Here is a 922,746-nt window from a genome sequence, read left to right as displayed (position 1 = left end):
TGTTGGCGGAGCGCACGCTGCAACAATTAACCACGGTGCCGGAAAAAGCCACCAGCAACGTGTAAACCTGTCTGATTATTATTTCGCGGCGTAGAGTATTCTGCGCTGCGATTTATTATTTCCCTCACCGTTATATTTGCTATTTTCAACATTTGAATATGCTGTTTTGTTGTTTTACATCCTGATGACGCTAATCAATAGTGGAGCTCTAAAGAGAGCGCCACACCGGCATTTAACAGGGTGAAAGCAATGAGCAACAGTGCGAATAATCAACGGCAATTACGTCTTGGCGCCATTTTGCATGGCGCGTCGGGAAATATGTCTGCCTGGCGGCATCCGGATGCCACCGCCGACGCCAGTATTAATCTCGATTTTAATATTGCCACGGCGAAAAAAGCCGAACAGGGTAAATTGGATTTCGTGTTTGTTGCCGACGGCTTATATATCAATGAGAAGTCCATCCCGCACTTTCTCAATCGTTTTGAACCGCTAACCCTGCTTGCCGCCCTGTCCGCAGCGACCGACAAAATCGGCCTGGTGGGCACATTATCCACCTCCTACAGCGATCCTTTTACCGTGGCTCGCCAGTTCGCCAGCCTCGATCACCTGAGTAAAGGCCGGGCGGGCTGGAACGTTGTCACCTCGCCACTGGAAGGATCCGCGAAAAATTTCTCGCGCGCCGAACATCCGGAACACAGCTTGCGTTACCGCATTGCCAGCGAATACCTCGACGTAACCAAAGGGCTGTGGGACTCGTGGGAAGCCGACGCCTTCGTGCGCAACAAGCAGAGCGGCGAATTTTTCAGTGCCGGAAAACTGCATACCCTGAACCATCAGGGAGAGTTCTTCTCTGTTCAGGGGCCACTGAATATTGGCCGTACGCCGCAGGGCCGTCCGATCCTGTTCCAGGCGGGCGCTTCGGAAGACGGCAAGCAATTGGCGGCCAAACACGCCGATGCCATCTTCACTCATCATGAATCGCAACAACAGGCGCAAGCATTTTATCAGGACGTCAAAAAACAGTTGGTGGAACAAGGGCGCGAACCGGATGACCTGCGGATCTTCCAGGGCGTCAGCGTGATCGTCGGTGACGATAATGAAGACGTGGAGCGTCAGTATTGGGAAACCGCGCGCCTGGTCAGCATCGAAAATGCGCTCAATTATCTGGGCCGCTACTTTGAGCACTATGACTTTTCGCGTCACCCGCTGGATGAACCCTTCCCAGACATTGGCGACCTGGGGCAAAACAGCTTTCGCAGCACCACCGACGCCATCAAACGCAACGCCCGTGAGCGCAATCTGACGCTGCGTGAAGTGGCGCTGGAGGCGGCCTCACCACGTCCGGTATTCGGCGGTACGCCGGAAGCGGTGGCCGACGGCCTGCAAAACTGGTTCGACACCCAGGCCGCCGACGGTTTCATCATCAGCGGCGGTACGCCAAATTCATTCAGCCACTTTGTCGACCGCGTAGTGCCCATTTTGCAACAACGCGGCCTGTTCCGCAGTGATTACAACGGCGACACGCTGCGCGATCACCTTGGCCTGAAGCAGCCACTGAACCAATTTACCCAATAACAATAATATTATTTTCAGGGATAGCTGCTATGCGAAATACCTTTACCGTCACCGCCGTTGCCGCACTCCTGGCTTCGTTAAGCCTGGCCGGCACGGCGCTGGCAGCCGGCACCGGCATCGATTTAAAAGCCAATGAAACCCGCATTCATGTGGCTAAAAACTCGCAGGCGATCGCCAAACTGCCGCAAGGTTTCCATTTCGTGCAACCGGGCAAGTTCACCGTGGCGATTGCCGCGCTCAATACCCCGCCGCTGGCGCTGTTCGCCTCGGACAATAAAACGTTGATTGGCAGCGAATCCGACATCGCACAGTTGGTCGCCGACAGTCTGGGCCTGGAACTGAACGTGGTGCAAACCTCGTGGGAAGACTGGCCGCTGGGCGTCGCCTCTGGCAAATACGACGCCGCCATCACCAACGTCACCGTGACCAAAGAGCGTAAGACACGCTTTGATTTCGCCACCTATCGCATCGATTCCCTCGGCTTCTACGTGAAATCGGGCGGCAAGATCACTTCGATTAAAGAGGCCAAAGACATCGCCGGGTTGAAGATCATCGTCGGCTCAGGCACCAACCAGGAAGCCATTCTGCTGGACTGGGACAAACAGAACCAACAACAAGGGCTGAAACCGCTGCAGCCTGTCTACGTCACCGATGATGCCGCCGCCACGCTGGCTCTCCAGTCCGGCCGCGCCGACGCTTATTTCGGTCCCAATGTGATGGGTGCCTACAAGGCTGCGCTCAATGGCCGTACCAAACTGGCGGGCACGGTAGACGGCGGCTGGCCAAAAGTGGCGCACATTGCCGTCACCACCAAAAAAGGCAATGGCCTGGTGTACGCAGTGAACGAAGCGCTGAACGGGGTGATCCAGGGTGGGCAATACGATCAGGTATTGAATCGTTGGGGTGAGAGCGTCGAACGCATTCCGCACTCGGAGATCAACCCACAGGGCTTGGGCGATTAGGAGCATACAGATGGCAAATGACGTTTTTATCCAAACGCTGCCGGACGATCCGCTGATCGAACCGGTGATCGCAGGGTTGTTCGACGAGTACCGCCGACGCTACGGCAACTATTTTGGTGACCAGGAGCAGGAAACGCTGGATCTGTACGCCCCACCACAGGGTGCCTTTATCGTGCTGCTGCGGGCCGGAGAGCCCATCGCCATGGGCGCTTTCAAACGCTACGATCCGCAAACTGCCGAGCTCAAGCGTATCTGGACCCGAACAGACCTGCGCCGACAGGGGCTGGCGCAGCGGGTATTGCAACAGTTGGAAACGCTGGCGCTGGAACAGGGTTATCGTCAGCTCTATCTGACCACCGGCTTTCGCCAGCCGGAGGCCGTGGGCCTGTATTTGAGCAACGGCTATCAGCCACAGTTCGATCCCAGCGTCGACAGTGAGGTCTACAGCCGCCCGCCCTACGACGGCCGACTGCCGTTTCGCAAAAACCTGACAACAGCGGACGCACTCTGTTGTGCGCCGGAAAGGAAGATTGCCTAGGGGGCAGCCCCCTTCTTAACCCTTTTTTATCTGTTTCAGGAGATCTGCAATGTCCAAACAAGAAGTGTTAAAAGTGGTTCCCGCACGCTACCCGCTACGGCTGGTGGGCGCGCTGTTTTCAGTCTTTATTCTGGCGGCCATCGTCCAGTCGGTGGCGGCTAACGAACGTTGGGAATGGGGCGTATTCGCCGAGTGGTTCTTTGCACCGGCGGTGCTGTCGGGGTTGGGGCAGACCCTGCTGCTGACGCTGCTTGGCACCCTGTTCAGCATCATCTTCGGCACCCTGCTGGCGCTGGCGCGGCTGTCACGCTCTTATCTGCTGGCCTCGCTGGCGTGGGGGTATATCTGGCTGTTCCGCTCACTGCCGCTGATTCTGGTGCTGATTATTTTGTATAACTTTTCATACCTGTACGATGCGATTTCGTTAGGTATTCCCTTTACTTCGGTGGTGTTCGCCAGCTATCCGACCATCGATATTCTCAGCCAGTTCTCCGTGGCGGTGCTGGGGCTGACGCTGGTGCAATCGGCCTATACCGCAGAAATCATCCGCGGCGGCATTCTCGGCGTGGAATACGGCCAGCATGAGGCCGCGGCGGCGCTTGGCCTGCCGGGTTATCGGCGCACCTTTCGTATCATTCTGCCGCAGGCGCTGCGCTCCATCGTTCCGACCGGTTTCAACGAAATCATCAGCCTGGCGAAAGGCACTTCCATCGTTTACGTATTGGCGCTGCCTGAGCTGTTTTACACCATTCAGGTGATCTATAACCGCACTCAGCAGGTGATCCCACTGCTGATGGTCGCCACGATTTGGTACCTGTTCATCACCACCGCACTGTCGGTCATTCAGTATTACATTGAGCGCTATTTCGCCCGGGGCGCGGTCCGCGAACTGCCGCCAACGCCATGGCAGAAACTGGCCGGCTGGTTAAAACGTTAGGAGGATCCCATGTCCGAAGCCATTGATTATTATGCCCTGCGCGAAGCGCCGGTGCGCAACATTGTCCCGGTACCGGCCCGCGGCCTGATTGAGATCAGCAACGTGAGCAAATATTTCGGCAAGCATAAAGCGCTGGACGACGTCAGCCTGACGCTGCAGCCGGGAACCGTCACGGTCATTCTTGGCCCCTCAGGTTCCGGCAAGTCCACCCTGCTGCGGGCCATCAATCATCTCGAGCGCGTCGACGAAGGTTTTATCCGTATCGACGGCGACTACGTCGGCTACCGACGCAAGGGTGACAAGCTGTATGAGCTGAAAGAAAACGCCATTCTCAAGCAGCGCATCAACGTTGGCTATGTGTTCCAGAACTTCAACCTGTTCCCTCACCTGACGGTCCTGGAAAACATCGTTGAAGCGCCGGTGGTACATAAGATTTATTCGCGAGCCCAGGCCAAAGAGGTCGCTTATCAACTGTTGGATACCGTCGGCCTGCGGCACAAGGCGGATGCCTACCCGCGTCACCTGTCCGGTGGTCAGCAACAGCGTATCGCCATTGCTCGTGCTCTGGCGCTGAATCCAAAGGTGATTTTGTTCGATGAACCGACTTCGGCGCTGGATCCGGAACTGGTTGGTGAAGTGTTAGACGTCATCAAAGGACTGGCGGATCTGGGAGTTACGCTGGTGGTGGTGACCCATGAAATTGGCTTTGCGCGCGAAGCGGCGGATCAGATTGTCTTTATGGTCGATGGGCAAATCGTCGAACAGGGGAATGCGCGACAGGTACTGAACCATCCGCAGCATCACCGCACCGTCAACTTTCTCAATAAGGTTCTGTAACTGCAGGGCGCCCAACGGCGCCCCGTTCTATCATGCCTGCGCGAAACGGCGTTTTTCGGCGACGAAATCCAGCGGTTTGATGCCGCGCTGGTTGCGATCTTCTTCTGTCTGCAACGCTGACGGAATAAACCAGGTCACTTCAAACAACAGTCCGTCTGGATCGTGACCGTAAATGCTCTTGTGCACGCCATGGTCTTCCTCCAGCCCAAGAATGCCCCGCTGCGCCAATTGATCGCGAATGCGCTCCAGTTCGTCCAGGCTATCGACTTCCCAGGCCAGATGATACAACCCGGCCGGAGGTTCGTTTTCCGCCGGCGGCTCACCGTTGGCGCGAAAAACACCGGCCCGCTGCTGCCCCAGGTTCTTGCTGAACAGCGCCAAATCGTGATCATTATCCGAATCGGCCGCCTGGGTAAACACCGCTTTATCGGGGCTGCCTGAAGGTTTGAGCTTGAATCCCAGCACCTGATGATAAAAGTCAGCGCTTTGCTGCACGTCACTGACATACAACACCGCGTGGTTAAGCCGTTTAATTCCCATCGATTTTCCCTTTCAGAAATGAATAAAGTCAGGCTGAAAATAGCATGCGGCCACCACGCGGCTAAATGCCGTTATCGCATTATCAAATGCCGGGCACGCAATCTGTCACTGCAAGGCATTCCGCGCTATCATAAGCACTGTATTGAACGACTTTATGAGAATGATGATGAACGGCAAGATAACGACTTTTTTTGAAGACAAAGGCTTCGGCTTTATTACCGATGAGAACGGGGAAAATCGTTATTTTCACGTGATTAAAGTGCAAAACCCGGAGCTGATTAAGAAAAACGCGGCGGTGACTTTCGAACCGACCAACAACACCAAAGGCCCGTCGGCATTTTCGGTCAAGGTGCTGGCGTCGAGCAAGTACATCATCATCGCCAACGAAAGAATCAAAATCACCAGCATCAAATCCTTTAATACTTTCACCAAGGAAGTGCCGGTGAAAGCGGACGTGGATAAAGAAAATACCGTGCTGTCGGTTGGCCTGCTGATGAACCGCATCCGCCCGCAGTCTGAGGACGCGTCCCAGACCATGCAAACGCTGCGCATGCTGACCATCACCACCTTCCAGAACGACACCCATACCTTCTCCGAGCACGAGATCGACATGGACGAAACGCTGAAAGTGCTTAAAAGCCTGTAATCCCTTTCCAGGCGTATAAAAAACATTCAAAGCAATTTGATATCACCTGTGTTAGCGTGGGTTTTCACCTGACACAGGCCATTTATTATGTCTGATACCAGCAGTGTTAAAGGTTTCATCAACCGCTCAACCCAAATCGCCTGCCCGAAATGCGCCTATGTGACGACTCAAAAGTGCTCGATGCTGCGGCAAAAAGTCATGCTGATCTGCCCAAACTGCGGCACCGAGTTTGAACCCAAGCAGAACTGACGCCTTTATTTAAACAGAATGTGGTCCACGCTGTTGCCACTGATCACATTAAACGACTCCACCCTGTTACGCCCCTGCGACTTGGCGCGATAAAGCGCGATATCTGCCATATTCATCAGCTGTTCCAGCGATTTCACCTCATTCATCGCCAGATTGGCGACGCCAACGCTGATAGTGATTTTTAGCGGGACCTTGCCACCAGGATACAACTCGGTTTTTTGCACCAATTGCCGTAAATGCTCCGCCAACGCCACACCCTGCGCCGCCAGCGCGCGCGGCAACATAATGGCAAACTCTTCACCGCCCAAACGCCCAAAAAGTTGATCGTGACGCAGTTCGCGCCTGACAATGTGTGCGAATGAAGCCAACACCTGATCGCCGGCCAAATGACCGTGGGTATCATTGATTTGTTTAAAGTGGTCAATATCGATCAACAGCAGCGACACCGCTTCTTTCGATTTATATTTGTGCTCCAGCATTTCACCGGCCTTACGTGTCAGTGCATTACGCGCCAAGACGCCCGTAAGGAAATCATGATTGGCACTGTGCTCCAGGCGCCGCAGCAGCTTACGGTTAACCGCGATTGAGCTGGAAAGGATCAGCGGCCCCATGACCAACATGGCAATGCCCAGACGGGCTGACATCAGCGTATCGAGGTAGGCATTATGGTTGTTCGGCGTTTCATACAGCATCAGGTTAGCCGAAATGCTGCTGATCTCGGTCATGCCGGTTAGCAATGTCAGCAGCGTCACGGTGAACAACTGATAGCGGACCGCGCACCACAGCAACGCAGGGATCGGAAAAGCAATCGCCCCCGGCCCGCCGATATACACGCTAAATACCAGTGAAAACAGCAGCGCCAATAGCGGCATACTGGCACGCAGCTGCCAATTGATCTGCAGGCGCAGCAGTTGTTTAAGCCGCGGGGCGGCCAGCAATACCGGCAGCAACAGCAGGTTGGTCGAGAACTGTTCGCTGAACCACGCCAGCCAGGCGATAATCGCCGTGTTGTTGTACAGGCTGTCATTGCGCAGTATCGACAGTGTCGATGCCACTGCCGCACCGCTCAGGCTGGCGGTGAACATATAGAGGATCGCCTGAGGTTTGCCCATTCGGCGCTGCGACTGCGGCAACAGCAGCATCACACCGTAACCGGTAGCAATCAGGGACATATTGCAGGCATTCAACCACAGCGCCAGCGACAGGCTTTCGCCGTTGGTCAAATCGGCGGCGATCATCCCCAGATAGGTGATCAACCACCCCGCAGGGCTGGCATAGGCCGGTTTGCGTAATAATAGACCGAGTAAAATCGCATTCACCGGCCAAAACAGAGAAAGCGAACCTATTGGACGTGTAAAAATACCCAGCAGGGACAGTAAATAGGCCAGCAGAAAAAGCGTGATCAACTGGATGGCGACCGGCAATCCCTGCTTGGCGTTTATTCTGGCGTTCATCGCCTTACCCATATATTTATAATCACCAGAGCAATTCTATGCATATTCCCTCGCCCGACATGATGAGGAAGACATAACAATCAGAGTTAAAATTAAAAAATACAGACAGATCAGCAACAAAGATAGATTCGTTTTTAATTAACAGAATGCTCTTAACGCCATCGCTCACCGGTATCCTGCAATGCGAAACGGATTTTCACCCGCCCGAAAATAATGTTCAAGGATATCTAACAGCATAGCGTAAACCATCACCGATGATCACAACGCCAAAACCATAATAATAAGATGGGTATTTTACCTACCGCTCAAGCCATGCTGCCGGTTATTATTTTCCGGTAAGACGCAACGAAGCGCTATTCATAAAAAAAGCCCGCGCAATGCGGGCTCGCTTGAAGAGCAGCTAATTGACAGTTACGACACGATCATTGCATGACCCTGTTGCCGCTCATTGTATCGCCGGAAGCTTAAGCCCACCTTAGCAACAAAAAACCCGGCCTAGGAACCGGGAATATTTGTACGAAATGCAGTGTTAGCCCAAGCAGGCTAATAACGCACACTAATTTACGCCCCAATTGTGTAGAAAAAATGAGCGCCTCAAAGTGTGCGTATGAATAAAAGCGTACCTGGCTAATCTCCCCCCTGCGCGTGCAAGGGGATAATGCTTAAGCCAATTTGGCGGCAAATGCCGCAACGCGCTGGCCGTACAGCGTAGCCGTTTCCAGATCGCCCGACAGCATTTCATCCACGCCGGCGTCTGCTGGGGTCTGCACCAGCAGACCAACGGACCCGCCGAGGTTGTTCACATCGGTACGTTGCGCCGCCTTGGTATTGGCCGGCATCAGCCCCAGACTGACCCACAGACCACCATGCTGAGAGGCCAGCGTTTGCAGCGCGATCAGCGTCACCTGCTTGTCGCCATTCAGGCTGGCGCTGTTAGTGAAGCCACCAAAAACCTTGTCCTGCCATTTGCGGGTAAACCAGGCTTTTGAACTGGCATCGGCGAATTTTTTGAACTGCCAGGACGGGCCCCCCATATAGGTCGGCGAACCAAAGATAATGGCATCCGCCTCATCCAGTTTTTGCCAGGCTTCATCGCTGATATTGCCTTCCTGATCGATAGCGATCAGTTCAGCTTCGGCACCTTGTGCAACCACGTTTGCCAAACGTTCGGTGTGGCCGTAGCCGGAGTGAAAAATTACCACTGTCTTCGCCATTAGAAACTCCCTGATTGTTACATAAGGGTGCCGATGGCACCCGGGGATACTCTGATCCAATCTAATCAACTGTCTCCGGGGTGAATACCAAATTTATCTGACAGAGTTATTCAAAAAAACCGGATGCTTATCAGCTCGCTCCTGGCCGTTAACCCTGCTGCCGGGCGAAATCAATAAACGCGCGCAGCGGCCGCGGCATTTGCCGATTAGCGGGATAATAAAGGTAAAATCCGGGAAAAGGCGGCGTCCAGGCCGTGAGCAACGAAAGCAACCGGCCGTCCCTCAGGGCCTCAGCCACCTGGCTCTCGAACAAGTAGGCAATCCCCAGCCCATCCATAGCAGCACGCACCAGAACCTGCGGTTCATCCACGATTAAGGGCCCCTCCACTGCAATCTCCAGCTTTTCGCCACCGCGCTCGAACTCCCAGCGATAGAGACTGCCGTTGGTCGGCCAGCGAGTATTTAGGCAACGATGCTGCCGTAGCGCCTCCGGCGTCTGTGGTACGCCGTAACGAGCCAGGTATGTCGGCGAGGCGACCACGCACATGCGTTGCTCGCCTCCCAGCGCAACCGCCACCATGTCTTTTTCCAGCCGCTCATGCAGACGTACGCCCGCGTCGAAACCGGCGGCAACAATATCCACCAGCCGATCGTCCACGCTTAGATCCACCACAATATCGGGATAATGTGCATTGAACGGCGCTAACAACGGGGCCAGATAATAAATCGCCGCCAAACCGGACGCGTTAAGGCGTAGCGTGCCCGCCGGTTGTAAACGCAGCGCAGCCGTCTGGGTGACGGCGGCCTCAATCTCCGCCAATGCTGGCGAAAGGCGCGCTAACAGCTGCTCCCCCGCTTGGGTGAGGGCCACGCTGCGAGTGGTGCGATTCAACAGCCGAACACCAAGCCGGGTCTCCAGATTACGCTGAGTCTGGCTGAGTGCGGAAGCGGACATACCCAGTTGCGCTGCGGCGCGGGCAAAACCGCCATGTTCCACAATGGCAGCAAAAGCGCGCAGCTCTGCAAAGTCACTTCCTCTCATTATGCCTCCTGCGCTTAATAATTCATGAAGATTATAGCGTATTCAGTCAGAGTATTGCGGGGCCTATTCTGGGGAAAAACCACAGAGGAATGTACGATGCATACATCACTGGCCCTAAACCACTACCGTCTACTGGGCCGTTCCGGCCTGCGCGTCTCGCCGCTGGCACTCGGCACCATGACCTTCGGCACCGACTGGGGCTGGGGGGCGGAACAGGCGGAGGCCCGCCGTTTGTTTGACGTTTACGTCGAGCGCGGCGGCAATTTCATCGATACCGCCAACCGCTACACCGAAGGCAGCGCCGAGCGTTTTGTCGGGGAGTTCGCCGCCGGACGCCGCGATCGGTTGGTAATCGCCACTAAATACACGCTGCCCATGCAACCTGATAATCCCAACTCCGGCGGCAACCATCGCAAGAGCATGGTGCGCTCAGTGGAAGACAGCCTGCAGCGCCTGAATACCGATTATATTGACCTGCTGTATCTGCACGCCTGGGACTTCACTACTCCGGTAGAAGAGAGCATGCGCGCCATGGATGACCTGGTGCGCGCCGGCAAGGTGCTGTACCTGGCCGTTTCGGATCTGCCCGCCTGGCAGGCCGCCAGAATGCAAACCCTGGCAGAGTTGCGCGGCTGGTCACCGCTGATTGGCCTGCAGATCGAATACAGCCTGCTGGAACGCACCGTAGAGCGTGAGCTGATCCCGATGGCACAGGAAATGGGCCTCGGTGTGATCCCTTGGTCACCGCTGTCCGGCGGTATCTTGAGCGGCAAATACAGCCGACGTGATTTGCAGCCCATGGGGGAAGAGAACGGGACAAGGCGCGCAATGGTACGCAATAAGGGCATGCTGACCGAACGCAATCTTGTGATTGCCGAACAGGTACAGGCGCTGGCCGACGAATCCGGCTTCAGCGCTTCGCAAGTGGCCCTGGCCTGGACGCTGCGTAACCCGGCGGTGACCGCCCCCATTATTGGCGCACGTACGCTGGCGCAATTGGAAGATAATCTGGGGGCATTAGACGTCCGGCTCACAGAAGAGCAATGGCAACGGCTGGAAACTGCCAGTGCCATCGAGCTCGGTTTCCCCCATGATTTTCTGGCGTTGCAGGCCACGCGCGACATTATGTTTGGCGGGCAAATGATTGAGCGCAGGTAAAAAAAATCCCGCACAAGGCGGGATAAACTTAACAGGGATGGGGTAATACACTACAGGGAATGGATAACACACAACATCATCGGGTAGCTGTTAAATTACCAGCCACAATGTATAGAACTGTCATGCCTGCGTAAGGTTGCTCCGACAGATGTAACCTCGGATGGAAATGTGACATTTTTACTGCGGCGCCGCTTGTTCATCGGCGCCAAAGTCCCGGCACCGCCCTCGCAGAAATGATTAATAAACAATCAATAAAGGGCTATTAACCCCGAGCAATGCTAAACTGAGGCTCCTTGCATCTACCCGGTGAAAGATATGTCTATCTTTGATGCCCTTAAGATGTTCAGCGACTCATCAGTAAAAGTGACCTGCCCGAAATGCGCTCACGTATCTGAACAAAACAGTCGCAAAATGCGTAAAAACATCACCATGATCTGCCCTAAATGCGGGCACTATTTCCTTCCTGACGAAAAATAGCCCCCTCTCATTGGCGATACTGTATACCGTAAGCAGCCGGCGCTATCGCGGCGGCACAAAGCGGTCTGGATGGGATGACGGCTGTTAACGGATTTCAATGCTGATATCGGGGTAGGCCTTCTCACCGTCGCTGAGATAATGGCCCAACGACCGATAGGCCAATACATAAAGCGCTGTAGCTGCGCACAGGCAAAATAGCGTTACCAGCAAGAATTTTGATTTACGCACGGTGAGATCCTAATGGGCATTTGGCTTTATTTTAACGCCGCAGCATAAACAAAAGCTCAATTGTTCACCGATCTGATCGCACATAAACAAAGCCCCAGCGCAGAGCCGGGGCTTCAATATCGAATTATTCAGATAAACGAATCAACCCGGTCCCCTCTTTCCCTCCACGGTGGAATAGCAAGACAGTTGAGCAATGCCGTTCGCCAATCGTGGAGGCCGTATTCAGTGTTTATCCTGCAAGCGAGCCAACAGCAGTTCTCGCCGCCTCCCGCTGAAATACTTCAGCGTCAGCGCCAGGCAAACCAACCAGGCAGGGATCAGCAACAGGCTAAAAATGGCCGCGGCGGGATACTGGTAACGCAGCAGTTCCGCACCGGCGAGCACGCCGAATATAGCGCCAAAACGCCCTACTCCATACATGCTGCCCACCCCGGTGGCGCGGCAGCTGGTGGGATAATAGGAAGCAGACAGTGACGCCAGCGCAGATTGCCCGCCACCGGAAGCAAATCCCATAAAGAACACCAGTGAGCCCAACAGCAGTGTATGAGTGACGTTACCAACCGCCAGGCCCACGCCATAGGCCAATAGCCCGGCGACCAGATAGGTCAGCGCCAGGACCTTATTGGGTTCACGGCGATCCATCACCCACCCGATCAGTATGGATCCCACACCACCGCCTAACGGGAACAGCGCACTGATATGGGAAAATTGCAGTACCGACAGCCCCGCCTCTTTTAGCAACAGCGGCATCCAGCTAACAATCATATAAAACACCAGCATGCTCATAAAACAGCTCAGCCACAGCAACCCTGTGACGGTGCGATGCGGCGAAGTCAGAATGGCACGGATAGCGGAATGTCCGTCGGCTATTTTTTCCGCAATGACGAAGTGCTCAGCCCGCTCGGCCCCTTCCTTCTTTATGCGCTGTAAAACGGCGCGAATACGGGCGCTGGGATAGCGCTTAAGCACCATATAACGCACCGATTCGGGCAATAACCAAGGTAAGGCTACGCACAGCAGGATAGGCACCACGCCCCCCACCACCAACACTGAACGCCAGCCAAATGAAGGGATAAGGTAACCGGCCAGCAGGCCACCGACGGCCGCACCCAGCGGGAAGCCACACAGCATGGCGCTGACAATCATGGTTCGTCGCTTACTGGGGCAGTATTCGGACAGCAGCGTGATGCTATTGGGCATCGCAGCCCCTAACCCTAATCCGGTAATAAAACGCAGCAGGGTCAATGATCCTATCGAAGTTGACCAGGCGGTTGCCAGACTGAACACCCCAAACAACAATACGGAATAGATCACCGCCGGTTTGCGGCCCACCCTGTCCGCCAGCGGCCCGGACAGCAGCGAACCAAACGCCAGGCCAAACAACGCCGCGCTCATGGCGGGCCCCAGTTCGGCTTTCTGCACTCCCCATTCGTCCAGCAGTGAAGGGGCCACGTAGGCAATCGCAGCCATATCGTAACCGTCCATGAAAATCACCAAAAAACACAGCAGCAGCAGTAGCCATTGGAACGGGGAAAATGGCGATTGATCGATAAAGGCTTCAATATCCAGAGATGCACCATGAGACATGAGGTCAGGCTCCTGTCAGCGAAGAGGGGGGACTCTGCGTGCTGCCACGGGCTGGCGGCAGCCGGTGAGCGATTATAGTTTTATGCAGACATTGCTGATTTCAGAATAAAAGTCCAAAGAGTGACGCCCGCCCTCGCGCCCCATGCCGGACAGTTTGCTGCCGCCAAACGGGGTGCGCAGATCGCGGGCATACCAGCTGTTAACCCAGACGATGCCGGTATGAACACGCCGAGCCAGGCGATGCGCCCGCCCGACCTGACTGGTCCATAACGCGCAGGCCAGACCATATTGGCTGTCGTTGACCCGCGCCAGCACTTCCTCTTCGTTATCGAAAGGCGATATGTGACATACCGGTCCAAAAATCTCTTCGCGCACGCAGCGTGCATCGTCGCTAAGCCCGGTCCAAATGGTTGGTCGGATCCAGGAGCCGTTATCGCGCTCGTCACCGAATACCGGTACCTCACCGCCGGTGATCAGGGTGGCTCCTTCGCTACGCGCCAGCGCGAAATAGGAAAGCACTTTATCCCGGTGCTTTTGCGACACCAGCGGACCGAGATCCACGCCCTCCTCATCGGGATAACCTATTTTCAAGGCTTCGGCCCGTTCTTTTAATGCCGCGACGAAACGATCGAAGATCGGGCGCTCGACATAGACACGTTCAGAGCACAAACACACTTGCCCAGTGTTGAAAAATGAGGAGCGTGCTACGCCGGCGACCGCCGCCTCAAAGTCAGCATCGGCAAACACCACCGCGGCATTTTTCCCGCCCAATTCGAAAGAGACTTCTTTTACGCCATCCGCCACCGCTTTCATGATGGCGCTGCCCGTACGAGATTCGCCGGTAAAGGAAACGGCGGCAATCTCCGGCTGGCGGGTAAGATACTCGCCTGCGGAACCCGGTCCGAAACCGTGGATCAGATTAAATACCCCGGCAGGCAAACCGGCCTCATGCATCACTTGCGCCAGCAGCGTTGCCGAAGAGGGGGTTTCTTCCGACGGTTTGCACACCACGGTGTTACCCATGGCCAACGCTGGCCCGAGTTTCCAGGTCAGCAGCAGCAGCGGCAAATTCCAGGGAGAAATTACGGCCACCACCCCTAGCGGTTTGCGGACCGTATAGTTGAACAGCAGGCCACCATCGGCCTGTGGCGTTTCGCAGCATTCATTGACCGAGGTTGCAGCCAGATCGGCGAAGGTACGGAAGTTGGCAATGGCGCGGGGAACGTCCAGCGTACGCGCCAGACTCTCGGGGCGTCCAGTGTCCGCCACTTCTGCCGCGACAAATTCGTCAAAACGGGCTTCGATACCCTCGGCCACCCGGTGCAATAGCGCCACACGTTCCGGCACGCTCAGTTGCCCCCAGGGCCCGGAGAGTGCGGCATGGGCGGCTTTGACCGCTGCCGCTACCTGCGCTTCCCCCGCTTCGGCAACTCGCGAAACGAGGTGTCCATCAACGGGGCTGATATTGTCGAACTGCCGGATCCCATCGACAAACTGGCCGTCGATATACAAGGGTAAATCCGGCGCGGATTGATAAATTGCCACGGCACTGTTCCTCCTGAGTCACAAAACGGCACGAAGAAACCTGCCATTGGCGTCTGAAAACAACGCCGTTGGAAGGGAGCTTCGACCGGGTATCGTTACGCAGTGTAGGGAGCCGTAGAAATAAGGTGAAAATGAATAAAGCGGGCTTTGCTATGCCGTTTGGTTATAGCCAGGCAACGCATTGTCTTCCTGAACCGCCAATTTCAGGCATTCAATCAGTTGCCTGCTCGCCGGCGTCAAAGGCTTATCTTCACGGATGGAAAACCCGACCTCGGTGGAAGGGCCCACGTCGCCAAGCGGCAGTTGGAACAGCAGACCGGCCGCAATAAAGCGCCGCGCCGCGGCGGTCGGCATCAGGCCAAGGAATGAAGAATCCACCAGCAGGTTGACGTTGGTCAGCAGCGACAATGACTCCACGATATTTTCAGGGGCCGGCAGCCCGGACTCCTTGAAGAATTGATCGGCCACACGCCGGGCCGGCGAGTCGAGCGGCGGCAGGATCCACGGCCATGACGCAAGGTGTTGAAGGTTAAGATTGGCTTCTTGCACCAGCGGATGGCGGCTGCCGGCCACCACGCAAAGGCTGTTGCAATATAATGCCCGGTGACTCAGCGCCATGCGGGCGGTCAGAGGCGCATCGGGCTCGGGCAAACGCCCTACCACCACATCCAGCTCACCGGTCGCTAATGCAGGAAATAAGTAATCCTGCGGCCCTTCCCGTACGGTGACCAGAATTTTGGGTGCTCGCTCTTTCAGCAACAAGATGGCGCGCGGCAACAAACGGGCGCTGGCCGAGATCTGCGTTCCCACCACAACATGGCCGGTAACGCCGCCCTTGAAGGTGTTCAGCTCATCGGTCAGGTAGCGCAGCTCGGCAATCACCGATTTAACCCGCTCTCCCAGCAAGACACCACAGTCCGTTGGGGTTACGCCCCGATTATTACGGTCGAACAGGATGGTATCCAGCTGTTGTTCCAGTTCGCGGATCGCTTTGGTCACGGCGGGCTGGGTCAGATTCAGTTCCCGAGCCGCACGCGCAATCGACTGATTGCGTAATACCCGGTCAAAAATCAGCAGTGGACGCAGCTTGAGCCGGTTCAGGATCATATCGCTCACGTTAAAAGGGGAACGTTCATTCATTGCCGTTTACTCCCAAAAATCGTCTGGCCCAGGCACCAAGTCTGGCGACTATGGCATAACTTTAAGGAATAGCAAAAGCCACTTTATTCATTTTTCGCTTATTGGCCATCTGATTAGACTGCCCTGTATCCACTCTCGCCGGCTGGCTAAATCGTGTTCGCCAACGCTCTCTTACTTCAAGGGCATGACTCACGACAATACCCAGCCGCAGGGAAAACGGCCACGTTCACGCGTGGCGCATAACAGGAGAGTCATGTGTCAAATTCACTGAAGCCTGAACACCATGAAGCGGCCAAAATGCTCAGGCAGGCCGCCGAGAGTGGCCGCCCCTGCGCGCCGGTTCGCCACCTGGTGGGTTCACAGGATATCGATGCCGCCTATGCCGTACAGCGGGTCAATAACCAAGAGCGGATCCAAAAGGGATACCGGCCGGTGGGTAGCAAAATCGGGCTGACGTCGGCGGCGGTACAGCGCCAACTGGGGGTCAATCAACCGGATTTCGGCCAGCTGTTCGCCGACATGGCGCTGTGTGACGGTGAAGAGATTGCCGCCGGTCGGCTGATTCAGCCCAAGGTGGAAGCCGAGATCGCCTTGGTACTTGAACAGGATCTGCCCCATGAAAAAAACACGCTCGCCGACCTGATCCGCGCTACCGCCTATCTGCTGCCCGCTCTCGAAGTGGTTGATAGCCGCATCGCCGGCTGGGATATCTCGCTGGCGGACACCATTGCCGATAACGCCTCCTGCGGACTGTTCGTGCTGGGCAACCGCCCGGTGCTGTTGAAGGACGTCGATCTGCTGGGCTGCGGCATGGTGCTGGAGCGGGCTGGCGAACCGGTTTCGGTGGGTGCCGGAGCCGCCTGTCTGGGCAATCCGCTGCTTGCCGCCTTGTGGTTGGCGGACACGCTGGCGCAACGCGGCAACGCTTTGCGTGCCGGCGATATCATCCTCACTGGCGCATTGGGGCCGATGGTAGCGGCCTGCGCTGGGGATGTGTTTAGCGCCCGCATTGAGGGCCTCGGTCAGGTCAGCGGCCGCTTCGCCCCTGCCGCAGGAGGTGATCAATGAGCAACTCAGCGCAAATTGCCGCTGCAATCATCGGTTCGGGCAACATCGGCACCGATCTGATGATTAAGATCCTGCGCCACGGTCAGCACCTGCAAATGGCTGCGATGGTCGGAATCGATCCTGCCTCCGACGGCCTGGCCCGTGCGAATCGGCTGGGCGTGGCGACGACGTCTGAAGGCATTGATGGCCTGCTCGCGCTGCCCGATTTCAGCGAAATCAAAGTGGTTTTTGACGCCACTTCGGCCGGGGCGCACGCGCACCACAATAAGTTGTTGCAACAGTACGGTGTACGGGTAATCGACCTGACTCCGGCAGCCATCGGCCCCTACATAGTGCCGGTAGTCAACCTGGCAACTCAGGGCGACGCCCCCAATCTGAATATGGTCACCTGCGGCGGACAGGCCACCATTCCGATGGTGGCCGCCGTCGCCGGCGTCACCGATGTTTACTATGCCGAGATCGTCGCTTCGGTCTCCAGCCGTTCTGCCGGGCCCGGCACTCGCGCAAACATCGACGAATTTACCGAAACCACCGCGCTGGCACTGCAAAGCGTAGGCGGCGCAAGGCGTGGCAAGGCCATCATTATCCTCAACCCGGCCGAACCGCCCTTGATGATGCGCGATACCGTTTTCTGCCTGACGCCACCGAGCGATCGACAAGCAATCACCGAGGCGGTGGTTGCCATGGTCGCCAAAGTGCAAGAGTACGTTCCCGGCTATCGACTCAAGCAGGAAGTCCAGTTTGAAACCATCGCCCCGGCCGATGCGCACCTTTACCCGGATCTGGGGCCGCAGGGTGGCCTGAAAGTCTCCATCTTCCTGGAGGTCGAAGGGGCCGCTCACTATTTACCGGCCTACGCCGGCAACCTCGACATCATGACGTCAGCCGCACTGGCCTGCGGTGAGCATATCGCAAGGCGTTTGCTGCAAGGTCAGGGAGCATGAAGATGAAAAAACTCTATATCTCCGACGTCACTCTGCGTGACGGTTCCCACGCGGTACGCCACCGTTACTCGCTGCCACAGGTCAGACAAATCGCCACCGCGTTGGATCGCGCTGGGGTCGACTCGATCGAAGTGGCCCACGGTGATGGGCTATCCGGCTCCAGCTTCAACTACGGCTTCGGCGCGCACAGCGACGTCGAGTGGATTGCCGCTGCCGCAGAGTCGGTCAGCCATGCCCGGATCGCGACGCTGCTGTTGCCGGGTATCGGTACCGTTCACGATTTGCGCAATGCCTATGATGCAGGCGCGCGGGTAGTGCGCGTCGCCACTCACTGCATCGAAGCGGATATTTCGCGCCAACACATTAGCTATGCGCGTGAGCTGGGAATGGACACCGTCGGTTTTCTGATGATGTCCCACATGGCTGACCCCAAACATCTGGCACAGCAGGCGAAACTGATGGAGTCCTACGGGGCCACCTGCGTGTACGTGGTCGATTCTGGCGGTGCCATGCTGATGCAGGATATCCGCGATCGCTTCCGCGCTCTGCGCGAGGTGCTCGATGAAAACACGGAAATCGGCATGCACGCTCACCATAATTTAGCGCTTGGGGTCGCCAACTCGATTGTCGCAGTGGAGGAAGGCTGTCAGCGGGTCGACGCTTCACTGGCCGGTCAGGGCGCCGGTGCCGGCAATGCGCCGCTTGAGGTCTTTATCGCCACCGCCGAACGTTTGGGCTGGAACCACGGTTGCGACCTGCTGCAACTGATGGACGCGGCAGACGATCTGGTGCGTCCATTGCAGGATCGTCCGGTACGCGTCGATCGAGAGAGCCTGTCGCTGGGGTATGCCGGCGTCTACTCCAGTTTCCTGCGCCATGCCGAAAAGGCGGCGGAACAGTATCAACTTAAAACCGCCGATATCTTATTGGAGGTCGGCCGTCGGCGTATGGTCGGCGGCCAGGAAGATATGATCGTTGACGTCGCCCTGGATTTGCTGGCCCAGCGAAACAGGCTTCAGGAGAACATTGCATGAGCAAAATCATGGATCTTACCGCACTGGCCACTCAGCTAGACCAGGCCACACTCAGCCAGCAAGCCACCGCACAGTTAACCGGACAGCTGGCTCTGGATCTTCCCACGGCCTATCGGATTCAGGCTGAAGGGATCCGGCTGCGCGAGCAGCGTGGAGAGCGTCGCGTCGGCCTGAAGCTGGGTTTCACCAGCCGCGCCAAAATGCAGCAAATGGGCGTTGACCATCTTATTTGGGGAGAACTGACCGATGCCATGCAGATTGAAGAAGGAGGAACACTGGATCTGCGCGAGTTGATCCACCCGCGCGTGGAACCTGAACTCTGTTTTATCACCGGCAAAGAGATCAATGGCCCGCTGTCCCTGGCCGAAGCCGGCCGGGTGCTTGAAGGGGTATGCCCTGCGCTGGAGATTATCGATTCCCGTTACCGCGATTTCCGCTTCACCCTTGAGGACGTGATTGCCGACAACTGCTCATCCGCCAAATTCATCGTGGGGGCCTTGCAGAACCCGCAGCGCGCCATCGATAACCTTGGTGTGGTGATGAACTTTCATGGGCGTCCGGTGCAGGTTGGCAGCACCGCAGCTATTCTTGGGCATCCATTGCGTGCACTGGTACAGATCGCCAGCCTGCTGCATCAACAAGAACGCGTACTGCCTGCCGGTTCGGTGATCCTCGCTGGCGCGGCAACCGCAGCAGAAACTTTACGCCCCGGGCTACATGTCAGCGTCGATATTTCCGGTTTTGGGCGAACGGCATTTCATACCGAGGGCCAGCTATGACTAACCAGGCTGTGGTTGTTAAGGGAAAAGCCGCCCCGCGCGGACGTTTTCCACACGTGAAACGGGCCGGCGACTTTCTGTTTGTCTCCGGCACCAGTGCCAGATTGCCGGACAACAGTATTGCCGGGGCCGAAGCCGATGCCATGGGGGCAACCCGCCTGGCTATCGACGTTCAGACTCGCGCGGTGCTCGATAATATTCGCGACATCCTGCGCAGTGTCGGAGCCGACCTGAATGATGTTGTCGAGATCAGCGCTTTTCTCGTCAATATGAACGATTTTGCTGGCTATAACGCGGTGTATGCCGACTATTTTGACTACGACGGTCCGACCCGCACCACCGTGGCGGTGCATCAACTGCCCCACCCGCACTTGTTAATTGAAATCAAGGCCATCGCCTATAAGCCCCAAAAATAACCTGTGCATATCCTCTGCCCTACGAATCGGAGAATAACAATGTCTAACTTCAAATATGGATTTCCGCTCAACTTCAATACTTGGCTAGACAGTAACGCGCATCGGCTCAAGCCCCCGGTCAATAATCAACAGATCTGGCAGGACAGCGATTACATGGTTACCGTCGTCGGCGGGCCGAACCAGCGCACCGATTTTCACGATAACCCGGTAGAGGAGTTCTTCTACCAGTTTAAAGGGAATGCCTATCTGAACATCTGGGATGACGGCCGTTACGACCGCATCGACCTGCGTGAAGGGGACATTTTCCTGATGGCACCCCATGTGCTTCATTCTCCTCAACGCCCGGAAGAGGGCAGCCTTTGCCTGGTGCTGGAACGGATGCGCCCGGAAAATGAGCCGGACGCCATACAGTGGTCATGCGCGGCCTGCGGCAACCTGATCAAAAGATATGAAATGAACCTCAAGAGCATCGTGGCGGATCTCCCTCCGGTTTATGAACAATTTTATGCAACCAGCGATGAAGAACGCCGCTGCAGCCAGTGCGGCGAGATCCACCCAAGCCGCGATGCACAAACCTGGCATCGCACACTGAAGGCAACAGAAACCCGATGAAAATAGATATCCACTCGCATTTTTTCCCTAAAATCAGCCAACAAGAGGCTGCCAGGCTGGATGTTGAGCGGGCTCCCTGGTTGGCAACCCACGGGCGCGAAGGCCAGATCATGCTCAATGATAAGCCTTTCCGGCCGGTCTATGACGCCCTGTGGGATGCCGAACGCCGCCTGGAACAGCTGGATGAACAGCAGATCGATATTCAGATCATGTGCGCCACGCCGGTCATGTTTGCCTATGACGTCGCTCTCGATCGCGCCCTGCCCTGGGTCCAATTGATGAACGATCGGGCGCTGGAGATGGCGTCTGCCAATCCGCGACGGCTGAAGGTGCTGGCGCAGGTTCCCCTGCAGGACAGCGAGGCCGCCTGCCGCGAAGCCAGCCGGGCAAAAGAGTGTGGTCATATTGGCGTGCAAATAGGTAATCACGTAGGGGCAAAGGATCTGGATCATGAATCGCTGATCGTCTTTCTGACCCACTGCGCCCACGAGGGTATCCCGGTGCTGGTACATCCCTGGGATATGATGGGCGGCGCGGAGCGTATGAAGAAATGGATGCTGCCCTGGCTGGTGGCAATGCCGGCGGAAACGCAATTGGCGATCCTCTCTTTGATCCTCTCAGGTGCCTTCGAACGCTTGCCGCGCAGCCTGAAACTCTGCTTTGCCCACGGGGGCGGCAGCTTTGCTTACCTGATGGGGAGGGTTGATAACGCCTGGGAGCAGCGCGATATCGTGCGAGAAGATTGCCCGCATAAACCGTCAAGCTATCTGGATCGCTTCTCCGTCGACTCCGCGGTGTTCGATCCACGGGCGCTAGAGCTTCTGGTGGATACCCTGGGTGCGGAACGGGTCATGCTGGGCTCCGATGCTCCCTTCCCGCTGGGGGAACAACAGATTGGCCATTTGGTCAGCAGCTCTGCCTTGCCGGAGAAAAGTAAGCGTCAGATTTTGGGTGAGAACGCGCAGTCGTTTTTCTGTTTGCCGAACCGGTAACCGCCGCATTTCGGGAACGAGATGGCTCGTTCCCGAGCTAAACAACGGCAGCGGCGTTATTGCTTCAGCATGTAGATAAACGAATCGACGACGTCGCCACTTGCCGTAGTCACACTGACGGCCACCCGCTCATAACCTTCTCCCTCAAATTCATCGAGGGTTTGCCAGTGGGCGGCCAGATTGTCGGAACAAAACAGAAAACCCTGAACCCGGCTGCCGCTGTTATCCAGCACGATGCCCGGATAGCCCATTTCGGCGCCCCACCCTGCATTCAGCAGCGTTCCCCCCACACTGCCCTCTTCCCAACTTCCGCCGATGCTTTCCATGATGTGCGCGTTTGGCCGCCCTGGCCCTAACGTCCCGTAAACAAACAAACTCAACATGTTATGTCCTGCATTCTGATGATTTGCTACAGAAACTAGCACAGCGTCGGCAGCCAACATAGTCGTTAGCCGGGTAATTAAATGGATTTTCGAGCCAGGGACTGGAGGACAGCGTTGCAGGCGGTTCAATGGCTGCTTGCACGCTTAAGTGCAGCCATCATTCACTGCTTACCCGACAGGATCGCCGGTTTTGTTTTTCGAACCGTTAATGATGAATACTGCTTTCCTGTGAAAATGTTTCCTTCAATAAATCAATAAAGGCTCTTAATCTTCCGGTGACATAGCGCCTACTCGGATAAAGGCACCATAAAATCAGCTCTGGCTGTTCACTTACCCCCAGGTGAAGCAACCTGCCGGCTTTGATGTCATCGGCGACCAAAGCTTCCGGTAGCAGTGCGGAACCGACTCCCGAAATGAGGGTGGAACGGGTGATAAACGGAGAGGAGATATATAACTCCGTGTTCACATTGAAATGTCGTGGTTCCCCCTCCAAAACGGTACTAATTTGATTCGGTTTCCAGTGCGTTCCAATACTGATGAAAGGAAGTTCCGTGAGCGGGTCTCCCAAAGCCAGTTGTTCCCTATATTGCGGTGACGCAACAAATATTAATGTCTCTTTGAATATTTTTATACCTATCATCTCTTCATCCGCCATCGGATTTACACGAATAACGGCATCGAAACCTTCTCGAATAGGATCAACCAATCTGCTGTCAGCAATAAGTTCAAGTTCGACCAATGGGTAAAGCGCTCTGTAACGAGCAGCCAGTTTACCCAAGGTATCAAATGCAATAACGGGAGGAACGCTAATCCGTAATTTTCCTGAGGGGCTACCGGTCTGTTCCATCATGTCAGTTTTGATGTCGTTGAGCTCGTTAACCAAAGGCTTTATCCGCTCGAATAGCAGGGTTCCTTCGGCGGTCAAGGTGAAACCGGTATTCGTACGTTCAAACAAGCGCGTTTGCAGTTCATCTTCCAACTGACGGATCCGCCGTGAAATAGAGGCTTTAGGCGTCATCGTTGCGCGACTTGCCGCGCTGAAGCTGCCGTGTGTAATCACACTTATGAAGTCCTGCAATGCATTCATATTCATGAGCTGTCTCATTTTTGGTCCGCGGCGTCCATAATTTAGCATCTTATTAATTATTATTGGTACGGATATAGTGAAAAAATAGCTTAGGAGATCAACATGAATCAGCAATTAGCAGCAGTTATGTATAGTTATGGCGCTGAGGGCACGATCAAAATTCAGCCCATCAACAGGCCCCAGGTCTCACCGGGCAAGGTCATTGTGGAGATCGCCGCCGCAGGGGTTAATCCATTAGACTGGAAACTGCGTGATGGCCTGCTTAAGCATATATTCCCATTAACTTTTCCCTGTATTTTGGGTGGCGAGTTCGCAGGAAAGATTGTTGAAGTGGGGGCTGGCGTCACCACCTTCAACGTCGGCGATCGCGTGATAGGGAAGCCTGTGAACCGCGGGGCATTTGCCGAAACGATAGAAATTGAGCCGGAACTGTTAATCCCCATCCCCGATGATCTGGACGAAACCGTCGCAGCAACCCTGCCGGTTGCCGGCTCGACGGCGTGGACGGGGTTATTTGATATCGGGGAATTAACGGCTGGGCAAACCGTTTTGATCCAGGGCGCGGCTGGCGGAGTAGGCTCTTTGGCTGTTCCTTTGGCTCATCGCGCAGGGGCAAAGGTCATCGCTACGGCTTCGCAAAAAAACAGAGATTACGTCAAGTCATTAGGTGCCACAGATGTCGTTGACTATAACGACGCTCATGCCTTATCGATGATAAAGGGAGTTGACCTCGTTCTTGACTTGGTCGGTGGAAGCTCCCTGGAAGCACTCTGGAACACTCTGGCGCCAAACGGCCGAATTGTAAGTTCAGTTGCCGTTGATATCGCAGAAAAAACACCTGACAGCCAACCAGGAAAAGGGACATTTTTTCAAATGAAATTTGACCCTGCCAAATTGAATTCTATAGCGAAAGAGATTGCCAAAGGTGAGATTCCCTTCACGCCTCCGCGAGTATTTTATTTAAAGGATACTTCGTTAGCGCTGGACTCCGTCAAAAGCGGAGGATACCGGGGGAAAACCGTCATACGCATGAAATAATGGAACAGGCATAAAATTACACTTATTTTTGTGTCAAAAACTCCAGTCATAAATTCGTATTAGTTTACGTGTTTTATATAAAGGGGAACAAAATGGCGCGGGTTATCCAGTTTGATCGTGTCGGTGAACCAGATGTATTAAAAATTGTGGACGTGGATCTCCCTGCCTTAGCCGCCGATGAGGTCAGTATTAAGGTGAAAGCTATCGGTTTAAATCGGGCGGAGGCGCTACTGCGTCGCGGTAAGTATGCATTTCCTCCGGTATTTCCGCAGCGAATGGGGTATGAAGCGGCCGGGATTATCGACGCCGTTGGTGCACAAGTGCAAGGCCTTATCCCTGGCGACGCGGTGAGTGTTATCCCTTCACTGGCTATGGATCGGTGGCCCACCTATGGTGAAACTATTCACTACCCAGCCCGTTACGTGGTTAAGCATCCGGAAAATTTATCCTGGGAGCAAGCGGCCTCGGCGTGGATGCAGTACATCACGGCATATGGGGCACTGGTTGACGTTGCAGAAGTGACCTCTGACGACTATGTCATGGTCACTGCCGCTTCCAGTAGCGTTGGTATCGCCGCGATTCAAATTGCCAACATGCTTGGCGCTCGGGTGATAGCAACCTCAAGAACCGAATCCAAACGCCAGGCGTTACTCGATATCGGTGCATCATGGGTTGTCACTTCTCGGGGTGAGAAAAGCGTAGCTGAAGTTAAAGAAATCACCGGCGACAGGCCGCCGCGAGTTATCTTCGATTGTATTGGGGGGGAAGGTGTGCCCATGCTATGCGAGATCTTGGCGCCCGGAGGCACGCTGATAGAGTACGGTAATCTGAGCGGTGAAAACACCCCTTTCCCGGCAAGTTTGGCGATCCCGAAAGGCCTGACAATCAGGGGATTTGCTTACAGCGAAATTGTAGGAAATGCGGCGCGCCTCGCCAACGCTAAAACCTTTATTTTGGCGGCGCTTAGTCGTGGCGAATTAAAGCCGGTTATAGCGAAATCCTTTGTGTTTGATCAGATAGTTGCAGCACATCAATATCTAGAAGCGAACGCCCAGCTAGGCAAAATTGTTGTCACCGTTTAAGCGAAGATGAAGGCCCTGGCCCTTGTCATCAGGAGCAAATAATGCAAACAGAAAAAGATGTCATCGCCGTTATTACAGGATCAAGCAAGGGAATAGGTAAGGGAATAGCAAAGGAACTGGGACGACAAGGTGCGATTGTCTATGTTACGGGTCGTGACCAGGAGTCAGTCGAAAAGGTGGTCAGTGAAATAACCCACGCGGGGGGGCAAGGAGTAGCGGTTGTTTGCGATATGTCTGACGATGCACAGATAGCACGCCTATTTAAACAGGTGGAGCAGAAGCACGGTTATCTCAATATCCTCGTCAATAATGCCACCACGCTTAACAGCCAAATGGGAGTGAAACCCTTTTGGGAAGCCACCATCCATCTTGCCGATATACTGGATGTTGGCTTACGTTCTCATCATGTTGCGACTTGGCATGCGGCGCGCTTGTTGCTTGCCGGTGGGCGCGGGTTAATCGTCAACGTATCTTTCTATGCCGATGCGAAGGTGCATGATCCAGCCTATTACGCTTCAAAGGCTGGCCTGGATAAATTGGCCGCTTCCTACGCCGAGCACTTCGCCCCCTTTAACGTTTCCGCCGTATCCCTATGGCCAGGTTTCGTAGCCACAGAGACGATGGTTGAGCTTGCCAACTCAGACCCGAAAACGCGCGCTCTCCGTGACACATTGGGATTTGAGAGCCCTGAGTTTTGTGGACGCGTGGTATGGGCGCTATTTAGCGACCCTAACTTAAAGACCTTATCCGGCAGTACATTACTGACGGCTGAAGTGGGTGAGCATTATAATATAATCGATAACAATGGGCATATACCCAAATCCTTACGTCAATTATATGGTAACCCTCCCGCCGAGCACGATATCATGAATAAACAGGCGGGCACTGAGAATAAGAAGATGTGAGCGTAATGCGGGGGGATAATAACGTCGTTAGTTTGCTGTTTAAGCACTCTTTACTTTTATTCAGGCCACAACCATTACTCCCCCAGCCCAGGGTTTAGCCACCACCATCAGCGAGCCATTGAATACGCGGCCCGGTGTGTAATTACAAACCGGTCGTTGATTTTTAATGTGTATATTATTTAATATTTTGAGGAAGCGTTAATGTCTATAAAAGGCAAAATTGACAATATCATCGACAACAAATTATTCTTCGGCTTAGTGTCAATTTTAATGAGAGTACTTCTCTCATCTGTATTCATTATTGCTGGAATAGGTAAAATTTCGGCTTATAACGCGACAGCTGAGTATATGGCGTCGATGGGCGTACCAGCAATATTATTGCCTTTGGTGATATTAACCGAGCTAGGCGGCGGTGTGGCTCTTTTACTGGGCTTTCAGACGAGGATTGTCGCCATTCTGTTCTTCGGATTCTGTATCATCTCAGGACTGATTTTTCACAGTGGTCCCGACCTACAAAGTCAGTTGATGCTGATGAAAAACATCACGATGTCCGGTGGTTTTATCGCCCTGTTTCTCTTAGGGGCTGGCGGGTTTAGTCTGGATAATAGAAACAACCCTTAGTCAGTATTCTCCGGCAAACCGCAGGCAAGCGTCTGAATGCACTAACACATCATGAGCCGCTCAGGGCGGCCATTATAGATTCATTTTCTGTGGGTCGTATTGGCTAGCGCTCGTGCGAGAAGTCTAGGGGGGCTGACACTTGCAGCAAGGTTCATGCTGCAATGACCAAGCCCCCCTGCTATGCCTTGAATTCAGTGTTTCAAGGCGATTTAGGCAATGCAAACGCCATCACCACATCACCGCCAAAACGGCCAAGGCCGGTATGCCCACCAGCGGCAATGACAACGTATTGGCGTTTATCCTTGCCTTCGTAGACGCTCGGAGTGGCAATGCCGCCGAACGGCAGTATGGCGTGCCACAGCTCGCGGCCGGTACGCAGATCAAACGCCCGGAGCGTGCGGTCAGCCGTGGCGGCGATAAAGATCAGTCCACTGCGGGTCACCACCGAGCCGCCCATGTTCGGCACGCCGACTTGCAGCGGCACATGGGAGGAAATGCCGAAGGGGCCGTTGTCATAAGCGCTGCCTAGCGGATGGCGCCAGAGCAGCTTGCGAGTTTTGAGGTCAAGCGCGCTGAGCATGCCCCACGGTGGCTGATTGCAAGGTATGGCCAATGGCGATACGAACGGCGTGGCACTGATGGCGTAAGGCGTACCTAATTGCGGGCCGCCGAAGTCGCCGCCCTTGCTGCCTTGCTTACCGTTGGCTGAAACCTCGTCGCGCGGGGTCAGCTTGTTGATGATCGCCATGTAATTGTTGTTAGCCACGACGATATGTCGCAAAGGATCGACCGACACACCGCCCCATTCGAAGACACCCGCCGAGCCGGGGTACGCCAGTGAACCTTGTACCGATGGCGGCGTAAATGCGCCCTCGTAGCGCAACGCCTTGAAGCGGATACGGCAATACAGTTGATCGAGCGGCGTAGCTCCCCACATGTCGCTTTCGTGCAACGTGGCCGGTGCAAACGTAGGCATGTCGCTCTGGAAGGGCTGGGTAGCTGACAGGTGTTCGCCTGGCACGGCCCCTTGTGGCACCGGCCGCTCCTCGATGTGAGTTAACGGAGCCCCCGTGCGCCGGTCAAGCATGAACAACTCGCCGCGCTTGGTCGGTACCAGCAAGGCGAGTACTGGCGCTACGCCCTGTGCGCCAGACAAGTCGACCGTGGTCGGTTGAGATGGAATATCGTAGTCCCAAATGTCGTGGTGGGTGGTCTGGAAGTGCCAGCGTATTTTTCCGCTATCCGCGTCGACGGCGATCAGCGAACTGGCATATTTTTCCGACACGGCTTGCCTGCCGCCGCCGAAGAAATCCGGCGTTTCGTTACCGGTTGGCAGATAGACCAGGCCCAACGCCGGATCATTGCTGATCGGTGCCCAGACATTTGGCGTGCCGCGCGTGTAGAACTCGCCTGCGGGTGGAAGTGTTGTGCGATCGGTGCGGCCCATGTCGAAGGCCCATGCCAGCTCGCCGGTGCGGGTATCAAATGCGCGCACGACGCCGGAGGGCTCGCCGCGTTCCACGTTATCGAACACCCACCCGCCGATCACAGCCTTGCCGTGCACGATCGAGGGCGGTGAAGTGACGTAGTAGAAACCCGGCTTGACCAGGCCCATACCTGCGGTCAGATCGATTTCGCCGTTCTGGCCGAACGCCGGGCAACGCTGGCCGGTATCGGCATCCAGCGCGTACATCCTGGCATCCAGAGTGGCGGTGATAATCCGATGAGCGCAAACGCCGCTGGCCCCTGGCGTTTCGTCATAGGATACGCCACGGCAGGCAAGAAACGGTGCTGCGCTCAGATTCGCATGAGGATTAAAGCGCCAGATCGATTTTCCTGTCTCAGGCGAAACGGCGATGACTTCGTCATGGGGGGTACAGAACACAAGCTTGTCGCGTACCTTCAGCGGCGTAGCCTCGAACATCAACTCGCTCGCTTTATTGCCTTGCGGCAGGCCGGTTGCGCCAGAGTGGAAGGTCCAGGCCAGTGTGAGATCGGCAACGTTGGCCGGAGTGATTTGATCCAGAGGCGAGTAACGCTGGCCACCGGGTGTTCGTCCGTAGTTCGTCCAATCGCCGGGGGCGTTAGATGCCGAGTCGACGGGCATGTCTTCGGCGGGATATTCGCCCAATGCCGTGGTCAGATCGATGCCGTGGTCAGGCTGTAAGCCGACAATTAACAGGCTAAAAAGTAACAACGTTAGCGCGCTGCCGAGCAGCAACGCAGGCATGTTGCCGCGCGCGCTTTCGCGATGCCGCGTAAAAGGCCGGGCGAACCAACGCCAGGTCAGCAACATGACGATGAGCAATACCAGAAAGAACAACAAGCGCGGCAGTAGTGCAATCGGGTCCCAGCCGCATTCGTACAAAGCCCAGGCCAGCGTCGCTACGCAAAAGCCGGCATAGAGCACAAAGCCGCTGCGACGTGCCAGCAGCAATAGCGATGCCGTTATCAGCAACACGATGCCGGCGATGGCGTAGTACCAGGAGCCATCCAGCTTGATAAGACAGATACCGCCGTACAGCATGGCAGCACCGGTGAGTAGCAGGATAAGCCCCAGACAGGCGCTGATCCATCGGCAAGAGCCGCCTGGCTTTGTATGGCTGGTTGTCATGCCGCATTCCCTAGGTATCTAGTCACTGCTTCCACCTTGCGAAAGACGTCTTTCGCTTCCGGCAGAAAAGTGAGTCCCATGAATACGTGAAAACCACCTGGATACTCGTGGTAGTCGAGCGTGACGCCTGCGACTTGCGCTTTTACCGCGAACTTCCGCGCGTCAACAACAAAGATATCTCGGTCTCCCTGGAATATGCTCATCGGCGGCATCCCCCGCAAGTCAGCGTAAAGCGGGCTCATGTAGGGTAGTTCGGGGGAAATGTCTCCAGCCCACATTCTCCCGCATACTCGTGCGCCGTCCACGGCAAGCATAACGTCCTTATTCTCCAGCTCCCTCATTTCAGCGTCCCTCATAGAGAGATCCAACCATGGGGCAAACAGAAAGAGATGGTCAGGGAGCGACAACCCATCATCGCGTCGACGAAGCGCTAGCGTCAGTGCTGCGTTGCCCCCTGCGCTGTCGCCCATCACGACGATTCGCTCACCCTTTCGGGCGGAAACGATGCTGTCAAAGACCGTATCGATCAGAGCGGTGCCAACGCGATAGTCATGTTCGGGAGCAAGGGCATACAGCGGAACGGTTACGGTAGCGCCGGTCGCGCCGATCACCGCACTGATGATGCTCCAGTGTGAGTGATGCAGTGGGTTCACGTAGGCACCGCCGTGCAGATAGAGCACGTGCAGATCGCGCTTTCCGGTCCGCGGCGTCAGAGTCACGACTCGCTGCCCCTGGTGCTCGCGCTCCTCGATTTGGCAGGAAGAACGAAGTGCGGCTGGAATAGGCGCGGCCTGAGGGGAAGGCCTATTTAGCAGGTACTTGTGCAGCTTCACGTCATCGGCAAGAATTTTTGGCGCAAGCCCCATCAAGAGTCTTGCGCAGGTGAGAAATACGCTCATGTGAATTTTCCGTAGAAGTAGTCGTTAATTTACGATACGATTCAGTATCGAAACTGTCAAGGATCATAATTATGTCGAAAATTACACCCTCAGACGCCCCCACTTTAGCCCCGGAGACCGCCAGGCCGGCGGTGGGACGCCCTCGAGATGCAGAATTAGACTTGCGGATTATGCGAGCGGCGCTAGCGCAGGTAGCGGAAGGCGGCTTCCATTCACTCACTATGGAAGCGGTAGCTAAACGGATAGGAGCAGGCAAAGCTTCACTGTATCGACGGTGGAAGTCTCGTGACGCCCTGTTGGCTGATGCCCTACTGGCCTTTTCACCCACCGATCTGCCCATCGATACGGGCTCACTGCGCAGTGACCTTATCGCCGTTTATGAACACTTCTACGGCCTGAACGACCCCGATATCCGTCTCGCAATCATTGAGTTTCTTGGAAACCATCGCATCCTCAGCGGATGGGTAGAACAGACGCTCCCTGGCTGGTTGAATAGCCGTCGTATTCGCGTCTTAGAAATAATCGAACGTGCGATTGACCGTGGTGAGCTGCTTGTTTCGGACCAAGTGAACCTGGATCTGTTAATCGACTTGTTGCCAGGTGTTGTTCAATTCCGCCATACCGAGCGCAGCCAGATAGTGGACAGCGAACTGATCGCAGAAGTGGTAGATCAAGTTCTTCTTCCCTTGTTATCCCGGTAACTATGGCCTGCTGCACATACATAACCGACATAACTCTCAATGGCACGCTCCGCAAGGAATACGGCCCTACTGGGGTTTCTCTACGATTTCTGTCCTCCAAAGAGCATGAAACTCTGTTGGGACAGGGTAATGTGGGCCGTTGAATCTCATATGCGTATAATTTTAGCAATCCGGCACGCGCAACCTTTAACTGAGAAACTGATTCTATGCCCGCAGTGCGATTTACTGATGGCGTTACCGCCGTTAAGCGCGGGTACCAAAGCGGTATGCTTACGTTGCAGCACGACTCTCAGCACCCGCTGGGAGGAACCGCGCAAACGGCCGATAGGCTACGCCCTCAGTGCGTTGTTCATGCTGCTGCTGGCCAATATTTTTCCGTTTATCAATATGCGCGTTGCCGGCTTCGGTAATGAAATCAAACTGATTAATATCCCCCAGGTCATGCTGGAAGAAAACCACGCCAGCATGGCCACGCTGTTTATGCTGCTCGTACAACTGATCCCCGCATTTTGTATGCTGGCCATCATTGTGCTGTGCGCCAGAGTGCGTATGCCGTTGGCATTAAAAGAGTGGCTGGGCAAGATGCTGTTCCAGTTTAAAACCTGGTGCATGGTGGAGGTCTTCCTCGCCGGGGTGCTGGTCAGCTTCGTCAAACTGATGGCCTATGGCGATATCGGCATCGGCGGCAGCTTTTTGCCTTATTGCCTGTTCTGTCTGTTGCAGGTGCGCGCCTTTCAGTGCGTAGATCGCCACTGGCTGTGGCAGGACATCGCACCGGCGCCGCGCCTGGATCTTCCGTTAACGGTCGGGGGCACTGGCATGCGCCAGGGCGTGCGCTCCTGTCTCTGTTGCACGGCAATTCTGCCGGCCGAGGTGACCCAATGCCCACGCTGCCACACCAATGGCTACGTGCGCCGCCGCAACAGCCTGCAGTGGACGCTGGCGCTGCTGGTGACCTCACTCATGCTTTATATCCCTGCCAACCTGATGCCGATCATGGTCACCGAAGCACTGGGCAACAAAATGAATTCGACCATCATGGCCGGGGTGATCTTGCTGTGGGGAGAAGGATCTTATCCGGTGGCGATGGTCATTTTCATCGCCAGCATTATGGTGCCGTCGCTGAAGATGCTGGCTATCGGCTGGCTGTGCTGGGACGCCAACGGCAACGGGAAAAACCGCGGCAACAGTGAACGTATGCATCTGATTTACGAAGTGGTCGAATTCGTTGGCCGCTGGTCAATGATCGACGTGTTTGTCATCGCCGTACTGTCTGCGCTGGTTCATATAGGCCTATTGATGAGCGTCTATCCTGCAACTGGCGCGTTGTTATTCGCTCTGGTGGTGATCCTCACCATGTTCGCCGCCATGGCTTTCGACCCCCGGCTGACCTGGGATCGTCTAAACGAAACAATAAAAAAGGAGCCGCAAGGTGACGGCAAACAATAATGACATCGCAGGCGTCGAGAAGATTGCGCGCTGGTCGCCGGTATGGATCATCCCTATCGTCACCGCGCTGATCGGCGCCTGGATCCTGTTTTACCACTTTAGCCATCAGGGGCCGGTGGTGACCTTGGTTACCACCAGTGCCGAAGGGCTGGAAGCGGGCAAAACCGAAATCAAAAGCCGCAGCGTCGACGTCGGCGTCGTCGAAACCGTGACCTTAAGCGGCGACCTGAGCAAGGTGATGGTGCAAGCACGCCTTAACTCCGGCATGGATAAACTGTTGCGTCAGGATAGCGCCTTCTGGGTGGTGAAGCCGCAGATCGGCCGCGAAGGCGTTTCCGGCCTGGGTACGCTATTGTCAGGTGCCTATATCGAACTGCGGCCGGGCAATAAAGGCAAAGACGGCAAGGATAACTACCAACTGCTCGATGCGCCGCCGCTGGCCTCTGCGGACGCCAAAGGGCTGCGCATCTTGCTCGACAGTGAGAAATCTGGCCAGTTGAACGCCGGCGATCCGGTGCTATTTCACAACTACCGTGTCGGTTCAGTGGAAACCAGCTATTTCGATCCCAAACAGCGCACCATGCGCTACCAGCTGTTTATCTCGGCCCCCTACGACCAGTTAGTGACCAGCAACGTGCGCTTCTGGAAAGACAGCGGTGTGGCATTCGACATGTCGGCACAAGGCATGCGTGTGGAAATGGGCTCGTTGGCCACCTTATTCAGCGGCGGCGTGAGCTTTGACGTGCCAGACGATTGGGATAGAGGCCAACAGGCTAAAGAAAAGGACGTATATCAACTGTTCGACAACCAACGCAGTATTCAGGACTCACTGTATACCGTGCACAAAGATTACCTGATGTTCTTCACCGACTCGGTTCGCGGATTACAGCCGGGTGCGCCGGTAGAGTTTCGGGGTATCCGTCTCGGAACTGTGGCCCAAGTGCCATTTTTTAAAGAAGGTATTGAACATCGTTTGAACAACGATTACCGCATTCCGGTGTTAATCCACATCGAGCCAGAACGCCTGAGGAAGTTAGGCAAGGACTTTGATTTTGATAAAAGTCTGAAAGACGCCGAGTCACGCGGCATGCGCGCTTCTCTAAAATCAGCCAACTTGCTAACCGGTTCTCTCTATATCGATCTGGACTTTAATCCGCAGGATAAGGCTTGGGATGAACCGCACGAGCTGTTCGGCTACCCGCTGATACCTACAACCAGCGGCGGTCTTGCGCAGATCCAGCAAAAACTGATGCAAACGCTGGATAAGATCAACGCGATACCACTCAATCCGATGATCAACGAAGCGACCAAAACGCTGGCGGAAAGCCAGAGGACCATGAAGTCCACTCAGCAGACCATGAAGTCGCTGAATGGCATCATCTCCAGCAAAGAGATGCAGGCGCTGCCGCAGGACATGCAGAAAACACTGCAGGAACTCAATCGTAGTTTGAAAGGGTTCCAACCAGGCTCTCCTGCCTACAACAAAATGGTAGCGGACATGCAACGTCTGGATCAGGTGCTGCGTGAACTGCAGCCGGTGCTACGCACTCTGAATGACAAGAGCAATGCGCTGGTGTTTGAAGCCGCCAGCCATGATGATCCCCAGCCTAAGAAGGCCAATAAATGATGAAATGGCTCCCGATAGCTCTGACACTGCTGCTCAGCGCCTGTAGCAGCACCCCAAAAAAAACCTACTATCAGCTGCAGGCGTTGGGCATGCCAGCCCCGGTGAGCAGCGGCGCGTCAACGCGTGAACTGTGGTTGGAACATATTTTCGTGGCCGATTATCTCATGCAGAATGGCGTGGTTTTTCAGACTAACGATGTGCAGTACGTCATAGCCCAGAACAACCTATGGGCCAGCCCACTCGACCAGCAACTGCAGCAAACGCTGGTGACCAATCTGAGCAGCGCGCTACCGGGTTGGGTAATATCTTCCCAGCCAATGAGTCGCAATCAGGATGTGCTTAACGTCTCCATTAGCGGCTTCCATGGCCGCTTTGACGGTAAGGCTGTCATCCGCGGTGAGTGGATCCTGAATCACCAGGGCCGGCTGATCAAACGGCCGTTCAACCTGGAACTGAAGCAAAGCGAAGACGGCTATGATGCACTGGTGCGCACCCTGGCAGAAGGATGGCAGAAGGAAGCGGGGTCAATAGCCAATCAGCTATAGAAAATTTTATTTATTTTCTTGGTGGAAGATTCAAAAAACAAAATTGTAACGGCGGAGAGTTAATCCAATACTCTCCCTTGAAATAGGCGGATATACATTAATCAATAATCACATTAAAGGTCAGGAGTCATATCCCTTCTGGCCTTTAATGAAGATGACGAAATGTTAGCCGTCATGTAAGGCCGTGCGGCCCCCCTCTTTGCGCCCACCGGAGTTGTGGAAACAAAGGATCGCTATATAGGGGCTTCTGTTAAGGCTGGCGGTATTGCTGTCTTTGATACTACGTCGATACCTAAGTGATAGTTGCCAACAAAAATTGGTCAGCGCTTTAGAATATTACCCCGTTCAATCTCTCTCATTATTTTAATGTTAAATAGCACTCGAGTTTCTTAGCTAATGAGAATGTGACAGCCAGAGGATAGAACATGGAAAAAAGCGATGCTTTCAAAATATTCGCAATGGTCGGCGATCGTGGCTCTATTTCTGGGGCAGCGCGTGCACTGGGTGAGTCTAAAGCAACGGTAAGCCGGGCGGTATCGCGTTTGGAGTCCCTCTACAACGTTAGACTTGTCGAACGTACTACGCGGCGCATAACGCTTACCGAAGTGGGGAGTGTTTTACACGCACGATGCATACGCATGCGAGAAGAAATGGAAGACGCTGACGCCGAGATTGCAACCTACAGGAGTAGCCCGGCCGGTATATTGCGCATAGGCTGTACCAGTGATGTCGCTAAAACGCTCCTCACTCCCAACTTACACGAGTTTCTGGATAACTATCCGGAGATCGACGTTCGCGTACGAGTGGGAGAAAGATTACTCCCAGAGCCTAACATTCTCGATGTCGTTCTCCATTGCGGGTGGTTATCGGATTCTCGTTTGACCGCCCGAAAAATCGCAGAGGTAAAAAACATCCTGGTAGCAAGCCAAGAATACGTACAGGCCAACGGAATACCGACCTCTCCAGAGGATCTCGAAGATCATGCCATCATCGGTAATTTCTACCTCGACGCAGCGGCGGTTGAGCCGGGCCCTTTGCCTGCTTATGTGCCCAGGCTCGAAATATCCCGGGGCCAGGAACGCTTTACGTTACCTACTTACCATAGATTTTTGTCGACCGATCATTCACAAATCCTCGAACTGGTGAAACATGGCCGCGTCATTGCCCCCATTACCGGTATTTGGGCGCTGCCAGGATTACTCTCGGGAGAGTTAGTTCGCATCTTGCCTGATTATGAAATAAGTGAGTCGCCGCAACTTTATGCTTTATATCTCGATCGGCTGGCATCCATACCCAAGTTAAAAGTATTTCTGGATTTCATCGAGGAAATCGTTAGGCGTCTTACAAAAGAGTGGCAACCGCGGGCCGATAAGCTCTTTCCGAAACAGAACCTCGTTCTTTTCCCGTCGATAAACTTCCAAACCAAAAATGACGCCTGACCCATCCTGTGAGTGGTTAACTTCTGAGTGAGGCGCCGCTCTCAATAGATTTCGAATAAACCGGCAGCCCCCATTCCTCCGCCGACACACATCGTCACTACGGCGTAGCGCTCGCCTCTACGCTTCCCTTCAATCAGCGCATGACTCGTCATCCGGGCGCCGGACATGCCGTAGGGATGACCTATTGCAATAGCGCCGCCATTAACGTTCAACCTGTCGTCCGGAATACCCAGCCTGTCTCGGCAATAGATCACTTGCACTGCAAATGCCTCATTGAGCTCCCATAACCCGATATCATCAATCTTTAGGCCATTGCTCTGCAGCAATTTAGGCACCGCGGCAACGGGACCAATTCCCATCTCGTCCGGATCAACCCCCGCTACGGCCATACCAACATAGCGACCTAACGGCTGCAGGCCTCTGCGTTCGGCCTCCTTGGCTTCCATAAGCACCAGCGCACAGGCACCATCGGAGAGTTGGCTAGCGTTGCCAGCGGTAACATTTTTGCCGGGTCCCTTGACGGAATAAAGGGCACGCAAATCGTCCAGGGTACTTTCTGGACGATTGCCTTCATCACGTTCCAACAAGACCTCTTTATAGGCCAATACGCCGGTCTCCGTGTCGTTGTAGGCCATCAAAGCGCGCATAGGAACAATTTCCTTGTCGAACAACCCTTCTAACTGCGCTGCTGCCGTTCGTTGCTGGGAGCGTAACGAGTATTCGTCACAGGATTCCCGGCTGATCTCATAACGCTTCGCTACGATGTCAGCCGTATCCACCATCTGCATATAGGCAGTTGGGTACAGCGAAAAAAGCTCCATGTCAGGCTCAATTCGCATCCGATCAGTCTGCACCATCGAGATGGATTCCACACCTCCGGCAACGGCAATACTCATACCATCGACAATGATTTGCTTGGCCGCCGTAGCAACCGCCATAAGGCCCGAAGCGCACTGGCGATCCAACGACATACCTGAAACCGACGTGGGTAACCCGGCGCGCAATGCAGCCAGGCGGCCAATGTTCAGCCCTTGCACTCCTTGCTGCAACGCAGAACCGAGTAACACATCATCCACTTCACTACCAACAATCCCTGCTCGCTCGACAGCGTGTTTAATTGCATGCCCAGCCAGTGTTGCAGATGGGGTGGCATTAAAAGCCCCCCGATAGGCTTTGCCAATCGGGGTTCGGGCTGTGGAAACAATAACGGCATCACGCATAGTAGATTCTCACTGGTTATTTTCGGTTTGTGAACGGAAAGCGGCGATGAGTTCTTGATGAATCTGCGCAGTGGCAGACTCAGGAACCTGCTCAGACTCGCGATCGCCGATCACTTGCCAGTCGGCGAAAATACGGTTGGTGACATGGGCGTCACTGCCTAAAAAGCGCCCACCGGTCAACGTTATATAGGCGCGGGCAAAATTACCCGCGCCTGCGCAAACAATAGCCCTGGTCGGGGCGCACTGCGAAACCAGCGGCAGGAGTGCCGGACTCACTGCCTCAGGCTGCAATACTCGCTTTGCTTGCGGTACCAAAAGCCCATCGCTCATAGCGGTCGCTGCAGTAGGCGCCAAACAATTCACCAAAATATTACTCTTGGCGCCTTCCAGTGCCAGTGTTTGCATCAGCCCCACCAGACCCATTTTCGCCGCTGAATAATTGGCCTGCCCGAAGTTGCCATATAGACCGGAGGAGGACGTCGTGAATACGATGCGCCCATACTTTTGGCGATGCATAGCCTCCCATACGGCCTTGGTACAAATCACGGATCCCATTAGATGTACGTCCAACACGGAGCGAAAATCATCCAAAGTCATTTTGACAAAAGTCTTATCCCGCAGGTTACCTGCATTGTTGACCAGAATATCGACTCTCCCCCACCGCTCCATCGTGTCCGTAACCATGGCCCTTATTTTCTCCTCATCGGTCACAGAGGCCTGGAAACTAATGGCTTCTCCCCCCGATGAATTGATTTCTTCGGCAACCTTGTCGGCACCCGGCCCAATATCATTTATCACAACTTTGACACCGTGACGGGCTAGCAGATGTGCATGGGCACGACCAAGCCCGCCACCGGCGCCGGTGATAATCGCAACACGATCCTGCAGGTCGGGTTTCATAGTTCAATTCCTTATCATGCTAATGAGGTGGGGTGCTCGGTCAGAAAGAGCGCGCGCAGTTCACGTTTAAGTACTTTTCCTATCGCGCTAAGAGGCAGTTGAGCAATTGCCTGTGCGCCAGATAAGCGCTGTGTCTTGCCCATTCGCTCATTAACCCAAGTGATGACTTCATTAGGGCTGAGCGAGTGGTTTTTAGGCACGTAGAAGGCGTAGGGGGTTTCTCCCCAATTAACCGAGGGAACACCTATAACCGCGCAATCTGCAACGAAGGGATGTAACCGCAAAACTGCTTCTATATCTGATGGATATATATTAAAACCGCCGCTAATGATCATGTCCTTAATGCGCCCAAGCAGGGTCAAAAAACCCTCATCATCGAAACGCCCAAGGTCACCATGCCGTATAAATCTATCGCCATTAGCATCAATCCAGATGGCTTCCCGGGTCGTGTCCGGGCGCCCGTGATAACCGGCCATCATCATATTAGAACGCCCCACGACTTCACCGATCTCTCCAGAATTGACCTCATTCCCTTGTGCATCAATCAAGCGAATTTCGCAGCCAAGCACAGGCTGACCGACCGTGTGGAGTTTATCAGGGTGTTCATTTGCCAAGAGGACGCAGCTCCCCCCTCCTTCTGTCATCCCGTAAATTTCGAGCAAGGCGCCTGGCCAACGGCGGATGACATCGGCTTTTAACTCGGGAGAAAAAGGTGCCCCCGTACATGATTTAAAAATAAAACTACCAAGATCAAAATCGTCGAATTTTGTTGAAGCCATAATTCGTTGATACTGCACAGGAACCAGCATGGTGTGGGTAGCTCGTGAATTCTGCGCTTCAACTAAATATTCATAAGCATCGAATTTGCCCATCAACACCGCAGTCCCCCCGTAGGCAAGCGACGGCAGCAAACAGACTAATGTCGTATTGGAATAGATCGGCGTGGCGATCAAAGTGACCGCAGAGTCACATCGCGGAACAATCTGCCCATATGCCGCTATTTGACTCCAACGCATACCATGCGTATGGATAATTCCCTTTGGCGTACCCGTGGTTCCTGATGAATAGATGATGTTAAAAGGATCTGCCGGCGATATTTCCACATGCGTAACAGCAAACTCTTCAGGGGCTAACCAGCTATCGAAGTCGTCAAGGTTAGCGACCTTGGCGCCAATCGATGGCAACCCCTGAAGAAATTCGTTATCCAAAAAGACTAAAGGAATACATGCGTCTGCAATGACCGAGGCGATTTGTTCGGGTGACGACGATAGAGCGACGGGGACAGCGACACAACCGGCACTAATAACGCCGAGAAGAGCCAACGTGGATAGCAATGGATTGGACGAAGCGATAGCAATAGCAGTGCGCGGAGGGATTTTATTATACTGTATCGCTGCCAAAATCTGTTCAGAATAACGCTGCAATTCTTTATATGTAACAACGATGTCCTTGTAGCGTAAAGCGATAGCGCCAGAACGTTCGTTAGCATGAATCGAGATCAGCTCAGATAGCGGTGAAAACTTACTTTTACCAAGGTGAAATGTTGTCATGAAAAGAATCCTCATCATCAATTCACTCACTATCGGTATGCATTTAAATTTTGACTAGTCACTGTAATGAAATCCGGCGTTTCAAAATTGAAACCATCAAGATAAAATCAGATAATAAAACCAAAAAAAACAACGCTACAATCTCTCATATAAAAATAACAAACGGGAAGTTGCCAATAAAAATTAACGAACTTAATTAATACCACCATCGTCACCCGATATATTTTTAAAAAAATAACTGACTTTTTGAAAGAGCTAGGGTGAAAACCCATTGACTGAAAAAATCTTCTTTTAAAATCCCGACACAGGGTGAAAATCGTCTCGCTGTGTATTTACATACTTGCGATAAACATAATAAACATGGAGTTAAGTGTTCTCACGAATACGCAGGCGAAGTGCACTATTTCGGAAAAACCGCCGCTAAGGAAAGTGAATGTCATACCAGAATCTTATTTCTGAATAGAGAGTGATTTATGCTCAAGGTAAGAAAACTCTATGACTAAAGTCGCAAACAGCCTAAACCACCAGTATTTCGTAGGATAGCGTTACCGACAGATACAGGCTGCTACATCGGTGTCGCTTGTATTCTTTTTATTTGGGTTTGTCGTGTATTTAGTGGCATTAGAGGCCTCTAATCGAGATGAGCACCCTCTAAAGCCCCCAGATACCACTTGATTTGGCTTTAACTGAGTTGACCTCGATAGCGCTCGTGACAGAAAAAATCAGTAATTTCAGGGAATATAAAGGAGAAAAAGCGAATTCAGTAGAGGTGTGTTGACTTCGAAATGGTACGCCCTACAGGGCTCGAACCTGTGACCTACGGCTTAGAAGGCCGTTGCTCTATCCAACTGAGCTAAGGGCGCATTGGGATGCGGCAACCGGGAGTTGCGGGTTGGATTATACGGTCAGAGATCATTGAGTCAATGCCTTTTCATGACGTTACGTCAGCAGCCGTGCTTTATGATGAATTTTCAGTCATTACCGCCGCCCCGTATTGAGTTAACCGCGTCATTTCCCTTGGGTTAAGTCCGGCAACAGGCTGCTGTTACGCTGTACCAGGCCGGCATCAGCCTGTTCTGGCATACGATCCGACTGTTGCTGTTCTGCCGGACGCTGCAGGCAAACGCGAGCCGAGCGCACCATCGCGTTGATGTTTCCCCAATCGGCATGCTGAGCCGCCAACAGGTTGCAAGCCGCCGATAACGGCTGCAGTAAAGCTGCGCTAACCGGTGCGGCATTTAACGAAGCCTGCGCCATTGGCCCCCATACCAGCAGCATAAAACCCATCCCTTTGATGTTTCTCATGCACGCAGCCTCCGGCACAATGCGCCCAGGCGCGTTCTCCATGAGGGCGGCGTTTTGTGTGCGGCAAGCTGATGCAGGGCAATCAGCTGCGCAACGTCAGCCGGATGCAAGGACGAATCGAATACCGTTTCCCCCACGTGTCTTGGTTGGCATGCCTGGCTATCAACAGGCAGGTGTAAAAAGTGCAACCGGGTAATGAGCATCATGATTTTGACTCCCGTCCTCAGTGTGAATAGCCACAGCTTACGCAGCGAGCGGTAAAAAAGGCGTAGAGGATCCTGTCGTTGGCATAAAAAAAGCGTAAATCACACCTGGCAAACACCGCTGATCGCGATTCAGCGCCTGACAGCGCGCTCCGCTTCTGACAAAATAGCGTCATCCCCCGCTTTTCTTAATTGATGGATTTCCTCACTGATGTCAGCAAAGATTATTGATGGTAAAACGATTGCGCAGCAGGTTAGAAACGAAGTGGCTGAGCAAGTTAAACAACGTCTGGCCGCCGGAAAACGCGCTCCGGGCCTGGCTGTCGTATTGGTTGGCGAGAACCCCGCCTCACAGATTTACGTCGCCAGCAAGCGCCGCGCCTGTGATGAAGTGGGCTTCCTCTCCCGCTCTTACGATCTGCCTGCCACCACCAGTGAGGCTGAACTGCTGGCGCTGATCGATCGGCTGAACGCCGACGGCGAGATCGACGGCATTTTAGTGCAGCTGCCGCTGCCGGCCGGTATCGACAACGTCAAGGTGCTGGAGCGTATTCATCCGGATAAAGACGTCGACGGTTTCCATCCGTACAACGTTGGCCGCCTGTGCCAACGTGCGCCAAAACTGCGCCCTTGCACCCCACGCGGTATTGTCACCCTGCTTGAGCGTTACAACATCGATACCTATGGCCTGAATGCCGTCGTGGTTGGCGCGTCCAACATCGTTGGCCGCCCAATGAGCATGGAGCTGCTGCTGGCCGGGTGCACCACCACCGTGACCCACCGTTTCACCAAGAACCTGCGCCACCACGTTGAAAACGCCGATCTGCTGGTCGTGGCGGTCGGCAAACCGGGCTTTATTCCGGGCGACTGGATAAAACCTGGCGCTATCGTGGTGGACGTCGGCATTAACCGTCTGGAAAGTGGTAAAGTGGTCGGCGACGTGGATTTTGACGCCGCAAGCGAACGCGCCGCCTACATTACTCCGGTTCCGGGTGGCGTGGGTCCAATGACCGTTGCTACACTGATCCAAAATACCTTGCAGGCCTGCGAGGAATATCACGACGTTCAACCTAAATAAGTAAGGCAGTATGGAAACTTTTAATCTGGATAATCACCCGCACGTCGAACTGTGCGACCTGCTCAAATTCCAGGGCTGGTGTGAAAGCGGCGGTGCCGCCAAAGAAGTCATCGCCGATGGGCAGGTGAAAGTGAACGGCAAAGTCGAAACGCGCAAACGCTGCAAAATCGTTGCCGATCAGGTCGTGGAGTTTAACGGCGGTAAGGTTGTAGTTAAGCCGTAATCCCCGCTCCATAGAAAAGGCGCTGAAGATTAACTCAGCGCCTTTTTTGTTTGTAGCCTAAAGCGGATTACTTACGGCGCCAGGTGGTTCCCTGCGGGCCATCTTCAAGCACGATGTTCATCTCGTTCAAGCGATCGCGCGCGGCATCCGCCAACGCCCAATCTTTGGCTTTACGCGCATCGTTACGCTGCTTGATCAAGGCTTCGATCTCCGCCACTTCACCATCATCGACCTGTGCGCCGCTCTGCAGAAACTGTTCAGGTTCCTGCTGCAGCAGACCGAGCACCTTCGCCAGCTTGCGCAGTTCTGCAGCCATGCCGTTCGCCGCCGTCATGTCTTCAGCTTTCAGACGGTTAACCTCACGCGCCAAATCAAACAGCGCCGAGTAAGCTTCCGGCGTGTTGAAGTCGTCGTCCATGGCTTCACGGAAACGGGCTTCAAACACGTCGCCGCCAGCCGGTTGGGCGTTGGCATCAGTGCCACGCAGCGCAGTGTACAGGCGTTCCAGAGCGGTACGGGCCTGCTTCAGATTCTCTTCGCTGTAGTTCAACTGGCTGCGATAGTGGCCGGACATCAGGAAGTAACGCACGGTTTCAGCGTCGTAGTAACCCAGCACGTCGCGAATAGTGAAGAAGTTATCCAGGGATTTCGACATTTTTTCTTTGTCGATCATCACCATACCGGAGTGCATCCAGTAATTGACGTACGGGCCGTCGTGGGCGCAGCTCGACTGGGCAATTTCGTTCTCGTGGTGCGGGAACATCAGATCGGAACCGCCGCCGTGGATATCAAAATGGGTGCCAAGCTGCTTGCAGTTCATGGCAGAACATTCAATGTGCCAACCCGGACGCCCTGCGCCCCAAGGCGACGCCCAGCTCGGTTCGCCCGGCTTGGACATCTTCCACAGCACGAAGTCCATCGGGTTGCGTTTCACGTCGTCGATTTCTACGCGCGCACCGGCCTGCAGCTGATCCAGATCCTGGCGTGACAGCAAACCGTATTGCGGATCGCTGTCGATGGAGAACATCACGTCGCCGTTGCTGGCTACATACGCGTGATCGCGATCGATCAGGCGCTGGGTGATCTCAATGATCTCGGCGATATGCTGGGTCGCACGCGGTTCAATGTCCGGTCGTTCGATCAGCAGAGAATCGAAGTCGGCGTGCATCTCCGCCAGCATGCGTGCGGTCAGTTGATCGCAGCTTTCGCCATTTTCAGTCGCGCGGCGGATAATTTTGTCGTCAACGTCGGTGACGTTACGCACATAGTTCAGCGAGTAGCCGAGATAGCGCAGATAACGTGCCACCACGTCGAAAGCAACGAAGGTACGCCCATGTCCGATATGACACAGGTCATAGATGGTTACCCCGCACACGTACATGCCCACTTTACCGGCATGAATGGGTTTAAATTCCTCTTTTTGACGACTCAGGGTATTAAAAATCTTTAGCATCGGGACATTCCGTGGTGTGCGTGATAACAAAAATGATAACCAGGGTTAAGGTTGTTCACCCAGCAGCGTATTGAAACCCGAAGCCTGATCTAATGCAAGGTTAAGGCCGCGCTTTGCTGAGCTCAGAGGTGGAAAACGGTGATAAATCAGCGATTGCCACAGATGTTATAATATAACAAATTGCCATTTACCACAGCCTGAGCGCGGTTTAGCCGCTGCTGACTCATTACAGGAGATATGTTATAACGGCGGTCTGATAGTTCACTCGCTCCATGTGACATCTCACTTCATCTTGTTAGGACTAAAACTATGGTTACTTTCCACACTAATCACGGCGACATCGTTATCAACACCTTCGCGGACAAAGCACCGGTTACCGTTGAAAACTTCCTGAACTACTGCCGTGACGGTTTCTACAACAACACCATTTTCCACCGTGTTATCAATGGCTTCATGATTCAGGGCGGCGGTTTTGAGCCGGGTATGAGCCAGAAAGACACCAAAGCCACCATCAAGAACGAAGCCAACAACGGTCTGAAAAACACCATCGGTACCCTGGCAATGGCGCGTACCAACGATCCACACTCCGCGACCGCACAGTTCTTCATCAACGTAGCAGACAACGACTTCCTGAACTTCCGCGGCGAAAACGCCCAGGGTTGGGGCTATTGCGTGTTTGCTGAAGTGGTTGAAGGCATGGACGTGGTTAACAAGATCAAAGCCGTGAAAACTGGCCGCAGCGGCATGCACCAGGACGTACCGGTAGAAGACGTGATCGTCACCAGCGTTACCGTCAGCGAGTAATCGCAGCTGAATGAACACGCTGTTCATTGCAGATCTGCACTTAAGCGCACAGGAACCGGCAATTACTGCCGGTTTTCTGCGTTTTTTGCGGCAAGATGCCATACACGCCGAAGCCCTGTACATACTCGGCGATCTGTTCGAAGCCTGGATCGGCGATGACGATCCCGAACCGCTGCATGCTGAAATCGCCGCGGCGCTGAAGACGCTGCAACAGGCAGGCGTGCCCTGCTACTTTATCCACGGCAACCGTGATTTTCTGGTGGGCAAGCGCTTTGCCCGTGCTAGCGGCATGCAACTGCTGCCGGAAGAAAAGGTGCTGGACCTGTATGGCCGCAAAATCCTGATCCTGCACGGTGACACGCTGTGTACCGACGATCGGGCCTACCAACAGTTCCGCCGAAAAGTACACAACCCACTGATTCAAAAATTGTTCCTGGCAATGCCTTTACGCTGGCGCCTTAAGATCGCCGCTAAAATGCGTGCCCGCAGCCGGCAAAGCAACCAATACAAATCGGACGCCATCATGGACGTCAACCCGCAGGCGGTTGAGCAAACCATGCTGAACCACCAGGTTCACTGGATGATCCATGGCCACACGCATCGTCCGGCCGTGCATGAGTTGACGCTGAGCAACGGCAAAGCTCACCGTTTAGTGCTGGGTGCCTGGCATGAAGAAGGCTCGATGATCAAAGTCAGCGCCGACGCCGTCGAACTGATCCAATTCCCTTTCTAAGCTTCTGACTTAACGCGCGGGTATAAAAATTCGCGCTTTTGACGATCAAAACCGGCGACGCAACCGTTTTCCTTGCCGTTCGCTCATGGTATGCTCTACGCCCTCATTCGGCCTCCCGCCGCAGGCAATCGGCCGTCGTTTGTACAATTACAGGAGCCTTACACCCATGGGAGCCAACGCCGCTTCAGCCACTCACGCTGAGGTTAAAATCGCAATTGTAATGGGATCGAAAAGTGACTGGGCCACCATGCAGTTTGCGGCCGAAGTCCTGACCTCACTCGACGTCCCGTTCCATGTCGAAGTCGTTTCCGCTCATCGCACGCCAGACAAGCTGTTCAGCTTTGCCGAACAGGCAAGCGCCAAGGGTATTGACGTGATCATTGCCGGTGCGGGCGGTGCTGCGCACCTGCCGGGCATGCTGGCGGCGAAAACCCTGGTGCCGGTGCTGGGTGTGCCGGTGCAAAGCGCTGCCTTGAGCGGCGTGGACAGCCTGTATTCCATCGTGCAAATGCCGCGCGGTATTCCGGTAGGCACCCTGGCGATCGGCAAGGCCGGCGCCGCCAATGCTGCACTGCTGGCAGCGCAAATTCTGGCGTTGCATGACGCTGAGTTGGCGCAACGCCTGGCCGATTGGCGTCAGGCGCAGACTGACGAGGTGCTGAATAACCCGGACCCGCGGGAGGAAGCATGAAGCCGGTTTGCGTACTGGGTAACGGTCAACTGGGGCGTATGCTGCGCCAAGCCGGTGAGCCGCTGGGGATCGCCGTCTATCCGGTTGGCCTCGACGCTGAGCCGGAAGCGGTACCTTATCAAAACAGCGTGATCACCGCCGAAATCGAGCGTTGGCCGGAAACCGCGCTGACGCGTGAGCTGGCGACCCACAACAGCTTCGTTAACCGCGATATTTTCCCCCGTCTGGCGGACCGCCTGACGCAAAAACAGTTACTCGATCAGCTCGGCCTGGCCACTGCCCCCTGGCAGTTGCTGACCGACGTCGCCGAGTGGCCGCAGGTTTTCGCGACCCTGGGCGAACTGGCTATCGTTAAACGTCGCGTCGGCGGTTACGACGGCCGGGGTCAGTGGCGTCTGCGCCCAGGTCAGGAAGCCGAACTGCCGGCCGATGCCTATGGCGAATGCATCGTCGAACAGGGGATTAACTTCTCCGGCGAGGTCTCATTGGTCGGCGCACGCGGACACGACGGTAAATCGGTGTTCTATCCGCTGACCCATAACCTGCATGAAGAAGGCATTCTGCGCACCAGCGTGGCGTTGCCGCAGCCCAATCCTGCGCTGCAACAGCAAGCTGAACAGATGCTGACGGCGATCCTTGATGAACTGAACTACGTCGGCGTCATGGCGATGGAGTGTTTTATCGTTGGCGATCGTCTGCTGATTAACGAACTGGCGCCTCGGGTCCACAACAGCGGCCACTGGACGCAAAACGGCGCGTCTATCAGCCAGTTCGAACTGCACCTGCGTGCCATTCTCGCCCTGCCGCTGCCGAAGCCGGTCGTGAGCACCCCGTCGGTGATGGTCAACCTGATCGGTACCGCGGTAAATCAGCAGTGGCTGGCGTTACCGCTGGTGCATCTGCACTGGTACGAGAAAGAGGTGCGCGAGGGCCGCAAGGTTGGGCATCTCAACCTGAACGATCCCGACGCCGGTGCGTTGCAACAGGCATTGCAGGCTTTGGCGCCGCTGTTACCGGCCGAATACCAAAGCGGTTTGGCCTGGGCGCAACAAAAGCTGGCTTAAGCGTTACGTCGCACTAAAAACAAAGGGTTCAGCAAGCTGAACCCTTTTTTACTGTCGATGAAAAACTATTGGCGGTAGCCCTGCGGGTTTTTACTTTGCCAGTTCCAGGTATCGCGCATCATCAGATCAAGGCCGCGTTGCACTTGCCAGCCCAGCTCCTGTTTCGCCAGGCTGGCATCGGCCCAGAAGGCAGGCAGATCGCCCGCACGGCGCGGTAAAATCTGGTAGGGAATGGTTACCCCCGAGGCTTTCTCAAACGCCTGCACCATTTCCAACACCGAATACCCTACCCCCGAGCCCAAATTATAGGCTTTGAAACCGGCGAGCAGTTTTAAGTGGTCCATCGCCGCCAGGTGGCCCTGAGCAACATCCATCACGTGAATGTAATCACGCACGCCGGTGCCGTCTTTGGTCGGGTAATCGCCGCCGAACACGCTCAGGCTTTCACGCTGGCCAATAGCGACCTGCGCGATATACGGCAGCAGGTTATTGGGAATGCCGCTGGGATCTTCACCAATCAGCCCCGACTCATGGGCCCCTACCGGGTTGAAGTAGCGTAGCGCGATAATCGAAAATGCCGGTTCAGCCTTGGCAAAATCCTGCAGGATCTGCTCCACCATCCATTTTGAGGTACCGTAAGGGCTGGTGGTGCCGCCAATCGGCATATCCTCGCGATAAGGCACCGGCGCATTTTCACCGTACACCGTGGCGGAGGAGCTAAAGATAAACCGGTGAACGCCGGCCTGACGCATCGCTTCCAGCAGGACCAACGTGCCCGTCACGTTGTTTTGATAATACTCCAGGGGTTTCTGGGTCGACTCCCCTACGGCCTTCAGACCGGCGAAGTGGATCACCGAAGCAATCTGCTGCTCGTTAAAGATCCGCTGCAAGCAGCCTGCGTCCTGTATATCACCCCGATAGAACTTTGCGGCTTTGCCCGTCAGCTGCGCTACGCGTCGCAAGGACTCTTCAGACGCATTGACCAAATTGTCCAGCACCACCACATCCTCACCCCGTTCCAGCAGCGCCAATACGGAGTGCGAACCAATGTATCCGGCACCGCCGGTCACCAAAATCGCCATAATATCCTCCTGTCGTCAGCATCTGGCGTTAACGCCAGATGCCTGAACGAATATCCTATGCCCAGCCTGTCGGCTAGCGCGAACCAATGTTGCGTAACGGTTTACCGGCCATCAGATTGCGTTCGATATGCTCCAGCGAGATATTTTTGGTTTCCGGAATCAACGCCAGCGTGATGAAGATAAATACCAGGTTAAGCGCTGCGTACACCCAGAAAGTGTGCGCGCTACCCAGCGAATTGAGCATGGTCAGGAACGTCGCCCCGACGATCATGTTGGCAATCCAGTTGGTGGCGGTAGAACAGGTTATGCCAAAATCGCGGCCTTTCAGCGGCTGGATCTCTGAACACAGCACCCAAATCAGCGGGCCGGCGCTCATGGCAAAACCGACAATAAACATCAGCAGCATGATGATGGCAAAGTATTGCTCGGCCGGCGAGGTCATGCCCACATTCATCATGGTCCCCAGCGCGCCCATGCCCACCGCCATGACGACAAAGCCCAGCGTCAGCGTCGGTTTTCGCCCCCATCGGTCAACCAACCCGATGGCAATAAAGGTCGCCAGCACGTTAACCAGGCCGACAATCACCGTCCCCCACATCTGCTGTGCGGTACTGGCAAAGCCCGCCAGGCCAAAAATTTTCGGTGCGTAGTACATGATGACGTTCATCCCGGTGAACTGTTGCATCACCTGCAGCAGGACGCCAAGGAACACGGCACGGCGGAAGTTTTTATTGTCTTTAAACAGCGCCCAGCCGCTCTGTTTCAGCTTAAGGCTTTCGCGAATTTCATTCAGTTCGTGCTGCGCCTGAGCGCTGGTGTCACGCAGCTTTTCCAATACCTGGCGCGCCTGCTCATGGCGATTGCGCGAAGCCAGCCAGCGCGGGCTATCCGGCAAGAAGAACACGCCGATCAACAGCAATACCGCAGGGATGGTGATCACGCCCAGCATCCAGCGCCAAGCGCCGGTATAGCTGAATGCGGTATCCGACAGGTAGGCCGCCAGAATGCCGATGGTAATCATCAACTGATACATCGAGATCATGCTGCCGCGAATTTTCTCCGGGGCAATTTCAGACAGATAAATCGGCGCGGTATAAGAAGCCACCCCCACCGCCAGCCCAAGCAGCACGCGAGAAATCAGCAAGATTTCCACGTTGGGAGCCGCGGCTGAGCACAGTGAACCAACGACAAACAACACGGCGCCAATCATCAGGCTGTATTTACGCCCGATACGGAAGTTCATCCAGCCACTGCCCACGGCGCCGACCGCCGCCCCAAACATCATTGAGCTGACCACCCACTCCTGCTGGGAGCTGGTGATGTTAAACGAGTCGGTGATAAACGGCAGAGCACCCGCAATAACCCCGATATCCAGACCGAATAGCAACCCAGCCAGTGCGGCCAGAAAACAGACGAAAAAAGTCATCCCTGCATTGCTCTGGCTCTTTTCAGCCGCCGACACTTTGACGGTAGTACTCATACAGCCTCCAAACGATAACGTGCTTAAGTTGCCCGTATGATAGGAGGCAATTCGCCAGAGAGAAGTGAGTGCGATCACATTAGTGGAAACGATTACATTTATTATTTGTTTAGATAAAAACAGAAACACAACCTTAAAAACAACACTCACCACTGATTTTAAAGGCTAAAGATAAGCATTCATGCCCTAATATGGCGGTGACAGCAATATCATTTTACCTTGGCCGCTCCCAATAAATTGAGTAACCCGAAGGCAGAGTGTAACCGATTTCACGCAGAGTTCGGCCAAGAGGATGGCCGACAGATCGAGGCAGGGATTGAAAGCGGTAGTGTTAACGAGAAACGGGTCGTGCGGAGAGTAACGTCGACCGGCCCCTGACAATGGGCCGGTCGATAACCTGAAGGAACTAGCCGTCGTAGCTGCGGAACAGCGCCTGACCACGTAGCAAACGCACGCCCAGCCAACCGCCACACAGCGACAGCAACAGCGCGCTGAGCAACGGCAGTGCCCACCACAGCACCGGTGTCGGTGCCCACGGGAAGTCAAACACCTGGCTTTGCAACAGCCACAGTGCCGCCTCGGCGCCCACCGCAGCGGCGATGCCCGCCACCAGCCCCAGCAGGGCAAATTCACACCACAGCGTACTGCGCAACAGGCGCTTGCCTGCGCCCAGCGTGCGATACACCACCAACTCCTGACGTCGCTGACGCATCCCCACCTGCACCTGAGCCATCAGCAACAGGCCGCCACACAACACCACCAGCACCACCATCACTTCCAGTGCACGGCTGACCTGCTGCAGCACGCCGCCCACCTGTTTGAGGATCGAGCCGATATCCAGCAGGCTGAGCGTCGGGAACTGACGATTGAGCTGGGTTAACATCTGGCCGTCCCCGTCATAGCGGAAACTGGTGAGCCAGGTTTGCGGCTGACCGTCCAGCGCACCCGGCGGGAAGATAAAGTAAAAGTTCGGCTTCAGACTTTCCCAATCCACCTGCCGCAGGCTGGTCACCTTGGCGCTGAACGACTGGGTATCGCCACTGAAGGTCAGCGTATCGCCCAGCTTGATCTTGAGCCGCCCGGCAATACCCTGATCCATCGACACTTCGCCGGTCTTAGGCGGCCAACTGCCCGCCAGCAAAGGATTGTGCGCCGGCAAATCCGCCAGCCAGGTCAGGTTCAGTTCGCGATTCACCGCTTCACCGCCCGGATCGTCCTCGTGCACCCGTTCGGTCGCCACCTGCTGGTTAATCTCGGTCAGGCGAACACGGACAATCGGATAGTAGGTCTCAGGTGCAATTTGATGCTGATGCAGGAAGGTCTTCACCTGCGGCACCTGCGCTTCGGTCAGGTTCAACAGGAAGTAGTTTGGGCTGTCCGGCGGCAGTTGTTGCTGCCAGCGCTCGAGCAGATCGCCACGCAACACCAGCAATAACGCCAACAGCATAAACGACAGCGAAAAGGCCGCAAGTTGGCTCACCGTCACCCAAGGTTGATGCAACAGACGGTTAACCGCCAGACGCAGCGCCAGGTTTTTAAGCGTAATACGACGCAGCAGCAGCAGGCTGCCCCAACCGATAGCGCCCAACAGCAAGGCCAACACCAGAATACCGGCCAGGATCGACCACAGCAGCGTGCTGGCGCCCATCAGCGCGGTCAGCAACGCTACCACAATCACCGCCGTCACCGGCAGGAAGTAGCGCAGCGGCCAGACGTTAGCCACCACATCGCGGCGTAGCACCCGCAGCGGCTGAGTCGCCAACAGCTGCCGGTATGGCCGCAGCCCCACCAGCAGCGAAATCATCAGCAACGCGCCGATCGCCCACAGCCACGGCCAGGTCCCGGCGGCAGGCAGCTCCCCCGGCAACACCGGAGCCAGCAGGCGGATCAACACCGCCTCAAATCCCAACCCGATAATCCCCCCGCATACCGCAGCCAGCAGGATCACCGCCAGCCACTGGCCGACAATCAGCTTACGCAACGCACTACGACCGGCACCCAGCGTTTTCAGCACCGCGATCAGATCGTAACGACTGCGGCAATAGTGGCTCATCGCCACCGCTACGGCGGCAATCGACAGCAGCAAAGTCAGCAATGCGGACAACAGCAAGAACTGCTGCGAACGCTGCAGCGATTTGCCTAATGCGCTGCCGGATTCCTGCAGTCCGAACCAGCGCTGATCCGGGCCGAGCTGCGGCGTCAGGCGATCTTCGTAACGCTGAATATCCTGCGCAGCTCCGGCAAACATATAACGGTAGGTCAGGCGACTGCCTGGCTGCACAGCCCCGGTTTTATCCACATCCGCCAGATTGATCATGATACGCGGCGCGGTCTGGAAGGGGTTAAAGCCGGAATCCGGCTCCTGAATGATTTCACCGGCAATACGCAGTTGGGTGTCGCCCACGTCCAACGTATCCCCCACCTTTACGTTCAACAGCGCCAGCAAACGCGGTGCGACCAATACGCTGCCCGGCGTCAGCTTGGCATTAGCCGGACGGGTCTCCAGCTTGCCGTACAGCGGATAGGCCAGATCGGTGGCCTTCACGTCCGCCAACTGCGGCCGGTCTCCGGCGTAGGTCATGGTGGTGAACGACAACTGTCGGCTGACCTTCAGCCCCTGCTGCTGCGCATCCAGCAGCCAGCCTTCCGGTACCGGCCGGGCGCTGCGCAGCACACGGTCACCGGCGATAAAATCGCGGCTCTGTTGGCTCAGGCCCTTGTCCATACGATCGCTGATGCTGCCCAATGCCAGTACGCAGGCCATCGACAGCGTCAGCGCCAGCCAAACGATCAGCAGCGACGGCGAGCGCCACTCGCGCCAGAACCAGCGCCAGATCATGCTTCCTCCCACAGCTTGCCTTCGCGCAGGCGCAGCCGCCGCTGGCAGCGCGCCGCCAGGGTTTCATCATGAGTGACCAGGATTAAGGTGGTGGAGAAATCGCGGTTGAGTGAAAACAGCAAATCGGCGATGCGCTCGCCGGTCTGGCGATCGAGATTGCCGGTCGGCTCATCGGCGAACAGCACCCGTGGCCGCCCGCTAAACGCCCGCGCCAGCGCCACCCGCTGCTGTTCGCCACCGGAGAGCTGCGCCGGCAAATGATCAAGGCGCTTGCCCAAACCCAACTGTTCCAACAGTTGCACCGCCTGCTCACGGCTCTGGCGGTCACTTTCACCGCGCAGCAGCGCCGGCAACTGCACGTTTTCCAGCGCATTGAGCGTCGGTACCAGCATAAATGATTGAAATACAAAGCCGACATTTTTGGCACGCAGCGCGGCGCGGCCCTCTTCGTCCAGCGCGGTCAGCGATTCGCCCAACAAATGCACCTCCCCTTCGCTGCCGTCGTCCAGCCCGGCGAGGATCCCCAGCAGCGTTGACTTGCCCGAACCGGACTCGCCAATCAGGGCAATTGTCTGCGCGGGTTTGACAACCAGCTCGACTCCGGTAAGGATGGAGAGCTGATGCTCACCCTGACCAACGTGTTTACTAAGATGATGAACTTCAAGAACGTTTTCCGCTGGCATCTTCCCTTCCTTTTGCTGTTGGGATTATTCAGTTTACGCGCTGTCGCCGCCGATACCCTGTTGATTTTAGGCGACAGTTTAAGCGCCGGTTATCGCTTGCCGGTGGCGCAGGCCTGGCCGACGCTGTTGGCCGATCAATGGCAGAAAAAGCCGGGCGATCCGCAACTGGTCAACGCCAGTATCAGCGGCGACACCGCTGCACAGGGGCTGGCCCGCCTGCCCGAATTGCTAAAACAGCACCAGCCGCGTTGGGTGCTGATTGAATTGGGCGCCAACGATGGTCTGCGAGGTTTCCCGGCACAGGACCTGCAGCGCGATCTCGGCCAAATCATCACCTTGGTACAGCAGGCCGGCGCACAGCCGCTGCTGATGCAGATCCGCATCCCGCCCAACTATGGCCGCCGTTATACCGAGGCCTTCAGCGCGGTTTACCCTCAGTTGGCTAAACAGTTCAACATTCCGCTGCTGCCGTTCTATATGGAACAGGTGGTGGTAAAAGCGGAATGGATGCAGGATGACGGATTGCATCCCAATAAGGATGCCCAACCGTTTATCGCCACCTGGATGGCGGAACGTCTGGAACCTCTAGTAAAACATGAGTCTAACTAAATAGCGTTGTACACTAGGTAAAGTTATGCAAAAAGCAGTGTTGATAACCGGCTGTTCCAGCGGGATTGGATTGATTGCGGCACAGGATCTGCGTAACCGTGGCTACCGCGTGCTGGCCGCCTGCCGCAAACCGCAGGACGTGGAAAACATGCGCCAGCTTGGGCTGGAAGGCATTGAGCTGGATCTGGACGACAGCGCCAGTGTCGAACGTGCCGCCGCACAGGTGATCGAACTGACCGGCAATCGGCTGTACGGCCTGTTCAACAACGGCGGCTTTGGCGTTTATGGGCCGCTGAGCAGCATTTCGCGCCAGCAGTTGGAACGCCAATTCGCCACCAACCTGTTTGGCACCCATCAGTTAACCCAGTTGCTGTTGCCGGCAATGCTGCCGCACGGCGAGGGGCGCATTATTCAGACCAGTTCGGTGATGGGGCTGGTTTCCAGCGCCGGACGCGGTGCCTATGCCGCCAGCAAGTTTGCGCTGGAAGCCTGGTCCGATGCTCTGCGTATGGAGCTGCACGGTACCGGCATTCAGGTCAGCCTGATTGAGCCCGGCCCCATCTCCACCCACTTTACCCAGAACGTCAATCAGGCGCAGAGCGACAAACCGGTGCATAACCCCGGTATTGCCAAGCGCCTGACGCTGCCGCCGGAAGCCATTTTGCCCAAATTGCGCCACGCGCTGGAAAGTCCAAGGGCTAAACTGCGTTACCCGGTGACCCTGCTGGCGCACGCGCTCAGCGTATTGCGTCGCATCCTGCCGGGTCGCTGCCTGGACTGGCTGCTGCGCAGCAACGGTTAATTGGGCCGGCGGGGTTGAAGAACGCCACTCCGCCCCCATTTAAAAGCCAATGGCTCCGCAAGATCAGAGAGAAAATACATGCTAGCTCAAGCTGTTGTTGATATTAACGAAACTAACCTGCACCAGACGCTGGAACAGTCAATGTCCCTGCCGGTGGTGTTCTACTTCTGGTCGGATCGCAGCCAACACTGTCTGCAGCTCACCCCGATACTGGACAAACTGGCGGCGGAATATGCCGGTCAGTTCGTGCTGGCAAAAGTGGATTGCGACGCCGAACAGGCCATCGCGGCCCAGTTTGGCCTGCGTTCTTTGCCGACGGTGTACCTGTTCAAAGACGGCCAGCCGGTCGACGGATTCCAGGGCCCGCAGCCGGAAGAGATGATCCGCGAATTCCTGCAGCGTTTCCTGCCTAAAGAAGAAGATTTGAAGCTGGCGCAGGCGACTGAATTGCTGGCCGAAGGCAATGCCACTGAGGCGTTACCGCTGTTGAAAGACGCCTGGCAAGCCAGCCAGCAACGCAGCGATATTGGCCTGACACTGGCAGAAACCCAGATAGCGCTGAACCGCACTGAAGATGCCGAAACCGTGCTGGCGACCATTCCGCTGCAGGATCGTGATACCCGCTATCAGGGTCTGGTGGCGCAGATTGAGCTGCTGAAGCAGGCTGCCGACACGCCGGAAATTCAACAGTTGCAACAGCAGGTGGAACAGCAACCGGAGAACGTCGATTTAGCCGTGCAGCTGGCGCTGCAACTGCATCAGGTCGGGCGCAATGAAGAAGCGTTGGAGCTGCTGATGGGGCATCTGAAGAAAGATCTCGCCGCCGCCAATGGCAACGCGCGCAAGACGCTGATGGATATTCTGGCCGCGCTGGGCACCGGCGACGCATTAGCAGCTAAGTACCGCCGTCAGTTGTATTCATTACTGTATTAATACCCGTCATACTTGAAGCTGCATCTGTGTTGGCTGCGTTTGCTCACCCCAGTCACTTACTTAAGTAAGCTCCTGGGGACTTACAAACTTGCCGCCGTGATGCAACTCCAATTATTTAGGGTATGGCCTTAGTTATTTGGGACAGATCCCCAATGGATTTCCCGCCACATCTAGGCGGCAAACGCGAGAAGCCCTGGGAGCTTAGATAACTAAGTGACCAGGGCTCGAGCGTGCAGCCAACAACGATGTGGCTGGAAAGACGAAGGGGATATCAGCGGTAAACACGAACCCCACCGTCCACCCCCTTCGGGCTGAACAACACCTGCCATAGCTGAATATCCCGTGCACGGAACGCGCCGGCGCAGGCATTCAGGTAATAGGTGAACATCCGCTCGAACCGCTCGGAATACTCTTCGGCCAGCTGCGGCCACGCCCGTTTGAAATTCTCATACCAGGCCATCAGCGTTCGATCGTAATCGGCGCCGATATTGTGCCAATCCTCCATCACAAAACGTCCTTCGCTGGCCTCGGAAATATGCCGTACCGATGGCAGGCAGCCGTTGGGGAAAATGTATTTGTCTATCCAGGCGTCGACGTGCAGATTGGTTTGGTTAGCACCTATGGTGTGCAGCAGGAACAGCCCATCGGGCTTGAGGTTGCGCGCTGCTACGCGGAAATACGTGTCGTAGTTCTTCGGCCCCACGTGTTCGAACATGCCGACGGAGACAATGCGGTCAAACTGACGGTCAAGATCGCGATAATCCTGCAGTTGTATCTCCACGTCCAATCCCTGGCAGCGTTCCTGCGCCAGCTTTTGCTGCTCGGCGGAAATCGTCACGCCATACACGGACACACCGTAGTTTTCTGCCGCATATTGAGCCAATCCGCCCCAGCCACAGCCGATGTCCAGCAGTGACATACCGGGTTTCAGCTGCAACTTCTCGCAGATCATTTTCAACTTGGCCTGCTGCGCCTGCTCCAGCGTGTCAGCGTCTTTCCAATAGCCGCAGGAATATTGCATATAGGGATCGAGCATCGCGCGGAACAGATCGTTACCGATATCGTAATGCTCCTTACCCACCTGCCAGGCGCGTTTACGCGACTGACGGTTAAACAGCCGGGCATAGGCGATGCGCGCAACGTCGCTCAGGTTTTTAGGCAAGCGCTCATCGACGCCCGCCTGCAGAATGCGGGTAAATAGCACATCCAGTCGCTCACAGTCCCACCAGCCATCCATGTAGCTTTCGCCGAACCCGAGCGATCCCTCCTGCAAAATGCGTTTAAACAACGCCGGATTATGTACCTTGATATCGCAGGCGCGGTTGCCGTTGATGGCTACATCGGCGGAGGACAACAATTCCTCCACAATGCGATACCAACGATCTTTTTTCGGGGCGAGTTCATCAACACTGATTGAGTCCATAACAATCCTTGGCGCTAGATGTCATTTCAAAAAGCATAGTCGCAAATATAAATGACAAATATTTGAAGTGAAAAACGGCAATGCTTTTTACTCTAGCCAAGGCGGACAACGTCATGAAATGAATTAAAATTATTAGAAACATGCCAATTTGGAATGTTAATGGCACAACGCCCCTGATTTATTAGTCTTTGCACGGTAGCTGGCGTAATATTCGTTTACATATGTCCGACAGGAGGTTTGCCATGTTTACCCTTATTCCCATCGTGATTGTCGTCGCGCTAATCATCGTATTTGCCGGCGTCAAAATTGTTCCGCAGGGGTTCCAATGGACGGTGGAACGCTTCGGCCGCTACACCAAAACGCTGATGCCCGGTTTAAACCTGGTGGTGCCTTTTATGGACCGCATCGGCAGAAAAATCAATATGATGGAACAGGTACTGGATATTCCATCTCAGGAAATCATCTCGCGCGATAACGCCAATGTGGCCATCGATGCGGTGTGTTTTATCCAGGTGGTGGATCCGGCCCGTGCCGCTTATGAGGTCAGCAACCTGGAACTGGCGATCGTCAACCTGACCATGACCAACTTCCGTACCGTGCTCGGCTCGATGGAGCTGGACGAAATTCTCTCGCAGCGTGACAGCATCAACAGCCGCCTGCTGCACATTGTCGATGAGGCCACCAACCCCTGGGGCATTAAAATCACCCGTATCGAGATCCGTGACGTACGTCCACCGGCAGAGTTAATCTCGGCAATGAACGCCCAGATGAAGGCCGAGCGAACCAAGCGTGCGGATATTCTGGAGGCTGAAGGCGTACGTCAGGCTGCTATCCTGCGTGCCGAAGGCGACAAACAGTCGCAAATCCTCAAGGCGGAAGGTGAGCGTCAGTCTGCGTTCCTGCAGGCGGAAGCCCGTGAACGTGCCGCGGAAGCCGAAGCTCGTGCGACTCAACTGGTGTCCGATGCTATCGCCAGCGGCAATATCCAGGCGGTGAACTACTTTGTGGCGCAGAAATACACCGATGCGCTGCAGAAGATCGGCTCCGCCAATAACAGTAAAGTCATCATGATGCCGCTGGATGCCAGCAGCCTGCTCGGTTCAATTGGTGGCATTGCCGAGCTGTTGAAAGACACCAAAGGCAAGTAATCATGCTCGAACAAATTGCAGCAAACCCGCACTGGTTCTGGCTCTCCCTTGGCGGGCTGCTGCTGGCGGCCGAAATGCTCGGCGCCAGCGGCTACCTGTTATGGAGCGGCGTATCCGCGGTGGTGGTCGGCGCGATTGTCTGGTTGTTGCCGCAGTTGGCCTGGGAATGGCAGGGGGTGATTTTTGCCGTGCTGACCGTGGTGGTGGCCTACCTGTGGTGGTATTGGCTGCGCCAACGTCCGGCGGCGGCCTCCAGCGGTTCGCAGGTACTGAACCAGCGCAACCGCCAGCTGATTGGCACCCGCGCCACGCTGACGGAACCCATGCACAACGGCATGGGGCGCATTAACATCGGCGACAGCAGTTGGCGTGCGCAGGCCAGTGAAGATCTGGCGGTGGGCACCGAGGTGGAAGTGATCGCCGTCGAAGGCATAACGCTGGTGATCCGCGCGCTACCTCAACAATCCCGTTAACTCATTAAGCCGGGAGGGTCCCGGCTTTTTTGTTTATGCAATCAATGCCGAGTTTAGAACGATGACTTTTGAGGTTGCAGGATAGGTCACTTTCCATGGCAGACTGTCGGAAGGATAGTGTTCAATAGTTAATTGTGTATCTGCCCCCCGAAGACTTGGCAGGACTGTCGGGTTGCCTTTGATCTGCCAGGTTTTAACGAATAAGGCTCCGTCTCCGAATATTTTAACCGCTGAGTCAATGGCATCTGCCGTTTGTTGGATTGTCAAATTCTGTGGCAGTTGGGTGACGCTTGCCATAGTTTGTAAGCTAACGGACTTGTTGTTGTTCACAATCAGATTATCAATGTTCGCATTTGCCTCCATCAACACTACCGGCAGCATGTTATTTGCCGACTTGCTGTTAAATACCAAGCTACCAATTGTTGCTGGTTTCTTAATGCTGCAAAGACTCCCTCCACTTCCGAAAGCACTTGCATATTCATTAACCGTAATCTGATCTATAACCAGACCACTCATGTTAAGATCTAAAGCCTTATTGCCAATCAGACGACCGAACGTTAATTTACCAATGCGACTATCCAACTGAGTACCAGACGCACTTAATCCTGGATGTACCCGGCACGATGCTATAGAAATATTGTCAATGAGGTTGCCTTCTGAACCATCATGTATTTCCACTCCTCTAATACAGTGCCCAACAGTAACATTATTGATTCGGTGTTTGCTGCCTCCGACATACACTGCCGGCGCTCCGTTTAGAATGGCAGAAGCATTCGTCTGTTCAAGATAGTAACAGTCGCCACCCACAATATTGTCGCAAAAATTATTTTTTCCATCGACAATGACCCCACCCCCACCCCATGTTCCACATTTAACATCAATGACATAACAGTTTGAAGTCATTCCATCGAGTTGACTATCCTGCCCTAAAGCAACAATAGAACCAGACACATAACCAGGCTCAAAAGTACTGGCTGGTATTCCCGCGCCAGCAATAGTGACTTTAGCAACAATATTTTTATTGCCCTTAACTAAAACCCCATCGCCAAGGCAATAACCACCTGTTATATTACTGACCACATTATCATTGTTCTTAACGACAATTAAATTATCCCTACACTCATCAACACTCACGTCGAAAGCGACGGAGTCGCCCATTAATACCATACCGTCACAAAACCCCCGCACTGTCATATGATAGAAGTAACTTTTGTCTCCCGCGACAAAACCGTTATGTGAAGACACCTGGTGATAAACACTTTCACGCTTTACCCAGCCATATAACGTGCCACCAAACATTTCCACACCATGCAAATAGTCATAAGTCTCAGAAGTAGAGGTTTGATTAGCAAAAAATGGTTTCAGATGACCTGGCTTAGCCTTAATAGTTGCACCATTCAGATTAATAACTTTCTTACCAGAATTACCATTCTTAATCCGTACGGTGTCAGACGTCATATAAGTTGCCCCCTGCTGACAAACCGTATCATATGTTGTCAAAAAAGCGGCCGTTAGTGCGTTAGTATCATCTGCACTACCATTGCCACGGGCACCAAACATATTTGGCGATACCAGAGACTGACTGTTTAACGCACGAACCCATGTCCACTGTGAATTGGGTTTTATATAAATTCCTGCATCATCAATAAGGTCAGGATCAGTAGAAGAAATGAAAACCCCACCGCCAGACTGCAATTGATCATCTCCGTGCCAGCCTGAATAATAAGAAACAACCTCGATAAATTCATTAGCCGAGGTAGGGATAATAGTTCGTAATGTTGCGATATCAGGACAAGTATTCATAACGAAAAACCTCTTAGTAAGCGAAGTCCTTATGGACATAGCAACAATAAGAGGCATTTGGTAGGGGATAAATGGGAGTAAGTTGTATGGTTGATCAATGAACATAAGTTCTGTGATCTAGCTAATAACCGTTATCTTTTTCACCGTTTCTCTGTGTGGCAACACCCTGCCAGGTTATTAATGATCGGGCACTCTGCTCCGTCATCCCCCGGGCACTGATCCGCCAGCGCCAGTAAACGCTGGCGCATCTCACCCAACTCGGCGATGTGCTTTTCAATGTCCGCCACTTTTTGCAGGGTGCGTGCTTTCACATCGGCGCTGTGACGGGCCGGATCGTTGAACAACGCCACCAGTTCGCCGCACTCGTCCAGGTTAAACCCCACCTGCCGCGCCTGACGCAGCAACGTCAGCTCCTCAATGTGCTTCGGGCTGTAGCTGCGGTAGCCGTTATCGGTGCGGATCGGCGCGGTAACCAGCCCTTTCTCTTCATAGAAGCGGATTGCCTTGCTGGTTAAACCGGTTTTTTTCGCCACGTCGCTGATATTCATTTATCCCCCTTGACCTTCCCCTTGCTGGAAGGTTTAGACTCCATTCTTAGTGAAAATAGGCTAAGCGGTCAACCTTTAAACACCGCACCTGAGCGAGGAATCGAATCATGTCACAAACCACAGTGCTGGCATTGCAGGGACTGACCTGCATGAACTGCGCGCAGCGGGTGAAAAAAGCCCTGGAAAGCCGCGAAGATGTCGAACAGGCAGAGGTCAATGTCCACTATGCCAAAGTCACTGGCGAGGCGCCGAGCCAGGCGCTGATTGACAGCGTAGTCGCTGCCGGCTATCAGGCCGCCGTGGCGCAACAGCCGGATACCGAGCTGCAGTTGAACGGTCTGAGCTGCATGCACTGCGCTGCCAGCACCCGCAAAGCGCTGGAAGCGGTGCCGGGGGTGATTGCCGCCGACGTCAGTATCGACAGCGCCAAGGTTTACGGTGACGCCGCTTCCGAGGCGTTGATCGCCGCAGTTGAAGACGCGGGTTATCACGCGAGCCTTGCCGGAGCCGCTACCTCCCCAAAAACTGAGCCGTTGACTGAATCAGTCCCTGTATTGCCGGAAACCCAGGCAACGGCCTCGTCTCCCCTTCCGGCAACCTCTCATGGCGATGATGATGACAGCGTGCAGCTTTTGCTCAGTGGCATGAGCTGCGCCAGCTGCGTCAGTAAAGTGCAAAATGCACTACAAAGCGTATCCGGTGTAGATCAGGCGCGCGTCAATCTGGCGGAACGCAGCGCGCTGATCACCGGCAGCGCCGATCCGCAAGCGCTGGTCGCGGCGGTCGAGAAAGCCGGTTACGGCGCAGAAATGATCCAGGACGAAACCGAACGCCGCGAGCGCCAACAGCAAACTGCGCAGGCCAATATGAAGCGTTTTCGCTGGCAAGCCGCGCTTGGCCTGGCGCTGGGTATCCCCTTGATGGCCTGGGGGCTGTTTGGTGGCAGCATGTCACTGACGCCGGAAACTCAGCGTCCGTGGCTGCTGGTCGGCCTGCTCACGCTGGCGGTGATGGTGTTCGCCGGCGGGCATTTCTATCGTAATGCCTGGCGCGCGCTGATGAACGGCAGCGCCACCATGGACACCCTGGTCGCACTGGGCACCGGTGCCGCCTGGCTGTACTCAATCAGCGTCAACCTGTGGCCGGATTTCTTTCCGATGGCGGCGCGGCATCTGTACTACGAAGCCAGCGCAATGATCATCGGTCTGATAAACCTGGGCCATGCGCTGGAACAACGCGCTCGCCAGCGCTCATCACAGGCGCTGGAACGGCTGTTGGATCTGACGCCGCCGACGGCGCGCCTGGTGACCGACGATGGCGAGAAAAGCATCCCGTTGGCGCAGGTGCAGCTCGGCATGACGCTGCGGCTGACGACCGGCGATCGTATCCCGGTAGACGGTGAGATAATTCAGGGTGAAGTCTGGCTGGATGAAGCAATGCTGACCGGCGAGGCGGTGCCGCAACAAAAAAGCGTGGGTGATACCGTACATGCCGGTACGGTGGTCGATGACGGCAGTGTGCTATTCCGTGCCGGCGCTATCGGCAGCAAAACCACCCTGGCACGCGTCATCAAGCTGGTGCGTCAGGCGCAGAGCAGTAAGCCTGAGATCGGTAAGCTGGCGGATCGCATTTCTGCAGTATTCGTCCCGACGGTAGTGGCCATCGCCCTGTTCAGCGCCGCAATCTGGTATTTCTTCGGCCCGCAACCGCAGCTGGTTTATACGCTGGTGATCGCCACCACGGTCTTGATCATCGCCTGCCCTTGCGCACTGGGTTTGGCGACGCCGATGTCGATCATCTCCGGAGTGGGCCGCGCCGCCGAATTTGGCGTGTTGGTACGTGATGCCGATGCCTTGCAGCAGGCAAGCCAACTCGACACCCTGGTGTTTGATAAAACCGGCACCCTGACCGAAGGTCAGCCGCGGGTGGTAGAAATCCTCACGTTTAACCAGGTGAGCGAGCAGCAGGCACTGCGCTGGGCTGCCGCATTGGAACAGGGCGCCAGCCACCCGCTGGCCCGTGCCATCGTTGATCACGCCGAAGGACAAGCGCTGCCGCAGGTTGAGCAGTTCCGTACTCTGCGCGGTGCAGGCGTTAGCGGCGAAGTGGACGGCATGAAGTTGCTGCTGGGCAATGCTGCGTTATTACAACAGCATCAGGTGGCCACCGCCGAGCTGGACACACAGATGCAGCAACAGGCAGAGCGTGGCATTACGCCGGTGCTGCTGGCCGTCGAGGGTAAGCCGGCCGCGCTGTTCGCCATCCGTGATCCGCTGCGCCGCGACAGCGTTGAAGCGCTACAGCGCTTGCACCGTCAGGGCTATCAGTTGGTGATGTTAACCGGCGACAACCCGGTGACCGCCAACGCCATTGCCAAAGAGGCCGGTATCGACCGGGTGATTGCCGGCGTGTTGCCGGAGGGCAAAGCCGAAGCGATCAAACAGCTGCAGGCGCAGGGGCACCGCGTAGCCATGATCGGCGACGGTATCAACGACGCGCCGGCGCTGGCGCAGGCCGATGTCGGCATTGCCATGGGAGGCGGCAGCGATATCGCCATTGAGACTGCCGCCATCACCCTAATTCGCCACAGCCTGAACGGCGTCGCCGATGCGCTTGAGCTGTCTAAAGCCACATTGCGCAATATGAAGCAGAACCTGCTGGGGGCCTTTGTTTATAACACGCTCGGCATCCCGATTGCCGCCGGGGTACTGTATCCGTTGACCGGCACCCTGCTCAGTCCGGTGGTGGCGGGCGCGGCTATGGCGCTGTCCTCCATTACCGTGGTCAGTAACGCCAACCGACTGCTGCGTTTTAAACCCAAACGCTAAATACCCAAGGGGCGCAAATAGTGCGCCCCTTTTTCTTTGGGATAATTCCTTCACTCTTCAGGCTTTCTTGTCCAGCGGATAGCGTTTAGCATGGGGAATCCTCACCTTGCCAAGCCAAGGGTGAACACGCTATTCAGGAGCCACGCTGTATGGGTCAACTGTTACGCCGAATCGCCGCCTTTCTCGGCCTGATATCCCCGATGACTTACGCCTACCCGGCGCTGGATATTCGGCTGCCCGGCGATCGTCAGTTCCATCTGGTGGGCAGCATTCATATGGGCACGGTGGATATGTCGCCGCTGCCGGCCAAGCTGGCAGCTCGCCTCAAACAGGCAGATGCCCTGATTGTTGAAGCCGACATCACCGGTTCCGCCTCGCCCTTTGACCGCATCGAACAGCAACCGGAACTTGAACAGCGGCTCTCAGAGTCAGAATTTCAGCAATTACTGACGCTGTGCCAGGAGCTGGGTGCCGACGTCGACAGTTTTTCCACCCTGCCCGGCTGGCAGGTAGCGTTAATGATGCAAGCCCGTCAGGCTCAGCGATTGGGATTACGCGCCGAATACGGCGTGGATTATCAACTGTTGCAGGCGGCCAGAGACCAGCATAAAAAGGTGATTGAGCTGGAAGGGGCGGAACACCAGATGAGTATGCTGGAACAGTTACCGGAGGGAGGAATAGCACTGCTGCGCGACACGCTGGAGCACTGGCACACCAACGCGCGCTTGCTGCAAACCATGGTGAGTTGGTGGCTAGACGCAAAACCCAGCGGTATGCTCGAAACCCTGCCCGCCACATTCAGCGCCGATCTGTATGACGTGTTGATGCACCAACGAAATCGCGACTGGCAACAAAAGCTGGAGGCGTTACCGCCAGGAAATTACGTGGTGGCGGTAGGCGCACTGCATCTGTATGGCGAGGATAATCTGCCGGCGATGCTGCAGGCGCAGTAAAAAAGTGGCCAATATCGCTACTGGCCAGTCAAAGAGGAATTTCTTGTATTTTAGTTATACGCATAGCAACCGTGTTAACGGTTACAACAGACAGGGTAGCAACCCAGTGAACATCTTGGCAACCCGCTTTACGCGGCTGCCACTCAGGTTGCTGTTACCGTTATATTTTTGTAATTTTGTTGCATCCGTTTGCAACCTCCCGCTTAACGGGGAAGAGGAAAACACATGACGCCCGCAGTGATCCTGCTTGAGAAACAAAAAGTCGCTTTTACCCTTCATCCTTATCATCACGACAGTGCTGAAACCAACTTCGGCGATGAAGCAGTGAAAAAATTGGGGCTGGATGCAGACCGCGTCTATAAAACGTTACTGGTGGCGCTGAACGGCGACGCCAAACATCTGGCAGTGGCGGTCACACCGGTAGCTACACAGTTGGATCTGAAAAAGGTCGCTCGTGCGCTCGGCGCCAAAAAGGCAGAGATGGCCGATCCGCTACTGGCGCAGCGCGTGACGGGTTATCTGGTCGGCGGCATCAGCCCGCTGGGGCAAAAAAAGCGGCTGCCAACGGTGATCGACAGCCCGGCACAGCAGTTCGCCACCATTTATGTCTCCGGCGGTAAACGCGGGCTGGACATCGAACTGGCGGCGCAAGATCTTTGCCGGCTGTTGGCCGGCAGCTTCGCCGATATCGCCAAGCGCGACTAGAAGCCTGATGACGCGGCCGCAGTCCCAACGTCGGCCGCGGGATCTGATTACTCCGTCGGCTTATTCCGTATCCCCATTCGCGGCAACAACATGGGAACATGTCGGCAATACCGCTGATAATCCGCCCCTAAAGCTTTAAGCAGGCTACGTTCTTCAAAATAAACACCCACCAAAATATATAATGTCATACCTGAATTAAATAATAGACGCCCAGCGGTCATCTCTGGCGTGAACCAAAATGCCAGTAACATTCCCGTCATCATGGGATGCCGTGTCAACCGGTAAAATCCTCTTACCTGAAAAGGCAAATCGGTATATTGGCGTTCTCTCCATTGCAGCCAGGATTGTCGCAAGCCAAATAAGTCGGTGTGGCTGATCATGCAGGTTGACGCAAAGACCACGAGCCAGCCTAGCGCACTAATACCGTTAAGCCCCCATGCGGCAACACTGTCTGGCTGTAGCCGCCACAAGACGCCCGGCAGTGGTTGCCACGCAAGCGCCAGTAGCGCCAACGACGCACCGGCAATTAACACATAGGAGCTTCTTTCCAATGCCGGGGACAGCGCCAAACGGCCCTTGAACCTCTCATGGGCCATAACGGAATGCACCAAGCCAAACAGCAAAAGCAAAACGATATTCACCAGCCAGGGCCATACGTCGGTATCCTCCCTAACGGCGACCATATTTCTCAGCCACCAGCCGTTAAGTAATAAAATAAGCAAAACAAAGCCAACCACTCCTAAAAAATAGCCGACGACGCCATATAAAAGCACTGCTGTCCTGTACATTTCATTTCCTCTTCAATCACGATTATTTCGCTGAGCTTTATTCCCTGGAAAATTATTATTTAAGGAAGATAAAATCATTAACCCTAAAGGTATAGACAAAGAAAATAGAAATACAATTATGCAAGACAGGGAAAACAATATTGAAATTAATAATATTAGAATTCTTTTATACTAGAAGTGTGGTAATGCAGGGAAAATCGACGGCGGCTTTTAACCGGTAAAAGCCGCCATAATATTATTGATAAACGATCTCGCCTTTAGGCTCATAGGCCGCTGCGTCCAGCGGTGAGTGCTTCTCGATGTATTGCTTCAAGACTTCGGCATCGATAAACCCGGTGTTGACGTAGCTTGGCAGGGTATCCAGCTTCGGATAACCGTCGCCGCCCAACGCATTGAAGTTCAACGTGGCCATACGGTAGGTTTTGTCCGCCTGCAGCGGTTCCCCCTTGATCTTGACGTTGCTGACGCCCTGACCGTCCGCTGTTAGGCTAACGTTGGCAAACTGCGCATAGGCCCCGGAATCTACCTTCATGTTGGCGACTACAGCCAGGTATTTTTCCACGTCGCTGCCTTTCATCTCGACGTAGACCAGCGTATTGCCGAATGGCTGCACTTTCAGCACGTTTTTATAGGTGATATCGCCGCCTTCAATCGAGTCACGCACCCCGCCACCGCTCATCACCGCAAAATCAGCCTCGGCACGTTCCATCTGCGCTGCCAACAAGACGCGTGACAGGTTGGTCTGTACAAAGCGCACTTTGCTGCGGTCGCCTTCCAGCTTGCCGTTGACGCTGCCAATCTTGACGTCCAACTGCGCCTTACCTTTTTCCTGGAACGGCGTCAGCAGCTTCATCATGGAAGGATCTTCTGCGATCTGTTGGGTGTAAAACACACGCTCACTGGTGCCGTCGGCTTTCTCCACCTTCTTCTTCAGGTTGACCGGAATCAGTTGGTAATGCACCAGCTTCAGTTCACCGTTACGGAACTGGAAATCGGCGCGGCCCACGTACTTGCCCCACTCATGCGCCTGCACAATCCAGGTGCCGTTCTGACGATCCGGCGCGCACGGCGTGCCCGGCACATAATCCACCTGCTTGTGGTTCTCGCTCGCCATACAGACCGGATCCTGCGAATGACCACCAACGATCATGTCCAGATAGCCGGCAGGCAGGCTGCGCGCCATCTCAACATCGCCCGGCGCGTTGGAGCCGTGATTGCCGTCATCGTAATGGCCCATGTGCGTTGCGGCGATAATCACGTCCGGCTTTTCGTCCTTACGCAATTGCTCCACTACCTGTTTGGCTTCCTGTGCAGGAACACGGAACTCGATGTCGGTAAAATACTCCGGGTTGCCAATCTTGGCCGTGTCATCCGTCGTCAGGCCGATGACCGCAATCTTGATCCCCTGCTTGTCAAATAAGGCATAGGGCTTGAACAGACGCTGCTGGGTGCTTTTTTGATAAATATTGGCCGACAGCAAGGGGAAGGTCGCCCACTTTTCCTGCTGACGCAGCACGCTGAGCGGGTTGTCGAATTCATGGTTACCGATCGCCATTGCGTCGTAACCCACCAGATTCATGCCGCGGAAGTCCGGTTCGGCATCTTGCAGATCGGATTCCGGCACGCCGGTGTTGATATCACCGCCCGACAGCAGCAACAGACTGCCCCCCTGCGCCGCGACTTCCTGACGGATGCTGTCTACCAAGGTTTTCTGTGCACCCAAGCCATATTCGCCATGATCGTTCTGCCAGAAATGGCCGTGGTGATCGTTGGTGTGCAAAATGGTGATGTCGTAGGTCTTATCCTTTTCCCAGGCGCTGGCGGCTCCCGACAGGAAAGTCAGGGATACGGCCAAAGCGCATGCGGTGGTTTTTAACGAAAAGCGCATGGCAGAACTCCATATGATCATTAACGGCTTTTTTGAGGTGACCGAAATTGTAACGCGAAACAAAGCCCTTTGATTTCAAATTTTTGCGATATACGTCAAATTATGTCGGATATGGCAAATATTGAACAACTTGCTAAGATATCTGCTCTGTCCTCTAAAACTTACCAGGCTAATAATAAAATGACCGACCGTAGCGATACTGCCATGCCACCGGCCAAGGGCAGCGCGGTTAAAGGGACTGCATTCTCGATTCTCGGTGCCATCAGCGTCTCTCACCTGCTTAACGACATGATTCAATCGCTGATCCTGGCGATTTACCCGATCCTGCAGGCTGACTTCAGCCTCAGCTTCGTGCAGATCGGTATGATTACTCTGACCTATCAGCTCACGGCTTCCCTATTGCAACCGTTAATCGGTTACTACACGGATAAACACCCGCAGCCCTATTCGTTGCCGATCGGCATGGGCTTTACGCTGTGTGGGCTGCTGCTGCTGTCCGTCGCCAATACCTTCCCGCTGGTGCTGCTGGCAGCGGCGCTGGTCGGCACCGGTTCCTCGGTATTCCACCCTGAGTCCTCCCGCGTTGCGCGCATGGCCTCCGGTGGCCGACATGGCCTGGCTCAATCGTTGTTCCAGGTCGGCGGTAACTTTGGCAGCTCTCTCGGCCCCCTGCTGGCCGCGCTGATTATTGCGCCTTATGGCAAAGGTAACGTGGCCTGGTTCTCACTGGCCGCGCTGTTGGCTATTGTGGTGCTGTTGCAAGTCAGCAAATGGTATCAACATCAGCACCGGGCAACAAAAGGTCAGCCAAAAGCCTCCTCGACGGTGAAACCGCTGCCAAAACGTACTGTCACCTATGCGCTGGGCATCCTGCTGGTACTGATTTTTTCCAAATACTTCTACTTGGCCAGTATCAGCAGCTATTACACCTTTTATTTGATACATAAGTTCGGCGTTTCCGTGCAGAATGCGCAGTTTCACCTGTTTGCATTCCTGTTTGCCGTAGCAGCAGGAACCATAATTGGCGGGCCTCTCGGCGACAAGATAGGGCGTAAATATGTTATTTGGGGCTCAATACTGGGTGCCGCGCCATTTACACTGGCTTTACCCTATGCTTCTCTCTACTGGACCGGCATTTTAACCGTCATTATCGGGGTAATTCTCGCTTCGGCATTTTCGGCCATTCTGGTTTATGCACAGGAGCTGATCCCCGGGAAAGTGGGTATGGTTTCCGGTTTATTCTTCGGTTTTGCTTTTGGTATGGGGGGATTAGGCGCAGCCGTTCTTGGTTATGTCGCAGATTTGACCAGTATCGAATTGGTCTACCAAATCTGTGCTTTCTTGCCACTGATCGGCATTATCACCGCATTACTGCCTAATATGGACCATAACTCGTAATAACCCTGATAAAACCCGGCTGAATCATTGCGCTCAGTCGGGTTATCTCCCGAACAAACCAACGTTATTTGACTTATTTAGTGTTAAATCCCCTTACTGCCCTGCCCAAAGCGGAATCCTCTGCTTTTTCGCAAAAAAGCTCAATTTAGCTAAGCAAGACGCGAACAAATGCAATAAACTAAATGTATCTTTTCGTAACTTTGTTGCGTTTCCCCTCTGCTGCCATGCATAGCTAGAAGGAGTCTGGATGCATAATTCAACACCCTTAATCACCACCATTGTCGGAGGGTTAGTACTTGCCTTCCTCCTCGGAATGCTGGCGAATCGCCTGCGCATCTCCCCGCTGGTGGGGTATCTTGCCGCAGGCGTGCTCGCCGGCCCTTTTACCCCCGGTTTTGTTGCCGACACCTCGCTGGCACCGGAACTGGCGGAAATCGGCGTGATCCTGTTGATGTTCGGTGTTGGCCTCCATTTCTCGCTTAAAGACCTCCTGGCAGTTAAACATATCGCTATTCCCGGTGCCGTAGCACAGATTGCCGTCGCCACTCTTTTGGGTATGGGGCTGTCAAAGCTGCTCGGCTGGGATTTGATTTCCGGCCTGGTGTTCGGTCTCTGTCTTTCTACCGCCAGTACCGTGGTGCTGCTGCGTGCGCTGGAAGAACGCCAACTGATCGACAGCCAGCGCGGGCAAATCGCCATTGGCTGGCTGATCGTTGAAGACCTGGCGATGGTGCTGACGCTGGTATTGCTGCCTGCGTTCGGCAACATGCTGGGCAATGACAACGCCAGCAGCGGCCAGTTGCTGACTGAGCTGGCAATCACCATTGGTAAAGTCATCGCCTTTATTGCGCTGATGATTGTGGTAGGCCGCCGGCTGGTGCCGTGGATCCTGGCGAAAACCGCCAGCACCGGCTCGCGCGAGCTGTTTACCCTTGCCGTGTTGGCACTGGCGCTCGGCATTGCCTATGGCGCGGTGAAGCTGTTCGACGTTTCCTTTGCCCTGGGAGCCTTCTTCGCCGGCATGGTGCTGAACGAGTCGGAGCTGAGCCATCGCGCGGCCCACGATACCTTACCGTTGCGCGATGCCTTCGCCGTGCTGTTCTTTGTGTCGGTCGGCATGCTGTTTGATCCGATGATCCTGATCAACGAGCCGCTGGCGGTGCTGGCAACGCTGGCGATTATCGTGTTCGGGAAATCGGCGGCAGCGTTCCTGCTGGTGAAAATGTTCGGCCACTCCAAACGCACCGCGCTGACTATTTCTGCCAGTCTGGCGCAGATTGGCGAGTTCGCCTTCATTCTGGCCGGCCTTGGGATCACGCTGGGCATGATGTCGGAGCACGGCCGCAATCTGGTGCTGGCCGGGGCTATCTTGTCGATTATGTTGAATCCGTTGCTGTTCACGCTGCTTGAGCGTTATCTGGCCAAAACCGAAACCATGGAAGACCAGATAATGGAAGAAGCGGTGGAAGAAGAAAAGCAGATCCCGGTCGATATGTGCAACCATGCGCTGGTGGTCGGCTATGGCCGCGTCGGCAGCCTGCTGGGGGCAAAGTTGGCCGAAGCCGGTATTCCGCTGGTGGTGATCGAGAACTCCCGCCCACGGGTGGAAGCCCTGCGTGAACAAGGCATCAAAACGGTGCTGGGCAACGCTGCCAATCCGGAAGTGATGGATCTGGCGCGACTCGACTGTGCACGCTGGCTGTTGCTGACCATTCCCAACGGTTACGAGGCCGGTGAAATCGTGGCTTCGGCACGTACCAAGCGGCCGAACATCGAGATCATCGCCCGTGCGCACTACGATGACGAAGTGTCTTATATCTCCGATCGCGGGGCGAATCAGGTAGTGATGGGCGAACGAGAAATCGCCAACAGCATGCTGAATATTCTCAAACTGGATACGCTGAGCGAAGAAGAGAAAATGGGCGGTTGCCCGATCTGATAAGCGATTCGATATAAAAAAGGTCCGGCATGCCGGACCTTAATCTGATGACAAGTTGTTTTTGAACCCGAGATAGCCGGGCCTAGCGCACCGAGGGGCGGTTATGGGACACATCCTTGTGTCCCACCCTGCGGGCCGACTTGGACGTCGTTCCCATTTGCTCCCGGCAAATGGGTCGGCGGGCAAGCCGCTACGACCCCTTCGGCACGCTCTCCCTAATAACGGGCTTTATGAGTAATCTAAGGTCCGGCTTACCGGACCTTTTGCTTGTTAGCGTTCCCAGTAAGACTCTTCCAGACTGTCTTCCCGCTCCGGCAGGCCACGCGTCAGGCGCGGCGAATGCTGATTCAGCACCTGATAGCTGACACGGTTAGCGTATTTACACACCTGCGCCAGCGAGGAATAGGTCAGATAGCTGCGAACGTGCTTGCTGGAGTTAGGCACGTTATTGCGGTGATAACCGTTGGCGGCGATATCATGCAGCAACGCCGACAGTGCGCCATCACCGGCACCGTTGGTGTTCATGATTTTCTCCGGCCCGCCCATGTAAGGCGCGATGTGCGAATAGATGCGGAACGGATTTTCACAGCTTTCACGGCGCATGGCGCGGCTGAACTCATAGCGGTTGAATTCGGCAATATGCCCCGGCAGCAGCGGATGCTGGGTTTCCCGCTTATTCGACTCTTCGGTATAACCCGCCATATACAGACCGTTTGGCCCGGCGGTGCACAGCACCAGATCCACCCATTCAAGCGCCATGTCAGAGGCAGTCAATGGATCGCTCAACCCGGTCAACTCCAGCGCTTCATCTTCGTTCATCGCCAGGATCGACACGTGTTGTTGCAGGAAGTCGCGCCACCATTGCGGGTTATCGGCGATCACGTACTTGGTGCCCAGCGTCAGTACCACCGGTACGTCGTGCTTTTTGGCAAATTCAATTGCCTGCATGGTGGCAGCCGGCATCGGCTCCCCTTCCTTGCAGCGCACCAAATATGACGTCAGCACCAGCGCCGAAGCACCGGCAATCACCTCTTCCTTCACGCTTTCCGGCCGCAGTTGATTCATCTGCCCGGGGCTGATGGCAAAGGTCCGTTCGCCGCTTTCGCCGATCAGCGTAAAGCAGCGGCCAATAGCACCGTCAACCGCCTGCAGGTGGTTAAGATCGGTACGGCTGGAGGTGTTGCACAGATAGCGATAGGCGTAGCTGCCAATCTTGATATTGCTGCACATCACGCCGAGCAGAACGGAACGGTCGTCCGCCAGCACGGAGTAGTTGTGCAGAGTATTGCCGATGGTGCCGCCAGCAAATTGATGGGTGATCAGATTATTGTCGATCAGTTCCTGATACAGCGCCTCGGCAACGTCATCCTCAATCACCAGGGAGTGCCCCAGGCTCAGACCGTAACGCTGGACGAAGGCATCGTCCACTTTGGCTTCGATATCCACCAGCGTCTGATCGATACCGACGATATAGGAGGTGCTGATTTCATTTTCAGGCTGAGCTTGCTGCAAGAGCGGATCGCGGGCGTTCACCGGAAAATAGTGTTTGGACTTACGTTTACCAGGAAATTTCATTTATTTGGCGGCAGTGGCAGTTAACAGGCAGAGAATGTTAGCACATTCCTGCCCGATTGATGATGACTGTCACTATTTTGCGCTCTGGGGATCAGAGGTGCTGCGCCACCAGTTGCTGCATCATATCAATGTGCGCCGGTTCGTCGTTCAGCGCAGAAATGTACTCAAACTTCTCGCCGCCCGCCTCGAGGAAGATTTCGCGGTTTTGCTCTTTGATTTCTTCCAGCGTTTCCAGACAGTCCGCCGAAAAACCTGGGCAGATAAGCTGAATATGTTTAACGCCTTGCGCAGGCAGGCCCTTGAGGGTTTCATCGGTATACGGCGTCAACCAGGGTTCACGGCCAAAACGCGACTGGTAGGTCATCATGACCCGATCCGGCGCCAACGGCAAAGTGTCGGTCAATGCACGAAACGTATCCTCACAACGCTGCGGATAATCGTCGCCGAGGCGTGCATAGCGCTTGGGAATGCCGTGGAATGACAGCACCAGCCGGTCCGGTTGGCCATGCTCGGCAAACGAACGCTCCACGCTTTGACGCAATGCGGCGATGTAAGCCGGGTGTTCGGCATAGTCACGGATAAAGCTGATCGACGGCAGGCGGCGATAGCCTTTCAATATGCGCGCCACGCCGTCCCACACGGCTGCACTGGTTGAACAGGAGTATTGCGGGTACAACGGCAGTACTACCAGATTGGTCACGCCCTGTGCCAACAGCTTGTCTATCGCTTCGCCCAGGCTCGGTGAACCGTAGCTCATGCCCAATTCAACTGGCGTGTTCGGCATACGTGCGGCCAATGCGCGCTGCTGACGGCGGCTGTAGACCAGCAGTGGTGAGCCTTCGTCCATCCATACCGACTTATACAGCTTGGCAACGCGCGGCGAACGGATCGGCAGGATCGCACCGTTGAGGATCGGCCACCAGATCAATGGGGCTGTATCCACTACGCGGTCGTCACTGAGGAATTCCTTCAGATAGCGTTTTACCGCCGACGAGGTCGGAGCATCCGGCGTGCCCAGGTTCACCAGCAATACCCCGTGTTTCTCTTGCTTCATCTCAGTTCCCCTTGATTCCTTGCAAGCTAACCCCCTGTTCTGGGTCAGGGGGTTAACGTCGATTAATGGCGCCTATTGTAACGGAAAAGCGCCTCGTCGGAACCGATATCAGCAACAGGCGTTGCCCATGATAAAGGGGAATGATATTAACTCTGCGCCAGTCGCCAGACCGCCGCCACATTACGCGCCGTCACCTCCAGGTTATCGGCCGCTTCCGCCAACGCTTCCTCCAGAGAGACAACGCGATCGAGCACCGAAAAAGCGGCGTCAATTCCGTGCTGGTGCACCACCTGATAATCTTTCGACAGGCTGCCGGCAATGCCGATCACCGGCAAACCAAAGCGTTTAGCCACCCGCGCCACGCCAATCGGCGTTTTGCCATGGATAGACTGACTGTCCAGTCGCCCTTCGCCGGTGATCACCAGGTCGGCATCGCGCAACGCCTCTTCCAATTGAAGGGTTTCGATCACGATCTCAATGCCGGGGCGCAATCGGGCGTTTAGCATGCCAAGCAATGCCGCACCCATTCCCCCTGCCGCTCCTGCACCGGGCGCGTTGATAACCTCACGCCCGGTAGCCTGTTCCAGCAATGTGCCGTAATGGCACAGCGCCGCATCCAACTGCGTGACCATTTCCGGCGTGGCTCCCTTCTGCGGGCCAAACACCGCGGAGGCTCCGTTAGCACCACACAAAGGATTATCCACGTCGCAGGCCGCCGTGATGCTCACCTGCTGCAGACGCGGATCCACCCCGGAAAGATCGATATAGGCCAACTGCGCCAGCGCGGCCCCTCCAGGCGGCAAAGCCTGTCGATTCTCGTCCAGCAGTCTGGCCCCCAGCGCCTGCATCATGCCGGCCCCGCCGTCGTTGGTGGCGCTGCCGCCAATGCCAAGAATAATCGTCTTAACGCCGCGCTCCAGCGCAGCCAGGATCAGCTCACCGGTGCCATAACTGGTGGTCATGCGCGGATCTCGCTGCGCCTTGGGAGCCAGATGCAACCCGGAAGCCGCCGCCATCTCGATAACGGCAGTTTCTCCCTCTCCCAGCAAACCATAGAAGGCCTGTACCGGCTGGCCCAACGGCCCAGTGACCGCGACCCTGACGATTTCCCCGCCGGTGGCTGCCACCATCGAATCCACCGTGCCTTCGCCGCCGTCCGCCATGGGTAGCTTCACATACTGTACCTGCGGGAAGATCTGGCGGAAGCCGCGTTCGATGGCTTCCGCCACCTCCAACGCACTCAGGCTTTCTTTAAACGAATCCGGCGCAATCACCACTTTTTTCAGCGTTTTCATTACTCTTCCTTATCCCGCCAGATTAAATACGCCAAACATCAACGCCGAGACGGCCGCGATGGTAAAGCCGACCAGTGTTTCATAAGGCAGTAGCTTCAACCGTTGATGCACGGCCATATTGACGCCGCCGCCGGTGGCATGGAAGAAGCTGCCGTGCGGCAGGTGATCCAGCACCGTTGCGCCGGCATGGATCATAGCCGCCCCCGCCAGCCCGCTGACGCCCAGCTCCAGCAGAGTGCTGCTGAAGACCCCGGATGCCACGGCGGTACCTGCGGTTGTCGAAGCGGTGGCCATCGACATTAATGCCCCAGAAAGCGGAGCCAGCAGCCAGGCCGGCATGCCGGTGCTGGTCAACCCGCTGATGAGCACGTCCTTCAGCGAAGAGTTGGCGATAATGCCTGCCAGCGTACCGGTGCCAAGCAGCATAATCGCTACCGGCGCCATACGGGACAGGCCGGAAACCATAAACTGGTTGCACTGGCGGATGCGGCCCATCAGCAATGCGCCCACCAGACCGCCCAGCGGCAACGCTATCAGCGGATCGATGGCAATACCGGCGATCGGCCGCAGCGACAGCAGAACAATGGCAACCAAGGGTGCGCTGATCGCCGCCGCAAAGCCCGGACGAATGCCTTCGGCTTGCTGCGTCAGCTCTTCCGCCATCACCTTATCGCCCTTATCACTCAAACGGCGGGCCAGCAGATAGGCCACCATCAATCCGCACAATCCTGGCACGATACCGGCCATCATCACCGAGGTCAGCGGCACGTGGAAGTTGTCGGCCGCGGCAATGGTGTTGGGGTTTGGTGACATCACGTTACCGGCCTTGCCGCCGCCGATCATCGCCAGCAGTATCGCCGCACGCGAGATCCCGGCCTTCTGAGCGATGGAAAGGGCAATAGGCGCCACGGTGATCACCGCAACGTCGATAAATACGCCCACTGCCGTCAGGATCAGTGTAGCTACCGCCAGCGCTAACAGCGCACGGGTTTCCCCGACTTTGCGGACGATGGTTTCAGCGATGGTGTGCGCCGCGCCGGACTCGATCAACACCCCGGCCAGCACCCCCGCCGCCAAAATGCGCATCACGGCATTGGTAATGCCCTGCGCACCGGTGATCATCAGCGTCACGGTCTGCACCAGATCGGCGCCGCCGCATAATCCGCCCGCCAGCGCACCGGCAATCATGCCGTAGGCAGGCGGGACCTTGCGTAAAATCAGGACGATAGCGACGACCAATGCCACCAGCGCCCCAAGCGTGGATACCGTTGTCATTATTGTTTTCCCCGTTGTTGGTGTGGGGAAAACATATCCTGAGCGCCGGACATTGGCGTGAGAGAAAGCCACAAAAACATGCGTGCGCACACAGCGGAAAGTTGTGGTTTTACACAACTCAGCCGTGCATCAGCATGCCGATATACAGCTGCAAGGCGTCCGTTAACTGATTGATTTTTAATTCAGTAATGGCTTCAATACGCTGCAGGCGATAGCGCAAGGTATTGACGTGAATATGAAGCTCGGCGGCGGTCTGCGTCTGATCACAATTCCGCGAAAAATAGTGCCTCAGCGTGCTGCGTAATACCCCTTTTTCATCCTGTTCGCCCAAAACCTGCCAGGGGCGGGAAAGCTCTTGAGCCCGCCAGTCTTCACCCAGATCGCACAGCAGTGACGGTAGCGGATAATCTTGGTAAAACAGCGTCTTGTGCCGTAACTTCAAGCGTTTCGCCATCGCCTGGGTGGCGCGAGCCGTCAGGCTTGAACGGTGCAACCCTGCTTCGCCGCTAAAGAAACCACCGACAATCAACCGCAGGTTGAAACGCGACTGAAGCTGGCTCTGTAACTGCTGCGCCTGTTTGCGCTCCTGCTTCACATTCCACTCCCCCTGCACCAGACTGGCAGGACGCAGCAGGATCATTTCGTTGAACCCGGTGATGGCGATCAGCGCTTCGCGCTGAGTCTGCTCCAGCTCCGTCAGCAATTCACGCAGCAGGTGCGGCTGCGTGTCCTGTAATTCTGCGATCCAGACAATCCGTGGCTGTTGCAGATCTAACCCCAGGTAGGCGGCCATCGCCTCCAGCGAGCCTGATGCCGGCTGCGGTTGCAGCAACTGATTGGCCAGTTCCTCGCGGTAGCGTTTTTCCCACTGATGTTGATCCAGCAACGCCGCCTGCTCCACCATCATTTCGGCCGCCATTTTCACCAGTTCGGCATAGGCACGTACCTGCGCGGGTTCACCGGAAATACCGATCACCCCCACCTGTTGGCTGTGAAAACTGAAGGGCAAATTGATGCCGGGCCGCACTCCCTTGAGGTGCGCGGCAGTCACCGCATCGATTTCCACCACCCGGTTTTCGGTCAGCGCCAGAACAGCGCCTTCATGACGCTGAAACAGGCGTGAGGGATTGCCGGAAGCGATGATGACACCGTTGCTGTCCATCACATTGACAGAATGGCTGATGATGCTCATCGCCCGCTGCACGATCTGGCGTGCGGTGGATTCTGCCAGCAAATGGGTTGGTCTGAGCATGCGGATTGTCCCCGGGGATTAAGATGGGGGAGTTATACGCCATTTCTCTCGGTGGATTAAAGGGCACAGGCGCAACAAGCCACGGCGATCACAATTCGGCGGGTAAATAATAAAAAAAACGCCAGGCGGATGAGGCCTGGCGCTATGCACAGCAATGAAAAACCGATTAGCCGAGGATGTTCGCCAGTTCGGCGCTCACTTCGGTCACTTTGCGGGTGCCGTCGATTTTACGGTATTGGGTGTTACCTGCAGCAGCTTCTTTGCTGTAGTAGGAAATCAGCGGTGCAGTCATCTGATGGTATTCCACCAGACGTTTACGTACGGTTTCTTCCTGATCGTCTTTACGAGTTGTCAGTTCTTCACCGGTCGCGTCGTCTTTACCTTCCACCTTCGGTGGATTGAATTTAATGTGGTACACGCGGCCAGAAGGGGCATGTACGCGACGACCAACGATGCGATCGATAATCAGCTCGTCCGGTACGTCAAATTCCAGCACGTAATCCACATTGATGCCGGCTTCTTTCATCGCGTCAGCCTGTGGAATGGTGCGTGGGAAACCGTCCAGCAGAAAACCTTTACGGCAATCTTCCTGGGTGATGCGTTCTTTAACCAGTGCAATGACCAACTCATCGGTCACCAGCTTGCCGGCGTCCATGATTTCTTTCGCCTGCTTGCCCAATTCACTGCCGGCCTTCACGGCTGCGCGCAACATATCACCCGTAGAGATTTGCGGAATACCGTATTTCTCCATGATGAATTGAGCCTGAGTACCTTTACCAGCGCCCGGAGCGCCCAGCAGAATGATACGCATTGCGTAAATCCCCTTGCTATGTAGTTTTTATAAAATTGCGAAAACGCTCAACCATACCATTTCAGGGGGGGCTGGCTCAAGGTACGCGAGGAAATCGATTGCGGCGCCAAAGGGAGGAAACAGAGAATAAAGCGCGGAAAATCGGCAGGAAAAACAAAAAAATACGCCCAAAATTCGCGGATTTTGGGCGTATATACTCGGAATTATGCGGACAACAGTTTATTCATACGACGGATAAACTGATTTGGATCCTCCAGGGTGCCGCGTTCAGCCAGCAGTGCCTGATCCAATAACAGATCAATCCATTCGGCGAATTGTTCGTTATCGCCCACATCGGATGCGCGTTTGACCAACGCATGCTCCGGATTCAGTTCGAAAATGTACTTCACCGCCGGCGCTTCCTGGCCCGCAGCGGCAAACAGCTTCGCCATCTGGGTGCTCATTTCGTCGGCATCGGTGATAACGATAGCCGGCGTGTCGGTCAGACGGTGCGTCAGACGCACGTCCTTCACGCGATCGCCCAGCAGGGTTTTCACACGGTCAACAAAGGGCTCCAGCTGCTTCTCGGCGGCCTTCTGCTCTTCGGTTTCGTCTGCCAGCTTGTCCAACGCGTCATCTGCCTTGCTGACGGATTGGAACGGCATGCCGTCGAACTCGGTCAGGTAGCTCATCATCCATTCGTCGATGCGGTCGGAAAGCAGCAGCACTTCAATGCCTTTCTTGCGGAACAGTTCCAGGTGCGGGCTGCTCTTGGCGGCAGCATAGCTGTCGGCGGTGATGTAATAAATCTTCTCCTGCCCTTCTGCCATGCGGCCCACGTACTCTTCCAGCGAGACGGTTTGCGCCGAGCTGTCTTTGTGGGTGGAAGCAAAGCGCAGCAGCTTGGCAATGGCTTCTTTGTTGCCACCATCTTCCGCCGGGCCCTCTTTCAACACCAGACCAAACTGCTGCCAGAACTTCTGGTAGCCTTCCGCATCGTCTTTAGCCAGTTTCTCCAGCATCTGCAACACACGCTTGGTCAGCGCACCGCGCAGGTTCTGGGTCACACGGCTGTCTTGCAGGATCTCACGCGAAACGTTCAGCGGCAGATCGTTGGAATCTATCAGGCCACGCACGAAACGCAGGTAGTTCGGCATGAACTGTTCAGCGTCGTCCATGATGAACACGCGCTGCACGTACAGCTTCAGCCCGTGCTTGTGATCGCGGTTCCACATGTCCCATGGCGCCTGGGCAGGAATGTACAGCAGGCTGGTGTATTCCTGCTTGCCTTCCACCCGATTGTGGCTCCAGCTCAGCGGATCGGTAAAGTCGTGCGCGATGTGCTTGTAGAACTCTTTGTATTCTTCGTCGGTCACGTCAGCCTTGCTGCGGGTCCACAGGGCCTGCGCCTTGTTGATTTTTTCCCAGGTGACGGTGCCGTCTTCTTCGTTTTTGCTTTCAATCTCAACCGGCAGTGCAATGTGGTCGGAGTATTTGCCGATCACGGAACGCAGACGCCAGGCATCGAGATACTCATCTTCGCCTTCGCGCAGATGCAGGGTAATTTCGGTACCGCGATCTTCTTTGCTGATATCGGCAATGGTGTAATCGCCTTCGCCGACAGATTCCCAGAACACGCCTTGATCGGCCGGAGCGCCCGCGGCACGAGTGCGCACGGTGACTTTATCCGCCACGATGAACGCGGAGTAGAAACCCACGCCGAACTGACCAATCAGCTGGCTGTCTTTGGCCTGATCGGAACCGATGGATTCCAGGAAGGCTTTGGTACCTGACTTGGCGATGGTACCCAGGTTTTCAATCACTTCCTCACGGCTCATGCCAATACCGTTGTCGGCAATGGTCAACGTACGCTGTTCTTTATCGAAGGAAAGGCGCACACGCAGCTCGCCGTCACCTTCATACAGCTCAGGCGTCGACAGTGCGCGGAAACGCAGCTTATCGGCGGCATCCGAGGCGTTGGAGATCAGCTCGCGCAGGAAAATTTCTTTATTGGAGTACAGCGAATGAATCATCAAATGAAGCAGTTGTTTTACTTCAGACTGGAAACCACGGGTTTCTTGACCTTTCATACTCATTGATTACCTCAAAGACAATAGCTACCAAAAGCGAACAATGAGGATTAAGTGGGGACAAGGGCGTTGTTTTTCAAGCGGCTGGCGGGAAATTTTTGCAGATAGCTGACGGGGCCAAATAGCCCCATCAGAGGAAAACATCAAAACTTGATAACGTGACGACCGGCCAATGAATGCGACAACGTGGTACCGTCGACCATTTCCAGTTCACCGCCCACCGGCACGCCGTGGGCTATGCGGCTGGCGACCACGCCATACTGGCCGCACATCTCGGCGATATAGTTGGCGGTTGCCTCACCTTCCACCGTCGGGTTGGTGGCCAGGATCACTTCAGTGATGCTTTCTTTTTCCAGCCGTTGCTCCAGCCGATCCAGACCGATATCACCGGGCCCAATGCCGTCCATCGGCGACAGATGGCCCATCAGCACAAAGTAACGTCCGGCGAACTGACCGGTCTGCTCGATGGCGTGAATATCCGCCGGGCTTTCCACCACGCAGATCTGGCCGTTTTGCTGACGGCGCGGATTGGCGCAGATGGTGCAAACGTCCTGCTCGGTGAACGTACGGCAATCGGCACAGTGGCCAATCTCTGACATGGCGCGGGTCAGCGCCTGCGCCAGACGCATCCCACCGCTGCGATCGCGCTGCAACAGCTGGAACGCCATACGCTGCGCCGACTTCGGGCCAACGCCCGGCAGGCAGCGCAACGCCTCCATCAGTGTTTCAAGGAGCGGGCTGGTCTGCATTAGAACGGCATCTTAAAGCCAGGTGGCAGTTGCATGCCGCTGGATACAGACGCCATCTTCTCTTTCTGGGTTTCGTCGATACGGCGCGCAGCATCGTTAATCGCAGCGGCGATCAGATCTTCCAGCATGTCTTTGTCGTCTTCCATCAGACTCTGATCGATCTCCACACGACGGCAGTTGTGCGCACCGTTGATGGTGACTTTCACCAGACCGGCGCCAGATTCGCCAGTCACTTCCAATTTGGCGACTTCTTCCTGCATCTGCTGCATTTTTTCTTGCATTTGCTGGGCTTGCTTCATCAGGTTGCCCAGACCGCCTTTACCAAACATAGTCGTCTCTCGTCGCTAGGGCCGCGCACTTTACGCGGCGTTTAAATGGGGCGAATACTCTCTTCATCCAGGTCTGCGTCGAAGAACCGGCGCAGCGTTTGGATATTGGTATCCGCAACGATCGACTGGCGCGCCTGCGCCAGTTTTTCTTCATAAATGGCTTGGCGCCACTCCAGCGGAGTCCGCTCCGCCGGATTATCGTCTTCCACCACGGTCAGTTCAACCGGACTGCCGTACAGCTCGGTGAGTGCATCGGTCAACACCTTCTGCGCCGAAGGCGAGTTCAGATGGCGCTGCGACGACCGCAGATGGAGACAAATTTTACCTGGTTCCAGCACTTCTTTAACCGCGTTCAACGCCAGTTGCTGCACCAGTTTTGGAATTTTCAGCTTATCGATTTCTGCCGCCCAGGCATCGCGTTCCAGCGACTCCACCACCAGCTTGGCTGACAGTTCGGGCGTTTTTTCATGCTCAAGAGCCGTGCGCAGCGCTTTTGGCGTCGCCAGCGGTTCCGGCTCTGCCTCGGGCTCGGTCTGTGCACGCCAGCGATAAGCTTCCGGCTTGGCCGGTTTTTGCTGAACAAGTTTTTCCGCCTGGCGCTGCTGGCTGCGCTCAGTCACGGAAGCCAACCGCTCCAGTGCTGAGTTTGCCGGCCGCGCTTTTCCTGGCGCCGCCGGTTCACTCTTTTTTGGTGTGGATGCTCCCTGCCGCAACAGCTGGGTGCGCGCCTTTAATAATTGCGCGGTGGCATCCGGTAAATTAGCCTGCTGATTATTCTGTGGCGCAACCTGGCCTAACGGCGGTGTCGCGTCCTGAAACTGTGGTGGTTGAGCCACCTGCTGAGCCTGCGGTTGCGCCATCTGCGCCGGTGCGGTTTGCACCATCGCCACCGGCTCCGGGATCACCGCTTTCGGGTGAAATGCCAGCGCACGCAGCAGGGTCATCTCAACCCCCATACGGCGATCCGGGGCAAAGGCCAGCTCTTTACGGCCGACCAGCAGGGTTTGGTAATAAAGCTGTACGTCCGTCGGCGGCAAAGTACGCGCCAGCTCACGCAGCCGCTGTTCAATGGCGGCGTAATGATTGTCCAGTACCGATGGCAGTAACTGCACCATCGCGATCCGGTGTAGCAAGGCCAGCGTTTCGATCAGCAGGTTTTCCCAGTCAACACCGCGTGAAGCGGCTTGCGCGACCTGCGCCATCACCTTTTCGCCATCTGCGCTCACCAACGCTTCGAGGATTGCCAGCGGCTGTTCGTCGTCCAACGTACCGAGCATTTGGCTGACGGTGGTGGTGGTCACCTGCCCTTGCCCCATCGCGATAGCCTGGTCGGTGAGGCTCAACGCGTCACGCATACTGCCGTCGGCAGCACGTGCTATCAGCTGCAGCGCGCGCTGGTCGCTGGTGATTTGTTCTGCCTGCAGAACCGTTTCCAACTGGTTGCGGATCTGCTCGACATCCAGAGCCTTAAGATGAAATTGCAGGCAGCGCGACAGGATAGTGACCGGCAGCTTTTGCGGATCGGTCGTCGCCAGCAGGAATTTGACGTGAGAAGGCGGCTCTTCCAGCGTTTTCAACAGCGCATTGAAGCTGTGACGCGAGAGCATGTGCACTTCGTCAATCAGGTAAACCTTGAAGCGGCCGCGGGCGGGTGCGTACTGGACGTTATCCAGCAGATCGCGGGTATCTTCCACCTTGGTTCTGGACGCGGCGTCGATCTCGATCAGATCAACAAAGCGGCCCTGCTCAATCTCGCGGCAGTTGTCGCATTGACCGCACGGCGTGGCGGTGATGCCGGTTTCACAGTTCAGGCCTTTGGCCAGCAAGCGCGCAATGGTGGTTTTACCCACGCCGCGCGTGCCCGAGAACAGATAGGCGTGATGAATCCGCCCCAGCGAGAGGCCGTTAGCCAGCGCAGTCAGGACATGTTCCTGTCCGACAACATCTGCAAACGTTTGAGGGCGCCACTTACGGGCAAGAACCTGATAGCTCATTAATACCGGAAAAGTCGAGTAATCTGGAGGGTCATGCTAACACAGCCCCGCGGCGATCCGCGAGGCCGTTGTGGTAATGCAGATCAGTGGCCGGCGAAGTTCACCAGGCAGTAGCATTCAATACCCAGTGAGTTCAAACGCGCTTCACCGCCGAGATCCGGCAGGTTAATGATGAAAGCAGCGTCTTTAACTTCACCGCCCAGACGGCGGATCAGTTTTGCGGTGGCTTCAATGGTGCCACCGGTTGCCAGCAGATCGTCCACCACCAGCACTTTATCACCGGCACTGATGGCATCGGTGTGTATTTCCAGTTGGTCAGTACCGTATTCCAGCTCATAGCTTTCGCTGAGCGTCGCGCGCGGCAGCTTACCCGGTTTACGCACCGGAACAAAACCTACGCCCAGTGCCAGTGCCACCGGTGCGCCAAACAGGAAACCACGCGCTTCGGTGCCAACCACTTTGGTCACGCCCGCTTCGCGAAAGCGCTCAACCAGCAATTCGATGCTGGCAGCATAAGCCAGCGGGTTTTCCAGCAGGCTGGTGACGTCACGGAACAGTATGCCCGGCTTAGGGTAATCCGGAATGGTTTTGATACTGTCTTTAATAAACTGAAGCTGCTGTGCAGTAGCGGTCATAATTATTGCCTGATAAAACTGCCTGATGACTTGCGCGCCGATCGTCTGGAACCCGATCCCGGCATAAACAGGGAATGGGAGGCCACCCGCGCACGAAAACGCCCAAATCTATGCAAACTGACGGACAAATGCAACTTTCCCCTGCATCTTTCAAAACGCAGCCTGAAAGCTATTGAATATCATAGGCCACAATCAGCGCTGTTTTTGTTGCGATAAGTCAACAACCGGCAAGCGCAACATGAAGGTCAGCAAAATAGCCAGCATCAGCAACAGCACTCCACGCACCCACCAGATTTTCACTAGCCACAACGAAAGTGCGAATGTCAGCACAATCACCACCACCGCCTTCCATTTAGCCCCTGGCGGTAAGGCGCGATGCTGCTGCCAATGGCGCAGATAAGGCCCGAACCAGGAGCGGTACAATAGCCAACTGTGGAAGCGTGGTGACGAACGGGCGAAGCACCAGGCGGCCAACAGCAGAAACGGCGTCGTCGGCAGCAGTGGTAATACCACGCCCAACGTCGCCAACACCACCGCCAACCAACCGAGGATAATCAATAACCAACGCGTCATGCGAGCCCTTGTCCATCAACCTGTCTGGCGTTACTTTATCACCGCCTTCCCCCGTGCCACCAGCCGCAACGGGCGGAATATATGCACGGCGCTTGTTTCACGACGCGATCGCGGGCAAGCTGAGCCCACTAACACCCCAATGGAGCCGACGTGAGCACCCAGCGTCTTTTAGAAGCGTTAGAACAACAAATCAAGGTATTGGCCAGCGAGATCACGCCCCGCGGCGACGCGCCTATCCCTCAGGCACGCTTCGATACTGCGCTGTTTTCTAACCGCGGTACACGACTGCGCGATTATCTGGCCGAAGTGCAAAAGAACTTCGCCCAGTTGCAGACGGCGGCCAACGACAATCGCACCACTCAGGTGGCCTTTCTGGCTGAAAAGTTGCTGGCACAGCTCACAGCCCTGCAACGCGAGCTGGCAACCCAGACGCTGCGCCGTAAGAATCAGCCCAAAGAGGTGGCAGCGGTCGATCTGTATCACAAGCTGGCCGAACATCAGGATTATGAACGTCGGATCATTGCAATGATTCAGGATCGGGAAAGCCTGCTGGGAAGGCAGACGACGCTGGCGGCACAGCAAAAGCTTCAACATGAGCTGGCTGCGTTAGAAGGCCGACTGACGCGTTGCCGTCAAGCGCTGACGCGCATTGAGCGCAGTATTGAACGTAAAGAAAACGGTTTTTGAAGATTTATCACAATATTTTAATGATTATTCCCCCCAATCGGGCTTGTTCACTATACTCAGCCGAACGAAGTATCATTCATCTCAATTAAAACGTGGGTTTTATGTCTCTAGAAAATGCCTCACCAGAATTGCAACTGGCGGTAGATCTGATTTACCTGCTGGAATGCAATGAGATCGATCCCGCCACCGCGCTGGCGGCGCTGGATATTGTCAAACGTGACTACCAGGAAAAGCTGCAGCGCAACGGCGTTACCTCCCCATATCTGCCTGTCGGGCAGTGAAAAGGGTTCAGCCTGCGCTGAACCCAGGATCCTCGTGCTACTCCCCTACCGATGAGCCGTCCTTATCCGACGATAGCGTCCGTTTTACTTCCTGCACCTCGTTGCCCTGCTGATTGTGCAAATAGACCTCGAGCTGGTTGAAAGCAATGTTGATGTCGTTTTCGCGACACAGGCGTTCGATAGCGCGATTCAGTTCGTCAACGGTATAGCTGCGGTCGCGTAGCTCACGTACGTAAAGGCGCAGTTCATGATCCAGCGTGCTGGCACCGAAATTCAGGAAGAACACCTGCGGCTCCGGATCGCTCATCACGCGTGGGTTATCATGCGCCGCCTTGAGCAGCACCGCTTTCACCTTATCCAAATCGGATCCGTAGGCCACCCCTACCTTGATTAAAACGCGGGTGATGGTGTCCGACAGCGACCAGTTGATCAGCCGTTCGGTCACAAATGCCTTATTCGGAATGATCACCTCTTTGCGGTCAAAGTCAGTGATGGTGGTGGCACGAATGCGGATTTTGCTGACCGAACCGGAGAAAGTGCCAATAGTAATGGTGTCGCCGATACGGATCGGCCGTTCGAACAGGATGATCAGGCCGGAAACAAAGTTGGCGAAAATCTCCTGCAGCCCGAAGCCCAACCCGACGGTCAAACCGGCGGCCAACCACTGCAATTTATCCCAGGAGACACCCAGCGAGCCCAGTGCAGTGACCGCGCCCACAGTGGTGATCAGGTAGGTGAGTATGGTGGTGACGGCGTAAGACGTCCCCTGCCGCAGTTGCAGCCGCGACAGCACCACCACTTCCAGCAGACCGGGCAGGTTGCGTGTCATCACGTAAGCGACAATCACCGCCGCTATCGCCACCATCATGTTGCCCAGCGTCACCGCCTGCGCCACGCTGCTGCCGGCGACAGTGGTGGTGTAATGCCACAGCGTAATGCTGTCCAGGTACGAAATGACCGTCACCAAATCTGACCAAATGCCATACAGGGCGCTGGCGAAGATAATAAACAGCACCATGGTGGTCAGCCGCAGCGACTGCTGGTTGATCTGATCGAGCGCCAAAGGCGGCTCCTCAACCGGTTCAACCCCTTCAGCCCCCTCTTTCTCCTTCGCCAGGCTCTGACGACGAGCTATCGCGCGGCGATAAGCCAGACGGCGTGCCGCGACGCTCAGCCCGCGAATGGCGGTCAGATAGACGATATTCCACAGGAAGAACAGATACAGGCTGTCGATCCAGCGGCCGGCTAACCGCAACGTGGTATAGAAATAGCCGGCGAACATCAGCCCCAGCAGGATCAGCGGCGTAGCGGCAATGGCGGTGACAATGATCAGCCTTACCGCGTGCGAGCCCTTTTCACGCCAGCTGTCGCGGCACAACGGAAACACCAGCACTGCCAGCAGTGCCAACGTCAACATCACCACCACCTGGCCGATAACGTCTTCCACCAGCCGCAGTGGTGCTTTCTCGCCCAGCACCGACCAGAAAATCAGCGGTAACAGCGCCAGCCCAAGGCGCACCGTCTGACGACGATAATGCGCACAAAGCTCGGCGGCGAAGTTGAAATGCCGTTCGCAGATGCCGCCAGGTGCCAGCGTGCGGTAGGTAAAGCCGAATATCAGCCAGAACAGCGCCAACTGTTGCGACAACGCCCAGAGAAAGTCACTGAGACCGATTTCTGCACGGTAACACCAGAACCCCACCCCCAACAGCAATGCCGAACCGGGCAGGACCTTCAGCAGAGTCAACACAATGGCCCTGGGGGTGTGCATCTGGCTATCACGCTTTAACTGCCCCACGTCATTGGCCAGTTTCTGCAAGTGGGTGTCTATCAGCTTGTAACGCCAGCGCAACAGGCCGATCAGCAACAGCAGCGGGATCAGCATGACCAGTGAATTCAGTCCGCCCTGCAGTATTTTGCCGAAGTCGACTTTGAAATCGAGCGCAGCCAGTTGATCTCTAACCGCCCCTGGCAAAGCTTTCAGCCACGCCAGATCGACCGGTTTGTTGCTGTTTACCCAGAAAATCTGCTGAGTCAGGGTATCGCGCAGCGAGCTGTTAACGCTGGTTAACTGCTGTTGGTTGATCTGCAGGCTGATCGATTGTGCCAACTGATTACTGAGCTGTTTGTTTAACTGATCCAACAGTTCACGGCGCATATCGACGATTTCATTCAGAGCATCCAGCACGTCGGCGCTGGCTTTTTCTTTGCTGTCGGCGACCAGTTTGTTGATGTAATCGTCACCCTTGAACAGGTCGTCGCGCTGCTGGTTGATATCAAACTGTTCCAAGCGCAGATCGGCAATACGCGTGCCCATATCCGCCACCAACGTGCCCTGCGGCAGGCTTTGTTGCTGCTGATACAGAATGCGCGACAGCACCAGACTGCCTTTCAGCACCTGGATCTGCTCCTTGAGATTACGCTCCGCCTGCAGGCCGCGATCCAGCCAGTTCTTCACCCGAATATTCTGCTGGAACAGTACGTTGCTCTCTTCCGTGGCGGCAATCAGCCGCTGGCTGAGCTGGCGGTTAACGTCCAGCTCTTTGCTGACCAACTGGTCGTGCTGGATATCCGTAGCGTCTTCCGGATTCTGCGCCTCTTTGGCGGTTTTTTCCGACAGCGTCAGGCGCTTGCTGTTGACCACTTCTTGCAACAGTTGCACGTTGTGGTCGAGCGCATCGATATGCCCGGTCGTATAATCGCGCTGCTTCTGCAGCAAATCTTGCAGGGTAGTGTTGGCTTCCAGACTTTTGCGTTGCAGATCTATCTGCGCGTTGAGTAGCGTTTGCTCGGTGGCCAGCATCACCAGTTGGCTGTCACGCAACGAGTTTTGTCCCGGCGTCTGATCGTTGATCTGGTTACGAATTTCCTGCAGCCGCTGAGACGCGGTATACATGCTGCTCTGCACCCGTTCCGGTTGAGTCTGTAGCGAAACCAGCTGGCTGTTATAGGTGGACAGGTTTTCCTGCGCCGTCTGTAGGTCATCGAGCGTCTGGTAAAGCCGGGTTTCCAATTGGCGCAGGGAAAGCTGCAGCAGTTCGGCCCGGGCGGCCGCACTGTCGACCGGCGTTTTGAGCGCCGCAAGATCGTCGGTGACCTGGCGCAGTTTGCCCGGTGCCAGCTGCAGCTGTTGCTTAAGCTGCGCGCCATCCTGCCTGGTGCGATCGATGGCATCCAGCAGTTCTAGGGTTCGGGTAAGGTCTTGCTGCGTGAGTTTATTGACCGGCGTCAGCGTCTTTTGCTTATTCAGCGCATCAAGCTGGCTTTGTATTTCACTGCGTGACGGCACATCGCCATTGAGTGCCGCATAGGCTGCAGGTTGGCAAACCGCACAGAAAGCGATCAACAAAAACAGGGCGAAGGCGCGGGAGAACTCCACACCGAACAACGACACGAGCGGCAGAAAAAGGCGTTTGGCTAACCTGCGATGCATGATTTGGCTTCGAATCAATAAAGAAGCCTAAAGATTATCACGATCGCAGAGAGCCAAAGAATAAGAAAAGCGTTGCGGGTGATGTACAAATGTCGCGGGCTTAGAAGGTCAATACTTTCTCCGCCGCCAACGTCCACTGTGCCAGTTCCACCAGCGTTCCGATCTCCACCCCGTCTGCCAACGGCAGCCGACTGACTCCGCGCGCATCGGCACAGGTTTTACACAATTTCACCGGCACCTGCTGTGCGGTAAGAATTTCCAGCATTTGCTGCAGGTGATAGCCTTCATGCGGCTGCTGCCCGGCAATGCCCGCGACCACCGCATCGGACATCAAAAACAGTTTCAGGTTGAGATCGCTCTGCTGCTCTTTCAGCGCAATCGCCAGACGCAGCGCGTTAAACAGCGATTCGTGACCATAAGCGGCGCCATTGGCGATCAAGACAACGGATGACATGGTATTTCTCCTATAAATGATGATGTTCTGCACTCAACGGCTGTGCCGCCAGCTCCCCCTCCTCCGGTTTTATTCGCAAGGTGGGGCTGAATTGGGCCATTTCGATAAATGAGTCGATCAACACCGCCGCCTCGGCTTTCAGATCAAAGCTTTCTGGCATAAAAAGCCAGTTTTCCATCAGGCCGGTAATGTAGGCGCGCAGAATGATAGAAGCGCGGCGGGTATGTAAATCAGCCGGCAGTTGGCCGTGGCGCATACTGTTGCGCAGCACGGACTCAATACGGTCGTAACCTTCCAGATAGAGGACTTTACGGGCATCTTGCAACGGGAGCATCTCACCGACAAATTCACACTTATGGAAAACGATCTCCATCAGGGCACGCCTGCGTGCGTCATCTACCGTAGCCGTCAGAATATAAATTAGAATTTCGCGTAAAATACGCAGTGGATTCTCAGGGTACTTTGCCTGATACTCTAGTTCGAGATCGCCTATTTTCGACTCTGATAACTCCCAAACTTCGTTAAACAGGTCTACCTTATTCTTGAAGTGCCAGTAAATTGCGCCACGCGTCACCCCAGCAGCGGTGGCTATATCGGTGAGGGACGTTGCAGAAACGCCACGTTCAGAGAATTCTCGCACCGCAGCGTCAAGAATGTGCTGTCGAGTTTCTTGCGCTTGCTGTTTGGTTTTTCGTGCCATGGCGTTGTTTTTTCGGGGAAGTGAGATTTACATACATTCGTGTATGTATGTACCATAGCACGCACTAATAATTAACGCAGCAATGGGTTTTAAAGCTTGTGATCCATTGATCATTTTGAAATCGGACACTTGAGGTTTTTCTATGAACAAAAACAGAGGGTTAACGCCTCTGGCGGCAGTTCTGATGCTTTCAGGCAGCTTAGTGCTAACAGGATGTAACGATAAAGAAACCCAACAGCAAGGCGCCCAGGCACCGGCTCCCGAAGTGGGTGTAGTGACATTGAAGGCAGAACCTCTCAACATCACCACCGATCTTCCTGGTCGTACCGCTGCGTATCGTATCGCCGAAGTTCGCCCTCAGGTTAGCGGCATTATCCTGAAACGTAACTTCGTAGAAGGCAGCGATATCAAGGCAGGTACTTCCCTGTATCAAATCGATCCTGCTACCTATCAGGCAGCCTATGACAGCGCTAAAGGCGATTTGGCGAAAGCCCAAGCCAGCGCGTCTATCGCACGCGTGACGGTTAACCGCTACAAACCATTGCTGGGTACCAGTTACATCAGTAAGCAAGATTACGACACCGCAGTCTCCAACCTGCAGCAGGCGGAAGCCGCTGTTGTGGCAGCCAAAGCCGCTGTGGAAACCGCGCGCATCAACCTGGCTTACACCAAGGTGACTTCACCAATCTCCGGCCGTATCGGCAAATCTGCCGTGACCGAAGGGGCACTGGTCACTAACGGCCAAGCTACTGCTCTGTCTACCGTGCAGCAGCTTGATCCGATGTACGTCGATGTGACTCAGTCGAGCAACGACTTCCTGCGTCTGAAGCAAGAACTGGCAAGCGGTGCGCTGAAGCAAGAGAACGGCAAAGCCAAAGTGAAACTGCTGCTGGAAAACGGCGCGCAATACGCTCAGGAAGGCACGCTGGAATTCTCTGACGTCACCGTTGATGAAACCACCGGTTCCATCACCATTCGTGCGGTGTTCCCTAACCCTAACGATACGCTGTTGCCGGGCATGTTCGTTCGCGCCCGTCTGGACGAAGGTGTGCGCAGCGACGCATTGCTGGTACCGCAGCAGGGTGTGACGCGTAACCCACGTGGCGATGCTACTGCACTGGTGGTAGGTGCTGACGACAAAGTTGAATTGCGTACGCTGAAGGCCGATCAGGCTATCGGCGACAAATGGCTGGTTACCGACGGTTTGAAAGCCGGCGACCGCGTGATTGTCACCGGCTTGATGAAAGTCCGTCCGGGCGCTCAGGTAAAAGTGCAGGAAGTTGACACTCAGGCGCAAAAGCAGCCGCAGTCTGAAGCGCAGAAGTCATAAAAAGGAGCCGGTAAGACATGGCTAAGTTCTTTATAGATCGCCCGATTTTCGCCTGGGTAATCGCCATCATCATCATGTTGGCGGGTGTGTTGTCAATAATGAAACTGCCGATTGCGCAGTATCCAACTATTGCACCACCGGCGGTCAGTATTTCCGCAAACTATCCAGGCGCGGATGCCAAAACGGTGCAAGATACCGTCACTCAGATTATCGAACAGAACATGAACGGTATCGATAATCTGATGTACATGTCTTCCACCAGCGATTCCTCTGGTAGCGTCACCATTACATTGACGTTTGAATCCGGTACCGACCCTGACATTGCGCAGGTTCAGGTCCAGAACAAACTGTCGTTGGCTACCCCGTTACTGCCACAAGAAGTGCAGCAGCAGGGCCTGAAAGTAGAAAAATCCAGCAGCAGCTTCCTGATGGTGGCCGGTTTCGTTTCCGACGATCCGAACATGACCCAGGATGACATTGCGGACTACGTAGCTTCCAACATCAAAGATCCTATCAGCCGTTCATCCGGCGTGGGTGAAGTGCAGCTGTTCGGTGCCCAGTACGCCATGCGTATCTGGCTGGATCCGAACAAACTGAATAATTTCCAGTTGACCACTTCGGATGTCACCTCATCCATTACCGAGCAAAACAACCAGATCGCCGCAGGGCAGCTGGGCGGTATGCCACCGGTACCGGGGCAACAGCTGAACGCCTCGATCATCGCGCAGACTCGCCTGACCTCTCCTGAAGAGTTCGGTAAAATTCTGCTGAAGGTGAATAGTGATGGTTCTCAGGTTCGCCTGAGTGATGTTGCGCACATTGAACGCGGTGCAGAAAGCTACGCAGTAACCGCACGCTATAACGGTAAACCGGCAGCAGGTTTGGGGATCAAACTGGCCACCGGCGCCAACGCCCTGAACACCGCTAAAGGCGTAAAAGATGCACTGAACAAAATGGAACCCTTCTTCCCGCAGGGGATGAAAGTGGTTTACCCGTACGACACCACGCCGTTCGTTAAAATCTCCATCAACGAAGTAGTAAAAACGCTGATGGAAGCGATCTTGCTGGTGTTCCTGGTTATGTACCTGTTCCTGCAGAACTTCCGTGCGACGTTGATCCCAACCATCGCGGTACCGGTAGTATTGCTGGGGACCTTTGCGATCCTGGCGGCGTTCGGCTTCTCGATCAACACCCTAACGATGTTCGGTATGGTGCTGGCGATAGGCCTGTTGGTGGATGACGCCATCGTGGTGGTGGAAAACGTCGAGCGTGTAATGTCCGAAGAGGGACTGTCGCCGAAAGAAGCCACCCGCAAATCGATGGGCCAAATCCAGGGTGCGTTGGTCGGTATCGCCATGGTGCTGTCAGCGGTATTCGTACCAATGGCGTTCTTCGGTGGTTCAACCGGTGCCATCTATCGTCAGTTCTCGATCACCATCGTTTCCGCGATGGCCCTGTCGGTTCTGGTAGCGATGATCCTGACGCCGGCACTTTGCGCCACCATGCTCAAACCGGTCCCGAAAGGCGATCATGGGATTAAAACAGGCTTCTTCGGCTGGTTTAACCGCATGTTCGAAAAGAGCACCAACCACTACACCGACAGCGTAGCCAATATTCTGCGCAGTACCGGGCGTTATCTGGTGATCTACCTGCTGATCGTCGTTGGCATGGGCCTGTTGTTCCTGCGCCTGCCGTCCTCGTTCCTGCCGGAAGAAGACCAGGGCATCCTGTTAACCATGGTTCAGCTACCGGCGGGTGCGACTGAAGCGCGTACCGCTAAAGTACTGGAAGAAGTCACCGACTACTTCATGACCAAGGAAAAGGACAACGTGGTCTCGGTGTTTACCGTAGCGGGCTTCGGCTTCAACGGTAACGGCCAGAACAACGGTCTGTCATTCGTCAGCCTGAAAGACTGGTCCGAACGCTCCGGTGAGCACAATAAAGTGCCTGCGATTGCCGGCCGCGCGATGGGTGCGTTCTCTCAGATTAAAGAAGGCCTGGTATTCCCGTTCAACCTGCCGGCGATTATCGAACTCGGTACTGCGACAGGTTTCGACTTTGAACTGATCGATCAGGGTGGCTTAGGCCATGAAAAACTGACCGAAGCGCGTAACCAGTTGTTGGGCATGGCTGCCAAACACCCGGACCTGCTGGTGGGCATGCGTCCTAACGGCCTGGAAGATACGCCACAGTTCAAACTGATCATCGATCAGGAGAAAGCCAAGGCGCTGGGCGTGAGCATCACCACCATCAACAGTACGCTGACTACCGCGCTGGGTGGCACCTACGTTAACGACTTCATCGACCGCGGTCGTGTGAAGAAGGTCTACGTTCAGGCTGATGCGCCATTCCGTATGCTGCCAGAAGATATCAATAAATGGTTTGTTCGTGGCGGCACCGGCCAGATGGTTCCTTTCTCCGCGTTCTCTACGGCGAAATGGGAATACGGTTCTCCGCGTCTGGAGCGTTATAACGGCCTGCCATCCATGGAAATTCTTGGACAAGCGGCACCGGGTAAGAGTACCGGTGAGGCGATGAACATGATGGAAGAGCTGGCCTCCAAACTGCCGAGCGGTATTGGTTACGATTGGACCGGTATGTCCTATCAGGAACGTCTGTCCGGTAACCAGGCGCCTGCGCTGTACGCCATTTCGATTCTGGTCGTATTCCTGTGTCTGGCAGCGCTGTATGAAAGCTGGTCGATTCCGTTCTCGGTCATGCTGGTACTGCCGCTAGGGGTTATCGGTGCTCTGCTGGCAGCAACCATGCGCGGCATGAACAACGACGTTTACTTCCAGGTGGGGCTGTTGACCACCATAGGTCTGTCGGCGAAGAACGCCATCCTGATAGTGGAATTCGCCAAGGATCTGATGGAGAAAGAGGGCAAGGGTCTGATCGAAGCGACGCTCGATGCGGTACGTATGCGTCTGCGTCCAATCCTGATGACCTCACTGGCCTTCATCCTCGGGGTACTGCCGTTGGTTATCAGTAACGGTGCAGGCTCCGGCGCACAGAACGCGGTAGGTACCGGCGTTATGGGCGGGATGATTACCGCCACCGTGCTGGCCCTGTTCTTTGTTCCGGTGTTCTTCGTGGTGGTTCGCCGCCGCTTCGGCAAGAAGTCTGAAGACATAGAACACAGCCATCCGGTCGAGCATCACTGATAACTCAGTGCTGTTTCCCTCCTGAAAAAAGGCCGCTTATGCGGCCTTTTTCTTTTGCTTGACCCGTCCTGAATAGCGTTGACACATTTTACTCACGCACAGAGGAAAATGTGATGAACCAGTATGTTAAACGCACACAACGCGATTATTCTCTATCCTTTAAATTAGCCGTCGTCGAACAGGTCGATAAAGGCGAGATGACTTACCGTCAGGCGCAAGACCGCTACGGTATTCAGGGCAGCCACACGGTTATGAACTGGCTGCGTAAATACGGTCAGCTTGACTGGCGGACCTCCCCTGCCACCAGAACGTGCGGAGACAACATGCCTAAACTCCCTCTGACGCCCGAACAGCGCATTAAGGAACTCGAACAGCAATTGGCTGAATCCGAGGTTAAAGCCCAGTTCTTCGAAGCCGTCGTCAAAGTGATGAATACCGAGTTCGGTGCCACGCTGACAAAAAAGCAGTTAGCCGCCTTATCGCGCAAACACAAACGCCGCGACTCACAGTAACGCGCGCTTGCCGATGGATGGGTATCAGCCGACAGGCGTGGTATCAGTCCCTGCAACGCGAAGCAGGCAGAGAGGAGCAGGCCCGGCATCTCATCGAACAGGTGATGGCTATCCGCTTGCACCAGCCCCGGTTAGGGGCGCGTAAGCTGCATCACCTGTTGCGACGACGCCCCGAACCGGCGTTGCATGTGGGGCGAGACCGGCTGTTCAGTATCCTGCGCTGTGCACGGTTGCTGGTGATGCCCAAACGGGCGTATCACTAGACGACGCAGAGTCATCATCGTTTTTATCGCCATCCCAACTTGCTGAAGGCGGGGGATAATCAGGTAATAGCCAGCCGTCCGGAACAAGTATGGGTGGCAGATATCACCTACCTGCCGCTGAGAACGGGAACGGCGTATGTCAGCCTGATAACGGATGCCTGGTCGAGAAAAATCGTGGGGTATCACGTGCATGACAGTCTGCATACACGACATGTCGCCTGCGCGTTCAAAATGGCGCTGGCCAGCAGACGCTCGGCGCTGCCGTTGGTGCATCACTCGGACAGGGGTATCTAGTACTGCTCGCAAGAATATCAGGCGTTACATCAGAAGCATGGTGTCACTTGCTCGATGACGGACGGGTATGACTGTTATCAGAATGCGCTGGCGGAACGGGTAAACGGGATACTTAAAACGGAATACCTGCTCGGCAGGCCAGAAGACATCGCGCAGGCAAGAAAGATGGTCAGGGAATCGGTGAACATCTACAACACACGGCGGCCGCACCTGTCGCTAAAATATAAAACGCCCGATGAGGTTCATCGGGCGTTATCCGGCTGAAAAGTGTCAACCTATATCAGGACTAGTCAGCTTCATCTGCTTAATGCAAATCACTCTCATTAATTTCGCTGCGGATGCATTTTGTACTTGATCCGCTCTGCCGTGCAGCGCATAATTATTGTTATAGTATAACATTACATGAGAGTGCATCATGAAAGCAGGTATCCATCCAAATTATCGTACCGTGGTATTCCACGACCTGAGTGCCAATGCCTACTTTAAGGTGGGATCGACCATTAACACCGATCGCACTATTGAGTTGGACGGTGAAAACTGGCCGTATGTCACTATCGACGTCTCTTCCGCTTCGCATCCTTACTACACCGGCAAGCAGAAGGAGTTCTCCAAAGAGGGCAGCACTGCACGTTTCCAGCAGCGTTTTGGCCGTTTTCTTGGCAAGAAGTAAAAGGGAATCAACATGCAGGTTTTGAGTTCATTGCGTTCGGCGAAGAATCGCCATCCGGATTGCAAAGTCGTGCGCCGCAAAGGTCGCATCTATGTGATCTGTAAAACCAACCCGCGTTTTAAAGCGGTACAGGGACGTAAGAAAAAGCGTTAACTTCCGTAGTGTCATCTGTCGCAAAGCCCCGTTGCTGCTCAACGGGGCTTTTTTTATGGAGAAAGCCGAAGTGTCATCAGTGTCCCCGCCATCATAACGGGGACATGAGGGTTTATTTCATACTGCTCAGTAAGGTATCGACATTGTGTTTGAATGCCTGCACGTAGTTCGCTGCCGGCCCCTGCGGTTGGGATAACGCCTCAGGATATAGCTCACCACCGGCTTTTGCCCCGGTCGCCGCAGCAATCTGCTTCACCAGGCGCGGGTCGGTCTGGTTTTCAATAAAGTAGGCGGTCACCTTTTCCTGTTTGATCTGCTTGATCAAACCGGCCACGTCGCTGGCGCTGGCCTCTGCTTCGGTAGAGAAACCGACCGGGGCAAGGAAGGTGACGCCATATTCTTGCCCAAAGTAGCCAAAAGCATCGTGGCTGGTCAGCACCTTACGCTTTTGCTGCGGTACTGCGGCAAACTGCGTTTTGGCCCACAAATCCAGCTTTTGCAACTGTTGGATATACTCTGCGCCGCGCTGGCGGAAATAATTGGCGTCTTCAGGATCGGCGGCAATCAGCGCGTTCATCACGTTTGTGGCGTACTGCACACCATTTTTCATGCTGTTCCAGGCATGAGGATCGGTGATCTCTTTGCCATCGTCTTCCATCTGGCGCGAATTTATTCCCTGCGATGCGGTAATGACCTGCCCTTTATACCCCGAGGCGCTAACCAGCCGATCGATCCAACCTTCCAGGCCTAAACCACTGACGAACACCACGTCGGCCTGTGACAGCACCTTGCTGTCCTTAGGCGAAGGCTCAAAGCTGTGCGGATCGCCGTCCGGCCCCACCAAGGTGGTGACCTTAACGTGCTCCCCCCCTACCTGCTTGACGATATCGCCCAGGATGGAAAAACTGGCAACGGCATCTACGGTTTTCGCCATCGCCAACGGGCTGGACAGCAGAGCAGCGACTGCCAGCGTAATAGGTAAACGTTTCATACTTTCTCCTTGCACATGACACTTCTCAACGGCGCGCCAGGGAAAAGATCCCCCCACGCGTCCCAAACAGAATCGACCCAAAAAAGATCACGCTGGCACTGAGCACAATAGCCGGGCCGGCAGGCAACGAGGCGTAATACGACCACTCCAGGCCGATCAAACTCGATAGCATGCCGATGCCCATCGCCACCGCCAACGTATGTGGCAGATTACGGGCCCAAAAACGTGCGCTGGCGGCAGGCAGCATCATTAGCCCTACCGACATCAAGGTGCCGAGGATTTGGAAACCGGCCACCAAATTGATCACGACCAGCGCTAAAAATAACCCGTGGATCAGTGCTAACCAGCGCGGGGCGCTAACGCGTAAAAAGGTCGCGTCGAAAGACTCAATCACCAGAGCGCGATACAACGCCGCCAGCGACAAAAGTGAAAAACTGGCTATCGCCCCGACCATGAAAATGGCGTGCGTATCCACGGCAAGGATCGAGCCGAACAGCACGTGCAGCAAGTCGACACTAGAGCCACGCAAGGAGACAAGTGTGACTCCCAGCGCCAGGGATCCCAGATAGAAACCGGCAAAACTGGCATCCTCTTTCAACGGCGTTCGACGACTGACAAGCCCGGACAGCATGGCCACGGCGAGCCCGGCGATAAACCCCCCCACGCCCATCGCCACCAGCGACATACCGGAAATCAAATACCCTATCGCGGCACCTGGCAGCACCGCATGCGACAGTGCATCACCCACCAGGCTCATGCGCCGTAGCAGTAAAAAAACGCCCAAAGGTGCGGCGCTGATCGACAAGGCAAAGCAGGCCACCAGCGCACGCCGCATAAAACCGAAGGAAGCAAAGGGATCAATTAATGTCTCAAGCAACATCACTGCGCCCTCCTCTGCTGCACAGCGGAGCGCTGGCAATATTTAACGCAGGAATATGTTCCAACACGCTGTCGGCTTTACCCCAGTGGCAACACTCTGCGGTCAGCAACAGCGCCTGTGGGAAGTGATTCGCCACCATCGACATATCGTGCAATACGGCAATTACCGTTTTTCGTTGTTGATGCAAACCTGCGATCACCTGAAGCAATAACTGAACGGTGGAACTATCGATGCCGGTAAAGGGTTCATCCAATAAAATAAGCGGTGCCTGCTGCACCAATAATCGGGCAAACAACACCCGCTGAAGTTGGCCACCGGATAACTCGCCGACGGGAGTGCGCGCCATAGCGGTCATGTTTACCCTGTCCAGCGCCTCGCTAATCTGCCGCTTCGCGTGCTTATTCAACCCACCGAACATCCCACTGGTCGGCCAGCTCCCCATCGCCACCAGATCGCTCACCAGGATCGGAAACTGGCGATCCAGTTCCGCCTGTTGGGGTAAATACGCCATACGCGGTAATTTGTTGCCGCTAAAACGTAAGTTCCCGCCCTGCAGCGGTAAAAGCCCAGCCAGTGTTTTCAGCAACGTAGACTTACCTGCGCCGTTAACACCAACCACGGCGGTCAGCGATCCCACGGCGAAATGCCCGCTAAGTGGGGGAAACAACGGCGTTCCGCCATAGCCGATGACGGCTTTTTGTAGCGTTATCATGGCAACACTACCGCCCAATGGATGCCCAACCAGAGTAAGCCGAGCAGCAAAGCGGCAATACCGCAGCGCAGGCCTGCGGAAGCGGTGAACAGCGAGTTCAATGACGGCAGATCGCCATCTTGTGGTGTGGATGTCAGTTTCATGGCCAAACGAGAGAGAATTTATTGTTACAATATAACATCACAATCACTTCTGTGACTCAAGTACCCTCTCAGTGATTAATGCAACCGAACGTAACAATAAAGTGATACTAGCGTTGACCAGCGCCATTTTTGGAACACCAGCGGAACTCTTTCAGGGATATACTGAGAAACGTCAGGGTTATTAACCGGTAAACAACGTTGAGTTACTGTAAAAAAGCATCTGGTTAACGAAAAGTTTACCGACGTATGGATGAAAAAGGAGTAAGATTAATAGATAGGATCGCTATACGGTCAGGCATTAAATGCAGGTAACTCTTAGCTACAGCACAATGATAGAAGCACTTTCTGTTAAAAAACTAAAGAAAGTGATTAACGATAGAATGTCAGAGTTGGTGCCGGCATTGACCAGCGGCTTGAGTTTTTATTCAGAAAACGCACGGTATAGTGAAGGTTCATTAGAAATACTTGATATTCATAAATTGAGCGACCACGAGTATTCAATGAGTTACCGCTATAAATGGACAATTTTCAACGCCTGTCTGGATATCAACGCCGAGGAATACATCAACGAAAGCGTGATTTTTAGCGTGACTGAATCGAGCTTGTGCTTTGACATCATTGATAACTCCCGTCCATCTACTGCAGATGAATTGTAAGTTTACGTAATAACAGCAGGCCAGACGTGGAGAAATGATTTATATTCATTATATAGGAAGTTTATTTTATCACCGTCATTAAGCTACCTCTGTCCATGATGTAAATCAGCTTACTCACAGAGTGTTATCAACACCGAAATTAAGACTTACGGAGGGGATGATATGGATGAGTATTCGCCTAAAAGGCACGATATTGCTCAGCTGAAATTCTTGTGCGAAAATTTGTATGATGAAGGCATAGCCACGCTGGGCGACAGCCACCACGGCTGGGTGAACGACCCAACGTCTTCCGTCAACCTCCAGCTTAATGAGTTGATTGAACATATTGCTTCGTTTGTGATGAGTTATAAAATTAAATACATGGACGAAAGTGATTTATCGGAGTTAGTCGAGGAATATCTCGATGATACCTACACGCTGTTCAGCAGTTACGGTATCAATGATTCCGATCTGCGTCGCTGGCAAAAAACCAAGGCGCGATTATTCAGAATGTTCTCAGGAGAGGGCATCTGTACGACAATGAAATCTTAGGGGATAATTATCCCTAAATTATTCTATTCTACGGTTTATAACACCAAAGGTTATCATGACTAAAACTGATTATCTGATGCGTTTACGTAAATGCACCACTATTGACACCCTTGAACGCGTTATTGAAAAAAATAAGTATGAGCTTTCGGATGACGAATTGGAGCTGTTTTACTCTGCAGCTGACCACCGTCTGGCTGAGCTCACCATGAATAAGCTCTACGATAAAATCCCAACGGCCGTTTGGAAGTTCGTACGTTAATCAAGGCTCGAGATGCGTTGAGCCGATAGACTATCGGCCTCAATGTCAGGCAAATTCTCGTATTTATCTCATTGACTTACTGCACTTTCATCCGCCGTTGAAAATCCTGTAATAACAATTGGAAACAATCCTCAATTAATGCCGGGTGATTTCTGTGTGCACTGCGCATTAATGCCACGGTACGGCTAAGCATCGGTTGCTGCAGTTGAACCACGGTTAATTCATCGTCTTTCAAATGGGTGGTGTAAAGCTGAGGTAAAATAGCGACCGCTAATTCCGAACGTACCAATCCGTATAACGTCTCCAGAAAATCGACCTGGTAGCGTGCGATTAAATTCAGACGGTGGCTTTCTGCCAATGCCAGTACCAGCCGGCTGATATTTCCCTTGGAAAAAACCGCAATATCACGCCGGGCTAATTGCCGCCACGGCAGATGATGTGATTCAGCCAAAGGGTCATCACGGCGCATAACCACCACAAAGGGATCTTCCTGCAGCGGATATATCTCCAACGACTCCGGCACAGAACTATCGAGCGCCCCAATACCAAAATCAATCATGCCGTTCTCTAATTGCAGCAGCAGAGAATCATTAGTTTGATCGTGAAATTCTACCCTCAGCCGTGGAAAGTTCGCCGCCAGCAGCTGTGGCACGGCCGGAAACAACAGCCGGCTGACCGAAGGTACCAACCCGATGCGCAAGGTCCCATCTCCCCCCGCCAACATAATGCGCTGCATATCGTCAAAGGACGCCTGCGCCACATTCAGCAGCCGCTCGGCATGCGGCAGAATTGCCGCCCCCTGTTCGGTCAACGTCACCGCGGAAGCCGTGCGATTCACCAATTTTCCACCCAGCACCAACTCTATCTGTCGCAGCGCGCTACTCAGTGCCGGTTGGCTGATCGCCAAACGGTTCGCGGTATCGGTAAAATGCCGTAGCCGCGCCAGAGTAACGAAATATTGAATCTGCTTCAGAGACAGCGCGGGCAAGCGGCGCCAGGGTTCAGACATGTCAGGTTTCCATTCGCCAACCAAGTAAACGTTTGCGACAGCATAAACGTTTCTTATCAGGCAATAAATTAAATCATCTGTGCAAAGCCTGCCCGCCCCCCTAGAGTAACAACCCTGTCATCATGCCGGGTAATTACCATGACCACTCATTACACCAGCGCGGGCGAACGCCAACGCGCGGTGAAGGCCGCATTAGGCCAACTTCCTTTTGATTTGCTGCTGACAAACGCTGCGCTGGTCGATATGGCCACCGGTGAAATCCGTAACGCTGATGTCGGCATCGTCGGCGCACTGATTGCCAGCGTTCATCCCTGTGGCAGTATGACCGAAGCCCTTCAAACGCAAGACTTGGCCGGCGCATATCTGAGCCCCGGCCTGATCGACACCCACGTACACGTTGAAAGCTCGCACCTGCCGCCGGAAAAATACGCCGAAATCGTCGTTGCCCAAGGCACCACTACCATTTTCTGGGATCCACACGAACTGGCCAACGTGCTCGGCGTTGAGGGTGTGCGTTACGCGGTCGACGCCAGCCGTGGTCTGCCGCTCAGGGTGATCTGTGCGGCACCGTCAAGCGTCCCTTCCACTCCAGGTTTGGAAATGTCCGGCGCTGATTTCGGCGGCCATGAAATGGAAACCATGTTGGCCTGGCCGGAAGTCGGCGGGGTTGCCGAGGTGATGGACATGCACGGCGTACTGAACGGCAGCGAACGCATGCTGGATATCCTCAACGCCGGGCTGAACAGCGGCAAGTTGATCGAAGGTCATGCACGTGGGCTAAGCGGCGCTCAGCTTCAGGCCTATCTGGCCGCGGGCGTGACGTCCGACCATGAGCTGACCTCCGGTGCCGATGCGCTGGAGAAACTACGCGCCGGACTGACGCTGGAGATCAGAGGATCTCACCCTTACCTGCTACCCGAGATCGTTGCGGCACTAAAAACGTTGCCACACCTGTCCTCGCAGGTCACCGTCTGCACCGACGATGTGCCGCCGGATATGCTGCTGCAAAAAGGCGGAATTGTGGCGTTACTCAATATGCTGATCGAACAGGGGATGTCGGGAACCGACGTATTGAGGATGGCGACGCTTAACGCCGCTATTCGCCTGCAACGCAACGATCTGGGCTTGATTGCCGCGGGCCGCATTGCCGATCTGGTGGTCTTTGATTCGCTCACTCAACTGAGTGCGCGGCAGGTCTACGTCGCAGGAAAGCTGCTGGCGCAGAACGGAAAAATGCTGACACCGCTCAGTGCAAACCCGAAAGTGACGGTGCCGCGCGATACGCTGCGGCTCCCGCCACTGACTCCCGCAGATTTCATATTGAAAGTCCCGGCGATCCGCCACGGTAAAGCCACCCTGCGCCACATTAAAGGCGCGCGTTTTACCCAGTGGAACGAAACCACCGTCGAGGTTCGCGACGGCGAAGTGCAGATACCGGATGGCTTTAGCCTGATCTGGGTGAAACATCGCCATGGTCGCCATCAGGCTACCCCGCAACTGGCACTGTTGGAAGGCTGGGGGGAACTGCGCGGTGCCATCGCCACCAGCTACTCACACGACTCGCATAATCTGGTGGTTCTGGGCCGTAACGCAACCGATATGGCGCTGGCGGCCAATGCCCTGATCGCCTGCGGTGGCGGCATGGCCCTAAGTCAAAACGGGGAAATTCTGGCTCAGGTGGCGATGCCGATTGCCGGCATGCTTTCAGATTTGCCTGCCGCGGAACTGGCACAACAATTTAAAAAACTGCGCGATCTGAGCGCACAAATCGCCGATTGGGAACCGCCCTACCGGGTTTTCAAGGCAATCGAGGGCACCTGTCTGGCGTGTAACGCCGGGCCGCACCTGACCGATCTCGGCCTGACCGACGGCACCACGCGCCAAATTGTCGAACCACTGATCGCCTGCTGGGAAACCCCGGCGTAAAAATAATCATAATAACAATATATACCCTATGGATTTCTAGTTGCAGCTAGACAGGCACGCTCACTCATCCTCAGGCGCTTACTCAAGTAAGTTACTGGGGTAAGTGAGTGTTGCCAACAACGCTGCGGCTTGAAATACGACGGGTAGCAACGGAGATTGTCTATATGGCTGAGAATTCAGTAAATGCTCCAACACCAGGGGGCTGGCTGCAACGGCGTTTTCAACTGCATGCGCGGCAAAGCAATGTCAAAACCGAATGCCTGGCCGGTATCACCGGTTTTCTGGCTGCGGCCTATTTGTTGGTGGTAATCCCCGGATTGCTGGCCATCGGCGGCATGGATAAGGGCGCGGTGACCACCGGCACCATTCTGGTGTTTGTGATCGGCAGCTTGCTTATGGCGTTTTACGGTAATCTGCCGTTTATCGTTGGCCCAGGGATCGGCGGTTCGGTGTTGGTCGGCGTGACGTTGGCGGGCAGCGAAGGCATAGGTTGGCAGATTGGGCTGGGTATCGCCTGCTGGTCCGGCATTTTGTTTTTTGCCCTGACTCGTCTTGGGCTGCGCGAGGTGGTTACCCGCTCGGTACCGCAGTCCATCAAGCTGGGGCTAACCGCCTCTATCGGATTATTTGTTGCGGTGCTGGGGTTCCGTAACGCCGGGCTGGTACTGGCCAATGCCAAATCCAATGCGCTGATGCTGGGTGACTTCACGGCACCCGGTGCGTTGATCGCCCTGTGCGGTCTGTTTCTGGCCATTGGCCTGCAGGCTCGACGTATCCCGGGCGCGATTTTGTGGGCGATCCTGGTCGCAACTCTGGTGGGTATTCCATTCGGCGTCACGCACCTTCCAGCCAGTCTGATGGCAATGCCACACTCATTGGCCCCTGTGCTCGGCCACGTCGATATGATTGGTGCACTGAATATCGCCTTCCTGCCTTACCTGTTTGTCTTTTTCGCCTCGGAGTTTTTCTCCACCATGGGCACCACGCTCGCCGTCGGCGGTGAAGCCGGGTTACTGGACGAGCACGGCAACATGCCGCACATCAACCGGCCGTTTATGGTGGACTCGATCGCAGCGGCTCTCGGGCCCTGGGTCGGCATTCCAGCCGCCACGGCGCTGATCGAATCGTCAGCCGCTGCCGAAGCCGGTGGCAAGACTGGATTAACGGCGCTGGCGGCAGCCATCATGTTCTTGCTGATGCTGCTGTTTACCCCCATTGCCCTGATGATCCCGAAAGAGGCTACCGCACCGGCATTGATCCTGATCGGCCTGAATATGTTCAGTGGATTGCGCAAAGTCGATTTGGCCAACTTTACCGACGGCCTGCCGGTGCTGATGATGGTAATGATCACGCTGATTGCCAACAGCTTCGGCACCGGTATCGCAGGTGGGCTGCTGTTTTACATCATCATCAAGGTGATTGCCGGCAAATGGCGTGAAGTCCCGGTCGGGCTTTACCTGTTGGCTATCCCGCTGGCGTACTATTTCGCTACGCTGGTGAAGCACTGAGGTGAATTGCTGGCGAGCAATCGGCGCCGGCAGTTTTCCTGCAGCGAGATTTTTACGGCGATAGTAAATACGAGAGAGTAGTGAAAGAATGATACGGCGCTGAAATTGGTGGAGGCCCTGCCAGCTACATCCCGGCACACACGTCACCTGCTGCGGCTGCTTCCTTCCGGATCTGACCGAGTTCACAAGTTAGTGTTGCGGGAGAACCAACAGGGCCCCCATTGACGGCTTCTGGTACTGCGAAGCGGTGGGCATTATCGGTGATGGCCAGCCAAATAGCAAGCCAACCGGGGCCAACCGCTGTTTTCTTACCCACCTCGGCTGTGGCACACTTTGATCTTGAGATTTCGCCGCAGCAGGAACACAGAAATGGAATCAGAAGACGCCTCATTCAGCCAGCGGGTGTTTCACATCGTGGCCGCCATTCCTTATGGCAAAGTGACGACCTACGGTGAGGTAGCGCGTCTGGCCGGTTCACCACGTGCGGCACGTCAGGTGGGCGGCGTATTGCGTCGCCTACCGGAAGGCAGCAGCCTGCCCTGGCATCGGGTGATTAACCGGCACGGGCAGATTTCGCAGCAGGGCGAGGACTTCCAACGCCAACGTCAGGCATTGCTTGGGGAAGGGATCGTTTTTGGCGCCCACAGCACGGTGGATCTGTTGGTTTACGGCTGGCGCTGGTGATAAAAAAACAGCCTTTGGCCGGAGCGCAAAGGCTGTTAATAGCTTACTGCTTCAGGACTACCGGATTACGGCATCGCCGTTGGCGTTGCCTGAACCGGAATGCCTTGCACCGGAACCAGCAGCAGGTCGGCACGGGTGCCGTTACGGTTCACCACTTCCTGGATTGTGTCGGTAATAAAGATCAGCTGCCCATTAACCGTGATTGCCGCGCTCAGGATAATACGCGCATTAGGCTGAATATCAGCCGGGTTGAACGGCAATACAAAATTAAACGGCGCCTGCTTGCCGTCGGTACGTACCGCACGCTGGGCGATCACTTTAGACGGAGCGTCCGCCAGTGAAGCATCAGAGAGCGTGACGGTCAGTATCGCATCCGGCGGCAGCGCAATGCGCTGGCGAATGTTAACCGAACCAGTCACCGCCGGGCCCTGAATCTGCGTTTGTGCAATCGCCGCGCTTCCCGCCGTTGGAGTAGGCACATTGCCACTCTTCTGGGCACAGCCAGCCAGAGTGAGGGTTAATGCTGCAGCTCCACCTACGATTTGCCAGAGTTTCATGGATCGGTCTCCTTTTTTATTATCAACACGTTGGTGGCTTCCACCACCCCACTCATTAAAGTTAGCACAAAACACTGAAAAATCCATTTAACACTGCCTATTAATCACTTACCCCCCTAATAATGTTCAGTATTCAGCCAATTTTCTCTGTGCCATAACGCAATATATTGACGTCTTACCGTGATATTCCGCACACTGAGCAAAATGATTATTATAAGGGTAGTAACTTTATGAGCCAGGCACTGCAAAACCTCCTTGATCTGCTGGATCTGGAGAAAATCGAAGAAGGGTTGTTCCGCGGCCAAAGCGAAGATCTGGGGCTACGTCAGGTATTTGGCGGTCAGGTGGTTGGTCAGGCACTTTATGCCGCCAAACAGACGGTTCCGGCAGAGCGAAGCGTACACTCGTTCCACAGCTATTTTCTGCGTCCAGGCGACAGCAGCAAGCCGATTATCTACGACGTGGAAATCCTGCGCGACGGTAACAGTTTTAGCGCCCGTCGCGTCAGCGCCATTCAACATGGCAAGCCGATTTTCTATATGACCGCCTCTTTCCAAAGCCCGGAAGAAGGGTTTGAACATCAGAACACCATGCCGGATGTGCCGCCGCCGGAAGGACTGATGTCCGAATCGGACATTGCCCAAAAGTTGTCGCACATGCTGCCGGATAAAGTGCGTGAAAAGTTTATCGGCCAGAAGCCGATCGAAATGCGCCCGGTCAAATTCCACAACCCACTGAAGGGCAGCGTGGAAGAGCCGCACCGCTACGTTTGGTTCCGCGCCAACGGCACCATGCCGGACGATCAGCGCATCCACCAATATTTACTGGGTTACGCGTCAGATTTTAACTTCCTGCCGACGGCGTTGCAGCCTCATGGCGTAGGCTTCCTGGAGCCGGGCATGCAGGTGGCGACAATTGACCATTCAATGTGGTTCCACCGCCCTTTCCGCATGGATGACTGGTTGTTGTACGTGGTCGAAAGCACCTCCGCTTCCGGTGCCCGTGGATTTGTGCGCGGGCAATTTTATACCCGTGACGGCGTTCTGGTTGCCACTACGGTGCAGGAAGGCGTCATCCGCCAGCGCGAAGCCTAAGCAATTCACCCTTCAATGGAATTGCCAGTCAGGTTGGCTGGCATTTTTGCTTTGTGCCTTCACAAATGGGCGGGGCTCCTGCTCAGTCAAGGGTTCCCGGTGCCAAATCCGGATGGTCTTTCAGCCACCCGATGACCTCAGCGGCCGCTCTGTTCGCGGGGAAAACAGGATAGAACACATGTTCAATCGTGCCATCCCTGATGATCAGCGTTAAACGCTTAATCAGCCGCATGCCTTCCACGTTCATCGTGGGTAAACGCAAGGCGTCGACCAATGCAAACTCAGCATCGCTCAAGATGGGGAAAGTCAGCCTGAGGCGGTCAGACAGCTCTCTCTGATAATCCGTGGTTTGCGTGCTCAACCCAAAGATCCTGATCCCGAAGGTGGTAAACACCTCCTTTTCGGCCTGAAAAGATAAAGTTTGCGCTGTGCAGCCACGGGCTCCGGGGATAGCGTCCCAACCTGCCGGCAGATTGCCGTGGGGCTCGCCGGTCCTCGGATAGGCATAAACAACCGTTCGCCCCGGCAAGATAGACAAGTCTACCCTCTCACCAAACGTTGAGTGAAAACGCAGGGCCGGCATCGGCATACCGACCAGGTGATCGGCCGCACCGTCATCCACCGGGCATGGCAGGTCGTCTGGCAATAACGCGGGATTGCCCATGTGATGTGTATTCGCCATGCTCTGACTCCCTATTCAAATGAAAATACTTCCTCATCGTTCGGCGAAGAGTTAACGCTTACTTTTTCATCACGGTGACAAAAGCATCAGAAAACTCAACCCTATCCCCTTGATTTACACTACTGAAATCGAGATCCCAGCAGGAATCAAACAGAACTATGACTGTTGACCCCATAGTGAAATAGCCTATCTCCTCGCCCTTCTTGTAAAACAAACAATCATTATAAAAAGACTCATGGGTGTAGAGCCGGTTATAGTTGACCTTTCCTCCCCAAGCCGTGACTATCCCCCCCACCATAAATGCGCCTACAAAAATAACGGACATCCTGCCATGCTCCGTCATAAACTCACAAATCAGTCGTTCATTACCCACATATAATTCTTTATTATTTTTTACATTCTTCTCCCTGACCGATTTAAAATCTCCGGGACAATAAATAGTATTAATCAAGAAACCGTCGAACGGCATATGTACCCTGTGATAATCCTCCGGCGCCAGGTATATATTCGCAAAACGGCCGCCATTGTAGCCCTGCGTCATTTCATTATTAAAACCAAACAGCCTAAAGATGGAATACTCAACCCCCTTGGCTTGCAGTAACGTATTCTCTTTTGTCTCGCCATGGGCCCCCATACGCCCATCACAAGGCATACAAAGCTCCGTTGAATTCAATAAATTGATTTTATTCTTTATTTCTTCGCTGAGCTCTCTGCAAAAAAAATCCTGGAAGCTGCTGTAGTCCTTGATGTTCTTCTTCTGGTAACGTGACAGATCGATTGACTTTGCCTTGCACAGGATAAAAATAAAAATATAGTGAGCGTTAAAAAAACTGGCTTCACTCATCCGCTTCCCAATTTTGAATAGGTTTGTACGTAGCAGCGATAAAAAATCAACGTACCCTTTCATTTTAATCCTTTTTTCCATGCAATCTTGGCGACCAATCTTCAACAGCCCCAGTGAGCAATCTTTTCATAAACAATTTCCGCCAAGAGGCAACCAAGGGTAATTCCAACATACTGGTCAGGGTTTCTTCATCAAGAGATTTGGTAAAAATAACTTTCATTATCTCCTGCAAACTCCATTTATCATTGGTCCTGTTAATCAAGGTAATTTCATCGCCCAAACCGACATTTCCCTGCTGAATCACCCTGAAATACCAACCGGTGCGGTAGTTAATTTGTAGCATTTCCGAAAAATAGGGAATGTCGAATCTGTCATTTAACTTCCAACAGGGTAATCGACCTTGTGAAACCTCCACTACTGCCGTCCCTATGCTAAAAATGTCGCCGACAAAGACCTGGCTTTCATCCAAACCGATAGTGCTAAAATTCTCGCCAAATGCGCCGGCATTCTCGAAAAAGGGACAGTCGGGAAATTCTGCCTTCCACTTTTTATAATGTTCCAATGGATAAACGTGTACCGCTTTTTCGGGCCCGCCATGTACCTTCAGGTCGCCAATCTCATCACCCTCAATGCCTTCATACCCTACTGAAACCAGATGATTAACCTCTTTTTTGAATATGCCGGTAAAGCTGTCAGGACGAGTGAAAGGAACCACTTTTCCTACGTAAACAGAATTCACTATTCCTTTCATCGTTATCTCCCACTTAATACGTATTAATACAAACAAATAAAATAAACAGTACAAACCAAGGCCATTATAGAAAAAGCACTTGATAATGCAATTAATATAAGGTCAATAAAAACAGTGCATTACTTAAAAAGGGGGAATATCGTTAAAAAAGAAAAAGGGCGATGTCTCCATCGCCCTTTCTGCATCATCATTATTTTTCGAGTTATTTAGCGCACTGCCCTTCTTCAAGGCTTATTGGTTATAGGCACTCTCACCATGGCTGTTGACGTCCAGACCTTCGCGCTCCTGCTCTTCCGGTACGCGCAGCCCGACGATAGCACCTGCCACTTTGAAGGCAATGAAGGCGGCCACTCCAGACCATACCAGCGTGATCACCACGCTCAACAGTTGGATCCATACCTGATGTCCCATGGTAACGCCTTCTGCGTACCCGGTTCCGCCCAGCGAGGCGGAGGTGAACACGCCGGTCAGCAAGCATCCGACGATGCCGCATACGCCATGTACACCGAACACATCGCAGGTATCGTCCACTTTCAGCCATTTCTTCAGCGTGACCACGCCCCACAGACCGGCAATGCCACCGACCAGGCCGATAATCAACGCCCCGCCAACCCCTACGGTACCCGCAGCAGGCGTGATGGCAACCAGCCCGGCGATACAGCCGGAACAGGCCCCCAGCAGAGAAGGTTTACCGCGCACAATCCACTCGGCAAAAGTCCAGGAAAGAATAGCGCCTGCGGTTGCCACTACGGTGTTCAGGAAAGCCAGGGCCGCAATGCCGTTAGCCGCGCTGGCAGAACCGGCGTTAAAGCCGAACCAGCCGATATACAGGATAGAAGCGCCGGTAAATACCATCGGCAGGTTATGCGGTTTGAAAGCTTCCTTACCGAAACCAGCACGCTTGCCGAGCAGATAAGCGCCCACCAGGCCAGCACTTGCCGCATTGATATGCACCACGGTGCCGCCGGCAAAGTCCAACGCGCCATCAGCAGCCAGGAAGCCACCGCCCCACACCATGTGGGCAATCGGCAGGTAGGAAATGGTGAACCAGATAGCGGCGAAAATCACTACCGCCGAGAAGCGGATACGCTCGGCAAAGCCCCCCACCACCAGCGCGACGGTGATACAAGCGAATGAACACTGGAACGCTACGTGGATCATCTGGCTAAAGGTCCCGGTGACGCTGTCAATGCCAATGCCTTTCAGCATCGCCGTCTGGAAACCACCGAAGAAGGCATTACCTTCGCTGAACGCCAGACTGTAGCCATAAAGCACCCACAGAACACACACCAATGCGAAGGTGACGGTGACCTGGGTCAGCATGGAGAGCACGTTTTTGGAGCGCAGCAAACCACCGTAAAACAGAGCGACACCCGGCAAGGTCATGAACAGCACCAAAGCGGTGCAAATCATCATGAAGGCGTTGTCGGCCTTGTCTGCGACCGCCGGAGCGGCCAGGGCCAAAGAAGGAACCATGGTTACCGTACTCAGGCCCAACATGGATAAAAGTTTTTTCATTATCAATCCATCCCCATTACTTTACTGAGCCTGTGATTACAGTGCTGCTTCGTCTGTTTCGCCGGTGCGAATGCGAATGACACGTTGCAATTCGGCAACGAAAATTTTGCCGTCACCGATTTTGCCGGTGTAGGCCGCTTTACTAATCACATCAACCACTTCATCCAACTGATCGTCGGCGATAGCGATGTCGATTTTTACTTTAGGTAAAAAGTTGACGCTGTATTCGGCTCCGCGATAGAGCTCAGCGTGCCCCTTCTGGCGACCAAAGCCTTTTACTTCGCTTACGGTCAGCCCCTGAATGCCTACAGAGGATAGGGCTTCACGCACGTCCTCCAGCTTGAATGGTTTAATCACCACGGTCACCAGCTTCATATTGCCCCTCCACGAATTAAGCCCAAACTCACCCCGGTACGAGACTTATAAAGCAAAGGCTATGCCACAAATGGTTTTGTACGCGGATTCAGCAAATTAACCGGCAGGATGGGGATCTGGCATGCGACGAGCGACTAACAGCACGCGACCAACTGATAGGCTGATTAAATATTGCGCACTAATTTGGTGCGTAGCGCGTCGAAAAAGTGCAGCGAGAGGGATTTTAAACGGGCTTGTGCCTGTTTGTGGTGCGTGGCGACAAAAGAAAGGGGCCGTTAAAACGGCCCCCAGATCATGCGGGTTGTGTTTCTTCGCGATTGGCAGCGGCCAATTCTTCACCCACCAGTTGCAGCTGGTACATCTGGTAGTAACGCCCCTGCTGAGCCAACAGTTGCTGATGATTGCCCTGCTCGACCGCCTGACCCCGGTGCAGAACCAGAATGGAATCAGCATCGACAATGGTCGACAACCGGTGAGCGATCACCACCAGCGTGGTATGTTCACGAATCAAACGCAGTGCACGCTGAATCGCTTGCTCAGTGCCTGAATCGATGTTGGCGGTCGCTTCGTCGAGGATCAGGATCTGCGGCGCCTGCACCAACACCCTGGCCATCGCCAATAGCTGTTTCTGGCCCACCGACAGGTTGTTACCCTGCTCGCCCAGCCGGGTGTGAATCCCCTGCGGGAAGCTGCGTACCAGCTCAGCCAATTGCACCGTTTCCAGCGCCTGCCACACTATCTCTTCACTGATGTTACGGCCCAGCGTAACGTTGGCCAGCACCGATTCGGCGATCACCACCGGATCCTGCTGCACCATTGCCACCCCCTGCCGCAACGTACGGTGCGACAGACTGGCCAACGGACGACCATCGAGACGGACTTCGCCCTGATTGACCGGGTAATACCCCATCAGCAGGTTGGCCAGCGTGCTCTTGCCGCTGCCGGTATGCCCCACCAACGCCACAAAGCCCCGCGACGGCACCGACAGCGAAATATGCTGCAGCACCTTTTTGTCATCCCGGTAGGCAAAGCTCAGGTCTTCAATATCAATGCGGCCACTCTCGAGCGGGCGATCGTCCGTTCCATAGCTCTGTTGACGGCGATCCATCAGTTCGAAAATACGCTCGCCGGCCACCACCGCCTGCTGCAGAATCGACTGCTGCGACGTCAGCTCAATCAGCGGCTCATTCAGACGCCCGAGGTAGTTGATAAAGGCATAGAGCACGCCCACGCCAATGCTTCCCTCACCGCTGAAACCAAACAACATCAGCAGGCCACACAGCACCAGCGCCGAAAACAGGCTGAGCAGCGGACGCAACAGGAAACCATCCAGCCGCAGAGTCTGCATACGCGCGGTGTAGTGCGAACGGCTGGCGGCGCTCATGCGTTCACCAAAGCGGATCTGCTGGCGGAACTGCTGGATCACGCCCATGCCGTTGATCACTTCGTTAAAGCCGTCGTTGATGTCTGCCAGATAGCTGCGCACCCGGCGCACAATCGGGATGCTGTAGTATTGGTAAATGCCCATCACCACAAACACCGCCGGGAAGATGCAGATCGCCACCAGCGCCATACGCCAGTCCAGGCTGAACATCGCCACCAGCATGGCGCCAATCAGCGCAGCGCTTTTCAATACGGTGGACACTACCATGACGTACAGATCTTTAATCACCTCGGTGTCATTGGTCACTCGCGAGATCAACTGCCCCACCGGCTGCGTATCAAAAGCGCTGAGCGGCTGACGCAACGCGGCGTCCATCACGTCGGTACGCAGGCGTTGAACCACCCCGACCGCGGCCTGGTTGAACAACAACGCTTGAAAATAGTGCAGCGCCGCCGCCAACAGCTCCAGCAGAATATAGGCCGCCGCCAGCCCGCAGACGATCATCAGCGGCAACTGGCCCTTAGCCACATAGTTATCGATAAAATAACTGATCAGGATCGGCCCGGCGACTTCCGCTGCCGCCGCAACCCACAACATCAACACCGCCAGCCCCAGAGGTTTGCGGTATGGCGATCCATAAGCCAGCAACCGTTTCAGCGTCGGCCACAGCTTTTGCATCTTATTCATTGGCCAGTATCTCCTCGCCGCTTTCCGGTGCCTCATCCAGCGCCGCTTCCAGTTGCTGATAGCGGTACATATCGCGGTACCAGCCCGGTTGGGCCGCCAGGGACGCATGTTCGCCACGCTGAGCCACGCCGCCGTGTTGTATCACCAGAATTTCGCTGGCTTCGGTCAGTGCCGAAAGCCGGTGCGCGCTGATAATCACCGTCCGGTTTTGTCCCCAACTGCGCAAATTGTGCAGGATTTGGTGTTCGGTTCGACCATCTACCGCCGACAACGCATCGTCGAGGATCAAGATTTCTGCATCCAGCAACAATGCACGGGCAATAGAAATACGCTGTTTCTGGCCGCCGGACAGCATCACGCCACGCTCGCCCACTTCAGTTTCATAGCCTTGCGGCAGGCGCATAATGTCTTCATGCACGCTGGCCAACTGGGCCGCACGCTCAATCTGTTCCTGCGTCGCGCCCGGATTCCCCAGCGCAATATTGTTGGCCACGCTGTCCGAGAACAAGAATGGCGTCTGACTCACCACAGACAATCGCGAACGCCAGTCGTCGAGCTTCACCTGGGTCAGCGGCAATCCCTGATAGCTAATCTGACCATCATCCACATCAAACTGGCGCTGGATCAACGACAGTAACGTTGACTTACCGGCACCGGTCGGGCCACACAGGCCAAGCATCTGACCCGGCTCCAGCTTCAACGTGACATCGTGCAACGCCGGGTGATGGTTGCCAGGATAGTGGAAGGATCGGATATCGACGGCCAGGCTGCCACGCCCCGCCGGCAATGGATACTCACCGTCGGTCACTGCCGGCGCTTCCTCCAGCAGGCTGCGAATGCGACCGTATGCCGCACTGCCGCGTTCAACAATGTTGAACATCCAGGCCAGCGCCAGCATCGGCCAAATCATCAGGCCGAGGTACATCACGAAGCTGGTCAGTTGCCCAAGCGTCAGGGAGCCATTGACCACCATCCAGCTGCCACCGCCGATAGCCAACAGATTGGCGGTACCGATAGCGATGTAAATCGTCGGGTCAAAACGCGCATCTACCCGCGCTACGTGCATATTTTTGGCGCCGGTTTGGGCGGCCACTTCGGCAAATTGATTGGATTGGTGATCCTCCAGACCAAACGCCTTGATCATGCGGATGCTGGTCATGCTTTCCTGCGCCTGATCGTTCAGGCTGGAGAACGCCGCCTGCGCCGATTTAAAGCGCTGATGCAACTGATCGCCGTAATACTTGATAACGATCGCCATGATGGGCATAGGGATCAACGAAAGCAGGGTCAACTGCCAGCTAATTTGGGTGCTCATCACCACCAGCACCGCCAAGCCCATTACCAGCGAATCGACCAGCGTCAACACCCCTTCACCGGCAGCGAAAACGACCCGATCGACATCATTGGTGGCGCGTGCCATCAGATCGCCGGTACGGTGGCGCAGATAGAAAGCCGGGTTCTGGCGGCTAAGCTGGCGATAGAAATTTTCACGCAGTTCGACGGCAAGCTGATAAGACGCGCCAAACAGCAACACTCGCCATACGTAGCGCAGCAGGTAGACCACCACGGCGGTGCCGAGCATCAGCCCCAGCCATGCCATCAGCACGCCGCTGGACATCTGTTTTTCGGTAATACCGTCGACAATGATCCCCACCAGCTTGGGTGGCAACAGCTGCAGAATGGCAATGATGATCAACAGCACCACTGCCCCCAGGTAGCGGCGCCACTCGCGGCGGAAGTACCAGCCGATTTGGGTAAATAGTCTCACGCAGTTTTATTCCAGGATGTAGATGTAATAGTTTTTTCTCTCGATCTGCCTCAGCAGAGTAGGATACCACCGTTACTTTGCCAATTTGGTGAACTTTTCACTCAGGAACCGGCAGGGCGGTGGTGTATTTGATTTTTTCCATCGCGAAGCTGGAAGTGACGTCGATCAGCCCAGGTACCCCGTTCACCAGACGCTTGTAAAAGCTGTCGTAGCTCTTCATATCAGCTACTTCCACCTGCATCAGGTAATCGTACTCCCCCGCCATGCGGTAAAATGCCAGCACCTCCGGCATCTGCTGGGTCAGTTGCACGAACGTCTGATACCACTCGCTGCTGTGCTGCTGGGTTTTGATCAGCACAAATGCCGTCAGGCCCAACCCGAGTTTTTCATTATCCAGCAGCGCGACCCGCCCACGGATATAGCCTTCCTCTTCCAGCCGTTTCAGCCTTTTCCAGCAAGGCGTCGACGTCAGATTGACCGCATCGGCCAGCGCCTGCAGCGGCTGGGTGCAGTCCTGTTGCAGCATGCACAGTAACTTACGGTCTGTTTTATCTAACATATCGTCAACCAGGAGAAAAATTTTCTCTCATTAAGCGATTAAACAGGAAAAATGGCAATCCTTTTTTCCCGGCGGCAGGCTATATTATGCAGCAAATAAGCCCCCTATTCTGAGGCCAGACGATGACAAACTCTTGGGTAAAATATGCTATCGGTGAAATAGAAGCGGATTTCCAACGCTCCGCCGACACGCACCTGATCCGCCTGAACCTGCCCGAATTTCCCGGTATCTGCCTGTACCTGAAAGATGAAAGCACTCACCCGACCGGCAGCCTGAAGCATCGGCTGGCGCGCTCGCTGTTCCTGTACGGCCTGTGCAACGGCTGGATCACCGAAAACACCACGATTATCGAAGCCTCTTCAGGCAGCACCGCCGTGTCCGAAGCTTACTTCGCCCGGCTGATTGGCCTGCCGTTTATTGCCGTGATGCCTTCCTGCACGGCACGCCGCAAGGTTGAGCAAATTGCGTTTTACGGCGGCCGCTGCCATTTCGTCGATCACGCGGCACAGATTTACGCGGTCTCCGAGCAGTTGGCGCAAGAACTGAACGGCCACTATATGGATCAGTTCACCTACGCCGAACGCGCCACCGACTGGCGTGGCAATAACAACATCGCCGACAGCATCTTCCGCCAGATGGCGCGTGAACCCTTCCCTGTCCCTAAACATATCGTGATGAGCGCGGGCACCGGCGGTACATCTGCAACGCTGGGACGCTATATTCGCTATCAGGGGCACGACACCCGCTTGACGGTCGTCGATCCGGAAAACTCGGTATTCTATGATTGTTTCCACCAGCGCGATCGCACCCTGATCGGCAGCTGTGGCAGCAGGATCGAAGGTATTGGCCGCCCGCGCGCCGAACCCTCGTTTATCCCGTCGGTGGTCGACAGCATGCTGCGCGTTCCGGACGCGGCCAGCGTTGCTACCATTCATTGGCTGGAAACGGTACTGGGCCGTAAAGTGGGCGCCTCCACCGGCACTAATGTGTGGGGCGCGCTGCAATTGGCGAAACAGATGCGGGAAAATGGCGAACAGGGTTCTATCGTCACCCTGCTATGCGACAGCGGTGAGCGCTATCTGGATACCTACTACAACCCTGAATGGGTGAGAAACAATATCGGCGATCTAACCCCGTATCTGGCGCAACTGGCAGACTTGTAATCGCCCCAGGCAGGCGAAAAAAAGCCGGGTAAGTCATACCCGGCCGGCTGCCAATAAAGCCTCATAATTCGGGGGAATAGGTGAGGTAAGGTGAACGCAGCCAATGTTGCAAATAGTGAGCCACCGCCTGCTGTTCGCAATGGCCGATAACCTGTAGTTGTGGCAGTGAAGACTTCAGCTGCGGCAGGGCATTGCCCATCACCACGCCGTGCCCTACCGTCGCCAGCATTTCCCTGTCGTTCATGGCATCGCCAAACGCCATGCAGTCCGCCATCTTCAGCCCCAGATGGCGGCTCAACGTATCCAGCGCGGTGCCTTTGTTACACCCCAACGGCAAGACCTCCAGGCACTCATAGGCAGAGAAACAGAGATCAACGCGTGCTCCAAACTGTTCTCGTAGCTGAATCTGTAGCTTAAGCAGTTCCACATGTGGTCCAACGAAGCACACCTTGCTGTTGCCGAAGGCCGGTAAACGACGCACTTCGGTAAGCTGATAACGGAAGCCGCTCAGATGATGAGCCCGCAACATTTCTTCCGGTACCGCAAACTCGGTCATCCAGCCTTCGTCACGGAAGACGTGCATGCTGGCAACCGTATGCCAATGGGTGTGCAGCACCTCTTCGGCTATGTCAGCAGGCAAATCGGTGGCGTGAAGTTGTTGCCCCTGATGATCGTAAACCCGCGTACCGTTGCCGGTAATCAGATAGCCTTGCAGACCCAGTTGCGCCATGATCGGCTGCGCGTCCAGGTAGTGACGCCCGGTAGCGAAGGTGACAACCATCTCCCGTTCAACCAGTTGCTTTAGCACCGCCAGAGTTTCCGGCCCGACCCGGTGATCCGGTGTCAACAATGTGCCATCCATATCAAAAGCCGCCAGGCGATACATAAAGACCTCATGAGTGTGAACGCGATTACAGTCCCTGCAGTATGAGATGGTATTTGCGGAAGTAATAGTGAACAATTCTGGAAAACTGTTCCGGATTTCGATCATGCGCCTGACCCATCGTCTCAGCCAGTATCAACGCCTGTATCAACAGCTCGGCGCTGCGCCGGTGGCCATCACCATCGGCGAACTCGCAGCCCTGTTCTATTGCAGCGAGCGCCATGCTCGCACGCTGGTACAACAGTTGCAGGATCAGGGCTGGCTAAGCTGGCAGTCACAGCCCGGTCGCGGCAAGCGGGCTCGCCTGCAGTGTTTGAAAACCCCGGACGAGCTGCGCGCCGCCCACTTGCAGCGCTTGCTGCATGACGGCGACCACCAGGGCGCGTTGGAAATGGCGCAGTTGGCGCCGCAGCATTTGCAGGAGTTACTCAGCCCGCATCTCGGCGGCCAGTGGCAAGCAGACAGCCCAACGCTGCGTATCCCCTATTACCGCACGCTGGAATCTCTGGATCCACTGACCCTGACCGGCCGCGCCGAACAACATTTGGTTGCCACCCTGCATGCCGGCCTGACGCGCTTCATTACCGGCAATCCTGAACCGCAATCCGATCTGGCCCATCACTGGCAAATCAGCCATGACGGCCTGCGCTGGCAGTTCTTCCTGCGCAGTCAATTGCGCTGGCACAACGGTGAAATGCTGACCGGCCAGCAGCTGTTGCAAACGCTGGAAAAGCTGCAACGACACCCTCGCAGTCGCCCCAGCCTGGCCAACGTTACGGCCATCAGCCTGCCGCATGCGCTGTGTCTGCAGTTTGATTTACAGCATCCCGACTACTGGTTGGCGCATCGTCTGGCGGAATTGCCTTGCCTGCTAACCCACCCGGAGGCCGCAGGCATTGGCGCTGGCCCTTTCAAACTCACGCTAAACGAGGCGCATTTGGTACGGCTGGAACAGCATCCGTTTTACCATTTGCAGCATCCTTATCTTGAGAGCATCGAGTATTGGATCACCCCGGAGCTACAGGTCGACGCGGCTTACACCAGTTGCCAGCACCCGGTGCGCATAACCATCGGCCAGCAGGAAGAGATGGCGCTGGCACGGCCGGTGCAACGCAGCATGAGCCTGGGCTGGTGCTATCTGGCGGTCAATTTGAAACACGGCGTGCTCAACGAAGCCCAGGGCCAAAAACTGCTGATGTTGATCCAGCAATCTGGCCTGTTGGCCAATCTGCCGGTACCAAACAGCGTCATCACCCCCAGCAACGAAATGCTGCCAGGCTGGGCCATCCCTCGGCATCAGGTCGATGATGAGATAGCCCTTCCCGCCAAATTAACGCTGCTGTATCGGCCACCGGTAGAACTGGAAACGGTCACTGTGGCTCTGCAGCAGCTATTAGCACGCCACGGCTGCGAGCTGGAACTGCGTTATTACGCGGGTAAACGCTGGCAAAGCGCCGAACAAATCGAACAGGCCGACCTGCTGCTGGCCGATAACCTGATCGGTGAGTCACCGGAAGTGACGCTGGAAAGCTGGCTGCGGCAAGATACGCTGTGGCGCGGCATTCTGCCCGACGATCGCTGGCGACATCAGCAGCAAACGCTGCAGCAGATCCAACAGTTGCCTGCGCAGCAACCGCGTTATGAGCAGTTGAAAGAGTATTATCAGCAGCTGATGAGGGCGGCGATCATCACACCCTTGTTTCACTATCAGTATCAGATCAGCGCACCGCCGCGCATTCATGGGGTTACTCTGACCGCCCATGGCTGGTTCGATTTCTGTCAGGCCTGGCTGCCGCCGCCGCTGGACTCGACAGAGCCGCTTTCCCCAGACTTAATGGGCCCGGCCCAGCGGTAACCCGCTATTTCTGCTACCATTGCTGCCGCAACGCATTTTTATCCTACCGCCCGAGTGTTCATCGGGTAGGGTCTCAGCACTAAATTGAGGTAATTTTATGAAACGCGCGGTTGTCGTTTTCAGCGGTGGACAAGATTCCACAACCTGCTTGATTCAGGCATTGCAACAGTACGACGAAGTTCACTGCGTCACCTTCGATTACGGTCAGCGCCATCGCGCCGAGATTGAGGTGGCTCAAGCGCTGTCGGTGGCCCTTGGGGCCAAGGCACATAAGCTGCTGGACGTTGGCCTGCTCAATGAACTGGCGATCAGCAGCCTGACCCGTGACAATATCCCGGTTCCGGCTTACGGCAGCACCGAAGCCAACGGGTTGCCGAGCACTTTCGTGCCGGGCCGTAATATTCTGTTCCTGACGCTGGCGGCGATTTATGCCTACCAGGTCGAAGCCGAGGCGGTGATCACCGGCGTTTGCGAAACCGATTTTTCCGGTTATCCCGACTGCCGCGACGAATTTGTCAAAGCGCTGAACCAGGCAATAGTGCTGGGCATCGCACGCGATATCCGTTTTGAAACGCCACTGATGTGGCTGAACAAGGCTGAGACCTGGGCACTGGCAGATTACTACCATCAGTTGGATCTGGTTCGGCAGGAAACCCTGACCTGCTACAGCGGCATTAAAGGCGACGGCTGCGGTGAATGTGCCGCCTGTCACCTGCGCGCCAACGGCCTGACGCAATACCAAATCAACAAGGCGGAAGTGATGGCGAGCCTGAAACAGAAGACCGGCCTGGTCTGAGTGAATAACGGCGGCAAACATTGCCGCTCGTTGCTTTACCCTTCTTCCGACAGCGTGAGCACCTGAAGGTGTTCGCGCAGTTGCCCTTCAATCGGCAACGCCCGCTGAGTTTTCAAATCGACGCAGACAAAGGTCAGCATCGCATCCGCGACCGGCGCGCCCGTGGCATCCTGCGTCACCTTTTGGCTCAGCACGCCGCTTTTACCGTTAAGCTGCACCATCTGACTGTCGATACGCAACTTGTCCCCCAGCACCGCCGGCGTGCGGTAATTGATATTGATATTAACCACGATAAAGGCGATGTTGTTTTCCGTCATCCAACGGAAGCCCTCCTGGTTCTCCAGCCAATCCCAGCGCGCCTCCTCGAGAAATTCGAGATAGCGTGCATTGTTAACATGTTGGTAAACATCGAGATGATAACCACGGACTTTGATAAAGGTCTGATGCATAGGGAACGGCCACTCCTGCCTGGTGATTACAGAAAGAAGGAGCCACTGATGGCTCCTTCACCCGTTTGGTCAAGTCGCCAAACTGGTAAGACCTGTAAAATGTAGCAGAGGAAAAAGGGCTGCATCGGTACTTTGCCATGCAGCCGTGATAGATATCACATTTTGAGCCGCGCACGGTTCCGTTCAAACAGGGCGGGCCCAATACCCGGCACTTCCTGAAGCTGCTCAATCTGCGTAAAAGGACCATTCTGCTCACGGTAGCGCACGATGCTTTCCGCTTTCTTCAAACCCACCCCCTTTAGTACGCTGGCCAACTGCTCGGCATCGGCCTGATTGATACTGACCGATGCCTCATCGTCGATGCCGACTGCGGCTTCAGTGCCTTGCCCTGCTTTCACCGCCGGTGCTGATAACACCGGCTGACCGGTCGCGCTCTTTTCCTCAGCGGCCATCGATGGCCCGGCCAAGCCTATCAGGGCCGCGGCCAGCAAAACTTTGAGGCTGAAACCATATCCATTAACCGCTTTCATTTCTGCAAGTTGCATGCTGTATCCTCCTTGTGTTTAACAGCAAGCTCACCTTGCCGCAGCGGATGAACTTCAGCAATTGGCGGATAACAGATATGGAAAAGGCCGCGAAAGCGGCCTTTTGGAATTGCATTGCGTTGCAGAAAACTGCGGCGCGTTACTGAGGCTGTTGCTGCTCAGCGGCACCCATGGTGATTTTGGCTTCTTTACGCAAGCTGGCCAGCAGCGAGTCAAAGGAGACGCCGGTAGCGCCTTCTTCCATTTTGCTGACGAAGGTTTTCATTTCGTCTGCGGACAGGCTGCCTGGCGTCACGGCATCAAGTGCAATCAGCACTACGTTGTCCTGACGGTCTTGCGACATGCCGTATACCGGTTTGCCTTCCTGCGGGTGCGGCAGCGCGAACACGCTCTGCACCAGTTGGCTGTCTTCCGGCGCGCGTGCCATCTTCTGCACGCTGCCAAAGCTCAGGCCGGCCGCTTTCATCGCTTCGTCGCCCTTGCCCTGTTTCAGCTCAACCAACAGCTTTTCGCCCTGCAGTTTCGCTTCCTGTTCGGCTTTGTTGCGCTTGACCAATTCCGCCACGCGATCTTTTACCTGATCGAACGGCTCAATGCCTTCTGGCTTGTGGCCTGAAACGCGGATCACGAAGGCACGGTCGCCATCAACGGTGATTACATCGGAGTTGCTGCCCGGAGAGCCGCCTTCGCCAATCAGTGAACCGTCGAAAATCGACTGGACGACAGGTTTGAAGTTCAGCGCAGCCGGAATGTTGTCGCGGGTGAACCAATCGGTCTGAGTCGCTTTCACACCGGCGGCTTCTTCGGCTGAGGCCAGAGATTCGTTATCGCTGGTCGCCGCTTCACTCACCTTTTGCTGCAGCGCGTAATAGGCGTCTACCGCCTTCTCCTGCTTAACCTGCTTGGCGATGGCATCACGCACTTCGCTAAGCGGCTTCACTTTTTCCGGCTCGATGTCGTTCAGACGTACGACCAGATAGCCCACAGAGGACTTCACTGCACCGGAAAGCTGGCCTTTTTCGGTCAGGTTTGCCTGTTTCAGCTCGTCTGCCGTGGTGTCCGGCTCCAGCCAGCCCAGCTCGCCACCGGTACGGCGTGAGATGATGTCGGTGGATTTTTCTTTCGCCAGGGTGGCGAAATCGCCGCCTTTTTTCAGCTCGTCCAGCACCGCATTGGCTTCCGCCTCGGTTTTAAGCTGGATCACGCTGTAGTTTTTACGCTCAGGCTGGCCATAGCTGCTTTTGTGCTGGTCGTAATAGGCGCTGATATCCGCATCTGCTACCGTCACCTTGTCCTGCATAGAGGCGGCGTCCATCGGGATGTAGCTTACTTTGACCTGCTCCGGCGCAATGAAGCTGTTCTTGTTCTGGCTGTAGTAGTCTTTCAGCTCGTCGTCGGTCACGGTCTGCTTGGCCTGCAACGCTTTCAGATCCAGCGTAGCCAGGCGCACATCGCGCTGCTGCAGCACCAGTGACGTCATCCCTTGCGCTTCGGTTGGCAGGATGAAACCTGACTCGCCAAAGGCCTGGATCACCTGCTGATTAACCAACTGCTGACGCATTGACTGCGCAAAGTTATCGGCGGTGTAACCCATGCGGCTAATCAGATCGAGATATTTAGCGTTATCGAACTGGCCGTTTGTCTGGAAGTAAGGCGCTTTACGGATGGCTTCTTTCACCTGATCGTCACTGACGCTCAGGCCTAATTTCTTGGCATATTGGTCCAGCAGCATGTTGTCGATCAGCTGTGACAGTGCCTGATGGCGCATCTGCTGCATATAGCCTTCGTTGCCCGCCAGTACGGAGAACTGGTCACCCAACTGTTGCTGCATGCGGCTGCGTTCGCTTTGGAAAGCCTGTTCCAGCTGAGCACGCTCGATCACCTGGCCATTGACCTTCGCTGCATAATCACCGGCACTCCCCTGATAGCTGACCACCCCTGTCAAAAGAAATGACAAAATGATCAAGCCCAGGATGATTTTGAGCACGACGTGATTAGCTGCCGCGCGTAAATTGTCCATCATAGTGTGACAACACTCCGCTGTGATGTGGATTAAAAACACCCTTGTGCAGGCGCGTTCCCTGCGACAAAAATAAAAAAAGCGCATCAATCTGATGCGCCTTATATCTTACCTTACCAGCACCGTTGCGTCAGGTGATTGTTTATTGCTAAACCCTGCAACGCTAAACGGTTAGACGCAAACAATCAGTTTACTGCGTCTTTCAGCGCTTTCCCTGCACGGAAGGCCGGAACTTTGGCTGCCGCGATTTTGATCTCTTTACCGGTCTGTGGGTTACGGCCAGTACGGGCAGAACGCTCACGCACGGTGAAAGAACCGAAACCAACCAGCGCCACGTCATCCCCTTCCTTCAAGGATTCGGTAACAGATGCAATCACTGCATCTAAAGCACGCCCAGCTGCCGCTTTGGAAATATCAGCACCTGCGGCAATTTTGTCGATCAGTTGTGACTTATTCACTCTATCATCCCCTCTAGAATTCAATCGTCGCACCGGAAAATCCCTACGGTTGCGACAGCGCAGCTGTTATATCAATCCCATCGAACCTTGGCAAGCCACCGAAAGCGTGACAAAACGCGGGCCGACAGCTTTCTAACTTAGCGGTACAAAAAAAGACTGGCAAGTCCGAAATGACTTGCCAGCATAAGTTTTATCAATGGTTTTTGCGATTCGTCACTATTTTGCCGCTACCGGCAGTGCGCCGAAGGCCGGATTCTGCAACGCAAGGTTCAAAACCTCATCGATTCGCTGCACCGGATGAATCTCCAGATCGGCGATAACATTGTCCGGAATTTCTTCCAAATCGCGCTTGTTCTCATACGGTATCAGCACGGTTTTAATGCCGCCGCGATGCGCAGCCAACAGTTTCTCTTTCAAGCCACCAATCGGCAGTACCTGACCACGCAAGGTGATCTCACCGGTCATTGCCACATCGGCACGAACCGGGTTGCCGGTCAGGCAAGACACCAGCGCGGTACACATGGCGATACCGGCACTCGGGCCGTCTTTCGGCGTCGCGCCTTCCGGCACGTGCACGTGAATATCGCGCTTCTCGTAGAAATCGGCGTTGATACCCAGTTTGTCTGCACGCGCACGGACCACGGTCAGCGCAGCCTGAATCGATTCCTGCATCACTTCACCGAGAGAACCGGTGTAGGTCAGCTTGCCTTTGCCCGGCACGCACGCGGTTTCAATAGTCAGCAGATCGCCGCCCACTTCCGTCCACGCCAGGCCGGTGACCTGGCCCACACGGTTTTCGGTATCGGCGCGACCATAGTCAACACGCTGGACACCCAGATAATCTTTCAGGTTGTCGCCGTTGATCTCGATATGCTTGATCTTCTTGTCCATCAGCAGCGTTTTCACCGCTTTACGGCACAGCTTGGAGATTTCACGCTCCAGGCTACGCACCCCGGCTTCGCGGGTGTAATAGCGGATAATGCCAATGATGGCGCTGTCGTCGACCGTCAGCTCACCTTTTTTCAGGGCGTTACGCTCAAGCTGCTTAGGCAGCAGGTGCTGCTTGGCGATATTGAGCTTCTCGTCCTCGGTGTAGCCGGACAGGCGAATCACTTCCATACGATCCAGCAACGGCGCAGGAATGTTCATCGAGTTCGAGGTAGCAACGAACATCACGTCGGACAGATCGTAATCCACTTCCAGGTAGTGATCGTTAAACGCCACGTTCTGTTCCGGATCCAGCACTTCAAGCAATGCAGAAGCCGGATCGCCACGCATGTCGGAAGACATCTTGTCGATTTCGTCCAGCAGGAACAGCGGGTTTTTCACCCCGACCTTGGCCATTTTCTGGATCAGTTTACCCGGCATCGAGCCGATGTAGGTACGACGGTGACCGCGAATTTCCGCTTCGTCACGCACGCCGCCCAGCGCCATACGCACGTACTGGCGACCGGTCGCTTTGGCGATCGACTGTCCCAACGAGGTTTTACCTACGCCAGGAGGCCCCACCAGACACAGGATAGGCCCTTTGATTTTGCTTACGCGGCTCTGTACTGCGAGATACTCAAGAATACGGTCCTTGACTCGCTCCAGGCCATAGTGATCGATATCGAGCACTTCTTGCGCTTTAACCAGGTCTTTTTTAACCTTGCTGCGCGCATTCCACGGCACCTGCAGCATCCAGTCGATGTAACCACGAACCACGGTCGCTTCCGCAGACATGGGTGACATCATTTTCAGCTTTTGCAGTTCCGCTTCGGTTTTTTCACGCGCGTCTTTCGGCATTTTCGCCGCTTCAATCTTGCGCTTCAGCGCTTCATGCTCGTCCGGCGCGTCGTCCATCTCGCCCAGTTCTTTCTGAATCGCCTTCATCTGCTCATTCAGATAGTACTCGCGCTGACTTTTTTCCATCTGCTTTTTGACGCGGTTACGGATACGTTTTTCAACCTGAAGCAGGTCAATTTCCGATTCCATCATCGCCATCAGGTATTCCAGACGTTCGGTGATATCGAACATCTCCAGTACCGACTGCTTGTCGCTGAGTTTCAGCGGCATGTGCGCGGCGATGGTATCCGCCAGGCGTGCAGCATCGTCGATGCTGTTCAATGACGTCAGCACCTCCGGTGGAATTTTTTTGTTCAGTTTGATGTAGCCTTCAAACTGATTGATTGCGGTGCGCACCAGGACTTCTTGTTCACGTTCGTCAATCGCCGGTGACTCAAGATATTCTGCCTGGGCGGCAAAGTGCTCGCCGCTGTCGGAAAGCGTAGTAATACGTGCCCGCTGCAGGCCTTCTACCAGCACTTTTACCGTGCCGTCTGGCAGTTTTAGCATCTGTAAAATCGACGCTACGGTGCCGACAGAGAACAAGTCATTAATGCCAGGTTCATCCGTTGAGGCCTCTTTCTGTGCCACCAGCATGATCTTTTTATCATGATCCATTGCTGCTTCGAGGCACCGAATCGATTTTTCCCGGCCAACAAATAACGGGATCACCATGTGCGGATAAACCACCACGTCGCGCAACGGCAAGACGGGGATTTCAATGCGTTCGGAACGCTCAGGGTTCATAGAGCTCTCTCTTAAGTTTAACTTCCGCCAGGTTGAGGGGAATCTCATGAGACGCAAGCATCAAACGTTTCATAAAATCTGGTTAATGAGTATATGGGGATGAATCTCTTACATTCAACGGCAAGAATGCAGGAAAAAGAAATGGGGGATAAAATCCCCCATTTTGACATTAACTTTCTGGTTTGACTGGCGAATTATTCGCCTGAAGCCTGTGCTTCCGGTTTGCCGTAAATCAGCAAAGGCTTGGACTGGCCGGCGATAACTGATTCATCGATCACCACTTTATCGACGCTGTCCATGGATGGCAGGTCATACATGGTGTCCAGCAACGCGCCTTCTACAATGGAGCGCAGACCACGTGCACCGGTTTTACGCGTCATGGCCTTCTTGGCGATGGCGTTCAGCGCTTCTTCACGGAATTCCAGTTCCACGCCTTCCAGATTGAACAATGCCTGATACTGTTTGGTTAAGGCATTTTTCGGCTCTTTCAGGATCTGGATCAGCGCTTCTTCGCTCAGTTCGCTCAGGGTTGCCACGACCGGCAGACGACCGATGAACTCAGGAATCAGGCCAAACTTGATCAGATCTTCCGGCTCAGCCTGCAGCAGCAGTTCGCCTTCGGTCGCTTTCTCAGCTTCCCCCTTCACGGTCGCGCCGAAGCCGATACCGGAACCGGTATTGACGCGCTGACCGATCACTTTATCCAGGCCGGCAAATGCGCCGCCGCAGATAAACAGGATTTTCGAGGTATCAACCTGCAGGAATTCCTGCTGAGGATGCTTACGGCCACCCTGCGGCGGAACCGCGGCAATGGTGCCTTCGATCAACTTCAACAGGGCCTGCTGCACGCCTTCACCCGACACGTCACGGGTGATGGACGGATTGTCTGACTTACGGGAAATCTTGTCGATTTCATCGATGTAGACGATGCCGCGTTGTGCTTTCTGCACGTCGTAGTCGCACTTCTGCAGCAGCTTCTGGATGATGTTCTCCACGTCCTCACCCACATAACCGGCTTCGGTCAGCGTGGTGGCGTCGGCCATGGTGAAAGGCACGTCCAGGAAGCGCGCCAGCGTTTCTGCCAGCAGAGTTTTGCCGCTACCGGTCGGGCCAATCAGCAGAATGTTGCTTTTGCCCAACTCGATACCGTTGCTGGTATCGCCGTTACGCAGGCGTTTGTAGTGGTTATACACCGCTACCGCCAGCACTTTTTTCGCCTGCTCCTGGCCAATGACATAGTCATCCAGGTGGTGGCGAATTTCGTGCGGCGTCGGCAGCGCACTGCGCTCACGATGCGGGGCAACTTCTTTAATCTCTTCGCGAATAATGTCGTTACACAGGTCAACACATTCATCGCAGATATACACTGACGGACCGGCAATCAGCTTACGCACTTCATGCTGGCTTTTGCCGCAGAAAGAGCAGTACAGCAGCTTTCCTGAACCGTCTTTGCGCTTATCTGTCATCAGTAAACCTCTTCTTTAGTCTTTGTCCCGCAGGAATATCACGGCTTCAGTGCGCCCAAAACGCATACCGGGAACGCCGATTATGCTCACCAGAGCGAGCTGCGCCCGCTCTGATTACTATAGCCTATCGGCTCGCACATATACCTCGCCAGCCGCGTGGTACTTACTTGCGGTGCGTCAGAATGCCGTCAACCAGACCGTATTCTACCGCTTCTTCCGCGGTCATAAAGCGATCGCGCTCGGTATCGCGTTCGATCTGCTCCAGTGACTGGCCGGTATGTTCTGCCATCAGCTCGTTCATGCGTGCCTTCACCTTCAGGATTTCACGCGCATGGATTTCGATATCCGTCGCCTGGCCCTGATAACCGCCCAGCGGCTGGTGGATCATCACGCGTGAGTTCGGCAAGCAGAAGCGTTTGCCCTTGGCACCTGCGGTCAGCAGGAAAGAGCCCATCGAGCACGCCTGGCCCATACAAATGGTGCTGACGTCCGGCTTGATGAACTTCATGGTGTCATAGATTGACATGCCGGCGGTGATCACGCCACCCGGGGAGTTAATGTACAGGTAAATGTCTTTTTCCGGGCTTTCCGCTTCGAGGAACAGCATCTGCGCCACAATCAGGTTGGCCATGTGATCTTCGACCTGGCCGGTCAGGAAAATAATGCGCTCTTTCAGCAGGCGGGAATAGATGTCGTAAGAACGCTCCCCGCGTGAAGTCTGCTCTACCACCATCGGCACCAGGGCCATGTTAGGTGCAAATTGATCTCGTTCGCCACTGTATGACATTACCGTCTCCTAATAGAAATTGCCTTGGCGGCCAGGGTTACACCCTATTACACCGATTCTACTTGAGAACGGTCATGATGACTATGCTCAAGCATTCGACCCGCGCCACACGTACCCGACGGTTTTTCTCATACCGCGCACTCTGGCAAACAGCCCATACCCATCATCTTTCAAGTCGCAGCGTCCAAATCTGTTCCCGACAGATTTGCCGCTCACCCCAGTGACTTACTCGAGTAAGCGCCTGAGGATGAGCAAGCTGGGCGCCTGACTGCGACTTGAAAGCTATAGGGTATATATACATTTTACAGATTGGGGCCGCTGACAGAATTTCAAGCCCAACTGCGTATTTTAACGCGGCCAGCATTGTCGACGATGACCATCATGCCAGACTGTCCCAAGAGCAACAGGGTAAATATAGTGCATATTGTCACGCTTAACCTGAGATTAATCAGCTACGTGGCAAAAAGAAAAGCCCGCAACCGAAGGTTACGGGCTTTTTTAACGCCGGGGCCGGCAAGCCAGCCCCGAAGGCGCGTTAGATTGCGCCCTGGCGTACAGACATTACGCCTGTTGAGTCTGGTTCATCAGCTCGCTGAAGGTAGTGGCTTTTTCAGTCACTTTCGCTTTTGCCAGCAGGGCTTCAACCGCTTGTTCTTCCAGAGCAACGTTGCGCATGTTGTTCATCAGCTCTTTATTTTTGCTGTAGAACTCAACAACTTCACTTGGATCTTCGTAAGCGGAAGCCATTTCTTCGATCAGCGTCTTAACGCGATCTTCGTCAGCTTTCAGATCGTTGGTGCTGATAACTTCGCCCAGCAGCAGGCCAACAACTACGCGACGCTTAGCCTGCTCTTCGAACAGTTCGCGTGGCAGTTCCAGCGCTTGCTTCTCGTTGCCGCCGAAACGCTGTGCAGCCTGACGACGCAGAACGTCAACTTCGCCGTCGATCAGCGCAGCAGGAACGTCGATTTCGTTAGCGCTGACCAGGCCGTCGATTGCCTGAGTCTTGATGCGGTTACGCACTGCGCCTTTCAGCTCGCGCTCCATGTTTTTACGCACTTCAGCACGCAGGCCTTCGATAGAACCATCAGCCACGCCGAAACGTTTGATGAATTCTTCAGTCAGCTCTGGCAGCTCACGCTCTTCCACTTTCTTCAGAACGATAGCGAATTTAGCCGCTTTGCCCTTCAGGTTTTCAGCGTGGTAATCTTCCGGGAAGTTAACGTCGATAGTGAATTCTTCACCGGCTTTATGACCGACCAGACCTTCTTCGAAGCCTGGGATCATGCGGCCCTGGCCCATAGCCAGTACGAAGTCAGAGGCTTTGCCGCCTTCAAACTCTTCGCCATCGATAGAACCGGAGAAATCTACGGTTACGCGGTCTTCAGCTTGCGCTGCGCGATCGCTGTCTTTCCAGGTCGCCTGCTGCTTGCGCAGGGTGTCCAGCATGGTGTCAACGTCGGCGTCGTTAACTTCAACAACCGGCTTCTCAACTTCGATGCTGTCCAGGCCTTTCAGCTCAACTTCCGGATACACTTCGAATTCAACCGCGAAAGTGAAATCTTCACCTTCTTTGTACTCGCCCGGCACGTAGTTTGGTGCGCCGGCCGGATTGATCTTTTCTTTGATGATCGCATCAACAAAGCTGCGTTGCATCGCTTCGCCCAGCACGTCTTGACGAACGGAAGCGCCATAACGCTGCTCAACGATGTTCATCGGTACATGGCCTTTACGGAAGCCATCGATACGAACGCTTTTTGCCGCGTTGATCAGCTCTTTTTTAATAGCCTGCTTGATAGTATCAGCGGGTACAGTAATAGAGAGACGGCGCCCAAGGCCTTGAGTGGTTTCTACTGAAACTTGCATCTTGTTACCTCAAAAAAATCACAGTGCTCGGTCAACTCCGTTCCAAGAACCAGGACGGCTACATTACAGAACCGAGTTTCCTGATGACAGAAGCGTCCCGAAACCATTCCGGAAAAATAAGACGCGACATTATAGCGGCGCAAGCGGAGCGAGTCGAGGAAAGCAAGGCGGCGGCGGCGCGCTAAAACTCACACTTTTACCGATTTGATCGCCAAAAGGCCGCCGAAGCCGACCCGGCCTTCGCTGCATTACGCATCGGCTATGTCGTCGTCAAAAACAGAAACGGCCCGCAGGCCGTTCCAAAATTCGTCTGTAGTAATACCCCAAATCGTGGTCAAAGTTCCACTGATACCGCAAATTTAGCCGTCAGGCCAAGGTTCCGGCCCCACGACAAGGCGGAGACGCCGGCACGGTATCCTGCAACCCTTCCCACTCTTTCAGGGTGTAGGTGTGCAACGCCAGCGCATGTACGCCATCCGCCAACTCCTCTGACAGCACGCCGTAAATCGAACGATGCCGCGTCAGGAAGCGTTCGCCAACGAAGCGATCGCTAACCAATACCACCTTGAAATGGCTTTCTGAACCCGCCGGAACGTTATGACGATAACTTTCATCAACGACTTCCAGATACGCGGGCTCAAACGCCGCCCTTAACTTTGCTTCTATTTGCTCGCGAATCATAGGATCTCCTTACTACACCGGCAGAGGACCGCCCCCATCTATTTCAATCTTAGCCGCTTTCGTCCCTTTTAGACCATTCCTCAGGTAAATTTCTCTTTTTTGCGGACAAAAAACGGTCAACATCCGCCGTCGCTTGAGGTTTATCTGATTGAGACGGCCAAAAAAGCATGTTTTTATCAACGGCAGGTAAAAATTTGTCACTCCATTGCGTTCTGCGCTTCCTCCGGCCGGCGGCGATGCTATGATGTCGACAATTTGTTGTTGGCTATCCCGCTCTGATTATTACAGAAAGCTTGCTCAAACCCGCTTCGTTAATCTTGGCAGTTTGCGGCGGCTTAAAATCCATCGAGAATGAGACAGTAACTATGTTAAAAAAACTTTGCCTTCCACTGTTGGCCGCACTGATGCTGGCCGGCTGTGCCACCAGCAGCAACACCCTCAATGTGACGCCGAAGATCGTCCTGCCGCAGCAGGATCCGACCCTGCAGGGCGTGACCATCAGCATTAACGGCGCGGATCAGCGTCAGGACCAGGCGCTGGCGAAAGTGAACCGCGACGGCCAGTTGGTGACGTTGACGCCATCACGCGATCTGCGCTTCTTGCTGCAGGAAGTGCTCGAGAAACAAATGGGCGCACGCGGCTACATGATTGGCGCTGACGGCGCAGTTGATCTGCAAATCGTGGTCAATAACCTGTATGCAGACGTCTCCGAAGGCAACCTGCGCTACAACATCACCACCAAGGCTGATATTTCTATTACCGCCCAGGCCAAAAACGGCAACAAACAGGTGAAAAACTACCGTTCAACCTATAACGTTCAGGGTGCCTTCACGGCAACCAACGAGAAAATCACTAACGCGGTCAACACCGTGTTGGGCGACGTTATTGCCGATATGGCGCAAGACACCAGCGTCAACGACTTCATCAAGCAAAACGCGCGTTAATCCGCGAACGCCTTGTGCCGCCCGAACCATCGGGCGGTGCAGACAGGGAACTCATGTCGAAACAGTATCTGAATATCTTCACCCAGCGTAATTCCGCCATCCTCCTGCTGCTGGGCTTCGCGTCGGGTCTGCCCTTGGCACTGACCTCCGGCACGCTGCAAGCCTGGATGACCGTCGAAAACATCGATCTGAAAACCATCGGCATTTTTTCGCTGGTCGGCCAGGCCTATGTGTTCAAATTCCTCTGGTCGCCCTTTATGGATCGCTACACCCCGCCCTTTCTCGGGCGTCGGCGCGGCTGGCTGCTGATCAGCCAGCTGTTGCTGGTGGTGTCGATTGTGGCGATGGGCTTTATGCAGCCGGCACAGCACCTGTGGTGGCTGGCGGCATTGGCGGTACTCGTGGCGTTCTGTTCTGCGTCACAGGATATTGTTTTTGACGCCTATAAAACCGATCTGCTGAGCGCAGAAGAGCGCGGCACCGGTGCCGCCGTCTCGGTATTGGGTTACCGGCTGGCGATGCTGGTGTCCGGTGGGTTGGCGCTGTGGCTGGCGGACCGCTACTTAGGCTGGCAGTCGACCTATTGGTTGATGGCCGGTTTGATGCTGATCGGTATTGTTGCCACCCTGCTGGCGCCTGAACCCGACGACAGCATTCCGGCACCGCGCACCATGGAGCAGGCGGTAGTCGCTCCGCTGCGTGATTTCTTTGCGCGTAACAATGCCTGGCTGATTTTACTGCTGATCGTGATGTACAAGATGGGTGACGCCTTTGCCGGCAGCCTGAGCACCACCTTCCTGATCCGTGGCGTCGGCTTCGATGCCGGTGAAGTCGGTCTGGTCAACAAAACGCTCGGCCTGTTCGCCACCATCGTCGGCGCGCTGTTTGGCGGCGTGCTGATGCAACGCCTCAGCCTGTTCCGTGCCCTGATGCTGTTCGGCATTCTGCAGGCGGTTTCCAATCTCGGCTATTGGATACTGGCGGTCACCGATAAAAACATCATGACCATGGGCAGCGCCATCTTCCTGGAAAACCTGTGCGGCGGCATGGGCACTGCGGCCTTTGTCGCGCTGCTGATGACGCTGTGCAACAAGTCATTTTCCGCCACCCAGTTTGCCCTGCTGTCGGCATTATCTGCCGTCGGGCGGGTATACGTCGGGCCGATTGCCGGATGGTTTGTTGAAGCACACGGCTGGCCACTGTTCTATTTATTCTCGATCGTTGCCGCGGTGCCTGGTCTTCTGCTGTTGCACCTGTGCCGTCAGACGCTGGAATATACTCAACGCACCGATAACTTCATGCCGCGTACCGAATTCCGCCAGTTTTACCGCTGGGCCTTGCGCCTGCTGACGGTGGGCTGCTCCATGCTGGGCCTGTGGCTGCTCCTGCTTATCACCAATGCGCTCGACTGGACCCTCTTGCCGAACCTGGCCGATCGGTTACTGCAGATGGGCGCCGCGCTGAGTCTGGTAGGTATTGCGATGGGGAGCCTGCTGGACTATCTGGCACTGCGTCGTACCCGACTGGCCTGATCGAGTCGACCGGCCATCGTGCCGGTCGACAAAAACGCATCAGAGTGATGTATTTATTTAGTTAAAAAATATAATTCCTGTCCAAATTATTTTTTTATCCGAGTACGGCGCTCGGAAATAAAATTAAATTCACCTTTAAGACACAATTATTTTACATTAAATAAACCTTTCATTCGTATTTCAAAAAAGCGTTTTCACCTGAAAGATTCATCATACCTTTAGTTTTCCTTAACATACGAATTACCCGGAACGATTCAGCGCGCCAACGCGTTGTTGCCATTAGTAAATTGTCACGTAGCGTGACATCTGTGACACCCTTAACAGAAAGTGTCAACAAGGCGCTGACACTCCCTTAAGCATGTTTACAGTACTGCAACCTTCCCGTAAAATGCCCGCACACATGAAACGACAATAGAGCCTTTGTAATTGAGGTCGTTAGATGAGACTTAAGAAATACAATAAAAGTATTGGGATGTTGTCATTAATTGCCTCCACTGTAATGCTCAGTGGTTGCAATATGGTATTGATGAATCCCAAAGGAGCAATTGGTGTTGAGCAACGGACACTGATTATCACTGCAATCGCATTGATGTTGATCGTGGTGATACCAGTTATCTTTATGGCGTTCGCCTTTGCCTGGAAGTACCGTGCTTCCAACAAAGACGCCAAATACAGTCCGAACTGGTCACATTCCAACAAGATCGAAGCGGTCGTCTGGACCATTCCTATCATTATCATCGCCATCCTGGGCACCATTACCTGGAAGACTACCCACGAACTGGATCCGTTCAAGCCGATTGTCACTGACAAGAAGCCGATGACGATCGAAGTAGTGTCGCTCGACTGGAAATGGCTGTTTATCTACCCGGAACAAGGTATCGCGACGGTTAATGAGCTGGCCTTCCCGAAAGATGTTCCAGTCGAATTCAAGATCACCTCTAACTCGGTAATGAACTCGTTCTTTATTCCTCAGTTAGGTGGGCAGATTTATGCGATGGCCGGGATGCAGACCAAACTGCACCTGATCGGCAATGAAGCAGGCAAATACGACGGTATTTCAAGCAGCTTCAGCGGTCGCGGGTTCTCCGGCATGAAATTCACCGCCATTGTCACCCCAACCGAAGGCGACTTCGATCAGTGGGTTGCCAAGGTGAAAGCATCGTCGAATAACCTAAACGCCACCAGCGACTTTAACAAACTGGCAGAGCCGAGTGAAAACAACCCGGTCGAGTACTTCTCCAGTGTCAAACCGAATTTGTTCAAAGAAACTATTGGCAAATTCATGGGTGATATGGACATGCACAAAGGCGCTACCGCGCACGAAGGTATGGACATGAGCCAGGGTATGGACATGGGTGAACATGCTCACGCCGGAGCCGAGGAATAAACTGATGTTGGGAAAATTAACGATTGATGCGGTTCCGTACCACGAACCGATCATCATGGTCACCGTTGCTGCAATTGTTATTGGGGGCCTGGCACTGCTGGCGCTGATAACCTATTTCGGCAAGTGGAAATGGCTATGGAGCGATTGGTTGACTTCGGTTGACCATAAAAAAATTGGTATCATGTACATCATCGTGGCAATGGTTATGCTGCTGCGTGGTTTTGCCGATGCCATCATGATGCGTAGTCAGCAGGCGCTTGCGTCCGCCGGCGAGGCCGGATTCCTGCCACCGCACCACTACGACCAAATCTTCACCGCCCACGGCGTCATCATGATCTTCTTCATGGCGATGCCTTTCGTGGTCGGTCTGATGAACGTAGTGGTACCTTTGCAAATCGGTGCGCGCGACGTTGCCTTCCCGTTCCTGAACTCCCTGAGCTTCTGGTTCTTCGTGGTGGGCGTAGTGCTGATCAACATCTCTCTGGGGGTTGGTGAGTTCGCGCAGACAGGTTGGCTGGCGTATCCGCCGCTGTCGGGCAAGGAATACAGTCCTGGCGTCGGGGTCGACTACTGGATCTGGAGTCTGCAGATTTCCGGTATCGGTACCCTGTTGACCGGTGTGAACTTCTTCGCCACCATTCTGAAGATGCGTGCTCCTGGCATGCCTCTGATGAAGATGCCGGTGTTCACCTGGGCAGCTCTGTGTACTAACGTCCTGATCATCGTTTCTTTCCCAATTCTGACCGTAACCATCGCGTTGCTGACCCTGGATCGCTATCTGGGCACCCATTTCTTTACCAATGATATGGGCGGCAACATGATGATGTACATCAACCTGATTTGGGCCTGGGGTCACCCAGAGGTGTATATCCTGGTTCTGCCGGTGTTCGGTGTGTTCTCCGAAGTCACCGCGACCTTCTCGAGAAAACGTCTGTTCGGCTATACCTCACTGGTATGGGCAACCATCGCGATTACCGTTCTGTCGTTCATCGTATGGCTGCACCACTTCTTTACCATGGGGTCCGGCGCGAACGTAAACGCCTTCTTCGGTATTGCCACCATGATCATTTCCATCCCTACCGGGGTGAAAATCTTCAACTGGCTGTTCACCATGTACCAGGGCCGCATTCAGCTCAACTCCGCTATGCTGTGGACCATCGGCTTCATCATCACCTTCTCCGTGGGTGGTATGACCGGTGTTCTGTTGGCCGTGCCGGGCGCGAACTTCGTGCTGCACAACAGTCTGTTCCTGATTGCCCACTTCCATAACGTTATCATTGGTGGTGTGGTGTTCGGTTGCTTCGCAGGCCTGACCTACTGGTTCCCTAAATCCTTCGGCTTCACGCTGAACGAAAAATGGGGTATCCGTGCGTTCTGGTTCTGGATCATCGGCTTCTTCGTGGCCTTTATGCCGCTGTATGCTCTGGGCTTTATGGGTATGACTCGTCGTATCAGCCAGAACATCAACCCAGAGTTCCACCCACTGCTGCTGGTAGCGGCTGGCGGCGCGGCTCTGATTGCCTGCGGTATCCTGTGCCAAGTGATTCAGGTGTTCGTCAGTGTGCGTGACCGTGAGCAGAACCGTGACCTGACCGGTGACCCATGGGGTGCTCGTACGCTGGAGTGGTCGACTTCGTCTCCACCGCCGTTCTATAACTTTGCCGTAGTGCCACAGATTCATGACCGTGATGAATTCTGGGACATGAAAGAAAAAGGCGTAGCTTATAAGAAACCGGCTAAATACGAACCGATTCATATGCCGAAGAATACCGGTGCCGGTGTGATTATTGCTGGCTTCAGCCTGGTATTTGGTTTCGCGATGATCTGGGACATCTGGTGGATGGCGATCGCTGCCTTCGTAGGTATGATCGTGACCTGGATTGCCAAGAGCTTCGATGAAGATGTTGATTACTATGTGCAGGTTGATGAGATCGAGCGCATTGAAAACCAACACTATGAACAAATCAGCAAAGCAGGCGTGAAACATGTCAACTGATACTCTGACTAACCATAACGCAGCCCATGCAGAGCATGGGCACCACGACGCAGGAGAGACCAAAGTCTTCGGATTCTGGATCTACCTGATGAGCGACTGTATTTTGTTTGCGAGCTTGTTCGCGACTTATGCAGTACTGGTGAACGGGACCGCTAGCGGTCCCTCTGGCAAAGACATCTTCGATCTGAAGTTTGTCCTGGTTGAAACCTTCCTGCTGTTGTTCAGCTCCATCACCTACGGTATGGCGATGATCGGCATGAACAAAGGCAAGGTTAGCAGCGTTAACACCTGGCTGTTCCTGACCTTCCTGTTCGGTCTGGGCTTCGTTGCGATGGAAATCTACGAATTCCATCACCTGATCGTTGAAGGCTATGGCCCGGATCGCAGTGCGTTCCTGTCCAGCTTCTTCGCGCTGGTTGCGACCCACGGTCTGCACGTAACTACCGGTCTGGTTTGGATCATCATCATGATGATTCAGGTCAGCAAGCGTGGCCTGACCGCAACCAACAAAACCCGTTTGATGTGCCTGAGCCTGTTCTGGCACTTCCTGGACGTGGTCTGGATCTGCGTCTTCACCGTTGTTTACCTGCTGGGGGTTATGTCATGAGTCATTCATCCCATGAAACTTCTCACGGCGGCGCAAGCCACGGTAGCGTCAAGACCTATCTGATCGGCTTTATTCTGTCGATCATCCTGACGGTGATTCCATTTGCGATGGTGATGAGCGGTACCGCCTCTCACTCAACCATCCTGGCGGTTGTTGTTGGCATGGCAGTGATTCAGGTCGTCGTTCACCTGATTTACTTCCTGCACATGAATACCTCATCGGAAGAGCGCTGGAACCTGGTGGCATTGCTGTTCACCGCTATGATCATCGGTATCGTTGTTGTGGGTTCACTCTGGATTATGTACAACCTCAACATCAATATGATGGTCAGTTAAGAGTCGAGCTGCACGTGATGATTAAGCAATACCTGCAAGTAACTAAACCAGGAATTATTTTCGGCAATTTAATTTCTGTCGTCGGGGGATTCCTGTTGGCTTCCAAAGGAAGCATCGACTATCCCCTGTTTCTCGCCACCCTGGTGGGTGTCTCGTTGGTTGTCGCTTCGGGCTGTGTGTTTAACAACTACATTGACCGCGACATCGACAAGAAAATGGAGAGAACGAAGAATCGGGTGCTGGTAAAAGGCCTGATCGCGCCGAGTGTAAGCCTGGTTTACGCTACCGCTCTGGGTATTGCGGGCTTTGCGTTGCTGTATATTGGCGCCAACCCGCTGGCCATGTGGCTGGCGGTGATGGGCTTTGTGGTTTATGTCGGCGTCTACAGCCTGTACATGAAACGCCACTCGGTATATGGCACGCTGATCGGCAGCTTGTCGGGCGCTGCACCACCGGTTATCGGTTACTGTGCGGTCACCAACGAGTTCGATGCCGGTGCGTTGATCCTGCTGGCTATCTTTAGCCTGTGGCAGATGCCGCATTCCTATGCGATTGCCATCTTCCGCTTTAAAGATTACCAGGCGGCCAACATTCCGGTACTGCCTGTCGTCAAAGGCATCTCGGTGGCGAAGAACCACATCACCGTCTACATCGTGGCGTTTATGGTTGCTACGCTGATGCTGACTTTGGGCGGCTACGCCGGCTACAAATACCTGATCGTCGCTGCGGCGGTGAGCGTTTGGTGGCTGGGGATGGCGCTGCGTGGTTACAAAGCCGAAAATGACAGCGTTTGGGCACGCAAACTGTTTGTGTTCTCGATTGTTGCCATTACCTCGCTCAGCGTGATGATGTCTATCGACTTCAGCGCTTCGGCCTCGCCGGAAACCTTGATGACTTACGTCTGGTAAGCCAAATCGTCTGTTAATGGGCCGCTTAGCGGCCCATTAAATTGATGACAAACACCCGAAAAACGTGGTTTTCGGATGTTTGGGGCAAGGCAGAGATATAATCCTTTGTTTCTATTAGTACTCAATGCATTACTACTAGCTACTGAGGTCTTTGTCCGCTCTCTATGGGCCGCTTAGCGGCCCATTTTATTTGTCTCGCAGAAAAACCGACGAACTGTAATATCTGCTAAACAACATTAGATTTACCCCCCCTGCCCTTCACACTAAAATGACGCAGTTTTAACAGAAGCTATCCCATCAGGCGTTATCACCGATAACCTGACGGAATGGCTTTTAATGAGGTTTTAATGAACGATAATGCAATGACCCCGCTGGAACGACGGGCGACCTGGGGATTAGGAACGGTATTCTCACTGCGCATGCTCGGCATGTTTATGGTGCTGCCGGTACTGACCACCTACGGTATGGCGTTGAACGGCGCCAGCGAAACGCTGATCGGTATCGCCATTGGCATTTACGGCCTGGCGCAAGCGGTGTTCCAAATTCCCTTCGGCCTGATTTCCGACCGCATCGGCCGCAAGCCGCTGATTGTCGGCGGGCTGTTGATCTTCGCGCTGGGTAGCGTGATCGCCGCCGCCACCGACTCCATCTGGGGGGTGATCCTCGGCCGGGCATTGCAAGGTTCCGGCGCTATCGCCGCAGCGGTGATGGCACTACTGTCTGATTTGACCCGGGAACAGAACCGTACCAAAGCGATGGCATTCATCGGCGTCAGCTTTGGTATTACCTTCGCCATCGCCATGGTGGTCGGCCCGATAGTCACCCACGCTTTTGGCCTGCATGCGCTGTTCTGGATGATTGCCGTGCTGGCATTGGCCGGTATCGTCATCACCCTGGCGGTCGTGCCTTCCGCCAGCAGCCACGTGCTGAACCGCGAATCCAGTATAGTCCGTGGCAGTTTCAGCAAGGTGTTGAGCAATTCCCGCCTGCTGAAACTGAATTTCGGCATCATGTGCCTGCACATCTTGTTGATGTCCAGCTTCGTGGCACTGCCATTAGCAATGGAAAAAGCCGGTTTGGCGCCCAGCGAACACTGGATTGTCTATCTGGTCACCATGCTGGTGTCTTTCGCCGCCGTAGTGCCGTTTATCATCTATGCCGAAAAGAAGCGCCGCATGAAGCAGGTGTTTATGGGCTGCGTGGCGGTATTGTTCTGTGCTGAAGTGCTGCTGTGGCTGTCCGGCGCGCATCTTTGGGGCATTATTGCCGGCGTTCAGTTGTTCTTTATGGCGTTCAACGTGATGGAAGCGATCCTGCCTTCCCTGATCAGTAAAGAGTCGCCGGCGGGCTATAAAGGCACGGCGATGGGGGTTTACTCCACCAGCCAGTTTATCGGCGTGGCAATTGGCGGCAGCCTGGGAGGCTTTCTGTACGGCCTGCAGGGCGCGGGATTGGTCTTTATCGCCGGGGCAGTTTTAGCCGCCATCTGGTTTATGGTCAGCAGCACCATGCAGGAACCGCCGTACGTGAGCAGCCTACGTATTACGCTGTCGGAACTGGCAGTGAAAGACTCGGCGTTGGAAAGCCGCCTGAAGGCCCAGCCGGGTGTAGCAGAAGCGATTGTGGTGCCGGAAGAGCGCAGCGCCTACGTAAAGGTCGATACCAAGCAAACCAACCGCGGCCAGTTGGAAGCGCTGGTGAATTCGCTGTAAAGAAAAGGGCCGGCAAGCCGGCCCCCAGATTGCTGACAAAGTCCTTTGCAGTTAAAAGTCCTGACCTTGGGGCTAATAAAAACAAAGGATTATATCTTCTGATTTACCCCAAACATCCGAAAACCACGTTTTTCGGGTGTTTGTCATCAGACTAGGGGCCGGCAAGCCGGCCCCATCAATATATTCTTCTTGGCGAAAGGATCAGTCGCGGAAGTTTTTGAACTGGAAAGGCTGCCCCAGATCGGCACCGCGCACCAGCGCCATCACGCCCTGCAGGTCGTCGCGTGATTTACCGGTTACCCGTACTTCATCCCCTTGGATTTGCACCTGAACTTTCAGCTTGCTGTCTTTGATCAGCTTGACGATTTTCTTCGCTTGGGCGGCTTCAATACCCTGCTTCAGCTTGGCTTCCACACTGTAGGTTTTGCCGCTGTGGGTCAGCTCCTCGGGGATCTCCAGCGCGCCGCCGTCAATGCTGCGCTTGCTGAGTTTTTCACGCAGAATATCGAGCAGCTGCTGCACCTGAAAATCAGATTCGCTGGCAACCTTGATGCTTTCGTTTTTTTCGTTCAGCTCAAAGCTGGCCGGCATGTTACGGAAATCCCAACGGGTACCAAGATCGCGCGTGGCGTTCTCAACGGCGTTACGTACTTCTTGCATATCAATTTCGGAAACAATGTCGAAAGATGGCATACTTCTTCCTCCTGAATTAGAGCCTAATGTGATAGGCGATTTCGATGCCGAGCATGATAACCGCTTTAGCGCCTCAGACAAAATTTGCCGGCCCCGCCGCGCAGCAGAAAAGTCTATAATTATAGGATAGATACTGGGCGTTCTTCCCGTTACCCCAAGGAGTCTGGATGAAAATAACTGTTCTTGGTTGCGGCGCGCTCGGACAGCTGTGGCTCTCCCGGCTTTATCAGCAGGGCCATGACGTACAGGGATGGTTACGAGTACCGCAACCCTTTTGCGCAGTGAACGTCATTGAGCCTGAAGGCCTCTCGTTCAACCGTAATTTGCCCACCAACGATCCTGAACATCTGGCCCAGAGCGAACTGTTGCTGGTCACGCTAAAAGCCTGGCAAGTCTCTGGGGCGGTTAGCGCCCTGCTGCCGAAGCTGCACCCGCGTTGCGCCATCCTGCTGCTGCATAACGGCATGGGCACGCAGGACGAACTGCCGCCGAACAACCAGCCGATACTGCAGGGTACCACCACCCATGCGGCACGCCATGACGGCAGCACTATTATCCATGTTGCCGGCGGCACCACCCATATCGGCCCGACATCTCCGGCGGCGACTTCGCTCAGCCACCTGGCGGAAGTGCTGCATCAGGCACTGCCTGACGTCGCCTGGCATAACAACATTGCCTCGGCGAACTGGCGCAAACTTGCGGTCAACTGTGTGATCAACCCGCTAACTGCCCTGTATAACTGCCGCAATGGCGATTTGCAGCGCTATCCGGAACAAATTGAGGCCATCTGCCGTGAAGTCGCCGGCGTGATGGCGATGGAGGGTTACCATACCTCCTGCGAAGGCTTACAGCAGTATGTGATGGAGGTGATCCAGAGCACTGCGGACAACGTCTCTTCGATGCTGCAAGATATCCGCACTCAGCGGCATACCGAGATCGACTACATTACAGGCTATCTGCTGCGTCGCGCACGCAGCCACGGCGTGACTCTGCCGGAGAACGCGCGACTGTTTGAATTGATTAAGCGAAAGGAAAATGAATATGAGCGTATCGGCGCTGGTCTGCCTGGCACCTGGTAGCGAAGAAATCGAAGCCGTCACCACGATAGATCTGTTGGTTCGGGCAGGCATAAAAGTCACTACCGCCAGCGTAGCCGGCGATGGCGACCTGACTATTGTCTGCTCACGCGGCGTCAAGCTGCTGGCAGATGCGGCGCTGGTGTCCATTGTCGATGAGCCCTTCGACGCGATAGTGCTGCCCGGCGGCCTGAAAGGTGCCGAGTGTTTCCGCGACAGCCCGCTGCTGGTGGAGAAAGTGCGTCAGATGCATCTTCAGGGCAATATCGTCGCCGCCATTTGTGCCGCACCCGCGCTGGTGCTGCAACATCACGATCTGTTCCCCGTCGGCAATATGACCGGCTTCCCGGGGCTGAAAGAACAGATCCCGGCCGATAAATGGATGGAACGACGTGTGGTATACGACGCGCGCGTTAATCTGCTCACCAGCCAGGGGCCGGGAACTTCGATGGAGTTTGCGCTGAAGCTGATTGATTTGCTGCTGGGGAAAGCCAAAGCGGCGGAGATCGCCGCTCAGCTGGTCTTGATTCCGGGGATGTACGACTTTCGCGATTAAATCACAGGGGCGGTTTACCCGCCCCTGGATTGATTACGGACGGTAAACCTTGACGTTGCTGTAGCCCTGCTCCAGCAAATACAGCGCCTGCAAGCGGCTCATCACGCCACGCTCACAGTACAGCAGGTAGGTTTTGCTCTGGTCCAAATCGCCAAACTGGGTGCTGAGTTTGTAGAACGGCAGCGGTTTCACCTCAACCTGATCCAGCTTCAGCGGCTTGTCTTCCTGCTCGTCATTAGAACGAATATCCAGAATCACCTCGTCAGCGCCAAACGCCGCCACGGTTTCCACTTCGGTAACCTGTTCCTGCGTCTGCTCGGCGATGGTGCGGATGTCCACGTTCTTGGCTTCGCTGACCACGCGATCGAGAATGCTGAAGTCAAAGTGGGCTTCTTCTTCTTCGATTTTGGCTTTGACCGCCTTCACCGTCGGGCTTTTCGAGATCACGCCGCAGTATTCCGGCATAGTCTTGGCGAAGTCTTCGGTGCCAATCTCACGCGCCACTTTGATGATGTGCTCTTTGTCGTGGGAGATCAGCGGACGCAGAATCAGCGTATCGGATGCGTTGTCGATCAAGCGCAGGTTAGTCAGCGTTTGGCTGGAAACCTGTCCCAGCGCCTCACCGGTCACCAGAGCCTGCACGCCGTAACGCTCCGCTATCTGTGAAGCGGCGCGCACCATCATGCGCTTAAGCACCACGCCCATTTGACCGTCTTCGACCTTCTCGAGGATCTCGCCGACCACAGGTTCAAAATCGATGGCGATAAAGCGCACCTTGTGCGAACTGGCAAAACGGCTCCACAGGTAGTGAGCCACCTGCCGCACGCCAATTTCATGCGCGGCGCCGCCCAGGTTGAAGAAGCAATAATGCACGCGGCAACCACGGCGCATCAGCATATAGCTGGAAACGCCCGAGTCGAAACCACCGGAAATCAGCGACAGCACGTCTTCCTGAGTGCCCACCGGGTAACCGCCAATGCCTTCACGGCGGGCTTTGACCAGCATCAGCTTGTCGTCTTCGATTTCCAGGTTAACCGTCACCTGCGGGTGCGACAGTTTAACGCGCGCGCTCTCAATGTGCTGGTTCAGACCGCCACCAACGTAACGCTCAACGTCCTGCGAATTGAAGTCCTGCTTGCCGCGGCGCTTTACGCGCACGCAGAAAGTTTTCCCCTGCAGTTGCTCGCGGTAGGCTTCCAGCGTCTGCTCAAAAATATGGTGGATATCGGTATAGTCGCGGTCTTCCACTTCCAGAATGTGGTGAATGCCGGGAATGCGCGTTAACGCGTCGGCAATTACCGGCCGCTGGTTTTCATCTTTGGCGCGAACTTCGATATGATCCCAGTGACGGACGACCGCCAGTGTTTCATCATACTGCTTCAGGACGTTACGGATACTGGTCGAGAGGATCTTGATAAAGCGCAAGCGCACAGATTGGCTCTTGATGGTGATTTCCGGGAACAATTTAATGATAAACTTCATGGCGGTCTTTATTGTCAGAATTACGAGGGAAAAGGATTTACAATGTATATGCGATTGATAAAACCCACGGGGTTGCCGAATGTTTTATCAATCGCATTTGCGGCGCAGAGTATATCACTATCTGGTGAGCCTCGGTGCACAAAACCACACATGCGCGCCATGATTTGCCAATCAAGATCCGCTAGGATAGGCTCTGGCGCCACTGTTCACATGATGATGTAAAAAGAAAATTATGCCGAAAAAACCTGCACAATCAGACAGTACAGAGCAAAACGTCAGCTTTGAGAGCTCCCTCAGCGAGCTGGAAAACATCGTGACGCGTCTGGAATCGGGTGAATTACCGCTGGAAGACGCGCTGAATGAATTCGAACGCGGCGTGCAGTTGGCGCGTCAGGGCCAGCAGAAGCTGCAGCAGGCGGAGCAGCGCGTACAAATTTTGCTTAACGACAGCGCCGATGATGCTGCGCTGACGCCTTTCACACCGGATGCCGAGTAATCACCATGTCCGAAACTGTCCAACAGACCGCTTTTTCTGACCAGTTGCAGGCCTTGCGCCAGCGGGCCGACCGTACGCTGCTGGATTTTATCGCACCGTTGCCATTCAACGATGGCAATATGGTGGCGGCAATGCGTCACGGTGCACTGCTGGGCGGGAAACGCCTGCGTCCGTTTCTGGTGTACACTACCGGGCAGATGTTTGGCGTATCACTGAATAATTTGGATGCTCCCGCAGCTGCGGTAGAATGCATTCACGCCTACTCGCTGATCCATGACGACTTGCCGGCCATGGACGACGACGATCTGCGTCGCGGTCAGCCAACCTGCCACATCAAATTTGGCGAGGCCAATGCCATTCTGGCCGGAGATGCGCTTCAAACGCTGGCATTCACCATTCTGGCCGATGCCGACATGCCCGACGTGGCGCTGCGCGATCGGTTGGCGATGGTTTCCGAGCTGGCCACCGCCAGCGGCGTTGCCGGCATGTGCGGTGGGCAATCGCTGGATCTGGAAGCCGAAGATAAACAGATAGGTCTGGAAGCGTTGGAACAGATCCATCGCCACAAAACCGGCGCGTTAATTCGCGCAGCAGTTCGCCTTGGGGCCTTGGCCGCCGGGGAACCTGGCCGTAAAGCGCTACCGCAGCTTGACCGATACGCCGCCGCGATAGGCCTGGCGTTTCAGGTGCAGGATGATATTTTGGACGTGGTCGGCGAAACCGAAAAAATCGGTAAACGCCAGGGGGCGGACCAGCAACACGGAAAGAGCACCTATCCAGCTTTGCTCGGGCTTGACAGCGCGAAAGCAAAAGCGTGGGATCTCTATCAGGAAGCTTTAGCTGCATTAGACACTTTGGCAGCACAATCTTATAACACAGCGCCATTGCGAGCGTTAGCCAGCTTCATTATTGAACGCGACAATTAACGTGTGACGTTAACTCCTCTGATATGAGTATCGAATGAGTCTTGATATAGCCAAATACCCGACCCTGGCGCTAGCGGAAAATCCCGATGAACTCCGTTCGCTGCCGAAAGAGAGCCTGCCGAAACTGTGTGACGAACTTCGGCAATACCTGCTGGACAGCGTCAGCCGTTCCAGCGGCCACTTTGCCTCCGGGCTGGGAACCGTCGAACTGACGGTGGCGTTGCACTATGTGTACCACACCCCCTTCGATCATCTGGTGTGGGACGTGGGTCATCAGGCTTACCCGCATAAAATTTTGACCGGTCGCCGCGACAAGATCTCCACCATTCGCCAGAAAAATGGCCTGCACCCTTTCCCATGGCGTGCGGAAAGTGAGTATGACGTGTTGTCGGTTGGTCACTCCTCGACTTCGATCAGCGCCGGTCTCGGCATGGCGGTAGCTGCAGCTCGCGAAGGCAAAAACCGCCGTACGGTTTGCGTTATCGGCGATGGCGCCATCACCGCCGGTATGGCATTTGAAGCCATGAACCACGCCGGTGACATCGATCCGGATATGCTGGTGGTGCTTAACGACAATGAAATGTCGATTTCGGAAAACGTCGGTGCGCTGAACAATCATCTGGCGCAGCTGCTGTCCGGCAAGCTTTACTCCACCCTGCGTGAGGGCGGTAAAAAAGTGCTGTCCGGCCTGCCGCCAATCAAAGAGCTGGTCAAGCGTACCGAAGAACACCTGAAAGGCATGGTCGTGCCGGGCACGCTGTTCGAAGAGCTGGGCTTTAACTACATTGGCCCGGTCGACGGCCATGACGTTCAGGGACTGGTCGCTACCTTGAAGAACATGCGTGACCTGAAAGGCCCGCAACTGCTGCATATCATGACCAAAAAGGGCCGTGGGTACGCACCGGCAGAAAAAGACCCGATCAGCTTCCACGCGGTACCCAAATTCGATCCGGCCAGCGGTACCCTGCCGAAAAGCGCCGGCGGCCTGCCGACCTATTCAAAAATCTTTGGCGATTGGCTGTGCGAAACCGCCGCCAAGGACAGCTCACTGATGGCGATTACCCCGGCAATGCGTGAAGGCTCGGGCATGGTGCAATTCTCCCGCGACTATCCGCAGCAATATTTTGACGTAGCGATCGCCGAACAGCACGCGGTGACCTTCGCTGCCGGGTTGGCGATTGGCGGCTACAAGCCGGTGGTGGCGATTTACTCCACCTTCCTGCAGCGCGCTTACGATCAACTGATCCACGACGTCGCGATTCAAAATTTGCCGGTGATGTTTGCCATCGATCGCGGTGGTATTGTCGGCGCTGACGGCCAGACTCACCAGGGTGCGTTCGATCTGTCATTCATGCGCTGCATCCCGACTATGGTGATCATGACGCCAAGTGATGAGAACGAATGCCGCCAAATGCTCTACACCGGTTATCACTATAACGAAGGCCCAAGCGCCGTACGTTACCCTCGCGGTACGGGTACCGGCGCGCCGCTGGAGCCCCTTAGCGCGCTGCCGATCGGCAAAGGCGTTGTCCGCCGTGAAGGTGAAAAACTGGCGATCCTGAACTTCGGCACCTTGCTGCCGGAAGCTGCGCAGGTGTCGGAAGCGCTCAATGCCACGCTGGTGGATATGCGCTTCGTAAAACCGCTGGACGAACAGCTGGTGCTGGAGCTGGCAGCCAGCCATGACGCGCTGGTCACACTGGAAGAAAACGCCATTATGGGCGGTGCCGGTAGCGGTGTTAACGAGTTGCTGATGGCCAAGCGTCGCGCTATCCCGGTACTGAATATCGGCCTGCCGGACAGCTTTATCTCACAAGGCAGCCAGGAAGAGGTGCGTGTCGATCTGGGTCTGGATGCCGCAGGGATACAGCAGAAGATTGAGGTCTGGCTGGCGCAATAATTTTCGCGCCTGATTTGACCGACGCCTCCGCATTGCGGGGGCGTTTTCATTTGCGTCGCCCGAAAACCCGCTACAGTTAAAGTTCTGTGCTGATACCGGGAGGAAAGCATGAAGTATCTGAAACTGGGCAATACCGACCTGAACGTTTCCCGCATCTGCCTCGGCTGCATGACCTACGGTGAACCCGACCGTGGCAACCATGCCTGGACGCTACCGGAAGAAAGCAGTCGCCCGCTGCTGAAACAGGCGCTGGATGCCGGCATCAACTTCTTCGATACCGCCAACAGTTACTCAGATGGCAGCAGCGAAGAGATCGTCGGCCGGGCGCTGCGCGATTACGCTCGCCGTGACGAAGTAGTGCTCGCCACCAAAGTCTATTTCCCGATGAGCAATCTCGAGTCTGGGCTATCGCGCGCTAAAATCATGCAGTCCATCGACGATAGCTTGCAGCGACTGGGCACCGACTACGTTGATCTGTTGCAGATCCACCGTTGGGACTATGAAACGCCGCTGGAAGAAACGCTGGAAGCGCTCCATGAGGTGGTGAAAGCCGGCAAGGCGCGTTATATCGGCGCGTCTTCGATGTACGCCTGGCAGTTCGCCAAGGCACTTTATACCGCCGATCTGCACGGCTGGACGCGTTTTGTCAGCATGCAGGATCAGTACAACCTGATCCAGCGGGAAGAAGAGCGAGAGATGCTGCCGCTGTGCGCCGCCGAGGGTATCGCGGTGCTGCCCTGGAGCCCGCTGGCACGTGGGCGTTTGACCCGCCCATGGGGTGAAACCACCGCGCGGCTGGTGTCCGATCAGGTCGGCAAAAACTTGTACGATGAAACCGAAGGCATTGACGCCATCATCGCAGAACGCGTGGCGAGCATTGCGCAAGAACGCGGCGTATCTCGGGCGCAAATCGCTCTGGCATGGCTATTGAGCAAGCCGGTCGTCAGTGCGCCAATCATCGGCGCGTCACGTCATGAACATCTGGAAGACGCCGTTGCTGCCGTCGATCTTGAATTAACCCAGGAAGAGATAGCCGAGCTGGAAACGGCTTATGTGCCGCATCATGTGACAGGATTTGAATAGCACAGTGAGTATCAAGGGCGCAGCATGATGAACTGCGCCCTTGTCATCAGAACAGCCCGGCAGGCCAGTGATGACCAATCAGGTAGATGATACCGGCGGAAATCACCCCGGCGACGATGTCGTCGATCATAATCCCCATGCCACCGTGCACGTTGCGATCGAACCAACGGATCGGCCACGGCTTCCACATATCCAGAATGCGGAAAATCACAAAGCCCGCGGCAACCCACTGCCAGTCGTTGACCGGCAGCGCCATCAGCGTGATCCACATCCCGACAAATTCGTCCCAGACGATGCTACCGTGATCATGGACCTTCATATCTTTGGCCGTCTGGTGGCACAAATAAACGCCGATGCAGATGCTGAACATCACCAGCAGCGAATAGAGTTGCCACGGCAGTTGGATCAACAACAACCAGAACGGGATTGCCGCCAGCGACCCCATGGTGCCCGGTACCACCGGTGACAAACCGCTGCCGAAGCCGGTTGCCAACAGGTGCCACGGATTGCTCATCCGCAAGCGACGTGTTGCTTCATCCATGTTACGCCTGCCCTTCGCTGAAATGATCGAAACCGTGCCATGGCAGCTCAACCGCTTCATCGTTGCGATAGAACTTGATGCCTTCCGAAAGCGGGCCAATCTGACCAATGCAGGTGTAATCCGCGCCCAAATGGCTCAACGCCACTTCCAACGCGCCGCGATTGATCTCCGGTACGGTGAAGCACAGCTCGTAATCCTCTCCGCCGGTCAACGCCCAGCGTAACGCCTGTTCAGCATCGGTGTGGCTGCTTAGCGCCTGCGACAGCGGCAGCTCATCCAAATTGATGCGCGCACCGCACTCGGAGGCTTTCAATACGTGCTTCAGATCGGAAATCAGACCGTCCGAAATATCAATCGCCGAGCTGGCCAGATCGCGCAGCGCCTGCCCTTGCAGCACCCGCGGCTGGGGCCGCAGATGGCGCCCAATCAGGTAATCGCGAGCATCGGCGTCCGCCACCTGCAGGCGATCCTGCAAAACAGCCAACCCGGCGGCGCTGTCACCCAGCGTACCGGTGGTGTAGATCCAATCGCCAATACGTGCGCCGCCACGGGTCAACGCCCGGCCGGCCGGGATCAGACCGTGGATTGTCAGCGTCATGCTCAATGGGCCACGCGTGGTGTCGCCGCCAATCAACTGCATGCCGTAATAATTAAGTTGTTCGAACAGACTGTCGCTGAACGCCTTCAACCAGGGCTCATTCACTTCCGGCAGGGTTAATGCCAGTGAAAGCCAGGCTGGATCCGCGCCCATAGCCGCCAGATCGCTCAGGTTAACTGCCAACGCTTTGTAGCCGAGATCGGCCGGATCGATGTCCGGCAGGAAGTGAACGCCCGAAACCAGGGTATCGGTACTGACGGCCAAAAGCTGTTTTTCTGCCACTGTCAGGAGTGCGCAGTCATCTCCAATGCCCAACTGTACGTCCCGGCGCAGACTCTTAAACCGGTCAAAATAGCGGGCAATGAGGTCAAATTCGCCACATGCCATGGTCGATGTTCCAATAGAAGAAATTAAGGCCGGGGATACCGGCCTTAATTTTTTATTTTTTCTTGCGGATGCTTGGTGCTGCTTTATCCAGCACGCCATTCACAAACTTGTGGCTGTCTTCAGCGCCGAAGGTTTTCGCCAGCTCGATCGCTTCATTGATAGCCACCTTGTACGGCACGTCCTCACGCATTTTCAGCTCAAACAGCGCAATGCGCAGAACGGCTCTTTCCACCTGGCCCAGCTCTTCGAGCTGACGCGACAGGTAAGGTGCCATCAGGCCATCCAGCAGACCTGCATTCACCGCCACGCCGGACAGCAGCTCCCGAAAATAGGCGATGTCCACATCTTTGACATCTTGCTCCGTCAGGAACTGGTGTTCAACATCGGCAATGTCATTTTTAGACAACTGCCAAGAGTAAAGCGCTTGAACAGCGCACTCACGAGCGCGGCGACGAGCAGCAGGTTTCACGGAATTCCCCTTAACTAAATTCAGGCTTTAATAGCTTTGATAACATTAATCATTTCAAGTGCGGTCAGAGCAGCTTCAGCACCCTTGTTGCCCGCTTTGGTGCCGGCACGTTCGATAGCCTGTTCGATGCTCTCGGTTGTCAGCACGCCAAAGGCAACCGGGATTTCAGTGTTCAAAGAAACACTGCCCAGGCCGGAGCTGGCTTCGCCCGCGACATATTCGAAGTGCGCGGTGCCCCCACGGATAACGGTGCCCAGTGCAATAACCGCATCGTATTTGCCGGTGTTAGCCAGCACGCGCGCAGTCAGCGGCAGCTCGTAAGCGCCCGGGACCCAGACAACGGTGATGTTGTCGTCAGCAACCTGGCCAATGCGCTTGAGTGCATCGATAGCACCTTGCAGCAGGCTGTCGTTGATGAAATTGTTAAAACGTGCAATTGCGATCGCCACACGGGCATTTGGAGTAGCAACAACACCTTCGATAACTTTCATGGGCTTTCCTTAAAAATGGGTTCAATACCCCGCAGGGGGGCGGATTCTATCACATTCTTTATCTGCCTGCGCGGGCGGTTTTGTAAAACGCTGACCGCCCCGGCTCGCGGGCATTAAATTCAGTATTTTGCCTTCAACCGCAGCCGCAAATCGGGGCCAATTTGCCGTACTTCGCTGAAAACAAACTCCGGCGCATCGGCCAGACGCTCAAGGCCCGGCAGTTGACACAGACCGCGGCCATTATCGCCCAACAGTTTTGGCGCGATGTACAAAATGAGCTCATCGACCAGCCCCGCCTGCAGCAAGGCACCGGCGAGCTGTGCACCGGCCTCTACCCAGATCGAGTTCACCTGGCGTTTCGCCAGTTGCATCATCATCACCACCAGATCGACTCCGCCGCCGTGCGCCGGAAACGTCAGTTGCTCGACGTCCTGCGGCCAGGTTTGAGCGTCCGCCTGCAGGCGTGCCAACCAGGTTGCACCCGGCTGATTAACCACCCGATGCTGAGGCGTGACGCGATTTTGGCTGTCGAGGATAATGCGCAACGGCTGGCGCAGGTTTTCACGCGGATAAATGCTTTGAGTTTCGGCGTCCAGCTCATCCCAACGAACCGTCAGTGACGGATCATCAGCCAGCACCGTAGCGCTGGTGCTGAGAATCGCGGCGCTTTGCGCCCGCAACCGCTGCACGTCCTGACGCGCCTGCTCAGAGGTGATCCATTGGCTTTCGCCAGAGGCCATTGCCGTGCGCCCATCCAGCGAGGCACCCAGCTTCAGTTGTACATAAGGGAAGCCGGTGCGCATGCGCTTGAGGAAGCCCAGATTCACCGCCTCGGCTTCGGCCAGCATCACACCGTGGCGTACGTCCAGCCCGGCCTGCTGCAGCTTATACAAACCACGACCGGCGACCTGCGGATTAGGATCTTGCATCGCCGCAACCACACGGGTAATACCGGCGGCGACCAATGCATCGGCACAAGGCGGCGTGCGGCCATGGTGGCTACACGGCTCCAACGTGACGTAAGCCGTGGCACCACGGGCTTTTTCGCCCGCCATGCGCAACGCATGCACTTCCGCATGGGGTTCACCGGCGCGCAAATGGTAGCCTTCGCCGACGATTTCGCCATCGCGCACAATCACGCAGCCGACGTTAGGGTTAGGTGCCGTAGTAAAACGCCCCAGCCGCGCCAGTTCGAAGGCGCGCGCCATATACAATTCGTCGTTATGCATCAAAGCTCCCTTAGTCCTGCAGACGGGCGATCTCTTCGCCAAATTCGCGGATATCTTCAAAGCTGCGATAAACCGAGGCAAAGCGAATATAGGCCACTTTATCCAGCTTTTTCAGCGCATCCATCACCAGGTTGCCCACCAGTTTAGTCGGCACTTCACGCTCGCCGGTGGCACGCAGTTGGGATTTAATGTGGTTAATCGCGTTTTCCACGTCGTCGGAGCTGACCGGGCGCTTTTCCAACGCTTTCAGCATGCCGCGACGCAGTTTGTCTTCGTTGAAGGGCTCGCGAACTTCATCGCTTTTTATGACCCGCGGCATCACCAGTTCAGCCACTTCAAAGGTGGTGAAACGTTCATTACAAACCAGACATTGGCGGCGACGGCGCACCTGCGAACCATCACCCACCAGGCGAGAATCAATGACTTTGGTATCAACGGCGGCGCAGAAAGGGCAATGCATAACACGTCCTGATAAACGTTTTCATAGTTAAGAACAGTTTACCCCGAAGTGCGGTCACAACAAAGGCCGCCGGTTATTTGTTGCGAGCCCCTCTTCGAAATAGCGCCCCAAAAGGCGACGAACATGACTTTCCCCACCAGGCGGGCTAAGCTGATATCAGGAGATGTTGAATAGGAAATACCCGCCATGACAACCCGTTACCCCAAAATTTGCCTGCTCAGCGCACTGGTTCTGCTGGCCGGATGCGCACAAACTCGCGAAGTGCCGAAGCTGCGTAACCAGGTGGTTGAACTGAATCAGAAACTCACCATCCTGACCAATCAGGCCACGGCGCTGGAACAGCAAAACCAGCTGAATCAGAACTCCACAAGCGGCGTCTATCTGGTGCCTGCTGCCAATAATGCCGCCCGTCTGCACAGCAATCTCGGCGAACTGAGCGTGTCACTTAGCCACGTAAAAACCGAGGCTAACGGCGCCCAGGCCTTGTTGCACGTTCGCACCTTGTCACAAGCCTCCTTGCCTGCGTTCAAGGCGGTAGTGGAATGGGGCCAGCTAGATGCGGCTACCGGTAAACCGCTGACGGCCGATGCGCTTTCACAACCTATCGCCACCGCGGACTCGCTGCTGCCAAAAACAGAATACAGCTTTGAGCTGCGTTTCAGCGGCCTGACGCCAGAGCAATTAGGCTATGTGCGACTGCACAGCGTAGAGCCCACTACGGCCGCCGTCCCTCAGCACTAAGCTTTTGAATGCCCACTCCCGGCCTTGACCGAGCGTGGGCCTACCGCTTAGCTCAACCGCTGCAGCCTTGCCGGCAACCCCTGGCGCACCGCCGCGCCGCTGACCCAATCCAGCCAGCTATTGCTGATTTCGCGGGTCGGATCGGGCAAACCGAGGTCGTTGAGATTAATGCCGGCGGCAATGCGTGCATCCGCGGCCAACGGTTGACCATCCAGTGTGTGTGTCCGCGCGCCCATCTCACGATGGCCATAACCATGCTCAATAGCAATTACGCCAGGCATCACACCATCCAGCAGGCTGATCTGGGCTTCGACGCTGCCCCCCGGGGTCTGCAACCTGACCCGATCGCCATGCCGCAGCGCATAGCGTCGCGCATCGGCCGGATTCAGCGCCACCAGATTGGCCGGTTTCACCGCACGCAAGCGATCGATCGGTGCCGTAGAGCTGCTCATCAGATGCGATTTGAACGACATCAAACGGAACGGCCATGCCTCTGGCGGATAGTGCTCCCCGACATCAGAGCCGTCGGCAAAACGCGGCGGGTAATAGGTCGGACAGCCGCTATAGCGTTCTCCCGTCATCGCATGGCGGTGGCGGGCCACCTCTTCATTCCAGATATTCAATCCCTTTTTCCACTGCGGGCCGGTTTCATCGCCACGCCAGGCCTGCTCATAAGGCGCAAAACGCCCACCGCGCGCCAGCAGATAGCCCACACGCTGTCGCTCATCCGCTTTCAACACGCTATCCAGCGCCGGTTGCAGGCGATCGACCCCGGTCAATCGCAGCTCGCTTTCCGTCACCTCGGGCAGCGGTTCACCGGCAAAGGCCACGTTGGCCGCCGCCCGCAGATAATAATCTTCGGCATTGTGCAGCCCGAAGCGGTTGCCCTGTGGATCCTGCAATGCGCCGTCGCCAAAGCCGGGTAAATCCATAGCTTTAGACAGCGCAATGACAAAGCTCTCCAGCGCCACCGGCTGCCCATCGGCCGTTTTCGCCGTACGTGACGGCACCACCGGCCAACGTGCAGTGCTCGCCCGCACCATCACGCCGGACCAGGGGGCGGTAAAGCCCCAACTCTCGAAGTTATGCGTATCCGGGACGATATAGTCCGCCAGCGCACTGGTTTCGTTAATAAAAGCATCGATCGCAATAAACAGCGGTAGCTGCCGCGGATCCTTCAGCCGCCGCTCAACCACCTCACGCAGACCGGCCACGCCATACAGCGGGTTGCCCATATGGCTGATCCAGGCTTTTAGCGGGTAGGGATATCCCATCAGCGCCGGTGCCAACTGTTCGGTGAACTGGCCCGCCACGAACGGGTACCAAGGCCCGCGCGCCGGGTAAGGTTTTTCCCCTTGCTCGAGCTTGCGGCGATATTCGTCGGATTGTTCATACGCCTGCTTGCTGCGTGATAGCACCAATCCTTTCGGTTTCACCATGCCGGGAAACGTCTTGAGGTTATAGCGTGGCCCGTCGGCAAACTCTTTGAATTTGCCGCCGCCTACCGAAACACCGCCCTTAAGGTTCAGGTTGCCGATCAGCGCATTGAGCATCATCACCGCCCAACTGTTATAAAAGCCGTTGCCGCTCATCATGCCGCCGTGGGCAATCACCGCCGCTTGCCGTTGGTAAGAGGTAAACTCTTTGGCCAGTGCGGCAATGGTCTCGGCACTGACGCCGCAGCGCGCGCTGTATTCAGCCAGCGTAAAGCGCTCAGCCGCCTGTTGCAGACACAGGAAGCTCGAACGCACCCGAACCTGCGAACCGTCGACCAACCGTAATGGCTGATCCACCCGCAACGGCCCCCGCAGCGCCAGGTTGGCCGCTACCGGCTGACCGCGCTGCTCATCCCATACCAAAGGCGAACTCTCTGACTCTCCTGGCGTGCTGCCGTCCAGATGTTCCTGACGCAAAAACTGTCCGCACAAGGGGTGATCTTCATCGGTGACTACCAGGTGCGTGGCATTGGTCCAGCTTTTTTCACCGGCGGCCTGCATTGCCACCTCGCCTGGCAACGCCAGGTAGTCTGCGTTATAACGTTCCTGTTCGATAATCCAGCGGATCATCCCCATGACCAACGCAGAGTCTGTACCGGGCAACACCGGCACCCAACGGTTGTGATCGTTGGCCAGGGTCGTGGTCAACGGCAATGCCGGAGCCACGACCACGTAACGAAACTCGTCGCGCATGCGGGCATTGGCCAGTTGGCGCCCCTGGCGCTTGAACGGGTTGCCGGACTGCGCCGGTGAAGTGCCGAGAAACAGGCCAAAGCGCAAATTATCCCAGTCCGGTTTGACGTGGGCATTGGTTTCCAAATCGCCCATTAAAGCCCCGGAACCGGCACGATAGGCCAATCCACAATAGGCACCATGATGACCGAAGTTACGTGTCCCGAAGGCGTTTTGCGCGAAACGTTTGATGAACGCGTCCCGGCCTTCATCGCCGGCATTGGTGACCAACAGTTGATTGGCCTTGGGGCCCAACAAAGGCTGAGCCGGATCGAGCGGCGTGTCGAGATCGCGGATAGCCCGCAGCCCCTCGATCGGCCCTTCGCCAAACAGATCGCCGCCCTCCACCACTTCCTGAATCAGCTGTTCAAAGCTGATGCGTTGCCACTGCCCGCCGCCGCGCGGCCCTACCCGCTTCATCGGCTCCAGCACGCGGTAAGGGCTGGTTAATCCCTCCAGCAAGGTCGCGCCCCTGGCGCAGGCCGTCGAGCGTTGTTCAAGGCCCTCATCGCCCCCCAGACGGTTGAGCGCGTCCGCCACCGGCAAAGCGTAGGGAAAGTGACGATCGTGAGACAGCGGATGGTAAGGATTACCGGCGATCCGCAAGATCTGGTGGTTCTGGCGATCCACCCTGACCCGCACCCCGCATAGCGTCCAGCAGCCAAAACACTGGGTCATCGATACTGCCTGCTGTGGGTTGGCCTGCCAGCCATCGGGGTGTCGACGCCCTTCGGTCGGCAAGGCGTTGGCGCTGATCCTGTCCAGCGTCAATTTACCGCTGCTGCCGTCGCGCAGCCCGGTAAACACCTTCTGCACCATCTCGCTGTAGCTGGCGCCGAACAGCGTCAACCCGCCCAAGGCAAGGCCGCCTTTTAACCACTGACGCCGCGTTGACTTAGCCATAATGTTTTTTCTCCATCAACTGATGCTGTAATTCACGGATCCCAATGATTAACGCTATCCACAACCCCAAAGTGCCCAGAATCGCCAACAGCCCTTCGCTGCCGAGCGGTAGCACATAGGGATTGGTTAATACGTTGAACTTAGGCAGCGTCTGGGTTTGCATCAGCAGCAGCCAACGCACACCCCAGCAGAGCAACAGCGAGACCATGCACTGGCCCAGCAACCCTTTTGCCCCCAGCGCTTGGCTGCGAACTCGCCAGGCCAGCGCCAACAACAACAAGATCGAGACGACAACGGCGATGCCGGCCAAACGCCAAACCACGCCTTGACTTGCCAAGCGATGCAACGCGGCAGAGGACGTGCTGCCATCCAGCCACCAGCCAAGGCAAGAGAAGCACAGCAACAGCAAACTCACTGCCTGATAGCCAGCCAGACGTGGCTGCCATTGCGGTTCGTACCGCAACCAGCAGGCCAACAGCGGCGGAACGGCCTGCACAGCGGTAAGCAACAGCAACCAGGGCAACCACAGGCTGTACCACAGCGGCTGCGCCCTGAGGACGGATACCTCGCGCCCGGTGTAGAGCAAGATGCTGGCTGCCGAAAGCAAGGTGGCCAGCGCCACCCAACGTAGCCATTTTTCCTCGCGCCAGGCCGGGAATATCTGCAACCAACGCGCCAAGAATGGCAAGGTTTCCGCTCTCAACCGGCTACGCATCAGCAGCGCGAAATAGCCCATCACTAGCAGGGTAAACAGCGGCAAGAACAGCGAGCCGAGCGACATCCACGACCAGGGCGTAAAGTGCGCGTAAAAATGCCAGATACGGGCAGGTTGGTGCAGATCGGCACTCAGAGCCAATGGCGCCACGGTGCCGCTCACGACTGCCAACGAGACGGCGGCCAGTTCCAGCCGGACCGTTTTATTGGGTTCACGCCAGCGCAGCCAGACGGCAATAACGACGCTGCCGCAGGCCAAACCGATGAAGAAGAAATACTGCACCGCCCAGGGCAGCCAGGCGATCTCCTGCGGACGGGCCATGATTTCGCGGATCATGCGTGCACCTCCTGCCACAACGCCGGTTGCCCCCGGACATGGCTGACGAAAGCCTCATCCAGCCCCAGATAGAAAACCTGCGGATGCGTGCCCTGCTCGGGCTTGAGTACCTTGAGCTGAGGCTGGTGCTGTTCCAAAGTGCGCCTCAACACTCCCTGACGATCGTTAAGATCGCCAATCATCCGTGCGCCCCCGACACAGGATTCGACACAGGCCGGTAGCAGTCCGGCATCCAGCCGATGCACGCAGAACGTGCATTTGTCCGCGGTTTGAGTTTCATGGTTGATAAAGCGCGCCTCATAAGGGCAGGCCTGTACGCAATAGGCACAGCCAACGCAACGGGTGTTATCGATCACCACAATGCCGTCCTGCCGCTGGAAAGTGGCCTGTACCGGGCAAACCGGCACGCAGGGCGGGTTATCGCAGTGATTGCACAACCGTGGCAACAGCACGTTGGTGGTCGATGCCTGACCCTCCAGGGTGACCTGATATTGCAGTACACTGGTGCGAAATTGCCCCTGAGGCAGTTGGTTTTCCACCGCGCAACTGACCGTGCATGCCTGACAGCCAATGCAGCGACGCAAATCAATCAGCATCGCCATGCGTTTTTCACCGTTGCCTTCGCGACGGGCCGGCTGTAACTGCCAACCTGACTGCGCCAGCGGCACCAGCGCAGCGCCGGCGGTGAGCGCTCCTAGCCGTTGTAAAAACTGACGTTTCCCACTGTCCATTGATTTCTCCCAATAAGTACCTGCCGGGGAACTGATACAAGGGAGTGTAAAAAGGGCAACCGGTCGCCAATATTGTGGTTTACCACATTACCGTCGACGGCTTGATCCAGGACAATTCAGACCGGTGATGGGGATCATAAAAGCGGAGATGATGTGAAAAGAGCAGCGCTACTTCTGTTGCTGGGCAGTTGGTTGAGCTCAGCCTGGGCGGAACAATGGACGATAGCGGTGCTGGCGCTGCGTGGCGATGCCCATGCGCTGGTCCAATGGCAGCCGTTGGTCGATCACCTTAACCGCCAGTTTCCCGCAGACCATTTCCAACTGTCGCCAGTGAGCCTCAGCGGTATGAAAGAGGCCGTCCGCAGCGAGCGCGTCGATTTTCTGCTCACCAACCCGGCTCAATACGTTCAACTGGATAACCGCTATCCACTGCGCTGGCTGGTTTCACTGCGTTCAGCCCAACCCCCTCTGCAGGGCTCAAGCAACGTCGTCGGCAGCGTCATACTGGTGCGCAGCGACAGTCTAATAACTACGCCCCGCCAACTGACCGGAAAGAACGTTGGTGCCGTCGCTACCGATGCTTTTGGCGGCTACCTGCTGGGTTACAAAGAACTGCTTTCCGCGGGCCTGAACCCGGAGAAAGATCTGCAGCTGCACTTCAGCGGTTACCCGGCGGATGCTCTACTGTATCAATTGCGCGATCGGGCATTGGATGCGGTGATTGTGCCGGTTTGCCTGTTGGAAAAAATGCAGGCGGAAGGGTTACTGCGTGCCGGTGATTATCGCGCACTGCTGGCGAAGCAAAGCGACCAGCGCTGCCTGACCAGCACCGAACTGTACCCTAACTGGTCCTTTGCCGCCTTAAACCACGTGCCGGACCGGTTGGCAGACGAATTAACTCGCCAGTTGCTGCAGATGAACACCCCCGGTTTGCCGGTTTGGGGAGCCCCGGCGTCATCACGTCAGGTTAATCAGCTGCTGCAGGATCTGAATATCCACCCGACGCAGCGTTCTCTCTGGCAGGAACTGTACCTTTGGGCACAGCAGCATTGGCTGCTGCTCAGTGGAATTTTCGGGGTGATGGTATTGCTCGGCGCCAATCATCTGTGGGTAGGTTATCTGGTACGCCGCCGCGGGCGCCAACTCGAACAAATGCACCAGACGCTACGTGCCAGAGAAACTGCTCTGGCCCGGGCGCAGCGCCTCAGCGCCCTGGGCGAAATGGCCTCCGGTTTTGCCCATGAGCTTAACCAACCGCTGGCGGCGATCCGCCACTATGCGGAAGGGTGTCGTATCCGTCTGGAGCGCAGCGACAACCAACATGAACTGCTGCCAATCCTCGAACAGATTGGCCAGCAGGCGCAGCGTGGTGCGGAGAGTATCGTTAACTTGCGACGCTGGGCCAGCAAAACACCCCATGACGAAAATGCACAATGGCTGTTACTGCGCCCGCTGGTGGAACACGTCATCCAATTGATGCAAATAAAACAACAGCATCCGCAGTGCCGATTAACCATTAACATCCCGTCGCAGAGTCAGCTGTACAGCCAGGCGACGTTATTAGAGCAAGTGCTCACCAATCTGTTGAGCAACAGCCTGCAGGCGGGTGCCCTACAAATCACGCTGCGCCACGAAGCCGACGCACATCAGCACCGGTTGATCGTTGAAGACGATGGCGGCGGGCTCAGCGACGAACAACTGGCACTGCCGTTCGTGCCCTTCCGCAGTACCAAACAGGAAGGTCTCGGGTTAGGGTTGGTGATCTGCCAGCGGCTGTTGAAGGGCCAAGGCGCAGAGCTGACGCTGGAAAATTACTTAGCTTCCGCACAACGACAGGGGCTGCGCGTGATTCTGCACTTCCCTGTCATTCAAAAGGATCCCAGCCATGGCGCTGATACATCTGGTTGATGATGATTTTGCCGTTACCGACGCCTGCCGCTTTTTACTCGAAGGGCTGAATTATCGGGTACAAACCTGGCACGACAGTCAAAAATTCATCGACAGCATCGATCCCTATCAATGCGGCGTCGTCATGCTGGATATCCGGATGCCGGGGATTGACGGGCAACAGGTTCATCAACAGCTGCGGCGGCAAAACAGTACGCTGGCGGTGGTGATCGTCACCGGTCACGGCGATATTGCCATGGCCGTGGAGGAAATGAAGCTGGGAGCCGTCGATTTTCTACAAAAACCGATCGCCGCCGCGCCGCTGATTGAAGCACTGGAGCGCGGCATTATCCATTCGCAACGTCAGGTTGAGCAACGCCAACGGCAACAGCTTTTCGGCGCGCTGACACCGCGCGAACGCGATATTGCCCGTGCGGTAGCCGCAGGAATGACCAACAAACAGATCGCCGAACATCACTTTATCGCGGTGCGCACCGTCGAAGTGCATCGGGCCAGAGTGATGGAAAAAATGCAGGCGGGTAGCCTGGCAGAACTGGTGAACGCGCTTAACCGACTAACGCTAACCAGTCTGGATTAGCGATTTTCAGGCAAAAAAATGCCGGTCGGGATAAACCGGACCGGCATCGTATTTCAACTCACCGACAGATTACGGCAAGAGAGAAGGCTGATCTGCGCCCTCTTTCTCCACTTTCTGCTGCAGCATGTGTTCACGTTTCATACCCAGCTTCAACGCCAGCGCGGACGCCACGTAGATGGAGGATACGGTACCGATAGACACACCGATCAACATAGCCAGAGAGAAGCCGTGCAGCATCGCGCCGCCGAAGATGTACAGCATCAGCACCACCATCAGGGTGGTACCGGAGGTCATCAAAGTACGGCTCAGCGTCTGGGTCAGCGACACGTTCATGATTTCGTAAGGCGTCCCGCGGCGGATCTTGCGGAAGTTCTCACGAATACGGTCGGAAACCACGATGCTGTCGTTCAACGAGTAACCGATAACCGACATCAATGAAGCGACGATGGTCAGGTCAATCTCGATATGGAACAGCGACAGCACGCCCAAGGTGATGACCACGTCGTGTGCCAGCGCGATAACCGCCCCCAGCGCCAAACGCCATTCGAAGCGGAAACCGACGTAGATCAGGATACTGATCAACGCCACCAGCAGCGCCATGCCGCCGTTTTGCGCCAGTTCGGTCCCCACGCTCGGGCCGACGAACTCTATGCGTTTTACGCTAGCATTTTTGTCGACCGAATCGTTGATCACGCCGATCACTTTGTTACCCAGTTCCTGGCCAGCGGTACCGGTCGCCGGTGGCATACGCACCATCACGTCACGGCTGCTGCCAAAGTTCTGAATAACCGGGTCCTGGAACCCGGCTTTTTCCAGCGTATCGCGCATCAGATCGAGGTTGGCCGGTTTCTCCAGGCTGATTTCAATCACCGTACCGCCGGTGAAATCCAGACCCCAGTTAAAACCGCGTACCGACATAACGGCGATTGACGCGATCAGCAGCACCAGCGAGATGCCGAAGGCCACGTAATCCCAGCGCATAAAGTCATAGACTCTACGGCCGTAGTTGAGTTGTTCAACAGTATAATCCTGTGCCACAACGCACTCCTCAGATAGACAGCTTGTTAATGCGTTTGCCGCCGTAAAGCAGGTTGACGATGGCACGGGTACCGACAATCGCGGTGAACATGGACGTCGCCACACCGATTGCGGTGGTAATCGCAAAGCCCTTGATCGAACCGGTACCTACTGCGTACAGAATGATCGCGGTGATCAGGGTGGTGATGTTGGCGTCAACGATACTGGAGAACGCGCCTTTATAGCCCTCATGGATCGCCTGCTGAACGGAACGTCCGTTCTTCAGCTCTTCCTTGATACGTTCGTTAATCAGTACGTTGGCGTCGACCGCCACCGCCAGCGTCAGCACGATACCGGCAATCCCCGGCATGGTCAGCGTCGCCCCCGGCAGCAGGGACATCACGCCGACAATCAGCACCAGGTTGGCGACCAGCGCCGTGGTGGCGATCATGCCGAACTTACGGTACCAAACCACCATAAACACGATGGATGCCACCAAGCCCCACAAGCAGGCTTCCAGACCTTGGGTGATGTTCTGTTGTCCAAGGGTCGGGCCGATTGTACGCTCTTCCACAATCTGGATTGGCGCAATCAGCGCACCGGCACGCAGCAGCAGCGAAAGCTGACGTGCTTCGTTCGGGTTGCCGATACCGGTAATACGGAAGCTGTTGCCCAGACGTGACTGAATGTTCGCCACGTTGATCACTTCTTCCTGTTTCACCAGAATCGCACGGCCATTGGCGTCTTTCTTGCCGCTGTCCTTGTACTCCACAAACAGGGTCGCCATCGGCTTGCCGATATTGTCCTTGGTGAAGTTGGACATCGCAGTGCCGCCGGCACTGTCCAGCGAGATGTTCACCTGCGGTTGGTTATATTCGTCGGTGCTGGAAGTGGAGTCGGTGATATGGTCACCGGTCAGGATCACACGCTTGTACAGCACGACAGGCTGGCCTTCACGGGTGTCTTTCACTTCTGAGTCGCCTGGGACACGGCCATTTGCCGCAGCCGTGACGTCCGCATTGGTGTTAACCAGGCGGAATTCCAGCGTAGCGGTAGCGCCGAGGATCTCTTTGGCGCGAGCGGTATCCTGAATGCCCGGCAGTTCGACCACGATGCGGTCGGAGCCCTGACGCTGCACCAGCGGTTCGGCAACGCCGAGCTGGTTAACGCGGTTACGCAGGATAGTGATGTTCTGCTGTACCGCGTATTCGCGCGCTTCGCTCAGGCGGGCATCCGTCAAGTTGGCTTTCAGGGTGTTGCTGCCGTTGGCAGAGAACACCATGTCGCGCTGACGCGGACTGAGGTAGCTGATGGCCTGATCGCGGGCAGCATCGTCACGGAAACGCACTTCCACGCCGTTGTTGTCCAGCTTGCGGATAGACGCATAAGGAATGCCCTTCTCACGCAGCTCGCTGCGCAGGGTATCCATGGTCTGTTCCTGCAGCTTGCTCAGGGCAGTGTCCATGTCGACTTCCATCAGGAAGTGCACGCCACCGCGCAGGTCCAGACCGAGTTTCATCGGTTCGGCGCCCAGCATGGCCAACCAGGCTGGTGTGGCCGGCGCCAGGTTAAGCGCAACCACGAACTTGTCACCCAGTTCCGCCATCAGGGCCTCACGGGCACGCAGCTGAATATCAGGATTGCTAAAGCGAGCCAGAATGGCGCCATTTTCCAGCGCAATCGACTTGCTCGTAATCTTGTCTTTTTCTAATACGGTACGGACTTGGTCCAGTGTAGTTTCACTGGCGGCGACACCGCGCGCGCCAGTGATTTGTACAGCCGGATCCTCACCATAGATGTTGGGAAGCGCGTAAAGCAGACCGATGAAGATCACCACGATCAGCATCAGATACTTCCACAAAGGATAACGGTTTAGCACGGCAATTCCCTTCGGGAAAACAAAATTACAGGGCCTTCATGGTACCTTTCGGCAGAACGGCCGCCACGAAGTCACGCTTGATCATCACTTCCGTGGTGTCGTTCAGCGCAATGGCGATAATGCCGGTGTCAGCCACTTTGGTCACGCGGCCAATCAGGCCACCGGTGGTCAGCACTTCATCACCCTTGCCGATCGAGTCCATCAGCTTCTTGTGCTCTTTAGCGCGTTTCTGCTGTGGGCGCAGGATCATGAAATAGAAAATCAGACCGAACACCACCAGCATAATGATCAGAGAGTACGGGCTTCCCTGAGCCGGAGCCCCTGCGGATGCGACGGCGTCAGAAATGAAAAAGCTCATTGAAATTCCCTCATTAAGTTATCAATTATTAATTCAAGCGTTTAAAGGTGGAATCGGTTTACCGATCCGACCGTAGAAATCCGCAACAAACAGCTCTAATTTACCCTGTTCAATGGCCTCGCGTAAACCCGCCATCAGGCGTTGGTAGTGACGCAGGTTATGAATGGTGTTCAATCGGGCACCCAGTATTTCGTTGCAACGATCGAGATGATGCAAGTAGGCGCGGCTGTAATTGCGACACGTATAGCAATCACAGTCTTTATCCAGCGGAGAAGTATCATCCTTGTGCTTGGCATTACGGATTTTTACCACACCGTCAGTCACGAACAGATGGCCGTTACGGGCATTACGCGTTGGCATCACGCAGTCGAACATATCGATACCGCGACGCACGCCTTCAACCAGGTCTTCCGGCTTGCCGACGCCCATCAGGTAACGCGGCTTATCTTCCGGAATTTGCGGGCAAACATGTTCAAGAATGCGGTGCATATCCTCTTTTGGCTCACCGACCGCCAGGCCGCCCACAGCGTAACCATCAAAACCGATATCCACCAGCCCTTTTACTGAAACATCACGTAAATCTTCGTAAACACCGCCCTGAATAATGCCGAATAACGCATTTTTATTATTCAGTTCGTCAAAACGCTGGCGGCTGCGCTGCGCCCAGCGCAGTGACATTTCCATCGAACGCTTGGCGTAGTCCCAATCTGCCGGGTACGGCGTACATTCGTCGAAAATCATCACGATGTCGGAACCCAGGTCATACTGGATTTCCATCGATTTTTCCGGGCTGAGGAACACCTTGTCGCCGTTGATCGGGTTACGGAAATGAACGCCTTCCTCTTTAATCTTGCGCATTGCTCCCAGGCTGAACACCTGGAAGCCGCCGGAATCGGTGAGGATCGGGCCATGCCACTGCATGAAATCATGCAGATCGCCATGCAGCTTCATGATTTCCTGGCCTGGGCGCAGCCACAGGTGGAAGGTGTTGCCCAGCAGGATCTGCGCGCCAGTCTCTTTCACTTCTTCCGGCGTCATGCCTTTTACCGTGCCGTAAGTGCCGACAGGCATAAAGGCCGGGGTTTCCACCACGCCGCGGTCAAAGATCAGGCGGCCACGGCGAGCGCGGCCATCGGTAGTGTCTAATTCGTACTTCACAAAGCCTCCAGCATCAGAGAAACAGTCTGATGTCGTTAAAACAGGGCCGCGCCAGATGCGCAGCCCAGAAAATCAGGCGCCGACGGACTCTTGCTCCGCCTGCGGGTTACGGCTGATGAACATCGCATCGCCATAGCTGAAGAATCGGTACTGCTCGGCCACCGCCTGCTGATAAGCATTCATGGTGTTTTTATAACCGGCAAAGGCGGAAACCAGCATAATCAGCGTGGACTCCGGCAGGTGGAAATTGGTCACCAGCGCGTCAACCACCTGATAATGGTAGCCGGGGAAGATAAAGATGCTGGTGTCGCCGAAGAACGGGGCAATTAACGCCTCCTTGCTGGCGTTGGCGGCGCTTTCCAGGGAACGCACCGAGGTCGTGCCTACCGCCACCACGCGCTTGCCGCGAGCTTTACAGGCCAATACCGCGTCAACCACGTCCTGCGGCACTTCCGCATATTCGGCGTGCATGACGTGTTCTTCGATGGTTTCCACCCGCACCGGTTGGAAGGTGCCGGCGCCCACATGCAGCGTGACAAAGGCCATCTCGATGCCCTTCTCGCGCAGCGCGGCCAGCAGCGGCTCATCGAAGTGCAGCCCGGCGGTAGGCGCAGCGACGGCACCCGGCTTCTCGCTGTAGACCGTCTGATAAAGCTCGCGGTCAGCGTCTTCGTCCGGGCGATCGATATAAGGTGGCAGAGGCATGTGGCCGACGGCATTGAGGATAGTGAACACGTCGCGCTCATCGTTGAAACGCAGTTCGAACAGCGTATCGTGACGCGCCACCATGGTGGCGGCGATGCTTTCATCGTCGCCCAGCAGCAGGTCGGCGCCCGGCTTAGGGGCCTTCGACGCGCGAACATGCGCCAGCACACGATGGTCATCCAGCACGCGCTCGACCAGAACTTCAATCTTGCCGCCGCTGACCTTGCGGCCAAACATGCGGGCCGGGATCACCCGGGTATTGTTGAACACCAACAGATCGCCGGCTTCCAGATTATCCAGCAGATCGGTGAATACGCCGTGCGTCAGCGCCCCGCTCGGCCCGTCCAACTGCAGCAAGCGGCAACCGCTACGCTCAGATTGGGGATAGCGGGCAATCAGGGACTCGGGAAGTTCAAATGAAAAATCGGCGACGCGCATGGGTATTCACTTCTTCAATTGTATATACCCTATGCATTTCAAGTTGCAGTTAGGCGGCCAGCTTGCCCATCTCCGGGAGCTTACTTGAGTAAGTGACCGGAGTGGGCAAGTGCAGCCAACAACACTGCGGCTTGAAAGGCGACGGGTATGTTGGTCATAAAAAACAGGCGGCCTAGTCTAAAGCTGTGGGCGGTCAGCGGCAAGAAATAAGGAGGATTTGCATGACTTCAGGTATAGTTGCCGGATGAATTTTCTCGCTCATCTCCATTTGGCCCAGCTTGCGGAAAGCTCGTTACTGGGCAATCTGTTGGCCGACTTCGTGCGCGGCAACCCCGCAGGCGAGTACGATCCCGAGGTGGTGGCCGGCATTATGATGCACCGCCGCGTCGACGTATTGACCGACAGCCTGCCGCAGGTCAAAGCCTGCCGCGACTATTTCTCTGCAGAACACCGGCGCGTAGCGCCAATCACGCTCGACGTGGTATGGGATCACTTTCTGGCTCGCCACTGGCAGCAACTGGAACCGTCCCTCAGCCTGCACGGCTTTACCCAGCAAGCCCGCAGCCAGATCGTGCCGCATTTGCCACTGACGCCGGCGCGCTTTCAGAATTTGAACGGTTATCTCTGGCCGGAACGCTGGCTGGAGCGCTACGCCGAACTGCCGTTTATCGGCAACGTGCTGGCGGGCATGGCCAGCCGTCGTCCACGCCTGGCGGCGCTGGCGGGCTCTTTCGCCGACGTAGAGCGCAATTATCATCAGCTTGAAACACAGTTCTGGCAGTTTTACCCACAGATGATGCAGCAGGCAAAAGAGAAAAAGCTGTAAGGTCAAACCAAACCCATTGAAAATGCGACGCTTTACAAGAAATTGCTTTTTAAGCCTTGCCCTTTTACGGGAAAAGGTTATTTTTAAAGCTCGCTAAATTTAATCAACGACTTTGATAGGTAAAAGCTATCTCATTGATTGGTCTTTTACCCTTTATTCACCCAGTCGTGGCCCCTATACTGGCCCTTGTTTTTACATCAACCCCTTAACACCTATTACAGGAGTAATTATGGTCCTGGTAACTCGTCAAGCCCCTGACTTCACCGCAGCTGCCGTACTCGGCAATGGCGAAATCGTTGAAAACTTCAACTTCAAGAAGCACCTGAACGGCAAACCGGCCGTCCTGTTCTTCTGGCCGATGGACTTCACCTTCGTATGTCCTTCTGAGCTGATCGCTTTCGATCACCGCTATGAAGAGTTCCAGAAGCGTGGCGTTGAAGTGGTTGGCGTTTCATTCGACTCAGAATTTGTCCACAACGCATGGCGTAAAACCCCAGTCGAAAATGGCGGCATCGGGGAAGTGAAATACGCAATGGTTGCTGACATTAAGCGTGAAATTCAGAAAGCTTACGGCATCGAGCACCCAGAAGCAGGCGTTGCCCTGCGTGGTTCTTTCCTGATCGACAAAGACGGCGTGGTTCGCGCTCAGGTTGTTAACGACCTGCCAATCGGCCGTAACATCGACGAAATGATCCGTACCGTTGACGCATTGCAATTCCACGAGCAGCACGGCGAAGTGTGCCCGGCTCAATGGGAAAAAGGCAAAGCAGGTATGGGCGCTTCTCCAGACGGCGTAGCTAAATACCTGTCCGAAAACGCTTCCAAGCTGTAATTTCAGCCCGTTAGCGTATCAACCGGCCCTTGTGGCCGGTTTTTTTTGCGCCAAATTAGGGCGTACTGCCCAGTTATCGTGCTTCATTTCCTTGTTTCCGCTCACATTTCCCCGGCGGTTTTCCGCGCGTATCCCTATCAGCAGCTAGTATCAATAACGCTGGCCCACTCTTTGCACGACACCGGTGGCAAGCCAAACACAATAAGAAAACTGACAGGGTAGGAATAACTATGTTTTTACAGAAATGGAGCAAGCCGCTGACCATGGCGGCGCTGCTGGTCAGCAGCAGCCTGTATGCCGCATCCAATCCGGCGGTCGAAGCCAAAAACGGCATGGTGGTAACATCGCAACATCTGGCCTCTCAGGTCGGCGTCGATATCCTGAAACTGGGCGGTAATGCCATAGACGCAGCCGTGGCTGTGGGTTACGCGCAAGCGGTGGTCAACCCGTGCTGCGGCAACATCGGCGGCGGGGGCTTTATGACGGTGCACCTGGCTGACGGCACCGATACCTTTATCAATTTCCGTGAAACCGCGCCGGCGGCGGCCAATGCCAACATGTATCTGGATGCCGAGGGCAACGTGAAGAAAGGTGCCAGCCTGTATGGCTATCTGGCGGCGGGCGTGCCGGGTACGGTACTGGGAATGGAAACTGCGCGCGTTAAATACGGCAAGCTGAGCCGCGAACAGGTCATGGCGCCGGCCATCAAACTGGCGCGCGAGGGCTTTATCTTGACCCGTGCCGACACCGATATTCTCGATACGACCGTCGCGCGCTTTAAGCAAGATCCGGAATCCGCCAAAATCTTCCTGCGCGCTGACGGCACGCCACTGCAGCCGGGCGATCGCCTGGTGCAAAGCGATTTGGCCAACACCCTGACCGCTATCGCCAAAGAGGGGCCAGACGCCTTCTACAAAGGCAAAATCCCCCAAGCGGTAGAGGCGGCAGCCAAACAAGGCGGCGGTATCCTGACCGCGGCCGATTTCGCCAACTACAAAGTGACCGAAACCCCGCCGATCACCTGTAGCTATCGCGGCTATAAATTTGTATCGGCGCCCCCACCCAGCTCAGGCGGCGTGACGCTGTGCGAAATCCTCAACGTGGTTGAGGGTTATGACCTGAAAAGCATGGGCTTCAATTCGGCAGCGGCAATCCATACCATGACCGAAGCGATGCGCCACGCCTATATGGACCGCAACACCTACCTTGGCGACCCGGAGTTCATCAAGAATCCGATCGACAGGCTGGTCAGCAAGAGCTATGCCGAAGAAATCCGCAAGAAAATCGTCGCTGACAAAGCTACACCGTCGGAAAACGTACAGCCCGGCATGGAACCCCACGAGAAGCCGGAAACCACCCATTACTCGATTGTCGATCATGATGGCAACGCCGTCTCTACCACCTATACCGTTAACGGCCGCTTTGGCGCGGTGGTGATCGCACCGGGCACCGGCTTCTTCCTCAATGATGAAATGGATGACTTCACCGTCAAGGTCGGCGAGAAAAACCTCTATGGCCTGGTGCAGGGTACCGCCAACAGCATTGCCCCCGGTAAGCGCCCACTATCATCGATGAGCCCGACGCTGGTGACCAAAGACAATAAAATCTTTATGGTACTCGGCTCGCCGGGCGGCTCCCGCATCATCACCATCACCCTGCAGACCGCGCTCAACGTGATTGACCACGGCATGGCGCCGCAAGAGGCGGTAGATGCGCCACGTATCCACCATCAGTGGTTGCCGGATGAGGTTTACTACGAGCAGCGCGGCGTTTCTGCCGATACGCTTAAAATCCTTGCCGGTATGGGTTACAAGATGGTTGAGCAAACGCCGTGGGGCGCGGCCGAGCTGATTCTGGTGGGCCTGCCGGGTGCCGCGGGAGTCAGCCCGGCCAACTCCGGCAACGATTCGGCAGTGTCCGGCAAGGTGCGCGAAGGCTACCTGTACGGTGCCAATGACGTTCGCCGCCCAGCCGGTTCTGCCGTGGGATATTGATCGGCTCATTGGGCGTGTGAACGCCCACTCACTGAATTAAGGGCCGGAATATCGTAATGTCGTTCACTTAAGGTGTTTTTTACGCCTGTTCAATGTTCTTTTCGGTCGATAAACGGGCAAAGCTCCATGAGGTTCTGAAGCTCCGACCGAGCAAGGGACCGTAGGCGCGGTCCCTTGCAACCCGCGCCTTTGCCCTATCAGACGGTTGGCTGCGCCAACGACTCTCACTTCATCACGCCGCATCACGGCCGGCTACGACAGGCGTCCCTGCCTGTCTCGCCTGAAACCGCCGTCCATGGCGGTTTCGCCTATGCGCCGCTCCTGCGTTCGACGTCTTCAAGGGCAGCCAACAACGTGCTCATCTCACCATTTTCACTGTCTTTCATCACTCAACGTCAAACTCAGGGGATAAGTTGCCCGGTGGCTGCTGATGCGGGTGTTGACCTTGGCGCGCATCACCCTCTGCCGAGCAAGGCGGCATTGTCAGGGGCAACCGGCCAGGGAAGGCCGGTTGAGGCGAGACTAACAGGGAGGTTTGTCGTAGCCGACCCGCCCGACAACGCGGGTGCAGCGAGGGTATCCGCGTAGCGGACAGAGGGTGTTAAGCGAGGGCGCGGGTGGAGGGGCCGCGCCTACGGCCCCTCCCATTGCCGTTCATTGCGGCGGCAGAGAAATGCGGGATATTGACGGCAATTCTGCCTGCACTGAGCCTTCAGGGACCGAATAAAAAATGCCCGTCAGGCTTAAGTGAACAGCATTGCAGAATATCGGCCCTTCCTGCCTTAACCCAGCCGCCGCCACAGGGTCACGGACTCTTCACCCAGCTGCAGCACCATCGCATTCTGCGTTTCTTCCATTTCGCCCTTTCCTTCCAGCCGCTGCCATTGGCCTGCGGCCAGCAACGGCGTGTACGGCAACGTCACTGCACCGCTGCCAGCACGCTGCAATGCCACCAACACCTGTTCTTGTTGATAGAGACGCACAAATACCAAGGTCTCTCCGACCGCGTGCAGCACCTGACAGCCACCGCGACGCAGCGCCAGGCTCTGTTTGCGTAGCGCCGCCATTCGCTGGAACAAAGCCAGCAGGGGCCGATCCCAGTGGCTCTCATCCCACGGGAAGGGTTTACGACAGAACGGATCGTTGGCGCCATCCAGGCCAATTTCATCGCCATAATATAAACAGGGCACACCGATCCAACTCATCAGCCACACTGCCGCCATCTGCATCCGCGCCCGGTTGCCCTGCAATAGCGTCAGAAAGCGCGCGGTATCGTGGCTGTCGAGTTGATTGAACTGGATCAACTGGCGGCCATGCGGCAAGCCTGCCCGGTAGCCGTCCATCCATTGTGCACACTCCGCCGCCGACATCCGCACCGGGTGATGCGCGACGTCCAATCCGGCGAGAAACCCCCTCACCGGCAGGGCAAAGCCCATGTAGTTCATCGCCGCATCTTCAACGCCGGCATGCAGCCAGCGCCGCGCATCGCCAAAATGCTCGCCCAGTACATAGGCCTGCGGATTTTCCTGCTTAACCGCGTGATAAATGCCTGCCAGATGCCGCAGGTTGCCGGTGGCCCCGCCGTTTTCACCCAGCATATGCACCACGTCCAGCCGCCAGCCGTCAATGCTGTAGGGCGGGCGTAACCAATGGCGCACTACGCTGCCCTCACCGCGATAAATCGCCTCCGCCACCTGGGGTTCGGCAAAGTTGAGCTTCGGCAGGCTGGCGTTGCCCTTCCAGTCAAGCGCACGGCCATCCGGGTAGAAATTAAACCAGCCACGATAGGGAGAATCCGGGTGGTGGCAAGCGCCGCTGTCGCCTTGCTGGTGACGATCAAACCACGGGTGGGAATCGCCGGTATGGTTAAATACCCCGTCGAGTACCAGTTTCATCCCCACCTTGTGAGTGCTCACTCGCAAACGTTGCAAGGCGACGTTGCCGCCCAAATAGGGATCGACCTGATAATAGTCTTCGGTATCGTATTTATGCACGCTGGGTGCGGTAAAGATCGGGTTCAGATAGAGCGCCGTCACGCCCAACTGCTGCAGGTAAGGCAATTTTTGGCTAATGCCGTCCAGGTCGCCGCCATAGAAGGTGGATGCGGCGTGTCGGTCCTCCAGCGGCTGCTGCCAGTCACAGCGAACGACATCGCAGCCGGCGGCATGGTGACGATAGCTGCCGCTCTGAATGCCGTGTTCGCCGCCGCTGCTGGCAAAGCGATCGGGAAAGATTTGATAGAAAATCTGGTCGGCCACCCATTGCGGGCTGCTGTCGGGCACGTCGACGGCAAATTGCGTCAATTGTCCCGGCGGCGTCAGAGACTCTCCCTGTGGACCGAACCATTGCTGGCGGTCGGCCCAGACCAGCTTGAAGCAGTAACGGCGGGTTGCCTCGCCCTCATTCAGGGTCAGGCTGGCCTGGTACCGCTGCAACCCGCCAACCTGCTGCCCTTTCATGATCAGCAGCCATTCTTCATTGTCCGGCTCGGCGCGTAAAAAAACCTGTTCAGGCAGTTCATTGCCCTGTAACCACAGCGTGATATCCAGGCGTTGTCCCTTCTTCACCACAAAAGGCGGGACCGGTTGATGCCAGGCGTTAAGCATGACTTTCCTCCAGCTGTACAAAACGAAATCGACGACGTTATTCAATGCCACGAACAATGCCACGTTGAGTGTCAGTCCCCCTCCTCTCTGGCCGGTAAACTCGGGGAGGAGCCGGGGGGTGGAGATAAGCAGTCAGCGCTAACCCTATGTAAAAAAGGGTAAACAGCCGCACATTATGACCCGTAACCATTAGGCTAACGTCTTTTGAGTGTGTTGGATATTTTTTGCGCATTTTTTAAAGGAGCGGCAATGCAACAACAGATAACCCTGTGGCTGGAAAAATTCGGGCTGGAATTTAGCGGAGTCATGTCCCTGCTGATGGTGCTGGGACTGATCGTCCTGATTTCGGTAGTGATCCACCTGGTGTTGCACCGCGTGGTGTTGGCAGCAATCCAACGCCGTGGCCAACGGTCGCAGCGTGTCTGGCAGCAGGCGATCACCCAGTACAAGCTGTTCCAGCGCATGGCACTGTTGCTGCAAGGGGTGATCATTAATCTGCAGGCGGTGCTGTGGCTGCACGCCGGCAGTGAGACCCAGGCGATTATTGTCACCGCCGCTCAGGTGTGGATCATGGGCTTCGCCCTGCTGTCGCTGTTTTCCTTACTGGACACGCTGCTGGCAATGCTGCGCCAAAGCCCGATCTCCAATCAGTTGCCGCTGCGCGGTATTTTCCAGGGCTTGAAGCTGGTCGCGGCGATCCTGATCGGCATCATGATCGTTTCACTGCTGATGGGAAAATCACCCTTGCTGCTGCTCAGCGGCCTGGGGGCGATGACTGCGGTGCTGATGCTGGTCTTTAAGGACCCGATCCTCGGCCTGGTGGCCGGCATCCAGCTTTCCGCTAACGACATGCTGAGCATCGGCGACTGGCTGGAAATGCCGAAATACGGCGCCGATGGCGCGGTGACCGACATTGGCCTGACCACGGTGAAAGTGCGCAACTGGGACAATACCGTGACCACCATCCCGACTTACGCGCTGATCTCCGACTCCTTCAAAAACTGGCGCTCCATGTCGGAATCCGGTGGCCGTCGCATCAAGCGCAGTATCAATATCGACACCACCAGCGTGCATTTCCTGTCGGAGGAAGAACAACAGCGCCTGAACCGTAACCCACTGCTGCAACGCTATCTGAACGATAAAACGCAGGAGCTGAGCCAACATAATCAGCAGACTGGCGTAGATCTCAGTTCACCGCTCAACGGCCGCCGCCTGACCAACCTTGGCACGCTGCGCGCTTACCTGGTGGCCTATCTGCGCGCTCACCCCGGTATTCACCAGAATATGACGCTGATGGTGCGTCAGTTGGCACCGCTGCCAGAAGGTTTACCGCTGGAGATTTACGCCTTCACCAACACCACGGTTTGGGCTGAATACGAGAGCATTCAGTCGGATATCTTTGACCATATCCTGGCGGTGATTAACGAATTCGATTTGCGGGTGCATCAAACGCCGACCGGTAACGACATGCGCAGCATGCTGAACCCCCTGCGACAGGCGGCAGACATTTCCTGACGCAGGCTGACGTAACTGTTTCTGCTGGTAATTATTCTCCGCCAATTGCCAGCAGATATCTCCAGCCTCTTTTCTTGCTCACCTAAAGCGGTGTTAATACGCTCACCCAGCCACCGGAAAGAAGAGATGCCATTGCTGAAACAGGTAAAACATCGGCTGTTTACCCTGCTGGCCACGCTGTTGTTCATCGGCTGTCTGCACAGCGCTTCGCTGGATGAAAGCCGCATGAGCCGTACTCTGCAACCGTCGCTTAGCGCCCTGAGCAGCAACATGCAGGATATTCGCGAAGTGCTGGCACGCTGTGCCGGCGAGGGGAAAGAGGAAAGGCTGAGCGACAGCAGCCTGCGTATCGAAGCGCGCGCCTCCGGTGACGACGAACCTGAGGAAAAGCATTAAAAAAACACCGGCTCATGGCCGGTGTTTTCATCTTCAATCCTGTTGCTGCGCCAGCGTCGCCAGCTTCTTCTGGCGGTTGACCTTGAAGTAATATCCCGCCAGCAGCACCGCCACCCACACCAGCCCGGCGTACAGCGATACGCGAGTCGTTGGGAAGTAACCAATCAGACCGATGATAAACACCAGGAAGATGATCGCCACCACCGAGGTAAACACCCCGCCGCGCAGTGGGAACGCCAGACCTTTCACCTGCTCTTTGCTCAGACTGCGACGGAAGGCAATCTGCGAGAACAGGATCATGATCCACACCCACACAGTGGCGAAGGTCGCCAGTGAAGCAATCACCAGGAACACGTTTTCCGGCATGATGTAGTTGAGATACACCGCCAGCAACAGCGCCAGCATCATCACCACCACTGTGACCCACGGGATCCCGCGTTTGGACACCTTGCTGAACATCTTCGGCGCATGGCCCTGCTCGGCCATGCCGTGCAGCATGCGGCCAACGCCAAACACATCGCTGTTAATCGCCGACAGCGACGCGGTGATCACCACAAAGTTAAGGATGCCCGCCGCCACGGTAATGCCCATATGCTGGAAAGTCAGCACGAACGGACTGCCGTTGGTACCCACCTGATTCCACGGGTAGATAGACATAATGACAAACAGCGTACCGACGTAGAACACCAGGATACGCCACGGTACCGAGTTGATGGCCTTGGGAATGGAGGTTTTCGGGTCCTTGGCTTCACCGGCAGTGATACCGATAATCTCGATACCGCCGTAGGCGAACATCACCAACTGTAGCGACAGGATCATGCCGATAAAGCCGTTGCTGAAGAAGCCGCCGTTAGACCACAGGTTATGGATGCCGGTCGGCTGCCCACCGTTGCCAATCCCCCAGATGATGATACCGATACCGGCGGCAATCATGATGATGATGGTGGCGACTTTAAAGAAGGAGAACCAAAACTCCAGCTCGCCGAACACCTTCACGCTCATCAGGTTGATGGCGCCTATCACCAGCACCACGCTCAGCACCCAAATCCAGTGCGGCACCTCGGGGAACCACACGCCCATATAGATGCCGAAAGCGGTCACATCGGCAATCGCAACGATCAGGATTTCAAAACAGTAGGTCCAACCGGTGATATATCCGGCCATCGGGCCCAGGTAGTCCTGTGCATAACGCGAGAACGAACTGGCCTGCGGGTTGTTGACCGACATCTCGCCCAGCGCACGCATGATGATAAAAGCGACGATGCCGCCGATCAGGTACGCCAGCAAAACGCTAGGGCCGGCCATTTTAATCGCGTCCGCCGAACCGTAGAACAGGCCGGTGCCGATAGCCGAACCCAAAGCCATAAAGCGAATGTGACGGGTGCTAAGACCGCGTTTTAGCTTATTGGGCGTGGGAGCGGTGGGTGACTGTTGTTGCATGAAAATAACCCGTGTTTTTTAAACGTAAAAAAGCCACGGACAAGTCCGTGGCCCAAAATTTAGCCGGGGGATTAGGAGTGCGCGGTCACTTCGGAACGCGTACAAACCCGGTCATAAATCGCGACCAGCACCAGCATCAACAGCGAAGGCGACAACCATGCCAGACCCTGTTCTGCCAGCGGCAGGTGATTGGTCCAATCCGGCAACACTTGCTGGAAGGCGGACGCTTTCACCGCGTCAAGGATACCAAACAACAGGCTGACTAACATCACCGGCGCGATAATACGCGGCGCGCTGTTCCACCAACGCAGGGTGAAGCTCAGCACCACCAGCACGATGCACGGCGGGTAAATCGCGGTCAGCACCGGAATGGAGATCTGGATCAGATGGCTCAGGCCCAGGTTGGACACCACCATCGAGAACAGCCCCAGAATAAACACCAGCGTCTTGTAGGAGAACGGCAGATATTGGGCAAAGAACTCGGCGCAAGCGCAGGTCAGGCCAACCGCAGTCACCATACAGGCGATGAAAATCAGCGCCGCCAGGAAGAAGCTGCCCAGCCCACCGAAGGTGTTTTGCACGTAAGCATGCAGGATCACCGCGCCGTTGGTCGCGTCGGGTACCAACACGCCGCTGCCGGAGCCCAGTTTAAACAGGCTCAGATAAACCAGCGTCAGGCCCACACCGGCAATCAGCCCGGCCAGGATGGTGTAACGCGTCAGCAAACCGGCATCTTTAACGCCGCGGGAACGCGCAGCATTAACGATGACGATGCCGAATACCAGCGCGCCCAGCGTATCCATGGTCAGATAGCCGTTGACGAAGCCGGAAGAGAAAGGAACGTTCTGATAAATGTCGGTCGCCGGGATAGGCGTACCTGCCGGCCAAACCAGCGCGGCGATGCCGAGCGCGCCCAGCGCAACAATTTTCAGCGGTGCCAGTACGTGGCCCACGGTATCGAGCAGGCGGCCCGGATACAGCGAGATGCCGATCACCAACGCGAAGTACACCAGGCTGTAAATAAACAGCGGCATGGCGCCATCACCGGTCAGCGGTGCAATGCCCACTTCAAAGGAGACGGTCGCGGTACGCGGCGTGGCGAACAGCGGGCCTACGGCCAGATAGCAGACGGTAGCCAGCAACAGACCGGCGCGACGGCCAATCGGCGAGCTCAGGGCGTCAATGCCGCCACCGACGCGCGCCAGGGCGATCACGGTCATCACCGGCAGACCGACGGCGGTGATCAGAAAGCCGATAGCTGCGGTCCAGACGTGTTCACCGGACTGTAAACCGACCATCGGCGGGAAAATGATATTCCCGGCGCCGACGAATAAGGCAAAGGTCATAAAACCCAATGCGATAATATCTTTTGACGTTAAACGATGACTCATACGATGTCGTGTTGCCTGTTCAAATGAAAAAAAATGCCCGATATGGAGGTAGCGTTAAGCCCCATCCGGTTGCCGGCTTGCCATTTCATCGCGAGACCAATAAGAGCAGAAAACGCATAACGTCCGGCGTTTTGTCCTTATTCGAAAGTGACCACTCATGATGATGGGCAGAGTTTTAGGAGTTATAAATGGAGGTTTAGTCCGACAACGGAGGCTAAGTTAAACGTTTATAGCGTTGAAAGGCAAGTCGCATGACAAAAAGCAGAGCTATCGACCAGATTATCTTTCGACACCAGTCGATCATAGGGGCTATCAATAAATATACAATACATGATTTGTATCATTTTTGAGCAACGCATTCACAAAACGTGAAGAAGGTGCCTCATGACCGCGCGAAACCGCCAATAAACCACCAGTTTCCGCGCGGTCTGAACCGATTTTTTGCCCTACCAAACCTGCTCGGCAATATTCACCACGCTTTGCAGTTTATTCCACTGCTGCTGCTCACTCAGGCTGTTGCCCTCTTCAGTCGAAGCGAAACCGCACTGGGTGCTGAGGCAAAGCTGTCGACGATCGACAAACTGCGCCGCCTCTTCAAGCCTTTGTTTCACCTGCTCGGGGTTTTCCAGTTCCCCGTTTTTGGTGGTAATCAGGCCCAGCACCACCTGCTGTTTGCCCGGCTTGATAAAACGCAGCGGCTCGAAACCACCGGAACGCTCATTGTCGTATTCCAGGAAGAAAGTGTCGATATTCACCTGACCAAACAGGATCTCCGCCACAGGTTCATAGCCGCCCTCGGAGATCCAGGTGGAGCGGAAATTACCGCGGCAAACGTGCAACCCGATGATCAGATCCTCCGGCTTGTCAGCGATCGCCGCATTCAGCACATCCGCGTATATGCGCGCCAGAAGATCCGGATCCTCTCCACGTTCACGGATCTGCCGCCGTTGATCGTCAGAGCACAGGTAGGCCCACACGGTGTCATCCAGTTGCAGATAGCGGCAACCGGCATCATAAAACGCCTTGATCGCCTCGCGGTAGGTCTGCGCCAGATCGTCAAAATAGGCGTTCAGATCCGGATAAACCTGGCTGTCGATGGCCTTACGCCCACCGCGAAAGTGCAGCACGCTCGGGCTTGGAATGGTCATCTTCGGCACCGCATCACCGGCGATGGCCTTCAGAAAACGAAAGTCCTCCAGCATCGGATGCTGCGGGTTGAAGCCCAATTTGCCGACCACCTTGATACTGCGCGCCCGCGTTTGTACGCCGTTAAACTGGATCCCCTGCTCCGCGTCATAACCTTCCACGCCGTCCAGCCCTTCCAAAAAGTCGAAGTGCCACCACGCTCGACGGAACTCTCCATCCGTCACGACTGCCAAACCGAGATCTTTCTGTTTTGCCACCGCCAGACGGATCTGTTGGTCTTCAACTTCCCGTAACTGAAGGGCATCAATCTCGCCCTGCAGAAACTGTTGGCGAGCGGTTTTCAGCGCCGCAGGGCGTAACAGACTGCCGACAACGTCAGCGTGAAAGGCAGAATTGCAATCGCACATAATATGACTCCCGCTAGCCGGCAAAAGCTCGGGCCTTTGCCTCAGTGATTTACAGTGTGAACTATTACGCCGGGTTATTAAATAGACTTCCAGACGTCTAGATGACTTATAATCAGCATGCTGTCACGTCGACTGACGGGCGGCAACGGAAGAATTTTCACAGGGGATGAAAGAAATTCATGTTGGGCACTCAAGGTGCCCAGAGGCAGGCTTATTGCAGGCCCAGCGCCAGGCGGGTTTTCTGCAGAGTCTGCGGCGGCAGTGGCAGATAGCCGTCGTGATTGACCAGATTTTGCCCGGTGTCCGACAGCACGCGATCGAGAAATGCCGCCGTCAGCGGCTCCAGCGGCTGGTTGGGCGCTTTATTAATGTAAATATACAGATAGCGCGACAACGGATAGCTGCCGTTACGCACGTTGGCATCATTTGGCGTCACATAGTTTTGGCCGGTCTCCGCTAACGGTAACAGCCGTACGCCGCTGGCGCGAAAACCGATGCTGGCATAGCCGATACTGTTCAGCGAACCGGCCACCGCCTGCACGACTGAAGCCGAGCCCGGCAGCTCATTGACGCGCGGCATAAAATCGCCGCCACACAGCGCACGCAGTTTGAAATAGCCGTAGGTGCCGGAGGCCGAATTACGACCAAAACGTTGCAGCGCACGCTGTTGCCAATCACCGGTCAGCCCCAGTTCCCCCCACCTCGTCAGAGGCTGGCTCTCGCCACAGCGCAGAGTCGCGGAGAAAATTCGGTCGAGCTGCTGCAGATTAAGGCCGCGCAGCGGATTGTCCTGATGCACCAGCACCACCAGCGCATCGACCGCGACCGGTACCGCCAACGGCGCATAACCGTAACGATGCTCGAATGCAGAGACTTCCGCGGCCTTCATCGGGCGACTCATCGGGCCAAGCTGCGCTGCACCAGCCGCCAATGCGGTTGGCGCCGTGGAGGAACCGGCGGCCTGGATTTGCAGATTAACGTTGGGATAATGCTGGCTGAAGTCCTGCGCCCACAGCGCCATCAGGTTCGCCAGCGTATCGGAGCCGACGCTAGACAGGTTGCCGGACAGCATGCCATCCGGCTGTGCCAGCGCGCTTCGGCTTGCCAACAGCGCCAGGCAAAGCAACAGCCCTCGGGTGATTCGGATCATGCCAGCCTCTCGCGTTAATTTTTCACCGCATTCTCTGACAAAGCTGCGGGAACAATCAACCGGTTAGGCAAGGTAAAGATAAATCGGGTGCCGATGCCCTGCTCGCTAAGGATCTCCAGCCGCGCATCGTGGTGACTGAGCGCATGCTTGACGATCGCCAACCCCAACCCGCTGCCGCCGGTCTGGCGTGAACGGGCTTTGTCAACGCGGTAGAAGCGTTCGGTCAAACGGGGAATATGTTCGGCCGCGATACCCGGCCCATTATCACTGACCTGAAACTGCGCGCCGCTTGGCGTCTGCTGCCAGCTGACCTCAATATTGGTGCCTTTCGGCGTATGATTGACGGCGTTATACACCAGATTCGACACCGCACTGCGAAGTTGGTCATCGTTACCGAACACTTTCAACTGCTCATTCACCCGGAAGGTGATCTCGTGGTTGCCGCCGCTCAGCGATTGCGCCTCACGTTGTAACACCCGCAACATCAGGGGGATATCAACCCGCTCGTTCATTTCAACGTTAGGCGCCGCCTCGATGCGCGACAGCGTCAGCAGTTGCTTGACCAGTCCGTCCATGCGGCGAGTCTGCTCCTGCATGGTGCCCAACGCCTTACCGCGCAGCGAACCATCCAGCTCTTCGTCGCTCATCATTTCCAGGTAACCCTGCAATACCGTCAGCGGCGTGCGCAGCTCGTGGCTGACGTTAGCGAAGAAGTTGCGCCGAGCCCCTTCCAGTTGACGCATCTGGGTCACATCGCGGGCTACCATCAATAATTGCCCTTCGGAGTAAGGCATCACACGAAACTCGACGTAATGCTCGTTATTCAGTTGCAGCGTCAAAGGGCGGGAGAACTCCTGCTGTTGCAGATAGTGACTGAACTCCGGATAACGCAACAGGTTGAGAATGTGCTGGCCATTGTCTTCCGGCCAGCGGAAACCCAGCAAATGCTGCGCCAGCCCGTTGCACCAAAAGATATTGCCTTCGACGGTAGTCATCACTACCGCATCGGGCAGCGATTCCGCTCCGCTACGGAAGCGTTTGATCAACAGCGCCAGCTCACGACGCCGACGACGGTTCCGTTGCTGCATCTGATACAAGCCGTAAAACAGCGGTTCCCAGCTCCAGCGGCCAGGCGGCGGCGTCATGCTGCGGTCAACCCACAGCCAGTGGGAAAGTTTGAGTTGATTGTAGAAATTCCATACCAACGCCGCCAGCACGGAGGCCAGCAGCAGCCAGGGCAGATAACCAAAAATCAGCCCCAACAGTAAGGCAGGCAGGCAGAAAAGGGCCAGCTCCAGGGCCAGCCTCTTCCAGGATAGACGTTCTAACACGGCATATTCTCCAGCGCGGCGCGATCAGTAGCGCGTTGAGAATCGGTAGCCGGTGCCCCGAACGGTTTGAACCATTTTGTCATGACCACTGGTCTCTAACGCCTTACGGAGCCGACGGATGTGCACGTCAACGGTGCGGTCTTCCACATAAACGTTAGTGCCCCAGACGTGATTAAGCAACTGCTCACGGCTATAAACGCGTTCAGGATGGGTCATAAAGAAGTGCAACAGCTTGAACTCGGTCGGCCCCATATCCAGCGCTTGTTCGTTAGCCATCACGCGGTGTGAGGAAGGGTCCAGGCTCAGCCCTTGCATTTCAATCACTTCTTCCACCGCCATCGGTGAAATACGGCGCATTACCGCCTTGATGCGCGCCACCAGTTCCTTCGGTGAGAAGGGTTTGGTGATGTAATCATCCGCCCCGACTTCCAGGCCGCGCACCCGGTCTTCTTCTTCACCGCGCGCGGTCAACATCATCACCGGAATATCGCGGGTCAGCGCTTCACGCTTCATATGTTTAATAAACTGAATGCCGGATCCCCCGGGTAACATCCAGTCGAGCAACACTAAATCAGGGAACGGCTCAGACAGGCGCGTCACGGCGCTGTCATAATCCTCAGCTTCCAACGGTTGGTAACCATTCTGTTCCAACACAAAGCACACCATCTCACGGATCGGCGCTTCGTCTTCCACCACCAGTATGCGTCTTGCCATCGTCAATCCTGCCAATGTGTTAGCGATCACAGTTGATTGCGGGCGCCATTATGCGTCAGTTTTGTGACACTTTTATGAAAAAAGCGGGCTGTTATAGGCAGTAAGCATAGCGATTATTTCCAACGTCAAAGAAAAATCATTCAGTTGTCATAATGATTGCGTCACGACAGCCGCCGCAACGCCCTTTATAATCACCGCCATTACCCTATCGCCCCGGGAGTGTCATGCGCCTGATCCACACCTCTGACTGGCATCTTGGCCAGTACTTTTTCACCAAAAGCCGCGCCGCCGAGCATCAGGCATTTCTGCGCTGGCTGATCGAACAGATCGAACAACACCAGGTGGATGCGCTGATCGTCGCCGGGGATCTGTTCGATACCGGCTCGCCGCCAAGCTACGCCCGCGAGCTGTATAACCGCTTCGTGGTGGAACTGCAGCGTACCGGCTGCCAGTTGGTGGTGTTGGGCGGCAATCACGACTCCGTGGCCACCTTAAATGAATCGCGTGAATTACTTTCCTGCCTGAATACCACCGTGATCGCCAATGCGCAGAGCGAAATCGAACAACAGGTGCTGGTGCTGAATCAACGCGACGGCCAACCGGGTGCGGTATTGAGCGCCATTCCTTTTCTGCGCCCGCGCGATCTGCTCACCAGCCGCGCCGGTGAGTCCGGGGTGCAAAAACAGCAGGCGCTGCAAGAGTCTATCGCCGACCACTATCACACCCTGTACCAGGCCGCCTGTGCGCGCCGTGATGCCCTGGGCTTGCCGCTGCCCATCGTCGCTACCGGCCATCTGACCACCGTCGGCGTCACCACGTCCGACTCGGTGCGCGACATCTATATTGGTACGCTGGATGCCTTCCCCGCACAGGCGTTCCCGCCGGCCGATTACATCGCGCTGGGGCATATTCATCGCGCGCAAAACGTCGCCAAATCTGAACATATTCGCTATAGCGGCTCCCCTATCCCGCTCAGTTTTGACGAGTTGGGCAAGGCCAAAAGCGTGTTTATGGTGGATTTCGCGGCGGGTGCCCTGCAACAGGTCAGCGCGTTGGAGATCCCAAGCTTCCAACCGATGCAGCTCATTAAGGGAGATTTGGCGCAGATCGAGCAGCAATTACGGCTGTTCGCCGATTATCAGGGTGAATTACCGGTATGGCTGGATATCGAAGTGGCGACCCAGGATTACCTTAGCGACATTCAGCGTCGCATTCAGCTGCTGGCCGATCAACTACCAGTAGAGGTCGTGCTGCTGCGCCGCAGTAAGGAGCAGCGTCGCCAGGCCATTGAACAACAAGACAAAGAAACACTCAACGAACTAAGCGTCACCGAGGTCTTTGAGCGGCGGCTGGCGCAGGAACCCGAGATGGCCGAAGCGCGCAAACAGCGAATGAGTCAGATGTTCCAACAAGTGGTCGAAGCCGTACGGCACCAGGATCAGGAGCCGAACCAATGAAAATTCTCAGCCTGAGATTAAAAAACCTCAATTCGCTGCAAGGGGAATGGAAGATAGACTTCACCGCCGAGCCCTTCGCCAGCAACGGATTATTTGCCATCACCGGCCCTACCGGCGCGGGTAAAACCACCCTGCTGGACGCCATCTGTTTGGCACTGTACCACCAGACGCCGCGCCTGAATGTCACGCCAAGCCAAAATGAGCTGATGACCCGCCACACCGCCGAGTCGCTGGCGGAGGTCGAGTTTGAGGTTAAAGGTGTCGGTTACCGCGCGTTCTGGAGCCAGCGCCGTGCCAAAAACTCCCCGGACGGCAACCTGCAGGCGCCGAAGGTGGAGCTGGCGCTGCGCGATGACGGCAAAATCCTGGCCGATAAAGTCCGCGACAAGCTGGATCTTACCGCCGCGATCACCGGGCTGGATTTCGGTCGTTTTACCAAATCGATGATGTTGTCTCAGGGGCAGTTCGCTGCCTTCCTGAATGCCGATGCCAATGATCGGGCCGAACTGCTGGAAGAGTTGACCGGCACCGAGATTTACGGCCAGCTTTCCGAGCGCGTTTTCGAGCAGCACAAACAGGCCAAAACCGATCTGGACGCGTTGCATCAGCGCGCCAGCGGCATTGAGTTGCTGAACGAAGAACAGCGCCAACAGCTGGAAAGCCAGCTCGTGGAGCTCAGTTCGCAGGAAAATGCCCTCAGCGAACAGACCCAGCGTCAGCAACGGGCGTTAAACTGGCTACAGCAATGGCAACAGACGCAGCAGAAACAGCAGGAATACCAGCGTCAGTTGAGCGCCGTACAACAGGAGCAGGCTGAGGCAGAACCCCAGCTTCAGCAGTTGGCGCGCAGCGAGCCGGCAGAGAAACTGCGCCCACTGCTCAACGAACGCAACCGCTGCCGCAGCGATCAACAGGCGCTACAACAGCAGATTGCCCAGTTGACGCAGCAACAGGAGCAACAGCTTGCCCAGATGACCCCGTTGCAGCAGGCAGTGGAACAAGCACGTGCTCAACTGCAGGCGCATGTCGAACACCAGCAGATCCAACAACGGCTGATCGACGAGCAGATCGTCCCGCTCGACCACCAGATAACCCAGTTGCAAAAAACGCAGACAGAACTGCAACAGGCCTGCGATGCCGCCACGCAACAGTACGCTCAGCAACAAGCGGAGCTGGAACAACTTGAGGTTTTACGAGCCCGGCTCACCGCCCAGGCCGGACAGCAGCAGGAGCAGCTTAACGGCCTCACTGCCGCACTGGCAGCGCAGCAACAGCAGCAAAATGCGCTGGAAGCCCAAGCCCCCCTAACAGCGCTGCGCCAACGTCAGACCGAACTGGCCGAGCTGCGTCCGGTGCGCCAGCAATTATTTACCCTCTCCTCGCTGTTTGGCCAGGTCAGCGAACGTCTGGAACAACAACGCAAGGAGTTCACGGCCCGTCAGACCCAGCTCAGCGAGCTTGAAAAGCAGCTTGAAGAAACACGCCAGCAGTACAAACAGCAAAAAGCACATCAGACGGACGTAGAGAAAGCCCTTGAGCTGGAGCAACGCATCGTCAGCCTGGAGGCGGAACGCGCTCGCCTGCAAACCGGCGAACCTTGTCCACTGTGCGGATCTTCCGAGCATCCGGCCATCGAACAGTATCAGGCGGTAAAACCCTCTGAGACAGCACTGCGTCTGGCCGATATGCGCGTCAAAACCGAGGCTTTGTACACCCAGGGCACCGAGCTGCGCACCCGCTGCGAAAGCCTGAAAGAGCAACTGCAGCGCCAGCAACATCTTATCGGCCAAGATGAACAACAGCTGGCCGCTCATCGTCAGCAATGGCAAACCCTCAGCACGCCTCTGGCGTTTGATTTTGATCTGCAGGACACCGCTCGCCTTAGCCAGTGGTTAAGCGACTGCGACAATGAGGAGCGTCAGGCTCAGGCCAGTCTGCTGCAACACGAGCAGGCAGCCCAGGCGGTACAGCAGGCTAAAGACCGGTTGGCCGCACTGCAGACACAGCAGCAACAGGCGCAGCAAGAAAAGGCACTGCTGGACGAGCGTTTCAGCCTGCTGGAAAAAAGCCACGCCGAGGCCCAATCGCAGCAGCAACGCCTGCAGCAACAGCGTCAAGAAGCAGAGCAAGCTCTGGGCGAACAACGTACGCAGCGGCTGGCGCTGTTTGGCGAACAGCAAATCGTGCAGGTGCGAGAACAGCTGCGTGCCCGGCAGACGGCCTGCGAACAGGCTATACAACTGGCCGCAGAGCACTGGCAGAAGGCGCAGGAACAACGCGATCGTCTTGGCGGGCAACTCACCGGGTTGCAGCAACAGCTGTTGCACCTGGCCGAACGGCTGCAACAGGCGGAGCAAGATTGGCTGCAAGCGTTGTCCACCAGCGAATTCGACGACGAGGCAGAGTTCAACGCAGCGCTATTGAATGACGATCAGCGCCAACAATTGCAACGGCGCAAAGAGCAGCTGCAGCAACGGCAGGTTGAAGCCAGCGCCCTGCTGACCCAGGCCGTAGCCAATCTGGAACAGCAACGCCAACAGCGTCCGGAAGGGCTGGATGAAAGCCAGGCAGATCCCCAAACTCTGGGCCAGGATCTGGCCGCGCTGGCGCAGCAGCTCAAAACTCTGCAGCTCCGACAGGGTGAAGTGCGCAACCAGTTGGAAAGTGATGCCGCGCGCCGTCTCAATCAGCAGTCGCTGTTTGAGCAAATCAGCCAAAGTCAGCAACAGTACGACGACTGGAGCTACCTCAATCAGCTCATCGGCTCCAAAGAGGGGGATAAATTCCGTAAGTTTGCCCAAGGACTGACGCTCGATCATCTGGTGTACCTGGCCAATAACCAGTTGGGCCGGTTGCACGGCCGCTATCTGCTGCAGCGCAAAACCAGTGATGCACTGGAATTGCAGGTGGTGGACACCTGGCAGGCGGACGCACTGCGCGACACTCGAACCCTGTCCGGCGGTGAAAGCTTCCTGGTGAGCCTTGCGCTGGCGCTGGCGCTGTCCGATCTGGTCAGCCACAAGACCAGTATCGATTCGTTGTTCCTTGACGAGGGCTTCGGTACGCTGGATGCAGAAACTCTGGACACCGCACTGGACGCACTGGACAGCCTGAACGCCTCCGGCAAAACCATCGGCGTGATCAGCCACGTTGAAGCCATGAAAGATCGTATTCCAGTGCAGATTAAGGTGAAAAAGGTGAACGGCCTGGGTATCAGCCGGCTGGAGCCGCAATTCCGGCTGGAATAACGTGACCCTGAGCTCGGAAATGTGACCGTGGCGTCACTCCCCGGTCAAAAACATTGAGCCGCCGCTGACAAGGTTTATGATGCTATCGATAACAGGATTGTTACTGTAAATATACAGGCAAAACCTGACGCACGGGATCGCTCCTGGACGTCAGGTTTTTTCGTTTTCAGCATGCTGAAACATCCGGGAAAAACCATGAAGATCGCAAAAATACTTAATAATAACGTGGTGATTACACTGGACGACCGTCAGGAAGAGACGGTGGTTATGGGAAAAGGTATCGGCTTTAAAAAGAAGGCTGGCGATCTGCTGGACGAAAACCTGATCGAGAAGGTCTTCACCCTTAACGGCAGCGAAATGGCCGAGCGCTTTAAAACGCTGCTGTCGGAGATCCCCCTGGCCTGCGTGACCACGGCCGACAAAATCATCACCCTCGCCCGCCAGCGCTTGCCGGGCAAGCTGCATAACATCGTTTATATCACGCTGACCGATCACATCCACTTTGCGCTGCAGCGCCATGCCCAGGGGCTGGACATCAAAAACGTGCTGCTGTGGGAAATCAAGAAGCTCTACCCAGCCGAATTTGCCGTCGGGCTGGAGGCACTGACGCTGATCGCCGAACGGCTGGGCACCACGCTGCCGGAGGACGAAGCCGGGTTTATCGCCCTGCACCTGGTCAACGCCCAGTTGAACGATGAAATGCACAACACCCTGCATATCACTCGCGTCATGCAGGAAATCCTGAATATCGTCAAATACCATTTCCGTTTTGACTACAACGAAGAAGCCCTGAGCTATCACCGCTTTATCACTCACCTGAAGTTCTTCGCCCAGCGTCTGCTGGGTAAAAACTACGTCGACAGCGATGACGACTCACTCTATCTGGTGGTGAAAGAAAAGTACCCTGACTCCTTTGCCTGCGCAGGCAAGATCAATCAGCACATCGAAAAAAACTATCAGCATCAACTCACGCGGGAAGAGATGATGTTTCTGACCATTCATATCGAACGGGTGCGCAGCGAAAGCGAGGCAAGATAGGTTTAGCAACGGGCGTCAAACACCCGAATGCCGTACGGCGGAAACCAGCGTCAACCCTTCGGCCTGTGCCTGGGCGAGCAGCATGCGATCGAAATCTCCCAAATGCTGGCCGCGCTGACAAACACCACAGCAGCGCATGGGTATCCAGCAGCAGACGCCTCATTCATCAGCTAAGTTAGCTAAAGCATAGAGCGCATCTGGTTTTTATAAGGTGAATGGATTAAAGCGCGAGCAGGCCCGCGCTTTTTTGCAACGGTTACACTTGCGGCCACAGCCAGGCTGCACCGCGTACGCCGCTAGAGTCACCGTGAACGGCTTTACGGATCGGGGTTTCACACTCGCCACCGAAAACCCAGGATTTCACCAACTGCGGCACACGCTGATAAAGACGGTCCACATTGCTCATACCGCCGCCCAACACCACCACGTCCGGATCAAAAATATTGATCACGTGCGCCAGCGATTTGGCCAACCGCAGCTCATAGCGGCTAATGGCTTGCTCCGCCAGGGTATCTCCCTGCGCCACCAGCGCCATGATCTCATGCCCCTTTAGCGGATTACCGCTCAGGCGCGCATAATCGGTGGCAAAGCCGGTGCCGGAGATAAAGGTCTCGATACAGCCCTGCTTGCCACAGTAGCAGGGAACCTCTGCACGAAAACGCAGTTCGTCATCGTCCAGCCACGGCAGCGGGTTATGCCCCCATTCGCCAGAGATGCCGTTACCGCCCGAATGCGCCTGGCCGTTGATCGCCACCCCTGCGCCGCAGCCGGTGCCAATAATCACCGCAAACACCGTTTGTTTGCCGGCGGCCGCGCCGTCGGTAGCCTCCGAAACCGCCAGGCAGTTGGCGTCGTTGGCGATACGGACTTCACGCGCCAGCATCGCCGACAGGTCTTTGTCCAGAGGCTGGCCGTTGAGCCACACCGAGTTGGCGTTTTTTACCAAGCCGGTATAAGGCGACAGCGTACCGGGAATGCCTACCCCGACCGATCCCTGCTGCCCAGTATTTTCTTCCGCCAGTTTCACCAGACCGGTGATGGCCTCCAGCGTTTGCTGATAGTCATGGCGCGGCGTGGCAATACGATGGCGGAACAGTTCCCGTCCGTCGTTGGCCAACGCGATCACTTCAATTTTGGTGCCACCCAGGTCGATACCAATGCGCACGATTTTTCTCCTCAATGCACAACAACGTTGCTACAGCCTAATGTAACCGGCTTTCGGGATCACCCCATTAACGCCGAGTGTGACGGCGATGGCAATTTCCGCATCAGAACCGCACCGGCTGCCGCTTATTAATTAGCCATCGGGTACACTGGATTTTATCAGTTAACCTATTGATAACATTTTTACGCATCATAAAATTCGGAGAGCAGCGATGAAACCTGCCATATTGATCGTCGACGACGATCCCGCTATCTGTGATCTGCTTTGTGACGTGCTCAATGAGCACGTGTTTACCGTACATGCCTGCCACCGGGGCAGCGAGGCGCTGACGCTACTCAGCCAGCAGCCGGATATTGCGCTGGTGCTGCTGGATCTGATCCTGCCGGACACCAACGGCCTGCTGGTGTTGCAACAGATCCACCGCCTGCGTCCGGATCTGCCGGTGGTGATGCTGACCGGTCTCGGCGCCGAGTCCGACGTGGTGGTCGGCCTGGAAATGGGCGCCGACGATTATATCGCCAAACCCTTTAATCCACGCGTAGTGGTCGCTCGCGCCAAGGCGGTTTTGCGCCGTACCGGTGCGCTGGCGTTGGAACCTGCCGCTGTCGGCCAGACCAGAGCGGAAGGCTGGCAGTTCAACGGCTGGTGTCTGGACACCAACCGCTGCACGCTGCACAACCCTCAGCGCCAGGCTGTCGATCTGACTCAGGGCGAATACGGCTTGTTGCTGGCGCTGGTACAACATGCGCGTAAAGTACTGACCCGCGATCGCCTGCTGGAGCTGACCCACGGCGAAACGCTGGAGGTCTTCGATCGCACTATCGACGTGCTGATCATGCGGCTGCGCCGCAAGATCGAAATCAATCCGCATCAGCCCGAACTGATCCGCACCATTCGCGGGCTGGGTTACGTCTTTGCCGCCGACGTCAGCCAGCCGGTGGCTGCCGCCTGATAAAATCCTGCAGCTCCGGCAGCGGCCGAGCACCGTCGACAGCATTGGCGCACAGCAGATTGAAACGCGCACAGGCATGCGCCAGCTGCAGTGTCTCCACCAAAGGCCAGTCTTCATGGCTGGCATACAGCACGCCGGCGCAGAACGCATCACCGGCACCGACGCTGCCGACGATTTCAGTTTCCCTCACCTGCCACGAGGGTTGCCAACGCGCTTCGCCACCGCTCTCCAGCCCGTAGGCCCCTTCCGGGCAATGGATCACCACCCGCCGCCGCACACCGGCCTGCAATAATTGTTCTGCGGCCTGCGCCATCAGTGACTGCTGTAACGAGCCATTAGCCGTACGCAGCGCCAGTCCGGTAAATTCACCGGCTTCCAGCTCGTTGATCACCAGATAGTCCAGCCAGCGCAGCGCCGGCAACACCAAAGGCCGATAGCGTGGATCGCCCTGGCGCGACACCAGATCCAACGAAGTCTGGTAACCGCGCTGCTGCATTTGCGCCAGCAGGCGTGCGCTACGGGTGCCGAATTCCTCATCCGGACAATCCAGGCTGTCGAGCAACAGCAGATAGCCCAGGTGGAAAATTTTATGATTGCTGTGCAGCGCGTCAAAATCGCCGAGGTCCAACAACCGATTCGCGCCCGGCGCATGGAAAAAGGTCCGCTGTCCACCCGGCTCGGTCATAACCTGCGACATCGAGGTCATCGCCGTTTCGCTGCGACGCACCCGGCCGCTGTCGACTTGGTACTGCGCCAGCATTTGCAAAATATAGTCACCATCGGCATCGCAGCCGATCAGCCCCAGCGCCGCCAGCGGCAACCCGGTTTCCATGCGCGCCAGCGTCAGCAATACATTAAGCGGCGCACCGCCGGTAGCACGCTGGCTATGTTCAATCTCCACCAGCCAGCCCGGCTGAGGCCAGTGCGCAATTTGATGGACATGATCCACCAGCATGTTCCCGGCAGAAACAATGCCACGCCGGCTCATCACAACCGCCCGGCGCTGCCGAAAATATGCATCTGCTGCTGCACCACTTCGCTGATCGAGCGCTCCACCGCCAACAGCACTTCGGCAAACTCATCATAAATCGCGTGACGCTGCGTCATCCGCTGTTCAATCGCCCCCAGCGCCGCTTGCGACATGCCGGTATAGAAGTTGATTTTGTGAATGCCCAGGCCGATGGCCCGCTTGAAGTCTGCATCACTGATGCCGGAACCGCCGTGCAGCACCAAAGGAATGCCTGCCTGCTGCTGGATAGCCGCCAGACGTGCGAAATCGAGCTTAGGTTCGCCCTTGTATTTACCGTGCGCGTTGCCGATCGCCACCGCCAGTGCATCGATGTCGGTCAATTCGACAAACTCGCGCGCCCGCTGTGGGTCGGTAAATTTATTGCTGTCGGCCTCGCCATACAGAGCACCGCCTTCGTCACCGCCGACGGCACCCAATTCGGCCTCCACCGAGACGCCCACCGCATGACACATGCGCACCACTTCCTGCGTTTGACGCACATTTTCTTCATAACTCAGGCCGGAACCGTCAAACATTACCGAGCTGAATCCGAGACGCAATGCCTGCACCACCGCCTCAAAATGCAGACCGTGATCGAGGTTCAACACCACCGGAATGTCGTGCTGCGCCGCCTCACTTTTGATCGCCGCGACTAAAGACTCCAGCGACACGTACTTAAAGTGGACTTCGGCAATATTGATGATAAAGGGCGATCGCGCGGCCTGCGCCGCGGCAAACAACGCGCGCAGAAAATGGCTGTCGAGCACGTTGAACGCACCCAGCGCATAGCCGTGTTGACGCGCGTGCGCTAACCCCTGTGCCAGTGAAATCAATGCCATGGTGCATCTCCTTAATCAATAAAGCGCAAGTATTCGTTACACAGCAACCACTGGGGCGGCTGATCCTCTTCGATTTGGCTAAAGCGGCTGAGCGGCGTCAGGAAACGGTTATCGTTGTCGTCGTCATTCACCGTCGAAACCTCACCCACCAACACGTCGCCGAAACCTTCCTCGCCCCAAAAGCTGTGATAGATGCCCGGCGTCAGGCAGATGCTTTCCCCCGGCGCCAGCCGCAGGCGTGAACCGGCGGCGTGAGTCTGTCGGCAACCGTCCAGGGTCACGCTCACCGGGCTGTCGGCCAGCCCTTCCTGCGGATCGGCGTTATGCAGCTCGACGATCAGGTTGCCACCACCGCGATTGATGATGTCTTCCCGCTTGCGCCAGTGGAAATGCATCGGCGTCACCTGTGCTTCGCGGCAATGCATGATTTTCTCCGCATAGCATTTGGCATAAGGTTGACCGCCGGGCGAACCGTTTCGCAACGTGAACAGCGTCAGCCCCTTGTGAGCAAAATCCTCGCCGCCGAACGCCGTGACGTCCCAACCCAGCTTCAGGTCGAATACCTCCTGCCACGGCTGACGATCGAGCTGACGCCAGACGGTTGGGCTAAAGTGCGCAAAGGGCGGCAGATGGACGTCGAAGCGGGCAAAAAAATGCTGGGTTTGTTGCAGAATCTGGTTCACGGCGGAACGGTTCATATCGCCTCCGAAAGTGGGGATGAAATGAGGGGCCTGGCGTAGCAGACCCCGCCGATAGCAGGTTATTTCACCGTCCAGCCTTTGTAGCTGCCGATATTGTTTTTATCGATCATGGTGACCGGGATCAGCACCGGCCCGGTTGGTGCGGGTTTACCCTGCAGAATTTCGTAACCGATCTCGACCGCCTTGGCCGCCATCACCTGCGGATCCTGTGCAGGGGTTGCCACAAACAGCGAGTTGCCGCGCTTGAGCGCCTCTTCGCCATCCGGCGATCCGTCTACGCCAACGATGAAGAACTCGCTGCGCTGCGCCTGCTTGGCGGCCAGATCGGCGCCGATCGCCGTAGGATCGTTAATCGCGAATACGCCGTCGATCTTCGGATTGGCCGCCAACAGCGCGGTCATGATCTCCAGTCCGCCTTCGCGGCTGCCCTTGGCGTTCTGGTTATAGGACAGCAGCTTGATCTCCGGGTGTTTCTTCAGTTCGGTCATGCAGCCTTCTACCCGGTTCTGTACCGCGGACACCGGTGGGCCGTTGATGATCACCACGTTGCCTTTCTCTTTCAGGCGATCGCTGATGTATTTACAGGCCATGGCGCCGGCCTGGGTGTTGTCCGAGGTGATGGTGGCATCGGCACCTTCGGCCGCTACGTCAACCGCCACCACCACGATGCCGGCGTCTTTGGCGCGTTTCACCGCCGGGCCGATACCCTTGGAATCTGCGGCGTTCAGGATGATCATATCGACCTTGGCGGCGATAAAGTTATCGATCTGCGCCACCTGTTGACCGAGATCGTAACCACTCGACACCAGCGTCACGTTAACCTTGTCACCGGCCAGTTCGCGCGCTTTCAGTTCCGCACCTTTGGTGATCTGCACAAAGAACGGGTTGGCCAGATCGCCCACCGTCACCCCTATCGATTTCAACTCTTTCGCCTGCACCAACGAAGCACTGCCGAGCGCGGCGGTAACCAGCAAAGCGGTAATCAATGGTTTGAAACGCATAGTGTTTTCCTCATTATTTTCTGAGATACGAAAAACCTGCCCCGGTGGGCGCCAACCAACCTTTCTTTCTCACTCAACCTTGCCCTATGGATTTCCAGTGGCAGCGAGTGCAAGTCACAACGCTGCGGCTTGAAAGAGGACGGGTAGATCAGTGTTGATAATTGCGAGTGCGGTACTTGTCGATTAACACCGCGATGATGATCACCGCCCCTTTGATCACCAACTGCCAAAAATAAGAAACGCCCATTAACGTCATGCCGTTGTTCAGGGTGGCGATAATCAACGCCCCTACCAGCGTGCCGGTAATGGTACCGATGCCGCCGACGAAGCTGGTGCCGCCAAGAATGACTGCGGCGATCGCATCCAGCTCATAGCCCATACCGAGGTTGCCGTTGGCGCTGTAAAGCCGGGAGGCGCTCATCACCCCACCCAACCCGGACAGCAGGCCGCTCATGCCATAGACGAACAGCAGCACGGCACCGACCTTGATCCCGGTCAGGCGCGCCGCCTGCATGTTGCCGCCTACCGCGTAGATATGAACCCCCAGCGTGGTACGGCGCAGAATGAACCAGCACACGGCAATCACCGCAAAGGCAATAATCACCAACCAGGGGATAGGCCCCAGGTAGGCGTTGCCGATCCATTCAAAACTGATATTGGAATTGATGATGGTGGTGCCGTCCGCCAGCAGGTAAGCGGCACCGCGCAGTGCGGTGTAGGTACCGAGGGTGACGATAAACGGCGGCAGGCCAGCGTAGGCCACCAGAAAACCATTAAACAGCCCCATGCCCAAACCGGCCAACAGCGCCAGCGGGATCGACATTCCAGCCATGCCAGGCATCAGTGACACCGCCATCGCTACCACCGCGGTGGTGCCCAGCATCGAACCGACCGAAAGATCGATGCCGCCGGTCAGGATGATAAAGGTCATGCCCGCCGCCAACACGATGTTGATCGACGCCTGCCGGGCGATATTCAGCAGATTGGCATCGGTAAAGAAATTCGGGGCAACAAAGCCGAAAACCGCGACGATCAGGATCAATATCGGCAAGATACCGACGGTTTGCATCATATCGCCCAACAGTGCCCGTTTCAGCGTCGGATTTTTTGCGCCTGGCGGCAATGGATTCGAAGTCATGGTCGGCTCCTTGAGCGTAGGGATGGAATTATTCATGCGGTAGTCGCCTGCGGTTGGGTGGTGTCAACGCCGGTGGCCAGCGTCATGATGTTTTCCTGGCTGATCTCACCGCCGCCCAGTTCCCCGACAATGCTGCCTTCGTGCATCACGTAAACCCGGTCGCTCATGCCGACCACCTCAGGCAATTCACTGGAAATCATCAGGATCGCCACGCCCTGCTGTGCCATCTGGCTCATGATGCGATAGATCTCGCTCTTGGCCCCCACGTCCACACCGCGTGTCGGTTCATCGAGGATCAGGATCCGTGGGCCAATGGCTACCCAGCGTGAAATCAGCAGCTTTTGCTGATTACCGCCGGACAGGCCGCCGGCCCGCACCTGAGCATGTGGCACGCGGATATTCAGCAGGCCGATAGCGTCACTGGAAATACGCTGCGCCTTGCGGCGATTGAGCAGGCCATAGCGACCGTCACGTTCCAGCGTCGCCATCACGATGTTTTCATGCGCGGCCAGATCGAGAAACAACCCCTGCTCCTTGCGGTTTTCGGTGAGAAAGCCGATGCCCAGAGCAATGGCATCGCGCGGCGAGTGGATACTGGCCGGCTTGCCGTCGACTTCCACCGTACCGCCACTGGACTTGCGCACGCCGAAAATCAGCTGCGCCAGTTCGGAACGACCGGCGCCCACCAGCCCGGCAAGGCCGACAATTTCACCGGCGCGGACCTGAAGGCTGACCGGCTTCACCTTTTTGCCGTCAGTCAGGCCGTGCAGCGTCAGGCGAGGTTCCCCCACCGGGATGCCCTGTTCCTTATTGAACAAGTCGCTCAGCGGGCGGCCCACCATCATGCGCACCAACTCGCTGGCGGACAGCTTGTCGCGCATCAGGCTGCCAACATACTGACCGTCGCGCAGCACGCTGACGCGATCCGACAGCTCGTACACCTCCGCCATGCGGTGGCTGATATAAATGATTGCCATGCCTTCATCGCGCAGCCGTTTGATCAGCTCGAACAGTCGATGCGTTTCGCGTGAAGAAAGCGCCGCTGTAGGTTCGTCCATCACCAGAATGCGGCTGTTACGGTGCAGCGCACGCGCGATTTCCACCTGTTGCTGCTCGGCGATGGTTAATTTCATCACGCGATCGCCGGCGCTGAACTGCGCCCCCAAACGATCGATCACCTTCTGCGCTTCCAGCAACATCTGCCCGCGCTTCACCAGGCCGCCACGCTGGATCTCGCTGCCCAGAAAAATGTTTTCCGCCACCGTCAGATTCGGAGCCAAGTTCATTTCCTGGTAAATCAGCGTGATGCCTGCCGCCAGGGCATCTTTTGGCCCCTTGATGGCGAACGGCTGCCCATCGATAAAAATTTCCCCGCTGCTGGCGATATAAGCGCCGGCCAATATTTTCATTAAGGTACTTTTACCCGCGCCGTTTTCACCCATTAGCGCGTGGATCTCACCGCGATACACCGTCAGGTTGACGCCTTTCAGCGCATAGAACTGACCAAAACTCTTGGCGATGTTGTGCATTTCCAGAATCGGGGTCGCGCTCATCGTCATACCTCAGGTTGCGGTTCGGATGGCATGCAGTTAACCACGCATAAATAAATGCAAAATGTCAGCGCCCGTTCATCTTTGTCATATTGTTAATGGGACGGGGATTTATACTGTGAACAGTCAGTTACGGGGGATTCGATGCGCAGACTGCCTTTCCTTGCCGGCGCGCGTGGGCGCCTGTTGATGTTCAATCTGCTGGTGGTGGCGGTGACGCTGATGGTCAGCGGCGTGGCGATCTTCGGTTTCTACCATGCGGGCAAGCTGCAGGAACAGATGCAGGCGCAAACCCTGGCAGAAATGAACGGCAGCATGGCGCTGAGCCGGGATACCTCCAACGTGGCGACCGCGGCTATTCGGCTCTCGCAAGTGGTGGGTGCGCTGGAATACCAGAGCGAATCCGCCCGGCTTAAGCAAACGCAACTGGTGCTGCAAACCTCGCTCAGCCGGCTGGCCGACGCCCCGTTGGCCCACAGCGAACCGGCGCTGGTCAAGCGCATCATCAGCCGCAGCAACGCGCTGGAAAGCAGCGTAACGCGCATGCTGGATCTGGGACACCAACGGCATCTGCAGCGCAATATCCTGCTCAGCGGGCTGTATCAGTCGCAGAGCACGCTGCGGCATATCGCCACCCTCAATCAGCGCAATAACCTCAACCAGCCCTCGCAGCCGCTGCTTAGCCAGATCGACCGCTTGCTGGCGATCGCCATACAGACCCCTACTCCCAAGGCCGCAGCCCAGCAGCTCGACAACGTTATGGCCTACTGGCCGCAACACAGCCCGGATGTCTTGGTAGACGAGAAAATGCGGCAGTTTCGGCTCAGCGAACAGCGCCTGCTGCCCGAAACGCTGGAGCTGGAGCAAAGCGACCTGGCCCTAGCCTATTACACCTACCATATCAAAGCGTTAGTCGCGATGCTCAACGACGATATCAACCTTTACGTGCAAAAGGTGGCCAACGAGTCGGAGCTGCGCACCCACCAGACCCATCATGAGCTCAGTTCCATAAGCTGGTTTATCGGCCTGTTCGCGTTGCTGGCACTGGTGATTACCGGCTTCGCCGGACTGTATATCTACCGTAATCTCGGCTCCAACCTGACGGCGATCGCCGGTGCCATGACGAGGCTGGCGCGCGGCGAACGTGACGTTAGCGTACCGGCGCTGCAACGCCGCGACGAACTGGGCGAGCTGGCTCGGGCATTTAACGTCTTTGCCCGTAACACCGCCTCGCTGGAGCAGACCTCCCGTCTGCTGAAAGAAAAAAGCACCCAGTTGGAAACCACCTTTCTGGCGATGCGCGACGGTTTTGCGCTGTTTGATAACGACGGTCAACTGGTGGTGTGGAACCCGCAATACCCCTTGCTGCTGGGGCTCAACGAACACCAGCTGCACCGCGGTTTGCACTACCGCGAGCTACTGCAACAGGTTACGCCACCGGCGGGTCAACGTTGGGAAGCGGTGCTGGCCAACCTGTCTAGCGAACTGCCACAGCCGCAGGAACTGCGCCTGAGCGATGGTCGTACCGTAGAGCTACGCTTCAGTCCGGTACCGAACCGTGGCGTAGTCAACGTGGTGCTGGAACGCACCGAGCGCAAAGCGCTGGAAGAAGCGCTGCTGCACAGCCAGAAAATGAAGGCGGTCGGCCAGCTCACCGGCGGCCTGGCGCATGATTTCAACAACCTGCTGGCGGTGATTATCGGCAGCCTGGAACTGACCACTCAACAAACGCAGGACGCACAGACCGAACAGCGCATTATTCGGGCACTGAAGGCCGCCGAACGCGGCGCACAGCTTACCCAGCGGCTGCTGGCCTTTTCCCGAAAACAGGCGCTGCACCCGCAGGCCATCACGCTGCAATCGCTGGTGGAAAATTTGCAGGAGCTGTTGCGCCATTCACTGCCCAGCACGCTCTCACTGAGCATCGAGGCACAGCGTCCTGGCTGGCCTGCCTGGATCGATGCCAATCAGTTGGAGAACGCGCTCATCAACCTGGTGGTCAACGCGCGGGATGCGATGGAAGGCCGCAGCGGCGTGGTGAATATTCGCATCTACAACCAACGGGTGGTGCGCAGCGGCGGCAAAAAGCAGGACATGGTGGCGCTGGAAGTGATTGATACCGGCTGCGGCATGTCGGAAGAGGTGAAAGCTCAGGTGTTCGAACCCTTCTTCACCACCAAGGCGGTAGGCAGCGGCAGTGGCCTGGGGCTGTCGATGGTTTACGGCTTTGTCCGCCAGTCCGGTGGACGGGTACAGATTGAAACCGCGCCGGGCAAAGGCACGTTGGTGCGCCTGCAGCTCCCGCGAGCGCCTACGGCGGCGATAGAGGAAGTTCCCGCCCCGCAGCTCGAAGAATGCAAGAACACGGATAATCTGGTGCTGGTACTGGAAGATGAAAATGACGTTCGCCATACGCTGTGCGAACACTTGCACCAGCTCGGCTACCTGACGCTGGACAGCGCGGACAGTCAGGAAGCTTTGGCGCTGCTGCGCCAGACGCCGGATATAGACATACTGATCAGCGACCTGATGCTGCCGGGCGAACTGGACGGCGTGCAGGTGATTGGGCTGGCGCGAGAGATTAACCCACAGCTTACCGCCCTGCTGATCAGCGGCCAGGACATCCGCCGTCAGCACGAAGAAAATCTGCCAAACGTTGAACTGCTGCGTAAGCCTTTCAGCCAGCGGCAACTGGCGTTGGCGCTGCAACGAGCACGACGTTCAAACGCGGACGGCGACGCAATTCGGAGGGAATGAGGCGATTTTTCGCCTCTGATTCGTTATTATGCCGCCCTGCTTTTGATGAATAAGCGTGCCAGGCGCACGCCCAGCCAGGGATAACATTATGCTGTGGTTTAAGAATTTGATGGTTTACCGTTTGAGCCGCGAAGTTGCGCTAAACGCGGATGAAATGGAAAAACAGCTCAGCGCTTTTGCTTTCACCCCGTGCGGCAGCCAGGACATGGCGAAAACCGGCTGGGTCTCCCCGATGGGCTCCCACAGCGACGCATTGACGCATGCGGTTAACGGCCAGATCGTCATCTGCGCACGTAAGGAAGAAAAAATCCTGCCGTCGCCGGTCATCAAGCAAGAGCTGCAGGCCAAAATTGAACGCCTCGAAGGCGAACAGCACCGTAAACTGAAGAAAACCGAAAAAGACGCGCTGAAAGACGAAGTGCTGCACAGCCTGCTGCCGCGCGCCTTTAGCCGTTTTAACCAAACCTTTATGTGGATCGACACCGTTAACGATCTGATCATGGTTGACGCCGCCAGCGCCAAGCGCGCGGAAGATACCCTGGCGCTGCTGCGCAAAAGCCTGGGCTCTCTGCCGGTAGTGCCATTGACCATGGAAAGCCCGATCGAGCTGACGCTGACCGAATGGGTGCGTTCAGGTGAACTGCCGGCCGGCTTTATTATTCAGGACGAGGCGGAACTGAAAGCGATTCTGGAAGACGGCGGCGTGATCCGCTGCAAGAAGCAGAACCTGATCAGCGATGAAATTGCGGTACATATTGAAGCCGGCAAACTGGTAACCAAGCTGGCAGTGGACTGGCAAGAGCGCATTCAGCTGGTGCTGGCGGATGACGGCTCGTTGAAGCGTCTGAAGTTCGCCGATACGCTGCGTGAGCAGAATGACGATATCGATCGTGACGACTTCGCCCAGCGTTTTGATGCCGATTTCATCCTGATGACCAGCGAATTGGCGGCGTTAATCAAAAACACCATCGAAGCTCTGGGTGGTGAAGCCCAGCGTTAAGTACACAAAGGCGCAAATCGCTGCGCCTTTGTTCCACATGAGTAGCTTCGCAACACAGATAGCATACCCAAATTAATTGGAGTTGCAGCTAGGCGGCAAGTGCGGGAATCCCCAGGAGCTTACTCAAGTAAGTGACTGGGGTGGGCGCATGCAGCCAACAACGCAGCAGCTTCAAGTAAGAAGGGTATGAATTACTTGCTCAAATAACGGCACAGATAAGCGGTTGCATCGGCAACCTGCAGGTTGAACTCACTGTGGCCCGGTACGAAGAACTTCTCACCCGGCATAAACACCTGCCAGTCCGGCGAGCCCGGCAGCAGGACTTTCAACGCCCCGGTAATCACGGTCATTTCTTCCGGCTGGGCGGTGGTGAAGGTGTACTCACCCTCTTCCATCACACCGACGCTGGTAAGGCCGATGCTGCTACTATCGAAACCGATAGACTTCACTTTTCCGGCAAAATACTCGTTCACTTTCAGCATAGACTGGCACCCGCGTAATCAACTTTATGGGAAATCCATATTGGGGGATTGTGGTTGATCTGTCACTGGTTTTTCACGCGAAATGCGATCGCGACGCAGAGTAAAATTCTGCCGGGCAATGGCTCCTCAGCCTTCCACTCTGGATCCGCTGATAAAAACGCGCCAGACAGCCGCTGTCATTCGCCAGGCTAAGGATTTATTCTATATTAAATCAGTTAATTAGCTCAGCCGCCAACTTGGCGACCAGCACGTTGGATAGCAGCACCGGTATTTCAAGCCGCGCCTGCAGGAAATCGCGATGCTGGCGGTGATAGCCGATGCAATCCAGCACCACCACCTGCGCCCCTTGTCGCTGCAACTCACTTGCCGCCCGTTCCAGCACCGCGTCGTCCGCCAGATAGGGACTGGCCACGGCGAAACAGGGCGGCGTCGCCAGCCGTTGCCATTTGCCTGCTTGCTGGCTGATTTGCTCCGCTACCGGCACCACAATGCCGACCCGATGCTGGCTGACAATGGCGGAAATCAGCGGCGGAATAATGCGATCCGGCTCCAGCAACAGCGCGCGTTCGGCGTGCAGTCGGCCAAATTCTCCGGTGCATAGCAGCAGGATCACTTCACAGCCCTCGGCTTCCAGCTCACGGATTTTCTGCTGCAATCCTTTTTCGACCCGCGAGGCGCCCAGCCTCACCTGCGTACCGTCCAACAAGCGTGAAACCAGCACCTTCTCACCGGCCATAGGAGCGTAGCCTTGGTCAATCTGGCCGAAGCTCAGTCCATCCAACAGCCCGACATGCCTCACCTGATCCGCAGGCAGAAAGGCCGACAGCAGCGGCATGATGTCGTTACGCGGCGCCTGGCCGATAGTCAGCGTGGCAAATGAGGCATTCATCCGGTTATTTCCTTTTTTGCAGGTGGCTGAGGCTGCCGTACAACGCCAGAAGCTGCGCGTATTCATCGGCCTGGTAAAACTGGCAGGTACCGCGTCCGAACTCTTTCGCCACTTCCACCGCAAACTTCACGGTCAGCGCAATATCCACTTCATGGCTGGCACCGGTACCGCAGCCCGGCACCACCGACTCGGTACAGATCGCTACGCCAACCACCGGCGCAGAAGTCGCGGTGGAAGGTTGCAGGATGCTGTTCAGGTGATGCACCCCATTGCCGTACGGCGTTATGTCCTGCGTGGTGATCGGGAACGTCACCGCCGGACGACCGCTGGTCATCTCCATAATCCGCAGCAAGTCTTCCGCCACCCGCAGGATGTAGCCTTCTTTCACCGTCGGCGACAGCGCGTAACCTTTGTGATTGATGATGCGGTTGCCTTTGGTGGTGTCGATAGACAAGATTGCATCGGCTTCCGCCACCACTTCATTGTCGTTCATCGTCACGTCGTCGATTGGCGAATCCATAAAATCGACCGGATCGTGCGGGCGGGTTGGCGCGTCAGGGCAAATATGGGTAGTGATAATGACATCCCCCGGCAACACGTCCCCTTTGCGCTGCATTTCTGCCAGCTTCAACGCGCTGGCAATCGCGGCAATTGCCCCGTCGCCGTCGGACACCAAGCCGATACGCGTAGGCCGCGCACCGATGCCGCCCAACCGGCCGACAATGCCCAGGGTTGGCGCATCCCCACCCTGGTTTTTACCGGCGCTGCCGGGGATATCGATGCGCACGAAATCGGTGGCGCCTTTCGGTCCGCTGGCACGCAACGTACTGGCCCGGATGCCGGGATAAGACGCAAACAGATCGACGACGTCCTGACCGCTCACATAGGCATTATCTATTAATTCAAAAACCTGCAGCGTTTGTTGCAAACTCATAATCGGCTGACCTCACAATTTAACCGGGGGGTTATTTCCCTTTGCTGGAAAAAATCGAATTGAAAAAGTTGTACAACGCGTCACCGGCAATAAAACCGGCCGCCATGATTTCCATCGGCGTGCGGCCCTTGTCGCCCCAGCGACGGATAATCAGGATGCGCAGCGCAATGCCAAGGAGCACCGCCCACCCCGCCAACGCGTTGTTGATCAGCAGGCCCGTAGCTAACAGCACGCCGAGCTGGCGTTTGGGCCCGCCAATCAGCTGCACGATGGCCCCGGGAATGGCCCAGATCAGCAAGCTGAAGGCAATGCCCGGCTGCGCGCCCGCCTCGATGGTTTTGGCGTACACCCGCGCTACCGGTGGGATCAGGTCCTGCAGGAAGTAGCTGCTGTAAGCGAAGTACACCACCGGGATGGCAATAACAAAGGCGATCAAGGCGGCAAACAGTTGAATGCGACGCCCCAACAGCTCCTGCTGCAAATCTTTGCCGTAGCCGCGCAGAATAAAGCCGGCTTTCAGATCAAACCCCATGTCGGCAAACGCCGGGCCAGTGGCGGCGGTAAACCCGGTCAGCACGCACAGTGCCACCGGCGGAAAACCAATCAAAATGCCGATGATCAGGGTGATTAGCGCCACCGCAAAGGCCGGGAACCAGCCAGAGTGCATGGCGGCGATACCGACGATCAACTCATGCACAAAGGCGGCGAACGCGGCATAAATAACAAACAACACCAGCATGGTCAGCGACATCTCGCTATACAGCCCGCCGGCCAACGCCAGCATTGCAGCGATGACGATATAGCCAACGGCTCCCAGTCCCAGCGCCTTGCTGACTTCGCTATCTGCCTGGCTGTAACCGGCGGCGTCGACGTTTTTGCTACGGATCACCTGCACCACCTGGATCAACGCCACCAATCCGGCACCAACCATCACCCCATGAGGAATAAAATGCGCATTGATGTCGAAACCCGCCATAGGTTCTGCGTAGGCGCGCAGCAGCAGGCCGACGCCAAACATCCCCAAAGCCCAAATATTGCCGATAAATGCGGTGCCGAAGGCCGCCATCGGGATTTTAAGCATCGACCCGGCGATACCCACCGCCACGCCCACCACCAGCAACCAGGCCTGTTTGCCCCCTCGATCGCCGGCCTTGATGGCTTCCGCCGCCGCAACGCCAGGCGGCCAGGCGTTGGCGGCAGGAAAGATTTTGGTGTCAAACATGCGATACAGCAGGTAGGCGTCAAGCAACATTGCCACGGCCACACCGCAAAACATCGGCAGGATCAGCTGCGGCTGCCCCATCACATAAGGCACGGCAATGGGCATCAGCAATGAATTGGCAGCGCCAAAGGTGGCGGAGGAAATCACCGTTTGCGCCAGGTTTTGCGTATGTACCGATCGATAACGCTGGAACATTTGCAGCGGAATGCGCGCCAATAGCATCGCGAACAGCGCCCCGATGATCGACGTATTGGGGGTCACGCCCAACGTAGTGATTAGCTGCACACCGATGATCGCCCCAACGATGGACAGAATCACCATCACCAGCAGCGTACCGATATCTTTCAACGGATTTATGGTGGTATTGGATTTCATAGAGTCAATTTCCCTGAATATTCGCTGGCGCATGGCAAAGGTCATTTTTCGGCGTCAAGCTGCCGTCGTAGTTCCGGTATTTGGAACTACGATTTGAATTAATAATTTTTTGACCCGTAACCTTAAGTGAAATAACTAACGAATTCCCTGGTGTTGGCTTTCATTAATTACTCCGTGCTAGCAGAACTATTTCGATGCGTTATTTGATCTGTTGCCAATAATCATCACCGAACTTTTCCGCTAATTGCCGAGATACCGTCATCAACGCTTCTAATACGGCAGGAGAAAACGGTTGTTCGTCCGCTTGGGTGGCAAAGGATAAACAGAGCCCCACCGTCTCATTGCGGTGTTTGTTGGTCACAGCCGTCGCCAGCGAACTGATCCCCTGCAAGGTTTCGTTACGCGCCAGGGACCAACCCTGCCGCCGAATTTGCGCCAGCTTGCTCAACAACGCATCCGGCGATTGCGGGGCGTTGGGCGAAGCCACGTGGTAACCCGCGGCATAACGCGCAATAGCCTGTTCATCGCTAGCACGCGCTAAAATTGCCCTGCCCACCGACGTTTCCGCCGCCGGTGAACGGCTGCCCGCCGGCGTCACTACCTGGAGGAAGTGACGGCCCGGGAACATACGCATCACCATGATCTCCTGCCCCTCGAGCACCGAAACATAACCCGTGCAGCAAGTCAGTTGACTGAGCTGCACCATGCTGGCCGCCACGCTGTCCACCAGCGGTGTCGACAGATAGTGGCTGGAAACCGATAACAGCAAACGACCGATTTTATACAGCTTGCTGTCGGGATCGCGCTCCAGCATGCCCTGTGTTTCCATGGTCTGCAGCAGGCGTGATACGGTACTTTTCGGCAGCGCCAGTTGGCTCACCACATCGCTGAATGAAATACCGGGTTGCCCGTGCATCATTCGTTGTTGTGAAAATAACTTTAATACCGCTGCGGCATTTTCCAGGGTTGTCATGGCACGCCTTGTTCCACTATATGGAACTTAGTTCCTGTTCGATAATTAGAAACTAAAACTCGCACAACTTATCGTCAAGCAGTTTATTTTTTACGCCGTGGAAAATTAAAGAGAATGATGCTTTTGAAAATAAAATAGCGGACAGATCGCCAAAGTCATGAGGGAAATTAATTTGCACATATACTTAAGCAGGGGAAAATATCAGCACAAGCTGCTGAAAACACCATTCACCTGAGCAAACAAAATACGCTTTGCCGCCCCAGAATCAGAAGCGAGCGTTATGCAGACTGAAATCGATCGGCACAATTAACTCACCACACCGTTATAGAAAGTGTCGCCCGGCAGCGTAGGCAAAACGAAACGCGTCTTTGGGATAACGTTTAAGGCGGTTGAGACGACTACGCCTGCTGCAACAACATCAGCATATGGCGTTGAAACAACGCCTGTAACTCGGAATTGGACATCTCTTTTCCCAGAAGTGAAACACCCAATGAGCGCGATAAAAATCACACAAATGATGATCAATAAAAGACTGGAAAACAGAGGCTATAGCGGGAAAAACAAGAAACCGGCTTTACGCCGGTTTCTGAGGGATAACGATTAGTCTTCCAACGCAGGGTCCTCATAGCGGTGCTTGGCATCCAACGCTTCCTGCTCGGTTGCATGCTCGCTGAGCAGCGTGTTGGGTTCTATATCGTCGGTGCGCACCTCGAAACGGTGCATATGCAAGCTGGGATCGCCCCGGTCAACGGCGACCACTCGGGCGGTTCTCGGATAGCCTGGTCGGTTATTTTCGCGCATGTTGATCTCCCGTGTGATTCCACAGGATTAAGTATAGCAGCGCGATTTATACCGACATGCGTGACCCCAGATCGCGATCGGCGTGATCGCCTTCCAGCAGTTGCGTCAGTTCATCGCAGGCGCAGATTTTGCCGTCACGTACGGTGAAATGCGCCAGCACCTTAACCAGACTAAGGCTGCCATCGCGCTTTTCCACCCGCACCCTATGATGCGTCAACACCGAATCGTCCTGCCCGGCAATGGCGACCATCTCCAGCGTCATGCTGCGAGTCAACTGCTTGAGCAATGCCATATGTTGCACAAACTGCATGTAGTCCAGCGTCTTGCCGTCCACCTGTTGACGGTAATCCGCACTGAAAAGCTCAGCGATCAGCGTCGGCTGATGTTGCGGGGCGGCGACAACCTTTTGCAAGGCATCGAGCACCACGGCTGTGGGGGTTTTCGGGGTCATGGTCGATCTCCAGAATTGAATGACGCGGAGATCATAAAACAAACAAGGCATGGCATAATAACCACACTTGGACTTTTAATACTGCAAATCGGCCAATCATTATGATCCTGCAGAGCCAGCGACTTTGGCATGAGAAAAAACACCTGACGCCCTGGCACCAGCATGCCAGCGGACAGATCTACCTGTTGACCCATGGCATGATGGCGTTGGAAACCCGGGAGCGCCAATGGGCAATGACCGCCGGCAGTATCGGCTGGCTGCCACCCAACTGTGCGCACCAGGCACTGGCATGCGGCAACGTCATCGGCTGGAGTCTGTATCTGCCGGAGTCCTACTGTGCGACGCTGCCGGCGCAGCCGCATCTGAGCCCTGCATCCGCATTGATTCAGGCGTTAATGGAACGTATTGCTCCTTTTGCGGGACAAGAGCTGGATCCCGCGCAACAACGCCTATTGCGGGTCTTGTTGGATGAGATTTCTGTGGAAGAGAGCGTACCGCTGCAGTTACCGCTACCGCAGGACGCCAGGCTGTTGAAAATCGCCCGCGCCCTGCTGAATGAACCCGCCAGCGCGCGTACCCAGAGTGACTGGGCCGCCTGGGCCGGAGTGAGCGTACGCACCCTCAGTCGCCGTTTTATCAGTGAAACCGGTGTGACCTTCGCCCGTTGGCGCCAGCAAGCACGGGTGATTCGCTCGCTGGAGCCGTTATCGCGTGGTGAATCGGTCGGTCGCATCGCCGGTGAATACGGTTATGACAATGTCAGCGCCTATATTGCCGCCTTCCGTCAGCGTTTTGGCACCACGCCGGGGCTGTATTTTAGTCAGCCTCAGCCGGTAACAGCACCTGACGCGTCGCGTTAAGAAACTGTTCTGACAGCGCATCGCCCTGCGTTGCCCTTGCCAACGTCAGTGCCCCCACCAGCATCGCCATCTGCACCAGCGCCTGCTGTTGTCGTTGGGGTTGTTGTTCATCTGGCGAAAGCGACTCCAGCCGCGCCAACATGGCTTTCACACCGCTCAGGTAAGCCTGATGCACGGGTTTATCCGCCTCTTCGCGCGCCACGTCACCGGCCAGAGCGGCAACCATGCAGCCTTCGCCCGGGCAGTCGCGGTGCCTAACGTTCAGATAGGCGTCAACCAGAGTCTGTAAATTGTGCTGGTCGGGCTGACGGCTGGCGGCTTCCCAGCGCTGAGCGGACTCCTCTACCGCCCTGCGGCTGGCCACCGCCGCCAGTTCGTCCTTGGAAGCAAAATGGCCATAGAAGCCACCGTGCGTCAGCCCCACGGCCGCCATCAGATCGTTAACGCTGACGCCATTCAGGCCGCGTTCGCGAAAAAGCTGTGAAGACACCTGCTCAATCGCCTCGCGATTGCGCTCCATCTGCTGCTTTGAAACCCGTGCCATGGCGTTTTCTCCTTATCAATCAGGCATCATCTTAGGCTATCCACCGACAGCGCTCAATAGATGATGCCTTTCATCCAAAGAGTCAGGCGCGCGGGGTGCGCGGCGCGGCAAAGCGGGAACTGTCACCGCCCTGCGCACGCGCCAGCGTGTCGGCAATCTGCCGGTGAGGCGTGCCCGGTTCAATCGCGCTGACCCGATCCAGACGCGCCATCTGCTGCTCGTCCAACGTCAAATCAAGCGCCGCCAGCGTATCCTCTAACTGGTCCAGCGTGCGCGAACCCAGAATAGGGATCAGACTGGTGCTGGAATGCGCGGCCCTGTTGCGCAGCCAGGCGATAGCAACGTGGGTCGGCAGGGCCTGGTGTTCTTGCGCAATCGCCAGCACCTCATCCAGCAACGCGGTGTCTTTTTCGCGATGCACCAGGCGCCCCAACTCACTCAATCGGCCAGCATCGCTATGGCGATACTTCCCGGTCAACAAACCACCGCCCAGCGGCGACCACAGGGTGGCGGCCATCCCCAGCGCTTCGGCCATCGGCAGCAATTCACGTTCTGCGGTCCGCTCTACCAGGCTGTATTCCACCTGTATACCTGCAATGCGCGCCCAGCCACGCAATTCTGCCAGCGTATCTGCACGGGCAATGCGCCAGGCTGGGAAGTTGGACAACCCGGCATATTGGATCTTGCCGGCGCGGATCAGATCGTCAAAGCTGCGAACGATCTCTTCAAGCGGCGTCAGGTTGTCGGAAAAATGCGCCCACAGCAGATCGATACGATCGGTTTTCAGCCGCTTCAGGCTGTTCTCTACCGAGGCAATCATGTTTTTGCGGCTGTTGCCGGTATAGGCAATACCCGCGTCCGGCGCAGCACCCAAGGTGTATTTAGTGGCGACCACGAAACGGTCGCGTTCGGCGGCGATGAAATCCCCTACCATCTGTTCTGACTGGCCGAATTGGTAAGTATCAGCCGTGTCGATAAAGTTGCCGCCGGCGTCGACATAACGATCGAAAACCTGTTTGGCCTGTTCTTTTTCCGAACCGTAGCCCCAGCCGGTGCCAAAGTTGCCGGTTCCTAATGCCAGTTCAGAAACGCGCAGGCCGGTATTGCGGCCAAAGGTGGTGTATTTCATGGTAAAACCTCACGATTACGTTGCATTTATCAAAATAGATGATGGTCATCATTATTTTATATATGTCACTCATCATTTATAAAAGCAAGCGCAATCTGCGGCGAAGGCAAAAACCAAGGGAAGATACGAAGAGATCGGGCACGCAGCGCGGTGCCCGAAAATGTCAGAGGGGATTACTTTACCGTTTCCAATTGCAGTACGGCGAGGATCTTTTCAACCACCTGCTGTGGGTTACCGGTGCCGTCCATCACGTAGTGCGCGGTCTCCTGATACAAGGCCTCGCGTGCGGCCAGCACTTCCAGCATCTCCTCAGCGATCGGACGACCGGTCAACGTGGGGCGTTGCGCGTCTTGCGGGTACTCTTCCAGCCGCTGCGCCAACACCTCGGCCGGTGAGCGCAGATAAATGACGGTGCCGTGCTGACGCATAAATTGACGGTTCTCTTCCGCCAGGATCGCGCCGCCGCCGGTGGCAACTACAGTTGACGGTTGAGTGACGGTTTGCAGAGCAATGCTTTCACGGCGGCGAAATCCCAGCCAGCCTTCATTTGCGACCATTTCCGCCACGCTCATTTGCGTGGTCTGTTGCATAAACAGATCGGTATCGGTGAATTGATAGCCCAGCGCCAACGCCAGTGCACTGCCCACCGTGGTTTTACCGGCGCCGCGCGCGCCCACCATGAAAATGGTTTGTGTCATTACGGGTTGTCCCTTATACGGTGACTTGAATGCGTTAGCACGCCAGAATCCAGCGTGCAGATCGTGCGATGGCGTAGTTGCTGCATCATACCGCCATCAGCCTGTATTTCAATATTTACGATAGTGTAAATTCCATGGCACAGCGGCTGCCTGCGGCAAAACCCTGCGCCACCTCTTCCGCCAACCTTGCCCTCAACGACGGGCTGAGCCGTTCGGCGGCTATCGGACTGAACCCCAGACGCCGGTAATAAGGCGCATTCCAGGGCACGTCAATAAAAGTAGTTAGCGTCAGGCGCTGCGCGCCCGACAACGCGGCCTGCGCCGCAACCTCAACGAGCAGGTGGCGCCCGATGCCCTGACGTTGCCAGTTGGCAGCCACAGACAGTTCGGCGATATGCCAATCATGCTGTTGCGGCACGACGACGATAAAGCCGGCGACCTCCCCCGCCGCACCTTCCGCCAGCCATTCATGCTGTCGCTGAATAAAATCAGCATGCTGCTCTGCGCTCATCACCGGACCTTCAGCGATAAAACGCCAGGCCGGTTGTTGATGAAACAGCTGCGCCGCCGAGCGCTCAACGGCTATCAGTTGAGCGATATCCTGCGGCTGCGCCAAACGGATTTGCAGGCTCATCTGGTTCTCCTTAACAACGGGGCCGGCTATTTAACCAGATTTCCCCGACGGCAGATACCTGCTCGCCGGGACGTATTCCTGTACGAAAAATCAGAAGTCGACACTGGCGCGCAGCACCACTTCTCGCGGTTCCCCTACCGCCACGCGCAAATTGCCGCCGCTGGAAGGGTAATAGGTTTTGTCGAACAGATTCTTCACGTTCAATTGCCACTTCACCCGATAACCCTGCACCGGCATGGTGTAAGCGGCGAAGGCATCGGCAACGGTGTAATTATCAAGACTGAAACTGTTGGCGGCGTCGCCTGGACGACGGCCAACATAACGCGCCCCTGCGCCAATGCGTACGTTGTCGCCGCTATACAGCCCCGGGGAGCCCAGATCCTGCGTCAGGAACAGCGAGGCGGTATGGCGCGCCACGTTGGTCATCTCCTTACCCTTGTTGTCCGGGTCATCAACCACACGCGCGTCGGTGTATGCGTAAGAGCCGATCATGCTTAACGAATCAGTGATGTTGCCAGCAACATCCAACTCCACGCCCTGCGAGCGTACGCGTCCGGCGGTTCGGGTGACGGTTTCACCATCCACCAGTTCGCTGACCATCACGTTACGCTTGGTGATGTCGAACAACGCCAGGGTCCCGGTAACGCCGTTGGGCAATTCGACCTTGCTGCCGACTTCCCAGGCCTTACCCTGCTCCGGCGGCAATGAGCCAATCTGGCTGGCAATGGACGAGTTTGGCTTGAAAGACTCGGTGTAACTGCTGTATAGCGACACATAGGGCGTCAGTTTGTAGACCACCCCGGCGCGCGGCACTAATTTGCCGTCGGAGCTGTCGGTGTTGGTGACAAACGGCCGCCCTTTACCGGCAAAAACGTCAAAAACGTCATAACGCAGCCCGCCCATCACCAACCATTTATCGGTCAATTGAACGGAATCCTGCATAAACCAGCCGTAGCTGGTGAGGTTTTCACGCTGATCGCTGTCTTTGGCACTGACGGCGTTCGAGGTTGGCATCAGGCCATACACCGGATCATAGATATTGAAATCGCTGTTCTTCTTGCCACGGATCATATCGCCGCGGTAGGTACGGTTATCTTCAAAATCAAAGCCAAACAGCATCTGGTGGTTGATGCTGCCCCAGTCAACGTCACCGTTGAGCGTCAGCTGTACCGCGTTGGCATGGCTGACAGCATGGGCGGTGGAGTCGGCCTGGCGCGACAGCACGCCAGTTTCAGGATCCAAAGCCAGCGCGCGCGCCTGATTGTCACTGTAACTGTTACGGCTATAGGCGTAGGTCAGAGAGCTTTTCCAGCTTTCATTCAGCACCTGATCAACCTGCAGGGTGACGCTGTCCTGATCGCCCCGCGTGGCGTTATAACTTTCGTCGAAGCGGCGGTCGCGCGGCGTATTTACCGGTTTGCCGGTGCGCGAATCAATGATGGTGCCGCGGTCGAACGGCACCAGATATTCCATATGTTCGTAGGCAACGCGTACCGTGGTGCTCTCGCCGTACCACATCAGCGACGGCGCAATCACCGTTTGGCGGTTACGGCCAAAGTTACGCCAGTAATCGGTTTCATCGTGATCGACAATCATCCGGTATGCGAACCCGGAGGTACCAAGCGGACCGGTGACGTCCAACTGACCGCCGCCGCCCTTGAAGCTGCTGCCCCAGCCTTCCACATGGGTGTGCTGCTGCAGCTGCGGCTTTTTGGTGATCATGTTGATCATCCCGCCCGGTTCCCCCATGCCGTAAAGCATCGAAGCAGGGCCTTTCAGCACCTCAACCCGCTCAGTGGTCGGGGTAAAATTACGCGCCTGCACCGAACGCACGCCGTCACGCAAAATGGAGCCGTCGCGGTTATCACCAAAACCGCGCTTCATCACCGCGTCCTGGGTACCGCCCAAGGTGTTCGCCTGGGTAATGCCACTGACGTTATACAGCGCTTCATCCAGGCTGCTGACCGCCTGATCGGTAATCACCTGCTGCGGCACCACGTCGATTGCCTGCGGCACGTTCAGCAGACTGGTCTCGGTTCGGGTGCCGGTCACACTGGTCAGCGGCTGATAACTTTGCACGCCCTTCGCAGAGGCCTGGCCGACCACCACCAGCGTTTCCCCTGGTTCTTTTTCGGCGGTTTTGTCGGCGCCGATCGCCGGTGCAGACGCACAGGCCGCCAGAGGCAGTGCGCACCACCAGCCGCGCTGGGTATTATTCATTTTGTAACTGACTCCAATAGGTCCCTGAAAAAGGTAACGGCAAAAATTGTTGATAGAGTTGCTTAAAGGTCTGTTGCGGGTTGATGTCAGCAAACAGATCCGGGTAAAACGCTTTGGCGAACATTTCGACCGCCACGACGTGGTACGGGCTGAGATAGAAGTTGTGCCAGATACTCCAGGCCTGATGATTTTTTATCGCTTTCAGGTTGGTGAGCATCGGCTGTTTTTGCATGATCTGACGGAAGCTTTCATCCGCTTCCTGCTGGGTAACCAGCGGCCCCAGACGCAAATCGGAAAAGCGCTTACCCTGTGGACCTGCCATGCCGGTGGCAATGTAAATATCAGGATTGGCGGTCAGAATGGTTTCGGGGTTCAGTTCCCCATAAACCCCTTTGATACTGGCGCTGGCGATATTGTCGCCGCCGGCAAAGGCCAGCAGATCGCCGAGATTGCCATGAGCCGCAGTGGTGCAGCAGGTTTCACGCCGCCCGAGGTGCAAATGCAGCATGACCTTGGGCTTTGGCCCCCGATAGCTGGCCAGACGCTGCTGGATCACCGCCATATGCTGCTGGTAGAAGTCGATAAACTGCTCCGCACGCTGCTGACGGTTGAGCACCTCACCCAGCAGTCGAACGCTGGGTACGGTGTTATGCAGCAGGTCGACCCGTAAATCGACGTAGATAACGGCAATACCCGCCTTACTCAGCGCCGTTAGCAGCAAATCGCTGTCGCCCTCCTCCTTCGCATAGCGGGCAAGGATCACCAGATCCGGTTTCAACTGGATCAGATTTTCAATGTTAACCTGGCGGAAGTTGCCCTTGCTGATAGAGGGTATGGCTTTGATCTGAGGAAATTTCTGCGTATACAGCTGCCAGCTTTGCGCATCGAAACGCGCCATGTCTTCCGGCCAGCCGACAATACGTTGCGCAGGGTTACCCGGCTCCAGCAACGCCAGGGTATACAGCATGCGGCTTTCGCCTACCACGATGCGCTGCGGATTATCCGGCACCTCAACCTGGCGGCCAGTGATGTCGGTGACCATTTTCGCCTGAACGTTAAAAACGCCAAGCAGCAAGGAAAACAGCAGTAACATGAGGGAATTGCGCATGGGTAAGCCGGATCGGTAAAATATGCGCGCATGATAATCACTCTCATTAACACTTTCAATCACAACGCTTGGCGGATCGGTTAAATCCGCTGAATCACGCTATTTCGGCGCTGATACGTGAAAAATCGCTGTAAATGCCGTTTTATAAAGTTAAAAAATCGGTCGATAATGCGATCTGTGGCAAGCCAGATTGCAGATAATTCAGGAGGTACCGAGATGACCCAACGTATTATTCCATTGGCGGAGTGCCCACAGTTCAGCGACGTTTGCGCCGCATGGGCGTTTGGTCAATGGGGTTCGCAACGCGGCGGTTCACTGGAACGCACGCGCCAACGCTTTGCCCAGTGCGCGCAGCCGAGCGAAGATTACACCACCCTGCTGGCGGTTGAGGACGAACGCCCGCTGGGCATGGCCAGCCTGTGGCCGAGCGACGATCATCATCGGATGGACCTTTCTCCCTGGCTGGCTGGCGTATTCGTCCACCCGGATCACCGTCGCCAGGGCATTGCGCAATGGCTGGAGGCGGCCATCGTGTTGTTGGCACGCCAACGCAATCACCCCGTATTGCACCTGATCACCGATAAATCCGAGGCGCTGTATGCGGGTTGGGGCTGGCAGACCATCGAACGCCGACGGCAATATGATGGCGAAGTGGTGGTGATGGAAAAAAAGCTGGGCTAACGCGGCGTGCAAATGTAAACCAACGCCGGCGGGAAGTTGCGCACCACCCGCAGCCGCTTCCAGTGAAAATAGCGGGACAGCAGCTTTTCCGACAGGTGGCTGTACTGAAACAGCACCAAGGTTCCGTTGCGCGCGAGCAAACGCTGCTGTGCCTGCTGCAAAATACGCATGCTGATTTTTAGCGGGATAGACAGCAACGGCAGGCAAGAGAACACCACGTCATAATCGCCGGCCATCTCTTCAGCCGAGCGATCCATCACCTGCAGACGACGATCGTCAATTTTCCGCAGCTGATGAACAAAATGAGATTGGATTTCAAAGGCCTCGAGCGAAGCATCTGCACGCATCCGGCCTAATATCCGCTTGGTCAGCACGCCGTCCGCCGCGCCCAGTTCGGCGATCGACAGCGCCCCGGTCCATTCAACCTGATTCAACATCGCCTGACATAACCAGGGGGAAGAAGGTGCCAGCGTACCAATGGTGCGCGGCGAAGCCATAAACTGCTGGAGGTAGGAAAAGTGGTTTTTCAGTTGCAGCCGTGTCGCGTTTAACATTGGGGCCTCCTTAGGTTGAGTAGTCACCAATCTGACCCCAATTCCTTAAGTATTCATTAACATGTTTCCTAAAACCGCCGATACAGTTGTAATAAAATGCAACCGAGCGCAGATAAAAAAGGGTGTGGACATCATCATCGGGTAATCAAGTAATTGCATTACCGGTCAGATTATTATCCACACCCGTTTATTTTATCGGCCACCTGTTACAGTAGCCGAATTTTATTTACTGCAGACGATTAACGATATATTTCTGCATTACCGCGCCAGTTGCTGGAATCCCCCGGGGTGTCCAGCCCGATAATACGAATGCTGCTGGCGCCGTCCGCCTGAGCTTTTTCTTTCAGTGCGTGAACCGCATCGCCCGGAGAACCGCTAACGCCGGAAACCGACACTACGCCAAGGCTTTGCATACCGCTGGCCTGCTCTGTATTGATCTGTTTTACCGATGACAGCGGCGCTGCAAAGGAAGAGAATGAAGCGGCTGCCAAAAGAACTGCTGCGATGCCAGGTAATAGTTTCATAATGAACTCCAGATGTTTTTGTTTATTTTCTCGTATCAGTGGAGTTAATTATCTACCAGGCAATGAAAGCAGACGTAATCCAATGTAAAGAACATCAATCATTGTGATGAAAATAAGGAGGAAGTACGTGCAGGTATGTCTCTGGCAGGACAAAGCGGGTCTATACCGTCACTCTACCCCTGACAGATGACAATTTAAAGTCCGTTTGGCCAGGGAATATAAAAACCGCCTCTTTTAAGATTCTTCTCCCCGCAACCGCGACTGAACTACGCTATTTCTGAAGGTTATCATTATGGAAGGACTCCCTATGTCGCAAACCTTACTGCGTGTTCGTGATGGTCATGGTGCTTCGGTTTCGTTTTCGGAACTGCTGTTCGATCTGATTTACGTTTTTGCCGTTACCCAACTTTCCCACTACCTGCTGCACCATCTGACGCTGACCGGCGCGGTGGAAACGCTGCTGCTGTGGTTCGCCGTTTGGCTGGCCTGGCAATACACCGCCTGGGTCACCAACTGGTTTAACCCGGATACCCGTCCTATCCGTATTCTGCTGTTTGGCATCATGTTGTTGGGCCTGTTCGCTTCTTCTGCTCTGCCACAGGCCTTTGGCGAACGCGGGCTGACTTTTGCGCTGTTTTACGTGGCGATCCAGGTGGGCCGATCGTGCGTGGTGCTGAACCTGCTGCCCGCCGGCCATCCACTGAAACAAAACTTCCGCCGTATTCTTGGCTGGATGTGTATTTCAGCGGTGTTCTGGATCCTTGGCGGCCTGGCGGAAGGTCATAACCGACTGGTGCTGTGGGCTCTGGCCGTATTGTGCGAATACGTTTCGCCGATGTTCGGCTTCCGCTTACCGGTGCTGGGTCGCTCCGACAGCAGCAGCGAATGGACTATCGAAGGCCATCATCTGGCGGAACGCTGCCAGCTATTCGTGATCGTAGCGTTGGGGGAAACCATTCTGATTACCGGTTCGACCCTTAGCGAAATGGAGTCCTGGAGCGCACCGGTGCTGATTGCCTCACTGGTGGCGTTTCTCGGCAGCCTGGCGATGTGGTGGGTCTATTTTGATACCAGCAGCAAAGCCGGCAGCCATGCTATCAGCCAGGCGGAAAACCCCGGCCAACTGGGCGCTAACTTCCATTACGTACACGTGGTGCTGGTTGGCGCGATCATCGTCTGTGCCGTTGCCAATGAACTGGTGATCGCCCACCCTGACGGCCATATCGACAATGTGACGGCAGCAGTGCTGCTGCTGGGCCCGGCGATTTACCTGCTCGCCAACGCACTTTACAAGCGGTTGGTGTATCGTCGGTTCCCGCTTTCGCACCTGGTGGGATTGATCGCTTTGGCGGTATTGGCGCCGATAGCCTACCTCACCGATTTACTGATGGTGAATGGCCTGACCACGCTGATTATGGTGGCCGTCGCGGTGTGGGAGAGTATTTCACGCGGCAGAACGCCGCAGGCCGGCGGCGTTCACTGATAAACCAGAAAACAGGGGGCAGCGCGCTATTGAGACGTCGCCCCCTGTTGCCTTATTTACTTCAGCGGTTGCGGTAGCGTCAGCACCCACAGCTCGCTAAGCGATTCCGGTTTCTCCAGCGGTTGCAGCTCGATACGGGTGGATACCGCTTTGCCGTCCAGGCTCAGGCTGCCCTGTTTATCCAGCTGATAATCGCCGATTTTCTTGGCCTTGGGCTGTGCGTCCACCAGCTTGGCCTGCAGGCCAAAATCGTTATCGTTAATCACCGCCAGGGTGCGATCGTCAATTAGCGACAGGCCCTCTACCTTCTCCTGTTGCCAACCCAATTTACGCAGATCCACCACTTCACGTTTCTGCGCCAGCTTCACGCCGCGCTTGGCGAGATCTTTGGCATCGTCAAACTCCAGCGCCTTGCCTTGGCCGTCGAAAGCCGTCAGATCGCTCGCCTGGCTGAGATCGACCAGATAGATCTTATTGATCATCTGCTTGTCTTTATCGCTGCCCTGCTCAACCAGCAGGATATGTTGGTTGTCCACCGCCACGATGTCACCCACCTTGGCGTCTTTGGCTTTTTTATAGCTGTCGATATCGATCGGATAGCCATACATGGCCGTTTTGCCGCTGGCCGGATCAAAACTGACCAAGCGCGTAAACTGCGCCTTGTTTTTACTCTTGCCGTCGACGTCGAGCGTACTCTGCACCGCAGCCAGAATGCGGCCGTCCGGCAAACGGGTGATCCCTTCGAAGCCCCGGTTCGGCTGGCGCCACTTGATGATATTCGGTAACCCGCTGGCCACCGCTTGCTCCCCCTGCTCCGGGGTCGGGCCGTATTTGGCGAGGATCTTGCCCTGATTGTCGATATGGATCAGGAACGGACCATATTCATCACACAGCCAATAGCCGCCTTTACCGTCCGGCGTGATGCCTTCGGTATCCAGCCCACGTCGATCGCTTTCCAACGTTTTCAGCGTGTCGCTCAGCGCCACTTCATTGGTTGAACCAATCAACCCCGCCGGTAGCGGTAATCCGCTGATAGGGCCTTGCTGGTCGTGCAGCGGACGCAAGTTGCTGGCGACCGCCTTGCCGTCGCCAACGCGAATGTCCATCAGCAACGGCACAAACTGCGGATTAGCGAAGATTTTCGCTTCCTGATCGCCTACCGCAGGCGCGTCGGCATTCGGGCCGCGATCGGTCAACGTCGTTAACAGCAAGTCCTTACCCTCACGCCCATTGAATACCAGGCCCGATCCGATACCCACCGGTAATCCTTGCGGGAAATTCTTGGCGAATGCTCCCTGATAACTCACATGTTCGCCACCCGGAAAACTGACAATATAACGCGCCACTTCAACGTCGGTGGCAGCATAAGAAAACAGGGGGAACAACGCGCTGATTAACAGCGAAACTGATTTTATTTTCATGATGTTGGCTCAGTGTTATGGGGGTAGAGTTGGCAGCTTGCTAAGGTATTAGTCTTACATGACAGCCTGATGACAAACGGACCTAATGCTATGAATTGCAGCAATAATTAAATATGGCAAATAGGAATTAGCAATTAACGCAGACAATTCGAATGGAAAAAACAGATAGAAAATCAAATTTAACCATAGCTATTTTCCGCTAAAAATACCTATACCAGCTAAGCTTAGGGTAAATTCTTATAACAGCGATAAAAAAAACAGCAAACGCACGAAAAACCTAAGAATAGGGATGAAGTCGCATAGACAAAATTAATTCCCGGGGATTTAATACCCGCTGTTACTCAAGGTGCATTAAGAAATTACTTATAGAAACCTGCATTAATTTAAAAAGGTGTTCTATAGTTTTTAGTGCTAACGCCCGTTAGTATTTTCCGTGGGATGGAATCTATGTCAAAGCGACTTTTTGCCGAATTTTTTGGCACATTTTGGTTGGTGTTCGGTGGTTGTGGTAGCGCAGTATTAGCAGCTGCATTCCCACAACTGGGTATTGGTTTTCTTGGTGTCGCACTCGCTTTTGGTCTGACTGTAGTCACTATGGCTTATGCCGTTGGCCATATTTCTGGCGGGCACTTTAACCCGGCCGTTACCGTAGGTTTATTTGCCGGTGGTCGCTTCGCCGCGAAAGACGTTATTCCCTACGTGATTGCTCAAGTGATTGGCGGGATTGCTGCAGCGGCGGTGTTGTATTTGATCGCCAGCGGCAAAGCAGGTTTTGATCCTACCGGCGGCGGCTTTGCTTCCAACGGTTACGGTGAACATTCACCGGGCGGTTATTCTCTGCAATCCGCGATTGTTATTGAATTGGTATTGACCGCATTCTTCCTGATCGTTATTCATGGCGTGACAGATAAACGTGCACCGGCAGGATTTGCTCCGCTGGCCATCGGTTTGACATTAACGCTGATCCACCTGATCAGTATTCCGGTAACCAATACTTCTGTTAACCCGGCACGCAGTACCGGTGTAGCAATATTCCAGGGAACCTGGGCATTGCAACAGCTTTGGGTATTCTGGCTGGTGCCATTAGTTGGTGGTGCTATCGGCGGCCTGATTTATCGCTGCCTGTTGGAAGACAAGAAGTAATTTATACCCGGTAATGTTCTGTCAGGGCAGCCGCTATATCCAATGGACTTCCGGTTATCGCTAACACGCGGTAATCGTAAAGATAGAGGGTATATAGGCTGCCCTGAAATTATTTACCCTCTGACCGCCTCAAACATCATAATATCGCTGGTGAATGAGCCGTCCGGCTGAATGGCAAAATGCTGCAGCACCTCTTCAGAAACCCCCTGTTGCAACGCTCGGATCGCGGTAATGAAATGCTCCGGCGTACGCATACGCGCTACCCAACTGCTGAATTCCAGATATAACCTGTCCGACGTCACTTCCCTTACCAGCAGCCCTGATTCAGTCAGTAACCCCAACCATTCGCCCGGCGCATAATTGCGGACATGCGAAGTGTCACGCAGCACCTCAACGGTTTGCAGATAGATATCCAGCAGCGGATGCCCCGGTGAGACCACATCCATAAAGATCGCTCTGCCGCCCGGTTTCAACACCCGGCGCACTTCGCGCAGCGCCTGGCCGACATCATGCCAATGGTGGGCCGAATAGCGGCTAATCACCAGATCGAAGCTGGCGTCCTCAAACGGCAGTGATTCCGCGACGCCCTGCTGCACCTGAATATTATTGAAACCTTTCTCTACCGCGGCCTGGCTCACTACCGCCAGCATTTGCGCCGACAAATCGTAGGCCACAACCTGAGCCACTTTCGCTGCGGCGGTAAAGCTGGCATGCCCGGCCCCACACCCCAGATCCAGCAGCCTGGCATCGGGATAAGGCTCCAGCAACTGCGCCAGTCGCTGCAGATCCTTCCCCTGTGCATGAACTGCGCTGGTCAGATAGGCGCTGGCCTGCTCACCAAATTGACGGTCGACCGCATTTTTATGGCTGTTGCTGTTGCTCATATGTGCTTCCTTTTTTGTCTGGCTTGCGCCGGTGCCGGATGGCTTTTTTATTACTATAATCAGCTTAATATACGGGTACAATATGAGCAGTTATCCTAGTATGAACAGGTACCAGCCTATGCAATCTGAAGCCTTATCCGGCCCCAAAGCCCTCGGCGCTTTCCTGCGTGCGCACCGTGAACGCATCACGCCGGAAATGCTGGGTTTACCCACCGCACCACGCCGCCGCACCAGTGGACTGCGCCGTGAAGAGCTGGCGCAAATCAGCGGTATCAGCGCCACCTGGTATACCTGGATCGAGCAAGGCCGCGAGGTATCCATCTCGCCGCATACGCTGGCGCGTATCGCCAAAGCACTGCGGTTAGGGCATGCCGAGCGCCACTACCTGTTTACCCTGGCGCGAGTCGCAGACCCCGAACAGGAACAGCCTCACGAAGCCGACAACAGCGCGGTGCTGCAAAGCGTTAACCAGGTGACGGTGCCTTGCTACCTGCTGGATATCACCTGGAATATCGTCGCCTGGAACCCGGCGGCGGAAAGCCTGTTCTGTGGTTGGCTGGGCCAAGCCGCTACGCCCAATCTGCTGCACTTTATGTTTTTCCACCCGTTAGCCAAAACGCTGGTCAGCGACTGGGAGGAACGGGCACGCCGCGTGGTCGCCGAGTTTCGTGCCGAAACCAGCCACCATCAAAATACCGAAGAGATGCGCGCTTTCGTGCGCAACATGACGCACAACAGCGAAGCCTTCCATCACTGGTGGAAACAGCATGACGTACTGGCACGCGAGGGGGGCGAGCGTACCTTCTCTCATGTGCAACACGGGGAGCTGCGCTATCGTCAACTGACGTTTAATCCATCGGAAAATAGCGGTCTGAAACTGGTGATGCTGATCCCTCTGACGTAACGGGTAACAAATTCATAAACAGGTTTACCTGCCATTTATTTATTGGTTCATCTAAACGCGCTAGGGTGACAGTTACCGATGATATCTATCATCCAGTATCGTTATTCATCTCCTAGAGGTAATCCTATGCAATCCGAAGAACAACGTCTTATCGATGGTCTGTTTGGCCGTTTGAAAGAAGCCGAGACCAAGACGGGCCAGAGGGATCTCCAGGCAGAGCAGCAAATCAACCAACACATCCGCGAACAGCCTTCCGCACCTTATTACATGGCTCAGGCGATGATCATTCAGGAAGCGGCGCTGAAGCAGCTCGACCAGCGGGTGAAGGATCTGGAGAGCCAGATTGCCCAGCAACAGCAAAATAACGCCAACCAACAAAGCAGCGGCGGCTTTCTGGCCGGGCTGTTTGGTGGCGGTAATCGCAACGCGCCAAGCCCGCGCGAGCGGTATCAGGCGCAACAGCAGAATAACGCGGCATGGAACAACCAGCCGCAGGCGGGCTATGCTCAACAGCAGCAACCAGCCTACAGCCAACCGCAGCAAGCAGCACCTTCACGTGCCGGCGGGTTCCTCGGCGGGGCATTGCAGACTGCCGCCGGCGTGGCGGGCGGTGTGGTGCTGGCCGACATGTTGACCGGTATGTTCCGCCATTCACAACCACAGGAAATTGTTAATATTATCGATGAAACGCCGGCAACACCGGTGGATGACAGCGCGATGAATAATTTCGACGCGTCCAACAATCTCGATACCTTTAACAACGGCGGTGATAGCCGCTTCCTCAACCAAGATAACGGCTTCCAGAACGCGGATTATCAAAACGACGATAACACCGATTTCGCCGACGACGACTACAGCGACGACGATTCGTTTATCTGATCCTTCCCCCCCTTTCCACCTGGAGAGGGGGGTTTCTGTTTCTTCTTCCGCACCGCTGGTCTACAGTTAAACCTGTCCAATCACAGCAGGTTACGCAAGCTATGCCGAAGATGAACCCTATCGCCCCCTATGCAAGCCCTCGCCTGTTGATGCGTCCGCCGGTGGCCGACGATTTGCCGCGTTTTTACGCCATTTTTGGCGATCCCGACACCCAGCGTTTTAATCCCGCAGGCCCCATCGCCAGCGAAGAACAGGCACGATTGGCGCTGACGGGGCGGATCGAAAATTGGGCGCAACACGGCTATGGTTCCTGGGCAATTGCACTGCGTGAGCAGCCGGAATGGGTCATTGGCTTTGGCGGGTTGTCCTGGCGGCCGCTTGGGGCTCAGCGGACGGTGAACTTGGGCTATCGTTTTGATACGCAGGTTTGGGGCAGCGGCTTGGCCACTGAGTTGGCGCAGGCCTCGCTGGAGTATGGTTTCAAGCATCTGCGGTTGACAGAAATTTCGGCTATCGTGCGCGAAAAAAATCTGGCCTCATGCCGCGTGCTGGAAAAAGCAGGGTTACGTTTGGTCGATACTCTGGATGACGTGCCCGGCGATACGCCAAGCCTGGTTTACAGCATTACGCGCAGTGAGTATCAGGGCTGCTGAACCGGCGGTTCATCATTGATCTTCGCCAGCGCCCGACGGTAGGACTTAACCTTTTGGCGCTTCTTCAACCAGGTGGTGGTTGAGACAATAAAAATTAGCCCGGACATGGTCAGCACGCCGATCGGGTGGCCGTAAAACACCATAAGGGCGAAATAAATAGCGGAGACAATCGCCACCCATTTTGCCGTATTTCCCACCGCATTCTTCTCCTGACTCAAACGGCGGATGTACTCTTCTTCACTGATCCCCATACGCGCTCCTTTTTAGCTGAACGTTCCACTATATTGGGGCGGAATGATGATAATTCAATCGATTAAAGGGTAAAGAAGCGTAAAGCTCAGCGAGATTGCTCACGACGATGACGCAGATAACGCCCCGGCAAAACCTCTCCAGGCAACGCCGTGCCAGCATTGCGGCCAAATAACCTATAGCGATTGCTCGCCACTGCATTGTAAAACCTATCCGCCAGGCGCTGCGGCAAAAAGCGCGCCAGCGCCAACAGGCGAAATGGCCAGCCAAGCTGACGCAACGCCTGAAAAAACGCCGCCGAACGCAACCAATGTCGGCCCGGTTCAAGATAGACGATGGAGTCAAAACGGTCGGTAGGCAAGGCCAGCCAATTCAGGATTGCCTGACCTTCTTCGGATTGCACCGTGGCCAACAGGATCTTGCCCTGTCGATCGGCACGAATCAAAAATCTCACCAGCCCGTGACACAAATTACATTCGCCATCGAATAACAGCACCCGGTCACCGGGCTGGAGATAAGGGGGGAGCGTTGACGGATTCATCCTGCCTCCTGAGGTTTACCCCAGACTAACGCGCATTCCCCTTCAGAACCAGCGGGGCCGCTTACGGCGCTGGGGACGCAGGTGGCGTATCCGGCAATGCCACTACCGAGATTCGTACTTCGTAATGCTTGGCGTTACCGGCGGGGATCACCGAAGTCAGCTTATTGATGGTTTCAGTGGGATTATCGCTGGCGGAAGTCGCACAGAACAGCTCACCGCCGTGGCAGAAGCCCGGTTTAGGCATATGCCCACCAGGGAAAGGAGGTAAGCGGAACTGCGGTTCTGCAGGAGGGACGTTTTTTTCTACCGGAGCCGGAGCGGAAAGTGCGCTAACGCTGAACAGCGTCACGGTAGCCAGCACAGGAAGCGTCAGTACTTTGATTGCATTTTTCATGTTGTCGATCTCATTTGCCGGGATTGGGCCTAACCTACCCCGCCCCCGGCCGATGAGAAAGCCGCTTTTCACGACTTTTGCATCCCAATGATCTTTGCTTACATCCCTCCGCTAACGTGATGAAAGCTTAAGGATTGTGTAAAGGCATTAGGGAAAATTTTTATTGTTAACGCCTTGCAAGTACGTTATGAAAAAAACTCATCCCTGCGTTTTTTTCTTCTGCCTGAAGTTCTCATCATCAATACAATAATGGTAGGAGTCGATAATCAACCCCGTGAGCCGCAAGATATTCTCAGGTCGATCGATAATGATGTGCCCTCCTGCGGCAAGCTCCAAACCTGCACGGACAATTTCCGCATGTCTTTCCTCATTAATTTCCAAGGGGAGCAGAACTGTAGGCCTTTGTTTATTATCAAAATAACGAAGGATCCAGCGAGTGGTTTTGCCCTGTACCAGAATGCTGTAATAACTTTCCGTATCTTTTGCTGTTAAATCTGCACTCTCACCCAGAATCATCGCCACATTATCGAATAAAGCTCTTTCAGCATAAGTAGTAACTATCTTGCTGTTTTCTGGATCAGTGATCGGCGCTAACGGGTCTGCGTTATTGTTTTGCTCGCCTTCGCCGCTCTCTTCGGATAGCGCTTTATTTTCAGACGTCACAGACAGTCCAGATACCACCATAGCACTCACCGCTTTCTCAACGGCCAGACGGACCAAAGGAGTGATAGTCTCTAGAAAACGCTGGTTAAGTTGGCGTTGAACATTGGATCTGTTCGCCACATACCTGACAAAGTCCAAGTCTACGTCTCTCAGGCTAGCACTGATTGTTTTAGTGAATGATGTCAGATAAATGCTCTCCTCAGCCAGCGTCCTCAGGGCTTCCGGCTGAAATTGATCATGTCTAAATCTATAAAGCTGTTCAATATCAGAGTCGTTTAAATCATTAAAATCTATTTTTAGGAAGGGCGTATCATCCATAATATTTTTATCTTTCAGGTCGGTAAAGAAACGCCATTCTTTACCGTTGGTGATCGCAGAAACCGTGACTTCAGGTGTGGCATTAAAGTAACGTGATAGCTGCGGGCTGTGATTTGTTAAGTTTTGATTGAAGGACTTTGCCTCAATAAACATGACCGGTACGGCATGGCAAAAAAGAGAATAATCGACCCGTTCACCGACCTTAACTCCTGGAAAATCAGCACCATATTCTGCTTTTACTTTTGTGGGATCATAAGGATGGAAACCTAGGATCTCCAATAAGGGTAAAATTAAAGCCTGCTTTGTCGTTTCTTCTGTATTGCAATGCTGACCGACCGCGGACACATGATGCACATGCGCTTTAAGCTTATCTCTGAATGCATTCATCAACCATCCCTCTTGCTGTGTTAGACATTCTTCATCTCTTAAAATCAGGCTTACAGAAAGTTTTGTTCTTTCCCACAGCACGACCTTATAGACCGCTGGCTGTTTTATTTATTGAATTAAATAACTTTAAACATTAAATATATAGCAGAACACTACTGCTTTAATCAAAGGCATTAAATCAATATTAATACCGAGTTCAAAATAATCGGTCAGGTATTTTTAAACCAAAAGTATTTATAGAAATTAAATAATTTCAAACACAATTAAATTTCATTATTTACACGATATTTTTTCAAAATGATGGGCTGCAGGGCAGGATAATTACAGGACGGAAGGCGAATGAATGGGTTTATCTACTAAAAGACTTCAGATATGCATTCTCACGTAATCTGGCTCAAACGGGGCGCAGCTGTGGGCTGCGCTCCGGGGGAGTTACTTGCCTTTGGTCAGCGTGCTGTAGCTGGTCATCAGGTTGCGGTAATCGGGAATGTGGTTGGAGAACAAGGCCCCCAGCCCTTCGACATCGTTGCGCCAGTCACGGTGCAGCTCACACGCGACGCCAAACCAGGTCATCAGTTGCGCGCCTTCGGCTTCCATACGGCTCCAGGCCGATTGACGCGTCAGCTCGTTGAAGGTGCCGGAAGCATCGGTGACTACGAACACTTCGAAACCTTCGTTCAGGGCAGACAACGCCGGGAAGGCCACGCACACTTCGGTGACGACACCGGCGATAATTAACTGTTTGCGGCCGGTGGCTTTCACTGCCTTGACGAAGTCGTCGTTATCCCAGGCATTTATCTGCCCAGGGCGTGGAATAAAGGGTGCATCGGGGAATTGAGCTTTGAGTTCAGGGACCAGCGGGCCGTTGGGGCCGTCTTCGAAGCTGGTGGTCAAAATAGTCGGCAGGTTAAAATACTTCGCTAAATCACCCAGTGCCAGTACGTTGTTTTTAAAACGATCGGGATCGATATCGCGTACCAGTGAAAGCAGCCCTGCCTGATGATCCACCAGCAAAACGGCAGCCTGATCCTTATCGAGGCGTTTGTAATTTGCAGTCATGGTTTACTCCTGTGGGGTGTTGATTATTGCGGTTAAAAGTTGCCTTGGCCAAGAGGCCAAAGTGCAGAGGTTACCTAAGTGTAGAACCGGATCCGGAGGTGTTTTTCCGGATCGGCTCTAAGGTGTGCGGTGAGGGCTTAGCCGGCGTGCTTCTCTGCCGTCATGCTGCCGAACTTGCCGCCGTTGAAGTCACGGAAGGCCTGCTGGATTTCCGCGTCGCTGTTCATCACGAACGGGCCATAACCGACGATAGGCTCATCGATCGGCTCACCGCTCAGTACCAGCAAGCTGACATCATTGTTGGCTTCGAGGGTGATTGAATCCCCTGCACGGTCAAACCTGACCATTTGGGTTTCGCGCACCACTTCTTCACCGTTAACATGAATCGCGCCATGCAGTATCACCAGCGCCAGCGTATGCCCTTCCTCCACCGTCAACGTGGTGGTATGACCGGCATTCAGCTTCATGTCCCAGACATTAAGCGGGCTAAAAGTACGTGCCGGACCGGTGTGGCCGCCGAAGTTACCGGCAATCACCCGCACCTGGCCTGCGCCATCCGCCAGTGGAACCACCGGGATATCCGCATTCAGCAGCGTCTGGTAACCCGGCTCAGCCATTTTGTCCTTGGCCGGCAGGTTTACCCATAGCTGAACCATTTCCATGGTGCCGCCGTTGCGCGAGAAATCCCGTGAATGGAACTCTTCGTGCAAAATACCCGAGGCGGCGGTCATCCACTGTACGTCACCGGGGCCAATCACCCCGCCGCTGCCAGTGGAATCACGGTGCTCCACTTCGCCTTGGTAGACGATGGTCACCGTTTCAAACCCGCGATGCGGATGCTGACCCACACCACGGGTGCCGGAGGCAGAGCGGAACTTGGTTGGCGCAGCATGATCCAACAGCAGGAACGGGCTCATTTCTGCCCCCAAATCGTTATAGGAGAACAGCGAATTCACCAGGAAACCGTTGCCGACCCAGTGGGCTTCAGGGCTGTTGTAAATACCGAGGATCTTTTTCATCTTGAACTCCTGTTTCAGGTCTCACGACCTTAAGTTGATGTCAGAAGTTTAATCCTGCGGCGTTTGCCGCAGTAGTAGGCAAGATGTACACTCAGTGTTCTACATATAGAACGATGACAAGGACAGGCGATGTTCACCGATTTGAACGATCTGTTTTATTTCGCCAGCGTAGTCGACCATCAGGGCTTCGCCCCCGCCGGCCGGGCGTTGGGTATCCCCAAGTCCAAACTGAGTCGACGCATAGCGCTACTGGAAGAACGCCTGGGCGTACGCCTGATCCAACGCTCGACGCGACGGTTTTCCGTCACCGACGTCGGTCTGAATTACTATGCGCACTGCAAGGCCATGCTGGTAGAAGCCGATGCCGCACAGCAAGCCATCGAACAAACCCGCGCCGAACCCTGTGGCACGGTGCGCATGACTTGCCCGGTGGCCATTCTGCACACCCGGGTCGGTAGCATGGTGGCGGCCTTTATGGCCGATTACCCGAAGGTCACGGTGCATCTGGAAGCGACTAATCGCCGGGTAGATGTGGTGGGTGAAGGCCTGGATCTGGCCATCCGCGTGCGGCCGCCGCCGCTGGAAGACAGCGATTTGGTGCTGAAAATTTTGGCGCAGCGCACCTGGTGCATCGCCGCCAGCCCGGCGCTGGTTCGAACCCTGGGCCCAGTGGAAAAACCGGAAGAGCTGCATAAATACCCCACCCTGGATCTCGGTCCGGCACGCGCACAGCACCTGTGGCAGTTGACCGGGCCGCAGGGAGAAAAAATGGAGTGGGAACACAGGCCACGGCTGGTGACGGACGATATGCTGATGCTGCGAACTGCGGCGATTGCCGGTGCAGGGATCGTGCAATTGCCGTCAATGATGATGCGTGACGATATGCTGCGCGGTGAGTTGGTGCAGTTGCTGCCGGGTTGGCAACCGCAGGGCGGCGTGGTGCATGCGGTTTACCCGTCACGCCGCGGCCTGCTGCCGGCGGTGCGGCTGCTGCTCGACTATTTGGGGCAGCAGTTCGCCAGCATCGAAGAGGAGTGATCAGGCGGTGATTTCGATGGCGTTACCGTCCGGATCACGGATGATCGCCTCATAAAAACCGTCCCCTGTCCAGCGTGGCGCCGCCTGCAGGATCCCCTCCTGCTGCGCGCGCTGCGCCAACTGATCGACACGGCTTTCCTCTCCCACCGACAAAGCAATATGCGCCCAACCCACACGTTCACTGGCCTGCTCCGCTGACAGCAGATCCGGCAAACTCATGATCTCCAGCGTTGGCCCCGCCGCAAGGCTGACAAAGCGGGAAACAAACCCAGGACGGTTCCGGCTAACGTATTGTTCCCCGGCAACGCCGTCAAAGTACCGCTGCCAGAACGTCACCTGGGCATCAATATCGCGGGTCCAGAGTGCAACATGGGCTATTTTCATCTCAGTCTCCAATGGGTTAATCGCTGTACAATACTTTGCCGCCACTGTGCGTGATCTGCTGTTCGAGCTGCGGATGACGGCCAGGCGGCGTGACTAAATAATCGACCCGATGGGCGGGCAAAAAGCTGTAGGGGGCATAGGTGTTGAGTTTGTCGCCGGTGCATAGCACCGCCAAGTTGCCTGACCGCGCCAGCAGACGCTTCTTGAACTGGGCATCCTGATAATTCAGCGCCGAGAAACCGCAGCCCGGGTCATAAGCACAAATGCCGACGAAAGCGAGGTCAAAGTAAAAATCGTCGATTTCCTGTACCGCCTTGGCGTCCACACAGCCGCCAATGTCGGCATCCAGCTCGCCGCCGATTAAAATCGTGCGGATCCCCGGCTGTTCCAGCATTTTGCCGGCAATAGTCAATGCGTTAGTCACCACCGTCAGCCGCAAATCGCGCGGCAACAGCTCGGCCAAATAAAGGTGGGTACTGCCGGCATCGAGGAAAATAACCTGCCCTTTCTTGACCAATGCCAGCGCAGCCAGCGCCAGTGCCTGCTTCTCGTCACCGCTCAATTGCAGCCTTGCGCTGATAGGGCCGGTTGCCGGCGTGGGTGCCAGCGCACCGCCATAAATGCGTTTACACAGGTTTTGTGCCGCCAACTGGCGCAGATCGCGCCGAATGGTGGCTTCGGTGGTGTTCAGGCGTTCCGCCATTTCAACCGCCAGCACTCGCCCCTGCTGCTGCAAGGTAGCGAGGATCGCGTCGTGGCGCTGATTGGGCAACATTTTGGACATTCGGCTTCTCGATGACGAACAAGTGATCACGAATGTACACAAACGTGCATAAACGTACAAATTTTTATGCAACGCTACGAAAGGGCAGCGCTGGGCTAGACTGAAACTTTACGTCTCAAATAAAGGACTATTGATGACCTCAGCCGTGCTTTATACCTTATTCCCCGCCGCAGCGACCGTCATCGGCGCCGCCATCGCGCTGTACCGCCGCCCTGGCGATGCCGCCATGCGCATCATTCATCACTTTACCGCTGGTATCGTCTTTGCCGCGGCCGCGACCGAAATTCTGCCCGACCTCAAGCAACAATCGCCCTGGGCAGTACTGCTCGGTGGTGCCGCAGGTGTGCTGATGATGCTGCTGGTCAGGCGTTTGGGCGAACGGGCTCAGGGGCCGGTGGGCTTTGTGGCAACCGTCGGCGTGGATATTTTTATCGATGGCCTGGTGCTGGGCATCGCCTTCGCTGCCGGTGCAAAAGCGGGCCTGTTATTGACGCTCGCGCTAACGTTGGAAGTGCTGTTTCTGGGGCTGTCGATCGTGGGCGATTTACGTGATTTTTTCGGCCGACGGATAAAAGCCATGCTGGCGATTGGCGGCCTGGCTCTGCTGTTGCCACTAGGCGGTATGCTGGGTGCGCCGATTGCCATGCTGGGGGCATTCTGGCTAACCGCGTTTCTGGCCTTCGGCCTGATTGCCTTGCTCTATCTGGTCACGGAGGAGTTGCTGGTTGAGGCGCATGAAGGAGGTAAAGATACCCCGCTCGCCACCGCGATGTTTTTTGTCGGTTTTTTACTGCTGTTGCTGCTGGAAGAAGGGATGGGTTAAAACTCAGGAATTTTACGGGGTTATTACCTCACCCCAAGTGATTTGGCTATACTGAGGCGAGCAAGGTTACCGCAGAACGTAACGGCTTGGGCGCTAAGGGAAAAGGATGCTGTCAAAAATTGCGAAGTGGCTATTTCAATTGCCGGGCAGGCTGTTTGGGGGCATTTTCAGGAGCCGCCTGACGATTTTTATCTTCTTTATGCTGATTGCCGCAGGGGTTTTCAGCGCCAAACGCTATCTGCGAGCCGATCAAAATGACGATGAGTTTGTCGCGACGGCTACCACAGATTACAACCGGGCCATCCAGCGTGAAATGCCGATGCGCGAAGCACGCGAACAGTGTGGTGGCCCGCTGCATGACAATGCCGGGCAACCCTGGCCTCTTTCGGCTGGCTACCTGCATCAGCCGGAAGGCAAAGCCGCCAACCCACTGCAACAACTGACGCTGGATAATCAAAACAACAATTTTGCGGTGTTGGTCAAACTGGAGACGCCGGGTGCGCCACAGCGTTTGGCGGAAGTTTTTATTCCCGCAGCCGGCAGTTTTAATATCAAAACCAACCCGGCCGGGGAATACGTGATGAAAATTAAAAACATCAAAACCGGCTGTAACTTCCGCTCCAAACCTTTCACCCTGAGTCGTCATCAGGGTTGGCGGCTGTCGCTGAAACTGCAAACGGACGGCAGTGTGCAATACCAGCCGATCAGCGACCGCGAGTTTTAATCGCGAGGCTTATTTCTTCACCGGATGATCGCGGCGGAATAATTCCCAGCTTTCGATTTCCTGACCGTTCGGCAAGGTACAGGTGGAATACTGGCCGTCAGCATTTTGCTTGGCGTTCAGCTTGCCGCCGATCTTGGTGCAATACACGTCCGCCGGGTTCGCCATGCCAATTGGTTTTACCTGCGGCGGCGGTGGCGCATCGTTAGATTTCATGCTGCAGCCCTGTAATATCGCCATCCCTGCCAGCAGGGAAACCATCAGAATTTTTTTCATTTTTTCTCTTACCACTCCCGGTCTATTTCACGTCGCAGATAGCCGGCCCGTTTGAAATACGGCGGGGAAAGTTAAAAACGGCGGCAGCCGGAGCATACCGCCGTTCAGGCTATCAGGAAATAAAGGACGCGCCCTGTTTCAGGACCAAATCACAGGCTTTTTGCTTCACTTTTTCAGTGATTTGCGAAGTGCCCAGGCTGTTCAGATCCAGACTCTTGCCTTCGCCGGTTTTCAGCAGACCGCCCAGCCCTTGCTGGTAGTCCTGGCTTTTGGCGTTCTCCGTGCTGGTGATGCCCAATTTGCTCAGCAGTTGGTCTTTCACCGCTTCGGTGCCGTTGGCCGACAGGACGTTATTTTTCACGCAGTACTGCAAGATGCCGGCCGCGTTGGTCATGCTGCTGGAGCTCAGCGCTTTGTCGCCACCGTTCAGTAAACCGGTCAGGGAAGACAGTGAAGTGCCACTGGTGCTGCCACCCGATTTACTCAGTTCACCGGCCGCGCTGCTGAGGGAATCCATCAGGCCGGCTGCCTGAGCGGCGCCGCAAGTCATGGCGGAAGTCAATGTCAGCGCCAGCAGTAAACGATGCTTGGTGTTCATGGGGTAAAGCTCCTGTTTATCTCGCCATCTTTTCAGCATCCCCCCTTGCCATTGGCAACAGGAGAAAGCGGATGGGCGAATCGTGTGCAATCAGCGCAATGCGCCGGGTCACCTCTTGGGACGCCACCCACGGCGACAAGTTCCTTTTAGCCGGCAATACGGCGTTTTTTCAGAATTCAGGTAATTTTTTGAGCGAGGAATGTACAGCTCGGGGGGCTATGGGCCACCAAACTGGGCGACCCGCTGGGGATCAGAACTGCCAACGCAGCCAGGCGAAGAACACGTTGCCGTTATTATAGGTGCCAGGAATATAAGTGGCCTGGAAGGTCAGACGCTTATAACCGATAGAAGCCAAAGGCAGCGGGGCCGGGATAGGAATGTAATTCCAGTTATCTCGCGCAGTGACACTGGCGGTGAAGCCCAGACCCAGTCGGAAGTCCTTGTCGTCCAAAGGACGCCAGATCTTCTCATAAGCGTAACCGCCGATCGGCTCCCACTTATTGAATGAATCTTTGAATGCCATCAGATAGATACCGTGCCAGTCACCGTCGCTGTCGTAACGCGAAATACCATAGCCGGCGCCCCAGGGGCGCTCGTTGTACTTATCGATATGTTCGTCGTCGTAAGTCCAGCGGTTATGCCAGGTGATGGCCGGCAGATAAATGTCTTTATTCGGCGAGTTGTTCCAGGTTTCCGCCACGTTATCGGTGAAACGCTGCCACAACCCCGGTTTTTCAGCCTGCGCCGCGCTGCCATTTTCTGCACCAACCTCAGCGTAAGAAGGTAGTGCAGGAAATAGCAGCGCCACTGAGCAAGCCAAAATTGTCCGTTTAAAAAACATCATCAAACTCCTGTAAAAAATAAGGCCGGCGATTCTTACCGATCGACCCATCAAGATCAAGCTGTATCTTATTTATCCAACTGCTTTCTCCTACCTCGTTGTCACTTGGTTAAGTTTAGCCGCAGATAAAGGGAAACGCGCCCGGCGGGTCGACTCCGGGCGCTCAGGCTACTGCGCTCCCTATGCACCGTCTGTCGGAATACTCCGCAATAATGCCGCTGCCGAAGTAAAACCCGGTGGCTCACCAGCCTGCCAGAGAACTTCTTTCCTGCTCTGAACGTAGCGAAATCTTTACTGCCGCCCAAGGAGCAACTGTAATCGCCGTCACGCTTTTCGTGGGTTCTCTCCCCCCGTTTTGCGGCAATCTCAATAAGCTCAAGGCCCTGTCAGGCGACACGACTGTAAATTTGCAGTTACAACGCTGTTTTAGAGACCTGCAACGGCGAAAACGGATGACTTCCCACCGTCATTTTTAGCGGCAGGCAAAAGTACCGGTGATCATCCCGTGCGCCATGTTCCGGCCACAGTCGCCATATTTCACATATCTATTACATTTGGTGAAAAATACCACCCACAACATCGCTGCGGTTAATCCCCCTCACCCCCAACGTAAACCCGCAAATACAACAAACTACCCTCTCATGCGCCCCGCTCAACTTGAACAAGCCGATAGTTTAAATAATTGTTAAAGCTAACGAGCATGACCCGGTCTGCAAGGGCTGAACGTTTATTGAATTGCTCATAACACAACATCGCCAGCAAGTTACTTGCTGCTCTCTGCCTGATAAAAGAAAGATAAAAAATCCGGAGAAACACATGAAAATCACTATCGGGGCATTCATCCTGCAACAGCTCCGCACCCTGAACATCGATCGTATTTATGGCGTACCCGGCGACTATAATCTGGCGCTGCTGGAATTGATCGAGCACGACAGCAATATCGAATTTATTGGCAACTGCAATGAGCTGAATGCATCCTACGCGGCCGACGGTTATGCACGGTTAAAAGGGGCTGGGGCACTGATCACCACCTACGGCGTCGGCGATCTGGCCGCGCTGTCCGGCATTGCCGGGGCTTACGCCGAGTCCGCACCGGTTGTCTGCCTGGCCGGTACCCCGCCGCTGCACGCAATGAAAAATCATGAGCTGCTGCACCACACGCTGGCGGACGGCAATTTTGATAACGTCATGAACTGTTTTAAACAATTCACCGTCGCCCAAGCGTTGATCACGCCAGAAAATGCGGCTATGGAGATCCCTCGCGTTATTTCCCGTGCCTGGACGGAAAAGAAACCGGTTTATTTACAGTTACCTTCTGATATTTGTGATGTGGAAATTGAAATCACTCAGGCAATGGTCGCGCCGCAATTGCCAGCCAGCGACCAATATAATGTCCAGTTGGCGGCCATGGCATTGCTGGCGCGAATAAAACAGGCAAAGAAATCGATTATTCTGGTCGACCAAATGGTGGATCGCTTTCAACTGCAGCAATTAGTGATCGAGGTCGCACATAAATTCGCCATCCCCCTCACCAATATGCCGACGGCCAAATGCATCATTCCGGAAACCACGCCGGGTTGGATCGGCGGTTACAGCGGCAACCTTTCGCGCCCCGAACTCTATGAACATATGGCGCACGCCGACTGCGTGCTGAGCTTTGGCGTTCGCCTGGTGGACTCCACAACCGGGTATTTTTCGCACCAGATCCCGGCTGACGCGCAAATTGATATTCAGCCGTTCTCCGTGAAGCTGGGCACCACCTCTTACCCGGCAGTGGCGACCGCCGACCTGTTGCAGGCGCTGCTGGCACTGGGTGAAGAGGTAACAGGCCACCCGCCGACACCCCTGCCTGAAGCGCGGCATCGGTTGGCAACGCCCAGCGATGCCCCTATCGATCAGGCTTATTTATGGCAACGCATACAACGCTTTATTCGCGCCGATGACGTAATTGTGGTGGAGAATGGCACCTCAGGCGCGGCGATTGGCGGCATGCGTATGCCGGATGGTGTTCAGGTGGTCAATCAACCGATCTGGGGCTCGATTGGCTATACCCTGCCGGCGCTGCTGGGGACCATGATGGCCGCACCAGACCGCCGGCATCTGCTGTTCATTGGCGACGGTTCTTTCCAACTGACCGCTCAGGAAGTTTCCACCCTGCTGCGCTACGATCAGAAGCCGATTATCTTCTTGATTAACAATGATGGTTACACCATCGAACGTTATATTCTTGGCGAGAACTCGTCGTACAACGATATCGGCCCCTGGGACTACGCCAAACTGCCGGCGGTGCTCAATACCCAGGCGAAACCGTTCAGCGTGGCGGTAGAAACTACCCACCAGTTGGAATTGGCGCTGGAACACGCCTCGCGTCAGGAGCGGCTGGCCTTTATCGAAGTTAAGGTGCCGATGATGGACACCCCGCCGGTGATGAAGGAATTCTGCAACCGCTGCAATAACTTTAACTTCGGCTTGACCAACCCGCGTCGCGCTTAACCGCGTCAACATCCGCCGTAGCTCAATGCGCGGCGGATCCCTCCAGACCTTGCACCACCTGCCGCTGCAAACTTTGCAGCAGCGGGTGTTGCCGCAGGTTTAACCTGCCGAAGCGCGCGTCATGCAGCGTTGGCGCCGCTCATCCACCCGTTTGGCAAACCAGGCGGTGGTCAGCTTACGGGTGATTTTCGGGCTTTCCAACTGAATGCCTGGCAGCATTTCCCGCGGCAGTTTCTTGCCGGTGGTTTTCTCTGCCAGCGCATACACTCGCTCATACAGGTCGGTATCGGCAAATTCGGGCAGGTCCCCCTTCTCCAGCGCCCGGCGAATTGCCGAGTCGCTCATATTGAGCCGCTTGCCGAGGGTACGCACCGCCAGCTCGGTGGTGCCGGGTTTGTCGGTGCCGTAGTTAATCAAGTCGCCATCCAGTGCCAACGGAATGCCCGTCGTGCGGCTGACCGCACTTTGGAAAGCGGCGTTGCGGCTGGCGTACCAACCGGCATTGAAGTCGGCGAAGCGGTAGATCGGCTGGCTGTAGTCAGCCGGGTAACCCAACAGGTGGGCAATGCCGAAATACATGCCGCCGCGGCGGGTGAACACTTCACGGCGGATCGAGCCGTCGATCGGATACGGATAACCTTTGGCATGCGCTTCGGCAAAGGCGATGCTGACCTGCATCGGCCCGGCGGTATGCACCGGGTTCAGGCTGCCAAACAGCTTTTGCCCCATCGGCACCGAATCAATCATATCGTCAAAGATATCGCTCAGGTCTTTTTCGGTGCGAACCTTATCCAAACGCTCGCTGTAGCTCTTGCCGTTCGATGACTTGATCAGCAAAGCGGTATGCACCAAAAAGTTGGGAATATGCAACTGATCAGCGCGGCGGTCGATCTCTTTCCAGGCGATTTTGGGCAGCCCTGGCACCGGCGGATTGGCCTGGAAGGTCGACTCCTGCTCGGTTACCGCCAGCACTGAACACAGGTTTTGGTCGCTGGGCTCGATACCCTGTGCGGCAAAAGCGGCGGTGATATCGGTGGCCCAGCCCTGGCGATCGGCGGTGTTAGCCGGCATCAAACGCACCAGTTGAGCTTTGACGTCAGCCGGGCGTTGCACCGGTGAAGTCGTGGTGGTTTTCGTGGTACAACCGGCCAGCACCAGCAGCGCGGCCAGGCTCAACGGACGCAAGGTCATCGGGTTGATAAAACGGCGAATTGGCATCTTTTCCCTGATCGTTTTGACATACACTGCAGTGACGTTAGCCCAGCAGCGGACCCCGATCCAGTCTAAATGTGTTGATCCGGAGCTGAGAGCAGGCGTTTGCCAGGAAATACACCTTAAAGGAATGACCGTGGGGTTAAGCATCTTGCCTTGCTCACTTCTAATCACACCTTTCATGATCGCGGGCATTTTCAACGAACCGATAAACATGTATTTTATATGCAACATATAAAATCATTTTATTCGCCCACACTGGTGCAACGCAAAATTTAAGGAGAGACGCATGAATGAGCTGCTTTGTTATAAAACCCTGCCGGTATGGAACAGCGTGACGCTGCCGGAGAGTTTCCAGCAAAAGCACAACACCCAAAGCGGCACCTGGGCCAAACTCACGCTGCTGAGCGGCACCCTGACCTTTGCGTTGATGACCGAAGATGGCGAAACTACCGAAACCTGGCAGTTCAGCCCTGAGAGCCAGCCGCCGTTTATCGAACCACAGCAATGGCACCGCATCGTTTCATTTTCCGATGATATGACCTGCCAACTGGCTTTCTACTGTTCACCGGAGGATTACTACCACAAAAAGCACCAACTGACCCGCACCCATTCCGAGGTGATCGAAGCCGTGCAGCGCATAAAACCCGGCAAAGCGCTGGATCTGGGCTGCGGCGGCGGGCGCAACTCGCTCTATCTCAATCTGAAAGGCTTTGACGTCACCGCCTGGGACAAACATGGCCCGTCGATCGACAACCTCAATAGCATCATCGATAGCGAAGGACTGACGCACATTCGCACCAGCGTGCAAGACCTCAATGCTCACACCTTCAACGGCGATTACGACTTTATTCTTTCCACCGTGGTGTTTATGTTCCTCAGCCGCGAGCGAATTCCAGGGCTGGTAAAAAACATGCAGGACAGCACCCTGAACGGCGGTTACAACCTGATTGTCGCCGCGATGGATACTCCGGATTACCCTTGCAGTCTGCCCTTCCCCTTCACCTTTAAACCGGGCGAGCTGAAGGACTATTACGCCGACTGGGAAATCCTGAAGTACAACGAGGATGTCGGCCAACTGCACAAAACCGACGCCGCCGGTAACCGCATTTCGCTGCGCTTTGCCACGCTGCTGGCGCGTAAACCCTAAAATCCCTTCAATTGGCGCCGCTCGATACAGTATTGACCGGCGCCAACCTGTAGCAAAATACGGCAAACAACATGAAGTTTAATACGTTGCCAACCCGCCGCTGCGGCGTTAGGATCGCGCCCGGCTACGGGTGTAGCCAGTGTTATTGGCTGTCAGTTCCGCGCATGGAGAGGTTATTGTGTTAGAGAGTTTTGGCGTCCTGAATCTTTGGACCTATCTGGCCGGGGTGGTATTTATCATCATTCTGCCGGGCCCGAATACGCTGTACGTACTGAAGACCGGTGTGACACGTGGCGTACGTGCCGGTTATACCGCCGCGCTGGGCGTGTTTATCGGCGATGCGATCCTGATTTTCTGCGCCTATATTGGCGTGGCTTCGCTGATCCGTACCACGCCGTTCCTGTTTACCCTGGTGCGTTTTCTCGGCGCAATTTACCTGCTGTTCCTCGGTGCGAAAATTCTCTACGCCACCTTTATCCAGAAAAATGCGGCGCAGCAACAACAGATTGAAGGCGGCCACAGCATCCTGCGCAAATCGCTGACGCTCAGCCTGACCAACCCGAAAGCGATCCTGTTCTACGTGTCGTTCTTCGTGCAGTTTATCGACTTCAACTATGCGCACACCGGCCTGTCGTTCACCATTCTGGCGCTGATCCTCGAATCGGTCAGTTTTATCTACATGACCACGCTGATCTTCTCCGGCGCGATGCTGGCGCACTTCTTTAATCATAAGAAAGGCCTGGCAAAACTGGGTAATGGTCTGATCGGCCTGCTGTTCCTCGGCTTCGCCACTCGTTTGGCCACCCTCAGCTCCTAGTTCGCCGCATTAACGGCTGATCCCCTCAGCCGTTTTCTCTACTCTGTCACGCACGACAAACCGAATGTCAGACAGACAAAAGCCCTCATTCTCTGCCTGCTATAGACTTTTAAGGTTAACGATAGCGACCTTTTTTGTCTGACAGGAGGGCGTATGCCTGACAATAACGTAGCAGTGATGGACAGCGTTTCGCGTTTTCTCGATCGTCATCATGGGCTGTATATCGACGGCCAATGGTGTGGTTCCACCGCCGAAGGCCGGCTGGCGGTGTATAACCCCGCCAATGGACAACAAATTTCCTCCACCGCCGACGCCAACGCGCAAGACGTCGCTCGCGCCGTACAATCGGCCCATCAGGCTTTTACCTCTGGGGTCTGGGCGCAACGTTTACCTGCCGAGCGCGAGCGTATTTTATTGCGCTATGCCGATTTGGTTGAACAACACGCCGAAGAACTGGCCCAGTTGGAAACGCTGGAACAGGGCAAGTCGATCAATATTGCCCGGATGTTCGAGGTAGGCTGCACGCTGAACTGGATGCGCTACACCGCCGGGCTGACCACCAAGATCACCGGCCAAACCCTGGACGTGTCGATCCCCATGCCGCCGGGGGCCAAATATCAGGTGTATACCCGTAAAGAGCCGATTGGCGTGGTGGCCGGCATTGTGCCGTGGAACTTCCCGCTGATGATCGGTATGTGGAAAGTGATGCCGGCGCTGGCCGCAGGTTGTTCCATCGTGATCAAACCCTCGGAGACCACGCCGCTCACCCTGCTGCGCATGGCTGAACTGGCGACCGAAGCCGGCATTCCACCGGGGGTATTCAACGTGGTGACGGGTAAAGGTACCGGCTGCGGCAAAGCGCTGACCGAACACCCGCTGATCGCCAAGGTGAGCTTCACCGGCTCCACGCCGGTCGGCAAAGGCATCGCCCGCGCGGCGGCGGACCGGCTGACACGCGTGACGCTGGAACTGGGCGGTAAAAACCCGGCCATCGTGCTGAAAGATGCCGACCCGCAGCAGGTTATCGAAGGCCTGATGGCGGGCAGCTTCCTGAACCAGGGGCAGGTGTGCGCCGCCAGCTCGCGGATTTATATTGAAGCGCCAATCTACGACACTTTGGTGGCCGGGTTCGAGCAGGCGGTGAAATCCCTGTCCGTCGGACCGGGCATGGATGCCAGTGCGCAGATCAACCCACTGGTCTCCAGCGACCACCGCAATAAAGTGGCGGCCTATCTGGACGATGCCAGATCCAAGCACGCTGAGTTGATCAGCGGCGCGACCGGGCCGGACTCGCAAGGGTTCTATATTCCGCCGACGCTGGTAATTAACCCGGACGACAAGCTGAACCTGACGCGCGAAGAAGTGTTTGGCCCGGTGGTCAATCTGATCCGCGTGGCGGATGCTGAAGAAGCGTTGCGCAAAGCCAACGACACCGACTACGGCCTGACCGCCAGCCTGTGGACCACCAGCCTGCAAGCGGCGATGGCCTTCACGCCACGAATTCAGGCCGGCACGGTGTGGGTCAACACCCATACGCTGATCGACGCCAACATGCCTTTCGGCGGCTTCAAACAATCGGGTAGCGGCCGTGATTTCGGCCCGGACTGGCTGGATGCTTATACCGAATCCAAATCGGTGTGCATTCGTTACTGAACCGCGCCTTAATGGCCAGTAGCGCCCTTCAGAGCACTACTGATACTGCTGATAAACATAAAATGTTTGTCAGCAGGCGCTAAAGGTTTTGAAAATAGATCAGGAAAATCAAATTATTGATTTTCGGCTGATAACTCAAAGGGGGAAAAACCACGCTTTTATCCCCCTTTGTCAATAATCTGAGTAGCGCCCTCCAGGGCGCTACTGATACTGCTTGCGGTATTCGCTGGGCGAAACGCCAAAACGGCTTTTGAAGGCGGTGGAGAAATGGCTGTGATCGGCAAAACCCCAGTCATGGCCGATAGTGACCAACTTTTGCCGCTCAGGCGCCGTGCGTAGCACCTGAGCGCACAAATCAAGACGGCGGTGCTTGATATATTGCGCCACCACCAGTCCCTGACGGGCAAACATCCGATACAGGCTGCGTACCGAAACGCCCAGTTCAGCGGCGATCCACTCAGGCCGCAACTGCGGCGACTGGATATGCGTATCGATAAACGCCAGCGTACGGGTGAAAGCCTGCGGGAAAACCTCCGCTCCCACTTCAGGTTCCACCAGCGCCGGGCGCAACAGAGTTGCCACGGCACTGAGTATCGCCTCGCTCTCCGGTGCGCTCATCTGCGCGTCCTGCATGCAGCCCAAGACCAGTTGCCGACTGAGGCGCGCCATGCTGCTTTGCCCATCCAGCCGTCGTGCGAATTGCAGATCGCTAAAACGTGCCGACCGTTCGAAATAGCTGCGCGGCATCAGTAATGAGATTTGGCGGGAGTCCTGTTGAAAGGTAAAACTGCTGGTACGTGAAGCGTCGATCAGCGTGACGTCACCGGCGGACAAGACTGCCTGTCGGTCACCCTGCTCCATCAATGAACTGCCGCGCAGTTGAAAGACCGTGAAAAAATGCGAGCCGTCGCTGCGGTTAATTTCTTTTTGGGTTCGATACAGGCGGGTTTGCGTCGCATCCACCACGCTCATACGTAACGCATGGGCACGAAACTCCTGCATCGCGCCGCTAAATCCCGGCCCCAGAGTTCGGGCGCAGAACCGGCCGCAGGCGGAGTTGATTTTCGCCAACCACTCTTCGAAGCCAACCTCCCTGACCGGTACGGAAATTGCCATGGATCCCCCCTTCACACATCAGCGATGGACGCGTTCGAACCGCAAGCGGCAATGAACAGAAAATCAACATAACAATCCAGTAACATACAAGCAATGCCGACAGTGGGATCTGGCGCTGGGATCACAAATTGCGCCTTATGGCTCCAGACATGAAAAACCCGGCCGTAGCCGGGTTGATAAAAACGGGAAAATCGGGAGGATTAAGGCTGGCTATCCAGCAGATAACGCACCACGGCCGCGTATTCTTTTGCATAGCCGTCAACGCTTTGGCTCGCCATTCCGGCATTATCGATTTTGTACTTGCCGGAGACATAAAACGATGGGGTTGCCCGTACGTCCAGCACTTTCACCGCTTCATTCTGCTTGGCAATCAAGCCCTTCACCAACAGGCTATGGCGCGCATTTTCATAGGCCGCGGCATCTACGCCGGCGGCGGCAAACACCCGCTGAATATCCTCTTCACTGTTGATGGCGCGCTTTTTTTGCAGCTCGTCGAACAGCAGGCCTTCGATTTTATCCTCGATGCCCATCACCATCGCGATCGACCAGGCTTCAGTCAGCTCATTGCCCAATTTGCCCATCAGGCCGACATGATATTTGGTCAGCTTGGTGCCCTCAGGCAGCGCCTGGCTGACGGTGCTGCCCACATGGTAGGTTTCGGCAAACTGATAACAAGGGCCGCAATAAAAAGAGAAAAACTCCACCACCGCAGGGGCTGACGCCACCGGTTTATCCAGGCGAGAATATTGCTCGCCAGCACGGTAATCCGCCGCCACGGCGACAGCAGGAAGCAATAGCGCCAGGAGCGCACCGGCGAACAGCCGATTAACTTTAGCCAACATAACTACTCCAATTCAGATGAGAACATTGTCCCTAACGGCGGTGTTTATAATCAAATTATCGGAACAAGACCAGTTTTTATTACCTTATATTTATGTGGGATTGGCTCACATCAAGGGGCCATGCGGGCCGTCAGTGGCGTTCTGCGCCCCAGACGTCATGATACATAACCGCCCCAGAAGAGGCGGCAGTGAAATAAGTATGCCACTAATTAATAACAACATTGGTGAGTATGGATTCACTGCGGACAAGAAGACTTATGCCAAGAATACGCTGCGTCAGCCTTCACTGACGCAGCGGGATCACACTCAGTTTTTTGGCAGTTGAATACGGACTACGCTTTCCGGTTTGCCGGCTTTGGTGCTGGCTCCGTCATTCTTCACCGTCACGAACAACACGTTGTTGCTGGTGTCCAGCGCCAGGCTGTTAGGGTGCGGCGGCAGTTCTACGGTTTGCAGGCGCTTGAGGCTTTTTGAATCAAACACCGTCAACGTACCTGCGCCATGATCGACGCGGATCCCTTTGCGGTTGGCGACGTACACACGCTGGTTGCGATCGTCCAACAGCAGGCCAATTGGCACTTCATCGGTCAGTTCGCTGGCCAACACTTTGCCGCTGTCCGCATCCAGCGCAAACACCCGGTGACCGCTGCTGCGCTTCACGTAGTCGCGCTCAAGATGGGTGTTGCGGTAGTTGTCGCGGTCGATCCCCTGATCCACCCCTAACAGACGGTTATTCTTCCCGTCGTACACCAGGTTCAGCAGCTGATCCGCTTGAATCTCTTTGGTGGAGGTGATCGCCAGGGTATCGGCATTCAGGGTAATCAGTTGCCCCTGCATGTTAGAGACAAATACGCGCCGTCCTTTCTCATCCAGAGTGATGCCCACCGCGTTGTAGCCGAAACCGGGGATCATTTTCTCCAGCTTTTGAGTCCGGGTGTTGACCACAAACAGCACGCTGTCTACCCCAAAACCCAACCCCGGCAAGAACAGGCGGCCGCTCTGCGCGTCATACTTCATTTCGCGGATGCGGTACTGGTAGTCTTCGGTGATCTTGAAGCGCTTAAGCTCCTTGAGCAGGAACTCCAGGCGCTTGCCGCTGATACCGGCCTCCTTGTAGGTCTGCTCCAGCATCGTTTTTTCGGTCACTGGAATGCTGTCCAGCGCACGGTTGGTGGTGGTATCCACCACGCCGACCGAGCCATTGAACCCTTGAGTCAGATACAGCCGGTGGCCGGCATCATCCAGGGCTACGCCAAACCCCTTCACCTGCAGAGGGATCTCCGCCTGCACCGCCAACGTGGTCGGATCCAGACGCAACACGCGGGATTTCGCCTCTTCCTTCCAGTCCGGTGCGCTGACGAACAGCGACTTCTGGCTTGGGCTGTAGGCCATTTCCACCAACGCCGACGACAACGGCTGGCGCTTGATATCCTGCTGAGTGATCCCTGCGTCACGGGCCTGCGCCGCACCGGCCACCACCAACGACGTTGCAATCAACAGCGACAGTAAAGCGCGGGGTGTTCCTATTGTTCCAGACATCCGTTTATCTCCATGAAAGTAATAAAGTCAGTTAGGGTGAACAACGTTATTGCTGTGGCGCCGGCGGCAAGGCCGACAGTGGCATGTCCCCACCGGCCTGTTGGGCAAAGTGAGAGAACACGTGCTGAATAGTTGCAGCGATCAACCCCGCCTGTTGCGCGGTGTAATGATCGGTACGGTAGGTCATCATCACGCGCAGGGATTTCACGCCGTCGAGGTTTTCTTCCATCACTTCAAACTGCAAACCGAGCAGCGATTCGGTTTTCTCCGGCTCCACCTGACGATAGGCCACCGTGCTGCCGTCCTGCAGGATAAATGCCCCGTTCAGCTTGATACGGCTGTGGATCTGAATGAACACTTCGAACATGTGGTTCTTGCGGTCGGCATGAGCGCCAAACAGCCCTTCTTCCACCAGATCGATAGGAATATCGGTGTAAGGCATAGAACCGTTGATGGTGTTTTTCACCTGGTCAATCAGCCCAGCGACCGTCAGTTGGTCGGCGAAGCGCACCCGGTGCACCACCACCGTGGTGAAGTAGCCGATGGTGTCAAAGAACTCGGCGTCGTTACGGCCGGAGGTGGAAGTCCCCACCAGCAGATCCGCCGGACCGCCCAACAGGCGCAGCGCCGTAGTGATACCGGCGTAGACCACGTTGAACAGTGAGGCGTTGTTCTTCCTGGCCTGCGCGTACAACCCCTCAGCCACCGTTGGTTCGACGTCAAATTCCAGCCATCCGCCGTTGACGTCTGCATCGGCCGGGACTGCAGGATGGTGCGAAGGTTCCTGCTGGAACAGCGGCTGACCGACCGGCGCATCGCGCAGGTTATCGAGCCAATAGTCCAGGTGTTGCTGTGCGACGCCGCCGGCCTGCTGCTGCCGGGCAAAGGCATAAAACTGCGGCACTTCACCTTTCCACTGCGGCTTCTGCCCCGCCACACGGTGGCCGTAGGCGATGCCCAGCTCGTCCATCATCAGGTTCAGCGACCATTCATCCAGCACCACATGGTGGAACAGCAGCGAAAGCAGTTGCCGGCCGGTTGCCGCGTCACGCAGGAAGGTAGCGCGCAGCGGCAGCTCGCGGGTCAGATCAAAGCGGTGGTCGCCGGCCTTGGCCAACAGTTCGCTGGCGTTACCGGCCGGTGTTTCATAAGAGAAGTGGAACCACTCGTAATCGAGCAGTTCAGCCGCAGGCACGACCTGTTGGCGAACCTCCCCCTGATGTTCGATAAACAGTGAACGCAATACGCTGTGGCGCGTCATGACGTCGACAAACGCCTGACGCAGGGCCATTTCATCCACCGGATCGAGGAAATTGATGGCGAAAGGCAGATTGAAAATCTCGTCGTGACCGAAGGCCTCGTACACTTTCCACAGGGAGTGCTGGGCCAGCGACAGCGGTGCCTGGACCACCTCATCCCGCTGCTGCGTATTGGGCGCTTGCACTGCCGGTGCCGTAACCGCCTGACGTTTGGCGTAGGCCGACAGCCCTCGGGCCGTGGCGTGACTGAACAGGTCGTTAATGTTGAGTTCGATACGGTGCAGGCTTAACAAGCGACCGATGACGCGGGTCGCGACCAGCGAATGCCCGCCGCGATCGAAGAAATCTTCATCGACGGTCATGTCCGGCGCCACCAAGGCATCGCGGAATTCCGCCAGGATCAATTGAGCGATTTCATCATTTTCTTGTTGTTGTGCATCCTCTCCCGCCAGGACAGCTTCGGGCTGGGCCAACGGTTGCTCAGCGGCAGGCAGCAGGGCTGTCGTGATCGTCCGTCCGGCGAGATAAGCGACGAACTGCTCCAGCAGGAACGGCGCGACATGCGGGGTCAGGCGCGGATCCGCCACTAGCTCCAATACCATCGAGTCCGGCTCGGGCAGGCTCAAAGCCAGCATCAGTTCAAAAGGCGTATGCAGCGGCGGTAACAGCAGGCGTTCAGCGTTAACCCCATCCAACTGCAGCGCCACCGAAGGATCCGCCAGCCAGCTCACCAGAAGCTGAGCCAATTCTGGGTTGGGCGCTTCCGCCGTTTGCTGCGCCAGCAGTCGGCTTTCCGCCTCCTGATCCGCAGGCTGCAAGGTCAGGCGTTTCAATCGGCTGGCGCCCTGCCAGCCGTCCATGCCATTTGCCTGTTGTGCGTCGTCGAGCGGCACGCACAACTGCACCGGTTGCCCGCCGGACTGAGCGGCGATAAAGCGGCCAAAGCGAACGGCGATCGCCGCCAGTAAGGTGGTTGGGTTATCGGTTACGGGCAAAATCTTGCGCGCCACGCGGGTCGCTATACGTACCCCGGCCTGCGCCAGACGCTCGTCCTGTGCTGCCAATTGTCGGTAGTCCCGCAGCGCTGTCGCATGGCGTGGCCACGGCAGAACCAGCTCCGTCGTTTCCGGCAATGGCGTATTCAGTGCAACCGGCGGCAGAGTGTCCGGGACTGGCAGGGGATCATGGCGATTATACAGCGCCGACAGCATCGTCAATAATTGTCGACACGACAGACTTTCAGCCAAAATATCGTGGGCAACGACGCCCAGCACCGAACAGGCACCGGTAAACAACAGAAAACGAACTGGTGCTTCGCTTGCCAACTCAAGAGGCGTCGCCTGCGCCTGCAACAGACGGCTTACCGCCTGCTGTGCGTCCGCGACAGGCTGTATGCTCACCGGGTTCAGCGTTGCGTTGCCGCGCAGTTTGCGTAAGCCTTGCTCATCGTCGAAATCGTAACGAACGTCCAGTTCCGGCATCAGCCGGGTCAGGGCTTCCAGCGCGCTGGCCAGTCTGCCGATATCCGGCTCGCCGCCCAGCCGCCAGGCCATCGCCTGCTGGCAACCGCCGTCGCCGCGCTGCTGGTGCATGAACCACGCCAGTTCTTCCGCTTCGCTCAATGGCTGTGAGGCATCCGCCGCCCGCTCGCCCAGCGTCTGAAACGCCAGGTCCAAACGCTGGGCCTCGTCATCGCTGAGAATATTGTCAAAATAACCGCTCACTGCTCTATCTCCTTGTGCCCGGCCATACCGGAACCTCGGGGGGAACGCGGGTCATAAACAGGGGCGTATCCACCACAGATCGCTGACAAACTCGCGCAAGCGCCAACAATCCAAGGCGTGAATACGCCCCTGCTGCAGACCGATTGCTATCGCATCAGAATGTCAGCTCCAGTGCCGCACCGATCATGCGTGGACGCTGCTGAGTCGCGGTGTAGACGTCGTTGCCGCTGACCATCACGCGACGTTCCGAGTCAAACAGGTTCTGCGCATACAGGGTGGCGCGGCCATAGGCGAAGGTGTACGCCAGTTGAGTATTCGCCGACCAGTAAGATCCGATGCGCCCGCGAGAGTCGTTGTCGTACTGCGAGTAGTAGGAGTCCGAGAACGCCACGTTGCCGCTCAGTTCCAACCCGGCCATCAACTGGTACTTGGCGCCCATGTTGGCGGTATAAGCCGGCGCACGCGCCAGTTCATGCCCATCTACGCCGCTGCCCGAGAACTTCTTGATCTTGGTCTTCAGCAGACCGACGTTCGTGAACAGTTCGAAGTCCCAACGCGGCTGCCAGGTCGCCCCCATTTCCGCGCCGTAGGTTTCTACCTTGTCGGCATTGCGGATCACCGAGGAGTTCGGCCCCAGGGAATACGGCAGCTGCATGTCCTTGTAGTCGTTGTAGAAGATGTTGCTGGTCAGGATGACGTTGGCATCTTTCAGGTGGTGACGGGTGTACAACTCATAGTTCCAGACATATTCCGAACCATAGGTGTAATTGACTACCGGCGTGCCGATGGTGATGCCTGCGCCACCGGCGTTATAGCCGCGCGCTACCTTGGCGCCGTAGGTCTGGGTATCCGTCGGTTTCCAGGCCAGATCCAGCTTCGGCAGGAATACGTCGTAGGTTTCATCGAAATCGATACGCACGGCCTTGCTGCCGCCGGTACGCTGACGGTGCTCGCGCTCCAAACGGCTGGCGGCGGTGATATCCACCTTCGGCGTGATGGCGTAGGTCAGCTCGGCAAAGGCCGAGTTGGTGTCGGTTTTATCCTTGAAGGTCGAACCGCCGAAAATGTTAACGAACTCATCCTGCTTGGAGTGGAAATAACGCAACCCTGCCAGCCCGCGCAGGCGGCTGTCTGGCCCACCAAAGCGCGCCACCGGCTCCACGTGCACCTCTTTTCCGCCGATATCGGCGTACGGCAAGGCATAAGCCGTAGGACGGTTAATATTGAAGTCGGTATAAATAACGCGGTTTTCCAGCGTCAGGCTGTCGGATTGCTCCCAGGACAGATCCCAAACGCCGCTGTTGGTGTTGCTTTTAAACACCGCTCGGCGCGGATCGTGGCGCAGGCTGGTCGGGTGAACCAGCGGGTTGAGGCTCTCGTTTTGCGGCGAGGTACTGCCAAAGTGGTTGAAGGTCAGCTTGGTGGTCAGCTCGCGCAGGCCTGCCGGATTGAACAACAGTTTGGCACGAGCGGTAGTGGCTTCAACCTCACGCGGATCGCCCACCGGCTCATAAGCAGGAAGATCGACATCGCTGCGGCGACGCTGGCGATCGACGCTGACGCGGAACGCCAGTTGATCTTCCACCAGCGGGCCTGAAACCATAGCGGACAATTGCGAAGAGTGCTGGTTGCCCGCACCGCCCTTGAAGGCACTCTCCCAATCGAAAGTGGGATCCTTACTGGCCATCACGATCGCACCGGCAATGGCGTTACGCCCCTGAATATAGCTCTGCGGGCCGAGGAACACTTCGACGCGATCCAGATCCCACAGCGACTGCGGGCCATAGGCCTGCTCGTTATAGGTCAGGGAGCGACCATCCAGAGACAAATTGAGGCGCGGACGGGTGCCGCTGAGGAAGGCGTTGGCGCCGGTGTTCGGGCCGGAACCGTCGATACCGCGCACGGTGGGCAGATCGTTACCGATGCCGACATCCATGACGTTGGCCGTCATGCGTAATAAATCGGGGATCTGCAACGCATTGGGCATAGCGGCGATCCGCTCACTGTCGAACACCTGCACGCTGGAGCCGGTGTCGAAAATGCTGCGCTTTATCTTTTCGCCGGTCACCAGCAGGCTTTCGGAGTCCTGCCAATTATCGTTACGTTTGCTGTCGGCGGCTTCCTGCACCTTTTCGTCCACTGCGGCGGCGTTAACGCTGCCCACAGATAAAGAACAAAGACCCAGAAAGAGTGAGGAAAATGCCCCAATGGCCTGCAAGCCTGCTTTTTCCTTGTTTCCTACGATTTTATGCCTTTGAGCCGCTGAATGCTTGCTCATAGATGTATTCTCCTTTCATCCCAGATGCACAAAAATATGTTTTATTTCACATAGGTAACGACGCTGATTCTCACACTGACAATGGCATTGCGGCCTTCCTGACCTTGCTATTGCATATCCCTGCCGCAGACAGCCGCCCCACCCCAGATAAACCGGGGGCGGACGCAGATTTTTTGTCTGGAAACGTAAAGAAATGTTAATAATGATAATATTTTACATTTTTTAATGCAAATCATTATCAACTAAACAAATAAACAGGATGCACAGCGGGTAAAGTGCTGAACGATAAAACGCAGTTATTGTGGGTTCTTTAAAACCAATAATTTCAATTAAAATGAATATAAAACATAATTATATCGGTATTAATATTTTCTATAAGCGAGCGCGAACCTCCCCTTTCCACATTACCCTTACGTTTTATACCAACAAATAAAAATAGTAATAATTTTCATTCCCATTAACATTGCAATATATTCTTACAGTCTCTCAATACTGATGGAAACCCGATGAAAGCGTTGACCACGATGCAGGCCGCCTACTGGGTAGGTCGGCAATCCGAAGCGCCGCTGGGGGGCGTATCCGCCCACCTGTATGCGGAATTTAACTGCTGCGACCTGGACGTCGAACGACTGAGACAGGCCGTTGCCGCCCTTTACCTGCATCACCCTATGTTGCGCCTGTGCATCACGGCCGATGGCCAGCAGACCATCAGCCCCTGCGGCCCTGAGCATGGCCTGCATCTGGACGATTTCAGCCAGTTCGATACCCCCGAAGCGAGCCACCGGCTCACAGCCAAACGGCAGCAAAAAAGCAGCCAAAAACTGCCGCTGGAACAAGGTATCCCCTGCGATATCAGCCTCAGCCTGCTGCCGGGCGGCCACAGCAGGCTGCATGTTGATCTGGATATGATCGCCGGCGATGCCATGGGTTTCCGCGTGTTGATGGAGGATTTGGCGCGGTTTTATCACCAATGTCCGGCATCCCCCGCCGACAATGGCGTACCCTACTTTGACTATCTGGATCGTCACTATGCCGATACCGCGCAGCAGGCACGTCGCACTCGCGCTCAGGCCTGGTGGCGTGAACGCCTGCCTCAGCTGCCGCCGGCACCACACCTGTTGCGCACGCCGGATATTTGCCGCAGCGATCGGCTGGCGCTGCAACTGAGCGCGAGCGAAACCAAAGCGCTGGAAGATGCCGCCAGAGCGCACGGCATCACGCTGTCATCCCTGTTTCTGGCGCTGTTTGCCGTTACCGTCGGCCATGGCTGGAACATGTCGCGCTTCAGGCTCAACGTGCCGCTGTTCCACCGGGATGAAGCCAACCTCGCCACGATCATTGGCGACTTCTCTAACCTGGTGCTGCTGGGCGTGGAGCTGAACCCGGCTGAAAACTTGCCGGCTTTCAGCCGCCGCCTGATGGTCCAGCTGGCGGAGTTAATAGCTCACGCCGATTACCCCGGCGTCAGCGTGATGCGCGATTTGTCGCGCCTGCAAGGCAGCATGCAGCCTTCACCCGTCGTGTTTACCGCCGGGTTTGGCATCCGTGGCAAAGCGTTGTTTTCTGACAACGTCACTCGTACCTTTGGCCCGCTGGAGTGGGTAATTTCCCAGGGGCCGCAGGTGGCGCTGGACGCTCAGGTGGCACACGCCAACGGCGGCATTCTGATCAACTGGGACGTCCGCCTGGACGCCTTCCCTGATCGGCTGTTGCCGCAGCTGTTCGCCACTTACGGCGCCTTGCTGAAACGGGCCGCCAACCGGCCGGACAGCTTTAATCAGCCACTTTCGCAGTGGTTGGCGCAATGCTCCTCAGCGGGCCAGGCACGTCAGATGCCGGTTCGCCAACTGCTGCACCGGCTGCTGGCGCGGGTCGCGCCGGACGCCAGGCTGGGTGACGATGACGATATCCGTACCCTGCAACTGCCGCAGGACGCTCTGATGGCCCTATTGGCGGTACTTAACAAATACCTGCCGGTGGCGCTGGCGCCGAAGGATATAGAGGCGAACCCGACTCCGGCCGCTCTTGCCGCAGTGATCTGCGAGCGAGCCCCCAATGCCGCCGAGGGCGCTCAACTGTTATTGCAGGTGCTGGCACCCAAAGCCTGATACCGATCCGGGCGCGTGGTCTCATGCGCCCTGCTTTCTATTTCGTGGGTTAGTGACAATCAATAGGGAAATACCATGGAGACACCACTAAGCGCACTGCAGCAGGCTTACCTGCTCGGGCGCAGCGAACAATGGCCGCTCGGCGGCGTAGCGATGCACGACTTTCGCGAATATCGCGGTCTGGGACTGGATTTGGCCCGCCTGGAAAGCCGATTGAGCGAACTGGTGCAGCACTACGCGGCGCTGCGCACCTGCATCGATACCCAGCGTTTCACCCAACACGTGCGGGCAGAGGCCACGCTGAATCTGGATCGGCACGATCTGCGTGCGCTCGACCATCAGGCAGCGCAACGCCAATTGGCTGACTTGCGCGAGCAATATTCGCATCAGCGCCACGATCCCGCGCAGCCGTTGTGGCGTATTGCCGCCATTCAGTTCTCGGAGACGCAGGACGCCACCGGCACCCCCTACGACACCGTGATTTTCACCAGCTTCGACGCGCTGATCCTCGACGGCCAGGGTATCTCCACCGTCATCGCCCGGCTGTTCGACGACGCCCCGCTGCCGCCTGTCGTGCCGCCAAGCCCACCGGCTGCAGCCACGGCGGAACAGCGTCAGATTGATGCCGCCTACTGGCAAGCCAAGCTACAGGACGTCACCACGCCGTCGGCGTTGCCGTGGCGCACCCCGCTGGCCAATATCAAATCCTCTCGCTATCGCCGCGCCAACCTGACTTTGCCGCGCGAGGTTCTAAAACAGTTCTCGCGCCTGGGTTCCGCCCATGCCCTGCTGCGCAACAGCAGCCTTTCGGCACTGATCCTCGATACGCTGGCGCAGTGGACCACCGACGGCGAACTCTGCGTCGGCTTGCCGGTGGCGTTTCCTGCGGCAAATGGTGCGCTCAGCAACGCCTCTACCTTTGTGGCGGTACGCTATTCCCGCCTGGGGGGCACCTTTATCAGCCGCGCCCAGGCCTTGCAGGACGACGTGCTGGGGGCGCTAGACCATCTGGCATTTTCCGGTGTTGATCTGGCGCGGCAGTTGCTAAACCTCAGCCAGGGTTCCCCGGCGCTGCCGGTGATCCTCACCAACTGCCTGGGGTGGGAGACGCTGCCTGGCAACGCGCCGGTTCGCTACCATGACGGCGTGACCCAGACGCCGCAGGTGGCGATCGATATCCGCATGACACAAGATGCCGACAAGAACCTGCTGCTGTGCGTCGACTACGCCGAGCAGGCGTTGGATGGTGAGCAAGTGCAGGCAATGCTGGACGCATTGCAACGTCGGGTAATGTTGATGTGCCGGGACGGCGATGTGGAAATTCCCCCCGCGCAATTTATCGATTACCAACATTACCGCCATAACCACAGCGAGACGTCATTCAGCGCTTACCCTTATCTTGCGCAGTTGGCCGACAGGTTGTTTAACGATCCGCAGCCGCGCCCCGCGTTAATCTGCGACCAACTAAGCCTGACGTACCCGGAATTGGGCCAACGGGTTAGCGCAGTGATGGCAAATCTGCAACAGCGTGGCCTGAAGCCAGGCAGCGTGCTGGCCTTGTATCTGGCGCGCAGCCCGGAGCATGTAACCATTTCACTCGCCTGTGCGCTGTTGGGCATTATCTGGGTGCCGATCGACATCAACTCACCGCCGGAACGTACCGCCTATCTGCTGACCAACTGCCGGCCGGATCTGGTGGTACACAAGGGTGAGCTGGACACCTCGTTCGGGGTTACGCCAGAGGAACTGCTTGACCCGACGGCGGGCGCCGCCAAGCGGCCGGACAGCCAGACGCTGACCGAGCGCAGCGTCAGCACCGAAGCCAGTTATTATCTGTATACCTCCGGTACCACCGGCAAACCGAAATGCGTGGTGCTCAATAACCGCGCCACCGCCAACGTTATCGGCCAGACCCTGCAGCGCTGGGCGGTCACCGCCGACGACGTGATGATTTCGGTCACGCCGCCGCACCACGATATGTCGATGTTTGATCTGTTCGGCTCGCTCAGCGCCGGTGCCACGCTGGTGTTACCGGCACCACATCAGGAAAAGGACGCCATCAGTTGGAACCAGTTGGTTGAGCGCCATGGCGTCAGCCTGTGGTGTTCGGTCCCCGCCATTCTGGAAATGCTGCTTACCTGTAAAACCGACGACAGCCTGCGTTCGCTGCGACTGGTGGCTCAGGGGGGCGATTACATCAAACCGGCGACGGTACAGCAATTGCGCGGCCTGCGTCCGGACATCAGCCTGTTCTCGCTCGGTGGCCCGACCGAAACCACCATCTGGAGCATCTGGCACCCGATAGCGCCGCAGGACACCGGCACCGTGCCTTATGGTCAGCCGCTGCCGGCTAACCAATACTTTATCTGCCATGATGACGGTACCCACTGCCCGAGCGGCGTGGTCGGCCGCATCCACACCTCCGGGGTGAATCTGGCGCTGGGGTATCTGGAGGACGGCGATTTAAAACAACATGATTTCGTTACGCTGGAGGGGCCCGACGGGCAACCGCTGCGGGCCTTCCGTACCGGCGATCAAGGGTACTATCGCCCGGACGGCAATATCCTGTTCGCCAGCCGGGTGAACGGCTACGTGAAAATCCGTGGCGTGCGCGTTTCGCTGCCGGAAATTGAAGATGTGTTGCGCGGACACGAGGCTATTGTCGATATCGTGGTAGTGGATTACCCTGGCGGTGACAATGGCGAAGCGACGCTCGGGGCGATGTACCTCACCCACGACGGCAAACCGCTGTCGCTGGCGGCGATCCGCGCTTTTTCGACCGGCTACCTTCCTTGTACCCATATCCCGACACGCTTTATTCATACCGAGTTGCTGCCGCTGTCGGGTAACGGCAAGACCGACCGTCACCGCATCCGCGCAGCCTTCAGCGCCGATCGTGCCGCTCCGGGCCTGAATGCCTGTGCGGCACCGCTGCCGAGCGCGCCACCGGCGCACAGCGGCAAGATCCTGTCGATCTATTTACAGGCCATCGGCGCAACGCCGCGCCCGGAATGGGGAGAAGAAACGGCCTTTATCAGCATGGGGTTGAAGCTGCCGCACATTCGCCAGGTGGCGGCGCAGCTTAACCAGGCCTTTGGCACCCAACTGCCGCCAACGCTGTTAATCCCCTGCAAAAATGCGCGGGAAGTGGCGGCGTTGTTGGCACGTTAAACGGTTCAAACTAAAAGGGGCTGCATGCAGCCCCCTATCACCTCATTCAAACTTATATCGGGTCGAGCATGGCCCCAACCATTACGCTGATCCTTCGGCCATCAGGCGGGCACCGCCACCAGTTCGCCGAGTGCCGTCTCCAGCGCTTCTTCCCGCAACGCACGCAGTAAAAACGCCTGCAGGTCACGCCCATAATCTTCGATCCCATCGCAGGCAAACTGCTGCACGTAAACATCGATATCCAGGTGCAGATCGCCAGCATCGGTGCGCCCGCGGAAGGTCAGGTTAGCGCCGTCGCCAGATCCTCCTGCCAGTACCCGTCGCGTACAGGTGCAGCCGCTGAAACCGGCGGGATCAAACGGCTGGACGTTGATAAACGGCGAGATAAACAAACGAGAGGCCGGCGTCACACCGCGATCTGCGGCAATGTGCCGCAGACGGTAACCTGCGTGGCTGCGCAGCTCACGCAGCATCTTCGCCATGCCCGACAGAAAATGGCCCAAAGTCTCTTCCGCACGCAGCGATACCAAAAGCGGCAGCGTATTGACCGCCAGCGCCGGCGTATTGGTGGCCTGGCTGCTGCGGCGGTTCATCACCGGCATCCACATGGTGCGCGAATCGCCCTTGTCATGCGGCAACGGCGGCAAGGTAAAGAACAGCCAGGCGGCGGACAGGGAAAGCAACAGGTCGGGCCAACCGATACCGCTACGTTCCGACAGCCAACGCAACCGCTGCGGGATCTCCTCCGGCAACGGCGCGCTGGTACTCAGGGATTTCACGCCATATTCCCTGCCGCCTTTGCGCACCGTTGGCAAGATCTGCGACGGCGGCAAATACCGCTGCCAAAAATGCCGATCTTTAGCGCAGCGTTCAGAAGCCGCATAGGCCAGTTCATGGTGCTGAAAAGCATGAATCTCGCCCAGTGCGTGCCCTGCCGCGCTGTCGTCGAGGAAATGCGTATACAGCGCGGCACAACGATGTTCAACCAACGCCATGCCAAAGCCATCAATCACAATATGGTGGGCGCGCACGTACCAAATAAAATGCGAAGGCCCCAGCCTAATCAACCACACCGCGGCCACCGGCTGGCTGCACAGATCCAGCGGTTGATCGACATCCGCCTGCATCAGCCGCATCGCGGTCTGGTAAGGATCGGGCTGTGCCTGAAGATCTAGGCGATTAAGTTGCGGTATTGCCTGGGGATCATAACGCTGCTGCGGCAAGCTCTCGCCAGTGCCGCCGCGAAAACGCAATGCAAACGCCTGCGTTTCCGCCATCGTCTGAGTGATAGCCCGACACAGCGCCTCTTCATCTACCGCGCCGCGTAGTTCGGTGACGTGAGCGACGGTGGAAAAAGGCTGTCCGGGGTGCAAGGTAAATTCGTCCCAGAAGTCTAACTGCGCCGGTGTCAGCGGCAGCCATTCAGTAGCCAAAACAGTTTCCGACATGTTACCTACCTTTGATAAGCCATAAACAAATGTTGAAACAACGGAAGCGAAAACCCCGCTGCCGCCGATAACGGCCAAAAGCGGGGTAAATGGCGGACACGGTTGGATGACCAGCCCAAGGGCTGCTCGGCGTGATCCTTATTATTGTGTTGTGGTTGGCGTGCTTGACCTCCCTGGCGCACGTAAAGCGAGACGGCGCAGCCACCTTTTCCAAGGCCAGGGCAACGCACTGAAGATGTTTCGGTTTGGTTACAAATGAAAATGATAATAACACTTATTATCATTTTCATGAATATAGAACAACCTGTTCATGCTGCAAACTTAATTGACGGGGAGAGTGCGCCTGAGGAGTGACCGAGGGTTAAGTGGCGGAGGATGAGGGCTACAAACCAACAAAACAGGAACCTTCTGGGGCGGTAAAAACAAGTACCGCCCCGGTCTAACGGCATGCACCTGCCATTATTGGTAAATTACCGCTACGCCGTGCAGTTTATTGCCTCCGCTGGCGGAAATAATGCGGTATGAACTGGCCCCGGCCTGATCGGCTTTCTTCGCCAATTGCTTTTCCAGACCTGAGAGCGTCAGTGCTCCGCTGGCGGAGACCACGCCGAGTTTAGTCAGCCCCTGCTCGGAACTGACGCTGTTGGCCGCAAAGCTGCTGGTGGACACCACCGCCAGGATAAACGCCGCCATGACATATTTAATCGCTTTCATATAACCACCTCATTAGATTGACCAGACCAGGTTCTGCCTGGTGAGGTGATTCTAAGTGGGGGTTGCTGACCCCAAAGTGACTCGTCGATAACATTTTTGTCAGACAACCGAAAAACCGGGGTTATTTACCTAAGCATACAATTTCATCGGCTATCTTGACGCCCGGCCCGTCTGCGACCGTCGAACAATCGTCATTCCTCAGTTCCCATATTCGCGATCAATCACTTATATTTAAATTGAGGGCTGCCTGAATGCCACCGCGGCGGCAGTGTCCTCAATCAACCTGAGGGAGCCATCCATTTTATGCGTTTAAAACAAAGCACTGCGGGTCTGTTGTTGGCAGGAACCGGCCTGTTGACGACGGGCAGCGCACTGGCCGCCACGGATACCCTGGTCTACTGCACCGTAGCCTCGCCCGAATCTTTCAACCCGCAGCTTTCCAGCTCCGGCACCACCTTTATCGCCACCTCGCAGGTGCTGTACAACCGCCTGCTGACGCTGCGTGAAAGCGATAAAACCCCGGCGCCCTCACTGGCGACCGAGTGGACCATCAGCCCGGATGGCAAAACCTACACCTTTACGCTGCGCAAGGGCGTGAAATTCAACAGCAACAAATACTTCACCCCGACGCGCGACTTCAACGCCGAGGACGTGGTGTTCACCGTGATGCGTCAAAAGGACCCCAATCATCCGTATCACAAGGTGTCCGGCGGCAACTACGAGTACTTCACCGACACCGGGCTGGACAAGCTGATCACCAAAGTGGAGGCGGTGGATAACGACCACGTGCGCTTTACGCTGAGCCAGCCTAACGCCGCGTTCCTCGCCGACTGGACGATGGACTTCGCCTCGATCCTTTCCGCCGAATATGCCGATGCCATGCTGAAAAAAGGCACCCCGGAATATGTCGATAACTGGCCGATCGGCACCGGTCCGTTTGCGCTGCAGCAGTACAAACAGGACTCGCTGATCCGCTACATCGCCAACCCGCATTACTGGCAGGGCGAAGTGGCCAGCAAACACCTGATTTTCTCCATTACGCCAAACCCGGAAACCCGGCTGGCCAAGCTGAAAACCAACGAGTGTCAGATTATCCCTGCCCCGCTGGCGGAGCAGTTTGACGCCATCAAGAGCGACAAAAACCTGCAGCTGCACAACATCGACGGCCTGAACGTCGGCTATCTGGCGTTCAACACCCAGAAGAAGCCGTTCGACAACGTGTTGGTACGCCAGGCTCTGAGCTATGCGGTGGACAAAAAGGCCATCGTTGCGGCGGTATTCAAAGACAGCGGCACGCCGGCCTATTCGATACTGCCGCCGGGCATGCTGGGCTATAACGACAAACTGCCCGAATACGCTTACAACCCGGAAAAAGCGCGTGAACTGCTCAAGCAGGCCGGGCTGGAGAAAGGGTTTGAGACCGATATCTGGTCGATGCCGGTAGCCCGCCCTTACAACCCGAATTCACGCCGCATCGCTCAGATGATCCAAAACGACTGGGCGAAAGTGGGCGTAAAAGCCAAAATCGTCACCTGGGAATGGGGCCAGTATCTGGCCGGGTTGCGCAAAGGGGAACAGCAGAGCGCGCTGTATGGCTGGATGTCGGATAACGGCGACCCGGACAACTTCGCTACCCTGCTCAACTGCGCCGGCGTGCAAACCGGTGCCAACGCGGCACGCTGGTGCGACAGCAGCTACGACAAGCTGATCCAGCAGGCGATTAAGGTTAGCGTCCCGGCCGAACGTGCCAAGCTTTATCAGCAGGCACAGGTGATTTTTGCCCAGCAGGCTCCGCTGCTGCCGCTGGCTAACGGCAAGGTGTTCTACGCCACCCGCAGCAACGTCAGCGGCTATGTGGTTGACGTTAACGGCAGCGACTTTGCCAAGGCCAAGATCAACTGAGTGAAAGTGTGGCACCCGCGTTGGGTGCCACACCGGCAATCCGCCGGATGAAATTCTCATCCGGCGCTTTCCTCTCCTGTAACATTTGGTTACTCTCATCAACACTGTGATTTAACATCAAAAGGTAACCCGGTGCAGAACTCTTATATGCCGATGCAGATCCGTCTGCACTGGCTGGTGGCGATCCTGCTGGTCGTGACCTGCACGACGATTGAGCTGAGAGGGCTTGCCGTACCGGGCACCCCGGTGTGGTACGTGCTGGTGGTGACCCATTTCAGTTGCGGAGTGACGGTATTTGTTCTGATGATCGCCCGCTTGTTTCTGCGCTGGCGCCACACCAGCCCCGCTATCGAGCCGAAACCGGCAAAATGGCAAACTGGCGTAGCCCATCTGGTACACAGCCTGATTTACCTGCTGCTGCTGACGTTGCCGATTCTGGGCGTCTATTCCCGCTATTTGGGGGGGAAAGAGTGGTTTTTATTCGGCTTGCCGATGCCCTTCGCCGAGATTGCCGACCGGCCGCAGGCGCGGACGATTATCGGCTGGCATAAGACGCTGGCGGCTTTCGGCTATTGGCTGATCGGGCTGCATGCCGCCGCAGCACTGTTCCATCACTATATCGTTAAGGACAATGCGCTGGTGCGTATGCTGCCTTGGTTGAATCGGCGTTAGCCCGAAATGACAACCCCAACATTGCAATAATAAGCATATAAATATAAGCCATTGGAAATAGTCCATTGGCTTATTAATTTCCAGGTGCCAAACGGTTAGAAAAATTTATATACGCCGAGTTGTATCTATCCCGGATCTTGACTAAGGTTATTCATACAAAATATAAGCCCATGGGCTGACAGAGTTCCGTAAGAAAAAACTTTTATCCACTCATTGCATTTATCTTAAAAAACGCCAGTTGTTTTTAAAGTCTGCTATGCCATGCCCAATGACGGCACAGGGCCACATAGTGCTACCCATGATTTCATTAATTCAATTCTATCGGCTACACACACGGAAAAGTTAATCCAACTTTTCCAAACTTAAAAGTCAGGAGAAGAGTAATGAAAATAATGACTGGCGTTATTTTACCTACGATTGCTGCCATCACGATAGTCGGCATGGCTCACGCGGCAGACACTAAACAACCGGTGACTGGCAAAGTGCAGGTGACATTGGAACACGTACACGCCGTGCAACAAAACGGCAGCCCCGCCCCGCAGCACGATGCCGCCTGTATGAAAGAACTTTCGATGCCAACCTCCAAGTATGTCGGGATGAAAGTCACCAGCGAATACACCGTCAATACCAGTTCGATGATGATGTCGGCTAAATCCATGCTGCCATCGCCGATGGCCACGCAGCCGCTGGAGCTTACGGTTGATTTATCAGCACTCGGCATAGAAGGGGTTTATGCATTTGGTGCCTTCAAACCCAATGTGTTGCCTAAGGATTATGTTTACTTCACCATCGGCAAAGATTTTAAAAACCCCGTCAGCACCTTTATGATTATTAATGAAGGTAAAGAATATAACTGCGTTATTTCCAGCTCAAACAAGGCGATGAGTAAAGAAGAGCGCAGTCATCTTATGGTTAAAAAATAATTTTTATATTTATTAGAAAATAGTGGGGGTTGTGGATAACGTTTACTACCCTACCCCCATTTTTATCTGCTGTTTTCATTCTCATTAATAATAACGCCGAGTTCTGATAGAGACTGGCCGCTCTACTCAATCCTTATGTACAGCCTCAGAGTATCTTGAAGGCCATATCACTGCCGGGGGCAGATTCAAAGCCTCACCAATTAACCGCTCTCCTTTCGGCCAGTGGCGTGCCAGCGCATTACCCAGCGTCGAGGATGCTAGCCCTGCCTCTCTGGATACCGCCGCTAACGTGGTGCCCCTCTTCTTTAAAGCGGCGATCACGTCCGCCGGGTGCCAATCATCTTTATCCATCATGCTTAATTCTCCGGGTTATCTGATGCCTTAAGTTATCCTACTTTGGGATAATCACAGCAATGGCAGATATTCGATTTTGGGATATCACTCGCGGAAAACGCTATGACTTCAGTTTATTCAACAGAATATCAATTAGTTATAAAAACACTTCGGGATTCTCGTATAGAAAAAGGCATCACTCAGGCCAAACTGGCCGAAGCGCTGGGACGCCCGCAGTCGTTTATCGCCAAGGTTGAAAACGGCGAGCGCAAGCTGGATGTGGTGGAGTTTGCTGTTATTGCCCGGCTGCTTGGGGTGGATGCTGGAGCGGTTATTGAGCGGATTGGCAGGCGATTTCATTCTTTGTGATCGAACCTACGACCTTCGCATTACGAATGCGCTTATCAGTACATATCCGGGCGCGATGAGCAAATTAGGCACTCCATAGCTATTGAAGAGTGTCACCGGTCCGGTGCATTCCCTGCCTTATAGTTGAACGCCCACCCAGAAAGCTTTGGCAGCGAAGAACGAGTTATCCAAGTGTATCTGTTTAAGGAGGAACTAATGTCTCATTCATCATCGAGGACAAGAGTTTTGGATACGGCAAGGCCCTTGGCACACAGAGCTTCTCACGCACGAAGTTGTGCTAACCATGTGGCAAACAGGTTAGGAATTACCCGCAGTGAGCTTTTGATAAAAGTTGAGGAAGATTCTGGGGCAAGTTTGGTATCACCACAAACCGAAGAAGAACTGATGAAAGCGTTCTATTATATGGAAAACCTTTAATATTGGGCCGCTATGAACGAGGAACAGACGTAATTCCGTAATATCATCTTCTTGAGTTAACGTGTTCAAATGAAGGTTCTCGCAAAAGCATTTGTCTCAGCAAGTAGCCAATGCTCAAAATTCTCTAATGCCGCTGCATTTATTCCGGTTTCTATCGGCTTTACTAAACAGAAGTTTTTGCTCAGATTGTCTGATGCAGGCCAGGGCGAAACAAGCACTCCACTTTTCAATTCATTTTCGACATACATACGCGGTATCAGTGCTACTCCTTGCCCTGCCATGACAGCTGCTATTGCCATTTCGTGAAGGTCATACCGATCTCCCTGGGCCGGGTTATCAAGGATTAAACCGCTTTCCCGGGCATACTGGTGCCATGCATCCGGATTCTGTCGGCGGTGAATTCGCGGAAGTTTATTTAACTGCTCATTTATATCCTGATTTGTTAAAAGTGCCGAATGACATACGGGTACCAGTTTTTCCTGAAACAGAAATTGCAAGTGCATGCCTGCCCATGCTGGGTGTTCAAAGTGAACTACGGCGTCAAAGCCACTCTCAGATAAGATGAAAGGATTGGTTCTGATCGCAATATTTAATGTTATGTTTGGGTATAAGGCTTTAAATCCACTTAAACGAGGGATAAGCCATCGACTGGAAAAGGTCGGCAGTACGGCAATATCCAGGTTCTTGCCTCCCTCAGGCATTCCCATTATGTATTGAGTATCTCTTTCAAGTCGTTCAAGCGTTTCACGGATGTGATGTGCATAGCGTGCACCTACAGGATTAATCTTCACGCGACTTCCCATACGGTCAAACAATCGACAGTTCAGCAAAGATTCAAGACGCGCAATCTGACGGCTAATGGCTCCTTCCGTCAGAGACAGTTCCTCTGCGGCCCTGGCAAAATTACCGTGTCTTGCGGCAGCATCAAACGCCTGCAAAGAAGTGCTGCTGGGGATTTTTTTGCGCATAGTTAGCGCTCCTTACTTAGTACACAAAACGTACATTAATTGAGTTAATGTCACTAACCAATGACATATTATCGATTTAAAATCGTAAAATCAGCACGTAGCATGATAAATAGTCATTAAGCAGGTTTATTTGTTCCCTGCGATTATTCATGTGGAGATAAGTTGATGTTCTATATCGTGGAATGCTCGTACAACGATCCTCAAAGCGAGGCTGAATGGAATGCGTTTTACAGTCGGAAAAAACTGCCCGCGTTGATCTCTGTTAACGGATTCTCGACTTCTCAACGTTTCCGTGCTTTGAACCCCGGATGCCCTGCTTATCTCGCTATTCATACCATTAAAAATGCGAATGTTCTCTGCAGTGAAGATTACCGTTTGAAAGGGGGTGGCAATTTCTCCCGGTGGCAGGCCTGCATAACTGACTGGCACCGTAACCTCTATACATGTGAAGACCCGGCTCCGGCCATTTCCACAGAGGAAATCCTGCTATTTAGTTCCCGGTCAATAAGCTATTTAGAATCAGAACTCGGAAGCCGAGCATTGGAAATGCAGGCGGTAGGGCTGGATAAATCCCCCAAACGCCGTTTTGCATATATTTTACCTCGTGAAACTGCCTCGCTATTCACAGATGCTCATGGAGTGTATCTCTACCGGCCTATTACATCGCAGTTGCAAAACTCAGTTAAGATTCGCAAAAAAATTAAACCATAACATCATGCCTAATCTGACTTTTTATATTTCTGAAAATCAGTCTGACTGATTTAATGACCTTTACGATTTTATCTATAACTGCAACGCTCTCTACTGTGAGATTCTCGGCTCAGAATTAAAAGAATGTTCATACCGTCTTTATCAACGTAAAGACGGGGTGAGTAATCGGTATATGCCAAAATTTTTTATCGCCTAGCAAAATTTCGTACGCAAGAAGTGATGGAGAATTTTATGCACCAACTGGATTTTATCATTCAACAAATTTCGGGACTGATAGCGCGCTTTCGCTATTTTGGAACGCTTGCACCGAAAACATTCCCCCAAAACTAACCCTGAGGTATTTATGAACCATCCAGTTTTCCCTTTTCGACAGATCGGTGATTTTCAGGTAACAGCTTTGAGTGATGGCATCATTTCAGCTAGTCTGGATTTGTTGTCAGGCATTGAAAACGTCGATGCCCGGGTCATCCAGTACAATGCCGGAATCTCTGAGCCCGGTGATATCCATATTAACTGCTATCTTATCCGTGGGAGGGGAAGGACTATTCTGGTTGATACGGGCACAGGATCGTTGAGCAGCACAGGAGGACAGCTCAAAGCAAACCTTGAGGCAACAGGCGTTAGCACAGACGACGTGGATACTGTCTTATTGACCCACTGCCATCCTGACCATATTGGGGGTCTACTTGATGCTGAAGAAAAAACCGTCTATAAAAATGCTGAAGTTATTCTGCATCCTCTCGAAGCGGAACACTGGTGGGATGATAAAAAATTAAAAACAGCAAATGCACGCGGGCAAAGTAATTTTAGGCTAGTCCGCAAGACATTAAATGCTTATGCGCAGAGCGTACGATTTTTTAACGAAAGCAAAATAGCAGGGAATATTCTTCCGGTATGGTTACCGGGCCACACACCTGGACATACAGGGTTCCGCATTGATTCTGGTAATAAATGCTTATTAATATGGGGAGATATTGTTCATTATCCCCATATTCAGTCAATGCAACCGAACGTTTCCGTTGTGTTTGACTTCGATCCCGCTCAGGCCGAAGAAACACGAAAAAAAGTTCTTGAGCAAGCCGTCAGTGAAAAGCTACTCGTTGCAGGTATGCATCTGAGTCGCGCTGCGTTTGCTAACGTTCTAAGTACTGGCGATAGATATAGTATTTCCTACGCTGAAAATGAATGAATATGCCTGAATAGGCTTCTTAAATTAGTACAAACTGAAATCAGCAACGTCCACTCCTGGCACAGAGCCGACTGTCAGAGTAGGTTTCTTTGGGCCTGCAACAATGCCAGTTCCGGTATGACCCAGCATACAAAAAGGGCGCAGCATGCTGCGCCCCTACATGAAATCTCAACGCCGTACTAAACGTTAACTGCGAACCAAATCGTCGCCGTAGCCGATCCACTTGTAGGTGGTCAGAGCGTCCAGGCCCATTGGACCGCGGGCATGCAGTTTCTGCGTGCTGACCGCCACTTCTGCACCCAGACCGAACTGGCCGCCGTCGGTGAAGCGGGTGCTGGCATTCACATACACCGCGCTGGAGTCCACCGCACGCACAAAGTGCTCGGCGCTGCTCAGTGAACGGGTGAGGATCGCGTCGGAGTGGCTGGTGCCGTGGGTACGGATATGGTCGATGGCCTGATCGATATCGTCCACCAGCGCCACGTTCAGATCCAACGACAGCCATTCGTCGTCATAATCTTCTGCCGCCACCGCCACCACCGTTGCCGGGCCGTCTTGCAGCAGCGGCATGGCATTCTCCGCCGCGTGCAGGGTAACCCCCACCGCCGCCATTCTGGCACTCAGCGCCGGCAGGAACTCTGCGGCGATGCTGCGGTTCACCAGCAGCGTTTCCAGCGAGTTACAGGCGCTTGGGCGCTGAATTTTGGCGTTCTCTATCACCGTCAGCGCCTTGTCGAAATCAACGCTGTCATCAACGTAGGTGTGGCAAACGCCGATACCGCCAGTGATCACCGGGATGGTCGACTGTTCACGACACAGCTTGTGCAGCCCCGCGCCACCGCGAGGGATCAGCATATCGACGTAGCGATCCAGGCGCAGCAGTTCATTCACCAACGCGCGATCCGGGCTGTCGATAGCCTGTACCGCCGCCGCCGGTAGGCCGCACTGTTCCAGCGCCTGCTGGATCACTTTCACCGTCGCCTGATTGGTATGGTGGGTTTCTTTACCGCCACGCAGGATCACCGCGTTGCCGGTTTTCAGGCACAGGCTGGCAACGTCGATGGTGACGTTTGGCCGTGCTTCATAAATCACGCCAATCACGCCCAACGGCACGCGACGGCGTTCCAGTTTCAGCCCGCTGTCCAGCAGGCTACCGTCCAACACGTGGCCGACCGGGTCGTTTAAACGACACACCTGGCGCACATCGTTGGCGATCGCCGCCAGTCGCGCCGGGGTCAATAACAGACGATCGAGCAGCGCTTCGCTCATCCCGCTGGCGCGTGCCTGCGTCATATCCTGCTCGTTAGCCTGCAAAATCACTTCGCTTTCGGCTTCCAACCGGTCGGCGATGACCGACAACACCTGGTTTTTCTTCGCCGTGCTCAGCACCGCCAGTTGCCAGGAAGCCTGTTTGGCGGCTTTCCCCATTTGCTCTAGCATGCTCACTCCTTAACTGACTATCATATCGTCGCGGTGCACTGCCACCGGGCCGTATTCATAACCGAGAATTTCGCTGATTTCCTGCGAGTGATGACCGGCAATCATGCGCATCGCGTCGCTGTTATAGCGGCTGACGCCGTGGGCCAAATCGCGCCCCGCCAGATTGCGGATGCGGATCACTTCACCGCGGGAGAAATCACCTTTCACTTCGCGAATGCCCTTCGGCAGCAGCGAACTGCCGCGCGCCATAATCGCATCGACCGCGCCGTCGTCGACGGTGATCTCACCGGCCGGCGGTGCGCCAAAGATCCAGCGTTTGCGGTTTTCCAACGGGGTTTCCAGCGCGTGGAAACGCGTGCCCACCGGTTTACCTTCAATAACGTCCGCCACCACGCCCGGCTTGCTGCCAGCGGCAATGATCACGTCGATGCCGGCGCGACAAGCCACGTCGGCAGCTTGCAACTTGGTGCCCATGCCGCCGGTGCCCAGGCCGGAAACGCTGTCGCCAGCGATGGCACGCAGCGCATCGTCGATGCCGTGCACTTCACGGATCAGTTCCGCCTGCGGGTTATTACGTGGATCGGCGGTGTACAAGCCTTGCTGATCGGTCAGCAACAGCAATTTGTCGGCCCCGGCCAGGATCGCCGCCAGCGCCGACAGGTTGTCGTTGTCGCCCACCTTGATTTCTGCGGTCGCTACCGCGTCGTTCTCATTGATTACCGGCACGATACGGTTGTCCAGCAGCGCGGTCATGGTGTCACGCGCGTTGAGGAAGCGTTCACGGTCTTCCAGATCGGCGCGCGTCAGCAACATCTGCCCGACGTGGATGCCGTAAATGGAAAACAGTTGCTCCCACAGTTGGATCAGCCGGCTCTGCCCGACCGCCGCCAGCAGCTGCTTGGAGGCGATGGTGGCGGGGAGTTCGGGGTAACCCAAATGTTCGCGCCCGGCGGCAATCGCGCCGGAGGTGACGATAACGATGCGGTGACCCGCTGCATGCTGTTGTGCGCACTGGCGTACCAGTTCGACAATGTGAGCACGGTTAAGACGCAGCGATCCGCCGGTCAACACGCTGGTGCCCAATTTCACAACCAGTGTCTGGCTGCCGTTCATAGTATTTCTGCCGTGTATGATGAGAATAAGAGTGCAAAGGACTTTGTAGCAGGAGAGACGCGTTATGCCAACAGGCACAACGCGAAATCAGCAGAATACTTGTGGTCTAACGGGGTCAGGCGGAAAGTTTAATCAGTTTCTCTTTGAAATTCTCGGCCGGTTCAAGCGTCAGTTCCATGGTGGTCAGCAGCTCGCCCAGACGACGGTGGAAATCACGCAGGGTGGTTTCCAACTTGGTTTTCACTTCAGCATCTTTAATCTTTTCCGGCGTCCAGTGCCCATCTTTATCAAACAGGCCAAACTGATAGGCGTAGGTGAAACGCGTATCTTCGGCATGCAGTTCGATCCACCAACCCCAGAACTCGCGCTTCTCTGGAGCGGGCTTAACATTGACGCACACGGCTAAACAATCAAAGAAAAAACGGTCGTTCTCACACTGCCCTTCACGCAGGTACGGCCCCAAGCTGGCGAAACGTTTCATTAGTCGGCTTTTAGGGTGACCACTCGGTAACGTCATTCTTTAACCTCCTCAATGTAGACCACTCTTTTTAACAAACTGTTAAAATTTAGCAACTAATTAACGCATTTTATCTTTCATCCAGTGGGTCATTTGCAGCAACGCCTTGTGGAAACTGCTGTAGACAGGGGCGCGCGGTATGGCGATCAGTTTGCCGTCCAGCGAGGATGATGCGATCAGCTGCGCTTCTTCTTTCGGGCTGAGCGGATCCTGATCCCAGTAACCGGCCAGCATTGGCGTCGGGCAACGGCGGCCCAACAGCCCTTGGGTTTTCAGCGAATAGCTGTTCAGTTCCACCTTCAGCACGTTATCCGACGCGTTGGCCATCCCCATCCGGCTGGCCAGCACATCCATGTACATGTCCGGCACATGCTGTTGCGTTTTGCTGTCGCACAGCAGGCGATGCACCACCGGCCCCAGACAAGCCACGCCCCGCAGCCGCTGTGGCTCCAGATAGGCCAGACGTACCGCCACGTTGGCACCAAAACGGAAGCCAAACGCGGTGACGCGCTGATGATCGACCCACGGCACCGAGGCCAGTTGGATCAGCACCTGCTGATGCAGGAAGCTGGAATCTTGCGTCAGCTTCCACTTGTATGAAGAGCCGATGGAAGGCATATCGATGGTCAGCATGGCGATGCCGTGCGGTGCCAGATAATCGCGGAACAGGCGGTGGTAGTCAGTTTGCAGCGTGTCCAGGCTGCCGCACATCAACACCGTCGGGAACGGGGCCTCGCCCTTTTCCGGCAGGTGCAGGAAACCATTGATGCTGCTGCCGCCCTCAATGCGGAACTCCAGCTCTTTCAACTGATAAGGCAGCAACAGCGCGGCTTCTTCGTAAGCCCGACAGGAGAGCGCTTCGGCCTGCTCGGCCAGTTCGTCCCCTTTCAGGTGCGGGTAGCCGGCGATGCTGTAAAAATTGGCGGCGTTGAGCCAGTGCTGACCGCCGATCAAAGGATCCTGCTGTTCCAACGCGCTTTGTTGCCAGCGCATGCCTTGGTGAACCCATTCGTAAATCCAGTTGCCGTTACGGTAACCGACCACGGTATCCAGCCATTTGTCGTTGGTGTGCTCCACATCGGCGACTGCGATGCGCGCCAGCACTTCGTTGATTTCGATCGGATCAACGCCGCGCCAGGCCCACAACAGCGGGTTAAGCATGCGATACCAGTTGCTGACGGTGTTGCCTTCCAGCGTGGAATGCAAATCGGCGCTGACTTTGTTGCGCGCGCGCATCACCAGCGTCGAGGTCTCAGGATGTTTAAATGAGGGTTTGAACAGAATTTCAGAAAGGTTGGCTTGTGCCATGGTAACAACAGCCTCCGTAAATCTGGCTATAGGCCGCAAACAGCCTAATCAACTGGAGGTAGTGTACCTAACTCTGGGGCGATAAACCAAAATAACGAAAACGCCCGGCGAAACCGGGCGTTTTAATGGAACAGCCTGTCGAACTTAACGACCGCCGATCGGTGGTACGAAGGTCACCGCCATGTCCCATGGCTGTTCGATCCAGGTATCCTGTGGGATATCAACCACATAATCGTCAACCAGCGGGCGACCTGCCGGCTTGGCGAAGATGGTGACGAAATGCGCTTTCGGGTACATCTCGCGGATCGCTTTTGCAGTACCACCGGTATCCACCAGATCGTCGATGACGATAAAGCCTTCACCGTCGCCTTCAGCGCGCTTGAGCACTTTCATTTCGCGTTGGTTGTCATGGTCATAGCTGGAAATGCATACGGTATCCACATAACGAATGCTTAGCTCTCGCGCCAGCAGAGAAGCCGGTACCAGACCGCCGCGGCTTACGGCGATAATGCCCTTCCATTGGTCAGCAGGCAGCAGGCGGTGAGCCAGTTTGCGCGCTTGCATTTGCAGCATGTCCCAGGTAACAACGTATTTTTCGCTCATAGAATGGTGTCCCAGCCAGCCAGGGTGTGGCTTATTCAGTAATCAGGGGAAAAAAGGTTGCGCGAGATTATAGAGATTGGGCGCGCCGAATACCAGTTGTACCGTGGAAATCATAAGTATTTCCTCTGGTGATTGATGCTGAAAAAATGAACTGCAGCGCAGCAAACTAGTGTGATCAAGCGCTTAAACAGCACAATTCGGGACGGGCACCGCCCGGTAGAAAGTGATATTCTCTGGAGATCGTGCCAAAACCGCACAGATGCCCCTAACCCTAACCGAGCGGTATTCCCGCTATGCCGTGAATGCCGTTACAGGAGACTTATTGTGTCTGAATTGTCTCAACTTTCGCCACAGCCGCTGTGGGATATTTTTGCCAAAATCTGCTCTATTCCACACCCTTCTTATCATGAAGAAGCGCTGGCGCAGCACATCCTCGAATGGGCCAAAGAGAAAAACCTGCACGCCGAGCGTGACCAGGTAGGCAATATCCTGCTGCGCAAGCCGGCCACCAAAGGCATGGAAAACCGCAAGCCGGTTGCCCTGCAGGCGCACCTGGACATGGTGCCGCAGAAGAATAACGACACCGTGCACGACTTCACCAAGGATCCGATTCAGCCGTATATCGACGGTGAGTGGATCAAAGCGCGCGGCACCACGCTGGGCGCCGACAACGGCATCGGCATGGCCTCCGCGCTGGCTGTGCTGGCAGACGACAGCGTCGAGCACGGTCCGCTGGAAGTGCTGCTGACCATGACCGAAGAAGCCGGCATGGACGGTGCGTTCGGGCTGCAGGCTAACTGGCTGCAGGCCGATATCCTGATCAACACCGATTCCGAAGAAGAAGGCGAGATCTACATGGGTTGCGCCGGCGGTATTGATTTCATCACCACCCTGCCGCTGCAGCGTGAAGCCGTACCGGCCGGTTACCAGACCCTGAAGCTGACGATCAAGGGCCTGAAAGGCGGCCACTCCGGCGCGGATATTCACGTCGGCCTGGGCAACGCCAACAAACTGCTGGCGCGCTTCCTGTTCGATAATGCCGCGGCGTTGAATCTGCGCGTGCTGGACCTGAACGGCGGCACCCTGCGCAACGCCATCCCGCGTGAAGCTTCTGCCGTGGTTGCCGTACCGGCAGCTAAGGCCGATGAGCTCAAAGCACTGAGCCAGGCGTTCCTGGCCACCCTGCAAAATGAGCTGTCCGCTAAAGAGAAGAACATCACCGTTCTGCTGGAGCCAACCACCAGCACGTCTCAGGCCATGACCGCAGACAGCCAACAGCGTTTCCTGGCACTGCTCAACGGCACGCCAAACGGTGTGATCCGCATGAGCGACGCGGTGAAAGGCGTGGTGGAAACCTCACTGAACGTGGGCGTAGTGACCACCAGCGACAGCGAAGCAGAAATCATCTGCCTGATCCGTTCGTTGATCGACAGCGGTAAAGATTACGTGGTCGGCATGCTGACCGCGCTGGGCCAGTTGGCCAACGCCAAAGTGGCCCCGAAAGGCGGCTACCCTGGCTGGCAACCGGACGCTGACTCACCGGTCATGCATTTGGTACGCGAGATCTATCAGGATCTGTTCAACAAGACGCCGAACATCATGGTGATCCACGCCGGGCTGGAATGTGGCCTGTTTAAAAAGCCGTACCCGAATATGGATATGGTGTCGATTGGGCCGACCATCACCGGGCCACACTCGCCGGATGAGCAGGTGCATATCGAAAGCGTGGGCCTGTACTGGAAACTGCTGACGGCACTGCTGAAGGCTATCCCAGAGCGCGCGTAATTTGCCGGGTTCGGTGTACTGAACCCTAAAAAATACCGGGCTGTGCAAGCAAGGGCGCAATATTGCATTGCGCCCTTGTTATTCCCACGGCAGCAACAGCTGGCGCTCAAGCTGCGGATCCAGCAGCGTCACGTGCAAACCTACCAGCCGCACCCCACGCCCTTCACGTCTTTCGCTCCATGCCTGACGCGCTACATTGATCAAATCGTCTTTATTCAGTACTGGCCAAACGTGTTCCTGGGTTGTTTGCTGGAAATCCTGAAACTTCAGCTTTACGCCTTGCCGGGCGATATGCAGATCCGGTTTTACCTTGCGCAAGCGCATTTCCAGTTCCGGATACAGTTTGTCGACGATCAGCGCTTCGCACTCTTCCCAGGCATGAATGTCCTCCGCCAGCGTGCGTTCTACCCCCACCGACTTGCGCAGCCGCTCTGGCGAAACCTCACGCAGATCGATGCCCTGACAGCGTTCCCAAAGTACGCGGCCAAATTTGCCAAAGCGCTTTAACAACGCCGCAAGATCGTACTGCTGCACGTCGGCGCAGGTGATCAACCCCACTTCTTCCAACCGTTTGGCGGTCACTTTTCCCACGCCCGGGATTTTACTCAACGGCAGTTGCTGTAAAAATGCGGGTACCTGCGCCGGGGTAATGACGTATTGGCCATTCGGCTTATTCAGCTCCGAGGCGATTTTGGCGAGGAATTTGATGGGCGCGACACCGGCAGACGCGGTGAGGTTCAGTTCATCGGCTATCGCCTGGCGGATTTGTTCGGCGATCAACGTCGCCGAGCCGTTGCACTGGCTGCAGTCAGTGACGTCCAGATAGGCTTCATCCAGAGACAGCGGTTCGATCAACGGGGTGTAGCGGGCAAAAATTTCACGGATATGCAGCGAGGCTTCCTTGTACGCCGCCATGCGGCCGGGCAGCAGCTTAAGGTGCGGGCAAAGCTTGAGCGCCATCGCCGTCGACATGGCACTGTGTACGCCATAGCGACGTGCAGGATAGTTGGCGGTGCTGATCACCCCACGCCGGTCGGCGCTGCCGCCAATCGCCAACGGAATATCGCGCAGGCTGGGATCGTCGCGCATTTCTACCGCCGCGAAGAAGCAGTCCATATCGACATGAATGATTTTACGCATCGCCCCTCCAATAACACTGTATAAGTATACAGCCAATGATGGAAAGCTCAAGCCTCGGCAAAACTCGGATCAGCTCGGATAAAACAGGGTTTCACCCAATTATCTTCGACTTGTTAAAAAAGCGTAATTTTTGAATAGTACGCTGTGGCAAATTAATCGCCTCAGTTATTGATAACAATAAACCTTGCACAGGAAGGTGCCCTACATGAAAGCATTATCGGTCTATTTATTCGCTTCAGCATTATCCCTGATATCCCTTGCCGCGAGCGCAGCCCCTGCCATTATTGCGCACCGCGGTGGCACTGCCGACGCACCTGAAAACACTCGCGTCGCAATTGAAACCGCACTGAAAAACGGCGCGGACGCCATTTGGATCACGCTGCAGGAATCCAAAGACGGCGTTATCGTGCTATACCGTCCCTCAGACCTGAAAGCGCTGACCAACCAACAGGGCCTGGTCTCCGCTTACACCGCCGAACAACTGGCGAAAGTTGACGCCGGCTGGTCATTCGCCAAAGGGGAAATGCACCCGTTCCGGGGGAAAGGCATTGGCATTCCTCGGCTGGATGAAATACTCAACGACTTCCCCAAGGTCAATTTCTATCTGGACATCAAGTCACCGGATGCCAATCCGGCCCAGTTCGGTAAAACCTTGCTGGCAACCCTGGAAAAAACCGACAGCCTGAACCGCACCCGCGTTTACTCCACCGATGCCAAATATTTGCAGGCGCTACCGCCGGCTATCAAGCGTTTCGAAACCCGCGATGAAACCCGCGACCTGCTGGCGAATATCAGCCTGTCGCACCTGTGCGAACTGAAGCCGGATAACCAGAAGCCACGCTGGTACGGACTGGAACTGAAACGGGAAGTGGAAGTGGTGGAGAAATTTACCCTGGGCGAGGGGCGCTCCAAGGCGTTTCTGACCTGGGATAAAGAATCGATCGACTGCTTCCGTTCGCAAGGCCCAGCGCACATCATTCTGTTTGGTATTAACACCCCGGCAGACTACCAGCAGGCGCTGGCGCTTGGGGTAGACGGGGTGATGGTCAACTCACCGGCCGATGCGAAAAACTTTCGCCAGGCCAAATAACCGATAAAAAAAGGGGCGCCGCATGCGCCCCTTGTAGTCAGATAATCCGGTGCTTTTCCAGCTGCTGCTGGCGCAACGCCTCTTTCTCCAGGCGTTTTTTACGCGCATCGCAAGGTTCCGGACAGTCGCAAACCTTATCCATCCCCAGCGCCGTAATGCCGCCGCAGCTGCCCTGCAGGCTTTTACGTTTAAACACGTAGCCCAGGGACATACCGCCGACAATCAGCAGAAACAACACGAAGGTGGCGACAAATACCGTCAACATAGCGACCTCACGAGTGCTTGTTCAAATAGGGTTTAAACGCCTCAGAGTAGCGCTCTTCAAAACCGGTGGCAGTTTTCACAATCATGAACACCGGGATCCCCATCAGGTTCGCCAATGCCATGCCGCGTTCCGGCCCCAGTACGTTTAATCCGGTCGACAAACCGTCTGCCGCCATGCAGGTTGGGCTCAACACCGTGACCGACACCAGGTGGTGATGGATCGGCCGGCCGGTGATCGGATCTATAGTATGCGAATACCGCACGCCATCCTGTTCGAAATAGTTACGGTAATCCCCCGAGGTAGCTATCGACATCTCACCGGGTTGGATCACCAATTGCGCTTTCTGCTCCATGCCGGCGGTCGGCCGCTCAATGGCGATACGCCACGGTTTATTCTCACCGTTGTGGCCGCGAGTGCGCACCTCACCGCCAATATCGACCATGTAATTTTTCACCTGCTGCGACTGCAGGTACTGGGCAATCACATCCACCCCGTAGCCCTTGGCGATCGAGGAAAGATCGACATACAGCTCCGGAATGCGTTTGACCAACGCGTTACCCTGTACCGACAGCTTGTCGATGCCAGTCCAGGCGCGGCGCTGCTCCAGTGCGGCGGCGCTCGGCACCTTGTCCGGCCGCCCTTCCGGCCCGAAGCCCCACAGGTTAACCAACGGCCCGACGGTCACGTCCAGCGCGCCGTCGGTAACGCGGTTGATACGCAGCGCCTCCAGCACCACTTCTGCCGTCGCGGCCGACACCGGGAAGGGTTTATCCACTGCGCGACTGGCGTTGAAGCGGCTCAGTTCCGAGCCAGGACGATAGGTGGACATTTGGTCGTTCACCAACTCCAACCGTTTGTCGATCTCCGCCTGTATCTTGGCGGCGGACGGCGTGTCGTCGCCGGTGACGTAGCGGATCGAATAGGAGGTCCCCATGGTTTTACCCTCGAGATTCACCTGCTCCGGCCCGCAACCGGTCAATAACAGGGTGGCGCTCAGCACCACCGTCGTCATCCAGCCCTTCATTGCCCCTACGCGCATTTAGCCACCAAAGTCATCCAGCATGATATTTTCGTCTTCGACGCCCAGATCTTTCAGCATCTTGATCACCGCGGCGTTCATCATTGGCGGACCGCACATGTAGAATTCGCAGTCTTCCGGCGCCGGGTGGTTGCGCAGATAGTTTTCCAACAGAACATTATGGATAAAGCCGGTGTAACCCGTCCAGTTATCCTCTGGCTGCGGATCGGAAAGCGCCACGTGCCAGGTAAAGTTTTCATTCTCTTCCTGCAACCGATTGAAATCGTCCTCGTAGAACATCTCACGCAGCGAACGCGCGCCGTACCAGAAGGTGATTTTGCGCTTGGACTTCAGGCGATTGAGCTGGTCAAATATGTGTGAACGCATCGGTGCCATGCCGGCACCACCGCCGATAAAGATCATTTCGGCGTCGGTATCCTTGGCAAAGAACTCGCCGAATGGCCCGGAGATGGTCACCTTGTCACCGGCCTTCAGCGACCAGATATAGGAAGACATAATGCCCGGCGGCACGTCAGGATCGCGCGGCGGTGGCGTAGCGATACGCACGTTGAGCATGATAATGCCCTTTTCATCCGGATAGTTCGCCATGGAATAGGCGCGCACCGTGGTGTCATTCACTACTGAGCGATAGCGGAACAGGTTGAATTTGTCCCAGTCGCCGCGGTACTCCTCCGGCACATCGAAATCGGCATAGCTGATGTCGTGCGCCGGCGCCTCGATCTGAATAAAACCACCGGCACGGAACGGCACGTCTTCACCGTCAGGAATTTTCAGCTTCAGCTCTTTGATAAAGGTGGCTTTGTTATCGTTGGAGATAACTTCGCACTCCCACTTCTTCACGCCAAAGATTTCTTCCGGCAGCTCGATTTTCAGGTTTTGCTTCACGTTCACCTGACAGGCCAGGCGGCAACCCTCTTTCGCTTCACGCTTGTTGATATGCGACAGTTCAGTCGGCAGGATATCGCCGCCGCCCTCTTTGATCACCACCCGACATTGCCCGCAGGAACCGCCGCCGCCACAGGCGGACGAAACGAAGATCCCCTGGCTGGAGAGCATATTCAGCAGCTTGTCGCCCGCCGGAGCGGTAAAGCTTTTGTCCAAATCGCCATTCACTTCCACCGCAATATCGCCGGTGTTCACCAGCTTCGATTTGGCGAACAAGATCAGCAGTACCAGCACCATAACGATGGCGGTAAACATCGCGACGCCTAAAATAATTTCCATAAATTCTTCCCGCCTTTACAACTGAACACCGGAGAAGGACATAAAGCCCAACGCCATCAGCCCGGTGGTGATAAAGGTAATGCCCAGGCCGCGCAACCCTGCGGGGACATTGGCATACTTGAGTTTTTCGCGGATCCCCGCCATCGCGACTATCGCCAACATCCAGCCCGTGCCGGAACCGAAGCCGTACACCACCGACTCGGCGAAGTTGTAGTCACGTTGCACCATGAAGGACACACCGCCGAAGATGGCGCAGTTCACGGTGATCAGCGGCAGGAAAATGCCGAGTGCGTTGTACAGCGATGGGAAGAAGCGATCGAGGATCATCTCCAGAATCTGCACCAGCGCAGCAATCACGCCGATAAAGGTGATGAAGTTGAGGAAGCTCAGATCAACGCCTTCCACCAGCGCGCCATCACGCAGGATCAGGTTGTAGACCAGGTTGTTCACCGGCACGGAGATGCCGAGCACCAGGGTAACCGCAATCCCCAAACCAAAGGCGGTCGAGACCTTCTTCGATACCGCCAGGAAGGTACACATCCCTAGGAAGAACGCCAACGCCATGTTCTCTACGAACACTGCGCGTACAAACAGGCTGATATAATGTTCCATCGGCCATTACTCCTTTTCGATCTGCGCTGGTTTCAGGGTGCGGAGCGCCCAGATCAGCAGGCCGATGATAAAGAACGCGCTCGGTGCCAACAGGAACAAACCGTTTGGCTGATACCAACCGCCGTTCTGTACCGTTTCCAGCACCGGGATGCCGAACAGCTTGCCGGAACCGAACAGCTCACGCAGGAAGCCAACCAGCACCAGGATCACCCCGTACCCCAGCCCATTGCCGATACCGTCCATGAAACTCTCGATGGGCGGCGATTTCATGGCATAGGCTTCGGCGCGCCCCATCACGATACAGTTGGTGATGATCAGGCCAACGAACACCGACAGCTGCTTGGAAATCTCGAACGCATAGGCGCGCAGCAGCTGATCGACCACGATCACCAGCGAGGCGATAATCGCCATCTGCACGATAATGCGCACGCTGTTCGGAATATGGTGACGGATCAACGAAATAAAGAAGCTGGAAAACGCCGTAACCAGCGTCACCGCGATGGTCATCACCACCGCCGTTTCCAGCTTGGTGGTCACCGCCAGCGCGGAGCAGACGCCCAACACCTGCAGGGCGATCGGGTTGTTGTCGAACAGAGGCCCTAAAAGGACCCGTTTAATCTCTTTGGAATCAGCCATTTTTCAGCGCTCCTTCACGAACTTTTTTCAGGAACGGGCCAAAGCCGTGCTCGCCCAACCAGAAGTCAAAAGTATGCTGCACGCCGTTGGAGGTCAGCGTGGCGCCGGACAAGCCGTCCACCCCGTGTTCATCTCCCTGACGCGCCCCGCCTTTCACTACGCGGATCGCCGGTTGCCCGTTATCGTCAAACAGCTTTTTACCGACCCACTGCTGGCGCCAGCTGGCATTCTCAACCTCACCGCCCAGGCCCGGGGTTTCCCCTTGCTGGTAGTAAGTAATGCCTTTCACCGTGTTACCGTCATTATCCAGCGCAACAAAGGCGTACATCATTGACCACAGGCCCGTGCCGTAAACCGGCAGCACAATTTTGTTCACCGCGCCGCTGTCGTCACGCACCAGATAGATTTCCGCCTGGTTACTGCGGCGTTTGATGCCCGCCGGATCGTCAGCCGCCGGCAACGCCGCACTTTTGCTGTCATCACGCAATGCCGCAGCCAGATCGAACGCCGCTGCCTTGCCGGTAACAAACTCACCGCTGTTTAAATCCAGCAACCGGGGTTCGATGCGTTGGGTGAACAGCGTTTTGACCTGCTCGCCCTCCATTTTCGGTTGCAGCAGGCCGGCCACATCGAGGATATTGCGCTGCTTGTCGAGCAGCTTTTGTTCCTGCTGTTTGGACTTCAGACCGACGGCGGAACCCGCCACCACCACAGAACACACCAGGCACAACAGCAGTACCACCAGCAGCGTTTTACCGATGCTGTCGTTTTTAGATTCATTCGCCACGGGCTTTTCTCCGCTTGATGTTGGCCTGCACCACCAGATAATCGAACAGCGGCGCGAACAGGTTGGCGAACAGGATCGCCAGCATCATGCCTTCCGGATAGGCCGGATTGACCACCCGGATCAGCACGCACATCACGCCAATCAGGATGCCGTACCACCATTTCCCCTTATTGGTGAACGAGGCGGAAACCGGATCGGTGGCCATAAAGATCATGCCGAAGGCGAAACCACCTAACACCAGGTGCCAGTACCACGGCATGGCGAACAGCGGGTTAGTAGTAGAACCGATGGAATTAAACAGGATGGCAGTAGCCATCATGCCCAGCATCACGCCGGCGACGATGCGCCAGGATGCCACACGGCCGAACAGAATTATCGCCCCGCCAAGCAGGATCATCAGCGTGGAAACTTCGCCGACGGAGCCGGGAATGTTGCCGAGAAACGCGTCCATCCAGCTGATTGACTGGCCGGTAGCGACGTTGCTCAGACTGTGCGCCCCACCCGCGCTCCATTGCGCCAGCGGCGTTGCGCCGGAGAAACCGTCGGCGGAGGTCCACACCAGGTCACCGGAAATCTGCGCCGGATAAGCGAAGAACAGGAAAGCGCGCCCCGCCAATGCCGGGTTAAGGAAGTTGCGCCCGGTGCCGCCGAAAATTTCTTTCGCCACCACCACGCCGAAGGTAATCCCCAGCGCGGCCTGCCACAGCGGCAGCGTGGGCGGCACAATCAGCGCGAACAGAATCGAGGTAACAAAGAAACCTTCGTTAATCTCGTGCTTGCGAATGATAGCGAACAGCACTTCCCAAAATCCGCCGACCAGAAACACCACGGCGTATATCGGCAGGAAGTAGCAGGCACCCAGCACCATTTTGCTGACCCAGCCGGCGTCCGCCGCCAGAGAAGCCCCCAACCATTGCGCCAGCCGGTAGTGCCAGTCGCCCGCCAATACCTGTTGCAGCTGATCGCCGCTATAGAGGTGATGCAGCGCCGGAATGGCCTGTTGGCCAACGTTGTACATACCCCAGAACATCGCCGGGAAAACGGCCAGCCATACCAGGATCATCATACGTTTCAGATCGATGGCGTCGCGCACGTGCGAAGCGCCGCGCGTCACCAGACCCGGGGTGTAAAACACCGTCGTCGTGGCTTCAAACAGCGGGTACCACTTTTCCAGCTTGCCGCCCGGAGTGAAGTGATGCTCGATTTTGTCAAAAAAGTTCTTCAGGCCCATCGGTTATCCTTCCTGCTCAATCTTGGTCAGCACGTCGCGCAGCACCGGAGCGTATTCATACTTGCCGGGGCAGACGAAGGTGCAAAGCGCCAGATCTTCTTCATCCAGCTCCAGACAGCCCAGCGCCTGTGCACTGTCGCTGTCACCTGCCAGCAGGTCACGCAGCAGCAGCGTCGGCAGAATGTCCAGCGGCATTACCCGCTCATAGTTGCCGATCGGAACCATGGCGCGTTCGCCACCGTGGGTGGTGGTCGAGAAGGCGAACAGCTTGTTTTTCAGGAAATGGCCCAGCGTGGTGCGGGTGATAGAGAATTTATCCGGCGACGGCGCGATCCAGCCGAACAGCTGTTTATCACGCCCTTCTTCCAGCACGGAAACCTGCGAGTGGAAACGGCCAAGATAGGCGTTAGGGCCGGCGACGTGGGTACCGCTCAGCACCGAGCCTGAAATCACCCGGTTTTCACCGGCTTTAAGACGGCCGGCGGTCAGTTCATCGAGGCTGGCCCCCAGGCGGGTACGCAGCAGCTGCGGCTGTTCCACCTGCGGGCCGGCCAGCGCCACCACCCGATCGGTATCGAGCTTGCCGGTAGTGAACAGCGTCCCTATAGCGATCACGTCCTGATAACCGATATGCCAGACGGTTTTTTTCAAACTGACCGGTTCGAGGAAGTGGATATGGGTACCCACCAACCCGGCAGGATGCGGGCCGGCAAACTCGTTATAGGTCACCTGTGCATCCGGCTGCTTGCCCAGGTTCGCACCTGATGCGTGACAGACGTGGACTTTACCGTCGGTCAAGCGTGCCAATACCGATAACCCGGCGTTAAATGCCGACAGCTGTTCGGTAATGATCACCAACGGATCGGCAGCCAGCGGCTGGCTGTCCATGGCGGTAACGAAAATGGCACGCGGCGTCGTTCCCGGTACAGGGGTTTTGCTGAAAGGGCGGGTGCGCAACGCCGTCCACAAGCCGCTGGCGATCAGTTCGCTTTCGACCTGCTCGCGCGGCAACATGGCCAGTTCCGCCATCGGGTAATGGGCAAACTCCAGCTGTTCGTCACCGCCATTTTCGATGGCGATCACCACCGACTGCAAAACGCGCCGTTCACCACGGTTGATGGCTACGATGCGGCCGCTGGCTGGCGCAGTGAAGAATACGCCGGGAGTCTTTTTATCTTCGAACAGCGCCTGACCTTTCTTAACGCTATCGCCTTCCTGCACCAGCATGGACGGGCGCATTCCGACGTATTCTTCCCCAAGCAGGGCGACATGCTGAATGATTGGGCCGTCATGAATTGCCTGAACCGGTGTTCCGGCAATGGGCAGATCTAACCCTTTTCTGATTTTAATCATAAGATTTATACGATGTTGGTTAGTTTCACACGTCTTACCGGCCCCAGAGGCTGGTGCTGACGATACCTGGATGATGAGACTGCATCAGCAGCCTCTGGGTTAAGCGCAACGGCATCACGCTCAACATGAAATCTTTCGCACTGACAAAATGGGGTCGCGAACATTCCGTTGATAACTCCTGGATCCATTTTTGCGCGCTAAAAACGCTGTTAATACTTTGTTGCCGCAGGGGTGATTCAATCCCCCCGAGAAGTAAGCTCAACACCTCATTCTGCGGACGTAACAGCAGATTAATTCGAGCCGGGATATTAACATTTTTCACAACATTTTTCTGCGCTGGGCAGTGACCTGAGTCAAGCAAACGCAATTAAATTTTCGCTGTTTTACACCACTAATCGTTAAAATCTGCCTGTCGATTCACTTTTATCGAAGTTTGTAGTTTTTTTATACACATCGCATATTGCTAAAAAAGAACACGCTGGTAATCTGACGGTGTTTTAAGACCGTAAAACAATAATCAGTGGCATGTTGGCCATGTCTACATTGAGCCAGCAGATAAATATAAGCAGGAATAATAATGAGCAAAATCGCGTTGTTGTTTGCGATGCTTTTTTCTATGCCGATGATCACGGCCTGCAGCGCCAGCGAGCAGGTTCCCGAGGCGCCGGTGGTTAAGCAGCAATTAGTGGGTTCACCGGTTTATATTCAGATATTCAAAGAAGAACGCACGCTGGAGTTGTATGCCAAAATGGGCAATGAATTCCGCCTGGTGAACTCTTTCCCTATCTGCAATTTCTCCGGCGGCCTGGGCCCGAAACGTCGTGAAGGTGACTTTAAAAGTCCGGAAGGCTTTTATAGCGTCGACTCGCGCCATCTGAAACCCGACAGTAAGTATTATCGGGCAATAAATATCGGCTTCCCTAATGATTACGATAAATCACAGGGGTATTCCGGCGCTTATCTGATGATCCACGGTGAATGCAAATCAATTGGGTGTTACGCGATGACCAACACCTATATGGATGAGATTTATCGTTATGTCGAAGCCGCGTTCGCTTATGGTCAGAGCCGGATTGATATCAGTATCTACCCGTTCCGCATGACCGATCAAAACCTGAAGCGACACAGTTCGTCTAACTACATCGCTTTTTGGCGCCAGTTGAAGCCGGGTTATGACTACTTCGTCAAAAACCATCAACCGCCAATGGTGGGGGTATCCAACGGTCAGTACGTGCTGGGCCAACCGTTGATGAGCAGCAGCCAGATGACGCAGTATGCGTCAACCACGGCTCCCGCTGTCAGCACCAATCCCTTCGCTCAGGCCAAGCCGCTCACCGAAGTGAAATAACGCGAATTCGCCTGGCGCGATCTTGTGCCAGGTTTCATTCGCCGTCAGCGGTTGGGTGGCAATCACCGTGACCACATCGTTGGGTGTGGTCTGCTGCTGGAAATCAATCTCCACGTCCTGATCGAGTAACGTCGCTTTGCCGAATGGCGCACGACGCGTGATCCAATACAAATTGGTGGAGCAGTACGCCATCACAAAGCGCCCGTCCGACAGCAGCATGTTGAATACCCCTTTCTGGCGTAGTTGATCCGCCAACAGCGCGATATAGCGGAATACCGGCGGCCAACGGCTCGGAGTACGAGGGTATTTCAGGGAAAGCTGGTGCAGCAACCAGCAGAAAGCATATTCGCTGTCAGTCTGGCCGACCGGGCGGAAGTTGCCGGTTTCCAACTGGCGATAGCCTTTCAATTGGCCATTGTGCGCGTAGGTCCAGTTACGGCCCCACAGCTCACGGGTAAAAGGGTGGGTATTCTCCAGCGCCACTTCACCGCGATTAGCCTGGCGGATATGCGAAACCACCGCACAGGACTTAATCGGATATTCTTGCACCAGACGGGCGATCGGCGAGTCGAAACTCGGCTGGGGATCTTTAAACGTGCGGCAACCGTTCCCTTCATAGAAGGTAATGCCCCAACCATCTTTATGTGGCCCGGTACGGCCACCGCGCTGAACCAGCCCGGTAAAGCTAAAGCAAATATCGGTCGGTACGTTTGCGCTCATCCCGAGCAGTTCACACATCGCTTGCCACTCCTTAACCACCCTGACGCCGTCTATTGGAGCGCAGCACGCGCACCCCAATACAATATTAGCGGGGGCTGTGCGCCCCCTAAAGCCGTTAAGCCTTAACCATCTCTTTTTCGATCAGCTGAATCAAGATGTGGATCGCTTTGATATGAATTTCCTGGATGCGATCGGCGTAACCGAAGTGCGGTACGCGGATTTCCACGTCTGCGGAACCGGCCATTTTGCCACCGTCTTTGCCGGTCAGGGTGATCACTTTCATCCCTTTGGCACGTGCCGCTTCGATAGCTTTAATGATGTTGCCGGAGTTGCCTGAGGTGGAAATGCCCAGCAGTACGTCGCCTTCGCGGCCTACCGCTTCCACATAGCGCGAAAACACATACTCGTAGCCGAAGTCGTTGCTGACGCAAGACAGGTGGCTAACGTCGGAAATGGCAATCGCCGGATAGCCTGGGCGGTTTTCACGGTAGCGGCCGGTCAGCTCTTCGGCAAAGTGCATGGCGTCACAGTGGGAGCCACCGTTACCGCAGGAAATGACTTTCCCGCCGGCTTTGAAGGAGTCGGCCAGCAGCACTGCCGCGCGTTGAATGGCGTCGATATTGGCATCGTCATTGATAAATTTCGCCAGGGTATCGGCCGCTTCGTTCAGTTCACTGCGAATAAGGTCGTGGTACATGAGGAACCTCTTGTTATCGTCAATCTTCCGCCCCGCAGTGTACCGGATCGGGGAAAAACCGAGAAGCACTCTGAGTCAAACAGCGCCTTCGTTGAGGTGCCGCTGAGGTTTTTGATGATTGGTGCGGTCAGATTGTGACTTAAGTTGTAATTAAACTGTAAATGCATTGATAAAAATATGGGCTTGTACTAAAACCTATTACATACACACAACAGGTCAGACCTCTTGCCACTTTGGAGCTTCTTATGATGGTTCTTAGTATTGTTGTTTTACTGGCACTCATTGGTGTGGTGTTCTATCACCGAGTGAACCTCACCCTCAGTAGCCTTATCCTGCTGGCATACACCGCCGCCATGGGCGCCATCGGTCTTTGGACCTTCTGGATGCTGCTGCCGCTGGCGATTATCCTGCTGCCGCTGAACGTCACGTCACTGCGCCGTTCGATGCTGTCTGCACCGGCGCTGCGTGCGTTCCGCAAGGTAATGCCGCCTATGTCCACCACCGAAAAGGAAGCGATCGAAGCCGGTACCACCTGGTGGGAAGGCGATCTGTTCCGCGGGACGCCGGACTGGAACAAGCTGCATAATTACCCGAAACCGCAACTGACCGCCGAAGAGCAGGCGTTTATTGACGGCCCGGTGGAAGAAGCTTGCCGCATGGCCAACGACTTCCAGATCACCCACGAACTGGCCGATTTGCCGCCGGAACTGTGGGCGTACCTGAAAGAACACCGCTTCTTCGCGATGATCATCAAGAAAGAGTACGGCGGCCTGGACTTCTCTCCTTATGCTCAGGCTCGCGTGCTGCAAAAACTGGCTGGCGTTTCTGGTATCCTGGCGATCACCGTTGGCGTGCCCAACTCCCTCGGTCCGGGCGAACTGCTGCAGCATTACGGGACTGACGAGCAGAAAAATCATTACTTGCCGGGCCTGGCGCGCGGCGACGAGATCCCTTGTTTCGCCCTGACCAGCCCGGAAGCGGGTTCCGATGCCGGCGCTATTCCGGATGTCGGTACCGTCTGCATGGGTGAGTGGCAAGGCGAGCAGGTGTTGGGCATGCGCCTGACCTGGAACAAGCGCTACATCACGCTGGCACCGGTGGCGACCGTGCTGGGCCTGGCGTTCAAACTTTATGACCCGAACCACCTGCTGGGCAACAACGAATCGCCGGGCATCACCTGTGCGCTGATCCCAACCAGCACTCCGGGCGTTGAAATCGGTAACCGTCACTTCCCGCTGAACGTGCCGTTCCAAAACGGCCCTACCCGCGGTAACGACGTGTTCGTACCTATCGATTACATCATTGGCGGGCCAAAAATGGCCGGTCAGGGCTGGCGCATGCTGGTTGAATGTCTGTCGGTAGGCCGTGGCATCACCTTGCCTTCCAACTCCACCGGTAGCGTGAAATCCATGGCGTTGGGCATTGGCGCTTACGCCCATATCCGCCGTCAGTTCAAAATCTCGATCGGCAAAATGGAAGGCATTGAAGAGCCACTGGCGCGTATCGCCGGTAACACCTATGTGATGGATGCCGCGGCTACGCTTATCACCAGCGGCCTGATGCTGGGCGAGAAACCGGCGGTGCTGTCGGCCATCGTGAAATACCACTGTACCCACAGAGGCCAGCAGGCAATCATCGATGCAATGGATATTGCCGGCGGTAAAGGCATCATGCTGGGCAAATCCAACTTCCTGGCCCGTGCCTATCAGGGCGCGCCTATCGCCATCACGGTGGAAGGCGCGAATATCCTGACCCGTACCATGATGATCTTCGGTCAGGGCGCTATCCGTTGCCATCCTTATGTACTGGATGAAATGGCGGCAGCGCAAAATAACGACCTGAGCGCCTTCGATAAATCGCTGTTCGGCCATCTGGGCCATGTAGGCAGCAACAAGGTGCGCAGCTTCTGGCTGGGCCTGACCAACGGCCGCACCAGTGGCACACCGACCAAAGACGCGACTCGTCGCTATTATCAGCAGTTGAACCGCCTGAGCGCTAACCTGGCGCTGCTGTCGGACGTTTCTATGGGGGTGCTGGGCGGCAGCCTGAAGCGCCGCGAACGTATCTCGGCCCGTCTCGGGGATATTCTCAGCCAAATGTACCTGGCTTCCGCTACGCTGAAACGTTTTGAAGACGAAGGCCGTCAGAAAGAAGATTTACCGCTGGTTCACTGGGGCGTGCAGGACAGTCTGCACCAGGCGGAACAAGCGTTGGACGATCTGCTGCGCAACTTCCCGAACCGCTTTATCGCCGGTGCGATGCGCTTCGTGATCTTCCCGTTCGGCCGCGTGCATACTGCACCTTCTGACCGTCTGGATCACCAATTGGCCAAGATCCTCCAACAGCCGTCTGCCACCCGCAGCCGTCTGGGGCGCGGTCAGTATCTGACGCCGAGCGAGCATAACCCGGTAGGCCTGTTGGAAGCCGCATTGGCGGACGTGATTGCCGCAGAGCCAATTCACCTGCGTCTGTGTAAGGAGAGTGGTAAAAACCTGCCATTCACCCGACTGGATCGTTTGGCACAACGGGCGCTGGAAGAAGGCAAAATCAGCGCCGATGAAGCGAAGATCCTGGTGAAAGCCGAAGAGAGCCGTCTGCGTTCCATCAACGTGGATGATTTCGAGCCGGATGCGCTGGCGGCCAGCAAGCCGGAAAAGCCGCTAAAGCAGGATAAGCGCCAGAAGCATACCGAAGCCGCGTAACGGCAATAAACACGTGCACTCAGGGGCGATAATCATCGCCCCTTTTTTATTTCCACTGAGAAATGCGCAGCCGTTCGCAACGTTACCAGAACGGCTAATTTAACCCTGAGGATTATCGGATAGACTGCCGGTGGGTGCTCTGGATCTTTCTGTCCGGAGCTTCAGTTTAGTCGAGGATAGAAAGAGAAAGGCCCCGAGTCGATACATCAACCCGAGGCCACTCTGAACGTCTCAACAACGTCAGGTTAGCCTCTTACCCGCCGGAAGGCAAGGATAAGGAGGTCAAAAATGCAGCAGGAACGGGTCGTTCTTAGGCTGATGATTATCTGCATAACGCTTATCGCGCTGATGTGGATCACTCGCGGTTCACTGTGTGAATTGCGCATCAAACTGGGGGACACGGAGGTTGCAGCCATTTTGGCTTACGAACCCGAACGGTAAGGCAACCCAACGGCGGGGCTCGCCCCGCCTGTTGGTTGTTACGACAGATCCATGAGCACCCTTCCTCGCCGCATCCGTCAGGCTGCTAGCCGTTTTGGCGAATGCGCGCCAGCAGTGCATCGATATGTTCGATCTGCGACGCATTAACGATCAGCGCTCGGCCAAGGCTCAATGCGTGGCGCTGGCATTCTGCACGCATCTCGGCATCGCTAATACTGTCCAGATCGGCCACGTGTGCCAGACCGATAGTGCGGCGAATCAGTTCGCTGCCACAATAACCTACCGCATCCGCCCACACCTGCTGCAGGAACTGCTCGGCGTAACCTGGCACCGCCAGCGCCGGCTCACGAGTGTATTGGTGGCACAGCGCCAGGAAGCGATCGGCAAAAATCAGCCAGAGTTCGCGCACATCCTGCAGGCGTTGTTCTCGCCCGGCGGCGGCGTCACGCGGCCCTAACAGCCCCGGCAGACCGCAGTAGTTCAACAACAGATTGCCCAAGGCGCTGCCGACGTCAAACCCGATCGGCCCATAGAAACCAAACTCGGCGTCTATCGCCTTCAACTTGCCTTCCGCAACAAAAATTGAGCCGCTGTGGATATCGCCGTGCAGCAACGCTTCCGCCTTGCTCAGAAAGCGGTGTTTCAGTCCAGCCACCGCCAGCTTCAACGCGGGATCGTTACGCAGCTCTAGCACCTGGGGCAGCAGCACCGGGTCAAACTGATTACGCTCATGATCGATATAGGGATCGGTAAAGAAAAGATCTTCGGTGATCTGGCACAGTTCTGGGTTGGTGAAGCGACTAACTTCGGCCTTTTTTGCCTGTGCCGTCTGATAAAAGTCGGAGGTATGGAACAGGGTCTGCGCCAAATATTCCGCCAATTGCCCGGCCGCCAGCGGGTAATAGTGGCCCTTGAGCAGTTCACTGCGCCAGATGTGGTGGTCGGAAAGATCTTCCTGCACCATCACCGCCAGCTCGGGATCATGATGCAACACTTTTACCGTATGTCTTGGGCAAAAACCGCCGTGGATCAACAGAGTTTCCGCTTCGATCCGTGCCCGATCCAGGGTCAGTGGCCAGGATTCGCCCACGCAGCGTACATACGGCAGCGCCTGTTTAACGATCACCCTGCTCACACCGTCGCGATCGCGGATCTTGAACACCAGGTTCAGATTGCCGTCACCAATCTCGTCAGCGCTCACCAGCGCCTGCGGATCGGCTAACTGTCCGTATTGGCGAGCATACTCAACGGCATCGGCAGCAGTAAACGTACGATAATGCGACATTCCCAACCCCTCTTTCCTGTCTCTCTGACACAACGATTATTATTTTTTAGACGTAAAAGCATTTGGACGTCTATACATCTGGAAGTCATGTTGGCAGAATAGCTTTCCAGATGCAATAACTACGCAACAAGGAATTAACCGCCGATGCAAGCGCTTAACACCACCAGTTTGACCCTGCGTGACAACCGACTTTGGATCCTCGATCAGCAGGCTTTGCCGCAGGAAAAACAGTGGCGAACCTGCGACAGCGTAGAGGAACTGGTTGATCATATTCATACCTTGCGGGTGCGGGGCGCACCGCTGATCGGCCTGTCCGCCAGCCTGCTGTTGGCCCTGTTGGCAGAACGTGGGCTGCCGCGTGAACAGCTTGAGCAGGCACTGATCACTCTGCGTGCTTCAAGGCCGACGGCGGTCAATCTGATGAACAATCTGGACCGCATGAAGCTGGCGCTGGCGCAACCGCACTGGGTGGCGGCGATGGTGGAAGAAGCCTTGCGGTTAGTGGAAGAAGACCGCAAATTGTGCGATCGCATTGCCGACCACGGAGCCGAACTGGTAAAACCCGGCAGTCGCCTGCTGACCCATTGCAATACCGGTGGCTTGGCGACCGCTGGCGTCGGTACTGCCATTGGCGTGCTACTACGCGCCCATCAGCAGGGCAAAGTGCAGCAGGTGTGGGTGGATGAAACCCGGCCGCTGCTGCAGGGTGGCCGCTTGACCGCCTGGGAGCTGGGCGAACTGGGTATTCCTTATCGGTTGATTTGCGACTCCATGGCTGCCAGCCTGATGGCGCAGGGCCAGGTCGACGCCGTATGGGTGGGTGCCGATCGCATCGCTGCCAACGGTGACGTTGCCAATAAAATAGGCACCTACAGCCTGGCAGTCCTGGCGCATTACCACAACATCCCCTTCTACGTTGCCGCCCCGCATACAACGCACGACCCCCACTGTCCGAACGGCGCAGCCATCCCTATCGAGCAGCGCGCCGCAGCTGAGGTGACCGGTGTGTCGGGCAGTTTTGGCTCATGCCAATGGGCGCCAACCGATGCGCAGGTTTACAACCCGGCGTTTGACGTCACGCCGGCGAAGCTTATCAGCGGTTGGGTGTTTGACAGCGGTGTGATTACACCACAGCAGGTCAATGATGGGATCTTCCAGCGGGCGTTAGGCTAACGCCCGCGCAGTATCAGTTGAGACGCGGATAAGCATCGGCGATTTTATCGCCGGTGAAATGTGCCACCCAGCCTTCCGGGTTATCGAACACGCGGATCGCCGTGAAATTCGGCGCCGATCCCATGTCAAACCAATGGCGAGTGTCTGCCGGCACGGAAATCAGATCGTTCTTCTCGCACAGGATCTGGTAGATCTTGCCGTTCAGATGCAGACAGAACAGCCCCGCGCCTTCGACAAAAAACCGCACTTCATCTTCACCATGGGTGTGTTCGGAAAGAAACTTCTCGCGCAGCACTTCGCGCTGGGCGTTGTCCGGACGCATGCTGATCACATCCCAACTCTGGTAGCCTTTTTCCGCCACCAGACGATCAATTTCATGCTGGTAAGCGGCAATCACCGCCGCCGGTTCCGGGTTGTCACCCAGTTCACGATCGGCCTGCCAGCGTTCAAAACGCACGCCGATTTGTGCCAGTTGCTGCTGAATAGCTTCGGCGTCGCGGCTCTGCCACAGCGGCTGCTGCGGCTCTTTATCGCTGAAAATCGTCAATCCACTCATGAGGTAAACTCCCCTAAATCGATGTGATCAAAACGGTTAACCTGCGGGTGCCGGCTCTGCGCATCGGCGTCGTCGCGGATCAGCTGACAGGTATGCCAACCGGCGGCTCGCGCGGCATCCAGCTCTTGATGAATATCGGAAAGGAACAGCAGCTCGTCGGCGGCGATACCGATTTCATTGGCAATATTGCGGTACGAGGCGGTTTCACGCTTGGCCCCGACGTGGGTATCGAAATACCCGCTGAACAATGGCTGCAGATCGCCGGCATCACTGTTGCCGAACAGCAGTTTCTGCGCTTCCACCGAGCCGGAAGAGTAAACGTATAGCTTCAGCCCCTGCTGCTGCCAGGCACTTAGCTGCCCGGCCACTTCAGGGTATAAATGCCCGCGAAAATCACCGTTGTGGTAGCCACTGCGCCAGATGATACCTTGCAGTGCCTTCAGCGCGGTGGATTTGCGATCTTCGTCCATAAAACGGTAGAGCGCGGCAATAAGTTGCTCAATATCCGCCTGCGGTTGATCAATCTCATGACGCAGGGCAGCCAGCGGCGCAGCCACCTCAGCCTCTGCCTGGTGCTGACGGATAAACGGTGCCAAACGTTCACGCGCATAGGGAAACAGCACCTGATGAACAAAGCGGATATCGCTGGTGGTACCTTCAATGTCAGTGACGATGGCGCGGATCATTTTGCCTCCAGTAAACGGCGTTGCAGTTCGCACTGGAACAGGAATTCCAGCCCTTCAAGGTGACGACGAGCCTCCGCAACCTGGCGGCCCCAGCAATACAGGCCGTGACCCCGCACCAGAAAACCGTACTGCAATGGCGTCACTTCGGCATAGGCCGCGACGCGCGCGGCCAAGCGCGGAATGTCCTGATCGTTGTCGAAAATGGGGATCGCTACGGCATCCAGATGAGAGCTCTGCCCGGCGAGAGATTTTTGCATCTCATAGCCCTGCAACACCAAACGCTCACTGGATTCAACGCGTGACAACACTGTCGCATTCACCGAATGCGTATGCAACACCGCGCCAATCTGCGGGTACAGCCGGTAAATCAAGGTATGCAGGCCGGTTTCCGCCGAGGGTGTGCGGCCACTCGGCACATGGTTGGTGGCGGTTTCCACCAGCAGGAAATCCGATTCGCTCAGGCTGCCTTTATCCTTGCCGGATTCGCTCACCAGACAGTGTCGGTCATCAAGACGCAGCGACATGTTGCCGCCGGTCGCCGGGCACCAGCCCTTTTCGCCAATCCAGTGACAGGCAGACAACAGCGCTGTAAGTTGCGGATTTTCGGTCATTATCGTTTCCCGGTTAGTAAGGTCGTCCAGCAGGTGAAGCTTAGAATGATTTGATTAATGATTAGATTTTTTCTTCATTTAGCCATCTAAGCGTCTTGATTGCCAAATACTAACATCGTGTTATATTGACGGCAACATAAGCGCCAGGAGTATTAGCCTGCTATGAGCACTTCAGCATTGATTCCCGAAAGCAAACTGCCCGCTCTGGGCACCACCATTTTCACCCAGATGAGCGCGCTGGCAGCGCAGCATCAGGCAATCAACCTGTCTCAGGGTTTCCCCGATTTCGATGGCCCGGACTACCTGAAAGAGCGTCTGGCCTGGCATGTCAGCCAGGGCGCAAACCAATATGCACCGATGACCGGCGTCGCGCCCCTGCGCGAAGCCATCGCCGAGAAAACGGCGGCGCTGTATGGCTGGCTGCCGGACGTGACCAGCGAAGTTACCGTCACGGCTGGGGCTACCGAAGCGCTGTTCGCCGCCATCAGCGCGTTGGTGCGTCCGGGAGATGAAGTGATTTGCTTCGATCCCAGCTATGACAGCTATGCGCCGGCGGTCACCTTGTCCGGCGGTACGCTGAAACGCATTGCGCTGCAGCCACCGGCCTTTAGCGTCGATTGGCGACAGTTCGAAGAATTATTGTCGCCCCGCACCCGCCTGGTGATCCTCAATACGCCGCACAACCCTTCCGCCACCGCCTGGCAGGCGGAAGATATGCAACAGCTGTGGCATGCCATTAGCGAGCGTGAAATCTATGTGCTCAGCGATGAAGTCTATGAGCATATTTGTTTCGCCAAAGGGGGACATGCCAGCGTGCTGGCCCACCCGCAGCTGCGCCAACGCGCCATTGCGGTGTCATCCTTCGGCAAAACCTTCCACATGACCGGCTGGAAAGTGGGTTATTGCGTCGCCCCGGCAGCGCTGAGTGCGGAAGTGCGCAAGGTACACCAGTACCTGACCTTCTCGGTTAACACCCCGGCACAGTTGGCGCTGGCCGATATGCTGCGCAGCGAACCGGAACACTGGCAGCAGCTATCTGCGTTTTACCGCGCCAAGCGCGACCGTTTCGTGCAGGCGCTGTCCAGTAGCCGACTGGAAATTTTACCCTGCGAAGGGACATACTTCTTACTGGCGGATTACAGCGCGGTCTCGGATCTGGACGACGTGGCATTCTGTCATTGGTTAACCGAGCACGTAGGCGTGGCGGCGATCCCGCTGTCGGTCTTCTGTGCCGATCCTTTCCCTCATAAATTGATCCGGCTGTGCTTCGCTAAACAGGATGCCACGCTGGATGCAGCTGCGGAGCGGTTATGTCGACTTTAAAAATTACCCTGTTGCAGCAACCCCTGGTGTGGCGAGATGGCCAAGCCAATCTGCAACATTTTGACGCCTTGCTGGCCCCCTTAAGCGGCCGCGATCTGATCGTATTGCCGGAGATGTTTACTACCGGTTTTGCCATGGATGCCGGGGAAAGTGCGCTGCCGGAACAGCTGGTGATTGACTGGCTGCACGGCTGGGCGAACAAAAACAACGCGCTGGTTGGCGGCAGCGTGGCGCTGAAAACCGCCGAGGGCGCGGTTAACCGTTTCCTGCTGGTGGAGCCTAACGGCCGGGTGCATGCCTACGATAAGCGCCACTTGTTCCGCATGGCGGGTGAACACCTGCACTATCAGGCAGGCAAACGGCGTGAAATCTTCGAATGGCGCGGCTGGCGCATCCTGCCGCAAATTTGTTACGACCTGCGTTTTCCGGTCTGGTCTCGCTACCAGCAGGATTACGATCTGGCGCTGTACGTCGCCAACTGGCCGGCACCGCGCAGCAAACACTGGCAAACGTTGCTGGCGGCACGGGCCATTGAGAATCAGGTCTACGTGGCCGGCTGCAACCGCGTCGGCGAAGACGGCAACGGTCTGAACTACAGCGGTGACAGCCTGATCCTTAGCCCGCAGGGCGAAACGCTGGCGCAGGCGGAACCCGGCATTGCCGCACGGCTTGACGCGGAACTGTCGCTGGAAACCCTGCAAAGCTATCGCAGTGCCTTCCCGGCTTGGCGGGATGCCGACAGTTTCCTGCGCCACGATTAAGCATTTCGGGCGCGGTACCGGTACACCGCGCCCGTTGCTTCAGGAAAGCTCTTCTTCCGCCGCTTTTTCTTCTGTCCCCCCAATGCGGTTAAACAACAGGTTCAGCAACAGCGCCACCAGGCACGAGGCACTGATGCCTGAATGCAGCAAAGTACGCACCCAGTTCGGAAACTGATCGTAAAAGGTCGGCATCACGATAGGGATCATGCCGAAGGCAATCGCCGTTGCTACCACCACCAGATTCATGTTGTCCTTATACTCAACCTTGGCCAGAGTGCGGATGCCGCTGGCGGCCACCGAGCCGAACAGCACCACACCCGCGCCGCCCAAGACCGGCAGCGGAATGCAGGCCACCAGTCGCCCAAGGACCGGCAACAGCCCCAGCAGCACCAGAATCGTCCCGCCGGCGCTGACCACAAAGCGGCTCTTCACGCCGGTGATCGCCACCAGCCCGATATTCTGGGCAAACGAGCTTTGCGGAAACGAATTGAATACCGGCGACAGGGCGCTGGACAACATATCGGCACGCAACCCGTTGGCGATACGGCGCGCATTCACCGGCGAGCCGACAATTTCACCGACGGCCATCAGCCCGGCGGTGGTTTCCGTGAGTAATACCAGTACGATCAACAGCATGGATAGCACTGCGCTCAGTTCGAAGGTTGGCCAACCGTAGGCAAAAGGCGCGGGGAATGCCAGCCAAGGCCCGTGGCCTACGGCAGCGAAGCTCAGCTTACCCACCCACGCGGCCGCCACACAACCGACAGCCATCGCCAGCAGCACCGATAACCGTTTTAACCCCGGGGAACCCACCTTGTTCAGCAACAAAATAACCGCAAGTGTGAAAGCCGCCAGGCCAATATTTCCGGTTGATCCCCAATCTGCGGCCTTGGCGTTGCCCCCCATCGCCCAGCGTACCGCCACCGGCATCAGCGACAACCCAATCACCGTCACCACGGTGCCGGTCACCACCGGCGGGAAATAGCGAATAATCTGCGAGAAAAACGGCGCGATCAGTAACCCAATCAACGACGCCGCGATCACCGCACCAAACACCGCAGGCAACCCGCCGTCGCCAGTGACTATGGTCACCATGGTCGCGACCCCCGCAAAGGAAACGCCCTGCACCAACGGCAAACGAGAGCCGAAACCCGGCGCACCAAGAGTTTGCAATAACGTCGCCAAACCGCTGACAAACAGCGCTGCCGTCACCAGCAGGCCAATTTGCGCGGCGTCTAACCCTGCGGCAGAACCTATGATCAATGGCGGCGCTATGATGCCGCCATACATGGTCAGAATATGCTGCAGGCCGTAGGCGAAGGTTTTTGCCAGCGGCAATTTTTCATCTTCCGGGCAGCACGAAGCCGCACCCTTATCCTGAGACAGAGCCATAGATACCTCGTCAATGCGGGTTAACCGCTAAGGGCGTTTAGCTGCCCCGGTAGGTTGAATAGGAATACGGGCTGATGAGCAGCGGTAAATGGTAATGCTGCGCCGCATCCTTGATGACAAAATCGATGATCGCCGTGGCGTATAACGTTTCACGATTGTCTGCGGTAAAGTAACCGCCCACGTCGGCATGCAGGCGGTAATGCCCCGCGGGCAGCTCATCCGGCGTTAGCTCACGGGCGCGGCCATCGGCATCGGTGGTGCCTTCGGCTATCGCCCGCCATTGCCCCTGCTGTTCCCGCTCCAGCCAGACTCGCACCTTTGCCGCCGGTTTACCCAGGGAGGTATCCAAAATATGGGTGCTGATATTACTCATCGCTCAGTAACTCCTTAAAACGCAGCATCACGATTTCGCGCAGCTGTTCGGCGGTTTCCTGCCGCTCCTGCTCCACGTCGTTGTTCAAGCGTCGTTCCAGCTCACTCAGAATGGCTCGCCCATCTCGGCCGGCGGCACGGATCAAAAACACCTGGCCAAATTGCTGTTCATAACGCCGGTTGCCCACCAGCAGCACTTGAGCCAATTCCGGATCCCGGTCATTGACCGCCGACTGTTCACGCTTGGAAAATTGCGCCTCTTTCCCCTGGCCTGCGGCACGTTCGCCAATGCGCGGGTGCTGCGCCAATGCCTGGCTGACCTCTTCATGCCGCCAACGCTGCGCCGCCTGCCAGGCCACCGCCAACGCGGCATCGCTGCTGCTGAACGGCCGGGCCGCAATCACTGAAGCTATCCAGCTCGCAATGTTCACGCAGGGCCGCAGCAAACGCTCGGCTTCCGCCACGGGCAATTGATTAAACTGCTGCAGGTTCATCGGTGTTCTCCCAACTGGCCACCGTCTGGCAGTAGGCCTGAATAGCCAGCGCCACATCGGTCTGGCTTACGGCTTCGGCCGGATGATGGCTGATGCCGCGATCGCAACGGACAAACAGCATGCCCACCGGCCAGCAAGCCGACACGGCAATCGCGTCATGCCCGGCACCGCTGGGCAAAGCCATGCTGCGCCCCTGCACCGCCGCCACGCTCTGCTGCCAACGTTGCTGCAAATCTGCATCACATTCCGTTGCGTTTATGCGATAAAACTCCTCGCTGGCAAAACCTAATCCGCGACGTGCGCAGATCTCCTGCGCCCGTTCCAACAGCTGCGTAAGCAATGCCGCCAGCGGGCCATCTTGCGGGCCGCGAACGTCCAGCGACAGTTTCACCTCACCGGGAATGACGTTGACCGCCCCCGGAAGACTTTCGATACAGCCGACAGTCGCCACCAAATGTTCATCGCGGGTACGGGTTATCGCTTCAACCGCCACCATCCACTCTGCCGCGGCCGCCAAGGCGTCTTTGCGTTGCCCCATCGGCACGGTGCCTGCATGGCCTGCCTCGCCGCTAAAGGTGCAATGGAGTCGACGCGCGCCGTTAATCGCCGTCACCACGCCCAGGGCCAGATCGGCGGCCTCCAGACAAGGCCCTTGTTCAATGTGCAATTCCAGATAAGCGCAGATATCACCTGGTGCTCGCCGCGCCTCAACCACCGCCGCCGGATCCAGGCCAAACTCGCGCAACGCCTGCGCCACGCTGATGCCCTCGGCATCAGTACGCGCCAACCACTCGGCTGGCCACTGGCCGGTAATGCCCCGGCTGCCCAGCAGGGCGACGCTAAATCGCGTCCCTTCTTCATCGGCAAAACCAATCACTTCAACCGCCACCGGCAGACGCCGCTGCTGCTGATGCAAATGCGCCACCACCTCCAAGGCGGTCAATACGCCGAGCATGCCGTCATAACGGCCGGCATTGCGCACCGTATCCAAATGCGAACCGAGTAACAGCGCGGGCGCACCTGGCGTTTGACCTTCGTAGCGGCCACAAACATTGCCAACGGCGTCCTGCCAGACCCGCATACCGATACTGCGCATCCAGTCGCCTACCAACAGGTTGGCGCGCCGATGCTCCGGCGACAGATAAACCCGCGTCAGCTGGCCTGGCGTAGCGCTGATCGCCGCCAGCGCGTCGCAACGCGCCATCACCCGTGCGGCCGCCTGTTCCGCCTCCTGGGCGGTTAACCGCAACGCCATCACCGGCTCCCGTCGTCGTAGGTGTTCCAGGCCGCCTGCAGCGCTTCCCCCTGCTTGCTGGCGAAACCCAGACGGTTCAGCACCGCTTCCAGCGCAGTCAAGGTTTGCAGCACACAGTCTTTACGCGCGTTGTAACCCATGGTACCGATGCGCCAAATCTTGCCCTGCAGCGGGCCGAACGAAGTGCCGATCTCGATGGCAAAATCATTGAGCATCATCTGCCGCACCTGTTCGCCATGCACCTGCGGCGGGATCACCACCCCCAACACGTTGTTCATGCGGTTATCGAGATCGCCGAACACCTCAAGCCCCATGCCCTGAATGCCGGCCAGCATCGCCGCGCCGTGCAGCCTGTGGCGAGCGATGGTGTTATCCAGCCCCTCTTCCAGGATCACCCGGGCACATTCGCGCGCGGCAAACAACATGCTGGTGGCTTCGGTGTGGTGATTCAGACGCTCGGGGCCCCAGTAATCCATGATCATGCCGAGATCAAAATAGTTGGAGTAGATCATCTCATCGTCACCGTCGGCATGATCGGCAGTGCGGATCCCCTGCTCCACGCACTTGCGACGGCGGACGATCTCTTCGAACTGCGGGCTTAGGGTGACCGGCGAACTGCCGGACGGCCCACCCAGACATTTCTGCAGGCCTGCGGATACCGCGTCCAGCCCCCAGGCATCGGTTTCCAGCGGGTTACCGGCGAAGGATGCAGTCGCGTCGGTATAAAACAATACGCCGTGGCGGCGGCAGATATCCCCCAGTTGATCCAGCGGCTGCAGCATGGTGGTCGAAGTGTCTCCCTGCACCGTCAACAGCAGACGCGGACGTACCTTCTTGATCGCATCTTCAATCTGATCGGCACTGAACACTTCCCCCCACGGCGCCTCGAGGGTGTGCACTTCGGCACGACAGCGGCGGGCAATTTCACACAGCAAATGGCCAAAACGGCCAAACACCGGCACCAGCACTTTGTCGCCGGGGCGGATGGAGGAGACCAGCATCGCTTCGATGCCCGAACGGGAGGTGCCGTCGATCAGCATCGTCCAGCGGTTTTCGGTACGAAACAGCGCGCGATACAGCTCCATAACCTGATTCATGTAGCCGGTCATTGCCGGATCATACTGCCCAATCAACTGGCTAGACATGGCACGCAGCACGCGCGGATCGGCGTTGATCGGCCCTGGCCCCATCAGCAGACGGGCAGGTGGGTTAATCTGATCGAACTGGGTAATATCCAACATGTTAATTCCTTACCAGCTTAATAACTCAGTAAACTCAGAACGCAGCACGCGCCTCATGGCATATCACGCCTCAGACAGGCCGCGAACTGAAGCAATAAACTGTTTCAATTCCTGCGTTTGCGGATTGGCGAACAGCGTGCGGCTGTCGCCTTGCTCCCACACTTTGCCCTGGTGCATAAACACCACCCGGTCACCGACCTCACGGGCAAAGTTCATTTCATGGGTCACCAGAATCAGCGTCATACCCTCTTTGGCCAACTGCTCCAGGACTTTCAACACCTCGCCCACCAGCTCAGGATCCAGCGCCGAGGTGATTTCGTCGCACAGCAACACCTTCGGGTTCATCGCCAGCGCCCGGGCAATCGCCACCCGCTGCTGCTGCCCCCCGGAAAGGTTAGCCGGGGAATAATGCATCCGCTCACCCAGCCCAACCTTGTTCAGCATCTCTTCCGCCAGCTCGCGGCATTCCGCCGGGCTTTTCTTCAGCACCCGACGCGGTGCCAACATCACGTTTTCCAACGCGGTCATATGGGGAAATAGATTGAAGTTCTGGAACACCATGCCAATGGAGCGACTGATCTCACGCGCCTGCGAATCACGGTCGGTGATGGTCATGCCACCCAGTTTGATGCTGCCTTCCTGGTACCCCTCGAGCCCGTTGATGCAGCGCAACAGGGTGCTCTTGCCCGACCCGCTACGGCCGATAATCGAAATCACCTGGCCCATATCGATATCCAGATCCACGCCCTTCAGCACGTGGTTCTGGCCGTAATATTTTTGAACCTGATTAATTGTGATGAGCGGCATGGAACTTCCTCTCCAGATAATGGCTGTAGCGCGACAGCGGGTAACACATCAGGAAATAGCCCAGCGCGACCAGGCCGAACACTTTAAAGGGTTGATAAGTGACGTTGTTTAACATGGTGCCTGCCTTGGTCAGTTCGACAAAACCAATGATCGACGCCAACGCGGTGCCCTTGATCACCTGAACTGAAAAACCGACGGTCGGCGCAATGGCAATGCGAACCGCCTGTGGCACCACTACCCGCACCAGGGTCTGGCCGAAGCTCAGCCCAAGACAACGCGACGCTTCCCATTGGCCTTTGGGCAACGCGGCGATGCTGCCGGACCAGATATCCACCAGAAAAGCGCTGGTAAACAGCGTCAGTGCCAGTGCCGCAGCGGCCCAGGGGCTAACATCAATGCCGAACAGCGCCAGCCCAAAGAAGGCCAGGAACAGCTGCATCAGCAGTGGCGTGCCTTGAAACAGCTCTGAATAACAGCGGACAAAACGCAGGGCCCACCGGCGCTTGCTCAGGCGCAGCAATAACAGCGGCAGCGTCACCAGTGTGCCGCCAAAGAACGCCGTCAGCGACAGCAACAGCGTCCAGCGCGCGGCCAGCAGCAGGTTGCGCACAATGTCCCAGTCGGTAAAAGTCAGCATCAGTTCTGGCTCCCTAAAAAGCGGCGGCCGGCGGCCAGCAACAGTTGGCGCATCAGTATCGATAGCAGCAGGTAGAACAACGCCGTCACTAAATACACCTCAAAACTGAGGAAGGTGCGCGACTGGATCAGGTTGGCGGCAAAGGTCAATTCTTCGAACGACACCTGCGACACCACCGACGAGCCCAACATGACGATAATGCACTGGCTGACCAACGCCGGGTAAATGCGCTGCAGCGACGGCGGTAACACGATGCGCAAAAATGTCTGGCTGCGGCTAAAGCCCAGCACCCGCCCGGCCTCCCACTGCCCTTTCGGCGTCACCTGAATGCCTGCGCGTATAATTTCGGTGCTGTAGGCGCCCAGATTAATCACCATCGCCAACAGAGCCGCCTGCCCGGCGGTCAGCTTCCACCCCAGGCTCGGCAGACCAAAGACGATGAAGAACAGCTGCACCACGAACGGCGTGTTGCGCACCACCTCGACGTAAATCCCCCAGGCACGGCTAAACAGGTTGGCTTTGCCGCTGCGGATCGCCGCCCCGAAAATCCCCAGCGCAACGCCCATCAGGGTGGCCAGTGCCGTCAACTCAATCGTGGTTAGCAAACCGGCCAACAGCTCCGGCAGATAGGGCCACAGCGCGGGAAAATTTAGCTGATAGGTCATCGGGTGCTCCCATTACGCGCCAAGATGGGCGGGCAGCGGCGCTTTCAGCCATTTTTCCGACAGCCCATTCAGGGTGTTGTCTTTCAGCGCTTGTTCAATCAATTCATCCACTTTGGCTTTCAGCGCCGGTTCGCCCAGACGCAGGCCGACGAAGCATGGCGAATCCTTCAACATAAACTTGGCCACCGGCGCTTTGGTCGGGTTCTGTCGCGCCAGAGCGCTCACCACCAGATTGCCGGTAGCAATGTATTGCACCTGACCGGACAGGTAGGCCGACAGCGTGGTGTTGTTGTCTTCGTAGCGTTTGATCTGCGCGCCCTTCGGCGCTGTGTCGCTCAACACCATGTCTTCTACCGCCCCGCGCGTCACGCCAACGGTCTTGCCTTCCAATTGAGCGGCATCGCTCAACGCGGTGTCTTTAGGGCCAAACACCCCCAGGAAGAACGGCGCATAGGCACGGCTGAAAGCGATAGCCTTTTCGCGTTCAGGATTTTTGCCCAGGCTGGAAATCACCAAATCCACTTTGTTAGTCTGTAGATAAGGGACGCGGTTGGCACTGGTGACCGGCACCAGCTGCAACTTAAGTTTCATCTTGTCGGCCAGATACTGCGCCATATCGATGTCATAACCCTGCGGCTGCAGATCGGTGCCTACCGAGCCAAACGGCGGGAAGTCTTGCGGTACCGCTACCCGCAACACGCCACGCTGCTGGATTTCTTGTAGTTGATCCGCCATCACCGACGTGGCCTGCGCCATCAACAGCACCGCCCCTAACGCCGCTACCCCGATTTTCTTGAAGTTCATAGACTATCCCCGATGGTGAAATGATGAAACAAAAGATTCTTTGATTATTACTTTGCAACTAATGTGCCAATCGAGAGCGTCAACCAGCTTAACCTTTGCTGTCTTTGAGTTAGGGGGCTAAGAGGAAACTCCCCTGCCATGACTGTGGCAGGAGGAAGGGATATCACGGAGAAAAATGCGCACCATCAAAGTGCGAAGGCACCAAAATGGCGCGGAAATTAGCGCTGTTCCAACTCATCCAGATCGCCATACAGATTGGCGATCTGATGGATCCTTTGGCGTCCTTGCGTCAGCGTCTCATGCAGCAAGGCATTGCTGAGCAGATTGGCCAGGCTCATGGCGGCGGAATAGCTGTCAAAAGCGGAAACGCTATCCAGCGGTGCCGCCAGGTGCCAGTTCGCCAGTGGGATCAGCGACTGCGCCTGCGGTTCGCACACCAGCAGCGTCGGAACCTGCTGAATCTGCAACTGCGTCAGCAAGGCCCGCAACTGACGCGGCCGGCGGCGAAAAGCCACAACTACGGCCACGTCCCCGTGGTCCAAATCGACCAGCTCTTCCGCCAGCGTTTGCCCGGGCTGCGGCATCAATAACACCTGCTCACGTACCTGCATCAGTTGCTGGCGCAGGTGCATGGCAATCGGATAACTGTTGCGAAACCCCATCAGTACCACACGCCGAGCCTGCACCAGGGCGGCGATCACCGCATTGAACTGGCCGGCGTCAATATGGTTCACCCACTGAGTAAGGTTGGCCATTTCCTGCTTGTAGTGCCGCGCCAACAGGGTGTTGCCCTGCACCGCATCACGATTATCGGTCAGCGGCATACCGCTCTGGCGCAGGGTGCGCAGTTCATCACGCATTGCACGGTAGCTTGGGTAGCCCAGGCGTTTGAACAGGCGGCTGACGGTAGCTTTGGATACGCCACTCAGGCGCGCCAGCTCGGCGCTGTTGTAGCTGATCAGGTCGTCAAAGTGATCGAAAATAAAATCGGCTACCCGCTGTTCCTGCGGCGTAAGCTGCGAATATTCCCCGCGCAGGCGTTCATCGATCTGCTTCATTGCTGCTCCTGCTTGTAACCTTTGTTTCAGCGGAACATAGCACGGCCAATCTACCCGCTGGCAAGCGTTTATTACCGCCGAAGAAAACATGGAACGCCTCTTGCTTGTCTTTGAGACAGAAGCTGACCTCAAACAAGGGCCAAGAAATGATTAACAGCAATACCGCGCCATTGGGCATGGCCGTCACGCCTCACCACCTCGCCAGCGAAAGCGCGCTGGCGGTTCTGCGTGAAGGGGGTAACGCCATAGAAGCCATGGTCGCCGCCGCCGCGACTATCGCCGTGGTTTATCCGCACATGAATGGCCTGGGCGGTGACGGTTTCTGGCTGATTGTGCCGCCACAGGGCGATCCGGTGGCGATCGACGCGAGCGGCGCTGCCGGTTCCTTAGCCACGCTGGATTTTTACGCCGGTGAAAGCCACATCCCGCATCGCGGACCCAGGGCGGCGCTGACCGTTGCCGGCACCGTTGGCGGCTGGCGCGAAGCGCTAGACTATTCCGGCGAGCTGGGCGGCGAACAGCTGCCGCTACCGCGTCTGCTGGCCGATGCCATTCGCTATGCGGCGGACGGCATTCCGGTTACCGCCTCGCAGGAGGCCGCCACACGCAGCAAATATCATGAACTGGCGGATGTGGAACATTTTGCCCGTACTTATTTGCCGCAGGGAGAAATCCCCCTTGCCGGACAGCGTTTCTGCCAGCCACGGTTAGCGGATACCCTGATTGCCCTGGCCGAAGAGGGTTTGGACAGCTTCTATCGCGGCCCACTGGCGCAAAGCATAGCGGCCGATATGGCCCGGCTGGGCATGCCGCTCACCGCCCAAGATCTGGCGGATTATCGGCCGCGTCGGCGCACGCCTTTGCGCCTTGAGCACCAGAAAGGTGAAGTCTTCAACCTCACCCCACCCACTCAGGGCCTGGTGTCGCTGGCAATCCTCGGTTTGACCGATCGCCTGCCCCTGGCCAGCAAAAGCGAAGGCGCAGTGGTGCATGGCATCGTCGAGGCCACCAAGCTGGCTTTCGGTCTGCGTGACCAATTCATCACCGATCCACGCCAAATGACACAGGATCCGCAGGCACTCCTGACGACAGAACGCCTGGATATGCTGGCCAAGCATATCGATCCTGAGCATGCTGCGGCCTGGGGCAAAGGCAAGGGGCCGGGCGATACCGTGTGGATGGGCGTGATGGACAGCAGCGGTCTGGCGGTGTCCTTTATCCAAAGCATTTACCACGAATTCGGCAGCGGCGTGGTATTGCCGCAAAGTGGCGTGCTGTGGCAAAACCGCGGTGCGTCCTTCAGCCTGGATGCCGCCCATCTGCTGGCACTGGCGCCAGGCAAACAGCCTTTCCACACTCTGAACCCCGCGGCGGCTCGCCTGTATGACGGACGCACCTTGGTGTATGGCTCCATGGGCGGCGACGGCCAGCCGCAAACCCAGGCGGCGGTGTTTGTTCGCCATGTGGTGCAGGGCCTGCCGCTGCAGCAGGCGATCAGCGCGCCGCGCTGGCTGCTGGGACGCACCTGGGGTGAAAGCTCTGACTCGCTGAAGCTGGAAGGTCGCTTTAGCGCGGAAACCGTCGACTACCTGCGCCAACGGGGCCACGACGTGGAGTTGTTACCGGACTTTAGCGAAGCGGTCGGCCATGCCGGCGCCATTGTTCGCCATACTAACGGCATGCTTGAAGGGGCTTTCGATCCCCGCAGCAACGGCAGTGCCGCCGGCTTCTAGCCGCCATTTTTATTGGGGAGAAGTAAAATGAAAAACCAACCTGTCGTCGACTGGGCGGCCTATATCAGCCAAATGGAAGCGATACTGGCGCTGGAAATGGATGACGCGCGCCGTCAGGAACTGCTGACCCAGTTCAATCGCATTGCTGCACTGGCGGAACCCTTGATGGCCTTCCCGCTCGATCCACGCCTGGAGATCGCAGGAGTGTATCGCGCATGAATTCGTTAAGTGCCCTATCGATCGCCGAGATCCGCGCGGCCCTGAAGCAAGGTGCGATTTCTGCACGTGAGATTGCCCAACAGACGTTAGAGAATATTGACGCACGGGATCCGGCGCTGAACGCCTATACCCACATCACGCGCGAACGCATGTTGAGCGAAGCCGATCACCTCGATCGCACACGTGCCAAAGGTCTCCCATTGCCGAGCCTGGCGGCGATCCCTTACGCGGTAAAAAACCTGTTCGACGTCATCGGCGAAACCACCCTGGCGGGGGCCAGTCTGTTCAGCGATAACCCGCCGGCCAAACAGGACGCCTGGGCGATCGGCAAACTGGCCGGCCAAGGTGCCTTGCTGTCCGGCATGCTGAATATGGACGCCTATGCGTACGGTTTTACCACCGAAAACAGCCACTACGGCGCGACGCGTAACCCGCATGACACCACGCGTATTGCCGGTGGCTCCTCAGGCGGTTCGGCAGCGGCGGTCGCCGCCGGGCTGGTGACATTTTCCCTCGGCAGCGACACCAATGGGTCAATACGCGTACCCGCGTCGCTGTGCGGCATCTTTGGGCTGAAGCCAACCTTTGGCCGTCTGTCGCGCAGCGGTAGTCAGCCTTTCGTCGCCAGTCTGGATCATCTCGGCCCCTTTGCCCGCCGGGTGCGAGATCTGGCAACGGTGTATGACGTGATGCAGGGCACGGATATTGAAGACCGTTTTCAGGCGGATAAACCGGTCACGCAAACCGAATCGCTGTTGCCCCGTGGCCAACAAGGCCTGCGCTGCGCGGTGCTGGGCGGGTATTTTCAGCAATGGTGCAACGATGATGCTAAAACCGCTGTAAGACAGGCTGCGCAGGCACTGGAGGCCGTGGCTGAAGTTGAATTTCCGCAGGCCGAATTGGCCCGGTCGGCAGCGTTCATCATCAGCGCCGCCGAGGGGGGCAATCAGTATCTGCCGCTGTTGCGCAGCCAGCCAAACCGCTTTGAGCCGCTGTCGCGTGAACGCCTGCTGGCCGGTGCCATGCTGCCCTCCGCCTGGTATGTGCAGGCGCAGCGCTTTCGTACCCATTTTCAGCAACAGGTGCTGCCGCTGTTCGAACGCTGGGACATCCTCATCGCCCCCGCAACGCCCTGCAGCGCCACGCCGATCGGCCAGGAAACCATGCATATCAACGGCACGGATCTGCCGATCCGCGCCAGTATGGGCATGCTGACGCAGCCGGTCTCTTTCCTCGGCCTGCCGGTAGTGACGGTGCCGCTGAAAACCGACTCTGGCCTGCCGATAGGCCTGCAGCTGATTGCCCCCCCCTGGCGAGAGGATCTGGCACTGCGTGCCGCCTATGCGCTGGAACAACGTGGCGTGGCAAGATGTGTTATACCGGGAAAACAGGACTAAATGATGAAAAGTGAGTATATCGATCGTCCGGCGGTGCTGGCAGAGGTGAACGCCGCCTTTTACCGTTACGAACAGGCGCTGATCGGCAATGATATTGAGGTGCTGGATGAGTTGTTTTGGCACGATGGTCGTACCGTCCGTTACGGCGCGACGGAGAATTTGTACGGCATCGATCAGATCCGTGACTTCCGCCAACAGCGTCCTTCCAAAGGGTTGGATCGCCTATTGGAGAACACCGTTATCACCACCTACGGTGACGATATGGCCGTCGCCAGTACCGAATTCCGCCGCCCCGGCAGCGAAAGCGTTGGCCGCCAGATGCAAACCTGGGTCAAGTTGCCCTGCGGTTGGCGCATCGTCGCCGCGCACGTGAGCTTGATGGCTTAAGGCAAACCCGGCGCACAAAAAATGGATAGTCTGGCATGTTGAGCCTTATAGTCGGCAGAGGTATTACCTTTAGCTAACTGAGGCTACTTATGACTACGGCTGCATCGATAAAAATTGATGATGAGCTCAAGCAACGGGTGCAACAAATCGCGGCCACGCGTCAGCGAAGTGCGCACTGGATTATGCGCGAGGCTATCCGTGAATACGTCGAGCGAGAAGAAAAGCGCGAAGCGCTGCGCAAAAGGCCGTGGCATCCATTCGTAGCAGCATCAATATCCTGGTCCATCATCCTCAGGCCGGTCGGCCCATTGAAGATATGGAAATTGAATTTAGGGAATGGCCGAACGATTTCGGCAACAGCGGCTATATTGCCCTGTATCATTTTGATGGCAGCACCGCTGTACTGCTGGCAGTGCGCCATCAAAGTGAAGCCGGTAACTGACCGGGTCCCTCAACACCAGTACGCCATAAAATTAACGGTGGAGCGATCGAGATCGCGTTCGCCAATCAGATAACGGCGTAGCGCCTTCACCGCGGAAGACTCTGCCGCAACCCAGGCGTAGAAGCTTTTCGCCCCTTCGGCTCGTTCCCACAGCAGATCGCCGCCCAAACTGTTTTCCGCCAGCGACTGCGCTTGCGTCCGCGCCGATTCGGGAATATTTACCCGTTGGCGCACCGACTCCACCAGCAGCGTACCGTGCATCTGCTGATGCCCGACGTCACGCGGCAGCCAATAGACCTCGGCGAACGGGAAGCGATCCATGTTCAGGCAGTCGCCCGCCACAGGAACCTCGAAGAAAGCCTGTACCCGCGGCGGATTGGCCCGCTGCGCCAGCTGTTCCAGAATGCCTACCGCCGCCGGTACCGCCGTCTCGTCGGCGATTAACAGCGCCTGCTGCAGCTCGCTCGGGGGAACCCATTCGTAACCGCCGCTGTCACCGTCAAAATCGGCATTGGGGGCTACGGTTTGAATAACATCTCCCGGTTTGGCACGGGTCGCCCACGCCGAGGCCGGGCCGTTCACGCCATGCAGCACAAACTCGACGTCCATTTGATTCTGTTCGGCACGCAGCGCCCGCAGCGTATAGGTGCGCATCACCGGGCGTTGATCTTTCGGTATCGCCATATAGTCGCGATACCAGTCGTCGCTGTTTTCCAGACGCAGGATCTGCCCCGCTTCGGCTGGGAACAACAGTTTGATGCGCTGATCCGGCGCCTCCAGCTTCATGCGATGGACATCCGGCCCCTCAAAAACGCAACGCAGCAAGGAAGGTGATACGTTTTCTTTTATTTTCAGTGTGATATCAAAAATTCTGTAGCTTGATGCGCCGGACATACTTGTTACTCTCCCGCAGAATTTGCACTGATGCGGTGCTGGCGCCACAGCCAGCCGCTGATACCCCCCAGCAGAACCGCCATCGTCAAAGCCGCCGCAATCAGCTGCGACTCACCATAAAATTTGGCCACCACCGGCACCATCAATGCGCTCAGGCCGTAACCCAGCGTATGGCTGGTAGCAATGGCCCCCGACCCTTTGCCGGTAGACAATTTCTCGTTCAACATCAGTTGATAACCCGGCGTCGCCATGGCTGCGCCAAAAGAGGCCAGTGCGCAACCAACATAGAATAGCGCCAAAGGCTGAGCGCACATCAGGCCCAGTCCCACTATCATCAGCACGGCGGCAATCAGCAGCAGCTGCGACGCGCTAAAACGCTGCGGGCGCACCACCAGAAACTGAGCCAACAGCGTACAGGCCGCCGCCACGCTCAGCAACACCGCCACGTGATGACTGACGGTGGTGGCGGAATGACTGAATAAACCGGTCAAATGCGGTGCCAATCCCAATTGCATCAAGCTGACCGACGCGGCCAGCAACAGTGCGCACAGCAGGTAAGGCACCATATTGAGGCGAAGTCGGTTTTGCTGATGGGCAACCGGCGGCAGCGGTGGATCGTTATGCTGGCGGCACACTACCAATAGGGCGATCAATGGCGCAAGCGCCATCAACCACAGCGGCGCCATCGGATGAATCGACAACGCCAGCGCGGCGCACAGCGGCCCCAACAGTCGCCCGCAGCTCAGCCCGGAACTGATGGTCGCCAGCGCCGACATACGCTGTTCATAGCCGGCACGCTGTAGCGCCCAGGTCTGGCTCGCTGGCACCATGCCGGACACCGTCAGCCCGTAGATAATGCGTGCCGCAATCAGGCCGCCCAGCCCCAGCGTCGATGAAAGCCAGCCAGCCGCCAACCCCCAAACCGCCAATGCCAGTAAAGCAAAACTGAACAAATACCCTGCTAACGCCATGGTTACCACGAACTTGCAGCCGCGAATTTCAGACTGCCTGCCCCACCAGGGTGACCCCACCAAAAACAGCATCGAGCCGAGCGTCAATAGCCCGGCCCAGACTGAAAGCGACAGCTGGGTCATGCTGACCAGCACCGGCAACGCCACCAGCAGGCCGTTTTGCCCGATACCCAGCAGCCCGGCGCACAACGCCAGCGGCCAGTTGGAAGGAGACGTATTCGCTATTGGCGGTGATTTAGGGGGAGATGAAATATGCATCAAACGTAAATTTACCGTTAATAAAATTATAAGGTTATGTTCAATTCATTGAAAAATTGTATCATACGACGATTGATAACAATAAATATTATTGATATAAGAATCATTCTCAATTGATTCAATAGTGAAATGGGATCATGACAATCCAGTTTGAAACCGCGACGACCGACGTGGCTGCGCAATGTTTTCTCAACGCGTTGATGCGTGAAACCCGGGACTGGCAAATCGTTCCGGCGGCCAACAACCAACAGAATCCGCAGCTTCATATTCCACTTTCGCCTTCTCAGGCTATCCGCATCACTTTACGTCACACCTCCCCCACCCAACATCACCAGTATCTGTTCCCTGCCCGCTTGCATCAGCAAGACGACGGCGCTGGTGTTGCGCTGAGCGTGGAGCAACTGGTGACCCTGTTGCTGGAAAAACCGTCGGTGAAGGGGGAACTGCCGGATGAGGTCGTTACCCGTTTCCGCCAGCGCGTACTGGAGAGTCATGACAATACCCAACAGGCAATCGCGGTTCGCCTGGACTGGCCGACGCTGCGCGACAAGCCGCTCAACTTCGCTCAGGCGGAACAGGGGCTGTTGGTAGGCCACGCCTTCCACCCGGCGCCCAAATCCCATGAACCTTTCGACGAACAGCAGGCGCGCCGTTACCTGCCAGATTTTGGCGCCCGTTTCCCGCTGCGCTGGTTTGCCGTCGATAAAAACCACCTGTGCGGCGACAGCCTGAACCTGACGTTGCAGCAGCGCCTGCAGCGTTTTGCCGCCGAAAGCGCACCGCAACTGCTGGCGCATTTTACCGATGACGTCTGGCTGTTGCCGATGCATCCGTGGCAGGCCGACCATTTGCTGACGCAGACCTGGTGCCAGGAACTGGTGACCCAGGGATTAATCAGCGATCTGGGCGAAGCCGGCGAGCGCTGGCTGCCAACCAGCTCTTCCCGCTCGCTGTACAGCGCCAGCAATCGCGACATGATTAAATTCTCCCTCAGCGTGCGCCTGACCAACTCGGTGCGTACCCTGTCGGTAAAAGAAGTGAAGCGCGGCATCCGTTTGGCTCGTTTGGCGCAAACGCCACGTTGGCAGCAACTGCAGGCACGTTATCCCACCTTCCGCGTGATGCAGGAAGACGGCTGGGCCGGGCTGCGTTCTGCGGACGGGACGATTCAGGAAGAAAGCCTGATGGCACTGCGCGATAACCTGCTGTTTGAGCAGCCGGAAAGTCAGACCAATGTGCTGGTGACCCTGACCCAGCCCGCACCGGACGGCGGTGACAGCCTGCTGGCAGCGGCGGTGCGACGTTTAGCCGCCCGACTGAATCTGCCGGTGCAACAGGCCGCTCATACCTGGCTGGATGCTTACTGCCAACACGTCTTACTGCCGCTGTTCAGCACCGAAGCCGATTACGGGCTGGTGCTGCTGGCCCACCAACAAAATATTCTGGTGGAAATGCAGCAGGATCTGCCGATCGGCATGCTGTATCGCGACTGTCAGGGCAGCGGCTTTACCCGCGACGCCGGGCCGTGGTTAGAAGAAATTGGCGAGGCCGAGGCGGAAAACCGCTTCAGCGAACAGCAGTTACTGCGTTACTTCCCTTACTACCTGCTGGTGAACTCCAGCCTGGCGGTCACTGCGGCGTTAGCCGCGGCCGGTTTCGACACTGAAGAACAGCTGATGGCCCGGGTGCGCGATGCGCTGAGTGGTCTGCGTGCCAACGCCAAAAACACCCTGTGTCTGGACTACGTCCTCGACAGCAGCCACTGGAACTGCAAAGGCAACTTCTTCTGTTACCTGCATGACCATAACGAAAATACCATCGTCGATCCGGCGGTGATTTACTTCGACTTCGTCAACCCGCTGCGCCAGGGAGCCGCTCAATGATGCCGCAAGCCAAACTGACGCATGCCGGCAACGGTTTTTTCTGCGAGCAGCTGGGAAAGGCGCTGCAACTCAGCCTGGGCCTGGACGGTAGCGCGGTGTTGCATTATCCGGGGCCACTGCCTCAGAACTGGCTGGTGCAGGCGCTGGACCAGTTGCTGGTGGCGGCACCGCAGCTCAGCGGTGTCACCTTGCCCTATGCGCAATGGTGCGAAGAACCGCAGGCACAGGCGCTGTTCGCGTTAGCCAGCAGTGACTATCTGGCGCGCGAAACCTTTTATCAGTTACCGCTGTGGCTCGGTGCCGAACGCCACTCCGCGTCCGGGAAAATGCAGTATGACGCCGCGCGTAGCCTGTGGTTCCCACAGCGCCCCGCTCGCCCCAGCGGCGAGGTGTATCGTCGTTACGATCCGCAGCTCAAGCGAACCCTGAGCTTCCGCCTGCCGGAAGTGGCACACGACGCCGAGCAGTTCACCCGCTGGATGAATTCACCGCGCGTGGATGCCTTCTGGGAAATGAGTGGCCCGCTCGAAACCCAGGCCGCCTACCTGCAGCGTCAGTTGGACTCCAGCTACTGCTATCCGTTGCTGGGGTGCTTTGACGATCGCCCGTTCGGCTATTTCGAAGTCTATTGGGCTCCGGAAGATCGCATCGGTCGCCACTACCGTTGGCAGCCGTTCGACCGCGGGCTACACATGCTGGTCGGTGAAGAAGACTGCCGCGGCGCGCAATACATCCGCAGTTGGCTACGCGGCCTGACGCATTATCTGTATCTGGATGAACCGCGCACCACGCGCGTGGTCGCCGAACCGCGCGCGGATAACCAGCGACTGTTCCGTCACCTGCCGACAGCCGGCTACCACACAGTCAAAGAGTTCGATTTCCCGCATAAGCGCTCGCGTTTGATCATGAATCAGCGTGATGAATTCTTCCGGGGGGCTTCAGTATGAACACCGTAGATTACGCCGACTGGCAGCGCGTAAACCGCCAGATGATCGCCAAGATCCTCGCAGAGCTGGAATATGAACGCACGCTGCAGGCCGAACAACACGGCGAGCAATGGCGCATTCTGCTGGGCGACGCTCAGTATAGCTTCAGCGCCGAACGCGGCATTTGGGGTTGGCTGCACATCGACCCGGCAACGCTGACCTGTGATCAATCGCCGTTAGCCGCCGACCAAACGCTGCGCCAACTGGCTCAGGTGTTGAAAATGGACGATGCGCAGGTCGCCGAGCATCTGGAGGATTTGTACGCCACGCTGCGCGGCGATATGCAGTTGCTGTCCGCCCGTCACGGCATGAGCGCACAGGATTTGATTGCCCTGGATGCTGACGCGCTGCAGTGCCTGTTGGCCGGACACCCCAAGTTTATCTTCAATAAAGGTCGTCGTGGCTGGGGCCTGACCGCGCTGCATCAGTACGCGCCCGAATACCAGGGGCAGTTCCAACTGCACTGGGTGGCGGCTAAACGCGGCAGCTTTGTCTGGTGCGCCGACGAAGAGTATTCACTGGATAACCTGCTTAACAGCGCGATGGACAGTGCCGAACGCCAACGCTTCGACCGCCGCTGGCGCGAGCTGAAGCTGACCCATGACTGGATCCCGGTCCCGCTGCACCCGTGGCAGTGGCAGCAAAAGATCGCTTTGCACTTCCTGCCGCAGTTGGCCGAAGGGGATCTGGTGGAACTGGGTGAATTCGGCGACAGCTATCTGGCGCAGCAATCGTTACGCACGCTGACCAACATCAGCCGCCGTTCCGCTTTCGACATCAAGCTACCGCTGACCATTTACAACACCTCGTGCTATCGCGGCATTCCGGGCAAGTACATCAGCGCCGGGCCGGCCGCTTCCCGTTGGCTGCAGCAGACTTTTACCGAGGACGATACGCTGAGCGCCAGCGGTGCCGAGATCCTCGGCGAGCCGGCGGCAGGCTATATGACCCACCCGACCTACGCCTCTTTAGCCAAAGCGCCTTATCGCTACCAGGAAATGCTGGGGGTGATCTGGCGTGAGAATCCCTCTTGCTACCTGCAGGAAGGCGAACAGGCCATCTTGATGGCGACGCTGATGGAAACCGACAACCACGGCCAGCCGCTGATTGCCGCCTATATCGCCCGTTCCGGCCTGAGCGCTGAAGCCTGGCTGCAGCAGATGTTCAGGGTGGTGGTGGTGCCGATGTATCACCTGATGTGCCGCTACGGCGTAGCGCTGATCGCCCATGGGCAAAACATCACGCTGGTGATGAAAGATCATGTGCCGCAGCGCGTGCTGTTGAAAGACTTCCAGGGCGATATGCGTCTGGTGGATCAGGACCTCCCCGAGGCAGCATCACTGCCGAAAGTGGTGAGAGACGTCACCGTGCGCCTGCCCGCCGACTATTTGATCCATGATTTGCAAACCGGGCATTTCGTCACCGTGCTGCGCTTTATCTCGCCGCTGATGAAGACCTGTGGGGTCAGTGAAACCCGCTTCTATCAACTGCTGGCACAGGTGCTGAAAGGCTATATGGCACAGCATCCGGACATGGCGGAACGCTTTGCGTTGTTTGATCTTTTCAAACCACAAATTATTCGCGTGGTGCTCAACCCGGTAAAACTCACCTACTCAGAGCAGGATGGCGGCAGCCGCATGTTGCCAAACTATCTGCAGGATCTGGATAACCCTCTTTACTTGGTCACCAAGGAGTTTGCCCAATGAATCAGCCCCTGGATTTCATCGGCATTGGTATCGGCCCGTTCAACCTCAGCATTGCCGCACTCGGCAGTGAAGTTGCCGGTTTTAACAGTAAATTTCTCGAACGCAAGCCGCACTTTTCCTGGCATCCCGGCATGATGGTGCCGGATTGCCATATGCAGACCAGCTTCCTGAAAGATCTGGTCAGCGCGGTATCGCCCACCAATCCCTACAGCTTTCTTAACTACCTGGTGAAAAGGAAGAAGTTTTATCGATTCCTGACCACCGAGCTGCGTACGGTGTCGCGCGAAGAGTTCGCCGACTACCTCGACTGGGCCGCCAACGGGCTGAAGTCGCTGGAGTTCAGTCAGGATATTCAGAGCGTCGATTTTGACGACCAGCAGCGCCAATTCATCGTCACTACCCAGCGTGCGACTTACCGGGCGCGCCACGTCTGCCTGGGCATAGGCAAACGCATCAAACTGCCGGACTGCGTTACCGAGCAAAACGATCGCTGCTTCCATGCCAGCGAAATGACGATGCGCAACCCGAACCTGGCCGGAAAACGCGTCACCATCGTCGGTGGCGGCCAGAGCGGTGCAGACCTGTTCCTGAACATCTTCCGCGCCGAATGGGGGCAGCCTGCGCAACTGAATTGGATCTCGCGCCGCAATAACTATAACGCGCTGGATGAGGCCGCCTTCGCCAACGAGTACTTCACGCCGGACTACGTTGACAGCTTCTATGGCCTGAACGACGGTGCCAAGCAGCGCATGCTGACCGAGCAGAAGATGACCTCTGACGGCATCACCAGCGATTCGCTGCTGGCTATTTACCGCGCAATGTATCACCAGTTTGAAGTGTTGCGCGAAAAGCCCTGGGCGCACCTGCTGCCAAGCCGCTCGCTGGCGGCAATCCAGGCCGCAGGCGATGGCTGGCAGTTGGTTACCCATCACCATCTTGATCAGGGTAAAGAAACCTTCGACACCGACGTGGTGATTTTCGCCACCGGCTATCAGCAGGATCGTCCGGCGTTCCTCGAACCGCTGGCCAATCGCCTGCTGACCACCGCCGATGACCAGTTCCGCGTAGCCCCCGACTTCAGCCTGGAGTGGGAAGGCCCCAAGGAAAACTGCCTGTTTGCCGTAAATGCCGGCATGCACAGCCACGGCATCGCCGAACCCCAGCTCAGCCTGATGGCCTGGCGTTCGGCACGCATTCTCAACCGGGCTTTAGGACGCGACCAGTTCGATTTAACGTCCACCCCGGCTGTGATCCAATGGCGTAGTCGGCAGCCGGGTATTCCGTCCCGCGCCGAGCACGTCATGCTCAATTACACCGAGTTTTAACTACACACCAATATGGGACACTCTGGAAAATAACGATGAAACGCAAACACCTCTGGGTATTAAACCCTTGCCTGCTGGCGATGCTCGCCCCTACGGCCTGGGCAGAAGAACAAAAAAGCGAAGAGCAAATGGTGGTTTCCGCCAGCCGTACGCACCGTACAGTGGCAGAAATGGCGCAGACCACCTGGGTGATTGAGAGCCAGGAAATTGAGCAGCAAGTCCAGGGCGGCAAAGAGATCAAGGACATGCTGGCGCAGTTGATCCCGGGCATGGACGTCAGCGGTCAGGGGCGTACCAACTACGGCATGAACCTGCGCGGCCGCTCAATGATGGTGATGATCGACGGCGTACGTTTGAACTCATCGCGCAGCGACAGTCGCCAGTTGGATTCGATCGATCCCTTTAATATCGATCACATTGAAGTGATCTCCGGTGCTACCTCGCTGTACGGCGGCGGCAGCACCGGTGGCTTGATCAACATCGTTACCAAAAAAGGCCAGAAAGAGCAGCAGGTTGAACTGCAGATCGGCGGTAAAACCGGCTTTGGCGGCCACACCGACCACGACGAGAACGTAGCGGCAGCGGTCAGCGGCGGCAACGACAACGCCTCGGGCCGGTTGTCGGTCTCCTATCAGCGCTACGGTGGCTGGTATGACGGCAAGGGCAACGAAGTCCTGATTGATAATACTCAGACCGGCCTGCAATATTCCGATCGCCTCGACGTGATGGGCACCGGCACCATCAATATCGATGACCACCAGCAGTTGCAGTTGACCACTCAGTATTACAAAAGCCAGTCCGATGGCGACCACGGCCTGTTCCTGGGGGAAAATTTCGCCGCGGTGACCGGCAGCGCCAAGGCGTACAACAGCGGTAATCTCAATTCGGATCGTATTCCAGGCACCGAACGCCACCTGATCAACCTGCAGTACTCCAACACCGATTTCCTCGGCCAGGATCTGGTAGCGCAGGTCTACTATCGCGATGAGTCGCTGACCTTCTATCCGTTCCCGACGCTGGCGGGCAAAGCCCCGGATTATTACGTCAGCAGCATCGGCGCTTCCCAGCAAAAGACCGACTTTTACGGCGGCAAGCTGACGCTGAACAGCAAGCCGATCGAGGCCCTGACGTTAACCTACGGCATCGACGCCGAGCATGAGACGTTCAACTCCAACCAGCAGTTCTTCGATCTGGCGAAAGCGCAGCAGTCTGGCGGTATGGACCTGCAAAACGCCTATAACACCGGGCGCTACCCGGGCTACAGCACCACCAACCTGGCGTCCTTCCTGCAGGCCAGCTACGACATCAACCCTATCTTTACCCTGAGCGGCGGCGTGCGCTACCAGTACACCGAAAACAAGATTGATGACTTCGTCGGCTACAACCAGCAGCAGGCTATCGCTACCGGCGCCGCCACCTCGGCTGATGCAATTCCGGGCGGGAAAACGGACTACAACAACGCCCTGTTTAACGCCGGCCTGTTGGCACACCTGACCGAACGCCAGCAGACCTGGATCAACTTCTCGCAGGGTTACGAGATCCCGGATCCGGGCAAATATTACGGCAACGGTACCTATGCGCTGAACAACGGCCACTACCAGTTGAACAAAAGCGTCAACGTTGGCGACTCCAAGCTGGAAGGCATTAAGGTTAACTCCTACGAACTTGGCTGGCGTTACACCGGCGATAACCTGCGCACGCAGATTGCCGGCTACTACTCCCTGTCCGATAAGAGTATTTCGATCAACAAAACCGACATGACCATTAACGTCAACTCGGACAAACGCCGTATTTACGGGATGGAAGGCGCGGTCGATTACTTCTTCGAAGACAGCGACTGGAGCGCGGGCACCAACTTTAACTTCATCCGCTCCGAGACCAAGGTCAACGGCGAATGGAAAAAGCTGGTAGTGGATACCGCCAGCCCATCCAAAGTGACTGCCTATGTCGGCTGGGCGCCGGGTGACTGGAACCTGCGCCTGCAGTCACAGCAGACTTTCGACGTATCGGATGACGGCGATTACACCAAGGCCGGCTCTACCCAGGGGCGTAAAATTGATGGCTACAACACCATCGATTTCCTCGGCAGCTACGCGTTGCCGGTGGGTAAACTCAGCTTCAGCGTGGAAAACCTGCTGGATAAGGAATACACCACCGTTTGGGGCCAGCGCGCACCCATTCTCTATAGCCCGACCTACGGCTCGCCCGAGCTTTACAGCTATAAAGGCCGCGGCCGTACCTTTGGTCTGAACTACTCCGTACTGTTCTGATCCATGCCCGAACGCAATCCTGCGCTCAAACATAACGAAAAGGGCCACATCGGCCCTTTTTTACTTCTTAAAGGGATGCTGTGCCAGCCAGTGGTCAGCAATATCCTGGCGTCGACATACCCAAACCCGATCGTATTGCTCGATATAGTCCAGGAATCGCTGCAGCGCACGAAACTTGCCCGGGCGGCCCAACAAACGGCAGTGCATGCCGATCGACAGCATCTTCGGCGACTCCTCGCCTTCGGCATACAGCACGTCAAAGCTGTCTTTCAGATAGGTAAAGAACTGCTCGCCGGTGTTAAACCCCTGTGGCGAGGCAAAGCGCATATCGTTGGCCTCGAGGGTATAGGGTACGATCAGGTGCGGCCTTGTTTCACCATTGGCGCACTGCACCTCGGTCCAGAACGGTAAATCGTCTCCGTAATAGTCGCTGTCGTATTGCAAGCCACCGTGCTCTACCACCAAACGACGGGTATTGGGACTGTCCCGCCCGGTATACCAACCGAGCGGTGCCTGGCCGAACAGATCCCGCAATACCGTCATCGCCTGCTGCATGTGCTGCCGTTCGGTCACTTCATCCATCTGCTGATAGTGGATCCAGCGCCAGCCGTGGCTGACCACATCGTAACCGGCGTTTTTAATCGCTTCGACCACCTGCGGGTTACGCGCCAGCGCCATCGCCACGCCAAACACCGTCAAGGGCAGGCCGCGACGCTGAAATTCATCGTGGATGCGCCAGAACCCGGCGCGTGAACCATATTCGTAAAGGGAATCCATCGACATATGCCGTTCTGGATAGCTGGCCGCGCCGATGATATCGGAAAGAAACTGTTCGGAGCCGGCGTCGCCATGCAGCACGTTGTTTTCAGCCCCTTCCTCATAATTGAGGACAAACTGCACCGCAATGCGCGCCTGACCAGGCCAACGAGCATGCGGTGGACGACCGGCGTAGCCGATCAAATCACGGGGATAATCTTTATTGAACGCGAAATCACTCATCGTTGTTTCCCCTTACCGATCACCCGTTAAAATGACTGAACATGCCGGACAAAGGTTTTGCCCGCGGAAAATCCAGATCGCCGTGCTTGCTGGTGCTCAGACCGAGCGCGCTTAGCGATTCGATCATTTTTACCGCAGCGCTGACGCCGTCGATCACCGGGATCCCCAATTCCAGCGTCAGTTCGCGCGCCAAATCGGCCATGCCGCCGCAGCCAAGCACAATCGCCCCGCTGCCATCCTGTTGCTTAGCCTGGATGCACTGCTCACGCACTTTTTGCTGAGCCCGACCGCTGCCGTCCTCCAGCGCCAACACCGGCAGATCAATCGCATGCAGCGCCGCACAGTGCCGCTCAAAACCGTATTGATGCAGTAAATGCCTTGCAATGACCAACGTGCGCGGCAGCGTGGTAACAATTGAAAAACGCGTCGCCACCAGCGTCGCCATGTGCATTGCCGCCTCGGCGATACCGACCACCGGCTTGTCGGCCAGCTCACGCGCGGCCAGCAAACCCGGATCGCCAAAGCAAGCAATGACATGACCGCTCACACCGGCTTCTCGGCCGGCTTTCACCTGCTGCAAAACGCCAATGGCAGCAATGGCTTCGTCAAAATGTCCCTCTATCGATGGCGCCCCTTCCTGCGGGCAGACCGCCAGGATTTCGGTGCCCGGCGCAGCCACCGCACGCGCCGCAGAGGCGATGGTTTCGGTCATTGCCTGGCTGGTGTTCGGATTAATGACCTGAATAATGCAGCGAGTTGTCATAGCGTCTCCCGCGGATCGGCGTCGGCAAAAATATGGGCGAAATCCGGCGTTTCATTCGCGTCGTGGTTAAACCGTAAATTAGCCACAATATCGTCAAAATGGCGGACCATATGATCTGCCAGCGCCGCGCTGTCTTTCCCCCTCAACAGCGCCAGCAAATCGCTGTGATCGTGGCAGCGACATCCCTGCTGCCAGGGTGAACCATAAACGGCAATCGCCAGCGACGATCGCAAAGTGAGCTGCGACACCATTTCGGTCAGCACCTGATTACCGGCGATAGCCTGCAGTTGAACGTGGAACGCGGCGGACAGGCGGATCGCCGCAGCGCCGTCCTGATCGCGGTGCGCCTGCTGTTCCTGCGCCACGATCTCTTCCATCGCCAGCAGATGCTTTTCGTCGCAGTGGGCAAGCACCTGCGGCAGGTTGGTGCATTCCAGCATCTTGCGCGTCTGGAATACCTGGGTTGCCTCGTCCTGCCCGGGCGTAGCCACCTGTGCACCACGTTTGGGCAGTTGGGTCACCAATTGCACTGCGGCAAGGCGCTGCAGCACCCGACGGATCCCGGTTCGGCTTACGCCGAAGGTCTCGGCCAAGGCTTCTTCCGGCAATTTGCTGCCGGGCAGCAACCGATGTTCGACAATGGCTTTCACCAACGAGTTGTAAATATGATCGTCTTTATCTTCAATGAAATAAGTGGCCTGTTGCCCATGCCACGCGGCGTTGGTACCGATCGTCGTGCCGACCATTTTTCTGCTCCCCGTCCCCTTGAATAGTCAAATCGTATACAAGATGAAGATCTTTTGTATACAAAAAAGAAAAGTCTGGCCTGGATCCTGCAAAAGCCCTCTCAGCAACCTTTGCCAAAAAACAGATAACAACATCCGGGTGACGTTCTTGAGAGGAGCACGATTTATGCCAAACCCTAATGAAAACTACAGTCCCAAGCTGTGCAACGACGATCTGGCACCAACGCGTGACCAGAACTGGAGCTGGTACAACATTTTTTCTTTCTGGATGTCCGATGTACACAGCATGGGCGGCTATGTGGTGGCCGCCAGCTTCTTCGCCCTCGGCCTGTCGAGCTGGCAGGTCCTGATTTGCCTGCTGGTGGGGATTTGCATCGTGCAGTTTTGCGCTAACCTGGTGGCCAAGCCCAGCCAGCTCGGCGGCGTGCCCTACGCCGTATTAAGCCGCCAGGCGTTTGGCGTGTTCGGCGCCAATATCCCGGCGGTGATCCGCGGCATGATCGCCTTCGCCTGGTATGGCATCCAAACCTATCTGGCCTCCAACGCCCTGATGCTCACACTGCTGAAATTCTTCCCGTCGCTGGAACCGATGACCCAGCCGCATTTTCTTGGGCTGTCGCAGCTTGGCTGGGTTTGTTACATCACCATGTGGCTGCTGCAGGCGATGGTGTTTTGGCACGGTATGCAGGCAATTAAGCGTTTTATCGACATCGCCGGGCCGGCGGTTTACGTGGTGATGTTCGCGCTGGCAGGCTGGATTGTATACCGAGTCGGTTTCTCTAATCTCTCCCTTACTCTGGCGAACAAAAACCTGAGTGCCGGTGAGCAAGGCTGGCTGATGCTGACCGCCACCGCGCTGGTGGTCTCTTACTTCTCCGGCCCGCTGCTTAACTTCGGCGACTTTACCCGCTACGGAAAAAGTTTTGCTGAGGTACAGCGCGGCAATCGCTGGGGTTTACCCTTCAACTATCTGCTGTTTTCGTTGGTCACCGTGGTGATCGTTTCCGGCACCCTGCCATTGTTCGGGCAACTGATCACCGATCCGATCGAAACCGTCACCCGCCTCGACAGCGATATCGCCGTGGCCCTTGGGTTGCTGACGATGATCGTCGCCACCATCGGTATCAATATCGTGGCCAACTTTGTCTCGCCGGCCTTTGATTTTTCCAACTGTTCGCCGCAGAAGATCAGCTTCCGTACCGGCGGGATGATTGCCGCCGTCGGCTCGTTCCTGTTGACCCCCTGGAACCTGTTCCAGTCACCCGAGCTGATTCACTACACGCTGGACGTATTAGCGGCCTTTATCGGCCCGTTGTTCGGCATTCTGTTGGTGGATTTCTACATTATCAAACGCGGTGAACTGCACGTCGACGACCTGTACAATGCCACGCCAGGCGGCCGTTACTGGTATAAAAACGGCTTCAATCCGAATGCGATTTGGGCACTGGTACCCTCAGTGATTATCGGGTTGGCGATCAGCTTCACGCCGAGTTTGCATCAGGTGGCTAACTTCAGTTGGTTTATCGGGGCAGCGTTGGGTGGGGGCTGTTATCGCATCATTGCTCGCCGGGAGTGGGCAGCCAATCAGGCGGTGACCTTCGCCAAAACGCAATTGAGCAAAGATTAAAAACAACGAAGCCCTGAGTTATTGCTAACTCAGGGCTTCTAAATGTTGGCGGAACGGACGGGGCTCGAACCCGCGACCCCCTGCGTGACAGGCAGGTATTCTAACCAACTGAACTACCGCTCCGCGCCGTTCTTCTCTTGCGAGAGGAACGAGGCGCATATTACGGTTGAGCCACTATGTCGTCAATGCCTTTTTCTTACCAAATGAACCGTTTGCACAGTTTTTCAGCTAACGGAACCCAGAGGTGATAACGCCCGGTTTATTTACGGCGAAAATACCGTTATTCCACTTCCGTACGCCACAGGCAACTGCCGCCCTTTTTCGCTACCAAATCCAGACGCGCCTCATGGGCCATCACTTCTTCATCGCTGGCGTAGACTACTTTCATTGCCGTTGCCGGACGCACAATGCGCTGAATGTCCTGCGTCGAATTGTTGTTTTGCGTATCCCCTTCCATCTGGAAGGCCATTGACGTCTGACCGCCGGTCATCGCCAGATAGACTTCCGCCAGGATCTCGGCATCGAGCAATGCGCCGTGCAGCGTACGCTTGCTGTTGTCTATCTCATAACGACTGCACAGGGCGTCGAGGTTGTTGCGCTTGCCCGGGAACAGGCGACGCGCCATTAACAGGCTGTCGGTGATGGTGCAGAAGGTATCGGTCTTCGGAATGCCCTGCTGCAGCATGCGGAATTCGTGATCCATAAAGCCGATGTCGAACGCCGCATTATGGATAACTAACTCACCGCCGCGGATAAAGTCGATAAACTCATCGGCAATTTGGTCGAACGTCGGTTTATCCGCCAGGAACTCGTCGCTGATGCCGTGAACCCCATAGGCCTCCGGGTCCACCAGCCGATCCGGCTTGATGTAGACGTGGTAGTGGCGACCGGTCGGGCGACGGTTAATGACCTCGACCGCACCAATTTCAATGATGCGATGGCCTTCGTAATGCACCCCGAGCTTGTTCATACCGGTGGTTTCGGTATCGAGGACAATCTGTCTGGTGGTTGTAGTGATCATATTGCAGTGCTCACAGCGTTCGTTTATGTCAGACTTGGCTTTTATAAAACTGATAGGAAGAGTCTACCAGAGATGCTTAAACAGGTAGAAATTTTCACCGACGGCTCCTGCCTTGGCAATCCGGGTCCCGGTGGTTACGGCGCCATACTGCGCTATAAGCAGACGGAAAAAACCTTTAGCGCGGGCTTCCGCCTGACCACCAACAATCGCATGGAGATGATGGCGGCGATTGTCGCATTGGAAGCGCTGACCACGCCTTGCGAAGTGATCCTCAGCACCGACAGCCAATATGTGCGCCAGGGCATTACCAGTTGGATCCATAACTGGAAAAAGCGTGGCTGGAAGACCGCCGACAAAAAGCCGGTCAAGAATGTCGATCTTTGGCAGCGTCTGGACCTGGCCATTCAGCGCCACACCGTCAAATGGGAATGGGTCAAGGGCCACGCCGGCCATCCGGAAAACGAACGCTGCGACGTACTGGCACGCGAGGCGGCCGGCAATCCAACGCAGGAAGACGTGGGTTACAAGCCGGAAAACTAAGGCTGCTTGCGATAACTCTTGGTCGCGCCGACGGCGCGGCTGAGAGAAGGCTTTCGCGCCCCGAACTTCATCGGCGTGGGCGTCAACGGCAAAGTGCGCTTACGCGCCACAATCACGCTCATACACCCCAGCGCCGGTAAATGGGTGCACAAAAACTTCCCGCCCTTACGCTGCCACGGCAGCACGTGAAAACGCGACTGATGCAACACCTCATAATTCAACAGGCTCAGCCAGTCCAGCAGGCGCATTTGAGTAAACATCCGGCTGACGTAAGGCTGGCGGCGGCGTAACCCTGGCACCAGTTTCCCCAACCCCAACAGACTGAACGGGTTGAAGCTGCTGATCACCAGCCAGCCGTCGTCGATCAACACGCGATCGACTTCACGCAGCATGCGGTGCGGATCGTCAGCATAGGATAGCGTGTGTGCCAGCAAACAGGCATCTACCGACTTGGCGGCGAAGGGCAATTGGTAAGCATCTGCGACCACCTGCAGGTTATCGCCTTCCAGGCTGACGTTGACCTGGTGGGAAATGGCGCATTTATCCGTTGCCAGACTGGCGCTGAGATTACCGATTTTCAGCAGGTGGAAACCAAACAGCTTCGGCCACCAGGGTTGCAACTGCCGCTCTAGCGCCTCACGATAGTATTCCCCCCACGGCAACTCGGCCCAAGACTGTGGGCTGGCGAGCTTTTGTAGAGTATGGGCTGGTTTCATGATTTATTATCTTCTTTCAAGCCGTTGCCAACGAGAGGTCCAAGATGAATCTTATCAGTATTCCCGCCTTCCAGGACAATTACATTTGGTTGTTAGATAACCAGCAGGGGCACGGCATCATTGTCGATCCCGGTGAGGCACAGCCGGTGCTTGATGCGCTGGAACGCCTGAATTTGACGCCTGACGCGATTCTGTTGACCCACCATCATCACGATCACGTCGGTGGCGTAGCGCAAATTGTGGCACGCTATCCTGGGCTGAAGGTCTATGGGCCACAGGAAACTGCCGACAAAGGCGCTAACCACATCGTTCATGACGGAGAAACCCTCGAGATCGATGGCCGAAAATTCGCCGTAATCGCGGTTCCCGGACATACCTTGGGCCATATTGCATTCTATAGCGCCCCTTATCTTTTCTGCGGAGACACTATTTTTTCTGCCGGCTGCGGCAGGCTGTTTGAAGGGACCGCAGAACAAATGTACGACTCATTTCAACAACTCGCGCAACTTCCCGATAACACCTTAATTTGTTGCGCGCATGAATATACACTTTCAAATCTTAAGTTTGCGCGGGCTATTTTGCCGGAAGATCGAGGAATTGAAACATATCAGCAACAAGTTGAAGCGTTACGGGCAAAAGGCCTGCCTAGCGTCCCCACTCAGCTACAATTAGAGCGTAAAATTAACCTATTTTTACGCTGTCATGACACTGATTTACAAAGAAAATTAGGCTTTCACACGCCACCACAGCACCTTCATTCGGTTTTTTCCGAATTACGCCTGCGAAAAGACAACTTCTGAGCTTTTAGTTGTGTTATTTGACGAAGCAAAGTATGATTGCTCGTCTTTTAAGCAACTACATTGACACACACATGAAGGCTAAAGCGATATTTCTCGCCTCAGTCTTGCTAGTGGGGTGCCAGTCGTCCAGGCAGGACGCACCGGCCCCAGAACAGCATGCACAGAGTTTGTCTTCGGCAGGTCAAGAGAGTGAAGCAGGAGAGTACACAGCGAATGGTCGAGCGAGCTCGGCGCGGTGGCTAGATAACAATAGTGGTGCCGCGCAACAGAACCTGTGGAACTTCATTAGCGACGAGCTGAAGATGGAGGTTCCGGAAAATTCCCGGATCCGTGATCAAAAAAGAAAGTACCTAAAAAGTAAGAGCTATCTCCACGATGTAACATTACGGGCAGAGCCGTACATGTACTGGATAGTCGGGCAGATTAAGAAACGCAATATGCCGATGGAACTGGTACTGCTACCCATAGTGGAGAGCGCTTTTGACCCACACGCCACGTCAAGTGCCAACGCCGCAGGGCTATGGCAAATCGTGCCGCAAACGGGTCGCAATTATGGTTTGAAAAACAACCAGTGGTATGACGGGCGACGCGATGTCGTCGCCTCGACGACTGCTGCGCTTGATATGATGCAGTATTTGAACCGCATGTTTAACGGTGACTGGTTACTGACCGTTGCCGCTTATAACAGTGGTGAAGGCCGTGTCATGCAAGCGGTTAAGGCGAATAAACGCCAGGGTAAGCCAACCAATTTCTGGGCATTGTCGCTTCCGCGTGAAACGTCAATTTATGTTCCGAAAATGCTGGCGCTGAGCGACATCATTAAAAACAGCAAGAAGTACGGTATCAATCTTCCGAAGACTGATAATACCCGTGCACTGGCGCGTATCGATGTTGGGCAGCAAATACAGTTAACTCAGGCGGCTGAGATGGCTGGGCTTTCAATCACCAAGATGAAAGCTTATAACCCAGGCTACAAAAAAGGCGTTACGGCACCCAACGGGCCCCATTACATTATGGTTCCTAAAGGTCATGCCGATCAGCTGAAAGACTCGTTGGCCGATGGCCAGATCGCAGTGACTCAGCCAACCACTCAGTTGGCGAAGAATAGCGGTTTGACAGGCGGTAGCTCGTATAAGGTTCGCTCCGGCGACACGGTATCGGGCATTGCCAAGCGGTTGAATATTAAATCCAGCGATTTGCAGAGTTGGAACAACTTACGTGCCAAGAGCACCTTAAAAGTTGGGCAAACCCTGCAAGTGGCCAGCAACACCGGCAGTAACAGCAGTATCACCTATCAGGTTCGCAAAGGTGATTCGCTGGCCAGTATTGCACGTCGTCACGGCGTCGATATTAACGACGTGATGCGTTGGAACTCAACGCTAGCCAAGGCTAACAATCTGCAACCGGGTCTGAAATTGACCCTGTTTGTCAGTGATAAGTCGTCGCCGGATACCTAAATTTTCGGCACAAAAAAAGCACCCTTCGGGGTGCTTTTTTATTGTCTGAATACGGACGATAATCACCAGTGCGGTTTGTCAGCCTCGGGATGAAACTCCACCAGCAGCGGATTATGGTCTGACGCGCTGGTCACCAGCACCGAAGCCTCCGCCACGCCCATATTGCGATAAAACACAAAGTCCAGCGGGCGGCCAAACGCCTTACGACGATGATCGTCCGTGAAGTTCACCTCACGCAGTGCCATATCGCTGGCGAACTGATACAGCGCATTGATTCGTTTGCGGCTCCAGGCATTAAAATCCCCGGCCATAATCACCGGCCCGTGGTGGTTGGCAATCTGCTCACCAATCGGCCCCAGTTGCTTACTGTAGACGTCCACGCCCAGGCTGAAGTTCACCGCATGAATATTTACGACCATCAAAAGCTGTCCGTTAAACAACGGGTAGACGGTGATTAACGCCGATTTGGCCAGCCGCAGCAGTGGTTCGCGTTCGCGTAATGGGCAGCAATACACTGGATGCGCTGCCGCCAAAGTCATCACGCCCGAAGGGTGTTGCGGCAATACAAAAGCCGGCACCTGATCGGCAGCCAGATAGTTTGACGTGGCAAAGCTCACCAGTTCAGGCGTGGTTTGCGCCTCCTGCAGCAGGACCAGTTGCGCATCCTTGCCATAGCTTTTCAACACCGAGAGCCAGTCTGCCCGTTGCTGTTTAAAGATGTTCCACACCATCACTCGCAACGCGCCGGACGTAGGCAATGCAGCCCCGGGCGGCAGCGGTTGATTAATAGCGCCAGGGAAAATTCGCTCAACTGGCTGACCTGCAACATACCTCATTGCATAAGTTCGTTTCGGCACGCTATTCGCCTATTTCCCATTAGGATGAAACTGACGGTGACATTCCCGCCAACATTGAATCGATTATACGCCTGCCCTCACCTGACGGCATGGCTTTTACGGGGTATATCCTTTCCAGTTATAGGGGCGTGAGGTAGGGATTTCAATCTTCTGACAGTATATGTGTGTAAAGGTTAGCGGTGATCGATGATAAATGCGAAAAGGCCCGCATTTTGCGGGCCAGATAAGGGGAAGGTGCTGCTATCAAGCCAATTGCTGCCGGTACTTCTTATCCAGACGCCCGCTAACCCCCACCAGCAGCAGAGCCACCAGCACGATCAGCGCACCAATCCACGGCGTTTGCGCCAGGCCTAGCGTGGATACGGTCTGACCGCCGATGACCGATCCCAGAGCAATACCCACGTTGAAAGCTGCGATGTTCAGCCCGGAAGCGACATCTACCGCATTCGGCGTGTACTGTTCGGCTTTCTGCACCACGTAAACCTGCAGCCCCGGTACGTTACCGAAGGCGAATACGCCCATCACCACCACCGTCATCAGCGCTGCGATGCTATGGCTGGCTGTGAACTGGAACACCAGCAGCAAAACGGCCAGCGCGGCAAAGATAAAGCTGAGGGCACGGACGGCACCATGGCGGTCGGCCAATTTTCCGCCCCAAATGTTGCCAATCGCTACCGCAATGCCGTAGGCCAGCAGGATCCAACTGACCGCGGGGGCGGAGAACCCCGCCAGTTCCTGCATCATTGGCGCCAGGAAGGTGAAGGTGGTGAATACGCCACCGTAACCCAGCGCGGTGATGGCGTAAATCAGCAGCAGGCGTGGATGAGTCAGCACTTTAAACTGCTCGCCAATGCTGGCGCTGGCCTGATTTTTAATATTGTTGGGTACCAGGATGACGCTGGCCACCGTGGCAATCACACCAATAAGCGACACCGCCAGGAAGGTTTCACGCCAGCCAAAATGTTGGCCGATAAAGGTCCCCAAGGGTACCCCTGTCACCAACGCTACGGTCAGGCCGCCGAACATAATGGCGATCGCCGAGGCGGCTTTCTCTTTCGCAACCAGACTGGTGGCGATAGTAGAGCCGATGGAGAAGAATACCCCGTGGGCCAGGCCGGTCAACAAGCGGGCCACAACCAACGACTCATAGCTCGGCGACTGCCAGGCCAGCAGGTTGCCGAGGGTAAACAGCACCATCAGGCTGATCAGCAGCAGCTTGCGCGGTACGCGGCCGGTTAAAGCCGTCAGTACCGGCGCACCAATCGCCACGCCGATAGCATAAATGGTAACCAGCAGCCCGGCGGACGGTACTGTCACCCCCAGTTGTTCCGCGATAGTCGGGATTAGCCCAACGATCACAAACTCGGTAGTACCAATAGCAAAGGCGCTGATGGTCAATGCAAGTAATGCGAGAGGCATCTTTTTTACTCCAAATAGCGTTCAGGTTGATGGCAGCTATTATCGGTCTGTGCTTAAATGATAAAAATGCTCAAAATATCAAATGAATTTTGCCAATGGAGCAACAGTGAAAGCGAATTCCGATGAATTGATTACTTTCGTGACCGTGGTGGAAAGCGGCAGTTTCAGCCGTGCGGCCGAACGACTGGATCAGGCCAATTCGGTGGTTAGCCGCACCGTCAAAAAGCTGGAAACCAAGCTCGGAGTCACGCTGCTCAACCGCACGACGCGTCAGATCAGCCTGACGCAGGAGGGGGAAAACTATTTCCGCCAGGTGCAGAAGGTACTGAGTGATATGGCCGCGGCGGAGAATGCGCTGATGGAAAGCCGTCAACGTCCACAGGGGCTGTTGCGCGTCGATGCTGCCACGCCAGTCGTGCTGCACGTATTAACGCCGCTAGTGGCGGAATTTAGGGCCCTGTACCCGGAAATGTCGCTGTCACTGGTGTCTTCAGAGAACTTTATTAACCTGATCGAGCGTAAGGTGGATATTGCCATCCGCGTCGGTGAGTTGACCGACTCCAGCCTGAAGGCACGCAAACTGATGACCAGCTATCGACGCGTGCTGGCCTCCCCTGCCTATTTGGCACAATATGGCATGCCACAAAAGGTGGAAGACTTAGCGCAACACTGCTGCATCGGTTTTAACGATCTGCCCAGTTTGAATCGTTGGCCACTGGCCTGCGCCGACGGTCGGCAGTTGGAAATCACCCCAGGCCTGACCACCAACAGTGGTGAAACTCAGCGTCACCTGTGCCTGCATGGCAACGGCATTGCCTGCCTGTCCGATTTTATGATTAGCGCAGACATCGAGCGCGGCGATCTGGTGCCGATCTTGGTGGAGGAGACGCTGCCGGTCGCCATGCCAATCAATGCGGTGTATTACAGCGACAGTGCCGTCAGCAACCGCCTGCGCAGCTTTATCGATTTTCTCAGCAAACATCTGGGGCAATAAAAAAGGCGCCCGTCTGGGCGCCTCTGATGTAAAGGTACGGAAAATTAATCCCAGTTCGGTGCCAGGCCTTCCGGGCTGACCAAACGGCCATTGCTTTCCAGCTTGGCAATTTCTGCCATTTCCTCACTGCTTAACGTCAACTGCTGCGCCAACAGGTTGCTCGCCAGGTTTTCACGTTTGGTCGATGATGGGATCACCGCGTAACCCAGCTGCAGCGCCCAGGCCAGAATAACCTGTGCCGGAGTGGCATTGCGGCGTGCCGCAATCGCCTTGATGGTCTCATCCTTCAGCGCCTGACCATAGGCCAGCGTCATGTAGGAAGTGATGGCAATGCCGTGCTGCTGGGCAAACTCCACCACTTTGCGGTTTTGCAGGTAGGGCGAGAGCTCAATCTGGTTTGTGGCGATCTGCTCTGCCCCAACGGCGTCAATCGCTTGCTGCATCAGATCCAGAGTGAAGTTGGAAACGCCAATTTGGCGCGTCAGGCCTAATTTTTTCGCCTCCGCCAGTTCGGCCATAAACTCGGCAACAGGAACTTCGTCGTTCGGCGAAGGCCAGTGAATCAGGGTCAGATCAACATAGCCGGTTTGCAACTTGCTCAGGCTCTCTTGCAGGCTCGGGATCAGCTTGCCTTTCGCCAAATTGGCGATCCAGATCTTGGTGGTGATAAACAGCTCTTCACGCGGTACGCCGCTGGCGGCAATCGCCTGCCCCACCGCCGCTTCGTTTTCATAGATTTGCGCCGTATCGATCGCGCGGTATCCCAGCTCGAGTGCCGTAGTGACCGAGTCGATCACCACCTGATCCTGGAGACGGAAGGTGCCTAAACCAAATGCAGGGATGCTCATAATTTTATTCTCTCATTAGGATGTTGAAGCGATATGGGAGGATTATGGCAACTGTTTTGTTGATCAAAAACGCCCTATTGTGCATAAGACTTTTGATTAGATAGCAACAATTGCCGGAGGAAAACCTCCGGCAGTGCAAGATTACGCCCAGCGGCGCAGGATCAGTGAAGTATTGATGCCGCCGAAAGCGAAGTTATTCGACTGCACAAACTCGGTATCAATCTGACGATAGCCGCCCATGATATAGTCCAGGTCGCCACAGGCGCTGTCCGGTTCGCTGAGGTTGATGGTAGGGGCGAAGCTGCCTTCGCGCATCATCTCCAACGTCATCCAGGCTTCCAACGCACCACAGGCGCCCAACGTATGGCCAAAATAACTTTTCAGCGAGGAGATCGGCGTTCGATTGCCGAAAATCGCCGCCGTTGCCTGACTTTCCGCGATATCGCCACGATCGGTCGCCGTGCCGTGGGCACTGATATAGCCGATATCACCGGTTGCCAACCCGGAAGCCCTCAGCGCCTGCTGCATGCAAATCTGCATGGTTTCCTGCTGCGGCTGAGTGATATGTGCCGCATCACAGTTGGTGGCAAAGCTGATAACCTCGCCGTAAATGGTCGCACCACGCGCCTGTGCATGTTCCAGTGACTCCAGGATCAGCGTTCCTGCCCCTTCGCCAATCACTAATCCATCTCGCTGACGGTCAAACGGCCGTGGCGAAAACTCGGGGCGATCGTTCTGCTGGCTGGTTGCAAACAGCGTATCGAACACCGCCGCTTCCGAAGGGCACAGCTCTTCGGCCCCGCCGGCCACCATCACCGTCTGATAACCGTGGCGGATACTCTCATAGGCATAACCAATCGCCTGACTGCCGGAGGTGCAGGCACTGGATGTCGGGATCACCCGGCCCCGCAGGCCGAAGAACAGGCCAGTGTTTACCGCCGCGGTATGAGGCATCATCTGCACATAGGTGGTGCCGGTAATATTGCCGGTGTGCTTCTCGGTGAGCATGGTGGCGAATTCACTGACCGGCTTGGTGCTGCCGGTCGAAGAACCGTAGGCGATACCGGTCTCACCGTTAGTCAGCACCTTCTCGCCCAGCAACCCGGCCTGTTCGAGCGCAAGTTCCGTCGCTCGAGTCGCCAACAGCGAAACACGGCCCATGGAACGAATACGCTTGCGCGTATAGTGATCCGGCAGTATGAAATTCTCGATCGGGGCACCGAGGTGGGTGTTCAACCCCTGGTATTCTTCCCATTGCGTCATGTAACGCACCGCATTCTTGCCCTGCTTCAACCGGCTGGACACCTCTGCCCAGCTATTGCCGAACGCCGTAACGCCCGCCATGCCGGTGACGACCACTCGTTGCGTCATACCATTCCTCCATTAATGGAAATGACCTGCCGCGTTACATAGCCGGCGATATCCGACATCAGGTAGCTGGCCAACCCCGCCACCTCTTCTGCCGATCCCATACGCTTAAGCGGGATTGCCCGCATCGCTTCATCCAGCGCCGCCGGCTCGATGTCGATCATGCCAGTGTCGATCAAACCCGGAGCGATGCAGTTAACGGTAATTTTGCGTTTCGCCAGTTCGATAGCCAACGCCTTACAGGCACCGATCACACCTGCCTTGGCCGCACTGTAGTTTACCTGTCCACGGTTGCCCATGACGCCCGACACCGACGACAGCGCGATGATCCGCCCGCCCTTGCGCAGGCCAATCATTGGCATGACACAGGGGTGAAGCACGTTGTAGAAGCTGTCGAGATTGGTATGGATCACCCCATCCCAATCCTCCTCACTTAACGCCGGGAAAGCGCCATCGCGGGTGATCCCTGCATTATTCACCACGCCGTAGTAGGCGCCGTGGGTTTCAATATCCTGCTCCAACACCTCGCGGCACTGCATGCGGTTGCTGATATCAAACTGCATCAATCGCCCTTGCCCGCCGGCACTGACAATTTGCTGCAAGGTGTGTTCTGCCCCGGTCTTATCACTGTGGTAGTGGACTACAATCAAAAAGCCATCCGCAGCCAGGCGGCAGGCTATGGCCTGACCGATCCCTTTACTGGCGCCGGTGACTAAAACGGAACGCATCATGCGTCTCCCCTTAAGGTCGTCAATTGAATAATTTCTTGTTGATCAGGTTGATAGGTGTTCAACCTGCCCTGTGCGATCGGCACATTATCGATACTGATTTCACACTCAAAACTGGCTAATTTCTCGTCTTTCAACAACTGTTGCACGCTAACCACCAGCTCGCTGCCGGCAGGAAAAGCGGGCAACTCACAGTGAATGGCCCGCCCGCCGAGCAGCATACCCAGCTGCGGCGGCTTGGCACTCTGGCGACCGTGCCAGCCACTCCAAACCCCAATCGCCTGCGCCATCAGCTCAATGCCGTACCAACCAGGAAGTGCCCCCTGCTCGTCGAGAAACGGCGCCAGCACGCTATTCGCACTGACGTTGACCGCGCAGCGTGTATGCTCTTCACCCACTTCCAGCACCCGTTCCAGCAGCACCATCGGTGAGGCATGAGGTAAGTAATATTCTGCCGTCCGGTAAGCATTCATGGAGCATCTCCCAACAGCAAACAGGCATTGTTGCCGCCGAAGGCAAATGAATTGGAGAGGATAGCGCGCGCTCCCAACGTCTGGGGCTCACACACCAGACCGATCGGCGCCAGTTCGGCATCGCGTGGAACTGCACTGAAATCTTGCTGCGGCAGCGGCAATGACTGGGTCAACAACAGCCAGCTCAGCGCTGCCTCCACCGCTCCAGCCGCCCCCAGCGTATGGCCGGTAAGATGCTTGGTTGAACTGCACGGCGTTTGTTCGCCAAACAGGCGATTCACCACCAGGGCTTCAACCTGATCGTTAAGCCGCGTGGCCGTGCCGTGCAAATTAATATAACCAACTTGGTCGGTACTCAAACCGGCCTGCTGCAATGCCATGGTCATTGCACGCTCGGCGCCTTCACCGGCTGGATGCGGTGCCGACATGTGCCAGGCATCCGAAGATTCGCCAACGCCCAACAACGCCACCGGCGCAGGTTCCCGCGTCAACAGCATTAACGCCGCCGCCTCACCGATATTAATCCCGCTGCGTCCTGTTGCAAAAGGCGTGCAGCGCTCCGCGGACAGTGACTCCAGGCTGTGGAAACCGTTAATCGGCATTTGGCACAGGCTGTCTGCCCCGCCTACAATCGCCGCGTCCACTAACCCGGCTGCAATCAGACGTTTACCGCTGATGATGGCCCGCGCGCTTGAGGAACAGGCCGTCGACAGGGTATAGGCCGGACCACGGGTCGAGAGAAAAGCGCTGAGAAACTGGCTCGGATCGCCCAGCTCCTGCTGGTGATAATGGTAACCCGGTGGCCATTGCCCCGCTTGATACTGGTGAAGCGCCAGTTCGCCTTCGTGAATGCCGGAAGTGCTGGTGCCCATAATCACCGCGACACGATCGGCGCCGTAACGGGCAATGGCCTCGCGTACCGGCGTCTCGATCTGCGCAAAAGCGGCCAACAGCAGGCGATTATTGCGAGAATTATGCCGCTTGAGCGACTCGGGGATCGCGGGTAAATCACCCTGTACGTTGCCAAACCAGGACGGCGCGCCGCCCGTCAGCCACTGCGTCTGCTGCTGCATGCCGGGCGAAATACCGCGCGCCAGGTTTTGCGCGATCTGCGGCAGATCGTTGCCCAGCGCATTCACCATTCCTACGGCGGAGAAATAGATCATTATTCGTTCCCCAGCGTTTGAATGATGATGCGGTAATGGAAGGCAGATTGCGCGATCGACACCGGTTCTCGCCTTCCGTCCATCTGCTGGTAACGGATTTCATTGATCACCCCCCCATGCTCGTCATACAAGCGACGTACCAGCGCCTGGTCTTCCAGTCGCCACCCTGCTGGCAGCAAGGGTTGCCAGTCCTTCACCGGCCAGTAGCTCAACATGATATCCGCCAGCACCTGGCTGGCTGGCGGCAGTTCCCCCACCTTGATCAATTGTTCGGTGTGGATCCCCTGACGATCGTAGGTCAGGTTAAACAGACGGATACCGAGCGGCGACATGCCCACCAGTTGCAAACGCTGGCCGTCGGCATTGAGCAGCACCAGCATCGAATGCTGTTGCCCTTTGACTTCGGCGGTCAGCAACTGTTGCTGATTAATCGGCTGAGCCAGCGCTGGAGGTGGTAAGGTCACCTGCGTACCGGGTTTTAGCCACGCCTGCGGCAGCGTCGGATCCTGCGAACCAGCGCAGCCGGCCAGCACGACAATCCACATTAACAGCACCATTCGTAAGCCGCGCATCAGGCTTTCCCTCTTTTTCTTTTCGATACTAACGTCAGCGGTGCCAATAAAAATGCCACGGCAATTCCGCTGCTCAATACGATACCAAAACTGCTGATGGCCTGAGTGTGGCTCAGTACCAGCATGCCGAACGTCAGTTGGGTGGTGAATACCGCCATAAAAATGGCGAACATCGAGGTGGTCGGCGTGCCCCGGGGATTGGTAAAGAACAACGTATAGTTAATGCCGATCCCCAAAACCAGCACCAGCGCCAACAGCGAAAACAGATTTAGCGTATGGCCACTCAGTGCCAATACCGCAATACCGCTACCCAGTGACAATAGCGTCGGCACCATGCAGCGCAAGCCATGACGCAGACCAAAACGCCACAGGTAAATCAGCGCAATCGCTGCAACCGACAATGCCAACAGATAAGAAAGATACAGGCGATATTGACCAAACAGGTCACTGAACTCGGTTTTCCTATCGATCCAACCGGTGCCGGGAACCTGCTCCGCCAGTGTCTTCATCATCGCACTGTTCTTCACGCCGTTAACGGGCACCAGCGCCGCACTGCGCCCATCGGGCAACGTCAGCCACAGCAGACGCCAACCCTCGCTAACCACGCTGCCCAGCCACTGCTGCGGGCTGACCCATTCAGGCGTTAAATCTGGTGTACTCAATACCAACTCTGCCTGCTGCAGGTTGTTCATCACCTGCGGCGCCACGCGCTGCAATAAAGCGATGTTTTCTTGCTGGCGTTGGAGAGAAGGCAGAGGCAACAGACGATAATCCGCCAGCACGCCTTGCTGTTTGGCCTCAGCCAGTTTGGGTTGCAACAACTCGATACGTTGCAACAGCTGCTCGGCATTGGCGCCGTAGACCACCAGCCACTTCTGATCGTTATGTTGGCCCGTCAGTGCGGCGATACGCTGCTCCTGCTGCTGTAACGCCACAGGTAATGCCTGCAGTTGGCCAATGTCGTCATCTACCTTCAACTGGCTGAACCCCGCGACCACCAGCAACAGCACCGCGTCGGGCAACCCATAACGCAACAGCGGCCGATGGCGCCAGGCATGCAGCCAATTCAGGATCAGTGTTAACCCCGGCGCTGGGCGTACCGGCAACCGTCGCGACAATTGCGGGTACCAGCAAATAACGGTAATGCAGGCGGCGCTCAATCCGGCAGCGGCAAATACCGCCAACTGCTGCAAACCGGGGAACGGCGCAATCAACAGCGCCAGGTAGGCCACTACGGTGGTCAGCAACGCCATCGACAATGCCGGCAACAGCTTTTGCAAACTGGCTAATGGCGTCGACTGCCGACCATGCACCATTCGCTCGGTCAGGAAATAGAGCGTGTAGTCAGCCGAAATGCCGACGATGCTGATGCTCAGCACCAGCGTCATCAAATGTATTTCGCCAAAGGCCAGCAGCGTAGCGACGGTGCCGGCCAGAGCGCCAATACCCACCGACAGCGCGCACAACAACAGCGGCAAAGGTGAGCGGAACATAAACAACACCAATAAAAACACGCCCGCCACCGACGCCAGGCCAATCGTGGAAATATCCTTTTCGGCCTGTTGGCTGGCGTAGTTGCTGTAAAACAACGTGCCGCGGCTGAGCACTTCGGCTCCCGGCCAGCACTGCTGCAGCTGTTGCTGCAACGCTGTCAGTTTATCTACCGTTAGCCGGGCACTGCTGATGTCATAAGATGATGCGCTAAGCTCGGCGTGCAACAAATACCAACTGCGCCCCTGTACATCACGCGCCACCAGCCACCCCTTGGACAGGCTCAGCAAGCCGCCGTTCTGTTGCTGCGCCAACTGTGAGGCACGTACCAGCATCAACGGATCGTTCGCCAGCTCTTTGCCGCTGACGCCGGCGAAAGCAGAATAGAGTTGGCCGAGGATCCACTGGCTCTGCGCGTCTGCCCCCTGCTGCAAACGTTGCCGAGTGGCATCATCCAGCAGCACATTGCGATGCTGGTAGAAAAAACGCCCCCACTGCTGCTGACGTTGTGCATCCATAGGCCCGCCAACCCGCTGCAACTCGGGCATCTGACGTAGCTGCTGCCACCACCAATCCACTGCGGCGTTATCCGCCCCTGGCGGCGGGCTGACTAGCCACATCAGTTGACGATCCAGGCGGCGGCTGAAGCCGTCAGCCAATTCATCCGGCACGCCAACCAGTTGCTGTTTTGGCAATAACGCCAGGACGCTGCTGTTGATTTGACTGCGCGGCAACAGCCAGCACAAGGCCGCAATCAGCAGCAGGCAAATCGCCAGCCAGCCAAATGCCAGCCGCCGATGCAGTTCAGGACGCAAAACGCTGTTGCTCCTCGTCAGTCAGCGCCTGCGGCACCGTACGTTGATTAAAGAAGCGAATATGGGTGGCGTCACTTTGCATATCGTCGATATCAATAGTTTCCAGGTACTGTTCGCCGTTGAGGGTAATGCGCTTGAACAGTTTGTCGAGCGGCGTGGTTTTCGGCGTCAGCACCAGCCGCCAGTGGTTATGCCCCAAATCGGTGAACTGCAGAGCAAAGTTTTGTTCCAGCGCCTGGCTGTCGGCATGAAACAGCGCGGTCAGCAGGTGATTGAACTGGAACATCTGCGGGTTGTTGTCCGCCGTTACCACCTGCGGCGGCTGGCCCGCCAGGGTTTGCACCATGCGTTTATCATCCAGCAGCAGGGTCAGCGGGAAAGGCTTCTGTTGCGCCCACCACAATCCTTTCTGCTGGGAAATCAACAGTTCGCCGCTGGACTTCAACGGTTTTGCCATGCCGCTGATACTGCGCTGCTGCTCAAATTCGGCGTGCAGCACCGGCTGTTGGCTAAACCGCTGCTGCAGCTCCGGCAGCGTTACCGCCTGCACGCCCAGACTGAAGAAGGTCACAACAGCCAGCATCCAAAATTTCATTGTGCCCCCTCGATGTTATCCAACAGTACTTGCGGGGAGACAAAGCACATTTCTTTGCTGTCGGCGTCCACCGCGACCTGAATAGTATGGCCGCGGGTGGTGGTTATTCCGCTCTCTGCATCCAGAATGCGGTAGCCGATGCGCAGGCGGTTTTCATACTCTTCCAGCTCTGCACAGACGATGATGCGCTGCTCAAACAGGACAGGCGCAATATATTTCACCCGCGTATCTACGATCGGCCAGACATAGCCCGAGGCCTGCATCTGCCGGTATCCGTAATTGAACTGTTTGAGCAAGGCTTCGCGGGCAATCTCGAAATAACGGAAGTAGTTACCGTGCCACACCACGCCCATGGCATCGGTATCATGGAAAGGGATGGTGATTTCAACCCTGACGGAGAATCGCGGATTGTCTTTAAGCTTCATGTCTCAGGCCCCTGTTGCGTTGGCGACGGTGCCGCCAACTGCCAGAAATCGAAAAAATTAAACCAGTCGAGCGGCGCCAGCAGGCAATAATGCTCCAGCCGGGCGGCATAGCGGTCCACCGCATCCTGCAACGCCTGTTGGCGCTGCTGCCGGGGTAATGACAGCGGATCGGCAAACGGTTCGAAATAAACGTTCAGACGCCCCTGCTGTTTGAGACCGAACATCAGGTATACCGGACAACGCAGCGCAGCGGCCAGAACAAAAGGCCCCTGAGGGAAAGGTGCCGATTGACCGAGAAAGCGGCTCCACACCACCCTCGGTTGCTCACCGCGCTGATGTTTTCCGGCCGAGGTGCGATCGCCAACGATAGCCACCCACTCGCCGGCGTCGAGTTTGTCCTGCAGACGCATGGCGGTTTCAGGCCCCAGTGAAGTCACCGGTATCAGGTTAAGGTTGGCACGAGGGTTGACCTCTTTCATCACCTGATTGAAGCGCTCGGCATGCTCGGTAAACACCAGAGCATTCACCTTGACGCCAGAATTCAACTCACCCAAAGCGCGGCAAGACTCGATATCCCCCAAGTGCGAGGCCAGGATCAGCGTACCTCTGCCGGAAGCGATCTGCCGTTCACAGGCTGCGGGATCTACCAGCCGAACGTCACGAAGTTCACCACGCCAGCTCGCCAGCTTGTCGAGCATCGCATCGCCAAAACGCATAAAGTGCCGAAAGCTGTTGAGCGGCGTGGGTAATGGTTGCTGTCGATTGTGGGCAAACTGCCGCAGACGTTGCAGATAATCACGCGAAGCTTCACGTTGAGCACGCCCGGTCAGCCAGAAGTAGCCGATCACCGGGTACAGCAGCCATTGAAATGCCCGGCGGCCAAACATCTGGTAGACCTTCAGCATAAGCCGAATCCCCCACAGGCCATGACGCTCCTGAGTTGCTGACCAATGCTGCGCTTTCTTCGCCCGTTGGCGTTGACGCAGTAAACGCGGAATCCGCGGCAACATGCCGAAAAACAACCGGGTGTGCATCCAGGAAATACGCAAGTTATCGCGCAGCGCATCGAAATGCGAAACGCCATCGACCGGGTAAGTAACCCGCGTCGGCAAGAAACGGCTTTGCACCCCCTGCCAATACAGCCGGACCATCACTTCGGTATCGAAATCCATGCGTTTGCCAAGCGGTTGGCGCGCCGTCAACGCCAGCGTCGGCGCTACCGGGTAAACGCGGAAACCGCACATGCTGTCCTTTAATGACAGCGACAGGGTTTCGATCCACACCCAGACGTGGGTGACGTAACGCCCATACAGGCGCGCTTTGGGTACCGAGCTGTCATAGACTGGCCGGCCGGAAATCAGACAGTCCGGATGAGCGCGCGCTTCGGCAATCATGGCCGGTATATCACTCAGTTGATGCTGACCGTCGGCATCCACCTGCAAAGCATGGCTGTAGCCCTGTCGCTGAGCCAATTGCAGACCGGCGATGACCGCTGCGCCCTTCCCCTGGTTTTTTTCCAACCGCAACAGGCTAACCCAGGGCAGTTCGGCGGCCAGCCGCTGTAGCGTTTCGGCGGTGGCAGCAGCGCTGCCGTCGTCCACCACCAGGCAAGGCAGGCCATAATCCGCCAACGATGTCAGTACCGCGGCCATCATCTGCCCGTGATTAAAACAAGGAATAAGAAGACAGGGGGAAAAAGGGGCGCTTACTGACATAACGAGATCTTGCCGCTGCTGGCGATCGCCTCACCGACGCGATAGCTGAACAAAAGCTTGTGCCGTTCCGGTTGCCATTCGAGTTGCAGCAACACCCTCTGCCCCGGCAGTAACGGTTGTTGAAACTTGACCACCTCGATCCCTTTGAATCCGGCCTCGATAGCCAGCAGCTGACGGGCATACTGCATGACCCAGTTCAGTTGCGTGACCCCCGGCAGGATCGGATGCTGCGGAAAGTGGCCGCGAAACCAAAACAGTTCAGCGGGCAAATGCAGCTGCAGGCTGGCATGGGTGGCATCGCTCACCTGCTGTTGCAGCACCTCAGGTTGCATCATAAGAACAGCTCCTGTAGCTCAGCATAGGCGCGCTTGCCCTGCGGATTAAGCGGAATGGCATCGATAATGCGCCAACTGCGCGGCAGAGCCACCGGCTCCAGCCAGCCTCGCAGCGCCTGGTGCAGTTCACGGGTAAAAGCCCCTTCGGACAAGCTTTGTCGGCGGAGCTCGCCGTACGGAGATAGCACGACAACGGCCACCAGCAGCGTGCGCCCTCTTTGCTGCTGCGTTAGCACGGCAGCATCGGCAACCTCCGGCAAGGCCACCAAGCGACGTTCCACCTCGGTTAACGACAACCGTTTCTCTTCCAGCTTGATAATGCGGTCGGCGCGGCCATTTAACTGGAATTGTCGACCATCCGGCGCCAGTTCGATAATGTCGCTCAGCAACGTTTTACCCGTGTCAGGTATCAGGGGTGACATAACCTCAATCCGATTGTCTGAATCCACCTTTAACCTGACGCAAGCAAACGGCTGCCACAGGGCAATGTCCCGATTTTGCCTGCGCCAGGCCAGTGAACCGGTTTCCGTGGTACCGTAGATTTCCAGTGGCAATACCCCCAGCATTTGCCGGGCAAGCTGTGCTTCCACCTCGGATAACGGGCCGCCGGCGGAAAAAACCTCCACGCACTCGGCGAGCGTCAAACGATTATCCAAACGCTTGAGCCATGCCGGGCTGCTGACAAACACCAAACGCCGGCCCTGATGTCGGGCAATCAACTGCTCTTGGTATTGCGTCAACTGCGCATCAAACGGCAGCCCTAAAGCCAGCGGCAGAAACAGCCGGAAGCTCAGGCCATACATATGCTGATGGGATACCGATGCGACGACGCGGCATCCTCGCAAGACGTCACCAAAAGCGGCAGCCAACAGTTCGCTTTCACGGTCCATGCAGGCGACGGATTTGCACACAGCCTGCGGTTGGCCGGTCGAGCCGGAAGTGTAAAGAATAAAACGAGGATCCTGAGGCCAGGCGGGTAGCGCGATATCCTCACAACCGCCCTCGCGCACCGCCAAAACGGGCACGCCAGGATCGAGAGGCAAATCGGTCAGTAGCGCATCGTAATCCGCTCGTTGCTCTTTGAGGATAGCTTCTCGCTGGTGACCAAAAATCACCGGCAGCCTGCCGGCATACAACGACGCCAGCAAGGCGACGGCAAAGCGATAGCTATCATCAAAGCACAGCGCCCAGCGGTGCTCTTCCCTACTCGCCAGTATCGCGGCCAATGCGGCAACGTCACGGCGAAATTGGCCGAGACAGAATAGCTGATCGCCACGCCAGGCGATCGGCACCGAATCATCGCGTTGCGTGCTGAGCCAGCGGTTCATTGGCAAACTCAGGCGTGCCGGATCCTTTTCCTGACTATCCATTCAATACCCATTAATGCCCCCATCAGCAGATAGCTGATGCCGCCGTTATACAGCGTCCAGAGTGTGATATCACCGGACAGACAGGTTGTCAGCGCTATCGCACCGTTAACAATAAAGAACCCGCACCACACCTGAGTCACCCGGCGAGTATAAGCAATGCCGGCAGCGTCCAACTGCGGTTCCGTTATACGGGCCAATCGCTCCACCACCGTAGGCGGGGCAAACAGCGAGTAGGCAAACAGCAGCAGCAGTATTGCGTTGACCAGCACCGGGTAGTACAGCAACCAGTGGCTCTGCTTTAACGCCCAACTGGCGAGCGCCAGCAAGATGCCCACTAGGGCCAAGGCTTTTCCCAGCCACATTTGTTGGCGCAGTTTCCCGCGCAACATCAGCAGGCGCAAGCTAAAGACCCCCACCAATAACGGTGCCAGGAGAGCGGTTCCCCAATGCGTCAGGCCGACCCAAACCGTCAGCGGATACAGCAACAGCACCAGCCATACTGCGCCCTGCAGCAACCGCAACATCGGGGTCAGCCAACGACTCTCCACCTTAGCCCGCAGCCTTAGCTTTCTGACTTCAGCAGTTCATCAATGGCGTCAACCACGTCCTGTACGGTTCGCACTGACTTGAACATTTCCGGTTTGATCTTTTTGCCGGTCGTTTTCTGCAGGTGCACCACCAGATCCACCGCATCGATGCTGTCTAGCTCCAGCTCTTCGTACAAACGGGACTCTGGCTTGATGTCATCGGCGTCCAGCTCGAACAGCTTGACCAGAAGCGACTGAATTTGCAGGTAAATTTCTTGCTTATCCATGAAAACCCCTTATTGGCTACGCTGTGCAGAAACAAACTTCGCCAGCGTTTCCACGGAATAAAAGTGTTGGCGCATATCCTGGCTTTCAGCCGACAGCACCACGCCGTAACGGTTTTTTAAAGCCAGCCCCAGTTCCAATGCATCAATGGAGTCCAGACCCAGTCCATCACCAAACAGCGGCGCTTCGGCGTCAATCTCCTCCGGTGTCATACCTTCAAGATTGAGCGTATCAATGATCAATTGCTTGATTTCGGTGCTCAATAAATTCATTACGCTATTTCTCATTATTTATAGGTTCTGACTGTAAAGCGTCAGTTAAATGCTGGGTTAATCTTCTTGCCGCAAGGGCGGGCGAAACATCATTTGCATGAATGAATGCGCGGGTGTCGATCTTATCCTGAACGGTGATCCGGAATTGCGGTTTTACCGCCGGGATCTTATACCATTTGCCTTGCTTCGTCAGCATGGGGGGGTGGCAGTGGATATGCACAATGCGGATGCTACATTGACCGCGCAGCGCAATATTGGCCGCTCCTCGCTGCAGTGCCAGAGCCTTGCCTGGTGTGGTGCGGGTGCCTTCCGGGAAGATTAAGATTGTCCCCCCGGCAGCCAGCCTTTGTCCGCACTGTTCCAACAATATATCCGACTGCGCATTGGCCAGATATCCGGCGGCCTTGATCACTCCGCTGACAAACACATTGCTCAGCAAAGCCTCTTTCACTATGCAGTCGCAACGTGGCATTTGCGAAGCCAATAACACGTAATCCAACAGGCTGGGATGATTGGCGATCACCAAACAACCGCGATCTTCGCGAAAGCGCTCCGCATTGTCGAAATGGTAGTCCAGTACGCCGAAAAACCTCGTGGTAGCCAGGAAGAAACGGAAACTGTGGCGGATAGAACTTTGCGTCAGTTGGTTGCGACGAGCAGGATCACGCACTGCAAGACGCATAAGATTAAACCAAACACCGGACAATAACAGACCGCCCAGGCCAAACAACGAGAAACAAAAACCCGTAGCTATCACCCGCCAACAACGGTTAAACCATGAGGATTGTTCCGGCGTATTTTCTGCAGGCATCGCCTTTTCCATCAGCGTCCCCACACCCAGTCATGCCGTTGGCCGGGGACCGTGAATGCATCATCAGCGCCAAGCCAACCGCGCAAAAATGCCATACTCTGTGGTTCCCGACGGCTAGCCTGAACCTGCGCCGATTCAGCAACCTTGCAGTGTAACGAGCCACCGTTTTCCAGCAACAGGGCGACGGCATAAGGGAATGTATTTTCTGGCGCGAAAGGCCGGTAGACATCCGGTACGGTACCGTCGAAATCAATTAATAACACCCGCTGCGCACTGCCCGTAGCTAACAAGGCCTGAGCCTCTATCATGCCCTGCTGAAAACTGTCCTCGCCGGCAGCCAACGAGGTGGTTGGCAAGGTATTCTTCGCTATAATCGTTAACCATCCCGCCGCCGTGTTATGCACCGACATGGCAAAATCCGTTGGCGATAGCGGTTGTTCCTGATGCAGGTGTTGAAGAATCTTGTGCGTCCGCTCCAGTTCACCATGCCGACTGGTAAAGATCGCCATATCTGCCCGGTAGTCCTTCAATAAGATCAGCCCGCTTTCTACTGCCAAACGCGTTCCGGCGCTCATTCGGCGTAGCGACATCATGGGGATATGAGAACAGGCAGGCAACGAGCCCTGATAATCGGAGGCAAGAAAGTCATCTGATGACCATTGACGCCATGCTTCACGCGTTCCACGATCGGGAGCCATTGCCCACCAACTGAGTATATTCATGTCGCCCGCCATTAATGGTATTACCGGTCAGAAAAGTTCCGTGGCTAAATCTATTATATTTAATCCTGGATTGCATTCCCAAAATTCCTATTTTTAGTTGAAATGCGCGATTAACCGATTAGAGTTATTTATCGACATAACGCCATGAGACTTGAGCGCAGAGGGAATTATCACAATGAAAAGCCGCAATATTTGTCGAAAATCTCCCGGAGGAGTATCTTATTGAGGGTAAGCATACATAACATCTCATGTATGAATATTACACATCTTAATAACGAACACTCATGGAAAAGAGTATGAAACCTTTAAAACTCATTTTAACTGGTGTATTCGCAGCGATTCTGGTCAGCGGCTGTGCAGGCACTGCGCCAGTAAAAAACGTCAGTCAAAACGTTGCAGGTAGCCACAGTAATGCGCAGGTGCGTCAGGCCATTCTCGCCGCAGGGCTTAACCGTGGTTGGATCATGAACCCAGTCAGTGACGGTGTGATCGATGGCAAGATCTTACTGCGTGGCCATAGCGCCGATATTCGTATAAATTACAATTCGAATAGTTATCAGATTAAGTATATTGCCAGCAGTAATATGGATGCCAAAGGCGGAAATATTCACCCGAATTATAACCGCTGGGTCGCCAACCTGGATAAAGATATTCAACTGGAACTGGCCCGTCAGAATATCAAATAACGATAAAGAAAAAGACTACCCGGCGAGAATAACATTGCCGGGTATATTATTCTTTATATTGGTGCACAATTCAGATAATGATTTATAAAAGCAGATTTTCACCGCATAAATCACGTAGTGATTTGGATTTTCTTGAATTTTGCATATGAAAAAGCCCTGAGTCATAGACTCAGGGCTTATCAAATAAGTGGCGGAACGGACGGGGCTCGAACCCGCGACCCCCTGCGTGACAGGCAGGTATTCTAACCAACTGAACTACCGCTCCACCGATTCTTTTACGTCACATCTTTCGATGTGGGCAAAACCGCGCTTGGCGATCCTGCTCATTACCAGTTGTCAGGCTGATAACGTTTATTTGATGCCTGGCAGTGTCCTACTCTCGCATGGGGAGACCCCACACTACCATCGGCGCTACGGCGTTTCACTTCTGAGTTCGGCATGGGGTCAGGTGGGACCACCGCGCTATTGCCGCCAGGCAAATTCTGTTTCATTCCAACCGCCACTCCCGCAGCCATTGAAACCAATCTCGGAACTCGCTGAAAATCTCTACAATCTCTCTAAAACACCTTTGGTGTTGTAAGGTTAAGCCTCACGGATCATTAGTACTGGTTAGCTCAATGCATCGCTGCACTTACACACCCAGCCTATCAACGTCTTAGTCTTAAACGTTCCTTCAGGGGCCTTAAAGGCCCAGGGAAGACTCATCTCGAGGCAAGTTTCGCGCTTAGATGCTTTCAGCGCTTATCTTTTCCGCACTTAGCTACCGGGCAGTGCCATTGGCATGACAACCCGAACACCAGTGGTGCGTTCACTCCGGTCCTCTCGTACTAGGAGCAACCCCTCTCAATCTTCCAACGCCCACGGCAGATAGGGACCGAACTGTCTCACGACGTTCTAAACCCAGCTCGCGTACCACTTTAAATGGCGAACAGCCATACCCTTGGGACCTACTTCAGCCCCAGGATGTGATGAGCCGACATCGAGGTGCCAAACACCGCCGTCGATATGAACTCTTGGGCGGTATCAGCCTGTTATCCCCGGAGTACCTTTTATCCGTTGAGCGATGGCCCTTCCATTCAGAACCACCGGATCACTAAGACCTACTTTCGTACCTGCTCGAGCCGTCACTCTCGCAGTCAAGCTAGCTTATGCCTTTGCACTAACCTCACGATGTCCGACCGTGATTAGCTAACCTTCGTGCTCCTCCGTTACTCTTTGGGAGGAGACCGCCCCAGTCAAACTACCCACCAGACACTGTCCTCACCCCGGATCACGGGGCCGAGTTAGAACATCAAACATTAAAGGGTGGTATTTCAAGGTTGGCTCCACGCAGACTGGCGTCCACGCTTCAAAGCCTCCCACCTATCCTACACATCAAGGCTCAATGTTCAGTGTCAAGCTATAGTAAAGGTTCACGGGGTCTTTCCGTCTTGCCGCGGGTACACTGCATCTTCACAGCGAGTTCAATTTCACTGAGTCTCGGGTGGAGACAGCCTGGCCATCATTACGCCATTCGTGCAGGTCGGAACTTACCCGACAAGGAATTTCGCTACCTTAGGACCGTTATAGTTACGGCCGCCGTTTACTGGGGCTTCGATCAAGAGCTTCGCCTTGCGGCTGACCCCATCAATTAACCTTCCAGCACCGGGCAGGCGTCACACCGTATACGTCCACTTTCGTGTTTGCACAGTGCTGTGTTTTTATTAAACAGTTGCAGCCAGCTGGTATCTGCGACTGGCTTCAGCTCCGAGAGCAAGTCTCTTCACCTACGCGCCAGCGTGCCTTCTCCCGAAGTTACGGCACCATTTTGCCTAGTTCCTTCACCCGAGTTCTCTCAAGCGCCTTGGTATTCTCTACCTGACCACCTGTGTCGGTTTGGGGTACGATTCTGTGTTACCTGATGCTTAGAGGCTTTTCCTGGAAGCTTGGCATCAACTACTTCTGCACCGTAGTGCATCGTCATCACGCCTCAGGGTTGAGTAAGTAACCGGATTTACCAGGTCACTCCCCCTACACGCTTAAACCGGGACAACCGTCGCCCGGCTAGCCTAGCCTTCTCCGTCCCCCCTTCGCAGTAACACCGAGTACAGGAATATTAACCTGTTTCCCATCGACTACGCCTTTCGGCCTCGCCTTAGGGGTCGACTCACCCTGCCCCGATTAACGTTGGACAGGAACCCTTGGTCTTCCGGCGAGCGGGCTTTTCACCCGCTTTATCGTTACTTATGTCAGCATTCGCACTTCTGATACCTCCAGCAACCCTCACAGGCCACCTTCAACGGCTTACAGAACGCTCCCCTACCCAACAACGCCTAAGCGTCGCTGCCGCAGCTTCGGTGCATGGTTTAGCCCCGTTACATCTTCCGCGCAGGCCGACTCGACCAGTGAGCTATTACGCTTTCTTTAAATGATGGCTGCTTCTAAGCCAACATCCTGGCTGTCTATGCCTTCCCACATCGTTTCCCACTTAACCATGACTTTGGGACCTTAGCTGGCGGTCTGGGTTGTTTCCCTCTTCACGACGGACGTTAGCACCCGCCGTGTGTCTCCCGTGATAACATTCTTCGGTATTCGGAGTTTGCATCGGTTTGGTAAGCCGGGATGGCCCCCTAGCCGAAACAGTGCTCTACCCCCGAAGATGAGTTCACGAGGCGCTACCTAAATAGCTTTCGGGGAGAACCAGCTATCTCCCGGTTTGATTGGCCTTTCACCCCCAGCCACAAGTCATCCGCTAATTTTTCAACATTAGTCGGTTCGGTCCTCCAGTTAGTGTTACCCAACCTTCAACCTGCCCATGGCTAGATCACCGGGTTTCGGGTCTATACCTTGCAACTATTCGCCCAGTTAAGACTCGGTTTCCCTACGGCTCCCCTATACGGTTAACCTTGCTACAAAATATAAGTCGCTGACCCATTATACAAAAGGTACGCAGTCACACCACGAAGGTGCTCCCACTGCTTGTACGTACACGGTTTCAGGTTCTATTTCACTCCCCTCGCCGGGGTTCTTTTCGCCTTTCCCTCACGGTACTGGTTCACTATCGGTCAGTCAGGAGTATTTAGCCTTGGAGGATGGTCCCCCCATATTCAGACAGGATGTCACGTGTCCCGCCCTACTCATCGAACTCACAATTAATGCATTTTAGTGTACGGGACTATCACCCTTTACTGTGCGACTTTCCAGACGCTTCCACTAACACAAGAACTGATTCAGGTTCTGGGCTCCTCCCCGTTCGCTCGCCGCTACTGGGGGAATCTCGGTTGATTTCTTTTCCTCGGGGTACTTAGATGTTTCAGTTCCCCCGGTTCGCCTCATACGACTATGTATTCATCGTATGATAGTGCAACGAATTGCACTGGGTTTCCCCATTCGGGTATCGCCGGTTATTACGGTTCATATCACCTTACCGACGCTTATCGCAGATTAGCACGCCCTTCATCGCCTCTGACTGCCTAGGCATCCACCGTGTACGCTTAGTCACTTAACCTCACAACCCGAAGGTGTTTCTGTAAACAGAGAACACATCGTGCTGCTACATTTGAGAGACTCTATGACAGGTTAATCCTTACCCCAATACTTCTACGGAGGGATAAGTTTCAGCTGTCATGTTTCAATTTTCAGCTTGTTCCAGATTGTTAAAGAGCAATATCTTAAACACGACTCGCAAGAGTCATCTTTAAGATGTTTTCGGTTCCAAGAACCGGTGATAATGTCTTTCACTCATTATCGGATGGCGTCCCCAAGGGGATTCGAACCCCTGTTACAGCCGTGAAAGGGCAGTGTCCTAGGCCTCTAGACGATGGGGACACGAAAATCCGATTAAACTGACTGTCTTAATCGGTTCGTATCAGCATGAGTCAGTGACTCATTACATCAACAGGTAGCGCTTTTGCTCATTACGTTTCTATCAGACAATCTGTGTGAGCACTTCACGCGAATCAATATCATTAGGTAAGGAGGTGATCCAACCGCAGGTTCCCCTACGGTTACCTTGTTACGACTTCACCCCAGTCATGAATCACAAAGTGGTAAGCGCCCTCCCGAAGGTTAAGCTACCTACTTCTTTTGCAACCCACTCCCATGGTGTGACGGGCGGTGTGTACAAGGCCCGGGAACGTATTCACCGTAGCATTCTGATCTACGATTACTAGCGATTCCGACTTCACGGAGTCGAGTTGCAGACTCCGATCCGGACTACGACGTACTTTATGAGGTCCGCTTGCTCTCGCGAGTTCGCTTCTCTTTGTATACGCCATTGTAGCACGTGTGTAGCCCTACTCGTAAGGGCCATGATGACTTGACGTCATCCCCACCTTCCTCCGGTTTATCACCGGCAGTCTCCTTTGAGTTCCCACCATTACGTGCTGGCAACAAAGGATAAGGGTTGCGCTCGTTGCGGGACTTAACCCAACATTTCACAACACGAGCTGACGACAGCCATGCAGCACCTGTCTCAGAGTTCCCGAAGGCACTAAGCTATCTCTAGCGAATTCTCTGGATGTCAAGAGTAGGTAAGGTTCTTCGCGTTGCATCGAATTAAACCACATGCTCCACCGCTTGTGCGGGCCCCCGTCAATTCATTTGAGTTTTAACCTTGCGGCCGTACTCCCCAGGCGGTCGACTTAACGCGTTAGCTCCGGAAGCCACGCCTCAAGGGCACAACCTCCAAGTCGACATCGTTTACAGCGTGGACTACCAGGGTATCTAATCCTGTTTGCTCCCCACGCTTTCGCACCTGAGCGTCAGTCTTTGTCCAGGGGGCCGCCTTCGCCACCGGTATTCCTCCAGATCTCTACGCATTTCACCGCTACACCTGGAATTCTACCCCCCTCTACAAGACTCTAGCTTGCCAGTTTCAAATGCAGTTCCCACGTTAAGCGCGGGGATTTCACATCTGACTTAACAAACCGCCTGCGTGCGCTTTACGCCCAGTAATTCCGATTAACGCTTGCACCCTCCGTATTACCGCGGCTGCTGGCACGGAGTTAGCCGGTGCTTCTTCTGCGAGTAACGTCAATGCAATGTGCTATTAACACACTACCCTTCCTCCTCGCTGAAAGTGCTTTACAACCCGAAGGCCTTCTTCACACACGCGGCATGGCTGCATCAGGCTTGCGCCCATTGTGCAATATTCCCCACTGCTGCCTCCCGTAGGAGTCTGGACCGTGTCTCAGTTCCAGTGTGGCTGGTCATCCTCTCAGACCAGCTAGGGATCGTCGCCTAGGTGAGCCATTACCCCACCTACTAGCTAATCCCATCTGGGCACATCTGATGGCATGAGGCCCGAAGGTCCCCCACTTTGGTCCGTAGACGTTATGCGGTATTAGCTACCGTTTCCAGTAGTTATCCCCCTCCATCAGGCAGTTTCCCAGACATTACTCACCCGTCCGCCGCTCGTCACCCAGGAGCAAGCTCCCTGTGCTACCGCTCGACTTGCATGTGTTAGGCCTGCCGCCAGCGTTCAATCTGAGCCATGATCAAACTCTTCAATTAAAAGCTTGATTTGCTTCAACTCGTGAAGCGATGCTCGAAAATAACTTTCGTAATAATTCAACTAAATGAATTACTGCTTGGTCACTCTTCAAGACTTGATATTTTTTTGAACCCGAAGGTTCTGGATATCGTCTTGTGGAGTGCCCACACAGATTGTCTGATAAATTGTTAAAGAGCAGTGAGTTAGGTTGCTAACTCGAGGTGGCGTATATTACGCTTTTCACCTGAAGAGTCAAGCTTTTTTCTTATTAAGAAACGGTGTTTTCACCGGCTTGAATCTTTCTGGCTGGGCGACTGGTTCTCGTTAGAGGAGTCGTTGTTCCCGGTCAGTGGAGGCGCATTATAGGGAGTTCTCAGAAGGCCGCAACCCCTAAATGCAAAAAACTTTTCAAGCGCTCAAATAACCACCAATAAAGCCATTTTAGGATATTTATTAGACGAAATTACGGGGTTTTAGCGCCATTGCCAGGGCAAACAGCTTAAACCCGACGAAAGCCGATAAAAAAGGGAGCGGTCGCCCGCTCCCTTTCATCGTAATCACTATATAGATAATAGACAGCCGTTACTGTTTGGCGACGATATGCTCGTCTTCCACATCCAGCGTCACCGGTATACCCGGGATCAGCTTGCCGGAAAGAATTTGCTGCGCCAGCGGGTTCTCGATCTCCTGCTGAATAGCTCGTTTCAGTGGACGAGCCCCATACACAGGATCGAAACCGGTTTTGCCCAACAGCTCCAACGCCGGTTCGGTCATAGTCACTTCGTAACCACGCTCTTCCAAACGTTTGTACAGACGTGCCAACTGAATCTTGGCGATCTCGGCGATGTGTTTCTGACCGAGCGGGTGGAACACTACCACCTCATCTATACGGTTGATGAATTCCGGGCGGAAGTGGTGCGTTACCATTTCCATTACCGATTCTTTCATCTGCGTATAGTTCATCTGACCAAAGTGTTCCTGGATCAGATCAGACCCCAGGTTGGAAGTCATGATCACCACCGTATTGCGGAAATCGACGGTACGGCCTTGACCATCGGTCAGGCGGCCATCATCCAATACCTGCAGCAGGATGTTGAACACATCCGGGTGCGCTTTCTCCACTTCATCCAGCAGGATCACTGAATAAGGTCTGCGACGCACTGCCTCGGTCAGATAACCGCCCTCTTCATAACCGACATAACCTGGAGGCGCCCCCACCAGCCGCGATACCGAATGTTTCTCCATAAACTCGGACATATCGATACGCACCATAGCGTCGTCGCTGTCGAACAGGAACGAAGCCAACGCTTTACACAGTTCGGTTTTACCTACCCCGGTCGGACCGAGGAACAGGAACGAACCGATAGGTCGGTTCGGATCTGACAGCCCGGCACGGCTACGACGGATCGCGTTGGATACCGCGCTCACCGCTTCGTTCTGGCCAATGACCCGCGAATGCAGCTCTTGTTCCAGACGTAACAGCTTATCCCGTTCGCCTTCCAGCATTCTGGCGACAGGAATACCGGTAGCGCGCGCCAGCACTTCAGCGATTTCTGCGTCGGTCACCCGGTTACGCAGCAGTTTCATAGTCTTGCCTTCGGCCAGCGTGGCAGCGGCAAGCTGTTTTTCCAGCTCTGGGATCTTGCCGTACTGCAGCTCCGACATCCGCCCCAGGTCGCCAACGCGACGCGCCTGCTCCAGGCTGATTTTGGCCTGCTCAAGATCCGCTTTAATATTTTGCGTGCCGGAGAGCGAAGCTTTTTCCGCTTTCCACTCTTCTTCCAGCTCTGAATACTCGCGTTCTTTCTGCTCCAGCTCACCGCTCAGCATTTCCAGGCGTTTCTTGCTGGCGTCGTCCGACTCTTTACTCAAGGCTTGCTGCTCCAGCTTGAGCTGAATAATCCGGCGCTCAAGGCGATCGAGCGATTCCGGCTTGGAGTCCATCTGCATGCGAATGCTGGACGCCGCCTCATCAATCAGGTCAATGGCCTTATCCGGCAGTTGACGATCGGAAATATAGCGGTGCGACAGCGTCGCCGCCGCAACGATTGCCGGGTCGGTGATCTGCACGTGGTGATGCAGTTCATAACGTTCTTTCAAACCGCGCAAGATAGCGATGGTGTCTTCAACACTGGGTTCGGCGACAAACACTTTCTGGAAACGACGTTCAAGCGCCGCGTCCTTCTCTATATATTGACGATATTCGTCGAGAGTTGTCGCGCCGACACAGTGAAGCTCCCCGCGTGCCAACGCAGGTTTCAACATATTGCCCGCATCCATCGCACCATCGGCTTTACCTGCACCAACCATTGTGTGCAGCTCATCTATAAACAGGATGACGCTGCCTTCCTGTTTAGACAGATCGCTCAAAACGGCTTTCAGACGCTCTTCAAACTCGCCGCGATATTTAGCACCAGCGATCAACGCCCCCATATCGAGGGACAACACGCGCTTATGCTTCAAACCTTCCGGCACTTCGCCATTGATGATGCGCTGAGCCAGGCCTTCGACGATGGCGGTTTTACCCACGCCAGGTTCGCCGATCAACACAGGGTTGTTTTTGGTACGACGTTGCAGCACCTGAATGGTACGGCGTATCTCTTCGTCACGGCCGATAACCGGGTCCAGTTTGCCCTGCTCAGCACGCTCGGTCAGATCGATAGTGTATTTCTTCAACGCCTGACGTTGGTCTTCAGCACCTTGATCTTCCACGCTATCACCGCCTCGCATTTGCTCAATGGCCTTACTGATTTTATCGGTCGTTGCACCGGCTGCTTTCAACAGATCGGTCAAGTTACCGCGATCTTCAAGCACCGCCAGAACAAAGAGTTCGGATGAGATAAATTTGTCCGCCCGCTTTTGTGCCAGCTTGTCGCACAAATTCAGGACACGCACCAGCTCATGCGACGGTTGAACGTCACCACCGGTACCTTCAACTTGAGGCAGACGAGACAAGGCCTGTTCGATCTCGGTGCGCACGCGCCCAGCATCGATACCGGCAGAAGTTAATAATGGGCGAACCGTGCCCCCATCCTGATTGAGCAGAGCGCTCATCAGATGTAACGGTTCAATAAATTGGTTGTCGCGCCCAAGGGCTAGAGATTGGGCATCGGCGAGGGCAAGCTGGAATTTGTTAGTAAGACGATCCAGACGCATAACACCTCCAAGATTGGTCGAAATTGCTACTGGAGATTAAATGAGGTCATCCCTCAAATTTTCAAGGTTATTTCGACTGTATATTTTCGGTACTACATCATGCGCCGTTGGACCGTCCTAATTCAATAGGTTATATCAGCCAGATTAAACTTGCCAGACGTCCGGTTATTCCGTCGCGTCGATAGGAGAAAAAATGACTGATTTCGCTCACCGTACAACGGTCTCCGCCATAGATAGCATGAACCCCTGCGCGTTGTAGACGCTGACGAGCCAGTAAATAGATATCTGCGAGGTATTTATCGCCGCGAGGGGCAAAAGCCAGCTCAGCGCCGGGATCAACAGCAATAAATGCCGCGCGGACCTCCGGCCCTACCTCAAACTGCTGCGGGCCGATCGCCGGGCCGAGCCAAACGCTGATGCCTGCAGGCTGAGTGGAAAACGCCGCTAAAGTCTGCTCCAGCACGCCGTTGCACAATCCACGCCAACCGGCATGAGCTGCAGCGACTTCATCACCAGACTGCGAGCAGAATAAAACCGGCAAGCAGTCTGCTGTCATCACTGCGCACACCTGCCCTGACACATTGCTGTAAACCGCGTCCGCTTGCAAATCGACAGGCGTTTGCCCATCCAGTCGCACCACGCGCGTGCCATGCACTTGCTCCAGCCAGACTGGCATCTGCGGCAGGTTCGCCGCCGCGACCAGACGTTGACGGTTATCCGCCACCGCCTGAGTCTCGTCACCCACGTGAGTGCCGAGATTGAGCGAACCGTACGGCGGCCGACTTACGCCACCGTTACGGGTGCTGCTGCAGGCTTTTACCCCTGCAGGCAGTGGCCAATCGGGCAAGATAAGCGAATCCATTACCAGTTCATCTGATCTTTGAATTCTTCGGTATCGAGCTTCAGTGCGTTAATCAGATCGACCATATCCTGCGGCAACGGCGCATGCCACTCCATCTGGATACCGCTGATTGGATGATATAAACGCAGCATGGTGGCGTGCAGTGCCTGGCGATCGAAACCGCGCAGTGTGGCAATGAATGCCTCCGAAGCCCCTTTTGGCGGACGTGGACGACCACCGTACAGCTGATCGCCCACCAGCGGGTGGTTAATGTGCGACATATGCACACGGATCTGGTGGGTACGGCCGGTTTCCAGACGCAGACGCAGGCGAGTGTGTGCGCGGAAGTGTTCCATAATGCGGTAATGCGTCACCGCCGGTTTACCCATCGGGTGGACCGCCATGTGGGTACGTTTGGTTGAATGGCGCGAAATCGGCTCTTCGACGGTACCGCCGGCGGTCATGGTACCGATGGCGACAGCTTCGTATTCACGGGTGATTTCACGTGCCTGCAACGCTTCTACCAACCGGGTCTGCGCCGGAACGGTTTTCGCCACTACCATCAGACCGGTCGTGTCCTTGTCCAAACGGTGCACGATACCGGCACGCGGTACGTCGGCGATTTCAGGATAGTAATGCAGCAACGCATTGAGCACCGTGCCATCCGGGTTACCGGCGCCAGGATGCACAACCAGGTCGCGCGGCTTGTTGATGACCAAAATGTCGCTATCTTCGTAGACGATATTCAGCGCAATGTCCTGCGGTTCCCAACGGGCCTCTTCTTCTATCTGTGCATCAATGGCGACCGTCTCTCCCCCCAGCACCTTCTCTTTCGGTTTGTTTATCGTTTTGCCATTGACCTGCACCCGATCGTCCAGGATCCAATCTTTTATGCGAGATCGTGAATAATCAGGGAACAATTCGGCCAAAGCCTGATCTAAACGTTGTCCGAGTTGAGATTCGGCCACCGTTGCGGTGAGTTGTACTTGTTGTGCCATATGCAGCTTCTTCGTTAACGTTGGGTTTTCACGGCGATGCCGTTTAATATAATGTGCTATTGTAACTGGTCTTTGTCGGGAGCTTAACGGACAGTCTCCCGGAATAACACCCTGAGGATAATCAAAACGTCATGACGCGTATGAAATATCTGGTGGCGGCAGCCACGTTGAGCCTGGCGCTGGCAGGTTGCTCCACATCCAAGGATGCGGTTCCCGACAACCCGCCTTCGGAAATCTATGCTACTGCCCAGCAAAAACTGCAGGACGGTAACTTTAAGGGCGCGATTACGCAACTCGAAGCGTTAGATAACCGCTATCCTTTCGGACCCTACTCTCAGCAGGTACAGTTGGACCTGATTTATGCCTACTATAAATCTGCCGATTTACCTATGGCTCAGGCATCTATCGATCGTTTCATGCGTCTGAACCCAACGCACCCAAACATCGACTACGTGATGTATATGCGTGGCCTGACCGATATGGCGTTGGATGACAGTGCACTGCAAGGCTTCTTCGGGGTCGATCGTTCAGACCGCGATCCACAGCATGCTCGCGCTGCATTTCGCGATTTCAGCCAGCTGATTCAGCAGTACCCGAACAGCCAGTATGTAACCGATGCCAACAAGCGTCTGGTGTATCTGAAAGACCGCCTGGCCAAGTATGAGCTTTCGGTGGTGGAATACTACACTAAACGCGGTGCCTACGTCGCGGTCGTTAATCGTGCTGAACAGATGCTGCGTGAATTCCCTGATACTCAAGCGACGCGCGACGCGCTGCCGCTGATGGAAAATGCGTACAAGCAGTTGCAACTGAACGGCCAGGCCGACAAAGTGGCCAAAGTGATTAGCGCCAACCCGGCATAGTCTGATGGGTAACGGCAGGAAAACAAAACGGCAGCTTCGGCTGCCGTTTTTATTTGCTGTAAATTCACCCAGACCCGGATAAATACACAAGCAAAAACACGATGTTAGCAAGACTGCAACACCGCTTATCCTTTCAATAATGCGCGTTCCGCTTCCAAGACTCAAGCGTTAGATGGCCATTTCAGATGCTGAATCACAGATTGAACTAACTTTGCAAAAAGTGACAAAAAAACGTGATTTTCATCACGCATTTCAGCAAAAAGCGGGGTATGCTGGACTCATCCAAGACGGAAAGACAGAGAGGTAAGTTATATGACATTGAACATTACCAGCAAACAAATGGATATCACTCCCGCAATCCGCAGTCACGTCGAAGACCGTCTCACCAAACTGGAAAAATGGCAGGCCCAACTGATTAACCCGCATATCGTCTTATCCAAAGAACCGAAAGGGTTTGTTGCCGACGCCACCATTACCACACCTAACGGCCCGCTGGTCGCCAGCGCAAAACATGAAGACATGTATACCGCCGTTAACGAACTGATCGCCAAGCTGGAGCGTCAGTTGAACAAGGTGCAGCACAAAGGCGAAGCACGCCGTGCCGCCGCCAGCGTGAAGGACATCGTTCCGGAAGTGGAGCCGGAACAGGAATAACCGTTTAGCGGTTGTTTCACATCAAACGCGCCTGAGGGCGCGTTTTTTGTCTGGTTTTTTTATTGACGAGATAAAAACCTGCGGTTACTTTAAAACCTGTCTCACACACTTTGGATAGTACATGGTCCGTAAACCGTTTTTCTTCGCATTCTTTTTTACCTTCCCCTGATTGGGAGGCGTTTCGTCGTGTGATAAAGAATGCGAAGACGAACAGCAAAGCCTCCTGAAATCAGGGGGCTTTTTTTATGGCTATTTTACGACGTATAAAAATATAAGGCAGAAGCTGATTATGACCGACAACCCGTTACTCGTGCTGCGCCAACGCATCAGCGCACTGGATCTGAAACTGCTGTCCTTGCTGGCAGAACGCCGTGAGCTGGCGGTAGAAGTAGGTAAAACCAAGTTGCACTCTCATCGGCCAATCCGTGATAAAGAGCGTGAACGCGACCTACTGGACGCCCTGATCGCCGCAGCCAAGCCGTACGATCTGGATGGATTCTACGTCACCCGTCTGTTTCAACTGATTATCGAAGACTCCGTACTGACTCAGCAGGCGCTGCTGCAGCACCAGCTCAACCAAATCAGCCAGCATTCTGCCCGTATTGCGTTCCTTGGCCCGAAAGGCTCTTACTCACACCTGGCGGCCCGCCAATATGCTGCTCGCCATTTCGATCAGTTGATCGAGTGCGGTTGCCAGAAATTCCAGGATATCTTCACCCAGGTTGAAACCGGCCAGGCGGATTACGCCATCCTGCCGATCGAAAACACCAGCTCCGGCTCGATTAATGACGTTTACGACCTGCTGCAACACACCAGTTTGTCGATCGTCGGCGAACTGACTAACCCTATCGATCACTGTGTGCTGATCGCCAGCGATACCGACCTTGATCAGATCGAAACCGTATATAGCCACCCGCAACCTTTCCAACAGTGCAGCCAGTTTATTAATCGCTACCCGCACTGGAAAATCGAATACTGCGAAAGCACCGCTGCGGCAATGGAAAAAGTGGCAAAGTTGAACTCGCCAAAAGCGGCGGCGCTGGGCAGCGAAGCCGGCGGTGCGCTCTATGGCCTGCAGGTACTGGAACATAACCTGGCCAATCAGCAGCAGAACATTACCCGCTTTATCGTATTGGCGCGCAAGGCTATCGAAGTTTCCGAGCAGGTGCCCGCTAAGACCACGCTGATTATGGCCACCGGCCAGCAGTCGGGTGCCTTGGTGGAAGCGCTGCTGGTACTGCGCGACAACGGCATCATCATGACCAAGCTGGAATCGCGCCCGATTAACGGCAACCCGTGGGAAGAGATGTTTTATATCGATGTGCAGGCTAACCTGCGTTCTGAGGCGATGCAGAAGGCATTGAGAGATCTGACGCCAATCACCCGCTCGCTGAAGGTGCTGGGGTGTTACCCGAGCGACACCGTGGTGCCAGTCAACCCGTCCTGAATACCATTAAAAAAGGGTTCGGCATAACCGAACCCTTATCATTATTGGCGACTGTCATTCGCCTGACGTAGCAGCGAACGGCTTTCCACCAGGAAACGTTGCGCATAGTCGCCAAACCAATGTTCGACCTTCTGAAAGCTTTGGATAAACGCCTGTTTATCGCCCTGCTCCAACAGTTTTATTGCCTCACCAAACCGCTGATAGTAACGCTTGATCAGCGCAATGTTCTCTTCGGAAGACATAATGATATCCGCGTACAGCTGCGGGTCTTGAGCAAACAGCCGCCCGACCATCGCCAACTCCAGCCGATAGATCGGTGAAGAGAGGGCCAGCAACTGCTCCAACTGCACGTTTTCTTCCGCCAGATGCAAACCATAAGCAAAGGTCGCGAAGTGACGCAGCGCCTGAATAAACGCCATGTTCTGATCGTGCTCAACCGCGCTGATACGGTGCAAACGCGCTCCCCATACCTGCAGCTGTTCGAGCAACCATTGGTAGGCTTTCGGTTCGCGGCCATCGCAATAGACCACCACCTGCTTAGCCACGCTGCCTACGTCTGGGCCAAACATGGGGTGTAGCCCCACCACTGGGCCGCGGTGCGCCGCCAGCATGGCATTCAACGGGCGATTTTTTACCGAGGCCAGATCAACCAGAATACAGTCCGCCGGCAGCGGCGGTAACCGCTCAATCACCTGTTCGGTCACGTGAATAGGGACGCTGACAATCACCATTCCGGCATCGGCAAGCAGCGTATCAGCCTGATTCCAGTCTTCCTGGTCCAACACTTTGACCTGGTAACCGGACAGCGTCAGCAAGCGATTAAACAACCGCCCCATTTGACCGTTGCCGCCGATAATGACGATCGGGCGCAGTTGCGGATGTAGCGTTTTAAAGCCTTTGTCGTTCTCGCTAACGTAAGACTCGCGCATCACCCGACGCAGCACGTCCTCAATCAAATCGGGCGGCACACCCAGGTTTTCCGCTTCTTGACGCCGTGAGGCCAGCATTGCCGCCTCACGCTCAGGAACATACACCGGTAAGCCATGGTGGCTTTTAACCTCTCCCACTTCCGCCACCAACTGCAGGCGTTTAGCCAACAGCTCCAGCAGCGCCTTATCCACTTCGTCGATTTGATCGCGCAACGCGGTCAGTTCAGCCACCATAACTTACTACTCTCCAGTGCGTGCCGTCAGCGCGGCGCCGAGTTCCTGGTGCATATGGCGCAGCAGCGTCTCTGTACTTTCCCAGTTAATACAGGCGTCGGTAACAGAAACCCCATAGCGCATATCTGCACGCGGTTGCTCAGAAGACTGGCTGCCTTCGTGCAAGTGGCTTTCCAGCATGATGCCGGTGATCGAACGGTTACCCGCTTTGATCTGCTCTACCACGGACTCGGCAACCGCCGGTTGACGGCGATAGTCTTTATTCGAGTTGCCATGGCTGCAATCTATCATCAAGGACGGGTGGAGTCCCGCATCCAGCATCTGTTTTTCACAGGCCGCCACGTCCTCAGCGCTGTAGTTTGGCGTTTTACCACCACGCAGGATCACATGGCCATCAGGGTTACCCTGCGTCTGCAGCAGGCACACTTGCCCTGCCTGATTTATACCGACAAAACGGTGTGGCATTGCCGCGGCGCGCATAGCATTGATCGCCGTGCCCAAGCTGCCGTCGGTACCGTTTTTGAAACCTACCGGCATTGACAGCCCTGAAGCCATCTCACGGTGAGTTTGTGATTCAGTCGTGCGCGCACCAATCGCTGACCAGCTGAACAAATCTCCCAGGTATTGCGGACTGTTCGGATCCAACGCTTCGGTCGCCAACGGCAAGCCCATACCAACCAGATCCAGCAGCAGGCGACGCGCAATGTGCAGACCTGCTTCAACGTCAAACGAACCGTCCATGTATGGGTCGTTAATCAGACCTTTCCAGCCGACGGTGGTACGAGGTTTTTCAAAATAGACACGCATAACGATATACAGCTGATCGCTCAATTCAGCTGACAGGGTTTTCAAATGACGGGCGTAATCGAGTGCCGCATCCGGGTCGTGAATAGAACACGGTCCGCACACCACCAGCAGGCGATGATCGCGCCCCTGCAGAATATCGGCGATGGTTTTGCGTGCCGTGGCGATTTCATTCTCGTCGCTGGCACTAAGCGGGAACTGGTTCTTCAGCTCTTCCGGAGTAATCAGAATCTGTTCTGCACTGATATGAACGTTATTGAGCGCGTCTTTTTGCATGATGCTATTCCTGTCGTTTGCCGTTATGCGTAAGCGTTGATAGAACATTGAGCGTTTCAGGTTCTTACCCTATCACGAAATGTAAAGATTTCAATCCATTTGGTGTAAATAAAAAATTACCACAAATAAAAAGCGCTAAATAAGTCATGAAAACAACACGAAAAATCACCTAATATAATGATTATTAATTATTTTTAAGACTTTCACCTACACGAAGCCTCCTTGCACACCAAAATGCTAAAACCCGACAAAATCGTAAACAATTCGATACACTAGAAACGCAACGACCCATATGCCTCATCCACCGAACGTTCAAAAGCCTGATGTTTACCCTTTCCACAGCAGAGAACCTTAACGGGTAAATCAAATCACCTAAAAATTAAACAACTGAAACACAAATAACAAACAATAAACCGGCAATTTATTTTCAATTACTTTCCTCTATTAATTAAAATACAAAAATATGAGTAAAACCTATTGAATAAATATTGCGGAACTTCACAGTTATCGCGCGAAAAATAAATAATTATGGTGTTATTCGTTCGCACCTCTTTAGGGTTAATCTGCGTAGACAGAGCCCGTATCACCTGCATTGAGAATGTATGAGCGTTAGCTGCTTTTCATTTCTTGACAAGGGACTATCATGATCACTTTGCAGTTCTTAATTATTATAATCTGCTTATTAGTCGGCACTCGGTTTGGCGGTATGGGGCTGGGCCTAATAAGCGGTATTGGTTTATTCCTCTTATGTTTTATATTCGGGTTGGAACCAGGTAAACCTCCCGTTGAGGTTATGCTGACTATTCTTGCCGTAATCGGTTGTGCTTCAGTGTTGCAAACTGCCGGCGGTTTGAACGTGATGATGCAATATGCAGAGCGACTGCTGCGCCGCCACCCACAGCACATCACGCTGCTTGCTCCTTTCACCACCTGGACTCTGACGTTCCTGTGCGGCACAGGGCATGTGGTGTACACCATGTTCCCGATCATTTCCGATATCGCCATCAAAAAAGGGATCCGCCCAGAACGCCCAATGGCCGTGGCTTCCGTCGCCTCGCAAATGGCCATCACAGCTTCGCCGGTTTCCGTGGCCGTTGTGTCTCTGGTTTCAATCATTGCCGCAGGACATGGGATTGGCAAAGCTTACACGCTGGTAGAAATCCTTGCCGTCTCGATCCCGGCTTCATTAGTCGGGGTGCTAATGGCGGCCTTATGGAGCCTGCGCCGCGGTAAAGATCTGGATAAGGACGCTGAATTCCAGGAAAAAATCAAAGATCCAGAACAACGGGCCTATATTTTTGGCAGCACCGAAACACTGCTCAATCAGAGATTCCCCAAGCAGGCTTACTGGTCCACAGCGATCTTCTTTGCGGCTATCGCCATCGTCGTGCTCTTGGGGGCTTTTGCTGATTTACGCCCTTCCTTTGCCAATGCCAAAGGGGTACTGAAACCGCTGTCTATGAATCTGGTGATCCAGATGATGATGCTGATCGCCGGTGCCGTTATTCTGATGGGCTGCAAAGTCAAACCCGGCGATATTGCCAATGGTGCGGTTTTCAAAGCCGGCATGGTCGCTATTTTTTCCGTATTCGGCGTGGCGTGGATGAGTGATACCTTCTTCCAGGCACATATGGGAGAGTTAAAACTCCTGCTTGAAGACGTGGTAAAAAGTCAGCCGTGGACTTACGCGATCGTTCTGTTCCTGGTTTCCAAGCTGGTCAACAGCCAGGCAGCTGCGCTCACCGCGATTGCCCCAATGGCGCTGCAGTTGGGCGTCGACCCCAAAATGCTTCTGGCTTTCTTCCCGGCCGCGTACGGTTACTTCGTCTTGCCCACTTATCCAAGCGATTTGGCCTGCATCGGTTTTGACCGTTCTGGAACAACGCGCATCGGCAAATTTATCATCAACCACAGCTTTATTATTCCTGGCCTGATCGGCGTGCTGTGTTCCTGTATCACCGGATATCTTCTGGTCACCACCTTCCTGTAATCATTTCCCCAACGGCAACGGTATTCCCCGTTGCCGCCCACACCATTGACCACATAAATAATAATGGCAATCAGTATTTTATGCCGTTAACAGGGTTAAAAGTCAGTAGAAGAAAAGTGAATAAGTGAGGACGAAAAATTAAAAACTTAAGCTAATAGTCGCTATTTTGGTCGCAATGGCGAACCGATATAATGTGACCGAAATCACTTATAACCACTCTTAACAACTGGATCAAAAATGCTCTCTTTACGCGCTCGCCGCGCTATTCCGCTGTTCATTAGCTGCTTAACGACTTTCACCAGTGTTTCAGCCCTTGCCGACAATACGCTTTTCACCGCGATGGACGATCCGGCCACCGCCAAAAAACCGTTTGAAGGCAACGTCCAGGCCGGTTACAACTCGCAGTCAGGCAACTCACAAAGCTCTACCCTGTTGGCCAATACCAGCATGACCTGGTTCAACAGCGATGCCGCTTATAGCCTGTGGGGTGCGGCCAACAACACCACATCCTCCAACGTGCGCTCGTCAGAAAAGTATCAGGCCGGCGGCCGTACCCGTTATAACCTGTCCGATCGTAACTACCTGTTCGGTCAGGCGAGCTGGCTGAGCGATCGCTTCAACGGTTATGATTCCCGCTCGACGCTGACCGGCGGTTATGGTCGCCAAATCCTCAATGGGCCGCTTAGCGATCTGCGAGTTGAATTCGGTCCGGGCGTGCGTCACGACGAATACCATGGCGGTGGGCGTTCCACCAAAGCGCTGGCTTACGGTGCGGCCAACTATTCGTACCAATTGACCGACAATACCAAGTTCTCTGAAGGCGTTTCCGCGCTGGCGAACGAAGAAACCACGCTGAACTCCGAAACAGCACTCAGCGTCGCCATTAACGAAAAGTTCGCGTTGCGTCTGGCTTACACCGTGACTTACAACAGCAAGCCTCCAGCCTCTGCGCCAAAGAATACCGACACCACCACTTCTATCAGCCTGGTGTACGGTTTGTAATCCTTCTTACTTCTGCACCTGTTATACGACTAAGCCCATCATTGATGGGCTTTTTTTATGCCTGAAAATCAAATTTAGACATTTTGCTAAAAACATAACGTTTACTATTGACGAGTTTAGCAAATAGCTTAATACTGTATGTATACACAGTATTAATTGAATGGGTGCAGAGCATGAGAAAACTCAATCATCGCGGCTGAAGCCGTTACTACCATCAGGAGTGTCCGTTAATAAGCTGGGGTGTAACTCCCACCTAATTAGGCAGGCTGCTGATTTTGATTGTGGCTTAATGCCCAACCCGTTTTCACTTAAAATATTGCAAGGGGGTTTTTATGATGCACTGTCCACTCTGCGGTAGCGTGGCCCATACTCGCTCCAGCCGTTATCTGAGCGAAGCGACCAAAGAGCGCTATCACCAATGCCAAAACATTAACTGCAGCTGTACCTTTGCCACGCACGAGTCTGTCGCTCGCGTGATTGTAAAGCCTGGCGATATCGTTCCTGCACAGCCACATCCGGAAAAAAGCAAACAGCGCGCCGCGGCGCTGTAATGCAAAGAGCCTGCAAACGCAGGCTTTTTTATGCCTGTAAAAACGGGCGTCCTGGGAGCATTTTCGCATCTTGCAGATGCAATCCCCGATCTGCAGGCATAAAAAAAGGGGTTGGCACAGTGCCAACCCCTTCATAGCTATTAACTTTTGGATGCAGCGTTAGCCGACGCGGTTCAGACGCTCTTTGATACGAGCAGACTTACCAGTACGCTCACGCAGATAGTACAGTTTGGCTTTACGAACGGCACCACGACGTTTAACAGTAATGCTGTCGATTACTGGGGAGTGAGTCTGGAATACACGCTCAACACCTTCGCCGTTGGAAATCTTACGAACAGTGAATGCAGAGTGCAGACCGCGGTTACGGATAGCGATAACCACGCCCTCGAATGCCTGCAGACGTTTTTTGCTACCTTCAACGACCCATACCTTAACTTCCACGGAATCACCCGGACGGAATGCAGGTACGTCTTGCTTCATCTGCTCTTGTTCAATTTGCTTAATAATGTTGCTCATAATATGTCTCTTACCCTAGGTAAACTGATATATCGGTCCCGTCGAGCCAGTTGCTCAGACGTTCCCTTCATAGTCCTGTTGCTTGGCCTGATGTTCCCGTTGGAACTCAGCCAGCAACACCGCTTGCTCGTCAGTCAGAGCTAGGCTTTCTAGAAGTTCAGGTCTTCTAAGCCAGGTACGGCCCAGCGACTGCTTTAAGCGCCAGCGACGTATCTCGGCATGGTTGCCCGACAGTAAGACTGGCGGAACCTCCATCCCTTCCAACACCTCAGGACGGGTATAGTGCGGGCAGTCCAGCAATCCATCGACAAAAGAATCTTCTTCTGCTGAGGCCTGATGGCCCAGCACACCCGGTATAAAACGGGCGACTGAATCAATCAGGGTCATTGCCGGCAGTTCCCCGCCGCTGAGTACGTAATCGCCGATTGACCATTCTTCATCAATTTCGGTTTGGATTACGCGCTCGTCTACCCCTTCATAACGACCGCACACCAGAATCATCTTCTGGTTGGTCGCCAGTTCGCATACGCCGGTTTGATCCAGCTTACGCCCCTGAGGTGACAGATAAATCACCTTTGCTCCCTCGCCTGCCGCTGCTTTTGCTGCATGAATGGCTTCCCGCAAGGGTTGCACCATCATCAACATTCCCGGGCCGCCGCCATAAGGGCGATCGTCCACGGTACGATGCCGGTCGTAGGTGAAGTCACGCGGACTCCAACACTGCACGCTCAGCAGGCCATTTTTTACTGCCCGGCCAGTCACCCCGTAATCGGTGATTGCGCGGAACATCTCAGGAAACAGGCTTACAATACCAATGAACACAAGCCAATCCCCATACTGTCATTCCACTTGTTTCGACCGTTTGATTCGGAGGTCAAAAACCAGGATCCCAATCTGCTTCAATCACGCGAGCAGTGAGATCGACTTTCTTGATAACCTGCCCATGAAGAAACGGGACCAACCGCTCCTTCATGCCGAACGCATCTTTCAGGTTAGCTTTCACTACCATCACGTCGTTTGAACCGGTTTCCATCATATCGACGACTTTACCCAGTTCGTAACCGGTGGTCGTGACTACCTGGCAGCCCATAAGGTCTTTCCAGTAGTAATCATCACCCACCAACGGAGGAAGTTGTTCCGAATCCACCTGAATTTCGCAATTGGTCAGTAGATTCGCAGCATCCCGATCATCAACGCCTTTGACTTTGATGATCAGATCCTGACTGTGGCGCTTCCAGTCTTCCAACTCGACAAGCTGCCATTGACCCGCACGCTGGATAAACCACGGCTGATAGTCAAAAATGCTTTCGGCGTTCTCGGTGGATGAAAATACTCTGAGCCAACCACGAATGCCGTAAGTAGACCCCATTTTACCGAGTACAATCGGCTGCTTAGGTGCTACCGGTTTGAGTTGCTTGCTCATTGCCACCACCGCGACAGATTAAGCTGCTTTCTTAGCGTCTTTGATCAGCGCGTGAACGCGATCAGAAACGGTTGCACCCAGACCGACCCAATGTTCGATGCGGTCCAGGTCCAGACGCAGTGCTTCAGCCTGACCAGATGCGATCGGGTTGAAGAAGCCTACGCGCTCGATGAAACGACCATCACGAGCATTGCGGCTGTCGGTCACTACTACTTGATAGAACGGACGCTTTTTAGCGCCGCCACGTGCCAAACGAATTGTTACCATAACATCCTCTTTAGTTAATAAAACAGCCGGGCCCCATTGAGGGAACGGGGCCCGGTTGCAATATAAAAAGCCCGAAAATTTTACTCATTTTGGCGCAAAAAGCAATCTAAAGCGTAGATCAGCGTCAACTACTTTTTGCAGCCGGTAATATTCCGGGCGGTTTTTGCCGCGAACGGCAAATGCTTAAACACGCTCACCCCAAGGGGCACGCGCCTGTCAGCGGCCTGGGAAGCCCGGCGGCATCATACCTTTCATGCCGCGCATCATCTTCGCCATTCCGCCTTTCTTCATCTTTTTCATCATGCGCTGCATTTCGTCGAACTGCTTCAACAAGCGGTTAACGTCCTGCACCTGCATACCGGACCCCATCGCAATGCGGCGCTTACGCGAGCCTTTGATGATTTCCGGTTTGGCGCGCTCTTTCAGCGTCATCGAGTTGATGATTGCTTCCATTCGCACCAGAACCTTGTCGTCCATTTGCGATTTCACATTGTCCGGCAGTTGGCCGGCACCAGGCAGTTTGCTCAGCATGCTGGCCATACCGCCCATGTTACGCATCTGCTTCAGCTGTTCCAGGAAGTCGGTCAGATCGAAACCGTCACCTTTCTTCAGCTTGTTAGCCAGTTTCTCCGCCTGCTCGCGGTCAACTTTGCTTTCGATATCTTCGATCAGCGACAGCACATCGCCCATGCCCAGAATGCGTGATGCCACGCGGTCCGGATGGAAGGGCTCCAGCGCTTCGGTCTTCTCGCCCACGCCGAGGAACTTGATCGGCTTGCCCGTGATGTGACGGATAGACAACGCGGCACCGCCACGCGCATCACCGTCGACCTTGGTCAGTACCACACCGGTCAGCGGTAATGCTTCATTAAAGGCCTTGGCCGTGTTGGCAGCATCCTGGCCGGTCATGGCGTCAACCACAAACAGGGTTTCCACCGGCTTGATCGCCGCGTGCACCTGCTTGATTTCGTCCATCATCGCTTCGTCAACGTGCAAACGGCCGGCGGTATCGACGATCAGTACGTCGTAGAACTTCAGCTTGGCCTGTTGCAGCGCACGGTTAACGATGTCGATCGGTTTTTCTTTGACATCAGACGGGAAGAAGTCGATGCCGACGCTTTCCGCCAGGGTTTCCAGCTGTTTGATCGCCGCTGGGCGATAAACGTCGGCGGAAACCACCAGGACTTTTTTCTTCTGTTTTTCTTTCAGGAATTTACCAAGCTTGGCGACGCTGGTAGTTTTACCGGCGCCCTGCAGGCCCGCCATCAGCACCACTGCTGGCGGTTGCGCCGCCAGGTTCAGCTCGGTGTTCACTTCGCCCATCGCGGCAATCAGCTCGCTCTTGACGATCTTGACGAACTCTTGCCCCGGCGTCAGGCTTTTGTTGACTTCATGACCTACCGCGCTCTCTTTCACGCGGTTGATAAAGTCCCGCACGACCGGTAACGCAACGTCCGCTTCCAGCAATGCCATGCGCACTTCACGCAGGGTTTCCTTGATATTTTCTTCGGTCAGCCGCCCACGGCCGCTGATATTGCGCAGGGTGCGCGACAAACGATCGGTTAAATTTTCAAACATCGTCTCATGCTCAACGTGTAATGACAGGCCGCTCTGGCGACATAATTGCGGCGATTATAACACGAAGCGTAGAGGATCTCTGCCTCAGCGTTGGAGATCGGTTGGAGTGGGACGCGCTCGACGCTATACTGACAATCCAATTCACCACGTCGAAGCAAAATTAAACGCTATGCCAGTTTTCTCCATTGTGGCTTTGATCGCCTACCTGCTCAGCCTTGGACTGATTATTCCCAGCTTGTTGCGGAAGAACAGCGCATACCGTCGGCTTGCTCTCGTCTCGGCGGTGGTGGCGCTAATTTGCCACGCCATCGCACTTCAGCAGCGTATCTTTGACGTCAGCGCCGGGCAAAATCTCAGCTTGCTGAACATAGGTTCGATAGTCAGCCTGATCATTTGCTCGGTCATGACCTTCGTGGCTTCGCGCGATCGCGGCTGGTTCCTGCTGCCTATCGTTTACAGCTTCGCGATGATCAACCTGGCCTTCGCCAGCTTTATGCCGGGTGAATTTATTACGCATCTGGAAGCCAGCCCGGAACTGATGGTGCATATCGGCCTGGCGCTGTTCTCCTACGCTACGCTGATCATTGCCGCGCTGTATGCGCTGCAACTGGCCTGGCTGGATTACCTGCTGAAAAACAAAAAGCTGTCTTTCAGCGCCGATATGCCGCCGTTGATGAGCATCGAACGCAAGATGTTCCACATCACCCAGATAGGCGTCGTGTTGCTCACGCTCACGTTGTGCACCGGGCTGCTTTATATGGATAACCTGTTCAGCAAAGAGAACGTGCACAAAGCCGTGCTGTCTATCATGGCGTGGTTTGTGTATATCGTCTTGCTGTGGGGCCATTATCACGAAGGCTGGCGCGGTCGCCGCGTCGTTTGGTTCAGCCTTGCCGGTGCCTTCCTACTCACGCTGGCCTACTTTGGCAGCCGTCTGATTCAGCAAGTGATGGTTCGCTAAGCTCTCAGGCACTCTTTCTCCATACATAAGGAATACCGCGTTGGAGCACGTTTCGACAGGGACCCTGATCATTATCCTGGTGGTCATGATTGTGGTTTCCGCTTACTTCTCAGCATCCGAAACCGGCATGATGACGCTGAACCGCTATCGTCTGCGTCATCTCTCCAAACAGGGCAACCGTTCCGCCCGCCGGGTCGAAAAGCTGCTGCAAAAACCGGATCGCCTGATAGGCCTGGTGCTGATTGGCAATAACCTGGTCAACATTCTGGCTTCGGCGCTGGCCACCATTGTCGGCATGCGCCTGTATGGCGATTTGGGCGTTGCCATCGCCACCGGCGTACTGACCTTCGCCGTGCTGCTGTTCGCCGAAGTGCTGCCAAAAACCTTTGCCGCCCTGTATCCGGAACGCATCGCATTCCCCAGCAGCTTCTTGCTGGCACCGCTGCAAAAGGTGATGTTCCCACTGGTGTGGCTGCTCAATGGCATCACCACGCTGATTTTACGGCTGTTCGGCATTCGCACCAATGTGCGGATCAGCGACGCAGTCAGCAAGGACGAGCTGCGCACCATTGTGAAGGAATCGCACTCGCAGATTTCTCGTCGCAATCAGGACATGCTGATCTCGGTGTTGGATCTGGAGAAGGTGACGGTCGATGACATTATGGTGCCACGCAATGAGATTGTCGGCATCGATGTCAACGACGACTGGAAGTCGATCATGCGTCAGCTTACTCACTCCCCGCACGGCCGCATCGTGCTTTACCGCACCTCGCTGGATGATGCCATCGGCATGCTGCGGGTACGTGAAGCCTACCGCCTGATGACCGAGAAGAAAGAGTTCAACAAAGAGAACCTGCTGCGCGCCGCCGACGAAATTTATTATGTGCCCGAAGGCACACCGCTGAACGTCCAGTTGGTGAAGTTCCAGCGCAACAAAGAGAAAGTCGGCATCGTGGTCGATGAATACGGCGACATTCAGGGGCTGGTGACGGTCGAGGATATCCTGGAGGAGATCGTCGGCGATTTCACCACGTCCATGTCGCCAACGCTGGCAGAAGAGGTTAATCCGCAAAGTGACGGCTCCGTGCTGATAGACGGTACAGCCAACGTGCGCGAGTTAAACAAGGCATTCAACTGGACGTTGCCGGCCACCGACGCGCGTACCATCAACGGCATGCTTTTGGAAGAACTGGAAGAGATCCCGGAGGTCGGCACCCGTGTTCGCATCGGCCATTACGACATCAGCATCCTCGACGTGCAGGACAATATGATCAAACAAGTGCGGGTCACGCCGATCAAGTCGCTGCAGTCCAGCGTTCAGCAACGCTGACCAGCCGCCAGAAAGGAAAAAAGACGCGAATATCGCGTCTTTTTTTATCGCTGTAGCCCGATGGCGAACTAGATGTGCAGTTCCTGCAGCTTCTCTTTCGGCAGCGCCAGCTCTTCGTTGTGGTTCACTACGACGTCATGGTCAAGAATGTGCTTCGCGATTTCCTGCGCTTCTTCCAGCGAGTGCATATGGTAAGTCCCGCACTGGAATTCGTTCAACTCAGGAATTTTACGCTGGTCAGTCACTTTCAGCACGTCGGCCATCGCCGCTTTCCACGCATCGGCAACACGCTGCTCTTCCGGCACGCCAATCAGGCTCATGTAGAAACCGGTACGGCACCCCATTGGGGAGATATCGATAATCTCGACGCCCTGACCATTCAGGTGGTCACGCATAAAGCCGGCAAACAGGTGTTCCAGCGTATGAATGCCGCGCTCTGGCATCACTTCCAGGTTCGGCCGGCAGAAGCGCAGATCGAACACGGTGATGGTATCGCCATGAGGAGTTTTCATGGTTTTCGCGACGCGGACAGCCGGGGCTGCCATGCGGGTATGGTCTACGGTGAAGCTATCCAGCAGTGGCATTTCGTTACCTCCTCGTAAAAGAGTATTTATTTCGAAACTTTTTTATCTAACCAGGAAACCTTTTCCAACCCAGCGAGTCTGAGTATGTGAAAGACGCGCATTTGTTATCATCATCCCTGTCATCAGAGATGCATATTTGGCCACATTGATGTGGCCTTTTCTTTTTTAGCCCCCGCCGTGTTGCTTCAGGAACTCTTCAAAGCTTAGCGTATCACTGGCTTCTATGTTGCGTTGACGCTGCCACGAGGCTTTCTGCTCTTGTGCCAACTCAGCCTCCGTCAAAATCTCTAGCGGCTCTTCCGTCAGCATCTGACGATACTGCTCGGCCAGCTGCAGGCCCACACGCCCCGTCCCCTCTTCCTTCATCGCCTTCAGGATACGAGCGGAAAACGTCAAATCAGGATCGTCAAACGCCGCGACCAGTTCGTCACACACCTGCTGATACTGGCGATCGCCGGCTTCGCTATCCAACACTTCAGCCACGCGACGCAGATCGTCAAACAGTGCTTTACCTACTTTTGCCAGCGGTTCACGGCTGTCATCACACCCGATGCCGATGGTTTGGCCCGGCTTACGCCCTTCCAGGATCACCCGATTCCAGTTCTTGCGCGTACACAGCAATTCATCGCTGCTCATCTCTGGCGCATCGGCCAGCACGCACCACACCAGGAACAGGTCCAGGAAACGCGCCTGAACCGCATCCACGCCGATAGGCGAGAATGGGTTGATGTCCAGCGAGCGAACTTCAATGTATTCGATACCGCCGCGCAAAAGCGCATCTGACGGCGTCTCGCCACTTTTGGTCACACGCTTCGGCCGGATTGGCGCATAGAGTTCGTTTTCGATCTGAAGCACGTTACTGTTCAGTTGCAGATAACGATCGCCATCCTTCACGCCCAGTTTGGCAAACTCTTCGGAAGGCGTGGCAATTGCTCGCTTCAGGCCTTCGACATAGCTTTGCAGATCGTTGAAGGTGATACCCAAATTGCTCTGAGATTTATTGGTGTAGCCCAGGTCACTCAACCGCAGCGAGGTGGCATACGGCAGATAACACATGCCCTGATCGGTACGCTCAAACGGCAACGAGGTTTCACGCCCTTTCAGGAACGAGGAACAGATTGCCGGCGATGCACCGAACAGATACGGGATCACCCAGCCAAAACGGTAATAGTTACGGATCAGGCGGAAATAGCCCGCAGAAATCTGCTCTTTACCGCTTTCGGCATCTTTGACGCCAGCCCATGCCTGCCAGAACTCCAGCGGCAATGAGAAATTGTAGTGCACGCCAGAAATGGTCTGCATCAGCGCACCGTAGCGGTTCTTCAACCCTTCACGGTACAGCGTTTTCATGCGGCCAATGTTCGACGAACCGAACTGTGCCAGCTCAATGTCCTGCTCGGCTTCAATAAAGCACGGCATGCTGAGTGGCCACATACGCTCATCACCCAGATTGCGCGCTACGTAACGGTGAATATCACGCAAGAACGTCAGCATGTGATCGAGGTTATCGTCAACCGGCGTAATAAACTCTAACAGCGCCTCAGCAAAGTCTGTGGTTATCCAGTGGTGCGTTAATGCCGCCCCCAGTTTCTCCGGATGTCCGGTTGTTGCCAGCGTTCCGTTTTCGGTGACACGCAGCGTTTCACGCTCTATGCCACGACGGATGCCTTTTAATGCATGGGGATGGGCTTCCAACCAAGAAAGCGCCTGGGATACGTCCGGGATCAAATTGACCTCCCGCTTCTAAAAACAATAACTCGTAAGCATACTGAATCTGCACCCGAGAGAATATTGAGTTATATTCACGTCGTTAATGCCACCAGGCCATTCCCTGTAACGTTATCATAGTCAAAATGATGTAACGCAGCGCCTTTCCGATACACAGAAACAGCGCGACAGGGCCCCAGGGCATGCGCAGCCAGCCTGCCAACACGCACAACAAATCGCCCACTACCGGTACCCAACTGAGCAACAGCGCAGCCGGGCCAAAGCGTTGCATCCACCCGAGCGCTGTATCCAGCCCTCGCTGCGGTTTCAACGCCGGTAACAGACGCCCGATAATGACATTGGTCAGCCCGCCAAGGGTATTCCCCAACGTCGCGGCCAACACCAGCAACTCTGGTGAGACACGGCTGTTGGTCAGCAAGGCAACCAAAACAATTTCTGAATTTCCCGGCAGCAACGTCGCACTGAGAAAGCTGCTACCGAATAACGACATGACGGCCAGCGTACTACTCACAGCGTACGGACGTCTACCACGGCCATATTGGCGCTTTTCGCTGCCTGAATACCGAAGTCTGCGTCTTCAAACACCACGCATTTCTCCGGCGGCACACCTATCAGTTCGGCGCAGCGCAGGAAGGTATCCGGTTCCGGCTTGTGGCGTTGCACGTCATCGGCACCCACAATCGCATCGAAGCAGTGGAACAGGCCCAGATGGCGCAGCAGGGTTTCTGCCATGCGATGCTCACTGCCGGTGCCCACCGCCATTGGACGGCGACCATGATAAGCTTTGACCACCTCGATTAACGGCAATGGACGCACGCTGTCCAACAGCATCGCTTCGACCGCGCGGGTTTTCTCTGCAGCCAACTGATGGGGATCGAGATCGGCTTGATGACTGGCAAGGATCGCCTGGGCAATGCGCCAGGTCGGAGAACCGCTCAATGCCACCATCGCCGCCTCATCAAACGTCATACCGTAACGGGACAGCACCTCGTGCCACGCCTTGCGATGCGTCGGCTCGGTATCGAGAATGGTGCCGTCCATGTCGAAAATAAGACCCTGATAGCGGTCGTACATCGTTACTCCATGATCGTTGAGGAAAGAAAACTACTTTAGCGTAAAGCCGGAAGGTTGTCGCTGATCGCGTAATAGCGGAATGTGCTGTGCGTGAGAGTGAAGGACCGGGGGTTCAATAATCTATGTTCGGGGCCAGAAAGCGAAAAACCCGCCGAAGCGGGTTTTTCTTAGATGGTGCATCCAGGAGGATGATTCGGCTGCGCCTCTCCCTGCGGGCCGTTGCTGAAGCAACGTTGTCTCGCTACGCTCGGCTCGAACCTCCAACCGCTCTCCTCGCGGTCGGAAAAGCGAAAAACCCGCCGAAGCGGGTTTTTCTTTAGATGGTGCATCCAGGAGGATGATTCGGCTGCGCCTCTCCCTGCGGGCCGTTGCTGAAGCAACGTTGTCTCGCTACGCTCGGCTCGAACCTCCAACCGCTCTCCTCGCGATCGGAAAAGCGAAAAACCCGCCGAAGCGGGTTTTTCTTTAGATGGTGCATCCAGGAGGATGATTCGGCTGCGCCTCTCCCTGCGGGCCGTTGCTGAAGCAACGTTGTCTCGCTACGCTCGGCTCGAACCTCCAACCGCTCTCCTCGCGGTCGGAAAAGCGAAAAACCCGCCGAAGCGGGTTTTTCTTTAGATGGTGCATCCAGGAGGATTCGAACCTCCGACCGCTCGGTTCGTAGCCGAGTACTCTATCCAGCTGAGCTATGGATGCATTACTAATTTTTTGGTTTGTCTGCTTGAAGAAACAAGTTCGACAGAAAGAATGGTGCATCCAGGAGGATTCGAACCTCCGACCGCTCGGTTCGTAGCCGAGTACTCTATCCAGCTGAGCTATGGATGCACAGGAATTCTTTTTTGATACCGTATGGTACGTTGTTACTACCCCACCATACTGCAAAATATGGTGCATCCAGGAGGATTCGAACCTCCGACCGCTCGGTTCGTAGCCGAGTACTCTATCCAGCTGAGCTATGGATGCAAATGGCGGTGAGGCGGGGATTCGAACCCCGGATGCAGCTTTTGACCGCATACTCCCTTAGCAGGGGAGCGCCTTCAGCCTCTCGGCCACCTCACCATACGCTTCTTTCGAATTGTGCCTAACTTGCTTTGGAGAAGCTCATCGGCACTGCGTGGCGCACATATTACTTTCTCCGACTTTTAAGTCAAACAATTTTTCCCAACTCATGCGCGTTTGCACAATTCACACTCAACATGGGCGATTTCACGGCAAAAAGAGTGTTTTATCAACAGGCAACCATAGCGAAATAGCAAACAAAGTCAGGGAGGCAGCAAAAAGATTTAATCGGAGAAGTCAGGAAAGGAACGATGATAGGCACAAAAAAGCGCAGTAGCGTCTCGCTGAGCAACGAGACGCTGCTTCGAAATCAGTAAGTCGTCTGTTGAGACTTCTCTGCCTGAATGCGCTGATAGATTTCTTCGCGGTGAACTGACACCTCTTTGGGGGCATTCACACCAATACGAACCTGGTTGCCCTTGACCCCTAGCACTGTGACCGTGACCTCATCGCCAATCATGAGGGTTTCACCAACTCGACGAGTCAGAATTAACATTCTTTGCTCCTTGAAAGATTAAAAGAGTCGGGTCTCTCAGTTTCCCCGTCATTATCCATCATATGCTGTGAAAACGTAAGTCATGTAACCCACAATAAGTGTAAGCAGACTTGGTCTCACCTCAGATAATGATAAGTTTAGCCGACCTGAAAAACTTTGTTCCCGTAATTGTAACCAAATTGTGTTAGCACAGTTTAAAAACGCCATAATCAACAATGAGTTATGGCGTTTGTAAGTGCTATTTATTTATATTCACAGTTTCGAGGCCACCCAGGCTTCTACGCTGTCTAGTGCCGCCGGCAGGGCACTGACGTCTGTCCCGCCTGCCTGCGCCATATCAGGGCGTCCGCCCCCTTTGCCGCCAACCTGCTGCGCCACGTTGCCGATCAACTCGCCGGCTTTAACCCGGTCGGTCAGATCTTTGGTCACGCCGGCAATCAGGCTCACCTTATCATCGGCCGTGGTAGCCAGCACGATAATTGCGGAACCCAGTTGATTTTTCAGATCATCAACCATGGTACGCAACATTTTTGGCTCGACGTTATCAAGCTTGCTGACCAACAGCGGGACGCCGTTAACCATTTTGGCCTTGCTGGACAATGAAGCGCTCTCCTGCGCCGCCTGCTGATCCTTCAACTGCTGCAGTTCTTTTTCCAACGCGCGAGTGCGATCGAGTACCGCACGCACTTTGTCCGTCAGGTTGTTGCTATCCCCTTTCACCAGGTGCGCAACGTCCTGCAACAAATCATTTTGCTGATGCAGGGTAGCAATCGCACCTTCGCCGGTGACGGCTTCAATACGACGAATACCCGCAGCGGTACCTGACTCGCTCAGAATGCGGAACAGACCGATGTCACCGGTACGGCTGGCATGGGTGCCGCCGCACAGTTCGGTCGAGAAGTCGCCCATGGTCAGTACGCGCACGTTATCGTCGTACTTCTCACCGAACAGCGCCATAGCGCCCTTCTCTTTGGCATCATCCAGCGCCATGACTTCGGTTTGGACCGGCAGGTTGCGACGTATCTGCTGGTTCACCAAGTCTTCTACAATGCGGATCTGCTCCGGCTTCATCGCTTCGAAATGCGAGAAATCGAAACGCAGGTATTTATCGTTAACCAACGATCCCTTCTGCGCCACATGCTCACCCAGCGTCTGACGCAGTGCAGCGTGCAGCAGGTGGGTAGCGGAGTGATTCAGACGGATGCGATTGCGGCGAACGGTATCGATCTGCGCATCAACGCGATCGTTCACTTTCAAGGAACCTTGAGACAGCTTGCCCTGATGACCGATGGCCTGGCCGTATTTCTGGGTATCGCTCACTTCAAAATCGGCGCCAGCGGCTTTCAGCACGCCTTTATCGCCAACCTGACCACCGGATTCACCGTAGAAAGGAGTTTCATCCAGTACCACTACGGCTTCTTCACCGGCGTGGATCTCATTGACCGACTGACCGTCGCGGAACAGCGCGATCACGGTTGATTGCTGCTGCTCGTGGTCATAGCCGCAGAACTGGCTGGCGCCATCAACGCGGATCATGCTGTTGTAGTCTGCGCCGAAACCGCTGGACTCACGTGCACGACGACGCTGCGCTTCCATCGCCAGTTCAAAACCGGCTTCATCCACTTTCAGGCCACGTTCACGGCACACGTCCGCCGTCAGATCGACCGGGAAACCGTAGGTGTCGTAAAGACGAAAGGCTGTTTCGCCATCCAGGGTATCGCCCTGCAGGTTAGCCAGTTCTTCGTCCAGCAGCGTCAAACCACGCTCCAGGGTGCGAGCAAACTGATCTTCTTCAGTTTTCAGTACCTGTTCAACCAAAGACTGTTGACGCTTCAGTTCGTCAGCGGCCGGCCCCATCACTTCGATCAACGGAGCAACCAGCTTGTAGAAGAAGCTGTCTTTCGCGCCCAGCATATTGCCGTGGCGAACAGCGCGGCGAATGATGCGGCGCAGCACGTAACCACGGCCTTCGTTTGACGGCGTCACGCCATCGGACACCAGGAAAGCACAGGAGCGGATGTGGTCAGCGATAACGCGCAAAGATTTGTTATTCAAATCTGCCGCGCCTGTCACCTTGGCCACTGCAGCGATCAGCGTACTGAACAAGTCGATTTCATAGTTGGAGTTCACGTGTTGCAGGACTGCCGCAATACGCTCCAGACCCATACCGGTATCTACCGAAGGTTTTGGCAGCGGCAGCATGGTGCCGTCGGATTGACGGTTGAACTGCATGAAAACGATGTTCCAGATCTCAATGTAACGATCGCCGTCTTCTTCCGGACTGCCCGGAGGGCCACCCCAGATATGATCGCCATGATCGTAGAAAATCTCGGTGCACGGACCGCACGGGCCGGTATCGCCCATCTGCCAGAAGTTGTCAGAGGCAAAAGCCGCGCCTTTATTGTCGCCAATACGGATAATGCGCTCTGCCGGCACACCAATCTGCTTCTGCCAGATGTCGAAAGCTTCGTCATCGGTTTCATAGACGGTCACCCACAGCCTTTCTTTAGGCAGGTTAAACCAGTTTTCACCGGTCAACAGTTCCCAGGCGAAGCTGATAGCGTCATGTTTGAAATAGTCGCCGAAACTGAAGTTGCCCAGCATTTCGAAGAAGGTATGGTGACGTGCGGTATAACCGACGTTCTCCAGATCGTTATGCTTACCGCCTGCACGTACGCAACGTTGTGAGGTGGTGGCTCGGGAATAGGCGCGCTTGTCCAGCCCCAGGAAAACATCTTTAAATTGGTTCATGCCGGCATTGGTAAACAGCAATGTCGGATCATTGTTAGGCACCAGGGAGCTGCTTGCTACAACCTGATGGCCCTTACTATGAAAGAAATCGAGAAACGCTTGACGGATCTCAGCGGTGCTCTTGCTCATAATTTTCCCGGAAAGGCTAGAATAACGACACGTGAGCAAGATACGCGACATCCTGACGATGGCATCTAACTCACGAACAAAAAGTGGGGATAAGATAAATTTTCTTCAAGGGGAAGTAAAACCCCGTGTGCGTTCATTGCGCAAAATCACGGTAAATTGACTGAATTTCTTCCTGGAAGAAGCCACGATAGAGCAGATAACGCTGAACTTTGGCTTTCTCTTTCCAGTCAGTTGGCAGTTTGTCGCCAAATTTACGCTGCGCAACCTGTTTAGCCTGCTCACACCAGTCGATATCACAGTCTGCCAGGGCAGTTTGCGTCAGCTCTTTGTCTACGCCCTTTTGCATCAGTTCCGAGCGGATACGCTGCGCACCGTAACCTTTACGGCTGCGGCTACCGATATAGCTGCGGGCAAAGCGTTGATCGTCCAACCAATTATGCTGATAGCAATAGGCAATCACCTGTTCGATAACGGCAGGATCAATCGGTTCTTCGGAAGACGGAGCAGGTGTGGAGGAGGTAGGCGTTTTGGTGCCAAATCTGGCTTTCGCCATAAATGGCTGCGCCGCAAGCTTGCGGCGCAGTTCAGCTTCACTATGATCGCGTTGCGACAGCAGGCGCATGGCGCGGCTTAGCAAGTCATTCATTATTCAAGCCTGATGTAGTCGACGCCCGTAAACCCATAACGGCATGCACAGGCGTCAGCAGCGATTAAAACTCTTCGCTGGTTTCAGCTTCGTCATCGAAGCCTTCGTCAGTTGCCGCAACCAGTTCACCGTTGCTGTGCAGCAGCAGGTCACGCAGTTTCTTGTCCAACTCAGCGGCAACCGCCGGGTTTTCTTTCAGGAAGTTACAGGCATTTGCCTTACCCTGACCGATTTTATCGCCGTTGTAGCTGTACCAGGCACCGGCTTTCTCGATCATCTTGTGCTTCACGCCCAGATCGACCAGTTCGCCGCGGCTGTTGATACCTTCGCCGTACAGGATTTGGAATTCGGCCTGTTTGAACGGCGCAGCAATTTTGTTTTTGACGACTTTCACGCGGGTTTCACTGCCGACGACTTCATCGCCTTCTTTCACCGCGCCGATACGGCGGATATCCAGACGGACTGATGCGTAGAACTTCAGTGCGTTACCGCCAGTGGTGGTTTCAGGGTTACCGAACATCACACCGATTTTCATACGGATCTGGTTGATGAAGATCAGCAGGGTGTTGGCGTTTTTCAGGTTACCGGCCAGCTTACGCATCGCCTGGCTCATCATACGTGCCGCCAGACCCATGTGTGAGTCACCGATTTCACCTTCGATTTCCGCTTTCGGCGTCAAGGCCGCCACGGAGTCAACGATAATCACGTCAACCGCGCCAGAACGAGTTAAGGCATCACAGATTTCCAACGCCTGCTCACCGGTGTCCGGCTGAGAACACAGCAGGTTGTCGATATCAACACCCAGCTTCTTCGCATAAATCGGATCCAGCGCGTGCTCTGCATCGATAAAGGCACAGGTTTTACCTTCGCGCTGCGCCGCAGCGATAACCTGCAGCGTCAAGGTGGTTTTACCGGAAGATTCCGGACCATAAATTTCAACGATACGGCCCATTGGCAGGCCGCCTGCACCCAGTGCGATATCAAGTGACAGCGAGCCGGTAGAGATCGTTTCTACGTCCATAGAACGGTCTTCACCCAGACGCATGATGGAGCCTTTGCCGAACTGTTTCTCAATCTGGCCCAGTGCCGCAGCTAGCGCCTTTTGCTTGTTCTCATCAATAGCCATTGTTGCTCCTTCGTTACGCAATGTCGGTGTTACCCCACACTGCCACTGAATGTATGTTGTGCAGGAAATGTCACTAATTATACTGTATGGTCATACAGTATCAAGCCTAATTTCACAAAAATTCGTCAAGGGCGGTTTGCAGCGCGAAAATTGTCGCCTGAAGCCGCACTGCATCACGATCGCCGGAAAATTGCATCTTTTGCGCCAGCACGCGTCCTGAGGATTCGGCAAAACCAAACCAGACCGTACCCACCGGTTTTTCCACGCTGCCACCGTCCGGTCCGGCAATGCCGCTAACCGACAGCGCCAGGTTGGCCCGAGCCGCATGCAAAGCCCCCTGAGCCATCTCGCGCACCACCTCTTCGCTTACGGCGCCATGGGCATTCAGGGTAGCTTCCGCCACGCCTAGAAGCTCATGCTTCGCCGTATTGCTGTAGGTGACAAAACCACGATCGAAATAAGCGGAGCTGCCGGCAATATCGGTGATGGCCTTGGCGATAGCCCCCCCGGTGCAAGATTCTGCACAGGTGATCCACTGGCCATTAGCCTTCAGTTTTTCCCCTACTGCAACGCTGAGTTTACGCAGTTGCTGTTCACTCATAACCTCTCCTTAGCGAATCAGGTATATGCGCCCGATAGTAGCATTTATCAAGCTTATCTGACGCGGCGATGACAGAAATGCGCGACGCTTCGCAGGCGATGCGGTGTTAAGCCTTAACCCAAACTGCTAGTATCGAATGTAACGTTCGGGTTAATGAGCGACGTTTTCTCACGAGGGATCTCACAGGGTTGTTTTTGCCGCCGGCATGGCCAGCCCATGGCAAACCAGGATAAAAGATTAGGATGATAGAGTGAAAAAAACGTTAGGCGTCTTCTTTCCGTTGTATACCACCACCCTGCTGATGCTGCTGGGTTCAGGGTTACTCACCACCTACATCTCCCTGCGTTTAACGTCTATTCACGTGACCGGCGCGTTGATCGGCGCGATTATTGCCGCCAACTACATCGGTTTGGTGATCGGCGGCAAGGTCGGCCATTTTCTGATTGCTCGTGTCGGCCATATCCGCGCTTACGTTTCCTGCGCCGGCATTATTACCGCGGCGGTGCTGGGACATGGCCTGACGGAATACATCCCCGTGTGGGTGGTGCTGCGGCTGATTATCGGCCTGTGCATGATGTGTCAGTTCATGGTGCTGGAAAGCTGGCTTAACGATCAGTCGGAATCCAATCAGCGCGGGATGGTGTTCGGCTTCTATATGGCGGCTACCTATTTGGGCATGTCGTTAGGCCAGGTGGTGCTGATGCTGCAGGCCAACCTCGGTATTACCACTTTGCTGGTGATCGCCCTGTGCTTTGCGCTCTGCCTGGTGCCTATCGCCCTGACTACCCGCACCAATGCACGCCATATGTCACCGGCACCGATGGAGCTACGCTATTTTATCGGCGCCATCCCCAAGGTGCTGGCGACCACGCTGGTCATCGGCATGGTAGTGGGATCTTTCTACGGGCTGGCCCCGGTCTATGCCAGCATGCAGGCACTGACCACCCAGCAGACCGGCTTGTTTATGGCGATATCGATCTTCGCCGGGCTGGTGGCGCAATTCCCGCTTAGCTGGCTGTCGGATCGCTATAACCGTACGCTGTTGATGCGCATCAACGCCATTTTATTGATCGTAGCCGCGCTGCCGCTGGCATTGGTGCCGCACATTGATTTCCCAGTGCTATTGGTGGTGGGCTTTATCGTCAGCATGCTGCAGTTCACGCTCTATCCCTTGGTGGTTGCCCTGGCAAACGATTTGATAGAGCCTGAGCGGCGCGTCTCGTTAGCCGCCTGTTTGCTGATGGCCTTCGGCGTGGGCGCCAGTGTTGGCCCCCTGGCGGTCGGCGCGCTGATAGAGCCGCTGGGGGGGAATACGCTGTATGCCTTCTTTGCACTGTGTGGTGTGCTGCTGGTGGCCTTCAGCCGGACGGTAAAACAAGACGAATCGCAGTTTGTTCAAGATGCGCCATTGCCGCACATTCCCCTGCCGGACAGCCTGACCAGTTCGCCGCTCTCTCCGGCGCTGAACCCAACCTTTGATGAACAGATTATCCATGACACCATGCCGCCACCGGAGGCGGCCCCCGATCCGATAGAGCCGCAGGCCAGCGAAGCGTCGGGCGAGGAAGAAGCAGAGCCCCCTGTTCCGCAGGGAGCCGATCCTGAGGAAGATACCGGATTGAAAAAGGCCCACTCCATGCTTTAAGCGGCCATCGCTGTATACGATGGGCTGGTCACAGATCGAGGAAAGATCCCAGACGGTAACCGCGTTCCGCGATGGCGTTTTTCATGCCTGGTGAAGTCAGGACGTTCACTTCGGCAAGCCGCGGGTAGCAATATTTACTCGCCAAAATAGTGTTATCCAGGAACGCCGGGTGGCACATCATCTCCACCGACTTGGCACCACGTTGATCGGCACGATCGAGCACCTGTAAAAACAGCGCTTCGGATATCGATTCGCCATAGAAACCCGCATCAAACCACTCGGTACTGCGGTCATAACGCAATGGGATATCTTGCCGTTCAACCTCCTGACGCCCAATACGCAGCGGGATGGCACGGGACTGAGCAAATGCCTCGACCAGCGGGTAAATCTGCGGCAGCATATGCACGTGATGATGGCTGTCGATATGCGTCGGCGCTTTGCCAAACACCGCCATGAACCTGTCGTATTGGCTCACCAACTCATCGTGGATTTCGTCCATGCTCAGCAGCCCAGACTCTGCCCTTTCCCATAACCACTTGCCCAGCTCTCCGCGTTCGTTAACCAGCGAAGGCATGGCCGTCAATGGATGCCCGTGAGTCAGCACAAAATGCAGGCCGATCTTCAGCCCAGGATAAAGCCGGCTGAGGCTGGCGGCATGCTGTACGTCCGGGCTATTCACCATTGCCGTGGTTGAAGTGACCACCCCATAGTGAAACGCCTCAATCACCCCATAGTTCTGTCCCTTGCTCAGACCAAAATCGTCGGCATTCACTATCAGTAACTTTTCCATTTTGGCATCCATTTAACAAATTTTTGGCAAAGGAATACCGTCCGTCAGGTACGGCAATTCCCCTTCGCTTAAGCAAAGAAATTTATTTCATCAGGCTATTGGCGGCCTGAAAGGCATTCGGAATATCGGCGTTAATGCTTATCGGGAGCGGCCCTAAACAGGGCCGTAGAACTTTTTTCGGTAATTACCCGGCGTCACTTCGGTGAGTCTCTTAAAGTTTTTAATAAACAGGCTCACGTCGCCATAGCCAGAGTCGAAGGCAATATCCGAAACCGAATAGTTGGTGACTTCAAGCTGCGTTTTGGCAAAGTTGATGCGGATTTCATTGATCACCTGCATTGGCGTTTTATGGTAATAGCGTCGCATCGCCCGGGTCAGGTACTCCTGCGTTTTCCCCGATAACTCCACCATATTGAGCAGCGCCTTTTCACCAAACATGGCTTTATCATGCATGCCGGCCAGGGTGTTTTTCAGCCACTGCGGGATATCGTCCCCCTCGCCGCTCTCTTCCTTATAGTGACGAATGCGGCTGATGATATAAAAGGTCAGCGTTTCCAGGAATTCGGCAAAATCATCCTCGCGAAACTGGGGGGAACCCACCACCGACTCGATATAAGCCAGGAATTCATTCTTCAGGCTATAGGCCTGGGAGGCGACAAAACAGCGTGGCAACTGCTGCAAATAGTTCTCTTCGAAGAACACCTTGCCAACCGCCACGTTGAAGATTTTCGCGGCGCCGAACTCATAAAAGCTCTGATGGCGCGAACCAATGGGGATGAAAACAAAATCGCCCCGTTCCAGCAGCACGCGCTTGCCGTTGATCTCCTGATAACATTTGCCGCTCAGGACGATGGTGAATTCATAGTAGTCATGCTGATGCAGCCCAGTGGCGCTTTCCACCTTGTTATAAATGAACAAATGGAAATCTTTGCAGTTAAAGAAATCCTGCTCCCGAATCAGCTTAACGTCGTTCGCATTCAGCGAAACCAGGTTCTCAGACATCGCATGCGCTCCCGTTAATCAAAGCCGTTCTGCCGGGCCGTCTCGGCAAACCAATAGCCACTCTTCTTCAACGTGCGCTGTTGGCTCTCCCGCTCCAGCCGAACTAACCCGTAGCGATTCTTGTAGGCATTAAGCCAGGACCAGCAGTCGATAAAGGTCCACAAATGATAGCCTTTGCAGTTGGAACCCTCCGACAGCGCCTGATGCAGCCATTTCAGATGATCGCGGATAAAGTCGATTCGATAATCATCCTCCACCCGTCCACTAGGGCCGATAAATGCCTCTTCACCCTCTACGCCCATGCCGTTTTCTGAAATATAGCAGGGAATGTTGCCGTAGTTTTCCTTCAGATCCATCAGGATGTCATACAGCCCTTTTTCATAGATCTCCCAGCCCCGATGCGGATTGATCTTGCGGCCAGGCATGTCGTAATAGCTGAACAGATCTTCCGGCATCGTCACGGGTGCGTCGGCCCGGTAGCTTTCTTTCGCTTTAACCCTGCGCGGTTGATAGTAATTGACGCCCAGAATATCCACCACGCCGTCGGCAATCAGCTGTGCGTCCTCCGGTGCCGTTTGTGGCAACAAATCATTGGCGCGCAGTAAATCAACCAAATCTTGTGGATAACGCCCTTTGGTCACAGGATCAAGGAAGCTTTTGTTCAGCAACAGATCCGCATGATGGGCGGCCACGCCATCTTCCTGGCTGTTCGAACGCGGATAGGTCGGGCTCAGGTTCAAAATAATGCCTATCGCGCCTTGGTGGCCCAACGCCCTGAACTCCTTCACCGCTTTGGCATGGGCCAGCACGCTGTGGTAAGCCACCGCGACTGCCCTTTTAAAATCAACCACGCAAGGATAGTGCAGGTCGTTCAGATAGCCCGCTTCGACCGGCACAATCGGCTCGTTAAAAGTAAACCAATGAGTGACCCGATCGCCGAACAGGCTGAAACAGGTTTTGGCATAGCGGGCATAGGCTTCCACCACCGCCCGGCTTTCCCAGCCGCCTTTTCGCTGCATGCACATCGGCATGTCGAAATGGTAAAGGTTGATAAATGGCGTAATGCCCTCAGCCAGCAGGCCATCGATAAGCGCGTTATAGAAAGCGACGGCTTTCGGGTTCACCTCGCCCTCCCCGTCCGGGATCAGCCGTGACCAGGAAATAGAGGTTCTGAAGGTATTATGCCCAAGCTTTTTTAACAGCAGGATGTCTTGCTGGAAACGGTCATAAAAGGTGGATGCCTCGGACGGACCGACCTGATGATGAAAGCGTTCTGGCGCAATGTCATACCAGTAATCGAAGATGTTCTGACTTTTGCCATCCCATGCAGAGGCCCCTTCCGACTGCGGCGCAGAGGTCGCGCTTCCCCACCAGAAATCGTCAGCAAATTGATATTTCATCCAAACGCCCCTAAAACCGGGGCAGCAAGGGCTGCCCCAGACTGACAGTTAGAATTTCAGCGCCTTGGCGATGTCTTCTTCGCTTTCGGTAGCCTGATCGATCTGGCTCTGCGCCTTGTTGGATATCATCACAAACGGCAGGTAAATCAAGGTCGCCACGCCCAGGTTGAAGAAGCTCAGCAACATGGCGACGATACTGCCGTTGGTGTTGAAGAACGCCCCCAGGCCTACCGGCATGGTCCAGGGCGCAATGTTGGTGATAGGCGGGATCATTCCGGTGTAATAAGCCACCGTGGTGATGATCGTCAATACCGGTTGAACCAGAATGAACGGGATAAACATCACCGGGTTCATGATCACCGGCAGGCCGAACAGGATAGGTTCGTTAATCTGGAAGATGCCCGACGGGGTAGCCAGCTTGGCGACCTGGCGATAGTCTTCACGGCGTGAGGCGATAAAGATGGCGATAATCAGCCCCAGCGTAGACCCGGTCCCGCCCAGATAGATATAAGAGTCGACGAAAGGTTTCGCCCACATATGGAACTCTTTGCCGGCGGCAACGGCGGCTTCGACCGAACCATACTTGTTGTAAAGCTCTACGTTTTCCAACGCGAATGGCGTCATGATGCCGCTGTCCAGCGCGGCCAGCGCCATCGAGCCATGCACCCCGAAGAACCACAGCAGCGAGGAGAACATCACATACACCCAGCCGACCACGCTGCCCATTTTCGCCAGCGGAGCCGAGATGCTGTCCATGATGATTTGGTGGAAGTTGGTTCCCCACAGCGTCAGGCAATAGGCAATCACGCCCATGATCGACAGGATCAGGAATCCGGGGATCAGTGCGGAGAACGAGCGAGACACGGAAGAAGGTACGCTGTCGGGCAGGCTGATGACCCAGTTGCGGCGCACCACAAAGGTAAACATCTCCGCCACCACCAGGCCGATCACCATGCCGGAAATGATGTTGGCGCCGCCAAGCCAGTTAGCACCGACGGCATAAGCCTCACCGACGCTGAACGGCGTTACCGTCATAAAGGCGGCAACCGCCAGTAGCGCGGCTGCCAGCGGGTCAACCTTACGCTCCTCCGCTAAAGCCATGCTGATAAAGAAGGGCGTCATCAGGGACATAATCCCCAGGGTGCCGTTATAAACGCTGCCACCGATGGTCTTCAGGCTGTTTAGCGTTTCAATGGTGGACGCATCCAGCCGTACCCCCAATGAAAAGAAGAACGAGCCTTCGCCGAAACTGAGGAATACGTTGTTGATCAGAACGAACATCGCCCCGGTCAACGTCAGCGGCATTAATCGAATGAACCCGTTTTTGATGGCATTAACATGGGGCTGTTTACCAATTTTCACGGCAAAGGGCAGTATGACCTTTTCCAACGAGGCAATTAACGTATTCACGGCAGACCCCTTTATTGGTTAGCTTTTTTTATGGTGGCGACCGCGGCCTTCAACACCCCAAGGCCATCAAGCTTGCCGTATAAAGCGGAATCGATCACTTCGACGGGCTTATTGGGCAGCTGTTTTTGTACTTCGGCTAACGTATAGGCAATCTGCGGCCCCAGCAGGATCAAATCTGCCTCTGCGCCCTTTTCCGCTGCCAGCGCTTCGGGATAAGCGGCAATGATCACTGGCACTTCGTACTTCTCGGCCTGCGCCTTCATTTTTGAGACCAGCAGAGAAGTCGACATACCGGCAGAACAAAACAGATAGATTTTTTTCTTTTCCATACCCAATCCCTCAAGATAATCAAAAAAGCCCCGTGTCATTTGTTTGCCAGATGCAATAGCGATTGCCTCGCGCACATTCCTTATGAAAATTTCCGTTGCTCTGCCCTGGTTGCGAACAGTATACGGAGGCATCGGAGCGGACCGGTAAGCCATCGGCGTAAAGAACCGTCTCTCCTTGACCTTCCCGATTGACCCTCTTCACATTTTGCATAAAAAATTAGTGTGACCGGGCTCACAAATAACCTTAAATTACCGAATTAATTCATCCAAAATAAACAAATACCAATTATAAACAATACGTTATAAACATGCAGGGTATTTATGGATTATTCTTCTCGCGGGATCGTGCAACGGGGGATAAGTGAGCACAGAATAGTTCGCCCTTGATTAGAACTGGTCATCAAGGGAAGGCGTCGAGACCGAAGGAAAAACGGATGGGAATGAGGTGATTTCTGAGCAGATACGCTTGGTTTTTAGAGACAGAGCAGGGGTTGTAACGCCTTTCGTTCATTACAAACCCAGTTTGCGTAAAGCTCCCCATTTTTACCTGTGACAGCGGATTGCCCGCTGGGCTAGTATAGCGTCGGTATAAAAGCTTATTGATCCCCATCGTCGGTAGCCGCAGCGCCCTCCGTTCCGTTTGGGACTGGTTTGATCAATGGCTTTACCTCGCCCTGCGACCGCCTGCAGGCGTGATTTTTGTAACACGGCGTGATACCTAATGATGAAAAACAACGTCAAAACTCATTTCAAATTCAATGGATTGGAAACAGTAATCTTATGAATAGCACCGACAAGCTCGATTCACACACGCCGATGATGCAGCAGTACCTGCGCCTCAAGGCTCAGCATCCCGAGATCCTGCTGTTCTACCGCATGGGCGACTTTTACGAGCTGTTCTATGATGATGCCAAACGCGCGTCCCAACTGCTGGATATCTCGCTGACCAAACGCGGTGCCTCAGCAGGGGAGCCTATTCCCATGGCCGGCGTTCCCCATCATGCGGTGGAAAACTATTTAGCCAAACTGGTGCAGCTTGGCGAATCCGTTGCCCTGTGCGAACAAATCGGCGATCCGGCCACCAGTAAAGGTCCGGTTGAGCGCAAAGTGGTGCGTATTGTCACGCCTGGCACCATCACCGACGAAGCCTTGCTACAGGAGCGTCAGGACAACCTGCTGGCCGCCATCTGGCAAGACGCACGTGGCTTTGGTTACGCGACGCTGGATATCAGCTCCGGCCGTTTCCGCGTTGCCGAACCAGCAGATATTGAGACCATGGCGGCCGAGCTGCAACGCACCAACCCCGCCGAACTGCTTTATCCCGAAACCTTTGAACAGATGTCGCTGATTGAACAGCGCCATGGTCTGCGTCGTCGCCCGCTGTGGGAATTCGAACCGGAGACCGCCCGTCAGCAGCTTAACCTGCAGTTCGGCACTCGCGATCTTACCGGCTTCGGCGTTGAACAGGCCCATCAGGCACTGCGTGCCGCTGGCTGCCTGCTGCAGTACGTAAAAGATACCCAGCGCACCTCATTGCCGCATATCCGTGGCATCACCATGGAGCGTCAACAGGACGGCATCATCATGGACGCCGCTACCCGGCGTAACCTCGAGCTGACCCAGAGCCTGTCCGGCGGCACTGAAAACACCCTGGCGGCGATCCTCGATCACAGCGTGACGGCCATGGGCAGCCGCATGCTTAAGCGCTGGCTGCATATGCCTACTCGTGACATCAAGGTACTGAATGATCGCCAGCAGGCCATCGGTGCACTGCAGGATCTGTATGCTGAACTGCAACCTTCTTTGCGTCAGGTCGGCGATCTGGAACGTATCCTCGCCCGTCTGGCGTTGCGCAGCGCACGTCCGCGCGATCTGGCACGCATGCGTCATGCCTTCCAGCAGTTACCGGATATCCATGCGCTGTTAAAAGGCGTAAATACTCCGCATGTGCAGCACCTGCTGTCCCAGGTGGGTCAGTTTGATGAACTGCAGGACTTGCTGGAGCGCGCCGTGGTGGAAGCCCCGCCGGTGCTGGTTCGCGACGGTGGCGTTATCGCCCCCGGCTACAACAGTGAGCTGGACGAATGGCGGGCCTTGGCCGATGGTGCCAGCGACTATCTCGACCGTCTCGAGATCCGCGAGCGCGAAAAACTGGGGCTGGATACGCTGAAGGTCGGTTTCAATGGTGTTCATGGCTATTACATTCAGGTCAGTCGCGGGCAAAGCCACCTGGTACCGATCCATTACGTACGCCGTCAGACGCTGAAAAACGCCGAACGCTACATCATTCCCGAACTGAAAGAGTACGAAGACAAGGTGCTGACCTCTAAAGGGAAAGCGCTGGCCATCGAGAAAGGTCTGTACGAAGAACTGTTCGATTTGCTGTTGCCGCATCTGGGTGAATTGCAACAAAGCGCGGCGGCATTGGCAGAACTGGACGTACTGGCCAACCTGGCAGAACGCGCCGAAACGCTGAACTACGCCTGCCCGACCATGAGCGAGCAGCCTGGCGTGCGCATCACCGAAGGTCGCCACCCGGTGGTGGAGCAGGTGTTGAGCGAACCCTTTATTTCCAACCCGCTGTCACTGTCGCCCCAACGCAGAATGTTGATCATTACCGGCCCTAATATGGGCGGTAAAAGCACCTATATGCGCCAAACGGCGCTGATCGTACTGATGGCCCATATCGGCAGCTACGTGCCGGCAAGCAAGGCAGTCATTGGCCCGGTCGATCGCATATTTACCCGCGTAGGTGCAGCGGACGATCTGGCTTCCGGCCGCTCCACCTTTATGGTTGAGATGACCGAAACCGCCAATATCCTGCATAACGCCACCGAACATAGTCTGGTGTTGATGGACGAGATTGGCCGCGGCACCTCGACCTATGATGGTTTATCCCTGGCCTGGGCCTGTGCTGAAAATCTGGCCAGCCGCATCAAGGCCATGACCTTGTTCGCCACTCATTACTTTGAGCTGACCACCCTGCCGGAAAAAATGGAAGGCGTGGTTAACGTGCATTTGGATGCGCTTGAGCACGGTGACACCATCGCCTTTATGCACAGCGTGCAGGACGGTGCCGCCAGCAAAAGTTACGGGCTGGCGGTTGCCGCACTGGCCGGGGTGCCACGTGAAGTGATCAAACGCGCGCGCCAGAAATTGCGTGAACTGGAAGCCATCTCCAACCACACCGCCAGCGGTACCGTTGACGCCACCCAAATGACGCTGCTGAACGAGGAAACCTCTCCGGCGGTTGAAGCGCTTGAGGCCCTGGATCCGGATTCACTGTCTCCGCGCCAGGCGCTGGAATGGATTTACCGCCTGAAGAATATGGTCTAACTCGACGCATAAACGGCAAACGGTGAGCATCACGCTCACCGTTTTTATTTAATAAGGTTTATCGTTATTGTTACACAATGAAAGTAACAATGTTTCATATCCTGTTTTTGATTCGCCATGACTATTAGCCAATGTGTATTAATTAAAATAATCAATTGGACGTGATGCAAGTCGAAGCGAATAATTAGGTCTCAATATATCCAGTCAGCTGATAATGTGGGATCGCCCACTGCTACTGCATTGGAGACAGCACAACCTTTCCTACGGTGCTCTGCACCACCACGCTGTTATTAAAATTCTTTTAAAACAGTACCGCTATAGCTGCATGTATTTAAATCAATAAAGCATTCTCACATTCACAATACCCATTGTAATACTCACGTCAGTAACTTCATTTAATACAAACACCTATCCATCCTGTAGGAGTCATTTTATGAAACCTAAGCTTTTTGCTATACTTTTTTCCATTCCGTTCATTTCCCTGACAAGCACCGGTGCCTTAGCTGCGGACTCTCCCGATTATGCTGCCATTGTGCAATCGGCTTATCAGAAATTTAAAAATGATAATCGTGGTAAGGTGGCCGATTATATTCCTGCATTGGCGGCTTACAGTGATAAGAATTACGCTATCGCGATTGCCACTATAGATGGAAAACTCTACACAGCCGGGGATACACAAAAAACATTTCCACTGGAATCATTAACCAAAATATTCTCTTTATCTATCGCATTAAATCAACATGGCGCAGACAAAGTACTGAATGAACTAGGCGCCAACTCAACCGGATTACCCTTTAATTCCGGCCTTGCCATCGAACTGCGTCCAGAGCGTCCGCAGAACCCATTGGTTAATGCCGGCGCCATTAGCACCGTCAGCTTTATCAATGCGATAAATGCCAACGATCGCTGGCAGCAGATTATCGATAATATGAACGCCTACGCCGATGCTAAATTGAGCATTAATCTGGAGGTTTATCATTCCGAATCCGTGACTAACCAGCATAACCAGGCGCTGAGTCGCTTGATGATGTCTTATGGCCGCATGTACAGCAACGCAGACGAAGCGCTCGATATCTATACCAAACAGTGTTCGGTCAGTGCCACCACTGAGCAACTGGCCAAGATGGGGGCCGTATTGGCTAACGCAGGGAAATCTCCCTACACCGGCAAGCAGTTACTGCAGCAACAATACGTCCCTAACGTGCTGACAGAAATGGCGATTGCAGGTCTCTATGACGGCTCAGGCCAATGGCTATACAACGTGGGTGTCCCAGCCAAAAGCGGTGTTGGCGGCGGTATGGTCGCAGTGGTCCCAGGCCAATACGCCATTGCAGTCTACTCACCCCCCCTGGATAAAGCCGGCAATAGTGTCCGTGCACAGGAAGCAATCAGTTACGTCGCGCACGCAACCAAAGCTAACCTTTACGACTCTCACTGATCTCATTCCCGTCGTGCCTGCGCATCGGCGACTTCTAAGAATGTTCTATAGGCTGACAGAAAAAAGTTCACATTGACCCTCACCCACCAAGTCGGTGAAGGTTTTCTCTAAACACGGCCTTTATCCGCATCAGGGGTATTCGTTAGAAAAAAAACGGCGAGCATTATGCTCACCGTTTTTATTTTGATGCGGTTCAACTGCCGACGTTACTCGCGGAACAGTGCCTCGATACTCAGGCCCTGCATCTGCAGTATTTCACGCAGGCGGCGCAAACCTTCAACCTGGATCTGACGTACTCGCTCGCGAGTCAGGCCAATTTCGCGGCCCACATCTTCGAGCGTCGCCGCTTCGTAGCCCAACAGGCCAAAGCGACGCGCCAGCACCTCACGCTGTTTGGCGTTCAGTTCGAACAGCCATTTCACGATGCTCTGTTTCATGTCATCGTCTTGCGTGGTGTCTTCCGGTCCGTTGTCTTTCTCGTCTGCCAGAATGTCCAGCAACGCTTTCTCCGAATCCCCACCCAACGGCGTATCCACAGAAGTGATACGTTCGTTCAGGCGCAGCATGCGGCTGACGTCATCCACCGGCTTGTCGAGTTGCTCTGCAATCTCTTCAGCGCTCGGTTCATGATCCAGTTTGTGAGAAAGCTCGCGCGCGGTGCGCAAATAGACATTCAGTTCTTTAACTATGTGGATAGGCAAGCGAATGGTACGGGTTTGGTTCATGATCGCCCGTTCAATCGTCTGCCGGATCCACCAGGTAGCGTAGGTCGAGAAACGGAAACCGCGTTCTGGGTCAAACTTTTCCACTGCGCGGATCAGTCCGAGGTTGCCCTCTTCAATCAGATCCAGCAGCGCCAGACCGCGGTTGCTGTAGCGGCGGGCGATTTTCACCACCAACCGCAGGTTGCTTTCAATCATTCGGCGGCGGGACGGCACGTCACCGCGCAGTGCACGCCGCGCAAAATAAACCTCTTCCTCTGCGGTAAGCAGCGGAGAATAACCGATTTCGCCCAGATAGAGCTGCGTCGCATCCAATACGCGTTGGGTCACGCCTTGTGACAACAACTCTTCTTCCGCTAGATCATTCTCACTGGCCTCTTCTTCTACCAGTGCTTTTTCGTCGAATGATTCCGCTTCCGTTGCGTTCTCGTCGAAATCCGCATCATCATGTAACTCGTTAACTTTCAGCGTATTTTGGCTCATATGCTGCTCCTACCCGTGATACCGCGAGCAGAATAACAGCGTATTCTGCCCAATCTATCGCTGCGGAAGATAACGCAGCGGGTTTACGGATTTCCCCTTGTAACGAATTTCAAAATGCAAACGTACTGAACTGGTTCCGGTGCTACCCATGGTGGCTATTTTTTGACCCGCCTTCACTTCTTGTTGTTCCCGGACCAGCATTGTGTCGTTGTGAGCGTAGGCGCTCAGGTAATCATCATTGTGTTTGATGATGATTAGATTACCGTAACCCCGTAAAGCGTTGCCTGCGTACACTACACGACCATCGGCGGTAGCGAAGATAGACTGCCCACGAGACCCGGCGATATCGACACCTTTATTCCCACCTTCTGATGAGGAAAAGTTATCAATAATCTTCCCGTCAGTCGGCCATCTCCAGGTACTTACCGGAGCGCTGTTGCTGACGGTGCTGCTCACTGGAGGAGCAACAACCGGTGCGGTAACAGGGGCTGTTGCGGTAGTTGCCGCCACTGCGCCTGCTGCAGGTAACATCTTACCTACATTCTGTTTACCCGAATTATCAGAATACGCGTTAGTTGATTGAGAATCAACCGTTGCAGTTTGTATCTGGGAGGTCGATGGTGGCTTAGGTACGCCGCCGCTGGTTGCGTCTGTCGCCGCCAGCATACCGCCATTTCCGGTAGCCGAACCATTACCAAGCTGAATGTTTTGACCCACATTCAGACTGTAGGGTTCAGGAATATTGTTACGCTGAGCCAGGTCACGGTAATCATTTCCGGTGATCCAGGCGATGTAAAACAGCGTGTCTCCGCGCTTAACCGTATAGGTATTACCGCTGTAGCTCCCTTTGGGGATCGAAGTATAACTGCGGTTGTAAACAATGTGTCCCTCAGAGCCCACCTGCGCCCCAGCATTGCTGGATGCAGCGGCTCCGGCACCACCGCCGTCCACGCTACTGATAGGGGCCGATGTCGACGCATTGTTCGAACAACCCGCCAACCACAAACTTACCATCGTACACACCGCAACCCGGCGTAATGTAATCATTGGGCTTCCCGTGCTCATGCTTCCCCCATGACAGCAATATCAGCGATATATCCAAAATACCCTTTACATCGTAGCTGAGCTTTTAACATTCTCTACGTTCCTACAATGAAAGGTGCCCGCGGCCGATTTCTGAACGTCAGAAAACCTCATACCGGAGCCTCAAAACAGCGCGCCATGCTAACCACATTAGCGCTGCTGCACCATAAGACAACTGCGCAGAAAGGCAATTGTATTGAAAATTAGTTTTATTGAAACGCTAAAACCTTAACCGGAGGTGATGAAAGTGCAACAGATTTCATATCCTGTCGAAAATTCAGACAATCGCTAGGCCAGTTCGCCTTTCACCAGTGGTACAAAGCGCACCGCTTCGACGATATCGATAGTAAATTCATTCCCCTGGCGCTGAATACGCTTGAGGATCTGAGCCTGCTCACCGACCGGCAAAACCAAAATACCGCCGTCGTCTAGCTGTTCCATCAACGCCGGGGGGATCTCCGGCGGTGCGGCGGTGACAATAATGGCATCGAACGGCCCCCGCGAAGCCCACCCCTGCCAACCGTCACCGTGACGAGTTGAAACATTGTGAAGGTCGAGTTGCTTCAGGCGACGTTTCGCCTGCCATTGCAATCCCTTGATACGCTCAACGGAGCACACATGCTGCACCAGGTGCGCCAGTATGGCGGTTTGATAACCGGAACCCGTGCCGATCTCCAATACCCTGGATGTGGGCGTCAGGTTTAAGAGTTCGGTCATCCGTGCCACCATATAAGGCTGGGAGATCGTTTGACCTGAGCCGATAGGCAGCGCCGTATTTTCATAAGCTTTGTGTTCAAGCGCTTCATCAACAAAGCGTTCACGCGGCACTGCCTCAATGGCCCGCAGTAATCGTTCGTCCTGGATCCCTTGTTGACGCAGTTGCGTCAGCAATGTTTGCATACGCTTGTTCACCATTCCCCGCCAACCCCTGCTTTGGTTAACCACGTTTTTACTACATCCTGGGCCGCATAAGCGGTCAAATCCACCTGCAAGGGTGTAATCGCGACATAACCCTGTTCTACCGCAGCGAAATCCGTGTCCGGCCCGACATCAAACTTATCACCCGGAGGCCCAATCCAGTAAAGGTTTTGCCCACGTGGATCCTGTTGGCAGAACACTTTGTCGGCCGGATGGCGACTGCCGCAGCGGGTCACGCGAATGCCTTTGATCTCGTCCAACGGCAAATCCGGCACGTTGATATTCAGAATTTTTCCGGTGCGTAACGGTTCACGCAACAGGGCGCGCAGCACCCGGCAGGTGATCGCCGCCGCGGTAGCATAATGCTGATGGCCGTTCAACGACACGGCCAGCGCAGGCAAGCCCAAATGGCGCCCTTCCATGGCGGCAGCCACGGTGCCGGAGTAGATCACGTCATCGCCCAGATTGGGGCCGGCATTGATACCGGAAACCACGATATCCGGCGCAGGTTGCATCAGGGCATTCACTCCCAGGTATACGCAATCGGTCGGTGTTCCTTGCTGTACGGCGATATCCCCATTGGGCATCATCAGGGTGCGCAATGGGGATTCCAACGTCAGCGCATTGGAAGAACCGCTGCGGTTACGATCGGGTGCCACAACCTGCACCTCAGCAAACTCTCGCAGCGCTGCCGCCAGCACCTGAATGCCTGGGGCGGTAACACCGTCGTCATTACTCAGCAATATCCGCATAAGAGGTTGTCTTCTTTTTATCTCTCAACCAGGCACCGCTCAACGCAGCCTGGGATTTAACTACTCGGTATGACCGCCCAAAAGGAGGCGCTTAATCAGCAGATATTATGTTTACTGCCCCCGCCATGTCCAGTGACCATGGGAAAAGGCAGGGAACTCAAGGCGGAACTGCCACGAGTCATTCTTCTGGCGAAAAAAAACCTGCTTGCGCAGGTTTCTTGATTATTACTCGCTAATATCCGCATCGCTACTGTCCTGCCGCATAATTTCACGCACCACGCTGGTGGCGAAACTGCCGGCCGGCAGCCAGAAACGAAGTTCGACGGTGGCATCGTCCCACCAGTCCCACTGCATATCTTTCGGCTGTAACAGCAAGGCTCGGCGGGCCGGATCTACGCGTTCGCGCTTTAAAAGCGACATCAGCTCCGGCTGTTCCAGCAGACACTGCTGTTCAAAGCTCAACGCTTCCCCGGCGGTGCCCGGTTCACCATCACCGGGTAAAGGAGCGGTGATCATCAGCTCACCGGCTTCCAGGCGGTGCTGCAACGCTTCCAGCTCTTCCTGTTTGGCAACAAACCAACTGCCCCGACCGCTAAGCTGAAGGGCATCCCCTTCCTGCACGGTATGTTGCTGCTGGTTGGCCAATCGCCGGCTGGCGATCAGGTTAAACAGCGCGCTGCGGCTGGCAGAAAGATAAAAGCTACGCTTGCTGCGTTCTTTCACCCGGATCTCGTCATTCGCCCAACGGCGCGCCATCACCAGGTTGTTACCGCCGCGCCCAAAGCGCTGACTGCCGAAGTAATTCGGTACACCGCCGGCCTCAATCGCCTGCAGGCGTTGTTCTACATCCTGACGATCGGAGATATGACGCAGCACCAGAGTAAAGGCATTGCCTTTCAAGGTGCCAATCCGCATTTTGCGCAGGTGACGGGCGCTGGCCAGCACTTCACAGCCTTCCAGTGAGAACTGGGTAAAGTCCGGCGTCTCTTTTCCTGGCAGATGCAAACAGAACCACTGTTCGGTTACCGCATGACGATCTTTTAAGCCCGCGTAGCTGACGGAGCGGGCATGAATACCGGCAAAGCGCGCCAGATAATCGGCGACGAACTGGGTGTTACAACCGTTTTTGCGGATGTTCACCAGCACGTGTTCGCCTTCGCCATCCGGCTCAAAGCCCAGATCTTCCACCACCACGAAATCTTCCGGGTTGGCCTTCAGCACGCCGGTGCTTTGTGGCTGGCCATGCAGCCAGGTCAGGTTAGCCATATCCATGCGCTTAGTCCTTGATCAACAAGGCAACCGCTTCGCAGGCAATACCCTCGCCACGCCCGGTGAAACCGAGTTGTTCGGTGGTGGTAGCCTTGACGTTAACGTCGTCCATATGGCATTGCAGGTCTTCCGCCAGGAAAATGCGCATCTGCGGGATATGCGGTGCCATCTTAGGGGCCTGGGCGATAATAGTGATGTCCAGGTTGCCCAGACGATAGCCCTTGGCGCGGATGCGTTTCCAGGCTTCGCGCAGCAACTCGCGGCTATCGGCACCTTTGAAGGCCGGGTCAGTATCCGGGAACAGCTTGCCGATATCCCCCAGCGCCGCCGCGCCCAGCAGGGCATCAGTCGCGGCGTGCAGTGCTACGTCGCCATCGGAGTGGGCCAGCAAACCTTTTTCATAAGGAATACGAACGCCACCGATCACCAACGGGCCTTCGCCGCCAAATTTGTGTACGTCAAAACCGTGGCCGATACGCATGATGCGCTCCTTAATTGTCTAACTGAGTTAAATAGAATGCTGCCAGCGCCAAATCTTCCGGCCGCGTGACCTTAATATTGTCCGAACGCCCATTGACCAGCAGCGGATGATAGCCGCAGTGCTCCAGGGCCGAAGCCTCGTCGGTCACCGTCGCCCCGTCATCCAGCGCGCGCTGCAGGCACTGCTTGAGCAACGCCAGTGGGAACAGCTGCGGCGTTAACGCATGCCACAGGTCCTGACGTTCTACCGTATGAGAAATGGCCCCGTGGCCAGGCTCTGCGCGCTTCATGGTGTCACGCACCGGCGCCGCCAAAATGCCCCCTACGTCGCTATGTTCGGTAATCGCCAACAGGCGGTCGAGATCGTCGGCATGCAGACAGGGGCGCGCCGCGTCGTGCACCAGCACCCATTTTGCCTCGCCGGCCAGCTGCAAGCCGGCCATTACCGAGTCGGCGCGTTGCTGCCCGCCAATGGTAGCCTGCACGCGGGGATCCTGCGCTATCGGCAACTGGTGGAACTGCTGATCGTCGGGGCCTATCGCCACAATCACCTGCGAAATACGCGGATGGCGCAGCAGCGCGTGGATCGCGTGTTCGAGAATGGTTTGGTGGCCGATGGTTAAATATTGCTTTGGGCAATCAGCCTGCATGCGGCTGCCAATACCGGCAGCGGGCAGGACGGCGATCACCGATGGAAAGGTTCCTGCGGAGTGATTCATGCGTTACTTTTGTAGGTTATTTTGCGAGGCGGACGCCGCGTTGCGTCTGGATTGGTCAGGAACCAGACGATAGAAAGTCTCACCGGGCTTAATCATGCTCAGCTCATTGCGCGCACGCTCTTCGATCGCTTCCTGACCGCCGTTCAAATCGTCGATCTCGGCGAACAGCTGATCGTTACGCGCTTTCAATTTAGCATTGCTGCCCTGTTGGAGCGCAACATCCTCATTGACCCGCACGTAATCGTGAATACCATTTTTGCCCAGCCACAGTGAATACTGTAACCAACCGAGCAATGCCAGCAATAGCAGCGTAAGTTTTCCCATCTCCGCCCCCTGAAAAACCGACCAATCATCCCACAACTTTTCGTTGGACTCCACACAGAGAACGGCATTTCGCCGCCAAATTAAGAGTAGGATGATAATTTCCTGAGTTTATAACCTAAATTCACTTCGAAAGCGGCAAAAAAAACCACTTTCACCGCAGAAAAACCAACCAACGCCTCTGCATTTTTCCCCTTCAACGTTTTTTCCGGTTATGCAGTAAGAAAAACTGGCTACCCGCTGATTTCACCAAAGCATTCGCCAGCGACAAGCATAAACTGCATATTTAACACCATTAAAAATTTCATCATCAGGTAGGAGTTGTGTTTTTATTCATTAAAGATTATTTTTATGCACTCATAGTGCATAAATAAATCCAATGGATCATTTTTAATTACCGGGGATAGCGATGTTTAAATCTTTAGTTGTGATTGGCGCCTGTCTGGCTGCCACCCTGTCGGCCTCCGTCCTGGCGGCTGAACCTACCTACGTCGTCGGCTCTGGCGGCACCTACCGTCCGTTCGAATTCGAAAACAGCAGTAAACAGCTGGAAGGCTTTGATATCGATATCATCAAGGCGGTAGCCAAGGCCGAGAGCTTTCAGGTCAAACTGGTGAATACGCCGTGGGAAGGTATTTTCGCCACGCTGAACTCCGGCGATCGTGACATCATAATTTCCGGCATCACCATTACCGATAAACGCAAACAAATGGTTGATTTCTCTGCACCTTACTTCCCGGCAGAGCAGGCTATCGTGGTCCCCAAAGACTCTGGCGTAGACTCCATTGCCGCCTTGAAAGCGCTGAAGGTCGGCGTAGTCAACTCCAGCACCGGCGACATCGTGGTGTCCGACGTGTTAGGCAAAAACAACACCGCCATCAAACGTTTCGACAATACCCCGTTAATGCTGCAAGAGCTGTATGAAGACGGTATCGGCGCGGCCGTGGGCGACGTCGGCGTGGCCAAGTTCTATATCAAAACCCATCCGGAAAAAGAGTTCAAACTGGTGTCCGATGCCAAATTCGAACGTCAGTATTTCGGTATCGCCGTGGCCAAAGGCAATGACGAACTGCGCGGCAAAATCAACGCCGGCCTGAAGAAAATCATCGCCGACGGCACCTACGCCAAAATCTACCAGACCTGGTTTGACAGCAACGTCCCCACGCTGCCCGCCGAATAATCGATCGTCGTTCGTCAACACAGCAGTCTGAAGACTTTTTAAGAAGGATCCGACCTTGAATTTCCGTTGGGAGATAATCCAGGAGTACGCCCCGCTGTTTATGGAAGGCGCCTGGATGACCATTAAATGCACCATTATCTGCGTGATACTGGGCACCACCTGGGGGCTGATCCTCGGGCTCGGCCGTCTGGCGCAGGCACCACACGGCATCTGGAAACCGATACTGCATTATGGCGTTCAGTGGCCGGTGCGCATCTACATCAGCGCCTTCCGCGGTACGCCGCTGTTTGTCCAGATTATGGTGGTGCATTTCGCGCTGGTACCGCTGTTTATCAACCCACGTGACGGTCTGCTGGTCACCAGCGGCCTGATGAGCACCGATTTCGCCCGCGCGTTGCGCTCCGATTACGGCGCATTTCTCTCCTGCGTGGTGGCGATTACGCTGAACGCGGGTGCATACGTCTCGGAAATTTTCCGCGCCGGCATTCAGTCTATCGATCGCGGTCAGATGGAAGCTTCGCGTTCGCTGGGCATGAGCTACGGCAAAACCATGCGCAAAGTGATCCTGCCGCAGGCGTTTCGCCGCATGCTGCCGCCGCTGGGCAACAATGCCATTGCCATCGTCAAAGACTCTTCGCTGGCCTCCGCCATCGGTCTTGCCGATCTGGCCTATGCCGCTCGCACGGTTTCCGGCGCCTATGCCACCTATTGGGAGCCCTACCTGACCATTTCGCTGGTCTATTGGGTCCTCACCTTCCTGCTTTCGCTGATGGTGCAACACATGGAAAAGAGGTTCGGGAAAAGTGATTCGCGTACATAACCTGCAAAAACAATTCGGCGAAAGCCACGTGCTGCGTGGTATTTCCTGCGAAATCGCAGCCAACGAAGTGGTCTGCGTCATCGGCCCGTCCGGCTCCGGTAAAAGTACCTTCCTGCGCTGTATCAATGCGCTGGAAACGCTGTCCGGCGGTGAGATCCTGGTGAATGGTTTTGCCATACACAGCCAGAAAACCGATCTCAATAAGATGCGTGAGAGCGTCGGCATGGTGTTTCAACGCTTTAACCTGTTCCCGCACATGACGGTGCTGGAAAACATCATCATGGCGCCGATGGGCGTGAAAAAGCTGTCGCGCGCAGAGGCCATACTGCGGGCAGAGGCGCTGCTGCAAAAGGTGGGCCTGCTGGACAAAATCGACGCTTATCCCAACAGCCTGTCCGGCGGTCAGCAACAGCGGGTCGCCATTGCTCGCGCGCTGGCGATGGAACCGAAAATCATGCTGTTCGACGAACCGACCTCCGCACTGGATCCCGAGCTGGTCGGCGAAGTGCTGGCGGTGATGAAGTCATTGGCGCACGAAGGCATGACGATGGTGGTGGTGACGCATGAGATGGGCTTTGCCCGTGAAGTGGCCGATCGGGTGCTGTTTATCGATCAAGGGATCATTCAGGAAGAAGGTTCGCCACAGCAGATTTTCAGCCAGCCGGCCAATCCGCGCACTCAGGCTTTTCTGAGCAAAGTTTTGTAACCTTCGGCACGGCTTTGCAATGCTTCGGGCGCAGGCGACTGCGCCCTTCCCCTCACCAACCGGTCAAAAAGCTGAACACCAGCCAGAACAGGCACAGAACGATGGTCCCGGTCAGCAACAGTGTAAAAATCAACCGACCACGCAGCAGCATGCTGAGCGTGATGCCAATCAGCACCGAAACCGGCATCAGCGCCAGGAAGAACGGCCAGGTGTAGAGCAGGAAGAAAAGGGTGTTGGAGCCGTAAACCAAAAACGGCACTGCGAAGGCCAGCCAGTAGAAAACAAAGCCGCAGACACCGCCCAGGAACGAGTAAGAGGGCTCCTCTTTCTCCTGGTTTGCGTCAATCAAGATAGGCGAGACATTTTGCATAGCGATCCCTGGTTATTCGGCGCGCTCTCCGGCGGGCTTAGCGTAAAAAGCGTATGGCGCAAAAACGCCACACGCTTTTCTGAATTCAGGGTTTGATAATAGCCCGACCACGCAGCACGTCTAACAATTGCGCAATCAAATTTGTTACCAATTGTTGGCCATCAAGGTGAATATCCGGCCGTTGTGGCGCCTCGTAAACCGAGTCGATACCGGTGAAATTACGCAGCTCGCCGGCACGGGCTTTTTTGTACAATCCTTTCGGATCGCGCACTTCACAAACCGCCAACGGCGTGTCGACAAACACCTCGATAAAACGATCTTCATCCAGCAGTTCACGCACCATCTGCCGTTCGGCGCGATGTGGGGAAATGAAGGCGGTCAACACCACCAGGCCGGCGTCCACCATCAGTTTCGCCACTTCGCCCACGCGACGAATATTCTCGCGCCGGTCGTCGTCGGAAAAACCCAGGTCGCGGCACAGGCCGTGACGCACGTTGTCGCCATCCAGCAGATAAGTGCTGACACCATAGGCGTGCAGTGCCTGTTCCAGCGCGCCGGCAACGGTAGATTTGCCCGAGCCGGACAGCCCGGTAAACCACAGCACCACGCCTTTGTGGCCGTTGCGGACTTCGCGATCCGCACGCGTTACCGCATGCGGATGCCAGACCACGTTGTCATCATCCGGCCCGGTCGGCCGCAGTTGAGCGTCGGTCACGTTATTTTCCCCCAATCAGGTCGCGCGCGCCCCAATGTGGGAAGTGTTTACGCACCAGAGCATTCAGTTCCAGTTCAAATGCGCTGAAGTCGCCGGCTGATGCCTGAGCGTCCTGCAAGGTTTCGCGGATCAAACCAGCCCCCACGGTGACGTTGCTCAGGCGATCGATAAAGATCAGCCCACCGGTATCGTGGTTGCGTTGATAGCTGTCCAGCACCAGCGGTTCATCGAAGGTCAGTTCGACCAGACCGATGCCGTTGAGCGGTAAAGTGTCCGCCTGATGCTGCGCCAGCGAGTTGATTTCCACCTGGTGGCGTATGCCTTCTACCCGCGCACGGGTCTTTTTGCCGGCCACTTTGATGTCATAGCTTTGGCCCGGCAACAACGGTTTTTCAGCCATCCACACCACGTCCACCAGCGCGCTTTGCGCCGCTTTCAGGGTTTCCCCGGCATCGACCAGCAGATCGCCGCGGCTAATATCCACTTCATCTGCCAGCACCAGCGTGATCGCCTCGCCCGGCACCGCTTCCTGCAGATCGCCATCAAAGGTCACAATACGCGCTACGGTAGATTCCACGCCGGAAGGCAATACCTTCACGCGTTGCCCTACGCGCACTACACCGGCGGACAGCGTGCCCGCATAGCCCCGGAAATCCAGGTTAGGACGGTTGACATACTGCACCGGGAAACGCAGCGGTTGCGTCTCGCGTTCGCTGATCACATCCACGCTCTCCAGCACCTGCAGCAGCGTCGGGCCGCTGTACCAAGGCATCTGGGCGCTTTCACTGGCCACGTTGTCGCCATCCAGCGCCGACAAAGGCACAAACTTGATGTCGAGATCGTTCGGCAACTGCTGCGCGAAGGTCAGATAGTCCTGTTTAAACTGTTCGAACACCGACTCTTGGTAATCCACCAGGTCCATTTTATTGACCGCCACCACCAGATGGCGAATGCCCAACAGCGTGGCGATAAAACTGTGCCTGCGGGTTTGATCCAGCACCCCTTTGCGTGCGTCGATCAACAGGATCGCCAGATCGCAGGTCGAGGCCCCGGTCGCCATATTGCGGGTGTACTGCTCATGCCCCGGCGTATCGGCAATAATAAATTTACGCTTTTCGGTCGAGAAATAACGATAGGCTACGTCGATGGTAATGCCCTGCTCGCGCTCGGCCTGCAGGCCATCGACCAGCAGCGCCAAATCCAGTTTCTCGCCCTGGGTGCCGATGCGTTTGCTGTCACTGTGCAGCGTAGACAGCTGATCTTCGTAGATCTGACGGGTATCGTGCAGCAAGCGGCCGATCAGGGTACTTTTGCCGTCATCGACGCTGCCGCAGGTCAGGAACCGTAACAGGCTTTTGTGTTGCTGCGCATGCAGGTAAGATTCGACCCCACCCTGCTCAGCGATTTGTTGTGCAATTGCATTGTTCATCCGGCGGCTCCTTAGAAATACCCTTGACGCTTTTTCAGCTCCATCGAGCCGGACTGATCGCGGTCGATCATCCGTCCCTGGCGCTCACTGGTGGTGGACACCAACATCTCTTCGATGATCTCCGGCAGCGTCTCCGCTTCGGAATCCACCGCACCGGTCAGCGGCCAGCAGCCCAGCGTGCGGAAACGCACCATGCGCTGGCTGATCACTTCGCCAGGCTGCAGATCGATACGATCGTCGTCCACCATCAGCAACATGCCGTCGCGCTCTACCACCGGACGCGGTTTTGCCAGATACAGCGGCACGATGTCGATTTTTTCCAGGAAAATGTATTGCCAGATATCCAGCTCGGTCCAGTTCGACAGCGGGAACACGCGAATGCTCTCGCCCTTGTTGATTTGGCCGTTGTAATTGTGCCACAGCTCCGGGCGCTGGTTTTTTGGGTCCCAACGGTGGAAGCGGTCACGGAATGAATAGATACGCTCTTTGGCGCGTGACTTCTCTTCGTCACGGCGGGCACCGCCAAAGGCGGCATCAAAACCGTATTTGTTAAGCGCCTGCTTCAGGCCTTCGGTTTTCATGATATCGGTATGCTTGGCGCTGCCGTGAACGAACGGGTTGATGCCCATCGCCACGCCTTCCGGGTTCTTGTGGATCAGCAGTTCAAAACCGTACTCTTTCGCAGTGCGATCGCGGAATTCGTACATTTCACGGAATTTCCAACCGGTATCCACATGCAGCAACGGGAACGGCAGCGTACCCGGGAAAAAGGCTTTACGCGCCAGATGCAGCATCACGGAAGAGTCTTTACCGATGGAGTAGAGCATCACCGGGTTGCCGAATTCAGCGGCGACTTCACGGATGATATGGATACTCTCCGCCTCCAATTGCCGCAAATGAGTGAGTCGTTTTTCGTCCATAACAGATCCTTAAGCCAAATTCACGACGGCGGGACGAGAGGCCCCTTCCGTCTGCGGTTGATGCCCAAACCAGGCAATTTGATGATGCAGCTCTACCACTTCGCCGATCACCAGCAGCGCCGGCAAAGGTGCCTGTTGAGCCAATTTTTCAAGCTGTTGCAGCGTGCCGGTTTGCACCAGCTGATCCGCACGCGTGCCGCGGCTGATCACCGCCACCGGCGTCGTGGCCGCGCGTCCGTGGGCTATCAGGCGCTGGCTGATGTCCGCCGCCTTCATGGTGCCCATGTAGATAGCCAGAGTCTGACGCGCTCGCGCCAAGTCTGCCCAGTCCAGCCCGTCACCGTCGGGACGGCAGTGGCCGGTAATAAAAGTCACGCTCTGCGCATGATCGCGGTGCGTCAGCGGAATGCCGGCATAGGCCGTTGCACCGGCCGCCGCGGTAACGCCCGGCACCACCTGGAACGGAATGCCCGCGGCGGCGGCCACCTGCAGCTCTTCGCCGCCGCGGCCAAAGATAAAGGGATCTCCGCCTTTCAATCGCACCACGCGCTTGCCCTGCTGCGCCAGTTCCACCAACAGGCGGTTGGTTTCTTCCTGGATCACCGAGTGTGCCCCGGCACGTTTGCCCACGCAGATGCGCTCGGCATCGCGACGCACCAGATCCAGAATCTCATCGCTGACCAGATGGTCGTAGAGCACCACATCGGCCTGCTGCATCACCTGCAGCCCGCGCAGGGTCAATAACCCCACGTCGCCCGGCCCTGCGCCCACCAGCGCAATTTCGCCCTGGGTGCCTTCGCCGCCCTGGGCAAACTGCTGTAAATCCTGCTCCAACTGCCGCTCGGCCTGTGCGGACTGGCCATTGGCCACCAGCGTGGCAAAACGTCCGCCGAATGTTTTTTCCCAGAAGCGACGACGTTCGCCGATCGCATTCAGTTGCTGTTTTACCTGGCCGCGCCAGCGCCCGGCCACCTCCGCCATCTGCCCCAGGCTGGCGGGCAACAAAGCTTCGAGTTTTTCACGCAGCATACGTGCCAGCACCGGTGCCTGGCCGCTGGAAGAGACGGCAACCACCAGCGGTGAACGATCGATAATCGACGGAAAGATGAACGAGCAGCGCGGCTGATCGTCGACCACGTTAGCCAGCACCCGGCGTTTATCCGCTTCGGCAAATACCTCGGCATTCAGCGCGCTGTCATCGGTTGCGGCAATCACCAGGAACACCTCATCCAGTTGCTGAGTGGCAAAAGCCTGCCCCTGCCAGCGGATGAGCCCCTGCTGATGCAGTTCTTCGAGTATGGGTGAGAGTGACTGCGCAACTATCCGTATTTCAGCCCCGACGCGCAGGAGAAGATCCACTTTGCGCGCAGCCACTTCGCCGCCGCCAACGACCAACACCGGGCGTTGTTTCAGGTCGGCAAATATAGGTAGATAGTCCACAACAGCCTTTTCATATATGCAGAATGATAGTGTGACTATACGGGCTGAGATTTGGCCTCTGAAATGACGAAAAGGAATGACTAGTTACTTTATGGAATATAGACCGCAGCACACGGCTTAACCGGCGATAATTGCGACTAAGGTTTGCGCATTTACGCCAAATTTAAGAGCGGGAGAAATTGTTTAATCTTGCCGACCGTCTCATACTGGACACCGCAAAAATAATCGGTCTCGTCGATATCAAAGAAGGATTTTTCGGTATGTTTTCCCGCTTTTACCTGAAAACCGGCCTGCTGGTGGCAGCGCTCGGCGGTGTTTTCAGCGTTTCTGCCGCCACTCAGCCCGCAAAAGAGGCCCCGATGGGCAAATTCGCCGCCGAGCAGACTCGCCACATCGCCACTTATTTTCCTGGCCGCATGGCCGGTAGCCCGGCGGAATTGCTCACCGCAGACTATCTGAAACAGCAGTTCAGCAAGATGGGGTATCAGAGCGATATCCGCAGTTTCAACACCCGCTATCTGTACACCAGTAAAGACGGCAAGAAGAACTGGAATAACATCACCGCCAGCTCGGTGATCGCCGCTAAAAATGGCAGCCTTCCTCAGCAGATTCTGGTCGTGGCGCATTTCGATACCTACACGCCGCGAAGCGACGCCGATCTGGACAACAATCTCGGCGGCTTGACGCTGCAGGGCGTCGACGACAATGCCTCTGGCGTCGGCGTGATGCTGGAACTGGCGGAACGCCTTAAGAACATCCCCACCGCTTACGGCCTGCGCTTTGTCGCCACCAGCGCCGAAGAACTGGGTTCGCTGGGCGCGCAGAACTACCTGCAGCGCATGAGCGACGAAGAGAAACGCAATACTCTACTGGTGATTAACCTCGACAGCCTGATTACCGGCGATCGCCTGTATTTCAACGCCGGTCTCAATACGCCGCCAAAGCTGGCGAAACAGAGCCGCGATCGCGCACTGGATATTGCCCACCGCTACGGCATCGCTGCCGCCACCAACCCGGGCAGCAAAGCACACCCGAAAGGCACCGGCTGCTGTTCCGATCAGGAAGTGTTTGATAAAGCAGGCATCCCGGTGCTGTCGGTCGAAGCCACCAACTGGTCACTGGGCGATAAAGATGGTTATCAGCAACGCGCCGTGAGCCCGCACTTCCCGCAGGGCATCACCTGGCATCGCCCGCAGTACGATAACCTGCAATATCTGGAACGCAATCTGCCAGGGCGCATCGACAAGCGCAGCCGCGAGAGCGTGCAGATTTTGCTGCCGCTGATGAAAGAACTGGCTCAGGCGCACCCACCCAAAGTACAAAAACAGAAAAAGTAGTCTCTCTGAAAACGCCAAGGGCCCAGCGAATGCTGAGCCCTTTGACGATGTTGATACGTGATTAGCCTTCGTGCAGGCCACACTCACGCTTCAGACCAAAGAAACGGGTTTCTTCTTCACTCATGCCTGGTTCCCACTTCTGCGTGGTGTGAGTGTCCCCCACTGACAGATAGCCTTGTTCCCACAGCGGGTGATAACTGAGGCCGTGCTCGGTCAGGTATTGATAAATCTTGCGGTTGTCCCAGTCGATAATCGGCAGGATCTTGAACACCCCACGTTGCACCGCCAGTACCGGCAGATTGGCGCGGCTGCCGGATTGTTCGCGGCGCAGGCCGGCGAACCAGGTTTGCCCGCCCAGAGTTTCCAATGCGCGGTTCATCGGCTCAACCTTGTTGATCAGGTTATATTTTTCGATACCTTCAACGCCCTGCTCCCACAGTTTCCCGTAGCGAGCCTCCTGCCAGGCGGGCGACTGATCGGCACGAAACACCTGCAGGTTCAGCTTCAGTTTGTCGACCAGCTGATCGATAAACTGATAGGTTTCCGGGAACAGATAGCCGGTATCGGTGAGGATCACCGGAATGTCCGGTTTGATCCGCGTAACCAAATGCAGACATACCGCTGCCTGAATGCCGAAACTTGAAGAGAGCACAAACTCGCCGGGCAGATGTTCCAGCGCCCATTCCACGCGTTGCTCGGCGGAAAGCGTTTCCAACTGGCCATTAACTACCGCCAGTGCCAACGCTTGCCCAGACTTGGGCAGCGCATTCAGCGCCGCCAGATCGAATTCAGCCATGTTGCCAGCCTCCTGATGCTTGAATCATACCGCGCGGATCGGCCCCCGGTGAAAGCGGGGCCAAACGGCGTCAGTCCCAGAAATCCTGCGCCGAATCAATTACCGGCTTGACCACCCCGGCGCGAATAGTGAAATCACCAAAGCCTTCGCCCGCGTTACGCTCTGTGGCCCAGCGGCCCACCAGTTGGTCAATCTCTCGCAGAATTTCTTCTTCGTTGATATTTTCACGGTACATGCGCGGAATACGCGTACCTTCCCGGTTGCCACCCAAATGCAGGTTATAGCGGCCAACCGCTTTACCGACCAGGCCAATCTCCGCCAACAGCGCGCGGCCACAGCCGTTCGGACAGCCAGTAATGCGCAATACGATGTGCTCGTCACCCACACCGTGGCTATGCAGGATCCCTTCCACTTTAGTGACGAACGCCGGCAGAAAACGCTCGGCCTCCGCCATCGCCAATGGGCAGGTCGGGAAGGATACGCAGGCCATCGAGTTTTGACGCTGCACGCTGACCCCATCGTCGATCAATCCGTGTTCACGAGCGATCGCTTCGATCTTCGCCTTCTCGCTTTCCGGTACGCCGGCAACGATCAGGTTCTGGTTGGCCGTCAGACGGAAATCCCCTTTGTGGATCCTGGCGATCTCGGCAACGCCGGTTTTCAACGGGCGTCCCGGATAGTCCAGAAGACGACCATTCTCGATAAACAGCGTCAGGTGCCACTGGTTATCAATGCCTTTAACCCAACCAATGCGATCGCCGCGGCCGGTAAATTCGTACGGGCGAATCGGTTCAAAGGTGATACCGGCCCGTTTTTCCACTTCGGCACGGAAGGTATCAACCCCAACGCGTTCCAGCGTGTATTTGGTTTTGGCGTTCTTGCGATCGGTACGGTTACCCCAGTCGCGCTGAGTGGTTACCACCGCTTCGGCGACCGCCAGCGTGTGCTCCAGCGGGATATAGCCAAATTCGCTGGCCTTGCGCGCATAGGTTTTCTTGTTGCCGTGTTCAATCGACAGGCCGCCGCCTACCAGCAGGTTAAAGCCCACCAGCTTGCCGTTTTTGGCAATAGCGACAAAGTTCATGTCGTTGGCGTGCAGATCGACGTCGTTTTGCGGTGGGATCACCACCGTGGTTTTGAACTTGCGCGGCAGATAAGTCGCCCCGAGGATCGGTTCTTCGTCGGTGGTCGCCACTTTTTCCTGATCCAGCCACACTTCAGCATAGGCGCGGGTACGCGGCAGCAGATGTTCGGAGATCTTTTTCGCCCACTCGTAGGCTTCCTGGTGCAGCTCGGACTCCACCGGGTTAGAGGTGCAAAGCACGTTGCGGTTGACGTCGTTAGCCGTAGCCAGCGCGTCCAATCCCAGACGACCCAACAGCTGGTGAACCGGCTTAACGTTGCCCTTCACAATGCCATGGAACTGGAAAGTCTGACGGTTGGTGATGCGGATGCTGCCGTACAGCGTGCTTTCCTGCGCGAATTTATCAATGCCTAGCCACTGCTGTGGGGAGATAATCCCCCCCGGCAGACGGCAACGCAGCATCATGGCGTGGCGCGGTTCCAGCTTCTGTTCGGCGCGTTCGGCGCGGATATCACGGTCGTCCTGCTGGTACATTCCGTGGAAGCGGATCAGCAGGAAGTTGTCACCGTTAAAACCGCCGGTCAGGCCATCCTTCAAGTCTTCGGCGATGGTGCCGCGCAGGAAGTTGCTTTCTTTCTTCAAACGCTCGGCATCGGCCAATTTGCCTTCGACCACCAGAGGCCCCGGGTGTTTATCACTCATCAGTAGACATCTCGCTGATAACGGCGCTCAAGGCGCAGCTCACTTAAAAATTCATCCGCCAGCTCGGTATCCATGCCACCGTGCTCGGCCACCAGTTCCAGTAATGTGTTTTCCACGTCTTTTGCCATGCGGTTCGCATCGCCACAGACGTAAATGTGCGCGCCTTCCTGGATCCAACGCCACACTTCCGCGCCCTGTTCGCGCAATTTGTCCTGGACATAGACTTTATGCTGCTGGTCACGTGACCAGGCCAGATCGATGCGGGTCAGCAGGCCATCTTTCACATAGCGCTGCCATTCGACCTGATACAAAAAGTCTTCAGTAAAGTGCGGGTTGCCGAAGAACAACCAGTTCTTGCCGCCGGCACCGTCAGCATCACGCTGTTGCATAAAGGCGCGGAACGGCGCAATGCCCGTGCCTGGCCCAATCATGATCACCGGAGTTTCCGGGTTGGCCGGCAGGCGGAAATTGTCGTTATGTTCGATGAACACCCGCACGTCACCATCTTCTTCCAGCCGATCGGCCAGGAAACTGGAGGCACCGCCTGCGCGGGCGCGCCCTTCGATGTCGTAACGCACCACGCCGACGGTCACGTGCACTTCGTTTTCAGTTTCGGCTTGCGACGAGGCAATGGAATACAGGCGCGGCGTCAACGGACGCAGCAGGCCAATCAACTGCTCGGCGCTAAGATCGGCAGGCGCCTGTCGCACCATGTCGACAATCGGCGTGTTGTGCGCGTAATGCTGCAGCGCGGCTTTATCCGCTAACAAACCAATCAGCTTCTCGTCGCGCGACAGAGCCGCGTATTTATCGACGATTAGCGTGGTGTTCTGCGTCAGTTCAAAATGGCTGCGTAACGCTTGCGAAAGCGGCAAGGTTTTTCCTTCCACTTCCACCGGTTCGTCGCCCTTCAGCCACAGCAATTGCACCAGTTCATCCACCAGCGCCGGGTCGTTATCGAACCACACGCCCAGCGCATCGCCCGGTTGGTAACGCAGACCAGAATCACCCAGGTCGATTTCAATATGACGCACGTCTTTGTCTGAGGCCCGGCCGGTAATTTTTTGCTTCACTGCCAGTTGTGCGGTCAGCGGCTGTTCTTTGCTGTACGGGCTGCTGTCGATCAGGTCAATCGCACCGCTGGCCAGCACGCCCGGTGCGGCATTTTCAGCCGGGGCGCGCGCTTTCAACACCTCCACCACCTGTTTACGCCAGGCGGTAGCCAGCTCCTGATATTCCACGTCGGCATCTACCCGCTCGACCAGACGCTCAGCACCCAGTTCGGCCAGTTTGCCGTCGAAATCTTTACCCGACTGACAGAAGTTTTCGTAGGAAGTGTCCCCCAGGCCAAAGACCGCAAACGCGGTTTCGTTAAGTTTCGGCGCTTTCTTGGAGAACAGGAATTTATGCAGGGCAACCGCCTCTTCCGCCGGCTCACCTTCCCCTTGGGTGGAGGCGACGATCACCAGCAGACGTTCCTGGGCAATTTGCTTGAATTTGTAGTCGCCGGCGTTAACCAGCGTGACGCTCAGCTTGGCGGCCAACAGATCGTCGCGCAATTGTTCCGCCAGGCGGCGAGCATTGCCGGTCTGCGAGGCGGAAATCAGCGTGATGCTGGCGGCAGCGGCGGCAGGCGGCGCAATGGCTACCGCACCAGGCTGTTGATTAACCATTCCCCAGAAATAACCTGACAGCCACGCCAGCTGCGTCGGTGAATATTCACCAATCGCCGCCTGCAGGCGCGCCAGCTGTTCGGGTGTCAGCGGGAGCATCGATGTTGGAGGAGCCTGAGTCGTCATTGCAGTACTTATTTCCTATACTTGGCACCTATCCAGCCAGGTGCTCGCCAGTGTCAGTCGCTGTCTTTTCGTTCAGTCTGCGGTCCTGAAAAGATCAGGAGAGTTTGTAAGGTTACCGAGCACAATAGCAACGATTAAATAAGGGATAGAAATAATTAATAACCAAAATGACTAAGCTGTTTTTCTGGTAACGGATAGTGCTTAAAGCGCTAAGCAGAGATTTTTATCGCACTGAAAATAAAGCTGTTTTTTTAACGTTATTTGAATGAATCGCATTTACCACTCATTACCCCAACCGATAGGTCCAGTCGGTACCAAACAAAAAAAGTGTTAACCGTGCATTGACCACAGCAGCGGTAGACCATAGCGGTATAAATGGCAAGCAGGCTCCGTTTCCGGTAAACTTCGGCGGTTTTTGAGTCAATGAGGCCGTAATAATGGCAACCACGCTGTTTAAAGATTTTCAGTTTGAAGCCGCACACCGTTTGCCGCACGTACCTGAGGGCCATAAATGTGGCCGTTTGCACGGGCATTCGTTTATGGTGCGTCTGGAAGTAACCGGTGAAGTGGATGCACATACCGGTTGGGTGATGGATTTCGCCGAGCTTAAAGCCGTGTTCTCCCCTATTTGGGAGCGCCTGGATCACCATTATCTGAACGATATTCCAGGATTGGAAAATCCCACCAGCGAAGTGCTTGCCGCCTGGATCTGGCAACAGCTCAAACCCCAGTTGCCGGAGCTGACTGCGGTGATGGTGAAAGAAACCTGTACCGCGGGATGCGTGTATAAAGGTTAAAGAAAGGGCGCCCAATGGCGCCCTGAATTTTATGCGATGTTCAGATATTTATGGGTCTGCATCGACAGGCGCCAGTTGCGCGCAATGCAGGTTTCGATGCACAGGCGAGTCGCCTCTTCCTTCTGGCTGATCGGCTGCAGCGCGATAATACGCGGCTTCTCATCATGCAGCGTCGCCAGCAGCGCATCCAATGCTTCGATATCACGCTCACGCCCAACCGGGTGCTTCACTTCATCAGCGCGCTGCAAAGCCTGATCCAACACCTTCATGCCGCCGCGCATATTCACCTTGGGGGATACCGTCACCCAGGTTTTCGCCGAACACCGGATTTCGTGGGTGCCGCTGGTCTCAATCTGGCAGCCGTAGCCGTTGTCTTCCAGCAACTGGGTCAGCGGAGTCAGATCATAGATGCAGGGCTCGCCGCCGGTGATTACCACGTGGCGTGCGGTATAACCCTGTTGACGCATCACCGCCAACAGCTGCTCGGCGTTGGCGCTGCCCCAGGCGTCGCTCTCTTCGGTTTTCACCAGGATCCGCTGCATATCGACTTCCCGATTGGCTTCCTTTTCCCAGGTATGTTTGGTGTCGCACCAGCTGCATCCTACCGGGCAGCCCTGCAAGCGAATAAAGATGGCTGGAACGCCGGTGAAAAAGCCTTCGCCCTGCAAGGTTTGGAACATTTCATTAATCGGGTACTGCATCGGTTTCTCAATCTGGAAAGGTAAAAAGGGATTATCGCAGATTCCAGCCCGGCGACCAAACGGGCGAAATTGTATTAAATTTTATCCTACCCGCCTTCGCCAGCGTATCTCACCGGCTATCCGCTTCATTTTATTTGCTTACTGAGCAATCTCCTTGTGTTTACGATGTAATCTGCTTCGCAAAAACAACATTTATTTAACGCATAAGATAAATATATTTGACATAAAGCGCCTGCGCGCAGATGTATAGACAGGCAAGCACAAGCCGGGCATCAGTTCCGGCGATTTATCCACACAATCACATCTGCGTTAGAGGTTGCCATGGCTCATTCCACCGAGTTGAATATTCAGCAGGCCATCGATGACAGCAAATTTTCGCTGTTTCACTGGACCTTGATCATTTTGGGATTCCTGATCCTGGCCATTGATGGCTTTGACACGGCGGCCATGGGGTATATCGCTCCTTCGGTCGCCAAAGACTGGGGCATTGTTAAACAGGATCTGGGCCCGGTGCTGAGCGCCGCGCTGCTGGGCCTGTCCCTTGGCGCTCTGGTCGCCGGACCGATTTCCGATCGTATCGGCCGCAAACGGGTGCTGGTGTTTTCTTGTCTGTTCTTCGGCCTGTCGAGCCTGGCTACCGCCTACGCCGGCTCGCTCAATAGCCTGACGCTGTGGCGCTTCCTCACCGGCCTGGGATTAGGGGCGGCGATGCCGAACGCCATCACGCTGATTTCCGAATATGCGCCACAACGCTGCCGTTCCCTGGCGATTAACACCATGTACTGCGGCTTCCCGCTGGGTGCGGCCGGCGGTGGTGCGATTTCGTCTTGGCTGATCCCGGCGTATGGCTGGCATAGCGTGCTGTTGCTGGGGGCGATCGCTCCGTTGGCGCTGACGGTATTGTTGATCCTGTTCCTGCCGGAATCGGTGAAATATATGGTGAACCGCGGTAAAGATGCGGCAAAAATCAAACGTATTGCCCAGCGTTTTGTCAGCCAGAATCTCGATAACGTGACGCGCTTTTATCTGTATGAAGAGAAATTGGCACAGTCCAAAACCAGCGTCGGCCTGTTGTTCACCCGCCCTTATCTGACCGGCACGCTGATGCTGTGGCTGACGTACTTTATGGGCCTGGTAATTTATTACGTGCTGCTGAGCTGGATGCCGATCCTGATGCAGGGTCTGGGCTATCAACTGGAACAATCAGCCATTTTGACCTCGCTGTTCACCTTCGGCGGCACGCTCGGCATTCTGGTGGCCGGCTGGCTGATGGACCGCTGGAACGCCCATAAGGTGGTGTCTAGCGGCTTTGTCATTACCGCCCTGCTGATTGTGGCAATGGCGACCGAGGACAGCCATATCGTGCTGCTGGGTACGTTTATCTTCCTGATGGGCATCACCATGAACGGTGCGCAATCCGGTCTGCAAACGCTGGCAGCCACTTTCTACCCGACCCACAGTCGCGCAACAGGCATAGCCTGGATGCAGGGCATCGGCCGCTTTGGCGGCGTGGCGGGCACCATGATGGGGGCACAGTTGCTGGCCATGCAATGGGAAGTGCAGAGCATTTTGATGTTCCTGTGCGTGCCAGCGCTGATCGCCGCCATCGCTACAGTTTTCAAAATGACCCGAAGAGCGACGCTGCAACCGGCTGACAAACCCGTATAAGGGCTAAACCGGTAGGGGTCGAACATGTTCGACCCGATTTAACCCATTGATTATGCTATTGGGCGCAGCATGCGGCGCCCCTACCACAAAACAACACAGCACTCTGTCAACGGCTTCACCCCCTCCAGCGATAGGACTTTTTTATCGCTCGCCCTAACTTGTAATGGGTATGTAAATTTATTGTGATTAGCCGCTCAAAAATGACCCATTTTTAATTCATTTTTGTTGAATAGCTCACTGTTCTTCAGTGCGAGCCTAATAGCTCAGGCGTCAAAACGAAAACTATCGCATTGATTTAAAACAAAAATAACTTTCCCTTATGCCTTTTTAGCCGCTCACTGGTCGGTGTTGCATATGCTTGTACATACAAGTATATGTTAATAAACCCTACGCATTGTTATGGCGTGGTGATTCACCCCACCGCACCATGGGATCTGCACCGATACTGTTTGAGGAAAATGCTGTGACTGCAAATAACAAAGTTCGCAATGTCGATGTACGCGCGCCACGCGGCACAAAATTAAATGCAAAAAGCTGGCTGACCGAAGCGCCGTTGCGCATGCTGATGAACAACCTCGATCCGGAAGTGGCGGAAAACCCGCATGAGCTGGTGGTGTACGGCGGTATTGGCCGCGCCGCGCGTGACTGGGACTGCTACGACAAAATTGTCGCCACCCTGAAAACGTTGGAAGAAGACGAAACGCTGCTGGTTCAGTCCGGCAAACCGGTCGGGGTATTCAAAACCCACAGCAACGCGCCACGCGTACTGATTGCCAACTCTAACCTGGTGCCACATTGGGCCACCTGGGAACACTTTAACGAACTGGACGCCAAAGGCCTGGCCATGTACGGCCAAATGACCGCCGGCAGCTGGATCTATATCGGTAGCCAGGGCATCGTCCAGGGCACCTACGAGACCTTCGTGGAAGCGGGTCGCCAGCATTACGACGGCAGCCTGCAGGGCCGCTGGGTGCTGACCGCCGGTCTGGGCGGTATGGGCGGCGCGCAACCGCTGGCCGCTACGCTGGCAGGCGCCTGTTCACTGAACATCGAATGCCAACAAAGCCGTATCGATTTCCGTCTGAAGACCCGTTATGTCGATGAACAAGCGACAGATCTGGACGACGCGCTGGCTCGCATCAAGAAATACACCGCCGAAGGCAAAGCCATCTCCATCGCCCTGTGCGGCAATGCGGCAGACATTCTGCCAGAACTGGTGCGCCGCGGCGTGCGCCCGGACATGGTCACCGACCAGACCAGCGCTCACGATCCGCTGAACGGCTATCTGCCAAAAGGCTGGAGCTGGGAAGAGTACCGCGAACGTGCACAAACCGAACCTGCGCAGGTGGTGACCGCCGCCAAGCAGTCGATGGCTGAACACGTCGAAGCCATGCTGGCGTTCCAGAAAATGGGCGTACCGACCTTCGACTACGGCAACAACATTCGTCAGATGGCGAAAGAAATGGGCGTCAACAACGCCTTCGATTTCCCAGGCTTCGTGCCCGCCTATATCCGTCCGCTGTTCTGTCGCGGTATCGGCCCGTTCCGCTGGGCTGCACTGTCCGGCGATCCGCAAGACATCTACAAAACCGACGCCATGGTTAAAGAGCTGATCCCGGATGACGAGCATCTGCATCGCTGGCTGGATATGGCGCGCGAACGCATCAGCTTCCAGGGCCTGCCGGCACGTATCTGTTGGGTCGGTCTGGGCCAGCGCGCCAAGCTGGGCCTGGCATTCAACGAAATGGTGCGCAGTGGCGAACTGTCCGCACCGATCGTTATCGGCCGTGACCATCTGGACTCCGGCTCGGTCGCCAGCCCGAACCGCGAAACCGAATCTATGCAGGACGGTTCGGACGCCGTTTCCGACTGGCCGCTGCTTAACGCCCTGCTCAATACCGCCAGCGGTGCGACCTGGGTTTCCCTGCACCACGGCGGTGGCGTCGGCATGGGCTTCTCGCAGCATTCCGGTATGGTTATCGTTTGTGACGGCACCGACGAAGCCGCCGAACGTATCGCCCGCGTGTTGCATAATGACCCTGCCACTGGCGTGATGCGTCATGCCGATGCCGGTTACGACATTGCGATTGAATGCGCCCGTGAGCAAGGTTTGAACCTGCCGATGGTGGCCGCGACTCAAGGAGACAAAGCATGAAAGCGCTGACTATCCGCCCAGGCCAACTGACTCTGGCTCAGCTGCGCGACGTTTATCAACACCCGGTGACCCTGACGTTGGACGACAATGCCTACGCCGCTATCCAGCAGAGCGTGGCCTGCGTTGAACGCATTGTCGAAGAAAACCGCACCACCTACGGCATCAATACCGGTTTCGGCCTGCTGGCGTCTACTCGCATTGCACCTGAAGACCTGGAAAATCTGCAACGTTCGATCGTGTTGTCACATGCTGCTGGCGTTGGCGCGCCGACCGACGACAACCTGGTTCGCCTGATTATGGTGTTGAAGATCAACAGCCTGTCGCGCGGTTTCTCCGGCATCCGTCTGGAAGTGATCCAGGCGCTGATGGCCTTGGTCAACGCCGAAGTCTATCCGCATATCCCGCTGAAGGGCTCCGTGGGCGCCTCCGGCGATTTGGCTCCGCTGGCACACATGAGTCTGGTGCTGCTGGGCGAAGGCAAGGCCCGCTATCAAGGCGAATGGCTGCCTGCCACCGAGGCACTGGCCAAAGCAGGCCTGAAGCCGCTCACGCTGGCGGCCAAAGAAGGCCTGGCGCTGCTTAACGGCACCCAGGTTTCCGCCGCCTTCGCGCTGCGCGGCCTGTTTGACGCAGAAGACCTGTACGCCGCAGCCACGGTCACCGGCAGCCTGACGGTGGAAGCCGCTCTGGGTTCTCGCAGCCCGTTTGACGCACGTATTCACGCCGTACGCGGCCAACGTGGCCAGATCGATGCCGCCGCCGCTTACCGCCATCTGCTGGGCGAACGCAGCGAAGTGTCCGACTCGCATCGCAACTGCGAAAAGGTACAAGATCCCTACTCCCTGCGCTGCCAACCGCAGGTGATGGGTGCCTGCCTGACGCAGATCCGCCAGGCCAGCGAAGTGCTGGAGGTCGAAGCCAATGCGGTATCCGACAACCCATTGGTATTCGCAGAACAGGGCGATGTCCTGTCCGGCGGCAACTTCCACGCCGAACCGGTCGCGATGGCTGCCGACAATCTGGCGCTGGCATTTGCCGAAATCGGCTCGCTGTCCGAACGTCGTATCTCGCTGATGATGGATAAACACATGTCGCAACTGCCCCCATTCCTGGTGGACAACGGCGGCGTGAACTCCGGCTTTATGATTGCCCAGGTTACCGCCGCGGCACTGACCAGCGAAAACAAAGCGCTGGCGCATCCGGCCAGTGTCGACAGCATCCCGACCTCCGCCAACCAGGAAGACCATGTTTCCATGGCACCGGCTGCAGGACGCCGCCTGTGGGAAATGGCGGATAACGTGCGCGGTATTCTGGCCGTCGAATGGCTGGCGGCCTGCCAGGGATTGGATTTGCGCAAGGGCCTGAAAACCACCGAAAGTCTGGAGCAGGCACGCCGCGTGCTGCGCGAGCAAGTCAGTTACTATGACAAGGATCGTTTCTTCGCCCCCGACATTGAAGCTGCCAGCCTGCTGTTGGCAACCGGTCATCTGACCTCGCTGATGCCTGCGGCATTGCTGCCTAGCCAGGCATAAATAAAACCTACCACGCAGTTTGTTCTGTCCCACCGGGTGCGTTCCACCCGGTGCGGATAGCGCGTGCCTGTTCTGCCGTAAAAACTCGACGGGAAGCAACATGCATAACGAAACAAAACAACTCAGACGCGGACTAAACGCGCGGCATATCCGCTTTATGGCGCTCGGCTCGGCCATCGGCACCGGTCTGTTCTACGGCTCCGCCGGAGCCATCCAGTTGGCCGGTCCTGCGGTGCTGCTGGCTTATCTGGTCGGCGGCGCGGCGGTCTTTATGGTGATGCGCGCGCTGGGTGAAATGGCGGTGCATCAGCCGGTCTCCGGCTCCTTCGGTCATTATGCCAGCCATTACCTTGGGCCCTTGGCCGGTTTCCTCACCGGCTGGACCTATACCTTCGAAATGGTGATTGTTGCCCTGGCTGACGTCACCGCCTTCGGCATCTATATGGGGCTGTGGTTCCCGGACGTTGCCCAATGGGTGTGGGTACTCAGCATCATCATGTTCATCGGCGCGCTCAACCTGTGCAGCGTGAAAGTGTTCGGCGAAATGGAGTTCTGGCTGTCGTTGATCAAGGTGGCGGCAATCGTCGCGATGATCATCGGCGGCGCGGCGGTGATGCTGTTTGGCTTCGGTCAGACTCAGCATGCCACCGGCCTCAGCAACCTGTGGCAGCACGGTGGCTTTATGCCTAACGGCATCGGCGGCGTGGTTGCCTCGCTGGCGGTGGTGATGTTTGCCTTCGGCGGCATTGAGATCATCGGCATTACCGCCAGCGAGGCGAAAGACCCCGCGAAGGTGTTGCCGAAAGCGATCAATGCGGTACCGATTCGCATTCTGCTGTTCTACGTGCTGACGCTGCTGGTGCTGATGGCGATCTATCCCTGGAACAGCATCGGCCAAAACGGCAGCCCGTTTGTTGAGATCTTCAGCAATCTGGGGATCAGTTCCGCCGCCAACGTGCTGAATGTGGTGGTGATCACCGCCGCCATTTCCGCCATCAACAGCGATATCTTCGGTGCCGGCCGCATGATGTACGGCATGGCGCAGGAAGGTCAGGCACCCAAAAGCTTCACTCGCCTGACCGGTAACGGCGTGCCCTGGATGACGGTGCTGGTGATGTCCATTGCCCTGCTGTTGGGGGTGGTGCTCAATTACCTGATCCCAAAACAGGTGTTTATGATCATCGCCTCCATCGCCACCTTCGCCACCGTTTGGGTTTGGCTGATGATCCTGCTGTCACAAATTGCCATGCGCCGCACGCTGACGCCGCAAGAGGTCAGCAAGCTGAGCTTCCCGGTTCCCTGGTGGCCGGTCGCACCGGCACTGGCGACGATATTTATGCTGTTCGTCATCGGCCTGCTCGGTTACTTCGAAGACAGCCGCATTGCCCTGTACGTGGGGTTGGTGTGGGTAGCCTTCCTTACCCTGGCTTACTGGTTGTGGGTACGTAAAAAAGGCGGGGGTTCACCCGTCACGTCCTCACCACAGTATTAGTCTCACGAGCCCGCCGTTCCCGGGCTCTTCGTCATTAACGTGGAGTATCAACATGCAAACACGACACAAATTATGGATACCGCTGATCGCGCTCGGGCTGATGACAGGCAGCCTCTCCGCACGCGCAGCAGGCTGGTGCGAATCCGGCAAACCGGTCAAGTTCGCCGGACTGAACTGGGAAAGCGGCATGCTGCTGACCGACGTGATGCAATACGTACTGCAAAAGGGTTACGACTGCAAAACCGACGCCCTGCCGGGCAACTCCATCACCATGGAGCAGGCGGTCGGCACCAACGACATTCAGATTTTCGCCGAAGAGTGGATCGGCCGCAGTGAGGTCTGGAACAAGGCCGAGAAAGCAGGTAAAGCGGTCAGCGTCGGCGCCCCCATTGTCGGCGCAGTTGAAGGCTGGTACGTGCCACGTTATGTGATTGAAGGCGATGCCAAGCGTAAGTTGAAACCGCTGGCGCCGGATCTGAAAAGCATCCCGGATCTCGCCAAATACGTGCAGGTGTTTCGCGATCAGGAAGAGCCGGACAAAGGCCGCTTTTACAACTGCCCCGCCGGCTGGACCTGCGAACTGGACAACAGCGCGATCCTGAAAAAATTCAAGTTGGACGACAAATTCACCAACTTCCGCCCAGGCACCGGCCCGGCGCTGGATACCGCTATTCTTTCCAGCTACCGTCGCGGCGAACCTATCCTCTTCTACTATTGGTCCCCTACCCCGATCATGGGCCAGCTCGATCTGGTGAAACTGGAAGAACCGGGCGTGGACAAGAATATCCACATCAAGGTCGGCATTTCCAGCGTGTTTAACCAGCAGGCGCCTGAGCTGGTGCAGGTGTTGTCAAAAGTGAATCTGCCGCTCAGTCTGATTAATCAGAATCTGGCGCGCATGAGCAAGGAACGCATCAGCTCCCAGAAGCTGGCGCTGGAGTTCTTCAAGCAGCACCCGGATATCTGGAAACAGTGGGTCAGCGAAGACGCAGCGAAAAAAATTGAGGCTTCCTTGTAAGCGCTTTGGCATTCCGTGAACACCCACCCGTAATCGGATAGGTTTCGGGCCAGACAGGGGAAAATTTATGTTTCCAGAACGCTTTACCTTTTCCATCGCCGATTGGATCAACCGCTGGGTCGATGTGTTGGTCACCAACTATGGCGATATGTTCCGCAAGATCTCCGACACCTTGCTGTGGGCGGTGATCCACCTCGAAAGCCTGCTGCGCGCCACCCCATGGTGGGTGATGCTGGCCGTGGTCGGGCTACTGGCCTGGCACGCCACCCGCCGTTGGCTGCCAACCCTGGTGATCGTCGGCCTGTTGCTGCTGGTCGGTACCGCCGGGATGTGGGACAAATTGATGCAAACCCTGGCGCTGGTGCTGGTTGCCACGCTGCTGGCGGTGATTATCGGCATTCCGCAAGGCATATTGGCGGCGCGTAGCGATCGCGTACGGGCGGTAATGATGCCGCTGATGGACGTGATGCAAACCATGCCGAGCTTCGTCTACCTGATCCCGGTATTGATGCTGTTCGGCCTGGGCAAGGTGCCGGCCATTCTGGCGACGGTGATCTATGCCACGCCACCGCTGATCCGCCTGACCGATTTGGGCATCCGCCAGGTGGACAAGGAAGTGATGGAGTCCGTCACCGCCTTTGGCGCCAACCGCTGGCAGAAGCTGTTCGGCGTCCAGTTGCCGCTGGCGCTGCCGAGCATCATGGCCGGTATCAACCAGACCACCATGATGTCGTTGTCGATGGTAGTGGTCGCGTCAATGATCGGCGCTCGTGGGCTGGGGGAAGACGTGTTGGTGGGCATTCAGACGCTGAACGTCGGACTGGGACTGGAAGCCGGGCTGGCGATCGTCATTCTGGCCGTGGTCATTGATCGCATCACTCAGGCTTACGGCCACACCGCCGTTGCGAGGTAACCCCGATGAACAAAATAGAAATCAAAAACGTCTACAAGATCTTCGGCCATAAAACGGCGGCGGCGCTGACACTGAGCCAACAAGGAAAAACCAAGCAGGAAGTGCAGGCCGCGACGGACTGCGTGATCGGCGTGCACGATCTGTCGATGTCGATCGAAGCCGGTGAGATCTTCGTGATCATGGGCCTGTCCGGATCGGGAAAATCCACCTTGGTACGCCACTTCAACCGTCTGATCGATCCCACCAGCGGCCAGATCCTGGTAGACGGTGAAGATATCCTGCGCTACGACGAAAAGCAGCTTGAGCACTTCCGTCGCCACAAGATCAGCATGGTGTTTCAGAGCTTTGGCCTGCTGCCGCACAAAACGGTGCTGGACAACGTGGGCTATGGCCTGAAAGTGCGGGGGGAGAATAAAGAGGTGTATCAGGAGCGTGCGCTGCACTGGATCAACACCGTAGGGCTGAAGGGCTATGAGAAATCCTATCCGCATCAACTCTCCGGCGGCATGCGCCAACGCGTCGGGCTGGCGCGTGCGCTGGCCACCGATACCGACATCATTTTGCTGGACGAAGCCTTCAGCGCACTGGATCCGTTGATTCGCGCCGAGATGCAGGATCAACTGCTGGCGCTGCAAAAAGAGCTGCACAAAACGCTGGTGTTTATCACCCACGATCTCGATGAGGCGGTTCGCATCGGCAACCGGATCGCGATCCTCAAGGACGGCAAACTGATCCAGGTCGGCACGCCGCAGGACATTCTTAACAACCCGGCCGACGAATACGTTAACCGCTTCGTGCAACGCCGTCTGGCGCTGGATGAAAATGTGCAAAAGCCCCGCCCGATGAGGGTGGCCCATGCTTGAGGAAACCCAAATGCACTATCCTTCGTCAGTAGAGATCGACCGCCAGCCGCTGCGCTGGCAGGACGTGGTGGCGGTGGCGCGCCATAGGGTGCCGCTCAGCCTGTCTGACGCGGCCTGGGCACGTATTGAGAACGCGCAGGCTATCGTTCAGCAAATCGTCACCAGTGAACAACGCGCCTACGGCGTCAATACCGGCCTGGGCGCGCTCTGTAACCAGGCACTGCACGGCGAACAGTTGGCACAGCTATCGCGCAATACCCTGATGAGCCACGCCTGTGGGGTAGGTACACCGCTGAGCGACGAACAGACCCGCGCCATTATTTGCTGCGCTATCGTGAACTACAGCCACGGTAAATCCGGCATCCACCGGTCGGTGGTTGAGGCGCTGCTGGCGCTGCTTAACCACGGCGTCACGCCTCAGGTGCCGTCGCAGGGATCGGTCGGCTATCTGACCCATATGGCGCACGTCGGCGTTGCCCTGCTCGGGCTCGGCGAGGTCAGCTATCGCGGGCAAATCGTCCCCGCCGCTCAGGCTCTGGCGGAAGAAGGCATAGCGCTGCCACCGCTCGGGGCCAAAGATGGCCTGTGCCTGGTCAATGGTACGCCCTGCATGACCGGACTGAGCTGCCTGGCGCTGGCCGACGCCTGGCGACTGGCGCGTTGGGCAGACGTATTGGGTGCCATGAGCTTTGAAGCCCTGCGTGGACAAATTGCCGCCTTCGACGAGGAAATACTGGCGTTGAAACCGCACCCTGGCATGCAACGGGTGGGCGCCAATCTGCGGGCGCTACTGCACGGCAGCGAGGTGATTGCCGCCAGCAAAGGTATTCGCACTCAGGATGCGCTGAGCATCCGCTCGATTCCACAGGTGCACGGAGCCTGCCGCGATCAAATGGCTCATGCCGAACGACAGATTGAAACCGAGCTGAACGGCACCACCGATAATCCGTTGCTGCTTGGCACGCCGGATAACTTCCGCGTCATGTCACAGGCCAATCCGCACGGCGAATCGGTCGCGATGGCCGCCGATGTGCTGGCGATCGCTATCGCCGAACTCGGCGGTATTGCGGAACGGCGCATCGATCGTCTGATTAACCCGCTGGTCAGCGGTTTGCCGCCATTTTTGGTCAGTGAGCCGGGCGTCAACTCCGGCATGATGATCGCTCAATACGTGGCGGCATCGCTGTGCGCAGAGAACCGTCAGCTGGCCCAGCCTTGCGTAGTGGATAATTATGTCACTTCGGCGCTGCAGGAAGATCACCTCAGTCTGGGAACCGGTGCGGCATTGCGGCTGCATAAGCTGTTGGCCAACGTTAACCAGATCCTGGCGATTGAATATCTGTTGGCGGCGCAGGCCTTCGAGTTTTTGCAACCGCAACGCGTCGGCGAAGGTACCGGGCGCGCCTGGCGACTGCTGCGTCAAAGGGTAGAACCTTACCATCAGGATCGCTGGCTGGCGCCCGACATTGCCAGCAGCGCCGCGCTGTTGCAGGACGAACAGGCGCTGGCGGAGATTGCCCCTGCACTTGGCTAACGCTTGCCCCTTCCCACTGGCCGGGGGCATCAAGGCTAGCTTTGCGCCAAGGCCTGGCGGATATCGGCCTGCAGGTCGCCAAGATCTTCCAGGCCGGCGGACAAGCGTATCAGCCCGTCGCTGATATGGTGACGCTGCCGCTCTTCGGGACTGTAGGCCGAGTGGGTCATGCTGGCGGGATGCTGCGCCAGCGATTCGCAATCCCCCAGGCTGACCGCGCGCAAGATCAAACGCAGCGCATTGAGGAAGCGAATGCCCGCCGCCATACCGCCTTTGAGTTCAAACGCCAGCATGCCGCCAGGCCGTGCCATTTGCCGCTGCGCCAACTCATACTGGGGAAAATCCTCCAGCCCGGGATAATAGACACGTTCTACCGCCGAATGCTGAGCCAGCATTTCCGCCAAACGCTGGGCGTTGTCGCAATGGCGTTCCATACGCAACGGCAGGGTTTTCAGCCCGCGCAGCAGCAATGCCGCATCCTGGGCAGACAGCACCGCACCGTTCATGTCTTTCAGCCCAACTAAACGGATGTCCTGCGCCAAATCCTGGCGCGTCACCACCAGTCCGGCCAACAGATCACCATGCCCCCCGATGTATTTGGTTGCGGAGTGCACCACTATATCGGCCCCCTGTTCCAGCGGCCGTTGCAGATACGGGGTGCAATAGGTGTTATCCACCAGCAACAGCGCCTGTTGGCGATGAGCAATTTCGGCGACTGCGGTAATATCGACCAAACGCATATTCGGGTTGGCCGGCGTTTCGCAATACACCATGCGGGTCCGGGGGCCGATCGCCGCCGCCAGACGCTCCGGGCGGGTCAGGTCGACGTGAGTTATTTTCACGCCGTAGCGCGCCAATCCGTGATGAAAGTAACTGAAGGTGCAGCCGTAAATCGTCTCGTCAACGATCAGCTCGTCGCCCGGATTGAGCAGTGTCCAGCAGCAGGCGGTAATCGCGCCCATACCGGAGGAAAACGCCACCGCAGCTTCGCCCCCCTCCAGATTGGCTATCCGCTGTTCCAGCAGGTTGAGGGTCGGGTTGGCGATGCGTGAATAAAAATACCCCGGCTCAGTGCCTTCAAAGCAGGCACCGCCATATTCCGCCGTCGGGAACGTAAAGGTCGAGCTCATAAACACCGGGGGACAGAGCGCTCCCAGATACTGCTGAGGATCGTAACCGTGATGGATCGCGCGTGTTGCAAAGGCTTGCCTGAAGATGGCAGACATGACAACTCCTTACCTGAGTGAGTGAAAACAATGATGCTTAGTTCGTTCAAACGTCCGTGGGCAGTGCGCTGCTGCGCATACGCTGGCCAACGATTTGCAAAGTACGCAGCACCAGCATCAAGCCCAGTAAGGTATCCGGCTGCCGCAACAAGGCGTACAGCGCACGAAAATTGACGGGTGAGGGATCCAACTGCAACTCGGTATGCGCCATTTTCAACGCCATTCCGCCCTCCCATCCCGCAGCCACCAGGCCTTCAAAGACGCCGGAGAGTTTTTCCACCAGCGCGTTATCGGCGATATCCACCAGGTCAGACAGCAGCGACAGCAGATCGACCACGTTATCGAGCCGACCACCGGCCAGCAGCGGCTGTAGCTTCTCCAGCAAAGCCGCCAGGGGTTCATGTTCAGATGCATTCATAGGCCCTCCGTTAAATCAGCCCGCGTACCGTCGCCCAGTAGAGTCCGCGATTAAAACCGTTGCGAAGCATGCCGCCGACTTTGGTTGAAGGCGTCGGCAGCACATCGTTGCGGTAGTCGTAAACCAGCGGCATCCCGGCTTGCAGCCCCATTTGAGCAATGGCCTGCACCTTGCCGTCGTAGTGGCTAACGGTCTGGCCCAGCCTCAGTTCCGCCACGATATTGTCGGCAATCACCGGCGCCTGATTGTGGCAGGAGCCACCGGCCTTGCTGACCGGCAAATCCACCGTATCACCGATAACATAGACCCCTTGCTGACCGTAGACCTGCAGCGTCTGATGGTCGGTCGGCAACCAGCCTTCCCCTTTATGCCCCTCGCTCAACCCCGTGTTCCGCACCGCTTCTACCGCACGAATTGGCGGAGTCGCCATCAAAATATCGAACGGCTGTTGCTCACCTTCGGCGGAATAAGCGATTTTCTGCTGCTCATCCACCCGGCTGAGAGTAAACCCGCGCTGGTGGCGAATATCCCGCGCGGCGAAAATACCGGGCAAGGCCTCTGCGGTTGGACGCTGTAAAAACAGGCAGTTACGCAGCAACTGCGAAACACTGGGGTAGGTATAAACAATTTCAACCGCTTTACGCACTCCGCGTCGACGCAGGTAATCATCGAGCATCAGGGTGGTTTCTATCGGGGCAATACCGCACTGGTGCGGCACATTGGGCGTTTCGGGGAAGGAGACGGTGATAAAAATTCGGCCTTTTTCGATGCTCGACAGCTTTTGTGCCAGCTGGCGGGCGGCCTGATATTGGTAAAAATGATCGCCTGCCCGCGCCAACCCTTCGATACGCTCCGGCCAGGGCACGCAGCCGGTGGCAAACACCAGAAAATCATACGGGTACTGTTTGCCACTGCGGGTATGGATCACTCGCTGAGTTAAATCAAAGCGCTCCGCTTTATCGACAATAAACTGAATTTCCGGACGCAGCAGGCTTTGCTGTGAGCGGGTTAATTCCTGTTTGAAAAAAGCGTTAAAGGCAACGTACATAAAAGCGGGTTTATAATAATGAATCGGAGAATCCGAAATCATCAATAACTCAACTTTATTATTCAATATTTCCCGATGTAATTTCGTGGCCAGTAAATTGGCCAATATGGTCCCTCCGGTACCCCCACCGACTATCACAATCCTGTTTCGCATCAAGCCCTCACCCAGCCGAGTCACGGCTCGGCAATTTTTAGGGAAACGAATGGAGGCAGGAATACAGGCTTAATTCTTCTGCCTTACTGGCAGTCTAGTAACGAAAAAATATAAAGCAATAGAAAAGAGAATATATAAAATAGGAATTTTATTATTATAATTAATACATCAAGTTAAAAAACAGATAATACGATATTAGTTCAATAATAATAAATAACTCACTATCACTTATGTAAATAACCAGTGATAAAAAAACCCGCCGGAGCGGGTTTCATTTAGCAACGAACCAAACCGTTATTACTGACCTTTAACTTCTTTCAGGCCATTGAACGGAGCGCGTGCACCCAGCGCTTCTTCGATACGGATCAGTTGGTTGTATTTAGCAACGCGGTCAGAACGGCTCATAGAACCGGTTTTGATCTGGCCAGCCGCAGTACCCACAGCCAGGTCGGCGATGGTTGCGTCTTCGGTTTCACCTGAACGGTGAGAGATCACCGCGGTGTAGCCTGCGTCTTTCGCCATCTTGATAGCAGCCAGAGTTTCGGTCAGAGAACCGATCTGGTTGAATTTGATCAGGATGGAGTTAGCGATGCCTTTCTCGATACCTTCTTTCAGGATCTTGGTGTTGGTAACGAACAGGTCGTCGCCCACCAGCTGGATTTTGTCGCCCAGCACTTTGGTCTGGTATGCGAAACCATCCCAGTCAGATTCGTCCAGGCCGTCTTCGATAGACACGATTGGATATTGTTTGGTCAGCTCTTCCAGGAAGTGAGTGAACTCTTCGGAAGTGAAGGCTTTGTTGCCTTCGCCGGCCAGGACGTATTTACCGTCTTTGTAGAACTCGGAAGCCGCACAGTCCATCGCCAGGGTCACGTCTTTGCCCAGCTCGTAGCCTGCTGCTTTTACCGCTTCAGCGATAACAGCCAGCGCTTCGGCGTTGGAACCCAGGTTTGGTGCGTAGCCGCCTTCGTCACCTACAGCGGTGTTCAGGCCTTTGGCCTTCAGCACTTTCGCCAGGTGATGGAAAACTTCAGAACCGATGCGAACGGCTTCTTTCAGGGTTTTCGCGCCAACCGGCTGAATCATGAATTCCTGAATGTCGACGTTGTTGTCAGCGTGCTCGCCGCCGTTGATGATGTTCATCATAGGCAGTGGCATAGAGAATTTGCCTGGAGTGCCGTTCAGCTCAGCGATGTGCTCATACAGCGGCATACCTTTGGAAGCTGCAGCCGCTTTAGCCGCTGCCAGGGAAACCGCCAGAATGGCGTTAGCGCCGAACTGGGATTTGTTCTCAGTACCGTCCAGGTCGATCATGATCTTGTCGATGTTAGCCTGGTCTTTGGCATCTTTGCCCAATACTGCCTGAGCGATCGGGCCGTTTACTGCAGCAACGGCTTTCAGTACGCCTTTACCCAGGAAACGAGACTTGTCACCGTCACGCAGTTCCAGTGCTTCACGGGAACCGGTAGAAGCACCTGACGGCGCAGCAGCCAGACCTACGAAACCGCCTTCCAGATGCACTTCGGCTTCAACAGTCGGGTTACCGCGGGAGTCGATGATTTCACGACCGATGACTTTAACGATTTTGGACATTAGGTTTTCCTCAGTACAAGTTAAACTAAAACTCCAGACAAACAGCGCGCATACCCTTCATACTTGAGGCTACATCTGTGTTGGCTACGTTCATTCACCCGAATCACTGACTTATGTCAGCTCATCGGGACTCAGTCTCTTGCCGCCTTGATGTAACCCCAATTATTTGGGGTAAATATACTGCGCGCCGCCTACCAAATATTTTATTTCACCTGGCGCTTCTGATACTCACCAGCGGCCTTCACAAAGCCGGCGAACAACGGATGACCATCACGCGGCGTCGAAGTAAATTCCGGGTGGAACTGACAAGCTACAAACCACGGGTGATTCGGCAGTTCGATAATCTCAACCAGCTTGTTGTCTGCGGAACGGCCGGCAACCAACAGCCCGGCGGCTTCAATTTGCTTCAACAGCATGTTGTTAACTTCATAACGGTGACGATGACGTTCAACAATGGTCGGTTCGCCGTACATCTGACGTACCAGGCTATTGTCGGTCAGGTGACATTGCTGGCCACCGACACGCATCGTGCCACCCAAATCGCTTTCTTCGGTACGGACTTCGACGTTGCCGTCTTCGTCACGCCATTCGGTGATCAATGCCACCACCGGGTACTTACAGTCTGGCACAAACTCGGTTGAGTTGGCGTTCTCCATACCCACAACGTTGCGGGCGAACTCCATCAGCGCCACCTGCATACCCAGGCAGATGCCCAGATAAGGGATGTTGTTTTCACGCGCATAACGCGCGGTCATCACCTTGCCTTCTACGCCACGGTAGCCGAAGCCGCCTGGGATCAGGATCGCATCCAGACCTTTCAGCACTTCTACGCCGCGGGTTTCAACATCCTGCGAGTCGATCAGCTTGATGTTCACGGTCAGACGATTTTTCAGGCCGCCGTGTTTCAGCGCTTCAATCACCGACTTATAAGCATCCGGCAGTTCGACATATTTGCCGACCATACCGATAGTCACTTCGCCGCCCGGATTGGCTTCTTCGTAAATAACCTGCTCCCACTCGGCCAGGTTGGCTTCCGGCGCGTTGAGGCTGAATCGTTTACAAATATAATCATCAAGCCCCTGAGATTTCAATAGGCCTGGGATTTTATAAATAGAATCAACGTCTTTCAGGGAGATAACGGCTTTTTCCGGCACGTTACAGAAAAGTGCGATTTTCGCGCGTTCGTTAGCAGGAACTGTGCGATCGGAACGGCAAATCAGCACATCTGGCTGAATACCGATGGAAAGCAGTTCTTTTACGGAATGCTGAGTAGGTTTGGTTTTCACTTCACCGGCAGCGGCCATGTACGGCACCAGAGTCAGGTGCATGTACAGGGTGTGCTCACGGCCCACTTCCACGGCCATCTGGCGGATGGCTTCCAGGAACGGCAGCGATTCGATATCGCCGACGGTACCGCCGATCTCAACCAACACCACGTCGTGGCCTTCGCCGCCTTCGAGGATGCGCTCTTTGATCGCGTTGGTGATGTGCGGGATGACCTGTACGGTTGCGCCCAGATAGTCGCCACGGCGTTCTTTACGCAGAACGTCGGAGTAAATGCGACCGGTGGTGAAGTTGTTGCGGCGCGACATTTTGGTGCGGATGTAGCGCTCGTAGTGACCCAAATCCAGATCGGTTTCTGCGCCGTCTTCGGTGACGAAAACTTCCCCATGCTGAATCGGGCTCATGGTGCCCGGATCCACGTTGATGTACGGGTCCAGTTTCATGATGGTAACGTTGAGGCCACGGGCTTCAAGAATAGCCGCCAGAGAGGCTGCGGCAATGCCTTTACCCAGAGAGGATACGACCCCGCCGGTCACAAAAATATAATTAGTTGTCATGCTGAACCTGAGAGTTTAGGTTTAAAGACGATGGAAGAACCAAGACGGGAAAGTAGTATACCCGAACCTCTCCAGACCTACAAACGATCGTTTTACTGTCCATCATCTCTGTCACCATCAAGGGTTCATCAGGGTTTACTCTATCGGCCTGCCAGAGCCTGTCTTTTTAAAACAATGAGTTAGCATAGAAAAATTTATTTTTCCGCCCTTTCGAGACAATAAAACGCCTTAGATTTCAGTTTGTTGGCGTTTTGCTGTCGGTAAGCCACGGTTCAGCAAACTATGACTCTGAGCTTAACCGTTTCAGCTTAGGTGAACCTTGTCGCCGATCAAGATTAAGCTACTGCGACAATCCTAGGACACCCGAGCGGCAGATTAGTTTTCCTGGCGCTTAACCTGCTGCCACGCCTCTTCCATCTGCTCCAGCGTGGCTTCGCCCATCTGCAGCCCACGCTGTTGGATAATCTCTTCTACCTGACGGAAACGGCGCTCGAACTTGCGGTTGGCTGCCTGCAACGCATTTTCTGCCTTATGGCCAAGATGGCGCGATAAATTCACCGTGGCGAACAGCAGATCGCCGATTTCCTCTTCCAGTTTCTGTTCGTCGACTACCGCCTGCTGCGCTTCATGCATCACTTCGTCGATCTCTTCGTACACCTTGTCCAGCACCGGGCCCAACGTATGCCAGTCAAAACCGACCGAAGCGCAGCGTTTCTGAATCTTGTGCGCCTTCATCAGCGCCGGCAGCGCCTGAGGAATGTCATCCAGCGCAGAATGCAGCGCTTTCTCTGCACGCTCACCGGCCTTCAACTGCTCCCAGCGGGCCGCAACGGCCTCGCTGTCGGCGGCATCGGCTTCCCCGAAAATGTGCGGATGACGGCGTTCCAGCTTATCGCTGATGGCGTTACACACCTCGTCGAAGTCAAACAGCCCCTGCTCCTGGCCCATCTGGGCGTAGAACACCACCTGGAACAGCAGGTCCCCCAGTTCGTCACGCAGATCGCCGTAGTCCTGACGTTCGATAGCGTCCAGTACCTCGTAGGTTTCTTCCAGTGTGTAAGGAGCGATGGTGGCGAAGGTTTGTTTGCGGTCCCATGGGCAACCGACCTGCGGATCGCGCAGCGTTTTCATGATGTTCAGCAAGCGGTGCAGTGGAGAAGATTGGGTCATAAGAAAGTCTCTGACAAAAGAATCGGCGCCGGTCATTAATGTAGCGGCGCAGCGTGCTGCGCCCGGGTCAATCGGGGCGAATAGGTTCGCCCCCTACGATAACTGAAGCCACGGAGCCTGGCCAACAATGATGTGGCCCGAAAGACGCAGGTGAGTTAGCTGCCGTGCAGGCGTTTGGCGTCTATCACGTCCGGCAGTTGATTGAGCTTGGCTAACACCCGGCCCAGTACCTGTTGGTTGTAGATTTCAATGTCCATATCGATGGTTGCCAGCTGTTTTTTGGTGTCGCTGCGGCTGGCGACGCCCAGCACGTTGACCTTTTCGTTGGCCAAAATGGTGGTGATGTCACGCAACAGGCCGCTGCGATCGTTGGCCATCACGCGCACCACCAGCGAGTAACCGCTGGAATAGCTTTCGCCCCACACCGCATCCACGATACGTTCCGGCGCGTGCGATTGCAGATCCACCAGTTGGTCACAGTCCGCACGGTGAATGGAGATGCCGCGCCCCTGGGTGATAAAACCGATAATATCGTCGCCCGGGATCGGCTGGCAGCAACGGGCAATGTGGTGCATCAGGTTGCCTACCCCTTCCACCACCACCCGGCCGTTGTCCTTGCTGCGGGTTGCCGGCGGCGCTTTCTGCTGCACCAACTGCCGCAGCGCTTCGCGATCCTGCTCTTCGGCGCTCGGTTTGTTGAACTTGCCCTGCAGGAAATTCACCATCTGATTCAGGCGAATATCACCGCCGCCAATCGCCGCCAGTATTTCATCCAGCGAATTCATGTTGTAACGCGGGATCAGCAGCTTCTCGGCCTCTTTCAGGCTGATACCGAGGTGTTCCAGCTCGCTGTCCAGCATCTGGCGACCGGCAAGGATATTTTTATCGCGATCCTGCTTGCGGAACCAGTTGTGGATCTTGGAGCGTCCACGGCTGGTGGTGATATAACCGAGGTTCGGGTTCAGCCAGTCACGGCTTGGGTTCGGCTGCTTCTGGGTGATGATTTCAATCTGGTCTCCCATCCGCAGCTGATAGGTAAAGGGCACGATGCGGCCGCCAATTTTGGCACCGATGCAACGGTGGCCGACGTCGCTGTGAATATGGTAAGCGAAGTCGAGCGGCGTAGAGCCGGCTGGCAGATCCACCACGTCGCCTTTCGGAGTAAATACATAAACCCGATCGTCGAACACCTGGCTGCGAACCTCGTCGAGCATCTCGCCGGAGTCCGCCATCTCTTCCTGCCAGGCGATCAGTTTGCGCAGCCAGGCGATACGTTCCTCGTAGCCTGAGCGAACCGTCGCAACCGCACCCTCTTTGTATTTCCAGTGCGCGGCGACACCCAGTTCTGCATCTTCATGCATCTGCCGGGTGCGGATCTGAATTTCCAGCGTTTTCCCGCGCGGCCCCAGTACTACGGTGTGGATCGACTGATAACCGTTGGGTTTCGGGTTGGCGACATAGTCGTCGAACTCATCCGGCAGATGGCGGAAGTGGGTATGCACAATCCCCAGCGCGGCATAGCAGTCCTGCAAGCGTTCGACCACCACGCGTACCGCGCGCACGTCAAACAGCTCGTCAAACGCCAACGCCTTCTTCTGCATCTTGCGCCAGATGCTGTAAATGTGTTTTGGACGGCCGTAGATGTCCGCCTTGACGCCTTCATCGACCATCGCATTACGCAGCGAGGCGACGAAATCGTCAATAAACTGTTCGCGATCGATGCGGCGTTCGTGCAGCAGCTTGGCGATGCGTTTGTACTCGTCCGGATGCAGGTAGCGGAAGCAGAAATCTTCCAGTTCCCATTTGAGCTGCCCGATACCCAGACGGTTAGCCAGCGGCGCATAGATATTCGAACACTCTTTTGCCGCCAGCACGCGCTCGTCTTCCGGCGCATCTTTCACTTCGCGCAGGTGAGCGATACGCTCCGCCAGCTTGATGACCACGCAGCGGAAATCCTCCACCATCGCCAACAGCATGCGGCGCACGTTGTCGACCTGTTCGGAGGCCATCGAATCGTTTTGAGTGGCTTTCAGTTGGCGGATGGCGTCCATATCGCGTACGCCATGCACCAGATAGGTGATGCCCTTGCCGAACTCTTCGGTCAGGGTTTCTTCCTGCACGATGCCGGCGTCCACCAGCGGGAACAGCAGCGCGGCGCGCATGCTGTCGTTATCCATGCTCAGAGTAGAGAGGATCTCGACCATTTCCAGCCCGCGCCACAGCAACAGCGGCGCATTAGGATGGTTCAGGGTCTGCTGCTCACAGTAACGCCAGGTTGCGGCTAATCGCTCACATGACTGCGGGTTAGGTAGCCCCAAGCTGGCAATCCACTCGTCGAGAGCAAATTCACCAGCCGTGTTCAGATGTGCACTTCTTACCGCAACCATACCCTCTCCCTACTTTGCAGCGACCTCTGGCGCAGAACCGTTAATAAACAGCGCCATTGACTCAAGATGCCCCGTATGCGGAAACATATCCAACATCCGCACACGTGCAAGACGATAACCGGCGCTCAGCAGCACTTTGCTGTCGCGTGCCAGCGTGGTCGGGTTACAGGAAACATAAACCACCCGCTCTGGCGCCAGTTTAACAATATGTGACATCACTCCGGCCGCGCCCGCACGGGCAGGGTCCAGCATCACTTTATCAAATCCTTGTGCTGCCCAAGGTTGTTGCTCAACGTCCTCTTCCAGATTTTCATGGAAGAAGCTGGCGTTATTCAGCCTATTCTTATGTGCATTATATTGCCCATTCGCTACCAGTGTGGCAACACCTTCTATGCCTACCACCGCAGCAGCGCGTCGCGCCAACGGCAGGGTAAAATTGCCCATACCGCAGAACAGATCCAATACCCGATCATTGGGTTGAATACTGAGCCATTCAAGGGCCTGGGCCACCATTTGCTGATTTACGTGGTCATTTACCTGAATAAAGTCACGCGGACTGAAGTCTAAGCGTAGCCCGTCGACCTGATAATACGGCGTTTCACCGCACAGTTTTTCGAGACTATCGCTGTCCGGCGCCAAATAAATGGTTACGTTTTTTGTCCGCGCAAAAGCCTGCAAGGCCTGGCGGTCATCCTCTTTCAAGGCGTTGAGATGGCGCAGAACCAGTATCGGGCCGTTATCTGCCAGCACCAGTTCGACATGCCCAAGTCGTCTGGCGACCTGCAATGCGCTCAGACAAGATCGCAACGGCGTCAGTAATTGTTCCAGTTCAGGATGCAGCACCGGGCACTGTGTCACCGGCACCAGATCGCTGGACGCCGCCTGGCGAAAGCCCATCACCAGACGCTGCTGTTTGGGCTGCCACAACAGCCCGAGACGGGCGCGACGGCGATAGCCGTATTGTGGACCGGCGATCACCGGCTCCTGCTGCGGCGTAACGCCGGTTTCGCGAGCGATCATTCGCACCAGGGCCGCCGCCTTGCTCTGCTGCTGCAGGCTTTCATCCGCGTGTTGCTGCTGGCAACCGCCGCACACGCCAAAGTGTGGGCAGCGCGGTTCGACACGCTGCGGGCTGCGGCTGAGCAGGCGCTTTAACCTGCCTTTGGCAAACTTGTTTTTTTCTTCCGTGAGTTGGACTTCCGCCTGCTCGCCCGGTAATACCCCCGGGACGAAAATCGCTTTGCCGTTGTGGTGCGCCACGCCCTGACCAAAGGGATCGAGATTGTCTACCGTCAGTGTTAGCACGGGAGAATTTTGCCGGGTCGTCACGCGACGTTTCGGAGAGTAGAATTGCGCCATATTTGTCGATTGAGTGCTGGTTCATTTAAAGTAGAGATTGTCCGGCAATTCTCCCACATTGGAAACCCATGACCAAATACAGCCTGCGGGCGCGCATGATGATCCTGATTCTGGCCCCAACGCTGTTGATTGGTCTGTTGCTCAGCACTTTCTTCGTAGTGCATCGCTACAATGAATTGCAAGAACAACTGGTTGACGCCGGCGCCAGCATTATCGAACCGTTGGCAGTGGCCAGCGAGTACGGCATGACGTTCCGCAGCCGCGAGTCGGTCAGGCAGTTGGTCAGTCTGTTACATCGCCGTCATTCAGATATTGTGCGTTCAATTACGGTATTTGATGCGCAGAATAATCTGTTTGTCACCTCCAATTACCATCACAACTTTACCCAATTGCAGTTGCCGAAGGGGGTTCCGATCCCCACGGATCTGATGCTGACCCGGCGCGGTGACTCGCTGATCCTGCGCACCCCGATCCTGTCAGAGAGCCAGTACCCGGACCAGGCTGCCAGCAGCGATCTCCAGCAGGACAACCGCCTGGGTTATGTGGCGATCGAGCTGGATCTGCAGTCGGTTCGCCTGCAGCAATACAAAGAGGTCTTCGTTTCCACCCTGCTGCTGCTGTTGTGCATGTGTATCGCCATTCTGTTCGCTTACCGTCTGATGCGCGACGTCACCGGCCCGATCCGCAATATGGTCAATACCGTCGATCGCATCCGCCGCGGTCAGCTCGACAGCCGTGTCGAAGGCTTTATGCTGGGCGAACTGCATATGCTGAAGAACGGCATCAACTCAATGGCGATGTCGCTCACGGCCTACCATGAAGAGATGCAGCAGAACATCGATCAGGCGACCTCCGACCTGCGCGAAACCCTGGAGCAAATGGAGATCCAGAACGTCGAGCTGGATCTGGCGAAAAAACGCGCCCAGGAAGCGGCCCGCATCAAATCCGAATTCCTGGCGAACATGTCGCACGAGCTGCGTACTCCGCTCAACGGCGTGATAGGCTTTACCCGCCAGATGCTGAAAACCGAAATGAGCGTCACCCAAACCGACTACCTGCAAACCATCGAGCGCTCGGCCAACAACTTGCTGACCATCATTAACGACGTGCTGGACTTCTCCAAACTGGAGGCCGGCAAGCTGGTGCTGGAACATATTCCGTTCTCACTGCGTGAAACCCTCGACGAGGTCATTGTGCTGTTGGCACCGAGCGCCCACGAAAAAGGGCTGGAGCTGACGCTGGACGTGCACAACGACGTTCCAGAGCAGGTGATCGGCGATTCGCTGCGGTTACAGCAGATCATTACCAACCTGCTGGGCAACGCGATCAAGTTTACCGAAACCGGCAACATCGATATCCGTGTCGAACTGCGCGGCCTGCAAGACCGCCAGATTGAGCTGGAAGTACAAATCCACGACACCGGCATCGGCATCTCCGAACGACAACAGTCACAGCTGTTCCAGGCGTTCCGTCAGGCGGACGCCAGTATTTCACGCCGTCACGGCGGCACCGGCCTGGGGCTGGTGATCACCCAGAAGCTGGTGAAAGAAATGGGCGGCGATATCTGCTTCCACAGCCAGTTGAATCGCGGCTCGACCTTCTGGTTCCACATCACGCTCGATCTGCACGAAGGCATGCTGTCGCTGCCGCCAAGCCTGCCGGATCTGCAAGGCAAGACGTTGGGGTATATCGAAGCCAACCCGATGGCAGCGCAGGCGACGCTCAATATGCTGAACGTCACCCAACTGGTGATTACCCATTCACCTACGCTGGCCCAACTGCCGAAGAAACATTACGATTTCCTGCTGGTGGGCGTGCCAATCCCCTTCCGCGACAATATGGCCCAGCACGAAAGCAAGCTGCTGGCGGCTTTGAAAGTCGCCGACCGGGTGATTCTGGCGCTGCCTTGCCAGTCGCAAATCAACGCCGAAATGCTTAAACAACAGGGCGCCGCTGGTTGCCTGATCAAGCCAATCACCAGTAATCGCCTGTTCCCGCTGCTGCGCATGGAAACACCGCCGCGCATCACTGCGCTGCCGGAACGTAAACGCCTGCCGCTAACGGTGATGGCGGTTGACGATAATCCGGCCAACCTGAAACTGATCGGCACCCTGCTGGCCGAACAGGTGGAAAAGACCCTGCTGTGTGAAAGCGGGGAAGAAGCGCTGCTGCTGGCGCGCGATAACGTGCTGGATTTGATCCTGATGGATATCCAGATGCCCAACATTGACGGTATTCGAACCAGCGAGCTGATCCGCCAACTGCCGCACCACAATTCAACGCCGATCGTCGCCGTCACCGCCCATGCGGTCAGCGGCGAACGCGAACATTTGCTGCAGGCCGGCATGGATGACTATCTGGCCAAACCGATTGACGAAGCCATGCTGACCCGCGTGTTGGCCCGCTATCACAGCGGCGAACCCGACCCGGTAACGCCGGCACCCGTTCCCGTTAATGAACCGCCGTTGTCGCTCGACTGGGCCCTGGCGCTGCGTCAGGCGGCCAACAAGCCCGATCTGGCCCGTGACCTTTTGCAGATGCTGCTCGACTTCCTGCCACAGGTTAGCGAACGCGTGCAAGCGATGCTCGACGGCACGCCGGACGCCGACATTCTGGATTTGATCCACAAACTGCACGGCAGTTGCAGCTACAGCGGCGTACCGCGACTGAAACAGCTGTGTTTCTACATTGAACAGCAGTTGCGTCGGGGGGTAAGCAGCAATGATTTGGAGCCGGAATGGCTGGAGCTGCTGGATGAGATTGAGCTGGTCTGCCAGGCCGCGCGCGCTCATTTGGCCTGAAGTAACAGGCAATAAAAAGGCACGCCGTAGCGTGCCTTTTTGGTAAAAACCTGGGGTCATTACTGCATCAACAGGTACAGGCTGGTGTCACCACGCAGGATATTCAGCGCCAGCACCGAAGGTTTGCTGTCGAGGATCTTGCGCAGTTCACCCAGGTTCTGGATTGGCTGTTGGTTAACGCCCAGGATCACGTCACCTTTTTTCAGCCCAATACGGGCGGCAGCGCTGCCGGCTTTAACGCTATCTACCTTCACGCCTTTCTGGTTGCCGACCTGGCCATTGCTCAGTTCGGCACCTTCAATACCGGTGTAAATATTGCCGGACTCAACCTGAGTCTGGGCGCTTTGTTCCAGCGTAACGTCCACGGTAACAGGCTTGCCGTCGCGCAGAATGCCCAGCGACATTTTGCTGCCTACCGGCAGAGTGCCGATCTCCGCGCGGAACGACGCAAAGCTGGAAATCGCTTTACCGTTCATGGTGACAATCACGTCACCGGCCTTGATACCCGCTTTGGCGGCAGAAGACTTCGGCATCACCTGGCTGACGAATGCCCCGCGCTGCGCGTCCACTTTCATCGCTTTCGCCAGTTCAGAGTTCAGTTCGGTACCCATAATGCCCAATTCACCGCGTTTGACCTGACCGTACTCGACCATTTGCGCGGTCAGGTTTTTCACCATGTTGCTCGGGATAGCGAAACCGATACCGATGTTGCCGCCGTCCGGCGCCAGGATCGCGGTGTTAATGCCGATCAGCTCGCCGTTAAGGTTCACCAAGGCGCCACCCGAGTTACCGCGGTTAATCGCCGCATCGGTCTGGATAAAGTTCTCGTAGTTCTCGATATTCAACCCACTGCGGCCCAGTGCAGAAACGATACCGGAAGTGGCTGTTTCACCCAGTCCATAGGGGTTGCCGATCGCCACGGTGTAATCACCGACTCGCAGTTGCTCGGAGTCCGCCATCTTGATCGCCGTCAGGTTCTTGAAGTCTTTCAGTTGGATCAACGCAATATCGGAACGCGGATCCTTGCCGATCACCTTGGCGTCAAATTTGCGACCGTCGCTCAGTTGAACCTGGATTTTGTTGGCGTTATCCACCACGTGGTTGTTGGTGACGACGTAGCCCTTGGCCGCGTCAATCACTACCCCGGCGCCCAGCGCCTGGAATTTTTGCTGCGTGCCCTGATCAGGCGCCCCCGGTTCAGCGCCAGCGCCACCCTGGCACATCGGCGAGCCCTGGAATGGCGAACCGTCCTGGCAGAACGGTGAATCCTCACCAAAGAACTGTTGGAACTGCTGCGGCATTTTCGGTGTATTGACCGTGGTGCTGCCTTCAACATTAATGCTCACCACGGAAGGCATCACTTTTTCCAGCATCGGTGCCAGGCTTGGCAATTGCTGGGTGCTGGAAGACGCGGTTTCTGCGGCGACGGCCGTCATCGGGCCCATCGCCATACCAATACTGAATGCCAATGCGCTCAGAACTAATGCGGTTTTTTTCATCTGTGTGTCTCTTCTAAAGTCGATCAGAAAGTATTAGGGTCTTTGTGCATAGTGAGAGCCTATTAATAACCCGAAGTTCCGGCGCAGATTATTGGTAATAGTAAACAAATATTGTCCGTCTTTACAAAACTCCAAATAAGCTCACGGCGCCAAGCAAACTGCTAAAAATAATATTTATTAGCGGAATGAATTATTCCGCTGCCATTAATCTGCGGTATTCGTCATAGGCATAAAGATCGGTCATGCCGCTGATATAATCCTGCAGCAAACGCGCACGGAAATAATACTCCCGGATCGCCAATTGCTCGGGTGACAGGTGCTGCAAACCTTCAATCGCTTCGATATACGCCAGGCGATGTTTAGTCGAAAGCTTGTGAAACAGGCGTGTTTCTATCGGATAAGCACGATGGCTGTCTTCCTGCACCAGTCGGGTAAAATCCGCCAAAGACATTGCCAGCAACGGACTATAGATATCCAGCAGGCCGCTGATCACCCGGTAGCCCTGCAGCTCCAGCTGTTCGACTTCAGGATGGTTGAAGACGTGTTTGAAGGCCACATTCTTGAATATTTTCAGCAGTTGGTAAGCCGGGCTGGAATCTTCCAACAGCGCCTGATTAAAGTTTCCCTGGAAAACCGCATCCAGATTATCAATAAAACGCTGCGCCGCATGCGGGACCAAACGCGCCACGGTGAAAACTCGTAAATACATGAAGAATTGATCTTCGGTGCTGCGACGCGCCCCCCCGCGATCGATCTTGCGAAAAGCACTGGCCACGGTTTTATCAAACAGATCGCCCGGCGTTACCTCACCCCACTCCTGAGTTAAATGCTGGTAAAGCTGTTCGACGGTGAAAATGTTTTTTTCCACCGCGTCTTCCAAATCCGCCACGCAGTACGAAATATCATCAGCGGCTTCCATAATATAGGTCAGAGGGAAACGGTCGAACTCGCCCATATTCAACTCACGTCGCAACCGATCGACAAATGCCTCTTCCGCCAGATAAAAGCCCGGTTTTTTCATCAGGTAGTTGTGGCTGGCTGGAATATCGCTGGCCCAGTAGGCCGGGCGGGTATATTTCAGGATACAGCCCACCTGTGCATAGGTCAGGTTAAGCTTCAGCAGGGTATACACCAACCGGATGGCCTGGGCATTACCTTCGAAGTGGCTGAGATCGTGACGAATGCGGCTGCGCAGGCGGTTAAGATCGCTCTCACCTTCGTGCAGACGCAATACGCTGACCTGGCAGCGATCGTTACTGGCGGGCTCACTGCCGCAGCTGGCAGGATCCAGCCGTTGCGCAAACCAGTCGTTAATTGCCGACTCGCCAAAATGGCCAAAAGGCGGATTACCGATGTCGTGCATCAAGCAGGCCATTTCGACAATGCTTTCAAAAGGATCGAGCAGTTTGGTCAGGCCGAGCTCGTCGATCCGCCCTGCCTGTTTGAAACGATTAAGGATCTCTTTGGCGATATGCCGCCCTACCTGTTGCACTTCCATGGAGTGCGTCAGGCGGCTGCGCACCGCGGCGTTGCGTTCGAGCGGGAACACCTGGGTTTTTTGCTGCAGACGGCGAATGGCGGCGGAATTGACAATACGCCCGCGATCGCTCTCGAACTGCCGCACTATGTCGTATTCTTCTTCGGCTTCAATGGGGTTGCTGAAGGGCCGTTGGAAGCTGATTTTCTGCTTAAAGTCGATCCCGGACATCTGTTTCTCCGCCGTTGCGCCCAGCCCCCGTGATAACAATTCCCGACGGCATATGCAACGCATTATCTCTCTATGAGAGCCATGATAGACTATGGCGCAATTCCCACACCCAATCAGCGAGTGTTATTTATGAAAGTAGGCATCATCGGCGCAATGGAGCAGGAAGTCACCCTGCTGCGCGATCAAATCGAAAACCGTCAGACCATTCAACGCGCGGGCTGTGAAATCTATACCGGCCAGATCGGCGGCGTTGACGTGGCGTTGCTGAAGTCCGGCATCGGTAAGGTTTCTGCGGCCATGGGGACCACCTTGCTGCTGGAACACTGCAAGCCGGACGTGGTGATCAACACCGGTTCTGCCGGTGGCCTGGCCAGCACGCTTAAGGTCGGCGATATCGTGGTGTCCGAAGAAGTGCGTTATCACGATGCCGACGTGACCGCTTTCGGTTACGAACCAGGCCAAATGGCCGGCTGCCCGGCGGCGTTTGTCGCGGACGACGCGCTGATTGCCCTGGCGGAAAGCTGCATCAAGCAACTGGATCTGAACGCCGTACGCGGCCTGATCTGCAGCGGCGATGCCTTCATTAACGGCGCAGAGCCTTTGGCCCGCATTCGCGCGACTTTCCCGAGCGTGGCGGCAGTAGAAATGGAAGCGGCGGCCGTGGGCCACGTTTGCCACCTGTTCGGCACCCCGTTTGTCGTGGTACGCGCAATCTCTGACGTTGCCGACAGTGAATCGCACATGAGCTTCGACGAGTTCCTGGTGGTGGCCGCTCAGCAATCCACGCTGATGGTTAACGCCATGCTGCAGACCCTGGCTAAGCGCGGTTAATGTGACGCGACGCTTTTCAGCCCTGTTGTGGCTGCTGGCATTATGGGTGGCGCTGCCTGTCGGCGCTGCCCAGCGCGTGATCAGCCTGGCACCCAATACCACCGAACTTGCCTATGCCGCCGGCATGGGCGACACGCTGCTGGCGGTGAGCGCCTATTCAGATTATCCGCCAGCAGCCAAGAAACTCGAGCAGGTCGCCTCCTGGCAAGGCATCAATCTGGAGCGGGTACTGGCGCTAAAGCCGGATCTGATCCTCGCCTGGCGCGGTGGCAATCCGCAGCGAGTGCTGGATCAGCTCGCCGCATTCGGCATTCCGATTTTCTATGCCGACGCCACTACTCTGGATGATATCCCCCGTTCGCTGGATCAACTGGCCCAATACAGCCCGCATCCTGAACAGGCGCATCTGGCCGCAGAGGCTCTTCGTCAGCAAATTGCCGACCTGAAAAACAAATATCCTCACACTCAGCCAAGACGGGTCCTGCTGCAATTCGGCACCCAGCCCTTGTTCACCACTTCCGGTGCCACCCTGCAAAGCCAGGTGTTGTCGCTGTGCGGTGCGGAAAACATCTTTGCCGACAGCCGCATGCCATGGCCGCAAATCAGTCGTGAGCAGGTGTTGGCGCGTCAGCCCCAGGCCATCGTTATTACCGGTGACCAAAAAGAGATCGCCAGCGTGAAGGCCTTCTGGGCGCCGCAACTGCAGGTACCGGTGATTGCGCTCAATGGCGACTGGTTCAACCGCGCCGGCCCCCGCATCATGCTGGCTGCGCAACAGCTGTGCAGCCAACTGGCGGAGATCCGTTAATGCTGGTGTTTTGGTTGGATATCCTGGGTACGGCGGTTTTCGCCATTTCCGGCGTATTGCTGGCGGGCAAGCTGCGGATGGATCCCTTTGGCGTGCTGGTGCTTGGCGTGGTCACTGCGGTCGGTGGCGGCACCATTCGCGACATGGCATTGGCTAACGGGCCGGTATTTTGGGTAAAGGATCCAACCGATCTGGTGGTGGCGATGATCACCTGCGTACTGACGCTGCTGCTGGTGCGCCAACCGCGCCGCTTGCCTAAATGGATCTTGCCGGTGCTGGATGCCGTCGGGCTGGCGGTGTTCGTCGGCATCGGGGTAAATAAAGCCTTTGCCGCCGATGCCAGCCCATTAGTGGCAATCTGTATGGGCGTGATCACCGGCGTTGGCGGCGGCATTATCCGCGATGTGCTGGCGCGTGAAATCCCCATGATCCTGCGAACCGAAATTTACGCTACTGCCTGTATTATCGGCGGCATCGTACATGCCACGGCCTTCGCCACTTTCGGTATGCCGCTGCAGCAGGCGATGATGCTTGGCATGGTCATCACGCTAGCCATCAGGCTGGCGGCCATTCGCTGGCACCTGAAACTGCCCGCATTTATCCTCGAGCGCTAATCCCACTCCGCCCGATACCGGGCGGAGTCTTATCACGCCCCCACTCCCTAGAGCAGAATATTCGACCAATTAATAAACAAATGTTATTATCTGCGTCTGAAAAAATCAGGGAAAACAATGTAATAAACTTTTTAAGTTCAAGTTAACCATTCTTCCGCCCTGTTAAATTTTATTAACTTTTTGCCGATAAGCCATTATGTGATTGCTTACGGATGGCTTTGTCCTAATGATGAAAAATATTATCTTATTGTTCAGCGTACTGCTGTGCAGCTCTCTCGCTTACGCCGGTACCACCAGCGGCAAAATCGGCGTCAGCCTGACCTTAATGCCTATGTGCAGCGTAGATGTCAGCGACACAGTCCCTCAGGTGAAATGCGGCAATGCGACCGACGCCCAACCTAAGGTAACCCGTAGCAGGTTACAAAACGAAAGCGGCAGTGAAACCTATCGAGAATTGGTCACCGTAGAATGGTAGCCATAAAAAAACCCGCAAACCGGTGAGGTTGGCGGGTTTAGTACTGCTGTACGCAGGATCAGACGCTGAAGGAAGATCCACAGCCGCAGGTGGTTTTGGCGTTCGGGTTAGTCACCACGAAGCGCGAGCCTTCCAGGCCTTCGGTATAGTCGACCGAGCCGCCCACCAGATACTGCAGGCTCATCGGGTCAACCACCAGCGCAACGCCCTGCTTCTCGATAGTCATATCACCATCGTTGACCTTGTCGTCAAAAGTGAAGCCGTATTGGAATCCGCTGCAACCGCCACCGGTAATGTAAACCCGCAACTTCAGATTCGGATTTTCTTCATCAGCAATCAGGACTTTAACCTTGCTTGCTGCTGCCTCGGTAAATTGCAGGGGCAGTGCTGTTTCATCACTCATACTCTTTACTCCCAACATTGTTCTGCATCAGGTCGCTACAATGGCGGCCGGATTAATGTTAATGATTATCCAATACCTGAGTGTTGCGTTCAAGTATTCACCGCATTTGTTGTATTTTCTTTACCTGTTTTATCGGCCGCCTCGCTGGCCTGCGACGCTTCCTGCCGTTGTAAGGTGCGGGCCAATATGGAGGAATACAACGGCTTGCCCCCGAGGAACTGCGCCACCAGCGTAGCACCCAGACAGGTAATTATCATTGGCAGGATGAGCTGGTAATTGTCGGTCATCTCCAGCACCAGCACGATCCCGGTCAACGGCGCACGCACCGTGGCAGCAAACAGGGCGCCCATGCCGGCAATAGCGAAGGTGCCGGCTTCGATGCCGTACTCGGGGAACAAATGCCCGCCGGCCAGGCCAAAGGCGGTGCCAAACAGCGTACCCAACGCCAGCATTGGCGCAAAAATGCCGCCCGGTGCGCCGGAACCGAAACACAGCAGCGTGGTGATCACCCGGGTGATAAAAATAAACATCAGCATGCCGACGCTATAGTTGCCCGCTGCGGCGATCGGGATCAGGCCAAAACCGCCGCCAGCGGCTTCGGGCTGGATCAGCCCCAGAATGCCGCAAATACCGCCGAGCAAACCGCCCATCAGCAAAATTTTGCGCATTTTTCCGCCGTGCAGGCGAGCGAACATATCCTGAGTGCGGAAGACCAACGCGTTGAACATCACCCCCACCGCACCAAATATTGCCCCCAGCACCAAATACAGCCAAAGGGTATTGATCGGCGCCGAGGAAAGCTTGCCCACCGCAATCACCGAACCTTCCCCGTTGAACAGCTGGAACACCACGCTCGACATGATGACGCCGATAAACACCGCTTTAATCGAAATCAGGTTGTAGCGGAACTGCGGCCGCATCTCTTCAATGATAAACAAAATGCCCGCCAGCGGGGCGTTAAAGGCCGCAGACAGGCCGGCGGCTGCACCGGTTGCCAACAAAGAATGGCGCGCTTCGGCACCGCGCATGCGGAAGATATCCAGCACCATGCGCCCGACGTTGCCGCCCATCTGCACCGTAGGCCCTTCGCGGCCCAGCACCATACCCGCGCCCAAGGTGCCCATACCGCCGATAAATTTTACCGGGATCACCCGCCACCAGCGCACCGGACGCAGCTCTTCCAATGCCCCTTCGATCTCCGGTATGCCCGATCCCCCAGCCTCAGGAGCAAAACGACGTACCAGGTAATATCCCAACATCGCCAGCGCGGCGGAAAGAATAAAGGCCAGCGGCCAAACCAGGATCCAATAATCGGCGACCTGCGCCAGCGCGGAAAAGCGCTGCTGCTGCACCCAATCTACCGCCTTATCAAAGGCCACCCCGAGCAGCCCCGCCAGGGTGCCCACCAGCGCCGCCATAAACAGGATCGCCACCGGCGTTTTATCCCGACGTAAAAGCTGGCGCACTGCGTCACTGCGTTTTAGACGTGGGGCCTGCGCCACCCGCGGCTGTTGCTGTAATTCAGTCATAATGGGTTATTCATTAATGGAATTAAATGTAATACAAATAGGCTAGTTGATTATTCTAACCCACCCGCTAATCGATCGCCCCTCTAAATAGGTATCTGACTGTGATCGTTTCATATCGACGAACACTTCACTAGAATAGCGCGGTCAAATCATTCAAAAGAGAATCCAGGAGCCGTTCTATGAGCTTAAACAGCAAGTCCGAAAGTCTGTATGCCGAGGCAAAACAGGTAATCCCAGGCGGGGTTAACTCTCCGGTGCGTGCATTCAACGGCGTTGGCGGTGTGCCGCTGTTTATCGAACGGGCGGACGGGGCTTACCTGTTCGACGTCGACGGCAAAGGTTATATCGACTACGTCGGTTCCTGGGGCCCGATGGTGCTGGGACACAACCACCCGGCGATCCGCAATGCGGTCATTGAAGCGGCGCAGCGCGGCCTGAGCTTTGGCGCGCCGACCGAGATGGAAGTGAAAATGGCGGAGCTGGTTACCGAACTGGTGCCGACCATGGACATGGTGCGGATGGTGAACTCGGGAACCGAAGCCACCATGAGCGCCATCCGTCTGGCACGCGGTTACACCAACCGCGACAAAATCATCAAATTTGAAGGCTGCTACCACGGCCACGCCGACTGCCTGCTGGTCAAAGCCGGCTCCGGCGCGCTGACCCTGGGCCAGCCTAACTCCCCGGGCGTACCGGCCGATTTCGCCAAGCATACCCTGACCTGTACCTTTAACGATCTGGATTCGGTGCAGGCCGCATTTGAACAATATCCTTCCGAGATCGCCTGCATCATCGTCGAGCCGGTCGCCGGCAACATGAACTGCGTGCCGCCACTGCCGGAGTTCCTGCCGGGCCTGCGTGCACTGTGCGACAAGTACGGTGCATTGTTGATTATCGACGAAGTCATGACCGGCTTCCGCGTGGCGCTGGCCGGGGCTCAGGCTCATTATGGCGTGGTGCCGGACCTGACCTGTTTGGGTAAAATCATCGGCGGCGGCATGCCTGTCGGCGCCTTTGGGGGCCGCCGTGAAGTGATGGATGCGCTGGCGCCAACCGGGCCGGTCTATCAGGCGGGCACCCTGTCAGGCAACCCGATTGCGATGGCGGCCGGCTACGCCTGTCTGACCGAAGTCTCTCAGGTCGGTATCCACCAGACCCTGACCGAACTGACCGATATGCTGGCGGCTGGCCTGCTGCACGCCGCTGAAGAAGAAAACATCGCGCTGGTGGTTAACCACGTTGGCGGGATGTTTGGCCTGTTCTTTACCGATGCACCGGCAGTGACCTGCTACCAGGACGTGATGCAGTGCGACGTAGAACGCTTTAAGCGCTTCTTCCACCTGATGCTGGAGGAAGGGGTGTATCTGGCGCCTTCCGCCTTTGAGGCCGGCTTTATGTCCGTTGCGCACAGCAAGGAAGACATTCAGCGTACCATCGATGCCGCGCGTCGCTGCTTCGCCAAACTGTAAGACGCATCAAGCCAATAAAAACGGGCGCCAGGCGCCCGTTTTTATTTCCATCGTGCCCCCCGCTCTGGCTTTAGAGCAAGGCTCCGTAAATGGTCAGTAGCGCCACCACCACCACGATAATCATCGTCACCTTACGCGCCAGGCTGACCGCTGCCCTTGGCGTCTGCACCGGATCCATATGGGGATCGCGCGCCAGTGAAAACTGCGCCAGCCGCGTCAGCACCTGATACGACGAAGAGTGACGATCGCCCAGAGACGCAAACCACGCCGGTAACGCTCTTTCACCGTGGCCAAACAACGCGTAAGCCACGCCGGCCAGACGCACCGGGATCCAGTCCAGCCAGTTCAGCAGATGATCGATGCCTGACTGCGAACGCTCCAGCGGTGTGTTATGGCGTGCCAACCAGGTCTGGTAAGCGCGCAGGAAAGAGTAGCCTGCCAGCGCAATCGGCCCGTAAGGCCCGCAGACCACAAACCAAAACAGCGGCGCCAGATAATAACGGAAGTTAATCCACAGCAGCGCATTTTGCAGTTCACGCAAGCGCAACTCTTCGCTGCAATCCACCGGCAAACCGTGGATCAACGCCAGTTCTTCCGCCATTTGTTCGCTGGCATGGGCATCCCCCTGCCGAGCGGCCTTCAGATAGGCCCGATAGTGTTTACGCTTGATCCCTGCGCCGACACACAGCAAATCAATGACGATCCACAGCAACAGCGTCACTACGCCGAAAAACAGTCCCTGGGACAGCCACAAAATCCCTGCCACCACCACCATCCAGGCCAGCGTCATCAGCAGCGTTTGCGCCAGTGAAAACCGATGCAGCCGTTGAAATACCACCTCAAGGCGATGATCCAACTGCCAATGCTCACCCAGCTTGAATAAACGTTCCCACGCCAGAACCAGTAACAGCGTAAACAGCGTCATTAGCGACTCCTCTCCCTTTCCATTGTTCCAAGCATAGCGTCATCTGGCCCGCCAGGTTGTTCCAGAGATGCCAGATATAAATCCCAATCAAACGCCGGGCCGGGATCGGTTTTACGGCCTGGGGCAATGTCACTGTGCCCGGTGATATGCGCCGCCAACGTCGGATAATGCCGGATCAGCAGCGCGGTCACCGCGTTCAGACTTTGGTATTGCTGCGGCGTGAACGCCACATGATCGGTACCTTCCAGTTCAATGCCGATCGAAAAATCGTTACAGCGCTCTCGTCCCTGATACGACGATACGCCCGCGTGCCAGGCTCGTCGGTCAAAGGGCACATACTGAATGATTTCACCGTCGCGACGGATCAGGCAGTGCGCCGAAACGCGTAGTTGATGAATATCAGAAAAATAGGGGTGATCCGCAGGATCAAGAGTACCGGTAAACAGCCGATCGATATAGGGGCCGCCGAACTCGCCGGGTGGCAGGCTGATATTGTGGATCACCAGCAGCGAAGGCGCCTCCTCATTCGGGCGAAGATCGCAATGCGGCGAGACAACCCGGGTTACCCCGACAATCCAGCCTTGTTCTAACTGCATCAGACACCTCTGGGCGGTGGTACTTGTCACGGCAACAGAGTAGCATGTTCCCCCTACGATCTTACCGTCCATTTCGGAGTTTTCTATGCCGACACGCCGCTACAGTGCCGACACTCGCCGCACCGAGCTTCTTGAACGAATTGAAAGCGATATCCCCTATGCCGTTGCCCAGGCGCTGCGTGAAGACCTGGGAGGCGAAGTCGATGCCGAACGCGATATTACCGCGCAATTGTTGCCGGCCGATACCCAGGCCGAAGCCACGATCATCACCCGCGAACCCGGTATTTTTTGCGGAAAACGCTGGCTGAATGAAGTCTTTATCCAGTTGGGCAACCAGGTGAAAGTGGATTGGCTGGTGGCGGACGGTGATAGCCTGGTGCCAGACCAAGCGCTTTGCAAACTGACCGGCCCGGCACGGGTGCTGCTTACCGGTGAGCGCACTGCGCTGAACTTTGTGCAGACGCTTTCCGGCGTAGCAACCGAAGTCAGCCGCTATGTGGCACTGTTGCAGGGGACGAAAACCCGCCTGCTCGACACCCGCAAGACCCTGCCAGGGCTGCGCACCGCGCTGAAATATGCCGTATTATGCGGCGGCGGCAGCAACCACCGTCTCGGGCTGTCCGACGCCTTCCTGATCAAGGAAAACCACATCATTGCCTCCGGCTCGATTAAAAAAGCGGTCGAAAAAGCATTCTGGCTGCATGCCGAGGTGCCGGTCGAAGTGGAAGTCGAGTCGCTGGATGAACTGCAGCAGGCGCTGGACGCCGGTGCAGACATTATCATGCTGGACAATTTCAGCGTCGACATGATGCGCGCCGCCGTGACGCAAACTCAGGGCCGTGCACAGCTGGAAGTGTCCGGCAACGTGACCAGCGAAACCCTGCGTACCTTCGCCGAAACCGGCGTGGACTATATTTCTGTAGGCGCGCTGACCAAACATGTGACCGCCCTCGATCTGTCCATGCGCTTCAAATAACCCCACTCTCCGCACCTCCCTGAAATACCGGGGAGGTGTTTTTTCACCAAAACTGCGAAGCTCGCCCCATCTCTTTTCCCCTCTGCTGTAACCTCGACCGAATGCTGTGGAACTGCGCCTAAAAACAGCCATCACCCGCTCGAAGCGCCCCGCTGGCCTGATTACTCTGGCCTCCACATTGACATGGAGGAAGCAACGGATGGAAACGCAGCGCGGTTTTACCCTGATAGAACTGATGGTGGTGATCGCCATTATCGCCATACTGAGCGCCATAGGTATTCCTGCCTATCAGCGCTATATCCAAAAGGCAGCGATGACCGACATGCTGCAAGCCATGACGCCGTATAAGCTGGCCGTTGAACTGTGCGTGCTCGACAGCGGCACGCCGACCGGCTGTAACGCCGGTAGCAAAGGCATCCCTACCGGCGACGCCTCACGTTACGTCAGCGCGGTTCAGGTCAGCCAGGGCGTGATCTCGCTGACCGGCTCGCAAACGCTGCAGGGATTGACGGTCGCACTGACGCCAACCCAAAATGCCAGCGGCCTGACGCGTTGGACACGCCTGTGCACCAGCGAAAACAGCAATCTGCAGGAAACCTGTCAGGAAGTTTTCCGTTTTGACACTACCGCCGCGGCGCCGACATCATGAGTACGGCAATCAGCGAAGAAATCCATACCCTGTGCCAACGCTATCAGGCACTGGCTCTCAGTGAAGATGACCAGTGCCTGAACGTGGCCCTCACGACGGAGGCACCACAAGCGCTATTATCAGCCCTGCGTTTTGCCACCGGCAAACGCATTCATTTGGAACAGTGGCCGGCAGCCAGGCTGGAATTGGAACTGAACAGGCGGCAAATGCAGGGCGATAGACGCGAGCAGCCCACTTCGGAAGAGCAATTCGACGCGGCATCATTAAACGACGACAGTGACGCACCCGTGGTGCAGTTTATCAATCAGACGCTCCGCATCGCCATTCAGCGACGAGCCTCGGACATTCATTTCGAACCTTACCAGCAGACTCTCCGTATCCGGCTACGCATCGACGGCGTGTTGCAGGTGATAACCTCACCGCCATTCACGCTCGCGGCTCGCATCACGGCTCGACTGAAAATCATGGGGCAGTTGGACATCGCCGAGCGCCGCCTGCCGCAGGATGGTCAGCTCAGCGTGCGGTTGGATAACGCTAGCTACTCCATGCGTATCGCCACCCTGCCCACCCTGCACGGCGAAAAAGTGGTGCTGCGAATTTTGCAAACTGAACGCCAGGAGCTGCCGTTGGATCGGTTGGGTATGGATCCGACAGCACTGGTGCAGTTTTCCTCTGCCTTATCCTGCCCGCAGGGCATGATCCTGGTCACCGGCCCCACCGGCAGCGGCAAAACCGTCACGCTATACGGCGGTCTGCGTCAGTTGAATGACGCGCAGAGTAATTTATGCAGCGTCGAGGATCCGATTGAGATTCCCCTGTTCGGTATCAATCAGACGCAGACCAACGCCAAAACGGAACTGGATTTCTCCCGCGTATTACGCGCCTTGCTGCGACAGGATCCGGACGTCATCATGATCGGTGAGATCCGCGATCGGGAAACGGCGGAGATCGCAGTAAAAGCCGCTCAAACCGGCCACCTGGTGCTTTCCACCTTGCACACCAATTCCACCAGCGAAACCCTGACGCGCCTGACTCATATGGGCATTCCGGGCTACCTGATTGCCGCCTGTCTGAAGCTGGTGATCGCACAACGTCTGGTGCGTAAGTTATGCAGCCACTGCCGCTATCAACAAAGCCAGCCCGTACGTTTTCCCGCGGCCATTTGGGCAACACCTCTGCTGCCCTGGAAGGCCGATGGCTGCGAGCACTGCTTCAGCGGCTACTATGGCCGCACCGGGGTATATGAACTGTTGACCATTACCCCAGAGGTGCAAGCCGGCCTGCTGGAGGGGGCCGCCCCCAGCATGTTGGCTGACATCGCCCGGCAGCAGGGGCAGACCACGTTGCTGCAAGCCGGACTAACGCTGGTCGCTCAGGGCGTCACCTCGCTGGAGGAGGTATACCGCATTGTCGGTATCATTGCCGACGGCGGAGGCGCTCAGTGAAAACGCTGCGCCTTTTCCTCTGGCAGGCAATTGACCCGCACGGACAGCTGCGTGAGGGTGAGCTGATGAGCGGTAAGAAGAATGAGGTCAGCCAGTGGTTGATCGAACAAGGGCTGCAACCCTGCCAGATCAACAGCGGAAAACGTATTTCACCGGGTCAATGGCGCGGTGAACCCCTGATCCAGTTCACCCGTCAGTTAGCCACCCTGCTGCAGGCCGGATTGCCGCTGGTCAGCGGGTTACAATTGCTGGCGGCAGAGCACCCGTCAGCTGCCTGGCGCTGCCTGCTGCGGGAAGTGAGTGAACAGGTACGCCAGGGCCAGCCATTTTCTGAAGTTATCGCTGAGCAACATGCCGTGTTTCCTTTGATCTACCGCCAGTTAATCGCCATTGGCGAGCTGACCGGTCATCTGGACGAATGCTGCCTGCAACTGGCCCAACAACAGGAAGCACAGCAAAAACTGCAAAAGAAAGTCATCAAGGCGCTGCGTTACCCTTTGTTTATCTGCGCGGTGGCGCTGTTGGTAAGCATTTTGATGCTGGTGATGGTGTTGCCGGAATTTGCCGGCGTCTATCAGTCATTCAATGCGCCGCTGCCGTGGTTTACCCAAGGATTGCTGAACCTTTCCACCCTGCTGATCGACAGCGGTCCCTGGCTGGCGGCGATTCTGGTCTGTATGGCATACACCTATCTCCGTCGTCTGCACCCGCAGCCTCAATGGCGCAGGCGCGAACAGGCGGCGCTGTTGCGTCTGCCACTGATTGCGCACTTGATTAAAGGCGGCTGCCTGAGCCAAATATTCCGTATTCTGGCCATGACCCAGCAGGCTGGGCTCAGCCTGGTTGACGGGTTGGCTGCGGCGGCGCTGTCGGTGGATAACCTGTTTTATCGCCAGGCAATTGACAACATCAGGCAACAGATTTCGCAAGGGCAGACTTTTCATCGCGCCCTGGAACAGCAGGCGCTTTTCCCTTCGTTATGCCAGCAATTGGTGCGCGTGGGCGAAGAATCCGGTTCGTTAGATACCCTATTGGGCAAACTGGCCGCATGGCATGAACAGCAAACCTTTGAGCTGGCCGATACCCTGGCGCAAACGCTGGAGCCCCTATTGATGCTGGTGGTGGGCGGGATCGTCGGCACATTGGTGATTGCCATGTATCTGCCGATCTTTCAGTTGGGGAATGTTTTGGGGTAAGTCCGTCAATGATTGGGCGCAGCATTGAACTGCGCCCACGTGTTGCTGGTGCCGAAACGCGCGGCTTACTTGCTGCCGAAGACGCGGTTTTCCTGCTCTGCAACGCGGATAAAGGTGGTGCGCTTGGTCAGCTCTTTCAAACGTTCCGCGCCGACGTAGGTGCAAGCGGAACGCAGGCCGCCGAGGATGTCGCGAACGGTGAACTCAACTTCGCCGCGCAACGGCAGTTTGACAGTTTTCCCTTCGGCCGCACGGTACTGGGCAACGCCGCCGACGTGGCGTTTCATCGCCGACTCGGAGCTCATGCCGTAGAACAGCATAAATTTCTCACCGTTCTCTTCCACAATGGTGCCTTCACATTCGTCGTGGCCGGCCAGCATGCCGCCCAGCATGACAAAATCAGCACCGCCGCCAAAGGCTTTCGCTACGTCGCCCGGCACCGAACAACCGCCATCGCTAACGATTTGGCCGCCGAGGCCATGCGCCGCATCAGCGCATTCGATCACCGCAGACAGCTGCGGATAACCGACACCGGTTTTCACGCGGGTCGTGCAGACAGAGCCTGGACCAATACCGACTTTAACAATGTCGGCGCCGGACAGGATAAGTTCTTCCACCATTTCTCCGGTGACGACGTTACCGGCACAGATAACATGTTTTGGGCAGGCTTCCCGCGCTTTCTGCAGGAAGGCGACAAAATGCTCGGAATAGCCATTGGCTACGTCGATACAGATAAACTTCAGCTCGGGTGATAGCGCCAGGATCTGTTGCATTTTCACAAAGTCAGCGTCGGACGTGCCGGTTGAAACCATCACGTGGCGCAGCACCGATGCCGGTACGCGCTGCACAAAGGCGGCCCACTGCTCTACGGTGTAGTGTTTGTGTACGGCGGTGAGAACATCGAAGGAAGCCAGGGCCTCTGCCATGCTGAAGGTACCGACCGAGTCCATGTTGGCGGCGATGATCGGCACACCAGACCAGCTACAGCCAGAATGTTTGAAGGTAAACTGACGTTCCAGTTCAACTTCTGAGCGGCTTTTCAGCGTGGAACGCTTTGGGCGAATCAGCACATCTTTAAAGCCTAACTTCAAATCTTCTTCAATACGCATGACTTATGATTTCCTGGTTTATGGCGACGGATCGCAAAACGCAATGGCTTGAAAAGCGACGGGGTATCCCCTAAATAATTCGAGTTGCAGGAAGGCGACAAGGGCGAGAGTCCCGATGAGCTTACTTATGTAAGTGATTCGGGTGAACGCTCGCAGTCAACACACCTGCAGCTTGAAGAATGACGGGTATAGATTAATGCCAGTTCCAGTGACGCTATCATACGCGCTAATAATCGCCGGACAAGACTGCGAATTCTCCTTTTTTTGCGCTACAATCCGACAAATTTACCTGCGACACCGCAGTGTGACCTCCCACTCATTTTCCCTTTCCGGCTGCGCTTTTTATCACCGTACAGCCTAAGCGGCACGGCAAGCGCCGCCGGCTTACTTGCACTTCTGTGCGATCGCTTTATGATTCGTCTATTATTTTTTTATGAACCTCAGGTGCATTCCCTACCATGGCCTACATTGTTGCGTTGACAGGGGGTATCGGCAGCGGTAAGTCCACCGTGGCAGACGCCTTCGCTCGCCACGGCGTGACGGTGGTCGATGCTGACGTTATCGCCCGGCAGGTTGTCGAGCCAGGAACCCCGGCACTGGCTGCCATCGCCGAACGTTTTGGTAATGAAATGTTGCAGCCGGACGGTTCACTGAACCGTGCCGCCTTACGTCAGTGTATCTTCAGTAACCCTGATGAAAAGGGTTGGCTAAACCAACTGCTGCACCCGCTGATTCATCAGGAAACTCAACGTCAACTGGCGCAAGTTACCAGCCCCTACGCTCTCTGGGTGGTGCCATTGCTGGTCGAGAACAACCTGCAGGCGCGCGCCGATCGCGTGCTGGTGGTTGACGTCGACAGCGAGACTCAGTTGGCCAGAACCATCGCCCGCGACGGTATCAGCCGTCAGCAGGCACAGAACATACTGTCCGCACAGGTCACGCGTGAGCAGCGCCTGGCCGCTGCAGACGACATCATTGATAATAGCGGCACCGCTCAGGGGATAGAGCCATTGGTTGCCGCACTGCATTGCCGTTACCTTGAGCTGGCGGCATCAGCGACCCGACAGGATTAAACTGAATGAGTGATGTTTCCCCAAGCGTTCTTTTTGAACATCCGTTGAATGAAAAAATGCGCACCTGGCTGCGCATGGAATTTTTGCTGCAACAGCTGCATGGCCAGCGAGCCTTAAGCGAAACGGCCATCGCCCTGACCTTTTTCCGCACAATCGCCGATCTGCTGGACGTGCTGGAGCGCGGTGAAGTACGTACCGAGTTACTGAAAGAGTTGGAGCGTCAGCAGCAAAAATTGCTGGCGTGGGCCGATGTTCCGGGCGTCGATATGTCGCTGGTGGATCAGTTACGCAACCAGTTGAAGCAACGTGGTGCCGCACTGATGTCTGCGCCGCGACTGGGTCAGGCGCTGCGCGAAGATCGGTTGATTAGTCTGGTACGGCAACGCCTGAGCATCCCCGGTGGGTGCTGCAGCTTTGACTTGCCGACGCTGCACATGTGGATGCATGCACCACAGCAAGAGCGAGATAACGACGTAGCCGAATGGTTGCAAACGCTGGAACCATTAAACCAGGCACTGACTATGGTGCTGGATCTGATCCGTCAGGCCGGCCCATTTCGCAATCAGATCAGCCTGAACGGTTTTTTCCAGGATAACGCCGAGGGGGCGGATCTGCTGCGCTTACGCATCAATCTGGCGCACCAGCTTTACCCACAAATTTCCGGCCATAAGACGCGCTATGCGATTCGCTTTCTGCCGCTGGACAGTGAGCTCGGCGTGGTGCCGGAACGACTAACCTTTGAGTTGGCCTGTTGCTGACCCAATGACATCAAGACCTTTCACGCGTTGGAAGGGAGTAAGGAATAGATATGACTACCGTAGTGAAATGCCCAACCTGTGGCAAAGGTGTGGTTTGGGGAGAGGTGAGCCCATTTCGTCCGTTTTGCAGCAAACGCTGTCAGCTGATTGATCTGGGCGAATGGGCCGATGAAGAGAAGCGCATTCCCAGCAACAGCGATCTTTCCGAAAGCGAAGAGTGGAGTGAAGCAGACGATCGCTGATCGTCGTTCTGATCGGCCCGGCAGCCGCCAGGCCGGTTGTATTACTCGGCAGCCTTTGCCTGCTCCACCAGCAGTTTGATAATGCTGATATTGGCCTGAGGGAACTCTTCTTCCCGCAGGTCAGCCTGTTTTACCCAGCGCATAGGCTGGCCTTCGCGACCGAAGGGTTCACCGGCCCAGGCTTCCACCAGATAGAAATTCAACGTGACGATGCGATCGCTAAACTGATGCTCAAGCACGTCCAACAACTCCGCACGCTGGGCTTCAATGCCGGTCTCTTCCAATAATTCACGGCTAAGCGCCTGTTCCGGCGTCTCCCCCTGTTCAATTTTGCCGCCGGGAAACTCCCAGAAACCGGCCATATGCGAATCGGCCGCGCGGCGGGTAATGAAGATTTCCTGCTGGGCGTTACGAATGATGCCGACGGCGATATTCAGATGTTTCATCGCATCCTCTTTATTGAGTTATTGGAGCGCAGAATGCGGCCCAAAAAACAGGGGCTCAGCACGCTGAACCCCTGGGTTTTATTCGTTAAACAGTGTCGGCTTAGTTCTGCAGACGACCGTGACACTGTTTGTATTTTTTACCGGAACCGCATGGGCACGGATCGTTACGGCCCACTTTACGTTCTGCGATGGTCGGCGCATTAGGATCTTCAGTCACCAGCGCGTTTTCTTCATAGTGGCTCAGCTGCTGCTGTTTGGCCAGACGCTCGGCTTCTTCACGACGCTGCAGTTCCAAGGCTTCAACCTCTTCCGGCATCCGCACCTGAACCTTGCTCAGCACGCTGATCACTTCATGCTTCAGTGATTCCAGCATGGTAGCGAACATGTTGAAGGACTCGCGCTTGTACTCCTGCTTAGGATCTTTCTGCGCATAACCGCGCAGATGGATGCCCTGACGCAGGTAGTCCATGGCCGCCAGATGCTCTTTCCACAGGGAATCCAGCGTCTGCAGCATCACGCCTTTCTCGAAGTTGCGCATCATCTCGGTGCCAACCACTTCTTCTTTACGCTGGTACTCTTCCTTGGCTTTTTCCAGAATACGCTCACGCAGCGTTTCTTCGTGCAGCTCAGGCTCTTTATCCAACCATTCGGCGATAGGCATATCCAGATCGAAATCGTTTTTCAGACGTTCGGTCAGCCCCTGAATATCCCACTCTTCTTCCAGCGACTGCGGTTGAATGTAGCCGTCGATAGTGGTTTTGAACACGTCTTCACGGATGCTGGCAATGGTTTCGCTAACGTCAGACACGTCCAGCAGTTCGTTACGCTGGCTGTAGATCGCGCGGCGCTGATCGTTGGCCACGTCATCGTATTCCAGCAGTTGCTTACGAATGTCGAAGTTGCGGCTTTCTACTTTACGCTGGGCGTTGGCAATCGCTTTGGTGACCCATGGGTGCTCAATGGCCTCACCTTCTTTCATCCCCAATTTACGCATCATGTTGGAAACGCGATCGGAGGCGAAAATACGCATCAGGGCATCTTCCATCGACAGGTAGAAGCGGGATGAACCGGCATCCCCCTGACGACCGGAACGGCCGCGCAACTGGTTATCGATACGGCGTGATTCATGACGCTCGGTACCAATGATGTGCAGGCCACCGGCTGCCAGTACAGCATCGTGACGGATTTTCCAGGCGTCTTTAATCGCCGCGATTTGCTCTTCGGTTGGATCTTCCAACTGGGCAATCTCTGCCTGCCAGCTGCCGCCCAACACGATGTCGGTACCACGACCGGCCATGTTGGTAGCGATGGTAACCGCAGAGGTCTGGCCGGCCTGAGCAACGATGTCCGCTTCCATGGCGTGGAACTTGGCGTTCAACACCTTATGGGCGATACCGGCTTTCTCCAGCTCACGCGAAACCACTTCGGATTTCTCGATTGAAATCGTACCGACCAGAACCGGCTGGCCGTTAGCGGTACGCTCACGAATATCTTCAATGATGGCGCCAATCTTCTCATGCTCGGTCATGTAGACCAGATCCGGCATGTCTTTACGCAGCATTGGACGGTTGGTCGGCACCACGATGGTATCCAGCTTGTAGATCGAGCTGAATTCAAAAGCTTCGGTGTCGGCGGTACCGGTCATCCCAGCCAGCTTCTCGTACAGGCGGAAGTAGTTCTGGAAGGTGATGGAGGCCAGGGTCTGGTTTTCGTTCTGGATTTCCACGCCTTCTTTGGCTTCCACCGCCTGGTGCAGTCCATCGGACCAGCGACGGCCGTGCATGGTACGGCCGGTGTGTTCGTCGACGATGATGACTTCACCGTCTTTTACGATGTAGTCAACGTCACGGGTAAACAGCACATGGGCACGCAGAGCCGCGGTCACGTGGTGCATCAGCATGATGTTGGTCGGTGAGTACAGTGACTCCCCTTCGTCCATGATGCCGGCTTCCATCAGCATTTCTTCGATCAGGATCAGGCCGCGTTCGGTCAGGTGCACCTGGCGCGCCTTTTCGTCAACCGAGAAGTGGCCTTCGCCCTGGAAGGAATCCGAATCTTCTTTTTCCTGACGGATCAGTTTAGGGATCAGCTTGTTAACCTTGATGTACATCTCGGAGCTGTCTTCAGCCGGGCCAGAGATGATCAACGGCGTACGCGCTTCATCGATCAGGATGGAGTCAACCTCATCCACCAGTGCATAGTGCAGTTTGCGCTGAACGCGCTCTTCCGGACTGAACGCCATGTTGTCGCGCAGATAGTCGAAACCGTATTCGTTGTTGGTGCCGTAGGTAATGTCCGCGGCATAGGCTTCACGCTTGGCCGGTGCTGGCATGCCCGGCAGGTTGATGCCGATGCTCAAACCGAGGAACTCGAACAGCGGGCGGTTGTTCTCGGCGTCACGCTGCGCCAGATAGTCGTTGACGGTTACCACGTGCACGCCACGACCGCTCAGGGCGTTCAGATAGGCTGGCAGGGTTGCGGTCAGGGTTTTACCTTCACCGGTGCGCATCTCTGCGATACAGCGGTCATTCAGCACCATGCCGCCCAGCAGCTGCACGTCGAAGTGACGCATGCCGAAGACGCGCTTGCTCGCCTCACGCACTACCGCGAAGGCCTCAGGCAACAGGTTTTCCAACACTTCACCCTTTTCCAGGCGCGCGCGGAACTCGTTGGTCTTGGCTTTCAGTTCGTCATCGGACAGTTTTTCCATGTCCGGTTCCATCTGGTTGATCAGCTCAACCGATTTGCGCATGCGGCGCAGCGTACGATCGTTACGGCTACCAAAAACTTTGGTCAATAATTTCACTAACATGATGTTTGATATCTCTGTCATGACGGCCAACACAGGCAGTCAACTTGATGTTATTTTTTAGGTTTTTTTGTCGCCCGAGGGGCAAGAAATCAGCTTAAGGCTGCAGGTCCGGCGCGAATGCCCTGCACTTGCGCAAGCCACAACCCGGCCTGATGCTGCGCAACAGCGGGCAGCACGGCGTGGTGAGTGGTGCGAATGATGGTCGGCGGCTTCGGCTCGTGCGTCAGCAGCGCATTAAGGGTAGAAAGCAGCGCCAGTTGCGCCACCTGCAATGGGGGTTCGGTCACTTCCGCTTCGCTTTCCTGCACCCGCGCGTAAACGGCCTGCGGCGCAAGCGCAAAAGAGAGGTGACGAATGACGGTACGAAGCGCATGCTGGTGCCAGTAGTCGACGCTAAAGGTCGGACGACGATGCGCTTCCTGCAGTAACGCCAGGCTATTGAAGGCGCCACTGGCAGAGTTTTGCCGGTTCAGGCTGGACGAGGTGCTCGGCAGAGCGGCTTGATCGGGGTTGCCGGTCAGATTGGTAGGTACGCCAAGCGTGGCCGCAACCATCCCTAAAAGGAGATGGGGCCAGAAATAACGTCTGCCAAATTGTCGCCAACGATTTAGAATACCGATCACGAGTTTATAATCCGCCGGAGCCCATTATGCGCGATAGCCGTCCACAATTATTAGATTCCCTGTTCGACGACGCGTCTGCAGAAGACAAAGGGCCACTGCATAACGTCCAACAACGCGCAGTCGCGTTGCTTAAGCTTAACCGTGCAGTGAAAGGCCTGTTGCCCGTTCAACTGCATCCTTGGTGCCGCGTCGCAAATTTCCGACAGGGTATTTTAGTGCTAGAAACGGCAAATGCCAGCTGGATGATGCGTCTACGTTACGAACAACCGGCTTTATTATCAGCACTACGAGCGCAAATTCTACCATCATTGTCGTCGATCGACATCAGGATTAATCCGGCCTTGATGGCAAAAGGGAACAACCTGGTGCAGGACGCCGCAAAAACGGCAGGAAATACGCAGTCAAGCGTGCCTATGCGTCATCTGAGTCAGGAAAGTGCTGGGGAATTAAGGGTATTGGCGAGCCGGAGCCCGGAAAAACTGCGCAAGATATTAGAACGACTGGCGTCGTTGGCCGGAGAGAGTGCCAACGCTACCAGTCGTGATAAGTAATCAGCGGTATCGACTTATGCCAATACGGTTGACGGAGCTTTGAATGCCAGTGGCATTTCGGCTTCGTCCTGGAAGGTGACGTATTCCCACGCTTCCTGTTTCGCCAGAACTGCTTGAAGCAGCTTGTTGTTCAGCGCATGACCAGACTTGTACGCGGTAAACGCGCCAATGATATTATGGCCGCACATGAACAGGTCGCCGATGGCGTCCAGCATTTTGTGACGCACGAATTCGTCTTCGAAGCGCAGGCCGTCTTCGTTCAGCACGCGGTAATCATCTACCACGATAGCGCAGTCAAAGCTGCCGCCCAGGGCCAGGCCACGGGACTGTAAATATTCGATATCACGCATGAAGCCGAAAGTACGCGCACGGCTGATTTGACGCACGAACGAGTCGGCAGAGAAATCAAGGCGGTAGCGTTGCGTACTGGCGTCGATCGCCGGGTGGTTGAAGTCGATGGTGAAGTCCAGGCGGAACCCGTTATGCGGGGACAGCTCGGCCCACTTGTCGCCATCTTCAACACGCACGGTGTCTTTCAGACGCAGGAATTTCTTCGCAGAGTTCAGTTCTTCAATGCCGGCATCCAGCAACAGGAAGACGAACGGACTGGCACTGCCGTCCATGATAGGGATTTCAGCAGCGTCAACTTCGATAACGATGTTGTCGATGCCCAACCCAGCCAGCGCGGCATTAAGATGCTCAACGGTAGAAATACGCACGTCATGCTCATTGACCAGGCAGGTACAGAGCATGGTATCACGCACGGATTTTGCATCAGCCGGAAAATCAACCGGTGGATTCAAGTCAGTGCGACGATAGATGACCCCGGTATTAGCCGCCGCGGGTCGCATTGTCAGCGTGACTTTCTTGCCGGTATGTAAACCGACACCAGTCGCCTGAACAATACGTTTTAATGTCCTTTGTTTGATCATCGTTTTATCTCGCAATGTTATCAATCCTACCAGCCAAGCATACAGCATGGCTGGCGGGACAGTTTAGCACAAAGAGCGGAGATTCCAAATTCTCAGGATATTCTTAGTCTGCCTGCTTGCGCAGGAAGGCTGGAATATCAAGATAGTCGGGCTCTTTATTAGGCTGCGCAGTCGGATCGTTAACCACCTTGGCGGCAGGTTTCACTTCCTGCGGCAGCGGCGACATGCCGTGCTGCTGGTAGCGATGATCCATCACTGGCTGGCTGGCCTGTTTATTGGTGACCAGAGTGATTTCCGGACGTTTGTCCATGCCGATACCGGTCGCAACCACGGTTACACGCAGTTCGTCGTTCATTTCCGGATCCAGCGACGTACCAATTACCACGGTCGCGTTGTCGGAAGCGAAAGCACGAATGGTGTTACCCACGGTTTCGAACTCATCCAAGCGCAGGTCGAAGCCGGCGGTGATGTTGACCAGCACGCCGCGAGCGCCGGACAGGTCGATATCTTCCAGCAGTGGGCTGGAGATCGCCATTTCCGCAGCTTCTTCAGCACGGTCTTCACCACAGGCAACGCCGGAACCCATCATCGCGTAGCCCATTTCGGACATTACGGTGCGCACGTCGGCGAAGTCGACGTTCATCAGGCCCGGACGGGTGATCAGTTCGGCAATACCCTGTACCGCGCCTTTCAGCACGTCGTTAGCCGCACCAAACGCGTCCAACAGAGAAATACCGCGACCCAGAACTTTCAACAGCTTGTCGTTCGGGATAGTGATCAGTGAGTCCACATGTTTGGACAATTCTGCGATACCCTGCTCAGCGAACGCCATGCGTTTCTTGCCTTCAAAATTGAAAGGCTTGGTCACCACGGCCACTGTCAGAATACCCAGGTCTTTAGCAACTTCAGCGACGACTGGCGCTGCACCGGTACCGGTACCGCCGCCCATGCCGGCTGCAATGAAGACCATGTCTGCACCATCCAGTGCGGCGCGCAGGGCTTCACGGTCTTCTTCCGCTGAATTGCGACCCACTTCAGGGTTCGCGCCTGCACCCAGACCTTTGGTAATACCGCTACCGATCTGGATGGTTTGGCCAACTGCCGTTTTACGAAGCGCCTGAGCGTCTGTATTCACGGCAAAGAATTCAACACCTTCGATGCGCTCGCGCACCATGTGTTCAACGGCGTTGCCACCGCCACCGCCGACGCCGATGACTTTAATCACCGCGTCATTGGTTAGTTCCATTGGTTCAAACATAGTTTCTCTCCGTTTTGTGCCTGTCGCTGCGAGATCATAAAAAGATTACTCAGCATGATCTCTTTGTTGAAACATTAAAACTCTTTTCTCAGCCAGCTATTGATACGTTTAAACCAATTGCCCACCGAGGCGCGTTTTTCTACTTCTGCCTCACCGCTCAGGTGAGACTCTTTTCCATAGTGCAGCAGACCTACCGCCGTAGAGTAGTAAGGCTCCTGCGCATAATCCGTCAGACCCGTGATGTTCAAGGGTTGGCCGATGCGTACCTGGGTGTGGAACACCCGTTGCGCACAGGCTGCCAGGCCATCAATCTGGGCGGCACCACCGGTCAGCACAATACCCGCCGCCAGATGATGCTTCACCCCTTGCTGACGCAGTTGCTCCTGCAATTGCAAAATTTCATCGTTAACCAGATTCAACAGTTCGGTGTAGCGTGGCTCAATCACTTCAGCCAGTGTCTGTCTTTGCAGACTCCGAGGAGGACGTCCTCCAACGCTTGGCACCTCTACACTTTCATCCTTGCTAACAATCGACCCAAGCGCACAGCCGTGTCGAACTTTGATCGCTTCCGCGTCTGTCGGCGGCGTGCCGAAGGCGTAAGCGATATCGCTGGTGACCACGTTCCCGGCGTAAGGGATCACTTTGGTGTGGCGCAGCGCACCGCCGGTGTACACCGCCATATCCATGGTGCCGCCGCCGATATCTACCACACAAACGCCGAGTTCGCGCTCATCTTCGGTCAGTACCGCATAGCTGGCGGCCAGACCGGCGAAAATAAGTTGGTCAACTTTCAGACCACAACGTTCTACTGCCTTAACGATGTTCTTAGCCATATCGTTATGGCAGGTGATCAGGTGCACCTTGGCTTGCATACGCACGCCGGACAACCCAACCGGGTTTTTGATGCCTTCCTGATAATCGATGGCGTATTCCTGAGGGATGACGTGCAGGATGCGGTGTTCATCACGGACGCGTACCGATTTAGCGGTATGCACCACGTTCTCCACATCTTCCTGTGTCACTTCCTCTTCGGAAATAGGAACCATCCCTATTTCGTTCTGGCAGCTGATGTGTTTACCCGATAATGCGAGGTAAACCGAAGAAATCTGACAATCCGCCATCAGTTCGGCCTGATCGATAGCGCGCTGTACGCACTTCACTACCGACTCCAGGTCGTTAACGCCACCCTTATCCATACCGCGAGACGGGCAACTGCCCACCCCGATAATGTTGACCATGCCATCGGGCAGAACTTCCCCTACCAATGCGGAGACTTTTGCAGTACCGATCTCCAGTCCAACTACCAGTTTTCTGTCCGTCGACTTGATCATTGTTGTTTTGCCTGTGCCTGATTCTGTTGCTGATTACTGTTCTGCCGATCGCCTGCAGCCTGCGGGTCGATAAACACGGGGGCCCAACCTACCGATGCACCGGCCTCGTAGCGTAAGTCGACATAACTGACTCGCTTGCTTTCTGCCTGTCCCTGCTGCTGCAATACCGGGTAAAGCTCGATAAAGCGCTGCAGGCGTCCGGTGCGATCGTCGCGTCCCAGCTCCAGCCGAACATCATTATCCAAAGCCAGCTGCCAGGAATGGCGGGCGCTCATGGCCGCCATTTTCAGCGTATATTTGCTGGCCGCTAACATGCTGCTCATGGTCCGGTAACCTTCAAGAACATCCTGTTCGCTCCCTTCCGGACCATACAGCAACGGCAACTTCTGTTTGCCAATTCGTTCTGCAGGCACGCTGAAGGATTTGCCTTCGGCATCTACCATGTGCAAATCATTCCAGCGCGCCACCGGGACATATTCCACCAGGTGGATCTTCAGCTCATCCGGCCACTGCTTACGCACGCTGGCCTGCTTGATCCACGGCAGGCGTTCAATCTGCTGCTGGATGATATCCACATCCTGCGTCATGAACGTCCCCGGCGATCCCAGCGCCAGGATAGCCTGACGAATATCGTCGTTGGTGGTGTAGTGACGTTCACCGGTCACCACCAGTCGTGACAGCGGCAGGCGGCTGGCGTCTTTCATCCAGCCAATCACCGCCCACCCACTCCACAGGACCGTTCCCAACACCATCAACAGGAAAATCATTCCCGCCAACTGGGTTCCATTGCTGCGTCGCGGGTTGTTGTCCACCTCGCGTTCACGCGCATTCAGGGCAGCTTGCGACATATCAGTCGGCCAATTCCAAAATTCTCGCTACCAGCTGCGAGAAGCTTAAACCAGACTGCCGCGCTGCCATCGGCACCAGGCTATGACTGGTCATGCCCGGCGAGGTATTCACCTCAAGCAGATAGAAGCTGCCATCGCTATCCTGCATCACATCAACGCGGCCCCAGCCGCTGCAGTCCAGCCCACGATAGGCGCGTAACGCCAGAGACGCCATTTCGGCTTCCTGTTCCGCACCCAGGCCGCTCGGACAGAAATACTGGGTATCGTCCGAGATGTACTTGGCCTGGTAATCGTAAAACACGCCGGCCGGTTGAATCCGGATGGAAGGCAATACTCGATCACCCAGCATCGCTACCGTGTATTCCGGACCGCTCAGCCACTTCTCGACCAGCACGTCGTCGTCATGACGGAAACCTTCTTCCAGAGCCGCCTCAAGAGCGCCACGCTCGGTAACTTTGCTCATACCAACGCTGGAGCCTTCACGGCTCGGCTTGACGATCAGCGGCAGGCCCAAGGCCTCTACGCGCGCGATCAGCGCCTCTTTTTCTGCACCGGCATATTGCTGACGGTTCAGCGCAACATAAGGCGCCACCGGCAGGCCCATCGACTGCCACACCATTTTGGTGCGCCACTTGTCCATGGTCAGTGCCGAAGCCATCACGCCACTGCCTGTATAAGGCAGTTCGAGGAACTCCAGCATGCCTTGCAGGGTGCCGTCTTCACCGCCTCGGCCATGCAGCGCGATAAATACTTTGGTAAACCCATGTTCTTTCAACTGGGTGACCGGGAAATCACGGATATCGATGCCGTGAGCGTCGATACCGGCTTCACGCAGCCCGGCCAGCACGGCGGCACCGGATTGCAATGACACTTCACGTTCAGCGGAGGTGCCACCCAGCAGTACGGCAACTTTATCGGCCATGATGTTCCTCCTCTTTTTTCTGAGGCTGCAGCTTCAGCTCAGCCAGTTTGCGTGCGACTTTCCCCACGTTGCCGGCGCCCTGCACCAGCACTAAATCGTCCGCTTGCAGCAACCCTGCAAGGGTTTCCGGCACGGTATCCGCATCAGACACCAGAATCGGATCCAGCTTGCCGCGGCTGCGGATGGTGCGGCACAGCGAGCGGCTGTCCGCCCCCGGAATTGCCGTTTCACCGGCAGAGTAAACGTCCAGCATCAGCAGCACGTCCACCTGCGACAGCACATTGGCAAAGTCGTCATACAGATCGCGAGTACGCGTGTAACGGTGCGGCTGGAAAATCATCACCAGACGCTTGTCCGGCCAGCCTGCACGTGCGGCTTTCAGCGTCGCGTCGACCTCGGTCGGGTGGTGGCCATAGTCGTCCACCAGCATCGCACTGCCGCTTTTGCCATTTACCGGCTCCAGCGGGAATTCGCCGAGGAAATCAAAGCGGCGACCGGTCCCCTGGAAGCTGGCCAACGCACGCAGGATATCGGCGTCGTCAATGCCCTCTTCCGTTGCTACCGCCACTGCCGCCGCCGCGTTCAACGCGTTGTGACGACCCGGCGCATTCAGCGTCACCGTCATCAGCGGCTTGTCCTGGCGGCTCAGGGTGAAGTGGCCCTGGGCTCCAACCTGACGGTAGCTCTCGATGCGAACGTCGGCATCGTCGCTGAAACCGTAAGTGGTGATATGGCGACCCACGCGTGGCAGCAATTCACGCACCACCGGATCGTCAATACACATCACCGCACGGCCGTAGAACGGCAGGTTGTGCAAAAAGTTAATAAACGTCTGCTTCAGGTTTTCGAAGTCGCCCTGGTAGGTCTCCATATGGTCGGCTTCGATATTGGTGACAATCGCCACCATCGGTTGCAGATGCAAGAAAGAAGCATCGCTCTCATCCGCTTCCGCAATCAGGTAACGGCTGGAGCCCAAACGCGCATGAGTTCCTGCCGCTTTCACCAGCCCGCCGTTAACAAAGGTCGGGTCCAGACCGGCTTCGGCATAAATGCTCGACACCATTGCCGTGGTCGTGGTCTTGCCATGCGTACCGGCAACGGCGATGCCGTGACGAAAACGCATCAGTTCGGCCAACATCTCTGCGCGGCGGATTACCGGAATACGCGCTTCACGAGCGGCGACAATTTCCGGGTTGTCGGCAGAAATCGCGGTAGAAACCACGACTACGCTGGCATCCAGTACGTTCTCCGGACGGTGATGGAAGTAAATCGTCGCCCCGAGCGCGCTCAGCTGCTGGGTTACCGGATTCGGTGCCAGGTCAGAACCGCTGATTTGATAACCTTCATTGGCCAACACTTCGGCGATACCACCCATGCCGGCGCCACCGATGCCGACAAAGTGAATGTGCCGGACGCGTCGCATCTCGGGCACGATAGTACGTAGTTTCGCCAGTTGTTGTGTATTCATCACTCTCTCTAATCCAGGTCCGGCATGCCGGGCCCCTACATGACATTCTTTAATTCAGGCCCGGCGAACCGGACCCCTGCATATTATTTGGCGACGCGCACCAGCTCCGCAGCTACGCGTTCAGTAGCATCCGCAATGGCCACGGCACGGGCCTTTTCGGCCATAGCCAGCAGCGTAGGACGATCCCAGCCAGCCAGCAGCTCCGCCACCACATCGGCGTTAAACTGCGGTTGCTCGATAATCTTCGCCGCACCGGCTTCTTCCAGCGGGCGGGCATTCCAATACTGTTGGCGGTCTTTGTGCATGAAAGGCACGAAGATCGCAGGAAGGCCCGCAGCGGCGATCTCGCTGACCGTTAGCGCGCCGGAACGGCACACCACGACATCAGCCCAAGCGTACGCCGCCGCCATGTCATCAATAAACTCGGTCACTTTGTGTTGCGTCTGCCCTACCCTCTCGTAGTCGCGCAACACATTTTCCAGCGCACCTTTGCCTACCTGATGCCAGAGCGTAATTCTATCGCCCAATCTCGCCGCGACTTCAGGAACTGTCTGATTCAGCACCCGGGCACCCTGACTGCCGCCAATCACCAGTACGCGAATGGGCCCTTCACGCCCCGTCAATCGCTCTGCCGGCAGCGGCAGCGCCAATACGTCAGTGCGTACCGGGTTGCCCACCACGTCCGCATTGGGGAACGCGCCAGGGAAGGCCTGCAGCACCTTCTTGGCAATGCGCGCCAACCAACGGTTGGTCAGCCCGGCAATGCCGTTTTGTTCATGCAGCACCACCGGGATGCCGCACAGCCATGCGGCCAAACCGCCAGGACCAGAAACGTAACCCCCCATCCCCAGCACCACGTCCGGTTGGTAGCTGCGCATAATCGCCTTCGCCTGACGTACGGCTTGCCAGATACGCAGCGGCGCGCTCAGTTGGGCCTTCAGCCCTTTGCCACGCAGGCCGGAAATACGGATGAAATCAATCTCGATCCCGTGCTTTGGCACCAGATCGGCTTCCATTCGGTCTGCGGTTCCAAGCCAGCGCACCTGCCAGCCTTGCGCCATCAGATGATGTGCGACTGCCAGTCCCGGGAAAACGTGTCCGCCGGTACCGCCTGCCATCACCATTAAACGCTTAGGTTTCCCGCTCATCCCTTACCTCTTCACAAACGCCTGGGCTTTAGCCAGACGCGTTTCATAATCAATACGCAGCAACAGCACGATCGCCGTCGACATAATCAACAGGCTCGAACCGCCATAGCTTATCAGCGGTAACGTTAAGCCTTTAGTAGGGAGCATTCCGGCAGCGGCACCGACATTGACCAGCGCCTGGAAGCTAAACCACACGCCAATTGAGCAGGCCAAGAAGCCAGAAAAGCGCTGATCAATCTCCAGCGCACGGCGGCCAATCGACATAGCACGAAAAGCGACGCAGAATACCATTAACAATGCAAAAACCACACCGATATAGCCCAGTTCTTCGCCTAAAATCGAGAAGATAAAGTCGGTGTGCGCTTCCGGCAAATACTCGAGTTTCTGCACCGAATTGCCCAGCCCTTGTCCCCAGAACTCACCACGGCCAAAGGCCATCAGCGACTGGGTCAGCTGGTAGCCGCTGCCGAACGGATCGGCCCACGGATTCCAGAACGAAGTCACACGGCGCATACGGTAAGGTTCAGCGATGATCAACAGCACTACCGCGAAGGCTCCGGATCCGATAATCGCCAGGAATTGCCACATTTTCGCGCCGGCCAGGAACAGCATTGCCAGCGTGGTGATAAACAGCACCACCACGGTACCGAGGTCCGGCTGAGCCAGCAGCAGCACGGCCAACACCACCATGACACCCATCGGCTTGCAGAAGCCCCAGAAGTTGCTGCGCACCTCTTCTACTTTGCGCACCAGATAACTCGCCAGGTAACAGAACAGCGACAGCTTGGACAGCTCTGCCGGCTGAATACGCAGCGGCCCCAGCGAGATCCAGCGCGATGCCCCGTTTACCGAGCTGCCGACCACCAATACGATCAACAGCATCACAATCGACAACAGCAGCATGATGTTGCTATAGCGCTGCCAGACTTCCATCGGAATGCGCAAGGTCACCATCGACAGACCGAACGCCAGCCCGAGGTACAACGCATCACGCTTGGCGAACAAGAACGGATCGTCCGCCAGGCGCTGACCGATCGGCATCGAAGCCGAAGTCACCATCACAAAACCGATAATGGCCAACCCAAAGGTCAGCCACAGCAGGGTACGGTCGTACAGCACCATATTGACCGAATCGTTATCTCGCGATCCCGCCACCCAGTTTTTAAAGAGCTCTGTCAGCCCGAAGTTCGGCAAGCGTAGTCTCATCCGCCAAGCTCCTGTGCCAAACGAGTAAACTCGTCGCCGCGTACTTCAAAATTGCGGAACTGATCCAGGCTGGCACAGGCAGGTGACAGCAGCACCATATCGCCAGGTTGCACCCGGCCGGCTATCGTCTGCATCGCCTGTTCCATAGTCTCGGTCAGCGTAGCGACCTCCGGCCGCAGCTGAGCCAACTGTTCGCCATCACGGCCGAAGCAGTAAAGGCGAACGTTATCGCCTTGCAGGTAGCGCGCCAGCGGGGAGAAATCGGCAGATTTACCGTCGCCGCCCAACAGCAGGTGCAAGGTGCCGTCCACCTGCAGACCATTCAACGCCGCTTCGGTACTGCCAACGTTGGTGGCTTTAGAATCGTTAATCCAGCGAACGCCGTTATGTTCCCAGGCCAATTGGAAGCGGTGCGCCAAACCGGTATAGGTGGTCAACGCTTTCAGGCTGGAAGCGCGCGGGATGTTCACCGCATCGGCCAGTGCCAGCGCCGCCAACGCATTGGTGTAGTTATGGCGGCCAGTCAGCTTCATTTCGCGGGTGTTCAGGATTTTCTCGCCGCGCACGCGCAACCAGGTCTCGCCCAGTTGGCGGTTCAGGTGATAGTCGCCCACATCGGCACCAAAGCTGATGCAACGCTGATCCGCCCCGCGAATCGGCATCGTCAATGCGTCGTCGGCATTGACCACGCACAGGCTGGCATTTTCATAGACCTTCAGCTTGGCGGCACGGTATTGCTGCAGCCCAAACGGATAGCGATCCATATGATCTTCGGTGACGTTCAAAATGGTCGCCGCAGCCGCGTGCAGGCTGTAAGTGGTTTCCAGTTGGAAGCTCGACAGCTCCAGCACGTACAGTTGGCATTCCTGACGCAGCAGGCTCAACGCAGGCAGGCCGATATTGCCACCGACGCCCACCGCCCAACCTGCGGCTTTTGCCATTTCACCCACCAGGGTGGTGACGGTGCTTTTACCGTTGGAACCGGTAATCGCCACGATCGGTGCCTGGGCTTCACGGCAGAACAATTCGATATCGCCGACAATCTCTACGCCCGCCTCTGCAGCAGCGCTCAATGCCGGGGTCGCCAATGCCATGCCCGGACTGGCGACGATCAAATCCGCCGCCAACAGCCAATCCTGATTCAAATCACCCAGGTGACGCTCAACGCTTTCAGGCAGCTTGTCCAGCCCTGGAGGTGAAATGCGGGTATCCATAACGCGTGGCGTTACGCCGCGCGCCATAAAGAAATCAACACAGGACAGGCCGGTGAGGCCCAGCCCGATGATGACCACTTTCTTACCCTGATAATCCGCCATAGTTACCGCACCTTCAGCGTCGCCAGGCCAATCAGCACCAGCATCAGCGAAATAATCCAGAAGCGCACGATCACGCGTGGTTCCGGCCAGCCTTTCAATTCATAGTGGTGGTGAATCGGCGCCATGCGGAAAATACGTTGCCCGCGCAGCTTGAACGACCCCACCTGCAAAATCACCGACAGCGTTTCAACCACGAACACGCCGCCCATAATCAACAGTAAAAACTCTTGGCGCAGCAGCACCGCAATGGTGCCCAACGCGCCGCCCAGCGCCAACGAACCCACGTCGCCCATGAAGACCTGGGCCGGATAGGTGTTGAACCACAAAAAGCCCAGGCCGGCGCCGACAATGGCGGTACAGACGATCACCAGTTCACCGGCGTGGCGCAAATATGGAATGTGCAGGTAGTTGGCGAAGTTCATGTTACCGGTCGCCCAGGCTACCAGTGCAAAACCGGCGGCCACGAACACCGTCGGCATAATCGCCAGGCCGTCCAGCCCGTCGGTCAGGTTGACCGCGTTGCTGGTCCCTACGATGACAAAGTAAGCCAGCAGCACGTACAACAGGCCAAGCTGAGGCATGATGTCCTTAAAGAACGGCACAACCAGCTCGGTGGCTGGCGTGTCTTTACCTACGGCATACATGGCGAAAGCAACCACCAGCGCAATCACCGACTGCCAGAAGTATTTCCAGCGGGCGATCAGCCCTTTGGTGTCTTTACGCACCACCTTGCGGTAGTCGTCAACGAAACCGACGATGCCGTAACCCACCAGCACAAACAGTACGCACCAAACATAAGGGTTGGACGGATAGGCCCACATCAGCACCGAAACGGTGATGGAGGTCAGGATCATGATGCCGCCCATGGTCGGCGTGCCGCGCTTGCTGAAATGCGACTCTGGACCGTCGTTACGCACCACCTGGCCGAAGGACATCTCCTGCAGGCGTTTGATCACCCGCGGCCCCATCCACAAGGAAAGGAACAGCGCGGTCAGCAGGCTGACAATGGCTCGGAACGTCAGGTAGGAAAAGACGTTGAAGCCGGAATAATATTTGACCAAATGCTCGGCCAGCCAAACTAACATGGTGCTTTCTCCTGTAACGCGCGTACTACCTGCTCCATTGCGGCACTACGTGAACCCTTGATTAACACGGTAATTACCGCATGTTCCGACAGTAATTCCGCCACGCGCGCGGTCACCGCTGCCTTATCCTGAAAATGTTCGCCGTTACCGGAGGCGGCAATCAGCGTTTGGCTCAATGGCCCCACGCCCAGTACCTTATCGACTCCCGCCAGCCGAGCCGCTTCGCCCACCTGACGGTGACACTCTTCAGCTTCCGCCCCCAGCTCTGCCATATCGCCCACCACCATCACGCGGTAACCCGGCATTTCCGCCAGTACCTGCGCAGCGGCAGTCATTGAGCCAACGTTGGCGTTGTAGCTGTCATCCAACAGCAGCTTGCCGGCAGACAGGGCAATCGGGAACAAACGTCCCGGTACCGCCTTCAGTTGTTTGAGCCCCTGACGCACGGCCTCGAGCGATGCACCGGCCGACATTGCCAGTGCCGTTGCCGCCAACGCGTTGGCGACGTTATGACGCCCCGGAAGGGGCAGCGCGATAGGTGCAGTGCCGAACGGGCTGTGCAGCGTAAACTGTGTGCCTTCACCGTTGACTTGTACATCGCTGGCGAAGAAATCGACGCCTTCTGCCGCCTGCGGAGAGAATCGCCAAACGGTTTTCCCCTCCAGCATGTTCTGCCAATGCGGCCAATCGTTGTTGTCGGCGTTGATGATCGCCACGCCGTCAGCCGGCAAGCCGGTAAAAATTTCGCCCTTCGCCTGGGCAACACCGGCCAAGGAACCAAAGCCTTCCAGGTGAGCGGCCGCCAGGTTATTTACCAGGGCGGTCTGCGGACAAGTTAATGCGGTGGTATAGGCGATTTCGCCAATGTGGTTAGCGCCCAGCTCAATCACCGCAAAGTCGTGCTGCGGCTGCAAACGCAGCAGCGTCAAAGGCACGCCGATGTCATTATTGAAATTGCCGGCGGTATAAAGCACTTCGCCGCACTCACGCAGGATAGCGGCGGCCATCTCTTTCACCGAAGTCTTGCCCGATGAGCCGGTTAACGCCACGACTCGGGCCGGTACCTGCTTGCGTACCCAGGCAGCAAGTTGGCCTAACGCCAGACGGGTGTCTTTCACCACCAGTTGCGGAACATCCACCAATAAGCGCTTACTTACCAGCAACGCCCCGGCGCCTGCGGCTACAGCATCAACAGCAAAATCGTGAGCGTCGAAACGCTCACCTTTCAATGCCACAAACAGGCAACCGGCGGTTACCTGACGGGTATCTGTCGTCACCTCAACGATTTGGCAATCGGCGCCGATCAGTTCAGCGCTCAATACGTCGGCCAGTGCCTGAAGGGAGACAGGGATCATGCTACTACCCCCAGCAAACGCGCGACGGTGGTGCGATCGGAGTAATCCAGACGGCGATTCCCCACCAGTTGGTAATCCTCGTGACCCTTACCGGCCACCAGCACCACGTCTTGTTCTTTCGCCTGCATGATGGCGCTGGTTACGGCTTCCGCACGACCGTGGATCACCAGAGCGCGTCCGGCATCCAGCAAGCCAGTCAGGATATCGGCGATGATCGCCTGCGGTTCTTCGGTACGAGGGTTATCGTCGGTAACAACGACGCGATCGGCGAACTGTTCGGCGATGCCGCCCATCAGTGGACGCTTGCCCTTGTCGCGATCGCCGCCGCAGCCAAACACGCACCATAACTGCCCCTGGCAGTGCAGGCGCGCGGCTTCCAACGCTTTTTCCAGCGCATCCGGGGTGTGGGCGTAATCGACCACCACCGTCGGTTTACCCGGCGCGTTGAAAACTTCCATGCGGCCACACACCGGTTGCAGCTGATTACCGGTGGCCACCAGTTCATCCAGTGGATACCCCAACGACAGCAGGGTCGCCAACGCCAACAGCAAGTTACTGACGTTGAAAGCCCCCATCAGGCGGCTTTCAATCTCACCGTCGCCCCAGCTTGAGCTGAAGCGAATAGTGGCGCCGTTATCGTGATAGTTAACCGCGGTGGTTTTCAGCCAGCGACCGTGGCAGCCAGGCTGCAGGTTGTCCTGCATGGTGACAGCGACTGCATCCGGCAATTGACTCAGCCAGCGCTGGCCGACTTCGTCATCGGCATTGATAATCGCCTGGCCCACTTCGTGACTGGCGAACAGCGACCACTTGGCCGCTTCGTAATTGGCCATGTCACCGTGGTAGTCCAGATGATCGCGGCTCAGGTTGGTAAACACCGCAGCGGCAAACGGCAGCGCCGCCACGCGGTTTTGCACCAGGCCGTGGGAGGAAACTTCCATCGCAGCGAAGGTGGCGCCGCGATCGACCAGCTCGTTTAATACGTGTTGAACATCTACCGCAGAGCCGGTGGTATTCTCTGTTGGGCAAACCTGGCCCAGCAAACCATTGCCGACGGTGCCCATTACGGCGCTGGTTTCACCCAGCAGTTGGCCCCACTGCGCCAGCAGCTGAGTGGTGGTGGTTTTGCCGTTGGTACCCGTAACGCCGACCAGACGCAGACGTTCCGCCGGTTCATGGTAAAAACGCCCGGCCAGTGCGGAAAGGCGCTGGTTGAGCTGGCTCAGGTAAATCACCGGCACGCCGTGCATTTGGGTGATAGCGCCGTCTTCGGCCTGGCCTTCAGCTTCGGCAATCACAGCGGCAACGCCCTGCGCGATGGCCTGCGGAATATAGCGGCGTCCATCCGTTTGATGGCCGACAACGGCGACAAACAGATCCCCGGCAGCCGCAATACGGCTGTCTAATGTCATTTCCCGCAGCGCGCGCCCGGGAGCCGTTGGCACCCACGGAGCGAGTAAATCGCGCAAATTACGATCTGCCACCTGAACCCTCTTTTCTGTTAGTTACAAAATCGCTTTTCTCAACGGTAGGCAACGCATCCGGTTCAACGTTCATGGTGCGCAATACGCCGCCCATGATGGCGCCAAACACCGGCGCGGAGATCGCACCACCGTAGTATTTCCCACCCTGCGGGTCGTTGATTACCACCACCAGAGCAAAACGAGGATTACTGGCCGGCGCCACGCCGGCGGTATAAGCGATGTATCTGTTGACGTATTTGCCGTCCGGGCCCACTTTTTTGGCGGTACCGGTTTTGATGGCTATGCGGTAGCCCTTGATGGCCGCCTTCACCCCACCGCCGCCCGGTAAGGCAACGCTTTCCATCATGTGCACAACGGTGCGCACCAGAGGTTCGGGGAAGACGCGCTCACCGGCAACCGGTGGGTCAACTTTAGTAATCGACAGCGGGCGATAAACGCCCAGACTGCCGATCGTTGCGTAGACTCGCGCTAACTGTAACGGGGTTACCATTAGCCCATAGCCGAAAGAGAAGGTGGCCCTCTCTATGTCAGACCACCGTTGTTTTTTTGGGTATATGCCACTGCTTTCTCCGACCAGCCCCAAATTGGTCGCTTTTCCCAATCCAAAACGAGAGTAAGTATCTACTAACGCTGAGGACGGCATCGATAACGCCAGCCGTGAAACGCCGACGTTACTCGACTTCTGCAAGATCCCGGTCAGGGAGAGTTCCGCGTAACGCGCAACGTCCCTGATTTCCTTGCCGTTGATACGGTAAGGGACGGTATTCAGCACGCTATTTTCTTTCACAATGCCGTGCTGCAATGCCGTCATGACCACCATAGGTTTTACGGTGGAACCAGGCTCAAAAATATCGGTGATAGCACGGTTACGCATGGTTTCTTTCGGCGTACCGGCCATATTGTTCGGGTTGTAAGACGGGCTGTTGGCCATCGCCAACACTTCGCCGGTATTCACATCCACCAGCACCGCAGTACCGGATTCAGCCTTGTTGAAGGCCACGGCGTTGTTGAGTTCGCGGTAAACCAATGCCTGCAGACGCTCATCGACGCTCAGCACCAGGTTATGCGCCGCCTGACTGTCCACCGAAGAAATATCCTCGATGACCCGGCCAAAGCGGTCTTTACGCACGGTTCTCTCGCCCGGTTGCCCGGTCAGCCAGCGGTCAAAGCTCTTCTCGACGCCTTCAATCCCCTGACCGTCAATGTTGGTCACGCCAATGATGTGCGAAGTCACCTGGCCGGAAGGATAGTAGCGACGGGATTCCTGACGCAGGTAAATACCCGGCAGTTTCAACTTGCGAATGTAGTCGCCGATCGCCGGATTCACCTGGCGCGCCAGATAGACAAAGCGCCCTTTAGGGTTGGCGTTGATGCGGGTAGAAAGCTGATCCAGCGGAACATTCAGCGCATCGGATAACGCTTTCCAGCGGCTATCCAGCGTGATACCACCGCGCTCATTCAGCTCTTTCGGATCCGCCCAGATTGCATTCACCGGCACACTTACCGCCAGCGGCCGACCTGAACGATCGCTGATCATGCCGCGCGCAGTCGGTACTTCCTGCACGCGCAGTGAGCGCATGTCGCCTTCTTTTACCAAGCGGTCCGGGTTAATCACCTGCAGATAAGCCACCCGCAGCATCAGCCCTACCAACGCCAGCAAAATACAGCCGCACAGCAACGCAAAACGCCAGCTTACAAAGCTGGCCTGATCTTCCTGGCGTTTCAACTTACCGGGGCGTGCTGCTTTCATGCGTTCCCTTTCTACTCCGTGTAATGATTTCAGTTAAACCATTCATTGTTTAACGATGATATTTTCCTGAGATGGATCAACATGTTGCATCTGCAGTTTTTCCGTTGCGATGCGTTCTACCCGACTGTGATCCCCAAGGGCATTCTCTTCAAGAATCAGGTTGCGCCACTCAATGTCCAGGGCGTCTCTCTCAAGAACTAACTGCTCGCGCTCGGCAGTCAGCAAGCGGGTGCGGTGCGCGGTGGTCACGACGAAAACCGCAGACACCAACGAAGCAATCAGCAAAATCAGTGGGATCTTGGCGTTACGCAGCAAATCGCCGCCAATCACGCCGACCAGACCGTGGCGTTCGTTGCCAATCACACCGGCATCCTCTCGGCAATACGCAGCACTGAGCTACGTGCACGTGGGTTTTCCGCCACCTCAGCATCCCCAGGCATCATCTTGCCCAGCGCTTTCAGCGTGCGTCCGCCCATACTGCGCAGTTGCTCTTCCGTCAGCGGGATACCGGCCGGCACCTGAGCGCCGCGGCTATGGTGACGCATGAAGCGTTTAACAATGCGGTCTTCCAGCGAGTGGAAACTGATGATCGACAGACGGCCCTGCGGGGCCAGCACTTCCAGCGCGCCGTCCAGCGCACGTTCGATCTCTTCCAATTCGCTGTTGATGTAGATACGGATCGCCTGGAAGCTGCGGGTTGCCGGGTGCTTGTGCTTATCCCGGAACGGGCTGGCGTTGGCGATCAAGTCCGCCAGCTCTTTGGTACGGGTCATCGGCTCGACGAGATTTCTTTCTACGATGGCGCGAGCGATACGCTTGGCAAAACGCTCTTCGCCGAAGGTTTTCAGCACCCAGGCGATGTCGTCTGCTTCCGCTTTCATCAGCCACTCGGAGGCTGACTGACCGCTTGAGGAGTCCATGCGCATGTCCAGTGGACCGTCCCGCATGAAGGAGAAACCGCGTTCCGCGTCATCCAACTGCGGTGAAGAAACCCCCAGATCGAGCAAGATGCCATCAATCTTCCCTACTAATTCGCGTTCCCGCACATAGTGCGACAACTCTGAAAATGGGCCGTGTACGATGCTAAAACGAGGATCATCAATAGACTTGGCGGCTGCAATCGCCTGTGGGTCGCGGTCAATTGCCAACAAACGTCCTTCCGGCCCAAGCTGGGACAGAATCAGACGCGAATGGCCACCGCGGCCAAAAGTACCGTCGATATAGATGCCGTTACTGCGAATGTTGAGGCCGTTAACCGCCTCATCCAACAGTACGGTAGTGTGTTTATAGTTTTCCAACATGCTTATAGCGACAAGTCCTGTAGCCGCTCAGACAACGGTTCCTGAGTCGACTGTTCTGCGTCAATATCATCCTTGACTTGTTGATACCAGGTCTGTTCATCCCACAGTTCAAACTTGTTGAACTGCCCGACCAGCATCACTTCTTTGGTAAGCCCGGCGTGCTGACGTAGCGTAGTGGCTAACAGCAAACGGCCGGCGCTGTCCATCTGACACTCACTGGCATGACCCAACAGCAGGCGCTGAACGCGACGCTCGGCGGGATTCATACTCGACAGACGGGATAACTTTTGTTCAATAACTTCCCATTCGGGCAGTGGGTAGAGCAGCAGGCAGGGCTGGTGGAGGTCAATGGTGCAAACCATTTGGCCTTGCGATTGCTCGTTCAGCAAATCCCGATATCGGGTGGGTACGGCAAGCCGCCCTTTGCTGTCGAGGTTAACCATCGTTGCTCCACGGAACATACCTGAGTTACCCCTTCACGACCGTTTTCACCACTTTACCCCACAAATTCCCACATAATGGAGTTTACGGAGGGTATGAAAACCTTGTCAAGCCAGAGCGCCAGCGCTTTGGCAATATTTCTTCGGTCATTTTGGGAGCTGACTCGCGAAAGGAACGCTATTTATTAGATGATTAAAAATTAACATCATGATAAACGGGGAGAATTTTCTAAGCGGAAAGAACCTGATTAAAAACCTGACAAATTGGCGATTAATTAAGTCAATACTTCCTTCTGCAATCGATGTCTCATTTTTCAGCTCGGCAATCACATCGCAGTAACCGAGCGCGAGCCGCGCCAGACAAGGCTCGGCGTTAACTCGCCCTACAAACGAAATACGGCGTAAGCCATTGAGTTAATAACGTACAACGGTTATTCATCCTCAAGTCGGGCGCTATTTTACTTCAATTAAAGTGCCGCTGATAAGCCAGATGGAAAAATAAATTACTCGGATATTACGAGGCGAGTTAATTTCGATTCAAATCAATTTAGTAAGATTACTCCCAAAATACCTGTTTACAATTATGGTTTCATTTCCTTACATGTTTAATGACCACAATTTTTACTGTGGAAAACAGCTTTATCGTCAGAAACTATGCAACCCATTGTTTTAATTGAATAGTTAGGAATAGTCCATTTTTAATCCCTTCGCGCCACATTCTGCCGTCTGTCCTCAGCACAAAAACCACCCAACGCCGCCAAATAAAAATATTAAGCTACTTATCTAACACTAACCGGCAATGTAAACTACAAATGCAAGAAAAAACCAGAATTAACAACCATAAAAAATAAATTTAACAGAACATTAACCAACATTCCGGAGATTGCACCATGCTCTCGCCTGCCACTCACTGGCGCAGTGCCGCCGCCGATACCTTTGCTCTGGTGGTGTATTGCTTTATCGCCGGTATGGCGATAGAAATTCTGATCTCCGGCATGAGCTTTCAACAGTCGCTCTCGTCCCGCTTGCTGTCGATTCCGGTGAATATCCTGATCGCCTGGCCCTATGGGCGCTATCGGGACCTGTTCATCCGCATCGCCAGGCGTTCTGATCGATACCCCTTTTTATTGCGTAACCTTGCCGATCTGCTGGCCTATGTCAGTTTCCAATCGCCGGTTTATGCCGCGATCCTGTGGAGTGTCGGTGCCGACGGGCAGCAGATCATAACGGCCGTGGCCAGCAATGCTGTGGTATCGATGGCGATGGGTGTGGTGTACGGGTATTTTCTCGAATACTGCAGAAGGCTGTTCAGGGTAACAGGCTACGTATAACGGGGAGTTTGAAACAGGAGCGCAGCTAAGCGCCCCTGCTATAGGATTATTTTCGGCTCAGACTGCCGCGGCGGAACAGATTGCGGCGAATACGCGTCAGACCCGGTTTAGGTTTACGCGGCTCATCCAGACTGGCCAGCACCAGCTCCAATACGCGTTCGGCCACGTCACGGTGACGCTGCGCAACCGCCAGCACCGGGCACTCAAGGAAGTCCAGCAGCTCATGATCGCCGAAGGTGGCGATCGCCAGATCGGTCGGTAAGCGGCCACGCTGCTTCAAGGTCACGTCCATCACCCCTTGCAGCAAAGAGAATGAGGTGGTGAACAGCGCCTGTGGCATCGGATGGGTTTTCAGCCATTCGGCAAACAGCACGCCAGCAGCCTCGCGCTCATAGCTATTGGCATACAGATAATCGACATGACGCTCGTCATCCTGCCAGGCCTGACGGAAGCCCTGTTCACGCAGGAAGCTGACGGAAAGCTCCGGCAACGCGCCCAGATACAGCACAGACTCAGCCGGGAAGGTACGCAGTTCCTGCGCCAGCGCGAAGGAGTCCTCCTGGTCGGCACCCACCACGCTGATGAAATGCTCACGATCCAGCGCACGGTCCAGGGCAATAATCGGCAGCGGATCGTTGACCCAACGCTGATAGAACGGATGCTCCGGCGGCAAAGCGGTGGAAACGATCAGCGCATCGACCTGACGTTGCAGCAGATGTTCGATGCAGCGCATTTCGTTATCAGGCTGATCTTCCGAACAGGCAATCAACAACTGGTAGCCGCGTTGGCGCGCCTGACGCTCCAGATAGTTGGCAATCCGGGTGTAGCTGGTGTTTTCCAGATCCGGGATCACCAGACCGATAGAGCGCGTTCGCCCGGCGCGCAGCCCTGCCGCGACGGCATTTGGGTGATAGTTGTGCTCCCTGACCACGGCCATCACTTTCTCGACGGTTTTATCGCTGACACGATACTGCTTCGCCTTGCCGTTGATGACATAACTGGCCGTAGTGCGCGAAACGCCCGCGAGACGCGCGATTTCATCCAGTTTCACGTTAACCCCTTAATGACGCTGAAAATAGAAGTGAAAACCATGCCCGGATTAACCATCGCATCCTGTGCGGTTATTCAATCCAGCCTCTGCGATCTAACAGCAGAAAATTCTGCCTAGCAACCGCTTTTGCCGAAAGGTGCCAGCAAACGGGCAAAAAACGCCGAAAAACAAAGGGCGCAGCCTGGCCGCGCCCTCAGATTACGCCAATCTCACCCCTCAGCGCATGATTTTATCGCCGCGCGATACGCCGACCACGCCGGAACGCGCCACTTCAACAATTTCGGCAACTTCACGCACCGCACTCAGGAATGCATCCAGCTTATCGCTGGTGCCGGCCAGTTGAACGGTGTACAGCGTAGCGGTAACGTCAACGATCTGACCGCGGAAAATATCGGCACAACGCTTCACTTCCTCACGCCCGTAACCGCTGGCCTGCAGCTTCACCAGCATGATTTCTCGCTCGACGTGTGCGCCCTGCACCAATTCACTGACGCGCAGCACGTCCACCAGCTTATGCAATTGCTTTTCGATCTGCTCCAGCACCTTCTCATCGCCAACGGTTTGGATCGTCATACGCGACAACGTAGGGTCGTCGGTCGGCGCGACCGTCAGGCTTTCGATGTTGTAACCACGCTGAGAGAACAAACCCACCACACGCGATAACGCACCGGATTCGTTTTCCAGCAAGACAGATAAAATTCGGCGCATGATCAGGTCCTCTCCGTTTTGCTTAACCACATTTCGTCCATGCTTCCACCGCGGATCTGCATTGGGTAAACATGTTCGGTCTCATCGACGGTCACATCGACAAATACCAGGCGCTCTTTTTCGGCCAGCGCCTGCGCCAGTTTGCTTTCCAGTTCATCTGGCGTACGAATGGCGATACCCACATGACCGTAAGCCTCCGCCAGCTTGACGAAGTCCGGTAGGGAATCCATATAAGACTGGGAGTGACGACCAGAGTAGATCATGTCCTGCCACTGCTTCACCATCCCCAGATAGCGGTTATTAAGGTTCACTACGATCACCGGCAGGTTGTACTGCAATGCGGTGGAAAGCTCCTGGATATTCATCTGGATACTGCCGTCGCCGGTCACGCACACCACGGTTTCATCAGGCAATGCCAGCTTGACGCCCAGCGCGGCAGGCAAACCAAAGCCCATGGTGCCCAGCCCGCCGGAGTTGATCCAACGGCGTGGCTTGTCGAACGGGTAGTAGAGTGCGGCGAACATCTGGTGCTGGCCAACATCGGAGGTGACGTAAGCGTCGCCCTTGGTCAGCCGATGCAGGGTTTCAATCACGGCCTGCGGCTTGATGGTACCGCTGTTTTTGTCATAGCCCAGGCAGTCGCGCGCACGCCACTGTTCAATAGACTGCCACCAATCGCGCAGCGCATCGTGATCCTGCGTTTTGTCTTCCTGCGCCAACAATTCCAGCATCTGGGTCAACACCTGCTTGGCATCACCGACGATCGGGATATCGGCATCAACCGTCTTGGAGATTGAGGTAGGGTCGATATCGATATGCAGTACGGTGGCATCCGGGCAATATTTCGCCAGATTGTTGGTGGTACGGTCGTCAAAGCGCACGCCGACGGCAAAGATCACGTCAGAGTGATGCATGGTTTTGTTGGCTTCGTAAGTCCCGTGCATACCGAGCATGCCGACGCTCTGGCGGTGCGTGCCGGGAAACGCGCCCAATCCCATCAGGGTGCAGGTAACCGGTAAATTCAGTTTTTCCGCCAGCTCCAGCAGTTCACCGTCACAGGCCGAATTAATCGCGCCGCCGCCGACGTACATAACGGGCTTCTTGGCCGAAAGGATAGTTTGCAATGCGCGTTTAATCTGCCCGCGGTGGCCCTGCACCGTCGGGTTATAGGAGCGCATGCTCACTTCCTGCGGGTAGGCATAAGGCATTCTTACTGCCGGGCCAACGATGTCTTTCGGCAGATCAATCACCACCGGACCTGGGCGGCCGGTAGAAGCCAGGTAGAAGGCTTTCTTCAAAATGCCGGGAATATCTTCGGTGCGCTTCACCAGGAAACTGTGTTTGACCACCGGGCGAGAAATCCCGACCATGTCGCACTCCTGGAAGGCATCGTAACCAATCAGCGAGCTGGGAACCTGTCCGGAAAGCACCACCATCGGGATGGAGTCCATATAGGCTGTCGCAATGCCGGTGATCGCATTGGTCGCTCCCGGCCCTGAGGTCACCAGAACCACCCCGACTTCACCGGTGGCGCGCGCATAGCCATCGGCCATATGCACTGCGCCCTGCTCATGGCGCACCAATATGTGATCGATGCCTCCGACCGTATGCAGGGCATCGTAAATATCGAGTACCGCCCCGCCCGGATATCCGAATACGTGCTTAACGCCCTGATCGATCAACGATCGGACGACCATCTCGGCTCCTGACAACATCTCCATGGGTTTGCCTCCAGGCTTACTTATTCTTGTCTGGCGCCGGAACGTAGCGCCTGCTGTGGGGCATTGCCCCAAAGTTTTTGTGGATTGGTTCTAACTGATTAACATAACGTCAGAATATTGGGCAGGCAAACAGCAAAAAGGCTTGGCAATGGAATGGTTATTGCCAAGCGGCTGGAGATCTGGGGTTTACAGAAACAATGCACTAGCCGCCAGCGGCTCGGGCTAGGCATTGTTTCAATCAGGCGAGGAATTACAGAACTATATCAGGCAAGAATTATGCTGTTTTTTTCGCCGAACAATCCGTCCGGCGACAATCTCTGACCTAATCCTGGTACATGGAGTCAATTTCACGCTGATAGCGCTGTGAAATGACCTTACGGCGCAGCTTCAACGTTGGCGTCAGCTCGCCCAACTCCATCGAGAAGGCGGCAGGCAACAAGGTAAATCTTTTTACCTGTTCAAAGCGCGCCAACTCTTTTTGCATCTCACGCAGGCGGCTTTCAAACATTTCCAGAATATGGCTGTGACGCAACAGCTCGATCCGATCCTGATACTTCAGATTGATGGATTTCGCATACTCTTCCAGAGATTCAAAGCTGGGCACGATCAGGGCGGAAACGAATTTACGCGCATCGGCGATGATCGCCACCTGCTCGATAAAGCGATCCTGCGCCAGCGTGCCTTCCAACATCTGCGGAGCTATGTACTTGCCGCCAGAGGTTTTCATCAAATCCTTCAGGCGTTCGGTGATAAACAGGTTGCCGCCTTCATCCATGGCGCCGGCATCGCCGGTCTTCAACCAGCCATCCTCGGTAAAGGAAGCGGCGGTTTCCAGCGGTTTATTGAAATAGCCACGCATCACCACTGGCCCACGCACCTGAATTTCATTCTCCTCGCCGATACGCACTTCAACCCCCGGCAAGGGCTTGCCAATCGAGCCAAAGCGGAAATTGCCCTCTTCCCAACAGGAAACGGTGGCGCAGGTTTCGGTCATGCCATAGCCGTATTTGATGTTAACGCCCATCGCCTGGAAAAACAGGATGACATTGTCGTCCAGTTTGGCGCCCGCGGCCGGCAAGAAGCGTACACGCCCGCCGAGGATACCGCGCAGCTTGCTCAGCACCAGTTTATCGGCCCAGCGATGAGAAAGATCGAACAGCTTGCCCAATGGCTTGCCGGCGCGCTCCTGCAGGAACTTGCGCTCACCGCAGACAATCGCCCAATGGAACAATGCCCGACGCAGCCAAGGCGCACGCGCGACCTTTTCATGCACTGCGCTGAAGATTTTTTCGTAAAAGCGCGGCACCGCGCACATCAGCGTCGGACGTACCGCTGCCATGGCTTCGCGCACCCAATCGGTATTCGGCAAGAACACGTTTTGCGCGCCAGAGTGCATGATGAAGAAGCTCCAGGCCCGTTCAAACACGTGTGACATCGGCAGGAAGCTGAGAGACACATCCTCTTCATTCACCGTCAGCCGCTCATCATGCAGATAAAGCTGCGCAGCCAGGTTACGATAATCCAGCATCACGCCCTTGGGCTCGCCGGTGGTGCCGGAGGTATAGATCAGCGTGAAGAGATCCCGCAGATCGCAATCGGCTATGCGTCGCTGCAATTGGGATGAGAACGCCGCTACGTCGACTTCACGTTCAAAGGTGCTCAGGTGTTGGGCAATCTCACAGCCATGCAGGTCGACGCTGTCATCAAATACAATAATGTGGCTCAACTGCGGACACACACCGCGCAGCGCGATGGCGGCATCCAATTGAGCCTGCTCGCCGACAAACAGAATATGGATATCGGCGTCATTGATGATAAAAGCCGCCTGGGCCGGCGTGTTGGTGGCATACAGCGGCACGCTCACACCCCGTAATTGCAGAATGGCCAAATCCGCCAGCGACCAGGCCATGCAGTTATTGGCAAAAATCGCGATACGTTCCTGCACGTCGGCACCCAATGCCAACAGCGCACTGGCGATGAGATTGATATGCGTATCGACCTGCTTCCAGGTCATTTGGGTCTCCCCCTGGGGAGACCATTGGCGAAAAGCAGTGCGATCGGCACGGTGAGTAATTTGGTGCTGTATACGGTGAGTCAAATGGTATTGCAGCAGATTATTGATCATAGCGCTCTAAGCCTGAAATGAATCAAACAGTTAGCGTAGTGTGGGATAACCTCTCCTCACAACTCAGCTTACACGTGTTTACTTTTTTTCGCGCAGTCTACCTAGTCTATAGCGGCGGGAAAAGAGATTTCAGCGTAGAAGTGTGAGCCAAAACTCAGGTTGATTACACCGCGTCTCACCGTTGGACAAAAAGGGGAGGAAAAGGTTTTATCCAGGCCACAAAATGCTAGACCGAAAGGCCCGCCCCTGGAACAGAGATAAAAACCAAATATAAATAACATTTCAGTATATAATTTTATATCGATATTTTTTAATGAAACTGTCTAACTTATTCTAAATGAACCAATCCAGAACGCTTAAATAAAGAAACCCCTTAGAGAACACCAAGATAATTCTTAATAAATCGCCAGTACATATTACCCCCCAATGGGACATTACCACCATGGGGGTAATAATAGACTGATTTACTCCGGCATATCAGACCGGCCAAGCTGGGCTTTCATCCATTGATGCCCCTTGTCGCGCTCTGCCGATTCATGCCAAGAGAGGTAGCAGGTAACTTTGTTTTCATTCCATGGCAATGGGACAAACTGCAATTGTAATGCTTCCGACTGTTGCCGGGCCAACCATGCCGGAACAATAGCAATCATGTGAGTATTGGAAACCATGTTCAATACGCTGTATAAATCTGTGCATTGCTGAGCCACGAGGCGCTGCATTGCCTCTTCCATATAGTAAGGTTGGCTAAAAGAGTAAAAACTCTCCAGCGAAACTACAGCATGCTGCTCAGCCATAATCTGTTCAGGCGTAATGTCTTTTTCAATTCTGGGATGTTTTCTTGCGGTAACCAACACTAACTCATCGTCAAAAATAGCCACACTTTTAAACTCTGTTGGATCAAAGCGGGCATAACCAATCACAAACTCGACTTCCTGATAGCGTAATTGATTGTCGATATTATTGCTTATATAGGATTTGATTTTTAAGTGAGTTTGCGGGGCAACTTTCTTCAAATGATTGATTATTCCGGCACCCAGTCGCAGATCAAGCGGGCTGGAGATGGCGATGGAGAAAACGCGTTCACTGGTGAAGGGTTCGAACTCCGCGCCCGGCAGCTCATTTTGCACCAACTGCAAAGCCTGTCTGACGGGCCCAAACAGCTGACGAGCTCGCGCCGTCGGTTGAATACCGCGTCCACAGCGCACGAACAGCTCGTCGTTAAACATCAATTTCAACCGCGCGACCGCATTGCTGACTGCCGGTTGTGACATTCCCAAAAAGGCCGCCGCCCGGGTAATGTTTTGCATCTGCATCACGGCATCGAATACGGTGAGCAAGTTCAGGTCGACACTGCGCAAATGAATATCAGCGGCATCCTTATCAATAATAATTTCTGAATTACATTCCGACATATCCCACTCCACTAAGTCCTGTGTAGATAATTCACCAGGCATAATTAAAACAACAAAATTGTGGTATTAATCACACCGAGAAGAATTAGTTATCTCTCGCCCCATTCATTTAAAATCGGGCTAAAGCATCGTCCTGTTTATAAGCATGGTTAAAAGCCAAAATCCGGTTTGCAACAGCTTTATCATTCACCTCCCGGTAGAAATCCGGCAATTGTTATTTTTAATAACCTACAGTAACAAATCATTATCCATCTTCCTCTGATAAACCGCATTAAAAACACATCACCCAATCAAACAACCGTTACTTACCGGCCACTTTAGTCTTATGGCTAATTCACAAAAAACATAAACCACTGCAAAGCATTGATACCAGCAATACAAAAACACCACCTTCAATTCTGGCTAGCACGGCTCCCGTTGTTTTGCATCTTTAATTTTAACGCACTGTCCCTCAGAAGCAATTGCGAGGATATATATTCATTTCGTTTATGCTAACTGGGCCGCAAACCCGCCCTCAACTTTTCTCTGACAATGTCATTTTTCTCCGAACTATCGTCTGTTTCTCAGGGTGCGTTAATCGGGCACTAAAGGAGTACCCTCATTTTCAATCAGGTGTTGACATAGTTAAGCCAATAACGTATCAAATTAGGCAACGACATTATTTTAGAGAGTTGAACCGCCATGAACCACACTTACCGTCTACTAGGCCTACTACTTAACGCATCTTGTTTGCGCGGTATGCCGGTGGACGGAGTTCAGAGCTGATTCAGCCCACCCTCATAACAAACCCGCGCTACTGCGCGGGTTTTTTTTTACCCGCTTAGCGTGAAATAAACACGATAAGGAACCACCCGATGAGCCAACAAGTCATTATTTTCGATACAACTTTGCGTGATGGCGAGCAAGCGCTGCAGGCCAGCCTGAGCGTGAAAGAGAAGATTCAGATAGCGATGGCGCTGGAGAGAATGGGTGTCGACGTCATGGAAGTAGGCTTCCCTGTCTCCTCACCGGGTGATTTCGAATCCGTGCAAACCATCGCTCGCCAGATTAAAAACAGCCGTGTCTGTGGCCTGGCTCGTTGCGTAGATAAAGACATCGACGTCGCGGCCGAAGCATTGCGCGTCGCCGAAGCGTTCCGCATTCACGTGTTCCTGGCCACCTCGACCCTGCATATTGAATCAAAACTGAAGCGCTCGTTCGACGAAGTGCTGGAGATGGCAATACGCTCAGTGAAACGCGCCCGTAACTACACTGACGACGTAGAATTCTCCTGTGAAGACGCCGGCCGTACGCCAATCGATAACCTGTGTCGCGTGGTGGAAGCCGCTATCAATGCCGGCGCGACCACCATCAATATCCCGGACACCGTGGGCTACACCACCCCGAACCAGTTTGGCGGTATTATCACCACCCTGTATGACCGCGTACCGAATATCGATAAAGCCATTATCTCCGTCCACTGCCACGACGATCTGGGCATGGCGGTCGGCAACTCCATCGCCGCAGTACAGGCTGGCGCCCGCCAGGTTGAAGGGACCTTGAACGGTATCGGTGAACGCGCAGGCAACACCTCGCTGGAAGAAGTGATCATGGCGATCAAAGTGCGCCAGGACATCATGAACGTGCACACCAACATCAATCATCAGGAAATCTTCCGTACCAGCCAGATTGTCAGCCAGCTGTGCAACATGCCGATCCCGGCCAACAAAGCGATCGTCGGTTCCAATGCTTTCGCCCACTCCTCCGGTATTCACCAAGACGGCGTGCTGAAAAATCGCGAAAACTACGAAATCATGTCCCCGCAGACCATAGGTCTGAAGGATGTACAGTTGAACCTGACTTCCCGTTCCGGTCGCGCTGCGGTGAAACACCGTATGGAAGAGATGGGCTATAAGGAACAGGACTACAACCTGGACAATCTGTACGCCGCCTTCCTGAAGCTGGCCGACAAAAAAGGCCAGGTGTTCGATTACGACCTGGAAGCGCTGGCCTTCATTAATAAGCAGCAGGAAGAGCCAGAGCACTTCAGCCTGGATTACTTCAGCGTGCAGTCGGGCAGCAGCATTATGGCCACCGCCTCGGTGAAATTGGTCTGCGGCGAAGAAGAGAAAGCCGAAGCTGCCACCGGCAATGGCCCGGTTGATGCGGTTTATCAGGCAATCAACCGTATTACCGGTTACCCGATCGAACTGGTGAAATATCAATTAACCGCCAAGGGCCAGGGGCGCGATGCGCTGGGCCAGGTTGATATCGTGGTGTCGTACAACGGCCGCCGCTTCCATGGCGTAGGTCTGGCGACCGACATCGTGGAATCCTCCGCCAAGGCGATGGTTCACGTACTGAATAATATTTGGCGCTCCCAGCAGGTAGAAAAAGAAAAGCAGCGTCTGCAGCAAAACAAACATCAAAATAATCAGGAAACGGTGTGAACATGACGAAGACCTACCACATTGCCGTCTTGCCCGGAGACGGAATCGGCCCGGAAGTAATGGCCCAAGCGCGTAAAGTGTTGAACGCAGTGCGTCAGCGCTTTGATATCCGCATCACCGAAGCCGAGTACGACGTCGGTGGTATTGCCATCGATCGTCATGGCAGTCCGCTGCCACAGGCAACCCTCGCCGGTTGCGAGCAAGCCGACGCCATCCTGTTCGGTTCAGTAGGTGGCCCGAAATGGGAACACTTGCCGCCGGCAGAACAACCTGAACGCGGTGCCTTGCTGCCCTTGCGCAAGCACTTCAAACTGTTCAGCAACCTGCGCCCTGCTCGCCTGTATCAAGGGTTGGAAGAGTTCTGCCCGCTGCGGGCCGACATCGCCGCCCGCGGTTTCGATATTCTGTGCGTGCGTGAACTGACCGGTGGTATCTACTTCGGCCAGCCGAAAGGCCGTGAAGGCCAGGGTATGCAGGAGCGCGCTTTCGACACCGAGGTCTATCATCGCTTCGAGATCGAACGCATTGCGCGCATCGCCTTCGAATCTGCCCGCAAGCGCCGCAATAAAGTGACCTCGATTGATAAAGCCAACGTATTGCAGAGCTCGATTCTGTGGCGCGAAGTGGTCAATCAGGTCGCCAAGGATTACCCAGATGTGTCGCTGTCGCATATGTATATCGACAACGCCACCATGCAGTTGATCAAAGACCCGTCGCAGTTCGACGTGCTGCTGTGTTCCAACCTGTTTGGCGATATCCTGTCCGACGAGTGCGCAATGATCACCGGGTCGATGGGCATGCTGCCGTCCGCCAGCCTGAACGAGCAAGGCTTCGGTTTATACGAGCCCGCAGGCGGTTCTGCACCGGACATCGCGGGTAAAGGCATCGCCAACCCAATCGCCCAGATCCTGTCCGCCACCCTGCTGCTGCGTTACAGCCTGGGTGCCACTGAAGCAGCGGATGCCGTAGAACGCGCAATCAACCAGGCGCTGGAACAGGGTTACCGCACCGCCGATCTGGCAGGTACCAGTAAAGCCATCAGCACCGATGAAATGGGTGACATCATCGCCCGCTTTGTAGCTCAGGGGGCATAACATGGCCAAGACCTTATATCAGAAGCTGTACGATGCCCACGTGGTGTACGAAGCGCCGAACGAAACGCCGCTGTTGTATATCGACCGCCATCTGGTGCACGAAGTCACTTCGCCACAGGCATTTGACGGTCTGCGCGCCATGGGCCGCAAGGTGCGCCAACCTGGCAAAACCTTCGCCACTATGGACCACAACGTCTCGACCCAAACCAAAGACATCAACGCCAGCGGCGAGATGGCGCGTATTCAAATGCAGGAGCTGATCAAGAACTGTGCTGAATTCGGCGTCTCGCTGTATGACCTGAACCACCCTTTCCAGGGCATCGTACACGTCATCGGCCCTGAGCAGGGCATGACGTTGCCGGGCATGACCATCGTCTGCGGCGACTCTCATACCGCGACGCATGGAGCCTTCGGTTCACTGGCCTTCGGTATCGGTACCTCGGAAGTGGAACATGTGTTGGCTACCCAAACCCTGAAACAGGGTCGCGCCAAAACCATGAAGATTGAAGTCACCGGTGATGCAGCCGAAGGTATTACTGCCAAGGACATCGTGCTGGCGATCATCGGCAAAACCGGCAGCGCCGGCGGTACCGGTCACGTCGTGGAATTCTGTGGCAAAGCGATTGAAGCGCTGAGCATGGAAGGCCGCATGACCCTGTGCAACATGGCGATCGAGATGGGCGCCAAAGCCGGGTTAGTGGCTCCGGACGACACCACCTTTGAATACCTGAAAGGCCGTCAGTTTGCCCCAACCGGCAACAACTGGGAGCAGGCCGTCGCCTACTGGCGCACCATGAAGTCAGATGACGACGCCAAATTTGATACCGTAGTGACCTTGCGCGCCGAAGACATCGCGCCACAGGTTACCTGGGGTACCAACCCAGGCCAGGTTATTGCCGTTAATCAGGCAATCCCGGCGCCGGAATCGTTCAGCGATCCGGTTGAACGTGCCTCGGCAGAAAAAGCGTTGGCCTATATGGACCTCAAACCGGGCATCAAGCTGACCGAAGTGCCGATCGACAAAGTGTTTATCGGCTCTTGTACCAACTCACGTATCGAAGATTTGCGTGCGGCTGCGGCAATCGCCAAAGGCCGCAAGGTTGCCAATGGCGTACAGGCGATCGTGGTGCCGGGCTCCGGCCCGGTGAAAGCTCAAGCGGAAGCGGAAGGCCTGGATCAAATCTTTATTGAAGCCGGTTTCGAATGGCGTCTGCCGGGCTGCTCAATGTGCCTGGCGATGAACAACGATCGTCTGAACCCCGGTGAGCGCTGCGCATCCACCAGCAACCGTAACTTCGAAGGGCGTCAGGGCCGCGGTGGACGTACTCACCTGGTCAGCCCGGCGATGGCGGCGGCGGCGGCCGTTGCCGGTCATTTCGCCGATATCCGTGATATTCACTAAGGGGCTAACGTGTCTAAATTTACTCAACATATTGGTTTGGTCGTGCCTCTGGACGCGGCTAACGTCGACACCGACGCCATCATTCCAAAACAGTTTTTACAGAAAGTGACGCGTACCGGCTTCGGCCAGCACCTGTTTAACGACTGGCGCTTCCTCGATGACGCCGGCCAGCAGCCAAACCCTGAGTTCGTGCTGAACAAGCCGCGCTACAAGGGTGCCAGCATCCTGCTGGCGCGCGAAAACTTTGGCTGTGGCTCCTCACGCGAGCACGCTCCGTGGGCACTGACCGATTACGGTTTCAAAGTGGTGATAGCGCCCAGCTTCGCCGATATCTTCTACGGCAACTCGTTCAACAACCAGCTGCTGCCGGTTACTTTGAGCGAACAACAGGTTGATGAACTGTTCAAGCTGGTTGCCGACAACGAAGGGGTCGAATTCGTGGTCGATTTGGAGAACCAGACGGTCAATGCCGGCGGCAAAAGCTACCCGTTTGAGATCGACAGCTTCCGCCGCCACTGCATGATTAACGGATTGGACAGCATCGGCCTGACGCTGCAACACGAAGCGGATATTTCTCGCTACGAGGCGCAGCAGCCCGCGTTTCTGAACTGATCAGCGGCTAATACCCTAAATAATTGGAGCTGCGGCAAGGCGGCAAGTAAGTAAATCCCCTGGAGCTTAGCGAACTAAGTGACAGGGGTGCGCTTACGCAGCCAACACCGCAGCAGCTTCAAGTATGACGGGTATCACCAGTAACCCAGCCACTTCCACCAGGCCCCGCCAATTAACATCCAAATCAGCAGGTTAATCACGCTCATCACAAAACCGGCTTTCCACCATTCGCCCAGCGTCACATAGCCGGAACCGAAAATGATCGGCGCCGTCCCGGTACCATAGTGGGTCAGTGACATCATCAGAGAAGACGAAAACGCCAGGATCAGGCCCAACAGCGCCGGTGGCGCCCCGAGCGCAACGCCGGCGGCAAAGAAGGCGGCAAACATGGCGGTGACGTGTGCGGTGGTGCTGGCAAAGAAGTAGTGCGAATACAGATAGATGATGGTTAACAGCACGGTGCCGCCCACCCAGCTCATCCCCATATGATCAATACCGCTGCCCACGGTCTGCGACAGCCAACTAATCAACCCCAACTTGCCGAGGAAACTGGCCATCATCACCAGCGCAGAGAACCACACCACCGTATCCCAGGCCCCTTTGTGCTTCAAAACGTCTTCCCAACTCAGCACGCCGGTCGCCAACAGCACCGCCAGGCCAATCAGCGCGGCCGTGGTGGGGTTAACCGCCAGCGCCGGGCCGAAGATCATCGCCGGGATACCCGCCCACAGCACCAGTAGCAGGGCAAACACTGCCAGAGTAATTTTCTCCGGCAATGTGACTGGCCCCAAAGCCTGTAACTTGTCGCGAGCGAAGCGCGGCGCGTCCGGGGTGCTTTTCACCTCCGGTGGATACAACAGATAAATGACCAGCGGCATAACGATCAACGAACACACGCCCGGCACCAGAGCGGCAATTGCCCACATTGACCAGGAAAGCTCAAAGTTGCCGTGCGTACCCTTGGCGATCAGGCTGACGATCAGCGGGTTAGGCGCAGTCGCGGTGATAAACATCGCCGACGTGATGGGGTTGATGTTGTAATTCACCAGCGACAGATAGCGGCCAATTTTACCGGAGGTGTTCAGATCGGGCCGCGAGCCGAAGCTGTCGGCGATTGACTTCATGATCGGATGGATAATCCCGCCGCCTCTGGCAGTATTGCTTGGGGTGACCGGCGCCAGAGTGGTTTCCGCCAGCGTCAATGCATAGGCGATCCCCAACGTCTTCTTACCGAACAACGAAATAAAGTAGTAGCCAATGCGCGCGCCCAGCCCGGTTTTGTTCAGGCTAAGCGAGATCATGATCGAAAAACCGATCAGCCAAATCAGCTGGTTGGAGAACCCGCTGAGCGCATCATTGAGCGCCGCGCCCGGTTTGCCGGGGTTAGTGACACCGGTTACGGCCACCAGTGCAATGGCCACGATGGAAACCGCACCAATCGGCATTGCCTTGCCGATGATGGCGATGATAGTGCCGATAAACAGCGCCAGCAGATGCCAGGCATTGGGCGCAACCCCTTCGGGAACCGGGATCACAAACCAGATAAGCAGAGCGACGACGACGGCACACAGGGAAGGGACAGGTTTGAGCGGTGTTAGTTTATCCATAACATACCCACTTTTCTAAACGGATCGGCATCTCAGCAGCAAGATGGGCGGGAGCACAGCGATCGGGCTCCGGTTTCGTTTAGCTTGGGCCGTTGGCGTAATGTTCTCAATGACATGCGTCAATATTGACGACGTTTACACTCACACTTCTCGCACGCGGGCGCTCATCCATAACGCCGCCACCGCCAGCAGTGCCGCCAACCAATACACCGCGTAATGGCCCAGGTTTTCCACCAACGCGCCCTGCAGCACCCCGGCCAGGATCACCCCGGTAGAAATACTGTTGGTAAACAGCGTTGTCGCCGCACCGGGCCGCCCTGGCATCAGGTCCTGGAAATAGAGCATGCCGATACCGGCGATGATGCCGATAAAGATGGCATTGAACAGCTGTAATACCATCAGCGCCAGCTTGAACTTGAACACCACCAGCCCGGCATAAAACAGGATGCCTGCCACCACGGCGAACAGCATCATATTGCGTTTGCCGAAGCGCTTGACGTAATAACCGGCCAGCAGCATCGCCGGGATCTCCAGCCCGGCCGCCGTGCCCATCAGCAGCCCCGCCAGGTTCTCCGGCAGGCCCAGATCGGCGGTGATATACAACGGCATGTCTATGATGTACATGGTATTGCAGGTCCACATCAGCACCGAGGCGATAAACAACCGCCTGACATCCGGGTTCCGCCAGGCGCTGACTGGGGCAATCGGTGCCGAAGGGGCTGCGATTAGCGTATCGGCAGGTTCTACCGGCGCGACACGCGGCACCGAAGGCAGCGTAAACCACACCAGCAATGCACAAATTGCAAAGGTCGCCGCGGCAATAACGAACATCACCGTAAAGCCGTAATTCAGCGCCAGCGTAAACGAAAGCGGCGGGCCAATCACCCAGGCCAACGACAGCTGCGCACGCATGACCGAACTGAACATCACCACTTCACGTGCCGAGCTGTCAGCATATTCCCGCGCCAGTGCGAAAATCTGTGGCATGGCGGTGTTGGCAATCGCCGACAGCAGCACCCCGGCCGTAATCAGCGTCAAATAGTCACGGTTGAAGGCAAAAAGCAGGCAGTTGCCGACCGCCATCAGGCAGCACACCAGGATCAGCTTGCGTCGATCGCCGCGCGTGTCCGAACGTTTGGCCAGCAGAAAACTGACCGCGATGCCGACAATGGCGTTAACGGTATAGAACAGCCCCACCCACAGCGGCCGGACCTTAACCTCGGTGGTTAAAAACAGGCTCAGGGTCGGCGCCAATAGCGCTCCGGCAATACCGGAAAGGAAAGCAATCAGCAGGAAAGCGGCAAAGACGGGATTAAAGCGGCGTGGCAGCCAATGCAGTCGTTTCATATCTTCGTCTCAGGCCCTTAATGCGGAAGACAGAACCTTAGGCCAAGGGGAAAAAATTGCAACAATATCCCCGCAGCCCACAATAAAAAAACCAGTGGGTATAACCCCACTGGCTGGTGAACAGCACCATTACTCAGAAACACTTTCGCTACCGAAGCCTCAGAGGTGCTCGCGGTATTGCTTGTCCGTCATTGACGCGATATCCCATTGGGTCAGGTGAGCCAACATCTCCAGCCGCGCCTGTTCAGGTACCAGTCCCAACCAGTCAGCATGCTGCCGGCGTACTGCGCTGAAGTAGCGCTGATAGAACTGTTTTGACAAGAAAACTTTCATCCGTCGCCCTCCCCCTTTCATTGAGGAAAATTATCGGCGTAATATAGGGAAAGATAAATTGATGGGTTACCGCCGGAGCCTTCCTCTTTTATGTCCACTTCCAGATTGCAACAGCAGTTCATTCGCCTGTGGCAGCGCTGCCATGGCGAACCGACCGAAACCACGTTACAGGAGCTGGCCGAAGTGCTCAGCTGCTCGCGTCGCCACGTGCGATCACTACTGGGCGCCATGCAGCAGCAGGGCTGGCTGACCTGGCAGGCAGAATCGGGGCGCGGCAAGCGTTCGCAACTGACCTTTCACTATACCGGTCTGGCGTTGCAGCAACAGCGTGCCGAGGAGTTGCTGGAGCAGGATCGTATCGATCAGCTGGTGCAACTGGTCGGCGATAAAAATGTGGTGCGGCAGATGCTGCTGTCCCAACTGGGCCGCAGCTTTCGTCAGGGTAAACACATCCTGCGCGTGCTCTATTACCGGCAACTGTACAATCTGTTGCCGGGCTCGGCGCTGCGGCGCTCGGAAACCCATTTGGCGAGACAAATTTTCAGCGGCCTGACGCGGATAAATGAGGAAAACGGGGAACTGGAATCCGATCTTTCTCATCACTGGCAAGCTTTAACGCCGTTGCATTGGCGCTTTTATTTACGCCCGGCCATTCATTTCCACCATGGGCGCGAGCTGGAAATGGAAGATGTCATCAGTTCGCTCAGCCGGTTGATGCCACAACCGCTGTTCTCCCATATCGAACGCGTGACGTCGCCGACGCCCTACGTGATTGACGTGCATCTGCACAGCCCCGATTACTGGCTGCCGTGGCTGCTGGGCAGCGTGCACGCCATGATATTGCCGCGCGAGTGGCAAAGCCTGCCGGAGTTCTCGCGCCATCCGGTCGGTACCGGCCCCTATAGCGTGGTGCGCAATCACCGCAGCCAGATGAAAATTCACGCCTTTGATGATTACTTTGGCTATCGCGCACTGATCGACGAGGTCAATATCTGGGTGCTGCCAGAGGTGACCGAAGAACTGGTACACTCCGGCGTACAGCTCCAGGCGGACGATACCGGGAAAAACGAGCTGGAAAGTCGACTGGAAGAAGGCTGCTATTTTCTGCTATTCGATCAGCGCTCCCCGCTGGCGGCCGATCCGGTCATCCGCAGCTGGTTATGCGAACTGATCAACCCTATTTCGCTCCTGAGCAACGCCGGCCCTGTTTATCAACGCTATTGGTCACCGGCCTACGGCATTCTGCCGCGCTGGCACCACAATCGCGCGCTGGCATTGCAGCCCAAACCGGCCGGATTGACCGAACTGACCCTGACCTACTACAGCGAACACTCGGAGTTCCACGCCATTCAGCAGGCCATCGAGCCGCTGCTGGCGCAGCACGGCATTAAGCTGAATATTCAGATTGTCGATTACGCTACCTGGCATAAAGGCGACGCGAGCACCGATTTGTGGCTCGGCAGCGCCAACTTTTACCTGCCGCTGGAGTTCTCACTGTTCGCCACCCTGTATGAACTGCCGCTGATGCAGCACTGCATGAGTGAGGACTTGTCCGAAGATGCGGCGCTGTGGCGCGCCAATGCCCTGCCGCTGGCGGATTTTTGCCAACGTCTGGTCAGCGGCCATCAATTGCATCCTCTGTTCCACCACTGGCTGCAACTGCATGGCCAGCGCAGCATGCGCGGCGTGCGAATGAACACTCTGGGTTGGTTCGATTTCAAATCCGCCTGGTTTGCGCCGCCGGAAGCATAAGCACCTTTCACCGGCGCCCGTTAGTCTTTACAATGGCGCCGTCTCAACGGGGTGCAAAACGACAGCAGCGTAATGAAAACGCAAGCGGCCGGTTTTGCTGAGAACAAACCCGTCGAACCTGATCCGGTCAATACCGGCGGAGGGATTTGAGCCCAGCGATCCGGCATCAGCCGCTTGCCCCCTCAGATACCCTTGCCCCCCTAAATTTTCAGGAGTGCAAAGTGGTCAAAAAAAGCCTGCCCTTGTTACTGTTGCTGTGCGCCGCACCGGTGTTCGCCAAGCCCACGCTGACGGTCTACACCTACGATTCCTTCGCCGCTGACTGGGGCCCTGGCCCGTCGGTCAAAAAAGCCTTTGAGGCCCAATGCGAATGCGAGCTGAAATTTGTCGCGCTGGAAGACGGTGTCTCACTGCTTAACCGCCTGCGCATGGAAGGCAAAAACAGCGCCGCCGACGTGGTGCTGGGGCTGGACAACAACCTGCTGCAGGCGGCGCAGCAAACCGGGCTATTCGCGCCAAGCGACGTCGACAGCAGCAAATTGAACGTACCGGGCGGCTGGCAAGACAAAACCTTCGTCCCCTATGACTACGGCTACTTTGCCTTCGTTTACAACAAAGAAAAGCTGAAAAACCCGCCCAAAAGCCTGCATGAGCTGGTCGACAGCAGCCAGAACTGGAAAGTGATCTATGAGGATCCGCGTACCAGTACCCCAGGTTTGGGTCTGCTGCTGTGGATGCAGAAAGTGTATGGCGATCAGGCACCGGCAGCCTGGCAGAAGCTGGCGAAGAAAACCGTCACCGTGACCAAGGGCTGGAGCGAAGCCTATGGCCTGTTCCTGAAAGGCGAAGGCGATTTGGTGCTTAGCTACACCACCTCCCCAGCCTACCATCTGATTGAAGAAAAAAAAGACAGCTACGCCGCGGCCAACTTCAGTGAAGGCCATTATCTGCAGGTGGAAGTGGCGGGCAAACTCAAGGCCAGCAAGCAACCTGAGTTGGCGGAACGCTTTATGCAATTTATGGTATCCCCGGCGTTCCAAAACGCCATTCCTACCGGCAACTGGATGTACCCGGTGATCAAGACCTCACTGCCGGCCGGATTTGACCAAATGACCGTCCCGCAGACCGCACTGCAGTACAGCGCAGAAGATGTAGCCAAACAACGCAGCAACTGGATCCGGGCATGGCAAACCGCCGTCAGCCACTGATCCCGCGTTGGCTATGGCCGGGGCTGCTGGCCGCCGGCCTGATCCTGACCATCGCCGTGCTGGCGATGGGGTCGCTGTGGCGGCACGCGCCGGACAGCGATTGGCGTGGTATATGGCAAGACAGCTACCTGTGGCACGTAGTGCGCTTCACGTTTTGGCAGGCCCTGCTGTCCGCGCTGATCTCGGTGCTACCCGCGCTACTGCTGGCTCGGGCGCTCTATCGCCGCCGTTTCCCCGGTCGTCAGTTACTGCTGCGGCTCTGCGCCATGACGCTGGTGCTGCCGGTGCTGGTGGCGGTATTCGGCCTGCTCAGCATATATGGCCGCCAGGGCTGGTTGGCAATGCTGTGTGGCTGGCTGGGCATTAACTACAGTTTCACGCCTTATGGTCTGCAGGGCATCCTGCTGGCGCACATGTTCTTCAACCTGCCGTTGGCGACACGTCTGTTGCTGCAGGCGCTGGAAAACATCCCGGTTGAACAGCGCCAATTGGCAGCCCAGCTCGGCATGAGCGGTTGGCAGCAGTTTCGCTTTGTCGAGTGGCCGGCGCTGCGCCGTCAAATCCTGCCGAGCGGCGCGCTGATCTTTATGCTGTGCTTCGCCAGCTTCGCCACCGTACTGTCGCTGGGAGGTGGGCCGCAGGCAACCACCATCGAACTGGCCATCTATCAGGCGCTCAGTTACGACTACGATCTCAGCCGCGCCGCGCTGCTGGCGCTGATCCAACTGGCATGCTGCCTGGGGCTGGTGATCTTCAGCCAGCGCCTGAGCCAGGCGCTGCCGGTCGGCAATACCCATGCCACTATCTGGCGTAATCCGGAAGACAGCCTGTGGCGACGCATCAGTGACTTTTTGCTGATTGCCGCTGCGTTGCTGCTGCTGTTGCCCCCACTGCTGGCGGTGATCGCCGACGGCGCCAATCAAACGATGGTTAGCGTCCTGCAGCAACAGGTGTTGTGGCAGGCATTGTTCACTTCGTTGCGCATCGCTCTGGGGGCGGGCGTACTTTGTGTCGTGCTGACCATGATGCTGCTGTGGAGCAGCCGTGAGCTGAAGCTGCAACAGAGACTGCGTTGGGGGCACGCGCTGGAGTTGAGCGGTATGGTGATCCTGGCGATGCCGGGCATTGTGCTGGCCACCGGTTTCTTCCTGCTGTTGAGCGACACCGTCGGGCTGCCGCAGTCGCCGTACGCGCTGGTGATCCTCACCAATGCGTTGATGGCCGTGCCCTATGCGCTAAAAGTGTTGGAAAACCCCATGCGCGACCTGGCCGAACGTTATAATCCGCTGTGCCTGTCGCTGGATATTCAGGGCTGGCAGCGGCTACGCTGGATTGAGCTGAAAGCGCTGCGCCGCCCGTTGGCCCAGGCGCTGGCCTTCGCCTGCGTACTGTCGATCGGCGATTTCGGCGTGGTGGCACTGTTTGGCAACGAACATTTCCGCACCCTGCCTTTTTACCTGTACCAGCAGATCGGCGCCTACCGCAGTAATGACGGCGCGGTCACCGCGCTGCTGTTGCTGTTATTGTGCTTCCTGCTGTTTACCCTGATCGAACGCTTACCGGGCCGCTCTGACCGATAGATTTCAAGCTGCAGCAAGGCGGCGACTGAGCGCATTCCCAGGAGCTTAGTTCCCTAAGTGACTGGGATAAGTGAAGAAAGCCAACACAGCGGCAACGTGAAAGATGAAGGACATATGCTAAAGCTTGAAAAACTGACCTACCTGTATGAACACCTGCCAATGCGCTTCGACCTGCGTATTCAACCGGGCGAACGCGTCGCGGTGCTGGGCCCCAGCGGGGCGGGGAAGAGCACTCTGCTCAGCCTGATCGCCGGTTTTCTGCCGTCCGCCAGCGGCAGGTTGCTGCTCAACGGTAGCGACCACACCGGCACGCCGCCAGCCAAGCGCCCGGTCTCGATGCTGTTTCAGGAAAATAACCTGTTCGCCCACCTGACGGTGGCGCAGAACATCGGTTTAGGCCTGGATCCCGGCCTGCGGCTGAATGAGGAGCAGAAGCGGCAGTTGGCGCAAATTGCCCGGCAAGTAGGGCTGGAAGAACATTTGCCCCGCCTGCCGTCACAACTTTCCGGTGGCCAACGCCAGCGTGCCGCCCTGGCGCGTTGCCTGATCCGCCAGCGGCCCATCCTGTTACTCGACGAACCTTTTTCAGCGCTCGATCCGGCTTTACGCAACGAGATGCTGCAACTGCTGCAGGAAGTTTGCGACCAGCGAAACCTGACGCTGTTGATGGTATCGCACAACCTGGATGACGCCGCACGCATCGCGCCACGGACCCTGCTGGTGGTGGACGGCCGTATTTTTTACGACGGCCCGACGCAGGCGCTGCTGGACGGCAGCGCGCCGGAAGCCAAGGTGCTGGGCATTTCACACAAACCGTGATCTTCCGCCCGTTTTTTATGCTGTGCAAATAAACCAGTTGTGCGAATTTTTCGCCTGTGGTTTTATAAAAACCTGACTTTTTTTACTGATGATAAGGTTCCCTGTGATCGCATCCTCGCTGACTTCGACCCTACTAATTACCGCGCTACCAGCCGCGGTGGTCGTCGTGCGTGTGGTGGTGGTCGTCGGCAATGCGCCGTAGGGTCCGAATCAACGCATCGATTCCCAAACCCCGCCGGCGCAAACCGGGCGGGGTTTTTAGTTTTAGCCCCCTGCCCAGAAAAGCAAACCGGCCTTGAGAAAGGATAGGAACATGGCAATTTCGGGCACGCCACATCAAGGTAACCGCTTCACCGGCGCAGAGTTGATCGTTCATCTGCTGGAGCGTCATGGCATCACCACCGTCGCCGGCATTCCCGGCGGCGCGGCACTGCCGCTGTATGACGCGCTGAGCCAAAGCACCCGTATTCATCACGTACTGGCTCGCCACGAACAGGGGGCGGGTTTTATGGCGCAGGGTATGGCACGCGCTAACGGGAAAGCGGCGGTTTGTATCGCCTCGAGCGGCCCGGGCGCGACCAATCTGGTCACCGCCATCGCCGACGCCAAACTCGATTCTATCCCGCTGGTGTGCATCACCGGCCAGGTTCCCTCTTCGATGATTGGCACCGACGCCTTCCAGGAAGTGGACACCTACGGCATCTCGATTCCAATCACTAAGCACAACCATTTGGTCCGCGATATCCGCGAACTGCCACAGGTGATCTGTGACGCATTCCGCATCGCTGAATCCGGCCGCCCTGGCCCGGTGTGGATCGACGTACCGAAAGATGTTCAAACGGCGGTTATCAGCCTGGACCAACTGCCGCCGATCGCCGTTCCCGATGCGGCGCCAACCTTTGAAGCTACCGCCGTGGCGCAGGCCGCCGCGATGATCAATCAGGCCAAACGCCCGGTGTTGTATCTGGGCGGCGGCATCATCTGCGCCAACGCCTATCAGCAGGCGATTGAGCTCGCTGAACGCGCCAACCTGCCCACCACCATGACGCTGATGGCATTGGGCGCCATGCCGGTGCAGCATCCGTTGTCGCTGGGCATGCTGGGTATGCATGCGGCGCGCAGTACCAACTTTATTCTGCAAGAGGCTGATTTACTGATCGTGCTGGGCGCGCGCTTTGACGATCGGGCGATTGGCAAGACCGAGCAATTCTGTCCAAACGCCAGCATCATTCACGTGGACATCGATCGCGCCGAACTGGGCAAGGTAAAGCAGGCCAATATTGCCATTCACGCCGACGTAGGCCAGGTATTGCAACAACTGCTGCCTCAAATCGAAGCGCAGCCACGCAGCGAATGGCTGAGTACCGTCAATGATCTCAAGCGCGAGTTCCCGTTCAGCATGCCTAACGCCGAAGATCCGCTGAGCCACTACGGGCTGGTGCTGGCTGCCGCGCGCTGCGTGGACGAAAACGCCATCATTACCACCGACGTGGGCCAGCATCAGATGTGGGTAGCACAAGCCTATCCGCTGAGCCGACCGCGCCAGTGGCTGACCTCCGGCGGGCTGGGCACCATGGGCTTCGGCCTGCCGGCGGCGATCGGCGCTGCCCTGGCCGAACCGCAGCGCAAGGTGCTGTGTTTCTCCGGTGACGGCAGCCTGATGATGAACATTCAGGAAATGGCGACCGCCGTCGAACATGACCTGGACGTGAAAATTATCCTGATGAACAACCAGGCGTTGGGGCTGGTGCACCAGCAGCAAACGCTGTTCTACCAGCAGCGCATTTTCGCCGCCGCCTATCCCAAGCGCACCGACTTTATCAAGATTGCCGCCGGTTTCGGGATGGACACCTGCGATTTGAATGCCGCAGAAGATCCGCAGGCGGCACTGGCCGAAGCGATCCAACGTCCAGGGCCTTGCCTGATCCATGCGCTGATTGATATTAATGAAAAAGTTTTCCCGATGGTGCCGCCGGGCGCTGCCAACATCGACATGATTGGAGAATAAGCCATGTCAGAACAACGCAATAACCCACAGGTGATCCTGGAACTGGCGGTACGTAACCACCCTGGCGTGATGTCGCACGTCTGCGGCCTGTTTGCCCGCCGCGCCTTCAACGTGGAGGGCATTCTTTGCCTGCCGCTGAAAGACGGTAAACAAAGCCGCATCTGGCTATTGGTGGCGGACGATCAACGGCTGATGCAGATGATCAGCCAGGTAGAAAAACTCGAAGATGTGCTGCAGGTAAAACGCCACAGCGAAGACGTGCGGGTGTTTGAACAGCTGGAAGCCTTCTTCCAGTAAGGTGGCAGAACACCAAACCCTATCCACTATGGATTTCACGTGACAGCTAGGCGGCAAGAGCCTGAATCCCCAGGCGCTTACTTAGGTAAGTAACTGGGGTTTAGGGACGCAGCCAACAACGCTGCCGCTTGAAAGACAACGGGGATATCAGCCAGCCAACACCTTCCACAGCAGGTGACGATAAACCGGCATCAGCGGTTGCTGGTGCAGATAATAAAAGGTGCCGATCGCCAATCCCCAGCTCAGGACGCAGGCCATCCGCAGACGTACCGGTGACAGCCACTTGCCAAGCCGGTCGGCGCTGCGTTTGCCTTCGCGCCACCATCGCCAGCTCAGCCAGGCGGCCAACCAAATCAATACCACTACCGCAAACAGCAACCACTTAAATAACGCACTGTTGGCGCTGGCAGGGATATCGATGGCTACGCCGGCCAAAATACCGGGGAAGAAATAGACTGGTGGCCAGGCAATACAGCCGATGATGTTAGGCAACGCGAATTTATACGGCGGCAAATCGAGCATGCCGGCCACCATCGGCACCAGCGGGCGCGTTGGGCCAACAAAGCGCCCAATCAGGATGGTCGCCATACTGTGTTGATGCAACGCGTGCTCGGTCTTGTCCAGCATCGCTTTGTTCTTCTTCAAGAATGACCAGCGGTGCAGCGGCCCCTTGAAGGCGCGGCCGATAAAGTAAGAAATCCAGTCACCCAACAGGCAACCCACGATGCCCGCAGCCCAGGCATAATAGAAATCTACCTGACCGCTGCCGATCAACGCACCGATACTGGCCATCATGACCGTGCCGGGCAGCAACAGCCCCACCAGCGCCAGCGATTCCAGAAACGCGACAAACATGACCACCATCAGAGTGAAAGCCAATGACTGGGTGATCAAGTGCTGTAAATAGGCTTCCATTAAACCTCTGTTCGTTATCCAAAGCGCGTGGGCGTGGGATTGTCCGGTGCGGCCGGGAGCGAGTCAACCTGTGAATTGTATGCTTTTTTGGCAGAACTGTGCGGCCATGGACAATTACTGTATAAAAACCCATACTATAATTTATCTACCAGAACCAAAGCTTTCGCAAACAGCCAACGACACCACGCCTTGAGCATCAGGGGAATACCCAATGGATTTCAAGTTGCGGCTAGGCGGCAAGAGCGAGAGTCCCCAGGAGCTTACCCAAGTAAGTGACTGGGGTGAACGCACGCAGCCAACAACGCCGCAGCTTGAAATACGAAGGGTATATGATGTCACTCCAACAGGGCTTTCTGCTCACCCGCCACTGGCGTGATACGCCTGCCGGCACCGAGGTGGAGTTTTGGCTGGCGACCGACAATGGACCGCAGCAACTTCGTCTGGCGCCGCAGATCTCCGTAGCCTTTATCCCGGCCGAACAGCGCCAGTGCGCTGAACTGCTGCTGCGTGAGGAGCGGCAACTGGAGCTGAAACCCCTGCCGTTGACTGACTTTCACCATCGCCCGGTGGTGGGGCTTTACTGCCGGCAGCATCGCCAATTGATCAAGCTGGAAAAGTTGCTGAAAGACGGTGGCGTCAATGTCTACGAGGCCGATATCCGGCCACCGGAACGCTACCTGATGGAGCGTTTCATCACCGCACCGGTGTGGTTCAGCGGCCAGGCCAACGGCAACGGCCCGCTGCAGGGCGGCCAAATGAAACCGGCGCCGGAATACCGCCCAACCTTGAAGCTGGTCTCCCTGGACATTGAAACCACCGCCCACGGCGAGCTGTACTCGATTGCCCTGGAAGGCTGCGGCCAGCGCCAGGTTTACATGCTTGGGCCCGCCAACGGCGGCAATGAACCACTGGATTTTGAGTTGGAGTACTGCGTCAGCCGTCCGCAAATGCTGGAACGGCTGAACCAATGGCTTGAGCGGCACGATCCCGACGCCATTATTGGCTGGAACCTGGTGCAGTTCGATTTGCGCGTGCTGCAAAAACACGCCGAACGCTATCAGATCCCGCTGCGACTGGGCCGTGGCGGCAACCTGCTGGAGTGGCGCGAACACGGTTTCAAACAGAATCACTTTTTCGCTTCCGCCGCCGGTCGCCTGATTATCGACGGCATTGAAGCGCTGAAATCCGCCACCTGGAACTTTCCGTCGTTCAGCCTGGAACACGTGTCGCAAACGCTGCTGGGAGAAGGCAAGTCTATCGATAACCCTTACCAGCGCATGGCAGAAATCGACCGGCGCTTTGCCGAAGACAAGCCCGCGCTGGCGCGTTACAACCTGAAAGACTGCGAACTGGTTACGCGAATTTTTGCCAAAACCGAGTTGCTGACCTTCCTGCTGGAACGCGCCACGGTTACCGGGCTGGCAGCCGACCGCAGCGGCGGTTCGGTGGCCGCCTTCAGCAATCTGTATATGCCGCGCATGCACCGGCTGGGCTTTGTGGCCCCCAACCTGGGTGAACAGCCCGAGGAACACAGCCCCGGCGGTTTTGTGATGGATTCGCAACCCGGCCTGTATGACTCGGTGCTGGTGCTGGATTACAAGAGCCTGTATCCCTCAATCATCCGCACCTTCCTGATCGATCCGGTCGGCTTGGTCGAAGGCATGCGAAACCCAGGCGATGCGGACTCGGTGCCCGGTTTTCGCCACGCGCGTTTTTCACGCAGCAAGCACTGTTTGCCGGCGATCGTCGAGCAGATCTGGCAAGGCCGTGAAGCGGCGAAACGTCAGCAGAACAAAGCCTTGTCGCAGGCCTTAAAGATCATCATGAACGCGCTGTATGGCGTATTAGGATCGAGCGGCTGTCGTTTTTTCGATCCCCGATTAGCCTCGTCGATCACCCTGCGCGGCCATGAAATCATGCGGCAAACGCGCGAGCTGATCGAGGCGCAGGGGTATCAGGTGATCTACGGCGATACCGACTCGACCTTCGTTTGGCTCAAACAACCGCATGACGAGCAGCAAGCGGCGCAAATAGGCCGAAAGCTGGTGCAACAGGTGAACCAATGGTGGCAACAGCATTTGCAGCAAGAGTACGGGCTGGAAAATGCGCTGGAACTGGAGTTTGAAACCCATTATTCGCGTTTCCTGATGCCCACCATTCGCGGCGCCGAGCAGGGCAGCAAAAAACGTTACGCCGGGCTGATCACCCAGCCGGACGGCAGCGAAGAGATGGTCTACAAGGGATTGGAAACGGTGCGCACCGACTGGACACCGCTGGCACAGCAGTTTCAGCGCCTGCTGTATCAGCGCATTTTTAAACGCCAGCCCTACCAGGATTTTGTGCGTGAATACGTTAGTCAAACGCTTAACGGCGATTTCGACGATCGGCTGGTCTACCGCAAGCGTCTGCGCAGAAAGCTGGACGACTATCAGCGCAACGTTCCACCGCATGTGCGCGCAGCACGTATCGCCGACGACTATAATCGTCAGCAGGGACGACCGTTACAATACCAAAACGGCGGCTGGATCAGCTATGTCATGACGGTAGCCGGGCCGGAGCCGCTGGAGACCCAGCAGTCGGCGATTGATTATCCCCATTATCTGGAGCGCCAGCTGCAGCCGGTAGCAGACGCTATACTGCCATTTTTACATGACGATTTTACCACGCTGGTGACCGGGCAGATGGGACTGTTTTAACATTCCGCCCGCCAGCAGGGTTTGGTGAAGGGTTAAGAAAAATCATCGGGTTTTGCAGGTGACGAACGCGCCGCCTTCCATTACCATAGCGCCCTTCCCAAATTCTGGACCCACACACCCCCCATGTCGTCTGACGATGTATGCATGGGATGAATAGCTATTGCCCGCCATATTAAAATAAATCGGGATTAGCAAACGTTTGATACGGGTGCCGCGGCCCTTTCCGCCCGGTAACAAGACTTACTTAAAAAGAATCGAGCCGACAATATATGCCTTTTACACTTGGTCAACGCTGGATCAGCGATACGGAAAGCGAATTAGGACTGGGAACCGTCGTGGCGCTGGATGCGCGCATGATTACCCTGCTTTTCCCCGCAACCGGTGAAAACCGCCTCTACGCCAGAAATGACTCGCCAATCACCCGCGTGATGTTCAACCCGGGCGACACCATCAGTAACCACGAAGGGTGGGAGCTGCAGGTCGAAGAGGTCAAAGAGGATAACGGTCTGCTGACCTATATCGGCACCCGCCTGGATACCCAGGAAAGCGGTGTGGCGATGCGCGAAGTGCTGCTGGACAGCAAATTGACCTTCAGCAAGCCGCAGGACCGCCTGTTTGCCGGCCAGATCGACCGTATGGACCGTTTCGCCCTGCGCTTCCGCGCGCGTAAATACCAGAGCGAGCAGTATCGCCTGCCGTTCGCCGGCCTGCGTGGCATGCGTGCCAGCCTGATCCCGCACCAGTTGCATATCGCCTATGAAGTCGGCCAGCGTCATGCGCCGCGCGTTTTGTTGGCGGACGAAGTTGGATTGGGTAAAACCATCGAAGCCGGGATGATTATCCACCAGCAGTTGCTGGCAGGCCGCGCCGAGCGCGTATTGATCGTGGTGCCGGAAACCCTGCAGCACCAGTGGCTGGTCGAAATGATGCGCCGCTTCAACCTGTATTTCTCTCTGTTTGACGACAGCCGTTACTCAGAGGCCAAACTCGACAGCAGCAACCCGTTTGAAACCGAACAGCTGGTGATCTGCTCGCTGGACTTCGTACGCCGCAACAAGCAGCGCCTGGAAGAACTGGCCGATGCCCAGTGGGATCTGTTGGTGGTGGATGAAGCGCACCATCTGGCCTGGAGCGAAGATGCGCCGAGCCGTGAATACCAGGTGATCGAACAACTGGCAGAACACATTCCCGGCGTGCTGCTGCTGACCGCAACGCCAGAGCAACTTGGCCAACAAAGCCACTTCGCCCGTCTGCGCCTGCTGGATCCGAACCGTTTCCACGACTACCACGATTTTGTTGCCGAACAGCAAAAATATCGCCCGGTGGCCGATGCCGTTACCTTGCTGCTCAGCGGTGAGCGCCTGGCCGACGACAAGCTGAACCTGCTCGGCGAGCTGATCGACGAACAAGACATTGAACCGCTGCTGAAAGCCGCCAACAGCGACGGTGAAAACAGCGAGCAGGCGCGTCAGGAACTGGTCACCATGCTGATGGACCGCCACGGCACCAGCCGTGTGCTGTTCCGTAACACGCGCAACGGCGTCAAAGGCTTCCCACACCGCAACCTGCACCAGATCAAACTGCCGTTGCCGACCCAGTACCAGACCGCCATTAAAGTGTCCGGCATCATGGGCGCGAAGAAAACCGTTGAGGCGCGCGCACGCGACATGCTCTATCCAGAGCAAATCTATCAGGAATTCGAAGGCGAGAACGCCACCTGGTGGAACTTCGATCCTCGCGTTGAATGGCTACTGAACTATCTGGTGGCCAATCGCCACGAAAAAGTGCTGGTGATCTGCGCCAAGGCCGCCACCGCGCTGCAATTGGAGCAAGTGCTACGGGAACGTGAAGCTATCCGTGCCGCCGTGTTCCACGAAGGCCTGTCGATTATCGAACGCGACCGCGCCGCCGCTTACTTCGCCTCCGAAGAAGACGGTGCCCAGGTGCTGTTGTGTTCCGAGATCGGCTCCGAAGGCCGTAACTTCCAGTTCGCCAGCCACCTGGTGATGTTCGACCTGCCGTTCAACCCGGATTTGCTGGAACAGCGTATTGGCCGTCTGGACCGTATCGGCCAGATGCATGACATTCAAATCATGGTGCCGTACCTGGAGAACACCGCTCAGGCAGTTCTGGGCCGCTGGTTCCACGAAGGGCTCGATGCCTTCGAGCATACCTGCCCGACCGGCCGTACCATTTACGACAGCGGCTACGAGCAGCTGATCGCTTTCCTGGCTTCGCCGACCGAGCAGGAAGGGCTGGACGAGTTCATTCACGCCTGCCGCCAGCAGCACGACCACCTGAAAATGCAGCTCGAGCAGGGCCGTGACCGCCTGCTGGAAATGCACTCCAACGGCGGCGAGAAAGCGCAGACTCTGGCGGAAGCCATTGCCAATCAGGACAACGACGTCAATCTGGTGGGCTTCGCGCTGAACCTGTTCGATATCGTCGGCATCAATCAGGACGATCGCAGCGACAACCTGATTGTTCTGACGCCGTCCGACCACATGCTGGTGCCCGACTTCCCGGGGCTGCCGCAGGACGGCTGTACCGTCACCTTCGATCGTGAACAGGCCCTGTCGCGTGAGGATGCCCAGTTCGTCAGTTGGGAACACCCGATTATCCGCAACGGCCTGGACTTGATCCTGTCCGGCGATACCGGCAGCTGTGCAGTTTCCCTGTTGAAAAACAAGGCACTGCCGGTCGGTACCCTGCTGGTCGAGCTGGTGTATGTGGTCGAAGCGCAGGCGCCGAAACATCTGCAGCTGACTCGCTTCCTGCCGCCAACGCCTATCCGCATGTTGATGGATCGCAAAGGTACCAATCTGGCAGCGCAGGTTGAATTCGAAAGTTTCAACCGCCAGTTGAACGCGGTCAACCGCCACACCTCCAGCAAGCTGGTCAATGCGGTGCAACAGGATGTGCATGCCATGTTGCAACAGGCGGAAAGCCTGGTTGAAGAACAGGCTCGCGCCCTGATCGAGCAGGCCAAACAGGAAGCGGATGACAAGTTGAGTACCGAGCTGGCTCGTCTGGAAGCCCTGAAGGCGGTCAACCCGAACATTCGTGACGACGAGGTAGAAGCGCTGGAGTTCAACCGCAAGCAGGTGCTGCTCAACCTGAATGAAGCGGGATGGCGTCTGGATGCAATCCGTCTGGTGGTCGTCACTCACCAGTAACCCGCGCCAGGGGAACTGCAGTTCCCCTGGCCGTTACTCTCAGCGGAGCCAACAAAATGGAACCCTACAATCCCCCGCAGGGCCCGATGCATATCCTGTATCAGGATGAGCACATTATCGTGGTCAACAAGCCAAGTGGCCTGCTATCGGTCCCGGGCCGCGCGCCGGAAAATAAAGACAGCCTGATGACGCGCATTCAGGCGGATTTTCCGGCTGCCGAATCGGTGCATCGTCTGGATATGGCCACCAGCGGGGTGATTGTGGTGGCGCTGAACAAGGCGGCCGAGCGTGAACTCAAGCGCCAGTTCCGTGAGCGCGAGCCGAAGAAGTCCTACATCGCCCGCGTGTGGGGGCATCTGGCGCAGGATGAAGGTCTGGTGGATTTACCGCTGATTTGCGACTGGCCGAATCGGCCGCTGCAGAAAGTGTGTTTCGAGACCGGCAAAGCGGCGCAAACCGAATATCTGGTGTTGTCACGCGACGCCGACGGCAGCACGCGGGTCAAACTCATGCCGATCACTGGCCGCTCTCACCAGCTGCGCGTGCATATGCTGGCGCTGGGGCATCCTATCCTCGGCGACGGTTTCTATGCCACGCCAGAAGCCAAAGCCATGGCGCCGCGTTTACAGCTGCATGCACAAGAGCTGCGCATTACCCATCCGGCTTTCCAGACGCCGATGCACTTTCGCGTCGAACCCGACTTCTGACCGATATAAAGAGGGGCTCAGAGAATACCGAGCCCTCACCTCTTTTTACTTAAAGCCTTTCTCGCGTTTGATCAGGTCGTAGGCCGCCTGAATTTCCTGCGCTTTCTGCTTGGCCATTTCCATCATTTGCGGCGGCAAACCTTTCGCTACCAGCTTATCCGGATGGTGCTCGCTCATCAGCTTGCGGTAAGCGCGCTTGATGGTGGTCGCGTCGTCGCTGCTGCTGACACCCAATACCTTGCAGGCATCCTCCAGCGTTGGACCGCGTTGCGCCTGCTGGTAACCGCCTTGCGAATAACCGCCCTGCTGACCGCCACCAAACTGGCGTCCGCCCTCCATCATGCTGAGGAACTGGTCGAACTGCGCACGTGAAATGCCCAGCTCTTCGGCAATCACATACAGTACCTGCCGTTCGTTAGGATGCAGTGACCCGTCGGCAAACGCCGCCTGGATCTGAATTTCCAGAAACATCCTAATCAGGTCAAAACGGCCAAAGCAGATGCTGCGGAACTGCTGCAGCGTTTCTCTCAGCGGGAACTGGCTCTGTTTGCCTTCACGAAACGCCTGCTGCGCCGCGGTACGGGCTTCCCCGTGCAGTTGCAGACGATCCATAAACAGGCTGGCGATCTGAATATCCGCCTCGGTAACGCGCCCTTTTGATTTGGTCAGGTGACCCATCACCTGAAAAGTGGTGCGGAAAAACAGCGTTTGCCGCGTTTGCTGGTCGGTAAAAAAGCCCCGGCTGCGCTTATTGCTACGCGCAGAGTCGATCATATGACCGACAATCAGCCCCAAAACTACACCCCAGAATCCCGCGCCAGCCCAAATGGCCACGATGACCCCGAGCAGTTTTCCCCAATACTGCATATACTCCTCAATTATCATGCCGAAAGCCGACTGCTCCCTTCCGTCTTAGGTAAGGGTTAAGGCGATTTTTCTCAGGATTTGGATTATCATACCTGTCATTTATCTTTGCGCCTATCGACGACGCAAGTAAACGGCCGGATTTAACACTAGCGCAACGCAGATGAGTGATATAGTCTCTGACCGTTTGCCGGACATGACGCCTCTGATGACGGAACACCAAAACCGCGTATGAAAAAAAGTTTCCCAACACTGCTGGCCACACTGATTTGGACGGCACTCTACAGTCAGCACGCGCTGGCTGACCTGGCCGAGCAATGTATGCTTGGCGTTCCTGTTTATGACAAACCGCTGGTCAGCGGCGATCCTAACAGCCTGCCTGTCACCATTCACGCCGATGATTCACGCGCGGACTATCCGAAAAGCGCGCTGTTCACCGGCAACGTGAATATTGAACAAGGCAACAGCACCCTGACCGCCAAACAGGTTGAACTGAACCAGACGCAAGACGCGGGGCAAACCGAACCGGTTCGCACCGTGACCGCTACGGGTGACGTGCACTACAGCGACAACCAGATCAAGTTGAAAGGCCCGAAAGCCTGGTCGAACCTGAATAATAAAGATACCGACGTCTATGAAGGCGACTACCAAATGGTAGGCCGTCAGGGACGTGGCGACGCCGACAAAATGAAGATGCGCGGCGCCAACCGTTACACCATTTTGGAAAACGGGACCTTTACCTCCTGTTTGCCGGGTGATAACAGCTGGAGCGTAGTCGGTTCCGAGGTGATCCACGACCGCGAAGAGCAAGTCGCTGAAATCTGGAACGCCCGCTTCAAAATTGGCGGCGTGCCGGTCTTTTACAGCCCGTACCTGCAATTGCCGGTCGGTGATAAGCGTCGTTCCGGCTTCCTGATCCCGAACGCAAAATATGGCAGCAGCAATGGCTTTGAGTTCATGCTGCCGTATTACTGGAACATTGCGCCGAACTTCGACGCCACTATCACCCCGCATTACATGTCCAAACGTGGCCTGCAGTTACAGAACGAATTCCGCTACCTGGTGCAGCCGGGTCTGGGCCTGATGGAATTGGACTGGTTGCCGGACGACAAGGAATACAGCAAGGACAATCCTGACGACAGTAAGCGTTGGTTGTTCTACTGGACTCACAACGGCGTGATGGATCAGGTGTGGCGTTTCAACGTCGACTACACCAAGGTCAGCGACTCCAAATACTTTACCGATCTGGATTCCAAATACGGTTCGACCACCGACGGTTATGCGACGCAGAAATTCAGCGTCGGCTACGCCATTGATAACTGGGACGCGACTTTAAGCTCCAAACAGTTCCAGATTTACGACGATACCGATCGCAGCAGCTCAGACTCCTACAAAGTTCAGCCGCAGCTCGACCTGAACTACTATAAAGAGGATCTCGGCCCGTTCGATTTCCGCATTTATGGTCAGGCCGCCAAGTTTATCAGCGTCAACCCCTATAGCCCGGATGCCACCCGTCTGCATATGGAACCGACGCTCAGCCTGCCACTGACCAACGGCTGGGGCAGTATCAATACCGAAGCCAAGCTGCTGGCGACCCATTACCAGCAGGATATTCCTGACGGTTTCGCCAACAACTACAAGAACCGCACCGGCAGCGACGCCCCCGATCTCGAAGATTCGGTCAACCGCGTGTTGCCGCAGTTCAAGGTCGACGGCAAGATGGTGTTCGATCGCCCAATGAACTGGTCCGAAGGCTATACCCAGACCCTCGAGCCACGCGTACAGTACCTGTATGTACCCTATCGCGACCAAAGTAACATCTACACCTACGACACCACGCTGCTGCAAACCGACTACTCCGGGTTGTTCCGCGACCGTACTTACAGCGGCCTGGATCGCATTGCCTCACAGAACCGCGTATCGACCGGTTTGACCTCGCGTATTTATGATGATGCGCTGGTTGAACGTTTTAACGTTTCCGTGGGTCAAATCTACTACTTCAGCCGTTCCCGTACCGGCGACAAAACGACGAATTACGACAACAATGACGACACCGGTAGCCTGGCCTGGGCCGGCGACACCTATTGGAAGATTGACGATCGTTGGGGTCTGCGTGGCGGCCTGCAGTATGATACGCGTCTCAATAGCGTCTCGTTGGGTAACGCCGTGGTGGAATACCGTCAGGATTCCGAACGCGTATTGCAGTTGAACTACCGTTACGCTACGCCGGAGTATATTGAGACGGCACTGAACACCAGACAGGTGCCGGCTTATCAGGACGGTATTTCGCAGGTGGGCGTCACCGGCAGTTGGCCAATCGCCGATCGCTGGGCCGTCGTGGGGGCTTATTACTACGACACCCGTGCCCAACAGTCCGCCGATCAGTTGCTCGGTCTGAAGTACAACACCTGCTGCTGGGCAGTGACCTTGGGCTACGAGCGCAAGATCACCGACTGGAACAACAGCAACAATACCAGCGTTTATGACAACAAAGTTTCATTCAACATCGAACTGCGTGGCCTGAGCAGCGATCACAGTCTGGGCTCCGCGGAAATGTTGCGTTCCGGCATACTGCCTTACCAACGTGCATTTTGATACTTTGTAACACTTTGAAAACGAGAACTTTCACCCGCATTTGCGGATTACAGAATGGGAAAAGTATGAAGAACTGGAGAACGCTTATTCTCGGATTGGTGGTTTGTGCCAATACCGCGTTCGCAGCACCCCAAGAAGTGGATAAAGTCGCCGCCGTCGTGGATAACGGCGTGGTACTTGAGAGCGACGTAAACACCCTGTTGCAGTCGGTGAAGCTCAATGCGCAGCAGGCCGGTCAGCAATTGCCGGATGACAAGACCCTGCGTCACCAGATCCTTGAACGTCTGATTATGGATAACATCCAACTGCAGATGGCCAAGAAAATGGGGATTAACGTCTCCGATGCCGATCTGGACAAAGCCATCGGCAACATCGCCGCACAGAACAAAATGAGCATCGATCAGATGCGCAGCCGTCTGGCGTATGAAGGTCTGAACTACAACACTTACCGTTCACAGATCCGCAAAGAAATGCTGATCAGCGAAGTGCGTAACAACGAAGTTCGCCGCCGCGTCACCATCCTGCCTCAGGAAGTGGACTCACTGGCGACTCAGGTTGGCGCTCAGAACGGCAGCGATACCGAAATGAACATCAGCCACATCCTGATCCCGCTGCCGGAGAACCCGACACAGGCGCAGGTTGACGATGCTGAAGCCCTGGCTAAACAGCTGATGGGTGAAATCAACGGCGGCGCCGACTTCGGCAAGCTGGCCATCTCCTACTCTGCAGATTCCCAAGCGCTGAAAGGCGGCAACATGGGCTGGGGCAAGCTACAGGAGATCCCTACCCTGTTCGCCGAAAGACTGGTTAACGCCAAAAAAGGCGACGTGGTTGGGCCAATCCGTTCCGGCGTCGGCTTCCACATCCTGAAAGTGAATGATATCCGTGGCGCCAACCAGTCGGTATCTGTCACCGAGGTTCATGCTCGTCACATTCTGCTGAAACCTTCCGTGGTGCTGACCGACGATCAGGCACGTGCCAAGCTGCAGGCGGTAGCCGAAGCCATCAAGAGCGGTCGCGCCAAGTTTGCTGACGAAGCCAAACAGCTTTCTCAGGATCCGGGTTCTGCACTGCAGGGCGGCGATCTGGGCTGGGCTTCTCCAGACATCTACGATCCGGCCTTCCGCGACGCGTTGATGAAGCTGAGCAAAGGCGAGGTCAGCCAACCGGTACACTCTTCCTTCGGCTGGCACCTGATCCAGCTGCTGGATACGCGTCAGGTGGACAAAACCGATGCGGCGCAAAAAGATCGCGCTTACCGCATGCTGTTCAACCGCAAGTTTGCTGAAGAAGCGCAGACCTGGATGCAGGAACAACGTGCTCAGGCTTACGTGAAGATCCTTGACGGTAATGCACAACAATAATCGTATCGTAATCACCCCCGGCGAGCCTGCCGGGGTTGGGCCGGATTTAGTGGCAGCGCTGGCGCAACAGGATTGGCCTGTTGAACTGGTGGTGTGCGCGGATCCGGCCTTGTTGCTTGAACGCGCCCGACAGTTGAACCTGCCGCTACAGCTGCGCACCTATCAGCCACAGCACCCCGCTCAGCCACAGCGTGCGGGTACGTTGACGGTATTGCCGGTTGCGACGGCTCATCCAGTAGTGGCTGGTGAGCTGAATGTGGGTAACAGTGCTTACGTGGTGGAAACGCTGGCGCGCGCCTGCGACGGTTGCCTGAACGGCGAGTTTGCTGCGCTGATCACCGGCCCGGTGAACAAGGGCGTGATCAACGACGCCGGTGTGCCCTTTATCGGCCATACCGAATTTTTTGCCGATCGCAGCGGTTGCGACCGCGTGGTAATGATGCTGGCGACCGAAAAGCTGCGCGTAGCGCTGGCAACCACCCACCTGCCTTTGCTGGCAGTGCCTGGTGCCATCACTCGCCAAAGCCTGTTCGAAGTCATCCGCATTCTCGACAACGATCTGAAAACCAAATTTGGCATCGCCCAGCCGCAGATATATGTCTGCGGACTGAACCCGCATGCGGGAGAAGGCGGCCATATGGGACGCGAAGAGATAGATACCATCATCCCGGCGCTAGACGCGCTGCGGACTGAAGGTATTCATCTGATCGGCCCGCTGCCGGCGGACACCCTGTTCCAGCCCAAGTATCTGCAACATGCGGATGCGGTGCTGGCGATGTATCACGATCAGGGCCTGCCGGTGCTAAAATACCAAGGGTTCGGCCGGGCGGTAAACATTACCCTCGGTTTGCCTTTTATCCGTACCTCGGTCGACCACGGTACCGCTCTGGAACTGGCCGGCACCGGCACCGCCGATGCGGGCAGTTTCAAAACGGCCTTGAATCTCGCCATTAAAATGATAATTAATTGTAATGAATAATAAAGTCCACCAAGGGCACTTTGCCCGCAAACGCTTTGGACAGAACTTTTTAACCGATCAGTTTGTCATCGATAGCATTGTTTCCGCCATTCATCCAATGCCGGGTGAAGCGGTCGTTGAAATTGGTCCCGGCCTGGGCGCATTGACCGAGCCGGTCGGCGCGCGCATGGACCGCATGACGGTGATTGAGCTGGACCGCGATCTGGCGGCCCGTCTGGCAAACCATCCGCAGTTGAAAGACAAGCTGACCATTCACCAGCAAGATGCCATGACGGTGAACTTCGCCGAAATGGCCGAGCAGGCTGGCCAACCGCTGCGCGTATTTGGTAACCTGCCGTACAACATCTCGACGCCGCTGATGTTCCACCTTTTCAGCTATACTCAGGCCATTCGCGACATGCACTTTATGTTGCAAAAAGAGGTGGTCAACCGCCTGGTTGCCGGCCCTAACAGCAAAGCCTACGGGCGTTTAACCGTGATGGCGCAGTACTACTGCAACGTTATTCCGGTGCTGGAAGTGCCACCAACTTCGTTCACTCCGGCGCCGAAAGTGGATTCCGCAGTGGTACGTCTGGTACCGCACAAGGTGAATCCAAATCCGGTGGGTGACGTGCGCATGCTGAGCCGCATCACGACTCAGGCGTTCAACCAGCGCCGGAAAACTGTCCGCAATAGCCTGGGGGATTTGTTCACTCCGGAGCAACTGACGGAATTGGGTATCGATCCGGTACTTAGAGCAGAAAATATTTCTGTGGCGCAATACTGTAAGCTGGCTAACTGGCTTTCAGCCAATCCCGCGCCGTAGCAATAAGGAGTAGTGATCATGATTGATTCGCCTCGCGTATGTATTCAGGTACAAAGTGTCTATGTGGAATCACAGTCGATACCTGAGGAAGAACGTTACGTCTTCGCTTATACCATCACCATTCGCAATTTGGGGCGTTTCAACGTGCAGCTGCTCGGCCGTTACTGGTTGATCACCAACAGCAATGGCCGTCAAACCGAAGTTCAGGGCGAAGGCGTGGTCGGCGAGCAGCCGCTCATTCCGCCCGGGGGCGAATTCCAATACACCAGCGGCGCCATTCTTGAAACGCCGCTGGGTACCATGGAAGGCCATTACGAAATGGTTGATCATCAGGGTCAGCCGTTCCAGACCGCTATTCCCGTGTTCCGCTTAGCCATTCCAACGCTGATTCACTGATTATGTCGACATATCTTATCGGCGACGTTCATGGCTGTTTTGATGAACTCAAGTCGCTATTGGCCCAGGTTGCCTTCGATCCCCAACATGACCAGCTGTGGCTGACCGGCGATCTGGTCGCGCGTGGCCCCGGTTCACTAGACGTGCTGCGCTACGTGCGCTCACTCGGACCGGCAGTACGCATGGTGCTGGGCAATCACGATCTGCATCTGCTGGCCGTTTATGCCGGCATCAGCCGCAATAAACCCAAAGATCGCATTACGTCGTTGCTGGAAGCGCCAGACGCCGATGAACTGATCAACTGGCTGCGCCGCCAACCGGTGCTGCAGGTCGATGAGCAACTCAAGCTGGTGATGGCGCATGCCGGCATCACGCCGCAGTGGGACATTGAAACTGCGCAAACCTGTGCCCGTGAAGTGGAAGCCGTACTGAGCAGCGACAGCTATCCGCTGTTCCTCGACGCCATGTACGGTGACATGCCGAACAACTGGAGCCCGGAACTGAGCGGGCTGGCGCGCTTGCGTTTCAGCACCAATGCCCTGACGCGCATGCGCTACTGCTTCCCGAACGGCCAACTCGATATGATCTGCAAAGATGCGCCAGGCACTGCGCCTGCTCCGCTGAAACCCTGGTTTGATTTGCCACGATTGGTCGACGCCGATTACACCATTGTTTTCGGTCACTGGGCATCACTGGAAGGCAAAGGCACGCCGGAAGGCATTATTGGCCTGGATACCGGCTGTTGCTGGGGGGGCGATTTGACCATGTTGCGTTGGGAAGACCGGCAGTACTTTACCCAACCGGCCCATCGCAGCGATCTGTCCGACAGCGTACACCAGCAGGCCGCGTCATAATCCCGTCGGGGCGGTCAATGCCGCCCCGCTGTTTTCTTCTTAAGCCCCAATCACTCCACCGTCTTCACGCGTAATCATCAACACCGATGAGCGCGGACGCGGGCTATTGTTCGGGAAATGAGAATCACCTTCTTCACCCGGGTGCTGTACGTTGACGAACATCGTCTTGTAATCGGGGGTAAAGGTAATGCCAGTCAGTTCGCATGACTTTGGCCCAACCATAAAGCGGCGGATTTCGCCACTTTGCGGATCGCCCACCAGCATTTGGTTGTTGCCCTGTCCGGCATAGTCGCCCTTGTTGCTGTATTTGCCGTCGGTGAGGATCCACAGGCGACCGGTCTTATCAAAGCCCAGTCCGTCCGGACTGTTGAAAGTATTGTCGGCCGTGATATTTGGTGTGCCGCGATTCACGCCTTCCGGATGGGCAATCGGGTTACCGCACAGCGCGTAAATATCCCAGTTGAATGACGCAGCAGTGGCATCACCGCCTTCATCCCAACGGATAATTTGGCCGTAGACATTGTTCGGTCGCGGGTTAGCGGCATTCAACGGCATGCCTTCTTCACCACGTTTGCTGTTGTTGGTCAGCGTGCAGTAGGCGCGCCCATCATGTGGATTGACGGCGATCCATTCCGGCCGGTCCATTTTGGTAGCCCCCACCTGCGCCGCAGCCTTGCGGGCGAAGATCAACACTTCCGCCTCATCGCGGAAACCATTTTCCGGCGTCAGACCATTTTTACCGAACTCCAGCGCTATCCAGCGCCCGGTACCTTTCAGCGGTGTGCCGTTGGCGTCCCCGTCAAACTGCGCCACATATAAAGTGCCTTCGTCCAGCAGGCTGCGGTTGTTGGCCGGGTTAGCCACGTCAACCACGCCTTTGGATACGTATTTATAGATGTGCTCACCACGCTCATCGTCACCCATGTAGACCACCAGGCGACCATCCTTGGCGACGGTCACCGCCGCATTTTCATGTTTGAAGCGGCCCAGCGCGGTGTGTTTGATTGGCGTTGAGCCAGGGTTCATCGGGTCGATTTCGACGATCCAGCCATGACGATTGAATTCATTAGGGTTCTTCGCCACGTCAAAGCGTTCATCGTAATCCGGCCAGTTACGCTCAGGTTCGCTGACTTTCAACGTATAGCGCGTTTGGTCCGCAGTGGTCTTGTAGTCGGCCTGATGAGTGCCAAAATAGGTATCGAAATTCTCTTCGCAGGTCAGGTAAGTGCCCCAAGGGGTTTTCCCGTTGGCGCAGTTACCGAAGGTGCCCAATACCTTGCGGCCGCCAGGATCCGCCGCCGTTTGCAGCAGCGCGTGCCCGGCAGCCGGGCCGCTGAATTGCATCTCGGTGTTGGCGGTGATCCGGCGGTTATAACGCGATGGGCGCTCGACCTCCCAACGTTGGCTATCACCCACACGGCGTACCGCCACGATAGAAACGCCATGGGCAGCCTGTGACTTGCGCACGTCTTCAAGACTGGTGGCTTTGGTGCCGCCATGAGCAAACAGGTATTGCTCGTTGACGTATTCGTTGTTGATGGCCATCACGCCGTGATTGTCATCAATCGGGAAGAAGCTCATACCGTCATTATTATCGCCGAATTGCTTTTCCTGATCGGCAGCGCTGTTGTTGCCCTGTGGGTCGAAAGCGGCAGCTCCCTCAACCAACGGATCACCCCAGGAGATCAGCACCTCGGCGCGATAGCCTGGCGCAATCGCCACCTCATCAGCGGTGGAAGCGGCAATCCCTTTAAAGCCCAGCAGCTTGTTCGGTGGCAAATCTTCCGCCAGAGCCTGAGCGGAAACCGTCCAAATACCGCCGCCGAGGAAACCGGCCAGGCCAACGGCACCGGCGCTGCCCAGCAACAGTTTACGGCGAGTGGGATCGGTCAGGCGATCGGCATCTAATTGCTCAATTTTGGTCGTCATAGGTTTATTTCCTTTTTAATATGGCGCCGCGATCGAGATTCACCAGAGTTGCCGGGGCGCTCAGAGTTGGGCTTCATACTAATCAGGAAGTGTGACGAAAATGTTACAACGAAAAGTCAGGGAGAGGTGGGTGGTAAAAAGACAAAGGGCGCAATCACTTGCGCCCTCAGAAGGATACGGTTAATCGCCGGCCATTAACGGCGTTCCAGGATCTCGAAACAATAGCTGTGAGAATTCAACTCGTCGGCATCGTGGAACTCGCTGAACGAGGTTTCCCATTCGTCCGGCTCATAGTCTGGGAAATGGGTGTCACCGCCGACTTCGGCATCGATATGCGTCAGGTACATACGGTTAGCGCGTGCCAGGAACTGGGTATAAATACGCCCGCCGCCCATCACCATCACTTCTTCCACATCACCGGCTGCGGCCAGCGCTTCGTCCAGCGAAGTCGCCCAGGTCACCCCGGCGTCAGTGCCAGGACGGCTGCTCAACACGATGTTATGGCGGCCCGGTAACGGACGACCAATAGACTCGAAAGTTTTACGGCCCATAATAACCGGTTTATTCAGCGTGTTACGTTTAAACCACGCGAGGTCCGCCGGCAGGTGCCAAGGCATGGCGTTTTCCATGCCAATAACGCGATCCGCCGCCAAGGCAGCGATCAGGCTGATAATCATTGTTAAACCCTGTGTAGGCAGCAAAATTGCTCACACTATACGTAAAGCCCCAACGGTCGTCGATAGGCTAATCAAGCAATATGAATATATAAGATAGCTCTTATCAGTATATCTAATGCCCAACAATTTTTGGCCCATGATCCTTAAACGCCGGGACGTTTGCGGTATAACCACAGCCCAGGTAATGACAGCCCAATCGATAATGCCCCCACGATAAAGCAGGCTTTGAGGAAGTTGGTCATCATGGTGGCCATCAGCGCCTCGCTGTAACCCAGATGCGAAATCTCCACCACGCTGATCATCGCGGTATAGGCCGAGATACCGGGGAACATAGGGATCACTGCCGCCACGGTAAACACCTTCGGATGCGCCAACAGCCAGCGCGACCAATAAATACCGATGATGCCAATCAGGATCGCCGCCAGCAGCGATGACCATTCAATATTCATCCCCACATGCATCATCAGCATGCGGGAGCCGTGGCCAATCGCCCCCAACAGCGCACAATAGCGCAGTGCGCGCAGCGGCACGTTGAACACCATGGCGAAACCCAACGCCGGCACCGCTGCCAGCAGCATATCCTGCAATAAGGCCCAGAGCAGACTCATGACCACCCCCGCAGATCCCACAGCGACATCGCCATCACCACGCCGATACAGGTAGCCAGCGTCAGCAGACTGGCCATCGCCCAGCGCGCCAAACCGGTATTGACGTGGCCCTTGAACATGTCGGCCACCGCGTTAATCAGCGGGAAACCGGGCACCAGCAGCAATACGCTGGCGGCCATCGCCACGGTGGAGGTTTCGTTAAACAGCGGCAGCCGCAGCAACAGCCCGGAAACCGAGGTCGCGACAAAGGCCGTCAGGCAAAAGTTAATCAAGGGATTCATGTGGCGTGCGGTCAGCACCTGACGCACCGACATAGCCAGGCCGCTGGCAATAAAGGTGACGGCAAAGGCCTTTTGATCGCCGCCGTTCAGCACGCTGAAACAACCGCATGACAGCGCCACCATCAATACCACCAGCCAGCGTGGATAACGCAAAGGGCGGATCTTGTCGAAGCGCCGGGCAACGTCATGCACATCCGCCAGCCGATGCTCTGCCAAAATAACGATGTGCTGCACCTCCGTCACCATCTGCATATTGATGCCGCGATCGACGTTCTTGCGCGTGGTGGTCAGACACTCACCGTGGCTGATGGTGGTCAGCACCACCGCATTGGCCGAGATCGAACTTTCAACGCTGTCCATCCCCAGCGCTATCCCCAATCGGGTCGATAACTGCTCCACCACCGTGCTCTCGGCACCGTGCTGCAGCAACAGTAAAGCGCACTGAATGCACAGACGGGTAATTTCACGCTGCTGTCGCTGCGCTTCCGGCTGGTCTATATGGGTTGTCTGATACATGAGGCCCCGTCGAGATCCCTGAGTGAATATTCATCATATTGCCAAACATTACCTCATTTGGTTGATGCGTATCAGGGGACGTGGCGTTATTATCGCCTCCATTACGCCTTTTGTGCAGAGAGTCAAATCATGCTTGAAACTTCGCTGTTCGTTGCTGGTATCGCCACCTTGGGCATGCTGTCACCCGGCCCGGACTTTTTCCTGGTGATCAAGAACGCCGCCCGCTACCCGCGTCTGGCCGCGATGATGACGGCTTTCGGCGTGATCTGCGGCGTCGCCACTCACATGTCTTACTGCGTCGCCGGGCTGGCGGTCGTGATCACCACCACGCCATGGCTGTTCAACGTGCTGAAATACGCCGGTGCGGTCTACCTGATTTGGGTCGGCATTCAGGCACTGCTGTCGCGCAGCGGCAGCAAGATGAACGTCAGTAACCTGCCGCCGCAGCAAACAAGCCTGAAAAGCGCCTTCGTACAGGGCTATCTGTGCAATTTGCTCAACCCAAAAGCTACGCTGTTCTTCCTGGCGGTATTCACCCAGGTGCTGCAAATCGACTCAGGGTTGGGCGAAAAACTGTGGTATGCGGGAATTATCCTTGGCCTGTCTGCTCTCTGGTGGCCAGTTCTGGTGTTCCTGATCCAAAGCGGACCGGTGCGTCGTGGCCTGGAGAAAACGCAAAAGGTGGTGGATAAGCTGCTGGGCGGGATGCTGATTGCTCTGGGTATCAAGGTGGCGCTGAGTTAATTCGGCCATCGTGGGCGCAGCCCGACGGCTGCGCCCATTAGGCTTATCCCTTGGCTTCCACCACCTCATCTTCCGGCGCTTTGCCATCAATACTGCCACGCCAACCACTCTGCGGTACTCGCGCCAACCGATCCTGATCCTGTTCGATGGCCGCGCTGAGCATTTCTTTCGCCCGCTGCAGGCTGGCAACGCGGAATTCGGTATCCTGATAATTATCCAGCGTGTCTTCCAGCATTTTCAGGTTATAGCGGCGGAAAGTATCCGCTTTTTCCCGCGCCTCGTAGGCGTCCAGCCCCAGCAGCTCCAGCGTTTCGCGGCCTATGCGTAGCGAGCTTTCAAAGGTTTCACGCTCCGGCTTTTCCACGCCTAACTGACGCAGCTGATACCAGTGATCGACATCACGCGCGCGCGCTACCACTTTCAGGTGCGGGAAGTGCCGTTTGGCCAACTCGGTCAGTTGCAGGTTAGCCTCCACGTCGTCGATGGCGTTGATCAACACCTTGGCGTGCTCGGCACCGGCGGCCTCCAGCAGATCGGCGCGGGTGGCATCACCATAAAACACCTTGGTATCGAACTTGCGCAGCGTTTCAATATGGTCAGGATCGTGATCCAACACCACGGTATGTACGCCATTGGCCAGCAGTAAACGGCCGGCTATCTGACCGAAACGACCAAACCCGGCGATGATCACGCTGGCGTTCTCTTCATCAATCACATCCGCCGGGCGTTCGTCTTTCGGCGTATTTTTCTCGAGCCGTGTTGCCACTACCAGCAGCAGCGGCGTCGCCGCCATCGACAGGGCAACCGCCAGCGTCAACGACTTGGCCCAATCTGGCGGCAATACTCCGGCCAGTTGAGCGGCGCCGAAGATCACGAAGGCAAACTCACTGCCCTGGCCCAGCAGGATCGCGAACATGCCGCGTTGACGCTTCGGCACCCCAAGCCAGGGGCCAATCAGCCACAGCAGCGCCGCCTTGATCAGCATAAAGCCCAGCAGCAGCGAGGCGATCAGCAGCGGGTGATGGAACAAGGTACCGAAGTCGATCGACATGCCAACGCCGATAAAGAACAGCCCGAGCAGCAGCCCCTTGAACGGCTGAATATCGCTTTCCAGCGCATGGCGGTATTCAGAGCTCGCCAGCAGCACCCCGGCGAGGAAGGCGCCCATCGCCATCGACAGCCCGGCCATTTCCAGCAGAATGCCAAAGCCGAACACCAGGAACAGCGCCACGGCGCTGAAAACCTCACGCATGCCCGATCGCGCGACAAAATGCAGCAGCGGCCGGGTCACATAGCGCCCCAGCAGTACCACTATTGCCAGCGCACCCACTACTTTGGCCGCTGACAGGGAAAACGCCGCTAACGTAGTCGTGGCACCGCTGCTGGCCAGCAGTGGGATCATCGCCACCAGGGGGATCGCCGCGATATCCTGGAACAGCAGTGCCGCAAACGCACTGCGACCAATCGGCGACGGCGTCAGGTTACGTTCGCTCATGGCCTGCATGGCGATGGCGGTGGATGACAACGCCAGCGTCAGGCCAATCAGCAGCGCCACCTTCCAGTTCAATCCGAGGAAGTAGCAAAAGGCGCTCAGCGCCAATCCGCATGCTGCCATCTGAATAATGCCACCGCCAAATACCGAGGCGCGCAGCGTCCACAGCCGTTTCGGATCCAACTCCAGGCCGATGATAAACAGCATCAGCACCACGCCGATTTCGGCAAAGGTGAGGATCGATTCGGCATCGGAGACCAGCTTCAGCCCCCAGGGGCCAATAATGCAGCCGGCAATCAGGTAGCCCAACACCGAGCCCAGCCCGAGCCGCACCGCAATCGGCACAAACAACGCGGCCGATCCCAAATAGATCAGCCCCTCAATCATCATCTGGTGATTATCCATGCTCAACTCCCTGCTCGGCGGGTTCACCGTGTTCCATCAGATAGGCTACCAGCCGTTGACGGTAGGCTTCCCCTGCCGCAATCAGCGCCGGTTCATTGCAGGTAAAGGTGTTATGCACGGCAAAATACGGTTGCCAATGCATACCGCAGTACAGCGCCGTCGCTTGCAGCGGCTGCCCGAGAGCCGCGAAGTTCGGGTAATCGCCCAGCTCGAAATGGTGTTCATCGCCACCGCTGGTCACTGCCCACAGCACATCTTTGCCCACCAGGGCATTGCCTTCATGACCATAGGCCCAGCCGTGCTCCAGCACCTTATCGATCCACAATTTCAGCAGCGGCGGTTGGCTGTACCATTGCATCGGATGTTGCAGCACTACCAGATCGGCGCGCTCCAGTGCCCGCTGTTCGGCATTGATATCGATGTTGAAGTCGGGATACAGCTCATACAGCGAGCGTACCTCCACCTCGGGAATATCCTTCACGGCCTGCAGCAGGCGGTGATTGGCATGCGAATGCCGGGGATAGGGATGGGCGTAAATAATCAGAATCATTGTTGTCGTCGTTCCTTCGTTCCATGCCAATACATCAAGCATATACCAATCACACAGGGTGACAGTTTGCTGAATGATTGATAGCGGAAATTTCTAATTCACGACAACAAATTCACTGAACAAGTTAAAAAAATAAGGGCGCTGCAATGAACTGCAGCGCCCTGGCTTTTACGGCATCATCGAATTACTTGGTGATACGCGCGTGCAACTCCTGCACCGAAGTCACCTGCTCGGTCGGATCCGCTTTTAGCGCCATCGCGGTGGCAAAGCCGCCGTTCAGGGTCGTATCGTAATGCACCTTGTACTGCAATGCGCTACGACGGATCAGCTTGGAGTCCTCAATCGCCTGGCGACCGGCGGTGGTGTTGACGATGTAGGTGTATTCGCCATTCTTGATACGGTCCTGAATGTGCGGACGGCCTTCATGCACCTTGTTGACCAGGCGTGGGTTAATCCCCGCTTCGCCCAGCACCACGGCGGTACCGTGAGTGGCATCCAGCTCGAAGCCCTGTTTCAGCAGGCTTGCCGCCAGATCTACTACCCGGGCTTTATCGCCTTCACGCACCGACAGCAGCGCACGGCCCTGTTTTTTCATGCCTGACTGGCTGCCGAGCATCGCCTTGGAGAAGGCCTCGGCGAAGGTGCGGCCCACGCCCATCACTTCCCCGGTAGAGCGCATTTCCGGCCCTAAAATCGGGTCGACGCCTGGGAACTTGTTGAACGGCAGCACCACTTCTTTTACCGAGTAGTAAGGCGGGATGACTTCTTCCGTCACGCCCTGCTCTGCCAGGGTTTTGCCTGCCATCACGCGCGCAGCCACTTTGGCCAACGGCACGCCGGTGGCCTTGGAAACAAACGGCACGGTACGCGCGGCGCGTGGGTTGACTTCAATCAGGTAGACTTCATTGTTCTTCACGGCGAACTGCACGTTCATCAAACCGCGCACCTGCAGCTCAAACGCCAGTTTCTCAACCTGCTGACGCATCACGTCCTGAATTTCCTTGCTCAGGGTGTAGGCCGGCAGTGAACAAGCCGAGTCACCGGAGTGCACGCCCGCCTGTTCGATGTGTTCCATGATGCCACCGATCAGCACTCGTTCGCCGTCGCAGATGGCGTCGACGTCGACTTCTACCGCGTCATCCAGGAAGCGGTCCAGCAGCACCGGGGCGTCGTTGGAGACGCTGACTGCGTTTTGGAAGTAACGGCGCAGGTCGATTTCGTCGTAAACGATTTCCATCGCCCGACCGCCCAGCACATAAGAAGGACGTACCACCAGCGGGTAACCGATCCCGGCCGCTTTCTCTACCGCCTGCTCAATGGTTGCCACGGTGGCGTTGGCCGGCTGTTTCAGGCCCAGACGGTGTACCGCCTGCTGGAAACGCTCACGGTCCTCGGCGCGGTCAATCGCGTCCGGGCTGGTGCCGATAATAGGTACGCCTGCGGCTTCCAGCTCGCGCGCCAATTTCAGCGGCGTCTGGCCACCGTATTGCACGATAACGCCTTTCGGCTTCTCGATGCGCACGATTTCCAGCACGTCCTCCAACGTTACCGGCTCGAAGTACAGACGGTCGGAGGTGTCGTAGTCGGTAGACACGGTTTCTGGGTTACAGTTGACCATGATGGTCTCGTAACCGTCTTCGCGCAGCGCCAGTGAGGCATGCACGCAACAGTAATCGAATTCGATACCCTGGCCGATACGGTTTGGCCCGCCGCCCAGCACCATCACTTTCGGACGGTCGTTGGTCGGGTTGGACTCGCACTCTTCTTCATAGGTGGAGTACATGTAAGCGGTGTCGGTGGCGAATTCCGCCGCGCAGGTATCCACACGCTTGTAAACCGGGTGCAGGCCATAGCCATGACGCAGCTTGCGGATTTCGCTTTCGGCGACGCCGGCCAAGATGGCCAGACGCGCATCGGCGAAGCCTTTGCGCTTCAGGGTGCGCAGGAACTCTTTCGTCAGGCCGTTGATGCCGGTACCGGCAACCTGTTCTTCCAGACGCACCAGCTCTTCAATCTGCACCAGGAACCAGCGGTCTACGTTGGTCAGGTTGAAGACGCCGTCAACGGACAGGCCGGCGCGGAAGGCGTCAGCGATGTACCAGATGCGGTCAGAACCGGCGTCTTTCAGCTCACGACGGATTTTGGTCAGTGCTTCCGGGTCATCCAGGCTCACTTTAGGGTCAAAACCGGTGGCGCCCACTTCAAGCCCGCGCAATGCTTTCTGCAGCGACTCTTGCTGGGTACGGCCAATCGCCATCACTTCGCCGACGGATTTCATCTGGGTAGTCAGACGGTCATTGGCACCGGCAAATTTCTCGAAGTTGAAACGAGGGATCTTGGTCACGACGTAGTCGATGGACGGTTCAAACGACGCCGGCGTACGGCCACCGGTGATGTCGTTCATCAGCTCATCGAGGGTGTAACCCACCGCCAGTTTGGCGGCGATTTTGGCAATCGGGAAGCCAGTGGCTTTAGATGCCAGCGCCGAAGAGCGGGATACGCGCGGGTTCATTTCGATGACGATCAAACGGCCGGTTTTCGGGTTAACCGAGAACTGCACGTTGGAACCACCGGTTTCCACGCCGATTTCACGCAGTACCGCCATCGAGGCGTTACGCATGATTTGGTATTCTTTGTCGGTCAGGGTTTGCGCCGGTGCTACGGTGATGGAGTCGCCGGTATGGATACCCATGGCATCGAAGTTTTCGATCGAACAGACGATGATGCAGTTATCGTTCTTATCGCGCACCACCTCCATCTCGTACTCTTTCCAGCCGATCAGCGACTCGTCAATCAACAGCTCTTTGGTTGGAGACAGGTCCAGACCACGCTCGCAGATCTCTTCGAACTCTTCGCGGTTGTAGGCGATGCCGCCACCGGTGCCACCCATGGTAAAGGAAGGACGGATAATGCACGGGAAGCCGACGTCAGCGGCCACCGCCAGCGCTTCTTCCATATTGTGCGCAATACCGGAGCGCGCGGTGTCCAGGCCGATTTTTTTCATCGCCACGTCGAAGCGACGACGGTCTTCTGCTTTGTCGATCGCGTCAGCGGTAGCGCCAATCATGGTCACGCCGAACTCGGCCAGCACGCCCTGACGTTCCAGCTCCAGCGCGCAGTTCAGTGCGGTCTGGCCGCCCATGGTCGGCAGCACGGCATCCGGACGCTCTTTTTCGATGATTTTACGCACCACTTCCCAGTGGATTGGCTCGATGTAGGTCGCATCCGCCATTTCCGGGTCGGTCATGATGGTGGCCGGGTTGGAGTTGACCAGAATAACGCGGTAACCCTCTTCGCGCAGCGCTTTACACGCCTGGGCACCCGAGTAGTCGAACTCACACGCCTGGCCGATAACAATCGGGCCAGCGCCGAGGATCAGGATGCTTTTTATGTCTGTACGTTTTGGCATTTTTTACTGCTCCTGATTATTTGGCGTTAGAACGGTAAGTCTCAATCAGTTCGATAAAGTGATTGAACAGCGGCGCGGCGTCGTGTGGGCCCGGGCTGGCTTCAGGGTGGCCCTGGAAGCTGAACGCTGCTTTATCGGTGCGGTGAATGCCCTGCACCGTGTGGTCAAACAAGGATTTGTGCGTGACGCGCAGTTCGGCCGGCAGGTTGTTTTCGTCTACCGCAAAACCATGGTTCTGCGCGGTGATCATGACGCAGTCGTTATCCAGATCTTTTACCGGGTGGTTGCCGCCGTGGTGGCCAAGCTTCATCTTCACGGTTTTTGCACCGCTGGCCAGAGCCAGCAACTGATGGCCGAGGCAGATGCCGAACACCGGGATATCGGTTGTCAGGAACTGCTTGATGGCGGCGATGGCGTAATCGCATGGCTCCGGGTCACCTGGTCCGTTGGACAGGAAAATACCGTCCGGATCCATCTTCAAGACTTCATCCGCCGGGGTCTGTGCCGGCACCACCGTCAGGCGGCAGCCGCGATCCACCAGCATACGCAGAATGTTGCGCTTGGCGCCGTAGTCATAGGCCACCACGTGGAACGGCAGCTCAGAGGCCGGTTTGGCTTCCGGCAGGTCGCCTTCAAGCGTCCAACTGCCCTGCTGCCAGCTGTAGGCTTCCTGGGTGGTAACTTCTTTCGCCAGATCCATGCCTTTCAGGCCCGGGAAGGCTTTGGCCTTCGCTAACGCCAAGGCGGCATCCGGCGTGTCGGCGGCGATGATGCAGCCGTTCTGTGCCCCTTTCTCGCGCAGCAGACGGGTCAGCTTGCGGGTATCGATATCGGCAATCGCCACGATGTTGTGACGCTTCAGGTAGTCAGACAGGCCTTCTTCGTTGCGGTAATTGCTGGCAATCAGTGGGAGGTCGCGAATGACGAGGCCTTGGGCGTGTACAGCGGAGGATTCTTCGTCGGAAGCATTGGTGCCGACATTGCCGATATGAGGATAAGTAAGAGTAACGATCTGGCGGGAGTAGGAAGGATCAGTGAGGATTTCTTGATAACCGGTCATCGACGTATTGAAGACCACTTCCCCCACTGCCGTACCCTCTGCCCCGATGGCCCGACCGTGGAATTGGGTTCCGTCTTCGAGAACCAATAGCGCTGACTTAATCAAAACACCCTCCAAGGAATAATCAATCACAATATTTGCATATTAATTCAGATATCACGATCTAAATCAATGCAAAAACCGCCCTCAAGGTCAATTTTTGGCAAATTGGGCGCATTTTAATGATGAGTGCTCCGCTTGTCTACCCAAAGCGCCATTTTTTCTCTTATTTTTGCACTTCTCGGCGTTTAATGGGGTCAGTAGCCATAAAAACACGTCTAAACTCGGGTGAGTAAACGGTTGCGAGCTCTAAAGACAGAAAATCACAATTCCCAGGGCACTTTTCCAGGCAAGAGATACGTTGGAAGGGGAAAAAGCATCATAAATTAAAAGTTAACCACCAAAAATAGCAATCAACCAACAAAAACAACCTCAAACACATATTTATCATGCTAAAAAAAAAGGACAATAAAATTATTGTCCGTTAATCATAGCACTATGATTAATACAGCCACATCACGATGGCATACAAATCAATTATAACTGGTCTAAACCGAGCACATCACGCATATCAAACAGACCTTTATCATGGCCTTTAAGCCATATCGCAGCCTTAACCGCACCACTGGCAAAAGTCATGCGGCTGGAGGCCTTATGGGTGATTTCTACCCGCTCACCGATGTCGGCGAACATGGCGGTGTGCTCGCCGACGATATCGCCAGCGCGAATAGTGGCAAAGCCAATGCTCTTCGGATCGCGTTCACCGGTATAACCTTCACGCGCATACACCGCGCACTCTTTCAGATCGCGCCCCAGCGCGCCGGCAATCGCCTCGCCCATCGCCAAAGCCGTCCCCGAAGGAGCGTCTACCTTATGACGATGATGCGCTTCAACAATCTCAATATCGGTATAGTCGCCCATCACCTGCGCGGCTTTTTCCAGCAGTTTTAACACCAGATTCACGCCCACGCTGAAGTTGGCGGCGAAGACGATGCCAATCTGCCCAGCTGCGGCGCGGATGGCTTCCTTACCCGCATCATCGAAACCGGTGGTGCCAATCACCACGGCTTTTTTGTGCTCGACGCAGAAAGCCAGGTACGCCAGGGTGCTTTCCGGACGGGTGAAGTCGATCAGGATATCGAAATCGTCGGCCACTTTTTCCAGGCTGTCGCTGACGGTTATGCCCAGCGCACCAATGCCCGCTAGTTCACCGGCGTCGGTCCCAATCAGGCTTGAACCTGGGCGCGATACTGCCGCCCCCAAAACCACGCCATGCGCCTGATGTACCGCCTGGATCAATTGGCGGCCCATACGGCCGCCGGAACCCGCAATCGCAATGCGGATGGGTGAATCAGTCATACTTGCTCTCTTGTTGATTGATTTCATTACCCTAAATAATTGGAGCTGTATCAAGGCGGCAAGCGAGCTTATCCCAATGAGCTTACTTCAGTAAGTGATTCGGGTAAGTGAGCGCAGTCAACACAGTTACAGCTTCAAGTATGACGGGTATATCGGTTCAGGGTAACTGCCTCGCCCTATCATCGCCAGAGGATTCATTTCATAATTAGAAAATTATGATATCCCCCACTTTTCATCAGTAATGCTGTCAATGGGTTAACAATCAGGCCGATCAACGCCCATTGACGATTGTACATAAACATGCAATTTGAACCGGTGAAATTTGCATGAAAAAACGCTCGTTTTCTTCATTCAAACCGGCACAGGTACCACCAGCACGCCGCTTAGCTTAGTATAGGGCGCAACTGCCGCTTTAATTACCTGAGAACCACGGATGAAAACCGCGCAAACCACCATATCGGAAACCCTGACGCAAGATTTGGCCCGCCGCATCATCAGTGGCGATCTGCCGCCTGGGCTGTCGCTGCCGGGGGAGAATGAATTGGCCTTGCAGTATTCGGTTTCACGCACTTCGGTACGTAACGCGTTGCAGGTGCTGGCGGCGAAAGGGTTGGTCTCCATTCAGGCCAAGAAGCGCAGTACCGTCAATGCCCGCGAGCAATGGAGCTTTTTGGATCCTGACGTACTGAGCTGGTTGGCGGAAGGCAGTCTCGACCAACAACTGGTCGAACAATTGATGGTTACCCGTCTGATCTTTGAACCGAATATCGCGGCATTAGCGGCCGTTAACGCCACCGGTCATGACCTGGCCGCGCTGGAAGATGCTTGCAAACTCATGTCACAAGGGCAACAGCAGGCCAGTCGCCAACTCTTCGAGCAGGGCGATATGGCATTTCACCTTGCCTTGCTGGGCGCCAGCCACAATCCTTTTTTGCATTCATTGGGCAGCGCACTTTCCGCGGCCATGGCGCTCTCTTTCCAGCAAACGCTGGAAGAAGATATCCGGCTGACCAAAAATGCGGTTGAAGAGCACCAACAATTGCTGGAGGCCATTCGCTTCAAACAGGTAGAAACCGCACGCCAGCGCATGCGTGTCATTCTGCTCAATGCGGCCAAAAAGAATCACTGGCAGCAGCAACCGGAAATGTTCGCCCACATCCTCTAAAAATCCCTCTTTGCTGTAATTTCGATCACCCTCACAGATCCTGAGCAATTTTCGCTCTAGCATTCTTGTATGACAAGACTGCATGGTTTGTATTACCTGAATGAATAACAACTGGATTGGTATCGATTGGGGCACCACTAACTTCCGCGCTTTTTTAATGTGTGGGGAGCAATGCCTAAGTAACCTCAGCCATCCCTGCGGGTTGCTGGCCGTGGAAAAAAACCGGTTTGCCGACACCCTGCATACCTTATTACAGCCCTGGTTAGTCGAACATGGCGCTTTGCCGGTGGTCATGGCCGGCATGGTGGGATCACAACAGGGGTGGCATGAGGTTGCCTACATAACCCAGCCGTGCGGCATGAAAAGTTTGGCGGCCGGGGCCATGAAATTCACCACTGACTGGGGTAGCCCAGCGTGGATCATTCCCGGCGTTCAGGGGCTGGGGCTCGCTCAGCAGCCTGAAGTGATGCGAGGAGAAGAAGTGCAGCTGCTCGGTTTGGCCAGACGACATCCAGCGGCGCAATGCCTGGCAATTTTACCCGGAACCCACAGCAAGCATGTTCAGTTGAATCAGGGAGAAATCGGCCACTTCTCAACCTTTATGACCGGCGAACTGTTCTCGTTGCTCTGCCGGCACTCCATTTTGGGCAACGCCCTGCCGGAACAACAGGAGGACGCGCAGGCGTTCATCCTCGGGGCCGATACGGCACGCAGCGGTGCCCCCCTCAGCCACCTGATTTTCTCGGCACGTACCCGCCGCCTCAGCGGTGAAATCGCCGCGGCAAATATACACAGCTACCTTTCCGGTTTGTTGATCGGTAATGAGCTTCAGGCGCTGCCCGCGCACCAGCCCATCTGGGTTGTCGCCAGCCCCCCGCTGGTTGCGCGCTACCAAATGGCGGCGGAACCCTTGGGCCTGTCATTGCGCACCACGGATGGCGATAGCTGCTTTATCAACGGATTAAGTCAACTGTATCCCCTACTACAAGGAACCGCCCAATGAGCCCAGAGATCTTCCTCCAACAGTGGCAGCAACAGCCGCTCCCCCTGGTCGCTATTTTGCGTGGCATCACGCCTGAGGAGGCTGAGCCCGTCGCCGAAATTCTGCTGGACTGCGGCTTCCGCTTTCTGGAGGTACCGCTTAATAGCCCCACCCCGTACGACTCTATCCGCGTGATCAGGAAAACCGTCGGCGACAGGGGTTTTGTCGGCGCCGGCACCGTCCTGAACGTCCAGCAGGTTGAAGAGGTGGCCAAAGCCGGGGGACAACTGATTATTTCTCCCAATACCGACGCCGCGGTGATCGGCCATTCCCGTTATTTGAATCTGATCAGCATGCCCGCCGTGGCCACCCCTTCCGAAGCCTTCTGCGCCCTTGCCGCCGGAGCCAGCGGATTGAAGCTGTTCCCGGCAGAAAGTATTACCCCAGCGGTAACCAAGGCGCTGCGTGTCGTACTTCCCCAAAGGCTGGTTTGCTTGCCGGTAGGGGGGATCCAACCGGATCCCCTGCAGATGCGCGCCTATATCCAGGCGGGCAGCAACGGGTTTGGGCTGGGAGGCGGACTCTATCAACCCGGCATCAGCCTGGCGGCATTACGTCAACGCGCGCTGGCCTATCAGGCCGCCTGGCAACATTGCGTGGAATAGCTATTTGCCCACTGCGACGTTGCCGATGCTTGTATAAAAATAAATATAACGCATTGAATTAAAAGGTGTTGTTATGAATAAATCATCTATTCCCGCAAAAACAAACCGCCAAACCCTACAGGTTTGCTTTCTTGCCGCGTTAGCCGGTTTGCTGTTCGGCCTGGATATGGGGGTGATCGCCGGTGCGTTGCCGTTCCTGGCAAACGAATTTAGCCTCTCGAGCCAACAGCAGGAAATCGTCGTCAGCATCATGATGTTCGGCGCCGCGCTGGGGGCCCTGAGCAGCGGGCCTATGTCCTCCCATTTGGGCCGTAAAAAAAGCTTGTTGTTAGGTGCGGTTTTGTTCGTCGTCGGCTCGATCGGCTGCGCCGTGGCCCAAAATCTAGAAGTGCTGGTGATTTCCCGCTTTATCCTGGGATTAGCCGTGGGCATAGCCTCGTTCACTGCGCCGCTGTATCTGTCGGAAATCGCTCCAGAGCGCATTCGCGGCAGCATGATTTCTCTCTATCAGTTGATGATTACCATCGGAATTTTGGCCGCCTTCCTGTCTGATACCGCATTCAGTGCTGGCGGACACTGGCGCTGGATGCTGGGCATCATCACCTTCCCGGCGCTGGTGCTATTTATCGGCGTACTGACACTGCCGGAAAGCCCACGCTGGTTGGCGATGAAGGGGCGCGGTGAATTGGCCGGCAAGGTCTTGCAACTGTTACGCAATTCGGATGCCGAGGCTCGCGACGAACTCAACCAAATCCGTGAAAGCCTGCAAATGAAGCAACGAGGCTGGCAGCTGTTTCGCCACAATGCGCACTTCCGCCGCTCCACCTACCTGGGCGTTCTGCTGCAATTTATGCAGCAGTTCACCGGCATGACGATCATCATGTATTACGCCCCCAAGATTTTTGAAATCGCCGGTTTCGCCACCACCCGCGAGCAAATGTGGTGCACCGTGATAGCAGGCCTGACCAATGTTCTGGCCACCTTTATCGCGATCGCGCTGGTCGATCACTGGGGTCGTAAACCGATCCTCAAACTCGGCTTCAGCCTGATGGCAATCTGCATGGCGACGCTCGGTTATATGTTTTATATCGGCATCGGCAATCCCACGGAACAATACGCCGCAGTGACGGTGCTGCTGATCTTTATCATAGGTTTCGCCATGAGTGCCGGCCCATTGATTTGGGTACTGTGCTCCGAAATCCAACCGCTGGCCGGACGAGACTTTGGCGTCACCTGCTCCACCATGGCCAACTGGATTGCCAACATGATTATTGGTGCCACCTTCCTGACGCTGATCGACAACCTCGGCAGCGCCGGGACTTTCTGGCTTTACGCGCTACTCAATCTGCTATGCATCGTACTGACGTTATGTTTCGTACCGGAAACCAAAAATATCTCCCTTGAATGCATCGAAAAAAATCTGATGCAGGGTGCCTCCCTGCGCCATATAGGCAGGCCACCCCAGCCCAAGACTACCGACCATTCCTTGAATACGCCGGCATAACCCGGCTAATAAAAATAAATCAGAGGAAACCATCATGAAGCTGACCACGGAAAATCCAACGGCGGAACAGGCCGCTGAAACGCGGGTGTACGGTAAAATTACTCGCCGTCTGATCCCTTTCCTGATTTTGTGCTATTTCTTCGCCTATCTGGACCGCGTTAACGTCGGGTTCGCCAAGCTGCATATGCAGGATGCCCTGAGCTTCAGCGATACCGTTTATGGCTTGGGCGCCGGCATATTCTTCATCGGCTATTTTATTTTCGAGCTGCCAAGCAACCTGCTGATGCAACGCTTCGGGCCGCGTTTTTGGATTGCCCGCATCATGGCTACCTGGGCGATCCTGTCCGCGGCCATGATGTTTGTCACCACGCCAACCACCTTCTATGTATTGCGTTTCCTGCTTGGCGTGGCCGAAGCCGGCTTTTTCCCCGGCATCGTGTTCTATTTAACGCTGTGGTTCCCTTCATGGCGTTCCGCCCGCACGCTGGGGCTGTTCATTCTGGTTACACCACTGTCGGTGATTATCGGCAGCCCGCTTTCAGGTTTGATCCTCAAACTGTTCGAAAATGTCGGCGGTTTACACAACTGGCAGTGGCTGTTCCTGGTCGAGGCCATTCCCTCTTTCGTACTGGCCTTTGTGGTACTGCGTTACCTGGATAACAACGTGGACGAAGCCAAATGGCTCACCGTCGAAGAAAAACAGATCGTGCAAACCGATCTGGCCAAGGATCGTGCCAACCGGGATCGGGCGGCGAACGGCAAAGCGTCCCACAGCCTGAAAGAGATGCTGGCTAACCGCTATGTCTGGTTGCTGGCGCTGATTTTCTTCAGTTTCAACGTCGGTTATTACGGCGTCAGCTTCTGGCTGCCTTCCATCATCAAGACTTCGGGTATCAGCGACGATCTCCAAATCGGCCTGCTGGCAGCCCTACCCTACGTGTTTGGCGCGGCATTTATGATATGGAACAGCCGCCATTCCGATCTGAAACAGGAACGTCGCTGGCATATTGCCATTCCGGCAGTGATTGGCTGTATCGGCCTGACGTTGAGCGCTTACTGCAGCGGCTCCACCTTCTGGATGATGACGTGGATCTGCGTAGCGATGTCCGGCACCCTGGCGCTGATCCCTACCTACATCAGCCTGCCCGGCACCCTGCTTTCCGGCACCGCCGCCGCTGCCGGTATTGCTCTGGTGAATTCTGTCGGCAACCTCGCGGGTTTCTTCGGCCCCACGGTTCTCGGCTGGCTGAAAGATCAAACCGGCCAGACCGACAGCGGCCTGTACATTCTGGCGGGCTTCCTGCTGCTCTGTGCGCCGTTGATTTTCATGCTGCCTGCCAAGCTGGTCTCCCCCGGCAACACCCATGGCATGCATGACCAAGATGTTGCTCAGCCTGACGCTGAGGATCCTTTAAATATCACTGAGAGATTTTAATGATGAGCGGATGTGGAACCTGTGGCAGCAGCGGTTGCGGCTCGCATTTCAACCCTATTTTGGAGGGCGATGACGGCGCGCTGAAGCGTGCGCTATACAAATCTATGGGGCACAGCGACGAACAACTGCGCCGTCCGGTGATCGCCGTGGTCAACAGCTATACCAACGCGACGGCCGGCCACGCCAATCTGAATGAGCTGACGGCCAAGGTATTGCAGGGCATTGAAGAAGCCGGCGGGGTCGGCATGGTGTTCGGCACTATCGCTCCCTGTGACGGTATCGCCGAAGGGCATCTCGGCATGCGCTACATTCTGGCCGCTCGTGAAGTGATCACCGCCTCCATCGAAGTGATGATGCGTGCCCATCGTTTCGACGGCATGGTGTTGCTTGGCTCCTGCGACAAAATTGTCCCCGCCATGCTGATGGCGGCGGCACGGCTGGATATTCCGGCCATCATGGTTAACGGCGGGCCGATGTACCCGGCTGAATATAAAGGTAAACACTGGGACGGCAACATCGTCACCGAGGCCATCGGTTGGAAGATGCGTGGCGAAATCGATGAGGCGGAATTTGCCCATATCGAAAATATCGCCGAACCCGGCCCGGGCTCCTGCACTATGTACGGCACCGCCAACACCATGTGCTGCATCGGTGAAGTACTGGGTATGAGCCTGCCGGGCAGCAGCACGCTGCCGGCGGTTTCGGCCGAACGCCGCGAGTGCGCTATCGAAACCGGGCGCACCGCGGTGGAACTGGTGTTGAATGGCGTCAATGCCCGCCAAATTATCACCGCCGAGTCGATCCGCAATGCGGTGATCTACCTGCTGGCCACCGGCGGCTCCACCAATGCCATCCTGCATCTGCAAGCCATTCATTACGAAGCGGAACTGGGCCATCTGCCGCTGTCCGTCTTCGATGAGTTGAGCCACCAGGTACCGCTGGTTGCCTCGCTCTATCCGGCCAGTGAACATGACATGATTGATTTTTGGGAAGCGGGTGGCGTCCCGGCAGTAGAGCTTGAGATTGCCAAACTGCTCGATCTCAACGCGTTAACCGTCACCGGCAAAACCAAAGCGGAACTGCTGGCGGAAACCCGGCCAAGCCGCCGCCCGGAAGTCATCCATACCCTGGCCATTCCGGTGCGGAATGAAGCTGGCGTTGCCGTACTGCACGGTAATTTGTCACCGTTAGGCTGCGTGGTGAAGCCTGCGGCTGTGCCGGAAAATTTGATGCGCTTCCGGGGGCCCGCCGTGGTGTTCAACAGCGAGCAGGAATCCGTCGAGGCGATTATGTCCGGCCAGATTAAACCGGGTAGCGCCCTGGTCTTGCGCTATGAAGGGCCTAAAGGTGGCCCCGGAATGCCGGAAATGTATAAGCCGATGAAATCGCTGGAAGGCATGGGCCTGGCTGACAGTTGCGCTCTGATCACCGACGGCCGTTTCTCCGGCTCCAACCGCGGGCTGTTTGTCGGCCATATCTCGCCTGAAGCGGTGGACGGCGGCGAGCTGGCATTGGTGCAAGACGGTGACGAAATATCCATCGATATTCCCGCGCGTACTCTTACGCTGCACGTTGACGAGACGATGTTGGCGCAGCGGCGCCAAAACTGGCAACCCGTGGACAAAGAAGTGCCGCGCGGCTTCCTGCGTTTATATCGTCGCTGGGCTTTACCTGCTGCGCAGGGTGCCGTACTGGCCGATCGGGAGGAGGAATAATGGGCCGTTACCAAGCTATCGACATTGAAGGGGTCAACCCTATCGTCGCCATGCCGTTCAAGGCCAATGGCGAAATCGACCCGCTGAGTTTTACCCAGTTGCTGGAGCATCTGGCAGCAACCGGCGTTCAGGGAATGACGCTGTTTGGCATCGCCAGCGAATTCCCGAAGCTCGAGGAGCCTGAGCGTGAACGCCTGGCGGAGATATTTATCAGCGAACTGGCAGGAGCCCCGCTGTTTCGCGCTATCTCGGTCACCGATCACAGCAGCGAAGTCGCCGTCAAACGCGCTCGTCATTATCAAGCTCTGGGCGCCGACGCTTTGATGCTGCTGCCCCCCTTTTTCCTTCAACCCAGCCCACAGGCGATCCAGCAGCACATTTTCGCCGTTCTGGAGGCCGTAGACATCCCGGTAATGGTGCAATACGCGCCGAGTGAAACCGGTTTGCCGATCACCCCGCAACAATTGGCCGACGTGGCAGCCCGCTATCCCCATGCGGTGTTCAAAATTGAATGTAATCCGCCGGTGGAATACACCAAAGAATTTCTGCAACTGGCTCGCCAGGCCAACGTTCTGAACGGCTATGCCGGGCTTTATATGTTGCAGATGTTGGCGGCGGGCGGCAAAGGCGTGATGCCGGGTTGCTCGTTCAGCGAGATTTACCTGCGTATTTATCGCCATTGGCAGGCCGGTGAAGTGGAACAAGCGAATAGGCTGCATCAGGCATTGTTGCCTTACATCCAACGCTGGATGAGCCACTGCGAATACATCATTCAGATCGAAAAGACCATCCTGCAACGACGCAATATCATCGCTACCGATTACTGTCGCCACCCCGGTTGGCAACTGACCGCTGATGATCACCTTATGATCGCGCAGTTTTTAAGCCAGTTTTCTCTGTAGCCAAGACGGCCGCTTGATCGCGGCCCTTTCGGAGGTCTATATGCTACGCCACCAATCCGGGCGTGTAGCCATCGTCACTGGCGCCAGTCAGGGCATAGGGCTGGCTATCGCCAAAACCTTTCTCGCTAACGGCGATACCGTGATGGGTTGCGCCTATCCCAGCCTGGAAAATGCGCCGCAGGCCCGACAATTATTGGCCGATTACCCACAGCATTTTTTCTATTCTTCGGTCGACGTCACCCAGACCGCCGACATTAAACGCTTTGTCGCGAATGCTGAACAACAATGCGGACGCATCGACATCGTGGTTTCCAACGCTGGGAAAAACGTCTTCAAAGGCATTGATTGCGAAGAAGAAGACTGGACCCACAATTTCGATCTCAACCTGCGCTCGCACTGGTATCTGGCGAAATGCGCCCGCCCGGCATTGACCAAAAGCCATGGCGTGATCCTGGTGATCACCTCCAACCACGCATTTTCCACCATGCCTGGCTGTGCGCCCTACAACATCAGCAAACGGGCACTCTTATCGCTGGTGCAGAGTCTGACTATCGAGTGGGGTCCGACGATCCGCACGCTGGGTATTGCCCCTGGCTTTATTGATACCGAAGGCAATCAGGCCTGGTTCGACGCCCATACTGACGCCAAACTGGCACGAGAGAAAACCGTTAAGAAACATCCGGTCGGTCGCCTTGGCCGCCCCGAGGAAGTCGGTGATTTATGCCTGTTTCTTGCCAGCGATGGTGCGGGATTTATCGCCGGCACCACAATTGTGGTGGATGGGGGACGCAGTGCCATTATGCAAGACGACGACCGATAGCGGAAGACACAAAGAGGGGGCCGAAGCCCCCGTGATAAAAGCGACTCAAGCGGTTAACGCCGCCACCTCTTCGGCAATAGTCGCCAGCGCATCATGGCAGGCGTAATCGGCCTGAACCCATGCCGCGTGCTGTCGGTAGGTCGGTTGCGTCAGGATCTGCTGCACGGCATGACGCAGCTGCGATTCGTCCGGATTGCTGGTGTGCAGATTAATGCCGCAGCCAGCTGCCACCACCCGAGCAGCCGCCTCGAGCTTGTCCTCGCCGGTACCGGCGATAATCAACGGCACGCCCTGATCCAACGCGTAGTTGATCGAACCGTAACCGCCGTTGGTGATCAGCACTGCGGCCTGCGGCAGCCAGCGTTCGAAAGAGATAAACTCCCGCACTCTGGCATTGTCCGGCAGCCGATCCAACAGCCCGTCGACCGAACGCCCCCCGGTGGTCGCCAGCACCCGTACCGGTAACTGTGCCAACGCCTTCAGCGTCGGAACTATCAACTGATGCAGATCGACATTCGCCAACGTGCCCTGGCTGACAATCACCAGCGGCCGTTGGTCCGTCTCATCCCAGAGGGCTTCGCTCGGCTGTTGTATCGGGGCGCTGCGCAACGGGCCAATAAATCGCACGCCGGCCGGCAAATCGTCACGCCGATATTCCAGCGCAGGGGTCGCCAGTTGCAAGAAACGATCGCAACCGCCGATCAAGGCATCGCTAAAGGGTTGGTGCAGCGGCCTGCCACCGGATTGCGTCATCGCGGCGTCAAAACTCTGCTGCACCTCATCAATCAAGGCACGCGTGGCGTCATCCACCAGCTGTTCGCGACGTAGCTCCCGCGGCAACAGCGCCGGAGGAATGCGCGGCCCGTAGAAGATGGAATCTTCAGACGAGAATGACAGCGGCGTTACGCCGATACCGATAACCGGAGGGCGTTCTTCCGCCTGCAGCAGCGGCAATACCCCGTAGAAACAGTTTTCCACCATCAGCAGATCGGTAGCCTCGGCGGCGATCACCGTACGCAACTGTTGATTCAGCAACGGGATTGGAGCGGCGAAAAAGTCTTTCAACGCCAGCGCCATCTGCACATTGCCCGGCGGCAGTGCAGCGCGTTCAGGAAAGTGTTCCTCGAGATAGCGATAGTCGAAATCGACCTTGGGATCGAAGGCAACAAACTTCGCCCCTATCGCCTCCGCACGTTCACGGAACAACGCGCCGGTCATCACCCGAACCTGGTGCCCTTGCGCAATCAGGTGCCGGGCAATGCCCAGCATCGGGTAAACGTGACCGGGCGTTGCCACGGCGGTCATCAGAATACGTGCCATAACTCTTAAGCCTCTGCGTTGGCCGGTTTCAGCGCCAGATTGGCGCACACCGGGTTGCTCTGTATATGAACCCGTTGTAAATGGCGGGCCGAGCGGGCGGTAAAGCCTTCACGCCCGTGCAGCAGCGAGAAGTTATCTGCGATCACCACATCACCCTGCTGCCACTGGTGGGCGTAATAGTGGCGCGGATCGTAGAGATGCTGTTGCAGAGTCTGATGGAACGCTTCCTGCTGATCTTCCGGCACCCCGTGATATTCCAGCGCATGCTGGTTGAGGAATTTCTTCCCTTCTGTCGGCGGTTCGTTGTAGCGCATGATCAGCCCACTACCGCTCGGGTGCGTCACCACCAGCGGCGAACACACCTCACCACCGTAGTGCACCACCTGCTTGATGCGGTATGAGATAGACACCGTCAGCCACTGAGCCAGCTGCGACTCATCGGCATTGGCCAGCAGGCGCGTGGTATCGACAAAGGTAGTGCAACCCCCTTCATCCTGCGAGGGCGCGGCTACACAGTGAAACAGCTGGAATTCCGGGATGGTCGGTTTATACATGCCGTCCCAGTGCAGCGGCACATAGCTGCTGTCGAAAATATGGTCCTTGGCGTCTGGATGTTCTTTCACATCCAGCACCGCGCCGAAGGGCCACATCATGATCTCACCCCAATTGCCGGCATAACGGGTCAATACCCGCGGATCGGTAAAACCGGAATCGAAGCCGCGCAGCACCAACAGGTGATGCTGCTGTGCCAGCGCCCGCAACGCCGCTACCGGCAGCTCGCTGATGGATTGCCCCGGGCGTTCAGGGGTCAATACGGCGCCAAAGGGGCTATTGAGTTCAATACGGCAGTTCAATTGTTGATTGTCCATCGGTGACTCTCCTTGAAGCAAATTTGCTGCTCACACGGCAACCGTGCCGTTAAAAGACGCTCGCCAAGATAGCGGGCGTAAGGTGGCGCGTTACACCACTTGAGGTTGTTCAATCAGGTAATGGCTTGGCGTACCGCGGATCGCCACCAATTCGCCCTCTAACTCCTGAGCGTCTTTGCGTTTCATCAGTACGAACTGTCCGTTGACGTTGGCCGCGACGCCGTGCCACGGTGTCAACCAGTCGTCCTTGGTTGGCATCATATGAATGCCTATTTTTAGACTGTCGGCAGGCTGCGGGTGGATCGACAAGCGGATCGCCGCCGGAAAATGCTGAGCCAGCAAATTACCCCAGGCCCAGCTGCGTTGGATCACGCCGCAGGCACGCAGCTTGGCGTCTTTCTGCAACGCGGCATTCGAGCCGCTGTAGCCCGGCAGTTGACTGTCTTCATACAGGAAGCGGGTAATGGCGCGGTACAGTTGCAGCCCCTGCTCGCTTTCCATCAGCTGTTGTTTGATTGCCGACTCCGATTCGGCATAACCGTCGACCAGCAACTGGCGCAGCAAGTCGTAGTCGTCGGTGTGTTCCGCCAGCCCTTCCACATCCCCCAGATTGAACACGCTCAGGTGCGTGGCCCCAACCTCATGCAGCAGAGTTTCAATTTCGCGCTGATAGTGGTTGATGGCATCGTCACTGACGCGGATTAAATCGCCGAAGACATGACCATCCGAACAGATGACAATATGCGCACCCGGCGGATAATAAAGCTGAATACGCTGGCAGAGGGAATTAAGGAATATCAACGATAAGCGTTCCGCCATATCGGGTACCGCACCGATCACCTTATTAGTATTGGGTGATTTTGTCGGAAAGGCCGGCAGTACAAACTCAATCCGCCGTTGTTGTTCAATGAATGCCCGGATGCGCGGCAATTGCACCTGAGTGACGAGCAGCTCTTCCTCGGAGTTTGATGTTTCCATTCCTGGAAAACGACGCCGATATTGCAATAGCTCATGAAGGATCTTTAACGATATTTTTTCAATACGGGCACTGTCCACAATTAACTCCCATTCAGATTATGGCGCAGGTGATTTATTCACAAACGCAATAAGACTTTTCGAAAAAAGAGGCATCACCAGGGAATAATACTCACTGCTGAGATTTATCTGCTTCAGGCAATATAGAAGAGATGGTGCTATATTATTAGCCCGTATAATTAACAATCTTGGTTAAGTTGAACTTAACAAACTATGAGTAATATTCTAAAACGCATGGCCATTTTTTCTAAAGTTGTCGATTGCGGCGCATTCAGCATGGCAGCCAAGGAATTAGGCATTACCACCTCTGCCGTCAGCCAGCATATCCGCCTGTTGGAAAACGAACTCGGCATTCAATTACTTCTGCGTTCCACTCGCTCACTGAGCCTGACCGAAGCCGGGCTCTGTTTTTATGAAGATTGCGTTTTAATGCTGCATGCTGCCGAGCGGGGGCAACAACGTATCGCCGCCCTGCGCGGCGAACTGAGCGGTGAATTGCGCGTCGCGACCTCTACCGAGTTCGCCACTCACTATCTGGTGCCTGCACTGCAAAGCTTCCTTGATGAACACCCGCGCATCACGCTGAGGCTGGAGATCCACGACGAGAAAATCGACCTGATAGGCCAGCGTATTGATCTGGCGATCCGTGGCGGTGTGTTGGCTGATTCCAGTTACGTTTCTACCCGCCTTGCGCGCTTTCGTGAGGTATTATGTGCATCACCAGCCTACCTTGCGGGACATGGTATTCCCGAGAGCCCACAAGCGTTAACCCGGCATCAATGGGTGACTTTTACCCCCTTGGGCAACCCGCAATTTGTTCGCCTGCTCCACCACAACGGCGATGAACATCGGCTACGAATGACCGGGCGTCTATTTACCAATAACGGTATGGCCATGAAAGAACTGGCGCTGGCGGGCAAAGGGATCATCCGTAATTTCTTTGTCAATGTTGAGCGTGAATTACACAATGGCGATTTGGTGGAAATCCTGCCTGAATGGCGATTACCAGAGATTAATTGCTATGCAATTATGCCGCGACGGGACAGCCAACCTTTAAAAGTTCGCCGTTTGCTTGAGCATATGAAAATCCATCTGCAGCAAAAGGAGAAAAATTCTTTAAACCAGTTGCGAACTTAATTAAATAAACAGTGTCTGCAACGACAATTAATTTAGTTATTTAACCTCTCAGCCCTTTGCTGACCAACACCAGACTTTATTTAGATTGCAGACTAATGATATTAGTCTTAATAACTTTATTACTGCCTATATAAGCACTTCATTTTTCATTGATTCAAATTGTCAGAACAAATTTGACTTTAAATAACAGAAAATTTGAATTACATCCTATTCCTTCCTCTCGATCTAATATTGCCCCCCGTCCCCCGATCCACAAATGCAAAACGGGGAGCCTAAGCTCCCCGTTCATTTATTTACCACTGTGGCCTAGTCAACCTGCCGGATATCGACCCGCAGCTCTTTTGGCACTTCAAACACGATATTCTCTTCACGGCCGCTGACTTCATGGACGTTAAGGCCGCCCAAGGCTTTCAGACGGGCGATCACGTCCTGTACCAGCACGTCAGGGGCGGACGCACCGGCGGTAACGCCGATGTTACTCGCGTTCTTCAGCCAGGCTTCCTGAATATCCGCGGCGGAATCAATCAGGTAGGCCGGCTTGCCAACGCGCTGAGCCAATTCAGCCAGACGGTTGGAGTTGGATGAGTTCTTCGAGCCCACCACTAACACCACGTCCGCATCCCCGGCCAGGTTACGCACCGCTTCCTGGCGGTTGGTCGTGGCATAGCAGATGTCGTCCTTACGTGGCCCGATGATGCTCGGGAAGCGCTTGCGCAAGGCGTCGATCACGTCAGAAGTGTCATCCACCGACAGCGTGGTTTGCGTCATAAAGCACAGGTTGCTTTCATCCTTCACCTGCAGCTTCCACACGTCGTCCGGCGACTCAACCAGATACATGCCCCCCTTCGGGTTGCTGTACTGGCCCATGGTGCCTTCCACCTCCGGGTGGCCGGCATGGCCAATCAGGATCGCCTCAGTGCCACGACGGCTGGCGCGCGCCACCTCCATATGCACTTTGGTTACCAGCGGGCAAGTTGCGTCAAACAGCATGGTCAGATCGCGCGCCTTGGCTTCCGCCCGTACCGCTTGGGAAACCCCGTGCGCCGAAAAGATCAGAATCGACCCATCCGGCACTTCACCGATCTCCTCAATAAACACCGCCCCGCGCTCGCGCAGGCTGTCCACCACATAGCGGTTATGCACCACTTCGTGGCGTACATAGATAGGCGCACCGTAAATTTCCAGTGCGCGCTCTACTATACTGATCGCACGATCAACCCCGGCGCAGAAGCCACGTGGGTTAGCCAGCAATATTTGCATGCGTCTCCTCCTGCACGGGATCAATCTCAAGCACTTCAATATCGAAGCTCACCGGATGGCCCGCCAGCGGATGGTTGAAATCAACGGTAATCGAATCTTCCGCCACTTCACGCACCACGCCCGGCATTTCACTGCCGTCGACGGCGGTAAACAGCATGATGGTGCCCACATCCGGTACCCCAGTCTCCGCGAAATCGCGACGTGAGAAGTACTGGACCAGGTCCGGGTTCTCTGCACCGAATGCGGCTTCCGGCTGCAAGGTAAAGGCGCACTTGTCGCCCGCACGCAGGCCCATCAACTCCGCTTCCAGCGGTGCTGAGAGGCTGCCGTCACCCAGACGGAACAGCGCCGGTTTGCCGCTGCTGCGGGTAGATTCTGCGGTTGAACCGTCTTCCAGTTTCAGCGTGAAGTGAACCAGCACTGCGCTGCTACCGTTAACCTGAGCCGTCATATTACTCACCTTTACTCTTTGCGCTTTTGCTCGCCGGCGACAAGAAGCCTTCCAACACGATCATCGCCGCCCCCACGCAGATAAAGCTATCCGCCAGATTGAAGGTCGGGTAGTGCCAGTCGCCTACGTAGAAGTCGATGAAATCGACCACGAAACCGTGCCACAGGCGATCGAACAGGTTGCCGAGCGCCCCGCCGATGATAAAAGCATAGGCAATATTGTTCAGCTTTTGCTGTGCCTGACTGCGGTACATCATCACCAACAGCACCGCAACGATAGCGACGGCGATGCCGGCAAAGAACCAGCGCTGCCAGCCGCCGTGATCGGCGAGGAAGCTGAAGGCGGCGCCGTAATTGCGCGCATAAAACAGATTGAACGACGGGATCAGCGGCTGGGACTGGCCCAGCACAAAGTTACCGAGGATCCACTGTTTGCTGGCGAAATCCAGTACCAACACCACCACCACCAGCCACAGCCAGCGCAGACCGGTCGAACAGATTGGTTTACTCATTTAGGCAAACTTACGCTTTTCGCCGTCACCGGCTACGTTGATCACACAGCGGCCGCAAAGATCTGCATGCTCCGCCACCAGGCCGATATCGGTGGTGTAATGCCAGCAGCGCGGGCACTTCTCACCTTCTGCGGTGCTGAAGGCAATTTTCAGACCTTTCACCAATTCTGCTGTTTGTGCATCCGCCGGCGCATCGGCCAGTGGAGCAACGCGCGCCGCCGAGGTCAGCAACACAAAGCGCAGCTCATCCTGCAGACTGTTAAGACGTTCGGCCAGTTCGGTATCGGCATACAGCGTGACCGCCGCTTCCAGAGAACCCCCCAGGCGTTTGTCGGCACGTGCCTGTTCCAGCACCTTGTTCACTTCGCCGCGCACTTTCAGCAGCTCGGCCCAGAAGGCGTCGTTCATGCCTTCACCTTCGGCCAAACCGAAGAGACCGTCGTACCACTCTTCAGTGAACACGTACTGCGCACGTTTGCCTGGCAGGAAGCTCCAGATTTCATCGGCGGTGAACGACATGATCGGCGCCATCCAGCGAACCAGCGCTTCCGCGATGTGGAACAATGCGGTCTGGCAGCTGCGGCGAGCAACGCTGTCGCTCTTCGCGGTGTACTGACGATCCTTGATGATATCCAGATAGAAGGAGCCCATCTCGACCGAGCAGAACTGCATCAGGCGCTGCACTACTTCATGGAAGTCATAGTTGGCGTAAGCCTGTTCGATATCCTTCTGCGCCGCCAGTGCACGGCCCACCGCCCAGCGATCCAGTACCACCATGTCTTCCGGGGCCACGCAATCGGTGCTTGGCTCAAACCCGTTCAGGTTGGCCAACAGGAAACGCGCGGTGTTACGGATACGACGATAAGAATCGGCAGAACGCTTGAGGATCTCGTCGGACACCGCGATTTCACCGGTGTAGTCGGTAGACGCCACCCACAGGCGCAGGATGTCGCCACCCAGCTTGTTCATCACGTCTTGTGGACTGACGGTGTTGCCGATGGACTTGGACATCTTGCGGCCCTGACCGTCAACGGTGAAACCGTGGGTCAGCACTTCTTTGTATGGCGCCTTGCCCTTCATCGCGGTGGAAATCATCAACGATGACATAAACCAGCCGCGGTGCTGATCGGAGCCTTCCAGATACATGTCGGCACCGTGGCCCTGGAATTCCGGACGTACGTCAACCACGGAAGAGTGGGTAGAACCGGAGTCGAACCACACGTCCAGGGTGTCTGGCACTTTGACGTAGTCGGCAGCATCCGCGCCGAGAATATCGGCAGCGTCCAGATCCCACCAGGCTTGAATGCCGTCTTGCTCAACGCGCTTCGCCACTTCTTCCATCAGCTCAACGCTACGTGGGTGCAGTTGTTCAGTGTCTTTGTGCACAAACAGCGACATCGGCACGCCCCAGGTACGCTGACGCGAAATACACCAGTCCGGGCGATTGGCCACCATGGTTTCGATACGTGCCTGGCCCCATTCCGGGATCCACTGCACGCCTTTGATCTCTTCCAGCGACTGCTGACGCAGGCCTTTCTGGTCCATGCTGATGAACCACTGTGGCGTTGCACGGAAGATGATCGGCGTTTTGTGGCGCCAGCAGCATGGATAGCTGTGAACCAGTTTTTCAACGTGCAACAGTGCGCCTTTCTCACGCAGCAGGTCTACGATCAGATCGTTGGCCTTGAAGACAAACTTGCCGTCCAGCAACGGATGAGTGCCGGTCAGGTAGCAGCCGTTTGGCCCTACCGGGTTGGCAATCTCCAGACCGTATTTCTGGCTGATGACAAAGTCATCCGGACCGTGGCCACCGGCGGTATGGACCGCACCGGTACCGGCATCCAGCGTGACGTGTTCGCCCATGATCGCCGGTACGTCGAAGCCCATGAACGGGTGTTCGAAACGCATCAACTCCAGATCGGCGCCTTTGCAGCTGCCCAGCACGGTCCATGAGCTGATACCGGCGCGCTTCATCACGCTTTCTACCAGCTCAGCCGCCAGGATCAGGCACTGGCCTTCGACCTGCACCAGTTGATAAGCAAATTCAGGGTGCAAAGAGATCGCGCGGTTAGCCGGCAAGGTCCACGGCGTGGTGGTCCAGATCACCAGAGAAACCGGACCGTTGAAGCTGGTGACGCCAAATTTGGCCGCCACGGCAGCCGCGTCAACCGCGTGGAAAGCCACATCGATCGACGGCGAAGTCTTGTCGTAATATTCCACTTCCGCTTCCGCCAGCGAAGAGCGGCAGTCGGTACACCAGTGCACCGGCTTGGCGCCTTTCAGCAGGTGGCCGTTGTCGATGATTTTGCCCAACGCGCGGATGATATTGGCTTCGGTTTTGAAGTCCATGGTCAGGTACGGGTGATCCCAGTCGCCCAACACGCCCAGACGGATAAAGTCTTTTTTCTGGCCTTCAACCTGCTCAGCGGCGTACTCACGGCACTTCACACGGAATTCCGCGGCGGTGAGTTTCTCACCCGGTTTGCCGTACAGTTGCTCAACTTTCAGTTCGATCGGCAGGCCATGGCAGTCCCAACCCGGAACGTAAGGCGAGTCGAAGCCGGACATCCCTTTCGACTTGATAATAATGTCTTTGAGAATCTTGTTAACCGAGTGACCAATGTGAATGCTGCCGTTCGCATACGGAGGGCCGTCATGCAAAATGAAGGATTTTTTGCCCTTTTTGGCAGTACGAATAATCCCGTACAGATCCTGTTCATACCAACGTTGCAGCATGCCAGGTTCACGCTTGGCCAGATCGCCGCGCATCGGGAACCCTGTTTCCGGCAAGTTCAGGGTATTCTTGTAGTCACTCATGAGATTCTCGTTTCCGTTTTCGGCTATTTACCCGTCACACTTCAAGCTGCATCTTTGTTGGCTGCCCTTTCTTACCCGAATCACTTGCCTGTGCAAGCTCATCGGGGTTCGCGCGGTTGCCGCCACGATGCCACTCGAATTGTTTAGGGTAAACGATTAAACCAGTGTTTTTAACCCGAAAAACTTTCGGGCCGTCACCACATCATTGGCGATTTGCTGCTTCAGGGCATCGAGCGAAGCAAAACGCTGTTCATTGCGCAATTTCGCGCGGAGCACCACGTCTATATGGCGCCCGTAAAGATCCATTGTGACATCCAGCAGGTGGACTTCCAGCTGCTGACGCACACCGGCAACGGTTGGGCGCGTGCCGATATTGGCTACGCCAGGGAGCGGCTCAGGCCCCAGACCATAAACTTCTACCGCATAAACCCCTTTCACCGGGGCAACCAGGCGCTTCAGCGGCAGGTTGGCGGTCGGGAAGCCGATAGTGCGACCCAGCTCATCGCCGTGCACCACCCGACCAGAAATGCTGTACGGGTGGCCCAGCAGCGTCTCCGCCTGCGCCAGGTCGTCATCGCGCAGCGCATTGCGGATCGCCGTGCTGCTGATGCGTTGATCGCCCTCGCGGAAGGTCGGCGTGCTGATCACCTCAAAGCCGTATTCTTTCCCGGCTTTTTGCAATAGCGGAAAATCGCCCTGGCGGGTAGCGCCAAAGCGAAAATCATCCCCGACCATCAGGAATTTCACGCCCAGTTTTTCCACCAGCAGGTCGGCGACGAACGCCTGTGCCGTGTTGGCGGCAAAACGCGGATCAAACTTGACGCACAGCAGGTAATCAACGCCCGCCTGCGCCAGGTATTTGGCCTTGTCACGCAAACGCGTGAGACGGGCCGGTGCCTTGTCCGCTGCAAACATTTCCAGCGGCTGCGGCTCAAAGATCATGACCATCACTGGCAGCCCGAGGCGTTGCCCCTCTTGTTTCAGCTGCTCCAGCAACGCTTGGTGACCGCGGTGTACGCCGTCAAAGTTGCCGATGGTGAGCACGCAACCATGGTGGCGTGCCCGGATATTGTGAATGCCGCGAATTAGCTCCATAGCTGGCTCAAAACAGTGGAAATCGCCGGATTATACCTTGTACAGCGGTTAAGGTTAACCCGCGATTGGTGCCTTTATGTAATAGACATACCATACCGGAGATAATCTGCAGGTGAAACGCCCTAACCGCAGTTTATCCGGCGTCATCCGGGTGATTACCGACTGCGGCCAATGGGTTGCGACCACCGAGGCAAATCATTGGTGAATTTTCTCGCGAAAGACTGTATTCCCATGACCGAAGCTGGTAAAATCCTGCGCCATCACAACGTAGCAAGTGCCGCCCGTACAAACGGCGCTTATTTGCACAAATTCATTGACAAACGCAGGCTAAAAGGGCATATTCCTCGGCCTTCGAATTGTCCTCAATAGAATATATTTGGGAGTTGGACCTTGGCTAATATCAAATCAGCTAAGAAGCGCGCCGTACAGTCTGAGAAGCGTCGTAAGCATAACGCTAGCGGCCGCTCAATGATGCGTACCTACATCAAGAAAGTAGAAGCTGCTATCGCCACTGGCGACAAAGAAGCTGCGCAAGCTGCTTACGCTGTAATGAAACCAATCGTGGACCGCAAGGCTGCTAAAGGCCTGATCCACAAAAACAAAGCAGCACGCCATAAGTCAAACCTGTCGGCGCGCATCAACGCTTTGTAATAAGCATCGTGTTGTCTGCTTGAAAAAAAACCGGCTCAGGCCGGTTTTTTTACGTCTGCGCTACCCGGTCTAGTAGGCAAACAGCGCAGAGAAGTCCTTGTTGCACACCCGCTGTACCGCCGGATGCTGGATCATGCGCTCGGCAAAGATGATGTAGTACTCTTCCTGCACGCTATCAATACGTCCAATCTCCACCACGTCATCGTCGTTATAGGTATCTTGCGCATACAGCGTCGGAGCAACGAAGATCGCGTTGTGGTACATGCCAAAGGTTTTCATCAGGGCCGCATCGTCAAACTCGCCCAGGATTTCTACCTGAATGCCTTGGGTGTTAAACCAGTTAAGCAATTTACGTCCCAGCATCGAACGTCGGCCAGGGATCAACAATTTGCGCTGTTCCAGGCAGGCGGGGAACGGCAGGTCCGGCGCCGGCTGACGACAGAAGAAGCTGATGCCGCACTCACCCAGCTTGAGTGAAAACAGCCCTTCCTGCTGGCTGGAATCCACCGGGCAGTCTGACAGGATCATATCGAGCTTATGCTGGCTGAGCTGCTCCAGCAGCATCTCATGCGTCGACTCAAAGCAACGCAGGTGAATTTGCTCATTATCCACCACCACCGCCGTTTCCAGCACCTGGCTCACCAAACGCTTGGACAGCGCATCCGCCACCCCTACGTCGAACAGCAGGTTGGATTCCTTGCGATAATTGACGATATCCAGCATTTCCTGGCTGAGCATAAACATCTTGTCGGCATAGCGGAACACCAGCTGCCCCAATTCAGAAGGCACCAGCCCACGCCCCTGCCGCTTGAACAGCTTGCCGTCCAAACGCTCTTCCAGCGCTTTGATCTGGCCTGTGATGGTCTGCGGCGTCAGAAACAACGCTTCGGCGGCGCCGACCACAGAACCTTCCTTGCAGACCTGCCAGAAGTAGTAAAGGTGATTAAAGTTGATATGCGACATCCTCACGAGGTGCTCTCCTTAACATTTCATCGCGGCGAACTTTCGACCGTGACGAGCGACTAATGTCCTTTCCCTGTTTCAGACAACCTGTTGCTGCATTCGTCCCAAACAGAACGGCCGAAGCTGCACATATTTTATACTGTGCAGCTCCGACCAGCTATTGTAGTGTGTCCCCGCAAACAGGGGATACCCTAAAGGGGTTATCTGACCCTTGGTAACGACATGCGCAACAGAGCGTACCCGACCACCGCCGCCGTAGTTGACCCAATCAGGATCCCCAGTCGCGAATAGGTGCTTAGTGCAACATCCGCATCACCAAACGCCAGTGACGCGATGAAAATCGACATGGTGAAACCAATACCACAGAGCACAGAAACGGCAAACACCTGTTTGAAACCAATTCCTTCAGGCAACCTGGCAATCCCCAACTTCACTGCCAACAGGCTAAAGGTGAAGATGCCCAACGGCTTACCGATAAACAGACCCGCCGCGATCCCGACCGGCAATAGCGAGGTCAGCCCGCTCAACGACACGCCCTGTAATGAAACGCCGGCGTTAGCGAAAGCAAACAGCGGCAGGATCATAAAGGCCACCCACGGATGCAGTTCATGCTCTAACGTTTCTGAAGGCGACGGGCCTTTCTTCACGTTCAGCGGGATCATAAAACCGACGATCACCCCGGCGAGCGTTGCATGCACCCCGGATTTGAGGATAGCTACCCACAGCACCAGGCCGACAATCATATAGAGTGAAGTTTTCCCCACCTCGCGCCAGTTCATAAACGCCAGTACCGCAACAGCCGCCGCCGCCACGCCCAGCGCCGCCATCGAGACTTCGTGGGTATAGAACAGCGCGATAATTACGATCACGCCCAGGTCATCAATAATCGCCAGCGCCAGCAGGAACACCTTCAGGCTGGTCGGCACGCGGTTACCCAGCAGCGCCATCACCCCGAGGGCAAACGCAATATCGGTCGCCGCCGGGATTGCCCAGCCCTGACGAGTCACCTCGTCCGCGCCGTTGAACATCAGGTAAATCAGCGCCGGTGCCAGCATGCCGCCCAGCGCGGCAATTGCCGGGAAGACCGCCTTGTCGCGCCCGGCCAATGAGCCTTGCATCAGCTCACGCTTAACCTCCAGCCCCACCACCAGGAAAAAGATCGCCATCAGGCCATCGTTAATCCACAGCAGCAGCGGCTTGGCAATCTCCAGTGAAGACACCTTAACCATGACCGGTAAATTGAGGAAAGCGTGATAGATCCCCTGAGCCGGGGTATTGGCCATGATCAATGCAATAATCGCGGCGACTATCAGGATGATACCGCCCGCGGCCTCCTGACGTAAAAACTGACGAATAATGTTGGTCACAATACGTCTCTCCAGATCTGTGCGTAGCACATGGGCCCCGCAGACAAAGTAATGGAACGAGTATAGACGGCGATTTAGCTCGATAAAATACGTTTATAAATGCTTTAAACATCGTTAAAACCGAACAATTAACGATATATATCACATTTTTTATAGGGGTATTGGTGAATAAACGTCAATAAAAAACCCCAGTTTTGACACCGGGGTTATGCAGAACGCTAACGGAGACAGAAGCTTAACGCGTCAGGTCATCAAAAAACTTTTTCACGCCGTCGAAGAAACTTTTCGAACGCGGACTGTTTTTATCACCGGAAGGGCCACCCAGGCTCTCCTCCAGTTCCTTCAGCAATTGCTTCTGCCTGTCGTTCAGGTTAACCGGGGTTTCCACCACTACACGGCACAGCAGGTCGCCCTGGCTACCGCCACGTACCGATTTAACACCCTTGCCGCGCATGCGGAACAGTTTGCCGGTCTGGGTTTCTGTCGGCACTTTCAGCTTCACGCGGCCATCCAGCGTCGGCACTTCGATCTCACCGCCCAATGCTGCCATCGCGAAGTTAATCGGTACTTCACAGTACAGGTTGTTGCCTTCACGCTCGAAGATCGGGTGAGCCTTCACCTGAACCTGAACGTACAGATCGCCAGCAGGTGCGCCGTGTTCGCCTGCTTCACCCTCACCCGCCAGGCGGATGCGGTCACCGGTATCTACGCCAGCCGGGATTTTCACCGACAGCGTTTTGGCTTTCTCTACCCGGCCGTGGCCATGGCAGCTGTTGCAAGGGTCTTTGATGATCTGACCGCGGCCATGACAGTGCGGACAGGCCTGCTGCACGGTAAAGAAGCCCTGGCGCATCTGCACCTGGCCCTGACCGTGACAGGTTGGACAGGTCACCGGCGAGCTGCCTGGCTTCGCGCCGCTGCCGTGACAAACACCACACTCTTCCAGCGTCGGAATGCGGATCTCTTTGGTCACGCCACGAACAGCTTCCTCGAGGGACAGCTCCATGTTGTAGCGCAGATCGGAACCGCGGCTGGCACGTTGACGGCGGCCACCACCGAAGATGTCGCCAAATACGTCGCCAAAGATATCGCTGAAGTCGGCACCGCCGCCGCCAAACCCACCGCCACCGCCCATGCCGCCTTGTTCAAACGCCGCATGGCCGTATTGATCGTAGGCCGCACGCTTTTGATCGTCGGTCAGAACTTCGTACGCTTCCTTGACCTCTTTAAATCTGGCTTCGGCGTCCTGATCCTGGTTGCGGTCAGGATGGTACTTCATCGCCAGGCGTTTATACGCCTTTTTGATCTCACGCTCTTCCGCCGTCTTGGAGACGCCGAGAATCTCGTAATAGTCTTTCTTCGCCATTATTTCTGTAACCCTTAACATGCGTGCACGGGCGTAGAGTTGCCTCGACGCCCGTGCTGGTTTCCGGTAACGGCCTCTCAGCCGTTCCGTGCCCGCTTAAGGGCGATTATTTTTTGTCTTTAACTTCTTCGAACTCAGCGTCAACCACGTCGTCATCTTTCTGCGCCGCGTTGTCAGCACCGGCATCAGCACCTTGCTGAGCCTGCTGCGCCTGAGCCATTTCCAGCAGCTTGCCGGAAACCTGCACCAGAGCCTGGGTCTTAGCTTCGATCTCGGCTTTATCTTCGCCTTTAACCGCAACTTCCAGATCTTTCAGCGCCGCTTCGATAGCCGTTTTGTCTTCCGCCGGCAGTTTGTCGCCCGCTTCTTCCAACTGCTTACGGGTACCGTGGATCAGGTGGTCGGCCTGGTTACGGGTCTGCACCAGCTCTTCGAACTTACGGTCAGCTTCGGCGTTCACTTCAGCATCGCGCACCATTTTCTGGATTTCTTCTTCGTTCAGACCAGAAGAAGCCTTGATGGTGATCTTCTGCTCACGGCCGGTATTCTTGTCTTTGGCAGACACGTGCAGAATACCGTCGGCGTCGATGTCGAAGGTCACTTCGATTTGCGCCATACCGCGTGGAGCCGCCTGGATGCCGTCCAGATTGAACTGGCCCAGTGACTTGTTATCGTTAGCGCGTTTACGCTCACCCTGCAGCACGTGGATGGTTACCGCAGACTGGTTGTCTTCAGCGGTAGAGAACACCTGGCTGTGCTTGGTCGGGATGGTGGTGTTTTTGGTGATCAGCGGAGTCATCACGCTGCCCATGGTTTCGATACCCAGCGACAGCGGGGTAACGTCCAGCAGCAGAACGTCCTTCACATCACCGGCCAACACGCCGCCCTGTACCGCAGCACCCACCGCAACGGCTTCGTCCGGGTTAACGTCTTTACGTGGTTCTTTACCGAAGAAGTCAGCGACTTTCTTCTGAACCATTGGCATACGGGTCTGGCCGCCCACCAGGATCACGTCCTGAATGTCGGAAACCGACAGGCCTGCGTCTTTCAGAGCGACTTTCAGCGGCTCGATAGAACGCGCAACCAGATCTTCTACCAGCGACTCGAGTTTTGCACGGGTCACTTTGATGTTCATGTGTTTTGGACCGCTCGCATCTGCAGTAATGTACGGCAGGTTTACGTCGGTCTGCTGAGCGGAAGACAGTTCAATCTTCGCTTTCTCAGCGGCTTCTTTCAGACGCTGCATCGCCAACGGATCGTTGCGCAGGTCGAAACCTTGTTCTTTCTTGAACTCTTCCACCAGATAGTTGATCAGGCGGCTGTCGAAGTCTTCACCACCCAGGTGGGTATCACCGTTGGTTGCCAGAACTTCGAAGGTTTTTTCACCGTCAACTTCGTCGATTTCGATAATAGAGATATCGAAAGTACCGCCACCCAGGTCATAAACCGCGATGGTACGGTTGCCGACTTCTTTGTCCAGGCCGTAAGCCAGGGCCGCAGCCGTCGGTTCGTTGATGATACGTTTTACTTCCAGACCTGCGATACGGCCGGCGTCTTTGGTCGCCTGACGCTGTGCGTCGTTGAAGTATGCAGGTACGGTGATAACCGCTTCAGTTACCGGTTCACCCAGGTAATCTTCCGCCGTTTTCTTCATTTTCTTCAGCACTTCTGCAGAGATCTGCGGTGGTGCCACACGCTGGCCTTTCACTTCTACCCATGCGTCGCCGTTATCAGCAGCCACAATTTTGTACGGCATGATGTCTTTATCACGCTGTGCTTCTTCATCCTGGAAGCGACGGCCAATCAGGCGCTTGATCGCAAACAGGGTGTTTTGTGGGTTAGTAACAGCCTGACGCTTAGCAGGCTGGCCAACCAGAATTTCACCATCCTGGGTATATGCGATGATCGAAGGTGTAGTACGATCGCCTTCGCTGTTCTCCAGCACGCGCGCTTTACCACCATCCATAATTGCTACACAAGAGTTGGTAGTACCCAGGTCGATACCAATGATTTTGCCCATCTAAACGTCTCCACTAATAAATTCATATTCGGTCAGGTTGCTAACCTATATGCGGGCGAATTTTTGCTTTTCAACTGCCCGACATTTCAGACTTACCCGCGGTCAGCAACTGCGGTTGCAAATAAGATGGGGCCATACAATCCAGCATCAAGGGGCAGGGCAAAAAAAAATTCGTTTTTATCGTCACTCAGATCATTGTTTCCTGTTCTGGGGATCATTATGATGCCGCGCGCTCTGATGGAAGTTATAGGTTTTTCGGCCATTCAGACCATTTATGAATTTACCTATCCATTTTCGTTAAAATTCTGTTATCGCAGAGGACATATGCACACCAACAAGTTGGCGAATCCCGGCCCTCTCGGCCTGATGGGCTTCGGGATGACCACCGTCTTGCTGAACCTGCACAACGCGGGCTTTTTCCCATTGAACTCTTCCATCATCAGCATGGGGATTTTCTTCGGTGGACTGGCCCAGATTATGGCTGGCCTGCTGGAATACAAGAAAGGCAATACCTTCGGCATGACGGCCTTTATCTCTTACGGCAGCTTCTGGCTGAGCCTGGTCGGGCTGCTGCTGCTGCCACGCCTGGGCCTGGCTGAACCGACCGACGCCAGCGTGCTGGGGATCTATCTGGCACTGTGGGGCGTCTTCACCCTGTTCATGTTCTTCGGCACTCTGCGCGCCAACCGCGTGCTGCAGTTCGTGTTCAGCAGCCTGACGCTGCTGTTCGCCCTGCTGGCCGTCGGTAACATCACCGGCAACCCTGCGCTGCTGAAATTTGCCGGCTACGAAGGCATCATCTGCGGTGCCAGCGCCATCTACCTGGCTATGGCGGAAGTGCTCAACGAGCAGTTTGGCCGTACGGTGCTGCCGATTGGCGAACCCAGCGTCAACAATGTAGAACCTATCCGGGCAGTGGCATAAGCGTCATTGACCTGAAATGAAAAGCCCTGCGGTTGATTGCAGGGCTTTTTTTTAGCTGTAAGAACCGGCGCGTTGCGCCTTGGTTTCGCTATTCAGATCGCGATGGAGGTAAATCCCCAGCAGCAGTCCTATCCCCGACAACGCTAATACGTAGTAAGCGGGTGCTAACGGGGTTAACTTCATGATCAACGTCACAAATATTGGGGTTAAACCCCCAAAAATAGCGTATGCGACATTATATGAGAACGAAATACCGGTAAATCGCACTTCCGCCGGGAAAGCCCGCACCATCACATAGGGTACAGCGCCCACCACGCCCACGCTGAAGCCTACCAGCGCATAGCAGGCGAACAGCATTTCCGGGTGTTCTCCCACCGTCCGATAAAACAGCCAACTGCAGCCTGCCAACAGCAAACTGCCAACGATAAAGGTTTTGCTGGCACCGAAGCGATCCGCCGCCAAACCGGCGGTAATGCAGCCGGCAATCAGCATGATGGTGGCAATGCTGTTCGCCTGCAGCGACAGCGCCGGGGCAATGCCAAATTGCTTTTGCAAGTAAGTCGGGGTCATCAGGATCACCACCACGATACCGGCGGACAGCAGCCAGGTCAGCAGCATCGACACCACCACTTCCTTGCGATGGTTAAGCACCACGGATTTCAGCGGCAGCTCCTCCGCCAGGGCTTTGCGCGCCTGCATCTCGATGAAAATTGGCGTTTCCTGCAACCAGCGGCGCAGGTACATCGCCACCAGGCCGAAAATGCCGCCCAGCAGGAAAGGAATGCGCCAGCCCCCCTCGGCGATGGTCTGTTGGCTGAGCGTAGTGTTGATCACCGTCGCCACCAACGAGCCCAGCAAGATACCGACCGTCAGACCGGCGGTCAGGGTACCGCAGGCAAAACCAATGCGGCGGCGCGGCACGTGTTCGGCAACAAACACCCAGGCCCCCGGCACTTCACCACCAATCGCTGCACCCTGCAGCACGCGCATCAGCAGCAGCAAGAGTGGCGCGGCAATACCTATGCTGGCGTAGGTCGGTAACAGGCCCATGCCCAGCGTCGGTAGCGCCATCAGCAGAATGCTCAGGCTGAACATCTTCTTACGGCCGACCAAATCGCCGAAGTGTGCCATGACGATGCCGCCCAACGGGCGGGCCAGGTAACCGGCGGCAAAGATGCCGAAGGTTTGCACCTGACGCAGCCATTCAGGCATATCCGCCGGGAAGAAGAGTTCGCCCATCACCGCAGCAAAGAAGACGAAAATGATGAAGTCGTAGAACTCCAGCGCTCCGCCCAGGGCAGCTAATGTCAGAGTTTTGTAGTCTTGCCGGTTTAACCGGCGATTATTATCGTGAGGCATAGGGTACCGTCAGAGGAGACTGTTAAAATAAAAGCCAGCGGCTTCTGTAAACGAATCCTTACTATAACGGCAAAATATTTTCACACCAGAACGCTTGGGGCTTATCTCACATAACGCTGAAATTTAGAGGTTTATCTCGCGACGCGCATTCTTCGGCCTAAATGCTGCTACCACTTCGGCCTGAGTTTCCACATAAGGCCCCTCGAGCAACTGAATGCAGTACGGCACGCTGGCGAAGATACCATGCACCACCACCTTGCCCTGTTCGTCCTTGACCCCTTCCAGCGTTTCCTTGATTGACTTCGGTTGTCCCGGCAGGTTGATGATCAGCGCCTGCTTGCGGATCGCCCCCACCTGGCGTGAAAGAATTGCCGTTGGCACATAGTGTAGGCTGATTTGACGCATTTGCTCGCCGAAGCCAGGCATCACGCGATCGGCGATCGCCAGCGTGGCGTCTGGGGTCACGTCACGTCGCGCCGGCCCGGTACCGCCGGTCGTCAGCACCAGATGGCAGCCCATTTCATCCACCAGCTCACACAGGGTTTGCTCGATTAACGTTTGCTCATCGGGGATCAGGCGGGTTTCCAGTTTGAACGGCGTGGCCAGCGCGTCGGTCAGCCACGCTTCCAAAGCCGGTATGCCTTTGTCCTGGTAAACGCCGCCGGAAGCGCGGTCAGAAACTGAAACCAAACCAATACGTAATATGTCCATGCGTAACCTCTACAGCCTAATGGGGTTCGAGCGGGTTCGCTTCCCGCCCTGTTATTCATCCCGAGAGTATAAGGTGTCTGCCCGCGCCGGGGATCTGCGGGCATAAAAAAAGGCGGCCTAAGCCACCTTTTTCTGCGCTGACTGCCTGAATTACAGCAGATCGGCGATCATTTTTTCCAGCTTGCCCTGGTCTACGGCAAACTTGCGGATACCGTCGGTCAGTTTCTCAACCGCCATTGGATCCTGGTTGTGCTGCCAGTAGAACTCAGGCTCGGTCAGCGCCGCAGGACGCGCTTTCACTTCGCCGGTGTAAGCCAGTTTACGCTCCAGGGAACCTTCGCTCTCTGCCAGCTCTTTCAGCAGTGCAGGGGCGATGGTCAGACGGTCACAGCCAGCCAGTTCGATGATTTCACCGACGTTACGGAAGCTGGCGCCCATCACCACGGTTTTGTAACCGTGCTCTTTGTAATACTGGTAGATCTCGGTAACGGAAACCACACCTGGATCTTCGTTTGGCGCGAACTCTTTCTTGTCGCCGTTGGCTTTGTACCAGTCGAGGATACGACCAACAAACGGAGAGATCAGGTACACGCCAGCTTCGGCACAGGCACGCGCCTGAGCGAAGGAGAACAGCAGCGTCAGGTTACAGTTGATGCCTTCTTTCTCCAACTGCTCTGCCGCGCGGATGCCCTGCCAGGTAGAAGCCAGTTTGATCAGGATGCGGTCGTTACTGATGCCGGCATCGTTGTACAGCTTGATCAGGCGCTTGGCCTTGGCAACGCTGGCCACGGTATCGTAGGACAGACGTGCGTCCACTTCGGTAGAGATACGGCCAGGAACCAGCTTAAGGATTTCCAGACCGATGTTGACGGCCAGCTTGTCGGCGGCGTCGGCGATCTGCTGTTCGCGATCGCTGCTCTGCTCACGCGCCCAGGCAATGGCTTCGTCAATCAGTTTGCGGTATTCAGGAATTTGGGCTGCATTGAGGATCAGCGAAGGGTTGGTTGTAGCATCTTGCGGTTGATACAGCTTCATTGCCGCGATATCGCCCGTATCTGCAACCACGGTAGTGAGTTGGCGCAGGGAAGTTAATTTATCGGTCATGTTGGCATTATCTCATCGTTTGTGCATGAACTTTTGGCATCGTTCAACCATGCCCTGCCCTGATAATAACATGCGCAAGGCCCGGTGCAAGGCTGGAAAATCGCGGCCCGGCGGCGCTGGTTTTATCCTTGAGCGAGCAACCGTTTACGCTCGTATCTTTCGTCATTCCCGAGCTGAAGAAAAGGCAATAACGTGCTATCGATTGAATAAATTATGTTAAATTCGCGAAAATTGATGCAATAGGGCCAGTGATCTGAGAAAAATCTCAATTGCTCGGAACCCGACTGGTTTCAGCTAAGCTCTTGTAAAAATTAAATCAATATATCTTCACCCGCGGTGGATGCGGCGCGGTGCACAAAAAATAACAACAAGGAGGGATCCGTGACGGACCTGATGAATTTTATAAATAATATTTTGTGGGGTTCGGTACTGATTTATTTACTGCTTGGCGCAGGCATTTATTTTACCCTGCGTACCCGCTTTATCCAGGTCCGCCATTTCAGCCATATGTTCTCCGTGCTCAAGCACAGCAACAAAAGCGACAGCGCGGGCATCTCCTCTTTTCAAGCTTTATGCACCACTCTTGCCGCACGCGTAGGCACCGGTAACCTGACAGGCGTAGCCATCGCCCTTACTGCGGGCGGCCCCGGGGCCATCTTTTGGATGTGGGTGGTGGCGTTCATCGGCATGGCCACTTCCTTTGTCGAAAGCAGCCTGGCGCAGCTCTACAAAACCAAAGACGATCAGGGTAACTTCCGCGGCGGGCCAGCTTACTATATGGAAAAAGGGCTGGGCATGCGCTGGATGGGCGTACTGTTCTCCATCTTCCTGATCGTAGCCTTCGGATTAGTGTTCAATGCCGTGCAGGCCAATTCCATTGCCCAGGCCTCCGCCGTTGCCTTCAACGTGAAGCCTCTGTATATCGGTATCGGTCTGGTCGTACTGAGCGGTCTGGTCATCTTCGGCGGTATCCGCTCGGTTGCCCGCGTGGCTGAATGGGTGGTGCCACTGATGGCTGCGGCTTATCTACTGCTGGCATTCTGGGTGATTGGCCAGAATATCGAGCATATGCCGGCAATCTTGTCGCTGGTGTTCAAGAGCGCCTTCGGGCTGCAGGAAGCGGCGGCAGGTGCCGTCGGCTATGGTATTTCGCAGGCAATGACCCAGGGCGTTCAGCGTGGCCTGTTTTCCAACGAGGCCGGTATGGGTTCCGCGCCCAACGCGGCGGCTTCCGCCTCCCCTTACCCACCGCACCCTGCGTCTCAGGGCTACGTGCAGATGCTCGGTGTCTTTATCGATACCATCGTGATTTGCAGCGCGACCGCCGCGATCATCCTGTCGTCCGGCGTACTGGATCAGCCGGTAGCCAATGTCAGCGGTATCGACATGACTCAGCGAGCCTTGTCCACCGCCGTCGGCAGTTGGGGATCTCCCTTTGTTGCCATCGCCATTTTCTTTTTCGCCTTTACCTCGATCATCGCTAACTATGCCTATGCCGAAAGTAATCTGGTGTTCCTCGAGCGCAACCACCCGGCCGGCCTGCTGGTTTTCCGCTGTGCCGCACTGGGCATGGTGATGTTTGGTGCGCTGGCTGAATTGCCGGTTGTCTGGAAAATGGCTGACACCTCAATGGCGTTAATGGCCATCACCAACCTGACGGCGATCCTGCTACTGTCAAAAGTGGCGCTGAAACTGGCCAACGATTACCACCGCCAGCGTACGCTGGGCAAATTGCCGACTTTCGACGCCAACCGCTTCCCTGAACTGAAATCTCAGTTGGAACCCGGCGTATGGGATAAAAACTGAGTTTTTACGGGCGCGTCTGGAACGCGCCCTGCCTATCAGACCCATTGACCCTTTTTCCCGCGCTTTTTGCTACAGTACCCCTTCTTGGATAAACAGGATCTGGCCATGCTCGTTATTATTTCACCTGCAAAAACCCTTGATTACGAAAGCCCATTGGCGACAGAACGCTTCACTCAGCCGGAACTGCTGGACAAATCTAAGCAGCTGATCAAAATCTGCCGCGAGCTGACGCCGGTACAAATCTCCAAACTGATGGGCATCAGCGACAAACTGGCCGGGTTGAACGCCGCTCGCTTTGGCGACTGGCAGCCAAAGTTCACCCCAGACAATGCTCGCCAGGCCCTGCTGGCTTTCAAAGGCGACGTCTATACCGGTTTGCACGCACAGGACTTCAGCGAGGGCGATTTTGACTTTGCCCAGCAGCATCTGCGCATGCTGTCCGGGCTGTACGGCGTGCTGCGCCCGCTCGATCTGATGATGCCTTACCGTCTCGAGATGGGCATCAAACTGGAGAACGCCAAGGGCAAGGATTTGTACAGCTTCTGGGGCGAGCAGATCACCAAAAAGCTTAACGAAGCGCTGGAGCAACAGGGCGACGACGTGGTGGTCAACCTGGCTTCCGACGAATACTTCAAATCGGTGAAGCCGGCCAAACTGCACGGCACGCTGATTAAACCGGTGTTCCTCGACGAAAAGAACGGCAAATACAAAGTGATCAGCTTCTACGCCAAGAAGGCGCGTGGATTGATGAGCCGCTATATCATCAAGAATCGCCTGACGCAGCGCGAACAACTGCTTGGTTTCAACCTGGAAGGTTACGCCTTCGATGAAGCCGACTCCAAAGGCAACGAACTGGTGTTCAAACGCCCCGAGCAGTAATCCGTCACGCCCATAAAAAAAGCCGTCGCAATGACGGCTTTTCGCTTTATGCCTCCAGCGGGATCAGGCAGGCAAGGCCATCAGGAACTTACGCAGTTCGCCAAAGCTGGCCGGCAGATTGTGGGACAACAGCGGCAAATCGGCGCGCAGCGCCAGCGCCTTGGGCAGTGGCAGCTCCTGACCGAGAATTTCCTCTACGCTCTCTTTGAACTTGGCCGGATGCGCAGTACCGAGGAACAAGCCAAACTCCCCTTCCTTCAATTGGTCACGCAACGCGCGATAAGCGATTGCCGCATGCGGCTCAGAAAGGTAGCCCAGTTGCGCCAGCTCACGCATGCTGTCCTTGGTGGTTTCGTCACTCACCGTTGCGTGCCCCAGTTCTTTCAACTGCCAGATCTTGCGACGGAACAGCTCTTCTACGCGCGGCCAGTTATTCGGCTGGCTGACGTCCATCGCATTCGACAACGTTGCCACCGTGGCGTGTGGCTGCCACTGACCATTCGTCAGGAAGCGCGGCACGGTATCGTTGGCATTGGTCGCGGCGATAAAACGCTTCACCGGCAGGCCCAGTGATTTGGCCAACAAGCCGGCGGTCAGATCGCCGAAGTTACCGCTGGGTACCGAAATCACCAGTTGATTACGTGCTTCCTGCGGCAGTTGCGCTACCGCTTCGAAGTAGTAGCAAATCTGCGCCAGCAGGCGGCTGATATTGATCGAGTTGGCCGAGTTCAGGTGCAGCGCTTCTTTCAGCTCCTGATCGTCAAACGCCTGCTTGACCAGGGCCTGGCAAGCATCGAAGTCGCCATCAATCGCCACGGTGTGAATGTTACCGCCCAGGGTGCAGAACAGTTTTTCCTGCAACGGGCTGATTTTGCCCTGCGGGTAAAGGATCACCACGCGAACATTCTTCAGGCCGTAGAAAGCATGTGCCACCGCCGCGCCGGTATCGCCGGAAGTCGCCGTCAGGATAGTCACCGGCTGATCGCCTGCCACTTCCGCCAGCATTTGCGCCATAAAGCGGCCGCCGAAGTCTTTGAACGCCAGCGTCGGGCCGTGGAACAGCTCCAGGCACGCGATGTCGTCTTCCACTTGTGCCACCGGCGCCGGGAATTCAAAGGCCGCCGCTACGCGTTTATGGAGAGCTTCTTCGGAAACTTCATCGCCAATAAACGCCGACAGGATGCGGCTGCTGCGGGTGACAAAATCCTGCTCCAGCAGATGATCGATTTCGGTCAATTCAAATTCCGGCAGTTCCAGCGGGAAAAACAGCCCCTGCTGTTTGCCCAGACCTTGTTTGATCGCCTGCGCGAAGCTGACCTGCTCGTTGTGATCCTTAAGGTTGTACAGTTTCATGCGTTATCCCAGTAGTCGTGCGCCTGCGGTATCCAGACGGCAAATATGAACAAAACCTTCGTCGTTTTGCAGATAGTGATTAGTCAGCCAATCGGCCATGCGTTGAGCCGTAGCGCCATCATCACAGACGGCGAACAGCGTCGGGCCGGAGCCGGAAATACCGCAAGCCAGCGCACCTATATCCTGCGCAGCTTTACGCGCATCGGCAAAGCCCGGCAGCAGGCGGGTGCGGTACGGCTCGGCAATCACGTCCTGCATCAGTTTGGCGGCCAAACGCGGCTGTTGGGTGTGGCAGGCATGAATAAAGCCCGCCAGATAGCGACCGTGACTGACACAGTCCTGACGACGATACTGCGCGGGTAAAATCGCGCGCGCTTCGGCGGTGGACACCTTGATGCCCGGATAGGCCATCACCCACAGCCAGTCTTTAAAGCATGGCACTTCCTGGCTGATGAAGCCTTCTTCTTCCAGCATCAGTTGCAAGCCGCCAAGGTAGCAAGGCGCCACGTTGTCGTAATGCACGCTGCCGGAGATGCGGCCTTCCAGCTCGCCCATCAGGCTCAGCAGGGTCATTTTATCCAGCGGACGGTTGCAGAATTCGTTCATCGCCATCAGCCCGGCAACCACCGAGCAGGCGCTGGAACCCAATCCTGAACCGATCGGCATGTTTTTCTCCAGCCGCATCGCCACCGGGATCTCACGGCCGATCTCCTGACAGAAACGCTGCCAGCACTGATAAACGATATTCTCTTTTGGATCGTCCGGCAGTTTGCTGACGAAGCGACCGGCGTTCTGCAGGCTGAACGTGGCGGCAGCCTCGACGCTGACGCAGTCGCCCAGCAAGGTACCGTCGATCGGTGACACCGCTGCACCCAGAACGTCAAAGCCGACGCTTACGTTGCCAATTGAGGCCGGCGCATACACCTTAACCATATTAAACTCCCAACTTCCATGACAGTGTGCGCAACAGATCGGCGAAGACCCCTGCTGCAGTCACATCGTTACCGGCACCGTAGCCACGCAGTACCAACGGCAACGGCTGATAGTAACGGCTGTAGAAAGCCAAGGCGTTCTCGCCGTTCTTCACTTTATACAACGGATCGTTGCCATCTACCGCATCTATGCGAACCTGACAGCGGCCATTTTCAATGACGCCGACGTAGCGCAGCACCTTGCCCTGCTCAGCGGCGTTGGCCACATTGCGAGCATACTCTTTATCCAGTTCCGGCAGGCGCGCCATAAAGGTTTCCACATCCCCGGAGGCGTCAAAGGAAGGCGGCAGCGCCGACTCGACCTCAATATCTTCCAGTTCCAGTTTGTACCCCGCTTCACGGGCCAGGATCAGCAGCTTGCGGGCCACGTCCATACCGGAAAGGTCGTCACGTGGATCCGGCTCGGTATACCCTTTAGCCTTGGCCTCCAGGGTCGCCGCCGACAGCGACATGCCCTCGTCCAGTTTGCCGAAAATAAACGACAGCGAACCGGACAGGATGCCGGAGAAACGCGTCAGCTCATCACCGGCGTTCAGCAGGTTTTGCAGGTTTTCGATCACCGGCAAGCCCGCGCCGACGTTGGTGTCATACAGAAACTTGCGGCGCGAACCGGCCGCGGCGGTGCGCAACTGTTGGTAGTAGTTCATCGACGAGGTGTTGGCCTTTTTATTCGGCGTCACCACGTGGAATCCATCCGCCAGGAAGTCCGCGTATTGATCGGCAACGGCCTGGCTGGAGGTGCAGTCGACAATCACCGGGTTCAGCAGGTGGTACTCCTTCACCAAACGAATCAAACGCCCCAGGTTGAACGGCTCTTGCGCGCCGGCCAGCTCATCACGCCAGCTTTCAAGCTGAATGCCGTGAATGTTGGTCAACATGGCACGCGAATTGGCAATGCCGCACACCCGCAGATCGATATGCTTTTGTTTCAGCCAAGGTTGCTGACGGTAAATCTGCTCGATCAACGCGCCGCCCACGCCACCAACGCCGATGACAAACACTTCAATCACCTGATCGGTATTGAACAACATCTGATGGCAAACGCGCACCCCGGTGGTCGCGGAATCATTGCTGACCACCACCGAGATGGAGCGTTCAGAAGAGCCCTGAGCAATAGCGACAATGTTGATATTGGCGCGAGCCAGCGCAGAGAAGAAGCTGGCCGAAATGCCGCGCAGGGTACGCATGCCGTCGCCGACCACCGAGATGATCGCCAACTGTTCCATTACGTCCAGCGGCTCCAGCAGGCCGTCTTTCAATTCAAGATAGAACTCGTCTTCCAGCGCCCGACGCGCACGTTGCAGTTCGCTCTGCGGCACGCAGAAACTGATGCTGTATTCAGAGGACGACTGGGTGATCAGCACCACAGAGATGCCGGCGCGCGACATTACGGCAAATACCCGCGCCGCCATGCCGACCATGCCTTTCATCCCCGGACCGGAGACGTTGATCATCGCCATATTGTTCAGGTTAGTGATGCCCTTCACCGGCGTATCGGAATCCAGATTTTCGCCGCCAATCAGCGTGCCTGGTGCCTGTGGATTAGCGGTGTTTTTGATCAGACAGGGGATTTGGAACTGGGCGATGGGGGCAATGGTGCGGGGGTGGAGAACGCTGGCGCCGAAATAGGAAAGCTCCATGGCTTCCTGGTACGACATCGATTTCAACAGCCTGGCATCCGGCACGGTGCGTGGGTCACAGGTATAAACGCCGTCAACGTCGGTCCAGATCTCGCAACAGTCGGCGCGCAAACAGGCAGCCAGCACCGCGGCAGAGTAGTCGGAACCGTTACGGCCCAGCACCACCAATTCGCCCTTGTCGTTGCCGGCGGTGAAACCGGCCATCAGCACAATGTGATCCGCCGGGATGGCCGATGCGGCGATACGCAATGTGGATTCTGCGATATCTACCGTGGACTCCAGGTAATGCCCCTGTGCCAGCAGCTTTTCAACCGGATTAATCACCGTGACCGGGAAACCTTTGGCACGAAACACCCCTTCCATGATGGCGATGGAGAGCTTCTCGCCGCGGCAGATAATGGCCGCATTCACGCTGTCCGGGCACTGTCCAAGCAACGCAACGCCATGCAGCACCTGCTTGAGCTGGGCGAACTCCTGATCGACAAACGTCTTGAGGCGATCGTACTCAAAGCCGGGCAACGCCTGCGCCAGCCCGCTCAGCAGGTCGGCGAAGATGCGCTCTGCATCGCTCATATTTGGCAGAATGTCTTGCCCCGCTACCGTTTTTTCAATCATCGCCACCAGGTGGTTAGTGATTTTAGCCGGAGCGGACAAGACCGTGGCCACCTGTCCCTGACGTGCATTACTTTCCATGATGTCGGCAACGCGCAGAAAACGTTCTGCATTCGCTACCGAGGTTCCGCCAAATTTCAGCACTCGCATTTCTTGTCTCTCCCGAATTTAAGCCGAAAAAAAAGCCCGCACTGGTTAGGTGCGGGCTTTTTTCTTTTGTTTCCTGTACGCGTCAGCCCGCCCCGTTACCTGTGGTATCGGTGGTGGTAATAATTGTTGTGTTCAGGCTGATGTTTCGCATTTTGTCTGTCTGTCTCATTAAATACTCTGTCCCCTCTATTGGTTAAAGCAATCGCTATCCCAAGTCAAATTATTTCTTGTTTTTGCTTATTTATCGTCCAGCAGGCTAACCGGGCGATGCGAGAGATGAAAAGCCAGATGACAGAACAAAAAGACAGGCAGGCGGCAAATTTGCAGTGGATCACACTGCAAAATTAGCCATGTTTACGGGTATCACTTTGTCAGTTTTTTTTCGATATCGTGCAACAAAGTATGCAGCATCGCCGTGTCCCGCTGTTGCAGAACACCAAGGCGTTGATGCAGCCAGTCGCGCAATTTTTGATCGTCACTGACCTCCAGCGCCGCCAATAATCCCTCGGCACGCTGACGTAATGCCTTGAGTTGACCCTCGTTGGCTACCGGCTCTTGTGGCGCACTGACGTTCATCAGCTCTGACAGTTGATAACAGTACACCATCACCGCCTGACCGAGATTGAGCGAAGGGTAATCCGCCTGCATAGGTACGCCGGTCAGCAAATCCGCCAGTTCCAGCTCCTCATTGGTCAGGCCGGAATCTTCACGGCCAAACACCAACGCCGCCTGGTTAACCCACTGGCTGCGCTCACTCAGTTGGCCTAACAGCTGCTGCGGCGTACAGTAATAATGAAAACGCGCCCGGCTGCGGGCCGTGGTGGCCACGGTGAAATCTACGTCCGCCAGTGCCTGTTCCAGCGTGGCAAAAGTTTGCACGCCGTCGAGGATATCCCCCGCCCCGTGAGCAACCCAACGCGCCGCCGGCTGCAGGTGCGCTTCGCTGTCGACAATGCGCAACGAAGTAAAGCCCATGGTTTTCATTGCCCGCGCCGCAGCGCCGACGTTTTCCGGCCGCGCCGGAGCCACTAAAACAATATGCAGCTGCATCAATACTCCACTGAATAAGGGATCGCAGGTTTTTGACTGTTCAGGATACTCTGATTATATTTACAAGTGTGCAACAATAATCCCGCGCACCGCGATAGACAGGGGTAAATGCGCTATTGGCCTTATAAATGGCACGGAATACATATTATTACTTCTTATGATTTACTACTCTTATTAATCAAGGTGTTAATATAACTGCTTTATCAATAAGCCGTTAATTCTACCTCATTAGGCACAACAATGCTGAATCGTACACAGAATTTATGGTTCTGTGACTTAAGCTGGCATTTCTGTAAGTGTTTTTCACAAAACTGTTAACGTGCTACAATTGAATTTGATATATGTCAACAAAGCTTAGTTTTGTTGGGTGATGAATTCGGTACGCACTGTTATATTGCTGTTAATAGGGTTAGGATATGCGCCGTTTTGGCACCTTTGGGGATGTAAGGAATAGCACCCCCACCAAGCTAGCGATCTTGTTGACATGAGATGGAAAGTGCATCAAGAACGAGTTTACGTACTGTAGTCATTTGGTAAGAGGGAACGTGAGCGCTAATCTCTGCCCTCCGCTAAGAAAACAAAGACTTCTGTACTTCCTATTTTCTATTTTGTTGGCAATTTTAGGTAGCAAATATGCAGACCCCGCACATTCTGATTGTCGAAGACGAGTTAGTCACTCGTAACACCCTGAAGAGCATTTTCGAGGCGGAAGGCTACGTTGTTCATGAAGCCAATGATGGTGCAGAGATGCACAACATCCTGTCTGAAAATGATATCAATCTGGTTATCATGGACATCAATCTGCCAGGCAAAAATGGCCTGCTGCTGGCGCGTGAACTGCGCGAACAGGCCAGCGTTGCGCTGATGTTCCTGACCGGCCGTGATAACGAAGTTGATAAGATCCTCGGATTGGAAATCGGCGCTGATGACTATATCACCAAGCCATTTAATCCACGTGAACTGACCATTCGCGCACGCAACCTGCTGTCCCGCACCATGAACCTGGGCAGCGTCGGCGAAGAACGCCGTCTGGTTGAAAGCTATAAGTTCAACGGTTGGGAGCTGGACATCAACAGCCGCTCACTGATCAGCCCAGCGGGCGAGCAATACAAATTGCCGCGCAGTGAATTCCGCGCCATGCTGCACTTCTGCGAAAACCCGGGCAAGATCCAATCCCGTGGCGAACTGCTGAAGAAGATGACCGGTCGCGAACTGAAACCGCATGACCGCACCGTGGACGTGACCATTCGTCGCATCCGCAAGCACTTCGAATCCACGCCGGACACGCCTGAAATCATCGCTACCATTCACGGTGAAGGCTACCGTTTCTGCGGCGATCTGGAAGAGTAAGTCTCGCGTTAAAATAGTTGGGGTTCAGTTGAACCCCAAGTCTCTTATTTTGCCTCACCCCAAGGGATGATCGGCACCGCGCTCAACGCGTTCTTCGGTGAACCATCCACCACACGGTCTGAATAGCTAAGATAAATCAACGCATTACGAGCTGAATCGTAGAAGCGTACCACCTGCAGCTTCTTGAACACCAGCGACGTTCGTTTCTGGAACACCACCGTCCCTTCCGCCTTGCCGTTTTTGATTTTATCGTTCAGCGCAATCGGCCCGACCTGCTGGCAAGAAATGGCCGCATCCGCAGTATCCTCCGCCAATCCCAGCCCGCCTTTAATGCCACCGGTTTTGGCTCGGCTGATATAACAAGTTACATTTTTAACATCAGGATCGTCGAATGCTTCCACCACGATTTTGTGGTCCGGACCGAAGAGTTTGAATACCGTATCCACCGACCCAACCTGTTCTGCCTGCGCGCTGTTTACCGTTGCGCAAACTAAACCAAACAAAAATATCCATCCTTTTTTCATTCACTTAACTCCAATAACCTGGGCGCTGAAAATAGCCGCAGGCAATTAATATTGTTTATGTTTCAGGTCACAGAATAGGGGTTTTTCCGGTCTGCACCGGTCTTTTTAGCACAGAGCGTGAAAAAAATCTTTGAGAGTCTCGGAGGAAAAAAATTGCTATTATGCGGCGTCGTTATTTCTTTGCGCCCTTTAAGGTGTGCCCCTGTCCAACTCCCGCACAACCTGCTGCGAGAGGCAAAGAGTGCTACGCAAAATGGCTCATGGATTGGTCTGATAGCGCAAGCACCAGCGTGACGAATAAACAGTTCGGGTCCCGACCCTAAAGCTCTACGAGGAAGATCTATGGATCAAGCCGGTATCATTCGTGATCTGCTTAGCTGGCTGGAAAGCCATTTGGACCAACCCTTGTCGCTGGACAACGTGGCGGCAAAAGCGGGTTACTCAAAATGGCATCTACAACGGATGTTCAAAGATATTACCGGTAACGCCATCGGCGCTTATATCCGGGCAAGGAGATTATCCAAGGCTGCGGTGGCGCTGCGTTTAACCAGCCGCCCTATTCTGGATATCGCCTTACAGTATCGCTTCGACTCGCAGCAGACATTCACGCGCGCATTTAAAAAACAGTTTGCGCAAACGCCGGCATTGTATCGCCGCGCCGAAGACTGGAGCGCATTCGGCATCTGTCCGCCAATCCGCCTGGGCGCCTTTACCCTGCCGCAGCCAGAGTTTGTCACACTACCGGAACTGCACCTGATTGGCCTGACGCAAAGCTATTCGTGCACGCTGGAGCAAATTTCAAACTTCCGTACCGAGCTGCGTTCACAGTTTTGGCGCCAATACCTGGGCGAAGCGGAGACGCTGCCGCCGGTGCTGTATGGTCTTCATCATTCGCGTCCAAGCCAGGAAAAGGACGACGAGCAGGAAGTGCTGTACACCACGGCGCTGGAACCGCATCACGTTCCGAAGGAAATTCAGGCTGGGCAGCCGCTGACGCTGCAGGGTGGCGAGTATGCGATGTTCAGTTATGAAGGCCCAGCCTCTGGCCTGCAGGACTTTATTCTGACGCTGTACGGCACTTGTCTGCCGGCACTCAAACTCACGCGCCGCAAAGGGCACGACATTGAGCGCTTTTATCCCAAGGGTGACCGTCGGCCACCCCAACCGCCGACCGAGATCAACTGCGACTATTTGATCCCGATCCGCCGTTAACGTTGCAGTTCGTCGAGTGCGGGCATGTCCAGATGCGTGATATCGCCCGCCGTTTCGACAATCCAGCCGGAAGCCAGCCAAGGGCTCTGCTGATAGTCGACACGTGACAGCGAACAGTTGCGCAAACGCAGGCGACGTTCGGCATAGGCAGGTAACCCGAGTACGGTGCTGATCAAACAACCCAACGCGATACCGTGGCTCACGATCAGCGGTTTGCTCCCCTCCGGCAGCATCAGGCAGCTTTCCAGCGCCTCGCGCATCCGCCCACCCAGCTCGCTCATGGATTCACCTTGAGGGATACGGCCGTCAGCAGTACCATCGACCATCTGCTTGCGCCACTGCTCTTCCTGCGGCGTCAGGCTGTCGATCAGGCGTTCTTCCAGAACCCCCATGTGCAATTCGCGCAAACGTGGATCGTTTATCACCTCGCAACCGCAGGCTTCTGCGATGATTTGCGCGGTGCGTCGGGTACGCCCCAAATCGCTGGTAATCACGTGCGTGATGCCGAGCTTGCTGACGCGTTGGGCAACCAGATGAGCCTGATGTTCGCCGTGGGCGGTTAACGGGCTGTCGGACTGACCCTGGATACGGCGAGCCGCATTCCATTCCGTTTCGCCGTGGCGAACGAGGTATACCTGTAACATTTTGCTTTTCCGTTATACTGCGTGAAACCTGAGTTTATCTTCGTCACAGGCCGCTTGCGCAAGCGTCTGACGTATTGAATAGGCTCTTAGCTTAAGGATGCTAAACCCGTTATGTATCATGTTGTCGCTGCAACTACCAACCCGGCAAAGATTAAGGCTATTCAGTTGGCCTTTGAGGACACCTTTGGCGTAGACCAATGCCGCATTGAATCGGTCGACGTCGCCAGCGGTGTCTCACTGCAACCCATCGGCAATCTCGAAACCCGTACCGGTGCACGCCAGCGCGTCATGGAAGCACGCCAGGTACGCCCGGAGGCCGACTTTTGGGTCGGCGTGGAAGCGGGTATCGAAGAGAATATGACCTTCGCCTGGATGACGGTGGAAAACCCGTATACCCGGGGCGAATCGCGTTCAGCCAGTCTGATGCTGCCGGAGACGATTTTACAGGGAATTCGCGCCGGCCGCGAATTGGGGACGGAAATGGCGGCCATCACCGGCAATGCCGAAGTGAAGCGCCAGGGCGGCGCTATCGGTATCTTCACCGATGGGCGGTTGAGCCGCACCAGCGTTTACCATCAGGCTCTGCTGTTGGCGCTGGTGCCCTTCCACAACCCGATCTACCAAAACCATAACAACGCGCCGCAAAAATAAGCGCATGCGGGCGTGGCGCGACTAAGGTGCCTCGCCCAGCAATTGCTGCTCCAGCCACTGCTTCAACGCCGGCGTCGCCGCCTTCAGGCTGTTCGAACCGCGAGTGATGGTGGCAATACCGGCCCCCAGCTCGTTCTTCAGCTCACGCTGGCTCATCTCACCGCGCATCAGTTCCTGAATAATCCGCACCCGCGTCCCCAAAGCCGTTCTTTCGTCCGGCGTCAGCAGCAGTTGCAGCAGGGGTTGATGCAGATCCTGGGCGAACGAATTCTGCAGCAGCGCGACAAAGCGCAGCCAATCCTCATTGCCTTGTTCTGAAAGAGCCGGGTCGTTAAGCGATAATTGCGTCATGGCAAGCCACCATACTATTTAACTAGTACAGCAGCATACCATAGCGCCGCAAAAATCAATAACGCCTCTGCCACTCGGCATCGGTCAGCACCTTGGCCGGACGATGCATGAGGTAGCGATAAAATGCGTCATAGGCCAGTACGTTCTTCACATAAGAACGGGTTTCCGAGAACGGGATGCTTTCGACGAACGCCACCGCATCTACCCGCCCTTCGCTGTTGCCCAACCAGGTATTTACCCGCGATGGACCGGCGTTGTAGGCCGCCGATGACAGAATACGGTTACGGCCGAACTGCTGGTACACATACTCCAGGTAGCTGGTACCGATGGTAATGTTAACCCGGGGATCAAGCAGCTGGCTTGGGCTTGAGTAGCCGGGAATATTATACATCTGCACCGTATGCTGCGCGGTACGCGGCATCACCTGCATCAGGCCGCTGGCCCCTACCGGTGACTGGGCTTTCGGGTTCCAGGCGCTCTCCTGACGGGCTATCGCCATGGCGTAGCTCGGCGTGATCCCCTTGTCATCGGTCGCGGCCCGGAACTCTTGCGGCCAGGCTACCGGGAAGCGCTCTTCAAGGTGATCCCACAGTTTGCCAACGATGGTTGCCTGCACGCTGAGATCGGCCCATTTTTGCTCGAACGCATAACGCGCCAGCGCTTCCTGTTCCGGACGACTGCGGCTGGACACAAACGAGGTCCACTCGCTGCGCGCCAGATTATCCATATTCCAGTACATCAGTTCGCGTACCCGGGCAATCTCCGGTCCGTCCACCAGCGAAGCGCGAGGTTTCGCCGCCACGGCCACCATTACCGGGTAAGGCTTATTCAGTTTCTGCGCCGCCACCATTGGATAGAAACCGCGTTCGTTCATCAGGCGACGCAGGATCTCTTCACCCTCACTGCGTTTGCCTTCGTCCAGCAGCAGGCTTGCACGCCAGTAACGCCATTCATCTTTATTGCGTGACTCCGCCGGCAGGCGAGCCAGCCAGGTAGCCACCCCCTGGCGATCGCCATTGCCCAATGCCATACGCACACGACGTTCCAGCAGAGCCGGAGACTGACTGCGCAGGATCACCTTATCGCGCCATTGGGTCTGTTCGAAGGTGGCATCACTGCCCATCAGGCGCCAGGCCACCGCCTCTTCCAACCCCAACTGCTCGCTGTCGCTCATTTTCTGCAGGCGCACCAGCGTCGGGATCATCGCGCGAGCATTTTCTACATCCTGGCGCGCCAGGCGTTCAAAAGCGATGCCGGTCGCGGCACGGGTAAAATCTGTTGGCCCTACGCTACGGGCAAAGGATTCTACCGTGGCCGGATCGTTTTGCAGACGCACCAACGCATCGCCCATGGTTTGGTAATCTGACGGCAACTGACGGTACAAGCTGTTGACCAGGCCGCTGTTGCCCTCTTTCAACGCCAGCTTCATGCGCTCCAGTACCGCCGATGGTGTCTGTTTGCCGGAGCCCTTCCAGACGCTGAACAGCTTGTCACAGGAGCCCGGTAACGATTTACCGCTCATCCAAACGTCTTCAGCACCGCTCCAGGCCGCCTGTTGATCGCCGGTGGCCCATTTGGCGTAGTAGTAATTGCAACGCGCAGCTATAGGTTTAGGCGCCTGTGGGCTAAAGGCCAACAGAGTCCGCCAGTCTTCACGCCGTGCCAGCTCGTTAACAAAGCGCGGGGCCAATGATTTGGCCGGCGGCAGCGTCGGATGCTGTTTGATAAAATCGTTCACCTCGGAGAACCCGGCCTGACTGAGATCTTGCGTCAGCTCACGGTATTCCAGATAAGGGTATAGCGGGTAATCACGCAGCGTCGGCATCAATTGCGCCACGACGTCCATCTGCTTACTGTCCCACGCCTGTTTAATCTGCAGGTAACGCTGACGCTGGGCGTCCAGCGAGTCCGCCAATGCGGCGCCTGAGAATGCCGTCAGGCACAGGCCCACAGCCAAAAACCGCCACTTGTCTACCTTGACCATACTGACTCTTTCCTCGCTAATGCTGATGGTGTTGCCAGAGCCGATTCCCCCGTTGCCGCGCTACGCCAGCAGCCAACGGACAGTGAAACGGCTCTCCGAGTGTTTCGCGCTCTGTCGTGGGATATCGCTTCATCCGGCACGCCAGAACAAAAGGAGGCGCTGAGTGACTGGCTCAGCCATCTACCATAGACAGCGCGATCGCTTATCCATTCACTACTGTAGATGAAGTTTATCGTCACGAAGGGCTTCAGGTAAAAAAGGTTTACCCTCGCTGACAAATAAAATAAAGCCGGCGCCAAAGACAGCGTATTAATCATTAACCCGAGGTTAACACTGGAAACGAGCAGCTCATTTATTATTAATAAGCGCTGCCGACAATAAGATGAAGTCATCTGAAATAATTAGTCATGCAGGATATATTTCCTGGCCGACGACAACGCCGTTGCGCAAATGCCCCAAACCTCAGGCCGGGCGGGCTAACTTTGCAGAAAACGCCTGGCAAACCCTGACGGACGTTTTTATACTATTAAAAAAAGGTAAGATAATTCTGAGAAAACGGCACATAAAGCGCGCAACCGGGATATCTTATAATACAATCCGCGCCAATAATGGGTAGATAGTGTTCATCAGGCAGTGCGATTGACAGTTTTCAGTAAGGCAATTATCCCTTCGAGCGGGTCAGGCTTCTCATTGTTATGTTGCCGCATCGGTACTGCGGATCTGGGCAGGAATGGCAGATGAAGATGGCAAAAAATGCCGTGTGGCTAGCGACCTGCGCAAAAAATTCTCTTGCGAGTTTCATTTGCGCACGTCTGGACTACGGCCGCCTGTTATCGCTGGTGCTGCTCACCCTGCTGGCCTTCCCGGGTTCAGCCCGCCCCGAAACCGGTGATCCTTATCAAAATCGCATCCATGCCGTCACCACCGTGGTGGTAGGCATTATCAGCTATGCCCGCTGGCCCAGCGAACCCAATCCGATCCGACTGTGTGTGACGGCACCCACCCAGTATGCCGAAGGCCTGTTCGATCCGATCCTGCTTAGTGCTCCGCGGCCCATTAAGGCCGAACGCGTATCCTTTGACAGTCCGCTGCTGAGCACCGGCTGCGATGTTATTTATTTGGGCAATGTTAACGCCGGTCAGAAGCAGAATTTTATACAGCGTATCAGCGGCCACTCCATTCTCAGCATCAGCGAAAACGATGTTGAATGCTCGGCCGGCAGCGCGTTCTGCCTGCAAATCGAAGGGGATACCGCGAGTTTTAAAGCCAATCTCGATGCGCTGGCACGTAGCGGCGTGCGCGTTCACCCCAACGTGTTGCAGTTGGCACGCAAACAGGCGCCCCCGCTATGAAGTGGTTGCGCAAGAACCGTTCGGGTCAGTCACGCCCTACGCTGGGCCGGGTACTGCAAAGAGTACACCTTGGGCTGGCGCTGATTGCCGTGGGTACTGCGGGGATCTTCCTGACCCTGGTGGCGCTGTTTGCACTGCGCGCCTATGCCAACCATAACCTGCATCTGATCGCGCGCTCCATCAGCTATACCGTTGAAGCCGCCGTGGTGTTCGAAGACCGTGCCGCCGCCCGCGAAGCCCTGGTGCTGATCGCCTCTAAAGAGGAAGTGTCGGAAGCCAGGATTCTGAACAACAACGGCAAAGTGCTTGCGACCTGGCACCATCCCAAGGATGGCCCACTGCACGGCATGGAACAAGTCGTGGCGCACTGGGCGTTGCCACAACCGGTGATCCTGCCGATCACTCACGAAGGCAAAGAGGTCGGCAAAGTGTGGTTAAGTGGCCACGGCGGCAGCCTGCTGCGTTTTTTGCTACGCGGTATGGTAGGCATGATCGCCTGTCTGGTGCTCAGTACCCTGTGTGCGCTGGTACTGTCGCGCCGCATGTTGCAGGGGATCGTCCGCTCGCTGGACGATATCGCTAACGTGGCGCATGCGGTACGGCGCGATCGCGCCTTTGGGCTGCGGGTGCCTTCGGCACCGATTGCCGAACTGCATGAGTTGAGCAGCGACTTTAATGGCCTGCTTGACGAACTGGAGGCCTGGCAGGCGCACCTGAAACAGGAGAATGACTCGCTGACCCACCGGGCTACCCACGACAGCCTGACCGGCTTGCCAAACCGCGCTTTCTTCGAAGGCCGACTGAGTCGCGCGCTGGGAGACATCGAGTCACCCGAAAAACTGGCGGTGCTGTTTATCGACGGCGATCGCTTCAAGGAAGTTAACGACAGCTACGGCCACGCCGCCGGCGACGTAGTGCTGACCACCATTGCCGGGCGTATCCGCGCGCAGTTACGCGAGAGCGACCTGGTGGCACGTTTAGGAGGTGATGAGTTCGCCGTACTGTTGGCACCGGTCCACACTACGGAAGATGTACTGCAGATTGCCGATAACATTATCGACTGCATGACCCAACCGGTGATGTTACCGAACGGCGAAGAGGTCATTTCCTCTTTGAGTATCGGTATTGCACTTTACCCTGAACATGCGGTGACGCCTCAGGGGCTCTTGCACGAAGCTGACGATGCGATGTACCAGGCCAAGCATCGTTATAACGGAGGCTGGCGGCTGGCAATACAAAAATAAAGCCCCGGCTATAAAATAAAACTAGGGATTTGATTATGATACAGCAAACACTAAAAAACCGTTTTTCACTGCTGACGATGATGTTTATCGCCCTGCTGGCGCTCGCCGGCTGTCAGAGCAAGCCGCAGGGCCTGACGCCCGAGCAGATTGCCCTGTTGCAGTCGCAAGGGTTCAAACTGACGGATAACGGCTGGGAATTTGGCCTGTCCGACAAGGTGCTGTTCGGCAACAACGTGGGCAAGCTGAACCCGGAAAGCACCGACACGGTACAGAAAATGGGCCGTGCACTGATGAGCGTCGGCATCACCAAATTCCGTCTGGACGGTCACACGGATAATTACGGTGAAGACAGCTATAACGACCAGCTCTCGCTGCGCCGCGCCAATGCGGTGGCCGACCTGCTGGCCAGCGTAGGCATCCCACGCGCTAACATCGAAACTCGCGGCATGGGAAAACGCGACCCGGTCGCCGATAACCGCACCTCCAGCGGCCGGGCGGAAAACCGCCGCGTCGCGATCGTCGTCACTCCTTAAGCGACCAATATGCGCCTTCACGGGCGCATAACCGGTTATACTTAGCGATCGCTGAGTGATGTCTGGGATCCGCTTTCGAAACGGGCTACACTCCGCAGCCAGACATCCTATAAAAACTGATATAGAGAGGCTAGAGCACCGTGGCTCAATACGTCTATACCATGCACCGCGTCGGCAAAGTGGTTCCGCCGAAGCGTCATATTCTGAAAAACATCTCACTGAGCTTCTTCCCTGGCGCCAAAATCGGCGTGCTGGGTCTGAACGGCTCGGGTAAATCCACTCTGTTGCGCATCATGGCCGGCATCGACACCGATATCGAAGGTGAAGCTCGCCCGCAGCAAGGGATCAAAATCGGCTACCTGCCTCAGGAGCCGCAGCTGAATCTGGAGCACACCGTCCGCGAGTCGGTCGAAGAAGCGCTGGCGGAAGTGGTCGGTGCCCTGAAACGTCTTGATGAAGTGTACGCGCTGTACGCTGAAGAAGGCGCGGACTTCGACAAGCTGGCCGCTGAACAGGGCCGTCTGGAAGAAATCATTCAGGCCCATGATGGCCACAACCTGAATACCCAGCTTGAGCGCGCCGCCGATGCGTTGCGCCTGCCGGAATGGGACGCAAAAATCGCCAACCTGTCCGGTGGTGAACGTCGCCGTGTCGCGCTGTGCCGCCTGCTACTGGAAAAACCGGACATGCTGCTGCTGGACGAACCGACCAACCACCTGGATGCAGAATCCGTGGCCTGGCTGGAACGCTTCCTGCACGACTTCGAAGGGACCGTTGTGGCGATCACCCACGACCGTTACTTCCTCGACAACGTGGCCGGCTGGATCCTCGAGCTGGACCGTGGCGAAGGCATCCCGTGGGAAGGCAACTACTCTTCCTGGCTGGAGCAGAAAGACGCACGTCTGGCGCAGGAAGCCTCTTCCGAAGCCGCACGCCGCAAATCCATCGAGAAAGAGCTGGAGTGGGTGCGTCAGGGCGCTAAAGGCCGTCAGTCCAAAGGCAAGGCACGTTTGGCCCGCTTTGAAGAGCTGAACAGCACCGAATACCAAAAGCGTAACGAAACCAACGAACTCTTTATTCCACCTGGCGCACGCCTGGGCGATAAAGTGGTTGAAGTCAGCAACCTGCGCAAGTCCTACGGCGACCGCGTGCTGATTGACGATCTCTCCTTCGCCGTGCCGAAGGGCGCGATTGTCGGCATTATCGGCCCGAACGGCGCCGGTAAATCCACGCTGTTCCGCATGATGTCCGGTCAGGAACAGCCTGATTCCGGCAGCATCGTGCTGGGTGACACCGTCAAGCTGGCGTCGGTCGATCAGTTCCGTGACAGCATGGACAATTCAAAAACCGTTTGGGAAGAAGTCTCCGGCGGCCAGGACATCATGCGTATCGGCAACACCGAAATGCCAAGCCGAGCTTACGTCGGTCGCTTTAACTTCAAAGGCGTCGATCAGGGCAAGCGCGTGGGCGAACTGTCCGGCGGTGAGCGCGGTCGTCTACACCTGGCCAAGCTGCTGCAGGTTGGCGGCAACGTACTGCTGCTCGACGAACCGACCAACGACCTGGATATCGAAACCCTGCGCGCGCTGGAAAACGCCCTGTTGGAGTTCCCGGGCTGCGCGATGGTTATCTCGCACGACCGTTGGTTCCTCGACCGTATTGCTACCCATATTCTGGATTACCAGGATGAAGGTAACGTCGAGTTCTTCGAAGGTAACTTCACCGAATACGAAGAGTACAAGAAACGTACGCTGGGCGCCGAAGCGCTTGAGCCGCACCGTATCAAGTACAAGAGAATCGCCAAGTAATCCGAAAGGCGCCGCATGCGGCGCCTTTTTTTATTCCCGCGCCAGTTCGCGGGCATAATCGTCAAATACCGGGTGTTGCAACACCACGTCAATAAAACAGGCGAGCGCGGGGGAATTGAGCTTGCGACTGGGATAAACCAGATAGAGTTCATTGCCTTCCGCCTGCCATTCCGGCAACACCTCCACCAGCTGTTTTTGCGCCACTACCTCGCGGCTGAGAAATGCCGGCAACAAAGTAATACCCGCGCCGTAAATCGCACATTCGCGCGCGTACAGCAGATTATCGGTGATATGCAGCGTCTGCAGTTGCCAGCGAAAATACTCATCGCCCCGGCGCAGATTCCATGCGGGCCAGGAACGATGCGCGATGCAGCGGTGCTGCTGCAACTGTTGCGGATGCAAGATCGGCGGGTACTGCGCCAGATATGCCGACGATGCCAGCAAATAGCGCGGCGCATGCCCCAAACGCCGGCCAATCAGCGAGGAGTCCTGCGGTTTGCCGGTGCGTAATGCGGCGTCAAATCCGTCCTGCACCATATCCACCATCGCATCGGATACCGACACCTCCAGTGACACGTCCGGGTATTGGCGCTGAAAATCCGCCGCCAGCCGCGCCAGCAACGTCGCCCCCAGCCCGGCAGGGGTTGAGATGCGCAACCGACCACTCGGGTTGTCACGCAGCCGTTGCAGCGCAAAATCGGCGCGTTCGGCAGCATTCAGCATCTCCTGGCAGTGTTCCAGATAGCGTTCGCCGGCAAAGGTCAGGTTGAGCTGGCGGGTGGTACGGTTCAGCAAGCGCAGGCCCAGCGTCTGTTCCAACTGGCTGATGCGCTGGCTGACGCTGGACTTCGGCAAAGCGGCGCGTTTGGCGGCGGCGGTAAAACTGCCGCACTCGGCCACCAGCGCAAACAGCGCCATATCCTGCAGCTGCTTAAACCTCATTGTTCACCTCATACGAACACTTAGTTAGTTATTGTCCATCTTATCACTCCCTCTCAAGAGGTCTACACTGAGGTTATTCATTCGAAAGGAGCACAGTCATGCCGATTAAAGCCATTGCCGTAGACCCGAAAAACCCCGCCGCCTTCATAGAGATCAGCCCGGAAAAACCCACGCCGGGTCAGTACGATCTGTTGGTGGAAGTGAAAGCGGCGTCGGTCAACCCGGTGGATACCAAGGTCCATGCCGGCCTGCAAAAAAGCGGCCTGCAGCAGCCACGCATTCTCGGTTGGGACGCCAGCGGCGTCGTGGTTGAAGTGGGCAGCAGCGTCAGCGGCTTCAAACCCGGCGATGAGGTTTGGTACGCCGGTGATATCACTCGCCCGGGCAGCAACAGCACCCAACAATTGATCGATTCACGTATTACTGCTCACAAGCCTCGCAGCCTGAACTGGGCCGAGTCTGCCGCCATGCCGCTGACTGCACTGACTGCCTGGGAAGCACTGTTCGAACATCTGAAAATTCAGGATGCGGCACCGGGGAAAACTCTGTTGATCATCGGCGGCGCCGGTGGTGTTGGTTCGCTGGCGATCCCGTTTGCGGCACAGCGCAGTCAGGTGAAGGTGATTGCGACCGCCTCTCGTCCCGAGTCGGCGGCCTGGTGTCTGGAACGGGGTGCCGATCTGGTGGTGGACTATCGCGATCTGAAAGCTAACCTGGCGCAACAGGGCATTGAGAACGTGGATTATATTCTGTGCCTGAACGATACCGACGGCCACTGGCAAGCCATCTCCGATCTGATCGCGCCGATGGGCCATATCTGCACCATCGTGGAAAACGCCCAGCCGTTGGACCAGAGCGCACTGAAGCTGAAAAGCGCCGCGCTGCACTGGGAATTGATGTTTACCCGCAGTATGTTCAACACGCCGGATATCGCTCAGCAGGGCGAGATCCTCAAGCAAGTGGCGCAACTGCTGGATGAAGGGAGGCTGAGCACCACCCTGAGCGAAACGATGCACGGGCTAACGGTGCCGACGCTGACCGCCGCGCATCAAAAACTGCTCGACGGACATATGCAGGGAAAACTGGTGATTGTTTACTGATGACCGACGGGGCGCAGCCTGCGCCCCGCAGGCTTAGACTGCAACGCCAACCAGGCGGCTGGCATCGGCCGCCAACAGCTGTTTGACCAGTTCTACACAGCGCAGGAAACGCTCGTCGTAATCGCTGGACTCTACGTGTACGTATTCAATGTTGTTGGCCCGCAGCATCTCTTCCAGCAAATACTGAAATGCCTTGCGATCGTTGGGATTGCCCAGGCTGCGCAACCCATCCGCCACCCATGGGGTGTTGTTCTCCAACAGGATCACCAGATCAAAGCGGTACTCGTCGATCAACGCCTGTACAAAGGGGTGCTCGCGTCCTTCGTACTTTTTGCAGAACGCCTGAGTGGTCACGAAGTCGGTATCGATAAACGCCACTTTATTGGCGTATTTCACCGCAAAATCGACGTACTGCGCCTGGCCCAGGGCGATTTTGTCATAGTCGGAATACTGTAGCGCCATCTCATCCCCGCCAAGGTGCGAGAACACGTAGTCGCGGCCATATTCCCAGGCGCTGGTGGTATTGAAGATGTTCGCCAGCTTATTGACCAGGGTCGATTTCCCGCTCGACTCGCCGCCGAGGATAGCTACGGTGCGTACAAAAAACGGCTTCACTTCGGTCGGGATATAGTCCCAATAGCGGAACGGATCCTGGCGGATTTGACGGCCACTGATGTTCATAAATGAACGTTCGGGATCGATCAGAATGGTTTCAATGCCCAGATGTTCGCGATAGCGCGGGGCATCCTGTGCTTCACTGGAATAGATAAAGCTCGGCACTATGGCCTTTTGCTCCAGAAAAGCTTTCACCCCGTCGCTCCACACGTTCCAGCCGTGCGGATAGGGCTCGATGCCCTGTTCGTCAAACGAGTGAATATGAATGTTTTTCTGATACTTGAAGGTTTGCAGCAGCCAGCGCAGACGATCGCTGACCGTCGGCTGTTGCGACATCGAGCTGTTGTCGAACAGCTCCCGATCGCGCGGTTCATCGTGACACAGGATCACGTGCAACTCATCCACCTGGCTACAGGCTCGCTGGATCAGGTAAATATGACCGGTGTGCAGAGGGTAAAATTTACCAAACACCACGCCGACCTTTTTCTCACGGCGTGGAAACTCAAGCCCGAGGTAACGGTGCAGCGCCTCCAGCTTCTGGGCGCTAGGGCTTTTGATTTTGTCGTTTAACAGCTGGCTAAGATAGCCTTTGGTCATGCCACTGGCATCCGCCACCTGCTGCAGAGTGCAGTTCTTTTGCTTAATCGACGCCTTCAGGTAATCGAATTGCCGCATAGCCCCTCCGTTTAGTATGCTAAACAAAATAGCATAATCTGCGTACCGCGTGGCAATTAATAAAACTGTTCCAACACGTCCAGCGCATCCGCCAGTTTCTTCACGCCAAACACCTGCATATTGGCCGGCGGTTTTTTCGGTACGTTAGCGTGCGGCACGATGGCACGCTTGAAGCCGTGTTTCGCCGCTTCGGAAATCCGTTCCTGACCGCTCGGTACCGGACGGATCTCCCCCGCCAGCCCCACTTCGCCAAACACCACCAAATCATTCGGCAATGGGCGGTCACGCAGGCTGGACACCAGCGACATCAGCAACGCCAAATCGGCGCTGGTTTCACTGACCTTCACCCCACCGACCACGTTAACGAACACGTCCTGATCGGACATCTGCAATCCGCCATGGCGATGCAGCACCGCCAACAGGATCGCCAATCGGTTTTGCTCCAGGCCGACCGCCACTCGCCGCGGGTTAGACATCATGGAATGATCCACCAGCGCCTGAATTTCCACCAACAACGGCCGCGTGCCTTCCCAAACCACCATCACCGAACTGCCGGAGGTGACCTCATCGCCACGGCTGAGGAAGATGGCAGACGGGTTGCTGACCTCACGCAGGCCCTGCTCTGTCATGGCGAACACGCCCAGCTCATTCACCGCACCAAAGCGGTTTTTATGGCTGCGCAGGGTACGAAAACGTGAATCGGCGTCGCCGTCCAGCAGCACCGAACAGTCGATGCAGTGTTCCAATACTTTCGGCCCGGCCAGCGAACCGTCTTTGGTGACGTGACCGACCATGACAATCGCCACGCCGCGCGTCTTGGCGAAACGCGTCAGATAAGCCGCCGTTTCACGTACCTGCGCAACGCTACCCGGCGAAGATTGAATATCCGCCATGTGCATCACCTGAATGGAGTCGATCACCATCAGCTTCGGCTGTTCCTGCTCGGCGATCAGGCAGATCTGTTCGATGCTGGTTTCCGACAGCATATTCAGGCCGCCGGTTGGCAAGCCGAGACGATGGGCGCGCATCGCGACCTGCTGCAGTGATTCCTCACCGGTGACGTACAGGGTTTTCATCTGCTCGGACAGTTTGCACAGCACCTGCAGCAGCAAGGTACTTTTACCTGCGCCGGGGTTACCGCCGATCAGGATCGCACTGCCCGGAACCACCCCGCCGCCCAGCACGCGGTCAAACTCCAGGAAACCGGTGGAAAAACGCGGCAGCTCTTCCAGGCTGATGTCCGACAGCTTTTGTACCTTGCTGATACCGGCATCGCCAGCGTAGCCGCTCAGACGCTCGTTGCGAGAAGAGGAAGACACGGCAGCCAGACGCACTTCTGTAATGCTGTTCCAGGCGTGGCAAGCGCTGCACTGCCCCTGCCAGCGCGGATAATCTGCGCCGCACTCATTACATACAAACGCCCGTTTTGCTGCTTTTGCCACGTATTACCTCTGCTTTATTACCACATTGCCGCTGACGGGCGTCATCGCCGGGTCAGGGGCCTACTTTAGCGTACTTCGTGTTTCAGGCTGCCGGTCAACACGCACAGCACGCCCATAAGATCGGCATGGCGAATCGACACCTGCGCCTTCTCATACACTTTCGGTTTGGCGTGATAGGCAATGCCCAACCCGGCAACCTGCATCATTTTCAAATCGTTGGCGCCGTCGCCGATGGCGACAGTTTGCTGCGGTGGAATACCCAGTTTTTCCGCCAGCGCTACCAGCGTATCGGCTTTGAACTGCGCGTCCACCACCGGTCCCAGCACCTCGCCGGTCAGCTTGCCGTCGCGGATCTCCAGCTCGTTAGCCACCACCGCCACCAGCTTCAGTCTGTCACGCAGATACTCGGCATAGTAGGTGAAGCCGCCGGAGGCAATCGCCACGTGCCAGTCCATCGCCTGCAGCTTGCGCACCAGGTTGGTCAGCCCGGACATCAGCGGCAGCTCGTCACGCACCTGCTTGAGGATATTGGCATCGGCGCCTTTCAGCGTACCGACGCGCTGACGCAGGCTGGCGGTAAAGTCCAGCTCGCCTCGCATCGCGCGTTCGGTCACTTCCGACACCTGCTCACCGACGCCCGCCAGTTTGGCAATCTCGTCGATGCATTCAATTTCAATCGCGGTGGAGTCCATATCCATCACCAGCAACCCGGGGGTGCGCAGGTGGGGGATCTTGCCCAGCGGCGCCACGTCCAGCCCGCTCTCCGCCGCCAGCGTTTTGGCGCGTGCCGTCAGCGTGCCCGCCAGACGCACCACCTGATAATCCTCTACGCACCAGGCGGTGACGATCACCATCGCCGCGCCCAGCTTGCGCTGGAAATCGGTAATGCGCGTTTTGTTCAGTTCTCTGCCATATAATAGCCAACCGGTATGACCCGCCCGATAATCCAGCGGCATCACTTCGTCACCGCTCAGCGAAAGGGGAAGACCCGGCCATTGAGAGATCTCAGCCGGGAGATCGCAATAGGTCAGACTATTCGACATCCTTAACTCCTGAAAAAACACTGCATGATAAAACGACGCATCAAGCTATCCTATCGCCATTGCTTCTGGCAACATAAAGTGTCCAAGATGCCCAAGGAACCTGCATGGCCCGTGCTAAACTGAAATTCCGCCTGCACCGCACCGCTATTATCCTGATTTGCCTGGCTTTGCTGGTGCTGTTGATGCAGGGCGCTTCCTATTTTAGCCTGAGTCACCAATTGGCGCGATCCGAACAGGTGGAAGAACTGGCGCAAACGCTGACCAAACAGGTGGCATCCAGCCTGGCCCCCCTGATGGATGACGACAGCGACGTCGACAACCAACGCATCGACGCCATCCTCAAACAGCTCACCGACCACAGCCGCATTTTGGACGCCAGCGTCTATCAGTTGGACGGCTCCCTGGTTTCCCACGCCGGTGAGCAGATAAGTATACGCGATCGCCTGTCGCTTGACGGTAAACGCGCCGGCAGCTACTTCAATCATCAGCTGGTTGAACCCATTGAGAACAAAGACGGGCCGATCGGCTTTATCCGCATCACGCTGGACACCCACGTGCTGGCGACCGAATCCAAACAGGTGGATAACACCACCAACCTGCTGCGCCTGATGATTTTGCTGGCGCTGGCCATCGGCATCATCCTGGCCCGTACGCTGTTGCAGCACCGCCGCAGCCGTTGGCAGCAGTCCCCGTACCTGTTAACCGCCAACACGCCGTTGGAGGAAGGCAATACGGTGGAAGATGACGATGACGAAAAGCCGGAAGATAAGAAAGAAGAGAAGATGCCCTAGGCTTGCTTTAAGCCATGCGCTGGATGTGTTCATTCAACCCTTGAACCTGCATCAACATCTGGTCGGCAAGACTACGGAATGCCTCGCTGATCAACTCATGCTGTGCCCTGCTCATCCACCTGATAGAGTGGAAAATACGTCTCCCCCCACGGCCCTGCGCAAGGCATAGCGAGTGGCTCGGCCTTTACCCATAGTCAGCACAGCTTCCGCCAACGCATGGATACGGCGCGACAGCGTCGGTTGGCTGATACTCAGCGCATCGGTGAGTGCTTTCGACGCGGCGGGCCCCTTACGCAGAACTTGCTCGAGGCTGGTCATAGATGAATAGAGGAGTGAATAGATTGATGAATAGAGTAATAGCGCTAATTACCTATAAGGTAAAGCATTTCAAGAAAATGAGGGGAGCACGATGAATAGATTAGCTGGGGCGCAGCAGAACGCTGCGCCCGCAGTATGATTAGGCTTTGTCGCCCAGCAGCACAGATTCCAGCGCGATAATGATCATTTCATTAAAGGTGGTTTGACGCTCTGCAGCGGTGGTCGCTTCATGACGCAGAATGTGGTCGGAGACGGTACAAATGGTCAGTGCCTTGGAACCGAATTCTTCGAACAGCTCAGCCGCCACGCCGTAGATACCGGCCGCTTCCATTTCCACGCCCAGGATGCCGTACTTCTTCATCACCTGGAACATATCCGGATCTGGCGTATAGAACAGATCAGCGGAGAAGATGTTGCCCACACGCGCCGGGATACCCTGCGCTGCTGCCGCGTCTACGGCATTACGCACCATATCGAAGTCGGCGATTGCCGCGTAGTCGTGATCCTTGAAACGCAGACGGTTTACTTTGGAATCGGTGCAAGCACCCATACCAATCACCACGTCACGCAGTTTGATATCGTCACGCACCGCGCCGCAAGAACCCACACGGATGATTTTCTTCACGCCGAATTCGGCAATCAGTTCACGCGCATAGATGGAGCAGGATGGGATACCCATACCGTGGCCCATTACGGAGATTCTGCGGCCCTTGTAGGTACCGGTGAAACCCAGCATGCCACGCACGTTGTTCACTTCCACCGCGCCTTCCAGGAAAGTTTCCGCAATGTATTTTGCACGCAGCGGATCGCCCGGCATCAGTACTACGTCAGCGAAATCACCCATTTCAGCATTAATGTGCGGCGTAGCCATAATTATCTTCCTTCAGAAATCATATTTAATAAAAACATCAAACATCTAAGCCTTGAATTTCGAGTTGCAGCTAGGCGCGTAGCAACAACGCTGCGGCTTGAAATACGGGGCTTAGAGCATGGATTTACCGTAATCCATCGGTGACACGCCAAAGTAGCTGGCTACGGTCTGGCCGATGTCGGCGAAGGTTTCACGGTGGCCCAACGAACCCGGTTTCACTTTCGGACCGTAAATCAGGACCGGAATGTGCTCACGGGTGTGGTCGGTGCCCGGCCAGGTCGGGTCGCAGCCGTGGTCAGCGGTGAAGATAATGATATCTTCATCTTTCACCAGTTTCAGCAGCTCCGGCAGACGGCGGTCGAACAGCTCCAGCGCAGCGGCATAGCCCGCAACGTCGCGGCGGTGGCCGTAAGAGGAGTCAAAATCAACGAAGTTGGTGAACACGATAGTGTTGTCACCGGCTTTTTCCATTTCGGTCACGGTTGCGTCGAACAGCGCGTCGATGCCGGTAGCCTTGACCTTTTTGGTGATGCCCACGTTGGCGTAGATATCGGCAATTTTACCGATCGACACCACTTCGCCGCCCTTCTCGTCCACCAGCTTTTTCAGCACGGTTGGCGCCGGTGGCTCTACGGCCAGATCGTGACGGTTACCGGTACGCTGGAAATTGCCCGGCTTGTCGCCCAGGAATGGACGAGCGATCACGCGGCCAATGTTGTAACCGCCTTCGGTCAGCTCTTCACGGGCGATTTCACAGAGTTCATACAGACGATCCAGGCCGAAGGTCTCTTCGTGGCAGGCGATCTGGAATACCGAGTCGGCAGAGGTGTAGAAAATCGGCTTGCCGGTTTTCATGTGCTCTTCGCCCAGTTGGTCGAGGATCACGGTGCCGGATGAGTGGCAGTTACCGAGGTAGCCCGGCAGGTTAGCGCGCTCGACCAGCTTGTCCAGCAGCTCCTGCGGGAAGCTGTTGTGTTCGTCGCTGAAATAGCCCCAATCGAACAGTACCGGCACGCCGGCGATTTCCCAGTGGCCTGACGGCGTATCTTTACCGGAAGAGAGTTCGCTGGCGTAAGCATAGGCGCCGATGATGTCCGCATTGCGATCCAACCCTTGCGGGAAGGTGCCGGTGGATTCTTCCGCGGCCTTGCCCAGGCCCAGACGGCTCAGGTTAGGCAGCGTCAACGGGCCCTGACGACCAACGTTGGCTTCACCGCGCGCGCAGACCTCGGCGATGTGACCCAGAGTGTCGGAACCCTTGTCGCCAAAACGCTCGGCATCTTCGCTCGCGCCAATACCGAATGAGTCTAATACCATAATAAATGTACGTTTCATCATGCTCTCCTGCGTGTTCTCACGCTGTGGGCGACAGCGAATAGGCCGCTGCCGCTCCTGATTCGTTAATTATTCCGTGATGCGCTTATAGACTACTGGCGTCACTTCCGGCGCTTTGTCGCTCAGCACCATCGCACTGCGTACCGCTTCGGCCGCCTGCTGCCAAGTCTCTTCGTCGTTGGCATGGATCACCGCCAGCGGCTGCTGGGTATCCACTTTGTCGCCCAGGCGCGCCATATCAGTCAGGCCCACGCTGTAGTCGATGCTGTCGGTTGCACGGCGACGACCGCCGCCCAGGGACACCACCGCCATGCCCAATGCACGGGTATCCATTGCACTGATGATACCTTTTTTCTCAGCGTAAACCGGCTTGCTGAGGGTTGCGGCAGGCAGATAGCTGTCGTAGCGCTCGACGAAATCGGTCGGGCCCTGCTGTGCGGCGACCATACGGCCAAACACTTCTGCCGCTTTACCATTGTCCAGCACTGCCTGCAGTTTGGCACGCGCATCGGCATCATCTTTCGCCAGGCCACCGGAAAGCAGCATTTCCACGCACAGCGCCATCGTCACTTCCAGCAGGCGCGGGTTGCGGTATTCGCCGGTCAGGAAGCGCACGGCTTCGCGAACTTCCACGGCGTTACCGGCGCTGGAGGCCAGCACCTGGTTCATGTCGGTCAGCAGCGCGGTGGTTTTGCAGCCGGCGCCGTTGGCTACGCCAACAATCGCCTGCGCCAAATCGGCCGACAGTGCGTAGGTTGGCATAAAGGCACCGGAACCGACTTTGACGTCCATCACCAACGCATCCAGGCCTTCCGCCAGCTTCTTCGCCAGAATAGAGGCGGTGATCAGCGGAATGGAATCTACGGTAGCAGTGATATCACGGGTCGCGTAGAAGCGTTTGTCCGCCGGTGCCAGCGAGCTGGTTTGGCCGATAATCGCCACGCCCACGTCCTGAATAATTTTGCGGAAGGCATTGTCGTCCGGGAAGATATTAAAGCCCGGGATCGCTTCCAGCTTGTCCAGCGTACCGCCGGTATGGCCCAAACCACGGCCTGAGATCATCGGCACATAGCCGCCGCAAGCCGCCACCATCGGGCCCAGCATCAGCGAAGTGACATCGCCCACGCCGCCGGTGGAGTGCTTGTCGACCAGTGGCCCGTTCAGTGACAGGCTTTTCCAGTCCAGCACGGTACCGGAATCACGCATTGCCATGGTCAGCGCCACGCGCTCCGGCATGGTCATATCGTGGAAATAAATGGTCATCGCCAGCGCGGCAATTTGACCTTCTGAAACGACGTTGTCACGGATACCATTGATGAAAAAGCGAATTTCTGCTTCGCTCAACGGCTGACCGTCACGTTTCTTACGGATAATTTCTTGGGCCAGGAACAAAGCGTCCCCCTGTTTTAGCTAGAGTAGAGTGCAGGCCGGCGATTATCTCGCCTTGCCGACGTAATCGTTCAGTAACCGCTGCCGGACTGCCCGGCACTGTGGCCCAGCGTCGTCAGCAGGCTGGCTAACAGACTGGAAGCCCCGAAGCGGAAATGACGCGCATCGGCCCAACCTTCGCCCAGAATACGATCGGCAAGTTGCAGATAATGCAGCGCGTCTTCCGCTGTGCGTACGCCACCGGCCGGCTTGAAGCCCACCGTTTTGGCAACGCCAAGATCGCGGATCACCGACATCATCAGCTCGGCGCTTTCGAGCGTCGCGTTGACCGGCACTTTACCGGTAGAGGTTTTGATAAAGTCAGCGCCGGCGTTGATGGCGATTTCCGATGCTTTACGGATCAGGCTGGCCTGCTTGAGCTCACCGGTTTCAATGATCACTTTCAACAGCACGTTGGCGGCCTGGCAAGCCTGCTTGCACTGTTTGACCAGTTCATAACCCACCTGCTCATTACCGGCGATCAGCGCGCGGTAAGGGAACACCACGTCCACCTCATCGGCGCCATAGGCGATAGCCGCGCGCGTTTCCGCCAGCGCGATTTCAATATCGTCGTTGCCATGCGGGAAATTGGTGACGGTCGCAATGCGGATGTCCGGCGTCCCCTGCTCACGCAGAGCCTTGCGCGCCACCGGGATAAAACGCGGGTAAATACAGATGGCCGCCGTATGGCCGGCCGGGCTATTGGCCTGACGACACAGCGCGATCACTTTTTCATCGGTGTCATCGTCGTTCAGCGTGGTCAAATCCATTAAGGTCAGCGCACGTTGCGCTGCTGCGGTTAATTCGGTCATAAAACTCTCCAACTGAGTACCTGGGTGTTGGCGAGCGGACTTGGTTCCTTGAAGATAGCGCTGGGGAACGGGTTCCCACCGCGGCAACTGAGATCCTTCTCACCGCACATAACCCTTCGCATCGCGCAGGGTCAGTAATAGCTATTTGAACACGATCGCCGGGGGCAATTCGCGCTCAGGGTCACACTATATGAAATAACACTGTAACAGGCCGGAATTATATGTGAAGAACATCACAAAATAACGCGATATCGTTCACAAATTCGCTAAAGAAACGGACGCGGGCACGGCACGCTGCGCCCGTCTTAGAGTATAGGCGGTGTCCTGCAATAGGGCTCGCGGCGCTATCACAGGACAGAACCGGGGTTACAGCGCCAGGAAGAACCCGGCGATGGTCGCACTCATCAGGTTGGAGAGCGTACCCGCAGCCACGGCTTTCAGGCCGAAGCGCGCGATGTCATGACGACGGTTCGGCGCCATGCTGCCCAGACCACCGAGCAGGATCGCCACCGACGACAGGTTGGCAAAGCCGCACAGCGCAAAGGAGATGATCGCCTTGGTGTGCGCCGACAGCACCTGCAGCCCTTCTGCCGCCACCACGTCGTCCGGACGCAGGTAAGCACCGAAGTTCATGTAGGCGACGAATTCGTTAACGATAATCTTCTGGCCAATAAACGATCCGGCCGCCATCGCTTCATGCCAAGGTACGCCGATCAGGAAGGCGATCGGTGAGAATACCCAGCCAAGTATCAGTTCCAGCGACAGCTGCGGATAATCGAACCAGCCGCCGATACCGCCAAGAATGCCGTTCAGCAAAGCGATCAACGCGATAAACGCCAACAGCATCGCGCCGACGTTCAGCGCCAGCTGCATGCCGGAAGCCGCACCTGAAGCTGCCGCATCGATCACGTTGGCCGGGCGTTCATCTTCTGCGATCAACTTCATCGCGTCGTCTTTATCGTGGGTTTTTTCGGTTTCCGGCACCATCAGCTTGGCGAACAGCAAGCCACCCGGAGCAGCCATAAATGAAGCGGCGATCAGATATTCCAGCGGCACCCCCATCTGGGCATAACCTGCCAATACGGAACCGGCTACCGAGGCCAGGCCACCGCACATCACGGTAAACAGCTCAGACTGGGTCATGGTAGCGATATACGGGCGCACCACCAGCGGGGCCTCGGTTTGGCCGACGAAAATATTAGCGGTCGCCGACAGTGATTCGGTCCGTGAGGTACCCAGCAGCTTTTGCAAGCCACCGCCCAACACGCGGATCACCAATTGCATGATACCGAGGTAATACAGTACCGCAATCAGCGAGGAGAAGAACACGATCACCGGCAGTACGCGCAGCGCGAACACAAAACCGCCGCCGCCGAAGACTTCAAACATCTTGTCGGAAACCAGGCCACCGAAGATGAAGGAGATCCCCTGGTTGCCGTAGGCGATCACGTTAGCCACGCCCGCCGACATGCCGCCGAGAATCGCGCGACCAACTGGAACGTACAGCACCAGCGCGCCGATGGCGACCTGAAGAACAAATGCCCAAATAACGGTGCGCAGGTTAATCGCGCGGCGGTTGCTGGAGAGCAGCACCGCAATGGCGATCAGCACCGCCATGCCGACCAGGCTCATGATGAGTTGCATGCAAAGTATCCCTGTTGCGAAAAAGAAATGCATCCCTGTCAGAGAGGAACACGGGGTTGCTTTAGAGTAATTTCGGGGAGCGATTATACGGAGCGAGGTACCCCTCGTACCGATTTATGTCACAAATGCATACAACAGGAAGCAAATGAAAATCTTATAACGTGAGCATCATCACAGTTATGGCGGGTTAGACACCTAAAGGGTAAACAGGGCGTGAGTGTTGTGTTGCAACTGGGCGGCAATATCCTCGGCTGACTCGGGGCGCAAGCGGCACAGTTCCTGGAAAACTTCGGCGGCACGTTCAGGGCGGTTGGGCTGCCCCTGGTAACCGGCCAGCGGCATGTCCGGCGCATCGGTTTCCAACAGCAAGGAGGTCAACGGCAATTGAGCCATCACGCTACGGGTTTTCTGCGCCCGCTCATAGCTGATGGTGCCCCCCACGCCAATGTAATAGCCCAGGCGTATAAACGCCTGCGCCTGCGACAGGCTACCGGCAAAACCATGTACGACGCCACGGCGTGGCACTTCGCTACGACGCAGCATTGCCGCCAGCTGATCGTGGCTGCGGCGGGAATGCAGGATCACCGGCAGATCGTGTTCTTTAGCCAGTTTCAACTGGGCCTTCAATACCCGCTGTTGCCGTTCGAACTGCGGGTTCTCCATATACAGATCCAGACCAATCTCCCCCACCGCCACCAGCTTCTGAGGTCGGCTGGCCAGAAAACCCGCCAACTGTTCAAGCTCCGCTTCCTGATGCTGGGCAATATACAGCGGGTGCAGCCCGAGGGCTGCGAACAACGGCGGATAGTCGCGCGCCAGTTTTACCACCCGCGCAAAGCGGTCGGCGGTCACCGTCGGCACGATAATTCGCCGTACGCCCGCCCGTTCGGCCAACGCCAGGCTTTCAAGCTCCTGTCCGCTGAACGGTGGGAAATCGAAGTGGCAGTGGGTATCGGTGAAATCTGGGGTCACAGCAACCCCCCTTCACCCGGGGGTACGTCACCCGGCAGAATAATTTCTCTCGCGGCCAGATTGGGCTCCGGCTGCGTGGAAAGTTCGCGCGGGTGTGCCACGTCGGTGATGATCGGCGAAGGCATAACGACATTCTCAGGCTGGATCAAACGGCGCGACAGTGCTTTCTTCACCTTCATACCGTCCAGTTTGTCCTGCTCGACCAGCCAGTGCCCGACGGTCGCCAGGAAATAGCGCCCGCAGCGACGCCCCAGATGATAATCCTGATTGAGCGAGGTCAGCCGGCTGCCCAAGGCATTGCTGGCCAGCGGCTTCGGCGGGAAAATTTCAAAGATGCGCAGCTTGCCGGGCGGCTTCTCAATGAATTGCTGAATGCGGTGATAGCTTTGTTCGTGGTGTTGAAGGATGCGCACCATCTGCTGCAGGCTGCTTTCGCTCAGCCAGTGCTCCATGCGCTTCATCCACTGCGGGGTGTAATACATCTGCGAAGGCACGGTACGGATCACCACGATAGTGTCCGCGCCGCGTCGGTAGGCCTCTTCGACTGGGATCGCATCGCTGATGCCACCGTCCTGATAGCTGACGCCGTCCAAATCCACGCCCATACGGTAAAAACCCGGAATGGCGCTGGATGCCTTGATCGCCGGCAACCAGCTGGCACGCTGCGCCGGCAGGTAAGTGGGTTCAAAGTCATCGCTGCGGCAGGCGCACATCAGGAATTCACGGCCATCGATCAGGTGTTTTTCCGCCACGTCCATTGCCAGCGGCAGCTGTTGCGACGTGGTGTCGATCAGCCAGTCGAGATCGATCAAATGCCCGCCACGCACAAAGCGCAGCGGGTTAAAGAATTCAGCGGAGGTGGTGTAACGGGTGATCACCCGTCGCGCATAGCCCATCTGGCCACAAATAAAGGCCGAGAGATTTTGCGCGCCGGCAGAAGTGCCGATCATCAGATCAAAAGGATTAAAGCGGGCACGCTGAAACTCGTCCAGCACGCCGGCGGTAAAAATGCCGCGCTGCCCGCCCCCTTCACATACCAGCGCCATTTTGCCGGGCCGGTAAGGTTTATACGCCAGCGGTTCTATATTGCCGAGCGTGATGGGTATTCTGTATCCCAACCCTGCATCCTCAGTGAGACGTTTTACCCGAGGATACCTCGTCTTGCTCTCTTCCGTAATCCTCTTGCAGTATGCCAGAGAGGCAGTCATTGCTTCCCATCAGCCAGATGCAGTCATTGTCGGACCACTCCGCCAATGCCTGACACACCCGGCCCTTCAACTGTTTCCAGCGTCCGAGGATGATGTCGCTATTCATGACTGACCTCCCTGGGGTGAGAAAAGGAATTAAGCTTTGTTACACTTTGAGAGAAACAAGGCTGTGTCCCGTAATAGTGCGTGAGCTCCGCTGGCGGTCATTTGGACGCGCAACAAGGCACGGGTCGTGAGGTTTGGTGGGCCAAATAAACGGCTCGTAACACAGGGGCGCGTTCAAATGGCCCCAGCCCTTCGGGTCGCGCCCCAAAAAGCCCGTACTCCGCGTTGTCGGGCTTGAACGTAGGCCCACTATGCTCATCACCCTCCGCCTTGATTACGGGCTTTTTGGGTCTGCGACGGCGCCACGACCTATTGCGGGACGCAGCCTATGGACGTCGGCGGCCGGTAAACAGGCTGACCAGGAACAGAATGATCCCCACGACGAAGACGATTTTTGCAGCCCATGCGGCGGTACCCGCCAGAGAGCCGAAACCTAACGCAGCAGCAATCAGTGCGATGACTAAAAAGATAATGCCCCAACGAAACATAAGCTTCTCCTTACCATAGTGAAAAAACACATCGCAACCTGTGCCCTTTTCAGGCTCATCCAGGTTGCCGGTCAGTTTCTTTTTTTGATGGTGCTTCCTGGGTTAACCTTTCAGCCAACCCAGGATTTGGTGCTTATTGTTGCTCGTACTAAAACTTACGGCTTAACTACCAGGTCGTTTTTAACGCTTTTCACGCCGTCGATCGCTTTGGCGATGCTTTCTGCACGCTCAGACTGGGCCTGAGTTTTCACTTCACCGGAAAGCTGTACCACACCATCAGTGGTTTCCACTTTCACGTTGCGTGAAGGCACGATGTCATCGGCCAGCAGTTTGGCTTTCAGTTCACTGGTGGTCGCAGTGTCACCGGCATAAGCCTTCACGGACTGTTTGCTTTCGTCTTTCACGTGCAGCTTGTCGCTGACGGATTTGACGCCTTCCACTTTACCGGCCACTTCAACCGCATGTTCGGCCTGCGCCTGGCTGCCGACAAAACCGCTCAGGGTGACGGTACCTTTTTCCGTTTTCACCGAGATATCGCTGCTGGTAATGGTTTTGTCATCCACCAGCGCACTTTTAACTTTAGCCGTTGTTGCGCTGTCATCCATGTAGCCGTCAACTTTTTTCATGGAGCTATCGATTTTGGCACCCGCGCTATCAGCGGCACTCGACGCTTTGTTGAGCAGCGTATCTTCAGCCAGCGCGCTGCCACTAACCAGAACGGAACCCAAAACAACAGCCATCAGTGATTGTGCAAATTTAGTATTTTTCATCGATCTCTTCCTTTGGTTATGGATCCAAAATGATTGCGGACCCTTCAGTCGCCATAACGCGACTCACTCAGTGAATACTTCACGATTTCTATACGTTCAAACATTCACGCTAAGACGATTGTTGCCACACCAGGAATATTGCAACGGCTGTGCCAACTTTAAAAAATCATTAAAAATCAATAACAAAATAAAAGTTGATTAATAATCGAACTAAAAACTGTCGCCTATTGACGACAACACCTGTCCGTTAAATCAAGGTTATAGCTATGTTATTGATATTAATAACATCACACTGTCTCTTATTGGCAACACTACCGAATAACTCGCTATTATCGCGGCAAAAAATAGTGAATTACGCTTACTGGCTAAATGATGCCCTATTAAATATAGACCATATGACAGAAAAAACAGGAAAGACCGGGCAAATGCTGGCGGATGCGAGGGAGACGAAACTGGTGAAGGAGATTTATTAATTAGCAGAATGGGGAGACGCAATATAACACAGGGCGCCCTAAGGCGCCCTGCTGTTCTGTTAGTGCTCGCGCGTTTTGCGGAACACCACTTCCGGATAGCGTTCCTGCGTCAGATTCAGGTTAACCATGGTAGGCGCGATGTAAGACAGGTTGTCCCCGCCGTCCAACGCCAGGTTAAGCTCGTTCTTACGCTTGAACTCCTCGAATTTCTTCACGTCGCTGCATTCCACCCAGCGCGCCGTAGAGACGTTGACCGACTCGTACAAGGCTTCGACGTTGTATTCGCTTTTCAGACGCGCAACTACCACGTCAAACTGCAGCACACCCACCGCGCCCACGATCAAGTCGTTGTTGGCGATTGGACGGAAGACCTGTACCGCCCCTTCTTCGGACAGCTGAACCAGACCCTTCAGCAGCTGTTTTTGCTTCAACGGATCGCGCAGACGAATACGGCGGAACAGCTCCGGTGCGAAGTTCGGGATACCGGTAAACTTCATGTCTTCACCCTGGGTGAAGGTATCGCCGATCTGAATGGTGCCGTGGTTATGCAGGCCAATGATATCGCCCGGATAGGCTTCTTCCACGTGCGAACGGTCGCCCGCCATAAAGGTCAGCGCGTCGGATATCACCACATCTTTACCGGTGCGTACCTGGCGCAGCTTCATGCCTTTCTCATAACGACCAGACACCACGCGCATAAAGGCCACGCGGTCGCGGTGTTTTGGATCCATATTGGCCTGGATCTTGAACACGAAACCGGTGAATTTCTCTTCCGCAGCCACCACTTTACGGGTGTTGCTATCGCGCGGCATCGGCGCCGGCGCCCAGGCGACCAGACCGTCGAGCATGTGATCCACGCCGAAGTTACCCAGCGCGGTACCGAAGAAGACCGGGGTCAAATCGCCGCTCAGGAAGGCCTCATGATCGAACTCGTGCGAAGCGCCTTGCACCAGCTCCAGCTCTTCACGAAGCTGCGCGGCCAGATCTTCGCCCACCGCGGCGTCCAGCTCTGGGTTATCCAGGCCTTTGACAATGCGTACTTCCTGAATGGTGTGGCCTTTACCGGTCTGGTAGAGGTAGGTTTCATCCTTGTACAGATGATAAACCCCTTTAAACAACTTGCCGCAGCCGATAGGCCAGGTGATAGGCGAGCAGGCAATTTTCAGCTCACGCTCGACTTCGTCCATCACTTCCATCGGATCGCGGATATCGCGGTCCAATTTGTTCATAAAGGTTAGGATCGGCGTATCGCGCAGACGGGTTACTTCCATCAGCTTACGGGTACGATCTTCAACCCCTTTCGCGGCGTCGATCACCATCAGGCAGCAGTCGACGGCGGTCAGGGTACGATAAGTATCTTCGGAGAAGTCTTCGTGCCCTGGGGTATCCAGCAGGTTAACCAGGCATTCGCGATACGGGAACTGCATCACCGAGGTGGTGATTGAGATACCACGTTGCTTTTCCATTTCCATCCAGTCGGATTTGGCGTGCTGGTTTGAGCCACGGCCTTTTACCGTACCGGCGGTTTGGATCGCCTGTCCGAACAGCAACACCTTTTCGGTAATGGTGGTTTTACCGGCATCGGGGTGCGAGATGATGGCGAAAGTTCTTCTTTTCGAGACTTCGCGGGCAAATTCACTAGGAGACATGTTTTTCAGATTCTACAGTTAGTCCGCCCTGCGAAAGCATCAGAACGCGCCGCGCACGGCGCCAGGCAAAGCGGTAAATAAAAGATAATAGCCGGGCATTTTCGCTGATTTGTCAACCGGTGACAATCAATGCTTTTCCCGGCGGGAAGAAGTTAAAACCAAGACACCGGCTAAGCCAGCGGCAGTGCCATGACGATGGCGTCTTCACGCCCATTGGCGCTCGGATAGTAATTACGGCGGACGGTCACTTCGTTAAAGCCGAGATCTTCATACAACGCAATCGCCGCACGGTTGGAGGCGCGCACTTCCAGCCACAACGTGACCACGCCACGGGTTTCCAACTGTGCAATCAAGGCTTCCAGCAACTGACGGCCAAAGCCGCGACGCTGCCAGTCGGGGTGAATGGCGATGTTGAACAGCGTGGCCTCATCCAGCACGATCTGGGTAATGGCAAAGCCCGCCATCTGCCCGTCGGCGTCCAGTTTCAGGTTAAGATAACGATCGCCCTGATTGCTGGAAAAAGTGGCTTGCGTCCAGGGAAAGGCGTGACTGGCTTGCTCAATCTTGAAGGCCGTGGCCAGATCGGCCGCGGTCAGGGTAGAAATACTGTTCATGATGACAAATCTGCTGCCAGAGTGCGCGTTTGGCACCCGCATCGAGAGAAAGCTCGGCCAGCGCCGGGCTGTGTAGCTGTGCGCCGGCCACCGCGAGCGGCTCCGCAACGCCCAACCGCCAACTGTTGCATTCGGTATCTTCAGGCAGCATCGCCACCTGATCCGGCGTCAGGCCGTAGGTTTGCGCCGGGGTCAACCCCAGGCTGCGCAACACGTCGCAAAACAGCGGATCGTTATGCTCAGGCAGTGCCTGCGCTACGATCAGCAAACGCACTTCGGGCGGCAGGCTGACCGCTACTTCGCCCTGCAACACGCCCGGGCGGCGCAATGTCCACTGCGTAATACCCAGTTGTTGTAACAGCCAGTCGCGTTTTGATGCCATGCCGATTCCTGTCAGGATCTACCCGTTGTGGTGCGCCATGCCTGCCATGCGCCGCGCTATGCTAACAAACCCGCGCGGACTGCGCCAACATCCCCTTCATCTTTCAGGCTGCAGCGGCGTTGGCTTCCCTCGCTCATCCCAGCCACGGAGTTATCTCAGCTCCCGGGAACTCTCTCGATCCCCGCCTTGCTGGAGCCAGAAAGCTATTGGGCATAAACCCGTCGAACATATCGCCACAAAGCTCTATAATCCCCGGTCTAATTTCTAGGAGCCAAAACCTGATGTCTGCATTAACCCCCGCCAGTGAAGTCATGCTGCGCCACAGTGATGAGTTTATCGAACGCCGCGTTCTGTTTGCCGGTGACCTGCAGGACGCCCTGCCGGCCCAATTCGAGGCCGCGGATGTGCGTGTCCATACCCAGCAGTACCATCACTGGCAGTTACTGAACCGGGCGATGGGCGAAAACGTGCAGTTCGGGCTGACCGTAGACGCTGCGTTTGTCGCCGAGTGCGATACGTTGATCTACTATTGGCCGAAGAGCAAACAGGAAGCGCAATTCCAACTGTGCAACATTCTGGCGCTGCTGCCGGTCGGCGCAGAAGTGTTCGTGGTCGGTGAAAACCGCAGCGGCGTGCGCAGTGCCGACCAGATGGTGGAAGACTATGCCACACTGGTGAAAATCGACAGCGCCCGCCGCTGTGGCCTGTATCACGGCCGTCTGGATACGCAGACCGAATTCAACCTGGAAGACTGGTGGGAAAGCTATCAGCTGCACGATCTGGAAGTGAAAACCCTGCCGGGCGTGTTCAGCCGCGACGGGCTGGACGTTGGCAGCTCACTGCTGCTGTCGACCCTGGAAAAACACATGAAAGGCAAGGTGCTGGACGTAGGCTGCGGTGCTGGCGTGATGGCTTCCGTGCTGTCCAAACTGTCGCCGAAGATGAAGCTGACCCTCAGCGACGTTAACGCCGCCGCCGTGGAATCCAGCCGGGCTACGCTTGCCGCCAACGGCATTGAAGGCGAAGTGATCGTCAGTAACGTCTATTCCGACATTACCGGCCGTTTCGACCTGATCATTTCCAACCCGCCATTCCATGATGGCCTGCAAACCAGCCTGACCGCAGCAGAAACCCTGATCCGCGGGGCGTTGAAGCACCTGCCGATCGGCGGCCGTCTGCGCATCGTGGCCAACGCCTTCCTGCCGTATCCGGACATCCTGGACGCCACCTTCGGCAGCCATGAAGTGCTGGCACAAAATGGTCGCTTCAAGGTGTATCAGGCGACCGTAGCCCGTGCACCGCGCGATACCAAGAAAAAGAAGTAACGGCGACCCGCTAACGCGTCTCCGTATCAGGGCGCAGCGTTTAGACGCTGCGCCCTTTTTATTAGCCGTTGATATAGGTCATCGACTCTGCACCGTAGCGTGCCCCTGCCGCGGCCTGCAGGGGGAACACCGCCTCAATGGCCGCCAGTTCGGCAGCGCTGAGCGTCAATTCGGCCGCGGCGATATTCTCTTCCAGATAGCGACGGCGTTTGGTGCCAGGGATCGGGACAATGTGCTCACCCTGCGCCAACACCCAGGCTAACGCCAACTGCGACGGCGCAACGCCTTTCTGCTTAGCCAGCTCGGTCACTTTTTCCACCAGCGCCAGATTGCGCGCAAAGTTTTCCCCCTGAAAACGCGGGTTGCTGCGACGGAAATCGTCAGCGTCCAGATCTTCTGGCCGTTGGATCGCTCCGGTCAGAAAACCGCGCCCCAGCGGGCTATAGGGAACAAACCCAATCCCCAGGCGTTCACAGGCCGCCAATACGCCCTGCTCGGCATCGCGTGTCCACAATGAATACTCAGTTTGCAGCGCCGTAATCGGGTGGACTTTATACGCTCGCTCCAGCGTGGCGACCGAAGCTTCGCTCAGCCCGATATAACGGATTTTTCCTTCGCTAATCAGGTCCGCCATCGTACCTACCACCTCTTCAATCGACACTTCAGGATCGACGCGGTGCTGGTAATAAAGATCAATCACCTCGACCCCGAGACGCTTCAGGCTGCCCTCCACCGATCGGCGGATGTACTCCGGTCGGCTGCTGACGCCCCGCGCTGCAGGGTTGGCAGGATCGCGCACAATGCCAAACTTGGTGGCCAGAAAGACCTGCTGCCGCTTGCCCTTGATCGCTTTGCCAATCAGCTGTTCATTGGTGTGTGGGCCGTACATGTCGGCGGTATCCAGCAGAGTGACGCCCAACTCCAGCGCACGGTGCAGCGTGGCGATAGCTTCTTGTTCATCGTGAGCGGTCGAATAAAAATCACTCATCCCCATGCAGCCCAACCCCAGAGCGGAAACCAGCGGGCCAGTGGGACCTAATTTGCGTTGTTGCATTGTGTTGCCCTCTTGCGGTTTTTATCAGCGAAGATGCTGATGCAACAGAGTCTGGTTGTTTCGCCTAAAAAGATAAATAATGCAGATTGCTCATCACTGTTCATAAATCACTAACAATACGGAGCGGGCAAGATGGACCAGATCCAGGCCATGCGCATTTTTACCCGTATCGTCGAACTGGGCAGTTTCAGCCGGGCGGCGGAACGCCTGCAGTTACCCCGCGCCACGGTCAGCAATGCCGTTAAGCGGCTGGAGCAGCGCCTCGGTGTGCGCCTGCTGCTGCGCACCACCCGTCAGGTACAGGTGACCAGCGAAGGCACCCTCTATTACCAGCGTTGCGTACAGTTGCTGGGCGCGCTGGAAGAGGCGGACACCTTGTTCAGCCACCAAAAACTGCAGCCTTCCGGCAAAGTGCGTATCGATATGCCCCATTCGCTGGCGCGCGAAATCGTTATTCCGGCATTGGATGACTTTTACCGGCGCTACCCGGATCTGACCCTGGCATTGGGTGCCAACGACACCCACGTGGATTTACTGCGTGATGGAGTAGACTGCGTGCTGCGTGCCTGGGAAACCGAAGATGACAGCCTGGTGGCACGCCGCATTGCCATGTTGCCACAGCTGACCTGCGCCTCCCCTGCCTACCTGGCTGCGTTCGGCGTGCCGCAGTCGATTGACCAGCTACAGCAGCACCAGGCGGTAGGTTATTTTTCCCTCACCAGCAACCGGGATTATCCGCTGGAGTTTTGCCGCAACGGCAAAGTGGAATTGCGCGAATTGCCCGCCAAACTGAGCGTCAGCGGGGCTGATGCCTACACCAGCGGCTGCCGCGCCGGCATGGGGCTGATACAGGCAGCGCATTATTCGCTGGCACCCTGGCTGCAGAAAGGAGAATTGGTCGAAGTGTTGGCAGAAACCCCGCCACCGCCGATGCCCATTTACGTCATGTATCCCCCCGGCCGTTTCCTTGCGCCACGGGTCAGGGTGTTGATTGACTGGCTGATTTGGCTGTTTGAACGCTATCAGTCACCCAAAACGGACGTTTTTCCAGCAAACGCCCGCAAACAGGGGAAATAACTATTGACGTACCCGCCAAAATCTCTAGAATTCGCCTCCGTGGTAACGTTACTCCGGTAATGTATCTGGTATGCGAAGGTGGCGGAATTGGTAGACGCGCTAGCTTCAGGTGTTAGTGTCCTTACGGACGTGAGGGTTCAAGTCCCTCTCTTCGCACCAAATAACCACATGATTTATATTGCACAGCATCAATGCGAAGGTGGCGGAATTGGTAGACGCGCTAGCTTCAGGTGTTAGTGTTCTTACGGACGTGAGGGTTCAAGTCCCTCTCTTCGCACCAAGCTGGTGATATAAATCGAAAGCAAAACAAAGATTATCGGCTGTGCGAAGGTGGCGGAATTGGTAGACGCGCTAGCTTCAGGTGTTAGTGTTCTTACGGACGTGAGGGTTCAAGTCCCTCTCTTCGCACCAATCGATAAATCTCTTCGGAACCCCCCCAAAGCTATTCCCAATCGAAACGATAACCAACACGCGATAGCGTGATTTTTGCGTTTTTATCCCAGATTGAAATTCAGGCTGATCGCCGCCAATCCCCCAGCCAATGCCATACAGGAAGGCAGCAGCAGGTAATGCCGCCAGCGGCTGTTGAACAACATCACCAGCGTCGCCAGCATGGCGATCACAATCAGCGTACGCAGTTGCATCATATCCAGGTTGATCAATGCCAGTAACGGCATTAAAGCGCAGGGCAACAAAACGCCCCAGGCGCTGGCCAGCCGATTGCCCAGGCACCAACTGACGCCCCACAACCCACACGCGGTAATCATGGCTGCAATCATGATAACCCTACCCCTCAAGTGATAATGATAACCAATATCATATAACACTTTTTTTCACTGCGCATCATTTTCGCCGCAACCACCAAACGCGGATGACATAACGGTGTAAAAATGATAGTTTGCCATAAGAAAATTCTTAGTCTTATTCGCATGTTAATAATCACAATCAACAACCATACAATGCGAATGTTTAATTCACGCCGATAGAATTTTTCGCCACCTTAATTTTTCGACAGATCGATATTGTGAAGAGTGAACTCCGTATGAACGCGCGTTCTTATCAGGAACTGCTGAACAGCAAACACCGCTTATCATTATTTTTATTTTTGTTAATGAACGCGGCCTCTTCCATATTTACATTATTGGTCCCATTTAATGACAAGCCAGCTTTTACCCTACCTTTATTAGGTATACCGATATTTTGTCTGGTGGCGCTGTTATTTACCTTGCAGTCTCCACGGTTATACGTCAAAAAATTGAATCTATTTTCCTGCGTGCTTGACCTGCTGTGGGCTGCCCATATTTACTTTAAAAGTCAGTACTGTGCGCCGAACAACCAAAGTTTTCTATTAATTAGTCTGTTCAGTATGTTTTTTATCAGCGCCATTGCCTTAACCGATAACTTTATCGCTTTTTGCCTGCACGCCGTGCCTTCCGCCCTGGTTATTCTATTACTGGACGGTATGCACAATACCACCAGGATCGTATTCACCACGGTATTGCCGATTATCGCATTCTCTATTCATCATCTGATGCTCAAACGCAGCGAACTTTTTACCCAAACGCTGGTAGCCAATCTGTATAACGAACGGGACCGGTTCAGCAATTTGAGCATGATCGATCCCTTAACCGGGCTTTATAACCGCCGGGGACTGGAAAATAAAATCAATATGCTGACGGTACCGCCGTCGGGTTGTCATTTCGTGGTGTTACTCGATATCGACCATTTCAAGGCTTATAACGATAACTATGGTCATACCATGGGCGATCAGGCGCTGGTGCAGGTTGCCATCACCATCCGCGATTCGGTGCGTTCTCGCGATATTGTGGTGCGCTACGGCGGGGAAGAGTTTCTGGTGCTGCTGACCAACGTCAGCGAGGATTATGCCACCCAGTTGGCCGAACGGGTGCGGCTGCGGGTGCAGGGATTAAAAATTCCCCATCGCTTCAACCAGTTGGAAAGCACCACTGTGACGCTCAGCGCCGGGATCTCCGCCTTGGACAAGCTTGACGTGTCCTCGGCGATCCGTGCGGCCGATGCCGCCTTGTATCAGGCGAAAAACAACGGCCGCAATAATATTCAGTTGGCGCCTAGCGTGCAGCCCGCCGCTGTCTGAGCCGGCGGGCCAGACTTTTAGCGGCGGCGCTGCTGCAAACCGTAAACAAACACCACGCCGAAGCACAACAGCGGCAGCACATACGACAGTGCCGTACTGTATTTGTCCGCCAGCGCCCCCATAAAGTAAGGCATGATGGCCCCCCCGACGATCGCCATGATCATAAAGGAGCTGGCACGCTTGGTGTGTTTGCCCATGTTTTTCACCCCCAGGGCGAAAATGGTCGGGAACATGATCGACATAAAGAAGAACACCGCGATCAATGCCACCACCGAGACCCCATCCAGGCTGAGCATCACCACGCCACACAGCGCAATGTTAATCAGCGAGTAGATCATCAGCAACGTGGCCGGCTTGACCCGGCCCATCAGCCAGGTGCTGAAGAAGCGCCCGACCATAAAGCAAATCATGGCGATAGAAAGCAAGTAGGACGCACTTTGGTTGGACACTTCGTTCCAGTGTTCGGTGGCGTAGTTGATAAAGAATGCACCGACGCCCACTTGGGCTGCCACATAGAAGAACTGGGTGATCACCCCGCCAACAAAGTGTTTGTGCTGCCATAGCCCCTGAACGATTTCACCGTGTTCCGGTTGCTCTTCCTCACGAATGTCCGGCAGCCGAGTGCGGCCGAACAAAAAGGCAATCAGCAGCACCAGCACGGCGATCGCCACATAGGTCATCTTCACCGCGCTCTGGTCACCGCTGCTCGCCCCTTGGGTGGCAGAGAAAAACAGCGTGCCGCCGATCATCGGGCCGATAAACTGCCCCAGACCGTTAAACGACTGGGAAAGGTTCAGCCGCCGTTCGGCCCCCTTCGCGTCGCCCAGTACCGTGGCATAAGGGTTGGCCGCCGTTTCCAGGCAGCCCAGCCCACAGGCAATGACAAACAGCGCGAACAGGAACATGGCGAAGCTGTTGGCGGATGCCGCCGGCACAAACAGCAACGCCCCCAGCGCATACAGGCACAATCCGACCAAAATTCCGGCCTTGTACCCTTTCTTATCCATAAAATAGCCGGCGGGCAGCGCCACCAGGAAGTAGGCACCGAAATATGCCGCCTGCAATAATCCCGACTGCGCCTTGGTAACGTGCAATGTCTCCTGGAAGTGTTTGTTTAATACGTCCAACAGGCCATACGACAGCCCCCACATAAAGAACAGGCTGGTGACCAGAATAAAAGCCCAGCGCAGGTTGGCGGTTGACTTGACGCCCAGCTGTGGCGGGGCCGCACTTTTTTCAGCAAGCATTGATATATCCTCGGTAGGGTAGCGATGTTATTGTTTTTGCAAAGAAAATATCTGCTCCATCTCCACCCATTTTTCGCCTTTCGGCGTCCAGGGGGTGGCGACCTGGTATTGCCACATCAGGGCTTCCCAGCGCTGCACGTGGGGGTTGCTCAGGCCGGCGGCGGCAAACCGCGCGGCATCGAACTCGGTACTAACGTCAACAATCATGAACAGCCGGGTGCCCAGTCGATAAATCTCCATATCCAAAATGCCGTGCTCCCGCAGATGAGCGGCAATCTCCGGCCAGATACGCTGGTGATGGTGCAGGTACTCCTCGATCAGCGCCGGTGAGTCGACCAGATCGAGCGCCTGACAAAAGCGCCGTCCCCTGTCCGCCGCGCCACTCATGTGATCGCCCGATCAAGATGCAGATAACCGCCATCCACCGACAGCCATTGCCCGGTGGTGTGCGACGAACGCGATGAAATCAAAAACACCACGGTGTTGGCGATTTCCTGCGGCGTGGTCATCCGATGTTCGAGAGGAATGCGTGCGGTAATTTTCTCGAGCTGCTGTTCCGGCTGCTCGAAGGTACTGATCCAGCGCTGATACTGCGGTGTGATCACCTCCGCCGGAACCACCGCATTCACCCGTACGCCTTCATGGCGCAGCGACACCGCCCACTCGCGGGTCAACGCCAGCACGGCGCCCTTGGCGGCGGTATAACCGCTGGTGCCGCCCTGCCCGCTCAGGGCCGTCTTGGAAGCGATGTTGACGATGGCACCCTTGCTGTTTTGCAGCGCCGACTGACACAGGTGCGCCATCAGGTAGTAATGGATCAGGTTTTTCTCCAGCGATCCGACAAAGGCCTCGCGGCCGGCCTCCAACCCCACGCCATCGTTAACACCGGCGTTATTCACCAGCGCATCGATGCGGCCGAAGGTCTCTTGCGTTTGTGCCACCGCCCGTCGACAATCCTGCTCTTCGCATAAGTCGGTGATGATCACCGCACTCTGCGGCTGCAACCGCCGTAGCTGCGCCAGAAACTCCGCCTCTGGCGCAGCGTTGGTGACAATCACCGGGATCGCCCCTTCCTCCGCCAGCAGCAGGGTGATGGCCGCACCGATGCCGGAACCGCCGCCGGTGACGATCACCACCTTATCTTTCAGATACAGATCCATAACCAGACTCCGTTAAGCCATAAATTCGGCAGGCGGTGCCGCCCCAAATCTCCGCCTGTTGCGAAGGACTCAGCGTGGCGATCGCCTGCTCACTCAGTTGATAAACCTGACCATAGTCCCCGGCCAGCAGGCACACCGGCCAGTCGGAACCGAACATCAGCCGCTGCGGGCCGAATGCCTCCAGCGCCGCATCAAAAAACGGCAGCAGATGCGATGCCTGCCACCGGCCACCGGGCACCTCGGTGATAAGCCCCGACAGTTTGCAGACCACATGGCCCAATGCCGCCAACGGCTTGATTTGCTGTGCCCAGTGCTTTGCGCCCAAAGCGATATCCGGTTTACCGAGATGGTCCAATACCAACCAGTAGTCGTCATGTTCAGCGGCAAACTGCGCCGCCGCCGTCAAGTGCCGGTGGGTGACCAACATGTCGTAGACGTAGCCCTGCCGCTGCAGCATCTGCATGCCGCGCCGCACTTCCGGCCGCGCCAGCCAGGCGTCCGGCTGCGATTCATCCTGCACCAGATGGCGCAGGCCACGCAGCAGAGGCTGCTGCCGCCATTCATCAAGCCGCTGCGCCAGCTGCGGCGCAGTGATGTCCAGCCAGCCCACTACCCCGCAGACGCCACGGCTCTGCTGCACCTGTGTCAACAGTTCCTGTGTTTCCTGCTCGCCGTGGCGGGCCTGCACCACCAGCGCGCCGTCAAAACCGTGGTGTTGCAGCAACGGATCAAGCTGCGCCGGACCAAAGTCCTGCTGCAGCACCGCCATCTGCTCGCTGATCCACGGGTAGCGTTGCGGATGGTATTGCCAGTAATGTTGGTGGGCATCGATGCGCAGCATGGGCTGTTTCCCGTTCAACCGCGGAACCGATACTGTTCGAGCGATGACGCGTGCATCTCGATCGAGTAACCCGGATGACGTGGCGGCATATAGGCCGCCCCCTTGACGTCGCAAGGGTGAACAAAGTGTTCATGTAAGTGATCGACGTATTCGATCACCCGTCCTTCGTGGGTACCGGCAATGCACAGGTAGTCGATCATCGACAGATGCTGAACGTATTCACACAGCCCCACACCTCCGGCATGCGGACACACCGGGAGGTTGTATTTGGCCGCCATCAGCATCACCGCCAGCACTTCATTGACGCCCCCCAGGCGACAGGCGTCGATCTGCACTACGTCAATCGCTTCGCGCATGATGAACTGCTTGAACATAATGCGGTTTTGGCACATCTCGCCGGTGGCAACCTTGACCGGATGAACCCCGTCGCGAATGCGACGGTGCCCTTCGACATCATCCGGGCTGGTGGGCTCTTCGATAAACCAGGGCTTGGCGAATGCCAGATGTTTCACCCAAGGGATGGCGTCGTTGACCTCCCAGACCTGGTTGGCGTCGATCATCAGTTGACGATCGGGGCCGATGACCTCGCGAGCAATGCGCACGCGGCGGATATCGTCTTCCAGATCGCGCCCCACCTTCAGCTTCAGGTAGGAGAAACCGGCATCGACCGCTTCCTGACACAGCCGACGCAGCTTGTCGTCCGGGTAGCCCAGCCACCCGGCGGAGGTGGTGTAACAGGGGTAGCCTTCCTCCAGCAGCCGTTCCAGACGCTGCTCTTTACCCTGCGCCCGCTGTTTGAGCAGCGTGAGCGCCTCCTGCGGCGTAATGCAGTCGGTGATGTAGCGAAAATCGATGCAGCGCACCAGTTCCTCTGGCGTCATCTCCGCCACCAGCCGCCACACCGGCTTCCCCTCGGCTTTGGCCCACAGATCCCAAACCGCGTTGATCACCGCGCCGGTCGCCAGGTGGATCGCCCCCTTGTCCGGCCCGATCCAACGCAGCTGGCTGTCGCTGGTAAAACGACGCCAAAAGGCCCCCATATCGGCGGCGATCTCTTCCAGATTGACACCGACGATCTGGTGCTCCAGCGCGCGGATCGCCGCGCAGCAGATCTCATTGCCGCGGCCAATGGTAAAAGTCAGCCCGTGGCCGCTCAGATCGGCGCGATCGGTCTCCAGGATCACATAAGCGGCGGAGTAGTCGGGATCCGGATTCATCGCATCGGATCCGTCCAGCGCCAGTGAAGTCGGGAAGCGAATATCTTCCACCCGCAGTGCGGTAATCGTTGTCATGGCAATGCTCCCCATCAGGCCTGTACGGTTGTTTGACGCTGTTCACCCAATCCCTCAATACCCAGCCGCATCGTCTGCCCGGCTTTCAGGTAGAGAGCCGTGGGTTTCTGCCCCATGCCGACGCCCGGCGGCGTACCGGTCGAGATCACATCGCCCGGTTGCAGGCTCATAAAACGGCTCAGGTAACTGATAATTTGCGGAATGCGGAAGATCATGGTGCTGGTGTTGCCGTCCTGATAACGCTTGCCGTCCACCTCCAGCCACAGATTCAGGCTATGAGGATCGGCAATTTCGTCGGCGGTCACCAGCCAGGGGCCGGTGGGGCCAAAGGTGTCGCAGCCTTTGCCTTTGTCCCAGGTACCGCCGCGTTCAATCTGGAATTCACGCTCCGAGACGTCGTTAATCACGCAGTAACCGGCGACGTGGCGCATCGCGTCCTGTTCGCTGATATAGCGTCCGCCCTGGCCAATAATCACGCCCAGCTCCACTTCCCAGTCCGTTTTAAGCGAGTCACGCGGGATTTGTACCTCATCGTTCGGCCCGACCACCGCGCTGGTCCATTTGTTGAACACTACCGGCTCGGAGGGGATCGCCGCGCCGGTTTCCGCCGCATGGTCGGCATAATTGAGGCCAATGCAGATAAATTTGCCGATGTGGCCCACGCACGGCCCCAGTCGCGGTTGTCCTTCCACCCGCGGCAGTTGGTTGATGTCCAGCGCACGCAGTTTGTCCAAGGCCGCCGGCAGCAACGCATCTCCACTCAGGTCGGCAATATGCTGCGACAGATCGCGGATCTGCCCGTGCGGATCCAATATTCCTGGGCGTTCCTGTCCCGGTGCGCCGTAACGTAAAAGTTTCATGATGTCCTCACTCTAAAAATGTTCCAAAGGGATGAGTCAGCAGGTGTCATGAGCGCAGGCAGTTTGAGTGTGGACAGCGCACAGGACCCGGAGCGTACACAGAGTACGTGAGGAGTCCGAGCACTGCCCAAGCTCAAAATGGCAAGCGTAATAGCCTGATGGCCATTCCTCAGTTGCTCCAGCCGCCATCGATAATCTGTACCGTCCCTGTGGTGTAGGAGCTGGCGTCAGAGGCCAGATACAGCGCCAATTGGGCGATCTCGCCGGTGGTGCCGATACGGCCAATCGGTTGACGAGCCACAAACGCCTGGTACACCTCTTCTTCGCTGCGTCCCTGCTCACGCGCCTGCTCGGCGATGCGCTGCCGCAGCGAAGGCGACTCCACCGTACCGGGGCAAATGGCGTTGCAACGGATGCCCTGAGTGACGTAATCCGCCGCCACCGAACGCGTTAGGCCGATTACCGCCGCCTTGGTGGCGCTGTAGGCAAAGCGGTTAGGCACTCCTTTCACGCTGGAAGCCACCGAGGACATATTGATAATCGACCCGTTTTTTCGCGCCAGCATGCCGGGCAGAAAGGCGCGGATCATGCGGTACATCGCGGTCACATTCAGATCCAGCGCAAATGCCCACTGATCCTCACTGCACTCCAGGATTGATCCGCTGTGTACCACGCCGGCGCAGTTGAACAGCACGTCGATCGGACCAAGGCTTTCCGCCGCTGCCGCAATCGCCGCGGCATCGGTGACGTTAAGCGTCATTGGCTCGATGCCGGGCAAACCCTGCAGTTGCTCGGTGTTGATGTCGGTGGCAATGACTTGCGCACCTGCCTCAGCAAAAAGTTTGGCGGTACTGAAGCCAATCCCCTGGCCGGCGGCGGTGATCAGCACGCGTTTTCCGGTTAAATTCATTTTCGCTCCCTTGGCTTAAAGGTCTAATGGTCAGGCCACTCAGGGCAATTAAAGGTCAGGCCTTTAACATGACAAAAGACGCTTTACGCGTTATGGTTTGGTGAGAATGTTATGAGATACACTTGAAACAGCTTTTTGATTAACCAATTTTTTACACTTGAATAACGATTACTCAAGCGGTTTGACTAATAACTGTGCGCTGAATCACTTAACACGGAAAAGGCCAAGGTAAAAAATGCCGATCACCCGACTGGAAAACCCTCGTATTTACAGACAGATAGCCGACCAATTGAAACGGCTTATCGATAACAATGAATTTCCTCCCGGCAGCCGCCTGCCCTCCGAACGCGATCTGGCCCAGCAGTTACAGGTTAGCCGGGCCTCCGTTCGAGAGGCGCTAATCGCGCTGGAAGTGATTGGCCTGGTGGATGTCAAAGTCGGCAACGGGGTGATCGTCCGGGCGCAAACGCCGGTGATGACATCGCAAGAGCCGGTGATGGCCCAGGCCGGCCGGGATCAGTGGGCAGAAATCGATGATGAATTGAATATCGAGCTGGATTTTAACGCCGAGCTGCCGCCGTTCTCACTGCTGCAAACCCGCCTGTTGATCGAACCCGAAACGGCGGCATTGGCAGCACGGCACGCCACCGATCAGGAACTGGCGGGCATCCGTGAGGCCTACGAGCAAAACTGCCGTGATAACCGCGCGGGATCGGCCACCCATCCCGGCGATCGGCTGTTCCATATCCGCATCGCCCAGGCCAGCGGCAACCCAGCTTATGCCTTTATCATCGGCCACCTGCTCGGCCACCGCTACGGCAGCATGTTCCGCGTACTTCAGCGTCACTATACGCCGGATGACATGCCGCACCGTTCCGAGCAGGAACACCGGGAAATTCTGGCCGCTATCGAGGCGCGTGACGTGCGTGGCGCACGCAAGGCGATGAAAGCGCATCTGGACGAAGTGATCGCCATTTTCGCCCGCGCGCAGTAGGACGATTGGTCGGCATCAGGGCGGTGAGAAATTTTTTCTCAAACCGCCTTTTTTCCACATGCAGCCAAGGCTCAGGCACATTACACTGACAGCATATTGCATTGCACCCTATGGCTTTCAAGTTGCAGCTAGGCGACCTGCTCGCTCATCCCCAGCTTTTGTAGGGGCGCCGCATGCGGCGCCCGCATTAATCGGGGCGAATATATTCGCCCCCTAGAGTAACTGGGGTGAGTGACAAATCTGTCGGAAACGGATTTGAACGCTGCGGCTTGAAAGACGACGGGTATAGGCCCTTTCACTGCTGCCTTTTAAAATGGATAACCATCGTTGAAGAACTCTTTCTCCGCTTCATTGCTGGCGCTGAGCCTGTGTGCCGCACCGCTGGCCGCGCAGGCCGCTGCCCCGCAGCTGGCTTCGCAAATCGTCGACCAATATGCCGAGCACATTTTCTACAACAGCGGCGCCACCGGCATGGCGCTGGTGGTAATCGACGGCAATCAGGTGGTTAACCGCAGTTTTGGCGACACCAAACCCGGTAACAACCTGCGTCCGCGCCCGGATTCCCTGATCCGCATCGCCTCAATCACCAAGCTGATGACCAGCGAAGTGATGGTAAAAATGGCGGCGGAAGGCCGGGTCAAGCTCACCGATCCGCTGCGCAAATACGCCCCGTCCGGTGCCTACGTACCGGCTTATAACGCTCGCCAGCCGATCACCTTGCTGAACCTGGCCACCCACACCAGCGCACTGCCGCGTGAGCAACCGGGCAAGAAACCGCCTAAAACGCCGGTGTTCACCTGGCCGACCAAAGCACAGCGCTGGCAGTGGCTGGAGCATGCCAACGTGACGGTACCGCCGGGCGTACGTGCCTCTTATTCCAACCTGGCGTATGACCTGCTGGCGGATGCGCTGTCACGGGCGGCGGGTAAACCTTACAGCGCCCTGCTGAAAGAAAAAATCACCGCGCCGCTCGGTATGGTCGACACCACCCTGACCCCCAGTGCCGAGCAGTGCTCACGGCTGATGGTTGCCTCAGCCGGCCCTAGCGCCTGCCGCGATACCACGGCCGCGGCCGGCAGCGGCGGCGTCTACTCCACCCCCCGCGATATGCAGCGCTGGATGCAACAGTTCCTCACTTCCAACGTCTCCGGCCCACGCAAATCAACCGCGGCCAGCGAGCAGACCATGTACTTCCAGCGTAACGATCTGGTTTCGCTCAAAGGGATGGATGTGCCGGGTGAAGCCAGCGCCCTGGGATTGGGATGGGTGTATATGGCGCCGAACGGCGAACTGCCGGGGATTATTCAGAAAACCGGCGGTGGCGGTGGCTTTATCACCTATATGGCGATGATCCCGCAGAAAAACGTTGGGGTATTTGTGGTGGTAACCCGCTCGGAACTGAGTAAATTCACCAACATGAGCGATCCGGTTAACCGGCTGGTCGCCGAGTTGGCGACCAACAAAAGCTAATGCCGTAACGGGGCGCAGCCCGTGCGCCCCGCCGTTTTCAGACTAACGCCGCCATCTTGTGCATCACCGGATGGAAGTTGCGTTTGAAGTAGATCAGGCCGTTACCGCCCGCACTCACCCGGATCTGGCGGATCTGCACCAGATAAACCTGATGGGTGCCAATGCTCTGGATCTGCTCGATCTCCCCTTCCAGACTGGCCAGCGTGTTACGCAGCACCGGCTGATTCAGTGCGCCGTTCTGCCACTCCTCCAGACGGAAACGATCCTCCATGCTGAGTTCGGTCATACCGGCGAAGTGGCGCGCCATCAGCTCCTGCTCATGGTTCAATACGTTAACGCACAGACGCTGATTCGCCTGGAAAACCGGGTTCATCGCGCTGTTGCGGTTAATGCAAACCAGCAGCGTCGGCGGCGTATCGGTCACCGAGCACACGGCGGTGGCGGTAATGCCGCAGCGCCCCGCAGGACCGTCGGTAGTGACGATATTCACCGCGGCGGACAGGCTGGCCATCGCGTCGCGAAACAGCAAACGGTGTTCATTTTCCTGAGACATACACCCCTCCTTCAGGATCACTTGAGCAAGTTATCCAGCTGATTAATGTCACCATTATTATGCAGATGCGGCACTTTCCAACCGTGCTGGTCGTAGTCGGACAGGCATTTGTCGACCATCTCCATCATCTGGTTCATGGCGCCGGATCCCTGTGCGTTGCGCAGACACTGCAGGCGGATCTCATCCTGGCTGCCGGCGTAGTTGATCTCATACAGCTCGTGGCGACCGCCGAATTCGCTGCCGATCGCATCCCACATCAGCTTGAGGATCTTGATGCGTTCAACGTGATCCATACCGTCGGATCCGCGCACGTAACGAGCCAGGTATTTATCGATCTCTGGATTATTCATGTCGCGCACGCTCGACGGCAGATAAATCAAACCGCTGGTGACGTTCTTTTCGATAATGTGCTTCACCTTGGTGTAGGCCATTGGTGCCATCACGCGGTAAGTTTGCATCGCGGTGGAATCCGGCAGATAAGCGCCGTTTTCCCATTGGGTGGCTTCGGCACACATCGCATCGCTCAGTGACCAGAACATATTGCGCCAGGCCACCACTTCGCCAAGATCGGCCTGTACGCCACGGAACTCCAGCACGCCGGTACAGGACAGGCTTTTTTGCAGCAGCGCGGTGATAAAGTCCATCTTCACCGCCAGGCGCACACAGGCCTGCAGCGGGAACAGACGAGCGAAGCCCCCTTGCGTACTCCAGCGACGACAACGATCAAAATCGCGGTAGATCAGCACGTTTTCCCACGGGATCAGCACATGATCCATAATCAGGATCGCATCGTTCTCATCGAAACGGCTCGAAAGCGGATAATCGAACGGGGATCCCGTTGCGCCCGCCACCAGCTCATAAGAGGCGCGAGAAATCAGCTTCACCCCTTCGGCATCCATCGGCGCCACAAACATCAACGCGAAGTCCGGGTTATCCCCCATCACCTGGGCAGAACCAAAACCGATAAAGTTATAGTGGGTCAGCGCCGAGTTGGTCGCCACCACCTTGGCCCCGCTGACGATAATGCCCGCGTCGGTCTCTTTCTCCACCTGAATGTAAACGTCTTTCACTTCGTTGACCGGCTTGTGGCGGTCAATCGGTGGGTTAACGATAGCGTGGTTAAAGTACAGGCCGGTTTCCTGAATGCGTTTGTACCAGTGGCGCGCGTTATCGGCGAACTGACCATAAAACTCGGGATAAGCCCCCAGCGCACACCCGAAGGCTGCTTTGTAGTCCGGGGTGCGCCCCATCCAACCGTAACTCTGGCGCGACCAGTCGGCGATGGCATCACGCTGCTGGCGCATCTCTTCCGGGCTGCGGGCGTAGCGGAAGAATTTGTGAGTGTAACCGCCGTTGCCGGTATCGGTGTTCCAGCACAGGCGATCCTGGCTGACCGGATCGTGCAGCGCGTCGTACAGTTGACCGACCGAAGCCGCTGCATTACGGAATGCCGGGTGAGTGGTGACATCTTTCACTCGTTCGCCGTAGATATAAATCTCACGGCCGTCCTGCAAACTTTTCAGGTATTCGGCACCGGTGAACGGGCGTTTGTTGTCAGCACGAAAGTCTTCAGGTTTCATTTAAGTCTTCCTCGTAATCGGCATAGTGCAGACCGTGGATTCGGTCGCTTGTTAAAATAATGTTTTCTTTTGGTTGCTTAATTGAAGCTTCCAGGGCCGGTTTCGAGAAGAGACTTTTGCGGCAAACGCCGGTACTTTTCAGGCGGGTTGGCCACAATCGCCGCGAATTGTGATCCAGACGGTGTTCCGCCGTTATGAAAGGGGATGCTGCGCGGCGCGGTAGGTCGAGGGTGAACAGCCTTCCAGACGATTGAAGAAACGCGCGAAATAGGCCGGATCCTTAAAGCCCAGGCTGTAGGCGGTTTCATGCACCGTACAGGCGCTGAATAGCAGCATGCGCTTGGCTTCGCGCAGCAGGCGATCGAAGATCAAACGTTTGGGGGGCTGATTAGCAAACCGTCGGCACAAATCGTTGAGCCGCGATTCGGTGACGCCGAGCGCCTGAGCATAGTCCGGCACCGCCAGGTGATCGCGAAAACGCTCATCGACCATCTTGTTGAAACGCTGGAACAGCTTCAGCTCACCCCGCACGCCGCTGGTGGCGGTGTCCTCCAGCGTGGTATTGCGCAACAGCAGGGTAAACACCGCCTGCGCCAACAGCACCAGCGTCTGTTCGCGGCCCACCAACCTCTGGCTGAACTCACGCCGGATCAGCGCCCAGTAATGGCTAAGCGCGGTCAATTCCTGCGGTGCATCCGCCAGTGAAAGGCAAATGCCCGGCATGTCCAACGCCAGATTGCTGCCAGGGTAGAGGCGCTCCAGCAAAGGCCAAATCAGCTCCTGGCGTACCGTCAGCACGTGGCCGTCGCTGTCCGGTTCGGTGAAAAACGCATGGGGTACCGAGGGCGGCGTCAGGATGAACAGCGGTGCCTGCACCGAATAGTGCTGGCTGTCCAGCTGCAGCTCTATCTTGCCGGTCTCCAGAAAATGCATCTGGAAAAACCGATCGTGCCAATGCACCTGCATATCGCGGCCAAAAAACGCCGCCAGTCCGGCGAAGGTTTCATAGTGCACTTCGTCGGTGGCGTAACGCGCATCGTACTCTTTGCAGATATCGATATTGGCGATAAAACCGGTACTTTTCTGCACATCATCCTCCATCAGCGATGAGATCAGTGATAAGCCTTTTATTAGGCGTCATTGTCGCAGACAGTTTGGCCATGGACAGCGCGCAGGAACCCGAGCGTACACGCAGTACGTAAGGGTTCCGAGCACTGCCCTAGGCCAAAATGGCAAGTAAAATAGCCTAATATCAGGCTTATGGCGTGGCCCGTGGACGCGAGCCTTGCATCGGGATCCGCCACACGATCACGGCACCGATGACCAACAACGCCGAAACGAAATACAGCCCAGAGTTAAAGCTGCCGGTCAGATCCTTAAACCAGCCGATCAATACCGGGCTGACCGCCGATCCGATATTGCCGGTGGCATTGATCACCGCGATCCCAATCGCCCTCGCCTCGAGGCTGATGGACTGATCCGGCGTAGTCCAAAAGATAGCCATCGCCGTGAACGACCCCACCGACGCCATCACGATCCCCAGCAGCTGGATCATGCTGTGATCGGTGGCCGACGCCAGCAGCCAACCGGCAGCGGCAAACAGGTACGGCAGCGCGGTGTGGTGTTTGCGCTCTTGCAGCCGATCCGATCTCTTACTCCACCACACCATACCGGCGATGGTACAGACTTGCGGGATCGCCGCCAGAATACCGATCACAATGTTGCTGCTGCTCTGGTTGAAGCTCTGCAGGATCTGCGGCGTCCAGATATTGATGGCGCTCAGGGTGTTGGTCAGACAGAAATAAGCCAGGGTATACATCAACACAATCGGCGTGAAAATTTCCCGCCACAGGCTGCGCTGTTGCAATGCCCGATGGCTGCCCGGCCCATTGGGCTGCACCAGTTGCAGTTTGTCCGCCTCCATCATCGCCTTCAGACTGGCCTTTTCCTCGTCGGTCAGCCATTTGGCTTTGGCAGGAGTATCGTCGAGGTAGAACCACACCACCACGCCCAACAGCACCGAAGGAATGCCCTCCAACAGGAACAGCCATTGCCACCCTTTGAGGTTCATCAGCCCGTCCAGCGCCAGAATATAGCCGGACACCAATGAGCCAATTGCCATGGTTACCGGCATGGCGATCATAAACAGCGCGTTGGCGCGAGCGCGGTAAAAAGCCGGGAACCAATAGGTGAGATACACCAAAATCCCCGGCAGAAAACCGGCCTCGGTAATGCCTACGATCATCCGCAATAGGTACAGGCTGGTCGGCCCGGTGGCGAACAGCGTGCAGGTCGAGGCGATGCCCCACAGCACCATGATGGTGGCGATCCAGCGGCGCGCGCCGACGATCCCCAGCATGATATTGCTCGGAATGCCGAAGATCACATAGGTGACGTAGAACAAGGTTGCCGCAAGGCCGAACATGGTCGAGCTCAGGCCGAGATCCTTGCCCATCGTCAGCCCGGCGAAACCGATGTTGATGCGGTCGAGGAAAGAGAAAACAAACAGCACAAACAGAAAAATAATCAGTCGCCGAAATAACTTTTTAATCACCGATTGCTCGGCGGCGGTTAACGCTTTATGTTGCTGCGCCGGGTTGACCGGCGGCAGCGAATCGACGTTGCTCATGGTGTCTCCAATAAGATGGCGGCCTGCAACCTAATAAACGCTCGGGGACTGTACGGGCGGCCGCTCTTGTTTAAAGCGGCTGGCCAAAGATTCCGCCGCTCGCGACAGCAGGGTGGTATCCACCCCTACTGCGACAAACAGCGCGCCGGACGCCAGATAGTGCTGCGCCAGTTCCGGGTTGGCCGTCAGAATGCCTGCTGCCTTACCGGCGGCGCTGATGCGCGCTATAGCGTCGTCGATGGTGCGCTGCACTTCCGGCTGCTGTGGATTGCCGGAAAAACCCATGTCGGCACTGAGATCCGCCGGGCCGATAAATACCCCGTCGACCCCCTCCACCTGCAGGATGGCATCCAGGTTTTTCACCGCCTCACGGGTTTCGATTTGCACCAGTACGCACATCTGCGCGTCGGCCTGTTGCAGGTAATTCGGCACCCTGTTCCAGCGGGAAGCACGAGCCAGCGCACTGCCAACGCCGCGTATGCCATGCGGCGGATAACGGGTGGCTCGCACCGCGTCACGCGCCTGTTCTGCGTTCTGGATCATCGGGATCAGCAGCGTCTGCGCACCGACGTCCAACAGTTGCTTGATCATCACCGGATCATTCCATGCCGGACGCACCACCGGATGACTCGGATAAGGCGCGATGGCCTGCAGCTGGCCCAATACCGTTTGTACGTTGTTGGGCGCGTGTTCGCCGTCGATCAGCAGCCAGTCGAAACCGGCCCCGGCCAGCATTTCTGCGCTGTAGCTGCTGCACAGCCCCAGCCACAGGCCAATCTGCGGGCGTTTTTCCTGCAACGCCTGCTTGAAAGGGTTGGTTAACATGGTGTTCTCCATTGGTTTTTCCACTCTCCCACAGGGAAAGGGCCGATCAGACAAAGCGACAGCTGATGCAGCCCATCGGGCCATAATCCGCATGGAAGGTGTCGCCACGTCGGGCGGCAACCGGTCGGGTGAAGGAACCGCCGAGGATCACCTGCCCGGCTTCCAGCTCTACGTCGTACGGGAAAAGTTTGTTGGCCAGCCAGGCCACGCCGTTGGCCGGATGGTTCAGCACCGCTGCCGCCACGCCAGACTCTTCAATCACGCCGTTGCGGTACAGCAACGCGCTGATCCAACGCAGATCCAACGCGTCCGGTTTGATCGGCCGCCCGCCCATCACCACCCCGGCATTGGCGGCATTGTCGGAAATGGTGTCGAACACCTTGCGCGGGCGCTGAGTTTCGGGATCCACGTTATGGCTGCGCGCATCGATGATCTCCAGGGCCGGAATGATGTAATCGGTGGCGTTATAAACGTCGAACAGCGTGCAGTTTGGCCCGCGCAGCGGCTTGGCGAGCACGAAGGCCAGCTCCACCTCGACGCGCGGCACGATAAAACGGTCGATGGGAATATCGCTGCCATCGTTGAAAAACATGTCGTCCAGCAGCGCGCCGTAATCCGGCTCGGAGATCTGGGAGCTGACCTGCATGGCGCGCGACGTCAGGCCGATTTTATGACCCTTGAGTTTGCGCCCTTCGGCGATCTTCAGCTCTACCCACTGGCGCTGAATGGCGTAAGCGTCTTCAATGGTGATCTCGGGATGATCCAGCGACAGCGCGCGGATCTGCTCGCGGTTTTGCTCCGCCTGATGCAAGCGCTGCACGGCACGACTAACCAGCTCTTTATTCAACATTGACGGCCCCTTAGCCTTGGCGAAATAGCGCGTGGACATTGTTTTGCTTGTAGTTCAGCACCGGATCCAGCTCTTCCATCGTGAAGGACAGCGCCAGATAGCGCCTGGCCATCAGCGCGGCGAAATGTTCTTTGATCAGCGCAAACAGCATCTCGCCCACCTGTTCACGACTTTCCAGGCTGCGGCCGTGACCAATCTTCAATGTCATATGCACGAAGGCGTAATCGTGCTTACCGTCGGCCATCTGCCAGGTATCCAGCCAGATAGCGCGGCTGCGCACTCCGGCCAGCGGAAAAATACCGGTGTCCGCCAGTGCCTGATTGACCTTGGCGAACAACGCGGGGAGCTCGGCTTCTTCGCGGATGTTATTGGTGCATTCAGCATAAAAATGCGGCATAGCAATCTCCGGGAAACGAATTTGCGCGAACGCCTGTCCGCGCGTTGGGGGCTACAGGGTGTTACCGAGCTTAAAGCCTTTCTCTGTATCGCCTTGACGGGTATAGGAAAAACCATCCGCGCCAATGGTGACGGCCATTTCGCTTGGCGCGTTGCGTTCGATAACCGGCTGCGGCTGGCCATCGAGATCGAGCACCAGTGACCCCTCGGTGTACCAGCTTGGCACTACCGGGTTGCCCCACCAGTCGCGACGCTGGTTATCGTGCACATCCCAGCTCACGGTCGGGTTGTCAGGATCGCCGGTGTAGTAATCCTGGGTATAGATTTCTACGCGATGGCCATCGGGATCACGCAGATAGAGATAGAAGGCGTTAGAGACGCCGTGGCGGCCTGGGCCACGTTCGATCAAATCGGATTTACGCAGTGCGCCGAGCTTGTCGCAGATGGCCAGAATGTTGTGCTTTTCATGGGTGGCGAACGCAATATGGTGCATACGCGGCCCGGCGCCGCCGGTCATCGCGGTGTCGTGCACCGTGGCTTTGCGACGCATCCAGGCGGCGTAAACCACGCCATTTTCATCCCGGATATCTTCCGTCACGCGGAACCCCAGGCCCTGGATGTATTCCACCGCACGCGGAACATCGGGCGTGATCTGGTTAAAGTGGTCGAGACGTACCAGCGCCCCTGGCGTGTAGAGATCGTAACGCCAGGCCAGACGCTCGACGTGCTGCACGTCGTAGAAGAATTCGTACGGGAAGCCGAGCGGATCCTCTACCCGCACCGAATCGCCAATGCCTTTGGCGAAGCCATTCACCCGACGCTCGGTACGACAACCCAGCGCTTTGAAATAGGCTTCAGCCCGATCGACGTCTTCCGGCGTACGCACCCGGAAGGCAAAGGCCGCAACGGCAGCCACCGGTCCTTCACGCAGCACCAGATTATGGTGGATAAACTCCTCCATCGACCGCAGATAGAGGGTTTTCTCGTCCTCTGCGGTCACAACCAGACCCAGGATATCGACGTAGAATTCGCGCGCGGCTTTAAGGTTGGTGACCTGAATTTCCATATAGGCGCAGCGCACAACATCGGGAGCAGGGACAGCATCGGTGGTAAGTTTGGTCGTCATTGTTCTCATCTCCTTCTTTTTTATTATGGTTTGAGGCTTAAACGCCCCAGCGCGGGATCGGGTGGTCACCCATGGAAATGCACACGTTCTTCATCTCGGCGAACACTTCAAAGCTGTATTCCCCGCCCTCGCGGCCGGTGCCGGAAGATTTCACGCCGCCAAACGGCTGACGCAGATCGCGTACGTTTTGGGTATTGACGAAAACCATCCCCGCTTCAATATTGCGGGCCAGACGCAGCACCTTGCTCACATCCTGCGTCCAGATGTACGACGCCAGGCCGTACTCCACGTCGTTGGCCATGCGCAGGCCGTCTTCTTCCGATTTGAACGGCAGCAGGCAGGCCACCGGCCCGAAAATCTCCTCCTGCGCGATGCGCATCCGATTGTCGACATCCGCCAGCACCGTTGGGCGCAGGAAGTTGCCGTGGCTGAGGCCAGCCGGTTTGTCCGGGCCACCGGCCAACAGGGTGGCGCCTTCTTCCAGCCCGAGGCGGATATAGCCGGACACTTTTTCCCAGTGCTGCTGGCTGATCAACGCCCCAACCTGCGTGTTGGGATCCTGCGGATCGCCTACGCGCAGGCGGTTGGCGCGCTCGGCAAAACGTTTGACGAATTCCGGGTAAATGCTCTCTTGAATAAAGATGCGCGAACCGGCGGTGCAGCGTTCACCGTTGATCGAGAAAATGGTGAACAGCGCGGCGTCCAGCGCACGTTCGATGTCGGCATCTTCGAAAATCAGTACCGGCGATTTCCCACCCAGCTCCATGGAAAACTTCTTCAAGCCCGCGCTTTCAATGATCCGGCGTCCGGTGGCGGTGCCGCCGGTAAAGGACACCGCACGCACGTCCTTATGACGCACCAGCGCATCCCCGGCGGTGGCGCCGTAACCCTGCACCACGTTGAGTACCCCGGCCGGAATGCCGGCTTCCAGCGCCAGTTCACCCAGGCGATCGGCGGTCAGCGGCGACAGCTCGGACATTTTCAGCACCGCGGTATTGCCCAGCGCCAGGCAAGGCGCGGTCTTCCAGGTTGCTGTCATGAAAGGCACGTTCCACGGTGACACCAGCGCACACACCCCCACCGGCTGGATCAGCGTGTAGTTGAGCATCTTGTCGTCTACCGGATAGGTGCGGCCGTTCATCTGCTGGCAGATCTCGGCAAAGAACTCAAAGTTGTGCGAAGCACGCGGGATCAGCACGTTTTTGGTTTGGTGGATCGGCAGACCGGTGTCGGCGGTTTCCATCTCGGCAATCTGCGGCACGTTCTCGTCAATCAGCTCGCCCAGACGACGCATCAGGCGAGCACGCTCTTTCATTGGCGTATTGGCCCATTTCGGGAACGCAGCCTTGGCGGCAGCCACCGCCAGATCGATCTCCAACTGCCCGCCGGAAGCGACCTCTGCCAGCACCTCGCCGTTGGCCGGGTTGGTGGTAGTGAAATACTCTTTGCTGGCTACGTTTTTACCGTTAATCCAATGGTTGATGGTTTTCATCGCAGGCTTTCCTCGTAATCTTTTTCACTGATGATGTGGTTAACCAGACGGCCGATGCCCTCAATCTCCACCACCACTTCATCGCCCGGCTGCACGTCGGCCAGCCCTTTCGGCGTGCCGGTGGCGATCATGTCGCCCGGCTGCAGCGTCATAAATTCACTCAGGTAACTGATCAGGTAGGGGATATCGAAAATCATGTCGGCGGTGCTGCCGCGCTGGCGCAGCTCGCCGTTGACGTAGGTGCTGAGTGCCAGACGGTGCGGATCGGCGATATCGTCACGATCGACGATGTACGGCCCAATCGGCGTCAGGGTATCGCGGCTTTTCACCCGCAGATTCGGGCGGTAATAGTTTTCCAGATAGTCGCGAATGGCGTAGTCGTTGCACAGCGTGTAGCCCGCCACGTATGCCATGGCATCATCGCGGCTGACGTTACGCGCCGTCTTGCCGATCACCGCCACCAGCTCGGCTTCGTAGTGCATATAGTCGACGTTGGCCGGGCGTACCGAAACCTGCCGATGGCCGGTCAGGGTGTTCGGCGCCTTGAGGAACACCAGCGGCTCTTCCGGGGCCTTGAATTCCAGCTCGCTGGCGTGATCGGCATAGTTCAGCCCCAGGGCAAACACCGTGCCCTGCGCCGGTGGCAACCACTCGACGTCCTGCTCTGGCAACACCGTGCCGTCCGGCAACGTCACGCGCAGTTGCTCGTCGACGCTGACATTAACAATTTGGCCATGATGGCGAATACGGGCGTGTCTCATGCGGTTTCTCCTGCCTGCACTACGCGGTTGGTCAGGGTCGGCAAACCGGCGGCACGCACCCTCACTTCATCTCCAGGTTTGATCTCCACCCGCTGGTGCGGCGTACCGATCAGCACTGCGTCGCCCGGCTGCAGGGTAATAAAATCGCTGATGGCGGCGATCAGTTCCGGCACCGAACGCACCAAATCGGCCGTCGACCAGCGATCCTGCTCTACCCCGTTGATTTCGGTGATGATCTCCACCGCATCGGTGGTCACCAATGAACCGATCTCCCCCAACGGGCAAAAACCGTCGCGGCATTTCGCTTTGATCGCCGGGCGGTAAAAGCTGCTTTCCGGCAGGCTGATATCGTTGGCCAGCGCATAACCGGCCAGATAGTCGGCGACCCGTTCGGCCGGCACCTTACGGGCGGTGTTGCCAATCACTACCGCCAGCGTGGCGCCGCTTTGCACTTGCTCACCGGCAGGAAACGGGATCGCCCCGCCGTTGGCGAGGTGGGTATTGCGCGGTTTGATAAACCACACCGGGGTCTTCGGCGGGGTTTTATACGGCGGCTGATGAAACGCCTGATCCCAGGCGTCTATCTGGCTGCGGTGATTCAACGCGACGGAAAATACGGTGCCTTTCATGCAAACTCCTTTCAATGACACAACAGGGCAATTCGGCATTCATTAATATGTTAATGAATACTTTTATACGCTGTTCAGCTTTTACGCAATGCCGGTGGATTGATTTGTGATCGTGATAACAAAATATTCACAACCCATGAACATTGGCGTGATTATTCAACGGATTAATCATTTTTAGGTGATTTTTACCGCTGCGGATGCGTTTTCGCTTTATCCATCTGGGTAAACTTGGCTACTATTAAGTTATTAATAAAATCAGGATTTACCGATAGGGGTATTGCAGTGTCCGCACGGCCACCTGCTGAGCCACAACGGTAAATGCCAGAATAACGAACACCTTTATAGCCAAGGCCAAATCTATGCATGAGTCCTTAACCATTGCCCTGCTGCAAGCGCGTGAAACCGCCATGGGCTTTTTTCGCCCGATCCTGAAAAGCCATAACCTGACCGAACAGCAATGGCGCATCATTCGCGTTTTGGCCAACAGTCGTTCGATCGAATTCCACGAATTGGCAGCAGAAACCTGCATCCTGCGCCCCAGCCTGACCGGCATTTTGTCGCGCATGGAACGCGATAAGCTGATTTTCCGCCTGAAACCGGTTAACGATCAGCGCAAGCTGTACGTATCTCTCACCCAGCAGGGTCAGGAGCTGTATGAAGTGGCGCGCCACCAGGTAGAACAGGGGTACGCTGAAATCGAAGCCGCATTTTCACAGCAGAAAATGGACCAGTTGATGACCTTACTGGACGAGCTGATCACCCTGGGGGATAAACTACCCGCCAACGTGACCGCTCATCCCACAAAGAAATGATCCTTCCGATTATCATCCTCTGATTAATTGGCGTTGCAGCCAGGCTGCAACGTCAAGAAAGAACAGGATGAGCCTCGGGGAGTAACGCGCCGCCGTCCACCACCAGCGTTTGGCCGGTCATATAGGCGGCCGCCGGTGAGGCGAGAAACACCATCGCCGCCGCGATGTCTTCCGGCTCCCCCAATCGCCCGAGCGGCACTGCGGCCGCAATCGCCTGATTGACCGCCGCGCCCCCCAGATTGGCCATCGCCGGCGTGCGGATCATTCCCGGCTCCACACCGTTGACCCTGACGCCAGCCGCCGCCAGTTCCAGCGCCGCCGCGCGAATAAACCCGTTTACTCCGGCCTTTGAAGCGGCATAGTGCGCCAACCCCGGATAGGCGACCCGTGGCCCGGTCACCGACGACGTTACCAAAATGCAGCCCCCGCCCTGACGCTGCATCCAGGGTAAAGCCGCCTGCGCCAGAAAGAACGGCGCCATCAGATTAACGCTCAGCGTGCGTTGCAATAACACGGCGTCAATCTCGGTAAAGGGCGTCAGCGGGAAGTAAGCCGCGTTATGGATCACCACATCCAGCCGCTGATGCTGCTGCCCCACCGCTGCAACCAGTTCGGCAACCTGCCCCGGATCGGCCAGATCGCAGGCCATCGCCTGGACCTGCCCACCCTGCTGTTGCAGCGTCTCGGCGGCATCCTGCGCTTTTTGCAGCTGCAGATCCGCCATCACCACCGTCGCGCCCAACTGAGCAAAGGCACTGACGATCGCCAGCCCGATGCCCTGCGCACCGCCCGTCACCAGCACCACCTGCCCCTTGAACGCATCAGCCGCATAGGTTGCATTCATCGGACTATCCCCGTGGATGGTGGGTGGTGTTCAGCACCTGCGCATGGGCGCCTACCGCAAAATTGCTCAGCGCGCTGAAATCACTGCCCTGATAGCCGAGGATCTTGCCGTCGGTACGCATGCCCTGCAGATCGATCATGACCACGCCCAGCGTCGGCACAATCTTCTCTCGCCAGACAAACAGGTACAGCTGTTCGGCCACCTTCACGTAGTGGCAGCGATCGACATCCGCCAGCCCTTTCTCCACGCCGTCCAGGCACTGCCAGGCGTAGAAATTGTCGTTCAGATAAATGTGTTCGTAACGCTCGGTCGGGCTGTAGGTATACATGTTACGCATGCCAATCAGCTCGTCGGTGAACTGTGGCGGCTCAACATCGGCGTTATCCAGCGTGCCAAAGTGGAATTCAACGTTGACCGCCGTCAGCGGCAGCCCTTGCTCAACCCGGCTGAAGGCGTCCAGACGGGCTTGTTCCTCATCCGGCAACTGGCCATACACCGCCGTGAAATTACCCTGGTTGCGATCGCACACCAGCGTGATGCTGGCGTTCTCCTGTGCGGGATCGAGAAAATCGATAAACAGAATGCCGGGGCGGATGCTGGTGGCGCGATAAGCGATGCCCCTGTACTCCCCCCAACTCAGCGTCTGCTCATCGACAAAGTGACAACTCAGCATTTCACCGTCGGCAAAACGTAATGTCAGCGTGTTACCGCTCAACCCATGCTGCTGTTCCAGCGTATTGCTGTGCGGCGCAAAGCCTTCCGCCAGTGCGCCAACCTGAATAAATACCGCTTCTGTACTCATTTGATGCTCCTTAAAGGGAAGTAAAAGCCAATGTCGGTACGTCGACAATGGTGGAGCCGCCGTCGGCCACCAACGCCGCACCGGTAATGATCGACGCGTCCTCCGAACAGAGAAAACGGCAGATAGCGGCGATCTCTTCGGCGCTGGCCGGGCGACGCAGCGGCACGTCGCGGCATACCCGTTGGTAAGCCTGCTCCAGCGTGAGGTGGTACTCAGCCATCAGCGGCTGCATCTCTTCATCCGCCATCGGCGTAGTGACCCAGCCGGGACACACCGCGTTGGCACGCACGCCCAGAGGGCCGTAGTCACGAGCGATGGAGCGCATCAGTCCAATCAGCGCATGTTTGGCGGTCACGTAGCCGCACACCTCCGGCCCGGCGGCCAGCGAAGCGATAGAGGCGACAAACAGCAGGTTGCCGCCGGTTTTCACCAGCTCCGGCAGGCAGGCGCGGGCGCTGGCAAAAGCACTGTTGAGGTTGCTGTCCAGCGCCTGACGCCACTGGTCATCGTTCATTTCGGTAATGCGCCCCAGCCCCATCCCGCCGGCGCTGCAGATCAGGCAATCAATGCGCCCGGCCTGTTGCAAAATGGCCGGCAACAGCTGGCTTTGCCAGCATTCACCGCTGGCCGCATCTCCCACCAATGCCTGCGCGCCAATGTCGTCCGCCAGCGCCATCAGAGGTTCACGGCGGCGGCCGATGATAAACACCCGATCGCCCCTGCTCGCCAGCAGCCTGGCGCACGCAGCCCCCACGCCGGTGCCGCCGCCGGTAATCACCACCACTCTACTCATCCAGTTTCTCCATCAATTGGCCGATCATCAGCAGGCTGCTCAGCAGCAAGCGCCGCTGCTCCGGTTCCAGCCGCAGATAGCGGCGACCGGCAGGCAAACGGCCGACCACTTCCGAAGCGGCGAAATGTTCGATCTCCAGCCGCCAATGACCGGCTGCGACCGTCAGTTGGATACGCCGAAAATCCAGCTGCTCCAGCGTTTCGGCAATCTGCGGATAGCGCCGCAGAGCGGCAATCATTCGCTGCGCTACGGCACCATCCCGGGTCGCGCGATAAACCACGCCGCGTCGCCGCAACCAACCGCCGGCGTTAATGCGTAGCGTCAGCGGCTCCTTCTGCGAGCACGCCCCCTGCAAGCTGAAACGCTGACTAACGATATGCGCCATAAACAGCGCGCTGACCTGTTCGCTAATGTCGATAACCGGCCCCTGCGGCAAGGTCAGGCGCAGCAGGCAGGGCGAAAGGCGCTCGCAGACATAGGGCTGCAGATTGTTCGCCAGCCGGCTGAGGGTGACGCCCGGCTGGTAGCCCGCCGGGGAGCGCTGCCAGTAGCGATTAAGTGAGGGAAGTAAGCCGATCAAACTGGGCCTCCTCGCTTTCCGCTTTGGCAAAGGCCGTTTCCAGTACCTGTTCGACCGGCACCGGTTTAAACGGATTGACCTTTTGCACGCACAGGGTCCAGAACAGCGCATAGGCGGCAGTCAGGCCAATCATGATGCTGAACGGGATATAGACGGCACGCGGATCCATGCCCGGCGGGGTGATATAGATAATCGCCAGCACGATGCCCACGCTGGAGACAATTTGCGGCAACGGGAACCAGGGAGATTTGTAAGCGCGTGGCAGATCCGGGCGGCGAATACGCAGGATCACCACCGAGCAGGTGACCAGCAGGTAGGCCACGCCCCAGGCGCACACCGCCGCCAGCACCAGCGGAATAATACGGTCGAGATTGCCCTGAATGGCAAAGGCATGCACGCAGGGGATCAATACCGCGACCAGAATACCTACCACCGGGGTTTTAAAACGGGGGTGCAGATAGGCGAAGATACGTGGCAATGCCCCGTCCAGCGCCATGCCGTAAAGAATACGCGGCACCGCCGCCATCAGCGTGTTGATGGTCGCCGCCCCGGCCAGCAGCAGCCCGATACCCAACCAGTATTTGCCGAACTCGCCCATCACCTGACCGGCAAAAGCCGGGATCGCCATCGGCGTATCCAGCAGATGAACGCCGTTGGCGGCGTCCACCACCACGTTTTCCACCTGATGGCTGAGCGCCGCGCCGTACAACGCCATGCACACCGCCACGCCACACAGCCCCAGCGACATCGCCCGTGGGATCACGCTGGCGGAGCGTTTGATCTCCGGTGCCATCGGCGTGACCAGCTCACAACCGACGAACATAAACATCGCCATACCGATCAGGCTGAATACCGCAAAGGGATCGCTCAGGCTCAGCGTGCTGCCGAACCAGCCTTCCAGCGGTACCGCATGCGGCGAAAGCAGCCCGGTAATGCCAAATATCACCAGGGTGCTCCACATGGCGAAGGTCAGCACGATCTCCGCTTTACCGAAGGCCTCGATGCCGAAGGCGTTGAGTGCACCGAACACGATGACTAACCCCACCCCCACCATCCAGGAGGCATTGTGGGTTTCCATCAGGGTATTAAGGTGCTCAAAATTCACCAGCGCCATAATGCCGGAGAGAATGGTTTCGGCGGTCCCGGCAAAGATATGCACGATCAGGTAGGCCGACAGCGCGCCGGTAATGGCAAAAAAGCGTCCCATACCACAGGCGATATAGTCATAGACCGATCCGGAGGTCGGCAAGATCGCCGCCGCTTCCGAGAAGGTGGTGAGCTGGGCCTGCATCATGATAAAGGCGATCAGCATCGCCAGCGCGAAGGTATCGCCGCCGATGCCGAAACCGCTGGTCACGGTGAGGATCACCGGGCTGGCCATAATCACCCCGACCGAGCTGGCCAGCGTGGTGGGGAATCCGACCTTGCCCCGCTCAAGATGGGCATGAAGCCGCGACGACAGGTTCATGGTTATGTCCTCTTATAGTTTTATCGTTTGGCCCTGATGGTGCTTTTGCAGGTGTTTCGTCGCCAGTGGCGGCAATATCACTATAGAGAGGAAAAGAAAATGCTGACTATCGTCCTTAAGGACGAGGCCAAACCATAGCTTTTTCGTCTTACCTTTGGTGCCCAATCAACCGTTATGGTTTTCGTTGGCCGGAAAAGGTTTTCACAGAGAGAACAAAGGGGATTAAGGCTGTCTATCGTTCTTAAGAACGAGCCGCGGGGAGCGGCATCAGCGGCGAGACTGGCCGGTGATATCGCAGGGGGTCACCACGCCGAGGGGGAAATTGCAGTAAATTCAGCAGGAAGGCCACAGGTCATTCGTTAATATATTAATAAAATATCGACACTCGTGCGGCACTGTCGCTGCCGAGGCTTCTTCGTTGCCTTGTTATTTATGTGTTTTATTGCAATCAGGCTCACGTTGTTAATATGTATTTATTGTGTTGCACAATTGCTATCACTATGCTTGTATCGTTCACATATTGACCGAATATTCCAGACCGAACGATAAAGGGAGGAAATGAATCATGCACATTGCATCGTCCGATGCCTTTATCAACAGCTGTTTGACCACCATTGCGCACCTGATCCCGGTGTCCGCAGGGGTGTTTTATTTGGTTAACCAGGACCTGCGGCCAGACCACTATATTTTGCACGGCATCTCCGATAAAACCCATCAGCAGTACTTGAACCATTTCCAGCAGATCGATCCGCTCAAGCCGGCCAACTTTCACCAGCAGGACATCAATATGGTCGGCATGAGCCCGGCGGCAATCGCCAATAACCGCCATTACTATCATGACTTTATGCTGCCCAATGATATGCGCGACATGACGGAGATCTTTATTCGGCAGCGTAAACGCATCGTTGCCGGGGTGTCCTTGATCCGCGATACGCCGTTTACCGAACTGGAACGCGGTCGCCTGCGGGCGGTGATGCCGCTGATCGAACTGGCGACCCGCGACCTGTTGCCCGACGGGGAAGCCCGCCTGCTCACCGCCAAAGAGCAGGAGATCGTCAATATGGTGCGTGAGGGCGCCAGTAATAAACGCATAGCGTTGAAGCTGGGTATTTCGCTTTCAACGGTAAAAACCCATATGCGCAATATTTTTGCCAAAACTGAAGTGGTCAACCGTACCGAATTGGTGGCCAGCAGCTTTATTGCCCACGGTTAATAAATAGAGCCATAACATCGGCTTATAGTGGAGAAAATAAGTTCGTTAATTATTCGCCATTCATGGCGCGGTTTCCGCCTGCCCAGAATACGGCAACGCGGTTATATCTGACTCAGGCTTAACCTGCGGGGATAATTATTATGTCCAGTGATTCCGTTTCTGTACCCGCTGCCGGGGCGGCTCTCCCCTGCCCGCCGCGGCTGCTGACCGCCATCATCATCTTTGCCGCCATTGCACCGGGCATCCTGATGACCGCTCCGGCGGTTGCCGCACAGCTGGCCAGCCAATGGTCGCTCACCCCCGCGCAAATCGGCCATCTGTTTTCCACCGAGCTGGGGGCCATGAGCCTCGCCACCCTGCCCGCCTGGTGGTGGATCAGCCGCGTTAACTGGCGCCGGGTGGCAACCCTGGCTGCGGGGGTGTTTATCGTCGGCAATTTGGCGTCGGCAATGGTCAGTGATTTTCACCTGTTACTGGGGCTGCGTTTCATCGCCTCTTTGGCGGGCGGCACGCTGATGATCCTGTGTATCACCTGTGCCGGTGGCACCGCCAACCCCAGCCGGGTTTACGCCTTGTGGGTGCTGGGCCAGCTGGTGCTTGGCGCCGTTGGGCTGCTGGTGCTGCCCTTGCTGTTCGCCCATTTTGGCCTGATGGCGGTATACCTGATCCTGGCGGCCATCATGCTGTGCTGCCTGCCGCTGCTTTCCGCCTTTCCCAGCGGCTTTCACCCTGCGCAATCCACCGCCCATACCACGGCAACGCCATGGCTGCGTAAAGTCTTCGCCGTCCTGGCGGTACTGACCTTTTATATCAGCCTGAGCGCAGTCTGGACCTTTATCGGCAGTATCGCCCACGCGGCCGGCCTTTCGCCGGTCAGCAGCGGCCAGGTGCTGGCGGCCGCCACGCTGTTTGGCATCGTCGGCGCCGGCGGTGCGGCGTTCATCAGCGCCAGGCGAGGCGGCAATGGACTGATCTGGCTAAGTTACGGCTTGTTGCTCGCCGGCATTGCGCTGCTGTTCCACACGCCGCAGCTGCTGCGCTTTGCGCTGGCGGCGGTGCTGTTCAAGTTTACCTGGACCTTTGTGCTGCCGTTTATCCTGGCCCGCGTCGCCGGGCTGGATAACAACGGCAAGCTGATGAACAACATCAATCTGGTGATTGGCGGCGGCATGGCGATCGGCCCAACGCTGGCCGGTTATTGGATTGAGTCTTCAGGCGGTTACGACAGGCTGCTGGTCGGGGCGCTAGGCAGTGCGCTGCTGTCGCTGCTGCTGATTTCGCTGGCTTCACCGCGCGTTCAACGCGCCATTTAACAGGAGTAATAAGGTGAAAAGAAAAACCGGTTTCTTGTTTGATGAACGCTGTTTCTGGCACAGCACCGGCCTGCATGCCACCACGCTGCCGGTCGGCGGCTGGGTGCAACCGCCTTCAGGGGCGGGCCATGCCGAATCGCCGGAAACCAAACGGCGGATGAAAAACCTGATGGACGTGTCCGGCCTGTCGCGACAGATCCAGCTGCTAAGTGCCGACATGGCGACGGAAGAAGACCTGTTACGCATTCATCCGGCCGACTATCTGCAACGTTTCAAACAGCTAAGTGATAACGGCGGCGGCATGCTGGGTGAGGAAGCACCTTTGGGCCCGGGCAGCTACGAGATAGCCAAACTGTCCGCCGGGCTGGCCTGCGCGGCGGTCGAAGCGGTGCTGCAGGGCCACCTGGATAACGCCTATGCGTTGTCGCGCCCACCGGGCCACCATTGCCTGCCGGATAAGTCGATGGGGTTCTGCTTTCTGGCCAATATCCCGATCGCCATCGAGCGGGCCAGGGCCAAATACGGATTGGGCAAAGTGGCGGTGCTCGATTGGGACGTGCATCACGGCAATGGTACGCAGCATATCTATTGGCAACGTGACGACGTCCTGACGCTGTCGCTGCATCAGGACGGCTGCTTCCCGGCGGGCTACTCCGGTGAACAGGACCGCGGTGCCGGGGCGGGAGAAGGCTTTAACATCAATGTTCCGCTGCTGGCGGGTGCCGGTGACGACGGCTATCTGTATGCCATGCGACAGATAGTGATCCCGGCACTCGAGCGCTTCAAACCCGAACTGATCATTGTCGCCTGCGGCTACGATGCCAATGCCCTCGACCCGCTGGCGCGCATGCAGTTGCACAGCGACAGTTTCCGCAGCATGACGGCCCTGGTGCAGGACGCCGCCGACCGCCTGTGCGATGGAAAGCTGGTGATGGTGCATGAGGGCGGTTATGCCGAGTCCTACGTGCCCTTCTGCGGGCTGGCGGTGATGGAGCAGCTTAGCGGTATTCGCACCGAGGTCGAAGATCCGCTGTTGGCATTTATCCGCCAACAGCAGCCGCGAGACGCCTTCAATCTGTTCCAACGCCAGGCTATCGATGCGCTGGCACAGCACTTCATTCGCTAAATATCCTGGGGCACCGCACGCAGTGCCCCTACCCATTCTCCGCTTTGCCGCTACGCTGAATATGACCCTTCCGATGAGAAAATACGATGTCTGAACAGAAGATCAGCTTTATCAAAGGTGGGCATGGCGATATTGCCGTGCATGACTGGGGCCATGACCGACCTCGCTTTCTGGCGCTGCTGGTGCACGGTTACGGCGAGCATCTCGGCCGTTATCAGTACGTCGCTCGTACGCTGGAAGCGCAGGGTGCGCGGGTGTTCGGCCCCGATCATCTCGGCCATGGGCTTTCACAGGGCGAACGCGTATTGATTGAAGATTATGACGCCGTGGTCGACGACGTTCGACGCGTAACGGAGCATTTTCAGCGGCTGCATCCTGGCGTCCCCCTGGTGGTTATCGGCCATTCCATGGGCGGGATGATTGCCACCCGCTACGTTCAACGTTATGGCGATGACGTGCGTGCGCTGGTGCTTTCCGGCCCCTTGATTGGCGAAAGAACCCTGATTTCGGATTTGCTTACTCTGCCAGAGATCCCAGACACGCCGCTCGATACTGCCACCCTGTCGCGTGATCCGTCGGTGGGGGAAGCCTATCAGGCCGACCCGCTGGTGTGGCACGGGCCGTTCAAACGCCCGACGCTGCGGGCAATGCAGCAGATCCTGGCAAAAATCAACGCCGGCCCGGGCTTCGGCACGCTACCTACGCTGTGGATACATGGTGATGACGACAGGCTGGTGTTAATGGCGGAATCGCAAACCGCGATCGATCGGCTCAAGGGCAGCGATTTCGAAGCGATGGTCAATCCAGGCGGGCGGCACGAGAGTTTTAACGAAACCAACAAGGATCAGATATTAAGGCGGATCACCGACTTTATCGAACGGGTGCTGGGATAGCTGAATACCCCTCTCCCGGCGGAGAGGGGCCAGTTAACGATCAGCCTTCGACGATCGCCAGGTAATGTTTTACAAAACGATCCGAGGTGATCTCCCAGCGTACCGGGGTGCCTTTTTCGACAAACCACGAATCCCCGGCCTGATACTGCACGGATTTACCGGTCTTTTCGTCGGTCAGCGTCGCGCTACCCTCCCACACCGTGGCGTGTTCGGAGAACGGATACTCCATTACAAAGGTGCCGCGCGTGCAGCTGAAAACACCGCAGTTCAGGTTATCGGTCGGCTCACCGAAAAGGCTCGCCACCCCGACGTTTGGCTCACCGGCGATCACCGTGGCGCCCAGGTTGCTGACGCTGCCAATGTCCAACAGTTCAGGCAGCGGTTGCTTAAGCAGTAATGGTTTCATATTTCTCTCCTGTGATAAAAATTAGCGACGACCTTTCCAGTAGCCGGACGTCTGGTGCCAAACCTTGCCGGCGGTGGTCATTACCCGTCGTAGCTTGTCTTTACCGAAGATATTGACGTGCGGAATCGAACTCATCAGATCGTAACGATCCGATCCTTCGCTCATGCCCTCTGCCAACACTTTGCAAACGATATGACTCGGCGTTACGCCAAAGCCGGAATAGCCCTGCACATAAAACACGTTGTCATGCTGCGGCAAGGTGCCGATCTGCGGGAACAGGTTGGCGCTGCAACACAGCGGCCCGCCCCAGGCCAGATCGATCTTCACGTCATGCAGATACGGGAACACTTTCAGCATCAGGTTGCGGTTCCAGGCCTTAAGATCCGACGGGATGTATTCGATCAAGCGGGTGGCGCTGCCAAACAGCAGCCGGTTTTCATTGGTCACCCGGTAGTAATCGATCACCGGGCGGATATCGCTGTAGGCACCGCGGATCGGGCTGATCTGGCGGATCAGTTCTTCAGGCAAGGGTTCGGTCGCCAGTTGGAACGCGTAGGTATTGATGGTTTTGTTGTAGATGAACGGCTCCATGCCGTTGAGGAAACCGTTGCACGCCCACAGCATCTTGTTGGCACGTACTGAGCCCATGGCGGTGCGCACCTTAATGCGCGAACCGTATTCCACGCCCAGCACGCTGCTGTTTTCGAAGATTTTCACGCCGTAGCCGCTGAGCGCCTTCGCCTCGCCCAACAGCAGGTTGAGCGAATGCACGTGGCCGCCGCCCATGTGTTTCAATGCGCAGGTATAGGCATCTGACCCCACGACCTGTTTCACCTCTGCGCCGGTGTAGAGTTCAATCTCTTCATCCGGTGATACCGCCTTGAATTCCTTCAGCCAGCTGCGCAGGGTTTTCTCCTGGCGTGCATTGCTGCCGAGGTAGCCGTAGCCAAAACAGAAATCGGCATCAATCGCGTACTTCTTGATGCGCTCACGAATAATCCCGGCGCCGAGGTTGCTGATTTTGAAGATGGTTTCCAGCCCGGAGGGGCCGACGTGGCGTTTGATTTTTTCCAGATCGTGACCGATACCGGCCATCACCTGCCCGCCGTTGCGGCCGGTGCCGCCGTAGCCCAGGTAGCGCCCTTCGAGTATGGCGATATTGGTGATGCCGCGCTCAGCCAACTCCAGGGCAGTATTGATGCCGGAGAAACCACCGCCGATGATCACCACGTCAACGTCCAGATCTTCTTCCAGCGTAGGAAAGCGCAGATCGTATTTTTTGGTTGCCGCGTAGTAGGTTAACGATTCGATATTATTGTTCACTGTCGCACTCCCGAAGACCCTATGCCATAACATCGGATTATCAGGAGGTGGGCGCGACGTCGCCATGTCCCTTTAGGGACATTCGCAACAAATAATTAACACTCAGGCGCTGCGGCGCAGCGGGGTGGCCAACAGCAGATTGAACAGTTCGGCCTGCGAACCGATCGCCAGCTTGCTGTAGATATTCTTGCGGTGGTTTTTCACCGTTCCCAGGCTGATGAACAGCCGATCGGCAATTTGCTGCGAGCCGCAGCCGTCCAGGATCAGATCCACTATTTCGCGCTCGCGCGGCGTCAACAGATAACGTGCCTGCACCGCACGATCCGTCACCCTTTCTGGTTCTGCCGGGGCGACGACCACTTCGCCATGCAGCCGCGCGATGCTCTTGAGCAGCGTCAGCGCATCACGCAACTCAGCCAACTGCGGATAACGCACCCCCACCGACTGGCGCGCCGAGCCGAAAAACACCCCCAACCCGCGTTCCGGCGTCAGAGGCAGCAGCACGCCGGCTTCATCATGCCAGCCGGTCTTGCGGTAAAAGTTACGGTAATAATCAGTATGGTAGAAGCCGCAGGGAGCCAACTGGCGCAGGGTCAGCACCTCGCCGCCGCCGCCATCATTCAGCGCCTGGTAAAACGGATCCTGCAGGTAAGCGCCCTGTTGATAGAGCTGATTGACCGCGTCACTGTTTTCTCGCTCGGTTTTGATCAGGCAACGTGGCGCCAGGCCGCGTTCAAACGCGTAAACAATGGCGCTATCAAAGGCGAAGAACCCTTCCAGCCAGGCCAACAGGTTGGGATAGAAACCTTGGGTTGCGACTGCGTCTATCACTGCGGATAACCGTTCCACCTGAATATTCATCTTCGCCCCGCCATCATTAATAAATTAACAATCACTTTATTCCGGCTACGCCGTGGCCTGTTTGTTATAGAAAACACTCAATAGCGCCAAATGCAACAGCAGAATCGTTTACATGTTAAACAAATCACACCTTCGCCAGATTATTGCGGCGTGGCCGAACGAGGCTGGATTAATATATTAACGGAATCCCTTTCAGGCAGCGAAAAGCAGTGGTTCAGCCGCAGAGGCTGGCTTATGCTGTGGTTTTCGCGTGCCAAGGAGAGAACATGACTACCAGCCTGACCATTGCCAACCGCCAGACCTGGTTCGGCCACGGCAGCATCAGCCAACTGATCCCGCTACTGACCGCCGAGCCACAGCCGACGCTGCTGTTTAGCTGCCGATCATTCCTCAATGGCGCGGTGTATTCCTCACTGGCAGACGCATTGACGCCACTGCTGCTCGGCACCGAAATCGTCAGTCACGAGGCTTCACCGCAAGAGATAGACGCCTGGGTCGCGCGCTGGCGCGGCAAGGTAAGACGCGTGGTAGCCATTGGCGGCGGTAGCGTGCTGGATGCTGCCAAGGCCTTTGCCGCGCTGGTCGAGCACCCGTTGCCCACCCTGCGCTATATGGAAAAGATCGGCGACACAAAAATCAGCGGTGCAACCCTGCCGCTCATTGCCATCCCGACCACCGCCGGTACCGGCAGTGAAGTCACGCAGAATGCGGTGATCACCGACACCCAGGTGAGCAAGGTGAAAGCCTCGCTGCGCCATAACAACTTTGTGCCGCACACCGCCATCCTGGATCCGCAACTGCTGCAAGGGTCACCGGACAAGGTGCTGGCCTACTGCGCCATCGACGCCTTTACCCACCTGTTCGAGGCCTATCTGTCCAAAACCGCCAATACCATGACGCGCGAGATGTCGCTGACCGGCATTCGCCACTTCCTGCAGGCCTGGCCTGCGCTCAACCGCAGCGCCGAGGCTCTCGAGGCGATTATGCAAGCCTCTTACCTTGGCGGCCTGACGCTGAGCGCCGCTGGGCTGGGAGTGATCCACGGCATCGCCGGCGAGATTGGCGCCCTGCGCGATTATCACCACGGCCAGGTCTGCGGTCGCCTGCTGCTGCCGTTCCTCGAACTGCTGGCGAAAAGCGAACAACCGCAGCAGCGGGCGCTGATGGCTGAGCTTGCCGCCCGCCTGTTCCCCGAGCAGCATGACAGCCCGGAACGCTACCTGATCGACTTTATTACCCGCAATGCCATCGCCAGTTTCTGGCAGGATGACCTGCCGATTTCCGCCGACGAACTGGCAGTGACGCTGGCAAAATCCAACAGCAAAAACTCGCTGATCGACTACAGCGCGCCGCAGCGGCAGCAGATGATCGAAGGCGCATTCCGCATCGAATGATTATATAATCAGATCAAAGTAATAGCGGGAGATTGGACATGGGCATCATCAGCTGGATTTTCACCGGCATCGCGATTGGCATCCTGGTCGGCTTGCTGATCAAGATTTTTGGCAAGAAGAAAGATCAGTAAACATCAAGCTGTTCCATGAGCCGCCAGCAGGCATTCGTGGAACAGCTTGACCACCCGCTGCGGGCTGGGCGAACGCCGCAGCACGCTGGAATATTCGCAGTGATAACGGAACAGCGTCGGTTTGATGGCGCGCATCATATTTTGCGCGACAAAAAACGCCGCATAGTGGTCGGGAAGAAAGCCGACGTACTTACCGGAAAGAATTAGGGTCGCGATCGACTCCTGGGCAAACCCCGTTGCCTTGCGATGTAAATGCTGCTGCAGGCTCAGTTCCATATTCGGCGAATGGTAGCCTAATCCGGCAAAGGCATAATTGTGCAACAGATCCCAATTCAGTATTTCATGGTTAGCGGAAAATAATTCATGCTGCGCGCCACAATATAAGAACATCCTCTCATGAAATAACGAACTATAAGATAAACTTTCCGCACTGCGGTGCATGGGAATAATGCCAATTTGAAATTGGCCGTCAATGACGCCGCGTTCAATGGTATTTATCGGTTCCACATACATTTGCAAAGAGACATCCGGGGCCTGCTCGCTGAATAAGGCAATCGCCCGGCCGATATGCGCCTGAGGATTACTGACGGTATGGTCGAATATCGCCACGTGCAGCTGCCCACCCAGGCGTTGATGCACATCATCCACCCCACGGCGAAAGGCCTCGGTCGCCGCCAACAGATTCACGGTTTCCTGATATATCAGCAGCCCTTCGTCAGTGACCGCAAACCCCTCGCGCCCGCGGTGGCACAGCGTCAGGCCCAGTCGCTGTTCCAAATCCTTGATATGTTTGCTGATGGTCGACAGGCTGATATTCAGCTCCAGCTCGGCGGCGCTCATGCCGCCACAGTCGACCACCGCCTTAAATACCCGCAGCAACCGCAGATCCATATCCGATAACTGGCCCAACAATGCGCGTTTTTTTACTTGCATAAAACCTTAAGTAAGTTTCGACATATGATTATTCACATTAGTGAAGAAGCAGAACATAGTCAATTTCACTCAACAATTCATTAACACGTTTATTTATACCCTTTAGCTTTTATAGTTGCAGCCAGGCGGCCAGCTCACTCAGCACAGGTGCTTACTCAAGTAAGTAACTGGGCTGAGCTGGTGCAGATAACAACGCTGCAATTTAAAAGATGACGGGCATAGTTAATTAACCGTACCTATTCTCCCCCTCGGAGGGAAAAATGGCTGATTTAAATCAACGTGAAAATAAAGCCGACCGTGAATGGTTAGAAGCACATTGGATGCCCTTTACCGGCAACCGTAATTTTAAAGCCAACCCGAGAATGATAAGCCACGCGCAAGGCGTTTATTATACCAGCCAGGACGGTCGCAAGATTTTTGACGGGTTATCCGGGTTGTGGTGTTGCGGATTGGGCCATGGCCGCCAGGAAATTGCCGATGCCGCTCACCGGCAACTTTCCCGATTGGATTATTCCCCGGCGTTTCAGTTCGGCCATGCCTTATCTTTCGAGCTGGCGAACAAAATCAAGGCCATGACCCCGGCCGGACTGGACTATGTGTTTTTCACCGGTTCCGGCTCCGAAGCGGCAGACACTTCGTTAAAAATGGCGCGTGCCTATTGGCGAGCCAAGGGCCAGGCGGGTAAAACCTGTTTTATCGGTCGCGAGAAGGGCTACCACGGCGTTAACTTTGGCGGCATCGCGGTGGGCGGCATTGCCGGCAATCGTAAAGCCTTTGGCGCCAGCGCCGAAGCGGACCACCTGCCCCATACCCAACTGGCGGGAAATGCCTTTTCGCGCGGCATGCCCGAGCAGGGCGCCGAGCTTGCGGAAGAACTCAACCGCATCATCGCACTGCGTGACGCCTCGACCATCGCCGCGGTGATTGTCGAACCCTTCTCCGGCTCGGCCGGGGTGATCGTACCGCCGGTCGGTTATCTGCAACGCATCCGCGAGATCTGCACTCAACACAATATTCTGCTGATTTTTGACGAAGTGATCACCGCCTTCGGCCGCTGCGGCGCATTGACCGGCGCCGAGGCATTCGGCGTCACGCCGGACATCATGAATATTGCCAAACAGGTCACCAACGGCGCACAGCCGATGGGGGCCGTGGTAGTTCGACCCGAGATTTACCAGGCCTTCATGGCCACCGATGAACCGGAATATTTGCTCGAATTCCCGCACGGCTACACCTACTCCGCCCATCCGGTCAGCTGTGCGGTGGGGCTGGCGACGCTGGATATCATTGAACGCGAACAGATGATCGAACGGGTGCAGGCGCTGGCCCCCTATTTCGAACGTGCGGTGCACAGCTTACAGGGCAGCAACCACGTCAGCGACATTCGCAACTTCGGTCTGGCGGCGGGTATCACGCTGGCGGCCCGACCGGGCGAAGCGGCACGCAGGCCGTATGAAGTGGCGATGCGCTGCTGGGAAAGCGGGTTTTATGTCCGCTATGGCGGCGACACCCTGCAGTTGGCGCCGCCGTTTATCAGCAGCGAGGCGCAGATCGACTCGCTGATCAACGCCCTCGGCGACGCTATCAACGCAACCGAATAATAAAGGAGCGCAAGCCATGCCAATTGCACATTGGATCAACGGCCAGTCCGCCACCGGCGGAACCCGCAGCCAGCCGGTTTACGATCCGGCTACCGGGCTGTCGCATCAGGAGGTGTTACTGGCCGACCGCGCCACGGTAGAAAGCGCCATCGACGCCGCCGAGCAAGCCTACCCAGCCTGGCGCGATACGCCACCGCTAAAGCGGGCCAGGGTGATGATGCGTCTAAAAACGCTGCTGGAACAGCATGCCGATGCCATCTGCCGGTTGATCACCGCCGAACATGGCAAAGTGCTCAGCGACGCCATGGGCGAACTGCAGCGCGGCATCGAGAATATTGAGTACGCCAGCTATGCGCCGGAATTGCTGAAAGGCGAACACAGCAAGGATGCCGGGCCGGGCATCGACAGCTGGAGCGAGTTTCAACCGCTGGGAGTGGTGGCAGGCATCACGCCGTTTAACTTCCCGGCGATGGTACCGCTGTGGATGTGGCCAATGGCGGTGGTGTGCGGCAACACCTTTGTGTTGAAACCTTCCGAACGCGTCCCTTCCTCCACGCTGTATATCGCTCAACTGGCGTCCGAAGCCGGGCTGCCGCCGGGAGTGCTGAACCTGGTCAACGGCGACCGCGAGGCGGTGGACACCCTGCTGCACGATCCCCGGGTCAAAGCCGTCAGCTTTGTCGGCTCTACGCCGGTAGCGGAGCACATCTATCACACCGGTTGTGGCCAGAACAAACGGGTGCAGGCGCTGGGCGGCGCGAAGAACCATGCTGTGGTGCTGCCGGATGCCGACATCGCCGGCAGCGTCAGTGCGCTGATGGGTGCGGCGTTCGGCTCCTGCGGACAACGCTGCATGGCCATCCCGCTGGTGGTGGCGGTGGGAGACGGCACGGCCGACGCGTTGGTTGCCGGGTTGCAGCGGCAAATGGCGGCCATGCGGGTCGGTGCCGGTAACGATAACCGCAACGACATGGGGCCGCTGGTCACCCAACAGCATTATGAGAAAGTGAAAGGCTATATCGATCAGGGTGTTGAGGAGGGAGCTACCCTGGTGGTCGACGGTCGCGAGCTGGCGGTGCGGGACGACAGCGGGCAAATCAGCCAGGGTTATTTCCTTGGCCCAACGCTGTTTGACCACGTGCGACCGGGCATGCGGATTTATCAGGAGGAGATCTTCGGCCCGGTGCTGGGGGTGGTTCGGGTCGGATCGCTGAAAGAGGCGATGGCGATGATAGACGCCCACGAGTACGGCAACGGGACCTGCCTGTTCACCCGCGACGGCGAGGCGGCGCGTTTTTTTTCCAGTCATATTCAGGTCGGTATGGTGGGGATCAACGTTGCGCTGCCGGTTCCGGTGGCTTATCACTCGTTCGGCGGCTGGAAACGCTCGCTGTTTGGCGACCTGCACGCCTACGGCCCGGATGCCGTCAGGTTCTACACCAAGCGCAAAACCATAACCCAGCGCTGGCCTTCTTCCCATGACGCCCAGCATGCCACCTTCAGCTTCCCGTCCGGGCAAGGGTAATTTCATAATAATCATAATGATTTTTTAGAGGCGAAGAAATTCGCCTCGTTTTCCACGCGCTCCATTTAATCAGGCCCGGGCAGCGGCATGCCATCGCAAGGCTCTACCGCACGATCGCCGCCCGCAAAATAACCCACTAACGCGTTAATGGAGTTTTGAATGACTGAGCCCACACCAGAACACAAATTCAAAGGTAATCTCAGCGTCCTCGACGTGGTGATGATTACCGCCTCCGGCGTCACGCCCGCCAGCTCAATTTTCGTTATTGCTCCGCTGGCGATCGCCAGCGCCGGTAGCGGTGCCTTTATCTCATTTCTGATCGCTGCCTTTATCGCCGCCACTATTGCCCTGTGCTACGCCGAACTCGGTGCGGCGCATCCCAGCGCCGGGGGCGAATACAGCATTATCAAACGCCTGTTCGGCACCCTGTGCGGGCTGCAAACTTACCTGTTTATTCTCAGTGCCGCGCTGTTCGTACCGGCGGTGCTGGCCACCGGTGCCGTGCCTTATTTGAACACCGCGCTGGGGACTCAGTTCGACGCCTCTACCGCCGGGATGATCACCATCTTGATCGGCGGAGCCTGCGCCATTTTCAACATCAAGGCCAATGCGCTGCTGACCGGCACCTTTTTGGTGGTTGAAATCGCGGTGCTGGGGCTAATCGCCTGGTTGGGTTTCAGCACTCCGCACCAAAGTGCGGACATCCTCGTCGCGCCGGTGATGCTAAACCCCGAAGGCGTGTTGGCACCGGTTTCCGTACCGCTGATCGTCGCCATGGTCGGCGTCGCGCTGTTTTCCTATAACGGCTACGGTGCCGCGGTGTATATGGCGGAGGACATGCGCGAGCAGGGCAAACCCATGGCCACCGCCATCATGCTGACGTTGGCGATCGTGGTACTGGTCGAGCTGCTGCCCTTCACCGCTTTGCTGATTGGCGCGCCGTCCCTGGCGGAAATGGCCAAACAGGCCGATCCGGTCGGCTACGTGGTCAGCCAACTGGGTGGGCCGACGCTGGCGCGGGTGGTCAGCGGCGCGATTTACCTGTCGGTGTTCAACGCCATTATCGCCATCGTGGCGCAGTTTAGCCGCATGATGTTCTCCAGCGGGCGTGACGGTTTTTGGCTGCCGCAGGTGAACCGGGCGCTGAAAATCATCCATCCGCGTTTCGGCACGCCGTGGATTGCCACTCTGCTGTTCGGTATTCCCTCGGCGCTGTTGGCCTTTTGCTCCAACCTCGGCGATCTGACCTCATTTACCGTGATCCTGCTGCTGCTGGTGTACATCATCATGGCCGTCGCCGCGCTGATCAGTCGCCGCCGCGTACGTTTCCACCACCCGTATCTGATGCCGCTGTGGCCGCTGCCGGTGGCGATCGCGCTGATCGGCTGCCTGTATGTGTTATGGACAATTTTGATCGCCAGCAGCCTGAAAGACTTTATTATCATTGCCGGTATCCTCTGCTTTGGGCTGCTGCTGAGCTATATGCGCACCCGGCAGGCTATCCCGCACGTTGAACCCTCAATTGAAGGAGAATAACCATGTCGCAGCGCGCTCAGGATTTGGGCATTAAAATCGGCCACGGCGTTGCCGGCCCGCTGAACGCCATCACCGACGTGCCCGGCGTTCGCGTCGGCCACGCCAGCATCCACGCCGATTTGGCCGACGGGCGCAGCGTGCGTACCGGCGTCACGGTGATCGAACCGCGTGCCGGCCAGGCCCGGCAATCCCCCTGCTTTGCCGGCGTACATGTGCTTAACGGCAACGGCGATGCCACCGGGTTGGAGTGGATCCGTGAAGCCGGCCTGCTCACCAGTCCAATCGCCTTCACCAACACCCACAGCGTCGGCGTGGTACGTGACAGCCTGATCGCGCTGGAACGTGAAGCGCTGCCGGCCGACGACGCGGTGTACTGGAATATGCCGGTGGTAATGGAAACCTTCGATGGCCTGCTCAACGACATCAACGGTTTTCACGTCAAGCCTGAACATGTGCGGCAAGCACTGCAGGCGGCACACGAAGGATTACCCCAGGAAGGTGCGGTCGGTGGCGGCAGCGGCATGATCTGCCATGAGTTCAAGGGCGGCATCGGCACCGCTTCGCGCCGCCTGCCTGCCGATCGCGGTGGCTGGACGGTCGGTGCCATCGTGCAGGCCAACCACGGCAAACGCGCGTCGCTGCTGGTGGGCGGTTATCCGGTGGGCCGTCATTTGGCACATATTCACTCGCCGTTTACACCGCAGCTGCCGCACCCGGGCATGGGGTCGATCGTCGTCACCCTGGCCACCGACGCCCCGCTGTTGCCGCACCAATGCACCCGTCTGGCCCAACGCGCCAGCATCGGCATTGCCCGCACCGGCGGCGGTACCGAAGACTCGAGCGGCGACATTTTTATCGCCTTTGCCACCGGCAATGACGGCCTCCCCCCTGCCGACTACGCCAACAAAGGGGCCTTTACCACCCCGCTGCGCATGGTGAACAACGATTACATCTCCGAGCTGTTTGCCGCAGCTGCAGAAGCGGTGGAAGAGGCAATTATCAATGCCCTGCTGGCCGCCAATACCGTTTCCGGCAATGGCCATCGGGCGGAAGGACTGAGCGCCGAACAGTTGCTGACGGCACTGGAAAAAAGCGGCTGGCGGAAATAATCCGGCAAAGCCAAGAGTAGAGGCGCAGCATTAAAAGGGGTAAATCGGGTCGAACCTGTTCGACCCTACCGGTTCAGTCTTGACGAGGATTTGCCGACAATCTCAGGACTCACCGCCCGGTTTGGGCGTCGGGTAGTCGTAATCCAGTTTCAGCGGTTCGGCGTAAAGGCTGTCCCACAGTTGGCTGTACAGCTTGTCCAGCCGCTGGCTCATGTTCACGTCGTGCAGCACAATCTCCAGATTGCGCGAATTGTCCAGATAGCCACCGGTCCAGTTGCTGGTGCCCACCCAGGCGATCTCGCCGTCGATGGTCATGATTTTACTGTGGATCACTCGGGCAAACGGGATAAACCCGCTGCTTGCCGGTGGAATGGTGACCACTTTCACCTGCACATTCGGCACCAGCGCCAGGCTTTTCAGCCAGGCGATATCCGGCTTTTTGGTATTCCAGTTAGCGACCATCAGCTCAATCTGCACACCGCGCGCGGCAGCGCTGCGCAGGGCGTTATCGATCACCGCGTAGTAAGGCCGGGTGCGGTCCGGGCCAAAAGACAACGGCGCGTAGTCCATCACCTGTACCCGCACTCGCTGCCTGGCTGAAGCCAACAGGCGCGGCAGCTCAAGCTGCGAATCAATCACGCCCGCCGGGTTGTAGGCACGCGGGCTGGCGACCAGGTAATTGCTCTGCAGCGGTTCAACCGTGGGTTGGGGCGTCAGCTGGGGCACCGGTTTTTCCGCCGCCAGCAACGCCTGCGCCTGCCAATCCTGTTCGAAGATCGCCTGGATCTGCCGCACCACACTGGCATCGCTGATGCGCAGCCCGGTTTCATGGATGTGCGCCAGCGCGCGCCAGTCAAAGTTCTGACTGCCGACAAACGCCTGTTCACCGTCCACCAGCAGGTATTTGGCATGCAGAATGCCGCCGCTCAGCCGCTGGTAAGGGATGATACGCAGCTCCAGATTCGGGATCGCCTTAAGCTGTTCCAGCGTTTCGGGAGTAGAAATGCGGATGCCCTTCTCCTCCATCAGGAAACGAATTTTTACCCCACGTTCCCCCGCCGCTTTAAGATGCTGCAGCACGCCATCCAGCAGCGAACCCTGTTGGTTCGCCACGTAGAACTGGCCCAGATCGATGCGGGTTTTCGCCGCATCAAACATCTGCTGCCACACTTCGGCAGTGTTGCGCAGGTCATCCGCCTGCAACGCGGTTTCTACCGGTGCGGTATACACCAGCTCGTAGCCGGGAATTTCAAAGCGCGCCGCCGCATTCTGGCTCAACATCAACAGGCAACCACCCCATAACGCAGTGTAAAGGCGGCCTAATGGCCACCGTGAATGACGGCCATTAGGCATAGCGCGGCACCTCGCTGTCAACCCGTTGCTCGCGGCTGCCGTTTTCCGGGCGGCTGCCCGGCGCACCGGCGCGGATCAGCAGCACCTTCAACAGTTCGTTAATGCGCTCCATGCGGCTTTGCAGATAGTTGTTCCCCACCAGGCACAGCAGCGCGATGGCGATACCCAGTCCGGTAGCGTACAACGCGGTGCCCATCCCGGCAGAAACCAGGCTCGGCTCGGACACTCCCGAGGCAGCCAGTGCCTTAAAGGTTTCGATAATCCCCATCACCGTACCCAGCAGCCCCAACAGCGGTGCCGCGGTAACGATAGTTTCCAGCAACCACAGGCCCCGTGCCATCAGCGGCTTGCTCAACAAATACTGAGCGTCGATCAAATCACCGATCGCCTCGCGGTCACCGGCACGGTGTTTTTGCTCCAGCACCGGTGAAATTACCGCCAGCGGCAGGCTGCTGCGCTGGGTCAACTCATCCGGCAGATCGGCCGTGCGGTGCACATCCAACGTCAGCGCCTGCTCCAGTCGACGCGCCTGGCGTTGGGTATAGGCGAAATACAACGCACGTTCGATAATGATCACCAGTGCAATCGCCAGCGCGGCGTACATCACGTAGAAAATAATGTCGTGTAGCAGATTGGCATTCATCGTTCAGTCCTCTTACCCGTCGTCTTTCAAGCCGCAGCGTTGTTACCTGCACTCGCTCACCCCAGTTACTTACTTAAGTAAGCGCCTGGGGATGAGCGAGTTGGCCGCCTGGCTGCAACTTGAAAGCCATAGGGTATAAATAGTTAAAAGGTGGCTTCCAGCGATACGCTGAAGGTACGTTCTTCCCCGACGTTGTAGTAAGGCGTGCTGGCCCTTACGCCGTTATAAGGCGCGGCGTTGAAGGTGGTGGAGCGCACCGAAGTCAGGTACTCCTTGTCAAACAGGTTGCTGATGCCGAAGCGGAGCGCCGCGCTCTTGACGATCTTCTTGTCCACCGGCAAATGCACCCCCGCCGCCAGATCGAATACCGTCCGGCCGCCAATCTTCTCGTCATTGGTCAGGTCGCCGTAGAACGAACTGACGTACTTGCCGCTCACGCTGCTGTAATACAAACCGTCGTCATAACCCAGGGTCACGTTAAGCAGGTTTTTCGGCACGTTCGGCACTTCTTTACCGCTGGTCGGCAGCGGCAGGCCGCCGTTGCTGACAATGTCGCTCTTCTGCTTGGACTCGGTATAGGTGTACGAGGTGTAGTAGTTGAAGTTATGCGGCAGTTGGCCGCTCCACTCCAGTTCCAGCCCTTTGTTCTCTACGTTGCCGATATTCATCATCTCGTAGTCACCGTCCGGATTGGTGGTAGAGATTTGACGGTCGCTGTAGCGCAAGTAGAACAGCGAGGCGCTCAGCAGCATATCTTCACGCTCGAAACGCCAGCCCAGCTCATGGTTCCAGCTCAGTTCAGGCTTGGTGCTAAGCGAATCGCCGACGTTGTACAACACGTAGTTTGGCGGGGTGCGCATGTTGCGCGTCAGGTTATAGAACACCTGGTTTTCCGGGTTCAGCTTGTAGCTGGCGCTGAAGTTCGGCAGGAATTCATGGTATTTGGCATCACGCTTTTCCGGCACGTTATACAGGCTGCCCTTGTTATCGCCTTTTCGTTCAACGTACTGATAGGCCAGCCCGCCGACGAAGGTCCAGTCCGGCGTCGCGAACCAGGTGTCCTGCAGCCACACTTTTTGCGCCGGGGTAATGGTGTACTGGTTACGCCCCTGCACGGTTTTGCCGTTGGCGTCCTTCACCTGATCGGAACCGCCCGGTTTACCCGAGAGCTGCTGCGGGTTGCCGTCGTCCTTGATGCCGATAAACGGCTGGGTCTGCGACTGACGCGCACGTTCAAACCAGTAGCCGATATCCAGGCTGTGCTGATCGTTGATGTCCCACTTCAGCTTGGTGGTGATGCCCGGCCGCCAGGTCTGGGTCCAGGAAGGACGGTAATAGGTGTTGGACTGCAAGTTGCTGAGGTCATACTGACCGGCCCGATCCGAGGTACTGGACAGTACCGACGCGCTCTGGCCGCTGAAGCTGCCGCCGTTCCCCCAGTAGTAATAGGGTTGCAGGGTTAACGCCAGGTTGTCGCGCAGCTGCAGCTTCTGGGTGAACGTCAGGTTGAAATTCTCGAACGGATTACGGTTGAGCTTGTAATAGCGAGTCAGTTGGCCCCGGTTGTTGTAGGACGGCGTGGTGTCATAATCGCCACGGGGGTCCTCCGCAAACTGCGCTTTGCTCAGGGTGTTGTAGTTAACGTTATTTTGCTGGTTGTACTTCATGATCAGGTTGCTACTGTTGCCGTTGCCGTCCTCATACAACGAGTTCATCTCGAACTTGTTGGAGTACAAGCGCCCTTCCCCGCGCCACTTTTTGGCCTCGGTGTGCGAATAGGAGATCCAGTTGCTGAAGCCGTTGTACTCACCGGTCTCCAGACGGGCAAAGGTTTTGCTCAGGTTGTTGCTGCCCAGCGTCTGTTTGACGAAGCCGCCGAAGTCTTTAGACGGACGCCGCGTCACCAGGCCAATATTGCCGCCGCTGGAGCCGATGTGCGGGCCGTCGGCTTCCGAGGAGCCCTGGGTGACGAACACTTCCCCCAGGTTCTCAGAATCACCCAGCAGGTTCGGGTAAACCGCATAGTTGCCGGAGTCGTTGATCGGGATCCCGTCCATCGACAGGCCGATTTGATCGGAGCTCATGCCGCGCATGGTGTAATCGACGCCGCTCAGGCCGCTGGCGTCGTTACTGTTGACGTTCAGGCCCGGCGTGTATTTCAGCTTGTCGATGGCGTTGGCCGCCGCCGGCATTTTATCCATCGCCTCTTTGGTGACGGTGGAACGCGACTTGGCGCTGTCCTCCTGCACCATCATGCCGCCGCCCAGCGACTGCCCCTTAACGTTGATGGTGCCGACGTCGGTCGAGTCCGCCGCCAGCACGGCACCCGGTAACATCGCCGACATCACTGCCAGATAAATCCCAGATCGATTGAAAGATTTCATTGTTTCCATCCCATAAAAATCAAACTGTTATGCCAGGCATCAAGGCGCCTGATAATTGAACGTGGCTGAAAATCTTTTGGTTGTCTGCCCGTTGAAAGCCTCAGTTGGGAACGGCTTCACCTGGCTGATACTTTGCAAACTGCTCAGCGCCGCACGGTTGAGCAGCATGCTGGAGGCCTTATTGGTGATGCCGGAAGAGATCACCCGACCGCTGCGATCCACCTCCAGCCACACCTCGACGTTGCCCTGCGGCCGTTCAAGCGAAGCCTGCCGCCCGCTGGGATAGCGCTTGCGCTGCTCCAGCTCATGGCGCAATGCCTGCAGATAACCGTTTTCGATTGCCTGCACGTTCACCTTCGGTGCCGCTGGAGCCGGCGGAACGGGCTGTGCGGCGGGCTTGCTGACCAAGGTCCTCGGCGCTGCCGGCACCGCGGCGGGCCTGGCCTTTTCCACCGGCTTGGCTTTCTCTTTCACCGGCTTGGGTTTGGGTTTCGGCTGTGGCTTGGGCACTGGTTTGGCCTCGACAATCGGCTCAGGTGCAGGCACCACAGGTTCAGGAAGGGGCTCAGGTTCCGGCGGCGGTGGCTCGGGTTGCGGCGGGGTTTCCACCGGCGGCTCCGGTTCCGGCTGTGGCTGAGGTTCCGGTTCGACCAATGCCAGCTCCATGGCGGTTTCGTCATAGCGCGGCTGAATTTTCAGCGCCGCCTGTTGGCTGGCGAACAGCACGCAGCCCGCGACGATCAGCGCCGGCAACCAGCTGAAAAGGTGACGTGAGCGATAGAGCAGATACATGTCACAGCTTCCGTGTGGCGATGGAGACGGAGAAGAAACCGCCCTGGCGCAGGTTATCCATCACCGCGACCAAGCGCTCTACCGCAACGCCTTTGTCGCTGTTAACGATAATGGTGGTGGTCTGGTTCTCCTGCTGCTGTTGCTTCAGCGTGCTGACCAGCGCGCTCAGCGCTATCGGCTGGCCGTCGAGCTGCAGTTGCTCCTCCGCGCCCAGGGTAATGATCGCCTTCTTCTGCGGCTTCAATTGCTGAGCGCTACCGGCGGACGGCAACTGAGTCTTCAGCCCAAGGGCCGGGATCACGTTCAGGCTAATCAACACAAAAAACACCAGCAAAAACATCATCACGTCGATCATCGGGATCAGTTCGATGTGCGCTTTGTTCTTTTTCGGCTCGTTCCAGTTACGCATGGCACTCCCTCCCAAAAGCAAAGCAGCCAATATAGAGAGCCTATGTTTATCTTTTGTTACGTTTGTGTGATCTTATTTTCACAATACAGAGGTTTTGAGAGTTTTTTCTCAGGCAATCACTGGTCGGAGGGGATATATAACCAATTAATTAACGATGATTTTTTGAGGAATAATTACCAGGAAGGACTTATAGCGGTGATGTATAGGCAGGTAAGCTGTGATTATTCTGACACTCTACAGCAAGATCTCCAGACCGCGTTTTTGCACCAGAGAAAAGAAGTTTCAGCGACGGGCCTCCCGACAGTTTCCTGTCGCAATTTGGCCCACCTACAGCTTCGCGATGTCCGTTTAAGGCAACGAAAAAATCTGTTTTTTGCTAACAGTACCGGACCTTTAAAGCGGCAGCGGCAGCGGTAACGAAAAGCAAAGAACTGCGGAGGCCTGCGCAAAACGGTGTTTTTTAGCCATAAAAAAAGACGCCCTAAGGCGCCTTTTCTACAGCGACTGAATCAATCAGTTCACTTTAACCGGCATACCGGAACGGGCTTTGATTGCCGCGTCCACTTCGCTCTGGTTAACCGCCGGGTCCATCATCACTTTGCCCACTGGCGCAGAGATGGTCAACGGCACCGGATCTTTGGACTTCAGCTGTTCTTCGTTAGCAGAGAGTGGGTTGTGCACTTCAATGTAACGGGAACCGTCCGGCTCAACGCTGGCTTTGATCGGCTCGTTGATGAACTGCACGCGAGTGCCGACCGGAACGTTTTCGAACAGGAACTTGATGTCGTCAGCACGCAGACGCACACAACCGTGGCTCACGCGCAGACCGATACCGAAGTTGGCATTGGTACCGTGGATCGCATACAGACGACCAACGTACAGCGCGTACAGCCCCATAGGGTTGTCCGGACCAGCCGGGAATACTGCAGGCAGGATCTCGCCGTCCGCGGCGTATTCCGCACGCATCTTGGCGGTTGGCGTCCAGGTTGGGCCGTCTTTCTTGCGCTGCACGGTGGTGGTCCAGTTCAGTGGCGTATCTTTGCCCAACTGGCCGATACCGATTGGCAACACGATCACGGTGTTGGTGCCTTTCGGGTAGTAGTACAGACGCATCTCGGCGCTGTTGATGATGATGCCTTCACGTGGCGCATCCGGCAGGATCAACTGCTGTGGGATGGTCAGAGTGCTGCCCGCTTTCGGCAGGAAAGGATCCACACCCGGGTTGGCTTCCAGCATATTGCTCAGGCCCATCTGGTATTGAGCGGCAAAGCTCTCCAGCGGCAGCTTGCTGTCTTCCGGTACGGTGATCTGGATGTTCTCACCCACCAGACGGCTGTCTTTGGCAGGCAACGGATATACAACGGCGAAGGCAGCCTGGCTGAAAGCCACCAGTGCCGTAAACAGGGTTAGTAACGCGCGAATGCTCATTTTCATCTTCGTGTTGGTAGTGGCCACTGGCAGTTATCAATATAGGTTATGCGGCCATAAATGACCGGATGCGCATTATATGTGCACATCGGCCTAAGTGTGAAACATTACCAGCGCAATATCGAACTTTTTTGTAACCTGGTGCAGCACGAAGAGGTTTTTCTGTGAAAACTGCCGTTAAAGCACAGCGGCCGGCGGTGACGTTCGGCGAATCGGGATCAGATATTCACAGCGGATCGCCGTACCGCGTGCATTACAAACCTCCCCCTGTGCCGGGTAAAAACGCTCGATATCCTGCCCGGGACGGCGTACAGCTTTCATCATGGGCATCGCGGAGTCGTACAGGCGATCGACGAAGTTTGGCAACTCTTCGACCTGCCCCTGATAGGTAAAGCTGGCGTAATCGCCCTGCTCGATCAGGATCTGCTCCCCTTCGGCCTGTTCATCTGCCAGCGCCAGTGTATAGGCCATGCGTTGACCATCAAGCTGTCGGTTGTCCGCTTCCAGACTGGTGAGGCCGTAGACTACCGCCGGTGGTGCGACTTCGGGTTGCAGCACCTGGTTCCAGACGTACTGGCGCAGCTCATTTTTCGAATGCTGCATTTGCCCCAGAGTGCAGCTGCGACGCTGGGTACGCCCCACCAGCTGCATGGCCGGCAGAGTGACAATACTCCCCTGAGGCAATGGGCCTTCTGCCATCCGTAGCGGCGGCTGCATGCCGTGGCTGGACCAATCCGCGCTGCGGCGATAGCCGGCCGGCGGCAAACCGAACTGTTTTTTGAAGCAACGGGTGAAGGTCTGCTGGGAATCGAACTGGTACTTATCGGCAATGCAGGCCACGCCGGTATGGGTGAGCCGCAGCTCACGCGCGGCGGCGGTCAAACGTCTGCGCCGGGCGTAAGTGCCCAGAATATGGCCGGTCAACTGCTTGAACAGCCGCTGCAAATGCCATTTGGAGTAGCCGGATTTGGCGGCAATATCGTCCAGCGTCAGCGGCTGGTCGAGGTTTGCTTCAATCCAGGCCAGCAGTTGCGCAATTACCTGTTGCTGATACATGGCGCTTCCTTATTGATTATTGTTCCCGCTGCTCGAGCAGGCGTTGTGCCAGCTCATGGGCCTGTTGCTCACTGGCCACCACCATCACCGGATAACCCCAGAAACGGCTGGCGAAATCGACAAACTCTTCCGCCGCCTTTCGGCGCATGTCGTCCGGCTCGATCAGCACCATACCTTTGACCCACTTCGCTAACGCCTCACGGTGATCGCGTTTCCACAGGGCGACCTGGGTACGCTCGTCGCGATCCTGCTCACCGCTTTCGTCCATACGACGATCGCAAAGCAGCACAAACGGCTGTTCACGCTGCAGCAAGGTGCTGAATTCGGCAAATTCGGCGAGGGTATCTTTCGGTTCGCCGGCGGCTTGCTGACGCATCCAGACCAGTGGGAAGGTTGCAGAATCTAATGACATGAGATTTCTCCTAAGAGTTCGGAAACGTGCGCTTACTTTATCGGCGGAAGCACTAGACCACATTGCACAATCAGGACATAATGTTTTTCATTTGCGCCAAATTGAGAATTATTCTCATGCCTTTTGTCACTCCACCCCTTTTCGATATCGATCGGGTGCCCCGGGCGGTTTTTGCCGTGCAGGGTTCCACCGTTAACAAGGATTGGGAAGTCGCCCATCACCGGCACCAAAAAGCGCAGCTGATTTATACGATGCGCGGCATGATCCGCTGCGAAGTGGAAAACGGCCTGTGGCTGGTTCCGCCGCAGTGTGCGCTTTGGATGCCCAGCAACGTGCTGCATAACGCTCAGGGTACCGGGGCCACCGAATGTTACGCGTTGTTTGTCGATCAGGCTGCCATCGCCGGGTTGCCGACCAACTGCTGTACGTTGGCCGTTTCGCCGTTGCTGCGCGAACTGCTGTTGCAGGCCAGCGGGTTTGATCCGCTGTATGACGAGCAAGGCGCTGAAGGGCGGCTGATTGGCGTACTCTTGGATCAATTGGCCGCCGCGCCGATTGAGAACCTGCACTTGCCAGTCTCCAATGACGCGCGCATTCGCCAACTGACCGAGCGCCTGCTGGCCGATCCGGCGGACAAAGCCACCCTCAGCCAATGGGCTCAGCGCATCGGCATGAGCGAACGCACCCTCAACCGCACCCTGCAGCAGCAAATGGGCATGAGCTTTGGCCACTGGCGACGGCAACTGCACGTGATGCTGGCGCTGCAACGCCTGACCAAGGGGGAGACCGTGCAGCGGGTGGCGCTGGATCTGGGCTATGAGAGCGCCAGTGGCTTCGTCACCATGTTTCGCAAAGCCGTCGGCAAACCGCCGGCACGCTATCTGGCGGAGAAAACCGCGGCGGATAGGGCGCAGGGCGGTTGGATCACCCTGTGAAATAACCAGACAAAAAAGCCGGCAACGAGGCCGGCCTGGAAAGTTTGTCAGGAGCGATCAGAAGTCGTAGAACACCGTCACCCAGGTGGAGTCCGGTTCGTTGTCGCTGCTGTTGGCCAGCGTCCGTTCCACATACACCGACAGGCCGTAGCCGATGGTGGTGCCCGCCCCAAGGTAAACGTGATTGGCGTGGTACTCCTCGCCGCCCTTCAATTGCAGCGAGTCCGCGGCCACATAAGGCTGGATCGATTTCAGGAAAGGCTTGTCGATATTAAAGGTATAACCGACAAAGCCTTCTACCCCGTAACCGCTCCCGGCGAAATAATGCGACGAGGTACGTTCACGGGTGCTCGGCACATAGTCTTTGTAATAGCTGGCGGTCCCGACGATATACCAGTTATTCGGTTGCCAGGTCAGCGCGGTGCCGGACAACTGCTGGTGATACTCTTTCTCGTTATATTGATTGTCTTTGATTTTTGCGTCGGTGTAGCTGTAGGCCGCGCTGAAGGTTAATTCCTTCGTCGCCTTATAATCAAACCCCAACCCGCCGCCGCCTTTACGGCGGTAGATGAGATTATCCGCCGTGTGCAAATCGTCTTCCGGTAATAAATAGTTGGCGTATAAGGTGACCGGCCCAAAATCATTGGTGTATTTCAGGCTGTTCTTCGGTTTATTACCGCCGTCGTAGTCGCCGGAAATGCCAATGCCGGTGCCGCCCGCATGACCATCGTTATCCCAGACGTCGCTTTTAATGCCGACAACCGAATAATAAATGCCGTATTGGTGGCCAAAGGTTATGGTGCCGTAGCGGTCATCTTTGAAGCCGCCGTACAGCTGGCGCTGATAGTCGCGTTTGCCGTCTTCGTTGTAGTGGCCGTCCCAGCTCAGCGCGTGTGCCAGATCGACGCCCCACTCGTAGTAGCCGATAACCGAGGTATCCTGCGTCAGCGCATAGTCGCCGCTGAAGCGAAAGCGCGTGCCGCCGTCATGACCATTTTTATAATATCCCGGCTCCGGGCCATTATTAAATATCCACTCGGGGCGAATACTGCCGCCAACTTTCAAACTCAGCGGTGCCAGCAACACATTGCTTTGCGGGTTTTTATCCAGAATGGTGATTTCTGCCTGCGCGCCGGCGGATAACGCCGACAGCACAACGCCGCCAATGAATATTGGCGTTTTTATATATCTCATTATTACCCCTGCCCGAAAAATTATTGTTATAAATACGGTGGTCTTGAGCCACGCATAAACAATTACCCGATGTGTGCAAATGACGCAAGTTATAAAAATTCATGTCATAACCTGAGATTATCCACCACAGGATGACTTTTTCACCACAAAAGTATTCAACTGTAATTCAATGCAAGACAATGTAATTAACCGCTCAAATAACGTACAAGGCCGGAGTTTTTAACCCAAAGAAACCTCCGTTATTATCGGGTTTTTATTATAAGAGATAACAAATAAATATTATTACAGCGACCAAACAATAACGCAGCTAAATTAATTATTTGTTATCGGCCCGCAGGGAAAACCAGAAAACCCACGCAGCGACACGGCAACGATCACCCTCCCCCCCACTCTTCACATTGTGATTTTCACCCCAGCCTGGGTAGAAATCACTCCCCTCCGGCATGAATAATGATTATTATTCGCAAACAGAAGGCCCGGTGCGCCACGATGCGACCGGCCGGATTTTGCTTTGAATTCAATGTTGAGCTTTTTAGCCTCTGGGCAACCGCCCTGCGGCGACAGGCATTTTAACTCCATGGAGAGGTTATGAACTCTGCAACAACGACCAGCCGCCGCTTTGGCGCACGCGCCGCTTTCCCACTGCTGCTGCTGACTTCAATGCTGTTTTCCGCCCCGCTGCTGGCCCAGGGCGAGCCGGAACTGCTGCGCAAGCCCGTCGGCAAAGGCGCTTACGAGATGGTCTACAGCCAGGGCGAGAACGCGCTGTATCTGGCCACTTCGCAAAGCCGCAAGCTGGACAAAGGCGGCGTGGTGTATCGTTTGGATCCGCAAACGCTGGATATCACCCAGATCATTCACAACGATATCAAACCTTTCGGCGCGGCCATCAACAGCAAAACCGACACGCTGTTCTTCGGCAACACCGTCAATAACTCGGTCACTGCCATCGACGGTAAAACCGGTGAGGTCAAAGGCCGCCTGGTGCTGGATGCGCGTAAACGCTCCGAAACGGTAAAACCGCTGGCACCGCGTGAGCTGGTAGCAGACGCCACCACCGACACCCTGTATATCACCGGGCTGGGTGAATCCAGCGTGGTTTGGGTGGTAGACGGCAAAGACCTGACCCTGCGCACCACCATCACCGAAACCGGCAAATACGGTACCGGTCTGGCACTGGATGCGGCCGCAAGCCGCCTGTACGTGACCAACGCCGACGGCGAGCTGGTGACTATCGACACCAAAACCAACAAGGTGCTCAGCCGCAAGAAATTGGACGAGTCCAAAGAGCACTTCTTCCTGAACATCAGCCTGGATCCTGCCACGCATCGCGCCTTTATCACCGACTCCAAGCAGGCCCAGGTGCTGGTGGTCGATACCCGCGACGGCAAGATTCTGAGCAAAATCGACGTGCCGGAATCACTGGCGGTCCTGTTCAACCCGACGCGCAATGAGGTGTATGTCACCCATCGTCAGGCAGGCCAGGTCAGCGTGATCGACGCCAAGAACTACAAGCTGCTGCAAACCATCAAGACCCCAACCCACCCGAACAGCCTGGCGCTGTCACCGGATGGCCAGACGCTGTACGTGAGCGTCAAACAGGCTTCCAGCCGCGAGAAAGAAGCCACGGCGCCGGACGACGTGATCCGTATCGCGTTGAAATAACGGCATAAGGGCGCCCCGGCGCCCTTTTTTGATCGTTTTAAACCCTAAATCCTACGTGTTTGCCATCCGGCAGTTCGATATCCAGCCGCAGTGTTCCGCCCATCGCTTCCACATACCGTTTTAATGTCGAAATCTTCAGTTCATTGCCACGTTGCTCTATAGCAGCAACAGAGGGTTGCGAAATACCGAGTTTATTCGCCAGCGTTTGCTGTGAAATATCCAGTGCCTCCCGCACCTCATATAAGCGCGTTTCCAGCAGCATCTCCTCTGCCATTTCCTCAATTCGCTGCCTGCTATCAGGGGTACGCGAAGCTAACATTTCTTTTAAAGTACCCATTTAAGTGTCCTTTCAATACAGGTGTATACTGAACGACAAATTATAGACTACAGTCTATATTTACAACGCCATTTTTAAAACTGTACCGCCAAGAACCCTGCTGCTATGGCTTTCCCGCCAGCCCGTCAGCGTCCTGAACCACCGCCTTTTTAGTGGCTCGCTGGTAAAGGCACAGCTCTTTGCCCGCTTTGTTATGCATAAACGCCTGCGGATAGCGCCCAGCGATCAACAGGGCCGAGTAACCGACGTCGTCACCATAATGGATAATGCTGCCGACGGCTTTGGCCCCTTTCAAACTGCTGGCTTTCAGGCAGGCGGTTTGCAGTGCTTTATCGCCGCTGGCCCATGCCGCTTCAGAGGAGGCCTCGGCGCTGAACGCCGTCATCACGGCGGCAAACACGATAAAAACTCTGATCATTATTTTCTCTCCTGAATAACGTCGCTCTCAGCAGTATATGCAGCTATTTATTCTTCGGCCATCAGAGCCACGCCCCTTATTTACACCTTTTTTATTCCGGCTATAAATAAAGTTACGGCGTTTTTACAGACAGGTTTTAGGGGCGCAGATAACATCATTACATCGCCAATATGGCCTTACGAGACGGATGCCTCATGTGTTTATCCCCTGCCCTGATAATAATTTCCCCCGCGGCTTTAATTCATTTCGGGGGCTGCCATGCATGCTAACGTTATTGGTTTTAATCCGCTGCTGGCAGATATTCCCGCTTCGCAGGCGCGTTCATTCCACAAAGAAGTAGAACAGTATTTACAGCGCTATCCGGACACCGAACACGTCGATATTTATCTCAACGATCTGAACGGTCAATTCCGCGGGAAACGGCTGCCTGTCGCCGAGGTGTTTGCGCTGGATAAAGGCTGTTATTTCCCGCTGTCGATCTACGCCATGGATCTTGGCGGCCAGGTCATTGAAGAAAGCGGGCTGGGCCAGCAGGCCGGCGAGCCGGACAGGTTGTGTCTGCCGGTGCCCGGAACCTTGCGGCCCTGCGCCCGCGATCCGCAGCACCATGCCCAATTGCTGCTGACGATGAAAAATGCCGACGGCGACGCCTGCGAACTGGAGCCGCGCGTGGTGCTGCAACGGGTGCTCAAACGCCTGCATGCCAAGGGTTACTTCCCGGTCGTGGCGGCAGAGCTGGAGTTTTATCTGCAGGATCCGCAGCAGCAACCGGCTGAGGCCGGACAGTGCCCAACGCAGAGTTTTTCTGTCGATGCGCCGGAGCGCCACCAGGCGTTGCTCAATGACATCGAACATCAGGCCCGGCTGCAGGCCTTGCCGCTGACCGGCGTGGTCGCCGAAGCCGCCTCCGGCCAGTATGAGCTGAATCTGCACCACAGCGCTCGCGTACTGGAGGCCTGCGATCAGGTGCTGGCCCTGAAGCGGCTGACGCGCCAGATCGCCGAGAAACACCACCAGCACGCCTGCTTTATGGCCAAGCCCTGTGCTCAGGCCGCCGGTAGCGGTTTGCATTTTCATATCAGCCTGCAGGATGAGCAGGGCAACAACCTGCTGGCAAGCCTGCCGGGCGAGTTGAGCGCCACCATGACGCAGGTGATGGCGGGCATGCTGGCGCTGATGCCAGCCTCGATGGCGATATTCGCGCCCAACGTTAACGCCTTCCGCCGCTTTCGTCCCGGTATGCACGTGCCGCTGCGCGCCTCTTGGGGGCACAATAACCGCACGGTGGCGCTGCGTTTACCCTGCGCCGACCATGCCAACCAGCGCATCGAATACCGGCTGGCCGGGGCCGATGCCAACCCGTATCTGGCCGTAGCGGCGATGCTGAGCGGCATGCTGTATGGGCTGGAGCACGCGCAACCCCTGCCGCCGGCAGCCTGCGGCAACGGCTATGAAAATGGCGACGCGGTGGCACTGCCGCTCAGCCAGCAGGAAGCATTGACGTTATTCCGGCAAACCCTACCGTTGCAGGAAAGCCTCGGCCCAGCGTTTGCCGCGCTGTGGCACACCTGTAAGAGCGCCGAGCTGCGCCGCTTTGAAGCGCAGGTCACCGAAGCGGAAACCCGCTGGATGCTTTAACCCCCTATTCGTAACCTGAACAAGGAACGCAGCATGTCTCGTTTGGTTTTGATCTCGAATAAGCAGTGTGACGGCAAGGATCTGGCCTGCGCTACGCAGGCCCTATCGCCTGACAGCCAGAGCGACGACGATCGCGGGTTGTGGCTGGGCTGGAACGGTGACGTACAGAACTTTGGCGATGCGCCGCTGCGCCCGGTCAGTTATCAGCACCGCAGCGGCTACGAGCAGGTGACCTTTCCGTTATCGACCGAGGAGTTTCACTTCCACTATCAGGGCTACTATCACGACGGCCTGTGGCCAGTGTTCCATAACCACCCGGAGAAGGCGCATTTCACGCCGGAGAACTACCGCGCTTATCGGCAACTCAACCGGCACTTCGCCGATATCGCCTGCGAGTATGTTTGCCCGAACGACATCATCTGTATTGATGATTACCAGCTGTTGCCCTGCGGCCAGGCGCTGAAAGAACAGGGGTTGCTGAACCCCTGCGCGTTCTTCTTCCATTTGCCGTTCCCGTCGACGGCGCTGCTCAGACAGATCCCCGAGCATCACGGCTTAATCGAATCGCTGTTTTTCTACGATCTGATCGGCTTTCAGACGCTCGACGACCGCAATAACTTTCTCAGTTATCTGACCCACGAATACCCGGTCGAAATGCTGCCCGACGGCCAGCTGCAGGTTAACGGGCACATCTTCGCCACCGGCATTTTCCCCGCTGGGATCAACGCCAGAAAGATTTACTGACCCGCCCTCGGTGGGGCGTTGCCACTCCCCCTGCAACGCCCAACCGCTCACCCCGGGATTTCAACCGTTCGGCACCCTATAGCACCGTTGACTGAAATTCGCATGTCTTCCCCAGCCCCAACCCGCAATGATGAGCTGTTCCTAAACTCGTCATACTTCAAGTTGCATCGTTGTTGGCTACGATTGCTCACCCGAATCACTTACTTATGTAAGTTCATCGGGCTTCGCGCCCTTGCCGCCTCAATGCCACTCGAATTATTTAGAGTTCGTACCCGAACGTTATCCGCACCGGGCCGCGTGCCTGAAACATCTTATAAGCGGGTTAACTCACTCATTTTGCAGATTTGAACTAAGGACACCTCAATGAACAGAGAGGGGATTTTAAAACACATACCCTGGATGCTGCTGGGAATACTCGGCGCGTCCTGCCTGGGCGTGGTTGCGCTGCGCCGTGGCGAACACATCAGCGCGCTGTGGATCATCGTCGCCTCGGTGGCGGTGTATCTGGTGGCTTACCGTTATTACAGCCTGTACATCGCCACCAAGGTGATGAAGCTGGACGCCTTCCGCGCGACGCCGGCGGTGGTCAATAACGACGGCCTGAACTACGTGCCAACCAACAAAAACGTGCTGTTCGGCCACCACTTCGCCGCCATTGCCGGGGCTGGCCCGCTGGTGGGCCCGGTGCTGGCAGCGCAGGTCGGCTACCTGCCCGGCACGCTGTGGCTACTGGGCGGCGTGGTGCTGGCGGGGGCGGTGCAGGACTTTATGGTGCTGTTCATTTCCTCGCGCCGCAACGGCGCTTCGCTTGGCGAGATAATCAAAAAGGAAATGGGCCCGGTACCGGGGACCATCGCGCTGTTTGGCTGCTTCCTGATCATGATCATCATCCTGGCGGTGCTGGCCTTGATCGTGGTGAAAGCGCTGGCGGAAAGCCCGTGGGGCGTGTTCACCGTCTGTTCCACCGTGCCGATTGCCCTGTTTATGGGCGTTTACATGCGCTTCCTGCGTCCGGGACGGGTGGGCGAAGTGTCGATCATTGGCATCGTGCTGCTGGTAGCTTCCATCTGGTTCGGCGGCGTGATTGCCCACGATCCGTACTGGGGCCCGGCGCTGACCTTTAAAGACACCACCATCACCTATACGCTGATTGGCTATGCGTTCGTTTCCGCCCTGCTGCCGGTCTGGCTGATCCTGGCGCCGCGCGACTATCTGGCGACCTTCCTGAAAATTGGCGTTATCGTCGGGCTGGCGATTGGCATCGTGATCCTCAACCCTGAGCTGAAAATGCCGGCGATCACCCAGTTTGTCGACGGGACAGGCCCGGTGTGGAAAGGCTCGGTGTTCCCGTTCCTGTTCATTACCATCGCCTGTGGCGCCGTGTCCGGCTTCCATGCGTTGATCGCATCCGGCACCACGCCGAAGCTGCTGGCCAATGAAAAAGACGCGCGCTTTATCGGTTACGGCGCAATGCTGATGGAGTCCTTCGTGGCCATCATGGCGTTGGTGGCGGCTTCGATTATCGAGCCGGGCCTGTACTTCGCCATGAACACCCCGCCGGCCGCACTGGGCATCACCATGCCTGACCTGCACCGTTTGGGTACCGAAGATGCGCCGATGATCATGGCGTCACTGAAAGATGTGACCGCCCACGCGGCGGCGACCGTCAGCTCATGGGGCTTTGTCATCAGCCCGGAACAGATCCTGCAGACCGCCAAGGACATCGGCGAGCCTTCGGTGCTGAACCGCGCCGGTGGCGCACCTACGCTGGCAGTGGGTATCGCCCACGTGTTCCACCAGATCATTCCTGGTGCCAACATGGGCTTCTGGTACCACTTCGGTATTCTGTTTGAAGCGCTGTTTATTCTGACCGCGCTGGATGCCGGTACCCGTTCCGGCCGCTTTATGCTGCAGGACCTGCTGGGCAACTTCGTGCCGTTCCTGAAAAAAACCGACTCGCTGGTGGCCGGTATTGTCGGCACCGCCGGCTGCGTTGGCCTGTGGGGTTACCTGTTGTATCAAGGGGTGGTCGATCCGCTCGGCGGCGTGAAGAGCCTGTGGCCGCTGTTCGGCATCTCCAACCAGATGCTGGCCGCCGTGGCGCTGGTGTTGGGTACCGTGGTGCTGATTAAGATGAAGCGCACCCAATACATTTGGGTCACCGTGCTGCCGGCGGTATGGCTGCTGATTTGTACCACTTACGCCCTGGGTCTGAAGCTGTTCAGCGACAATCCTCAGTTGGAAGGCTTCTTCTTCCAGGCTGGTGAGTACAAGCGCAAAATCGCCGAAGGCGGTGCCGAGCTGACCGCTCAGCAAGTGGCTAACATGAACCATATCGTGGTGAACAACTACACCAACGCCGGGCTGAGCATTCTGTTCCTGCTGGTGGTGTACAGCATCATCTTCTACGGGGTGAAAACCGCCATGGCGGCGCATAAAAACCCGAACCGCAGCGACCAGGAAACGCCGTACGTGCCGGTGCCTGAAGAAGCGCCCTCCAACGGCGTAACTGAGGGGGACGTCAAAGTTTCACCGCAGCACTGATGGTGATTTAACGGATACCCTGCATAATGAAAGCTGTTATGCAGGGTAATTTTTTGGGGAGAAGGCGATGTTCGGAAATCTCGGCCAGGCGGGGAAATACCTCGGTCAGGCAGCGCGCATGTTAGTGGGCGTGCCCGACTACGATACCTACGTCCAGCACATGAAAGACAACCACCCGGACAAACCGGTGATGACCTATAAAGAGTTTTTCCGCGAACGCCAGCAGGCCCGCTACGGTGGGGACGGCAAAGGCGGCATGCGCTGCTGTTAATAAGGACCCGTAATGAAACCCATCGCAGTCACCATTCTGACCGGCTTTTTGGGCGCCGGTAAAACCACTCTGCTACGCCATATTCTCAACGCCGAGCACGGCTACAAGATTGCGGTAATCGAAAACGAATTCGGCGAAGTGCCGATCGACAATGCGCTGATTGGCGACCGTACCAGCCGCATCACCACCCTGAGCAACGGCTGCATCTGCTGCAGCAAATCCAACGAACTGGCCGATGCGCTGCTGGACTTGCTGGACGGCGTAGACCAGGGCCAGTTGGCGTTCGATCGATTGATCATCGAATGCACCGGCATGGCCGATCCCGGCCCGATCACCCAGACCTTTTTCTCGCACGAGATCCTCTGCGAACGCTTCCTGCTGGACGGCATCATCACCCTGGTGGACGCCGCACATGCCGACCAACAACTGACCCAGTTCAGCATCGCGCAGGCGCAGGTGGGCTACGCCGACCGCATTCTGCTGACCAAAACCGACGTGGCACCGGACTGCGAAGCGCTGATCCAACGCCTGCAGCAGATGAACGCCCGCGCACCGGTGTATAAAGTGACGCACGGCGATATCGATCTCAGCGTACTGTTCGACATCGAAGGCTTTGTGCTGAACGACAAGCTGACCCTGACGCCGCCGACGCCGCTGTTCCGCCGCATTCCGCAAGCGCAAAACAACATTGGCTCGATCGTGGTATACCACGACCAGCCGCTGGAGCTGATGCAGATTTCCGAAGTGATGGAAGGCCTGCTGCTGGAATACGCCGACAGCCTGCTGCGTTATAAGGGCATTTTGTCAATCAAGGACGAGCCGCGCCGGCTGTTATTCCAGGGCGTACAACGGCTGTATAACGCCGACTGGGATCGCGAGTGGCTGCCGGAGGAAGAGCGCCGCAGCACCTTGGTGTTTATTGGCGTAGATTTGCCTGAGGAGGAGATCCGGGGGCGGATTGGCGGGTTGGGTTGAGATAGCGACGTTGCGTACTGCACCAACCAAAGGGTAAGCGAAAGCTTGCCCTTTTTCGTTAACGGGGCGAGGTCCCAAGGTTGGCCTCCAACAGAAGTGAATATTCAACGCCCCCGCCGGCGGTCGATACCAAATAAAATAATTTTAAAATCAATTATTACAAAGACACTTCTTGCAATATGCACATCTGCACCTGTAAAAATAAAAAAAGAAATAATTAACGAATTAACCATTAAAAAATAAAAAGACAACGCAAATATTAATGAAATGTTAAAGTTATTAACCATTCATGTTGACAATAAACAACTCAGAAGCTACTGTTATTCCGCCATCAAGGCACATAAATAAAAATATCATTCAATCAGGGAAGAATAATGGACCCCACACCATTTAATTAATAGCCAAGGGAATCCCCGCCATGATTTCACAATCAAAAAACACCCACTATCAGGTTATTCTTGATGGTGAGGACACGGGTAGTTTTTGCTCCGAGAAGTCACTATTAGATAACTTTGAGAGTAAAGGCATCGATATTCCACATTTATGTCGCGCAGGAAAATGTGGCTGCTGCAAAATGTTGTTAGTCAAAGGTGAAGTGCGTCATGGAAAACAAAGCGCCCTGGCCGAAGATGAGCTTGAGGAAAATATTATATTAGCTTGCTGTGCCTATCCGCTGTCGGATATTGAAGTCGAACTCTACTAAAGAAGGATTCTTTCCGTGAGCATAATTGAAACAACCCTGAAAAAATGGGATCGCGCTGCTATTGTCCGTTCCCGTCCGCGTCGCATACTTAATGAGCAAGATTACCAATCCAGGCAATATTTCCCTACGGAACGCCTGCCGCTTTGCATGCACCCGCGCGTGGCAGCGTTGGGTGACGAAGCACTGCGCTATATTCAGGTCCAAACGCTTTATCACTATCTGAATGGCATTGCCAACATTGAGCTGGATATTATTAATGACTCAACCTACAAACTATACAAAAATACCGCAGGCGTCGATTTCCCCGCAGATATGCGCCTGGATGCACTAACCGTCGTTGTAGATGAGTCCTATCATGCTCTGGTCGCACTGGACCTTATCAATCAGGTCGAACAGATGACGGGCATAGCGCCGCTGAGCATGCCGAAAGACACCGAAGCGTCCTTCGCGCTCGCGCTCGCGCTTGGTCAGACCCCGGATGAACACCGTGAATTATTCCGGCTGGTGTGCGTTTCCCTGTCAGAACAGGCGTTAACCACCGATCTCATCGATGTGATCGACAATGAAAATATTTTCCCCTCCTTCTATCAGATCATGAAAGACCATGTCGCGGACGAAGGCCGACACGCCCGCTTTTCTCAACAGATACTTGGGCATATATGGCGCCACAGCGATACGCATGCAAAAGAGGCGATGAAACTCCCCATCCTGACCTTTATTGAACACTATACGACGGATGCCATCGCTAAAGAATTTAGCGCCCGGATGCTAGGTCATTTGAATATGGATGCAGAAGCCATCGCCGCCGTCATTCACGACACTTACCCACCTGCAGACACCAAGCCATGGGAAACCAATAATATTGTTACGCAGCAAATGCTGCTGGCACTGGATAAAGCGGGCATACTCGAAGACCTGCCGATTTCAAAAATAACGCAGGCATAAAACAGATAAACCGAATTAAAACTGGGCATCAACACCGGATGCTCACGTTACACTATTACTAGGAAGCCAATGTGGAACTATTAAACATAGTATTCTCAGGTGATATCCATTGCGGGGAAGCGCTCACCTCAGAAATACAAGAATATGGACATCATATTTACCCGTTATCTTCACCCCGCCTACCCGCCGAAAAAATCGATCTGATAATAACGACAAACAATCATCAGGAGGAATTACAACGACTGCAGAAATTATCTGAAAACGTTCTGGTGATATCGTCCAATAAAGAAATAATCACCGATATTGATAGTTTACAAAAACAAGAATACTTATCCCTGTATTTTATTCAAAAAGAAAAAATCGGCTACCTGTGCGGCAGCCTGATACCCGATGCCCGGCATAGCCAAAGAAATAACGCAGCGCAGCTGAAAGACTTAATCTGCGACGTAGTGGTCTCTCTGTCACGCGGCATACCGCCTGACAATATCAGTTTGCCTCCTCGCATCGGCCAGAAATGTTATTCCGCTTCGCCAGAACGCCTGCGCGCTTTGATCGTCACGCTTTTACAGCGGCTGGGTGACCAGACCCAGGGGCGTTGCGCGACCGATCTCTGTTTCGTCACCTGGCGAAAAGAAGCTGACTTCCATACCCTTGCCGAAGATCAGGTCACGCCGGAGAATCAAAACCTGCGGCATTTCTTCTTCAATGAAACCGGCATTCTCAAACAAAACCGATACGCGCAAACCCATGCGATGATCTCCCTGACCCCCGCCGGTGATGGCGTGTGGGTCACGGTCACCGGGGACGATGCCCGTTTCCAACGCTTCACCGACTATCTGGACGCGCTGCTCACCTCTGAGGACGATCCCGCTACCGCGCCGCTGGTCATTTCGCCTGATGAAATACGCCAGTTGGCGTCCTTCAATGATACCGCGGACGCGACCCTGCTTTCCCAAGATATTGTCACCCTGTTTCGCCGTACGGCGGCGGCAAATTCGGCGCTTATCGCCTTGCATGCCGACGACAGAGAATACAGCTATGCTGAGCTCGATGACGCTTCTGACAGAATGGCTTGCTGGCTGCTCGAACACCGCGGCGACGTAGACGGCCACGACATTATCGCCGTATCCATGCAGAAATCCGCCCTGCTGCCAATCGTGATGCTGGGCATCCTGAAAAGTAATAAGACCTATGTTCTGCTCGACCCGCAGGCCCCGGCAACCCGCAATCAGAATATCCTTGATGATGTGCGGCCCACGCTGATCCTGGCCGATACCCTTCTGCAGGCGGGGAATGCGCCGTGCATTGATCCGGCAACCATTAATTACCAGGCAATGACCCTGCCGGCGTCACATCTTCCCCGGCTGTCTGATGGCCTGGCTTACCTCTGTTACACCTCGGGCACCACCGGCAAAGCCAAAGGCGTCATGATCACTCGTGAGGGGCTTGCCAATGTCGCGCAAAACCATCGCGACTTCATGCGGTTGGAAACCGGCAGTAAAGTCCTGTCGATTGCCTCTCTGGGTTTTGACGCTTTTGGCTGGGATGTTTATGGCGCCTTGATCAGCGGATCAACGCTCTACCTCGCCCCTGCGGCATTGCATACCGAAACCGATGCCTTATTCCGTTACCTCGCGCTGCACGAGGTGAACCATATCACCATTACCCCGGCCATCCTTGAGTTGCTGCCGCGTGAAACCTGGCGCGGATTAAAATCGATGATTGTGATGGGCGATGCACCGCCGGCGGATGTGGTGGCCTGGTGGGCGGAGCAAACTCGTCTGTGCAACGGCTATGGCCCGACAGAGGCCACCATCGCCACTTCTTTGTGCGAATACCAGCCCGGAGTGGCCTGGAACTGCATTGGCAAACCGCTGAAGAATTACCGCTGCCATATCCTGGATGCGCACAATAATCTGCAGCCCCTCGGCTTCGAGGGTGAATTGTGCATCGCCGGCCACGGCCTTGCCCGCGGTTATTTGAATCAGCCCGAATTGACCGGCGAAAAATTCATCACGTTCGCCCTACCCGGCAGTCAGGGTAAAGAACGCATTTACAAAACGGGCGATATCGCCAAATGGGATAAACAGGGCAATATTATTTTTATTGGCCGCAAAGACCATCAGGTCAAGATCCGCGGCGTACGCATCGAAATTGGCGAAGTGGAAACGGCCATTCGCACCCATCCGCAGGTAGAAAGCGTGTGCGTGGTAGCCAAACCGCAGGCCGCCGGCAAAGCGCTGGTGGCGTTTGTGCAAGCGTCGTCGCCGGTGTTGACCGCCGATGGCTTGCGGCATTCGCTGGCCCCTTTGCTGCATGCCGCCGCCATTCCGACCGCTTTCGTTTTCTTGCCTGCATTGCCGTTGACCACCAATGGCAAAGTGGCGCGCCAACGGTTGGAAAACTGGGTTATAGAAGACAATGACGGCGATATGGCGCTGCCGGAAACCGAAACTGAAGTGATCCTGGAGCGCATCGTGACCGAGGCCATCGGTTGTACCCGCGCCGACGTCACGCAAGACTTTATCTGCCTGGGTGCACACTCACTTACCATGAGTAAAATCGTTTCGCTGGTCGCCCGGGATTTGTGCTGTCGTCTGAATATCGCCGACCTTTTCCAAAACAATACGATACGCAAGCTGGCGGAATATATTGAGAATAAGGCGGTTTCCGCAGACAGAGCCGTTCCCATCGGCGAGCAACGCCGGGCGGCGCTCAGCCCCCAGCAAAATTTACTGTGGTACCTGAGCGCGCTGAATCCTGATGATTGCAGTTATAACCTGCCCATTGCGGTGGAGATCCGCGGGCCGCTAAATCTTTCGCTGTTCGAGCAGGCCATCAATTTCATTTATGAAAAACATGAAAGCCTGCGTACTCAATTTGGCGAGGCTCAGGGCATCGCCTATCAGCATGCCCTGCCGCATATTCCCATTAACCTTGCCGGGCATACCCTTACCGGGCAGCATCCGCCTCTGGAAGACACGGTGAAACAGCTTTGCGCCGTCCCCTTCGATATCACCCACCGCCCGCCGGTCACCCTGCGTTTGGTGCAGTACCATGACCAGCACCACGTGTTAGTGTGGGTGAAACACAACATTCTGACCGATGCCTGGAGTGAGGACCTCATCCTCAACGATCTTTGGCGCCAATACAATCATCTGTGCGGCGGAGGCCCCTACGCACTGCCGGCGCCAGAGGTTCAAACAATTGATATCGTCAATGATGCCGGGGAATCCCACCTCGAGAGCGATATCGCCTACTGGCAGCAAAAACTGCACGCGTGCAGAGAGTTGGATTTCCCCCTGGACATGCCTCGCCCCCTGGCACCGACGCATGCCGGCGAACGCATATGCCGCCGGTTGGATCCCGCCATCGCGGGGCTGCTGGAACAGCGCGCCAGGGTATTGGGCGCGACTCCCTTCGTTGTGCTTACCGCAGCGCTGACCTATCTGCTGAGTAAATACGCCAACCAAGACGATATTGTCATTGGCAGCGCCATCGCCGCGCGCGACAACCTTTACCTCGAGCAGGTGAGCGGATTCCACGTCAATACCGTACCGCTGCGCACGGTACTGAGCGCGAGTGACACCCTGGCAACCCTGATCGGTAAAATGACGGAAACCTGTACGGGCGCCTATCGGCACCAACAGCTGTCCTTCGACCGCATTCTCCACCAGCTTGATTATGAGCGCGTATCGAACAAAAACCCGCTGTTCCAAATCATGGCTATTCTGCAAAACGCCGGGGACGTGTGTCAGGCCGGCCTCCATGACTGCTCATTGCAAAAATTGCCGGTGTCTTCGGGTTTCTCGATGTTCGACATGACCTGGAACTTCAGCCTGGCCGCAGACGGCATCAGCATTGAGCTTGATTACGCCAGCGAATTGTTCCACGCCGCCAGATTGCAGATGATGCTGAACAATTATGAACAGGTGCTGCATCAGTTGCTGACGCAATCCCCCTCGATGGCGCTTGCCGCTATCAACCCACTCAGCGAGGCAGAGCAAACCCGACTTTTACAGCTCGCAAGCAATACGACGCAGAGCGCGCGTGGGACGCTGATCGAGCAAATTCATGACCTGGCACGCAGGCAGCCGGATTCGCTGGCGGTGAGTTGCGAAAAAGAGAGTTACAGCTACGAGCAACTGTGGCGCCTCTCAGAGCATGTCGCCCATTACCTGAGCGCGCTGGACAGCAACGCGTTTTCTGTCGGCATCATGATGGAAAAGAGCTGCAGGGTGGCGGCGCTGATCCTCGGCGCGCTCAAGGCCGGCAAATACTATATTCCCATTGATGTCCATTACCCGGCGGATCGCGTGCGGTACATGATTGACGATGCGCGCACGAAAATCCTGGTCACCGACGAAGCAAACGCCGCAGTGCCGGCGGATTGCCCGCACGTGACTTTCGAGTCAATACTGTCTGCCCGCCCCGCCGTTGAGCAAACGCGTTCGAACGGAGAAAAGGATCCGCTGGCTTACATCATCTACACCTCCGGTTCTACCGGCAACCCGAAAGGCGTGATGATTAGCCACAGCAATCTGAACAATTTCACCAATGACTTTGCCGACCGGCTGGCCCTGGGGCCTGCTGACAAGATGTTGAGCCTGACGAGCATCAGTTTCGATATTTTCGGTCTGGAGCTGTTTTGCTCTCTGGCCTCGGGTGCCCATGTCGTGCTGTGCCCGCGGGAAACCGCCATGGATCCCGTCAGGCTTTATCATTTTATCGAGCAGCAGCAACCCAGCGTCATTCAGGCCACCCCTACCGTCTGGGGCACCATCGTCAGTCATTTACCGGCGGCGAGCAGCCGACCGCTGACGGTGCTGTGCGGCGGCGAGAAAATGCCCGTCGCGCTGCTTTCACAACTGCGGCGCATCGCCACTCAGGTGCTGCAGGTCTATGGGCCGACGGAAACCACTATCTGGTCAACCTGCGCCGATCTGACCTTTGAGGGCGACAGCACCTGCATCGGCACGCCGATAAACATGACCGAGGCTTTCATTATGGACTCGACCGGCGGCCTGGTGCCCAGCGGCGCTTTCGGCGAGCTTTGCCTGGGCGGTGCTGGCGTATCTCCGGGCTACTGGAACAACGGTGCGCTGAGCGCCCAGGCGTTCGCCAAACGCCAGGTCCTTGGTACCGTCCATTACCTGTATAAAACCGGCGACATCGCACGCTTCAACAGCCGTGGGCAATTGGAATATCTGGGCCGTAACGATCACCAGGTAAAAATTCGCGGCCATCGCATTGAGCTCAGCGAGATCGACCTCAATTTATCCGCCATGGATAGTATCGCGTATGCCTTGAGCCTGATCGTCGGAGAAGGGAATAACGCCAGGATCGTCAGTTATCTGCAAATGGTGCCCGGCGCGGAGTTAAACGAGAAATCCGTGCGCGCGGCGTTGAAAAGCAGGCTGCCCAACATCATGATCCCCTCCAGCTTTATGGTGCTGTCCGCTTTCCCGCTGACCAATAACAACAAGATCGACGTTCGCAGGCTACCAGCCCCGACGATAACCCACTCGGCCTCCGAAACGGATTACGTGCCGCCGGCCAGCGACGCGGAACACGCCATGCAGGAAATCTGGCAAGCCGTGTTGATGCAGGAACACATCAGCGTGACGGACAGTTTTTTCAGCCTGGGCGGCAACTCGCTGCAGATCCCACGGCTATTGCACGCCATTCGCCAGGCGATGCACATTTCCCTCACTATTCGCGAATTCATCCTGCACAGCCAAATTCGCGAGTTGACCGCGCTGGCGCTCACCAAAACCAGGGAGGAAGCGGATGGAGTGCATTGAGGTGACCTACCGCGGCCGGCGCCACCGAGTGCATCACCATGAGCGGATCCCGCTGTCCGCCATGCTGAAATTCGGCGACAACCCAACCAATATCTACGGCGTGGCACCGGCGAGCGCAGCGCCCCTGCGCTACGGCGATTCGCTGGCCAGCGTAGAGCATGGGGGGGCATGCAATGCCTCCCGCATCTCTTTGGTGCCGCATTGTCACGGCACCCACACGGAGTGCGCCGGGCACATCATGCCTGGCGAACATAACGTGGCAGAGTTGGTTTTCGAGCCATTCATTGCCGCCACGCTGATTCGGGTACCGCTGCAAAGGGCCGGCGAGATGTCGGAAACTTATAATGCGAGCGCCCGGGGAACGGACCTGGTCATTACCCGCGCGGCGATCGACGATGCCCTGTCGCAGGTGGCGCCGCATTATCTTCAGGCGTTGGTGATCGCCGCCAAAGCGCCGAGCTGGCGGCTGGCGGATGAAATACCGCCTTATTTCAGCCACCAGGCGATGGCGCGCATCGTCGAGCTTGGCGTACATCACCTGTTGGTTGATGTGCCTTCGATTGACCGATTGCACGATGACGGCAGGATGGACAACCACCGCTGCTTTTGGGGAATGGGCCTGCCAACGGCGGAGGCGTGCGCAAGATTGCGCTGCTCCGTAACGGAAATGGCGCAGGTTTCGCCGGCAACCCCGGCCGGTAGCTATTTCCTGTCATTGCATTTGCCGGATTGTTCGGGCGATGCCCTCCCCAGCAAACCAATTTTGTTTCCGTTCTCCCAAGGGAATGACGCAGCATGAATTACTCAAGTTATTTGCAGTTAAATCAGCTACTCGCTTTGCAGCAACCGGCCTCGCCGCCGAGCGAACACCGCAACGAGAACCTCTTCATCATTACGCATCAGACGTATGAACTGTGGTTCAAACAGCTGATCGATGAGCTCCACTGCCTTATCGATCTGATAGAAAACGGCGACATAGCCGCCGCAAACAATGGGCTGATCCGCATCAACGCCATCACGAAAACCGTGGTGAACCAGATTGAGGTGATTTTCACGCTGAAATTCCATGAGTTCCAAAAATTTCGCGGTTACCTCGGCTCCGCCAGCGGATTTCAGTCCTACCAATTTGCGGGCATTGAGGCGTTGTTGGGTAAAGCGAACGGTAAAAAGTTGCAGCAGTACGGTGAAGATCCGGCCATTCAGAAAATGCTTGGCGCGATCATTCGCCCAATCTCGCTCTGGCAAGCGGTTCAGCGCCACCTGCTGCTGCTCAACGATCGCCAGGGACAGCAGGCCGAGTCCTTCAAGGCCATCATAAAAACCGTGCTGGAGGAAGCCTCCAGCGAGTCGCTGTTGCTGAATCAGCTGCTGGATCTGGACTCACTGCTGCAGGAATGGCGCTATCGGCACGTCAAGCTGGTGGAAAGAACCATTGGCCAACGTAAAGGCACCGGCGGGTCCGCCGGTTCCGACTACCTGAAATCCACGCTGTTTACGCCGATCTTTGACGAACTGTGGGAGGCGATCAACTGATCGCCTTAGCCGAAAATCCGGGGATCGCGCGATCCCCTTCCCCTTCATCCTGAACGGCGATTAACCTGCCATGCACAACATACCCTTCCGGGGAGCCGAGCGATGCCTGAAAGCGCTGACCCCCACACGCCAGGGCAAATTGCGACTGATTTGCTTTCCTCATGCCGGTGGCAGCGCCGGCACCTTCCGCGCCTGGAGCAGCCTGCTGTGCTCGGACATCGAGCTGTTCGCCATGCAATATCCCGGGCGTGAAGACCGGGCGGACGAAGCGCCGGCGTGCCAGCACCGCGGGCTGGTGGCCGAACTGCAGCAGGCGTTGGCCCCCCTGCAGGACAAACCCTGCGTCTTTTTCGGACACAGCCTTGGCGGCCGGTTGGCCCTGGCAACCGCACTCTCAGCCAGGCTGCCGCCCATAGGGTTGATCGTGTCCGCCTGCTCCACACCCTACGCGGCAAAGCACGGTCATTTGCTGCGCCTGACGCGCAGCGCGCTGATTGAAACACTTCACGAGTCCGGGCAAACGACTGCAATCACCGATGAAAACGCCGACCTGCTTGACGCCTATTTGCCGCTGATCCGCGCCGATCTCCTGCTTGCCAGCCAGCTTATTTTCCCACGGGAAACACATTTGCCTATCCCGCTGGCGGTTTTTTATGGCGAGGACGATCTTTGGGTCGACAGGCAGGATCTGGCGGATTGGCGGTTGCTGGCCGGGGGCGAAGTGCATGAACGACGCTTCCCCGGCAGGCACCTCTTTTTGAACGAACAGCGCAATGCGGTGATAGAGGCGCTTCATACCTTGCTGGCGGGCCCGCTGAGTGCCCCGCCAACTCCCCGCTGAGGGTTACGCCTGCTCGCTGTTGCGTTTACCCAATGCGACGGTGCGTTCGCCGCGCACGACGGTCCACGCCAGCAGCAGCGCGCAGGCGCTGCTCGCCATCAGCACGATGCCCGGCCGCTGCGCCATCCCGGCCAGCACCAGCCCCGCCGCCAGCATCAGGTAATACATCAGGCCAAGAATTGCGCCCGCAGTGCCCATGCAATCCTTATAATTCCGCAGCGCCCGGGCCAGAATATTGGGGATCGCGATGCCGTAGGCCATCACCACCAGCATCATCGGCAGCACGAACCACAGCTTATCTTCCAACAGGAACACCAGGCCGCCGCCGATCAGCGCCAATACGCAGGCCAGCATCAGCAGCGGCGTAAACAGCCACTGTTTGGCGATGAGAAACTTGTTGATTGCCGCGCCGATCCCGACGCCGGCGGCCAGCACCAACCCGGTATAGCCAAACCACTGCGGCGGAATGCCCAGCGCTTCAAACCGAAACGGCGCCAGTTGGTAATAGCTGAACATGCAGACGTTGAACAGGGCCACCAGCCATGCGCTGCGCCAGATATCGCCGTCTTTCGCCATGCGGCCTAACGTACCGAAGAAAGAACTTTTCACCACCTGCGCCGGGCGCGTTTCCGGCAACTGCCATGCGGCATAGGCCAGCAGCAAGGCGGCCAACGCCGCCAGCCCGGCGAACACCCCCTGATAACCCCAGTAATGGGTCAACAGGGCGCCGCTCAGCACCCCCACCGCGGGGCTGACCGCCATTGCAATCCCCATCACGGAAAACACGCGCGCCAGCTCATAGCCGTCGAACCGGTCGCGAATGGCGGTCTGAGTGCCTACGGAGCCCACCGCCGCGCCAAACGCCGCCAACACCCTTGCCGCCAACAACAAGGTAAAGCCAGTGCTGAAGATGGCGATGATCGACGCCAGCAGATACAGCGCCAGACCGGCCAAAATGGTGGGGCGCCGGCCGATCACGTCACACAAACGGCCCCAAACGACGACCCCGAATGCAAAAGCGAAAAAGTAACAGGACAGGGTTTGCGCCGCGGCCTGCGCGCTGACGTGAAAACCGTCGGCAATATGCGTGAGCGCCGGGCTATAGATCGTTTCCACAATCTGGGGAAACATCATCATCAGTGTCGCCAGGGTAAGGGTCAGTCTGCGTTGCATGGTACATCCCGTCTCCAAAAAGAAAGTAGGCCACAAAGTAGCACCTTCCCCACCCTGACCATTACAATATAAAAGACAAAAAACTTATAAAATCGGACACATTTATGGCATGGCTCAGCGCACAGGACGAATTTGATCCCGATGCTATCAACAATAGCGTGTTAGGCATTGCGGCCGAGCTGGCGCAGCATGATTCCGGGCCGCACTGGCACCACATGGGGCAGTTGCTGTTCAGCCAGCGGGGCTGTATGCGCATCACACTCAATGAAAGCATTTGCCTCCTGCCGCCGGCACGCATTGCCTGGATCCCCCCCAAGGTGGTGCACCGCGTTCAGGTTACCGGCGTGGCGGGCTATCGCTCGGTTTATCTCGACAACCAGCGCTACCCTGGCCTTTCGCCCCATCTGGAAGTGCTGTCGGCCTCTTCTTTGCTGCGGGAAGTGCTGGAGCGGATCGCCATCGCCGACTTTGCTACCCAGTGGGAAAGCGGCCCCAGCGCCAATATTCTTGCCGTATGCCTGGACGAAATACGGCATGCGCAGCGCGAACCGACCTTATTGCCGCTGCCCAAGGACCGCCGCTTACGGCAATTGGCCGGCATGGAGGAAGTGCCACCGCTCAATGAGCTGGCGCGCTACAGTGGCGCTTCGGAGAAAACCATCAGCCGCATCTTTCGCAAGGAGACCGGATTGAGCTACCAGCAGTGGCGCCAGCAATGGCGTTTGATCAAAGCCATCGAGCTGCTGGCGGAGGGATACGGCCTGTCAGATATCGCCGGTAAGCTCGAATTCTCCAGCGACAGCGCCTTCTCAACCTTCTTTAAAAATATGACCGGCAGCTCGCCGCGCGCCTATATGCTGATCCGCCGTTAACGGTCCGCCTTCTCTGCCGACAAATAAGGCCCCGCCGCTACCGAATCGCGCAGGATCAGGCTGGCCGGGAAGGTGGGGCGCTTGCTCAGCTCGCCGCCGTCCAGCATCGATACCAGCCGATTGATGGTTTCCTTGATCATGTCGGTTACCGGCATTTTCATGCTGGAGAGCGAAGGGATGGTATAAGGCGCCAGCGGGATGTCATCAAAACCAATCACCGAAACGGCGGACGGCACCGGAATTTGGCGCTCCGTCAACCGCTTGATAGCGCCGATAGCCATCTCGTCGTTGCTGGCGACAATGGCGCTGAAAGCGCTGCCGCTGGCCACCAGCGTATCAACCGCCGCCATGCCGCTTTGCGCATTCCACTTCCCCTCGACAATCAGGGCGCTATTGACGGCAATACCCTGCTCCGCCAACGCGGCTTTATAGCCGGAAAGCCGCTCCAGCCCGGTGGGCGAATCCAGCGAACCGGTGATGAAAGCGATATCGCGGTGCCCCTGTTCGATCAGGTGCCCCACCGCCGCCGCGCTGGTGGCGTGCTGATCGCTGAAGATGCAGTAGCTGTCGTTCAGCCTTAACCGACGGTTGATCACCAGGATCGGCTGTTTGTGCTGGGAAATGATCTCGTCCATTTCCGCGATCGACAGAAAGCGCGGGTAGATGATCACGCCGTCGCAGCGCAGGTCCAACAGGAATTGAATAGCGGCCTTTTCTTCTTCGGCGGTGTGCTTGCCGTCCGCCAGGATCAGTTGGCGGCCGTGCTCTTCCATGATGCGCGCCGACTGGAACATCAGCTCGCTGAAATAGTTGCCGCTGTACAGCGTGTTGGTGACCACCAACCCGATGGTCTGAGTGGTTTTGGTGGCGAGGTTGCGCGCCAGCAGATTGGGCCGATAGCCGGTCTCGGCGATGGCTTTCTCTACCCGTTCGCGCTTCTCCGGGCCCACATAGCCGCTGCCGGATAACACGCGGGACACCGTCGCTTTCGAAACGCCGGCCCTTTTTGCCACCTCAAGTATTGTTGCCATCTCTGCGCCGTCAAAATCCAGGGTTCCGCGCAGTCTACCCAAGACGCCCCGCCTTTGGAATGTTTTCGCGCCTGCCGTTGCCGCCCTCCCCAGCCTTAAAGTGACTGACTTCACGAAATTAAAAACCAAAAAATCATAATTCTTGCCAGAGTTAAAACAGATCAGCATGATTTTGTGAAACCGGTTTCTTGTGGGCGTTTCATTAAGATGGAACGGCGGATCGCCCAGGCGCGTACTTATACCCTAAATAATTGGAGCGGCATCAAGGCGGCCAGCGAGTCTCATCCCGATGAGCTTACTCAAGTAAGTGATTCGGGTGAGTGAGCGCAGCCAACACAGATGCAGCTTCAAGTATGACGGGTATACCCATAATCTAAGAGACGATACTCCATGCCGAAGAACTACACAGAGATCTCGCACGCCATCGTGGATGCGTTGGGCGGCCGCGCGAACGTCGAAGCCGTTACGCACTGCATGACCCGCCTACGATTCGTGGTGAAAGACAAGGCGCTGATCGACACGCCAAGACTCAAAGCGATTAGCGGCGTGATGGGCGTGGTGCACAGCGGCGAGCAGTGCCAGGTGATCATCGGCAACGAAGTGTCGAAAGCCTATCAGGCGGTGCTGGCGCTCGGCATGCCGGGCAACGCCCCCGCGGCCGCGCCGGCAAAGCGCAAAATCACCCTGAAAGGCATTGGCGCCGGCATCCTCGACGCGCTGGTCGGCACCATGTCGCCGCTGATCCCGGCCATCATCGGCGGTTCGATGGTGAAGCTGCTGGCGATGATTCTGGATATGGCCGGCGTGTTCGACAAAGGCTCGTCGACGCTGATCATCCTCAACGTGATTGGCGACGGCGCGTTCTTCTTCCTGCCGGTAATGGTCGCCGCGTCGGCCGCCCTTAAATTCAAAACCAACATGTCGCTGGCGATCGCCATTGCCGGTGTGCTGTTGCACCCTAACTTTATCGATCTGATGGCCAAGGCGGCGCAGGGCCAGGCGGTGGAGTTCGCCTACATTCCGGTGACGGCGGTGAAATACACCTACACGGTGATCCCGGCGCTGGTGATGACCTGGATCCTGTCGTATATCGAACGATGGGTCGATCGCATCACCCCGGCGGTGACCAAGAACTTCCTTAAGCCGATGCTGATTGTGCTGATCGCCGCGCCGATCGCGATTGTGTTGATCGGCCCGCTGGGTATCTGGATCGGCAGCGGTATCTCGGCGCTGGTGTATACCGTGCATGGCTATTTGGGCTGGCTTTCCGTCGCCATTATGGGGGCGATCTGGCCGCTGCTGGTGATGACCGGCATGCACCGAGTCTTCACCCCGACCATCATTCAGACCATCGCCGAAACCGGCAAAGAAGGCATGGTGATGCCTTCGGAGATTGGCGCCAACCTGTCGCTCGGCGGCTCTTCGCTGGCGGTGGCGTTCAAAACCAAGAACCGCGAGCTGCGCCAGACCGCCTTGGCCGCCGCCGCTTCCGCCATTGTGGCGGGCATTTCCGAACCGGCGCTGTACGGCGTGGCGGTGCGGCTCAAACGCCCATTAATCGCCAGCCTGATCAGCGGCTTTATCTGCGGCGCCGTCGCCGGCATTGGCGGATTAGCCAGCCATTCGATGGCTTCGCCCGGTCTGTTCACCAGCGTGCAGTTCTTTGACCCGTCGAACCCGATGAGCATTGTCTGGGTCGGCGGCGTGATGGTGCTTTCCGTGGTGCTGTCATTCGTGCTCACGCTGCTGTTGGGCTTTGAAGACATTCCGGAAAGCGAAGAGGCCCCAACGACAACCGCGCCTGCGGCCAATACCGCTAACGCTATCCATTAACACACTATTTTTTACCCTACATAATTGGTGTTGCATCACAGCGGCAAGGCCGTACATCCCCAGGAGCTTAGTCAGCTAAGTGACTGGGGTGCGCGACAAATCTGTCAGGAACAGATTTGAACGCTGCTTGCAGCGGCCCCGAAGGGGCAAGACCCACGGATGGGTCTTGTAACGCAGCCAACACAGAGGCAGCTTCAAGTATGACGGGTAATTATTGAGGATTTCATGTCTGATTCAACATTCCCGCAAGGGTTTTTATGGGGCGGTGCCTTGGCCGCCAACCAGTCGGAAGGGGGCTATCGCGAGGGTGGCAAAGGGCTGACCACGGTTGACATGATCCCGCATGGCCCCAACCGCATGCCGGTAAAGCTTGGCCTGGAGAAGCGCTTTACCCTGCGCGAAGACGAGTTTTACCCCAGCCACGACGCGATTGATTTTTACCACCGCTACCGCGATGACATCGCGCTGATGGCGGAGATGGGCTTTAGCGTGTTCCGCACCTCCATCGCCTGGAGCCGGATTTACCCGAACGGCGATGAGCTGACGCCCAACCCGGAAGGCATCGCCTTCTACCGCAGCCTGTTCAAAGAGTGCCGTAAATACGGCATCGAACCGCTGGTGACGCTGTGCCATTTCGACGTGCCTATGCACCTGGTAACCGAATACGGCTCCTGGCGCAGCCGCAAAATGGTGGAGTTTTTCACCCGTTATGCCCGCACCTGCTTCGAAGCCTTCGACGGGCTGGTGAAGTATTGGCTCACCTTCAACGAGATCAACATTGTGCTGCACAGCCCGTTTTCCGGCGCAGGATTGGTGTTTGAGGCAGGCGAGAACCCCGAGCAGGTAAAATACCAGGCCGTACACCACGAGCTGGTGGCCAGTGCGCTGGCAACCCGCATCGCCCACGAGGTGAACCCCGCCAACCAGGTGGGCTGCATGCTGGCGGGCGGCAATTTTTACCCCTGGTCCAGCAAGCCGGAAGACGTGTGGGCCGCGCTGGAGAAAGACCGCGAGAACCTGTTCTTTATCGACGTGCAGGCCCGTGGCGCCTACCCTGCTTACTCTGCCCGGGTGTTCCGCGAGAAAGGCGTGGGCATTGCGATGGAGGAAGGTGACGCCGAGATCCTGAAGAACACCGTCGATTTTGTCTCCTTCAGCTATTACGCCTCGCGCTGCGCGTCTGCCGATATGAACGACAACAACAGCAGCGCCGCCAACGTGGTGAAATCCCTGACCAACCCGCATATCCCGCGCAGCGACTGGGGCTGGGGCATCGACCCGTTGGGTTTGCGCATCACCATGAACATGATGTACGACCGCTACCAAAAACCACTGTTTCTGGTGGAAAACGGCCTGGGCGCGCACGACGAGTTCAACGCCGACGGCGAGATAGCCGACGATTACCGCATCAGCTACCTGCGGGAACACATCCGCGCCATGGCCGACGCCATCGCCGACGGCGTGCCGGTGATGGGCTACACCACCTGGGGCTGCATTGACCTGGTGGCGGCCTCAACCGGGGAAATGAGCAAGCGCTACGGCCTGGTTTACGTCGACCGCGACGACAACGGCAACGGTACCCTCGCCCGCACCCGCAAGAAATCTTTCTGGTGGTACAAAGCCGTTATAGCCAGTAATGGGGCCGATTTGGGGTGATGGGGAGGTGGGTGCGATAAAGGCGATTGTTGCGAGTCGAACAGGCTGAAGGATTCTGCCACGGCCTGCTGCTGTTCGGTGAGCTTATGCAAAAGAACCCGCAGCCCGACGACACCCAGTGGGAACAGCTGAATCACTACCTCAACGCGACGGCTCACTTGGTGCCAGCACTGTGTAACCTCTATGGTCGCGCGCTGCGCGAGATGGAGTGCCAGATCTGATAAGTTAAAATAAAAGCCAAAATAAATAATAAGAACGGTATTAGTTTTATGCCGTTCTTATCACTCAGGTAAATTTCATAGATCTGACTAACACATCACGATAAACACATTCACGAAGGTAGGCATTTCCCCCGTGGCCTGGCATAGTTAACGCATTCGATAAATCGATGAGTTAACTGCTGGATAATGACGCATGGCCGCTGGCAGCACGCATTGATCAGGATCCGTTCTGCAATGAGGGGAATGTTTTGGCGACTAAAATAGAGACGTTATCTTCGAAAGAAGCGGTTTTAAAAGCCATCGAAGAATATAAAGCGTTGGGTTGTGATGCTCTGTTGGAAAAATACAACGTCAAACGAATTAAAAAATGTGGACTCCTTTATAATAACGAAAAATACGACATCAGAGCCATCGTTGCGGCCGCTTATTTTTACCAGTTCGGAACACCATTCGAAAAAATAAAATCTAACAGTGGCGCTAAAATTGCTATCCAAGCACTTAAAAACCTCGGTTTCGAGATCATCGAAACACCTCACCCTATTGAGCATTTAGTAAAAGGTAGGCTTTACACGCGTAAAGAGCTTATCGACCTCTATGGTGGGCAACTGCAGGGCGGTATCTGGACACCCACTGAGTTCCCCGTCATCTTCATCTTTACCGGTGAGAGCGGCGAGGCCTATGGCTACAAAGACGGTTGGTCTGCTGATGGCAGTTTCTCCTATACCGGAGAAGGCCAGAAAGGCCCAATGGAGTTTATTCGGGGCAATAAGGCCATCCGCGACCACAAAGAGAATGGCGAAGACATCTTCTTATTTGAAGATAATAAAAAAGATAAGGGCGTAAGATTTATTGGCATGTTTGAATGTGATACTTGGGATTACATTCAATGCTTAGACTTCGAAAAAAAGGATATGCGGCAGGGTATAGTTTTTAATTTATTCCCGGTATCTTCTGCTCGCGAAGTTGATAATGATATCGATACTTCAGAAGTCGCTTCGAAGAAAGAAACGCTCGAGCAGCTACGCGCCAAGGCTATCAAATCATCCATGATGACGGGCCAGCGTAAAGAAAGTGACAGCAAGAATTCTTGGTTCAAGCGCAGCGAGGACGTGAAAAAATACGTACTGCAACGCGCCAATGGCATCTGTGAGTCATGCGAGCAGCCAGCGCCGTTCAAGAAAAAGAATGGCGAACCCTACTTGGAACCCCACCACACAAAACGCCTCGCCGATGAAGGCCCCGATCACCCCCAGTGGGTTGGCGCCATCTGCCCTACCTGCCACCGTCGGATACACAGTGGGATAGATGGGAAAGCGCTGAATCAGACTTTGATGGTGAAGTTGGAGCTGAAAGAGGCTGATTTTAAATAGCTGTTGTTTAAAAACTATTTGAGTAGAAGTGTTTCGAAGAGGATATTTAAAGCAATAAGCCTAGAGTTCTTGAACGTTGAATCGTTAGCTCTCGCGTGTATGATAAAATTCGCTGTGTGATAGATACCATTTGTTAATGGCATGAGTGGGCTCTGATAGGAGAGTAAAATGGCATTAGATCTGAGTAATACTTTGGTTATTGGTATAAGTGCTACCGCACTGTTTGATATGAGTGAGTCGGATCGTATTTTTCAAGAGACATCGGTAACAGATCCCGATAGTGCAATTGAGCAATATCGAGCCTATATGCTAGAACACGAAAATGAACCACTTGAGCCCGGGACTGGCTATCCATTAATCAAAGCATTACTCGGGCTAAACCAGTATAAGCAAGCCGAGGATAAATCACCGTTAGTAGAAGTCGTTGTTATGTCTCGTAATAGCCCAGAAACCGGTATTCGTGTATTAAACACCATTCGTCACGATAAGCTGAACATCTCGCGTTCGGCCTTCACCGCCGGAGAAACGGTTGCCGATTACTTAGATGCATTTGATGTAGACCTTTTTCTGACTACAAATGTTGCTGATGCACAGAAGGTAATTGACTCTTGTTTCTGTGCTGCAGCCATTTTGAAAGATCCTCCTGCAGATGCTCCAGAGATCCCTGAGGGCCAGGTCAGAATTGCCTTCGATGGAGATGCCGTGCTTTTTTCAGATGAGAGTGAATTGGTCTATAAAACACAAGGGATGGCAGCATTTCACGCTCAAGAGAATGCACAACAAGACATCCCTATGGGGGAAGGACCGTATGCTACATTACTCAAAAAGTTGGCAAAACTTCAGGAGAGGCTACCTATAAGAATGGAATACTCCCCAATACGTATTGCTTTAGTCACTGCAAGAAATTCCCCATCAGAGATGAGAGTGATTAAAACGCTACGAAAATGGGGCGTTTACGTTGACGAAGCATTTTTTCTCGGGGGGGTTGGAAAAGATAAAGTTTTAAAAGCATTCAGGCCACATATCTTTTTTGATGATCAAGATGTTCATTTGGATACCGCAGCGAAGCTTGTACCTTCAGGTAAAGTGCCTTATGCAAGCAATTCAGGGCTTTATTTAGCATTAGATACTAAGAGTTGATATGATCACGCGGGCAAATACTGATAAATCATTCGGCACAGAGCCTCTATATTTAGAGTAATGTGATTTGTGATCATCCCTCGTTCGCATATCATATTATCCCCCAGCCAACCGCGCACACTGCTGCCGTATACCATCAAAAATGCATGCTACTAGTTCCGGTGGGAACGAAGCAGGCAACAGCCCTGTTACACGCTCAATAACTCCCGGAGTATCCGCCAGCAGCTCTTCAATAATGGATTCAACCTCATGCTGGCCTAACCCGGTCATTTCACCGTGTTTTATCCAGTGGCGGCGTCGGATCTGGCTAATGTGGTAATAGTTACTGCTCCCGCGAACGGCCATCGCCAGTTTGCACTTCTGCCAGGCTATCTGGCTATTCCCCGGGCCAATCAGCGGCCAGGCCGATAGTACATCGTACAGGGGCGTCAGGTGGTAACGATTTTGCGGTAAATGCGCAAGACTGAAATTCTTTGCGCGACCATCGGTCGCGGCCAGTAGCCAAAAAATAATCTGCGCTTTAAAGAAGTGCCTGCGATCTGTTTCAGCCTGATCCGAGCGACTCAGAACTTCCATAATATCTGTAATACCGGGGCCACCGTCTGACTGATACTTATTCAGCGGCGACACGCCCAGAGCCTGGCACATATCCTCTTGCGGCAGGCGAATCCACCACTGCCTATCACTCGATAGCTTCCTGTCAAAACGCTCAACGATGAGTGCCTTTTGATCTTCAAATTGCGCTATAGCCGTTCTTGCGACAGGCACACCATAGTGCTCAAATATGAGAGAGCAGAGCCACTCATTCTCGATGGATGTACTCATATCAGCCCGCATGTTTCCCACCAGCCCCAGGGCTAATTTGAAAATATGCGTGGTCGGCGTATTTCCCTCAGGTAAACACCACTGGTCGTCGTGCCACAACAGCGCTGTTTTTTCTTGAGCGCCGGCGATAGATAAGCGTAGATCGTCATCCTGACCCTGTCGCCCCGGTAACATCGTGGCAGTATTGCGGAGCATTTCGGCAATTTGCGCCTCTGAAAGCGGGCGCTGCCTGATGGAAAATATATGAGTGGGTTGTTCATCAATATCAAGAAGTTGTATGGCGCCCACACAGTCGCGGCCCAGTTCAGTCAGTAAATCAAAGGGATCAAGGCTTTCGGCATGATAACGCATTGCCAGACGTCGACGGATCCCCTCGCTATCCGGCAGCAGGTTATCGAAATAATCGCGCACGACGTTGCCACGATAAGGCTGATTCCCCGGTGTGAACGGCAACGAAAGCGACAAAGGCCTCCCCTGACTATCAGCAATCCAGTCAGGGTGATATTCCAGCCGATCTTCACCTTTATGCTTTTCCCAGTATCCCACCGGAATACCGTTCATCCAGATAGCTAAGCGTTGTTGCGAACGACGCATCTCGTCACCACTGTTCCCGCCTGGCGGGCGAGTCTATATGAGTTGTAGAAGTATCCTCCGTTTCACATCCCGGAGCGGCAAGCTCTGATGAAAGCACCATTTCAATACCCAGTACATTAAACACCCTAAACAGACGTTCCAGGCTGGCTGATGCAGGGTTTGACTCCAGGCGTGCATAGGTCTGCTGGGTTACGCCCAACCTCTCAGAGACGTCTTTTTGCGTCAGGCCTTTTGCTTTACGAAAACCCACCAGTAATAGACGTAGCTGGCTTAGTGTTTTTAACGGATAGACGGTATTCATAGATAGCGGCTCGCTGCCTTATCGCTGTGTACAGATTATAAGCTGTATTATTCACATTACACCCCATAAGCTGTAAATGCAAAATACAGCTTATAGGGTGTTTTGCTATAAATACAGCCTAAAGGCTGTTAGCTAAGCTAAATTTATGCCGAAAAAAAATCCACGCCGAAGCGTGGATTGAATTTCATAAGCAAGACCGGGCATCACCTTATTCGAAGTGAACTTCAGGGTTATCTGCCAGTGACACGAAATTCTTCGTATTTTTATCCAGCGTGCGGATCTCGCCACTTTCGATGTCGTACACCCAGCCGTGCAGACGCAGGCCGTTGTTGCGCAGGCCCACGGCAACGGAGGGGTGAGTCTTAATGTTATTAAGCTGGGCGATAACGTTCTCTTCGACCATAGCGTTAACTTTGTCGATTTCGTTATCCCACGTTTTCTTCTCTACCACCGCTTTGGCCGCGTCCGCATAGTGCAGCCAGTGGGCCACAGCAGGCATCGGGTCAAGGCACTGGCAAGAAGCTATCGCCTTCATGGCGCCACAGTTCGAGTGGCCGCAAATCACGATATCCGTGACGCCCAGTGCCACCACCGCGTATTCAATGGTCGCAGACACCCCGCCCGGCTCCGGGCCAAAGGAAGGCACGATGTTGCCTGCGTTACGGATAACGAAAAGCTGCCCCGGGTCTTGCTGTGTCACAAGCTCGGGTACCAGGCGGCTGTCAGAACACGAAATAAAAAGCGCTTTAGGGTTCTGGCTGGAGGCAAGGCTGCGGAAGAGTTCCTTACGCTGTGGGAAAATCTCTTTCTGGAAGCTGAGGAAACCTTCAATGATATGTTGCATAGCACGCTCTCTGAATCGGTAGTATCGATAACATGATAATCATCACTCTCGGTTAGTCCAGCATCTCTTGGATAGAAATGGGCGTTCAAGGGGCTGCGGAACGTGCCCGCAAAAGTGGCAATTATGGGATGTGTCAATCCGTTGATGGATGAGTTTGGGTTAGATAGGGAGAACTCGCGGGGCTGGATTTTAGGCACAAAAAAACCACCTCTCGGTGGCTTCTTGTTCGCGCTGTACTAATGGTGCCGAAGGCCGGACTCGAACCGGCACGTATCTCTACGGTTGATTTTGAATCAACTGCGTCTACCGATTTCGCCACTTCGGCACTGCAAGTAGTATGCGGAAAACGGGTGCATTATACCTTTCAGCGATCCACGTGCAACACTTATCCGTTGTTCAATGAGTTAAGTGCTGAAAAAATCGTCGCCGGGGTCACATTGGGTTCGTTTTTTGGGCGAAGTATGGCGTGTCTATCGGGGATAACGGTGGCAAACAACACGGGCGCAGCATGCGGCGCCCCTACGGATGACATCGGGGATAACTGTGGTAAACGGCACGGGCACGGCATGCGGCGCCCCTACGGATGACATCGGGGATAACTGTGATAAACGACACGGCCGCGGCGTGCAGCGCCCCTACGGATGATACCGGCGATAATGTGCGCCTGTGTGTAGCGATATCAGCAGCAGCGCGTCCCAGAGGCGCCAGAAACAAAAAAGGCGTAACCGCATGGCTACGCCTTTTTAAATCGTCTGTCGTGCCGCTACTTGCGTTTTAGCAGCATATACACGCTGATCAGCAGGAACAGCATGCTTGGCAGCAACGCGCCCAGTACCGGCGGCATGTTGTACACCAGGCTCAGCGGGCCGAATATCTGGTCCAGCACGTAGAACAGGAAACCGAAGCTGATACCGGTCACCACACGCACGCCCATCGGCACGCTGCGCAGCGGCCCGAAGATGAACGACAGCGCCATCAGCATCATCACCGCAACGGAAAGCGGCGAGAATACTTTGCTCCACATGTTCAGCTGGTAGCGGTTGGCTTCCTGGCCACTCTGTTTCAGGTACTTCACGTAGTTGTGCAGGCCGCTGATCGAAAGCGAGGTTGGGTCCAGCGCTACCACGCCCAGTTTGTCCGGGGTCAGGTTGGTTTTCCATTCGCCTGTCAGCGTCTGGGTGCCGGTCACCTGCTTTTCATTGGTCAGGTCAGAGGTGTCCACCTGCGAAAGCTTCCACACGCCGTCTTCAAAGCTGGCGGTGGCGGCATAGCGCACCGTCTCCAGCCTGCGCTGGTCGTTGAAGTGGTAGATGTTGACGCCGGAAAGCTCTTTCTCGCCCGCCACGCGCTCAATGTAGATGAAGTCGTTGCCGTCCTTCGCCCACAGGCCGTTTTTGGTGGAAAGCAGCGAGCCGCCGTACATCTGCTGCGCACGGTAGTTGCGCGCCATCTGGTCGCCCTGCGGTGCCACCCACTCGCCAATCGCCATGGTCAACAGCACCAGCGGGATAGCGGTTTTCATCACCGAGCCGGCGATCTGCATGCGGGTAAAGCCAGAAGCCTGCATCACCACCAGTTCACTGCGCGTCGCCAGTTGCCCCAGCCCGAGCAGTGCGCCCAGCAGCGCGGCCATCGGGAAGAAGATCTCGATGTCTTTCGGTACACTCAGCAGGGTAAACATCCCGGCGCTCAGTGCCGTGTACTCGCCCTGGCCCACTTTACGCAGCTGGTCGACGAACTTGATGATGCCGGAAAGCGACACCAGCATGAACAACGTCATGATGATGGTGTTGAAAATCGTCTTACCGATATATCGGTCTAAAACGCCAAACATCAGGCCGCTCCTCTCAGGCGTGCACGCAGCTTACGCATCGGCACCGTATCCCACAGGTTTAGCGCCAGCGCGATCGCAAAGTACGCCGCGTTGACCACCCAAAGCCATATCATCGGGTCCAGTTTGCCCTTGCCGCCGTTGGAACGCAGCGACGTCTGCAGCAGGAAGAAAATCAAATACAGCAGGATGGCCGGCAGCATGCTGAGCACGCGGCCCTGGCGTGGGTTGACCACGCTGAGCGGTACCACCAACAGCGCCATGATCACCACGGAAAGCACCAGCGTCAGGCGCCAGTGGAACTCGGCGCGCGCGTCCGGGTCGTCAGACTCCAGCAGCGTCTGCATCGACATCTGCTCGGCCTGGTTGCCGTCCACGGCGACCGTGCGGTGGCCGACCACGGCTTTATAGTCGTTGAAATCGGTAATGCGGAAGTCACGCAGCAGCGCGGTGCCTTCGAAGCGGGTGCCCTTGTCCAGCGTCACCACCTGCGAACCGTCTTTCATCTGGTTGATCTGGCCATGCTCAGCCACCACCACGGATGGGCGTTGGTTGCCGTTCGGCCGCAGTTGCGCCAGGAACACGTCGTTGAAAGTGCTGCCTTTTACGTTGCCGATAAACAGCACCGCGTTGCCGTCTTGCGAAGGTTTGAACTGCCCTTCCGCCAGCCCGGCGATGCTGGGGTTGGCTTTGGCTTCGCTGATCACCACGTCCTGATAGCGCGAGGCCATGGGCCCGGCCCAGAACACGTTGACCGCCGCCACGGCAGAGGTGATCAGCGCCAGCACCATCGCGGCGATAATCAGGGTGCGTTTACCCAGCCCGCAGGCATGCATCACGGTGATTTCGCTGTCGGTATACAGCCGCCCAAGCGTCATCAATAAGCCGAGAAACAGGCTTAACGGCAGGATTAGCTGCGCCATCTTCGGCACACCCAATGCGAGCAATGAAAGGACTAAATTTGTCGGGACATCGCCGTCCACCGCATCGCCTAACACCTTGACCAGGTTCTGACAAAAGAAGATCAGAAGCAGGATGAAAAGGATCGCGATTTGGCTCTTTAGCGTTTCCCGTACCAGATATCTTATGATGATCACGCTTATTACGCCTGTGAAAACTTGTCTTTTTGCAGGAAAATCGATAGTTTCATCGCTAATCCGCCATTTATTCTCATCATATGGCAACCAACACAGCTAAAATAGTATTACAACATCTAGCATTTGGGTGTCCTATAGGAACTTACTTATAGTCGCCAAAACAGAGCAATTTACGCCGTTCAGGTTAACATAGTTAGTTAACTCAATGGCGGGAGATCGTTACGGAGTACGTTATTCTAGCCGTAGCGCCTGCCTTTGTCTTTAAGATTCAGGAGAGTGCATGGAGTTCAGTGTAAAAAGCGGTAGCCCGGAAAAACAGCGCAGTGCCTGTATTGTAGTCGGCGTTTTCGAACCGCGCCGCTTGTCCCCTATCGCAGAACAACTCGACAAAATCAGTGATGGTTATATCAGCGCTTTGCTGCGCCGTGGCGAACTGGAAGGTAAAGTCGGGCAGACGTTACTGCTGCACCATGTGCCTAACATTCTCTCCGAACGCATCCTGTTGATTGGCTGTGGCAAAGAGCGCGAGCTCGATGAACGCCAGTACAAACAGGTGATTCAAAAAACCATCAATACCCTTAACGATACCGGCTCCATGGAAGCGGTCTGCTTCCTGACCGAGCTGCACGTGAAAGGCCGCAACACTTACTGGAAGGTGCGCCAGGCGGTGGAAACCGCAAAAGAAACGCTCTACACCTTCGATCAGTTGAAAAGCAATAAAGTGGAGCCGCGCCGTCCGCTGCGCAAAATGGTGTTCAACGTGCCGACCCGCCGTGAACTCACCAGCGGTGAACGCGCTATCCAGCACGGTCTGGCCGTCTCTTCCGGTATCAAGGCAGCGAAAGATCTCGGCAATATGCCGCCGAACATCTGTAACGCCGGCTACCTGGCCTCTCAGGCTCGTCAACTGGCGGACGCCTTCAGCACCAACATCACCACCCGCGTCATCGGCGAACAGCAGATGAAAGAGCTGGGGATGAACGCCTATCTGGCGGTTGGCGCAGGGTCGCAGAACGAATCGCTGATGTCGGTGATGGAATATAAAGGCAACCCGAACCCGGACGCCAAGCCGATTGTGCTGGTGGGTAAAGGGCTGACCTTCGACTCCGGCGGTATCTCGATCAAACCTGCCGACAGCATGGACGAGATGAAGTACGACATGTGTGGCGCTGCCACCGTGTACGGCGTGATGCGCGTGGTGGCGGAATTGAACCTGCCGCTTAACGTGATCGGCGTACTGGCCGGCTGTGAAAACATGCCGGGCGGCAGCGCTTATCGTCCGGGTGACGTGCTGACCACCATGTCCGGCCAGACCGTCGAGGTGTTGAACACCGACGCCGAAGGCCGCCTGGTGCTGTGCGACACCCTGACCTACGTTGAGCGTTTCGATCCGGAGCTGGTGATTGACGTTGCCACCCTGACCGGCGCCTGCGTGATTGCGCTGGGCCACCACATCACCGGCCTGATGTCGAACCACAACCCGCTGGCACACGAACTGATCGGCGCGTCCGAACAGGCCGGTGACCGCGCGTGGCGCTTGCCGATGTCCGACGAGTACTATGAGCAGCTGGACTCCAATTTTGCCGATATGGCAAACATTGGCGGCCGTCCGGGCGGGGCTATTACCGCAGCCTGCTTCCTGTCGCGCTTTACCCGCAAGTACAGCTGGGCGCACCTGGATATCGCCGGCACCGCCTGGCGTTCCGGCAAAGCCAAAGGCGCAACCGGTCGTCCGGTAGCGATGCTGGCGCAGTTCCTGCTCAATCGCGCGGGGCTGAACGGCGACGATTAAATCTGAGCGGTAATTCAGGTATAATCCCCAAGGGTACAGCATGCTGTACCCTTGTGTTTTTAGTAATGCTGCACAATTTTATAAACCCAATAGCTTTCGAGTTGCAGCAAGGCGGCAACCGAGAGAATCCCCAGGAGCTTACACGGGTAAGTGACTGGGGTGAGGGAGGGCAGCCAACACGGCTGCAGCTTGAAAGATGAAGGGGTTATATGAAACAGGCTACGTTCTATTTAATTGAACATGCGGAACCGGCAGGTGCGCTCAGCGCGCATGAGGCCGTGGCCTGCGCCGTTGCCGCCGAACGCTGGCGCTCCGGCAAGCGGGTGTTGATCGCCTGCGAAAGCCAGGAACAGGCCCAGCGGCTGGACGAAGCGCTGTGGCAGCGCGATCCGCACCAGTTCGTGCCGCACAATCTGGCCGGCGAAGGGCCGCACTACGGTGCCCCGGTCGAGCTGTGCTGGCCCGGCAAACGCGGCAACTCACCGCGCGATCTGCTGATCGCCCTGCTGCCGCAGTTTGCAGATTTTGCTACTGCTTTCCATGAAGTGGTAGACTTCGTCCCTTACGAAGACACCTTAAAACAGTTGGCGCGCGACCGATATAAAGCCTATCGCAGCGTCGGCTTCCATTTGACCACGGCAACGCCGCCAACTCACTGAACAACGATATAAAATGGAAAAGACAAACAGTCATCTCGATACCGCATACGACCCGAAAGAGATCGAACAGAAGCTGTACGATCACTGGGAAAACCAGGGTTACTTCAAGCCAAACGGTGATACCAGCCAGGAAAGCTTCTGCATCATGATCCCGCCGCCGAACGTTACCGGCAGCCTGCACATGGGTCACGCTTTCCAGCAGACCATCATGGACACCATGATCCGTTACCAGCGCATGCAGGGTAAAAATACCCTGTGGCAGGCCGGTACCGACCATGCCGGTATCGCCACCCAGATGGTGGTTGAGCGCAAGATCGCCGCAGAAGAAAACAAAACTCGCCATGACTATGGCCGCGATGCGTTCATCGACAAAATCTGGCAGTGGAAAGCGGAATCCGGCGGCACCATCACCCGCCAGATGCGTCGCCTGGGCAACTCCGTGGACTGGGAGCGCGAGCGCTTCACCATGGACGAAGGCCTGTCCAACGCGGTACGCGAAGTGTTTGTCCGTCTGCACAAAGAAGATCTGATCTACCGCGGCAAACGCCTGGTGAACTGGGATCCGAAACTGCGCACCGCCATCTCCGACCTGGAAGTGGAAAACCGCGAGTCCAAAGGCTCCATGTGGCACCTGCGCTACCCGCTGGCTGACGGCGCCAAAACCGCCGAAGGCAAAGATTACCTGGTGGTCGCCACCACCCGTCCGGAAACCGTGCTCGGTGATACCGGCGTAGCGGTAAACCCGGAAGACCCGCGCTACAAAGATTTGATCGGCAAAGAAATCGTTCTGCCGCTGGTGGGTCGTCGCATCCGCATCGTCGGTGACGAGCACGCCGATATGGAAAAAGGCACCGGCTGCGTGAAAATCACCCCGGCGCACGACTTTAACGACTACGAAGTCGGTAAACGTCACGGCCTGCCGATGATCAACATCCTGACTTTCGACGGCGATATCCGCCAGGAAGCGGAAGTGTTCAACACGCTCGGCGAAATCTGCACCGATTACTGCAACGAAATCCCAGCCCAGTTCCGTGGCCTGGAGCGTTTCGCGGCGCGTAAAGCAGTGGTTGCCGCCTTTGACGAATTGGGCCTGCTCGACGAGATCAAACCGCACGACCTGACGGTGCCTTACGGCGACCGCGGCGGCGTGGTGATCGAACCCATGCTGACCGACCAATGGTACGTACGTACCGCACCGCTGGCGAAAGTGGCGGTGGAAGCGGTTGAGCAAGGCGAAATTCAGTTCGTGCCGAAGCAGTACGAAAACATGTACTTCAGCTGGATGCGCGACATTCAGGACTGGTGTATCTCTCGTCAGCTGTGGTGGGGTCACCGTATCCCGGCCTGGTACGACGTGAACGGCAAAGTCTACGTGGGCCGCAGCGAAGAAGAAGTGCGCAGCGAAAACAACCTGGGCGCCGACGTGGTGCTGACTCAGGACGAAGACGTGCTGGACACCTGGTTCTCTTCCGGCCTGTGGACCTTCTCTACCCTGGGCTGGCCAGAGCAGACCGACGCGCTGAAAACCTTCCACCCGACCAGCGTGATGGTCAGCGGCTTCGACATCATCTTCTTCTGGATTGCGCGCATGATCATGCTGACCATGCACTTCATGAAGGACGAAAACGGCAAGCCGCAGGTTCCGTTCAAGACGGTCTACATGACCGGTCTGATCCGTGACGACGAAGGGCAGAAGATGTCCAAGTCGAAAGGCAACGTGATCGACCCGCTGGACATGGTTGACGGCATCTCGCTCGAAGACCTGCTGGAAAAACGCACCGGCAACATGATGCAGCCGCAGCTGGCGGAGAAAATCCGCAAGCGCACCGAGAAGCAGTTCCCGAACGGCATCGAGCCGCACGGCACCGACGCCCTGCGCTTCACCCTGGCGGCGCTGGCCTCTACCGGCCGTGACATCAACTGGGATATGAAGCGTCTGGAAGGCTACCGCAACTTCTGTAACAAGCTGTGGAACGCCAGCCGCTTCGTACTGATGAACGCGGAAGGTCAGGACTGCGGCTTCAACGGCGGCGAGAAAGTGCTGTCGCTGGCGGACCGCTGGATCCTGGCCGAATTCAACCGTACGGTGAAAGCTTACCGCGAAGCGCTGGACACCTACCGCTTCGATCTGGCCGCCAACATCCTGTACGAATTCACCTGGAACCAGTTCTGTGACTGGTACCTGGAGCTGACCAAGCCGGTCGTGAGCAACGGCAGCGAAGCGGAACAGCGCGGCACCCGCCACACGCTGATCACCGTGCTGGAAGCCCTGCTGCGCCTGGCGCACCCGGTGATCCCGTTCATTACCGAAACCATCTGGCAGCGCGTGAAAACCCTGACCGGCGAAACCGCAGACACCATTATGCTGCAACCCTTCCCAGAGTACGACGCCGCGTTGGAAGACGCGCAGGCGCTGAACGATCTGGAATGGATCAAGCAGGCGATCACCGCGGTGCGTAACATCCGCGCCGAGATGAATATCGCTCCGAGCAAACAGCTGGAAGTGCTGCTGCGCAACTGCAGTGCCGACGCTCAGCGTCGCGTGCAGGAGAACCAGAGCTTTATTGAGCGTCTGGCGCGTCTGGAGTCTATCGCCCTGCTGCCTGCGGGTGACAAAGGCCCGGTATCGGTCACCAAACTGGTGGACGGCGCCGAGCTGCTGATCCCTATGGCCGGCTTTATCGATAAAGACGCCGAAATCGCGCGTCTGTCGAAAGAGATGGGCAAGCTGGATGCAGAAATCGCCTCGATCGAAGGCAAGCTGGCCAACGAAGGCTTTGTAGCGCGCGCGCCGGAAGCCGTGGTCGCCAAAGAGCGCGAACGTCTGGCAGCCTGCAAAGAAGGTAAAGTGAAGCTGCAGGAACAGCAGGCGACCATCGCCGCGCTGTAATCTTTCGGTTCACTGCAACAGTTGAAAAACAGCGGGGATTTCCCCGCTGTTTTTTTATCGCCGTTGCATCAGCCATATAAATACCCAATAGATTTCGAGATGCAGGAAGGCGGCAAGTGAGCGAAGCCCCAGGAGCTTACATAAGTAAGTGACTGGGGTAAGAAAACGCAGCCAACACATCTGCAGCTTGAAAGATGAAGGGTATAGATGTTATTACAAGATATTAAAGCTGCATGGACGCCGCCGAGATATAACCCCGGCGCGTTTTTGTCTGCACAAAAAACGATATTCCGGAGCCCTTCGGGTTCTTTTTATGGCGAGTGTAACTATGACAACAGCAACCCCAGTACGTCTTCTGGTGCGCCCAATAACGGCTGACGACAATGCCGCTATTGCTAATGTCATTCGCGAAGTCTCTGCCGAGCACGGCCTGACGGCGGACAAAGGCTATACCGTTTCCGACCCCAATCTGGACGTCTTGTATCAGCTCTACAGCCTGCCACGCAGCGCTTATTGGGTGATAGAAGTCGATGGCCGGATTGCCGGCGGTGGCGGCGTGGCCCCGCTGCAGGGCGGTGACGACGATATTTGCGAATTACAGAAAATGTATTTCCTGCCGATTTTGCGCGGCCAGGGCCTGGCAAAACGCCTGGCGCTGCAGGCACTGGAGTTTGCCCGTCAACAGGGCTTCCGCTGTTGTTATTTGGAAACCACCGCCAGCCTGACGCAGGCCATCGGCCTGTACGAGCATCTGGGCTTCGAACATATCGACCACGCCATGGGCACCACTGGCCACGTCGACTGCGAAGTCACCATGCTGAAAACGCTTTAATCTTGCTGCTGCGCCCGCGGTCATCACGGGCGCAACATTCAGCCTCCCTACGCCGTTACCCTGCCCTTGATCGCCAGCTCAATCCGGCTCAGCACCAGGCTGGTCAGGTAGGACACCACAATCAGCAGCAGCAGGATCAGCGGCGTATAGCGCGGCGCAAAAATCAGCTTTTGGGTAAAGTAATAGCAGTAGAAGCTGTGGGTCAGCCACATGTACATCGAATGCTTGCCCAGCTCGCCCACCACCCGATTCACCGTGCTGCCCAGCCCGTCTGCGGTTTTCATCATCGCGATGATAAACAGCGGCGTCACCAGCAGCAGCCCCGGATTATGGGCGACGATAAACACCGCTACCGTCACCATCAGCAAGATCAGCGGATGGGTGCGGCTCAGGGTAACAATCAGCTTCGACAGCCAGAAGTCCGCCGGCATTTGCTTGCTGCGGCCAAACACCATGCCAAAGCCGAAAGGCAGTAGCCAGGTGCAATATTCGATCACGATTTCAGGCGCCCAGGCGAAATACTGCAGCCCTCTGCCGCACAGCGCCGCCAGAACCAGCAGCCCCAGCAAAGGGTAGATATTCAGCCGCGACAACAGCGGCAGAGAAAGCACGTACAGCACATAGAGTTTGAAGAACCACCACTCGCTGTTATACGTGGATTTAATGCCAATCAGGTTTTCGAGAAACAGCGGCAGGGAAAGGCTATACCTTTCTCCGGGAAAGAAGAAAATGCCGATAGGGACAAAGATAAATAACACTATCCAATAGCTGATATATAAATTCTTCAGCTTTCCCCAGATATAGTGAAACGACACTTCTTTTTTCAGCGAAAACCCGTAACCGGACAGAAACAGAAACATCGAAACGCAAATCTTGCCGAACAGACCAAGATACATTTCAAGATCAACGCTGTTAACAATATGATAGACCGGGATATCCGGGCTAATTCGGATCGGGTAGGCAAACAGGTGATGGATCAGCATCAATATGATGGCAATCCCTTTTAAATAATTAGATTTATTAATCGAAATGTCCATATTTCTTAATATCTTATCCAACCACAGAGTGGCTCATCATATAGCAGCATTTTTGTGCTGACATCCTCTTTCCCGCTCGGATAAATCTCATATTTAATATTCCGTTTAGAAACAATGCGCCGGATATTTATCACCGCGTATTTTTCGCTCCGGCATCGTCACGGTCGCGCAAACTACAAAAAATATTAATATGAACATTTTATTTTTTATATATTTAAATCAATTAGTTGATAAAAATTAAAAACAATTTATGTGATATTCATTAACAAATTAACGATTTGAAATTGACCTACCGTCCGCTTGCGATACTCTGCCATGACAGGCTCATGCCGTAATCGCACAGGGAGCAGTCATGTCGGAAAACGCTTTTGATTACATCATTGTCGGCGCAGGTTCCGCCGGCTGCGTACTGGCAGCGCAGTTGATCCGCCGCACTCAGGCGCGGGTGTTACTGCTGGAAGCCGGTGGCGACGACAATAATTTATTCATCAAGATGCCGGCCGGCGTGGCGAAAATCATCGCCAAAAAAAGCTGGCCCTACGAAACCGAACCTGAGCCGCACGCCAACAACCGCCGCATGCAGATCGCCCAGGGCAAGGTGTTGGGCGGCAGCAGCTCGGTCAACGGCATGATCTATATCCGTGGCCAGCGGCAAGATTACGACGAGTGGGCCGAACGTTACGGCTGCGTCGGCTGGGGCTATCAGGACGTGCTGCCCTATTTCAAACGTGCCGAGGCCAACGAGAGCCTGTCCGACGCCTATCACGGCGGTGAGGGCCTGCTGCCGGTCAGCGAGAACCGCTACCGACACCCGCTCAGCATGGCGTTTATCCGCGCCGGCCAGGAGCTGGACCTGCCCTACCGCAACGATTTCAACGGCGACAGCCAGCACGGCGTCGGCTTCTACCAGACCACCACCCATAACGGCGAGCGCGCCAGCACTGCACGCACCTACCTGAAAGCGGTGCGCAACGAACAGCGCCTGGTGGTGAAACTGAATGCACTGGTGCACCGCGTGGTATTGGACAACAACGTCGCCACCGGCGTGGTGTATAGCCAAAACGGCGGTGCCGAAGTCACCGCGCATGCGGCAAAGGAAGTGATCCTCAGCGCCGGCGCGGTAGGATCGCCGAAGATCCTGATGCTGTCAGGCATTGGGCCACGCGAACATCTGCAACAGTTGGGCATAACGCCCCTCGCCGATCTGCCGGTGGGCAAGAACTTCCACGATCACCTGCATATGTCGATCAACGTCAGCACCCGGCAACCGATCAGCCTCTACGGTGCCGATCGCGGGCTGCAGGCGCTACGCCACGGCACCGAATGGCTGGCGTTTCGCAGCGGCGTGCTGAGCTCCAACGTACTGGAAGGTGCCGCCTTCACCGACAGCCAGGGTGACGGCCGGCCCGACGTGCAAATCCACTTCCTGCCGATGCTCGACAGCTGGGACGACGTGCCCGGCGAACCGCTGCCCAATATCCACGGTTTCACGCTCAAGGTCGGTTATCTGCAGCCCAAGGCGCGAGGGGAAGTCCTGCTGCGCAGCCGCGATCCGCGCGATCCGGTGAAGCTGCACGCCAATTACCTCGGCCATCCGGAGGATCTGGCCGGCAGCGTGCGCGCGGTGAAATTCGGCCTGCGCTTCCTGCAAACCGCGGCCCTCAAGCCGCTGATCAAAGATCTGCTGATGCCGCAGCCGGTGTGGTTGAACGATGACGCCCAGCTGGAGGAGTTTGTGCGCAACTTCTGCAAGACGGTGTATCACCCGGTAGGCAGTTGCCGCATGGGCCAATCGCCGCAGGACTCGGTGACAGATCTGCAACTGCGGGTGCACGGTTTTGAGCGACTGCGGGTGATCGACTGCTCGGTGATGCCGCAAGTCACCAGCGGCAATACCAATGCGCCGACCATTATGCTGGCGGAAAAAGCGGTGGATTTGCTGCTGGGCGCACCGGCGTAACTGAGTTGCGCGGGCGCCCGGCTATCAGGCGAAGGCGGGCACGCCGCTGTGGAAGCGGAACTCGCTGTCCGGCGTTTGGATAAGCTCTGCTTCAATGCGGCCGAAATGGGCCACCCGCTCACTGATGTCGCCACCGGCTATCTGTTCGGCAAGCTGCAGGTAATCCTGATAGTGGCGCGCTTCGGAGCGCAGCAGCGAAACGTAGAAACGGTTTAACTCGTCGTCCAGATGCGGTGCCAACCGGGCAAAACGCTCGCAGGAGCGGGCTTCGATATAGGCACCGCAAATCAGCTTATCAATCAGCGTGGCCGGATCGTGGGTGCGGATCTCGCGGATCATGCCTTTGGCATAGCGGCTGGCCGTGATCTTCTTATACGGGATCTGCCGCGCCAGCATGATCTCCAGCACCTGCGAGAAGTGATGCAGCTCTTCTTTGATCAGCAACACCATCTTGTCCGCCAGATCCTGGCCGTAGGCCGAGCCGTTCTTAGGCAAGATCTTGCGGGTGAAATTGTTTTGCTGGAACAAGGCTTCCGGCACGCCCTGCGCTTCATGCAGAAACGCTTCATAAGGCCTTAGCAGCGCCAACAAGGCATCGCCGCTCTCCTTGTCTGCCACGTAACGGCGGATTAGCCACATGCCGGTTTGCGCCGCTTTCAGCTCGCACACCATATGGTCGGTCAGCAACAGCGGCAGGTTTTCCGGACGACGGGCGGCGTCTATCCAGGCGTCTGGGGTTTCGCAATGCAGGAAGTTTAAAATGGGGGCTAACAGGGATTGGTATTTCATCTGCTTCAACTGCCCTATGCATTTCAAGTTACAGCTAGCGCTGCGGCTTGAAAAACGGCGGGATAGGCGGGGCCGGCGAGCGCCGGCCCACAAGATTAATTAATGGCGTTTACCGTCGTCGTCTTCGTCGATGAAGTCACCTTCTTCTTCGTCGTCGTCACCTTCTTCGCCGTTCGGATCTTCAAAGTAGGTGCCCCAACCGTCGTAGTTGACGCCGCAACGTGCCGCCAACGCCACCAGCTGCTCTACCTGAGTGTCGATCAGCTCGGCGTTGAGACCGATTTCGCTGATCACGTCACAGCACATCACCAGGGTACCGTCTTCCACTTCCAGCTCTTCGGCGTCGGTCACTTCGTAGCCCAACTTGAAGGCTTCAACGGCGGCCTGCTCCAGCACTTCAAACTTCTCAGCAGAAAGGTGGTGTTCGATAGTGTAGAGCGCTTCCGGATCGCTGCCGTCTTCCAGCAGTTCTTCGATGATCAGGCGGGTCTCTTCACGTTGTTCTTCTAGCTGTTCGCGGTTTGCCATGCCTATATCCTCAAGTCAAATGGCCTGTATTCCTTCTATTTTCACACACCGTCGGCATTGCTTCCACGATAAACGTGAAAGATTTCTCCCACGGGGTTGAAATTGAATATTCATACATATAAAGTGAATTTTAATTCAATAACAACAATCAGGATACACGGCAATGAGTAGCATAAAACCGTTCTACAAACGTCACTTCCTAAGGTTAATGGATTTCACCCCGGCGGAGCTTCAGGCGCTGCTGCAGCTTTCGGCCGAGTTAAAGCAGGCCAAGCGGAAAGGCCAGGAAAAACGCCACCTGCAGGGCAAAAACATTGCGCTCATCTTCGAAAAAGACTCGACCCGTACCCGATGCTCTTTCGAAGTTGCCGCTTTCGATCAGGGTGCTCAGGTCACCTATCTGGGCCCAAGCGGCAGCCAGATCGGCCATAAAGAGTCGATGAAAGACACCGCCCGGGTGCTGGGCCGGATGTATGACGGTATTCAATACCGCGGTTATGGTCAGGCGCTGGTGGAAACCCTGGCCAACCATGCCGGCGTACCGGTGTGGAACGGGTTGACCAACGAGTTCCACCCGACCCAGTTGCTGGCGGATCTGCTGACCGTACAGGAGCACCTACCGGGCAAGCCGCTGAGCGAGGTGAAGCTCGCCTACCTTGGCGACACCCGCAACAACATGGGCAACACCCTGCTGGAAGCTGCCGCCTTGGCAGGCATGGACCTGCGACTGGTGGCGCCGAAGGCCTGCTGGCCACAGCCGGAGCTGGTGGCAGAGTGCCAGGCATTGGCAAAACAGACCGGCGCCAAGATCACCCTGACCGAAGACATTGCCGAAGGGGTGAAGGACGCGGACTTTCTGTATACCGACGTGTGGGTATCGATGGGCGAGCCGAAAGAAACCTGGCAGGAGCGTATCGCGCTGCTGAAGCCTTATCAGGTCAATATGGCGATGGTGAAACTGACCGGTAACCCGAACGTCAAATTCCTGCACTGCCTGCCGGCGTTTCACGACGACCAGACCACGCTCGGTAAGCAAATGGCCGAACAATACGGGCTGCACGGCGGCATGGAAGTCACCGATGAGGTGTTCGAATCTGCACACAGCGTGGTGTTCGATCAGGCCGAGAACCGCCTGCACACCATCAAGGCGGTGATGGTCGCCACCCTGAGCGAAACGTTTTAATCTGCATTGCCGGGGCGCAGTGATCCAGCACGCTGCGTCCCCCTCCCGCCTTTTCCGTCTAATATATTTTAAGCATATCAAATAGCCGATTGGCCTTTGTCAGCCGCCGACAAAGACTCTACCGTGGCATTCTGGCGGCGAAAACGCCGTGAAAACAAACGATAACAATAATTTCTTGCCGTACATTCAAGGGAAAACATCGATGAAAGCCAAAGTCCTGCCGCTGTTAATGCTTGCCGCCCTGTCCTCCTCCGCGCTGGCCGCCACCCCGCCCAATACGCTGGTGGTCGTGCAATCGCTCGACGATATCGTCAGCCTGGATCCGGCGGAAGCCAACGAGCTGTCGAGTATCCAGACCGTCCCAAGCCTGTATCAGCGGCTGGTGCAGGCGGATCGCGACGTTCCGGCGAAAGTGGAACCGGTGCTGGCGGAAAGCTGGCAGGGCAACGCCGCGGCCAAAACCCTGACCATCAAACTGCGTCCGCAGGCGACCTTCGCCTCCGGCAACCCGCTGACTGCCGATGACGTGATCTTTTCCTTTAGCCGCGCGGTGAAGATGAACAAGTCACCGGCGTTTATCCTCAACGTTCTCGGCTGGCAGCCGGACAACATCGACGCACAGCTGAAAAAAAACGACGACCACAGCCTGCAACTGAGCTGGACGGCGAACGTCAGTCCTGCGGTGGCGCTGAATATTCTCTCCACGCCGATCGCCTCGATCGTCGACAGCAAGGCGGTGCAGCCTAACGCCAAAGACGGCGACTACGGCAATGCCTGGCTGAAAATGCACTCCGCCGGCAGCGGGCCGTTTAAAATGCGCGTCTATCAACCGCATCAGGCGATTGTGCTGGACGCCAACCCGACGTCACCGGGCAGCAAGCCACTGCTGAAAAGCATCATCATTAAAAACGTGCCGGACTCCGCCACTCGCCGCCTGTTGATCCAGCAAGGTGACGCTGATGTGGCGCGCGAACTGGGCCCGGACCAAACCGTGGCGCTGAAAAATCAGCCGGGCGTGAAGGTGCTGGAAATCCCCTCTGCCGAGCAGAATTACCTGGTGTTCAACACCGGCAATACCGCCAATCCGCTGTTGAAAAACCCGACGTTCTGGGAAGCGGCGCGCTATCTGATCGACTATCAGGGCATCACTAAAGATCTGTTGAAGGGCCAATATTTTGTGCACCAGAGCTTCCTGCCGGTCGGCTTGCCGGGCGCGCTGAAAGACAATCCGTTCAGTTTCGATCCGGCCAAAGCCAAGGCCATTCTGGCCAAGGCCGGTATCACCAATGCCTCGCTGACGCTGGACGTCGAGAACAAACCGCCGTTTATTACTATTGCTCAGGCGTTGCAGGCCAGCTTTGCCGAAGGCGGCGTGAAGGTGGAACTGTTGCCTGCCGCCGGCAGCCAGGTTTATTCGCGGGTACGCGCCCGACAGCATCAGGCGGCGATCCGCCTGTGGATCCCGGACTATTTCGACGCCCACTCCAACGCCAGCGCCTTCGCCTATAACGACGGCAAGACCAGCACGGTCGCAGGCCTCAACGGCTGGCAGATCCCGCAGTTGAACCAACAAACGCTGGCGGCGGTGGCCGAAGCCGATCCCGCCAAGCGCAGCGCGCTGTACACTGCCATGCAGCAAGAACTGCAACGCAGTTCGCCGTATGTCTTTATCGATCAGGCGAAAACCGAAGTGGTGCTGCGCGATAACGTCAAAGGCTATCAGCAGGGTCTGAACGCCGACATGGTCTACTACGATCGCGTCAGCAAATAACCGACTCGCGCCGCGGAGCTCCACCGCCTGGCGAAATGATGATTAAGGGAGATTTTGCCCCTAAGGCCACTGGCAAAGTGCTACAAAGTTTCGTAGTAAGGGCGCTGCATGCTGCGCCCTATCGCATAATCAATCGGTTAAATCGGGTCGACATGTTCGACCCCTACCGGTTTAACCCTTATGCGGGTTTGTCTGCGGTCTGAGGGTGGCTTCCCCCCCCCTTTAATCGGCAAGCGCTCTAGCGGGGAATACGTGCGGCGTTATAGCAGGTAATATCCACTTCAACCTTGCAATCCACCACCAGATCGGCGACCGCGCAAATCCGTGCCGGGGGGTGAGCGGCAAAGAACTCGCGAAAGACTTTATTGAATGACTGGAAGTAACGTGCATCGGTCAGAATGACCTTAACGTGCACCACGTCTTCCAGGCCATATCCCGCTTCCGCCATAATATCCAGGCAGTTTTGGATCGCCAGGCGAGACTGATCGATAATCCCCCCCTCCACCACTTCACCGTCTTTCATCGGCGTTTGGCCGGAAATGTACAACCAGCCACCGGCTTCTACCGCGCGGGAAAAGGGCAGATGCTGCCCACCGGTCCCGGTTCCGCCGTCAATGCCGTATCTTTTGATCGTCATGCCTTGCTCCTGTCGATTGTGTTGCCCTGACGGCACAAAAACCGCCCGGCGCGCAGGCCGGTCACGGCCTGATGTTGATAACTCAGTACGCCGTTCACCCACACCGCGTCGATCCCTGCAGCGGGTTGCTGCGGTTGGCTGAACGTCGCGCTGTCTTTCACTTTCAATGCGTCAAACAATACCAGATCGGCGTAGTACCCTGTTTTGATCAGCCCACGCTGCGGCAGTTGATAACGCGCCGCCGACATACCGCTCATTTTGTGCACCGCCACCATGAGCGGGAACAAACCTTCATCGCGGCTGTAGTGGCCCAGCACGCGGGGAAAAGCGCCCCACAGGCGCGGGTGCGGCATCGGATCGTTCGGCAGGCCATCCGATCCCACCATGGTCAGCGGATAGCGCAATACCCGGCGCACATCCTGCTCGTCCATGTTGTAATAAATCGCCCCCGCCGGCATCAGCCGTTTGCCGGCCTCATGCAGGCTCATTGACCAGGCCCCGGCGATGTCCCGCAAGGATTGCCCCGCCATCTCCGGGTGCGGTTCGGACCAGGTGATGACGATATCGAACTCATCGGTGATCTGTTTTAAATCCAGCGTCGATGAACTGGCGGAATAAGGGTAACAGTCGCAGGACACGTCCTGAGTCTGGCGCACCCTGTCGAACAGCTTGAGCGTTTCCTGCGTGCGGCCCCAGTTTTTCGCCCCGGCGCATTTGTGGTGCGAAATCACCACCGGCACCCGGCCATGACGGCCAATGTGGAATGCCTCCTCCATTGCCTCGAGTATGGGCTCAAATTCAGAACGCAGGTGAGTGGTGTAAATCCCCTGCTCACCCGCCAGCTCTTCCGCCAATGCCATCACCTCTTGCGTGGGGGCAGAGAACGCCGAGGCATACGCCAGGCCGGTACTCAGACCCAAAGCGCCCTGTTGCAACGCGGCACGCAGCTGCTCACGCATGGCGCAGATTTCCTCGGCATTAGCCGGGCGAAACAGGTCGTCCATCTGGTTATTGCGCAGCGTGGTGTGCCCGATCAGCGTCGCCACATTCACCGCCGGCGTCGCGGCCTCGACCTGCTGACGATAATCGGCAATCGTGGGGTAAACGAAATGCGCTTTTTCTCCCAGCAGGTTCATTGGATCGGGCACGCTGGTTTTGATTACCGCCCCGGCAGCGCTGATGCCGCAGTTGCCGACAATCACCGTTGTCACCCCCTGGGATATCTTCGGCAGCATCTCGGGCATGCGGATCACGTTGGTGTCGTCGTGAGTATGTACGTCGATAAACCCCGGCGACAGCACCCGCCCCCGGCCGTCGATCACCACCTCGGCTTCAGCCTCTATGGCGGGTGCGATCGCCGCAATCCGATCGTCTTGCACCGCCACATCGGCACGGTATTGCGGCCCGCCGCTGCCGTCGATCACCGTGACATTTTTAATCAGATACTGATACCGCATGAATCATCATCCTCAGGTTAGTGTCTTGGGGCAGCGACTCAGTCCCCCAGCGGCTGCCGATCTTCTCCTCCACGGTGACTGTCCAGCGCCAGCTTGATGCGGCGCAGACGGTCCCGGGACTGGCGTTTATTCGCCATGGCCAGCGCCGTCGCCAGCACGTCGACCATCGCCAACATGGCGTAGCGCGAAGTACTGGGTTTATAGATGTAATCATTTTCCCGCACCACCAGCGCCAACAGCACGTCGGCCTGCGCCGCCAGCGGCGTTCCTGCCGGCGTGATGGCCACTACTTTGGCCCCGTACTGGCGAGCAATCGCCGCGCTTTCCACCACTTCCTGCGTGTAGCCGCCCAGCGACAGCGCCACCACCACATCCTGCCTGGCCACCGCCGCCGCCATCATGCGCACCAGCAAGCCGTCGCTTTGTGCGGTCACCGGCAGCCCGAGCCGAAACAGGCGGTGCTGTACCTCAGCGGCACAAATGGTCGAACCGCCCCCCATGCCAATGGCCAGAATTTGCCGCGCGCCGCTGAGCCACTCCACCGCTTTGGCCAGCGCCGGCTCATCGATCGTCCGGCGGTTAATCGTCAGGACATTGATGATGGTTTCGTAAATCCCCTGGATCCCTTCCAGGTCCGGTTCTTCATGGATAAATCGTTGCCCCACCGCCAACGACTGTGCCAGCTTGACCTTAAGGTCCCGCACGTCACGGCAGCCCAGCGTTTTGGCGAAGCGCGTGATCGAGGCCTGGCTGACGTTGGCCTGTCGGGCCAGCTCGGCAATCGGCAAAGCGGTCACCGCGTCCGCCTCGTCCAGAATGAATTGCGCGATACGTTTTTCGGCGCTGCTCAGCTCAATAAAAAGCTCTGTAATGCGCGAGATAATGTCGATATCCACACCCATCGCCTCACCCCATAGTGATTAAATTTTGTCATTTACAATGCAATAAAACAGTGGAAGACTACACAAAAATCAGCGTTCAAAATGATACTTTGTACCCTAAAATCAAAAAATAATATTTAAAACCAATTAAAATCAAATAAATAAATCAAGATACCCCAATTTAAAAAAGATAGAGCACCCAAAGGATAATGTTATGAAATACCAAAAAAAATTCACCGTTACCCATAAGGCCGCCGTGCTGCGCAGTGACCCGTCTGCGCCGGCAAACCTGCTTAACGAAGATGTCTGCCTGCCGGCCGCGGTGATCAAGCTCAGCAGCCTGGAAAACAATATCGCCTGGATGCAAAACTATGCCGATGCACGCGGCGTCTCGCTGGCCCCGCACGGTAAAACCACCATGACCCCCTGGATCTTCCAGCGTCAGGTAGCCCAGGGCGCCTGGGCGGTGGGCGTCGGTTCCGCCTGGCAGGCGAAGGTGGCAATGGAGGCGGGCGTACCCCGGGTACTGATGGCCAACCAACTGGTCGGCAAGGCCAATATGCGACTCGTTGCCGAATTGAAAGCGCAACATCCCTCCACCCTTTTCCTTTGCTGCATCGACAGCCTGAGCAATGCGCAAGCCCTCTCGGCGTTTTTCAGCCAGCATGGGCAAACCCTGGATGTCCTGTTGGAACTGGGTGTGCCCGGTGGCCGCTGCGGCTGCCGTAGCGTGGCACAAGCCGAGCAACTGGCGCAGGATATTGCCGGGCTGCCAGGGCTGCGCCTACAGGGTATCGAGCTATATGAAGGCGTGATGCACGGCGACGACGCCCAGAGTAAAATCGAACGGTTCCTGCGTGACGCCGCCGGCTTGCTGCGTGAACTGCACCGGCAACGTCTGCTCAGCGGTGAAGAAGCAATCCTCACCGGTGCGGGCTCTTCCTGGTATGACGTGGTTTGCCGCGTTTGGGGTGAAGAGTCGCTGCCGGAAAACTGCCGTCGGGTGATCCGCCCCGGCTGTTACATCACCCACGATCGGGGAATTTATCAGGACGCGCAAAATGCGGTGCTGGCCCGCGATAGCTACGCCTGCGATCTGGCGGGGGAGCTAACCTCGGCATTGGAATTGATAGCGCTGGTACAGTCGGTGCCGGAGCCGGGCCGGGTTATCGTCAATTTTGGCAAGCGAGACGCGGCTTTCGACGCCGGATTACCGCAGCCGATCGCCCATTACCGCAACGGGGTTCGGCAAGACAGCGGCGTGCAGCAGTTAACCACCCAGGGGATTATGGACCAGCACGCCATGTTAAGCTGCCCGGCAGACTTCCCGGTGCAGGTTGGAGATATACTGGTGTTTGCCACCTCTCACCCCTGCCTGACCTTCGATAAATGGAAGACGCTGTTGGTGATTGATGATAATTACAACGTTATAGAAACCATTGAGACATTTTTCTGAGCTCGGAAAAGGATATTTCATGACCAGCCTGCCCACCGACAGCCTGCTGTCGGTGCAGAATCTTTCTCTGGCGACCCCAGGGAAAGCCCCGCGAATTGATCGGGCCAGCTTCAGTATTCAACCCGGTGAATCCGTTACCATTATCGGCCCGAACGGCAGTGGGAAATCCACGCTATTGCGGCTACTGACCTGTGAGCTCAAGCCGACCGAAGGCGAAATTCTCTTTCAGGGAAAGCCCCTAGCCAGCTTAAAACCCCAGCAACGCGCCCGCGCTATCGCCTTGCTGAGCCAGCACGATGATGCGGATTTACGGCTTAAGGTTAGCGAGTATGTGGCACTGGGACGACTGCCCTGGCTGGCCGATCATTCGCCATCTCAACACGCGCTGATAGTTGCAAAAGCGATGGAGGAGGTGGGTATCGGCCACCTGCAACATAACCCGCTGGGCAAGCTTTCAGGCGGTGAACGCCAGCGCGCCGGGTTCGCCAGAGCATTGGCGCAGCAGCCGGTGCTGTTATTGCTTGATGAACCCACTAACCATCTCGATCCGCTGGCCCGACATCAACTGCTGTCGCTGATCCATGAAAAAAAGATAGCCACGATAAAAGTGCTGCACGATCTCGAGCTGGTGCAACCCTTTTCCGATAAGGTGATGATCATCAATAAAGGGAAAATCCTTTGTTATGGCCGCCCTGAAACGGTGCTGGAATCGACGCACCTGCAACAGGTGTTTGGCATGAGAACGCTGCAGGTTCGTCATCCGGAAAGCGGCGAAGCTGTGCGTTTCTTCGAGGCTTTACCGACATAATCCCCGCGATATTCGCCACAACCGACAATTGTTTGATCTAACTATATTTGTCATACGAATTATTCAGGTATGTTGCCCCCGTTTCCAATAAACCGGGTTATTGACTTCGGTTTTGCCGTTTTGCCCACGGGGTTACCCGAGTGGGATGACCTTCCTCCGCCCCACTGACGCCAGGCCAGACAACCGACGGTAATGCCCAATCAATAGCCTTTCGGTGCAATGAATCTGGAGTCGATGTGAAAAAGTTAACCCTCGCCGCGTTACTGGCATTCACCGCGGCAAGCGCCGGGGCCTCTGGTTTCCCGGTTACGGTGGACAACTGCGGCCAGCCCCTGACCTTTGAACGCCCGCCACAGCGTGCCATTATTCAAGATATCAATATGTCGCAAATGGCCTTTGCCCTGCAGCTCCAGCCTTCTATCGTCGGCGTGACAGGGATCTCCGGCTGGTACAAAAACATCCCTGAATTCACACAACAGCAGGGAACCATTCCTGAACTGGCCGCCAAATACCCGACGATCGAAAACCTTCTCGCTGCCAGTCCAGACCTGTTCTTCGCCGGCTGGAATTATGGTCTTCGTGGGGAAGTGACCCCGCAAGCGCTGGCAAAATTCAATATCAAAACGCTGGTGTTGAGTGAAAGTTGCATCCACGTCGACAACCATCGGCCACGGGCCAGTATGGATTTGCTCTACGACGATATGATCAGGCTCGGCAAAGTCTTTGGTAAACAGGAACAGGCGGAAAAGCTGGTCGCAGGCTGGCAACGGCAGGTGGCAGATATCCATCGCAAAATTGCGACGCAAAAACCCGTCAGGGTGTTCCTTTATGATTCCGGCGAAGAAAAGCCCTACACCAGCGGGGCCTACGCCATGCCGACGGCGATTATTGAAGCCGCTGGGGCAACAAACGTGATGGATACCCTGAACACCAGCTGGGTGAACACCAATTGGGAAAGCGTGGCGGCGACAGAGCCTGAATTTATCATTCTGGTGGACTATCAGGCTGAGCCCACCGACAGCATCGATGCGCGGCAGCTTTTCCTTGAACAACACCCCCTGATGAAGCAAACCCCGGCAGTAGTCCATCACCGCTATTTGAAATTGAAATACCAGGCGTTAACACCGGGGCCGGTCAATATTGAGGCGATCCACAAACTGGCTCAGGCCCTTTATCCTGCCGCTGTTAGCTGATGTCGGAAAAAATACGTTTCAGGCTGGCCTGGACCCTCGCCCCGCTGTTATTGGCAGGGTTAATCTTCGCCAATGTCGCCCAAGGCAGCGTGTCGCTCTCTCTTGCCCAGGTGTTAAGCGCGCTGGGCATCGTCCCGGGTGATGTACCCCCCATGATCAAAAGCATCGTGCTGGAACTGCGTTTGCCACGCACCTTGCTTGGGCTACTGGCGGGGGCTGGCCTGGCGTTGGTCGGCGCGCTGTTGCAAACCACAACCCGCAACGATTTGGCCGATCCCTTTCTGTTTGGCCTCTCCTCTGGCGCCTCCGCCGGCGTGGTGCTGGTGATGACCCGTCTCGGTGATAGCCTCGGGGCCTGGACGTTACCGGTGTCTTCCTTTGCCGGTGGCATGCTCTCTGCTGCCGTGGTGCTGGTTATTTTTATGACTCAATCGCAAAAAGGCACCGAAAAACTGATTATCTGCGGGCTGGCGGTCTCTTTTTTATTCGGGGCCTTCACCAACTATCTGGTTTTTTCCGGCGATCAGCGTACCGCCAGCAGCGTACTGTTCTGGACGCTGGGCGGGCTGGGGCTGGCCCGCTGGGATAATGTGCTTTTTGCCTTGATAGCGCTGCTGTTGCTGGTGGTATTGATTACCTTGCGCTGGCGATCGCTGGACGGCTTACTGGCTGGCGAACAGACCGCCGGCACGCTGGGCATCAACACCCGCCGTTTGCGCACGGAAGTGTTTCTTTGCTGTTCGCTGGCGACGGCATTACTGGTGGCATTGACCGGGGTGATAGGATTTGTCGGCTTAATGGTTCCCCATCTGGCGCGCCCTTTTACCGGCGTACGTCACCGGCGTCTGCTGCCGTTGGTCGGGGTGTTAGGGGCCATATTGCTCTCTGCCGGCGATCTGCTGAGCCGCGTCATCACCGCCCCCCAAGAGCTGCCCATCGGGATCATTACCGCCGGGCTGGGCGGCGTTTTCGTTCTGGTGATTTTGCTGCGCCGAGCCCACTGAAGGTAAAACTTCTGCCATGCGGCTAAAGGCCACCAGCCAATCGATTGCGAAATGACAAAAATCGGCGTTTTAGCGCTTGCAGTGGACAAAGGCGCGAGTATAATGCGCGACAATTTGCCAGGAGAAAGCATGAAAAACGACGTTTGTTTTGTTAGCCACAACCGACAAAACCGACTGCCAATCGGCAGCCAACTGCCGTTGTTTCTCCTGTTGCTAAACCGATCGTTTCAAGCCCCTCGTTGAGGGGCTTTTTTTTGCCTGAAAAATCTGTTCAAAGCCCCGCGCCACGGGCACGAGTCGAGGAGAGTGAAAAATGGCCAACCCGCTGTATCACAAACATATCATCTCTATTAACGATCTCAGCCGCGAGGATCTGGAGCTGGTGCTGCGCACCGCCGCCAGCCTGAAAGCCAATCCGCAACCCGAGCTGCTAAAACACAAGGTGATCGCCAGCTGCTTCTTTGAAGCCTCGACCCGTACCCGCCTGTCGTTTGAAACCTCGATGCACCGTCTGGGCGCTTCGGTAGTGGGTTTTGCCGACGGCAGCAACACCTCGCTCGGCAAGAAAGGCGAAACGCTGGCCGACACCATCTCGGTGATTGGCACCTACGTCGACGCCATCGTCATGCGTCATCCGCAGGAAGGCGCGGCGCGCCTGGCGACCGAATTCTCCGGCGGCATCCCGGTGCTCAACGCCGGTGACGGCGCCAACCAGCACCCGACCCAGACGCTGCTCGACCTGTTCACCATTCAGGAAACCCAGGGCCGCCTGAACAACATCAATATCGCCATGGTTGGCGACCTGAAATACGGCCGCACCGTGCACTCACTGGCGCAGGCGCTGGCCAAGTTTGAAGGCAACCGCTTCTTCTTCATCGCGCCGGACGCGCTGGCAATGCCGGCCTATATCCTGCAAATGCTGGAAGAGAAAGGCATCGAGTTCAGCCTGCACAGCAGCATTGAAGAAGTGGTCCCCGAGCTGGATATTCTCTACATGACCCGGGTGCAGAAAGAGCGTCTGGATCCTTCCGAATACGCCAACGTGAAGGCGCAGTTCGTTCTGCGCGCAGCGGATCTGGCCGGCGCACGCGCCAACCTCAAGGTGCTGCATCCGCTGCCGCGCATTGACGAAATCACTACCGACGTGGACAAAACGCCGTACGCCTACTATTTCCAGCAGGCGGGTAACGGCATTTTTGCCCGTCAGGCGCTGCTGGCGCTGGTTTTAAACGCAGATTTGGCTCTTTAAGGGGGAACCGTCATGACTCACGATAACAAACTGCAGGTTGAAGCGATCAAGTGCGGCACGGTGATTGACCATATTCCGGCACAGATCGGGTTTAAGCTGCTGACGCTGTTCAAGCTGACCGCCACCGACCAGCGCATCACTATCGGCCTGAACCTGCCTTCCAACGAGCTGGGCCGTAAAGACCTGATCAAAATTGAAAACACCTTCCTGACGGAGCAACAGGCCAACCAACTGGCCATGTACGCGCCGAAAGCCACGGTTAACCGCATCGACAATTATGAAGTGGTGCGCAAACTGACCCTCAGCCTGCCGGATCACATCGACGGCGTGCTGACCTGCCCGAACAGCAACTGCATCAGCCGCAGCGAACCGGTGTCTTCCAGCTTTAGCGTGAAATCCCGCGACGGCGACGTACACCTGAAATGCCGCTACTGCGAAAAAGAGTTCGAGCATCAGGTGGTCTTGCAGGCGGACTGAGTTCGGCCGGCTGCCGGGAGATGAGGCTGTTATTCTCCCGGTGACTGCCTATAATGGGAACCCCGTAGGGGCACCGAATACCGGGCCCGACGCTACGGAGAGCCACGCAGCCCACCGCGCTGCGATTTGAAAGACGAAGGGTATATCAGGAGAAAAAATGTCACGTAACATCAGCACTGAACTCGCCCCGGCAGCCATTGGTCCTTACGTGCAGGGCGTTGATCTGGGCAGCATGATCATCACTTCCGGCCAGATCCCGGTCGATCCGAAAACCGGCGCCGTTGCCGACGACGTTGCCGCTCAGGCTCGCCAGTCGCTGGAAAACGTTAAAGCGATCGTTGAAGCCGCCGGCCTGAAAGTGGCCGACATCGTGAAAACCACGGTTTTCGTGAAAGATCTTAACGACTTCGCTACCGTTAACGCCGCTTATGAAGCTTTCTTCACCGAGCACAGCGCGCCGTTCCCGGCCCGTTCCTGCGTTGAAGTGGCCCGTCTGCCGAAAGACGTGAAAATCGAAATCGAAGCCATCGCCGTTCGTCGCTAATACCGCGACCACGCGCCCAACGGTCAGCCCAGGCTGGCCGTTTTTATTTTTAGTATTTTTATTATTTCAATTATTTTATAACGATAGACCTATCCTCCCCACATTTACAATTCCGCATTAAAAATACGTCTATAATTATTTTCGCCCGGCCAGGCTATGATTTCTTGTGATTTATTAACCAGACTAATTATCTCAGGAGAATATCCCATGGCTCAAAGCATATTGGATTATTTTATCCAACAGGTCACTTATTCCCCCGAAGCACTGGCGATCGTCAGTGACGATCAACGTATTACCTACCGACAGTTAAATGAAGCCAGCAACCGACTCTGCGGTCAGTTGCAACGGCAGGGCGTTAGCCCCGGTGACAACGTGCCATTAGTCGCGCTGCGCACGCCGGAATTGCTGATAGGTATCCTGGCGATTATCAAAGCTGGAGCAAGTTATATCCCCATCGATGCCCGATATCCTGAAAAAAGAATTCTGGATATTGTCAGACAAAGCGGGTCAAAAGTAATCATATTGAGTAACTTATCAATTACTTTTGAAATAAATAACCCCGATGTGAAAATTATTGCCATTGATAATATTACATCAGATAAACTGGTTCCTTTTGAATTAATAAATCCCAAGAGTGATGCAACGGCTTATATTATTTTTACCTCTGGCACTACCGGCAAGCCCAAGGGGGTGATGATTGAACATCATTCACTGTTGAATATTATTCTCTGGCATAATCAAAAATTCGCCATGAGCCATGAAAGCCGTTCCACGCTGATAGCCGGTATCGGCTTTGATGTGGCCCAGTGGGAAATCTGGGCAGCATTGCTCAGCGGCGGCACGCTATATTTGCCGCAAGAAGAGACCCGACTGCAGCCCTCTGCCCTGCTCAACTTCTTCGCAGACCACCAGATCACCCATGCATTCGTGCCCACGGTGTTAGTGGCTGAAATCGTCGGCGCGCCACAGCCGGAAAACCTGGCGCTGCGCTACCTGTTTACCGCCGGGGAAAAACTCAACCCGATCGATCTCCGTGGAGTGAGTTACCCCTTGGTGGATTACTACGGCCCCACTGAAGCGACCATCTTCGCCACTTGGAATCGGGTCACTTGTGCAACACAAAACTCGGCCGCGACTATCGGTCGACCGGTGGCAGACACCGAGATTTTCATTCTCGACGATCATCTGCAACCGGTGAGTGGCCAACAGGCTGGCGAGCTTTATATCAGTGGCCGTTGCCTGGCTCGTGGTTACCTGAATGACCCACAGCTCACCGCAGAAAAGTTTATTACCCCGGTGCATTTTGCCGGTAAACGCCTCTACCGCAGCGGCGATCGGGCACGCTGGCTACCGGATCAACGCATTCAATACCTCGGGCGTCTAGACGACCAGATCAAAATCCGCGGTAACCGCGTGGAACTGGGCGAAATAGAAAGCGTTATGGTGCAGGTTGCGGGAGTGAAGGCGGCTGTCGCTATCGCCACCCAACCCCAGGATCCGGCAAACAAACAGATTGTGGCGTTTTTGGCGGCTGACAATGACGACGGCGAGTTGGTCGAACGTGTGAAGCAGCAACTGAAAGAAATGTTACCTTCATACTTCCTGCCCGCCAGCTTCCTGGTGATGGAACGCATGCCGATCAATGCCAATGGTAAAACCGATAAGGCCGCGCTGTTGGCCCTTTCCCACACGGATCAGTCTCTGGCAGCAGAGACGCTGACCGGCAGCCGGCAGATCATTGCCGCTATTTGGAGCCAGGTATTGGGGACGGCGAATATCCGCGCCGAAGACAACTTTTTCGACATCGGCGGCCATTCACTGCTGGCAGCAAAGCTGGCGACGGCCATCGATAACAAAATCGGAGTCAAAGTCTATGTGCGCGATATTTATGAATATCCGACGATAAACCGTCTGTCGCAGGCGCTGGATGAACGCAGCGGCCATGCACTGCCGACGGTGGACAGCGAACCGGTACGTGCTCTGCAAGACGACGTTTGGCTACCTGCAGATATCACCATCAACCCGGATTATGATGTGCGACAGGTCAGCGACCCCAAAGCCATTTTGCTCACCGGCGCCACCGGATTTGTCGGTGCGCATCTGCTGGCAGAGTTGCTCGTCACAACCCGTGCCGAGTTGTATTGCCTGGTGCGGCAGCGCAGCCGGATATCCCCGCAGCAACGACTCGACGAGATCCTGAATCGCTATCAGATTACTTTATCCGCCGAGCAGTACGCGCGCGTCCATCTGATCCCCGGCGACGTGGCCGAGCACGATTTCGCCCTGTCACCGGAGCACTTCCGTGAACTCAGCCAGCGGATCGATATCATTTATCATTCGGCAAGTGCGGTGAACTTTATCCAGCCCTATTCTTATATGAAACGCGATAATGTGCAGGGCCTGCGCGAAATCATTCGTTTTGCCGCGTACCGGCGCACCAAACCACTGATGTTGATGTCGACGATTTCGGTCTACAGCTGGGGGCACTTGCATACCGGAAAACGGGTGATGCTGGAAAGTGACGACATAGATCAGAACCTGCCGGCGGTGATCACCGATATCGGCTACGTCCGCAGCAAATGGGTAATGGAGAAAATTGCCGATCTGGCGGCATCGCAAGGCCTGCCGCTAATGACCTTCCGTCTGGGGTACGCCACCTTCCACAGCCGAACCGGCGTCAGCGCCAGCTACCAATGGTGGGGACGGCTAGTCAAAACCTGTATCACCAGCGGCACCCTGCCAGTGTTGCAAGACCTGCGCGAGGGCCTGACGACGGTGGACTATATGACCCAATCCATTGCCCATATCACTCGCAACCCTCAGGCGTTAGGGAAGAAATTCAACCTGATCCACCAGCACCAGAATAACCTGACGCTGCAAGCCTTCTTCCGCCTGCTGGAGCGCGAGTGTGGCTACCGCTTCCGACAGTTGCCTTTCGATCAATGGCGAGCACAGTGGGAACACGACGCTAATGCACCGCTCTACCCGTTGCTCAGCCTGTTCAGGGACAATATGGTGAATGGGCAATCGACGGTGCAGCTCTACCAAAATACCTACCAATGGGATTGCAGCAACCTGCAGCATTTCCTGCGGCACAGCGGGATCGAAGAACCACGGTTTACCCGGCAAATGCTACTGAATTATCTGCGGCAGTCTATCGGCACTTCGCAGCAAGCATTGCAGGTATAAATACCAGGGCGGGTCTTCAGGGCCCGCCCGCGTCCTTTGCACGGTGAGTTGCGCCATCACTGCTCATAGCCAACCTACACGCGCCGCAGTTTTGCCCCGTTTTAAGGCAGCGCCCGCTTTGGTTGCACCCAAAGCGGGCCATTTCCTGCCGCGAGCCGGCGTTTTCGCGCCATTTTCGCCCCTTTATCACCTTGGCACATTTTATGCTGGTTCTGTATACAGCCTGCAATGTCGACGAGGTGATGATGCTAAATATCGATCTGTCTGCTTCACCGTTTTTTGATGAGATGCTTCTGGCTGCGGGTAAGCACCGGGGTCACTACGAGGCTTACTGGCATTGGCTGCAACAGGCTGACCAAAAGGCCATTCAACGCAAGAGGGAAGAGGCTGCACTGCTGTTTCACCGGGTGGGGATTACCTTTAACGTTTATGGTGAGGATGACGGCGCTGAGCGCTTGATTCCGTTCGACAGCGTACCGCGCATCATACCCGCCAGCGAGTGGGCGATGCTCGATCGCGGTATTCGCCAGCGCGTACAGGCGCTTAACGCCTTTCTGCACGATATTTACCATCAACAACACATTCTGAAAGCCGGGATCATTCCGGCGGAACAGGTGCTGGCCAACGATCAATATCAACCCTGCATGCAAGGGGTCGATCTGCACCGCAATATTTACGCGCACATTGTCGGCGTGGATATGGTGCGCAACGGTGACGGCCAGTATTACGTGCTGGAAGACAACCTGCGCACCCCGTCCGGCGTTTCCTATATGCTGGAAAACCGCAAAATGATGATGCGCCTGTACCCGGAGCTGTTCGCTCAGCAACGCATCGCGCCGGTGGAGCGCTACCCGTCGCACCTGCTGCAAACCCTGCGTGAAAGCTCGCCGATCAACGATCCTACCGTGGTGGTGCTGACGCCGGGCCGTTTCAACAGCGCCTACTTCGAACACAGCTTCCTGGCGCAGCAGATGGGGGTTGAGCTGGTGGAAAGCGCCGACCTGTTCGTCAAGGACGGGGCGGTCTTTATGCGTACCACCGCCGGGCCTTGCAAGGTGGATGTGATCTACCGCCGGGTGGACGACGCCTTCCTCGATCCGTTGGCATTCCGCCCGGATTCGATGCTCGGCGTGCCGGGCCTGCTGTCGGTATACCGCGCCGGCAACGTGGTGCTGGCCAACGCCATCGGCACCGGCGTGGCCGACGACAAGTCAATTTATCCGTACGTGCCGGACATGGTGCGTTTCTACCTGCAGGAAGAGCCGATCCTCAATAACGTGCCCACCTGGCAATGCCGCCACAAGAATGAACTGTCGTACGTGCTGGCGAACCTGGAACAGATGGTGGTGAAGGAGGTGCACGGTGCCGGCGGCTACGGCATGCTGATCGGCCCGGCGGCGACCAAAGACGAAATCGCTCACTTCCGCAGCCTGCTGCTGGCCAAGCCGCATAACTACATTGCGCAAAATACGCTGGCGCTGTCGACCTGCCCGACCTTCGTCAACGACGGCCTGGCGCCGCGACATATCGATTTACGGCCGTTCGCCCTCAGCGGCGCGGAAATCCGCCTGGTGCCAGGCGGCCTGACGCGCGTGGCGCTGGCGCAAGGCTCACTGGTGGTCAACTCGTCGCAAGGCGGGGGAACCAAGGATACCTGGGTGTTGGAGGACGACGCATGCTGAGCCGAACTGCCAGTGAACTCTATTGGATGGCCCGCTATCTGGAGCGGGCGGAAAGCATCGCCCGGGTGCTCGACGTCACCAACAAGCTGTCGATGATGCCGATCCGCGACAGCGAGGATCAGGATCTGCAGGTGCCGCTCAATCTGACCAGTACCGGGCAGCTGTATGCCGCCGCCTACCCCGACCTGACGATGGCCAATCTGGTGAGCTTTTTTGCGCTCGACAGCCGCAACCACAGCAGCATTTACAGCTGTCTGCAAATGGGCTGGAACAACGCCCATGCGGTGCGCGGCAGCCTGTCTTCCGAGGTCTGGGAATGCATCAACGCCACCTGGATCGAAATGAAGCTGATCCGCCGTCAGGGCATAGGTTCGGTGGGCGCGGATGGCTTTTTCGACTGGGTGAAGGAGCGTTCTCACCTGTTTCGCGGCGCGATGTTCGGTACCTTGCTGCGCAGCGACGCCATGTGCTTTATCCGCCTCGGTACCCTGCTGGAGCGCGCAGACAGCACTGCCCGTCTGTTAGGGGTTAAGAACTCGCTGATGGACAGCGACGGCGACCCGGTGCGCGAATATTACCGCATGGACACGCTGTTGCGTGCAGTGAGCGCACGCGAAGCCTACCACAGCATCTACAAGCAGCAGCTCAGTCGGGACACCATTGCCGAACTGATGATCCTGCGTAATGAAATCCCCCGCTCCCTGCTGGCCTGCGTCGGCGATCTGGTGCAACAGCTGGAGCAAATTGGCGGCAACAGTGCCAATCAGCCGCGCCGGCTGGCGCATACGCTGCACGCCGAGCTGCGCTTTAGCAGCATGAAAGATCTGAACAAGGTCGGGTTGAACGACTGGCTGGACGCGTTTCTCGGCCAGATTGGCGGCATCGCGGAGAGCATCCATCACACTTATCTGGAGGCGCAATGAAACTGAACATTGAGCACAACACCCACTATACCTATGCCCAGCAGGTGCAGCGCAGCACTCAGTATCTGCGCCTGACGCCGCAGGATTCGGAGCATCAGCGCATCATTTCATGGCAGTTGACGCTGCCGGAAGATGCCGTGTGCACCACCGATGCCTTCGGCAACGTGCTGCACGTGCTGACGCTGGATCACCCGCACCAGGCCATCAGCATTCAGGCCCACGGCGTGGTGGAAATTGAAGACGGTGCCGAAGATCAGGTGATGGGGCATTTGTCGCCGCTGGTCTTCCTGCGCCACAGCCCGCTGACCCAACCCGACAGCGCGATCCAGGCCTTCGCCCTGCGCTACTACCAACCGCAGGCGGTGCTGGACGGGCTGGAAAATCTGATGGGCGAGCTGCTGCTCAAAATGCCGTATACCCCAGGGTCAACCAGCGTCACCGACAGCGCGGCCCAGGCATTCGCAACCGGCACCGGCGTCTGTCAGGATCATACCCACGTATTTTTGGCCTGCTGCCGCAGTCTGAACATTCCGGCGCGCTATGTCAGCGGTTATCTTTATAGCGAGGACTCGGCCCACGTCGCCACCCACGCCTGGGCCGAGGCCTGGGTCGACGACCGCTGGCACAGCTTTGACGTCACCAACAATACCCGCCTGCCGAATCAACACCTTAAGCTGGCGGTAGGCATCGACTATCTCGACGCCTGCCCGGTACGCGGGATGCGGCTCGGCGGCGGCTGCGAGAACATGCAGACCATCGCCGAAGTGCAGATGATGCCAACCGGCCAGTAGCCTCTTGCCGAAAACCAAGGTTTACGGCACGCTGGCGGTTGGCGGCGTGCCAGTATCGTTTTGAGGGATTGTGGTATGACCTATTGTGTGGCCATGCGCTTGTCTTCCGGGCTGGTCTTTGCTTCCGATTCGCGCACCAATGCCGGCGTGGATCATATTTCCACCTTCCGCAAACTGCACGTGTTTCAGCAGGACGGTGAACGCATGCTGGTGTTGCAAAGCGCCGGCAACCTGGCGACCACTCAGAGCATCATCAGCCTGTTGCAGCGCCGCAGCAAAGATCCCGAACGCCTGAACCTGCTGAACGCACCGAGCATGTACGAAGCCGCTACTCTGGTAGGCGAAACGGTGCGGGAAGTGATCCAACGCGACAGCGAAGCCCAGCAAAGCGGCAGCACGACCGACTTTAGCTGCAGCCTGCTGCTCGGCGGCCAGATCAGCGGTGAAGAGATGCGGCTATTCCATATTTACCCGCAGGGTAATTTTATCGAGGCCACCCGCGATACGCCCTATTTCCAGATTGGCGAAAGCAAATACGGCAAACCGATTATCGATCGGGTACTGAACTACGACACCCCGCTGGAACAGGCGATGCAGTGCGCGCTGATCTCTCTGGATTCGACGCTGCGCAGCAACCTGTCGGTCGGCCTGCCGCTCGACGTGATGATCTACCCGCGCGACAGCTTTAGCAGTGCGCAGCAGTACCGTATCACCGAAGATCACCCGCATTTTAGCGCCATCCGTAAAGGCTGGGGCGAAGGGCTGGTCAGTATTTTCAAACAGTTGCCGCCGCTGCAACTGTAGGTTTTGCGGGCTCAGCATGCTGAGCCCCTACATATGCAGAGCCCTACACACGCTGAGTCCCTACATATGCAGAGCGCTACATATACTGACTTACCTCATTCGATAGCGCTGGCGCGCAAAAGCGCTTCCAGCGGATAGACCGCCGCAATCACCACTTCGTCGCGTATCTGCGCCGCCGCGTCCAATTGCTGCTGTATCTGCGTCGCTTCTGCCTTGTTCAGCGGTTTGCCCTGTTGATAACGCTCCAACAGCATCAACCCCAGCGTGGACAGCGCGCCAACATCCTGCGCCACCGGTGCCAGATCCTGCATCAGCCGGTTACCGGCAATCACCGTTTTTACCGGTGCGGTATTGAGCTGCCAGCGTTGTAAACGTTCGCGCAACGCCTGCGCTGCAGCACGATCGTTGCGGTCCTTCACTAACGCCGCAACCTGCATGCCCATCTCGCGCACCGCGTTGCTTTCCGCCGGCAGTGCGTCGGCAAAACGGTTCAGCGGTTCGAACTGGTGATAGTTACCGGCTTTGAATTTCAGATGCTGTCGAGTGTAGTACTGGCCCGGCTCCACCGCTTCGGCCAGGGTTTGCAGCGGTGCTATCGTCACGCTGTTTGCCAACCGGGTGAACTCGCGCGCGGTTTCCGCATGCTGTTGCAACCCCACCGACACCACCGACCAGGCATCGACTGCCGCCAGCCTGCGGTACATATTATTTTCATCGGTCACGTCCTGCGCAGACCACAAGCGCTCCGCCACCGCGAACCCACGCGGCCAGAGCTTGAGATCGAGGATCGGCGCCCTGATGTTTTCCGCCCACAGCGCCGCCTCGCCGCCGAGAATATTGGCCTGCTGCTTCGTCTCCGGCACCACCGGCATCTTGCCCACCGGGATCGCCGTCAGCTTGCTGCCGCTGGTCGGGTAACGCACGTTGCCCACCAGCGTATAGCCGCTGAGCTGGTCCTGGCTCAGGGTAAATACCGGGCGGGTATCCCCCATCCAGCTGTCGAGCCGGAAGCTCACCTGCTGCGGAGAACGCCAGACGATATCGTGCAGCGCACGGCGCGATTTACCGTTGAAATCGATAAAACCCCGCCAGCCCTGCTTGCCTTCAATCAGGGTAAAACTGCCTTCTACCGCGCTGCCCTTCAGCCGCGGCATGCTGAACTGCCAGCTTTGCGCCTTTTCATCCGGCTGCACCTCGGTGTCGACGCCCAGCGGCTGCGGCAGGATCTCATTGCGATAGTGATAGGCCGCGCTTTGCGGTTGATCGAGGTAAAAACCGGTAGACAGAATGCCCTGGTAACCGTCCTGTGCGCTGGCGCCGAGCGAGTCCTGCCCCTGCCAGGACTGGATGACAATGCTGCGCGGCAGCGACGGATGATAGATCTCATCCCAACCCACCATCTGACGCTGATGCTGCTCGAGGATTTTCTCCAGCTTCTGATTGAAGTAGGCCTGCAGCGCATGGGTGTCCGCCAACTGGTGCTGCTGCATAAAGGCCTGAATGGTTTTGGATTGCTTCCACTGGCTGGCATCAACCTCATCACCGCCAATGTGCAAATAAGGATCGGGGAAGATCGCAGCCAATTCGCCAATGATGGCGTCAACAAACCGATAAACTTCATCGCGGGTCGGATCCAGCGTCGGCAGATGCACACCCCACTTGCGCTCCATCGAATACGGGCCCGGCGCGCTCATCAATTCCGGGTAGGCCACGGCGATACTGGAAGCATGGCCAGGCAGATCGATTTCAGGTACTACCCGGATACCGCGCGCGCTAGCGTAAGCCACTACCTGTTGCATCTGTTCGCGAGTATAAAACTGGCCGTCGCTGGCCTGCTGTTGCAGCTTGGGATAATGCACAGAAGCAAAGCGCCAGCCCTGATCGTCGGTCAGGTGCCAGTGGAACACGTTGAGTTTGGCCGCCGCCATGCCGTCGAGCTGACGCAGAATGTCCGCCAACGGCAGGAAATGACGTGCCGAATCCAGCAGCACACCGCGCCACGGGAAACGCGGTACGTCGGTAATGCTCACCAACGGCATGAAGGTGTTCTGCCCGTCGGTCTGCACCAATTGCAGCAGGGTTTCCATGCCGCGCAACGCGCCGAAGCGGGTATTGGCTGCCAGCGTTACCCCCTGCGGCGTCACCGTCAATTTATAGCTTTCATCGCTCCCCGGCAGAGGCTGCGCCGCCACCTTATCTTTGATATTCACCTTGATGACCACGCCCGTGGCCTTTTCGGCCTGCGGCACCAGGGTCCAGCCGGTTTGCAGCTCAATACGTTGGCGCCAGCGCTGCAGCGCATCGTCCAGATCGTCCCCCTGCAGGCTAATCGACAAACGGTGATCCAACACCAGCTTGCCCGCCGGCTGAGTCAGTTCAACCTGCTGCGGCCAGGGCATCAGCGGCAGATCGCCGGCCGGCTGCGCCAGCGCGCCCAGGGAAAGCAATAACGATGAAGCCAGTAGCGTATAACGCAAAGTTCTGTGCATCAGAAATTCCTCAGAGGAAAAAAATATCAATTGCTCCCCAACGAATTTCAAATTACCGCCAGGCGGCAAACGTCTGAATCCCTGGGAGCTTAGATTTGCTAAGTGACTAGGGTGAGGACGTGCAGCCAACAACGCGGTAGTTTGAAAGGCAAAGGGGAAGACAGCTAAGCTGTAAATAAAGACTGAGCACAGGACAGATGTCCAACGACAAGGGTGAAAAGCCGGGTTGGATCACAGATGCCCCTCTTCCAGGCGAAAGAGGGGCGCAGCGATTACTGCCAGCCGTAACGGCGCACAAACCAGCCTTTCACGCACTGGGTCAGCACCATATAGCCGGTCAGGATCAGCACCAGCCACGGGAAGTAGCCGAGCGGCAATGCCTGCAGCTGCAAGAATCCGGCCAACGGCGAGAAGGTCAGGCCGATGCCGGTAACGATGACCAGCAGGGTCATCATGCACAGCGGCCATGAAGGACGGCTCTGGATAAACGGTATTTTGCGCGTGCGGATCATATGCACAATCAGCGTTTGCGACAGCAACCCTTCCACGAACCAGCCGGACTGGAACAGCGTCTGCATTTCAGGCGTATTGGCCTTGAAAACCCACCACATCAGGCTGAAAGTCAGCACGTCGAAGATCGAGCTGATCGGCCCGAAAAACACCATAAAGCGTCCAATATCGCCGGAGTTCCAGCGTTGCGGCTGAGTAATCTGATCGTCGTCGACGTTGTCGAACGGAATGGCGATCTGTGAAATGTCATACATCAGGTTCTGGATCAACAGGTGCAGCGGCAACATCGGCAGGAAAGGCAAAAAGGCGCTGGCAATCAGCACGCTGAAGACGTTGCCGAAATTGGAGCTGGCGGTCATCTTGATGTACTTGAGCATGTTGGCAAAAGTACGACGTCCCTCGATGACCCCCTGCTCCAGCACCATCAGGCTTTTTTCCAGCAGGATGATGTCCGCCGCTTCCTTGGCGATATCCACGGCGGAGTCCACCGAAATACCGATATCCGCCGCACGCAGAGCGGGCGCATCGTTGATGCCGTCCCCCATAAAGCCGACCACGTGGCCCTGCTGGCGCAATAGCTTGACGATGCGTTCCTTATGCAGCGGCGTCAGCTTGGCGAACACCGTGGTACGCGCCGCAGCCTGCGCCAGCTGTTCGTCGTTCATCTGTTCGATTTCACTGCCGCGCAATACGTGATCCGCCGCCAGCCCGACGTCTTTGCACACCTTCGCCGCCACCAGCTCATTGTCACCGGTAAGGATCTTCACCGTGACACCGCTGTTTTTCAGCGCCGCCAACGCCGGCGCCGTGCTCTCTTTAGGCGGATCGAGGAAGGCCACGTAGCCCTCGAGGATCAAATCCGATTCGTCGGCCACGCTGTATTCATGGGCCTGGGCCGGCAAGATCTTGTTGGCCACCGCCACTACGCGCAACCCTTGCTGGTTGAGATCGTCGGTGATGCGCCGAATTCGCGCCAGCAGCGCTTCGTTGAGCGGGATCACCTCATCTTCCTGCCGCACATGGCTGCAAATCGCCAGCATCTCTTCCAGCGCGCCCTTGCAGATCAGTTCGTGATATTGCGCGTCTTTGGCCACCACCACCGACATACGGCGCCGTTCAAAATCAAACGGGATCTCATCCACTTTACGGTAATGCTGCAACGCATCCGGCTGTTGGTTTTGTTCCGCGCAGCTCAGCACTGCCACGTCGAGCAGGTTTTTCAAGCCGGTCTGGTAGAAGCTGTTCAGCCAGGCGTAATGCAGTACGCGATCGCTGGCGGCACCGAACACGTCGGTGTGGCGCTCCAGCACGATTTTATCCTGGGTCAGGGTGCCGGTTTTATCAGTGCACAAAACGTCCATGGCGCCAAAGTTTTGGATAGCATCCAGACGTTTGACGATCACTTTCTGCCTGGACAGTTTCACTGCCCCTCTGGCCAGCGTTGAAGTGACGATCATCGGCAGCATTTCCGGGGTCAGCCCCACCGCCACCGACAGCGCAAACAGCGCCGCTTCCCACCAGTCACCCTTGGTGTAGCCGTTGATCAACAAAACGATCGGCGTCATCACCAGCATAAAACGGATCAGCAGCCAGCTGACCCTGCTGATGCCGGTCTGGAAGGCGTTCGGCTGTTCATCCTGGCTGATGACCCGCTGCGCCAACTGGCCAAAGTAGGTGCCGCCGCCGGTACCGATCACCATCGCCAGCGCGGTGCCGCTGACCACGTTGGTGCCCATAAAGCACAGGTTCTGGCACTCCAACGGATCTTCTGCCTGTTCGCGCAGCTCGGCGATTTTCTCTACTGGAAGAGATTCGCCGGTCAACGCCGCCTGGCTGATAAACAGATCCTTGGCCGACAGCACGCGCAGATCCGCCGGGATCATATCTCCTGCCGCTAGTTTGATGATGTCACCCGGCACCAGTTGAGAGATCGGCAGTTCAAGGTGTTCGCTTTTCCCGGACAATGCGTCGCTACGGATCACCGTGGCGGTGTTGCTGACCATCGCCTTCAGCGCGTCCGCCGCCCGATTGGATCGCGCTTCCTGAATGAAGTTCAACAACGTAGAGATCACCACCATCAGTGCGATCACCAGTGCGCCCGTCAGATCTTCCGTCGCGTAAGAGATCATGCCAAGCGCGGTCAGCAGCAGGTTGAACGGGTTGCGATAACAGTGCCACAGGTGCTGCCACCAGGCTTCTTTTTGCTGATCGTCGATGACGTTCTCGCCGCAGCGTTCGCGTACCCGTTCAGCCTCATGGGCAGTGATGCCTTCCGGGTGGCTGTGAAAACGCAGATACAGATCGGTGACGTCGGCAACGGCGCATTCCAGCCGCTGCTGTGCCAATCCGGCGGGCAACCCTTGCGCTTTGCCGCCAAGGCTGTCCAACAGGCTATCGCGGTGCACCAAACGGCGCGGTAAATTGCGGCTGAGCATGCCCAACAGCTGACGGGGAATATTTTTCAGTTTCATTATTTTGCACCTCGTCGCCCATTGCCTCCCGGCAGCGGGTGAACGCGGGATCGCTCCCAACCGGGCTTTTGGATGCGCCAAAAAGCCTCTGCCGGGGCAGATCCTGTTTTTTTAAAAGCAGCAGGAGCGAACGACGGGCGTGCGCTACCGGTTACCGTTTACTTCACCGGTAAAACAGCAGCGCAAAGCGAGCAGGTTTTACCGGATCACCGAGTGGGTGTCTAACGGGGTCGGATCGGGATCCATACGGGTGATAACCTCCGGTAAATGAAAAGATCGAACGACAAGAGCGGCCGTTCAGCGCAGCACATAAATCCCTGCATAGCGTCAAGATCCGTTGCGGAAAATAAGCTATGCTGACGGGCATTCAGCGTAGGCCGCCAGTCTACGCCTTTTAACCTCAACGAAAAGTAAACCATGCAAAACCGGCTGACCATCAAGGACATCGCACGCCTGAGCGGCGTAGGCAAATCCACCGTATCACGCGTGCTGAACAACGAAGGCAGCGTGAGCCCGCAAACCCGCGAACGGGTGGAAGCGGTGATCCGTCAGCAGGGGTTTACCCCGTCCAAATCGGCGCGCGCCATGCGCGGCCAGAGCGATAAAGTGGTCGGCATCATCGTTTCCCGTCTCGATTCGCCATCCGAGAACCAGGCGGTACGCACCATGCTGCCGCTGCTGTATCAGCACGGTTTCGACCCTATAGTGATGGAAAGCCAGTTTGAAACCCGGCTGGTGGAAGAGCATCTGCATGTCCTTCAACAGCGCAACGTCGACGGGGTGATCCTGTTTGGCTTCACCGGCCTGACGGCGGCCATGCTCAGCCCATGGCAAGAAAAGATGGTGGTGCTGGCGCGGGAATACGACGGTTTTTCCTCGGTGTGCTACGACGACGACGGCGCCGTACGGCTGTTGATGGAACGCCTGCACCAGCAGGGGCATCGCCATATCAGTTATTTGGGGGTGCAACTGTCGGATGCCACCACCGGTTTGCGCCGCCACCAGGCCTATCTGGACGCCTGCCGCAAACGGGGTATTTCCCCCCATGTGGCCTTGGGTGAATTGAGTTATCAGAGCGGCTTCCAGCTGGCTGCCTCAGCCATCGAACCACAGACCACCGCGCTGGTGTGCGCCTCCGACACCATCGCCCTCGGCGCCATCAAATACCTGCAACAGCAGCATATTACACCGCTGCAGGTGTGCGGCATCGGTAACACCCCGTTGCTTAACTTCTTGTTCCCCGAAACGTTCTCGGTCGATCTCGGCTACGGCAGCGCAGGACTGCAGGCTGCGCAACAGCTGCTGGGCCAGCTCAGCGGCGAACAGGGTATCCGCCAGATCATCGTGCCAAGCAAACTCGCCTGACGGCGGGTGGGTTGTTTAGCCGGATAAATTCCCCAGCCTGAAATACCCTGTTGGTGCTCACACCCAGTGAGCGTCACTTCATCGCTATTTTTTTGTCTCCGCCACCACACAACAACCGGTAGTCGACCGCCTTCACCCATCAAATTAAATTGCTGTTCATACATACAGTTATCGCTGTGTGTTTTAGCGGTTTTTCAGCACACGGAATGTGTACCTCCCCAGACCTGCCATTCAGGAGCAACGGAGGGTACCGGACGCTGTTAACCATCAGGAAACAGAATGTCGAAAAGGAAGATAATCATGGCTGAAGAAAAGAAAAATGCTCAGGTGACTAACGGCGTTAATGACGATGTGACGGAGCTGAAATCCCTGACCACCCTGCGTAAACGCATCATCAGTGACGGTGAGATTGTAACTAAGGCAGCAAACGGTTTTCGCCTGGCAAACGGCAATACCGGCGTGATGCTGCGTAACGACGGTAAGGATTTTTACGCCCTGACCACACCCAACGGTCAGGCGCAAGACGGGCAGTGGAACACCCTGCGCCCCTTATCTTTTAACCTCGCAACCGGCCGCGTGTCGCTGCGTAACGGTGTGGATATCTCCGGTGGCGCTATGGTGTCGCACAATGCCGGTGTTTCCACTGCGACCACCGGCCCAACACCGCTGATCGCAGGGCAAGTCTACTATGCTGCCGACGTCAGTGCCGGTTTCACCAGCGGCAATGTGACCACCACCATGTTGATGGGATCGCGCGTTGTCGCTGGAAAGGAGGATCATGGCTTGCTCTCTTACCGTGACTGGCAGGGGAACTGGAACGAATTACAGGTCAGAGCCAACAGCGAGCTTTCGGTCGGGCAATTAATCAAACGCAATGCCGATGGCTGGATTTGGGCTGCTGGCAATAAGAATGTTAACAATAATGCCGACCGCATTACCAACGGCCTGCATATACAGGGGTCGGGAGACCTCTCTGCTGATTTATACCACTATGAGCGGATCGGCAAGCACCATCTGCTGGCACTGCACGTTGCCAATGGGGGCGGCGACGGCTGGTATGAATTCCGGGATAAAGGTAATGCCTACACCAATGGTACCTGGAATAGCAGCTCCGATGCTCGTATGAAAACCGATATCGAGAAAATTGACGGTGCGCTGGATAAGCTGGGAAAAATCAGCGGTTATACCTATCTGAAACAGGGCGTTCCGGAAGCCGGAGTAATAGCCCAGGAAGTGGAAAACGTATTACCTCAATCAGTCACCACCACCGAATTGAAATTAAATGACGGCAGCGTTTTGAAAGACGCCCGTGGAATTAATATCAATGGCGTGGTCGCCCTTCTTGTTGAAGCGTTAAAGGAAGAACGTGAGGCTCGGCTTGCAGTGGAATTACGGTTGGTAGTGTTGGAAAAAACTATTTCTGGCAAACAAAGTCGATAACCCTATTCCTCCTAAAAGGACATACAGGAGTAAATAACATGCCACAAGAACTGAATGGTCACGGCCCCACTGCGGGCGAAAGCATGGGTGGTACAGGTGCTAATCTTAATGAACGGCCGGATAACTCCACGCCCGGAGGGAGCTCTCACGGCAATGCGGGGGATCACGACAACGGTAATGGCAATTCCCGAGATTTTGCAAAACAGCGGCAGGTTAACGCCATCAAAAATGACCTGGCAGTTAAAAATTTATTGGGGGACTTGCTAAAAATAACCCGTACTCTCGCACCCTATGCGAGAGTATCCCTGACAGGCTTGGATGATGCCGGCGCATTACAGGTACAAATTGGCGAGGTTCGTGCCGCTGATGAAGCCGCCATTGCAAGTACCCTCAAATCTAAACCACAATTAAAAAATGTCATAGGATTTGAATTTAATAACTCAGGTCTAACGGGGTTCGTTGGTACCATTGATACTGGCCATAAAATAGGGAATTACCAAAGCTCACCCAATGGTAACAATAATGGTAATGATACCGCAGCAGAAAATAAGGTAACGCTGGGAGCATATTCCGCAGTATTACAAGGCGAGATCCCACCAGGTTTTTGGCTTGATAATGAAAAAGTCATGACCCAAATCGTCACGGAATACCAGATTAACGGTGGCGGCAAGGGTGACGACAAAACGGGATATAGGAAAAGCAACGTAGAGGTACCTTCTCTCACAAGCGCGTATCAGCAATATAAGAAAATACTGCGCGACATCGCGGATGATGCCCGTAGGGCCGAAGAAGCCCACAAGGCCGAAGAAGCCCGCAAGGCCGAAGAAGCCCGCAAGGCCGAGGAAGCCCGCAAGGCCGAGGAAGCCCGCAAGGCCGAAGAAGCCCGCAAGGCCGAAGAAGCCCGCAAGGCCGAAGAAGCCCGCAAGGCCGAAGAAGCCCGCAAGGCCGAAGAAGCCCGCAAGGCCGAAGAAGCCCGCAAGGCCGAGGAAGCCCGAAAAGTTGAAGCGGCGAGGAAGGCGCTGTTTGCCAAAGCCGGTATTTTGGACGCACCGGTATATACGCCCGAAAAGCTGAACGCAGCCAATACTGCATTGGCTACCACAGGAACAATGGTACTCAACCGTGCGCCCGCCATGCTGCAGATGTCGACGGCGGCACAGGGCGTTATGACAACCTCCAGTGAACTGGCCGGTTCCGTAGCGGGGGCGCTGTGGCGTGGTGCAACAGAAGTCGGCAGCATACGTGCCGGTACCGCTGTTGCCGCAGGGTCGGTACTGGGGGCTCTTGCTGTTGGGTTCATCCCGGCCGCGGCCGGAACAGGCAGTGACCAGGTTCCCGGTCGTGACATCAATATGTTTGCCTTCCAGGCAAGTCTGGCCGCCGTCGGTGAAACCGCAATCCGGCCAGGGATGACTTCGGTAGATATGCCGGTACGTGGATTTATATCGACGGACAAGGACGGAAAACAGAGTGTAAACTTTGTCAGAACGGGGGTTGGTGGCGTATCTGCCAGCGTGCCGGTGTTCAGGCCTGTCCGTGATGAGGCAACCGGGCTGGATAAAATCACGTTGCCGGCAATGGGAGGCGTACCTGCCCAGACCATACTGATAAATTCTGTACCGACTGGCCCTGCGGCACCGTCACATACAGGCAATGGTTCATCGGTCCCCAAGACGCCTGTGAATACCGGCACCAATGTCAGGCAGGCGGACAGCATTGTTGTTACGACCTTCCCTGCAGACGTCGTCCAGGATTTACAGGATTTTATCTTGTGGCAGCCGGATGCGACTGAAACAGGCGTTGAAGCTCTCTATGTGATGGTCAGTGATCCACTTGACTCTGGGCGTTTTACGCGTAAACAATTGGACAAGAAATTTAAGCATGCTAGTGATTTTGGTATTGCCGACACGAAAAAAAATAGAGTAACGTTGACTCAATATCGCGACGCAATTGAAGCACACTTGAAGGATAGAGATACTGTGAAAAAAGGAACATATCGACGAAACACGAGCTCAACTGTGTATTTTAATCCGAAATCAATGAATGTCGTTATTCTTAAGGCTGATGGGAGTTTCTTGTCAGCATGGAAAATAGACCCAACGGAAGAGAACGGCAGGATATATTTAGTATCGGGGGTATTATGAGTAGAGTTAAACTAATAGAAATTGGTAAGAAATTCATAGAAAATAAAATCAGCGCCGAAACTTTCGCAGAAGAAATAGTGATTTCAAGACGTGGGCTATATGGTGTGGAAGAACCGAACAAATCTATAGATATGTGTGGTGGTGAACTATTTATTTTGGCGGATTGTTTTAACCCTGATTCTGACCGTGACAGTTATGAGTTGGACGAATCAGAATTAAAGAAAGAAGTCAAAGCGACCCTGGAGAAATTCAATCTTCTTTAATCTATCGAATGGCCTTATGTCTATGCATTAAACAAAACCCAACAAACGAAACTTTGTTGGGCTTTGTTCATTAATAAAATATTCTTACCCTACTTACTTATCCTATTTTTACCCCTCTGCTCTGAAGAGATAACTCGTGAAGAGGCAGCCGGGCTGGATAAAATCACGTTGCCGGCAATGGGAGGCGTACCTGCCCAGACCATACTGATAAATTCTGTACCGACTGGCCCTGCGGCACCGTCACATACAGGCAATGGTTCATCGGTCCCCAAGACGCCTGTGAATACCGGCACCAATGTCAGGCAGGCGGACAGCATTGTTGTTACGACCTTCCCTGCAGACGTCGTCCAGGATTTACAGGATTTTATCTTGTGGCAGCCGGATGCGACTGAAACAGGCGTTGAAGCTCTCTATGTGATGGTCAGTGATCCACTTGACTCTGGGCGTTTTACGCGTAAACAATTAGACAAGAAATTTAAGCATGCTAGTGATTTTGGTATTGCCGACACGAAAAAAAATAGCGTAACGTTGACTCAATATCGCCACGCAATTGAAGCACACTTGAAGGACAAAAATACTGTGGAAAAAGGAACTTATCGACGGGAAAAGGGATCTAAGGTGTTCTTTAACACTAAAACAAACAATGTCGTCGTTCTCGATAAGGATGGAGATTTCATTTCTGGATGGAATTTAATCTCTGATTCCCCACAATATAATAGTTATATTAAGACAGGGGTTTTATAATGAGTGAAAAACTAATCAACTTAGCTAAAAAGCTAGTGTCATCACAACTAACTGCTGATGACTTCGAGTCACAATTCTTTAAATTATGGCGAGAAGAAGGAAAATCAGGGCAATTAGCTAAAGATAGTAAAAATGTTGGTGAGTGTGCATCTGAGATTTTCATCCTTGCAGACTGCTATACTTCCGTTTCAGATCGAAGAGAAAGTGAATTGGACTCCGATGGGTTAAAGAAAGAAGTCAAAGCGACCCTGGAGAAATTCAATCTACTTTAACCCTCACCAATTTCCGAATAAAATAATTGAAACAATGCCCAATAAGCTCTAGTTTATTGGGCACTTTCATTAGTAGCTTATTTATCCCCCTCAAGGCCGGCCTTCGTAACCATCCCAGTAGGTGGCCACGGCGGAATCCAGCAAGATCTGGCGTTGTTTTTGCGGGTTATCCACTGAATATTGCTGATTGATAAATCGCCCTTTCTTCCCCATGTCACTGAGGAATTCTGGGCTGCGGAAATAGGCTTCCTGCTGCTGTGCCTGTTGTTGCGTTAAGCCCTTGGCCCGATCGGCTTTGCCCATTTGGTAAAACTGGTCAAAGAATGGGATAGCCGCTTTTATCGAGTCTGGGATTTGGGTTCGCATTTCGGGGGAGAAATCCTCACGTGCCAACTGATAAACCGCATGTTTGGCGTGGCGTTCCGGGCTACTTTTTTGACTGGTACAGGCGCTCAGGAGCAGCGCGGTAAAGACAAAAAGCAGTCGAGGCAATGTCAAAGTCATCATTCTTCCTTGAAAAAAGTCCGTGGTAATAGCACTCGTATAGCGTATTGATTTTGAAAACACAGGCGTGAGTGCCGCTGATTTCAATCAACTTATTGATTGTTAAGGCTGACAGTATAGCCAGCGTTGCATCAGTTCAAGATAATATTACGGAATGTTTCGCCCCGCTCTCAAATTTCCCCTGTTCAACAAGTGGTCATTTTTTTATCGTTTTGTGATCCTCGCCCCAAACCGGGAACGTTCCCATTCCATAAAAAAAGCGAAATGACTAAGCTTTGATCATCACTCCAACAACACCTCTGCGGCAGTCTCATACCAAGAAAGGTATCTAATAATGGGCAAAGTAAAACAGCAGGATATCGATCGCCTGATTGTGCTGGTGGGCGGGCGCGAGAATATCGCCACCGTCAGCCATTGCATTACCAGGCTGCGTTTCGTTCTCAACGACACAAGTCTTGCCAAACCAAAAGAAATCGAAGAGCTGCCAATGGTCAAAGGCTGCTTCACCAATGCCGGGCAGTTCCAGGTAGTGATTGGCCCGGAGGTCGGTGATTATTATCAGGCGTTGATTGCCACCACCGGCGTCAACGAGGCCGATAAAGAACAGGCCAAGGTGGCTGCGCGCCAGAACATGACCTGGAGCGAGCGCGCTATCTCCCACTTCGCCGAAATCTTCTTCCCGCTGCTGCCGGCGCTGATCAGCGGCGGTTTAATCCTCGGCTTCCGCAACGTGATCGGCGACATCCCGATGTCCGGCGGCCAAACGCTGGCGCAAATGCACCCGGCGTGGAAAACCATTTACGACTTCCTGTGGCTGCTCGGTGAAGCCATCTTCATGTTCCTGCCGGTCGCCATCTGTTGGTCAACGGTGAAAAAAATGGGCGGCACGCCGGTGCTTGGCATCGTGCTGGGCGTCACGCTGGTGTCGCCGCAGTTGATGAACTCCTATCAGCTCGGCCAGCAGATCCCGGAAGTGTGGAACTTCGGCTGGTTCACCATCCAGAAAGTCGGCTATCAGGCGCAGGTGATCCCGTCCATGCTGGCCGGTATGGCACTGGGCTGGATTGAAACCCGTTTGAAAAAGATCGTGCCGGATTACCTGTATCTGGTGGTAGTGCCGGTCGTTTCTCTGCTGCTGGCGGTGTTCCTGGCGCACGCCTTTATCGGCCCGTTCGGCCGCATGATTGGCGATGGCGTAGCCTGGGCGGTGAAAGCCGTCATGACCGGCAGCTTCGCGCCGATTGGGGCCGCGCTGTTTGGTTTCCTGTATGCCCCGCTGGTGATCACCGGCGTACATCAGACCACGCTGGCCATCGATATGCAGATGATCCAAAGCATGGGCGGCACGCCGGTTTGGCCACTGATTGCTCTGTCCAACATTGCGCAGGCATCTGCGGTGCTGGGTATCATCATCGTCAGCCGCAAGGCCAACGAACGTGAAATCTCGGTCCCGGCGGCAATCTCCGCCTACCTTGGCGTCACCGAACCGGCAATGTACGGGATCAACCTGAAATACCGTTTCCCTATGCTGTGCGCGATGATCGGCTCTGCCTTCGCCGGGCTGATCTGCGGCCTGGACGGCGTGATGGCCAACGGCATCGGCGTCGGCGGTTTGCCGGGCATCCTGTCGATCAAACCTCAGTTCTGGATGATTTACACGGTGGCGATCCTGGTGGCGGTGATTATCCCGCTGGTCCTGACCATGATGGTTTACAAACGCAAAGCCAGCCGCGGTGAGCTGCCGGTCTGATTAAAATGTAGGGGCCTGGCATGCCGGGCCCGTTGTCACGATTTAAAGGTATGACTATGAGCAATCCAATCCCCTGGTGGCAAAACGGCGTCATCTACCAAATCTACCCGAAGAGTTTTCAGGACAGCACCGGTAACGGCTACGGCGATCTGGCCGGTGTGACCCAGCGGCTGGACTATCTGCAGGAGCTGGGCGTCGATGCGATCTGGCTGACGCCGGTATATGTCTCCCCACAGGTGGATAACGGTTATGACGTGGCGGACTACTGCGCCATCGATCCGGCCTACGGCACCATGGAGGATTTCGACCGACTGATTGCCGCCGCCCACCAGCGCAGCATCCGCATCGTGATGGATATGGTGTTCAACCACACTTCAACCGAGCACCCGTGGTTCAAAGCTTCGCAAGAACCGAACAGCCCCTTCCGCCAGTTCTACGTCTGGCGCGATGGCGAAGGTGATACCCCGCCGAACAACTGGCGTTCCAAATTTGGCGGTAATGCCTGGCAGTGGCATGCCGACAGCGGCCAGTATTACCTGCATCTGTTTGCCACCGAGCAGGCCGATCTCAACTGGGAACACCCGCCGGTCCGCGAAGAATTGAAGAAAGTGTGCCAGTTCTGGGCCGACAAAGGCGTCGACGGCCTGCGCCTCGACGTGATTAACCTGGTTTCCAAGCAGCAGGATTTCCCGTCCGATCCCCAGGGGGACGGTCGCCGTTTCTATACCGACGGGCCGCGTATTCATGAGTTCCTGCAGGAGATGAGCCGCGACGTGTTCCAGCCGCGCGGCTTGATGACCGTGGGAGAAATGTCCTCCACCACCCTGGAGCATTGCCGGCAGTACGCTGCGCAAAGCGGTGAAGAGTTGTCGATGACCTTCAACTTCCATCATCTGAAAGTGGACTATGCCGGCGGCGAAAAATGGACGCTGGCGGCACCGGATTACGTTGAACTGAAACAGATTTTCCGCCACTGGCAGCAGGGCATGCACAACCAGGCCTGGAATGCGCTGTTCTGGTGTAACCACGATCAGCCGCGCATCGTTTCGCGCTTCGGCGATGAAGGCGAACTGCGAGTACCGGCCGCCAAAATGCTGGCGATGGTGCTGCACGGCATGCAGGGCACGCCTTATATTTATCAGGGCGAAGAGCTCGGCATGACCAATCCCGGCTTTAGCACCATCGGGCAGTACCGCGATGTGGAAAGCCTGAACATGTACGCCGAGCTGAGCTCCCAGGGCAAAAGTGACGCCGAATTGCTGGCGATCCTGGCCACTAAATCGCGCGATAACGGCCGCACGCCAATGCAGTGGAGTGCCGCGCCCAACGCCGGTTTCACCCAGGGAACCCCGTGGATTGGCTGTGCGGAAAACTACCCGCAAATCAATGCTGAAGCGGCACTGGCCGATCTGGACTCGGTGTTTTACGCCTACCGTCAGTTAATCACCCTGCGCAAGCAGTATCCGCTGTTGACCCACGGTGACTATCAGGATCTGGCGCCCAACCATCCGGCGCTGTGGTGCTACCAGCGCCGCTGGAACGGCCAACGCCTGCTGGTGGCGGCCAACCTCAGCCGTGAACCGCTGGCCTGGCAGGCGGAAGGCGTGGAACCTTCAGCGTTGTGGCGTCCGCTGATGAGCAATTACGCCGATGCGCCTACGCAACCGCAGGCCATCACCCTGCGCCCGTTCGAAGCGGTGTGGTGGTTGTTAGAGGACTAACCCCCAGGGTGCGGCCTCAGGCTGCGCCCTACTCTTTTTTCAACAGAGCCACCACTCCGGCGGCCTCTTGCGCCAGACGCTCATCGCTCATATCAAAGACGCCCTGCACCAGATGCGGCGGCAGATAATCCATGCCGGTCAGGTTGGCCATCGCATGGAACGGACGCAGCAAATCCTCGACCGGATAGCGGTTATACCCTTCCGCCGTATAGGCCTGCTGATTGCCGCCGGTGGTGACCACCAGTTGCAAGGGCTTGCCATGCAGTTGGGTACCTTCACTGCCGTAGGCGAAACCGTGGGTTAATACCGCATCCTGCCACTCGCTGAGAATCGCCGGTGAGCTGTACCAATAGAACGGGAACAGCATCACCACCGCATCATGGTTTTGCAGCAGCTCTTGCTCACGCGCCACGTCGATTTGATAGTCCGGGTAAGCACGCATCAGTTCGTGGACAGTGACGTTAGGCAAAGGACGAAGCGCTTCGATCAGCGCTTTGTTGATGCGTGATTCGTCGGGAAAACGGTGGGCGGTCAACACTAAAATACGCGACATAAAGGATCCTTGATTAAGATTTGATAACGCATTTTTCCATTTCCAGCGCCCCGGGTGTAGGCTGTGAATCGTCACTTCAATTTCAACTGAAAGTATCAACCACTATGTCGCTGCCCTTTGACGTGCACCGCCTGCTGCCGGCCTTTCTCGCGGCCGCCCAGGCGCAGAATTTCTCCGCCGCCGCGCGCCAACTGGGCGTCACCCCGGCGGCAATCAGTAAAAATATTCGCGTGCTGGAAGAAAAACTGGCGCTGCGGTTGTTCCAGCGTAATACCCACAATGTGGTGCTCACCGACGAAGGTAAGGCGCTGTTGCAGCAAGTCGCACCGCTATGGCAGGCGCTGTCCGCCACGCTGGAAACTGCCGGTAGCGCGCAGCAGGCACCTTCCGGCACGGTGCGCGTCAGCATGATCCCCGGCTTCGGCCGCCAGATCCTGATGCCGTTGATCCCGCAATTCCTGGAACGTTATCCGCAGATCGATCTCGATCTCTCACTGGATGCCCGCGTGGTCAATCTGGTGGGCGAAGGATTTGACGTCGGCATCGGCAGCCGGGTCGATCCCGACAGCCGGCTGGTGGCGCGGCCACTGTATCCGATGCAGATGGTTCTGGCGGCCTCGCCCGGCCATCTTGCGCAGCACGGCACGCCGCAGGATCCTGACGATCTGCTGCAACATAATTGTCTGCTGCATCGTAACCCGGCCACCGGCCGCAGCGTAAAATGGCCGTTGCATCGACATGGCGAAGTCAAAACGCTGGAGCTGCATGGTCGCCTGGTGGCCAGTCGGCCGGAGATGTTACTGGATGCGGCGCTGGCCGGCCTGGGCATCGTCTGTCTGGCGCGTTGGTATGCGGAGCATCACTTTGCGCAGGGTACCCTGCTGCCGGTGCTGGCAGAATGCTGGCCGCAGCCAACCCAACTGTGGTTGTACTATGCCTCGGCCGATCTGCCCCCGCGAGTGCGCGTCTGGGTTGAGTTCCTGCTCGAACATTTCCACTCTCGTCCGGCCTGAGCATTCAGGCCAAAATTAACGTCTGTACAGCTTACGCGCGCTCTTTCATTTTCTTTGTCCTACGTCAAAAGAACTCCACCAACATCTATATATAGTGCATTAAGAAACGACAACAACTATATATAGTAGTTATCCACAAAATCATCCACACATCGCCTCAGCCCTTGCGTGCTGCGGCATTGCCCTGTGGATAAGCTGAAATCATACCGATACCCGCTAGCTTTCAGGCTGAAATCTGCAAGGCAGGGCATCAACGCTCCCTCGGGGAACAAGGAGTAACAACGTGAAACCAGTAGTGATTAAACGGGACGGTTGTCAGGTACCTTTTGACGAGGCACGTATTGGGCAAGCGATCGAGCGGGCCGCGCTGGCCGTGGGGATCGTCGATGCGGACTACTGCGCAACCGTCGCCCGCGTAGTCGCTCAACAGATATCGCAGCAGCCGCGCGTCGATATCCATGAAATCCAGCGGGCAGTGGAAAACCAGCTTATGGCCGGCGAATACAAGCAGCTGGCGCGGGCCTATATTGAGTACCGTCACGATCGCGACGTCGCGCGTGAACTGCGTGGACGGTTGAACCAGGAGATCCGCGGCCTGATCGAGCAAAGCAACGTGGCATTGCTCAATGAAAACGCCAATAAAGACAGCAAGGTGATCCCCACCCAGCGCGATCTGCTGGCCGGGATCGTCGCCAAGCACTATGCCAAGCAGCACATCCTGCCGCGTGACGTGGTGCTGGCCCATGAGCGAGGCGAGATCCACTACCACGATCTCGACTACTCGCCATTCTTCCCGATGTTCAACTGCATGCTGATCGACCTGAAGGGCATGCTGACCAACGGCTTCAAGATGGGTAACGCCGAGATTGAACCCCCGAAGTCGATCTCCACCGCTACCGCAGTGACCGCGCAAATCATCGCGCAGGTGGCCAGCCATATTTATGGCGGTACCACCATTAACCGTATCGACGAGATCCTGGCGCCGTTCGTCACCGAAAGCTTTAACAAACACCAGCAGGTCGCCGAACAGTGGCAGATCCCGGATGCGCAAGGCTATGCCATGGCGCGCACCGAAAAAGAGTGTTACGACGCCTTCCAGTCGCTGGAATACGAGGTCAACACCCTGCACACCGCCAATGGCCAGACGCCGTTCGTCACCTTTGGTTTCGGGCTGGGGACCTCTTGGGAATCACGCTTGATCCAACGTTCTATTCTGAGTAACCGCATTGCCGGGCTAGGCAAAAACCGTAAAACGGCGGTATTCCCTAAACTGGTGTTCGCCATCCGCGACGGCCTGAATCATCAGTACGGCGATCCGAACTACGACATCAAGCAGTTGGCGTTAGAATGCGCCAGCAAACGCATGTATCCAGACATACTCAATTACGATCAGGTGGTGAAAGTCACCGGCTCGTTCAAAACGCCGATGGGCTGCCGCAGCTTCCTCGGCACTTACGAAGAAGAGGGCGAGCTGGTACACGATGGTCGCAACAATATCGGCGTGATCAGCCTGAACCTGCCGCGTATTGCGCTGGAGGCCATGGGCGATGAAAGCCGCTTCTGGGATCTGCTGGATCAGCGCTTGCTGCTGGCGAAAAAAGCGCTAATGACGCGCATTGCCCGGCTGGAAGGTATCAAGGCGCGCGTGGCCCCTATTTTGTATATGGAAGGCGCCTGCGGCGTACGCCTGAAGGCAGACGACAACATTGCCGAGATCTTCAAGAATGGCCGTGCCTCTATTTCGCTGGGTTACATCGGTCTGCATGAAACCATCAACGCCCTGTTCGGCAACGAACAACACGTATACGACGATGAAACGCTGCGCGCCAAGGCGATCGCCATCGTTGCGCACCTGCGGGCCGCCACGGAAAGTTGGAAAGCCGAGACCGGTTACGGCTTTAGCCTGTACAGCACGCCAAGCGAAAACCTGTGCGATCGCTTCTGCCGGCTCGATACCGCCGATTTCGGCGTGGTGTCTGGCGTGACCGACAAAGGCTATTACACCAACAGCTTCCACCTCGACGTAGAGAAAAAGGTCAATCCTTACGACAAGCTGGATTTTGAAGCCCCCTATCCGCCATTGGCCAACGGCGGCTTCATCTGTTACGGCGAATACCCGAACCTGCAGCACAACCTGAAAGCGCTCGAAGACGTGTGGGATTACAGCTACAGCCGCGTGCCCTATTACGGCACCAACACGCCCATCGATGAATGCTACGAGTGCGGCTTTACCGGAGAATTCTCTTGCACCAGCAAGGGCTTCACCTGCCCGAAATGCGGTAACCACGAGCCATCCAAGGTCTCCGTCACCCGCCGGGTGTGCGGTTATCTCGGCAGCCCAGACGCCAGGCCGTTCAATGCCGGCAAGCAAGAAGAGGTGAAACGCCGGGTGAAACACCTGGGGAACGGGCAGATCGGCTGAAGCAAAGATCGTCAAGCCTGCTGAGCATACGTCTGTTCATCGGGCGTGATTGTCGCCGCCAATTTACCCTCGGCCAGTGCGGAAGAAACGGAGCGTACACGCAGTACGTGAGTATTCAGAGCACTGCCCGGGGGGAAAATGGCAAGTAAAATAGCCAGATGGGCAGACCTCGCATGAATTATCACCAGTATTACCCCATTGATGTCGTCAACGGCCCCGGCACCCGCTGCACGCTGTTTGTTGCCGGCTGCGTGCACCAGTGCCCTGGCTGCTACAACAAAAGTACCTGGCGGCTTAACTCCGGCCAGCCGTTTACCCAGACGATGGAAGATCAGTTGATTGCCGACCTGAACGATACGCGCATTCCACGCCAGGGGCTGTCGCTGTCCGGTGGCGATCCCCTGCACCCCGCCAACGTCGCGGCGGTGCTGCAACTGGTAAAACGGGTGCGCGCCGAATGCCCCGGCAAGGATATCTGGCTGTGGACCGGCTACCGGCTGGCGGAGCTGGATGCGCAGCAAATGCAGATAGTGGACAGGATTAACGTGTTGATTGACGGAAAGTTTGTGCAGGACTTAAAAGATCCGGCGCTGATTTGGCGCGGCAGCGCTAATCAGGTGGTGCATAAGCTGCGTTAATCCTTTGAAATTGGGGCGCAATTCAGCATTGCGCCCTTTTCATAGCTATACCAACCCCATTCCTACCACGCCCGTGACGATCCCACACAGCGCAACCAATAGCGCTGTCAGGCACAGTGCCTTGGCAGAGAAGGCCTTGTTCAGCATCAGCAACGAAGGCAGGCTGACCGCCGGCAGGGTCATCAACAGCGCCAGCGCCGGGCCGGTGCCCATGCCCGCCAGCATTAGAGTCTGCACAATCGGGATTTCTGCCGCCGTCGGGATCACGAACAGGCAACCGGCGATCGCCAGGCCAATAATCCACAACACGCTATTATCTATCGCCCCATCGGCATGCGGGAACAGCCAAACGCGCGCGGCCCCTAGCGCCAATACCGCCAGAATGTAGACAGGTATGGTCGACCAAAACAGCGACCATAGCGCCTTGAGCCAGCGGCCGAAAAACGGCTTTTCGTCAGCTTTATCCAGCGGCAGCAGCGGCGTTTGCAAAGCCGCCGGCTGCGGATCCCTGGCAGTGGCACGCTGCACCAGCCAGGCGATGCCCAGCACCATGATCACCCCAGCCACCAGCCGGATTGCGGCAAACTGCCAGCCGAGCACAAAGCCCATAAAAATCAGCGTGGCCGGATTCAGCACCGGGTTACTCAGCCAGAACGCCATCGCTGCCCCGCTGGACACCGACTGACGCCGTAATCCGGCAGCTACCGGCGCGGCACAACAGGTACACATCATGCCCGGCAGTGCGATCACCGCGCCCAGCAAGGTACCGGAAAAACGCGGATGGCCGAGCGTGCGCATCAACCAATCGCGTGGGATCAGCACCTGCACCAATGAGCCCAACACCACACCGAGCACCGCCGCCTTCCATACCGCCGTGAAATAGACCAGCGCGTAATGCCAGGCCGCCAGCCACGGGCTGCTGTCGTCGTTGACCAGTATCGATTTGCCGATGGAATGCGTGTCAGCCGCCAGAAAGGCCTTGCCGTAATAAGGCTGCCATTTGACGTAGTAGAGGCCGATGGCCACCACCAGCAGAAACAGCGCCGGTTTCCACCACGGCCAAGGGCGCGCGCGGTGTTCAGTTGCAGTCAGGGGATGTGGCATGGGCTTAGATTAACTCGGTTCAATCATCAATAGCGTCAGCTTAGCGCGCAGCGGCCCCCTGCGCATCATCTGCCTGTCCAAAATAGTTCATCTGTTCGCCACCGACGCGTAACGCGATTGTCATCTGACGCCTGCAAGATGATGCCAACTTCACCACGGGACCTACCCGTCGTCTTTCAAGCCGTAGGGTAAGCACTGTAAGACATGCCAATAAACCGCATATTTTTTATGTCGTTATGGCCACCGAGGTTTTTTATTATGATGGACTTATCTAGACATCCGACCAGTTTCCCCACCCGCTATCAGCAAATCGCCGCGCAGCTGGAACAAGAGCTGCGCACCCAATACCGCTGTGGCGACTACCTGCCTTCCGAGCAGCAATTGGCGGAACGCTATCAGGTCAATCGCCATACCCTGCGTCGTGCAGTCGATCAATTGGTGGAGCGCGGCTGGCTGCAACGCCGGCACGGGATCGGCATTCTGGTGTTGATGCGCCCCTACGACTACCCGCTGCATGCCAATACCCGTTTCAGTCAGAACCTGTTCGAGCAGGGAAGCCACCCCACCAGTGAGCGCTTACTCGCTGTACTACGCCCGTGCAATGGGCATGTTGCCAGCGCGTTGTCACGGGAAGAAGGTGAAACGGTGATCCACCTTCGCACTTTGCGCCGGGTCAACGGCGTACCGATGAGCCTGATCGACCACTATCTGCCCGATCTGGACTGGTGGCCGGCGCTACAGCAGTTCCACAGCGGTTCGCTGCACGAATTTATCGAATCAAACATCCACCAGCCGCTGACCCGCAGCCAGACACGCATCAGTGCGCGCCGGGCCCAGGCCAAAGAGAGCCGGATGCTGGAAATTGCCACCCAGGCGCCGCTGCTGTGCGTGCGCACCCTGAACGTCTGCACCGGCAGCGACAACGTGGCGGAATACTCCGTCAGCCTGGCGCGCGCCGACATGATTGAACTGACGATGGAGCACTAAATGCAAGCCTTACAGCCGAGACAACGCTGGATGTCGGTACTGGCGCACAGCCAGCCGGCCCAGTTGCGCAGCCACTGGCAGGCGCTGAATATCAACCCGCGCTACCAGAGCATCCGTGCACCGGAGATTGGCCTGGCGCAGTTGCAGGGGCGCATGGGGGCCACTGGCCGCCGCTTCGTCTTGGGCGACATGACCGTCACCCGTGCGGTGGTCCAGCTCGAAAACGGCGGCTATGGCTACAGCTATATCGCCGGGCGCGATAAGGCGCATGCCGAACTCTGCGCGCTGCTGGATGCCCTGCTGCAACTGCCGGAGCAGGCCGAATTGCTGCAACAACAGCTGATAGAGCCGCTGGCCGCGCTGCAACACGAGCAACGCCAGCTGCGTGCAAGGGCCGTCGCCTCCAGCCGGGTGGACTTCTTTACGCTGGTGCGAGGGGATTAATCATGAGCCTACTGACAGGTTTTACCCAGCCGATCGACCAATCTCAGCAGACTTTCCGCTTAATTCTTAAGGCGTTAAGCGAGCCTGGGCATGTGGTTACGCTGCAAGGCAGCCCAACCTGGGACAGGCTGAATGCCGCCAGTACCGCTGCCTTGCTGACCCTGGCGGATCAGGAAACTCCGATCCAGCTGAGTCCTGAGCTAAAAAGTGAGCAAGCGCTAACAAACATTCGCTTCCACAGCGGCGCACCGCTGGCCGACCGCGCCGAAGAGGTGTGTTTCGCCCTGTTCGATAGCCAACTGCAGGCGACCGATTTACAGGCATTGCCGCGCGGCAGCGAAATTTCCCCCGAGTTCAGCGCTACGGTGATTGTGCAGTTAGCTAGCCTGGAACAAGGCACCGCCCTGCGCCTGACCGGGCCAGGCATCGAACATCAACGAATTATTTCACCGCAGCTGCCGCCGGCGCTGCTGGATTACCTGCTTAACCGCCCGCAGCGCTTCCCGCTGGGGCTGGATTTCCTGCTGACCTGCGGCGAATGCCTGTTGGCGTTACCGCGAACCACCCACGTGGAGGTGTGCTGATGTACGTTGCCGTTAAAGGGGGCGAAAAAGCCATTGAGGCCGCCCATCAGTTACAGGAACAGCTGCGGCGCGGCGATGACAGCGTGGCGGAACTGAGCGCACTGCAGATTGAGCAGCAGCTGGGCCTGGCCGTGGACAGGGTCATGACCGAGGGTGGCATCTACGATCCTGAGCTGGCGGCGCTAGCCATCAAGCAGGCGAGCGGCGATCTGGTCGAGGCCATTTTCCTGCTGCGCGCCTACCGTACCACTCTGCCGCGCCTGGCGATCGGCGAACCGCTGGCGACAGAAAATATGCGACTGGAGCGCCGCATCTCGGCAGTTTATAAGGACTTGCCCGGCGGACAGGTGCTGGGGCCAACCTACGATTACACCCACCGGCTGTTGGATTTCGCGTTGCTGGCGGAAGGAGAAGCCCCCCGCGCACCACAGGCGGACGAACCCTTGCCGGAAAACTGCGCCCACGTGTTTGATCTGCTCAGTCAGCAACAGCTGGCGTTGGCGGAGCGGGACGACGGCAGCATACCGGACGATATCACCCGTAATCCTCCGGTTTACCCCTGCTCACGCTCAGCGCGACTGCAGCAATTGGTGCGCGGTGACGAAGGCTTTTTACTGGCGCTGAGCTACTCCACCCAACGTGGCTACGGCCGTACCCACCCGTTCGCCGGCGAGATCCGCACCGGTTATGTATCAGCGGAGATCACGCCAGAAGAGCTGGGTTTCACCATTGATATCGGCGAAATCCTGCTAACCGAATGCGAGATGGTTAACGGTTTTATCGATCCGGTTGACCAGCCGCCGCATTTCACCCGCGGCTATGGTCTGGTGTTTGGCCGGGCCGAACGCAAGGCGATGGCAATGGCGCTGGTAGACCGTGCACTGCAAAGCCCCGAGTACGACGAAGGCATCGCCAGCCCGGCGCAGGACGAAGAGTTCGTGCTGGCCCATGCCGATAACGTCGAAGCCGCCGGCTTTGTTTCCCACCTTAAACTGCCGCACTACGTCGATTTCCAGGCAGAGCTGGAACTGCTTAAGCGTCTGCGCCAGGAATTTAGCGAGCGTCAGGAGGCCCGCAATGAGTGAAGTATTAACCGGCTACAACCTGGGCTACCTGGACGAGCAAACCAAGCGCATGATCCGTCGCGCCATTTTGAAGGCAATCGCCATCCCCGGTTATCAGGTGCCGTTCGGCGGCCGTGAAATGCCGATGCCCTACGGCTGGGGCACCGGCGGCATTCAGTTGACCGCCAGCGTGATTGGCCGTGCCGACGTGCTGAAGGTGATTGATCAGGGCGCCGACGACACCACCAACGCCGTGTCGATTCGCCGCTTCTTCCAGCGCGTCGCCGGGGTCGCCACCACCGAACGCACGCCCGAGGCTACGCTGATCCAGACCCGTCACCGCATTCCGGAAACCGCGCTGCGCGAAGACCAGATCCTGATTTATCAGGTGCCGATCCCTGAGCCGCTGCGCTTTATCGAACCGCGAGAAACCGAGACCCGCAAAATGCATGCGCTGGAAGAGTATGGCGTGATGCAGGTGAAGCTGTACGAAGACATCGCGCGCTACGGCCACATCGCCACCACCTACGCCTATCCGGTGAAGGTCAATGACCGCTACGTGATGGATCCGTCGCCGATCCCCAAATTCGATAACCCGAAAATGCACATGATGCCGGCGCTGCAGCTGTTTGGGGCCGGACGCGAGAAACGTATCTATGCCCTGCCACCCTTTACCAAAGTGGAGAGCCTGGACTTCGACGATCATCCGTTCAGCGTACAGCAGTGGGACGAGCCCTGCGCGCTGTGCGGCTCGCGCCACAGTTATCTGGACGAGGTGGTGCTCGACGACCAGGGCAACCGCATGTTCGTCTGCTCCGATACCGATTACTGCCAGCAGCAACTGGCGCAACCTTCGCAAGAGGCGCAGCACTGATGACTTCCACCCCTCTGAGCACCACGCCGCTGCTGTCGGTGGCTAACCTGACCCACCTGTACGCGCCGGGCAAAGGCTTTAGCGATGTGTCTTTCGATATCTACCCCGGTGAAGTGCTGGGCATCGTCGGCGAATCCGGCTCCGGCAAAACCACCCTGCTGAAGTCGATCTCTGCGCGGCTGGCGCCACAGCAAGGGCAGATCCTCTACCGTCCGCAGGCCGGGCAACAGCATGATTTATATGCGATGGCGGAAAGCGATCGCCGCCGCCTGCTGCGCACCGACTGGGGCGTAGTGCATCAGCACCCGCTCGACGGGCTGCGGCCCAAGGTTTCCGCCGGCGGCAACATCGGCGAACGGCTGATGGCCATCGGCCAGCGCCACTATGGCGACATCCGCCGTCAGGCCGGGCAGTGGCTGGAAGACGTTGAGATCCCGCTGTCGCGCCTTGACGATCTGCCGACCACCTTTTCCGGCGGTATGCAGCAACGCTTGCAGATCGCCCGCAATCTGGTGACCCACCCGAAGCTGGTGTTTATGGACGAACCCACCGGTGGTCTGGACGTTTCGGTGCAGGCGCGGCTGCTCGATCTGCTGCGCACTTTGGTGGTGGAAATGCAGTTGGCGGCGGTGATCGTCACCCACGATCTCGGCGTGGCGCGCCTGCTGGCGCACCGCTTGCTGGTGATGAAACAGGGCGAGGTGGTGGAAAGCGGCCTGACCGACCGGGTGCTGGACGATCCACACCATCCTTATACCCAACTGCTGGTTTCTTCGGTGCTGTCGTAACTCAAGGTAATAACAGATGACTATTCAAATCCGGGTTGAACACCTCAGCAAAACCTTTGTGCTCCACCAGCAGCACGGCACGCGGCTGCCGGTATTGCACGACGCCAACATGACGGTCAGCAGCGGCGAGTGTGTGGTGCTGCACGGCCATTCCGGCAGCGGAAAATCAACCCTGCTGCGCTCGCTGTATGCCAACTATCTGCCCGACAGCGGCCATATCTGGGTCAACCATCAGGGGGAATGGCTGGACATGGTGCAGGCCGAAGCGCGCCAAATCCTGGCGGTTCGCCGTCATACCCTTGGCTGGGTCAGTCAGTTCCTGCGAGTGATCCCTCGTATCAGCGCACTGGACGTCGTGATGCAGCCGTTACTGGAACAGGGTGCCGATCGCGCCGAATGCCGTGAACGCGCCGAAACCTTGCTTAACCAGCTCAATGTGCCGCAGCGTCTGTGGCAGTTGGCGCCTTCGACCTTCTCCGGCGGCGAGCAACAGCGGGTGAATATTGCGCGCGGCTTTATTGTCGATTATCCGATTTTGCTGCTGGACGAACCCACGGCGTCACTCGACAGCCGCAACAGCGCGGCAGTGGTCGCCTTGATCGAACAGGCTAAACGGCGCGGCGCGGCTATCGTCGGCATTTTTCATGATGAGGGCGTCCGTCAGCAGGTCGCCGACCGGTTATATGACATGCAGGCGCCACAGGCGCTGGAGATCCTCTGATGATCATCAATAACGTGAAGCTGGTGCTGGAAGATCAGGTTGTCGAAGGATCGCTGGAGATCAACGACGGCACGATCCGCAGTTTTGCCGATACGCCCAGTCAGTTACCCCAGGCACTGAACGGTGAAGGCGGCTGGTTGCTGCCTGGCCTGATCGAATTACACACCGACAACCTGGACAAGTTTTTCACCCCGCGCCCTAACGTCGACTGGCCGGCCCATTCGGCCATGAGCAGCCATGATGCATTGATGGTGGCCAATGGCATCACCACCGTGCTGGACGCAGTGGCCATTGGCGACGTACGCGACGGCGGTCATCGGCTGGAGAACCTGCAAAAAATGATCGACGCAGTGATCCACAGCCAGCGTGCGGGGGTGAATCGCGCCGAACACCGGTTGCACCTGCGCTGCGAACTGCCGCACGACAGCACCCTGCCGTTGTTCGAACAGCTGATGGACAAGCCGGGCGTGTCTCTGGTGTCGTTGATGGACCATTCGCCGGGTCAGCGCCAGTTCGCTTCGCGAGAAAAATACCGCGAATATTATCAGGGCAAATACAACCTCAATGACCAGCAGATGAGCGACTTTGAGGAGCAGCAAATCGGGCTTTCCGCTCGCTGGGCCACGCCAAACCGCGAAGCGATCGCCGCTCACTGCCGGGCACGCAAGATCTCTCTTGCCAGCCACGACGACGCGACCGCCGAACACGTAGCCGAGTCCTGTGCGCTGGGCAGCGCCATTGCCGAATTCCCCACCACCGAAGCCGCGGCCCTGGCCTCGCATCAGCAAGGATTACAGGTGCTGATGGGGGCGCCGAATATCGTGCGAGGCGGTTCCCACTCCGGCAACGTGGCAGCGCACCATCTGGCGGCGTTGGGGGTGTTGGATATTCTGTCTTCCGATTATTACCCGGCCAGCCTGCTGGATGCGGCATTTCGTATCGCGGCCGACGAGCGCAACGGCTACGGCTTGCCGCAGGCGGTGCAGATGATCACCCGCAACCCGGCGAAAGCGCTGGACTTGCAGGATCGCGGGACCATCGCCGAAGGATTACGGGCAGATTTGGTACTGGCGCGGCCGCACGGCGAGCATATCTACGTGCAGAACGTGTGGCGCCAGGGCAAGCAGGTGTTCTGATGGCACAGCTTATCTATCTGATGGGGCCTTCCGGGGCCGGGAAAGACAGCCTGCTGGCCGCCCTGCGCGCCCATGCCGACAGTGCGCCGCTGGTGGCGCACCGTTATATCACCCGGCCGGCAGACGCCGGCTGCGAGAACCATATTGCGCTCAGTGAACCCGAATTTTTGCGCCGCCGCGCCAAAGGCCTGTTCGCCCTCGACTGGCACGCGCACCAGCATCATTACGCTTTTGGGATCGAAGTGGATCTTTGGTTGCTGCAGGGGATCGATGTGGTGGTCAATGGCTCGCGCGCTCACTTATTGCAGGCGCAGCAGCGTTATGGCGCACAGCTGCTGCCGGTTTGCCTGCAGGTTAGTACGCATATTCTCCGCCAGCGGCTGCAAAACCGCAGACGCGAAAATGCCGAGCAGATCGAACAACGATTGGCGCGAGCGGCAGAGTACCAGGAAAAACTCCCTGCCGGTTGCCGACGGTTGGATAACGACGGCAACCTTGATGACACGCTGGCGGCGCTGTTGGCGCTGCTGCCCTCTTTGGCAAAACAACCACAGGATGCCGTGCCATGAACGATGCTGCACAGCCGAAAATCGGTAACAACGTGACGCTTAACCGCAGTCGCTTAGGCCAATATGTACATCTGGCCGACGATGCGATTCTGGAAGAGGTGGAGATGGGTGACTACTCCTATACCGCCGGACACAACCAGATTTTTTACGCCACCATCGGCAAATTCGTGTCAATTGCCTCTTATGCACGCATTAATCCTGGCAATCACCCCACTTACCAGCGTATCGCCCAACACCATTTCACCTACCGCGCTTCAGAGTATGACCTGGGAGAAGACGACGAAGCGTTCTTCGACTGGCGGCGCGAACAGCATGTGACTATCGGCCACGACGTCTGGATCGGTCATAACGCCATCGTCATGCCCGGCGTCAGCATCGGCAACGGTGCCGTTATCGGCAGCGCGGCGGTCGTCACCAAAGATGTCGCCCCCTATGAGATTGTCGCCGGCGTAGCGGCCAAAAAGATCGGCATGCGTTTCGACGACGCCCTGATCGAACGCATTGAGCGCAGCCAGTGGTGGCACTGGGACCACCAGACGCTGCAACAACGGTTGGCGGATTTCCGTGATATCCATGCCTTCGCGGAGAAGTATTTATAATCGGGAGTGACGACATGCAACTGACGTTTCTCGGCACCGGTGGCGCGCAACAGATCCCGGTGTTTGGCTGTGATTGTCTGGTCTGTCAGCGGGCGAGGCGCGAGCCGGCGTTTCGGCGACGACCGTGCAGCGCCATGCTCAAATTTCAGGGGGAAACGACCTTGCTGGATGCGGGATTACCGTCGTTGGAACGGCGTTTTTCGGCGGGGGAAATTCAACGTTTTTTACTGACACATTACCACATGGATCACGTACAGGGGTTATTTCCTTTGCGTTGGGGGTGCGGAAATTTTATTCCCGTCTATGGTCCGGCAGACGAGCAGGGCTGCGATGACCTGTTCAAACACCCTGGTATTCTGGCGTTTCAACCGCCGTTAACCCCCTTCGAACCCCTTGAACTGGGCGGGCTGCGCATCACACCGTTGCCGCTGCAGCATTCAAAAATCACGCTGGGCTATCTGATCCAGGCCGCTGGGGCATCGCTCGCCTACCTGACCGATACCGTCGGCCTGCCGCCCGATACCGACGCTTTTCTACGCGGAGTGCCGTTGGATTTGCTGGTGCTCGATTGCAGCCTGCCCCCTCAGCCGCAGGCACCGCGTAACCACAACGATTTGACCCGTGCGCAGGAAATTCAGCAACGCTTGCAACCTGGCCGTACCCTATTGACGCACATCAGCCATCATCTCGATTTGTGGCTGACGGACAATGAACTGCCGCCTGGCCTGGAGCTGGCGTTCGATAATCTCAGCGTGCACTGCGGTAACAATGCAGCCGATCGGATTCCAGCACCCTAACGCCGTTGCCAGGGCTGAACGCCTGTTCCAGCAGGGTTTGCGCCACGTCCTTGGCACTCACCGATCGCCATTTGCCGGGCAGCAATTTAAACAGCGGCGCGGTGAGGCGCTCCAGCAAACGCGGCGAGGGCCGTGACCCCAGTAGCATGGATGGCCGCACCAGCGTCAGGCGCGGCCAATTCTGTTCACGCAGCGCCTGCTCCATTTCCCCTTTGGTGCGGTTATAGAGGAACGTAGAGCGCCTGTTCGCGCCTAACGCACTGACGGCCAGACAATGCTGCGCCCCAAACCGACGGCCAGTCAGCGCACTTTCCACCACCAGAGTGTAATCGACATAATGGAAATTAGCGTCGCTACCGGCTTCGCGGCGGGTCGTCCCCAGGCAGCAAAACACCATATCGACCGGCTGTTCACATTCAGTCAGCAGCGCAAACAAATCATCCCCCACCGGGTTCTCTAATTTTTCGTGCGGTGGCAATGGCCTGCGCGTTGGCGCCACGATCGCCGTGACCTGCGGATCACGCTGCAGCAGATGCAACAGTGCATTACCCACCAACCCAGTTGCCCCGACAATGAATACCCTTGCCATATGCCCTCCCGCTGATTGATGATGCTGAAAAGTATAGTTTGCGGTATTCAGACCCGCGCCCAGTGAAGCTTTTTACCGAAACCGAGGGTATTGTCAGTCATCTTCACCTCCTGCAGATCCAACTGCCAGACCGGCGCCTTCATCATCTTGGCTATCGGGAAACGCTTGCAGTAACGTGCCCGTGCCAACGCCTCCTGCTCACCGTTCAGCATCGTCGCTTGCGCCCGATACTGAATGCCGCGGATCAAGGCGATGGTCTTCGGTTTCGGCGCTATGGTGCCCACCACGCTGGCGTTTTGCAGCATCAGCTCACCGTGACGGGTGTGGGTTTCGGTCATCAACCACAGCGCCATCCGCTCGGCGTCAAACACGTAGAAACAATTGGCGCACCACATATCCATGCCGTTTCCCGCGCACAGCGTCAGTACGTGCTGCTTGCTGAGAAACTGTGCGATAGGTTGATGCTCATCGGTCATAGTCACTGTGAATTCTCCCCGTTAGCTTGTTTCATCTTAACCCGTGTTGTTGAGGCGGGTCACAAATAACAACAATGTCGGCAAAAATCAAAAGAGAATAAACACCCAGATAAAGTGAATTTATATACAAAATATCATTATATGGACTTATAACATAATAAAAACAAACTCACTTCAATTGCGCATTATACGCCCCTCTTAAACGCAATTTTTTTTGCTATTTCTCCCGCATAGGAAAAATCAGGTAGCAGAAAGGGCTATTTATTATCAATCTATTTACATGCATAATCACTCTTTAGAGGTATTCTTATGCAACTCAATGCATAACCAGTGAATAGTTATTTACTTGAAGGTGTGCATGCGTGATGTATGTCACATATTTTGCTCAAGCCTGCGTTAAAATAGCGCCATCTTTTCACTCACAAAGGTGGATTAGAAATGGAAAACAACAACAGAAAAATGGCGCATATCAGGCGCACAACCCATATTATGATGATGGCTCATCGTAGTTGCTTTAGCTTCGCTTTCTTTAACTTCAGATAACCTCCCTCCTCGTTCGTCCTTATTCCGAACGCAAGATATCATTACGACTTATTTTTCACTCTGATCAACAGAGATAAACTCCTGTTGCTTACGCAGCGGAAAATATCGTAATTCATCTTCATGGGATAAGAACGTCATCACAAAATAATAGAGTGAACTCAGGAATGCCTTCCGGCATGCCAGGTTCTCGCACACCTTTATTTTAATAAGGTATTAACGGCAGATTTAATTATTTGCCGGTGGAATACCTTTGTCTGAAGAATGAGAAAATGAAAAAGTTAAAAATTGCCGCTAATGAAAAAACACTGGGCTGCTTTGAAACAGAACGTGAAATTGTCGATGTGCATCAGAGCGATTTCAATGATGTCGCCGCCATTGTGCTGTCCGTTGAGGACGTTGCAAAGGGCATGGTGACGCATCTCGAAGAGATCGGATTGAACATCCCGCTGTTTGTGGCGGTTTGCTGCGAAGAAGAGTTGGACAATGCCGTATTACCGGCGCTGCACGGGGTATTTGAACTCTGCGGGAAAAACACCCAGTTCTACGGCAAGCAGTTGGAGGCCGCGGCGGTAAAATATGAAAAAGATCTGCTGCCACCGTTCTTCAACACGCTGACGCAGTATGTCGAAATGGGTAACGCCACCTTTGCCTGTCCGGGCCATCAGGGCGGTGAATTCTTCCGTAAACATCCGGCCGGACGTCAGTTCTTTGATTTCTATGGCGAGACGCTGTTCCGTTCCGATATGTGCAACGCGGACGTCAAACTGGGCGACTTATTGATCCACGAAGGGGCACCCTGTGCCGCGCAGCAACACGCAGCCAAGGTGTTTAACGCCGATAAGACCTATTTCGTGCTGAATGGGACCTCGGCATCAAACAAAGTTGCGACCAACGCCCTGTTAACACGCGGCGATTTAGTGTTGTTCGACCGTAATAACCATAAATCCAATCACCATGGCGCTCTGATTCAAGCTGGCGCAACGCCGGTGTATCTGGAGACCGCCCGCAACCCATTTGGCTTTATCGGCGGTATTGATGCGCACTGCTTTGATGAACGTTATTTACGTCAGCAAATCCGCGAAGTGGCGCCGGAGCGTGCCAATGAGGCCCGGCCTTTCCGTCTGGCAATCATCCAGTTAGGCACCTACGACGGCACCATTTACAACGCTCGCCAGGTGGTCGACAAGATTGGGCACCTGTGCGATTACATCCTGTTTGACTCCGCCTGGGTGGGCTACGAACAATTCATCCCAATGATGAAAGATTGCTCGCCTTTACTGCTTGAACTGAATGAAAACGACCCGGGGATCATTGTGACCCAGTCCGTTCACAAACAGCAGGCCGGCTTCTCGCAAACCTCACAAATCCATAAAAAAGACAAACATATCAAAGGCCAAAGTCGCTATTGCAACCATAAACGCTTTAACAACGCTTTTATGCTGCATGCTTCCACCAGCCCGTTCTATCCGCTGTTTGCCGCTCTGGACGTCAATGCCAAAATGCATGAAGGGAAAAGCGGTCAGCGCCTGTGGAAGGAGTGCGTTCGCGTAGGGATTGAAGCCCGTAAAATGCTGCTGGAGACCTGCCAGTTAATCAAACCTTTTGTTCCAGACCAGATCGACGGCAAGCCCTGGCAGTCTTATGACACCGAGACAATGGCCAACGATTTGCGCTTCTTCAACTTTGTGCCAGGCGAGAAGTGGCATGCCTTTGAAGGCTATGCGGAATCGCAGTATTTTGTCGACCCTTGCAAGCTGTTGCTCACCACGCCGGGCATAGACACGGCGAGCGGTAACTACAGTGACTTCGGCATTCCGGCGACCATTTTGGCCAACTATCTGCGCGAAAACGGCATAGTACCGGAAAAATGCGATCTCAACTCGATCCTGTTCCTTCTCACGCCGGCCGAAGACATCGCCAAAATGCAGCATCTGGTGGCGCTGATTGCCCGCTTTGAAAAACACATCGAGCAGGATTCATTACTCAGTGAAGTCCTGCCCGCGGTATATAAAAGCAATGAGCAACGCTACAAGAATTATACCCTGCGTCAACTTTGCCAAGAAATGCACGATCTCTATGTCAGTTACGATGTTAAAGAACTGCAAAAAGAGATGTTCCGCAAGAATTATTTCCCTCGTGTCGCCATGAACCCGCAAGATGCCAATACAGAATTTGTCCGCGGCAATATCGAATTGGTTTCATTGGCCAAGGCTGAGGGCCGTATTGCGGCAGAGGGTGCACTACCTTACCCTCCGGGTGTTTTATGTGTCGTCCCTGGAGAAATATGGGGTGGCGCTGCACAGCGTTATTTCCTGGCATTGGAGGAAGGCATTAATTTACTTCCTGGTTTCGCACCGGAATTGCAGGGTGTTTATATCCAACAAGATGAAGATGGCTGGAATCGCGCTTACGGCTACGTCATGAGTAATTAATGACCTCACAAGGCGGTGAATATTATTCACCGCCCAGATCGCATCATAAAAGAGAGAATGATCATGAGTAAGTCTAATAATAAAATGGGGGTCGTGCAGTTAACGATCCTGACGGCCGTCAACATGATGGGGTCCGGCATAATTATGCTGCCGACCAAATTGGCCGAGGTAGGCACAATTTCTATTGTTTCCTGGTTGGTCACTGCGGTTGGTTCAATGGCGCTGGCCTATGCCTTCGCCAAATGCGGGATGTTCAGCCGTAAATCCGGCGGCATGGGGGGTTATGCTGAATATGCCTTCGGCAAATCGGGCAACTTTATGGCGAACTATACCTACGGCGTTTCGTTACTGATCGCCAATATCGCCATCGCCATTTCCGCCGTGGGTTACGGTACCGAGCTGTTTGGCGCCAACCTGAGCCCGTTGGGGATCTGTATCGCCACCATTGGTGTGCTGTGGTTAGCCACGGTCGCCAACTTCGGCGGCGCTCGCATTACCGGCAGGATCAGCGGCATCACCGTTTGGGGCGTCATCATCCCGGTGGTCGGGATTTCGATCATCGGCTGGCACTGGTTCAGCGGCAGCGCTTACGTCGCCGCGTGGAACCCGCATCAGGTGCCAACTTTTGAAGCCATTGGCGCTTCGATTTCCATGACCCTATGGGCTTTCCTGGGCCTCGAATCCGCCTGTGCCAATACCGATGTGGTGGAGAACCCAGAACGTAATGTGCCGATCGCCGTATTGGGCGGTACGCTTAGCGCCGCAGTGATCTATATCGTTTCGACCAACGTGATCGCCGGTATAGTACCGAATATGGACCTGGCCAATTCCACCGCGCCGTTTGGGCTGGCGTTTTCCCATATGTTCAACCCAACGGTCGGCAAGATCATCATGGCACTGATGATCATGTCCTGCGTCGGGTCGCTGCTGGGGTGGCAGTTCACCATCGCTCAGGTATTCAAATCTTCCGCCGACAGCGGTTTCTTCCCGAAAATCTTCTCGAAACTCAGCAAGGCGGACGCCCCGGTCAAAGGCATGCTGACCATCGTCGTTATCCAGAGCGTACTGTCGCTGATGACCATCAGCCCGTCGCTGAACAAGCAGTTCAACGTGCTGGTTAACCTGGCCGTGGTGACCAATATTATCCCCTACATCTTGTCGATGGCGGCGCTGATCATTATTCAGAAGGTGGCGAAAGTGCCGGAGAAAAAAGCGCGGATCGCCAACATCATTGCCGGCATTGGCGCGCTTTACAGCTTCTATGCACTCTACAGTTCCGGTGAAGAGGCCATGATGTGGGGTGCCATCGCCACTTTCCTCGGCTGGACGCTGTACGGCATCGTTTCACCTCGCTTTGAAATGGCGGGCAAAAAAGGCTAATCGTAATCATCCGCAGGCGGACAGGGTGGGATTACGACGGCGAACATGCCATCATATTCCCACCCTGACCACCGAAGTTGCTGCTTATTCATGACCGATACCCTCTCCCCCTGGCACCTTTACATGCTGCGTCTGCCTAACGGCATGCTGTATACCGGCATTACTACCGACGTCGAACGACGTCTGGCGCAGCATCAGGCTGGCAAAGGTGCAAAGGCACTGCGGGGCAAAGGCGAGCTGGTGTTGGCGTTTCACTGCCTGGCGGGGGATCGTTCTAAAGCGCTAAGGTTGGAATACCGGGTGAAGCAACTGAGCAAAACGCAAAAAGAGAGGCTGGTGAATCACCCGCCTCTTACTTTGGATCATTTACTGCCGGACGCTGAGATTAAAACCGGTTAAACGGCTCGGAAAACTCCACCGCCCCGTGCGCATCATCCAGAGCATTTTCCGCCAGCGGATACACCTGGAAGGCGGCTTCGCTGCCCGGCCAACGGCACTGCAGCCCGTAGGCGGCAGCCGGTTTAAAGCCAAAGCGGCCGTAATAAGCAGGATCGCCCAGCACCACTACTGCGGCATAGCTGAACTCATTGAGCGAATCCAATCCTTCGTAGATCAGTTTTTCACCCAACCCTTGGCGACGCAGGCTTTCGTCCACCGCCAGCGGTGCCAGACCGACCCATTGGCGATCCTCCCCGGCCACGTCCACCGGACTGAACGCCGCATAACCTACCACGCCGCCTTCGTCGTCGGTGGCGACAATGCCCAGCGTCAGCAGGCCATCTTCGCGCAGTTGCTGCACCAGATCGGCCTCGTCGTCACGCCCAAAGGCACGACGCAACAGCGCGTCGATTCCTGCGGCATCTACCGGAATTTCTACGCGGATTAGCATGATACCGGCACACGGGAAGTTTGCACCGTGCCCTCCTGCAGCCCTGCTTCGACAAATTCAGCCAGTTGCAGTAGGCCCAGGCGCAATGGCGCAGGCATGGCTTCCAACTCGATGGCGTCCATCAGATTTTTTACATACAGGCCCAATTCGGTGTCCCCTTCAATCTGCAGCCGACGCTGAAAGAACAGCGTATCGGGATCTTGCTTACGCGCTGCGATAAGAATCAGATCGTTGGCGTCGCCGCTGAAGCTGACATCAGCCTCGGCATGTTGGCTGACAACCAGCTTGCCGTTTTCTACCGTCATAAACCAGTGTAGCGCCAGATCGCGGACTTCGATCTTTAACCAGCGCGATTCGAGAAATTCCAAATCGCCATCCGCCAACGCCTGGCGGAACTGCCAGCCCAGCACCTGTTCCAGAAGCTGGCGCTGCAAAGCAAACGGCGTGAATTTTAGCGGTACTCGCAGCAGCGACGGCCCCTGGCGCACAATGCGCGCTCGTAATTGTTCCAACACTGTCGTTCACTCCTTTCAACACAGATGCACTATTTTGCCACAGTGGCGCACGGCAGAAGCGCTCTATATCAACAAATAGTGCATTTCGCCGCCAGCTTTATCAATACGCCAGAAGCTGCCTCAAATCAAAGCCTGTTCAGCGCGCTTTCACTAAAATTGCCTCCCGATTAGCGTTTGCCGGTTAAAAACGGTCACCGGTAAACATTGTGACAGCCCGCATCCGCCATGGGTGCATGCTGAGTCAGGATAAATCTATGGAGCTGCTTTGTCCCGCCGGTAATCTGCCGGCCCTGAAGGCTGCGGTGGATAACGGCGCTGACGCCGTGTACATCGGCCTGAAAGATGATACCAACGCGCGCCACTTTGCCGGCCTCAACTTTACCGAGAAAAAGCTGCAGGAAGCGGTCGAGTACGTCCATCGCCACAACCGCAAGCTGCACATCGCCATCAACACCTTCGCCCACCCGGACGGCTATGCCAGCTGGCAGCGGGCGGTAGACATGGCGGCGCAGTTGGGTGCCGACGTGCTGATCCTCGCCGATTTGGCGATGCTGGAATACGCCGCCGAACGTTACCCGCAGTTGGAGCGTCACGTGTCGGTGCAGGCTTCTGCCACTAACGAAGAGGCAATTCGCTTCTACCAACGCCATTTCGACGTCGGTCGGGTGGTGCTGCCGCGCGTGCTGTCGATGCACCAGGTTAAACAGCTGGCACGTACCAGCCCTGTGCCGCTGGAGGTCTTCGCCTTCGGCAGCCTGTGCATCATGGCCGAGGGGCGTTGCTACCTCTCCTCTTACCTGACCGGCGAATCCCCCAATACCGTCGGTGCCTGTTCGCCGGCGCGCTACGTGCGCTGGCAGCAAACGGCTAAGGGTATGGAGTCACGCCTGAACGGCGTGCTGATCGACCGCTACCGGGACGATGAAAATGCTGGTTACCCGACGCTGTGCAAGGGCCGCTATCTGGTGGATGACGTGCGCTACCACGCGCTGGAAGAACCCACCAGCCTCAATACGCTGGAACTGCTGCCGGAACTGCTGGCTGCCAATATCGCTTCGGTGAAGATTGAAGGCCGCCAGCGCAGCCCGGCCTATGTCAGCCAGGTTGCCCGCGTGTGGCGTCAGGCCATCGATCGCTGCCAGGCCGATCCGGCCGCTTATCAGGCCGAGGCCGGCTGGATGGAGGCGCTCGGCTCGATGTCCGAAGGCACCCAAACCACCCTCGGTGCCTATCACCGCAAATGGCAGTAGCAGGAGGACGCATGAAATACGCATTAGGCCCAGTGCTGTACTACTGGCCAAAAACCGAGGTCGAGAGTTTTTATCAGCAGGCGGTAAACAGCAGCGCGGAGATTATTTATCTCGGTGAAAGCGTCTGCACCAAACGGCGTGAAATGAAGGTGGGAGACTGGCTGGCGCTGGCGCAAGAGATAGCCCGCAGCGGCAAGCAGGTGGTGATCTCTACCCTGGCACTGTTACAGGCGCCGTCCGAGCTGAACGAACTGAAGCGTTATGTGGAAAACGGCGAATTCCTGATAGAAGCCAACGATCTGGGCACGGTGAATATGGCCGCGGAACGTGGCCTGCCGTTCGTCGCCGGTCACGCGCTGAATTGCTACAACGCCTACACCCTGCGCCTGCTGCACCGCCAGGGCATGACCCGCTGGTGTATGCCGGTCGAGCTGTCACGCGACTGGCTGGCCAAACTGTTGGCGCAGTGCGAAGAACTGGGCTTCCGCCAGCAGTTTGAAGTGGAAGTGCTGAGCTACGGCCACCTGCCGCTGGCCTATTCGGCACGCTGCTTCACCGCACGGTCTGAAGACCGTGCCAAGGACGAATGCGAAACCTGCTGCATCAAATACCCGCAGGGTCGCATGATGCGTTCGCAAGAACAGCAGCAGGTGTTCGTGCTCAACGGTATTCAGACCATGAGCGGCTACTGTTATAACCTGGGTAACGAATTGAGCGGTATGCAGGGATTGGTAGACATCGTGCGCCTGTCGCCGCAGAGCACGGAGACGTTGGCTCTGGTCGAACGCTTCCGTGCCAACGAGCAGGGTGCGCAGCCGTTAACGCTCACCGATCAAGCCGACTGCAACGGCTACTGGCGCCGGGTCGCGGGGCTGGAATTGGTGTCTTAATTCGTTGAGAAAATACAAAACTGCCGGGTAGGCGTAGCGCCACCCGGCAAGTCAGCCCACAGCGACAACTACTCTTTGAAGAACCAGTATCCCTGATTGATCAGCTCGGTCAGCTCAGCCACAAAGGCCGGATTTTGCAACGCATCACCCAGCTCCGGCTGGCCCAGCTCGGTATAGCGACACAGCGCATCGGCCGCACGATCGTCCACGGTGTTCAGACGCTCGCTGTTGACGAAGAAGCTGTCGCCGACCTGCAGCACACGCAGGCCGCTCAGGCGAGTCAGGGTTTCACCGCCCATCAGCGCATTCAGTACCTCTTCCGCTTCATAAGGGGGTTCCGCCATAGCGATATCCAGCTCATGACGTGGCGTAGTGGCAAAACGGCCAAACCACTGCTTAAAGTCTTCCGGTTGGCCGATCATTTCGAACATCATTGAGCGCAGGCGCTCAAGCTCATATTCTTCAACCCGGCCCGGATGTTCACGCAGGGTTAAATCAGGATCGCTGTAATGCGCACCACCCAGATCTTTTTCCAGCGCGTAATCAGCAAAGCTGCTGATCAAGTCGCGGCCGTTTGGCCCACGGAAGCCCACTGAATAGTTGAACGCCGTTTCGTGGGTAAAGCCGTCATGGGGAAAGCCTGGCGGGATGTACAGAATGTCGCCCGGTTCCAATTCTTCATCAATGATCGGCTCGAACGGATCAACGTGCAGCAGCGCCGGGTGCGGGCAGAACTGACGCATCGGCAAGGCATCGCCAACGCGCCAGCGACGGCGGCCCATCCCCTGAATGATGAACACATCGTAGTTGTCGATATGCGGACCCACACCGCCTCCCGGCACCGAGAAGGAGATCATCAGATCATCCAGGCGCCAGTCCGGCAAGGCGCGAAACGGGTGCACCAGCTCGGCTGAGGGCGCATGCCAGTGGTTAACCGCCTGCGCCAGCAGTGACCAACCCGTTTCACCGAGGTCATCGAAATGTTCAAACGGACCGTTGCTGGCCTGCCATTTTCCCTCTGCGTTGCTCACCAGACGGCTGTCAACCTCCTGCTCCATCGCCAGCCCCGCAAGTTCGTCAGGCGTGATAGGATCGACAAAATTCGGGAAGGCATTTTTCAAAACAACAGGTTTTTTCTGCCAATACTTCTCTAAAAACTCGGGCCAGTTCAGGTTCAGTTGGTAAGCCATACAATCACACCAGTAAGAAAATTCACGGACGTGATTATGCGAGACAGCGCATCTGTCCACCTTGTTAAGGGTCAAGGAAATGGTGGGGCTCCCTTGCTGGAACGTTAATTAACCTGCCGTTTGCGGAACATACTGCGCAGCGCGACGCTGTTGCGTACGAAACCCACGCCGAAGCCCAACAGGGTGTAAACAATCCCCAGCACCAGCAGCATCGCCACGTCCCCCCACACTTCGTTCAGCGACAACCCCATCTGGTTAACCCCCGCAACGGCCTTGGTTGCCCAGGTGGAGGGAATGCTGTAGGAAATCGCCCGCACCCAGCCAGGCATCGCCTGCAGCGGCCAGATGGTGCCCGAAAGATAAAATATCGGCGTCGTAATAAACGCCAGCGTCAGGTAGATCATTTCGACGCTGCGCAGGCACTCGGTCACCAGCTTGCCCAACCCCAACACCGCCAGTAAGAACGGGAAGGTCAGCAGCAGAATTTCCGCAATGCCCGCCGTTTGCCGATAGCCCAGCACCCATGGCCACAACACAAACAGCACGATCGACAGGAACAGCCAGATCGGCAGCAACGCCGTCAGCCCCCCCAGATGCGCCGCCAGCGGCGCTTTACCCCCGGGCATGCTCTTCATGGCAATGCTGACGCGCACGCAGGCAATCAACAGCGAGTGCTGCAACAGCATCACCAGCAGGCCGGGGAAGATGATCGCCGCAAAGCTGATGCCCGGGTTGAACACATCCAACGTCTGTCCGACGATCGGCGTCAGGATCACCTGCGCCTGGCGTTCGCTGAAACCGCTGCGTAACAGCAGGCCGTTGTTGTACTGGGTCAGCAACTGCTGATAAGCCGCCACCACATCCTGCTGGATCTGCCCGTTGGCCAGGCGGTTGGTCGCATCGCCATACACCGGCACCACGATATTCTGGCCGCTCAGGATCTTCTTCTCCAGATCCACCGGCATGATGATCACCGCGAACAGCTTGCGCCAGCCAAGATCTCGCTGCGCCTGCTCAAGACTGTCGTAGGTTTCAATAGCGATTTTGGAGGTGGCGTCCAGTTGACGGATCAGCTGGCGACTGGCGGTGCTGTGGTCCTGATCGATGACGCCCACCGGCAGATCCCATACCGTGCGGTTGGCATAGACCATGCTCATGACGCACAACGACAGGATCAACATCAGCCACATCGGCCGCTCCAGCATGCCGAGCAGCACCCGGACGAAGGTTTGCCAATAAAGTTTCATCCTGCCCCCCCTTCTTTTAACAGCCGCGCCAACAGCCGGTTACGCACCAGCAGTGCGGTCACCAGCGGATAAATCGACAGCAACGCACAGACGCTGAAGATGGCGCTGGCAGGGACTTGCCGCAGGAATACGTCAAACATGGCGTACAACGCATGAGTTAACGGCTCAATATTAGAAATAATGCGCGCCGGCAGCGGCATCGACAGTTCCGGCACCGCCATGCCCGAAAAGGTCAGCGCAATACTCACCAAAATGGCGATCAGGCTGTAGGCGGTGATGGTGCTGCTGGTAAAGGTAAACAGCAGCAGGCCAATGCTCTGCGCCGCCATCACGTAGAAGAAACCAATCATCAGCATGAACAGCGGATTGCCGCTGACGCGGGCGTCAAAAATGCCCACCAGCGCGGCAATTTCAACCATCAGCAAGCTGGTGAAACATAAGGTGTACGGCGCCAACTTGCCGAGCAGCGCCAGGCTGAACGGCCGCGCCTTCAACAAGGATTTACTGCGTGCCAACACGTAAATCATGCAGGTCACTACGAACAGCTGCAGCAGGTGGATGGTGGCGGCAAACTGTTGATAATAAATATAGCTGCCGCTGGCGTTGAATAAACTGCCGTAGGAAAGCGTCACGTCCGCCAGGGGCGGCAATGTTTTGCCCATCTCGCCGGCGATGATGCTGCGGTAGCTGGCGTTGATTTCGGTCATCAGGCCGCTGAAGTCCTGGGTGGAATACAGCCCCGCACCGTAAAACAGCGCATTGTAGTACATCACCACGCTCGGCTGTTTGCCAGCCAACGCGTTGGCCTCAAAATCCGGCGGCACATACAGCAGCGCATAATCCTGCGCGCTACGCAGGCGATGCAGCGATTCTTGCAGCCCACCGGGGTAAGCCTCGACGTGGGCGTGCGAACCGGCATCCAGACGGCGCGTCAGCGATTTGGATAGCGGGCTGTGATCGCTGTCCACTACCGACACCGGCAGATCGAGCAAGGTCCCTTCCGAAAAGTTACTGCTGATCAGACCAAACAGGATCAGCGGGAAGATCCAGCTCAGCCAATGCACCACCGGGCTGCGGAAGGCAAGCCGACACTCGTTGCCAAACGCATGACTGAAGCAGCGCCAGCCGGCCCTTACTCTTTCCATAGCCATAAGCTGCTCATCCCTGGGCGCAGGCCGTCTACCGGCTGTGACGGATACAGGCGCACTTCAAACGTTTTCAGATCGAAGTCACCGGTAGCTCGGGTGGCGCGTTTGGTGGCGTAGTCGCCCAGCGGGGCGATATAACGCACTTCCGCCTCGATCATTTTGTCCTTCAGTGCCGGTACCCGCATCTGGACTTTGTCGCCCTTCCGCACGTGAGCCAAAATATCTTCACGCAGGTTAAACACGAAATAAGCGTCCGGTATGCGGATCAGCGTCAGCAATGGGCTACCCGCATTCAACAACTCGCCCACTTCTGCCGGTATTGGCCCAACTTCGCCGGTCACCGGAGCTAATACCTGCAAGTCGTCCGTCTGGGCTTTCACCTGCAGCAAGTTTTCTTCCGCTGCTCGCAGTGCCGCAGCGTACTGTTGCCGTAATTCGACACGGTCGCCGTTAATCCCTTCGTCCAGGTTGGCTTTGGCCGCCTGCACCTGTTGGAAAGCGGTATCGCGCGCGCGGCGTGAAGCGTCCAATTCAGATTTCGAAATATAACCTTTACCGGCCACGCTCAGGTTGCGGTTGTAGTCGTTTTGCGCGTTGCGATATTGCGCTTCGGACTGCGCCAGGTTGGCGCGCAGGTTGCGGATGCTTTCTTCACGCGTGCCGTGTAGCGACTGCTCGAGCTGCGCTTTGGCCTCATCGCGCGACGCCTGCGCGGAACGCAGTTGCGCCATCAGTTCCGGGCTGTCGAGATGAATCATCACTTGCCCTGCCTGCACGTCGTCCCCACGCTCCACCAGACGTTCAATCACTCGTCCCTTAGCCTTGGAAGCCACAATCACCTCAGGCGCATCCACTTCGCCCTGCAACAACAAATCCTGATTATGCGCGCGGAACAATATCGCCATGGCGATCGCCACCACCATCAACAGTAGGGTAAACAACGTCTTTTTTTTCATTCTCTCAGCTCCCTGAGCAATAAGCGGCAGGTGAAATCATCATGTCCATATCTCAATAAACTCCCAAAAAAACCATTTTACTCATAAGGATATTCCGAGCACATATATCCTCTTTTATAACTATAAATTGGATTATGCTTTTAACACTAAAAGCACATTATGCTTTGTAGTTTGCAGACTTCTGCAATCGCCCTTTAAGCGATCACCTTTTGATGGACGATGCCATGACTGAAAAAACTGCGGTACCGGTTTCGGTACTGGATTTATCCCCTATCCCACAAGGGGCCAAACCACGTGATGCGTTTCACGCTTCTTTAGATTTAGCACAACATGCCGAAAAATGGGGTTATCAACGCTATTGGTTGGCAGAGCATCACAACATGACCGGCATCGGCAGTGCCGCCACCTCGGTACTGCTGGGTTATCTGGCCGCGGGTACCCAAACCATTCGCCTTGGTTCCGGTGGCGTGATGCTGCCTAACCATGCGCCGCTGGTGATCGCCGAGCAGTTCGGTACGCTGGAGTCTTTGTACCCCGGGCGTATCGATTTGGGCCTCGGCCGTGCACCCGGTACCGATCAACGCACCATGATGGCACTGCGCCGCCATCTGTCCGGCGAGGTGGATAACTTCCCCCGCGACGTGCAGGAACTGCAACATTACTTCTGCGATGCACAACCGGGCCAGCCGGTTCAGGCGGTACCCGGTCAAGGATTGCATGTCCCTCTCTGGCTGCTCGGTTCCAGTTTGTACAGCGCGCAGTTGGCGGCACAGCTTGGCCTGCCGTTCGCCTTCGCCTCTCACTTTGCACCGGAGATGCTGTTCCAGGCGCTGAAGTTGTATCGTGATAACTTCAAAGCTTCCGAGCAGTGCCAGCAGCCGCATGCGATGGTGTGCGTCAACGTGGTGGCCGCCGACAGCGATGCCGATGCGCGCTTCCTGTTTACGTCGATGCAGCAGCAGTTCATCAACCTGCGTCGTGGTTCGCCAGGCCCACTGCCGGCGCCGGTGGACAATATCCACGCGCTATGGACCGCCGGGGAACAGTACGGGGTTGATCAGGCACTGCGCATGTCGATCATCGGTAACGAAAATACCGTGCGTCACGGGCTGCAAACGTTGCTCAACGAAACCGGTGCGGATGAGATCATGGTTAACGGCCAGATCTTTGACCATCAGGCACGGTTGCATTCGTTTGAGATTGTCGCCGGAGTAAAAGACACGCTGGCGAAAGGGTAAGTCAACGGCGGGCCGCAGGGCAATCATTTCCCTCAACGTCCGCCATGCAAAAATGGGGCAGCACACCGCTGCCCCACGTCGGTTAACGCTGGATAAGATAGCGGATGGTTGGCCCGTCCTGCTGAATATCCAACACTTTGTAACCGTGATTCCGCGCGTCGAGTGGAATGTTGTTGATCGACTGCGGGCAGTCGCTGATCACTTCCAGGATCTCGCCCGGCTTCAACTGTGGCATCGCCTCCAGCGTGGCCACTGCCGGATACGGACAAGGTTCACCCAGCATATCCAACCGATAATCTGGCACTATCGCCGCTTGCTTCATGACACACTCCTCAAATTAACCACCTGCGCATCGGGTTTGGCGCGGAAAAAACGTTTCTCCCACCACAGCATGGCGGCAAACGCCAACGCCAGCAGCAGGTAAGTCACCAGCAGGCCGCCGATCGGCCCGAAAGTATCCAGCAGGTTGATCTTGTCGTAATCTGTGGCCAGCGCCGGGGCCAGGTCATCCCAGTAGTAAGCCAGCAGGGTCGCGCCGATGATGTTACCCAGCCCCACCCACCAATAGTGCACCTGTCCTTCCACCGCACGGTACATCCAGCCGGTTTCACAGCCGCCGGCCAGCACGATGCCGAAACCAAACAGCAGGCCGCCCAGAACCGCATTGGGGCCGGCCCACATGATTTTCGGCGCGACACCCAACTGCACATAGCTGAAAATGCCGATGGCGCTCACCGCCATGCCGATAATGATCGCTTTCGCCATGTGGGTGCGACCGGTGATCCATAAATCGCGGAAGGCTGAGGTGAAGCAGATCTGCGCACGCTCAATCAGCAGGCCAAAACCGATACCGAACAGCATGGCGATACCCAGCTTCGGCGCATCGAACAGCGTCCAAAGTGACCAGGCTACCGACAGACAGAAAATCACCATGCCCAAACGGAAGCGGCGGCGCGCCTGCTCCGGCTTTTGCGTCAACGGGGCGGCGGCTTTTACCTTCTGTAATTTCACCGGGATGCGAAACATCGGCAACAGGGTAAATTTGGCGCCAAAGTAGGAGCCAGCAGCGGTCGCCAGTGCGAAGAACCAGGCGTGCAGCGAGAACTGAGGAATACCGGTAAAGAACGCCGCCAGGTTGCAGCCCATCGCCAGACGGGCACCGAAGCCGGCGATAATGCCGCCCAACAGCGCCTGCACAATGCGAATGCGGTGCTGTGGCTGGCGCAGCTTGATGTTATTGGCCCACAGTGCGGCAGCGATACAGCCAGCGAACATGCCGATGATCATCCTGCCGTCGATGCGCTGCAGCGGCGTGCCCTCAAGGCCGATAACCTTGAAGTAGCCCCATTGCTCAGGGTGCAGGCCGAACCACTGCAATACATGGCCACCCCAGCGGGTAAATTCCCCGGTTACCGCCCAGAAGGTACCGGTCAAACCAAAGTAGTAGGTAGAGAGGATCCCTGCGGCAATCACCGCGGGTAAAGGTGCCCAAAAGCGCACCAGGTATTGAGACTTGAACTGCTGCCAACTCATGGCATCTCCCGTGCGTAGTATCCATAAGAAAAAACCTTATAAATGATACGCCATTTTCTGCCATTTAACGGTGAATTTCAGGCATAAAAAAACCAGCCCGAAGGCTGGTTTCTTAGTCCGATTAACCGCAAGCGGTCAAATCAGATGTTATGCATCACCGAAACGGCGACGTGGTGCAGCCGGAGCGGCGTCATCACGACGTGGGGCGCGTTGGCCGTCACGGTTGAAGTTACCGCCACGACGTTCGCCACCGTTGCCGGCAGGTGCAGCAGCACCGCCTTCACGACGATCACCGAAAGAACGACGGCCTGGGTTTGCCCCTTCACGGCGTTCGCCGTTGAATGGACGACCACCGCCACGACGCTCGCCGTTACCTGCACCAGCACCGCCTTCGCGACGCTCACGACGTTCATGCGGCTGTGCATCGCCCAGCAGTTGCATGTTCATCGGCTTGTTCAGGATACGAGTACGGGTGAAGTGAGACAGGATCTCGCCCGGCATGCCTTTTGGCAGTTCGATGGTCGAGTGACCAGCAAACAGCTTGATGTTACCGATGTAACGGCTGCTGATGTCACCTTCGTTAGCGATCGCGCCAACGATATGACGAACTTCAACGCCGTCATCACGGCCCACTTCAATGCGGTACAGCTGCATTTCGCCAACGTCACGGCGCTCGCGACGTGGGCGATCTGCGCCACCATCACGGCTGTCTGGACGTGCGTCACGACGACGGTCGCTGCCGCGGTCGTCACGGTCGTTGAATTCACGACGCTGACGTGGTTTGAACACGGGATCCGGTGGCAAGATCAGAGGACGTTCGCCCTGTGCCATTTTCAGCAGTGCTGCGGCCAGGGTTTCCATTTCCAACTCTTCTTCCGGCTGCAGTTTAGCCAGCAGTGCGCGGTACATGTCCAGATCGCTGCTTTCCAGCTGTTGCTGTACTTTAGCGGCGAACTTGGCCAGACGACGCTCACCCAGCAGTTCTGCGTTTGGCAGTTCAACTTCTGGAATGGTCAGCTTCATGGTGCGTTCGATGTTGCGCAGCAGGCGGCGTTCGCGGTTTTCTACGAACAGCAGCGCACGGCCGGCACGACCAGCACGGCCGGTACGGCCGATACGGTGAACGTAAGACTCTGAATCCATAGGGATGTCATAGTTTACCACCAGGCTGATACGCTCAACGTCCAGGCCACGAGCAGCAACGTCGGTTGCGATCAGGATATCCAGACGACCATCTTTCAGGCGCTCCAGGGTCTGCTCACGCAGTGCCTGGTTCATGTCGCCGTTCAGTGCTGCGCTGCTGTAACCGCTGCGCTCCAGCGCTTCAGCCACTTCCAGGGTCGCGTTTTTGGTACGAACGAAGATAATCGCCGCATCAAAGTCTTCCGCTTCCAGGAAACGCACCAGCGCTTCGTTTTTACGCATGCCGTGCACAGTCCAGTAGCTCTGGCTGATGTCCGGACGGGTAGTGATGCTGGATTGGATGCGCACTTCCTGCGGCTCTTTCATAAAGCGGCGGGTAATGCGACGGATCGCTTCCGGCATGGTTGCGGAGAACAGCGCGGTCTGATGTTCAGCCGGGATCTCTGCCATGATGGTTTCTACGTCTTCGATAAAGCCCATGCGCAGCATTTCGTCGGCTTCATCCAGCACCAGACCGCTCAGGTTAGAGAGGTTCAGGGTGCCACGCTTCAGGTGGTCCAGCAGACGGCCTGGAGTCCCTACTACGATTTGCGGGCCCTGACGCAGAGCGCGCAGCTGCACGTCATAACGCTGGCCGCCGTACAGGGCCACGACGTTAACGCCATGCATGTGTTTGGAGAAATCAGTCATCGCTTCAGCAACCTGAACCGCCAGTTCGCGGGTCGGTGCCAGCACCAGGATCTGAGGTGCTTTCAGGGAAGCGTCAAGGTTGTGCAGCAGTGGCAGCGAGAATGCTGCAGTTTTACCACTACCGGTCTGTGCCATGCCCAGCACATCACGGCCGTTCAACAGGTGAGGAATACACTCAGCCTGGATCGGTGAAGGTTTTTCATAGCCCAGATCGGTCAGGGCAGAAATGATCGGAGCAGACAGCCCCAGGTCAGCAAAAGAGGTTTCAAGCTCAGTAGTCATGTACACGTGCCTCATTAATAATGGCAGCCAGTCTACATAACTCGTCGAGAAAATTTTCAGTCATTTTCATTGAAAAGTGTGAACCGGCTCAAATTAGATTATAAAACGAACAAAAAAGCCCTCGCCCGTTAAGACGATAACTTTGGCAAAAAACCAATGTATATCAGGCTGATAGTTGTTCGTCAGCTATTGCTGGTCCGATTCCGATAGGTCGTCTTGTTCTTGGCCTAACAGCGCCAATTCCAACAATGCATAGCGGTGCTCAACGAAGTTATGAACGTTGTTAGCGACCGTCAGTTTGAACAGCGCCGAAGCGGTGTCCTTGTCCCCCAGACTTAGGTAATGCTTACCTAAATAGAAGTCAGTTTCACTGAGATGCTCAGCGAGCGAAGTGTTATCCGTTGCATCTGCCTTGAGCCTTTCCATCAGCGTTTTTTCACTGATGTTGCCCAGGTAGAATTCGACAATATTCCATCCCCATTGCCCTCGGTTCGCTTTGTCATAACGCTGCTGGAGCGCTACGTCAGCCTTCTTGGGATCGATTTCTCTTTCCACCAGATAAAGCCACAACGAACGGAAGGGATCGTTTGGGTCGTCTTGATAAAACGCCTGCAGATCATCCTGCGCCAACGGGAAGCGGCCGCCATAATACAGTGCGATGCCCCGGTTTAAACGCGCGTAATTGTAAGTTGGATCAAGCTCTAGTACAGAATCAAACGCTTCATAGGCAGCATCAAAATTGCCTGCCTGCGTTAAGTAAATGCCCAGGTAGTTGAAAACTTCTGGCATATCAGGACGTATCGCCAGCGCTTGCGAGAAATCATTGCGCGCCAGTGCACGTAGCCCGAGGCTATCATACAGCACACCGCGCTCATATAAAAGCTGCGCACGCTCATCGTCCGTCAGTGCCCGGCTGGCAAGTATTTGTTCCATGCGCGCCAGGATCACTTCCTGCTGCAGAGTTGGCTGCAACGGGATCGCCAAAACTTCGTCTTTACGCCAATCATGGTTGCTGCATCCTGCCAGCATGAGTGCTGTCGCAACGTAACACCAGCGCAAGAAAGGCTTCATTTCCCACTCCCGAAGACAAACATTGGATGAACATCCTTTCATCCGTTTGCTAATACGCAAGCATCCTACCCGCGCGATACGAACAGCTCCCAACCCCATGGCCGGGAGCTGTAAATCTATCTATACAGTTATTCTGCTTCAGGCGCAGGTGAACCTGCTTCTGGTGCGGTCGCTTCTTTGATGCTCAGACGCACGCGGCCCTGACGGTCAACTTCCAGTACCTTAACCGGTACTTCCTGACCCATCTGCAGATAGTCGGTCACTTTCTCAACGCGCTTGTCTGCGATTTGAGAGATGTGCACCAGACCTTCTTTACCGCCGCCGATCGCCACGAATGCGCCGAAATCAACGATACGGGTAACTTTACCCTGGTAAATACGGCCCACTTCGATCTCGGCAGTGATCTCTTCGATGCGGCGAATAGCGAATTTCGCTTTCTCACCGTCGGTAGCAGCGATTTTCACTGTACCATCATCTTCGATTTCGATGGTAGTGCCGGTCTCTTCGGTCAACGCACGGATGACAGAGCCGCCTTTACCAATCACGTCTTTGATCTTGTCCGGGTTGATTCGGATAGTGTGAATACGTGGTGCGAACTGAGAGATATCGCCGCGCGGAGTGCTGATAGCCTGTTCCATCACGCCCAGGATGTGCAGACGCGCGCCCTTGGCCTGGTTCAGTGCAACCTGCATGATTTCGCGGGTGATGCCTTCAATTTTAATGTCCATCTGCAGCGCGGTAATACCGTCACGGCTACCCGCTACTTTGAAGTCCATGTCGCCCAGGTGATCTTCGTCACCCAGAATGTCGGACAGAACCACAAAGTTGTCTTGTTCTTTCACCAGGCCCATTGCGATACCCGCAACGGCGGCTTTGATTGGCACACCAGCGTCCATCAGCGCCAGAGAAGCGCCACAGACTGAAGCCATGGAAGAAGAACCGTTAGATTCGGTGATTTCGGAAACCACACGCACCGTGTACGGGAAATCTTCTGCTTTAGGCATCATAGCCAATACGCCGCGTTTCGCCAGGCGACCGTGACCAATTTCACGACGTTTAGGCGAACCTACCATCCCGGTCTCACCAACGGAGTACGGAGGGAAGTTGTAGTGGAACAGGAAGCTGTCGGTCTTCTCGCCCATCAGCTCATCCAGGTTCTGCGCATCACGTGCGGTACCCAGAGTTGCAGTAACCAGAGCCTGAGTTTCACCACGGGTGAACAGTGCGGAACCGTGGGTACGCGGCAGTACGCCGGTGCGCACGTCCAGACCACGGATCATGTCTTTTTCACGGCCGTCGATACGCGGCTCGCCACGCAGCACGCGGCTACGAACGACGTTTTTCTCAACGCTGCCCAGGATGTCCTGAATTTCAGACGCGTCCAGGGTTTCGTCCTGTGCCAACAGGGTTTCAACAACGCTGTTCTTGATCGCATCTACCTGAGCGTAACGCTCTTGTTTTTCGGTGATGTGATAAGCGTCGCCCAGGCGGCCTTCTGCCAGTTCTGCAACGCGCGCGTGCAGCGCTTCGTTGACTGCAGGTGCCTGCCAATCCCACTTAGGCTTGCCGGCTTCGGCAACCAGGGAATTGATGTTCTCGATAACGATCTGCTGTTGCTCGTGGCCAAAGACCACCGCGCCCAGCATTTGATCTTCGCTCAGAACGTCAGCTTCGGATTCAACCATCAGCACTGCGCCTGCGGTACCGGCAACCACCAAGTCCAGGCTGCTTTCTTTCAGCTCGTCAGTCGTTGGGTTCAGCACGTACTGGCTGTTGATGTAACCCACGCGAGCAGCACCGATTGGGCCATTGAACGGAATACCGGACAGGCTCAGGGCTGCCGAGGCACCGATCATCGCAACGATGTCCGGGTTAACCTGCGGGTTTACGGAAACAACGGTCGCGATCACCTGAACTTCGTTCAGGAAGCTGTCCGGGAACAGTGGACGGATCGGACGGTCAATCAGACGGGAAGTCAGAGTTTCGCCTTCGCTCGGACGGCCTTCACGACGGAAGAAACTGCCCGGGATACGACCAGCAGCGTAGGTACGCTCCTGATAGTTAACGGTCAGTGGGAAGAAGCTCTGGCCTGGTTTGGCTTTTTTCTGGCCAACTACGGTAACGAATACGGCGGTGTCATCCATGCTCACCATCACGGCGGCGGTGGCTTGACGAGCCATCATACCGGTCTCAATAGTGACGGTATGCTGGCCATACTGGAATTTGCGAATGATCGGTGTCAGCAAAATTATATCCTTAGATTAGGCGCGCAATCGTATTGACGACTCGACACGCCATTGACTCGATTTGCCTTCTCACTACATCCTCGCGACTAATGACAATCCTTATCTCAAGCCTGAGACAAAGCCTCTCATTAGCCGCGCGAACCTCTGTAATGGAAGATCCTGTTTGGAAACATCAGTAATACATTAACCTGATTTGCTTATGCTTCCTAGAAGAAAGGGGCCCAAATAGGCCCCTTTCCACTGAAACTCGCTAGATTAGCGACGCAGACCCAGACGCTCGATCAGGCTGGTGTAACGTGCTACATCTTTACGCTTCAGGTAGTCCAGCAGCTTACGACGCTGAGAAACCATACGCAGCAGACCACGACGGCTGTGGTGATCTTTTTTGTGCTCTGAGAAGTGGCCTTGCAGATGGTTGATCTGCGCAGTCAACAGGGCAACCTGAACTTCGGAAGAACCGCTGTCGTTAGTACCACGACCGAAATCAGCTACGATTTTAGCTTTAGCTTCAACACTTAGAGACATTGTAATACTCCAGATTATAGATAATAAATACAGGCGCCGATCTCTAATTCAGCAACCCAATGCATAAGCTGCGCCATTCTACCCTTAGCGCAGTGCGATCGCAAGGCAGTGCGTTTTCTGCCCTCAGTCGAAATATTCGACGACCAGGCGGCGCGGCGCCACACGACCGTCATCGGCGATATCACCCACGCCGATAAATTTACGCTCTTCACCTTCGGTGATACGTACCATGCCCGAGGCCGGCGCACCGGCAACCTGTACGGGCTGCCCCTGCTTAACGTATCCCGCGACTACCGGCAGCAAATTCACTTCCGGGTAGTTCTCCACCGGGCTGTCCATCGGCATCAGCAGAGGATCGAGCAGCTCGCCTGGCGCGACTTCCTGTGCCTGTGCCTGCTCCAGCAATTCGTTCAGCTGTTCCAGCGTGACCATCCTTTCGATCGGATAGGTCGCCACCTGCAGACGACGCAGGTAGATCACATGTGCGCCACACCCCAGCAGCTCACCGAGGTCGTCGGTAATGGTGCGGATGTAGGTGCCTTTCGAACAGTGAATTTCCAGCTCCAGTTCGTCCCCTTCCCAGCGGATAAACTGCAGATCGTAAACGGTGATGCTGCGTGCTTCGCGCGGAACTTCGATACCTTGACGAGCATACTCATAGAGTTTCTTGCCCTGGTACTTCAGCGCCGAATACATCGAAGGCACCTGCTTGATATCGCCGCGGAAGCTGTCCAGCGCCGCATCGAGCTGCGCCTGGGTGAAGTTCACCGGACGTTCCTGCACAATCTGGCCGTCGGCGTCCGAAGTATCGGTGCGCTGACCCAGTCGAGCAATAACGCGATAGCGTTTGTCGGAATCGAGCAGGAACTGTGAGAACTTGGTCGCCTCACCGAGGCAAATCGGCAGCATGCCGGTCGCCAGCGGGTCGAGCGCGCCGGTGTGTCCCGCGCGGTTGGCGTTATAGAGGCGTTTTACTTTTTGCAGGGCGTCGTTAGACGACAGGCCCTGCGGTTTGTCCAGCAACAGGACGCCGTGGATATCACGGCCGCGGCGACGAGGGCGACTCATTAAGCCTCCTCGTCATCGCCTGATGCGGAACGGCGTTCGGCGTCGTTCTTCACTACGTTAGTCACCAGGTTGGACATGCGCATGCCTTCAACCAGAGAGTTGTCGTAAGCGAAGGTCAGCTCAGGTACTACACGCAGACGCATGGCTTTGCCCAGCAATGTGCGGATGTAGCCCGAAGCGTCTTGCAGCGCTTTGATACCGTTTGGCACCAGTTCCGGATCCGGGTTTTCGGTCAACACGTTCAGGAAGGTGACATAAACTTTGGCATAGGCCAAATCGCGAGAAACTTCTACACCAGAAACGGTAGCCATGCCGATACGCGGATCTTTGACTTCACGCTGCAGAATGATAGCAATCTCTTTTTGCATCTCTTGTGCCACGCGCTGACCGCGGCTGAATTCTTTTGCCATTATGGATTCTCCAGACAAATCGGGGGGCACAAGGCCCCCCAGAAAAGACTTAAGCAGATGTGCTAGCGTTAAGCGATGGTACGTTGGATCTCGATGATTTCGAAGACTTCGATCATGTCGCCGACGCGCACGTCGTTGTAGTTCTTAACGCCGATACCACATTCCATGCCGTTACGGACTTCGTTAACGTCATCTTTGAAGCGGCGCAGGGATTCCAGCTCGCCTTCATAGATAACCACGTTGTCGCGCAGAACGCGGATTGGGTTGTGACGCTTGATGTTACCTTCGGTAACCATACAACCGGCAATAGCACCGAATTTAGGTGATTTGAACACGTCACGCACTTCGGCCAGACCGATGATCTGCTGCTTGTACTCAGGCGCCAACATACCGCTCATCGCCTGCTTCACTTCGTCGATCAGGTTATAGATCACGGAGTAGTAACGCAGATCCAGGCTTTCTGCTTCAATCACGCGGCGCGCAGAAGCATCGGCACGGACGTTGAAGCCCAGGATGATGGCGTTGGAAGCGGCTGCCAGCGTTGCGTCGGTTTCAGTGATACCACCTACGCCAGAACCAACAATCTTCACTTTCACTTCGTCGGTAGAGAGTTTCAACAGTGAATCCATGATGGCTTCACAAGAACCCTGTACGTCGGATTTCAGTACGATGTTCAGCTCAGAAACTTCACCGTCGGTCATGTTCGCAAACATGTTTTCCAGTTTGGATTTCTGCTGACGCGCCAGTTTAACTTCGCGGAACTTGCCTTGACGGTACAGCGCAACTTCACGCGCTTTCTTCTCGTCACGCACAACGGTCGCTTCATCACCGGCGGCAGGAACGCTGGACAGACCCAGGATCTCAACCGGAATAGAAGGACCCGCAGAGGTCACTTCGCGACCCAGCTCGTCACGCATCGCACGCACGCGGCCGTATTCGAAGCCACACAGAACGATATCGCCTTTGTTCAGCGTACCTTCCTGTACCAACACGGTAGCAACCGGACCACGACCTTTATCCAGGAAGGATTCGATAACTACGCCGCTGGCCATGCCGCTGCGTACTGCTTTCAGTTCGAGAACTTCGGACTGCAGCAGGATAGCGTTCAGCAGTTCGTCGATACCGGTACCGGCTTTCGCAGATACGTGAACGAACTGAGCTTCGCCGCCCCACTCTTCCGGCATAACGCCGTACTGGGACAGTTCTTGCTTAACGCGATCCGGATCGGCTTCCGGCTTGTCAATTTTGTTCACTGCAACCACCAACGGTACCTGCGCTGCTTTCGCATGCTGGATAGCTTCGATGGTTTGCGGCATCACGCCGTCGTCGGCAGCAACAACCAGAACAACGATGTCAGTCGCCTGAGCACCACGGGCACGCATTGAAGTAAAGGCTGCGTGGCCTGGGGTATCCAGGAAGGTGATCATGCCGTTGTCGGTTTCTACGTGGTAAGCACCGATATGCTGGGTAATACCGCCGGCCTCGCCTGCTGCCACCTTGGTGGAGCGGATGTAGTCCAGCAAAGAAGTTTTACCGTGGTCGACGTGGCCCATGATGGTCACAACTGGCGCACGTGGCTCAGCCGCTGCACCGGTATCACGGTCGCTCATCAGCGCTTCTTCCAGCTCGTTCTCACGACGCAGGATAACTTTGTGGCCCATCTCTTCGGCAACCAGCTGCGCGGTTTCCTGATCGATGACCTGGTTGATGGTGGCCATTGCGCCCAGCTTCATCATCGCTTTGATGACCTGAGAGCCTTTAACCGCCATTTTGTTAGCCAGTTCGGCTACGGTGATGGTTTCGCCGATAATAACGTCGCGGTTAACCACCTGAGCTGGCTTGTTGAAGCCCTGCTGCAGAGTGCTTGGCTTACGCTTGCCTTTACCACCACGGGTAACGGCGCGCGCTTCTTCACGGTCTGCTTTAGACTCGGAAAGCTTGTTGCCTTTCTTCTGCTTGGTCGCTTTACCGCCACGGGTGCGGCTGCGGCGTTCGCCTTCAACTTTAGCGTCGTTTTCGTCTTCAGCGGCACGGGCGTGCTGAGAGGTAGTCACGTGGTAATCGGCTGTTTCAACCGCAGCGCTTGCTGCTTCAGCTTCGGCCCACTTCTCACCGTTCTCTTCTGCCATGCGGCGAGCTTCTTCCGCTACGCGTTTGGCGTCTTCTTCGACCTTACGGCGTACTTCCTCTTCCGCTTTACGTTTCAGTTCAGCGGCTTCGGCTTCACGGCGTGCTTTTTCTGCCTGAGCTGGCTTGGTCATTTCGTCGGTATGTTGATTCGTCACTTTTTCTTTTTCCGCTGAATTACGCTTAGCAATCTCCGCGGCCTCACGTTTGGCTTGCTCTTCGGCTGCGCGCTTCGCTTCTGCTTCGCGTTTCGCTAGCTCTTCCGCTTCGCGCTGTGCCTGCTCTTCCGCTTCACGCTGTGCCTGCTCTGCCGCTTCAGCCTGTTGGGCTTCTGGCGTATCGCGATTTACATAAGTGCGTTTCTTGCGGACCTCAATTTGCACCGATTTACTTTTACCGCCGGTGCTCGGAATATTCAAGGTGCTGCGCGTTTTGCGCTGCAACGTGAGCTTACCAGGCGCGCTACCGTGTTCACGGTTCAGGTGCGCCAGTAAGGCTTCTTTCTCATGTTGGGTTACAGAGTCTGTCTCAGACTTGTTAATCCCTGCATCAGCAAACTGCTGTACCAGGCGATCAACTGGAGTCTGAATCTCTGCTGCCAGCGATTTTACGGTTACATCTGTCGTCATGCTGTTCCTTCCTGCTACAGTTTATTACGCGTTGTCGCCAAACCAACAGATATTACGTGCGGCCATAATCAGCTCGCCGGCTTGCTCATCGCTAAGCCCTTCAATATCAGCCAGATCGTCAACACCCTGCTCGGCAAGATCTTCCAGCGTACAAACCCCACGCGCGGCCAGTTTAAAGGCCATGCTGCGCTCAAGACCCGGAAGGTTGAGCAAATCGTCAGCAGGTTTTTGGTCGCCCAGGCTTTCTTCTTGGGCCAGGGCCAGCGTGGTCAATGCAGCTTTGGCGCGATCGCGCAACGCTTCAACCATATCTTCATCCAGACCGTCGATTTCCAGCAGCTCTTTGATTGGCACGTAAGCCAATTCTTCCAGCGTAGAGAAGCCTTCTTCAACCAGTACGGTGGCGAAATCTTCGTCGATATCAAGATACTTGGTGAAGGTATCAATGGCGGCATGAGCTTCGGCCTGGTGCTTGGCCTGCAGATCGTCCGCCGTCATCACGTTCAGTTCCCAACGGTCGTCGTCACGGTGTTGTTTTAACAGCTGGGATGCCAAACGCACGTTTTGGCCATTACGGCCGATCGCCTGTGCCAGATTGCTGGCTTCAACGGCGATATCCATAGTGCAATTATCTTCATCAACCACGATCGAGGCAACGTCTGCCGGCGCCATGGCGTTGATGACGAACTGCGCAGGGTTATCATCCCACAGGATGATGTCGATACGTTCACCGCCGAGCTCGCTCGAAACGGCCTGAACGCGCGCACCGCGCATACCTACGCAAGCGCCGACCGGGTCGATGCGTTTGTCGTTGGTTTTCACTGCAATTTTCGCACGGGAGCCTGGATCGCGGGCTGCCGCTTTAATTTCAATCACTTCTTCGCCGATTTCCGGTACTTCGATGCGGAACAGTTCTTTCAGCATCTCGGCGCTGGAGCGGCTGACGAACAGCTGGGCACCACGGGCTTCGGGACGAACGGCGTACAGGATGCCGCGGATGCGGTCGCCTGGACGGAAGTTTTCGCGCGGCAGCATGTCTTCACGGCCAATTACCGCTTCGGCGTTGCTGCCCAGATCCAGCGCAATGCTGTCACGGTTAACTTTCTTCACTACGCCGGTGACGATTTCACCTTCGTGCTGACGGAAAGCATCAACGACCATAGCGCGCTCGGCTTCACGTACTTTCTGTACGATAACCTGCTTCGCGGTTTGAGTGGTGATACGGTCGAAGGTCACAGATTCAATCTGATCTTCGATGTAACCGCCCAGCTCGATGCCTGGCTCTTCATACTGCGCAGCTTCCAGCGTGATTTCACGCGTTGGCTGAGTCACTTCATCTACGGCGACCCAACGGCGGAAGGTATCGAAATCGCCAGTTTTGCGGTCAATGCTGACGCGAACTTCGATTTCCTGCTCGTATTTTTTCTTGGTGGCGGTGGCTAATGCGGTTTCCAGCGCTTCGAAAATCTTCTCACGCGGAAGGGATTTTTCATTGGAAACAGCTTCAACAACAGCCAGAATCTCTTTATTCATCCTAGTTGCCTCATCCAAACTTTAAAAGTGGGGTACCAGGTTCGCTTTCTGGATATTGCTCAGCGCGAACACTTCATCTTTCCCTTCCACAGTAACCGTGATCATCTCGCCATCGACAGACTTGATAATGCCCTGCCATTTGCGACGGTTCTGTACGGCCATGCGCAGGACCAAGCTGACTTCATCACCGAGGAAACGAGTATAGTGTTCGGCGGTGAACATCGGGCGATCAAGGCCAGGAGAGGAGACTTCCAAGTTGTAAGCGACTGTGATTGGCTCTTCGACGTCCAATACAGCGCTGACCTGGTGGCTGACATCAGCGCAATCGTCAACATTGATGCCGTTTTCACTGTCAATATAGATACGGAGCGTCGATTGGCGCGCACGAATAAATTCGATGCCTACAAGTTCAAAGCCCAACGCTTCTACCGGTGCCGAAAGCATCTCTGTTAATTTTTGCTCTAATGTGGACAAGCCCACCCCCAAGACATAAAAAAAGGGCCTAATAGCCCAGTGATTCTGTTGCCAAATAACAAAAAACCCCGAAAATTCGGGGCTTTATGCAACTGGACCCTGTTTGCCGCTAAGCGGCTTCGGTGCAACTTTCTAACAAGTGTCATTTTCAAATGTTGATCGAGAAAAGCGGAATTCAATCGAAAAGTGTATTTGAAAATAAACACTTAAAGGAAAGTGGTTGCGGGGGCCGGATTTGAACCGACGACCTTCGGGTTATGAGCCCGACGAGCTACCAGGCTGCTCCACCCCGCGTCCGAAAACGTGGCAAATATTACGCCGATAATCGCAAAATTGCAAGTTATCTCTGGGATTTGGTACCGAGGATGGGACTCGAACCCACAAGCCCGTTAGGGCACTACCACCTCAAGGTAGCGTGTCTACCAATTCCACCACCTCGGTACTGATTCTTACTGCTAACGGCCGTTATTTTAATGAGGTAATAACAACCGTTTTCAAACTCTGTTACTGCGGGATATCGCTGCTCGGCTTGGTTGGTGCTGCCGGCGCGGTAGTCTGCTCAGATTTCACTGGCTGACCCAGGTTTTCCCACTCGCTGCCTTTCTTGCTCTGGTTGGTGCTCAGGTTGCCCAGGATCAGACTGATGACGAAGAACAGCGTCGCCAGCACAGCCGTCATGCGGGTCATGAAGTTACCGGAACCGCTCGAACCGAACAATGTGCCAGAAGCACCTGCTCCGAATGAGGCTCCCATATCAGCGCCTTTACCTTGCTGCAGCATAATCAGAGCAACCAGCCCGATTGAGATCAGCAGGAAAATTACCAGAAGAGCTTCGTACATAGTTGTACCCGTATCCTTGCGGCTTCACCGCGTGCCAAATGCTTCACACCCCAAAGGCTTCTAATTCTATTAAGAAGTCGCAGGCGTTATATCAAACTGCCCACTGAAGCGGGTGTGAATACTAACCAAAGGCGCCAAACCACGCAAGGGCAATTTGCAGCCACCGGCGCGTTTGCGGAAAAAAACGCCAATAAAATTCGCAGGCTGTGATTTCCGAGGGCAGCGGTTGCCCCCGGACCGATCAAAAAAGCGTTAGCCCGCAGATTTCACCGCGTCGGCAATGCGATGTGCCAATGCCGTCACTTGCTGCTCGTCCTCGCCTTCCACCATCACGCGGATCAGCGGTTCGGTACCGGATTTACGTAGCAGCACGCGGCCGCGGCCGGCCAGTTCAGCCTCGACCTGCTCGGTGATTTTACGCACCTCGTCGGATTCCAGTGGGTTGTGTTCACCGACAAAGCGCACATTGACCAGGATCTGCGGCAGTAATTTCATGCCGCTACACAGGTCGTGCAGGCTCATGTTGTTGCGGACCATCGCCGTCAGTACCTGCAGACCGGCAACGATGCCGTCACCGGTGGTAGTTTTATCCAGCAGGATTACATGGCCGGAGTTTTCCGCACCAATGCGCCATCCCAGTTCCTGCAGCTTCTCAAGTACGTAACGGTCACCGACTTTGGCGCGAGCGAAGGGAATGCCCAGTTGCTTAAGTGCCAGTTCGAGCCCCATGTTGCTCATCAGCGTGCCTACCGCACCACCGCGCAATTGGCCCTGACGCAATCCTTCACGGGCAATGATGTAAAGGATCTGGTCGCCGTCGACCTTGTGGCCAAGGTGATCAACCATCATCACCCGGTCACCGTCACCGTCAAATGCCAGACCGACGTGCGCTTTCTCCTGCAGCACGCGCTCTTGCAGTTGGCGAACGTCTGTTGCACCGCATTTTTCATTGATGTTCATGCCGTCCGGTTCAACGCCGATGGCAATCACCGTGGCACCCAGTTCACGCAGCACGCTCGGCGCAATGTGATAGGTCGCGCCGTTGGCGCAGTCCACCACAATTTTCAGGCCTTTCAGGCTCAGTTCGCTCGGGAAGGTGCCTTTACAGAATTCGATGTAACGGCCGGCGGCATCGATGATCCGGCTCGCTTTACCCAGTTCGGAAGATTCTACGCAGGTCAGCGGTTTTTCCATTTCGGCTTCAATGGCTTCTTCCACATGATCCGGCAGCTTCGCGCCATCAATGGAGAAGAATTTAATGCCGTTGTCGTAAAACGGGTTATGAGAAGCGGAGATCACAATACCGGCTTCCGCACGGAAGGTACGCGTCAAATAGGCTACCGCCGGCGTCGGCATAGGCCCCGTGAAGGAAGCAGACAGCCCCGCCGCGGCAAGACCGGCTTCCAATGCCGACTCAAGCATGTAACCTGAGATACGGGTGTCTTTGCCGATAATAATTTTACGAGAACCGTGGCGTGCCAGCACCTTGCCCGCCGCCCAGCCCAGTTTCAGAACGAAATCAGGGGTAATAGGACTCTCACCGACCTTGCCACGAATGCCGTCGGTACCAAAATATTTGCGCTCGCTCATGTCTCTATCATCCCTTAGCTGAAATGGTTGCCTCGACGACACGCATCGCCTCGACGGTTTCTTTAACGTCATGCACTCTGACAATCTGCGCTCCCTGCATGGCGGCGATAACCGCACAGGCTACGCTGCCGATAACCCGCTGATCAGGGGGGACATTCAGCAGTTGCCCAATCATCGACTTACGCGACATTCCCACCAAAAGCGGCAGGCCGAAGTGATGAAACTCAGACAATCTGGCCAGAAGCTGATAATTGTGCGCTAAATTCTTACCGAAACCGAACCCGGGGTCGAGCAGCAATTTCTGATTTGTAATACCGGCGGCATTACAGCGTTCTATATGATGCTGAAAAAAAGCGTTCACATCGCCAATCAGATCGTCGTAGTGCGGTGCCTGCTGCATGGTTCGTGGCTCACCCTGCATGTGCATCAGGCACACTGGCAACCCGCTTTCCGCCGCAGCGGCCAATGCGCCCGGCTCCTGCAATGAGCGAACGTCGTTGATCAGGTGCGCACCGGCCTGAGCCGACTCGCGGATCACCCCTGCTTTCGAAGTATCTACCGAGATAAAAACTTCAAAACGCCGGGCAATGGCTTCAACGACGGGGACTACGCGCGCGATCTCTTCGTCTTCGCTGACCTCAGCCGCTCCCGGTCTGGTCGACTCGCCGCCCACATCAATCATGGTCGCACCGGCCGAAATCAGCGCATGCGCGTGCAGCAAAGCCTGATTTAGCTGGTTGTGCTGGCCGCCGTCAGAAAAAGAATCCGGGGTCACGTTGAGGATCCCCATCACCCGCGGATGGGAAAGATCGAGAGTCATGTCTCGCACGGTTAACTGCATTGCTAATCCACCTTACTGTCGCCTGGTTCACTGCCCGCCGGGCAATAAAAAACCCCGGCATGCCGGGGTTCGATGTTATTACACAGCCAAAGTTACTTGTCTAGCTGTTCAGACATGGTATTGCCTGGGTTTGGTGTGCGCGGTTCATCAACCGGCGTCGGGGCTTTTGGTGTGCCACCGTTGTCGGAATTGCTGCCCTTGCCCACATCGTCCCAACCCGCTGGCGGACGCACGTCTTTACGGTTCATCAGATCGTCAATCTGCGGCGCGTCGATGGTTTCGTACTTCATCAGGGCGTCCTTCATTGAATGCAGGATGTCCATGTTTTCCATCAACAGCGAACGCGCTCGCACATAGTTACGTTCAATCAGGGATTTAACTTCCTGGTCGATAATGCGCGCGGTTTCGTCCGACATGTGCTTCGCCTTGGCCACTGAACGGCCCAGGAACACTTCGCCCTCTTCTTCCGCATACAGCAATGGCCCCAGCTTCTCGGAGAAGCCCCATTGGGTCACCATGTTGCGGGCAATCGAGGTCGCCACTTTAATGTCGTTCGAGGCACCGGTAGAGACTTTTTCCGGTCCGTAAATGATCTCTTCAGCCAGACGGCCGCCGTACAGAGTAGAGATTTGGCTTTCCAGCTTCTGACGGCTGGCGCTGATCGCATCCCCTTCCGGCAGGAAGAAGGTCACACCCAACGCACGGCCACGAGGAATAATCGTGACCTTATGCACCGGATCGTGCTCAGGAACCAGGCGACCAATAATGGCGTGGCCAGCTTCGTGATACGCGGTCGACTCTTTCTGCGCTTCGGTCATCACCATGGAGCGACGTTCTGCACCCATCATGATCTTGTCTTTGGCTTTTTCGAACTCCACCATCGACACAACACGTTTGTTTCCACGTGCGGCAAACAGCGCAGCTTCGTTGACCAGGTTGGCCAGGTCAGCACCGGAGAAGCCAGGCGTACCACGAGCCAGTACAGAAGCATCAACATCGGGTGCCAGTGGCACGCGGCGTGAATGCACTTTCAGGATCTGCTCACGGCCACGCACGTCCGGCAAGCCCACCACAACCTGGCGGTCGAAACGGCCTGGACGCAGCAACGCCGGGTCAAGCACGTCTGGACGGTTGGTCGCAGCGATAACGATGATACCTTCGTTGCCTTCAAAGCCGTCCATCTCAACCAGCATCTGGTTCAGCGTCTGCTCACGTTCGTCATGACCGCCGCCCAGGCCGGCACCACGCTGGCGACCGACGGCATCGATTTCATCGATAAAGATGATGCACGGTGCCGCTTTCTTCGCCTGCTCGAACATGTCACGCACACGGGAAGCACCGACACCCACAAACATTTCCACGAAGTCAGAACCGGAAATGGTGAAGAACGGCACTTTCGCCTCACCGGCGATCGCTTTCGCCAGCAGGGTTTTACCTGTCCCCGGCGGGCCAACCATCAGCACGCCTTTCGGGATCTTGCCGCCCAGCTTCTGGAAACGGCTCGGCTCGCGCAGGTATTCCACCAGTTCGCTTACTTCGTCTTTCGCTTCGTCACAGCCGGCAACGTCAGCAAAAGTGGTTTTGATCTGGTCTTCCGTCAGCATGCGGGCCTTGCTCTTGCCGAAGGACATCGCGCCCTTGCCGCCGCCGCCCTGCATTTGACGCATGAAGAAGATCCAGACCCCGATCAGCAACAGCATCGGGAACCATGAAATAAAGATAGAAGCCAGCAAACTCGGCTCTTCAGGCGGTTCACCAACCACTTTCACATTCTTGGTCAACAACGTATCCAGCAACTTAGGATCGTTGACAGGGATGTAGGTCGTGTATTTGTTACTGTCTTTCTTGGTAACGTTAATTTCACGTCCATTGATTCGCGCTTCGCGAACCTGATCTTGGGTCAGTTCGGACATGAAGGTAGAGTAATCCACCCTACGGCCATTCGACTCGCTGGGCCCAAAGCTCTGGAATACAGACATCAACACTACCGCGATGACTAACCAGAGAATTAGGTTTTTCGCCATGTCACTCAAGGGATTAACCTCATATTACAACTGTGTTAACAAACAGCGTTAGGGTACTACAGCTTGCGCCCTGTCGCTACAATGTACACTTCGCGCGAACGTGCGCGGGAAGCGTCTGGCTTACGAATCTTAACCTTCGTAAACAGGGAGCGAATTTCCCGTAGGTACTCGTCAAAGCCATCTCCCTGGAACACCTTCACCAGGAAACTTCCGCCTGGTGCGAGGACATCACGACACATTCCCAGTGCTAATTCCACCAGATACATCGATCTTGGAATATCGACGGCCGGAGTGCCACTCATATTCGGGGCCATGTCAGACATGACCACCTGAACCTTACTTTCACCTACACGTTCCAACAGAGCCTTGAGCACCAGTTCATCACGAAAATCGCCCTGAAGGAAATCGACGCCAACGATAGGATCCATTGGCAAAATATCACAGGCGATGATGCGGCCGGAACCGCCAATCTGAGTCACGACATACTGCGACCAACCACCCGGCGCCGCACCTAAATCTACTACGGTCATGCCAGGTTTAAACAGTTTGTCACTCTGCTGTATTTCATCAAGTTTAAACCAGGCGCGCGAACGTAGCCCTTTTTTCTGCGCCTGTTGCACATATTTATCGCTAAAGTGTTCTTGTAACCAGCGACTGGAGCTAGCAGAACGCTTTTTATTAGCCATCTCGTTTTCCAACTATCATAAAAAGAGTCTTAATGTCAGGTTCGCAGCTCATGTAGACTCACACCGATGAAGACCGATTTGGTGATATACATGAGATGGCGGTAGAATGTACCGTTTTCAATCCCAACTTAAGCAAAAAAGACAATGAATCTGAATAATAAACAAAAACAGCACCTGAAAGGCCTGGCGCATCCGTTAAAACCGGTTGTCATGCTGGGTAATAACGGTCTCACCGAAGGGGTGCTGGCTGAAATTGAACAGGCTCTGGAGCATCATGAGCTGATCAAGGTAAAAATCGCTGCTGAAGATCGCGAAACCAAAACCCTGATCGCCGACGCTATCGTGCGCGAAACGGGTGCCTGCAATGTGCAAGTCATCGGTAGTACGCTTATTCTTTACCGCCCGTCTAAAGAGCGCAAGATCAGTCTACCGCGTTAATAAGCATTGGGTTAACGAAAAGGTGCCATGCACCTGATTCAGATAAAAGGCCGCACGCGGCCTTTTTCCTTTCTTTACAAAACCCTGGCGATTTTCTGCACGATTGGAAGGTGATCAGAGATATTCAACCTTCAAGATCTCATAATCGACATCGCCACCCGGGGTTTTTATCACAACCACATCATCTTGTTCTTTGCCGATCAGGCCACGTGCCATAGGCGAATTGACAGAAATCAGATTTTTCTTGAAATCAGCTTCGTCGTCGCCAACGATACGGTAGGTCACTTCTTCTTCGCTATCCAGGTTCAGCACCGATACGGTAGCGCCAAAAATCACGCGGCCATTGTTTGGCATCTTGGTGATATCGATCACCTGCGCGTTCGACAGCTTGGCTTCAATTTCCTGGATACGTCCTTCACAGAATCCCTGCTGCTCACGCGCCGCATGATACTCTGCGTTTTCTTTCAAATCGCCGTGTTCACGGGCGTCAGCGATGTCCGCAATGATTTTCGGACGGCGCACGCCTTTCAAATATTCGAGTTCTTCGCGCAGTTTTTCAGCGCCAAACAAAGTCATCGGAATCTGTTTCATAGTATAAATACCTCTAAATCTTTCCTGTTCAAATAGCCGTCATCCTGACGTGTTCGTATGAAAAAACGGTGGGTACGTGCCCCCCGCCTCCAGGCGATAAACAAAAGAAGCCTGACTCGGAACCCTTGCCCAAGTCAGGATCGATTTTGCATTTTGATACGCATTTTAGCCTAGAGTTCCTTGAGGGTCATCGTTTACTTTTTCCCTGAATGCACCGTAGTATGACGGCACGTTATCCAGCTGTTATCCCGAGATTATGCGTTTTTCACGAATTGTCAGTGCATTGGCTTGCGCATTTGTTCTGAATGCGAATGCGGCCCCGGTTGAAGATTACACACAATATTTGCCTGATGGGGCCAACCTTGCCCTGGTAGTTCAGAAGATCGGCGCTAGCGCTCCGACCATCGATTATCACTCTCAGCAAATGGCGTTGCCGGCCAGTACCCAAAAAGTACTGACCGCTTTAGCTGCCTTGTTGCAGCTCGGCCCAGACTATCGCTTCACCACCACGCTGGAGAGCCAGGGCGATATCAGTGACGGCGTGCTGCGCGGCAACCTGATTGCCCGCTTTGGCGGCGATCCGACCTTTAAGCGCCAGAGCCTGCGCAACATGGTGGCGATCCTGAAAAAACAGGGCGTGCGCCAGATTACCGGCGATGTGCTGGTCGATACCTCGGTATTCGCCAGCCATGACAAAGCCCCCGGCTGGCCGTGGAACGACCTGACGCAGTGTTTCAGCGCACCGCCGGCGGCGGCGATAGTCGACCGCAACTGTTTCTCGGTGTCGCTGTACAGCGCCCCCAATCCGGGCGATATGGCCTTTATTCGCGTGGCCTCCTATTATCCGGTCAATATGTTTAGCCAGGTTCGCACGTTGGCAAAAGGGTCTGCGGATGCCCAATACTGCGAGCTGGACGTGGTGCCGGGCGAATTGAACCGCTTTACCCTGACCGGTTGCCTGACACAACGTAGCGAACCTTTGCCGCTGGCCTTCGCCATTCAGGATGGTGCGAGCTATGCCGGGGCGATCCTGAAAGATGAGCTGACCCAGGCAGGTATCCAGATCGACGGACACCTGAAGCGCCAGACACAGCCGGGCCTGAAAGGCACGGTGATCGCCCAGACTCAATCAGCGCCGCTGCACGAATTGCTGAAGATTATGCTGAAGAAATCGGACAACATGATTGCCGATACCGTCTTCCGCACCATCGGTCATGAACGTTTTGGCGTTCCGGGTACCTGGCGTGCCGGCGCTGACGCCGTGCGTCAGGTGCTGCGTCAGAAGGCCGGCGTGGATTTGGGCAACAGCATCGTGGTAGACGGCTCAGGCCTTTCACGCCATAACCTGCTGGCTCCGGCGACCATGATGCAGGCGCTGCAATACATTGCGCAGCATGACAGCGAGCTGAACTTTATTTCGATGCTGCCGCTGTCCGGTTACGACGGAACGCTGCGCTACCGTGGCGGGCTGCACGAAGCCGGTGTCGACGGTAAAGTTTCCGCCAAAACCGGTGCGCTGCAGGGCGTATATAACCTGGCCGGATTTATCACTACCGCCAGCGGCCAGCGTTTTGCCTTCGTACAGTATCTTTCAGGCTATGCCGTACCGCCGGAAGATCAAAAGCAGCGTCGAGCACCACTGGTGCGTTTCGAAAGCCGTCTGTACCGGGATATTTATCAGAATAACTGAGGGTTATGATGAAACTGCTGATTGTGGAAGACGATGAGCTGCTGCAACAAGGGTTGGCACTGGCATTAGCCGGGGAAGGCTATGCCTGTGACTGCGCCGCCACGGCAGCGGAGGCCAATGCTCTGCTCATCACCAGCCAATACAGCATGATTATCCTCGATCTGGGCTTGCCCGACATGGATGGTGCCAGCCTGCTGCGGCAGTGGCGCCGCCAGCAGGTCGACCTGCCAGTGCTGATTTTGACCGCCCGTGACGCACTGGAAGACCGGGTCGAGGGGCTGGACGCCGGTGCTGACGATTACCTGGTCAAGCCCTTCGCGTTAGTTGAACTACAGGCGCGCGTGCGCGCCCTGATCCGCCGCTATCAGGGCCACAGCGACAATCTTATTCAGTTGGACGATCTCCAGCTCAATCTCTCCAGCCAGCAGGTTTATGTTCAGCAGCAGCCGGTGGAGGTGACGCCGAAAGAATTCGCCATCCTCTCCCGCCTGATGATGCGCGCCGGTCAAACGGTTAATCGCGAGCTGTTGCAGCAGGATCTTTATACCTGGCAGGATGATTTAGGCTCCAACACGCTGGAAGTGCATATCCATAACCTGCGCCGTAAATTGGGCAAGGACCGCATCCGTACCGTTCGTGGCATTGGCTATCGTCTGGAATCCTCATCATGATCAGCATGCGCCGTCGTCTGTTGTTGATGCTGGCGCTGATCCTGTTGGTCACCCAGTTAATCAGCGCCTTTTGGCTCTGGCATGAAAGCCAGGAGCAAATCAGTTTCCTGGTGGATGAAACCCTGTCGGCCAAGGTGCGTACCGAGCGTGTCGATACGGAAATCGCCGAGGCGATAGCCTCACTGCTCGCCCCTTCGCTGATCATGATGATCGTCACCCTGCTGGCCTCATTCTGGGCTATCAGCTGGATTATTCGCCCGCTCAATCAGCTGCAGCAACGGTTGGAGAAGCGTTCCGCCGATAACCTGACGCCTCTGCCGCTCAGCGGAGACAGCCTCGAAATTATGGCGGTCACCACCACACTCAACCAACTGTTCTCACGCTTGGATAACACCATTCAACAGGAACGACTGTTCACCGCAGATGCCGCACATGAGTTACGTACGCCACTGGCGGGGATACGACTGCACCTGGAGTTAATGGAAAAACAGGGGGTCCCGCAAAGTAAGCCGTTGATCACCCGCATAGATCAACTGATGCATACCGTCGAACAATTGCTGATGCTCGCGCGTGCCGGACAAGACTTTGCCAGCGGCCACTATCAGCGTTTCGATTGGGTGAGCGACGTGATCCTGCCGCTACAAGAAGAACTTGAGGAGTTGACCCGCCAGCGCGGACAAAAACTGCAATGGCAGCTCCCGGCGGCGGCCCCGATGCATGGCGATCCGGTCCTGCTTCGCCTGCTGCTGCGTAATCTGGTAGAAAATGCTCACCGCTACAGCCCGGAAGGCAGCAGCATTCAGGTGCAGCTGACACAGCAGAAACCCGGCTATCAGTTGCAAGTGACGGATGAAGGCCCGGGAATCAAAGAACAAATGGAAGGTGAGCTCACTCAGGCATTCCGCCGTATGGATCAACGCTATGGCGGCAGCGGACTGGGACTGAACATCGTCACCCGCATAGTGCAACTGCACCAAGGCCGTCTGACTCTGGAAAATCGCCAGGATACCCACGGGCTGAATGCACAATGCTGGTTACCTGAGAATGTCCTGAAAAAATAATGCCAATAAAAAAGGGCCCAGTTTTTAACTGAGCCCTTTTCTTTGCAAGATTATTTCTGGTAAATGATTTCGACGCCTTCGTCGTCATCTTCGTCCCAGTCATCATCCCAATCGTCTTCCGCTTCAGCTTCCACTTCAGCGATCTGTTCACGGTGGTAATCATCCCACATGAACTCGACTTTCTCCGGTGCGCTTTCTTCGATAGCCATGGCTTTCGGTTGGGTGTTGATGAACTTCATCACGTCCCAGCACAGCGCATTCACGCCTTCGCGATTCACCGCGGAGATCATGTAGTACTTGCCTTCCCAGCCCATGCCTTCTGCAATCGCCTTGGCGCGCTCGGCGGCTTCTTCCTCACCTATCAGGTCAACCTTGTTGAAAACCAGCCAGCGTGGCTTCTGCGCCAGATTTTCGCTGTATTGATTCAACTCGTTGATAATGACTTTGGCGTTTTCTACCGGATCGGATTCATCGATAGGTGCGATATCCACCAGGTGCAGCAGAACGCGGCAACGCTCCAGGTGCTTCAGGAAGCGAATACCCAGGCCGGCACCGTCTGAAGCCCCTTCGATCAAGCCAGGAATGTCGGCAATAACGAAGCTCTGTTCGTGATCCATACGTACCACGCCCAGGCTTGGGACCAGAGTGGTAAATGGATAGTCGGCCACTTTCGGCTTAGCGGCAGACACTGCACGAATGAAGGTGGATTTGCCGGCGTTTGGCAGGCCAAGCATGCCAACATCGGCCAGCAGCAACAGCTCCAGCAAGATGTCACGTGCTTCACCGGCGGTGCCCAGCGTTTTCTGGCGCGGCGCACGGTTAACTGATGATTTAAAACGGGTGTTGCCCAAACCGTGCCAACCGCCCTTCGCCACCATCAGACGTTGTTCATGGCGGGTCATGTCACCGAGGATCTCACCGGTGCCCTGATCCTGCACGCGGGTACCGACCGGTACCTTGATGGTGATATCTTTGCCACGCTTGCCGGTACAGTCACGGCTTTGGCCGTTCTGGCCACGTTCAGCACGGAAAGATTTCTCAAAGCGGTAGTCGATCAGCGTGTTGAGGTTTTCGTCCGCCAACAGATAGACGTCGCCGCCATCGCCGCCGTCACCGCCATCAGGGCCGCCGTTCGGGATATACTTTTCGCGGCGGAAGCTGACGCAACCATTACCACCGTCACCTGCAACGACCAAAATCGCTGCTTCATCTACAAACTTCATTTACCGTCTCCGTAAATCATTCACCGGGCTGCTTCAAAGGAGCAACCAGGCGGGTTTCTGCCCGTCGCGGCCACCAACGGTGACCAATTGCGGAAAACATGGCGCCCGCTACCACGACGAAAGCGCCGACATAACCGACGACATTCAATGTCGGGGCGGCGAATACGTGTGGCCAGGCCAGCGCCAACAAATCTGAAAACAGCAGGGTAAACAGCGGGGTCAGCGTGATTAACGCACTCACCTGCGCCGCCTGCCAGCGCGCCATGGCTTCCGCCAGTGCACCATAGCCAATCAGCGTGTTGGCGCCACAGAACAGCAAACAGGCTAATTGCCAGCCGCTGAGCTGGAAAATCACCTCAGGCTTGGCCAGAGGGAATAGCGCGATCGCACATAAAGTGTACAACATTACCAAAATTTGCGGCGAGGCTAATCGACGTAGCAACACTTTCTGCGCCACGCCATAAGTCACCCAGACCATCGCCGCACACACGCCCAACAGCACCCCCAGGGTGTAATCCGTCAGGCGGGTAAAAATCTCAATCAGGCTGACATTGAAGAACAACAGCAGCCCGCAAATCAGCATCAGTGCGCCAATCACCTGGGTGATGCGCATCCGCTCTTTTAAAACCAGCACGCTGGCAAACATCATACCGACCGGCGACAGCTGGCCGATGACCTGCGATGCGGTCGGGCTAAGGTACTGCAACGAAGAGCTGAAGAAGATAAAATTCCCCAGCAGGCCCGCGGTGGCGATGGCCAAAATCAGCAGCCAGCGTGGTTGACGGAACATGGTCACCGGCGGCAATCTGCCGCGCACGGCCAAAATGATCCCCAGCCCCAGCGCCGCGATGGTAAATCGATACCAAACGACGGTAAACGGCTCCATCACTACCAGCACTTCTTTCATCGCAATCGGCAATGCACCCCAGCAAACTGCCGTAGTTACCGCCAGGAAAATGCCAATTCCGACCTGCTGTTTCGTTTCCATCTTACCTTTTGCCAGCGCTGACGGGCCGATGCACAAGCAGCCCATAAATGTAAAAAGCCCCGCAACGAGTTGCGGGGCTTACATCTATTTCGTAAGGCTCGAAAAATTATTCAGCTTCGATGCTGATGAATTTACGATTGCTCGGGCCTTTAACTTCGAATTTGACTTTACCGTCTTTCAAAGCAAACAGAGTGTGGTCTTTGCCGCAACCCACGTTGGTACCAGCGTGGAATTTAGTGCCGCGCTGACGAACGATGATGCTGCCTGCCAGTACTGCTTCGCCGCCAAAGCGTTTAACGCCCAGACGTTTAGCTTCTGAATCGCGACCGTTACGAGTCGAGCCGCCAGCCTTTTTGTGTGCCATTAATCTGCTCCCCTAACTTAAGCGCTGATGCCGGTGATTTTAACGTCAGTGAACCACTGACGGTGGCCCTGCTGCTTACGATGGTGCTTACGACGACGAAACTTAACAATCTTAATTTTCTCGCCACGACCGTGAGCAACGACTTCAGCTTTGATCTTACCGCCATCGACGAAAGGAACGCCGATTTTGATATCTTCGCCATTAGCAATCATCAGAATCTGGTCAAACTCAACAGCTTCACCAGTTGCGATGTCCAGCTTTTCCAAGCGAACGGTTTGACCTTCGCTTACTCGGTGTTGTTTACCACCACTTTGGAAAACCGCGTACATATAAAACTCCGCTTTCCGCGTGCCCAACTGTTCAGTACAGAGCGCGCTATAAATATTCACAATAGGGCGCGAATTCTACGCAATAATCCAGCATATGACAAGAGCAGAATAAGACCAGAAGTACAAAAAAGAAGAAAAAAAGCACAGTTTCTTTCATGGCGTTTATCTGAGGCGTTTTTCAAGTACAATCAGTAGGACAGTTACCGCCATGTACCGATGTGAGCAGCGATCTCAACGCGGTGAAGAGAAACACAGCTGAAAAAAATACAATGAACCTAGAGCAAATTACCGAGTTAACCGCGCAAGATATGGCGGCCGTGAACGCAACAATTCTCGAACAGCTGAATTCCGATGTCACGCTCATCAATCAGCTTGGCTATTACATTATCAGTGGTGGCGGTAAACGCATCCGCCCGATGATCGCCGTTCTGGCGGCGCGGGCATTGCATTATCAGGGTGATAAACACATTACCGTCGCTGCGCTGATCGAATTCATTCATACCGCAACCCTGCTGCATGATGATGTGGTGGATGAATCCGATATGCGTCGCGGCAAGGCCACTGCCAATGCCGCCTTCGGCAATGCCGCCAGCGTATTGGTTGGCGACTTCATCTATACGCGTGCTTTCCAGATGATGACCAGCCTGGAATCGCTCCGTGTATTGGCGCTGATGTCCGAGGCGGTCAATGTGATTGCCGAAGGTGAAGTGCTGCAGTTAATGAACGTGAACGATCCGAACATTACCGAAGAAAGCTACATGCGGGTGATCTACAGCAAAACCGCACGCCTGTTCGAAGCGGCGGCACAATCTTCGGCGATCCTTTCGGGCGCCAGCGAGGCAGAAGAAAAAGCGCTGCAGGATTACGGCCGCTATCTTGGCACCGCCTTCCAGCTGATCGACGACCTGCTCGATTACAGCGCCGACGGCAGCACCCTGGGTAAAAATACCGGTGACGATCTTAACGAGGGCAAACCGACGCTGCCCTTGCTGCATGCCATGCATAATAGTGAAGGCGAGCAGAAAGCCATGATCCGCGGCGCGATTGAACAGGGCAACGGTCGTCATTTGCTGGAGCCGGTTTTACAGGCCATGGAGCAATGCGGCTCGCTGGAATATACCCGCCAACGCGCTGAGGAAGAGGCCGACAAGGCGATTGCCGCACTGCAGGTGCTGCCGGAGTCTGCCCACCGTGCCGCGCTGGAAGGATTAGCCCATCTTGCAGTTCAACGCGATTTTTAAGAAATAATAAACGCCCTGCAGTTTCCACAGACCCGCGATGCGGGTCTGTTCATTTCCCCGGAAAGACACGCGCCAGTAGGCCGCCAATCCCTTCCCGCATCAGGAAAGCCAACATCTTTTCGCGTTCGCTCTCCGTCAGGTGGTAATAATACTCAATCCACACCGTCAGCGGATCCTTGCGCTCAACTTCATACAGCGCCGGGTCCTCTTTCAAGATCAGTAAATTGCGCGTACCGGTCGGCAAACTGTCAATGTGATACTCCAGCGCCTTTCCCTGTACGCCTTTGCGCCGGCGGCTGATCCAGCCTTCACGACGCGCCATCAAGTTTATTCCCTGTGGTGAGGAAGGTAACCCTGCCACGCCGGTCAATTCCTTGGCGGCAAACCACTCTTTTTTCATGGCCATGTTCTCTGGACAAAAGTAGGCGAAGATCTTTTTTAGGAAATTTATTGGATATTTTTTAAGAAATTTAGTGGTATCCTAGTTTCCGTATAAGCGTTTCATGTTGTTCAAACGATTAATCTTGACCTGTTAGTTATACCACTAACAGAACTTTCGCTAATCAAAAAAGGAATGCAAACATGAACTCAAGGAATAAGGATTGGCATCCGGCGGATATCATTGCGGCTTTACGTAAGAAGGGAACGACACTGGCGGCGGTGTCGCGCAAGGCAGGACTTAGCTCATCAACGCTGGCAAACGCACTGTCGCGTCCCTGGCCAAAAGGAGAATGGCTGATTGCCGAAACGCTCGATATACACCCTGCGGAAATCTGGCCGAGCCGCTATTTCGATCCCCATACCAATAACTTACTGGATCGAAAAGCCCGTATTCGGTCCTAGCTGCGGGCATAAAAAAACCGCCGGTACGTTGTCCGGCGGCCTATGCATACTCATGCACTGCTGGATGATCAGTTATTGATAAACTTTTCGCCCAGTTCGATATCTTTGTGCAGAACATCCAGCATGTCTTCCAACGCTTTCTGTTCGAACGCGCTCAGAGTGCCGATGTCTTTGCGTTCTTCAACGCCATTCTTACCCAGCACCAGCGGTTGCGCGAAGAAGCGAGCGTATTTCCCATCGCCTTCCACATAAGCACATTCCACCACGCCTTTTTCGCCTTGCAGCGCACGAACCAGAGACAGGCCGAAACGCGCCGCCGCCTGGCCCATAGACAGGGTTGCAGACCCGCCGCCGGCTTTGGCTTCAACCACTTCAGTACCCGCATTTTGGATACGCTTGGTCAGATCGGCCACTTCCTGATCGGTAAAGCTCACGCCAGGGATCTGCGACAGCAGCGGCAAAATGGTCACGCCAGAGTGTCCGCCGATAACCGGTACGTTCAGCTCTTCAGGTTTTTTGCCTTTCAGCTCAGCCACGAAGGTGTTGGAACGGATGATATCCAGCGAGGTCACGCCGAACAGTTTGTTCTTGTCATAAACACCGGCTTTCTTCAGCACTTCTGCCGCGATAGCCACGGTGGTGTTGACCGGGTTGGTGATAATGCCGATGCAGGCTTTCGGGCAGGTGGTTGCCACTTGCTGGATCAGATTACGCACGATACCTGCGTTCACGTTGAACAGATCTGAACGATCCATACCTGGTTTACGCGCAACGCCTGCAGAAATCAGCACCACGTCTGCACCGTGCAGAGCTGGAGTAGCGTCTTCGCCACTGAAGCCTTTGATTTTCACTGCGGTTGGGATGTGGCTTAAATCGACGGCAACGCCTGGGGTAACGGGGGCAATGTCGTAGAGAGAGAGTTCAGAACCTGAAGGAAGCTGGGTTTTGAGTAGAAGGGCGAGGGCCTGGCCGATACCGCCAGCAGCACCGAGAACTGCAACTTTCATCCTATACTCCTTTATTATCTTAAATATATAAAGCGCCGTGAATATGTTGGTTACGGACCTTAAATTATTACACCTTTAAAAACAATCTCTTAACAGTCTGTTTGAGAACTGGCGCAATAAAACAGCCGATGTCGCGCTCATTTTAGATTAAATAGCTTACGCATTAAGGGCATAGCGCACACTAATCAAAAATACTGCGAGGTTATTCACGAGCAAGTTAACCGGCGGTTACATTACACCCTTACACAACATCAGAACAACATCATTTTAATAACATTTTCTTTACCACCGAGGGCGGCATTTTCGGTCACCGAAAGGGCATATTCATGGGGTACGGATTTTGTTAAAATGCTGCCCTTTCCTCGTTGTCCGGGCATTGTTATTTTTTCCGGGCGTCCTTTGATTGCATAAAAATTCATTTATATGCATAATCATCACTTCTATTGTCAACATTCCACGGTGCAAAATGCGTAATCCCGCAAAGCAGGAAGATCTGATCAAGGCGTTTAAAGCGTTATTGAAAGAAGAAAAATTCAGTTCTCAAGGCGAGATTGTTTTGGCGCTGCAAGAAGAAGGCTTCGAAAACATCAATCAATCCAAAGTATCGCGCATGCTGACCAAGTTCGGCGCGGTGCGTACGCGCAATGCCAAAATGGAAATGGTGTATTGCCTTCCCGCTGAACTCGGCGTGCCGACCACTACCAGCCCGCTGAAGAATCTGGTGCTGGATGTCGATCATAACGATGCAGTTGTCGTTATCCACACCAGCCCCGGCGCCGCGCAGCTCATTGCTCGCCTGCTGGATTCTCTGGGCAAATCCGAAGGTATTCTCGGCACCATCGCCGGTGACGACACCATTTTCGTTACCCCAGCCAGCAGCTTTACCGCGCGCCAGCTGTACGAAGCCATCCTGACCCTGTTCGAACAGGAGCTGTGATGCATCACGCTAACAAAATGCGGCGAGCCGTCGCGTTTTGTTAGCGTTTCTTTAACCCCATCCTTACTTTTCCCCCTCCCCCTACCACTTTTAACGCCAGGTTTCTTTCTCTTCGCAACACATTTCAATGACATTTCCGCTTAGCTAGTGATAGCTACTGTGATCTTCCGCACTTTTGGTCAAAAGCACTTACCTTATTGAAATTACATAAATTTAACATCAAAAGATCGTTTTATAACCGCTTTTTATTCCATCTGGTTATAAAAGATAAGGATCGTCATAATAAAGTTTCACTAGAAACTGTTAGCGAACTATTAATTTTTGGCGTTACTAGATGTATACTCATTTCCGTGACGTAAATCACAGTTCACTGGAACTGATAAAAGAATACGAAAAGGTCAAATCATGAAAATTAAATCTACCATTGCAACCATGAGCGTTCTCTCCATGCTTTCTTTCGGAGCATTTGCAGCACAATCTGTTGATGCAAACCAGGCCGCAAAAATGCAATCTGCAGGCACCATTACCGTCAGCGGCGTTGCCGGTGCACCTTCAGATATCCGTCAGGCACTGTCTGAAAAAGCCGATGCCAAAGGGGCGACCGCTTACCGTGTAATCGAAGCACGCAACGAAGGTAACTTCCACGCGACCGCAGAAATTTACAAATAAGTACAAGGCGTTACCCGGCAACGGGCAATATAACTCTGGTACCGAGCACCACTGATAACAGCCTTCAAGTACAAAAACGCTGCAAAAGCCCTTCCAGGCGGTTATCACAACAGGACGCACTATCATGAACATGAAAACCACTCTCGCTGCACTTAGCCTGCTGTCTGTCGTTTCGTTCGGCGCTTCCGCCGCGACGTTAATCACTAACGACCAGGCCAATACGCTCCAGTCTGCCGGTACCATCACCGTCAGCGGCGTCACCGGCGCGCCTTCCGATATTCGCCAGGCGCTGTCTGACAAAGCCGATAAACAAGGCGCTAAAGCCTACCGCGTGATCGAAGCCTACGAAAACGGCAATTGGCACGCGACAGCCGAAATCTACAAATAACAATTCAGGGAATCCTGCTTACCGAACTGATTACCCTCGTCACTGCCACTGCCGAGTTCTATCGTAAGCACTGATTCCTTGAAGAAACTTCGTCGTCCTATCCGACGAACCCCGTTGCCCTCGCTCGCGAGGGCTTTTTTATGGGCAAAAGAAAAGGCCGTAAGCGGCCTTTTAGTTTTGCTTCAGTCACACTGAATCGACGATCAATAAGTCACTTTAGGTTCTGACTTGTGGGCCAATGCTTCCAGCAGACGGTCATGGATCCCACCGAAGCCGCCGTTACTCATCACCAAAATGTGGTCGCCAGGCTGGGCCGTTTTCACGATCATGTCCACCAGCGTGTCGAGATCGGCGCTCCAGTGGGCCGGCTGTACACAGGCTTCCGCGACTTCCGCCACCTGCCAGGGGATATGGTGCGGTTGGAACAGGAAGACCTCATCGGCACGGCCCAGAGACGGTGCCAAATCATTCTTGCTGATCCCCATTTTCATGGTATTGGAGCGCGGCTCGAGCACAGCCAAAATGCGCGCGGTACCGCCAACCTTGCCGCGCAATGCGGCCAAGGTCGCCAGGATCGCCGTTGGGTGATGGGCAAAATCGTCATACACCGTAACGCCATGAGCTTCACCGCGCAGTTCCAGACGGCGGCGAGCATTGATGAACTCACCGAGCGCGCGACAGGCATCGGCTGGCAGCACACCAACGTGGCGCGTGGCGGCAATGGCCATCAAACCGTTGTGCATGTTGTGTTCACCCACCAGCGACCACTTCACTTCGCCCACCTGTTCGCCGTCGAGGAACACCGCATAATGGCTGGCGTCCGGCGTTAATTTTTGAGCGCGCCATGCGCCCTCTTCCCCGACCAGCTCTTGCTCACTCCAACAGCCCATCGCCATCACCTGTTTCAGGTGGTTGTCGTTATCAGGCAAAATGATCTTGCCCTTGCCCGGCACCAGACGCACCAGATGGTGGAACTGTTTCTGGATCGCTTTCAGATCGTCGAAGATATCAGCGTGATCGAACTCCAGGTTATTCATGATCAGCGTACGCGGGCTGTAATGCACAAACTTGGAACGCTTGTCGAAGAAGGCGCAGTCATACTCATCGGCTTCGATCACAAAGAACGGGCTACCGCCCAGACGCGCGGAAACGTCAAAGTTGCCCGGAACGCCACCGATAACAAAGCCCGGTTGATAGCCGCAGGCTTCCAGGATCCAGGTGGCCATACCGGCGGTAGTGGTCTTGCCATGCGTGCCGGCCACGGCCAGCACCCAGCGATCGCGCAGCACATAGTCGTGCAGCCACTGCGGGCCGGAAACGTAAGGGATCCCCTGTTCCAGTACCGCTTCAACGCAAGGATTACCCCGCGTCATGGCGTTACCGATGATCACCAGATCCGGCGCCGGATCCAATTGAGCAGGATCGTAGCCCTGGATCAGGTCGATCCCTTCCTTCTCCAGCAGCGTGCTCATCGGCGGATAGACATTAGCGTCAGAGCCGGTCACCTCATGCCCAAGCGAACGAGCCAGCACCGCCAGCCCGCCCATAAAGGTGCCACAGATCCCAAGAATGTGAATGCGCATAGTTTTCTCATAGAGTACGTCGAATGTTGGCTCATTCTAACGCTCAGAATCGTCCAGAAGAAATGGATTTGCCTATGAATAGCGTTCATCTTTGGGCTACACTGCTCGCGAATACGTTGGCGGTTTGTTAACAAACCGCTACCCATCCGTAGATTCAGGGATTGTGTCATGAAAACGTTAGGCGAATTTATCGTCGAGAAACAGCACGACTTCTCACACGCCACCGGCGAGCTGACTGCGCTACTTTCTGCAATTAAACTGGGCGCCAAAATCATCCACCGCGATATCAACAAAGCGGGTCTGGTTGATATTCTGGGCACCAGCGGCGTTTCCAATGTACAGGGCGAAGTTCAGATGAAACTGGACCTGTACGCGAATGAAAAGCTGAAAGCAGCATTGAAAGCGCGCGGTGAAGTTGCGGGTATCGCTTCTGAAGAAGAAGATGAAATCGTGATATTCGACGGCGAGCGGGCTGAAAATGCCAAGTATGTGGTGCTGATGGATCCGTTGGACGGTTCGTCCAACATCGATGTCAACGTCTCGGTCGGTACGATTTTCTCTATCTATCGTCGCATTACCCCGGTCGGTACGCCAGTGACCGAAGAAGACTTCCTGCAGCCAGGCAGCGCACAGGTCGCCGCAGGCTACGTGGTTTACGGTTCATCCACCATGCTGGTGTACACCACCGGTTATGGCGTGCATGCCTTTACCTACGATCCTTCTCTGGGCGTGTTCTGCCTCTCCCACGAGAAAGTCCGCTTCCCGGCCAGCGGCAATATGTATTCCATCAACGAAGGTAACTACATCAAGTTCCCGCGCGGCGTGAAGAAATACATCAAATATTGTCAGGAACAGGACGAAGCTACACAACGCCCTTATACCTCACGCTACATCGGTTCACTGGTTGCCGACTTCCACCGCAACCTGCTGAAAGGCGGCATCTACATTTATCCAAGCACCGCCAGCCACCCGCAAGGCAAGCTGCGCCTGCTGTATGAATGCAACCCGATGGCGTTCCTGGCGGAACAGGCCGGCGGTAAAGCCAGCGACGGTAAAAACCGTATTCTGGACATCACCCCGGTGAAACTGCACCAGCGCGCACCGTTCTTCGTCGGCACCAAATCCATGGTGGAAGACGCAGAGCGCTTTATCGCTGAGAACCCGGACGAATAACGAGTTCAATGTGGGGGACGGCTTGCCGTCCCCGGCATTATAATTTGAACGCCGCCATGCTCTGCGCCAGCAACTGCGCCTGATCCTCCAGCGAGCGCGTCGCCGCCGCCGACTCTTCGACCAAGGCCGCATTCTGTTGCGCCACCTGATCCATCTGCGCCACCGCCAGGTTTACCTGCTCAATACCGCTGCTTTGCTCACGCGTAGCCGCAGAGATTTCCCGCATCAGCGCCGTCACCCGGCCCACTTCACCGGTAATGCCGTTCATGGTTTTCGCCGCCGAACCGGCCATTTGTTCGCCTTCCTGCACCCGATTCTGCGACGCTTCAATCAACCCTTTGATCTCTTTCGCCGACTGTGCGCTGCGCTGAGCCAGGCTGCGAACCTCACCGGCCACCACGGCAAAACCACGCCCTTGTTCACCGGCACGTGCCGCTTCCACCGCCGCATTCAACGCCAGAATGTTGGTCTGGAAGGCAATGCCGTCCATCACGCTGATGATATCGGCAATACGGCGTGAGCTGTCGGTGATCGCCTGCATCTTGTCCATGACCTGACTGACCACTTCACTGCCTTGGTTGGCAATATCGGATACGCTCAGCGCCAGTTGATTCGCCTGTTCGCAGTTCTCGGCGTTCATCTTCACCGTCGAGGTCAGCTGTTCCATGCTGGCGGCGGTTTCTTCCAGAGAAGCAGCTGATTCTTCGGTACGCTGCGCCAGGTGCAGGTTGCCGGCAGCCAGTTCGCGTGAACCGGTATCGATTTGGCTGCTGGCATCGCGCACCTTGCTGACCGAACTGACCAAGGCCTGCTGCATCCGCTGCATCGCACGCACCAGACGGCCCATTTCGGTCTCGCCTTCGCCAGTGATACGGTGCGTCAGGTCGCCGCTGGCGATATGTTCCAGCTGGGCGATTGACTCATCGAGCGGACGCAGGATAATCACCCGCAGCGCAAACCAGGCCAGTAGCGCCAGCAAAATGCTGAGCAGGCCGGCAATCACGATCAGCGTAATTTTGGTGCTGGCATTGCTTTCCGCTTCATTCACCCGCTGCTGGCCAATCTTCATGGCGAAGCTGCGGAAGTCGCTGAGGTCCTTTTCAAAAGCGATGCTCAACGCGGAAATTTTTGTTTCCTGAATGTCGTAGTAATCATCAACTTTGCCGGCCTTGATGGCATCGGCCATCGGCCCAACGCCCTGTTCCAGATAGGCGCGGTAGCTATTTTGCAAACGACCGGACAGCTCGCGTCCACGTTCGGTAACAGTGCCGACGCTGACAAAACGCGCCATTTCCTGCTTCGATTGCGCAAGATAGTCATAGATACGGCCCACCGTAGCATCTGAAACCTCAATCTGGCCGATTTCCCGTTGGCGTACCGCCAGTGAGGCAGCGGTTCTGGCGCGCAGCGTCAGGTTGGAACTGCTGGCCAGCGACCCCAACTCTTCCCCCAGGATTTGATTCAGGGTGTGTAACGAGCGCGATCCTTCGTTAATCGCGTTGACGCCAATCGTGCTGACCATAATCAACAGCAGCGTCATCAGGCTCAACAGGGCAATCAGCCCGGCCTTGACCGTAATCTTTTTTAGCATGAGTTCTTCCCGGCTTCAGAAATAGTGAGATCTTACGTAGAGGAGGTAAAACGCGGAGCCAGACTTCGCCGACTCATTATTATTTGATGAAGTTATCGGCAACCCTCGAGAAAACTTAACGCCGTGGGAGGATTTATCTGGAAATTCGATGGATGGCTCTGCGCCGGGGCGGGGATGATGAAAAGGGCAGGAAATCGCAAAAGAGTCCGCTATAATAGCCGCCACTCCATTTCTGGTTTGATTAAAGGAAACCGACATGAGCTTGAACCTGGTCCCTGCTGGCAAAGACCTGCCGGAAGACATCTACGTTGTTATCGAAATCCCGGCAAACGCCGATCCGATCAAATATGAAATCGACAAGGACACCGGTGCGCTGTTCGTTGACCGTTTCATGTCCACCGCGATGTTCTACCCGTGCAACTACGGTTACATCAACCACACCCTGTCTCTGGACGGTGACCCGGTTGACGTGCTGGTGCCAACCCCATACCCACTGCAGCCTGGTTCTGTGATCCGCTGCCGTCCGGTTGGCGTGTTGAAGATGTCCGACGAAGCCGGCGAAGATGCGAAACTGGTTGCCGTACCGCACAGCAAGCTGACCAAAGAGTACGATCACATCAAAGACGTGAACGACCTGCCGGAACTGCTGCGCGCCCAGATCGCTCACTTCTTCGAGCACTACAAAGATCTGGAAAAAGGCAAATGGGTGAAAGTGGAAGGCTGGGCAGATGCTGCCGCTGCCAAAGCTGAAATCGTTGCTTCTTTCGAGCGTGCCGCCAAGAAGTAATTCTTGCCCGCCGTCCGATAAAAAAACACCGCTCAGTGAGCGGTGTTTTTTTTTACTTTTCGTCGAGACGCTTCAGCCAGTCGCCGCTGTTAATTCGCGGGTAACCGTCCACACTGTGTTTATACAGGTAGATCCACGCACTCCCATAAGGCGTCTGAATCAGCTCGCGCTTATAGTCCTTGGTGTTGCTTTTCAGTTCGTCCAGCTCAGCCAAAATCGATGAGTTGATGCGGTACACTTCGCAATGTACCGTGCCCTCTCCAGGGATCGCCGCCGGGTAATGGCCCAGATTATAAATCTGATAGCCTTCGAGCTCATGCTCGCCGAGCCATTGGGCGTTGGTCATCCAATGGCTGTTTCCCTGTTTGCGTCGTAAACTGCCGTAGACAATTATTCGCATCGCTAAAACTCAAACTGATAGAGCAAATCTAATGCCTGGTCGAGACCAGACACCGCTTCCAGATACAATTTAGGCATCAGGCGGTAACGCAACGTCAACGTAGCCAGCGAGTCGAAAATACCCACCCCATATTTTACTTGTAAGCCTGGGAGAACATAACCGCTCACGACAACCTGGGAACTGTCGCCGACACCCTGAGTATCCAGGGCCAAATTGCTTACGCCAAACGCCTCGCCGATTTTACCCACAAGTTGACCACTTTGTGCAACCCCCATCCCAATTAACATTGAGGTCATTGCGTTACCATCGGCGCCGGAACTGCCCAATCCCTGCCCGCGCAGCAGATAAGACAGCGCTTCCTGCTGAGATTTGGCCGGATCCGAGAACACTTCCAGCTTGGGTGCATCCGCCAACCCGGTAACGCGTACCCCAGCGGTAACGTCGTCTTCGGTCGATTCAGGATTACGGATGGCTTCAATATTAAGCAGCGGCTGATCCGGCGGCCCTGAGAACATCAGTTGGCCCTTGCGGACGATCAAATCCTGACCATAAGCATGGAAGCGACCGGAAGGGATGTCAATCTGGCCGTTCAGGCCCAGGCCATTCTTGTCCTGCACTACTTTCAGATCGCCCTTCAGGCGGGCTTTTAAGCCAAAGGCATCCAGCCGCACATCGTTACCCACGTGGATCATCAGGTTGCTGTTGATCGGGATCCCTGCGGTTTTCGGCTGTATCGGTTTCAGTTGGTCGTCCAGCATCACTTCGTCGGAAGAGACGCCCACCGCACTTTCCGGCAACTCCTGCACCGTAATGCGCGCCCACGGAATATCTACCGAACCATTGAGCGAGAACAACTGCGGCGTGGCTTCAAACACCAGATCGGGTGAAACGTCGATGCGGATCATCGGCGGCACCGTCACCCGCAGCTTATCGCCCTTGGCGGCGATACGTGCGCGCCAGGCGTTGATGTCGCGCCAGTCAGCATCGCCCGACAGGTTAAGCTGTCCGCGCGTGGTACTGACCAGCCCTTCCATGGTCGAGGTCATGCCGTCAAAGTTCATCACCAGGCGGCCGTCCGTCATATCAAACGGCATCCAGTGACCATCTATATCAACCTTATCCAACGCCATCCGGCCATAAACCAGAGGCTTCTGCGCACTGCCACCCAGGCGCAGATTGGCATTCAGCATGCCCGCGGCTTTCTCCCCCTTCATCAACGCCGGATTGATCATCGCCAGCGAGATATTGGTGATATTGACGTTGCCGCTGATAATGCGTCGTACCTGTGGATCGGCAACCTGCACGTTACCGTCAAATTGGCCATTATTGGTCAACTTGATCAACCAGTCGGCCTGCGCACGACCGTTGGACAGGCCGGCATTAAGGTTCAGCCGATCAAAGGCGATCGGCAACGCGTTGCCCTGCACTTGCTGAACCACCTTCACGCCGTTACCCACCAGGGAAACTTTCGCGTCCGGCAGCGCACCGCCCGGTTTCCAGCTTACGTCCGCCCGCCCGGTGAACACGCCGCTCAAAGCGGTCTCCGGACCGAGGAAAGGTTTGATCATCGCCAGATCAAAGCGGTTCAACACCACGCTGGCCTGGCCACTCGGGCCGGCTTCGATGGTTTTCGGCACGCACAGTTCGGCGTTCGGGTTCTGCCAACAGTGCGGCCCAACGCTGATTTTCTGCGCGGTATTCAGGTAATCCAGCGCAATGGCGCGAGTCAATCGCCATTCGCCCACCGGGGTATCGAAACGGGTATTGTTCAGGTTGCCGCGCCAGCGCTGCTGTTGGCGATCGAAACTGCCCTGCAGCGCCAACTGACCGGATACCGGCTTGCCGTCAATTTTCAACTGCAGCTGATGCTGCTTCTCACTGCCTTTGGCATCCAGTGTCAGCAGGCTGATATCCAGCGCATCCTGCTTAAGTTGCTCAACGCGTACCGCCAACTGACCCTGGATCTGATCGCTGGAACGCACGTCGCCGTCAATCTTCACCCGGTTGATGCGCAGCGCCTGCCACTGCAGGCCGGAAGCGGTCAGGTCGGCCAGCAACTGAGGCGCTTGCAGGTTGCCCCGCAGCTTCAGCAAGCCTTTCGCCGTACCGCCCAGCCCTGGCAGAGCGCCGTCCAGACGTGGCGCGTCGATATTCGCATCCAGGTTCCAGCTTTTCTCGTCCAGTTGGCCCTTAACGTTCAGTTGGTTGCGTCCCAGCGTCAGATCGATGCCCGGGATTTTCCACTGACCGGCAGCATTGCCGCTAAGCGTGCCACGTGCAGTGACTTTGTTTTGCTTCACGTTACCATCGAGCTGCAGCACCGGCACCTGCAATTGCCAACTGCCGCCGTGCAGGCTGCCACGCGTAGTGATTTTACCGTCCAACTTCGCCGGCCATTCCGGCCACTGCTTGGCGGTATTGATGCCGCTCAGCGTCAGCTGTGAATTCCAACTGATGGCCTTGCTCCAGTCCACCAGCGCCGTCAGATCGGTATTGCCCTGCAAGGCCGCCAACCGCAGGCGATCGAGTTTGAACTGTTCAACGTTACCTTTACCGTCCAGCGTCAGCACCGCCGGCGGGAGATCCTGCCCCTTGATATTGGCCCGGGTCGACAAGGCATAATCAGTCGCCTTGCCATTGAAACGCAGGCGGAAATCGTTGACCTGATACTGGGCTTCGCCGTTCAGCGGCCATTTCAGCTGTTTGCTTTGCAGCGTCAGTGCCAGCGGTAAACCCACTTCGGCCAATTGGGTCTGTACATCAAGCTGCGCACCGACCGGTCCGGAGAGGTTCAGCGCCACTTTAAGTTCTTCGCGCAGCCCACCGCCGACGTTCAGTTTGACCTTTTCCCCTTTCAGCGGCTCGATATTCAGCGTGCTGTTAGCCACCATTTCCACCGGCCAACTGCCGGTCAGCGTCGCCTGCCCCTGCGCAGACAACGTGCCCTGCGGGGATTTCACATCGAAATTGTCCAGCTTGATATGCTGATCCTGGGTACTGGCCTGCAGCAACAGGCTGGTAATCAACACCTCGGTATCACCGGTCAAGCGCAGTTGTTCCCCGCTGATCTCCTTAACCGTGATGTCCAACGGCAGGCGGATTTCCGGCAGATCCGGCAGCAGCGGCTTGGCGAACAGCTCTTTCAACGTTTCGCCCAGCGGCTTCTCTTCCGGCACCGGTGCCGGTTTCGCCGCCTTGTCGACCTGTTCACCCACTTTTTTCGCGACCTCGACAGCCGGCTGTATCGCCTCCGGCAACGGGTTCTGCGGGGTTTTCGGCAGTGCAATCAACAGGCCGCTGATTTTGGTGGGCAGCAAGGTCAACGCACGCTCTTGCCACTGCGCTCCGGTACGGAATTCACCAAGAGAGATTGCCGTGTCGTCTACGCTTACCTTAACGTTATTCAGCGTCAGCATACGCAAGGTAATAGGGTACGGCGTGCTCAGATTAGTGGTCGGCTCGCTGGTCTCTTCCACCGGCGCAGACGGCGTCATTTCTTTGGTTTTCACCACCACGTCGACGTCCTGCGCGGTCAGCGCATTGACGCACAGCGAACTGTTTTTAAAGCAGGCCAGATCGAGTGACAGATGGAATTGTCCGGCATTCACCGTGACGCCCGGCATCTGATACTTCACGCCTTTTAGCGTCAGATCACGCCAGCCACCGCTCACGCTGGCAATATCCAACCCCGGCACCCATCGAGCGGCAGCGTTGAGGGTCATATGCAAACCACTGGTGGTACCGAGCAAGTACGCCACCGCCCCGACCAGTAACAGCAAGACAATCAGGAAACCAAAGCAAATCTTTTTTATCAGGCTCATAGTTCAGGCCCCAAACCGATGTAGAACTGCATCCCGTGGGTGTCCTTGTCCCCCACGGGCGCGGCGATATCCAGCTTCACTGGCCCTACCGGCGACTGCCAGCGTACGCCTACACCGGCGCCAGTTTTGAAGTTGCTCTGCTTGATATCGTTCACCGCTTCACCGGAATCGACGAACATCGCCCCCCACCATTTACCGGTCACGTTGTATTGATATTCCAGCGAGCCAGTCAGCATTTTGGAGGCACCGGTCAACTTGCCGTCATCGTTGCGGGGGGAAATGTCTTTGTACTTGTAGCCACGGATGCTGCGATCGCCACCGGCAAAGAATCGCAGGTCTGGCGGCACTTTGTCGAAGTCGTTGGTTTCGATCCACCCCACCTGCCCGCGCGCCACGAACCGGTGCTTATCGGCCAGGGTGCGGATCCAGACGTTCTGCGCCTGCATCAGCGCGAAGTCCACGCCAGATCCCCAGGTGGTGTCGGAAACGTCGATGGAGTAGCGTTGGCTATCGCCCCAGGTCGGCATCAGACCTCCGCGCGAGCGGGTACGGTTGAGGCTGACGCCAGGGTAAAGCAGCATGGTGGTATTGCTGACGTTACCCTGGGTAAAGTTATCCCAGCGCCAGGTCAGGTTAATAGCCCGCTGCCAGCCGCTGGAGAGATCCCAGTTGCGCGAAGCCACCACTTTGGAGGTTACGGACTTGGTATCGTTGAGATCGACGTTCTTGAGCCCGCCCTGCAGCAGGTAATACTGCTCCAGCGGATTCTTCAGCAACGGGATCTTATAGGTCAGATCGAGCTGCTGCTCGGGGGCCGAAATACTGGCGCTGGTTTCCAGACTGTGGCCGCGATCGTTAAGCCAGGGCTTCTTCCAGGTGCCTTTAACGCGGGGACCAACGTCGGTGGAGTAACCGACACCGGTTTCGATGGTGTTGCGAGTGCGTGGTGACACCAACGCATCTAGCGGCAAAATCTTGTTCTCTTTGGCATCTTTGAAATCAGGGGAGACCACCACCGAGTTAAACCAGTTAGTGGCGGACAAACGGCGGTTCAGTTCGGCCAGGTCTTCCGAAGTGTAATAATCCCCCTGATGAAAGGGCACCAGATTTTGCAGATAGTCTTCACGAATTTGCGAACCGGTAAACTTCACCTGGCCGAAGCGGTAACGCTGCCCGCTGTCGAAGTCGATGTCCCAATAGGCCTTATGCAGATCCTCCGCCACGCCGAGCTGGCTTTTGGTCATATCGGCATCGAAATAGCCTTTGCGCAGCGCCAGGCCGGTCAGTGAACCTTTAAAACTGTCGTATTTACCGTGATTAAGGATCTCACCTATCGTCGGTTTGCCTTTTTTGACCAACGACAGATAGTCTTCATCGGTTTTCGCACCGCCTTCCAACACGATATTGGCCCCGGCAATGCGCACCGGTTCACCCGGATTGACCTTGGCGTGCAGCACCGGCCGCGCCAGCCCTGGCCGATCGTCCAACGTAAATTCGATGGTAGGCTGATAATAGCCAAGCGCTCTCAGCCCCTGACGAACAGCTTCATCCACGCGTGCGCGGAAACGGCCATCAGTACCGACCTCTTCCGGAGTGATGGAAGACAGGCGTACCCGGACGTTTTTTTCCAGTTCCCCGCTAAGTCCTTCAACCTGCAGCCGCACATTCGCCGAAAACGCCGCAGGCGTCGCGAGCAGCGCACACAAAAAGCACAGGGCACGGTATCGTGGCACGCGTTCTCCTTAATTTATTTTACTTTCCTGTTATAACACGCACTCTGGTGCCAGGGCATACTCCGCGCTATCAAGACGGCAGCCCTTTCAGCCTTATTCCAGACGCGACATATTACGATTTTACTGCCGCAGTAAACTGGCGCATTCTTAGCTTTTGGCGCTCTAAATACTGCGTTAATCTGATTCATAATCTGAATATGTAGCTTATTGTGGGCAAAGTTGCGGTTAGATACAACCGAACTGCCGTGTCTTAGGTCAATTCTTACTGTGACAACAGGAGTCAACCGTGGTGCCATTTTTTGATAAAACACAAACCGTCGACAAGGCGAACGCGCTGCCTGGCCGCACGACGCCCATGCCGGTTGCCACGCTCAACGTGGTCACTCACCATTCAATGACCCAGGTGCCGGAAGGCATGGAAGTGGCTATCTTCGCCATGGGATGCTTCTGGGGTGTGGAGCGCCTGTTCTGGCAACAGCAGGGCGTATACAGCACGGCGGCAGGCTACAGCGGCGGTTTTACGCCAAACCCAACCTACCGCGAAGTGTGCAGCGGCCAGACCGGTCATACTGAAGTGGTGCGGGTGGTATTCGATCCGAAAATCATCAGCTATAAGCAGCTGCTGCAGGTGTTCTGGGAGAACCACGATCCGGCGCAGGGCATGCGTCAGGGTGGCGACGTCGGCACTCAGTATCGCTCAGCAATTTATACGCTGACGCCGGAACAGCAGACCGCAGCCGAAAGCAGTCTGAAGCGTTTCCAGCAGGCCATGAACGAGGCGGGCGACCAACGCACCATCACCACCGAAGTGGTGCCGGCGCTGCCGTTTTACTATGCCGAGGATGACCATCAGCAGTATCTGTACAAGAATCCTGAAGGCTACTGCGGCCTGGGCGGCATCGGCGTTTGTTTGCCACCCCAGGGCTAAACCCTTGGTCAGCGGTAATTTTTTAACCGCTGGCGGCCCCTGTAGGGCTGCTGCTATACTATGCGGGCCGCATCTGCGGCCTGATAGCCTCCTTTCTGGTTGTTATCACTACTTTTTTTACAATGTACTACCCTTCCTCAAGAGCGCCGTCATCCCGTCGGCACGTATGGATAGATTATGTTAAACAGTATTTTACTGATTCTTTTTCTGATCGCAGTGAGTGCGTTTTTCTCACTGTCGGAAATTTCTCTGGCCGCGTCACGCAAGATTAAACTGAAACTGATGGCTGACGAAGGTAACGTCAATGCCGCCAAAGTCCTTAAACTACAAGAAACCCCGGGGCTGTTCTTTACCGTGGTGCAGATTGGTCTGAACGCCGTAGCCATTCTCGGTGGTATCGTCGGCGATGCTGCCTTCTCCCCTAGCTTCCAGGTATTGTTCGATCGCTTTTTGTCCCCAGAGATGGCGGAGCAAGTCAGCTTTATCTGCTCGTTCGTCCTGGTGACCAGCCTGTTCATCCTGTTCGCAGATTTGACCCCGAAGCGCATCGGTATGATTGCACCAGAGACGGTCGCCGTCCGGATCATCAACCCGATGCGTTTCTCGATCATGATCTTCCGGCCGCTGGTGTGGTTCTTCAACGGCATGGCAAACCTGATCTTCCGCCTGTTCAAACTGCCGATGGTGCGCAAGGACGACATCACTTCCGACGACATCTATGCGGTAGTGGAAGCCGGAGCCCTGGCTGGCGTGCTGCGCAAGCAGGAACATGAGCTGATCGAAAACGTGTTCGAACTGGAGTCACGCACCGTACCTTCGTCGATGACCTCACGCGAAAGCGTGGTTTACTTCGATCTGCGTGAAACCGAAGAAAGCATTATCGAGAAAGTCTCGACCCATCCGCACTCCAAGTTCCTGGTGTGCGACGGCAATATCGATCAGGTGGTCGGCTACGTTGACTCCAAAGACTTGCTGAACCGCGTGCTGGGCAATCAAAGCCTGGTGCTGAGCAGCGGTGTGCAAATCCGCGCGGCGCTGATCGTGCCTGATACCCTGACGCTGTCCGAAGCGCTGGAAAGCTTTAAGACGGCCGGCGAAGACTTTGCCGTTATTCTCAATGAATATGCACTGGTCGTGGGCATCATCACGTTGAATGACGTAATGACTACCCTGATGGGCGATCTGGTCGGTCAAGGCCAGGAAGAGCAGATCGTCGCACGCGATGAAAGCTCATGGCTGATTGAGGGTGGTACGCCAATCGACGATGTGATGCGCGTTCTGCACATTGATGAGTTCCCGCAGGCGGGCAACTACGAAACCATCGGCGGCTTTATGATGTACATGCTGCGCAAGATCCCAAAACGCACCGACTTCGTGAAATACGCCGGCTACAAGTTTGAAGTGGTGGACATCGACAGCTACAAGATTGACCAGTTGCTGGTAACCAAACTGAGCGACAAACCGGCGGCGGTACTGCCGAAAGCGCCAGAAGACAACGCCCCCGCCTGATCCGGACTGTAGAAACGTCAGCGGCCCCATCGGGGCCGCAATTATTGGAGCTTTTGCAGGGTACTTCAGTAGCAGGATACTAACCGCGCATCAACCCATCTCAGTTTGCAGTAACAACACCTGACGGTTTACCTCTGACATCACGCTGAAGTGGCGCCGGTCACGAATTTTCGGTAACAGGATTTTCCCTTCGTCGAATTCGAACGCGCCTACATCTTTGATATACAGCCGGCCACGAAACAGGGTTTTTACGTACTTCGCCACTTTCAACGGATTATAACGCTGGAAGATTCTCATTCTATTACTCTCCTCCGTTTGGTCCATGCGCTCAGCGAGCCGCCAAGGTGGCAGCCTCTAAAGTAAGAACGCAACTTGATTGCCATGTAGTAGACCTAGTAAAGACGATAATGTTCACTTCTGCACGGATATCTTCACTGGATTTACACTTTTTGACAGAATTGTATATGATAATATATAACTTTTTCAGTATATCCCTTCAAAACACAGGTATTACCGGCCAGAAGAGGAAACTGCGATCCAGCTAACAGGACAGACCTCCGATCACCACCTATGCTTTAGGCTGTCGGGTGCTGTCGGCACCGTTCCCCTTCCAAGGAGAAGGCATGAAAAAAAGTCACCTGCTTATTGTTTCCCTACTGCTTGCCCCCTTTTTAGCCTCTGCGCACAACTTCCAACTCCAGCAACGCGTCGCGCCGGTCGGCGTCAGCGATAAGGGAGAGTTGAATTACGCTAATGATAAGTTTAGCTATCAAAACTGGAATAGCGCGCAACTCAGTGGGAAAGTGCGAGTCATACAGCATATTGCCGGCCGTAGCTCCGCCAAGGCGATGAACGATCCGCTGATCGAAGCGATTAAGAAAGCTAAACTACCGCACGATCGTTACCAAACGACGACAATAGTGAATACCGACGACGCGATACTCGGCACCGCGGTGTTTGTTCGCAACAGCATTGAAGACAGCAAGAAAGAGTTCCCCTGGTCGCAGTTTGTGGTCGACAGCAACGGCAACGTGCGCAAGGCCTGGGATTTGCAGCCGAAAGGGTCGGCCATTGTGGTGTTGGATAAGCAAGGCAGGATCCAGTTCGCCAAAGACGGCGCCCTGACGCCAGAAGAGGTGCAGCAGGTCATGACCCAACTGCACCAGCTGCTGGCGAACTGATTTAGAACAGCGAAACCCTGAAGCCGGGGTTTAGGAAGGATTCACGCGGCGTATAGAGCAGAGGTCTGCCCTGCCAGTCGTGGATCTGTGCCCCGGCTGCCACGGCCACGGCATGACCGGCGGCGGTATCCCAGATATTGGTGGGCCCAAAGCGCGGGTAGAGCTGCGCTTTACCTTCCGCCACCAGGCAGAATTTCAGCGAAGAACCGACGGAAACGGTCTGGTGTTCGCCCAGCTGTTTCAGGTAGTCCTTCAGCTCTTCGTCGCTGTGCGAACGGCTGACCACCACCAATGGCGGATGGGCATTGCTGACGCCAATCTCCTGCCGGTGGCCCTTTTCTTCTTTCCAGGCTTTACCGCGCTCGGCCAGATACAGCACGTCGATCGCCGGGGCGTAAACCACCCCCATTACCGCCTGCCCGTCTTCAATCAACGCGATATTTACCGTGAACTCACCGTTGCGATTCAGGAACTCTTTGGTGCCGTCCAGCGGATCGACCAGCCAGTAGCGCGTCCAATTCTGCCGCACTTCCCAGGTCGGTGGATCTTCTTCCGACAGCAAGGGGATGTCCGGCGTTAACGCCGCCAGGCCGCGCTGGATAATGTGGTGCGCCGCCAGATCGGCCGCCGTCACCGGGGAGTCATCTTTTTTTTGTGTAACATCAAGCGGTTGTTCACCGTTGTACACCGCCATGATGGCCGCGCCCGCCTCGCGGGACAGTTGGCAAATTTTTTCTAACATCATTCACCTCAGATAGACAGTTCCGTGGGCCATTTCCCCTTTCTCATTGCTAGCAGCCTAGTTTTTTTTGCATCGAATATCCATCATAACGATTTAACCTTCGGTAATGACTCGAGTCTTTGCCGTCACAACTGTGACATTTCCTCCGATACCTTGGCCGATTTTCTGCCACACTTCACAGTTTGGTGAGACAACCAATGTTAATTACATGCCCCTCTGCGATAAAACTCGAAAAATAGAATGGAGAAAGCCAAAAATGATGAAGCGTCCGCTGACGTTGTCTGTCCTCGCTGTGCTGGTTTGCGCCTCAGCGCAGGCGGCAACGGTCGATCTGCGCGTGCTGGAAACCACCGACCTGCACAGCAACATGATGGACTTCGATTACTACAAGGATAAACCGACCGACAAGTTCGGTCTGGTGCGCACCGCCAGCCTGATTGAACAGGCTCGCCAGCAGGCCACCAATAGCGTACTGGTGGATAACGGCGACATCATTCAGGGCAGCCCGCTCGGTGACTATATGGCGGCCAAGGGCCTGAAGCCCGGCGATATTCATCCTGTCTATAAGGCCATGAACACCCTGAATTATGTGGTCGGCAATATCGGCAACCACGAATTCAACTACGGCCTCGATTACCTGAAAACCGCCATCAGCGGTGCCAAGTTCCCGTATATCAATGCGAACGTGATCGACGCTAAAACGCAGAAACCGCTGTTCACTCCTTACATTATCGTCGATACGCCGGTAAAAGACCGTGACGGCAAGGAACATAGTTTACGCATCGGCTATATCGGTTTTGTGCCACCGCAAATTCTGGTGTGGGATAAGGCCAATCTGCAAGGCAAGGTTAAGGTCAACGACATCACCGAAACCGCCAAACGCTACGTGCCGGAAATGCGTAAACAGGGGGCCGATCTGATCGTGGCGATCCCGCACTCCGGCCTGTCCAGCGAGCCGTACAAGGCGATGGCAGAGAATTCGGTGTACTACCTCAGCCAGGTTCCGGGCATTGACGCCATCATGTTCGGCCATGCTCACGCCGTATTCCCGAGCAAAGACTTCGCCAATATCAAAGGCGCTGACATTGCCCAGGGCACGCTGAACGGCATACCTGCGGTCATGCCCGGCCAGTGGGGCGACCACCTCGGCGTTGTCGATCTGCAGTTGAACAACGACTCTGGCAGTTGGAAAGTAGCTTCCGCCAAAGCGGAAGCACGGCCCATCTACGACAAAGAGAACAAGAAATCGCTGGCGGCGGAAGATGCCAAGCTGGTGAAAGTCCTGGCGGAAGATCATAAGGGCACGCGCGATTTTGTCAGCAAGCCGGTCGGCAAAGCTGATGACAACATGTACAGCTACCTGGCGCTAGTGCAGGATGACCCAACGGTACAAATCGTGAATAACGCGCAGAAAGCCTATGTGGAACACTACATTCAGGGCGATCCGGATCTGGCCGATTTGCCGGTGCTGTCAGCGGCAGCGCCGTTCAAGGTCGGCGGCCGCAAAAACGATCCGGCCAGCTTCGTCGAAGTGGAAAAAGGCCAGCTCACCTTCCGTAACGCTTCGGATCTCTACCTCTACCCCAACACCCTGGTGGTAGTAAAAGCCAGTGGCAAAGAGGTGAAGGAGTGGCTGGAGTGCTCCGCCGGGCAGTTCAATCAAATCGACGTCAACAGCAGCCAACCGCAGGGCCTGATCAACTGGGATGGCTTCCGCACCTATAACTTCGACGTGATTGATGGGGTTAATTACCAGATCGACGTCAGCCAGCCTGCGCGTTACGACGGCGAATGCCAGTTGATCAACGACAAGGCGGAACGTATCAAGCAGCTGACGTTCAAAGGCAAGCCAATTGATCCTAAAGCCACCTTCCTGGTGGCGACCAATAACTATCGCGCTTACGGCGGCAAGTTCGCCGGCACTGGCGATCAGCATATTGCCTTCGCTTCGCCGGACGAGAACCGTTCAGTGTTGGCGGCCTATATCAGCGCTGAAACCAAGCAGCATGGCGCAGTACGGCCACAGGTGGATAACAATTGGCGCCTGGCGACCTTCAGCAGCCCGCAACCGCTGGATATTCGCTTCGAAACCTCGCCAAGCGAGAAAGCGACAGCGTTTATCAAGGCACATGCCCAGTATCCAATGAAATCCGAAGGCACGGATAACATCGGGTTCGCAGTTTATAAGATTGATTTAAGTAGCAAATAAGCTGCAGGCCGGGAGGCACAGGGTTCCCCCCGGCCATCTACTCCTTTTTCTCGCTGGCGCGCCATTTAAATTGCATTTAAAATGCATGTTATAAATTTTTCATTTAAAGAGGCACTCTCATGGATTACCGTAATCAATCCCTCGGCGCTCTCGCCATCGCTATTCCCCGGGCATCACGCCTGTTCCGCCTGAACGATTTGGATTTCTGCTGTGGCGGAAAACAAACGCTGCAACGCGCGGCCGAGCGTAAAGGACTGGATCTCGAGCAGCTTGAAAGCGAATTGGCCGCCCTCGCCGCCAGACCGGCAGCAAGCCATGACTGGCGTACTGCACCGCTCGGTGAACTGATTGATTATATTCTGCCACGCTTCCATCAGCGGCACCGCGAACAGCTGGCCGAGCTGGTACTGATGGCGGAAAAAGTCGAACGGGTTCATGCCGACAAAGCCACCTGTCCACGCGGTCTGGCGAAACAGCTGAACCTGATCCGGCTGGATCTGGAAAATCACATGATGAAAGAGGAACAGATCCTGTTCCCGATGATCAAGCAGGGTATGGGCCGGCAGGCGGCTGGGCCGATCTCGGTAATGGAACATGAGCATGACGAAGCGGGCGAACAGCTGGAAGTGGTGAAGTTCCTCACCCACAACGTGACGCCACCGGAAGGTGCCTGCAATACCTGGCAGGCGCTGTATGGTGGTATCGACGAGTTTATTGATGACCTGATGGAACACATCAATCTGGAGAACAACCTGTTGTTCCCCCGCGCGCTGAACGGCGCATAAAACAAGGGCGCCATCAAGGCGCCCAGAGAAATCTGTTAGAGAATTACAGGATTTCCAGCAGTTCGACGTCGAACACCAGCGCGCTGAATGGCGGGATGGATGCGCCGGCACCACGCTCGCCGTAGGCCAGGTCGTGTGGAATATACAGCTGCCATTTGGAACCGACCGGCATCAGGGTCAGCGCTTCAATCCAGCCAGGGATCACGCCGCTAACCGGGAATTCTGCCGGTTGACCGCGCTCTACGGAGCTGTCGAACACGTCGCCGTTAATCAGACGGCCAGTGTAATGCACACGCACGCGATCCTGACGGGAAGGGATTGGGCCGTTGCCCTGCTCCAGCACGGAGAACTGCAGACCGGATTCGGTCAGCGTAACTTCGTCGCGCTTGGCGTTGTCTTCCAGGAATTTCTGGCCTTCAACGGCCATCGCCTGTTGACGCTCACGACGCACGGCATCCGCACGTTCGTGGATTTCGCGCAGCGCACGGTGCACCACGTCTACCGGAACCGCCGGGGCATTCCCTTCCAGCGCGTCACGCAAACCTGCCAGCAAAGCTTCCGGTTGTAAACCTTCCAGACCGGACTCTTGCAGCTGCTGGCCGACCTGTAAACCAATCCCGTAGCTCGCCTGCGCTTCAACGCTGTCAAAAGAAGGGGTTGTCATGGGGTTTTCCTTTAGTCTGTAAAAAGTCGAAAGCGCAGCATAACAGCGCCGCAATGCCGGGTAAAATCTTGTGTGGAGAATGATGACTTTTGTCGTAGAAAAAGAAACAATAACCCTCAGTTAACACCCGCTCCCGCGCGCCCAGGCGAATCGCCTGCCGCAACAGGTATGGGTTTGCTGCTGCCTTTCACTTCAATCAGTTAGCGGACTATACTGAAAACAGGGCATCGGGTCGGCGGTACACCCTTTTGTACCGTGATAATTTTACGCCGTTGAAGAGAGGTTACCATGGGCAGAATCTCGCCCAGGAGAAGGAAGACCACCCGTATCTACCAGCCGTTGTTGCGTACCTGGCTGAACTTCAGTCAGCGCCTGAAGCCCGGCTCCGCGCCAGCGTCGGTAGAAGACCCGGATTCAGAACAACCACCGGAAAGCGGTAAGGGGCAAAACATCAAAGCGTTACTGCTGAAGATCTGGCACCTGCCGGACGGCTTCGGTTGGATGGAGCCACTGCCTTATTTTCATCGTCGCTGGACCCTGATTTTCGGCATCATCCTGCTGCTGGCACTGCTGTGGCCGTATTCATCGGAAAAACAGCCATTCCCTGTCACCCAGCAGGAAAACAGCGTTCCCTTGCAGGCCGAATTGCAAAACGACACTCAGCAGCAGCACGCTGTAGAGCCGGAACCGGCGGGCAACTGGCAACGCTACCAGATCCAACCGGGCCAGACGCTGGCGCAGCTTTTCCGTGACAACAACCTGCCGGTGAACGAAGTTTTCGCCATGGCGCAGGTGGAAGGGAACGATAAGCCGCTCAGCAACATGAAGGCTGGCCAGGAAGTGCGTATCGAACGTGATACCAACGGCGTGATCACCGCGCTATCTGTCACCACCGCTGACAACAGTCAGGTGTTATTTCGCCGCCAGGCCGACGGCGGCTATCGTCGCGAGCGTTAATCCGCTAACTGCCTTAACAGAAAGTCGCGCAGCACGATGCCATGGTTGTGCTGTGTGTCTTTACTGCCATAAAGTAAGGTCAAGGGTTGCCCCTGTCTTAGTAAAGCCACCAATGGCTGCCAGGCGTCGTTTTGAGCCAGTTGCAAGCGGTAGTGGCTTTCGAACTCGTCCCACCGGTCAAGATGTTGATGAAACCACTGCCGCAGCGCGTTATCCGGCGCAACCTGCTTTAGCCACTGCACGCCCTGCAATCGTTCCTTGCTGATGCCTCGCGGCCACAAACGATCGATCAGATAACAGTGCTCCGGTGCAGGGCCGGTAAAATCGTAAACGCGCTGCAAGATAATCTCCGCCATTTCCGCTGCTCCTCATTCATGCTGTGATAGCAGGGTAGCGCGTTTTACCGGACGCAGAAAAGCAAAACGCCAGCACGAGGCTGGCGTTTTAACTTGGCTGGCAGGAGCGATTAAGCTTCTGCAACCACAACTACATTCAGCTGTGCGAACACGTCGCTGTGTACCTGGAAGTGAACTTCGTGTTCACCAGTGGTACGCAGAACGCCGTTCGGCAGACGAACTTCGCTCTTGGCAACTTCAACGCCTGCCGCAGTAACTGCGTCAGCGATGTCGCGGGTGCCGATAGAGCCGAACAGTTTACCTTCGTCGCCTGATTTAGACGCGATGGTGACTGAACCCAGTTCGTTGATCTTGGTTGCGCGAGCTTCAGCAGCAGCCAGAACGTCAGCCAGTTTGGCTTCCAGTTCAGCACGGCGTGCTTCGAAGAACTCTACGTTTTTCTTGGTAGCAGGAACAGCTTTGCCCTGTGGTACCAGGAAGTTACGGGCGTAGCCCGCTTTAACGTTAACTTGATCACCCAGGCTGCCCAGGTTTGCTACTTTATCAAGCAGAATAACTTGCATTACCTTATCCTCTCAAAGTCGTTAATGGACAGTGGCCGATTACTGATGACGATCAGTGTACGGCAACAAAGACAGGTAGCGCGCGCGCTTGATAGCACGGGCCAGCTGGCGCTGATATTTTGCACGAGTACCGGTAATACGGCTCGGGACAATTTTACCACTTTCAGTGATGTAGTTTTTCAGCGTAGCGATGTCTTTATAGTCAATCTCTTGAACGCCTTCCGCGGTGAAACGGCAGAACTTGCGACGACGGAAATAACGTGCCATTAGGCTAGTCTCCAGAATCTATCAATTCAATCTGCTCGGCATGCAGAACCAGTTTGTTCAGCCCGTTGCGCCCTTGATGGCAGCTTACGAAGCCTTGCACGGTTATCTGACTGCCGACCGTTAATCTTTGAGTTAGTGCTTGTGACTGTTGTCCGCTGACAACCACGGGCATTCGGCACCATGCTTGCCTGCTAAATCCGGCTTCCATTTGCTGCGAACGGTGCTCTAGCACAAATTGGCAGTGGGGGATCCCGGAAGGACTCACTTTTCGAACCGGCGCCTTGCACACAGTGCCCGACAAAACCAGACGATTAGATGTCACGGCGGCAATTACTCTTCAGAATCCCCAGCATCTGCATCATCTGCGGTTTCGTTAGCGAAGTCTTCGCGGCGATCGCCACGACGTTCGTCTTTCGCTTTAACCATCGGAGATGCTTCAGTTACCGCGTGCTTAACGCGCATAACCATGCTACGGATAACGGCGTCGTTGAAGCGGAAGTTAGTTTCCAGCTCATCGATCGCTTCCTGCGGAGCTTCAACGTTCAGCAGAACGTAGTGAGCTTTGTGCAGTTTGTTGATCGGGTAAGCCAGTTGACGGCGGCCCCAGTCTTCCAGACGGTGAATCTGACCAGCAGCGTTAGTGATGGTAGCACTGTAACGCTCGATCATGCCCGGAACCTGTTCGCTTTGGTCAGGATGGACCATAAAAACGATTTCGTAATGACGCATCGAATTGCTCCTTACGGATTATTCAGCCTCCTGTCAGGGTCAACCGCGGCCCATGGAAGCAAGGAACGTGTATGTGTGTGCGGCTGAAAAAATGACGCGTAATCATACTTGCGCAGGCTGGGAAACTCAAGGACAGAAGGGTATTTATTATCGGTAATGCGGGCCCGATGCGTAAATAGCACGATTTGCTATCTGTACAACCTATGTACACAGATCCATCAGTTCAAAAAATCTTTCAATGAAATCATCACTGATGCGCAAAATTCATTCATTTTTTTTGAATAATGACATCAAAAAGCCCCCCTTTTTAATCCTGCCGGAAGGTCTAAAATTGTTGTTATCCGCCGCAGACAGCGCGACGAAAAAGATTTGAGGTTATTCAATACAGACAAATAACTTTTTGCTGCACTGGCACCTGCTGTCAGGCCGTTGAAGCAAACAGTTAAGAGAGGCACTTATGAAACGCATTACCATCGCCACCGCCATTGCTTTACTGTTTTCCGCCAACGTCATGGCCGCTACCGAAATCACTTCGCATCAGGCTGACCAACGCCAGAGCGTGGGATTCGTCACGTTGAACCAGAATGTGGTATCGCCGGATGACGCCAGCAGCCAGGTGAGCAAAATAGCCGATCAACGCGGCGCGACCGCTTACCGGATCATTGCGCTGCACGAACCGGAAAACAACAGCACCATTCACGTCAGCGCGGAACTGTATCGTTAAGCCTGCATGCAGTGCCAGGGAAGCAAGCCGCGCCCAAAAGCGGCAAATTAAAATGTGAAAATGTCGTCAGCCCCCTGCCCGCAGGGGGCTTTTTTTATAAGGTTTTCACGAAGAACTCGGCCGTTGCGTCAAGCGCTAACGGCGTGATGCGGTGCTTAACGTCCGGTTCAGTCAAAAATGTCAGTTGCCGGTCCCAGCCACTCTGGCGAAGCTCGGTTGCCAGGCGTCGACTTTCAGCCGCCGGGACCACATCGTCCGCTTCGCCGTGCCATAACAGCAGCGGACGATCGGCAATCTTTTCCAACTGGCGTTCCAGGCCATAATCCGCAAGCGCGGCAATGCGCGCATCAAAACCGCTCGCCGTTAAGGGTTTACCCTGCTCATCCAGCGGTGGGAACAGCGTCTGCGCCAGGGAACTGTAATAACCGGCCCCCATCAGGCTCGCCGCAGCTTTCACCCACGGATAACGAGCAAAGCCTCCCAACGTCGTCATCCCCCCCATGGACGCGCCCGCGACGCCGATGCGCCCTTCGGCAATCAGCCCGCGCCGTTCAAAGTCCGCCTTCAACGCCGGTAACTCATCGATATTGCTGCGCAGGATCTCCCAAAAGCGGGACAACCGCTTTTGTTCATCGCCGTCAAAACGCTCGCCGTGCAAATCGGCATCCGGCAGCACCACGCGAAATCCCACCCTGGCTAACGCGTAGGCAAAGTAGGCGTAGACTTCTTTCGACGAGGTATAACCATGGTAGAAAAATACCGTCGGCAACGGCTGATGATACTGCCCCTGCGGCACGGCATGGATGACCGCAATATCTCCTGCTCGCTCGTCATAAATTTCAATCATTCATTTTCCCTCTGCATCGCCATTGCCTTCATAATGGCAAACTTGCGCTAAAAAGCATTAGCTCAATCTGTTCCAATTTATAATGGGTTACACTCAAATCACGCTATCCGCTTTCTTGAGGTATCTATGAAAATGTCCCGCCTGCTGCTCTCCTTGACGCTGGTCACGCTGCTTAGCGCCTGTGGCATGATGACCACGACGCCCAAAGCGCCCCCACCGCCGACCGGACAGGCGCAGGAGATAACCCGGGCACAAACCGGTAGCCTGGAAAAAATAGGCACCACCAGCGCCCTGGTGCGCGGCAGCCCGATGGATGTGGAAGCGGAAATTCAGCAGAAGGCCAATGCCAGCGGCGCGCGCTATTACATGATCATCATGAACAGCGAAACCGTGGTTCCCGGCCAGTGGTATTCGCAGGCGATCCTGTATCGGTAACTGCTGGAGTTTTAATAAGATTTACATTGGCTTTGCACAGACTGAAGTTGGATAGAGCACACTGGCAAACAGCGCGCCGCAGCCCGCGGCCGTGAATCCAGGATCCGACGAAGGGGAACGCCATGACACGCTCCGCCGCACTCACCGCCCTCCTGCTTTCTATGGGGTTACTCAGCGCCAGCGCCCAGTCCGCTGAACTGGCCCCCGCAGACCGCGTTACACCACTCAGCGAAATTGCGGAAATCACCCTGAACGACCTCTCCGGCTCCCCTCAGGACGTAGAACAATTGATCGCCCAAAAGGCGGATGAGCATGGGGCAAGCTATTACCGCATCCTGCGAATGGAAGAACAGGCGCATCAGCCAGGCTGGCGCGCCTCCGCAATACTTTACCTTTAGTAGGTCATGCAGGCCGCATTCAGCACACCGCCACTGATCGACACGCCGCCGAGGAAAATCCCGGCCGCCACGTGATTGGACTCAATCTTGTCGCTAATGCGCGGCATATAGATTTTCACCGCCGCAAACAGCAGCAGCTGTACCACCAGCGCCACCACGCCCCACAACAGATAGTCCAACAGGCTGACGGAGTTGATCGCTGCACTCGCCAGCGGGATGACATACCCCAGGCAGGCACCGACGAATCCAAAAGCGGCGGCCTGATTGTCGGCCTTGATCAACGCCCATTCGTCATGCGGCGTAATACGGGTATAAACGAACAAAAACACCAGAACCATGGCAAAGCCACTGAAAAAATAAGAGGCGAATGCCGCCAACGCGCTGAGAATATCCATGTCATGTTTCCTGGTCAGAGGTCAGTATCCCTTACGGGCCAAGAGCTGAATTAAAGAGCTTTTCCGGCTGCGGCGCCACCGTTTTACCTAGCCGCCCATCGCGCGGGTAAACAGCGTTTCGCACAGCCTTTCCGGCAATGTCCGCTCACCACGGGCATCAAGCATCATTTGACACCAGGCTTCCGCCAACGGCGGTGAACTGTAACGCAGAAGCTGCGCCGCCGCGAACAGATTAAACAAGGCGCCGGTCACCGCACGCCCTTGCTCTTCCTGAGGTTTGCGCATCAGTTGAAGCAACCGTCGCCATTGGTGATCATAATGGCGGTTCTGCCCTCTCACTTCACCGAGTTCCTGCTCCAGCGCCTCCTGCACCGCCGGCAGCTTGCCCCAGGCGCGCATGACGTCCAGACACATAATATTGCCGGAGCCTTCCCAGATGCTGTTTACCGGCATTTCACGGTACAACCTCGGCAGTTCGCTCTCTTCGCAATAGCCGATACCGCCCAGCGCCTCCATGGCTTCACCAATAAAAGGAATGCCTTGCCGGCAGACTTCAAACTTCGCCGCAGGCGTCATCACTCGGCATAACGCCTGCTCCAGGGGCGTGCTACCTGCGCTGTCATAAGCACGCGCCAGACGCATCAGGGCCGCCGTCTGCCCCTCCAGGCGCAGGGCCATTCGCGCCAGCACCTGCCGCATCATCGGTTGTTCAATCAGCGTCTTACCAAACGCCTGCCGCTGCAGAGCATGGTACAACGCCACCGACAGTCCGCGCCGCATCAGCCCATGGCTACCCAGTGCGCAGTCAAAACGCGTCAGCCCCCCCATTTTCAGGATATGTCGTACGCCATCCCCTTCCTCGCCCACCAGCCAGGCGCTGGCATCCTGGAATTCTACTTCGCTGCTGGCGTTGGACCTGTTGCCCAACTTATCCTTCAGCCGTTCCAACCTTATGGCATTGCGTGTGCTGTCAGGCAAAATTCGCGGCAGGAAGAAACAGGACAGCCCGCCTTCGGTCTGCGCCAGCACCAGGTGCGCATCGCTCTGCGGTACCGAGAAAAACCACTTGTGGCCGACCAAACGGTAGGCTTCTCCTGGGCCGCGTGCACCCAGCGGGCTGGCGGTGGTGGTATTACTCAGCACATCGGAACCGCCCTGCTTTTCGGTCATTCCCATGCCGATCAGCAAACCGCGCTTTTGCCCGCCGGGCAATGAATGCGCGTCGTAACGATCGGACAGTAGCGGCGTTAGCCAGGACTGGAACTCCACAGGCAACGAGCGCTGCAGCAAAGGAATTGCGCCAAAGGTCATGGTCACCGGACACAAAGTGCCGGCCTCGACCTGCGCATGTAATACAAACCGCGCCGCCCGCGCCACAAAAGAGCCGATTCGGGCGTCCTCCTGCCACGGCAGGTTATGCACCCGGTTGGCTATCAGCCCTTGCATCAGGATGTGCCAGGCGGGATGAAAACGGACGTCGTCCAATCGCTGGCCGGTGGCGTCATAGCGCAGCAGTTCCGGTGGGTTGGCATTGGCCAGCCGCCCCAACTCCAGCGACTCCTGAGTGCCCAACTGTTGGCCCAACGAGGCCAGCACGTCCGCATCCCAACCGGCCTGCTCACGCTGAATGGCTTCATGCAATGGCGTATCGGACAGGAACAGATTACTGTTGCCCAGCGGCTTCGGCTGATTAAAAACGGTGTGTGTATTCCAGACCATTGGCTTGCTCCCTGATAAAAGCGTCAGGAGTAATTATGGTCGTCAGGGGGAATTCTGCCGCAGGCGAGATCACAGGGTAGGCATTGAGAAAGGAATTAAGGGCGCAAAAGCTGCGCCCTTACGGATAAATCAACTGCGTTGACGCACCGCTTCAAACAGGCAGATACCGGTCGCCACCGAAACGTTCAGCGAAGAAACCGTACCGGCCATCGGAATGCTGATCAGCTCGTCACAGTGCTCGCGAGTCAGACGACGCATACCTTCGCCTTCCGCCCCCATCACCAGCGCCATCGGGCCGGTCATTTTGCTCTGGAACAGCGTGTGGTCGGCTTCGCCCGCAGTGCCCACGATCCAGACGTTCATCTCCTGCAACAATCGCAGGGTGCGCGCCAGGTTGGTGACGCGAATCAACGGCACATTCTCCGCCGCGCCACAGGCCACTTTCTTGGCCGTTGCGTTCAACTGGGCAGAACGATCGCGCGGGACAATCACCGCGTGCACACCGGCCGCGTCGGCGCTGCGCAAGCAGGCACCAAGGTTATGCGGGTCGGTCACGCCGTCCAGCACCAGCAGGAACGGGGTATCCACGCTTTCCAGCAGCGCCGGCAGGTCATTTTCCTGATACTGGCGTCCTTCGCGCACCCGGGCAATGATCCCCTGATGCACCGCACCCTCGACCTTCTCATCCAGCCACTGGCGGTTCGCCACCTGGATAACAATGCCGGTCGCTTCCAGCTCGGCAATCAACGGCTGTAGCCGACGATCGTCGCGGCCTTTGAGGATAAACACTTCCAGGAAGCGTTGCGGATCGTTGTCTAACAGGGCTTTGACGGCATGAATACCGTAAATAATTTCGCTCATGATGCTCTTTTTACTGTGCGGCAGGCAAACGCCTGCCGGTGATAATGACGTGTGGCAGGTTAAGCCTGCTCAGCACCTTTCTTCTTGCCGGCGCGTTTGGCCTTGGTCGCCGCCGCTATTTTCCGGGTTTTGTCGGACACTTTCTTGGCTTTCGCCTTTTTGTCTTTCTTCACCTTGTCAGCGGGCTTGGCTTCATCCTTACGGAAGGCGCTGTCAGGCTCAAAATTGGCTGGCGGTTTGCCGCCCCGGCGTTTGCGCGGTGACGAGGTGCGGCCTGCGCCTGCGCCATCACGCAAGGTGCGCTGGCCGCCTTTCTTGGCGCGATCGCGTTCAGTTTTGCCTTCACCGCGTGGTTTGCGGGTGCTGGAGACCAGAGCGAAGTCAATTTTACGCTCATCCATATGCACCGCTTCCACACGGATCTCTACCGTGTCGCCCAGGCGATAAACCACGCCTGAGGATTCGCCAATCAGACGCTGGCCGATATTATCGTAGCGATAATAATCATTATCCAGCGACGATACGTGCACCAGGCCGTCGATAAACAGATCGTTGAGACGCACGAAGAAACCGAAGCCGGTCACGCTGGCAATGATGCCGCTGAACACTTCACCGACGTGATCCTGCATAAAGTCGCATTTCAGCCAGTCGGCAACGTTGCGCGTCGCTTCATCGGCGCGACGTTCAGCCATCGAACAGTGCTCGCCCAACTGCAGCATTTCTTCGAATTCGCTGTGCCAACCACCGGTCGGCGTCCAGCGCTCTTTCGGTTCGCCGTGCTCTTTGGCCAGTTGGTACTTGATCGCACGGTGCATCGCCAGATCCGGATAACGGCGGATCGGTGAGGTGAAGTGGCCATAAGAAGCCAGCGCCAGACCAAAGTGGCCGCGGTTTTCCGGATCGTAAACCGCCTGCTTCATCGAACGCAGCAGCATGGTTTGCAGCATTTCATGGTCAGGACGTTCGGACACTTCATCCATCAGTGTGGCGTAGTCCTTCGGCTGCGGCTTGTTGCCACCGCCCAGCGTCAGGCCCAACTCGCCCAGCACGCTGCGCAGCGCACTGATGTGATCGTCACTTGGGCGATCGTGCACGCGGAACAGCGCCGGTTCGTTATTTTTCTCGACAAAGCGTGCAGCGGCGACGTTCGCCATAATCATGCACTCTTCGATCAGTTTGTGAGCGTCGTTACGCACCGTAGGTTCGACGCGCTCAATACGACGTTCGGCGTTAAAGATAAACTTGGCTTCTTCGGTTTCGAAAGCGATACCGCCACGTTCAGCACGCGCCTGATCCAGCACCTTGTACATCGCATGCAATTCTTCCAGGTGTTTGACCAGCGGGTGATAATGCTCACGCAGCTCCTGATCGCCCTGCAGAATATGCCAGACCTTGTTATACGTTAAGCGGGCGTGAGAGCTCATGACCGCTTCATAGAATTTGGCCGTCGACAGGCGCCCTTGTGCAGAGATGGTCATCTCACACACCATGCACAGACGGTCTACCTGCGGGTTAAGCGAACACAGGCCGTTAGACAGCACTTCCGGCAGCATCGGAATAACCTGCGATGGGAAGTACACTGACGTCCCGCGGTTACGGGCTTCATCATCCAGTGCCGTGCGCGGACGCACGTAATAGCTGACGTCGGCAATGGCAACCCACAGGCGCCAACCGCCGCCGCGTTTTTTCTCGCAGTAGACTGCGTCATCGAAATCGCGGGCATCTTCGCCATCAATCGTTACCAAAGGCAGTTTACGCAGATCAACGCGGCCTTTTTTGGCGGATTCCGGTACCTGTTCACTGAGGTCGGCAACCTGTTTTTCCACCTGCGGCGGCCAAACATGCGGGATTTCATGGGTGCGCAGCGCGATATCTACCGCCATGCTGGTCCCCATTTTATCGCCGAGGATCTCGACAATCTTGCCAACCGCTTTGGTACGGCGGGTTGGGCGCTGGGTCAGTTCAACCACCACCATAAAGCCCATGCGCGCACCGCTGACGGCGTCGGCCGGGATCAGGATATCGAAGCTCAGGCGGCTGTCATCCGGCACCACGAAGCCGGTACCGGCGTCCATGAAGAAGCGGCCGACGATTTGACTGGTTTTCGGCACCAGCACACGGACGATACGCGCTTCGCGGCGGCCCTTGCGATCGGCAGCCATGGCCTGTGCCAACACCACGTCGCCGTGGATCGCCATCTTCATCTGTTCAGCTGACAGATACAGGTCGTCTTTACTGCCTTCGATACGCAGGAAGCCAAAGCCATCGCGGTGGCCGATCACGGTGCCGCGCAGCAGATCCAGGCGTTCCGGCAGCGCGTAGCACTGACGGCGGGTAAAAATTAATTGGCCGTCACGTTCCATCGCCCGCAGGCGACGGCGCAACGCTTCCAGGGGTTCTTCGCCGGTTAAATTCAGCTCTTTGGCCAGCTCTTCGCGGCTGGCCGGCGTTTCTCTTTTCGCCAAATGGGCCAAAATAAATTCACGGCTCGGAATGGGGGATTCATATTTTTCTGCTTCTCGTTCCAGGAATGGATCTTGTGACATTGCGGTTCCTCCGTTGTCATCAGCAGGGTGCCGCTGAGCCTTGTCTTCTCAGCGACGCTTTATTCGACAAGCAATAGCTTGTAGAGCGATGGATTGTCTTCGACCATATCGGCCAACGTGTGGTTATCCAGCTCTTCAAGGAAATTCTGTACGCCCTGTTGGAGCACCTGCTTCAGGCGGCAGGCAGGGGTTATGTGGCAAAACGTACTGCTGCAATTAACCAGTGAGAGCGGCTCCAACGCCCTGACCACGTCGCCGAGGCGAATGGTTTCGGCCGGTTTGCCTAAACGGATGCCGCCGTTCTTACCGCGCACTGCGGTGACAAACCCAACCCGGCTTAACTGATTGATGATCTTTACCATATGGTTTCGGGACACGCCGTAGACCTCGGTGACTTCCGAGATGCTGGTCATTTTGTCCGGTGGCAGCGAGGCCATGTAGATCAACGCCCGCAGGCCATAATCAGTAAAACTTGTTAACTGCACATCTACCTCTGGGTATCATTTTACCCGTCTGATACGCCGATTTTCGGCACTATTCAAAAGATTACTTATTGGATAATAAACCAGCCAGAGAGTTCGCCGCTAATTATTTAGCGCATGTCGAGCTCTGGGACAGGTTAAAGAAAGGATTTTTGGACGTGAAACCGCAATCGGGGAAAATCAGGATAAAAACAAACCGGGACACGCCCGGTTTGTACAGGCTGCGTCCCGTAATAGGTCGTGGTGCCGTCGCAGACCCAAAAGCCCGTAATCAAGGCGGAGGGCGATGAACATAGTGGACCTACGTTCAAGCCCGACAACACAGAGTACGGTTTTTGGGGCGCGACCCGAAGGGCTGGGGCCATTTGAACGCGCACCTGTGTTACGCGCCGCTTATTTGGCCCACCAAACCTCACGACTCGCGCCTTGCTGCGCGTCCAAATGACCGCCAGCGGCACTCACGCACTATTGCGGGACACAGCCTAAGTGCAGCAAAGCCAGATTATGCGTCGAACGGGTCGCGCAGGATCATGGTTTCGCTACGGTCCGGGCCAGTAGAGATAATGTCTACCGGTACGCCAGTCAGTTCTTCAATGCGCTTGATGTAGTCCAGCGCTGCCTGTGGCAATTTGCTGTGTTCTTTCACGCCAAAAGTGGTGTCGCTCCAGCCAGGCATGCTTTCGTAGATTGGTTCGATACCTTCCCAACCTTCAGCCGCCAGCGGCGTGGTGGTCATTTCGCGGCCATCTGGCATGCGATAGCCCACGCAGATTTTCACTTCTTTCAGGCCATCCAGCACGTCCAACTTGGTCAGGCAGAAGCCAGACAGGGAGTTGATCTGCACTGCGCGGCGAACCGCTACGGCATCCAACCAGCCGGTACGACGACGACGGCCAGTAGTGGCGCCGAATTCGTTACCCTGTTTGCACAGGTATTCGCCAGTTTCGTCGAACAGTTCGGTTGGGAACGGACCTGCACCCACGCGGGTGGAGTAGGCTTTCACGATGCCCAGCACGTAATCCACGTAACGCGGACCAATACCTGAACCGGTAGCAACGCCGCCAGCAGTGGTATTGGAAGAGGTTACGTACGGATAGGTACCGTGGTCGATATCCAGCAGGGTGCCCTGTGCGCCTTCGAACATGATCAGGTCGCCACGCTTGCGCGCGCCGTCCAACAGTTCAGAAACGTCAACAACCATTGCAGTCAGGATGTCGGCGATAGACAGCACGTAATCCAGAGTCGCCTGGTAATCAACGGCTTCGACTTTGTAGTAGTTAACCAACTGGAAGTTATGATAATCAACAATTTCCTTCAGCTTAACGGCGAAGGTTTCTTTGTTGAACAGGTCGCTGACGCGCAGACCGCGACGAGCTACTTTATCTTCGTATGCCGGGCCGATACCGCGACCGGTGGTACCGATAGCTTTCGCGCCACGTGCTTTCTCACGCGCGTTATCCAGCGCAACGTGGTAAGGCAGGATCAGCGGACAGGCTTCGGACAGTAACAGACGTTCGCGTACCGGGATGCCGCGCGCTTCGAGTTCACCCATTTCTTTCATCAACGCGTCTGGCGCCAGAACTACACCGTTGCCGATGATGCTGGTCACGTTTTCACGCAGAATGCCTGAAGGAATTAAATGAAGGACGGTTTTTTCACCGTTAATTACCAGAGTATGGCCAGCGTTGTGACCACCTTGATAGCGCACTACATATTGAGCCCGTTCGGTCAGCAGGTCTACGACCTTGCCCTTACCTTCGTCACCCCATTGAGTGCCCAGTACGACGACGTTCTTACCCATTTTAAAAATCACCGGTTGCTTAAAAATGGATTCTACCACCGTAATTCGTGAGTTTCAGCACTTTTAGCGTTGAGTTGCGTATTTTTTAGGCTAACCTTTAAACCCCCGTGCGACTACGCAACATGTAGTAGATCACACAGCCCGCAACCACTATTCCGCCGCCAAACCGCCGTAAGGTAGAGTCAGGCAACTGGGTCATGGCCAGTATCATTTTACGCCAGGCCTGTGGAAACAGCATCGGCCCCAGGCCTTCCAGCACCAAAACCAGCCCTAACGCCAGCCAGATCGTTGAATTCATCAGAAACTCCCAAAAAGAAAGGGCCCGCGTTTAAACGGGCCCTCGATCAATTACCTGTCGTGATTACTTGCGCGTGGAGTCAGGCGACTTCATGTAGCGGAAGAAATCGCTGTCCGGGCTCAGAACCATCACGTCCTGGTTATTGCTGCTGAAGCTGGTTTCGTAAGCACGCAGGCTACGGATAAAGGCGTAGAAGTCCGGATCCTGGCTGAATGCGTTGGCAAACAGTTTGGCCGCTTCGGCATCGCCATCACCGCGAGTGATACGTGCAGTACGCTCAGCTTCCGCCAGGGTACGAGTCACTTCGTAGTCTGCGGTCGCACGCAGCTTCTCGGCTTCTTCCTGACCCTGTGAACGGTGACGACGGGCTACCGCTTCACGCTCGGCGCGCATACGCTGGTAGATCGCATCAGACACTTCCGCCGGCAGGTTGATCTGCTTGATACGCACGTCGATCACTTCAATACCCAACGCCGCCATGCTGTTCGGGTTAACCTTCGGCAGGTTGCCGGTGGTTTCCTTCTCAACACGCGCCGCGGCAGAGGCGATAGCGTCATCGGCTTCGGTGGTGGTGACTTCTTGATCGTCACCCACGGTACCGGTGTTCAATGCATCACGCACGTCTGACATCAGCTTACCGCGCGAGTCGGTGACGATGTCTTTCACGTCCAGACGACCAATCTCGGAACGCAGACGGTCACTGAACTTACGTTTCAGCAGCACTTCGGCCTGTGAAACATCACCGCCGCCGGTTGCCAGATAGTAACGGCTGAAATCGCTGATACGCCATTTCAGGTAAGAATCGACAATCAGGTCTTTCTTCTCGCTGGTCACAAAGCGGTCAGCCTGGTTATCCATGGTCTGGATACGCGCATCCAGCGTCTTCACTGATTCAATAAACGGGATCTTGAAGTGCAGGCCTGGCGCATACACCAGCGGCTTGTTGTCGCTGTCACGCAGAACCTTGCCAAAGCGCAGCACGATGCCACGCTGACCTTCCTGAACCACGAACAAAGAAGCGTATAACGCCACCAGCACCGCGAGGACGATTACTACAAAAGACTTACGCATTGATTACTCTCTCCCTACGCGAGTGGTGTCGTCACGCTGCGCATTTGCCCGGCGCTGGTCCATGACCGAGCCGCTGCTGGTGCGCTGGCTGCTGGAGCTGGCGCCGCTGTTGGCAGACGGAGCGGGGTTGAGACGAATCAGGCTGGTGTCTTTATTGCCGTCCGCCGCCGCGCCGGTTTGGCCACGCAGCATTTGATCCAGCGGCAACACCATCAGATTGTTGCCTTTGTCATTCACCAACACCTTACGGGTGTGGCTCAGGACTTTTTCCATGGTTTCGATATACAGACGCTCACGGGTAATTTGCGGTGCCGATTTGTATTCCGGCAACAGCTTGGCAAAGCGAGCAACCTCACCCTGAGCTTCCAGGACTGTACGGTCTTTATACGCTTTGGCATCTTCCAACAGACGCTGCGCCTGGCCGTTAGCACGTGGCTGAACTTCGTTGGCGTAAGCTTCCGCTTCACGGATGTACTGCTGCTCGTTCTCACGTGCGGCAATCGCATCGTCAAATGCGGCCTTCACCTCTTCCGGCGGACGAGCGGCCTGGAAGTTGACGTCCAGCAGCGTGATGCCCATGTTGTACGGACGAATAGTTTCTTCCAGTACGCGTTGGGTATCGCTACGCACGATAGTACGACCTTCGGTCAGGATCTTGTCCATGGTGTACTTGCCGATAACGCCACGCAGGGCGCTGTCGGTAGCCTGGCTCAGGCTGTCGTCGGCATTGGTCACGCTGAACAGATAGGCTTCCGGGTTGGTCACGCGGTACTGCACGTTCATTTCTACGCGCACTACGTTCTCGTCGGAGGTCAGCATCACGCCAGACGCCGCCAATTCACGAACCGACTCCACGTTAACCGGACGCACTTCATCGATAAAGGTCGGCTTCCAGTTCAAACCTGGCTGAACCAGGTGGCTGAACTTGCCAAAACGGGTCACAACACCACGTTCGGCTTCCTTGATGGTGTAGAAGCCGCTGGCAGCCCAAATCACCACTACCGCTACCGCGGCAATGCCGATGATGCGACCGCTGAGGCCCGGGCCAGAAGTGCCGGTGCCGCCGTTGTTATTGCTGTTGGAGCCTTTGCCCCCGCCCAAACCGCTCAATTTCTTGCTCAGTTTGCGGAAGATATCGTCCAAATCAGGTGGCCCTTGATCACGACCGCCTTTGTTATTACCGCCAGAGTTGCCGCCATTGTTATTGCTGCTCCCCCACGGGTCGCGGTCCTGTCCGTTATTACCGGGCTGATTCCACGCCATGTTTTAGCTCCATATTCTGTGATTGGGTACTTCAGGCTTACGCGAAGCTCAAATGTAACAGGATATGATCATACTATAAAGTTAATCAGTTCCTGTTCCTGTTTGCAGAGGCGACGCCATTCGACGATAGGCATACGTACCACCACGCCAATGCTGCCGTCTTCTTCGTTCCACTCTTTTTCAATTGCCTGAAGCTGGTAAAAACGGCTACGAAGACGGCCTGCCTCTGGCGGTAAGCGCAGCTCATAATGCGCGATTTCCCCCGATAAGCGCTCCGTCAACGCCTGATACAGCAACGGGATACCTTCACCGCTGGCGGCGGACAGCCACACCCGGATCGGTAAGTTTTCATCGTTGCGGTCGATACGCGGGACAAAATCATCCAGCATATCTATTTTGTTCATCACTAAAAGTGTAGGGATCTCATCCGATTCAATCTCTGCCAGCACGGTATTGACCGCTTCAATGTTTTCATCGACGCGAGTATCCGCGGCGTCGATTACATGTAACAGCAAAGATGCCTGACGCGTTTCTTGCAGCGTCGCCTTGAAGGCGGCCACCAGATCGTGCGGCAGGTGCCGGATAAAGCCTACGGTATCCGCCAACACGGTATCGCCCACATCAGCCACGTCAATGCGCCGCAGGGTAGGATCCAAAGTGGCAAATAGCTGGTCTGCCGCATAGACATCGGCGGACGTAATTCGGTTAAACAGGGTGGATTTTCCGGCGTTGGTATACCCTACCAGCGATACGGTCGGCACTTCAGCACGGGTACGCGCACGTCGGCCCTGTTCACGCTGCTTAGCTACCCGCTCCAGGCGGCGTAGAATCAAGCTAATGCGATCGCGCAACAGACGACGGTCGGTCTCTAATTGGGTTTCCCCTGGCCCGCGCAGGCCTATCCCCCCTTTTTGACGCTCAAGGTGGGTCCAGCCACGCACCAAACGCGTGGCAATATGACGCAACTGCGCCAACTCTACCTGCAGCTTACCTTCATGTGTACGGGCACGCTGGGCAAAGATGTCTAGAATCAACCCGGTGCGATCGATCACTCGGCATTCGCACAGGCGTTCAAGATTTCTCTCCTGCGCTGCAGAAAGGGAGTGATCAAACAGGACAACAGATGCGCCACTGGCTTTTACCGCGTCTGCAATTTCTTCGGCCTTTCCTTCACCGACAAAGTATTTGGGATGCGGGGCTTTGCGGCTACCAGTCACCACTTGCAAAGCTTCGACACCCGCAGAGGACACCAGGGATTCGAACTCACTGAGATCTTCTGTGTCTTTGTCTTGCGAGAAATAGATATGAACCAGGACGGCCTGCTCACCGGCTTCATAACGGTCAAACAAGCGTGCAACCTCTCAAACGGGAACCCGTGAGTTTGGGGGACATAAACAGCCCACGGCTGCTTATGCTCCCCTTCATGGTTGACTCGCAACGCGCTTTATTCAGCGTCATCGCTTTCCTGCTGCGGCTGTTGCGGCGCAGACGGATTGTTACCATGGTGATAGTTACTGGTGCCGCCGCTCGGGGTATTGCTATGGTGCGAAACCGGGCGTGACGGGACAACGGTAGAGATAGCGTGCTTATAAACCATCTGGCTCACCGTGTTTTTCAACAGGATGACAAACTGGTCAAAAGACTCAATCTGGCCTTGCAGCTTAATACCATTCACCAAATAAATAGAAACCGGAACACGTTCACGACGCAATGCGTTCAGGAACGGATCTTGCAAAGATTGCCCCTTAGCCATTCTATCTTTTCCTTATTTGCTTGTTGTTTTTAACTAAGAACCTGTCGGCTCTAAAATAAACGACCTAAAAAATTTGCGCGCTGAATACTCATCAATTGTACACAATCACTCGACCTATGCACTAACAACCTGTATTACCGAGTCCAAAGCCTCTCCCGGCTTCTCGCTGTCCAGCCAATGTACCGAGTTCCAGCCTCGTAACCAGGTCATTTGGCGCTTGGCCAACTGACGTGTTGCGCAAATACCACGATAAACCATCTCATCGTAACTAATTTCGCCAGATAAATATGACCACATCTGGCGATAACCGACACAGCGAATGGAAGGCAAATCCGTATGCAAATCACCCCGTGCAAAAAGTGCACGCGCTTCCGTCTCAAAACCTGCCGCCAACATTTGATGGTACCGCAGCGCGATGCGTTGATGGATCAACTCACGGCTGGTCGGCGCTATCGCAAATTGGTGAACATGATACGGCAACGATTCACCCGAAATTTTAGTCAGTTCCGTTAAAGTTTTACCCGAAATAAAAAAAACTTCCAGTGCTCTGGACAGTCTCTGCGGATCATTAGGATGAATTCTCAATGCCGCAACCGGGTCAATCTCTTGCAACTGACGGTGTAAAACGTCCCAACCCTGCTCCGCAGCCTGCTGTTCGATACGCTCACGCACCGCCGGATCGGCAGGCGGCAGCGGCGATAAACCTTCCAGCAGCGCCTTGAAGTAAAGCATGGTGCCCCCGACCAGCAGCGGGATACGCCCGGCGGCGGTAATGGCGGCCATCTCTTTCAGTGCATCGGCGCGAAAATCCGCTGCTGAGTAAACTTCGGCAGGATCGCGAATATCAATCAGCCGGTGCGGTGCCTGCGCCAATTCCTCAGCGCTCGGTTTAGCCGTGCCGATATCCATGCCGCGATAAATCAGCGCGGAATCCACGCTGATCAGTTCCACAGGCAGGCGTTCACGCAGCGCGATCGCCAACGCGGTCTTGCCCGAGGCGGTCGGCCCCATCATAAAAATAGCAGGGGGACGTGGTGTCATTTCAGTTTCAATCATGCGTAAGGGCTGCCAGTGCAGCCTGTAAATCAACAGGTTGTAAAAGTCCGCTCGGTGGTGATTTGACCAGCTGCGGGCAAAGTCGTTCAACGTCGGTCAGCAATTGTATCGCTTGCGAGGTGTTCCACTGCTCATGTTCGCTGCCCAAGTGGCGGGCGAACCAGGTGGCTAACACCGGGGGCGACATCTCCTGATGCTCGGCCATATAGCCTAACAGTTCGGGTATCAGTTTTTGTAAATTTTGTTGGCGTAATGGTAAAGGTACTGCGCGCAACGTCACACGCCCATGATCCGCCTGCAAATCCAATCCCATTTTGACCAGTAACGGCTGATGGCGCACACAGGCGGCCGCTTCTTGCTTATTCAGCGTCAGTTTGATGGGGATCAGCAGCGGCTGCGGCCGCAGGCCTTCTTCAGCCGGATTAAGCTGCGCCTGGCGCAACCAGCGCTCGGCCACCGGCAGATTGAGCAACATCAATTGCTGGCGACGCTCAATCAGGGCGAAGCACGGCGGATGGATCATCAGCACCCGACCAAAACTGTGCTGGCTGCCGTCCAGCGGCACTTCTCGCTCAGCCTTTACCGGTGGGAACAGCGGTTGTTTCGGCGTTTCTGGCGCTGGCTCCACCACCGGAGCAGCCTGCATCAGTTTGCCGTAAAGCTCGCCTTCGCGCTTTTGGTAGCCGTTGCCTGCCTGATAGGCCGGTTGAGGTGCACGCTCGCGCGCGACGCCCGGTTCACTCGGCTGAGGTTCACGGCGCGGCGCCGGCTGCGAGAAATGGTTGCCGCCGGCGGCGACGCGGTTTTCCGGCTGCCAGGTTGGCGCCGACGGTTGTTCCGGCTCATCGTCCAACGGCAGCGGCGCGTTGCCGACCTGCTGCAGCACGGTAGTTACCGCCTGATAAATAAAGTCATGTACCAATCGCGCCTGATGAAAACGTACTTCGTGCTTTGCCGGGTGCACATTCACGTCTACCTGATGCGGATCGACCTCGAGATACAGTACGTACGCGGGCTGCTGATCGTCTTTCAACTGATCCTGATAGGCCTGGCGGATGGCATGATTGATCAGACGATCGCGCATCATGCGGCTATTGACGTAGCAATACTGCATCTCGCCCAATTGACGCGCCCCGGCAGGATCAGCCACCCAGCCGCGAATGGTCAGATCGCCATGCTGCCAGGAAATGTTCAACGCATGCTGCAAAAAAGCCGGGCCACAAATGCTGCCCAGGCGGCGCTCATAGTGGCTCTCGTCTTTGGCTGCGCGATATTGGCGGATCAGTTTGCCGTTGTGGCTGAGGTTGATCGCCACATCGAAACGCGCCAGCGCAATGCGCCGCACTACTTCATCGATATGGCCGAATTCGGTTTTCTCGGTGCGCATGAATTTGCGCCGCGCCGGGGTGTTGTAGAACAAATCCAGCACTTCCAGCGTGCTGCCTATCGGATGCGCCGCTGGTTTGACCGTCACCGCCTGGTCGCGGCCTTCGGCGTAAGCCTGCCAGGCTTCATTTTGTTCCGCGGTGCGCGAAGTGAGCGTCAAACGGGAAACCGAGCTGATGCTGGCCAACGCCTCACCGCGAAAACCGAGACTGACGATGGCTTCCAAATCGTCGAGCGTGCTGATTTTACTGGTGGCATGACGCGCCAATGCCAATGCCAGATCGTCTTTACCGATGCCGCAGCCGTTATCGCGGATGCGAATCAGCTTGGCACCGCCGCGTTCGATATCAATATCAATGCGTGTCGCACCGGCATCCAGACTGTTTTCCACCAGTTCCTTTACCACTGACGCGGGCCGTTCGACCACTTCACCGGCGGCAATCTGGTTGGCAAGCTGGGGCGGTAACACCTGGATGGGCATGCTGACTCCTCTATCTAATAGTGGCGCTAGGCCTGCGGAATGGTCAGCGTCCGATCCAGCGGCGCGACGTCCGACTTCAGTTTATTCACGCGTTTCAGGTCGCTGACGCTGACACCGTAACGGGTAGCGATGGAGGATAAGGTATCACCGCGGGTCACTTTGTGCCTGGACGGCTTCTTCACACTGGGTTTTGCCTTGGCGACCGTACTGACCGTCGCGGCGGTTTTACCCGCCGGCACTTTAAGGCGCTGGCCGACCCACACGCCGTCTTTTTTCAGCTTGTTGAGATCACGCAACGCCGCCATGGTGGTGCCATAGCTGTCGGCAATGCCGGAAAGCGTTTCGGCTCGCTTCACCACGTGGATCTGCGTTTTACCGCTAATGCGGCTGCTGCCGGCCGAACTGACGATCGGCGCGGGCTGACTGACGTCTTGTGTTGAGGAGTTAACCGCCGCTGCGACGTCCAGCGGTCGGTTTTCCACCTTTGGGTCGGCTTGTAGCGGGTGCGCCAGGAAATAACTGCGCAGGCCGTTGTGGATCGCCCGGGCAATTTTCTCCTGATATGCGCTACTGCCGAGCAGCCGCTCCTCCGTGCTATTACTGATAAATCCTGTTTCCACCAACAAGGATGGGATATCCGGCGAACGCAGCACGCCAAGGCTGGCGTGTTCAGGACGACGTTTATGCAATGAGCCGACGCTCTGCAACTGCTGCAGCACTTTTACTGCGACATCGTAGCCCACGCGTTGCGAGTGACCAAACTGCAGATCCAGCACCGCCTGGCTCAGGTAAGGATCCGCCTGGCTGTTGGCCAGCAAATCACCCGCACCGCCCAGCAACTCGGACTGCTTCTCATGTTGTTCCAGCCAGCCGGCCATCTCACTGTTGGCGCGGCGGTTGGACAGCACCCAAACCGAAGCCCCGTTGGCGCTGCGGTTTGGCGCGGCGTCAGCGTGAATCGAGACCAACACGTTAGCGCCCTGCTTACGCGCCACGTCAGAGCGCCCCATCACTGAGATGAAGTAGTCGCCGTTGCGCGTCAACACCGGTTTAAACTGGGGATCGGCATCCAACAATGCCTGCAAGCGGCGAGCGATAGCGATAGTTACATTTTTCTCTTTCAGGCCGTTCGGGCCAATGGCGCCCGGATCCTGACCGCCGTGACCGGCATCAATAGCCACCACCACCCGATCGCCGGAACCGGCGGATACGCGGCTGCTGCGCGGCGTGACCTCAGATGCGGTACCCGCAACCACGGTAGGCTTATTGGTGAAAGGATTGGAACCACTTGGCGCTCTACGCACCGGAGCGGGCTCTGGTTCAGGCTCACTCACCACCACCGGGGCTTTACGCGTCGGTGGGTTCACGACCACCGGTGCCGGCGTCGGGGCTTTTCGTACTGTAGTGTTTGCGCTGCCCTCGGCGGCGATGGTGAACACCACGGTATAGACACTGCCGTTCTGGCGTGTGGCTACCCGGGTCTTCGCGCGCTGGGTCAGATCAAACACCAGCCTTACGCTCTGGGCGTCTTTCGGCGCGCTGGAACGAATGCTTTTCACCAGGTTCTGGCCGCTGAAATTTAACGGTAAACCGCCCACCTTGCCTTTCTGGTTTACATCCAACACCACGCGATCCGGGCCGTGCAACGGGAAGAAGGCATAGTCCGGCGGACCGGTAAAGCTCACCGATACCGTGGCTTCGCGCTGGGCATTGGTGACTTTAATATCAGACAACGACGATGCGGCCAACGCACTGGCTGCACCCAAAGGCCCCAATACGGCGATCAGGGCGATTACGAGTAATTTTCTCAACGCATACGTCATTGCGGCGTCATTCCTGTGGCCCGTGAATACGGTCTAAAAGCTGGCTGCCGTAGGCAGAAACCGCCTGAATTTTTGCTTCGCGCCCCTGATCCTGGTAGCTGAGATGCAGCTCCAAATCAGGTTCCGGCAAGACGCCGGTCCCCTGCTGTGGCCATTCCACCAGGCAAATGGCATCCTGCGCAAAATAATCGCGAATGCCCATAAATTCGAGTTCTTCCGGATCGGCCAAGCGATACAGATCAAAATGGTATACCGCCAGCGGCTGCAGCGCATAAGGCTCCACCAGCGTATAAGTTGGGCTTTTAACGTTGCCCTGGTGGCCCAATGCCTGCAGAAAACCACGGCTGAAGGTGGTTTTACCGGCGCCCAGGTCACCGTAAAGGTAAATTACGCTGGCGCGATCGCACGCCTTGGCCAAGGCGGTACCCAATGCGACAGTCGCTGCCTCATCCGGCAGAGGTAAAACGAGTTCTTTCATTCGATAGTTTCTATTTATGCCAACTCAGGATTAACGTAATAAGGGATTTCCGGCAATAAATCGCTCGCCAGCATCCCCCTTATTCCTTGTCTTGCCGCCACGCGATCGGCAGCTGCGCCATGCGCCACGCAACCGGCGCAGGCTGCATCATACAGTGAGAGCTTTTGCCCCAGCAAACCGCCGATGATACCGGACAGCACATCGCCCATTCCACCAGAGGCCATGCCGGCGTTGCCGACGTCGGCGATCGCCATCTGGCCTTGATCATCGGCGATCAACGTACCCGCACCTTTCAGCACGGCCACGCCACCGTAATGCGTGACCAGATTACGAACTGCAAGTAAGCGGTCACTCTCAATCTCGGCGGTACGGCACCCCAGCAGGCGTGCCGCCTCCCCAGGATGCGGGGTAATCACACGATTCTGACGCTTCTCGGGATTTAATGCCAGTAAGTTCAGCGCATCGGCGTCCCATAACGCCGGTTTATCACTGGCTTGCAATATTTTCAGCGCATTCCTACCCCATTCGCCCTGACCCAGCCCCGGGCCAATCACCAGCACATCCGCCCAGTCGAGCGCCTGCTGCAACCCTTCGTCGCTCAGCGGTTGCACCATCAGTTCCGGTCTGGCGGTCAGCAAGGGCCCGACATGCTCAATGTGAGTGAGTACTCGCACCAATCCTGCGCCGCTGCGCAACGCCGCTTCTGCCGCCATGCGTATCGCGCCGCCAAAGCCGTGATCGCCCCCCACCACTAACAAACGCCCCTGTTCACCTTTATGTGAGCAGGGACGACGCGGTTTCAGCCACTGGGACAGCGATTCGGCAGTAAGCCGCTGAATCTGCGTCGGTTGCTTTGCCAGCCACCCCGATAATCCTAGCGTACTCTGGTGAAGTTGCCCCACCCAATCACGAGCCTGGCCGGTCAGCAGGCCAGGTTTAAGCGCGATGAAAGTCATGGTATGCGTTGCGCGGATGACGGCTCCAGGCGCGGCACCGCTTTCAGCCAGCAGGCCCGAGGGAATATCGAGTGCGATAACCGGCGCGCGGCTGCGGTTAACCGCTTCAATCAGGGCATCGTACGGCGCCCGCGGCGCACTGCTTAACCCAGTACCGAGCAGGCCGTCGATGATCAGATCAACGTCTTCCGGCCAGCGGCTGTCGACCGGATGGATCTCGCCGCCGCTAGCCAACCATGCCTGTCTGGCAGCAGCCGCTTCTGGGGGCAGTGGGCGTGTGCCTTCGCAGGCAATCAGGCTGACTTTGACACCGGCCGCCGCAGCCAAGCGGGCGACAACGTAGCCGTCACCGCCATTGTTGCCATGACCGCACAGCACCAGCCAGTGGTGGGCGGCAGGATATTGGTCGCACGCCAGCGTGTAAGCCGCCTCACCGGCACGTTGCATCAGTTGATAGAGAGAAATGCCCTGCGAGGCGGCGGCGCTTGCTTCTGCTCGCCGGATCCAGTCCGCAGACCAGACAGAGTGTGGTAAACTGTCAGAGTATCGTTTTTCACTGTGGCCCGTCATGACTCACCCCCTCGATCTCAATCAACTCGCCCAACATATCAAGCAATGGGGGCAATCGCTAGGATTCCAGCAGGTAGGCATCTGCGACACCGATCTGAGCGCGGAAGAGCCCAAGCTGCAGGCCTGGTTGGACAAACAATACCACGGTGAAATGGAGTGGATGGCACGCCATGGCATGCTGCGCGCCCGGCCACATGAGCTGTTGCCCGGCACGCTGCGCGTGATCAGCGTGCGCATGAACTACCTGCCGGCCAAAGCGGCCTTTGCCAGCACCCTCAACAACCCAGAATTAGGCTATGTCAGCCGCTATGCGCTCGGGCGGGACTACCACAAACTGCTGCGCCAACGGCTGAAAAAACTCGGCGATCAGATCCAGGCCTACTGCGGCGAACTTAATTTCCGCCCCTTTGTCGACTCCGCGCCGGTGATGGAACGCGCACTGGCCTCCAAGGCCGGGATTGGCTGGGTTGGTAAACACTCACTTATTTTAAACCGCGAAGCCGGCTCCTGGTTCTTTCTTGGCGAACTGCTGATCGACCTGCCGCTGCCGGTGGATAAGCCCCAGGAGGAACAGTGCGGCCGCTGCGTCGCCTGTATCACTACTTGCCCAACCGGCGCCATCGTCGCCCCCTACACCGTAGATGCGCGCCGCTGCATCTCCTATCTGACGATTGAGTTGGAAGGCGCCATTCCTGAAGAATTCCGGCCGTTATTGGGCAATCGTATTTACGGCTGTGATGATTGCCAGCTTATCTGCCCGTGGAACCGCTTCTCGCAACTTACCGACGAAGACGATTTCAGCCCACGCGCCGCACTGCATGCACCGCAACTGATCGAACTCTTTGGTTGGACGGAAGAGAAATTCCTGCGCATCACCGAAGGCTCCGCCATCCGGCGTATCGGCCATTTACGCTGGCTGCGCAATATCGCCGTGGCGCTGGGCAACGCCCCTTACCAGGATGCGGCAGTGGTGGCGTTGCGCTCCCGGCTGGCACAGGACGCAATGCTGGACGAACATATCCACTGGGCACTGGAGCAACAGTTGGCGCGGCGTGAGGCGCAAGGCATAGAAGTGCAGACAACGCAGAAAAAACGATTGGTACGGGCTGTGGAAAAAGGATTGCCGAGGGATGCCTGAAATCTTTCATTCAGACCCGATAGTCACTCTGTGGATTTGTGCATAAAAATAAAAATGCTTTGTCTTTCAACTGCAACAAAAAGAGCAAGTGATCGGTATAACGTTTTCGGATAAATAAATATGCATACAAATCAATGCGATAAATATTTCATTTGTGTGGCGTTGATTTTTTGAGCTGCGGGTATTATGAGCGCTACCTGTGGATAAGTCTGTTCACAACATTTCGACAGGGTATGTATAACGAGACAAAGAACCGCGCCGCTAAAGGCGTTGGACTGAGTTTGAAACGAAGAGAAAATTGGAGCGGGAAACGAGACTCGAACTCGCGACCCCGACCTTGGCAAGGTCGTGCTCTACCAACTGAGCTATTCCCGCATTGAGATGCTTTGGGCATCCGGCCATCAAACAACAACATGGCCTTTGAATTTTTTGGAGCGGGAAACGAGACTCGAACTCGCGACCCCGACCTTGGCAAGGTCGTGCTCTACCAACTGAGCTATTCCCGCGTCGCATGGGTACTACCTGATACTTTTTTTATTCATCACGCCACATCAGCAGCATTGTTGAATTTGGAGCGGGAAACGAGACTCGAACTCGCGACCCCGACCTTGGCAAGGTCGTGCTCTACCAACTGAGCTATTCCCGCCCGGCGTATCGATGTCGGAACTAAACGAAATTCTTCATCGGTACGGGGTGCGCATTATACGAGAAATCCTTTTTGCCGCAAGCCCCTGAAAGCAAAAAAACGCGATTTTTGTTTGATTGCCGATTAAAGCGCCAAACTGATTAATTAAGCGGCGGAATCGGCTGCTTTCGGCAGTAGGGCCCCGATCAAGAGGCCCTGCATTCGTTATAACTGGATGAAATGCTCGCGGTAATAGGCCAGTTCACCTACCGACTCGCGAATGTCGTCCATTGCCTGGTGGGTGCCCTGCTTCTTGAAGCCACTGAGGATTTCCGGCTTCCAACGGCGCGCCAGTTCTTTCAGCGTACTGACGTCAAGATAACGGTAATGGAAGTAGGCTTCCAGTTCGGGCATATAGCGGAATAGGAAACGGCGGTCCTGACCCACGCTGTTGCCGCAGATCGGCGATTTGCCCGCCGGCACCCACTGCTGCAGGAAGGCGATGGTGGCCAGCTCAGCGGCATGGTCGTCGAACTGGCTGGCTTTCACCCGCTCCACCAGGCCGCTGCCGGTATGGGTGCGCACGTTCCAGTCATCCATCAGGGCAAGCTGTTCATCGGATTGGTGTACGGCGATCACCGGCCCTTCCGCGAGAATGTTCAGATTGGCGTCGGTGACCAGCGTAGCGATCTCGATAATGCGATCGCGTTCAGGATCCAAGCCGGTCATCTCCAGATCGATCCAAATCAGGTTATTTTCGTTTCCTGTCATGATATTTCCTGCGTAAAAGCCAAAAGATAAACAAACTGTAGGCAAGGCGGCGACCGGCGCTGGCCGTTCAGCGGCCAAGGTGCGCTGCGCGTGGCGGCTAACAACGGTTATTTAATATAAAATAGCGTGTATCATAGTCCTTTTGGTCGCCATGAGCGATAAAGCGGATTCAAGTGAGGCGCAGTGAGCAAGAACAAACTGTCCAAAGGTCAAGAACGCCGTGTACAGGCGAACCATCAACGTCGCCTGAAACGCACCGATAAAAAACCGGAACTGGATGATTCCCAACTGGGCGAGCCGCAGGACGGTATCGTCATCAGCCGTTTCGGGATGCATGCCGACGTTGAGGCAGCGGACGGCACCCAACACCGCTGCAATATTCGCCGTACGCTGCGTTCGCTGGTCACCGGCGATCGCGTAGTGTGGCGCCCTGGCGTTGGTACCCATGAAGGGGTCAAAGGCATTGTCGAGGCCGTGCATGAACGCACCTCGGTGCTGACACGCCCAGATTTCTATGACGGCGTGAAACCTATCGCCGCCAATATCAACCAAATCGTTATCGTTTCGGCGATATTACCCGAGCTTTCGCTGAACATCATCGACCGCTACCTGGTGGCCTGTGAAACGCTGGAAGTTGAACCGCTGATCGTACTGAACAAGATCGATCTGTTGGATGCCGAAGCGCGCAAACGGGTCGACGGCATGATGGATACCTATCGCAAGATTGGTTATCGAGTGCTGGAAGTCTCCAGCCAGACGCGCGAAGGCATGGAAGCGTTTGAACAAGCGCTGGTCGGCCGCATCAGTATTTTCGCCGGGCAGTCGGGGGTCGGCAAGTCCAGCCTGCTTAACGCTCTGCTGCCAGCTTCCAAAGAGCAAATTCTGGTAAATCAGGTTTCCGATGTCTCTGGGCTCGGGCAACATACCACCACCGCTGCACGGCTGTATCATTTCCAGCACGGCGGCGACGTGATCGACTCCCCAGGCGTACGTGAGTTTGGCCTGTGGCACCTGGAACCGGAACAAATCACCCAAGGTTTTGTCGAATTCCGTAACTATTTAGGCGGTTGCAAGTTCCGTGATTGCCGCCACGATACCGATCCAGGCTGTGCTATCCGTGCCGCAATGGAAAAAGGCGATATCGCCAAAGAACGTTTCGACAACTATCACCGTATTCTGGAAAGCATGGCGCAAGTGAAGGTTCGCAAGAACTTCACCGATGCCGCAGACTGATAATGCCGGGCGGCGTTGACGGTGGCAGAGCCAGCGTTACAATGCGCGCCCTTTACCCTGATTCAAGAGGTTAAACGTGCTGGATAGCATCAAAATTAAATTGCAGTACTGGTTACCGAAGCTGGCTCTGACCCGCCTGGCGGGCTGGGGTGCGGACAAGCAGGCCGGTTGGTTGACCCAATTGGTTCTGAAGGGCTTTGCCCGTTATTACCGCGTAAACATGCAAGAGTCGCAACATCCAGAGCTGAGCGCCTACGCCAGCTTCAACGAATTCTTTGTACGCCCGCTGCGTGACGGCGCCCGCCCGATCATCAGCGACGCCAACTGGCTGGCCCTGCCCGCAGACGGTGCCATCAGCCAGCTCGGCCAGATCCACGACGACCAAATTTTCCAGGCCAAAGGCCACAACTACAGCCTGGAAGCGCTGTTGGCCGGCAACTATGTGCTGGCAGAGCCGTTCCGTAACGGTCTGTTCGCCACCACCTACCTGGCTCCGCGGGATTATCACCGCGTACATATGCCGTGCAACGGCGTGCTGCGCGAAATGATTTATGTGCCGGGTGACCTGTTCTCCGTTAACCCATTGACCGCGGCCAACGTGCCAAACCTGTTCGCGCGCAATGAGCGTGTGATCTGCGTGTTTGATACCGCTGTCGGGCCAATGGTGCAGATCCTGGTGGGCGCCACCATCGTCGGCAGCATCGAAACCGTCTGGGCCGGCACGGTAACCCCGCCACGCGAAGGCATTATCAAACGCTGGACCTATCCTGAAGAAGGTGCGGAAGGCGCTATCGTGCTGGAGAAAGGCGAAGAAATGGGCCGCTTCAAGCTGGGTTCGACGGTCATTAACCTGTTTATCCCAGGCAGCGTACAGTTCGCGCCGCAGTTGAACAACGGCACCGTGACCCGCATGGGCGAAGCCTTCGCAGAAATCCCGGCCGCGTCTGCTGCCGTTGAAACACCGCAGATCTGAAGGAATTGACGCTGTGCGCCTGATTATCACGTTATTGCTCGGTTGCTTACTGGCTCAACCGGTGCTGGCCGCCACGGTGCCCACCGAAACACAGCTCAAACAGGAGCTGAAGCAGGCCGAGAGCAACAAGAGCGCGCCTAATCAGGCGGAAACCACTGAGGCGTTGCAAAGCGCCCTCAACTGGCTGTCGGAGCGTAAAGAGTCGCTAACGCGCGTTGAGCAATATCAGCGCGTGATCGACGATTTCCCGAAGATGACGCAGGAACTGCGTCGTCAGTTAGCGCTGGAAGACAGCAAAATCCTGCCGAACGGCGATAACCTGCCGGCCAGCGATTTGGAACAGCAAATCCTGCAAACCAGCAGCCTGCTGCTGGAACAGGCGCGTTTGCTGCAGCAAGAGCAGGAGCGCACGCGGGAAATCAGCGATTCCCTCGGCCAATTGCCACAGCAACAGACCGACGCTCGCCGTGCATTGACCGAGGTTCAACGTCGCCTGCAGGCACAACCCGCCAACCCGACCACTCCGCATGCTCAGGCTGCGCTGGCGTTATTGCAGGCGGAAGCCGCTGCACGCAAAGCCAAAGTCGATGAGCTCGAACTGGCACAGCTGTCGGCCAACAACCGCCAGGAACTGGCGCGGATGCGCGCCGAAGTCTACAAAAAGCGCCACGAGAAGATTGACGTTCAACTGCAGGCGCTGCGCAATAACCTCAATGCCCAGCGACAGCGCGAAGCCGAACTGGCACTGGAAAAAACCGAGCAGTTGGCCGAGCAAAATGGCGATCTGCCGAAAAGTATCAGTCAGCAGTTGCAAATCAACCGTGAACTGTCTGCGGCGCTGAACAATCAGGCCCAGCGCATGGATCTGATTTCATCCCAGCAACGTCAGGCCGCCGCGCAAACGCTGCAGGTGCGCCAGGCATTAAGCACCATTATCGAACAGGCCCAGTGGCTCGGCTCCTCATCGGCGCTGGGAGAAACCCTGCGTGCTCAGGTCGCCACGCTGCCGGAAATGCCCAAGCCGCAGCAGCTCGATGGCGATATGGCCCAACTGCGCGTACAGCGCCTGCAGTTTGAAAGCCAACTGGAAAAACTGTCACAGCGCGAATTCAAACGTGACGACGGCAGTGAACTGACCAGCGCGGAAAGACGCATTGTCGACGCCCAGTTACGCACTCAGAGGGAACTGCTGAATTCACTGCTGTCCGGGTGCGATACTCAGATCCTCGAGCTGACCAAGCTGAAAGTGGCCAACACCCAGTTGATCGAGGCGTTAAACGAAATCAAGGACGCCACCCACCGCTATCTGTTCTGGGTGCCTGACGTCAATCCTATCACCCTGTCCTATCCGATTAACGTCGCGCACGATCTGACACGTCTGCTGTCGCTGGATACGCTGTCACAGCTCGGTGGGGCCTTTATGATGATGGTGACCAGCCGCGAAACGCTGATCCCCATCTTCGGCGCCCTGCTGCTGGTTATTTTCAGCATCAGCTCTCGCAAGCACTACCACGCCTTCCTGACACGCGCCAGCAGCCGGGTTGGCAAAGTGACCCAGGACGAATTCTTCCTGACCCTGCGCACCGTATTCTGGTCGATTTTGGTGGCACTGCCGCTGCCGGTGCTCTGGGCAGCGCTCGGTTTTGGCCTGCAAAGCGCCTGGAACTACCCGGTAGCCGAAGCGATCGGCAAGGGTGTCACCGCCACGCTGCCGATCCTGTGGGTATGTATGATTTGCGCCGCCTTCGCCCACCCACAGGGGTTGTTTATCGTGCATTTCCGCTGGCCGGTGAAGCAGGTTTCACGCGCCATGCGCTATTACAAAATGTCGATCTGGCTGATAGTGCCGCTGATCATGGCGTTGATCACCTTCGACAGCCTGAAAGAACGCGAGTTTGCCAATACCCTGGGGCGGCTGTGCTTTATCCTGCTGTGTCTGGCTTTGGCCATCGTCACCAATAGCCTGAAACGCGCCGGCATCCCGCTGTATCTGGATAAAAAAGGCTCCGGCGACAACATGGTCAACACCGCGCTGTGGGGGCTATTGCTGTCCGCGCCGCTGCTGGCGGCGCTGGCCTCCGCCGTCGGCTATCTGACCACCTCTCAGGCACTGTTGGCGCGGTTGGAAACGTCGGTGGCCATCTGGTTCTTCCTGCTGGTGATTTACCACATTATTCGCCGCTGGATGCTGATCCAACGGCGACGTATCGCCTTTGACCGCGCCAAGCAACGCCGGGCCGATATTCTGGCTCAGCGTGCGCGCGGTGAAGAAGAAACACCGCATACGCCCAATAGCACCGAAGGATCGATGGACATGGATGATTCAGAGATCGATCTGGATACCATCAGCGCCCAGTCGCTCCGGTTGGTTCGTTCGATCCTGACGATGATCGCGCTGGTGTCGGTGATCGTGCTGTGGTCAGAAATTCACTCGGCCTTCGCCTTCCTGGAAAACATCTCCCTGTGGGACGTGACGTCGACGGTCAATGGCGTGGAAACCGCGCATCCAATCACCTTGGGTGCGGTATTGATCGCCATCCTGGTGCTGATCGTTACCATGCAGTTGGTGCGTAACCTGCCGGCCCTGCTGGAGCTGGCGGTACTGCAGCACCTGGATCTGTCGCCGGGTACCGGCTACGCCATCACCACCATTACCAAGTATCTGTTGTTGTTGTTCGGCGCCATCCTCAGCTTTTCCTGGATCGGTATCGAATGGTCGAAACTGCAGTGGGTAGTGACCGCGCTCAGCGTGGGGTTGGGCTTTGGTATGCAGGAGATCTTCTCCAACTTTATCTCCGGCCTGATCATCCTGTTTGAAAAACCGATCCGCATTGGTGATACCGTGACGATCCGCAACCTGACCGGTACCGTCACCAAGATCAACACCCGCGCCACCACCATTTCGGACTGGGATCGCAAAGAGATCATCGTGCCGAACAAAGCGTTTATCACCGAGCAGTTCATTAACTGGTCGCTGTCGGACAACCTGACTCGTGTGGTACTGACCGTACCGGCACCGGCAGAAGCCAACAGCGAAGAAGTGACCAAGATCCTGACCAATGCCGCCGAACGCTGTTCGCTGGTGCTTGATAATCCGGCACCGGAGGTTTATCTGGTCGATCTGCAACAGGGTATCCAGATCTTTGAACTGCGTATTTACGCCGCCGAGATGGGCCACCGCATGCCGTTGCGCCATGAGATCCATCAGTTGATCTTGTCCGGCTATCGCGAGCACGGCATTACGCTGCCGTACCCACCATTCCAGGTTCGCAGCGAGACGCTGTCCCGCCTGACCAGCAACGGTCGCACGCCGGCCTCCACACCTGCGCCCAACACCAAACGCGAATCGGGCAGTTTGTAACCGCCGCATGCAAAAAGGGTTCGGCTATGGCCGAACCCTTTTTTTATCGCAATGGCGCTGAATTAGCGGTTATGCGCGCCCGACCGGGAAGGCCAACACTTCACTCAGGCTTTCAGCGCCCAACGCCAGCATCACCAGCCGATCAACGCCTAGCGCCACACCGGAACACTCCGGCATACCGTGCTGCAGCGCATCCAGCAGGTTGTTATCAATCGGGTGCTGCGGCAAACCGCGTTCCGCTCGCTTGCGGTTGTCCTGATCAAAACGCTGACGCTGCTCGCGGCTGTCGGTCAGTTCACGGAAGCCATTCGCCAGTTCAATACCTTTGAAATAGACTTCGAAACGCTCCGCCACGCGGTGATCTTCAGTGCTGATCTCCGCCAGCGACGCCTGACTGGCCGGGAAGTGATAAACGAACGCCGGTTTATCACGGCCGATGTACGGCTCCACGCCAACGGTAAACAACAATTGCAGCAGCGTATCGCGATCCTCTTCGGTATCGGCAATGTTGCTCAGATCGAGTTTGGCCGCCGCTTCACGCAGTTGTACCTTCTCCGCCGACAGCGGATCGATATCCAGATGGCGCAGGAAAGCCTGCTGATAAGACAGGGTCTCCGCACTCTCGCAGTCCAGTACCTGCTGCAGCAGATCATCCACCTCGTTCATCAGCCGGTACATGTCGTAGTGCGGACGGTACCACTCCAGCATGGTGAATTCAGGGTTGTGATGACGACCGGCCTCTTCATTGCGGAAACTGCGCCCCATCTGATAGATCGGCCCGCTGCCCGCCGCCAGCAGACGTTTCATGTGGTATTCCGGGCTGGTCATCATGTACAGCGTCATGCCATCCGCCGCACCGGGCCCGACAAAACGCGTCTGGAACGGGAACAGGTGAATATCGGTGACCGTCGCCTGGCTCATGGTTGGCGTCTCAACTTCCAGCACGCCACGATCGGCGAAGAAACGCCGGATCTCAGTCAGGATCGCTGCGCGTTTCAACAAATTGGCGATGGGTGCACTTGGCTGCCAGCTTGCCGTTTCGCTCATGGTAATTACTCCGAAATCAAACAGGGGATGCAGTCTACTCGTATCCTGGCATGCAAACAAATTCTTAACAGCTCGGCCGCTTTAACCTCGACATTACCTGATAAATAGTTGGAAAAAAGGTTAATAAAAGTTGAATAAACGTTAAATCCAACCCACAGGCAATTATCCTTCCGCCCGCCGGTTAAAAGGCAAAACAATCGATCACATCAAATTTCTTCTACTTAACTTTAGGTATAGTTAATTCCACATTATTGGTGGGAGATATCTATCCTTAAGCTTTATGCAACGACAATGAACTCAGTTAGTTAGCACCCGAAGAATATTTATAAATATTAAGCATAGATATTTAATTTGCCGTTCTTAACAAGAATATTGGAGGAATGCAGTGCAAACCTTTAACGCCGATCTTGCCATTATTGGGGCCGGGGGTGCTGGTTTACGTGCAGCAATAGCCGCAGCGGAAGCCAACCCCCAACTGAAAATCGCGCTCATCTCAAAAGTCTACCCGATGCGCAGCCATACGGTAGCCGCCGAAGGGGGATCCGCCGCCGTCACTCAGGATCACGACTCTTTTGACTACCACTTCAACGACACCGTTGCCGGTGGCGACTGGTTGTGTGAGCAAGACGTGGTCGACCATTTCGTCCACAACTGCCCGCGGGAAATGACCCAGTTGGAACAGTGGGGCTGCCCGTGGAGCCGTAAACCGGACGGTTCGGTCAACGTGCGTCGCTTCGGCGGCATGAAGATTGAACGAACCTGGTTCGCCGCCGACAAGACCGGCTTCCACATGCTGCATACCCTGTTCCAGACCTCGCTCAAATACCCGCAAATCCAACGTTTCGACGAGCACTTTGTGCTGGATATTCTGGTGGATGACGGTCAGGTCCGCGGTTTGGTCGCAATGAACATGATGGAAGGCACCCGCGTGCAGATCCGCGCCAATGCGGTGATCATGGCCACCGGCGGTGCCGGACGCGTGTACCGCTACAACACCAATGGCGGCATCGTCACCGGTGATGGCATGGGCATGGCGTTCCATCATGGCATCCCACTGCGCGATATGGAGTTCGTCCAATATCACCCTACCGGCCTGCCGGGTTCCGGCATCCTGATGACCGAAGGCTGCCGCGGCGAAGGCGGTATTCTGGTGAATAAAGACGGCTACCGTTATTTGCAGGACTACGGCATGGGCCCGGAAACCCCGCTGGGCGAGCCGAAGAACAAATACATGGAGCTGGGCCCGCGCGATAAAGTTTCGCAGGCCTTCTGGCACGAATGGCGTGCCGGTCGCACCATCGCCACCCCGCGCGGCGACGTGGTCTATCTCGACCTGCGCCATCTGGGGGAAAAGAAGCTGCTCGAACGCCTGCCGTTCATCTGTGAACTGGCCAAGGCCTACGTCGGCGTCGACCCGGTAAAAGACCCCATCCCGGTACGCCCAACGGCGCATTACACCATGGGCGGCATTGAAACCGATCAAAACTGCGAAACCCGCATCAAGGGGCTGTTTGCCGTCGGCGAATGCTCTTCCGTCGGTCTGCACGGTGCCAACCGTCTGGGATCCAACTCGCTGGCGGAACTGGTGGTGTTCGGCCGGGTGGCCGGTGAGCATGCAGCTCGTCGCTCGCTGGAATCTGGCCCGGCCAATGGCAGTGCCCTTGATGCGCAAGGGCGCGACGTCGAAACCCGACTCAGCAATTTGATGAAGCAGGAAGGCAGCGAAAACTGGTCGAAGATCCGCGATGAAATGGGGCTGTCGATGGAAGAAGGCTGCGGTATCTACCGTACGCCAGAACTGATGCAAAAAACCATCGATAAACTGGCTGAGCTGAAAGAACGCTTCAAGCGCGTCAAAATCACCGATAACTCCAGCGTGTTCAATACCGATCTGCTGTACACCATCGAGCTGGGCTACGGCCTGGACGTCGCCGAATGCATGGCGCACTCCGCCTTTAACCGTAAAGAATCCCGCGGTGCCCACCAGCGTCTGGATGAAGGCTGCACCGAACGTGACGACGTGAATTTCCTGAAGCATACGCTGGCGTTCCATAACCCTAACGGCGCACCGCGCCTGGAATACAGCGACGTGAAGATCACCAAACTGCCACCGGCCAAACGTGTGTACGGCGCTGAAGCCGAAGCGCAGGACAAAAAGGATAAGGAGCAGGCAAATGGCTGAGATGAACACCCTGAAAATCGAGGTCATGCGCTATAACCCGGAATGCGACGCAGAGCCACATTTCGAGACCTTCGCGGTGCCTTACGATGAACAAACCTCGCTGCTCGACGCGCTGGGTTACATCAAGGATAACCTGGCGCCGGACCTTTCCTACCGCTGGTCATGCCGCATGGCTATCTGCGGTTCGTGCGGCATGATGGTCAACCGGGTACCGAAACTGGCCTGCAAGACCTTCCTGCGCGAATACACCGACGGCATGAAGGTAGAGGCACTGGGTAACTTCCCGATTGAACGCGATCTGGTAGTCGATATGACCCACTTTATCGAAAGCCTGGAGGCGATTAAGCCTTACATCATCGGCAATAACCGCAAACCGGAAGACGGCCCTAACGTGCAAACACCGGCGCAGATGGCCAAGTACCACCAGTTCTCCGGCTGTATCAACTGCGGGCTGTGTTACGCCGCTTGCCCGCAGTTCGGTTTGAACCCAGAGTTCATCGGCCCAGCGGCAATCACCCTGGCGCACCGCTACAACCTGGATAATCGCGACCACGGCCAGAAACAGCGCATGGCGCAACTCAACGGCCAAAACGGCGTGTGGAGCTGTACCTTTGTCGGCTACTGCTCTGAAGTGTGTCCGAAGCACGTCGACCCGGCCGCTGCTATCCAGCAGGGCAAGGTGGAAAGTGCCAAAGACTTCATGATCGCCATGCTGAAGCCGCAATAAGGGAGAGAAACCGCAATGACAACACAACGTAAGCCCTATGTGCGCACCATGACGCCAACCTGGTGGCAAAAGCTCGGCTTCTATCGTTTCTATATGCTGCGTGAAGGGACCTCGGTGCCGGCCGTGTGGTTCAGCATCGTGCTGATCTACGGCGTTTTTGCGCTGAAAGGCGGTGCGGAGAGCTGGGCAGGGTTCGTCGGTTTTCTGCAAAACCCGCTGGTGCTGCTGATTAACGTAGTCGCCCTGCTGGCGGCGTTGCTGCACACCAAAACCTGGTTCGATTTGGCACCGAAAGCCGCCAATATCGTGGTCAACAGCGAAAAAATGGGGCCAGGGCCTATCGTCAAAGCGCTGTGGGCGGTAACGCTGGTCGCCAGCGTGGTCATCCTGGCCGTGGCCCTGCTGTAATCCGGAGGAAACATGATAAATCAAGCACCTAAACGCTCAGACGAACCGGTTTTCTGGGGATTATTCGGCGCCGGCGGCATGTGGGGCGCGATCATCGCGCCCGCTATCGTGCTGCTGGTCGGCATTCTGCTGCCGCTGGGGTGGTTCCCAGGCGATGCGCTGGGCTATGACCGCGTGTTGGCTTTCTGCCAGAGCCTGATTGGCCGGCTGTTCCTGCTGCTGATGATTATTCTGCCGCTGTGGTGCGGTCTGCACCGTATTCACCATGCGATGCACGATTTGAAAATCCACGTGCCGGCCGGTAAATGGGTCTTCTATGGCCTGGCGGCCATCCTCAGCGTCGTCACCGTTATCGGCGTGGTGACGCTGTAAAACACTTCTGGCGGCCAACTCCCGTTGGCCGTCTGCTTTGCCTTTCGGCTACACTGTTTATTCCAACCCGGTAAACAGGAGTAACCAATGCGTTTTCGGTCAAAGCTATGCGCGATCATTCCCGCCTTCCTTTCCGCCGCTTGCAGCGTTTCCCCGCCGAAGAACATCAAAGTAGTGAATGATTTCGACAGCCAGCGCTATCTCGGCACCTGGTATGAAATCGCGCGTTTTGATCACCGTTTTGAACGCGGCCTCGAACAGGTCACCGCCAACTACAGCCCACGCGAAGACGGCGGCCTCAAAGTGGTGAACCGGGGTTTTAATACGCAAAAACAACAATGGCAGGAAAGCACGGGCAAGGCCTATTTTACCGGCTCACCACAGGTAGCCGCACTCAAGGTGTCCTTTTTTGGGCCTTTCTACGGTGGGTATAACGTGATTGAGTTGGATGCAGATTATCGCTACGCGCTGGTTTGCGGCCCAAACCGAGGGTATTTGTGGATACTGTCGCGCACGCCGACGCTGGACGCCGCCACGCGCGACAGATTAGTGCAAACCGCGAAAAACAACGGCTTTGATACGGATAAGCTAATCTGGGTGAAACAAACGCAGCATCAGTGACTGCTGAACTTCAACCCAAGTATGCCGACAACAATCAGGCACAGGCTGAGGATGCGCGCGATATTGGTTGATTCACCAAGTAACACCATCCCCATAATTGCCGCGCCTACCGCACCAATGCCTGTCCAAACGGCATAAGCCGTGCCGGCGGGCAGCGTTTTCATCGCATGTGCCAACAGCAGCATGCTGACCACCATGGCGGCAACAGTAATAATGCTGGGGGTCAAACGAGTAAAACCATGGGTGTATTTCAGGCCAACAGCCCATACGACTTCCAACAAACCGGCAATAAGCAGAATAATCCAAGCCATGAAACAGGCTCCATAACGGTGGGGTCGTCCCCGAATGCAGATGCGTAAACGGGTCGTCCCATTTAGCGTTGTGATATGCCAGGGGATTATACCCACTGCCGGGGAGGATAACAGTACAAAGCTTTCGGCAGGAGATAGGTCAACAGGGGAAGCGGTATCCCACAACGATGCCTTTGGGCAGCTTTTCGCGGAATACCGCAAGTCAGTAAAGGGAGTTATTCCGCGCTACGCTGGATAGCCTTGCCGCCAGCCTGGATGTCCTCGCCCACGCCCTGAGTGGTGTTGCATGCGGTCAATGAGGTCAAGATCATCAAAGAGAAAATCGCGATAATACTTTTCTTCAGCATAGGAAAGTCCTTATTTGTCAGTGATGAAAAAGTACGGCTTTCTAAGCGTAGTAAATATTAGCGAGAGTTGCTGTTTAAAATGGTTTTATTTCGCACGATTACATTAGAGGCTTTAATGGTTATTAGCTGGCAGTACGCGAAATAGCGCCGCCGAGGTGCTGAACGTCCTCACCGAAACCACGGAAAGTATTACAGCCGCTAAGGGACATCAGTAACAGTAGGGAGACAACGGCTAACAGAGTTTTTTTCATTATGTAGATTCTGCCAACGAGATACGGAAGGTAAAACAAAGGAGCCGCGCAGGGCTCCTTTCTTTTGAAACTTATTTTACGCGTGAGACGTATTCGCCAGAGCGGGTGTCAACGCGAACAACTTCACCAATCTGTACGAACAATGGAACCTTAACCACGGCGCCAGTGCTCAGGGTGGCAGGCTTGCCGCCGGTACCGGCAGTATCACCTTTCAGACCTGGATCGGTGTCAGTGATTTCTGCTTCGATAAAGTTCGGTGGCTGAACCGCGATTGGACGACCGTCCCACAGGGTAACGATACATTCTGCGTTGTCTTGCAGCCATTTTGCCGCATCAGAAACGGTTTTTTCTTCAACACCGTGTTGCTCGAAAGTCTCAGGGTGCATGAAGTGGTAGAACTCACCGTCGTTGTACAGGTAGTTCATGTTGGTATCTACCACGTCCGCGCCTTCGCAAGAGTCGGTAGATTTGAAGGTTTTCTCAACGCGAGTGCCGGTCAGCAGACGACGCATTTTAACGCGCGCAAATGCCTGGCCTTTGCCCGGTTTAACGAACTCACTGGATTCGATAGCGTAAGGTTCGCCCTCGAACATGATTTTAAGACCCGGACGGAAATCGTTGCTAGAATAAGTCGCCATGATGGCCCTCTGAATATTTAAACTGGTAGCTTAGCCAAAAAAATGGCACACATTATAACCCAAAGTACGGCATATAGAGAAGATTGGTTGCATCAACTCGCCGATGTTATTACCGATCCCGATGAATTACTGCAGCTTTTGTCACTGAATACGCATCCGGACCTGCCGCAGGGCCGTGAAGCCCGTCGGCTGTTTGCATTGCGCGTACCCCGCGCCTTCGCCGCACGCATGCGTCCCGGCGACGCCAATGACCCGCTATTGCGTCAGGTTCTGACCGCCAGCGAAGAATTCATCAATGCACCCGGCTTCACGACCGATCCGCTGGACGAACAGCGTAGCGTGGTGCCAGGCCTGCTGCACAAATACCGTAATCGTGCTTTGCTGTTGGTTAAAGGCGGCTGTGCGGTTAACTGCCGCTACTGCTTCCGTCGCCATTTTCCGTATCAGGACAACCAGGGCAATAAAGCCAACTGGCGTCAGGCGTTGGATTATATCCGCCAACACCCGGAACTGGATGAGATTATTTTCTCCGGTGGCGATCCGCTGATGGCCAAAGATCACGAGCTGGACTGGCTGATCGGGGAACTGGAAGCCATTGAGCACGTAAAACGCCTGCGCATCCACACCCGTTTGCCAGTGGTGATCCCGGCACGTATCACGCCAGAACTGTGCCGCAGGCTGTCGGCCTCACGCCTGCAGGTGCTGATGGTCACGCACATCAATCATGCCAATGAGATTGACCGTGAACTGCAGGGAGCCATGGCGCAACTGCGTCTGGCCGGCGTCACCTTGCTGAACCAAAGTGTGTTGCTGCGCGGCATCAACGACAACGCCGACACGTTGGCGGCGCTGAGCAATGCGCTGTTTGACGCCGGTATCCTGCCCTATTACATCCACGTGCTGGATAAGGTACAAGGCGCGGCGCACTTTATGGTCAGTGACGACGAAGCGCGCGCCATTATGCAGGCGCTGCTGAGCAAGGTTTCCGGATATATGGTGCCGCGTCTGACCCGTGAAGTCGGCGGCAAGCCAAGCAAAACGCCGCTCGACCTGCGCCTGATGCAAGATTGACGGACCGGCGGAATGACAAAAACAAAAGAGGCATGCCTGGGCATGCCTCTTTTTTATGCTATGACGTACGCATTAATCTTGCGTTACGGGCACTTATAAACCTGGCCGGCCATTTTGCTGTCCAGCGGGGCAAAGCTTGAAAGCAGGTTCTGGCTTGGGCTGGTCGCGCCATAAATCACGTTGCCGCCCATTGCCGCTGCCTTGTTGCGCAGATCGTTTGCCGCGCCGCGCATGGAGCTGCCTTCACCACCGTTACCGGACAACCAGTTGCTCTGGGTGCCAGTCACTTCGCCCACCAACTGGCATTCTGCCGCCGGTTTGGTATCGGTAAATTTAACCTGCTGACCTGCGGCGGAAAGTTCATTGGTGCTGCTGCAACCTGCCAGCAGCAAGGCTGCCGAAAGACCCAGTAAGGCTTTAATCCGCATCTTGTTCCCCATCTATATTGAGAGTTTCGCAAAAGCTTATCAGAAAGCGTTGCTATCTCTTAAGCATCCGTTGCCACTGGTGCTGGCCAACGTCTTGAGCGACAGCTGATGAAAGACCAGTTTACCAGCTAAATCAGCCCGGTCTGCATAAATATCATCAAAAGCAGTGAGACAAAGCACGCAAAAAAAAGCCCCGACCAATTGGCCGGGGCTTTTGCACACGCGAACGTGGGGGATGATTACATCATGCCGCCCATGCCGCCCATGCCACCCATACCGCCAGCGCCACCTAAATCAGGTGCGTCGCTTTTTGGCAGGTCGGTCACCATGCACTCGGTGGTGATCATCAGGCCAGCCACAGAAGCCGCGTACTGCAGAGCAGAACGGGTTACTTTGGTTGGATCCAGGATACCCATCGCGATCATGTCGCCGTATTCTTCGGTGTAAGCGTTGTAGCCGTAGCTGCCTTCGCCTGCTTTCACGTTGTTGGCAATCACGGAAGCTTCTTCACCGGCGTTGATTACGATCTGACGCAGTGGAGATTCCATCGCGCGCAGAGCAACCTTGATACCGACGTTCTGGTCTTCGTTGTCGCCTTTCAGGTTAGCGATTTTGCTTGCTACGCGGATCAGTGCAACACCACCGCCGGCAACCACGCCTTCTTCAACCGCAGCACGGGTCGCGTGCAGGGCATCTTCAACTCGGGCTTTCTTCTCTTTCATTTCAACTTCAGTTGCTGCGCCCACTTTGATAACGGCAACGCCGCCAGCCAGTTTAGCGACACGCTCCTGCAGTTTTTCACGATCGTAGTCAGAGGTCGCTTCTTCGATCTGCTGACGGATCTGGGTAACGCGGCCTTGGATAGTCGCTTCGTCGCCCACGCCATCGATGATGATGGTGGTGTCTTTGTTGATCACAACGCGCTTAGCCTGACCCAGGTCTTCCAGGGTCGCTTTTTCCAGCTCCAGACCAATCTCTTCAGAGATAACGGTACCGGCAGTCAGGGTAGCGATATCCTGCAGCATAGCTTTACGACGGTCGCCGAAACCAGGTGCTTTAACCGCAGCCACTTTCACGATGCCGCGCATGGTGTTAACCACCAGAGTAGCCAGCGCTTCGCCTTCAACATCTTCAGCAATGATCAGCAGTGGTTTGCCGGCTTTCGCTACGGCTTCCAGTACTGGCAGCATTTCACGGATGTTGGAGATTTTCTTGTCAGCCAGCAGGATGAACGGGCTTTCCAGTTCGATAGAACCGGTTTCTGGCTTGTTGATGAAGTATGGAGACAGGTAACCGCGGTCGAACTGCATACCTTCAACAACGTCCAGCTCGTCTTGCAGGCCAGTGCCTTCTTCAACGGTGATAACGCCTTCTTTGCCCACTTTCTCCATCGCTTCTGCAATCAGTTTACCCACGGTTTCGTCGGAGTTTGCAGAGATGGTGCCTACCTGAGCGATAGCTTTGGAGTCAGAGCAAGGTACGGACAGTTTTTTAAGCTCTTCAACAGCGGCGATAACCGCTTTGTCGATACCGCGCTTCAGATCCATTGGGTTCATGCCGGCAGCCACAGCTTTCAGGCCTTCGGTGATGATGGATTGAGCCAGTACGGTTGCAGTGGTGGTACCGTCGCCCGCAGCGTCGTTCGCTTTAGAGGCAACTTCTTTCACCATTTGCGCGCCCATGTTTTCAAACTTGTCTTCCAGTTCGATTTCACGAGCAACAGATACGCCATCTTTAGTGATGGTAGGAGCGCCGAAGGACTTATCCAGCACTACGTTACGGCCTTTCGGGCCCAGGGTCACTTTTACTGCATCAGCGAGAACATTCACGCCGCGGAGCATTTTCACGCGAGCGTCATTGCCGAATTTTACGTCTTTAGCTGCCATTGGTATTTCCCTTCAACTCGTTCAGTTCAGAAGATAAAGCGCACTTACGCTTCAACAATTGCCAGAATGTCGCTTTCGGACATGATCAACACTTCTTCATTGTCGATCTTCTCTGCTTTCACGCCGTAACCGTCGTTGAAAATCACGATATCGCCAACTTTCACATCCAGCGGCTGGATGTTGCCGCTTTCCAGAACACGCCCTTTACCCACCGCGACAACTTCGCCACGAGTAGATTTACCCGCTGCAGAGCCAGTCAGGACGATGCCGCCAGCAGATTTTGATTCAACTTCTTTGCGCTTGACGATAACGCGGTCATGCAATGGACGAATACTCATTGAACGCTCTCCTGTAAGAAGGTCTCTATCAGATTTAGGGTTGTCACCGGATTGTGAATACCGGCTTGTGGGATTTGAAATGGGGGCATTCCATCCCCCTTCAAGGGGGCGGCCAAAAAAATTTTCGCTTTTGATGGCAATACTGAGCTACTGATGCGAAAAACGCGGCCTGGGCCGCGTTTTTTCAACGATCGTTGCGTTTGTCATGATCGTCGGGCTGATGATCCAGCGTATAGCGATCGTCGTTTTTACGCTGGAACTCGCCGTCGAAGGTGTTGCCGTTGGCAGCATTACCGCCCTGGCTCCAACCGCCGGGGCGGTAAACGGAAAGATGCGGCATCAGTTTCAACGTCAGCGATTTTTGCACCGGGGGCAGTAACAACAACAGGCCGAGGAAATCGGTAAAGAATCCCGGCACCAGCAGCAAGAAGCCCGCTAATACCAGTGAAACACTTTTCACCATTTCCGACGCAGGGCTTTCACCTGCAGCCAGCTTTTGTTGCATCTGCATGAAGGTCTTCATGCCCTGGTTGCGCACCAGCGAAATGCCGACGCAGGAGGTGAACACCACCAGCAACAGGGTAATCGCCACGCCCAATACGGCGGCGACTTTAATAAATAGGGATATCTCTATGTAAGCCAACAGAAATATCAGCAGTAACGGTAACCAGCGCACCTGGTTCTCCTCTGGTAGATCTGCGCAACCGCACGTTGGCGACGGCGCGAAAAGGGGGCCGGTTAACGGCCGACCTAAATACAATGGGGTCTGCCGGCGTGCATTTCAACCAAAGGCCCTTTTTTATTGCTAAAGTTAATAAACGTGAAAGGGATCACAGAACCAGAAACAGGCAATTTAAGAAGGCTCAGAAGGTGATCTGGATTCAGTCATTTATTACTAACCAGCATATGATCTGGGCAGCAACGGGCACAGTGGTTAATCGTTTCATGCCTGAAGCCTTCGGCAACATAATTTGGTTCCCTGACAATTAATTAATTCGGCAGCAATACAAAGAAGGTTCACATGTCAAATAACATTCGTATCGAAGAAGACCTGTTAGGAACACGTGAAGTCCCCGCAGAAGCCTATTACGGTGTTCACACTCTGCGTGCGATTGAAAACTTTTATATCAGCAACAGCAAAATCAGCGATGTGCCCGAGTTTGTTCGCGGCATGGTAATGGTAAAAAAAGCCGCAGCGATGGCGAACAAAGAACTCAAAACCATTCCACGTAAAATCGCTGATGTCATCATCCAGGCCTGTGACGAAGTGCTGGATAAAGGCAAATGCATGGACCAGTTCCCGGTGGATGTGTTCCAGGGCGGCGCGGGCACTTCATTGAACATGAACACCAACGAAGTGCTGGCGAATATTGGTCTGGAGCTGATGGGCCACCAGAAAGGCGAATACCAATACCTGAACCCTAACGATCATCTCAACAAGTGCCAGTCTACCAACGACGCCTACCCAACCGGTTTCCGCATTGCGGTTTACGCCTCCAATCAGAAGCTTATCGACGCCATCAACCAGCTGCGCGAAGGGTTTGACCGCAAGGCAAAAGAGTTTGAAACCATCCTGAAAATGGGGCGCACCCAGTTGCAGGATGCGGTGCCAATGACGTTGGGCCAGGAATTCCATGCGTTCAGCGTGTTGCTGAAAGAAGAAACCCGCAACCTGCATCGCACCGCCGAGCTGCTGCTGGAAGTGAACCTGGGTGCGACAGCAATCGGGACGGCGCTGAACACCCCGGAAGGCTACCCGCAACTGGCGGTTCAAAAATTGGCAGAGGTCAGCAACCTGCCTGTCGTGCCGGCCGAAGACTTGATCGAAGCCACCTCCGACTGCGGCGCCTACGTAATGGTGCACAGTGCGCTGAAACGCCTCGCAGTTAAACTGTCTAAAATTTGCAACGACCTGCGCCTGCTGTCTTCAGGCCCACGCGCCGGTCTGAACGAAATTAACCTGCCGGAACTGCAAGCGGGCTCATCCATCATGCCGGCCAAGGTCAACCCGGTCGTACCGGAAGTGGTCAATCAGGTATGTTTCAAGGTGATTGGCAACGACACTTGCGTTACCATGGCGGCCGAAGCGGGCCAACTGCAGTTGAACGTCATGGAGCCGGTGATTGGCCAGGCGATGTTCGAGTCCATTCACATCCTGACCAACGCCTGCTATAACCTGCTGGAAAAATGCATTAACGGCATCACCGCGAATAAAGAAGTGTGCGAGCACTACGTCTTCAATTCTATCGGTATCGTCACCTATCTGAACCCGTTCATTGGCCACCACAACGGTGACATCGTCGGGAAGATCTGCGCCGAAACCGGCAAGAGCGTACGTGAAGTCGTGCTGGAACGCGGTCTGCTGACCGAAGCCGAGCTGGATGACATCTTCTCCGTGGAGAACCTGATGCACCCGGCCTATAAAGCCAAACGCTATACGGATGAAAATGAACAATAACAGACACACCCGGTAGCCCAAAAAGGCACGCTAAATCCCCCTGGATAGCGTGCCTTTTTACTTTCCATCGCCCACAAAATTTTAACTTTTCGTTTTCAAAAAAACTTATTTTAAGGAGTAGACACTATGTTAGCCGTAGAATTGGTTATCGTTCTGCTGGCCATTTTTTTAGGGGCCAGGCTGGGCGGTATCGGGATTGGATTTGCAGGCGGGCTGGGGGTTTTGGTCCTGGCGTTGATTGGCGTGAAACCGGGCAGTATTCCGTTCGACGTCATTTCCATCATCATGGCGGTGATTGCTGCGATCTCGGCGATGCAGGTCGCCGGCGGTATGGACTATCTGGTGCAGCAAACGGAAAAACTGCTGCGCAAGAACCCCAAGCACATCACCATTCTGGCACCGATCGTCACCTATTTTCTGACTATCTTCGCCGGTACCGGCAACATTTCGCTTTCCGCGCTGCCGGTGATCGCTGAAGTCGCGAAAGAACAGGGCATCAAGCCTTGCCGTCCGCTGTCTACCGCCGTGGTATCCGCACAGATCGCCATCACCGCCTCGCCAATTTCTGCCGCGGTGGTGTACATGTCTTCAGTGATGGAAGGGCACGGCGTCAGCTATCTGCACCTGCTGATGGTCGTGATGCCGTCTACCTTCTGCGCCGTACTGGTGATGTCGCTGCTGGTAAGCTGGCTGTTCGACTCCAAATTGTCGGACGATCCGGTTTACCTGAAGCGCCTGGAAGAAGGTTTGGTGACCCTGCGCGGCAACAAGATCATGGAAATCAAACCCCGCGCCAAAGTGTCGGTGCTGCTGTTCCTGCTCGGCGTGCTGTGCGTGGTGGCTTACGCCATCATCAACAGCCCGGGCCTGGGCCTGGTAGCAAAACCGCTGATGAACACCACCAACGCCATTCTAATCATCATGCTTAGCGTCGCTACCCTGACCACCCTGCTGTGCCGCGTCGATACCGATATGGTGCTTAATTCCAGCACCTTTAAGGCCGGCATGAGCGCCTGTATCTGTATTCTGGGGGTAGCCTGGTTGGGTGATACCTTTGTTCAAGCCAACATTGACTGGATCAAAGAGACTGCTGGCACGGTGATTCAATCGCATCCGTGGCTGTTGGCCGTGATTTTCTTCTTCTGCTCGGCGCTGCTGTATTCTCAGGCCGCCACCGCCAAGGCGCTGATGCCGATGGCGCTGGCGTTGAACGTATCGCCATTGACCGCAGTGGCTTCCTTCGCCGCCGTTTCCGGCCTGTTTATCCTGCCAACCTACCCAACGCTGGTCGCCGCGGTACAAATGGATGATACCGGCACCACCCGCATCGGGCGTTTTGTGTTTAACCACCCGTTCTTTATCCCCGGCACCATCGGCGTGATATTGGCGGTGCTGTTTGGCTTCCTGCTGGGCAGCGTGATGCTGTAATGCTTCACCCCGGGGCTGCGGCCCCGGTTTCCCCTCTCCTGCCCCACTGGCGATAAACTCGCCTTCTAGCTGACCGCCCTTCAAGGTATAGTGCCCACTGATAATCTGGATGAGAGGGCTGAAGATGTCTGATTGCGAAGCTGTCGTCATACTCTGCACCGCACCCGATGAGGCCACGGCACAAGACCTGGCGGCCCGGGTTCTGGGGGAAAAGCTGGCGGCCTGCGCCACGCTGTTACCCGGCGCAACGTCGTTATATTACTGGGAAGGGAAACTGGAACAGGAATATGAAGTGCAGATGCTGTTCAAAAGCGATTGCCACCATCAAGATGCCCTGCTCAGCTACCTGAAACAACATCACCCCTACCAGACGCCAGAACTGTTGGTGTTGCCGGTGATGGCCGGAGATAAAGACTACCTGTTATGGATCAACGCCTCATTAAACTGATTTTCCTGCTTTGCAGCCTGTTCTTTCTGCCGCAGGCGGCCCAGGCTTCGCTGTTCGGCCAAAACGGCGGTAGCCAGTTCGTGCCTGTCGATCAGGCCTTCGCCTTTGATTTCAAACAGCAAGGCAATCAGCTGTCGCTGGACTGGCAAATTCGTCCCGGTTATTACCTCTATCGCCAGCAGATCAAACTGGTGCCAAAGCAGGCCACGCTGGGCGCCGTTGAACTGCCCGCCGGGCTGAGCCACAAAGACGAATTTTTCGGCGAGGTCGCCATTTTCAAGCAACAACTGAATCTGAAGATTCCGCTGCAACAAGCAACGGCAGATGCCAGCCTGAGCGTGACCTACCAGGGCTGCGCGGAAGCCGGTTTCTGCTACCCGCCGGAAACGCGCGTGATCCCGTTGAATGCCGTGAGCGCCTCCGCCGCTCCGATACTCCCTACTGCGGCAGAGCCGGTACCGGCTCCCAATGATCTGCCGTTTTCACCGCTGTGGGCATTGCTGATCGGTATCGGTATCGCTTTCACCCCCTGCGTTTTGCCGATGTACCCTCTGATTTCCGGCATCATTCTGGGCCGTGAAAAACCGCATAGCAGCGGTCGAATTTTGGCGTTGGCCGTGGTTTACGTGCAGGGTATGGCGCTGACCTATACCTTGCTGGGTTTGGTGGTCGCTGCCGCCGGGCTGCAGTTTCAAGCGGCACTGCAACATCCGTACGTGTTGATCGGCCTCTCAGTGCTGTTTATCGCCTTGGCATTGTCGATGTTTGGCCTCTATTCATTGCAATTACCGGCCTCGCTGCAAACGCGTTTAGCGGGCTGGAGCAATACCCAAAAAGGAGGCTCGCTGCCCGGCGTGTTCCTGATGGGGGCTCTGGCTGGATTGATCTGTTCCCCTTGTACCACCGCACCACTCAGCGCGATCCTGCTCTACATTGCCCAGAGCGGTAATATGTGGGCCGGCGGCGGTACCTTGTACCTTTACGCATTAGGCATGGGGATCCCGCTGGTGCTCGTCACCCTGTTCGGCAACCGCCTGCTGCCGCGTAGCGGCCCATGGATGCAGTATGTCAAAGAGGCTTTCGGCTTTGTGATCCTCGCCCTGCCGGTATTTCTGCTGGAGCGTGTGATCGGCGATCTGTGGGGGCTGCGGCTGTGGAGCCTGCTGGGTCTGGCGTTCTTCGGCTGGGCATTTGCCCTTAGCCTGAAAACCTCCCGCGGCTGGGCCCGTGTTTTACAGATGCTATTACTGGCAGCGGCGGTGATTGCCGCACGGCCGTTGCAAGACTGGGCTTTTGGCGTTAACAGCACTCAGCAGGTAGCACCACATCTGAACTTTACGCAGATCAGTAATGTGGAGCAGCTCAACCTGGCGCTGCAGCAGGCACAGGGTAAACCGGTGATGCTGGATCTGTATGCCGATTGGTGCGTCGCCTGCAAAGAGTTCGAAAAGTATACCTTTAGTGATGCGGCCGTTCAGGCTAAGCTGACCAATGCCGTGCTGCTGCAGGCGGATGTGACCGCCAACAATGCCGAACAGGCAGTGCTGCTCAAGCACTTGAAAGTCCTGGGTTTGCCGACAATTCTATTTTTTAACGGTGCAGGACAAGAGTTGACGGCCCAGCGGGTGACCGGATTTATGGATGCTCCAACGTTCAACGCGCATTTGCAGAAAGTAGTGCAATAAATAACACTGAAGTTCAGAACCGAATTTGGAGGGAGCACAAGTGCAACGCGAACAAGTTCTTGATACGGCACTGGGGCTGTTGGAACAACAGGGCCTGGCAACCACCACATTAGAAATGCTGGCAGAAAAACTCGACGTACAGCCGAGCGATCTTAAACGCTTCTGGCCGGATCGCGAAGCGCTGCTGTATGACTGCCTGCGCTATCATGGCCAGCAAATTGACACCTGGCGTCGTCAGTTGCTGCTGGACGAAGCCCTGAGCCCACAGCAAAAATTGCTGGCACGCTACGACGTGCTGGCAGAGTACGTACAACACGATCGCTATCCCGGCTGCCTGTTTATTGCCGCCTGTAGCTTCTTCCCGGAGGTGGATCACCCTATCCACCAGTTGGCCGAGCAGCAGAAGCTGACTTCCCTGGAACTGACCCGTGACCTGCTGCGAGAAATGGACGCCGACGATGCGGATATGGTGGCGCAGCAGATGGAACTGATCCAAGAGGGCTGCCTCAGCAAACTGCTGATAAAACGTCAGCTCCAGGACGTATCCGTTGCCAAGCGCTTGGCGGAAGACATCTTGCAGGTCGCTCAGTGCCGCAGAAATGGCGCATTAAGCTGAATGACACCATGGCGGCGAGCGCAACCACGGTACTTTACGCCCATCTCGCGCTTTTTTTGCTCCCTTTGACTGAAAAGCCAGCAACCGGACGCGTTTTGCCTTATTTCGTTCACAAAGCCGTTGACTGACTTCGGCCAATACGGTTTAATGCTGCGCGTTGCCCGGATAGCTCAGTCGGTAGAGCAGGGGATTGAAAATCCCCGTGTCCTTGGTTCGATTCCGAGTCCGGGCACCATATTTAGAGAACCCAGCCAATGGCTGGGTTTTTGCTTTTCTGGAGTGAGACTCATCATCGAACAAGTTCGATTATTCGGCCAGAGGCCTCACCCTGCGGGCCAACGCTAAAGCGTTGTTCAATCCGGCGCAAGCGCCGGTTGTCCGAGTCCGGCACCCTATTTAGAAAAACCCGCCTATGGCGGGTTTTTTGCTTTCTGAGACAGGACTCCTCATCGAACAAGTTCGATTATTCGGCCAAAGGCCTCACCCTGCGGGCCAACGCTAAAGCGTTGTTCAATCCGGCGCAAGCGCCGGTTGTCCGAGTCCGGCACCCTATTTAGAAGAACCCGCCTATGGCGGGTTTTTTGCTTTCTGAGACAGGACTCCTCATCGAACAAGTTCGATCGCACGACCTTATTGCGCATCGATCCAGGCCGAAAGCTGCCGCAATTCTTCCGTGAGGATTTGGCGCAGCGGAATCAATTTATCCGGTGTCTGCTCCAGTTCGGAACAGGCCTCAACCGCACGCTGCATGCCCAAACTGGCACAGCTGCTTTTTAGTTTATGTGCCAAATGCGCAACCTTGCGCTCATCGCCCGCTTCGCTGGCCTGTTCAAGCTCAGTAACCCATAACAAGGCATGTTCTGTGAACAAGGCTCGCCACTCGCTGATTTTCTCTTTACCGAACACCGCCATATCCTGCGTTAGCTGAACGAAATCCAAACTGGGAGCGAGCTGCATCGGGCATTTTTCTGCTGTTAAATAGTGCTCAATCAGTCGGCTTAATGCTGCACAGGCGATGGGCTTTTGTATCAATCCGCAGAATACTTCGCCGACGCGGAGCCTTAACGTTTCGTCGGCAACATGGGCGCTGAAACCGATAAGGGGTAACTGTGGCTGCAACGCAGCAATCAGCCCAGAGAGCGTCACACCGTCCATATCCGGCAGATCCAAATCCACCAGTACGCCGCTGAATGCGCCATCAACTGCCAATAGGTTCAATGCGCTTTGGCCATCGCCAACCACCTCAACCATGGCATGGCAAGACAGCAACATTTCGGCGGTAATACGCTGGGTGACCAGGTTATCTTCCACCAGCAGCAGACGGTAACCGGAAAGATCCGTTCGTTCTTCTGCCCGATGCTGTATGGGCGTAGCCGCGATAATCAGCGGCAGACTCAGTGAAAAACAGCTGCCGCTCCCCAGCGTGCTGGTGACGCTTAAGCTGCCTTGCAGTGCCTCCGCCAGCCCCCGGCTGATCGCCAATCCCAGCCCGGTGCCACCGCGCTTGGCCGTCAGCTGTACAAAGGGTTTGAAAATCTGTGCCAGTGCTTCACCGGCAATGCCACACCCCGTATCTGCAACGTCAATTTGCCAGCGCGGCCCATCAATATGGCAGCGAATATCCACCCGGCCTTGATCGGTGAAACGCAGGGCGTTAGCCAACAAATTCATCACAATTTGGCGAATACGCCGCGCATCACCCTTGAGCCATTGCGGCAATTCGTCAGCACAAGTGAGAGCCAATGTAATCTCACGATTACGTACCCGCCCGGAGATTAACCTCATGATACTCGCCAGTAACTGACGTGGGTCGAAAGCCTCTTCGTTGAGCGTCACGCTGCTCTTACCCGCCTCGAGCGCGGAGTAATCCAGAATATCGTTGAGGATCGCCAATAGACTCTCACCGGAGTCATTGATCGCCTGTACGTAGGAGAGGTTCTTTAGCGACAGCGCCTGTTCCGACAACAGCTGAGCCGTGCCAAGAATACCGTGCAACGGGGTTCGAATTTCATGGCTCATCGCGGCCAAAAAGGCCGACTTAGCCCGGTTGGCCTTTTCCGCCTCAGCGCGAGCCTGGTGGTGCTCCATTACCATGGCTTCTAATTCTGCAGTACGTAATTCGACCTGCTTCACCAGGTCTTGGCGCTGGTTTTGTAAGGCATAGGCATTGGCGCGAAAAGCCTCCATCAACTGCCCCATGGTATTTAGCTCCCGCACACCGGAAGTCGCTGGGAATGGCGTGTTGAGATCGCCCTCCAATAACCCTTCCAGAGCCGCTGCTTGCTTCGCCAAGGGCAACGTCACCGAGCGCCACACCACGCGCCACAGGATCAATGACAGCGCCACCAACGAGAATAAACTCAAGATAATCAGCCAGAACTTTCCCGTTTCCCGAGCCTGCCGAAGTGCCTCTAACGCCTGAGTATTACGCCGCTCGATATCGCTGACCTGACGGCTGATTTCAGTACTGAAGCGAGTAAACATATCCAGGTTGTCTTGCGACAGCGCCTGAAGCTGCGCGCGGAGATCCCGTTCCCGCTGATACAGTGCCGCAAGCTGTTGATAACGTTCCAGGGTCTGTAATTCACGCGCTATCTTTTCGCTTGTAAGGGGATCTTCGACTCGCTCCTGCCTGCGCTGGAGAATACGAACGTAGTTGCCGATACGGGAGATTAATTCTGCTGGCGCACGCTCGGCAAGCTCCTTCTCCAGCAGCAAAATCAGATGCTCAATTTGTATCGCATTGAGCCGTAGCTCGGCCATTTGATTTTGATATTCATAATCGATATCGATCAGGCGGTCTAACGCCTGCTCCGCGGCCTGATTGCGATGCTGCTCAATCAAATCGTAAATCCCTGCCTGCGTAACGCCTGCGGCCGTTGCGGCATTGTTTAACTGCCCTTTGGCCAACTCGGCAATGCGGGCCGCTGCATCCATAATTTCACGGGAAAGATCGCGCTGCTGTTTTCGCAGCGTCAGGCGCTGACCAACCAACTCACCCTGCAGACCTAAACTGCGCGTAATGTCGGACTCCTGCTGCTCTATCGCCGTCGTATCAAACCCTTGGCTGCGCAAACGTTCCAAAAGCCGGCTGATACGCAAACTTTGCACCGTGAGCATCTTTCCTTGTGCCATCCAATCGGCTTGGGTATCGGCATTCGTTAAACTTTGGGCGGAAAACAATTCGTATGCACTGGCCTCACTGAGTTGCCGGGCCAAATTCATCGTCGGGATCACCGACCGGGTGTGGTTTTGTTCGACCTCGCCCATAAAGCGAAAACCCAACCAACCTATCAGCGAACTGATCAGCGCTAACCCTGCCATCAGCAGAAAAGCCAACCAAAGTCGCTGTGTTAACGAAGGGTGCCCCATAGGTATCCTGATGATGAAATTAAAGTTGTTTTATCAGTGACGAAACCTCTAGCATAAAGACTTATTAATTATGAGGCTATTATGCGCAGCGCGATTTTCCGTTTTCTTCTGCCGTTTCTCTGCGGCACGATAACCTGCTCGGCATTGGCTGTTTCGCAAGCCCCTCTGGTGCGCTGGCTAAACGAGCGACAATCAGAGCCGGTTGCCGCCATGCCGGTATTGCAGATGGAACGCCGTTGGAAATTGTGCGCCCTCTACCCCAGCCTGAAGGACGCTTACTGGCTCTCGATCAATTACGGCATGATCCGTGAAGCCCAGCGAACCAAAGTGCAGCTGAAGATATTTGAAGCCGGTGGCTATTCGCAGCTTGAAACCCAACGCGAACAATTAACGCTCTGTCGCCAATGGGGGGCCGATGCGATTTTGCTTGGCAGCAGCCTGGCTCAATTCCCCAACCTGGCAGCATCCGTTGGCAACACGCCGGTGATTGCCGTGGTGAATGAGCTGAATTTTGCGGCGGCCAAAGCCCGGGTGGGCGTGCCCTGGTTTCAAATGGGCTACCAACCCGGCCGATATCTGGCCGAGCATCCCCCTCACCCTTCACTCCATGTGCTGCTGATGCCTGGGCCAAAGGATGCCGGAGGCAGCCGGGAAATGGTTGACGGATTTCGCACCGCGGTGGAAGGAAGTTCGATACAGATCGTTGATGTGGTTTATGGCGATAACGACGTAGAGATACAGCGCAACTTATTACAGGACATGCTGGAAAAACACCCTGAAATCAACCTGATTGCCGGGAATGCCATTGCCGCTCAGGTCGCCATGGGGGAAGCACGCAACCGTCGCCATCCCTTGGGAATTGTCTCTTTTTACCTATCACATCAGGTATATCGGGGACTGAAACGGGGCAGAATCATCGTGGCAGCCAGTGACCAGATGGCGCTACAGGGCGAGCTGGCCGTCGATCAAGCCATTCGAGCCTTGCAGCATCAAAACGTGGACATGAACATCAGCCCGCAAATTCTGGTACTGACGCCAGCGAACATTTCCCCTGAGAAGGTAATGCTATCCCTTTCTCCCCTGGGTTTTCGCCCGGTGTACCTGTTCCCTTCAGCTAACCTCAGCCGCGAGAAAGTAACCCTCGCCATGCCTGGTGACGAACAGTTCGTGGCTCAATTTGTTTCTCAACCGGCGGATCAATACATCTACGGTACGAAGATCCGGCTGGTCCACCCGGTGAGATGACAACATGCGCAACAGCCGTTCGCGGCTCAACACCGTGCCTGGGTTGGTGATAAACGCCAGCAGCATTTCATATTCGGCCCGGGTCAGGCGAATCAGCTCCCCCTCGCATTCCAGCGTATGCCGGGAAGGATTAAGGCAATACCCGGCGAACAGGTAGCAGTTCTCCTGTTGCCCCTGCCTGGCAGGCGTCTTGGCCAGATCGATGCGCCAAAGAAGGTTTTTGACGCGCACCACCAGCTCACGCAACTCGAGGGGTTTGGTGACATAGTCATCCGCCCCCATTTCCAACCCCACAATCCGATCAATTTGATCGCAACGCCCAGTAACGAGAATAATGCCGACGTTTGAGCGTTCACGCAGAGATCGGGTCAGCAACAAGCCGTTTTCATTGGGCAGGTTGATGTCCAGCAGTACCAGATCCACCGGCTGAAGCAGCATAATTTCCTTCAGCCCCGCCCCGCTTTCGGCCACAGAAACCTGATAGCCCTCATGAACAAAATAATCACGTAAGCGCGCCTGTGTAACCGGATCGTCTTCAACGATAACAATGTGATGGCTCATGATTTCACGCTCGCTTCAGCCTGTTCATATCCATTCATATTCTGACTTACTCCATTCATCCAGACCGGTGACCCCATTCATATTTACTCAATATCCTACTAAAGGAGTACCCATAATAACGAGAAGGTTTATTTATGAGCAAACTTTGGCGAAAACTGACACGGCCCAGCGCCAAATGGTCAGTGCTGGCACTGTTAGGGATCGGTTGTATTCTCGGATTGGCCATCATCATCGTGCCGCACGCTGGCATTAAGCTGACCAGCAATACGGAATTCTGCGTCAGTTGCCATGCGATGCAGCCGGTATATCAAGAATATCAACAGTCCGTTCACTTCAAGAATGCGTCCGGCGTACGCGCAGAATGCCGTGACTGCCATATCCCACCAGATATTCCAGGCATGCTGTGGCGCAAGCTGGAAGCAGCCAACGATCTCTATCAAAACTTTATTGCCCATTCGATTGATACGCCTGAGAAATTCGAAGCGAAACGCGCCGAATTGGCCAAGCGTGAATGGAAGCGCATGAAAGACAACAACTCCGTCGGCTGCCGTTCTTGCCATAACTACGAGGCCATGGAGCACAGCAAGCAGCACCCGGAAGCGGCCAAACAGATGAGCATTGCGGCGAAGGACAATCAGTCTTGCGTTGATTGTCACAAGGGGATTGCTCACCAACTGCCGGACATGAGTAGCGGTTTCCGCAAGCAATTTGAAGATATGCGCCTGCAGGCCAACGAAAACAGCGACGGCAACACGCTATATACGCTGGACATGAAACCTATCTACGCGGCCAAAGGCGATAAAGAACCGGCGGGCTCTCTGCTGCCGGCCTCAGAAGTTAAGGTCTTAAAACGTGACGGCGATTGGCTCGAAGTGCAAATCGTGGGCTGGACAGAAACCGAGGGGCGCCAACGCGTGCTTTCGCTGCAGCCTGGCAAACGCATTTTTGTTTCGTCCATTCGCGATGAAGTGCAAAAACACGCCCAAACGCTTGAAAAAACCACGGTAGCCGCCACCGGTGCGGAGTGGAGCAAACTGCAAACCACCGCCTGGGTACAAAAAGGCGACCTGGTCAACGATATCAAACCGATTTGGGCCTACACCAGCGCGCTGTACACCGGAACCTGCAATCAGTGCCACGGTGCCCCTGACATTGCGCACTTTGATGCCAACGGCTGGATCGGCACGCTGAACGGCATGGTGGGCTTTACCAGCCTTGATAAGCGCGAAGAACGCACCCTGCTGAAATATTTGCAGATGAATGCTTCCGATACCGGCGGCGCAGACCAGAAGCACTAAGGGAGAATGCACATGAAATCATCACAGAAAGTCAGCTTGTCCCGCCGTCGTTTTCTGGCTCAGCTTGGTGGCTTAACGGCCATTGGCATGATAGGCCCTTCGCTGTTAGTACCCAAAAACGCCCTGGCTCAGGGAGGGTTGCAAGAAGGTATACTGACCGGTTCCCATTGGGGAGCCATCCGCGCGACCGTGGTGGACGGGCGATTTGTCGCTGCCAAACCCTTCGAAATGGATAAATATCCCTCGAAAATGATTGCGGGCTTACCCGATCATGTCCATGGCACGGCACGCATCCGTTACCCGATGGTACGAATTGACTGGATGCGTAAACGCCATTTGAGTGATACCACACAGCGCGGCGACAACCGTTTTGTGCGGGTAAGTTGGGATGAAGCACTGAACCTGTTCTATCAAGAGCTTGAGCGGGTGCAGAACACCTACGGCCCGTCTGCTCTGCTATCCGGCACCGGTTGGCAATCGACCGGCATGTTCCACAATGCCGCGGGCATGCTGGCACGTGCGCTGGCCCTGCACGGGGATTCTGTCGGTACCGGCGGTGACTATTCAACCGGTGCCGCTCAGGTGATTTTGCCGCGGGTGGTGGGATCAATGGAAGTGTATGAACAGCAAACCTCCTGGCCGTTGGTGCTGAAAAACAGCAAAACCCTGGTGCTTTGGGGATCGGATCTGGTGAAAAACCAGCAGGCCAACTGGTGGTGTCCGGATCATGATGTTTATGAATATTACGCCGAACTTAAAGCCAAAGTGGCCAAAGGCGAAATCAACGTCGTCAGCATTGACCCAGTGGTGTCATCTACCCATGCGTTTTTAGGCCGTGAGCATGTGCAGCACATCGCTCTGAATCCGCAAACAGACGTGCCCCTACAGTTAGCGCTGGCACACACGCTGTACAGCGAGAATCTGCACGATACCCACTTCCTCAAAACCTATTGCGTTGGCTTCGAGCAATTCCTCCCTTATTTGCTGGGCCAAACGGACGGCCAACCTAAAGATGCCCAATGGGCGTCAGCACTGTGTGGCGTCGATGCTGAAATCATTCAGGCATTGGCTCGTCAAATGGCGGCCAACCGTACGCAAATCATTGCGGGCTGGTGCGTGCAACGTATGCAACACGGCGAACAATGGGCGTGGATGACGGTAGTACTGGCGGCGATGCTTGGCCAAATCGGCTTACCTGGCGGCGGGTTCGGTTTTGGTTGGCACTACAACGGCGCAGGTACACCGGGCCGCAAAGGGGTGATCCTGAGCGGTTTCTCCGGTTCCACCGCTACGCCGGCACGCCATGCCAAGGGGGATTTCAAAGGTTACAGCAGTACCATTCCGATCGCGCGCTTTATCGATGCCATGCTGGAGCCGGGCAAGGAGATCGATTGGAATGGCAAACGCGTCAAGCTGCCAATGCTGAAAATGTGCGTGTTTGCAGGCACCAATCCGTTCCATCGCCATCAGCAGGTTAACCGGATGATTGCCGGCTGGCAGAAACTGGAAACCGTGATTTCTATTGATAATCAGTGGACCTCAACCTGTCGTTTTGCCGATATCGTTCTGCCTGCTACCACACAATTCGAACGCAACGATCTCGATCAGTTTGGCAACCACTCCAATCGCGGCATTATCGCGATGAAACAGCTGGTACCGCCGCAATTTGAGGCACGTAATGACTTCGATATCCTGCGCGAACTTTGCAAACTGTTCGATCGCGAACGTGATTTCACCGAAGGCCTGGATGAAATGGGTTGGATCAAACGCATTTATCAGGACGGTGCGCGCCAGGGCAAAGGACGCGGCGTGACTTTGCCTGCATTCGATGAGTTTTGGGATGGCGATGGCTACGTCGAGTTCCATCACCCCGAAATGTTCGTGCGTCACCAGGCGTTTCGTCAAGACCCGGATCTGGAACCTTTAGGCACCCCAAGCGGCCTGATCGAGATTTACTCAAAGAGTATTGCGGATATGAATTATAAGAACTGCAAAGGTTACCCAATGTGGTTTGAAAAGGCAGAACGTTCACACGGCGGGCCGCTTTCAGCAAGCTATCCACTTCATTTGCAGTCGGTACATCCCGATTTCCGGCTGCACTCCCAGCTGTGCGAGTCTGAAACCTTGCGTGCACAGTACAGCGTTGCAGGTAAGGAACCGGTATTTATCAGCCCGGAAGATGCGGATGCTCGCGGCATCAATAATGGTGATGTTGTTCGGGTGTTTAACGCCCGCGGGCAGGTTTTAGCGGGTGCGGTAGTTTCAGATCGCTATGCGCCGGGAGTGATCCGCATCCATGAGGGTGCCTGGTACGATCCTGAACGTGGCGGCGTGGCGGGTAGCCTGTGCAAATACGGCAATCCAAATGTACTGACGTTGGATATCGGTTCTTCCGAGCTGGCTCAGGCGACTAGCGCCCATACGGCACTGGTTGAAATTGAACGCTTTAATGGCAAAATCGAACCTGTTACCGCCTTTGATGGCCCATTGGAAATGGTTGCGCAATGCGACTACGTGCCGATGACGCCAGCAAACGTGCCGCAGTAAGGAGGTGGTTCCATGGAAGATAATATTTCAGCGCTGGGACATCCGCATTATGCTTGCCTCTATGCCTGGTTATCCGGCAGTTTCGCCCGCGAGCTTAGCGACGTGCAAATTGCAGAACTGACCAGCCCTGAACTCACCGCATGGCTGGCAATAATTGAACCGCTGCCGGGGCTGACAGCGCCGGTAACCCAATTCAGACAAACCGTTACGGCACTCCAACAGCGGCCCGACGCCCAACTGGAATTGGCCGCCGACTTCGCCGGGCTGTTCCTGATGACGGAGAAATCCGCTGCGTTACCCTATTCCTCTTGTTATCAGTTGGAATCTTCGCGTTTTAAGCAGGAACCCAGCGCGCAGATGAAAGCGCTGTTGGCACAATCGGGCATGGCGGTGGCGAGTTCCTTTGGCGAACCGGAAGATCATTTAGCTCTGGTTGTCGAACTGTTGAGCCACCTGAATTTCGCATTAACAGAAGCTGGGAATGAGCGCAGAGAATTGCTTGAACTGCGAAGTGAAGCCTTGATTCACTGTCTGAGTTGGCTGCCGGAGTTTAATCAGCGCTGCCTCAGTTACGACAAATTTGGCTTCTATGCCGCACTCAGCGGCTTACTGCTTGCCCTGATGCGCCTTGATGCCGGCATGCCCATGCAATAAATCACCGGCTTGGCCCTCATAACCTGAGGGCCTGGCGCGCCTGAGAGAATGCCTGAATAAGTGGCCACACCCACCAGCGCCGCTTAATTGGGATCGAAGCAAAGCTCGCTGGCATGGCAGAAGGCATTCCGCCCAGCATGCTCAACTGAAATACTTAATCATCAGCGCGGTACCCAAGGCCAACAAAATCACATTGATTAGCTTCAGGAATTGCTCACGTGACATTTTCAAAGTGAAATGACGCCCCAGAGTAATCCCCACCAACATCCCCGGCAGCAGCACCAGTGCCAGTAGCAATAAATCAATGTCCAGATAAACACCGGCAAAGGTGAAAATAACCACCCGCGTCAGCGTACTCATCCCGATAAGCGTGGTTTGAGTCATCCGGAAAGCCTCTTTCTTCTCAATACGACCGCTGAGATAGATGGCATAGATAAAGCCGCCGCTGCCGAATAATGCGCTGAAAATCCCGCCCACCAGGCCAAAAGGCACCGAAGCCTTGGGCGAAAATTGCCGATCGGGTTTTAAACCGCTGAGCGAATAAAGAGCATAGAGCACCACAAAAATGCCCAACGCCAACAAGAGGATATCCGGCCGGGTTTTCAGCAGGATCGCCGCGCCCAGAAGACTGCCGATAATCATCACCGGGATCAGCCGTTTTAATTCTGCCCATTGTGCATTGCGACCATCGCGGCTGACGTTAACAATGGCCGCGCACATGTCCAGCAGCGCCAGCAAAGGAACAATTTTCGCTACCGGAATATAAAGCGCCATCACCGGACTGGCTACCAACGCCGAGCCAAAACCGGCAATGCCGAAAATGACATAGGCCACCAGCAAGGTGGCGGCCAGTACCAGATAGCTTGAGAGCGTTAAGGTTTCTTGCATATCCATTTCCGCCTACTCCATTACCCCGAAGCGAGCTGCAGGCTAAAACCTAATACTTTAGTTGATAAACGGAGGAACGCTATTTCGCGCTTAAACCAGCCAGTTGCCGATCCTGTCGACGGCCGAACAGCAACAGCCCACATGCCGCCCCCAACAGGGCACAGAACATGTCAGACTGGGTATCCCATGGGTCGCCCTGTGTTCCCAGAAACTCATCGGCACCCTGCCCTAATGCCAATGCGGCCCACCATTCGATCAGTTCATAAACCGCGCTGATGGCCAACGCAATGCAGCACACCACGAAACCCAACATTTTTCGGCCCCGGACATAATCCCCACGCAGCAGAATTTCCCGCGCCACCAGCGCAGGCACCAGCCCCTGGAAAAAATGCCCAAGCTTATCGTAGGGGTTACGCCCCAATCCCAATAACTCCTGCACGTAAAACCCGGCGGGCACGCGCGCATAGCTATACATACCGCCAAAAATCAAAATTAACGCGTGGAGAAAAATCAGCTGGTACAACAAGGGGGTTAGCGGATAACGACTCCGGGTCAGCCCCAAGACGACCAGCGCTATCACAACCGGCATGACTTCCATCAGCCAGGTCATTCGGTCATAGGGGTAAACACCGCTATAAATCAGCAATGCAATCAGCAACAACGCGGCGGTGGGTAATAAATAACGGGCAGACAAGAGGGACATGGTGAAGTTACCAGGACGGTGAAAGTTATCGCATTATTATACAGTGACAAAATGAAGGCGGCATATTTCGCCGTCCAGTGAAACCGCCAGGCAGCTTTTTTGACCACATAGCCGTTGATGTTACTATACGAAGATCACTATGCTCCCGCACAAGTACCACCTGGCAGCATAACTACTAAGGGCGACGACGTTTAAGGACGATATTTGAGTATGGGAAGCACATTCGCTGTATGGCGGCTGATTGCCGTGTGCGTAGTCAGTCTTGCGTTGCTGGGCTGTGGCTCCGGAAAGAAGGCCAACACCTATGACCGCGACTACGATAGCCTGGCCAGAGGCAGCTATAGCGGCAGCACCTATACCGTCAAACGCGGTGATACCCTGTTCTATATTGCCTGGATCACCAATAGCGAAGTCAGCGAGCTGGCGCGTCGCAACAAGATCCCCAAGCCTTACAATCTCGAGATTGGCCAAAAGCTGGCGTTGAATAATACGACGGCGCAGAAAGGTAAAACGCGCAAAACGAAATCGACAGTCCAACTTGCGGCCGTGGCGCCGCCGATCCGCAGCAGTATCAAATGCTGGCGCTGGCCAACCCAGGGCAATATCGTCAGCAAGTATTCTACCGCCGACGGTGGCAATAAAGGCATTGATATCGCCGGTAACCGCGGGCAGCCGGTATTTGCCGCAGCCAAAGGTCGAGTGGTGTACGTGGGTAACCAACTGCGGGGCTACGGCAACCTGATTATGATCAAACACAATGACGAGTACATCAGCGCCTACGCTCATAACAACACCCTGCTGGTGCGCAACGCGCAGGAAGTGAAAGCCGGGCAAAAAATCGCCACCATGGGCAGCACAGGTACCGATAAGGTCATGCTGCACTTCCAAATACGCTATCGCGCTACCGCTCTGGATCCGCTGCGCTTCTTGCCACCGCAAGGTTCCGCACCTTCCTGTTAATTCCTCTGTGGAAAATGAACGAAAAAAAACCCGCACAAGGCGGGTTTTTTCATAAGCAAGCGCAATAGCCGTTAAGACTCGTTGACCTGCTTTACCTTGCCGGACAAGAACGCTTGTTCGTAAGCCCGCGCCTTTTTGCTGTCGAACTGGTGCTCCCATTTCGCGACCACCAATACCGCCAACGCATTACCCACCACGTTCAGCGCGGTACGTGCCATATCCAGAATACGGTCAACCCCGGCGATAAACGCCAGACCTTCCAACGGGATCCCGACGCTGCCCAGCGTGGCCAACAGCACCACAAAGGAAACCCCCGGCACGCCGGCAATGCCCTTAGAGGTCAGCATCAGCGTCACCACTAGGACAATCTCCTGCCCCAGGGACAGCTCAATACCGTACAGCTGCGCAATAAAAATGGCGGCGATGCTCTGATACAGCGTCGAGCCGTCCAGATTAAAGGAATAACCCGTCGGCACCACAAAACTGGTGATCGCCTTCGGTGCACCGTAGGCTTCCATTTTTTCGATGATACGCGGCAACACCGTTTCTGAACTGGCTGTGGAGAAGGCCAGGATCAGTTCATCCTTCAAAATACGAATCAACGTCCAGATACGCAGATTGCAGATGCGGGCAACAGCGCCCAGCACCACCAAAGCGAAGAAGGCGATAGCAAAGTACACCAGCACCACCAGCTTGGCCAAAGGCCACAGCGAGGCGAAACCAAAGTTGGCAACCGTCACTGAGATCAGACCAAATACCCCGATCGGCGCATAGCGCATGATCATATGAGTGACTTTGAACATGCTTTCGGAAACGGCTTTAAATACCTTCAGCAGCGGCTCTTTGGTTTCTTTCGGCAATGACGACAGACCAAGACCAAAGAGCACCGAGAAGAAGATGATCGGCAACATGTCGCCCTTCGCCATCGAAGCGAAAATGTTCGACGGGATCAACGACAGAACCGTGGCAACCAGGCTGTGCGATCCACTTTGCACCTGCTCAGTGGTTTTTTCATACTGCGAGATATCGACTGCGGTCAGCGTCGACATGTCGATACCGTGACCGGGTTGAAAAACATTAGCCAGCGTCAGCCCCACCACGATGGCAACAGTGGTGATCACTTCAAAGTAAATAATGGTTTTCAATCCGAGCCGACCCAGCTTTTTCGCATCTCCCACCCCGGCGATACCGACAACCAGTGTAGAAATAACAATCGGCACAACAATCATCTTAATCAGGCGAATAAATATATCTCCCGCCGGGCTAAGAATATTGCTGACTAACCACTCTCGTGATTCCGTCTGATTATGGAGTACGGCCCCAACGATAATACCCAGTACCAACGCGATCAGGATTTGCCAAGCAAGACTGATTTTTACACTTTTCATACCCAAAAAGTCCTCAAAGACTCTTTTCCGCGTATTTAAAACAATTCGCCGAAAAGAATACTTAATCATTTAATACAGGCTTATGTTGATGACAACGAAGCGCTCACCTGCCCTTAGTGTGACGCTATTTAAATCTGTACCATCTGAAAGGCATGCTCTGCAAGCCTTGTTTTATCGACCTTCTGTGCAAAATATAATCACCAATGAATTTAGTATTTAATTTCACCAAACATAATTAGTTGTTATTAAAAGCATAATTTTATGCGAGATGTATCACGAAACCACCTCATACTTTGCTTTTTTAGCCGGATGGAAGTGCGTTTATTTTCGCTAATCTTGCATATTTAGTCCATCGTACATGTTTATATTTTGTTGCAATAAAGTTTTAAAAATGAAAATATCAGAACGTTCAGGTACCGCATTTTATCGTCTATTTATTAGGATGATTCTCAAATCATTCTCTTATTAACGCCGCTGACTGACCACTCCACTATTAATATCAACATCGAATATCAAAAGGGAACTATGTTCCAAAAGGATTTAACCGAGATTTTAACAGTGGCGTTTTATATTAAAAAATGGCGATAAAAAACGGGTTTATTGTGGGATTGTTTATTCTTTTTAGTTCTTTAGATAGTGTTTTCTGGCGAAAACTTGGTATCTGAACGTTTTTTCCCGCCAAGCAGATAGATGCTCAACACAAATGGGGCAGAACTATTACAAATCAATATCTTCGTTGCGTGATCTGCCGCGCAAAAAAGAAACAAAGAATCGGAGCAAACTATACTTAACCTTCAGTTGACATATCATTAACAACTTCAAGGAGAAAAGCTATGAGCCAAGTGCATAAACACGCTATTCCTTCTGCAATTGCAGAACACGCCCTGATCAGTCCGACACAATATCAACAATATTATCAACAATCTGTGCAAGACCCAGAAACGTTCTGGGGCGAGCAGGGAAAAATTCTCGACTGGATAAAGCCTTATAGCCGGGTAAAAAACACCTCGTTTGATCCTGGCCATATCAGCATTCGCTGGTTTGAAGACGGTACCCTGAACCTGGCGGCCAACTGCCTCGATCGCCACCTGGCCGAACGTGGTGACCAAACTGCCATCATCTGGGAAGGTGACGATCCCACCCAGTCAAAAAAAGTGACCTACAAACAACTGCACCACGATGTCTGCCAGTTCGCCAACGTGCTGAAAAAACTGGGCGTTAAAAAAGGCGACGTCGTGGCTATCTATATGCCGATGGTACCGGAAGCTGCGGTGGCCATGCTGGCCTGCGCCCGCATCGGGGCCGTGCATTCGGTCATCTTTGGCGGTTTCTCGCCGGAAGCGGTCGCCGGACGAATTATCGATTCCAACTCAAAACTGGTGATTACCGCTGACGAAGGCCTGCGTGCCGGACGTGCCGTACCCTTGAAGAAAAACGTCGATGATGCGCTGAAAAATCCTGGTGTGAAAAGCGTCGCCAACGTTGTGGTGTTCAAGCGCACCGGCAGACCGGGCTACTGGCAGGAAGGCCGCGATCTGTGGTGGCATGAGTTGACCGAAGGCGTCTCAGCCGACTGCCCGCCGGAAGAGATGAATGCAGAAGATCCGCTGTTTATCCTTTATACCTCGGGGTCAACCGGCAAACCCAAGGGTGTGCTACACACCACTGGCGGCTACCTGGTTTATGCCGCCCTGACCTTTAAGTACGTGTTCGACTACCACGATGGCGACGTGTACTGGTGTACCGCCGACGTCGGTTGGGTCACCGGCCACAGCTATCTGCTGTACGGCCCACTGGCCTGTGGCGCCATTACCCTGATGTTTGAAGGTGTGCCGAACTACCCTGGCGTCAACCGTCTGTCACAGGTGATCGACAAGCATCAGGTCAATATTCTGTACACCGCGCCCACCGCCATTCGTGCCCTGATGGCTGAAGGCGACAAAGCGATCGAAGGCACCAAACGCGACTCGCTGCGTATCATGGGATCGGTGGGTGAGCCAATCAACCCGGAAGCCTGGGAGTGGTATTACAATAAAATCGGCAACGGCAAATGCCCCATCGTAGACACCTGGTGGCAGACCGAAACCGGCGGCTTTATGATCACCCCACTACCGGGCGCCACCGAGCTGAAAGCCGGCTCGGCAACGCGTCCGTTCTTCGGCGTACAGCCGGCGCTGGTCGATAATGTCGGCACGCCGCAAGAAGGTGCCTGCGAAGGCAATCTGGTGATCACCGACTCCTGGCCTGGCCAGGCGCGAACCCTGTTCGGCGATCACGATCGCTTCGAGCAAACCTACTTCTCCACCTTTAAAGGCATGTATTTCAGCGGTGACGGCGCGCGCCGTGACGAAGACGGATACTACTGGATCACTGGCCGCGTCGACGACGTTCTGAACGTGTCCGGCCACCGTCTGGGCACCGCCGAAATCGAATCCGCCCTGGTCTCTCATCCGAAAATCGCCGAAGCGGCGGTAGTCGGCATTCCGCATAACATTAAAGGCCAGGCAATTTACGCCTATATCACGCTCAATCACGGCGAGGAACCTTCGCCTGAGCTTTATACCGAAGTCCGTAACTGGGTACGTAAAGAAATAGGGCCGATCGCTACCCCGGACGTGCTGCACTGGACAGATTCCCTGCCCAAAACGCGCTCCGGCAAGATCATGCGCCGTATCTTGCGCAAAATTGCCGCCGGCGATACCAGCAACCTGGGGGATACCTCAACGCTGGCGGATCCGGCCGTAGTCGACAAGCTGTTGGAAGAAAAACAATCAATGAAAGTGCCGTCATAATTTACGCCGCCTCTGGCCGATCGGCGGGAAGATAACCCAATGATCGGCTTCAAGCGCGGCGTATTCGTTCAATACCTACTGGAGACACTCTGATGAATGACACCATTTATCAAGGGATTGAGGAAAACCCGCGCTTTATCGAACTGGTGCGAAAACGCAGCCGATTTGCCTGGCTGCTGTCGCTGATTACACTGGCGCTCTACGTTGGCTTTATTTTATTGATCGCCTTCGATCCTCAGTGGTTGGGCACCCCGATCGCCGCAGGATCTACTATTACCCGCGGGATCCCGGTAGGCGTTGGCCTGATCGTGATCTCTTTTGTGCTCACCGGGATCTACGTATTCCGCGCCAACGGCGAATTCGATCGCCTGACTGCAGAAATCCTGCGTGAGGTGAAGAAATGAAGCGTTTACTGTCCGCCGCCGCTCTGATGATGCTACCGGGCCTGGCCTTTGCCGATGCCATTGGCGGTGAAGTGAAGCGCCAACCGTTGAACATTCAGGCCATCGTCATGTTCATCCTGTTTGTCGGCGCCACGCTGTATATCACCTATTGGGCCTCAAAACGCACTCGCTCACGTCAGGACTATTACACCGCCGGCGGGAAAATTACCGGTCTGCAGAACGGTCTGGCGATTGCCGGCGATTTTATGTCAGCGGCCTCTTTCCTGGGTATTTCTGCCCTGGTGTATACCTCCGGCTATGACGGACTGATTTACTCCATCGGTTTCCTGATCGGTTGGCCGATCATTTTGTTCCTGATTGCAGAACGCCTGCGTAACCTGGGCCGTTACACCTTTGCCGACGTGGCTTCCTACCGGTTAAAACAAAAGCCAATCCGTACGCTCTCCGCCTGTGGCTCTCTGGTGGTGGTCGCACTGTATCTGATTGCCCAAATGGTCGGTGCCGGCAAGCTGATTCAGCTGCTGTTCGGCCTCAATTACCACGTGGCGGTCATTCTGGTCGGTATTCTGATGGTGCTGTACGTCTTGTTCGGCGGGATGTTGGCCACCACCTGGGTGCAGATTATCAAGGCGGTGCTGTTACTGGCCGGCGCCAGCTTTATGGCGTTGATGGTGATGAAATCGGTCAATTTCGACTTCAACACCCTGTTTGCCGAAGCCGTGAAGGTGCATCCAAAAGGCCTCGCCATCATGAGCCCGGGCGGTCTGGTTTCCGACCCTATTTCTGCGTTGTCTCTGGGGTTGGCGCTGATGTTCGGTACCGCCGGTCTGCCACATATTCTGATGCGTTTCTTTACCGTGAGCGACGCTAAAGAGGCCCGCAAAAGCGTGTTCTACGCCACCGGTTTTATCGGTTACTTCTATATCCTGACCTTTATTATCGGCTTCGGGGCCATCTTGTTGGTCAGCCCTAACCCGGCGTTCAAAGATGCCACCGGGGCTCTGCTGGGCGGTACCAATATGGCGGCGGTGCATTTAGCCAACGCCGTGGGCGGCAACTTCTTCCTCGGCTTTATCTCTGCTGTCGCCTTTGCCACCATTTTGGCCGTAGTCGCAGGCCTGACGTTGGCGGGTGCTTCAGCGGTATCTCACGATTTGTACGCCAGCGTGATTAAAAACGGCAAAGCGACTGAGCGTGACGAACTGCGCGTCTCCAAGATTACCGTGGTGATCCTGGGTATCGTGGCGATAGCTCTGGGGATTTTGTTTGAGAAACAGAATATCGCCTTTATGGTCGGCTTGGCTTTCTCTATCGCTGCCAGCTGTAACTTCCCGATTATTATTCTTTCGATGTATTGGTCACGTCTGACAACCCGTGGTGCCATGATCGGCGGCTGGTTGGGTCTGCTCACTGCGGTGATCCTGATGATCCTCGGCCCGACGATCTGGGTGCAGATCCTGGGGCATGAGAAACCCATCTATCCGTATGAATATCCGGCGCTGTTCTCGATGATTGTCGCGTTCGTCGGCACCTGGCTGTTCTCGGTTACCGACAGCTCTTTAGCCGGGCAACAAGAACGCGAACGCTTCCGTGCTCAATTTGTACGTTCACAAACCGGCCTGGGCATTTCCCAGGGCAGCTCACACTAAACGAATAATAAGTGAAAAAAGCAAACACACCCTAATCAAAGGCCCTTCGGGGCCTTTTCTCTTGGATAAAGATGATTAACGGTATTGCTGGAAAAGGGATTTGACGACGAGGAATACAAGACCCAGCCTGGCTGCGCCTTTTTCTTTCGCACACAGCAAAAAGGCCATCCTTGCGGATGGCCTCTTGGCTTAATTGATGCCTGGCAGTGTCCTACTCTCGCATGGGGAGACCCCACACTACCATCGGCGCTACGGCGTTTCACTTCTGAGTTCGGCATGGGGTCAGGTGGGACCACCGCGCTATTGCCGCCAGGCAAATTCTGTTTCATTCCAACCGCTACTCTCGCAGCCATTGAAACCAATCTCGGAACTCGCTGAAAATCTCTACAATCTCTCTAAAACACCTTTGGTGTTGTAAGGTTAAGCCTCACGGATCATTAGTACTGGTTAGCTCAATGCATCGCTGCACTTACACACCCAGCCTATCAACGTCTTAGTCTTAAACGTTCCTTCAGGGGCCTTAAAGGCCCAGGGAAGACTCATCTCGAGGCAAGTTTCGCGCTTAGATGCTTTCAGCGCTTATCTTTTCCGCACTTAGCTACCGGGCAGTGCCATTGGCATGACAACCCGAACACCAGTGGTGCGTTCACTCCGGTCCTCTCGTACTAGGAGCAACCCCTCTCAATCTTCCAACGCCCACGGCAGATAGGGACCGAACTGTCTCACGACGTTCTAAACCCAGCTCGCGTACCACTTTAAATGGCGAACAGCCATACCCTTGGGACCTACTTCAGCCCCAGGATGTGATGAGCCGACATCGAGGTGCCAAACACCGCCGTCGATATGAACTCTTGGGCGGTATCAGCCTGTTATCCCCGGAGTACCTTTTATCCGTTGAGCGATGGCCCTTCCATTCAGAACCACCGGATCACTAAGACCTACTTTCGTACCTGCTCGAGCCGTCACTCTCGCAGTCAAGCTAGCTTATGCCTTTGCACTAACCTCACGATGTCCGACCGTGATTAGCTAACCTTCGTGCTCCTCCGTTACTCTTTGGGAGGAGACCGCCCCAGTCAAACTACCCACCAGACACTGTCCTCACCCCGGATTACGGGGCCGAGTTAGAACATCAAACATTAAAGGGTGGTATTTCAAGGTTGGCTCCACGCAGACTGGCGTCCACGCTTCAAAGCCTCCCACCTATCCTACACATCAAGGCTCAATGTTCAGTGTCAAGCTATAGTAAAGGTTCACGGGGTCTTTCCGTCTTGCCGCGGGTACACTGCATCTTCACAGCGAGTTCAATTTCACTGAGTCTCGGGTGGAGACAGCCTGGCCATCATTACGCCATTCGTGCAGGTCGGAACTTACCCGACAAGGAATTTCGCTACCTTAGGACCGTTATAGTTACGGCCGCCGTTTACTGGGGCTTCGATCAAGAGCTTCGCCTTGCGGCTGACCCCATCAATTAACCTTCCAGCACCGGGCAGGCGTCACACCGTATACGTCCACTTTCGTGTTTGCACAGTGCTGTGTTTTTATTAAACAGTTGCAGCCAGCTGGTATCTGCGACTGGCTTCAGCTCCGAGAGCAAGTCTCTTCACCTACGCGCCAGCGTGCCTTCTCCCGAAGTTACGGCACCATTTTGCCTAGTTCCTTCACCCGAGTTCTCTCAAGCGCCTTGGTATTCTCTACCTGACCACCTGTGTCGGTTTGGGGTACGATTCTGTGTTACCTGATGCTTAGAGGCTTTTCCTGGAAGCTTGGCATCAACTACTTCTGCACCGTAGTGCATCGTCATCACGCCTCAGGGTTAATAAGTAACCGGATTTACCAGGTCACTCCCCCTACACGCTTAAACCGGGACAACCGTCGCCCGGCTAGCCTAGCCTTCTCCGTCCCCCCTTCGCAGTAACACCGAGTACAGGAATATTAACCTGTTTCCCATCGACTACGCCTTTCGGCCTCGCCTTAGGGGTCGACTCACCCTGCCCCGATTAACGTTGGACAGGAACCCTTGGTCTTCCGGCGAGCGGGCTTTTCACCCGCTTTATCGTTACTTATGTCAGCATTCGCACTTCTGATACCTCCAGCAACCCTCACAGGCCACCTTCAACGGCTTACAGAACGCTCCCCTACCCAACAACGCCTAAGCGTCGCTGCCGCAGCTTCGGTGCATGGTTTAGCCCCGTTACATCTTCCGCGCAGGCCGACTCGACCAGTGAGCTATTACGCTTTCTTTAAATGATGGCTGCTTCTAAGCCAACATCCTGGCTGTCTATGCCTTCCCACATCGTTTCCCACTTAACCATGACTTTGGGACCTTAGCTGGCGGTCTGGGTTGTTTCCCTCTTCACGACGGACGTTAGCACCCGCCGTGTGTCTCCCGTGATAACATTCTTCGGTATTCGGAGTTTGCATCGGTTTGGTAAGCCGGGATGGCCCCCTAGCCGAAACAGTGCTCTACCCCCGAAGATGAGTTCACGAGGCGCTACCTAAATAGCTTTCGGGGAGAACCAGCTATCTCCCGGTTTGATTGGCCTTTCACCCCCAGCCACAAGTCATCCGCTAATTTTTCAACATTAGTCGGTTCGGTCCTCCAGTTAGTGTTACCCAACCTTCAACCTGCCCATGGCTAGATCACCGGGTTTCGGGTCTATACCTTGCAACTATTCGCCCAGTTAAGACTCGGTTTCCCTACGGCTCCCCTATACGGTTAACCTTGCTACAAAATATAAGTCGCTGACCCATTATACAAAAGGTACGCAGTCACACCACGAAGGTGCTCCCACTGCTTGTACGTACACGGTTTCAGGTTCTATTTCACTCCCCTCGCCGGGGTTCTTTTCGCCTTTCCCTCACGGTACTGGTTCACTATCGGTCAGTCAGGAGTATTTAGCCTTGGAGGATGGTCCCCCCATATTCAGACAGGATGTCACGTGTCCCGCCCTACTCATCGAACTCACAATTAATGCATTTTAGTGTACGGGACTATCACCCTTTACTGTGCGACTTTCCAGACGCTTCCACTAACACAAGAACTGATTCAGGTTCTGGGCTCCTCCCCGTTCGCTCGCCGCTACTGGGGGAATCTCGGTTGATTTCTTTTCCTCGGGGTACTTAGATGTTTCAGTTCCCCCGGTTCGCCTCATACGACTATGTATTCATCGTATGATAGTGCAACGAATTGCACTGGGTTTCCCCATTCGGGTATCGCCGGTTATTACGGTTCATATCACCTTACCGACGCTTATCGCAGATTAGCACGCCCTTCATCGCCTCTGACTGCCTAGGCATCCACCGTGTACGCTTAGTCACTTAACCTCACAACCCGAAGGTGTTTCCACTTTCGTGCTGCTACATTTGAGAGACTCTATGACAGGTTAATCCTTACCCCAATACTTCTACGGAGGGATAAGTTTCAGCTGTCATGTTTCAATTTTCAGCTTGTTCCAGATTGTTAAAGAGCAAAATACTTCGCAGCATACTGTTGCCAGTACACTCTGAAGTATTGAAATACAGGACTATATGGTGGAGCTAAGCGGGATCGAACCGCTGACCTCCTGCGTGCAAGGCAGGCGCTCTCCCAGCTGAGCTATAGCCCCATACAGTCACGTGCAGTACCTTTTCCACTTCGAGAAGTGGTAGGCCTGAGTGGACTTGAACCACCGACCTCACCCTTATCAGGGGTGCGCTCTAACCACCTGAGCTACAAGCCTATAAAGGTATTTCTGCTCGTTACTTTTTCATCAGACAATCTGTGTGAGCACTTCACGCGAATCAATATCATTAGGTAAGGAGGTGATCCAACCGCAGGTTCCCCTACGGTTACCTTGTTACGACTTCACCCCAGTCATGAATCACAAAGTGGTAAGCGCCCTCCCGAAGGTTAAGCTACCTACTTCTTTTGCAACCCACTCCCATGGTGTGACGGGCGGTGTGTACAAGGCCCGGGAACGTATTCACCGTAGCATTCTGATCTACGATTACTAGCGATTCCGACTTCACGGAGTCGAGTTGCAGACTCCGATCCGGACTACGACGTACTTTATGAGGTCCGCTTGCTCTCGCGAGTTCGCTTCTCTTTGTATACGCCATTGTAGCACGTGTGTAGCCCTACTCGTAAGGGCCATGATGACTTGACGTCATCCCCACCTTCCTCCGGTTTATCACCGGCAGTCTCCTTTGAGTTCCCACCATTACGTGCTGGCAACAAAGGATAAGGGTTGCGCTCGTTGCGGGACTTAACCCAACATTTCACAACACGAGCTGACGACAGCCATGCAGCACCTGTCTCAGAGTTCCCGAAGGCACTAAGCTATCTCTAGCGAATTCTCTGGATGTCAAGAGTAGGTAAGGTTCTTCGCGTTGCATCGAATTAAACCACATGCTCCACCGCTTGTGCGGGCCCCCGTCAATTCATTTGAGTTTTAACCTTGCGGCCGTACTCCCCAGGCGGTCGACTTAACGCGTTAGCTCCGGAAGCCACGCCTCAAGGGCACAACCTCCAAGTCGACATCGTTTACAGCGTGGACTACCAGGGTATCTAATCCTGTTTGCTCCCCACGCTTTCGCACCTGAGCGTCAGTCTTTGTCCAGGGGGCCGCCTTCGCCACCGGTATTCCTCCAGATCTCTACGCATTTCACCGCTACACCTGGAATTCTACCCCCCTCTACAAGACTCTAGCTTGCCAGTTTCAAATGCAGTTCCCACGTTAAGCGCGGGGATTTCACATCTGACTTAACAAACCGCCTGCGTGCGCTTTACGCCCAGTAATTCCGATTAACGCTTGCACCCTCCGTATTACCGCGGCTGCTGGCACGGAGTTAGCCGGTGCTTCTTCTGCGAGTAACGTCAATGAACAGTGCTATTAACACTGAACCCTTCCTCCTCGCTGAAAGTGCTTTACAACCCGAAGGCCTTCTTCACACACGCGGCATGGCTGCATCAGGCTTGCGCCCATTGTGCAATATTCCCCACTGCTGCCTCCCGTAGGAGTCTGGACCGTGTCTCAGTTCCAGTGTGGCTGGTCATCCTCTCAGACCAGCTAGGGATCGTCGCCTAGGTGAGCCATTACCCCACCTACTAGCTAATCCCATCTGGGCACATCTGATGGCATGAGGCCCGAAGGTCCCCCACTTTGGTCCGTAGACATTATGCGGTATTAGCTACCGTTTCCAGTAGTTATCCCCCTCCATCAGGCAGTTTCCCAGACATTACTCACCCGTCCGCCGCTCGTCACCCAGGAGCAAGCTCCCTGTGCTACCGCTCGACTTGCATGTGTTAGGCCTGCCGCCAGCGTTCAATCTGAGCCATGATCAAACTCTTCAATTAAAAGCTTGATTTGCTTCAACTCGTGAAGCGATGCTCGAAAATTAACTTTCGTAATATTCATCAGTTAAACACGTCAACTAAATGAATTATTGCTTGGTCACTCTTCAAGACTTGATATTTTTTTGAACCCGAAGGTTCTGGATATCGTCTTGTGGAGTGCCCACACAGATTGTCTGATAAATTGTTAAAGAGCAGTGAGTTAGCCGCCGTAGCTTGCTATCTCGAGGTGGCGTATAATACGCTTTCCTCTTTCAGAGTCAACCCCTAAATTTCAGGATTTTTTCTCTTCGAACCCCGGAGACTCTGTGAAGTTGTTCACATGTTCCGTGTCGATGGAGGCGCATTATAGGGAGTTCCTCGCAGGCCGCAACAGGTATTTTCGACAAAAACGATCGTTTGCTGCATTCCACAGCAAAAGCCCGCCTTATACCCTGTTGTGCACAAACTTATCCACAGAAGCCATTTGCACGGAAAATTTACGAGCGCCACGCAAACGTTTTCGCTACAATTCCCCGCGACGAAACGCTCCCCTTTTTATGGGGGCGTTACCTGAATTTGTGCCCGATACCCTCTTTATAGAGAGAAAAACCTTTCCTTATAGAGAGTAGAAGGTGGAAATTCACGTAACGCTCTTTTATTGCGACTCCAAAGCCAAGGGATAAAACCATGCAACAACCTCGTCCAATCCGCCGGGCCCTGCTCAGCGTCTCTGACAAAGCCGGTATCGTTGAATTCGCCGAAGCGCTTTCAAGCCGTGGCGTTGAACTGCTCTCCACAGGCGGTACCGCTCGCCTGCTGGCAGATGCCGGTCTACCTGTTACCGAAGTTTCCGACTACACCGGCTTCCCGGAAATGATGGATGGACGAGTAAAGACGCTGCACCCGAAAGTGCACGGTGGCATTCTGGGCCGTCGCGGCCAGGACGATGGCATCATGAGCCAACATGACATCAAGCCGATCGACATGGTGGTGGTAAACCTGTATCCGTTCGCCCAAACCGTGGCGCGCCCGGAATGCTCGCTGGAAGATGCAGTAGAGAATATCGACATCGGCGGCCCGACCATGGTGCGCTCCGCGGCCAAGAACCATAAAGACGTCGCCATCGTGGTAAAGAGCAGTGACTACGCCGCTATCATTACCGAGATGGATAACAACGACGGCTCACTGCAATACGCCACCCGTTTCGATCTGGCTATCAAGGCGTTTGAACACACCGCCGCTTACGACAGCATGATCGCCAACTACTTCGGCGCGCTGGTGCCGGCCTACCATGGCGAAACCGAGCAGCCTTCCGGTCGCTTCCCTCGCACGCTGAACCTTAACTACATCAAGAAGCAGGATATGCGCTACGGTGAGAACAGCCACCAGCAGGCCGCCTTCTATATAGAAGAGAATGTTCAGGAAGCTTCTGTCGCCACCGCCGATCAGCTACAGGGCAAAGCGTTGTCGTACAACAACATCGCCGATACCGATGCGGCACTGGAGTGCGTGAAAGAGTTCGCCGAACCGGCCTGCGTTATCGTCAAGCACGCCAACCCCTGTGGCGTGGCGATAGGCGACGATATTCTGGCAGCCTATGAGCGTGCCTATCAAACCGATCCTACCTCCGCGTTCGGCGGCATCATCGCCTTCAACCGCGAACTGGACGCCGCCACTGCGCAAGCCATTATAAGTCGTCAGTTTGTGGAAGTGATTATCGCCCCTAGCATCAGCCAGGAAGCGCGCTCCCTGCTGGCCGCCAAACAGAACGTCCGCGTGCTGGCCTGCGGCCAATGGCAGCAACGCGTTGCCGCTCTGGACTTCAAGCGCGTCAACGGCGGCTTGCTGGTGCAGGATCGCGATCTGGGCATGGTGAGTGAAAGCGATCTGCGCGTAGTGTCCGAACGCCAACCTACCGCTCAGGAATTGCGTGATGCGCTGTTCTGCTGGAAAGTGGCCAAGTTTGTTAAGTCCAACGCCATTGTTTATGCGCGCGACAACATGACCATCGGCATAGGTGCGGGGCAAATGAGCCGCGTTTACTCAGCCAAGATCGCCGGCATCAAAGCCGCCGACGAAGGTCTGGAAGTCAAAGGCTCCGCCATGGCGTCCGACGCCTTCTTCCCGTTCCGTGACGGCATCGATGCCGCGGCAGCCGTTGGCATCACCTGCGTGATCCAGCCAGGCGGGTCGATCCGTGATGATGAAGTGATTGCCGCCGCCAACGAACACGGCATTGCGATGATCTTTACCGATATGCGTCACTTCCGCCATTAATCCTTTTTGCTGCGTGCGCTGCGGCGCACGCCCTTCGTGGAGCACCTGATGAACATTTTAATTATCGGCAACGGCGGACGCGAACACGCGCTGGCCTGGAAAGCAGCCCAATCACCGCTGGCGGACAAAGTTTACGTAGCACCGGGCAATGCCGGTACCGCGCTGGAACCAGGTCTTACGAACGTCGAGATCTCCGCTACCGATATTCCGGCCCTGCTCGCTTTTGCCCAGAGCAACGATATCGGCCTCACCATTGTCGGGCCGGAAGCGCCGCTGGTGATTGGCGTGGTTGACGCCTTCCAGGCCGCCGGCCTGAAAATCTTTGGCCCCTCTCAGGCCGCAGCCCAGTTAGAAGGCTCTAAAGCCTTCACCAAAGATTTCCTGGCGCGCCATAATATTCCAAGCGCCGAGTACCAAAACTTTACCGAAGTCGAACCGGCGCTGGCCTATGTTCGCAGTAAAGGTGCACCGATCGTCATCAAGGCCGACGGCCTGGCGGCCGGTAAAGGCGTGATTGTTGCCATGACGCTGCAGGAAGCGGAAGACGCCGTGCAAGACATGCTGGCAGGCAACGCCTTCGGCGATGCAGGCCACCGCATCGTGGTGGAAGAATTCCTGGATGGGGAAGAAGCCAGCTTTATCGTCATGGTCGACGGTGAAAACGTAGTGCCGATGGCCACCAGCCAGGATCACAAACGCGTCGGCGATGGCGACACCGGCCCGAACACCGGCGGTATGGGGGCTTATTCCCCGGCGCCAGTGGTGACCGATGAAATCCACCAGCGCGCGATGGACCAGGTTATCTGGCCAACCGTGCGCGGCATGGCGGCGGAAGGTAACACCTATGTCGGCTTCCTTTATGCCGGGCTGATGATCTCTGCGGACGGTCAACCGAAAGTCATTGAATTCAACTGCCGCTTTGGCGATCCGGAAACCCAGCCGATCATGCTGCGTCTGCGCTCTGATCTGGTTGAACTGTGCCTGGCCGGTGCGGAAGGTAAGCTGGATGAGAAAACGTCTGAATGGGATGAACGTCCTGCGTTGGGCGTGGTACTGGCAGCCGGCGGTTATCCGGGTGACTATAACAACGGTGAGGTCATTCAGGGTCTGCCGCAGCAAGAAAGCGCCGACGGCAAGGTATTCCATGCCGGCACCCGTATGCAGGGTAACGACGTGGTGACCAGCGGTGGCCGCGTGCTGTGCGTTACCGCGCTGGGTGAAACGGTGGCTCAGGCGCAACAACGCGCTTACCAATTGGCGGATGGCATTCAGTGGACAGGCAGCTTCTGCCGTAAGGACATTGGCTATCGTGCGATTGCACGCGGCAAATGATCTGAACGCTAAAATCTCTGAGGGCTCCGCCATGCGGGGCCTTTTTTATAGCTGATCTTCTTTCGGCTCCCAGCGGCAAAAATCGTCGTTTGCCACCAGCAGCAGTTCACGCCCTTCCGGCGCATCCAACCAGGCAATATTCACCGGTTGGCTGCTGTTGCGGGCGCGACGCTCAATCCAGGCTTCGGCACTGCCGTCCAGCCCTGGTTTCAACGTTTGGCCATCGCAGGTTTGCACCGTGCCCTGTTGCCAACGCCCCTGCAGCAGTTTCACATTGCCGGCACGCAGCGCATTACTCACTTCAAGCACTCGACGCGCCTGGTATTGGTACAGCGCGATTTCATCGGCGGTCAGTTGTTCACGCCGCGTGGCCAGTTGACGCTGCATAAAGCTTACTTCGCCGTCATCGGTGAAGCGAAGTTGAATAGAGTCACGATCGCCATCGGCATCGGTGCGTTTAATCTGGCGCAGTTCGCCGTTTTGGTATTCGTACAGCGTGGTGACGGTGCCCGGACCGCGATAAGGACTGTAGACGCTCATCAGCACCTGTGGGCGATGCCGATCGTCGTCTTTGCGCCACAGGCGAATAACGCCCTGGTCGGCCACAAAGCCGCTGGCACTAAAGGCAGGGGGATCTGAATGACTGCTGCAGGCGCTCAGGACACCGGCAAGGCCGATGACCATGAGCGCCTGTCGGATAAACAAAAGGGGCGCTATTGCCCCCCTGTTTAATCTTTTCACCAACACGCAGTATTACTTAACCGCGTCTTTCAGTGCTTTACCAGAAACGAACGCAGGCACGTTAGCAGCTGCGATTTTGATTTCTTTACCAGTCTGCGGGTTGCGACCAGTGCGCTCGTTGCGGTGGTTGACCTTGAAAGTACCGAAACCAACCAATTGTACTGCATCACCTTCTTTCAGAGACTCAGTAATAGCAGCCAGGGTGGATTCCAGAGCCAGTTTAGCTTGTGCTTTGGAAAGGTCAGCCTTGTCCGCGATTACATCAATCAGTTGAGTCTTGTTCATAAGTTATCCTTACAGTGTGTTTATCGTTTGCAAAGCATCGAGTGCGACGGATATGCCGATTGACAGCACTCCCTGCATACACGCACCGATAGCCACTTTTTTTACGCCCCCCAAATGTAGACCAGACAGGGTGCGGATGTGAAGCCTTAAGGCATGACAAATCAGGCGTTAAATCACGTTTTCTTGCCTTATTGCGTTAAATTTATCCCGATATTACTCACCGCGGCCTCGCGGAGGTCAGAACGCAAGCCTTTGATCAGCTCTAAATCGCGTTCCTCGCAGTCAGCCAACAGGCGGAAAATTTCCCATTGGATGTCCCATTCTTCCTCTACCGCAGGCAAAACCTTGAGCTCATCGTCGGTCATTTCTTTACCGGCCTGAGTCATTTCCAACATCGCCACGGTGCGAATTGACGTTTCGCTAATGGCGATGGCGTGCTCTAGCGTCTCCCCGCTGAGTCGCGAATGGATCAGTTCCCCTAATGCGATACAGGCGTCAATAGCCGGGTAAACGCCGTAAAGATCGTAATCTTCTGCCGAAGGTATCGCCTCTTCCAACTTCTCCAGCTGGCTGTCAAAGTTGACCTTGGCGTCCTTGACCACCAGCGTTTCCCACACCAAATCCAGAATGCGGCGGTAAATCGCCGGATCGCCAAACTCGGTTTGCAGGCAGAACATCTGGTAATTCGGATACATACGCTCGCACAAACTGGCCATAAAGGTCAAATGTTGCCAGCTTTCAAGCTTTTCCAGACGTAAATGGATCGGGTTACGTAGCATTATTCACTCTCTTACGCGTTATCTGCGCCGCAGTGTACCCGAAATTGGTCATTGCGACACCTCTGGATGCTGCTGCAACCAGCGCTGGAAGGCCGGCCGGCGCGAGGCGATGGCATCGGCCCAGCGCGTAGGTTCCGGCAAACGGTAGCCCGCCATGCAACGTTGTACCCAGGCCAACGCACTGTCGGCCCCGACGCGGTGGCCGGTAGAGATAAACAACGGGTTACAACGCGCCTTGCTACGCCACACCCAGCCAAGCTGCTCGCCTTTATCTTCCAGCGGCGCCAACGCGCCGGCGGCTGCGTCCAAAGGGGCGAATTTACCGCACAGGCGCTTTTTGGCGACGCCAATGGTCGGTACGTCGACCAGCAGACCGAAATGGCTGGCAACGCCCAGACGGCGCGGGTGTGAGATACCATGGCCGTCGACAAAAACCAGGTCCGGCTTCTGCTGCAATTGCTCCCAAGCCGCGAGCAACGCAGGATATTCACGAAATGATAAAAAACCGGGAATGTAAGGCAGGGTGGTCGCGACACGAGCCACCCGGTACTCCACCAGCTCCAGCGATGGATAGCGCAGAATGGCAATGGCAGCACGCGTCACCTCACCTTCCTGTTCAAAGCCCACGTCGGCACCGGCAATAAAGGCCGGCGACTCGGTCTGGAAGTCATCGTAACGAATCACTTCCGAGGCGCGCTGCAATTGCTCCGCGCGTAGGGCTTGAGTATCTATCACGTTCGGTCCTTAGCGATGGTATTTGCCCGATTGAGCGTGAACCGCCTCGACAAAGGCGCCGGCGTTTTCTGGTGGCACATCCAAATGAATGCCGTGACCCAGATTGAAAACATGCCCTTCACCGTGACCGAAACCGGCCAAAATAGTTTCCACTTCCTGGGCAATACGCTCAGGTGGCGCATACAGCATAGAAGGATCCATGTTACCCTGCAGCGCGACTTTATCCCCTACGCGACGGCGCGCGTCAGCGATGTCGGTCGTCCAGTCAAGACCCAGCGCGTCACAACCGGTGGCCGCCATAGCCTCCAGCCACTGGCCACCGCCTTTGGTGAACAGCGTGACCGGCACGCGGCGGCCATCGTTTTCACGCAGCAGCCCATCGACAATCTTATGCATGTAATGCAGAGAGAATTCGCGGTAGTCACGTCCGGTCAGCACGCCGCCCCAGGTATCGAAAACCATCACCGACTGCGCGCCGGCTTTGATCTGGGCGTTGAGATACAAAATGACGCTGTCTGCCAGCTTATCCAGCAGCAGGTGCAGCGTAGCCGGCTCCGCATACATCATTTTTTTCAGCTTGGTGAAGGCCTTGCTGCTGCCGCCTTCCACCATATAGGTCGCCAGGGTCCACGGGCTGCCGGAGAAACCGATCAGCGGCACTTCGCCTTTGAGCTCGCGGCGGATAGTACGCACCGCGTTCATCACATAGCCCAGCTCCACTTCCGGATCGAAGGCCGGCAACTTGTCCACGTCGGCACGACAGGTAATCGGCGAGGAGAAACGCGGGCCTTCGCCGGTTTCGAAATACAGCCCCAGCCCCATAGCATCGGGAATGGTGAGGATGTCGGAGAACAGAATGGCCGCATCCAGCGGGAAGCGGCGCAACGGCTGCAGCGTAACCTCGCAAGCCAGTTCCGCGTTCTTGCACAGCGACATAAAATCACCGGCCTGGGCACGGGTGGCTTTGTACTCCGGCAAATAACGACCGGCCTGACGCATCATCCATACGGGGGTCACATCCACCGGCTGACGCAGCAGCGCGCGCAGGTAACGATCGTTCTTCAACTCATTCATTTATGGGGCTCCCTTATTCATCTGCCGCTATTGTAGCGAGTTATTGCTCGCGGCATAAGGCTACGGTGTCCTCTATCAGGCGACGCGCCACGGTGCCGGGCGGCGGCAAAAGCGGCAACCGATCGTAGCGGTACCAGCCGGCGTTAAGCAGCTCTTTCGGATCGTGACGGATCTCACCCCGATGGTAATCGGCCATAAAGGCCATCATCAGCGAATGCGGGAATGGCCAGGGTTGCGAGGTGACGTAGCGCAGGTTTTTGATTTCAATATTACTTTCCTCCATTACCTCGCGCGCAGCCGCTTGCTCCAGCGTTTCGCCGACCTCAACAAAACCGGCCAGGACAGTATGAATTCCACCGCGATGGCGCACGTGCTGGGCCAGCAGGATCTCGTCGTCACGTCGAATGGCAACAATCACGCAAGGGGCGATTTGCGGGTAGTAGCGCTCGCGGCAATTGCCGCACAGACAGGCACTCTCCGTGCGACTGAGGTGCATCTCATGGCCGCAGTAACCGCAGTAGCGATGGGAACGGTAAAAGTCGGCCAGTTGCACTCCCCTACCGGCGAGCTGGAACAGTCCACGATCGAGCTCAAGCAGTTGGCGTACCGAGCCCATGTCCTGCGGCATCGCCTGACGGACAAGCCAGACCGGCAGCCCTTCCCATTCACCAATAGCCCTGGCCATTCGCCCCTGCAGGGAGAATGACGCCGCCAAACCACACGGCAATTCACCGTTTGGTAACCAAAGTTTGCTTTCATGGCTGACAATCCACCAGCCATTTTCATTACCCGTTAATGCAAGTTCCATATCGTTGTTGCACAACCTCAGCTTCACTGGCACTCTACAAATCGGCCTTGTAACATTTTAATAACTTACTGTTACGTTTTATTACTTACGGAGTCAAACATGCTCAACCGTTTGGAAAGCCTGACTCAGCGCGTTGGTGGTAGTAATGAATTAGTTGATCAATGGCTTCAGGCTCGCAAGCAATTGCTGGTCGCCTATTGCACCCTCGTGGGTATCAAACCGAATAAAGAAAAGCATACGCCGCTGAATGAAAAAGCGCTGGAGAACTTTTGCCATAATCTGGTGGATTACCTTTCCGCCGGTCATTTTCATATCTATGACAGAATTATCAAGCAAGTGGAAGGCGCATCCAGTCCGAAAATGACGCTGTCGGTAAACATCTACCCCAAACTGTGGGCAAATACCGAACAGATTATGGCATTTCACGATCGCTATACCGAAGTGGATATCGATCAGGATGTGTGCCTGGAACTCCATCAGGCATTGTCGGATATCGGTGAAACTCTGGCGGCACGTTTTACCCTGGAAGATAAGCTGATCCAACTGGCGACCGAAGCCTGGCAACAAACGATGCCGGATAAAGCGCTGGATCAGGCACGTTAGAATTTTGTAGTTTTTTTTATTCACCCTCCTATACTGGGGGCATCTTGTCGGAGTGCCTAGCGCCTGATTTGTTCATCAAATTGGCCAGGCTGAGACCGTTAATTCGGGATCCGCGGAACCTGATCGGGTTAATACCCGCGAAGGGAACAAGAGTAATCTATCGCCACAGGCAGGTGATCCCAACAGGGATAATCCCGCCCTGTCGGCCAGCATCATTACTCCCTCCGAGCTCCAGACAAGCAACATTCCCAACCCAACACACTGGTAGGAACTTGCTATGTCTAACGTTAAAAAACCCCGTGCCCGTAAAGAGCAACGCGAAGAAGCCCAGCAGTTTATCGATACCCTTCAGGGCGTGTCCTTTCCCAATTCACGCCGGATTTATCTGCAGGGCTCACGCAACGATCTGCAGGTGCCGATGCGTGAAATCCAGCTTAGCCCGACGCTGCTTGGCGGCGACAAAGACAACCCACAGTACCAGCCCAACGAAGCCATTCCGGTATACGACACTGCCGGTCCTTATGGCGATCCGCAATCTGAACTTAATGTGCATACCGGCCTGGTAAAACTGCGTGCAGGCTGGATAGCTGAACGCGGTGATACCGAACTGCTCAATGGCGTCAGTTCCGGCTTTACCCAGCAGCGCCTGGCGGATGAAGGTCTGGATCACCTGCGTTTTGAACATCTGCCGCGGCCGCGCAAGGCGCAACCCGGCAAATGCGTCACCCAGTTGCACTACGCCCGCGCTGGCGTAATCACCCCTGAGATGGAGTTTATCGCCATCCGCGAAAACATGGGCCGCGAGCGTATCCGTGGCGATGTCCTGCGCCAGCAGCATCCAGGGCAAAGTTGGGGCGCCAATCTGCCGGAGAACATCACGCCGGAATTCGTTCGCCAGGAAGTGGCCGCTGGACGCGCCATCATCCCCGCTAATATCAACCATCCCGAATCCGAGCCGATGATCATCGGTCGCAATTTTCTGGTGAAAGTTAACGCCAACATCGGCAACTCGGCGGTGACCTCATCCATCGAAGAGGAGGTCGAAAAACTGGTCTGGTCCACCCGCTGGGGCGCGGATACGGTGATGGACCTGTCCACCGGCCGCTATATCCACGAAACCCGCGAATGGATCCTGCGTAACAGCCCGGTACCGATCGGAACGGTGCCTATCTATCAGGCGCTGGAAAAAGTGAACGGCGTGGCGGAAAACCTGACCTGGGAAATGTTCCGCGATACGTTACTTGAGCAGGCAGAGCAAGGCGTTGACTACTTCACCATCCACGCCGGCGTACTGTTGCGCTATGTACCGATGACCGCCAAGCGCCTGACCGGCATCGTCTCGCGCGGCGGTTCGATCATGGCTAAATGGTGTCTGTCACACCATCAGGAAAACTTCCTGTACCAGCACTTCCGCGAAATCTGCGAAATTTGCGCCGCCTATGACGTCTCGCTGTCCCTGGGAGATGGCCTGCGCCCCGGCTCAATTCAGGACGCCAATGATGAAGCGCAGTTCGCCGAACTGCACACGCTGGGCGAACTGACTAAAATTGCCTGGGAATATGACGTGCAGGTGATGATCGAAGGCCCGGGTCATGTACCGATGCAAATGATCCGCCGCAACATGACCGAAGAGTTGGAGCATTGCCACGAAGCGCCGTTCTACACCCTTGGCCCGCTAACCACCGATATCGCCCCGGGCTATGACCACTTCACCTCCGGCATCGGCGCCGCGATGATCGGTTGGTTCGGCTGCGCCATGCTGTGTTACGTCACGCCGAAGGAGCACCTCGGGCTGCCGAACAAAGAAGACGTCAAACAGGGGCTGATCACCTACAAAATTGCCGCCCACGCCGCCGATTTGGCCAAAGGCCACCCGGGTGCCCAGATCCGCGATAACGCCATGTCCAAGGCGCGTTTCGAATTCCGCTGGGAAGATCAGTTCAACCTGGCGCTCGACCCGGCTACCGCCCGCGCTTATCACGACGAAACCCTGCCGCAAGAGTCCGGCAAAATCGCCCACTTCTGTTCCATGTGCGGCCCCAAATTCTGCTCGATGAAAATTTCGCAGGAAGTACGCGACTATGCCGCTGCGCAGGAAGCCGCCAAACCGATAGAAGTACAACTCACCGGCATGGAAAAAATGTCGGCCGAGTTCCGTTCACGCGGCAGTGAGCTCTACCACAGCGCCGGCAACCTGCAAGAGGAACTGAGCAATGACTGATATCACCACGCCTTTCCCCGCCACTCCGCACAAGCTGGGGTTATACCCGGTAGTCGACAGTGTCGAATGGATTGCTCGCCTGCTGGATGCGGGTGTTACCACCATCCAACTGCGCATCAAGGATTTGCCGGATGAGCAGGTCGAAGAGGATATTGCCGCCGCCATTGCGCTCGGTAAAAGGTACAACGCCCGGCTGTTTATTAATGACTATTGGCAATTGGCGATTAAACACGATGCCTATGGCGTACACCTGGGCCAGGAAGACCTGGAGACCACCGATTTGGCGGCCATTCACCGCGCCGGATTGCGTTTAGGCGTTTCCACCCATGACGACGCCGAGCTGGCGCGAGCCATTGCGGTGAAGCCTTCTTATATTGCGCTGGGGCATATCTTCCCGACGCAAACCAAAGACATGCCTTCCGCTCCCCAGGGCCTGGCAGAGCTGAAACGCCATATCCTCGGGTTGAGTGACTATCCGACGGTGGCGATCGGCGGGATCAGTATCGATCGCGTGGCCGACGTGTTGGCCTGTGGCGTAGGTAGCGTGGCGGTGGTCAGCGCCATTACTCAGGCGCCGGACTGGCGCGCCGCCACCGCTCAACTGCTGCAGCTGATCGAAGGCAAGGAGTAACGCCATGTTGAACGATCAAGAGTTCCTGCGTTACAGCCGCCAACTGCTGCTGGAAGATATCGGCCCGGAAGGTCAGGAGAAGCTGAAGCGTTCGACGGCGCTGATCGTCGGGCTTGGTGGCTTAGGCTCCCCTGCAGCGCTCTATCTGGCCGCCGCCGGTGTCGGTACGCTGTTGCTGGCCGATGACGATACGCTTCACGTCACCAACCTGCAGCGCCAGATCCTGTACCGGAGCCCCGACGTGGAAAAAAGCAAAGCCGCTCTGGCACAGCGCCAGTTACAGGCACTGAACCCGATGGTCGAGTCCATTGCGCTGGAACAACGGCTGCAAGGCGAAACCTTGCACCACGCCGTGGAGCGCGCCGATCTCATTTTGGACTGCAGCGACAATATGGAAACCCGCCATGCGTTGAACGCCGCCTGCATCAGCGCCGACAAGCCGCTTATCAGCGGCAGCGCGGTGGGCTTCAGCGGCCAGTTGCTGGTCATTGAACCGCCTTATGTCCACGGCTGTTACGCTTGCCTTTACCCGGAACAGGCAGAACCGCAGCGCAATTGCCGCACCGCTGGCGTGCTCGGCCCGGTGGTCGGCGTCATCGGTACGCTGCAAGCCCTGGAAGCGATAAAGATGCTGGCAGGTATGTCTTCACCACTGAACGGCAAACTACGGTTGTTCGACGGTAAACAACAAAGTTGGAGCACCTTGCAACTCAGCCAGGCCAGCACCTGTGCGGTATGCGGAGGGGCAGCATGAAGATCCGGCTTAATGACCAGCCGTTGGAACTGGCGCAGCCCCTGAGCGTCGATACTTTGCTGGAGCAACTGCAACGCCACCAGCCGGGTACCGCGCTGGCTATCAACCAAACCATCATCCCGCGCGCCGACTGGGCTAACCACCAGGTGCAGGACGGTGATGACATCCTGTTGTTTCAAGCGATCGCCGGAGGCTGACATGCTACAAATCGCCGATACCACCTTTACTTCACGCCTGTTTACCGGCACCGGCAAGTTCGCCACCCCAGCGCTGATGCTGGAAGCCCTGCAGGCCTCCGGTTCGCAGCTGGTCACCATGGCGATGAAACGCGTCGATCTGCACGGCGGCAATGATGCCATTCTGGCGCCGCTGCAACAGTTGGGCGTACGCCTGCTGCCCAATACCTCTGGTGCCAAAACCGCTGCCGAAGCGATATTCGCCGCCCGGCTGGCGCGTGAGGCACTCGGCACTCACTGGGTAAAACTGGAAATTCACCCTGATGTGAAATACCTGCTGCCAGACCCCATCGAAACCCTGAAAGCGGCGGAAACCTTGGTAAAAGAAGGCTTTGTGGTGCTGCCTTACTGCGGTGCCGACCCGGTGCTATGCAAACGGCTGGAAGAAGTGGGCTGCGCGGCGGTCATGCCACTCGGATCGCCAATCGGTTCCAACCGGGGGCTGCGCACCCGCGACTTTCTGGAGATCATTATCGAACAGGCCAAAGTGCCGGTGGTGGTGGACGCCGGTATCGGTGCGCCGAGCCATGCACTGGAAGCCATGGAACTGGGTGCCGATGCGGTGCTGGTGAATACGGCTATCGCCGTGGCACGCGATCCCGTACAGATGGCGCATGCTTTCCGTTTGGCCTTGGAAGCCGGTGAACTGGCGCGTCAGGCCGGTTTGGGCAGTAGCCAACGTAGTGCGGCGGCTTCCAGCCCGCTGACGGCTTTTCTCAGCCAGGCCGGGGAGACGTTGTGATGGCCGATGATTTCAGCCGCCGCTGGCAGCAGTTGGATTGGGACGACATCTCGCTGCGCATTAACAGTAAGACGGCGCGGGATGTGGAGCGTGCACTCAATGCGGACAAGCTGACGCGTGAAGACTTTATGGCATTGATCTCCCCTGCCGCGGCGCACTATCTGGAACCTTTGGCGCAACGTGCACAGCAACTGACTCGCCAACGTTTTGGTAACGTGGTCAGCTTCTATGTGCCCTTATACCTGTCTAATCTATGCGCTAATGACTGCACTTACTGCGGTTTTTCAATGAGCAATCGCATCAAGCGCAAAACCCTGGATGCCGCAGAAATCGAACGCGAGTGTCTGGCGATTAAAGCTTTGGGTTTTGAGCATCTGCTGCTGGTCACCGGTGAACACCAAACCAAGGTCGGCATGGATTACTTTCGCCAGCATATTCCGGCGATCCGCCGCCATTTCAGTTCGCTGATGATGGAGGTTCAACCGCTGGCGCAGGAAGAGTATGCCGAACTGAAAACGCTGGGGCTGGATGGCGTGTTGGTGTATCAGGAAACCTATCATCCCGCCACCTATCTGCAGCATCACCTCCGTGGGCAGAAACAGGACTTTCATTGGCGGTTGGCCACGCCGGATCGCCTGGGCTGCGCCGGGATCGACAAGATCGGTCTCGGCGCTCTGGTCGGGCTCTCCAACAGTTGGCGCACCGACTGCTATATGCTGGCCGAGCACTTATTCTACCTGCAGCAAACCTATTGGCAGAGCCGTTATTCCATCTCGTTCCCGCGTTTGCGCCCCTGCGCCGGCGGTATAGAACCGGCGTCGATCATGAGTGAACCGCAACTGGTGCAGTTGATCTGTGCTTTCCGGCTGTTCGCCCCCGACGTGGAACTTTCTTTGTCGACGCGTGAATCCCCGTTCTTCCGCGATCATATGATCCCGGTGGCGATCAACAGCGTCAGCGCCGGATCCAAGACACAACCCGGTGGCTATGCCGACGACGTGCCGCCTGAACTGGAGCAGTTCGAACCGCATGATGGCCGTACGCCGCAACAGGTGGCGCAAGCGATTAGCGATGCCGGTTTGCAGCCGGTGTGGAAAGACTGGGACGGCTATCTTGGACGTGGCGCGCAATAAGCTGTAATCCATTAACCATTGCAGAGAAATCCAAAGATAGACTGCGCAAAGTCTATCAACCAAGCTGGTGCCGAAAATCACACCGGCTATAGTCCCTCTGCCGGTCGCCAAACCCGGCGCCGGCCGGGGCCGTTACCTTCTCAATGGCCCCGCCTTACCCACCCCCGGATCGTACCGGATACCCTCCCGCGCGATCCGGGCCTTCCTTTTCGGTTTGCGCACTCATCAACGCGGTTCGGGGATTTTGACAAAGCCAACTGGTTGGACCACATTTAACCTCTCACCCCCGGCGGAATAATAACCATGAACCTGTACCTGCGACTGATTTGGATCTTTATCTCGTCACGCTGGAAAGCGCGCATGTCAATGGATGACCTGACCAGCACCCTGCAAACTCGAGTATGGCTAAATGATATCGATATCAATCTGCACATGAATAATGGCCGCTACCTGACGGTGTGCGACCTCAATCGGGTGGATATGTTTATTCGAACCGGATTAATGAAGCTGATGCTCAAGCGGCGTTGGTCGCCGATCGTCAGTCAACTGAATATGAATTACAAAAAGGCGCTGCAGCCCTTCCAACGTTATCAAGTCAGTATGACCATTACTCACTGGGACGATCGTTACTTTTATGCGACTCATACTTTCAGTGTCGGCGATCGGATTGTGGCACTGGGCACGTCACAGGCAGTCGTAGTCGGGAAAGAAGGCGTAGTGGCGCCAGAAGAAGTAGCAGAAAGCGTGCGGCAATATCAACAGGCGAGCAAGGTGTGACCACCTGCGCCGCGGTGATGTGATGAGTCCCTGATGCTGTAATGGCCCTGGCGTCGGCCGTGTATCTTTTTTTGCTGCCTGCCCCTAGCTTGAAGACAGGAGCAGGCAGCTTATTCTGTGAGACAGGCAGCCCCCCCAGGAACGCGAATCGCACATATAAGAGCTAATTAATCATATCAACGATAAAATGTGAATGTCTTTTGAGTGTTTTTTTGAGTGCTATTGAGTGTAATTTGAGTTTAGTCATGAAAATCAAACGGATATCGCCGCAGCCATCCTGACTTCATCTATAATCGAGCCAGCAGGCAACCTCGGGACAGCAAATGCTCGTGGTCAACATCAGAAAAATCGAGGTGATCATGAAAAAAACACCAAATTACGCAGAGGCAATCAGTATGTTGCTGGCCCAGAAAGGGGTAGGTGACAGAAAGCACGCATCAACCATGGCAAGCATTCTGAACCTTCAATATAACAGCGCCAAGCAGAAGCTGGACGGTAAAAGAGGCATCACTCTCGACGAGATAAAAAGAGTATTTCAATACTTCAATGAATCGTTTGAAGGACGCAGAGCCCACAACTGCGTGTTTATCATGAACAGCATACATAAACGGTGCAATATCGAGGTTGATGACAAGCCGGTAGACAGCATTGAGGACGGGGAAACCTATGCGTTCAGAAAAGACGATCTTTTTATTATTAACACCGGCAGAGATAAAAGCGCAGGCGCAGAGCTGTATAAGGTCAGGAAAATAGACTTTCTTCCGGCACCCAGAATTGCCATCCTCGACAATGACCAAGACATCCTGGAGTTGCTAAAAAAAATCACCACCCGCTACGGTATCGAAACAGAGACTTTTCCAACCGCTAAGGCGATCATCGACAGCCTGGAGCAACATACCTACGAGGCCTTTATCCTTGATTGGCTGTTAGACTTTGGCGAGACATCAGAAAAGGTCGTAGAAAAGATAAAAGACCGAGTGGATACCCATGCACAAATCATCATCCTGACAGGCCAGTTACACCACTATGAGAAAAACATCGGCGATATGATATTAAACTACGACGTACATTTGATTGAGAAACCAGCCAAGCCGCTGATTATTTCTTCACTGTTGCTTTCCCATTTGTTTTTCAACTGATTTTATTGGCAAGCAAATGAGGAATGACGAGCCTTTACCTTCAACAGATTTTACTCTGAGGGTGCCCTTCATCCTGGTCACATAGTTCTTTATAATGGTCAGGCCCAAGCCCAGCCCCTGGCGCGTCTCTCTTTCCACCCCCTGATTAAATGCTTTATATAATCTGTTAATATTTTTCACGTTAAAGCCGATACCGTTATCTTTCACCAGAAGATAAAGACGACCGTGACAAACCTTCACATTCAGAATTACCAAGCCGCAATGGGTATATTTATCGGCATTACCCAACAGATTGACGATTATTCGATATAACTTGTATTTATCGGAATGAACTTCCCCTGAATAAGACGAATACCGGACAATAAATTTATTGCGACCGTCCCCACCCACCGCAGCAACAGCATCGTCAACCACCTCATTGAGTGAAAACAGAGAATCATTGACCTTTACTTCCCCCATTTCAAGCCGTGAGTAATCCATGACCTCACGCGTTTGCTCTGCAATTTTATTGCCGTGATGCGAGATGAGCCTGGCCTCTTTTTTTAACTCATCCTGCACCAACTCATGCTCCATGATGTCTGCCGCAATCACGATGGCCTGCGTTGAGCCGGCTATCTCATGGTAAATGGAAGAAATAAAGATATTCTTATTCTTAACTATCTCCTTCAGTGAAAACGCATGCTTCAAAATCAGGAACATCATCAAGAAAATCAGCACCAGTGAAATAATAGCAAACAGCTCGGCTTTACCTGAATTATCTTTGATGATGTCTTTAACCTCGGTGAAATTCCTTATCTGTATTTTGTAGATTATCTCTTGAATATCGACCAGGGTAATTTCCATCTCGTCCATAAAGGAGAGTATATCTGCTCTGGTTTTGGTGCCATTTAACAACTCAACGCTAAGTTGATCCAGCTCAGCATACTGCTGCTTCAAAACCGCAATGGTTTTTATAAATTCTTCATCATAATAAAAAGCATCGCTGAACGTCGAGCGCCCCTCAAGAATGGCAATTTTTGATGCAAATATTTTCTTTTTGAGCATAAAAGCGTCGTAGTTATCCTCATCGCCCAGCAGCAATGCGGTTTTTGTCCTTTCAAATGACAAAAAGAGGATTTCAGCAACGGAGTAATTATCGAGATTGGGCTCAATCTGCTTGTATCGCTCTTTCACATTGCCGAAATTTGTGGCAATCAGTAAAACTAAGAGCACCAACACTGCAACCAGAGCGACAAGCGTCCCGATAAATTTTTTGCTCATTTCACTTAACCTCTAGCATCTTTATCTGCCAAACGGTTTTTGCGTTCACATCAATATTGTTCAACTCTGGGTGGCTATCACGAGGATAGATAATCGCAAAAGGCCCTAACTGTGCGACGTCCATAAGCTCGCCATTTTTCTTATAGGCGATAATAGCCTTGTATTTAGCCAACTCAGCAACGGGCATTGAATATGAATAATCATCCCAGGCAAAAGCGCGAACCTTACTTCCCGTCAGGCCATATTCCTTTGTCAGCACGCTAAACTCAACGCCGGTAAAAACGGCCTCAGGAGTGAAATTGGTAGAGGTTTTAATCGAAGAAGATGGCATCGCCTCTAATGCCTTTAGCGTAATCTTAACCTTCTCGCCATCGCTCTTTTTAAGATAAAAATAATCAACGCCAGCACAGAGTGGAGCGCTAAACAGAGACATCAGAAATAATGCTATCAATCCTTTGATTTTCATTACTTATCACCTTTACGTTTAACCAGCTCCGCCTGACCAAACTCATCCTTGCCAATGGCAACCCACCCGCGCCGCTGATAAAACGCTTCAGCCTTCGATCCCGGATCGGTAGTGAGATGGATCTCTTGAGCGCCATTTTCGAATAACCATGCCGTTACTGCATTCAGTAAGGCAGAACCTATCCCCTTCGACTGGTATTCCGGTTTAACAAACAGCCCACCGATCAAGGGTTCAGGAATAAAGAGCCCGAAACCTACGCCGGCGTAATCATCACCGCATTTGCAAATCCAACCACCACCCTGGTTAATATCATCCAGTGCCTGGGTCCTATGAAGATATTGGATCTGGTGAGGGTGAAGCGGGTTCTCTTCGACGGAGAATCTAATTTCATACAGGTAAGGCAGGTGTTTTGCCGTAAGTTTCTCGAAGGTGATCAGGCTGTCCATATCTGTACAATCCTTGGTTGTAATAGCACGCAGGTGATTTTAGCCATTATTTCGGGTTTATTCATAGTAGCAAAGATTCCCCCTGCCGGAGCGGGCAAAAAAAAACCGCCCCCGGAGGAGCGGTTTATCTGGCAAGGAACCGGCAAGCCGGATCCCGAGTGCATTCAACGATTAATCGTTGTTGCCGCCCAAGCCTGCATTCAGCAGTTCAGCCAGGTTAGCCGTTGCTTCTTCCGCGCTCACCTGCGGAACAACTGGCACTTCACCCTGTGCTTTACGGCGCATACGGTCCTGATGATAAGCGTAACCGGTACCGGCTGGGATCAGACGGCCCACGATGACGTTCTCTTTCAGGCCACGCAGTTCATCACGCTTACCGGCAACAGCCGCTTCGGTCAGAACACGCGTCGTTTCCTGGAACGATGCTGCGGAGATGAAGGACTCGGTCGCCAAGGAAGCCTTGGTGATACCCAGCAGATCGCGTGAGAAGGTTGCCTCGATTTTGCCTTCAGCAGCAAGCTGACGGTTGGCAATCTTAACGCGTGACACTTCAGCCTGCTCGCCTTCCAGGAACTCGGTGCCACCTGCGCTGACGATGGTGCCTTTACGCAGCATCTGACGAACGATAACTTCAATGTGTTTATCGTTAATCTTAACGCCTTGCAGACGGTAAACTTCCTGCACTTCGTTGGTGATGTAGCGGGTAACCGCATGCACACCACGCAGACGCAGAATGTCGTGCGGAGATTCTGGGCCGTCAGAAACAACGTCACCGCGCTCCACAACTTCGCCTTCAAACACGTTGAGCTGACGCCATTTTGGAATCATCTCTTCGTAAGCGTCGCTGCCGTCCAGTGGAGAGATGACCAGGCGACGTTTGCCTTTGGTCTCTTTACCGAACGAGATAATCCCGCTGATTTCAGCCAGGATTGCAGGCTCTTTCGGACGACGTGCTTCGAACAGATCCGCAACGCGTGGCAGACCACCGGTAATATCCTTGGTACCGCCGGATTCCTGAGGAATACGCGCCAGAGTATCACCCGCACCGATCTGAATGCCGTCTTCCAGCTGCACAATCGCTTTACCTGGCAGGAAGTATTGAGCAGGCATATCAGTACCTGGGATCAACACGTCGTCGCCTTTGGCATCAACGATTTTCAGTGCCGGACGCAGGTCTTTACCGCTACCGGTACGCTCTGCGCTGTCCAGTACAACCAGAGAAGACAAACCGGTCAGTTCGTCGGTCTGGCGTGTAATGGTCTGGCCGTCAACCATATCAGCGAAGCGGATGAAACCACTCACTTCGGTGATAACTGGCATGGTGTGCGGATCCCAGTTAGCAACGGTTTCGCCGCCGTTAACTTCTGCACCGTCACCTTTGCCCATCACGGCACCATAAGGCACTTTGTAGCTTTCTTTGGTACGGCCGAATTCGTCGATCAGCTTCAGTTCGGTGTTACGAGAGGTAATCACCAGCTTGCCTGCGGCGTTCATGACGAACTTCACATTGCTCAGCTTCAGGCTACCCTTGTTTTTCACCTGGATGCTGGATTCAGCAGCCGCACGAGATGCCGCACCACCGATGTGGAACGTACGCATCGTCAGCTGTGTACCCGGCTCACCGATTGACTGTGCCGCGATAACGCCGATAGCTTCGCCTTTGTTGATGATGTGACCACGTGCCAGGTCGCGACCATAGCAGTTTGCACACACACCAAAGTCGGTTTCACAGCTCACTACGGAACGGACTTTAACGCTGTCGACAGAGTTCTCTTCCAACAGGTCACAGGTCTTCTCGTTCAGCAGGGTGTTGCGTGGCACCAGGATGTCAGCCGTACCCGGCTTGATAACATCTTCTGCTGTCACACGACCCAGAACGCGTTCGCGCAGTGGCTCTTTAACGTCACCACCTTCGATAACCGGAGTCATCATGATGCCGTTGTGAGTACCACAGTCGTCTTCGGTAACTACCAAGTCCTGCGCCACGTCAACCAGACGACGGGTCAGATAACCGGAGTTAGCCGTTTTCAGTGCGGTATCCGCCAGACCTTTACGAGCACCGTGCGTGGAGATGAAGTACTGGAGTACGTTCAGACCTTCACGGAAGTTCGCGGTGATTGGCGTTTCGATGATGGAGCCGTCCGGCTTCGCCATCAGACCACGCATACCGGCCAGCTGACGAATCTGAGCGGCGGAACCACGCGCACCGGAGTCGGCCATCATAAAGATGCTGTTGAAGGAAACTTGTTGTTCCACAACGCCGTCACGGTTAACCACGTCTTCAACCGACAGGTTTTCCATCATCGCTTTAGCAACACGTTCGTTTGCCGCAGCCCAGATATCGATCACTTTGTTGTAGCGTTCGCCGGCGGTAACCAGACCAGATTGGAACTGCTCCTGGATCTCGGCAACTTCGGTTTCCGCTTCTTCGATGATCTCCGCTTTCTTGGCCGGGATAACCATGTCGTCGATACCTACGGAAGCGCCTGAACGGGCTGCGTAAGCAAAACCGGTGTACATGATCTGGTCAGCAAAGATAACGGTCGGCTTCAGGCCCAGGATGCGGTAACAGGTGTTCAGCATCTTGGAGATAGCTTTCTTGCCCAAAGGCTGGTTAACGATCGAGTACGGCAGACCGCGCGGCACGATCATCCACAGGATGGCGCGACCAACGGTAGTGTCGATGATCGAAGTCTGGTGTACAGACTCGCCTTCGGTGTTTTTGATCTCTTCGGTGATACGCACTTTGACACGCGCATGCAGAGAAGCCAGACCGGCGCGGTAAATACGCTCCGCTTCTTTCGGGCCGCTCAGCACCATGCCTTCGCCTTTGGCGTTAACACAGTCACGGGTCATGTAGTACAGACCCAATACAACGTCCTGAGAAGGAACGATGATTGGCTCGCCGTTCGCAGGTGACAGGATGTTGTTGGTAGACATCATCAACGCACGCGCTTCCAGCTGAGCTTCCAGCGTCAACGGTACGTGAACAGCCATCTGGTCACCATCGAAGTCGGCGTTGTATGCCGCACAAACCAGCGGGTGCAGCTGGATTGCCTTGCCTTCGATCAGAACAGGTTCAAACGCCTGGATACCCAAACGGTGCAGGGTTGGTGCACGGTTCAGCAGTACCGGGTGTTCGCGGATAACTTCGTCCAGGATATCCCAAACGACAGCTTCTTCGCGCTCAACCATTTTCTTGGCGGCTTTGATGGTGGTGGCCAGGCCACGCAGCTCCAATTTGCCGTAGATGAACGGTTTGAACAGCTCCAGTGCCATTTTCTTAGGCAGACCGCACTGATGCAGACGCAGGTATGGACCTACGGTGATTACAGAACGACCAGAGTAGTCAACACGTTTACCCAACAGGTTCTGACGGAAACGACCCTGTTTACCTTTGATCATATCGGCCAAAGATTTCAGAGGACGTTTGTTCGAACCGGTGATGGCACGACCGCGACGGCCGTTATCCAGCAGGGCATCTACCGCTTCTTGCAGCATACGCTTTTCGTTGCGCACGATGATGTCAGGCGCAGCCAGATCCAGCAGGCGTTTCAGACGGTTGTTACGGTTGATCACGCGGCGATACAGATCGTTCAGATCTGAAGTCGCGAAACGACCCCCATCCAACGGAACCAGCGGACGCAGATCCGGCGGCAGTACCGGCAGCACGGTCAGGATCATCCACTCTGGCTTGTTGCCAGACTGCACGAACGCTTCCAGCAGCTTGATACGCTTGGTCAGCTTCTTACGCTTGGTTTCGGAGTTGGTTTCGTTCAGCTCTTCACGCAGCTGCTCGCACTCGGCTTCCAGATCCATGTTTTTCAACAGGGCCTGAATAGCTTCCGCACCCATCTTGGCGTCGAATTCGTCACCGAACTCTTCCAGCGCATCCAGATACTGCTCTTCAGTCAGGATCTGACGACGCTCGAGGTTAGTCATACCGCCTTCAACAACCACATAGGATTCGAAGTACAGTACACGTTCGATGTCACGCAGCGGCATATCCAGCAGCAAACCGATGCGCGAAGGCAGCGATTTCAGGAACCAGATGTGCGCAGTCGGTGAAGCCAGCTCGATGTGGCCCATACGCTCACGGCGTACTTTGGTCTGGGTCACTTCAACGCCGCACTTCTCACAGATCACGCCGCGGTGTTTTAAGCGCTTGTACTTACCGCACAGGCACTCGTAGTCTTTTACCGGCCCGAAGATACGGGCGCAGAAAAGGCCGTCACGTTCTGGTTTGAACGTACGGTAGTTAATGGTTTCCGGCTTTTTAACTTCACCGAACGACCACGAACGGATCATGTCTGGCGATGCCAGAGCAATCTTGATCGCATCAAACTCTTCGGTCTTAGTTTGCGCTTTCAGAAACTTCAATAAGTCTTTCACGGATTGGCTCCTGTCGGAGTTAAACCTGTTGGGTGCACGCTGACAAATCGCGCACCCGTGTGACCTGAACAACCACCCTCAGGCTCCCTAAGGCCGGGAGCCTGAGCCGGAAAAACGATTACTCGTCTTCCAGTTCGATGTTGATACCGAGCGAGCGGATTTCTTTCAACAGTACGTTGAAGGACTCCGGCATGCCTGGTTCCATGCGGTGATCGCCATCCACGATGTTTTTGTACATCTTGGTACGGCCGTTAACGTCATCCGACTTAACGGTGAGCATTTCCTGCAGGGTATAAGCCGCGCCGTATGCTTCCAGTGCCCACACTTCCATCTCACCGAAGCGTTGACCACCGAACTGCGCCTTACCACCCAGCGGTTGCTGAGTAACCAAGCTGTAAGAACCGGTTGAACGGGCGTGCATCTTATCGTCAACCAAGTGGTTCAGTTTCAGCATGTACATATAGCCAACGGTAACCTGGCGCTCAAATTGCTCACCGGTACGGCCATCGAACAGCGTAATCTGACCCGAGGTTGGGATCCCGCCCATTTCCAGCAGTTGCTTGATTTCAGTCTCTTTCGCACCATCAAACACCGGCGTTGCGATTGGCATACCTTTTTTCAGGTTCTCTGCCAGACGCAGGACTTCGTCGTCGGTGAAGGTGTTCAGGTCAACTTTCTGGCAGACGTCGTCGCCCAGATCGTAGGCCTTCTGAATGAACTCACGCAGTTTGGCCACTTCCTGATGCTGCTTGAGCATTTGGTTGATTTTCTCACCAATGCCTTTCGCAGCCATACCCAGGTGGGTTTCCAGGATCTGACCGATGTTCATACGTGATGGTACGCCCAGCGGGTTCAGTACGATGTCAACCGGCGTGCCGTTTTCATCGTAAGGCATATCTTCGATCGGGTTGATCTTGGAGATAACACCTTTGTTACCGTGGCGGCCTGCCATTTTGTCACCCGGTTGGATCTGACGTTTAACGGCCAGATAAACCTTAACGATTTTCAGCACGCCTGGTGCCAGATCATCGCCCTGGGTGATCTTACGACGCTTGGCGTCCAGCTTCTTCTCGAAGTCGGATTTCAGCTCGTCGTACTGCTCTGCCAGCTGTTCCAGCTGGTTTTGCTTCTCTTCGTCGGTCAGGCCCAGTTCCAGCCAGCGATCGCGTGGCAGTTTGCTCAGCTTCTCAGCTTCGACACCGCCGGCAACCAGCACCGCATGGATACGCGTGAACAAACCAGCTTCCAGGATCTGCAGTTCTTCAGTCAGGTCTTTCTTCGCCTGCTTCAGCTGCATCTCTTCGATTTCCAACGCACGCTTGTCTTTTTCCACGCCATCGCGGGTGAAGACCTGCACGTCGATAATCGTACCGGAAACGCCGTTTGGTACACGCAGAGAGGAATCTTTAACGTCAGATGCCTTCTCACCGAAGATCGCACGCAGCAGTTTCTCTTCTGGCGTCAGTTGGGTTTCACCTTTTGGCGTTACCTTACCGACCAGAATGTCACCACCGGTTACTTCAGCACCGATATACACGATACCGGATTCATCCAGTTTGGAGAGCGCAGCTTCACCCACGTTAGGGATGTCGGCAGTGATCTCTTCAGGCCCCAACTTGGTGTCGCGAGACACACACGCCAGTTCCTGGATATGGATAGTAGTGAAGCGATCTTCCTGAACTACACGCTCGGACACCAAGATGGAGTCTTCGAAGTTGTAGCCGTTCCACGGCATGAACGCCACGCGCATGTTCTGGCCCAGCGCCAGTTCACCCAGGTCAGTGGACGGGCCATCTGCCAGCACGTCGCCGCGCTCGATTGGCTCACCCAGATTCACACACGGCATCTGGTTGATGCAGGTGTTCTGGTTAGAACGGGTGTACTTGGTCAGGTTGTAAATATCGATACCTGCTTCGCCCGCGTGCATCTCGTCTTCGTTAACTTTGATAACGATACGGGAGGCATCCACGTACTGGATCACACCGCCACGGCGAGCTACGGCAGTAACACCGGAGTCAACCGCTACAGCACGTTCCATACCGGTACCTACCAGCGGCTTGTCAGCACGCAAGGTTGGAACCGCCTGACGTTGCATGTTCGCACCCATCAATGCACGGTTGGCGTCATCGTGTTCCAGGAATGGAATCAGTGAGGCACCAACGGAAACAACCTGCTGGGTTGATACGTCCATATAGTCAACCTGATCGCGGCTGAACAGGCTTGATTCGCCTTTGCTACGACAGGTGACCAGGTCTTCTATGAAGCGGCCGTCTTCGTCCAGGTTGGAGTTCGCCTGAGCGATAACGAAGTTGCCTTCTTCAATAGCAGACAGATAGTTGATTTCATCGGTAACCAAACCGTCACGCACGCGGCGGTACGGAGTTTCCAGGAAGCCATACTCGTTTGTCTGTGCGTACACGGACAAGGAGTTGATCAGACCGATGTTTGGACCTTCCGGCGTTTCGATTGGACACACGCGACCGTAGTGAGTCGGGTGTACGTCTCGAACTTCAAAGCCGGCACGTTCACGGGTCAGACCGCCTGGGCCCAATGCGGAGATACGACGCTTGTGCGTGATCTCGGACAACGGGTTGTTCTGGTCCATAAACTGAGACAGCTGGCTGGAGCCGAAGAACTCTTTCACCGCCGCCGAAATTGGCTTGGCGTTGATCATGTCCTGTGGCATCAGGGTATCCAAATCGCCCAGGGACAGACGTTCTTTCACCGCACGCTCAACACGTACCAGACCTACACGGAACTGGTTCTCAGCCATTTCGCCGACGGAACGGATACGACGGTTGCCCAAGTGGTCGATATCGTCCACTTCGCCTTTACCGTTACGGATATCGATGAGCTTCTTCATCACTTCAATGATGTCGTCTTTGCTCAGGATGCCCGAACCTTCGATCTCGTCACGCAGCAGAGAACGGTTGAACTTCATACGGCCAACCGCAGACAGATCGTAGCGGTCTTCAGAGAAGAACAGGTTCTCGAACAGGCTTTCGGCAGCTTCGCGCGTTGGCGGCTCACCAGGGCGCATCATGCGGTAGATTTCTACCAGCGCGCTCAAACGATCGCTTGTTGGATCGACACGTACGGTCTCAGAGATGTACGCACCGTGGTCCAGATCGTTGGTGAACAGCGTTTCAATACGCTTGTGGCCTGACTGGCTCAGTTTGGCCAGCAGATCCAGCGACAGCTCCATGTTGGCTGCGCAGATCAGCTCACCGGTATTGGTATCGATATAGTCCTTCGCGACCACTTTGCCCGCGATGTACTCGACCGGTACTTCAATACTATGAATTTCGTCTTTTTCGAGCTGACGGATATGACGAGCGGTGATACGACGGCCTTTCTCAATGTAGATCTTGCCGTTGGCTTCGATATCAAACGAAGCAGTCTCACCACGCAGACGCTCTGGAACCAGCTCCATCTGCAGCTTGTTATCACGGATCTCGAAAACTACTTTCGCAAAGAACAGGTCAAGGATCTGCTCAGTGGTGTAGTTCAATGCACGCAGAATGATGGTCGCAGGCAATTTACGGCGACGGTCAATACGTACAAACAGGTTGTCTTTCGGGTCAAACTCGAAATCCAACCATGAACCGCGGTAAGGGATGATACGTGCGTTATACAGCACTTTACCCGAAGAGTGGGTTTTACCCTTATCGCTGTCGAAGAATACGCCAGGACTACGGTGAAGCTGAGATACGATAACCCTCTCAGTACCGTTGATCACAAAGGTGCCGTTTTCGGTCATGAGCGGAATCTCGCCCATATAGACTTCTTGTTCCTTGATGTCTTTGACCGTACCTTCCGGAGCTTCACGCTCGTAGATTACCAGGCGCAGTTTTACGCGCAGCGGTGCAGAGAACGTCACACCACGGATCTGGCACTCTTTGACGTCGAAGACCGGCTCACCAAGACGGTAGCTAACGTATTGCAGCTCCGAATTGCCACTGTAGCTCTGGATAGGGAAAACAGAACGGAATGCGGCTTCTAAGCCGTACTGCCCTTCTGGATCTTGCTCGATAAACTTCTGGAACGAATCAAGCTGGATAGAAAGGAGATATGGTATGTCCAAAACTTGCGGACGCTTACCAAAATCCTTACGAATACGTTTTTTCTCGGTATAGGAGTAAACCATAGGGTTCCTCAGCTCGCTGGAAAGTCGAACCTATCTGTCCGTCCGGATATAGGACGGTTCACGCAACACCATTTTGTCGACCGGAAAGCGGGAACACTTTCCGCAATACTCGTTTCTATCACGCTTAAATCATTTCGTTGCGCTGTACGGCAGATTTTGCTGCGGCAGGGAGGGCAATATATTAAGTCGTCGATAGAAAGAAATATTGGGGTTAGTCAGTAGCCAAACAGTGTGAAACTCTACTGACGCCCTACAGCGCAAAAAGGCTGGTGACCAAAAAGTCACCAGCCATCAGTCTGTTAGTTAAAACAGACTGCACTCAGAAAGCAGTGGCTTATTTAACTTCAACTTCAGCGCCAGCTTCTTCCAGAGCTTTTTTCAGTGCTTCAGCGTCGTCTTTGCTGATGCCTTCTTTCAGTGCTGCTGGTGCAGACTCAACCAGGTCTTTAGCTTCTTTCAGACCCAGGCCAGTTGCGCCACGTACTGCTTTGATTACTGCAACTTTGTTCGCGCCGATACCTTTCAGTACAACGTCGAATTCAGTTTTTTCTTCAACAGCTTCAGCAGCAGCAGCAGGACCTGCAGCTACAGCAGCAGCAGAAACACCGAACTTCTCTTCCATAGCGGCGATCAGTTCAACGATTTCCATTACAGACAGAGCTGCAACGCCTTCGATAATTTGGTCTTTAGTGATAGACATAACAAATGTTCCTAAAATTCAGAAATAGTTTAAATACGTAAGCAAAGGCTAAGAAAGAGGGCTTATGCCGCTTCTTTCTGATCGCGCAGTGCAGCCAGAGTGCGAACCAATTTGCCGGCAGCGGCTTCTTTCATGGTTGCCATCAGGCGTGCGATTGCTTCATCGTAAGTAGGCAGAGTTGCCAAGCGGTCAATTTGTGCCGCAGGGATCAGCTCACCTTCAAAGGCCGCAGCTTTAACCTCGAATTTTGCATTCGCTTTCGCGAACTCTTTGAACAGACGAGCAGCAGCGCCCGGGTGTTCGTTAGAGAATGCAATCAAGGTAGGACCGACAAACGTGTCTTTCAGGCATTCGAATGGAGTGCCTTCAACTACGCGACGCATCAAGGTGTTGCGAACAACACGCATGTAAACGCCAGCTTCACGACCTGCTTTACGCAGTTCAGTCATTTTATCAACGGTAACGCCACGGGAATCCGCAACAACCGCAGACAGCGCGCCTTTGGCTACTTCGTTGACTTCAGCAACAATCGCTTGTTTGTCTTGAAGATTTAATGCCATTAGCTTTTTGCTCCTGGATTTAGCCGGGGGAAATCCCCAGCACTCACATCACTCAACACCTTGTGATAAATCACGCAGTGAGAGCGTTCAAACACGGTGAGCAGAATCCAGCAAAGACAATTTAAAAATTTTCTTTAGGCTCTGTCACCGTCTACGCAGGAAGGATTAAGTACCTTTCGATACACCTGCGGTCTTGGACGGAGGCCTGGATAGGCCAGGCTCCAACCGAAAAATCTTTGTTCCACTATGGCTATTGCCAATAGCAAAACCTTGGGGCATAAGATTCTAGACGAACCTTAGCCCCAAGTCAAAGCGATAATCGCAGGGCGATTAGTTCGCTACAGCAGTCAGGCCGCTTTGATCGATAGCAACGCCAGCACCCATGGTGGTGGAGAGGCTAACTTTCTTGATGTACACGCCTTTCGCCTGAGATGGTTTTGCTTTTTTCAGCGCAACCAGCAGGGCTTCCAGGTTTTCTTTCAGCTTGTCTGACTCGAAATCAACCTTACCGATAGTGGTATGGATGATGCCGTTTTTGTCGTTACGGTAACGAACCTGACCTGCTTTAGCGTTTTTCACTGCTTCAGCAACGTTCGGAGTAACGGTACCCACTTTCGGGTTTGGCATCAGGCCACGTGGACCCAGGATCTGGCCCAGTTGACCAACAACGCGCATTGCATCCGGGGAAGCAATAACAACGTCGAAGTTCATTTCGCCTTTCTTGATCAGGTCTGCCAGATCTTCCATACCTACCAGCTCTGCGCCAGCAGCTTTAGCAGCTTCAGCGTTAGGGCCCTGGGCAAATACGGCAACGCGAACAGAACGACCGGTGCCGTTTGGCAGAACGGTAGCGCCACGAACGTTTTGGTCAGATTTACGAGCGTCGATGCCGAGGTTAACAGCAACGTCAACGCTTTCTACGAATTTAGCGGTGGCCAGCTCTTTCAGCAGAGCAACAGCTTCGGTGATGTCATACTGCTTAGTAGCATCAACTTTGTCACGGATCACGCGCATGCGCTTGGTCAGCTTAGCCATTTCTTAATCCTCCACTACCAGGCCCATGGAACGAGCAGTACCTTCGATGGAGCGAGTCATCGCTTCAACGTCAGAACCAGTCATGTCCGCAGCTTTGGTTTCTGCGATTTCACGTACCTGAGCACGAGTCACTTTACCTACTTTGTCTTTGTTCGGCTTGCCTGAACCAGACTTGATACCAGCCGCTTTTTTCAGCAGAACTGCTGCTGGCGGGGTTTTGGTAACGAAAGTGAAGGAGCGATCAGAATAAACGGTAATAACAACCGGAATCGGCAGACCTTTCTCAACGCTGTCAGTCTTAGCATTGAACGCCTTACAGAATTCCATGATGTTAACGCCTTGCTGACCCAGAGCTGGACCAACTGGCGGACTTGGGTTAGCCATACCGGCTGCAACCTGCAGCTTAACGTAGGCTTGTACTTTCTTGGCCATTTACAATTCCTCGGTTTGGGTAATATCGCCTCAATAGAGGCTCCCCGTGTTTCACCCCGCTCAACTCAATGAGCAAGGCCTATAAAAACAAAAGGCGCGAAATTATAGTTCAATTTCGCGCCTCTGACAAGCGGCAAAAGCCACTCACTGCTGATTAATTGATCAGCCTTTTTCTACCTGAGCGAAGTCCAGTTCCACCGGCGTTGCACGGCCAAAGATGGAAACGGAAACTTTCAGGCGGCTCTTCTCGTAATCCACTTCTTCAACAACACCGTTGAAGTCAGCAAACGGACCATCGTTAACACGGACCAGTTCACCCGGTTCGAACAGCGTTTTAGGACGCGGCTTGTCACCGACCTGTTGCAGGCGGTTCATAATCGCATCAACTTCTTTATCGCTGATCGGTGCCGGACGGTCAGAGGTGCCGCCGATGAAACCCATTACGCGCGGAACGCTACGCACCAGGTGCCAGCTGGCATCGTTCATTACCATCTGGACCAGGACATAGCCCGGGAAGAATTTACGTTCACTTTTACGACGTTGGCCACCACGGATCTCAACAACTTCTTCCGTAGGTACCATCACTTCGCCGAACAGTTCTTCCATATCGTGCAGTTTGATGTGCTCACGCAGCGATTGCGCTACGCGACCTTCAAAACCGGAAAACGCCTGAACGACGTACCAACGTTTTTTTGGAGCTTCAGACATTTTAGAACCTCAGGCCAGTAATAAACGATACCAGACGGACCAAAATACCGTCCAGGCCCCACAGAATCAGTGACATCACGGCAGTTACCGCGGCAACGATCAACGTGGTATGTAGCGTTTCCTGACGAGTTGGCCAGATCACCTTGCGCACTTCAGTGCGCGCTTCGCGTGCAAACGCAACGGTGGCCTTGCCTTTGGTGGTCATCAGCGCTACAGCGCCAGCAACAGCGATAACCACTACAACAGCCAGCGCACGTAATGGCAGGCTGAAATCACGGTAGTAATAGTTACCGACAATCGCTACAACCAACAGAACGGCGACGATCAGCCACTTAGCCGTTTCCAGGCCGCGCCCGCTCCCTTGAGCCTCGGTATTCGCACTCATAAACCAACCTGTCACAATGAATTCAGAACAGACAACTTTGCCTCGCACAGCAAGACAAACCAAACCGATCAAATGCCGCTCGGCAGCATTTCGGTGTTTTACGCTATGGCGTATCTCAGTCAATACGGCTTTAAGAGCCCATCTCACCAATGATTATGACTGCAAAATCGCTGATGAGATAGGTTCTAGTTCACAGCGTAGAAAAAGGGCATCAAATGATGCCCTTTTACCGCGTGTCGCGTCAAACGTTATCAGCGATTAAGCGATAACTTTGGCAACAACACCAGCGCCAACGGTACGGCCGCCTTCACGGATTGCGAAACGCAGGCCGTCGTCCATCGCGATTGGGTGGATCAGGGTAACAACCATGTTCACGTTGTCACCTGGCATTACCATTTCAACGCCTTCTGGCAGTTCGATGGTACCGGTCACGTCAGTTGTACGGAAGTAGAACTGTGGACGGTAGCCTTTGAAGAATGGAGTATGACGACCACCTTCTTCTTTGCTCAGGATGTACACTTCTGAGTCGAACTTGGTGTGTGGCTTGATTGAACCTGGTTTAGCCAGTACCTGACCACGTTCGATGTCTTCACGCTTGATACCACGCAGCAGAACACCAACGTTCTCACCAGCACGGCCTTCGTCCAGCAGTTTGCGGAACATTTCAACGCCAGTACAGGTAGACTTAACGGTGTCTTTGATACCAACGATTTCAACTTCTTCGCCAACTTTAACGATACCGCGCTCAACACGACCGGTAACAACGGTACCACGACCGGAGATGGAGAAGACGTCTTCGATTGGCAGCAGGAACGGCTTGTCGATAGCACGCTCTGGTTCTGGGATGTAAGAATCCAGGTAACCGGCCAGCTCGATGATTTTAGCTTCCCACTCAGCTTCGCCTTCCAGTGCTTTCAACGCTGAACCACGAACAACCGGCAGGTCATCACCAGGGAAGTCGTAAGCAGACAGAAGTTCACGAACTTCCATTTCTACCAGTTCCAGCAGCTCTTCATCATCAACCATGTCGCATTTGTTCATGAATACGATGATGAAAGGAACGCCAACCTGACGACCCAGCAGGATGTGCTCACGGGTCTGAGGCATTGGGCCGTCAGTCGCA

831 protein-coding genes, 20 tRNA genes, 6 rRNA genes, 4 other RNA genes, 3 pseudogenes, 2 riboswitches and 3 other annotated features (2 of these 869 running past the window's edge) are annotated in these 922,746 nt (G+C 55.8%); of the genes and pseudogenes, 358 read left to right on the top strand and 506 right to left on the bottom strand.

Features of this window, described 5'->3' with window-relative positions:
• From H0S68_RS05640 to H0S68_RS05615, 6 genes are all read left to right on the top strand, one after another.
• A protein-coding gene (locus H0S68_RS05640) for a M20 peptidase aminoacylase family protein (protein ID WP_122077571.1) crosses the window boundary here: on the top strand, positions 1 to 65 show its final stretch. It extends 1,099 nt beyond the left edge of the window; 65 of the gene's 1,164 nt are visible here — the last part of the coding sequence; its start codon lies off the left edge, out of view; the stop codon is at positions 63 to 65.
• Between the two features lie 184 nt (positions 66 to 249).
• The gene (locus H0S68_RS05635; RefSeq protein WP_020825604.1) at positions 250 to 1,575 is read left to right on the top strand and encodes an LLM class flavin-dependent oxidoreductase; all 1,326 of its coding nucleotides are present in this window, start codon (positions 250 to 252) and stop codon (positions 1,573 to 1,575) included.
• Positions 1,576 to 1,604: 29 nt separating this feature from the next.
• Positions 1,605 to 2,537: an ABC transporter substrate-binding protein gene (locus H0S68_RS05630; RefSeq protein ID WP_410529223.1), complete on the top strand. Its 933-nt coding sequence runs from the start codon at positions 1,605 to 1,607 to the stop codon at positions 2,535 to 2,537.
• A gap of 10 nt (positions 2,538 to 2,547) precedes the next feature.
• Complete coding sequence (locus tag H0S68_RS05625) at positions 2,548 to 3,075, top strand: GNAT family N-acetyltransferase (protein ID WP_020825602.1); 528 nt, start codon at positions 2,548 to 2,550, stop codon at positions 3,073 to 3,075.
• Between the two features lie 49 nt (positions 3,076 to 3,124).
• Complete coding sequence (locus tag H0S68_RS05620; protein ID WP_020825601.1) at positions 3,125 to 4,012, top strand: amino acid ABC transporter permease; 888 nt, start codon at positions 3,125 to 3,127, stop codon at positions 4,010 to 4,012.
• Between the two features lie 9 nt (positions 4,013 to 4,021).
• Entirely contained in the window at positions 4,022 to 4,849 is an 828-nt protein-coding gene (locus H0S68_RS05615; RefSeq protein WP_020825600.1) for an amino acid ABC transporter ATP-binding protein, read from the top strand.
• Positions 4,850 to 4,879: 30 nt separating this feature from the next.
• On the opposite strand, the gene H0S68_RS05610 is transcribed toward H0S68_RS05615, so the two are convergent.
• Positions 4,880 to 5,389: a VOC family protein gene (locus H0S68_RS05610; protein WP_020825599.1), complete on the bottom strand. Its 510-nt coding sequence runs from the start codon at positions 5,387 to 5,389 to the stop codon at positions 4,880 to 4,882.
• Positions 5,390 to 5,555: 166 nt separating this feature from the next.
• Between H0S68_RS05610 and H0S68_RS05605 the strand changes: the two genes are divergently transcribed.
• Together H0S68_RS05605 and H0S68_RS05600 are read left to right on the top strand one after the other, a co-directional pair.
• The gene (locus H0S68_RS05605) at positions 5,556 to 6,035 is read left to right on the top strand and encodes a cold-shock protein (protein WP_410529448.1); all 480 of its coding nucleotides are present in this window, start codon (positions 5,556 to 5,558) and stop codon (positions 6,033 to 6,035) included.
• Positions 6,036 to 6,122: 87 nt separating this feature from the next.
• Positions 6,123 to 6,284 carry a YnfU family zinc-binding protein gene (locus tag H0S68_RS05600; RefSeq protein ID WP_020825597.1) on the top strand — a complete coding sequence of 54 codons (162 nt, stop codon included), beginning with the start codon at positions 6,123 to 6,125 and terminating at the stop codon, positions 6,282 to 6,284.
• 5 nt (positions 6,285 to 6,289) lie between these two features.
• Here the strand turns inward: H0S68_RS05600 and H0S68_RS05595 are convergent, their stop codons facing one another.
• From H0S68_RS05595 to H0S68_RS05585, 3 genes are all read right to left on the bottom strand, one after another.
• The gene (locus tag H0S68_RS05595; RefSeq protein WP_116691177.1) at positions 6,290 to 7,738 is read right to left on the bottom strand and encodes a GGDEF domain-containing protein; all 1,449 of its coding nucleotides are present in this window, start codon (positions 7,736 to 7,738) and stop codon (positions 6,290 to 6,292) included.
• Between the two features lie 662 nt (positions 7,739 to 8,400).
• Positions 8,401 to 8,952, bottom strand: coding sequence for a flavodoxin family protein (locus H0S68_RS05590; protein WP_020825595.1), 552 nt, complete (start codon positions 8,950 to 8,952; stop codon positions 8,401 to 8,403).
• 148 nt (positions 8,953 to 9,100) lie between these two features.
• Complete coding sequence (locus H0S68_RS05585; RefSeq protein ID WP_410529222.1) at positions 9,101 to 9,994, bottom strand: LysR family transcriptional regulator; 894 nt, start codon at positions 9,992 to 9,994, stop codon at positions 9,101 to 9,103.
• A gap of 96 nt (positions 9,995 to 10,090) precedes the next feature.
• Between H0S68_RS05585 and H0S68_RS05580 the strand changes: the two genes are divergently transcribed.
• Both H0S68_RS05580 and H0S68_RS05575 read left to right on the top strand, forming a co-directional pair.
• Entirely contained in the window at positions 10,091 to 11,152 is a 1,062-nt protein-coding gene (locus H0S68_RS05580) for an aldo/keto reductase (RefSeq protein WP_198639720.1), read from the top strand.
• Positions 11,153 to 11,467: 315 nt separating this feature from the next.
• Positions 11,468 to 11,629: a YnfU family zinc-binding protein gene (locus H0S68_RS05575; protein ID WP_217330903.1), complete on the top strand. Its 162-nt coding sequence runs from the start codon at positions 11,468 to 11,470 to the stop codon at positions 11,627 to 11,629.
• A gap of 84 nt (positions 11,630 to 11,713) precedes the next feature.
• On the opposite strand, the gene H0S68_RS05570 is transcribed toward H0S68_RS05575, so the two are convergent.
• From H0S68_RS05570 to H0S68_RS05555, 4 genes are all read right to left on the bottom strand, one after another.
• Positions 11,714 to 11,857: a hypothetical protein gene (locus H0S68_RS05570; RefSeq protein ID WP_165366286.1), complete on the bottom strand. Its 144-nt coding sequence runs from the start codon at positions 11,855 to 11,857 to the stop codon at positions 11,714 to 11,716.
• A 222-nt stretch (positions 11,858 to 12,079) separates the two neighbouring features.
• On the bottom strand, positions 12,080 to 13,444 hold the full coding sequence (locus tag H0S68_RS05565; RefSeq protein WP_410529221.1) for an MFS transporter: 1,365 nt from the start codon (positions 13,442 to 13,444) through the stop codon (positions 12,080 to 12,082).
• Between the two features lie 72 nt (positions 13,445 to 13,516).
• On the bottom strand, positions 13,517 to 14,989 hold the full coding sequence (locus H0S68_RS05560) for a 2-hydroxymuconic semialdehyde dehydrogenase (protein WP_410529220.1): 1,473 nt from the start codon (positions 14,987 to 14,989) through the stop codon (positions 13,517 to 13,519).
• 150 nt (positions 14,990 to 15,139) lie between these two features.
• Positions 15,140 to 16,129, bottom strand: a complete 990-nt coding sequence (locus H0S68_RS05555; protein ID WP_046374304.1) for a LysR substrate-binding domain-containing protein — start codon at positions 16,127 to 16,129, stop codon at positions 15,140 to 15,142.
• Positions 16,130 to 16,426: 297 nt separating this feature from the next.
• Here H0S68_RS05555 and H0S68_RS05550 point away from each other — a divergent pair, with 297 nt between their 5' ends.
• From H0S68_RS05550 to H0S68_RS05520, 7 genes are read left to right on the top strand one after another with little or no spacing between them, the layout of a single operon-like run.
• Positions 16,427 to 17,197, top strand: coding sequence for a 2-keto-4-pentenoate hydratase (locus H0S68_RS05550; protein WP_130016056.1), 771 nt, complete (start codon positions 16,427 to 16,429; stop codon positions 17,195 to 17,197).
• Positions 17,194 to 18,141: an acetaldehyde dehydrogenase (acetylating) gene (locus H0S68_RS05545; protein WP_197820229.1), complete on the top strand. Its 948-nt coding sequence runs from the start codon at positions 17,194 to 17,196 to the stop codon at positions 18,139 to 18,141. The genes H0S68_RS05550 and H0S68_RS05545 overlap by 4 nt, the downstream gene beginning before the upstream one ends.
• The gene (dmpG, locus tag H0S68_RS05540) at positions 18,138 to 19,175 is read left to right on the top strand and encodes a 4-hydroxy-2-oxovalerate aldolase (protein ID WP_410529219.1); all 1,038 of its coding nucleotides are present in this window, start codon (positions 18,138 to 18,140) and stop codon (positions 19,173 to 19,175) included. The genes H0S68_RS05545 and dmpG overlap by 4 nt, the downstream gene beginning before the upstream one ends.
• Positions 19,172 to 19,954 carry a 2-keto-4-pentenoate hydratase gene (locus H0S68_RS05535; protein WP_400825022.1) on the top strand — a complete coding sequence of 261 codons (783 nt, stop codon included), beginning with the start codon at positions 19,172 to 19,174 and terminating at the stop codon, positions 19,952 to 19,954. Before dmpG ends, H0S68_RS05535 begins: the two co-directional genes overlap by 4 nt.
• Positions 19,951 to 20,370: a RidA family protein gene (locus tag H0S68_RS05530; RefSeq protein WP_020825585.1), complete on the top strand. Its 420-nt coding sequence runs from the start codon at positions 19,951 to 19,953 to the stop codon at positions 20,368 to 20,370. The genes H0S68_RS05535 and H0S68_RS05530 overlap by 4 nt, the downstream gene beginning before the upstream one ends.
• Before the next feature lie 39 nt (positions 20,371 to 20,409).
• Positions 20,410 to 20,982, top strand: a complete 573-nt coding sequence (locus H0S68_RS05525) for a 3-hydroxyanthranilate 3,4-dioxygenase (RefSeq protein WP_046374308.1) — start codon at positions 20,410 to 20,412, stop codon at positions 20,980 to 20,982.
• Positions 20,979 to 21,974: an amidohydrolase family protein gene (locus H0S68_RS05520; protein ID WP_020825583.1), complete on the top strand. Its 996-nt coding sequence runs from the start codon at positions 20,979 to 20,981 to the stop codon at positions 21,972 to 21,974. The genes H0S68_RS05525 and H0S68_RS05520 overlap by 4 nt, the downstream gene beginning before the upstream one ends.
• Before the next feature lie 56 nt (positions 21,975 to 22,030).
• Here the strand turns inward: H0S68_RS05520 and H0S68_RS05515 are convergent, their stop codons facing one another.
• Together H0S68_RS05515 and H0S68_RS05510 are read right to left on the bottom strand one after the other, a co-directional pair.
• Positions 22,031 to 22,357, bottom strand: coding sequence for a gamma-glutamylcyclotransferase (locus H0S68_RS05515; RefSeq protein ID WP_130015887.1), 327 nt, complete (start codon positions 22,355 to 22,357; stop codon positions 22,031 to 22,033).
• A gap of 205 nt (positions 22,358 to 22,562) precedes the next feature.
• The gene (locus H0S68_RS05510) at positions 22,563 to 23,450 is read right to left on the bottom strand and encodes a LysR family transcriptional regulator (protein WP_165366287.1); all 888 of its coding nucleotides are present in this window, start codon (positions 23,448 to 23,450) and stop codon (positions 22,563 to 22,565) included.
• A 96-nt stretch (positions 23,451 to 23,546) separates the two neighbouring features.
• On the opposite strand from H0S68_RS05510, the gene H0S68_RS05505 reads away from it, so the two are divergent.
• The 4 genes from H0S68_RS05505 (at position 23,547) to H0S68_RS05490 (ending at position 27,090) form a co-directional block, all read left to right on the top strand.
• The gene (locus H0S68_RS05505; protein ID WP_128864454.1) at positions 23,547 to 24,482 is read left to right on the top strand and encodes an NADP-dependent oxidoreductase; all 936 of its coding nucleotides are present in this window, start codon (positions 23,547 to 23,549) and stop codon (positions 24,480 to 24,482) included.
• A 92-nt stretch (positions 24,483 to 24,574) separates the two neighbouring features.
• The gene (locus tag H0S68_RS05500; protein ID WP_410529218.1) at positions 24,575 to 25,564 is read left to right on the top strand and encodes a zinc-dependent alcohol dehydrogenase family protein; all 990 of its coding nucleotides are present in this window, start codon (positions 24,575 to 24,577) and stop codon (positions 25,562 to 25,564) included.
• A 41-nt stretch (positions 25,565 to 25,605) separates the two neighbouring features.
• Positions 25,606 to 26,469 carry an SDR family NAD(P)-dependent oxidoreductase gene (locus H0S68_RS05495; RefSeq protein ID WP_128864452.1) on the top strand — a complete coding sequence of 288 codons (864 nt, stop codon included), beginning with the start codon at positions 25,606 to 25,608 and terminating at the stop codon, positions 26,467 to 26,469.
• A gap of 201 nt (positions 26,470 to 26,670) precedes the next feature.
• The gene (locus tag H0S68_RS05490; RefSeq protein ID WP_142815757.1) at positions 26,671 to 27,090 is read left to right on the top strand and encodes a DoxX family protein; all 420 of its coding nucleotides are present in this window, start codon (positions 26,671 to 26,673) and stop codon (positions 27,088 to 27,090) included.
• Between the two features lie 199 nt (positions 27,091 to 27,289).
• Here H0S68_RS05490 and H0S68_RS05485 read toward each other — a convergent pair whose 3' ends face one another.
• Positions 27,290 to 29,704: a pyrroloquinoline quinone-dependent dehydrogenase gene (locus H0S68_RS05485; protein ID WP_410529217.1), complete on the bottom strand. Its 2,415-nt coding sequence runs from the start codon at positions 29,702 to 29,704 to the stop codon at positions 27,290 to 27,292.
• Positions 29,701 to 30,603 (bottom strand): alpha/beta hydrolase, encoded by a 903-nt coding sequence (locus H0S68_RS05480; protein ID WP_174573849.1) that lies wholly within the window; start codon positions 30,601 to 30,603, stop codon positions 29,701 to 29,703. The genes H0S68_RS05485 and H0S68_RS05480 overlap by 4 nt, the downstream gene beginning before the upstream one ends.
• 71 nt (positions 30,604 to 30,674) lie before the next feature.
• Here H0S68_RS05480 and H0S68_RS05475 point away from each other — a divergent pair, with 71 nt between their 5' ends.
• The 5 genes from H0S68_RS05475 (at position 30,675) to H0S68_RS05455 (ending at position 36,364) form a co-directional block, all read left to right on the top strand.
• Complete coding sequence (locus tag H0S68_RS05475; RefSeq protein WP_116691032.1) at positions 30,675 to 31,304, top strand: TetR/AcrR family transcriptional regulator; 630 nt, start codon at positions 30,675 to 30,677, stop codon at positions 31,302 to 31,304.
• Between the two features lie 150 nt (positions 31,305 to 31,454).
• A complete protein-coding gene (pqiA, locus tag H0S68_RS05470; RefSeq protein ID WP_116691179.1) occupies positions 31,455 to 32,753 on the top strand; it encodes a membrane integrity-associated transporter subunit PqiA in 1,299 nt (432 codons plus the stop codon).
• Complete coding sequence (pqiB, locus tag H0S68_RS05465) at positions 32,737 to 34,380, top strand: intermembrane transport protein PqiB (protein WP_142815760.1); 1,644 nt, start codon at positions 32,737 to 32,739, stop codon at positions 34,378 to 34,380. Before pqiA ends, pqiB begins: the two co-directional genes overlap by 17 nt.
• Entirely contained in the window at positions 34,377 to 34,925 is a 549-nt protein-coding gene (pqiC, locus tag H0S68_RS05460; RefSeq protein ID WP_142815761.1) for a membrane integrity-associated transporter subunit PqiC, read from the top strand. The genes pqiB and pqiC overlap by 4 nt, the downstream gene beginning before the upstream one ends.
• Before the next feature lie 425 nt (positions 34,926 to 35,350).
• Complete coding sequence (locus H0S68_RS05455; RefSeq protein ID WP_261109921.1) at positions 35,351 to 36,364, top strand: LysR family transcriptional regulator; 1,014 nt, start codon at positions 35,351 to 35,353, stop codon at positions 36,362 to 36,364.
• A 41-nt stretch (positions 36,365 to 36,405) separates the two neighbouring features.
• Here the strand turns inward: H0S68_RS05455 and H0S68_RS05450 are convergent, their stop codons facing one another.
• From H0S68_RS05450 to H0S68_RS05430, 5 genes are all read right to left on the bottom strand, one after another.
• Positions 36,406 to 37,584, bottom strand: coding sequence for an acetyl-CoA C-acyltransferase (locus tag H0S68_RS05450; RefSeq protein WP_142815763.1), 1,179 nt, complete (start codon positions 37,582 to 37,584; stop codon positions 36,406 to 36,408).
• Positions 37,585 to 37,593: 9 nt separating this feature from the next.
• Positions 37,594 to 38,484, bottom strand: coding sequence for an SDR family NAD(P)-dependent oxidoreductase (locus tag H0S68_RS05445; RefSeq protein ID WP_410529216.1), 891 nt, complete (start codon positions 38,482 to 38,484; stop codon positions 37,594 to 37,596).
• A 14-nt stretch (positions 38,485 to 38,498) separates the two neighbouring features.
• Positions 38,499 to 40,034 (bottom strand): class I adenylate-forming enzyme family protein, encoded by a 1,536-nt coding sequence (locus tag H0S68_RS05440; protein WP_116691180.1) that lies wholly within the window; start codon positions 40,032 to 40,034, stop codon positions 38,499 to 38,501.
• A 786-nt stretch (positions 40,035 to 40,820) separates the two neighbouring features.
• A tRNA-Arg gene (locus tag H0S68_RS05435) sits at positions 40,821 to 40,897 on the bottom strand.
• Positions 40,898 to 41,042: 145 nt separating this feature from the next.
• The gene (locus H0S68_RS05430; RefSeq protein WP_020825567.1) at positions 41,043 to 41,339 is read right to left on the bottom strand and encodes a hypothetical protein; all 297 of its coding nucleotides are present in this window, start codon (positions 41,337 to 41,339) and stop codon (positions 41,043 to 41,045) included.
• A gap of 414 nt (positions 41,340 to 41,753) precedes the next feature.
• Between H0S68_RS05430 and folD the strand changes: the two genes are divergently transcribed.
• Positions 41,754 to 42,620 (top strand): bifunctional methylenetetrahydrofolate dehydrogenase/methenyltetrahydrofolate cyclohydrolase FolD, encoded by an 867-nt coding sequence (gene folD, locus H0S68_RS05425; protein WP_020825565.1) that lies wholly within the window; start codon positions 41,754 to 41,756, stop codon positions 42,618 to 42,620.
• 10 nt (positions 42,621 to 42,630) lie between these two features.
• Positions 42,631 to 42,843 carry a ribosome-associated protein YbcJ gene (gene ybcJ, locus H0S68_RS05420; RefSeq protein ID WP_012005606.1) on the top strand — a complete coding sequence of 71 codons (213 nt, stop codon included), beginning with the start codon at positions 42,631 to 42,633 and terminating at the stop codon, positions 42,841 to 42,843.
• A gap of 67 nt (positions 42,844 to 42,910) precedes the next feature.
• Here the strand turns inward: ybcJ and cysS are convergent, their stop codons facing one another.
• Positions 42,911 to 44,296 (bottom strand): cysteine--tRNA ligase, encoded by a 1,386-nt coding sequence (gene cysS / locus H0S68_RS05415; protein ID WP_046374321.1) that lies wholly within the window; start codon positions 44,294 to 44,296, stop codon positions 42,911 to 42,913.
• Positions 44,297 to 44,605: 309 nt separating this feature from the next.
• Here cysS and ppiB point away from each other — a divergent pair, with 309 nt between their 5' ends.
• The 4 genes from ppiB to purK all read left to right on the top strand — a co-directional run bounded on the left by ppiB (position 44,606) and on the right by purK (position 47,588).
• The gene (gene ppiB, locus H0S68_RS05410; RefSeq protein ID WP_020825563.1) at positions 44,606 to 45,100 is read left to right on the top strand and encodes a peptidylprolyl isomerase B; all 495 of its coding nucleotides are present in this window, start codon (positions 44,606 to 44,608) and stop codon (positions 45,098 to 45,100) included.
• A 10-nt stretch (positions 45,101 to 45,110) separates the two neighbouring features.
• Positions 45,111 to 45,833, top strand: coding sequence for a UDP-2,3-diacylglucosamine diphosphatase (gene lpxH / locus H0S68_RS05405; RefSeq protein ID WP_020825562.1), 723 nt, complete (start codon positions 45,111 to 45,113; stop codon positions 45,831 to 45,833).
• 166 nt (positions 45,834 to 45,999) lie between these two features.
• Positions 46,000 to 46,524, top strand: a complete 525-nt coding sequence (gene purE / locus H0S68_RS05400; protein ID WP_020825561.1) for a 5-(carboxyamino)imidazole ribonucleotide mutase — start codon at positions 46,000 to 46,002, stop codon at positions 46,522 to 46,524.
• Complete coding sequence (gene purK / locus H0S68_RS05395) at positions 46,521 to 47,588, top strand: 5-(carboxyamino)imidazole ribonucleotide synthase (RefSeq protein WP_020825560.1); 1,068 nt, start codon at positions 46,521 to 46,523, stop codon at positions 47,586 to 47,588. Before purE ends, purK begins: the two co-directional genes overlap by 4 nt.
• Positions 47,589 to 47,653: 65 nt before the next feature.
• Here purK and galE read toward each other — a convergent pair whose 3' ends face one another.
• The 4 genes from galE to ybbA all read right to left on the bottom strand — a co-directional run bounded on the left by galE (position 47,654) and on the right by ybbA (position 53,672).
• Positions 47,654 to 48,670 (bottom strand): UDP-glucose 4-epimerase GalE, encoded by a 1,017-nt coding sequence (gene galE / locus H0S68_RS05390; RefSeq protein ID WP_410529215.1) that lies wholly within the window; start codon positions 48,668 to 48,670, stop codon positions 47,654 to 47,656.
• 73 nt (positions 48,671 to 48,743) lie between these two features.
• Complete coding sequence (locus tag H0S68_RS05385) at positions 48,744 to 50,150, bottom strand: sugar porter family MFS transporter (protein WP_020825558.1); 1,407 nt, start codon at positions 50,148 to 50,150, stop codon at positions 48,744 to 48,746.
• Positions 50,151 to 50,556: 406 nt separating this feature from the next.
• Positions 50,557 to 52,989, bottom strand: coding sequence for a putative ABC transporter permease subunit YbbP (gene ybbP, locus H0S68_RS05380; protein ID WP_410529214.1), 2,433 nt, complete (start codon positions 52,987 to 52,989; stop codon positions 50,557 to 50,559).
• Positions 52,986 to 53,672 carry a putative ABC transporter ATP-binding protein YbbA gene (ybbA, locus tag H0S68_RS05375; RefSeq protein WP_020825556.1) on the bottom strand — a complete coding sequence of 229 codons (687 nt, stop codon included), beginning with the start codon at positions 53,670 to 53,672 and terminating at the stop codon, positions 52,986 to 52,988. The genes ybbP and ybbA overlap by 4 nt, the downstream gene beginning before the upstream one ends.
• Here ybbA and tesA point away from each other — a divergent pair.
• The 3 genes from tesA (at position 53,643) to H0S68_RS05360 (ending at position 56,016) form a co-directional block, all read left to right on the top strand.
• Positions 53,643 to 54,281: a multifunctional acyl-CoA thioesterase I/protease I/lysophospholipase L1 gene (gene tesA / locus H0S68_RS05370; protein ID WP_044548763.1), complete on the top strand. Its 639-nt coding sequence runs from the start codon at positions 53,643 to 53,645 to the stop codon at positions 54,279 to 54,281. The genes ybbA and tesA overlap by 30 nt on opposite strands.
• Before the next feature lie 25 nt (positions 54,282 to 54,306).
• Entirely contained in the window at positions 54,307 to 55,083 is a 777-nt protein-coding gene (locus tag H0S68_RS05365) for an SDR family oxidoreductase (protein WP_128864437.1), read from the top strand.
• Between the two features lie 78 nt (positions 55,084 to 55,161).
• On the top strand, positions 55,162 to 56,016 hold the full coding sequence (locus H0S68_RS05360) for a co-chaperone YbbN (protein WP_041414284.1): 855 nt from the start codon (positions 55,162 to 55,164) through the stop codon (positions 56,014 to 56,016).
• 271 nt (positions 56,017 to 56,287) lie between these two features.
• On the opposite strand, the gene cfa is transcribed toward H0S68_RS05360, so the two are convergent.
• Complete coding sequence (gene cfa / locus H0S68_RS05355; RefSeq protein ID WP_122077543.1) at positions 56,288 to 57,439, bottom strand: cyclopropane fatty acyl phospholipid synthase; 1,152 nt, start codon at positions 57,437 to 57,439, stop codon at positions 56,288 to 56,290.
• 242 nt (positions 57,440 to 57,681) lie between these two features.
• Here cfa and H0S68_RS05350 point away from each other — a divergent pair, with 242 nt between their 5' ends.
• Together H0S68_RS05350 and H0S68_RS05345 are read left to right on the top strand one after the other, a co-directional pair.
• Positions 57,682 to 58,587 carry an SPFH domain-containing protein gene (locus tag H0S68_RS05350; protein ID WP_020825551.1) on the top strand — a complete coding sequence of 302 codons (906 nt, stop codon included), beginning with the start codon at positions 57,682 to 57,684 and terminating at the stop codon, positions 58,585 to 58,587.
• 2 nt (positions 58,588 to 58,589) lie between these two features.
• The gene (locus H0S68_RS05345) at positions 58,590 to 59,060 is read left to right on the top strand and encodes an NfeD family protein (protein WP_142815771.1); all 471 of its coding nucleotides are present in this window, start codon (positions 58,590 to 58,592) and stop codon (positions 59,058 to 59,060) included.
• A gap of 33 nt (positions 59,061 to 59,093) precedes the next feature.
• Here the strand turns inward: H0S68_RS05345 and H0S68_RS05340 are convergent, their stop codons facing one another.
• Positions 59,094 to 60,863, bottom strand: a complete 1,770-nt coding sequence (locus H0S68_RS05340; protein WP_130016220.1) for a hypothetical protein — start codon at positions 60,861 to 60,863, stop codon at positions 59,094 to 59,096.
• A gap of 140 nt (positions 60,864 to 61,003) precedes the next feature.
• A complete protein-coding gene (gene cueR / locus H0S68_RS05335; protein WP_122077539.1) occupies positions 61,004 to 61,411 on the bottom strand; it encodes a Cu(I)-responsive transcriptional regulator in 408 nt (135 codons plus the stop codon).
• Positions 61,412 to 61,518: 107 nt separating this feature from the next.
• Between cueR and copA the strand changes: the two genes are divergently transcribed.
• The 3 genes from copA (at position 61,519) to ybaK (ending at position 65,897) form a co-directional block, all read left to right on the top strand.
• Positions 61,519 to 64,239 (top strand): copper-exporting P-type ATPase CopA, encoded by a 2,721-nt coding sequence (gene copA, locus H0S68_RS05330; protein WP_410529213.1) that lies wholly within the window; start codon positions 61,519 to 61,521, stop codon positions 64,237 to 64,239.
• A gap of 149 nt (positions 64,240 to 64,388) precedes the next feature.
• Positions 64,389 to 65,192, top strand: coding sequence for a TraB/GumN family protein (locus H0S68_RS05325; protein WP_410529212.1), 804 nt, complete (start codon positions 64,389 to 64,391; stop codon positions 65,190 to 65,192).
• A gap of 225 nt (positions 65,193 to 65,417) precedes the next feature.
• Entirely contained in the window at positions 65,418 to 65,897 is a 480-nt protein-coding gene (gene ybaK, locus H0S68_RS05320; RefSeq protein ID WP_020825546.1) for a Cys-tRNA(Pro)/Cys-tRNA(Cys) deacylase YbaK, read from the top strand.
• Positions 65,898 to 65,944: 47 nt separating this feature from the next.
• Here the strand turns inward: ybaK and H0S68_RS05315 are convergent, their stop codons facing one another.
• Together H0S68_RS05315 and ushA are read right to left on the bottom strand one after the other, a co-directional pair.
• Positions 65,945 to 66,685 (bottom strand): methyltransferase family protein, encoded by a 741-nt coding sequence (locus tag H0S68_RS05315; RefSeq protein WP_410529211.1) that lies wholly within the window; start codon positions 66,683 to 66,685, stop codon positions 65,945 to 65,947.
• A 235-nt stretch (positions 66,686 to 66,920) separates the two neighbouring features.
• Positions 66,921 to 68,573 (bottom strand): bifunctional UDP-sugar hydrolase/5'-nucleotidase UshA, encoded by a 1,653-nt coding sequence (gene ushA / locus H0S68_RS05310; protein WP_116691044.1) that lies wholly within the window; start codon positions 68,571 to 68,573, stop codon positions 66,921 to 66,923.
• A 180-nt stretch (positions 68,574 to 68,753) separates the two neighbouring features.
• On the opposite strand from ushA, the gene H0S68_RS05305 reads away from it, so the two are divergent.
• Both H0S68_RS05305 and ybaL read left to right on the top strand, forming a co-directional pair.
• Entirely contained in the window at positions 68,754 to 69,971 is a 1,218-nt protein-coding gene (locus H0S68_RS05305; RefSeq protein WP_020825543.1) for an MFS transporter, read from the top strand.
• A gap of 247 nt (positions 69,972 to 70,218) precedes the next feature.
• Complete coding sequence (gene ybaL / locus H0S68_RS05300; protein WP_041414282.1) at positions 70,219 to 71,910, top strand: YbaL family putative K(+) efflux transporter; 1,692 nt, start codon at positions 70,219 to 70,221, stop codon at positions 71,908 to 71,910.
• 270 nt (positions 71,911 to 72,180) lie between these two features.
• Here ybaL and H0S68_RS05295 read toward each other — a convergent pair whose 3' ends face one another.
• From H0S68_RS05295 to H0S68_RS05240, 12 genes are all read right to left on the bottom strand, one after another.
• Positions 72,181 to 73,485, bottom strand: a complete 1,305-nt coding sequence (locus tag H0S68_RS05295; protein WP_020825541.1) for an inosine/guanosine kinase — start codon at positions 73,483 to 73,485, stop codon at positions 72,181 to 72,183.
• Between the two features lie 91 nt (positions 73,486 to 73,576).
• On the bottom strand, positions 73,577 to 74,539 hold the full coding sequence (gene hemH / locus H0S68_RS05290) for a ferrochelatase (RefSeq protein ID WP_044548739.1): 963 nt from the start codon (positions 74,537 to 74,539) through the stop codon (positions 73,577 to 73,579).
• Between the two features lie 146 nt (positions 74,540 to 74,685).
• On the bottom strand, positions 74,686 to 75,834 hold the full coding sequence (locus H0S68_RS05285; RefSeq protein WP_410529210.1) for a glycerate kinase: 1,149 nt from the start codon (positions 75,832 to 75,834) through the stop codon (positions 74,686 to 74,688).
• Between the two features lie 9 nt (positions 75,835 to 75,843).
• Positions 75,844 to 77,109, bottom strand: a complete 1,266-nt coding sequence (locus H0S68_RS05280) for a GntP family permease (RefSeq protein ID WP_410529209.1) — start codon at positions 77,107 to 77,109, stop codon at positions 75,844 to 75,846.
• 118 nt (positions 77,110 to 77,227) lie between these two features.
• A complete protein-coding gene (locus tag H0S68_RS05275) occupies positions 77,228 to 78,361 on the bottom strand; it encodes a sugar diacid recognition domain-containing protein (RefSeq protein ID WP_020825537.1) in 1,134 nt (377 codons plus the stop codon).
• A 166-nt stretch (positions 78,362 to 78,527) separates the two neighbouring features.
• The gene (adk, locus tag H0S68_RS05270; RefSeq protein ID WP_020825536.1) at positions 78,528 to 79,172 is read right to left on the bottom strand and encodes an adenylate kinase; all 645 of its coding nucleotides are present in this window, start codon (positions 79,170 to 79,172) and stop codon (positions 78,528 to 78,530) included.
• Between the two features lie 203 nt (positions 79,173 to 79,375).
• The gene (gene htpG, locus H0S68_RS05265; RefSeq protein WP_410529208.1) at positions 79,376 to 81,241 is read right to left on the bottom strand and encodes a molecular chaperone HtpG; all 1,866 of its coding nucleotides are present in this window, start codon (positions 81,239 to 81,241) and stop codon (positions 79,376 to 79,378) included.
• 143 nt (positions 81,242 to 81,384) lie between these two features.
• A complete protein-coding gene (gene recR, locus H0S68_RS05260) occupies positions 81,385 to 81,990 on the bottom strand; it encodes a recombination mediator RecR (RefSeq protein WP_020825534.1) in 606 nt (201 codons plus the stop codon).
• Complete coding sequence (locus H0S68_RS05255) at positions 81,990 to 82,319, bottom strand: YbaB/EbfC family nucleoid-associated protein (RefSeq protein WP_020825533.1); 330 nt, start codon at positions 82,317 to 82,319, stop codon at positions 81,990 to 81,992. The genes recR and H0S68_RS05255 overlap by 1 nt, the downstream gene beginning before the upstream one ends.
• A 41-nt stretch (positions 82,320 to 82,360) precedes the next feature.
• Positions 82,361 to 84,313 (bottom strand): DNA polymerase III subunit gamma/tau, encoded by a 1,953-nt coding sequence (gene dnaX / locus H0S68_RS05250; RefSeq protein WP_410529207.1) that lies wholly within the window; start codon positions 84,311 to 84,313, stop codon positions 82,361 to 82,363.
• Positions 82,964 to 83,028: a sequence feature (DnaX frameshifting element), on the bottom strand. Its footprint overlaps the gene before it by 65 nt.
• 83 nt (positions 84,314 to 84,396) lie before the next feature.
• A complete protein-coding gene (apt, locus tag H0S68_RS05245) occupies positions 84,397 to 84,948 on the bottom strand; it encodes an adenine phosphoribosyltransferase (RefSeq protein WP_020825531.1) in 552 nt (183 codons plus the stop codon).
• Positions 84,949 to 85,140: 192 nt separating this feature from the next.
• Entirely contained in the window at positions 85,141 to 85,521 is a 381-nt protein-coding gene (locus H0S68_RS05240; RefSeq protein ID WP_020825530.1) for a DUF454 family protein, read from the bottom strand.
• A gap of 150 nt (positions 85,522 to 85,671) precedes the next feature.
• Between H0S68_RS05240 and priC the strand changes: the two genes are divergently transcribed.
• Both priC and rsmS read left to right on the top strand, forming a co-directional pair.
• Positions 85,672 to 86,208, top strand: a complete 537-nt coding sequence (priC, locus tag H0S68_RS05235; protein WP_020825529.1) for a primosomal replication protein PriC — start codon at positions 85,672 to 85,674, stop codon at positions 86,206 to 86,208.
• 101 nt (positions 86,209 to 86,309) lie between these two features.
• A complete protein-coding gene (gene rsmS / locus H0S68_RS05230) occupies positions 86,310 to 86,489 on the top strand; it encodes a pleiotropic regulatory protein RsmS (protein ID WP_020825528.1) in 180 nt (59 codons plus the stop codon).
• A gap of 37 nt (positions 86,490 to 86,526) precedes the next feature.
• On the opposite strand, the gene mscK is transcribed toward rsmS, so the two are convergent.
• The 3 genes from mscK to acrR all read right to left on the bottom strand — a co-directional run bounded on the left by mscK (position 86,527) and on the right by acrR (position 91,076).
• Positions 86,527 to 89,922, bottom strand: coding sequence for a mechanosensitive channel MscK (gene mscK, locus H0S68_RS05225; protein WP_410529206.1), 3,396 nt, complete (start codon positions 89,920 to 89,922; stop codon positions 86,527 to 86,529).
• A gap of 100 nt (positions 89,923 to 90,022) precedes the next feature.
• Entirely contained in the window at positions 90,023 to 90,376 is a 354-nt protein-coding gene (locus H0S68_RS05220; RefSeq protein ID WP_020825526.1) for a DsrE/DsrF/TusD sulfur relay family protein, read from the bottom strand.
• Positions 90,377 to 90,386: 10 nt separating this feature from the next.
• Entirely contained in the window at positions 90,387 to 91,076 is a 690-nt protein-coding gene (acrR, locus tag H0S68_RS05215; protein WP_020825525.1) for a multidrug efflux transporter transcriptional repressor AcrR, read from the bottom strand.
• Positions 91,077 to 91,218: 142 nt separating this feature from the next.
• Here acrR and sdeX point away from each other — a divergent pair, with 142 nt between their 5' ends.
• The 5 genes and pseudogenes from sdeX (at position 91,219) to ykgO (ending at position 97,462) form a co-directional block, all read left to right on the top strand.
• Positions 91,219 to 92,406: a multidrug efflux RND transporter periplasmic adaptor subunit SdeX gene (gene sdeX, locus H0S68_RS05210; protein ID WP_020825524.1), complete on the top strand. Its 1,188-nt coding sequence runs from the start codon at positions 91,219 to 91,221 to the stop codon at positions 92,404 to 92,406.
• A gap of 17 nt (positions 92,407 to 92,423) precedes the next feature.
• Complete coding sequence (sdeY, locus tag H0S68_RS05205) at positions 92,424 to 95,570, top strand: multidrug efflux RND transporter permease subunit SdeY (RefSeq protein ID WP_020825523.1); 3,147 nt, start codon at positions 92,424 to 92,426, stop codon at positions 95,568 to 95,570.
• 113 nt (positions 95,571 to 95,683) lie between these two features.
• Positions 95,684 to 96,929, top strand: a pseudogene (locus H0S68_RS05200) (IS3 family transposase).
• Positions 96,930 to 97,054: 125 nt separating this feature from the next.
• Positions 97,055 to 97,309: a type B 50S ribosomal protein L31 gene (locus H0S68_RS05195; protein WP_020825521.1), complete on the top strand. Its 255-nt coding sequence runs from the start codon at positions 97,055 to 97,057 to the stop codon at positions 97,307 to 97,309.
• Between the two features lie 12 nt (positions 97,310 to 97,321).
• Complete coding sequence (gene ykgO / locus H0S68_RS05190; RefSeq protein WP_012005563.1) at positions 97,322 to 97,462, top strand: type B 50S ribosomal protein L36; 141 nt, start codon at positions 97,322 to 97,324, stop codon at positions 97,460 to 97,462.
• A 112-nt stretch (positions 97,463 to 97,574) separates the two neighbouring features.
• Here ykgO and H0S68_RS05185 read toward each other — a convergent pair whose 3' ends face one another.
• Genes H0S68_RS05185 through H0S68_RS05170 form a run of 4 tightly spaced genes read right to left on the bottom strand, consistent with a single transcriptional unit; the run spans position 97,575 to position 100,188 of the window.
• Positions 97,575 to 98,453 carry a metal ABC transporter substrate-binding protein gene (locus H0S68_RS05185; protein ID WP_020825520.1) on the bottom strand — a complete coding sequence of 293 codons (879 nt, stop codon included), beginning with the start codon at positions 98,451 to 98,453 and terminating at the stop codon, positions 97,575 to 97,577.
• A 25-nt stretch (positions 98,454 to 98,478) separates the two neighbouring features.
• A complete protein-coding gene (locus tag H0S68_RS05180; RefSeq protein WP_041414279.1) occupies positions 98,479 to 99,336 on the bottom strand; it encodes a metal ABC transporter permease in 858 nt (285 codons plus the stop codon).
• Positions 99,323 to 100,045, bottom strand: a complete 723-nt coding sequence (locus H0S68_RS05175; protein ID WP_048759568.1) for a metal ABC transporter ATP-binding protein — start codon at positions 100,043 to 100,045, stop codon at positions 99,323 to 99,325. Before H0S68_RS05175 ends, H0S68_RS05180 begins: the two co-directional genes overlap by 14 nt.
• Complete coding sequence (locus H0S68_RS05170; protein WP_259219465.1) at positions 100,042 to 100,188, bottom strand: hypothetical protein; 147 nt, start codon at positions 100,186 to 100,188, stop codon at positions 100,042 to 100,044. The genes H0S68_RS05175 and H0S68_RS05170 overlap by 4 nt, the downstream gene beginning before the upstream one ends.
• Positions 100,189 to 100,490: 302 nt before the next feature.
• Here H0S68_RS05170 and H0S68_RS05165 point away from each other — a divergent pair, with 302 nt between their 5' ends.
• The 3 genes from H0S68_RS05165 (at position 100,491) to H0S68_RS05155 (ending at position 101,634) form a co-directional block, all read left to right on the top strand.
• Positions 100,491 to 100,844, top strand: coding sequence for a hypothetical protein (locus H0S68_RS05165; protein WP_232807758.1), 354 nt, complete (start codon positions 100,491 to 100,493; stop codon positions 100,842 to 100,844).
• A 162-nt stretch (positions 100,845 to 101,006) separates the two neighbouring features.
• Positions 101,007 to 101,375: an Hha toxicity modulator TomB gene (gene tomB, locus H0S68_RS05160; protein WP_020825515.1), complete on the top strand. Its 369-nt coding sequence runs from the start codon at positions 101,007 to 101,009 to the stop codon at positions 101,373 to 101,375.
• Between the two features lie 55 nt (positions 101,376 to 101,430).
• Positions 101,431 to 101,634 carry an HHA domain-containing protein gene (locus H0S68_RS05155; RefSeq protein WP_020825514.1) on the top strand — a complete coding sequence of 68 codons (204 nt, stop codon included), beginning with the start codon at positions 101,431 to 101,433 and terminating at the stop codon, positions 101,632 to 101,634.
• Positions 101,635 to 101,710: 76 nt separating this feature from the next.
• On the opposite strand, the gene H0S68_RS05150 is transcribed toward H0S68_RS05155, so the two are convergent.
• Positions 101,711 to 102,643: a LysR family transcriptional regulator gene (locus H0S68_RS05150; RefSeq protein ID WP_020825513.1), complete on the bottom strand. Its 933-nt coding sequence runs from the start codon at positions 102,641 to 102,643 to the stop codon at positions 101,711 to 101,713.
• 138 nt (positions 102,644 to 102,781) lie between these two features.
• Here H0S68_RS05150 and H0S68_RS05145 point away from each other — a divergent pair, with 138 nt between their 5' ends.
• Together H0S68_RS05145 and H0S68_RS05140 are read left to right on the top strand one after the other, a co-directional pair.
• The gene (locus tag H0S68_RS05145) at positions 102,782 to 104,569 is read left to right on the top strand and encodes an adenine deaminase (protein WP_128864428.1); all 1,788 of its coding nucleotides are present in this window, start codon (positions 102,782 to 102,784) and stop codon (positions 104,567 to 104,569) included.
• 164 nt (positions 104,570 to 104,733) lie between these two features.
• A complete protein-coding gene (locus H0S68_RS05140) occupies positions 104,734 to 106,077 on the top strand; it encodes an NCS2 family permease (RefSeq protein WP_116691057.1) in 1,344 nt (447 codons plus the stop codon).
• A 115-nt stretch (positions 106,078 to 106,192) separates the two neighbouring features.
• On the opposite strand, the gene ffs is transcribed toward H0S68_RS05140, so the two are convergent.
• An RNA gene (ffs, locus tag H0S68_RS05135) (signal recognition particle sRNA small type) lies at positions 106,193 to 106,289 on the bottom strand.
• A gap of 157 nt (positions 106,290 to 106,446) precedes the next feature.
• On the opposite strand from ffs, the gene H0S68_RS05130 reads away from it, so the two are divergent.
• Entirely contained in the window at positions 106,447 to 106,761 is a 315-nt protein-coding gene (locus H0S68_RS05130) for an MGMT family protein (RefSeq protein ID WP_020825510.1), read from the top strand.
• 65 nt (positions 106,762 to 106,826) lie between these two features.
• Here H0S68_RS05130 and H0S68_RS05125 read toward each other — a convergent pair whose 3' ends face one another.
• Positions 106,827 to 107,318 carry a YbaY family lipoprotein gene (locus H0S68_RS05125; RefSeq protein ID WP_020825509.1) on the bottom strand — a complete coding sequence of 164 codons (492 nt, stop codon included), beginning with the start codon at positions 107,316 to 107,318 and terminating at the stop codon, positions 106,827 to 106,829.
• A 230-nt stretch (positions 107,319 to 107,548) separates the two neighbouring features.
• Here H0S68_RS05125 and tesB point away from each other — a divergent pair, with 230 nt between their 5' ends.
• A complete protein-coding gene (tesB, locus tag H0S68_RS05120) occupies positions 107,549 to 108,412 on the top strand; it encodes an acyl-CoA thioesterase II (protein WP_020825508.1) in 864 nt (287 codons plus the stop codon).
• 82 nt (positions 108,413 to 108,494) lie between these two features.
• Here tesB and H0S68_RS05115 read toward each other — a convergent pair whose 3' ends face one another.
• The 8 genes from H0S68_RS05115 to H0S68_RS05080 all read right to left on the bottom strand — a co-directional run bounded on the left by H0S68_RS05115 (position 108,495) and on the right by H0S68_RS05080 (position 116,980).
• Positions 108,495 to 109,094 carry a peroxiredoxin gene (locus tag H0S68_RS05115; RefSeq protein ID WP_236591376.1) on the bottom strand — a complete coding sequence of 200 codons (600 nt, stop codon included), beginning with the start codon at positions 109,092 to 109,094 and terminating at the stop codon, positions 108,495 to 108,497.
• A gap of 58 nt (positions 109,095 to 109,152) precedes the next feature.
• Positions 109,153 to 110,001 (bottom strand): archaetidylserine decarboxylase, encoded by an 849-nt coding sequence (gene asd, locus H0S68_RS05110; RefSeq protein WP_273854960.1) that lies wholly within the window; start codon positions 109,999 to 110,001, stop codon positions 109,153 to 109,155.
• Position 110,002: 1 nt separating this feature from the next.
• Positions 110,003 to 110,689: an MOSC domain-containing protein gene (locus H0S68_RS05105; RefSeq protein WP_020825505.1), complete on the bottom strand. Its 687-nt coding sequence runs from the start codon at positions 110,687 to 110,689 to the stop codon at positions 110,003 to 110,005.
• A gap of 231 nt (positions 110,690 to 110,920) precedes the next feature.
• Positions 110,921 to 112,207, bottom strand: a complete 1,287-nt coding sequence (gene amtB / locus H0S68_RS05100) for an ammonium transporter AmtB (RefSeq protein ID WP_020825504.1) — start codon at positions 112,205 to 112,207, stop codon at positions 110,921 to 110,923.
• Between the two features lie 36 nt (positions 112,208 to 112,243).
• The gene (glnK, locus tag H0S68_RS05095) at positions 112,244 to 112,582 is read right to left on the bottom strand and encodes a P-II family nitrogen regulator (protein ID WP_012005549.1); all 339 of its coding nucleotides are present in this window, start codon (positions 112,580 to 112,582) and stop codon (positions 112,244 to 112,246) included.
• Between the two features lie 292 nt (positions 112,583 to 112,874).
• A complete protein-coding gene (locus H0S68_RS05090) occupies positions 112,875 to 114,653 on the bottom strand; it encodes a SmdB family multidrug efflux ABC transporter permease/ATP-binding protein (RefSeq protein ID WP_020825503.1) in 1,779 nt (592 codons plus the stop codon).
• Positions 114,646 to 116,421, bottom strand: coding sequence for a SmdA family multidrug ABC transporter permease/ATP-binding protein (locus H0S68_RS05085; protein WP_130016235.1), 1,776 nt, complete (start codon positions 116,419 to 116,421; stop codon positions 114,646 to 114,648). Before H0S68_RS05085 ends, H0S68_RS05090 begins: the two co-directional genes overlap by 8 nt.
• Before the next feature lie 97 nt (positions 116,422 to 116,518).
• Positions 116,519 to 116,980 (bottom strand): Lrp/AsnC family transcriptional regulator, encoded by a 462-nt coding sequence (locus H0S68_RS05080; RefSeq protein WP_044548705.1) that lies wholly within the window; start codon positions 116,978 to 116,980, stop codon positions 116,519 to 116,521.
• 122 nt (positions 116,981 to 117,102) lie between these two features.
• Between H0S68_RS05080 and H0S68_RS05075 the strand changes: the two genes are divergently transcribed.
• The gene (locus tag H0S68_RS05075) at positions 117,103 to 118,143 is read left to right on the top strand and encodes a PLP-dependent cysteine synthase family protein (RefSeq protein ID WP_020825500.1); all 1,041 of its coding nucleotides are present in this window, start codon (positions 117,103 to 117,105) and stop codon (positions 118,141 to 118,143) included.
• A 61-nt stretch (positions 118,144 to 118,204) separates the two neighbouring features.
• On the opposite strand, the gene cof is transcribed toward H0S68_RS05075, so the two are convergent.
• Positions 118,205 to 119,029, bottom strand: a complete 825-nt coding sequence (cof, locus tag H0S68_RS05070; RefSeq protein ID WP_128864424.1) for an HMP-PP phosphatase — start codon at positions 119,027 to 119,029, stop codon at positions 118,205 to 118,207.
• 103 nt (positions 119,030 to 119,132) lie between these two features.
• Here cof and H0S68_RS05065 point away from each other — a divergent pair, with 103 nt between their 5' ends.
• Positions 119,133 to 120,881, top strand: coding sequence for an SgrR family transcriptional regulator (locus H0S68_RS05065; RefSeq protein WP_400824930.1), 1,749 nt, complete (start codon positions 119,133 to 119,135; stop codon positions 120,879 to 120,881).
• 97 nt (positions 120,882 to 120,978) lie between these two features.
• Complete coding sequence (queC, locus tag H0S68_RS05060; RefSeq protein ID WP_020825497.1) at positions 120,979 to 121,677, top strand: 7-cyano-7-deazaguanine synthase QueC; 699 nt, start codon at positions 120,979 to 120,981, stop codon at positions 121,675 to 121,677.
• Between the two features lie 35 nt (positions 121,678 to 121,712).
• On the opposite strand, the gene H0S68_RS05055 is transcribed toward queC, so the two are convergent.
• From H0S68_RS05055 to bolA, 9 genes are all read right to left on the bottom strand, one after another.
• Entirely contained in the window at positions 121,713 to 122,126 is a 414-nt protein-coding gene (locus H0S68_RS05055) for an acyl-CoA thioesterase (protein WP_020825496.1), read from the bottom strand.
• Between the two features lie 155 nt (positions 122,127 to 122,281).
• Positions 122,282 to 122,671, bottom strand: a complete 390-nt coding sequence (locus H0S68_RS05050) for a ComEA family DNA-binding protein (protein ID WP_128864422.1) — start codon at positions 122,669 to 122,671, stop codon at positions 122,282 to 122,284.
• Positions 122,672 to 122,810: 139 nt separating this feature from the next.
• Entirely contained in the window at positions 122,811 to 124,694 is a 1,884-nt protein-coding gene (gene ppiD, locus H0S68_RS05045) for a peptidylprolyl isomerase (protein ID WP_020825494.1), read from the bottom strand.
• A 182-nt stretch (positions 124,695 to 124,876) separates the two neighbouring features.
• A complete protein-coding gene (gene hupB / locus H0S68_RS05040; protein WP_006319790.1) occupies positions 124,877 to 125,149 on the bottom strand; it encodes a nucleoid-associated protein HU-beta in 273 nt (90 codons plus the stop codon).
• Between the two features lie 216 nt (positions 125,150 to 125,365).
• The gene (gene lon / locus H0S68_RS05035; RefSeq protein ID WP_020825493.1) at positions 125,366 to 127,720 is read right to left on the bottom strand and encodes an endopeptidase La; all 2,355 of its coding nucleotides are present in this window, start codon (positions 127,718 to 127,720) and stop codon (positions 125,366 to 125,368) included.
• Positions 127,721 to 127,914: 194 nt separating this feature from the next.
• Positions 127,915 to 129,186, bottom strand: coding sequence for an ATP-dependent protease ATP-binding subunit ClpX (clpX, locus tag H0S68_RS05030; protein ID WP_020825492.1), 1,272 nt, complete (start codon positions 129,184 to 129,186; stop codon positions 127,915 to 127,917).
• 163 nt (positions 129,187 to 129,349) lie between these two features.
• On the bottom strand, positions 129,350 to 129,973 hold the full coding sequence (clpP, locus tag H0S68_RS05025) for an ATP-dependent Clp endopeptidase proteolytic subunit ClpP (protein WP_020825491.1): 624 nt from the start codon (positions 129,971 to 129,973) through the stop codon (positions 129,350 to 129,352).
• 561 nt (positions 129,974 to 130,534) lie between these two features.
• Positions 130,535 to 131,839 (bottom strand): trigger factor, encoded by a 1,305-nt coding sequence (gene tig / locus H0S68_RS05020; RefSeq protein ID WP_020825490.1) that lies wholly within the window; start codon positions 131,837 to 131,839, stop codon positions 130,535 to 130,537.
• 366 nt (positions 131,840 to 132,205) lie between these two features.
• On the bottom strand, positions 132,206 to 132,520 hold the full coding sequence (gene bolA, locus H0S68_RS05015; RefSeq protein ID WP_004940361.1) for a transcriptional regulator BolA: 315 nt from the start codon (positions 132,518 to 132,520) through the stop codon (positions 132,206 to 132,208).
• A gap of 365 nt (positions 132,521 to 132,885) precedes the next feature.
• On the opposite strand from bolA, the gene H0S68_RS05010 reads away from it, so the two are divergent.
• From H0S68_RS05010 to H0S68_RS04975, 8 genes are all read left to right on the top strand, one after another.
• Positions 132,886 to 133,464 carry a lipoprotein gene (locus H0S68_RS05010; RefSeq protein ID WP_006319785.1) on the top strand — a complete coding sequence of 193 codons (579 nt, stop codon included), beginning with the start codon at positions 132,886 to 132,888 and terminating at the stop codon, positions 133,462 to 133,464.
• Between the two features lie 53 nt (positions 133,465 to 133,517).
• On the top strand, positions 133,518 to 134,996 hold the full coding sequence (gene ampG, locus H0S68_RS05005; RefSeq protein ID WP_046374350.1) for a muropeptide MFS transporter AmpG: 1,479 nt from the start codon (positions 133,518 to 133,520) through the stop codon (positions 134,994 to 134,996).
• A gap of 439 nt (positions 134,997 to 135,435) precedes the next feature.
• A complete protein-coding gene (gene cyoA, locus H0S68_RS05000) occupies positions 135,436 to 136,383 on the top strand; it encodes a cytochrome o ubiquinol oxidase subunit II (RefSeq protein ID WP_041414273.1) in 948 nt (315 codons plus the stop codon).
• 4 nt (positions 136,384 to 136,387) lie between these two features.
• Positions 136,388 to 138,379, top strand: a complete 1,992-nt coding sequence (gene cyoB / locus H0S68_RS04995; RefSeq protein ID WP_020825487.1) for a cytochrome o ubiquinol oxidase subunit I — start codon at positions 136,388 to 136,390, stop codon at positions 138,377 to 138,379.
• Positions 138,369 to 138,986 carry a cytochrome o ubiquinol oxidase subunit III gene (locus H0S68_RS04990; protein ID WP_410529205.1) on the top strand — a complete coding sequence of 206 codons (618 nt, stop codon included), beginning with the start codon at positions 138,369 to 138,371 and terminating at the stop codon, positions 138,984 to 138,986. Before cyoB ends, H0S68_RS04990 begins: the two co-directional genes overlap by 11 nt.
• Positions 138,983 to 139,321: a cytochrome o ubiquinol oxidase subunit IV gene (locus H0S68_RS04985; RefSeq protein WP_020825485.1), complete on the top strand. Its 339-nt coding sequence runs from the start codon at positions 138,983 to 138,985 to the stop codon at positions 139,319 to 139,321. The genes H0S68_RS04990 and H0S68_RS04985 overlap by 4 nt, the downstream gene beginning before the upstream one ends.
• 17 nt (positions 139,322 to 139,338) lie before the next feature.
• On the top strand, positions 139,339 to 140,229 hold the full coding sequence (gene cyoE / locus H0S68_RS04980) for a heme o synthase (protein ID WP_020825484.1): 891 nt from the start codon (positions 139,339 to 139,341) through the stop codon (positions 140,227 to 140,229).
• A gap of 347 nt (positions 140,230 to 140,576) precedes the next feature.
• The gene (locus tag H0S68_RS04975; protein WP_020825483.1) at positions 140,577 to 141,941 is read left to right on the top strand and encodes an MFS transporter; all 1,365 of its coding nucleotides are present in this window, start codon (positions 140,577 to 140,579) and stop codon (positions 141,939 to 141,941) included.
• Positions 141,942 to 142,142: 201 nt separating this feature from the next.
• Here H0S68_RS04975 and H0S68_RS04970 read toward each other — a convergent pair whose 3' ends face one another.
• On the bottom strand, positions 142,143 to 142,634 hold the full coding sequence (locus H0S68_RS04970; RefSeq protein WP_410529204.1) for a YajQ family cyclic di-GMP-binding protein: 492 nt from the start codon (positions 142,632 to 142,634) through the stop codon (positions 142,143 to 142,145).
• 167 nt (positions 142,635 to 142,801) lie between these two features.
• Between H0S68_RS04970 and panE the strand changes: the two genes are divergently transcribed.
• Together panE and yajL are read left to right on the top strand one after the other, a co-directional pair.
• Positions 142,802 to 143,713, top strand: coding sequence for a 2-dehydropantoate 2-reductase (gene panE, locus H0S68_RS04965; protein WP_046374353.1), 912 nt, complete (start codon positions 142,802 to 142,804; stop codon positions 143,711 to 143,713).
• Entirely contained in the window at positions 143,676 to 144,266 is a 591-nt protein-coding gene (gene yajL / locus H0S68_RS04960) for a protein deglycase YajL (RefSeq protein WP_409325275.1), read from the top strand. The genes panE and yajL overlap by 38 nt, the downstream gene beginning before the upstream one ends.
• A 33-nt stretch (positions 144,267 to 144,299) precedes the next feature.
• On the opposite strand, the gene thiI is transcribed toward yajL, so the two are convergent.
• Positions 144,300 to 145,748, bottom strand: a complete 1,449-nt coding sequence (gene thiI / locus H0S68_RS04955; RefSeq protein WP_410529203.1) for a tRNA uracil 4-sulfurtransferase ThiI — start codon at positions 145,746 to 145,748, stop codon at positions 144,300 to 144,302.
• A 232-nt stretch (positions 145,749 to 145,980) separates the two neighbouring features.
• Here thiI and xseB point away from each other — a divergent pair, with 232 nt between their 5' ends.
• From xseB to H0S68_RS04935, 4 genes are all read left to right on the top strand, one after another.
• Positions 145,981 to 146,244, top strand: a complete 264-nt coding sequence (xseB, locus tag H0S68_RS04950) for an exodeoxyribonuclease VII small subunit (RefSeq protein ID WP_020825478.1) — start codon at positions 145,981 to 145,983, stop codon at positions 146,242 to 146,244.
• A 5-nt stretch (positions 146,245 to 146,249) separates the two neighbouring features.
• Entirely contained in the window at positions 146,250 to 147,170 is a 921-nt protein-coding gene (gene ispA / locus H0S68_RS04945; protein ID WP_020825477.1) for a (2E,6E)-farnesyl diphosphate synthase, read from the top strand.
• Between the two features lie 34 nt (positions 147,171 to 147,204).
• Positions 147,205 to 149,070 (top strand): 1-deoxy-D-xylulose-5-phosphate synthase, encoded by a 1,866-nt coding sequence (gene dxs, locus H0S68_RS04940; protein WP_198639701.1) that lies wholly within the window; start codon positions 147,205 to 147,207, stop codon positions 149,068 to 149,070.
• Between the two features lie 108 nt (positions 149,071 to 149,178).
• Positions 149,179 to 150,153, top strand: coding sequence for an aldo/keto reductase (locus H0S68_RS04935; RefSeq protein ID WP_046374358.1), 975 nt, complete (start codon positions 149,179 to 149,181; stop codon positions 150,151 to 150,153).
• Between the two features lie 46 nt (positions 150,154 to 150,199).
• On the opposite strand, the gene pgpA is transcribed toward H0S68_RS04935, so the two are convergent.
• The 6 genes from pgpA to nrdR form a co-directional block, all read right to left on the bottom strand.
• Positions 150,200 to 150,694, bottom strand: a complete 495-nt coding sequence (pgpA, locus tag H0S68_RS04930) for a phosphatidylglycerophosphatase A (RefSeq protein ID WP_041414271.1) — start codon at positions 150,692 to 150,694, stop codon at positions 150,200 to 150,202.
• A 1-nt stretch (position 150,695) separates the two neighbouring features.
• Complete coding sequence (gene thiL / locus H0S68_RS04925; protein ID WP_116691067.1) at positions 150,696 to 151,679, bottom strand: thiamine-phosphate kinase; 984 nt, start codon at positions 151,677 to 151,679, stop codon at positions 150,696 to 150,698.
• Between the two features lie 52 nt (positions 151,680 to 151,731).
• The gene (gene nusB / locus H0S68_RS04920; RefSeq protein ID WP_020825472.1) at positions 151,732 to 152,148 is read right to left on the bottom strand and encodes a transcription antitermination factor NusB; all 417 of its coding nucleotides are present in this window, start codon (positions 152,146 to 152,148) and stop codon (positions 151,732 to 151,734) included.
• Positions 152,149 to 152,168: 20 nt separating this feature from the next.
• Positions 152,169 to 152,639, bottom strand: a complete 471-nt coding sequence (gene ribE / locus H0S68_RS04915) for a 6,7-dimethyl-8-ribityllumazine synthase (RefSeq protein ID WP_012005513.1) — start codon at positions 152,637 to 152,639, stop codon at positions 152,169 to 152,171.
• A 119-nt stretch (positions 152,640 to 152,758) separates the two neighbouring features.
• The gene (gene ribD, locus H0S68_RS04910; protein ID WP_020825471.1) at positions 152,759 to 153,868 is read right to left on the bottom strand and encodes a bifunctional diaminohydroxyphosphoribosylaminopyrimidine deaminase/5-amino-6-(5-phosphoribosylamino)uracil reductase RibD; all 1,110 of its coding nucleotides are present in this window, start codon (positions 153,866 to 153,868) and stop codon (positions 152,759 to 152,761) included.
• A gap of 10 nt (positions 153,869 to 153,878) precedes the next feature.
• Complete coding sequence (gene nrdR, locus H0S68_RS04905; RefSeq protein ID WP_004949256.1) at positions 153,879 to 154,328, bottom strand: transcriptional regulator NrdR; 450 nt, start codon at positions 154,326 to 154,328, stop codon at positions 153,879 to 153,881.
• Positions 154,329 to 154,514: 186 nt separating this feature from the next.
• On the opposite strand from nrdR, the gene H0S68_RS04900 reads away from it, so the two are divergent.
• Entirely contained in the window at positions 154,515 to 155,069 is a 555-nt protein-coding gene (locus H0S68_RS04900) for a DUF3251 domain-containing protein (RefSeq protein WP_020825470.1), read from the top strand.
• Between the two features lie 47 nt (positions 155,070 to 155,116).
• Here the strand turns inward: H0S68_RS04900 and ttrA are convergent, their stop codons facing one another.
• The 3 genes from ttrA to ttrB are packed head-to-tail and all read right to left on the bottom strand — an operon-like array spanning position 155,117 to position 159,982.
• Positions 155,117 to 158,200, bottom strand: a complete 3,084-nt coding sequence (gene ttrA, locus H0S68_RS04895) for a tetrathionate reductase subunit TtrA (protein WP_410529202.1) — start codon at positions 158,198 to 158,200, stop codon at positions 155,117 to 155,119.
• Positions 158,193 to 159,251 (bottom strand): tetrathionate reductase subunit TtrC, encoded by a 1,059-nt coding sequence (gene ttrC / locus H0S68_RS04890; RefSeq protein ID WP_217330883.1) that lies wholly within the window; start codon positions 159,249 to 159,251, stop codon positions 158,193 to 158,195. Before ttrC ends, ttrA begins: the two co-directional genes overlap by 8 nt.
• Complete coding sequence (gene ttrB / locus H0S68_RS04885) at positions 159,248 to 159,982, bottom strand: tetrathionate reductase subunit TtrB (RefSeq protein WP_129982662.1); 735 nt, start codon at positions 159,980 to 159,982, stop codon at positions 159,248 to 159,250. Before ttrB ends, ttrC begins: the two co-directional genes overlap by 4 nt.
• A gap of 153 nt (positions 159,983 to 160,135) precedes the next feature.
• Here ttrB and ttrS point away from each other — a divergent pair, with 153 nt between their 5' ends.
• Both ttrS and ttrR read left to right on the top strand, forming a co-directional pair.
• Positions 160,136 to 161,890, top strand: coding sequence for a tetrathionate respiration histidine kinase TtrS (gene ttrS / locus H0S68_RS04880; protein ID WP_410529201.1), 1,755 nt, complete (start codon positions 160,136 to 160,138; stop codon positions 161,888 to 161,890).
• Positions 161,868 to 162,467, top strand: a complete 600-nt coding sequence (gene ttrR / locus H0S68_RS04875; RefSeq protein WP_115059871.1) for a tetrathionate respiration response regulator TtrR — start codon at positions 161,868 to 161,870, stop codon at positions 162,465 to 162,467. The genes ttrS and ttrR overlap by 23 nt, the downstream gene beginning before the upstream one ends.
• Before the next feature lie 69 nt (positions 162,468 to 162,536).
• Here the strand turns inward: ttrR and secF are convergent, their stop codons facing one another.
• The 5 genes from secF to queA form a co-directional block, all read right to left on the bottom strand.
• Entirely contained in the window at positions 162,537 to 163,505 is a 969-nt protein-coding gene (gene secF, locus H0S68_RS04870; RefSeq protein ID WP_020825464.1) for a protein translocase subunit SecF, read from the bottom strand.
• 10 nt (positions 163,506 to 163,515) lie between these two features.
• Positions 163,516 to 165,363: a protein translocase subunit SecD gene (gene secD / locus H0S68_RS04865; RefSeq protein WP_071844576.1), complete on the bottom strand. Its 1,848-nt coding sequence runs from the start codon at positions 165,361 to 165,363 to the stop codon at positions 163,516 to 163,518.
• A 25-nt stretch (positions 165,364 to 165,388) separates the two neighbouring features.
• The gene (gene yajC / locus H0S68_RS04860; RefSeq protein ID WP_004949246.1) at positions 165,389 to 165,721 is read right to left on the bottom strand and encodes a preprotein translocase subunit YajC; all 333 of its coding nucleotides are present in this window, start codon (positions 165,719 to 165,721) and stop codon (positions 165,389 to 165,391) included.
• A 33-nt stretch (positions 165,722 to 165,754) separates the two neighbouring features.
• Positions 165,755 to 166,879 (bottom strand): tRNA guanosine(34) transglycosylase Tgt, encoded by a 1,125-nt coding sequence (gene tgt / locus H0S68_RS04855; RefSeq protein ID WP_020825462.1) that lies wholly within the window; start codon positions 166,877 to 166,879, stop codon positions 165,755 to 165,757.
• A gap of 72 nt (positions 166,880 to 166,951) precedes the next feature.
• Positions 166,952 to 168,022 (bottom strand): tRNA preQ1(34) S-adenosylmethionine ribosyltransferase-isomerase QueA, encoded by a 1,071-nt coding sequence (gene queA / locus H0S68_RS04850; protein ID WP_020825461.1) that lies wholly within the window; start codon positions 168,020 to 168,022, stop codon positions 166,952 to 166,954.
• A 244-nt stretch (positions 168,023 to 168,266) separates the two neighbouring features.
• Between queA and H0S68_RS04845 the strand changes: the two genes are divergently transcribed.
• The 3 genes from H0S68_RS04845 to ggt all read left to right on the top strand — a co-directional run bounded on the left by H0S68_RS04845 (position 168,267) and on the right by ggt (position 171,674).
• On the top strand, positions 168,267 to 168,848 hold the full coding sequence (locus H0S68_RS04845; protein ID WP_020825460.1) for an ACP phosphodiesterase: 582 nt from the start codon (positions 168,267 to 168,269) through the stop codon (positions 168,846 to 168,848).
• 229 nt (positions 168,849 to 169,077) lie between these two features.
• Positions 169,078 to 169,680, top strand: coding sequence for a peroxiredoxin C (locus H0S68_RS04840; RefSeq protein WP_020825459.1), 603 nt, complete (start codon positions 169,078 to 169,080; stop codon positions 169,678 to 169,680).
• A 230-nt stretch (positions 169,681 to 169,910) separates the two neighbouring features.
• Positions 169,911 to 171,674: a gamma-glutamyltransferase gene (gene ggt / locus H0S68_RS04835; RefSeq protein ID WP_046374366.1), complete on the top strand. Its 1,764-nt coding sequence runs from the start codon at positions 169,911 to 169,913 to the stop codon at positions 171,672 to 171,674.
• Positions 171,675 to 172,456: 782 nt separating this feature from the next.
• On the opposite strand, the gene malZ is transcribed toward ggt, so the two are convergent.
• Positions 172,457 to 174,280: a maltodextrin glucosidase gene (gene malZ / locus H0S68_RS04830; RefSeq protein ID WP_410529200.1), complete on the bottom strand. Its 1,824-nt coding sequence runs from the start codon at positions 174,278 to 174,280 to the stop codon at positions 172,457 to 172,459.
• A gap of 249 nt (positions 174,281 to 174,529) precedes the next feature.
• Here malZ and H0S68_RS04825 point away from each other — a divergent pair, with 249 nt between their 5' ends.
• The gene (locus tag H0S68_RS04825; protein WP_046374368.1) at positions 174,530 to 175,795 is read left to right on the top strand and encodes a mechanosensitive ion channel family protein; all 1,266 of its coding nucleotides are present in this window, start codon (positions 174,530 to 174,532) and stop codon (positions 175,793 to 175,795) included.
• 132 nt (positions 175,796 to 175,927) lie between these two features.
• Positions 175,928 to 176,191 carry a hypothetical protein gene (locus H0S68_RS04820; protein WP_048759760.1) on the top strand — a complete coding sequence of 88 codons (264 nt, stop codon included), beginning with the start codon at positions 175,928 to 175,930 and terminating at the stop codon, positions 176,189 to 176,191.
• A 33-nt stretch (positions 176,192 to 176,224) separates the two neighbouring features.
• Here H0S68_RS04820 and proY read toward each other — a convergent pair whose 3' ends face one another.
• The 6 genes from proY to phoB all read right to left on the bottom strand — a co-directional run bounded on the left by proY (position 176,225) and on the right by phoB (position 183,770).
• Positions 176,225 to 177,631, bottom strand: a complete 1,407-nt coding sequence (gene proY / locus H0S68_RS04815) for a proline-specific permease ProY (RefSeq protein WP_020825454.1) — start codon at positions 177,629 to 177,631, stop codon at positions 176,225 to 176,227.
• 71 nt (positions 177,632 to 177,702) lie between these two features.
• On the bottom strand, positions 177,703 to 179,022 hold the full coding sequence (brnQ, locus tag H0S68_RS04810; protein WP_020825453.1) for a branched-chain amino acid transport system II carrier protein: 1,320 nt from the start codon (positions 179,020 to 179,022) through the stop codon (positions 177,703 to 177,705).
• Between the two features lie 446 nt (positions 179,023 to 179,468).
• Positions 179,469 to 180,575, bottom strand: a complete 1,107-nt coding sequence (locus H0S68_RS04805) for a cobalamin-independent methionine synthase II family protein (protein WP_410529199.1) — start codon at positions 180,573 to 180,575, stop codon at positions 179,469 to 179,471.
• A gap of 211 nt (positions 180,576 to 180,786) precedes the next feature.
• Positions 180,787 to 181,725, bottom strand: a complete 939-nt coding sequence (locus H0S68_RS04800) for a PstS family phosphate ABC transporter substrate-binding protein (protein WP_130016248.1) — start codon at positions 181,723 to 181,725, stop codon at positions 180,787 to 180,789.
• 14 nt (positions 181,726 to 181,739) lie between these two features.
• Positions 181,740 to 183,056, bottom strand: a complete 1,317-nt coding sequence (gene phoR / locus H0S68_RS04795) for a phosphate regulon sensor histidine kinase PhoR (protein ID WP_020825450.1) — start codon at positions 183,054 to 183,056, stop codon at positions 181,740 to 181,742.
• A 24-nt stretch (positions 183,057 to 183,080) separates the two neighbouring features.
• A complete protein-coding gene (gene phoB / locus H0S68_RS04790; protein ID WP_020825449.1) occupies positions 183,081 to 183,770 on the bottom strand; it encodes a phosphate response regulator transcription factor PhoB in 690 nt (229 codons plus the stop codon).
• Positions 183,771 to 183,994: 224 nt separating this feature from the next.
• Here phoB and sbcD point away from each other — a divergent pair, with 224 nt between their 5' ends.
• The 3 genes from sbcD (at position 183,995) to licT (ending at position 189,513) form a co-directional block, all read left to right on the top strand.
• Positions 183,995 to 185,227 (top strand): exonuclease subunit SbcD, encoded by a 1,233-nt coding sequence (sbcD, locus tag H0S68_RS04785; RefSeq protein ID WP_410529198.1) that lies wholly within the window; start codon positions 183,995 to 183,997, stop codon positions 185,225 to 185,227.
• Positions 185,224 to 188,475: an exonuclease subunit SbcC gene (gene sbcC, locus H0S68_RS04780; RefSeq protein WP_410529197.1), complete on the top strand. Its 3,252-nt coding sequence runs from the start codon at positions 185,224 to 185,226 to the stop codon at positions 188,473 to 188,475. Before sbcD ends, sbcC begins: the two co-directional genes overlap by 4 nt.
• 195 nt (positions 188,476 to 188,670) lie before the next feature.
• Entirely contained in the window at positions 188,671 to 189,513 is an 843-nt protein-coding gene (gene licT / locus H0S68_RS04775; protein WP_041415225.1) for a BglG family transcription antiterminator LicT, read from the top strand.
• Between the two features lie 256 nt (positions 189,514 to 189,769).
• On the opposite strand, the gene mak is transcribed toward licT, so the two are convergent.
• Positions 189,770 to 190,678 carry a fructokinase gene (gene mak / locus H0S68_RS04770; RefSeq protein WP_048759636.1) on the bottom strand — a complete coding sequence of 303 codons (909 nt, stop codon included), beginning with the start codon at positions 190,676 to 190,678 and terminating at the stop codon, positions 189,770 to 189,772.
• A 211-nt stretch (positions 190,679 to 190,889) separates the two neighbouring features.
• On the opposite strand from mak, the gene H0S68_RS04765 reads away from it, so the two are divergent.
• Positions 190,890 to 191,630 (top strand): response regulator, encoded by a 741-nt coding sequence (locus H0S68_RS04765; protein ID WP_046374374.1) that lies wholly within the window; start codon positions 190,890 to 190,892, stop codon positions 191,628 to 191,630.
• On the opposite strand, the gene H0S68_RS04760 is transcribed toward H0S68_RS04765, so the two are convergent.
• From H0S68_RS04760 to H0S68_RS04735, 6 genes are all read right to left on the bottom strand, one after another.
• On the bottom strand, positions 191,605 to 192,621 hold the full coding sequence (locus H0S68_RS04760; protein ID WP_170868520.1) for a carbohydrate kinase family protein: 1,017 nt from the start codon (positions 192,619 to 192,621) through the stop codon (positions 191,605 to 191,607). The genes H0S68_RS04765 and H0S68_RS04760 overlap by 26 nt on opposite strands.
• The gene (locus H0S68_RS04755; protein ID WP_142815804.1) at positions 192,618 to 193,478 is read right to left on the bottom strand and encodes a ketose 1,6-bisphosphate aldolase; all 861 of its coding nucleotides are present in this window, start codon (positions 193,476 to 193,478) and stop codon (positions 192,618 to 192,620) included. Before H0S68_RS04755 ends, H0S68_RS04760 begins: the two co-directional genes overlap by 4 nt.
• Before the next feature lie 11 nt (positions 193,479 to 193,489).
• Positions 193,490 to 194,176, bottom strand: coding sequence for a D-lyxose/D-mannose family sugar isomerase (locus tag H0S68_RS04750; protein WP_020825440.1), 687 nt, complete (start codon positions 194,174 to 194,176; stop codon positions 193,490 to 193,492).
• Positions 194,177 to 194,238: 62 nt separating this feature from the next.
• Positions 194,239 to 195,180 (bottom strand): ABC transporter substrate-binding protein, encoded by a 942-nt coding sequence (locus H0S68_RS04745; RefSeq protein WP_048759639.1) that lies wholly within the window; start codon positions 195,178 to 195,180, stop codon positions 194,239 to 194,241.
• Between the two features lie 148 nt (positions 195,181 to 195,328).
• Positions 195,329 to 196,318, bottom strand: coding sequence for an ABC transporter permease subunit (locus tag H0S68_RS04740; RefSeq protein ID WP_044548626.1), 990 nt, complete (start codon positions 196,316 to 196,318; stop codon positions 195,329 to 195,331).
• A gap of 32 nt (positions 196,319 to 196,350) precedes the next feature.
• Positions 196,351 to 197,871, bottom strand: coding sequence for a sugar ABC transporter ATP-binding protein (locus tag H0S68_RS04735; RefSeq protein WP_020825437.1), 1,521 nt, complete (start codon positions 197,869 to 197,871; stop codon positions 196,351 to 196,353).
• Between the two features lie 141 nt (positions 197,872 to 198,012).
• On the opposite strand from H0S68_RS04735, the gene H0S68_RS04730 reads away from it, so the two are divergent.
• Both H0S68_RS04730 and rdgC read left to right on the top strand, forming a co-directional pair.
• Positions 198,013 to 200,625 carry an ATP-binding protein gene (locus H0S68_RS04730; protein WP_020825436.1) on the top strand — a complete coding sequence of 871 codons (2,613 nt, stop codon included), beginning with the start codon at positions 198,013 to 198,015 and terminating at the stop codon, positions 200,623 to 200,625.
• An 88-nt stretch (positions 200,626 to 200,713) separates the two neighbouring features.
• Positions 200,714 to 201,625 carry a recombination-associated protein RdgC gene (gene rdgC / locus H0S68_RS04725; RefSeq protein WP_020825435.1) on the top strand — a complete coding sequence of 304 codons (912 nt, stop codon included), beginning with the start codon at positions 200,714 to 200,716 and terminating at the stop codon, positions 201,623 to 201,625.
• Between the two features lie 191 nt (positions 201,626 to 201,816).
• Here rdgC and ppnP read toward each other — a convergent pair whose 3' ends face one another.
• From ppnP to H0S68_RS04690, 7 genes are all read right to left on the bottom strand, one after another.
• Complete coding sequence (ppnP, locus tag H0S68_RS04720) at positions 201,817 to 202,107, bottom strand: pyrimidine/purine nucleoside phosphorylase (RefSeq protein ID WP_020825434.1); 291 nt, start codon at positions 202,105 to 202,107, stop codon at positions 201,817 to 201,819.
• 211 nt (positions 202,108 to 202,318) lie between these two features.
• Complete coding sequence (locus tag H0S68_RS04715) at positions 202,319 to 202,996, bottom strand: AroM family protein (RefSeq protein ID WP_142815806.1); 678 nt, start codon at positions 202,994 to 202,996, stop codon at positions 202,319 to 202,321.
• A gap of 4 nt (positions 202,997 to 203,000) precedes the next feature.
• The gene (locus H0S68_RS04710) at positions 203,001 to 203,930 is read right to left on the bottom strand and encodes a DUF1177 domain-containing protein (protein ID WP_046374380.1); all 930 of its coding nucleotides are present in this window, start codon (positions 203,928 to 203,930) and stop codon (positions 203,001 to 203,003) included.
• Between the two features lie 31 nt (positions 203,931 to 203,961).
• A complete protein-coding gene (locus tag H0S68_RS04705; RefSeq protein ID WP_217330872.1) occupies positions 203,962 to 205,527 on the bottom strand; it encodes an OPT/YSL family transporter in 1,566 nt (521 codons plus the stop codon).
• Between the two features lie 199 nt (positions 205,528 to 205,726).
• Positions 205,727 to 206,500, bottom strand: coding sequence for an IclR family transcriptional regulator (locus H0S68_RS04700; protein WP_261439968.1), 774 nt, complete (start codon positions 206,498 to 206,500; stop codon positions 205,727 to 205,729).
• Positions 206,501 to 207,100: 600 nt separating this feature from the next.
• Positions 207,101 to 207,301 carry a YaiA family protein gene (locus H0S68_RS04695; RefSeq protein ID WP_020825429.1) on the bottom strand — a complete coding sequence of 67 codons (201 nt, stop codon included), beginning with the start codon at positions 207,299 to 207,301 and terminating at the stop codon, positions 207,101 to 207,103.
• Positions 207,302 to 207,347: 46 nt separating this feature from the next.
• Positions 207,348 to 207,752 (bottom strand): nuclear transport factor 2 family protein, encoded by a 405-nt coding sequence (locus tag H0S68_RS04690; protein WP_046374382.1) that lies wholly within the window; start codon positions 207,750 to 207,752, stop codon positions 207,348 to 207,350.
• A gap of 101 nt (positions 207,753 to 207,853) precedes the next feature.
• On the opposite strand from H0S68_RS04690, the gene H0S68_RS04685 reads away from it, so the two are divergent.
• Entirely contained in the window at positions 207,854 to 208,612 is a 759-nt protein-coding gene (locus tag H0S68_RS04685) for a helix-turn-helix domain-containing protein (RefSeq protein ID WP_232807755.1), read from the top strand.
• On the opposite strand, the gene H0S68_RS04680 is transcribed toward H0S68_RS04685, so the two are convergent.
• From H0S68_RS04680 to H0S68_RS04655, 6 genes are all read right to left on the bottom strand, one after another.
• On the bottom strand, positions 208,569 to 209,156 hold the full coding sequence (locus H0S68_RS04680) for a TetR/AcrR family transcriptional regulator (protein ID WP_410529196.1): 588 nt from the start codon (positions 209,154 to 209,156) through the stop codon (positions 208,569 to 208,571). The two genes, H0S68_RS04685 and H0S68_RS04680, sit on opposite strands and share 44 nt — an antisense overlap.
• 82 nt (positions 209,157 to 209,238) lie before the next feature.
• Positions 209,239 to 210,285, bottom strand: coding sequence for an aldo/keto reductase (locus H0S68_RS04675; protein WP_048759653.1), 1,047 nt, complete (start codon positions 210,283 to 210,285; stop codon positions 209,239 to 209,241).
• A gap of 173 nt (positions 210,286 to 210,458) precedes the next feature.
• Positions 210,459 to 210,983, bottom strand: a complete 525-nt coding sequence (gene aroL, locus H0S68_RS04670; RefSeq protein ID WP_020825424.1) for a shikimate kinase AroL — start codon at positions 210,981 to 210,983, stop codon at positions 210,459 to 210,461.
• Between the two features lie 115 nt (positions 210,984 to 211,098).
• The gene (locus tag H0S68_RS04665; protein ID WP_410529195.1) at positions 211,099 to 211,617 is read right to left on the bottom strand and encodes a GNAT family N-acetyltransferase; all 519 of its coding nucleotides are present in this window, start codon (positions 211,615 to 211,617) and stop codon (positions 211,099 to 211,101) included.
• A 90-nt stretch (positions 211,618 to 211,707) separates the two neighbouring features.
• Positions 211,708 to 213,837, bottom strand: coding sequence for a TonB-dependent siderophore receptor (locus tag H0S68_RS04660; RefSeq protein ID WP_410529194.1), 2,130 nt, complete (start codon positions 213,835 to 213,837; stop codon positions 211,708 to 211,710).
• Complete coding sequence (locus H0S68_RS04655; RefSeq protein ID WP_410529193.1) at positions 213,830 to 214,945, bottom strand: ABC transporter substrate-binding protein; 1,116 nt, start codon at positions 214,943 to 214,945, stop codon at positions 213,830 to 213,832. Before H0S68_RS04655 ends, H0S68_RS04660 begins: the two co-directional genes overlap by 8 nt.
• A gap of 216 nt (positions 214,946 to 215,161) precedes the next feature.
• Between H0S68_RS04655 and H0S68_RS04650 the strand changes: the two genes are divergently transcribed.
• A complete protein-coding gene (locus tag H0S68_RS04650) occupies positions 215,162 to 215,626 on the top strand; it encodes a GNAT family N-acetyltransferase (RefSeq protein WP_410529192.1) in 465 nt (154 codons plus the stop codon).
• On the opposite strand, the gene H0S68_RS04645 is transcribed toward H0S68_RS04650, so the two are convergent.
• Positions 215,623 to 216,180 (bottom strand): class I SAM-dependent methyltransferase, encoded by a 558-nt coding sequence (locus H0S68_RS04645; protein WP_020825419.1) that lies wholly within the window; start codon positions 216,178 to 216,180, stop codon positions 215,623 to 215,625. The genes H0S68_RS04650 and H0S68_RS04645 overlap by 4 nt on opposite strands.
• 239 nt (positions 216,181 to 216,419) lie before the next feature.
• Positions 216,420 to 216,704, bottom strand: coding sequence for a DUF1471 domain-containing protein (locus H0S68_RS04640; protein WP_020825418.1), 285 nt, complete (start codon positions 216,702 to 216,704; stop codon positions 216,420 to 216,422).
• Positions 216,705 to 217,011: 307 nt separating this feature from the next.
• Here H0S68_RS04640 and H0S68_RS04635 point away from each other — a divergent pair, with 307 nt between their 5' ends.
• The gene (locus tag H0S68_RS04635; RefSeq protein WP_115059910.1) at positions 217,012 to 218,187 is read left to right on the top strand and encodes a low temperature requirement protein A; all 1,176 of its coding nucleotides are present in this window, start codon (positions 217,012 to 217,014) and stop codon (positions 218,185 to 218,187) included.
• A 56-nt stretch (positions 218,188 to 218,243) separates the two neighbouring features.
• Here the strand turns inward: H0S68_RS04635 and H0S68_RS04630 are convergent, their stop codons facing one another.
• Positions 218,244 to 219,608, bottom strand: coding sequence for an esterase-like activity of phytase family protein (locus H0S68_RS04630; RefSeq protein WP_116691200.1), 1,365 nt, complete (start codon positions 219,606 to 219,608; stop codon positions 218,244 to 218,246).
• Between the two features lie 447 nt (positions 219,609 to 220,055).
• Between H0S68_RS04630 and aqpZ the strand changes: the two genes are divergently transcribed.
• Positions 220,056 to 220,751: an aquaporin Z gene (aqpZ, locus tag H0S68_RS04625; protein ID WP_041414261.1), complete on the top strand. Its 696-nt coding sequence runs from the start codon at positions 220,056 to 220,058 to the stop codon at positions 220,749 to 220,751.
• A gap of 113 nt (positions 220,752 to 220,864) precedes the next feature.
• On the opposite strand, the gene H0S68_RS04620 is transcribed toward aqpZ, so the two are convergent.
• Complete coding sequence (locus tag H0S68_RS04620; protein WP_128864397.1) at positions 220,865 to 221,635, bottom strand: class I SAM-dependent methyltransferase; 771 nt, start codon at positions 221,633 to 221,635, stop codon at positions 220,865 to 220,867.
• 118 nt (positions 221,636 to 221,753) lie between these two features.
• Between H0S68_RS04620 and H0S68_RS04615 the strand changes: the two genes are divergently transcribed.
• From H0S68_RS04615 to H0S68_RS04605, 3 genes are all read left to right on the top strand, one after another.
• Entirely contained in the window at positions 221,754 to 222,539 is a 786-nt protein-coding gene (locus H0S68_RS04615; RefSeq protein ID WP_129982452.1) for a helix-turn-helix transcriptional regulator, read from the top strand.
• A 126-nt stretch (positions 222,540 to 222,665) separates the two neighbouring features.
• Entirely contained in the window at positions 222,666 to 223,418 is a 753-nt protein-coding gene (locus H0S68_RS04610; protein ID WP_259219118.1) for a DUF2076 domain-containing protein, read from the top strand.
• Between the two features lie 101 nt (positions 223,419 to 223,519).
• The gene (locus H0S68_RS04605; protein ID WP_128864395.1) at positions 223,520 to 224,071 is read left to right on the top strand and encodes a GNAT family N-acetyltransferase; all 552 of its coding nucleotides are present in this window, start codon (positions 223,520 to 223,522) and stop codon (positions 224,069 to 224,071) included.
• Here the strand turns inward: H0S68_RS04605 and H0S68_RS04600 are convergent.
• From H0S68_RS04600 to H0S68_RS04575, 6 genes are all read right to left on the bottom strand, one after another.
• Entirely contained in the window at positions 224,059 to 224,322 is a 264-nt protein-coding gene (locus H0S68_RS04600) for a hypothetical protein (RefSeq protein WP_046374395.1), read from the bottom strand. The genes H0S68_RS04605 and H0S68_RS04600 overlap by 13 nt on opposite strands.
• A gap of 86 nt (positions 224,323 to 224,408) precedes the next feature.
• Entirely contained in the window at positions 224,409 to 224,861 is a 453-nt protein-coding gene (locus tag H0S68_RS04595) for a thiol-disulfide oxidoreductase DCC family protein (protein WP_046374396.1), read from the bottom strand.
• 61 nt (positions 224,862 to 224,922) lie between these two features.
• Positions 224,923 to 225,255 (bottom strand): hypothetical protein, encoded by a 333-nt coding sequence (locus H0S68_RS04590; RefSeq protein WP_410529191.1) that lies wholly within the window; start codon positions 225,253 to 225,255, stop codon positions 224,923 to 224,925.
• A 198-nt stretch (positions 225,256 to 225,453) separates the two neighbouring features.
• Positions 225,454 to 226,623 (bottom strand): type I restriction endonuclease, encoded by a 1,170-nt coding sequence (locus tag H0S68_RS04585; protein WP_262255068.1) that lies wholly within the window; start codon positions 226,621 to 226,623, stop codon positions 225,454 to 225,456.
• A gap of 432 nt (positions 226,624 to 227,055) precedes the next feature.
• Complete coding sequence (gene ycaC / locus H0S68_RS04580; RefSeq protein WP_115059919.1) at positions 227,056 to 227,682, bottom strand: isochorismate family cysteine hydrolase YcaC; 627 nt, start codon at positions 227,680 to 227,682, stop codon at positions 227,056 to 227,058.
• 137 nt (positions 227,683 to 227,819) lie between these two features.
• The gene (locus tag H0S68_RS04575; RefSeq protein WP_142815814.1) at positions 227,820 to 228,701 is read right to left on the bottom strand and encodes a pirin family protein; all 882 of its coding nucleotides are present in this window, start codon (positions 228,699 to 228,701) and stop codon (positions 227,820 to 227,822) included.
• A gap of 129 nt (positions 228,702 to 228,830) precedes the next feature.
• On the opposite strand from H0S68_RS04575, the gene H0S68_RS04570 reads away from it, so the two are divergent.
• On the top strand, positions 228,831 to 229,739 hold the full coding sequence (locus H0S68_RS04570) for a LysR family transcriptional regulator (RefSeq protein WP_020825405.1): 909 nt from the start codon (positions 228,831 to 228,833) through the stop codon (positions 229,737 to 229,739).
• Here H0S68_RS04570 and H0S68_RS04565 read toward each other — a convergent pair whose 3' ends face one another.
• Both H0S68_RS04565 and H0S68_RS04560 read right to left on the bottom strand, forming a co-directional pair.
• The gene (locus H0S68_RS04565; RefSeq protein ID WP_020825404.1) at positions 229,740 to 230,123 is read right to left on the bottom strand and encodes a VOC family protein; all 384 of its coding nucleotides are present in this window, start codon (positions 230,121 to 230,123) and stop codon (positions 229,740 to 229,742) included. It lies immediately after the preceding gene.
• Positions 230,124 to 230,139: 16 nt separating this feature from the next.
• Positions 230,140 to 230,907: a DeoR/GlpR family DNA-binding transcription regulator gene (locus tag H0S68_RS04560; RefSeq protein WP_410529190.1), complete on the bottom strand. Its 768-nt coding sequence runs from the start codon at positions 230,905 to 230,907 to the stop codon at positions 230,140 to 230,142.
• Positions 230,908 to 231,040: 133 nt separating this feature from the next.
• Between H0S68_RS04560 and H0S68_RS04555 the strand changes: the two genes are divergently transcribed.
• On the top strand, positions 231,041 to 231,730 hold the full coding sequence (locus H0S68_RS04555) for a ZIP family metal transporter (protein ID WP_020825402.1): 690 nt from the start codon (positions 231,041 to 231,043) through the stop codon (positions 231,728 to 231,730).
• 106 nt (positions 231,731 to 231,836) lie between these two features.
• Positions 231,837 to 232,454, top strand: coding sequence for a hypothetical protein (locus H0S68_RS04550; RefSeq protein ID WP_410529189.1), 618 nt, complete (start codon positions 231,837 to 231,839; stop codon positions 232,452 to 232,454).
• Positions 232,455 to 232,463: 9 nt separating this feature from the next.
• On the opposite strand, the gene H0S68_RS04545 is transcribed toward H0S68_RS04550, so the two are convergent.
• The 3 genes from H0S68_RS04545 to pagP all read right to left on the bottom strand — a co-directional run bounded on the left by H0S68_RS04545 (position 232,464) and on the right by pagP (position 234,169).
• On the bottom strand, positions 232,464 to 232,727 hold the full coding sequence (locus tag H0S68_RS04545) for a DUF333 domain-containing protein (protein ID WP_020825400.1): 264 nt from the start codon (positions 232,725 to 232,727) through the stop codon (positions 232,464 to 232,466).
• 112 nt (positions 232,728 to 232,839) lie between these two features.
• The gene (locus H0S68_RS04540; protein ID WP_020825399.1) at positions 232,840 to 233,325 is read right to left on the bottom strand and encodes a DUF2501 domain-containing protein; all 486 of its coding nucleotides are present in this window, start codon (positions 233,323 to 233,325) and stop codon (positions 232,840 to 232,842) included.
• 250 nt (positions 233,326 to 233,575) lie between these two features.
• Positions 233,576 to 234,169, bottom strand: a complete 594-nt coding sequence (gene pagP / locus H0S68_RS04535) for a lipid IV(A) palmitoyltransferase PagP (RefSeq protein ID WP_170868519.1) — start codon at positions 234,167 to 234,169, stop codon at positions 233,576 to 233,578.
• Positions 234,170 to 234,982: 813 nt separating this feature from the next.
• Here pagP and H0S68_RS04530 point away from each other — a divergent pair.
• Complete coding sequence (locus H0S68_RS04530; RefSeq protein WP_142815817.1) at positions 234,983 to 236,659, top strand: alpha-keto acid decarboxylase family protein; 1,677 nt, start codon at positions 234,983 to 234,985, stop codon at positions 236,657 to 236,659.
• Between the two features lie 99 nt (positions 236,660 to 236,758).
• Here H0S68_RS04530 and H0S68_RS04525 read toward each other — a convergent pair whose 3' ends face one another.
• On the bottom strand, positions 236,759 to 237,877 hold the full coding sequence (locus H0S68_RS04525; protein ID WP_142815818.1) for a DUF1615 domain-containing protein: 1,119 nt from the start codon (positions 237,875 to 237,877) through the stop codon (positions 236,759 to 236,761).
• A 283-nt stretch (positions 237,878 to 238,160) separates the two neighbouring features.
• On the opposite strand from H0S68_RS04525, the gene tehB reads away from it, so the two are divergent.
• The 3 genes from tehB (at position 238,161) to H0S68_RS04510 (ending at position 241,491) form a co-directional block, all read left to right on the top strand.
• Complete coding sequence (gene tehB / locus H0S68_RS04520; RefSeq protein WP_410529188.1) at positions 238,161 to 239,021, top strand: SAM-dependent methyltransferase TehB; 861 nt, start codon at positions 238,161 to 238,163, stop codon at positions 239,019 to 239,021.
• A gap of 178 nt (positions 239,022 to 239,199) precedes the next feature.
• On the top strand, positions 239,200 to 239,838 hold the full coding sequence (gene leuE, locus H0S68_RS04515; RefSeq protein WP_020825394.1) for a leucine efflux protein LeuE: 639 nt from the start codon (positions 239,200 to 239,202) through the stop codon (positions 239,836 to 239,838).
• Positions 239,839 to 239,991: 153 nt separating this feature from the next.
• Positions 239,992 to 241,491 carry an aldehyde dehydrogenase family protein gene (locus tag H0S68_RS04510; protein ID WP_129982463.1) on the top strand — a complete coding sequence of 500 codons (1,500 nt, stop codon included), beginning with the start codon at positions 239,992 to 239,994 and terminating at the stop codon, positions 241,489 to 241,491.
• 201 nt (positions 241,492 to 241,692) lie between these two features.
• Here H0S68_RS04510 and feaR read toward each other — a convergent pair whose 3' ends face one another.
• From feaR to H0S68_RS04485, 5 genes are all read right to left on the bottom strand, one after another.
• A complete protein-coding gene (gene feaR, locus H0S68_RS04505) occupies positions 241,693 to 242,607 on the bottom strand; it encodes a transcriptional regulator FeaR (protein ID WP_046374408.1) in 915 nt (304 codons plus the stop codon).
• Between the two features lie 200 nt (positions 242,608 to 242,807).
• Positions 242,808 to 243,449: a DsbA family protein gene (locus H0S68_RS04500; RefSeq protein ID WP_128864389.1), complete on the bottom strand. Its 642-nt coding sequence runs from the start codon at positions 243,447 to 243,449 to the stop codon at positions 242,808 to 242,810.
• 306 nt (positions 243,450 to 243,755) lie between these two features.
• Positions 243,756 to 244,988: a YncE family protein gene (locus H0S68_RS04495; protein ID WP_201895698.1), complete on the bottom strand. Its 1,233-nt coding sequence runs from the start codon at positions 244,986 to 244,988 to the stop codon at positions 243,756 to 243,758.
• 46 nt (positions 244,989 to 245,034) lie between these two features.
• Positions 245,035 to 247,971, bottom strand: a complete 2,937-nt coding sequence (locus H0S68_RS04490; protein WP_410529187.1) for a condensation domain-containing protein — start codon at positions 247,969 to 247,971, stop codon at positions 245,035 to 245,037.
• A 154-nt stretch (positions 247,972 to 248,125) separates the two neighbouring features.
• Positions 248,126 to 250,249 (bottom strand): TonB-dependent receptor, encoded by a 2,124-nt coding sequence (locus tag H0S68_RS04485; RefSeq protein WP_020825388.1) that lies wholly within the window; start codon positions 250,247 to 250,249, stop codon positions 248,126 to 248,128.
• A gap of 506 nt (positions 250,250 to 250,755) precedes the next feature.
• Between H0S68_RS04485 and H0S68_RS04480 the strand changes: the two genes are divergently transcribed.
• Together H0S68_RS04480 and H0S68_RS04475 are read left to right on the top strand one after the other, a co-directional pair.
• On the top strand, positions 250,756 to 252,357 hold the full coding sequence (locus H0S68_RS04480; RefSeq protein ID WP_409325526.1) for a condensation domain-containing protein: 1,602 nt from the start codon (positions 250,756 to 250,758) through the stop codon (positions 252,355 to 252,357).
• A 75-nt stretch (positions 252,358 to 252,432) separates the two neighbouring features.
• Positions 252,433 to 255,528, top strand: coding sequence for an amino acid adenylation domain-containing protein (locus tag H0S68_RS04475; RefSeq protein ID WP_410529186.1), 3,096 nt, complete (start codon positions 252,433 to 252,435; stop codon positions 255,526 to 255,528).
• Positions 255,529 to 255,629: 101 nt separating this feature from the next.
• Here H0S68_RS04475 and H0S68_RS04470 read toward each other — a convergent pair whose 3' ends face one another.
• Together H0S68_RS04470 and bhsA are read right to left on the bottom strand one after the other, a co-directional pair.
• A complete protein-coding gene (locus H0S68_RS04470) occupies positions 255,630 to 256,976 on the bottom strand; it encodes a condensation domain-containing protein (protein WP_410529185.1) in 1,347 nt (448 codons plus the stop codon).
• 459 nt (positions 256,977 to 257,435) lie between these two features.
• Entirely contained in the window at positions 257,436 to 257,690 is a 255-nt protein-coding gene (gene bhsA, locus H0S68_RS04465; RefSeq protein WP_020825385.1) for a multiple stress resistance protein BhsA, read from the bottom strand.
• Between the two features lie 303 nt (positions 257,691 to 257,993).
• On the opposite strand from bhsA, the gene H0S68_RS04460 reads away from it, so the two are divergent.
• The 3 genes from H0S68_RS04460 (at position 257,994) to H0S68_RS04450 (ending at position 261,187) form a co-directional block, all read left to right on the top strand.
• Positions 257,994 to 259,592, top strand: coding sequence for an ABC transporter substrate-binding protein (locus H0S68_RS04460; RefSeq protein ID WP_046374416.1), 1,599 nt, complete (start codon positions 257,994 to 257,996; stop codon positions 259,590 to 259,592).
• Positions 259,593 to 259,739: 147 nt separating this feature from the next.
• Complete coding sequence (gene cybB, locus H0S68_RS04455) at positions 259,740 to 260,264, top strand: cytochrome b561 (protein ID WP_081667723.1); 525 nt, start codon at positions 259,740 to 259,742, stop codon at positions 260,262 to 260,264.
• Positions 260,265 to 260,647: 383 nt separating this feature from the next.
• On the top strand, positions 260,648 to 261,187 hold the full coding sequence (locus H0S68_RS04450; protein WP_128864384.1) for a hypothetical protein: 540 nt from the start codon (positions 260,648 to 260,650) through the stop codon (positions 261,185 to 261,187).
• Between the two features lie 126 nt (positions 261,188 to 261,313).
• On the opposite strand, the gene H0S68_RS04445 is transcribed toward H0S68_RS04450, so the two are convergent.
• Positions 261,314 to 261,538, bottom strand: coding sequence for a helix-turn-helix domain-containing protein (locus H0S68_RS04445; RefSeq protein WP_261279338.1), 225 nt, complete (start codon positions 261,536 to 261,538; stop codon positions 261,314 to 261,316).
• Positions 261,539 to 261,643: 105 nt separating this feature from the next.
• Here H0S68_RS04445 and H0S68_RS04440 point away from each other — a divergent pair, with 105 nt between their 5' ends.
• On the top strand, positions 261,644 to 261,889 hold the full coding sequence (locus H0S68_RS04440) for a helix-turn-helix domain-containing protein (protein WP_142815827.1): 246 nt from the start codon (positions 261,644 to 261,646) through the stop codon (positions 261,887 to 261,889).
• A 482-nt stretch (positions 261,890 to 262,371) separates the two neighbouring features.
• On the opposite strand, the gene H0S68_RS04435 is transcribed toward H0S68_RS04440, so the two are convergent.
• Positions 262,372 to 263,274, bottom strand: a complete 903-nt coding sequence (locus tag H0S68_RS04435; protein WP_128864381.1) for a LysR substrate-binding domain-containing protein — start codon at positions 263,272 to 263,274, stop codon at positions 262,372 to 262,374.
• A 165-nt stretch (positions 263,275 to 263,439) separates the two neighbouring features.
• On the opposite strand from H0S68_RS04435, the gene H0S68_RS04430 reads away from it, so the two are divergent.
• Both H0S68_RS04430 and H0S68_RS04425 read left to right on the top strand, forming a co-directional pair.
• Positions 263,440 to 263,985, top strand: a complete 546-nt coding sequence (locus H0S68_RS04430) for a sugar ABC transporter (protein WP_410529184.1) — start codon at positions 263,440 to 263,442, stop codon at positions 263,983 to 263,985.
• Between the two features lie 343 nt (positions 263,986 to 264,328).
• On the top strand, positions 264,329 to 265,174 hold the full coding sequence (locus H0S68_RS04425) for an MBL fold metallo-hydrolase (RefSeq protein ID WP_261278832.1): 846 nt from the start codon (positions 264,329 to 264,331) through the stop codon (positions 265,172 to 265,174).
• Between the two features lie 186 nt (positions 265,175 to 265,360).
• Here H0S68_RS04425 and proA read toward each other — a convergent pair whose 3' ends face one another.
• The 5 genes from proA to gpt all read right to left on the bottom strand — a co-directional run bounded on the left by proA (position 265,361) and on the right by gpt (position 270,155).
• Positions 265,361 to 266,614: a glutamate-5-semialdehyde dehydrogenase gene (gene proA / locus H0S68_RS04420; protein WP_165366307.1), complete on the bottom strand. Its 1,254-nt coding sequence runs from the start codon at positions 266,612 to 266,614 to the stop codon at positions 265,361 to 265,363.
• A gap of 9 nt (positions 266,615 to 266,623) precedes the next feature.
• Complete coding sequence (gene proB / locus H0S68_RS04415) at positions 266,624 to 267,727, bottom strand: glutamate 5-kinase (RefSeq protein WP_020825379.1); 1,104 nt, start codon at positions 267,725 to 267,727, stop codon at positions 266,624 to 266,626.
• Between the two features lie 115 nt (positions 267,728 to 267,842).
• Complete coding sequence (crl, locus tag H0S68_RS04410; RefSeq protein ID WP_041414255.1) at positions 267,843 to 268,244, bottom strand: sigma factor-binding protein Crl; 402 nt, start codon at positions 268,242 to 268,244, stop codon at positions 267,843 to 267,845.
• Between the two features lie 60 nt (positions 268,245 to 268,304).
• Entirely contained in the window at positions 268,305 to 269,552 is a 1,248-nt protein-coding gene (gene frsA / locus H0S68_RS04405; protein ID WP_044548514.1) for an esterase FrsA, read from the bottom strand.
• Between the two features lie 144 nt (positions 269,553 to 269,696).
• On the bottom strand, positions 269,697 to 270,155 hold the full coding sequence (gene gpt / locus H0S68_RS04400) for a xanthine phosphoribosyltransferase (RefSeq protein ID WP_020825376.1): 459 nt from the start codon (positions 270,153 to 270,155) through the stop codon (positions 269,697 to 269,699).
• Between the two features lie 324 nt (positions 270,156 to 270,479).
• Between gpt and pepD the strand changes: the two genes are divergently transcribed.
• On the top strand, positions 270,480 to 271,940 hold the full coding sequence (pepD, locus tag H0S68_RS04395; RefSeq protein WP_020825375.1) for a beta-Ala-His dipeptidase: 1,461 nt from the start codon (positions 270,480 to 270,482) through the stop codon (positions 271,938 to 271,940).
• Between the two features lie 78 nt (positions 271,941 to 272,018).
• On the opposite strand, the gene dinB is transcribed toward pepD, so the two are convergent.
• Positions 272,019 to 273,080, bottom strand: coding sequence for a DNA polymerase IV (gene dinB, locus H0S68_RS04390; RefSeq protein WP_046374422.1), 1,062 nt, complete (start codon positions 273,078 to 273,080; stop codon positions 272,019 to 272,021).
• 205 nt (positions 273,081 to 273,285) lie between these two features.
• Between dinB and H0S68_RS04385 the strand changes: the two genes are divergently transcribed.
• Positions 273,286 to 274,170, top strand: a complete 885-nt coding sequence (locus tag H0S68_RS04385; RefSeq protein WP_128864377.1) for a glycerophosphodiester phosphodiesterase family protein — start codon at positions 273,286 to 273,288, stop codon at positions 274,168 to 274,170.
• A 37-nt stretch (positions 274,171 to 274,207) separates the two neighbouring features.
• Here the strand turns inward: H0S68_RS04385 and nqrM are convergent, their stop codons facing one another.
• Genes nqrM through H0S68_RS04340 form a run of 9 tightly spaced genes read right to left on the bottom strand, consistent with a single transcriptional unit; the run spans position 274,208 to position 281,639 of the window.
• Positions 274,208 to 274,435, bottom strand: coding sequence for a (Na+)-NQR maturation NqrM (nqrM, locus tag H0S68_RS04380; RefSeq protein WP_020825372.1), 228 nt, complete (start codon positions 274,433 to 274,435; stop codon positions 274,208 to 274,210).
• Positions 274,436 to 274,442: 7 nt separating this feature from the next.
• Entirely contained in the window at positions 274,443 to 275,474 is a 1,032-nt protein-coding gene (locus H0S68_RS04375; protein WP_187962324.1) for an FAD:protein FMN transferase, read from the bottom strand.
• Positions 275,475 to 276,698: an NADH:ubiquinone reductase (Na(+)-transporting) subunit F gene (gene nqrF, locus H0S68_RS04370; RefSeq protein WP_044548498.1), complete on the bottom strand. Its 1,224-nt coding sequence runs from the start codon at positions 276,696 to 276,698 to the stop codon at positions 275,475 to 275,477.
• Between the two features lie 15 nt (positions 276,699 to 276,713).
• Positions 276,714 to 277,310 (bottom strand): NADH:ubiquinone reductase (Na(+)-transporting) subunit E, encoded by a 597-nt coding sequence (gene nqrE / locus H0S68_RS04365; protein ID WP_012005400.1) that lies wholly within the window; start codon positions 277,308 to 277,310, stop codon positions 276,714 to 276,716.
• Between the two features lie 6 nt (positions 277,311 to 277,316).
• Complete coding sequence (locus H0S68_RS04360) at positions 277,317 to 277,946, bottom strand: NADH:ubiquinone reductase (Na(+)-transporting) subunit D (protein ID WP_020825369.1); 630 nt, start codon at positions 277,944 to 277,946, stop codon at positions 277,317 to 277,319.
• On the bottom strand, positions 277,939 to 278,733 hold the full coding sequence (locus H0S68_RS04355; protein WP_020825368.1) for a Na(+)-translocating NADH-quinone reductase subunit C: 795 nt from the start codon (positions 278,731 to 278,733) through the stop codon (positions 277,939 to 277,941). The genes H0S68_RS04360 and H0S68_RS04355 overlap by 8 nt, the downstream gene beginning before the upstream one ends.
• The gene (locus H0S68_RS04350) at positions 278,723 to 279,964 is read right to left on the bottom strand and encodes an NADH:ubiquinone reductase (Na(+)-transporting) subunit B (protein WP_410529183.1); all 1,242 of its coding nucleotides are present in this window, start codon (positions 279,962 to 279,964) and stop codon (positions 278,723 to 278,725) included. The genes H0S68_RS04355 and H0S68_RS04350 overlap by 11 nt, the downstream gene beginning before the upstream one ends.
• Before the next feature lie 3 nt (positions 279,965 to 279,967).
• Positions 279,968 to 281,317 (bottom strand): Na(+)-translocating NADH-quinone reductase subunit A, encoded by a 1,350-nt coding sequence (locus H0S68_RS04345; protein WP_410529182.1) that lies wholly within the window; start codon positions 281,315 to 281,317, stop codon positions 279,968 to 279,970.
• A gap of 34 nt (positions 281,318 to 281,351) precedes the next feature.
• Entirely contained in the window at positions 281,352 to 281,639 is a 288-nt protein-coding gene (locus tag H0S68_RS04340) for a hypothetical protein (protein ID WP_128864373.1), read from the bottom strand.
• A 255-nt stretch (positions 281,640 to 281,894) separates the two neighbouring features.
• Between H0S68_RS04340 and dpaA the strand changes: the two genes are divergently transcribed.
• A complete protein-coding gene (gene dpaA, locus H0S68_RS04335; protein ID WP_020825365.1) occupies positions 281,895 to 282,665 on the top strand; it encodes a peptidoglycan meso-diaminopimelic acid protein amidase in 771 nt (256 codons plus the stop codon).
• Here the strand turns inward: dpaA and H0S68_RS04330 are convergent.
• Both H0S68_RS04330 and lpcA read right to left on the bottom strand, forming a co-directional pair.
• Positions 282,597 to 283,403 carry a class II glutamine amidotransferase gene (locus H0S68_RS04330; RefSeq protein WP_020825364.1) on the bottom strand — a complete coding sequence of 269 codons (807 nt, stop codon included), beginning with the start codon at positions 283,401 to 283,403 and terminating at the stop codon, positions 282,597 to 282,599. The two genes, dpaA and H0S68_RS04330, sit on opposite strands and share 69 nt — an antisense overlap.
• A gap of 97 nt (positions 283,404 to 283,500) precedes the next feature.
• Complete coding sequence (gene lpcA, locus H0S68_RS04325; RefSeq protein ID WP_004949058.1) at positions 283,501 to 284,082, bottom strand: D-sedoheptulose 7-phosphate isomerase; 582 nt, start codon at positions 284,080 to 284,082, stop codon at positions 283,501 to 283,503.
• 245 nt (positions 284,083 to 284,327) lie between these two features.
• On the opposite strand from lpcA, the gene fadE reads away from it, so the two are divergent.
• Together fadE and H0S68_RS04315 are read left to right on the top strand one after the other, a co-directional pair.
• Entirely contained in the window at positions 284,328 to 286,784 is a 2,457-nt protein-coding gene (fadE, locus tag H0S68_RS04320; protein ID WP_201895707.1) for an acyl-CoA dehydrogenase FadE, read from the top strand.
• Between the two features lie 288 nt (positions 286,785 to 287,072).
• Positions 287,073 to 287,225: a Hok/Gef family protein gene (locus H0S68_RS04315; protein WP_041414251.1), complete on the top strand. Its 153-nt coding sequence runs from the start codon at positions 287,073 to 287,075 to the stop codon at positions 287,223 to 287,225.
• An 85-nt stretch (positions 287,226 to 287,310) separates the two neighbouring features.
• Here H0S68_RS04315 and mtnK read toward each other — a convergent pair whose 3' ends face one another.
• Positions 287,311 to 288,510, bottom strand: a complete 1,200-nt coding sequence (gene mtnK, locus H0S68_RS04310) for an S-methyl-5-thioribose kinase (protein WP_128864371.1) — start codon at positions 288,508 to 288,510, stop codon at positions 287,311 to 287,313.
• Between the two features lie 144 nt (positions 288,511 to 288,654).
• On the opposite strand from mtnK, the gene mtnA reads away from it, so the two are divergent.
• Positions 288,655 to 289,683, top strand: a complete 1,029-nt coding sequence (gene mtnA, locus H0S68_RS04305) for an S-methyl-5-thioribose-1-phosphate isomerase (RefSeq protein WP_020825361.1) — start codon at positions 288,655 to 288,657, stop codon at positions 289,681 to 289,683.
• A gap of 13 nt (positions 289,684 to 289,696) precedes the next feature.
• Here mtnA and H0S68_RS04300 read toward each other — a convergent pair whose 3' ends face one another.
• From H0S68_RS04300 to H0S68_RS04290, 3 genes are read right to left on the bottom strand one after another with little or no spacing between them, the layout of a single operon-like run.
• Positions 289,697 to 290,239 (bottom strand): 1,2-dihydroxy-3-keto-5-methylthiopentene dioxygenase, encoded by a 543-nt coding sequence (locus H0S68_RS04300; protein ID WP_044548476.1) that lies wholly within the window; start codon positions 290,237 to 290,239, stop codon positions 289,697 to 289,699.
• Entirely contained in the window at positions 290,236 to 290,925 is a 690-nt protein-coding gene (gene mtnC, locus H0S68_RS04295) for an acireductone synthase (RefSeq protein ID WP_410529181.1), read from the bottom strand. Before mtnC ends, H0S68_RS04300 begins: the two co-directional genes overlap by 4 nt.
• A complete protein-coding gene (locus H0S68_RS04290) occupies positions 290,922 to 291,536 on the bottom strand; it encodes a methylthioribulose 1-phosphate dehydratase (RefSeq protein ID WP_116691229.1) in 615 nt (204 codons plus the stop codon). Before H0S68_RS04290 ends, mtnC begins: the two co-directional genes overlap by 4 nt.
• A 162-nt stretch (positions 291,537 to 291,698) precedes the next feature.
• Between H0S68_RS04290 and H0S68_RS04285 the strand changes: the two genes are divergently transcribed.
• Positions 291,699 to 292,859 (top strand): pyridoxal phosphate-dependent aminotransferase, encoded by a 1,161-nt coding sequence (locus H0S68_RS04285; RefSeq protein ID WP_410529180.1) that lies wholly within the window; start codon positions 291,699 to 291,701, stop codon positions 292,857 to 292,859.
• Entirely contained in the window at positions 292,847 to 293,620 is a 774-nt protein-coding gene (locus H0S68_RS04280; protein WP_129982477.1) for an amidohydrolase, read from the top strand. The genes H0S68_RS04285 and H0S68_RS04280 overlap by 13 nt, the downstream gene beginning before the upstream one ends.
• A gap of 39 nt (positions 293,621 to 293,659) precedes the next feature.
• Here the strand turns inward: H0S68_RS04280 and H0S68_RS04275 are convergent, their stop codons facing one another.
• The 10 genes from H0S68_RS04275 to H0S68_RS04230 form a co-directional block, all read right to left on the bottom strand.
• Complete coding sequence (locus H0S68_RS04275) at positions 293,660 to 295,012, bottom strand: nucleobase:cation symporter-2 family protein (protein ID WP_410529179.1); 1,353 nt, start codon at positions 295,010 to 295,012, stop codon at positions 293,660 to 293,662.
• Positions 295,013 to 295,049: 37 nt separating this feature from the next.
• A complete protein-coding gene (gene uraH / locus H0S68_RS04270; protein ID WP_046374433.1) occupies positions 295,050 to 295,385 on the bottom strand; it encodes a hydroxyisourate hydrolase in 336 nt (111 codons plus the stop codon).
• A complete protein-coding gene (gene uraD, locus H0S68_RS04265) occupies positions 295,378 to 295,878 on the bottom strand; it encodes a 2-oxo-4-hydroxy-4-carboxy-5-ureidoimidazoline decarboxylase (protein WP_410529178.1) in 501 nt (166 codons plus the stop codon). Before uraD ends, uraH begins: the two co-directional genes overlap by 8 nt.
• Positions 295,859 to 297,133 carry an allantoate amidohydrolase gene (hpxK, locus tag H0S68_RS04260; protein ID WP_410529177.1) on the bottom strand — a complete coding sequence of 425 codons (1,275 nt, stop codon included), beginning with the start codon at positions 297,131 to 297,133 and terminating at the stop codon, positions 295,859 to 295,861. The genes uraD and hpxK overlap by 20 nt, the downstream gene beginning before the upstream one ends.
• The gene (locus H0S68_RS04255; protein WP_046374436.1) at positions 297,133 to 298,374 is read right to left on the bottom strand and encodes a pyridoxal-phosphate-dependent aminotransferase family protein; all 1,242 of its coding nucleotides are present in this window, start codon (positions 298,372 to 298,374) and stop codon (positions 297,133 to 297,135) included. Before H0S68_RS04255 ends, hpxK begins: the two co-directional genes overlap by 1 nt.
• A gap of 63 nt (positions 298,375 to 298,437) precedes the next feature.
• Positions 298,438 to 299,181, bottom strand: coding sequence for an amino acid ABC transporter ATP-binding protein (locus H0S68_RS04250; protein ID WP_044548464.1), 744 nt, complete (start codon positions 299,179 to 299,181; stop codon positions 298,438 to 298,440).
• Positions 299,162 to 299,818, bottom strand: coding sequence for an amino acid ABC transporter permease (locus tag H0S68_RS04245; protein WP_046374437.1), 657 nt, complete (start codon positions 299,816 to 299,818; stop codon positions 299,162 to 299,164). Before H0S68_RS04245 ends, H0S68_RS04250 begins: the two co-directional genes overlap by 20 nt.
• Positions 299,818 to 300,483 carry an amino acid ABC transporter permease gene (locus tag H0S68_RS04240; protein WP_020825348.1) on the bottom strand — a complete coding sequence of 222 codons (666 nt, stop codon included), beginning with the start codon at positions 300,481 to 300,483 and terminating at the stop codon, positions 299,818 to 299,820. Before H0S68_RS04240 ends, H0S68_RS04245 begins: the two co-directional genes overlap by 1 nt.
• Positions 300,484 to 300,495: 12 nt before the next feature.
• Positions 300,496 to 301,287: a transporter substrate-binding domain-containing protein gene (locus H0S68_RS04235; protein WP_044548462.1), complete on the bottom strand. Its 792-nt coding sequence runs from the start codon at positions 301,285 to 301,287 to the stop codon at positions 300,496 to 300,498.
• A gap of 218 nt (positions 301,288 to 301,505) precedes the next feature.
• The gene (locus tag H0S68_RS04230) at positions 301,506 to 302,345 is read right to left on the bottom strand and encodes a MurR/RpiR family transcriptional regulator (RefSeq protein WP_128864363.1); all 840 of its coding nucleotides are present in this window, start codon (positions 302,343 to 302,345) and stop codon (positions 301,506 to 301,508) included.
• A gap of 146 nt (positions 302,346 to 302,491) precedes the next feature.
• Here H0S68_RS04230 and H0S68_RS04225 point away from each other — a divergent pair, with 146 nt between their 5' ends.
• From H0S68_RS04225 to H0S68_RS04200, 6 genes and pseudogenes are all read left to right on the top strand, one after another.
• Positions 302,492 to 304,078, top strand: a complete 1,587-nt coding sequence (locus H0S68_RS04225; RefSeq protein ID WP_262215594.1) for a gamma-glutamyltransferase family protein — start codon at positions 302,492 to 302,494, stop codon at positions 304,076 to 304,078.
• Between the two features lie 27 nt (positions 304,079 to 304,105).
• A complete protein-coding gene (gene hpxX / locus H0S68_RS04220; protein WP_115059989.1) occupies positions 304,106 to 304,297 on the top strand; it encodes an oxalurate catabolism protein HpxX in 192 nt (63 codons plus the stop codon).
• On the top strand, positions 304,294 to 305,694 hold the full coding sequence (locus tag H0S68_RS04215) for an AtzE family amidohydrolase (protein ID WP_128864361.1): 1,401 nt from the start codon (positions 304,294 to 304,296) through the stop codon (positions 305,692 to 305,694). The genes hpxX and H0S68_RS04215 overlap by 4 nt, the downstream gene beginning before the upstream one ends.
• A gap of 3 nt (positions 305,695 to 305,697) precedes the next feature.
• Positions 305,698 to 306,081, top strand: coding sequence for an oxalurate catabolism protein HpxZ (gene hpxZ / locus H0S68_RS04210; RefSeq protein ID WP_041415223.1), 384 nt, complete (start codon positions 305,698 to 305,700; stop codon positions 306,079 to 306,081).
• Positions 306,082 to 306,170: 89 nt separating this feature from the next.
• Positions 306,171 to 306,245: pseudogene (locus H0S68_RS04205) on the top strand (CopG family transcriptional regulator); the annotation flags it as partial.
• Between the two features lie 83 nt (positions 306,246 to 306,328).
• A complete protein-coding gene (locus H0S68_RS04200) occupies positions 306,329 to 306,523 on the top strand; it encodes a type II toxin-antitoxin system RelE/ParE family toxin (protein WP_410529176.1) in 195 nt (64 codons plus the stop codon).
• A gap of 9 nt (positions 306,524 to 306,532) precedes the next feature.
• On the opposite strand, the gene H0S68_RS04195 is transcribed toward H0S68_RS04200, so the two are convergent.
• Complete coding sequence (locus H0S68_RS04195; RefSeq protein WP_115059995.1) at positions 306,533 to 307,417, bottom strand: siderophore-interacting protein; 885 nt, start codon at positions 307,415 to 307,417, stop codon at positions 306,533 to 306,535.
• Positions 307,418 to 307,422: 5 nt separating this feature from the next.
• Positions 307,423 to 308,646, bottom strand: coding sequence for an MFS transporter (locus H0S68_RS04190; RefSeq protein ID WP_115059997.1), 1,224 nt, complete (start codon positions 308,644 to 308,646; stop codon positions 307,423 to 307,425).
• A 137-nt stretch (positions 308,647 to 308,783) separates the two neighbouring features.
• Between H0S68_RS04190 and H0S68_RS04185 the strand changes: the two genes are divergently transcribed.
• Genes H0S68_RS04185 through H0S68_RS04165 form a run of 5 tightly spaced genes read left to right on the top strand, consistent with a single transcriptional unit; the run spans position 308,784 to position 316,816 of the window.
• A complete protein-coding gene (locus tag H0S68_RS04185; RefSeq protein WP_115059999.1) occupies positions 308,784 to 310,529 on the top strand; it encodes an IucA/IucC family protein in 1,746 nt (581 codons plus the stop codon).
• Entirely contained in the window at positions 310,526 to 311,476 is a 951-nt protein-coding gene (locus H0S68_RS04180; protein ID WP_410529175.1) for a GNAT family N-acetyltransferase, read from the top strand. Before H0S68_RS04185 ends, H0S68_RS04180 begins: the two co-directional genes overlap by 4 nt.
• A complete protein-coding gene (gene iucC / locus H0S68_RS04175) occupies positions 311,473 to 313,221 on the top strand; it encodes an aerobactin synthase IucC (RefSeq protein WP_410529174.1) in 1,749 nt (582 codons plus the stop codon). Before H0S68_RS04180 ends, iucC begins: the two co-directional genes overlap by 4 nt.
• Positions 313,218 to 314,546, top strand: a complete 1,329-nt coding sequence (locus H0S68_RS04170; RefSeq protein ID WP_142815841.1) for a lysine N(6)-hydroxylase/L-ornithine N(5)-oxygenase family protein — start codon at positions 313,218 to 313,220, stop codon at positions 314,544 to 314,546. The genes iucC and H0S68_RS04170 overlap by 4 nt, the downstream gene beginning before the upstream one ends.
• A gap of 35 nt (positions 314,547 to 314,581) precedes the next feature.
• A complete protein-coding gene (locus H0S68_RS04165; protein WP_020825333.1) occupies positions 314,582 to 316,816 on the top strand; it encodes a TonB-dependent siderophore receptor in 2,235 nt (744 codons plus the stop codon).
• Between the two features lie 60 nt (positions 316,817 to 316,876).
• On the opposite strand, the gene puuE is transcribed toward H0S68_RS04165, so the two are convergent.
• The 3 genes from puuE to H0S68_RS04150 are packed head-to-tail and all read right to left on the bottom strand — an operon-like array spanning position 316,877 to position 319,324.
• Positions 316,877 to 317,815 (bottom strand): allantoinase PuuE, encoded by a 939-nt coding sequence (puuE, locus tag H0S68_RS04160; RefSeq protein WP_410529173.1) that lies wholly within the window; start codon positions 317,813 to 317,815, stop codon positions 316,877 to 316,879.
• 19 nt (positions 317,816 to 317,834) lie between these two features.
• Positions 317,835 to 318,578: an allantoin racemase gene (hpxA, locus tag H0S68_RS04155; protein ID WP_410529172.1), complete on the bottom strand. Its 744-nt coding sequence runs from the start codon at positions 318,576 to 318,578 to the stop codon at positions 317,835 to 317,837.
• Positions 318,575 to 319,324, bottom strand: coding sequence for a GntR family transcriptional regulator (locus H0S68_RS04150; RefSeq protein WP_048759750.1), 750 nt, complete (start codon positions 319,322 to 319,324; stop codon positions 318,575 to 318,577). The genes hpxA and H0S68_RS04150 overlap by 4 nt, the downstream gene beginning before the upstream one ends.
• Before the next feature lie 166 nt (positions 319,325 to 319,490).
• Here H0S68_RS04150 and H0S68_RS04145 point away from each other — a divergent pair, with 166 nt between their 5' ends.
• Complete coding sequence (locus H0S68_RS04145) at positions 319,491 to 320,951, top strand: NCS1 family nucleobase:cation symporter-1 (protein ID WP_128864355.1); 1,461 nt, start codon at positions 319,491 to 319,493, stop codon at positions 320,949 to 320,951.
• A 46-nt stretch (positions 320,952 to 320,997) separates the two neighbouring features.
• On the opposite strand, the gene H0S68_RS04140 is transcribed toward H0S68_RS04145, so the two are convergent.
• A tRNA-Asp gene (locus H0S68_RS04140) sits at positions 320,998 to 321,074 on the bottom strand.
• 157 nt (positions 321,075 to 321,231) lie between these two features.
• A complete protein-coding gene (gene dnaQ / locus H0S68_RS04135) occupies positions 321,232 to 321,972 on the bottom strand; it encodes a DNA polymerase III subunit epsilon (protein WP_122077363.1) in 741 nt (246 codons plus the stop codon).
• 72 nt (positions 321,973 to 322,044) lie between these two features.
• On the opposite strand from dnaQ, the gene rnhA reads away from it, so the two are divergent.
• Complete coding sequence (rnhA, locus tag H0S68_RS04130; RefSeq protein ID WP_020825327.1) at positions 322,045 to 322,512, top strand: ribonuclease HI; 468 nt, start codon at positions 322,045 to 322,047, stop codon at positions 322,510 to 322,512.
• Here the strand turns inward: rnhA and H0S68_RS04125 are convergent.
• On the bottom strand, positions 322,509 to 323,228 hold the full coding sequence (locus tag H0S68_RS04125; protein ID WP_020825326.1) for a class I SAM-dependent methyltransferase: 720 nt from the start codon (positions 323,226 to 323,228) through the stop codon (positions 322,509 to 322,511). The two genes, rnhA and H0S68_RS04125, sit on opposite strands and share 4 nt — an antisense overlap.
• A 44-nt stretch (positions 323,229 to 323,272) precedes the next feature.
• On the opposite strand from H0S68_RS04125, the gene gloB reads away from it, so the two are divergent.
• On the top strand, positions 323,273 to 324,028 hold the full coding sequence (gloB, locus tag H0S68_RS04120; protein WP_116691247.1) for a hydroxyacylglutathione hydrolase: 756 nt from the start codon (positions 323,273 to 323,275) through the stop codon (positions 324,026 to 324,028).
• 71 nt (positions 324,029 to 324,099) lie between these two features.
• Positions 324,100 to 325,485, top strand: a complete 1,386-nt coding sequence (gene mltD / locus H0S68_RS04115; protein WP_170868526.1) for a murein transglycosylase D — start codon at positions 324,100 to 324,102, stop codon at positions 325,483 to 325,485.
• A gap of 62 nt (positions 325,486 to 325,547) precedes the next feature.
• Here the strand turns inward: mltD and H0S68_RS04110 are convergent, their stop codons facing one another.
• Positions 325,548 to 326,342 (bottom strand): endonuclease/exonuclease/phosphatase family protein, encoded by a 795-nt coding sequence (locus H0S68_RS04110; protein ID WP_071844577.1) that lies wholly within the window; start codon positions 326,340 to 326,342, stop codon positions 325,548 to 325,550.
• A gap of 243 nt (positions 326,343 to 326,585) precedes the next feature.
• Entirely contained in the window at positions 326,586 to 327,761 is a 1,176-nt protein-coding gene (locus H0S68_RS04105) for an MFS transporter (protein ID WP_020825321.1), read from the bottom strand.
• Between the two features lie 106 nt (positions 327,762 to 327,867).
• On the opposite strand from H0S68_RS04105, the gene yafC reads away from it, so the two are divergent.
• Positions 327,868 to 328,755 carry a DNA-binding transcriptional regulator YafC gene (yafC, locus tag H0S68_RS04100; protein ID WP_020825320.1) on the top strand — a complete coding sequence of 296 codons (888 nt, stop codon included), beginning with the start codon at positions 327,868 to 327,870 and terminating at the stop codon, positions 328,753 to 328,755.
• 44 nt (positions 328,756 to 328,799) lie between these two features.
• On the opposite strand, the gene dkgB is transcribed toward yafC, so the two are convergent.
• The 17 genes from dkgB to H0S68_RS04015 form a co-directional block, all read right to left on the bottom strand.
• A complete protein-coding gene (dkgB, locus tag H0S68_RS04095) occupies positions 328,800 to 329,603 on the bottom strand; it encodes a 2,5-didehydrogluconate reductase DkgB (RefSeq protein ID WP_020825319.1) in 804 nt (267 codons plus the stop codon).
• 141 nt (positions 329,604 to 329,744) lie between these two features.
• Entirely contained in the window at positions 329,745 to 330,974 is a 1,230-nt protein-coding gene (locus H0S68_RS04090) for a beta-ketoacyl-ACP synthase (protein ID WP_410529171.1), read from the bottom strand.
• On the bottom strand, positions 330,971 to 331,702 hold the full coding sequence (locus tag H0S68_RS04085; RefSeq protein ID WP_115060019.1) for a 3-ketoacyl-ACP reductase FabG2: 732 nt from the start codon (positions 331,700 to 331,702) through the stop codon (positions 330,971 to 330,973). The genes H0S68_RS04090 and H0S68_RS04085 overlap by 4 nt, the downstream gene beginning before the upstream one ends.
• Complete coding sequence (locus tag H0S68_RS04080; RefSeq protein ID WP_130016753.1) at positions 331,699 to 332,172, bottom strand: hotdog family protein; 474 nt, start codon at positions 332,170 to 332,172, stop codon at positions 331,699 to 331,701. The genes H0S68_RS04085 and H0S68_RS04080 overlap by 4 nt, the downstream gene beginning before the upstream one ends.
• Positions 332,169 to 333,338, bottom strand: coding sequence for a beta-ketoacyl-[acyl-carrier-protein] synthase family protein (locus H0S68_RS04075; protein ID WP_410529170.1), 1,170 nt, complete (start codon positions 333,336 to 333,338; stop codon positions 332,169 to 332,171). Before H0S68_RS04075 ends, H0S68_RS04080 begins: the two co-directional genes overlap by 4 nt.
• The gene (locus H0S68_RS04070) at positions 333,338 to 333,910 is read right to left on the bottom strand and encodes a DUF3261 domain-containing protein (RefSeq protein WP_410529169.1); all 573 of its coding nucleotides are present in this window, start codon (positions 333,908 to 333,910) and stop codon (positions 333,338 to 333,340) included. Before H0S68_RS04070 ends, H0S68_RS04075 begins: the two co-directional genes overlap by 1 nt.
• Entirely contained in the window at positions 333,910 to 336,216 is a 2,307-nt protein-coding gene (locus H0S68_RS04065; RefSeq protein WP_410529168.1) for an MMPL family transporter, read from the bottom strand. Before H0S68_RS04065 ends, H0S68_RS04070 begins: the two co-directional genes overlap by 1 nt.
• A complete protein-coding gene (locus H0S68_RS04060) occupies positions 336,206 to 336,811 on the bottom strand; it encodes a LolA family protein (RefSeq protein ID WP_410529167.1) in 606 nt (201 codons plus the stop codon). Before H0S68_RS04060 ends, H0S68_RS04065 begins: the two co-directional genes overlap by 11 nt.
• The gene (locus tag H0S68_RS04055; protein ID WP_046374459.1) at positions 336,808 to 337,236 is read right to left on the bottom strand and encodes an acyl-CoA thioesterase; all 429 of its coding nucleotides are present in this window, start codon (positions 337,234 to 337,236) and stop codon (positions 336,808 to 336,810) included. The genes H0S68_RS04060 and H0S68_RS04055 overlap by 4 nt, the downstream gene beginning before the upstream one ends.
• Entirely contained in the window at positions 337,233 to 338,951 is a 1,719-nt protein-coding gene (locus tag H0S68_RS04050) for a glycosyltransferase family 2 protein (protein WP_410529166.1), read from the bottom strand. The genes H0S68_RS04055 and H0S68_RS04050 overlap by 4 nt, the downstream gene beginning before the upstream one ends.
• On the bottom strand, positions 338,942 to 339,286 hold the full coding sequence (locus tag H0S68_RS04045) for a 3-hydroxyacyl-ACP dehydratase FabZ family protein (RefSeq protein ID WP_020825309.1): 345 nt from the start codon (positions 339,284 to 339,286) through the stop codon (positions 338,942 to 338,944). The genes H0S68_RS04050 and H0S68_RS04045 overlap by 10 nt, the downstream gene beginning before the upstream one ends.
• On the bottom strand, positions 339,283 to 340,656 hold the full coding sequence (locus H0S68_RS04040) for an AMP-binding protein (RefSeq protein WP_262244619.1): 1,374 nt from the start codon (positions 340,654 to 340,656) through the stop codon (positions 339,283 to 339,285). The genes H0S68_RS04045 and H0S68_RS04040 overlap by 4 nt, the downstream gene beginning before the upstream one ends.
• The gene (locus H0S68_RS04035) at positions 340,623 to 341,180 is read right to left on the bottom strand and encodes a hypothetical protein (protein ID WP_128864471.1); all 558 of its coding nucleotides are present in this window, start codon (positions 341,178 to 341,180) and stop codon (positions 340,623 to 340,625) included. Before H0S68_RS04035 ends, H0S68_RS04040 begins: the two co-directional genes overlap by 34 nt.
• Before the next feature lie 38 nt (positions 341,181 to 341,218).
• Positions 341,219 to 341,470 carry an acyl carrier protein gene (locus H0S68_RS04030; RefSeq protein WP_128864349.1) on the bottom strand — a complete coding sequence of 84 codons (252 nt, stop codon included), beginning with the start codon at positions 341,468 to 341,470 and terminating at the stop codon, positions 341,219 to 341,221.
• Between the two features lie 9 nt (positions 341,471 to 341,479).
• The gene (locus tag H0S68_RS04025; RefSeq protein WP_044548404.1) at positions 341,480 to 341,740 is read right to left on the bottom strand and encodes a phosphopantetheine-binding protein; all 261 of its coding nucleotides are present in this window, start codon (positions 341,738 to 341,740) and stop codon (positions 341,480 to 341,482) included.
• A 4-nt stretch (positions 341,741 to 341,744) separates the two neighbouring features.
• On the bottom strand, positions 341,745 to 342,563 hold the full coding sequence (locus H0S68_RS04020; RefSeq protein WP_128864348.1) for a lysophospholipid acyltransferase family protein: 819 nt from the start codon (positions 342,561 to 342,563) through the stop codon (positions 341,745 to 341,747).
• Complete coding sequence (locus tag H0S68_RS04015; protein WP_410529165.1) at positions 342,563 to 343,285, bottom strand: beta-ketoacyl synthase chain length factor; 723 nt, start codon at positions 343,283 to 343,285, stop codon at positions 342,563 to 342,565. Before H0S68_RS04015 ends, H0S68_RS04020 begins: the two co-directional genes overlap by 1 nt.
• Positions 343,286 to 343,569: 284 nt before the next feature.
• Here H0S68_RS04015 and H0S68_RS04010 point away from each other — a divergent pair, with 284 nt between their 5' ends.
• Positions 343,570 to 343,959, top strand: coding sequence for a hypothetical protein (locus H0S68_RS04010; RefSeq protein ID WP_115060041.1), 390 nt, complete (start codon positions 343,570 to 343,572; stop codon positions 343,957 to 343,959).
• A gap of 188 nt (positions 343,960 to 344,147) precedes the next feature.
• Here H0S68_RS04010 and H0S68_RS04005 read toward each other — a convergent pair.
• From H0S68_RS04005 to rluD, 8 genes are all read right to left on the bottom strand, one after another.
• Positions 344,148 to 344,224: transfer RNA gene (locus H0S68_RS04005), tRNA-Asp, on the bottom strand.
• A gap of 95 nt (positions 344,225 to 344,319) precedes the next feature.
• Positions 344,320 to 344,435, bottom strand: a 5S ribosomal RNA gene (gene rrf / locus H0S68_RS04000).
• A gap of 102 nt (positions 344,436 to 344,537) precedes the next feature.
• Positions 344,538 to 347,446 (bottom strand): 23S ribosomal RNA (locus tag H0S68_RS03995).
• Between the two features lie 244 nt (positions 347,447 to 347,690).
• A tRNA-Glu gene (locus tag H0S68_RS03990) sits at positions 347,691 to 347,766 on the bottom strand.
• A 145-nt stretch (positions 347,767 to 347,911) separates the two neighbouring features.
• Positions 347,912 to 349,452: ribosomal RNA gene (locus H0S68_RS03985) — 16S ribosomal RNA — on the bottom strand.
• Together the 16S, 23S and 5S rRNA genes with 2 tRNA genes alongside form the textbook arrangement of a ribosomal RNA operon.
• Before the next feature lie 562 nt (positions 349,453 to 350,014).
• Complete coding sequence (clpB, locus tag H0S68_RS03980) at positions 350,015 to 352,588, bottom strand: ATP-dependent chaperone ClpB (RefSeq protein ID WP_020825302.1); 2,574 nt, start codon at positions 352,586 to 352,588, stop codon at positions 350,015 to 350,017.
• A 130-nt stretch (positions 352,589 to 352,718) separates the two neighbouring features.
• A complete protein-coding gene (yfiH, locus tag H0S68_RS03975; RefSeq protein ID WP_128864978.1) occupies positions 352,719 to 353,450 on the bottom strand; it encodes a purine nucleoside phosphorylase YfiH in 732 nt (243 codons plus the stop codon).
• On the bottom strand, positions 353,450 to 354,427 hold the full coding sequence (gene rluD, locus H0S68_RS03970) for a 23S rRNA pseudouridine(1911/1915/1917) synthase RluD (protein ID WP_020825300.1): 978 nt from the start codon (positions 354,425 to 354,427) through the stop codon (positions 353,450 to 353,452). Before rluD ends, yfiH begins: the two co-directional genes overlap by 1 nt.
• A gap of 131 nt (positions 354,428 to 354,558) precedes the next feature.
• Between rluD and bamD the strand changes: the two genes are divergently transcribed.
• The 4 genes from bamD (at position 354,559) to pheA (ending at position 357,391) form a co-directional block, all read left to right on the top strand.
• A complete protein-coding gene (gene bamD / locus H0S68_RS03965) occupies positions 354,559 to 355,290 on the top strand; it encodes an outer membrane protein assembly factor BamD (protein ID WP_020825299.1) in 732 nt (243 codons plus the stop codon).
• A 312-nt stretch (positions 355,291 to 355,602) separates the two neighbouring features.
• Positions 355,603 to 355,944 carry a ribosome-associated translation inhibitor RaiA gene (raiA, locus tag H0S68_RS03960; protein ID WP_020825298.1) on the top strand — a complete coding sequence of 114 codons (342 nt, stop codon included), beginning with the start codon at positions 355,603 to 355,605 and terminating at the stop codon, positions 355,942 to 355,944.
• A gap of 120 nt (positions 355,945 to 356,064) precedes the next feature.
• Positions 356,065 to 356,191: a sequence feature (Phe leader region), on the top strand.
• The gene (pheL, locus tag H0S68_RS03955; protein WP_187962929.1) at positions 356,066 to 356,113 is read left to right on the top strand and encodes a pheA operon leader peptide PheL; all 48 of its coding nucleotides are present in this window, start codon (positions 356,066 to 356,068) and stop codon (positions 356,111 to 356,113) included. (Overlaps the previous feature by 48 nt.)
• Positions 356,192 to 356,233: 42 nt before the next feature.
• Entirely contained in the window at positions 356,234 to 357,391 is a 1,158-nt protein-coding gene (gene pheA, locus H0S68_RS03950) for a bifunctional chorismate mutase/prephenate dehydratase (protein WP_020825297.1), read from the top strand.
• Positions 357,392 to 357,432: 41 nt separating this feature from the next.
• On the opposite strand, the gene tyrA is transcribed toward pheA, so the two are convergent.
• Together tyrA and H0S68_RS03940 are read right to left on the bottom strand one after the other, a co-directional pair.
• Positions 357,433 to 358,554 carry a bifunctional chorismate mutase/prephenate dehydrogenase gene (tyrA, locus tag H0S68_RS03945; RefSeq protein ID WP_128864979.1) on the bottom strand — a complete coding sequence of 374 codons (1,122 nt, stop codon included), beginning with the start codon at positions 358,552 to 358,554 and terminating at the stop codon, positions 357,433 to 357,435.
• A 6-nt stretch (positions 358,555 to 358,560) separates the two neighbouring features.
• A complete protein-coding gene (locus H0S68_RS03940) occupies positions 358,561 to 359,634 on the bottom strand; it encodes a 3-deoxy-7-phosphoheptulonate synthase (protein ID WP_020825295.1) in 1,074 nt (357 codons plus the stop codon).
• 643 nt (positions 359,635 to 360,277) lie between these two features.
• Here H0S68_RS03940 and H0S68_RS03935 point away from each other — a divergent pair.
• The 3 genes from H0S68_RS03935 (at position 360,278) to H0S68_RS03925 (ending at position 363,177) form a co-directional block, all read left to right on the top strand.
• Positions 360,278 to 361,624, top strand: coding sequence for an anaerobic C4-dicarboxylate transporter (locus H0S68_RS03935; RefSeq protein ID WP_201895726.1), 1,347 nt, complete (start codon positions 360,278 to 360,280; stop codon positions 361,622 to 361,624).
• A 237-nt stretch (positions 361,625 to 361,861) separates the two neighbouring features.
• Complete coding sequence (locus H0S68_RS03930; RefSeq protein ID WP_020825294.1) at positions 361,862 to 362,626, top strand: YdiY family protein; 765 nt, start codon at positions 361,862 to 361,864, stop codon at positions 362,624 to 362,626.
• A gap of 332 nt (positions 362,627 to 362,958) precedes the next feature.
• Positions 362,959 to 363,177 carry a DNA-binding transcriptional regulator gene (locus tag H0S68_RS03925; protein ID WP_020825293.1) on the top strand — a complete coding sequence of 73 codons (219 nt, stop codon included), beginning with the start codon at positions 362,959 to 362,961 and terminating at the stop codon, positions 363,175 to 363,177.
• A gap of 159 nt (positions 363,178 to 363,336) precedes the next feature.
• On the opposite strand, the gene rplS is transcribed toward H0S68_RS03925, so the two are convergent.
• The 5 genes from rplS to ffh form a co-directional block, all read right to left on the bottom strand.
• Positions 363,337 to 363,693 (bottom strand): 50S ribosomal protein L19, encoded by a 357-nt coding sequence (gene rplS / locus H0S68_RS03920; protein WP_004950372.1) that lies wholly within the window; start codon positions 363,691 to 363,693, stop codon positions 363,337 to 363,339.
• A gap of 54 nt (positions 363,694 to 363,747) precedes the next feature.
• Entirely contained in the window at positions 363,748 to 364,515 is a 768-nt protein-coding gene (gene trmD, locus H0S68_RS03915; protein WP_020825292.1) for a tRNA (guanosine(37)-N1)-methyltransferase TrmD, read from the bottom strand.
• Positions 364,516 to 364,567: 52 nt separating this feature from the next.
• Positions 364,568 to 365,116 (bottom strand): ribosome maturation factor RimM, encoded by a 549-nt coding sequence (gene rimM / locus H0S68_RS03910; protein WP_020825291.1) that lies wholly within the window; start codon positions 365,114 to 365,116, stop codon positions 364,568 to 364,570.
• Positions 365,117 to 365,134: 18 nt separating this feature from the next.
• Positions 365,135 to 365,383 (bottom strand): 30S ribosomal protein S16, encoded by a 249-nt coding sequence (rpsP, locus tag H0S68_RS03905; protein WP_004932501.1) that lies wholly within the window; start codon positions 365,381 to 365,383, stop codon positions 365,135 to 365,137.
• 216 nt (positions 365,384 to 365,599) lie between these two features.
• Entirely contained in the window at positions 365,600 to 366,961 is a 1,362-nt protein-coding gene (gene ffh, locus H0S68_RS03900; RefSeq protein ID WP_020825290.1) for a signal recognition particle protein, read from the bottom strand.
• A 169-nt stretch (positions 366,962 to 367,130) separates the two neighbouring features.
• Between ffh and H0S68_RS03895 the strand changes: the two genes are divergently transcribed.
• Together H0S68_RS03895 and H0S68_RS03890 are read left to right on the top strand one after the other, a co-directional pair.
• The gene (locus H0S68_RS03895) at positions 367,131 to 367,922 is read left to right on the top strand and encodes an inner membrane protein YpjD (RefSeq protein WP_410529164.1); all 792 of its coding nucleotides are present in this window, start codon (positions 367,131 to 367,133) and stop codon (positions 367,920 to 367,922) included.
• Positions 367,923 to 367,962: 40 nt separating this feature from the next.
• On the top strand, positions 367,963 to 369,252 hold the full coding sequence (locus H0S68_RS03890) for an HlyC/CorC family transporter (RefSeq protein WP_046374472.1): 1,290 nt from the start codon (positions 367,963 to 367,965) through the stop codon (positions 369,250 to 369,252).
• A gap of 68 nt (positions 369,253 to 369,320) precedes the next feature.
• Here the strand turns inward: H0S68_RS03890 and luxS are convergent, their stop codons facing one another.
• The 16 genes from luxS to pncC form a co-directional block, all read right to left on the bottom strand.
• On the bottom strand, positions 369,321 to 369,836 hold the full coding sequence (luxS, locus tag H0S68_RS03885; protein ID WP_020825287.1) for an S-ribosylhomocysteine lyase: 516 nt from the start codon (positions 369,834 to 369,836) through the stop codon (positions 369,321 to 369,323).
• Between the two features lie 165 nt (positions 369,837 to 370,001).
• Positions 370,002 to 371,564 (bottom strand): glutamate--cysteine ligase, encoded by a 1,563-nt coding sequence (gshA, locus tag H0S68_RS03880; protein WP_130016205.1) that lies wholly within the window; start codon positions 371,562 to 371,564, stop codon positions 370,002 to 370,004.
• 82 nt (positions 371,565 to 371,646) lie between these two features.
• Positions 371,647 to 372,075 carry a YqaA family protein gene (locus H0S68_RS03875; protein ID WP_041414225.1) on the bottom strand — a complete coding sequence of 143 codons (429 nt, stop codon included), beginning with the start codon at positions 372,073 to 372,075 and terminating at the stop codon, positions 371,647 to 371,649.
• The gene (gene yqaB / locus H0S68_RS03870; RefSeq protein ID WP_020825284.1) at positions 372,072 to 372,638 is read right to left on the bottom strand and encodes a fructose-1-phosphate/6-phosphogluconate phosphatase; all 567 of its coding nucleotides are present in this window, start codon (positions 372,636 to 372,638) and stop codon (positions 372,072 to 372,074) included. The genes H0S68_RS03875 and yqaB overlap by 4 nt, the downstream gene beginning before the upstream one ends.
• 172 nt (positions 372,639 to 372,810) lie before the next feature.
• Positions 372,811 to 372,930, bottom strand: a non-coding RNA gene (locus H0S68_RS03865) — RtT sRNA.
• Between the two features lie 29 nt (positions 372,931 to 372,959).
• Positions 372,960 to 373,079, bottom strand: a non-coding RNA gene (locus H0S68_RS03860) — RtT sRNA.
• Positions 373,080 to 373,108: 29 nt separating this feature from the next.
• Positions 373,109 to 373,228, bottom strand: a non-coding RNA gene (locus H0S68_RS03855) — RtT sRNA.
• 29 nt (positions 373,229 to 373,257) lie between these two features.
• Positions 373,258 to 373,334: transfer RNA gene (locus H0S68_RS03850), tRNA-Arg, on the bottom strand.
• A gap of 52 nt (positions 373,335 to 373,386) precedes the next feature.
• Positions 373,387 to 373,463, bottom strand: a tRNA-Arg gene (locus H0S68_RS03845).
• A gap of 61 nt (positions 373,464 to 373,524) precedes the next feature.
• A tRNA-Arg gene (locus H0S68_RS03840) sits at positions 373,525 to 373,601 on the bottom strand.
• Between the two features lie 3 nt (positions 373,602 to 373,604).
• Positions 373,605 to 373,697, bottom strand: a tRNA-Ser gene (locus H0S68_RS03835).
• A 310-nt stretch (positions 373,698 to 374,007) separates the two neighbouring features.
• Positions 374,008 to 374,193, bottom strand: a complete 186-nt coding sequence (gene csrA, locus H0S68_RS03830) for a carbon storage regulator CsrA (protein ID WP_004091602.1) — start codon at positions 374,191 to 374,193, stop codon at positions 374,008 to 374,010.
• A 252-nt stretch (positions 374,194 to 374,445) separates the two neighbouring features.
• The gene (alaS, locus tag H0S68_RS03825; RefSeq protein ID WP_020825283.1) at positions 374,446 to 377,073 is read right to left on the bottom strand and encodes an alanine--tRNA ligase; all 2,628 of its coding nucleotides are present in this window, start codon (positions 377,071 to 377,073) and stop codon (positions 374,446 to 374,448) included.
• 133 nt (positions 377,074 to 377,206) lie between these two features.
• Complete coding sequence (recX, locus tag H0S68_RS03820) at positions 377,207 to 377,719, bottom strand: recombination regulator RecX (RefSeq protein ID WP_020825282.1); 513 nt, start codon at positions 377,717 to 377,719, stop codon at positions 377,207 to 377,209.
• Between the two features lie 64 nt (positions 377,720 to 377,783).
• Positions 377,784 to 378,845, bottom strand: coding sequence for a recombinase RecA (gene recA, locus H0S68_RS03815; RefSeq protein WP_020825281.1), 1,062 nt, complete (start codon positions 378,843 to 378,845; stop codon positions 377,784 to 377,786).
• A 112-nt stretch (positions 378,846 to 378,957) separates the two neighbouring features.
• A complete protein-coding gene (gene pncC / locus H0S68_RS03810; RefSeq protein WP_020825280.1) occupies positions 378,958 to 379,446 on the bottom strand; it encodes a nicotinamide-nucleotide amidase in 489 nt (162 codons plus the stop codon).
• Between the two features lie 250 nt (positions 379,447 to 379,696).
• On the opposite strand from pncC, the gene H0S68_RS03805 reads away from it, so the two are divergent.
• Entirely contained in the window at positions 379,697 to 381,091 is a 1,395-nt protein-coding gene (locus H0S68_RS03805) for an MFS transporter (protein ID WP_410529163.1), read from the top strand.
• Between the two features lie 28 nt (positions 381,092 to 381,119).
• On the opposite strand, the gene chbG is transcribed toward H0S68_RS03805, so the two are convergent.
• The 5 genes from chbG to H0S68_RS03780 all read right to left on the bottom strand — a co-directional run bounded on the left by chbG (position 381,120) and on the right by H0S68_RS03780 (position 386,022).
• A complete protein-coding gene (gene chbG, locus H0S68_RS03800) occupies positions 381,120 to 381,881 on the bottom strand; it encodes a chitin disaccharide deacetylase (RefSeq protein ID WP_410529162.1) in 762 nt (253 codons plus the stop codon).
• A 153-nt stretch (positions 381,882 to 382,034) separates the two neighbouring features.
• Positions 382,035 to 382,883 carry a transcriptional regulator ChbR gene (chbR, locus tag H0S68_RS03795; RefSeq protein WP_046374478.1) on the bottom strand — a complete coding sequence of 283 codons (849 nt, stop codon included), beginning with the start codon at positions 382,881 to 382,883 and terminating at the stop codon, positions 382,035 to 382,037.
• A gap of 14 nt (positions 382,884 to 382,897) precedes the next feature.
• Positions 382,898 to 384,283 (bottom strand): glycoside hydrolase family 1 protein, encoded by a 1,386-nt coding sequence (locus tag H0S68_RS03790; RefSeq protein WP_410529161.1) that lies wholly within the window; start codon positions 384,281 to 384,283, stop codon positions 382,898 to 382,900.
• A gap of 48 nt (positions 384,284 to 384,331) precedes the next feature.
• Positions 384,332 to 385,693 carry a PTS N,N'-diacetylchitobiose transporter subunit IIC gene (gene chbC / locus H0S68_RS03785; protein ID WP_020825275.1) on the bottom strand — a complete coding sequence of 454 codons (1,362 nt, stop codon included), beginning with the start codon at positions 385,691 to 385,693 and terminating at the stop codon, positions 384,332 to 384,334.
• Between the two features lie 11 nt (positions 385,694 to 385,704).
• A complete protein-coding gene (locus H0S68_RS03780; protein ID WP_020825274.1) occupies positions 385,705 to 386,022 on the bottom strand; it encodes a PTS sugar transporter subunit IIB in 318 nt (105 codons plus the stop codon).
• A gap of 780 nt (positions 386,023 to 386,802) precedes the next feature.
• On the opposite strand from H0S68_RS03780, the gene mutS reads away from it, so the two are divergent.
• Entirely contained in the window at positions 386,803 to 389,358 is a 2,556-nt protein-coding gene (mutS, locus tag H0S68_RS03775) for a DNA mismatch repair protein MutS (protein ID WP_020825273.1), read from the top strand.
• Between the two features lie 433 nt (positions 389,359 to 389,791).
• Entirely contained in the window at positions 389,792 to 390,796 is a 1,005-nt protein-coding gene (gene glsA / locus H0S68_RS03770; RefSeq protein ID WP_410529160.1) for a glutaminase A, read from the top strand.
• A 206-nt stretch (positions 390,797 to 391,002) separates the two neighbouring features.
• Here the strand turns inward: glsA and rpoS are convergent, their stop codons facing one another.
• From rpoS to ftsB, 8 genes are all read right to left on the bottom strand, one after another.
• Positions 391,003 to 392,001: an RNA polymerase sigma factor RpoS gene (rpoS, locus tag H0S68_RS03765; protein WP_044554227.1), complete on the bottom strand. Its 999-nt coding sequence runs from the start codon at positions 391,999 to 392,001 to the stop codon at positions 391,003 to 391,005.
• Positions 392,002 to 392,055: 54 nt separating this feature from the next.
• Positions 392,056 to 393,048, bottom strand: coding sequence for a murein hydrolase activator NlpD (nlpD, locus tag H0S68_RS03760; RefSeq protein ID WP_410529159.1), 993 nt, complete (start codon positions 393,046 to 393,048; stop codon positions 392,056 to 392,058).
• 324 nt (positions 393,049 to 393,372) lie between these two features.
• Positions 393,373 to 393,999, bottom strand: coding sequence for a protein-L-isoaspartate(D-aspartate) O-methyltransferase (locus tag H0S68_RS03755; RefSeq protein ID WP_020825270.1), 627 nt, complete (start codon positions 393,997 to 393,999; stop codon positions 393,373 to 393,375).
• Entirely contained in the window at positions 393,993 to 394,754 is a 762-nt protein-coding gene (surE, locus tag H0S68_RS03750; RefSeq protein ID WP_410529158.1) for a 5'/3'-nucleotidase SurE, read from the bottom strand. Before surE ends, H0S68_RS03755 begins: the two co-directional genes overlap by 7 nt.
• 225 nt (positions 394,755 to 394,979) lie before the next feature.
• Positions 394,980 to 396,026: a tRNA pseudouridine(13) synthase TruD gene (gene truD / locus H0S68_RS03745; protein ID WP_130016202.1), complete on the bottom strand. Its 1,047-nt coding sequence runs from the start codon at positions 396,024 to 396,026 to the stop codon at positions 394,980 to 394,982.
• Between the two features lie 4 nt (positions 396,027 to 396,030).
• Positions 396,031 to 396,504: a 2-C-methyl-D-erythritol 2,4-cyclodiphosphate synthase gene (gene ispF, locus H0S68_RS03740; RefSeq protein WP_122077260.1), complete on the bottom strand. Its 474-nt coding sequence runs from the start codon at positions 396,502 to 396,504 to the stop codon at positions 396,031 to 396,033.
• 10 nt (positions 396,505 to 396,514) lie between these two features.
• Positions 396,515 to 397,222: a 2-C-methyl-D-erythritol 4-phosphate cytidylyltransferase gene (gene ispD / locus H0S68_RS03735; protein WP_046374487.1), complete on the bottom strand. Its 708-nt coding sequence runs from the start codon at positions 397,220 to 397,222 to the stop codon at positions 396,515 to 396,517.
• A 3-nt stretch (positions 397,223 to 397,225) separates the two neighbouring features.
• Complete coding sequence (ftsB, locus tag H0S68_RS03730; protein ID WP_020825266.1) at positions 397,226 to 397,546, bottom strand: cell division protein FtsB; 321 nt, start codon at positions 397,544 to 397,546, stop codon at positions 397,226 to 397,228.
• Positions 397,547 to 397,952: 406 nt separating this feature from the next.
• Between ftsB and H0S68_RS03725 the strand changes: the two genes are divergently transcribed.
• The 3 genes from H0S68_RS03725 to H0S68_RS03715 all read left to right on the top strand — a co-directional run bounded on the left by H0S68_RS03725 (position 397,953) and on the right by H0S68_RS03715 (position 400,249).
• Positions 397,953 to 398,723 (top strand): basic amino acid ABC transporter substrate-binding protein, encoded by a 771-nt coding sequence (locus H0S68_RS03725; RefSeq protein ID WP_122077257.1) that lies wholly within the window; start codon positions 397,953 to 397,955, stop codon positions 398,721 to 398,723.
• A 100-nt stretch (positions 398,724 to 398,823) separates the two neighbouring features.
• Positions 398,824 to 399,543, top strand: a complete 720-nt coding sequence (locus H0S68_RS03720) for an amino acid ABC transporter permease (RefSeq protein WP_044033777.1) — start codon at positions 398,824 to 398,826, stop codon at positions 399,541 to 399,543.
• Positions 399,527 to 400,249 (top strand): amino acid ABC transporter ATP-binding protein, encoded by a 723-nt coding sequence (locus H0S68_RS03715; protein ID WP_046374489.1) that lies wholly within the window; start codon positions 399,527 to 399,529, stop codon positions 400,247 to 400,249. Before H0S68_RS03720 ends, H0S68_RS03715 begins: the two co-directional genes overlap by 17 nt.
• A 52-nt stretch (positions 400,250 to 400,301) precedes the next feature.
• Here H0S68_RS03715 and H0S68_RS03710 read toward each other — a convergent pair whose 3' ends face one another.
• From H0S68_RS03710 to cysG, 5 genes are all read right to left on the bottom strand, one after another.
• A complete protein-coding gene (locus tag H0S68_RS03710; RefSeq protein WP_020825263.1) occupies positions 400,302 to 400,619 on the bottom strand; it encodes a DUF3561 family protein in 318 nt (105 codons plus the stop codon).
• Between the two features lie 85 nt (positions 400,620 to 400,704).
• Entirely contained in the window at positions 400,705 to 401,334 is a 630-nt protein-coding gene (gene cysC / locus H0S68_RS03705; RefSeq protein ID WP_122077254.1) for an adenylyl-sulfate kinase, read from the bottom strand.
• 1 nt (position 401,335) lies between these two features.
• Entirely contained in the window at positions 401,336 to 402,763 is a 1,428-nt protein-coding gene (cysN, locus tag H0S68_RS03700) for a sulfate adenylyltransferase subunit CysN (RefSeq protein WP_020825261.1), read from the bottom strand.
• Positions 402,764 to 402,774: 11 nt separating this feature from the next.
• Positions 402,775 to 403,683, bottom strand: a complete 909-nt coding sequence (gene cysD / locus H0S68_RS03695; protein ID WP_020825260.1) for a sulfate adenylyltransferase subunit CysD — start codon at positions 403,681 to 403,683, stop codon at positions 402,775 to 402,777.
• A gap of 9 nt (positions 403,684 to 403,692) precedes the next feature.
• Positions 403,693 to 405,123: a siroheme synthase CysG gene (gene cysG, locus H0S68_RS03690; protein ID WP_142815877.1), complete on the bottom strand. Its 1,431-nt coding sequence runs from the start codon at positions 405,121 to 405,123 to the stop codon at positions 403,693 to 403,695.
• 260 nt (positions 405,124 to 405,383) lie between these two features.
• Here cysG and H0S68_RS03685 point away from each other — a divergent pair, with 260 nt between their 5' ends.
• On the top strand, positions 405,384 to 406,460 hold the full coding sequence (locus H0S68_RS03685) for an aminopeptidase (protein ID WP_217331543.1): 1,077 nt from the start codon (positions 405,384 to 405,386) through the stop codon (positions 406,458 to 406,460).
• A gap of 61 nt (positions 406,461 to 406,521) precedes the next feature.
• Here the strand turns inward: H0S68_RS03685 and H0S68_RS03680 are convergent, their stop codons facing one another.
• From H0S68_RS03680 to cysJ, 3 genes are all read right to left on the bottom strand, one after another.
• Positions 406,522 to 407,256: a phosphoadenylyl-sulfate reductase gene (locus tag H0S68_RS03680; RefSeq protein ID WP_130016197.1), complete on the bottom strand. Its 735-nt coding sequence runs from the start codon at positions 407,254 to 407,256 to the stop codon at positions 406,522 to 406,524.
• A 70-nt stretch (positions 407,257 to 407,326) separates the two neighbouring features.
• Positions 407,327 to 409,042, bottom strand: a complete 1,716-nt coding sequence (gene cysI / locus H0S68_RS03675) for an assimilatory sulfite reductase (NADPH) hemoprotein subunit (RefSeq protein WP_046374493.1) — start codon at positions 409,040 to 409,042, stop codon at positions 407,327 to 407,329.
• Positions 409,042 to 410,841, bottom strand: a complete 1,800-nt coding sequence (gene cysJ / locus H0S68_RS03670; protein ID WP_187962291.1) for an NADPH-dependent assimilatory sulfite reductase flavoprotein subunit — start codon at positions 410,839 to 410,841, stop codon at positions 409,042 to 409,044. Before cysJ ends, cysI begins: the two co-directional genes overlap by 1 nt.
• 437 nt (positions 410,842 to 411,278) lie before the next feature.
• Between cysJ and queD the strand changes: the two genes are divergently transcribed.
• On the top strand, positions 411,279 to 411,638 hold the full coding sequence (gene queD / locus H0S68_RS03665) for a 6-carboxytetrahydropterin synthase QueD (RefSeq protein WP_020825254.1): 360 nt from the start codon (positions 411,279 to 411,281) through the stop codon (positions 411,636 to 411,638).
• Positions 411,639 to 411,667: 29 nt separating this feature from the next.
• Here queD and queE read toward each other — a convergent pair whose 3' ends face one another.
• Positions 411,668 to 412,339, bottom strand: a complete 672-nt coding sequence (gene queE, locus H0S68_RS03660) for a 7-carboxy-7-deazaguanine synthase QueE (protein ID WP_115060067.1) — start codon at positions 412,337 to 412,339, stop codon at positions 411,668 to 411,670.
• 321 nt (positions 412,340 to 412,660) lie between these two features.
• On the opposite strand from queE, the gene H0S68_RS03655 reads away from it, so the two are divergent.
• The 8 genes from H0S68_RS03655 to hutH (H0S68_RS03620) all read left to right on the top strand — a co-directional run bounded on the left by H0S68_RS03655 (position 412,661) and on the right by hutH (H0S68_RS03620) (position 423,514).
• Positions 412,661 to 414,007 (top strand): MFS transporter, encoded by a 1,347-nt coding sequence (locus H0S68_RS03655; protein WP_046374496.1) that lies wholly within the window; start codon positions 412,661 to 412,663, stop codon positions 414,005 to 414,007.
• Between the two features lie 463 nt (positions 414,008 to 414,470).
• Complete coding sequence (gene hutU / locus H0S68_RS03650) at positions 414,471 to 416,162, top strand: urocanate hydratase (RefSeq protein ID WP_044554208.1); 1,692 nt, start codon at positions 414,471 to 414,473, stop codon at positions 416,160 to 416,162.
• Positions 416,159 to 417,694: a histidine ammonia-lyase gene (gene hutH, locus H0S68_RS03645; protein WP_122077237.1), complete on the top strand. Its 1,536-nt coding sequence runs from the start codon at positions 416,159 to 416,161 to the stop codon at positions 417,692 to 417,694. Before hutU ends, hutH (H0S68_RS03645) begins: the two co-directional genes overlap by 4 nt.
• A gap of 100 nt (positions 417,695 to 417,794) precedes the next feature.
• Positions 417,795 to 419,186: an amino acid permease gene (locus H0S68_RS03640; RefSeq protein ID WP_142815880.1), complete on the top strand. Its 1,392-nt coding sequence runs from the start codon at positions 417,795 to 417,797 to the stop codon at positions 419,184 to 419,186.
• A 52-nt stretch (positions 419,187 to 419,238) separates the two neighbouring features.
• Positions 419,239 to 420,204, top strand: a complete 966-nt coding sequence (locus tag H0S68_RS03635) for an ABC transporter substrate-binding protein (protein ID WP_048762946.1) — start codon at positions 419,239 to 419,241, stop codon at positions 420,202 to 420,204.
• 67 nt (positions 420,205 to 420,271) lie between these two features.
• Positions 420,272 to 421,117, top strand: a complete 846-nt coding sequence (locus tag H0S68_RS03630; protein WP_048762945.1) for an ABC transporter permease — start codon at positions 420,272 to 420,274, stop codon at positions 421,115 to 421,117.
• A gap of 5 nt (positions 421,118 to 421,122) precedes the next feature.
• The gene (locus H0S68_RS03625; RefSeq protein WP_410529157.1) at positions 421,123 to 421,980 is read left to right on the top strand and encodes a quaternary amine ABC transporter ATP-binding protein; all 858 of its coding nucleotides are present in this window, start codon (positions 421,123 to 421,125) and stop codon (positions 421,978 to 421,980) included.
• Between the two features lie 10 nt (positions 421,981 to 421,990).
• Complete coding sequence (gene hutH / locus H0S68_RS03620) at positions 421,991 to 423,514, top strand: histidine ammonia-lyase (protein WP_217331555.1); 1,524 nt, start codon at positions 421,991 to 421,993, stop codon at positions 423,512 to 423,514.
• Positions 423,515 to 423,549: 35 nt separating this feature from the next.
• Here hutH (H0S68_RS03620) and H0S68_RS03615 read toward each other — a convergent pair whose 3' ends face one another.
• The 8 genes from H0S68_RS03615 to rlmD all read right to left on the bottom strand — a co-directional run bounded on the left by H0S68_RS03615 (position 423,550) and on the right by rlmD (position 434,709).
• Entirely contained in the window at positions 423,550 to 424,740 is a 1,191-nt protein-coding gene (locus tag H0S68_RS03615; protein WP_130016192.1) for a methionine gamma-lyase, read from the bottom strand.
• A gap of 46 nt (positions 424,741 to 424,786) precedes the next feature.
• On the bottom strand, positions 424,787 to 425,158 hold the full coding sequence (locus H0S68_RS03610; protein WP_020825244.1) for a hypothetical protein: 372 nt from the start codon (positions 425,156 to 425,158) through the stop codon (positions 424,787 to 424,789).
• Positions 425,159 to 425,168: 10 nt separating this feature from the next.
• Positions 425,169 to 426,359, bottom strand: coding sequence for an FAD/NAD(P)-binding oxidoreductase (locus tag H0S68_RS03605; RefSeq protein WP_128864995.1), 1,191 nt, complete (start codon positions 426,357 to 426,359; stop codon positions 425,169 to 425,171).
• A gap of 297 nt (positions 426,360 to 426,656) precedes the next feature.
• Positions 426,657 to 427,952, bottom strand: coding sequence for a phosphopyruvate hydratase (eno, locus tag H0S68_RS03600; RefSeq protein WP_020825242.1), 1,296 nt, complete (start codon positions 427,950 to 427,952; stop codon positions 426,657 to 426,659).
• A 203-nt stretch (positions 427,953 to 428,155) separates the two neighbouring features.
• The gene (gene pyrG / locus H0S68_RS03595) at positions 428,156 to 429,793 is read right to left on the bottom strand and encodes a glutamine hydrolyzing CTP synthase (RefSeq protein WP_020825241.1); all 1,638 of its coding nucleotides are present in this window, start codon (positions 429,791 to 429,793) and stop codon (positions 428,156 to 428,158) included.
• Positions 429,794 to 430,168: 375 nt separating this feature from the next.
• The gene (gene mazG / locus H0S68_RS03590; RefSeq protein ID WP_128864996.1) at positions 430,169 to 430,963 is read right to left on the bottom strand and encodes a nucleoside triphosphate pyrophosphohydrolase; all 795 of its coding nucleotides are present in this window, start codon (positions 430,961 to 430,963) and stop codon (positions 430,169 to 430,171) included.
• Between the two features lie 155 nt (positions 430,964 to 431,118).
• Entirely contained in the window at positions 431,119 to 433,350 is a 2,232-nt protein-coding gene (gene relA / locus H0S68_RS03585; RefSeq protein WP_261109703.1) for a GTP diphosphokinase, read from the bottom strand.
• 9 nt (positions 433,351 to 433,359) lie between these two features.
• A complete protein-coding gene (rlmD, locus tag H0S68_RS03580; RefSeq protein ID WP_410529156.1) occupies positions 433,360 to 434,709 on the bottom strand; it encodes a 23S rRNA (uracil(1939)-C(5))-methyltransferase RlmD in 1,350 nt (449 codons plus the stop codon).
• A 68-nt stretch (positions 434,710 to 434,777) separates the two neighbouring features.
• Between rlmD and barA the strand changes: the two genes are divergently transcribed.
• Positions 434,778 to 437,510 carry a two-component sensor histidine kinase BarA gene (barA, locus tag H0S68_RS03575; protein ID WP_115060073.1) on the top strand — a complete coding sequence of 911 codons (2,733 nt, stop codon included), beginning with the start codon at positions 434,778 to 434,780 and terminating at the stop codon, positions 437,508 to 437,510.
• Positions 437,511 to 437,569: 59 nt separating this feature from the next.
• Here barA and degP read toward each other — a convergent pair whose 3' ends face one another.
• Both degP and dgt read right to left on the bottom strand, forming a co-directional pair.
• The gene (gene degP, locus H0S68_RS03570; RefSeq protein WP_020825236.1) at positions 437,570 to 439,009 is read right to left on the bottom strand and encodes a serine endoprotease DegP; all 1,440 of its coding nucleotides are present in this window, start codon (positions 439,007 to 439,009) and stop codon (positions 437,570 to 437,572) included.
• 190 nt (positions 439,010 to 439,199) lie between these two features.
• Positions 439,200 to 440,717 carry a dGTPase gene (dgt, locus tag H0S68_RS03565; RefSeq protein WP_020825235.1) on the bottom strand — a complete coding sequence of 506 codons (1,518 nt, stop codon included), beginning with the start codon at positions 440,715 to 440,717 and terminating at the stop codon, positions 439,200 to 439,202.
• 129 nt (positions 440,718 to 440,846) lie between these two features.
• Between dgt and mtnN the strand changes: the two genes are divergently transcribed.
• From mtnN to H0S68_RS03545, 4 genes are all read left to right on the top strand, one after another.
• The gene (mtnN, locus tag H0S68_RS03560) at positions 440,847 to 441,548 is read left to right on the top strand and encodes a 5'-methylthioadenosine/S-adenosylhomocysteine nucleosidase (protein ID WP_020825234.1); all 702 of its coding nucleotides are present in this window, start codon (positions 440,847 to 440,849) and stop codon (positions 441,546 to 441,548) included.
• A gap of 1 nt (position 441,549) precedes the next feature.
• The gene (gene btuF, locus H0S68_RS03555) at positions 441,550 to 442,356 is read left to right on the top strand and encodes a vitamin B12 ABC transporter substrate-binding protein BtuF (protein WP_129983319.1); all 807 of its coding nucleotides are present in this window, start codon (positions 441,550 to 441,552) and stop codon (positions 442,354 to 442,356) included.
• Entirely contained in the window at positions 442,356 to 442,970 is a 615-nt protein-coding gene (locus tag H0S68_RS03550; protein ID WP_020825232.1) for a TRIC cation channel family protein, read from the top strand. The genes btuF and H0S68_RS03550 overlap by 1 nt, the downstream gene beginning before the upstream one ends.
• Positions 442,971 to 443,196: 226 nt before the next feature.
• Positions 443,197 to 443,445, top strand: coding sequence for a hypothetical protein (locus H0S68_RS03545; protein WP_115060077.1), 249 nt, complete (start codon positions 443,197 to 443,199; stop codon positions 443,443 to 443,445).
• A gap of 58 nt (positions 443,446 to 443,503) precedes the next feature.
• Here H0S68_RS03545 and erpA read toward each other — a convergent pair whose 3' ends face one another.
• Together erpA and clcA are read right to left on the bottom strand one after the other, a co-directional pair.
• Positions 443,504 to 443,848, bottom strand: a complete 345-nt coding sequence (erpA, locus tag H0S68_RS03540) for an iron-sulfur cluster insertion protein ErpA (protein WP_004950184.1) — start codon at positions 443,846 to 443,848, stop codon at positions 443,504 to 443,506.
• A gap of 89 nt (positions 443,849 to 443,937) precedes the next feature.
• Complete coding sequence (gene clcA, locus H0S68_RS03535) at positions 443,938 to 445,377, bottom strand: H(+)/Cl(-) exchange transporter ClcA (protein WP_048762936.1); 1,440 nt, start codon at positions 445,375 to 445,377, stop codon at positions 443,938 to 443,940.
• 179 nt (positions 445,378 to 445,556) lie between these two features.
• Between clcA and hemL the strand changes: the two genes are divergently transcribed.
• Positions 445,557 to 446,846, top strand: a complete 1,290-nt coding sequence (gene hemL / locus H0S68_RS03530; protein ID WP_116691284.1) for a glutamate-1-semialdehyde 2,1-aminomutase — start codon at positions 445,557 to 445,559, stop codon at positions 446,844 to 446,846.
• A gap of 70 nt (positions 446,847 to 446,916) precedes the next feature.
• Here the strand turns inward: hemL and ampE are convergent, their stop codons facing one another.
• Complete coding sequence (gene ampE, locus H0S68_RS03525; protein ID WP_410529155.1) at positions 446,917 to 447,771, bottom strand: beta-lactamase regulator AmpE; 855 nt, start codon at positions 447,769 to 447,771, stop codon at positions 446,917 to 446,919.
• Positions 447,771 to 448,367 carry a 1,6-anhydro-N-acetylmuramyl-L-alanine amidase AmpD gene (gene ampD / locus H0S68_RS03520; protein WP_020825227.1) on the bottom strand — a complete coding sequence of 199 codons (597 nt, stop codon included), beginning with the start codon at positions 448,365 to 448,367 and terminating at the stop codon, positions 447,771 to 447,773. Before ampD ends, ampE begins: the two co-directional genes overlap by 1 nt.
• An 85-nt stretch (positions 448,368 to 448,452) precedes the next feature.
• On the opposite strand from ampD, the gene nadC reads away from it, so the two are divergent.
• The 4 genes from nadC to hofC all read left to right on the top strand — a co-directional run bounded on the left by nadC (position 448,453) and on the right by hofC (position 452,633).
• Positions 448,453 to 449,343, top strand: coding sequence for a carboxylating nicotinate-nucleotide diphosphorylase (gene nadC / locus H0S68_RS03515; RefSeq protein WP_020825226.1), 891 nt, complete (start codon positions 448,453 to 448,455; stop codon positions 449,341 to 449,343).
• A gap of 199 nt (positions 449,344 to 449,542) precedes the next feature.
• The gene (ppdD, locus tag H0S68_RS03510; protein WP_020825225.1) at positions 449,543 to 449,992 is read left to right on the top strand and encodes a prepilin peptidase-dependent pilin; all 450 of its coding nucleotides are present in this window, start codon (positions 449,543 to 449,545) and stop codon (positions 449,990 to 449,992) included.
• On the top strand, positions 449,989 to 451,437 hold the full coding sequence (gspE, locus tag H0S68_RS03505; protein ID WP_410529154.1) for a type II secretion system protein GspE: 1,449 nt from the start codon (positions 449,989 to 449,991) through the stop codon (positions 451,435 to 451,437). The genes ppdD and gspE overlap by 4 nt, the downstream gene beginning before the upstream one ends.
• Positions 451,434 to 452,633: a protein transport protein HofC gene (gene hofC / locus H0S68_RS03500; protein WP_128865003.1), complete on the top strand. Its 1,200-nt coding sequence runs from the start codon at positions 451,434 to 451,436 to the stop codon at positions 452,631 to 452,633. Before gspE ends, hofC begins: the two co-directional genes overlap by 4 nt.
• Positions 452,634 to 452,698: 65 nt before the next feature.
• On the opposite strand, the gene H0S68_RS03495 is transcribed toward hofC, so the two are convergent.
• Positions 452,699 to 453,742, bottom strand: a complete 1,044-nt coding sequence (locus H0S68_RS03495; RefSeq protein WP_020825222.1) for a GMP reductase — start codon at positions 453,740 to 453,742, stop codon at positions 452,699 to 452,701.
• A gap of 458 nt (positions 453,743 to 454,200) precedes the next feature.
• Between H0S68_RS03495 and coaE the strand changes: the two genes are divergently transcribed.
• From coaE to yacG, 3 genes are read left to right on the top strand one after another with little or no spacing between them, the layout of a single operon-like run.
• The gene (gene coaE / locus H0S68_RS03490; RefSeq protein ID WP_410529153.1) at positions 454,201 to 454,815 is read left to right on the top strand and encodes a dephospho-CoA kinase; all 615 of its coding nucleotides are present in this window, start codon (positions 454,201 to 454,203) and stop codon (positions 454,813 to 454,815) included.
• 5 nt (positions 454,816 to 454,820) lie between these two features.
• A complete protein-coding gene (zapD, locus tag H0S68_RS03485) occupies positions 454,821 to 455,573 on the top strand; it encodes a cell division protein ZapD (RefSeq protein WP_020825220.1) in 753 nt (250 codons plus the stop codon).
• Between the two features lie 50 nt (positions 455,574 to 455,623).
• The gene (gene yacG / locus H0S68_RS03480; RefSeq protein ID WP_020825219.1) at positions 455,624 to 455,815 is read left to right on the top strand and encodes a DNA gyrase inhibitor YacG; all 192 of its coding nucleotides are present in this window, start codon (positions 455,624 to 455,626) and stop codon (positions 455,813 to 455,815) included.
• A 41-nt stretch (positions 455,816 to 455,856) separates the two neighbouring features.
• On the opposite strand, the gene mutT is transcribed toward yacG, so the two are convergent.
• The 3 genes from mutT to secM form a co-directional block, all read right to left on the bottom strand.
• On the bottom strand, positions 455,857 to 456,261 hold the full coding sequence (mutT, locus tag H0S68_RS03475; RefSeq protein WP_142815931.1) for an 8-oxo-dGTP diphosphatase MutT: 405 nt from the start codon (positions 456,259 to 456,261) through the stop codon (positions 455,857 to 455,859).
• Between the two features lie 100 nt (positions 456,262 to 456,361).
• On the bottom strand, positions 456,362 to 459,073 hold the full coding sequence (gene secA, locus H0S68_RS03470) for a preprotein translocase subunit SecA (protein WP_046374515.1): 2,712 nt from the start codon (positions 459,071 to 459,073) through the stop codon (positions 456,362 to 456,364).
• 89 nt (positions 459,074 to 459,162) lie between these two features.
• Positions 459,163 to 459,696, bottom strand: a complete 534-nt coding sequence (gene secM, locus H0S68_RS03465; RefSeq protein ID WP_046374516.1) for a secA translation cis-regulator SecM — start codon at positions 459,694 to 459,696, stop codon at positions 459,163 to 459,165.
• A gap of 26 nt (positions 459,697 to 459,722) precedes the next feature.
• Here secM and H0S68_RS03460 point away from each other — a divergent pair, with 26 nt between their 5' ends.
• Positions 459,723 to 460,247 (top strand): DUF721 domain-containing protein, encoded by a 525-nt coding sequence (locus H0S68_RS03460; protein WP_020825215.1) that lies wholly within the window; start codon positions 459,723 to 459,725, stop codon positions 460,245 to 460,247.
• Positions 460,248 to 460,261: 14 nt separating this feature from the next.
• Here the strand turns inward: H0S68_RS03460 and lpxC are convergent, their stop codons facing one another.
• The 16 genes from lpxC to mraZ all read right to left on the bottom strand — a co-directional run bounded on the left by lpxC (position 460,262) and on the right by mraZ (position 478,112).
• The gene (gene lpxC / locus H0S68_RS03455; RefSeq protein WP_037426060.1) at positions 460,262 to 461,179 is read right to left on the bottom strand and encodes a UDP-3-O-acyl-N-acetylglucosamine deacetylase; all 918 of its coding nucleotides are present in this window, start codon (positions 461,177 to 461,179) and stop codon (positions 460,262 to 460,264) included.
• Positions 461,180 to 461,282: 103 nt separating this feature from the next.
• Positions 461,283 to 462,437 (bottom strand): cell division protein FtsZ, encoded by a 1,155-nt coding sequence (gene ftsZ, locus H0S68_RS03450; protein ID WP_004950150.1) that lies wholly within the window; start codon positions 462,435 to 462,437, stop codon positions 461,283 to 461,285.
• Between the two features lie 74 nt (positions 462,438 to 462,511).
• Positions 462,512 to 463,768: a cell division protein FtsA gene (gene ftsA, locus H0S68_RS03445; protein ID WP_004950148.1), complete on the bottom strand. Its 1,257-nt coding sequence runs from the start codon at positions 463,766 to 463,768 to the stop codon at positions 462,512 to 462,514.
• Positions 463,765 to 464,616: a cell division protein FtsQ gene (ftsQ, locus tag H0S68_RS03440; protein ID WP_020825213.1), complete on the bottom strand. Its 852-nt coding sequence runs from the start codon at positions 464,614 to 464,616 to the stop codon at positions 463,765 to 463,767. The genes ftsA and ftsQ overlap by 4 nt, the downstream gene beginning before the upstream one ends.
• A gap of 1 nt (position 464,617) precedes the next feature.
• Positions 464,618 to 465,538: a D-alanine--D-alanine ligase gene (locus H0S68_RS03435; protein ID WP_046374517.1), complete on the bottom strand. Its 921-nt coding sequence runs from the start codon at positions 465,536 to 465,538 to the stop codon at positions 464,618 to 464,620.
• Positions 465,528 to 467,006, bottom strand: a complete 1,479-nt coding sequence (gene murC, locus H0S68_RS03430) for a UDP-N-acetylmuramate--L-alanine ligase (RefSeq protein WP_020825211.1) — start codon at positions 467,004 to 467,006, stop codon at positions 465,528 to 465,530. Before murC ends, H0S68_RS03435 begins: the two co-directional genes overlap by 11 nt.
• Positions 467,007 to 467,089: 83 nt before the next feature.
• Positions 467,090 to 468,154, bottom strand: coding sequence for an undecaprenyldiphospho-muramoylpentapeptide beta-N-acetylglucosaminyltransferase (gene murG / locus H0S68_RS03425; protein WP_410529152.1), 1,065 nt, complete (start codon positions 468,152 to 468,154; stop codon positions 467,090 to 467,092).
• Between the two features lie 3 nt (positions 468,155 to 468,157).
• A complete protein-coding gene (ftsW, locus tag H0S68_RS03420) occupies positions 468,158 to 469,360 on the bottom strand; it encodes a cell division protein FtsW (RefSeq protein ID WP_020825209.1) in 1,203 nt (400 codons plus the stop codon).
• On the bottom strand, positions 469,357 to 470,676 hold the full coding sequence (murD, locus tag H0S68_RS03415) for a UDP-N-acetylmuramoyl-L-alanine--D-glutamate ligase (RefSeq protein ID WP_046374520.1): 1,320 nt from the start codon (positions 470,674 to 470,676) through the stop codon (positions 469,357 to 469,359). Before murD ends, ftsW begins: the two co-directional genes overlap by 4 nt.
• A gap of 2 nt (positions 470,677 to 470,678) precedes the next feature.
• The gene (gene mraY, locus H0S68_RS03410; protein WP_012005208.1) at positions 470,679 to 471,761 is read right to left on the bottom strand and encodes a phospho-N-acetylmuramoyl-pentapeptide-transferase; all 1,083 of its coding nucleotides are present in this window, start codon (positions 471,759 to 471,761) and stop codon (positions 470,679 to 470,681) included.
• Positions 471,755 to 473,116 (bottom strand): UDP-N-acetylmuramoyl-tripeptide--D-alanyl-D-alanine ligase, encoded by a 1,362-nt coding sequence (murF, locus tag H0S68_RS03405; protein ID WP_217331535.1) that lies wholly within the window; start codon positions 473,114 to 473,116, stop codon positions 471,755 to 471,757. The genes mraY and murF overlap by 7 nt, the downstream gene beginning before the upstream one ends.
• Positions 473,113 to 474,600, bottom strand: a complete 1,488-nt coding sequence (gene murE, locus H0S68_RS03400) for a UDP-N-acetylmuramoyl-L-alanyl-D-glutamate--2,6-diaminopimelate ligase (protein WP_020825206.1) — start codon at positions 474,598 to 474,600, stop codon at positions 473,113 to 473,115. Before murE ends, murF begins: the two co-directional genes overlap by 4 nt.
• On the bottom strand, positions 474,587 to 476,350 hold the full coding sequence (locus H0S68_RS03395) for a peptidoglycan glycosyltransferase FtsI (protein WP_122077173.1): 1,764 nt from the start codon (positions 476,348 to 476,350) through the stop codon (positions 474,587 to 474,589). The genes murE and H0S68_RS03395 overlap by 14 nt, the downstream gene beginning before the upstream one ends.
• A gap of 42 nt (positions 476,351 to 476,392) precedes the next feature.
• Positions 476,393 to 476,713: a cell division protein FtsL gene (ftsL, locus tag H0S68_RS03390; RefSeq protein WP_012005204.1), complete on the bottom strand. Its 321-nt coding sequence runs from the start codon at positions 476,711 to 476,713 to the stop codon at positions 476,393 to 476,395.
• On the bottom strand, positions 476,710 to 477,651 hold the full coding sequence (gene rsmH, locus H0S68_RS03385) for a 16S rRNA (cytosine(1402)-N(4))-methyltransferase RsmH (protein WP_020825204.1): 942 nt from the start codon (positions 477,649 to 477,651) through the stop codon (positions 476,710 to 476,712). The genes ftsL and rsmH overlap by 4 nt, the downstream gene beginning before the upstream one ends.
• 2 nt (positions 477,652 to 477,653) lie before the next feature.
• Positions 477,654 to 478,112 (bottom strand): division/cell wall cluster transcriptional repressor MraZ, encoded by a 459-nt coding sequence (mraZ, locus tag H0S68_RS03380; protein ID WP_041414198.1) that lies wholly within the window; start codon positions 478,110 to 478,112, stop codon positions 477,654 to 477,656.
• Between the two features lie 869 nt (positions 478,113 to 478,981).
• Between mraZ and H0S68_RS03375 the strand changes: the two genes are divergently transcribed.
• Positions 478,982 to 479,422: an L-alanine exporter AlaE gene (locus H0S68_RS03375; RefSeq protein WP_410529151.1), complete on the top strand. Its 441-nt coding sequence runs from the start codon at positions 478,982 to 478,984 to the stop codon at positions 479,420 to 479,422.
• Between the two features lie 46 nt (positions 479,423 to 479,468).
• On the opposite strand, the gene cra is transcribed toward H0S68_RS03375, so the two are convergent.
• From cra to leuO, 5 genes are all read right to left on the bottom strand, one after another.
• Positions 479,469 to 480,473 (bottom strand): catabolite repressor/activator, encoded by a 1,005-nt coding sequence (gene cra, locus H0S68_RS03370; protein ID WP_217331534.1) that lies wholly within the window; start codon positions 480,471 to 480,473, stop codon positions 479,469 to 479,471.
• Positions 480,474 to 480,689: 216 nt separating this feature from the next.
• Positions 480,690 to 481,181, bottom strand: a complete 492-nt coding sequence (ilvN, locus tag H0S68_RS03365; RefSeq protein ID WP_004932806.1) for an acetolactate synthase small subunit — start codon at positions 481,179 to 481,181, stop codon at positions 480,690 to 480,692.
• Between the two features lie 2 nt (positions 481,182 to 481,183).
• Positions 481,184 to 482,902: an acetolactate synthase 3 large subunit gene (ilvI, locus tag H0S68_RS03360; protein ID WP_041414196.1), complete on the bottom strand. Its 1,719-nt coding sequence runs from the start codon at positions 482,900 to 482,902 to the stop codon at positions 481,184 to 481,186.
• Between the two features lie 322 nt (positions 482,903 to 483,224).
• The gene (locus tag H0S68_RS03355) at positions 483,225 to 485,027 is read right to left on the bottom strand and encodes an AMP-dependent synthetase/ligase (protein ID WP_410529150.1); all 1,803 of its coding nucleotides are present in this window, start codon (positions 485,025 to 485,027) and stop codon (positions 483,225 to 483,227) included.
• Positions 485,028 to 485,491: 464 nt separating this feature from the next.
• On the bottom strand, positions 485,492 to 486,439 hold the full coding sequence (gene leuO, locus H0S68_RS03350; RefSeq protein ID WP_409324917.1) for a transcriptional regulator LeuO: 948 nt from the start codon (positions 486,437 to 486,439) through the stop codon (positions 485,492 to 485,494).
• A gap of 681 nt (positions 486,440 to 487,120) precedes the next feature.
• Here leuO and leuL point away from each other — a divergent pair.
• From leuL to leuD, 5 genes are all read left to right on the top strand, one after another.
• Positions 487,121 to 487,204, top strand: a complete 84-nt coding sequence (gene leuL / locus H0S68_RS03345) for a leu operon leader peptide (protein ID WP_104410921.1) — start codon at positions 487,121 to 487,123, stop codon at positions 487,202 to 487,204.
• An 89-nt stretch (positions 487,205 to 487,293) separates the two neighbouring features.
• Positions 487,294 to 488,868 (top strand): 2-isopropylmalate synthase, encoded by a 1,575-nt coding sequence (gene leuA, locus H0S68_RS03340; protein ID WP_020825197.1) that lies wholly within the window; start codon positions 487,294 to 487,296, stop codon positions 488,866 to 488,868.
• Between the two features lie 2 nt (positions 488,869 to 488,870).
• The gene (leuB, locus tag H0S68_RS03335; protein ID WP_410529149.1) at positions 488,871 to 489,962 is read left to right on the top strand and encodes a 3-isopropylmalate dehydrogenase; all 1,092 of its coding nucleotides are present in this window, start codon (positions 488,871 to 488,873) and stop codon (positions 489,960 to 489,962) included.
• A 1-nt stretch (position 489,963) separates the two neighbouring features.
• Positions 489,964 to 491,364, top strand: a complete 1,401-nt coding sequence (gene leuC, locus H0S68_RS03330) for a 3-isopropylmalate dehydratase large subunit (protein ID WP_046374527.1) — start codon at positions 489,964 to 489,966, stop codon at positions 491,362 to 491,364.
• A gap of 9 nt (positions 491,365 to 491,373) precedes the next feature.
• The gene (leuD, locus tag H0S68_RS03325; protein WP_020825194.1) at positions 491,374 to 491,976 is read left to right on the top strand and encodes a 3-isopropylmalate dehydratase small subunit; all 603 of its coding nucleotides are present in this window, start codon (positions 491,374 to 491,376) and stop codon (positions 491,974 to 491,976) included.
• Between the two features lie 134 nt (positions 491,977 to 492,110).
• On the opposite strand, the gene H0S68_RS03320 is transcribed toward leuD, so the two are convergent.
• From H0S68_RS03320 to sgrT, 3 genes are all read right to left on the bottom strand, one after another.
• Positions 492,111 to 493,583: a DASS family sodium-coupled anion symporter gene (locus H0S68_RS03320; RefSeq protein ID WP_046374528.1), complete on the bottom strand. Its 1,473-nt coding sequence runs from the start codon at positions 493,581 to 493,583 to the stop codon at positions 492,111 to 492,113.
• Between the two features lie 141 nt (positions 493,584 to 493,724).
• Entirely contained in the window at positions 493,725 to 494,930 is a 1,206-nt protein-coding gene (locus H0S68_RS03315; protein ID WP_128865013.1) for a sugar efflux transporter, read from the bottom strand.
• A 159-nt stretch (positions 494,931 to 495,089) separates the two neighbouring features.
• Positions 495,090 to 495,263, bottom strand: coding sequence for a glucose uptake inhibitor SgrT (sgrT, locus tag H0S68_RS03310; protein ID WP_020825191.1), 174 nt, complete (start codon positions 495,261 to 495,263; stop codon positions 495,090 to 495,092).
• Positions 495,264 to 495,353: 90 nt separating this feature from the next.
• Here sgrT and sgrR point away from each other — a divergent pair, with 90 nt between their 5' ends.
• The 7 genes from sgrR (at position 495,354) to ilvN (H0S68_RS03275) (ending at position 502,927) form a co-directional block, all read left to right on the top strand.
• Positions 495,354 to 497,015, top strand: coding sequence for an HTH-type transcriptional regulator SgrR (gene sgrR / locus H0S68_RS03305; protein ID WP_046374530.1), 1,662 nt, complete (start codon positions 495,354 to 495,356; stop codon positions 497,013 to 497,015).
• Positions 497,016 to 497,052: 37 nt separating this feature from the next.
• Positions 497,053 to 497,178, top strand: a riboswitch (TPP riboswitch).
• A 58-nt stretch (positions 497,179 to 497,236) separates the two neighbouring features.
• Positions 497,237 to 498,223: a thiamine ABC transporter substrate binding subunit gene (gene thiB, locus H0S68_RS03300; RefSeq protein ID WP_201895745.1), complete on the top strand. Its 987-nt coding sequence runs from the start codon at positions 497,237 to 497,239 to the stop codon at positions 498,221 to 498,223.
• Positions 498,199 to 499,803, top strand: coding sequence for a thiamine/thiamine pyrophosphate ABC transporter permease ThiP (thiP, locus tag H0S68_RS03295; protein ID WP_201895746.1), 1,605 nt, complete (start codon positions 498,199 to 498,201; stop codon positions 499,801 to 499,803). The genes thiB and thiP overlap by 25 nt, the downstream gene beginning before the upstream one ends.
• 114 nt (positions 499,804 to 499,917) lie before the next feature.
• Positions 499,918 to 500,622 carry a thiamine ABC transporter ATP-binding protein ThiQ gene (thiQ, locus tag H0S68_RS03290; protein WP_041415214.1) on the top strand — a complete coding sequence of 235 codons (705 nt, stop codon included), beginning with the start codon at positions 499,918 to 499,920 and terminating at the stop codon, positions 500,620 to 500,622.
• 88 nt (positions 500,623 to 500,710) lie between these two features.
• Positions 500,711 to 500,824: an ilvB operon leader peptide IvbL gene (gene ivbL / locus H0S68_RS03285; protein WP_218167600.1), complete on the top strand. Its 114-nt coding sequence runs from the start codon at positions 500,711 to 500,713 to the stop codon at positions 500,822 to 500,824.
• Between the two features lie 111 nt (positions 500,825 to 500,935).
• Positions 500,936 to 502,630, top strand: coding sequence for an acetolactate synthase large subunit (gene ilvB / locus H0S68_RS03280; protein WP_410529148.1), 1,695 nt, complete (start codon positions 500,936 to 500,938; stop codon positions 502,628 to 502,630).
• Positions 502,631 to 502,633: 3 nt separating this feature from the next.
• Entirely contained in the window at positions 502,634 to 502,927 is a 294-nt protein-coding gene (ilvN, locus tag H0S68_RS03275) for an acetolactate synthase small subunit (RefSeq protein ID WP_116691300.1), read from the top strand.
• 147 nt (positions 502,928 to 503,074) lie between these two features.
• On the opposite strand, the gene H0S68_RS03270 is transcribed toward ilvN (H0S68_RS03275), so the two are convergent.
• Positions 503,075 to 503,842, bottom strand: a complete 768-nt coding sequence (locus H0S68_RS03270; protein WP_187962274.1) for a DedA family protein — start codon at positions 503,840 to 503,842, stop codon at positions 503,075 to 503,077.
• A 332-nt stretch (positions 503,843 to 504,174) separates the two neighbouring features.
• Here H0S68_RS03270 and H0S68_RS03265 point away from each other — a divergent pair, with 332 nt between their 5' ends.
• The 3 genes from H0S68_RS03265 (at position 504,175) to rluA (ending at position 510,421) form a co-directional block, all read left to right on the top strand.
• Complete coding sequence (locus tag H0S68_RS03265) at positions 504,175 to 506,538, top strand: DNA polymerase II (protein WP_262244807.1); 2,364 nt, start codon at positions 504,175 to 504,177, stop codon at positions 506,536 to 506,538.
• Between the two features lie 269 nt (positions 506,539 to 506,807).
• Positions 506,808 to 509,714, top strand: coding sequence for an RNA polymerase-associated protein RapA (gene rapA / locus H0S68_RS03260; protein WP_048762918.1), 2,907 nt, complete (start codon positions 506,808 to 506,810; stop codon positions 509,712 to 509,714).
• Positions 509,715 to 509,770: 56 nt separating this feature from the next.
• Positions 509,771 to 510,421 (top strand): bifunctional tRNA pseudouridine(32) synthase/23S rRNA pseudouridine(746) synthase RluA, encoded by a 651-nt coding sequence (gene rluA, locus H0S68_RS03255; protein WP_046374535.1) that lies wholly within the window; start codon positions 509,771 to 509,773, stop codon positions 510,419 to 510,421.
• A 45-nt stretch (positions 510,422 to 510,466) separates the two neighbouring features.
• Here the strand turns inward: rluA and djlA are convergent, their stop codons facing one another.
• Positions 510,467 to 511,288: a co-chaperone DjlA gene (gene djlA, locus H0S68_RS03250; protein WP_020825180.1), complete on the bottom strand. Its 822-nt coding sequence runs from the start codon at positions 511,286 to 511,288 to the stop codon at positions 510,467 to 510,469.
• A 228-nt stretch (positions 511,289 to 511,516) separates the two neighbouring features.
• Here djlA and lptD point away from each other — a divergent pair, with 228 nt between their 5' ends.
• From lptD to apaH, 6 genes are all read left to right on the top strand, one after another.
• On the top strand, positions 511,517 to 513,880 hold the full coding sequence (lptD, locus tag H0S68_RS03245; protein ID WP_130016170.1) for an LPS assembly protein LptD: 2,364 nt from the start codon (positions 511,517 to 511,519) through the stop codon (positions 513,878 to 513,880).
• 65 nt (positions 513,881 to 513,945) lie between these two features.
• On the top strand, positions 513,946 to 515,244 hold the full coding sequence (surA, locus tag H0S68_RS03240) for a peptidylprolyl isomerase SurA (protein ID WP_041414190.1): 1,299 nt from the start codon (positions 513,946 to 513,948) through the stop codon (positions 515,242 to 515,244).
• A complete protein-coding gene (gene pdxA / locus H0S68_RS03235; protein ID WP_201895749.1) occupies positions 515,231 to 516,223 on the top strand; it encodes a 4-hydroxythreonine-4-phosphate dehydrogenase PdxA in 993 nt (330 codons plus the stop codon). The genes surA and pdxA overlap by 14 nt, the downstream gene beginning before the upstream one ends.
• Positions 516,216 to 517,028 carry a 16S rRNA (adenine(1518)-N(6)/adenine(1519)-N(6))-dimethyltransferase RsmA gene (gene rsmA / locus H0S68_RS03230; protein ID WP_201895750.1) on the top strand — a complete coding sequence of 271 codons (813 nt, stop codon included), beginning with the start codon at positions 516,216 to 516,218 and terminating at the stop codon, positions 517,026 to 517,028. The genes pdxA and rsmA overlap by 8 nt, the downstream gene beginning before the upstream one ends.
• 18 nt (positions 517,029 to 517,046) lie before the next feature.
• A complete protein-coding gene (gene apaG / locus H0S68_RS03225) occupies positions 517,047 to 517,424 on the top strand; it encodes a Co2+/Mg2+ efflux protein ApaG (RefSeq protein ID WP_012005174.1) in 378 nt (125 codons plus the stop codon).
• Positions 517,425 to 517,426: 2 nt separating this feature from the next.
• The gene (apaH, locus tag H0S68_RS03220; RefSeq protein WP_116691303.1) at positions 517,427 to 518,278 is read left to right on the top strand and encodes a bis(5'-nucleosyl)-tetraphosphatase (symmetrical) ApaH; all 852 of its coding nucleotides are present in this window, start codon (positions 517,427 to 517,429) and stop codon (positions 518,276 to 518,278) included.
• A gap of 39 nt (positions 518,279 to 518,317) precedes the next feature.
• Here the strand turns inward: apaH and H0S68_RS03215 are convergent, their stop codons facing one another.
• The 4 genes from H0S68_RS03215 to H0S68_RS03200 all read right to left on the bottom strand — a co-directional run bounded on the left by H0S68_RS03215 (position 518,318) and on the right by H0S68_RS03200 (position 522,289).
• On the bottom strand, positions 518,318 to 520,207 hold the full coding sequence (locus H0S68_RS03215; RefSeq protein ID WP_128865020.1) for a PhoX family protein: 1,890 nt from the start codon (positions 520,205 to 520,207) through the stop codon (positions 518,318 to 518,320).
• 194 nt (positions 520,208 to 520,401) lie between these two features.
• A complete protein-coding gene (gene folA, locus H0S68_RS03210) occupies positions 520,402 to 520,884 on the bottom strand; it encodes a type 3 dihydrofolate reductase (protein ID WP_020825173.1) in 483 nt (160 codons plus the stop codon).
• 143 nt (positions 520,885 to 521,027) lie between these two features.
• Positions 521,028 to 521,492, bottom strand: coding sequence for a threonine/serine exporter (locus H0S68_RS03205; RefSeq protein ID WP_020825172.1), 465 nt, complete (start codon positions 521,490 to 521,492; stop codon positions 521,028 to 521,030).
• Complete coding sequence (locus H0S68_RS03200; RefSeq protein ID WP_020825171.1) at positions 521,489 to 522,289, bottom strand: threonine/serine exporter ThrE family protein; 801 nt, start codon at positions 522,287 to 522,289, stop codon at positions 521,489 to 521,491. Before H0S68_RS03200 ends, H0S68_RS03205 begins: the two co-directional genes overlap by 4 nt.
• Positions 522,290 to 522,418: 129 nt before the next feature.
• On the opposite strand from H0S68_RS03200, the gene H0S68_RS03195 reads away from it, so the two are divergent.
• Positions 522,419 to 523,033 (top strand): LysE family translocator, encoded by a 615-nt coding sequence (locus H0S68_RS03195; protein ID WP_020825170.1) that lies wholly within the window; start codon positions 522,419 to 522,421, stop codon positions 523,031 to 523,033.
• 43 nt (positions 523,034 to 523,076) lie between these two features.
• Here the strand turns inward: H0S68_RS03195 and kefC are convergent, their stop codons facing one another.
• The 5 genes from kefC to dapB all read right to left on the bottom strand — a co-directional run bounded on the left by kefC (position 523,077) and on the right by dapB (position 531,347).
• On the bottom strand, positions 523,077 to 524,930 hold the full coding sequence (gene kefC, locus H0S68_RS03190) for a glutathione-regulated potassium-efflux system protein KefC (RefSeq protein ID WP_020825169.1): 1,854 nt from the start codon (positions 524,928 to 524,930) through the stop codon (positions 523,077 to 523,079).
• Positions 524,923 to 525,480 (bottom strand): glutathione-regulated potassium-efflux system oxidoreductase KefF, encoded by a 558-nt coding sequence (gene kefF / locus H0S68_RS03185; protein WP_020825168.1) that lies wholly within the window; start codon positions 525,478 to 525,480, stop codon positions 524,923 to 524,925. The genes kefC and kefF overlap by 8 nt, the downstream gene beginning before the upstream one ends.
• Positions 525,481 to 525,664: 184 nt before the next feature.
• Positions 525,665 to 528,889 carry a carbamoyl-phosphate synthase large subunit gene (gene carB, locus H0S68_RS03180; protein ID WP_044554139.1) on the bottom strand — a complete coding sequence of 1,075 codons (3,225 nt, stop codon included), beginning with the start codon at positions 528,887 to 528,889 and terminating at the stop codon, positions 525,665 to 525,667.
• A 16-nt stretch (positions 528,890 to 528,905) separates the two neighbouring features.
• A complete protein-coding gene (gene carA / locus H0S68_RS03175; RefSeq protein WP_410529147.1) occupies positions 528,906 to 530,054 on the bottom strand; it encodes a glutamine-hydrolyzing carbamoyl-phosphate synthase small subunit in 1,149 nt (382 codons plus the stop codon).
• Between the two features lie 471 nt (positions 530,055 to 530,525).
• Positions 530,526 to 531,347, bottom strand: a complete 822-nt coding sequence (gene dapB / locus H0S68_RS03170) for a 4-hydroxy-tetrahydrodipicolinate reductase (protein ID WP_410529146.1) — start codon at positions 531,345 to 531,347, stop codon at positions 530,526 to 530,528.
• Between the two features lie 433 nt (positions 531,348 to 531,780).
• Between dapB and H0S68_RS03165 the strand changes: the two genes are divergently transcribed.
• From H0S68_RS03165 to H0S68_RS03130, 8 genes are all read left to right on the top strand, one after another.
• On the top strand, positions 531,781 to 532,512 hold the full coding sequence (locus H0S68_RS03165; RefSeq protein ID WP_048762910.1) for a FadR/GntR family transcriptional regulator: 732 nt from the start codon (positions 531,781 to 531,783) through the stop codon (positions 532,510 to 532,512).
• Positions 532,513 to 532,612: 100 nt separating this feature from the next.
• A complete protein-coding gene (locus H0S68_RS03160) occupies positions 532,613 to 533,515 on the top strand; it encodes a 2-dehydro-3-deoxygalactonokinase (protein ID WP_410529145.1) in 903 nt (300 codons plus the stop codon).
• Positions 533,512 to 534,159, top strand: coding sequence for a 2-dehydro-3-deoxy-6-phosphogalactonate aldolase (locus tag H0S68_RS03155; RefSeq protein ID WP_122077118.1), 648 nt, complete (start codon positions 533,512 to 533,514; stop codon positions 534,157 to 534,159). Before H0S68_RS03160 ends, H0S68_RS03155 begins: the two co-directional genes overlap by 4 nt.
• Positions 534,160 to 534,232: 73 nt before the next feature.
• Entirely contained in the window at positions 534,233 to 535,663 is a 1,431-nt protein-coding gene (locus H0S68_RS03150; RefSeq protein ID WP_122077115.1) for a sugar porter family MFS transporter, read from the top strand.
• A 34-nt stretch (positions 535,664 to 535,697) separates the two neighbouring features.
• Positions 535,698 to 537,098: an MFS transporter gene (locus H0S68_RS03145; protein WP_262215863.1), complete on the top strand. Its 1,401-nt coding sequence runs from the start codon at positions 535,698 to 535,700 to the stop codon at positions 537,096 to 537,098.
• Between the two features lie 2 nt (positions 537,099 to 537,100).
• Positions 537,101 to 538,813: a dihydroxy-acid dehydratase gene (gene ilvD / locus H0S68_RS03140; RefSeq protein WP_128865035.1), complete on the top strand. Its 1,713-nt coding sequence runs from the start codon at positions 537,101 to 537,103 to the stop codon at positions 538,811 to 538,813.
• Complete coding sequence (locus H0S68_RS03135) at positions 538,813 to 539,715, top strand: dihydrodipicolinate synthase family protein (RefSeq protein ID WP_201895754.1); 903 nt, start codon at positions 538,813 to 538,815, stop codon at positions 539,713 to 539,715. Before ilvD ends, H0S68_RS03135 begins: the two co-directional genes overlap by 1 nt.
• Before the next feature lie 40 nt (positions 539,716 to 539,755).
• Positions 539,756 to 540,535: an SDR family NAD(P)-dependent oxidoreductase gene (locus H0S68_RS03130; RefSeq protein ID WP_410529144.1), complete on the top strand. Its 780-nt coding sequence runs from the start codon at positions 539,756 to 539,758 to the stop codon at positions 540,533 to 540,535.
• Positions 540,536 to 540,580: 45 nt separating this feature from the next.
• Here H0S68_RS03130 and H0S68_RS03125 read toward each other — a convergent pair whose 3' ends face one another.
• The 3 genes from H0S68_RS03125 to pvcA form a co-directional block, all read right to left on the bottom strand.
• Positions 540,581 to 541,840, bottom strand: coding sequence for a glycosyltransferase (locus tag H0S68_RS03125; protein ID WP_410529447.1), 1,260 nt, complete (start codon positions 541,838 to 541,840; stop codon positions 540,581 to 540,583).
• A gap of 20 nt (positions 541,841 to 541,860) precedes the next feature.
• The gene (locus H0S68_RS03120; protein ID WP_130016163.1) at positions 541,861 to 542,724 is read right to left on the bottom strand and encodes a TauD/TfdA dioxygenase family protein; all 864 of its coding nucleotides are present in this window, start codon (positions 542,722 to 542,724) and stop codon (positions 541,861 to 541,863) included.
• A gap of 90 nt (positions 542,725 to 542,814) precedes the next feature.
• Entirely contained in the window at positions 542,815 to 543,780 is a 966-nt protein-coding gene (gene pvcA / locus H0S68_RS03115; protein ID WP_128865026.1) for an L-tyrosine isonitrile synthase, read from the bottom strand.
• Positions 543,781 to 543,972: 192 nt separating this feature from the next.
• Between pvcA and H0S68_RS03110 the strand changes: the two genes are divergently transcribed.
• Entirely contained in the window at positions 543,973 to 544,896 is a 924-nt protein-coding gene (locus tag H0S68_RS03110) for a LysR family transcriptional regulator (RefSeq protein WP_041414183.1), read from the top strand.
• 306 nt (positions 544,897 to 545,202) lie between these two features.
• Here the strand turns inward: H0S68_RS03110 and ispH are convergent, their stop codons facing one another.
• The 5 genes from ispH to ribF all read right to left on the bottom strand — a co-directional run bounded on the left by ispH (position 545,203) and on the right by ribF (position 551,030).
• Positions 545,203 to 546,156: a 4-hydroxy-3-methylbut-2-enyl diphosphate reductase gene (gene ispH / locus H0S68_RS03105; RefSeq protein WP_020825154.1), complete on the bottom strand. Its 954-nt coding sequence runs from the start codon at positions 546,154 to 546,156 to the stop codon at positions 545,203 to 545,205.
• Complete coding sequence (gene fkpB / locus H0S68_RS03100; RefSeq protein ID WP_410529143.1) at positions 546,137 to 546,607, bottom strand: FKBP-type peptidyl-prolyl cis-trans isomerase; 471 nt, start codon at positions 546,605 to 546,607, stop codon at positions 546,137 to 546,139. Before fkpB ends, ispH begins: the two co-directional genes overlap by 20 nt.
• A 1-nt stretch (position 546,608) precedes the next feature.
• On the bottom strand, positions 546,609 to 547,118 hold the full coding sequence (gene lspA / locus H0S68_RS03095; protein WP_020825152.1) for a signal peptidase II: 510 nt from the start codon (positions 547,116 to 547,118) through the stop codon (positions 546,609 to 546,611).
• Positions 547,119 to 549,935 (bottom strand): isoleucine--tRNA ligase, encoded by a 2,817-nt coding sequence (gene ileS, locus H0S68_RS03090; protein ID WP_020825151.1) that lies wholly within the window; start codon positions 549,933 to 549,935, stop codon positions 547,119 to 547,121.
• Positions 549,936 to 550,091: 156 nt separating this feature from the next.
• Complete coding sequence (gene ribF, locus H0S68_RS03085; RefSeq protein ID WP_020825150.1) at positions 550,092 to 551,030, bottom strand: bifunctional riboflavin kinase/FAD synthetase; 939 nt, start codon at positions 551,028 to 551,030, stop codon at positions 550,092 to 550,094.
• A gap of 390 nt (positions 551,031 to 551,420) precedes the next feature.
• On the opposite strand from ribF, the gene rpsT reads away from it, so the two are divergent.
• Complete coding sequence (gene rpsT, locus H0S68_RS03080; protein WP_012005147.1) at positions 551,421 to 551,681, top strand: 30S ribosomal protein S20; 261 nt, start codon at positions 551,421 to 551,423, stop codon at positions 551,679 to 551,681.
• A 69-nt stretch (positions 551,682 to 551,750) separates the two neighbouring features.
• Here rpsT and nhaR read toward each other — a convergent pair whose 3' ends face one another.
• The 4 genes from nhaR to dnaK form a co-directional block, all read right to left on the bottom strand.
• A complete protein-coding gene (gene nhaR / locus H0S68_RS03075) occupies positions 551,751 to 552,650 on the bottom strand; it encodes a transcriptional activator NhaR (protein ID WP_004950031.1) in 900 nt (299 codons plus the stop codon).
• A gap of 194 nt (positions 552,651 to 552,844) precedes the next feature.
• On the bottom strand, positions 552,845 to 554,011 hold the full coding sequence (nhaA, locus tag H0S68_RS03070) for a Na+/H+ antiporter NhaA (RefSeq protein WP_410529142.1): 1,167 nt from the start codon (positions 554,009 to 554,011) through the stop codon (positions 552,845 to 552,847).
• Positions 554,012 to 554,246: 235 nt separating this feature from the next.
• On the bottom strand, positions 554,247 to 555,377 hold the full coding sequence (gene dnaJ, locus H0S68_RS03065; RefSeq protein WP_410529141.1) for a molecular chaperone DnaJ: 1,131 nt from the start codon (positions 555,375 to 555,377) through the stop codon (positions 554,247 to 554,249).
• Positions 555,378 to 555,483: 106 nt separating this feature from the next.
• The gene (gene dnaK, locus H0S68_RS03060) at positions 555,484 to 557,397 is read right to left on the bottom strand and encodes a molecular chaperone DnaK (protein WP_020825147.1); all 1,914 of its coding nucleotides are present in this window, start codon (positions 557,395 to 557,397) and stop codon (positions 555,484 to 555,486) included.
• A gap of 324 nt (positions 557,398 to 557,721) precedes the next feature.
• Between dnaK and satP the strand changes: the two genes are divergently transcribed.
• Entirely contained in the window at positions 557,722 to 558,321 is a 600-nt protein-coding gene (gene satP / locus H0S68_RS03055; RefSeq protein WP_217331528.1) for an acetate uptake transporter, read from the top strand.
• Positions 558,322 to 558,372: 51 nt separating this feature from the next.
• Here satP and H0S68_RS03050 read toward each other — a convergent pair whose 3' ends face one another.
• From H0S68_RS03050 to tal, 3 genes are all read right to left on the bottom strand, one after another.
• Positions 558,373 to 559,680: an MFS transporter gene (locus H0S68_RS03050; protein WP_046374548.1), complete on the bottom strand. Its 1,308-nt coding sequence runs from the start codon at positions 559,678 to 559,680 to the stop codon at positions 558,373 to 558,375.
• Between the two features lie 123 nt (positions 559,681 to 559,803).
• On the bottom strand, positions 559,804 to 560,391 hold the full coding sequence (gene mog, locus H0S68_RS03045) for a molybdopterin adenylyltransferase (protein WP_020825144.1): 588 nt from the start codon (positions 560,389 to 560,391) through the stop codon (positions 559,804 to 559,806).
• 150 nt (positions 560,392 to 560,541) lie between these two features.
• On the bottom strand, positions 560,542 to 561,495 hold the full coding sequence (tal, locus tag H0S68_RS03040; protein WP_020825143.1) for a transaldolase: 954 nt from the start codon (positions 561,493 to 561,495) through the stop codon (positions 560,542 to 560,544).
• A 381-nt stretch (positions 561,496 to 561,876) separates the two neighbouring features.
• Between tal and H0S68_RS03035 the strand changes: the two genes are divergently transcribed.
• A complete protein-coding gene (locus tag H0S68_RS03035; protein WP_128865027.1) occupies positions 561,877 to 563,301 on the top strand; it encodes an alanine/glycine:cation symporter family protein in 1,425 nt (474 codons plus the stop codon).
• Positions 563,302 to 563,406: 105 nt separating this feature from the next.
• Complete coding sequence (gene yaaA / locus H0S68_RS03030; RefSeq protein ID WP_020825141.1) at positions 563,407 to 564,180, top strand: peroxide stress protein YaaA; 774 nt, start codon at positions 563,407 to 563,409, stop codon at positions 564,178 to 564,180.
• Positions 564,181 to 564,243: 63 nt separating this feature from the next.
• Here the strand turns inward: yaaA and thrC are convergent, their stop codons facing one another.
• From thrC to H0S68_RS03005, 5 genes are all read right to left on the bottom strand, one after another.
• Positions 564,244 to 565,533 (bottom strand): threonine synthase, encoded by a 1,290-nt coding sequence (gene thrC / locus H0S68_RS03025; protein WP_020825140.1) that lies wholly within the window; start codon positions 565,531 to 565,533, stop codon positions 564,244 to 564,246.
• Between the two features lie 3 nt (positions 565,534 to 565,536).
• On the bottom strand, positions 565,537 to 566,466 hold the full coding sequence (gene thrB, locus H0S68_RS03020; protein ID WP_020825139.1) for a homoserine kinase: 930 nt from the start codon (positions 566,464 to 566,466) through the stop codon (positions 565,537 to 565,539).
• A gap of 1 nt (position 566,467) precedes the next feature.
• Positions 566,468 to 568,927 carry a bifunctional aspartate kinase/homoserine dehydrogenase I gene (gene thrA, locus H0S68_RS03015; RefSeq protein WP_122077094.1) on the bottom strand — a complete coding sequence of 820 codons (2,460 nt, stop codon included), beginning with the start codon at positions 568,925 to 568,927 and terminating at the stop codon, positions 566,468 to 566,470.
• 25 nt (positions 568,928 to 568,952) lie between these two features.
• Positions 568,953 to 569,071: a sequence feature (Thr leader region), on the bottom strand.
• A complete protein-coding gene (gene thrL, locus H0S68_RS03010) occupies positions 569,010 to 569,078 on the bottom strand; it encodes a thr operon leader peptide (protein WP_071998276.1) in 69 nt (22 codons plus the stop codon). Its footprint overlaps the feature before it by 62 nt.
• A 212-nt stretch (positions 569,079 to 569,290) precedes the next feature.
• Positions 569,291 to 569,977, bottom strand: coding sequence for a tRNA/rRNA methyltransferase (locus H0S68_RS03005; protein WP_020825137.1), 687 nt, complete (start codon positions 569,975 to 569,977; stop codon positions 569,291 to 569,293).
• Between the two features lie 633 nt (positions 569,978 to 570,610).
• Between H0S68_RS03005 and arcA the strand changes: the two genes are divergently transcribed.
• A complete protein-coding gene (gene arcA / locus H0S68_RS03000) occupies positions 570,611 to 571,327 on the top strand; it encodes a two-component system response regulator ArcA (protein ID WP_004949989.1) in 717 nt (238 codons plus the stop codon).
• A gap of 44 nt (positions 571,328 to 571,371) precedes the next feature.
• Here the strand turns inward: arcA and creA are convergent, their stop codons facing one another.
• On the bottom strand, positions 571,372 to 571,851 hold the full coding sequence (creA, locus tag H0S68_RS02995) for a protein CreA (RefSeq protein WP_020825136.1): 480 nt from the start codon (positions 571,849 to 571,851) through the stop codon (positions 571,372 to 571,374).
• A 342-nt stretch (positions 571,852 to 572,193) separates the two neighbouring features.
• Here creA and robA point away from each other — a divergent pair, with 342 nt between their 5' ends.
• Positions 572,194 to 573,063, top strand: a complete 870-nt coding sequence (gene robA, locus H0S68_RS02990; RefSeq protein ID WP_020825135.1) for an MDR efflux pump AcrAB transcriptional activator RobA — start codon at positions 572,194 to 572,196, stop codon at positions 573,061 to 573,063.
• Here robA and gpmB read toward each other — a convergent pair.
• Entirely contained in the window at positions 573,060 to 573,707 is a 648-nt protein-coding gene (gene gpmB / locus H0S68_RS02985) for a 2,3-diphosphoglycerate-dependent phosphoglycerate mutase GpmB (RefSeq protein ID WP_020825134.1), read from the bottom strand. The genes robA and gpmB overlap by 4 nt on opposite strands.
• A 111-nt stretch (positions 573,708 to 573,818) precedes the next feature.
• Between gpmB and yjjX the strand changes: the two genes are divergently transcribed.
• Positions 573,819 to 574,358, top strand: a complete 540-nt coding sequence (yjjX, locus tag H0S68_RS02980; RefSeq protein WP_187962261.1) for an inosine/xanthosine triphosphatase — start codon at positions 573,819 to 573,821, stop codon at positions 574,356 to 574,358.
• A 21-nt stretch (positions 574,359 to 574,379) separates the two neighbouring features.
• Here yjjX and trpR read toward each other — a convergent pair whose 3' ends face one another.
• Both trpR and sltY read right to left on the bottom strand, forming a co-directional pair.
• Positions 574,380 to 574,709, bottom strand: coding sequence for a trp operon repressor (gene trpR, locus H0S68_RS02975; RefSeq protein WP_020825132.1), 330 nt, complete (start codon positions 574,707 to 574,709; stop codon positions 574,380 to 574,382).
• A gap of 55 nt (positions 574,710 to 574,764) precedes the next feature.
• A complete protein-coding gene (gene sltY / locus H0S68_RS02970) occupies positions 574,765 to 576,693 on the bottom strand; it encodes a murein transglycosylase (protein ID WP_048762900.1) in 1,929 nt (642 codons plus the stop codon).
• A gap of 737 nt (positions 576,694 to 577,430) precedes the next feature.
• Here sltY and H0S68_RS02965 point away from each other — a divergent pair.
• From H0S68_RS02965 to ettA, 4 genes are all read left to right on the top strand, one after another.
• Entirely contained in the window at positions 577,431 to 578,045 is a 615-nt protein-coding gene (locus tag H0S68_RS02965; RefSeq protein ID WP_262034032.1) for a YfiR family protein, read from the top strand.
• Positions 578,042 to 579,289 (top strand): diguanylate cyclase domain-containing protein, encoded by a 1,248-nt coding sequence (locus H0S68_RS02960; protein WP_048762898.1) that lies wholly within the window; start codon positions 578,042 to 578,044, stop codon positions 579,287 to 579,289. The genes H0S68_RS02965 and H0S68_RS02960 overlap by 4 nt, the downstream gene beginning before the upstream one ends.
• Positions 579,290 to 579,324: 35 nt before the next feature.
• On the top strand, positions 579,325 to 579,822 hold the full coding sequence (locus H0S68_RS02955; protein ID WP_020825128.1) for an OmpA family protein: 498 nt from the start codon (positions 579,325 to 579,327) through the stop codon (positions 579,820 to 579,822).
• 140 nt (positions 579,823 to 579,962) lie between these two features.
• The gene (ettA, locus tag H0S68_RS02950) at positions 579,963 to 581,630 is read left to right on the top strand and encodes an energy-dependent translational throttle protein EttA (RefSeq protein WP_041414175.1); all 1,668 of its coding nucleotides are present in this window, start codon (positions 579,963 to 579,965) and stop codon (positions 581,628 to 581,630) included.
• A 30-nt stretch (positions 581,631 to 581,660) separates the two neighbouring features.
• Here the strand turns inward: ettA and H0S68_RS02945 are convergent, their stop codons facing one another.
• The gene (locus H0S68_RS02945; protein WP_201895759.1) at positions 581,661 to 582,572 is read right to left on the bottom strand and encodes a LysR family transcriptional regulator; all 912 of its coding nucleotides are present in this window, start codon (positions 582,570 to 582,572) and stop codon (positions 581,661 to 581,663) included.
• Between the two features lie 98 nt (positions 582,573 to 582,670).
• Between H0S68_RS02945 and H0S68_RS02940 the strand changes: the two genes are divergently transcribed.
• Entirely contained in the window at positions 582,671 to 583,672 is a 1,002-nt protein-coding gene (locus H0S68_RS02940; RefSeq protein WP_201895760.1) for a zinc-binding alcohol dehydrogenase family protein, read from the top strand.
• Positions 583,673 to 583,705: 33 nt separating this feature from the next.
• Here H0S68_RS02940 and nadR read toward each other — a convergent pair whose 3' ends face one another.
• The 3 genes from nadR to serB form a co-directional block, all read right to left on the bottom strand.
• Positions 583,706 to 584,962 (bottom strand): multifunctional transcriptional regulator/nicotinamide-nucleotide adenylyltransferase/ribosylnicotinamide kinase NadR, encoded by a 1,257-nt coding sequence (gene nadR / locus H0S68_RS02935; protein ID WP_020825124.1) that lies wholly within the window; start codon positions 584,960 to 584,962, stop codon positions 583,706 to 583,708.
• Between the two features lie 56 nt (positions 584,963 to 585,018).
• A complete protein-coding gene (gene radA / locus H0S68_RS02930) occupies positions 585,019 to 586,404 on the bottom strand; it encodes a DNA repair protein RadA (RefSeq protein WP_020825123.1) in 1,386 nt (461 codons plus the stop codon).
• Between the two features lie 65 nt (positions 586,405 to 586,469).
• On the bottom strand, positions 586,470 to 587,447 hold the full coding sequence (gene serB / locus H0S68_RS02925; RefSeq protein ID WP_020825122.1) for a phosphoserine phosphatase: 978 nt from the start codon (positions 587,445 to 587,447) through the stop codon (positions 586,470 to 586,472).
• Between the two features lie 104 nt (positions 587,448 to 587,551).
• Between serB and H0S68_RS02920 the strand changes: the two genes are divergently transcribed.
• Positions 587,552 to 588,238, top strand: coding sequence for a YtjB family periplasmic protein (locus tag H0S68_RS02920; RefSeq protein ID WP_048762896.1), 687 nt, complete (start codon positions 587,552 to 587,554; stop codon positions 588,236 to 588,238).
• A 111-nt stretch (positions 588,239 to 588,349) separates the two neighbouring features.
• Here H0S68_RS02920 and H0S68_RS02915 read toward each other — a convergent pair whose 3' ends face one another.
• The 14 genes from H0S68_RS02915 to H0S68_RS02850 all read right to left on the bottom strand — a co-directional run bounded on the left by H0S68_RS02915 (position 588,350) and on the right by H0S68_RS02850 (position 601,307).
• Positions 588,350 to 588,556, bottom strand: a complete 207-nt coding sequence (locus H0S68_RS02915) for a hypothetical protein (RefSeq protein ID WP_259218923.1) — start codon at positions 588,554 to 588,556, stop codon at positions 588,350 to 588,352.
• 139 nt (positions 588,557 to 588,695) lie between these two features.
• Complete coding sequence (gene deoD / locus H0S68_RS02910) at positions 588,696 to 589,427, bottom strand: purine-nucleoside phosphorylase (RefSeq protein ID WP_020825118.1); 732 nt, start codon at positions 589,425 to 589,427, stop codon at positions 588,696 to 588,698.
• Positions 589,428 to 589,538: 111 nt separating this feature from the next.
• Entirely contained in the window at positions 589,539 to 590,762 is a 1,224-nt protein-coding gene (deoB, locus tag H0S68_RS02905) for a phosphopentomutase (RefSeq protein WP_020825117.1), read from the bottom strand.
• Positions 590,763 to 590,831: 69 nt separating this feature from the next.
• Positions 590,832 to 592,154: a thymidine phosphorylase gene (deoA, locus tag H0S68_RS02900; protein ID WP_116691316.1), complete on the bottom strand. Its 1,323-nt coding sequence runs from the start codon at positions 592,152 to 592,154 to the stop codon at positions 590,832 to 590,834.
• A gap of 68 nt (positions 592,155 to 592,222) precedes the next feature.
• On the bottom strand, positions 592,223 to 593,002 hold the full coding sequence (gene deoC / locus H0S68_RS02895; protein ID WP_142815995.1) for a deoxyribose-phosphate aldolase: 780 nt from the start codon (positions 593,000 to 593,002) through the stop codon (positions 592,223 to 592,225).
• A 366-nt stretch (positions 593,003 to 593,368) separates the two neighbouring features.
• Positions 593,369 to 594,646: a NupC/NupG family nucleoside CNT transporter gene (locus H0S68_RS02890; protein ID WP_020825114.1), complete on the bottom strand. Its 1,278-nt coding sequence runs from the start codon at positions 594,644 to 594,646 to the stop codon at positions 593,369 to 593,371.
• Positions 594,647 to 594,841: 195 nt separating this feature from the next.
• A complete protein-coding gene (locus H0S68_RS02885) occupies positions 594,842 to 595,618 on the bottom strand; it encodes a TatD family hydrolase (RefSeq protein WP_115060173.1) in 777 nt (258 codons plus the stop codon).
• Complete coding sequence (locus H0S68_RS02880; protein ID WP_041414172.1) at positions 595,615 to 596,736, bottom strand: patatin family protein; 1,122 nt, start codon at positions 596,734 to 596,736, stop codon at positions 595,615 to 595,617. Before H0S68_RS02880 ends, H0S68_RS02885 begins: the two co-directional genes overlap by 4 nt.
• Before the next feature lie 10 nt (positions 596,737 to 596,746).
• Entirely contained in the window at positions 596,747 to 596,932 is a 186-nt protein-coding gene (locus H0S68_RS02875; protein ID WP_020825111.1) for a CsbD family protein, read from the bottom strand.
• A gap of 325 nt (positions 596,933 to 597,257) precedes the next feature.
• Positions 597,258 to 597,419, bottom strand: a complete 162-nt coding sequence (locus H0S68_RS02870) for a DUF1328 domain-containing protein (RefSeq protein WP_004857650.1) — start codon at positions 597,417 to 597,419, stop codon at positions 597,258 to 597,260.
• A 155-nt stretch (positions 597,420 to 597,574) separates the two neighbouring features.
• Positions 597,575 to 598,189 carry a molecular chaperone OsmY gene (gene osmY / locus H0S68_RS02865; RefSeq protein WP_020825110.1) on the bottom strand — a complete coding sequence of 205 codons (615 nt, stop codon included), beginning with the start codon at positions 598,187 to 598,189 and terminating at the stop codon, positions 597,575 to 597,577.
• A 532-nt stretch (positions 598,190 to 598,721) separates the two neighbouring features.
• Positions 598,722 to 600,311 (bottom strand): peptide chain release factor 3, encoded by a 1,590-nt coding sequence (gene prfC / locus H0S68_RS02860; protein ID WP_020825109.1) that lies wholly within the window; start codon positions 600,309 to 600,311, stop codon positions 598,722 to 598,724.
• Positions 600,312 to 600,481: 170 nt separating this feature from the next.
• Entirely contained in the window at positions 600,482 to 600,925 is a 444-nt protein-coding gene (gene rimI / locus H0S68_RS02855; RefSeq protein ID WP_020825108.1) for a ribosomal protein S18-alanine N-acetyltransferase, read from the bottom strand.
• On the bottom strand, positions 600,870 to 601,307 hold the full coding sequence (locus tag H0S68_RS02850; protein ID WP_020825107.1) for a DNA polymerase III subunit psi: 438 nt from the start codon (positions 601,305 to 601,307) through the stop codon (positions 600,870 to 600,872). Before H0S68_RS02850 ends, rimI begins: the two co-directional genes overlap by 56 nt.
• Before the next feature lie 281 nt (positions 601,308 to 601,588).
• Between H0S68_RS02850 and rsmC the strand changes: the two genes are divergently transcribed.
• The gene (gene rsmC, locus H0S68_RS02845) at positions 601,589 to 602,632 is read left to right on the top strand and encodes a 16S rRNA (guanine(1207)-N(2))-methyltransferase RsmC (protein ID WP_046374563.1); all 1,044 of its coding nucleotides are present in this window, start codon (positions 601,589 to 601,591) and stop codon (positions 602,630 to 602,632) included.
• 61 nt (positions 602,633 to 602,693) lie between these two features.
• Here the strand turns inward: rsmC and H0S68_RS02840 are convergent, their stop codons facing one another.
• Positions 602,694 to 603,686, bottom strand: a complete 993-nt coding sequence (locus H0S68_RS02840) for an aldo/keto reductase (RefSeq protein ID WP_410529140.1) — start codon at positions 603,684 to 603,686, stop codon at positions 602,694 to 602,696.
• A 132-nt stretch (positions 603,687 to 603,818) separates the two neighbouring features.
• On the opposite strand from H0S68_RS02840, the gene H0S68_RS02835 reads away from it, so the two are divergent.
• From H0S68_RS02835 to H0S68_RS02820, 4 genes are all read left to right on the top strand, one after another.
• Positions 603,819 to 604,763, top strand: a complete 945-nt coding sequence (locus H0S68_RS02835; protein WP_046374565.1) for a LysR family transcriptional regulator — start codon at positions 603,819 to 603,821, stop codon at positions 604,761 to 604,763.
• Between the two features lie 72 nt (positions 604,764 to 604,835).
• Positions 604,836 to 604,922: transfer RNA gene (locus H0S68_RS02830), tRNA-Leu, on the top strand.
• Positions 604,923 to 604,956: 34 nt separating this feature from the next.
• Positions 604,957 to 605,043, top strand: a tRNA-Leu gene (locus H0S68_RS02825).
• 44 nt (positions 605,044 to 605,087) lie between these two features.
• A tRNA-Leu gene (locus H0S68_RS02820) sits at positions 605,088 to 605,174 on the top strand.
• Between the two features lie 83 nt (positions 605,175 to 605,257).
• Here H0S68_RS02820 and H0S68_RS02815 read toward each other — a convergent pair.
• Positions 605,258 to 605,542 carry a DUF1435 domain-containing protein gene (locus H0S68_RS02815; protein ID WP_020825103.1) on the bottom strand — a complete coding sequence of 95 codons (285 nt, stop codon included), beginning with the start codon at positions 605,540 to 605,542 and terminating at the stop codon, positions 605,258 to 605,260.
• Between the two features lie 263 nt (positions 605,543 to 605,805).
• On the opposite strand from H0S68_RS02815, the gene H0S68_RS02810 reads away from it, so the two are divergent.
• The gene (locus tag H0S68_RS02810; protein ID WP_410529139.1) at positions 605,806 to 606,879 is read left to right on the top strand and encodes a GGDEF domain-containing protein; all 1,074 of its coding nucleotides are present in this window, start codon (positions 605,806 to 605,808) and stop codon (positions 606,877 to 606,879) included.
• 17 nt (positions 606,880 to 606,896) lie between these two features.
• On the opposite strand, the gene fucP is transcribed toward H0S68_RS02810, so the two are convergent.
• From fucP to H0S68_RS02775, 7 genes are all read right to left on the bottom strand, one after another.
• Complete coding sequence (fucP, locus tag H0S68_RS02805) at positions 606,897 to 608,126, bottom strand: L-fucose:H+ symporter permease (RefSeq protein ID WP_048762889.1); 1,230 nt, start codon at positions 608,124 to 608,126, stop codon at positions 606,897 to 606,899.
• Positions 608,127 to 608,153: 27 nt separating this feature from the next.
• Positions 608,154 to 608,513 carry an L-rhamnose mutarotase gene (locus H0S68_RS02800; RefSeq protein WP_046374566.1) on the bottom strand — a complete coding sequence of 120 codons (360 nt, stop codon included), beginning with the start codon at positions 608,511 to 608,513 and terminating at the stop codon, positions 608,154 to 608,156.
• On the bottom strand, positions 608,510 to 609,286 hold the full coding sequence (locus H0S68_RS02795; protein ID WP_128865554.1) for an SDR family oxidoreductase: 777 nt from the start codon (positions 609,284 to 609,286) through the stop codon (positions 608,510 to 608,512). Before H0S68_RS02795 ends, H0S68_RS02800 begins: the two co-directional genes overlap by 4 nt.
• Positions 609,264 to 610,127, bottom strand: a complete 864-nt coding sequence (locus tag H0S68_RS02790; RefSeq protein WP_410529138.1) for an amidohydrolase family protein — start codon at positions 610,125 to 610,127, stop codon at positions 609,264 to 609,266. The genes H0S68_RS02795 and H0S68_RS02790 overlap by 23 nt, the downstream gene beginning before the upstream one ends.
• 14 nt (positions 610,128 to 610,141) lie before the next feature.
• Positions 610,142 to 611,419, bottom strand: a complete 1,278-nt coding sequence (locus tag H0S68_RS02785; RefSeq protein WP_130016149.1) for an L-fuconate dehydratase — start codon at positions 611,417 to 611,419, stop codon at positions 610,142 to 610,144.
• Between the two features lie 14 nt (positions 611,420 to 611,433).
• Positions 611,434 to 612,279: a fumarylacetoacetate hydrolase family protein gene (locus H0S68_RS02780; protein WP_128865551.1), complete on the bottom strand. Its 846-nt coding sequence runs from the start codon at positions 612,277 to 612,279 to the stop codon at positions 611,434 to 611,436.
• 169 nt (positions 612,280 to 612,448) lie between these two features.
• Positions 612,449 to 613,189 carry an SDR family oxidoreductase gene (locus H0S68_RS02775; protein ID WP_020825095.1) on the bottom strand — a complete coding sequence of 247 codons (741 nt, stop codon included), beginning with the start codon at positions 613,187 to 613,189 and terminating at the stop codon, positions 612,449 to 612,451.
• Between the two features lie 235 nt (positions 613,190 to 613,424).
• Between H0S68_RS02775 and H0S68_RS02770 the strand changes: the two genes are divergently transcribed.
• On the top strand, positions 613,425 to 614,183 hold the full coding sequence (locus H0S68_RS02770; protein WP_020825094.1) for a FadR/GntR family transcriptional regulator: 759 nt from the start codon (positions 613,425 to 613,427) through the stop codon (positions 614,181 to 614,183).
• A gap of 327 nt (positions 614,184 to 614,510) precedes the next feature.
• On the top strand, positions 614,511 to 615,653 hold the full coding sequence (gene ampH, locus H0S68_RS02765) for a D-alanyl-D-alanine-carboxypeptidase/endopeptidase AmpH (RefSeq protein ID WP_020825093.1): 1,143 nt from the start codon (positions 614,511 to 614,513) through the stop codon (positions 615,651 to 615,653).
• Between the two features lie 37 nt (positions 615,654 to 615,690).
• Here the strand turns inward: ampH and hpaC are convergent, their stop codons facing one another.
• The 11 genes from hpaC to H0S68_RS02710 form a co-directional block, all read right to left on the bottom strand.
• Positions 615,691 to 616,206: a 4-hydroxyphenylacetate 3-monooxygenase, reductase component gene (hpaC, locus tag H0S68_RS02760; RefSeq protein WP_020825092.1), complete on the bottom strand. Its 516-nt coding sequence runs from the start codon at positions 616,204 to 616,206 to the stop codon at positions 615,691 to 615,693.
• Positions 616,207 to 616,223: 17 nt separating this feature from the next.
• Positions 616,224 to 617,786, bottom strand: coding sequence for a 4-hydroxyphenylacetate 3-monooxygenase, oxygenase component (gene hpaB / locus H0S68_RS02755; protein WP_020825091.1), 1,563 nt, complete (start codon positions 617,784 to 617,786; stop codon positions 616,224 to 616,226).
• A gap of 192 nt (positions 617,787 to 617,978) precedes the next feature.
• Positions 617,979 to 618,887: a 4-hydroxyphenylacetate catabolism regulatory protein HpaA gene (gene hpaA, locus H0S68_RS02750; protein WP_020825090.1), complete on the bottom strand. Its 909-nt coding sequence runs from the start codon at positions 618,885 to 618,887 to the stop codon at positions 617,979 to 617,981.
• 157 nt (positions 618,888 to 619,044) lie between these two features.
• Entirely contained in the window at positions 619,045 to 620,415 is a 1,371-nt protein-coding gene (gene hpaX, locus H0S68_RS02745; protein ID WP_116691327.1) for a 4-hydroxyphenylacetate permease, read from the bottom strand.
• Positions 620,416 to 620,445: 30 nt separating this feature from the next.
• Positions 620,446 to 621,240: a 4-hydroxy-2-oxoheptanedioate aldolase gene (gene hpaI, locus H0S68_RS02740; protein WP_046375088.1), complete on the bottom strand. Its 795-nt coding sequence runs from the start codon at positions 621,238 to 621,240 to the stop codon at positions 620,446 to 620,448.
• Positions 621,241 to 621,286: 46 nt separating this feature from the next.
• Complete coding sequence (hpaH, locus tag H0S68_RS02735; protein ID WP_020825087.1) at positions 621,287 to 622,090, bottom strand: 2-oxo-hept-4-ene-1,7-dioate hydratase; 804 nt, start codon at positions 622,088 to 622,090, stop codon at positions 621,287 to 621,289.
• A gap of 10 nt (positions 622,091 to 622,100) precedes the next feature.
• The gene (locus H0S68_RS02730; protein ID WP_020825086.1) at positions 622,101 to 622,487 is read right to left on the bottom strand and encodes a 5-carboxymethyl-2-hydroxymuconate Delta-isomerase; all 387 of its coding nucleotides are present in this window, start codon (positions 622,485 to 622,487) and stop codon (positions 622,101 to 622,103) included.
• A gap of 51 nt (positions 622,488 to 622,538) precedes the next feature.
• On the bottom strand, positions 622,539 to 623,612 hold the full coding sequence (hpaD, locus tag H0S68_RS02725) for a 3,4-dihydroxyphenylacetate 2,3-dioxygenase (protein WP_020825085.1): 1,074 nt from the start codon (positions 623,610 to 623,612) through the stop codon (positions 622,539 to 622,541).
• 37 nt (positions 623,613 to 623,649) lie between these two features.
• Positions 623,650 to 625,104 (bottom strand): 5-carboxymethyl-2-hydroxymuconate semialdehyde dehydrogenase, encoded by a 1,455-nt coding sequence (gene hpaE / locus H0S68_RS02720; protein WP_130016147.1) that lies wholly within the window; start codon positions 625,102 to 625,104, stop codon positions 623,650 to 623,652.
• Positions 625,101 to 625,865 carry a fumarylacetoacetate hydrolase family protein gene (locus H0S68_RS02715; protein ID WP_410529137.1) on the bottom strand — a complete coding sequence of 255 codons (765 nt, stop codon included), beginning with the start codon at positions 625,863 to 625,865 and terminating at the stop codon, positions 625,101 to 625,103. The genes hpaE and H0S68_RS02715 overlap by 4 nt, the downstream gene beginning before the upstream one ends.
• Entirely contained in the window at positions 625,862 to 626,494 is a 633-nt protein-coding gene (locus H0S68_RS02710) for a fumarylacetoacetate hydrolase family protein (RefSeq protein ID WP_046374572.1), read from the bottom strand. The genes H0S68_RS02715 and H0S68_RS02710 overlap by 4 nt, the downstream gene beginning before the upstream one ends.
• Positions 626,495 to 626,853: 359 nt before the next feature.
• Here H0S68_RS02710 and hpaR point away from each other — a divergent pair, with 359 nt between their 5' ends.
• On the top strand, positions 626,854 to 627,306 hold the full coding sequence (hpaR, locus tag H0S68_RS02705) for a homoprotocatechuate degradation operon regulator HpaR (protein ID WP_041415197.1): 453 nt from the start codon (positions 626,854 to 626,856) through the stop codon (positions 627,304 to 627,306).
• A 52-nt stretch (positions 627,307 to 627,358) separates the two neighbouring features.
• Here the strand turns inward: hpaR and H0S68_RS02700 are convergent, their stop codons facing one another.
• Genes H0S68_RS02700 through H0S68_RS02680 form a run of 5 tightly spaced genes read right to left on the bottom strand, consistent with a single transcriptional unit; the run spans position 627,359 to position 631,793 of the window.
• Entirely contained in the window at positions 627,359 to 628,150 is a 792-nt protein-coding gene (locus H0S68_RS02700) for an SDR family oxidoreductase (RefSeq protein WP_401661075.1), read from the bottom strand.
• A gap of 4 nt (positions 628,151 to 628,154) precedes the next feature.
• A complete protein-coding gene (locus H0S68_RS02695) occupies positions 628,155 to 628,952 on the bottom strand; it encodes a molybdenum cofactor biosynthesis F family protein (protein ID WP_337047731.1) in 798 nt (265 codons plus the stop codon).
• A 10-nt stretch (positions 628,953 to 628,962) separates the two neighbouring features.
• A complete protein-coding gene (locus H0S68_RS02690; protein ID WP_046374575.1) occupies positions 628,963 to 629,745 on the bottom strand; it encodes an SDR family NAD(P)-dependent oxidoreductase in 783 nt (260 codons plus the stop codon).
• A complete protein-coding gene (locus tag H0S68_RS02685) occupies positions 629,738 to 630,325 on the bottom strand; it encodes a DUF3156 family protein (protein ID WP_128865545.1) in 588 nt (195 codons plus the stop codon). Before H0S68_RS02685 ends, H0S68_RS02690 begins: the two co-directional genes overlap by 8 nt.
• A complete protein-coding gene (locus tag H0S68_RS02680; RefSeq protein ID WP_044554068.1) occupies positions 630,300 to 631,793 on the bottom strand; it encodes an APC family permease in 1,494 nt (497 codons plus the stop codon). Before H0S68_RS02680 ends, H0S68_RS02685 begins: the two co-directional genes overlap by 26 nt.
• 565 nt (positions 631,794 to 632,358) lie before the next feature.
• On the opposite strand from H0S68_RS02680, the gene H0S68_RS02675 reads away from it, so the two are divergent.
• The 4 genes from H0S68_RS02675 (at position 632,359) to H0S68_RS02660 (ending at position 636,338) form a co-directional block, all read left to right on the top strand.
• The gene (locus H0S68_RS02675) at positions 632,359 to 633,006 is read left to right on the top strand and encodes a helix-turn-helix transcriptional regulator (RefSeq protein WP_046374577.1); all 648 of its coding nucleotides are present in this window, start codon (positions 632,359 to 632,361) and stop codon (positions 633,004 to 633,006) included.
• 140 nt (positions 633,007 to 633,146) lie between these two features.
• Positions 633,147 to 634,319 (top strand): MFS transporter, encoded by a 1,173-nt coding sequence (locus H0S68_RS02670; protein WP_128865544.1) that lies wholly within the window; start codon positions 633,147 to 633,149, stop codon positions 634,317 to 634,319.
• Between the two features lie 13 nt (positions 634,320 to 634,332).
• Entirely contained in the window at positions 634,333 to 635,445 is a 1,113-nt protein-coding gene (locus H0S68_RS02665) for a class II histone deacetylase (protein ID WP_410529136.1), read from the top strand.
• An 86-nt stretch (positions 635,446 to 635,531) separates the two neighbouring features.
• Positions 635,532 to 636,338 carry an alpha/beta hydrolase gene (locus tag H0S68_RS02660; RefSeq protein WP_115060203.1) on the top strand — a complete coding sequence of 269 codons (807 nt, stop codon included), beginning with the start codon at positions 635,532 to 635,534 and terminating at the stop codon, positions 636,336 to 636,338.
• A gap of 40 nt (positions 636,339 to 636,378) precedes the next feature.
• On the opposite strand, the gene H0S68_RS02655 is transcribed toward H0S68_RS02660, so the two are convergent.
• From H0S68_RS02655 to H0S68_RS02645, 3 genes are all read right to left on the bottom strand, one after another.
• Complete coding sequence (locus tag H0S68_RS02655; protein ID WP_129983279.1) at positions 636,379 to 636,744, bottom strand: cupin domain-containing protein; 366 nt, start codon at positions 636,742 to 636,744, stop codon at positions 636,379 to 636,381.
• A 21-nt stretch (positions 636,745 to 636,765) separates the two neighbouring features.
• Entirely contained in the window at positions 636,766 to 638,067 is a 1,302-nt protein-coding gene (locus tag H0S68_RS02650) for an NAD(P)/FAD-dependent oxidoreductase (protein WP_020825070.1), read from the bottom strand.
• Positions 638,068 to 638,169: 102 nt separating this feature from the next.
• Entirely contained in the window at positions 638,170 to 638,928 is a 759-nt protein-coding gene (locus tag H0S68_RS02645) for a response regulator transcription factor (protein ID WP_410529135.1), read from the bottom strand.
• 266 nt (positions 638,929 to 639,194) lie between these two features.
• Here H0S68_RS02645 and H0S68_RS02640 point away from each other — a divergent pair, with 266 nt between their 5' ends.
• Entirely contained in the window at positions 639,195 to 640,322 is a 1,128-nt protein-coding gene (locus H0S68_RS02640; protein WP_142816009.1) for an iron-containing alcohol dehydrogenase, read from the top strand.
• Between the two features lie 134 nt (positions 640,323 to 640,456).
• On the opposite strand, the gene H0S68_RS02635 is transcribed toward H0S68_RS02640, so the two are convergent.
• A complete protein-coding gene (locus H0S68_RS02635; RefSeq protein WP_020825066.1) occupies positions 640,457 to 641,386 on the bottom strand; it encodes a LysR family transcriptional regulator in 930 nt (309 codons plus the stop codon).
• A 260-nt stretch (positions 641,387 to 641,646) separates the two neighbouring features.
• On the opposite strand from H0S68_RS02635, the gene H0S68_RS02630 reads away from it, so the two are divergent.
• From H0S68_RS02630 to H0S68_RS02615, 4 genes are all read left to right on the top strand, one after another.
• Positions 641,647 to 642,987, top strand: a complete 1,341-nt coding sequence (locus H0S68_RS02630; RefSeq protein WP_116691336.1) for an aspartate aminotransferase family protein — start codon at positions 641,647 to 641,649, stop codon at positions 642,985 to 642,987.
• Positions 642,988 to 643,003: 16 nt separating this feature from the next.
• The gene (locus H0S68_RS02625) at positions 643,004 to 644,512 is read left to right on the top strand and encodes a CoA-acylating methylmalonate-semialdehyde dehydrogenase (RefSeq protein WP_130016138.1); all 1,509 of its coding nucleotides are present in this window, start codon (positions 643,004 to 643,006) and stop codon (positions 644,510 to 644,512) included.
• A 159-nt stretch (positions 644,513 to 644,671) separates the two neighbouring features.
• Positions 644,672 to 646,048 (top strand): APC family permease, encoded by a 1,377-nt coding sequence (locus H0S68_RS02620; RefSeq protein WP_020825063.1) that lies wholly within the window; start codon positions 644,672 to 644,674, stop codon positions 646,046 to 646,048.
• Positions 646,049 to 646,050: 2 nt separating this feature from the next.
• Complete coding sequence (locus tag H0S68_RS02615) at positions 646,051 to 647,157, top strand: P1 family peptidase (RefSeq protein WP_142816012.1); 1,107 nt, start codon at positions 646,051 to 646,053, stop codon at positions 647,155 to 647,157.
• Positions 647,158 to 647,259: 102 nt separating this feature from the next.
• Here H0S68_RS02615 and H0S68_RS02610 read toward each other — a convergent pair whose 3' ends face one another.
• From H0S68_RS02610 to H0S68_RS02575, 8 genes are all read right to left on the bottom strand, one after another.
• A complete protein-coding gene (locus tag H0S68_RS02610; RefSeq protein WP_142816013.1) occupies positions 647,260 to 648,510 on the bottom strand; it encodes a phospholipase D-like domain-containing protein in 1,251 nt (416 codons plus the stop codon).
• The gene (locus H0S68_RS02605; RefSeq protein ID WP_130016135.1) at positions 648,503 to 649,153 is read right to left on the bottom strand and encodes a MotA/TolQ/ExbB proton channel family protein; all 651 of its coding nucleotides are present in this window, start codon (positions 649,151 to 649,153) and stop codon (positions 648,503 to 648,505) included. Before H0S68_RS02605 ends, H0S68_RS02610 begins: the two co-directional genes overlap by 8 nt.
• A gap of 143 nt (positions 649,154 to 649,296) precedes the next feature.
• On the bottom strand, positions 649,297 to 651,537 hold the full coding sequence (locus tag H0S68_RS02600; RefSeq protein ID WP_048762874.1) for a TonB-dependent receptor family protein: 2,241 nt from the start codon (positions 651,535 to 651,537) through the stop codon (positions 649,297 to 649,299).
• Positions 651,538 to 651,576: 39 nt separating this feature from the next.
• Positions 651,577 to 652,329: an energy transducer TonB gene (locus H0S68_RS02595; protein ID WP_261104353.1), complete on the bottom strand. Its 753-nt coding sequence runs from the start codon at positions 652,327 to 652,329 to the stop codon at positions 651,577 to 651,579.
• A 1-nt stretch (position 652,330) separates the two neighbouring features.
• On the bottom strand, positions 652,331 to 652,738 hold the full coding sequence (locus H0S68_RS02590) for an ExbD/TolR family protein (protein WP_020825056.1): 408 nt from the start codon (positions 652,736 to 652,738) through the stop codon (positions 652,331 to 652,333).
• 513 nt (positions 652,739 to 653,251) lie between these two features.
• On the bottom strand, positions 653,252 to 654,172 hold the full coding sequence (locus H0S68_RS02585; RefSeq protein WP_041414166.1) for a L,D-transpeptidase family protein: 921 nt from the start codon (positions 654,170 to 654,172) through the stop codon (positions 653,252 to 653,254).
• Between the two features lie 171 nt (positions 654,173 to 654,343).
• Positions 654,344 to 655,222: a helix-turn-helix domain-containing protein gene (locus H0S68_RS02580; RefSeq protein ID WP_020825053.1), complete on the bottom strand. Its 879-nt coding sequence runs from the start codon at positions 655,220 to 655,222 to the stop codon at positions 654,344 to 654,346.
• Positions 655,223 to 655,238: 16 nt separating this feature from the next.
• Positions 655,239 to 655,634 (bottom strand): hypothetical protein, encoded by a 396-nt coding sequence (locus tag H0S68_RS02575; protein ID WP_020825052.1) that lies wholly within the window; start codon positions 655,632 to 655,634, stop codon positions 655,239 to 655,241.
• Positions 655,635 to 655,750: 116 nt separating this feature from the next.
• On the opposite strand from H0S68_RS02575, the gene H0S68_RS02570 reads away from it, so the two are divergent.
• A complete protein-coding gene (locus H0S68_RS02570) occupies positions 655,751 to 656,569 on the top strand; it encodes an AraC family transcriptional regulator (RefSeq protein WP_242506279.1) in 819 nt (272 codons plus the stop codon).
• Between the two features lie 57 nt (positions 656,570 to 656,626).
• Here the strand turns inward: H0S68_RS02570 and H0S68_RS02565 are convergent, their stop codons facing one another.
• Entirely contained in the window at positions 656,627 to 657,763 is a 1,137-nt protein-coding gene (locus H0S68_RS02565) for a porin (RefSeq protein WP_410529134.1), read from the bottom strand.
• 588 nt (positions 657,764 to 658,351) lie between these two features.
• Here H0S68_RS02565 and H0S68_RS02560 point away from each other — a divergent pair.
• Positions 658,352 to 659,428: a YncE family protein gene (locus H0S68_RS02560; RefSeq protein ID WP_048762869.1), complete on the top strand. Its 1,077-nt coding sequence runs from the start codon at positions 658,352 to 658,354 to the stop codon at positions 659,426 to 659,428.
• 37 nt (positions 659,429 to 659,465) lie between these two features.
• Here H0S68_RS02560 and H0S68_RS02555 read toward each other — a convergent pair whose 3' ends face one another.
• Together H0S68_RS02555 and H0S68_RS02550 are read right to left on the bottom strand one after the other, a co-directional pair.
• Positions 659,466 to 659,765, bottom strand: a complete 300-nt coding sequence (locus H0S68_RS02555) for a helix-turn-helix domain-containing protein (protein ID WP_128865536.1) — start codon at positions 659,763 to 659,765, stop codon at positions 659,466 to 659,468.
• Positions 659,766 to 659,868: 103 nt separating this feature from the next.
• Positions 659,869 to 660,183, bottom strand: coding sequence for a hypothetical protein (locus tag H0S68_RS02550; protein WP_201895779.1), 315 nt, complete (start codon positions 660,181 to 660,183; stop codon positions 659,869 to 659,871).
• A gap of 258 nt (positions 660,184 to 660,441) precedes the next feature.
• Here H0S68_RS02550 and H0S68_RS02545 point away from each other — a divergent pair, with 258 nt between their 5' ends.
• The 11 genes from H0S68_RS02545 to H0S68_RS02495 all read left to right on the top strand — a co-directional run bounded on the left by H0S68_RS02545 (position 660,442) and on the right by H0S68_RS02495 (position 676,181).
• Complete coding sequence (locus H0S68_RS02545) at positions 660,442 to 661,821, top strand: glutamine synthetase family protein (RefSeq protein WP_128865534.1); 1,380 nt, start codon at positions 660,442 to 660,444, stop codon at positions 661,819 to 661,821.
• 33 nt (positions 661,822 to 661,854) lie between these two features.
• Positions 661,855 to 662,565, top strand: a complete 711-nt coding sequence (locus H0S68_RS02540) for a trehalose-6-phosphate synthase (protein WP_048762866.1) — start codon at positions 661,855 to 661,857, stop codon at positions 662,563 to 662,565.
• A 363-nt stretch (positions 662,566 to 662,928) separates the two neighbouring features.
• Positions 662,929 to 665,109 (top strand): carbon starvation CstA family protein, encoded by a 2,181-nt coding sequence (locus H0S68_RS02535; protein WP_046374598.1) that lies wholly within the window; start codon positions 662,929 to 662,931, stop codon positions 665,107 to 665,109.
• Between the two features lie 67 nt (positions 665,110 to 665,176).
• The gene (locus H0S68_RS02530) at positions 665,177 to 665,380 is read left to right on the top strand and encodes a YbdD/YjiX family protein (protein WP_004953088.1); all 204 of its coding nucleotides are present in this window, start codon (positions 665,177 to 665,179) and stop codon (positions 665,378 to 665,380) included.
• A 12-nt stretch (positions 665,381 to 665,392) separates the two neighbouring features.
• Positions 665,393 to 666,355, top strand: a complete 963-nt coding sequence (gene yjiA / locus H0S68_RS02525; RefSeq protein ID WP_410529133.1) for a GTPase — start codon at positions 665,393 to 665,395, stop codon at positions 666,353 to 666,355.
• Between the two features lie 418 nt (positions 666,356 to 666,773).
• Positions 666,774 to 667,058 carry a 2Fe-2S iron-sulfur cluster-binding protein gene (locus tag H0S68_RS02520; protein WP_122076923.1) on the top strand — a complete coding sequence of 95 codons (285 nt, stop codon included), beginning with the start codon at positions 666,774 to 666,776 and terminating at the stop codon, positions 667,056 to 667,058.
• Positions 667,059 to 667,073: 15 nt separating this feature from the next.
• A complete protein-coding gene (locus H0S68_RS02515) occupies positions 667,074 to 668,003 on the top strand; it encodes a diiron oxygenase (RefSeq protein ID WP_122076920.1) in 930 nt (309 codons plus the stop codon).
• A gap of 269 nt (positions 668,004 to 668,272) precedes the next feature.
• Complete coding sequence (locus H0S68_RS02510) at positions 668,273 to 673,807, top strand: amino acid adenylation domain-containing protein (RefSeq protein WP_410529132.1); 5,535 nt, start codon at positions 668,273 to 668,275, stop codon at positions 673,805 to 673,807.
• On the top strand, positions 673,794 to 674,606 hold the full coding sequence (locus H0S68_RS02505) for a cyclase family protein (RefSeq protein WP_122076912.1): 813 nt from the start codon (positions 673,794 to 673,796) through the stop codon (positions 674,604 to 674,606). Before H0S68_RS02510 ends, H0S68_RS02505 begins: the two co-directional genes overlap by 14 nt.
• Positions 674,603 to 675,340: a tryptophan 2,3-dioxygenase family protein gene (locus H0S68_RS02500; RefSeq protein ID WP_122076910.1), complete on the top strand. Its 738-nt coding sequence runs from the start codon at positions 674,603 to 674,605 to the stop codon at positions 675,338 to 675,340. Before H0S68_RS02505 ends, H0S68_RS02500 begins: the two co-directional genes overlap by 4 nt.
• Positions 675,341 to 675,410: 70 nt before the next feature.
• Positions 675,411 to 676,181, top strand: coding sequence for a thioesterase II family protein (locus H0S68_RS02495; RefSeq protein ID WP_410529131.1), 771 nt, complete (start codon positions 675,411 to 675,413; stop codon positions 676,179 to 676,181).
• Between the two features lie 3 nt (positions 676,182 to 676,184).
• Here the strand turns inward: H0S68_RS02495 and H0S68_RS02490 are convergent, their stop codons facing one another.
• The gene (locus H0S68_RS02490) at positions 676,185 to 677,354 is read right to left on the bottom strand and encodes an MFS transporter (RefSeq protein ID WP_130016126.1); all 1,170 of its coding nucleotides are present in this window, start codon (positions 677,352 to 677,354) and stop codon (positions 676,185 to 676,187) included.
• 104 nt (positions 677,355 to 677,458) lie between these two features.
• Between H0S68_RS02490 and H0S68_RS02485 the strand changes: the two genes are divergently transcribed.
• Positions 677,459 to 678,226 (top strand): AraC family transcriptional regulator, encoded by a 768-nt coding sequence (locus tag H0S68_RS02485; protein ID WP_128865527.1) that lies wholly within the window; start codon positions 677,459 to 677,461, stop codon positions 678,224 to 678,226.
• On the opposite strand, the gene H0S68_RS02480 is transcribed toward H0S68_RS02485, so the two are convergent.
• A complete protein-coding gene (locus tag H0S68_RS02480; RefSeq protein WP_122080574.1) occupies positions 678,223 to 679,257 on the bottom strand; it encodes a LacI family DNA-binding transcriptional regulator in 1,035 nt (344 codons plus the stop codon). The genes H0S68_RS02485 and H0S68_RS02480 overlap by 4 nt on opposite strands.
• Before the next feature lie 390 nt (positions 679,258 to 679,647).
• On the opposite strand from H0S68_RS02480, the gene ascF reads away from it, so the two are divergent.
• From ascF to H0S68_RS02455, 5 genes are all read left to right on the top strand, one after another.
• A complete protein-coding gene (ascF, locus tag H0S68_RS02475) occupies positions 679,648 to 681,090 on the top strand; it encodes a PTS cellobiose/arbutin/salicin transporter subunit IIBC (RefSeq protein ID WP_217331504.1) in 1,443 nt (480 codons plus the stop codon).
• A 225-nt stretch (positions 681,091 to 681,315) separates the two neighbouring features.
• A complete protein-coding gene (locus H0S68_RS02470) occupies positions 681,316 to 682,746 on the top strand; it encodes a 6-phospho-beta-glucosidase (RefSeq protein ID WP_130016123.1) in 1,431 nt (476 codons plus the stop codon).
• A 29-nt stretch (positions 682,747 to 682,775) separates the two neighbouring features.
• On the top strand, positions 682,776 to 682,967 hold the full coding sequence (locus H0S68_RS02465) for a hypothetical protein (protein WP_244995294.1): 192 nt from the start codon (positions 682,776 to 682,778) through the stop codon (positions 682,965 to 682,967).
• Between the two features lie 248 nt (positions 682,968 to 683,215).
• The gene (locus H0S68_RS02460) at positions 683,216 to 684,337 is read left to right on the top strand and encodes an HNH endonuclease signature motif containing protein (protein ID WP_217331502.1); all 1,122 of its coding nucleotides are present in this window, start codon (positions 683,216 to 683,218) and stop codon (positions 684,335 to 684,337) included.
• A gap of 168 nt (positions 684,338 to 684,505) precedes the next feature.
• Positions 684,506 to 685,477 (top strand): 5'-nucleotidase, encoded by a 972-nt coding sequence (locus tag H0S68_RS02455; protein WP_217331501.1) that lies wholly within the window; start codon positions 684,506 to 684,508, stop codon positions 685,475 to 685,477.
• A gap of 96 nt (positions 685,478 to 685,573) precedes the next feature.
• Here the strand turns inward: H0S68_RS02455 and H0S68_RS02450 are convergent, their stop codons facing one another.
• From H0S68_RS02450 to lptF, 6 genes are all read right to left on the bottom strand, one after another.
• Positions 685,574 to 686,896, bottom strand: a complete 1,323-nt coding sequence (locus tag H0S68_RS02450; protein WP_410529130.1) for a type II toxin-antitoxin system HipA family toxin — start codon at positions 686,894 to 686,896, stop codon at positions 685,574 to 685,576.
• Between the two features lie 4 nt (positions 686,897 to 686,900).
• Positions 686,901 to 687,197 (bottom strand): helix-turn-helix domain-containing protein, encoded by a 297-nt coding sequence (locus H0S68_RS02445; RefSeq protein WP_217331499.1) that lies wholly within the window; start codon positions 687,195 to 687,197, stop codon positions 686,901 to 686,903.
• A 208-nt stretch (positions 687,198 to 687,405) separates the two neighbouring features.
• Positions 687,406 to 688,041 carry a carbonic anhydrase gene (locus H0S68_RS02440; protein ID WP_020825036.1) on the bottom strand — a complete coding sequence of 212 codons (636 nt, stop codon included), beginning with the start codon at positions 688,039 to 688,041 and terminating at the stop codon, positions 687,406 to 687,408.
• Positions 688,042 to 688,281: 240 nt separating this feature from the next.
• Positions 688,282 to 688,366 (bottom strand) — tRNA-Leu (locus H0S68_RS02435).
• Between the two features lie 438 nt (positions 688,367 to 688,804).
• On the bottom strand, positions 688,805 to 689,875 hold the full coding sequence (lptG, locus tag H0S68_RS02430; RefSeq protein WP_020825022.1) for an LPS export ABC transporter permease LptG: 1,071 nt from the start codon (positions 689,873 to 689,875) through the stop codon (positions 688,805 to 688,807).
• Entirely contained in the window at positions 689,875 to 690,969 is a 1,095-nt protein-coding gene (gene lptF / locus H0S68_RS02425; RefSeq protein WP_020825021.1) for an LPS export ABC transporter permease LptF, read from the bottom strand. The genes lptG and lptF overlap by 1 nt, the downstream gene beginning before the upstream one ends.
• Before the next feature lie 280 nt (positions 690,970 to 691,249).
• Here lptF and pepA point away from each other — a divergent pair, with 280 nt between their 5' ends.
• The 4 genes from pepA to H0S68_RS02405 all read left to right on the top strand — a co-directional run bounded on the left by pepA (position 691,250) and on the right by H0S68_RS02405 (position 697,142).
• Positions 691,250 to 692,761: a leucyl aminopeptidase gene (gene pepA / locus H0S68_RS02420; protein ID WP_020825020.1), complete on the top strand. Its 1,512-nt coding sequence runs from the start codon at positions 691,250 to 691,252 to the stop codon at positions 692,759 to 692,761.
• A gap of 209 nt (positions 692,762 to 692,970) precedes the next feature.
• Positions 692,971 to 693,420, top strand: coding sequence for a DNA polymerase III subunit chi (locus H0S68_RS02415; protein WP_012005017.1), 450 nt, complete (start codon positions 692,971 to 692,973; stop codon positions 693,418 to 693,420).
• Positions 693,421 to 693,433: 13 nt separating this feature from the next.
• Positions 693,434 to 696,310: a valine--tRNA ligase gene (locus H0S68_RS02410; RefSeq protein WP_129941302.1), complete on the top strand. Its 2,877-nt coding sequence runs from the start codon at positions 693,434 to 693,436 to the stop codon at positions 696,308 to 696,310.
• Positions 696,311 to 696,638: 328 nt separating this feature from the next.
• Complete coding sequence (locus tag H0S68_RS02405) at positions 696,639 to 697,142, top strand: GNAT family N-acetyltransferase (protein WP_041414155.1); 504 nt, start codon at positions 696,639 to 696,641, stop codon at positions 697,140 to 697,142.
• Between the two features lie 47 nt (positions 697,143 to 697,189).
• Here H0S68_RS02405 and H0S68_RS02400 read toward each other — a convergent pair whose 3' ends face one another.
• On the bottom strand, positions 697,190 to 698,125 hold the full coding sequence (locus H0S68_RS02400; protein ID WP_236591431.1) for an acyltransferase family protein: 936 nt from the start codon (positions 698,123 to 698,125) through the stop codon (positions 697,190 to 697,192).
• Between the two features lie 406 nt (positions 698,126 to 698,531).
• Between H0S68_RS02400 and H0S68_RS02395 the strand changes: the two genes are divergently transcribed.
• Complete coding sequence (locus tag H0S68_RS02395; protein ID WP_130016115.1) at positions 698,532 to 700,139, top strand: GMC family oxidoreductase; 1,608 nt, start codon at positions 698,532 to 698,534, stop codon at positions 700,137 to 700,139.
• Between the two features lie 24 nt (positions 700,140 to 700,163).
• Here H0S68_RS02395 and miaE read toward each other — a convergent pair whose 3' ends face one another.
• Both miaE and rraB read right to left on the bottom strand, forming a co-directional pair.
• Positions 700,164 to 700,928 (bottom strand): tRNA isopentenyl-2-thiomethyl-A-37 hydroxylase MiaE, encoded by a 765-nt coding sequence (miaE, locus tag H0S68_RS02390; protein ID WP_044554017.1) that lies wholly within the window; start codon positions 700,926 to 700,928, stop codon positions 700,164 to 700,166.
• A gap of 99 nt (positions 700,929 to 701,027) precedes the next feature.
• A complete protein-coding gene (rraB, locus tag H0S68_RS02385) occupies positions 701,028 to 701,456 on the bottom strand; it encodes a ribonuclease E inhibitor RraB (protein WP_020825014.1) in 429 nt (142 codons plus the stop codon).
• A 163-nt stretch (positions 701,457 to 701,619) separates the two neighbouring features.
• On the opposite strand from rraB, the gene argF reads away from it, so the two are divergent.
• Both argF and H0S68_RS02375 read left to right on the top strand, forming a co-directional pair.
• Positions 701,620 to 702,639, top strand: coding sequence for an ornithine carbamoyltransferase (argF, locus tag H0S68_RS02380; protein ID WP_122076846.1), 1,020 nt, complete (start codon positions 701,620 to 701,622; stop codon positions 702,637 to 702,639).
• Positions 702,640 to 702,841: 202 nt separating this feature from the next.
• The gene (locus H0S68_RS02375) at positions 702,842 to 704,410 is read left to right on the top strand and encodes an ABC transporter substrate-binding protein (RefSeq protein ID WP_410529129.1); all 1,569 of its coding nucleotides are present in this window, start codon (positions 702,842 to 702,844) and stop codon (positions 704,408 to 704,410) included.
• Positions 704,411 to 704,648: 238 nt separating this feature from the next.
• Here the strand turns inward: H0S68_RS02375 and H0S68_RS02370 are convergent, their stop codons facing one another.
• Genes H0S68_RS02370 through H0S68_RS02360 form a run of 3 tightly spaced genes read right to left on the bottom strand, consistent with a single transcriptional unit; the run spans position 704,649 to position 707,406 of the window.
• A complete protein-coding gene (locus H0S68_RS02370; RefSeq protein WP_020825011.1) occupies positions 704,649 to 705,047 on the bottom strand; it encodes a RidA family protein in 399 nt (132 codons plus the stop codon).
• Positions 705,044 to 706,504, bottom strand: coding sequence for an N-acyl-D-amino-acid deacylase family protein (locus tag H0S68_RS02365; protein ID WP_410529128.1), 1,461 nt, complete (start codon positions 706,502 to 706,504; stop codon positions 705,044 to 705,046). The genes H0S68_RS02370 and H0S68_RS02365 overlap by 4 nt, the downstream gene beginning before the upstream one ends.
• 38 nt (positions 706,505 to 706,542) lie before the next feature.
• A complete protein-coding gene (locus H0S68_RS02360) occupies positions 706,543 to 707,406 on the bottom strand; it encodes a MurR/RpiR family transcriptional regulator (protein WP_262215789.1) in 864 nt (287 codons plus the stop codon).
• A gap of 193 nt (positions 707,407 to 707,599) precedes the next feature.
• On the opposite strand from H0S68_RS02360, the gene H0S68_RS02355 reads away from it, so the two are divergent.
• The 12 genes from H0S68_RS02355 to H0S68_RS02300 all read left to right on the top strand — a co-directional run bounded on the left by H0S68_RS02355 (position 707,600) and on the right by H0S68_RS02300 (position 721,505).
• Entirely contained in the window at positions 707,600 to 708,841 is a 1,242-nt protein-coding gene (locus H0S68_RS02355; RefSeq protein ID WP_262255884.1) for an amino acid deaminase, read from the top strand.
• Positions 708,842 to 708,860: 19 nt separating this feature from the next.
• Complete coding sequence (locus tag H0S68_RS02350; protein WP_262255886.1) at positions 708,861 to 709,649, top strand: ABC transporter ATP-binding protein; 789 nt, start codon at positions 708,861 to 708,863, stop codon at positions 709,647 to 709,649.
• Positions 709,650 to 709,885: 236 nt separating this feature from the next.
• Positions 709,886 to 710,842 carry an ABC transporter substrate-binding protein gene (locus H0S68_RS02345; RefSeq protein ID WP_046374621.1) on the top strand — a complete coding sequence of 319 codons (957 nt, stop codon included), beginning with the start codon at positions 709,886 to 709,888 and terminating at the stop codon, positions 710,840 to 710,842.
• Positions 710,842 to 711,846, top strand: a complete 1,005-nt coding sequence (locus tag H0S68_RS02340; RefSeq protein ID WP_262255888.1) for a FecCD family ABC transporter permease — start codon at positions 710,842 to 710,844, stop codon at positions 711,844 to 711,846. Before H0S68_RS02345 ends, H0S68_RS02340 begins: the two co-directional genes overlap by 1 nt.
• Before the next feature lie 313 nt (positions 711,847 to 712,159).
• Positions 712,160 to 713,095, top strand: a complete 936-nt coding sequence (gene pyrB, locus H0S68_RS02335; RefSeq protein ID WP_020825004.1) for an aspartate carbamoyltransferase — start codon at positions 712,160 to 712,162, stop codon at positions 713,093 to 713,095.
• Between the two features lie 12 nt (positions 713,096 to 713,107).
• Complete coding sequence (gene pyrI, locus H0S68_RS02330) at positions 713,108 to 713,572, top strand: aspartate carbamoyltransferase regulatory subunit (RefSeq protein WP_020825003.1); 465 nt, start codon at positions 713,108 to 713,110, stop codon at positions 713,570 to 713,572.
• A 157-nt stretch (positions 713,573 to 713,729) separates the two neighbouring features.
• Positions 713,730 to 714,116: a 2-iminobutanoate/2-iminopropanoate deaminase gene (gene ridA, locus H0S68_RS02325; RefSeq protein WP_044554008.1), complete on the top strand. Its 387-nt coding sequence runs from the start codon at positions 713,730 to 713,732 to the stop codon at positions 714,114 to 714,116.
• A gap of 207 nt (positions 714,117 to 714,323) precedes the next feature.
• Positions 714,324 to 717,305: a non-ribosomal peptide synthetase gene (locus H0S68_RS02320; RefSeq protein ID WP_262255889.1), complete on the top strand. Its 2,982-nt coding sequence runs from the start codon at positions 714,324 to 714,326 to the stop codon at positions 717,303 to 717,305.
• 245 nt (positions 717,306 to 717,550) lie between these two features.
• Complete coding sequence (locus tag H0S68_RS02315) at positions 717,551 to 718,987, top strand: circularly permuted type 2 ATP-grasp protein (protein WP_262017223.1); 1,437 nt, start codon at positions 717,551 to 717,553, stop codon at positions 718,985 to 718,987.
• Positions 718,981 to 719,910 (top strand): alpha-E domain-containing protein, encoded by a 930-nt coding sequence (locus tag H0S68_RS02310; protein ID WP_020824999.1) that lies wholly within the window; start codon positions 718,981 to 718,983, stop codon positions 719,908 to 719,910. Before H0S68_RS02315 ends, H0S68_RS02310 begins: the two co-directional genes overlap by 7 nt.
• Positions 719,907 to 720,701 (top strand): transglutaminase N-terminal domain-containing protein, encoded by a 795-nt coding sequence (locus tag H0S68_RS02305; RefSeq protein WP_046374624.1) that lies wholly within the window; start codon positions 719,907 to 719,909, stop codon positions 720,699 to 720,701. The genes H0S68_RS02310 and H0S68_RS02305 overlap by 4 nt, the downstream gene beginning before the upstream one ends.
• A 75-nt stretch (positions 720,702 to 720,776) precedes the next feature.
• A complete protein-coding gene (locus H0S68_RS02300) occupies positions 720,777 to 721,505 on the top strand; it encodes a peptidase (protein WP_410529127.1) in 729 nt (242 codons plus the stop codon).
• Between the two features lie 95 nt (positions 721,506 to 721,600).
• On the opposite strand, the gene H0S68_RS02295 is transcribed toward H0S68_RS02300, so the two are convergent.
• Together H0S68_RS02295 and mgtA are read right to left on the bottom strand one after the other, a co-directional pair.
• Positions 721,601 to 723,994: a beta-N-acetylhexosaminidase gene (locus tag H0S68_RS02295; RefSeq protein WP_410529126.1), complete on the bottom strand. Its 2,394-nt coding sequence runs from the start codon at positions 723,992 to 723,994 to the stop codon at positions 721,601 to 721,603.
• Positions 723,995 to 724,266: 272 nt separating this feature from the next.
• Entirely contained in the window at positions 724,267 to 726,975 is a 2,709-nt protein-coding gene (gene mgtA, locus H0S68_RS02290; protein ID WP_410529125.1) for a magnesium-translocating P-type ATPase, read from the bottom strand.
• Between the two features lie 417 nt (positions 726,976 to 727,392).
• Here mgtA and treR point away from each other — a divergent pair, with 417 nt between their 5' ends.
• From treR to H0S68_RS02260, 6 genes are all read left to right on the top strand, one after another.
• Positions 727,393 to 728,340, top strand: coding sequence for a trehalose operon repressor TreR (gene treR, locus H0S68_RS02285; RefSeq protein WP_128865679.1), 948 nt, complete (start codon positions 727,393 to 727,395; stop codon positions 728,338 to 728,340).
• Between the two features lie 300 nt (positions 728,341 to 728,640).
• Entirely contained in the window at positions 728,641 to 729,780 is a 1,140-nt protein-coding gene (locus tag H0S68_RS02280) for a tail fiber domain-containing protein (protein ID WP_261109494.1), read from the top strand.
• Between the two features lie 38 nt (positions 729,781 to 729,818).
• Positions 729,819 to 731,924, top strand: a complete 2,106-nt coding sequence (locus tag H0S68_RS02275) for an S-type pyocin domain-containing protein (RefSeq protein WP_410529124.1) — start codon at positions 729,819 to 729,821, stop codon at positions 731,922 to 731,924.
• Positions 731,921 to 732,187 (top strand): colicin immunity domain-containing protein, encoded by a 267-nt coding sequence (locus H0S68_RS02270; protein WP_142816056.1) that lies wholly within the window; start codon positions 731,921 to 731,923, stop codon positions 732,185 to 732,187. The genes H0S68_RS02275 and H0S68_RS02270 overlap by 4 nt, the downstream gene beginning before the upstream one ends.
• A gap of 63 nt (positions 732,188 to 732,250) precedes the next feature.
• On the top strand, positions 732,251 to 732,931 hold the full coding sequence (locus tag H0S68_RS02265; RefSeq protein ID WP_410529123.1) for an S-type pyocin domain-containing protein: 681 nt from the start codon (positions 732,251 to 732,253) through the stop codon (positions 732,929 to 732,931).
• The gene (locus tag H0S68_RS02260) at positions 732,931 to 733,203 is read left to right on the top strand and encodes a colicin immunity domain-containing protein (RefSeq protein WP_410529122.1); all 273 of its coding nucleotides are present in this window, start codon (positions 732,931 to 732,933) and stop codon (positions 733,201 to 733,203) included. Before H0S68_RS02265 ends, H0S68_RS02260 begins: the two co-directional genes overlap by 1 nt.
• A 90-nt stretch (positions 733,204 to 733,293) precedes the next feature.
• Here H0S68_RS02260 and H0S68_RS02255 read toward each other — a convergent pair whose 3' ends face one another.
• The gene (locus H0S68_RS02255) at positions 733,294 to 733,710 is read right to left on the bottom strand and encodes an Exc2 family lipoprotein (protein WP_410529121.1); all 417 of its coding nucleotides are present in this window, start codon (positions 733,708 to 733,710) and stop codon (positions 733,294 to 733,296) included.
• 331 nt (positions 733,711 to 734,041) lie between these two features.
• On the opposite strand from H0S68_RS02255, the gene treB reads away from it, so the two are divergent.
• Positions 734,042 to 735,457, top strand: coding sequence for a PTS trehalose transporter subunit IIBC (treB, locus tag H0S68_RS02250; RefSeq protein ID WP_020824992.1), 1,416 nt, complete (start codon positions 734,042 to 734,044; stop codon positions 735,455 to 735,457).
• A gap of 56 nt (positions 735,458 to 735,513) precedes the next feature.
• On the top strand, positions 735,514 to 737,178 hold the full coding sequence (gene treC, locus H0S68_RS02245) for an alpha,alpha-phosphotrehalase (protein WP_128865502.1): 1,665 nt from the start codon (positions 735,514 to 735,516) through the stop codon (positions 737,176 to 737,178).
• A gap of 28 nt (positions 737,179 to 737,206) precedes the next feature.
• Here treC and H0S68_RS02240 read toward each other — a convergent pair whose 3' ends face one another.
• Entirely contained in the window at positions 737,207 to 737,731 is a 525-nt protein-coding gene (locus H0S68_RS02240; protein WP_048762834.1) for an NAD(P)H-dependent oxidoreductase, read from the bottom strand.
• Positions 737,732 to 737,835: 104 nt separating this feature from the next.
• On the opposite strand from H0S68_RS02240, the gene H0S68_RS02235 reads away from it, so the two are divergent.
• The 3 genes from H0S68_RS02235 (at position 737,836) to nrdG (ending at position 741,804) form a co-directional block, all read left to right on the top strand.
• Positions 737,836 to 738,744 (top strand): LysR family transcriptional regulator, encoded by a 909-nt coding sequence (locus H0S68_RS02235; RefSeq protein WP_410529120.1) that lies wholly within the window; start codon positions 737,836 to 737,838, stop codon positions 738,742 to 738,744.
• A 283-nt stretch (positions 738,745 to 739,027) separates the two neighbouring features.
• Positions 739,028 to 741,166 carry an anaerobic ribonucleoside-triphosphate reductase gene (nrdD, locus tag H0S68_RS02230; protein ID WP_410529119.1) on the top strand — a complete coding sequence of 713 codons (2,139 nt, stop codon included), beginning with the start codon at positions 739,028 to 739,030 and terminating at the stop codon, positions 741,164 to 741,166.
• Positions 741,167 to 741,339: 173 nt separating this feature from the next.
• The gene (gene nrdG, locus H0S68_RS02225; RefSeq protein ID WP_116691389.1) at positions 741,340 to 741,804 is read left to right on the top strand and encodes an anaerobic ribonucleoside-triphosphate reductase-activating protein; all 465 of its coding nucleotides are present in this window, start codon (positions 741,340 to 741,342) and stop codon (positions 741,802 to 741,804) included.
• A gap of 45 nt (positions 741,805 to 741,849) precedes the next feature.
• Here the strand turns inward: nrdG and H0S68_RS02220 are convergent, their stop codons facing one another.
• Positions 741,850 to 742,908, bottom strand: a complete 1,059-nt coding sequence (locus H0S68_RS02220; protein ID WP_046374633.1) for a permease — start codon at positions 742,906 to 742,908, stop codon at positions 741,850 to 741,852.
• Between the two features lie 261 nt (positions 742,909 to 743,169).
• Between H0S68_RS02220 and phnF the strand changes: the two genes are divergently transcribed.
• The 11 genes from phnF to phnP are packed head-to-tail and all read left to right on the top strand — an operon-like array spanning position 743,170 to position 751,471.
• Positions 743,170 to 743,895 (top strand): phosphonate metabolism transcriptional regulator PhnF, encoded by a 726-nt coding sequence (gene phnF / locus H0S68_RS02215; protein ID WP_170868571.1) that lies wholly within the window; start codon positions 743,170 to 743,172, stop codon positions 743,893 to 743,895.
• Positions 743,896 to 744,339 (top strand): phosphonate C-P lyase system protein PhnG, encoded by a 444-nt coding sequence (gene phnG / locus H0S68_RS02210; RefSeq protein ID WP_046374634.1) that lies wholly within the window; start codon positions 743,896 to 743,898, stop codon positions 744,337 to 744,339.
• 2 nt (positions 744,340 to 744,341) lie between these two features.
• The gene (phnH, locus tag H0S68_RS02205) at positions 744,342 to 744,923 is read left to right on the top strand and encodes a phosphonate C-P lyase system protein PhnH (RefSeq protein ID WP_130016099.1); all 582 of its coding nucleotides are present in this window, start codon (positions 744,342 to 744,344) and stop codon (positions 744,921 to 744,923) included.
• Positions 744,923 to 746,008: a carbon-phosphorus lyase complex subunit PhnI gene (locus tag H0S68_RS02200; protein WP_048762826.1), complete on the top strand. Its 1,086-nt coding sequence runs from the start codon at positions 744,923 to 744,925 to the stop codon at positions 746,006 to 746,008. Before phnH ends, H0S68_RS02200 begins: the two co-directional genes overlap by 1 nt.
• Positions 746,001 to 746,861, top strand: coding sequence for an alpha-D-ribose 1-methylphosphonate 5-phosphate C-P-lyase PhnJ (locus tag H0S68_RS02195; RefSeq protein WP_020824979.1), 861 nt, complete (start codon positions 746,001 to 746,003; stop codon positions 746,859 to 746,861). Before H0S68_RS02200 ends, H0S68_RS02195 begins: the two co-directional genes overlap by 8 nt.
• A complete protein-coding gene (gene phnK / locus H0S68_RS02190) occupies positions 746,861 to 747,649 on the top strand; it encodes a phosphonate C-P lyase system protein PhnK (RefSeq protein WP_020824978.1) in 789 nt (262 codons plus the stop codon). The genes H0S68_RS02195 and phnK overlap by 1 nt, the downstream gene beginning before the upstream one ends.
• Before the next feature lie 16 nt (positions 747,650 to 747,665).
• On the top strand, positions 747,666 to 748,370 hold the full coding sequence (phnL, locus tag H0S68_RS02185) for a phosphonate C-P lyase system protein PhnL (RefSeq protein WP_020824977.1): 705 nt from the start codon (positions 747,666 to 747,668) through the stop codon (positions 748,368 to 748,370).
• Entirely contained in the window at positions 748,370 to 749,506 is a 1,137-nt protein-coding gene (phnM, locus tag H0S68_RS02180; RefSeq protein ID WP_048762825.1) for an alpha-D-ribose 1-methylphosphonate 5-triphosphate diphosphatase, read from the top strand. Before phnL ends, phnM begins: the two co-directional genes overlap by 1 nt.
• On the top strand, positions 749,506 to 750,075 hold the full coding sequence (phnN, locus tag H0S68_RS02175) for a ribose 1,5-bisphosphokinase (RefSeq protein ID WP_116691394.1): 570 nt from the start codon (positions 749,506 to 749,508) through the stop codon (positions 750,073 to 750,075). Before phnM ends, phnN begins: the two co-directional genes overlap by 1 nt.
• A complete protein-coding gene (locus tag H0S68_RS02170; RefSeq protein ID WP_116691395.1) occupies positions 750,072 to 750,674 on the top strand; it encodes a DapH/DapD/GlmU-related protein in 603 nt (200 codons plus the stop codon). The genes phnN and H0S68_RS02170 overlap by 4 nt, the downstream gene beginning before the upstream one ends.
• Positions 750,675 to 750,688: 14 nt before the next feature.
• Positions 750,689 to 751,471: a phosphonate metabolism protein PhnP gene (gene phnP / locus H0S68_RS02165; RefSeq protein ID WP_041414151.1), complete on the top strand. Its 783-nt coding sequence runs from the start codon at positions 750,689 to 750,691 to the stop codon at positions 751,469 to 751,471.
• On the opposite strand, the gene H0S68_RS02160 is transcribed toward phnP, so the two are convergent.
• Complete coding sequence (locus H0S68_RS02160; RefSeq protein WP_410529118.1) at positions 751,422 to 752,060, bottom strand: NAD(P)H-binding protein; 639 nt, start codon at positions 752,058 to 752,060, stop codon at positions 751,422 to 751,424. The two genes, phnP and H0S68_RS02160, sit on opposite strands and share 50 nt — an antisense overlap.
• 47 nt (positions 752,061 to 752,107) lie before the next feature.
• The gene (locus H0S68_RS02155; RefSeq protein WP_020824971.1) at positions 752,108 to 752,536 is read right to left on the bottom strand and encodes a YhbP family protein; all 429 of its coding nucleotides are present in this window, start codon (positions 752,534 to 752,536) and stop codon (positions 752,108 to 752,110) included.
• Positions 752,537 to 752,974: 438 nt separating this feature from the next.
• Here H0S68_RS02155 and speFL point away from each other — a divergent pair, with 438 nt between their 5' ends.
• The 4 genes from speFL to H0S68_RS02135 all read left to right on the top strand — a co-directional run bounded on the left by speFL (position 752,975) and on the right by H0S68_RS02135 (position 757,290).
• Entirely contained in the window at positions 752,975 to 753,079 is a 105-nt protein-coding gene (speFL, locus tag H0S68_RS02150) for a leader peptide SpeFL (protein ID WP_112363015.1), read from the top strand.
• A gap of 269 nt (positions 753,080 to 753,348) precedes the next feature.
• The gene (gene speF, locus H0S68_RS02145; RefSeq protein WP_187962174.1) at positions 753,349 to 755,511 is read left to right on the top strand and encodes an ornithine decarboxylase SpeF; all 2,163 of its coding nucleotides are present in this window, start codon (positions 753,349 to 753,351) and stop codon (positions 755,509 to 755,511) included.
• 63 nt (positions 755,512 to 755,574) lie between these two features.
• Positions 755,575 to 756,891: a putrescine-ornithine antiporter gene (gene potE / locus H0S68_RS02140; protein WP_115060310.1), complete on the top strand. Its 1,317-nt coding sequence runs from the start codon at positions 755,575 to 755,577 to the stop codon at positions 756,889 to 756,891.
• Positions 756,892 to 756,981: 90 nt separating this feature from the next.
• Entirely contained in the window at positions 756,982 to 757,290 is a 309-nt protein-coding gene (locus H0S68_RS02135; RefSeq protein ID WP_165366277.1) for a GIY-YIG nuclease family protein, read from the top strand.
• Here H0S68_RS02135 and H0S68_RS02130 read toward each other — a convergent pair.
• On the bottom strand, positions 757,277 to 757,780 hold the full coding sequence (locus H0S68_RS02130) for a GNAT family N-acetyltransferase (protein WP_130016093.1): 504 nt from the start codon (positions 757,778 to 757,780) through the stop codon (positions 757,277 to 757,279). The two genes, H0S68_RS02135 and H0S68_RS02130, sit on opposite strands and share 14 nt — an antisense overlap.
• Positions 757,774 to 758,295 (bottom strand): SCP2 domain-containing protein, encoded by a 522-nt coding sequence (locus H0S68_RS02125; protein WP_020824966.1) that lies wholly within the window; start codon positions 758,293 to 758,295, stop codon positions 757,774 to 757,776. The genes H0S68_RS02130 and H0S68_RS02125 overlap by 7 nt, the downstream gene beginning before the upstream one ends.
• Positions 758,296 to 758,549: 254 nt before the next feature.
• On the opposite strand from H0S68_RS02125, the gene H0S68_RS02120 reads away from it, so the two are divergent.
• Positions 758,550 to 759,545: a peptidase U32 family protein gene (locus H0S68_RS02120; protein ID WP_410529117.1), complete on the top strand. Its 996-nt coding sequence runs from the start codon at positions 758,550 to 758,552 to the stop codon at positions 759,543 to 759,545.
• A gap of 11 nt (positions 759,546 to 759,556) precedes the next feature.
• Positions 759,557 to 760,435, top strand: a complete 879-nt coding sequence (locus H0S68_RS02115) for a U32 family peptidase (protein WP_020824964.1) — start codon at positions 759,557 to 759,559, stop codon at positions 760,433 to 760,435.
• A gap of 68 nt (positions 760,436 to 760,503) precedes the next feature.
• Here the strand turns inward: H0S68_RS02115 and H0S68_RS02110 are convergent, their stop codons facing one another.
• The 4 genes from H0S68_RS02110 to H0S68_RS02095 form a co-directional block, all read right to left on the bottom strand.
• A complete protein-coding gene (locus H0S68_RS02110; RefSeq protein WP_410529116.1) occupies positions 760,504 to 761,625 on the bottom strand; it encodes a JmjC domain-containing protein in 1,122 nt (373 codons plus the stop codon).
• 104 nt (positions 761,626 to 761,729) lie between these two features.
• Positions 761,730 to 762,872: an ABC transporter permease gene (locus H0S68_RS02105; protein ID WP_020824962.1), complete on the bottom strand. Its 1,143-nt coding sequence runs from the start codon at positions 762,870 to 762,872 to the stop codon at positions 761,730 to 761,732.
• The gene (locus H0S68_RS02100; protein ID WP_020824961.1) at positions 762,869 to 764,023 is read right to left on the bottom strand and encodes an ABC transporter permease; all 1,155 of its coding nucleotides are present in this window, start codon (positions 764,021 to 764,023) and stop codon (positions 762,869 to 762,871) included. Before H0S68_RS02100 ends, H0S68_RS02105 begins: the two co-directional genes overlap by 4 nt.
• The gene (locus tag H0S68_RS02095; RefSeq protein ID WP_020824960.1) at positions 764,005 to 764,976 is read right to left on the bottom strand and encodes an HlyD family secretion protein; all 972 of its coding nucleotides are present in this window, start codon (positions 764,974 to 764,976) and stop codon (positions 764,005 to 764,007) included. The genes H0S68_RS02100 and H0S68_RS02095 overlap by 19 nt, the downstream gene beginning before the upstream one ends.
• Before the next feature lie 224 nt (positions 764,977 to 765,200).
• Between H0S68_RS02095 and H0S68_RS02090 the strand changes: the two genes are divergently transcribed.
• Positions 765,201 to 766,214, top strand: coding sequence for a luciferase-like monooxygenase (locus H0S68_RS02090; RefSeq protein WP_170868569.1), 1,014 nt, complete (start codon positions 765,201 to 765,203; stop codon positions 766,212 to 766,214).
• Between the two features lie 82 nt (positions 766,215 to 766,296).
• Here the strand turns inward: H0S68_RS02090 and yedF are convergent, their stop codons facing one another.
• The 19 genes from yedF to rlmE form a co-directional block, all read right to left on the bottom strand.
• Positions 766,297 to 766,536 carry a sulfurtransferase-like selenium metabolism protein YedF gene (gene yedF, locus H0S68_RS02085; RefSeq protein ID WP_004952879.1) on the bottom strand — a complete coding sequence of 80 codons (240 nt, stop codon included), beginning with the start codon at positions 766,534 to 766,536 and terminating at the stop codon, positions 766,297 to 766,299.
• Entirely contained in the window at positions 766,533 to 767,747 is a 1,215-nt protein-coding gene (gene yedE, locus H0S68_RS02080; protein ID WP_046374648.1) for a selenium metabolism membrane protein YedE/FdhT, read from the bottom strand. Before yedE ends, yedF begins: the two co-directional genes overlap by 4 nt.
• A 147-nt stretch (positions 767,748 to 767,894) precedes the next feature.
• Positions 767,895 to 769,862 carry a DEAD/DEAH family ATP-dependent RNA helicase gene (locus H0S68_RS02075; protein WP_020824957.1) on the bottom strand — a complete coding sequence of 656 codons (1,968 nt, stop codon included), beginning with the start codon at positions 769,860 to 769,862 and terminating at the stop codon, positions 767,895 to 767,897.
• Complete coding sequence (gene yrbN / locus H0S68_RS02070; RefSeq protein WP_223499600.1) at positions 769,852 to 769,926, bottom strand: protein YrbN; 75 nt, start codon at positions 769,924 to 769,926, stop codon at positions 769,852 to 769,854. The genes H0S68_RS02075 and yrbN overlap by 11 nt, the downstream gene beginning before the upstream one ends.
• 122 nt (positions 769,927 to 770,048) lie before the next feature.
• The gene (nlpI, locus tag H0S68_RS02065; protein WP_012004952.1) at positions 770,049 to 770,933 is read right to left on the bottom strand and encodes a lipoprotein NlpI; all 885 of its coding nucleotides are present in this window, start codon (positions 770,931 to 770,933) and stop codon (positions 770,049 to 770,051) included.
• 128 nt (positions 770,934 to 771,061) lie between these two features.
• Positions 771,062 to 773,179, bottom strand: coding sequence for a polyribonucleotide nucleotidyltransferase (gene pnp, locus H0S68_RS02060; protein WP_020824956.1), 2,118 nt, complete (start codon positions 773,177 to 773,179; stop codon positions 771,062 to 771,064).
• Positions 773,180 to 773,434: 255 nt separating this feature from the next.
• Complete coding sequence (gene rpsO, locus H0S68_RS02055; protein ID WP_012004950.1) at positions 773,435 to 773,704, bottom strand: 30S ribosomal protein S15; 270 nt, start codon at positions 773,702 to 773,704, stop codon at positions 773,435 to 773,437.
• A gap of 123 nt (positions 773,705 to 773,827) precedes the next feature.
• Positions 773,828 to 774,772, bottom strand: coding sequence for a tRNA pseudouridine(55) synthase TruB (gene truB / locus H0S68_RS02050; RefSeq protein WP_020824955.1), 945 nt, complete (start codon positions 774,770 to 774,772; stop codon positions 773,828 to 773,830).
• A complete protein-coding gene (rbfA, locus tag H0S68_RS02045; protein WP_020824954.1) occupies positions 774,772 to 775,182 on the bottom strand; it encodes a 30S ribosome-binding factor RbfA in 411 nt (136 codons plus the stop codon). Before rbfA ends, truB begins: the two co-directional genes overlap by 1 nt.
• A gap of 68 nt (positions 775,183 to 775,250) precedes the next feature.
• A complete protein-coding gene (gene infB / locus H0S68_RS02040) occupies positions 775,251 to 777,938 on the bottom strand; it encodes a translation initiation factor IF-2 (protein WP_020824953.1) in 2,688 nt (895 codons plus the stop codon).
• A 24-nt stretch (positions 777,939 to 777,962) separates the two neighbouring features.
• Positions 777,963 to 779,471 carry a transcription termination factor NusA gene (gene nusA / locus H0S68_RS02035; protein WP_004952855.1) on the bottom strand — a complete coding sequence of 503 codons (1,509 nt, stop codon included), beginning with the start codon at positions 779,469 to 779,471 and terminating at the stop codon, positions 777,963 to 777,965.
• A 21-nt stretch (positions 779,472 to 779,492) separates the two neighbouring features.
• Entirely contained in the window at positions 779,493 to 779,945 is a 453-nt protein-coding gene (gene rimP / locus H0S68_RS02030) for a ribosome maturation factor RimP (RefSeq protein ID WP_071827073.1), read from the bottom strand.
• A 217-nt stretch (positions 779,946 to 780,162) separates the two neighbouring features.
• Positions 780,163 to 780,239 (bottom strand) — tRNA-Met (locus H0S68_RS02025).
• 60 nt (positions 780,240 to 780,299) lie between these two features.
• Positions 780,300 to 780,386: transfer RNA gene (locus tag H0S68_RS02020), tRNA-Leu, on the bottom strand.
• 63 nt (positions 780,387 to 780,449) lie between these two features.
• Entirely contained in the window at positions 780,450 to 780,785 is a 336-nt protein-coding gene (gene secG, locus H0S68_RS02015; RefSeq protein ID WP_020824951.1) for a preprotein translocase subunit SecG, read from the bottom strand.
• Between the two features lie 252 nt (positions 780,786 to 781,037).
• Positions 781,038 to 782,375, bottom strand: a complete 1,338-nt coding sequence (gene glmM, locus H0S68_RS02010; protein ID WP_130016090.1) for a phosphoglucosamine mutase — start codon at positions 782,373 to 782,375, stop codon at positions 781,038 to 781,040.
• A 7-nt stretch (positions 782,376 to 782,382) separates the two neighbouring features.
• Positions 782,383 to 783,216 carry a dihydropteroate synthase gene (gene folP / locus H0S68_RS02005; RefSeq protein ID WP_020824949.1) on the bottom strand — a complete coding sequence of 278 codons (834 nt, stop codon included), beginning with the start codon at positions 783,214 to 783,216 and terminating at the stop codon, positions 782,383 to 782,385.
• Positions 783,217 to 783,308: 92 nt separating this feature from the next.
• The gene (gene ftsH / locus H0S68_RS02000; RefSeq protein WP_041414147.1) at positions 783,309 to 785,240 is read right to left on the bottom strand and encodes an ATP-dependent zinc metalloprotease FtsH; all 1,932 of its coding nucleotides are present in this window, start codon (positions 785,238 to 785,240) and stop codon (positions 783,309 to 783,311) included.
• A gap of 56 nt (positions 785,241 to 785,296) precedes the next feature.
• Positions 785,297 to 785,926 (bottom strand): 23S rRNA (uridine(2552)-2'-O)-methyltransferase RlmE, encoded by a 630-nt coding sequence (gene rlmE / locus H0S68_RS01995; protein ID WP_012004940.1) that lies wholly within the window; start codon positions 785,924 to 785,926, stop codon positions 785,297 to 785,299.
• Between the two features lie 144 nt (positions 785,927 to 786,070).
• Between rlmE and yhbY the strand changes: the two genes are divergently transcribed.
• Complete coding sequence (yhbY, locus tag H0S68_RS01990) at positions 786,071 to 786,364, top strand: ribosome assembly RNA-binding protein YhbY (protein WP_004933536.1); 294 nt, start codon at positions 786,071 to 786,073, stop codon at positions 786,362 to 786,364.
• Between the two features lie 114 nt (positions 786,365 to 786,478).
• Here the strand turns inward: yhbY and greA are convergent, their stop codons facing one another.
• Entirely contained in the window at positions 786,479 to 786,955 is a 477-nt protein-coding gene (gene greA / locus H0S68_RS01985) for a transcription elongation factor GreA (protein ID WP_020824947.1), read from the bottom strand.
• Positions 786,956 to 787,211: 256 nt separating this feature from the next.
• Here greA and dacB point away from each other — a divergent pair, with 256 nt between their 5' ends.
• Genes dacB through pmrB form a run of 3 tightly spaced genes read left to right on the top strand, consistent with a single transcriptional unit; the run spans position 787,212 to position 790,377 of the window.
• Positions 787,212 to 788,645 (top strand): serine-type D-Ala-D-Ala carboxypeptidase, encoded by a 1,434-nt coding sequence (dacB, locus tag H0S68_RS01980; protein ID WP_115060317.1) that lies wholly within the window; start codon positions 787,212 to 787,214, stop codon positions 788,643 to 788,645.
• 8 nt (positions 788,646 to 788,653) lie between these two features.
• Positions 788,654 to 789,316 carry a two-component system response regulator PmrA gene (pmrA, locus tag H0S68_RS01975; protein WP_122076761.1) on the top strand — a complete coding sequence of 221 codons (663 nt, stop codon included), beginning with the start codon at positions 788,654 to 788,656 and terminating at the stop codon, positions 789,314 to 789,316.
• Positions 789,313 to 790,377: a two-component system sensor histidine kinase PmrB gene (gene pmrB / locus H0S68_RS01970; protein WP_122076758.1), complete on the top strand. Its 1,065-nt coding sequence runs from the start codon at positions 789,313 to 789,315 to the stop codon at positions 790,375 to 790,377. The genes pmrA and pmrB overlap by 4 nt, the downstream gene beginning before the upstream one ends.
• Before the next feature lie 50 nt (positions 790,378 to 790,427).
• On the opposite strand, the gene cgtA is transcribed toward pmrB, so the two are convergent.
• The 4 genes from cgtA to rplU all read right to left on the bottom strand — a co-directional run bounded on the left by cgtA (position 790,428) and on the right by rplU (position 793,281).
• The gene (cgtA, locus tag H0S68_RS01965) at positions 790,428 to 791,600 is read right to left on the bottom strand and encodes an Obg family GTPase CgtA (protein WP_020824943.1); all 1,173 of its coding nucleotides are present in this window, start codon (positions 791,598 to 791,600) and stop codon (positions 790,428 to 790,430) included.
• Between the two features lie 16 nt (positions 791,601 to 791,616).
• On the bottom strand, positions 791,617 to 792,588 hold the full coding sequence (locus tag H0S68_RS01960) for a DMT family transporter (RefSeq protein ID WP_041415179.1): 972 nt from the start codon (positions 792,586 to 792,588) through the stop codon (positions 791,617 to 791,619).
• A gap of 106 nt (positions 792,589 to 792,694) precedes the next feature.
• Entirely contained in the window at positions 792,695 to 792,952 is a 258-nt protein-coding gene (rpmA, locus tag H0S68_RS01955) for a 50S ribosomal protein L27 (RefSeq protein WP_004933559.1), read from the bottom strand.
• Between the two features lie 17 nt (positions 792,953 to 792,969).
• The gene (rplU, locus tag H0S68_RS01950) at positions 792,970 to 793,281 is read right to left on the bottom strand and encodes a 50S ribosomal protein L21 (protein WP_004933561.1); all 312 of its coding nucleotides are present in this window, start codon (positions 793,279 to 793,281) and stop codon (positions 792,970 to 792,972) included.
• 269 nt (positions 793,282 to 793,550) lie between these two features.
• On the opposite strand from rplU, the gene ispB reads away from it, so the two are divergent.
• Positions 793,551 to 794,522 (top strand): octaprenyl diphosphate synthase, encoded by a 972-nt coding sequence (gene ispB, locus H0S68_RS01945; RefSeq protein WP_020824941.1) that lies wholly within the window; start codon positions 793,551 to 793,553, stop codon positions 794,520 to 794,522.
• A 49-nt stretch (positions 794,523 to 794,571) separates the two neighbouring features.
• Here the strand turns inward: ispB and H0S68_RS01940 are convergent, their stop codons facing one another.
• Complete coding sequence (locus H0S68_RS01940) at positions 794,572 to 794,922, bottom strand: DNA-binding protein (protein WP_020824940.1); 351 nt, start codon at positions 794,920 to 794,922, stop codon at positions 794,572 to 794,574.
• A 182-nt stretch (positions 794,923 to 795,104) separates the two neighbouring features.
• Between H0S68_RS01940 and H0S68_RS01935 the strand changes: the two genes are divergently transcribed.
• A complete protein-coding gene (locus H0S68_RS01935) occupies positions 795,105 to 795,365 on the top strand; it encodes a helix-turn-helix domain-containing protein (RefSeq protein ID WP_020824939.1) in 261 nt (86 codons plus the stop codon).
• Positions 795,366 to 795,433: 68 nt separating this feature from the next.
• Here the strand turns inward: H0S68_RS01935 and mdh are convergent, their stop codons facing one another.
• Both mdh and H0S68_RS01925 read right to left on the bottom strand, forming a co-directional pair.
• The gene (gene mdh / locus H0S68_RS01930; protein ID WP_020824938.1) at positions 795,434 to 796,372 is read right to left on the bottom strand and encodes a malate dehydrogenase; all 939 of its coding nucleotides are present in this window, start codon (positions 796,370 to 796,372) and stop codon (positions 795,434 to 795,436) included.
• 251 nt (positions 796,373 to 796,623) lie between these two features.
• Complete coding sequence (locus tag H0S68_RS01925; protein WP_153263177.1) at positions 796,624 to 796,791, bottom strand: hypothetical protein; 168 nt, start codon at positions 796,789 to 796,791, stop codon at positions 796,624 to 796,626.
• A gap of 47 nt (positions 796,792 to 796,838) precedes the next feature.
• On the opposite strand from H0S68_RS01925, the gene argR reads away from it, so the two are divergent.
• The 3 genes from argR to yhcN (H0S68_RS01910) all read left to right on the top strand — a co-directional run bounded on the left by argR (position 796,839) and on the right by yhcN (H0S68_RS01910) (position 798,366).
• Positions 796,839 to 797,309, top strand: a complete 471-nt coding sequence (gene argR / locus H0S68_RS01920; RefSeq protein ID WP_020824937.1) for a transcriptional regulator ArgR — start codon at positions 796,839 to 796,841, stop codon at positions 797,307 to 797,309.
• A 405-nt stretch (positions 797,310 to 797,714) separates the two neighbouring features.
• A complete protein-coding gene (yhcN, locus tag H0S68_RS01915; RefSeq protein WP_048762811.1) occupies positions 797,715 to 797,978 on the top strand; it encodes a peroxide/acid stress response protein YhcN in 264 nt (87 codons plus the stop codon).
• A 124-nt stretch (positions 797,979 to 798,102) separates the two neighbouring features.
• On the top strand, positions 798,103 to 798,366 hold the full coding sequence (gene yhcN, locus H0S68_RS01910) for a peroxide/acid stress response protein YhcN (RefSeq protein WP_020824935.1): 264 nt from the start codon (positions 798,103 to 798,105) through the stop codon (positions 798,364 to 798,366).
• A gap of 203 nt (positions 798,367 to 798,569) precedes the next feature.
• On the opposite strand, the gene mpl is transcribed toward yhcN (H0S68_RS01910), so the two are convergent.
• Positions 798,570 to 799,949, bottom strand: coding sequence for a UDP-N-acetylmuramate:L-alanyl-gamma-D-glutamyl-meso-diaminopimelate ligase (mpl, locus tag H0S68_RS01905; protein ID WP_020824934.1), 1,380 nt, complete (start codon positions 799,947 to 799,949; stop codon positions 798,570 to 798,572).
• Positions 799,950 to 800,117: 168 nt separating this feature from the next.
• Between mpl and fbp the strand changes: the two genes are divergently transcribed.
• Positions 800,118 to 801,122 (top strand): class 1 fructose-bisphosphatase, encoded by a 1,005-nt coding sequence (fbp, locus tag H0S68_RS01900; protein ID WP_020824933.1) that lies wholly within the window; start codon positions 800,118 to 800,120, stop codon positions 801,120 to 801,122.
• A gap of 37 nt (positions 801,123 to 801,159) precedes the next feature.
• On the opposite strand, the gene H0S68_RS01895 is transcribed toward fbp, so the two are convergent.
• Positions 801,160 to 802,713, bottom strand: a complete 1,554-nt coding sequence (locus H0S68_RS01895) for a methyl-accepting chemotaxis protein (protein WP_020824932.1) — start codon at positions 802,711 to 802,713, stop codon at positions 801,160 to 801,162.
• Positions 802,714 to 802,969: 256 nt separating this feature from the next.
• Between H0S68_RS01895 and ppa the strand changes: the two genes are divergently transcribed.
• Positions 802,970 to 803,500: an inorganic diphosphatase gene (gene ppa, locus H0S68_RS01890; protein ID WP_004952787.1), complete on the top strand. Its 531-nt coding sequence runs from the start codon at positions 802,970 to 802,972 to the stop codon at positions 803,498 to 803,500.
• 52 nt (positions 803,501 to 803,552) lie between these two features.
• On the opposite strand, the gene H0S68_RS01885 is transcribed toward ppa, so the two are convergent.
• From H0S68_RS01885 to H0S68_RS01875, 3 genes are read right to left on the bottom strand one after another with little or no spacing between them, the layout of a single operon-like run.
• On the bottom strand, positions 803,553 to 803,900 hold the full coding sequence (locus H0S68_RS01885; RefSeq protein WP_006317485.1) for a gamma-glutamylcyclotransferase: 348 nt from the start codon (positions 803,898 to 803,900) through the stop codon (positions 803,553 to 803,555).
• Positions 803,901 to 803,902: 2 nt separating this feature from the next.
• Positions 803,903 to 807,721 carry a translocation/assembly module TamB domain-containing protein gene (locus tag H0S68_RS01880; RefSeq protein ID WP_217331476.1) on the bottom strand — a complete coding sequence of 1,273 codons (3,819 nt, stop codon included), beginning with the start codon at positions 807,719 to 807,721 and terminating at the stop codon, positions 803,903 to 803,905.
• The gene (locus tag H0S68_RS01875; RefSeq protein WP_020824929.1) at positions 807,718 to 809,454 is read right to left on the bottom strand and encodes an autotransporter assembly complex protein TamA; all 1,737 of its coding nucleotides are present in this window, start codon (positions 809,452 to 809,454) and stop codon (positions 807,718 to 807,720) included. Before H0S68_RS01875 ends, H0S68_RS01880 begins: the two co-directional genes overlap by 4 nt.
• A gap of 286 nt (positions 809,455 to 809,740) precedes the next feature.
• On the opposite strand from H0S68_RS01875, the gene msrA reads away from it, so the two are divergent.
• Positions 809,741 to 810,382, top strand: a complete 642-nt coding sequence (gene msrA / locus H0S68_RS01870) for a peptide-methionine (S)-S-oxide reductase MsrA (protein ID WP_020824928.1) — start codon at positions 809,741 to 809,743, stop codon at positions 810,380 to 810,382.
• Between the two features lie 177 nt (positions 810,383 to 810,559).
• A complete protein-coding gene (locus H0S68_RS01865; RefSeq protein WP_020824927.1) occupies positions 810,560 to 811,891 on the top strand; it encodes a hemolysin family protein in 1,332 nt (443 codons plus the stop codon).
• Positions 811,892 to 811,981: 90 nt separating this feature from the next.
• Here H0S68_RS01865 and H0S68_RS01860 read toward each other — a convergent pair whose 3' ends face one another.
• On the bottom strand, positions 811,982 to 812,188 hold the full coding sequence (locus tag H0S68_RS01860) for a DUF1107 domain-containing protein (protein WP_012004917.1): 207 nt from the start codon (positions 812,186 to 812,188) through the stop codon (positions 811,982 to 811,984).
• A gap of 326 nt (positions 812,189 to 812,514) precedes the next feature.
• Here H0S68_RS01860 and H0S68_RS01855 point away from each other — a divergent pair, with 326 nt between their 5' ends.
• A complete protein-coding gene (locus H0S68_RS01855; RefSeq protein ID WP_020824926.1) occupies positions 812,515 to 813,072 on the top strand; it encodes a YtfJ family protein in 558 nt (185 codons plus the stop codon).
• Position 813,073: 1 nt separating this feature from the next.
• Here the strand turns inward: H0S68_RS01855 and cysQ are convergent, their stop codons facing one another.
• Complete coding sequence (gene cysQ, locus H0S68_RS01850; RefSeq protein WP_041415176.1) at positions 813,074 to 813,814, bottom strand: 3'(2'),5'-bisphosphate nucleotidase CysQ; 741 nt, start codon at positions 813,812 to 813,814, stop codon at positions 813,074 to 813,076.
• Between the two features lie 256 nt (positions 813,815 to 814,070).
• Here cysQ and H0S68_RS01845 point away from each other — a divergent pair, with 256 nt between their 5' ends.
• Positions 814,071 to 816,023, top strand: coding sequence for a bifunctional 2',3'-cyclic-nucleotide 2'-phosphodiesterase/3'-nucleotidase (locus tag H0S68_RS01845; protein WP_174573646.1), 1,953 nt, complete (start codon positions 814,071 to 814,073; stop codon positions 816,021 to 816,023).
• Positions 816,024 to 816,142: 119 nt separating this feature from the next.
• Positions 816,143 to 816,808 carry an iron-sulfur cluster repair protein YtfE gene (gene ytfE, locus H0S68_RS01840; protein ID WP_046374657.1) on the top strand — a complete coding sequence of 222 codons (666 nt, stop codon included), beginning with the start codon at positions 816,143 to 816,145 and terminating at the stop codon, positions 816,806 to 816,808.
• Positions 816,809 to 816,851: 43 nt separating this feature from the next.
• Here ytfE and fklB read toward each other — a convergent pair whose 3' ends face one another.
• On the bottom strand, positions 816,852 to 817,472 hold the full coding sequence (fklB, locus tag H0S68_RS01835) for an FKBP-type peptidyl-prolyl cis-trans isomerase (RefSeq protein WP_020824922.1): 621 nt from the start codon (positions 817,470 to 817,472) through the stop codon (positions 816,852 to 816,854).
• Positions 817,473 to 817,760: 288 nt separating this feature from the next.
• Here fklB and H0S68_RS01830 point away from each other — a divergent pair, with 288 nt between their 5' ends.
• On the top strand, positions 817,761 to 818,429 hold the full coding sequence (locus tag H0S68_RS01830; protein ID WP_122076732.1) for an OapA family protein: 669 nt from the start codon (positions 817,761 to 817,763) through the stop codon (positions 818,427 to 818,429).
• Here H0S68_RS01830 and H0S68_RS01825 read toward each other — a convergent pair.
• The 5 genes from H0S68_RS01825 to rpsF form a co-directional block, all read right to left on the bottom strand.
• Complete coding sequence (locus tag H0S68_RS01825; protein ID WP_128865489.1) at positions 818,426 to 818,785, bottom strand: DUF488 domain-containing protein; 360 nt, start codon at positions 818,783 to 818,785, stop codon at positions 818,426 to 818,428. The genes H0S68_RS01830 and H0S68_RS01825 overlap by 4 nt on opposite strands.
• Before the next feature lie 110 nt (positions 818,786 to 818,895).
• Positions 818,896 to 819,348, bottom strand: a complete 453-nt coding sequence (gene rplI / locus H0S68_RS01820; RefSeq protein ID WP_004933629.1) for a 50S ribosomal protein L9 — start codon at positions 819,346 to 819,348, stop codon at positions 818,896 to 818,898.
• Positions 819,349 to 819,387: 39 nt separating this feature from the next.
• Positions 819,388 to 819,615 carry a 30S ribosomal protein S18 gene (gene rpsR, locus H0S68_RS01815; protein ID WP_000135199.1) on the bottom strand — a complete coding sequence of 76 codons (228 nt, stop codon included), beginning with the start codon at positions 819,613 to 819,615 and terminating at the stop codon, positions 819,388 to 819,390.
• A gap of 4 nt (positions 819,616 to 819,619) precedes the next feature.
• Positions 819,620 to 819,937: a primosomal replication protein N gene (priB, locus tag H0S68_RS01810; RefSeq protein ID WP_006317460.1), complete on the bottom strand. Its 318-nt coding sequence runs from the start codon at positions 819,935 to 819,937 to the stop codon at positions 819,620 to 819,622.
• 8 nt (positions 819,938 to 819,945) lie between these two features.
• Entirely contained in the window at positions 819,946 to 820,344 is a 399-nt protein-coding gene (gene rpsF, locus H0S68_RS01805) for a 30S ribosomal protein S6 (RefSeq protein ID WP_006317459.1), read from the bottom strand.
• A 457-nt stretch (positions 820,345 to 820,801) separates the two neighbouring features.
• Between rpsF and H0S68_RS01800 the strand changes: the two genes are divergently transcribed.
• Positions 820,802 to 821,068, top strand: a complete 267-nt coding sequence (locus H0S68_RS01800) for a DUF1471 domain-containing protein (protein ID WP_020824919.1) — start codon at positions 820,802 to 820,804, stop codon at positions 821,066 to 821,068.
• 94 nt (positions 821,069 to 821,162) lie between these two features.
• On the opposite strand, the gene yjfP is transcribed toward H0S68_RS01800, so the two are convergent.
• A complete protein-coding gene (yjfP, locus tag H0S68_RS01795) occupies positions 821,163 to 821,915 on the bottom strand; it encodes an esterase (RefSeq protein WP_217331474.1) in 753 nt (250 codons plus the stop codon).
• Positions 821,916 to 822,041: 126 nt separating this feature from the next.
• Between yjfP and bsmA the strand changes: the two genes are divergently transcribed.
• Positions 822,042 to 822,350 (top strand): biofilm peroxide resistance protein BsmA, encoded by a 309-nt coding sequence (bsmA, locus tag H0S68_RS01790; RefSeq protein ID WP_020824917.1) that lies wholly within the window; start codon positions 822,042 to 822,044, stop codon positions 822,348 to 822,350.
• A 122-nt stretch (positions 822,351 to 822,472) separates the two neighbouring features.
• The gene (locus H0S68_RS01785; RefSeq protein WP_217331473.1) at positions 822,473 to 822,748 is read left to right on the top strand and encodes a DUF1471 domain-containing protein; all 276 of its coding nucleotides are present in this window, start codon (positions 822,473 to 822,475) and stop codon (positions 822,746 to 822,748) included.
• Here H0S68_RS01785 and H0S68_RS01780 read toward each other — a convergent pair.
• The 16 genes from H0S68_RS01780 to nnr form a co-directional block, all read right to left on the bottom strand.
• On the bottom strand, positions 822,745 to 823,143 hold the full coding sequence (locus H0S68_RS01780) for a DUF350 domain-containing protein (protein WP_020824915.1): 399 nt from the start codon (positions 823,141 to 823,143) through the stop codon (positions 822,745 to 822,747). The genes H0S68_RS01785 and H0S68_RS01780 overlap by 4 nt on opposite strands.
• Positions 823,144 to 823,230: 87 nt before the next feature.
• On the bottom strand, positions 823,231 to 824,862 hold the full coding sequence (locus tag H0S68_RS01775; RefSeq protein WP_400827106.1) for an isovaleryl-CoA dehydrogenase: 1,632 nt from the start codon (positions 824,860 to 824,862) through the stop codon (positions 823,231 to 823,233).
• Between the two features lie 129 nt (positions 824,863 to 824,991).
• The gene (gene rlmB, locus H0S68_RS01770; protein ID WP_020824913.1) at positions 824,992 to 825,723 is read right to left on the bottom strand and encodes a 23S rRNA (guanosine(2251)-2'-O)-methyltransferase RlmB; all 732 of its coding nucleotides are present in this window, start codon (positions 825,721 to 825,723) and stop codon (positions 824,992 to 824,994) included.
• Between the two features lie 59 nt (positions 825,724 to 825,782).
• Positions 825,783 to 828,269: a ribonuclease R gene (gene rnr, locus H0S68_RS01765; RefSeq protein ID WP_020824912.1), complete on the bottom strand. Its 2,487-nt coding sequence runs from the start codon at positions 828,267 to 828,269 to the stop codon at positions 825,783 to 825,785.
• 59 nt (positions 828,270 to 828,328) lie between these two features.
• Positions 828,329 to 828,754, bottom strand: coding sequence for a nitric oxide-sensing transcriptional repressor NsrR (gene nsrR / locus H0S68_RS01760; protein ID WP_020824911.1), 426 nt, complete (start codon positions 828,752 to 828,754; stop codon positions 828,329 to 828,331).
• 499 nt (positions 828,755 to 829,253) lie between these two features.
• Entirely contained in the window at positions 829,254 to 830,552 is a 1,299-nt protein-coding gene (locus tag H0S68_RS01755) for an adenylosuccinate synthase (RefSeq protein ID WP_041415174.1), read from the bottom strand.
• Positions 830,553 to 830,649: 97 nt separating this feature from the next.
• Positions 830,650 to 830,850: a DUF2065 domain-containing protein gene (locus H0S68_RS01750; RefSeq protein WP_020824909.1), complete on the bottom strand. Its 201-nt coding sequence runs from the start codon at positions 830,848 to 830,850 to the stop codon at positions 830,650 to 830,652.
• 63 nt (positions 830,851 to 830,913) lie between these two features.
• Complete coding sequence (gene hflC / locus H0S68_RS01745) at positions 830,914 to 831,921, bottom strand: protease modulator HflC (protein WP_020824908.1); 1,008 nt, start codon at positions 831,919 to 831,921, stop codon at positions 830,914 to 830,916.
• A 3-nt stretch (positions 831,922 to 831,924) separates the two neighbouring features.
• Entirely contained in the window at positions 831,925 to 833,184 is a 1,260-nt protein-coding gene (hflK, locus tag H0S68_RS01740; protein WP_115060329.1) for an FtsH protease activity modulator HflK, read from the bottom strand.
• A gap of 68 nt (positions 833,185 to 833,252) precedes the next feature.
• Positions 833,253 to 834,533: a ribosome rescue GTPase HflX gene (hflX, locus tag H0S68_RS01735; protein ID WP_020824906.1), complete on the bottom strand. Its 1,281-nt coding sequence runs from the start codon at positions 834,531 to 834,533 to the stop codon at positions 833,253 to 833,255.
• Positions 834,534 to 834,628: 95 nt separating this feature from the next.
• The gene (gene hfq / locus H0S68_RS01730) at positions 834,629 to 834,937 is read right to left on the bottom strand and encodes an RNA chaperone Hfq (RefSeq protein ID WP_012004894.1); all 309 of its coding nucleotides are present in this window, start codon (positions 834,935 to 834,937) and stop codon (positions 834,629 to 834,631) included.
• 114 nt (positions 834,938 to 835,051) lie between these two features.
• On the bottom strand, positions 835,052 to 835,993 hold the full coding sequence (miaA, locus tag H0S68_RS01725) for a tRNA (adenosine(37)-N6)-dimethylallyltransferase MiaA (RefSeq protein ID WP_020824905.1): 942 nt from the start codon (positions 835,991 to 835,993) through the stop codon (positions 835,052 to 835,054).
• Positions 835,986 to 837,860: a DNA mismatch repair endonuclease MutL gene (gene mutL / locus H0S68_RS01720; RefSeq protein WP_410529115.1), complete on the bottom strand. Its 1,875-nt coding sequence runs from the start codon at positions 837,858 to 837,860 to the stop codon at positions 835,986 to 835,988. The genes miaA and mutL overlap by 8 nt, the downstream gene beginning before the upstream one ends.
• A gap of 26 nt (positions 837,861 to 837,886) precedes the next feature.
• On the bottom strand, positions 837,887 to 839,683 hold the full coding sequence (gene amiB, locus H0S68_RS01715) for an N-acetylmuramoyl-L-alanine amidase AmiB (protein WP_020824903.1): 1,797 nt from the start codon (positions 839,681 to 839,683) through the stop codon (positions 837,887 to 837,889).
• Positions 839,684 to 839,690: 7 nt separating this feature from the next.
• Positions 839,691 to 840,161 (bottom strand): tRNA (adenosine(37)-N6)-threonylcarbamoyltransferase complex ATPase subunit type 1 TsaE, encoded by a 471-nt coding sequence (tsaE, locus tag H0S68_RS01710; protein WP_020824902.1) that lies wholly within the window; start codon positions 840,159 to 840,161, stop codon positions 839,691 to 839,693.
• Between the two features lie 14 nt (positions 840,162 to 840,175).
• Entirely contained in the window at positions 840,176 to 841,687 is a 1,512-nt protein-coding gene (gene nnr / locus H0S68_RS01705) for a bifunctional ADP-dependent NAD(P)H-hydrate dehydratase/NAD(P)H-hydrate epimerase (protein ID WP_261104397.1), read from the bottom strand.
• Here nnr and queG point away from each other — a divergent pair.
• Positions 841,686 to 842,825, top strand: a complete 1,140-nt coding sequence (gene queG, locus H0S68_RS01700) for a tRNA epoxyqueuosine(34) reductase QueG (RefSeq protein WP_149573656.1) — start codon at positions 841,686 to 841,688, stop codon at positions 842,823 to 842,825. The two genes, nnr and queG, sit on opposite strands and share 2 nt — an antisense overlap.
• 299 nt (positions 842,826 to 843,124) lie before the next feature.
• Here queG and H0S68_RS01695 read toward each other — a convergent pair.
• The 4 genes from H0S68_RS01695 to orn form a co-directional block, all read right to left on the bottom strand.
• Positions 843,125 to 843,200: transfer RNA gene (locus H0S68_RS01695), tRNA-Gly, on the bottom strand.
• Positions 843,201 to 843,255: 55 nt separating this feature from the next.
• Positions 843,256 to 843,331 (bottom strand) — tRNA-Gly (locus H0S68_RS01690).
• 64 nt (positions 843,332 to 843,395) lie between these two features.
• Positions 843,396 to 843,471 (bottom strand) — tRNA-Gly (locus H0S68_RS01685).
• A 204-nt stretch (positions 843,472 to 843,675) separates the two neighbouring features.
• On the bottom strand, positions 843,676 to 844,221 hold the full coding sequence (orn, locus tag H0S68_RS01680; protein ID WP_020824899.1) for an oligoribonuclease: 546 nt from the start codon (positions 844,219 to 844,221) through the stop codon (positions 843,676 to 843,678).
• Between the two features lie 183 nt (positions 844,222 to 844,404).
• Between orn and rsgA the strand changes: the two genes are divergently transcribed.
• The 3 genes from rsgA (at position 844,405) to mscM (ending at position 849,788) form a co-directional block, all read left to right on the top strand.
• Positions 844,405 to 845,454 carry a small ribosomal subunit biogenesis GTPase RsgA gene (rsgA, locus tag H0S68_RS01675; RefSeq protein WP_020824898.1) on the top strand — a complete coding sequence of 350 codons (1,050 nt, stop codon included), beginning with the start codon at positions 844,405 to 844,407 and terminating at the stop codon, positions 845,452 to 845,454.
• 76 nt (positions 845,455 to 845,530) lie between these two features.
• Positions 845,531 to 846,427, top strand: coding sequence for an archaetidylserine decarboxylase (gene asd / locus H0S68_RS01670; protein WP_130016077.1), 897 nt, complete (start codon positions 845,531 to 845,533; stop codon positions 846,425 to 846,427).
• Positions 846,428 to 846,440: 13 nt separating this feature from the next.
• Entirely contained in the window at positions 846,441 to 849,788 is a 3,348-nt protein-coding gene (gene mscM / locus H0S68_RS01665) for a miniconductance mechanosensitive channel MscM (protein WP_048762797.1), read from the top strand.
• Positions 849,789 to 849,857: 69 nt separating this feature from the next.
• Here mscM and epmA read toward each other — a convergent pair whose 3' ends face one another.
• Positions 849,858 to 850,835: an elongation factor P--(R)-beta-lysine ligase gene (gene epmA, locus H0S68_RS01660; protein ID WP_020824895.1), complete on the bottom strand. Its 978-nt coding sequence runs from the start codon at positions 850,833 to 850,835 to the stop codon at positions 849,858 to 849,860.
• A gap of 385 nt (positions 850,836 to 851,220) precedes the next feature.
• On the opposite strand from epmA, the gene frdA reads away from it, so the two are divergent.
• From frdA to blc, 5 genes are all read left to right on the top strand, one after another.
• A complete protein-coding gene (gene frdA / locus H0S68_RS01655; protein ID WP_020824894.1) occupies positions 851,221 to 853,017 on the top strand; it encodes a fumarate reductase (quinol) flavoprotein subunit in 1,797 nt (598 codons plus the stop codon).
• Positions 853,010 to 853,744, top strand: a complete 735-nt coding sequence (locus tag H0S68_RS01650) for a succinate dehydrogenase/fumarate reductase iron-sulfur subunit (protein WP_020824893.1) — start codon at positions 853,010 to 853,012, stop codon at positions 853,742 to 853,744. The genes frdA and H0S68_RS01650 overlap by 8 nt, the downstream gene beginning before the upstream one ends.
• Before the next feature lie 15 nt (positions 853,745 to 853,759).
• Complete coding sequence (frdC, locus tag H0S68_RS01645; RefSeq protein WP_020824892.1) at positions 853,760 to 854,152, top strand: fumarate reductase subunit FrdC; 393 nt, start codon at positions 853,760 to 853,762, stop codon at positions 854,150 to 854,152.
• 12 nt (positions 854,153 to 854,164) lie between these two features.
• A complete protein-coding gene (frdD, locus tag H0S68_RS01640; RefSeq protein WP_020824891.1) occupies positions 854,165 to 854,524 on the top strand; it encodes a fumarate reductase subunit FrdD in 360 nt (119 codons plus the stop codon).
• An 87-nt stretch (positions 854,525 to 854,611) separates the two neighbouring features.
• Positions 854,612 to 855,145: an outer membrane lipoprotein Blc gene (gene blc, locus H0S68_RS01635; protein ID WP_020824890.1), complete on the top strand. Its 534-nt coding sequence runs from the start codon at positions 854,612 to 854,614 to the stop codon at positions 855,143 to 855,145.
• Here the strand turns inward: blc and sugE are convergent.
• From sugE to efp, 4 genes are all read right to left on the bottom strand, one after another.
• Positions 855,139 to 855,456, bottom strand: a complete 318-nt coding sequence (sugE, locus tag H0S68_RS01630; RefSeq protein ID WP_020824889.1) for a quaternary ammonium compound efflux SMR transporter SugE — start codon at positions 855,454 to 855,456, stop codon at positions 855,139 to 855,141. The genes blc and sugE overlap by 7 nt on opposite strands.
• A gap of 215 nt (positions 855,457 to 855,671) precedes the next feature.
• On the bottom strand, positions 855,672 to 855,803 hold the full coding sequence (locus H0S68_RS01625) for an entericidin A/B family lipoprotein (RefSeq protein ID WP_020824888.1): 132 nt from the start codon (positions 855,801 to 855,803) through the stop codon (positions 855,672 to 855,674).
• A 122-nt stretch (positions 855,804 to 855,925) separates the two neighbouring features.
• Entirely contained in the window at positions 855,926 to 856,054 is a 129-nt protein-coding gene (locus H0S68_RS01620; protein WP_232103375.1) for an entericidin A/B family lipoprotein, read from the bottom strand.
• Between the two features lie 71 nt (positions 856,055 to 856,125).
• Positions 856,126 to 856,692 carry an elongation factor P gene (gene efp, locus H0S68_RS01615; RefSeq protein WP_020824887.1) on the bottom strand — a complete coding sequence of 189 codons (567 nt, stop codon included), beginning with the start codon at positions 856,690 to 856,692 and terminating at the stop codon, positions 856,126 to 856,128.
• A gap of 42 nt (positions 856,693 to 856,734) precedes the next feature.
• Here efp and epmB point away from each other — a divergent pair, with 42 nt between their 5' ends.
• Entirely contained in the window at positions 856,735 to 857,763 is a 1,029-nt protein-coding gene (epmB, locus tag H0S68_RS01610) for an EF-P beta-lysylation protein EpmB (protein WP_048762794.1), read from the top strand.
• Positions 857,764 to 857,846: 83 nt separating this feature from the next.
• Here epmB and H0S68_RS01605 read toward each other — a convergent pair whose 3' ends face one another.
• The 4 genes from H0S68_RS01605 to H0S68_RS01590 form a co-directional block, all read right to left on the bottom strand.
• The gene (locus tag H0S68_RS01605; RefSeq protein ID WP_020824885.1) at positions 857,847 to 858,191 is read right to left on the bottom strand and encodes a DUF4156 domain-containing protein; all 345 of its coding nucleotides are present in this window, start codon (positions 858,189 to 858,191) and stop codon (positions 857,847 to 857,849) included.
• 239 nt (positions 858,192 to 858,430) lie between these two features.
• Entirely contained in the window at positions 858,431 to 860,077 is a 1,647-nt protein-coding gene (groL, locus tag H0S68_RS01600) for a chaperonin GroEL (protein ID WP_020824884.1), read from the bottom strand.
• 44 nt (positions 860,078 to 860,121) lie between these two features.
• Complete coding sequence (locus H0S68_RS01595; protein WP_004952634.1) at positions 860,122 to 860,415, bottom strand: co-chaperone GroES; 294 nt, start codon at positions 860,413 to 860,415, stop codon at positions 860,122 to 860,124.
• Positions 860,416 to 860,599: 184 nt separating this feature from the next.
• The gene (locus H0S68_RS01590) at positions 860,600 to 861,091 is read right to left on the bottom strand and encodes an FxsA family protein (protein ID WP_020824883.1); all 492 of its coding nucleotides are present in this window, start codon (positions 861,089 to 861,091) and stop codon (positions 860,600 to 860,602) included.
• A gap of 345 nt (positions 861,092 to 861,436) precedes the next feature.
• Between H0S68_RS01590 and aspA the strand changes: the two genes are divergently transcribed.
• The 6 genes from aspA (at position 861,437) to H0S68_RS01560 (ending at position 867,285) form a co-directional block, all read left to right on the top strand.
• On the top strand, positions 861,437 to 862,873 hold the full coding sequence (aspA, locus tag H0S68_RS01585) for an aspartate ammonia-lyase (protein ID WP_020824881.1): 1,437 nt from the start codon (positions 861,437 to 861,439) through the stop codon (positions 862,871 to 862,873).
• A 126-nt stretch (positions 862,874 to 862,999) separates the two neighbouring features.
• A complete protein-coding gene (locus H0S68_RS01580) occupies positions 863,000 to 864,301 on the top strand; it encodes an anaerobic C4-dicarboxylate transporter (protein ID WP_044553921.1) in 1,302 nt (433 codons plus the stop codon).
• Between the two features lie 124 nt (positions 864,302 to 864,425).
• Complete coding sequence (gene cutA, locus H0S68_RS01575) at positions 864,426 to 864,749, top strand: divalent cation tolerance protein CutA (RefSeq protein ID WP_020824880.1); 324 nt, start codon at positions 864,426 to 864,428, stop codon at positions 864,747 to 864,749.
• Positions 864,725 to 866,434 (top strand): protein-disulfide reductase DsbD, encoded by a 1,710-nt coding sequence (locus H0S68_RS01570; protein WP_410529114.1) that lies wholly within the window; start codon positions 864,725 to 864,727, stop codon positions 866,432 to 866,434. Before cutA ends, H0S68_RS01570 begins: the two co-directional genes overlap by 25 nt.
• 40 nt (positions 866,435 to 866,474) lie before the next feature.
• On the top strand, positions 866,475 to 867,050 hold the full coding sequence (gene dicD, locus H0S68_RS01565; protein WP_020824878.1) for a division control transcriptional repressor DicD: 576 nt from the start codon (positions 866,475 to 866,477) through the stop codon (positions 867,048 to 867,050).
• A 159-nt stretch (positions 867,051 to 867,209) separates the two neighbouring features.
• A tRNA-Phe gene (locus tag H0S68_RS01560) sits at positions 867,210 to 867,285 on the top strand.
• Between the two features lie 395 nt (positions 867,286 to 867,680).
• On the opposite strand, the gene torS is transcribed toward H0S68_RS01560, so the two are convergent.
• Positions 867,681 to 870,422: a TMAO reductase system sensor histidine kinase/response regulator TorS gene (gene torS, locus H0S68_RS01555; RefSeq protein ID WP_410529113.1), complete on the bottom strand. Its 2,742-nt coding sequence runs from the start codon at positions 870,420 to 870,422 to the stop codon at positions 867,681 to 867,683.
• An 81-nt stretch (positions 870,423 to 870,503) separates the two neighbouring features.
• On the opposite strand from torS, the pseudogene torT reads away from it, so the two are divergent.
• Positions 870,504 to 871,553: pseudogene (gene torT / locus H0S68_RS01550) on the top strand (TMAO reductase system periplasmic protein TorT); the annotation flags it as partial.
• Here the strand turns inward: torT and torR are convergent.
• On the bottom strand, positions 871,533 to 872,228 hold the full coding sequence (torR, locus tag H0S68_RS01545) for a two-component system response regulator TorR (protein ID WP_410529112.1): 696 nt from the start codon (positions 872,226 to 872,228) through the stop codon (positions 871,533 to 871,535). The pseudogene torT and the gene torR sit on opposite strands and share 21 nt — an antisense overlap.
• 134 nt (positions 872,229 to 872,362) lie before the next feature.
• Between torR and torC the strand changes: the two genes are divergently transcribed.
• From torC to torD, 3 genes are read left to right on the top strand one after another with little or no spacing between them, the layout of a single operon-like run.
• Positions 872,363 to 873,526 (top strand): pentaheme c-type cytochrome TorC, encoded by a 1,164-nt coding sequence (gene torC, locus H0S68_RS01540; RefSeq protein WP_410529111.1) that lies wholly within the window; start codon positions 872,363 to 872,365, stop codon positions 873,524 to 873,526.
• A 12-nt stretch (positions 873,527 to 873,538) separates the two neighbouring features.
• Positions 873,539 to 876,073, top strand: a complete 2,535-nt coding sequence (gene torA, locus H0S68_RS01535) for a trimethylamine-N-oxide reductase TorA (RefSeq protein ID WP_410529110.1) — start codon at positions 873,539 to 873,541, stop codon at positions 876,071 to 876,073.
• 12 nt (positions 876,074 to 876,085) lie between these two features.
• Complete coding sequence (gene torD, locus H0S68_RS01530) at positions 876,086 to 876,727, top strand: molecular chaperone TorD (protein WP_187962158.1); 642 nt, start codon at positions 876,086 to 876,088, stop codon at positions 876,725 to 876,727.
• 141 nt (positions 876,728 to 876,868) lie between these two features.
• On the opposite strand, the gene H0S68_RS01525 is transcribed toward torD, so the two are convergent.
• Both H0S68_RS01525 and H0S68_RS01520 read right to left on the bottom strand, forming a co-directional pair.
• On the bottom strand, positions 876,869 to 877,615 hold the full coding sequence (locus tag H0S68_RS01525) for a sulfite exporter TauE/SafE family protein (RefSeq protein ID WP_410529109.1): 747 nt from the start codon (positions 877,613 to 877,615) through the stop codon (positions 876,869 to 876,871).
• A 79-nt stretch (positions 877,616 to 877,694) separates the two neighbouring features.
• Positions 877,695 to 878,318, bottom strand: a complete 624-nt coding sequence (locus H0S68_RS01520) for a DUF2238 domain-containing protein (RefSeq protein ID WP_122076664.1) — start codon at positions 878,316 to 878,318, stop codon at positions 877,695 to 877,697.
• Positions 878,319 to 878,528: 210 nt separating this feature from the next.
• On the opposite strand from H0S68_RS01520, the gene actS reads away from it, so the two are divergent.
• Complete coding sequence (gene actS / locus H0S68_RS01515; protein ID WP_130016070.1) at positions 878,529 to 879,278, top strand: amidase activator ActS; 750 nt, start codon at positions 878,529 to 878,531, stop codon at positions 879,276 to 879,278.
• Positions 879,279 to 879,349: 71 nt separating this feature from the next.
• On the opposite strand, the gene gltP is transcribed toward actS, so the two are convergent.
• On the bottom strand, positions 879,350 to 880,666 hold the full coding sequence (gltP, locus tag H0S68_RS01510; RefSeq protein ID WP_122076658.1) for a glutamate/aspartate:proton symporter GltP: 1,317 nt from the start codon (positions 880,664 to 880,666) through the stop codon (positions 879,350 to 879,352).
• A gap of 833 nt (positions 880,667 to 881,499) precedes the next feature.
• Between gltP and acs the strand changes: the two genes are divergently transcribed.
• The 3 genes from acs (at position 881,500) to actP (ending at position 885,511) form a co-directional block, all read left to right on the top strand.
• Positions 881,500 to 883,458, top strand: coding sequence for an acetate--CoA ligase (gene acs, locus H0S68_RS01505; protein ID WP_410529108.1), 1,959 nt, complete (start codon positions 881,500 to 881,502; stop codon positions 883,456 to 883,458).
• A 92-nt stretch (positions 883,459 to 883,550) separates the two neighbouring features.
• Entirely contained in the window at positions 883,551 to 883,862 is a 312-nt protein-coding gene (locus H0S68_RS01500) for a DUF485 domain-containing protein (protein ID WP_020824859.1), read from the top strand.
• Positions 883,859 to 885,511 carry a cation/acetate symporter ActP gene (actP, locus tag H0S68_RS01495; RefSeq protein WP_122076651.1) on the top strand — a complete coding sequence of 551 codons (1,653 nt, stop codon included), beginning with the start codon at positions 883,859 to 883,861 and terminating at the stop codon, positions 885,509 to 885,511. Before H0S68_RS01500 ends, actP begins: the two co-directional genes overlap by 4 nt.
• Positions 885,512 to 885,709: 198 nt before the next feature.
• Here the strand turns inward: actP and rrf (H0S68_RS01490) are convergent.
• From rrf (H0S68_RS01490) to H0S68_RS01470, 5 genes are all read right to left on the bottom strand, one after another.
• Positions 885,710 to 885,825 (bottom strand): 5S ribosomal RNA (gene rrf / locus H0S68_RS01490).
• Between the two features lie 102 nt (positions 885,826 to 885,927).
• A 23S ribosomal RNA gene (locus H0S68_RS01485) occupies positions 885,928 to 888,835 on the bottom strand.
• Positions 888,836 to 889,040: 205 nt separating this feature from the next.
• Positions 889,041 to 889,116 (bottom strand) — tRNA-Ala (locus tag H0S68_RS01480).
• Between the two features lie 37 nt (positions 889,117 to 889,153).
• Positions 889,154 to 889,230 (bottom strand) — tRNA-Ile (locus tag H0S68_RS01475).
• A 75-nt stretch (positions 889,231 to 889,305) separates the two neighbouring features.
• Positions 889,306 to 890,846: ribosomal RNA gene (locus H0S68_RS01470) — 16S ribosomal RNA — on the bottom strand.
• A gap of 666 nt (positions 890,847 to 891,512) precedes the next feature.
• On the opposite strand from H0S68_RS01470, the gene purH reads away from it, so the two are divergent.
• Positions 891,513 to 893,102 carry a bifunctional phosphoribosylaminoimidazolecarboxamide formyltransferase/IMP cyclohydrolase gene (purH, locus tag H0S68_RS01465; protein ID WP_409325774.1) on the top strand — a complete coding sequence of 530 codons (1,590 nt, stop codon included), beginning with the start codon at positions 891,513 to 891,515 and terminating at the stop codon, positions 893,100 to 893,102.
• Positions 893,103 to 893,150: 48 nt separating this feature from the next.
• The gene (gene purD / locus H0S68_RS01460) at positions 893,151 to 894,434 is read left to right on the top strand and encodes a phosphoribosylamine--glycine ligase (protein WP_046374688.1); all 1,284 of its coding nucleotides are present in this window, start codon (positions 893,151 to 893,153) and stop codon (positions 894,432 to 894,434) included.
• Positions 894,435 to 894,479: 45 nt separating this feature from the next.
• On the opposite strand, the gene H0S68_RS01455 is transcribed toward purD, so the two are convergent.
• From H0S68_RS01455 to nudC, 6 genes are all read right to left on the bottom strand, one after another.
• On the bottom strand, positions 894,480 to 895,118 hold the full coding sequence (locus tag H0S68_RS01455) for a DUF1481 domain-containing protein (protein ID WP_020828727.1): 639 nt from the start codon (positions 895,116 to 895,118) through the stop codon (positions 894,480 to 894,482).
• Positions 895,119 to 895,187: 69 nt separating this feature from the next.
• A complete protein-coding gene (hupA, locus tag H0S68_RS01450) occupies positions 895,188 to 895,460 on the bottom strand; it encodes a nucleoid-associated protein HU-alpha (RefSeq protein WP_012004757.1) in 273 nt (90 codons plus the stop codon).
• Between the two features lie 188 nt (positions 895,461 to 895,648).
• Positions 895,649 to 896,239 carry a YjaG family protein gene (locus H0S68_RS01445; protein WP_004953973.1) on the bottom strand — a complete coding sequence of 197 codons (591 nt, stop codon included), beginning with the start codon at positions 896,237 to 896,239 and terminating at the stop codon, positions 895,649 to 895,651.
• 48 nt (positions 896,240 to 896,287) lie between these two features.
• Positions 896,288 to 896,974 carry a deoxyribonuclease V gene (gene nfi / locus H0S68_RS01440; RefSeq protein WP_046374690.1) on the bottom strand — a complete coding sequence of 229 codons (687 nt, stop codon included), beginning with the start codon at positions 896,972 to 896,974 and terminating at the stop codon, positions 896,288 to 896,290.
• A gap of 9 nt (positions 896,975 to 896,983) precedes the next feature.
• Complete coding sequence (hemE, locus tag H0S68_RS01435; RefSeq protein WP_176984653.1) at positions 896,984 to 898,048, bottom strand: uroporphyrinogen decarboxylase; 1,065 nt, start codon at positions 898,046 to 898,048, stop codon at positions 896,984 to 896,986.
• A gap of 40 nt (positions 898,049 to 898,088) precedes the next feature.
• The gene (gene nudC, locus H0S68_RS01430; RefSeq protein WP_020828730.1) at positions 898,089 to 898,856 is read right to left on the bottom strand and encodes an NAD(+) diphosphatase; all 768 of its coding nucleotides are present in this window, start codon (positions 898,854 to 898,856) and stop codon (positions 898,089 to 898,091) included.
• Positions 898,857 to 898,955: 99 nt separating this feature from the next.
• On the opposite strand from nudC, the gene H0S68_RS01425 reads away from it, so the two are divergent.
• From H0S68_RS01425 to H0S68_RS01385, 9 genes are all read left to right on the top strand, one after another.
• Entirely contained in the window at positions 898,956 to 899,459 is a 504-nt protein-coding gene (locus H0S68_RS01425) for an Rsd/AlgQ family anti-sigma factor (RefSeq protein ID WP_020828731.1), read from the top strand.
• Between the two features lie 38 nt (positions 899,460 to 899,497).
• Positions 899,498 to 899,622, top strand: a riboswitch (TPP riboswitch).
• Positions 899,623 to 899,736: 114 nt separating this feature from the next.
• Complete coding sequence (gene thiC, locus H0S68_RS01420; RefSeq protein WP_020828732.1) at positions 899,737 to 901,680, top strand: phosphomethylpyrimidine synthase ThiC; 1,944 nt, start codon at positions 899,737 to 899,739, stop codon at positions 901,678 to 901,680.
• On the top strand, positions 901,673 to 902,311 hold the full coding sequence (gene thiE, locus H0S68_RS01415) for a thiamine phosphate synthase (protein WP_187962151.1): 639 nt from the start codon (positions 901,673 to 901,675) through the stop codon (positions 902,309 to 902,311). The genes thiC and thiE overlap by 8 nt, the downstream gene beginning before the upstream one ends.
• A 4-nt stretch (positions 902,312 to 902,315) precedes the next feature.
• Positions 902,316 to 903,065, top strand: coding sequence for a HesA/MoeB/ThiF family protein (locus tag H0S68_RS01410; protein ID WP_410529107.1), 750 nt, complete (start codon positions 902,316 to 902,318; stop codon positions 903,063 to 903,065).
• The gene (gene thiS, locus H0S68_RS01405; RefSeq protein WP_201895828.1) at positions 903,062 to 903,262 is read left to right on the top strand and encodes a sulfur carrier protein ThiS; all 201 of its coding nucleotides are present in this window, start codon (positions 903,062 to 903,064) and stop codon (positions 903,260 to 903,262) included. Before H0S68_RS01410 ends, thiS begins: the two co-directional genes overlap by 4 nt.
• A gap of 1 nt (position 903,263) precedes the next feature.
• Positions 903,264 to 904,043 carry a thiazole synthase gene (locus tag H0S68_RS01400; RefSeq protein ID WP_130016993.1) on the top strand — a complete coding sequence of 260 codons (780 nt, stop codon included), beginning with the start codon at positions 903,264 to 903,266 and terminating at the stop codon, positions 904,041 to 904,043.
• Positions 904,043 to 905,176, top strand: a complete 1,134-nt coding sequence (gene thiH, locus H0S68_RS01395; protein WP_410529106.1) for a 2-iminoacetate synthase ThiH — start codon at positions 904,043 to 904,045, stop codon at positions 905,174 to 905,176. The genes H0S68_RS01400 and thiH overlap by 1 nt, the downstream gene beginning before the upstream one ends.
• 303 nt (positions 905,177 to 905,479) lie before the next feature.
• On the top strand, positions 905,480 to 905,953 hold the full coding sequence (locus H0S68_RS01390; RefSeq protein WP_230090449.1) for an acyl-CoA thioesterase: 474 nt from the start codon (positions 905,480 to 905,482) through the stop codon (positions 905,951 to 905,953).
• Positions 905,954 to 906,348: 395 nt separating this feature from the next.
• The gene (locus tag H0S68_RS01385; protein WP_258090781.1) at positions 906,349 to 907,092 is read left to right on the top strand and encodes a helix-turn-helix domain-containing protein; all 744 of its coding nucleotides are present in this window, start codon (positions 906,349 to 906,351) and stop codon (positions 907,090 to 907,092) included.
• Here the strand turns inward: H0S68_RS01385 and H0S68_RS01380 are convergent.
• From H0S68_RS01380 to tuf, 12 genes are all read right to left on the bottom strand, one after another.
• Entirely contained in the window at positions 907,060 to 908,352 is a 1,293-nt protein-coding gene (locus H0S68_RS01380) for a sensor histidine kinase (protein ID WP_020828740.1), read from the bottom strand. The two genes, H0S68_RS01385 and H0S68_RS01380, sit on opposite strands and share 33 nt — an antisense overlap.
• Position 908,353: 1 nt before the next feature.
• On the bottom strand, positions 908,354 to 908,818 hold the full coding sequence (locus tag H0S68_RS01375; protein ID WP_410529105.1) for an oxidoreductase: 465 nt from the start codon (positions 908,816 to 908,818) through the stop codon (positions 908,354 to 908,356).
• Positions 908,818 to 909,264 carry a GNAT family N-acetyltransferase gene (locus H0S68_RS01370; RefSeq protein WP_020828742.1) on the bottom strand — a complete coding sequence of 149 codons (447 nt, stop codon included), beginning with the start codon at positions 909,262 to 909,264 and terminating at the stop codon, positions 908,818 to 908,820. Before H0S68_RS01370 ends, H0S68_RS01375 begins: the two co-directional genes overlap by 1 nt.
• Before the next feature lie 171 nt (positions 909,265 to 909,435).
• On the bottom strand, positions 909,436 to 913,656 hold the full coding sequence (gene rpoC, locus H0S68_RS01365) for a DNA-directed RNA polymerase subunit beta' (protein ID WP_020828743.1): 4,221 nt from the start codon (positions 913,654 to 913,656) through the stop codon (positions 909,436 to 909,438).
• A gap of 118 nt (positions 913,657 to 913,774) precedes the next feature.
• Complete coding sequence (gene rpoB / locus H0S68_RS01360; RefSeq protein WP_020828744.1) at positions 913,775 to 917,803, bottom strand: DNA-directed RNA polymerase subunit beta; 4,029 nt, start codon at positions 917,801 to 917,803, stop codon at positions 913,775 to 913,777.
• Between the two features lie 334 nt (positions 917,804 to 918,137).
• Positions 918,138 to 918,503, bottom strand: a complete 366-nt coding sequence (rplL, locus tag H0S68_RS01355; protein WP_012004743.1) for a 50S ribosomal protein L7/L12 — start codon at positions 918,501 to 918,503, stop codon at positions 918,138 to 918,140.
• A 62-nt stretch (positions 918,504 to 918,565) separates the two neighbouring features.
• Complete coding sequence (gene rplJ / locus H0S68_RS01350; RefSeq protein ID WP_020828745.1) at positions 918,566 to 919,063, bottom strand: 50S ribosomal protein L10; 498 nt, start codon at positions 919,061 to 919,063, stop codon at positions 918,566 to 918,568.
• 330 nt (positions 919,064 to 919,393) lie between these two features.
• Positions 919,394 to 920,098: a 50S ribosomal protein L1 gene (gene rplA, locus H0S68_RS01345; protein WP_004953932.1), complete on the bottom strand. Its 705-nt coding sequence runs from the start codon at positions 920,096 to 920,098 to the stop codon at positions 919,394 to 919,396.
• 3 nt (positions 920,099 to 920,101) lie between these two features.
• Positions 920,102 to 920,530, bottom strand: coding sequence for a 50S ribosomal protein L11 (gene rplK / locus H0S68_RS01340; protein WP_015376316.1), 429 nt, complete (start codon positions 920,528 to 920,530; stop codon positions 920,102 to 920,104).
• Positions 920,531 to 920,692: 162 nt separating this feature from the next.
• Positions 920,693 to 921,238: a transcription termination/antitermination protein NusG gene (gene nusG / locus H0S68_RS01335; protein ID WP_004953928.1), complete on the bottom strand. Its 546-nt coding sequence runs from the start codon at positions 921,236 to 921,238 to the stop codon at positions 920,693 to 920,695.
• A 1-nt stretch (position 921,239) separates the two neighbouring features.
• Positions 921,240 to 921,623 carry a preprotein translocase subunit SecE gene (gene secE, locus H0S68_RS01330; protein WP_020828746.1) on the bottom strand — a complete coding sequence of 128 codons (384 nt, stop codon included), beginning with the start codon at positions 921,621 to 921,623 and terminating at the stop codon, positions 921,240 to 921,242.
• A gap of 258 nt (positions 921,624 to 921,881) precedes the next feature.
• Positions 921,882 to 922,746, bottom strand: the 3' portion of a protein-coding gene (gene tuf, locus H0S68_RS01325) for an elongation factor Tu (RefSeq protein WP_020828747.1). Its footprint extends 320 nt past the window's final position; the window shows 865 of its 1,185 coding nt (coding positions 321–1,185); the start codon falls outside the window, past its right edge; its stop codon occupies positions 921,882 to 921,884.

Source organism: Serratia sp. AXJ-M (genome assembly GCF_046531865.1).
Classification (GTDB): domain Bacteria; phylum Pseudomonadota; class Gammaproteobacteria; order Enterobacterales; family Enterobacteriaceae; genus Serratia; species Serratia liquefaciens.
The sequence above is the reverse complement of the archived record's forward strand: the minus strand, read 5'-3'. Positions and strand labels throughout refer to the sequence as shown.

Coding starts and splice junctions, on each gene's coding strand:
- H0S68_RS05635 (WP_020825604.1), top strand. CDS start 250: ATGAGCAACAGTGCGAATAATCAACGGCAATTACGTCTTGGCGCCATT.
- H0S68_RS05630 (WP_410529223.1), top strand. CDS start 1,605: ATGCGAAATACCTTTACCGTCACCGCCGTTGCCGCACTCCTGGCTTCG.
- H0S68_RS05625 (WP_020825602.1), top strand. CDS start 2,548: ATGGCAAATGACGTTTTTATCCAAACGCTGCCGGACGATCCGCTGATC.
- H0S68_RS05620 (WP_020825601.1), top strand. CDS start 3,125: ATGTCCAAACAAGAAGTGTTAAAAGTGGTTCCCGCACGCTACCCGCTA.
- H0S68_RS05615 (WP_020825600.1), top strand. CDS start 4,022: ATGTCCGAAGCCATTGATTATTATGCCCTGCGCGAAGCGCCGGTGCGC.
- H0S68_RS05610 (WP_020825599.1), bottom strand. CDS start 5,389: ATGGGAATTAAACGGCTTAACCACGCGGTGTTGTATGTCAGTGACGTG.
- H0S68_RS05605 (WP_410529448.1), top strand. CDS start 5,556: ATGAACGGCAAGATAACGACTTTTTTTGAAGACAAAGGCTTCGGCTTT.
- H0S68_RS05600 (WP_020825597.1), top strand. CDS start 6,123: ATGTCTGATACCAGCAGTGTTAAAGGTTTCATCAACCGCTCAACCCAA.
- H0S68_RS05595 (WP_116691177.1), bottom strand. CDS start 7,738: ATGAACGCCAGAATAAACGCCAAGCAGGGATTGCCGGTCGCCATCCAG.
- H0S68_RS05590 (WP_020825595.1), bottom strand. CDS start 8,952: ATGGCGAAGACAGTGGTAATTTTTCACTCCGGCTACGGCCACACCGAA.
- H0S68_RS05585 (WP_410529222.1), bottom strand. CDS start 9,994: ATGAGAGGAAGTGACTTTGCAGAGCTGCGCGCTTTTGCTGCCATTGTG.
- H0S68_RS05580 (WP_198639720.1), top strand. CDS start 10,091: ATGCATACATCACTGGCCCTAAACCACTACCGTCTACTGGGCCGTTCC.
- H0S68_RS05575 (WP_217330903.1), top strand. CDS start 11,468: ATGTCTATCTTTGATGCCCTTAAGATGTTCAGCGACTCATCAGTAAAA.
- H0S68_RS05565 (WP_410529221.1), bottom strand. CDS start 13,444: ATGTCTCATGGTGCATCTCTGGATATTGAAGCCTTTATCGATCAATCG.
- H0S68_RS05555 (WP_046374304.1), bottom strand. CDS start 16,129: ATGAATGAACGTTCCCCTTTTAACGTGAGCGATATGATCCTGAACCGG.
- H0S68_RS05550 (WP_130016056.1), top strand. CDS start 16,427: ATGCTCAGGCAGGCCGCCGAGAGTGGCCGCCCCTGCGCGCCGGTTCGC.
- H0S68_RS05545 (WP_197820229.1), top strand. CDS start 17,194: ATGAGCAACTCAGCGCAAATTGCCGCTGCAATCATCGGTTCGGGCAAC.
- dmpG (WP_410529219.1), top strand. CDS start 18,138: ATGAAGATGAAAAAACTCTATATCTCCGACGTCACTCTGCGTGACGGT.
- H0S68_RS05535 (WP_400825022.1), top strand. CDS start 19,172: ATGAGCAAAATCATGGATCTTACCGCACTGGCCACTCAGCTAGACCAG.
- H0S68_RS05530 (WP_020825585.1), top strand. CDS start 19,951: ATGACTAACCAGGCTGTGGTTGTTAAGGGAAAAGCCGCCCCGCGCGGA.
- H0S68_RS05525 (WP_046374308.1), top strand. CDS start 20,410: ATGTCTAACTTCAAATATGGATTTCCGCTCAACTTCAATACTTGGCTA.
- H0S68_RS05520 (WP_020825583.1), top strand. CDS start 20,979: ATGAAAATAGATATCCACTCGCATTTTTTCCCTAAAATCAGCCAACAA.
- H0S68_RS05515 (WP_130015887.1), bottom strand. CDS start 22,357: ATGTTGAGTTTGTTTGTTTACGGGACGTTAGGGCCAGGGCGGCCAAAC.
- H0S68_RS05510 (WP_165366287.1), bottom strand. CDS start 23,450: ATGAATATGAATGCATTGCAGGACTTCATAAGTGTGATTACACACGGC.
- H0S68_RS05505 (WP_128864454.1), top strand. CDS start 23,547: ATGAATCAGCAATTAGCAGCAGTTATGTATAGTTATGGCGCTGAGGGC.
- H0S68_RS05500 (WP_410529218.1), top strand. CDS start 24,575: ATGGCGCGGGTTATCCAGTTTGATCGTGTCGGTGAACCAGATGTATTA.
- H0S68_RS05495 (WP_128864452.1), top strand. CDS start 25,606: ATGCAAACAGAAAAAGATGTCATCGCCGTTATTACAGGATCAAGCAAG.
- H0S68_RS05490 (WP_142815757.1), top strand. CDS start 26,671: ATGTCTATAAAAGGCAAAATTGACAATATCATCGACAACAAATTATTC.
- H0S68_RS05485 (WP_410529217.1), bottom strand. CDS start 29,704: ATGACAACCAGCCATACAAAGCCAGGCGGCTCTTGCCGATGGATCAGC.
- H0S68_RS05480 (WP_174573849.1), bottom strand. CDS start 30,603: ATGAGCGTATTTCTCACCTGCGCAAGACTCTTGATGGGGCTTGCGCCA.
- H0S68_RS05475 (WP_116691032.1), top strand. CDS start 30,675: ATGTCGAAAATTACACCCTCAGACGCCCCCACTTTAGCCCCGGAGACC.
- pqiA (WP_116691179.1), top strand. CDS start 31,455: ATGCGTATAATTTTAGCAATCCGGCACGCGCAACCTTTAACTGAGAAA.
- pqiC (WP_142815761.1), top strand. CDS start 34,377: ATGATGAAATGGCTCCCGATAGCTCTGACACTGCTGCTCAGCGCCTGT.
- H0S68_RS05455 (WP_261109921.1), top strand. CDS start 35,351: ATGGAAAAAAGCGATGCTTTCAAAATATTCGCAATGGTCGGCGATCGT.
- H0S68_RS05450 (WP_142815763.1), bottom strand. CDS start 37,584: ATGCGTGATGCCGTTATTGTTTCCACAGCCCGAACCCCGATTGGCAAA.
- H0S68_RS05445 (WP_410529216.1), bottom strand. CDS start 38,484: ATGAAACCCGACCTGCAGGATCGTGTTGCGATTATCACCGGCGCCGGT.
- H0S68_RS05440 (WP_116691180.1), bottom strand. CDS start 40,034: ATGACAACATTTCACCTTGGTAAAAGTAAGTTTTCACCGCTATCTGAG.
- H0S68_RS05430 (WP_020825567.1), bottom strand. CDS start 41,339: ATGAGAAACATCAAAGGGATGGGTTTTATGCTGCTGGTATGGGGGCCA.
- folD (WP_020825565.1), top strand. CDS start 41,754: ATGTCAGCAAAGATTATTGATGGTAAAACGATTGCGCAGCAGGTTAGA.
- ybcJ (WP_012005606.1), top strand. CDS start 42,631: ATGGAAACTTTTAATCTGGATAATCACCCGCACGTCGAACTGTGCGAC.
- cysS (WP_046374321.1), bottom strand. CDS start 44,296: ATGCTAAAGATTTTTAATACCCTGAGTCGTCAAAAAGAGGAATTTAAA.
- ppiB (WP_020825563.1), top strand. CDS start 44,606: ATGGTTACTTTCCACACTAATCACGGCGACATCGTTATCAACACCTTC.
- lpxH (WP_020825562.1), top strand. CDS start 45,111: ATGAACACGCTGTTCATTGCAGATCTGCACTTAAGCGCACAGGAACCG.
- purE (WP_020825561.1), top strand. CDS start 46,000: ATGGGAGCCAACGCCGCTTCAGCCACTCACGCTGAGGTTAAAATCGCA.
- purK (WP_020825560.1), top strand. CDS start 46,521: ATGAAGCCGGTTTGCGTACTGGGTAACGGTCAACTGGGGCGTATGCTG.
- galE (WP_410529215.1), bottom strand. CDS start 48,670: ATGGCGATTTTGGTGACCGGCGGTGCCGGATACATTGGTTCGCACTCC.
- H0S68_RS05385 (WP_020825558.1), bottom strand. CDS start 50,150: ATGAGTACTACCGTCAAAGTGTCGGCGGCTGAAAAGAGCCAGAGCAAT.
- ybbP (WP_410529214.1), bottom strand. CDS start 52,989: ATGATCTGGCGCTGGTTCTGGCGCGAGTGGCGCTCGCCGTCGCTGCTG.
- tesA (WP_044548763.1), top strand. CDS start 53,643: ATGAACTTCAAGAACGTTTTCCGCTGGCATCTTCCCTTCCTTTTGCTG.
- ybbA (WP_020825556.1), bottom strand. CDS start 53,672: ATGCCAGCGGAAAACGTTCTTGAAGTTCATCATCTTAGTAAACACGTT.
- H0S68_RS05365 (WP_128864437.1), top strand. CDS start 54,307: ATGCAAAAAGCAGTGTTGATAACCGGCTGTTCCAGCGGGATTGGATTG.
- H0S68_RS05360 (WP_041414284.1), top strand. CDS start 55,162: ATGCTAGCTCAAGCTGTTGTTGATATTAACGAAACTAACCTGCACCAG.
- cfa (WP_122077543.1), bottom strand. CDS start 57,439: ATGGACTCAATCAGTGTTGATGAACTCGCCCCGAAAAAAGATCGTTGG.
- H0S68_RS05350 (WP_020825551.1), top strand. CDS start 57,682: ATGTTTACCCTTATTCCCATCGTGATTGTCGTCGCGCTAATCATCGTA.
- H0S68_RS05345 (WP_142815771.1), top strand. CDS start 58,590: ATGCTCGAACAAATTGCAGCAAACCCGCACTGGTTCTGGCTCTCCCTT.
- H0S68_RS05340 (WP_130016220.1), bottom strand. CDS start 60,863: ATGAATACTTGTCCTGATATCGCAACATTACGAACTATTATCCCTACC.
- cueR (WP_122077539.1), bottom strand. CDS start 61,411: ATGAATATCAGCGACGTGGCGAAAAAAACCGGTTTAACCAGCAAGGCA.
- copA (WP_410529213.1), top strand. CDS start 61,519: ATGTCACAAACCACAGTGCTGGCATTGCAGGGACTGACCTGCATGAAC.
- H0S68_RS05325 (WP_410529212.1), top strand. CDS start 64,389: ATGGGTCAACTGTTACGCCGAATCGCCGCCTTTCTCGGCCTGATATCC.
- ybaK (WP_020825546.1), top strand. CDS start 65,418: ATGACGCCCGCAGTGATCCTGCTTGAGAAACAAAAAGTCGCTTTTACC.
- H0S68_RS05315 (WP_410529211.1), bottom strand. CDS start 66,685: ATGTACAGGACAGCAGTGCTTTTATATGGCGTCGTCGGCTATTTTTTA.
- ushA (WP_116691044.1), bottom strand. CDS start 68,573: ATGCGCTTTTCGTTAAAAACCACCGCATGCGCTTTGGCCGTATCCCTG.
- H0S68_RS05305 (WP_020825543.1), top strand. CDS start 68,754: ATGACCGACCGTAGCGATACTGCCATGCCACCGGCCAAGGGCAGCGCG.
- ybaL (WP_041414282.1), top strand. CDS start 70,219: ATGCATAATTCAACACCCTTAATCACCACCATTGTCGGAGGGTTAGTA.
- H0S68_RS05295 (WP_020825541.1), bottom strand. CDS start 73,485: ATGAAATTTCCTGGTAAACGTAAGTCCAAACACTATTTTCCGGTGAAC.
- hemH (WP_044548739.1), bottom strand. CDS start 74,539: ATGAAGCAAGAGAAACACGGGGTATTGCTGGTGAACCTGGGCACGCCG.
- H0S68_RS05285 (WP_410529210.1), bottom strand. CDS start 75,834: ATGAAAACGCTGAAAAAAGTGGTGATTGCGCCGGATTCGTTTAAAGAA.
- H0S68_RS05280 (WP_410529209.1), bottom strand. CDS start 77,109: ATGACAACGGTATCCACGCTTGGGGCGCTGGTGGCATTGGTCGTCGCT.
- H0S68_RS05275 (WP_020825537.1), bottom strand. CDS start 78,361: ATGCTCAGACCAACCCATTTGCTGGCAGAATCCACCGCACGCCAGATC.
- adk (WP_020825536.1), bottom strand. CDS start 79,172: ATGCGTATCATTCTGCTGGGCGCTCCGGGCGCTGGTAAAGGTACTCAG.
- htpG (WP_410529208.1), bottom strand. CDS start 81,241: ATGAAAGGTCAAGAAACCCGTGGTTTCCAGTCTGAAGTAAAACAACTG.
- recR (WP_020825534.1), bottom strand. CDS start 81,990: ATGCAGACCAGCCCGCTCCTTGAAACACTGATGGAGGCGTTGCGCTGC.
- H0S68_RS05255 (WP_020825533.1), bottom strand. CDS start 82,319: ATGTTTGGTAAAGGCGGTCTGGGCAACCTGATGAAGCAAGCCCAGCAA.
- dnaX (WP_410529207.1), bottom strand. CDS start 84,313: ATGAGCTATCAGGTTCTTGCCCGTAAGTGGCGCCCTCAAACGTTTGCA.
- apt (WP_020825531.1), bottom strand. CDS start 84,948: ATGACCGCTACTGCACAGCAGCTTCAGTTTATTAAAGACAGTATCAAA.
- H0S68_RS05240 (WP_020825530.1), bottom strand. CDS start 85,521: ATGACGCGTTGGTTATTGATTATCCTCGGTTGGTTGGCGGTGGTGTTG.
- rsmS (WP_020825528.1), top strand. CDS start 86,310: ATGTCTCTAGAAAATGCCTCACCAGAATTGCAACTGGCGGTAGATCTG.
- mscK (WP_410529206.1), bottom strand. CDS start 89,922: ATGCATCGCAGGTTAGCCAAACGCCTTTTTCTGCCGCTCGTGTCGTTG.
- H0S68_RS05220 (WP_020825526.1), bottom strand. CDS start 90,376: ATGTCATCCGTTGTCTTGATCGCCAATGGCGCCGCTTATGGTCACGAA.
- acrR (WP_020825525.1), bottom strand. CDS start 91,076: ATGGCACGAAAAACCAAACAGCAAGCGCAAGAAACTCGACAGCACATT.
- sdeX (WP_020825524.1), top strand. CDS start 91,219: ATGAACAAAAACAGAGGGTTAACGCCTCTGGCGGCAGTTCTGATGCTT.
- sdeY (WP_020825523.1), top strand. CDS start 92,424: ATGGCTAAGTTCTTTATAGATCGCCCGATTTTCGCCTGGGTAATCGCC.
- H0S68_RS05195 (WP_020825521.1), top strand. CDS start 97,055: ATGAAAGCAGGTATCCATCCAAATTATCGTACCGTGGTATTCCACGAC.
- ykgO (WP_012005563.1), top strand. CDS start 97,322: ATGCAGGTTTTGAGTTCATTGCGTTCGGCGAAGAATCGCCATCCGGAT.
- H0S68_RS05185 (WP_020825520.1), bottom strand. CDS start 98,453: ATGAAACGTTTACCTATTACGCTGGCAGTCGCTGCTCTGCTGTCCAGC.
- H0S68_RS05175 (WP_048759568.1), bottom strand. CDS start 100,045: ATGATAACGCTACAAAAAGCCGTCATCGGCTATGGCGGAACGCCGTTG.
- H0S68_RS05170 (WP_259219465.1), bottom strand. CDS start 100,188: ATGAAACTGACATCCACACCACAAGATGGCGATCTGCCGTCATTGAAC.
- H0S68_RS05165 (WP_232807758.1), top strand. CDS start 100,491: ATGCAGGTAACTCTTAGCTACAGCACAATGATAGAAGCACTTTCTGTT.
- tomB (WP_020825515.1), top strand. CDS start 101,007: ATGGATGAGTATTCGCCTAAAAGGCACGATATTGCTCAGCTGAAATTC.
- H0S68_RS05155 (WP_020825514.1), top strand. CDS start 101,431: ATGACTAAAACTGATTATCTGATGCGTTTACGTAAATGCACCACTATT.
- H0S68_RS05150 (WP_020825513.1), bottom strand. CDS start 102,643: ATGTCTGAACCCTGGCGCCGCTTGCCCGCGCTGTCTCTGAAGCAGATT.
- H0S68_RS05145 (WP_128864428.1), top strand. CDS start 102,782: ATGACCACTCATTACACCAGCGCGGGCGAACGCCAACGCGCGGTGAAG.
- H0S68_RS05140 (WP_116691057.1), top strand. CDS start 104,734: ATGGCTGAGAATTCAGTAAATGCTCCAACACCAGGGGGCTGGCTGCAA.
- H0S68_RS05130 (WP_020825510.1), top strand. CDS start 106,447: ATGGAATCAGAAGACGCCTCATTCAGCCAGCGGGTGTTTCACATCGTG.
- H0S68_RS05125 (WP_020825509.1), bottom strand. CDS start 107,318: ATGAAACTCTGGCAAATCGTAGGTGGAGCTGCAGCATTAACCCTCACT.
- tesB (WP_020825508.1), top strand. CDS start 107,549: ATGAGCCAGGCACTGCAAAACCTCCTTGATCTGCTGGATCTGGAGAAA.
- H0S68_RS05115 (WP_236591376.1), bottom strand. CDS start 109,094: ATGGCGAATACACATCACATGGGCAATCCCGCGTTATTGCCAGACGAC.
- asd (WP_273854960.1), bottom strand. CDS start 110,001: ATGAAAGGGTACGTTGATTTTTTATCGCTGCTACGTACAAACCTATTC.
- H0S68_RS05105 (WP_020825505.1), bottom strand. CDS start 110,689: ATGAAAGGAATAGTGAATTCTGTTTACGTAGGAAAAGTGGTTCCTTTC.
- amtB (WP_020825504.1), bottom strand. CDS start 112,207: ATGAAAAAACTTTTATCCATGTTGGGCCTGAGTACGGTAACCATGGTT.
- glnK (WP_012005549.1), bottom strand. CDS start 112,582: ATGAAGCTGGTGACCGTGGTGATTAAACCATTCAAGCTGGAGGACGTG.
- H0S68_RS05090 (WP_020825503.1), bottom strand. CDS start 114,653: ATGAATAAGATGCAAAAGCTGTGGCCGACGCTGAAACGGTTGCTGGCT.
- H0S68_RS05080 (WP_044548705.1), bottom strand. CDS start 116,980: ATGTTAGATAAAACAGACCGTAAGTTACTGTGCATGCTGCAACAGGAC.
- H0S68_RS05075 (WP_020825500.1), top strand. CDS start 117,103: ATGACAAACTCTTGGGTAAAATATGCTATCGGTGAAATAGAAGCGGAT.
- cof (WP_128864424.1), bottom strand. CDS start 119,029: ATGTATCGCCTGGCGGCTTTTGATATGGATGGCACATTGTTGACACCG.
- H0S68_RS05065 (WP_400824930.1), top strand. CDS start 119,133: ATGCGCCTGACCCATCGTCTCAGCCAGTATCAACGCCTGTATCAACAG.
- queC (WP_020825497.1), top strand. CDS start 120,979: ATGAAACGCGCGGTTGTCGTTTTCAGCGGTGGACAAGATTCCACAACC.
- H0S68_RS05055 (WP_020825496.1), bottom strand. CDS start 122,126: ATGCATCAGACCTTTATCAAAGTCCGTGGTTATCATCTCGATGTTTAC.
- H0S68_RS05050 (WP_128864422.1), bottom strand. CDS start 122,671: ATGCAACTTGCAGAAATGAAAGCGGTTAATGGATATGGTTTCAGCCTC.
- ppiD (WP_020825494.1), bottom strand. CDS start 124,694: ATGATGGACAATTTACGCGCGGCAGCTAATCACGTCGTGCTCAAAATC.
- lon (WP_020825493.1), bottom strand. CDS start 127,720: ATGAACCCTGAGCGTTCCGAACGCATTGAAATCCCCGTCTTGCCGTTG.
- clpX (WP_020825492.1), bottom strand. CDS start 129,186: ATGACAGATAAGCGCAAAGACGGTTCAGGAAAGCTGCTGTACTGCTCT.
- clpP (WP_020825491.1), bottom strand. CDS start 129,973: ATGTCATACAGTGGCGAACGAGATCAATTTGCACCTAACATGGCCCTG.
- tig (WP_020825490.1), bottom strand. CDS start 131,839: ATGCAAGTTTCAGTAGAAACCACTCAAGGCCTTGGGCGCCGTCTCTCT.
- bolA (WP_004940361.1), bottom strand. CDS start 132,520: ATGATTCGCGAGCAAATAGAAGCAAAGTTAAGGGCGGCGTTTGAGCCC.
- H0S68_RS05010 (WP_006319785.1), top strand. CDS start 132,886: ATGTTAAAAAAACTTTGCCTTCCACTGTTGGCCGCACTGATGCTGGCC.
- ampG (WP_046374350.1), top strand. CDS start 133,518: ATGTCGAAACAGTATCTGAATATCTTCACCCAGCGTAATTCCGCCATC.
- cyoA (WP_041414273.1), top strand. CDS start 135,436: ATGAGACTTAAGAAATACAATAAAAGTATTGGGATGTTGTCATTAATT.
- cyoB (WP_020825487.1), top strand. CDS start 136,388: ATGTTGGGAAAATTAACGATTGATGCGGTTCCGTACCACGAACCGATC.
- H0S68_RS04990 (WP_410529205.1), top strand. CDS start 138,369: ATGTCAACTGATACTCTGACTAACCATAACGCAGCCCATGCAGAGCAT.
- H0S68_RS04985 (WP_020825485.1), top strand. CDS start 138,983: ATGAGTCATTCATCCCATGAAACTTCTCACGGCGGCGCAAGCCACGGT.
- cyoE (WP_020825484.1), top strand. CDS start 139,339: ATGATTAAGCAATACCTGCAAGTAACTAAACCAGGAATTATTTTCGGC.
- H0S68_RS04975 (WP_020825483.1), top strand. CDS start 140,577: ATGAACGATAATGCAATGACCCCGCTGGAACGACGGGCGACCTGGGGA.
- H0S68_RS04970 (WP_410529204.1), bottom strand. CDS start 142,634: ATGCCATCTTTCGACATTGTTTCCGAAATTGATATGCAAGAAGTACGT.
- panE (WP_046374353.1), top strand. CDS start 142,802: ATGAAAATAACTGTTCTTGGTTGCGGCGCGCTCGGACAGCTGTGGCTC.
- yajL (WP_409325275.1), top strand. CDS start 143,676: ATGAGCGTATCGGCGCTGGTCTGCCTGGCACCTGGTAGCGAAGAAATC.
- thiI (WP_410529203.1), bottom strand. CDS start 145,748: ATGAAGTTTATCATTAAATTGTTCCCGGAAATCACCATCAAGAGCCAA.
- xseB (WP_020825478.1), top strand. CDS start 145,981: ATGCCGAAAAAACCTGCACAATCAGACAGTACAGAGCAAAACGTCAGC.
- ispA (WP_020825477.1), top strand. CDS start 146,250: ATGTCCGAAACTGTCCAACAGACCGCTTTTTCTGACCAGTTGCAGGCC.
- dxs (WP_198639701.1), top strand. CDS start 147,205: ATGAGTCTTGATATAGCCAAATACCCGACCCTGGCGCTAGCGGAAAAT.
- H0S68_RS04935 (WP_046374358.1), top strand. CDS start 149,179: ATGAAGTATCTGAAACTGGGCAATACCGACCTGAACGTTTCCCGCATC.
- pgpA (WP_041414271.1), bottom strand. CDS start 150,694: ATGGATGAAGCAACACGTCGCTTGCGGATGAGCAATCCGTGGCACCTG.
- thiL (WP_116691067.1), bottom strand. CDS start 151,679: ATGGCATGTGGCGAATTTGACCTCATTGCCCGCTATTTTGACCGGTTT.
- ribE (WP_012005513.1), bottom strand. CDS start 152,639: ATGAAAGTTATCGAAGGTGTTGTTGCTACTCCAAATGCCCGTGTGGCG.
- ribD (WP_020825471.1), bottom strand. CDS start 153,868: ATGCATAACGACGAATTGTATATGGCGCGCGCCTTCGAACTGGCGCGG.
- nrdR (WP_004949256.1), bottom strand. CDS start 154,328: ATGCATTGCCCTTTCTGCGCCGCCGTTGATACCAAAGTCATTGATTCT.
- H0S68_RS04900 (WP_020825470.1), top strand. CDS start 154,515: ATGACAACCCGTTACCCCAAAATTTGCCTGCTCAGCGCACTGGTTCTG.
- ttrA (WP_410529202.1), bottom strand. CDS start 158,200: ATGGCTAAGTCAACGCGGCGTCAGTGGTTAAAAGGCGGCCTTGCCTTG.
- ttrC (WP_217330883.1), bottom strand. CDS start 159,251: ATGATCCGCGAAATCATGGCCCGTCCGCAGGAGATCGCCTGGCTGCCC.
- ttrB (WP_129982662.1), bottom strand. CDS start 159,982: ATGGACAGTGGGAAACGTCAGTTTTTACAACGGCTAGGAGCGCTCACC.
- ttrR (WP_115059871.1), top strand. CDS start 161,868: ATGGCGCTGATACATCTGGTTGATGATGATTTTGCCGTTACCGACGCC.
- yajC (WP_004949246.1), bottom strand. CDS start 165,721: ATGAGCTTTTTCATTTCTGACGCCGTCGCATCCGCAGGGGCTCCGGCT.
- queA (WP_020825461.1), bottom strand. CDS start 168,022: ATGCGCGTCGCCGATTTTTCATTTGAACTTCCCGAGTCCCTGATTGCC.
- H0S68_RS04845 (WP_020825460.1), top strand. CDS start 168,267: ATGAATTTTCTCGCTCATCTCCATTTGGCCCAGCTTGCGGAAAGCTCG.
- H0S68_RS04840 (WP_020825459.1), top strand. CDS start 169,078: ATGGTCCTGGTAACTCGTCAAGCCCCTGACTTCACCGCAGCTGCCGTA.
- ggt (WP_046374366.1), top strand. CDS start 169,911: ATGTTTTTACAGAAATGGAGCAAGCCGCTGACCATGGCGGCGCTGCTG.
- malZ (WP_410529200.1), bottom strand. CDS start 174,280: ATGCTTAACGCCTGGCATCAACCGGTCCCGCCTTTTGTGGTGAAGAAG.
- H0S68_RS04825 (WP_046374368.1), top strand. CDS start 174,530: ATGCAACAACAGATAACCCTGTGGCTGGAAAAATTCGGGCTGGAATTT.
- proY (WP_020825454.1), bottom strand. CDS start 177,631: ATGCAACAACAGTCACCCACCGCTCCCACGCCCAATAAGCTAAAACGC.
- brnQ (WP_020825453.1), bottom strand. CDS start 179,022: ATGAGTCATCGTTTAACGTCAAAAGATATTATCGCATTGGGTTTTATG.
- H0S68_RS04805 (WP_410529199.1), bottom strand. CDS start 180,575: ATGTGCGATTGCAATTCTGCCTTTCACGCTGACGTTGTCGGCAGTCTG.
- H0S68_RS04800 (WP_130016248.1), bottom strand. CDS start 181,725: ATGATCCGAATCACCCGAGGGCTGTTGCTTTGCCTGGCGCTGTTGGCA.
- phoB (WP_020825449.1), bottom strand. CDS start 183,770: ATGGCAAGACGCATACTGGTGGTGGAAGACGAAGCGCCGATCCGTGAG.
- sbcD (WP_410529198.1), top strand. CDS start 183,995: ATGCGCCTGATCCACACCTCTGACTGGCATCTTGGCCAGTACTTTTTC.
- sbcC (WP_410529197.1), top strand. CDS start 185,224: ATGAAAATTCTCAGCCTGAGATTAAAAAACCTCAATTCGCTGCAAGGG.
- licT (WP_041415225.1), top strand. CDS start 188,671: ATGAAGATCGCAAAAATACTTAATAATAACGTGGTGATTACACTGGAC.
- H0S68_RS04765 (WP_046374374.1), top strand. CDS start 190,890: ATGAAACCTGCCATATTGATCGTCGACGACGATCCCGCTATCTGTGAT.
- H0S68_RS04755 (WP_142815804.1), bottom strand. CDS start 193,478: ATGGCATTGATTTCACTGGCACAGGGGTTAGCGCACGCGCGTCAACAC.
- H0S68_RS04750 (WP_020825440.1), bottom strand. CDS start 194,176: ATGAACCGTTCCGCCGTGAACCAGATTCTGCAACAAACCCAGCATTTT.
- H0S68_RS04745 (WP_048759639.1), bottom strand. CDS start 195,180: ATGCGTTTCAAACCATTGATTACCGCTTTGCTGGTTACCGCCGCGCTC.
- H0S68_RS04740 (WP_044548626.1), bottom strand. CDS start 196,318: ATGACTTCGAATCCATTGCCGCCAGGCGCAAAAAATCCGACGCTGAAA.
- H0S68_RS04735 (WP_020825437.1), bottom strand. CDS start 197,871: ATGAGCGCGACCCCGATTCTGGAAATGCACAACATCGCCAAGAGTTTT.
- H0S68_RS04730 (WP_020825436.1), top strand. CDS start 198,013: ATGCGCAGACTGCCTTTCCTTGCCGGCGCGCGTGGGCGCCTGTTGATG.
- rdgC (WP_020825435.1), top strand. CDS start 200,714: ATGCTGTGGTTTAAGAATTTGATGGTTTACCGTTTGAGCCGCGAAGTT.
- ppnP (WP_020825434.1), bottom strand. CDS start 202,107: ATGCTGAAAGTGAACGAGTATTTTGCCGGAAAAGTGAAGTCTATCGGT.
- H0S68_RS04715 (WP_142815806.1), bottom strand. CDS start 202,996: ATGAATGCCTCATTTGCCACGCTGACTATCGGCCAGGCGCCGCGTAAC.
- H0S68_RS04710 (WP_046374380.1), bottom strand. CDS start 203,930: ATGAGTTTGCAACAAACGCTGCAGGTTTTTGAATTAATAGATAATGCC.
- H0S68_RS04705 (WP_217330872.1), bottom strand. CDS start 205,527: ATGAAATCCAATACCACCATAAATCCGTTGAAAGATATCGGTACGCTG.
- H0S68_RS04700 (WP_261439968.1), bottom strand. CDS start 206,500: ATGACAACCCTGGAAAATGCCGCAGCGGTATTAAAGTTATTTTCACAA.
- H0S68_RS04695 (WP_020825429.1), bottom strand. CDS start 207,301: ATGCGCGAAAATAACCGACCAGGCTATCCGAGAACCGCCCGAGTGGTC.
- H0S68_RS04690 (WP_046374382.1), bottom strand. CDS start 207,752: ATGACCCCGAAAACCCCCACAGCCGTGGTGCTCGATGCCTTGCAAAAG.
- H0S68_RS04685 (WP_232807755.1), top strand. CDS start 207,854: ATGATCCTGCAGAGCCAGCGACTTTGGCATGAGAAAAAACACCTGACG.
- H0S68_RS04680 (WP_410529196.1), bottom strand. CDS start 209,156: ATGGCACGGGTTTCAAAGCAGCAGATGGAGCGCAATCGCGAGGCGATT.
- H0S68_RS04675 (WP_048759653.1), bottom strand. CDS start 210,285: ATGAAATACACCACCTTTGGCCGCAATACCGGCCTGCGCGTTTCTGAA.
- aroL (WP_020825424.1), bottom strand. CDS start 210,983: ATGACACAAACCATTTTCATGGTGGGCGCGCGCGGCGCCGGTAAAACC.
- H0S68_RS04665 (WP_410529195.1), bottom strand. CDS start 211,617: ATGAGCCTGCAAATCCGTTTGGCGCAGCCGCAGGATATCGCTCAACTG.
- H0S68_RS04660 (WP_410529194.1), bottom strand. CDS start 213,837: ATGAATAATACCCAGCGCGGCTGGTGGTGCGCACTGCCTCTGGCGGCC.
- H0S68_RS04655 (WP_410529193.1), bottom strand. CDS start 214,945: ATGCGCAATTCCCTCATGTTACTGCTGTTTTCCTTGCTGCTTGGCGTT.
- H0S68_RS04650 (WP_410529192.1), top strand. CDS start 215,162: ATGACCCAACGTATTATTCCATTGGCGGAGTGCCCACAGTTCAGCGAC.
- H0S68_RS04645 (WP_020825419.1), bottom strand. CDS start 216,180: ATGTTAAACGCGACACGGCTGCAACTGAAAAACCACTTTTCCTACCTC.
- H0S68_RS04640 (WP_020825418.1), bottom strand. CDS start 216,704: ATGAAACTATTACCTGGCATCGCAGCAGTTCTTTTGGCAGCCGCTTCA.
- H0S68_RS04635 (WP_115059910.1), top strand. CDS start 217,012: ATGTCGCAAACCTTACTGCGTGTTCGTGATGGTCATGGTGCTTCGGTT.
- H0S68_RS04630 (WP_116691200.1), bottom strand. CDS start 219,608: ATGAAAATAAAATCAGTTTCGCTGTTAATCAGCGCGTTGTTCCCCCTG.
- aqpZ (WP_041414261.1), top strand. CDS start 220,056: ATGTCAAAGCGACTTTTTGCCGAATTTTTTGGCACATTTTGGTTGGTG.
- H0S68_RS04620 (WP_128864397.1), bottom strand. CDS start 221,635: ATGAGCAACAGCAACAGCCATAAAAATGCGGTCGACCGTCAATTTGGT.
- H0S68_RS04615 (WP_129982452.1), top strand. CDS start 221,754: ATGCAATCTGAAGCCTTATCCGGCCCCAAAGCCCTCGGCGCTTTCCTG.
- H0S68_RS04610 (WP_259219118.1), top strand. CDS start 222,666: ATGCAATCCGAAGAACAACGTCTTATCGATGGTCTGTTTGGCCGTTTG.
- H0S68_RS04605 (WP_128864395.1), top strand. CDS start 223,520: ATGCCGAAGATGAACCCTATCGCCCCCTATGCAAGCCCTCGCCTGTTG.
- H0S68_RS04600 (WP_046374395.1), bottom strand. CDS start 224,322: ATGGGGATCAGTGAAGAAGAGTACATCCGCCGTTTGAGTCAGGAGAAG.
- H0S68_RS04595 (WP_046374396.1), bottom strand. CDS start 224,861: ATGAATCCGTCAACGCTCCCCCCTTATCTCCAGCCCGGTGACCGGGTG.
- H0S68_RS04590 (WP_410529191.1), bottom strand. CDS start 225,255: ATGAAAAATGCAATCAAAGTACTGACGCTTCCTGTGCTGGCTACCGTG.
- H0S68_RS04585 (WP_262255068.1), bottom strand. CDS start 226,623: ATGAATGCATTCAGAGATAAGCTTAAAGCGCATGTGCATCATGTGTCC.
- ycaC (WP_115059919.1), bottom strand. CDS start 227,682: ATGACTGCAAATTACAAACGCCTCGATAAGGATCAGGCTGCCGTTTTG.
- H0S68_RS04575 (WP_142815814.1), bottom strand. CDS start 228,701: ATGAAAAAGATCCTCGGTATTTACAACAGCCCTGAAGCCCACTGGGTC.
- H0S68_RS04570 (WP_020825405.1), top strand. CDS start 228,831: ATGTTCACCGATTTGAACGATCTGTTTTATTTCGCCAGCGTAGTCGAC.
- H0S68_RS04565 (WP_020825404.1), bottom strand. CDS start 230,123: ATGAAAATAGCCCATGTTGCACTCTGGACCCGCGATATTGATGCCCAG.
- H0S68_RS04560 (WP_410529190.1), bottom strand. CDS start 230,907: ATGTCCAAAATGTTGCCCAATCAGCGCCACGACGCGATCCTCGCTACC.
- H0S68_RS04555 (WP_020825402.1), top strand. CDS start 231,041: ATGACCTCAGCCGTGCTTTATACCTTATTCCCCGCCGCAGCGACCGTC.
- H0S68_RS04550 (WP_410529189.1), top strand. CDS start 231,837: ATGCTGTCAAAAATTGCGAAGTGGCTATTTCAATTGCCGGGCAGGCTG.
- H0S68_RS04545 (WP_020825400.1), bottom strand. CDS start 232,727: ATGAAAAAAATTCTGATGGTTTCCCTGCTGGCAGGGATGGCGATATTA.
- H0S68_RS04540 (WP_020825399.1), bottom strand. CDS start 233,325: ATGAACACCAAGCATCGTTTACTGCTGGCGCTGACATTGACTTCCGCC.
- pagP (WP_170868519.1), bottom strand. CDS start 234,169: ATGATGTTTTTTAAACGGACAATTTTGGCTTGCTCAGTGGCGCTGCTA.
- H0S68_RS04530 (WP_142815817.1), top strand. CDS start 234,983: ATGAAAATCACTATCGGGGCATTCATCCTGCAACAGCTCCGCACCCTG.
- H0S68_RS04525 (WP_142815818.1), bottom strand. CDS start 237,877: ATGCCAATTCGCCGTTTTATCAACCCGATGACCTTGCGTCCGTTGAGC.
- tehB (WP_410529188.1), top strand. CDS start 238,161: ATGAATGAGCTGCTTTGTTATAAAACCCTGCCGGTATGGAACAGCGTG.
- H0S68_RS04510 (WP_129982463.1), top strand. CDS start 239,992: ATGCCTGACAATAACGTAGCAGTGATGGACAGCGTTTCGCGTTTTCTC.
- feaR (WP_046374408.1), bottom strand. CDS start 242,607: ATGGCAATTTCCGTACCGGTCAGGGAGGTTGGCTTCGAAGAGTGGTTG.
- H0S68_RS04500 (WP_128864389.1), bottom strand. CDS start 243,449: ATGTTGGCTAAAGTTAATCGGCTGTTCGCCGGTGCGCTCCTGGCGCTA.
- H0S68_RS04495 (WP_201895698.1), bottom strand. CDS start 244,988: ATGTCTGGAACAATAGGAACACCCCGCGCTTTACTGTCGCTGTTGATT.
- H0S68_RS04485 (WP_020825388.1), bottom strand. CDS start 250,249: ATGAGCAAGCATTCAGCGGCTCAAAGGCATAAAATCGTAGGAAACAAG.
- H0S68_RS04480 (WP_409325526.1), top strand. CDS start 250,756: ATGAAAGCGTTGACCACGATGCAGGCCGCCTACTGGGTAGGTCGGCAA.
- H0S68_RS04475 (WP_410529186.1), top strand. CDS start 252,433: ATGGAGACACCACTAAGCGCACTGCAGCAGGCTTACCTGCTCGGGCGC.
- H0S68_RS04470 (WP_410529185.1), bottom strand. CDS start 256,976: ATGTCGGAAACTGTTTTGGCTACTGAATGGCTGCCGCTGACACCGGCG.
- bhsA (WP_020825385.1), bottom strand. CDS start 257,690: ATGAAAGCGATTAAATATGTCATGGCGGCGTTTATCCTGGCGGTGGTG.
- H0S68_RS04460 (WP_046374416.1), top strand. CDS start 257,994: ATGCGTTTAAAACAAAGCACTGCGGGTCTGTTGTTGGCAGGAACCGGC.
- cybB (WP_081667723.1), top strand. CDS start 259,740: ATGCCGATGCAGATCCGTCTGCACTGGCTGGTGGCGATCCTGCTGGTC.
- H0S68_RS04450 (WP_128864384.1), top strand. CDS start 260,648: ATGAAAATAATGACTGGCGTTATTTTACCTACGATTGCTGCCATCACG.
- H0S68_RS04445 (WP_261279338.1), bottom strand. CDS start 261,538: ATGGATAAAGATGATTGGCACCCGGCGGACGTGATCGCCGCTTTAAAG.
- H0S68_RS04440 (WP_142815827.1), top strand. CDS start 261,644: ATGACTTCAGTTTATTCAACAGAATATCAATTAGTTATAAAAACACTT.
- H0S68_RS04435 (WP_128864381.1), bottom strand. CDS start 263,274: ATGCGCAAAAAAATCCCCAGCAGCACTTCTTTGCAGGCGTTTGATGCT.
- H0S68_RS04430 (WP_410529184.1), top strand. CDS start 263,440: ATGTTCTATATCGTGGAATGCTCGTACAACGATCCTCAAAGCGAGGCT.
- H0S68_RS04425 (WP_261278832.1), top strand. CDS start 264,329: ATGAACCATCCAGTTTTCCCTTTTCGACAGATCGGTGATTTTCAGGTA.
- proA (WP_165366307.1), bottom strand. CDS start 266,614: ATGCTAGAGCAAATGGGGAAAGCCGCCAAACAGGCTTCCTGGCAACTG.
- proB (WP_020825379.1), bottom strand. CDS start 267,727: ATGAACGGCAGCCAGACACTGGTTGTGAAATTGGGCACCAGCGTGTTG.
- crl (WP_041414255.1), bottom strand. CDS start 268,244: ATGACGTTACCGAGTGGTCACCCTAAAAGCCGACTAATGAAACGTTTC.
- frsA (WP_044548514.1), bottom strand. CDS start 269,552: ATGGCACAAGCCAACCTTTCTGAAATTCTGTTCAAACCCTCATTTAAA.
- gpt (WP_020825376.1), bottom strand. CDS start 270,155: ATGAGCGAAAAATACGTTGTTACCTGGGACATGCTGCAAATGCAAGCG.
- dinB (WP_046374422.1), bottom strand. CDS start 273,080: ATGCGTAAAATCATTCATGTCGATATGGACTGCTTCTTCGCGGCGGTA.
- H0S68_RS04385 (WP_128864377.1), top strand. CDS start 273,286: ATGAAAGCATTATCGGTCTATTTATTCGCTTCAGCATTATCCCTGATA.
- nqrM (WP_020825372.1), bottom strand. CDS start 274,435: ATGTTGACGGTATTTGTCGCCACCTTCGTGTTGTTTCTGCTGATTGTC.
- H0S68_RS04375 (WP_187962324.1), bottom strand. CDS start 275,474: ATGCGCGTAGGGGCAATGAAGGGCTGGATGACGACGGTGGTGCTGAGC.
- nqrF (WP_044548498.1), bottom strand. CDS start 276,698: ATGGAAATTATTTTAGGCGTCGCGATGTTTACCGCCATCGTTATGGTG.
- nqrE (WP_012005400.1), bottom strand. CDS start 277,310: ATGGAACATTATATCAGCCTGTTTGTACGCGCAGTGTTCGTAGAGAAC.
- H0S68_RS04360 (WP_020825369.1), bottom strand. CDS start 277,946: ATGGCTGATTCCAAAGAGATTAAACGGGTCCTTTTAGGGCCTCTGTTC.
- H0S68_RS04350 (WP_410529183.1), bottom strand. CDS start 279,964: ATGGGCCTGAAGAACTTTTTTGACAAAATCGAGCATCACTTCACTCCG.
- H0S68_RS04345 (WP_410529182.1), bottom strand. CDS start 281,317: ATGATTAAAATCAGAAAAGGGTTAGATCTGCCCATTGCCGGAACACCG.
- dpaA (WP_020825365.1), top strand. CDS start 281,895: ATGAGCAAAATCGCGTTGTTGTTTGCGATGCTTTTTTCTATGCCGATG.
- H0S68_RS04330 (WP_020825364.1), bottom strand. CDS start 283,403: ATGTGTGAACTGCTCGGGATGAGCGCAAACGTACCGACCGATATTTGC.
- lpcA (WP_004949058.1), bottom strand. CDS start 284,082: ATGTACCACGACCTTATTCGCAGTGAACTGAACGAAGCGGCCGATACC.
- fadE (WP_201895707.1), top strand. CDS start 284,328: ATGATGGTTCTTAGTATTGTTGTTTTACTGGCACTCATTGGTGTGGTG.
- H0S68_RS04315 (WP_041414251.1), top strand. CDS start 287,073: ATGCAGCAGGAACGGGTCGTTCTTAGGCTGATGATTATCTGCATAACG.
- mtnK (WP_128864371.1), bottom strand. CDS start 288,510: ATGTCGCATTATCGTACGTTTACTGCTGCCGATGCCGTTGAGTATGCT.
- mtnA (WP_020825361.1), top strand. CDS start 288,655: ATGCAAGCGCTTAACACCACCAGTTTGACCCTGCGTGACAACCGACTT.
- H0S68_RS04300 (WP_044548476.1), bottom strand. CDS start 290,239: ATGAGTGGATTGACGATTTTCAGCGATAAAGAGCCGCAGCAGCCGCTG.
- mtnC (WP_410529181.1), bottom strand. CDS start 290,925: ATGATCCGCGCCATCGTCACTGACATTGAAGGTACCACCAGCGATATC.
- H0S68_RS04290 (WP_116691229.1), bottom strand. CDS start 291,536: ATGACCGAAAATCCGCAACTTACAGCGCTGTTGTCTGCCTGTCACTGG.
- H0S68_RS04285 (WP_410529180.1), top strand. CDS start 291,699: ATGAGCACTTCAGCATTGATTCCCGAAAGCAAACTGCCCGCTCTGGGC.
- H0S68_RS04280 (WP_129982477.1), top strand. CDS start 292,847: ATGTCGACTTTAAAAATTACCCTGTTGCAGCAACCCCTGGTGTGGCGA.
- H0S68_RS04275 (WP_410529179.1), bottom strand. CDS start 295,012: ATGGCTCTGTCTCAGGATAAGGGTGCGGCTTCGTGCTGCCCGGAAGAT.
- uraH (WP_046374433.1), bottom strand. CDS start 295,385: ATGAGTAATATCAGCACCCATATTTTGGATACCTCCCTGGGTAAACCG.
- uraD (WP_410529178.1), bottom strand. CDS start 295,878: ATGAACCTGCAGCAGTTTAATCAATTGCCCGTGGCGGAAGCCGAGCGT.
- hpxK (WP_410529177.1), bottom strand. CDS start 297,133: ATGGCGTTGCGGTTAACCGCCCAGGAGGCGGAACAGGCGGCCGCACGG.
- H0S68_RS04255 (WP_046374436.1), bottom strand. CDS start 298,374: ATGTTGGATATTACCCAGTTCGATCAGATTAACCCACCTGCCCGTCTG.
- H0S68_RS04250 (WP_044548464.1), bottom strand. CDS start 299,181: ATGCCGCTCATCACAATTAATCAGGTTCAAAAATATTACGGCCAGAAC.
- H0S68_RS04245 (WP_046374437.1), bottom strand. CDS start 299,818: ATGCTGACTTTTACCGACTGGGACATTGTGCGCAACCTGCTGCTGGCC.
- H0S68_RS04240 (WP_020825348.1), bottom strand. CDS start 300,483: ATGACCTATCAGCTAAATTTTCCCGCGCTGTGGCCCTATCTGCCGGAG.
- H0S68_RS04235 (WP_044548462.1), bottom strand. CDS start 301,287: ATGAACTTCAAGAAAATCGGGGTAGCGGCGTTAGGGGCGGTGCTGTTG.
- H0S68_RS04230 (WP_128864363.1), bottom strand. CDS start 302,345: ATGAAGCAGATCGATGAACGCCTGCGCGGGGAATATTCGCAGCTTACG.
- H0S68_RS04225 (WP_262215594.1), top strand. CDS start 302,492: ATGATTAACAGCAATACCGCGCCATTGGGCATGGCCGTCACGCCTCAC.
- hpxX (WP_115059989.1), top strand. CDS start 304,106: ATGAAAAACCAACCTGTCGTCGACTGGGCGGCCTATATCAGCCAAATG.
- H0S68_RS04215 (WP_128864361.1), top strand. CDS start 304,294: ATGAATTCGTTAAGTGCCCTATCGATCGCCGAGATCCGCGCGGCCCTG.
- hpxZ (WP_041415223.1), top strand. CDS start 305,698: ATGAAAAGTGAGTATATCGATCGTCCGGCGGTGCTGGCAGAGGTGAAC.
- H0S68_RS04195 (WP_115059995.1), bottom strand. CDS start 307,417: ATGTCCGGCGCATCAAGCTACAGAATTTTTGATATCACACTGAAAATA.
- H0S68_RS04190 (WP_115059997.1), bottom strand. CDS start 308,646: ATGCATATTTCATCTCCCCCTAAATCACCGCCAATAGCGAATACGTCT.
- H0S68_RS04185 (WP_115059999.1), top strand. CDS start 308,784: ATGACAATCCAGTTTGAAACCGCGACGACCGACGTGGCTGCGCAATGT.
- H0S68_RS04180 (WP_410529175.1), top strand. CDS start 310,526: ATGATGCCGCAAGCCAAACTGACGCATGCCGGCAACGGTTTTTTCTGC.
- iucC (WP_410529174.1), top strand. CDS start 311,473: ATGAACACCGTAGATTACGCCGACTGGCAGCGCGTAAACCGCCAGATG.
- H0S68_RS04170 (WP_142815841.1), top strand. CDS start 313,218: ATGAATCAGCCCCTGGATTTCATCGGCATTGGTATCGGCCCGTTCAAC.
- H0S68_RS04165 (WP_020825333.1), top strand. CDS start 314,582: ATGAAACGCAAACACCTCTGGGTATTAAACCCTTGCCTGCTGGCGATG.
- puuE (WP_410529173.1), bottom strand. CDS start 317,815: ATGAGTGATTTCGCGTTCAATAAAGATTATCCCCGTGATTTGATCGGC.
- hpxA (WP_410529172.1), bottom strand. CDS start 318,578: ATGACAACTCGCTGCATTATTCAGGTCATTAATCCGAACACCAGCCAG.
- H0S68_RS04150 (WP_048759750.1), bottom strand. CDS start 319,324: ATGGTCGGCACGACGATCGGTACCAACGCCGCGTGGCATGGGCAACAG.
- H0S68_RS04145 (WP_128864355.1), top strand. CDS start 319,491: ATGCCAAACCCTAATGAAAACTACAGTCCCAAGCTGTGCAACGACGAT.
- dnaQ (WP_122077363.1), bottom strand. CDS start 321,972: ATGATCACTACAACCACCAGACAGATTGTCCTCGATACCGAAACCACC.
- rnhA (WP_020825327.1), top strand. CDS start 322,045: ATGCTTAAACAGGTAGAAATTTTCACCGACGGCTCCTGCCTTGGCAAT.
- H0S68_RS04125 (WP_020825326.1), bottom strand. CDS start 323,228: ATGAAACCAGCCCATACTCTACAAAAGCTCGCCAGCCCACAGTCTTGG.
- gloB (WP_116691247.1), top strand. CDS start 323,273: ATGAATCTTATCAGTATTCCCGCCTTCCAGGACAATTACATTTGGTTG.
- mltD (WP_170868526.1), top strand. CDS start 324,100: ATGAAGGCTAAAGCGATATTTCTCGCCTCAGTCTTGCTAGTGGGGTGC.
- H0S68_RS04105 (WP_020825321.1), bottom strand. CDS start 327,761: ATGCCTCTCGCATTACTTGCATTGACCATCAGCGCCTTTGCTATTGGT.
- dkgB (WP_020825319.1), bottom strand. CDS start 329,603: ATGAGCATCCCTGCATTTGGTTTAGGCACCTTCCGTCTCCAGGATCAG.
- H0S68_RS04090 (WP_410529171.1), bottom strand. CDS start 330,974: ATGACGCAACGAGTGGTCGTCACCGGCATGGCGGGCGTTACGGCGTTC.
- H0S68_RS04085 (WP_115060019.1), bottom strand. CDS start 331,702: ATGATGCGTTCCGTTTTAGTCACCGGCGCCAGTAAAGGGATCGGTCAG.
- H0S68_RS04080 (WP_130016753.1), bottom strand. CDS start 332,172: ATGAATGCTTACCGGACGGCAGAATATTACTTACCTCATGCCTCACCG.
- H0S68_RS04075 (WP_410529170.1), bottom strand. CDS start 333,338: ATGATCTATTTCTCCGCCGTAGGAATGGTGAATGCGCTGGGCAACGAT.
- H0S68_RS04070 (WP_410529169.1), bottom strand. CDS start 333,910: ATGCGCGGCTTACGAATGGTGCTGTTAATGTGGATTGTCGTGCTGGCC.
- H0S68_RS04060 (WP_410529167.1), bottom strand. CDS start 336,811: ATGAAATTTTGGATGCTGGCTGTTGTGACCTTCTTCAGTCTGGGCGTG.
- H0S68_RS04055 (WP_046374459.1), bottom strand. CDS start 337,236: ATGAAGCTTAAAGACAATCCGCGATTCTCCGTCAGGGTTGAAATCACC.
- H0S68_RS04050 (WP_410529166.1), bottom strand. CDS start 338,951: ATGTCAGTAAGCGCCCCTTTTTCCCCCTGTCTTCTTATTCCTTGTTTT.
- H0S68_RS04045 (WP_020825309.1), bottom strand. CDS start 339,286: ATGATGCAACCTGAGGTGCTGCAACAGCAGGTGAGCGATGCCACCCAT.
- H0S68_RS04040 (WP_262244619.1), bottom strand. CDS start 340,656: ATGGATAGTCAGGAAAAGGATCCGGCACGCCTGAGTTTGCCAATGAAC.
- H0S68_RS04035 (WP_128864471.1), bottom strand. CDS start 341,180: ATGTTGCGGTTGCTGCAGGGCGCAGTATGGCTGGTGCTGTTGCTGTAT.
- H0S68_RS04030 (WP_128864349.1), bottom strand. CDS start 341,470: ATGGATAAGCAAGAAATTTACCTGCAAATTCAGTCGCTTCTGGTCAAG.
- H0S68_RS04025 (WP_044548404.1), bottom strand. CDS start 341,740: ATGAATTTATTGAGCACCGAAATCAAGCAATTGATCATTGATACGCTC.
- H0S68_RS04020 (WP_128864348.1), bottom strand. CDS start 342,563: ATGGAAAAGGCGATGCCTGCAGAAAATACGCCGGAACAATCCTCATGG.
- H0S68_RS04015 (WP_410529165.1), bottom strand. CDS start 343,285: ATGGCGGGCGACATGAATATACTCAGTTGGTGGGCAATGGCTCCCGAT.
- H0S68_RS04010 (WP_115060041.1), top strand. CDS start 343,570: ATGAAACCTTTAAAACTCATTTTAACTGGTGTATTCGCAGCGATTCTG.
- clpB (WP_020825302.1), bottom strand. CDS start 352,588: ATGCGTCTGGATCGTCTTACTAACAAATTCCAGCTTGCCCTCGCCGAT.
- yfiH (WP_128864978.1), bottom strand. CDS start 353,450: ATGGATTCGCTTATCTTGCCCGATTGGCCACTGCCTGCAGGGGTAAAA.
- rluD (WP_020825300.1), bottom strand. CDS start 354,427: ATGGCACAACAAGTACAACTCACCGCAACGGTGGCCGAATCTCAACTC.
- bamD (WP_020825299.1), top strand. CDS start 354,559: ATGACGCGTATGAAATATCTGGTGGCGGCAGCCACGTTGAGCCTGGCG.
- raiA (WP_020825298.1), top strand. CDS start 355,603: ATGACATTGAACATTACCAGCAAACAAATGGATATCACTCCCGCAATC.
- pheA (WP_020825297.1), top strand. CDS start 356,234: ATGACCGACAACCCGTTACTCGTGCTGCGCCAACGCATCAGCGCACTG.
- tyrA (WP_128864979.1), bottom strand. CDS start 358,554: ATGGTGGCTGAACTGACCGCGTTGCGCGATCAAATCGACGAAGTGGAT.
- H0S68_RS03940 (WP_020825295.1), bottom strand. CDS start 359,634: ATGCAAAAAGACGCGCTCAATAACGTTCATATCAGTGCAGAACAGATT.
- H0S68_RS03935 (WP_201895726.1), top strand. CDS start 360,278: ATGATCACTTTGCAGTTCTTAATTATTATAATCTGCTTATTAGTCGGC.
- H0S68_RS03930 (WP_020825294.1), top strand. CDS start 361,862: ATGCTCTCTTTACGCGCTCGCCGCGCTATTCCGCTGTTCATTAGCTGC.
- H0S68_RS03925 (WP_020825293.1), top strand. CDS start 362,959: ATGATGCACTGTCCACTCTGCGGTAGCGTGGCCCATACTCGCTCCAGC.
- rplS (WP_004950372.1), bottom strand. CDS start 363,693: ATGAGCAACATTATTAAGCAAATTGAACAAGAGCAGATGAAGCAAGAC.
- rimM (WP_020825291.1), bottom strand. CDS start 365,116: ATGAGCAAGCAACTCAAACCGGTAGCACCTAAGCAGCCGATTGTACTC.
- rpsP (WP_004932501.1), bottom strand. CDS start 365,383: ATGGTAACAATTCGTTTGGCACGTGGCGGCGCTAAAAAGCGTCCGTTC.
- ffh (WP_020825290.1), bottom strand. CDS start 366,961: ATGTTTGAAAATTTAACCGATCGTTTGTCGCGCACCCTGCGCAATATC.
- H0S68_RS03895 (WP_410529164.1), top strand. CDS start 367,131: ATGCCAGTTTTCTCCATTGTGGCTTTGATCGCCTACCTGCTCAGCCTT.
- luxS (WP_020825287.1), bottom strand. CDS start 369,836: ATGCCACTGCTGGATAGCTTCACCGTAGACCATACCCGCATGGCAGCC.
- yqaB (WP_020825284.1), bottom strand. CDS start 372,638: ATGTACGACCGCTATCAGGGTCTTATTTTCGACATGGACGGCACCATT.
- csrA (WP_004091602.1), bottom strand. CDS start 374,193: ATGTTAATTCTGACTCGTCGAGTTGGTGAAACCCTCATGATTGGCGAT.
- alaS (WP_020825283.1), bottom strand. CDS start 377,073: ATGAGCAAGAGCACCGCTGAGATCCGTCAAGCGTTTCTCGATTTCTTT.
- recX (WP_020825282.1), bottom strand. CDS start 377,719: ATGAATGACTTGCTAAGCCGCGCCATGCGCCTGCTGTCGCAACGCGAT.
- recA (WP_020825281.1), bottom strand. CDS start 378,845: ATGGCTATTGATGAGAACAAGCAAAAGGCGCTAGCTGCGGCACTGGGC.
- pncC (WP_020825280.1), bottom strand. CDS start 379,446: ATGAGTGAACAGCAACTGCGTAAACTCAGCGTTGCAGTAGGGGAAAAA.
- chbG (WP_410529162.1), bottom strand. CDS start 381,881: ATGGAAAAGTTACTGATAGTGAATGCCGACGATTTTGGTCTGAGCAAG.
- chbR (WP_046374478.1), bottom strand. CDS start 382,883: ATGTCTGAGAACCTGGTTTCGCTGAATGCGAACGACGTTAAGCTGATT.
- H0S68_RS03790 (WP_410529161.1), bottom strand. CDS start 384,283: ATGAAATATCAATTTGCTGACGATTTCTGGTGGGGAAGCGCGACCTCT.
- H0S68_RS03780 (WP_020825274.1), bottom strand. CDS start 386,022: ATGGAAAAGAAAAAAATCTATCTGTTTTGTTCTGCCGGTATGTCGACT.
- mutS (WP_020825273.1), top strand. CDS start 386,803: ATGAATAGCACCGACAAGCTCGATTCACACACGCCGATGATGCAGCAG.
- glsA (WP_410529160.1), top strand. CDS start 389,792: ATGAAACCTAAGCTTTTTGCTATACTTTTTTCCATTCCGTTCATTTCC.
- rpoS (WP_044554227.1), bottom strand. CDS start 392,001: ATGAGCCAAAATACGCTGAAAGTTAACGAGTTACATGATGATGCGGAT.
- nlpD (WP_410529159.1), bottom strand. CDS start 393,048: ATGATTACATTACGCCGGGTTGCGGTGTGTACGATGGTAAGTTTGTGG.
- H0S68_RS03755 (WP_020825270.1), bottom strand. CDS start 393,999: ATGGTGAACAAGCGTATGCAAACATTGCTGACGCAACTGCGTCAACAA.
- surE (WP_410529158.1), bottom strand. CDS start 394,754: ATGCGGATATTGCTGAGTAATGACGACGGTGTTACCGCCCCAGGCATT.
- truD (WP_130016202.1), bottom strand. CDS start 396,026: ATGGATATGGCTAACCTGACCTGGCTGCATGGCCAGCCACAAAGCACC.
- ispF (WP_122077260.1), bottom strand. CDS start 396,504: ATGCGTATCGGCCACGGTTTTGACGTACACAAATTTGGCGGCGAAGGC.
- ispD (WP_046374487.1), bottom strand. CDS start 397,222: ATGAATCACTCCGCAGGAACCTTTCCATCGGTGATCGCCGTCCTGCCC.
- ftsB (WP_020825266.1), bottom strand. CDS start 397,546: ATGGGAAAACTTACGCTGCTATTGCTGGCATTGCTCGGTTGGTTACAG.
- H0S68_RS03725 (WP_122077257.1), top strand. CDS start 397,953: ATGTTTAAATCTTTAGTTGTGATTGGCGCCTGTCTGGCTGCCACCCTG.
- H0S68_RS03720 (WP_044033777.1), top strand. CDS start 398,824: ATGGAAGGCGCCTGGATGACCATTAAATGCACCATTATCTGCGTGATA.
- H0S68_RS03710 (WP_020825263.1), bottom strand. CDS start 400,619: ATGCAAAATGTCTCGCCTATCTTGATTGACGCAAACCAGGAGAAAGAG.
- cysN (WP_020825261.1), bottom strand. CDS start 402,763: ATGAACAATGCAATTGCACAACAAATCGCTGAGCAGGGTGGGGTCGAA.
- cysD (WP_020825260.1), bottom strand. CDS start 403,683: ATGGACGAAAAACGACTCACTCATTTGCGGCAATTGGAGGCGGAGAGT.
- H0S68_RS03685 (WP_217331543.1), top strand. CDS start 405,384: ATGTTTTCCCGCTTTTACCTGAAAACCGGCCTGCTGGTGGCAGCGCTC.
- H0S68_RS03680 (WP_130016197.1), bottom strand. CDS start 407,256: ATGGCTGAATTCGATCTGGCGGCGCTGAATGCGCTGCCCAAGTCTGGG.
- cysI (WP_046374493.1), bottom strand. CDS start 409,042: ATGAGTGATAAACACCCGGGGCCTCTGGTGGTCGAAGGCAAATTGGCC.
- cysJ (WP_187962291.1), bottom strand. CDS start 410,841: ATGACGACTCAGGCTCCTCCAACATCGATGCTCCCGCTGACACCCGAA.
- queD (WP_020825254.1), top strand. CDS start 411,279: ATGGCAACCACGCTGTTTAAAGATTTTCAGTTTGAAGCCGCACACCGT.
- queE (WP_115060067.1), bottom strand. CDS start 412,339: ATGCAGTACCCGATTAATGAAATGTTCCAAACCTTGCAGGGCGAAGGC.
- H0S68_RS03655 (WP_046374496.1), top strand. CDS start 412,661: ATGGCTCATTCCACCGAGTTGAATATTCAGCAGGCCATCGATGACAGC.
- hutH (WP_122077237.1), top strand. CDS start 416,159: ATGAAAGCGCTGACTATCCGCCCAGGCCAACTGACTCTGGCTCAGCTG.
- H0S68_RS03640 (WP_142815880.1), top strand. CDS start 417,795: ATGCATAACGAAACAAAACAACTCAGACGCGGACTAAACGCGCGGCAT.
- H0S68_RS03635 (WP_048762946.1), top strand. CDS start 419,239: ATGCAAACACGACACAAATTATGGATACCGCTGATCGCGCTCGGGCTG.
- H0S68_RS03630 (WP_048762945.1), top strand. CDS start 420,272: ATGTTTCCAGAACGCTTTACCTTTTCCATCGCCGATTGGATCAACCGC.
- H0S68_RS03625 (WP_410529157.1), top strand. CDS start 421,123: ATGAACAAAATAGAAATCAAAAACGTCTACAAGATCTTCGGCCATAAA.
- hutH (WP_217331555.1), top strand. CDS start 421,991: ATGCACTATCCTTCGTCAGTAGAGATCGACCGCCAGCCGCTGCGCTGG.
- H0S68_RS03615 (WP_130016192.1), bottom strand. CDS start 424,740: ATGTCTGCCATCTTCAGGCAAGCCTTTGCAACACGCGCGATCCATCAC.
- H0S68_RS03610 (WP_020825244.1), bottom strand. CDS start 425,158: ATGAATGCATCTGAACATGAACCCCTGGCGGCTTTGCTGGAGAAGCTA.
- H0S68_RS03605 (WP_128864995.1), bottom strand. CDS start 426,359: ATGCGAAACAGGATTGTGATAGTCGGTGGGGGTACCGGAGGGACCATA.
- eno (WP_020825242.1), bottom strand. CDS start 427,952: ATGTCCAAAATCGTTAAAGTCATCGGTCGTGAAATCATCGACTCCCGC.
- pyrG (WP_020825241.1), bottom strand. CDS start 429,793: ATGACAACTAATTATATTTTTGTGACCGGCGGGGTCGTATCCTCTCTG.
- mazG (WP_128864996.1), bottom strand. CDS start 430,963: ATGACCCAATCTTCTCCACTGCACCGCTTGCTGAACATCATGAAAACG.
- relA (WP_261109703.1), bottom strand. CDS start 433,350: ATGGTTGCGGTAAGAAGTGCACATCTGAACACGGCTGGTGAATTTGCT.
- rlmD (WP_410529156.1), bottom strand. CDS start 434,709: ATGGCGCAATTCTACTCTCCGAAACGTCGCGTGACGACCCGGCAAAAT.
- barA (WP_115060073.1), top strand. CDS start 434,778: ATGACCAAATACAGCCTGCGGGCGCGCATGATGATCCTGATTCTGGCC.
- degP (WP_020825236.1), bottom strand. CDS start 439,009: ATGAAAAAAACCGCATTAGTTCTGAGCGCATTGGCATTCAGTATTGGT.
- dgt (WP_020825235.1), bottom strand. CDS start 440,717: ATGTCCGGGATCGACTTTAAGCAGAAAATCAGCTTCCAACGGCCCTTC.
- mtnN (WP_020825234.1), top strand. CDS start 440,847: ATGAAAGTAGGCATCATCGGCGCAATGGAGCAGGAAGTCACCCTGCTG.
- H0S68_RS03550 (WP_020825232.1), top strand. CDS start 442,356: ATGCTGGTGTTTTGGTTGGATATCCTGGGTACGGCGGTTTTCGCCATT.
- H0S68_RS03545 (WP_115060077.1), top strand. CDS start 443,197: ATGATGAAAAATATTATCTTATTGTTCAGCGTACTGCTGTGCAGCTCT.
- erpA (WP_004950184.1), bottom strand. CDS start 443,848: ATGAGTGATGAAACAGCACTGCCCCTGCAATTTACCGAGGCAGCAGCA.
- clcA (WP_048762936.1), bottom strand. CDS start 445,377: ATGACTGAATTACAGCAACAGCCGCGGGTGGCGCAGGCCCCACGTCTA.
- hemL (WP_116691284.1), top strand. CDS start 445,557: ATGAGCTTAAACAGCAAGTCCGAAAGTCTGTATGCCGAGGCAAAACAG.
- ampE (WP_410529155.1), bottom strand. CDS start 447,771: ATGACGCTGTTTACGCTGTTACTGGTTCTGGCGTGGGAACGTTTATTC.
- ampD (WP_020825227.1), bottom strand. CDS start 448,367: ATGCAGTTAGAACAAGGCTGGATTGTCGGGGTAACCCGGGTTGTCTCG.
- nadC (WP_020825226.1), top strand. CDS start 448,453: ATGCCGACACGCCGCTACAGTGCCGACACTCGCCGCACCGAGCTTCTT.
- ppdD (WP_020825225.1), top strand. CDS start 449,543: ATGGAAACGCAGCGCGGTTTTACCCTGATAGAACTGATGGTGGTGATC.
- gspE (WP_410529154.1), top strand. CDS start 449,989: ATGAGTACGGCAATCAGCGAAGAAATCCATACCCTGTGCCAACGCTAT.
- H0S68_RS03495 (WP_020825222.1), bottom strand. CDS start 453,742: ATGCGTATTGAAGAAGATTTGAAGTTAGGCTTTAAAGATGTGCTGATT.
- coaE (WP_410529153.1), top strand. CDS start 454,201: ATGGCCTACATTGTTGCGTTGACAGGGGGTATCGGCAGCGGTAAGTCC.
- zapD (WP_020825220.1), top strand. CDS start 454,821: ATGAGTGATGTTTCCCCAAGCGTTCTTTTTGAACATCCGTTGAATGAA.
- yacG (WP_020825219.1), top strand. CDS start 455,624: ATGACTACCGTAGTGAAATGCCCAACCTGTGGCAAAGGTGTGGTTTGG.
- mutT (WP_142815931.1), bottom strand. CDS start 456,261: ATGAAACATCTGAATATCGCCGTCGGCATCATTCGTAACGCCCAGCAG.
- secA (WP_046374515.1), bottom strand. CDS start 459,073: ATGTTAGTGAAATTATTGACCAAAGTTTTTGGTAGCCGTAACGATCGT.
- H0S68_RS03460 (WP_020825215.1), top strand. CDS start 459,723: ATGCGCGATAGCCGTCCACAATTATTAGATTCCCTGTTCGACGACGCG.
- lpxC (WP_037426060.1), bottom strand. CDS start 461,179: ATGATCAAACAAAGGACATTAAAACGTATTGTTCAGGCGACTGGTGTC.
- ftsZ (WP_004950150.1), bottom strand. CDS start 462,437: ATGTTTGAACCAATGGAACTAACCAATGACGCGGTGATTAAAGTCATC.
- ftsA (WP_004950148.1), bottom strand. CDS start 463,768: ATGATCAAGTCGACGGACAGAAAACTGGTAGTTGGACTGGAGATCGGT.
- ftsQ (WP_020825213.1), bottom strand. CDS start 464,616: ATGTCGCAAGCTGCCCTGAATGCGCGTGAACGCGAGGTGGACAACAAC.
- H0S68_RS03435 (WP_046374517.1), bottom strand. CDS start 465,538: ATGGCCGATAAAGTTGCCGTACTGCTGGGTGGCACCTCCGCTGAACGT.
- murC (WP_020825211.1), bottom strand. CDS start 467,006: ATGAATACACAACAACTGGCGAAACTACGTACTATCGTGCCCGAGATG.
- murG (WP_410529152.1), bottom strand. CDS start 468,154: ATGAGCGGGAAACCTAAGCGTTTAATGGTGATGGCAGGCGGTACCGGC.
- ftsW (WP_020825209.1), bottom strand. CDS start 469,360: ATGAGACTACGCTTGCCGAACTTCGGGCTGACAGAGCTCTTTAAAAAC.
- murD (WP_046374520.1), bottom strand. CDS start 470,676: ATGGCGGATTATCAGGGTAAGAAAGTGGTCATCATCGGGCTGGGCCTC.
- mraY (WP_012005208.1), bottom strand. CDS start 471,761: ATGTTAGTTTGGCTGGCCGAGCATTTGGTCAAATATTATTCCGGCTTC.
- murF (WP_217331535.1), bottom strand. CDS start 473,116: ATGATCCCTGTCTCCCTTCAGGCACTGGCCGACGTATTGAGCGCTGAA.
- H0S68_RS03395 (WP_122077173.1), bottom strand. CDS start 476,350: ATGAAAGCAGCACGCCCCGGTAAGTTGAAACGCCAGGAAGATCAGGCC.
- rsmH (WP_020825204.1), bottom strand. CDS start 477,651: ATGTTGGAAAACTATAAACACACTACCGTACTGTTGGATGAGGCGGTT.
- mraZ (WP_041414198.1), bottom strand. CDS start 478,112: ATGTTCCGTGGAGCAACGATGGTTAACCTCGACAGCAAAGGGCGGCTT.
- H0S68_RS03375 (WP_410529151.1), top strand. CDS start 478,982: ATGCTCTCGCCTGCCACTCACTGGCGCAGTGCCGCCGCCGATACCTTT.
- ilvN (WP_004932806.1), bottom strand. CDS start 481,181: ATGCGCCGAATTTTATCTGTCTTGCTGGAAAACGAATCCGGTGCGTTA.
- ilvI (WP_041414196.1), bottom strand. CDS start 482,902: ATGGAGATGTTGTCAGGAGCCGAGATGGTCGTCCGATCGTTGATCGAT.
- H0S68_RS03355 (WP_410529150.1), bottom strand. CDS start 485,027: ATGATCAATAATCTGCTGCAATACCATTTGACTCACCGTATACAGCAC.
- leuO (WP_409324917.1), bottom strand. CDS start 486,439: ATGTCGGAATGTAATTCAGAAATTATTATTGATAAGGATGCCGCTGAT.
- leuL (WP_104410921.1), top strand. CDS start 487,121: ATGAACCACACTTACCGTCTACTAGGCCTACTACTTAACGCATCTTGT.
- leuA (WP_020825197.1), top strand. CDS start 487,294: ATGAGCCAACAAGTCATTATTTTCGATACAACTTTGCGTGATGGCGAG.
- leuB (WP_410529149.1), top strand. CDS start 488,871: ATGACGAAGACCTACCACATTGCCGTCTTGCCCGGAGACGGAATCGGC.
- leuC (WP_046374527.1), top strand. CDS start 489,964: ATGGCCAAGACCTTATATCAGAAGCTGTACGATGCCCACGTGGTGTAC.
- H0S68_RS03320 (WP_046374528.1), bottom strand. CDS start 493,583: ATGGATAAACTAACACCGCTCAAACCTGTCCCTTCCCTGTGTGCCGTC.
- H0S68_RS03315 (WP_128865013.1), bottom strand. CDS start 494,930: ATGAAACGACTGCATTGGCTGCCACGCCGCTTTAATCCCGTCTTTGCC.
- sgrT (WP_020825191.1), bottom strand. CDS start 495,263: ATGAAAGTTTTCTTGTCAAAACAGTTCTATCAGCGCTACTTCAGCGCA.
- sgrR (WP_046374530.1), top strand. CDS start 495,354: ATGTCCACTTCCAGATTGCAACAGCAGTTCATTCGCCTGTGGCAGCGC.
- thiP (WP_201895746.1), top strand. CDS start 498,199: ATGGCAAACCGCCGTCAGCCACTGATCCCGCGTTGGCTATGGCCGGGG.
- thiQ (WP_041415214.1), top strand. CDS start 499,918: ATGCTAAAGCTTGAAAAACTGACCTACCTGTATGAACACCTGCCAATG.
- ivbL (WP_218167600.1), top strand. CDS start 500,711: ATGATAAGGTTCCCTGTGATCGCATCCTCGCTGACTTCGACCCTACTA.
- ilvB (WP_410529148.1), top strand. CDS start 500,936: ATGGCAATTTCGGGCACGCCACATCAAGGTAACCGCTTCACCGGCGCA.
- ilvN (WP_116691300.1), top strand. CDS start 502,634: ATGTCAGAACAACGCAATAACCCACAGGTGATCCTGGAACTGGCGGTA.
- H0S68_RS03270 (WP_187962274.1), bottom strand. CDS start 503,842: ATGGAAGCCTATTTACAGCACTTGATCACCCAGTCATTGGCTTTCACT.
- H0S68_RS03265 (WP_262244807.1), top strand. CDS start 504,175: ATGTCACTCCAACAGGGCTTTCTGCTCACCCGCCACTGGCGTGATACG.
- rapA (WP_048762918.1), top strand. CDS start 506,808: ATGCCTTTTACACTTGGTCAACGCTGGATCAGCGATACGGAAAGCGAA.
- rluA (WP_046374535.1), top strand. CDS start 509,771: ATGGAACCCTACAATCCCCCGCAGGGCCCGATGCATATCCTGTATCAG.
- djlA (WP_020825180.1), bottom strand. CDS start 511,288: ATGCAGTATTGGGGAAAACTGCTCGGGGTCATCGTGGCCATTTGGGCT.
- lptD (WP_130016170.1), top strand. CDS start 511,517: ATGAAAAAAAGTTTCCCAACACTGCTGGCCACACTGATTTGGACGGCA.
- surA (WP_041414190.1), top strand. CDS start 513,946: ATGAAGAACTGGAGAACGCTTATTCTCGGATTGGTGGTTTGTGCCAAT.
- pdxA (WP_201895749.1), top strand. CDS start 515,231: ATGCACAACAATAATCGTATCGTAATCACCCCCGGCGAGCCTGCCGGG.
- rsmA (WP_201895750.1), top strand. CDS start 516,216: ATGAATAATAAAGTCCACCAAGGGCACTTTGCCCGCAAACGCTTTGGA.
- apaG (WP_012005174.1), top strand. CDS start 517,047: ATGATTGATTCGCCTCGCGTATGTATTCAGGTACAAAGTGTCTATGTG.
- apaH (WP_116691303.1), top strand. CDS start 517,427: ATGTCGACATATCTTATCGGCGACGTTCATGGCTGTTTTGATGAACTC.
- H0S68_RS03215 (WP_128865020.1), bottom strand. CDS start 520,207: ATGACGACCAAAATTGAGCAATTAGATGCCGATCGCCTGACCGATCCC.
- folA (WP_020825173.1), bottom strand. CDS start 520,884: ATGATTATCAGCCTGATCGCTGCCTTGGCGGCGGATCGCGTTATTGGC.
- H0S68_RS03205 (WP_020825172.1), bottom strand. CDS start 521,492: ATGAGTCTGCTCTGGGCCTTATTGCAGGATATGCTGCTGGCAGCGGTG.
- H0S68_RS03200 (WP_020825171.1), bottom strand. CDS start 522,289: ATGTATCAGACAACCCATATAGACCAGCCGGAAGCGCAGCGACAGCAG.
- H0S68_RS03195 (WP_020825170.1), top strand. CDS start 522,419: ATGCTTGAAACTTCGCTGTTCGTTGCTGGTATCGCCACCTTGGGCATG.
- kefC (WP_020825169.1), bottom strand. CDS start 524,930: ATGGATAATCACCAGATGATGATTGAGGGGCTGATCTATTTGGGATCG.
- kefF (WP_020825168.1), bottom strand. CDS start 525,480: ATGATTCTGATTATTTACGCCCATCCCTATCCCCGGCATTCGCATGCC.
- carB (WP_044554139.1), bottom strand. CDS start 528,889: ATGCCAAAACGTACAGACATAAAAAGCATCCTGATCCTCGGCGCTGGC.
- dapB (WP_410529146.1), bottom strand. CDS start 531,347: ATGACTGATTCACCCATCCGCATTGCGATTGCGGGTTCCGGCGGCCGT.
- H0S68_RS03165 (WP_048762910.1), top strand. CDS start 531,781: ATGAAAACCGCGCAAACCACCATATCGGAAACCCTGACGCAAGATTTG.
- H0S68_RS03160 (WP_410529145.1), top strand. CDS start 532,613: ATGAATAACAACTGGATTGGTATCGATTGGGGCACCACTAACTTCCGC.
- H0S68_RS03155 (WP_122077118.1), top strand. CDS start 533,512: ATGAGCCCAGAGATCTTCCTCCAACAGTGGCAGCAACAGCCGCTCCCC.
- H0S68_RS03150 (WP_122077115.1), top strand. CDS start 534,233: ATGAATAAATCATCTATTCCCGCAAAAACAAACCGCCAAACCCTACAG.
- H0S68_RS03145 (WP_262215863.1), top strand. CDS start 535,698: ATGAAGCTGACCACGGAAAATCCAACGGCGGAACAGGCCGCTGAAACG.
- ilvD (WP_128865035.1), top strand. CDS start 537,101: ATGAGCGGATGTGGAACCTGTGGCAGCAGCGGTTGCGGCTCGCATTTC.
- H0S68_RS03135 (WP_201895754.1), top strand. CDS start 538,813: ATGGGCCGTTACCAAGCTATCGACATTGAAGGGGTCAACCCTATCGTC.
- H0S68_RS03130 (WP_410529144.1), top strand. CDS start 539,756: ATGCTACGCCACCAATCCGGGCGTGTAGCCATCGTCACTGGCGCCAGT.
- H0S68_RS03125 (WP_410529447.1), bottom strand. CDS start 541,840: ATGACCGCCGTGGCAACGCCCGGTCACGTTTACCCGATGCTGGGCATT.
- H0S68_RS03120 (WP_130016163.1), bottom strand. CDS start 542,724: ATGGACAATCAACAATTGAACTGCCGTATTGAACTCAATAGCCCCTTT.
- H0S68_RS03110 (WP_041414183.1), top strand. CDS start 543,973: ATGAGTAATATTCTAAAACGCATGGCCATTTTTTCTAAAGTTGTCGAT.
- ispH (WP_020825154.1), bottom strand. CDS start 546,156: ATGCAAATATTGCTGGCTAACCCACGTGGCTTCTGCGCCGGGGTTGAT.
- fkpB (WP_410529143.1), bottom strand. CDS start 546,607: ATGACGGCTCAGGTTAACGGTAGCAGCGCAGTGCTGGTTCACTTCACG.
- lspA (WP_020825152.1), bottom strand. CDS start 547,118: ATGAGTAAACCAATCTGTTCGACCGGTCTGCGCTGGCTGTGGCTGGTG.
- ileS (WP_020825151.1), bottom strand. CDS start 549,935: ATGAGTGACTACAAGAATACCCTGAACTTGCCGGAAACAGGGTTCCCG.
- ribF (WP_020825150.1), bottom strand. CDS start 551,030: ATGGAGCTAATTCGCGGCATTCACAATATCCGGGCACGCCACCATGGT.
- dnaJ (WP_410529141.1), bottom strand. CDS start 555,377: ATGGCGAAGAAAGACTATTACGAGATTCTCGGCGTCTCCAAGACGGCG.
- dnaK (WP_020825147.1), bottom strand. CDS start 557,397: ATGGGCAAAATCATTGGTATCGACCTGGGTACTACCAACTCTTGTGTA.
- satP (WP_217331528.1), top strand. CDS start 557,722: ATGCACACCAACAAGTTGGCGAATCCCGGCCCTCTCGGCCTGATGGGC.
- H0S68_RS03050 (WP_046374548.1), bottom strand. CDS start 559,680: ATGCCTCACGATAATAATCGCCGGTTAAACCGGCAAGACTACAAAACT.
- mog (WP_020825144.1), bottom strand. CDS start 560,391: ATGGACATATTACGTATTGGTTTGGTTTCAGTTTCTGACCGCGCTTCC.
- tal (WP_020825143.1), bottom strand. CDS start 561,495: ATGACCGATAAATTAACTTCCCTGCGCCAACTCACTACCGTGGTTGCA.
- yaaA (WP_020825141.1), top strand. CDS start 563,407: ATGCTCGTTATTATTTCACCTGCAAAAACCCTTGATTACGAAAGCCCA.
- thrC (WP_020825140.1), bottom strand. CDS start 565,533: ATGAAACTGTACAACCTTAAGGATCACAACGAGCAGGTCAGCTTCGCG.
- thrB (WP_020825139.1), bottom strand. CDS start 566,466: ATGGTTAAGGTGTATGCGCCGGCCTCAATTGGCAACGTAAGCGTCGGC.
- thrA (WP_122077094.1), bottom strand. CDS start 568,927: ATGCGAGTGCTGAAATTTGGCGGAACCTCGGTAGCGAATGCAGAACGT.
- H0S68_RS03005 (WP_020825137.1), bottom strand. CDS start 569,977: ATGCAGCTGCATATTGTTTTAGTGGCTCCGGCGCGGCCGGAAAACGTC.
- arcA (WP_004949989.1), top strand. CDS start 570,611: ATGCAGACCCCGCACATTCTGATTGTCGAAGACGAGTTAGTCACTCGT.
- creA (WP_020825136.1), bottom strand. CDS start 571,851: ATGAAAAAAGGATGGATATTTTTGTTTGGTTTAGTTTGCGCAACGGTA.
- robA (WP_020825135.1), top strand. CDS start 572,194: ATGGATCAAGCCGGTATCATTCGTGATCTGCTTAGCTGGCTGGAAAGC.
- gpmB (WP_020825134.1), bottom strand. CDS start 573,707: ATGTTACAGGTATACCTCGTTCGCCACGGCGAAACGGAATGGAATGCG.
- yjjX (WP_187962261.1), top strand. CDS start 573,819: ATGTATCATGTTGTCGCTGCAACTACCAACCCGGCAAAGATTAAGGCT.
- trpR (WP_020825132.1), bottom strand. CDS start 574,709: ATGACGCAATTATCGCTTAACGACCCGGCTCTTTCAGAACAAGGCAAT.
- sltY (WP_048762900.1), bottom strand. CDS start 576,693: ATGGTCAAGGTAGACAAGTGGCGGTTTTTGGCTGTGGGCCTGTGCCTG.
- H0S68_RS02965 (WP_262034032.1), top strand. CDS start 577,431: ATGAAGATGGCAAAAAATGCCGTGTGGCTAGCGACCTGCGCAAAAAAT.
- H0S68_RS02960 (WP_048762898.1), top strand. CDS start 578,042: ATGAAGTGGTTGCGCAAGAACCGTTCGGGTCAGTCACGCCCTACGCTG.
- H0S68_RS02955 (WP_020825128.1), top strand. CDS start 579,325: ATGATACAGCAAACACTAAAAAACCGTTTTTCACTGCTGACGATGATG.
- H0S68_RS02945 (WP_201895759.1), bottom strand. CDS start 582,572: ATGAGGTTTAAGCAGCTGCAGGATATGGCGCTGTTTGCGCTGGTGGCC.
- H0S68_RS02940 (WP_201895760.1), top strand. CDS start 582,671: ATGCCGATTAAAGCCATTGCCGTAGACCCGAAAAACCCCGCCGCCTTC.
- nadR (WP_020825124.1), bottom strand. CDS start 584,962: ATGCGGCAATTCGATTACCTGAAGGCGTCGATTAAGCAAAAGAACTGC.
- serB (WP_020825122.1), bottom strand. CDS start 587,447: ATGTCGAATAGTCTGACCTATTGCGATCTCCCGGCTGAGATCTCTCAA.
- H0S68_RS02920 (WP_048762896.1), top strand. CDS start 587,552: ATGGCCCGTGCTAAACTGAAATTCCGCCTGCACCGCACCGCTATTATC.
- H0S68_RS02915 (WP_259218923.1), bottom strand. CDS start 588,556: ATGACCAGCCTCGAGCAAGTTCTGCGTAAGGGGCCCGCCGCGTCGAAA.
- deoD (WP_020825118.1), bottom strand. CDS start 589,427: ATGGCTACGCCGCACATTAATGCTGAAATGGGTGATTTCGCTGACGTA.
- deoB (WP_020825117.1), bottom strand. CDS start 590,762: ATGAAACGTACATTTATTATGGTATTAGACTCATTCGGTATTGGCGCG.
- deoC (WP_142815995.1), bottom strand. CDS start 593,002: ATGACCGAATTAACCGCAGCAGCGCAACGTGCGCTGACCTTAATGGAT.
- H0S68_RS02890 (WP_020825114.1), bottom strand. CDS start 594,646: ATGCAACTCATCATGAGCCTGGTCGGCATGGCGGTGCTGATCGCCATT.
- H0S68_RS02875 (WP_020825111.1), bottom strand. CDS start 596,932: ATGAATAGCGACATCATCCTCGGACGCTGGAAACAGTTGAAGGGCCGG.
- H0S68_RS02870 (WP_004857650.1), bottom strand. CDS start 597,419: ATGTTTCGTTGGGGCATTATCTTTTTAGTCATCGCACTGATTGCTGCT.
- osmY (WP_020825110.1), bottom strand. CDS start 598,189: ATGAAAAATACTAAATTTGCACAATCACTGATGGCTGTTGTTTTGGGT.
- prfC (WP_020825109.1), bottom strand. CDS start 600,311: ATGTCTCCTAGTGAATTTGCCCGCGAAGTCTCGAAAAGAAGAACTTTC.
- rimI (WP_020825108.1), bottom strand. CDS start 600,925: ATGAACAGTATTTCTACCCTGACCGCGGCCGATCTGGCCACGGCCTTC.
- H0S68_RS02850 (WP_020825107.1), bottom strand. CDS start 601,307: ATGGCATCAAAACGCGACTGGCTGTTACAACAACTGGGTATTACGCAG.
- rsmC (WP_046374563.1), top strand. CDS start 601,589: ATGTCTGCATTAACCCCCGCCAGTGAAGTCATGCTGCGCCACAGTGAT.
- H0S68_RS02840 (WP_410529140.1), bottom strand. CDS start 603,686: ATGCAACAACGCAAATTAGGTCCCACTGGCCCGCTGGTTTCCGCTCTG.
- H0S68_RS02835 (WP_046374565.1), top strand. CDS start 603,819: ATGGACCAGATCCAGGCCATGCGCATTTTTACCCGTATCGTCGAACTG.
- H0S68_RS02815 (WP_020825103.1), bottom strand. CDS start 605,542: ATGATTGCAGCCATGATTACCGCGTGTGGGTTGTGGGGCGTCAGTTGG.
- H0S68_RS02810 (WP_410529139.1), top strand. CDS start 605,806: ATGAACGCGCGTTCTTATCAGGAACTGCTGAACAGCAAACACCGCTTA.
- fucP (WP_048762889.1), bottom strand. CDS start 608,126: ATGCTTGCTGAAAAAAGTGCGGCCCCGCCACAGCTGGGCGTCAAGTCA.
- H0S68_RS02800 (WP_046374566.1), bottom strand. CDS start 608,513: ATGAGTGGCGCGGCGGACAGGGGACGGCGCTTTTGTCAGGCGCTCGAT.
- H0S68_RS02795 (WP_128865554.1), bottom strand. CDS start 609,286: ATGGATCTGTATCTGAAAGATAAGGTGGTGATCGTCACCGGCGGCGGT.
- H0S68_RS02790 (WP_410529138.1), bottom strand. CDS start 610,127: ATGCTGCGCATCGATGCCCACCAACATTACTGGCAATACCATCCGCAA.
- H0S68_RS02785 (WP_130016149.1), bottom strand. CDS start 611,419: ATGACAACGATTACCGCACTGCGGGTGGAAGATATTCGCTTCCCGACT.
- H0S68_RS02780 (WP_128865551.1), bottom strand. CDS start 612,279: ATGAAACTTTTACGTTACGGCGCACCGGGACAGGAACGCCCAGGAATA.
- H0S68_RS02775 (WP_020825095.1), bottom strand. CDS start 613,189: ATGAATTTAACCGGAAAACGCGTGCTGATCACCGCCGCCGGCCAGGGG.
- H0S68_RS02770 (WP_020825094.1), top strand. CDS start 613,425: ATGCCGATCACCCGACTGGAAAACCCTCGTATTTACAGACAGATAGCC.
- hpaC (WP_020825092.1), bottom strand. CDS start 616,206: ATGTCTCAGGAAAATGAACACCGTTTGCTGTTTCGCGACGCGATGGCC.
- hpaB (WP_020825091.1), bottom strand. CDS start 617,786: ATGAAACCTGAAGACTTTCGTGCTGACAACAAACGCCCGTTCACCGGT.
- hpaA (WP_020825090.1), bottom strand. CDS start 618,887: ATGGAGGATGATGTGCAGAAAAGTACCGGTTTTATCGCCAATATCGAT.
- hpaX (WP_116691327.1), bottom strand. CDS start 620,415: ATGAGCAACGTCGATTCGCTGCCGCCGGTCAACCCGGCGCAGCAACAT.
- hpaI (WP_046375088.1), bottom strand. CDS start 621,240: ATGTTAACCAACCCTTTCAAGCAGGCGTTGCAGGAAAAACGCCCGCAG.
- hpaH (WP_020825087.1), bottom strand. CDS start 622,090: ATGTTGAATAAAGAGCTGGTTAGTCGTGCCGTGCAGCGCTTGCATCAG.
- H0S68_RS02730 (WP_020825086.1), bottom strand. CDS start 622,487: ATGCCGCATTTTTATGCTGAATGCACCAATAACATCCGCGAAGAAGCC.
- hpaD (WP_020825085.1), bottom strand. CDS start 623,612: ATGACGACCAAACTTACCACCGATGCTGTCCCTGCTCCCGATGTTGTG.
- hpaE (WP_130016147.1), bottom strand. CDS start 625,104: ATGAAAACCATCAACCATTGGATTAACGGTAAAAACGTAGCCAGCAAA.
- H0S68_RS02715 (WP_410529137.1), bottom strand. CDS start 625,865: ATGAGACACGCCCGTATTCGCCATCATGGCCAAATTGTTAATGTCAGC.
- H0S68_RS02710 (WP_046374572.1), bottom strand. CDS start 626,494: ATGAAAGGCACCGTATTTTCCGTCGCGTTGAATCACCGCAGCCAGATA.
- hpaR (WP_041415197.1), top strand. CDS start 626,854: ATGCATGAGTCCTTAACCATTGCCCTGCTGCAAGCGCGTGAAACCGCC.
- H0S68_RS02700 (WP_401661075.1), bottom strand. CDS start 628,150: ATGAATGCAACCTATGCGGCTGATGCGTTCAAGGGGCAGGTGGTGCTG.
- H0S68_RS02695 (WP_337047731.1), bottom strand. CDS start 628,952: ATGAGTACAGAAGCGGTATTTATTCAGGTTGGCGCACTGGCGGAAGGC.
- H0S68_RS02690 (WP_046374575.1), bottom strand. CDS start 629,745: ATGAGTAGAGTGGTGGTGATTACCGGCGGCGGCACCGGCGTGGGGGCT.
- H0S68_RS02680 (WP_044554068.1), bottom strand. CDS start 631,793: ATGAACCTGTCGTCGCGGCTTCATGCCCATCTTGAGCGGGGCAAGGTC.
- H0S68_RS02675 (WP_046374577.1), top strand. CDS start 632,359: ATGCACATTGCATCGTCCGATGCCTTTATCAACAGCTGTTTGACCACC.
- H0S68_RS02670 (WP_128865544.1), top strand. CDS start 633,147: ATGTCCAGTGATTCCGTTTCTGTACCCGCTGCCGGGGCGGCTCTCCCC.
- H0S68_RS02660 (WP_115060203.1), top strand. CDS start 635,532: ATGTCTGAACAGAAGATCAGCTTTATCAAAGGTGGGCATGGCGATATT.
- H0S68_RS02655 (WP_129983279.1), bottom strand. CDS start 636,744: ATGAAACCATTACTGCTTAAGCAACCGCTGCCTGAACTGTTGGACATT.
- H0S68_RS02645 (WP_410529135.1), bottom strand. CDS start 638,928: ATGAATATTCAGGTGGAACGGTTATCCGCAGTGATAGACGCAGTCGCA.
- H0S68_RS02640 (WP_142816009.1), top strand. CDS start 639,195: ATGACTACCAGCCTGACCATTGCCAACCGCCAGACCTGGTTCGGCCAC.
- H0S68_RS02635 (WP_020825066.1), bottom strand. CDS start 641,386: ATGCAAGTAAAAAAACGCGCATTGTTGGGCCAGTTATCGGATATGGAT.
- H0S68_RS02630 (WP_116691336.1), top strand. CDS start 641,647: ATGGCTGATTTAAATCAACGTGAAAATAAAGCCGACCGTGAATGGTTA.
- H0S68_RS02625 (WP_130016138.1), top strand. CDS start 643,004: ATGCCAATTGCACATTGGATCAACGGCCAGTCCGCCACCGGCGGAACC.
- H0S68_RS02620 (WP_020825063.1), top strand. CDS start 644,672: ATGACTGAGCCCACACCAGAACACAAATTCAAAGGTAATCTCAGCGTC.
- H0S68_RS02615 (WP_142816012.1), top strand. CDS start 646,051: ATGTCGCAGCGCGCTCAGGATTTGGGCATTAAAATCGGCCACGGCGTT.
- H0S68_RS02610 (WP_142816013.1), bottom strand. CDS start 648,510: ATGCCTAATGGCCGTCATTCACGGTGGCCATTAGGCCGCCTTTACACT.
- H0S68_RS02605 (WP_130016135.1), bottom strand. CDS start 649,153: ATGAATGCCAATCTGCTACACGACATTATTTTCTACGTGATGTACGCC.
- H0S68_RS02600 (WP_048762874.1), bottom strand. CDS start 651,537: ATGAAATCTTTCAATCGATCTGGGATTTATCTGGCAGTGATGTCGGCG.
- H0S68_RS02595 (WP_261104353.1), bottom strand. CDS start 652,329: ATGTATCTGCTCTATCGCTCACGTCACCTTTTCAGCTGGTTGCCGGCG.
- H0S68_RS02590 (WP_020825056.1), bottom strand. CDS start 652,738: ATGCGTAACTGGAACGAGCCGAAAAAGAACAAAGCGCACATCGAACTG.
- H0S68_RS02585 (WP_041414166.1), bottom strand. CDS start 654,172: ATGAAAATGAGCATTCGCGCGTTACTAACCCTGTTTACGGCACTGGTG.
- H0S68_RS02580 (WP_020825053.1), bottom strand. CDS start 655,222: ATGTATCAGCAACAGGTAATTGCGCAACTGCTGGCCTGGATTGAAGCA.
- H0S68_RS02575 (WP_020825052.1), bottom strand. CDS start 655,634: ATGTCATTAGATTCTGCAACCTTCCCACTGGTCTGGATGCGTCAGCAA.
- H0S68_RS02570 (WP_242506279.1), top strand. CDS start 655,751: ATGCCTTTTGTCACTCCACCCCTTTTCGATATCGATCGGGTGCCCCGG.
- H0S68_RS02565 (WP_410529134.1), bottom strand. CDS start 657,763: ATGAGATATATAAAAACGCCAATATTCATTGGCGGCGTTGTGCTGTCG.
- H0S68_RS02560 (WP_048762869.1), top strand. CDS start 658,352: ATGAACTCTGCAACAACGACCAGCCGCCGCTTTGGCGCACGCGCCGCT.
- H0S68_RS02555 (WP_128865536.1), bottom strand. CDS start 659,765: ATGGGTACTTTAAAAGAAATGTTAGCTTCGCGTACCCCTGATAGCAGG.
- H0S68_RS02550 (WP_201895779.1), bottom strand. CDS start 660,183: ATGATCAGAGTTTTTATCGTGTTTGCCGCCGTGATGACGGCGTTCAGC.
- H0S68_RS02545 (WP_128865534.1), top strand. CDS start 660,442: ATGCATGCTAACGTTATTGGTTTTAATCCGCTGCTGGCAGATATTCCC.
- H0S68_RS02540 (WP_048762866.1), top strand. CDS start 661,855: ATGTCTCGTTTGGTTTTGATCTCGAATAAGCAGTGTGACGGCAAGGAT.
- H0S68_RS02535 (WP_046374598.1), top strand. CDS start 662,929: ATGAACAGAGAGGGGATTTTAAAACACATACCCTGGATGCTGCTGGGA.
- H0S68_RS02530 (WP_004953088.1), top strand. CDS start 665,177: ATGTTCGGAAATCTCGGCCAGGCGGGGAAATACCTCGGTCAGGCAGCG.
- yjiA (WP_410529133.1), top strand. CDS start 665,393: ATGAAACCCATCGCAGTCACCATTCTGACCGGCTTTTTGGGCGCCGGT.
- H0S68_RS02520 (WP_122076923.1), top strand. CDS start 666,774: ATGATTTCACAATCAAAAAACACCCACTATCAGGTTATTCTTGATGGT.
- H0S68_RS02505 (WP_122076912.1), top strand. CDS start 673,794: ATGGAGTGCATTGAGGTGACCTACCGCGGCCGGCGCCACCGAGTGCAT.
- H0S68_RS02500 (WP_122076910.1), top strand. CDS start 674,603: ATGAATTACTCAAGTTATTTGCAGTTAAATCAGCTACTCGCTTTGCAG.
- H0S68_RS02495 (WP_410529131.1), top strand. CDS start 675,411: ATGCACAACATACCCTTCCGGGGAGCCGAGCGATGCCTGAAAGCGCTG.
- H0S68_RS02490 (WP_130016126.1), bottom strand. CDS start 677,354: ATGCAACGCAGACTGACCCTTACCCTGGCGACACTGATGATGATGTTT.
- H0S68_RS02485 (WP_128865527.1), top strand. CDS start 677,459: ATGGCATGGCTCAGCGCACAGGACGAATTTGATCCCGATGCTATCAAC.
- H0S68_RS02480 (WP_122080574.1), bottom strand. CDS start 679,257: ATGGCAACAATACTTGAGGTGGCAAAAAGGGCCGGCGTTTCGAAAGCG.
- ascF (WP_217331504.1), top strand. CDS start 679,648: ATGCCGAAGAACTACACAGAGATCTCGCACGCCATCGTGGATGCGTTG.
- H0S68_RS02470 (WP_130016123.1), top strand. CDS start 681,316: ATGTCTGATTCAACATTCCCGCAAGGGTTTTTATGGGGCGGTGCCTTG.
- H0S68_RS02455 (WP_217331501.1), top strand. CDS start 684,506: ATGGCATTAGATCTGAGTAATACTTTGGTTATTGGTATAAGTGCTACC.
- H0S68_RS02450 (WP_410529130.1), bottom strand. CDS start 686,896: ATGCGTCGTTCGCAACAACGCTTAGCTATCTGGATGAACGGTATTCCG.
- H0S68_RS02445 (WP_217331499.1), bottom strand. CDS start 687,197: ATGAATACCGTCTATCCGTTAAAAACACTAAGCCAGCTACGTCTATTA.
- H0S68_RS02440 (WP_020825036.1), bottom strand. CDS start 688,041: ATGCAACATATCATTGAAGGTTTCCTCAGCTTCCAGAAAGAGATTTTC.
- lptG (WP_020825022.1), bottom strand. CDS start 689,875: ATGTTTGGCGTTTTAGACCGATATATCGGTAAGACGATTTTCAACACC.
- pepA (WP_020825020.1), top strand. CDS start 691,250: ATGGAGTTCAGTGTAAAAAGCGGTAGCCCGGAAAAACAGCGCAGTGCC.
- H0S68_RS02415 (WP_012005017.1), top strand. CDS start 692,971: ATGAAACAGGCTACGTTCTATTTAATTGAACATGCGGAACCGGCAGGT.
- H0S68_RS02410 (WP_129941302.1), top strand. CDS start 693,434: ATGGAAAAGACAAACAGTCATCTCGATACCGCATACGACCCGAAAGAG.
- H0S68_RS02405 (WP_041414155.1), top strand. CDS start 696,639: ATGACAACAGCAACCCCAGTACGTCTTCTGGTGCGCCCAATAACGGCT.
- H0S68_RS02400 (WP_236591431.1), bottom strand. CDS start 698,125: ATGCTGATCCATCACCTGTTTGCCTACCCGATCCGAATTAGCCCGGAT.
- H0S68_RS02395 (WP_130016115.1), top strand. CDS start 698,532: ATGTCGGAAAACGCTTTTGATTACATCATTGTCGGCGCAGGTTCCGCC.
- miaE (WP_044554017.1), bottom strand. CDS start 700,928: ATGAAATACCAATCCCTGTTAGCCCCCATTTTAAACTTCCTGCATTGC.
- rraB (WP_020825014.1), bottom strand. CDS start 701,456: ATGGCAAACCGCGAACAGCTAGAAGAACAACGTGAAGAGACCCGCCTG.
- argF (WP_122076846.1), top strand. CDS start 701,620: ATGAGTAGCATAAAACCGTTCTACAAACGTCACTTCCTAAGGTTAATG.
- H0S68_RS02375 (WP_410529129.1), top strand. CDS start 702,842: ATGAAAGCCAAAGTCCTGCCGCTGTTAATGCTTGCCGCCCTGTCCTCC.
- H0S68_RS02370 (WP_020825011.1), bottom strand. CDS start 705,047: ATGACGATCAAAAGATACGGCATTGACGGCGGAACCGGGACCGGTGGG.
- H0S68_RS02365 (WP_410529128.1), bottom strand. CDS start 706,504: ATGCGGTATCAGTATCTGATTAAAAATGTCACGGTGATCGACGGCAGC.
- H0S68_RS02360 (WP_262215789.1), bottom strand. CDS start 707,406: ATGGGTGTGGATATCGACATTATCTCGCGCATTACAGAGCTTTTTATT.
- H0S68_RS02355 (WP_262255884.1), top strand. CDS start 707,600: ATGAAATACCAAAAAAAATTCACCGTTACCCATAAGGCCGCCGTGCTG.
- H0S68_RS02350 (WP_262255886.1), top strand. CDS start 708,861: ATGACCAGCCTGCCCACCGACAGCCTGCTGTCGGTGCAGAATCTTTCT.
- H0S68_RS02340 (WP_262255888.1), top strand. CDS start 710,842: ATGTCGGAAAAAATACGTTTCAGGCTGGCCTGGACCCTCGCCCCGCTG.
- pyrB (WP_020825004.1), top strand. CDS start 712,160: ATGGCCAACCCGCTGTATCACAAACATATCATCTCTATTAACGATCTC.
- pyrI (WP_020825003.1), top strand. CDS start 713,108: ATGACTCACGATAACAAACTGCAGGTTGAAGCGATCAAGTGCGGCACG.
- ridA (WP_044554008.1), top strand. CDS start 713,730: ATGTCACGTAACATCAGCACTGAACTCGCCCCGGCAGCCATTGGTCCT.
- H0S68_RS02320 (WP_262255889.1), top strand. CDS start 714,324: ATGGCTCAAAGCATATTGGATTATTTTATCCAACAGGTCACTTATTCC.
- H0S68_RS02315 (WP_262017223.1), top strand. CDS start 717,551: ATGCTAAATATCGATCTGTCTGCTTCACCGTTTTTTGATGAGATGCTT.
- H0S68_RS02310 (WP_020824999.1), top strand. CDS start 718,981: ATGCTGAGCCGAACTGCCAGTGAACTCTATTGGATGGCCCGCTATCTG.
- H0S68_RS02305 (WP_046374624.1), top strand. CDS start 719,907: ATGAAACTGAACATTGAGCACAACACCCACTATACCTATGCCCAGCAG.
- H0S68_RS02300 (WP_410529127.1), top strand. CDS start 720,777: ATGACCTATTGTGTGGCCATGCGCTTGTCTTCCGGGCTGGTCTTTGCT.
- H0S68_RS02295 (WP_410529126.1), bottom strand. CDS start 723,994: ATGCACAGAACTTTGCGTTATACGCTACTGGCTTCATCGTTATTGCTT.
- mgtA (WP_410529125.1), bottom strand. CDS start 726,975: ATGAAACTGAAAAATATTCCCCGTCAGCTGTTGGGCATGCTCAGCCGC.
- treR (WP_128865679.1), top strand. CDS start 727,393: ATGCAAAACCGGCTGACCATCAAGGACATCGCACGCCTGAGCGGCGTA.
- H0S68_RS02280 (WP_261109494.1), top strand. CDS start 728,641: ATGGCTGAAGAAAAGAAAAATGCTCAGGTGACTAACGGCGTTAATGAC.
- H0S68_RS02275 (WP_410529124.1), top strand. CDS start 729,819: ATGCCACAAGAACTGAATGGTCACGGCCCCACTGCGGGCGAAAGCATG.
- H0S68_RS02270 (WP_142816056.1), top strand. CDS start 731,921: ATGAGTAGAGTTAAACTAATAGAAATTGGTAAGAAATTCATAGAAAAT.
- H0S68_RS02260 (WP_410529122.1), top strand. CDS start 732,931: ATGAGTGAAAAACTAATCAACTTAGCTAAAAAGCTAGTGTCATCACAA.
- H0S68_RS02255 (WP_410529121.1), bottom strand. CDS start 733,710: ATGATGACTTTGACATTGCCTCGACTGCTTTTTGTCTTTACCGCGCTG.
- treB (WP_020824992.1), top strand. CDS start 734,042: ATGGGCAAAGTAAAACAGCAGGATATCGATCGCCTGATTGTGCTGGTG.
- treC (WP_128865502.1), top strand. CDS start 735,514: ATGAGCAATCCAATCCCCTGGTGGCAAAACGGCGTCATCTACCAAATC.
- H0S68_RS02240 (WP_048762834.1), bottom strand. CDS start 737,731: ATGTCGCGTATTTTAGTGTTGACCGCCCACCGTTTTCCCGACGAATCA.
- H0S68_RS02235 (WP_410529120.1), top strand. CDS start 737,836: ATGTCGCTGCCCTTTGACGTGCACCGCCTGCTGCCGGCCTTTCTCGCG.
- nrdG (WP_116691389.1), top strand. CDS start 741,340: ATGAATTATCACCAGTATTACCCCATTGATGTCGTCAACGGCCCCGGC.
- H0S68_RS02220 (WP_046374633.1), bottom strand. CDS start 742,908: ATGCCACATCCCCTGACTGCAACTGAACACCGCGCGCGCCCTTGGCCG.
- phnF (WP_170868571.1), top strand. CDS start 743,170: ATGGACTTATCTAGACATCCGACCAGTTTCCCCACCCGCTATCAGCAA.
- phnG (WP_046374634.1), top strand. CDS start 743,896: ATGCAAGCCTTACAGCCGAGACAACGCTGGATGTCGGTACTGGCGCAC.
- phnH (WP_130016099.1), top strand. CDS start 744,342: ATGAGCCTACTGACAGGTTTTACCCAGCCGATCGACCAATCTCAGCAG.
- H0S68_RS02200 (WP_048762826.1), top strand. CDS start 744,923: ATGTACGTTGCCGTTAAAGGGGGCGAAAAAGCCATTGAGGCCGCCCAT.
- H0S68_RS02195 (WP_020824979.1), top strand. CDS start 746,001: ATGAGTGAAGTATTAACCGGCTACAACCTGGGCTACCTGGACGAGCAA.
- phnK (WP_020824978.1), top strand. CDS start 746,861: ATGACTTCCACCCCTCTGAGCACCACGCCGCTGCTGTCGGTGGCTAAC.
- phnL (WP_020824977.1), top strand. CDS start 747,666: ATGACTATTCAAATCCGGGTTGAACACCTCAGCAAAACCTTTGTGCTC.
- phnM (WP_048762825.1), top strand. CDS start 748,370: ATGATCATCAATAACGTGAAGCTGGTGCTGGAAGATCAGGTTGTCGAA.
- phnN (WP_116691394.1), top strand. CDS start 749,506: ATGGCACAGCTTATCTATCTGATGGGGCCTTCCGGGGCCGGGAAAGAC.
- H0S68_RS02170 (WP_116691395.1), top strand. CDS start 750,072: ATGAACGATGCTGCACAGCCGAAAATCGGTAACAACGTGACGCTTAAC.
- phnP (WP_041414151.1), top strand. CDS start 750,689: ATGCAACTGACGTTTCTCGGCACCGGTGGCGCGCAACAGATCCCGGTG.
- H0S68_RS02160 (WP_410529118.1), bottom strand. CDS start 752,060: ATGGCAAGGGTATTCATTGTCGGGGCAACTGGGTTGGTGGGTAATGCA.
- H0S68_RS02155 (WP_020824971.1), bottom strand. CDS start 752,536: ATGACCGATGAGCATCAACCTATCGCACAGTTTCTCAGCAAGCAGCAC.
- speFL (WP_112363015.1), top strand. CDS start 752,975: ATGGAAAACAACAACAGAAAAATGGCGCATATCAGGCGCACAACCCAT.
- speF (WP_187962174.1), top strand. CDS start 753,349: ATGAAAAAGTTAAAAATTGCCGCTAATGAAAAAACACTGGGCTGCTTT.
- potE (WP_115060310.1), top strand. CDS start 755,575: ATGAGTAAGTCTAATAATAAAATGGGGGTCGTGCAGTTAACGATCCTG.
- H0S68_RS02135 (WP_165366277.1), top strand. CDS start 756,982: ATGACCGATACCCTCTCCCCCTGGCACCTTTACATGCTGCGTCTGCCT.
- H0S68_RS02130 (WP_130016093.1), bottom strand. CDS start 757,780: ATGCTAATCCGCGTAGAAATTCCGGTAGATGCCGCAGGAATCGACGCG.
- H0S68_RS02120 (WP_410529117.1), top strand. CDS start 758,550: ATGGAGCTGCTTTGTCCCGCCGGTAATCTGCCGGCCCTGAAGGCTGCG.
- H0S68_RS02115 (WP_020824964.1), top strand. CDS start 759,557: ATGAAATACGCATTAGGCCCAGTGCTGTACTACTGGCCAAAAACCGAG.
- H0S68_RS02110 (WP_410529116.1), bottom strand. CDS start 761,625: ATGGCTTACCAACTGAACCTGAACTGGCCCGAGTTTTTAGAGAAGTAT.
- H0S68_RS02105 (WP_020824962.1), bottom strand. CDS start 762,872: ATGAAACTTTATTGGCAAACCTTCGTCCGGGTGCTGCTCGGCATGCTG.
- H0S68_RS02100 (WP_020824961.1), bottom strand. CDS start 764,023: ATGGCTATGGAAAGAGTAAGGGCCGGCTGGCGCTGCTTCAGTCATGCG.
- H0S68_RS02095 (WP_020824960.1), bottom strand. CDS start 764,976: ATGAAAAAAAAGACGTTGTTTACCCTACTGTTGATGGTGGTGGCGATC.
- H0S68_RS02090 (WP_170868569.1), top strand. CDS start 765,201: ATGACTGAAAAAACTGCGGTACCGGTTTCGGTACTGGATTTATCCCCT.
- yedF (WP_004952879.1), bottom strand. CDS start 766,536: ATGAAGCAAGCGGCGATAGTGCCAGATTATCGGTTGGATATGCTGGGT.
- yedE (WP_046374648.1), bottom strand. CDS start 767,747: ATGAGTTGGCAGCAGTTCAAGTCTCAATACCTGGTGCGCTTTTGGGCA.
- H0S68_RS02075 (WP_020824957.1), bottom strand. CDS start 769,862: ATGACTACTGAGCTTGAAACCTCTTTTGCTGACCTGGGGCTGTCTGCT.
- nlpI (WP_012004952.1), bottom strand. CDS start 770,933: ATGAAGCCTTTCTTGCGCTGGTGTTACGTTGCGACAGCACTCATGCTG.
- rpsO (WP_012004950.1), bottom strand. CDS start 773,704: ATGTCTCTAAGTGTTGAAGCTAAAGCTAAAATCGTAGCTGATTTCGGT.
- truB (WP_020824955.1), bottom strand. CDS start 774,772: ATGAGTCGCCCTCGTCGCCGCGGCCGTGATATCCACGGCGTCCTGTTG.
- rbfA (WP_020824954.1), bottom strand. CDS start 775,182: ATGGCAAAAGAATTCAGCCGCGGTCAGCGCGTGGCACAAGAGATGCAA.
- infB (WP_020824953.1), bottom strand. CDS start 777,938: ATGACGACAGATGTAACCGTAAAATCGCTGGCAGCAGAGATTCAGACT.
- nusA (WP_004952855.1), bottom strand. CDS start 779,471: ATGAATAAAGAGATTCTGGCTGTTGTTGAAGCTGTTTCCAATGAAAAA.
- secG (WP_020824951.1), bottom strand. CDS start 780,785: ATGTACGAAGCTCTTCTGGTAATTTTCCTGCTGATCTCAATCGGGCTG.
- glmM (WP_130016090.1), bottom strand. CDS start 782,375: ATGAGCGAGCGCAAATATTTTGGTACCGACGGCATTCGTGGCAAGGTC.
- folP (WP_020824949.1), bottom strand. CDS start 783,216: ATGCAGTTAACCGTGCGAGACATGACTCTCGATCTTTCCCATCCGCGG.
- ftsH (WP_041414147.1), bottom strand. CDS start 785,240: ATGGCGAAAAACCTAATTCTCTGGTTAGTCATCGCGGTAGTGTTGATG.
- rlmE (WP_012004940.1), bottom strand. CDS start 785,926: ATGGCTAATAAAAAGCGTTCTGCTAGCTCCAGTCGCTGGTTACAAGAA.
- yhbY (WP_004933536.1), top strand. CDS start 786,071: ATGAATCTGAATAATAAACAAAAACAGCACCTGAAAGGCCTGGCGCAT.
- greA (WP_020824947.1), bottom strand. CDS start 786,955: ATGAAACAGATTCCGATGACTTTGTTTGGCGCTGAAAAACTGCGCGAA.
- dacB (WP_115060317.1), top strand. CDS start 787,212: ATGCGTTTTTCACGAATTGTCAGTGCATTGGCTTGCGCATTTGTTCTG.
- pmrA (WP_122076761.1), top strand. CDS start 788,654: ATGAAACTGCTGATTGTGGAAGACGATGAGCTGCTGCAACAAGGGTTG.
- pmrB (WP_122076758.1), top strand. CDS start 789,313: ATGATCAGCATGCGCCGTCGTCTGTTGTTGATGCTGGCGCTGATCCTG.
- cgtA (WP_020824943.1), bottom strand. CDS start 791,600: ATGAAGTTTGTAGATGAAGCAGCGATTTTGGTCGTTGCAGGTGACGGT.
- H0S68_RS01960 (WP_041415179.1), bottom strand. CDS start 792,588: ATGGAAACGAAACAGCAGGTCGGAATTGGCATTTTCCTGGCGGTAACT.
- rpmA (WP_004933559.1), bottom strand. CDS start 792,952: ATGGCACACAAAAAGGCTGGCGGCTCGACTCGTAACGGTCGCGATTCA.
- rplU (WP_004933561.1), bottom strand. CDS start 793,281: ATGTACGCGGTTTTCCAAAGTGGTGGTAAACAACACCGAGTAAGCGAA.
- ispB (WP_020824941.1), top strand. CDS start 793,551: ATGAACCTAGAGCAAATTACCGAGTTAACCGCGCAAGATATGGCGGCC.
- H0S68_RS01940 (WP_020824940.1), bottom strand. CDS start 794,922: ATGAAAAAAGAGTGGTTTGCCGCCAAGGAATTGACCGGCGTGGCAGGG.
- H0S68_RS01935 (WP_020824939.1), top strand. CDS start 795,105: ATGAACTCAAGGAATAAGGATTGGCATCCGGCGGATATCATTGCGGCT.
- mdh (WP_020824938.1), bottom strand. CDS start 796,372: ATGAAAGTTGCAGTTCTCGGTGCTGCTGGCGGTATCGGCCAGGCCCTC.
- H0S68_RS01925 (WP_153263177.1), bottom strand. CDS start 796,791: ATGAATTTTTATGCAATCAAAGGACGCCCGGAAAAAATAACAATGCCC.
- argR (WP_020824937.1), top strand. CDS start 796,839: ATGCGTAATCCCGCAAAGCAGGAAGATCTGATCAAGGCGTTTAAAGCG.
- yhcN (WP_048762811.1), top strand. CDS start 797,715: ATGAAAATTAAATCTACCATTGCAACCATGAGCGTTCTCTCCATGCTT.
- yhcN (WP_020824935.1), top strand. CDS start 798,103: ATGAACATGAAAACCACTCTCGCTGCACTTAGCCTGCTGTCTGTCGTT.
- mpl (WP_020824934.1), bottom strand. CDS start 799,949: ATGCGCATTCACATTCTTGGGATCTGTGGCACCTTTATGGGCGGGCTG.
- fbp (WP_020824933.1), top strand. CDS start 800,118: ATGAAAACGTTAGGCGAATTTATCGTCGAGAAACAGCACGACTTCTCA.
- H0S68_RS01895 (WP_020824932.1), bottom strand. CDS start 802,713: ATGCTAAAAAAGATTACGGTCAAGGCCGGGCTGATTGCCCTGTTGAGC.
- ppa (WP_004952787.1), top strand. CDS start 802,970: ATGAGCTTGAACCTGGTCCCTGCTGGCAAAGACCTGCCGGAAGACATC.
- H0S68_RS01885 (WP_006317485.1), bottom strand. CDS start 803,900: ATGCGAATAATTGTCTACGGCAGTTTACGACGCAAACAGGGAAACAGC.
- H0S68_RS01880 (WP_217331476.1), bottom strand. CDS start 807,721: ATGAGCCTGATAAAAAAGATTTGCTTTGGTTTCCTGATTGTCTTGCTG.
- H0S68_RS01865 (WP_020824927.1), top strand. CDS start 810,560: ATGTTAAACAGTATTTTACTGATTCTTTTTCTGATCGCAGTGAGTGCG.
- H0S68_RS01860 (WP_012004917.1), bottom strand. CDS start 812,188: ATGAGAATCTTCCAGCGTTATAATCCGTTGAAAGTGGCGAAGTACGTA.
- H0S68_RS01855 (WP_020824926.1), top strand. CDS start 812,515: ATGAAAAAAAGTCACCTGCTTATTGTTTCCCTACTGCTTGCCCCCTTT.
- cysQ (WP_041415176.1), bottom strand. CDS start 813,814: ATGTTAGAAAAAATTTGCCAACTGTCCCGCGAGGCGGGCGCGGCCATC.
- H0S68_RS01845 (WP_174573646.1), top strand. CDS start 814,071: ATGATGAAGCGTCCGCTGACGTTGTCTGTCCTCGCTGTGCTGGTTTGC.
- ytfE (WP_046374657.1), top strand. CDS start 816,143: ATGGATTACCGTAATCAATCCCTCGGCGCTCTCGCCATCGCTATTCCC.
- fklB (WP_020824922.1), bottom strand. CDS start 817,472: ATGACAACCCCTTCTTTTGACAGCGTTGAAGCGCAGGCGAGCTACGGG.
- H0S68_RS01830 (WP_122076732.1), top strand. CDS start 817,761: ATGGGCAGAATCTCGCCCAGGAGAAGGAAGACCACCCGTATCTACCAG.
- H0S68_RS01825 (WP_128865489.1), bottom strand. CDS start 818,785: ATGGCGGAGATTATCTTGCAGCGCGTTTACGATTTTACCGGCCCTGCA.
- rplI (WP_004933629.1), bottom strand. CDS start 819,348: ATGCAAGTTATTCTGCTTGATAAAGTAGCAAACCTGGGCAGCCTGGGT.
- rpsR (WP_000135199.1), bottom strand. CDS start 819,615: ATGGCACGTTATTTCCGTCGTCGCAAGTTCTGCCGTTTCACCGCGGAA.
- rpsF (WP_006317459.1), bottom strand. CDS start 820,344: ATGCGTCATTACGAAATCGTTTTTATGGTCCATCCTGACCAAAGCGAA.
- H0S68_RS01800 (WP_020824919.1), top strand. CDS start 820,802: ATGAAACGCATTACCATCGCCACCGCCATTGCTTTACTGTTTTCCGCC.
- yjfP (WP_217331474.1), bottom strand. CDS start 821,915: ATGATTGAAATTTATGACGAGCGAGCAGGAGATATTGCGGTCATCCAT.
- bsmA (WP_020824917.1), top strand. CDS start 822,042: ATGAAAATGTCCCGCCTGCTGCTCTCCTTGACGCTGGTCACGCTGCTT.
- H0S68_RS01785 (WP_217331473.1), top strand. CDS start 822,473: ATGACACGCTCCGCCGCACTCACCGCCCTCCTGCTTTCTATGGGGTTA.
- H0S68_RS01780 (WP_020824915.1), bottom strand. CDS start 823,143: ATGGATATTCTCAGCGCGTTGGCGGCATTCGCCTCTTATTTTTTCAGT.
- H0S68_RS01775 (WP_400827106.1), bottom strand. CDS start 824,862: ATGGTCTGGAATACACACACCGTTTTTAATCAGCCGAAGCCGCTGGGC.
- rlmB (WP_020824913.1), bottom strand. CDS start 825,723: ATGAGCGAAATTATTTACGGTATTCATGCCGTCAAAGCCCTGTTAGAC.
- rnr (WP_020824912.1), bottom strand. CDS start 828,269: ATGTCACAAGATCCATTCCTGGAACGAGAAGCAGAAAAATATGAATCC.
- H0S68_RS01755 (WP_041415174.1), bottom strand. CDS start 830,552: ATGGGTAAGAACGTCGTCGTACTGGGCACTCAATGGGGTGACGAAGGT.
- H0S68_RS01750 (WP_020824909.1), bottom strand. CDS start 830,850: ATGAATTCAACGATCTGGCTGGCGTTAGGGCTGGTTTTGGTGCTGGAA.
- hflC (WP_020824908.1), bottom strand. CDS start 831,921: ATGCGTAAGTCTTTTGTAGTAATCGTCCTCGCGGTGCTGGTGGCGTTA.
- hflK (WP_115060329.1), bottom strand. CDS start 833,184: ATGGCGTGGAATCAGCCCGGTAATAACGGACAGGACCGCGACCCGTGG.
- hfq (WP_012004894.1), bottom strand. CDS start 834,937: ATGGCTAAGGGGCAATCTTTGCAAGATCCGTTCCTGAACGCATTGCGT.
- miaA (WP_020824905.1), bottom strand. CDS start 835,993: ATGATTGAAACTGAAATGACACCACGTCCCCCTGCTATTTTTATGATG.
- mutL (WP_410529115.1), bottom strand. CDS start 837,860: ATGCCCATCCAGGTGTTACCGCCCCAGCTTGCCAACCAGATTGCCGCC.
- amiB (WP_020824903.1), bottom strand. CDS start 839,683: ATGACGTATGCGTTGAGAAAATTACTCGTAATCGCCCTGATCGCCGTA.
- tsaE (WP_020824902.1), bottom strand. CDS start 840,161: ATGAAAGAACTCGTTTTACCTCTGCCGGATGAGGCAGCGACTGTCGCA.
- queG (WP_149573656.1), top strand. CDS start 841,686: ATGACTCACCCCCTCGATCTCAATCAACTCGCCCAACATATCAAGCAA.
- nnr (WP_261104397.1), bottom strand. CDS start 841,687: ATGACGGGCCACAGTGAAAAACGATACTCTGACAGTTTACCACACTCT.
- orn (WP_020824899.1), bottom strand. CDS start 844,221: ATGACAGGAAACGAAAATAACCTGATTTGGATCGATCTGGAGATGACC.
- epmA (WP_020824895.1), bottom strand. CDS start 850,835: ATGAGCGAAACGGCAAGCTGGCAGCCAAGTGCACCCATCGCCAATTTG.
- H0S68_RS01650 (WP_020824893.1), top strand. CDS start 853,010: ATGGCTGAGATGAACACCCTGAAAATCGAGGTCATGCGCTATAACCCG.
- frdC (WP_020824892.1), top strand. CDS start 853,760: ATGACAACACAACGTAAGCCCTATGTGCGCACCATGACGCCAACCTGG.
- frdD (WP_020824891.1), top strand. CDS start 854,165: ATGATAAATCAAGCACCTAAACGCTCAGACGAACCGGTTTTCTGGGGA.
- blc (WP_020824890.1), top strand. CDS start 854,612: ATGCGTTTTCGGTCAAAGCTATGCGCGATCATTCCCGCCTTCCTTTCC.
- sugE (WP_020824889.1), bottom strand. CDS start 855,456: ATGGCTTGGATTATTCTGCTTATTGCCGGTTTGTTGGAAGTCGTATGG.
- H0S68_RS01625 (WP_020824888.1), bottom strand. CDS start 855,803: ATGCTGAAGAAAAGTATTATCGCGATTTTCTCTTTGATGATCTTGACC.
- H0S68_RS01620 (WP_232103375.1), bottom strand. CDS start 856,054: ATGAAAAAAACTCTGTTAGCCGTTGTCTCCCTACTGTTACTGATGTCC.
- efp (WP_020824887.1), bottom strand. CDS start 856,692: ATGGCGACTTATTCTAGCAACGATTTCCGTCCGGGTCTTAAAATCATG.
- epmB (WP_048762794.1), top strand. CDS start 856,735: ATGGCACACATTATAACCCAAAGTACGGCATATAGAGAAGATTGGTTG.
- H0S68_RS01605 (WP_020824885.1), bottom strand. CDS start 858,191: ATGCGGATTAAAGCCTTACTGGGTCTTTCGGCAGCCTTGCTGCTGGCA.
- groL (WP_020824884.1), bottom strand. CDS start 860,077: ATGGCAGCTAAAGACGTAAAATTCGGCAATGACGCTCGCGTGAAAATG.
- H0S68_RS01595 (WP_004952634.1), bottom strand. CDS start 860,415: ATGAGTATTCGTCCATTGCATGACCGCGTTATCGTCAAGCGCAAAGAA.
- aspA (WP_020824881.1), top strand. CDS start 861,437: ATGTCAAATAACATTCGTATCGAAGAAGACCTGTTAGGAACACGTGAA.
- H0S68_RS01580 (WP_044553921.1), top strand. CDS start 863,000: ATGTTAGCCGTAGAATTGGTTATCGTTCTGCTGGCCATTTTTTTAGGG.
- cutA (WP_020824880.1), top strand. CDS start 864,426: ATGTCTGATTGCGAAGCTGTCGTCATACTCTGCACCGCACCCGATGAG.
- H0S68_RS01570 (WP_410529114.1), top strand. CDS start 864,725: ATGGATCAACGCCTCATTAAACTGATTTTCCTGCTTTGCAGCCTGTTC.
- torS (WP_410529113.1), bottom strand. CDS start 870,422: ATGGGGCACCCTTCGTTAACACAGCGACTTTGGTTGGCTTTTCTGCTG.
- torR (WP_410529112.1), bottom strand. CDS start 872,228: ATGAGCCATCACATTGTTATCGTTGAAGACGATCCGGTTACACAGGCG.
- torC (WP_410529111.1), top strand. CDS start 872,363: ATGAGCAAACTTTGGCGAAAACTGACACGGCCCAGCGCCAAATGGTCA.
- torA (WP_410529110.1), top strand. CDS start 873,539: ATGAAATCATCACAGAAAGTCAGCTTGTCCCGCCGTCGTTTTCTGGCT.
- torD (WP_187962158.1), top strand. CDS start 876,086: ATGGAAGATAATATTTCAGCGCTGGGACATCCGCATTATGCTTGCCTC.
- H0S68_RS01525 (WP_410529109.1), bottom strand. CDS start 877,615: ATGCAAGAAACCTTAACGCTCTCAAGCTATCTGGTACTGGCCGCCACC.
- H0S68_RS01520 (WP_122076664.1), bottom strand. CDS start 878,318: ATGTCCCTCTTGTCTGCCCGTTATTTATTACCCACCGCCGCGTTGTTG.
- actS (WP_130016070.1), top strand. CDS start 878,529: ATGGGAAGCACATTCGCTGTATGGCGGCTGATTGCCGTGTGCGTAGTC.
- gltP (WP_122076658.1), bottom strand. CDS start 880,666: ATGAAAAGTGTAAAAATCAGTCTTGCTTGGCAAATCCTGATCGCGTTG.
- acs (WP_410529108.1), top strand. CDS start 881,500: ATGAGCCAAGTGCATAAACACGCTATTCCTTCTGCAATTGCAGAACAC.
- H0S68_RS01500 (WP_020824859.1), top strand. CDS start 883,551: ATGAATGACACCATTTATCAAGGGATTGAGGAAAACCCGCGCTTTATC.
- actP (WP_122076651.1), top strand. CDS start 883,859: ATGAAGCGTTTACTGTCCGCCGCCGCTCTGATGATGCTACCGGGCCTG.
- purH (WP_409325774.1), top strand. CDS start 891,513: ATGCAACAACCTCGTCCAATCCGCCGGGCCCTGCTCAGCGTCTCTGAC.
- purD (WP_046374688.1), top strand. CDS start 893,151: ATGAACATTTTAATTATCGGCAACGGCGGACGCGAACACGCGCTGGCC.
- H0S68_RS01455 (WP_020828727.1), bottom strand. CDS start 895,118: ATGGTCATCGGCCTTGCCGGTGTCCTGAGCGCCTGCAGCAGTCATTCA.
- hupA (WP_012004757.1), bottom strand. CDS start 895,460: ATGAACAAGACTCAACTGATTGATGTAATCGCGGACAAGGCTGACCTT.
- H0S68_RS01445 (WP_004953973.1), bottom strand. CDS start 896,239: ATGCTACGTAACCCGATCCATTTACGTCTGGAAAAGCTTGAAAGCTGG.
- hemE (WP_176984653.1), bottom strand. CDS start 898,048: ATGAATGAGTTGAAGAACGATCGTTACCTGCGCGCGCTGCTGCGTCAG.
- nudC (WP_020828730.1), bottom strand. CDS start 898,856: ATGGAACTTGCATTAACGGGTAATGAAAATGGCTGGTGGATTGTCAGC.
- H0S68_RS01425 (WP_020828731.1), top strand. CDS start 898,956: ATGCTCAACCGTTTGGAAAGCCTGACTCAGCGCGTTGGTGGTAGTAAT.
- thiC (WP_020828732.1), top strand. CDS start 899,737: ATGTCTAACGTTAAAAAACCCCGTGCCCGTAAAGAGCAACGCGAAGAA.
- thiE (WP_187962151.1), top strand. CDS start 901,673: ATGACTGATATCACCACGCCTTTCCCCGCCACTCCGCACAAGCTGGGG.
- H0S68_RS01410 (WP_410529107.1), top strand. CDS start 902,316: ATGTTGAACGATCAAGAGTTCCTGCGTTACAGCCGCCAACTGCTGCTG.
- thiS (WP_201895828.1), top strand. CDS start 903,062: ATGAAGATCCGGCTTAATGACCAGCCGTTGGAACTGGCGCAGCCCCTG.
- H0S68_RS01400 (WP_130016993.1), top strand. CDS start 903,264: ATGCTACAAATCGCCGATACCACCTTTACTTCACGCCTGTTTACCGGC.
- thiH (WP_410529106.1), top strand. CDS start 904,043: ATGGCCGATGATTTCAGCCGCCGCTGGCAGCAGTTGGATTGGGACGAC.
- H0S68_RS01390 (WP_230090449.1), top strand. CDS start 905,480: ATGAACCTGTACCTGCGACTGATTTGGATCTTTATCTCGTCACGCTGG.
- H0S68_RS01385 (WP_258090781.1), top strand. CDS start 906,349: ATGTTGCTGGCCCAGAAAGGGGTAGGTGACAGAAAGCACGCATCAACC.
- H0S68_RS01380 (WP_020828740.1), bottom strand. CDS start 908,352: ATGAGCAAAAAATTTATCGGGACGCTTGTCGCTCTGGTTGCAGTGTTG.
- H0S68_RS01375 (WP_410529105.1), bottom strand. CDS start 908,818: ATGAAAATCAAAGGATTGATAGCATTATTTCTGATGTCTCTGTTTAGC.
- H0S68_RS01370 (WP_020828742.1), bottom strand. CDS start 909,264: ATGGACAGCCTGATCACCTTCGAGAAACTTACGGCAAAACACCTGCCT.
- rpoB (WP_020828744.1), bottom strand. CDS start 917,803: ATGGTTTACTCCTATACCGAGAAAAAACGTATTCGTAAGGATTTTGGT.
- rplL (WP_012004743.1), bottom strand. CDS start 918,503: ATGTCTATCACTAAAGACCAAATTATCGAAGGCGTTGCAGCTCTGTCT.
- rplJ (WP_020828745.1), bottom strand. CDS start 919,063: ATGGCATTAAATCTTCAAGACAAACAAGCGATTGTTGCTGAAGTCAAC.
- rplA (WP_004953932.1), bottom strand. CDS start 920,098: ATGGCTAAGCTGACCAAGCGCATGCGCGTGATCCGTGACAAAGTTGAT.
- rplK (WP_015376316.1), bottom strand. CDS start 920,530: ATGGCCAAGAAAGTACAAGCCTACGTTAAGCTGCAGGTTGCAGCCGGT.
- nusG (WP_004953928.1), bottom strand. CDS start 921,238: ATGTCTGAAGCTCCAAAAAAACGTTGGTACGTCGTTCAGGCGTTTTCC.
- secE (WP_020828746.1), bottom strand. CDS start 921,623: ATGAGTGCGAATACCGAGGCTCAAGGGAGCGGGCGCGGCCTGGAAACG.